Origin of the sequence: Flavicella sediminum (genome assembly GCF_006381105.1) — a bacterium.
In the GTDB taxonomy this organism is placed as follows: domain Bacteria; phylum Bacteroidota; class Bacteroidia; order Flavobacteriales; family Flavobacteriaceae; genus Flavicella; species Flavicella sediminum.
Genome location: NZ_VDET01000002.1, coordinates 1,170,588 through 1,849,022 on the forward strand (window position 1 = coordinate 1,170,588; position 678,435 = coordinate 1,849,022).

Annotated in this window: 511 protein-coding genes and 7 tRNA genes (1 of these 518 cut by a window edge); 306 read left to right on the forward strand and 212 right to left on the reverse strand. The window is 33.8% G+C overall.

Features of this window, described 5'->3' with window-relative positions; all coding sequences use genetic code 11:
- Window positions 1-426 carry the start of a class 1 fructose-bisphosphatase gene (gene fbp / locus FGM02_RS05135; protein ID WP_139957240.1) on the reverse strand. 597 nt of this gene lie to the left of the window's left edge, so only the first 426 of its 1,023 coding nucleotides appear in the window; the start codon lies at window positions 424-426; the stop codon falls past the left edge of the window.
- 194 nt (window positions 427-620) lie between these two features.
- Here fbp and FGM02_RS05140 point away from each other — a divergent pair, with 194 nt between their 5' ends.
- Window positions 621-1,712, forward strand: a complete 1,092-nt coding sequence (locus tag FGM02_RS05140; RefSeq protein ID WP_139957241.1) for a hypothetical protein — start codon at window positions 621-623, stop codon at window positions 1,710-1,712.
- A 70-nt stretch (window positions 1,713-1,782) separates the two neighbouring features.
- Here the strand turns inward: FGM02_RS05140 and FGM02_RS05145 are convergent, their stop codons facing one another.
- Window positions 1,783-2,925, reverse strand: a complete 1,143-nt coding sequence (locus FGM02_RS05145; protein ID WP_139957242.1) for a LamG domain-containing protein — start codon at window positions 2,923-2,925, stop codon at window positions 1,783-1,785.
- A 922-nt stretch (window positions 2,926-3,847) separates the two neighbouring features.
- Window positions 3,848-5,713 (reverse strand): vWA domain-containing protein, encoded by a 1,866-nt coding sequence (locus tag FGM02_RS05150; protein ID WP_139957243.1) that lies wholly within the window; start codon window positions 5,711-5,713, stop codon window positions 3,848-3,850.
- A 101-nt stretch (window positions 5,714-5,814) separates the two neighbouring features.
- On the opposite strand from FGM02_RS05150, the gene FGM02_RS05155 reads away from it, so the two are divergent.
- The 3 genes from FGM02_RS05155 to FGM02_RS05165 are packed head-to-tail and all read left to right on the forward strand — an operon-like array spanning window position 5,815 to window position 8,361.
- Window positions 5,815-6,405 (forward strand): RNA polymerase sigma factor, encoded by a 591-nt coding sequence (locus tag FGM02_RS05155; protein WP_139957244.1) that lies wholly within the window; start codon window positions 5,815-5,817, stop codon window positions 6,403-6,405.
- Window positions 6,398-7,954, forward strand: a complete 1,557-nt coding sequence (locus tag FGM02_RS05160; protein ID WP_139957245.1) for a carboxypeptidase-like regulatory domain-containing protein — start codon at window positions 6,398-6,400, stop codon at window positions 7,952-7,954. Before FGM02_RS05155 ends, FGM02_RS05160 begins: the two co-directional genes overlap by 8 nt.
- An 11-nt stretch (window positions 7,955-7,965) precedes the next feature.
- Window positions 7,966-8,361 carry a DoxX family protein gene (locus FGM02_RS05165; RefSeq protein ID WP_139957246.1) on the forward strand — a complete coding sequence of 132 codons (396 nt, stop codon included), beginning with the start codon at window positions 7,966-7,968 and terminating at the stop codon, window positions 8,359-8,361.
- A gap of 269 nt (window positions 8,362-8,630) precedes the next feature.
- On the opposite strand, the gene FGM02_RS05170 is transcribed toward FGM02_RS05165, so the two are convergent.
- The 5 genes from FGM02_RS05170 to ybeY all read right to left on the reverse strand — a co-directional run bounded on the left by FGM02_RS05170 (window position 8,631) and on the right by ybeY (window position 13,231).
- Window positions 8,631-9,014, reverse strand: a complete 384-nt coding sequence (locus tag FGM02_RS05170) for a hypothetical protein (RefSeq protein WP_139957247.1) — start codon at window positions 9,012-9,014, stop codon at window positions 8,631-8,633.
- Between the two features lie 83 nt (window positions 9,015-9,097).
- Window positions 9,098-10,015, reverse strand: a complete 918-nt coding sequence (locus FGM02_RS05175) for a class I SAM-dependent methyltransferase (RefSeq protein ID WP_139957248.1) — start codon at window positions 10,013-10,015, stop codon at window positions 9,098-9,100.
- A gap of 141 nt (window positions 10,016-10,156) precedes the next feature.
- Window positions 10,157-10,798 carry an HAD family hydrolase gene (locus FGM02_RS05180; RefSeq protein WP_139957249.1) on the reverse strand — a complete coding sequence of 214 codons (642 nt, stop codon included), beginning with the start codon at window positions 10,796-10,798 and terminating at the stop codon, window positions 10,157-10,159.
- 94 nt (window positions 10,799-10,892) lie between these two features.
- A complete protein-coding gene (gene mnmG / locus FGM02_RS05185; protein ID WP_139957250.1) occupies window positions 10,893-12,770 on the reverse strand; it encodes a tRNA uridine-5-carboxymethylaminomethyl(34) synthesis enzyme MnmG in 1,878 nt (625 codons plus the stop codon).
- Between the two features lie 50 nt (window positions 12,771-12,820).
- Window positions 12,821-13,231, reverse strand: a complete 411-nt coding sequence (gene ybeY / locus FGM02_RS05190; protein ID WP_139957251.1) for an rRNA maturation RNase YbeY — start codon at window positions 13,229-13,231, stop codon at window positions 12,821-12,823.
- 198 nt (window positions 13,232-13,429) lie between these two features.
- On the opposite strand from ybeY, the gene gltX reads away from it, so the two are divergent.
- A complete protein-coding gene (gene gltX / locus FGM02_RS05195) occupies window positions 13,430-14,956 on the forward strand; it encodes a glutamate--tRNA ligase (protein WP_139957252.1) in 1,527 nt (508 codons plus the stop codon).
- A gap of 32 nt (window positions 14,957-14,988) precedes the next feature.
- On the opposite strand, the gene FGM02_RS05200 is transcribed toward gltX, so the two are convergent.
- Entirely contained in the window at window positions 14,989-15,393 is a 405-nt protein-coding gene (locus FGM02_RS05200; protein WP_139957253.1) for a 6-phosphogluconate dehydrogenase, read from the reverse strand.
- Between the two features lie 116 nt (window positions 15,394-15,509).
- Between FGM02_RS05200 and FGM02_RS05205 the strand changes: the two genes are divergently transcribed.
- Window positions 15,510-16,430 carry an SPFH domain-containing protein gene (locus FGM02_RS05205; RefSeq protein WP_208021472.1) on the forward strand — a complete coding sequence of 307 codons (921 nt, stop codon included), beginning with the start codon at window positions 15,510-15,512 and terminating at the stop codon, window positions 16,428-16,430.
- Window positions 16,431-16,630: 200 nt separating this feature from the next.
- Here the strand turns inward: FGM02_RS05205 and FGM02_RS05210 are convergent, their stop codons facing one another.
- The 7 genes from FGM02_RS05210 to rnr all read right to left on the reverse strand — a co-directional run bounded on the left by FGM02_RS05210 (window position 16,631) and on the right by rnr (window position 25,768).
- A complete protein-coding gene (locus FGM02_RS05210; protein WP_139957254.1) occupies window positions 16,631-17,974 on the reverse strand; it encodes a glycoside hydrolase family protein in 1,344 nt (447 codons plus the stop codon).
- Window positions 17,975-18,288: 314 nt separating this feature from the next.
- Entirely contained in the window at window positions 18,289-20,928 is a 2,640-nt protein-coding gene (locus FGM02_RS05215; protein ID WP_139957255.1) for a TonB-dependent receptor domain-containing protein, read from the reverse strand.
- Between the two features lie 133 nt (window positions 20,929-21,061).
- On the reverse strand, window positions 21,062-21,868 hold the full coding sequence (locus FGM02_RS05220; RefSeq protein WP_139957256.1) for an AraC family transcriptional regulator: 807 nt from the start codon (window positions 21,866-21,868) through the stop codon (window positions 21,062-21,064).
- Between the two features lie 226 nt (window positions 21,869-22,094).
- A complete protein-coding gene (tatA, locus tag FGM02_RS05225; RefSeq protein WP_139957257.1) occupies window positions 22,095-22,292 on the reverse strand; it encodes a twin-arginine translocase TatA/TatE family subunit in 198 nt (65 codons plus the stop codon).
- A gap of 77 nt (window positions 22,293-22,369) precedes the next feature.
- Window positions 22,370-23,068, reverse strand: coding sequence for a head GIN domain-containing protein (locus tag FGM02_RS05230; protein ID WP_208021473.1), 699 nt, complete (start codon window positions 23,066-23,068; stop codon window positions 22,370-22,372).
- Between the two features lie 8 nt (window positions 23,069-23,076).
- Window positions 23,077-23,553 (reverse strand): hypothetical protein, encoded by a 477-nt coding sequence (locus FGM02_RS05235; protein WP_139957259.1) that lies wholly within the window; start codon window positions 23,551-23,553, stop codon window positions 23,077-23,079.
- A 13-nt stretch (window positions 23,554-23,566) separates the two neighbouring features.
- Window positions 23,567-25,768, reverse strand: a complete 2,202-nt coding sequence (gene rnr, locus FGM02_RS05240) for a ribonuclease R (protein WP_139957260.1) — start codon at window positions 25,766-25,768, stop codon at window positions 23,567-23,569.
- 1,083 nt (window positions 25,769-26,851) lie between these two features.
- On the opposite strand from rnr, the gene FGM02_RS05245 reads away from it, so the two are divergent.
- Window positions 26,852-28,738, forward strand: coding sequence for a hypothetical protein (locus FGM02_RS05245; protein ID WP_139957261.1), 1,887 nt, complete (start codon window positions 26,852-26,854; stop codon window positions 28,736-28,738).
- Between the two features lie 141 nt (window positions 28,739-28,879).
- Complete coding sequence (rpiB, locus tag FGM02_RS05250) at window positions 28,880-29,311, forward strand: ribose 5-phosphate isomerase B (RefSeq protein ID WP_139957262.1); 432 nt, start codon at window positions 28,880-28,882, stop codon at window positions 29,309-29,311.
- 149 nt (window positions 29,312-29,460) lie between these two features.
- On the opposite strand, the gene FGM02_RS05255 is transcribed toward rpiB, so the two are convergent.
- The 4 genes from FGM02_RS05255 to FGM02_RS05270 all read right to left on the reverse strand — a co-directional run bounded on the left by FGM02_RS05255 (window position 29,461) and on the right by FGM02_RS05270 (window position 35,517).
- Window positions 29,461-30,651, reverse strand: a complete 1,191-nt coding sequence (locus tag FGM02_RS05255) for a DUF1501 domain-containing protein (protein WP_139957263.1) — start codon at window positions 30,649-30,651, stop codon at window positions 29,461-29,463.
- Window positions 30,652-30,661: 10 nt separating this feature from the next.
- Window positions 30,662-32,047: a DUF1800 domain-containing protein gene (locus FGM02_RS05260; RefSeq protein WP_139957264.1), complete on the reverse strand. Its 1,386-nt coding sequence runs from the start codon at window positions 32,045-32,047 to the stop codon at window positions 30,662-30,664.
- A 245-nt stretch (window positions 32,048-32,292) separates the two neighbouring features.
- Window positions 32,293-34,554, reverse strand: coding sequence for a tetratricopeptide repeat protein (locus FGM02_RS05265; RefSeq protein WP_139957265.1), 2,262 nt, complete (start codon window positions 34,552-34,554; stop codon window positions 32,293-32,295).
- A 60-nt stretch (window positions 34,555-34,614) separates the two neighbouring features.
- On the reverse strand, window positions 34,615-35,517 hold the full coding sequence (locus FGM02_RS05270) for a formylglycine-generating enzyme family protein (protein WP_139957266.1): 903 nt from the start codon (window positions 35,515-35,517) through the stop codon (window positions 34,615-34,617).
- Between the two features lie 224 nt (window positions 35,518-35,741).
- On the opposite strand from FGM02_RS05270, the gene FGM02_RS05275 reads away from it, so the two are divergent.
- The 4 genes from FGM02_RS05275 (at window position 35,742) to FGM02_RS05290 (ending at window position 39,326) form a co-directional block, all read left to right on the forward strand.
- Window positions 35,742-36,341: a HupE/UreJ family protein gene (locus tag FGM02_RS05275; protein ID WP_139957267.1), complete on the forward strand. Its 600-nt coding sequence runs from the start codon at window positions 35,742-35,744 to the stop codon at window positions 36,339-36,341.
- Window positions 36,342-36,496: 155 nt separating this feature from the next.
- Complete coding sequence (locus FGM02_RS05280) at window positions 36,497-36,928, forward strand: deoxycytidylate deaminase (RefSeq protein WP_139957268.1); 432 nt, start codon at window positions 36,497-36,499, stop codon at window positions 36,926-36,928.
- On the forward strand, window positions 36,918-38,486 hold the full coding sequence (locus FGM02_RS05285) for a S41 family peptidase (protein ID WP_139957269.1): 1,569 nt from the start codon (window positions 36,918-36,920) through the stop codon (window positions 38,484-38,486). The genes FGM02_RS05280 and FGM02_RS05285 overlap by 11 nt, the downstream gene beginning before the upstream one ends.
- Before the next feature lie 84 nt (window positions 38,487-38,570).
- A complete protein-coding gene (locus tag FGM02_RS05290; protein WP_394344434.1) occupies window positions 38,571-39,326 on the forward strand; it encodes a UDP-2,3-diacylglucosamine diphosphatase in 756 nt (251 codons plus the stop codon).
- A 51-nt stretch (window positions 39,327-39,377) separates the two neighbouring features.
- Here FGM02_RS05290 and FGM02_RS05295 read toward each other — a convergent pair whose 3' ends face one another.
- Window positions 39,378-42,305 carry a TonB-dependent receptor gene (locus tag FGM02_RS05295; RefSeq protein WP_139957270.1) on the reverse strand — a complete coding sequence of 976 codons (2,928 nt, stop codon included), beginning with the start codon at window positions 42,303-42,305 and terminating at the stop codon, window positions 39,378-39,380.
- Window positions 42,306-42,839: 534 nt separating this feature from the next.
- Here FGM02_RS05295 and FGM02_RS05300 point away from each other — a divergent pair.
- The 13 genes from FGM02_RS05300 (at window position 42,840) to FGM02_RS05360 (ending at window position 56,162) form a co-directional block, all read left to right on the forward strand.
- Window positions 42,840-43,844: an AAA family ATPase gene (locus tag FGM02_RS05300; protein ID WP_139957271.1), complete on the forward strand. Its 1,005-nt coding sequence runs from the start codon at window positions 42,840-42,842 to the stop codon at window positions 43,842-43,844.
- Window positions 43,845-43,965: 121 nt separating this feature from the next.
- Window positions 43,966-44,214, forward strand: a complete 249-nt coding sequence (locus FGM02_RS05305) for a four helix bundle protein (protein ID WP_317133620.1) — start codon at window positions 43,966-43,968, stop codon at window positions 44,212-44,214.
- 71 nt (window positions 44,215-44,285) lie between these two features.
- Window positions 44,286-45,158, forward strand: a complete 873-nt coding sequence (locus tag FGM02_RS05310) for a DUF58 domain-containing protein (protein WP_139957272.1) — start codon at window positions 44,286-44,288, stop codon at window positions 45,156-45,158.
- A gap of 4 nt (window positions 45,159-45,162) precedes the next feature.
- Window positions 45,163-46,767, forward strand: a complete 1,605-nt coding sequence (locus FGM02_RS05315; RefSeq protein ID WP_139957273.1) for a BatD family protein — start codon at window positions 45,163-45,165, stop codon at window positions 46,765-46,767.
- Between the two features lie 2 nt (window positions 46,768-46,769).
- Entirely contained in the window at window positions 46,770-47,774 is a 1,005-nt protein-coding gene (locus FGM02_RS05320) for a vWA domain-containing protein (protein WP_139957274.1), read from the forward strand.
- 146 nt (window positions 47,775-47,920) lie between these two features.
- A complete protein-coding gene (locus FGM02_RS05325; protein WP_208021474.1) occupies window positions 47,921-48,961 on the forward strand; it encodes a VWA domain-containing protein in 1,041 nt (346 codons plus the stop codon).
- A 4-nt stretch (window positions 48,962-48,965) separates the two neighbouring features.
- On the forward strand, window positions 48,966-49,619 hold the full coding sequence (locus FGM02_RS05330) for a tetratricopeptide repeat protein (RefSeq protein WP_166461136.1): 654 nt from the start codon (window positions 48,966-48,968) through the stop codon (window positions 49,617-49,619).
- A 1-nt stretch (window position 49,620) separates the two neighbouring features.
- Window positions 49,621-50,244: a hypothetical protein gene (locus FGM02_RS05335; RefSeq protein ID WP_139957276.1), complete on the forward strand. Its 624-nt coding sequence runs from the start codon at window positions 49,621-49,623 to the stop codon at window positions 50,242-50,244.
- Between the two features lie 59 nt (window positions 50,245-50,303).
- Window positions 50,304-52,088, forward strand: a complete 1,785-nt coding sequence (locus FGM02_RS05340; RefSeq protein WP_139957277.1) for a BatD family protein — start codon at window positions 50,304-50,306, stop codon at window positions 52,086-52,088.
- A 54-nt stretch (window positions 52,089-52,142) separates the two neighbouring features.
- Window positions 52,143-52,934: a tetratricopeptide repeat protein gene (locus tag FGM02_RS05345; protein WP_243739355.1), complete on the forward strand. Its 792-nt coding sequence runs from the start codon at window positions 52,143-52,145 to the stop codon at window positions 52,932-52,934.
- Between the two features lie 488 nt (window positions 52,935-53,422).
- Window positions 53,423-55,105, forward strand: a complete 1,683-nt coding sequence (locus FGM02_RS05350; RefSeq protein WP_139957278.1) for a hypothetical protein — start codon at window positions 53,423-53,425, stop codon at window positions 55,103-55,105.
- 29 nt (window positions 55,106-55,134) lie between these two features.
- The gene (locus tag FGM02_RS05355; RefSeq protein ID WP_139957279.1) at window positions 55,135-55,620 is read left to right on the forward strand and encodes a porin family protein; all 486 of its coding nucleotides are present in this window, start codon (window positions 55,135-55,137) and stop codon (window positions 55,618-55,620) included.
- An 11-nt stretch (window positions 55,621-55,631) separates the two neighbouring features.
- Entirely contained in the window at window positions 55,632-56,162 is a 531-nt protein-coding gene (locus FGM02_RS05360) for a hypothetical protein (RefSeq protein WP_139957280.1), read from the forward strand.
- A gap of 57 nt (window positions 56,163-56,219) precedes the next feature.
- Here the strand turns inward: FGM02_RS05360 and FGM02_RS05365 are convergent, their stop codons facing one another.
- Window positions 56,220-57,035, reverse strand: a complete 816-nt coding sequence (locus FGM02_RS05365) for a mechanosensitive ion channel family protein (protein WP_139957281.1) — start codon at window positions 57,033-57,035, stop codon at window positions 56,220-56,222.
- A 109-nt stretch (window positions 57,036-57,144) separates the two neighbouring features.
- Here FGM02_RS05365 and FGM02_RS05370 point away from each other — a divergent pair, with 109 nt between their 5' ends.
- Entirely contained in the window at window positions 57,145-58,077 is a 933-nt protein-coding gene (locus tag FGM02_RS05370; RefSeq protein WP_139957282.1) for a TIGR01777 family oxidoreductase, read from the forward strand.
- Here the strand turns inward: FGM02_RS05370 and FGM02_RS05375 are convergent.
- Window positions 58,074-58,874: a Rossmann-fold NAD(P)-binding domain-containing protein gene (locus tag FGM02_RS05375; RefSeq protein ID WP_139957283.1), complete on the reverse strand. Its 801-nt coding sequence runs from the start codon at window positions 58,872-58,874 to the stop codon at window positions 58,074-58,076. The two genes, FGM02_RS05370 and FGM02_RS05375, sit on opposite strands and share 4 nt — an antisense overlap.
- On the reverse strand, window positions 58,864-59,382 hold the full coding sequence (locus FGM02_RS05380; RefSeq protein ID WP_139957284.1) for a CvpA family protein: 519 nt from the start codon (window positions 59,380-59,382) through the stop codon (window positions 58,864-58,866). Before FGM02_RS05380 ends, FGM02_RS05375 begins: the two co-directional genes overlap by 11 nt.
- Before the next feature lie 176 nt (window positions 59,383-59,558).
- Here FGM02_RS05380 and FGM02_RS05385 point away from each other — a divergent pair, with 176 nt between their 5' ends.
- On the forward strand, window positions 59,559-59,912 hold the full coding sequence (locus tag FGM02_RS05385) for a hypothetical protein (protein ID WP_139957285.1): 354 nt from the start codon (window positions 59,559-59,561) through the stop codon (window positions 59,910-59,912).
- A 33-nt stretch (window positions 59,913-59,945) separates the two neighbouring features.
- Complete coding sequence (locus FGM02_RS05390; RefSeq protein WP_139957286.1) at window positions 59,946-61,286, forward strand: TlpA disulfide reductase family protein; 1,341 nt, start codon at window positions 59,946-59,948, stop codon at window positions 61,284-61,286.
- Here the strand turns inward: FGM02_RS05390 and FGM02_RS05395 are convergent.
- From FGM02_RS05395 to FGM02_RS05410, 4 genes are all read right to left on the reverse strand, one after another.
- Window positions 61,283-62,398 (reverse strand): TlpA family protein disulfide reductase, encoded by a 1,116-nt coding sequence (locus tag FGM02_RS05395; protein ID WP_139957287.1) that lies wholly within the window; start codon window positions 62,396-62,398, stop codon window positions 61,283-61,285. The two genes, FGM02_RS05390 and FGM02_RS05395, sit on opposite strands and share 4 nt — an antisense overlap.
- 29 nt (window positions 62,399-62,427) lie before the next feature.
- On the reverse strand, window positions 62,428-62,787 hold the full coding sequence (locus FGM02_RS05400; protein ID WP_139957288.1) for a YraN family protein: 360 nt from the start codon (window positions 62,785-62,787) through the stop codon (window positions 62,428-62,430).
- Window positions 62,788-62,813: 26 nt separating this feature from the next.
- Entirely contained in the window at window positions 62,814-63,950 is a 1,137-nt protein-coding gene (locus tag FGM02_RS05405; protein WP_139957289.1) for an MFS transporter, read from the reverse strand.
- Between the two features lie 114 nt (window positions 63,951-64,064).
- Window positions 64,065-64,976, reverse strand: coding sequence for a S66 peptidase family protein (locus FGM02_RS05410; protein ID WP_139957290.1), 912 nt, complete (start codon window positions 64,974-64,976; stop codon window positions 64,065-64,067).
- A 314-nt stretch (window positions 64,977-65,290) separates the two neighbouring features.
- On the opposite strand from FGM02_RS05410, the gene FGM02_RS05415 reads away from it, so the two are divergent.
- Both FGM02_RS05415 and metG read left to right on the forward strand, forming a co-directional pair.
- Complete coding sequence (locus FGM02_RS05415; RefSeq protein ID WP_139957291.1) at window positions 65,291-66,589, forward strand: ammonium transporter; 1,299 nt, start codon at window positions 65,291-65,293, stop codon at window positions 66,587-66,589.
- A gap of 139 nt (window positions 66,590-66,728) precedes the next feature.
- Window positions 66,729-68,786, forward strand: a complete 2,058-nt coding sequence (gene metG, locus FGM02_RS05420; RefSeq protein WP_139957292.1) for a methionine--tRNA ligase — start codon at window positions 66,729-66,731, stop codon at window positions 68,784-68,786.
- A 100-nt stretch (window positions 68,787-68,886) separates the two neighbouring features.
- Here the strand turns inward: metG and FGM02_RS05425 are convergent, their stop codons facing one another.
- Window positions 68,887-69,231, reverse strand: coding sequence for a DUF6686 family protein (locus FGM02_RS05425; RefSeq protein ID WP_139957293.1), 345 nt, complete (start codon window positions 69,229-69,231; stop codon window positions 68,887-68,889).
- Window positions 69,232-69,440: 209 nt separating this feature from the next.
- On the opposite strand from FGM02_RS05425, the gene FGM02_RS05430 reads away from it, so the two are divergent.
- Both FGM02_RS05430 and FGM02_RS05435 read left to right on the forward strand, forming a co-directional pair.
- On the forward strand, window positions 69,441-70,115 hold the full coding sequence (locus FGM02_RS05430) for a Rossmann-fold NAD(P)-binding domain-containing protein (RefSeq protein ID WP_208021475.1): 675 nt from the start codon (window positions 69,441-69,443) through the stop codon (window positions 70,113-70,115).
- Between the two features lie 93 nt (window positions 70,116-70,208).
- On the forward strand, window positions 70,209-71,423 hold the full coding sequence (locus FGM02_RS05435; protein WP_139957294.1) for an aminotransferase class V-fold PLP-dependent enzyme: 1,215 nt from the start codon (window positions 70,209-70,211) through the stop codon (window positions 71,421-71,423).
- Window positions 71,424-71,434: 11 nt separating this feature from the next.
- On the opposite strand, the gene FGM02_RS05440 is transcribed toward FGM02_RS05435, so the two are convergent.
- The 3 genes from FGM02_RS05440 to purN all read right to left on the reverse strand — a co-directional run bounded on the left by FGM02_RS05440 (window position 71,435) and on the right by purN (window position 73,504).
- Window positions 71,435-72,175: a phosphatase PAP2 family protein gene (locus FGM02_RS05440; RefSeq protein ID WP_139957295.1), complete on the reverse strand. Its 741-nt coding sequence runs from the start codon at window positions 72,173-72,175 to the stop codon at window positions 71,435-71,437.
- 100 nt (window positions 72,176-72,275) lie between these two features.
- Window positions 72,276-72,911, reverse strand: a complete 636-nt coding sequence (locus tag FGM02_RS05445) for a ribonuclease H1 domain-containing protein (RefSeq protein ID WP_139957296.1) — start codon at window positions 72,909-72,911, stop codon at window positions 72,276-72,278.
- Window positions 72,912-72,931: 20 nt separating this feature from the next.
- Window positions 72,932-73,504 carry a phosphoribosylglycinamide formyltransferase gene (gene purN / locus FGM02_RS05450; RefSeq protein ID WP_139957297.1) on the reverse strand — a complete coding sequence of 191 codons (573 nt, stop codon included), beginning with the start codon at window positions 73,502-73,504 and terminating at the stop codon, window positions 72,932-72,934.
- 177 nt (window positions 73,505-73,681) lie between these two features.
- Here purN and FGM02_RS05455 point away from each other — a divergent pair, with 177 nt between their 5' ends.
- From FGM02_RS05455 to FGM02_RS05480, 6 genes are all read left to right on the forward strand, one after another.
- Window positions 73,682-73,918 (forward strand): acyl carrier protein, encoded by a 237-nt coding sequence (locus tag FGM02_RS05455; protein WP_068209181.1) that lies wholly within the window; start codon window positions 73,682-73,684, stop codon window positions 73,916-73,918.
- A 7-nt stretch (window positions 73,919-73,925) separates the two neighbouring features.
- Window positions 73,926-75,176, forward strand: a complete 1,251-nt coding sequence (fabF, locus tag FGM02_RS05460) for a beta-ketoacyl-ACP synthase II (protein ID WP_139957298.1) — start codon at window positions 73,926-73,928, stop codon at window positions 75,174-75,176.
- 6 nt (window positions 75,177-75,182) lie between these two features.
- Complete coding sequence (gene rnc / locus FGM02_RS05465) at window positions 75,183-75,923, forward strand: ribonuclease III (RefSeq protein WP_139957299.1); 741 nt, start codon at window positions 75,183-75,185, stop codon at window positions 75,921-75,923.
- Window positions 75,924-76,057: 134 nt separating this feature from the next.
- Window positions 76,058-76,543 carry an IPExxxVDY family protein gene (locus FGM02_RS05470; RefSeq protein ID WP_139957300.1) on the forward strand — a complete coding sequence of 162 codons (486 nt, stop codon included), beginning with the start codon at window positions 76,058-76,060 and terminating at the stop codon, window positions 76,541-76,543.
- A gap of 3 nt (window positions 76,544-76,546) precedes the next feature.
- The gene (gene pyk / locus FGM02_RS05475; RefSeq protein WP_139957301.1) at window positions 76,547-77,989 is read left to right on the forward strand and encodes a pyruvate kinase; all 1,443 of its coding nucleotides are present in this window, start codon (window positions 76,547-76,549) and stop codon (window positions 77,987-77,989) included.
- 145 nt (window positions 77,990-78,134) lie between these two features.
- Window positions 78,135-78,593, forward strand: a complete 459-nt coding sequence (locus FGM02_RS05480) for a CBS domain-containing protein (protein ID WP_139957302.1) — start codon at window positions 78,135-78,137, stop codon at window positions 78,591-78,593.
- A 1-nt stretch (window position 78,594) separates the two neighbouring features.
- Here FGM02_RS05480 and FGM02_RS05485 read toward each other — a convergent pair whose 3' ends face one another.
- Together FGM02_RS05485 and FGM02_RS05490 are read right to left on the reverse strand one after the other, a co-directional pair.
- The gene (locus tag FGM02_RS05485) at window positions 78,595-78,942 is read right to left on the reverse strand and encodes a hypothetical protein (RefSeq protein WP_139957303.1); all 348 of its coding nucleotides are present in this window, start codon (window positions 78,940-78,942) and stop codon (window positions 78,595-78,597) included.
- Between the two features lie 63 nt (window positions 78,943-79,005).
- Window positions 79,006-80,277: a serine hydrolase domain-containing protein gene (locus FGM02_RS05490; RefSeq protein ID WP_139957304.1), complete on the reverse strand. Its 1,272-nt coding sequence runs from the start codon at window positions 80,275-80,277 to the stop codon at window positions 79,006-79,008.
- Window positions 80,278-80,559: 282 nt separating this feature from the next.
- On the opposite strand from FGM02_RS05490, the gene FGM02_RS05495 reads away from it, so the two are divergent.
- Window positions 80,560-80,895, forward strand: coding sequence for a single-stranded DNA-binding protein (locus FGM02_RS05495; protein ID WP_139957305.1), 336 nt, complete (start codon window positions 80,560-80,562; stop codon window positions 80,893-80,895).
- 80 nt (window positions 80,896-80,975) lie between these two features.
- On the opposite strand, the gene FGM02_RS05500 is transcribed toward FGM02_RS05495, so the two are convergent.
- From FGM02_RS05500 to FGM02_RS05510, 3 genes are read right to left on the reverse strand one after another with little or no spacing between them, the layout of a single operon-like run.
- On the reverse strand, window positions 80,976-81,989 hold the full coding sequence (locus tag FGM02_RS05500; RefSeq protein ID WP_139957306.1) for an L-rhamnose/proton symporter RhaT: 1,014 nt from the start codon (window positions 81,987-81,989) through the stop codon (window positions 80,976-80,978).
- A 24-nt stretch (window positions 81,990-82,013) separates the two neighbouring features.
- Window positions 82,014-83,468, reverse strand: a complete 1,455-nt coding sequence (locus FGM02_RS05505) for an NAD-dependent succinate-semialdehyde dehydrogenase (RefSeq protein WP_139957307.1) — start codon at window positions 83,466-83,468, stop codon at window positions 82,014-82,016.
- Window positions 83,469-83,485: 17 nt separating this feature from the next.
- A complete protein-coding gene (locus tag FGM02_RS05510) occupies window positions 83,486-84,643 on the reverse strand; it encodes a mandelate racemase/muconate lactonizing enzyme family protein (RefSeq protein WP_139957308.1) in 1,158 nt (385 codons plus the stop codon).
- 425 nt (window positions 84,644-85,068) lie between these two features.
- Here FGM02_RS05510 and FGM02_RS05515 point away from each other — a divergent pair, with 425 nt between their 5' ends.
- From FGM02_RS05515 to FGM02_RS05530, 4 genes are all read left to right on the forward strand, one after another.
- The gene (locus tag FGM02_RS05515) at window positions 85,069-85,518 is read left to right on the forward strand and encodes an RrF2 family transcriptional regulator (RefSeq protein ID WP_139957309.1); all 450 of its coding nucleotides are present in this window, start codon (window positions 85,069-85,071) and stop codon (window positions 85,516-85,518) included.
- 160 nt (window positions 85,519-85,678) lie between these two features.
- Complete coding sequence (gene nirK / locus FGM02_RS05520; protein WP_139957310.1) at window positions 85,679-87,142, forward strand: copper-containing nitrite reductase; 1,464 nt, start codon at window positions 85,679-85,681, stop codon at window positions 87,140-87,142.
- 19 nt (window positions 87,143-87,161) lie between these two features.
- On the forward strand, window positions 87,162-87,947 hold the full coding sequence (locus tag FGM02_RS05525) for a formylglycine-generating enzyme family protein (protein ID WP_394344435.1): 786 nt from the start codon (window positions 87,162-87,164) through the stop codon (window positions 87,945-87,947).
- A gap of 1 nt (window position 87,948) precedes the next feature.
- Complete coding sequence (locus FGM02_RS05530) at window positions 87,949-88,641, forward strand: SCO family protein (RefSeq protein ID WP_243739357.1); 693 nt, start codon at window positions 87,949-87,951, stop codon at window positions 88,639-88,641.
- A 737-nt stretch (window positions 88,642-89,378) separates the two neighbouring features.
- Here FGM02_RS05530 and FGM02_RS05535 read toward each other — a convergent pair.
- Window positions 89,379-91,454, reverse strand: a complete 2,076-nt coding sequence (locus tag FGM02_RS05535) for a tetratricopeptide repeat protein (RefSeq protein ID WP_139957312.1) — start codon at window positions 91,452-91,454, stop codon at window positions 89,379-89,381.
- A gap of 212 nt (window positions 91,455-91,666) precedes the next feature.
- On the opposite strand from FGM02_RS05535, the gene FGM02_RS05540 reads away from it, so the two are divergent.
- The 3 genes from FGM02_RS05540 (at window position 91,667) to FGM02_RS05550 (ending at window position 95,359) form a co-directional block, all read left to right on the forward strand.
- Complete coding sequence (locus tag FGM02_RS05540; protein ID WP_139957313.1) at window positions 91,667-92,803, forward strand: response regulator; 1,137 nt, start codon at window positions 91,667-91,669, stop codon at window positions 92,801-92,803.
- Between the two features lie 27 nt (window positions 92,804-92,830).
- Complete coding sequence (locus FGM02_RS05545) at window positions 92,831-94,081, forward strand: oligosaccharide flippase family protein (RefSeq protein ID WP_139957314.1); 1,251 nt, start codon at window positions 92,831-92,833, stop codon at window positions 94,079-94,081.
- A gap of 96 nt (window positions 94,082-94,177) precedes the next feature.
- On the forward strand, window positions 94,178-95,359 hold the full coding sequence (locus FGM02_RS05550) for a glycosyltransferase (protein WP_139957315.1): 1,182 nt from the start codon (window positions 94,178-94,180) through the stop codon (window positions 95,357-95,359).
- A gap of 4 nt (window positions 95,360-95,363) precedes the next feature.
- Here the strand turns inward: FGM02_RS05550 and FGM02_RS05555 are convergent, their stop codons facing one another.
- From FGM02_RS05555 to FGM02_RS05565, 3 genes are read right to left on the reverse strand one after another with little or no spacing between them, the layout of a single operon-like run.
- Entirely contained in the window at window positions 95,364-96,881 is a 1,518-nt protein-coding gene (locus tag FGM02_RS05555) for a glycoside hydrolase family 2 TIM barrel-domain containing protein (protein WP_139957316.1), read from the reverse strand.
- Complete coding sequence (locus FGM02_RS05560; protein WP_139957317.1) at window positions 96,875-98,089, reverse strand: hypothetical protein; 1,215 nt, start codon at window positions 98,087-98,089, stop codon at window positions 96,875-96,877. The genes FGM02_RS05555 and FGM02_RS05560 overlap by 7 nt, the downstream gene beginning before the upstream one ends.
- On the reverse strand, window positions 98,089-101,178 hold the full coding sequence (locus tag FGM02_RS05565; protein WP_139957318.1) for a hypothetical protein: 3,090 nt from the start codon (window positions 101,176-101,178) through the stop codon (window positions 98,089-98,091). Before FGM02_RS05565 ends, FGM02_RS05560 begins: the two co-directional genes overlap by 1 nt.
- Before the next feature lie 171 nt (window positions 101,179-101,349).
- On the opposite strand from FGM02_RS05565, the gene FGM02_RS05570 reads away from it, so the two are divergent.
- The gene (locus tag FGM02_RS05570; protein WP_139957319.1) at window positions 101,350-101,766 is read left to right on the forward strand and encodes a glycosyltransferase; all 417 of its coding nucleotides are present in this window, start codon (window positions 101,350-101,352) and stop codon (window positions 101,764-101,766) included.
- A gap of 66 nt (window positions 101,767-101,832) precedes the next feature.
- Here the strand turns inward: FGM02_RS05570 and nrdD are convergent, their stop codons facing one another.
- Complete coding sequence (nrdD, locus tag FGM02_RS05575; protein WP_139957320.1) at window positions 101,833-103,650, reverse strand: anaerobic ribonucleoside-triphosphate reductase; 1,818 nt, start codon at window positions 103,648-103,650, stop codon at window positions 101,833-101,835.
- The gene (nrdG, locus tag FGM02_RS05580) at window positions 103,634-104,104 is read right to left on the reverse strand and encodes an anaerobic ribonucleoside-triphosphate reductase activating protein (RefSeq protein ID WP_139957321.1); all 471 of its coding nucleotides are present in this window, start codon (window positions 104,102-104,104) and stop codon (window positions 103,634-103,636) included. Before nrdG ends, nrdD begins: the two co-directional genes overlap by 17 nt.
- Before the next feature lie 237 nt (window positions 104,105-104,341).
- Between nrdG and FGM02_RS05585 the strand changes: the two genes are divergently transcribed.
- From FGM02_RS05585 to ppnP, 7 genes are all read left to right on the forward strand, one after another.
- Complete coding sequence (locus FGM02_RS05585; RefSeq protein ID WP_139957322.1) at window positions 104,342-104,578, forward strand: hypothetical protein; 237 nt, start codon at window positions 104,342-104,344, stop codon at window positions 104,576-104,578.
- A 6-nt stretch (window positions 104,579-104,584) separates the two neighbouring features.
- The gene (locus tag FGM02_RS05590) at window positions 104,585-106,915 is read left to right on the forward strand and encodes a molybdopterin-dependent oxidoreductase (protein ID WP_139957323.1); all 2,331 of its coding nucleotides are present in this window, start codon (window positions 104,585-104,587) and stop codon (window positions 106,913-106,915) included.
- A gap of 3 nt (window positions 106,916-106,918) precedes the next feature.
- Window positions 106,919-107,599: a multiheme c-type cytochrome gene (locus FGM02_RS05595; protein WP_139957324.1), complete on the forward strand. Its 681-nt coding sequence runs from the start codon at window positions 106,919-106,921 to the stop codon at window positions 107,597-107,599.
- Window positions 107,600-107,602: 3 nt separating this feature from the next.
- Window positions 107,603-108,340: a cytochrome c family protein gene (locus tag FGM02_RS05600; RefSeq protein ID WP_243739358.1), complete on the forward strand. Its 738-nt coding sequence runs from the start codon at window positions 107,603-107,605 to the stop codon at window positions 108,338-108,340.
- Window positions 108,341-108,373: 33 nt separating this feature from the next.
- Window positions 108,374-109,444, forward strand: coding sequence for a 4Fe-4S dicluster domain-containing protein (locus FGM02_RS05605; protein ID WP_139957325.1), 1,071 nt, complete (start codon window positions 108,374-108,376; stop codon window positions 109,442-109,444).
- A gap of 344 nt (window positions 109,445-109,788) precedes the next feature.
- Window positions 109,789-111,006 (forward strand): sulfate reduction electron transfer complex DsrMKJOP subunit DsrP, encoded by a 1,218-nt coding sequence (gene dsrP, locus FGM02_RS05610; RefSeq protein ID WP_139957326.1) that lies wholly within the window; start codon window positions 109,789-109,791, stop codon window positions 111,004-111,006.
- A 110-nt stretch (window positions 111,007-111,116) separates the two neighbouring features.
- Window positions 111,117-111,398 carry a pyrimidine/purine nucleoside phosphorylase gene (gene ppnP / locus FGM02_RS05615; RefSeq protein ID WP_139957327.1) on the forward strand — a complete coding sequence of 94 codons (282 nt, stop codon included), beginning with the start codon at window positions 111,117-111,119 and terminating at the stop codon, window positions 111,396-111,398.
- Between the two features lie 126 nt (window positions 111,399-111,524).
- On the opposite strand, the gene metE is transcribed toward ppnP, so the two are convergent.
- Entirely contained in the window at window positions 111,525-113,837 is a 2,313-nt protein-coding gene (gene metE, locus FGM02_RS05620; protein WP_139957328.1) for a 5-methyltetrahydropteroyltriglutamate--homocysteine S-methyltransferase, read from the reverse strand.
- A 158-nt stretch (window positions 113,838-113,995) separates the two neighbouring features.
- Here metE and FGM02_RS05625 point away from each other — a divergent pair, with 158 nt between their 5' ends.
- Window positions 113,996-114,463: an Lrp/AsnC family transcriptional regulator gene (locus FGM02_RS05625; RefSeq protein ID WP_139957329.1), complete on the forward strand. Its 468-nt coding sequence runs from the start codon at window positions 113,996-113,998 to the stop codon at window positions 114,461-114,463.
- Here the strand turns inward: FGM02_RS05625 and FGM02_RS05630 are convergent.
- The 15 genes from FGM02_RS05630 to FGM02_RS05700 all read right to left on the reverse strand — a co-directional run bounded on the left by FGM02_RS05630 (window position 114,450) and on the right by FGM02_RS05700 (window position 141,606).
- Window positions 114,450-116,582, reverse strand: coding sequence for a Tex family protein (locus FGM02_RS05630; RefSeq protein ID WP_139957330.1), 2,133 nt, complete (start codon window positions 116,580-116,582; stop codon window positions 114,450-114,452). The genes FGM02_RS05625 and FGM02_RS05630 overlap by 14 nt on opposite strands.
- A gap of 113 nt (window positions 116,583-116,695) precedes the next feature.
- Complete coding sequence (locus FGM02_RS05635) at window positions 116,696-118,822, reverse strand: c-type cytochrome domain-containing protein (protein WP_139957331.1); 2,127 nt, start codon at window positions 118,820-118,822, stop codon at window positions 116,696-116,698.
- 2 nt (window positions 118,823-118,824) lie between these two features.
- Entirely contained in the window at window positions 118,825-120,279 is a 1,455-nt protein-coding gene (locus tag FGM02_RS05640) for a DUF1501 domain-containing protein (RefSeq protein WP_139957332.1), read from the reverse strand.
- 4 nt (window positions 120,280-120,283) lie between these two features.
- Window positions 120,284-122,596 (reverse strand): PSD1 and planctomycete cytochrome C domain-containing protein, encoded by a 2,313-nt coding sequence (locus FGM02_RS05645; protein ID WP_139957333.1) that lies wholly within the window; start codon window positions 122,594-122,596, stop codon window positions 120,284-120,286.
- On the reverse strand, window positions 122,596-123,651 hold the full coding sequence (locus tag FGM02_RS05650; RefSeq protein ID WP_139957334.1) for a twin-arginine translocation signal domain-containing protein: 1,056 nt from the start codon (window positions 123,649-123,651) through the stop codon (window positions 122,596-122,598). The genes FGM02_RS05645 and FGM02_RS05650 overlap by 1 nt, the downstream gene beginning before the upstream one ends.
- Window positions 123,652-123,797: 146 nt before the next feature.
- The gene (locus FGM02_RS05655; protein ID WP_139957335.1) at window positions 123,798-127,718 is read right to left on the reverse strand and encodes a hybrid sensor histidine kinase/response regulator transcription factor; all 3,921 of its coding nucleotides are present in this window, start codon (window positions 127,716-127,718) and stop codon (window positions 123,798-123,800) included.
- Between the two features lie 148 nt (window positions 127,719-127,866).
- Window positions 127,867-129,045 (reverse strand): carboxypeptidase-like regulatory domain-containing protein, encoded by a 1,179-nt coding sequence (locus tag FGM02_RS05660; protein WP_139957336.1) that lies wholly within the window; start codon window positions 129,043-129,045, stop codon window positions 127,867-127,869.
- Between the two features lie 313 nt (window positions 129,046-129,358).
- Complete coding sequence (locus tag FGM02_RS05665; protein WP_139957337.1) at window positions 129,359-131,317, reverse strand: DUF3857 domain-containing protein; 1,959 nt, start codon at window positions 131,315-131,317, stop codon at window positions 129,359-129,361.
- Window positions 131,318-131,329: 12 nt separating this feature from the next.
- Window positions 131,330-133,345, reverse strand: coding sequence for a transglutaminase domain-containing protein (locus FGM02_RS05670; protein ID WP_139957338.1), 2,016 nt, complete (start codon window positions 133,343-133,345; stop codon window positions 131,330-131,332).
- A gap of 3 nt (window positions 133,346-133,348) precedes the next feature.
- A complete protein-coding gene (locus tag FGM02_RS05675; RefSeq protein WP_139957339.1) occupies window positions 133,349-135,256 on the reverse strand; it encodes a DUF3857 domain-containing protein in 1,908 nt (635 codons plus the stop codon).
- A gap of 84 nt (window positions 135,257-135,340) precedes the next feature.
- On the reverse strand, window positions 135,341-136,084 hold the full coding sequence (locus FGM02_RS05680) for a succinate dehydrogenase/fumarate reductase iron-sulfur subunit (RefSeq protein ID WP_139957340.1): 744 nt from the start codon (window positions 136,082-136,084) through the stop codon (window positions 135,341-135,343).
- Between the two features lie 9 nt (window positions 136,085-136,093).
- The gene (locus tag FGM02_RS05685; RefSeq protein WP_139957341.1) at window positions 136,094-138,109 is read right to left on the reverse strand and encodes a fumarate reductase/succinate dehydrogenase flavoprotein subunit; all 2,016 of its coding nucleotides are present in this window, start codon (window positions 138,107-138,109) and stop codon (window positions 136,094-136,096) included.
- A gap of 12 nt (window positions 138,110-138,121) precedes the next feature.
- Entirely contained in the window at window positions 138,122-138,799 is a 678-nt protein-coding gene (locus FGM02_RS05690; RefSeq protein WP_139957342.1) for a succinate dehydrogenase cytochrome b subunit, read from the reverse strand.
- Window positions 138,800-139,015: 216 nt separating this feature from the next.
- Window positions 139,016-140,875, reverse strand: coding sequence for an SLC13 family permease (locus FGM02_RS05695; RefSeq protein ID WP_139957343.1), 1,860 nt, complete (start codon window positions 140,873-140,875; stop codon window positions 139,016-139,018).
- 173 nt (window positions 140,876-141,048) lie between these two features.
- Window positions 141,049-141,606 carry a DUF6973 domain-containing protein gene (locus tag FGM02_RS05700; protein ID WP_243739359.1) on the reverse strand — a complete coding sequence of 186 codons (558 nt, stop codon included), beginning with the start codon at window positions 141,604-141,606 and terminating at the stop codon, window positions 141,049-141,051.
- A 173-nt stretch (window positions 141,607-141,779) separates the two neighbouring features.
- Here FGM02_RS05700 and FGM02_RS05705 point away from each other — a divergent pair, with 173 nt between their 5' ends.
- The 3 genes from FGM02_RS05705 (at window position 141,780) to FGM02_RS05715 (ending at window position 145,299) form a co-directional block, all read left to right on the forward strand.
- Window positions 141,780-143,072, forward strand: a complete 1,293-nt coding sequence (locus FGM02_RS05705; RefSeq protein ID WP_139957345.1) for an aminopeptidase P family protein — start codon at window positions 141,780-141,782, stop codon at window positions 143,070-143,072.
- 104 nt (window positions 143,073-143,176) lie between these two features.
- Window positions 143,177-144,478 (forward strand): DEAD/DEAH box helicase, encoded by a 1,302-nt coding sequence (locus tag FGM02_RS05710; RefSeq protein ID WP_139957346.1) that lies wholly within the window; start codon window positions 143,177-143,179, stop codon window positions 144,476-144,478.
- A gap of 32 nt (window positions 144,479-144,510) precedes the next feature.
- A complete protein-coding gene (locus tag FGM02_RS05715; RefSeq protein ID WP_139957347.1) occupies window positions 144,511-145,299 on the forward strand; it encodes an alpha/beta fold hydrolase in 789 nt (262 codons plus the stop codon).
- Between the two features lie 6 nt (window positions 145,300-145,305).
- On the opposite strand, the gene FGM02_RS05720 is transcribed toward FGM02_RS05715, so the two are convergent.
- Window positions 145,306-146,205, reverse strand: a complete 900-nt coding sequence (locus tag FGM02_RS05720) for an HU domain-containing protein (protein WP_139957348.1) — start codon at window positions 146,203-146,205, stop codon at window positions 145,306-145,308.
- 94 nt (window positions 146,206-146,299) lie between these two features.
- Between FGM02_RS05720 and dprA the strand changes: the two genes are divergently transcribed.
- Window positions 146,300-147,400 carry a DNA-processing protein DprA gene (dprA, locus tag FGM02_RS05725; RefSeq protein ID WP_139957349.1) on the forward strand — a complete coding sequence of 367 codons (1,101 nt, stop codon included), beginning with the start codon at window positions 146,300-146,302 and terminating at the stop codon, window positions 147,398-147,400.
- On the opposite strand, the gene FGM02_RS05730 is transcribed toward dprA, so the two are convergent.
- The 5 genes from FGM02_RS05730 to mfd form a co-directional block, all read right to left on the reverse strand.
- Window positions 147,397-148,716 (reverse strand): D-arabinono-1,4-lactone oxidase, encoded by a 1,320-nt coding sequence (locus FGM02_RS05730; RefSeq protein WP_139957350.1) that lies wholly within the window; start codon window positions 148,714-148,716, stop codon window positions 147,397-147,399. The genes dprA and FGM02_RS05730 overlap by 4 nt on opposite strands.
- Window positions 148,717-148,854: 138 nt before the next feature.
- Window positions 148,855-150,411 carry a sulfatase family protein gene (locus FGM02_RS05735; protein WP_139957351.1) on the reverse strand — a complete coding sequence of 519 codons (1,557 nt, stop codon included), beginning with the start codon at window positions 150,409-150,411 and terminating at the stop codon, window positions 148,855-148,857.
- Window positions 150,412-150,526: 115 nt separating this feature from the next.
- Complete coding sequence (locus FGM02_RS05740) at window positions 150,527-151,387, reverse strand: DMT family transporter (RefSeq protein WP_139957352.1); 861 nt, start codon at window positions 151,385-151,387, stop codon at window positions 150,527-150,529.
- A 71-nt stretch (window positions 151,388-151,458) separates the two neighbouring features.
- Entirely contained in the window at window positions 151,459-152,082 is a 624-nt protein-coding gene (locus FGM02_RS05745) for a hypothetical protein (protein WP_139957353.1), read from the reverse strand.
- A 33-nt stretch (window positions 152,083-152,115) separates the two neighbouring features.
- Window positions 152,116-155,472 carry a transcription-repair coupling factor gene (gene mfd, locus FGM02_RS05750; RefSeq protein WP_139957354.1) on the reverse strand — a complete coding sequence of 1,119 codons (3,357 nt, stop codon included), beginning with the start codon at window positions 155,470-155,472 and terminating at the stop codon, window positions 152,116-152,118.
- A gap of 230 nt (window positions 155,473-155,702) precedes the next feature.
- On the opposite strand from mfd, the gene FGM02_RS05755 reads away from it, so the two are divergent.
- On the forward strand, window positions 155,703-156,290 hold the full coding sequence (locus tag FGM02_RS05755; protein WP_139957355.1) for a hypothetical protein: 588 nt from the start codon (window positions 155,703-155,705) through the stop codon (window positions 156,288-156,290).
- On the opposite strand, the gene FGM02_RS05760 is transcribed toward FGM02_RS05755, so the two are convergent.
- Entirely contained in the window at window positions 156,291-158,630 is a 2,340-nt protein-coding gene (locus tag FGM02_RS05760) for a TonB-dependent receptor (protein ID WP_139957356.1), read from the reverse strand.
- 98 nt (window positions 158,631-158,728) lie between these two features.
- On the opposite strand from FGM02_RS05760, the gene FGM02_RS05765 reads away from it, so the two are divergent.
- The 11 genes from FGM02_RS05765 (at window position 158,729) to FGM02_RS05815 (ending at window position 172,565) form a co-directional block, all read left to right on the forward strand.
- Window positions 158,729-159,397 (forward strand): metal-dependent transcriptional regulator, encoded by a 669-nt coding sequence (locus FGM02_RS05765; protein WP_139957357.1) that lies wholly within the window; start codon window positions 158,729-158,731, stop codon window positions 159,395-159,397.
- Window positions 159,397-160,215 carry a ZIP family metal transporter gene (locus FGM02_RS05770; protein ID WP_139957358.1) on the forward strand — a complete coding sequence of 273 codons (819 nt, stop codon included), beginning with the start codon at window positions 159,397-159,399 and terminating at the stop codon, window positions 160,213-160,215. The genes FGM02_RS05765 and FGM02_RS05770 overlap by 1 nt, the downstream gene beginning before the upstream one ends.
- A 78-nt stretch (window positions 160,216-160,293) precedes the next feature.
- A complete protein-coding gene (locus tag FGM02_RS05775) occupies window positions 160,294-160,719 on the forward strand; it encodes a tellurite resistance TerB family protein (protein WP_139957359.1) in 426 nt (141 codons plus the stop codon).
- Between the two features lie 72 nt (window positions 160,720-160,791).
- Complete coding sequence (locus FGM02_RS05780; RefSeq protein ID WP_139957360.1) at window positions 160,792-163,977, forward strand: UvrD-helicase domain-containing protein; 3,186 nt, start codon at window positions 160,792-160,794, stop codon at window positions 163,975-163,977.
- A 115-nt stretch (window positions 163,978-164,092) separates the two neighbouring features.
- The gene (locus FGM02_RS05785; protein WP_139957361.1) at window positions 164,093-165,475 is read left to right on the forward strand and encodes an OmpA family protein; all 1,383 of its coding nucleotides are present in this window, start codon (window positions 164,093-164,095) and stop codon (window positions 165,473-165,475) included.
- A gap of 213 nt (window positions 165,476-165,688) precedes the next feature.
- The gene (locus FGM02_RS05790) at window positions 165,689-166,297 is read left to right on the forward strand and encodes a hypothetical protein (protein WP_139957362.1); all 609 of its coding nucleotides are present in this window, start codon (window positions 165,689-165,691) and stop codon (window positions 166,295-166,297) included.
- 86 nt (window positions 166,298-166,383) lie between these two features.
- Window positions 166,384-169,125 (forward strand): PD-(D/E)XK nuclease family protein, encoded by a 2,742-nt coding sequence (locus FGM02_RS05795; protein WP_139957363.1) that lies wholly within the window; start codon window positions 166,384-166,386, stop codon window positions 169,123-169,125.
- A 1-nt stretch (window position 169,126) separates the two neighbouring features.
- Window positions 169,127-169,978, forward strand: coding sequence for an alpha/beta hydrolase family protein (locus FGM02_RS05800; protein ID WP_139957364.1), 852 nt, complete (start codon window positions 169,127-169,129; stop codon window positions 169,976-169,978).
- A 6-nt stretch (window positions 169,979-169,984) separates the two neighbouring features.
- A complete protein-coding gene (locus tag FGM02_RS05805; RefSeq protein ID WP_139957365.1) occupies window positions 169,985-171,319 on the forward strand; it encodes an MATE family efflux transporter in 1,335 nt (444 codons plus the stop codon).
- A gap of 10 nt (window positions 171,320-171,329) precedes the next feature.
- Window positions 171,330-172,085 carry an enoyl-CoA hydratase/isomerase family protein gene (locus tag FGM02_RS05810; RefSeq protein ID WP_139957366.1) on the forward strand — a complete coding sequence of 252 codons (756 nt, stop codon included), beginning with the start codon at window positions 171,330-171,332 and terminating at the stop codon, window positions 172,083-172,085.
- Window positions 172,086-172,112: 27 nt separating this feature from the next.
- The gene (locus FGM02_RS05815; RefSeq protein ID WP_139957367.1) at window positions 172,113-172,565 is read left to right on the forward strand and encodes a 6-pyruvoyl trahydropterin synthase family protein; all 453 of its coding nucleotides are present in this window, start codon (window positions 172,113-172,115) and stop codon (window positions 172,563-172,565) included.
- A 77-nt stretch (window positions 172,566-172,642) separates the two neighbouring features.
- On the opposite strand, the gene FGM02_RS05820 is transcribed toward FGM02_RS05815, so the two are convergent.
- From FGM02_RS05820 to FGM02_RS05835, 4 genes are all read right to left on the reverse strand, one after another.
- Window positions 172,643-173,062 (reverse strand): hypothetical protein, encoded by a 420-nt coding sequence (locus FGM02_RS05820; protein WP_139957368.1) that lies wholly within the window; start codon window positions 173,060-173,062, stop codon window positions 172,643-172,645.
- A 204-nt stretch (window positions 173,063-173,266) separates the two neighbouring features.
- Window positions 173,267-173,842, reverse strand: a complete 576-nt coding sequence (pth, locus tag FGM02_RS05825) for an aminoacyl-tRNA hydrolase (RefSeq protein WP_139957369.1) — start codon at window positions 173,840-173,842, stop codon at window positions 173,267-173,269.
- Between the two features lie 105 nt (window positions 173,843-173,947).
- A complete protein-coding gene (locus tag FGM02_RS05830) occupies window positions 173,948-174,538 on the reverse strand; it encodes a 50S ribosomal protein L25/general stress protein Ctc (protein ID WP_139957370.1) in 591 nt (196 codons plus the stop codon).
- Window positions 174,539-174,562: 24 nt separating this feature from the next.
- Complete coding sequence (locus tag FGM02_RS05835) at window positions 174,563-175,504, reverse strand: ribose-phosphate pyrophosphokinase (RefSeq protein WP_139957371.1); 942 nt, start codon at window positions 175,502-175,504, stop codon at window positions 174,563-174,565.
- Window positions 175,505-175,647: 143 nt separating this feature from the next.
- Here FGM02_RS05835 and FGM02_RS05840 point away from each other — a divergent pair.
- Window positions 175,648-175,729: transfer RNA gene (locus tag FGM02_RS05840), tRNA-Leu, on the forward strand.
- Between the two features lie 91 nt (window positions 175,730-175,820).
- Here FGM02_RS05840 and FGM02_RS05845 read toward each other — a convergent pair.
- The 9 genes from FGM02_RS05845 to FGM02_RS05885 all read right to left on the reverse strand — a co-directional run bounded on the left by FGM02_RS05845 (window position 175,821) and on the right by FGM02_RS05885 (window position 189,862).
- Window positions 175,821-176,963 carry a pentapeptide repeat-containing protein gene (locus FGM02_RS05845; protein WP_139957372.1) on the reverse strand — a complete coding sequence of 381 codons (1,143 nt, stop codon included), beginning with the start codon at window positions 176,961-176,963 and terminating at the stop codon, window positions 175,821-175,823.
- A 12-nt stretch (window positions 176,964-176,975) separates the two neighbouring features.
- Window positions 176,976-178,988, reverse strand: a complete 2,013-nt coding sequence (locus tag FGM02_RS05850; protein WP_139957373.1) for a DUF3732 domain-containing protein — start codon at window positions 178,986-178,988, stop codon at window positions 176,976-176,978.
- Complete coding sequence (locus tag FGM02_RS05855; protein WP_139957374.1) at window positions 178,988-179,500, reverse strand: three component ABC system middle component; 513 nt, start codon at window positions 179,498-179,500, stop codon at window positions 178,988-178,990. Before FGM02_RS05855 ends, FGM02_RS05850 begins: the two co-directional genes overlap by 1 nt.
- 2 nt (window positions 179,501-179,502) lie before the next feature.
- The gene (locus FGM02_RS05860) at window positions 179,503-180,732 is read right to left on the reverse strand and encodes an ABC-three component system protein (protein WP_139957375.1); all 1,230 of its coding nucleotides are present in this window, start codon (window positions 180,730-180,732) and stop codon (window positions 179,503-179,505) included.
- Window positions 180,733-181,135: 403 nt separating this feature from the next.
- The gene (locus FGM02_RS05865; RefSeq protein WP_139957376.1) at window positions 181,136-182,812 is read right to left on the reverse strand and encodes a SwmB domain-containing protein; all 1,677 of its coding nucleotides are present in this window, start codon (window positions 182,810-182,812) and stop codon (window positions 181,136-181,138) included.
- A gap of 13 nt (window positions 182,813-182,825) precedes the next feature.
- Window positions 182,826-184,598, reverse strand: a complete 1,773-nt coding sequence (locus FGM02_RS05870) for a RagB/SusD family nutrient uptake outer membrane protein (RefSeq protein ID WP_139957377.1) — start codon at window positions 184,596-184,598, stop codon at window positions 182,826-182,828.
- 12 nt (window positions 184,599-184,610) lie between these two features.
- On the reverse strand, window positions 184,611-187,742 hold the full coding sequence (locus tag FGM02_RS05875) for a SusC/RagA family TonB-linked outer membrane protein (RefSeq protein WP_243739360.1): 3,132 nt from the start codon (window positions 187,740-187,742) through the stop codon (window positions 184,611-184,613).
- A gap of 547 nt (window positions 187,743-188,289) precedes the next feature.
- Window positions 188,290-188,925, reverse strand: coding sequence for a bifunctional 4-hydroxy-2-oxoglutarate aldolase/2-dehydro-3-deoxy-phosphogluconate aldolase (locus FGM02_RS05880; protein ID WP_139957378.1), 636 nt, complete (start codon window positions 188,923-188,925; stop codon window positions 188,290-188,292).
- Window positions 188,918-189,862 carry a 2-dehydro-3-deoxygalactonokinase gene (locus FGM02_RS05885; protein ID WP_139957379.1) on the reverse strand — a complete coding sequence of 315 codons (945 nt, stop codon included), beginning with the start codon at window positions 189,860-189,862 and terminating at the stop codon, window positions 188,918-188,920. The genes FGM02_RS05880 and FGM02_RS05885 overlap by 8 nt, the downstream gene beginning before the upstream one ends.
- 292 nt (window positions 189,863-190,154) lie before the next feature.
- On the opposite strand from FGM02_RS05885, the gene FGM02_RS05890 reads away from it, so the two are divergent.
- The 4 genes from FGM02_RS05890 (at window position 190,155) to FGM02_RS05905 (ending at window position 198,461) form a co-directional block, all read left to right on the forward strand.
- Entirely contained in the window at window positions 190,155-193,394 is a 3,240-nt protein-coding gene (locus FGM02_RS05890; protein WP_139957380.1) for a glycoside hydrolase family 2 TIM barrel-domain containing protein, read from the forward strand.
- 271 nt (window positions 193,395-193,665) lie between these two features.
- Window positions 193,666-195,315 (forward strand): tetratricopeptide repeat protein, encoded by a 1,650-nt coding sequence (locus FGM02_RS05895; protein ID WP_139957381.1) that lies wholly within the window; start codon window positions 193,666-193,668, stop codon window positions 195,313-195,315.
- A gap of 56 nt (window positions 195,316-195,371) precedes the next feature.
- Window positions 195,372-196,229 (forward strand): AraC family transcriptional regulator, encoded by an 858-nt coding sequence (locus FGM02_RS05900; RefSeq protein ID WP_139957382.1) that lies wholly within the window; start codon window positions 195,372-195,374, stop codon window positions 196,227-196,229.
- A gap of 198 nt (window positions 196,230-196,427) precedes the next feature.
- Window positions 196,428-198,461, forward strand: a complete 2,034-nt coding sequence (locus tag FGM02_RS05905) for a glycoside hydrolase family 127 protein (RefSeq protein ID WP_139957383.1) — start codon at window positions 196,428-196,430, stop codon at window positions 198,459-198,461.
- Between the two features lie 60 nt (window positions 198,462-198,521).
- Here the strand turns inward: FGM02_RS05905 and FGM02_RS05910 are convergent, their stop codons facing one another.
- On the reverse strand, window positions 198,522-199,451 hold the full coding sequence (locus FGM02_RS05910; protein WP_139957384.1) for a hydroxypyruvate isomerase family protein: 930 nt from the start codon (window positions 199,449-199,451) through the stop codon (window positions 198,522-198,524).
- A 247-nt stretch (window positions 199,452-199,698) separates the two neighbouring features.
- On the opposite strand from FGM02_RS05910, the gene FGM02_RS05915 reads away from it, so the two are divergent.
- From FGM02_RS05915 to FGM02_RS05930, 4 genes are all read left to right on the forward strand, one after another.
- Window positions 199,699-201,714 carry a glycoside hydrolase family 127 protein gene (locus tag FGM02_RS05915; RefSeq protein ID WP_139957385.1) on the forward strand — a complete coding sequence of 672 codons (2,016 nt, stop codon included), beginning with the start codon at window positions 199,699-199,701 and terminating at the stop codon, window positions 201,712-201,714.
- Window positions 201,715-201,747: 33 nt separating this feature from the next.
- Complete coding sequence (locus FGM02_RS05920) at window positions 201,748-203,235, forward strand: sulfatase family protein (RefSeq protein ID WP_139957386.1); 1,488 nt, start codon at window positions 201,748-201,750, stop codon at window positions 203,233-203,235.
- A 279-nt stretch (window positions 203,236-203,514) separates the two neighbouring features.
- Window positions 203,515-206,061 carry a glycoside hydrolase family 2 TIM barrel-domain containing protein gene (locus FGM02_RS05925; protein WP_208021477.1) on the forward strand — a complete coding sequence of 849 codons (2,547 nt, stop codon included), beginning with the start codon at window positions 203,515-203,517 and terminating at the stop codon, window positions 206,059-206,061.
- Window positions 206,062-206,268: 207 nt separating this feature from the next.
- Complete coding sequence (locus tag FGM02_RS05930) at window positions 206,269-207,918, forward strand: sulfatase (protein ID WP_139957387.1); 1,650 nt, start codon at window positions 206,269-206,271, stop codon at window positions 207,916-207,918.
- A gap of 67 nt (window positions 207,919-207,985) precedes the next feature.
- Here the strand turns inward: FGM02_RS05930 and FGM02_RS05935 are convergent, their stop codons facing one another.
- Window positions 207,986-209,533, reverse strand: a complete 1,548-nt coding sequence (locus FGM02_RS05935; RefSeq protein ID WP_139957388.1) for a helix-turn-helix transcriptional regulator — start codon at window positions 209,531-209,533, stop codon at window positions 207,986-207,988.
- 197 nt (window positions 209,534-209,730) lie between these two features.
- Here FGM02_RS05935 and FGM02_RS05940 point away from each other — a divergent pair, with 197 nt between their 5' ends.
- Both FGM02_RS05940 and FGM02_RS05945 read left to right on the forward strand, forming a co-directional pair.
- Window positions 209,731-211,368, forward strand: a complete 1,638-nt coding sequence (locus FGM02_RS05940; protein WP_139957389.1) for a sulfatase — start codon at window positions 209,731-209,733, stop codon at window positions 211,366-211,368.
- Window positions 211,369-211,403: 35 nt separating this feature from the next.
- A complete protein-coding gene (locus FGM02_RS05945) occupies window positions 211,404-213,344 on the forward strand; it encodes an FAD-dependent oxidoreductase (protein ID WP_139957390.1) in 1,941 nt (646 codons plus the stop codon).
- Window positions 213,345-213,412: 68 nt separating this feature from the next.
- Here the strand turns inward: FGM02_RS05945 and FGM02_RS05950 are convergent, their stop codons facing one another.
- The 5 genes from FGM02_RS05950 to ric form a co-directional block, all read right to left on the reverse strand.
- On the reverse strand, window positions 213,413-214,444 hold the full coding sequence (locus tag FGM02_RS05950) for a family 16 glycosylhydrolase (protein WP_139957391.1): 1,032 nt from the start codon (window positions 214,442-214,444) through the stop codon (window positions 213,413-213,415).
- Window positions 214,445-214,540: 96 nt separating this feature from the next.
- Complete coding sequence (locus FGM02_RS05955) at window positions 214,541-214,897, reverse strand: Zn-dependent oligopeptidase (RefSeq protein ID WP_139957392.1); 357 nt, start codon at window positions 214,895-214,897, stop codon at window positions 214,541-214,543.
- A gap of 28 nt (window positions 214,898-214,925) precedes the next feature.
- On the reverse strand, window positions 214,926-215,924 hold the full coding sequence (locus FGM02_RS05960; RefSeq protein ID WP_139957393.1) for a family 16 glycosylhydrolase: 999 nt from the start codon (window positions 215,922-215,924) through the stop codon (window positions 214,926-214,928).
- A gap of 14 nt (window positions 215,925-215,938) precedes the next feature.
- The gene (locus FGM02_RS05965) at window positions 215,939-216,259 is read right to left on the reverse strand and encodes a VOC family protein (protein ID WP_139957394.1); all 321 of its coding nucleotides are present in this window, start codon (window positions 216,257-216,259) and stop codon (window positions 215,939-215,941) included.
- A gap of 170 nt (window positions 216,260-216,429) precedes the next feature.
- Window positions 216,430-217,158 (reverse strand): iron-sulfur cluster repair di-iron protein, encoded by a 729-nt coding sequence (gene ric / locus FGM02_RS05970; protein ID WP_139957395.1) that lies wholly within the window; start codon window positions 217,156-217,158, stop codon window positions 216,430-216,432.
- A gap of 264 nt (window positions 217,159-217,422) precedes the next feature.
- Between ric and FGM02_RS05975 the strand changes: the two genes are divergently transcribed.
- The 46 genes from FGM02_RS05975 (at window position 217,423) to FGM02_RS06200 (ending at window position 300,462) form a co-directional block, all read left to right on the forward strand.
- Entirely contained in the window at window positions 217,423-218,397 is a 975-nt protein-coding gene (locus tag FGM02_RS05975; RefSeq protein WP_139957396.1) for a polysaccharide lyase family 7 protein, read from the forward strand.
- A gap of 19 nt (window positions 218,398-218,416) precedes the next feature.
- Complete coding sequence (locus tag FGM02_RS05980; protein WP_139957397.1) at window positions 218,417-220,738, forward strand: chondroitinase-B domain-containing protein; 2,322 nt, start codon at window positions 218,417-218,419, stop codon at window positions 220,736-220,738.
- A gap of 15 nt (window positions 220,739-220,753) precedes the next feature.
- Window positions 220,754-222,988, forward strand: a complete 2,235-nt coding sequence (locus FGM02_RS05985; RefSeq protein ID WP_139957398.1) for a heparinase II/III family protein — start codon at window positions 220,754-220,756, stop codon at window positions 222,986-222,988.
- Window positions 222,985-224,871 carry an NADP-dependent phosphogluconate dehydrogenase gene (gene gndA / locus FGM02_RS05990; protein ID WP_139957399.1) on the forward strand — a complete coding sequence of 629 codons (1,887 nt, stop codon included), beginning with the start codon at window positions 222,985-222,987 and terminating at the stop codon, window positions 224,869-224,871. Before FGM02_RS05985 ends, gndA begins: the two co-directional genes overlap by 4 nt.
- Before the next feature lie 33 nt (window positions 224,872-224,904).
- Window positions 224,905-226,179, forward strand: coding sequence for an Nramp family divalent metal transporter (locus FGM02_RS05995; RefSeq protein WP_139957400.1), 1,275 nt, complete (start codon window positions 224,905-224,907; stop codon window positions 226,177-226,179).
- A gap of 128 nt (window positions 226,180-226,307) precedes the next feature.
- Window positions 226,308-228,605 (forward strand): alginate lyase family protein, encoded by a 2,298-nt coding sequence (locus FGM02_RS06000; protein WP_139957401.1) that lies wholly within the window; start codon window positions 226,308-226,310, stop codon window positions 228,603-228,605.
- A 10-nt stretch (window positions 228,606-228,615) separates the two neighbouring features.
- Window positions 228,616-228,993, forward strand: coding sequence for a cupin domain-containing protein (locus FGM02_RS06005; protein ID WP_139957402.1), 378 nt, complete (start codon window positions 228,616-228,618; stop codon window positions 228,991-228,993).
- A gap of 386 nt (window positions 228,994-229,379) precedes the next feature.
- Window positions 229,380-232,478, forward strand: a complete 3,099-nt coding sequence (locus FGM02_RS06010) for a SusC/RagA family TonB-linked outer membrane protein (RefSeq protein ID WP_139957403.1) — start codon at window positions 229,380-229,382, stop codon at window positions 232,476-232,478.
- A gap of 16 nt (window positions 232,479-232,494) precedes the next feature.
- Window positions 232,495-233,970, forward strand: coding sequence for a RagB/SusD family nutrient uptake outer membrane protein (locus tag FGM02_RS06015; protein WP_139957404.1), 1,476 nt, complete (start codon window positions 232,495-232,497; stop codon window positions 233,968-233,970).
- A gap of 21 nt (window positions 233,971-233,991) precedes the next feature.
- Complete coding sequence (locus FGM02_RS06020) at window positions 233,992-234,939, forward strand: PKD domain-containing protein (RefSeq protein WP_139957405.1); 948 nt, start codon at window positions 233,992-233,994, stop codon at window positions 234,937-234,939.
- Between the two features lie 39 nt (window positions 234,940-234,978).
- Window positions 234,979-236,748, forward strand: coding sequence for a PKD domain-containing protein (locus tag FGM02_RS06025; protein WP_208021478.1), 1,770 nt, complete (start codon window positions 234,979-234,981; stop codon window positions 236,746-236,748).
- Window positions 236,749-236,765: 17 nt separating this feature from the next.
- A complete protein-coding gene (locus FGM02_RS06030) occupies window positions 236,766-237,695 on the forward strand; it encodes a polysaccharide lyase family 7 protein (protein WP_139957406.1) in 930 nt (309 codons plus the stop codon).
- 173 nt (window positions 237,696-237,868) lie between these two features.
- A complete protein-coding gene (locus FGM02_RS06035; protein WP_139957407.1) occupies window positions 237,869-238,576 on the forward strand; it encodes a FadR/GntR family transcriptional regulator in 708 nt (235 codons plus the stop codon).
- Window positions 238,577-238,829: 253 nt separating this feature from the next.
- Window positions 238,830-240,113, forward strand: a complete 1,284-nt coding sequence (locus FGM02_RS06040; protein WP_139957408.1) for an MFS transporter — start codon at window positions 238,830-238,832, stop codon at window positions 240,111-240,113.
- Window positions 240,114-240,132: 19 nt separating this feature from the next.
- Window positions 240,133-240,897 (forward strand): SDR family NAD(P)-dependent oxidoreductase, encoded by a 765-nt coding sequence (locus FGM02_RS06045; RefSeq protein WP_139957409.1) that lies wholly within the window; start codon window positions 240,133-240,135, stop codon window positions 240,895-240,897.
- A gap of 115 nt (window positions 240,898-241,012) precedes the next feature.
- The gene (locus FGM02_RS06050; protein ID WP_139957410.1) at window positions 241,013-242,230 is read left to right on the forward strand and encodes a 6-phosphofructokinase; all 1,218 of its coding nucleotides are present in this window, start codon (window positions 241,013-241,015) and stop codon (window positions 242,228-242,230) included.
- A 372-nt stretch (window positions 242,231-242,602) separates the two neighbouring features.
- A complete protein-coding gene (locus tag FGM02_RS06055) occupies window positions 242,603-244,414 on the forward strand; it encodes an alpha-1,3-galactosidase-related protein (protein ID WP_139957411.1) in 1,812 nt (603 codons plus the stop codon).
- A 162-nt stretch (window positions 244,415-244,576) separates the two neighbouring features.
- Entirely contained in the window at window positions 244,577-247,540 is a 2,964-nt protein-coding gene (locus tag FGM02_RS06060) for a hypothetical protein (RefSeq protein ID WP_139957412.1), read from the forward strand.
- 6 nt (window positions 247,541-247,546) lie between these two features.
- On the forward strand, window positions 247,547-249,133 hold the full coding sequence (locus FGM02_RS06065; protein WP_139957413.1) for a T9SS type A sorting domain-containing protein: 1,587 nt from the start codon (window positions 247,547-247,549) through the stop codon (window positions 249,131-249,133).
- Between the two features lie 140 nt (window positions 249,134-249,273).
- A complete protein-coding gene (locus FGM02_RS06070) occupies window positions 249,274-253,422 on the forward strand; it encodes a hybrid sensor histidine kinase/response regulator transcription factor (RefSeq protein WP_139957414.1) in 4,149 nt (1,382 codons plus the stop codon).
- A 116-nt stretch (window positions 253,423-253,538) separates the two neighbouring features.
- Window positions 253,539-254,972 (forward strand): carbon starvation CstA family protein, encoded by a 1,434-nt coding sequence (locus tag FGM02_RS06075; RefSeq protein WP_139957415.1) that lies wholly within the window; start codon window positions 253,539-253,541, stop codon window positions 254,970-254,972.
- A 131-nt stretch (window positions 254,973-255,103) separates the two neighbouring features.
- Window positions 255,104-255,964 (forward strand): T9SS type A sorting domain-containing protein, encoded by an 861-nt coding sequence (locus FGM02_RS06080; RefSeq protein WP_139957416.1) that lies wholly within the window; start codon window positions 255,104-255,106, stop codon window positions 255,962-255,964.
- Between the two features lie 215 nt (window positions 255,965-256,179).
- Window positions 256,180-257,490 (forward strand): T9SS type A sorting domain-containing protein, encoded by a 1,311-nt coding sequence (locus FGM02_RS06085; protein WP_166461137.1) that lies wholly within the window; start codon window positions 256,180-256,182, stop codon window positions 257,488-257,490.
- A gap of 174 nt (window positions 257,491-257,664) precedes the next feature.
- The gene (locus FGM02_RS06090; protein ID WP_139957418.1) at window positions 257,665-258,981 is read left to right on the forward strand and encodes a T9SS type A sorting domain-containing protein; all 1,317 of its coding nucleotides are present in this window, start codon (window positions 257,665-257,667) and stop codon (window positions 258,979-258,981) included.
- A 182-nt stretch (window positions 258,982-259,163) separates the two neighbouring features.
- Entirely contained in the window at window positions 259,164-261,986 is a 2,823-nt protein-coding gene (locus tag FGM02_RS06095; protein ID WP_139957419.1) for a PQQ-binding-like beta-propeller repeat protein, read from the forward strand.
- Between the two features lie 15 nt (window positions 261,987-262,001).
- Window positions 262,002-264,890, forward strand: coding sequence for a PQQ-binding-like beta-propeller repeat protein (locus tag FGM02_RS06100; RefSeq protein WP_139957420.1), 2,889 nt, complete (start codon window positions 262,002-262,004; stop codon window positions 264,888-264,890).
- Between the two features lie 163 nt (window positions 264,891-265,053).
- A complete protein-coding gene (locus FGM02_RS06105; RefSeq protein ID WP_139957421.1) occupies window positions 265,054-266,529 on the forward strand; it encodes a sulfatase family protein in 1,476 nt (491 codons plus the stop codon).
- 60 nt (window positions 266,530-266,589) lie between these two features.
- Window positions 266,590-268,404 carry an alpha-1,3-galactosidase-related protein gene (locus tag FGM02_RS06110; RefSeq protein ID WP_208021479.1) on the forward strand — a complete coding sequence of 605 codons (1,815 nt, stop codon included), beginning with the start codon at window positions 266,590-266,592 and terminating at the stop codon, window positions 268,402-268,404.
- Window positions 268,405-268,645: 241 nt separating this feature from the next.
- The gene (locus FGM02_RS06115) at window positions 268,646-270,607 is read left to right on the forward strand and encodes an FAD-dependent oxidoreductase (RefSeq protein WP_139957422.1); all 1,962 of its coding nucleotides are present in this window, start codon (window positions 268,646-268,648) and stop codon (window positions 270,605-270,607) included.
- Window positions 270,607-271,737, forward strand: coding sequence for a hypothetical protein (locus tag FGM02_RS06120; RefSeq protein ID WP_139957423.1), 1,131 nt, complete (start codon window positions 270,607-270,609; stop codon window positions 271,735-271,737). Before FGM02_RS06115 ends, FGM02_RS06120 begins: the two co-directional genes overlap by 1 nt.
- A gap of 114 nt (window positions 271,738-271,851) precedes the next feature.
- Window positions 271,852-274,149, forward strand: coding sequence for a beta-galactosidase (locus tag FGM02_RS06125; RefSeq protein ID WP_139957424.1), 2,298 nt, complete (start codon window positions 271,852-271,854; stop codon window positions 274,147-274,149).
- Between the two features lie 78 nt (window positions 274,150-274,227).
- The gene (locus tag FGM02_RS06130) at window positions 274,228-275,691 is read left to right on the forward strand and encodes a sialate O-acetylesterase (protein ID WP_166461138.1); all 1,464 of its coding nucleotides are present in this window, start codon (window positions 274,228-274,230) and stop codon (window positions 275,689-275,691) included.
- Window positions 275,681-276,589, forward strand: coding sequence for a sialate O-acetylesterase (locus tag FGM02_RS06135; protein ID WP_139957426.1), 909 nt, complete (start codon window positions 275,681-275,683; stop codon window positions 276,587-276,589). The genes FGM02_RS06130 and FGM02_RS06135 overlap by 11 nt, the downstream gene beginning before the upstream one ends.
- Before the next feature lie 59 nt (window positions 276,590-276,648).
- Window positions 276,649-278,178 (forward strand): sulfatase, encoded by a 1,530-nt coding sequence (locus tag FGM02_RS06140; RefSeq protein WP_139957427.1) that lies wholly within the window; start codon window positions 276,649-276,651, stop codon window positions 278,176-278,178.
- Between the two features lie 34 nt (window positions 278,179-278,212).
- Window positions 278,213-280,846 carry a glycoside hydrolase family 2 protein gene (locus FGM02_RS06145; protein ID WP_139957428.1) on the forward strand — a complete coding sequence of 878 codons (2,634 nt, stop codon included), beginning with the start codon at window positions 278,213-278,215 and terminating at the stop codon, window positions 280,844-280,846.
- Between the two features lie 10 nt (window positions 280,847-280,856).
- Window positions 280,857-282,251: an arylsulfatase gene (locus tag FGM02_RS06150; protein WP_243739361.1), complete on the forward strand. Its 1,395-nt coding sequence runs from the start codon at window positions 280,857-280,859 to the stop codon at window positions 282,249-282,251.
- A gap of 2 nt (window positions 282,252-282,253) precedes the next feature.
- A complete protein-coding gene (locus FGM02_RS06155; protein ID WP_139957429.1) occupies window positions 282,254-284,731 on the forward strand; it encodes a glycoside hydrolase family 2 protein in 2,478 nt (825 codons plus the stop codon).
- Between the two features lie 36 nt (window positions 284,732-284,767).
- Window positions 284,768-286,219, forward strand: coding sequence for an alpha-galactosidase (locus tag FGM02_RS06160; RefSeq protein WP_139957779.1), 1,452 nt, complete (start codon window positions 284,768-284,770; stop codon window positions 286,217-286,219).
- 292 nt (window positions 286,220-286,511) lie between these two features.
- Entirely contained in the window at window positions 286,512-287,966 is a 1,455-nt protein-coding gene (locus FGM02_RS06165; protein WP_139957430.1) for a sulfatase-like hydrolase/transferase, read from the forward strand.
- A 154-nt stretch (window positions 287,967-288,120) separates the two neighbouring features.
- Window positions 288,121-289,650 (forward strand): sulfatase family protein, encoded by a 1,530-nt coding sequence (locus FGM02_RS06170; RefSeq protein ID WP_139957431.1) that lies wholly within the window; start codon window positions 288,121-288,123, stop codon window positions 289,648-289,650.
- 12 nt (window positions 289,651-289,662) lie between these two features.
- Window positions 289,663-291,063: a sialate O-acetylesterase gene (locus FGM02_RS06175; protein WP_139957432.1), complete on the forward strand. Its 1,401-nt coding sequence runs from the start codon at window positions 289,663-289,665 to the stop codon at window positions 291,061-291,063.
- A 16-nt stretch (window positions 291,064-291,079) separates the two neighbouring features.
- Window positions 291,080-293,548: a beta-galactosidase GalB gene (galB, locus tag FGM02_RS06180; RefSeq protein WP_139957433.1), complete on the forward strand. Its 2,469-nt coding sequence runs from the start codon at window positions 291,080-291,082 to the stop codon at window positions 293,546-293,548.
- Complete coding sequence (locus tag FGM02_RS06185) at window positions 293,548-295,056, forward strand: sulfatase family protein (RefSeq protein ID WP_139957434.1); 1,509 nt, start codon at window positions 293,548-293,550, stop codon at window positions 295,054-295,056. The genes galB and FGM02_RS06185 overlap by 1 nt, the downstream gene beginning before the upstream one ends.
- Before the next feature lie 151 nt (window positions 295,057-295,207).
- Window positions 295,208-296,761, forward strand: coding sequence for a sulfatase-like hydrolase/transferase (locus FGM02_RS06190; RefSeq protein ID WP_139957435.1), 1,554 nt, complete (start codon window positions 295,208-295,210; stop codon window positions 296,759-296,761).
- 270 nt (window positions 296,762-297,031) lie between these two features.
- Window positions 297,032-299,734, forward strand: a complete 2,703-nt coding sequence (locus FGM02_RS06195; protein ID WP_139957436.1) for a hypothetical protein — start codon at window positions 297,032-297,034, stop codon at window positions 299,732-299,734.
- A gap of 125 nt (window positions 299,735-299,859) precedes the next feature.
- The gene (locus FGM02_RS06200) at window positions 299,860-300,462 is read left to right on the forward strand and encodes a hypothetical protein (RefSeq protein WP_139957437.1); all 603 of its coding nucleotides are present in this window, start codon (window positions 299,860-299,862) and stop codon (window positions 300,460-300,462) included.
- 71 nt (window positions 300,463-300,533) lie between these two features.
- Here FGM02_RS06200 and FGM02_RS06205 read toward each other — a convergent pair whose 3' ends face one another.
- Entirely contained in the window at window positions 300,534-301,469 is a 936-nt protein-coding gene (locus FGM02_RS06205) for an endonuclease/exonuclease/phosphatase family protein (protein WP_139957438.1), read from the reverse strand.
- 80 nt (window positions 301,470-301,549) lie between these two features.
- On the opposite strand from FGM02_RS06205, the gene hflX reads away from it, so the two are divergent.
- Window positions 301,550-302,764, forward strand: coding sequence for a GTPase HflX (gene hflX, locus FGM02_RS06210; protein WP_139957439.1), 1,215 nt, complete (start codon window positions 301,550-301,552; stop codon window positions 302,762-302,764).
- A gap of 75 nt (window positions 302,765-302,839) precedes the next feature.
- On the opposite strand, the gene FGM02_RS06215 is transcribed toward hflX, so the two are convergent.
- The 4 genes from FGM02_RS06215 to FGM02_RS06230 all read right to left on the reverse strand — a co-directional run bounded on the left by FGM02_RS06215 (window position 302,840) and on the right by FGM02_RS06230 (window position 305,323).
- Window positions 302,840-303,667, reverse strand: a complete 828-nt coding sequence (locus FGM02_RS06215; RefSeq protein ID WP_139957440.1) for a DUF3078 domain-containing protein — start codon at window positions 303,665-303,667, stop codon at window positions 302,840-302,842.
- A 187-nt stretch (window positions 303,668-303,854) separates the two neighbouring features.
- Window positions 303,855-304,361 (reverse strand): DUF2480 family protein, encoded by a 507-nt coding sequence (locus FGM02_RS06220; RefSeq protein ID WP_139957441.1) that lies wholly within the window; start codon window positions 304,359-304,361, stop codon window positions 303,855-303,857.
- A 65-nt stretch (window positions 304,362-304,426) separates the two neighbouring features.
- The gene (locus tag FGM02_RS06225; protein WP_139957442.1) at window positions 304,427-304,747 is read right to left on the reverse strand and encodes an iron-sulfur cluster assembly protein; all 321 of its coding nucleotides are present in this window, start codon (window positions 304,745-304,747) and stop codon (window positions 304,427-304,429) included.
- Window positions 304,748-304,897: 150 nt separating this feature from the next.
- Window positions 304,898-305,323, reverse strand: a complete 426-nt coding sequence (locus tag FGM02_RS06230; protein WP_139957443.1) for a SufE family protein — start codon at window positions 305,321-305,323, stop codon at window positions 304,898-304,900.
- A gap of 197 nt (window positions 305,324-305,520) precedes the next feature.
- On the opposite strand from FGM02_RS06230, the gene FGM02_RS06235 reads away from it, so the two are divergent.
- From FGM02_RS06235 to FGM02_RS06265, 7 genes are all read left to right on the forward strand, one after another.
- Complete coding sequence (locus FGM02_RS06235) at window positions 305,521-306,450, forward strand: PfkB family carbohydrate kinase (protein WP_139957444.1); 930 nt, start codon at window positions 305,521-305,523, stop codon at window positions 306,448-306,450.
- 73 nt (window positions 306,451-306,523) lie between these two features.
- Entirely contained in the window at window positions 306,524-308,419 is a 1,896-nt protein-coding gene (locus FGM02_RS06240; RefSeq protein WP_139957445.1) for an amidophosphoribosyltransferase, read from the forward strand.
- Window positions 308,420-308,698: 279 nt separating this feature from the next.
- Entirely contained in the window at window positions 308,699-312,232 is a 3,534-nt protein-coding gene (locus FGM02_RS06245; protein WP_139957446.1) for a T9SS type A sorting domain-containing protein, read from the forward strand.
- A gap of 146 nt (window positions 312,233-312,378) precedes the next feature.
- Window positions 312,379-314,235 carry a sensor histidine kinase gene (locus FGM02_RS06250; RefSeq protein WP_208021480.1) on the forward strand — a complete coding sequence of 619 codons (1,857 nt, stop codon included), beginning with the start codon at window positions 312,379-312,381 and terminating at the stop codon, window positions 314,233-314,235.
- Window positions 314,232-314,885 carry a response regulator gene (locus FGM02_RS06255; RefSeq protein ID WP_139957448.1) on the forward strand — a complete coding sequence of 218 codons (654 nt, stop codon included), beginning with the start codon at window positions 314,232-314,234 and terminating at the stop codon, window positions 314,883-314,885. The genes FGM02_RS06250 and FGM02_RS06255 overlap by 4 nt, the downstream gene beginning before the upstream one ends.
- A 324-nt stretch (window positions 314,886-315,209) precedes the next feature.
- Window positions 315,210-315,752, forward strand: a complete 543-nt coding sequence (locus FGM02_RS06260; protein ID WP_139957449.1) for a hypothetical protein — start codon at window positions 315,210-315,212, stop codon at window positions 315,750-315,752.
- Window positions 315,753-315,771: 19 nt separating this feature from the next.
- Window positions 315,772-316,239 (forward strand): hypothetical protein, encoded by a 468-nt coding sequence (locus tag FGM02_RS06265; protein WP_139957450.1) that lies wholly within the window; start codon window positions 315,772-315,774, stop codon window positions 316,237-316,239.
- Window positions 316,240-316,308: 69 nt separating this feature from the next.
- On the opposite strand, the gene FGM02_RS06270 is transcribed toward FGM02_RS06265, so the two are convergent.
- Both FGM02_RS06270 and FGM02_RS06275 read right to left on the reverse strand, forming a co-directional pair.
- Complete coding sequence (locus tag FGM02_RS06270) at window positions 316,309-316,917, reverse strand: superoxide dismutase (protein ID WP_139957451.1); 609 nt, start codon at window positions 316,915-316,917, stop codon at window positions 316,309-316,311.
- A gap of 115 nt (window positions 316,918-317,032) precedes the next feature.
- Complete coding sequence (locus tag FGM02_RS06275) at window positions 317,033-318,040, reverse strand: sugar kinase (protein WP_139957452.1); 1,008 nt, start codon at window positions 318,038-318,040, stop codon at window positions 317,033-317,035.
- A 492-nt stretch (window positions 318,041-318,532) separates the two neighbouring features.
- On the opposite strand from FGM02_RS06275, the gene FGM02_RS06280 reads away from it, so the two are divergent.
- The 8 genes from FGM02_RS06280 to FGM02_RS06315 all read left to right on the forward strand — a co-directional run bounded on the left by FGM02_RS06280 (window position 318,533) and on the right by FGM02_RS06315 (window position 333,118).
- Window positions 318,533-319,657 (forward strand): glycoside hydrolase family 88/105 protein, encoded by a 1,125-nt coding sequence (locus FGM02_RS06280; protein ID WP_139957453.1) that lies wholly within the window; start codon window positions 318,533-318,535, stop codon window positions 319,655-319,657.
- A gap of 78 nt (window positions 319,658-319,735) precedes the next feature.
- On the forward strand, window positions 319,736-322,384 hold the full coding sequence (locus FGM02_RS06285) for a BNR-4 repeat-containing protein (RefSeq protein ID WP_139957454.1): 2,649 nt from the start codon (window positions 319,736-319,738) through the stop codon (window positions 322,382-322,384).
- Between the two features lie 217 nt (window positions 322,385-322,601).
- Window positions 322,602-323,633 (forward strand): hypothetical protein, encoded by a 1,032-nt coding sequence (locus tag FGM02_RS06290; RefSeq protein ID WP_139957455.1) that lies wholly within the window; start codon window positions 322,602-322,604, stop codon window positions 323,631-323,633.
- Between the two features lie 82 nt (window positions 323,634-323,715).
- A complete protein-coding gene (locus FGM02_RS06295) occupies window positions 323,716-326,523 on the forward strand; it encodes a M16 family metallopeptidase (protein WP_139957456.1) in 2,808 nt (935 codons plus the stop codon).
- A gap of 212 nt (window positions 326,524-326,735) precedes the next feature.
- Window positions 326,736-328,391, forward strand: a complete 1,656-nt coding sequence (locus tag FGM02_RS06300; protein WP_139957457.1) for a sulfatase-like hydrolase/transferase — start codon at window positions 326,736-326,738, stop codon at window positions 328,389-328,391.
- 10 nt (window positions 328,392-328,401) lie between these two features.
- Window positions 328,402-329,793, forward strand: a complete 1,392-nt coding sequence (locus FGM02_RS06305) for a glycoside hydrolase family 28 protein (protein WP_139957458.1) — start codon at window positions 328,402-328,404, stop codon at window positions 329,791-329,793.
- Window positions 329,794-329,796: 3 nt separating this feature from the next.
- On the forward strand, window positions 329,797-331,425 hold the full coding sequence (locus FGM02_RS06310; RefSeq protein WP_139957459.1) for a sulfatase-like hydrolase/transferase: 1,629 nt from the start codon (window positions 329,797-329,799) through the stop codon (window positions 331,423-331,425).
- Window positions 331,426-331,576: 151 nt separating this feature from the next.
- Window positions 331,577-333,118, forward strand: coding sequence for a sulfatase-like hydrolase/transferase (locus tag FGM02_RS06315; protein WP_139957460.1), 1,542 nt, complete (start codon window positions 331,577-331,579; stop codon window positions 333,116-333,118).
- Window positions 333,119-333,220: 102 nt separating this feature from the next.
- Here FGM02_RS06315 and FGM02_RS06320 read toward each other — a convergent pair whose 3' ends face one another.
- A complete protein-coding gene (locus tag FGM02_RS06320) occupies window positions 333,221-334,270 on the reverse strand; it encodes a ferredoxin--NADP reductase (protein WP_139957461.1) in 1,050 nt (349 codons plus the stop codon).
- Between the two features lie 151 nt (window positions 334,271-334,421).
- Between FGM02_RS06320 and FGM02_RS06325 the strand changes: the two genes are divergently transcribed.
- The 28 genes from FGM02_RS06325 (at window position 334,422) to FGM02_RS06460 (ending at window position 370,497) form a co-directional block, all read left to right on the forward strand.
- The gene (locus FGM02_RS06325; RefSeq protein WP_139957462.1) at window positions 334,422-335,378 is read left to right on the forward strand and encodes an NAD(P)H-dependent flavin oxidoreductase; all 957 of its coding nucleotides are present in this window, start codon (window positions 334,422-334,424) and stop codon (window positions 335,376-335,378) included.
- Window positions 335,379-335,500: 122 nt separating this feature from the next.
- On the forward strand, window positions 335,501-337,759 hold the full coding sequence (gene porW / locus FGM02_RS06330; RefSeq protein ID WP_139957463.1) for a type IX secretion system periplasmic lipoprotein PorW/SprE: 2,259 nt from the start codon (window positions 335,501-335,503) through the stop codon (window positions 337,757-337,759).
- A 20-nt stretch (window positions 337,760-337,779) separates the two neighbouring features.
- The gene (locus FGM02_RS06335; RefSeq protein WP_139957464.1) at window positions 337,780-338,163 is read left to right on the forward strand and encodes a bactofilin family protein; all 384 of its coding nucleotides are present in this window, start codon (window positions 337,780-337,782) and stop codon (window positions 338,161-338,163) included.
- Window positions 338,129-338,359, forward strand: coding sequence for an AtpZ/AtpI family protein (locus FGM02_RS06340; protein WP_139957465.1), 231 nt, complete (start codon window positions 338,129-338,131; stop codon window positions 338,357-338,359). Before FGM02_RS06335 ends, FGM02_RS06340 begins: the two co-directional genes overlap by 35 nt.
- A 3-nt stretch (window positions 338,360-338,362) precedes the next feature.
- Window positions 338,363-338,758, forward strand: coding sequence for a DUF6168 family protein (locus tag FGM02_RS06345; protein WP_139957466.1), 396 nt, complete (start codon window positions 338,363-338,365; stop codon window positions 338,756-338,758).
- 104 nt (window positions 338,759-338,862) lie between these two features.
- Entirely contained in the window at window positions 338,863-339,975 is a 1,113-nt protein-coding gene (atpB, locus tag FGM02_RS06350) for a F0F1 ATP synthase subunit A (protein ID WP_139957467.1), read from the forward strand.
- Window positions 339,976-340,009: 34 nt separating this feature from the next.
- Window positions 340,010-340,201: an ATP synthase F0 subunit C gene (atpE, locus tag FGM02_RS06355; RefSeq protein WP_139957468.1), complete on the forward strand. Its 192-nt coding sequence runs from the start codon at window positions 340,010-340,012 to the stop codon at window positions 340,199-340,201.
- An 84-nt stretch (window positions 340,202-340,285) separates the two neighbouring features.
- A complete protein-coding gene (locus FGM02_RS06360) occupies window positions 340,286-340,786 on the forward strand; it encodes a F0F1 ATP synthase subunit B (RefSeq protein ID WP_139957469.1) in 501 nt (166 codons plus the stop codon).
- Window positions 340,787-340,793: 7 nt separating this feature from the next.
- Window positions 340,794-341,351 (forward strand): ATP synthase F1 subunit delta, encoded by a 558-nt coding sequence (gene atpH, locus FGM02_RS06365; RefSeq protein WP_139957470.1) that lies wholly within the window; start codon window positions 340,794-340,796, stop codon window positions 341,349-341,351.
- Between the two features lie 22 nt (window positions 341,352-341,373).
- A complete protein-coding gene (atpA, locus tag FGM02_RS06370) occupies window positions 341,374-342,954 on the forward strand; it encodes a F0F1 ATP synthase subunit alpha (protein WP_139957471.1) in 1,581 nt (526 codons plus the stop codon).
- 113 nt (window positions 342,955-343,067) lie between these two features.
- Entirely contained in the window at window positions 343,068-343,928 is an 861-nt protein-coding gene (atpG, locus tag FGM02_RS06375) for an ATP synthase F1 subunit gamma (protein ID WP_139957472.1), read from the forward strand.
- 425 nt (window positions 343,929-344,353) lie between these two features.
- Entirely contained in the window at window positions 344,354-345,784 is a 1,431-nt protein-coding gene (locus FGM02_RS06380) for a LuxR C-terminal-related transcriptional regulator (RefSeq protein WP_139957473.1), read from the forward strand.
- Window positions 345,785-345,956: 172 nt separating this feature from the next.
- Window positions 345,957-346,697, forward strand: coding sequence for a WbqC family protein (locus FGM02_RS06390; protein WP_139957474.1), 741 nt, complete (start codon window positions 345,957-345,959; stop codon window positions 346,695-346,697).
- Window positions 346,697-347,920, forward strand: coding sequence for a hypothetical protein (locus FGM02_RS06395; RefSeq protein ID WP_139957475.1), 1,224 nt, complete (start codon window positions 346,697-346,699; stop codon window positions 347,918-347,920). Before FGM02_RS06390 ends, FGM02_RS06395 begins: the two co-directional genes overlap by 1 nt.
- A 5-nt stretch (window positions 347,921-347,925) precedes the next feature.
- Entirely contained in the window at window positions 347,926-348,825 is a 900-nt protein-coding gene (locus FGM02_RS06400; protein ID WP_139957476.1) for a phytanoyl-CoA dioxygenase family protein, read from the forward strand.
- A 23-nt stretch (window positions 348,826-348,848) separates the two neighbouring features.
- Entirely contained in the window at window positions 348,849-349,661 is an 813-nt protein-coding gene (locus tag FGM02_RS06405) for a TauD/TfdA family dioxygenase (RefSeq protein ID WP_139957477.1), read from the forward strand.
- A gap of 110 nt (window positions 349,662-349,771) precedes the next feature.
- Window positions 349,772-350,695 carry a hypothetical protein gene (locus FGM02_RS06410; protein ID WP_139957478.1) on the forward strand — a complete coding sequence of 308 codons (924 nt, stop codon included), beginning with the start codon at window positions 349,772-349,774 and terminating at the stop codon, window positions 350,693-350,695.
- A gap of 103 nt (window positions 350,696-350,798) precedes the next feature.
- Window positions 350,799-351,554 carry an SDR family NAD(P)-dependent oxidoreductase gene (locus FGM02_RS06415; protein ID WP_139957479.1) on the forward strand — a complete coding sequence of 252 codons (756 nt, stop codon included), beginning with the start codon at window positions 350,799-350,801 and terminating at the stop codon, window positions 351,552-351,554.
- A gap of 3 nt (window positions 351,555-351,557) precedes the next feature.
- Window positions 351,558-352,712, forward strand: a complete 1,155-nt coding sequence (locus FGM02_RS06420) for a DUF5929 domain-containing protein (RefSeq protein WP_139957480.1) — start codon at window positions 351,558-351,560, stop codon at window positions 352,710-352,712.
- A 51-nt stretch (window positions 352,713-352,763) separates the two neighbouring features.
- Window positions 352,764-353,492: a metallophosphoesterase gene (locus FGM02_RS06425; RefSeq protein WP_139957481.1), complete on the forward strand. Its 729-nt coding sequence runs from the start codon at window positions 352,764-352,766 to the stop codon at window positions 353,490-353,492.
- A gap of 268 nt (window positions 353,493-353,760) precedes the next feature.
- On the forward strand, window positions 353,761-353,928 hold the full coding sequence (locus FGM02_RS18025; RefSeq protein ID WP_166461140.1) for a hypothetical protein: 168 nt from the start codon (window positions 353,761-353,763) through the stop codon (window positions 353,926-353,928).
- A 94-nt stretch (window positions 353,929-354,022) separates the two neighbouring features.
- Entirely contained in the window at window positions 354,023-355,180 is a 1,158-nt protein-coding gene (locus FGM02_RS06430) for a beta-ketoacyl synthase N-terminal-like domain-containing protein (RefSeq protein WP_139957482.1), read from the forward strand.
- A 96-nt stretch (window positions 355,181-355,276) separates the two neighbouring features.
- Entirely contained in the window at window positions 355,277-356,389 is a 1,113-nt protein-coding gene (bioB, locus tag FGM02_RS06435; protein ID WP_139957483.1) for a biotin synthase BioB, read from the forward strand.
- Between the two features lie 136 nt (window positions 356,390-356,525).
- Window positions 356,526-357,878: a LuxR C-terminal-related transcriptional regulator gene (locus FGM02_RS06440; protein WP_208021481.1), complete on the forward strand. Its 1,353-nt coding sequence runs from the start codon at window positions 356,526-356,528 to the stop codon at window positions 357,876-357,878.
- Window positions 357,879-357,883: 5 nt separating this feature from the next.
- The gene (locus FGM02_RS06445; protein WP_139957485.1) at window positions 357,884-359,284 is read left to right on the forward strand and encodes a 7TM diverse intracellular signaling domain-containing protein; all 1,401 of its coding nucleotides are present in this window, start codon (window positions 357,884-357,886) and stop codon (window positions 359,282-359,284) included.
- A 160-nt stretch (window positions 359,285-359,444) separates the two neighbouring features.
- Window positions 359,445-369,512: a T9SS type A sorting domain-containing protein gene (locus FGM02_RS06450; protein ID WP_139957486.1), complete on the forward strand. Its 10,068-nt coding sequence runs from the start codon at window positions 359,445-359,447 to the stop codon at window positions 369,510-369,512.
- Window positions 369,513-369,547: 35 nt separating this feature from the next.
- The gene (locus tag FGM02_RS06455) at window positions 369,548-370,210 is read left to right on the forward strand and encodes a T9SS type A sorting domain-containing protein (RefSeq protein WP_166461142.1); all 663 of its coding nucleotides are present in this window, start codon (window positions 369,548-369,550) and stop codon (window positions 370,208-370,210) included.
- Window positions 370,211-370,221: 11 nt separating this feature from the next.
- Complete coding sequence (locus FGM02_RS06460) at window positions 370,222-370,497, forward strand: hypothetical protein (protein WP_139957488.1); 276 nt, start codon at window positions 370,222-370,224, stop codon at window positions 370,495-370,497.
- Between the two features lie 77 nt (window positions 370,498-370,574).
- Here the strand turns inward: FGM02_RS06460 and rseP are convergent, their stop codons facing one another.
- Window positions 370,575-371,921, reverse strand: a complete 1,347-nt coding sequence (gene rseP / locus FGM02_RS06465) for an RIP metalloprotease RseP (protein WP_139957489.1) — start codon at window positions 371,919-371,921, stop codon at window positions 370,575-370,577.
- Window positions 371,922-372,133: 212 nt separating this feature from the next.
- Between rseP and FGM02_RS06470 the strand changes: the two genes are divergently transcribed.
- The 5 genes from FGM02_RS06470 to FGM02_RS06495 all read left to right on the forward strand — a co-directional run bounded on the left by FGM02_RS06470 (window position 372,134) and on the right by FGM02_RS06495 (window position 376,646).
- Window positions 372,134-372,808, forward strand: coding sequence for an SCO family protein (locus tag FGM02_RS06470; RefSeq protein ID WP_139957490.1), 675 nt, complete (start codon window positions 372,134-372,136; stop codon window positions 372,806-372,808).
- A gap of 11 nt (window positions 372,809-372,819) precedes the next feature.
- Entirely contained in the window at window positions 372,820-373,476 is a 657-nt protein-coding gene (locus FGM02_RS06475; protein WP_139957491.1) for a nitroreductase family protein, read from the forward strand.
- 127 nt (window positions 373,477-373,603) lie between these two features.
- Window positions 373,604-373,843: a FeoA family protein gene (locus FGM02_RS06480; protein ID WP_139957492.1), complete on the forward strand. Its 240-nt coding sequence runs from the start codon at window positions 373,604-373,606 to the stop codon at window positions 373,841-373,843.
- Window positions 373,833-375,938 carry a ferrous iron transport protein B gene (gene feoB / locus FGM02_RS06485; protein ID WP_139957493.1) on the forward strand — a complete coding sequence of 702 codons (2,106 nt, stop codon included), beginning with the start codon at window positions 373,833-373,835 and terminating at the stop codon, window positions 375,936-375,938. The genes FGM02_RS06480 and feoB overlap by 11 nt, the downstream gene beginning before the upstream one ends.
- 159 nt (window positions 375,939-376,097) lie before the next feature.
- Window positions 376,098-376,646: an HNH endonuclease gene (locus FGM02_RS06495; protein ID WP_139957494.1), complete on the forward strand. Its 549-nt coding sequence runs from the start codon at window positions 376,098-376,100 to the stop codon at window positions 376,644-376,646.
- 88 nt (window positions 376,647-376,734) lie between these two features.
- Here the strand turns inward: FGM02_RS06495 and FGM02_RS06500 are convergent, their stop codons facing one another.
- From FGM02_RS06500 to FGM02_RS06515, 4 genes are all read right to left on the reverse strand, one after another.
- The gene (locus tag FGM02_RS06500; RefSeq protein WP_139957495.1) at window positions 376,735-379,107 is read right to left on the reverse strand and encodes a TonB-dependent receptor; all 2,373 of its coding nucleotides are present in this window, start codon (window positions 379,105-379,107) and stop codon (window positions 376,735-376,737) included.
- 289 nt (window positions 379,108-379,396) lie between these two features.
- A complete protein-coding gene (locus FGM02_RS06505) occupies window positions 379,397-380,047 on the reverse strand; it encodes a hypothetical protein (protein ID WP_139957496.1) in 651 nt (216 codons plus the stop codon).
- A 12-nt stretch (window positions 380,048-380,059) separates the two neighbouring features.
- Window positions 380,060-380,782: a geranylgeranylglyceryl/heptaprenylglyceryl phosphate synthase gene (locus tag FGM02_RS06510; RefSeq protein WP_139957497.1), complete on the reverse strand. Its 723-nt coding sequence runs from the start codon at window positions 380,780-380,782 to the stop codon at window positions 380,060-380,062.
- Window position 380,783: 1 nt separating this feature from the next.
- Window positions 380,784-381,413, reverse strand: a complete 630-nt coding sequence (locus tag FGM02_RS06515) for a 4'-phosphopantetheinyl transferase family protein (RefSeq protein ID WP_139957498.1) — start codon at window positions 381,411-381,413, stop codon at window positions 380,784-380,786.
- 58 nt (window positions 381,414-381,471) lie between these two features.
- On the opposite strand from FGM02_RS06515, the gene ahcY reads away from it, so the two are divergent.
- Window positions 381,472-382,788, forward strand: a complete 1,317-nt coding sequence (gene ahcY, locus FGM02_RS06520) for an adenosylhomocysteinase (RefSeq protein WP_139957499.1) — start codon at window positions 381,472-381,474, stop codon at window positions 382,786-382,788.
- Between the two features lie 179 nt (window positions 382,789-382,967).
- On the opposite strand, the gene FGM02_RS06525 is transcribed toward ahcY, so the two are convergent.
- Window positions 382,968-383,234 (reverse strand): hypothetical protein, encoded by a 267-nt coding sequence (locus FGM02_RS06525; protein WP_139957500.1) that lies wholly within the window; start codon window positions 383,232-383,234, stop codon window positions 382,968-382,970.
- Window positions 383,235-383,777: 543 nt separating this feature from the next.
- Between FGM02_RS06525 and FGM02_RS06530 the strand changes: the two genes are divergently transcribed.
- The 4 genes from FGM02_RS06530 to FGM02_RS06545 all read left to right on the forward strand — a co-directional run bounded on the left by FGM02_RS06530 (window position 383,778) and on the right by FGM02_RS06545 (window position 387,879).
- Window positions 383,778-384,320 (forward strand): hypothetical protein, encoded by a 543-nt coding sequence (locus FGM02_RS06530; protein WP_139957501.1) that lies wholly within the window; start codon window positions 383,778-383,780, stop codon window positions 384,318-384,320.
- A gap of 164 nt (window positions 384,321-384,484) precedes the next feature.
- Window positions 384,485-386,131, forward strand: coding sequence for a sensor histidine kinase (locus tag FGM02_RS06535; protein WP_139957502.1), 1,647 nt, complete (start codon window positions 384,485-384,487; stop codon window positions 386,129-386,131).
- Between the two features lie 22 nt (window positions 386,132-386,153).
- Window positions 386,154-386,921 (forward strand): LytR/AlgR family response regulator transcription factor, encoded by a 768-nt coding sequence (locus FGM02_RS06540; protein ID WP_139957503.1) that lies wholly within the window; start codon window positions 386,154-386,156, stop codon window positions 386,919-386,921.
- 115 nt (window positions 386,922-387,036) lie between these two features.
- Window positions 387,037-387,879, forward strand: coding sequence for a DMT family transporter (locus FGM02_RS06545; RefSeq protein ID WP_243739363.1), 843 nt, complete (start codon window positions 387,037-387,039; stop codon window positions 387,877-387,879).
- Between the two features lie 4 nt (window positions 387,880-387,883).
- On the opposite strand, the gene FGM02_RS06550 is transcribed toward FGM02_RS06545, so the two are convergent.
- Complete coding sequence (locus FGM02_RS06550) at window positions 387,884-389,422, reverse strand: YifB family Mg chelatase-like AAA ATPase (RefSeq protein WP_139957504.1); 1,539 nt, start codon at window positions 389,420-389,422, stop codon at window positions 387,884-387,886.
- Between the two features lie 327 nt (window positions 389,423-389,749).
- On the opposite strand from FGM02_RS06550, the gene FGM02_RS06555 reads away from it, so the two are divergent.
- Window positions 389,750-390,781: a LacI family DNA-binding transcriptional regulator gene (locus FGM02_RS06555; protein WP_139957505.1), complete on the forward strand. Its 1,032-nt coding sequence runs from the start codon at window positions 389,750-389,752 to the stop codon at window positions 390,779-390,781.
- Between the two features lie 60 nt (window positions 390,782-390,841).
- Here the strand turns inward: FGM02_RS06555 and FGM02_RS06560 are convergent, their stop codons facing one another.
- The 6 genes from FGM02_RS06560 to FGM02_RS06585 form a co-directional block, all read right to left on the reverse strand.
- Window positions 390,842-391,813, reverse strand: a complete 972-nt coding sequence (locus tag FGM02_RS06560; RefSeq protein WP_139957506.1) for a transketolase family protein — start codon at window positions 391,811-391,813, stop codon at window positions 390,842-390,844.
- A 9-nt stretch (window positions 391,814-391,822) separates the two neighbouring features.
- Window positions 391,823-392,668: a transketolase gene (locus FGM02_RS06565; protein WP_139957507.1), complete on the reverse strand. Its 846-nt coding sequence runs from the start codon at window positions 392,666-392,668 to the stop codon at window positions 391,823-391,825.
- A gap of 1 nt (window position 392,669) precedes the next feature.
- Complete coding sequence (fsa, locus tag FGM02_RS06570) at window positions 392,670-393,323, reverse strand: fructose-6-phosphate aldolase (RefSeq protein WP_139957508.1); 654 nt, start codon at window positions 393,321-393,323, stop codon at window positions 392,670-392,672.
- 56 nt (window positions 393,324-393,379) lie between these two features.
- Window positions 393,380-394,801 (reverse strand): D-xylose transporter XylE, encoded by a 1,422-nt coding sequence (gene xylE / locus FGM02_RS06575; RefSeq protein WP_139957509.1) that lies wholly within the window; start codon window positions 394,799-394,801, stop codon window positions 393,380-393,382.
- Window positions 394,802-394,880: 79 nt separating this feature from the next.
- On the reverse strand, window positions 394,881-396,212 hold the full coding sequence (gene xylA / locus FGM02_RS06580; protein WP_139957510.1) for a xylose isomerase: 1,332 nt from the start codon (window positions 396,210-396,212) through the stop codon (window positions 394,881-394,883).
- 21 nt (window positions 396,213-396,233) lie between these two features.
- Window positions 396,234-397,718 carry a xylulokinase gene (locus FGM02_RS06585; protein WP_139957511.1) on the reverse strand — a complete coding sequence of 495 codons (1,485 nt, stop codon included), beginning with the start codon at window positions 397,716-397,718 and terminating at the stop codon, window positions 396,234-396,236.
- 207 nt (window positions 397,719-397,925) lie between these two features.
- Between FGM02_RS06585 and FGM02_RS06590 the strand changes: the two genes are divergently transcribed.
- Window positions 397,926-398,975, forward strand: a complete 1,050-nt coding sequence (locus FGM02_RS06590; protein WP_139957512.1) for a substrate-binding domain-containing protein — start codon at window positions 397,926-397,928, stop codon at window positions 398,973-398,975.
- 3 nt (window positions 398,976-398,978) lie between these two features.
- Here the strand turns inward: FGM02_RS06590 and FGM02_RS06595 are convergent, their stop codons facing one another.
- The 4 genes from FGM02_RS06595 to FGM02_RS06610 all read right to left on the reverse strand — a co-directional run bounded on the left by FGM02_RS06595 (window position 398,979) and on the right by FGM02_RS06610 (window position 403,050).
- Window positions 398,979-400,082, reverse strand: a complete 1,104-nt coding sequence (locus tag FGM02_RS06595) for an acyltransferase family protein (RefSeq protein ID WP_139957513.1) — start codon at window positions 400,080-400,082, stop codon at window positions 398,979-398,981.
- 5 nt (window positions 400,083-400,087) lie between these two features.
- Entirely contained in the window at window positions 400,088-401,413 is a 1,326-nt protein-coding gene (locus tag FGM02_RS06600) for a sugar MFS transporter (protein WP_139957514.1), read from the reverse strand.
- Between the two features lie 138 nt (window positions 401,414-401,551).
- Entirely contained in the window at window positions 401,552-402,268 is a 717-nt protein-coding gene (locus FGM02_RS06605; RefSeq protein WP_139957515.1) for a LytR/AlgR family response regulator transcription factor, read from the reverse strand.
- Window positions 402,265-403,050, reverse strand: coding sequence for a sensor histidine kinase (locus tag FGM02_RS06610; RefSeq protein WP_243739364.1), 786 nt, complete (start codon window positions 403,048-403,050; stop codon window positions 402,265-402,267). Before FGM02_RS06610 ends, FGM02_RS06605 begins: the two co-directional genes overlap by 4 nt.
- Window positions 403,051-403,537: 487 nt before the next feature.
- On the opposite strand from FGM02_RS06610, the gene FGM02_RS06615 reads away from it, so the two are divergent.
- The 4 genes from FGM02_RS06615 to FGM02_RS06630 all read left to right on the forward strand — a co-directional run bounded on the left by FGM02_RS06615 (window position 403,538) and on the right by FGM02_RS06630 (window position 412,504).
- A complete protein-coding gene (locus FGM02_RS06615) occupies window positions 403,538-406,624 on the forward strand; it encodes a SusC/RagA family TonB-linked outer membrane protein (RefSeq protein ID WP_139957516.1) in 3,087 nt (1,028 codons plus the stop codon).
- 4 nt (window positions 406,625-406,628) lie between these two features.
- Window positions 406,629-408,212, forward strand: a complete 1,584-nt coding sequence (locus tag FGM02_RS06620) for a RagB/SusD family nutrient uptake outer membrane protein (RefSeq protein WP_139957517.1) — start codon at window positions 406,629-406,631, stop codon at window positions 408,210-408,212.
- A gap of 149 nt (window positions 408,213-408,361) precedes the next feature.
- Window positions 408,362-410,290: a glucosamine-6-phosphate deaminase gene (gene nagB, locus FGM02_RS06625; protein WP_243739365.1), complete on the forward strand. Its 1,929-nt coding sequence runs from the start codon at window positions 408,362-408,364 to the stop codon at window positions 410,288-410,290.
- 126 nt (window positions 410,291-410,416) lie between these two features.
- Window positions 410,417-412,504 (forward strand): beta-N-acetylhexosaminidase, encoded by a 2,088-nt coding sequence (locus FGM02_RS06630; protein ID WP_243739366.1) that lies wholly within the window; start codon window positions 410,417-410,419, stop codon window positions 412,502-412,504.
- A 63-nt stretch (window positions 412,505-412,567) separates the two neighbouring features.
- Here FGM02_RS06630 and FGM02_RS06635 read toward each other — a convergent pair whose 3' ends face one another.
- From FGM02_RS06635 to FGM02_RS06645, 3 genes are all read right to left on the reverse strand, one after another.
- The gene (locus tag FGM02_RS06635) at window positions 412,568-413,998 is read right to left on the reverse strand and encodes a rubredoxin (RefSeq protein WP_139957518.1); all 1,431 of its coding nucleotides are present in this window, start codon (window positions 413,996-413,998) and stop codon (window positions 412,568-412,570) included.
- Between the two features lie 20 nt (window positions 413,999-414,018).
- Window positions 414,019-417,549: a nitrate reductase gene (locus FGM02_RS06640; RefSeq protein WP_139957519.1), complete on the reverse strand. Its 3,531-nt coding sequence runs from the start codon at window positions 417,547-417,549 to the stop codon at window positions 414,019-414,021.
- Between the two features lie 201 nt (window positions 417,550-417,750).
- On the reverse strand, window positions 417,751-418,413 hold the full coding sequence (locus FGM02_RS06645) for a response regulator transcription factor (protein ID WP_139957520.1): 663 nt from the start codon (window positions 418,411-418,413) through the stop codon (window positions 417,751-417,753).
- A 356-nt stretch (window positions 418,414-418,769) separates the two neighbouring features.
- Between FGM02_RS06645 and FGM02_RS06650 the strand changes: the two genes are divergently transcribed.
- Window positions 418,770-420,269: an MFS transporter gene (locus FGM02_RS06650; protein WP_139957521.1), complete on the forward strand. Its 1,500-nt coding sequence runs from the start codon at window positions 418,770-418,772 to the stop codon at window positions 420,267-420,269.
- 50 nt (window positions 420,270-420,319) lie between these two features.
- Here the strand turns inward: FGM02_RS06650 and FGM02_RS06655 are convergent, their stop codons facing one another.
- The 12 genes from FGM02_RS06655 to FGM02_RS06710 form a co-directional block, all read right to left on the reverse strand.
- A complete protein-coding gene (locus tag FGM02_RS06655; protein ID WP_139957522.1) occupies window positions 420,320-421,036 on the reverse strand; it encodes a multiheme c-type cytochrome in 717 nt (238 codons plus the stop codon).
- A gap of 3 nt (window positions 421,037-421,039) precedes the next feature.
- Window positions 421,040-422,068 carry a ferredoxin--NADP reductase gene (locus FGM02_RS06660; protein WP_139957523.1) on the reverse strand — a complete coding sequence of 343 codons (1,029 nt, stop codon included), beginning with the start codon at window positions 422,066-422,068 and terminating at the stop codon, window positions 421,040-421,042.
- Window positions 422,069-422,074: 6 nt separating this feature from the next.
- Window positions 422,075-422,554, reverse strand: a complete 480-nt coding sequence (locus tag FGM02_RS18180) for a hypothetical protein (RefSeq protein ID WP_139957524.1) — start codon at window positions 422,552-422,554, stop codon at window positions 422,075-422,077.
- Window positions 422,555-422,571: 17 nt separating this feature from the next.
- Window positions 422,572-423,378: a c-type heme family protein gene (locus FGM02_RS06670; protein ID WP_139957525.1), complete on the reverse strand. Its 807-nt coding sequence runs from the start codon at window positions 423,376-423,378 to the stop codon at window positions 422,572-422,574.
- A gap of 24 nt (window positions 423,379-423,402) precedes the next feature.
- Window positions 423,403-423,888: a globin family protein gene (locus FGM02_RS06675; RefSeq protein ID WP_243739367.1), complete on the reverse strand. Its 486-nt coding sequence runs from the start codon at window positions 423,886-423,888 to the stop codon at window positions 423,403-423,405.
- A 249-nt stretch (window positions 423,889-424,137) separates the two neighbouring features.
- On the reverse strand, window positions 424,138-425,322 hold the full coding sequence (locus tag FGM02_RS06680) for an alginate export family protein (RefSeq protein WP_139957526.1): 1,185 nt from the start codon (window positions 425,320-425,322) through the stop codon (window positions 424,138-424,140).
- Window positions 425,323-425,460: 138 nt separating this feature from the next.
- Window positions 425,461-426,267 carry an ABC transporter ATP-binding protein gene (locus FGM02_RS06685; RefSeq protein ID WP_139957527.1) on the reverse strand — a complete coding sequence of 269 codons (807 nt, stop codon included), beginning with the start codon at window positions 426,265-426,267 and terminating at the stop codon, window positions 425,461-425,463.
- 8 nt (window positions 426,268-426,275) lie between these two features.
- Window positions 426,276-427,133 (reverse strand): ABC transporter ATP-binding protein, encoded by an 858-nt coding sequence (locus tag FGM02_RS06690; RefSeq protein WP_139957528.1) that lies wholly within the window; start codon window positions 427,131-427,133, stop codon window positions 426,276-426,278.
- Between the two features lie 98 nt (window positions 427,134-427,231).
- Complete coding sequence (locus tag FGM02_RS06695) at window positions 427,232-428,332, reverse strand: ABC transporter permease (RefSeq protein WP_139957529.1); 1,101 nt, start codon at window positions 428,330-428,332, stop codon at window positions 427,232-427,234.
- Window positions 428,333-428,439: 107 nt separating this feature from the next.
- The gene (locus FGM02_RS06700; RefSeq protein ID WP_139957530.1) at window positions 428,440-429,816 is read right to left on the reverse strand and encodes a CmpA/NrtA family ABC transporter substrate-binding protein; all 1,377 of its coding nucleotides are present in this window, start codon (window positions 429,814-429,816) and stop codon (window positions 428,440-428,442) included.
- A gap of 242 nt (window positions 429,817-430,058) precedes the next feature.
- Window positions 430,059-430,763, reverse strand: coding sequence for a Crp/Fnr family transcriptional regulator (locus FGM02_RS06705; RefSeq protein WP_139957531.1), 705 nt, complete (start codon window positions 430,761-430,763; stop codon window positions 430,059-430,061).
- A 248-nt stretch (window positions 430,764-431,011) separates the two neighbouring features.
- Window positions 431,012-432,358: an MFS transporter gene (locus FGM02_RS06710; RefSeq protein WP_139957532.1), complete on the reverse strand. Its 1,347-nt coding sequence runs from the start codon at window positions 432,356-432,358 to the stop codon at window positions 431,012-431,014.
- Window positions 432,359-432,709: 351 nt separating this feature from the next.
- Here FGM02_RS06710 and FGM02_RS06715 point away from each other — a divergent pair, with 351 nt between their 5' ends.
- On the forward strand, window positions 432,710-435,082 hold the full coding sequence (locus FGM02_RS06715; RefSeq protein ID WP_139957533.1) for an outer membrane beta-barrel family protein: 2,373 nt from the start codon (window positions 432,710-432,712) through the stop codon (window positions 435,080-435,082).
- Between the two features lie 75 nt (window positions 435,083-435,157).
- Here the strand turns inward: FGM02_RS06715 and FGM02_RS06720 are convergent, their stop codons facing one another.
- Window positions 435,158-435,862 carry a Crp/Fnr family transcriptional regulator gene (locus FGM02_RS06720; RefSeq protein WP_139957534.1) on the reverse strand — a complete coding sequence of 235 codons (705 nt, stop codon included), beginning with the start codon at window positions 435,860-435,862 and terminating at the stop codon, window positions 435,158-435,160.
- Between the two features lie 877 nt (window positions 435,863-436,739).
- Here FGM02_RS06720 and nirB point away from each other — a divergent pair.
- The 4 genes from nirB to FGM02_RS06740 all read left to right on the forward strand — a co-directional run bounded on the left by nirB (window position 436,740) and on the right by FGM02_RS06740 (window position 441,927).
- Entirely contained in the window at window positions 436,740-439,253 is a 2,514-nt protein-coding gene (gene nirB / locus FGM02_RS06725; RefSeq protein WP_139957535.1) for a nitrite reductase large subunit NirB, read from the forward strand.
- Between the two features lie 154 nt (window positions 439,254-439,407).
- Window positions 439,408-439,785, forward strand: coding sequence for a nitrite reductase small subunit NirD (nirD, locus tag FGM02_RS06730; RefSeq protein ID WP_139957536.1), 378 nt, complete (start codon window positions 439,408-439,410; stop codon window positions 439,783-439,785).
- A gap of 149 nt (window positions 439,786-439,934) precedes the next feature.
- Window positions 439,935-440,519: a DUF4202 domain-containing protein gene (locus tag FGM02_RS06735; RefSeq protein ID WP_139957537.1), complete on the forward strand. Its 585-nt coding sequence runs from the start codon at window positions 439,935-439,937 to the stop codon at window positions 440,517-440,519.
- A gap of 67 nt (window positions 440,520-440,586) precedes the next feature.
- On the forward strand, window positions 440,587-441,927 hold the full coding sequence (locus FGM02_RS06740; protein WP_139957538.1) for a PAS domain-containing sensor histidine kinase: 1,341 nt from the start codon (window positions 440,587-440,589) through the stop codon (window positions 441,925-441,927).
- Window positions 441,928-442,050: 123 nt separating this feature from the next.
- Here the strand turns inward: FGM02_RS06740 and FGM02_RS06745 are convergent, their stop codons facing one another.
- Window positions 442,051-444,036, reverse strand: a complete 1,986-nt coding sequence (locus FGM02_RS06745; protein WP_139957539.1) for a DUF4954 family protein — start codon at window positions 444,034-444,036, stop codon at window positions 442,051-442,053.
- Between the two features lie 172 nt (window positions 444,037-444,208).
- Here FGM02_RS06745 and hemN point away from each other — a divergent pair, with 172 nt between their 5' ends.
- A complete protein-coding gene (hemN, locus tag FGM02_RS06750; protein WP_139957786.1) occupies window positions 444,209-445,573 on the forward strand; it encodes an oxygen-independent coproporphyrinogen III oxidase in 1,365 nt (454 codons plus the stop codon).
- Between the two features lie 15 nt (window positions 445,574-445,588).
- On the opposite strand, the gene FGM02_RS06755 is transcribed toward hemN, so the two are convergent.
- Window positions 445,589-446,872, reverse strand: coding sequence for a cryptochrome/photolyase family protein (locus FGM02_RS06755; protein ID WP_139957540.1), 1,284 nt, complete (start codon window positions 446,870-446,872; stop codon window positions 445,589-445,591).
- A gap of 127 nt (window positions 446,873-446,999) precedes the next feature.
- Here FGM02_RS06755 and FGM02_RS06760 point away from each other — a divergent pair, with 127 nt between their 5' ends.
- Window positions 447,000-449,036, forward strand: a complete 2,037-nt coding sequence (locus FGM02_RS06760; RefSeq protein WP_139957541.1) for a YgiQ family radical SAM protein — start codon at window positions 447,000-447,002, stop codon at window positions 449,034-449,036.
- A 42-nt stretch (window positions 449,037-449,078) separates the two neighbouring features.
- Complete coding sequence (locus FGM02_RS06765; protein ID WP_139957542.1) at window positions 449,079-450,695, forward strand: mechanosensitive ion channel family protein; 1,617 nt, start codon at window positions 449,079-449,081, stop codon at window positions 450,693-450,695.
- Window positions 450,696-450,760: 65 nt separating this feature from the next.
- Here FGM02_RS06765 and FGM02_RS06770 read toward each other — a convergent pair whose 3' ends face one another.
- Window positions 450,761-451,558 carry an HAD family hydrolase gene (locus tag FGM02_RS06770; RefSeq protein WP_139957543.1) on the reverse strand — a complete coding sequence of 266 codons (798 nt, stop codon included), beginning with the start codon at window positions 451,556-451,558 and terminating at the stop codon, window positions 450,761-450,763.
- A gap of 442 nt (window positions 451,559-452,000) precedes the next feature.
- Here FGM02_RS06770 and FGM02_RS06775 point away from each other — a divergent pair, with 442 nt between their 5' ends.
- From FGM02_RS06775 to FGM02_RS06825, 11 genes are all read left to right on the forward strand, one after another.
- Complete coding sequence (locus tag FGM02_RS06775) at window positions 452,001-452,612, forward strand: GNAT family N-acetyltransferase (protein WP_139957544.1); 612 nt, start codon at window positions 452,001-452,003, stop codon at window positions 452,610-452,612.
- 39 nt (window positions 452,613-452,651) lie between these two features.
- Window positions 452,652-453,848 (forward strand): argininosuccinate synthase, encoded by a 1,197-nt coding sequence (locus tag FGM02_RS06780; protein WP_139957545.1) that lies wholly within the window; start codon window positions 452,652-452,654, stop codon window positions 453,846-453,848.
- Window positions 453,849-453,937: 89 nt separating this feature from the next.
- Window positions 453,938-454,915, forward strand: coding sequence for an N-acetyl-gamma-glutamyl-phosphate reductase (gene argC / locus FGM02_RS06785; protein ID WP_139957546.1), 978 nt, complete (start codon window positions 453,938-453,940; stop codon window positions 454,913-454,915).
- 77 nt (window positions 454,916-454,992) lie between these two features.
- Window positions 454,993-456,120 carry an aspartate aminotransferase family protein gene (locus FGM02_RS06790; protein ID WP_139957547.1) on the forward strand — a complete coding sequence of 376 codons (1,128 nt, stop codon included), beginning with the start codon at window positions 454,993-454,995 and terminating at the stop codon, window positions 456,118-456,120.
- Between the two features lie 424 nt (window positions 456,121-456,544).
- The gene (locus FGM02_RS06795) at window positions 456,545-457,522 is read left to right on the forward strand and encodes a T9SS type A sorting domain-containing protein (RefSeq protein WP_139957548.1); all 978 of its coding nucleotides are present in this window, start codon (window positions 456,545-456,547) and stop codon (window positions 457,520-457,522) included.
- Between the two features lie 615 nt (window positions 457,523-458,137).
- A complete protein-coding gene (locus tag FGM02_RS06800; protein ID WP_139957549.1) occupies window positions 458,138-458,632 on the forward strand; it encodes a helix-turn-helix domain-containing protein in 495 nt (164 codons plus the stop codon).
- A 290-nt stretch (window positions 458,633-458,922) separates the two neighbouring features.
- Complete coding sequence (locus tag FGM02_RS06805; RefSeq protein ID WP_139957550.1) at window positions 458,923-459,879, forward strand: N-acetylornithine carbamoyltransferase; 957 nt, start codon at window positions 458,923-458,925, stop codon at window positions 459,877-459,879.
- Window positions 459,880-459,950: 71 nt separating this feature from the next.
- Window positions 459,951-460,730 carry an acetylglutamate kinase gene (gene argB, locus FGM02_RS06810; RefSeq protein WP_139957551.1) on the forward strand — a complete coding sequence of 260 codons (780 nt, stop codon included), beginning with the start codon at window positions 459,951-459,953 and terminating at the stop codon, window positions 460,728-460,730.
- A gap of 47 nt (window positions 460,731-460,777) precedes the next feature.
- The gene (locus tag FGM02_RS06815; RefSeq protein WP_139957552.1) at window positions 460,778-461,839 is read left to right on the forward strand and encodes a M20 family metallo-hydrolase; all 1,062 of its coding nucleotides are present in this window, start codon (window positions 460,778-460,780) and stop codon (window positions 461,837-461,839) included.
- Window positions 461,840-461,927: 88 nt separating this feature from the next.
- On the forward strand, window positions 461,928-463,208 hold the full coding sequence (gene argH, locus FGM02_RS06820; protein WP_139957553.1) for an argininosuccinate lyase: 1,281 nt from the start codon (window positions 461,928-461,930) through the stop codon (window positions 463,206-463,208).
- Window positions 463,209-463,319: 111 nt separating this feature from the next.
- Window positions 463,320-464,435 (forward strand): helix-turn-helix domain-containing protein, encoded by a 1,116-nt coding sequence (locus FGM02_RS06825; protein ID WP_139957554.1) that lies wholly within the window; start codon window positions 463,320-463,322, stop codon window positions 464,433-464,435.
- A 343-nt stretch (window positions 464,436-464,778) separates the two neighbouring features.
- Here FGM02_RS06825 and FGM02_RS06830 read toward each other — a convergent pair whose 3' ends face one another.
- The 3 genes from FGM02_RS06830 to FGM02_RS06840 form a co-directional block, all read right to left on the reverse strand.
- Window positions 464,779-465,006, reverse strand: a complete 228-nt coding sequence (locus tag FGM02_RS06830; protein ID WP_139957555.1) for a CDGSH iron-sulfur domain-containing protein — start codon at window positions 465,004-465,006, stop codon at window positions 464,779-464,781.
- A gap of 64 nt (window positions 465,007-465,070) precedes the next feature.
- Complete coding sequence (gene lpdA, locus FGM02_RS06835) at window positions 465,071-466,474, reverse strand: dihydrolipoyl dehydrogenase (protein WP_139957556.1); 1,404 nt, start codon at window positions 466,472-466,474, stop codon at window positions 465,071-465,073.
- A gap of 128 nt (window positions 466,475-466,602) precedes the next feature.
- On the reverse strand, window positions 466,603-467,232 hold the full coding sequence (locus FGM02_RS06840) for a CPBP family intramembrane glutamic endopeptidase (protein ID WP_139957557.1): 630 nt from the start codon (window positions 467,230-467,232) through the stop codon (window positions 466,603-466,605).
- A gap of 293 nt (window positions 467,233-467,525) precedes the next feature.
- Here FGM02_RS06840 and FGM02_RS06845 point away from each other — a divergent pair, with 293 nt between their 5' ends.
- Window positions 467,526-467,918, forward strand: a complete 393-nt coding sequence (locus FGM02_RS06845) for a hypothetical protein (RefSeq protein WP_139957558.1) — start codon at window positions 467,526-467,528, stop codon at window positions 467,916-467,918.
- Window positions 467,919-468,066: 148 nt separating this feature from the next.
- Here the strand turns inward: FGM02_RS06845 and FGM02_RS06850 are convergent.
- A tRNA-Leu gene (locus FGM02_RS06850) sits at window positions 468,067-468,155 on the reverse strand.
- A 25-nt stretch (window positions 468,156-468,180) separates the two neighbouring features.
- A tRNA-Gly gene (locus FGM02_RS06855) sits at window positions 468,181-468,252 on the reverse strand.
- A 266-nt stretch (window positions 468,253-468,518) separates the two neighbouring features.
- Here FGM02_RS06855 and FGM02_RS06860 point away from each other — a divergent pair.
- Window positions 468,519-468,887, forward strand: coding sequence for a hypothetical protein (locus tag FGM02_RS06860; RefSeq protein ID WP_139957559.1), 369 nt, complete (start codon window positions 468,519-468,521; stop codon window positions 468,885-468,887).
- Window positions 468,888-468,964: 77 nt separating this feature from the next.
- Here FGM02_RS06860 and FGM02_RS06865 read toward each other — a convergent pair whose 3' ends face one another.
- Window positions 468,965-469,828 carry an AraC family transcriptional regulator gene (locus FGM02_RS06865; protein ID WP_139957560.1) on the reverse strand — a complete coding sequence of 288 codons (864 nt, stop codon included), beginning with the start codon at window positions 469,826-469,828 and terminating at the stop codon, window positions 468,965-468,967.
- A gap of 239 nt (window positions 469,829-470,067) precedes the next feature.
- Between FGM02_RS06865 and nqrF the strand changes: the two genes are divergently transcribed.
- The 4 genes from nqrF (at window position 470,068) to rhaT (ending at window position 475,221) form a co-directional block, all read left to right on the forward strand.
- Window positions 470,068-472,383 carry an NADH:ubiquinone reductase (Na(+)-transporting) subunit F gene (gene nqrF / locus FGM02_RS06870; RefSeq protein WP_139957561.1) on the forward strand — a complete coding sequence of 772 codons (2,316 nt, stop codon included), beginning with the start codon at window positions 470,068-470,070 and terminating at the stop codon, window positions 472,381-472,383.
- 13 nt (window positions 472,384-472,396) lie between these two features.
- A complete protein-coding gene (locus FGM02_RS06875; RefSeq protein ID WP_139957562.1) occupies window positions 472,397-473,125 on the forward strand; it encodes a creatininase family protein in 729 nt (242 codons plus the stop codon).
- Window positions 473,122-474,084 (forward strand): aldo/keto reductase, encoded by a 963-nt coding sequence (locus tag FGM02_RS06880; protein WP_139957563.1) that lies wholly within the window; start codon window positions 473,122-473,124, stop codon window positions 474,082-474,084. The genes FGM02_RS06875 and FGM02_RS06880 overlap by 4 nt, the downstream gene beginning before the upstream one ends.
- Before the next feature lie 84 nt (window positions 474,085-474,168).
- Window positions 474,169-475,221: an L-rhamnose/proton symporter RhaT gene (rhaT, locus tag FGM02_RS06885; RefSeq protein WP_139957564.1), complete on the forward strand. Its 1,053-nt coding sequence runs from the start codon at window positions 474,169-474,171 to the stop codon at window positions 475,219-475,221.
- 371 nt (window positions 475,222-475,592) lie between these two features.
- Here rhaT and FGM02_RS06890 read toward each other — a convergent pair whose 3' ends face one another.
- From FGM02_RS06890 to FGM02_RS06960, 15 genes are all read right to left on the reverse strand, one after another.
- Complete coding sequence (locus tag FGM02_RS06890; protein ID WP_139957565.1) at window positions 475,593-477,320, reverse strand: hypothetical protein; 1,728 nt, start codon at window positions 477,318-477,320, stop codon at window positions 475,593-475,595.
- Window positions 477,321-477,333: 13 nt separating this feature from the next.
- Window positions 477,334-479,004, reverse strand: coding sequence for a SusD/RagB family nutrient-binding outer membrane lipoprotein (locus FGM02_RS06895; RefSeq protein WP_139957566.1), 1,671 nt, complete (start codon window positions 479,002-479,004; stop codon window positions 477,334-477,336).
- A gap of 3 nt (window positions 479,005-479,007) precedes the next feature.
- Window positions 479,008-482,193 (reverse strand): SusC/RagA family TonB-linked outer membrane protein, encoded by a 3,186-nt coding sequence (locus FGM02_RS06900; protein WP_139957567.1) that lies wholly within the window; start codon window positions 482,191-482,193, stop codon window positions 479,008-479,010.
- Between the two features lie 308 nt (window positions 482,194-482,501).
- Window positions 482,502-483,719 (reverse strand): glycoside hydrolase family 88 protein, encoded by a 1,218-nt coding sequence (locus tag FGM02_RS06905; RefSeq protein WP_139957568.1) that lies wholly within the window; start codon window positions 483,717-483,719, stop codon window positions 482,502-482,504.
- A 5-nt stretch (window positions 483,720-483,724) separates the two neighbouring features.
- Window positions 483,725-485,956 carry a beta-glucosidase BglX gene (gene bglX / locus FGM02_RS06910; protein WP_139957569.1) on the reverse strand — a complete coding sequence of 744 codons (2,232 nt, stop codon included), beginning with the start codon at window positions 485,954-485,956 and terminating at the stop codon, window positions 483,725-483,727.
- Window positions 485,956-488,349 carry an alpha-L-rhamnosidase-related protein gene (locus FGM02_RS06915; RefSeq protein ID WP_139957570.1) on the reverse strand — a complete coding sequence of 798 codons (2,394 nt, stop codon included), beginning with the start codon at window positions 488,347-488,349 and terminating at the stop codon, window positions 485,956-485,958. The genes bglX and FGM02_RS06915 overlap by 1 nt, the downstream gene beginning before the upstream one ends.
- 38 nt (window positions 488,350-488,387) lie before the next feature.
- Window positions 488,388-489,881 carry a sialate O-acetylesterase gene (locus FGM02_RS06920; protein ID WP_139957571.1) on the reverse strand — a complete coding sequence of 498 codons (1,494 nt, stop codon included), beginning with the start codon at window positions 489,879-489,881 and terminating at the stop codon, window positions 488,388-488,390.
- Window positions 489,882-489,925: 44 nt separating this feature from the next.
- Window positions 489,926-490,774, reverse strand: a complete 849-nt coding sequence (locus tag FGM02_RS06925; RefSeq protein ID WP_139957572.1) for a polysaccharide lyase — start codon at window positions 490,772-490,774, stop codon at window positions 489,926-489,928.
- Between the two features lie 4 nt (window positions 490,775-490,778).
- The gene (locus FGM02_RS06930) at window positions 490,779-491,834 is read right to left on the reverse strand and encodes an alpha/beta hydrolase fold domain-containing protein (RefSeq protein ID WP_166461143.1); all 1,056 of its coding nucleotides are present in this window, start codon (window positions 491,832-491,834) and stop codon (window positions 490,779-490,781) included.
- Between the two features lie 7 nt (window positions 491,835-491,841).
- On the reverse strand, window positions 491,842-494,130 hold the full coding sequence (locus tag FGM02_RS06935) for a right-handed parallel beta-helix repeat-containing protein (protein WP_139957574.1): 2,289 nt from the start codon (window positions 494,128-494,130) through the stop codon (window positions 491,842-491,844).
- A gap of 86 nt (window positions 494,131-494,216) precedes the next feature.
- Complete coding sequence (locus FGM02_RS06940; protein WP_139957575.1) at window positions 494,217-495,860, reverse strand: T9SS type A sorting domain-containing protein; 1,644 nt, start codon at window positions 495,858-495,860, stop codon at window positions 494,217-494,219.
- A gap of 23 nt (window positions 495,861-495,883) precedes the next feature.
- On the reverse strand, window positions 495,884-497,518 hold the full coding sequence (locus FGM02_RS06945; protein WP_139957576.1) for a T9SS type A sorting domain-containing protein: 1,635 nt from the start codon (window positions 497,516-497,518) through the stop codon (window positions 495,884-495,886).
- Between the two features lie 31 nt (window positions 497,519-497,549).
- Entirely contained in the window at window positions 497,550-499,871 is a 2,322-nt protein-coding gene (locus FGM02_RS06950; RefSeq protein WP_139957577.1) for a T9SS type A sorting domain-containing protein, read from the reverse strand.
- Between the two features lie 233 nt (window positions 499,872-500,104).
- Window positions 500,105-502,237 carry a right-handed parallel beta-helix repeat-containing protein gene (locus FGM02_RS06955; protein WP_139957578.1) on the reverse strand — a complete coding sequence of 711 codons (2,133 nt, stop codon included), beginning with the start codon at window positions 502,235-502,237 and terminating at the stop codon, window positions 500,105-500,107.
- Between the two features lie 228 nt (window positions 502,238-502,465).
- A tRNA-Leu gene (locus FGM02_RS06960) sits at window positions 502,466-502,551 on the reverse strand.
- Window positions 502,552-502,792: 241 nt separating this feature from the next.
- Between FGM02_RS06960 and cyoE the strand changes: the two genes are divergently transcribed.
- The 9 genes from cyoE (at window position 502,793) to FGM02_RS07005 (ending at window position 508,814) form a co-directional block, all read left to right on the forward strand.
- Complete coding sequence (cyoE, locus tag FGM02_RS06965) at window positions 502,793-503,704, forward strand: heme o synthase (protein ID WP_139957579.1); 912 nt, start codon at window positions 502,793-502,795, stop codon at window positions 503,702-503,704.
- Between the two features lie 39 nt (window positions 503,705-503,743).
- Window positions 503,744-504,328, forward strand: a complete 585-nt coding sequence (locus FGM02_RS06970) for a cytochrome c oxidase subunit 3 (protein WP_139957580.1) — start codon at window positions 503,744-503,746, stop codon at window positions 504,326-504,328.
- A 53-nt stretch (window positions 504,329-504,381) separates the two neighbouring features.
- Window positions 504,382-505,359 (forward strand): cytochrome c oxidase subunit 3, encoded by a 978-nt coding sequence (locus tag FGM02_RS06975; RefSeq protein ID WP_139957581.1) that lies wholly within the window; start codon window positions 504,382-504,384, stop codon window positions 505,357-505,359.
- A 21-nt stretch (window positions 505,360-505,380) separates the two neighbouring features.
- Window positions 505,381-505,725 carry a cytochrome C oxidase subunit IV family protein gene (locus FGM02_RS06980; RefSeq protein ID WP_139957582.1) on the forward strand — a complete coding sequence of 115 codons (345 nt, stop codon included), beginning with the start codon at window positions 505,381-505,383 and terminating at the stop codon, window positions 505,723-505,725.
- Window positions 505,726-505,807: 82 nt separating this feature from the next.
- Window positions 505,808-506,464 carry a hypothetical protein gene (locus FGM02_RS06985; protein ID WP_139957583.1) on the forward strand — a complete coding sequence of 219 codons (657 nt, stop codon included), beginning with the start codon at window positions 505,808-505,810 and terminating at the stop codon, window positions 506,462-506,464.
- A gap of 27 nt (window positions 506,465-506,491) precedes the next feature.
- Window positions 506,492-507,127, forward strand: coding sequence for an SCO family protein (locus FGM02_RS06990; protein ID WP_394344436.1), 636 nt, complete (start codon window positions 506,492-506,494; stop codon window positions 507,125-507,127).
- Entirely contained in the window at window positions 507,127-507,639 is a 513-nt protein-coding gene (locus FGM02_RS06995) for a DUF420 domain-containing protein (protein WP_139957585.1), read from the forward strand. Before FGM02_RS06990 ends, FGM02_RS06995 begins: the two co-directional genes overlap by 1 nt.
- Window positions 507,640-507,658: 19 nt before the next feature.
- Window positions 507,659-507,880, forward strand: a complete 222-nt coding sequence (locus FGM02_RS07000) for a hypothetical protein (protein WP_139957586.1) — start codon at window positions 507,659-507,661, stop codon at window positions 507,878-507,880.
- 7 nt (window positions 507,881-507,887) lie between these two features.
- Entirely contained in the window at window positions 507,888-508,814 is a 927-nt protein-coding gene (locus FGM02_RS07005) for an aldo/keto reductase (RefSeq protein WP_139957587.1), read from the forward strand.
- A gap of 53 nt (window positions 508,815-508,867) precedes the next feature.
- Here the strand turns inward: FGM02_RS07005 and FGM02_RS07010 are convergent, their stop codons facing one another.
- From FGM02_RS07010 to FGM02_RS07035, 6 genes are all read right to left on the reverse strand, one after another.
- Window positions 508,868-510,898 (reverse strand): M3 family metallopeptidase, encoded by a 2,031-nt coding sequence (locus tag FGM02_RS07010; protein WP_139957588.1) that lies wholly within the window; start codon window positions 510,896-510,898, stop codon window positions 508,868-508,870.
- 87 nt (window positions 510,899-510,985) lie between these two features.
- Complete coding sequence (locus FGM02_RS07015) at window positions 510,986-512,365, reverse strand: DUF58 domain-containing protein (protein WP_243739368.1); 1,380 nt, start codon at window positions 512,363-512,365, stop codon at window positions 510,986-510,988.
- A 3-nt stretch (window positions 512,366-512,368) separates the two neighbouring features.
- Window positions 512,369-513,358: an AAA family ATPase gene (locus FGM02_RS07020; protein ID WP_139957589.1), complete on the reverse strand. Its 990-nt coding sequence runs from the start codon at window positions 513,356-513,358 to the stop codon at window positions 512,369-512,371.
- Window positions 513,359-513,369: 11 nt separating this feature from the next.
- Complete coding sequence (locus FGM02_RS07025; RefSeq protein ID WP_139957590.1) at window positions 513,370-514,560, reverse strand: DUF4350 domain-containing protein; 1,191 nt, start codon at window positions 514,558-514,560, stop codon at window positions 513,370-513,372.
- On the reverse strand, window positions 514,553-515,212 hold the full coding sequence (locus FGM02_RS07030) for a hypothetical protein (RefSeq protein WP_139957591.1): 660 nt from the start codon (window positions 515,210-515,212) through the stop codon (window positions 514,553-514,555). The genes FGM02_RS07025 and FGM02_RS07030 overlap by 8 nt, the downstream gene beginning before the upstream one ends.
- A 52-nt stretch (window positions 515,213-515,264) precedes the next feature.
- Window positions 515,265-516,245: a stage II sporulation protein M gene (locus tag FGM02_RS07035; protein ID WP_139957592.1), complete on the reverse strand. Its 981-nt coding sequence runs from the start codon at window positions 516,243-516,245 to the stop codon at window positions 515,265-515,267.
- A 23-nt stretch (window positions 516,246-516,268) separates the two neighbouring features.
- On the opposite strand from FGM02_RS07035, the gene FGM02_RS07040 reads away from it, so the two are divergent.
- The gene (locus FGM02_RS07040) at window positions 516,269-517,015 is read left to right on the forward strand and encodes an RDD family protein (protein WP_139957593.1); all 747 of its coding nucleotides are present in this window, start codon (window positions 516,269-516,271) and stop codon (window positions 517,013-517,015) included.
- 40 nt (window positions 517,016-517,055) lie between these two features.
- Here the strand turns inward: FGM02_RS07040 and FGM02_RS07045 are convergent, their stop codons facing one another.
- The 3 genes from FGM02_RS07045 to moeB form a co-directional block, all read right to left on the reverse strand.
- Window positions 517,056-517,466 carry a DUF805 domain-containing protein gene (locus tag FGM02_RS07045; RefSeq protein WP_139957594.1) on the reverse strand — a complete coding sequence of 137 codons (411 nt, stop codon included), beginning with the start codon at window positions 517,464-517,466 and terminating at the stop codon, window positions 517,056-517,058.
- A gap of 4 nt (window positions 517,467-517,470) precedes the next feature.
- The gene (locus FGM02_RS07050; RefSeq protein WP_139957595.1) at window positions 517,471-517,875 is read right to left on the reverse strand and encodes a DUF805 domain-containing protein; all 405 of its coding nucleotides are present in this window, start codon (window positions 517,873-517,875) and stop codon (window positions 517,471-517,473) included.
- A gap of 62 nt (window positions 517,876-517,937) precedes the next feature.
- The gene (gene moeB, locus FGM02_RS07055) at window positions 517,938-519,011 is read right to left on the reverse strand and encodes a molybdopterin-synthase adenylyltransferase MoeB (RefSeq protein WP_139957596.1); all 1,074 of its coding nucleotides are present in this window, start codon (window positions 519,009-519,011) and stop codon (window positions 517,938-517,940) included.
- Window positions 519,012-519,256: 245 nt separating this feature from the next.
- On the opposite strand from moeB, the gene FGM02_RS07060 reads away from it, so the two are divergent.
- The 4 genes from FGM02_RS07060 to infB all read left to right on the forward strand — a co-directional run bounded on the left by FGM02_RS07060 (window position 519,257) and on the right by infB (window position 524,333).
- Window positions 519,257-519,463 (forward strand): hypothetical protein, encoded by a 207-nt coding sequence (locus FGM02_RS07060; protein WP_139957597.1) that lies wholly within the window; start codon window positions 519,257-519,259, stop codon window positions 519,461-519,463.
- Window positions 519,464-519,718: 255 nt separating this feature from the next.
- Complete coding sequence (gene rimP, locus FGM02_RS07065) at window positions 519,719-520,180, forward strand: ribosome assembly cofactor RimP (RefSeq protein ID WP_139957598.1); 462 nt, start codon at window positions 519,719-519,721, stop codon at window positions 520,178-520,180.
- 13 nt (window positions 520,181-520,193) lie between these two features.
- Window positions 520,194-521,444 (forward strand): transcription termination factor NusA, encoded by a 1,251-nt coding sequence (gene nusA, locus FGM02_RS07070; RefSeq protein ID WP_139957599.1) that lies wholly within the window; start codon window positions 520,194-520,196, stop codon window positions 521,442-521,444.
- Window positions 521,445-521,480: 36 nt separating this feature from the next.
- Complete coding sequence (gene infB, locus FGM02_RS07075) at window positions 521,481-524,333, forward strand: translation initiation factor IF-2 (protein WP_139957600.1); 2,853 nt, start codon at window positions 521,481-521,483, stop codon at window positions 524,331-524,333.
- A gap of 335 nt (window positions 524,334-524,668) precedes the next feature.
- Here infB and FGM02_RS07080 read toward each other — a convergent pair whose 3' ends face one another.
- A complete protein-coding gene (locus FGM02_RS07080) occupies window positions 524,669-525,550 on the reverse strand; it encodes a family 16 glycosylhydrolase (protein ID WP_139957601.1) in 882 nt (293 codons plus the stop codon).
- 200 nt (window positions 525,551-525,750) lie between these two features.
- Here FGM02_RS07080 and FGM02_RS07085 point away from each other — a divergent pair, with 200 nt between their 5' ends.
- On the forward strand, window positions 525,751-526,113 hold the full coding sequence (locus FGM02_RS07085; protein ID WP_139957602.1) for a c-type cytochrome: 363 nt from the start codon (window positions 525,751-525,753) through the stop codon (window positions 526,111-526,113).
- Window positions 526,114-526,158: 45 nt separating this feature from the next.
- On the opposite strand, the gene FGM02_RS07090 is transcribed toward FGM02_RS07085, so the two are convergent.
- Complete coding sequence (locus tag FGM02_RS07090) at window positions 526,159-527,187, reverse strand: LacI family DNA-binding transcriptional regulator (protein WP_139957603.1); 1,029 nt, start codon at window positions 527,185-527,187, stop codon at window positions 526,159-526,161.
- Window positions 527,188-527,359: 172 nt separating this feature from the next.
- Here FGM02_RS07090 and FGM02_RS07095 point away from each other — a divergent pair, with 172 nt between their 5' ends.
- The 5 genes from FGM02_RS07095 to FGM02_RS07115 all read left to right on the forward strand — a co-directional run bounded on the left by FGM02_RS07095 (window position 527,360) and on the right by FGM02_RS07115 (window position 534,533).
- Complete coding sequence (locus FGM02_RS07095) at window positions 527,360-529,984, forward strand: TonB-dependent receptor (RefSeq protein ID WP_139957604.1); 2,625 nt, start codon at window positions 527,360-527,362, stop codon at window positions 529,982-529,984.
- Window positions 529,985-530,074: 90 nt separating this feature from the next.
- Window positions 530,075-530,428 (forward strand): glutaredoxin family protein, encoded by a 354-nt coding sequence (locus FGM02_RS07100; protein ID WP_139957605.1) that lies wholly within the window; start codon window positions 530,075-530,077, stop codon window positions 530,426-530,428.
- 10 nt (window positions 530,429-530,438) lie between these two features.
- Window positions 530,439-531,797: an MFS transporter gene (locus FGM02_RS07105; protein ID WP_139957606.1), complete on the forward strand. Its 1,359-nt coding sequence runs from the start codon at window positions 530,439-530,441 to the stop codon at window positions 531,795-531,797.
- Window positions 531,798-531,839: 42 nt separating this feature from the next.
- Entirely contained in the window at window positions 531,840-532,778 is a 939-nt protein-coding gene (locus tag FGM02_RS07110; RefSeq protein ID WP_139957607.1) for a carbohydrate kinase family protein, read from the forward strand.
- 12 nt (window positions 532,779-532,790) lie between these two features.
- Window positions 532,791-534,533, forward strand: a complete 1,743-nt coding sequence (locus FGM02_RS07115) for an alpha-amylase family protein (RefSeq protein ID WP_139957608.1) — start codon at window positions 532,791-532,793, stop codon at window positions 534,531-534,533.
- A 102-nt stretch (window positions 534,534-534,635) separates the two neighbouring features.
- On the opposite strand, the gene FGM02_RS07120 is transcribed toward FGM02_RS07115, so the two are convergent.
- A complete protein-coding gene (locus FGM02_RS07120; protein ID WP_139957609.1) occupies window positions 534,636-534,977 on the reverse strand; it encodes a hypothetical protein in 342 nt (113 codons plus the stop codon).
- Window positions 534,978-535,189: 212 nt separating this feature from the next.
- Here FGM02_RS07120 and FGM02_RS07125 point away from each other — a divergent pair, with 212 nt between their 5' ends.
- The 16 genes from FGM02_RS07125 to FGM02_RS07200 all read left to right on the forward strand — a co-directional run bounded on the left by FGM02_RS07125 (window position 535,190) and on the right by FGM02_RS07200 (window position 556,534).
- Window positions 535,190-536,380: a c-type cytochrome gene (locus FGM02_RS07125; RefSeq protein ID WP_139957610.1), complete on the forward strand. Its 1,191-nt coding sequence runs from the start codon at window positions 535,190-535,192 to the stop codon at window positions 536,378-536,380.
- Window positions 536,381-536,413: 33 nt separating this feature from the next.
- Window positions 536,414-539,482, forward strand: coding sequence for a TAT-variant-translocated molybdopterin oxidoreductase (locus tag FGM02_RS07130; protein WP_139957611.1), 3,069 nt, complete (start codon window positions 536,414-536,416; stop codon window positions 539,480-539,482).
- Between the two features lie 30 nt (window positions 539,483-539,512).
- The gene (nrfD, locus tag FGM02_RS07135) at window positions 539,513-540,910 is read left to right on the forward strand and encodes an NrfD/PsrC family molybdoenzyme membrane anchor subunit (protein WP_139957612.1); all 1,398 of its coding nucleotides are present in this window, start codon (window positions 539,513-539,515) and stop codon (window positions 540,908-540,910) included.
- Window positions 540,903-541,427, forward strand: a complete 525-nt coding sequence (locus FGM02_RS07140) for a DUF3341 domain-containing protein (protein WP_139957613.1) — start codon at window positions 540,903-540,905, stop codon at window positions 541,425-541,427. Before nrfD ends, FGM02_RS07140 begins: the two co-directional genes overlap by 8 nt.
- Before the next feature lie 4 nt (window positions 541,428-541,431).
- Window positions 541,432-541,986: a c-type cytochrome gene (locus FGM02_RS07145; protein ID WP_139957614.1), complete on the forward strand. Its 555-nt coding sequence runs from the start codon at window positions 541,432-541,434 to the stop codon at window positions 541,984-541,986.
- A 26-nt stretch (window positions 541,987-542,012) separates the two neighbouring features.
- The gene (locus tag FGM02_RS07150) at window positions 542,013-543,386 is read left to right on the forward strand and encodes a quinol:cytochrome C oxidoreductase (protein ID WP_139957615.1); all 1,374 of its coding nucleotides are present in this window, start codon (window positions 542,013-542,015) and stop codon (window positions 543,384-543,386) included.
- A 39-nt stretch (window positions 543,387-543,425) separates the two neighbouring features.
- Complete coding sequence (locus FGM02_RS07155; RefSeq protein WP_139957616.1) at window positions 543,426-544,493, forward strand: cytochrome c oxidase subunit II; 1,068 nt, start codon at window positions 543,426-543,428, stop codon at window positions 544,491-544,493.
- Window positions 544,494-544,568: 75 nt separating this feature from the next.
- Window positions 544,569-546,320: a cytochrome c oxidase subunit I gene (locus FGM02_RS07160; RefSeq protein ID WP_139957617.1), complete on the forward strand. Its 1,752-nt coding sequence runs from the start codon at window positions 544,569-544,571 to the stop codon at window positions 546,318-546,320.
- Between the two features lie 132 nt (window positions 546,321-546,452).
- On the forward strand, window positions 546,453-547,475 hold the full coding sequence (ruvB, locus tag FGM02_RS07165; RefSeq protein WP_139957618.1) for a Holliday junction branch migration DNA helicase RuvB: 1,023 nt from the start codon (window positions 546,453-546,455) through the stop codon (window positions 547,473-547,475).
- A 51-nt stretch (window positions 547,476-547,526) separates the two neighbouring features.
- Complete coding sequence (locus FGM02_RS07170) at window positions 547,527-549,248, forward strand: SulP family inorganic anion transporter (RefSeq protein WP_139957619.1); 1,722 nt, start codon at window positions 547,527-547,529, stop codon at window positions 549,246-549,248.
- A 110-nt stretch (window positions 549,249-549,358) separates the two neighbouring features.
- On the forward strand, window positions 549,359-549,892 hold the full coding sequence (locus tag FGM02_RS07175; protein ID WP_139957620.1) for a DUF2911 domain-containing protein: 534 nt from the start codon (window positions 549,359-549,361) through the stop codon (window positions 549,890-549,892).
- Between the two features lie 159 nt (window positions 549,893-550,051).
- Window positions 550,052-553,435 carry a class I tRNA ligase family protein gene (locus FGM02_RS07180; RefSeq protein ID WP_139957621.1) on the forward strand — a complete coding sequence of 1,128 codons (3,384 nt, stop codon included), beginning with the start codon at window positions 550,052-550,054 and terminating at the stop codon, window positions 553,433-553,435.
- A 20-nt stretch (window positions 553,436-553,455) separates the two neighbouring features.
- Window positions 553,456-553,947, forward strand: a complete 492-nt coding sequence (locus FGM02_RS07185) for a hypothetical protein (RefSeq protein ID WP_139957622.1) — start codon at window positions 553,456-553,458, stop codon at window positions 553,945-553,947.
- Entirely contained in the window at window positions 553,947-554,213 is a 267-nt protein-coding gene (locus FGM02_RS07190; RefSeq protein ID WP_139957623.1) for a SemiSWEET family sugar transporter, read from the forward strand. The genes FGM02_RS07185 and FGM02_RS07190 overlap by 1 nt, the downstream gene beginning before the upstream one ends.
- A 136-nt stretch (window positions 554,214-554,349) precedes the next feature.
- A complete protein-coding gene (locus tag FGM02_RS07195) occupies window positions 554,350-555,750 on the forward strand; it encodes a sensor histidine kinase (protein WP_139957624.1) in 1,401 nt (466 codons plus the stop codon).
- Between the two features lie 4 nt (window positions 555,751-555,754).
- Entirely contained in the window at window positions 555,755-556,534 is a 780-nt protein-coding gene (locus tag FGM02_RS07200) for an enoyl-CoA hydratase/isomerase family protein (protein ID WP_139957625.1), read from the forward strand.
- 29 nt (window positions 556,535-556,563) lie between these two features.
- On the opposite strand, the gene FGM02_RS07205 is transcribed toward FGM02_RS07200, so the two are convergent.
- Window positions 556,564-557,217 carry an HD domain-containing protein gene (locus FGM02_RS07205; protein ID WP_139957626.1) on the reverse strand — a complete coding sequence of 218 codons (654 nt, stop codon included), beginning with the start codon at window positions 557,215-557,217 and terminating at the stop codon, window positions 556,564-556,566.
- An 84-nt stretch (window positions 557,218-557,301) separates the two neighbouring features.
- On the opposite strand from FGM02_RS07205, the gene tsaB reads away from it, so the two are divergent.
- The gene (gene tsaB, locus FGM02_RS07210) at window positions 557,302-557,979 is read left to right on the forward strand and encodes a tRNA (adenosine(37)-N6)-threonylcarbamoyltransferase complex dimerization subunit type 1 TsaB (RefSeq protein WP_139957627.1); all 678 of its coding nucleotides are present in this window, start codon (window positions 557,302-557,304) and stop codon (window positions 557,977-557,979) included.
- Between the two features lie 45 nt (window positions 557,980-558,024).
- Here the strand turns inward: tsaB and FGM02_RS07215 are convergent, their stop codons facing one another.
- From FGM02_RS07215 to FGM02_RS07245, 7 genes are all read right to left on the reverse strand, one after another.
- Window positions 558,025-558,849 (reverse strand): mechanosensitive ion channel family protein, encoded by an 825-nt coding sequence (locus FGM02_RS07215; RefSeq protein WP_139957628.1) that lies wholly within the window; start codon window positions 558,847-558,849, stop codon window positions 558,025-558,027.
- Window positions 558,850-558,852: 3 nt separating this feature from the next.
- Complete coding sequence (locus FGM02_RS07220; protein ID WP_139957629.1) at window positions 558,853-559,215, reverse strand: DUF1304 domain-containing protein; 363 nt, start codon at window positions 559,213-559,215, stop codon at window positions 558,853-558,855.
- Window positions 559,212-561,257, reverse strand: a complete 2,046-nt coding sequence (locus FGM02_RS07225) for a thioredoxin domain-containing protein (protein WP_243739369.1) — start codon at window positions 561,255-561,257, stop codon at window positions 559,212-559,214. The genes FGM02_RS07220 and FGM02_RS07225 overlap by 4 nt, the downstream gene beginning before the upstream one ends.
- Before the next feature lie 185 nt (window positions 561,258-561,442).
- The gene (locus FGM02_RS07230) at window positions 561,443-562,432 is read right to left on the reverse strand and encodes a T9SS type A sorting domain-containing protein (protein WP_139957631.1); all 990 of its coding nucleotides are present in this window, start codon (window positions 562,430-562,432) and stop codon (window positions 561,443-561,445) included.
- A gap of 100 nt (window positions 562,433-562,532) precedes the next feature.
- Window positions 562,533-563,177 (reverse strand): phage tail protein, encoded by a 645-nt coding sequence (locus FGM02_RS07235; protein ID WP_139957632.1) that lies wholly within the window; start codon window positions 563,175-563,177, stop codon window positions 562,533-562,535.
- Window positions 563,178-563,479: 302 nt separating this feature from the next.
- Window positions 563,480-564,664, reverse strand: coding sequence for a pyridoxal phosphate-dependent aminotransferase (locus FGM02_RS07240; RefSeq protein WP_243739370.1), 1,185 nt, complete (start codon window positions 564,662-564,664; stop codon window positions 563,480-563,482).
- A gap of 53 nt (window positions 564,665-564,717) precedes the next feature.
- Entirely contained in the window at window positions 564,718-565,812 is a 1,095-nt protein-coding gene (locus FGM02_RS07245) for a fatty acid desaturase family protein (RefSeq protein WP_139957633.1), read from the reverse strand.
- Between the two features lie 122 nt (window positions 565,813-565,934).
- On the opposite strand from FGM02_RS07245, the gene rsmG reads away from it, so the two are divergent.
- The gene (gene rsmG / locus FGM02_RS07250; protein ID WP_139957789.1) at window positions 565,935-566,564 is read left to right on the forward strand and encodes a 16S rRNA (guanine(527)-N(7))-methyltransferase RsmG; all 630 of its coding nucleotides are present in this window, start codon (window positions 565,935-565,937) and stop codon (window positions 566,562-566,564) included.
- A 206-nt stretch (window positions 566,565-566,770) separates the two neighbouring features.
- Here the strand turns inward: rsmG and FGM02_RS07255 are convergent, their stop codons facing one another.
- Complete coding sequence (locus tag FGM02_RS07255) at window positions 566,771-567,274, reverse strand: cupin domain-containing protein (protein ID WP_139957634.1); 504 nt, start codon at window positions 567,272-567,274, stop codon at window positions 566,771-566,773.
- 230 nt (window positions 567,275-567,504) lie between these two features.
- Window positions 567,505-571,590, reverse strand: coding sequence for a GEVED domain-containing protein (locus FGM02_RS07260; RefSeq protein WP_139957635.1), 4,086 nt, complete (start codon window positions 571,588-571,590; stop codon window positions 567,505-567,507).
- A gap of 245 nt (window positions 571,591-571,835) precedes the next feature.
- Here FGM02_RS07260 and FGM02_RS07265 point away from each other — a divergent pair, with 245 nt between their 5' ends.
- The 5 genes from FGM02_RS07265 (at window position 571,836) to FGM02_RS07285 (ending at window position 577,133) form a co-directional block, all read left to right on the forward strand.
- Window positions 571,836-573,992 carry a TonB-dependent receptor gene (locus FGM02_RS07265; protein WP_139957636.1) on the forward strand — a complete coding sequence of 719 codons (2,157 nt, stop codon included), beginning with the start codon at window positions 571,836-571,838 and terminating at the stop codon, window positions 573,990-573,992.
- A 108-nt stretch (window positions 573,993-574,100) separates the two neighbouring features.
- On the forward strand, window positions 574,101-574,721 hold the full coding sequence (locus FGM02_RS07270; protein ID WP_139957637.1) for a hypothetical protein: 621 nt from the start codon (window positions 574,101-574,103) through the stop codon (window positions 574,719-574,721).
- A gap of 5 nt (window positions 574,722-574,726) precedes the next feature.
- Window positions 574,727-576,040, forward strand: coding sequence for a histidine kinase (locus FGM02_RS07275; protein WP_139957638.1), 1,314 nt, complete (start codon window positions 574,727-574,729; stop codon window positions 576,038-576,040).
- Between the two features lie 3 nt (window positions 576,041-576,043).
- A complete protein-coding gene (locus FGM02_RS07280; protein ID WP_139957639.1) occupies window positions 576,044-576,355 on the forward strand; it encodes a 2TM domain-containing protein in 312 nt (103 codons plus the stop codon).
- A 22-nt stretch (window positions 576,356-576,377) separates the two neighbouring features.
- On the forward strand, window positions 576,378-577,133 hold the full coding sequence (locus FGM02_RS07285) for a LytR/AlgR family response regulator transcription factor (RefSeq protein WP_139957640.1): 756 nt from the start codon (window positions 576,378-576,380) through the stop codon (window positions 577,131-577,133).
- Here the strand turns inward: FGM02_RS07285 and FGM02_RS07290 are convergent.
- Window positions 577,130-578,050 (reverse strand): sensor histidine kinase, encoded by a 921-nt coding sequence (locus FGM02_RS07290; protein ID WP_139957641.1) that lies wholly within the window; start codon window positions 578,048-578,050, stop codon window positions 577,130-577,132. The genes FGM02_RS07285 and FGM02_RS07290 overlap by 4 nt on opposite strands.
- 259 nt (window positions 578,051-578,309) lie before the next feature.
- Here FGM02_RS07290 and FGM02_RS07295 point away from each other — a divergent pair, with 259 nt between their 5' ends.
- Window positions 578,310-584,657 (forward strand): T9SS type A sorting domain-containing protein, encoded by a 6,348-nt coding sequence (locus tag FGM02_RS07295; RefSeq protein WP_139957642.1) that lies wholly within the window; start codon window positions 578,310-578,312, stop codon window positions 584,655-584,657.
- Window positions 584,658-584,768: 111 nt separating this feature from the next.
- On the opposite strand, the gene FGM02_RS07300 is transcribed toward FGM02_RS07295, so the two are convergent.
- The 7 genes from FGM02_RS07300 to ccoS all read right to left on the reverse strand — a co-directional run bounded on the left by FGM02_RS07300 (window position 584,769) and on the right by ccoS (window position 590,933).
- The gene (locus FGM02_RS07300) at window positions 584,769-585,485 is read right to left on the reverse strand and encodes a sulfite exporter TauE/SafE family protein (protein WP_139957643.1); all 717 of its coding nucleotides are present in this window, start codon (window positions 585,483-585,485) and stop codon (window positions 584,769-584,771) included.
- Window positions 585,486-585,494: 9 nt separating this feature from the next.
- A complete protein-coding gene (locus FGM02_RS07305; protein ID WP_139957644.1) occupies window positions 585,495-585,944 on the reverse strand; it encodes a FixH family protein in 450 nt (149 codons plus the stop codon).
- A 56-nt stretch (window positions 585,945-586,000) separates the two neighbouring features.
- On the reverse strand, window positions 586,001-587,413 hold the full coding sequence (gene ccoG, locus FGM02_RS07310) for a cytochrome c oxidase accessory protein CcoG (RefSeq protein ID WP_139957645.1): 1,413 nt from the start codon (window positions 587,411-587,413) through the stop codon (window positions 586,001-586,003).
- A 66-nt stretch (window positions 587,414-587,479) separates the two neighbouring features.
- Window positions 587,480-588,346, reverse strand: a complete 867-nt coding sequence (locus FGM02_RS07315) for a cbb3-type cytochrome c oxidase N-terminal domain-containing protein (protein WP_139957646.1) — start codon at window positions 588,344-588,346, stop codon at window positions 587,480-587,482.
- Window positions 588,336-588,545 carry a CcoQ/FixQ family Cbb3-type cytochrome c oxidase assembly chaperone gene (locus FGM02_RS07320; protein WP_139957647.1) on the reverse strand — a complete coding sequence of 70 codons (210 nt, stop codon included), beginning with the start codon at window positions 588,543-588,545 and terminating at the stop codon, window positions 588,336-588,338. Before FGM02_RS07320 ends, FGM02_RS07315 begins: the two co-directional genes overlap by 11 nt.
- A 2-nt stretch (window positions 588,546-588,547) precedes the next feature.
- Window positions 588,548-590,737 carry a cytochrome-c oxidase, cbb3-type subunit I gene (gene ccoN, locus FGM02_RS07325; RefSeq protein ID WP_139957648.1) on the reverse strand — a complete coding sequence of 730 codons (2,190 nt, stop codon included), beginning with the start codon at window positions 590,735-590,737 and terminating at the stop codon, window positions 588,548-588,550.
- Between the two features lie 4 nt (window positions 590,738-590,741).
- Entirely contained in the window at window positions 590,742-590,933 is a 192-nt protein-coding gene (gene ccoS / locus FGM02_RS07330) for a cbb3-type cytochrome oxidase assembly protein CcoS (protein WP_139957649.1), read from the reverse strand.
- A gap of 434 nt (window positions 590,934-591,367) precedes the next feature.
- Here ccoS and FGM02_RS07335 point away from each other — a divergent pair, with 434 nt between their 5' ends.
- From FGM02_RS07335 to FGM02_RS07355, 5 genes are all read left to right on the forward strand, one after another.
- Window positions 591,368-592,648 carry a T9SS type A sorting domain-containing protein gene (locus FGM02_RS07335; RefSeq protein WP_139957650.1) on the forward strand — a complete coding sequence of 427 codons (1,281 nt, stop codon included), beginning with the start codon at window positions 591,368-591,370 and terminating at the stop codon, window positions 592,646-592,648.
- A 196-nt stretch (window positions 592,649-592,844) separates the two neighbouring features.
- Complete coding sequence (locus FGM02_RS07340) at window positions 592,845-593,036, forward strand: hypothetical protein (protein WP_139957651.1); 192 nt, start codon at window positions 592,845-592,847, stop codon at window positions 593,034-593,036.
- Between the two features lie 227 nt (window positions 593,037-593,263).
- Complete coding sequence (locus FGM02_RS07345) at window positions 593,264-594,853, forward strand: sulfatase family protein (RefSeq protein WP_139957652.1); 1,590 nt, start codon at window positions 593,264-593,266, stop codon at window positions 594,851-594,853.
- Between the two features lie 46 nt (window positions 594,854-594,899).
- Window positions 594,900-596,591 carry a sulfatase family protein gene (locus FGM02_RS07350; protein WP_139957653.1) on the forward strand — a complete coding sequence of 564 codons (1,692 nt, stop codon included), beginning with the start codon at window positions 594,900-594,902 and terminating at the stop codon, window positions 596,589-596,591.
- A 255-nt stretch (window positions 596,592-596,846) separates the two neighbouring features.
- The gene (locus tag FGM02_RS07355) at window positions 596,847-597,887 is read left to right on the forward strand and encodes a T9SS type A sorting domain-containing protein (protein ID WP_139957654.1); all 1,041 of its coding nucleotides are present in this window, start codon (window positions 596,847-596,849) and stop codon (window positions 597,885-597,887) included.
- 121 nt (window positions 597,888-598,008) lie between these two features.
- Here the strand turns inward: FGM02_RS07355 and trxB are convergent, their stop codons facing one another.
- Window positions 598,009-598,956: a thioredoxin-disulfide reductase gene (gene trxB, locus FGM02_RS07360; RefSeq protein WP_139957655.1), complete on the reverse strand. Its 948-nt coding sequence runs from the start codon at window positions 598,954-598,956 to the stop codon at window positions 598,009-598,011.
- A 270-nt stretch (window positions 598,957-599,226) separates the two neighbouring features.
- Here trxB and FGM02_RS07365 point away from each other — a divergent pair.
- The 4 genes from FGM02_RS07365 to leuD all read left to right on the forward strand — a co-directional run bounded on the left by FGM02_RS07365 (window position 599,227) and on the right by leuD (window position 602,979).
- A tRNA-Pro gene (locus FGM02_RS07365) sits at window positions 599,227-599,301 on the forward strand.
- Between the two features lie 235 nt (window positions 599,302-599,536).
- The gene (locus FGM02_RS07370; RefSeq protein WP_139957656.1) at window positions 599,537-600,547 is read left to right on the forward strand and encodes a CNNM domain-containing protein; all 1,011 of its coding nucleotides are present in this window, start codon (window positions 599,537-599,539) and stop codon (window positions 600,545-600,547) included.
- A gap of 413 nt (window positions 600,548-600,960) precedes the next feature.
- On the forward strand, window positions 600,961-602,367 hold the full coding sequence (gene leuC / locus FGM02_RS07375; RefSeq protein WP_139957657.1) for a 3-isopropylmalate dehydratase large subunit: 1,407 nt from the start codon (window positions 600,961-600,963) through the stop codon (window positions 602,365-602,367).
- A gap of 12 nt (window positions 602,368-602,379) precedes the next feature.
- Window positions 602,380-602,979, forward strand: coding sequence for a 3-isopropylmalate dehydratase small subunit (gene leuD, locus FGM02_RS07380; protein ID WP_139957658.1), 600 nt, complete (start codon window positions 602,380-602,382; stop codon window positions 602,977-602,979).
- A 244-nt stretch (window positions 602,980-603,223) separates the two neighbouring features.
- On the opposite strand, the gene FGM02_RS07385 is transcribed toward leuD, so the two are convergent.
- Window positions 603,224-604,459 (reverse strand): hypothetical protein, encoded by a 1,236-nt coding sequence (locus FGM02_RS07385; RefSeq protein ID WP_139957659.1) that lies wholly within the window; start codon window positions 604,457-604,459, stop codon window positions 603,224-603,226.
- 350 nt (window positions 604,460-604,809) lie between these two features.
- Here FGM02_RS07385 and FGM02_RS07390 point away from each other — a divergent pair, with 350 nt between their 5' ends.
- From FGM02_RS07390 to FGM02_RS07405, 4 genes are all read left to right on the forward strand, one after another.
- Window positions 604,810-606,336: an alpha-isopropylmalate synthase regulatory domain-containing protein gene (locus tag FGM02_RS07390; RefSeq protein ID WP_139957660.1), complete on the forward strand. Its 1,527-nt coding sequence runs from the start codon at window positions 604,810-604,812 to the stop codon at window positions 606,334-606,336.
- 119 nt (window positions 606,337-606,455) lie between these two features.
- The gene (gene leuB, locus FGM02_RS07395) at window positions 606,456-607,511 is read left to right on the forward strand and encodes a 3-isopropylmalate dehydrogenase (protein WP_139957661.1); all 1,056 of its coding nucleotides are present in this window, start codon (window positions 606,456-606,458) and stop codon (window positions 607,509-607,511) included.
- A 190-nt stretch (window positions 607,512-607,701) separates the two neighbouring features.
- On the forward strand, window positions 607,702-608,568 hold the full coding sequence (locus FGM02_RS07400) for a UDP-2,3-diacylglucosamine diphosphatase (protein WP_208021482.1): 867 nt from the start codon (window positions 607,702-607,704) through the stop codon (window positions 608,566-608,568).
- The gene (locus tag FGM02_RS07405) at window positions 608,565-609,590 is read left to right on the forward strand and encodes a glycosyltransferase family protein (RefSeq protein ID WP_139957662.1); all 1,026 of its coding nucleotides are present in this window, start codon (window positions 608,565-608,567) and stop codon (window positions 609,588-609,590) included. The genes FGM02_RS07400 and FGM02_RS07405 overlap by 4 nt, the downstream gene beginning before the upstream one ends.
- A 77-nt stretch (window positions 609,591-609,667) precedes the next feature.
- Here the strand turns inward: FGM02_RS07405 and FGM02_RS07410 are convergent, their stop codons facing one another.
- The 7 genes from FGM02_RS07410 to FGM02_RS07440 all read right to left on the reverse strand — a co-directional run bounded on the left by FGM02_RS07410 (window position 609,668) and on the right by FGM02_RS07440 (window position 621,109).
- Window positions 609,668-612,064, reverse strand: a complete 2,397-nt coding sequence (locus FGM02_RS07410) for a glycoside hydrolase family 31 protein (protein WP_139957663.1) — start codon at window positions 612,062-612,064, stop codon at window positions 609,668-609,670.
- Window positions 612,065-612,234: 170 nt separating this feature from the next.
- Window positions 612,235-614,148: a 1,4-alpha-glucan branching protein GlgB gene (gene glgB / locus FGM02_RS07415; protein ID WP_139957664.1), complete on the reverse strand. Its 1,914-nt coding sequence runs from the start codon at window positions 614,146-614,148 to the stop codon at window positions 612,235-612,237.
- A 97-nt stretch (window positions 614,149-614,245) separates the two neighbouring features.
- Entirely contained in the window at window positions 614,246-615,520 is a 1,275-nt protein-coding gene (locus FGM02_RS07420) for a glucose-1-phosphate adenylyltransferase (protein WP_139957665.1), read from the reverse strand.
- Window positions 615,520-616,944 carry a glycogen synthase gene (locus FGM02_RS07425; protein ID WP_139957666.1) on the reverse strand — a complete coding sequence of 475 codons (1,425 nt, stop codon included), beginning with the start codon at window positions 616,942-616,944 and terminating at the stop codon, window positions 615,520-615,522. The genes FGM02_RS07420 and FGM02_RS07425 overlap by 1 nt, the downstream gene beginning before the upstream one ends.
- 339 nt (window positions 616,945-617,283) lie before the next feature.
- Window positions 617,284-618,021, reverse strand: a complete 738-nt coding sequence (locus FGM02_RS07430) for an energy transducer TonB (protein WP_139957667.1) — start codon at window positions 618,019-618,021, stop codon at window positions 617,284-617,286.
- A 174-nt stretch (window positions 618,022-618,195) separates the two neighbouring features.
- On the reverse strand, window positions 618,196-619,992 hold the full coding sequence (gene lepA, locus FGM02_RS07435; RefSeq protein WP_139957668.1) for a translation elongation factor 4: 1,797 nt from the start codon (window positions 619,990-619,992) through the stop codon (window positions 618,196-618,198).
- 124 nt (window positions 619,993-620,116) lie between these two features.
- Window positions 620,117-621,109, reverse strand: a complete 993-nt coding sequence (locus FGM02_RS07440; RefSeq protein WP_139957669.1) for a Gfo/Idh/MocA family protein — start codon at window positions 621,107-621,109, stop codon at window positions 620,117-620,119.
- A gap of 293 nt (window positions 621,110-621,402) precedes the next feature.
- Here FGM02_RS07440 and FGM02_RS07445 point away from each other — a divergent pair, with 293 nt between their 5' ends.
- The 5 genes from FGM02_RS07445 (at window position 621,403) to FGM02_RS07465 (ending at window position 629,171) form a co-directional block, all read left to right on the forward strand.
- Window positions 621,403-623,961 carry a TlpA family protein disulfide reductase gene (locus FGM02_RS07445; protein ID WP_139957670.1) on the forward strand — a complete coding sequence of 853 codons (2,559 nt, stop codon included), beginning with the start codon at window positions 621,403-621,405 and terminating at the stop codon, window positions 623,959-623,961.
- 189 nt (window positions 623,962-624,150) lie between these two features.
- Window positions 624,151-625,056 carry an ATP-binding cassette domain-containing protein gene (locus FGM02_RS07450; RefSeq protein ID WP_139957671.1) on the forward strand — a complete coding sequence of 302 codons (906 nt, stop codon included), beginning with the start codon at window positions 624,151-624,153 and terminating at the stop codon, window positions 625,054-625,056.
- Between the two features lie 5 nt (window positions 625,057-625,061).
- On the forward strand, window positions 625,062-627,287 hold the full coding sequence (locus tag FGM02_RS07455; protein WP_139957672.1) for a redoxin domain-containing protein: 2,226 nt from the start codon (window positions 625,062-625,064) through the stop codon (window positions 627,285-627,287).
- 129 nt (window positions 627,288-627,416) lie between these two features.
- Window positions 627,417-628,412 (forward strand): tRNA dihydrouridine synthase DusB, encoded by a 996-nt coding sequence (dusB, locus tag FGM02_RS07460; protein ID WP_139957673.1) that lies wholly within the window; start codon window positions 627,417-627,419, stop codon window positions 628,410-628,412.
- Between the two features lie 30 nt (window positions 628,413-628,442).
- A complete protein-coding gene (locus FGM02_RS07465; RefSeq protein ID WP_139957674.1) occupies window positions 628,443-629,171 on the forward strand; it encodes an SdiA-regulated domain-containing protein in 729 nt (242 codons plus the stop codon).
- A gap of 180 nt (window positions 629,172-629,351) precedes the next feature.
- On the opposite strand, the gene FGM02_RS07470 is transcribed toward FGM02_RS07465, so the two are convergent.
- Complete coding sequence (locus tag FGM02_RS07470) at window positions 629,352-629,717, reverse strand: TM2 domain-containing protein (protein WP_243739371.1); 366 nt, start codon at window positions 629,715-629,717, stop codon at window positions 629,352-629,354.
- 56 nt (window positions 629,718-629,773) lie between these two features.
- On the opposite strand from FGM02_RS07470, the gene FGM02_RS07475 reads away from it, so the two are divergent.
- Window positions 629,774-630,664, forward strand: coding sequence for a hypothetical protein (locus tag FGM02_RS07475; RefSeq protein ID WP_139957676.1), 891 nt, complete (start codon window positions 629,774-629,776; stop codon window positions 630,662-630,664).
- Window position 630,665: 1 nt separating this feature from the next.
- On the opposite strand, the gene FGM02_RS07480 is transcribed toward FGM02_RS07475, so the two are convergent.
- On the reverse strand, window positions 630,666-631,862 hold the full coding sequence (locus FGM02_RS07480; protein ID WP_139957677.1) for an ABC transporter permease: 1,197 nt from the start codon (window positions 631,860-631,862) through the stop codon (window positions 630,666-630,668).
- Window position 631,863: 1 nt separating this feature from the next.
- Entirely contained in the window at window positions 631,864-632,259 is a 396-nt protein-coding gene (gene rbfA / locus FGM02_RS07485) for a 30S ribosome-binding factor RbfA (RefSeq protein ID WP_139957678.1), read from the reverse strand.
- 163 nt (window positions 632,260-632,422) lie between these two features.
- Between rbfA and FGM02_RS07490 the strand changes: the two genes are divergently transcribed.
- From FGM02_RS07490 to truB, 4 genes are read left to right on the forward strand one after another with little or no spacing between them, the layout of a single operon-like run.
- On the forward strand, window positions 632,423-633,301 hold the full coding sequence (locus FGM02_RS07490; RefSeq protein WP_139957679.1) for a cell division protein FtsX: 879 nt from the start codon (window positions 632,423-632,425) through the stop codon (window positions 633,299-633,301).
- 3 nt (window positions 633,302-633,304) lie between these two features.
- Window positions 633,305-633,556 (forward strand): DUF3098 domain-containing protein, encoded by a 252-nt coding sequence (locus tag FGM02_RS07495; RefSeq protein ID WP_139957680.1) that lies wholly within the window; start codon window positions 633,305-633,307, stop codon window positions 633,554-633,556.
- Window positions 633,556-634,350, forward strand: coding sequence for an undecaprenyl-diphosphate phosphatase (locus tag FGM02_RS07500; RefSeq protein ID WP_139957681.1), 795 nt, complete (start codon window positions 633,556-633,558; stop codon window positions 634,348-634,350). Before FGM02_RS07495 ends, FGM02_RS07500 begins: the two co-directional genes overlap by 1 nt.
- 8 nt (window positions 634,351-634,358) lie before the next feature.
- On the forward strand, window positions 634,359-635,054 hold the full coding sequence (gene truB, locus FGM02_RS07505; RefSeq protein WP_139957682.1) for a tRNA pseudouridine(55) synthase TruB: 696 nt from the start codon (window positions 634,359-634,361) through the stop codon (window positions 635,052-635,054).
- Here the strand turns inward: truB and FGM02_RS07510 are convergent, their stop codons facing one another.
- The 3 genes from FGM02_RS07510 to FGM02_RS07520 all read right to left on the reverse strand — a co-directional run bounded on the left by FGM02_RS07510 (window position 635,055) and on the right by FGM02_RS07520 (window position 636,299).
- A complete protein-coding gene (locus tag FGM02_RS07510) occupies window positions 635,055-635,543 on the reverse strand; it encodes an ABC transporter ATPase (RefSeq protein ID WP_139957683.1) in 489 nt (162 codons plus the stop codon).
- 9 nt (window positions 635,544-635,552) lie between these two features.
- A complete protein-coding gene (locus tag FGM02_RS07515) occupies window positions 635,553-635,864 on the reverse strand; it encodes a hypothetical protein (RefSeq protein ID WP_139957684.1) in 312 nt (103 codons plus the stop codon).
- A 120-nt stretch (window positions 635,865-635,984) separates the two neighbouring features.
- On the reverse strand, window positions 635,985-636,299 hold the full coding sequence (locus FGM02_RS07520) for a hypothetical protein (protein WP_139957685.1): 315 nt from the start codon (window positions 636,297-636,299) through the stop codon (window positions 635,985-635,987).
- A 171-nt stretch (window positions 636,300-636,470) separates the two neighbouring features.
- On the opposite strand from FGM02_RS07520, the gene FGM02_RS07525 reads away from it, so the two are divergent.
- Window positions 636,471-637,055, forward strand: coding sequence for a hypothetical protein (locus FGM02_RS07525; protein ID WP_139957686.1), 585 nt, complete (start codon window positions 636,471-636,473; stop codon window positions 637,053-637,055).
- On the opposite strand, the gene FGM02_RS07530 is transcribed toward FGM02_RS07525, so the two are convergent.
- The 5 genes from FGM02_RS07530 to FGM02_RS07550 form a co-directional block, all read right to left on the reverse strand.
- A complete protein-coding gene (locus FGM02_RS07530; protein ID WP_139957687.1) occupies window positions 637,024-637,500 on the reverse strand; it encodes a regulatory protein RecX in 477 nt (158 codons plus the stop codon). The two genes, FGM02_RS07525 and FGM02_RS07530, sit on opposite strands and share 32 nt — an antisense overlap.
- Window positions 637,501-637,571: 71 nt before the next feature.
- Window positions 637,572-641,027: an efflux RND transporter permease subunit gene (locus tag FGM02_RS07535; protein ID WP_139957688.1), complete on the reverse strand. Its 3,456-nt coding sequence runs from the start codon at window positions 641,025-641,027 to the stop codon at window positions 637,572-637,574.
- Between the two features lie 9 nt (window positions 641,028-641,036).
- Window positions 641,037-642,203, reverse strand: coding sequence for an efflux RND transporter periplasmic adaptor subunit (locus FGM02_RS07540; RefSeq protein ID WP_139957689.1), 1,167 nt, complete (start codon window positions 642,201-642,203; stop codon window positions 641,037-641,039).
- A gap of 5 nt (window positions 642,204-642,208) precedes the next feature.
- Window positions 642,209-643,540, reverse strand: coding sequence for a TolC family protein (locus FGM02_RS07545; protein ID WP_139957690.1), 1,332 nt, complete (start codon window positions 643,538-643,540; stop codon window positions 642,209-642,211).
- A gap of 10 nt (window positions 643,541-643,550) precedes the next feature.
- Window positions 643,551-644,150, reverse strand: coding sequence for a TetR/AcrR family transcriptional regulator (locus FGM02_RS07550; RefSeq protein ID WP_139957691.1), 600 nt, complete (start codon window positions 644,148-644,150; stop codon window positions 643,551-643,553).
- A gap of 131 nt (window positions 644,151-644,281) precedes the next feature.
- Here FGM02_RS07550 and FGM02_RS07555 point away from each other — a divergent pair, with 131 nt between their 5' ends.
- The 3 genes from FGM02_RS07555 to FGM02_RS18030 all read left to right on the forward strand — a co-directional run bounded on the left by FGM02_RS07555 (window position 644,282) and on the right by FGM02_RS18030 (window position 645,711).
- Window positions 644,282-645,256, forward strand: coding sequence for a polyprenyl synthetase family protein (locus FGM02_RS07555; RefSeq protein ID WP_139957791.1), 975 nt, complete (start codon window positions 644,282-644,284; stop codon window positions 645,254-645,256).
- A 66-nt stretch (window positions 645,257-645,322) separates the two neighbouring features.
- Window positions 645,323-645,396: transfer RNA gene (locus FGM02_RS07560), tRNA-Ile, on the forward strand.
- A 138-nt stretch (window positions 645,397-645,534) separates the two neighbouring features.
- Window positions 645,535-645,711 (forward strand): PID-CTERM protein-sorting domain-containing protein, encoded by a 177-nt coding sequence (locus FGM02_RS18030; RefSeq protein WP_166461144.1) that lies wholly within the window; start codon window positions 645,535-645,537, stop codon window positions 645,709-645,711.
- On the opposite strand, the gene FGM02_RS07565 is transcribed toward FGM02_RS18030, so the two are convergent.
- Window positions 645,712-646,296, reverse strand: coding sequence for a riboflavin synthase (locus tag FGM02_RS07565; RefSeq protein WP_139957692.1), 585 nt, complete (start codon window positions 646,294-646,296; stop codon window positions 645,712-645,714).
- A gap of 61 nt (window positions 646,297-646,357) precedes the next feature.
- Here FGM02_RS07565 and pdxA point away from each other — a divergent pair, with 61 nt between their 5' ends.
- The 12 genes from pdxA to FGM02_RS07625 all read left to right on the forward strand — a co-directional run bounded on the left by pdxA (window position 646,358) and on the right by FGM02_RS07625 (window position 654,909).
- Entirely contained in the window at window positions 646,358-647,401 is a 1,044-nt protein-coding gene (gene pdxA / locus FGM02_RS07570; protein ID WP_139957693.1) for a 4-hydroxythreonine-4-phosphate dehydrogenase PdxA, read from the forward strand.
- Between the two features lie 75 nt (window positions 647,402-647,476).
- A complete protein-coding gene (locus FGM02_RS07575) occupies window positions 647,477-648,052 on the forward strand; it encodes a YceD family protein (protein ID WP_139957694.1) in 576 nt (191 codons plus the stop codon).
- Window positions 648,024-648,221, forward strand: coding sequence for a 50S ribosomal protein L32 (gene rpmF / locus FGM02_RS07580; RefSeq protein ID WP_139957695.1), 198 nt, complete (start codon window positions 648,024-648,026; stop codon window positions 648,219-648,221). The genes FGM02_RS07575 and rpmF overlap by 29 nt, the downstream gene beginning before the upstream one ends.
- A 177-nt stretch (window positions 648,222-648,398) precedes the next feature.
- Complete coding sequence (locus FGM02_RS07585; protein WP_139957696.1) at window positions 648,399-649,394, forward strand: beta-ketoacyl-ACP synthase III; 996 nt, start codon at window positions 648,399-648,401, stop codon at window positions 649,392-649,394.
- Between the two features lie 40 nt (window positions 649,395-649,434).
- Window positions 649,435-649,917, forward strand: a complete 483-nt coding sequence (accB, locus tag FGM02_RS07590; protein ID WP_139957697.1) for an acetyl-CoA carboxylase biotin carboxyl carrier protein — start codon at window positions 649,435-649,437, stop codon at window positions 649,915-649,917.
- 77 nt (window positions 649,918-649,994) lie between these two features.
- A complete protein-coding gene (gene accC, locus FGM02_RS07595; protein WP_139957698.1) occupies window positions 649,995-651,335 on the forward strand; it encodes an acetyl-CoA carboxylase biotin carboxylase subunit in 1,341 nt (446 codons plus the stop codon).
- Between the two features lie 334 nt (window positions 651,336-651,669).
- A tRNA-Ser gene (locus tag FGM02_RS07600) sits at window positions 651,670-651,756 on the forward strand.
- Window positions 651,757-651,822: 66 nt separating this feature from the next.
- A complete protein-coding gene (locus FGM02_RS07605; RefSeq protein ID WP_139957699.1) occupies window positions 651,823-652,551 on the forward strand; it encodes a MotA/TolQ/ExbB proton channel family protein in 729 nt (242 codons plus the stop codon).
- An 8-nt stretch (window positions 652,552-652,559) separates the two neighbouring features.
- Window positions 652,560-653,018 carry a hypothetical protein gene (locus FGM02_RS07610; protein ID WP_139957700.1) on the forward strand — a complete coding sequence of 153 codons (459 nt, stop codon included), beginning with the start codon at window positions 652,560-652,562 and terminating at the stop codon, window positions 653,016-653,018.
- An 8-nt stretch (window positions 653,019-653,026) separates the two neighbouring features.
- Window positions 653,027-653,662, forward strand: a complete 636-nt coding sequence (locus FGM02_RS07615; protein WP_139957701.1) for an ExbD/TolR family protein — start codon at window positions 653,027-653,029, stop codon at window positions 653,660-653,662.
- A gap of 8 nt (window positions 653,663-653,670) precedes the next feature.
- Window positions 653,671-654,147, forward strand: a complete 477-nt coding sequence (locus tag FGM02_RS07620; protein WP_139957702.1) for an ExbD/TolR family protein — start codon at window positions 653,671-653,673, stop codon at window positions 654,145-654,147.
- An 84-nt stretch (window positions 654,148-654,231) separates the two neighbouring features.
- Window positions 654,232-654,909, forward strand: a complete 678-nt coding sequence (locus FGM02_RS07625) for a porin family protein (protein ID WP_139957703.1) — start codon at window positions 654,232-654,234, stop codon at window positions 654,907-654,909.
- Here FGM02_RS07625 and FGM02_RS07630 read toward each other — a convergent pair.
- From FGM02_RS07630 to asnS, 3 genes are all read right to left on the reverse strand, one after another.
- A complete protein-coding gene (locus FGM02_RS07630; RefSeq protein ID WP_139957704.1) occupies window positions 654,906-655,520 on the reverse strand; it encodes a phosphatase PAP2 family protein in 615 nt (204 codons plus the stop codon). The genes FGM02_RS07625 and FGM02_RS07630 overlap by 4 nt on opposite strands.
- Complete coding sequence (rpoN, locus tag FGM02_RS07635; protein ID WP_139957705.1) at window positions 655,517-656,971, reverse strand: RNA polymerase factor sigma-54; 1,455 nt, start codon at window positions 656,969-656,971, stop codon at window positions 655,517-655,519. The genes FGM02_RS07630 and rpoN overlap by 4 nt, the downstream gene beginning before the upstream one ends.
- A 104-nt stretch (window positions 656,972-657,075) precedes the next feature.
- Entirely contained in the window at window positions 657,076-658,509 is a 1,434-nt protein-coding gene (gene asnS / locus FGM02_RS07640) for an asparagine--tRNA ligase (protein ID WP_139957706.1), read from the reverse strand.
- 134 nt (window positions 658,510-658,643) lie between these two features.
- Between asnS and FGM02_RS07645 the strand changes: the two genes are divergently transcribed.
- Complete coding sequence (locus FGM02_RS07645; protein ID WP_139957707.1) at window positions 658,644-659,768, forward strand: sterol desaturase family protein; 1,125 nt, start codon at window positions 658,644-658,646, stop codon at window positions 659,766-659,768.
- An 80-nt stretch (window positions 659,769-659,848) separates the two neighbouring features.
- Here the strand turns inward: FGM02_RS07645 and FGM02_RS07650 are convergent, their stop codons facing one another.
- The 4 genes from FGM02_RS07650 to FGM02_RS07665 all read right to left on the reverse strand — a co-directional run bounded on the left by FGM02_RS07650 (window position 659,849) and on the right by FGM02_RS07665 (window position 664,141).
- Window positions 659,849-662,221: an efflux RND transporter permease subunit gene (locus FGM02_RS07650; protein WP_139957708.1), complete on the reverse strand. Its 2,373-nt coding sequence runs from the start codon at window positions 662,219-662,221 to the stop codon at window positions 659,849-659,851.
- Between the two features lie 126 nt (window positions 662,222-662,347).
- On the reverse strand, window positions 662,348-662,902 hold the full coding sequence (gene frr, locus FGM02_RS07655) for a ribosome recycling factor (protein ID WP_139957709.1): 555 nt from the start codon (window positions 662,900-662,902) through the stop codon (window positions 662,348-662,350).
- Window positions 662,903-662,911: 9 nt separating this feature from the next.
- Window positions 662,912-663,634: a UMP kinase gene (gene pyrH / locus FGM02_RS07660; protein WP_139957710.1), complete on the reverse strand. Its 723-nt coding sequence runs from the start codon at window positions 663,632-663,634 to the stop codon at window positions 662,912-662,914.
- A gap of 144 nt (window positions 663,635-663,778) precedes the next feature.
- Entirely contained in the window at window positions 663,779-664,141 is a 363-nt protein-coding gene (locus tag FGM02_RS07665; RefSeq protein ID WP_139957792.1) for a DUF3127 domain-containing protein, read from the reverse strand.
- Window positions 664,142-664,387: 246 nt separating this feature from the next.
- Between FGM02_RS07665 and FGM02_RS07670 the strand changes: the two genes are divergently transcribed.
- Window positions 664,388-665,524 carry a sensor histidine kinase gene (locus FGM02_RS07670; RefSeq protein ID WP_139957711.1) on the forward strand — a complete coding sequence of 379 codons (1,137 nt, stop codon included), beginning with the start codon at window positions 664,388-664,390 and terminating at the stop codon, window positions 665,522-665,524.
- Here the strand turns inward: FGM02_RS07670 and FGM02_RS07675 are convergent.
- On the reverse strand, window positions 665,521-665,919 hold the full coding sequence (locus FGM02_RS07675; RefSeq protein ID WP_139957712.1) for an HIT family protein: 399 nt from the start codon (window positions 665,917-665,919) through the stop codon (window positions 665,521-665,523). The genes FGM02_RS07670 and FGM02_RS07675 overlap by 4 nt on opposite strands.
- A 72-nt stretch (window positions 665,920-665,991) precedes the next feature.
- The gene (greA, locus tag FGM02_RS07680) at window positions 665,992-666,465 is read right to left on the reverse strand and encodes a transcription elongation factor GreA (protein WP_139957713.1); all 474 of its coding nucleotides are present in this window, start codon (window positions 666,463-666,465) and stop codon (window positions 665,992-665,994) included.
- Between the two features lie 222 nt (window positions 666,466-666,687).
- On the opposite strand from greA, the gene FGM02_RS07685 reads away from it, so the two are divergent.
- The 3 genes from FGM02_RS07685 (at window position 666,688) to purE (ending at window position 668,842) form a co-directional block, all read left to right on the forward strand.
- Window positions 666,688-667,092, forward strand: a complete 405-nt coding sequence (locus FGM02_RS07685; protein WP_139957714.1) for a hypothetical protein — start codon at window positions 666,688-666,690, stop codon at window positions 667,090-667,092.
- 48 nt (window positions 667,093-667,140) lie between these two features.
- Window positions 667,141-668,286: a 5-(carboxyamino)imidazole ribonucleotide synthase gene (locus FGM02_RS07690; RefSeq protein ID WP_139957715.1), complete on the forward strand. Its 1,146-nt coding sequence runs from the start codon at window positions 667,141-667,143 to the stop codon at window positions 668,284-668,286.
- A gap of 70 nt (window positions 668,287-668,356) precedes the next feature.
- Window positions 668,357-668,842, forward strand: a complete 486-nt coding sequence (purE, locus tag FGM02_RS07695; protein WP_139957716.1) for a 5-(carboxyamino)imidazole ribonucleotide mutase — start codon at window positions 668,357-668,359, stop codon at window positions 668,840-668,842.
- A gap of 59 nt (window positions 668,843-668,901) precedes the next feature.
- Here the strand turns inward: purE and FGM02_RS07700 are convergent, their stop codons facing one another.
- Window positions 668,902-670,065: an MFS transporter gene (locus FGM02_RS07700; protein WP_139957717.1), complete on the reverse strand. Its 1,164-nt coding sequence runs from the start codon at window positions 670,063-670,065 to the stop codon at window positions 668,902-668,904.
- 482 nt (window positions 670,066-670,547) lie between these two features.
- On the opposite strand from FGM02_RS07700, the gene FGM02_RS07705 reads away from it, so the two are divergent.
- The 4 genes from FGM02_RS07705 (at window position 670,548) to FGM02_RS07720 (ending at window position 678,410) form a co-directional block, all read left to right on the forward strand.
- Window positions 670,548-672,437 (forward strand): glycoside hydrolase family 97 protein, encoded by a 1,890-nt coding sequence (locus tag FGM02_RS07705; protein WP_139957718.1) that lies wholly within the window; start codon window positions 670,548-670,550, stop codon window positions 672,435-672,437.
- A gap of 25 nt (window positions 672,438-672,462) precedes the next feature.
- The gene (locus FGM02_RS07710; protein WP_139957719.1) at window positions 672,463-673,920 is read left to right on the forward strand and encodes a sulfatase; all 1,458 of its coding nucleotides are present in this window, start codon (window positions 672,463-672,465) and stop codon (window positions 673,918-673,920) included.
- A 254-nt stretch (window positions 673,921-674,174) separates the two neighbouring features.
- Complete coding sequence (locus tag FGM02_RS07715; protein ID WP_139957720.1) at window positions 674,175-676,046, forward strand: glycoside hydrolase family 36 protein; 1,872 nt, start codon at window positions 674,175-674,177, stop codon at window positions 676,044-676,046.
- A gap of 99 nt (window positions 676,047-676,145) precedes the next feature.
- On the forward strand, window positions 676,146-678,410 hold the full coding sequence (locus tag FGM02_RS07720; RefSeq protein WP_208021483.1) for a right-handed parallel beta-helix repeat-containing protein: 2,265 nt from the start codon (window positions 676,146-676,148) through the stop codon (window positions 678,408-678,410).
- The last annotated feature ends 25 nt before the right edge of the window (window positions 678,411-678,435 follow it).

Here is a 678,435-nt window from a genome sequence, read left to right on the forward strand (position 1 = left end):
CGTAACTCTTCTATAAATAGAAAAAATAGTTCCCACAGAAACATTGACATCAATATTTGAAGAACCATCTAAAGGATCAATTAATAAGACATATTTATTGGTATGTGAATTTTCTTTCCCTTCAATGGTTACAAAATCATCTTCCTCTTCGCTGGCAATACCACAAACAATTTCTCTATTTATCAGTGCCGATTTAAACACATCATTTGCATATACGTCTAATTTTTGTTGGTCTTCACCTTGAATATTGGTGTCGCCCGCTTCTCCTAAAATATCTACTAGCCCCGCTTTATTTACATCATGATTGACAATTTTGGCTGCCAAGCGAATGGAGTTTAATAATCTGGATAGCTCTCCAGAAGAATATTTAAAGTGTTTTTGATTGTCGATAATGAACTCTCCGAGAGTCATGTGTGTTTTTTGCATAGTCAAATTATTTAATTCGCTAAATTTAAATCTTTTCAATGAAATAAAGGCAGAAACAGGAGTTCTTATCGTTTTAATAACCTTTATTTTTTCATTTTCTAAAAGAAAATTAAAATTTTTGGTAGGGTAAATTGTCTCTTTACCTGTTTCATTAATAGAAACCAAAGATTATTAACTTCTAAATAAAAACAATTATGAAACGATTTACAAACACAGTAGCCATTTTAGCAGTAGCCATGACAGTATTTACTTCTTGTCAAGAAAACGCAAGCGAAGATCTTGTAGGAACAGCATTAGCAACAACTCAAGATTTAACTTCTGACGAAATTTCTTCAGCCATAGAAACAATGGCAATTAATTATTCAATAACGGTTATTGGAGAAGATGATGGAACCTTAGAAATTTCAAACGATGATGAATTGGCTGAATATGGTAAAAAACATGCCAAACCAAGAATAGAATTTCCTATTGAAATTACAGTAGATGGAGAAGTAATTACGGTAAATTCTAAAGAAGAATTAAAAGCACTTATTGGAAACAAGAAAAAAAATCATAGAACACCTCCTTTTGAATTGGTATTTCCAGTAAGCGTAACGACTGAGGACGGTACCCAAGAAATTGCCGACAAAGAGGCTTTTAAAGCTTATAGAGAAAGTTTAGAAAAAGGAACACATCCTGCTTTTGTTTTCCCTATTTCAGTAATCATTGATGAAGAAACAATTGTGGTAAACAGCGAAGAAGAATTAAAAGAATTGATGCCTGCAAACGACAGACCTGCTAGACCAGAATTTGTATTTCCAGTTTCCGTAACTACAGAAACTGGTACAGAAGAAATTGCAGATCAAGAAGCTTTTAAAACCTATGTGCAATCTTTAGAAGAAGGAACGCATCCTGCTTTTGTTTTCCCTATTTCAGTAGTTATTGACGAAGAAACAATTGCGGTAAACAGCGAAGAAGAATTGAAAACATTGATGCCAAAAAAAGGCGATAAAGGTGGTCGTGAAGGCGGACAAAAACCAGGACAAGGTGGAGAAGGACAAGCCGGTGCTAGACCCGAATTTGTATTTCCACTTTCTGTAACTACAGAAGCCGGTACAGAAGAAATTGCCGATCAAGAAGCTTTTAAAACCTATGTGCAATCTTTAGAAGAAGGAACGCATCCAACTTTTGTTTTCCCTATTTCAGTAGTCATTGACGAAGAAACAACGGTTGTTAATAGCGAAGAAGAATTAAAAGCATTGATGCCAAAAAAAGGCGGTAAAGGCGACAAAGGTGGTCGTAGATAATACGGACTAATTTTAAAATTCCCCATTGGAAACAAAAGTTTCTAATGGGGAATTTTTTATACTTCAAATACTAGTTTTTTGGTTTAAAAACTCGAAACCAATCTACTTTCATCGTGTTTTTATCTTTGTTTTTTAAATCGGCATCTGTTGGGGTTCTGCCTGCTTTTACATGCCAATCTTGAGATTCTAAGTTGATGATTACATTCAATTCCTTGGTAAATCCTTTTCCTCCTTGATATTCATAAGGATCTATAATACTAACTTTAGAAACAGCATTGGCTTTTTCTAATTCTTCAAAAGAATAATTTTCTGAGGTACTAAAAACGGTTATTTTTTGCTTTCCCCTTTCTACATCTAATTTGCCATTTGTCATGGTTGGATATCCATATTCCCAAACACCATCAATTTTTGTCGCCAATGACTTGTCGTGTAAAACTCGTATCAATTCACCGTCAATATAATGTTCAAAATGTACAGGACTTTTCCAATAAACTCCGGTTCTTACATATTTTCGATCGCCATTATTCCAACAATATTCACCCCAACCCGTAATTCCTTTTCGTTTATACCAAGCCCCTTTGTCTCGTGGTTGATAATCGGTAAATGGTTTTCTAATAAAAGAATGGTGACTTACATGTATGGACTGTGCAAAATACTCATTCCCATGTTCTTTACCTCCATAACATTCCATAATATCAATTTCTTGGGTCGCATCAGGACTTAACAACCAAACATCAGAGGCCAAAACAATATTAGCCACACTCGATTTTGATTCAATAAAAACAGGGTATTTTACTTTCCCTACAGAAGTGATACAACCTGCATTGATTCCTCCATTTGGTTTGTCCATTTTATTTGGATTCCTAGCTATCGGTTCGTCTTCATTTTCTCGATCCCATCTTGAAGAAGTGATCAATAATTCTCCATCAGCTACACTTACGTGATTGTATTTCCAATAGGTAGTTCCTGGACCATCCCAATGACTCTGATAAAAATTGATCCATTTTCCTTTTCCAAATTCTGTGTGTTTATTTTGGGGTGAAAAATTATAGTTGAAATCATCGGAAATTTCTTCTTGAAAATCCCAAGTAGCTTCCTTTTGCAAATTTGTAGGCAAGGGTAAGTTTTCAATTTTTTCTTGTGAAATTAATTTGCTTTCCAAAGAAAACAAAGAATTAATTAGAAGAACAGCAAGGACTATTTTAAGTTTCATTTTTTGGTTTTAAAAGGTTCAAACAAATTTAATTTGAACCTTTTAAAAACCAAGAATCTTCAACTATTAATAAACTGTACATTTTATAAAAAGCTACTAAAAATCTTAATTTAGGTTCTTATAAAACTAGACAACGCCTAGTTTTGGGCTAATTTTTACGTAGACTGTTACAGTTTTATTGCCTTAACTTTTTCTTGATAAAAAGTTACAAAAATCAAGACTTATTTTTGTTTATTTGAATTCTTGCTTTTTAGCGCGAACGCATCCAGACCATTCCATTTTTTGGATGCTTATACGCTTCTAAAACTTGAATTCTACAGAAACAAAAAATAGGTCGTTACCATATTTGTATTTATTTTCTTCTTGTCGTATAAAAAAAAAACTAACAACTGCTCTTGGAAAATTTCTAAGATTTGCTCCTTTTTTTTAGATTGTATTACATACTTCTGCCTTACTATTTTCCTTAACTTTTTCTTGATAAAAAGTTACAAAAATCAAGACTTATTTTTATTTATTTCAATTCTTGCTTTTTAGCGCGAACGCATCCAGACCATTCCATTTTTTGGATGCTTATACGCTTCTAAAACTTGAATTCTACAGAAACAAAAAGTAGGTCGTTAGCATATTTGTATTTATTTTCTTCTTGTCAGCTTTAAAAGAAACTAACAACTGCATTTGAAAAAATTCTAAGATTGGTTCCTTTTTTATATTGTTTTACATATTACTGACTTACTATTTTCATTAACTTTTTCTTGATAAAAAGTCACAAAAATCAAGACTTGTTTTAGTTTATTTGAATTCTAGCTTTTTAACACAAACGCATCCAGACCATCCCATTCTTTTGGATGCTTATACGCTTCTAAAACTTGAATTCTACAGAAACAAAAAATAGATCATTTCCATATTTGTATTTATTTTCTTCTTACAACAAAGAAACCAACTCCACCAAACGTATAAACTCTGAACGGTATCCGTGCGCATCATTTCCTTTTCCTTCTTTTGCCATTTTTAAAACCACTTCGTAATTCAAATTTTCTTTGTAATCAGAATTTTTTAACAACATTCCAAATCCGGCCACTGCACTTGAAAATTTAAAATTTTCTGATATTTCTTGTTGCTTTTTTGCGCTATTGTGTAAAGTTCTCACCAACAATTTACTTTTGCTTTCGTTTGGCTTTTTGTATCGGAATTTTACGGTTGCCAATTCATTTTCAAAATTGTTTTTAGTTTCTGTTTTTTTAACTTTTTGATATTTTAAATCAGTGTCGTATTTCTTTTTTGCGTCCATAGGTACAATTTCATACAAAGCTGTAACGGTATGCCCTGCTCCTAATTCTCCTGCATCTTTTTTATCATTTTGAAAATCCTGGGCTTTTAGCATTCTATTTTCATAACCGATCAATCGATAAGATCTTACCTGACTTGGATTGAATTCAATTTGAATTTTTACATCTTTTGCAATGGTAAAAAGCGTACTACTAAACTCATTGATAAATACTTTTTTAGCTTCTAAAATATTATCGATATAAGAATAATTTCCGTTTCCTTTATCGGCAATAATTTCCATTTTACTGTCTTTGTAATTTCCCATTCCAAATCCGGTTACAGAAATAAAAATTCCTTGGTCTCTTTTTGAAACAATTAATTTTTCTAAATCCGAATTGCTTGATTGCCCCACATTAAAATCGCCATCGGTTGCTAAAATAATTCTGTTATTTCCGTCTTTTATAAAATTTTCTTCCGCAATTTCATAAGCCAATTTTAATCCTTTTGCACCTGCTGTACCACCACCCGATTGCAATTTATTCAAAGCCTTTAGTATTTTTTTCTTTTCATTTCCTGGTGTTGAAGGCAATACCACACCTGAGTTACCCGCATACACAACAATGGCAATTTTATCTTTGGCTCTTAATTGATTTACTAACAAAGCATAGGCCTTTTTTAAAAGTGGTAATTTATTTTGAGCACGCATAGAACCTGAAACATCTATTAAAAAAACCAAATTGCTTGCCGGAGCTTCTTTTGTTTCTAAAGATTTTCCTTGCAGTCCGATATGCACCAATTTATTTTCAGGGTTCCATGGACATGCAGCTACTTCATAATTAATTGAAAACGGATCTGATCCTTTTGGTTGCGGATAATTGTACTCAAAATAATTGATCATTTCTTCAATACGAATTGCTGCAGCAGGTGGTTTTTGTCCGTCATTTATAAAACGACGCATATTGCTATACGAAGCAGCATCTACATCTATGGAAAAAGTAGACAAAGGATTTGTCAATGGGTTTTTAAACTCATTTTCTTCCAACGATTCGTATACTTCATCATCCCCTTCTCTAACATAATTTCCGTATAAATAATCCTGCTTATCTAGCACCGTTTCATGAACTTCCATACTACTAAGCCCTCTAATTTGTAAAGAATTCACTGAGGCCACAGAAGATTTCATTTTACTTTTTTTAAGGCTTCCATATCCTATGGTAACAACTTCTTCCAGTTCCGTCATTTGTGGCATTAATGAAATTGTATACTTCTCTGACTTTCCAACTTTTAATTTTTTAGTAACAAAACCTATATAGTTAAAAATTAAAGTCTTGCCTTCTTCTATTTCTATTTGAAAATGTCCATCAAAATCGGTAGTTGTTCCACGTGAAGTTCCTTCTACCAAAACGGAAACACCAGGAAGTGGCGCTCCCAAATGTTCTCGTACAATTCCTGTAACTGTTTTTGCTGTTAGTTGGCCGATTGCCAAAACGAATAAAATGATCATTGCTGCTACTTTTTTCATGATTTAAAATTTTAAGTGAAACTTGTTTTCTAATAAGATGCAGCAATGGCAAAAATTCCATAAAAGTTTTTTATGTTTTTTTAATAGTGTTACTTTGCTTTGTGCAATTCCTAAAAAACAAACCGAAAAAAGACACTGACGAAGCCCTAATTTTGCGCTTTTGTCAAGAAAACGACCTTGAGGTTTTAGGAACACTTTACCACAGATATATGCATTTGGTGTATGGAATTTGTTTGAAGTATTTAAAAAACAGAGAAGAAAGTCAAGATGCGGTAATGCAAATTTTCGAAATCTTGGTAAAAGAACTTCCCAGGCATGAAATTAAAATTTTCAAAAACTGGTTGTATGGGGTTAGTAAGAATTATTGCTTGATGAAAATTAGAAAAGACGTCTCAGAAAAAAAGAAGCAAGAAAATTATTCTTCTGATATTTTTATGGAAAACACTACTGAATTGCATCTATTAGATAAGGACGAACCTGTTGATTTAAATATTGCTTTAAAAGAATGTATGGAAGCTTTAAAAGAACAGCAACGCTTATGTATTACTTCTTTCTATTATGAAGAAAAATGTTACCAAGAAATTTCTGATGATTTAAATATTGATCTAAAAAAAGTGAAAAGTTTTATACAGAACGGAAAACGAAATTTAAAAATTTGTTTGGATCAAAAAAAACAAATAGACCATGTTTGATATTGGAATGACATTAAAAAAAACACTTGCCTATTTGAAAAACACGCTTTCAAATAAGGAAAAATACGCCTTTGAAAAAAATATGATGAAAGATCCTTTTGAAGAGGAAGCTTTAGAAGGATTGGGAAATTTATCGGCAAAACAACTAGAAGCCGATTTTGAAAAATTACAATTCAGACTAAAAAACAAAACACGAAAAAATAATAGAAAAATAATTTTCTTAAGAACTAGAATTGCTGCTTCCATTTTGCTATTTATCGGACTTGGGACTTTGGTTTATGTGTTAAATATTGAACAACCAAACCTGAACGAAATACAACAAACAAAACCAGTCGTAGTTTCGCCTAAAGAAGAAATAAAAGAATTTGACCCTTCTCAACTAAATAACCTTGATGTAGAAATTGATGCCCTTGTTATTTCAGAGGAAGAAGAGGAACAAATAGAAACAAAAAGAATACCACCAACTACGACAAGAAGTTTAAAGAAAAAAGCAATTTCTAGACCTTCACCAAAAACAGAATTCAAACAAGAAATAGAAATATCCCATGAAGTAGAGGAAGTCGTAATTTCTGATGTTAAAAAAGTAAATGCTATAATAAACACCTCTCCTGATACGCAAATTGAAAAACTAGCGGACCATGACTTGCCACAAAACAAATTGATTAAAGGAACGGTAACTGATTCAGAAGGACAACCTTTACCTGGGGTTACCATTACAGATTCGAAGAAAAAAACAAGAGCAGTGACTGATTTTGATGGAAACTTTAGTTTAGAATCTGATAAAAACAGTACGCTTGAATTTAATTATATCGGATTTGAGAAATTAATCAAACAAGCAAACGACAGTATGTCAATTGCTATGCAAGAAGACAATGCCTCGTTAGATGAAGTAGTGGTAGTTGGTTATGGAACGCTTAAAAAAAGCAAAATAACAAAAGCAGCGGAAAACGCAAAAAACGAGGCTAAACTCTTAAATGAAATAGAAAATAAAATTGCGGGTATTTCTTTAAAACCTTCAGAAAATCAAAAACTTAAAGGAATAACAAACACTAAAACCCCCTTGTATATCATTGATGGAATTGAAATGAAAAACGGATTTCCAACAATAGATCCGTATGAAATAGCTATGATGGATGTTCTAAAAAAAGCAGAAGAAATAACAGCATATGGAACAAAAGGTGCCAATGGTGTTGTGCTGGTTACAACTAAACGAGGCCTATTGCATAGCGCAATTTTTTCGGAGAATAGGAATACACAACAATCTGTTTTTTATAAAACTACCATTGCTGATTTTAAAAATTGGCTCCAAACAAATATCGATCGTAGTTTGTTTAAAGAAAATAAAAAATATGCTATAAAAATTAAATTCAGTGTACAAACTAACGGACAATTATCTAACTTTAAGATTTTTAACTATAAAAAATTAAAAATTAAGAAGGCTTTAAAAGAGCTACTAGCAAAAAGTCCACTATGGACAGCTGCAACAAAAGTTGATGGAACTTTAATTCCCCTCGAAATTGAACTAGTATTAGAACCTACTTTTAATTAAACCTAAACAACATGACCTTGATTACATCGCATCTCCCAGAATTATTGATCCTACTATTTTTAATAATTACGTTTGCCATTTCTGTTATAGAAAAATTTGCAGATTGGAAAGGCACCGTTACTTATATCAAAGAAACTTTTAAAAACACATTTATCAGTCCGGTTATAAAACCGCTATTAATTTTATTGGTATTTTTTGAAGTGGTAAGTTCTTATTTTTTAATAAATGGCTTTTTTCATTTATTGCTTTCAGGCGATAATGAAAATGCACTTTATGGTTGTGTGTTTTCTTCGCTAACAATTTTAAGTATGTTAATCGGACAAAGAATTGCCAAAGATTATCCTGGAGCAACTTCCTTGGGGGTATATTTTTTAATTTCTGTATTTGGCGTTTTCCTATTGAGTTAGCCTAAAAAAACAACTATAAGAAATATTGATACAAACTACAGAAGACAATAAGATTACCTTATAAAAAACAACCTGTTTTAAAGCGTTTTAAGACGTTTTTACAAAACCCGAAACACATTGCACCTTTTTTTAAAATTAAAAAAACTAACCCTGTTTAAAATAAGTTTTTCGTGTTTTTACAAGTATAGTTTGAAGTAAAATACTCTTTTCTGATTTTATCTTAACTATTAGAACACAAACCAACCTAAAAGTATTGAAAAATTTTTTTTTTACACAGAACTAGCTGTTGGACTAAATAACAAATCTGTAGGTGTATCAACATCATATAAATATTGAAAGCCTTTTGATTCTTTTTTGCAAAATGGTTCTATAAGTTGAACCATGTTTGTAAAACCTTCTAAAGTTAGAATACAAAAAAAAGTTTGCTTGTCTTTTGTTAAAATTCCTTCATCAGATTTAAACAAACCAAAAATTAAATTGCAATTACGAGGCGTAATAAAATCTACTTGTGACAGGTCAAGTTTTTCCTTTTTAAGAAGCACTGTTTCTACTAACAAATCTCTAAACAGAATTGCTTCCGCTTTGTTAAAGTTATAAAGTCGAACAATATTCTCATCTAAGCCATTTACATTTTCAATATAATCTACTTCCATTTCTTATTTTTTACCCTTGTCATTTATTTTCACCTCTGCCCTACTTCACCACAAAAGGAATATTTATTTTAAAAAAAAATAGACTACTGCAGCCAGTTTTTCGTGTTTTTAATAATATAAATCAAAGAAGAATATTCTTTTGTTTTTTTCGCTTTTAAATTTGAACGCAAGCCAATCCAAAAAGCTTTCAAAAAATTATTCTTTTTGTTTTTATGTTTTTCACTTAATAAGGAAACATAAAAGGAATCAAATTTCATAGGAAGTGTTTTTACAACTTCCATACTTTGAAAAAAGAACAACCTTCTTATAGCGGTTTGAGAAAAATGCCAAAGATGTCTGGGTACATCATAAGCCGCCCAAAATTGTTTGTAATAATCAGCGTCAAAACTTTTAAAATTTGGAACAGCAATAATTAAAACTCCTTCAGGTTTTAACAATTTCTTTAAATTAAAAATTGTTTCATCTAAGTTAGGCACATGTTCTAAAACATGCCACATGGTAATAATATCAAATGAAAGAAACACGTTTTCTTCTTTTTTTAAATCCTCAATTGTTTCAAAAAATGAAGCCGTTGAATTGGTACATTTAGACAAAGCCAATGCTCTTGCTTTCTCATTGGGTTCTACTCCACTTACCTCCCATTTATTATCAGAACATATTTTTAAAAAATCACCTGTCCCACAACCTAAGTCCAAAACTTTCACCCTTTCCGTATTGAAAGAATTGATCAGTTTTAATTTCTTTTTTAATGTGTAATTTTTCACCAATTGATAGGCAACATCCACCAAAGATTTTTTAGCATCTGTATGAGAAATATACGCTTCACTTTCGTAGTATTTTCCTAAATCTTCTTCCTTCGGTTTTGGAGAAGTCATTAACAAATCTAAATTATCATCCAATAACAAATTAAATTTTTCACCTGAAACCAAATGATCTTGACAAGAAACATAGGTTTCAAAAGTACTTTCTTTAGGAGGTGTATTTACAGTTTTAGTTGTCATTAATTTTTATTTTTTTTGGAAGCCTCAGCTTATATTTTATATTCCTACCCTTCTACAGACTCAGGATACAGATCTTGTATTTCGTTAACTTTGATCCTTCGACAAGCTTATCACAAGCGGCCGAATTTGTTTTAATTCAAATTATTCTGCTTCAAGCAAAGCTAGCAAATCTTTCATTTGATAAAACACTTTTGCACCCGCGTTTTTTAAAGATTCTTCACTCCTACTATTAGCAAATCCAAACACTTCAAATCCGCCAGAAATTGCTGCTTCAACTCCATGCACACTATCTTCAATTACCACACATTCTTCAGGTTTAAACCCCATGGTTTTTGCAGCATGTAAAAACACAGCTGGATCTGGTTTCCATTTTCCCAAATCAAAACAACTAAAAATATTTCCTTCAAAATAAGTATACAAATTGGTTAGCTTAAGGTTCATTGCAATTTTATTTTGAGGTCCACTAGACGCCACACAAAACGGAATTTTTAAAGATGAAACTACATCATGAATTCCATCAATCGCTTTTAATTCTTTATTAAAAAGTTCAAAAGTTCTTTTTCTAAATTCCGGTTCTATATCTTTTGGCAAGGGAACAACTACGCGTTCTTCAATAAATTCAAAACACTTAATTAAAGACAAACCCGTAAAAACTTGTACGGCATTTTCATAGTCCAATTCCAAACCCAATGGCTTTGCTAACTCCATTAAAACCTTTACAGAAATAGCTTCCGTGTCTACCAAGATTCCATCACAATCGAATATAATACATTTATACCTCATACCATTTTTCACTAAAAATAGCCTATCCTAAAACCAGAATAGGCTACTATAATTCATTTATCATCTTTCACGTTCCACGTGGAACGCTATAAAATTATCTTCCCATATACACCAACAAAACAGAAATATCACTTGGTGAAACACCACTAATTCTGCTTGCCTGAGAAATGGTAACAGGTTTAATTTTTGTTAATTTTTGACGAGCTTCAATAGACAAAGATTTCACTTTATGGTAATCAAAAGATTCTGGAATAGAAACGTTTTCTAAGCGTGTTAACTTATCTGCATTCTTCTTTTCCTTATCAATATACCCAGCATATTTTACATGAACTTCTGTTTGTTCAACAATCTCATCATCTATTCCATTTGCTTCAATAAATTCTAAAACACCTGGAAATTTCTTTACATCTTCAAAGTCCAATTGCGGACGAGCAGCCAACTTAAACATCTTCATAGACTGATCTACAACAGCAGAATTTTTAGCCTCTAAAATAGGATTTACATCCGTATGTTTGATACTCGTATTTCTTAAAAATGCCACAAACAAATCTGTCTTTTCTTGCTTTTCAATCACACGATCCAAACGCTCTTTTGAAGCGATTCCCAATTCATAAGCCATAGGTGTCAAACGCAAATCTGCATTATCTTGACGTAACAAAGTTCTATATTCTGCCCTAGAAGTAAACATACGATAAGGCTCCTCTGTACCTTTTGTAATCAAATCATCAATTAAAACACCAATATAAGCCTCATGACGTTTCAATATAAAAGGCGCTTTTCCTTGCACTTTTAAAGCCGCATTTATACCAGCCATTAATCCTTGAGCACCTGCTTCTTCATAACCCGTTGTTCCGTTAATTTGACCCGCAAAAAACAAATTAGAAACCAACTTCGTTTCCAAATTATGTTTTAATTGCGTCGGTTGAAAAAAGTCATATTCGATTGCATAACCGAAACGAAGAAACTTTACATTTTCAAAACCTGCCACTTTACGCAAAGCTTTATCTTGAACATCTTCTGGCAAAGATGTAGAAAATCCATTAACATAAATCTCGGTTGTATCCCAACCTTCAGGCTCAATAAACAATTGGTGCTTGTCTTTTGTAGCAAAACGATCTATTTTATCTTCAATAGAAGGACAATATCTTGGACCCGTACTTTGAATACGACCATTAAACATTGGTGAACGATCAAATCCTGTTCTTAACAAATCATGCACTTCTTGAGAAGTATATGCCATATAACAAGAACGTTGTTTTTCCAAAGGTTTCGTAGATGACAAATAAGAAAATTTCTCTGGCTTTTCATCTCCTGGTTGCTCTACCATTTTAGAAAAATCTAAAGAACGTGCATCCACTCTAGGTGGTGTTCCTGTCTTCATTCTTCCCGCTTCAAAACCTACCTTTACCAAATCTTCAGTAATACCCGTAGAAGCACTTTCACCGGCTCTTCCTCCTCCAAATGTTTTTTCACCTATATGAATCAATCCATTTAAAAAAGTACCTGCCGTAATAATTACCGACTTCGCTTTTATATCAAAACCTAAAGTTGTACGTATTCCTTTGATCACATTATCTTCGATAATCAAACCACGAACCATGTCTTGATAAAAATCTAAATTATCCGTTTGCTCTAACATCATTCTCCATTTCTCAGCAAAACGCATACGGTCACTTTGCGCTCTTGGAGACCACATTGCAGGACCTTTAGATTTGTTCAACATTTTAAATTGAATCGCTGTTTCATCCGTCACAATTCCGCTATATCCACCAAGCGCATCTATTTCACGAACAATTTGTCCTTTGGCAATTCCTCCCATAGCAGGATTGCAACTCATTTGCGCAATGTTCTGCAAACTCATTGTTATCAATAGAGTTTTAGCACCCATATTAGCACTTGCAGCAGCAGCTTCCGAACCTGCATGACCACCTCCAACAACTATAACATCGTATGTATCAGTAAAAAGACTCATAATTTATACAGTTCCACGTGGAACAAAGTTTTTATAATATTGATATTCAATTAAATAAAATCACTTAAACATGCATCCTCCATAGAACGCATCTTCAATTTTTCCTCATCCGTTTTATCTTTCAACCCCATATAATGCAACACTCCATGAATCATCACTCTTTTTAATTCTTCTTCAAAAGAGATATTCAATTCAGCTGCATTTTCTTTCACTCTTTCAACAGAAATAAAAATATCTCCGCTAATAAGTTTTCCCATGGTGTAATCAAAACTAATAATATCCGTTAAAGTATCGTGCTCTAAAAACTCGACATTCAACTTTAAAAGATAAGCATCATCACAAAAAATATAATTCAATTCACCCAAACGAAATTCCTGTTTTTCAACACAAGCTGTAATCCAGCTTTCTAACTTTTCATGGTTAGCCAATTCAAATTCTGTTTCGTAATTAAATGCAATCATTGTAAAAATTTTTGCAAAGATACCATTTAGTTTTGAGTTCTTGGTTTTGAGCTATAAATATGCAGCCTCTTATAAAATATAATAAAAATGATCTCTTTTACAATTCGGAAAGTGAGGAGTTTTAACAAACACATTTCATCATTTAAACACTTCGCGATTCAACAGAATAAGTATCTTTGCACTTTAATTTTTTGAACCATGAACAACGTTAGAGTACGATTTGCACCAAGTCCAACCGGTCCCCTACATATAGGAGGCGTTAGAACCGCTTTGTATAATTATTTATTTGCCAAAAAACATGGTGGCGAATTTATACTAAGAATTGAAGATACCGATCAGACTAGGTATGTTGCCAATGCAGAACAATATATAATTGACGCCTTAGATTGGTGTAACATTCCTTTTGATGAAGGACCAAATAAAAATGAAAAGTTTGGACCTTACCGTCAATCAGAACGAAGGGAATTATACAAACAATATGCCGATCAGTTGATCGCTTCTGGAAATGCTTATTATGCATTTGACACCGCTGAAGAGTTAGATGCTGAACGTACAAAAGCCGAAGCAAAAAAAGAACCTTTTATTTACAACCATAGCACAAGACAAAAATTAAACAACTCTTTGACTTTATCAAAGGAAGAAGTTGCTGCTAAAATTGAAGCTGGTGAAAAATATGTTGTGCGTTTTAAAATGTACGATACTAGTTTTGAAAACGATATTTTAACAACGACAGACTTAATTCGTAAAGACGTTTCTTTTAAATTATTCCTTTTAGATGACAAAGTTTTATACAAAAGTGATGGTATGCCTACCTACCATTTGGCAAACATTGTAGATGATCATTTGATGGAAATTTCACATGTAATTCGTGGTGAAGAATGGTTACCTTCTCTCCCATTACATATTTCATTATACAATGCGTTGGAATGGACAGCACCACAATTTGCACATTTACCTTTGATATTAAAACCTGTAGGAAAAGGAAAATTAAGCAAACGTGACGGTGATAAATTAGGCTTTCCTGTTTTTCCTTTGGAATATACCAATGAAATATCTGGCGAAATTTCAAGAGGATATAAAGAAGATGGTTATTTACCAGATGCCTTTATAAACATGCTAGCTTTGTTAGGATGGAATCCTGGAACAGAACAAGAAATATTTTCTTTGGAAGAATTGTCACAAAATTTCTCTTTAGAACGTGTTAGTAAATCCGGAGCAAAATTTAGCCCAGAAAAAACAAATTGGTTCAACCAACAATATTTACAGGCAAAAAATAATTCAGAAGTCGCTGAATTGTTTACAGCAATATTAACCGAAAAAGGAATTCAAGCAAATGCTGCTTATATAGAAACTGTAGTTGGACTTGTAAAAGAACGTGCTGTTTTTGTAAAAGATCTTTGGGATTTAAGTGATTTCTTTTTTACCAAGCCTACAGAATTTGATGAAAAGGCTTCTAAAAAACAATGGAAAGCGGATACAGGTTCTTTAATGAATGAAGTCATTGAAGTTTTAAAACCGATAGAAGATTTTTCTTCAGCAAACGTTGAAACTATTTTAAAAGAATGGATCACAGCGAAAGAAATTGGTTTTGGAAAAGTAATGCAACCTTTACGTTTAAGTTTGGTTGGTGCTTTAAAAGGTCCTCACCTATTTGACATTGCAGCCATGATTGGAAAAGAGGCTACTTTGGAAAGAATTCAATTTGCCATCCATACTTTGGGATAATCAATTTTATTTATACACATAAAAAAACGCCTTTACAAAATAAAGGCGTTTTTCTCTTTTTCTATTTTTTCAATGCTTTCTTCTTTATCGTCTTGTATTCTTTCTATGTCGATCACAAAATACAGACTGTCACCCAACCAAGGAAATGTTGCAAATCTTTCTTTATAGGTTAAGCGAACAAATTTGCCTTGGTACTCTTTCATCAAGTCAATAATTCTTTCTTGATCTTTTTCAATTGAAAAACTAAAATGTTGCGATTCGGAAACTCCCTGACTTATTTCCCCTTCCCAAGTTTTAAATAAAATTCCTTTTTTGGTGACTTTCACCAATTCACCAGAACGAAAACCTTCACTAAAAGTTACATAATATACGGCAGTAATATATAAAGCCACACCTACAATAATAGCGCTGATAAGAATGATTAAGAATTTTTTCATGATCTGATTGTTTGCGCACAAAGATACTTAGAAAGAATTAATATCAGCTGTACAAAATATCTTTTGACAATAAGTAGAAACAGCGTAACTTACAAACTCATTTAAAAAAGTAATCTATGTTAGTAGTCTCCAATCTTATTTATTTAGTTCCCATAGTAATTCTTGTCTTTCTTGGTTTATTCACTGTAAAACAACAAACTACAGCCATTGTAGAACGTTTCGGAAAATTTTTAAGCATTCGTCAATCGGGATTGCAATTTAAAATTCCTGTAATTGATAAAATCTCAGGAAGAGTCAGTCTAAAAATTCAACAATTAGATGTGATTGTAGAAACCAAAACAAAAGATGATGTATTTGTCCAATTAAAAATATCTGTTCAATTTCAAATACTTAGAGAAAAAGTATACGATGCCTTTTACAAATTACAAAATCCACATGATCAGATAACCGCTTATATATTTGATACCGTACGAGCAGAAGTACCAAAAATGAAATTGGACGATGTATTTGAGAAAAAAGACGATATTGCCTTAGCAATACAAAGAGAACTAAAACAAGCCATGCTAGATTATGGTTATGACATTGTAAAAGCGCTTGTTACAGACATTGACCCTGATGCACAGGTAAAGGAAGCAATGAACAGAATTAACGCCGCAGAACGTGAGAAATTAGCTGCTCAATTTGAAGGAGATGCACAACGAATATTAATCGTGGAACGTGCCAAAGCAGAAGCTGAAAGCAAACGTTTACAAGGAATGGGTATTGCCGATCAGCGAAGAGAAATTGCTCGTGGTTTGGAAGAATCAGTAGATGTTTTAAACAAGGCTGGAATCAATTCGCAAGAAGCCTCTGCCCTAATTGTGATTACACAACATTACGACACCTTGCAATCTATTGGATCGGATACAAACAGTAATTTAATTTTATTACCCAACAACCCAAATGCAGCCAGTTCTATGTTAAATGATATGGTGACGAGTTTGGTCGCTGCCAATAAAATAAATGAAAGTTCAAATAAAACAAAAGACAAAAATTAATTTTCTACCCAAAACGAAAAACCTTCAAAATACACTTGAAGGTTTTTTTATGCTTTAAAAATTCTTAACAAATATCTTAGACCAGATTTCTCAAAATTAATTCTTAGAAAAAAAAACAAAACTCTAAAAGTTTCTCAAATTCATTTTTTACAACTGTTTTTCTAATTTTCACCCAAAAAGCAAGTTATTGAAATAAACTATTACTTTTTAATATTTAATAACTTTAATCGATTTAAAACCACCCCTTTTAAGACGATTTCAGACGTTTTTGGAATATTTAGAGGATAACTTATATCTGAAAAAATAACAGCAACTGAAGGTCCTGTAATTGGACTTTCATTCGAATATAAGCCATCACTAGTCAACACATGGTTTACATCTTTGCTATTGCGAACAAAAGTTGGAGGATAGTACAAATATTGCAAAGCGGCTGGTACGTATTTGAAATTTTTAAAAGAAAGCGAGGCAGTCGCATCTTTTGAGATCAAACTAATATTTTTAAAAGTAGAACTGGCATCAAAAGTACCTATCGCTCTTCGTTTTGAATCTTTGGCAACAAAACCTTCTTTTAAAAATAGAGTCCAAGAACTTCCTTCCGATTTTGCAACATCAACCAACACTCTTCCATTGACCACAGAATGAGGTTGCAACAATACGGCAGCCTTACCATTTTTACTCACCACATTTTTGATGCTAATATTATAAACTCCCAAATCTAAATGTCGACCGGTATGTGCTTCAATACGGCAAGTCATACCACCTTCACAAATTAAATTTTTTAATAAAATATTTCTTCCTGTATTTGTCTGTGCCAAACCATAACCAATAGAAGCTCCTTTCATGCTAATATTTGCAATTGTTACATTTTCTGGAATATGTGCTGTTTCCTCATCTATTCGAACGGGGTTAAATGCTATGGCTGTACCTTTTGTAAATTCATCATAAATGGAAAAATTTTGCACCAATACATTTTTTGTATGTCCTAAAGCAATGGCTCTTCTAAATGCTTTTCCATTTTTTTCTAAATACAATTTTGGCCTTTCGGAAGGACTTCCTAAACCCACTAATTTTACATTCTCTACAATTGGTTGCTTTTCTGTTGCGCCTATATTGAATAAAAATCCTTTTCCATTTAAAGAATTGTCCATATGAATCACAACATATTTATCGAACGTGATATGGATATTAGATTTCAGGGCTATATTTTTAAAAAGATAATTTCCTGAAGGAATAAAAATATTCCCTCCTCCTGCTCGACTTAATTCATTGATGATTTTTTCTAAATTATGACTGTCCTTTTCTTCTAAACTTTTAGAGAAAGTAATATTTCTACTTTTAGGTAAATTCTTAAAATCCTTAGCTATGTAACCTGCCCCATCTTGAAAATACGGTGTGGGTTTGTACAAGGCCATATCAGAAACATCTCCTTCGGGAACAATTGTTTTTACAGAAGTAGCTACAACTTCATTTTTACCAACTACTTTTTCTTGTGAAGTACAAGCAAAACAAATGCACACAAAATAACTAAAGAATAAATTTTTCATGGTTACTGATTTTTATTTCAAACAAAAATAAGTTTGAACCCATTTACAAAAAGGTTTGTCAGTACATATCTTGTAACGAGTATGATTTTATAAACACAATAAAAACTAAACAGGTTACATTATTCAATGTACTATAAAACTAAAAACCTATCAGGTCATTTAGACTTGATAGGTTTTTAGTTTCACAAAGTTTATTTTGCTTATTCGGTCTCGACTTCCCTCAACCTGACAAACTTCTAATTCTTATAAATAAAAAACCTCGCAGCCTTTATAGCACTACGAGGTTTGAATTTTCAATACGGAGATTTGAATTCTTAGAATTCGTTCTTACCAAATTCACTATCAATAAACTTAGATTTGTTTCTTAGTTTGTTAAAAGTATAGGTTAAGTTTAATGAAATCATATCCACTTCATACACATAATTAGTTGTTGTATAAAACTCATTAGGTCTTGAAGTGGTAATACGTTGTTCATTTGTATTCAACAGTCCCATATCGATATTTTGCCATTGCAAGGTAGCGGCCAAATTATCATCCCAAAATAATTTCTTAAAAGTTAAGTTTGGAGAATAGAAACGTGAATCTTCACCCATTGCTGTATTTCTATCAGAAATATAGTTGAAGGCAAATTGCATAGAAGCATTTTTCCAAAATTTATACGTAGAGTTTAAGTTAAAAGAATAAATTGTTGATTTACTATCTATCAAATAGGTTCTTGATACTCCATCTCTATGGTTGAAATTTAATGCACCATCAATAGCATAGTTGTATACATTGGCACCAATAAAATTACTCCAGTTTTTAGAGCCTTTAATCGTAGCTCCAACTTCTAAACCAATGGCATTGCTTTTTCCAACATTAGAATACACACGGTTTAAAATACTGTCGTTTACAATATAGTTACCAGGGTTTTCCTTATCATCTTCATAAACTCTTGCATTTACTCTATTGATGACATTTTTTGTATGTCTAAAATAAGCCGTTGCAAACACAGAATTTCCATTGTTGTATTTTTTATTGACACCCAATTCAACCAAATCAATAAATTCAGGTTTTAATTGATTGTCTCCTTGCTCGTATACCTCTGAATGCTCACGTTCCGCAAAACTATTCATTTTAAAAGTCGTAGTACGCACTACCCTTTTGCTATACGCCGCTTTAATATTCGTACTTTCATTCGCTTTGTATTGCAAAGATGCTGAAGGAAATAATTTGGCGTCATAACCATAATCGTAAGTAGTAGAATTTGTTGCAGTACCTAATTGCTCTTCATACTCTCTATCCATAGATTCTAAACGTACACCCGCCGCATAATCCCATTTTTTTTGATTTTTAGACAATTGTACATAAGCAGAATGAATGATTCTTTTTAGATTGATAGTACTTGAAAATTCTGGTACAGTAGTAAAATCTTGGATTGGTTTTAAAACACCTGTAGAGTTTCTAGTATAATCAAATTCACCTTCATGATCTAAATGTCTGAATTGGTAACCTGTTTCAAAAGTACCTATATTGCTTGGTGCCCATTTATAATCTAAATTGAAACGCATTCCGTTTAACGGGTTGTCATTGGTATTGTATTCTTGTTGATATACAATTGTTCCATTATCTGTTTTATAAGCATCCGATAAATCACTACCATCTACATTGTCATTTTCTGTAGGACCTCCTAAAAAAGTGTATTCATATAAAAATGAAGTAGACAATTTAGATGCATTGTCGAATGTATGTGCATAATCGAAACTAGCCAAAGCAAAATCACCTTTACGAGTTCTTAAATTATGGTTGTAATATTGAAATCCATTTTCTTTATCAGCAGAATTATAAGTCGTATTACCTGGAGCTGAATTAAAACTATTAACATCATTCACAGAAAAATTATTGTAAAGAATATCAGCCAAACGATCTTTTTTTCTTTTACCACCATACACACCAAAAGAAAATTCATTTTTAGCATTTGGTGTAAAATCAGCTGTAAAACGTGCATTGTAACTTACATCATCAAAACTACGTTCTCCGTCTGAAAGTAAATACCTTCTTGTATCATCAGAGAAATTAGCATGGGTTCCGTTATCATTTTGAATAAATACTTCACCTTCTCTTCTACCCGCTTTATCATTGCGTTGGTAACTAGCGCCTATAGAAACATTCCATAAATCGTTTCTAGTATTGTAAGTAACATCTACACCATAACGTTGCGGATATTCTTTGGTATTGTAGTCTTGTACAGGAGGAAATCCGCCACGGATATTTACCTGTGCATAATCTCCGTTTGTAGCTCCTTTTTTAGTGATGATATTTAAAATACCTGCTGTTCCTTCTGGGTCATATTTTGCAGAAGGCGCCGTAATTAATTCAACTTTTTCCAAAGCATTAGCAGGCAATTGTGCTAGTAAAGAAGCCGCATCACCTTGGGTTGGTTTTCCATTAATTAATACCGCAAAACTATTACTTCCTCTTACACTAATGGCACCTTCACCATTTACGGTAACAGATGGTAAATTTTTAACAACATCAACGGCACTACCACCTTGGCTGTTTTGAAATTTATCAGATTCGAAAACCTGACGGTCAATTTTATGTGCCACCGTAGCTTTATCACCTCTTACCACAACCTCATTTAACTGAGAACTTGAGATTTTAAGGTTGATTGCACCAAGATTTTTGTATTCACCTTTTTTAGTAATGCTAATATTTCTTATTGTTTTTGTTTCAAAACCGATAAAAGAAGCTTCCAAATAATACGTACCTGACTTTACTTTTTCTATAGAAAATTCACCATCCAAACCGGTTACCACACCCGTTACCAAACTACCATCGGCTTGTTTGTATAAAATTACACTCGCATACTCTAAAGCATCCTGACTTGATTCATCTTTGATTGAACCTGTAATTTGAGCGGATACAAAACTGCTTGTTAAAATTACTGCAATCAGTAAAAGTTTTTTAATCATTTTTTTTAGTTTTTAGTTTTTAATCTTGTTCCTGGTCAAGGATTTTAAAATTAAGCTTGGTAAATTTAACGGTGCAAAACTATTAAATAAAACAAAAGGGCAAATGGTTTATTTGAAATATAAATGGTCTTTATTACGTATTACTTCTAAATTCACTGGGTGTAGTTCCTACAATTCGTTTAAAGTACTTCCCAAAATGAGAATTGTCTTTAAAAAATAAGGTGTAGGAAATTTCACTAATCGTTAAATCGGTATAAATTAACAATCGTTTTGCTTCCATAATTATACGATCGGTTAGTATGGAAGAAGCTGTCGTATTGTGTTCTTTTTTACAGCAGTTATTTAAGTTTTGTGGTGTGGTATTTAAAATAGTCGCGTAATAATCTACAGTTTGTAATTGTACTTCTTGGGTATTTAATACATCCATAAATTTTGAATACAAACCTATTTTTGTTTGCGTTACATTATTATCTGATTGAATTACTTTTGCTAACAATGCCTTTAATAAACCCTCCAAAATCATGGTATTATTTTCAGATTTATTTTCGATGATTAACAAATCAAATAAGTTTATAAGCGTCTCAGCAGATTCAAAATAACGATAAGTAATGGCAGAAATTTTAGCAATGACTTTTTTCAATTCAAGATCTAGGCTGTTATCAACAAAGGACTTTTTTAATAAAATAACATAGCCATTGGGTTCCGAATCTAAATCCCAAAAATGCACTTGTTCTTTGCGAACAACGAAAAAAGTTCCAGGCTTTACTTCTATTTTATGATTGTCAATTGTATGAAAACCAGAGGCATTGGTAAAGAAAACCAATTCTAAATATTTATTGTGCTTATGAGCTGCCGTTTTACGAACATGTTTTTTAAAAACCTCTATTTTAATAGCCTTGGAGGTTTTTATTTTATCTTTGATCGTAAAAATTTCATTCATGCTTTCACTTTTAAATAATTTGTAAGCTCAATTAAAAAGACTTGTTAGGCTATTAACTATTGTTAATAGCTTGAGACTGTAAAAGAACGAAAAAGTTTAAGGAAGCTCTAAATTTTAACATATGAAGACTAGCTTGAATCTCTTTATCTATAGAGCAAATGATTTAAAAACAAAAAAAAGCCTGTAAGTAGTTACTTACAGGCTTTATATTTTAGAAAGATCCTACTTATTTAGCATCTTTTTTATCGTCTATCTTATCAGCATCTTCATCTTTAGAAGCGTTTTTAAATTCTTTAATTCCGCTACCTAAACCACGCATTAATTCTGGTATTTTTCGTCCTCCAAAAAGTAACAATACAACCACCACAATAATGATCACTTGTGGACCACCAATCATTCCTAAAAATATACTTGATAAATTCATTTCTTTTTTATTTAGAAAACAAAGATAATAACTTTGTTTAAATAATATAATTTTTGCTAGTTAATTCGAATATCTGATTATATATCTAGTTTTTCACCATTTTTAAAAATACTTCCGCCCATAACCTTGGTGGTTTTAACAGATTTTGTTTTCCCAAAATACTCTATCGTTCCGCCCAATTTTACTTTGGCATCTAAAATATCTTCCACAAAAATTTTCGCTTCACCGCCAGTTGTAACAGAAATATCTGTTTGTTTTGTGATTAATTCCGTTCCATTATAATTACTTCCGGTAGTTATATCTACACTTTGAGATTTTGCAGTACCTTTTAATTGAATGTTTCCTCCAGTAATGGCTTTTACTTTCAAATAATCTACCGCTAAACTTAATTTTATATAAGCACCTTCTTGAGAACTTACATCCAATTGTGTTTGTTTAAAAACTTCTTTGGAAGTAATTACAGCCCCCTGATTTGCATCCAACTCGCCAATAATACTATTGTAGTACAAGTTGATATCAACTTTATCAGATTTAAAAAGACTTTTTACTTTTAAGGTGAATTTTAAAACTCCTTTTTTATTACTTACCACAACTTCTGTAGCTTTTTCACCTGAAATTTCTATTTTTTGAACCTCCGATTTTATCAGATTTACCGTTAAACCATTAAATACTTTTAATTCATCAAAGTTTTTAACATCATTTATAACTACATCCTGTGCAAACATAAAATTTGTCAAAAACAGGAATGCCAAAAGACAAACTTTCTGCAATTTCATAAGCTTATTTACTGTATTTTTTTCCATTTATTTTTATCAAAATTAACTTTATTATACGTTTTTATTTTTAGAATCTTATCGGTCAAATAACTTACTTCCACTGTACGTGTTTTTAAAATAGAAGAAGTCAGCATTTTTTGTTTTTGTATTTCAACTTTTACATTGGGATCCTCTTTGCTTTCAAACAACACTTTTTCAGTGTTCCAAACATTAGAACTGTCTAATATTTCCATAGGATTTAGATAAAATATAACAACAAAACCTATAATTGGAGATAGAATTCTATAAATTTTATTCAATTTAGGTTTGTAAAAATAGATATCCCAAACAAGCAATGCAGGTGTCAAAATTAATACGCCTACATAGATGGCCGATTTTAAAACTGAATGATTTATTTCAAAAGGAGTATTTACTATAATTAAAAACAAAAATAATAGCACAAAATAAGCTCTATTAAAAATTCTTGAAACTACTCGCTTTTTCATAATTACAATTTTTTTATTGCAGCAAACTAAAATCTAAATGTTTTCTATCCAAATCAGTATTTTTAACTTTTACCGTTACTTCATCACCCAATTGGTACATATTTTTAGTAGACTGTCCCACCAAGGCATATTGCTTTTCATCAAAGATATAATAATCGTCTTTTATATCACGAGTTCTTACCATTCCTTCGCATTTATTTTCAATAATTTCTACATAAATACCCCATTCTGTAACGCCAGAAATAACACCTACAAATTCTTGATCTTGATGATCTTGCATGTATTTAATTTGCATGTATTTGATAGAATCTCTTTCTGCTTTGGTGGCTAAATATTCCATTTCAGAAGAATGTTTACATTTCTCTTCGTATTCTTCAATTTTAGGCGATGGTTTTCCATCCAAATAATTTTGCAACAAACGATGTGCCATTACATCAGGATATCGTCTAATTGGCGAAGTAAAATGAGAATAATGATCAAAAGCCAAACCGTAATGTCCAATATTATTGGTGGTATATTCTGCTTTACTCATAGAGCGAATGGTTAAAGTTTCAATCATATTTGATTCACCTTTTCCATGCACATCTGTTAATAATTTGTTCAAACTATCAGAGGTCGTTTTTCTTGATTTTAAATCAATGCTATACCCAAATTTATTAATGATTCCTTGCAAAGCCATTAACTTGTCTACATTAGGTTCATCGTGAACTCGATAAACAAACGTATTTTTCGACGGTCGACCACCTTTGATACTGACAAACTCAGAAACTTTTCTGTTGGCCAACAACATAAATTCTTCAATTAATTTATTGGCATCTTTAGATTCTTTAAAGAAAACTCCTAAAGGATTCGCCTCTTCATCTAAATTAAATTTCACTTCTACTCTATCAAAAGTAATGGCACCGTCTTTTAAACGTTTCTTACGCATTATTTTTGCTAAAGTATCCATCTTCAACACTGCATTTACAACAGCTTCAGAAACCTCATAAGAACCTTCTCTAATAGAAATATCTTCTGGTACAGTTGCTTTGGTATTTTCTTTTCCTTCTTCAATAATTACCTGGGCTTCTTCATACGCAAAACGTTCATCAGAATAGGTAACGGTTCTACCATACCATTCGTTGACCAATTGTGCTTTTTCATTCAATTCAAAAACTGCTGAAAAAGTTAATTTTTCTTCGTGTGGACGCAAAGAACAAACACCGTTTGATAATTTTTCTGGCAACATAGGAACGACACGATCTACCAAATACACGGAAGTGGCTCTTTCATACGCTTCTTTTTCCATTTCAGAATCTAAAGCCAAATAATGAGAAACATCGGCAATATGAATTCCTATTTCGTAATTTCCATTTTCTAAGACCTTGTATGACAAAGCATCATCAAAATCTTTTGCATCTTTTGGATCTATGGTAAAAGTCAAATCTTTACGCATGTCTCTACGTTTCGAAATTTCTTCTTCCGTAATGGTCGTATCTAAATCTTCTGCTTCTTTTTCTACATGCGCTGGAAACTCAATAGGCAAACCATATTCAGCTAAAATACTGTGAATCTCTGTATTATGATCTCCTGGTAATCCTAAGATTTGTGAAATTTTACCAAAAGGATTTTTTGAATTTTGTGGCCAATCTGTTAAAGTAGCAATTACTTTTTCACCATCCACAGCACCATTCAATTCATCTTTTGGAATAAAAATATCTGTGTACATTTTGTTATTATCTGGCACAACAAAACCAAAGTTTTTACTGACTTGTAAAACGCCAACAAATTCAGTTTTAGCGCGTTCTATAATTTCAACAACATCTCCTTCTTTTTTAGAACTTCTACGTTTGTCGTATACATACACTTTTACGGTGTCTTTATCCAAACCTCTGTTTACGTTGATAGATGGAATAAATACATCTTTTTCAAAATCGTCACAGATAAAATAAGCGTTTCCGCTAGATGTTAAATCTAACGTTCCTGTATAATAATTTTTATTTTCTACCAGTATGTATTTTCCTCTTTCTACTTCTTCTAACTTCCCCTGACCTTTTAAGTCTTCTAGCTTTTTAATTACTTGCGACCTTCCAATAGCATCAGTTAGTTCAAGTTTACCAGCAATTTGTTTGTAGTTAAATATTTTATTTGGATTCTTTCCAAACACTTTTAAAATTTTACTTGTCAATTCTCTAACTACGTTACCTTTCTTTTTATAAATTTTCTTTTTTGGCATTTACCTAATTTTATTATTTCTTAAAAGTACGGATAAAGTTATTCTATATAGATTACGAAGTATTAATATTTTGTAATCTTTAACGCTTTGGATGTGAAGAAGTGCTCAACTATTATTTCTGTTGAACTTAATTATCCGTCTTTTTGTGACTGCAAAGCTACATTATTTATTTTTAGTACACTTTTTTATAAAACACAAGCTACTTATTTAAGAAAAGAATTATGGTAAGCTTCCTCAATTCTACAATTTCAAAAGTTGACTTAGTTATAAACATATATAATATATATACTATTCTTCTTTTAAAATTTAAAAAAACAATAATGGTATATTATAGGGTGTGAATAAGTACCATAACTTTGTAAATTATTATTAGGATTTGTTACTTATTGCTACTTAATAAACAGCTATTAACATTTTATGAGTTATTTAATTGCTTTATTTCTAGACAGAAAAGGGTACTTATTAACAAGTCGATGAAAAGTAGTGTTTACTTTAAATTCTATGTAAAATTACTTCTGTTCAGTATTAACAAGTATGTTTATTATTGTTAATAACTAGAAGTTATTTTATTGAAAATAAATTTGCGTATGTGTTACCCTTCGCTGTATTGTTTTTTTAGTTTTAATAAGCAAATTTAGTTGTTGTTTTTTTACCGCTATTTGTTAACATTTAGATAATATAGCTAATCTGTTTAAAACTAAGGAGTTTTACAAAAGTTGTTAGAAAGCCTGTTAATAGCGGGGCTTATTGTAAATATTTCCTTTTTTTTAAAAGTTACCAAATTGTTAATAGATTCAATGATAAAGGTTTAGCTAGTTGAAATTGTTCATAAGTCTACCTAAACAGAAAAGAGAATTTTAACCAAGCGTTTTCGATCTAGATTTTTTAAAATAACAGCAGTATTTATGATAAAAGTACCGTATAAAACCAATATAGTATTACTTAGTTATTAGAACAGCTGTTGATAAGCTTATTTTTAAAATAAAATAGGTATAAATACTCATTAGTGGGTATTGTTACGGCTGTGTATAACTTGTATTTTTGATTTTTTAAGACGAAACTAAAAGATTAAAAATAATAACTATGAAAATTTTAAAATTCGCAACTTTTTTATTGTTAATAACTGTTTTAAGCTGTTCAAAATCAAGTGATAAAATTGAGATAACACCTGTAAAAGATGGAGAAACCTTTGTTTTTAATGGTGGAGCTACTTTTAAATATGAAGTCAATTTAATTTCTACAGATACTATTCCTTTTCAAGAAGAAAGTATTGAGGCAGAATTAAACGGAGAAAAAATTCAAATTAATAAAGTTGATGATGTTACTTGGGGCTATGCTATTGCAAATGTTACTGCCAGTAGTTCGGTGGTAGATTTGACTTTTAAAATTGGCCAGGATACCTATATTATCAATCATGTGATTAATGAAATTGTTTTGGATGATACGCCAGAGGAAATAAGTAATACTTATTTTGATAAAGTTGAAGTTGCAAAATCAGAAATTACGGAAGCTAGTACTGTGGCAGAAGTTTCTAAATTATCAGACATTTTTGATGATATATGGAGCAAAGCAACAGAGCAAGAAAAAAAGGAGTTTGCAGAATTTTATACGGTAAATAAAGAAATGTTTGCCAATTTAATAAATCCTTCTTCCGCAGAAAATAAATCGAAAGAATCGGTAGTTTACCTTCAAAACAAAACAAGTATTAGTGAAAGTAATAAGCTGGCATTGCTATTTGCAGGTTCTGTATTTACCTTGGGTACCTCTATACAAGCCGGAGTTAGAAGTGTAGCGAATCCATTGGCGGCAGCAGCCTTTGTAGTAGCGGCAGTTATTTCATTTAAAGTTGCTGTAAGAGCTTGGAATGCTTATTCTACTTTGCAATTGGAATTGATAGAAGCACATTTTGAAAATTCTCAAAATAAATCGAAAACAGCTTCGAAAACCAATGCCGATAACATTCAAAATGAAGGGCAAAACAAATCTTATGGTATACATCTAACCTTGAGTAATATTTCAGAAAATTCGGAAATTCCGATCATGGCCAAAGTTTGGTCTAATTATAAAAGTTTGCAAGGAATTACGGAAAAAATAAATTCTGTCATTGCTTTTGTAAATGATTACAATCCTTTTAGCGATATTCCGAGTCTTGATTATCCTAGTGCACCTCCAGTTTTAAAAGATACAAGACCAATAACGGAAGAAGAATATAACGCGTTAACGATTTCTAATAACAGTTCTAAATTAAAGCAAACAGCAAGTTATTCAGGAGGTGGAATTTCTTTAAAATTCGATAAAAAAAAAGGAGAAGATTATTCGGATCTTCAAAAAGTGAGTGTGGGTGTTAGTGTTGCTTTGAACTCAGAATTCGGAAATGTGAATGCTTCCATGTCCGTAGATGTATTATTGAAAGATTGTAACGATGATTTTGGAGGTGATGCTTTTATGTCGGAATGTGATATTTGTGTGGAAGGAAAAACAGGAAAAACTGAAGAAGAAGCCTGTAAAGAAAATCCACTTTTTGGTAGTTGGCAAGCAATTAGTTACAACGGAAAATCTATGGGAACATTGACTGAGGAACTTTATAATGAAGAATGTGATGTATACCTGAATACACATGCTTTGAATTCGTCTTTAATGACTATTTCGGAAGAAGATTTTTCAGTAACAGAAAATCGAACTGTTTATAATGTAACATACAGTTCTGATGGTGAAACAAATGAAGTTGATTGTGAATCTATTGTGAAAACTCCTGAAACATCAAACTATTCTGTAAATTTAAAACTTAAGGATTTTACCCAAGAAGGCAGCTCTAATGTTTATAAAAATGTAACCACTTATAGTGATGGTCAAGTGAGTACTTTAGAAATTGTGTTACTAAGTGATACAAGTCTTAGATTTACTAACTATCATAAAGATACAGATGGTATTACGCGTAATGCTTATAGTTTATTGTATAGCAAAAAATAATATACAGTTACAAGGATTGATTGGTGAACATTTTTATTCAGTAGCATGCTATTTAAACTAAAAGGTAGAATTTTAGTGCTTGTTTTGACAACTCCTGTCATTTATTGTACTTTTGCCAAATAAAATATTTATACAATAAAAATGACAATAGCAATAGGAAATGATCATGCGGGTCCAGATTATAAATCGGCAATCGTAGAAGTATTAGAAAGTAAAGGAATTACGGTAACTAATTACGGTACAGATAGTTTTGATAGTGTTGATTATCCTGATTTTGCACACAAAGTTGCTGGGGCTGTGGATACAAAACAAGTAGATTTAGGAATCTTAATTTGTGGTAGTGCAAATGGAGTAGCTATGACTGCAAATAAATATGCAAATGTACGTGCTGGTTTGTGTTGGACTAAAGAAATTGTAGAGTTGATCAAACAACACAACAACGCAAATGTTTTGTGTATTCCTGCGCGTTATACATCTATACCACAAGCAGTAGCTATGGTTGAAACTTTTTTAAACACTGAATTTGAAGGAGGTCGCCACCAAAATAGAGTTGATAAAATTAGCTGTAGTTAATACACTATAATGCGATTAATAAAATAAAAAGAGAACCTAATTTAGGTTCTCTTTTTTGTTTGTTCTTTTAGCAAAAAAAAGGAATTACCAATGAAAGTAATTCCTTTACAAACAACCTTGAGACCAACCAAGTCTCAAAAAAACTAAAACTATATAAAATCCATCTTTCCGAAAGATTTATTCAATATTTTTTCATCATCTACCTCCATCCAATTTTCTAAAACGGTGGCATAAATATCTCTAAAATCTACTTTGTATTTTAAATCCCCATTTTTATCTAAGTCGGCTAAATTGGGTTGTTCATTGTAAAAACCTTGTTTTTTTAAGTTTTTTCCAATAATAAATAAATTATTTGCCGTTCCATGATCTGTTCCCTGCGAACCGTTTTGTTTTACTCTTCGTCCAAATTCAGAAAAAGTCACAATCAAAGTATCTTTAAACGTATCGTTTTGTTCTAAATCTTTGACAAACATTTCCATAGATTTACTGTATATATCTAACAATTTATCTTGTCGCCCTTCTTGTGCGTAATGTGTATCAAAACCACCCATAGTCACATAATATACTTTGGATTCTACATTAGAATTGATAAATTCTGCCGTCGTTTTTAATTGTTTTCCAAAAGCATTGCTAGGATAAGAAATGCTACTTTTAAAGGTTTTGGACTTATTGTATATATGAGTTGCTGAAGAATTCGCTTCAATCATAGTTTTATACAAATAACCCAAGTTATGTTCACTTAAATGCTCGTCTTCTTGTGTTTTAAGCACTTTTTTAAAGAAAGGTGTATTGGTGGTGTAAAATAATGTTTTTGCGTTCTGAGTGGCAATCCCATTCATTTTCTCCCCTTTCATGATAAGCGACAAACTATCATCTACTTCAATACCGGTATATGGAAATTTTCCATAAGTATCAATATAACGACCCAACCAACCTGTAGATAAATATTCATCAGCATTACTTGCTGTATGCCAAATATCTGTCGATCTGAAATGAGATCTGTTAGGATTTGGATATCCTACATTGTTAATAATAGACAAATATCCTTGATCGTATAAATTTTTTAAAGGTCCTAAATTTTTATGAAAACCTAAGTCATCACTAATTTTTAAAACGTCTTCTTTTTTAATTGCCAATCGAGGTCTTTCTTTATAATAAATATCGTTTCTGTAAGGAATAATTGTGTTTAAACCATCATTTCCTCCAGCCAATTGTACAATCACCAATTTTTTAAATCCTAAAGATTTTTTGGCAACATTTTCAAAAGCTTTGACAAAGCTTGGTACCATAAACGCACTGCTGGCTAAGGCACTATTTTTTAAAAATTCTCTTCTTTCCATGGAGTTGTATTTAACAAAGTTGGTATTCAGGAATAGACATAAGTTGAATGCAATAGTCTTTCAATTTATCAATCTGTAAATTGGCAAGCATGGCATCAGTATCCACATCAATTTTGCTTATAAGTAGCGTACTTTTTAAATCTTTTTCTTCCGATTTAGAATAATTTTTTTCAAAATGATCCCAATCAACAGTTACTTTTAAATAACCTTTTCCTTTTCTTTTTTGGTAGAATTCTTCAAATGTACCCTCAATATCTCCTTTTTCTATTAAACTAATTTGTGCATTGTTTAATAGCATGGAAGGTAGTTTTAATCGGAACATTAAAGTATTGGAATCAATCCAGCTCTTTCCTCCTTTCCAACCAGCAACATTTACGGGTTTCAACAATATTTGTCCCATCATTTTTTGAAGGTATACTTGTTGTTTGTAATTTTTAAATTTAAATGGCACAACTTTATGAATTCCTACAAGTAATTCAATAGGCGATTTTATTTTAACGCCAATATTATTTTCATCATAAAACCAATCGGAATTAAAAATATGAAACATCAATTTTTTAATGTCGTAATCTTTATAAAATAAGTCGGTAATTTCTGCTAAATTTTCTTCATCAATAACAGGGTTAACAAAGTATTTGTAGACTTTGGTACAAATAAATTTGGCACATTGTTTTTGTTCTAAAATGATATCTATAATATCATTACCATCAAATTTTCCTGTTTTACCAAAAAAGGTTTTGTTGCCAAAATCATGTTGTTTTCTTGAAAATATAAATTCACCATTTCTTTTAGAATTCCAACCCGTAAAAGCCCTAGCCGATTCTTTGATATCATTTTCCGTATAATTCCCTGCTCCTAAAGTGAATAATTCCATCAATTCACGCGCAAAATTTTCGTTCGGTTTTCCTTTTTTATTTTGTTTGTTATTTAGGTATCTGATCATAGAAGCCTCATGCGAAATTGCTTTTACAAACTGACCAAAATTGCCTAATGCATGTTTTCTTAAGGTGTTATTGTAGTTTTGAATACTCCAGGTATTGTTGTCGGCACATACAAATACATTCGCCCAAAAAAGCGTCATTTTTTCTCGTAACAAAGCTTCTGAAGTAGCCATTTTTTGAATCCAAGCTTGGTTCAATTCAATGCCTTTTTCACGTAAATATTTTTGCTCCTTTCTTCTTTGATCGGTCGTTTTATTCTTGACTTTTTTAAAACTATCTGTCAATGATTTTTCATATTCAGATAAGTCAACTGCAAGGTCCTTACTTTTTTCTGAAGCAGAGAAGAGTTTTTTTAGGATGGTTTTTCTTGATTTTTTCTTGATTTTATTCAAATCTTCAAAACCAATTCCAAAACCTGCTCGCCAATAAAGATGCTGTATTTCTTTTTTATCCATGAAGATTTCGAGGTTTAGTTCTTTTAATAGACTTTACGAAATCGAAATAGTTTAATTATATAGGAAGGTTTATTTTTTGCAAGTGCCTTCTAAATGACAAGCTTGATTTCTTTTTACAAAAACTACCCGTTTGTGTATTAATTGGTTAACTTCGTAAACACATTAAAATAGAACTTAGTAAGAACAACAAAGCCTTTCGATTTAATTAAAAAAAGAAAGGCTTTATTGAAAATAGAATTCGTTATTTATTGCTGATTTAACTGCTGTAAAAAATTATAATATTGTGTATTATTAGGATACAATTGCACCAATTTCATGGTCACATTTTTGGCTTTATCTAGCTGCCCATTTTTCTGATATAAATATGCCAAAGCATACAATAAATTTTCTTCATTAGGGGCAATTTTCAAACCTCTAATTAAGGCATCTTCTGCCATGGTATAATTTTGAATACCATCATATAACAAACTTAAATTATAATACACTCTAGTGTTTTCAGACATGTATTTAGTTGCCAATTCCATTTGTACAATTGCCTCTTTGTTTCGCTTTAATTCTGCCAATAACAAAGCGTATGAATAATAGGTAGCACCATAAGCGGGTTCTTGTTCAATAATGGTTTTAAAGGCTTTTTCTGCTTTGTCAAACTCCCTATTTCTATAATATAAATTAGCCAAATTGGTACGTACAATATTATTTATTGGGTCAATAGAAAGTGCACTCTCGTAATATTTAATTCCCCCTTTTAAATCGCCTTGTTTGATCAAATAGTTGGCTCTATTTACACGACCTCCTACAAAATCAGAGGTAATTTTTAAATAGGTTTCAAACTCTACCGCTACTTTTTTATAAAGCTCTAAATAATCATCAGGTATCTGACTTTCCTTTACGCTACCTAAGGCGTTAAAAGCTTTTACCCGAACTACTCTTTTAGGGTCTTTTAACAAAGGAATAAAATAGTTTAAATATTCGGGTCTATTTATTTCATTTAAGGCATCTACAGTACTTGCACGCACCATGGCAGAGTCGTCATTTAAAAATGAAAGTAATTCTTTTACCGTAGCCTGTGTTCTATAAGCACCCAAGCCAATAACTGCCGATGCTCTGGCGATTTCTGGTTGTGTAGTGTCTTTTGCCAATTGTCTATAAGAAGCTTCAGCATTTGGTGCATTGGTAATACCAGGAGCTAAAAGTTCTGAAAAATGCGTGTAATCTGGTTTTCCGTGTTGCTCAATAAATTTTGCTTCCGCCCATGTATCGTCTTTGTCTTTATGACAACCTGTACACGCATTTGGCGTTCCATATTTTACACTTAAATCGGGTCTAGGAATTCTAAAACTATGATCGCGTCTAAAATCATTCCCCATATAAAATTTACCTGGCATATGGCAGTTGATACACAAAGCACCTTCTGTTCCATTTTTATGAAAATGATGTTTTTCAGTATCATAAGTTTCTTTGATATGACATTGAGTACACAATTTATTTCCTTCAAATTTACGTTCTAAAGTATGCGCATCATGACAGTTGGTACAGGTAACATTGTTATGATACATTTTACTTTGTACAAAAGATCCGTAAACATAATCTTCATCTAAAATTTGACCATCTGCATGGTAAATTGGTGAGGTAATTAGTTGCGGATAATAATGATCTAATAGGGTTCCTTCAAAATTAAATTTTTCAGAAATTTGTTCTCTTCGCATATGACATCGAGCACATTGATCTACCAATTCTTTTGGTTTTGTTTCCAAAGTCATTTGCATGGTCCCCGTATTTCGGTAATTATCTCCTTGGGTAGCTACATCAGAAACATGTTGTTTTCCTGGGCCATGGCACGCTTCACAACTCACATTAATAATAGCAAATTTGGTATCGTAACTGTGGGTTTCTTGGTCGTAATTTTTACGAACATTGGTTGAGTGACAATCGGCACACATATTGTTCCAATTCAAACCACCTCTTGACCAGTGCAACCATTCAGAATGCACCACTTTAAAGTCTGGATACAAATCGAACCAAATATTTTTTTTGCTGTCCCAAGCCGTACGCAAACATTGGTAATGGCCATCAGGAAATTTTACGATATACTGTTGCAAAGGTGTAATTCCGAAAACATATTCAATTTTGTAATCGTGATTTTTTCCATCTGGGCCTTCTGTATTGGCAAAGAATTCTCCGTTTTTTTCAAAGAATCTAGAGTGCACACCTTGGCTAAAAAATTTCTCTCCTTTAAAATCGGCAAGTATGGTTTCTCTAGTGGCAATGTCCATGGATTTGTCATGATGAGATCCCTCCCATTTTTCAAACTGATTTTCATGACATTCTTTACATTTTTTATCGCCTAAAAAATGCGCATCAGGTATTTGTTTTGTTGATGAAAAAATAGGCCTTTCTTCACTTTTAGGAATTGCTTTGTAGGTTTCTTTCTTTTCTGTTTGACAGGAAAGTAAAAAAAGAAATAAGATTCCTAATAAACTGCTATATTTTAACTTCAACTGATGCATACTAAACGTTTTTTAGCCTTTCGACTATGAGTTTTTTTAATGATGAAAAATAGCCATCATTTATTTTGCACAACGGAAACCTGTATTGAATAACGAAGTATCTATTGAATTTTTGGCTCTAAAAGTAGTGGTAAAACTTTTTTCTAAAGCTTGGTCAAACATAAAAGCACCACCTCTAGTTGTTTTAAAATTTGGATCTTTTGGATCTGGTCGTGCAGCTCCAGGATAGGATTCAAAAGTGTTTTCACACCATTGCCAAACATTACCTGCCATATCGCTTAAGCCAGCAGGCGTTTCACCATAATGTCCAACCGGTGAAGTTAGTTTGTAACCATCTTCTATTTTGGCATCTTGCACAGTTGCTCCTTGCCAAACATTGGCTTGGTGTTTTCCGTTTACTAAAACAGTTTCTCCCCAAGGGTAGGTAGAATTACCTCCATTTTTTGCAGCAAATTCCCATTCAAATTCTGTAGGTAATCTTTTTCCTACCCAATTAGCATAGGCTTTGGCATCATTCCAACTTACATGTGTTACGGGGTGATTGTCTATAGATTTTGCTTCTGTTTCTCCTAATGGATACTCCCAAGTTGCACCAGGCATCAAAGTCCATTGACCTTGGTCAAATAAAAAGACACCAGAATCTCCAAATTTTTCAGCTTCTGTTTTATAATTTGTTGCTTCTACAAAAGTTCTAAATTCAGCAACAGTTACTAAGTTTTTGTCTAAATAAAAAGGAGCAATTTCTTTTTCAAAAGCGGGTTTTTCTATAGCAGTTCCTTTGTCGCTACCAATCGTAATTTTACCTCCTTTAAAATGAACCATATTTGAAGTATCTGCTTTTACAGGTGTAGGAGCTACAGAAGGTGCTTGTTCAACTTTTGTTGGCACGGCTTCTTTTTTTGTTTTTTCTTTACAAGAAATGACAGAGGCTACTAAGGCAACTGTTATAATAATATGTTTCATAAATTGCTTTTAAATAATAAGACTACAATATTACTAGATTTATTTTAAAAGCCTCCTGATTTAACTCATGAAAATGTATTTCTCTGTCCCAATTTAGTGCCTTAAAATGTATTTCTGCCAAAAAGTATAAATACCCGCTAAAATTAAATGCAAAGTGTATCTTTGAATTTCATAAAATAATTCTCTTTTTTTAAAAGAAATTTTCAAAATTTAACTCGCTATTAATGAATGATTTTTTACTTTATTTTAAGTTAGGCCTAACACATGTTTTAGATTTTAAAGCCTACGATCATATTTTATTTTTGTTAGTATTAGTGGTTCCCTATACTGCAAAACAATGGAAAGAATTGCTTTATTTGGTGAGTATTTTTACGGTTGGGCATACCTTAACATTGGCTTTGGCCGCTTATAAAATTTTGGAAGTAAACGTTGGACTTATTGAATTTTTAATTCCTTTTACCATTTTTGTAACCGCGCTATTAAATATATTTTTTGGACTCAACTCTAAAGCAAGTACAAAATTAAAAATGGTGTGTACCTTTTGTTTTGGTTGGGTGCACGGACTAGGGTTTTCATATTATTTACAAATGCTGTTGGCAGACACCGATTCAAAATTAATTCCTTTGGTAGAATTTGCCTTAGGTATTGAAGGTGCTCAAGTGCTAATTGCTGTGGTCATGTTGCTTTTATTTGCCTTATTGCATTTAATTTTTAAAGTAACAAAAAGAGATTGGATTTTGGTTTGTTCCGCAATTGTGGTAGGAATTGTTATTCCGATGATGGAAGAAAGATTTGATGCATTTTTGAAAATAATAACATCTTAAGAAAAATTAAAATGTATAAGAAGGTCTCCTTGAGCGGAGTCGAGAGCTTGAGCTATAAAAAATTATTAAGATAAAAATAGAATTCAGGTTGTTTGTAGGTTGTATTTAGAATTACGACTTTTGATAACGATAAATAAGAAATAATTGCCATTTATATGAAAGCAAAAAAACAATTAAAATACGATACCGCTTATATCAACATGGCTTTTGAATGGGGTAAATTATCACATTGCAAAAGAAAACAGGTTGGGGCGTTAATCGTAAAAGGAAGAATGATTATTTCTGATGGTTTTAATGGGGCGCCTACGGGGTTCGACAATTGTTGTGAAAATGATTCAGGAGAAACAAAATGGATGGTGTTACATGCCGAAGCAAATGCGATTTTAAAAGTTGCCGCGTCTACACAGTCGTCAAAAGGAGCTACTTTGTACATCACCTTATCTCCTTGTAGAGATTGTAGTAAACTAATTTTACAAGCGGGGATTACCAGAGTCGTTTATGCACGTGCTTATAAAGATTTATCGGGAGTAGATTTTCTTTTACAAGCAGGAATTGAAGTAATACATTTAGAAGGATATGCTGAATAATAAAAATAATTTGCCCTTATTATTAGGGATAGCCGTCGCTTTTGGAATTGCTTTGGGTTCGTTTTTTAATTTTGAAAACGGAGTGTCCAATTATTTTGTAAGCAATCAAACCGACAGCAAGCTTGGTAAATTGCTGCAGTTTATTGAACAAGATTATGTTGATGAAGTAAATACCGATGCGTTATTAGACGATGTTATCAAAGGAATTGTCGATAAATTAGATCCGCATTCTGTGTATTTTCCAAAAGAAGATTTTTTGGCGAGTCATGAAAATATGCAAGGAAATTTTGAAGGAATCGGCGTGCAGTTTTTTATGAACAATGATTCTTTGGTGGTGACAAAAGTCATTAAAGGTGGCCCAAGTGAAAAGGCAGGTGTTTTGGCTGGAGATCGAATTTTATTGGCCAATAAAGACACACTTTACAATAAAAATTTACAAAGTAGAGATATTGTAAAAATTTTAAAAGGACCTGCAGACACCAAAGTTGATTTAGAAATTTTTAGAAGGCAAACCCAAGAAATACTTCATATTCCTATTGTTAGAAATAAAGTGGATATTTTAAGTGTTGAAGTCGCCTATATGCTAACCGATAGTTTGGGGTATTTAAAATTAGACCGCTTTGCCATGACATCCTATGATGAATTCAAACATAATTTGGGAGATTTACAACAACAAGGAGCTAAAAATTTGGTGTTAGATTTACGTCAAAATGGAGGTGGATTTATTCATGTGGCCAATGCTATTATTGATGAATTTTTAAAAGAAGGAAAACTCATTGTTTTTACTGAAAATAACAAAGGAAGAATTGAAGAATCTTTTGCAACAGCCAAAGGAAGTTTTCAAGAAGGAAACGTATATGTTTTAATTGATGAAGGTTCTGCTTCTGCAAGTGAAATTTTAGCCGGTGCCTTACAAGATAACGACAAAGGTGTTATTGTAGGTAGAAGATCTTTTGGAAAAGGATTGGTTCAACAAGAACGAGACTTAGGAGATGGCTCTGCGGTTCGATTGACCATTGCTCGCTATTTTACACCAACAGGTAGATCTATTCAAAAACCCTATAATTTAGACGATAACTATTCCTATTCTTTAGATCATCAGAATCGAATTTTAAGTGGAGAATTACTTTCGAAAGACAGTATAAAAGTGGTGGATTCTTTAAAGTATACAACACCAAAAGGAAAGGTTGTTTATGGCGGTGGAGGAATTATTCCTGATGTTTTTGTAGCCATTGACACCACAGCTTATTTAGAAAATTTTTATTTCAACAGTCTTAATAATTTTACTTTTGAATATGCCGATAAGCATCGTAAGAAAATGGAAGCGTTAAGTTTTGAAGATTTCAATGCGTCATTTGATGCAAATGATGAAGTGCTTAAAGAATATTTAAAGTATATAAAATTAGACAAGCCGGTTCCTGCTGAAAAAAAGAAACTGGTAAAGCATTATTTAAAAGCCTTGGTTGCCAGACAAGCTTATGATGAGGTGGCATTTTATAAAATCAATCAAAAGCAAGACAAAATGATTGAGAAAGTTTTGGAATTGGAAAAGCAATAAAAACCACAAAGCGAGTGCTTCTTTTTAGAAGTAGTATGCAGAGATTCCAAAATTGTATCTTTGTCGAACACAAAAATTAATACATTGACCGCACAAAAAATATATTTTGCTTCAGATCAACATTTTGGAGCACCGACAGCAGAAAAAAGCAAGGCTCGCGAAGAAAAATTTGTGCGTTGGTTGGATGTTATTAAAAAAGATGCCGATGTGTTATTTCTTCTCGGTGATTTATTTGATTTTTGGTTTGAATACAAAACAGTAGTCCCAAAAGGTTTTATACGGGTTTTAGGCAAGCTTGCTGAACTAAGAGACAGTGGCATAGAAATCCATTTTTTTGTAGGTAACCACGACCTTTGGATGCATGATTATTTTGAAAAAGAATTAAACATTCCGGTGTACCACGAACCTAAAGAATTTACCTTCCACGAAAAAACATTTTTAATTGGACATGGTGATGGATTAGGCCCAGGTGATTATGGTTACAAACGCATGAAAAAAGTATTTACAAGTTCTATTTGTAAATGGCTTTTTCGTTGGTTACATCCAGATATTGGGGTTGGACTGGCACAATATTTATCTGTAAAAAATAAATTAATTTCAGGAGATGAAGATGTTGTTTTTCTAGGAGAAGAAAATGAATGGCTGATCCAATATTCAAAAGAAGTATTAGAAACAAAACACTACAATTATTTTGTTTTTGGGCATCGTCATTTGCCAATGACCCTTGCAATAGGAGAAAATTCGGAATATGTAAATCTAGGCGATTGGATTTCTTATTTTACCTATGGAGAATTTGATGGAGAAAAGATGAAAGTACTTCCTTTTGAAGAAAGTAAATAATGCTATAAAGTAAAAGCCAGTGAAATTTCACTGGCTTTTGTTTTTTTTTAATTATAAGGTTATGTTTATTCTTGCAAATAAATACCTACCTGAATAACCAAATTGTGATGTTCTTCTAGAGTATACAAACTGATTTCCAGAAGTACCTCCGGCTCTGTTTTCATCTGGATAGACGTCCAATAAATTATTGGCTCCAATAGTAACTCGAGTAGATTCATACAATTGAAGAGATGCTGTTAAGTCGCTAATAATTTTACCACCATAAATAGCTTCTGCATTGGCATCTCTAGTAGATACTCTTGCTGTACCAGCATAATCATCCGGATCAGTAACTTCACCAAAATAAACGTTTCTTAACATAAAATTCCATTTTTTATAACTCACAGCATTTGTTAAATTTATTTTAGCTCTTGGCTGTGCAATGGTTAAAAAAGCTTCCTCTTGTGCGTCAAAGAAATTTCCACTTTGTCCTGCTGAAATAATTTTTTCAGGAATATTAAGTGCCGTTATTTCAGTCTCAGAAAAGGTAGCAGATAGATCATTTTTAAGAACAACATCGTCGCCAATAAATAATTTATGGGAAGCCACAACTTCAAAACCTTTTGATCGAGTATCAATAGCATTTACAAAGAAGCGGGCACTGGTAGCACCAGCACTTTTAAAAATAGCAACCAATTCTGCATTGGTTCCTGCTCCAAAACTACCACTATACACAATTCGGTCATCAATATCAATAACATAGGCATCAGCTGTAAAAGAGAAATTTCCAAACCGTCCTGTAATTCCAGCACTCAAGCTTTTCGAAGTTTCTTCTCTCAATTTATCAATTCCAATTAAGGTTGCCGCTCTACTATCATTGGTAAAAGTTCCTTGTTCAAATGGTGCGTTGTCAATAAAAACAGTACTGGTTCTACTAAAAAACTGTTGGTGTAAAGAAGGAGCTCTAAAACCGGTACTATGTGCACCTCTTAAAGCCATATTCTCACTAATTTTTAAATTTCCAGCAACTTTATAATTGAAGGTGCTTCCAAAATCTGAAAAACTTTCATAACGTGCAGCAAGACTCATTAACAACTTTTCTGTCAAGTCGGCTTCTAAGTCGATATAAGCAGCAATACTATTTCTAAATTTGTTGGTTTCATTTTTCGGGTCGTAACCTCTAAAAACCTGTGCGCCACCTCCTAAAACAGCGCCAGTAAAATTATTTGTAATTAGCAAATTGGGATCTGTAATACTTGTTACAGGATTTCCATTTACATCATAACTAGTATAAGAAGCTTCTTCACCCGCTTGAATTTCGTAATTTTCAACTTTAAATTCTGCTCCAAAAGCAACATTTAGGCCATATAAAATAGACTCATCAAATTTTGTAAAATCTAGGTTAGAGGTGTTTTGAGCGAAACTTAATTCACCAGCATCAAAAGTTCTTTGTGTAGCAACCCCTAATGTACCGTTACTAGAGTTTCCAATTGTGATCCCAAAACTATTTTTACCATAACTATTCGAAAAATCTACATCCCAATCATTTAATTTTCCTTTGATTCCAAAAGCAAAAGATTGGTCTAAAATATCTGTACCAATATTTGGTAAAAAACCATTTGGAAAAGCAGGCGTATTTGCTCTACCATCACCTTGTGCAGGTCTTCTATAAAAACCGGAAGCCAAACCTTGGCGGTAACTAATTCCTCCAAAAGCATATACTTCAGCGTCTTCACCTAAAGGAATAGACATATTTCCAAAAAACTTTCCTTCTCTTAGTTTTGAGGTTCCCACTTTAAATCGATAATCGGCTCTTGTTTGTCCTCTAGCTGCTAGTTCGTCTTCATCCGCATCAAAACCTAATAAATCTCTTAGCGTAGCGATATCAGCTTCCTGAGACACATCTAGGGCAGCAATTGAGTTTTTGGTAGCATTGTCTAAATAACTCATATTTGCTGCGGCATCTTGATAATCAAATAAAGTCATATCGGCAACAACTCCACCGCTGCTTGCAAAAACTCTTTCGGCTCCGTGGTAGCCATTAAAAATATCTCCTGAATAATCTTTACTTCTAAGAGCAGGTTCTCTTGTAGCTAAGGAACCTGTAAAGTTTATAAATCCTCCATCGGTTCCAATTGGCAAACCATAATTGGCATCAATTTGTATTTTTTCTCCATCGGAACCACCTTCAAAATGGTTGGAGTTTTTACTAAAATTGGCTCCGGTGGTAATTGATAAATCCAATTCTCCAGTCGCTTCTTTTAAAACAATATTAATAACCCCTGCAATGGCATCAGATCCATATTGTGCAGCAGCACCATCTCTTAAAACTTCAATTCTTTTAATAGCAGCTGTAGGAATTGAGTTCATATCGGTACCTACAGAACCGGCACCAACAGTTCCATTTACATTAATCAAGGCACTGTTATGTCTTCTTTTTCCATTAATCAACACCAAAACTTGATCGGGGCCTAAACCTCTTAAAGATGCCGGATCAATATGATCGGTACCATCAGAAACTGTTTGCGTTTGTGAAGTAAAAGATGGGGCTACATAATTTAAAATTTCATTGATAGATGTTTGTGGTCCTTGCGATGTTAGTTCTGCTAAATCAATAACATCAACGGCTACAGCCGACTCTACAACGGTTCTGTTAGGGTTTCTTGAACCTACCAAAACGACTTCATCTAAACTAACTCCATCTTCTTTTAAAACAACAGTAAGCACTGCATTGGCGTTTTTTATAAGTCTGTTTCGTGTTTTAAAACCTACATAAGAGATTTCTAATGTAGTGGGTATTTGTTTAACGGATATTGAAAATTCACCCTTATCATTGGTGGTAACACCATTAGTGGTTCCTTTTTCAATAATGTTTACATAAGGTAAGACCTCTCCTTTTTCGTCAATAACTTTACCTGTAATAGATTGCCCAATAGCTGAAAGAGAGCTTACAAGTAGAAAAAAAATGCATGTTCGTTTGATAATTTGTAGTAGTTTCATTGAATTCGGTTTTAACGGTTAAATAAAAAATATTAAGAATAGTTACTAAATGGTAACTTGGTACTTAGTTGATTTCTTCTGCTAAACGGGATCTTCAATTGGGAAATATGTAAATTTCCTAGGGATGCATTTTTCAATTCGTTTTTTAAAAAACGGGTTGAATTTCATTTACAAGTTATGAAAAATAAGGGCTTCTTTCAATTATTATTCTAGATACTCTAAAAATCAAGGGTTTTTACCTAGCTATTTTTAGTGGGAAGCATAAAAAAAGCAGCCTATAAATAGGCTGCTTTTTTTGATAGTTTGGTTGTGTTTTAGTTTTTGGTTGCTACAAATATTGCGATAATTATTTGAACTACAAAGTAATAATAACATTTTTTTAACATAAGTTCTGTTTTTTTATGTCAAAAAGCAGGTTTTAAAAGAGAAAATCTTTAAGGGTTTAACCAAATTTTAACAATACGAACACCATATTATTGTAGTTTTGTGAACCTCGGAAAAAAAATGAAGTGTAAATAAAAAAGTTAATTGATAATGGAAGAAAATAATGCCAGTGTAGACATTAGAGCGATCAATGAGAAAATTGAAAAAGAAAGTGCTTTTATAGATTTGTTAACGACGGAAATGAACAAGGTTATTGTCGGTCAAAAACAAATGATAGATCGTTTGTTAATTGGTTTGTTAGGAAATGGACACATCTTATTAGAAGGTGTTCCCGGTTTGGCAAAAACCTTAGCGATTAATACCCTTTCAAAAGCAGTTGCTGGAGATTTTAGTAGAATTCAATTTACACCAGATTTATTACCAGCCGATGTTGTAGGTACGATGATTTACAACATGAAAGAAAATAATTTCGAAATTAAAAAAGGACCTATTTTCGCCAATTTTGTTTTAGCAGATGAAATTAACAGAGCACCTGCCAAAGTGCAATCTGCTTTGTTAGAGGCTATGCAAGAAAAACAAGTAACCATTGGAGACGAAACCTTTCCCTTACAAGCACCATTTTTGGTGATGGCAACTCAAAATCCTGTTGAGCAAGAGGGAACCTATACTTTGCCGGAAGCACAGGTAGACCGTTTTATGTTAAAGGTGGTGATTGATTATCCGAAGTTGGAAGAAGAGCAATTGATCATGCGTCAAAACCTTAGCGGAAGTTTTGCTAAAGTAAATCCAGTAGTTTCTTTAAACGATATTCTGAAAGCCAGAGAAGTGGTAAAGGAAGTGTATATGGATGAAAAAATTGAAAAATATATTTTAGATATTATTTTCGCTACGCGTTATCCTGAAAAATACAATCTAGCAGATTTAAAACCATTGATTAGTTTTGGTGCCTCTCCTCGTGGAAGTATTAGTTTGGCACAAGCAGCCAAATGTTACGCTTTTATCAAAAGAAGAGGCTATGTAATTCCTGAAGATGTTCGTGCTGTTGTTTACGATATTTTACGTCATAGAATTGGAATTACCTACGAAGCAGAAGCTGAGAATATTACTTCTGTTGATATTATTAACAAAATTGTAAACGAAATAGAAGTACCATAGAGTGTTGAATCGAGTAATTGTTGTCTTGTTTAAAAGTGAAGTTAGTATGTTTTTTCATTTAAAAAATTAGTAGTTTGGAAAGAAGCGATCCAGCTGTCTAAGTATATATAGAATAACAGAAATATTTCCTAGCGATGAAAAATTCGCATTGACAAGCCAAATTAGAAGAGCAACAAATTCTAAAGCTTCCAATTTTGCGGAAGGAACATCAAGAATAACAAGGAAAGAGAAAGCTCGATTTTATTCCATAGCATTTAGCACAACAATGGAGGTTTTAAATCATTTAATTCTTTCCAAAGAATTAGATTTTAGTACAGAAGAGAATTATTTAAAATTAAGGCAAGAGTTTGTAAAATATCTAATAGGTTGAATGCATTGAGAAAAGCAGAATTAAAAAACAGTTAACCAATTACACAATTCACCGATTAAACAATTTATCAATTGGAAACTAAGGAAATACTTAAAAAAGTCCGCAAAATAGAAATTAAAACGCGTCGACTTTCAGATCATATTTTTTCAGGAGAATACCACAGTTCTTTTAAGGGTAGGGGTATGACTTTTAGCGAGGTCAGAGAATACCAATTTGGAGACGATATTAGAAATATTGACTGGAATGTAACTGCGCGTTACAATCAGCCTTATATCAAAGTATTTGAAGAAGAACGAGAACTGACCATGATGCTTTTGGTAGATATTAGTGGATCTGAATTTTTTGGTACGACTTCACAATTTAAAAAAGATACCGTGACTGAAATTGCGGCAACACTTGCTTTTTCAGCAATTCAAAACAATGATAAAGTTGGACTTATTTTATTTTCCGATCAGGTAGAATTGTTTATTCCTCCTAAAAAAGGAAAAAGCCATGTGCTTCGAATTATTAGAGAATTGATAGAGTTTCACCCCACAAGTAAAAAAACAAACCTAAACGAAGCCTTAAAATACTTGACGAATGTAATGCGAAAAAAAGCCATTGTATTTGTACTTTCTGATTTTATGGATGATGATTACGAACAAACCCTAAAAATTGTTGGAAAAAAACACGATGTTACAGGGGTTCGCGTATTTGATAAACATGATGAAAGCATTCCCAATTTAGGAATTGTTCCTATGGAAGATGCGGAAACAGGACAAACAATGTTGGTGAATACAAGTTCTAAAAGTGTTCGAAAAGCCTACGAAGCACATTATTTAAAATCAGTTGCTTATTATCAAAACACTTTCAGTAAAAGTGGTTCAGGAACCATTAGTACAAGAGTAGATGAAAGTTATGTAAAAAAATTATTGGGGTATTTTAAACAAAAAGGAGGTAAATAAAGCGATGAAAAAAAGCATATTTTACATAGTAGTATTCATAAGCTCATGGTGTTTTGCTCAAGAGGATGTCCAGATACTTTCTGAAATAGACACGACTCAGATTAGAATAGGTGAGCAATTTGAATATACAATTACCGTAGACAAAACAAGCGATGTTGTATTTCCAAAATTAGAAGCCTTAGGGGGTCTTGAAGTTGTTTCTGAAAGTAAAATAGATACTTTAGTTAGCAGCTTGGTTAAAAAATACCAACTTACAGGTTTTGATAGTGGTAGTTTTTACATTCCAAAACAGCAAGTATTTTTAGAAAGCAAGGCTTATTTTACAGATTCATTATTGGTTAACGTAGCAACTGTTGCTGTAGATACTTTAAAACAGAAGCCATTTCCAATAAAACCAATTATTGACGAACCCGTAATTTTTGACGACTACCGTCCGTACTTTATTTGGTTGTATGTTTTATTATCTGTTTTGGTATTGGTCACAGCTATTTATTTTATTTTGAAAAAATATTATGGCGATGATTCTGCAAATAAAAAAGAGCAAATTCCACCTTACCAAGAAGCCGTTGAAAAATTTGCTTCCTTAGAAGAAAAACAACTTTGGCAAAACAACAAAACCAAAGAATATTATATTGAACTAACAGAAATTCTGAGAGTTTATATTGGTCGAGAAGTGAAAATTCAAACCTTAGAAGCTACTTCTGATGAATTAATTAGGCTTATTTCTAATAAAAATAAAGAAAAGGAAATAGGAATAGATCCTTCAGAAATAAAAACTTTAGCAGCCTTTTTAAAACATGCCGATTTTGTGAAATTCGCCAAATTAAGACCGCTAGCAGACGAAATTGAAAATGATAGAGCCACAGCAGCAAATATTGTTGAAGCCCTACAGCCTGTCTTAAAAAAGTACAAGCAAGCCAATTTATTAATTGACGATGAATATTCTCGATACGTAAAGGCAGAAGCAGCATTAACACCTTCTGAAAAAAGAAAAAGAACTCTAAGCTATTTGGGGATGTTTGTTTTGGTTATCGCAGCCTTGTCATTTGGAACTTTCCAAGTACTAAAACTCATGAAAATGGGAGCTGCTTCTATCTCACAAATAGAAATACCAGAATTGGGAACCAATGAAGTATGGGAGAAACAATCTTTTGGAACGCCTGCATTAACATTGCATGCTCCCGTTTCTATTCCCTTACGCACCAATGAAGTGCCACAACATATTCAAACTGTGTTGAGTAGTTTGGGAGTGTATGAATACAATCATCCTCAGGGACTTTCAAAAATAAATATAACAACACTGAGTTATGCGGGAATCAATGCGCAAATTGAGCAGGTTATGGAAAACACCATCAAAGGAATGCAACAGCAACCTAATGTTGAAGATTTTGAATATGAAAGACAACCGGCCAATTTAAAAAATGGAATGCAAGGTGTTTATTTGTCAGGAAACTTAAAAGAAAGTGGTGTAGAAAAAGAATTTAAGGTCATTGGTTTTACACATGAAAACTTAGTTTGGCAAGTAATAACTATTTGCAATGAAGATGAAGATGAGATAAAAACAATGCTTGGAACCTTAATTGATTCCATTAATATTGAAATTGAATAAGCATGGAATGGAATAATTTTGAATTCGAAAATCCGGCTTTTTTATGGGGCCTACTAATTTTACCTTTTTTAGTGTTTTGGTTTTTTTATACCCATGCTAAAAATTCAGCATCGTTACGGGTTGCTACAATCAAAGGGTTTAAAGTACAACCTTCTTTTTTAGCCAAATTAAAACCCCTGTTATACGTGTTAAGGTTGTTGGCAATTGCGTCACTTTTAGTGGCTTTGGCCAGACCAAGAAATGTTTCTGTAAGTAAAAGAACAAAAACAAATAAAGGAATTGATATTGTCATGGCTATTGATGTTTCTGGAAGTATGTTGGCAAAAGACTTACAGCCAAACCGACTAGAAGCTTTAAAAAAAGTAGCCTCAAATTTTGTAAGTCAGCGACCAAACGACAGGATTGGAATTGTTGTTTATGCCGGAGAAAGCTTTACAAAAACGCCAATTACAAGTGATAAATCAATTGTAGGTAGTTCTATTCAATCAATAGAACACGGGCAAATAGAAGACGGTACCGCAATTGGTATGGGACTGGGTTCTGCTATTAACAGGTTGAAAGATAGTAAAGCAAAAAGTAAGGTGATTATTTTGTTAACGGATGGTGTCAATAATGCAGGATTTATTGATCCTAAAACAGCTTCTGAATTGGCAAAAGAATTAAAAATTAAAGTCTACACTATTGCTATAGGAACCAACGGAATGGCACCTTTTCCTTATGCAAAAGACCGTTTAGGGAATTTAATGTACCGCAAACAAAAAGTAGAAATTGATGAAGAGTTGTTAAAACATATTGCCAATGAAACGGAGGGGAAATATTTTAGAGCCACAGACAATTTAAAATTAAAAGCTATTTATGATGAAATAAACAAGCTAGAAAAAACAAAAATAGAAGAGTTTAAATATTACAATTATCAAGAGCAGTACCGATGGTTTGTGCTATTGGCAATTGGATTGTTGATGGTAGAATATGTAGCAAGAAATACTATTTTTAAAAGTTTTATTTAAGAAACATTGCGTTGTGGAAATGTTTAGAACTATCAGCTACGTTTTTCTTTTGAAAAACTGAATATTAGTTAAAAACAAAGGAGCGCATAATGGAAGTCACAACAAAAAACAATTGAACAGTTAAACATTACATATAATATTAAAAAATGTACAAATTAGAAGAACCCATATATTTTTATGTATTCGCAGTAATACCTTTATTGCTTGTCGTTTTTATAGCTGTTTTATGGTGGAAAAAACGCACGCAGAAAAATTTTGCAAATCCCGAATTATTAGCAAAAATTGCTCCGAATTATTCTTTTTTTAAGACAGTTTTAAAATTAGTTTTTTTATGTTTAGGACTCAGTTTTTTGGTAATTTCTTTGGTAAATCCAAAAATGGGAACCAAACTAAAAACGGTAAAAAGAGAAGGTGTAGATATTGTTTTTGCTTTGGATGTTTCTAAAAGTATGTTGGCAGAAGACATTGCGCCAAACAGGTTGGAAAAATCGAAACAGATTATTAGTAAAATCATTGAAAAATTAGGAAGTGATCGAGTAGGAGTTATTGTATATGCAGGAAATGCCTATCCACTTTTACCAATTACAACCGATCATGCTTCGGCAAAAATGTTTTTACAAAACGCCAATCCAGATATGGTTTCTAGTCAGGGTACGGCTATAAACGAAGCTTTAGATTTGGCAAAAACCTATTATAATAACGACGAACAAACCAATAAGTTTTTAGTCATTATTTCTGATGGAGAAGATCATGAAGAAAATACCATCTCCTTGGCCAATGACATTGCCAAAGAAGGAATAAAAGTCTATACCATTGGGGTAGGTAATGAAAAAGGAGGTCCTATTCCTATGCGTGTAAACGGCGTATTAAATGGTTATAAAAAAGACAGAAAAGGTGAAGTGGTGATCACCCAAAGACATGCAGATGTTTTAAAGGAAATAGCCGAGGCTGCTAACGGAGCCTATATAGATGGAAATAAAACAGAAAAACCTGTTGAGGTGATTGAAGATGTGGTGACCAATGCACAAAAGCATGAATTTGAAACCAAACAATTTTCAGATTATAAAGATCAGTTTCAATGGTTTGTGGCAATTGGATTGTTGTTTATACTGTTGGATGTATTCTTCCACGAGAAAAAAACAAAATGGTTAAAGAAGGTTGATTTATTTAATGAAGAGAAGAAATAAAATAATGAAAATAGTACAGTTACTTATCGTATTCCTTTTTTGCTTTACAGTAAATGCGCAGCAAGATACAATTGCACAACAACGGTTGGCAAGAAAATTTGTGCGTGAAGGAAACACTTTATACAAACAAAATAATTTTGTCGATGCCGCAGTATCTTATACCAAAGGAATTGAGCAAAATGCAACCTACCATAAAGCTGCCCATAATTTAGGAAATGCTTTCGTAGCGCAAAAAAATTACAAGGAAGCCTTGCCACAATTTGAATTGGCGGTAAAAGGAGCTAAAACCAAATTAGAAAAGGCTGCCAGTTACCACAATATAGGAAATGTACACATGGCTCAAAAAGAGTTTGAAAAGGCGATAGAAGCTTTTAAAAATAGTTTGAGAAACAATCCTTCAGATGAGGAAACACGTTACAATTTGGCACATGCCAAACAGCAATTGAAAAAAGAAAAAGAGGAAGAAGAGAAAAATAAAAAAGATCCGCCTTCTGACTTTGCCAAAAGAATGAAGAAAAAAGCAGATGAACTCTTGGCTAAATTTAAATTTAAAGAAGCTTTAGAGGTGTTGGATAAAGCATTGGAAAAAGACATGACCGTGTCTAATTACAATGATTACATGAAAAAATTAGAAGAAATAATTGAAATTAAAAAGTAAGATGAGAGCAATAATAGTAGTACTTTTTTTTATGATTTCGATGTCGGTTTCGGCACAAACATCAGCTGCTAGTTATTTTAATAATGGCGCTTCAGAATATGTGCATAGCAAATTAGACAAGGCCATTGCAACCGTAGATGCTGGTTTGAAAAGCTATCCAAACGATGAAAAGCTGAACAAGTTAAAAGAAAAGCTAAAAGAAGAAAAGAAAAAGCAAGATCAACAAAATAAGGATCAAAAGAACCAGGACAAAAAAGATCAGAATAAAAAGGACCAGGAAAACAAAGATCAACAAAACAAGGATCAGCAGAATAAAGACAAAAACGAAAAAGATAAGCAGGACGAGGAAAATAAAAAGAAAGAAGAGGAAGAAAAAAACAAGTCTGACAAAGAGAAAGAAGAAGAGCAAAAAAAGCAGGACGAACAGAACAAAGAAGAAAATAAAAATAAAGGAGATCAAGGAAAGGAAAACCAACCTAAAGAAGGGCAACCTTTAAAAATGTCTCCTGAGCAAATCAAGCAATTGTTGGAAACCATGAACAATGAAGAAAACAAAACGCAGAAAAAAGTAAATGCTCAAAAAGTAAAGGCAGGCAAAAAGACCAATCAAGAAAAAGATTGGTAAATTCGCCGTCATAAAAAACAAGTTTGATAATTAACGCAATCAGGCAAGAAAAAAAGACAATGAAAATTAGAAGTACCTATTTATTATTAATCCTAGTTACTCAGAGTTTGTTTGCTCAAGTGGAATTTAAAGCCAAGGTGAGCAAAAATAAACTGGGTTTGAATCAGCGTTTGCGTGTTGAATTCACGATAAATAAACAAGGCGGCGATAATTTTAGTCCACCAAGTTTTAAAAACTTTGATGTGGTTGGTGGACCTAGTCAATCGGTGAATCAATCGTGGATTAATGGAAAATCTAGCTATTCGCAATCCTATAGTTATATTGTTTCGCCTATAAAAAAAGGCGCGCTAAAAATAGGATCTGCTACCATAGAATTTTCAGGAAAAATCATCAAATCCAATCCACTTACGGTAGATGTGGTGGATGCTGTTGAATTGCCAAAAGATCCGAATGATCCAGATTATATCGCCAATCAAAATGTGCATTTGGAAGTTCTTGTTTCTGATAGCAATCCTTATGTAGGTGAAGGAATTTTTGTTGAATATCGATTGTATTTTAGTCATAAAGTAGCACTCTCAGATTTTGATTTTAAAGAATTACCAGAATACGAAGGCTTTTGGAATCAGGATATAAAAATAGATCAGTTAACAGTTGAAGAAGGAAAATACCAAGGCGAAGATTATCGCTTCTGCTCGATTCGAAAATCTATTTTAATTCCTCAAAAATCAGGCGACTTGGTTTTAGAACCTATTAAAACAGATTTGATTATTGGAGTACCAACGGGAAGAGGTGATTTTTTCGGAAATCCAATCACCAGAAATATCCGTAAATCATTCCGTTCTTTTAAAAAAACAATCAAAGTTAAAAGTCTGCCTCTTGAAGGAAAACCAGCCGATTTTGTTGGAGCTGTAGGAGATTTTAAATTGGATGTAAGCACTAGTAAAGCTACTTTAAAAGCCAATGAATCTACGCAACTTAAAGTACAAATTTCAGGAAGAGGAAATTTAAAATTATTTGAGCTTCCAAAGGTGCAAACGCCAAAAGAATTGGAAGTATATACACCTGAACACAACGAAAATTTAAGAAATTCTCTGTCAGGAATAAAAGGAATGCGTGGTGAAGTTGTCGATCAGTATACCGTGGTTCCGGCATACAAAGGAAAATATAAAATTCCATCGGTTTCTTTTTCTTATTTCAACCCAAGTGAAAAAAAGTATTATACCTTACAATCCGATGAAGTTTTTGTAAATGTAACCGAAGGAAAAGAATTGGTGACAAACTCCGACGCAACGAATTCAAACAATGCAGCAGGAAGTGTGAAACAACAAGTTGTAGCCGCTGAAAATAATTTCAGATATATTCAGACCAAAACAAGTTTAGAAACGCCAGAAACGACAGATTTCTTTAAATCGACCTTGTTCTATATTTTACTTTTATTGCCAGTGATAGTTATTCCAATGGGAATATTAATTGGAAAAAAACAAAAACAACGAGCAAACGATTTAATTGGAAACAGAACCCGTAAAGCCGATAAATTGGCCCGTAAATATTTGTCGCAAGCCAAAAAAGAAATCGGAAAAAAAGAAGCCTTTTATATTGCATTAGAAAAAGCATTGCTCAATTATTTGAAAGCAAAATTACAGATGCAAACGTCAGAAGTTAGCAAGGATAGAATTGCCAAATTATTGACTAAAAAAGGGGTGGAAGCAGCTACGATTACAAATTTTGTTAGTGTACTTGATAATTGTGATTTTGCAAGATATGCGCCGGCTACAGACGTGACCATGAATGATGATTTTGACAAAGCAAAACAAGTCATTACCAAATTAGACAAACAGTTATAAAATAATATTCAGTTGCTTTTTTAGCAGACAAGGAATAAGAAAAATAAGCGTAAAATGATGAATGTTAAGATTACAAATACAAAAAAGTTTTTCCTTTTAGGATGGCTCTCCTTTTGTTTCTTTTTGTGTTCAGGAGTAGGAATTGCTCAAACCAACGAAGCGTTATTTGACCAAGCAAATGAATTGTATCGAACCAATAAATATACCGAGGCAATTTCAGTTTATAAAAAATTAGAAACCAAGAACTTGGTTTCTTCAGAATTGTACTTCAACCTAGGAAATGCTTACTACAAACTGAATAAAGTAGCAGAAAGTATTTATTATTTTGAAAAAGCACTTTTGGTAAATCCATTAAATGAAGATGCTCGAGTAAACTTGGTTTTTGCCAAAAGAATGACCATAGACGCGATTGAAGAATTGCCAAAAACACTATTTCAAAACATAGAAACTGAATTTGTAGAAAAATTATCTTACAACCAATGGGCATGGGTAGCTGTTATCAGTTCTTTGGCCATGGGTTTGTTTTTTATGTTGTATTATTTTTCTTACATCCCAACACGCAAGCGCTTGTATTTTGTTAGTACTATAGTAACGGTTTTGCTTTTAATAGTGAGTTTGTTACTTACATTTAAAGAATTTGGGAAAAGTCAAAACAACCTAGAAGCTATTATCTTTCATGAAAATGTGAGTGTTAAAGTTTCACCTACAGATAGCAGTGAAGAGGCTTTCGAACTCCATGAAGGAACCAAAGTTTTTGTATTGGACAAAGTAGCTGACTGGAAAAAAATTAGGCTAGCAGATGGTAAAATTGGCTGGTTAACTAAAGAAGCTATTCGAGAACTTTAATAGCGGCACTTTTGTGCTGTAAAAAAAATGAACACCGCTTTGTGTTTGTTATGGGTTTTAGGAATTTACTTTCTAAATTATTCGGGTTTCTAATCTAAGAAATTCCTCAATTGGTTTTATATACTTAAGTCTTGTTTGACGTGGGTATATACCTACACCAATTTCCTTTATTGTATTTTTTAATTCGAAACATCTTGTTTTTTTTATTGTAAAATTCAATAAATCAAGGTTTTGAAATATTGTTTTTTCTTTTTTATGTAAAATAACTCCCCTAAATAGCTTAGGTAAAAATACCTATTAATGAGTATTTTTTCATGGTTCAAAACATTTTACTTTTATAATAAACTTTAAGGTCTTCATAAAAGACTTTGGATTTATGGAATTAACAACAGTAAAATTTAATAAGAATTAAAACAATTTAATAGTTTCTTTCTAACAGAAGAATGCTTTTGTATTGTGAAAAAAATTGGCGATAACTCAAACACCTTATGAAACGAAATCATTTATTTTTATTTATTGGATTGCTGGCAATCAATAGCTTTTGTTATGCACAAAGTGCTACCTACGAAAATGTATTAGCTTCTCTTCAAAAAAATATGCCCGAAATAAACACGGAGAAAAAAACGTTTGTTCAGGAAATTTATGAAAGTGCTGCCAATACGGTCACTTTTAAATCGAAAGTTACGGATGTAAAGGGGAAAAGTGAAGAAACGGAGTTAAGTTTCAATTTTTCTGACATTGATATTCACAGTGTCAGACCTATTACAAAAGGGGATGTAATTAGTATCCAATTAATAGTAAACGGAAACCAAAAGTTAATTAAAGTAAATGAGGAAAATAAAAAAATATTTTACACCTCAAAATTTGAAATCCTTGCAAAGGACATAAACAATGCCCGTATTTTATCAGATTTTATCAAAGAAATTATTCCTTTTTCGGTAACTATTTCTGAGAAAACTTTAGGCTTGACGGGCTATACCGATCGGTTGAATTATTTGGTAGATCATATTAAAAATGTAAGTCTTATCAAAAAAGCCTACAACCAAACCTTTTCAATTGATACAGAAGTTGCAGGAAATGTAAAATTAGAAATTACAAAATCTGCCGGATCTAAAGTGAATACAGAGGTATATTCATTTAATATAGCAACGCTAAATGCAAATAGTATAAGTTTTAAAATTAAAATGGACGAGATTTTAATCAGTCTTGGTACCCGAAGAAATTTAAAAACAATTAAGGTTGCCGAGGATGGCGTTCAAAAAAATTACGTCAACAGTATTGAAATTATTGCAAGTAGTATTGAAAACGGTAAAAATTTAGTGGCGGTCTTAAAAGAACTAATTCCCTTAGGTGAGATAGAATTTAAGAAAAATATTCCTAGCATAAATTCAGTAGATGAAGGATTGGTTTTTGTCAATAGCCTCATAGAAAAAATAGTACACAAGGACGAAAGTGTTTTTCAAAAAATGTCAACGGATTGTGTGACAAGTTTTGAGAAAAAACAAGAAACCTTAAAAAAATCCACCTTAAGCAACTATACCTTTAGCTTTTTAGATCTCGTTTCTCAAAATGTTGATTTTAAAATTAGTGGTACAGAAATTAAAGTGCTTTTAGATTTGGGACATAAGTATGTACAAGTAAAAGAAGATGGCCAGGTAAAAAATTATATTTCAGAAGTTGAAATTGAAACCAATAGTGTGGAGCATGCAATTATTATGACAGATGTTCTAAAACAAGTCATAGACAAGTGTAAAGAGGCTAAAAAAGACATTGTATTGCCTAGTGCAAAAGCTGGAATTGAAATGATTGTGAAAGAAATTCAAAGCCTACGAATAGATGCTATTCAATACGATCAAGAACTTACTTTTTCTAAAAATTCTGTTGGAGGATTTTTATTAAAATTAAAACAAATTGAGACTTCCCCTAAAAAATCTAAAGAAAGTATTTACGAATTTAATTTGTCAGACATTGATCAAAGGTCAGTTGAGATAAAAATATCTGGGAACAAGGTTTTTATTGAATTTTCAACAAAATTTATGGAGAAAATAATTAAAACCTATCAAGATGGTGTGTCTAAAAACTATACAAATTCCTTAACGGTTTTATGTACAGATGTTGAGAATGCCAGAAGAATGAAAGAAATACTTATAGCATTAACGAAAGAAAATTAACATTTAATATTAACTAAATCAAAATTATCATGAAAATTAAACATTTAATTATTGGAGTATTTGCAATTTGTAGTTCGTTTACATACGGACAAGAAAAGGGACAAATTTCTGCTTTTGCAGGGTTCAACTATTATAATTCAGAAGGTGAAGGATCGGGAGGTTTTACCATTGGAGGGGAATATTTATTTACCGACAATATTTCAGGTGCATTAAGTTATACAGGGCATAGTGTTGAAGGAGGAGATTTGTCAGAAATTGGAATTGACGGACGGTATTATTTTGTGACAGAAGAAACAATTAATTGGTTTGCTGTTGCAGGATTAAGAAGAGTTAATGTATCAACTCCATTTGTGTCAGGTTCTATGATTGGTTTTTCCATAGGTGCTGGTGGCTTGTATGGAATTAATGATAACTTGAGTGTCATTGCACAGGTTAAATATTCAACAGCTTCTAAAGATGGAATAGAGTCAAACGGAACTAATATTCTTGCCGGAGTTCAATATTCATTTAATTAAAAAAATATATTATGAAAAAAATTAGCGTTCTATTAATGGCCTTACTATTTGTAATGGCCTGTTCAAAAGATGATTCGGGTGGTTTAGGAGGAGTTCCTTCAGGTGAAATTGTTCCTGTTGCTGAAAGAGAATATGTGTTAACAGGTGTAGATTCTAGTACAGCAAATAAAACTACACAAGCAAAAAGTAATGCAGATGTAGAAGGAAGGGCTTGGACACTTCTTGTTAGAAAAGCTTGGACTTCTGGAAATTGTTCAGCTTTTTTAGATCCTGATGAAATTGCTGAGTTAAATATGGAAGATTTTACTACGGCATATTTTAAATTTTTACCAAATGGAGATGTCATGACAGCTAATTCCATTGGAGGTACTTATTATAACAACGGAAGTTGGAGTTGGGTCAATCCTGCCACTAAAGATGAAATAGAAGTACAATATGAGACCTATACGATAACTGCTTTAAACGATTCACAGTTTATCATAGGACATAATGTATCTGAGGGTGGTTGTTCTTTAACAACTTATCAAAGCCTTTCTAGGTAAAACCAAAAAAGCGATGTTTTTAAAACATCGCTTTTTTTTATCTTCTAGAATTAAAAATTAACTCTTGTGTACATGCACATCCATTTGTGGATAAGGAATATTTAATCCTTCAGCATTAAACGTATTGTATACTTTTTCATTCATATCAAAATGTACTCCCCAATAATCAGCAGCATTTACCCATACACGAACGGTAAAATTAACAGAGCTATCTGCTAAGGCAGAAACAGCAATAAAAGGAGCTGCAGGGTCTGATAAAATTCTTTTGTCAGCAGCAATCAACTGTCCTAAAACTTCTCTTGCTTTTTCAGTACTATCACCATAACCAATTCCAAAGGTAAAATCTACACGTCTTTTTTCTTCTACAGAAAAATTAACCATAGATGAATTTGAAAGTCCGCCATTAGGAATAATAATTGTTTTGTTATCTGGAGTTTTTAAAATAGTATTGAAAATTTGAATTTCTTTAACGCTTCCTACATAACCTTGTGCATCAATTACATCGCCCACTTTAAAAGGTTTAAAGATTAAAATCATTACACCACCAGCAAAATTTTGAAGTGTACCAGACAAAGCCATCCCGACAGCCAAACCAGCGGCTCCTAAAATAGCAATGAAAGAGGTCATTTCAATACCCATCATGCTTAAAACACTAATGACTAATAAAATTTTAAGAATTGCTGCTACTAAACTTTTAAGAAAAGGTTTTAAAGAAGGGTCTGTGTCTTTTTTATCTAATAAACTTCCAAAAGCATTTGTTAATGATTTAACAATAAATGATCCAATAATCCAAACGGCAATCGCCCCTAATAACTTTAATCCGTACTCACTTGTAAGCGCAGTAATTTGTTCTTTAATTAATTCGAAATCCATACTAAAATTTTTATATTTTTAAGTTCGTAAAGATACTTATAAATTGAACTCGTAAAAGTGTAATTAGATTAACATTCGTTTAGAATATTTTTCTAGCAGAATTAACCTTATGAAGACTAAAATTTTAATTACTGGAGGAACCGGATTTGTCGGAAAAAATTTGTGTAAGCTCCTGTTGTCACAAGGATATGAAGTGGCTATTTTAAGCCGGAGGCCTAAAAAAAACACAGAAAATATTTCTTATTTTAAATGGGATGTCTCTTCGGGTTTTATTGATAAAGCTTGTCTAAATGGGGTCAGTTGTATTATTCATTTAGCCGGAGAAAATGTGGCCAGTTCGCGCTGGACAAGCAAAAGGAAGAAGCAAATATTGACCAGTAGAACTAAATCGACCCAATTATTAGAACAACTTCTAGCAGAAAACAAACAAGAGGTAGAAACATTTATTTCGGCTTCGGCCATTGGGTTTTACGGTACTACAACTTCTGAAAAAATATATAACGAAGAGGATGCTCCTGGAAATGATTTTTTGGCAGACGTTTGCAAACAGTGGGAAAGTTCTGTCGATAAAATTGAAAAATTAGCCATTAGAACAGTAAAGTTTAGAGTAGGTGTGGTTTTTGGAAAAAAAGGATCTGCTTTGCAAAAAATGCTGTTACCCATTAATTTAGGAATCGGTTCAGCCATTGGAACAGGTAAGCAATACATGCCCTGGATTCATATTGAAGATTTGTGCAATATGTATTTACTAGCCATTAACAAACCAAAATTATGTGGTGTTTACAACGCTGTAGTAGGAGAGGAGTTGACCAATTATACTTTAAGCAAGCTGATTGCCGAGGAATTAAAGAAACCTTTTTTTATGCCGAAAATACCTTCTTTTGTGTTTCAACTTATTTTTGGCGAACTGTCTGTAATCCTTTTAAAAGGAAGCCGTGTCTCTTCTGAAAAAATAACAAAGGCCGGTTTTGTTTTTAAATACCCAACCATTGAAAAGGCTTTAAAAAATTTATTAGCTCCTAAGCTAGAATTCAAAGATTAAAACTGCGGAATCATTTTTAGCAAATCTCCATGAATAAATTCATAATTTAAAACCCGTTTGAGCTTTTCATTGGAAATGATTTTAAAACTCGTTGTTTCTTCTAAAAAAGTAGCGGGTATTTTTCCTGCATGAAGGGTAGCAGCAGTATAAAATTCTTTGCGTGTAGGGTGCGTATCTGCCGAAGCATTTAATACCGTATTCCAAACATCACTTTGCAGCAATTTATAGACGATTTGAATACAATCGTCTAAATGTATTAAATTGATGGGAGCCGCACCGTTTTTAACCAATCTTCCTTCTTTAAAAAAATTAGCCGGATTTCTAGAACCTCCTATCAAGCCAGAAAAACGTAGGACCGTTGTTTTAAAATGAGGATTTTTTAAAAATAAATGTTCTAAATCTACTAGTATTTGCTTAGGCGGATTTACCTCAAAATTTTCGTCTTCTGTTACAACAGCATTGCTATCGGAATACACAGACGTTGAACTGATAAAAATTACTTTCTGAATAGAAGAAGCTTCGATTAGCAGCGCCAATTTTTTATAAGCTTCAAAATTTTCTTTTTGCTGTCCAAAGGGAATATTGATAAAAAGAATTTCACTCTGTAAAAATTCTTCTATAGCTCCAAAAATTGTATTGTTTTCAATTTTGAGCAGAAAAGGCGTAACTCCGATGTTTTTCAGTTCTGAAATTTTCTCTGCTGAAGTGGTACTTCCTGATACGTCTATATTTTGTTCCTTTAAAAATTTCGCCAAAGGCAAACCTAGCCAACCACAGCCTAAAATACTACATTTCATCTAGTGGATTTTTAAATTTACTACCATCAGAATTAATGATAGAAGGAAATAATTTTGGGGCAATTTCTTTGACGGGTTGTATCAAAACCGAAGTTTTCATTTGTTCTTTACTAACAAAAGGAATGGCGTTGTTAATAGACATAAAAAACGTTAAAATAACACTTAAAATTAAGGTGATTTTTAACAAACCAAACACACCACCCAATAATTTATTAACAATACCCAGAGCGGCAAAATCGGCAATTTTGGTTAATATTTTTCCTGCTAAAGAAACCACAACGACAATAAGAACAAAGGTCAATGCAAAAGCACTTAAAGAAATAAATTTTTCATCCCATTCAACATATTTTTGCAAGTAGGCCGCTACAATATGCGAAAAATGTATGGCGCCATAAACTCCACCAATCAATCCTATTAAAGAGGCGACTTCAACAAAAAGGCCTTTAAAAATTCCTCGAATAAATCCAAACAATAAAATGGAAGCGAGAATAACATCAAAAGTATTCATAGAAAAATTTTAGGATTGAATTTTCAAAGATACAATTAATGTAATAATTTTAAAGCTAGAATTTAGGCAAGCAAAGTTCCTTTTGTTCGGTTTTCGTTAAAATACTCATAAGCCTTTGCAGAATGCAATTCGGCTCCTAGCAAAAATGTATATTTGTGCTTTCAAAAAATAAAAGAATGTCTAGAGATATAAAATTAAAGGAAGAGTGGGAAAATGTCGTAAAATTTTTATCGGACAGGTTTGCGGATGGTGATACCCTAAACCTAGATTCTATTGTTTATTTAATAGGGGTACAGGAATTAGGAAAAGGAGTTCAGACATTTAAAAAAGATGAAAAAGTAAATTTAATGCATATTGCTATTTGTCGCTTGTTAGAGCCTTATGGCTATTATGAATTCGATTTTATTGATGCTGACGGTTGGCCACATTACAAAGTTTTGGACGAGTTGCCAACACTAAAACCTGGCGAACAAACCATACTTATGAAGGAAGCCATCGTTAAATATTTTTCATCTGAAGAAGCAGAATAAAAATTGCAAATAGTAATCGACTAGTAACTAATTATGAAGACAAAATATAGTTTCCTTTTCGCCTTGTTGATGAGCTTTTTTTCACAAGCACAGTTTAGCATTGAAGGCACATTGCAACCAAAAAATGACGAATTAACTTGGGCTATGTTGTACCAAATGAAAGATGGTAGACAACATTATTTAAAAAACACAAAAATAAAAGACGGTAGCTTTAAGTTTGAAATCCCTGAAGATTCTAAAAAAGGAATGTACCGAGTGGTGTATCGTTTAAAAGGGGAAGGTTTTGTCGATTTTTTATTCAATAAAGAAAATGTAAAATTTTCATTTGATCCTGCTTACGCTGAAGGAACAAGTGTTTTTGAAACGTCAAGAGAGAACAAGACCTATCAAAATTATTTGCAAAATATTTATGGTGTTCAACAATACATTGATTCTTTACAGGTGGCTTATTTTAGAGGGCCTAATGAAGCTTCAGAAGAATTGTATGTTGAAGGTTTGGTAATTTTAAAACAAACACAAGCACAGCACGAATCTTTATCGGAAGGAATGTTGGCCCACGATTTTATCAAAGCTTCACAACGTTACAATTCAGAAACTATAAGTAAGTCGCCACAAACCTATTTGAAAAACATCAAAGAAAATTTTTTCCAACACATAGATTTTGAAAATACCGCCTTGCAAGAATCTTCCTTTTTAGTGGACAGAGTGATGGATTATGTGTTTCATATCAATTATTCAAAAGATCCAAAAGTGCAAAGTAGATTGTACCGTGAGGCGGTGGAAAATATTTTGTTGATTCCTAAAAAACAAGAACTAAAAAGAGATTTAATTCAAATTTTAATTGAAGAATTTGTCAAGTTTGAGGAAACTGCTGAGGTACGTTTTCTATTTGAAAATTATTATGACCTATTACCAAAAGAATTGCAAAAGCAAGATTACAAAGCGGAAACTTTGGCAAGAATTGCGGTTAGTATAGGAAATAAGGCTCCGGAAATTACTTGGGAAGAAGATAAAAAAGAATTCAAATTATCTGAATTAAATTCTTCAAAAAATTATGTGGTGGTATTTTGGAGTACAGGTTGCTCACACTGTAAAAAGCAACTCCCTGAAATGTATACCTATATGAAAGATTTTAAAGACATAGCTGTCATTGCAGTTGGTTTGGAAGAGAAATCGAAAACTTGGAAAAGTTTGGTTAAAGATTTTAAAGGTTGGCACCATGTGTTGGGTTTAAACAAATGGGAAAATGAAACGGCTAGATCTTACGGAGTAACAGGAACACCTTCTTATTTTGTACTTGATAAAGACAAAAAAATAATTGCCAAACCTGATAATTTCAGAGATTTGGCAAAGGTTTTAAAAAACTTGAATTAATTCAGTTCTAATAAATCATCAATTTTATAAGACAGTGATTTCACAGAACTTCCTGTTAAGCCACCTGTTTTGTAAAATTGAATCTTACCTGCTTGGTCAATAATAATATTGGTTGGGTAGGCAGGAACATCAAATAATTTTGCTTCGAATCGTCCGTCAGATACAATTCCGTAATCAAATTTCGTTTTTTTTAAAAAGCTATTTAGTCGACTTTTATCATCTAAAGCAACGCCAATAAAAACCACATTTGGGTCGTCTTTAAATTCTTCTTTTATGGTATTTAAATGAGGTATTTCCGATCTACACGGTGGACAAGTTGTAAACCAAAAATTTAATACCACTATTTTTCCAAGCGTACTTTTACTCGTAATTTTTTCTCCAGACAAGGTTCTAAAACGATATTTAGGGGCCGTACTTCCAATCATCTTATCATAGAGTGGTTTGTATTTTTCACTGCTTGGTTTTCTGCTTTCAAGGTATTCCTTTTCGGTAATTTGCTGATAACCGTTTAAAGAATAATAGGAGGCGGGTAGTTTGGAATAATTTATTTTTTTAGCCACTACCTGATACTTTCCTAAGTATTTGTCATAGGCGCTATATTGCATTAAAAAGCCCGGAATATTTAAATGTTTTACAAAACGAAGGCCTACTTTTTTTGTTGAATAAATTTTTTCAGGCACTCCTTTTACAATGGCAATATATTCTTCACAAGGCAGTCCTAAAATTATTTTCGATTTGCCTACTTGTAATTCTGCTTCCTTAAAAGGATTTTTGAATTTGTTTGAAACGGCTATTTTGGAAGAACCCGTTGAGGTACAGCTATAAAATATTTCTTCATTATAATCTAAAATAGTAAAACGTTGGGTAGTAAATGAATTGCCAAAACGAGTCTCTTTTAAAACATTCTTATTAAAAGCCACTACAATTTCCTTGATATAGGAAGAAGATGCTTTTTGTTTTTGACTTAGTTCTTTTTCATAAATAACATCGTAATTAATAATCACATCGATGTTTAATTTTTCTGCAGCGGCAGTTTTCCACTGGGCTTGTAGGTTTTGTAGGCTAAGAAGTAAAATAAAAGTAAAACCTTTGTAAAGAGAATTAAGTGACATAGTTTTTTTGGGGTGAAGGTAGCGGTTTTTTAAAAATACAAAAAGGCATTTTCTAGATGTTCTATTTCTGTGACCTTTTTATTAGTAATAATTGCCACAATATCAAAACGAACGTCTACATCTAAATTTTTAGAAATGACATATTCATTGGCAGCACTAACCAATAATTTTATTTTTTTTGGGTTGATAAAATCTTGTGGGTTTCCAAAATAACTATTGGTTCGGGTTTTGACTTCTACAATAGCTAGCGTATTTTCAAAGGCAGCAATAATATCCACTTCTGCCTTTTGGTAGCGCCAGTTTTTTTCTAAAATTTTGTAGCCTTTTTTTACTAGATAATCAACAGCGATTTTTTCGCCCTCTTTTCCAAGTTCGTTATGTATAGCCATTTTCTTTTCAAGATACGAAAACCTGCTTAATTTTTTTGAAGCTTAAAAAATAGTTTAGAGATCGGAATAAACATCAATCCACAAAAAATAAACGTAATAAATGCAGTTCTTAAATGAAATAGATAAGCCAAGTAACCAATTAAGGGAGGGCCCACCAACATACCCACAATACTATAGGTAGAAATAAGAGAAATAACCATACCCACAGAATATTTTTTAGAAGCAGATGACAGTGAAAAGGCCATTGGAAAAATAGTGGCAATTCCAAAACCAGTAATACAAAACCCAATGAGTGCAGGCCAAAATTTAGGAAATACTATGGCGGTTCCAATTCCTGTTACAATTAGGAAAGCACTTACAATAAAGGTTTTTTCAATTCCTATACGATCAATAACCAAATCAGAAAAAAAGCGAGAAATGGTCATACATACCATAAAACACAAATAACCAATGGTAAAAATTTCTACGTTAATTACTTCTTTAAAATAAACAGCATTCCAATCATAAATACCTCCTTCGCAAACGGCCGCAAAAAATACAATTAAGCCCAGGTACAAAATAAAAGGATCTGGTTTTCCTATAATTAATTTGTTTCCCTCTTTAGGTTTGTCATTTTTAAGCAATAAATGATAGGTAGTTGTTGTTCCTATAAGTGTTACGATGGTTACAAAAACCACGTGTATTTGAATGCTAATTTCTAACTTGATAAGTAGCGTAGCTACCAATAAGCCCACAATACCTCCCAAACTCCAAAAACCATGAAATGCCCCGTTTATTTTTTTTGTAAATTCTTTTTGAAGTGTTACTGCTTGGGTGTTCATGGCAATATTTATGATTCTTAATGAAAAAGAAAAACCAGCCAATGAAAGTACCAAACTCCAAAGGTTTTCTGAAAAACCGATACCTAGTAAGGAAATAGCATATATAAAAAAGGAAATCAATAAAGGGGGTCTGCTGTTAAAACGAGAAACGAGCCAGCCTGAAAATGGCAAACCAAAAACGGAAGCAATAGGCATCACCATTAATAAATTTCCAAGCTCAGCTTCATTAAACTGAAAAAAGTCCTTAACATTTGGTATTCTTGATGCCCAAGTTGAAAAGCAAACCCCAGAAAAAAAGAAGTAAATGCCGATGGCAATCCGTTGTTTCACTTTTAATTCCATGCTGCAAATATCTGATACAATTTTTAATTTTTGGCCTTTTAAGTTTATTTATGGATCAGAACTTTTCTAACTGAAGAAAAGATAAAAACACCGTTGTAAAAAAACAGATGATTGTTATTTGGTAAAATTAATTTTTGTGGATGTGCTGCTAATTTCCATTTCTACAGTTCTTCCAAAAATTAAGGCATTGTTTTCAGGGTCATGCCCAGCCGGAAAATCAAAAGCGATAGGGAAATTATATGTTTCAGTGATGGCCAAAATTAGTTCTTCAATATTTTGACCAAACGGAGGGTTGTTTTTTTTAATATGACTCATGCCACCAATTAGTAAGCCTTTGCAGTTGGTAAAATAACCGTTTCTATCCAAAGCCCTTATGAGTCGGTCTATATGGTATTTGTATTCTCCAATTTCTTCAAAAAATAAAATTTTACCAGCTGTTGAAATACTAGAGCTACTTCCCAATAGGTTTTCTAGCAAGGTTAAATTTCCACCTACTAAAACACCTTTACAATTCCCTGTTTTGTTATAGGAAGAACTCGGAATTTCATAATTCAGTTTTTCTCCAAAAAGTGCTTTTTTAAAGGTGGCCACACTTTGCCTTCTGCTACTTTCAGAAAATTCCATATTCACGGGCATCATGGCGTGTAAAGTTTCTACTCCTAAATTATGAACAGCATTGTGTAGTACGGTAATATCAGAATAACCAATAATCCATTTAGGCGTTTTTTTGAAGGAAGAAAAATCAATGTCGTCAATAATACGAACCGTACCATATCCTCCTCTAGCACACCAAATAGCTTTTATGTTGGGTTGGTCTAATGCTGTTTGAAAATCTAGCAAACGATGATCGTCTGTTGCAGAAAAATGATGGTAGGCATCAAAAATATGTTTTCCAAGAACGACTTCTAAACCCCAACTTTTTGCCAAGGCCGCTGCCTCATGAATACTCGCTTTATTTTTAATTATTCCAGCCGGGGCAACAATCGCAATGGTATCTCCAGGTTTTAAATAAGCAGGTGTCATCATAGTGTTGGTTTGTGCAAATGCAAGTTGACAAAAAGAAATTAAAAGAAAAAAAGCTCTCAAATTTTTGATTTTAGATTCGAACAAAAATACAATTAAATAATTTTTAAAAACTAGTTATTTCGTTTTCTAAATGGGCTTTAAAGGGCAATAGCGATGCCTTTTTGTAAAAGTGGATACTTAAAAAAAGATGATATAATACATGTTTTTTTATGCTTAAATTTTAAGATCTCCTTGTTTTTTCGTTAAAATTACGTAGTTTTGGCCTTTTGAAATTAAGTAGTAATCGTAGATTTTTAAGTACAAATAATTTTTTCATGAAAAAAATAGTTACACTCAGTATCGCTTTGTTAACCGGATTTTCAACATATGCAGGAAACGAGATCAATTCAGGAGATACCGCTTGGATGTTAATGTCTACTGCCTTGGTAATGATGATGACACCAGCAGGACTGGCTTTGTTTTATTCTGGTTTGACACAAAATAAATCGGTTTTAAATACCATAGGAATGTCCTTTGTTTCCTTTTGCACAGGAATTTTGGCTTGGGTAATTTTAGGTTATAGTTTGGCTTTTGCAGAAGGAAATGCCTTTATAGGAGGTTTTGATTATTTTCTTTTAAACGGAATTTCACCTACAGATACAAATGGAGCAGGAATTCCGAAATTATTGGATGTAATGTTTCAAGGAACCTTTGCTGCCATTGCAATAGCTATTGTTTCAGGGGCTATTATTGAGCGAATAAAATTTTCAACTTGGATTATTTTCTCATTCTTTTGGGTATTGGTAGTATATGCACCTGTTTGTCACTGGGTTTGGGGTTCAGAAGGATTTTTACATGGCGATTTAGATTTTGCTGGTGGAACTGTAATTCACGTGAATGCGGGGGTTGCCGGTTTGGTGCTTTCTTTATTATTAGGAAAACGTTTGCATTTAGATGAAGAAAGAAAACCTTCTTCTATAAAATTAATGATTTTAGGAGCCGCTTTACTTTGGTTTGGATGGCATGGATTTAATGGAGGTTCAGCTTATGCAGCCAATGGAATTGCAGCAAGTGCCATTTTAACAACAAACGTTGCCGCATGTATTGGTGGTTTGGTTTGGTTAATAATTGAATGGAAAATAGTAAAAAAACCAACCTTAATTGGAGTGGCTTCAGGAGCTGTTTCTGGTTTGGTAGCCATTACACCAGCGGCAGGTTATGTAGATGTAAGTGGAGCTTTGGCTATAGGAGCAATAGGAAGTTTGGTTGGTTATTGGGGAGTTGTAAAATTCAAATCTTTTACCGGTCATGATGATACTTTAGATGCTTTTGGAATGCACGGATTGGTTGGAATTGCAGGTGCAATTTTAACAGGTGTATTCGCTACAAGTTCTATCAACCCTGATGGTGCTGGATGGATTGATGGAAACCCTTGGCAAGTATTAAAACAATTAAATGCGGTGGGTGCAACCATTGTCTATTCTGCTATTGGAACCTATGTAGTTTTTGTGATTGCTTCTAAAATAACAGGAGGTGCTCGTATTCATAAAAAACACGAATTGGAAGGAATGGACATCAGTTACCATGGTGAATCGCAAATAAATATTGACAAACACAATATTGACGATTTGTAGAATAGTAAATAAATAATACAGACAAACCCTTTCTAAATTAGAAGGGGTTTTTTGTTTGTTAAGTTCTATTTTCTTAACTAAAGTGTGATGCAATAAAATCAAGATTTATGATTAACTTTGCCGCTCTTAATTTTTTTACATGAACAATCCGAAAAGAGTTACAATTACAGCAGCATTACCTTATACAAATGGACCCGTGCATATTGGTCATTTAGCCGGGGTATATGTACCTGCTGATATATACGCACGTTATTTAAGAGGAAAAGGAACAGATGTTGCCTTTGTATGTGGATCTGATGAGCATGGTGTGCCCATTACCATTACCGCAAAGAAAGAAGGAGTAACTCCGCAAGATGTTGTGGATAAGTACCATGCAATTATAAAAAAATCGTTTTCAGATTTCGGAATCACTTTCGATAACTATTCTCGTACATCGGCTCCGATTCATCATGAAACGGCTTCTGAATTTTTTAAAGAATTAGATGCCAAAGGTGAATTTATAGAAAAAGTAGACCAGCAATTATACGACGCAGAAGCAAATCAATTTTTAGCTGATCGTTTTGTGGTAGGAACTTGTCCTAAATGTGGAAACGAGGAAAGTTATGGAGATCAATGTGAAAAATGCGGAACTTCTCATAACGCCACAGATTTAATCAATCCTAAATCGGCAATTACAGGAAATGTACCTTCATTGAAGGAAACAAAACACTGGTTTTTACCTTTAGATAAGCATGAAGCCTTTTTAAAAGAATGGATTTTAGAAGGCCATAAGTCAGATTGGAAATCGAATGTTTACGGACAAGTAAAATCTTGGATTGATGACGGTTTACGCCCAAGAGCGGTAACTCGTGATTTGGACTGGGGAATTCCTGTACCTGCAGAAGGAGGAGAAGGAAAAGTTTTATATGTTTGGTTTGATGCACCTATCGGTTATATTTCATCTACTAAAGAGTGGGCAGCTAGAGAAGGAAAAGATTGGGAACCTTATTGGAAAGATAAAGACACCAAATTGGTACATTTTATAGGGAAAGACAATATCGTTTTTCACTGTATTATTTTCCCTGCCATGTTAAAAGCACAAGGGGAATATATTTTACCAGATAATGTTCCTGCCAATGAATTTTTAAATTTAGAAGGAAATAAATTATCGACTTCTAAAAACTGGGCAGTTTGGTTGCATGAATATTTAGAAGAATTTCCTGATAAACAAGATGTTTTACGTTATGCGTTAACAGCAAGTGCTCCGGAAACTAAAGACAATGACTTTACTTGGAAAGATTTTCAAGCGAGAAATAACAATGAGTTAGTAGCCATTTTTGGAAACTTTATCAATAGAGTGGTGGTGTTGACCAATAAGTATTACGGAGGAATTGTTCCAAGTCCTGAAGAATTTACAGATGTAGATGAAGAGACTATAGAGCAGTTAAGAGCGTATCCTCAAATTATTTCTAGATCGATAGAACGATACCGTTTTAGAGAAGCTTTGAGTGAGTTAATGAATTTTGCTCGATTAGGAAATAAATACTTGGCAGATGAAGAGCCATGGAAACAGATAAAAACAAATCCAGTGCGTGTACAAACAATTATGTATGTGGCCTTGCAAATAGCTAGTGGTTTGTCTGTTTTGTCTGAACCATTTTTACCATTTACTTCAAAAAAATTAAAGAATATGTTACAAACATCAGCTTCATTAAGTTGGGATAAAGTAGCAACTGAAACTACTTTGTTGGCAGAAGGTCATCAAATAGGAAAAGCAGAATTGTTGTTTGCAAAAATTGAAGATGCTGAGGTACAAGTACAGTTAGATAAATTAGAAGCAACAAAATTAGCCAATGAAGCAGATAGCAAAGTAGTAGAACCTCAGAAAGAAACCGCTACTTTTGAAGATTTTTCAAAGATGGATATCCGTGTGGGAACTATTGTTGAAGCTGAAAAAATGCCAAAAACTAAAAAATTATTGGTTTTAAAAGTAGATACAGGAATTGATGTAAGAACCATAGTTTCTGGAATTGCTGAAAGTTATAAACCAGAAGATATTATCGGACAACAAGTTTCGGTTTTGGTAAACTTAGCACCAAGAAAATTACGTGGTGTTGAAAGTCAAGGAATGATATTAATGACCGATACGAAAGATGGAAAATTGGCCTTTGTACAACCTTCAACTGAAAACGTTGCCAATGGTTCACAAGTGAGTTAATCCTTTTTATTACAAATTATAAAACCTAACAAGTCTTTAAGACCTGTTAGGTTTTTTTATGCAATGAAATTAAAAATAATTATTTTTGAAAAGAATGTTTTTAGTTCAAGGAGAATGTAAAATTTAGCTGACTGCGAATATCTCTGTCCAAATTTCGAATGCTTAATAGGTCACACAGCTCTCTTAATTCATGAGCTTTTAATAATAGTTGCAATGTTTCATTGGCCGTTGGAATTACAATTTCTGAACAGGTACAATGACTGTCTTTTTGATGAAGTTCAAATTCTTTATTTAACTGGACTATGTAATTGGTAAACATGTCGTAGCCAGTTAAGGTGAAGGTAAATTGCAAATTGTTAAATACAATTTGAAACATGTTTGTATTGGTGTTTTTGGATATAACTCCGTTTGCTGTTTTGCTTAGGATCTTTAAAGGATGATTCATCTGTCTTTTTTCAACAAATATATAAATTATACTTATTTAGACTTATTAAAAATAATAAATGTTTTGAAGTTTTTTCAAAGCAGTTTTTGGTTTGCTCGAGGCTAAGTCTTTTTAATTTTCTAAATAGATGTAGAAATAAGAATTTAAAAACCGTAAGAATCCTTACATTGAGATTTCAAAAAAAGGAGTCTTCTTTATAAAATATTAGAATGGATCAACATAAAATTTCAGTAGTAATCCTAGGATCCACAGGTGCTGTGGGAGGAGAGGTGTTAAAAGCTTTACTCAAAATGCCAGAAGTAGGAAAAATTACTTCCTTAGGAAGAAGTAAGGTTTCGTCGGTAAAAGCTGAACATTTTTCTCAGTTTTCAATAGCTGTTTTTGAGCCAGAAACATATAAAGATCTTTTGGTGCATCATGATACGGCTATTTGTACCTTAGGAGTTGGTGAGCCTTCTAAGGTTAGCAAAGAAGATTTTATAAAAATAGACAAGCTTGCCGTGTTAGATTTTGCCAAAGCTTGCAAACAAGCAGGTGTAAAACATTTTGAGTTGCTGGCTTCTGTGGGAATCAGCGCAAAATCTTCTTCCTTTTATTTAAGAATAAAAGGTGAGTTGGTTGAGGAGTTAAAGGCTCTTAATTTTGAAAGCTTAAGTGTTTTTCAACCTTCCATGATCATAACACCTACCAATCGGTATGGCTTTTCACAAGCCTTGACTTTAGCCGTTTGGCCTGTTATAAGTAAACTATTCTTTGGTAAACTTAAAAAATACAGAGGTATTGCCGTAGAAAAATTGGGAAGAGCCATGGCAGTGCATACAATAAAGAATTCTTCTGGAACAACATTTTTAACTTGGGATGATTTCCACAAATTACAGTCTTAGTTTTTTCTTGTGAAAAATTAACTTGGTACTAACAAACAAAAAATAGGTCAGTAATAATACATATAGTATTTTTGTAGCCTAATTTGAAGTGCCATGATCGATATTCAAAAAATAAGAGCAGAATTTCCAATTTTAAAAGAACAGGTAAACGGTAAACCGTTGGTGTATTTTGACAATGCAGCTACAAGCCAAAAACCACAAGTTGTTATCGATGCTATTGTTGATTATTACTCAAAAATAAATGCCAATATTCATCGAGGAGTACATACCTTAAGTCAGGTTGCAACTGATGCGTATGAGGAGGCTCGAATAAAATTGCAAAAGCACTTCAATGCAAAAAAATCCTATGAAATAATCCTAACTGCAGGTACAACACATAGTATCAATATTGTGGCCACAGGTTTTACTTCTTTGTTAAAAAAAGGAGATGAGATTATTGTTTCGGCACTAGAGCATCATTCTAATATTGTTCCTTGGCAAATGCTTTGTGAGCGTACTGGCGCTATTTTAAAGGTCATTCCAATGAGTACATCTGGAGAATTAAAAATGGATGTTTATGAGGAATTATTATCGGAGAAAACAAAACTTGTTTTTAGCAATCATATTTCAAATGCATTGGGAACCATCAATCCAATAAAAGAAATTATTGACAAAGCACATGCCGTTGGTGCCGCTGTTTTAATAGATGGAGCTCAGGCATGTCCGCATATAAAACCAGACGTTCAAGAGTTGGATGTCGATTTCTATGTCGCTTCTGCTCATAAATTATGTGGTCCAACAGGTGTTGGAATTCTATATGGAAAAGAAGAATGGTTGAATAAATTACCTCCCTATCAAGGTGGTGGAGAAATGATTGAAACAGTTACTTTTGAAAAAACAACCTATGCAGGACTGCCTCATAAATTTGAAGCAGGTACTCCAAATATTGCTGGAGGAATCGCTTTTGGTGTTGCCATTGATTATATGAATTCAGTAGGTTTTGAAAATATAGCAGCTTATGAAGATGAGTTATTAGTATATGGTACCGAAAAATTGTTAGAAATAGAAGGATTGAAAATATATGGAACTGCAGAAAAAAAAGCAGCTGTTATTTCTTTTAATTTAGAAGGCATTCATCCTTTTGATGTAGGAAGTATATTAGATAAATTAGGGGTAGCGGTTAGAACAGGACACCATTGTGCACAACCAATTATGGATTTTTATAAAATTCCAGGAACGGTAAGAGCTTCTTTTGCTTTTTACAATACCAAAGAAGAAATTGATGTACTAGTAGCTGGCGTAAAAAGAGCGCAAATGATGCTCTCTTAGGTTTTAAGAATTTAAAAAGATTTTATCAAGCTTAGCCCTAGTTGTTCTCCATTGTAAAAAGGACTGATAAAAGCGGTTTCTTTATTTTTAAAAAATTTCTTTTGAAGGTATGGGTTGATTTGGTAGGCCAATTTGGTACAAATAATTCCAATTCCTGCACCTGTAACTACATCAGAAAACCAGTGCTTGTTATTGTGCATTCTTAAATAACCAGTTCCTGCTGCAATAGTATATCCAGCAATTCCGTACCAAGCCGACTTGTGCTTGTATTCTTGGTGTAAAAATTCAGCACCCATAAACGCCACAGCCGTATGCCCAGAGGGAAATGATTCGTTGTTTTCAAGGTTTGGTCTAGTTCTTTGGGTAATTGCTTTCAATCCCGTTACAGTTGTTAACATAAATACCGAAGCGGTCCCAATCAGTAAAGTCCTTTCTTTAAAATTGTGTTTTCCTTTTTTTTCAAGAAGGTTTAGTCCATAAACGGCTAAAGTAGGAGCAAGCATTGTAAAATCATCTAAGCTATTTTTTTTAGAACTTTTAAGTTTACTGTTTATTGTTTTGTCGAAATTTTTTAAACCAGAACTGTTTAGGCTGGCCAAACCATAAGCAACTAGGCTTATTGGAATTATATAGGGTTTTATCTTTTGAAAGTTCGTTTTTTTAGGACCAATTGTATCTGTTGAAATGTGTTGTGCATTAAAAGTAATACTGCAAAAAATTAAAGCAAGTGTTGGTAAAAGTTTTAATGGCATAAGTTTTTTGATAAAACGAAGATTTTAGGAATTTAGTATTGTGGGCTCTTTTTCTTGAATAAAATATTTCATTGCTCGTACAAAAACGATGTCGATGCCATTATTTTCTTCCAAAATCTGCAGGAATTTCTCCCCAAGCTTTGGTTTCCCATTTAACTATGGGGTTTTTATAAGAGTTATTTCTCAACCAGTTTTCAGCTCTTTTGATCAAATCAAACAAAACTTTTGTGTCTTCGTTTTGAGGCAATTTTGTTTTGCATTTTTTTTGTTTTACCCAAGAAATGGCAATTCTAGAATCGGAGTAGATCAGCATTTCGGGTTGTTTTTTATTTTGAAGCCAAGCCAAACCATGGACCAAGGCTAAAAATTCACCTATATTATTGGTGCCTTTTTTATAAGGACCCTGTATAAAAAGTTGGGTACCTGTACTGGTAGCAACACCTCTATATTCCATAAGTCCTGGATTACCGCTACAAGCGGCATCTACAGCAATGCTGTTTAAAATAGGTTTTCCGTAGGCCATTTTTTCAGCAGCAGTCAATACCTTTTTTTTGGTACTTACGCCTTTGTAATCTTCATAAGCACCTTTGAAAGCTTTTTCAGCAAGTTCTTTATCAGCAAATGATTTGTATTTGGCACCCGCATAGCCTTCTATATGCTTTTTGCAAATATTCCAAGAAGTGAAAATTCCTTTCTTTTTGCCTTCCCATACGACGTAATATTTTTTTGCCATTATTTATTTAGAAAAACTCGTGGTTAAGTTAAGCTGCTAAGAATTGTTTTTTCAATCACTTTCGGAAAATGAGCTTGCTCTAATACATGAATATTAGCGGCAATATCATCTGGTGTATCCGATATAGTTACTGGAGTAGTTGCTTGAAATATGGTAGCCCCTTCGTCATAATTTTCATTGACATAATGAATGGTGATCCCAGTTTCTTTTTCACCTTGTTCTTTAACAGCGGTATGCACATTCATGCCGTACATTCCTTTTCCTCCAAATTTAGGCAACAAAGCAGGGTGGATGTTTATAATTTTATCAGGAAAGGCTTGGATGATGTTTTCAGGAATTTTTAATAAAAAACCGGCCAATATAATATAATCAGCATGACTTTTTAAATAGTTTAAAATGCCTTCTTCTTCAAAAAATTCTGTTTTAGAGAAGCTTTTGTTTGCAATATTTAAGTTTTCTGCACGCTCTAAAACTTTGGCATTTTTTCGGTTGCTCAAAACGGAATGCACGCTTATTTTAGGATGATTTTTAAAATAGCGCATGATATTTTCTGCGTTTGTACCCGATCCAGAGGCTAAAATAACTAGTCTTGTCATGTTTTTATGAAATGATTTAAGTGCAAAAGAAATAATTATTATTAATAAAACCCTAAGTTAATCAAAATATTAAAGATATTTTTTTACATTAGTGAATACATTTTTGTGGTAAATCGTTTTTTTAAATGAAAGTTTGTTATTTTTGCCACGATTTAAAATTTAAAATAAAAAAAAATTATGTCAGACATTGCATCAAGAGTAAAAGCGATCATCGTTGATAAATTAGGCGTTGACGAAAATGAAGTAACTACTGAAGCAAGCTTCACTAACGATTTAGGAGCAGATTCATTAGATACTGTTGAGTTGATTATGGAATTCGAAAAAGAATTTGATATTCAAATCCCAGACGATCAAGCAGAAAATATCGGAACTGTAGGTCAAGCAATCAGTTATATAGAAGAAGCAAAAAAGTAATACTTTTATGGAATTAAAGCGAGTAGTAGTAACTGGACTTGGTGCATTAACGCCAATCGGTAATAATATTGAAGAATATTGGAATGGACTAGTAAATGGTGTCAGCGGAGCTGGGCCTATAACTAATTTTGATGCTGCCAAGTTCAAAACTCGTTTTGCTTGTGAACTAAAAGGTTTCGATGTAAATCAGTTTATTCATAGGAAAGAGGCTAGAAAAATGGATAAGTTTACACAGTATGCAATGGTTGCAGCTGATGAAGCTATCAATGACGCTGGTATAACTCCTGAGAATATTGATTCAGATCGAGTTGGTGTTATTTGGGGAGCCGGAATTGGTGGAATTGATACATTTGAACAACAAGTGTTGGAATTTGGTGCCGGTGATGGAACTCCTAAATTTAACCCTTTTTTCATTCCAAAAATGATTGCAGATATTGCACCAGGAATGATTTCTATCAAACATGGTTTTAGAGGACCAAACTTTACTACGGTATCGGCTTGTGCTTCTTCAGCAAATGCTTTGATAGATGCTTTAAACTATATCCGTTTAGGATATGCTGATGTTATTGTTTCAGGAGGTTCTGAAGCAGCAATAACACAATCAGGTATGGGAGGTTTTAATGCCTTACATGCCCTTTCTACTAGAAATGATGATCCTCAAACAGCGTCAAGACCTTTTGATAAAGACCGTGAAGGTTTTGTTATGGGGGAAGGTGCAGGAGCCTTAATTTTAGAAGAATACGAACATGCAAAAGCTCGTGGAGCCAAAATCTATGCGGAAGTCGCTGGAGGAGGTTTGTCAGCTGATGCGCATCACTTAACAGCACCACATCCAGAAGGATTGGGCGCTAAAAATGTTATGTTGAACTGTATCAAAGATGCAGGATTAACAATTGAAGATGTTGATGCTATTAATGTACATGGAACATCTACTCCGCTTGGAGATATTGCTGAAACAAAAGCAATTAAAGATGTATTTGGTGAGCATGCTTATAAGATCAATATCAATTCTACAAAATCTATGACTGGGCATTTATTAGGTGCTGCAGGAGCTATTGAGGCTATTGCTTCTATCTTAGCTATGAAACATGGAATTGTTCCTCCAACAATCAATCATCACACTGAAGATGATCGTATTGATAATAAATTAAATTTCACTTTGAACAAACCTCAAAAAAGAAATATTAAAGTTGCCATGAGTAATACTTTTGGTTTTGGTGGTCACAATGCTTGTGTTTTAATAAAAAAAATAGACTAGTAACTTTTGAAATTCATTCGTAAAATAATACAACCTCAAAATAAAAAAGATGAGGTGTTTTATGGTGAGTTAAAAAATCTATTGGGCTTTCGTCCCAAAAATATTGATTACTACAAAACGGCTTTTATTCATCGGTCTATTAAAATTTTAGACAAGAACGGAAATCCAGTTAATTATGAAAGGCTAGAGTTTTTGGGAGATGCCATGTTGGGGTCTATCATCGCTGCCTTTTTGTACAAAATGGTTCCGGAAGGCAATGAGGGGTATTTAACCCAAATGCGTTCTAAAATTGTTAGTAGAAAACAATTGAATAATTTAGGGAAAGAACTAGATCTAATTCGCTTTGTAAAAAGCATGATTTCTAAAAATAGAATTGGTCAAAATATTTATGGGAATATTTTTGAAGCACTTATTGGCGCTATTTATTTAGATAGAGGTTATAAGGGGTGTGAAAAATTTATAGAAACCAAAGTAATTGATCGTTTTATAGACATTCCTTCCTTAGAAAATAAAATTGCTAGCTATAAGGGACTCATCATTGAATGGTGTCAAAAAACCAAGAAAAAATTGGTGTTTGAAACCTATGAGGATTCCGGAAATGAAACGGTTAGACACTACAGTGTAAAGCTCATGATTGATGGAAAAGTTGTATCCAAAGGAAGGGCCACTTCAAAAAAGAAAGCAGAAGAAATAGCTGCAAGAAGAATCTACTTTATTTATCAGGAAGAAATAGTTGAGTTTAGCTAAACTGCTACAACGTTTTCGTATGTTTTTTTCAGAATTCACAAAACAATAAGTAACTTAGCCACTTGTTTGGTCAAAAAATAAGGAATTTTAATTCCTGTTTTTAATCGAACAAAGAATGTTAATTAATTCTATTTATGCAGATACACTCTTTAGAAATAGATGATTTTATAGATACGGATTATTCGTTAATTAGTATTCATACAGGTTTAGAAGATTACAAGTTAGCCTATCTTTTAAATGAGAAATTGAATGTCTTTTTTGCGAAATCGAGAACGTCTTTAGAGCTAAAAGAAAATGGACAATGTATTCCTTTTTCGGTTTATAGTTTTAACGATGAAGCACAATCAAATACTTGGTATTTGATAGAAAATAAGTATCATGGAGTTTCAAACAAGCCAATTTCAAATGGATTGTTTCAAACCATAAATGAAACAGTGAATACAACAAGCTATCTTGTTCCTGAAAAGAAGAAGATGGATTTTTTATTAAAAATAGAAGGAGATTTTGCTTCCTATAAATTATTGGAAGTAATTGATTCCATAAAAAGTATCAAACAAGTTATCACATCGTATTCGATAGATATCTCAACATTAAAGTCGAAAGATTTTTTAATTTTTTAAATTATGCCAAATACTAAAAAAACGAAAATTGTTGCAACCCTTGGACCAGCAATTAACAATAAAGAAACGCTAAAGCAATTAATGATTGCAGGAGTGAATGTCTTTAGAATTAATTTTTCTCATGCAGATTATGATGAGGTAACAAGAATAGTTGCTATTATTAGAGAACTGAATGAAGAAATGGGTTACCATGTAGCTTGTTTAGCAGATTTGCAAGGACCTAAATTAAGAGTAGGTGTAATGTCTGATGGTGTGCAATTAAACATTGGAGATACTTTTACGTTTACAACAGAAAAAATTGCTATTGGTACAAAAGAAAAAGCTTTTATGACCTATAGTAAGTTTCCAAGAGATGTAAAAGTTGGGGAGCATATTTTGGTAGATGACGGAAAACTTATGTTTGAAGTTATTGCTACTGATGGTGAATTGAATGTGACTACGAAAGTATTGCGTGGTGGTCCTTTAAAATCTAAAAAAGGTGTCAACTTGCCTAATACGGCAATTTCATTACCTGCTTTAACAGAAAAGGATATTAAAGATGCAATTTTTGCCTTGTCATTAAAGGTAGATTGGATGGCTCTTTCATTTGTTCGTAATCCTGCCGATTTAGATGATATTCATAAATTGATCGCTGAAAATTCTGATATTTCTGAATACAGAACTCGAGTAATCTCTAAAATTGAAAAGCCAGAAGCTTTAGAAAATATTGATGCAATTATTGCCAATACAGATGCCTTAATGGTAGCTCGTGGTGATTTAGGTGTTGAAATTCCTATGGCAGAAGTTCCATTGGTACAAAAAATGTTGGTTAGAAAAGCAAAAGAAGCTAAAATACCAGTAATTATTGCTACGCAAATGATGGAAACAATGATTGAAAATCAAGTTCCTACAAGAGCAGAGGTAAATGATGTTGCCAACTCTATTATGGATGGTGCAGATGCAGTGATGCTTTCAGGTGAAACTTCAGTTGGGGCTTTCCCAATAGAGGTAATCAAAAAAATGAGAGAAATTATCATTAGTGTAGAACATTCTGATTTAATTGATGTGCCTAGAACTGCTCCTAAAATGGAAGATCCTAAACGATTTATTTCAGATGCGGTTTGTCATCAAGCAGCAGTAATGGCCCAAAATATTAAAGCAAAAGCAATTGTTACTTTGACCTATTCAGGGTATACAGCTTTCCAAATTTCTGCTTGGAGACCTCATTCTCATATTTTGGTATTCTCACCTAACAAAAGAGTTTTGGCAATGCTAAACTTATTCTGGGGTGTAAAAGCACGTTTCTACGACAATGATACGTCAACGTTTATGACAATTAATGAAGTTAACCAATTGGCTAAAGATAGAGGAGTGGTTGAAAAAGGAGATTTAATTATCAACTTAAATTCAACTCCTGTAAAAGATAAAGGTATGGTAAATACCTTAAGAGTAACGGAATTAGCTTAATCCTCCGTCTCATATTATAGTTATAAAAACGCTTTCAATTTAGTTTGAAGGCGTTTTTTATTTGGAATAAATTATTATATTAGTCCATAATCTTGTATAAGTACGAATAAATGAATTATATTTAAGATTCAAAAAACCACAAACTATGGCAATAAAAAACTTTAAAGCAAAGGAACCCAAAGAAGAGAAGTCTAATCCAGATTTGATTTTGGTCTCGAACTATATGACAACTAGATTAATCACTTTTCGTCCAGAACAACATGTTTTAGAGGTAATGGAGTTACTGATTAAAAATAAAATTTCTGGTGGACCGGTTGTAAATGCAGAAAATGAGTTGTTAGGTATCATTTCTGAAGGAGATTGTATGAAACAGATATCAGAAAGTAGGTATTACAATGTACCAATGCAAGATGTAACCGTTGAAAAATATATGGTTAAAGATGTGGACACAATAACGCCAAACATGTCTATTTTTGAAGTGGCAAACTTATTTTATACGTCTAAAAGAAAACGTTTTCCTGTTTTAGAAGATGGAGAATTGGTTGGGCAAATTAGTCGTAGAGATATTTTAAAAGCTGCCCTTTCGTTAAAAGATAATTGGTAGGCTAATCTTTTTTGATCAATAAGAAATAATTGTTTTCTAAGGGTAAATATCCTTGGTCGTACACATAAAAATAGGTGCTTCCTGCTTTGGTAATATATAAGGAAGTAATTGTATTAAAATCAAATCCTAAATCAGATAATTTCTGCTTTGGGATTTTTGTTTTTCCATTAGGGTTAAGTTCTGTAAGTATTTTGAAGTTTTTTTTAAGTCGGTTGTTGGTATTGCGAACCATGTTTTTACTTTCTACATTGATTTTATTATTATAGGCATTTCTACAATAATCGGCACAAAACTTTTTATCCGACCGTCCAACAAATTCTTCACCACATTCTAGGCATTGTTTTTTCATAAGCGCTTCATTTTTATACGAATATATCAAATATTTTTAAATTCTATTTGAAAGGAAAGAAGTCTAAACTCCGCTGTTATCAATTTTTGGTTCTAATGCAGCAGTGGCTTCAAAATATAATTTTAGAAAAGTAGGTACGCTAAAAGAAGCAGAGGTGTCTGGTGAATTAGAAAGATAAACGATACCAAAATCTTCTTCTTCACAAATGGCAATTTCTGTTTTATAGCCATTTACATAACCACCATGATAGGCAATGGAATGATCTTGGTAACCAATAATTCTCCATCCTAAACCATAATGTTTGGATTGGACTTTTCCCCATTTACTTAAATAACTTCTTCTAAGTGGCGTGTTAATTCTAGGGGTAAAAACAGTTTCAGTTAAGCTACTTTGTGATGATTTGTTCGTAGAAAGGATGGCCTGTATAAATTTAGACATGTCCTGTAAACTTGCATTTATTCCTGCTGCCGGAATGGTATTGTAATAATGATCATTCAGTTTTAATTGTGCAAATCGTTTATTTCCAATTTTTCGATGCGGATAAGCCTTGTTTTTATTATTTGAAAAGGGCTCAAAACCTACAGATGCATCTTGCATACAAAATGGCGTAAATACATAAGACTCAATTAAGTCTTCAAACGAAGTATTTGTGGCAACTTCTGTAATCGTATCTAACAAGCTAAAGGCTACATTCTGATATCCATAAAGTTTCCCTGGAGAAGCATATACATTTACCTCATTAAGCTTGTCAATCACTCTTGCGTATGAAACATTGTCTTCAATTAAATTATCAAAAGCATGGGGTACCATACCAGAAGTATGGGTAAGCAAATGCATAATATTTAAGTTTTGCGTACTTGTGCTATCTATTAATTCAAAATTCGGTAAATAATCAACAACCTTGTCTTCTAAGTGAATAAAATCTTCTTCAATTAATAAGCCTGCTAAAATTCCTGAAACGGCCTTAGAGACAGATGCCAGTCGAAATACAGTGTGCTGATCAATGGGTTCTTTTGTTTTCGAATTTTTTAATCCGTGACAGTTGATGTATTTAATTTTGTTGTTATGAATAATTGCAATTGCTGCACCCAATGTTCCATTTTTTTTCAGAATAGAATCTATGATATGGTCGTAACTGTTAATTATTTTTTTGAATTCTTTATTCGGAAGCTTAGGTGGAGTAGGAGGGCTAATTTCTTCTGCAATTACTTTGGTTTTGTTAATTGTCGTTTCCGTATCATTTTTTTTAACTGAGGTGGTTGGATATATATACCAACAGAAAAATAACAGGAGTCCTGCAGTGGCAATAATATACTTTGTACGGTTTTGAGGCATGTGAAACTATTTTAAAAAATTAGGGGTATCTTTTTCTAAGAATAAGCTCTCGATTGTTACAAAGATAGATTTGTTTCGGGGAAATTGAAAAATATTGAGCTAAAACTTAGAAGAATAGCCAATTTCAAAACTGAATGTAAACGACTACAAACGCTTACATACGAAAGTAACTACTTAGCAACCGAGTATAATTGGGGATTGGTTGTTGATTTGCAGTATAGATTTTAACACAGAGTTTGAATTTATAAACAAATAATTAATAATCATTTAAATCGTTATGTTATGAGTAATTTAAGAAACAAAGTACAGTTAATTGGTCATTTAGGAAATGACCCAGAAATTATTAATTTAGAATCAGGAAAAAAATTAGCCAAGTTCTCATTGGCAACTAATGATTCTTATACAAACGCAAATGGCGAAAAAGTAGATTCTACAGAATGGCACAATTTGGTAATGTGGAACAAAACCGCTGAGGTTGTTGAGAAGTACTTGAAAAAGGGGCAAGAGATTGCCATAGAAGGTAAATTAACAACAAAAAGCTATGATGACAAACAAGGAAATAAAAGATACATTACAGAAGTTGTGGTAAGCGAATTACTAATGTTTGGTGGTAAATAATAGATAGTCTATTTAGTACAAACTAAAACAGCCTCTAATTAAAAATTAGAGGCTGTTTTATCTATTTTATATTGAATTATTTAAGAATATCCCATAACAACTACAGCAACAATAATAACCCCCACTCCTAACAGCATAATGTTAAAAGGTTTTTTAGCACCATCCCATTCTTTATTCATATAAGACCATACATTACCAACAATTAATGACAATCCTAGCATCATTGGCCAAGCAATAACACCTCCTAAGCTTCCCATTAAGGTAGCTCCTTGACCGTATATACCTAAAGCACCAAACCAAAGTACGGCAGCTCCAATAGCCCAAGCGTAAGCTTTTCCTGAATTAGGAGTCGCATAGGAATTCCAAGTATTGTTTTTAAACAGTAAGAATAGAGCGTACAATGCATTGATAGCAAACCCTCCCCAAAGAACAACTACCCAAATAGCCAAACTTGTGTTACGATCTATGGCTCCTGCATTTTTTGCCAATTCTCCAATTGGTTGCCCTTCGTTAAAACCAACAGCTAAAAAGGCAGAAAGGAATCCACTTAAAACAGCAAGGATCAATCCCGATTTTAGATTTGTTTTTTCTCCTGTGTTCTCTGAATTTGCTTGAAGTTTGTCTTTTTTTACACCCGCATAAGCGGTAATAGCAACACCAACAAGCATCAATGCCACACCTCCAAATATGTAAGGCAGTGCAGGAGTCATTGTTTGAAAGGCTGCATCGTCAGCTGTAAATAATGGAATCAATCCACCCGCTGCAGAACAAACCCCCATCACAATTCCGTAGGTTAAAGAAATACCAATCATTGGAACACTTTTTCCAAATAAAATACCACCAACTCCCCAAAGAGCACCGAAAATCATTGCTGTTATTGCAGCATCGCTTGGGGCATTTGAAAGTACATGAAACAGGTTGGGAGTAACAAAATAAGCCCAAGCTGTAGGAATTAAAATCATTGCGAAAATGGAATGTAACAACCACCAAGCTTCCCATTTTAAAGGCGCCATAAATTTCATTCCCAGGCCAAAAGATCCTTGGAAAATACTAGCAAAAATTACCAATAAAAATGGTAAAAACATTGAATCCATATAGTTTAATTTTAGTTTATAGTTTTAGATTGCGGTTGAAACACGTTTTTTAACCAGGTAATCGTCTAATGCCAAATGAGAGCAGTCATGACCAATACCAGAATTTTTAATACCTCCATGCGGTAAATAAATGGCATATTTTACGCCGTTAATTTGAATTTCTCCAAACTCTAATTCTTCCGTAAATCGTTGTATTCTTTGATGATTGTTTGTAAAGATATAAGAAGCCAATCCAAATTCAGTGTCATTTGCTAAATTTAGGACTTCATCATCTGTGTCAAAACGCATAACACCTGCTACCGGACCAAAGGTTTCTTCTTTAAAAAGCCTCATGTTTTGATCGATACCAGAAACAATCGAGGGTTCCATCCAGTTTCCATTTTCTGGAAATTCTTTAGGAATATTTCCTCCATATTCTAATTTGGCTCCTTTGCTAGTAGCATCTTCTACCAAGTCAAACATTCTTTGTCTGTCTTTTTTAGTAATTACAGGGCCCATAAATATATCAGGATTTTCTTTGGTTCCAAAACCTAATTTTAATTCGGAAGTTCTTTTGATAAAGGCTTTCATGAATTTTTCATAGATGTTTTTATGCACAAATATTCTGTTGGCTGCCACACAAATTTGCCCAGAATTCCAAAAACTTAAAATAACCGCTAAGTCTAAAGCTTTGTCAAAATCTGCATCTTCAAAGATGATAAAAGGAGCGTTTCCTCCCAATTCCATTCCTAATTTTTTGATAGAGGTTGTGCTATCTGCAATAATTTTTTGTCCAGTTGCCGTAGATCCAATCATGGTTAAAACAGCAGGTATTTTACTGGTTGTCATGGTTGTTGCCACGGTACTACTTGGTCCTGATAAAATGTTAACCACTCCGGCCGGGAAATTAATGTCATGTAATATTTCTCCAATCATATAGGTTGAGAGAGGAGATAGAGCAGAAGGTTTGATGATTAATGAACAACCTGCAGCTAGAGCTGGGCCTAACTTAAAACCAACATTAAGTAGCGGGAAATTCCACGCTAAATAGGCAACAGCAACGCCGGCAGGTTGTTGAATCATCTTATGAGTATGTGTGTTTTCATAATCAGGAATTTGTTCTTCACGTAAATTTTTCATGGCATTTGGATACCATTCCAAAGCATTAATTACCGCTTCAATATCTTCATAAGCTCCTTCATAGGTTTTTCCCATTTCATGAACCATGGCTGTTCTAAGCTCATGTTCCTTGTCTAAAACAGCAGAACGCAATTTGCTCATCCATTCGGTTCTTTCCGCTAATGATAATTTTTTCCAAAATTTAAATCCTTTTTGTGCAGCAAGCAATGCTTTTTCAGCATCTTCTTTTCCTGCTTCAGCCACTTGTGCAATAACTTCTCCTGTAGCAGGACAAATTACATCGGCTTTTTTTCCAGCCACTGCGTCTACTAATTGACCGTCGATGTATAATTTCTTATATCCGAAATTTTGAGTTTTCATATGTATTGTAATGTTGGTTAAACAAATGTACTTTTTATTTCTTCCTTTGTCATTGCGTATTCTCGTAATACGTCTTCGTCTATATCAATTCCCAATCCAGGTCTGTTTGGTACTTCAATCATTCCATCAATCATTTTTATTTTAGGATAGGTCAATCTTTCACGCAAACCATTTTCTGTTTGATCGTATTCAATTAAGAAATTGGCATCATGCATTCTTCCAGGAATAGATTCAATATTGGAAATAAAATGCAAGGCCACATGAATACCAATTGCGGTACCCCAGGTATGTGGAATTATATCAATTCCGTTGGCACTGGCTAAGGCTCCTATTCTTTTTGCCTCTGTAAGTCCACCACTTGCACAAATATCTGGTTGAATAATATCAACAGATTTATGTTTTATCAATTGTTGAAATCCAAAACGAGTGTATTCACATTCGCCTCCTGCAATTGGGATGGTTGTTTTAGATCGAAGCTCGTTGTATTGCTCGTAGAATTCCGGAGATATCGGTTCTTCAAACCAACCAATATCATACTTCTCTATTTTTCGAGCCAATTCTACGGCTTCTCTAAAGGTATAGGCATGGTTAGAGTCTACCATTAACTTGATATCTGGCCCAATGGTTTCGCGAATAAGTTTAACAAATTTCACATCGGTTTCAATGCCCAAACCAACTTTCATTTTCATGGCCTTGAAGCCTTGAGAAACATATAATTTAGCCTCTTCAACAAAATCTCTTGAAGGATTTTTAGGATCCGTATAATACAAACCAGTAGCATAAGGTTGAATTTGTTTTCTATGTGCACCTCCTAATAAAGTAGAAACAGGAAGGTTTAAAATTTTACCTTTTAAATCCCAAATAGCAATATCCAAAGCACTTACAGATGCCATTAACACACCTCTTCTTGCAAAGTCTAAAGTACGGCGATACATTTTATTCCAAACCACTTCATTTTCTAGTGGGTTTTGTCCAATGACAGTTGGTTTTAAAAATTCAATTCCAGCTTCTAAAATATGTGCAGGCCCGTATCCTTCACCCCATCCATATTGTCCGTTAGAGGCAGTTACTTTTACCACACAAATACATCTTTCTGAATATTCCCATTGTGAAAAGAAGAAACTTTGTTGTAGTTTATCTTTTAGAATAAACGTTTCAATTTTTTCAATTGTCATAATTTTATATTTTTAATTTTCAGCTAACGCTTATCAAGTTCGGTTTTCTGTCAGTAAAATTAGCGATATCATAAAGTCGATTCTCCCTCATAATTATCTTAAACAAATCAATTTTTACCTTAAACAACAAATTGTACCAAAGGATAAACAGTTGCTACTTTTGTAAATGTTATTATTGAAATAAAGAAAATTATTAATTGGAAACTAAAGTAAAAAGGGCGTTTCTTAGGAGTAGATTTATTTTTTAATACCGTAACGATGGTTTTTGTATTCTAATTTTTCCTGGTTGTTTGGTTAAAAAAAGAAATCTGTTAGTTAGTGATTAAATTATGGGTAGTGGAACGAAATACACGGGGTTTATTTTATAAATAAAAGGAGATAAAAACATCTTTTTTAGGTATATTTGTGCTATAAATTCTATTAATATGTTGTCAAACGCTTCAAAATACGCTATTCGTTCTATTCTTTATTTAGGTTTACATACTGATGAAAAAACGAAAATTGGTGTAAAAAAAATTGCAGAGGAATTATTGACTCCTCAACCTTTTTTGGCAAAATTATTACAACAGCTTACTAAAAATAATTTGGTATCTTCTACCAAAGGGCCAAATGGCGGGTTTTATTTGAGTGAAGAAAATAAGGGAAATTCTATTTGGGATATTATTGAGAACATTGACGGTACGGTTAAATTTGATCAATGTTTTTTAGGCTTAAAAACGTGTGGAGATGAAAATCCTTGTCCGGTACATTATATAGCAGCTCCGTTTAAAAAGAAAATTATTTCTGATTTTAAAGATAAAACCATTGCTGAATTTACAAAAGAAATTGAATTAAAAGGAAGTGTAATTAGCTTAAAAAAGTTCGATATTCTATAAAATATTGATGGAATGGTCATTGAATTTTATACGTAGATATAGACTTTGTGTTTCGTCTTTTTTGATAATTCTCTTTAAATATTTTAGTATTCGTTTAAATTATTTTAGTACTTTTGCTCTATAAAGGACAAAAAGGTCTTTTTAACTTAATAAGAAAGATATGAATACTCAAAAACTTACATTTTACTCTTTAAAGGCTACATTCATGTTTGCTTTACTTGCTTTTGTCAGCGCTTGTGGAGATAAAAAAACAGAAAAATCAGTGGAAGATTCTTCAAAAATTGCTGTGTATACCGAAATGGAAGCCGAGCTTACTGCTCCTCCAAATGTTCCTGCTCCTGTTGGTAATAGGGTGGCAAAAAAGTTAAAGGTCAATATGGAAATTTTAGAAGAAGAAGGAGAAATGACCGATGGTGTAAAATATGTGTATTGGACATTCGGAGGTTCTGTACCGGGTAGTTTCATTAGAACTCGAGTGGGGGATGAAGTAGAGTTTCACCTAAAAAATCATCCAGATAATAAATTGCCGCATAATATAGATTTACATGCGGTAACTGGTCCAGGAGGTGGAGCAACTTCTTCTTTTGTTGCACCAGGGCATGAGGCACAATTTTCTTTTAAAGTATTGAACCCAGGTTTGTATGTGTACCATTGCGCTACTGCCCCAGTAGGAATGCACATTGCAAACGGAATGTATGGTTTAATTTTGGTAGAGCCAGAGGGCGGTTTGCCTAAAGTAGACAAAGAATATTATGTAATGCAAGGCGATTTTTATACCAAAGGAGAAAATGGTGAAAGAGGTTTACAGCCTTTTGATATGCAAAAAGCAGTAGACGAAGACGCAGATTATGTAGTGTTTAATGGAAAAGTTGGCTCTATGACAGGTGATAATGCACTTACAGCTAAAGTCGGCGAAACCATTCGTTTGTTTGTTGGTAACGGGGGACCTAATTTAGTTTCATCTTTTCATGTTATTGGTGAAATATTCGATGTGGTTCGTGTAGAAGGTGGTAGTTTGGAAAATAAAAATGTGCAAACAACTTTAATACCCGCTGGTGGTGCCGCCATTGTTGAATTTAAAGTAGATGTTCCTGGAACTTTTATTTTGGTGGATCATTCTATTTTTAGAGCATTTAATAAAGGAGCCTTGGCTATGTTAAAGGTAGAAGGTGAAGAGAATAAAGGGATTTATTCTGGAAAAGAAAAAGAAGGAATTTACCATCCGGAAGGTGGGGCCATTCAAACCATGCCTCAAGGTAAAAAGGTGCCTGCTGAAGTGGCTTCTTCTTTAAAAGAAAAAATTGCTTTTGGTAAAACAAGCTATATGCAGACTTGTTTTGCTTGTCACCAAGCAGAAGGTCAAGGTATACCTGGAGCTTTTCCTCCTTTGGCAAAATCTGATTATTTAAATGCAGATGTGGATAGAGCCATAGATATTATTTTGAATGGAAAAACTGGAGAAATTAAAGTAAATGGCCAGACATATAACAGTGTCATGACCCGTCAAAATTTAACTGATGAAGAGGTTGCAAATGTTTTGACTTATGTATACAACAGTTGGGGCAATTCTAAGAAAACCGTAACGGCTACAATGGTAAAAAACAGAAGAAACGGAGGTCATTAATTAAGACTTAAGAACGAAGATGATTTCTAAAATTTACAACATACTATTTTTTTTATGCCTGGGTTTACTGCAAACTCAGGCACAAAATAATGCCATGAAATTGGTCAAAGGCGGAAGTTATATTCCCTTGTATGGTGTAGATACCGTTTTAGTAAAAGTTCCTTCCTTTTTTATGGATGTATATCCCGTTACAAATCAAGATTATGTACAATTTGTAAAGGACAATCCGAAATGGAAAAAATCCAAAGTCATTCAATTATTTGCCGAAGAAAATTATTTACGACATTGGCAAAATGATGAAGAAATTGGTGTGGAAAATCTTCCTGTAGAACCTGTGGTAAATATATCCTGGTTTGCTGCAAATGCTTATTGTGAATGTCAAGGAAAGCGCTTGCCTTCTATTGATGAATGGGAATATGTAGCCATGGCAAATGAAAAAATGGCCGATGCCCGAAAATTAAAAAGCTACAACGAGTTTATTTTAGCTTGGTATGAAAAACCAAAACCTAAAAACAATCCGATAGGTTCCACCTTTAAAAATTATTGGGGTATTTACGATTTGCATGGATTGGTTTGGGAGTGGACTTCGGATTTTAACAGCGTGTTAGTTTCAGGTGAATCTAGAAAAGATGTAGATACCGACACTAATTTATTTTGTGGAAGTGCTGCCATTGGTGCTACCGATTTGATGAATTATGCGGCTTTTATGCGCTATGCCATTCGAGGTAGTTTAAAGGCGAATTATGTCATGAAAAATTTAGGTTTTCGTTGTGTAAAAACTGCGGATACCATTAAAAATAAATAAAATGAAAATATATATAAGTCTACTTTTACTTGTGTTTTCTTTTTCTGCTTGTCAGAACAAAAAAACAAAAACGAATGAAATTGTGTACCAATGTCCTATGAAATGTGAAGGAGAGAAAACCTTTGCGCAAAAAGGAATTTGCCAGGTTTGTAAGATGAATTTACAAGCCCTTTCAAAAAGGATAGAACAAACGACTGAAATTTCTGAAAGTTCAATTTTTAATCTAAGCTCAAGTTGGACAACAGAGGAAGGAAAAGTAATACAATTGGCAACATTAAAAGGAAAACCTTTGGTACTGGTTATGATTTATACAAGCTGTAAAGCTGCTTGTCCCCGATTGGTTGCCGATATGCGGAATATTGAAGCACAGATTGAAAAAAATGAAGCATTAAATTATGTTTTGGTCAGTATAGATCCAGAAAATGATACACCTGAAAGACTAAAAGCTTTCGCTATAGAAAATAAAATGGATGCTGAACATTGGATTTTCTTACAAGGATCGGTAAGTGGAGTAAGAGAGTTTGCCAATGTTTTGGCCGTAAAATACAAACAAATTTCACCTATAGATTTTTCGCATTCTAATATCATAAGTGTATTTAATGCAAAAGGTGAATTGGTGCACCAACAAGAAGGTTTGGGGGTAGATAATAAAAGCACAATTGCAAAAATTTCTGAATTAACAGCTTCACTATAAAAATCACAAAACAGCCTATTTCTTAAGGCATTTGTATAGAACTAAGCATCGTCTAATTTTCGTTAAATGGAATTTAGAACGATGCTTTTGTGTCTAAACGAAACAAAATCACCATTCACCGAACCTGTGCTTTTTTACGTCGAATAAACACATAGACAGCGGAATAAGCACGTATTTTTGAAGTATAATTAAAGATGATTGCTCATGAAGAAAGTTGTTCCTATTTCGTTTTATAACCTAGGTTTACAATACTAAAAACAGAAGGTTTTTGCTGTTTGTAAAATTACCCACTTAAAGGTAAAATGAATCTATTTTAGAAGATTTTAAAGTACCAATATGCCAAGTTTTAAATAAGGATCATAAAAAGCGAAACTGCTCATAAAGTAATAACTGTCATAGCAAGCCATTAAACTACACAGAAAAATAGTACTAAGTGTCGTTTTTAGTTAAGGCATAGTCGTTAAATAGTATCACGGATCGATTGTGATTCACAATTAAATCTGCCCCCAGAGCCCTTTAATGGGAATTAAGCCTCTTAGTATTTTTACTAAGGGGTTTTTTGCCTGGTATTTCTAATGAATTAAAGTTTACCATGAAGTACCAAAAATTAATTGAATTCAATGTAAACGTTTTTTTGTATTGTGACTTAATATAAAAAGACACACGGTTGCTGCCAAGTGTCTTTTTTGTTTTTATAAGGAAATTCTTTTAGTAAGAAATTACTAGAATGTGTAAGTTTATTTTCTAGAGAACGAAGGCCCTTTTAAAAAATGCCATTGAATTCTTAGGCCAAATTCAGTATAAGTAAATCCATTTGCATTGGCAGATGTAACAGCAGAGGCAATATTACTTTGCAATCCATAAATATTGGCAACCAGTCTGCTGCTAAATTTATAGCCTAGTTTTGCCTGAACTCGATAAGTACTTTGCTGTGCTTGATCTTCAATATATTGCAAACCTAATGCGGCGTTTAAATTGTAATAAATACTTTTGTTTTTAGTTGAATATTCGTCTTTCATTAAATCAATAAAGATTTCATAAGCTTTAAATTTTTCCGGACTAAAATAATCATTAGGTACTTGGTCTTTAAATGAAATGGCTTGGAAATTAAAACCAGCTTTTAATGCGGGCTTGCTCAAAATATTGTAATAAAGTGAGGTAAACAATAGGTTTCTTGCGTTTCCATCACTTTGTGCAGTATAATAATATTGGGTAAACCAACCCAAGTTAAAATTGGTACCCATATTGTAATTGGCGAAGAAATTATTTTTCACAATTTCTTTTTCCAATAAATCGGCATTAAAAGTTTCCATTTCACGTTTGTATCCTATTTCTAAAGAATTTAATTTAAAAGGTTTTAAGTTTAAAGAAATGGTGGTTAGGAAATTTTTATAGTTTTCTGTTTCAACGTCTGTTGAAACAATTCCTAACAAAGCATTTAAAGAAACGCTAGGAGCTAATTGTTGTGTTATGCCGGCAAATACACTATGTACACTGGCGCTGTTATTTTTAAAATCGTTTTGGGTGGTTCGGTAGCTATATTGACCTTTTAAAGTTGTTTTTGTTGAAATAGGATAAATGATATCTAATTCTGTTACAATGGCGTTATTTTCTCCATTGTCGAAGGAATAAGCGGTTTTAGAGGTGGCATAAGGTGTAAAGGACTTATCCAACCCTTTTATAAAGTTTACAACATCTTTTTGTTTGTCGTAATATTTTAAGGTTTGTTTGGCGGCACTATAGGCTTCTTTGTATTTTCCTGAAGCTTTTAAGGCATTTGCCTTTCCTAAATTTCCATCAAAGGAACTGGCTTCTGTTTCTAAAATTTTATCATAATCTGTAATGGTACTTTTAAAATCTCCTTTGTAAATATTTAAGGTAGCTCTTAATGAAATTGGCCAAGTTTCTTTTGGATGTTCGTTAATCAGTGTGTTGATGTCACTTTCAGCTTTTTTGTATTTTTTATTCCAAATTAAAGCTTGAACATTTCGAGAGGCTGTTTGTTTTTTTAATTCCTTATCGCTAATCTCACTCACCATTTGCATGGCTTGGTCACTTATTTTTAAAGCAGCCTTGTTTTTATTTTCAAAATGAGCAATTAAGGATAAGCCATTTAATGAAAAAACACTGTCTTTTTTAGTGGTGGCTAAATCGTAGTACACTTGTTTTGCATTTTCGTATTGCTTTGCAATTACGTAGGTGTTGACTAGATTTTTTAAGGTAGCTTCGTCTTTTTCAAACAACAACAAATTGCTTTTTAGGAAGGAAATAGCTTCCTCGTATTTTTGTTGTTTTGTTAAAGCATCTGCATAGCCTAGTTGAATGTACTTTTTAGAAACCATGGCATTCGGATTTCCAGGAAGGACTACCAAGGCTTTGTCTACAAATAGTAAAGCTTCAGGATATTTTTTTAAATTAGATAAGGTATTGGCAAATCCTAAAAGAGCAGGGAAACTCGTAGCGTTTTCTGCCGCCAAAGTTTTATAGTACTTTTCTGCTGCTTCAAACTGTTTGTCCCATAATAAAGATTCGGCATAATTTAATTTTATTTCAAAATCACCAGGATAATCTTTTAACATTTCTGTAAAAATACCCACGGCTTTCGGCGCGTCTCCGTGTAAGCCTACCGCTCTCCCATAACACAATTTTGCTGTTTTATTAGTGGGGTAGTCTTTTAGTACTTTTTGAAAGAAAGCTACAGCGGGTTCATATTTTCCGGTTTCTAAATAGGTAAAACCTTTTTGCATGTCTTGCGAATAACTTTTTGTCGCAGTAAAAACAAGGATGAATAAATAAAAATAAACGGTTTTCATAGATCTAATTTTTTTAATTTCTTATGCTTGCAAGTTAGGTACTAATGTATGTATTTTCATCTATAGAAATGTTCTGTTCGTCGAAATCAATTGGACACTCGTTGAATATTCGAATAGTTTTACGCTTAGTTATGAAAATGGAGAAAAAAAGTATTAATTTTAGGACAAGCATTTGGAAAAAGTATTAGTGCCTTTAAAAAATAAAAAATAATATGAAAATTGTAGCTATTGACGATCAGCAATTGGTTCTTTTATCTTTAGAGAAACATTTGACAAGTTTAGGATATCAAGTAAAAACAGCACTAGGTGGAGAAGAAGGGATTAAGTTGATAGAAGATTTTCAGCCGGAATTAGTGATTGTAGATATCAATATGGACGGTATGTCTGGTTTAGACATAGTAAAACATCTACGTTCAGCAGGAAATAAAGTGTCCATAATGGTCATGTCTGGAAATACAGATGAAGATACCATTGTAGATGGTTTTGATTTGGGTATTGATGATTATATGAAAAAGCCAGTGCAATTAAGTGAAATCTCAGTAAGAGTAAGACGCTTGATTGGTACTCCAGAAAATTTTGAAAAAAAAGAGCATACACACAATGTTCAAATATCTAAAAGTTGTGTAGGGGTCGTTATTCCTTGTTATAATGAAGAGTCCCGTTTGTTGAGTAAAGAATTTACAGATTTTTTAGATACCAATTTAGGTTATCATTTGTGTTTTGTAAATGATGGTAGTACAGACAAAACTTTAGAAGTATTGAACGATTTGGCCAAAGGTCGAGAAGATTATATTTCGGTATACGATTGTGCACAAAATGGAGGTAAAGGGGAAGCCGTTCGTCAAGGAATGTTGCATTTAGTAAAAGATCCTCAACTAGATTATTTAGGGTATTTAGATGCCGATTTATCTACAGATTTTAAAGATTTTGACGATTTGGTTACGACTATTGAAAGTTCTGATTTTCAAATTGTAAGTGGGTCTAGGATTGCACGTATGGGTGCCGATATCAATAAGGAGTCAGCTCGTGAAATTATTAGTTTGACCATCAATTTTATCATTCGAAAAATTTTAGGAATGAATTTTAAAGACACACAATGTGGAGCTAAAATTATTCGAAGAGATTTAGTGAAAATAGTTTTTAAAGATCCATTTTTAACGCGATGGTTATTTGATGTTGAGATTTTTAAACGTATGGGAAATATCTACGGAAGAGAAAAAGCTGTGGCTATGATTTGTGAACAACCTTTAAAAAGATGGATTCACGCTGATGGCTCTAAGCTTTCTATGAAAGACTCTTTTAAAATTATAGGTCAGTTAGGCGAAATTGCGATAAAATATAGAAAATAAAAAGGCCTTCATTTATTGAAATGATCTATGGATATTATCAAAGCTTTAAAGAGTAAAAAAATTAGTCCCGAACAAATATTTATGTTAAGTGGACTCGTTGTAAATGCAGGAAACTATTTGTATAATTTAGTTTTAGGTCGTGTTTTAGGTCCTGAAAAATTTGCAGATGCTGCCGTTTTAATCACGTTTTTATTGGTTATTTCTTTTGTGGCGATGTCTTTTCAATTGGTTACCGCAAAGTTTGCGCTTTCTTGGAGTTCAGAACAATATCTTGTTTTTACCAAACAGTTGTTTTTATACGCTTTCTTGGCAGGAGGTGTTTTGGGAGGTGTGATTGTTGTTTTTTCGGGAAATTTACAATCCTTTTTAAACACCACTTCGTCGGATATGTTTGTGTATTTTGGCTTAGGTGTACCTTTTTATTTTTTAATGAGTGTCAATCGAGGAGTTTTTCAAGGCAAGAAAGAATTCATATCCTTGTCTGTTACTTACCAAGTAGAGATGTTGAGTAGAGTGCTTTTTACGTTTCTACTACTTTATTTTTTAGATTTAGATACTTCCGCTTTAATTGCTGTGGGTATAGTTTTGTCTTTTGTTTTCGGAATTTTTCCTGTTAAAAATTTGAAAGCCCTGCTTCAGCAAAAAGGGGTGTTAGAAAAGACTCAAAAAAAACAAATAGCCACCTTTTTTGTGTTGACAGCTGTCTATGAAATGACACAGATTATTATCAACAACAGCGATATATTATTGGTGAAACATTATTTTGATAGCTATGAAGCAGGTTTGTATGCTTCCTTAGCTTTGATTGGAAGAATGGTTTACTTTATTGCTTGGATGTATGTAATGATACTTTTGCCAACTGTTGTCAAATTAAAAAAAGAAGGGAAATCAACCTCGCATGTATTGTATAAATACATAGGATATATTGGCCTAATTTCTTTTTTGATTGTATTTGTGTGTTTGCTATTTCCAAATCAAATAATCCTTTTATTGTTTGGAGACCAGTATGTAGAAGTGGGACATTTACTATGGAAATATGCTTTGGCTACTTCCTTATTTGCTGTTTCTAATATATTTGCATACTACTATCTTTCCTTAGACAGGTATTTTCCAGTTTTGTTTTTAGCGCTGTTAGGAATTGCACAAGTTTTGTTAATTGTATTGTTTCATTCAAGTTTAGAGCAGGTTGTACATGTACAAATACTAGCCATGTTTGTCCTTTTAATCGCACAGTTTCTCTATTATCTCATAGATCAAAAGAAAACTTCATCGACATAAAACTTCCTTTGGGCGAAGCAAATTTGTTTGCAGCCGAAGTTGACCGATGAAATTTAAATAATAGTAGCATTTTTGAACCACATAAAAAAAATAGATATGAAATTAGCCATTGTAACTGCTTACCCACCAAGTAAAATTACCTTAACTGAGTATGCGTATTATCTAGTGAAATCTTTTAGACAACACAATGATGTTGAGGAATTGATTTTATTGACGGATAAAACAACGGGTAAAAAAGACATTGAATTTGAAGAGGATGGTTGTAAAATAACGATCAGAGAATGTTGGAGCTTTAATAGCTATGGAAATTTATTTTCGGTGTCTAGTGCTATTTCAGAAACAAAACCTGATGCGGTGCTTTTTAATTTGCAGTTCATGAAGTTTGGAGATAAAAAAATACCCGCAGCCTTAAGCTTACTATTGCCTTATGCTTGTAAGGTGAAAAAAATTCCTACCATAGTATTGCTGCACAATATCATGGAAAAAGTTGATTTGGAAAGTGCAGGTTTTACAGATAGTAAAATCATGCAAAAAATTTATGGTTTTATAGGAACTACACTTACAAAGTTTATTTTACAGGCAGATAAAGTGGCTGTTACAATGGAAAAATATGTTACTATTTTAGAAGACAAATACAAAACAAATAATATTGTTCATATTCCTCATGGGACTTTTGAAATTCCAAAAGAACCAGATTACAGTCTGCCAGAAGGACCCTTAAAAATTATGACTTTTGGAAAGTTTGGGACCTATAAAAAAGTAGAAATAGTAATTGATGCCGTGGAACAATTAAGAAAGAAAAGACCTGATTTGGATATGGAAATTGTTATTGCAGGAACCGATAATCCAAATGTTCCGGGGTATTTAGACGGTGTTAAAGAAGCTTATAAAGAAGTAAAACAGTTAACTTTTACAGGCTATGTTGAAGAGGTAGAAGTAGCCCCACTTTTTAATGAAAGTGCCATGGTTATTTTCCCATACACTTCAACTACGGGTAGTTCTGGAGTGCTGCATCAGGCGGGTAGTTATGGAAAAGCAGTAGTAATGACTAATTTAGGAGATTTGGCTAGTTTGGTAGAGCAAGAAGGCTACAAAGGAGAGTTTTTCTTACCCGATAATGTAGGGCAATTAGCCGATGCGATAGAAAAAATTGCCACCGATGAAACGTATAGAACAGAGCTAGGAAGCACCAATTATAAGGCCGCTACAGCCTTGCCAATGGAAGTCATTACAAGAATGTACTTAACAGAATTTGACAAATTAATTCAACAAAAATAAATTTTCAATTCGAAATATATTTGAATGATTTTTTAGGTTTTCCACGACTGTCGATAAAACCAAATTTTTTCTGAGCATTTTTTCTCCATGGAAGTTTACCCACAACTGCCGTGGGAATGTTTTTATAATCGTACAAAGTCCAAGATAGAAACTGTACATCATTTTCAGTAAAAATGCTTTGCATCGTTTTATGAAATTCTTCTTGTGTGCTTTCTGAACTTCCAAAAGGTTTCCAAATTCCTCTATAAGAGGATACACCATACTCTCCTAGAGCTATGGGTTTGTTTGGTATTTCTTGTTTTAGTTTAAGATACGCCTCTTTAAAGAGTGCTATGTCTTCATAGTAGTGAAAGGTAATCAAGTTCAATCTGTCTTTTAACAAAGTTGCATTTTCAATTTTAGCCCACCCCACAGTAACAGCGTGTTTTTGGTCAATTCTTTTAATGGTTGAAATGGTTTGGTGCAACCAAGCAATCACTTTTTCTTTTCCTCTAGAAGTAAAATCTAAATCGGGTTCATTTTTTACATCCCAAGCAAGTATGGCATTGTGTTCTTTAAATTCTTGCACAATGGTTTGCGCGTGCTGCGTGGTAAGTGTCCAATCTAAAACAGAATAATCTCCGTAAAAATCAAAAAGTGTTACAATAACCTTCAGGTCTTTTTGTTCAGCAATGTCAAGCAATTCTCTAAGTTTTTTTAGCTTTTCAGGTTTTAATTCAGCCTTTCCAAAATCTTCATATTGTATAAAAACACGAATGGTGTTTAAGTTTGCATTTTTAATAATTTCAAAATCTTTGGCAAGGGTTTCTTTATCGAAATTATCGCCAAAAGTATCCCAAGCACTGTTTTGTGGGTAGTAATTAATTCCCTTAATTTTATGATTCGGGTATTGTTCAAATACGATAGTTTCTTCTTCGTTTTTTTGCGTCGGTTCTTTTACCAAATGACGTATTCTCCAAAAACCATCTTCTAATAATAAAATTGCCTTATAGTCCGATACTTCACTTTTTTCAATCAGTAAGGAATCATTTTTATAAACGCGCTTGTATTCTTTTACGCCATAATCGGTAAGTGAAATTAGCTGCCCATCTTCACTAAAAAAATTAATTTTAGGATGGTGCTCCAGCGTTGTTTCCTCAATATGAATGTTTTCTTTTTTATTGAAATTAATAAATTCAAAAAGATTTTTTTCAGCACTGTCTGTATAATAATCTTCAATTCCTTTGATGGTGTTTGTATGGTAAGAAATATGTTTGATATACCAAGCATCCATATAGTTTTTTTCTATATTCCTTAGTGTCTGCTCGTCCATTTTACGACCTACATTTGTCATAGGTGCCCAAGTTATATTAGGGATGTACTGACGTGTTTGAAAGACTTCCGCTCGAAGCATTTTAGATCTGTCGGCCCCTGTGTTTAAGAAACTGAAAAGAGAAGAAACTCCGAAAATTAAGACACCAAGTAAAGACATAAATAACAGGATTGAAAGTGAACGAATTGTAAGTTTTTTTAAATTTACCATACGCTTTTGTTTTTGAAAATTTTGCTGATCTCAGCGGTTGTAATTTTGAAATTATAAATTTGATTTTTATAATTTTCAGGATCTAAAATAAATTTCACATACCCGTCGTTAGATGTGGAAATCATGTATTTATGTGTGGCTCCTTCTTCGCCAATTTCAAGTTCTACACGCAGTCCATCAGGAATCATTTGTTCCATAAAACTACGCAAAGGGCCCACAGTAATTTCTCTATTATTTTCTGAAAAAACAACATCAAAGTCTGTAATAACTTGTTGAAAAGATAGCGTAATGGGAGTGCTTTCTGCCATACCGTACACAAAGGCTTTTATTTTCCATTGTTGTTCATGGTCAGGATGTACAAATTTAGTTTGTCCAACACCGTTTATGGTATTGCAATTGGCGCTAAGAATATCACCATTTTTGTCTTCAATAATAATACTTACAGCCGTTCCATCTGTTACTAAATTTCCAAAAGCATCTTTTATAACGGAAGTTTTTAAAGTGCAAATTTGGTTGCCATCTGCATAATTGTGGTTGCTTTCGGCAGTAATTGTAAAGTTAGAAGGCAATGAAGCCCAAACATTCAATGTATGTTCTGTAGATTGTTTGTTATTGCACTTGGAAGAAATTAAAAATCGACCTGTTTTTAAGGGAGAATAAATTGTTTCGTAACTTAATAAATCTTTTACTACTAGCTGTACAGTGTCTTCCTTGGCAAGAAATTGTTTTTTAAAAGTAACTTTAGAATTATCCATTACTGGGTTGTCTAAAGTATCTATGGGAATCATGACAGACATAGCGAAATCGATACCTCCAGCTTGCACACTTGGCGGACCAACATAGGTTTCAATTTTAGACACAATGTCGTCACTTATAATGTCTACCTTTCCTTGTTGTATTACTTTTTTATTGTGTATTAAGGACCAGTTGACACGGCCTCTTTTGTTGGCAATATTAGTAGGAATTGTGTAAAACAAATATTTTTGAACTCGTGTTGGGTCAATAATAGTAGTTCCAAAGCTATTGGTAAGATACAGGCTTGGTGTAAAGTTTTCAGAGTTGGTAAAATTTAAGGAAACAAAGGTTCCAGCCACAAAAACCGTATCCGTGGTTTGTAAAACCAAACTTTTTTGGTCTTGTGTATTTTGACTTATAGCAAGCTGATAGCAAAGTCCGAATAAAATTAATATGTAACTTTTAATGTTCATTATTTGGGGTTTCCTATAAAATTATTTATTTCAACTTTTATATAGCAAGCCATATTGTTTTGTATACTTTGTAGCTTTTGTGTCCCGTGTTTTTGAATTCTATCAGGAACTACGGCGCTAGCAATAGTTGCATTTGGAAATCCATTGACGAAACAATTTTCCATAGAGGTGTTTATGGTTTCAAGAATTGCAAAGTCTTTTAAGGTATAGTTAAAATATCTTTTTCTTTCCTGGCGCACACCTTCTTCCAAAAACAAATGATCTACCCAAATAATATCTCGGTTTTCATTATAATAAGAGATTAAAAGTTGCGGTATGGTTACCTCTTGAATGCCGTTGTTAAACAAAAAACCTGAAACATCATTTTCTCGTACTTTTAGCTGATTTACAACCGTGTTTTTATACAAATTGGTAGTGGTTACACTTCCTATTGCTTGCAAATTAAATTTTGTAGGTTGGTGGCTCAATTCAATCGGGGTAAATTCATCCGGATTAAAGGTTTTTGGAATTGAGTCTTTTGTTTTGGACCAAGCAATGCCTTCAAAATTAATTTTAAAACTCGTAATTTCTTTCGGCATTAATTTATGTTTTGTAGAATGCTTGCAGTTGTAGGTTGCCAATTCTAAGTTGTCATCATTGTACAAAGTTCCTTTTAAAATGACATCAGCAGGTACATTATCAATATTCTGAACTTCTCCAATTAAGGCGTAGCTATTGTTAAATTTTACGAGTTTAGAAGATAATATTTCTAAAACAGGACGTTTTAAAACATCTTCATGATGCGTCTGTTCTGTGGTAATTTTTCTTCGCCCGTGATTAAAATATTGTGTGGAATTACTTACGTAAAGTTGATTAGGAGGTAAGTCTGAGTCTGTTTTTTTTAGTTTGACAAACCATTTTTTTCCATGAGCTACAAGATCGTGATCTGTTTTTCTGCTTAATTTTTCTAAAGGGGTAATCCACTCGGTGTAAACTCGTGCATGTGCCGTAGAATCATTTTTATAACTTATTGAAACGGCAATAGAATCTAATTTTGCATAGGAGCCCAAAATGCCATCTCTTACCGAGAGTTCCAACATAAATTGTGCAATTTTAATTTTGTTGTTAGGATCCACAAGGCTATGTGCCTTTTCATATTCTTTAAAATCCAAAGCGTTGTAGTAGGCTTTTACAATATTTTCAGGACTTTGGTGAGAAATATTTTTAACATAAAATAGATAGAAACCGTAACTGGCACAAAGTATTAAAAAGGCGATCCATACATGAATAATTTTAATAATTATGGATGGAAATTTGAGGTATTCAATTTCATAATTTTGATAATTCGGAATTTCGGCTATTTTCGTTTTTAATGTTCTTCTCCAAATCATCCGTAAATTCACCAATAAAACAATCAAAACGGTAGATACAGGAATTAAGCCCCACATTACTTTTTGAAAGGTGGCTATTTCGTCCTGTTGTAAAATAGAGGCAATAGGTGGAACGTTTAATTTTTCCCACACCATAATCCCATTTTCTAATTGTTGCAATCGTTGCCAGCCACAGAAATAGAGGATAGGATCGTAAAATTTATCATTGGAGAAAATATATTTTAAATTGTATTTTTCAGGAACCGTCAAAAATTGTTGCAGCGACCCCAGACCTTCAATTCCTTTAAATTTTGAATTTTCTAAACGTTCTATAGCTCTTGTTGTCAATTCTGGAAGTCTTCTGGCAGAATGATAATTACCATCCACACTCAAGGCTTTTGTATTGGCACCTAACCAAGCCATTTGATCGCCAAAACCGAGGGTTAAATAACGCCATTTATCGTGTTGATCTTGATTTAAAAAATTAACTATGGGTAAAGTTTTTATTTTCTGAGGTTGTGACGGCCTAAAATACCCCATGTTTAAAGTAAAAATAGCCATGAAAATATAAAAACTAACCAACAGTGCTCCAAACAAACGATGGTATACGGCACCAAATTTATTTTGCATGAGCTCTTTTAAGTCACCCTCAGCCAATCGGTAACTAAATTCACCAAATAAAGGCATGGACATTAAGGATGCCCATAAAGTAAATCTATCTAGGGTTAAAATATTAAAAGCATTTTCGCCTAAAAACAATTTTGGAATCGGTGTTGTACCTCCTGTTCCTAATATGGTCAAAACTGTAATTGAAATTCCAAAGCAGATATATCTTTTACTATAATACCTGTAAAATACATAGGGAAGTATGGCTAGCAGAATTCCCCAAGGAATTAAGAAAAAAACCAAACCTGAGGAGGTTACTTCAAGAAAATTATCTCTGGATCCATGTGGAATTGGAATTTGAGTAATCGGATTGTTTTTGGTGTTGATCCAATAAGGAAGAATGCAAAAAACAATTAAAAATAAAGAAGAGAGCCCAAAGCTTAAAATTCGTCTAAATAATTTGAATAAGGTTTGTAAGAACAATCGAAAAGTTACTTTTTCAAAACTGCCAACTTGGTCTTTTGCGGTGTCTAAAATGGCCAAACCAATCAAAGGAAAGATAAAAAAGACCATTCCAAAAATGGGGGTTACATGATGAGAGCATACCATAACTGCCATCAAAGCAAGTGAGCTTACTAAGTATTTGTATTTCCCTGTTTTAAGCCAAAGATAAATTTCGGGCATGGAATGCATTAACAAGGAGGCGCCTATTATACTTGGTAACTGACCGAAAAGATGTAAGGTTTCAATAAATGTAGAGGAAAAAACGGCCAAAATTGCGGCATAACCAGCAGCTTTTCGAGAAGCAGTAATTAATAAGGAAAAGCGATAGGATCCGGTAATAAATAAAATGATGGCAATAAATGCCACAACAAAGAGCCCGAACTTTAAACCCGCTACAAAAGAAAATAAGCCTATAAATTGATGTACCAATGGAGGATAGCTCATTACGGTAAAGCCTGTATACCATTTGTAGTTCCAAGGTTCAAACCAAGAAGTTGAATAGTGCTCAGCAAAGAATAAATGAATCAGGGCATCATACGTCTTCTCTAAAGTGAAAAAGATGGCGGTACCATGAAATAGGAGACCAAACAGTAAGGCAACTATAAGATATTTATTGGTTTGTTTCTTCATACAAGAAGCAATTTTTGGGGCTTAATATAATTAAAATAAAATTACTCGATTTAGAATATCTGTCGTCTAAAGTAAACGGGCGTTCATCTACTGAAAGGCGCAGTTCGTCGAAGTTTGTCCCTGATTGATTCTTACAAGTTCTAATTTAGTAAAAAATCAGAGGATAGACATATGAAAATTGGGATTATATTACCATGTTTTAATATTGAAAAGCATATAAATCTGGCTACTATTTTTAGTTTGATTGAGCTTTATTCAGATTTGCATTTCTGTTTTGTAAACAATGCAAGTTCTGATGATAGTCTGAGTATTTTAGAATATATAAAAAGAGAAACAAATGAAGAGGTTAGTGTTTTAGACATTAAAAGAAATAAAAGTCAAACAGCTGTGTTAAAAGCTGGGGTTAGGTATTTAAATACGAAAGTAAATTTAAAGTGGATTCAATCGATTCAAATGGATTTTAACATGAGTTTGAAAGAACTCCGTGTAATTTTTGATCGTACCATTTTAAGAAGTGAGGACTTGTCTGAAGATACAATTTATCAAATAAGTCAATCACGAAACAAACGTTTCAATCAAGTTTTATAGGGAATTGTAGGGGATTTCTTATATGAAAAAAAGCCTTCTTTTTAAAGAAAGAAGGCTCTGATTGAATTAACAAGAAACAGGTTCTTTTTCTAAAAGAACTTGTTTTTTTTTGTCCAAATGGTAATGCCTCAACGCATGTTCTTTTTGTCGGTCAGAACTAAAACTTGCCACTTTTTTAAGATACCCAATAACTCGTGTGGCATGATCTATATTTCCAGAACCACATTTTTCACAGCTATAATTTGTTTTTTTATCAATATGTAGACAATCTCTACAAACGGTAATTTTTATATTGAAGCAAAAATAATTGCAACCTGCTTTGGCAGTGGCATATATTAATTTGATAAAACCGTCTTTGTTCGGAGCTTCTTCTAAATTTAGGTGTAAGGCTGAACCTCCATCTAAATATTTAATGATTTCATTTCCGTGTAAAATAATTTTATCTAGGGTATTCGTGTTTTGGTCTTCTACTGCATAGAAATAAGAATTGTAACAATCTCTAGGTACAAATAAACCATCTTCTCTGTCCCATTTGGCATTTTTAACTCCTAAATTTTCGGCAGGTACAAATTCTGTATTAAACATAAATCCATACTTTTTTTTAGCTTCTTTGTTGGCTTCAAAAATTTCTTTTAAATAGCTGTTCACAAATCTTTTATAAGGGGCATTATTGCCTACAATGTATCCTTGACTTTCAGCGGCCTCTGCCATGCCGTTAATTCCAATGGTTAAAAATTGTTTGTCTAAAGAAATATATCCCGCTTGGTAAACGGGTAGCAAACCTGCCGCTTTGTATTCTTCTATTAAAGTTCTATAGGCTACTTGGTATTTATGAATTTTCTGAACTTCTTCTAAAATATTGGCTCTTTTTTGAACCAATCGATTCATGTTTAAGGTGATGACATTGATAGATCCTGTTGCCACACCTCCAGCTCCTAAAGAATAACTAAATGTGTTGTCGCTGATTTCACTTCTTAATCGACAGCAAGAAGCTAAGCTATCAGCATTTTCCGATTGGTAGATAAAAAAGGAATTCCCTTCAGCCAATTCTTGTGCACACATTTCAGTAAAGGAGTTGTCTACCGGTTTTCCGTCTTTTATTAACATGGCAGCAGTTACTACAGGAAAGGTTAAAATGGCTCTGTTACGTTCTTGATTGAACCATTTCATGAAAAATTCTTGTAATTTTTTTACACTTTCCCATTTTGGTTTTTTCATATCAGGAAATACAAAATCTCCGAACATACTATTAAAGTAGGCTTCATCATATAAGGATATATTCCAAAAAACAGACTGGTAGCCTCTAGCAGCTGCGGGTTGATTTACGGCATAAACTACATGCTGAAGGTGATTGGAAATAATATCAGAATGTGTTTCTAAGTACTCTTTTCCATAATCTCGTGCGGCAAAATGATCAAAATACATTAAGAATTCTACGGTGGCTAAGGCACCTGCAAATTGCGAACTTATGGCAAATACTAAATTGACAAATTCGCCACAAAAACTTTCCAAATGCTGAGGGGCTAAACTTTCTCCTCCTAATTTGGTGAGACCGTCAAATAAAAATGGATACATGCTAATAGATACACAATAGGGCTTAAGTGAAGTTTCGTCATGTACGTAAATTTCATGCGCTTCTATTTGTCGTATATATTCCTGAGCAGTGTCTTCACCAAATAATTCCACAATTTTTCTTCTAATCAACGCGCGGTTTACTTGTATGTTTATGTCTTTGTTCAATTCAGCTTCCATGGTAGCAATATTTTTGGAAGTTACATTGGCATTGGCGTCTACTTTAGATCCGTCAGCGGCATTTGCAGAATTTATATAACGGTCTATAAAATTAATTTTTTGATTTACTTGTTCATCACTTAGTCGTATCATAGGTATCTGTTTTTTGAAATAAATAATTAAGGTTTTGATTTGTTTTTAGATTGGTAAAAATTTGATTCGTATTTTTAGAGGAAAGTCCACCTTGTGCTGCGATCCACTTTCCTGTTTTTAAAAAAGTGAGTTGCTGTTTTAGGTTTGAAGAAATAGACTCTTCACCTGTATATAAACAGCTTTTGTAATTTTTAGCCTTCGCTATTTTAAGTAAGCCAATCAATTTTTCTTCATGCCATTCACCCCCCATAAAAAGCACACAGCTAGCATAGCCTTTGTATTGCTCTAAGAATTTATTAAAAACATTTTCTGTCATTAATATACCGTTTCCTTCTTTCCAAAGAAAAGGAGAATGACAGCCTTTGCATTGCAGCGGACAACCACAAATGGAAAAGCTCAAACTTATTTCACCGGGAACCTCTTGAAGTACTACTTGAAAATCATGATAGAACATAGGGATAATTTTACAATAAAAGACTAATTAGTGTTTTATAAAAATATTCATAAAATGAGCTAGAAAATCAAGAGGGTAAAATGAGTTATTAAGAAATTTATCAACAGAAGATAAATTAATCTTTTAATTAGGAAAATCTATTGTTTAGTGTGTTTTTATCATCTAAACATGATAATTATCATATGAATACCTGTGTTTAATCAGGTTCTTTACAGTTCTAAATTAAAAGGAAAAATTATGCCTATTAAAAGTTATTTAGCACATCCGCATCAAGGAAAAAAAAGTGAATTAATTAATGAATTGACGGCGCTTGCTCATTGTGAAGTGATTCCTGCAGAAAATAAGGATTTATTGATTTTGGTAACGGATACGGATAGCAAAGACCAAGAAGAAAATTTGAGAGCGCAACTAGATGCTATTTCAAGTATCAAATTATTGGCCATGGTTTCGGGTTTTAATGCTTCAAAAAATTAATAGCGTATGTATACTTCAATTTTATCAAACAGAAGAAGCTTTATAAAAAAGATGGCTGTTTTGTCGGCAATGACAGCAGCTGCAACAATGTTTCCAGGGATTTTATTTGCGGATGAACAAGAACGTGGATTGCCTAAAGGGGGTAATTTAGATTGGAAAAAAGCGCCCTGCCGTTTTTGTGGTGTGGGTTGTGGTGTTCTTGTCGGTATAGAAGACGGCAAAGCAGTTGCAGTAAAAGGAGATCCAAAATCGCCAGTAAACAAAGGGCTGTGTTGTGTAAAAGGCTACCATTCTGTAATGGCCATGTATGGGAAAGATCGTTTGACACATCCTTTGGTTAAAAAGAATGGTAAGTATGTAAAAACAAGCATGAAAGAAGCTTTGGATTTAATTGCTTCTAAAATGACAACAACAATTAGAGAGCACGGAAAAGATTCTGTGTCTATTTATGGATCTGGCCAGTGGACCATTCCTGATGGGTATGTGGCTTCTAAGTTGTTTAAAGGTTGTATTGGAACCAATAATGTGGAGGCCAATGCGCGTTTGTGTATGGCAAGTGCTGTAACTGGTTTTTTGACTTCTTTTGGAATAGACGAACCTATGGGCTGTTATGAAGATATTGACCATGCGGATGTTTTTATTCTTTGGGGAAACAATATGGCTGAGATGCATCCTGTTTTATTTTCAAGATTGTTAGATCAACGTTTGAAAAGAGGGGTGAAAATTATTGATTTTGCCACACGTACCACAAGAACCAGTATGGCGGCGGATAAATCTATCTTATTCAAACCCAATACCGATTTGGCGGTTGCCAATGCCATTTGTTATGAAATAATAAACAAGGGTTGGGTAAATAAAGATTTTGTAGAAAGTCATTGTAACTTTAGCAAAGGATCTACAAATATGGGTTATGGTCTTGAAGATAATTATTCTTTTAAGGACAAGCCAGAAAAAATAAATTTTGAAGAGTACAAAGCTTTTTTAGAAGATTATGCTCCTGAAAAAGTAGAAAAAATATCTGGAGTTTCGGCAAAAGACATCAAATATATGGCTGCTTATTATGGAGATCCTAATAAGAAAATTATGTCTTTGTGGTGTATGGGAATGAACCAACATACACGTGGAACTTGGATCAATAACTTGGTGTATAATATTCATTTATTAACCGGTAAAATTTCTACACCAGGAAATAGTCCTTTTTCATTAACCGGACAACCAAGTGCTTGTGGTACGGTAAGAGAAGTGGGAACATTGACACATAAATTACCACACGGTGTGGTTATGAATGCTGACCATAGAGCACATGCAGCAAAAATTTGGAATGTGCCTGTTGAAAATATTGATCCTAAGCCAACCTATCATACGGTTGAAATGTTTAGGGCTTTGGATAGAGGTGAAATAAAATTTATGTGGATTCAAGTTACGAATCCTATGGTAACCATGCCAAAATTGAAGCGTTACAGAGATGCTACTAAAAAAGAGGGACGCTTTATTGTCGTTTCTGACATTTATCCTACCCCAACTACTGATATTGCTGATGTTATCTTGCCATCAGCAATGTGGGTAGAACGTGAAGGAATGTATGGTAATTCTGAAAGAAGAACACAATATTTTGAGCAAATGGTGCAACCTCCTGGGGAAGCCATGAGTGATACTTGGCAGCTGATTGAAGTTGCGAAAAGAATGGGCTTTGAAAAACAATTCTATTACAAAGAAGAAACACATATTGAAGAAATATACAACGAGTATAGATTGCATCATGAGGGGAAGAAACATGCCATGGCACCTTTGGAAGTTTTAAAAGCAGAACCCGGAGCACAATGGCCTTATGTAGATGGAAAATCAACTCAATGGCGATTTAATTCTAAATATGATCCTGCCTGTAGCAATGGAGAAGAATTTGATTTCTATGGAAATAAAGATGGAAAGGCCATCATTTGGCAACGTCCTTATGAGCCTGCTCCTGAAGAACCGGATAATGAATACGATTTTTGGTTGTGTACCGGTCGTGTTATTGAGCATTGGCATACGGGGTCTATGACAAGAAGAATTCCTGTATTGCACAAAGCCATGCCACATGCCTATGTTGAGTTGCACCCAGAAGACGCAAAACGTATGCAAATTAGAACTGGGGATGCTGTAAAGCTGACTACAAGAAGAGGTACTATGAATTTTCCTGCATCTGTAAATGAAAGAGGCATACCGGTAAAAGGTCAAGTATTTGTGCCCTTTTTTGATGAAAATTTATTGATCAATGATTTGACCTTGGATGCGTTTTGTCCTATTTCAAAACAACCAGATTATAAAAAATGTGCCGTTAAAGTTGAAAAAGCATAAGCTATGAAAAGACTAGGAATCCTATCGCTATTTGTTGTTTTGGTTGTTGGCTTTGTTTTCGTTTGGAATCGCAGTTATGAAGCCGGACTTGAAGATGCTTATGTGCCTTTAGAAAAGCAAAGTCAAACCTTAGAAATTCCCTCTGAAAAAGGAGTTTTTGAGCGTTCAAAATACGCCTTGGATTATGCCAATATGCCTATTGATGAAAATCATGAAAGAAGTTTAAAAACCTATTATGATAAGAGAGCCTATCATGGAGCACCTCCAAGTATTCCTCATGAAGTTTTGGATGAAAGAAGTATGGGCGGGGCAACTTGTTTGAAGTGCCATGAAAATGGAGGTTATGTTGCAAAATGGAAAGCATATGCACCGGTAACTCCACATCCAGATAAGGTAAATTGTCGTCAATGTCATGTGCCAGAGCACAGCAATACCTTGTTTAGAGGTACAAATTTTGAAAAGGTAAAAGCACCTGCTGTGGGAATTTTAAATAAGGCTTTAAGATCTAGTCCACCTGTTATTCCCCATCAAATTCAATTGAGAGAAAATTGTTTGGCATGCCATGCAGGTCCAAGTGCACCTAAAGAAATTAGAGTTTCGCATCCAGAGCGTGTAAACTGTAGACAATGTCATGCTTTGAATAATAAAGAAGTGACAGATATCGGGATTTTTATAAGAAAATAAGAGATGAGAATAGGTATGATACATCGTGTTTTAGATAGCATAAAAGCTTTTCGTTTGGATTGTAAAGAAGCCAAAAGAAGAAGTGAAGTGATGAAGGTTCGGAAAGCCCTACACAAGCAATATCGCAAACGCAAACATAGTTTGGTTTGTTTGTTGTTGATTGCGACGGTTACGGCTTCTTGTAAACATCATGAAGAAGAATATCATAGTGTTGTCGATAAAATTGAAGCAAAAAGTAAAGATTATAAAGAAACGTCCATCAGTTCTGAAATCTTTATTCAGGATTTGCACACCATTGAAATATCAGAAGGCGGACATACATTTTTGATTCCAGAAAGGAAAGGTCAAATCAAATCGTACGCCTGTACTGAATGTCATACAAAACCGTTGGCTCAATTAAAAGGGAAAGATTTAAAGAAAGCGCATTGGAATTTGACTTTGAGACATGCCGATGAGCATACCATGAATTGTATAACATGTCATAATGGAAATGATATGGACAATTTAAAAAGTTTGACAGGCGCCAAAATTGACTTTAATAAAAGTTACAATTTGTGTAAACAATGCCACACCAAACAATTTGAAGATTGGAAAGGTGGTGCACACGGAAAAAGATTGGAAAGTTGGGCAAATCCGAGAGCATCTATGACCTGTGTAAATTGTCACAACCCACATAAGCCAAGCTTTGAAAAAAGATGGCCAGCGAAGTTCAATACGCAGAAAGTAAAAGAACGTAAATGATACAATTGGTAATAATAGTTGAAAATTTTAGGTATGGGTACAGATAAAAAAAAGTGGTTTTCGTTAAATCTGACCAAAAAGAAAGAAAGTAGTTCTTGTGGTTGTGGTAGTAATTCTGGTGGATGTGGTTCACATCAGAAGGTTGAAAAACCAAAGAAAAACGATGGTTTTGATCAGGTTCTGAATTCTTCAATGGATAGAAGAAATGCATTTAAACAACTAACGGCAAGTTTGCTAGTTGGTGCTGGAGCAGTTACAACTGCTTGTAGCGTTACAGGCGATGAAAAAACGAAAGAAAAAGCCCAAATAGATTGGGAAGAGCAGTTCAAAGGAAATTATAAATTAATGTCCGATGACGAGAAAACAGCAACTGTAGATAGGTTGGTGCGTAGGCATCAGTTAAAAACAGGAGACCAATTAACTATTTCTTCTGAAACAGCTGAAGAAAATGTTTTGTTTGGTTATGCTTTTAATATATCGAAATGTCAGGGATATATGGATTGTGTAAGTGCTTGTGTGGAAGAAAATAACCAAGACCGGAATTCACAAATGGAATACATCCGTATTCATGAAATGAAAGATGGGAAAGGTTTCAATTTTAATGAAGCCGATGATAATTTTTATCATGAAGTACCTGCCGATGGTCATTTTTATATGGGAACCCAATGTTTTCATTGTGACAATCCACCTTGTGTTGAGGTTTGTCCGGTACAGGCCACTTGGAAAGAGCCCGATGGAATTGTAGTCGTAGATTACGATTGGTGTGTTGGTTGTCGTTATTGTATGGCTGCTTGTCCGTATGATGGTAGACGATTTAACTGGAGTAAGCCAGAAGTTCCTGCGGAAGAAATTAATAAAAACCAACATTATTTAGGAAATAGATTGCGTAAAAAAGGGGTGATGGAAAAATGTACTTTCTGTATCCAACGTTCTAGAAAAGGAAAAAATCCTGCTTGTGTTGAGGCATGCCCTACTGGAGCAAGAATATTTGGAAATTTATTAGATCCGGATAGTACCATTAGATGGGTGTTAGAAAATAAAAAAGTTTTCCGTTTGAAAGAAGATTTGGGGACAGAGCCTAAGTTTTGGTATTTCATGGACTAGGCTTCGATAAGTTCCGTCTAGAGAGTTGGTTTTAAAAAACTGAGTCTATGTTTTGATCTTTTGAACTAAAGTTTTTGAAAAAAATTAAAGAAGTGTGTCATCTCGAGCGGAGTGGAGAGGGATGGTTTATGACCAAGGAGATAAAAATAGGTCTTGACTCCGCTTGACCTGACAAATTAGGGGTTGTAATTAAATTTGTGTGAAGGATTGAAGCGGCATCCTTTTTTTCTTTTGGTTACTGAGCTTGTAGAAGTACCGAAAGAGAAAAAAGATACAGCAGAAAGCCTGACCTGAAAGGGCACACCAAAATAGAAGAAGATAATAAGTCGATAAAAAAGGAAGTAATGGGAAGAATAACCGTTTTAAAAAGTCTGGTAAAAGACAGTTTGGATACAATTACACACGGGACGAAAAAGTATCATTTATGGATGGCGTTTTTGACAGCTGTGATGCTTGGTGGTATGTACTGTTATTCCATTCAATTGGATGAAGGTTTGAGTGTTACCGGAATGACCGACCGCGTAAGTTGGGGATTGTACATTTCTAATTTTACATTTTTGGTAGGTGTGGCAGCAGCAGCGGTCATGTTGGTTATGCCAACATATGTGTTAAAAGACGTTGATTTTAAACAAGCGGTTTTGATAGGTGAGGGCTTAGCAGTAGCGGCTTTATTAATGTGTTTGGCATTTGTAATTGCAGACATGGGGGGGCCATCGGTATTGTGGCATATGTTACCAGGAATAGGTGTTTTTAATTTTCCAAATTCTATGTTGACCTGGGATGTATTGGTGTTGAATGGCTATTTATTTATCAATATTAGTATTCCATTTTATATTTTATTTCGTCATTACCAAAACAAAGAAGCTTTGTCTAAAGTATATGTGCCCGGTGCATTTTTATCTGTTTTTTGGGCGGTAGGAATTCATTTAGTCACGGCATTTTTATACCAAGGTTTACAAGCAAGACCATTTTGGAACAATGCATTGTTAGGACCACGATTTTTGGCAAGTGCTTTTGCAGCAGGACCAGCCTTGATAATTTTAGTGTTGGCTATTATAAGATCGCATACCGAGTTTGTCATCAAGGATAAAACGATTAAAAAAATTGCTTTGGTGGTTACAGTCGCGGCTCAAATAAACTTGATTATGTTGGTGTCTGAATTGTTTAAAGAATTTTATGCACCTACACATCACAGTGAAAGTGCTTATTATTTGTTTTTTGGTTTGCATGGAAAGAATGCTTTGTTGCCTTGGATTTGGACAGCTATACCTTTGAACATATTGGCAACGGTTGTATTAACGTTTCACAAACTGCGTAACAATTTAACGATACTCTATATTTGTTGTTTTATTTTATTTGTGGCTATTTGGATTGAAAAAGGTTTTGGCTTAATTGTGCCAGGTTTTATACCAGGGCCCTATGGTAAAATTGTGGAGTATTTGCCTACAGGAGTAGAAGTTGGAGTTACTTTGGGTATTTGGGCAATGGGTGCTTTTATTTTTACAATTTTGGCAAGAACGGCCATTGGAATTGAAACAGGGGTGCTAAAATTTAAGAAGTAATTCTATACTAAAGTAATTATCTTAACATAAGTTTAGTAAAAAATATAGTTTTTTTTTGGTAACTAGGTAAGTTAGAGTATATTTGCAGTTCAAAAATAAAAAAAGCGACTATGATTTCTTCTAACGAATATTTTGATGCAAAAGTAAAATCTTTAGGATATACGTCTTCTATTGGAAATTCGACTATTGGAGTTATGGAAGAAGGAGAATATGAGTTTGGTACTACAGCTCATGAAAAAATGAATGTTATTGAAGGAGAATTGATAGCATTGTTGCCAGGAACCACAGAATGGGTTTCTTATAAATCGGGTACGTTTTTTGAAGTAGACGCAAACACATCTTTTAAAGTAAAATCAGTAGGACAAACAGCTTATTTGTGTCAATACAAATAGGAAGCAATAATATTACGTAAATCTTAGGGGTAGGATTTATTTACCGCTCGGACTCACATTTATTTGTGAGTCCGAGTTTTTTTTGGGAAAAGAAAACCCCGAGCCATTTGGCTCGGGGTTTTTCATTTAAAGTAGGGCTAGTTCTTGTTGTCGAAGTTTTTTTGCTGCTTTGACTAGGTTTTTTAAAGCGATTTTGGTTTCTGGCCAATCTCGTGTTTTTAAACCACAATCTGGATTTACCCAAATATGCTCTTTTGGTAAAACATTTTTTGCTTTGGTTAATAAATAGTCTATTTCTTCTACGGAAGGTATTCTTGGAGAGTGAATGTCATAAACGCCAGGGCCAATTTCATTGGGATAGTTGAAGTTGACAAAGGCATCTAATAATTCCATTTCTGATCTGGAGGTTTCAATAGTTATAACATCAGCGTCCATATTGGCAATGCTAGCAATAATATCATTGAATTCGGAGTAACACATATGTGTGTGTATTTGTGTTTTGTTTTGTACTCCACTAGCAGAAATTCGAAAGGCTTTTACCGCCCAATCTAAATAATTTTGCCAATTTTCTTGGCGCAAAGGCAAGCCTTCTCTTATGGCCGGTTCGTCTATTTGAATGATATTGATACCGTTACTTTCTAAATCTACAACTTCGTCTCTAATAGCCAAAGCAATTTGATTGCAAGTCGTTTCTCTAGGCTGATCATTTCTAACAAAGGACCATTGCAAAATAGTTACTGGGCCAGTAAGCATTCCCTTTACAGGAATATCGGTTAAGGATTGCGCGAACGTTGACCATTTGACAGTCATTGGTTTTTCTCGAGAAACATCACCAAATAAAATAGGTGGTTTTACACATCTACTACCGTAGCTTTGTACCCAACCAAAACTACTAAAGGCAAATCCATTTAATTTTTCACCGAAATATTCTACCATATCATTGCGTTCAAATTCTCCATGTACCAAAACGTCAAGTCCAATTTCTTCTTGAAATCGAATAGAATCTTCAGTTTCTTTCGCAATTAAGGTTTCGTAGGCTGTTTGCGATAGGAGTCCTTTTTTAAATTTAGATCTCCAGCTTCTTACTTCTTTTGTTTGTGGAAATGAACCAATGGTTGTGGTAGGAAATAAAGGCAATTTTAAATAATTTTGCTGCTCTTTTTGTCGGATTGTAAATGAATTTTGTCTTTGACTATCCGCATTTTTTAGTTCAGAAACTCTTTTTTTAACTTTCGGATTGTGAATTAAGCTTGAGGTTGTTCTGTTGAGGTTGGCAAATTTATTTTCTTCAAATAGTTCGGCATATTCTTCATTTGTAGAAGAAGCAAGTGCTTTGATACTTACTATTTCTTGCAGTTTTTGTTTGGCAAAGGCCAACCACGATTTTACTTCTGCAGGTAAACTCTTCTCATTTTGTTCTACATCTAAGTCGTACGGACTGTGCAGCAAGGAACAAGATGCAGAGATATAGATATTTTGTGCTGCTACCTTTGTAAGCGCTTTGTCGATGATTTTTAGTGATTTTTCGAAATCATTTTTCCAAATATTTCTTCCATCTACCAATCCTAAGGATAATTTTGTATTCGGGTTAAAGAATTTTGAAGTCAAAATGTCTTCTAATTGAGAAGGGCATCTAACCAAGTCTAAATGCAAAGTATCTACAGGAAGTTGAAGTACAGTGCTTAAATTATCTCCATAACAATCGAAATAATTGGCTAAATAAACTTTAGTGTCAGGAAATTTTTGGTGTATTTTGTGATACGTAATTTCAATGGCTTTTCTTTCTTTATCGGTTAAATCTAAGGCCAAACAAGGTTCGTCAAACTGAAGAATATCAGCACCTAATGTTACCAATTTATGAATTACTTCAATATATACAGGTAGCAATTTATCCAAAAGTTCTAGTCGATGAAAACCTGCTTCTTTTTCTTTTCCTAATAATAAAAAACTTACCGGCCCAATAAGAACAGGTCTGGTTTTGATACCTAATTCTAGGGCTTCTTTAAATTCATCTACTATTTTAGTAGAGAAAAAGTCGAAACTTTGTTCTTTCTCAAATTCAGGAACGATGTAGTGATAATTGGTGTCAAACCATTTGGTCATTTCCATGGCCGTACAGTCTATTGTTTCATTTTGCAAGCCTCTTGCCATAGCAAAATAGAGGTCGAAAGGATTTTTTTTATGGATGTTTTGGTAGCGTTTTGGAATGCAGCCTACGGTTAAACAGGTGTCAAGAACTTGGTCGTAGAAAGAAAAATCATTGGAAGGAATGGCATCAATTCCTATTTGTTGTTGTAGCAACCAGTTTTCTTTTCGGATATTTTTCCCTGCTTCTAAAAGTGTTTTTTCATCAATGTTTTGAGACCAATACGATTCACATGCTTTTTTTAATTCTCTTTTGGCTCCAATTCTTGGGTATCCTAAAATAGTAGTTTTCATTTTTTCAAAGTGTTTATTATCTAAGCAAAGATATTTAGAGGGTTGTTTAAACTGAAAAAAGGAGATTATTTGGTTGTAATGACTATTTTAGCCTTGTTTAAAAGTTGAATCATCTTTTTGAGTGTGTGAGAAAGCTGTTCAACAGAAAATTATTCTACATGCAATTAGATAAAATTGATATTCGGATTTTAAATATTTTACAAAATCGATCAAATTTGACAACCAAGGAGTTGGCAGCGCGGGTAAATTTATCAACAACGCCCGTTTTTGAACGCGTAAAGAAGTTAGAAAAGGAAGGTTATATTAAAAAGTACATCGCCTTGTTAGATGCTGAAAAGTTAGACAATGGACTTACGGTATTTTGTAACATTACCTTAAAAGAACACACCCGAGAAATAGGAAATCAATTTGTAGCAGATATTAAACTGATTGATGAGGTGGTAGAATGCTACAACACTTCAGGAGATTTTGATTTTTTATTGAAAATTGTAGTCAAGGATATGAAACACTACCAAGATTTTGTTTTAAATCATTTGGGTGATGTAAAAAATATTGGAAGCACGCACAGTACTTTTGTAATGGGAGAAATAAAAAACTCACATTCAATTCCTATTAAAAATTCATAGATAATTGAATGCGTTTTCTAGCTACGTCAACTTCTTCAACTTTTACTTTTACATGCTGATTTAAATGCACAACATCATTGACATTACCCACATAGGTATTGCTTAATTTAGAGATGTGAACCAATCCGCTTTCTTTAATTCCTATGGCAACAAAGCAGCCAAAATTGGTAATGTTGTTAACAATACCGGGCAGTATTTGTCCAACATGTAAGTCGTTGATTGTTTTTATGTTTGGATTGAACTCAAAATTTTTCAAAGGTTTTCTTGGATCTAAACCTGGTTTTTCCAATTCCTTAACAATGTCTTTCAATGTTGGAATTCCAATAGCATCTGTAATAAATTGATTTAAATCAATAGTTTTAAGACGCTCCTTGTCTCCAATTAATTCCTCAATACTCAGCTTTAAAGTCTTGGCAATATTTTTTACAACCGGATAGCTTTCGGGATGTACGGCAGAATTGTCTAAAGGGTTTTTAGCATTTTTTATTCTTAAAAAGGCCACGGCTTGTTCGTAGGCTTTAGCTCCTAAACGCGGTACCTTTTTTAAGTCTTGACGTTTTGTAAAGGCGCCATTTTCACTTCTGTAAGCAACAATATTATCGGCAAGTTTAGGGCCTATTCCTGAAACATAACTCAATAAGGAACTACTTGCTGTGTTTAAATTTACCCCTACGTGGTTCACGCAACTTTGAACTACGGTGTCTAATTCTTGTTTTAATTTTGTTTGGTCTACATCGTGTTGGTATTGTCCCACACCAATAGATTTTGCTTCTATTTTTACCAACTCGGCTAAAGGATCGGCCAATCTTCTTCCAATAGAAACAGAACCTCTTACGGTTACATCGTAATTAGGGAATTCGTCTCTTGCAATTTTTGAGGCAGAATAGATAGAAGCGCCTGCTTCATTGACAATATAGACTTGCATGTCTTTGTCAAAACGAATTTTCTTTACCATGGCCTCCGTTTCTCTTGAAGCGGTTCCGTTTCCAATGGCAATGGCATCAATTTTATAGGCATTTACGGCGGTGCTTATTTTGCCATACGCTTCCTTTTCTTTGTGAAGGTAAACTGTATCGTTGTGTTTTAAATCTCCCTGAGCATCTAGGCAGACCAATTTACAGCCGGTTCGAAAACCTGGGTCTAGCGCCAAAATATTTTTACCACCTAATGGTGCTTGTAATAATAATTGTTTTAGGTTTTTAGCAAATACCTGAATAGCATTTTCGTCTGCTTTTTCTTTATACTTCGCTAAAATTTCATTTGAAATAGCCGGTGCTAACAGTCTTTTATAGGCATCTTCAATGGCTAGTTGTATTTGTTCTGAACAGTCGTTTTGAGAACGGATAATTCTTGTGCCTATTCTAGAAATTGCTGCTTCTTTGTCGACTTCAATTTTTACTCGGACGATGCCTTCTTTTTCGGCTCTTAGCAAAGCTAACAAACGGTGTGAAGGGCAGCGAAATAAAGACTCAGACCAATCAAAATAGTCTCTAAATTTTTGAGCCTTGTCTAGCTGACTTTGTTCTAAAGTTGCCGCAATTTTAGATTTGATTACTTTCGAGCTGATTGTTGCATTTCTGGTAAATTCATTCCGTAAAGAATTACGGATGTCAATGCGTTCGTTGATCCATTCAGCAATAATAAATCGTGCACCTTCTAAGGCCTGGTCAATAGAACTGACAGTTCCTTTTAGAAATTTTTGACTTACATCATCTAAATCTCGGGCATTTTGTGCCATAATTATTTTAGCCAATTCTTCTAAACCTTGCTCTTTAGCAGTATCAGCTTTTGTTTTTCTTTTCTTTTTAAAAGGAAGGTATAAATCTTCCAATTCAATAAGATCTTTGGCATTTTTAATTTTAGTTTCAAGTACCTTTTCAAGGAGCCCTTGTTCATCAATAGATTTTAAAACGGCCTTTTTTCTTTTTTCTAGATCGGTAAAAGTTTTTTGAAGTGTGACAATAGTTTCAATTTGAACTTCGTCTAAATTTCCTGTTTTTTCCTTTCTATAGCGTGCAATAAAAGGAATGGTACAATCTTCATCAAGCAATTTTAAGGTATTAATGATGCTGATATCACGGATGTCCGTTTTGGAAATAATATAGTCGAGTAATTGCATGGTATTTTATTGGCAAAATTGGTACGACAAAAATAAGCTTTTCCTTACGTTAGAAAAATTTGGAGAAAGAAAAACCCCTTCTAAATACTAGAAAGGGTTTGTGTTGTTTCCTACTATCTAAAAAACAATTGATTCACGTAAAAAGTGTGTCCTTTGGAGGCTTGGATAACGATTTTATAATATCGCACGTTTTTAGGTTTTAGCTTAAAAGAAATATTTTCGGTTTTGATAGGCTTTGTATTTCTAAAGTTTTTTTTCGACTCCAGTTTCCAATTTGTTTTGTCTGTTGAAGTCCATAGTTGTGCTTCTTTTAAGGGATATGTTTTTAATTTTAGTTTTTTTATTCTGTATGAATTGTACCCACAACTTATAGAAACTTCTTTAATTTTAGAGGTGTTGTCTTTAAATTCGGCAATGGCAATTAGGGGTCTTTCTTTAAAACCTGCCCAATATTTAGAAACATCAATTTTAGATTTGTTGAGAACAAAATCATCAATTAAAATTGTAGCAGCATTTCCAACATATTCACCTAAAATTCCTTCATAGCTTACTTCTAAATTAGAAGGGACAAAGCCTCTGCTAAAAAAGGTGAAGGTTTCTACTTTACTCGGTTTCCATCCTTCCTTAAAAGCAATTGTTTTTATAGATTTGTTCTTTTTTCCTTGTAAATCAAGTACAATTTTTTTTGTAAGTAGCGGCGATTCTTTCGTTGGATTGGATTTGTCTAAAGAATAATGAATATCCACTCCCGCTAATTTATGACCGATATGAATGCTATCTCCTGTGCTAATAATATTTCCTTTGCTTAGCAAAACAGGTGGTGTTAAGATGAGTTCATTTTTTACATCTTGAACAAAGCCTTCGGTTATTGTTGTATTTGGTAATTTTTTTTGAAGTAGTGCAATTTCATCAGAATTCATAGCGGTGTTCCAAACATATAACTGGCGTAGTTTAGGTAATTTTTCTAGGGTGCTAAGTAGGCTGAAGTCTACTTGTGTGTTGGATAAAGAAAGGCTGTTTAATTCAGTACAGGCTGTCAATACTTCAAGATCATTGGTTTTAATGTCCGTTCCATTCAATTGCAGTTTTTCAAGGTTTTTTAAACCAGAAACAAAAGCCAGTTCTTCTTTGTAAATAGGAAGTTTGGACAAGTTTAGACTAACAATTTGTTCTTTAATTTTAGAAAGCTCTGTTAAGCTATTTGTTTGAAAAGTAGAACGTCCGTAAATAGCCACATCAATTCCGGGTGAAGTCGGAGATTTTTGTTTGATACTTCTAAAAGGGCTGTTCAGTTCATCAATAATTTCCTGATCGGCAAAAGAAAATGGATAGATCTTTTTTGTGGTCTTTTTTTGAAGCCATTTTTTTGAAATAATTGTTTTTAAAGAATCTCCTTCTTTTAAATGATTGTACGAAATGGTATCGTTTATACCTTGTTGAATCCAAGTTTTTAAAAGTTCAATTTCATTTGCTGTAAGTTGCGGCTTTCCTTTTGGAGACATGTGTTTTTTATGTTCCAAAGGAAGTTGTATTCTTTTGATAAAATTACTTTTTTCTGGTTGATGAGCAATCCAAAGAGGTCCGTTTTTACCACCTTCGCTAATGGCTTCAAGACTGCTTAGATTTAAATTTCCTTTTAATTTTTGGTCGTTGTGGCAACTTGTACATTTTTTATCTAAAATAGGTTGAATAAAAACCTTGTAAATCGCACCATTTTCAGTTTCTACAGGTGTACTATTTGCCATTAGTGGTTCTGTAATAAAATTGGTCCCATGTGTTAAGCCGGCACCATAATGACCCGCAAAAATGACACTGGTAAAACTGAAAAGCAAAACGGTTTTAAAATAGGTTTTGTATTGGTAAAATAAAACAAGACTGTACACCATAAAACTGATCGATACGCCAATCCACTTATGCAACGCCATTAAATCTGTGCTAGTTTCTTCAAGCGATAATAACAAGCCCATTATTGTGGCCGCCGTTGTAGATAGAGACGTTAGAAATAATAGAAATAGATTTATCTTTTCAAAAGAAGCGACATCTAATTGCTTTTTAAATAGATTTAGAACGAATAAGAGTGCAATAAAGGCAACAGGAAAATGTAAAATTAAAGGATGCATTCTGCCCAGTGGCTGTATCCAAAATGGAATGATGACACTGCTTTCAAAAAGAAGCATAAATGCCAATAAACAATGTAAAAATAGCAATGTATTTAAAACAAGCGACTTGAGTTTTTTCATAATTATGCGATAATGTCTTTAACTACATGGCCATGTACATCTGTTAATCGGAATCTTCTTCCAAGATGTTTGTAGGTTAATTTTTCATGATCTAGTCCCATTAAATGCATAATAGTTGCTTGTAAATCGTGAATATGAACAGGGTTTTCAACAATATTGTATCCTAATTCATCTGTTTTTCCATAAGAAGTTCCTGCTTTTACGCCTCCACCTGCCATAAACAAGCTATAGCATCTTGGGTGATGATCTCTTCCATAATTATCATTGGTTAGTTTTCCTTGGCAGTAATTGGTTCTTCCAAATTCTCCTCCCCAAATCACCAAAGTTTCATCTAATAAGCCACGTTGTTTTAAATCAGTAATCAGTGCTGCAGAAGCTTGATCGACATCTTTGGCTTGCATTTTCATATGATCGACTAAATTGCTGTGCTGATCCCATCCTTGGTGGTATAATTGTACAAAACGAACTCCAGATTCTGATAATTTTCGTGCTAGCAAACAATTGGCGGCATAGGTTCCAGGAATCATAGAATCGGATCCATACATTTTTTTGATATGGTCTGGTTCTTTTGAAACATCTGTAATTTCAGGAACAGCGGTTTGCATTCTGTAGGCCATTTCGTATTGTTTTATTTTGGCTTGAATTTCAGGATCTCCAAATTCTTGGTAACCAATTTCATTTAAGGAGCCTAAATGATTTAGCATTTTCCTTCTAGAGTCAGCATCCATTCCATTTGGATTTTTCAAGTACAAAATAGGATCTTCACTGGCACTTAATTGTACACCTTGGTGGATGCTATCTAAAAATCCATTTCCCCAAAGTTTCGAATAAACACCTTGTCCGTTTCCTTTTCCTTTAGAAAGTAAAACAGTAAAAGCGGGTAAGTTTTTGTTTTCGCTTCCCAAACCATAACTCAGCCAAGAACCCATACTAGGTCTACTTCCAACTTGTGAACCTGTTTGTAAGAAGGTCAATGCAGGATCGTGGTTAATGGCATCTGTATGCATGCTTTTGATCATGCAAATATCATCTGTTATTTTTGCAATATTTGGAAATAAATCACTCACATACATTCCAGAATCTCCATGCTGTTTGAAGTCGAATTTTGAGCCTACCAAAGGGTAACTATTTTGATTAGCCGTCATTCCCGTTAATCGTTGTTCACCTCTAACAGAATCTGGTAATTCTTGGCCAAACATATCTCTTAGTTTGGGTTTGTAATCGAAAGATTCTAATTGTGAAGGAGCCCCGTTTTGGGTTAACATAATGATTCTTTTGGCTTTTGAAGCAAAATGTTTCAATCCTAAAGTAGGTTGTATAGCGGCTTCATTTGATCCTGTAAATAAATCAGGCACCATTAAAGAACCTAGGGCAACACCGCCCATTCCCATTGCTGCTTTTTTAAAAAAATGACGACGGTTGATATTGAGTGAATGTTCAAAAACTTCTTTGTCCATAAGTTTAACTTTTAATAATGGTTTCTTCCATGTTGTACATGGTGTGAATAATTTGCATTAAGGCTGCTACTTTGTAAGTCTCTTGAATATTTTCTGAAGGGTATTCTCCTACGTCAATAAATTTTTCGGCTCTACTTTGTTCTTTTTTGAACAAGGCTTCCTGTTTTTTGTAGTAGTCAAGAAAGATTGTTTTTTCTTCGGGTTTGATAGTTCTACAAACTATTTTTCTAAAAGCCACTTCTATGTTTTTTTCAGAAGAATTATTTTCAAGAATTAATTTCTCAGCCAAAACTCTTGCTGCTTCTAAAACCGTTGGGTCGTTTAACATGATCAAGGCTTGTAAAGGAGTCATGGTACTTTGTCTTTGTACTTCACATTGATCTCTAGTACTGGCATCAAAAAATTGTTGAACAGGCGGTAATGTTGTTCGTTTGATGAAAATATAAATTCCGCGTTTGTACAAATTACTGCCATGATCCTGTACATAGCTCGATAAAATTCCACGTCCAGAAGAGGTGGCTTTCCACATACCTTCAGGTTGGTAAACTTTTACACTTCTTCCTCCAACTTCAGAATTTAACAAACCGCTGCTTGCCAATACATGATCACGAATCATTTCAGAACTATATCGCAAACGAGAACTACGAGAAAGGTAATTGTTGTCTGGGTCGATGGCTTGTTTTTCTTCAGAAATTACAGAGGATTGTTTGTAGGTAGAAGAGGTCACAATTTGTTTAACCAATCGCTTTATGTTCCAACCATGCTCCATAAAATCGCTAGAGAGCCAGTTTAGTAAATTTACATGGGTAGGAAGGTCACCTTGCATTCCAAAATCTCCCGATGTTTTTACAATTCCCACACCAAAAATTTCTTGCCAAATTCGGTTGACGTACACACGGCTTGTAAGTGGGTTTTTTTTATCGAACAACCAATCCGACATTCCAAGTCTGTTTGGTTTAAACTTTGATTTGTCGAAAGCTAAGATGGATTTTGGTAAATCGTGTGTTACTATTTCTCCTTTGGCATCATAAGCCCCTCTTTCTAAAAGATGGGTTTGTCGCTCTTCTTGTCTTTCTTCCATAATCATAGACCTTACATTTTCATAACTTTTTTTGTTAATAAAAGGCAGACTGTCTTGAATGAGTTGGGTTGAAATATCTAAATAAGGTTTTTCAGCAAGTGTTTTTCCAACACCACCGGCATGTCTTCGATAAGGGGTTTTTTCAAAAAAAGCAAAGGTGCTAAAATATTCTTTTTGAGAAATAGGATCGTATTTATGATCGTGACATTTGGCACATTCAAAAGTAAGTCCTAAAAATGCTTTTCCAAAGGTATTGGTTCTGTCGGTTAGCGTTTCAATTCTAAATTCTTCAACAATAATCCCTCCCTCTTGGTTAATTTTATGGTTTCTATTGAAGCCTGTCGCTAAAACAGATTCCAAATTTTTGTTGGGAAGTAAATCACCAGCAAGCTGCCAGGTCACAAATTTATCATAGCCATAATTTTCATTAAAGGCATGTATAACCCAATCTCTCCAAGGCCACATGGTTCTCAAATCATCATCTTGGTAGCCATGTGAATCGGCATACCGAGCAACATCTAACCATGAGCTGGCCATTTTTTCTCCGTAATGTTTGCTGGCCAGCAATTCATCAACTATTTTTTCATAGGCATTTTCAGAAGTGTCTGTTAGAAACTTGTATTGCATTTCTAGGCTAGGGGGTAAGCCTGTAATATCAAAAGAAACACGTTTTAGCAAACGTTCCTTGTCGGCCATTTCATTAGGCGATAAATTAAGTTGTTTTAATTTATGTAGGATGAAATAATCAATTTCATTATTCGCTAATTGTTTGTTTTCTATGGTAGGTAATTCAGGTTTTTCAACCGGTAAAAACGACCAGTGTGTTTTGTATTCAGCTCCTTGTTTGATCCATTTTTTGATGATTTTTTTCTCATAATCATTTAGTGTCAATTGCGAATCTGCTGGCGGCATTACTTGTGTTGTATCCGTGCTAATGATACGATTGTAAATTTCTGATTCATTGGGTTTGTGAGGAATAATTCCATGTTTTCCCGGTGATTCTTTTAAAACGGCATAAGCACCTTCTTGCGTGTCTAATCGTAAATCGGCAAAGCGTTTTTTAGCATCTGGTCCATGACAATTGAAACATTTATCCGATAAAATTGGTCGGACGTCAAAATTATAGTCTACAATTTCAGGAACCTTTTTCTCAGGTATTTTGGAATACTTGTTTGTTGTTTCTTTGCAAGAAGAAATTCCGATACAAACGAAAAATATATAATAAAAATGTTTCATTAAATTCTTTCTAATTTAATTGGATAGGATTTGTTTGCGTTCCATTGACATACATAAAGGTTTTTGTCTTCATCTACACAAACATCATGGCAGTGGTTGAATAAAGGGGTGTCTTGTACCATCATTTGTAATTTTCCTTTTTTGTATCTAGGTGCTGTTCCTCCTGGATTTGAGACAACTTTATCGTTTTTATCTAAAATGGTTACAAATCCAGAGTCGGGTGTTCTTTCCATATATTTTAAGCGAGACCAGCATACTCCTGAGTAAATGTTTTCATCGTCAATAACGGGTCTACAAACATAGGCGCCTGGTAAAAATAGGGTTGAAAGGTATTTTCCGTCGAGGGTATATCTTTTAAAAGAATTATGCGTTCTTGAGGTGCATAAAAGCGTAATATTATTCGGATCTCTATTGTCGATGGCTACCCCATGGGCATTGCTTAATTGATCGTCATTAAATCCTTTTCCGCCAAATTTTCGAATGTATTCTCCATCAGCATTGAATTGTAAAATCCAGTCAGAACCATAGCCATCTGCTACATAAATATCGCCATTGGCGGCAATAGCAGTTTCGGTAGGTTTGTATCTCATTTTTTCGGTATACACGCCAAGTTGGTGTGGTGTTGGAAGTTCCATTAAAATTTTTCCATCTACGGTTGTTTTTACAACTCTTCCTCCTGGATCGGTAATCCACAAAACATCTTGATCCCCTTCTTTAAATAAAGTAAGCCCATGTCCCGATTTAAATTCATGCCCCCAAGTTTTTATTGCCTTTCCAGATTTGTCATAAATAATGATATTGTTTTTTGTTTCATCCGTAACCATGATAAGTCGGCCTTTTGAATCTAAAACCATTTCATGGCAGTTTTTTATAGGTGTGCTATTTGGGTTTAAATTTCCCCACTCTTTATGTACACGGTATTTAAAATCACCATGCCCGATAATTTGTTCGTGTAATGCTGGTTTTTTTAAAATTGTAAAACCATAAGAAGGAATAGTTAAGGCTGCGCTAGCAAGAGCGGTGTTTTTAAGAAATGATCTTCTAGAATTGTCCATGTTGAGGTTTTAAAAATGTCAAAAAAAAGGCGTCCTAATACATGCTACAAAATGTAGGAATGCATTGGGTCTCAAAAATAGAAACATGTAATAAAAACAGGGTGGATTAATTGTACAAAGTGGTGTAATTATTGAACAATTACTTGCTAATCCTTAGGTTTTCTGTAAAAAGTAGGTGAATTTCCGTATTCCTTTTTAAAAGTTCTGCTGAAGTATTTGGCATCATTGTATCCTACTTTATAGGCAATTTCTTTGATGCTAAAGTCTTCTGTTTTGATAAAATGCATTGCTTTGATAAGGCGGTAAGAATTGATGTATTCAATGATAGATTTTCCTGTAAGCGCTTGTGTTTTTCTGTACAACTGAGATCGGCCAATAGAGAGTTCTGTGCAAAGTTGATCGACAGAAAATTCTGAGTTTTCAAGGTGAAGTTCTATACTGTCATTCAGTCTAGATAAAAACTTATCGGTTGTTTTTGGACTTGTTTCTTTGCTGCTATTTTGTTGAAATTTTTTAATCAGAAGTTTTCTGCTTTCTAAAATGTTTTTCAATTTTAGTTTTACTTCAGAAATATTAAACGGTTTTTGAATATAATCATCGGCTCCTGTTTTTAAACCTGCCAATTTATTATCGGTACCGACTTTGGCGGTTAAAAATAACAGAGGGATATGTGCAGTTAGTTCGTTGTTTTTAAGTTGGTGTGCAAATTGAAGTCCGTCCGTTTCGGGCATCATAATATCGCTAATCACAATATCGGGAATGGTGGTTAGCGCCATTTGAATTCCTTCTTTTCCGTTAGAAGCTTCTAGAACTTGATAGCTTTCACTCAATTCTTCTTTTAAATAGGTACGGATGTCATTATTGTCTTCAATAATAAGAATTACGGTGCTTTCTGTTTTTATTTCGGGTATAGCTATTGTTTTTATTTCAACATCATTTTCATAGTTGTTGTATCCAATAGGAAGGCTTACTTTAAAATGGCAACCTTGCCCTTCTTCCGTAGTTAATGCAATAGTTCCTTTGTGTAGCTGCACCATTTCTGAAGTTAATGACAAGCCGATACCGCTGCTGTATTCGTGGCCAATAGTTTCATTTAACTGATAAAAACGTTCAAATATTTTATCTTTTAAATCACTAGGAATTCCTGGGCCATTGTCAATAACCTCCAAGGTCATTTGTCCTTTTGAAATTTTGTTTTGTGCATCTTTTTGAATGTCAGAATAGCGAATATTTACAGTTATTTTGCCGTGGGAAGGTGTGTATTTAAAAGCATTAGAAACTAAATTGGTAATTATTTTTTTGACAATATCGGTGTCGAAATAAATTTCAGCGTTCGTGGTTTCTTCTTGCAGTTTAAAAGTGATCTTTTTTTCTTTCGACCAATAAGAAAATGAATGTTCTATATTTTGAAAGAGTGCTGTATTGTTTTGTGCTTTTATTTGTAGTGTGGGCTGATTTTCAAGTTTTCGAAAATCTAAAATTTGATTGATCAGTTCCAAAAGACTGGTGCTATTGCGGTACATCATATCCAACACCTTTGGGGTTGGGCTTATTTTTTCTTGTATGAACTTGTTTAAAGGGGCGGTAATTAAGGTCAACGGAGTTCTTAATTCATGAGAAATATTGGTAAAGAAGCGCAATTTCATTTTAGCTAATTCTTCAAATTGAATCATTCGTTCTTGTTCAATTTCAAATTTTGATCGGATGCGTTCTTTTCTAAGAAACCACCAAAAGGTGAAAGCAACACTAGCAACTAGAAGGGCAATTAATAGAATTTGAACCCATAATAAATCCCAAAAAGGCGGATGAATTAGTACGCCAATACTAGTAATATTATCATTCCATACACCATCTTCGTTGCTTGCTTTTACTTTAAAAATGTATTTACCAGGAGGTATGTTTGTATAGGTAGCTTTGGGTGTGCCATTTATTTGTATCCATGATTTATCATAGCCTTGTAGTTTGTAGGCATATTGACATCTTTGGTTGTTGGTGTAATGTATGACTTGAAATTCAAATTCAAATTTTTTGTCAGAATAGTCTAGTTGAATTTCTTTTTCAACTTCAATACTTTTGCTTAGGTAATTGCTTTGTGGTTGAATTAGTTCGTTGTTTACCCATAATTTAGATAGATATACAGGCGGAACCAGTTTGCTTGGTTTTATGTCTTTCGGATCAAATTTTAAAAAACCATTTTCTGAAGAAAAAACCAATTCTCCTGAGTTTAAACGTAGGCTAGAATTAAATATTTGGTTTGATGGCAGGCCGTCTTGTTCATTTGTTATTTTGTAGGTGTTTTGTTCAGGATTAAATTTGATGAGCCCGTTGAGCGTTCCGATCCATAAATTGCCCGCTACATCTTCTTCAATGGAATTGACAATTTTGTCTTTTATTATTTCATGGTCATATTGAATAAATGTATTGCTAAGTGTGTCTAATCTACACAAACCGGCACTTGTTCCTATCCATAAATTGTTTTTTTTATCTTGAAAAAGTTTGTGAATAAAATTATTGTTTATGGAAGAGGCATCTCCAATTACATGTCTATAGTGTTTGAATTCTTTGCGTTTCGGTAAGTACTTTTTTAAGCCATCTCCAGACGTTCCTATCCAAATATCATTTTTGTGATCTTCTAAAACGACAGAAGCTCTATGGAAGTATCCAATGCCGTTTGGATCGTCAGCGTTGCAGTAAAAAGTAGTTGTTTCTTTTGTGCTAGGATCGTATAATTTGGCTCCTAAAACTTCACCGATCCATACTTTGTTGGTGGCAGTATGTAGAATAGAAAAAGGGAAAATATTTTGAGGCATTTCTTCTAAAAGTGTTCCTTGCTCGGAGAATCGGTACAAGGATTTTCTATCGGCTACCCATACTTGATCTCCGCTATGAGAAGAGGCATATGGAGTACCAGAAAAATGAGCGATCGTATTTTGTAAGTTGCCATTTTCTTTATTGTAAATATGGATTTTATTTCCTTGGGTGGTCCAAAAATATTTTTCTGTTTTTATGATGCTACCAGCATTTTTGTTTGTCAAAAAACTTTCTACAATTTTTGGTTTTTTCTTTAGCTGAAAAAAATGACCAGAAGTATCTAAAACCCAGTTGCTGTTTTTTTCTTGTGAATGCTGAATTTTTGAAAGCTGAAATTTTTTTTCATTCAAAAAGAGGCTGTTCAATGCTATTTTTTTTTCAGTTTGAAATTGTAGATTTTTAATTTCAATACAATCGTCATGCACTAGCCAGGAAACTGTGTCATTTTGTTTTTTTATATGACGTGCGAAGTAATTTTTTTTAGCTTTTAATTGATTTGTACTGTCTAAGTAAACTATTTGACCTCGGTTGGTGCATAGTAGGGTATTGTTTAAATATTCCAAAGCATAATAGCTTTGAGAACCTGATAAAGGTGTTCGATAAATTCTCTGGAACTTTTCCGTTTTTGTATCAAATATGTTAAAACCAATCCAAGTACCTATATACAATTGCCCTTGCTCATTTTCTGCTAAGGATAGTATATTGTTATGACTAACGCTCGTGCTATCTGACGCTTTGTGTTTATAGTGTTTAAACGTATTGTTTTTTCTGTTTAATAAATTGAGTCCCCCTCCATCGGTACCGACATAAAATTCATTTTTTGAAGTTTCAAAAAGCACTCTTATTTCATCAAAACTTAAGCTTTTTGGGTTGGACTTGTCATGAATAAATCGGTCAAAACGATCATAATCACGATTGTATTTTAGCAAGCCTCCACCATAAGTTCCTATCCATAAGGTATTTTGACTGTCTTCATACAAACAAGAAATGTGGTTGTTGGTAATACCATTTGGGTCGTTTTCGTTTTTTGTGTAGTTTTTGTAGCTACCACCATCATATTTCCATAAACCATTAATAGTGGCAATCCATACAAAGCCATAGCTGTCTTGTAATATATCGGTAGCGCTCGTTTCAATAGGTAATTTATAGCGTTTTATTTCATATTCATGATCCGTTTTTTGTGCATGTAGTTTGTCGTTTTTTGAGAAAAAAGGACTTGCAAACAAACAAATAATAAGAATATAAATGGATTTCATAGATTGGGAAAACGCAAAATTTAATTGGCGACTGAACAAATATATTACAAAGAAGAGTAAAAACAAGAGTTGGGGTTGTTTTGTAAACGAAAACACCCTTTACCAAATTGATAAAGGGTGTTTGTTTTTTTACAGAGGTACAAAGCGATTATTTTTTATTTACCAAATTGTATTGTGTTTCTAAAGGAACTCCATAAATAGATTTTAAATCCTTTTTTATTTTTTTGAAGAACTCTGTATCTGGAGGTAAACTAAAATTGTTCCAAAATTCTGGTCGGTAAGGAACGGCAATGTCGCCTAGGTCAGTACCTTCTTTGATATTATCAGTAACGTCAATTTTACTTCTGTCGGTTTCTATACCTAAAACAAATAATTCATGGCGATAGGCTAATGGAATTTTCTTTTTGGTGGTTTTTAGTAGCATTTGTTGTTGTGGTGAAATGTTTTTATAGTGCTTCATTTCACGTTTGTGATAACTTAAGTACAATTTGCCATCAGGTGCTTTTTTGTAGATGTAAACAGCATCATTTAGCGTGCTCTCAAAACGATAAATTCCGTAGGTGTCCATTCCTATATAAAGTTTGATTCGTAGCCATTTGTCTTTTTCACTTTGACCTTCAACAATAATAATGTCTTCACCGTCGTAGCTAGAGTCACCTACTTTTGTCCAAGTATATTTTTTTTCTGCAATACGTTGTCTTAAAATATTTTGATCGGCCATATAATGAATTGCGTGGTGCCATTGCTTGTTTTTTATAAAACGATAATCTGCCGATTTCCTTCCTTCTACAAGTTCTACCCGTCTAAGTTTTGCGCCACTTGGGCCATTGTCGGTAATTTTCATATAATGTTCTACAAAAAAACGAGACACATTATTTTCTACTGAGGCCCTTCTGTATAAAACATTTAGCTGATGCGTGGCTCTAACCGTAGTTTGTTTCAGCGCTTTTTTTGCAAGTTTCGGATATTCAATGGCTTTTTTAAGCTCTACATCATTCAATTCAGTAACGTCTTCTTTTATGACTATTGTTTTTTTGTCTTGTTTGAGAAAGTCCTGAAGTTTTATTTTAAAAGTTTTAAAACCGATGCTTGAAACGCTTAAGGTGTCGGTTAAGTTGGCAGGTGAAACAGCTAAGTAAAAGGTTCCTTCGTCGGTACTGGAAGTACCCATGCTTTTGTTTTGAATGGTAATTGCTGCATAAGGAATGCTATAACCGGTTTCATCGGTAATGGTACCTTCAATGGCAATGGTTTTGGTTTGTGCGCAAAGAAAGTTGAGACCGCATACGAATGCAAACGTCATTGTTTTTTTTAAATAAGATTTCATCAAGATAAGGTTTAAAAGGTTTCCTTATTCAATAGCAATGGTAAGATATCATTTTTTTAATAGTTTGTAGTAGTGAAAAAATTGAATCGCTTACAAATTTGTCTTGCTGTAGAATATAAGTTGTGGTTTTTTGCAAAATTAATAGATTAAAGAGTTTCTGTAAAAGAATGCAAGTCAAAATAATAGGTCATCTAGTTTTATCACAGTTTTTTTGACGAAATTATCAAGTATTCCATAGAAAAAGTCCGTCTAGTTAACTAGACGGACTTACTTATGATATTCGTTTTTTGGAGGAATTTTGCTATTTTGTTTGTTAAATAGCGGATGTTTGTTTTTTTACCAAAACAATTTTTTCACTTTGTTTGGCAATTAATGTTTTGTAGTATTCTTTTAAATGCGGGTAATATTCAGGTAAAATTAAGTCGGTATTTATTTTTGAAGTTACGTTTAGGCTTAGTTTGTTCCCGGTGTTTGTGATGTTGTATTTAAAGGAACCTAAATTGTCTGGTAATGCAATTCCTAGGGGTGTTGGAATAGATTCTATTACATATCCCTGTGGCAAGGTAATTTGAATACTGAATTTTTCTTCCCAAGGAGTTCCGTAATCTATAGGAAATACTCTGCTTTCATTTTTAAATGGACTGATTTTGTCTTGAAGAAAGAATTCTGGGTTGATGTAGTATTTGTTGTTTATTTGTTCAACAAATTCATCGGATTCAAACTGTATAAGTCGCGTTAGTGGTTTGTGATATGCATGAGCATTGGTTGTTTTAAAATTATGTATTTCAATATCCAATTTTTTCTCTAAGGATGCTATCTGTTTTTCTTCCGTTAAGTTATTATTTTTATTTCTGTAATTTAAAGCGGAAAGGTTGAAAACAGAACTTCTTAAAAAACCTGATGCATGAAAATTAGAATCAATATTTATACTTAATAGTTGAGATTCTTTGGAAAATATTTTGCTTTTTAATGGCATGGATAGAGTTCTTCCGTCTTTTGTAATCAATCTTCCGTTCCAGTTCATCACTCTTAAAGGTAAGCTGTTAGGTGAACTAAATTTTTCGGTAGCATCTAATAAAATATAATTTCCGTTTGCAAGTTTTACGGAAGCAATGACGTAATTCAAACCTTTTTGGGTAGGGAATAAAGGAATGCCATAGTCGCGTGTACTAGAGATTATGGGTCTAGCAAGCAGTCCAGCTTCTCGTAGCATAGCGGTGAGGATTAAATTGATGTCAGCAGAATTTCCTACACCGGTTTCATAGGCTTTTTTCACACCGTATTTGGTATACTTGCTGCTTGTTTTGTCCCAATTTAGTTTTTGTTTTACAAATTCGAAAATGCTAGTTACTTTTTGAGCTTCACTCTTATCTGTTAGCTTTAAAGCAAGTAAGTCGTCATTAAAATAGTTGTGTTTATTTAATTCGGTTCCAAATTTACTTGATTTGTAGATATCTTTACAAATGTCATCCCAGTTGGTAGAATAATGCTCTCTAACCGTGTTTGGAAAGTCGGTATAGGATAATTCAAAGTCAATAGACGATCTGTAGTTGTTTAAATTCGAAACAAAAGGTTCTTTTTTTAATGCAGGAACATCTTGAGAATTAATAGTATAAACATTTTCAAAAAAATTCGTTTTATTTTTCCTTTCGTGCGCTAATTGAATAGGTAAATAGCCTTTAGTATGTTGTTTAAAAACAAAATATTCTGGAATGTATATTTTAGTTTTGAGCTTGTTAATAGGAATGTCGTATTGTAAGTTTTGTTTGTTAATATACCAGAAAAATGGAGAACGAATGGAGTATTTCCATTCTACAATAGCACCTGTTTTAAGCGCGGGCATAGTGAATTTCTTTAGGCTATAATTGTCGCTAGTCTCTTCTGTAAATATTTGGTCTTTAGAGAGCTTTTGCTTTTCTAAATTTCCATTTTTTAAAAGGTAAGTATAGGCTTTAATACTTGTTGTTTTTTCTTTTTTACCACCGTGTTGGTATAGGTTAATTTTTTCTTGAGCATGTTTAAATCCTTCTTCTGAATAGATTTTCAGTTTTACATATACATCGGTAATTAACGACCAACCTTGACTTCCATTAAATTGATAATAGATTTTTTTTGTTCGTTGCAAATAGGCAGCATCTGCAGTTGAGTCAAGTGGATGTTTTGTTTCCTTTAATTCCTCTTTTGTTACTTTTCCGAATTTCGCTTCTTGTGAGTTGCTGTTGGAACTAAAAAGGAAAAGAGTACATAGAAGGATTGTGGTAATTTTTTTCATAGCGTAATTTTATTATTCTTTTATCAGTACAATTTTTTCACTTTGTTTGGCAATCATCTCTTTGTAAAGATTTTTTAATTCTTGATAATATTTTGGTAGTATGACTGCTTGGTTCATTTGAATACTAGATAGAACTTGTATTTTATTTGCACTTTCAACAACTTGGTATTTAAATACGCCAAGGCCATCAGACAAGCCAAATCCAAAAGATTTTGGTAAAGATTCGATTTTATATCCTGTTGGAAGATCAATCGTTATTCGGTGTAGTTTTTTCCAAGGTGTTGCGTAGTCTACAGGGTATTTTCTGTCTTCTAGTTTGAAGGGGTTTTTAGTTGTAGCTAAAAAGAACAATGGGTTTAGATATATTTTTCCATTCATGGATTCGATAATATCTGAACTTGTAAATTGTGTTGTTTGAGAGATAGGTTTTAAAAGATTTGTCTTGTTCGATACTTTAATTTTTTCAATCTCAATGGGGTATTTCTTTTCAAAAGTTGTCATTAATTTTTCTTCTTTCATTCTACTGTAGCGTTTCCTGTACTCTAAGTTGTATAAATTGGAATAGGTGGTTCTAAGCGTGCCTTTAGCTTCTAGATCGTCATCAAAAGAAATCATCATAATACTTGATTCTAAGGCGTGTTTTTTTGGTGTTAATGGAATTGATTGAAATCCACCAGTCTTAGAAATTATTTTTCCTTCCCAGTTAAGAATTCTTTTTGGTAAGTTGTTTATGCTGCTATATTTTTCTGTTGCATCTAATAAAGAGTAATCCCCTTGTTTAGTTCTAACGGCGGCAATTACATAGTTAATTCCATCCGTAGTTGGGAAGATGGGAATTCCATTGTCTCTAGTGCTTAATAAAACAGGATAGGTATTTAATCCTGCTTCTTTAAGCATGCTTATAAGTGTTAAATTAATGTCAGCAACGTTTCCTGTCCCCTCGGTATAAGCTTTTTTAACACCTAGCTGCGTGTATTTTCCGGTATAATTGTTCCATTTAATTTTCTTTTTTACATGTTTGAAAATCTTTTGAATCTTTTCGTTTTCAGTGGTGCAAGTAGCAAGTATTTCTTCAAGATCATTTTTAAAATGACTGTGTTTTTTTAGTTGGTCTCCAAAACTTGGCGATTTGTGTATTTTCTTAGCTATGGCTTCCCAAGTATTGCTAAATTGTTCTAGACCAGAATTTGGAAATTTTCTAGTAGCTAGTTCGTATTTCATACCTCCAAAATAGTTTCTAATACTGCTTATATAAGGTTCGGAGCTACTAATTGCAGGAATGTTATTTGCTTCATAAGTTGCTTCTTCTGTGTTGAAGTCTAAAGTTTGCTCTTGGTAGCTTGTGGTAGTTACAGTTCCGCTAGATCTATATTTTACGGTCCAGTTTATAGAACTTGATTTTGAAGTTATGACAGGAGTTATGAAGTAGTAACCGTAGTTTTGTTTGTTGTAGTTGTAATATTCCGGAATAGAGGTATGGTAATGTAGTTGTTTTATAGGAATACCAGATTGAAATTGAAGGTCCTTAATGTCGTTGTATGGCGAACTTAAGGTATATTTTATTTCTATAATACAACCTTCTTTTATATTTGGCATGGTCAACTTAATTCGACTCCAGTATTTATTTTCTTTTTCGTCAAAGATATTGTTCTTTTCAAGTTTGTCTTTTTTAATTTTTCCATTGACCAAGTTGTACGTATATCCTTTTATAGAAGAAACTGACTCGTGGTATGCTCCAGACGGATTGTAGTAGGAAATTAGCGTGTTTGCTCTATTAAATCCGTCTTTTGAATAAATCTTTATTTTAAAATGATGTTCAGTTATAATGTCAAAACTGCCTCTATTTTCATTGAATTCAAAATAGGTACTTCTATGTTTGTACAAATAGGCGGCATCTGCGGTAGAGTCTAGCGGATAGTATTTTTCACTTAGCTCGTTCTTTGAAACTTTTCCAAATTTTATTGCTTTTGGAAACACGTTTTGTAAACAGAATAGTAGAAGAGCTATAAGTAATAAGGACTTTTTCATGGTTTATTTTTTTGAAAAGGCAACACGTAGGTTGTCGGTTTTATTTACGGTTTTTATAAATTCTCTATATACTTTGTATTGCTGTTTTGGATAAATACCACTTTTTAAAGCATATGTTCTGTGGTAAATAAACTGAGTGGCATTAATTTTTTCTAGATGCATTTCATAGCTTCCAAAATCCGTCTCTATTTTTTTTAGGGCGGGTAGTGTGGTAATTTTATAGCCTTTAGGTAGGTTGAATTTAATTTCATCAATGTCTTTAAATCCTTGTGCTATTTGAAGAGGTAGTTTTCTGTTTCTATATTTTTGAGGGATATAGGTAATTTTGTTAAATACATTAACACCAACTAGCAAGTCATTACCAGCCAAGGTACCGTGGTTGTCTATGTTGATTTTTAAATTTTCTTCAAATAAAACAGTTTCTTTATTGTTTAAAAATTTGTATTGTTCAATGTTCAGGTTGTTTATATAATTCCAATAACGATTTTTGTAATATTTATCAATCTCTTCGCTATCTAATTTTTCTATATAATAACGATCATCATATTGTAAGCCTTTAGATTTTATATGTACATCCGCTTTGATGTTTCCTTTTGGGTCCAAATGAATAGTGCCCTCTGTTTTTTGTTCGTTGAATTCGTTACTGTACGCAGGAGTATGTTTTATAACTCCACCAGATTCTGTTAAAACGAGTACGTCTCTATCGTTTGTAAAATCACCTAAAAACCCAAAAGGAAGGGTTTGACTGGTACATTCTAACCATACATCATTACCGTTGTTGGGAATATTTAGCATCATGTGATTTCCCTGCATTGAAACAAAGTTTTTATCGATGTCTCTTTTGCTATTTGCATAAACCACAGTCCAATTAGATGTTACTCCAACAGCATCCAAAAGCGCTTTTGTGTAGTTGGTTAAGCCTTTGCAATCACCATAACCTAATTTGTCAACTTCACTAGCTAATGCTGGTTGCCAGCCACCAATTCCAATAGTTACATTTATATATCTAGTTTTATTTTGAACGTAGTTATAAACAATTTTAGCTTTTTCAATTGGATCTGTAGTGTGTTGTACTAGCGACTTGATTTTTGTTATTGTTTCAGGGGTGAGTTCCAGTCTGTCTTCGTACAATTCAGAACGCATCCATTGGCCAAAACTATTCCATGTATCGATATTTGCTTCTACGCCTTTTAAAGAAAATTGATTCAGTCCAATCATTAAGTTAGGTAGTATTTCACGTCGAGAGATGGCGTTGGCTTCATATTTTAAAGCAGGTTGGTTGCTTAGTTCATAATGAATTAAGTTGTTTGTTGATTTGTTAGTAATAGGGAAATCTTTGAAGTTTTTTTCTTTGGTACGAATGACCAAATTTTTAGGATTTTCTATTTTATAACGGCTCTTTTCGGTGCTTGTAGAAAAACCTTCTACCGGATACCAAGAATTTATAAAACCCGTAGTTCTAGTTTTAATTTCGTAATTAAAAACTAGGGTGTATGGATAACTGGTAGGTGTATATTTTAAATATTTTATACGGTCATCAGAATAAAGAGTTCCTCCACTAACGGCACTTGCATCTTCAAATTTACTTTTAGAATATTTTTTTATTTGTTTCCCAAAGGCATTGTAAACAATAGCGGAAAGTTTGGTTATTTTGGTGTCCTTGTCATAGCCTTTTGCTGCTTTGATATAGCTATCTCCGGCTTTGTTTAAAACGGTAACAATTCTTTTTCCAGATACCACCATGGCATCTATATCTTCAATAGTAATGGTTTGCTCGTTTAGTCGAATGACAGCATTTGCGTATTCTTTAAGTTCTTGAGGAATGTGTTTTACAGCAAGATTTTGTTCTTGACTAATAAGTATAGCAGGAACAAACAAGAAGCTAATTAATAGCTTTTGGTATAGATTCATAGCATGAATTTTTAAGGAATGAATGTATAAAAAAAGCCTGATACTAACAAGTATCAGGCTTTCGTATTTTGTTTAAAAGAGCTATTAGCTAATAGAAGCTTTTAAGAATTCTCTGTTCATGCGAGCAATGTTTTCTAAAGAAATTCCTTTCGGGCATTCTACTTCACAAGCTCCTGTGTTTGTACAGTTACCAAATCCTTCATCATCCATTTGTTGCACCATGCTTAAAACACGCTCAGTAGCTTCTACTTGTCCTTGTGGTAACAAAGCATACTGAGATACTTTTGCTCCAACAAATAACATTGCAGAAGAGTTTTTACAAGTCGCAACACAGGCACCACAACCAATACAAGTTGCTGCATCCATTGCTTTATCAGCAGCTATTTTTGAAATAGGAATTGCGTTGGCATCTTGTGTATTTCCTGAAGTGTTTACAGAAATGTAACCACCAGATTGTTGGATTCTATCAAATGAGGTACGATCTACAACTAAATCCTTAATTACAGGAAAGGCAGTCGCTCTAAATGGCTCAATATAAATGGTGTCTCCGTCTTTAAAAGAACGCATATGCAACTGACAAGTAGTAATCCCTTTGTCAGGACCATGCGCTTCTCCATTGATATACATAGAGCACATTCCACAAATTCCTTCACGGCAGTCATGATCAAATGCTACAGGCTCATCACCTTTGTTAATCAATTGTTCGTTCAATACATCCATCATTTCTAAAAACGACATATGCTCTGAAATATCAGTTACTTTATAATCCACCAATTGACCTTTGTCATCAGCGTTTTTTTGTCTCCAGATTTTTAGTGTTAAATCCATAATGTCTTCTTATTTGTATGAACGTTGTTTTAATTCGATGTCGTTAAATTCTAATTCTTCTTTATGAAGAACAGCGTCACCAGGTTCTCCTTTGTACTCCCAAGCCGATACGTATGCAAAATCTTTGTCATTACGTTTTGCTTCTCCTTCTTGTTCTCCGTCTAATTCAACAGATTCTTCTCTAAAGTGACCTCCACAAGATTCGTTTCTGTCCAAGGCATCTTTTGCAAATAATTCACCCAATTCTAAGAAGTCAGCAACTCTTACTGCTTTTTCTAATTCTGTGTTCATTTCGTTAGCTGCTCCAGGAACATTTACGTTTTTCCAGAAATCTTCACGTAAAGCTTTGATTTCAGCCATGGCCTCTTTCAATCCTTTTTCGTTACGAGACATTCCTACTTTGTCCCACATAATTTTACCTAATTTCTTATGGTAAAAATCTACAGAGTGTTTTCCTTTATTTGAAACAAAGAAGTTGATCAATTCTGTTACAGATTTTTCTGCTTCTTCAAATTCTGGTGAATCGGTCGGGATTTTTCCTGTACGAATATCATCAGATAAATAATCACCAATAGTATAAGGCAATACGAAATATCCATCTGCTAAACCTTGCATCAAGGCAGAGGCTCCTAATCTGTTTGCTCCATGGTCAGAGAAGTTTGCTTCTCCAATACAGTAACATCCAGGAATCGTTGTCATTAAGTTGTAATCAACCCAAACACCACCCATTGTATAATGGGTTGCTGGATAAATCATCATAGGTGTTTTGTATGGATTCTCATCTACGATCTTCTCGTACATTTGGAATAAATTCCCATATTTGGCTTCAACTACAGCCTGACCTAATTCGTATATTTTATCTGCAGAAGCATTTGTAATACCGTGAATTTTAGCTTGCTCTTTTCCGTAACGGTCTATGGCGGCAGCAAAATCTAAGTATACAGCTTCTCCCGTAGCATTTACTCCGTAACCGGCATCACAACGTTCTTTTGCCGCTCTTGAGGCAACATCACGCGGCACTAAGTTTCCAAAGGCAGGATATCTTCTTTCTAAGTAATAATCTCTATCAGCTTCCGCAATTTCAGTTGGTTTTAATTTTCCTTGTTGAATTGCTTTTGCATCTTCAATTTTTGCAGGAACCCAAATACGACCATCATTACGCAATGATTCTGACATCAATGTTAATTTTGATTGGTAGTCACCAGATCTTGGAATACAAGTTGGGTGAATTTGCGTGTAACAAGGGTTTGCAAAGAATGCTCCTTTTTTATGAATTTTCCATCCAGCAGTTACGTTAGATCCCATGGCGTTGGTAGATAAGAAATATACATTTCCATATCCTCCAGAAGCAATAACAACTGCATGTGCAGAATGACGTTGAATCTCACCAGTAATCATATTACGCGCAATAATTCCTCTTGCTTTTCCATCAACCAATACTACATCTAGCATTTCATGACGGTTGTACATTTCAATTTTACCACGAGCAATTTGACGGTTCATTGCCGAATAAGCTCCTAATAATAATTGTTGTCCTGTTTGTCCTTTTGCGTAAAAAGTACGAGATACCAATACACCACCAAAAGAACGGTTGTCTAATAATCCACCATAGTCACGTGCAAAAGGAACTCCTTGTGCCACACATTGGTCAATAATATTTCCAGACACTTCTGCCAAACGGTGTACGTTTGCTTCACGAGAACGGTAATCTCCACCCTTTACAGTATCGTAAAACAATCTGTAGGTAGAATCACCATCTCCTTGGTAGTTTTTTGCAGCATTGATTCCTCCTTGGGCAGCAATTGAATGCGCTCTACGAGGAGAATCTTGGTATGCAAATGCTTTTACGTTATATCCTAATTCAGCCAAAGAAGCTGCGGCAGAACCACCAGCTAATCCTGTACCAACCACAATAATATCAATATTACGTTTGTTAGCCGGGTTTACTAAATCAATTTTGTCTTTGTAAGTTGTCCATTTATCTTTAATTGGACCTTTAGGTATTCTTGAATTTAAAGTCGTCATTTTTTTAGTAGATTAATGGTTTAAGAAATGAAAAACGGCTACAATAATAAATCCTGCTGGAATGGCAATTGAATATGCTTTCCCTAAGGTTTTTACTGTTTTCGTGTATTTGTTATTGAAACCCATTGACTGAAAAGCCGATTGGAATCCGTGCGCTAAGTGTAAACCTAATAGTACGAAAGAAACTACATAGGCAGCAACTCTTGCAGGGTTCACAAATTTGTGTTGTAATTCTTCAAAGTATCTGAAGTTTTGTGTTCCTTCTAACATACCACTCATGTCACCATGAACATATTTTACGTTTAGTTCAGGAATCCAGAAATCTACAAAGTGTAATACAATAAAAGCTAAAATTACCAGTCCACTATAAATCATGTTTCTTGATGTCCATGTTGAGTTGGCTGCTCCGTTGTCTTTCGCATATTTTACAACTGTCGCTTTTTTGTTTTTCAATTCTAAAATGAATCCCATAACAAAATGAAAAACCACACCAAAAATAAGTACAGGCTGTAAGGCAAATTGTACCAAAGGATTGGTTCCCATAAAATGAGATAGATCGTTGAATAAAGTTTCGCTAAAAATAGAAGTAATATTTACTGCTAAGTGAATAATTAAGAAAAAGATAAGGAAAAGTGCTGACAGTGCCATGGCAACTTTTCTTGCAATTGATGAAGATATAAATCCGCTCATTAGTTAAAAAATTTTTAGAATCCCACAAATGTACTACTTAGGTCTTCTATGATGAAAGAAAATTCTTGTTTTTTTAGTTATTTAGAATCATTTTAAGAAGTCCTTTTTTTTTACTCGAAAGGTCTGTTTCTTAGTGTATTGCGTATTTGATAATTATTGTTTTTAAAAATTATTCATAATGTAATAATTACGTATTTTTACGTGGTTAAAATGAGTTTATTGGTAGGGCCAAATCAGTGGAATTAAGGCTAAACTAATAATAAAGAAAATTAATAAAAGTCCGGCACCTACTTTAGCGTAGTCTTTAAATGTGTAGTTACCAGCGTTCATTACCATCATGTTAGTGGTTGTTCCAAAAGGAGTTAAGAAAGCTGTGGAAGCACTAACGGCTAAAATCATCATAAAAGGAACTGGAGAATATCCTAGTTGTAAAGCAGCGGTAATAATAATGGGTGCCATTAATATAGAAGTGGCAGAATTACTCATAACTTGGCTTAATGTAGTGGTAATTAAAAATACACCTGCTAAGAAAAAAGTAGGGTGCATGTCTCCTAAAAGTCCTACCATAGAATCGGCAATTAATAAGGCAGCTCCTGTTTTTTGGAGGGCAACTCCCATAGGAATCATTCCTGCAATAATGATCACCACATTCCAGTTGATAGATCTGTACGATTGATTCATGTTGATACAACCACCTGCAACCATAATCATGGCTGTTAACATAACTGAAATAGCAGAAGAGAAAATTCCTGTTACTAACATCACTACCATAAATGCCATGGCGAATATTGAAATCAATCCTTTTCTACTAATTTTTCCAACTTCTTTGGCTAATTCTTCTGGGTGGCCAACAATTAAAAAGTCTTTACTTTCTTCTTGAATAGCTCTAATGTCTTCCCATTTTGCGCGTACTAATAAAGTATCTCCTTCTTGTAATACAAATTCTCTACCTCTAATTCTTTTGTTGTATCTGTTTAAGGCAATGACTTGCACATTGTATTTTTCACCAAAACGACCGACGTTTATTGTTTTTCCTCTGTACGAAGACCTTGGAGCGACAATTAATTCAGAAATACCGACTTCATCTGTTAAAACATTTTCTTTGATGAATTCTCCATCTCCTTCCACTTTTATGGCGGCTACATTGTATTTGTCAATAAATCGTTTTATTCTGTTTTCACTGCAATTTACAATCAGCTCATCGTCCATATGAAGTTCGCGGTTGTCATCCGGAAATTCGTCATCTTCAGGGTGGTTCAATCCTACTTTTTTTAGCAGTGTTTGTGCTGGGTGTTGATTCGGTATAATTTTAATCAAACTAATTCCCATACCTGAATCTAATTGCAGTTCGCTAATTTTTTTGCCAATAGCCGAAGAGTTAGGTCTAATTCTTACTCTCCAAAAGCCTTCAAATATTTGGTAGGCATCTTCCAAACTTTGGATAGATTCGTCAATGTCTTCCATTTTATTGGAAGTGTTGTTGGGTAATAACTTAATTCCAATATAGCGCATGTACAGTACAATGGCCACTAATAAAGGGATTCCGATATAGGCGTATTCGAAAAAGGCAAAACCTTCGTAACCTGCATCTACCAAAGCTTGGTTGGCAATAATGTTTGGCGGAGTTCCTGTTAGGGTTAAAAGGCCACCCGTATTTGCTGCAAAGGCTAAAGGGATCAGCATTTTTGAAGCCGAAGTTCTAAGTCGCCAAGCCGCCGCAATGGCTACTGGAATTAAGGAAGCTACAGTTCCTGTATTGCTGATAAATGCAGAAATAATAGCGGTTCCAATAATTAATAAAATTAATAATTTGTTGGCGTTGCTGCTAGATAGGGCTACAATTTTGTTTCCTAACCATGAGGTCACTCCGGTTCTACTCATGGCTTCACCAACAATAAATAGCGCAGCAATCATCACTACGGTGGTATTGCTAAAACCAGAAAAAGTTTCGCTAGTGGTTAGAATTCCGAAAACATAAAGAGAAACCATGCTTAATAATGCGACGACATCGGGTCTTAATTTCCCTGAAATAAAGAGGGTGATGGTGATTGCTAAAATGATAAAAGTAATTGTCATAATATGTGCTTTTTTTGATGGTGTAAAAATACGAGGTACTAGGCTTGTGGTTATATGATAATTGTCATTTGTTGTTTTTCATGTTTCTTGTTTTGCTGCGTTTTTAAAGGTAAAGCACAGTGTCATAGGTGCGAATACGTTGTAGTAGATTTAGCGATGTTGCCAATTTTTTTTTACCATAATTTTGATGGAATTAGGCATTTGTTGTTTTTCCAAGTTTTTTCAAGTTCATTTTTCGGAATTGTATAGTTGTTACAGTCCAAATAATCTCCTAAATTGTTTTTGTTCAGTATTTTAAAGTTTCCTTTTTTTATTTCAGAAATGAGGAGTTTTATGATTTCGGTTTTGCTGATTTTTTTATGCTCTTTGTAGAGTTCTAGAGCTTTTTCGTTGTTGGCAAGATCCATTTTTGAAGAAGCTTCGTCTGCTACAGCTCCGTTTTCTAGTTTTGCATTTTTGAATTGTTGGTAGTTTCCTTTTTCGTGTGCTTCACCTAAACTTTTTGCAGCGCGTTTTCCTATTTTTTTCGCCAAAGTATACATCCAGTAGGCATGACGAAACGCATCTACTTGTCCACCGTTTTTGTCTTGGTCTAATAAGCGTGTTTTTTGAATAGAGTCTGCTGTTTTTTCGGCTTCCATAGAAATTTTAAAAGCTTTTTTTGCTTTAAATAGATGTAAGTATACCCAGCATTTTTCTGGTTTGGAAAGTTTAGAAAATTTTTGGGTCATGCTTTGAGACTGGCTTGAAAAAGAACCTAGATAAAAACAGAAAAAAAGGAGGCTATATTTTGTCAAAGTCTGAAATTAGTGCCAAAGTTTATCAGGAAATGCCCAACAAATTGATACATTTGTTTATCTAGTAAATGTACGAAATACATCGATAGTCTTAAAACAATTTTCTTATGAAATACGAAGCAATTCCTTCTTCTTTATTTGTTAAAAATAGAGCCAAGTTTGTCGCACAAATGAAGCCCAATGCAATGGCTTTTTTTAATTCCAATGATATTTATCCTGTGAGTGCGGATAGTACTTTGCCTTTTGCACAGCATCGAGATATTTTTTATTTAAGCGGTGTTGATCAGGAAGAGAGTGTTTTGTTTTTATTCCCGGATGCCAAGAAACCAGAATATCGAGAGATTTTGTTTGTGAGAGAAACCAATGAGCATATTGCAATTTGGGAAGGTGCAAAATTAACAAAGGAATTGGCAACAAAAACATCAGGTGTCCAAACGGTACTTTGGTTAGATAAACTTGACGAAGTTCTGGAAGAATTAATGAAGGATGTTGCTGTAGTTTATATCAACAAAAACGAACATTACAGAGCAAAAGTAGAAACAGAAACTCGTGAAGATCGATTTACAAATATGTTGGCTGAAAAATATCCTTCTCAGCAACGAGAAAAAAGCAATCCAATCCTACAAAGAATTCGTTCTGTAAAAGAAGAAGAAGAAATAGCCTTAATTCAAAAGGCTTGTCATTTAACCGAAAAAGGATTCCGTAGGGTCTTAGATTTTGTAAAGCCCGGAGTTTGGGAGTATGAAATAGAAGCAGAATTGATTCATGAGTTTACTAGAAATAGATCTAAAGGTTTTGCCTATACACCCATAGTTGCTAGTGGGAGTAATGCCAATGTATTGCATTATATAGAAAATAATCAACAATGTAAATCTGGCGATTTAATTTTAATGGATGTTGCCGCTGAATATGCTAATTATTCTAGTGATTTAACGAGAACAATTCCTGTTTCTGGTGTATTTACAGCAAGACAAAAAGAGGTGTACAATGCGGTAAATAAAATAAAAAAGGAAGCGACAAAAATGTTGTTACCCGGTGTCGTTTTAAAAGAATACCACCAAGAAGTTGGTAAAATGATGACCTCAGAGCTTTTAGCTTTGAAATTATTAGACAAAGTTGATGTGCAAAATGAAGATCCAGAATGGCCGGCATATAAAAAATATTTTATGCATGGTACGTCGCATCATATGGGTTTAGATACGCATGATTACGGAATTTTAACAGATCCAATGCAGGCCAATATGGTGTTTACGGTTGAGCCGGGAATTTATATTCCAGAAGAAGGATTTGGAATTCGTTTGGAAGATGATGTGGTGGTTCAAGAAAAAGGTGTTCCTTTTAACTTGATGGCAAATATTCCTATTGAAATTGAGGAAATAGAAGATTTAATGAATAGCTAAACCTATATAAAAAGTACTTATAGGCAGTAGCTAACAATTAATCAATGTACATTTGCATTTCTATCTTAAAAACAAAATTTCTGTTTTTTTATAAAATTTTATAGATGTCATTCAAAGACCTAGGTTTATCAGATGCTTTGCTAAAAGCAGTAGAAGAAAAAGGGTATACAACTCCTTCTCCAATTCAACAAAAAGCAATTCCGCATATTTTACAAGGAAAAGATATGCTCGCTTCTGCGCAAACAGGAACTGGAAAAACAGCCGGGTTTACGCTGCCTGTTTTGCAGATTTTGTCAGAAACGAAACATCCAAAATACAGACCTTTGCGTGCCTTGGTTTTAACACCTACAAGAGAACTAGCTGCTCAGGTTCATGAAAATGTTCAAGAGTATAGTAAGTATTTAGATATAAGATCTGCCGTTGTTTTTGGAGGGGTAAAAGCGGCTAGTCAAATAAGAACACTTAGACAAGGAGTTGATGTTTTGGTAGCAACACCTGGTAGATTGTTAGATTTACACGATCAAAAAGCCGTTTCATTTAAAAGAATAGATATTTTAATTTTAGATGAGGCAGATAGAATGTTGGATATGGGCTTTGTTCGAGATATCAACAAGTTGATTAGTTTTATGCCTACAAAGCGTCAAAACTTGATGTTTTCAGCAACTTTTTCTAAGGATATTAAAAAATTAGCTGCAGGGATTTTAAGAAATCCTGTTTCTGTGGAAGCTGCACCGCAAAACACAACAGCCGAAAGAGTTGTACAAAAAGTGTATCGCGTAGATAAAGGTAAAAAAACAAATTTGGTTATCGATTTGATAAAAGAAGGTAGTTGGAGTCAGGTTTTAATGTTTACAAGAACAAAACATGGAGCTAATAAATTAACCGAAAACTTGGTGAAGGCCGGTATTACAGCTGCTGCAATTCATGGAAATAAAAATCAAGGTGCTAGAACAAAAGCCTTGGCAAACTTTAAGAGCAATGCTATTAGGGTTTTAGTTGCTACAGATATTGCTGCACGTGGATTGGATATTCCATTGTTACCACATGTTATCAATTTTGAACTTCCTAATGTGCCTGAAGATTATGTGCATAGAATTGGTAGAACGGGTAGGGCAGGTGCTGCAGGAGAGGCTATTTCTTTAGTTTGCAGTGAAGAAACGGAGTACCAAAAGGAAATTGAAAAATTGTTAAAAGAAAAATTAAAAACAGATACTATTGAAGGTTATGAACCTTTGGATAAGACACCTCCTAAAAGAGCGGCTACACAAAGTAAAGGTTCTTTTGGAAATAAGAAAAAAACTGCTTCACAAGGAAATAAACCGAAACGAAAGTCACGCTTTAAAGGTGGAAAACCGGAAAACACCTCTGGAAGAGGAAGGACAGGTGGCTCTAAAAAGAAACGCTAGTGTTGTTTGAGCTAGCATAATACTTGATAGAATTGAAAACTTTTATTACTTACAAAAACACACAAATTCATTATACGGTTTCTGGAAAAGGAACAGCAATTGTTCTCTTGCATGGTTTTTTAGAAAATAGTACGATGTGGAATTCTACGGTTGAAGAATTTTCTAAAAGAAACAGAGTTGTTTGCATTGATTTGTTGGGACATGGTTTGACGGAGAATTTAGGCTATGTGCATACCATGGAGCAAATGGCAGATGCCGTTCATGCGGTATTGGTGCATTTGAAAATAAGAAAATATGTTTTGGTAGGGCATTCCATGGGAGGTTATGTTTCGTTGGCTTTAGCTGAAGAATTCCCGGATAATGTAAAAGGTATTTGCTTATTGAATTCTACATCAAGAGCCGATTCTCCCGAAAAACAAATAAATAGAGATCGGGCAATTGCCGTAGTAAAGGAAAATCATAAATCTTTTATTAGAAATTCTATTCCTATGCTGTTTCGTTCTAAAAACAGAAAACTCTATCGAGCGGAAATTGCTGAGGTAAAAGAAGAAGCATTACAAACATCCAAGCAAGGTATAATTGCTGCTTTGGAAGGGATGAAAATTAGACAAGACCGTGAGGTGCTGTTGCATTTTGGTCCGTATCCTAAAATGATGGTTTTGGGTGAAAAAGATCCTGTTTTGGCTTTGGATGATTTGTTAAGTCAAGTAGAAAATACAGAAACAGTTTTGGTCCGACTTTCAGAAGGACATATGTCGCATATTGAAAACAAACCCGAAATGTTACTTGCGCTAAAAGATTTTGTGAAAAATTGTTCTTAAAAAGAATTATTTTTTATCAATAAACAACCAAGCGTCTTTAGAAACTTTTATTTTTATTTCTGCTAAGTTTTTTACGGCCTCTTCACGAGTTGCGTAACTGTCAACAGCAACTTGAGTAAGTCCCCATTTGTTTACACCAATAATTGTCGCATTAAATCCTTTCGCTTTTAATTGTTTTACCTTTTTAAAAGCATTGGCTTCTTCTCCAAAAGCGCCCACAATTAGGTGGTAGTTTTTAGTAACGGTTTTTACAATGTCTAAATTAATTTCTGGAAGCGGATTGCTAATGATAAAAGTAGCTTGTTGAATTTTTTTAGTCACCACTTCTTGGTATTCTGTTTCCAAAGCTTCCATTTGTTTTTCATTGGCTTTCCAACCAATAGTACCAACGGTTAGCATTACAGCAACTGCGGCTGCGTATTTAAAGAAGTGAGAAGATTTTCTTTCTTCAACAGGTTGTAAAACAGCTGCTTTTTGTTTGTACGATTCTCTTTTTATGGCAGGAGAATTGTAAGAGGCTAAACCAAATGAACTGGGTAGGTAGTTGCTTTCTGTTAAAGGGTTAAAAAGAATATTCCCTTCTTTGTTTAAAGATAATTCTCCAATATTAGATAAAGTCAGTGAGCTATTTTCTAACTGGTTTTTCCATGCGATTACCAATGCATTGATTTTCTCATTCGCAATTTCGAAAGTACAGTTTTCAGCAACAGAGATATAATTTGCCAACAAGCCATCATTTGTTTGTAACTGACTGTTAAAACTTAATTTTTTTGTTGGTGGATAAAAAGTATGGGTAAAATGGTTGGCTTTTGAAGAAACCACATTTGAAACAAAACCTCCAAATCCAGGTACGATAACACATTCGTATCTGTATAATAAATCACTGATGTACTTTGATAACTGCATAAAACAAATATAAATAATTTATGATTTTGTTTTCATTGGGCGCTTAAAATTTATCAACAAATGTTTTGTAACTTGTATATCAAATTGTTATAAAATGAAAGAAGAAGATTTACTGTATGCTTTGGCACTTCAACGGGCCAAAGGCATTGGAGATATCAATGCCAAAAAGTTAATTAAAGTCTGTGGGAGTCCAAAAAACGTTTTAAAAGAGCGAAAAAAAACATTGCAAAAAATTGATGGAATTGGCGCCGTAACTTTAAAAAATTTATTCGATTCTGAAAATTTGAAAGCAGCAGAATTAGAAATAAAGTTGATAAGTCAGTATCAAATAAAACCGCTTTATTTTTTAGAAGAAGCTTATCCAAAAAAATTATTAAACTGTATTGACTCTCCAATTTTAATGTTTCAAGATGGCCGTTTTAATTTCGAAAATCGTAAAATTATTAGCATTGTAGGTACACGAAAAATGACGACTTATGGACGAGATTTTTGTGAGTCTTTATTGGCAGATTTAAAAAGCTACGATCCTGTTGTGGTAAGTGGATTTGCATATGGTGTTGATATTTGTGCGCACAAAGCGGCTGTAAAAAATAATTTGTGTACGGTTGGTGTTTTTGCACATGGCTTTGGTGATTTGTATCCTAAAACGCATAAAAAATACATGGCGCAAATGTATGAACGGGGTGGTTTTTTAACGGAATTTTGGTACAATGAAGGGGCGCTAAGAGAAAATTTTTTAAAAAGAAATAGAATAGTTGCGGGTATTGCTGAAGCAACTATTATTGTAGAGTCAGCACCAAAAGGAGGCGCCTTGGTTACAGCAGATATTGCCAATTCTTATGGAAAGGAAGTCTTGGCAGTACCAGGTAGAACGAGTGATTATTATAGCAAAGGTTGCAATGCTTTGATACGAGATAATAAAGCAGCTATATTAATGTCTTCTGAGGATTTAGTACGTTTTTTAGGTTGGGAAGAAAATAAGGAACAGAAAGTGATTCAGCCTCAATTGTTTTTAGACTTGACTACAGAAGAACAGCTTATTTATGATTTTTTAGCTTCCAAAGGAAAGGAGCTGCTAGATCGTATTTCTATTGAAACAAAAATACCTGTTTATAAAATTGCTGCTGTTTTATTTCAGCTAGAGATGAAAGGTGTTGTACGTGCCTTACCAGGAAAATTGTACGAAATAATTTAGGAGAATATATTTTTTAAATATTCGTTTTCAAATATTCCTGTAGGATCTAATTCTGCTTTGGTTTGTTTAAAATTTTCCCATTCTGGATACAGTCTTTCTAGGTTTAATTTGTCGTAAAAATGTTTTTTTGCCCAATGAGGTCGGGCGTCGTATTTTTTTAAAATGTCGTGAATTTTTTTGAAGTACACATCGTGTGGAATATTTTTGCCATAAGGTTTGTAGGAAATAATTCCAATATAGCAAGTTTCTCTATGATAAGCCATGCTTAAACTGGCATCGTTTTTTGGACTGAAACGAAGTTCAATAGGCATATGCACTTTAAAATTTTTATCGATGGCTGTTTTCATTTCAGAAATAGCAGCTTTTGTGTTTTCTAAAGGAATGGCGTACTCCATTACAGATTGTTTTACAAGTATTGGTAAAACAAACATTTCGTGTGCGGTTCCTATTTGCTGTACTTCTTTTTTGAAAAGTAAGTCGTACATAAAATTATTTAACTTCGGAATTCCTAAAGGGAAAAATGATGTGAGCCATAAGCCAAATTCATGGACTATATTTCCTTTAAAAATACCATTTAGCCATTCTTGTGTGGTGTTTTTTTGAGTGCAGTTTTTTTGTGTTCTGTTGGCGCTCCATTGTTGGACTTTATTAGTGTGTGGTGCCCACCAAAAACGCAAATAATCGGTTTTGTGAATCTGTTCCAAGTTTTGCAACATTCCTTCAAAAGTTACTGTTTGGGTGTTTACTTCTAAATTGTAGTGGGGTTCAACTTTTAAAGTTATTTTAGAAATGATCCCTAAGGCACCTAAACTGACTCTAGCGGCTTTAAAAATTTCAGGATTTTCGCTTTGTGATGTTTTTATAGTTTCACCTGCGGCGGTAATAAGTTCCATAGAAACAATTTGTTGGTCTATGGCTCCAAATTGAAGACCTGTGCCATGGGTTCCTGTACAAATAGCTCCTGCTAAAGATTGTTCATCAATGGTGCCTAAATTGCTTACTGTGGCTCCATTTTGACGTAAATAAACTAATAAATCTTTGAGTCGGATACCGGCCTCTACGCTAACTAATAATTTTTTTTGGTCAAAAGAAAGTACTTTATTGAATTTGTCTAAGGAGACTAAAAATCCTTCATTCGTTTTTGCAATGGTGGAGCAAGAATGGCCTGAGCCAATTAATTTTATTTTCTTTTTTTGTTCGGCGGCCTCTTTTATCAAGGCGCTAATTTCTTTTACAGAACTTGGAAATAAAATTGTTTCTGGAAATGAGCTAAATGATTTTGACCAATTGGTCCATTTTTGTAAGGATTTGGACATCTAATACGTTCTCTTTGGAAGCAAAGGTAAAGCTTCTAAAGTAATTTTTGAGTACTTGTATTTTGAAAAGAAAGGAAAATAAAAATCCCTCCTTTCAATTAGAAAGGAGGGATTTAAGAATTGTTATAAAATGAACTATTATTTCAATTCAATTTCTTTAATTTTTTCAGTTTGTTTACCTCTAATAGCTGTGTAACCTGCAACCATTTCGGCTAATTTTTCTTTGTTAGAAGCGGCTAAATTGTTTTGTTGACTTGGGTCTTCTTTTAAGTTGTACAATTGGTATTCAGAAGAATTTCCTAATTCAATATTTACTTCTTTTAACAAAGCTTTTCCGCTGTATGGAGGAATCATAGCCCAATCACCCTTTCGGTAAGCAGTTTTTGCACTTGCTTCTAAAACTAAATCTTTTCTACCATTTTCAGAAGATCCTAAAAAAGCTTCCAAAATATCTTGACTATCGCTAGTACGAATATCAGATCCTACCAATTTAGCAACAGAGGATAATAAATCCATTTGACAAACCAATGCATTTGACACGCCTGGTTTGATAGTTCCTTTCCAAGAAGTAATAAAAGGCACATGGGTACCAGCTTCAAACAAACTGTATTTTCCACCTCTTAATCCTCCAGTAGGGGTATGTTTTCCTAATTTTTCAACAGCATCGTCATAGTAACCATCATTTAAAACAGGTCCGTTATCGCTAGAAAAAACAATCAATGTGTTTTCCAACAAACCTTCTTCTTCTAAAGTTTTTAAGAATTCACCAATAACCCAGTCAGCTTCAACAATAACGTCACCTCTTGGTCCTAAGCCTGATTTTCCTACAAATCTAGGGTGTGGAGTTCTTGGTACGTGTGGTTGTTGCATTCCGTAGTATAAAAAGAAAGGTCCGTCTTTGTGTTTTTTAACATAGTCTTGCGCACCTTTTAAAAAGTGATCTGCCATATCAACATCGCTCCATCTAGCTTTTTCTCCACCTTTCATATAACCAATTCTCGGAATTCCGTTGATAATGGAGTTGTTATGTCCGTGGTGCCATTTCATGGTTGTTAACTCAGGGTTTTCTTTTCCGCTAGTTTGACCAGGATAATTGTTTTTGTAGTCAATCGTAATCGGGTCGTTAGGGTCTAATCCAACAACATCACCATTTTCAATATATACCGTTGGTACACGATCTTGTGTAGCAGCCATAATATAAGAGTAGTCGAAACCAACTTCATTAGGTCCAGGAGAAACTTTTTTGTTCCAATCAACATGACCTGATCCTAATCCTAGGTGCCATTTTCCAACAATACCCGTATGGTATCCTTTGGTTTTTAACATTCTTGGTAAAGTCATTTGCTCTGTTCCAATAATTAGGGGAGCAGTACCTGGAAGAATTTTTGCATTTTTGTTTTTCCAAGGATATACACCTGTAAGTAAGGCATAACGACTAGGAGTACAAGTTGCAGAACTTGCATATCCGTTGGTAAAACGAACTCCACCATTTGCCAACTTATCAATATTGGGTGTTTGAAGTTCTGTAGCACCATTGGCGCCTATGTCTCCGTATCCTAAATCATCTGTATAAATTACAACAATGTTTGGTTGTTTAGCAGAGTTTGCTGAGACAGCTTCTTTTGCTGGTTTGTCGTTTTTACAACCAACCAATACGGCCAGTGTTAAAATAAAAATCCAATGTGATTTGTTCATTTTGTTTCGTTTTTAAGTTTTATAAATGTAAATTTTACATTTAAAATTCAGAATGTAAATTTAGTAAAATAATTTTAAGTATACCGAGTTTATTTTACCCTTTACTAAGTCTTTGTTATTTCTTTTTCAGACTGATACTTTCAATAATAACAGTTGATAGGATAATAGCTCCTCCAATGATTGTTGCTGTGTTTGGAGTTTCGTTTAAAAAAATGACGCCCATTAAGATTCCGAATACGGGCTGTGAGCTACCAATTAAACTTGCTGTGGATACTGCGAAGTTTTTCAAACTTTGTACAAACATGGTATGTCCAATTGCCGTAGTTACAATTCCTAAACCGATAAGGTAAGGCAGGAAATCTAGGGTTTGTTCCGTGTTTTTGTAAAACAGAAAAGGCGTAAATATAACAGCGATAAAAAGAAACTGATAAAACATTAATACGGTACTGCTGTATTTTTTACTGTTAGATTTCATGGTTAAATTCCGTAAAGCATAGAAGAATGCAGAGAGAATACCTGAAATAAGTCCTTTGGTTGAGTCGCTTGCCAAATTTAAATCGGGTAACATAATATACAAGCCAATAAGTACAGTTAGTGCGAGTATAAGATGTCTTTTATTAAATTTAGTTTTGAAATAGAAAGGCTCTAATAATGCTGTTATGGCCGGGTAGGTATATAACGAAAGCATTCCTAAGGCAATACCTGCTGTTTGTAAAGCATAGAAATAAGTCAGCCAATGTGCCCCAAAAAGAAAGGAAGAAAACAGCAATCTTCTTTGTGCTACAGGATCGGCTATTTTAAAGGAAGTTTTTTTTAGTAGCATAAACCCACCAAGAACGATAAAACCTAGAAGCCCTCTCCAAAAAGAAATAATGGTTGGGTCTAAATCAATATATCGTACCAATACCGCAGCAGTACTAATGAGTAGGATAGAGAGATTGAGTTCTAGTAGATGTTTTAATTTAGTGCTTTTCATGAACTTATTTTAATAAAAACGGCCAGTCATTTTTCTATGAATGACTGGCCGCATATGTGGATGAATATTTTTTATAAGATACTTGCTTTTATAGAAGGATAATCTGATTGTCTAATGGAAATTAGCCCAAAAACAGTTTCTCCTTTTTTAATAGTTTTATTCGTTAAATCTAGATCATTTAACTCCTGTTTGAATTTTTTATTTGATTTACCAGCGTATACCATATTTCCTAAACTTATGGCAGGTCCTAAAATTAAACCAATTGGAAAAATTGGTTTTGTTTTCGTAATGGTTGAACCTCCAAAACTTTCACTTTCGGTTTTGTTAAGCGTAACAGGGGCTAACAATAAATACCATAAATGAGATGCTGGATGCTGTCTTACGTTGTCATAAGCTTCATTAGGAGCAAGAATGTTTAACGGTCTATCAGAATAAGATACTAAGTTAAAATCTGTTCCAAAAACGATATCTCTCTCCGTGTTATTTTTAATTTTAACAGAGACAATGCGGATGTCGTTTTTTTCTGCGTATTTTCTGTATTTCTTTCTTAAGGTATTGTATTTGTAGGAGACTTCAATATTATTGTCCTTGTTAATTGATTGGTAGAGTGTTCTTTTGGGGTTTAAAAGCTCGTATTTACTGGCACAACTAGTTAGCAATATTAAAACAACAGATAGGGTAATTAAATTTTTCATATTTTTTTGCCAAAAGTATTGTTTATTTTTTAATCAGTCTTGAATTTCATTTAAAATTCCTAAGGCTTTCTTAATAGAATCTATTTTTATAAAGGTAATTAGCAAGCGCAATCCGTCTCGGGTTTCCTTTTCTTTCATGACACAGCTTTTAGAATTTTTTTGCACATATTGTAGCATGCTTGTAAAGGTAGGTGAGTTGTAATAGTCACTTTGCTGATCGGACACAAAATAACCAATCATGCGTTTTTTCTTTAGGACTAATTTTTCAATTCCTAACTTTTTAGCAATCCATTTGATACGAACACTGTCTAATAAATCTTCCACCTGAGTTGGAATTTCTCCAAATCTATCTTTTATTTTTTCTTCAAATTCAACTAATTTTTCTTCGGTTTCAATGTCACTTAATTCATTGTAAAGAAGTAATCTTTCAGATACAATATTTATATAATCGTCAGGGAATAATATTTCAAAATCGGTGTCAATTTGAATTTCTTTTACAAATTCTTTTGGTCCCGCGTTTTCTTCTGTTGGGTATAAATCTTTGAATTCGTTTTCTTTCAATTCATCAATAGCTTCTTTTAGAATTTTTTGATAAGTATCAAAACCAATATCATTGATAAAGCCACTTTGTTCACCACCTAACAAATCACCAGCTCCTCTTATTTCAAGATCTTTCATGGCGATATTTATTCCACTTCCTAAGTCAGAAAATAGTTCAAGTGCTTCAATTCTCTTTCTTGCTTCGGTGGTCATGTGTTCATAAGGTGGTGTGATAAAATAGCAGAATGCTTTTTTGTTTGAACGTCCTACACGACCACGCATTTGATGTAAATCAGACAAACCAAAATTGTTGGCATTGTTGATAAAAATGGTATTGGCATTTGGAACATCTAAACCACTTTCAATAATGGTTGTTGCTACCAAAACATCAAAATCACCATTCATAAACGACAGCATCAGTTCTTCTAATTTTTTACCATCCATTTGTCCATGACCGATTCCTACTTTTACATTGGGTAGCAAACGTTGAATCATTCCTGCCACTTCCTTTATATTTTCTACACGATTGTGTACAAAAAATACCTGTCCACCTCTTGAAATTTCGTAGTTGATACCGTCTCTAATGGTTTCTTCGCTAAAGCGAATAACATTGGTTTCAATAGGATGTCGGTTAGGGGGTGGCGTACTGATGACTGATAAATCTCTTGCTGCCATCAATGAAAATTGCAAAGTTCTAGGAATAGGTGTTGCGGTTAGCGTTAAGGTGTCAACATTTTCTTTGATGGTTTTTAGTTTGTCTTTTACGGCAACTCCAAATTTTTGTTCTTCATCAATAATTAGCAAACCAAGATCTTTAAACTCCACTTTTTTGTTCACCAATTGGTGGGTTCCTACAACAATATCAATTTTTCCTTCTTTGAGTTCCTTGATGGTTAAATTTCGCTGTTTGGTTGTTCTAAATCTGTTTAGGTAGTCAACCGTAATAGGAAAATCTTTTAATCTTTCAGAAAAAGTTTTAAAGTGTTGGTAGGCTAATATAGTCGTTGGCACAAGTACGGCAACCTGTTTTCCATTGTCTGCGGCTTTAAAAGCAGCACGTATAGCGACTTCTGTTTTTCCAAAACCAACATCGCCACAAACCAAACGATCCATGGGTTGTTCATTTTCCATGTCTTTTTTTACATCCTGAGTTGCTGTAAACTGATCAGGGGTGTCTTCGTACATAAAACTGGCTTCCAACTCGTGTTGTAAATAGCTGTCAGGTCCGTATTGAAACCCTTTTTCAAGTCTTCTTTTTGCGTATAGTTTAATTAGGTTAAAAGCAATTTCTTTAACTCTTGTTTTTGTTTTTTGTTTTAATTTTTTCCAAGCGCCAGAGCCTAGTTTGTATACTTTAGGTGGCTTGCCGTCTTTTCCGTTGAATTTTGAAATTTTGTGTAGAGAGTGAATACTCAGGTACAAAATATCACGATCTCCGTAAATTAATTTTATGGCTTCTTGTTTGTTTCCTTCAACATCAATTTTTTGCAATCCGCCAAATCTACCCACACCATGATCCATATGTGTAACAAAATCACCAACCTCTAAAGTGGTTAACTCTTTTAAAGTAATATTTTGTTTTTTTGAAGAATTGTTACGGATGTTAAATTTGTGATAGCGTTCAAAAATTTGATGATCACTATAACAGGCAATTTTATTTTCTTCGTCTATAAACCCTTCGTAAATAGGTAAAACAACGGTAGAGTATTCAATTTTATTCACATTTTCTTCATCTATAGAAGAAAAAATATCGTGAAATCGTTGGGCTTGTTTTTCATTGGTACAGCACAAAAAGTTTTTTATGCCGTTGGCAGTATTCGCATTTAAATCTTTTATTAATAAGTCAAATTGCTTGTTAAAAGAAGGCTGAGATTTGATTTGAAAATTAAAGGCATCCTCCGATTGAAAGCTTGTGTTGTGCCCCATGGAAACTCTAGAGAATTCTAAGAGTTGGCTTTTAATTAAATCGCCATTGGCAAAAAGTTCACTGGGCTGACTGTGTTTAATTTCTTTCGATAATTTCTCAAAAGCTAGCTCTGATTTTTCAAAAAGTTTGTCGAGGTGCCCAAATAATAAATGGGTGTTTTTTGTGAAAATAACAGTTTCGTTCGAAATATATTTTAAAAAACTTTCTCGGTTTTCTTGAAGCAATTTATTTTCAACATTGGGCATAATGTTGATTTTTTTTAAAGTACCAGTAGAGAGTTGTGTTTCAATATCAAATGTTCGGATGCTATCAACATCATCGCCAAAAAATTCAATTCGATACGGTTCTTCATTTGAAAAAGAAAAGACATCAATAATTCCTCCTCTAACGGCAAATTCACCAGGTCCTGAAACAAAATCGACACGGTTAAATTCGTATTCAAATAATACTTCATTGACAAAATCTAAAGAGAGTTGGTCGTTAACCCCGACTTTTAAAGTGTTTTTTTCTAGCTCTTTTTTTGTCACTACCTTTTCAAATAAAGCCGTAGGATAAGAGACAATTATGGCCGGTTTTTTTCTAGAATTGATTCTGTTTAAAACTTCGGCACGCAATAAAACATTGACATTATCCGTTTCACTTATCTGATAAGGTCTTCGATAAGAGCCAGGATAAAAAAGCACATTTTTTTCTCCTAGTAAATGTTCTAAATCGTTTAAATAAAAGGCAGCTTCTTCTTTATCATTTAAGATCATTAGAAAAGGTTTGTCCGTTTTTTTAAATAATTCGGAAAGATAAAAAGAGAAGGAAGATCCTGTTAAATTTGAAATTTGGACGTGACAATTCGGTAAAGAAAGCTTTTGGGCAATCTTATGTATAGTAGCGGATTGTTCAAAATGACCAACAATTGTTTGCTTACTCAAGAGAAAATATTTTTGACAAAGATAATTTTTTTTATAAAATGAGGAAGAATTGAAACAAGTGACTCAAAATAAAATTCTTAACTCTTGAAGTAGGGTATTGTAGGAGTAGTATGTTTAAATAATAAAGAAGAAATTGTTTGGCAACAATATTGACAATTGTTTGTAGTTGTAGTTGTTAATATTATATTTGTCTGATTGGTATTAGAGGATAATATTTTATAGTGATTTTTATGAGTTGGAGAAAATTTTTGGTTGGAGTAGTGGTGTTGTTTTTCTGTTTTGGAGCGAATGCACAAAAGAAAAATGACAAATGGGTTTTAGGACTTGGAGGAAGTTTTATCAAATTCTCGGAGACGAGTACCGCTTTTCCTGGTGAGAGCTTTAATTTTCAAATTCCGAATATCTTTATAACTAGGTATATTCAAGATGGTTTTTCTGTAGAAGGAGGCGTGACTCTGCCTGTTCTTAAAGGTGTTACGAATTTGTATAGTAATAAATTTGAAATCATGTCTATTGATGCCTATGGAAGCTATGATTTTAAAAGGTCTGAAGAAATATTTGTTCCTAGGGTCATGTTAGGAGCTAGTTTATTAATTAAGGATTTGGTTTCTAAAGCGATTTTTTTGGACGTAGGAGTAGGTGCAACTTATTGGCTAACATCACGAGTTGGATTAAATAGTAAGATTGTTTACAAGCAATTAGTTGCGGGAGGCTCTGCTACTTTTGATTCTCATATGCAGTTTTCTGGAGCGCTTGTCTTTTCTTTGAGTGATTACAGAAAGAGAACTAGAAGAGGTGCTGGTTTCTGTTCTTATTAATTAGCTACCTAAATTGCTGCCAAATTTCAATCCTATAAAAAGGGTTCTAGGATTTGATGGGCCGTAAATATAATTACTGTCTCTGTTTTTTCCTGAATCGAAATCGCTTTGGTAAGCGTCAAATAAATTTTTTACTCCCCCAAAAATTTCAAGCTTGTTTTGCTGTGTTATTTTGAAAAGGTATGAAGATTTGAATCCTAGCTCCGTAAAGGCTGAAGATTGCACATAGGTTCCAATAGTTTCATTCGTGTTTTCTGGGTTTGGGATTAAATGAAGAATGTCCATTTTTCCCGTTTGAACTAAATTAATAGCTGTTTTAAATTTTTTATTCGGTCTAATTGTTAGTGTTGCGTAGCCGTAATTATTGGGTGTTCTTAAAAACTTTCTTTTGGCGGGAAGATTGCCGAAATTGTCAACTGCAGTGGTAAATAAACTAGATTGAAAAGTGTAACCTCCTTCAAATTGAAGTATTTGGTCCCAGTTGAAGCGAGCTTCTAAGGTAATTCCTTTTACCGTGGCTCCGTCACCATTTCTTTTTTCAAATAATTCACCATGTCCATCTTCTCCTAGCGGATGTAAATAAAAAGCATCTTGCAAATGGGTGTAAAAACTTTCTAAAGTAAAACCATAAATATAATGTTCAGTGGGTTTGTCGAAATTTAAAGAGGTGCTAAAACTGTTTGAAGTTTCTCTTTTTAGGTTGTCAGACAAAGTGACTCTCGAAATACCACCACCTGCAAAAGCAATATGTAAATCGGTATCAAAGGCTTGCGGAGCTCTAAAGCCTTTTCCCCAGGTTGCTCTTAATTGTGTACGTGGTATTGGCGTGTATAAAAAAGAAATTCTTGGGCTAAAAACAGTATTAAGTAGGTTTTTGTTGTTTGCAAGATCAACCAATTTATGATGGTCGAAACGAACACCTGTGACCAAATTTGTTTTTTCTGAAATTTCCCAATCACTTTGCGCAAATACGCCCGTGTTTTTTGTCAATTGGTCTATTTTGTATTGGTAGGCTTCTATGTCATCAACAACGTCATCTTGAACAAATTCTGACCCGATCGTCAATACATTGGTTCCGTTTAAAAAGTGCTCTAATTTATGATTTAATTGTATTCCTGCTTGGAAGGTCGTTGTTTTTGAAGTTCCATAAGGAGGGTTGGCCTCATGGGCTGCAATGGCGTTTGGTTCGTCAGGGAAAATACCCGTATAATGGTCTCTATCCGTATATTGAGACGCTAGGTAAGTGATAAAAGAACTTTTGTCTTCATTGAAATTTATTTGGTAATCGATGTTTCCAACATAGACATTGTGTGTTCTTTCTTCAGATTGTTGACTTAAATGTGGTGTTTTTTCAAGCATGTCTCCACCATATCTAAATTCGTGTATTTTGCTTAAGTTGATTTCAATTTTTTGATTTTCAGTAGGAAGAAAAAACAAACTAGTTCCGAAAGAAAGGTTGTTTAATTGCGGTAATTCTGAAAAATGATCATCGTTGGCGTCGTACAAATCTCGATCTCTTTTGTTAAAAAAGAAGGAAATCCCTTTGTCTACTAAATCGTTTACAAAAGTTGCATTTGCTGTATAGATATGGTCGTCAGCTCCATCTGTATTTAAGTAGGTGTAGCCAACAGAATAATCGTTTTTTTTAGGAATTTGGGTAATAACATTAACAGTACCACCAACAGCACTTGAACCATACAAAGCAGAACCACCACCTCTTACAACTTCTATTCTGTCAATCATATTGGTTGGAATTTGCTCTAAGCCGTACAAACCTGTAAGTGGACTGAAAATAGGCCTCCCATTTATTAGTATTTGCGAATAGCCTCCTCCTAGTCCATTCATTCGCAATTGTGTGTAATTACAGGTCTGGCAGTCGGTTTCAACTCTTAGTCCTGTTTGGAATTTTAACCCTTCAGATAAATTACAAGCCTGTACATCGTTTAGTTTTACGCTGTTAATTACATTTACAATCACCGGACTTTTGGTTTGTCTTTTGTCGGTACGTGTTCCTGTAACCGTTACTATATCTAGTAATTTTGAATGTTCTGTGAGTTCGAAATCGTAGTGAATTTCTTTTTGAGAATCGGATAGGTAAAAAGTTTTTGATTTTGAAAGATAGCCCGCATAAGAAGCAACCAAGGTTATTTCATTCGTGTTTTTTGTTTCTATAGAGTATTGGCCGTTGCTGTCCGTAGTGGTGCCTGTTTGGTTGTTTTTAACAAGAACGGTTGCGTAAGGTAGTTTGTTTCCTGCGCTAGAGATATTTCCTGAAAAAGTAATTTGTGCATTTAAACTTAAAATGCTGCTAACAAAAAAGAAGAACAATCTTTTTTTCATGATCTATAATTTAATTTGTGCAAATATATAAATTATTTTTAGACTTGTCTAAAAATTAGTTTTCGTAAATATAAATATGTTGTATATATTTGCACATCATGAATTTAGATTTATCTCAAACGGAAGAAAATTACTTAAAAGCAATTTTTAGTCTATCCATAGCAACTTCCAAGGCAATTAGTACAAATGCTATTGCAGAAAAATTAGAAACAAAGGCTTCTTCTGTAACAGATATGATTAAAAAATTATCTGACAAAGAACTTGTGCATTATAAAAAGTATCAAGGCGCTAGTTTGACTGTAGCAGGAAAAGCGATAGCGGTTCGTATTATTCGAAAACACAGATTGTGGGAAGTTTTTTTGGTAAAGCATTTAAATTTTAAATGGGATGAGGTGCATGATGTTGCAGAACAGTTAGAGCATATCAAATCGACCAAATTAACCCAGCAGTTAGATGAGTATTTGGAGTTTCCTACGCACGATCCGCATGGAGATCCAATACCCGATGAAAACGGAAATATTGATTTTCATACGGGTGTTATGTTGTCTTCTATTTTGGCAAGTGAAATTGCGATCATAATGGGGGTCAAAGATTCTACTTCTTCCTTTTTAAAATATTTAGACAGTTCAGGAATAAAATTAGGTAGTGTGGTTGAGGTCTTGCATAAAGAAGAGTTTGACAACTCTATGCTAATTCAAATTGAAGGACAAAAATTATCGATTTCTCAGCAAATTGCAAAAAATTTATACGTTAAAAAACAAAGATAATGATAGAGCAAATAGTAACATATTTTGAATCCATAAACCCAATTTTAGCAGCGTTTTATGCGACAACTTTTACTTGGTTTCTAACGGCTTTAGGAGCATCGTTGGTTTTCTTTTTTAAGACATTGAATAGGGCTGTATTGGATGGAATGCTTGGTTTTACTGGAGGAGTAATGGTAGCAGCAAGTTTTTGGAGTTTGTTAGCGCCCGCAATTGATATGAGTCCGGGTGAAGGTTTTACAAAGGTAATGCCGGCAGCAATTGGTTTTTTCTTTGGAGCTGTGTTTTTGTTTGGTTTGGATAAAGTTTTGCCTCATATTCATATTAATTTTAAAGAAGCTGAAGGGATTAAAACACCTTGGCATAAAACAACTTTATTGGTATTGGCAATAACGCTTCATAACATACCAGAAGGATTGGCTGTAGGGGTTTTATTTGGTGGTGTTGCTGCCGGATTTGACGGAGCGACTATTGGAGGTGCCGTGGCTTTGGCTATTGGTATTGGTTTGCAAAATTTTCCGGAAGGATTTGCGGTTGCTATGCCTTTAAGAAGACAAGGTGTAAGTAGAAGAAAAAGTTTTTGGTATGGGCAATTGTCTGCTGTTGTAGAACCCATTGCAGGTGTTTTAGGTGCTTGGGCAGTGATGTCGTTTCAGGCAATTTTGCCGTACGCTTTGGCTTTTGCTGCGGGTGCAATGATTTTTGTCGTAATTGAAGAGGTAGTTCCTGAAACCCAACAAGATAAGTATACAGATATAGCAACGATGGGATTTATTGCAGGTTTTATTATTATGATGAGTATGGATGTAGCTTTGGGTTAAGGTTGTGTAGTTAATAGAAATTTAAGTATATTTAGAACGAATCAAAGAAATTTTTAATAACTACTAAAATAAAACACAATGGCAATATCTGATATATACGCTTCGGGTGTTCATAAAAGAAATTTGGGTCATTTTGCTAATATTGTAAAATTAGCACTGTCCGACAATCAGATTTCAGAGAATGAACAGCACATTTTAATGAGACTAAAAAAACGCTTGGAAATTGGCGATGCTGAGTTTGATCAAATCATGAAAAATCCGGCAAGTTATCCAATCAACCCTCCTGTAGATCGAGACAGGCGTTTGGAACGTTTTTACAATTTGGTCAGTATCATACAAGCCGATGAAATTGTTAGGAGTGAAGAAATTGTTATCCTTAAAAAAATAGCAATTGGATTAGGCTTTACAACAGATAAAATTGAAGCTTTGGTTGAAAAAGCAATTGCATTAGTGACCAATAATAGCTCTCAAGAAGATTTTGTAGAGGAAATGAAAAAAGAGTAAAAAGTAACATTAATTGACTATTTTTAAAAACCGAACATTTGTTCGGTTTTTTTATAGAATTATTTTTTTAAAATGAATCCAACAACCTCATTTAAAGTTTACAATGCCTCTGCCGGTAGCGGTAAAACATTTTCATTAGTGAAAGAATATTTGAAAGTGGTATTAGCCGCGGAAGGTAATTATGCGTTTCAAAATATTTTGGCCATTACTTTTACCAATAAAGCTGCGGCTGAAATGAAAGAAAGGGTTTTGGAAAATCTAAGGTCTTTTGCTGATGGAGAAAACAATCCAATGCTTGATTTGATCAGTGTAGATTTAGAAATTGATAAAAAGAGTCTGCAAGAAAAAGCAAAAAAAATATTAGACAATGTTTTGCAAAATTATTCTGCGTTTCACATTACTACCATTGATAGTTTTACACATAAAATAATCAAAACATTTGCTTACGATTTAGGACTGCCTTTAAATTTTGAAGTGGAATTGGATGGTGCTAGTTTGCTAAGCGAAGCCATTGATGTACTAATTTCTAAAATTGGAATAGATAAAAAATTAACGGAAGTTTTAATCGATTTTTCCATTCAAAAAATAGGAGAAGATAAATCCTGGGATATTTCATTAGACTTGAATACCATTGCCCAGCTTCTTTTAAAAGAAGAAGATGCCAGTCAGTTAAAAAAACTAGATAGCACAAGATTAGATGATTTTAAAAAATTAGAAAAATCACTGTCGAAACAAAAAAAAGAAATTGCAGATAAGTTTATAGATTTTGGTAAAAAAGGTTTACAAATTATTGAGAATTTGGGAGTGAAACCAAATGACTTCTCTTATTCTGACTTGCCTAATTTTTTTAAAAAACTGCTTTCTTTTCCAAGTAGAAAAATTGGCGATATAAAATTCTCGGGCAGACTGCATAGTAATATTTCAAAAGGGGTATTGTATACAGCTTCCAAGGGGGCTGCCATTAAAGCAATTATTGATGGTGCTGAAAGTGAATTGATAGGTTTGTATACTGAAATTGAAAACTATTTTGAACAAAATTATTCAAATTATGTATTGATTCAACTGGTGTCAAAAAGTTTAATTCCGTTGGCGGTTTTAAAAAATATTGAAAATGAATTGACGGAGATTAAGACACAGAATAATATTTGTTTGAATTCTGAATTTAATCAGATGATTAGTGCTAAAATTAAAGACGAGCCTGCGCCTTTTATTTATGAACGAATTGGTGAAAAATTTCAGAATTATTTTATCGATGAAATGCAAGATACGTCTTCCTTGCAATGGGAAAACTTAATACCGTTAATAGAAAATGCTTTGTCGCAAGAAAAAGGAAGTCTGCTGTTAGTAGGGGATGCAAAACAAGCTATTTATCGTTGGCGAGGTGGTAAGGCAGAGCAGTTTATCAACTTGGCTTCTGAGGGGAAAAATTTCGCAAACAACCCTTTTTATTTAAAAAAACAAATAGAAGATTTAGAAACCAATTATAGAAGTTATAGTGAGGTTATAGAATTCAACAATTCTTTTTTTACACATATCTCTAAATTTTTAAATCATCATCAGTATCGTGAGCTGTATGTGACTGGTAATTCGCAATTAATAAATTCAAATGAAGGAGGTTATGTAGAGTTGAATTTTATTGATAAAACCGATTTAGAAACTGACGAAAAAAATGAGGCTTATGCAAAACGCGTTTTAGAAATTGTTTTGGATGTAGATCCAGGTTTTCAAAGAAGTGATATTTGTGTTTTGGTTAGAAGAAAAAAAGACGGAGTGCAAATTGCAGATTATTTGACGCAAAATGGCGTGCAAATAATTTCTTCTGAAACCTTGTTGGTTGGGAATAGTTTAAAGGTTCAGTTTGTGATCAGTTTATTGAGATACATAAAAAATCCTTTAGACTTGAATGCTAAATTTGAAGCCTTGGCTTTTTTATACAAGCATTTAGCTATCGTAGAAAAAGAACATGTTTTTTATGCAGATTTAATAGCTGTTGATGGCACGGATTTTTTTGAGAAATTAAAAAATTATGCCATTGTATTTGACTTTGAAAATTTTCTTCAATTGCCTTTTTATGAAAGTATTGAAGAAGTGTTGCGAGCTTTTAATTTATTCTTTGAAAATGATGCGTATGTTCAATCATTTTTAGATTTTATTTTAAGTTTTCAAAGAAAGAAAATGAGTGATTTGTCTTTGTTCTTAGAGTTTTGGGATGCTAAAAAAGATAAATTGAGTATTGCCGCTTTGGAAGACTCAAATGCTGTTCGAATTATGACGATCCACAAATCTAAAGGATTGGAATTTCCAATTGTAATTTTTCCTTCAGAATTAAATATTCAGAATGAGATAGATCCAAAAGTTTGGTATGAATCTTTAGATACAACCGTTTTTTCTGGTTTAGAAACCTCTTTGGTAGCTTGCGGTGAAAGTCTTGCCCTAACAGGAGTCTTAGGTAGTGAACTTTTAGAACAGCGTAAGATGGAATTGGCGCTAGACAATTCTAATTTATTATATGTTGCTTTGACTAGGGCAGTAGAGCAATTGTATATTATTACAGATTATAAGGTAGATAAAAAAGGAGAAGAGAATACCAATTGGTTTTCAGGTTTATTTATCAATTATTTAAAATCGCTTACTGATGAAAATAGTTGGGATTCCTCAAAGTTAACCTATGAATTTGGATTTAAAAATAAAATTTCAGTCGCTCATGAAGATGCCAATGAGATGCAGACAGAAATTCAACAAACAATCATTTCTTCTTCATGGAAAGAGCATGGCGTTTCTATTGTCGCTAATTCTTCTGAGAACTGGGGAAGCGTTCAAGGATCTGCTATTGAATATGGCTTGTTAGTACATGAGATATTGTCTAAAATAAAAACTGTAGAGGATGTGAATCGCGTTGTTTATGGTTATTTGTCTGCAGGGAAAATAAAAGCAGAAAATGAGTTTGAAATAAAATCCCTGCTCTTAAAAGTAGTAACGCATCCAGAATTGCAAGACTATTTTTCGAAAAACATGAAGGTTGTTTGTGAGCGTCCTTTTTTAATAGAAGGTCAGGAATTGATCATTCCAGATCGATTGGTTTTTGATGGTGACGATGTTTTTATTGTGGATTATAAAACGGGAAGCCTAAATAAAGCGCATAAAACGCAGATTCAAAAATATGGAGAGAAGCTGTCTGAAATAGGATACAATGTGGTGAGAATGTCTATTGTGTATATAGAAAAGGAGATTTTTGTGCGACATTTAGTTCTTAACTAATGTACATAATTCAGCAAATAGAAATACTAAACGATAAAAATATGTTAATGTTTGTTAGTTTTTTATAAATTTGCTTTTAGTAATTCATTGAGAAAACTAATTTAAACTATTGAAAATGAAAAAAATTAAAATTATCATTTTAGCAATATTTACCAGTATTGGGGTAAATTCATTAAATGCACAAGACGCTAACAATCCTTGGGCATTGAGCTTTGGAATCAATACAGTTGATGTCTCTTCAGCTGGATTGGCAAATCCAATTAGCGCATTAAAAGATTATGTAGCTCCTTTTGGAGATTCAAATACATTACCAGCAATTTCAAGAATATCTGTTTCTAGGTATATAGATAATGGTTTTAGCATTGAATTGGCTGGAGCTCTAAATAAACTAAGTAAAGGAGTTAATGGCGATTTAGATGATTTGTCTTTCTTTTCTATTGATGTAAATGGAAAATATGACTTAAACAGTTTGTCTTTTATTGGAGAAACAGGGTGGTTTGATCCTTATGTAGGTTTCGGATTAGGGTATACTACTATAGATGAAGATGGTGGAATTACTTTAAATCCAACTTTAGGTTTTAATACTTGGTTCAACAAAAACTTAGGATTAAATTTCCAAAGTTCTTACAAATCTGCAATCTTAGGAGATGGGATTTCAACATTGTCAAATGATGTATATTTTCAACATTCTATTGGTTTAGCAATTCGTTTTGGAGGTACTGATTCTGATGGTGATGGTGTATTTGATAACAAAGATCTTTGTCCAAATGAAGCAGGTTTAGCTAAATTTAATGGATGTCCAGATTCAGATAATGATGGTATTGTAGATGCTGATGATAAATGTCCAAACGAAGCGGGTATAGCTGCTTTTGGAGGTTGTCCAGATTCAGATGGTGACGGAGTTGAAAACTCTAAAGATAAATGTCCAAATGCTAAGGGTACAGCAGCAAATGGAGGATGTCCAGATGCAGACAATGACGGAGTTATTGATTCAGTAGATAAATGTCCAAATGTCGCAGGTCCTAAAGCAAATAAAGGATGTGCATGGCCAGATACTGATGGTGATGGAGTGTTGGATAAAGATGATAAATGTATCAATCAAGCAGGTCCTGCTTCAAACAATGGTTGTGCAGAATTAACTGTTGAGGCTGTTAAGAAGTTAGGAGATTTTGCTAAAACAATTAACTTTAATTCAGGTAGAACTACATTTAAATCAGGAGTAACTTCTCAGTTAGATGGTGTTGTTTCTATTATGAAAGAATTTGTTGGAGTACAATTTAACATCAATGGGTATACAGATAGTTCAGGTTCAAAAACTAAAAATCTTGAGCTTTCTAAATTAAGAGCTTCTGCTGTAAAAGATTATTTAGTTTCGAAAGGAATTGCAGCTGGAAGATTGACATCTAAAGGATACGGTATTGACAATCCAATTGCTTCAAATAAAACAGCAGCTGGTAGAGCAGCAAACAGAAGAGTTGAGTTGGTTGCTAAAAAATAAGCAACATAAAAATAATGAAAAGTCGCTTTATCTTATTGATAGAGCGACTTTTTTTTGGTCCTTTTTCTTCTAGATTTTAGCACATTTCTCGAGTCTTAAAACTTTTTATTAAACCATGTTAATAATTAATATTTTTTTGTAGATTTGATTTTGTAAGCTTTAAAAAGTTTATTATTACAAAAAAAACTATACTTAAATTAAAAATTACTTAAAATGAGAAATTTAAAAGTCGCCTTAATGGCATTGTTTGTGTTTGCAGGGATTAGCAATGCAACAGCTCAAGATTCAGACAATCCATGGACAATGAGTTTTGGTATCAATATGGTTGATATTTCTTCAGCAGGTCTTTCAAGTCCTGTAGATGCTTTAAAAGATTATATTGGAATTTCAGATGTAAATGTACTGCCAGCTATTTCAAGAATCTCGGTATCTAGATTTATTGACAAAGGATTCAGTGTTGAATTGGCTGGAGCTTTGAATAAAATTGGAAATGGAGCCTATGATGATGTGGATGATTTATCATTTTTCTCTCTTGATGCAAATGCAAGATACGATTTAAACAGTGCTTCTTTTATTGGAGAAACTGGATGGTTTGATCCTTATGTTGGTTTTGGAATTGGGTACACATCTATTGATGGAGATGGAAACATGACAATGAACCCAACGTTAGGTTTTAACACTTGGTTTAATGAGAATGTAGGGTTGAATTTTCAAAGTTCTTACAAATCAGCAATCTTAGGTGATGGAATTGCTACTTTGCCAAAAGATGTGTATTTTCAACATTCAATTGGCTTAATAATCCGTTTTGCAGATGGCAACTAGTCATTAAAAAAAGGCTAAAATAATATATTGAAAAGCCGCTCCAATTGGAGCGGCTTTTTTTATTTTTATACCAGAAGTTTGTATTTATGAAAACCTTTATATCAGAAGTTGTTAGTGCTGTTTTAGAATCAAAAAATCCGTTGATGGATACCTTATGCGTCATTCCAAGTGAACGGGCGGCTGTGTTTTTAAAAGAGGAGCTTAAAGAACAAATTGACGGGCTGTCTTTTTTGCCTGAAATTTTAAGTATTGAAAATTTTATAGAAAAGGTTTCCGAGCTAACAAAAATAGATACCATTACCTTATTGTTCGATTTTTATTTGGTGTATCAAGAGAACAACCCGAACAATAAAATTGATTTCGATTCTTTTTCTCAGTGGGGGGCTATTGCCTTACAAGATTTTAATGAAGTAGATCGCCATTTGGTCAATGCAGAAAAGTTATTCGATTATTTAAAAGACATCAAACGTATTGAAAAATGGAGTTTAAATAGCGAAGATGTCAATTCAGAAATTATGAACAATCATCTGTCTTTTATGGAAGTATTAGGTGATAATTATGTTTGGTTTTATGAGTATTTACTAAAAAATAAAAAAGGTTATCAAGGTCTACTTTATCGTGAAGCTTCAAAAAATATTGGGAAATTTATAGAAGAGAATGCTACGAAAAATATTGTTCTGATTGGCTTTAACGCATTAAACAAAGCAGAAGAATACATTTTTCAAGAATTGTTGAAAAGCGGCAATACGACCATTTATTGGGATGCGGATGAATATTATTTAAACACAAACAAATCGGCAGGTTTGTTTATGAGGAAGTACAAGCAAAATTGGACGTATTTTGAGAAAAATCAATTCAATTATATTGGTAGGCATTTAAAAACCAAGAAAAATATACACGAGATTGCTGCTTCTAAAAATGTAGCTCAAATAAAAGCGGTGGGCGAATTGTTATCGAAACAAAACAATTTACAGAATACAGCTTTGGTGTTAGCCGATGAATCACTTTTATCATTGACTTTAAATTCCTTGCCCAAAAATGTCGATAAACTAAATATTACCATGGGGTATTTGTTAAAGGACATGCCCATGTCTGGTTTGTTTCAAGTGATGTTTGACTTGTATTTGACACAAGAAAAATTGAAAAAAGTTGAGAACAATGAGTTCTATTATAAAGATATTGAGCGTCTGCTGCAAAACCCTTTCTTTTATCGTCTGTTTGGAAAAACTAAAGAATTTGATGCCTTGCGTAATGCGGTTGTAAAAAATAATCAAGTATTTGTTTCTTATGAATTTATCAAACAGATCCTTTCCAACCAAAATGCGGAATTACTTTTAAAAGTATTTGGCATTGGGCAGGATGTGGCACTTTTTATCAATACCTGTGTTTCTTTAATTGAAGCAAATAAAGATAATTTTGAAGGTTTTGAAAAAGAATGTTTGTACCGATTTTATAATTTGTTCTTGCAGTTGCAAAATTTAAACGGTGCCTACGAACACATTCGCACCATAAAAACTTTGCATGGTATCTACAAGCAGTTGATCGGTTTGGAAAAACTTTCCTTCCAAGGAGAACCTTTAAGTGGATTGCAACTTATGGGAATGTTGGAAACCCGTGTGTTAGATTTTGAAACGGTGATTATTACTTCTATGAATGAAGGAGTGCTTCCCGCAGGAAATAATGAAAATTCTTTTATTCCTTTCGATGTAAAAAAGGAATACGGTTTGCCTACCTATCAAGAAAAGGATGCTATTTTCTCTTATCACTTTTACCGACTTTTACAACGTGCAAAAAATGTGTATTTATTATACAATACAGAAACCGATGAACATGGAGCCGGAGAAAAAAGTCGCTTTTTATCACAGTTGGAAATAGACGATATGATTTCTTCAAAAAAAACAGTAGCACCTGTTATTGGTTCTAATACTCATAAAGAATTGGAAATTCAAAAAACTCCGGAAGTAATCGATCGCTTAAAAGCGATTGCAGGTCGAGGTTTTTCGCCTTCTGCCTTGGCAACATATGTAACCAATCCGTTAACGTATTACAAGCGTTATATTTTAGGAATAAAGGATTTGGATGAAGTGGAAGAAACCATTGCATTTAATACCATGGGAACCGTGGTACATGAAGTATTGGAGTTGTTTTACAAGCCATTTGTTGGCAAGTTCCTACAGGTAGAGGATGTAAAAGCCATGTTTTCAAAAATTGAGACGACCACAACAAATTGCTTTCAAAGACATTATAAAAACGGCGCAATTGATCAGGGAAAAAATAAGTTAATCTCTGAAGTCGCAAAAACCTTTGTAAGTAATTTCTTAAAAACAGAATTAGAATTATTAAAAGCTGGAAAAAAGCTTAAAATTATTGGTACAGAAACCAAAATTGAAGCAGATCTGAAAATTGAAGGATTGAATTTTCCAATTAAAATTAGAGGAGAAGTAGATCGTATAGATGAGTTAGATGGCGTTACCAGAATTGTAGATTATAAAACGGGAAAAGTAGTAGACACCCAACTAAAAATTAGCGATTTTGAAAAGGTAATCAGTGATTATAAATACACAAAAGCATTGCAAGTAATGTTGTACGCTTACTTGTATACAAAGTCAAACAAGCATATCTTTGATGGCGAATTGGAATCGGGAATTTATTCTTTTAAAAACATGAAATCTGGTTTTTTAAAAATGAATTTTGCAGAAGGCAGAGCCAAAGATTTTAACGTAACTGAAGAACGTATTTTTGCCTGTGTTGATGTTGTAAAAAAACTTATTACTGAATTGTTCGATACCAATAGCCCATTTATAGAAAATATTGACAGCCCCTACTAATATGATTCAAGAAATTAAAAACTTAACGCTTCAAGGAAAACACAATAAACCCATTTTAACCGACGTCTGTTATCGGAAAACGGCAACTAAAAAACCATTGGTTGTTTTTTGTCATGGATACAAAGGGTATAAAGATTGGGGGGTTTTCAATCAGATGGTTCCTTCATTTGTTGAAGAAAATATTTTCCTTGTAAAATTTAATTTTTCCCACAACGGGGGTACTGTTGAACAACCGATAGATTTTCCAGATTTGGAGGCTTTTGGAGAAAATAATTTGGTGAAAGAATTGGATGATTTGGAAACTGTGTTGGACTGGTTGTTGGACAATAATGAATTTTCAGAAGAAATAAATCCGGAACAAATAACACTTATCGGTCATTCTAGGGGTGGTGGTATTGTTACGCTAAAAGCTGCTGAAGACAAAAGAGTAAAAAAACTTATTTCTTGGGCAGGGGTGTCTGATTTTGGCGCTCGTTTCCCTACTGGACCTGTTTTAGAACATTGGAAAAAAGAAGGTGTGGCCTATGTGGAAAACGCTCGTACCAAACAGCAAATGCCGCATTATTTTCAATTTTATACAAATTTTATTGAAAATGAAGAACGTCTAACACTTTATAAAGCGGCTGCCAATATTAAAATTCCACACCTAATTATCCATGGTTCAAAAGATACTTCCGTAGAATTTAAAGAAGCTGAAAATTTACACAAATGGAATCCTAATAGTGAGTTGTTTGTGATTGAAAATGCCGATCATGGTTTTGGATCTAAACACCCCTGGGAAGAGGATTTTCTGCCAAGTGATTTTGAAATTCTTTTAAAAAAAACAATCAAATTTGCAAAAACGGATGTCTAAAGAATAATGTCGAATTCAAAAAGCATTCCCTTTAAAGAAATTAATAAATTAGCCATACCTTCTATTATTGCTGGTATTTCTGAACCTTTGCTGTCTATTGTAGATACCGCTATTATTGGTAATGTAGGCTTTGATGCAGTAGAAGCGCTTGCGGCTGTGGGTATTGCAGGTTCTTTTATTTCGGCCATTGTTTGGGTGTTAGGGCAAACAAGAGCTGCTATTTCTGCTATAGTAGCGCAATATGTTGGAGAAAAAAAAATAGCCGCAATTATTGGTTTGCCTGCGCAAATGATTTTTATCAATGTACTGCTTAGTTTGGCTATTTATTTTTCAACGGTTTTTGTGGTAGATCACATTTTTCAGTTTTACAATGCAGAAGGTTTGGTACTCAATTACGCAGTTGACTATTTTAAAATTAGAGCGCTAGGACTTCCTTTTGCTTTGTTTGTATTTACAGTTTTCGGTGTTTTTACCGGTTTGCAAAATACGTTTTGGCCCATGGTTATTAGTGTCATCGGTGCTTTTTTAAATGCAGGTTTGGATCTTGTCTTAGTCTATGGTGTAGAAGGGTATTTAGAGCCCATGCATGTTGCTGGTGCTGCCTATGCAAGTATAATTGCACAAGCTGTCATGGCCTTTATGGCTTTGGTGCTTTTCTATAAAAAAACTCCTTTTACATTGGCTGTAAAATTTCCTTTTGACAATGAAATAAAGCGATTGTTAAAGTTGAGTCTTAATTTGTTTTTAAGAGCCATTGCGTTGCATATAACTTTGTACTTTGCCAACTCCTACGCAGCTAGTTATGGTACAGCCTATATCGCGGCACAAACAATTTGTTTTCAAATATGGTTGTTTTTTGCTTTTTTTATTGATGGCTATGCAAGTGTTGGAAGTATTATTTCTGGCAAACAAAAAGGAGAACGAAATTTTTCGGGTTTAGAAATTTTGGTGAAAGATTTGAATAAATACGCACTAATTGTCGCTGTTATTTTAAGCGCCATTTGTTTTTCTGGCTATTATTTTGTGGGTGAAATTTTTACGTCTGATCCAGAAGTTCTAAAAATATTTTATGCTGTATTTTGGTTGGTTTTGATTTCTCAACCGGTAAATGCTGTTGCTTTTGTATATGATGGAGTGTTTAAAGGCTTGGCAGAAGGTGTGGTGTTAAGAAATACCGTGATGGCAGCAACTTTTTTAGGGTTTATTCCTACCTTATTGCTCTGCGATTTTTTCGACTTAAAATTATTAGGTATTTGGATTGCTTTTACCGTTTGGATGCTTTTTAGATCTGGAATATTGGCGGTGTTTTTTAAAAGAAATTTTTTACCAAAAAACCATTAACTTTGAATTTATGAAGGAAGGAAATATACAAACTAGTATTGCTAATAAAATTGCAGAAGTAACTTTTTATCACCCGGCAAGTAATTCTTTTCCTAGCGCTTTGTTAAAAAGTTTGACGGAAGAGTTTGAAAAATTGAGCGAAAATAAAGAAGTCCAAATAATTATATTGAAGAGTCAGGGAGATCGTGCTTTTTGTGCTGGTGCTTCTTTTGATGAACTGTTAGAGGTAAAAACCAAGGAAGAAGGAATTCTTTTTTTTATGGGCTTTGCCAATTTAATAAATGCCATGCGTACCTGTAAAAAAGTGATCCTGGGTGAAATTCAAGGAAAAGCGGTTGGAGGCGGAGTGGGTTTGGCTGCGGCTTGTGATTATTGTTTTGCTACGGAAGCGGCTTCTATTAAATTGTCAGAATTGTTTATCGGAATTGGTGCTTTTGTTATAGAACCTGCCGTTTTACGAAAAATTGGTAAGTCGGCATTTACTCAACTAACGTTGGATGCCACCGAATGGCATACGGCTGAATGGGCAAAAGAGAAAGGCTTATTTGCAAAAGTATATGCATCTAAAGAAGAAATGATGGATGCTGCACAAAGTTTGGCTAAAAAGTTAGCTAATTACCATCCTGAGGCTTTGTTTCAGATGAAAAAAGTGTTTTGGGAAGGTACAGCGCATTGGACAGAATTATTAGCTGAAAGAGCAGAAATTAGTGGAGAATTGATGTTGTCTGATTTTACACGAAAAACACTTTTAAAATTTAAAAAGTAGAACCAAGAATTCAAGTATCTTTGCCTTATGAATAAAATTAGAATTACCAAGCAGTTTGATTTTGAAACTGGACACGCGCTTTACGGATATGATGGGAAATGTAGAAATGTACATGGCCATAGTTATAAATTATCGGTGACTGTAATAGGGACACCTATTGAAGATCAAAACGATGTAAAGTACGGAATGGTGATTGATTTTAAAGATTTAAAAGTTATTGTAAAAGATGAAATCGTAGATAAATTCGACCATGCTACAGTTTTCAATAAAAACACACCACATGTGGAGTTGGCACATGAATTGGAAAAAAGAGGACACAGTGTTATTTTGGTCGATTATCAACCAACTAGCGAAATGATGTTGGTAGATTTTGCACAAAAGATTAATGCAAAAATTCCTTCGAGTATTAAATTACATTCTCTTCGCCTGCAAGAAACAGGTACTTCTTATGCAGAATGGTTTGCAAGCGATAATGAATAAACTACAGAGAGTTTATAAAATAAAAACGCCGTTATTACTTAGTAATAGCGGCGTTTTACTTTGTGCTTAATTTTATATTAGTTGGCTGCTGCGCTAACAACTACCTCAATAATATTACTTTTTACAGGGTTAAAAGTTGCTGCAGTTCCATCTTCAACAGCTACATAGTAATAATGAGAACCTGCTGTTAAAACTGTGGCCGTTGGAGTGGTGTACGTGCTACTTGTTGCATCTGCAATAACAGTTCCATCTTCTGTTGCTGAATCACTTTTATACCAAGTGTATGTGTAAGTAGGTGCAGGTGTAGGAGCATCTGTATCTGTTATTACAGCTGTGATGGTTACCGTAGCATCATCAGAAATTTCTGTAGTCGGATCGGCTGTAATTTCTACCGTGTGCGCAACTGCCGCTGGAGCATCGTCGTCATTGTCGTTACAAGAGGTTGCTAAAGTTGCTGAAATAAATAATACGGATAAAAATTTAATAGATGTTTTCATTTTATAATTTGTTTTTAGATTATACCCAAAAGATGAATTTGCCCTTGAAAGGTTGCGTTTTTAGTGTAGTTCTTTTTTTTAGGTAAGCTAAAAAATTGTTGAAAACAAAAGACAGAGGTGTGTTAATGTTCTAGTTTGTAGTGAAGTAGATTTTGTTGAATGAATTTATGTTAAGGTCTAATTTTTTTTAAAAATGCGAAGTGTTTACAACTCCAAATTGCCATTAAACTGATTCATGGTATTTCCAATACCGGCCGTAGCAAATGATTTTATGAGGTTGGCTCCTTTGAATAGCAATTCCGGTAAATACCTGTTTTCTTCTTTGCTCCATTCTCCTAGTACGTAATGAGATTGCTTTCCTGTAGAAAAATTAGAACTTACGCCAAAGCGGAAACGTGGATAATTTTGAGAGTTTAGCTTTTCCGTAATATCTTTCAAACCATTATGTCCGCCAGCGCTTCCTTTTGCTTTTAAACGAAAAGCACCAAAGTCAAGATTTAGATCATCGGAAATAACCAATAAATTTTCTGTTGGAATTTTCTCTTTGTCTAACCAATATTTTACGGCCTTTCCGCTTAAATTCATATAGGTAGAAGGCTTTAATAGGATAAAAGTCCTGCCTTTAAAGCGAAAAGTCGCAACGTCACCCAGTTTGTCTGTGCTGAAAGAAATATTTTCATTGGAAGCCAATTCGTCAAGAATTTTAAATCCAATATTATGGCGTGTATTTTCATACTCTGCGCCAATATTTCCTAAACCAACAATTAAATATTTTTTCATGAATGGAATTAATTTGAGTTCAAAAATACAAATTTCTTAAAAGGACGGCATAAAAAAAGGCTCCAATGAATGAACAAGGGAACCTTTTATTTTTTTTAAGAAAACTTACTCTGCAGCAGCTTCTCCTTCTTCTTCTGTTCCTGTAGCTTTAGCTCCTCTAGACATTCTTACTTGAGCCACAACTGTGTTCTCAGGGTGTAAAATTGTACAGTTTTCTGCTTTTACTTCACTTACAAATAATTTGTCTCCGATTTCTAATTTAGAAATATCAGCTTCAATTGTATCAGGTAAGTTTGCAGGTAAAGCTTTTACTTTTAATTTACGTTTTGGAAAACGTAAAGCTCCACCAATTAATACCCCTGGAGATTTTCCTACCAAAGTAACAGGAATTTCCATAGTCACTTCTTTATCATCAAACAATTGATAAAAATCAATGTGTAAAATTTTGTCAGAAACTGGGTGGAATTGGATATCTTGTAAGATACAAGTTACTTTTTCTCCATCTAAGTCAATCGTTGCAGTATATACGTTTGGAGTATAAACTAAGGTTTTAAATGCTTTCTCTTCTGCAGAAAAATGCACAGCTTCGTTTCCTCCGTATAATACGCAAGGAACCTGACCAGCATTACGTAAGGCTTTAGTTGCTACTTTACCTACGCTTTCTCTTTTAGATCCGTTGATTGTAATTGATTTCATTTTATATATTTATTAATTATTCACTTAAATTATAAACAAATCGCTAATCGATTTGTTGTCTTGTACTTTGTGCATGATCTCTGCAAACAAAGGCGCGCAAGTTACAACTTTTATTTTAGAACTCTGCTTTCTTAATGGAATAGAATCTGAAACGATCAATTCTAATAATTTAGAGTTCTCTATTTTCTCATAAGCATCACCAGAAAGTAAAGGATGTGTAATGATGGCACGCACACTTAAAGCTCCTTTGTCAACCATTAAATCAGCAGCTTTTACAAGCGTTCCTCCGGTATCAATCATGTCATCTACTAAGATTACATTTTTACCTTTTACTTCTCCAATCAGTTCCATAGTATCAATTACATTCGCTTTTAAACGTTGTTTGTAACAAATAACTACTTCACTTTGTAAGTGTTTAGAATACGCATAAGCTCTTTTTGAACCCCCCATATCTGGAGAGGCCATGGTAATGTTTTCTAAACCTAAACTGTGGATATAAGGCATGAAAATAGTAGAACCAAATAAATGATCCACTGGTTTTTCAAAAAATCCTTGAATTTGATCTGCATGCAAGTCCATCGTCATTATTCTTGTTGCTCCTGCTGTTTGCAATAAGTTTGCTACTAGTTTTGCACCAATAGCTACACGAGGTTTGTCTTTTCTATCTTGACGAGCCCATCCAAAATAAGGCATAACTGCAGTGATATGTCTTGCAGATGCTCTTTTGGCGGCATCTAAAATCAATAACATTTCCATCAGGTTGTCTGAGTTTGGAAAAGTAGATCCAACGATAAAAACACGTCGTCCCCTTACTGATTCTTCAAATGCTGGTTGGAATTCACCATCACTAAAACGTGAGATATTGATCTTTCCTAATTCGGTTCCGTAACTTTTTGCAATTTTTTCTGCTAATCCAATACTTTGTGAACAAGCAAATACTTTTGGTGCTAATTGATTGTTAGACATGCTTTAAAAGAAATATGTGTGTTGTTAGTTGTTGTTTTGATTTTGCAAAAATAGAAATAATTTAACGCTTTGGAGCATAGTTTTTAAATTAATACGTTGAGAATTGAATTTTTTTTTTACATTTGCAGTCCAATTACGAAAAAGCCTTGGTGGCGGAATTGGTAGACGCGCTGGATTCAAAATCCAGTTTTTTCGGAAGTGCGGGTTCGATTCCCGCCCAAGGTACAATCGAATGAAAGCCGACTCTTATGAGTTGGCTTTTTTTATGGAGTAAATTGTACAGTTTTTGTATCGTGTTTTTTTGAATTCTTCATATTTAGTTCTTTCCGTATTTTCTAAAAGCTTGTATTGTTTGGTAGTATCCAAAACCAATAATTAATTTACCGATACTAGCAATTATTAATGCAAAGTATTCATCATGTTGATCGAATGGAAAATATTTAAGATTGAATGGATTCATAAATTGTAAAAAATCACTTGCAATTTTTGTGAAATTACTTTTAATGAATTCAATTGAGTATACATCATTATTATGGTTGTTATACAAAATTAATAGGATTAATAGATATAGAGGTATTCCTGTGTAGATCATTGTGAATTTCAGCCCTTGAAACCAGTTTCTTCTATAATCATTAGATATTTTATTTAAGTATAGTATTATTTGATTTTTTCTTTTTCTTTTTTCCTTTTTGTATCTCAGTTCTTCTCTGAAAATTGTCATTTCGTGATGATGAAAATCTAATGCTTCTATATGGTTTTCGTTTTTTCTAAATTCTTGCTTGACTCTTCTGTAAGATTCACGTATTCCCTTTAAACTTTCTTTCAAGATAGTTTGCGTGCATTGAGTTTCATGTCTAAAGCACATAGTATTATTTTTTTTATTTCTGCATTTGTTATAATGATGCTTACATTCTTTTAGTGGGCTACATCTTTTATAGAATTCAAAAGAATTTGGCAACGGGATTGAGTTTTTTACTTCAATTCCATATACTTGGAGCGTGCACCAGAAATTAGCATTTGAGATATCCAATCCATTTTCAAAAACAGCTTTTTCAAAACTAATATAAGTACTTGAAGGGTCTATTTTACAATGTCTAAAGATTGCCGCTTTTTTAAACGTAACTTCTGAGAAAATAGAAATATTTAGAAAATCGGTTAAATGAAAGTATTGATTGTCTTCGAAAGTCGATTGGTAAAAATCTACTAATTGATTAAATGTTGTGTTTTTACAGTTAATGTCTTTCTTAAAAATGCAATTATGAAATCTTACTTTTTGGTGGAAAGAGTAATTTGAGATACTTATTTGTTCAGTGAAAGTACAATTTCTAAAAAATAATCTACTGTTCTCAGTTATAGCTTTTTTTAAAATTTTTTTAAAATCATTCTCTCGTATGTCTTTGTTGCCATCAATAGGGTTTGGTTCTGTTTGTGTTTTGTAATAGTTTGTTTCAGATGTCATTACATATTCATTTTAGAGCCATTCCATTGGTATTAGAGCATCATATTCTTCAGTGTTTTCCTTGCCTCTCCATTCTGCAGTTTGATGGAAGTATTTGTCGTCAATTCCTGACCATGTCGTTTTTGAAACATGTTCTAGTATAATAACTTGAATGTTTTGATTTGTATTTTTCATAAAAGCAACACAGGTTTCAAAAATCTTTTTTGTGTCTGTGAAGTCTTTTGAATCCTCTTTGATGTTTTGCAATTTTTCTTGGTCAGGGTAGTATACTTGGCTAGGTTGATCAAATACTATAAATGAAGGTATGTAGTTTGGTTTTTTATTTACTTGAAGTTTGTTGAAAAAATGATGTAGTCCAAGGATTGTAGCAATATGATAACTCATATGGTTTGCTCCACTACCTAGTCTTGATAAGAAATGTTTATCTCTAGTAATTGTATCTTCAATTTTTATATTTATGCTTTGGTCAGGATCTAGGTGTACTTTTTTAGTTTTTTTGTCTTCTATAGGTAGTAATTGAGTATACTTGCCAATGGTATTGGTTAGTTTCTCGAGGGAGGTTTCTTTGTCGAACTTGCTTTTTAGACCAGTTAAAGTTCTTTTCTTTGTGTTAATCTCAATTTTGATTTTGATAATTTCTTCTTCTAAATTTCCTGATGGAGATATTTTTTTTAAGTTTTCTAGTGCATGTATTATCTTACCAATAAATTCAAATGATTTTTGGTAAGATTTTTCATTTACTTTAATTTCACTAAGTAGTATGTTTAGATTACTGTCAAGTTTTACTAGAAGTTCTTCCTTTGTTTTAATTTCTTGAATGATAGCTGATTTTTCATTTTCAAAACTGAGCGTTAGTGATTTAGAGTTTCCTAAGATGATTTTGTTATCTGCTTTTTCGTCATTTAAAGAAAGTAGCTGTTCAATTGCTTTGGTCGATTTAGAGTCGCAAAATGGGCATTGATTAGTTCCTTTTTGTTTTAAGAACCATTCAACGGGTTTAAGTCTATTTTCTTTTTCAGATACAACGTCAATAAAATACTCGTCTTTAGAATTATTAAGTTCTTGTATTTTGTATGAATTGGTTTTTAACTTCCCTAGTTCTCTGGTTAGTTCATTTCTTTTTTGACTTAGTTCTCTTGCTTTTTCTGAAAATCTATTTGCAGCTCCTTTATTGTATAGGAATCCTTTTTTTGAATTTAAGATGATTTTTGATAGCTCTTCATTGAGTGTATCTACAGTTGATGTGCTAATGTCTATGTCTGAAGCTGTTAGCCCAAGTTGTATTGCTTCAGAATAAAACTCATAGATGTCTGATTGCCAACTGTTGTATTGTAATTTGATTTCTTCAAACTTCTTTAGTTTATTGTTCTTAACAGTTTCTAGTTCTTGAATTTCTTTTTCTAGTTCAAGAATTTCGTATGATTTGTAACCTAGGATTAGAGGGAAAACTGTTTTGAGTTTTTGCAAGTGTTCCCATGTGTCTGTTTTGTAAAACATAGTTGATGGGTTTGCTATAATATTTTGTGTTTGAAATTGAAAAGCAGCAGTGTCACGGAAACTTGCTGGTCCGTTGAAATTGTTACTTGTGCTTTTTTCGCTAGCTATATTTTTAAACCCAGCCATGTCGTTTAACATTTTCTTGATATAATCTTTATTTGCTTTGTATTCGTTCTTATGATTTAACCATTCGTTAGTTCTTAAAGATTTTCGTTCACCTGGTTCACTTTCCTTATAGAAATACATTGTTGATTTTGATTCTTCAAAATTTTCTCTACCAAGAAATATATATTCATCGTTGAATTTTAGATACAGGGCAAACACTTCTACTTTATTACGTATTGTTCCAATAGGAATATCGCAATCGCTACTAGCTAAACAATAGTCAATTATATCTATTATTGCGGATTTTCCTCTTTGACTATATCCAGTTATTATATTGATTTTATCTTCTTTGAAGGTTAAAATTTTCGGAGAGAATTTGTGGTTCTTTGGGTATAGAATTATGTTTTTTATATATAATTGCATTAAAATCTGATGTTTAATTCTAATTGAATGTTTTTTTCTGCGTTTTTGGCGAATATATTTCCAAGCTTATAAGCAGAATCTTGAATGCTTTTTGTTATGTTTTCCCTTCCTAGACTTGATTCAATCTTTATTAGTTTCGATGAAAATCCTCTCATTAGTTCTATGTTTTTATTGTTGTAAGTCAGTATGTTTTTACTGAAAGCTATGTTTAGAGCGTCAAATGTTTGTGGTGTCATTTTGTTGGCTCTAGATTGAAGTCCTAGTATAATTTCTTGGTTCTTAAGAATTGCATTATGGAGTTCTCTTGAGCTTTTGAATGTTGAACGGGTGTCTTTATGATATACAATAGGTAAAATGAAGAAAAAGTATTTTAAGGGTGGGTAGTTTTGTGTGTTCACTTTGTTTCTTGCTACTTTGTGATATCCGAGAGTGAAACTGTGGCAAGCTAAAGCACTTAAGGCAGTGTTTTGCATTATGTCATATAGACTTAGTTCTTTTGTTTCGGAGTTCATAATTATTGTTTTTTGAATTTGATTTCCCAATCTGGATGCCAGCCTATCTCAGGGGTGTTGGATAGCTTTAAAAAACTGCCATTTTTTATATATTCATTTTTGTTACTTATTAAATAATCTTCATTGAAATTTACTTCTAGGTCATTCATTACGTAGTCGTATATCTTAATAGCGATTTTGTTTTTTTCTATACTGCTGTATTGTTCTAATTCTAAAGTGATTTTTTTGTCAAAATATTTTTGCCATTCTCTATAGCATGTCTTGAGATATTTATTAAAGTCTTCTTTGGTAATTTCTCCTACTTGATTTATTATATATGTATGTTCAATCTCATATCTTATATAATCTTCAATGGCTCTTCTTATTATTCTGTTTTTGGAATCTAGCCTTCTGTCTATTATGTCTATTTGTTTTACGAATAGTTCATCGCTTTTTGTTTTAACTTGATGTTGATCGATCTTAAAAAAATCGGTTTTTCTAAATAATGTAATGTTTGTGGATATTTTAGAGATGCAATATTGGTATTTGGAATCCATTTTTTGTTTGTGAAATATGGCTTCATTTGAGTTGTTCCACATATGAAAACTGTGATTTACTAACCAGCCAATCATAGAGTCGTAAACCTCGTTTTTTTGAATGTTAGTAAGGTGAGTAGAGTTTAAAAGTAGTTTATTGAATATTATTTTTTTTAAGTTATTGTTGTCTTCAATTTTTAGTTTTTCTAGAACTTGTTTTAAAAAGGATTCTTTTGTTAAGGCGAAGTTGATTAGTTGTAGTATTTTTTTTACGTATTTACCGTCGTTATTTTTTGACTGTATCGTTTTTAATTTCTCTTTTTGAGAATTTTGAATTTCTATAATCCTCTTCTTTGCGTCTTTATAATTGTTATTACATATAAAGTGAAGCAAAGATTCTGTTTTTATTGTTTTATTAGTAGAACATATAAATTCTGTATTGGAATCGAAGATGTTTGATTCCAATTTGGTTATCCAGATCTGTATGGTTCTCCATAATGAATATGAAGTATCATTAAAGGTTGTTCCGCTTTCAGCTATGCTGTGTTTAGCTTGGTCGGCTATTAATACGGTGCCGTCTTTGTTATGTGATGCAATATCATCAACATTTTCAATAGAGATGTAATCTGTAGTTTCGTTAAGATTTGATAATAATAACAAGGCTCTTTCAAACTGAAAGAGGTAGCCGGAAACTGAACCTTTTGCGGAGTCAGACATTTTTCATTTTTTTTAGTAAATATAAGATTTTTATGTTACTTAAATTTTGTGTTTGATTATGAGTAGGAGGAATGAAAAGAATTGTTTTTTAGATAATTTTAATTGTCGCCTTTATGATTCTTACATTGTTATTTTTAGTGTTTATAATGACGGTGTTGAAGTTGTAGATGAAAAAGAAAATATTAATTTCAATAAGAAGAAAGAGTATTAGCTTTATTGCTGAGATTAACCAATTGAAGTTGGATATTCAATCAGTGGATGATACTTTAATCGATTTAAAGATTGAAGGATAGTAATTCTGACTTGTTTAAGTCGGCTTTTTTTATGCAAGAAATTTAAACCAAAAACCCCATCTAACAACAAAGTTAGATGGGGTTTTTGAGTTTGAAAAAGTTGAAACTACTTATGGTCTTACTTCCACAGGTATTAATGAGAAGTTATCGAAATAGAAAGTTTGTCGTCCTGTGATTGCATTTGGATTGTCTCCAGGGTTTACATTAAAACTAACTTTTTTCTTTGAGTCGATAGCTGCTAAAGTAACCGTATGCTCAATTTTCACCCATTCATCACGAGCTACATCGGTAAGATCCCAAGATAAAGGTCCTAGCTCAGTTACTTCTCCTCCCCATAGTCTAAATCTGTCTAGCGTAGTACCAGTGGCAACGTTCACCATTATAGAAACTTTATAGGTTCCTGCCGGAATAAGGTCAATAGTTCCCAAACCATAATGATGTAGTTGGAATGCTTTTGAAACCCCATCTACTGAGAATTTTGCACTGGCGTCACCTTCAAATTTCTTATCCAATGCTCTTGACCAATTTGGATCGGCCTCTGTTCCGTTTGCACCTACCCAAAAAGCGCCATCAGGCCCTAAATAACCTCTGTTGGCTGCTCCGTGTGCTGTTTCATACCCCGACCAACTATTGCTTGTTAGAATGTTGTTTTCGTAATGCATGCTTACCAATTTATCGGTAAATTCTGCCAAGTCACGTGTGTCACTCGATTTGATATTTCCGCCTTGATAAGAGACTTTAATTTCATCTGAGTTGTAAATAGGCTGCGCTAAGGTCAATTCAATTCTTGTAGCATTTTCGGCACTTACTTTTGCATTTTTAACGGCAATAGTTCCAACATCTTTAACGTCTACTGTAAAACTTCCTTCTTCACCAGAAAACGGAGCAACTTCTCCGGTTACTTGGAATGAAATAACTTCATTTTCGTCTTCTTTTAAATTGCCGTTTAACACAAAAGGTTGAGAAGAGGGTACCACTTCAACATGTAAAGGAATTAATTTGGAAGCATTGGCTGCTGGCAATTCTCCAGATCTTATTGACTTTAAAGTTCCTGCCGGGTTTGTTCCTAGTTGAAAGAATTTTATGGTCGCCGATTCTAAGTTAGAATTTGCGGGTGCACCGTTGTTGATAGACCACGAACGACTGTTTGGTCTGTCTTCTGTGGTTAAATCGATAAAAGTTAAGGAAGCTCCTGCTTCTACTTTTACCGTTGGCCAAGTGTTGCTATCAGCTGCCGAAATAAGATCTTCTTTTGTAATATTGATCAATTCTGTGTCTCCTTGCATAACTTTAAAAGCTGGCAATAATTTTCCGTAAACATCAAAAACAAAAGTAGTGTCAAGCACCCAAAGGTCACCAACTTTTTTTGCTTTTGGTTGACTCTCTTTTCCGTTATAGGCAACAGGTTCTTTAAACTTGTTAATTAATCGAATGCTGTTTAGTCCGTTGTTTCTTAGCAAAACATGTGCTTTGGCTTTGTTTGTTGAAAGTCCAGCTTCTGCATCAATAAATAAAGCCAAAGAATCATTTCTTTTATAGCCTTCTTTTAAAAAGTGATTTCCTTCTTCAATAATCCATTCATGGCTAACAGCTCCTTGTGATAAATCCATAAAAGACATAAAACTTTCTGTAGCTACATCAAAAGGATTTTGAGAATAAGGATCGTAGCTAATGTACCAAGACACATCGGTTAATTCGTCTACGGGTGTATAATCTGCGTATTCCTCAGCACAACTCACTAAAAATAGTAAGCTGAATACATAGGATAGTATTCCTAATTTTTTCATAATAGGTTTGTTTTTAGTTGATTTTGTTGTTAGCATTAAGTTCAATCAATGGAATTGGGTAGGTTCCATGAGAAGCATCGTTGTAATTTTGGAAAGGCACATCGTACTCAAAATCGATGGTTTTGAAATTGTTTTGAGTAGGTGGTGTTGCAGTACGAACAATAGAAGCATCCCATCTCCATTTGTTGGCTCCTTTAGAATCTACAAAAGGATAGTGCAAAGCGTAATACACTTCGTTTGATAATTTTTCAAATCGTTGTTTTACGGTAATTCCTTCTGATTTTTCCCATCTTTTTAAATCTAAGAAACGAATGGCATGCCCTTCTAAGGATAATTCCAAAGGTCTTTCCACATCCATTAAATGTTTCATTAAAGAAGTTTCGTCGTAAATTTCTTCATCATAAGTATGTGCTGTGTCAAAACCAGACAAGCCTAAAGATACCAATCCCCAACGTTGGCGTATTTTATTGATCAATTCTAAAGCTCCAGGTAGGTCGCCTGTTTTGATCAAGCATTCTGCTTGCATTAAATAAACATCTGCCAATCTATTTAAAGTAATGTTTTTTCCAGAACGAATACTTCCTCCAGGCAAGTCGCTTTCCGACTCAACAATATCGTGGTTTGAGAATTTTTTGTGCCAACCAAAGCCCCAGCCGTCCCATTTTATTTTCATATTTTCTGTAACAGAAGCTGTAAGGTAATAAGGTGTTTGTTCGTCTTCAACAATGGCCATCATGGCAGAGGTTCTTAAAGAAACATTACGAGCCGTTCTTCCATTGGTTTCATCTTGGTAATAATTCCTTTCATCTAAAGGATCCATTTTTTGATTTTCAATCTTGTATTCATACACCAACCAAGCGGGTGCCACAGATCCTGTTGAATTGGTTGTAAGTTGTGCCAATCGGCTAGAAAAAGCTTCACCATTCCATAGGTTGGCTTCAGGAAAAAGTGTGTTGTTGCAATTGATTTCAAAAATTGATTCTGCATTGTGTTCTCCTGCAGTTGTAAATAACAAATCCATGTCGGTAACCAATTCATAATTGTGATTGTTGATTACGTCTTCGAAATAAGTCATTGCTTTGTTGTAGTTCAATTCATACAAATAACTAGTTCCTAAAATAGTAGCCGCAGCTCCTGATGTTGCATATCCAACCCCTAAGTTTGTAGGGTATTCTCCTTTTGCATATAGGTTGGCATAGGCATATTCTAAATCTTCTCTAATAAAGGCAATTACTTCTTCTGCGCTAGAAAGTGCTTTGTCGTAATCTGCAGCTCCTTTTGGTGTTTCATTACGAATAATAATACTTCCATTGTTAAACGTTGTGTATAAATAGAAGTGATACAAGCCTCTTAAAAAACGTGCTTGTGCCATTTGAGAGGTCCATTCTTCTTCATTTACAGTTCCTTCCAAAGGGGTCAAGCCTTCTATAACCTGATTGGCTCTAAAAATACCTTGGTAATTGTTTTCCCATTTGTAGCCAATAGTCGGATTTCCATTATTGAAGGTTTGGTTGTAAAATTCATTAATAGCATTAGGTGTTGGTCTACCATAACCTGGCCAGCCCATGTCAGATCGTAAAGATTCTTCAATAATATTTAGGGTGTATTCGCTATTTAAAATGTGGTAAGCAGCGTTTAAGCCGGTTTGTGTTTCAGACAAATCTTGCCAATAGTTGGCGGTTGACGTTCTGTTAGGGTCAACTTCGTACAAATCTTCTTCACTACAAGCATTCAATAAGCTTAAGGTGAATAGGTATAGGGTATATTTTAATATGATATGTTTCATGATGCTAAATTTTTAAAAGTTAAAGTTAATTCCCATCAAATATTGCGCAGATACTGGGGCAACTCCTTTGTCTAGTCCTCTTGCCGTAATTCCTCCTCCTACTTCAGGATTGTATCCTGTGTATTTGGTAAAGGTTAATGGGTTTTGTGCACTTACATAAAAACGCAATCTATTTATGCCCATTTTTTCGATGGTTTTTTTAGGAAGACTGTATCCTAGGGTAACTTGTCTTAAACGTAAGTACGAACCATCTTCCAACCATAAATCATTATAACCCAAAAAGTTTGTGTGTTTTTTGATATCTCCTCTATAGGCAGGAATGGTTGTTTCCGTATTTTGAGGAGACCACTGGTAAATTAAATCTTTGTGTCTTCCATAGGCATAGGCATTTGCTTTACCTCCATTCATAATTTCTTGTCCTAATGCAGCGTACCAGTTCATAGAAAAATCGAAATTTTTATAATTGGCATTGAAACGGTAGCCCAATTCGTATTCTGGCAAACCACTACCGCTATAAACTCTGTCATCTTCAGAAATTTTTCCATCGCCTATATCTGCAATTCCATCATTGTTGGTGTCAACCGTTTTTTGATCGATATAAATAACATCTCCCATTTTTGCGTTTGCATCTAAGGCGTTGTAAGCGATAAGCTTTTCGTCTGTATCAATAATTCCGTTTGTTCTTAATAAATAAAAAGCACCAGCTTCTCGTCCTACAGCCAAAGCTGTAACTCTTGATTGTGTAGTTGCTCCGTTTACCAAGCCATAATCGTTGGTGTACAAGAAATCATCTTGTCCATTAATTTTTGTGATCTTGTTTTCGTTGGTGGTAAAAGTTCCGTTCATTCTCCAGGTTACTTTTCCTGTTTTTCCTCGGTAACCAACAGTTAATTCGGTTCCTTTATTGGTCATGTTTCCAATATTTAAAACAACGTTTCCGTTTCTTCCTGCACCTACAGAACTTGGCAATGTGTACTGGAATAACATGTCTTTGTTAGAGATGTCATAGTATTCTGCGGAAATGGTTAATTTGTTTCTAAACAAACCTAAATCCACACCAATATTTGTTTCTGTTTTAGTTTCCCACTTGATATCAGGATTTGCATAGTCTACTTGTATAGCTCCAGAAGCAATGCTTTCGTTTCCTTCGGAATTTGTAGAAACATAGTCGATATTTTTTGTGATTCCGGCAGCATAGGCATATGGAGAAATTCTAGAATTACCTACCGTACCATTAGATGCTCTGAATTTAAAATTATTGACCACCTGTTTCATTGGTTGCCAAAAATCTTCATCAGAAATATTCCAACCAATAGAAGTAGAAGGGAACATTCCAAAAATATTTTCTTTTCCAAATCTAGAACTACCATCTCTACGAATACTTGAACTTAATAAGTAACGTCCTTTGTAAGCATATTGTATTCTACCCAAAGCACTAAAAATTTGTTGATTGTAATTGGAATTGTTACCAACATCAGCATCTAAAACAGCTTCGTTTAATACTTGGATATCTGGGTTTAAAGCGCCTGTTTTTGACGCCCAATAATTGTCGTACACTTGTTTTTGGTAAGACAAGTAAAAAGTACCTGTAAATTTATGGTCGTCAAGATTTTTTACATAATTTAATCCTGCATCTGTATAAAAACTTGTGTTGTACGAACTACTCATTCGGATAGAACTGTTTGACGGATCGCTCACTTCTCCATTTTGAAGGTTGGTCACTTGTTGGTGAGGAACAAATCTTCTTTCGTAGTTTGTCGTAGTATTCAGTCCTGTATTGGTTGTTAAATCTAAAGCTTCAGTAAATTTATAGTTCAATTGTACAGAACCAAATGTTCTTACAGATCTTCTGTTTTGCGTCGTATTCACACTATTAAGTACCCATCCTAGTCGATTGGAATTGTCACCACCCAAGCTTTCTAAATCTTCATCGGCATCTAAATCAATAGTGTTTTGCGTAGGTAAATAACGAACCGTTTGATTGATCAAATGATTTTGCGGAATATCTCTATCTTCCAAAGTCATTCCGACACTTGTTTGAATTCTTAATTTATCTTTTGTATAAGTGGTATTTGACCGAACGTTAAATCGATCGAAATTGGAATTGATTAACAAACCTTTTTGATTGAAATATCCTAAGGAAACATTGTAGGTAATATCTTTTGTTCCACCAGAAATATTGGCATTGTAATTTTGTGTTGGTACATTATTATTGAAAATAATGTCATTTAAGTTGGTTTCGTTTTGAAAGTTTACCGGAGAAGTTGAAACTCGTAAAATTACTTCATCATCAAAAGCACCAACCACATTTCTTTGCGTTACAATATCAAAATAAGTTTGCTCAACAGAATTCATCAAAGGATTGGCAGCATTTCTATGTTGAATAGAATAACTGGCATTTGTTCTTACCGTTAAAGAACCAGGAGTACCTTGTTTTGTTGTTATTAAAATAACCCCTGTAGCTCCACGAGATCCGTAAATTGCGGTAGAAGCAACATCTTTTAAAATATCAATTGTTTCAATATCGCTTGGTGCAATTCTAGGGTCACCTTCTTGGATAATTCCATCAACAACATACAACGGCGTATTTGATCCTGCTATGGTCGTTACACCTCTAATTAATATTTCGGAATCACCTCCAGGATCTGCAGAAGCGATAACATTTACACCGGCCGCTTGTCCTTGAAGCATGTTTCCTAAATCTGAAGAAACAATTTTTTCAAGTTGTTCTGCTTTTACTCTGGTTACAGCACCTGTTATTTCTTTTTTTGCTACCGATCCGTAACCAATTACAATTACTTCATCTAAATCTTCCACATTGGCAGAAAGCACTACATTTATTTCACCGCTTTTTACTTTTAAAGATTTGGTAACCATGCCAACATAATTAAAAATTAATACGTCGTTAAGTTTTGCATTGATCACGTAGTTTCCGTCAAAATCGGAAGTTGTACCCGTTGAAGTTCCTTGGATAATAATGGTTACGCCAGGAATTGGCATTCCGTCTTCTGCTCCAGTAATAATTCCTTTTACTGGAATTTTTTGCTGTGCCTGTAAATTTAAAGTACAACAGATCGCAAACAAAGCGAGCAGTGTGTATCTAAAGACACTTTTTTCTAATAATCTTGAATTTTTGATTTTCATTGGTTTGACTTTAGTTTTTGGTTTTTTTTGAATTCGTTATTTTTTAGAGATTGGAATTTTTTGACAGAAGTCAATCGAAATTCCGTTTTGTAACTAAGAACTTTATTCGTTCCTTCATGGTCTGGTTAAAATTTAGTGGTGTTCGTTTCCTGTTGAAAAGGAAATGGTCTTACAAAGAGAATGGAAAAGGGAGATAGAAGATTCGCAAAAATTATCTGGTACTTGCACAATCTTATCCAGACCCGTTTTTCGCTTTTTTAGCTTTTAGTTGCGCAGTGCTTTGTATGTTTTGCTAGAGGAATTGAACCTAAGTCACGTTTTTTTTAAGCCGTGTTTAGTTTTTAGTTAGTTTTTTTGTTGAAGATTTTTTCTTTTGTAGGAGTCGAAAACCGTGTGATGTTAAAAATTTACCAGAACAAGGGTAAGATTGTGTAAATGTGGAGTGTGGTTGTATTTATTGAGCTAAGAACATTGACGGTTTTTGAGCAATAAAAAAACTCCATAAAACAGAATGTCTTATGGAGTTGTAAAGTTGTGTTTGTTTTTTTTAGGAACTGCTAAGTCGTTTTACTTCATCAAAATGCTTGGCCAAGCCATCGTAGTCTTTTGCTTTGATCAATTTGCTATCGAATAAAGAACCTCCCATTCCAGCTCCTACACAGCCTGCTTCAAAAAAGCTAGCAATATTGTCTTTCGATACGCCTCCGGTTGGTAAAAGTTTAATGGTGTTTAAAGGGCCTAAAATATCTTTTATATAGCGAATTCCTAATTGTGTTGCCGGAAAAACTTTTACAGCATTGGCGCCTAAACTCCATGCTTTGTAAATTTCAGTTGGTGTATAAGCTCCAGGAAAAACAGGGATATTATTTTGTACACAATAGGCAATTACTGCTTCGTCTATTATTGGTGTTACAATAAACTGTGAACCTGCTTCTAAGGCTCTGTGCAAATCGTCCATGTTGCAAACGGTTCCTGCACCTACATTTATTTCAGGGAATTCTTCTCTTAGTTTGCTGATAGATGCTTCTGCATTTGGAGAGTTCATGGTGATTTCAACAGTGTAAAATCCTGACTTTTTATAAATAGGAATGATTTCTAAAATTTCAGCCATGGTAAAGCCTCTTAAAATTCCTACCACGGGAGTTTCATTAAATTTTTCCCAATTGAATGTTTGTTTAGACATGATTGTATGCTATTTTTCTGTGACCAATTAATAAAGCTTGGTCGATTAATGTTTCTTCAAATAAAATGGAATGTTCTGTAAGGGCTTCTATGGCTAATTTGTAAAGTTTGCGCAAAGTGCCGTTTGTGGCAACATATACTTTTTTGTCGGTATTTTTTAAATAGGCCAATTCGCCACCAATTAACAAGCCTGAAAGGAAATAGAAATTTTCCTCTTTTGTTTTCTTTTCAAAAAGATCATTGGCTCGAATGCTAAAAAAAGATGCTAATAACTTGTCTTCTTTCGCTTTTTGTACTCCTTCTAAAAAATGAGTTTCGTAGGCTGCGTTCCATTTTATTCTTTCCAAAGAATTGGCCAAGATTGTTTTGCTGCCTATGGTGTCAAATAATTCACCTGTCATATACGTGGTAAAATCTTTAAAAACACCGTTGCTAAATTCTATGTGTTTGCTATGGGTGCCAGGAAGTATTAGTATTCCTGCTTCGTCATTTGGTAAATTACTTGCGATTCCAATGGCTTGAATTTCTTCTCCGCGCATGACGTCCGATTCGGATTTTGCTCCAGAAACGATGATGATTTTTAAATCGGGTGTTGGCCTTATGGTTTTTGAAATTAATTGATTTGCGTTAAATCCAAATGGAAGTGGTGCGTACTCAAGTTCGTACATACCTAATGAAGATGAGGCCATGCCAGAAATAACTACCGTAGTTTTTGTGTTTGATAGGTTTAACAAGGCAATTTTACTTTTCAAAAAATCAAGAAAATAAGTAGTTTGATTTTTTTCGATGCTTTGTTCTTTGAAGTTTTGGTAAACTTTTTTTACGCCATCATTGCTTTCAACAACCTTAATTATTTGTAAAGTCTCTTGATCAACTAATCTTAGTCTAAAGTTTGAGGTTCCCCAGTCGCAGCTAATGAAATTTTCTAAGTCGGACATTTGTACTTGTTTTGTTGTCGTTATTTGCCTTTAAGTTGTTATTGCCGAACAACTAACTTTTAATTCGCAGCAAATTAAGGTATTTTTTTTATCTAGAAGCAACCGAATATTATCTTTTAATTCGTTCATTTTACCTGACGGGTAAAATTTAAAAAGGTAAAAAAAAGGTAGTACTTGGTAAGATAAACTTTGGAAGGAGAGTGGAAAACCGCTTTTTTTGTAAGACTATTCTACAAAGAAGTCTCTTAGGGGTCTTTTTTAGAATGTTGTAATGTATGTTTAAATTTTATGTATGAAAAATAGATCTTCAGTTTTTGTTTTAGTAATGGCCTTTATGGTGCAGTTTGGTTTTTCTCAAAATGATTGGGAAAATGAGCTTATGTTTGAGCAAAATAAATTGCGCGCACGTGTGCCAAGTTATTCTTATCAAAGTCATCAAGAGGCTTTGCAAGGAAATAGAGATGCTTCAAGAATGTTGTCTTTAAATGGCGCTTGGAAATTTAATTTTGTGGGTAAGTCTAGTGATAGGCCAACAGATTTTATGGCTAAAAATTATGAGAATACCGATTGGAAAGAAATTCCGGTTCCTTCAAATTGGGAGCTTCAAGGATATGGGCAGCCTATTTATACCAATATTATTTATCCGTTTACGCCAGATATTATGACTGGTGGTAAACGAAATTTTAATTATATGGGGCCGCATCCGCCACAGTTTCCTTATATAGAAAAATACAGAGACAACCCTGTTGGAAGTTATTATAGAGATTTTACCCTGCCTGTAAACTGGAAAGAGCAGTCGGTTGTTTTGCATTTTGGCGGAGTTTCATCTGCTTTTTATGTTTGGGTGAACGGAAAAAAAGTAGGGTACAGTCAAGGTAGTCGTTTGGCAGCTGAATTTGATATTACAAATTTTTTAAGCAAAGGAAAAAATAGAGTTGCTGTTCAAGTATTTCGATGGAGTGATGGTAGTTATTTAGAAGATCAAGACATGTGGCGTTTAAGTGGTATTCATAGAGAAGTGATGTTGCTAGCACAGCCTAAAGTTTCGTTAAACGACTTTTTTGTAAGAACAAAATTTGATGCAGATTTAAAAGATGCAAAATTAGAAGTTCGTCCGCATATTTGGATGAAGGGCGACGAGGAAAAATTAAAAGGTTGGACTTTGAAGGCAGAATTGTACAATGCTACCAATGAAAAAGTATTGGCAGCTCCTATGTCTTGCGCTATAGAAGCAATTCATTTTGAAAGATGGCCGCAACGAGATATTACCAAATTTGCCTTTTTAGAAGCAAATATTAAAAACCCCGAAAAATGGTCGGTTGAAAATCCGTATTTGTACACTTTGGTATTTGATGTTGTGGATGCAAACGGAAAAGTTGTCGAGTCTAGAAGTCAAAAAGTAGGCTTTAGAAAAGTAGCCTTTAGCAAAGACAGTGAATTATTAGTGAATGGAAAGTCGGTAAAAATTATGGGGGTCAATCGTCACGATCATCACCCTGTACGTGGAAAAGCCTTGACAAGAAAAGATTTAGAAGAGGATGTAAAGCTGTTAAAGAAATTTAATTTCAATGCCGTTCGTACATCACATTACCCAAATGATCCTTATTTCTATGAACTTTGTGATAGGTATGGACTGTATGTTATGGATGAGGCGAATATTGAAACGCATCACTTAGGGAGTTATGCGCCGCAACAGCCAAGTTTGGCAATTCCTATTTTAAGTAGAATTATGAGAATGGTAGATAGAGATAAAAATTTCACGTCTATTATTTCTTGGTCTATGGGAAATGAATCAGGAACTGGGCCTGCTTTTGCTGCTGCTACAAATTGGGTAAGAGATTATGATCCTTCTAGGTTTATTCATTATGAAGGAGCGCAAGGAGATCCTACAGATCCAGATTATAAAGAAGGAGATGAAGGTCAGTCATTGTTTAGAGGGCCTGCACACGCTAATCCTGATGATCCAGATTATGTGGATGTATTGAGTAGAATGTATCCTGAAATTTATCAATTAAAAGCCATGTCGGAAAGCAAACATATCAACCGACCTATTGTAATGTGCGAATATGCACATGCTATGGGGAATTCGATTGGTGGTTTGGGTGAATATTGGGATTTGATCAATTCTAAAAAGAATTTAATAGGGGGGTTTATTTGGGATATGGTAGACCAAGGTTTAGAAGCTAAAACAAATAAAGGAGTATCTTATTATGCTTATGGTGGCGATTTTGGAGACAAACCGAACGATAAGAATTTCTGCATCAATGGGGTGTTTTCTCCAGATAGAAATCCCAATCCACATGCTTGGGAGTGTAAATATATTTTTCAGCCCTTCAACTTTAAAAATTTAGCTGTTGAAAAAGGGTTGATTACCGCAGTGAATAAATTAAATTTTACAAATTTGAATGCCTATGAGGTACGTTGGACTTTATCTGAAAATGGAAAACAATTGCAATCAGGTGTTTTAGAAAATGTAAATGTATTGGCAAATTCATCTTCAGAATTAAAAATTCCGTTTAAAAAAATTCGATTTAAGGACGACTCTGAATATTGGATTCAGGTGAGTGTTCATGAAAAATCAGCAAAATTTTGGGCTTCTAAAGGGCATGAAGTTGCTAAAGATCAAATTTTACTAAGAGCTAAAAAAACAACAGCAAATTATTCTTCTACTTCAAAATCGGCCTTGTTGGTAAGCGATAAGCAAAATGAGTTTGTTGTTTCTGGAAAACGATTTACGGCAAAAGTAAATAAGACTAATGGTGAATTGATTTCATTGGCTGTTAAAGGAAGAGAACAAATAGCCTCTCCTTTAAAGCCTAACTTTTTCAGACCTCCTATTGATAATGATTTAAGAGGTGCTAGCAGTGGCTTGTTTAGAAAATCAAGAAAATACTGGGAGTTTTTAGCAGATAAATTAAAAACAACTTCTGTAACAAGTAAAAGAAATGCTAAAAATGAAGTGGAGGTGTTGGTTCAAAAAAATCATAAAGATGAGGTTGAACTTACTATCAAGTATACGTTCTTAAGCGACGGTAGAGTTTTGGTAACTATGGATATGAATGCTGACAAATCTTTGCCTGGATTGATAAGGTACGGTATGACTTTAGGTGTGCCGGATGTTTATAAAAACACGAAATTTTATGGGAAAGGACCCTTTGAAAATTATATAGATAGAAAGCGTGGAACTGTAGTTGATGAATTTTCATTTAAAACGGATGATTTGTTTTACAATTATATTTACCCGCAAGAAAATGCAAATAGATCTGATTTAAGATGGCTGGAGTTAAGTACCGCAAAAAAGCAAAGCTTAAAGTTTACGGGAGCTCCTGAATTTGGATTTTCAATTTGGCCATATGCAGCAGCCAATATTGCAGCAGCCAAACATCCTTACGATTTGAAAAAACAAGGCTTTTATACGTTGAATTTAGATCTGCTACATTCCAGTGTAAATGGAACTTTGTCGGAAACCTTACCGCAGTTTATTTTAAAATCGGGTAGTTATACATTTCAATTTTGTATTGATCCAAGGTAGTAAGTAGGTGAAAAATAAATGTAAAAAGTCCATCAGCTTATGATGGACTTTTTGCGTTTTGGATGAATTGTTTTAGGAGGATTTTTTTTACAGCTATTTGTAATAATTGCTACTTGTTAGTTAATTCTAAGGTTAAAATTTTCGATTTATTCCAAATAAACTAAATAAAAACTAAACAACTATTGATTTTAGGACTAATTGTAGCTTAACTATTAGAATACTGTTGTACATTGAAAATCCTTTTAATAATCAAGTGTTTAAATAAGGTTTTATGTGTTTTACAAGGGCTAAAAAAAATAAACAATTTATAGTAAGTCTCCTAACATGCCTAGGTTTGTTATTGCCTAAGTTTGCCATGGCAAATGTTTTGTCTTTTCAAGAAGTACATCAGAAAGTTTTGCCTGTTTCTTCAGAAACTGACACGGAGCAATTAGCAGATAGTGCAACACAGGCATTGTTAAAATTGTATGAAACGAACTTAAACGAAAAAGATACGGTAAAAGCAATACGAACTTTAAAGGTTTTGGCAAGATCCTATAGTCATGAAGGAAATCATAAAGAAACATATGACAAATTATGGACGGCCTTGCTTTTAGCAGATGCTGCCAAAATTGATTTGGAAAAAGCAGCTATTTATAAAAGTATTGGAAGGCATTATAGCTTTTACAAAAGAGAAGAAAAAGCTTTTGAGTTTTTGAATTTATCACATGCGCTAAAGAAAAAAATGGTTCGACGAGGAGATATTGATTCGAGCGAATTGGTGGAAAGTTATTTAAGCTTTGTTTCAACCTATAGAGAAATGAATAATTTTGAAATGGGACAAGTGTATTTAGACAGTTGCCAAGCCTATAAAAGTGGAAAAGTGAGACCTGTTCAGGCAAATTTTTTGGCTTTTGAAGAAGGGGTTTTGTTAAGTCAGCAAAATCAAAATAAAAAAGCAATAGCGTTATTTGAAGAGGCGATACCTTGGTTTGAGAAGAATATTCCGGGTTATAAAGTACTGCTTTATAATTATATGGGTGATGCTTACAAAAATCTTAACAACTATAAGGAAAGTGAGCTTTTTTATCAAAAAGCATTGTTTGTTTCTGAAGTGCATAATGCACACAAAGATTTTACACCCTTAATTTATGAACGACTTTCGGATTTGTATGTTTTGAATGGCGACTATACAAAAGCGTATAAGAATTTGAAAAAAGCAAAGGAATTAGATGCAGTCTTTTTTGATAGTAGAAGTGAAAACAATCGCCCTCTTTTAGAGATTCAAGATTCTTTTAGAAATGAAAAAGAAACACAGGCTAAAATTTTAAGAGAACAGCGTTTGGCTAAGTTTGAACACGAAGAAAAGGTGTTGTTTTTGGAGAAAATACTGCTTTGGGGGTTTATTGTTTTTCTACTTCTTTTTGGTTTTTTGACCTATAGAAATTTAAGAGCCAAACATCGAATTGAAAAGCAGCTGTTTACCAAGAAAAGAGAATTGGAAATTCAAAAAAATGAAGAAGTTATCGAATTGAAAAATAAAGAATTGGCGGCTTCGGTTTTAAAACTTATTGAAAAAGATGCTTTTATTGGTACCATAAAAGATAAATTATCTGATCATAACGGCGATTTGAAAAGTCAGGATATTAAAAAAATTATACGTTCTATTTCTAGTAATAATAATGAAAACTGGAATGAGTTTGAAGCGAGATTTGTATCAATAAATAAAAGTTTTTATGAAAATCTTCAAAACAAATTTCCGAAGCTTACGGTAAATGATCAAAAGTTGTGCGCTTTGATAAAATTGAATTTCTCAAGCAAAGATATGGCACGTTTGTTAAACATGTCTATTGAAAGTGTACACACGACTCGAAGTCGATTGAGAAAAAAATTAGAACTGTCTAGAGCTACAAACTTGAAACAATTTATTGCAAATATTTGAGAAGGTGACTTCTGTTGTTGTCGCCATTTATATAACCAACCTATAAATTTAAACTCATGAAATTAGTCTTAAAAAACCCAGAAAGTTTAGTTAGCAAACAGCTAAACGTTGTAAAAAAAGAACTCCCTTGTTTGGAAGCTGCTTGGCATTACCATGCGCAATATGAATTGTTATATATTTCAAAAAGTACAGGCATTCGTTTTGTTGGAGATAGTGTTTCTCCTTTTGCGCCTGGCGATTTGGTGTTAGTTGGTCCCTATTTACCGCATTTATGGAGAAATGATTCTTCTTATTATGACGAACGTGAGGAGAGCAATGTAAAAACAATTGTGATAAAATTTACAAGAGATTTTATAGGTGAAGATACTTTTGATAAACCTATTTTTTCTGAAATCAGTAAAATGTTGGAAGATTCAAAATATGGCGTTTGTTTTGGAAAAGACATGGCAATTAGTTTGCATGATGATTTGATCCAATTGGTCGATTTGTCTCCTGCCAAACAAAGTATAAAATTATTCGATATTTTACACCGTCTGTCTTTGACTAAAGATAAAAACGTATTATCCTCTTCTGATATGCGACAGTCGACTTCAGAAAATTCGGAAAGAATAGATGTGGTTTTAAAATATATTTCAGACAATTATGCAAGTTATATTGGTTTGAATGATGTTTCTGAAATAGCCTGTATGACGACCAATTCTTTTTGTCGATTTTTCAAAAAAATGACGAATAAATCCTTTACACAGTTTTTGAATGAAGTTCGAATTCGAAATGCCTCACGTTTACTAATCCAAGACTCAAAACCAGTGTCGGAAATTTGTTATTTGGTGGGCTATAATTCGATCACAAATTTCAACAAACAATTCAAACAAATTATGGGGGCTACTCCTAAAAGTTATCGCGAAGCCATTTAATAAAAAGCGATCTTTTAGCTCTTTAATTTATTTTGAGGTTTGATACGAATATAGAGGGATAAAATAGGACAATTTGAAGGTAATTTTCACGAACAACTGGCACTATAATAGCGTTTACTTTGTGTAAATGTTTTATCTGTTTTTGGTCTATGAATCAAACAGGTAGGTCGAAAATATCAACATAATAAATACTTAGAAATGAAAAATCTGATAAGCTTAATTTTGGCTGTCATTGTAGTGGGGAGTTCTTTTGCGCAGCAGCAAGGAATATTGAACAATGCAGATAGCAAACACGTAAAACTTAAAAGTGTCAACCTTGGTGATTGTAAATGGACCGATGGTTTTTGGGCGGATAAATTTAAGGTGGCCGAAGAAACCATGATTCCGTATATGAGAAGTCTGTTGACAGGTGATACCGGTCATGCACTGAACAATTTTAAAATTGCAGCAGGCGAGAAAGAAGGTGCACATAAAGGAATGCATTGGCATGATGGCGACTTTTATAAATTTATGGAGGCCATTATGTACGTTTATGCACAAAATGGTGATCAAAAATTATTAGCAGAATTGGATGGTTATATTGCTACAATTGCCAAAGCACAAAGAGAAGATGGTTATTTGCAAACACAAACGCAATTGCGCGACAATGTAGATCGTTATGAAAATCGTAAATATCATGAAATGTATAATACGGGGCATTTGTTAACAAGTGCTTGTATTCATTACCGAGTTACGGGGAAAAGAAATTTTTTAGATATCGCAACCAAACATGCCGATTTGTTGTACACGCAGTTTATGCCAGATAATAAATTGATGGGTCGTTTTGGCTTCAATCAAACGCAAATTATGGGCTTGGTAGAATTGTATAGAACTACCAAAGAAGTGAAATATCTGAATTTAGCAGAGCAGTTTATCAATAACAGAGGGAAATATAAAGTAACGGAAGTTTCAACAACTGTTGGCTACCCTATTGGAGATATGGTACAAGAAAGAACTCCTTTGCGAAAATCAAGCGAAGCCGTTGGGCATGCGGTATTGGCTTTGTATTATTATGCGGGTGCTGCTGATGTAGCTGCTGAAACAGGTGAAAAAGCAATTGTTGATGCTTTGGATAGATTGTGGTTGAATGTGACCAATGAAAAAATGTATGTAACCGGTGCAGTTGGACAAACACATTATGGAGCTTCAACAAATAGAGATAAAATTGAAGAAGGTTTTATTGATAAATACATGATGCCAAATACAACTGCATACAATGAAACTTGCGCTAATATCTGTAACTCAATGTTTAGCTACCGTATGTTAGGGTTGCATGGAGAATCGAAATATGCAGATATTATGGAATTGGTTTTGTATAACAGTGGTTTGTCTGGGATCAATATCAAAGGAGATCGGTACTATTATGCAAATCCGTTAAGAACCGTAAAAGGATCAAGAGACTATGCTAAAATGAATACTGAATATCCAATTCGCCAAAAATATTTAGACTGTTTTTGTTGTCCACCAAACTTGGTAAGAACTGTGGCTAAGTCTGCAGGCTGGGCGTATAGTTTATCTGAAAATGGTTTGGCTGTAAATTTGTATGGAGGAAATCAATTGTCTACAAAATTATTAGATGGTTCTAAAATTCAATTAAAACAAGAAACCCAATATCCTTGGGAAGGAGCGGTTAAATTAACTGTTGAAAAATGTAAAAAATCGGCCTTTGATATGATGTTTAGAATTCCTGCTTGGGCAAAAGGAACAACCATTACTATCAATGGAAAACCAGCGGAAGTGGCTATTATTAGCGGAGAGTTTGCTGTTGTAAATAGAAAGTGGAAAAAAGGAGATGTGGTAACAATTGACATGCCAATGGAGGTTACTTTTGTGGAAGGACATGCAAGAATTGAAGAAGTAAGAAATCAAGTTGCTGTAAAAAGAGGTCCTGTTGTTTATTGTGTAGAATCAGCAGATTTACCAAAAGGAACAAAAATTTTGGATGTGTATATCAAAGGAAATTTGAAAAATTTAAAGCCGACTTATGATGCAAACTTATTAGGAGGTGTGTCTACAATTTCTGGCGACTTGTTGTTAAGAGAAAATACAAATACACAAGAAATGTACAATACGGTTCAAAAGCCAGAATGGAAAAGTGTCAAAGCGAATTTGATTCCTTACTATACTTGGTCTAATAGAAACAATGGAAAAGAAGCTGAAATGACCGTTTTTATGCCGGTTGTTTGGGAATAATTTTTCACCAAAAAGTATTGAAAAATCCGTCTCTTTAGGCGGATTTTTTGTTTTTACTAGTTAAAAAGCTGAGGTTTTTTTATAAGCGTTTAGTACGGCTGTTTCGCCTTCTTTTCCTGCTATAGAATTTCCGTGTTCCATACCTAGTATACCCGTGTAGCCTTTTTTGTAAATGTGTTTAAAAATGTTTTGGTAATTAATTTCTCCAGTGGTGGGTTCCTTTCTTCCAGGATTATCGCCAATTTGAAAATAGGCGATTTCATCCCAACATTTCTCTATATTATTAATAATATTTCCTTCTTGAATTTGCTGATGGTAGATGTCGAATAATATTTTACACGAAGGAGAATTTACAGCTTTGCATATTTGGTAGGCTTGTGGCGATTCTGTTAGGAATTGATTGGGGTGATTTAAAAAATTTAAAGGCTCTAAAACCATGGTAATGTTATGAGGTTCTAGAATTTTTGAAGCCTGTTTTAAAGATTCAATTACATGTGCCGTTTGGTAATTTAGGTCTTGTTTTGCGTCTACACAGCCAGGAACTACAGTGATCCATTTGGCTTTCACTCTTTTGGCGACTGCCACAGAACTTTTAATTTCTTCTAAAAATTCATTCCGTTTTTCTAAGTTTCCACTGGTTAATGAAGGTTCTTTCCAATAAATTTTATGAGCGACAAATACACCCATTCTAAGGCCTCTTTGTTCCATTGTTTTTGCCATTTCAATTTGGACTTCTAAAGATCTATTTTTCATATTATTGTCTTCAAAGGCAGTAAACCCTTGATCGGCTATAAAATTTAATTGAGCAATAGCATCCTTTCCTGCATGATTTTTAAACATGCCTAAATGTGGCGCAAAATGAAGCTTAAAGTCGTGGGGCTTTAGGGGAACTTCAGAAAAAGAATTGGCGAAAGCAGATAGGTTTCCCAAGCCTAAGCTAAAAATTGAAAAAGCAGCCGTTCCTTTTTTAATAAATGATCTTCTTTGCATAAAAATAGTTTCTTGTCGTTATTTTCTGTGGAAAATAAATATACAATAAATTCTTTTCGTGTTCTGTTTTTTAAGGAGGTGGCTAAATTAGATTTCTAAGGTAAAATAAGATTATTCCTAGGTAAAATAGATTTATCAGAAAACTTTAAATAATGCTTAATTTGTACATTCACATTGTTTAGTTGCTGTTTAGTTTTAAACTAACAATAGGTAAACAAAGATTAATTTTAATATTGAAAACCAACAAATGAAGAATCTAATCACAATTATTTTAAGTGCATTGGTGTCGGTAGGAATTTCTGCCCAATCAAAAGGAATTATTAACAATACCAATAGTGCTCATGTTAAATTAAAAAGTGTCAATATTGGTGATTGCCAATGGACAGATGGTTTTTGGGCCGAAAAATTTAAAGTAGCTGAAGAGGTGATGGTTCCATATATGGGAGAGTTGTTAACAGGTGATGTTGGACATGCATTGAATAATTTTAAAATTGCGGCAGGTTTAAAAGAAGGTGTTCATAAGGGAATGAAATGGCACGATGGCGATTTCTACAAATGGATGGAAGCATCTTTGTATATCTATGCACAAAACAAAGACAAAAAAATTATTGACGATTTAGATACTTATATCGAAATCATAGCAAAAGCACAGGCAGCAGATGGTTATATTCATACCAAAGTAACTACAGATAAAGACATGGAGCGTTTTGGAAACAGACAGCACCATGAAATGTATAATTTCGGACATTTGTATACCAGTGCATGTATTCATAATAGAATTACAGGAAAAACGAATTTCTTAGACTTGGCAATTAAAAATGCAGATTTTTTATATAATAAATTCATGCCAGAGCCAGAAGGACATTTAAAACGTTTTGGTTTCAATCAAACTCAAATTATGGGTCTGGTGGAGTTGTATAGAACTACAGGAGATAAAAAGTATTTAGACTTGGCTGAATTGTTTATCAATTTAAGAGGAAAATTAAAAGTAAACCCTACGCCTGTTTCCAGTTATAAATTTATGGGTGACATGGTGCAAGAGCGTACTCCGCTTCGTAAGGCAAAATCTGCCGAAGGGCATGCTGTTTTGGCGTTGTATTTTTATGCAGGTGCTGCTGATGTTGCTGCAGAAACTGGAGAGAAAGCTTTGGTGGATGCATTGGACAGATTGTGGTCTAGTGTGGTAGATAAAAAAATGTATGTAACCGGTGCCGTTGGTCAAACACATCATGGTGTTTCAAAACATGTAGATATGGTGCATGAAGGTTTTATCAACGATTATATGATGCCAAATCTAACGGCTTATAATGAAACTTGTGCCAATGTTTGTAACTCAATGTTTAACTACCGTATGTTAGGAATTCATGGAGAATCTAAATATGCAGATATTATGGAGTTGGTACTTTTTAACAGTGCTTTGTCAGGAATTAGCGTGGAAGGAAAAGATTATTTTTATGCAAATCCGCTTCGTGTAAGTCATAAAGGATTTGATCCAGGAAATGATACTGAATTTGATGTTCGTCAGCCTTATATTCCATGTTTCTGTTGTCCTCCAAACTTGGTTCGTACCATTGCAAAACTTTCTGGATGGGCTTATAGTTTGTCTGAAAATGGCGTAGCAGTAAATTTATATGGAGGAAATAAATTGACGACAAAACTTACGGATGGTTCAAAAATTCAATTAAAACAAGTAACAGATTATCCTTGGAAAGGTGATGTAGCCATTACGGTTGAAAAATGTAAAAAATCAGCTTTCGATATTTTGTTAAGAATTCCAGAATGGGCAAAAGGATCAAAAGTATTGGTAAATGGGAAGCCAGCAGAAGTTGTGGTAACCCCAGGAACATTTGCAACAATTAATCGTAAATGGAGAAAAGGAGATGTGGTGAGTTTACAAATGCCAATGGAAATTAAATTATTAGAAGGAAATCCTTTAATTGAAGAAGTACGTAACCAAGCTGCTGTAAAAAGAGGGCCTGTTGTGTATTGTGTTGAAACGCCAGATTTACCAAAAAACACAGATATTTTAGATGTGTATTTACCCGTAAATGCAAATTTATCAGCTACTTATAAACCTGATTTTTTAGGAGGGATTACAACTATTAATGGGGAATTGAAATTGCGTAAGGATTCAAAAGAATCTATGTATTCTGAAATTTCGAAGCCAAGTTGGGAAACAACAAAAGTTCAAATGGTTCCTTATTATTCTTGGGCAAATAGAGGAGTAAGTGAAATGTCTGTTTGGTTACCGGTAATGTGGTAGTATTATTTGTAAATTAACAATTAAACCATGAAAATGAAATTTCGAAAAGTACTTGTAAGCTTTTGTTGTGTTTTAAGCTTGATGAGTGTGTTAAAAACATTTGCTTCTAAAAAGCAAGACCCAAGGCCAAATATTTTGGTAATTCTTTGTGACGATTTAGGTTATGCCGATGTCGGTTTCAACGGTTCACCAGATATTATTACACCTGAAATGGATAAGTTGGCTAAAAACGGAGTGGTTTTTACTTCAGCCTATGTAGCGCATTCATTTTGTGGGCCTAGTAGGGCGGCTTTAATGACAGGAAGATATCCACATCAAGTGGGAACTCCTTTTAATTTACATTCAAATTCTAGCGAAAATGATGCGGATAATATGGGCGTTCCTGTAAAGGAAATGTTTATGTCGGAAGTATTGCAAAAGGCGGGGTATTATACATCAGCACTTGGAAAATGGCATTTAGGGGCAGCACCTAAATTTCATCCTAATAAAAGAGGTTTCGATAATTTTTATGGATTTTTAGGAGGTGGACATAATTATTTCCCGTCAGTTTATCAAAAACAGTATGCCAATCAAGTTAAGTCTGGAGTAAAAGTAATTAGAGATTATATCCAACCGCTAGAGCATAATAACAAAGAAATTAAAGAAACGGAATATATTACAGATGCCCTGTCAAGAGAAGCAGTGAACGATATTCATACAGCTTGTAAAAAGAAGAAACCCTTTTTTATGTATTTGGCTTACAATGCGCCACATGTGCCTTTGGAAGCAAAGAAAGAAGACATGGAGGTATTCTCACATATTCAAGATAAAAATAGAAGAACTTATGCCGGAATGGTGTATGCCGTAGATCGTGGTGTGGGTAAAATTGTAGCAGCTTTAAAAGAAACAAAGCAATTGGACAATACGGTCATTATTTTTTTAAGTGACAACGGAGGTAATTTTGATCATGGTGCAAACAATGATCCACTAAAAGGAACCAAAGGAGATTCTTGGGAAGGTGGATACCGTGTTCCAATGTTTGTTCATTGGCCAAGTAAAATTAAAGGAGGAAAACAATTTGATTACCCTGTTTCTGCTTTAGATTTTTATCCAACTTTTGTGGCTTTGGCAAATACAAAAGTTCCTGAAAATAAAGTTTTGGCAGGTAAAAATATCATGGATGCTGTTCTAGCAAATACCGATGTACACAAAGATGAAATGCTCTATTCACTTCGTTATCGTCATGGATTTAGTGAAGTGGGAGCTAGAAAAGGAGATTGGAAAGTTACCCGAATGGGAAATGAACCCTGGTTGCTTTTTAATATCACCAAAGATAAAGGTGAAAAACAAAATTTGGGAGGAAGGTATCCTGAACGTTTAAAAGCAATGGTCAAAGAAACGGAGAATTGGACCAAAACTTTTATACATCCTTTGTGGTATTATTCTGCTAAAGATGAAGAATTATGGGAAGCAGGTAAAATGCCGCAATTTGAAGAAACTTTTGAGGTTTCTAAATTGATAAAAAAAGCTTCCAAAAATTGATAGATATTATAGTTAGTAATTAGTTGAAAAGACGTTTGTAATTTATTTTATAAGCGTCTTTTTTTTTGCTAAAATTTGAGCTTTAGAAGAGTATAAGAAGAGGGGGTTTAGGTTGAAAACCATTTGTTATAGAATTTCGGTTATATGTTCTAGAATTCAGTAGATATCTAGTCTAGTCGAGTTTAAATCTAGTTTCAAATAGGCGTACTTTTTTTTCTAGTTTAGGAAGATATTGTATCATTACCTTGTGGGAAAATACCTTAATTAATTGAAAGAAGAATGAAAAATAGTAGCAAAATTTTATGGATGTTTAGCTTGTTTGTAACTTTGTACTCTTGTCAGGATAAAGAAGTTACCAAAGCATTTCAAAGAGAAAGTGATTTTAACTTTGATTGGAAATTTCAGTTGCAAAAAGATACAACCAGCTTAAAAAATATTCCTTTAACAGATGCCGATTGGAGAGATGTTAGACTTCCTCATGATTGGAGTGTTGAGGCTTCTTTTGATTCAATTTATGAGGGGTGTACAGGTTATTTACCTGGTGGTGTTGGTGTGTATCAAAAACATTTTGTAACCGAAAATTCTTCCAAAGAAAAAAGTACCTACGTACTATTTGATGGGGTATATAACAATGCTAAATTTTGGTTGAATGGTGAATTTTTGGGTGAAAATCCCTACGGATATTCACCCGTATATTTTGATATTTCTAACGTTTTAAAAGAAAAAGGAGAAGAAAATATATTGACCGTTCACGTTGATCATTCCCGTTATGCAGATAGCAGATGGTATACAGGAAGTGGAATTTACAGAAATGTAAAATTGGTTTCCTTGGATAAATTACACATTCCTATTTGGGGAACGTATATTACAACGCCTTCTGTAACGGCAGAAAAAGCGGATGTTTCTTTAGAAATTAAAGTGACGAATGAAGAGGCAGATAAAAAGACCTTCACTTTACAAACTAAAATTATAGATGATAAGGGCTTTGTAATTTCAGAAAAGAAAGACGAGTTGAGCCTAGAAGGAAATACAGAAAATAAATTTGATCAGAAATTTATTGTTGATACTCCAAAACTTTGGGATACTAAAAACCCGAATATGTATAAAGCCGTGACATCTATTTTACAAAATGGAGTTGAGGTTGATGCCTATACAACGCCTTTTGGTTTAAGAGATTTACGATTTGATCCCAATGATGGTTTCTTTTTAAATGGTGTCAATACCGAAGTAAAAGGGGTGAGTTTGCACCATGATGGTGGATTGGTAGGAACTGCGGTTCCAAAAGGAGTTTGGAGACGTAGATTGCAGTTGCTAAAAGAAGGTGGATGTAATGCCATTCGTGGTACGCATAATCCTGTTTCACAAGAGTTTTTAGACTTATGTGATGAAATGGGCTTCTTAGTAATTAATGAGTTATTTGATGAATTAGACAATCCAAAAGACAAACGTTTAAATTACCACGATAGAAATAACGATTATATCACAAGAGGGTACACTGAGCATTTTCAAAAATGGGCTAAAAGTGACTTGACAAGAACGATGTTAAGAGATAGAAATCACCCAAGTATTTTTCAATGGAGTATTGGAAATGAAATTGAATGGACCTATTTAGATTATCGTTTTGTTACTGGTTTTTGGAAAGATAGAAAGAAACCACAGAGTTCAGGTAAATTTTGGGCTAGCAAACCCATGTATTCTGTTGAAGAGTTAAAAGCTAGATATGACGCATTGCCAGAAAGAAAATATGAATTGGCGAAAACGGCAAAACGTTTAAACGACTGGGTAAAGGATTTGGATAAAACAAGGCCTACTACAGCAAATTTAATTATTCCTCAAACAAGTCATGTTTCTGGATATGCAGATGCTGTAGACATTGCAGGTTATAGTTATAGAGATAATATTTACGATTGGGCACATAAAAATTTCCCAAATAAAGTCATTACAGGTTCAGAGCAAGGTGGTACTTGGTCCGACTGGAAAACGGTTATTGAAAGACCCAATGTGTTTAGTATGTATATGTGGACAGGTGTGGCCTATATGGGAGAATCTAATAAGGATTGGCCTCAAAAAAGTTGGTATGGTGATATGGTTGATTTGGCCGGATTTAAAAACCAAGGATGGAATTATTTTAAAAGTGTTTGGGTAAATGAACCTCATATTTCTTTGGGTACCTTGCCGTTGGCGACTTCTAATTTTGAAAAAGATGAGTGGAGCGGACAAGCAGTCGCAAAGGATCAAAAACAATCGTACAGATGGAAAAACTCGAATACTCATTGGAATTACGAAAAAGGTGAAGATGTGTTGGTTGAGGTATGTTCTAATTATACCATCGTTGAATTATTTTTGAATGGAAAATCATTAGGAAGCAGAAGTATGTCTGAATGCCCAGATAGAATCTTTAGATGGGTGGTTCCGTATCAAGAAGGTGTGCTAACTGCTAAAGCAGGATTCAAAGGAGCTGAAATTGCTGCTGCGTTCACATCGGCTTCAAAACCCGTTGGTTTTACGGTAACCACTGATAAAACAGAGTTGAATGCTGACGGATATGACGTAGCACATTTAGTTGTGCAATTGGTAGATGCAAATGGAGTTCCTGTAAAACATGAAAATGCAAAAATTTCTTTTGAATTAGAAGGAGCTGCAAGAATGTTAGGGGTTGATACAGGAGCAGATACAAATGTTCAAGATTTTCAGTCAGATTCTATTGTTACCAGTCAAGGAAGATGTTTGTTGATTGTACAGTCTGAAAGAGCCAAAGGGAAAATTTCTGTAAAGGCAAGCTCAGTAGGATTTGAAACGCAAACGGTAGAAATTGCAGTTAAGTAGTATAAATATTTTATGAAGAAAAACACCTTTGCCACTTCTGGTAAAGGTGTTTTTTTGTTTTTAGATAAAATAAAACAATCGAAGGGTAAATTTTAGACAGCCATGTTTGTTAGTTTGGTTTAGTTTTGAAGAAATTTTGGCTTTGTAAAAAGTGCAATTTTGCAACAACTCGATAAATTATCGCTACATTCATTCAAATTAAGCAACATGAAAAACTGTTTTCGTATACTACAACTAGTACTTTTGGTCTTTACAATTTCTTGTAATGCAAAGGAAATAAAGAAAAAAACACCAAAGAAAAAACCGAATGTGCTTTTTATTGCTATTGACGATTTGAAAACAGAATTGGGCTGTTATGGTTCTCAAGTGGTAAAATCGCCTAATATTGATAAGTTGGCTCAAAGCGGCGTTTTGTTTACAAGAGCTTATTGTCAGCAAGCAATTTGCGGACCGTCAAGAGCGAGTATTATGACGGGGGCCAGACCAGAGTCAATTAATGTAACAGATTTATTTCAAGATTTTAGAGCCAATGTGCCTAGTATTGTTACCATTCCTCAACAGTTCAAAGAAAACGGTTATGAGACAGCTTTTGTAGGAAAAGTATTTCATGGACGATATATTGATAGAGAAATGTCGTGGTCAAGACATTCTGTAAAACCTAAGAGAAATCCTAATGTTCCAGAAACAAAAGGAGGCTATGTTTTAGAGGGAAATCAAAAGCTATATGCGCAAAATAAAAAGGCCCTTGTAGATCGTTACGGGGAAAAAGTAATCAAAGAAAACTTTTTGGCAAAAGGTCCAGTTACAGAAAGTGCCGATGTTCCTGATGATACGTATGAAGATGGATACTATGCCTTAGATGCGATTGCAACTTTAAATGAAATGGCAGCCAATAAAGACAAACCTTGGTTTTTGGGTGTTGGATTTAAAAAACCACATTTGGTTTGGACGGCTCCTAAAAAATATTGGGATATGTACGATAGGAATTCTATTCCTTTGGCAACCCAAACAAAGGCTCCAATTGATGGAGCCGCTATGGGCTTGTCAGAATCTATGGAGACACGTGTAGCAGCAGATATGCCAAAAACAGAACCCTTTTCTGAAGACTTACAACGAAAACTACGTCATGGGTATTATGCCTGTACAAGTTATATTGATGCGCAAATTGGAAAAGTGATTCAGGCTTTAAAAGATTCTGGAGAATATGAAAATACCATCATTGTACTTTGGTCTGATCATGGTTTTAATTTAGGAGAAATGGGCTATTGGGGAAAAGCGACAAATTATGAAATAGCCACAAGAGTTCCTTTTATCATCGCACAACCAGGAAATAAAGAAGTTGTAAAAGGTGAAAGTTCTGAGGGCTTGGTCGAATTGGTTGATGTTTTTCCAACACTTTGTGAGTTGGCTGGTTTGGAAAAACCAAGTCATTTAGAAGGAACTAGTTTGCTGCCTTTGTTAGAAAATCCATCTAAAAAATGGAATGAAAATGCTTTCAGTATATTTCCGAGTCCGGCTTTGCGTGAATGGGCAGCCGTTCCATTTACACCACCATTTAGAACGGCTTTCTTTGCACCTTTAATCGTAAAGATAGAAGATAGAATTAAAGAACAAATGGGAGACAAATGGAATCGTAAAACTTTTGAAGAATTTGTAATGGGTTACGCCATGCGTTCGGATCGTTACCGAACCATTGTTTGGAAAGATCGTAGACGACCAAAAGAAGCGCCTTTGTATGTTGAAATTTATGATCATGAGCAAGATCCAAACGAGACTAAAAATATAGCCAAAGACAATCCGAAATTAGTTGAAGAGATGTTGGTTATAATGGAAAATGCAGGTTGGCAAGGAAAATAAAATTAATGAATAATGAGAAGAAAGGATGTTGTTAAATCAGCATCCTTTTTTTTTTGAGCCTTCAGAATTAAATAGAAGAGATAAACGTAGTCAAATTCATTTTACGTTCAAGGTTTATTTTCTTGCGCAATCTATGTCTGGCTACGTGAACACTCCCTAAAGATATTCCCAGTAAATAAGCCATTTCTTGACCTGTAAAATTTAATTTGATCAAGGCACAGAGCTTTAATTCAGAAGCGCTAAGGTTGGGTGCTTTTTTTTGTAAACGCTCGTAGAAATCCTTGTTTTGAGCTGTAAATCTTTGGTTAAAGGAATTCCATAAGCTTTCGGATTGTTTGTCGATGGATTTTAACAAGCTTTTTGTACTCGATTCTTTACTAATCTGTTTAAGGTGTTTTTTTAAGGTGTCTATTATTTGTTCCTTTTCGATTAGCTGTAAAATATTCGACGTTAGTTCTTTGTTTTTAGAAGCCATTTCCTTTTCAGAAGCTTCTTGTTCTTGTTGGTGTTTTTTAGTTCTTGATTTAAAATAGATAAGCAAACTAGCGGTGAGTACGATAAATAAAATAAGACCAATAATAATTCTAAATCGCAGTATTTTTTGCTCTTTCTGAGATAAATCAAGTCGTTGTAAATTGATCTGCTCATTTGATTCGTCTAATTGATCACGATAGCGATCTTTTAAAGTTAGAAAACTTTGGGTGTCTTCATTTCTAGGATTTAAGTAAGCATCAGTAATTTTTTTTGCTGCTTGTAGATTAATGTAGGCCTCCTTATAGTTTTCTGTTTTAAAAAGTAGGGAGGCGTAACTAGATTGTATATAGCTTTTGTAAAAGGTATGCTCTCCAAATTGATCCCGTGTTTGAATCGATTTTTTAAAATATAAAATGGCATTTTTATAATCTTCCAAAGTGTTGTAAATGTGTGCCAAAGAGCCGTATAGTATAATTAAAAAACTATTGTCGGGCTCTTTTTGTTCTAGCTCCACAATAGATTTGTTTAATAGATTTATGGAGTTTCTAAATTGTCCTTTCCATTTTAAAATACTAGCTCTCTTTTCATTTAAATAGATTTGATAAGAAGCATCTAGTTTATATTGTGTTGCAACTAGTTCACAGCTGTCAATATAAGAAGCTAAAAGTTTTTTTTCTTCAATTCTTTGGTAATACAGTATGAGGTTGTAGTAAGATTTGTAAAATCTTTTTGGAGAAAGTTTGTTTTTTTGTTGAAGGAAGTATTGATGCGATTTTTTTAAATTATTTCCAGCTGCATTGTCTTGTTTGAAAAGATAATTTAGAATCCCATATTCTTCATGGGTTTTTGCCATTAACAAAGTGTCTTTTAGTTGTTCTGCCAAAAAAAGCGCTTCTCCAGCATAATTAAAAGCAGCACCATAATCTAAAGCAATTCTATTTTGTTGACTCAGCTTAACTAAGGTTTTTATGGTTTCTCGACTGTCTTTTTCTAAACGGTTTTTTTCATAGGAAATTTCAAGTTTTTTTGTCGTTTTTAGACCGTCTTCTTTTAGCTTTTCTAAATTGATTAATTGTTGCGACTGTATAGTTGTGCAAAATAAGAGAATAAAGATGTTGAAATAATATTTTAAAATTAACATGCTGTTGTTTAGTGTTTTATTGATTTTTATTTACAAGATGTTAAGTTTAGAATTATAGCCTTATGCCAGTAGTTAAGTTTATGTAAACTTGATTTTTATAAAAATACAAGATAAAAATTTAATTTAGAACCGATACTGCTTTTCTATTCAAAATAGAAATTTCCATTAAACGTAGTACAGCATAAAATTTGATAAACATGAAGAAATTAAGAAAACCAATTTGTCTACTAATCTTAGTCATTAGTACTACTGTGTTTGGACAAGCCAAAAGACCGAATATTTTATTTATTGGTATTGACGATTTAAGACCTGAGTTAGGATGCTACGGGTCACCAATAGCGAAAACACCAAATTTAGATGCCTTAGCAGCTCAAGGATTATTGTTTAATAAAGCGTATTGTCAGCAAGCTATTTGTGGTCCGTCTAGAGCTAGTTTATTAACAGGGATTAGGCCAGAAACAAGTGGTGTTTATCACAATTATATAAAATTCAGAGAAAGTAATCCAGAGGTAATTACTTTGCCTCAACATTTTGTGGCTAATGGTTATGAAGCAGCCTATTGTGGTAAAATATTTCATCATGGCGATTTGGATGATGAATTGTCGTGGAGTAGAAAACCGGCTACAGATAATATCGGTTATAAAAAACCAAGTTCACCGGGTGGGTATGCACTTGTAGAAAACCAGAATATTCAGCGAGAGCATAAAAAAGTGATGTCTGCCAAGTATGGTAAACAAGCAAAATTTGGTTTGGGAACGGGACCCGCTTATGAATGTGCCGATGTTCCAGATCAAGCTTATACCGATGGCTATAATACAGAGGTAGCCATTGCAACGATGAAGGAAATGCTTCAAAACAATGAGAAACCTTTCTTTTTGGCCCTAGGCATGAGAAAACCACATTTAAACTGGGTATCTCCAAAACGTTATTGGGATTTGTATGATCCTAAAGATATTCCTTTAGATGTAAATGATAGCAGGCCTTACAAAGGTGCGGAAATGGGATTGCATCCATCATTTGAGTTAAGAACTCGGCATGGAATTCCAAAGAAAGGAGCTATTGATAAAGAATTAGGACTCAAATTAAAACACGCCTACTTGGCTTGTGTAAGCTATGTAGATGCTCAAATTGGACGTATGATTCAGGCGATAGATGACGCGGGAATAAGAGACAATACAATCATTGTTGTTTGGAGTGATCATGGTTGGCATTTGGGTGATATGGGAATTTGGGGAAAAGCAACGAATTATGAAATTGCAACTAGAGTACCTATGATAATTTGGACACCTGAGATGTTAAAAAATAAAGGAGGAACAAAAACGGAGGCATTGGTAGAATTGGTAGATATCTATCCAAGCTTATGTGAGTTGGCAAATATATCAAAGCCAAAACATTTGGAAGGAAAAAGTTTTGTCCCACTAATTAAGAATCCAAAAAAGAAATGGAAGAAAGCAGCATTTAGCCAATTTCCAACTCCAGCTTTGCGTGAATGGGGAGCTTTTCCATTGAGACAAGGGATGCGTGAAACTTATTTTGGCCCGCTAGTTAAAGCCGTAGAAAATAGAATTGAAAAACAACAAGGAGCAAAATGGAATAAAGAACTTTTTGAAAACCATGTAATGGGCTATGCGATGAGAACCCAACAATACCGATTGATTTTATGGAAGGATCGACGCGATTTAGAAAAGAAGCCTTTGTATGTTGAGTTGTATGATCATGAAAATGATCCTTTTGAAAAAAATAATATTGCGGAGGAAGAAACGAAATTGGTGAAAAAATTGACAAAACTTTTTGACAAAGAGTGGAAAGGGAATTTTCATAAAAGAGTACAGTAAAAGTCAAAAAGGAATTAAAATATAAATCTATAGAAATGAAAAGAAGAGATTTTTTTAAAAAAGGGGCAAAAGGTGCCTTAGCCGCAGGATTAATCCCCATTGTATATAGTTGTGGTTCCGTTAAAGAAGGAATTGGAGCCGTTAGCGAAACGAGTGATAGAGAAGAAGATGAATGGTTTCAGTTGGCCAATGGGAAAAAAGGAAGACCAGAAAGAAAAATTACGGTCGATTATGATGTTGTCGTTGTTGGTGGAGGTGCGGCAGGAATTTGTGCGGCAGTTTCAGCCGCTAGAAATGGTTCCAAAACGGTTTTAGTACAAGATCGCCCTGTCTTAGGAGGGAATTCTTCAAGTGAGATACGTGTTCATTTAAACGGAGTGAATCATTTAAAAAACGGTCTTCCCGAGCGAGAAACAGGAATTATTGAAGAAATTTTATTACACAATCGATTTGAAAATCCACAAGAATCTTATCCTGTATGGGATCATGTTTTGTATGACTTTGTTGTAAGAGAACCCAACTTGACTTTAATGATGAATACGCAGGCTGTTGATACCAATATGTCTGGAAATGAAATAAAATCGGTGGTTTGTTGGCAATTAACAACAGAAAAATTATTCACTTTAAAGGCCAAGGTATTTATAGATTGTTCAGGTGATGGTTTGATGGCAGCTACTTCAGGTGCAGAATATAGAACTGGAAGAGAGGGAAAAGCAGAATATGATGAGTCCTTTGCTCCAGATAAGCCGGATGGTTGGCAAATGGGGTCTTCGTTATTGATGTCTTCTAAAGATATGGGAAAACCAATGCCTTATTCACCACCTTCTTATGCTATTAAATATACCCATGAAGGTGCCAATAAAAGAAGAAAGTTTAGTGCTTTTCATGATGGTATTTGGTGGATTGAAGTAGGAAGTGACAGTGATATTATTGGAGATGCCGAAAAAAATAGACACAAATTAATGGGCTATTTACATGGGGTTTGGGATTATATTAAAAATTCAGGAAAATTTCCGGAAGCAGAAAATTTAGCCTTGGATTGGGTAGGTTCTATTCCTGGCAGACGGGAGTCAAGACGTTTTGTTGGAGATTATTTTGTGTCTGAAAAAGACATGACTGGACATAAACATTTTGAGGATGCCGTAGCCTATGGAGGCTGGTCGTTAGATGAGCATAATCCGGGTGGAATAGAAAATATTAGTGAACCTCCTAGTTATTTTCATGCACATTTTCATGAAGTATACCAATTCCCTTTTAGAAGTTTGTATTCAAAAAATATTACGAATTTACTATTTGCAGGTAGAAATGTAAGTCAAACACATATTGCACTTTCTTCTTCTAGAATTATGGCAACTTGTGCATTAATGGGGCAGGCGGTAGGTACGGCCGCAACAATTTGTGTGAATAAAAATATATGGCCAAGAGAAGTCGCGCAAAAACACATCAATGAATTGCAAGAGCAGCTTATGCGGGATGACGTGTTTATTCCCAAGCGGCCTGCAAATGACCCAAAGGATTTGGCCCAAAAAGCAAGTTTAATTTTTGGATCCACCACTTCTACGGGGGCTGCTAAAAAGTTAACGAATGGAATATCTCGTGATATTGATGGTAAAATAAATCACTGGCAATCGGAAGGTCTACCTGCGAATTTACAAATGGAATGGAAGACTCCAATTTCTCTTGCTGCGGTAGAAATAAAATGTGATACCAACGTGAAGAAAAATATTATGATGCGTAAGGATAGCAAAAATGATAAAATCTTTAGAAATCATATTCCTCCTGAATTGTTAAAAACAGGAAGTTTAGAAGTTCGTGTAGAAGGAAAATGGGTAAAATTAGGTTCTTTAGAAAATAACCGTACTCGTTTGATCAAGTTTAATTTTGAGCAAGTTAAAACTACGGCAATTCGTTTCAACATGACAGAAACCTATGGTCATGAAAATGCCAAATTATTTGAGATTCGTTGCTACTCGTAATTTGAACAAAAAAAAGGCTGTTTAAAATGATTAGACAGCCTTCTTTTTATTTAATTTTTTATGCCGATTTATTGTTTTTGCCAAACCCGAACATATTCTACTTCAAAATCTATAATTCCATCTTCTTTTTCATTTTCGGGACTATTAAATTCTAAATCGTCTTTACTATCTGGTACGCCATGCCAAGGAAAAGTTTCTTGGTCTAACCAAATTTTAATAGCCTTGGTAACCACATAGTTTTCAAAATCGCCATTTCCACCCCCATGAGTGATGTCGTCATAAGCATTGATTTCAGTTCTCGGCACATCTCTATACAAGACGCCATCAATAAAAATTTTAATTCCGTTGGCACTCCAATCGTAACCATATACATGAAAAGCATCCGCCACTCTAAAGCCCAAATCATGGTGTTCTGTGTAGGTGTGTTTTCCACCATTTCCATTACTAGACCAATCGTGTAGAGACCACCACAATTCATTATCTCGCCAAGCTTTGTTTGTCTGACGGTGATCTCCGAACATTTCAAAAAAGTCAAATTCTGTGTTGCCTCCAGTTGCCCAAAAAGAACTGGTTACTTCAGCATCGGCAGCTTTCGATTTTATTTCTAAATAGCCATATAAAAACTCTTTTTTGGTAATAATTGCTGCAGTTGTTATGTTTTCGAAATACACCGTATCTTTTCCGTTAACATCGTACATTTTACCATTGTTAATTCTGGGGATGAATTTATAATCGGGCTCCCATCTTGTTTCCAATTTTAATTTTCCATCTTCTAAACGTACGTTTTCTGTTGAAAATTGAGAAGGAGCACGGCCCACAAATCTTGATTGAAAAACGCCTCCTTTACCTTGAATAAGCCATTTGTCTTCATCCAATACTTGAGCGTCAAACTCGTCGCTAACTTCGGTATTCAAAATCCAATTCCCTGTGTTTTCCTGATCTGATAAGGGGTATCTAGTATCAGGTTCTTCTTCTTCCTTTGGGTCTTCTTTCGGATTTTCAATAATTGGAGTTTCATCAATAACTGTATCTTCCTTTTGGCAATTGGAAAATAAGATAGCTAGGAGAGCAAGTTGGTAGAAGAGAATTTTTTTTATCATTTTTTAGAAAGTGTTTACAGAACTTTTATAAGAATATTGCCAATTAAAAAACGATGCCTTTTTTAGAAAGACATCGTTTTGTGATTTTGATATGAATTATTTTACCGTTTTTAATTCTTTTCTAAGTCGGGCCATAAATGGACTTAATTCTGGGTATTTCTTTCCAGTTATTTTAATAAGCCCATTGTTAAAAGTCTTGCTAATTTCTTTGGTATCTTCTTTAAATTCTTCCGGAGTTATTGCTCCACTTTTTTTATTTTTTGACGCTTCAGCATAACCTGCAACCATTTCATAACGAAGTTCTGTAAGCTCTGTTTTTTGAGCCTCATCCAAACCAAATTCTGTAGCAGCTGCTTCTACAAAATATTTTGTTTGTCGTTGTTGGTAGGCATTTTGCCCAAAAGAAGTTGCAAATGTGAAGATCAATGCGATGGTTAAAAAAATACGTTTCATACTAATTGATTTTAAGTTTTATTGTTAATTATTGTTTTTGCCAAACTCTGATATAGTCTATTTCAAAGTCTACCTGACCGTTGGGTCCTAAATCCTCTTTGCTATCTGGTACGCCATGCCAAGGAAAAGTTTCTTGGTCTACCCAAATATGAATGGGTTTTGTGACCACATAATTTTCTGCGGCTCCATTACCACCTTTACTATTTTTAACATCGTCCCAATTGTTAATAGCTTCTCTAGAAACATCTCTAAACAGTTTTCCATCTACATAAATTTTTATGCCGTTTTCACTCCAGTCATAGCCATACACATGAAAGTCGTCTGCAACTCTAAAGTCGAAATTTTTACGTTCTGTATAAGTTGTTTTTCCTTTTCCTGTTCTAGACCAATCGTGCATAGACCACCAAAGTTCCTTATCCATACCTTTGGCTTCTTTATTTGGTTGCCTGTGATCTCCAAAAAATTCGAACATATCAAATTCTGTTTGTCCGCCAGTGGCCCAAAAAGCACTAGAAATTTCAGCATCTGCAGCTTTACAGCGAATTTCCATATAACCATACAAAAATTCTTTTCTTCCTATAATACAAGCTGTGGTAATGTTTTCATGAGGAATATCTTTACCGCCTACTTTGTCTACTTTATTGCTAAAAGGAAAATCGGGTTCCCATTTGGTTTCCAATTTTAGCATCTTATTTTCTAAGCGATAATTTTTTCCTGAAAATTGAGAAGGAGCTCTTCCTATCCACTCCGTTTTACCTGGTTCATCTTCGTTTTCGTAAGTAGGTTTGCCATCTTTAAATTCACCGACCACTCTCCATTTTTTAGCATCCAATTCTGAGGCATCAAATTCGTCGCTAACTTCGGTATTCAGTACCCAATTTCCTGTGTTGCTCAAATCGGAAAAAGGGTGGATGTTTGCTGTTTTTTGTGTCTTTTCAGCAGTGTTTTTTTTAGCACCACAAGAAGCTGCAAAAACGATTGCACTTGCTGAGGCTAAGAAAACTATTTGTTTGTGTAGTTGTTTCATTTTAAAGAATAATTCTATTGTTTTATTTCCATAAATTCTACCGGAGCACCATTGTGTTTGATAAATGCAACTCTTACGCCTTCACCCGGAGAAAAAGTAGGAACTAAAAGTTCTTTTCCCTCTAGCGCTTCTTCCATATCATCAACATAATAAGCCACATGTGGTAATTTTTGCATGAGTTCAGGCATCGGACTGTCAGCATCAAATTTTACCCATTCAATTCCGTAGGTATCTTTATCAAATTCTGTATAATGTATTTTTCCTGCTTCGTAAAATCCATCCCACTCTTTTTCTTCTGTTGTAGGGATGCCGATATGACTAAATTTATAATCCATAATGTTTTAACTGTTGTTAGTGGTTTAAGTCTTACAAATTAAACTCAATTTAGAAGTTTTCAATTGGTGAAATTTACCTTTTAAGCAGCATATTTTACCTTAGCCCTATTTTTGCGCATAAAAAAAGAGGATTTCTGCTAAGAATCCTCCTTAAAATAAAATGCGGTATTTTATGCATTTCGAAGTTTTAATTCTAGTTTTTTAGCTTTCGGATGTAAAATATTATTTTCTAAATGAATGTGTTGGTGCAAGTCTTCTTCAAATTCTTTTAATTTCGCATACAGGGCTTTAAAAGTATTACAAGCTTCTAATGGCGGTGTGTAGTTATTGGAGAGTTTGGCAATTTTCTTAAAAATTTCACCTGCATTTTCATGTTCCATTTCCATCATTTGAATGGGGTTGTTTACCGTACCAAATTTAGGTGTTTGCAATTTTTTATTTTCTTTTTCAGCAGCTTCTAGTTGTTTGATATATGGGAATAAAATTTGTTCTTCCACTTGCATATGGCTTGTCAGTTCATTGGCCACTTTTAAAAATAGGTCCTTTATTTCAATAACCTCAGTATAATGATGTCCGTGAACTTTGGCAACTTTATTTGCGTATTGGTAAATAATCAATGTTGTTTCTGCTACATAGGCATGATGAATATTTATAATATGGTCTATTAAAAAGGTAAGTTTCCATTTGGCATAATTTTGAGCTTGCGTTTTGTAGGTGTCTACAGTAGCAAGTTCTTCTTCTAAAGTGGCGTATTCAATGCCGTTTTTTTCACAAACCTTTGCTATAGAAATACCACCACCACAACAAAAATCGATGCCGTGTTTTTTAAAGATATCTGCAGTTTTAATATTTTCTGTTACGATTTCTGCCACTGTACATTCTTTGGTTATTGTCAACATAGTTTTACATTTTTATTAGTTACATAAAAGACTATTTTATCTTTTATTATGCAAATGTAAAAAAAATATCCAAAAAACCTAATTTTTGAAACTAGGTTATGCTTTAAGAATTAAGTGCTAAATACTTGATAATTTATTTCTTAAGGTGGCTTTAAATTGTATAAGGCTAGAAAAGTTTGTTTTTAAATATTTGTGTATCAGAATAAATCTTTCTACATTTGGAAAACCAATCTGGTTTACCAATTAGTTTAATTTGACTTTTTTATGAGGAATTATATACAGAAATGCCGTTTATTAGTAGGGATCGTTGTAGGCTTTTTGCCTGTGCTTTTAGTAGGTGCCTGTGCTAATTCTAATGACGAGCCAGATTATTATGAGGCTGTTGAAGAAGAGGAGCAAGAAGAAGAAAAAGAGGAAGTGGTTGAAGTTGTAGAAGAGGAGCCTGAAGAAGCTTCGAAAAAATATGCTTCAATTGACTTTACGCATTGGAAAGTTACCTTGCCTGTAGACGAAGACAACAATGGGAGCCCAGACGAATACAAACCGTCGCAGTTGGTAAATAATGGCTACCAAAGTTTAGCCCCAGTTATGCCCTACATGTATGATGACACAACAGATGGCTCTATCGTTTTTTATACCTATCCATCAACTTCAACAACCAATAGTAAATATTCTAGAACAGAATTAAGAGAATTGATCAATCCGAATAATTCCAAAGAAAATTGGACTTTGGCAGAAGGTGGTGTATTAGAGGGGAGACTTAAAATGGTTTCTATGACCAAAGATTCGCAAAGTAGCAATAGATATCATAGAACTATTATCATGCAAATTCATGGTATTATTTCTGAAGAAGACATGGCAAAACATAATTTCGATTCGAACAACGGACCCCCTTTGCTAAAAATATATTGGTTAGATGGTGAAGTCATTGCTTATAAAAAATCTTTAAAAGATGAAACAACAAGTGGTGATGCTTTATTAGAAACTTCAAGCGCCACCTGGACCGATATAAAACATAATTTTGGTTCTGTGGGCTATGAGCCTTTCAATTTAAAAATTGTAGCTTCAGATGCCAAGTTGAGCGTTCAATTAAATGATGGAACACCACATGTATTTCAAGATGTAAGTTTGGATAAATGGCCGTATGAAAATTATTTCAAGGCGGGTAATTATCTTGTATCTACAGAAGCTACGGCGAAAGCCTATTTAAAATATTACTCGCTAACCGTGAGTCATTAAACTTAACAAATCCTTTTCTATGAAACTTAACAAAGTCGCTATTTTATCTTTTCTTTTTATTGCCTGTATCAGTTTAGCTTGTACAGAAAAAGTTGTTCCTGAAACATTAGTTTCAAATAGTACCGAATTAAAAGTAGCCATTTCTAAAGCAGAACCTGGTGCTATAATTGTCTTAAAAAATGGAGTTTGGAAAGATGTAGAAATTAAATTTACAGGACAAGGAACCAAAGAAAATCCAATAACCCTAAAAGCAGAAACTGAGGGTAAAGTTTTTATTGAAGGTGTTTCAAATTTATCTTTTGCTGGTGAATATTTGGTGGTTAGTGGTCTGCATTTTAGAAATGGGTATTCACCAACAGCGAATGTAATCGCTTTTAGAACGAACGAAAACAATGTTGCCAATAACTGTAGAGTTACAGATTGTGTAATTATCGATTTCAATAAATTACAACGTGACAATGATGATCTTTGGGTACAATTTTACGGAAGACACAACCAATTAGATCATTGTTATTTAGCCGGTAAAACAAATGGCGGACCAACTGTTAGAGTAGATTTAAAAGGAAATCAAAGTATCAATAACTACCATCAAATTGTAAACAATCATTTTGGACCAAGACCTAGAAAAGGGGGGGCAAGAGGAGAAACCATTCAGTTAGGAAGTAGTTTTACTTCTATGAGTCCGAGTTATACGACCATTGCAAATAACTTTTTTGAAGAGTGTAATGGAGAAGTTGAAATAATTTCTAGTAAGACTAATTTTAATGAAATTAAAAACAATGTTTTTTATAAAAGTGAAGGTTCTGTTGTAACGCGTCATGGAAATTATGTGATGATTGACGGAAATTATTTTATTGGAGATGGCGAAAATGAACAATATGGAGGTATTAGAATTGTAAATACAGGCCACTGGATTGTAAACAATTATTTCTATAAAATTATAGGAGAAAACTTTAGAAGTCCACTAGCCATTATGAATGGAATTCCTAAATCGCCATTAAATAGATACAACCAAGTAACAGATGTTGTGGTTGCTTATAATACCTATATAGATTGTAAATCACCATGGCAATTTGGTGTTGGAACAAATATTGCACAGGCGGCGGTTTTGCCTAAATCTGAAATTCGTTCTGCAAGACCTTTAAGAACTGTGGTCGCAAATAATGTAATTTACAATTCCGTTGGTGATGAAAATCCTATTATTGAGCACGATAAAGCTGATGGTGTAAAATTTAAGAGCAATATTATAAATAATCAAGGCATAAAATTTAAAGATGAAAAACGTATTGTTCCAACTAGTTTTGAATTAACCGCTGTTAACGACTACTTATCTACCCCTAAAAGTCTTTCAGATGAAATTAAACCCTATGATGGTTTTGGTTTTGAAGTGATTACAACTGATTTGGTGGGTAACTCAAGAGCTTCAAATAATTCTATTGGGGCAACTACAAAAGCGACTATTGCTGATCCAAATGTTTTAGACAAAACAAAATATGGAGCCACTTGGTATTCAAGTGAAGCGCCAGCCTATAAAGCTCAAACAATTGCAGTTGCAACTACAGATAATCTTTCGGCTAAAATTGCAGAAGCTAATAATGGTGATCTTATTTCTTTAGGTGAAGGGACATTTGTTGTTTCAAAATCATTAATAATCAATAAAAATATTACGATTCAATCTTCTTCAGATAAAAAAGCAGAAATTGTTTTTGAGGGAGCGGAAAATACTCCAGCTTTTGAATTAAATCCTTATGGAATTTTAACTTTAAAAAACATTGTACTTTCTGGTACTGGTTCTCAATTAGCTTTTGCAAGTTTAAAAGAAAATATGTTTAATCACTTTGGACTAACAGTTTCTGGCTGTGAAATCAATAACTTTAATTATGTATTAAAAGCTTACAAACAAACTTTTGCTGAAGAAATTACTTTTACAGATACTTCAATTTCTAATTGTGAAAATGGAATAGAACTTTCCGAAGAAACCAATGATAGGGGAGATTATAATACAGAATATTTAACAGTTGACAACTGTAACTTTACAAATGTAAAACAAAATGTAGTTGATTATTATAGAGGTGGTTATGATGAATCTACAATTGGAGGAAATCTTTTAATTGCGAATAGCACATTTACAAATTGTGGTGCAAAAGAGAAAAATAAAATGTTATTAAATCACAGAGGTATTGTCAATGTAAACATTACTAAAAATACATTTAAAAACAATAAAGTTCAATTTGTTTCTATTTTATGGGGAGCAAAAAATAATATTGAATCTGATAATACTTTAAGCAATTCAGGAAAAATTAAAACTGAAGAAAATTTGAAGATGAAATTAATGTACTAAATTAAAGAAGTCCCTATGCTATCATTAAAAAAAGTACTTTTTTGTGCCGTCTTTGTGCTGGTTCAAAATGTTTATTCACAAGAAATACCGGCAACGCGTATTATTGAAAATACCGATTTAGCGAGTTATTTGCATAAGGCAGCAAAAAATAATTTTAGCAAGACTAAAGTTATTTCTGAAGCAGAATTAGCCAGTTATTTTAGAAAGCAGTTTTCCAAACGTTATTTTTACGATTGGCAAAATTTTAAGAAGCGGTTTGATGTTTATCAAGAATTGTATCCTGCCCAGAATTTGCACCATAAAGAAAGAGCAGAAGATCATTTGTCTAAATTTTCGAGTGCTACTACTTGGCTTTTGCCGTTTAATTACACCAATGGAAATCCGGTAAATGCTTACGCCCTTCGTCATTTAGCACGGCAGCATAAAATGGTAGATATTGCCTTGTACAAAAAAGAAAATACGGAGTCCTTGGCTTATTTTTTAGGACAAATGCATTCTTTGAATAGGGCCCTAAAAGAAAATAAATACGAAAAAATAAAAGATGGAAACGGTGTCTATGAAGCTTTTCGTTCTGGCTATCGAGTTTTAAACTGGTTGCAAATTCATGCGGCTTTTTTATCTAATGAAAATTATTCTGATAAGGATCAGTTAATTACTATTGCGACTTTAATGCAGCACGGGGCTCATTTGTATAAAAATAATAAAGTATTTCATGCAGGAAATCATCAAACTAGAGGACTTTCAGCTTTGGCCATGTTGTCAATTATTTTTAACGATTTTGAAGATTCTAAAATTTGGTTTGATCATTCTGTAAAATTATTACAAGAGCATTTAAATAAAGAAATAAATGAGGATGGATTTCAGTTTGAAAGAACTGTTCACTATCATATGAGTGATATTCTTAATTATTTTTATGTGTACCGTTTGGTCTTAAATAATAAGATGACCATAGATGCGACTTGGGAAGAAAAATTGAAATCGCTTTTTACAAGTTTGTGTAAAATTGCATATCCTGATAAATCTGCCCCCGTTTTTTCAGATGATACAGATGCTCCTTGGGCAGAAAAAAATGACATTTCAAACGCATTGACTTTAGGGTATTTATTGTTTGAAGATCCGACGATGGGATATTTTGCAAAAGAAAATGTGAGCCCTCAATTGTTTTGGCATTTGAACCAAGCTCAACTAAACTCTTTAAAAAACATTCAATCGGAAAAACCTATGTATGGTTCGGTATATTTTCCAACGACTGGTTTTTATTTTATGCGTCAAGGTTGGGAAACCAATGCTAAAATGTTAGTTATTTCAGCAGGATTGGATAAAGATAAACCCGATCATCAGCATGGTGACATGTTGGGCATTCAAGCTATGGCCAATGGAAAAATTATTTTGCCAAATTACCAAGTACGCTATTCTTTAAAAGATTTAGAGCTGTTTAAAAATTCGATGGTTAAAAATGTGGCTTTGGTAGATGAGGAATTGCAAGGAAAAAAATATACTTCAAATCAAGGTGGTAGTGGTTTTGGAAAATTTAAGAGTCTGCCTAAACCCAAAAATATTGCTTGGAATACGAATGAAAACTTAGATTTTTTTGCTGGAAGTCATGATGGATTTGAAAATATTGGGGTTCAATACACGAGACAAGTACTTTTTGTAGACAAGGATTTTTGGATTGTAAAAGATAACTTTTCTTCCAAAGACAAACATAGTTATAAACAAGTTTGGCAAGGACATTATAGCACGGAAAAGACACCTAATTTATTGCGATCTTCTTTTGATAATGGAACAGGATTGGATATTTTTCAATTGCAATCGGTAGATGAAAGTAGCAGCTCAGGAAAGCGAGGAAAAAATTGGACGGTAGTTTCTAAAAAGGGAAAAGAGAATTTTAGTTTTATTACTGTTTTGGCTCCTTTTAAAACCTATGACAAACGGATTGATGAAGAAAAAGAATTGCCAATCATAAAGGGTTGGAGTTTGAATAATTCGCCATGGGAAACAAAAAATAAGGAGGTCATTTCTTTAAGTAGGCAGCAGCAGACCTTATTATTTTCCGTAAAACAAGTCGATTTAAAAAAGATACATATTGAGTTTTTAGAGAATTCGGATGTGTTATTGCATGTAAACGAAAATGAATTAGAGCTACAATCGCTTTCAGACAAAAAAATACAATTTTTGATTAGTGGAGTTAAAAAAGGTGGTGAGCTAGAACTTATTCCGGGTGAGAAAATAAAATTCACACGCTTATGAAATCAAACCAAGTACTATTTGTAATGGGGGTTTCCGGTGTTGGAAAAAGCACAATTGGAAAATTATTAGCCGATTCCATGCAAATTCCATTTTTTGATGGCGATGATTATCATCCAGAAAAAAATGTAGCTAAAATGGCTAGCGGGCTTGCTTTAAATGATGACGACCGCCAAGGTTGGTTGGAAACGCTGAATGCATTGGCAAAAAAGCAATTGGAAAATAACAGTTGTGTTATCGTGTGTTCGGCCTTAAAAGAAAGTTATAGGACAGTTTTAACTACAGGTATTGAGTGCCATGCAAAATGGATATTCTTGAGCGGTTCATTTCAAAAAATAGTAGATAGAATAAACAATCGAGAAGGGCATTTTATGAAGTCTGAGTTGTTGCAATCGCAATTTGACATTTTAGAAGAACCTGAAAATTCTATCAAAATAGATATACGTTTAGCGCCTAAAAATATTGTAGAAGAAATAAAAACAGCACTTATGGAGAAAACACAGTTTGGTCTTTTTGGACTGGGAGTTATGGGGAAAAGTTTGAGTAGAAATTTAGCCAACAATGGATTCAAAATTTCTGTGTTTAACAGGCATTTGGCTGGGTTGGAGGAAAATGTAGCATTAGATTTTACGAATAAATTTGATGAATTGGAAACAGCGCTTCCTTTTGATGAAATTGAATCTTTTGTCAATTCTTTGGAAAGGCCTCGGAAAATTATGTTGATGATAAATGCTGGAAAAATAATAGATTCAGTAATAGAAGATTTATTGCCGTTTTTACAGGAAGGTGATGTGTTGATTGATGGAGGAAATTCGAATTACAATAAAACCAAAGAGCGTTTTGAGTATTTAAAAGCTAAGAAAATTCATTTTGTTGGCGCTGGTGTTTCTGGAGGTGAAGAAGGAGCGTTAAAAGGGCCTTCCATTATGCCAGGTGGCGCTAAAGAAAGTTATGTACAAGTCCAACCTTTTTTAGAAGCCATAGCCGCAAAAGACGAAAATAATTTGCCGTGTTGTACCTATATAGGAACAGAAGGAAGTGGTCATTTTGTAAAAATGGTTCACAATGGCATTGAATATGTGGAAATGCAGCTGTTGGCTGAAGTTTTTGTCACTCTAAAAGCTCTAGGAAATAATCCAGATGCGATTGCCACTATTTTAGAGTCGTGGAAGGAAACAACGAACAGTTATTTATTAGAAATTACCATTGCTATTTTACGAAAAAAAGAAAATGGTGGCTGGTTGATTGATAAAATAATGGACAAGGCAGGAAATAAAGGCACTGGAAACTGGACAACGATTAGTACTGCGCAATTAGGAGTGCCAAGTACCATGATTGCCTCCGCACTGTTTTCGAGGTACAGTTCTTTTTATAAAGAAGAAAGAATAGCAGCAAGTAAACATATAGAAACAGCAACTGCTAATTTGGAAATTACCAAAGAGGATTTGTTAAAAACTTACCAGTTTGCTCGAATTATGAATCATTACCAAGGATTTAAATTAATTCAAGAAGCTTCAAAAAGTTACCAATGGGGGTTAAATTTAAGTGAATTGTCGCGAATTTGGACCAATGGTTGTATCATCAAATCGGATTTGATGGTGGCTTTGGTAGAAATTTTTAAAACCACGGATAATTTGTTGACGGATCCGAAAATTATGCAACAAATAAATAGCTTAAAACCAACGGCGAGGAAAGTCGTTGCACAAGGAATTTTAAACGATTTGCCAATTCCAAGTCTGACAGAAGCGCTTAGTTTTTTAAACAGTTTTGCTGTGGCCAATTCTTCGGCCAATATGATTCAAGCGCAACGAGATTATTTTGGAGCACATACTTACCAAAGAACCGATGATGCCTCAGGTAAATTTCACCATACAGAATGGATCTAAATTTTTAAAACCAATAACCTAAACCAAAACGCTATGCCAACCTCAAAAACTAAAAAGTCATTTTTACAGAAAATTATTGCCATTGTATTGGGGTTCGGACCAGGAATATTTGCCATAGGGTATACCATAGGTACAGGAAGTGTTACTTCTATGATTGTTGCCGGAAGCAAATTTGGAATGCAATTGTTGTGGGTGCTATTATTGAGTTGTTTTTTTTCAGGTGTATTGATGTTTGCCTACGGAAACTTCGCACTAATTACGGGAGAAACTGCCCTTTATGGTTTTAAAAAGCACTTAAAATACGGTAAGGTTCTAGCTATTTTAATTATTATAGGAATTAGCTTCGGACAATGGAATTCTTTAATGGGAATTTTAGGAATTTCATCCAATATTATTTTTGAAATATTGGCCATCAATTTTGAAGGACTTAGACCTTATAAATATGAAACCGTATTGCTAACGGCTGTTATTGTTATTGTAACATTTTATTTATTAATGCTGGTTGGAAAGTATACTTTCTTCGAGAAAATTTTGGTCATTTTTGTAACGTTAATGGGCTTGTCTTTTCTGTTTTCATTATTCCTTGTACAGCCATTGCCCATAGATGTGGTAAAAGGATTGATTCCTACCATTCCTGAAATTCCGGGAGGAAAAATGTTGGTGGCTGCTTTTGTGGGAACCACCATGGCTTCAGCAACTTTTATATCACGACCGTTATTTGTTAAAGGAAAAGGTTGGACTATAAAAAACTTAGTACAACAAAAAAAAGATTCTATAACCGCAGCGATATTGATATTTGTAATCAGTGCCACTATAATGGCAGTAGCTTGTGGCGCCCTGTTTCATGATGGAAAAGTTGTGACGCAAGTATTAGATATGGCAAATACTTTAGAGCCGGTAGCAGGAAAATGGGCAGTTACTATTTTCTTTTTTGGGGCTTTGAGTGCTGGTTTGTCTTCTATATTTCCTTGTTTGTTAATTGCACCTTTGTTGGTGGCTGATTACCAATCGGGAACGTTAGATACCAGTTCTAAGCAGTTTAGAATTATTACAGCAGTTGCATGTTTGGTCGCTTTGATTGGTCCTGCTTTTGGAGCAAATCCCATAGAAATTCAAATACTATCGCAAGTATTTAATGTTTTTGTTTTGCCTGTGGTTGTCTTAGGAATTATTTTATTGCTTCGAAATAAAAAGCTGATGAAAGCTTATAAAACCAGTTTAGCTGTGTATATTGGTATGTATGCAGCACTCTTCTTTTCTTTGGTTATTTCATACAATGGAATCATGGCTTTGCTAGAATATTTTTAAAGGTTACTTGTACGTTTAAAGCCTCATTTTAATGGCTTTGTGTTAAAATTATAGAGATTTTTTGTTTACTAAAAATATAACTGTATATTTGGTAAACCAAATTGGTAAACCAATTAAATTAAATCTTTATGATAAACCGCCTATTATTAGGGATATCCATGCTATTTTTAGTGTTTGTATCTTGTAAAGAAAACCCAAAAAACAAATCAACAGGAGCCACTGTTTCGGAACTTAATGAAGCTGTTGGAAATTCAAAACTAGGAAATCACCCTTCTTTAATTTTAACAAAAAAAGGAGTCGCTGAAATTCGAAAAAATCTTGGAAAACTTCCTTTGTTTGATGCTTCCTTAGCGGAAGTAAAAAAAGAAGTTGATGCAGAAATTTTATTGGGGATTGATGTGCCAATTCCTAAGGATTATTCAGGTGGTTATACCCATAACCGTCATAAAAGGAATTTTTTAATTCTTCAAAAAGCAGGTGCTCTTTATCAAATATTAGAAGATGAAAAGTATGGGAAATATGTAAAAGACATGTTGCTGCAGTACGAAGCAATTTATAAAACCTTACCTGTTCATCCTAAAACAAGATCTTATGCAAGAGGAAAATTATTTTGGCAATGTTTAAACGATTCCAATTGGTTGGTGTATGTAAGTCAAGCCTACGATTGTATTTATGATTATTTATCTGAAGAAGAACGCAACAACTTAGAAACAAATCTTTTCAGACCATTTGCTGATTTTATTTCAACAGGAAATCCACAATTTTATAACAGAGTACATAATCATAGTACTTGGGGTAATGCAGCTGTTGGAATGATTGGTTTGGTGATGAATGATGAAGAATTGATTCAGCGTGCCTTGTACGGTATAAAAAATGCGAATTTAGATCCAAACGCAAAAGACAATGATGGCGGATATATTAATAAAAACGGGAAAGCAGGATTTTTAGCAAATATTGAAGAACCTTTTTCTCCTGATGGCTATTATACAGAAGGGCCTTACTACCAACGTTATGCCATGTATCCTTTTTTAATTTTTGCGGAAGGTTTGCAAAACGTACGACCAGAATTAAATATTTTTGAATACAAAGAAGGCGTGCTTTTAAAATCTGTAAATGCACTTTTAAATTTATCAGATGCAGATGGAGAATTTTTTCCATTGAATGATGGACAAAAAGGAATGTCTTATTATTCAAGAGAATTAGTTACAGCTGTAGATATAGCTTACGAACATGGAAATAATGATCCTGGTTTATTAAGTATTGCTATCAAACAAAATCAAGTATTATTAGACGATTCAGGTTTTGCCATTGCACTAGGGGTTAAAAATGGAAACGAAAAACCCTTCAATAAAAAATCCATTAATTTATCTGATGGCCCTGAAGGAAAACAAGGTGGTGTTGGAATTTTAAGAAATGAAAATTTAGAATTGGTATTTAAATACGCGGCACATGGTTCAAGTCATGGGCATTATGATAAATTATCATTTTCATTATACGAAAACGGAGAAGAGGTATTGCAAGATTATGGATTGGCTCGTTTTGTAAATATTGAACAAAAAGGAGGTGGTAATTATTTAAAAGAAAATAAAACTTGGGCAAAACAAACCATTGCACATAGTACCATCGTTCAGAATGAGACGTCACATTTTACAGGAAAATATGCCATTGGTAGCAAACACCACTCAGAATTATTTTTCTTTGACGACGCCAATGAAAACATTCAAATAGTGAGTGCGAAGGAAAACAATGCATATCCAGGAACTCAATTACATAGAACCCTAGCGCTTATTAAGGATGAGGCTTTTTCAAAACCATTTGCTTTGGATTTGATAAAAGTGACTTCGGATAAAAAAAATCAATACGACCTTCCCTATTATTATTTTGGTCAAATCATGGAAACTAATTTTGACTATAAAGTAGAAAGCAGCCTAAAACCACTAGGTAAAAAGAATGGCTACCAACATTTATGGAAAAATGCTTCAGGAGAAATTAAAGCAGGTCATTTACTTTTTTCATGGTTTCATAAAAATAAGTTTTACGCAATCAATAGTACGTCAACAGGGAATGATAAAGCTATATTAGCAACCATTGGTGCAAATGATCCCGAGCATAATTTAAGGAATGATCCGGGTTTAATTATTAGAAGAGAACAAACACAAAACACCGTTTTTGCTTCTGTTATTGAGTCGCATGGAACGTATAGTCCTGTTTCTGAATTTTCTGTGAACCCCAATAGTGCCGTTAAAAGCATACAGGTAGTTTTCGAAAACAAAGAATTTACAGCGGTTCAAATTAAAACGCAACAAGACAAAGAAAAATTATTTATCCTGAATACTATTTCGTCAGATAAAACAAAAAAGAATACATTAAGCATTGAAGGAAAGGACTACCAGTGGGTAGGCCCTTATACATATACTAACAAATAAACTATAGATAATGAAAAGATTTAGTGAAAAGTACGTCATCGCAAAAAAAATGGATTGGGAAGAACTTGGAGGAGGAGTTTCAAGAAAATTCTTAGGTTATGACAACCAAATAATGATGGTACAGGTAAAATTTGATAAGGGAGCATTGGGTGCTCCACATCAACATTTTCATACGCAAGCTACTTATTGTGCCTCGGGTAAATTTGAATTTGAAATTGATGGCGTAAAGCAAATTGTTGAAGCAGGAGATGGTGTTTATATTGAGCCTAACTTATGGCATAGTGCTGTTTGTTTGGAAGAAGGAATACTGATTGATACATTCAGCCCAGTAAGAGAAGATTTCTTAAGCGGCGATGGTGTCTCGTATTTTGGTGATCAAGAGTCTTAAGTAAAAATCTGTTTGTCAAGTAAAAGCTTGACAAACAGATTTTTTGATAAAAATTTTTTTTTAACAAATTTTTATCTTATTTTTGGTAAACCAAATTGGATTACCAGTTTGGGAAACCAAAAATAAACGAACTTAAAACTAAACCAAATTAATGATCTCACCTTAAACAAAAAAAAGGACAGGTGCACGCCTATCCTTTTAGAGTAAATTACTTCTTTGGAGGGAAGTAAAAAATTGAACGCATGTTATTACTTTATAACAACACACATTTTGCAAAAATACAAATTACTCAGTGCAGAATCAAGTTTTATAAAGTGAAAGATTAAAAAGATGAAAATCTAGACTACATATTAGTACATAGTACTGATTAACCTAACACTTAAAACATGAAAAAATCTATTACAAATTTTAAAACAAAACTTTTACTTTCTGTGGTTTTGTTGTTTAACATCGCATTGTTTGCACAGTCTAACTATACTGTCCAGGGAACTGTAATTTCAGAAGTTGACAAATCACCTGTACCAGGTGTAAGTATTATTATTAAAGGAACTGCAAAAGGAACCGCTACCGATTTTGATGGTAACTTTTCTTTACAGGTAAAGCAAGGAGATCAAATTATTGTATCTTTTTTAGGTTTTGCTACGAAAACGATTTCGATAACGGGACAAAAAAACTTAACAATTGCACTGGCAGAAGATTCTAATGAATTGGATGAAGTTGTGGTTATTGGATATGGTACTCAAAAGAAATCACACCTTACAGGTGCTGTTTCTAAAGTAACAAATGAAAACTTAGACCAAATTGCAGTTGCAAGGGTTGATGATGCCTTAGTAGGGCAGGTATCAGGGGTAAACATTCAATCTAGTTCTGCAGAAGCAGGTGCTGCTCCAACCATTACGGTTAGGGGATTTGGATCGATTACTGCTGACTCTGGACCAGCTGTTGTTGTTGATGGAGTAATTGTAGATGCTAGTTTCCTTGGGAACTTAGATATGAATGACGTTGAATCTTTTGAGGTTTTAAAAGATGCAGCATCTGCAGCTATTTATGGTAGTGAAGGTTCTAATGGGGTAATTCTTATTACCACTAAAACTGGAGAAGCTGGGAAAACTAAATTTTCGTACAATACTTTTACGGGATATAAATCAGCATTTGGTAGCGATGATTATAAGAAAAGTGTTGCGGATTGGTCTGCTAAAGAGTTAGCGGCTACAGGTACACTTTCAGAATCAACAGTCTATGCACAAAAATTAGTAGAAGTTACGGGTATCGACAGAGACTGGCAAGATGTTTTCTTTGATGGAGGTTTCATCAAAAGTCACTCTTTATCAGCAAGTGGAGGAACTAAAGAAACAAAATTTACGGCGTCTTTAAGGTATTTACATGATGAAGGAGTTGTAATTACAGATGACTTTAAATTGTATTCTGCTAAATTAAAAATAGACAGTAAATTAAATGAAAAATTGAAATTTGGATTGAGTGCTACGCCTTCTTACTCTAAAAGAAGAGCATTGCCAACGTCAATTCATAATCCAATCAGACAGTCTCCTTGGTTGCCAATATACCATACCGAAGAAACATTACAGTTTGTCAATAGAAGTTCTTATCCAGATGTTGGAGTAGGAGATTATTTTTACGAAAATCATTTGGTTGAATTAGATTTTGACGGGAATGGTAGTGATTCAAGACCTCGTACTACTGGAGATTCAAATGCGTATGCACAATATGCAGAAAGAGAACATTATGAGTTTAATACGAAAATTTTAGGATCTGCTTATTTGAAGTATGAAATTATGGATGGTCTTACAGCAAAAACATCTTTGGGTGTAACTGTAGAGCAACGTAAAAGAACAAGATGGGATGGAACAAAACACCATGCATCTGGAACAAGTAGAGCTGCATACCTATTAAATAACAGATACAACACGAGAATCATTTCTGACAATACATTGTCTTATACCAAACAATTTGGAGATCACGATTTTAGTGCTTTGGCTGGGGTAACTATTCAAAAAAGAAGAAGTGAAACAAGTCAAATTACAGGTTCTGGATATGCTAATGACTTGCTTAAAAACCTTCAAGGTGCAACTACAGTTGTTTCGGAAGGAGAATACAATATTGAGAAAAACAAAATTGGATACTTTGGTAGACTTACCTATGCATATGCTGATAAGTATTTAGTAAATGCTTCATTTAGACGTGATGGAAGTTCAGTTTTTGGAGTAAATTCAAAATGGGGTAACTTCCCTGCAGCCTCTGTAGGATGGAATGTGTCTAAAGAAGATTTTCTTTCAGAATCTGATATTCTTACCAATTTAAAATTAAGAGTAAGTTATGGTCTTACAGGAGCTGAGAACTTTAATGTAGGAGACGATTTAGTAAATGCTTATCCTTATTTAGCGCAATTAGACAATACCAACGCTATTACTGAAGGTGGTATTTCATCAGGTGTTTCTCCAAAGAATATTGCCAACTTATTATTGCAATGGGAAGCTTCTGAAGAATTTAACCCTGGTTTAGATTTTGGAATTTTAAACAACAGAATTACAGGTTCTATTGATTACTATAAAAGAACAAGTGATCAATTATTATTAAACAACCCTGTATCCTATGTTACTGGATTTAATAATGGAATTGTAAACTTAGGAAAAGTAGCGAATAGTGGATGGGAATTTGAATTAAGAACCAAAAACATTACTACAGAGAAATTCTCTTGGAAAACAACATTAATTGCTTCTACAAATAAAAATGAATTATTAGATTATGGTAATTCTGATGGAGCTTTAACAGAAGATGGTTTTGGTAGAAATTCACAATGGATCAATTCAGTAGGAAATCCTATTTCTTCTTTCTATGGTTATGTGGTAGATAAAGAATTAGCAAATGAATACTGGGATTCTCCATGGATTCCTATCAACGGACAGTCACAAGATATTATTGTTAAAGATTTAAATGGTGATGGTATCATTACAGATGATGATAAGACTATTTTAGGAGATCCTTACCCAGAAATTACTTGGAGTTTATCAAACGAATTCAATCTTGGAAATTTTGACTTTTCTTTTATGATCCAAGGAAGTCAAGGTGCAGAAGTAAAGAATATTGGTGATCAATACTTCTTCTCACAATGGAACGGAGCTACAAGTGATGAACAAGCAGTAGTAGATGCCGGAATCATTCCAGATGCTTCTTTCCTTAAAGAAAGAATCCATACAAATGATGTGGTAATGAGCGCAGGATACTTTTCATTAAGAAATGTAAATATTGGCTATAGTTTACCAGATGATATCATATCAAAATTAGGAATGTCTTCTTTTAGAGTTTATGCTACAGGTCAGAATTTAATTTATATTACTTCTGATGACTATCACGGATTTAATCCAGAATTTATAGATAGTAATAATAGTCCGCAATCTTATGGAGCGCAAAGAGCAGGTACACCTTTGTTTAGTACTATATCAGTTGGATTGAACGTTAATTTTTAATCAAAAAATATTAATTATGAAATATATAAAATTTTTAATTTTTGCTGTAACAGGAGCCATGTTTGTCTCTTGTGATACAGAAGAGTTTTTAAACCCACTACCAGATTCTGCTATCGTAACAAATAGTTTTTTTAAATCTGATGAAGATGTGTTGGCAGGGATAATAGGGATGTATGATGCCGTTCAAGGTGTGAATGAAAATACAGAATCAAGTTCAATAAGATACAACAGAGGGGTACAATTAGAGTATCTTTTGACAGAGCATCGTTCTGATAACACAAGAAGTAAAACACTTGAAGGATCAAGAGCTGATTTCCATAGATATATAGTGGAACCTGATAATGTTCAATCTGAAGATTATTACCAATCTATGTATGAAATTATTTTTAGAGCAAACAATGTTTTAGAATATGTATCGAATGCTAGTGCGTCAAATATTAAGAAATATTCTGCGGAAGCTAAATTTTTAAGAGGTTATGCTTATTTTAACTTAGTAAGGTTATACGGTGCAGTGCCATTGGTTACTAGAGTTGTAAATTCTGATGAAAAAGAATTACTTTTTACTAGAATTGAAGAAGCTAAAATTTACGAGCAAATTGTAGCCGATTTACAAGAAGGTGTTACATATTTAGATAACGCACATAAATCTAGAGCTTCAAAGGCTGCAGCGCAAGGACTTTTAGCGAAAGTATATTTAACACAACCAACACGTAATTATGCAGGTGCAAAACAATTGTGTGAAGATATTATTAACAGCGGAAAGTTCTCTTTAGAGTCTGATTTTAAAGATGTATTCTACAACGAATTGAACGACGAAATTATTTTTGCAATTCAATATTTATCTGGAAATCCAGACGAAAGTCAAGGTTTCTCTTCTGAATTTACGTCATACAGTCGTCAAGGAAGACAAGATGGATTGAATATTGTGAATCCAAACCTTGCTGAAGATTTTATCGCCAATGGAGGTAACAGAACAGCTGTTTCATATGCTGCCTTTGGAGAAGATGCTGAATTATCGATCCCAGAAAATGCAGAGGTAATAAAGTTTTTACCTGATGGATATGATATTTCAGATACGAATCTTCCTACATATGGAGGAGGGCCTTCAAATGCAGGTAACGATTGGATTATCTTACGTTATTCAGATGTTTTGTTAATGCATGCAGAAGCAATTATGGAAGGAAATACCACGAATAGTATTGATGCTATAAATTCTTTTATGGAAGTTAGAGTTCGGGCTGGTTTTGATCCTATCGCAGATCGTCCTTCGGTTTTAACTGTAAATGAATTATTACTTGAAAGAAGAGTTGAATTGGCTTTTGAAAATCACCGTTTCTTTGATCTAGTTAGACTTGGAGTAGCGCACGATGTTTTGGGTGCACATGCAACCTTAAAAGGATATACGAGTTATAATATCAGAAGATTATTATTACCGATTCCGTCTAGAGAAATTAATTTAAGTGATGGTATTTTGACTCAAAATCCTCAATAATAATATTAAATTTTAAAAATTATGAAATATCAATTTAATTTTTTCAAAAACACGATAAAGACTGTGTTATGCGCATCGATATTAGTTGTGTCGGTAAGCTGTGAAGATGCTTTTGAGTTTGACTTGCCAGAAGCAGGTTCCATAGAAGATAAAACCTTACCTACGGCAAATTTTGGCTATATCCCGAACGCATTGGATTTCAAAACTGTAGAATTCAACAATTTGTCTACAGAATCTACAAAATACCTTTGGGATTTTGGTGAAGGTAATACTTCAACAGAAAAGGATCCATCTTATCATTTTGCTGCAGGTGAAGGTACCTACCCGGTAACATTAACTGCCTCGGATAACAATAATGCCTCTCATACGGTAACCTTAGATGTAGAAGTAGTTGATAAATTTGTACCTATTCCAGTAACAATCGCGAACGGAGATTTCAATAGTGGTACAGCTGATTGGAAATTCACTGAATTTACTGGAGGAAATGTGAATCCTTTTAACTCAAGTGGTGATGGTTCTTTTACAAAGTATGATGGAACTGATAATGGCGCTAAAACAAAAGGTGCTAAATGGACTAAAGATACTTCTGTAAGTGCAGGTGCGAATGCTAGATATGCATACCAAGCGATATTAGTTTCACCTACATTAGTAGATCGTATAGTTAAATACAAATTAGAATATGAATATGCTATCAAAACTCCAGCTGAACAAGCAGGTGTTGCAGAAGGAGGAAATAGAATTTTCTCAACTATTTTAGATGGTCATTATACTGACGGAGCTCTTGCAGTTGCAAGTACACCAATAAGTACAAAAACGGTTAGTGAAGCAAAAGGAAAAACATCACATACAAAAGTTACACAAACATTTACTGCAAATGCAAGTGGTGAAGTAGCTATAATGTTCTCTGCAGAAACGGCTGTTGATGTATATATCGACAATGTTAAAGTCTATGGAATTGTAGAAGATTAATTTTAGCAGATAACAAAAAATAACGAAAAATTTATAATTATGAATTTAATAAAAAATGCAACATTCGCCTTGTTATTGACAAGCCTTATAGTATCATGCGAAGAGGATGATTTTGTAAGACCAAGCGAAAGTACAAAAGGTACCGGACTTACAGAGATTACATTCTCTAGCTTTACAGCAAAAGCTGGTCCAGATGAAAGCGGTTTAGAGGATGGTACTTATATTACTGTTACTCCAATTGGTATTGGAGTTGATTCTTACGTAGTTGACTTTGGAGCGGCTGAAAGTACTCCAGTTACGATTGTTGGAGGTAGTGGAACTGCTACTTCTTACGATTATCCTAATAATGTTGAACAAGCTGATTATACAGTTACTGTAACGGCAAAGTCTGACAAAGGACTTGATGATGTAACGCTTACAGAAGTTATTACTGTAAAACATGAATTAACAGCTATTTCATCATCGCCAAATTCACCTACTATTCTTGATGAAAATGTATACGCTATTTTCAGTGACGGTATGGAAGTTGAAGGTGCTTTAGTTGCTTATACAAACCTATCTTCAAGTGCTAATTTTACAGCAGGTACGGATGTAGAGTATAATAAAGCAACGGTTGGAGATATCAAAAATAATGTAATTCAGTATTCTAGGCTTGAAAGTCCTAATACTGCATCTATTGCTTTTGATCCTGCTATTATGGTTGCAGATGTTTTTGGAACAGACGCTTCTGCGGATTATATTCACTTCGATCTACATTCTATTCATGAAATAGGTGTTGATAAAGTAAAAATTTCAATGGGTGGAAAAACTTTTGAGCAAACATTAGAAAATAATGTGTGGACAGGTTTAGATATTGATCTTACTTCTGAAGGAATTACTCAAATAGACGAAATAGTAATAGAATTAGGGACAGATGGTACGGCAAGTAATGAGGCAACTCTTAATGTAGATAACATTTATTTTTATAGAGAACCTCTTTCAATTCCTGAGTTTACCTTTGATGAGGTGGCTAGTGATTTTGATGTTACCTTTGAAAATGCGTCTGAACTTGCAACTAGTTATAGTTGGGATTTTGGAGATGGTTCTGGTAGTTCAACGGATGAAAATCCAACTTATACCTATACGGATAATGGTATAGAAGAAACCTATATGGTAACCTTAACAACGACAAATTTTCTTAATAAAACAACTTCTATTACCAAAGAAGTTACTGTAGGAGGACCAGCGGGCCCAATGAATCCAGAAATTGTAAAAGGTGATTTTGAGCGTTTAGATGGTAATTCTTCAGATGACGGTAATATTAGAAATGCTTGGAAAATAGCTACAACTGGAAATTCAAATCCTTTTGGGACTAGTTCAGACGGTTCTTGTATAGATTATAGCGGAACACTTGGTTCTAAAACAAGAGGTGCAAAATGGTCGTCTAGTCAAAGCGCTAATCCTGATGGTTCTGCTGTTGCTGGAGATACTAGATACGCATACCAATCAGTTACTTTAAGTCCAAATGAGGATTATATTTTTGAGTACGAATATGCTATAAGAACCGGAGGTGCTGAAACGAATAGTGTAGTTGCGTCAATTTTAAATGGTCATTATTCTGATAGTGCTGATGCAGTTGCAAGTAACGCTTTGATAAAGCATGTTGGAACTGAGTCTAAAGGAAAGTTTTCTGATAATGATTGTTCTGGTGGTACAACAGTAAAACTGCAATTTAGATCTAATGCTGTAGGTGAGGTAGCAATATTAATTTACGCAGTTACTGATAAAGATGCGTATATAGATAATGTAAAGATTTACCCAGCACCATAATATAAACTTTAGTTTTCATGAAAAACTTCCGAAAAGAAATACTTGGATTTTTGTTAATCGCATTTCTATCTGTTAACGCTACTGCTCAAAAAAAGAGCAGTAGTGAAACAGACTCGGATGTGAAAATTGAAAAGACAACTAAGAAGAAAAGAAAAAAGAAAAAAAAGAAGGTCAAACTTCCTAAAATCGATTTAAGCCATTGGAAGGTTACGTTGCCTGTGGCAAATGAAGAAGGGAAACCTTATGAAATAAGTCCACCTGAAATTTTAGATTTCGCAAAAATGGATATTGCAAAGCCATATATGTACATAGACTCTACAAAAGGAGCAATTGTATTTCATGCAATGCCAACCAATTCGAAAACTAGAAATACAAAGTATACGCGATCTGAATTGAGAGAGCAAATGAAACCAGGTGATAATAATGTAAACTGGACCTTTGCCCAAGGTGCTTATATGAAAGGTAAGTTGGCCATGGAAAAAACAACAAAAGATTCAAAAGGAAAGTACCATCGAACAATTATTATGCAAATTCATGGTCGTTTAACAAACGAACAAAAAGAATTAATTGGAGAGGATGACAACAACGCTCCCCCAATTTTGAAAATTTATTGGGACAATGGTAAGATTAGGGTAAAAACAAAGTTGTTAAAGAATTTGAATGCAACAGTTCCTGAAATTCTTCACGATGATGCCTGGGATGATGATGAAGGATTTAATTTTGAGCAGAAAGTAGGATTTCGTAAGTTTTTTCTTGAAGTCAAAGTTTCAGAAGGTAAAATGGTTGTGATCTTAAATAAGAACGAATTCAAAGTTTATGAAAATATCCACATGCAAAAATGGGGTGTGTTTGAAAACTATTTTAAAGCAGGAAATTACTTTCAATCAAGAGACAAAGGGTCTTTTTCAAAGGTTAGGTATTACGAATTAGAAGTAAAACACGAATAATATTTGGTTAGTTTAGCTAGAATTCTTCTAGTTTTTGCGGAGACTAGTTGAATTCTTACTACCCAAATATATTCTTAATTATTAATTATAAAAATATTTTTTATCTAGGAGAAATTGTTATAAATTTAACACCGGAAACTGGTTAACCAATCTGGTTGGAAATACAAAAACATATGAAATTAGAGGTACTTACTAAAAACGATAATAGAACGGTTCAAAATGAAATCATCTCAAAGATTAGAGAGTTGATCAATTACAAAAATCTTGAGCCTGGAGATAAGCTTCCATCAGAAAGAATGCTATCTGATAAGTTTGAAGTTAGTAGAAGTAATGTGAGAGAAGCCATACAAAAATTAGAATTTTATGGTTTGTTAAACTCCATACCTCAAAGTGGAACATTTGTAGCAAATATTGGAGTAATTGCTATGAACGGAATGATAGAAGACATATTACGATTGGAAAAACAAGATTTTAAATCTTTAGTGGAAACAAGAATTTTACTAGAGTTGAAAACAGCAGGTTTGGCTGCTACCAGAAGAACAGAGAAAGATTTAGAGGAAATTAAAGACGCTCTAGATGCTTACAATGAAAAAGCCTTAAAAGGAGAAGATGCTTTGCAAGAAGATTTGTTATTCCATTTGGCCATTGCAAAAGCAAGTCATAATAGCACCATTAACACCTTTATGTTAATCATTACGCCAGAAATAATTATAAACATTGAAAAACATCATGTTTGTGCCGATGGATTGGCATTTAATGGAATTGAAGAGCATACAGCAATTTATGAGGCAATTAAAATTCAGGATCCAACACTAGCGAAAGAAAAAATGAAAATTCATTTCAAAACGCTATATCAATATATATACAATACAGAACATTAGTAAGTTTCTTGCATTATTGCACGTTTTGCAAGAAATAAAAAAGTAATAATTGGAGGGAAGTAAATACTACCTATTAGTTCTATTCAGAACTATTTTAAGAGCAAACTCTTAACTAAATAGTGTTTACCAAAAATGGCTAACTTAAGGTTAGTTTAAAATAACTAGATTCAAGTTGATTGAAAGTCTATGTGAATAACATTGTCTTTTTGTATCAAAAAATCAACAAACCAAGGTAACAACAAAAAACAAAAAAATGAAAATTAAAGGACTAAGATGGTGGGTTATTACACTGATTTTTATCGCAACTGTAATAAATTATATTGATAGAACTGCTTTTGCTCTTTTATGGCCTGAAATGGGAAAAGACTTAGGCATGGATAACTCGGATTATGCAATTATGTTGAATGTTTTTATGGCCTGTTATGCCTTAGGAAAATTCTTATCTGGTAAGTTGTACGATCAAATTGGAACACGATTAGGTTTTACGGTTTCGATAGTAGTTTGGTCTGTAGCTTCTGTATTTCATGCATTTACAGCTGGTTTGGTTTCTTTATCTATAGTAAGAGGTTTACTAGGTTTGGGAGAAGCAGGAAATTGGCCCGGTGCTGTTAAAAGTAATGGAGAATGGTTTCCAGTAAAAGAAAGAGCTATTGCTCAAGGAATTTTTAATGCAGGTGCTTCTATTGGGAATGTAATTGCTCCCTTTATTATTGTGTTTTTGTATGCGAATTTTGGATGGAAAACAACCTATATTATCTTAGGTGCAGTAGGTGTTCTATGGGTTATTCCATGGTTGTTCCTAAATAAATCTACACCAGAAAAACATCCTTGGGTTACGCAAGAAGAAAGAGATTTGATTCTTGCAGATAAGATTGAAAAAGAGGAACTAGTTCAAGATAAAAAAGTGAAAAGCTTAAGTGTTGTTAAAATATTAAGCTACAAACAATCTTGGGGCGTATTACTTTGCCGATTCTTTATGGAACCAATATGGTGGTTTTTTGCAGGATGGATGCCAATTTATTTAAACTTAACTTTTGGTTTAAGTATCGAAGAAATTGCAGCTACAATGTGGATCTCTTATTTAATGGCCGCTGCAGGTAGTATTGTGGGTGGTTGGTTCTCAGGATTTTTAATGAAAACAAAATCGGTAGATATGGCTAGAAAAATTACCATCTCAGGTGGAGGTTTGTTAGTCTTTATCGGATTTGTATGTATCATATCTTTTGTTGGTGAAAATAACTTTATGACATTTATTTACCTAGCAGGTCTAGTGCTTTTCGGATTTCAATTTGCTATCGGAAATGTACAAACAATATCAAGCGATTTATTTAGAGGATCGTCTGTAGGAACCTTAGCAGGTTTAGCGGGTACAGTAGCGGCAGTTTCTCCAATGATTATGAACTGGTTTATTGGGAGAATAACCACAGAATCTTATACACCAGCATTTATAGCCATAACAGTCTCTGTTATTCTTGGGGTATTGTCAGTATTCTTTTTGATCAAAAAAATAGAACCAGTTAGAAAAACAATTAATTAAAACATAAAATAAAAATAGGATGAGTAAATTAGAAGGAAAAGTAGCAGTTATTACTGGTGCAACAGGAGGAATAGGTTTTGAAGTAGCAAAAAGATTAGGTAAAGATGGCTACACCGTAGTTTTAAACGGTATTCAAGATGAAGCTGGAGCTGAAAGAGTTGCTGAATTAGTTGCTGACGGTATTACAGCTGAATATTATGGCTTTGATGTTACTGACGATGAAGCAGTAACTGCAAACATTACTGCAATTGGAAACAAGTATGGTAAAATTGACCTTCTTGTAAATAATGCAGGTGGTTTAGGAGGTAGATCAAGATTTGAAGAAATGACCACTGAATTTTATAGATTCGTTATGGCATTGAACCTTGATTCTACATTTTTTGCTTCAAGAGCGGCAATTCCTTTCCTTAAAAAAGGAACAAATGCTTCTATTATCAATTATACGTCAAATGCTGGTTGGAATGCTGGTGGTCCTGGTGCAGGTATCTATGGTACTTCTAAAGCAGGGGTTCATGCAATTACCAGAGCTTTGGCTAAAGATTTAGCGGAATACGGAATTAGAGTAAATGCAGTATCTCCAGGTACGATTGATACACCTTTCCACGCGCAAATTAAATCGACAAAACCAGAAGTATTTGCTTCTTGGAAAAATAACATCATGTTAGGAAGATTAGGTCAGCCACAAGAGGTTGCTTCTGTTGTTTCTTTCTTGGCAAGTGATGATGCAGCTTTTATTACAGCGGAAACTATCCAAATTGGTGGTGGTCAAGCTTTAGGTATCTAAGATGTCTTTTATTAAAGAGGAGTTCTTTAATGAAATAAAATATTTAGTTTAGTTTTTAGTTATTGGAGTTTGGGTTTTTCCTTGACTCCAATTTCTTTTTAAAATCCTTTTGATAATGAAAAAATCAATTGCAATTATTTGCGGTGGTGGTCCCGCACCTGGTATAAATACAGTAATTAGTACACTTGCAAAAACATTTATTAAAGATGGTTATGAAGTTTTAGGCGTGCATCATGGCTACAAAGGACTGCTTTCAGATGAACCAGCGGTAAAAGTTTTTAACTTTCATAGAGCGGATCGTATTTTTAGTAGAGGAGGTTCAACTTTAATTATGAGCCGTTTTAAACCAAAAGACAGTGATTTTAATGATGTGTTTTTTAAAAAAAATAATGTAAAATTATTGGTAACCATTGGTGGCGATGATACTGCTTCTACGGCAAATAGATTGACAAAATATTTAGGTCAGCAAAACTTAGATGTGGCGCATATTCATGTGCCTAAAACCATTGACAACGATTTGCCTTTGCCTGATCGGAATCCGACTTTTGGATTTCATACCGCCAAAGATGAAGGAGTAAGAATTGGAAATACCGTTTATGAAGATGCACGCACCAGTGAAAATTGGTTTGTGGTTTCTGCCATGGGAAGGTCTGCAGGGCATTTGGCTTTCGGAATTGCTTCTGCCTGTCATTTTCCAATGATGATCATTCCTGAAATGTTTGACAAAACAAAAATTACTTTTGAAAAGATCATCAATATGGTCATTTCTTCTATTATAAAAAGTAAAATTCGTGGAATTGAATATGGGGTTGCTATGATTAGTGAAGGGGTTTTTCATTTTATGGAAGAGGAAGAAATTTTGAATTCTGGAATCAATTTCACCTATGATGAGCATGGACACCCAGAATTAGGAAATGTTAGTAAATCGCATATTTTTAATTATTTACTTCAAGTAAAACTGAAGGAATTGGGCTTAGATATAAAATCTAGACCTGTTGAGATTGGCTATGAATTGCGTTGTTGTAACCCTATTGCTTTTGATTTAACACTTTGTACTTTATTAGGTATCGGTGTCAAAAAATTGTTCGATGAAGGCGTAACGGGTTGTATTGTCAGTGCAAATTCTAATGGAGATATTGCTCCTTTGTTTTTGAAAGATTTTGAAGATGAAAACGGAAAAGTTCCTCCTAGGTTGGTCGACATCAATTCTGATATGGCTCAATTATTTATCAAGCATTTAATTTATATCCGAGAAAGAGATTACGAAGCTGCTAAAAAATATGTTTCAAATCCTGAAGCATATGATGTCAAAAAAATATTAAACTGGAATTAAAATAAGGCTGCCCAAATTAGGCAGCCTTTTTATTTTAAGAATTGCATGTTTTTTTAGTCAATTCAAATGTTCTCCAAAGTATATATGCTTAGCTGTACAGTTTAAATATAATAAAACGTATAGCGTATATGGGGAAAATTAATTTTTGAGTCTATTTATATTTTCTAGTTGTATCTATTCTTTTTTTGTGTTTGTAGTTGTTTTGCTATGAGTTTGTTAGCGTTTTTTTATTTGGTTTCAATAGGTTGAAATCTTTGCGCTTGTTTAAATTATACATTAAAAAGAACAATAATTATACTCACACAGACATGCTTTCTTCTGCTTGCAAGTAATTTAGTCCTATAAATTATGACGAACGATTATACTGAATAGATGAAGAACATACTTAGCACTTTGATATTATCCTTTTTTCTAAGCACTGGTTTTGCCCAAATAATTAATGTGGCAGACCATGGAATTAAACCTGGAAAAGATGTCACTTTAGAAGTCAACCAATTGATAGCGTCTTTAAAAGGAAAGAAAAATATCACCTTATTTTTTCCCAAGGGGCAATATGAGTTTTATCCTGAAAATGCCTTGGAAATGTATCGGGCAGTAACCAATCATGATAATAGTTTAAAGAAATTGGCTTTTCCAATTTTCGGTTTCGAAAACTTTACCTTAGACGGTAATGGATCCACGTTTATGTTTCATGGAAAAATATGTCCTATTACTGTAGAAGGAGCTACCAATACGGTTTTAAAAAATTTCACTATTGATTGGGAAAAGTCTTTTATCAATGAAATAAAAGTCATAAAAAACAACCCTAAAGAAAATTCTTTCATCGGTGAAGTGGCTAATGAAAAATTTGGTTTTGCTGTAAAAGACAATGAAATATTGTTTAATCATTACGATTGGCAAGATGTAATCGGTCAGAATATTGCGTATGATGGGAAAACAAAAGCTCCGATTTGGAATACGAAAAATTATTTTTTAAAGTATGGTAAAGGAACCAAAATTGAAAAATTAAATAATAAAACAGCAAAATTCACCAATATTACAAAGGCAACACCACCAGTAGGGACTGTCTTTGCAACCTACGGGCCAAGTCCTGGAGGAAATCGATTTGCGCAAGCCATTCATTTATCTAGCTCAAAAAATAATGTGTTAGAAAATATTACGGTTCTTGCAGCTGGTGGTATGGCGATTATTGCTGAAAGGTGTGAAAATGTAAGTCTGAATAAATTTATTGTCACTCCTCGTGCAGATAGAAATATGGCGACCAGAGCTGATGCAACTCATTTTTTGGGATGTAAAGGATTGATTAAAATAGAAAACTGTTTGTTAGAGCGTATGATGGATGATGGGATCAATGTGCATGGTGCTTATATAAAAGTTGAAAAGTACATGGGAAACAATACTTTCTTATGTGAAATTAGTCATAAACAACAATGGGGCTTGCTATTTGCTGAACCGGGTGATAAAATTATGTTGACTTCCAGAGAAACGGTTTTACCAATTGCTGAAATGACAGTGACAGAAGCGAAAATATTAAATGCAAAAAGAGTTTTGATTACCGTAGAAAATGTGCCAAATCAAATTCCTGAAGGGCCACTTTCTTTTGAAAATATTACTTGGAACCCAGATTTACATGTACTTAATAATGTCATTCGTGATAACAGAGCAAGAAGTGCTTTGATTACAACCAAAGGAAAAGTACTGGTTGAAAATAACTTCTTTTCATCGCAAATGCACGGTATTTTAATTGAAGGAGATAATAAGGCATGGTATGAGTCGGGGGGGGTAAAAGACATTACTATTCAAAATAATGTATTTGAAAATATAGGCTACGGAAACGGTGCTTCGTATCCACTGTATGCTTCTCCTATGTTTACTACAGGACAGCATATAGGTAAAGAAAAATACCATTTTAATATTCATTTTAAAAACAATAAAATTAAAAGTTTTAACGGGCAGTTAGCACATGCTTTGTCTGTGAAAGGCTTAGAAATTTCAGGAAATAGCATAGAGTTAAGTTCTGATTATCCGACAGGAGCTAAAGAACCTTCTATAAGTTTAGAATATTGTGAAGATATTTCTATTAAAAAAAATAAATTCATAGGATTTACCTGGCCTATAAAAATTGAAACATCTGAAAATACGACAGCGCTTCGTATAAAAGGAAACAAAGGTATCTCTAAATAAAATTGCATTTTTATGTTTATAAAAGGGCTAAGGTGTTTTCATCTTAGCTCTTTTTGTTTTGTGGTTTACTTACTATTAAGCACAATATATGTACGTCTGGCGACAGTGATTTTTTATTTACTGCTGAAATTTACAAACTGACAATTTTGATAAATTTTTAAGATGCATAAAAATAAGATACTTACGCTACTATTTGTAGTTTCCTTCTTGGGAACTCAAAACAGTTTTTCACAAAAAAAGCAAGCGCACAAGTCAACAACAAGCCAAGTGAGTTTTGATTTTGAAAATCAAGCAGCAGATTGGTCCTTGGCGGCTAGTTCTTATTGGTCCTTGTCAGAAAATAAAGCTGCTAGTGGAGATTACGCCTTAAAATATGAGGTTCCGGAAAGCGATCAACTTTTGAGTCCTGATTTTTATAGCATTGAAACAGGGCATACCATTCATAAAATTAGAACGGCAAATTTTATATCGCAAACAGCTATTATTGCCAGTTCCTATGAAGGAATAGTTATGCGCATAGGGTTTGATGGGGTAATTCTTTGGAAAAATAAATTGTCTGGTTTTATGGTACACGATTTTTGGTGCGCCGATATAACGGCTGATGGAAATGATGAAATTCTTATTGCCAATGCAGATGGGACTGTTTATTGTTTAAATTTCAAAGGAAAATTACTTTGGAAATACCAAAAAAATGAAGTTCCCATGTATGCCATTACGGTAGTTAAAAAAGAAGGTACTCCTTATGTAGTGGCCGGAAGTTTAGATTTAAATGCGTATTATTTGTCGGCTGAGGGAAGTTTGGTGAAAGAATTAAAATCTGCAGATTATTCTCAAGAAAAAACTTGGGGGACTACCACAGCAAAAAATAATGTGCATTACACCAACTTTTTAAGACCTGTAAAAAAGGATGCAGACAATGATTATTTGATCATGCATGCCAGTAACAATCCTTCACAAGATAAAGGCGCTACCTATGTGTTTGACGCCTTAGCGGATACACCCATAAAACGAATAGAAACGATAGGCGCTAGTCCAATTGGTGAAATGCGTTTTTCTGATCATGACAATGATGGAAACATGGAAGTTTTATTGGGGTTTTCAAATCATCAGAACAGTGCCAATCTTACACGTTTAAATTTAGTAGACGATACTCAAGAAACCTATGGAGTTTCAAAATTAGGATTTGGATATTCAGTGATGCAGCCAGAATTAATTACCGATGTGACTACAAAAAAATACTTGCTCTTAATTGGAAATCAAATGGTGTTGGTAGATCCTAGTTTAGACAGTGCTACGGAAGAAAAATATGTAAGTAAATATTCCTATTATGATCTTTGGAAAGTACCTAATAGTAACAAATTAATATTGGCAAGTAGCCAAAGTGGTGGAAGTCAAATTCATGTTTTTGACACCAGTATTGCGGGTTGGAAAACTGCGTATCAAGATTTAATGCCCGGAGGAAAATTGCAGGATATTAAAGACAATACAGCAGCAATTAGAACAAATTTAGCCAGTTATACCAAACCGAGTACCCAAAGAGAAGCACGTGCTATTTACTTTATGACAGAAAGTACAGATAATGGTTTGGCGAAAACAACGGCAGATAATATTCGTGCCAATTATGAAACACCAATATTTTTAGGTGGAAGTCATATGGGGCAAGCTGAAAATTGGGACAGGTCGGCCCTAGGAAATGCAAAATACGAAGCAAAAAGAGATGGGCGTAGAGATTATGTGTATACCCAGCAACAGGCCATAGATCATATTTCAAAATGGTATGATGAGTCTCCAGAAGGTGACAAAGGAATTGCTTATTGGGGTGGCCATGGAAATGACCCTTATATGTTTCAACTAAGTACAACTAAACAAATTTTAGACAAATCAAATGGTAAAAAAACCGTATTAATTTATCCTGAATTAGAAGATCATTCTGATGATTTTGCTTTTGTAATGAACGATTTATTTTATCCTTTGGCGGCCTATGGACGAGAAAAAAATGCCAATATTTTTGTACGTACCAAACATAATTTTTGGCAAGGAAATGTGTTTTTACCTATGTGGGGCCGATTGCTTTCTGGAGAGTTTTCAGATGTTTTTGTGCCTTCTATGGAAGAAACTACAGACAAGGCCATGGATATTAGTATTGCTAGTCGTGTTGGAATTTGGGCTAGTGGAGCTGTAGATAATTGGGGGACTAGAACAGTGCCTGACAATCCAAGTTACGACCGATCTAGGCAATTTTGTCACCAACGATTGCCCAATCATTTTTTACGTCATTTAATTTATCATATGGCCAATGGGGCTTCTTATCTAAATAACTTCGCCGTTGATCCTGATTATATGAGTATTGTTTGGGAATTAACTGCTAAAGGAGCTTTGTTTGTTCCGAAGCCTAATGAAATTGTGAGTATTTCTCCAGTTCATCTAAGTATTTTTAATCCCGATGCTCATTTTATGGAAGAAGGGAGTAGTTTAAAATGGGCGACTCATTACGATGAAGAATTTTTAAACAACAATCCCTTTGTGTTTGGCCGACAAAATGCAACTTGGCTAGGGGCTCAAAATACACCTTGGGACTTTTCAAGTTATGCAGGTGGTGTAAAAGACCGTCGACAAAATTATTTACCTAGTTATGCAAATGGTTTGGTACTAATTACACCGCCACAAGCTGGGGCACATGCGGATATTTCAGCACCAAGAGGAAAATTGGCAGATAAATTACATCCACTTTATAAAACTATTTTAAAAGAATATTATACGGATGGACGTCATTATTATTCTGCTGATGGAACACAGACTTTTGCCGCAGATGCGTATTACACAAACATAAAAAATCAACTAAAAGAAAGCGCAAAATTACTACCACTTACCGTAAAAGGTGATGTTGCTTGGGTTGTTGCACAGACTTCACCTACAAATTTACGATTGACAATTTTAGATGGAGGCTATTTAAACCCGATGGATCAAACTGCAATTTTAAGTTTTCATACAGTAACACCGACAAATATGGTAGATATATTGGATGGGACTTCGTTTAATATATCTGATAAAAATGCTGTAGAAATAGAAGTCCCAGCAGGTGCATTTCGCTTTATAGACATCACTTTAAATACACCGCTTAATTAATTTCCTATGACAACTAGAATTTTTACATACCTGTGGGTAGCAGTCGCTTTTTTTTATGTTGGAACGCAAAAAAGTTTTGCACAAACTAATTTTGTCAACGGATTGCATACTGAATATTATGGTTTCGATGTAACATCTGGCGATGATGGTTGGTGGATGCAACACGATGAGTGGACTATTGCCGGCAATAAAGGAGCAAATGGGACAGGCAACAGTTTGAAGTTTAACAATACAACTTCACTTACGGGAAGTAAACGAGCATTTGGAAGTTCAAGTATTCAAGAAATGGCTATAAATTTAGAGCCGGGTATTTATCAAATGAAGGCCATGGTTTGGCTAGATTCTGGAGCGCAAATTTCAGCGGTAAAAGCAAATTTTAGAACAACTGATGAGCCAGATGTAAACGTTGTTTTTGATTTGTCAAGTGTTACAAAAAATGAATGGGTAGAGGTAACGGCAGAATTAAACCTGACAAAAGCATTTGTAAATACGAATGTAAGAATCATAATGGAAAGTAGTTATGGTGGAATAGGAACCTTATATTTTGATAGTTTTCAAATATTGGTTGAAGCTCCTCCGGTTGTGGTAGAAGTTCCCTTAGTAGCTTCAATAAGTACCTTGCCAGAAGGGAATATTAGTCTAGAAGCCGGAGAATATGATGTAAAACTAAAGGTGTTTGTAGAGGAAAATACAGCTATTTCTAATTTTTATACAACATTAGTAACTCCTTGGAAAAATATGAAATGGGATTTGCACAATATAACTAAAGGTATCTGGGTGGATTTAGAACAGCATATAAGTATTGAAGAAGCTGCAATAGATTCTGAATTTAAAATTACAGTACATAACAATCCAGAATATGGTGGTGGAAAAGGAGTTTTTTATGTAGATGATCTTAGTTTTGTGCAAACAAAAAAGGCTGGAATTAGTGCCGATAATTTTGAAATTAAGGTAGTGTCGGAATCTTGTATAGGGAAAAATAACGGTCAGTTGTATATTAGCGCAAAAACAACTGAAAATTACCAAGCGAGTTTTAATGGAGAAAATTATGACTTTACTTCAAGTTTAGAAATAGCAGACATTGCACCAGGATCCTACGATTTATGTATTGCAACGGATGGATATGATAGTGATCACTGTTACTCGTTAAAAATAGAAGCAGGACAAAGCATTGCCGCAAAAGGAACATCGAAAATGGCGAAAACGGCTATTTCTATTGAAAAAGGGACAGCTCCATTTGCTGTTTTTGTGAATGGAATCCCAAGTTTCTCAACCCATTTAAAAAGCTTTGAATTAAATTCTTCTCCTGGCGATTTTATTGAAGTGAAGACCGCTGTTCCTTGTGAGGGTGTTTTTTCAAGAAAAGAAGCTGAGGTGCTTGTTTACCCAAATCCGGTAAAAGATATTTTAAGTGTAAAAGCTAAAAAAGGGACTCGTTTACAGTTGTTTACAACTTCCGGAGTTTTGCTTAAAAATAAAGTGCTAGAAAATGATCGTTACGAACTTTCTGTAAAGGAATTTCATTCGGGAATTTATATTTTAAAAATCTCTCATTCAGATCTTACGCTCCTTAAAAAAATTCTTATTGAATAAAGTTGGTCAAAATAGCTAAGACTTGCCGTATTTCATTTTAACATGTGGTTTAGGTTAAAAAAAATAACTTAAATTTAGCGAATCATTTACGACTTCAAATGTGCTTCAACCAGTTAAGATTTTTTTAAAGTTAAACATCTATGTTTAGAAAATACCGATTCGTACTATTTTGTTTCCTATTTCTTGTGACACTTCTAAATGCACAAGAAGGTCGACTAGAGTATTCTCATAACCTAACCATTTCTGATGGTTTGGCCCATAATGGGGTCACTTCTATTTTTGAAGATTCTAAAGGATATATTTGGATTGGAACCTATGATGGTTTGAACAAATACGATGGGTATGAGTTTAAAATGTATAAGAATACGCTTGCTGTAGATATTTTAACGAGTAATAGAATTCGTTCAATTACGGAAGATCTTAAAGGAAATATTTGGATTGGTACCGATGAAGGAATTACCGTGTACAATCCTTCTTTGGAGAAATTTACCAAATTGTATTCTGATAAATTTTATAACAATAGAATAACAGGCCCCATTGTAAAAGATATTGTAATTGACAAATCACAAGGTTTTATTTTATGTTTAACGGAAACGCAAGGAGTTTTAATTTTTGATCAGGAGTTTTCTTTGTTAAGTCATACAAAAGTACCTGAAAGTGTTTTCAATCGTCAAACAAAATTTGCTAATTTAATAGCCATAGATGAAGGTTTGTATCTTATTTCGGGTACGGGTGGCTTGGCTACTTTTAATGTAAATAGTTTGGCTTATGAAAGAATATTACAGGAAGAGGTAAACAACACAAATTCTGTAACAAAGGTAGATTCTAAAACCCTGTTGGTAACTTTACGAAAGGGTTTGATCTATATCAATTATAAAAAAGAAGAAGATGCAATTTCGTATAAAGTAAAAAGTAAACATTTTCCGAAATACTATTTTAAAAATGCAAAAGTAGATCCTTCAGGAAAATTGTGGTTAGGCCTTTTAAATGAAGGTTTATTTGTTTTAGATGATGTTTATTCATTAACGGATAACTCGAAATTAGACATTAAAAAATTACAATTAACCCCTGGGCTTTTGCGAATTAGTTGTTTCTCTTTTTCCGAAAGAAGTGGAAATTGGGTAGGTTCGTTCAACAAGGGTGTGTATCGATTTGATACGCAGGAGAATCCGTTTCATAAATACTATCCTAGTAAAGATGCCAAGTTACAATTAAGCTCCAGTTCCGTAAGTCATTTAAGTACTTTTGATCGGAATAGAATATTTATTTCGGCCACCAAAGGAAGCATGTCTTTTTATGATACCAGAAAGCATGAATTTGAAAAAATGCCCCTTCAAATTACGGAAGAAGACCGACTGAATGTGTCAACTGTTTTTGTAGATTCTAGGAAATCTATCTGGTTGAAAATTCTTGGAAAATATGAGTTTTTACGTGCTCGAAGAAAAAACAAACCTTTTGAAAAGGTTGTACATCCAAGTTTTCCTGATTTTGGAAGAATTGCTCCAAGAACTATCAAAGAAGATAAATACGGAAATATTTGGCTTGGTTGTGAAGATGAAATTTATAAAATTTCGATAGATAGCTCCAATAATATTCTTCAAATAGAAGCGCTATCTGAAAATCCGTTTTTTAAAGATAATAAAATCTCATTGACAAGAATTGTGTATCCAGATCCTACTTTTGATTTTGTTTGGGTTGGAGATGATGATGATGGACTTTTTCGTTTAAAAACAAAAGCGCGAACGCCTTTGGCTGAAATAGAAATAGATCAATACATCCATGATAAAAATAATCCGCTTTCGATATCTAGTAATTTTGTTACGTCAATTTGTCGTTTGCCTAATGATGAATTGTGGCTAGGAACGGAAAGAGGCGGAATTTGTAAAGTATTGGAAAGCGATACGGAACCAAAATTCGTGTCCTTTTCGGAAAAAAATGGCTTATCTAATAATGTGGTTAAAAGTATTGATTACGACAATGAATACAATCTTTGGGTGGCTACAAATAATGGATTAAATAAGTTCAACACAAAAGAATATACTTTCCGAAAGTTTAGCAAGCAAGATGGTTTGCCTTTTGCCGATTTTTGGTATGCTTCCGATAAGCTAGAAAATGGTTATATATTTTTGTCTGGCTTGGATGGGTTTTGTTATTTCAGACCCGAAGAAGTACCCAATACAGAAATTTTGCCCAAATTAGAATTTGGCGATTTTAAGCTGTTTAATAAAGTAGTATATCCTGGTGATACGCTTGAAAATAGAGTGTTGTTGAAAAAACACGTGGAAGCAAATGATGTATTGTCTTTAAAGCACAATGAAAATGTGTTTTCAATAGATGTTACCTCTTTGCATTTTTCAAATCCTGAAAATTATTATTTAAAATACAAATTATCACCATTAGAGGAAGATTGGATTCAAGTGCCATCTCAACAAAAAACAATTCAATACAACGGTTTGCAACCTGGCTCCTATGAATTAAGCGTTATTGCGTCTAATTCAATTGGCGACTGGACAGAACCGGTGCAATTAAAAATATTGATTAAGCCTCCATTTTGGAAAACAAGTCTGGCTTTTTTCCTCTATGTTATTTTTGGTGGTTTAATTGTTTATCTAGTGATTTTAATTGTGTTAAAAATTCAAACTTTAAATCATAATATTGAAATTGAACAGCTAGAAATAGACAATGTAAAAGAAGTAAATGCAGCCAAATTGCGATTCTTTTCAAATATTTCACATGAAATTAAAACGCCGCTAACCTTAATTTCAGGTCCTGTAGAGGTCTTGTTAAATCAGGTAAAAAACAATGTCGAATTCAAGCAGAAATTACAAATAGTACAAAGGCAATCTAAAAAAATATCACAATTAATAGATCAGGTACATGATTTTCAACGTGCAGATGCGAACAAATTGAAAATGGATTATTCTAATTTTTGTTTTGATTCTTATGTAACTGAACTGCTTATCGATTTTAATTTCTTGGCACAAAAAGATGGAAAACATTTGGAAGTTCAAGGAGTAGATGAAAAAATATACATTTCTGCAGATCAAGATAAATTAGGAAAAATATTAAACAATTTATTTAGCAATGCCTTTAAATACACAAAGGCTGGTGATACCATAAAACTGACTTATTATACTGAAGAAAAGGAGTTGTTTGTAAAGGTAAGTGATACAGGTAAAGGAATTGAACGAGATGATTTACCGCATATTTTTGAGCGTTTTTATCAATCTCAAAAAAAACACAGTGCGTATACAGGAGGTTCTGGAATTGGTTTGGCTTTTTCTAAAAGATTGGTGGAAATGCATTATGGTTATATTGATGCTGAAAGTGAATTAGACAAAGGGACCATCATACATTTGCGACTTCCAATAGTGGTTGATGAAGATACAGTAGACCAAGAGGAAAGAGAAAAGGAAATTTTATCCTACGAGAAAAAATATATAGAAGATCCTTTAATTCCACATGAAGTAGATTTGACAAAAATTACCTTCGATGAAAATTTCTTGAAAGCAAAAGTGTTTTTTGCAGAAGACAATGTAGATATGCGCGATTTTGTGGCAGAAATGTTATCTAATTTCTTTGAGGTAACCACCTTTACAAACGGACAGGAATGTTTGGATGCTTTAAAAGAAGAATGGCCAGACATTATTATAAGTGATGTATTGATGCCAGAATTGAATGGTTTCGATTTGTGTAAGGCCGTAAAGTCTGACATCCGTACAAGTCATATTCCTGTGGTTTTGTTAACTGCTTGTACTTCTATTGAAGATCAAATAAAAGGTATAGGAGACGGGGCTGATGCTTATATTCAAAAGCCGTTTAATATTCAAAGACTGATCACTAGAACGGAATCTTTGTTAAGAAACAGAAAACAATTACGCGAACGTTTTAAAGTTGATTTTCCGATTACACTTGAAAAAGGAGTTGATAAATCCAAAGACAATGTGTTCTTAGAAAAATTGTATGATTTGATGAATGAAAATTTGGACAATCAATCGTTAGATATTAATATTTTGGCGAAAAAATTGTATTTGAATAGGACACATTTTTATCAAAAAGTAAAAGAATTAACCAATCAAACACCTTTTGAGTTGTTGAAAGAATTTCGTTTAAAAAAGGCGGCAGAATATTTAATTCAACAAAAATTACCGGTAAATGAGGTATTCGTCATCACTGGTTTTAAAAGTCGTAGCCATTTTAGCAAACTGTTTAAAGACAAGTATAAGGTTACTCCTGGAAAATATGCTAGCGAAGGAATGAATTCTATTATAAATAAAGAGGAATCCTAAATGAAACGCAATATTTCAAAAAGAGACCGTGACGTACAATTTATAAATTTTTAAGAACATTTTAATTTTAGAATGTCACGTACTTAGCCCTAACTAAACTTTATTATTTCTAGATTATGATTTCATTTCTATTATCTATTGCTGTATTGATTGCAGGTTATTTTATTTACGGAACGTTTATTGAGAAAATTTTCGGAATCGATAAAAATAAAGAAACACCAGCAACAAGTTTACAAGATAATGTAGATTTTATGCCCTTGCCAACATGGCGTGTTTTTCTAATTCAGTTTTTAAATATTGCAGGTCTCGGACCTATTTTTGGAGCAATCGCTGGAGCCATGTATGGACCTGCTGCTTTTTTGTGGATTGTATTGGGGAGTATCTTTGCAGGTGCTGTCCACGATTATTTTTCAGGAATGCTTTCATTACGACATGACGGATTAAGTATTAGTGAAATTGTTGGAATTTATTTAGGACCAAAACTAAAGCACTTTATGCGCTTTTTTACAGTGATTCTTTTAATTTTTGTTGGTACAGTATTTTTGGTGGGGCCTGCAAAAATTATTGATGGAATGACGGGTGGATTTTTAAGTATTTGGGGTTGGGTAGCCATTATTTTAGTGTATTATGTCCTATCTACTTTATTGCCAATTGATAAATTGATCAGCAAATTGTATCCTGTTTTTGGTGCAGCCATGTTATTTATGGCAGTCGGTTTGTTAATTGCTTTGTTTGTTGGTGATTATCAAATACCTGAATTAATACCTGCTAATTTGGTAAATATGAAAACAAATTCGGAAGCAACACCTATTTTTCCGATGTTGTTTACAACCATTGCTTGTGGTGCTATATCTGGTTTTCATGCCACGCAATCGCCTTTAATGGCACGTTGTATAAAAAATGAGAAATATGGTAAAAAAGTATTCTTTGGAGCCATGATTACCGAAGGTATTGTGGCATTAATTTGGGCAGCTGCAGCCATGACCTTTTTTGGAAATGTGGAAGGCTTAAATGCCATGATGATAGAAAATGGAAACAATGCTGCTTGGGCTGCCAATGAAATATCTTTAAATATGCTGGGTAAATTTGGAGGTCTGTTAGCGGTCCTTGGAATTGTAGCAGCGCCAATTACTTCTGGAGATACTGCCTTTAGATCGGCCAGATTAATTTTGTCAGATATTTTTAAATACGATCAAACCAAAATAAGCAAACGTTTGTACATCAGCTTGCCATTATTTGTCATTGCTTTTGCTTTAACTCAAGTTGATTTTGCCATTATTTGGCGTTATTTTGCTTGGAGCAATCAAACTTTGGCCACCATTGTTTTGTGGACTTTAACCGCTTATTTGGTCAGTGCTAAAAAATTATACATAGTAACTTTGCTGCCTGCAATTTTTATGACCATGGTATGTAGTACCTATATTTTAATTGCGCCGGAAGGATTTTCTTTAGAACACAATGTTGCCTATATACTTGGCGGGGTCAGTACCTTATTGATTTCTTTGTTGTTTTGGCTGTATGTAATGAAGGTAAAGAAGCGCAAAAAATAAGAGAATTCACTATTCCGTTTTCAGTTAAATGTACTCAAAAACACTTTTTGTTTATTTAGAGACATAAAGAAATTTTAAAGTTGTAAGAGATTTGTAGGGTAATCAATAAAACAAATTAAACCAACTTTATTATGAAAACAAAATTACTTAAATCTGTATTATTAGGGGCTACATTCTTGTTGTACACTGGACTTGCTTTTTCTCAAAATATTTTACCAACGGATGCTTATGGATTTGAATTAACCAATGTAGATTGGAATAATAAAAATACGGGTGATCAAACTGGTAACATCGTTGAGGCATGGACACAAGTTGCGGGATTTACACAATCTTTAGACCAAGCACAATCTGGAACTTACAGTATGAAATGTGATTTAGTTGCAACAGCAGGTACAGTTCCTAAATTGCAAACATGGAGGTCTAATACTAATTCGGAACATGAATTCACTACAGAATTAGCTACTTATAAAGTGAAAGCCTGGGTTAGAGTAACAGGTGACGCTGCAAGTAATATAAAAATTACAATAAATTCTCAGCCGGCTAAGCCTAACCTTACTTTAAATTTTCCAGATACACCTACTGGTGACTGGGAGCAAATTGAAGCTACAACTACTTTCGATGCTACAGAAGCGGAGACGGTAGGTTGGATTTCGTTTTCTTTAGTAGGAATACCTGCTACTCCAACAGCAGGAAGTGTAACTTATTTTGATAATATTACTATTGAAAAAGATGCTACTGCTTCCGTTAATAAAATTAATAACGAATTATCTGGTGTGTCTGTTTTTCCAAACCCAGCTACTGATAAAGTGAATGTTACTGCACCATCAGGAAGTGAAGTAAGTATTACAAATATTGCTGGTGTTGTTGTGAGACAAGTTCAAACAAGTTCTGATAATACAGTAATATCAACTGAAAATTTACCATCAGGAATTTATATTGTAACGGTAGTTTCTGAAGGGAAAACAGCTGTTTCAAAATTGATAAAAAACTAATAAATAGTTTCTAAAATAGTAGAGAGCCTGCAATTATTATTGCGGGCTTTTTGTTGTTGTATGGGATGGTTTTTGAATTTTATATTCATGATTTGGATTGGTTTTTCCTGTTATTATTGACTTAGTAAAGGGTAAGATTTAGCATGTGTAAAGAAGGAATCCTTTTTAATTTTGGGGTGAACCTAATTATGAATTCAAACCAAACCAAATTAATTATGAAAACAAAATTACTTAAGAAAATTACTGTTCTTTTAGCTTTAGTCGCTTTGTCAACTACACGAGCACAAACAACAACCTTTGATACTGGCTTAGATGGGTGGGCTGTAGATTTTGGAGATGGAACACATAGTACACTGAGTCATAATGATGCAGAAGGAACCGATGGAGCAATTGTATTAGATAGAATTACCGATAATGCCAATTTTGGAATTAAAGGAACAGCAGTAGTCGTAAATATTGATGCTGATGTAAAAAAAGGGATCAGAATACGATTTAAAAATTTAACAGGAGGTACTACTTTTCGAATTGGTGGTACAAATGGAGATGGTACTGTGCTAAAAAATAATAGTGGAGGTAATATAGATCTTCCAATATCTGGAACAACAGATTATGAAACTGCTTATTTTGATTTGAGTAGCTATACCTTATGGAAAGGGGATTTGACAAAAATATGGTTTGGTGTAAGAGGAAGTGCTCCTGATGCTTCAGGTCAAGATTTTTTCTTAGATGAAATTGAGTTTATTACAGTTCCAACTGCGACTTATTCAGAATTTACTAGAGATCCTGGTTTTGAAGATGAAGACGCAGTAACTGGTTTAGGAATAGGCTGGGAACCGGATACGAAAAGTTATGGCTCTGCTGGAATTTCAACTGATGAAGCGCATTCAGGAACAAATTCTATGGCCTATACTTTTACAGATAACCAAGCGGGATGGTGGGCAATTGATAATGCTACTGCAGTAACGTATGATCCAGGATATAGCGCGGGAACGATGATAACAACCACTATTTGGGTAAAATCGAGTGTAGCAAGAGAGTATAAAGTTTTTATTGGGTACCTTTTGGATGAGATAGCAAAAGGAGGATCTCAAAAAACGGTGGCTTTGGAAGATGCAACTTCATGGCAGCAATTAACCTTTTCTTATAGCATTCCTGCTGAGGAGAGTTTTACAACTGCAAAGACAAGAATAAGTATTCCTACGGTAGGTTCTGGCTTTGTTAATGGAAATGTTTTATATGTAGATGACTTAGTTACTACGTTTACTACGGAAGTGCGGTTGTCTAATGAAGTTAATGTTTTAGAAGGTTTACAAATATATCCAAACCCAGCATCAGAGATTGTAAATATATCTGCAGAAGCAGGAAGTCGTATTTCGTTAAGTAACCTTGCAGGAGCTACTGTTAGGTCTTTGGAAGCAACTTCAGGTACAAGCAGTGTATCTGTTTCAGATTTACCATCAGGAATTTATATTGTAACGGTAGTTTCTGAAGGGAAAACAGCTGTTTCAAAATTGGTAATCAAATAAGTAGAGCCTATCCTTTTACAAACCTGCTTTTAGAAGCAGGTTTTTTTATTGTGTGGGATGCGTTCAGTTTTTTTAGTACGCCAAAGCATTTTTGTTTTACCTATAAGCACATCGTAACATCATTAGCAGTCTACCTTTGGTAGTCATTAACCAATAAATTTAATTTTATCTATTATGAAAAAACAATTACTTAAAAAAATAACTTTTGCCATAGCATGTTTTGCTATTTCAACTGTTTCAGCACAATTAACAACTTTTAGTACAGATCTTGACGGTTGGGCAAAAAGTTGGGGGGCAAATAGTGTCGTAACACATGATGCTACAGGAGGATTGACTTCGGATGGTGCTTTAAAATTAGAGCGATTAGGAGCAAATTCTAATTTCGGAATTAAAGGAACTGCAGAGGTAGTTGGTATTGATGCTGACGCGATGAAATATATCCGCTTGCGTTTTAAAAATGAAACAGGTGGCGTTCAATTAAGATTGGGAGGTACAAATGGCGATGCCGCTGCTATCAAAACAAATGAAGGTGGTGATATTAATTTTAGTATAGGTGGAAGTTCTGATGAATACACAACGATGTATTTAGACATGAGTACAACTACCTTATGGAAAGGAGCTTTGACTAATTTTTACTTAATGGTTAGAAATAACGAACCGGATACAGCTGGAGATTATTTCATTTTAGATGAAATTGAATTTTTAGCATCTGCACCTGCAACTACCTATTCAGATTTTATTTTGAATCCTGGATTTGACGGTCCTTCAGGTATTGCTCATTTAAGTGGTAACAAAGCATTCGTAACACGAGGGATTACAGCTACAGAGGCACATGATGGTACGCAAAGTTTGAAAAATACATTCTCTGGAGACGCAGATTCTGCATTTTGGACATTCAGTTCTTACGAAAAAACTTACGAAGATACGTATGAAATTGGTCATGCTATTCAGATTAAAATGTGGGTTAAAACAAATCGTGCAACGCCAATTTCCATGTCGGCTAGAGTAAAAACAACCCTAGCAGGAGAAAATACAGCATCAAAACCAATTGTTACTGTTGCAACTACAAATACAGCTATGGAATGGGAAGAGTTGACTTTCAACTTAACGAATGCGGAAGCTTTTGACGGAATTACATTTTGGTTCGCTTTGAACTGGGTTGATGGTGAAGCAGCTAATTTAGTGTCGGGAGACGTTGTTTATATCGATCAAATTTCGGCTACAATTTCAGAAGAAGTCCCTGCAAGCGTTGGGAAAAATACTTTAGAAGAGGTTGCGATTTATCCAAATCCGGTTGCTGATCAATTGCAAATTGAAGCACCGCTAGGAAGTGAAATAAGCATTACGAATTTAGCTGGTGTTACTGTAAAATCTGTAACAGATAGTGCTAACAAAAATGTTATAAATACTTCTAACTTGGCTTCTGGAATCTATATCGCCAAAGTAACAAATGGTTTGAAGTTTTTTATTGAAAAAGTTGTCGTAAAATAATAGCGTCATTCACATTTAAATCTAAATCCCGCTACTATTTTTTAGCGGGATTTTTTTATACCGCTACTTGTTAGTTTTAGATAAGGTAGACAAATACCAGAGCACACATTTTTTGTATGCCCACATACACCAAAATCATCAAATTGTTTTTTTTTTGAGCTGTGTTAAAAACAATAATTTTCATGAGAAAAATAGTTAATCATTTTATCGTATTTCTTTGTGTTTTCTTACAAACAGTAAATGCCACAGAAATAAAATCGAAATCAGGAATTGTAAGTATAGAAACGGGCCTGACCATTTCTAAAGTCAGAACTGCCCAAAATCGAGGAAAATCTTACATTGTTGCCAGTAGTTATGAAGGAACCCTTATTGGTGTTTCTTATGAAGGAAAAATTCTTTGGAAAAATGAATTGTCTGGTTTTATGAACCATGATGTTTGGTGTGCCGATCTTACTGGAAATGGAAAAGATGAGGTGATTGCTGCCAATGCAAATGGTACAATTTACTGCTTGGATGCCAAAGGGAAATTGATGTGGAAGTTTAAAAAGAACGAAGCTCCGATGTATGCAGTTTCTGTTGTTAAGAAAGGAAAACAGGCTTATGTAGTAGCAGGAGGTTTTGATAAAAGTCTTTATTATTTGTCTTCGGAAGGAAAAATGATCAAAGAAATCAAATCAAAAACATTTTCTATAGAAAAACCTTGGAGTAAATATAAAAAGGACATACCTGAAAGCAATGTAAGCACGGCTAATTTTATTCGGCCTGTAAAAAAAGCAGATGGTTCGGAAGTACTCGTTGTTTTAGCTTCAAATAATCATATGAATGTACCGGGTACCTTGTACTTTTTTAAACCATTGGAAGATTTACCTTTTAAAAAGGAATCTATAAAAGCACCCGCTAAATTAAAAGCAAAAATTCGTATTCGTCCGTTAGGCGATTTTAAAGTTGCAGATGTAAATAATGATGGAAATGAAGAAATAATTTTAGGAGCATCGGCACATGCCAATGATTTGTTGGTGACTTTTTACGATTTGGAAACGAGTCAGTTTACATTTAGACAATTAAATAAAGTCAAATTTGGTTATGACATTGCCCATACAGTACTAATTGAGCAGGATGATAAACCCATGTATTTAAGTAGAGTGGGAAGTCAAATTCATTTATTCGACAAGAATACTTCGGATAAAAATGTAGAAAGATTGGTAGGAACTTATGCCTATAACGATTTGTGGAAAGATGCTTTGACCCAAAAAGTCATTTTGGCCAGTGCACAAAGTGGCGGTAGTTGTATTCATATTATTGATACAGATAATAAAAATTGGAAAAAAGAGTTTGTCAACTTGCAGCCTAAAGGAAAAATTGCCGCTATTTTAAAAAATACAGAAGCGATAAGAGATGACTTGAAAAAGTTTGAAAAGGCCAGTGAAGATAATTCCTCACAGTCTGTTTATTTAATGACAGAAAGTGTTCCTGACAATTTGGTGGGTTTAAAAAATTCTATTGATAGAAAATATAAAAATCCAATTTTTTTGAATTCAGTTTTTCTTAGAAATGTAGAAAAATTTGATCGTTCTGCTTTAGCCAATAAAAAATATCAAAAAGGTAGAGACAGACGAAAAAAATATACCATGACACATGAAGAGTCTGTAGAAAAAATTTCTAATGAGTACAACGACGAACCTGGTGTAGCTTATTGGGCAGGTCATGGTAATGATCCTTATATGTTTAGTTTAAAAACAACTAAAAAAGTTGTAGACAAAGCGAAAGGAAAAAAAACAGTGTTGATTTATCCAGAAGTTGAAGATCATAATCCTGAAAATCTTAACTTTTTAGTAGACGACTTAATTTATCCATTAGCAAAACATGCGCAAGGTAAAAATGCCAATATCTTTTTACGCTCTAAAAATGTATTTTGGTTAGGTTCTAATTATATAGATTCTTGGTCTCGCTTAATGTCTGGTGAATTTGCCGATGTTTTTGTGCCTTCTATGGAAGAAACTACGGATAAATCTATGGAACTGAGTTTGGCTGGTAGAATGGGAATGTGGACCAGTGGAGCCGTGAATAGTTGGGGAACAAGAGCTGTTCCTGATAATACAGCTTATGATAGGTCAAGACAGTTAGGTTACCAAAGATTACCAAATCATTTTTTACGTATGCTCATTTTTCATACAGCAAACGGAGCGCAATTCATTAATAATTTTGCTGTAAATCAGGATTATATGAGTATTTACTGGGAACTTATTGCCAAAGGGGCTTTGTATGTTCCAAAACGAAATGAAATTTTAAGTATTTCTCCTGTGCATTTGAGCATGAAAGAGCCAGATCATCATTATTTAAATGACGGTGCCAATGTAAAATGGACTACTTTTTATAATGAAGCGTTTGAAAAAAACAACTCGTTTGTGATGAGTAGGTTAAACGGAACTTGGCCTGGTGCGCCAGTTACCGAATGGGATTTTTCTAGATATGCGGCCGGAGTAAAGGAAAGAAAATTAAATTTCTTGGCACCTTATGAAAACGGTTTGGTATTGATAACACCCCCTCAAAATGGAGTGTTTGCCGACAAAGATGCTCCTAGAGGAAAATTAACGGATCATTTGCATCCACTTTATAAAAACATAGTTAAAGAATATATTACCGACGGTCATAATTATTACAGTGCCGATGGAAAACAAAGCTTTAAAGCAAACGAATACTATAAAGTTGTAGAAAAGGATATTCAAGAAAAAGCGAAAAATTTACCCATTACTGTTTCTGGAGATGTGGCCTGGGTGGTGGCACAAACGTCACCCAAACATTTACGATTGACACTTATAGACAACGGATATGTCAATCCAGAAAAAAGTGTGGCTAAAATAAGTTTGAATGGAATTGTGGTGAAAAGCATCAAAGATATTCTTAGCAAAGAAGAATTCAAAGCAAATAATTCAAACAAATTAGAAATTGAAATACCCTTAGGAGCCTTTCGATTTATTGAAGTTGAGCTGTCTGAAAAATTATAATTAAAAAAGAAAGCTATGAGGAATTTTACCTGTTTATTTGTTTTTTGTTTTGGGGTTTTATCCGCAATTGCTCAAAAAAAATATGATTTTGAGCAAGAGGAAAAATGGAGTTTAAAAAACCAAAATCACTGGGAAATATCAAGTGCAAAAGCATTTTCGGGTCAAAATAGTTTAAAATATGAAGTGAATTCTTCTTCCGTTTTTAAGCCTCAAGCCATAACAAGCATAGATACCGAGCATACTATTTCAAAAGTTCGTTCTATAAAAATACAAGGAGAAAATTGTGTCATTGCAAGTTCCTATGAAGGAACCATCATGGCAGTTGGATATGATGGAATTATCCGTTGGAAAAATGAACTTTCCGGTTTTATGAATCACGATATTTGGTGTGAGGATATTACGGGAGATGGTGAAGCAGAAATTTTTGTAGCCAATGCAAATGGTAGTATTTATTGTTTGGATACTTTAGGGAAAGTAAAATGGAGTTTTAAGAAAAATGAAGCTCCTATGTATTCTGTATGTGTGGTACATAAAAATAACATTCCCTATGTGGTTTGTGGTGGTTTTGATACCAATATTTATTATTTGAATACAGATGGTTCTTTAAAACAAACCCTTGCCTCTTCAAGTTATTCCGTAAATACTGTTTTTGCAGGTGAAAATGCACCCAACAATACGCATATTGCCAATGTTTTAAGAAAAATAAAAAAAGCCGATGGTACGGAATATTTGTGTGTTTTAGCGACGAACAATAGCATGCAAGTACCAGGAAATGTGTATGTTTTTAATATTTTGGGCGATTTGCTTGCTCCTTCAGTGAAAATAGATAGCAGAAAACCTATAGGAGATTTACGTATTGTAGATACAGATGGTGATGGAAATGATGAACTATTGCTTGGAAGTAGTACACATTTAAATGATGGAATGGCCGTGGAAATTGATCCTTTTAATTTATCGGCTTCGCAGACTAGAATGGATATTTCGACCAAAAAAAATATAGTCGGAGCGCCAGGTTATCGAGTTACTCAAACGGAGATTATTCCTGATGGAACAAGTTATGCTTATTTTATTTTACACGGGAACAATATTATTTTGGTGCCGCCTTCAAAAGATTTAGAGCAGGCAGAATTTTTAAAATCGAAGTACGCTTTTAATGATATGTGGAAAGATAGCGCTACTGGAAAAATTATTTTAGCCGGTGACCAAAGCGGTGGAAGCGCGATACATATTCTAGATCCTACCAATCCAGCATGGAAAAGTCAATATGAAAATTTTAGTCCTGTAGGAAAGATTGCCTCCATTTTAGCAAATACAGAAAAGGTAACAAATACGAATGCTTCTTTTATAAAGCCTGCTTGGGAAAGAAATCCCATACCTGTTACTTTAATGCATGAGAATAGCTCGGGACAGAATACCAGTAAATACCATACGCCTATTTATTTGCCACAGCCTTTTATGCCTCAAGTTCAAGATGGAGAAACATGGAATAGAGCAGCCATGCCAAATGAAAAATACAGGGATAAAAGAGATAAAAGAAGACAATATGTTTTGTCAGAACAGCAAGTTTTAGATAAAATTATTCCTTTAATTGGTGCCGACGGAATTACCTATTGGGGTGGTCATGGAAACGATCCTTATTTTTATAGCAAACAAACTACTAAAAAAGTTATTGATGCCGCAGCAGGCAAACAAACGGTACTTATTTATCCTGAATTTGAAGATCATGGGGAGGATGCTGAGTTTGTTTTAAATGATCTTTTTTACGATTTAGCAACTTATGGAAAGGATAAAAATTTAAAACTTTTTATTCGATCCAAAAATATATTTTGGTTGGCAAGTGTGTATATTTCGCATTGGTCTCGTCTTGCTTCAGGTGAATTTTCAAACGTTTTTGTGCCCTCTATGGAAGAGACAACCGATAAAACTATGGAGTTAAGTGTTTCGGGTAGAATGGGCGTTTGGCTTTCTGGAATTGTAAACGATTGGGGAACAAGGGCAGTGCAAGACAATACCAGTTATGATAGATTAAGACAGCATTCCGATCAGTCATTGGACAATCATTTTTTACGACAATTGGTGTATGCTGCTTCAAATGGCGCAAGGTTTTTCGACAATCATAGAAAGCCAAAGCTTTTTGAAGAACTGCTAGCCAGTGGCGCTATTTTTGTACCAAAAAGAGAAGAGTTGGTGAGTCTTTCTCCTGTGCATTTAAGTATGTTCAATCCAGATGAACATTTTTTAGAAGAAGGGTCAAAAGTAAAATGGTTGACAAAGTTTGATGAAAATTTTGAAAATAACAATCCCTTTGTGTTTAGCAGAATGAATGGAACTTGGCCTGCTGCGCCGGTTACAGAATGGGATTTTTCAAATTATGCTGCTGGGGTGAAGGAGAGAAAATTAAATTTTTTGCCTTCGTATCCTAAGGGGATGGTTTTAATTACGCCACCGCAAAAAGGAATTCATGCAGACGAAACAGCTTTCAGAGGTAAAATGGAAACTAAATTGCATCCTTTGTATAAAAATATTTTGAAAGAATATTATACAGATGGAAGGCATTACTATTCGGAAAACGGTACTCAATATAGTGCTGATACATATTATAAAACTATTCAAAATGATCTTGTTGAAAGTGCAAAAAAAATACCACTTACCGTAGAAGGAGATGTCGCTTGGGTAGTGGCACAAACAGCACCAAAGCATTTACGATTAACACTTATTGATGGCGGATATATCAATCCGAAGGAACGAAAGGCCATGGTGAAATTCCATACGGTAACTCCCGTAAAAATGACAGACCTCTTAGATGGAAAATCCTTCAGTAGGAACGGGGCAAAAGAAGTTGAAATTGACGTGCCTTGTGGTATGTTTCGTTTTATAGATATTGAATTAGCTGAAGAGTTATAGGTTAAAAATTATTTTCTCAAGGGTAATAAAAGCTCAGTTAAACAGTGAAACGATGCTTATTTTTGATATTACACGCAAGAAGACACTATATGTATTCATGCGTACATGACTTAGGGAAGAAACCTTGTATTTTGCTAGTTCAACGAACAAATGAAGAATAATTATGAAAACCAGAATTGAATTTTTTAGCTTGAAACTATTTTTAGTAGGATCTTTAGTGCTGCTAATTTTTTCTTGTGCTAAAAAAGAAGCAACTGTACAAGCTTCAAAAGACGCTCCGAATATCATTTTATTTGTGGCTGATGATCATGGAACGGATGCTTTAGGTTGTTATGGAAATCCAGTAATACAAACATCTAATTTAGATAAATTGGCTTCGGAAGGCGTTTTATTTACTGATGCTTATTGTACCAGTGCAAGTTGTGCGGCTAGTAGATCTGTAATTTTATCGGGTTTGTATGGGCACGCTACAGGTTCTTACGGTCATGTTCATGATTACCACCATTTTAGTACTTTAGATCACGTACGTTCGTTATCAAATAGATTGTCTGAATCAGGTTATCATACAGCAAGAATAGGAAAATACCATGTAGCTCCAGAAAAAGTGTATTTGTTCGATGAAGTTTTAAAAGCAGATCCTAGAAATACGGTAGAAATGGCAGATGCTTCAAAACATGTATTGCATTCTGAAAAACCATTTTTCTTATATTTTTGTACCGATGATCCGCATAGAGGGCATCCTTTTCAACCTGAGTCTTGGGAGATTGCGAATACTTTTGGAAATAAAAAAGAAGGTTACAAAGATGTAGATCAAATAATTTACGATCCAAAAGATGTGATTGTTCCCGATTTTTTACCAGACAACAAACAATCTAGAGAAGAAATTGCACAGTACTACCAAAGTATTTCAAGAATTGATCAAGGTTTTGGGAAATTAATGAGTCACTTAAAAGAGGCAGGGAAGTTAGACAACACCATTGTGTTTTATATTTCAGACAACGGAATGGCATTTCCAGGCGCAAAAACAACCGTTTATGAGCCAGGAATTAAATTACCATGTATCATAAAAGATCCTACAAAAGGGAAAAAAGGAATTACGAATCATGCCAAAATTTCTTGGGTAGATTTGACACCAACTATTTTAGATATGGCAAACGTTGCTTATAAGCCCGAAGAATTTCACGGAAAATCTTTTGAGTCTATTTTAGATCAAGAAAACCCAAAAGGATGGGATCAAATTAACGCATCTCATACTTTTCATGAAATTACCATGTATTATCCAATGCGTGTCGTTATCGATAAAAATTACAAACTAATTTGGAACATTGCCTACCGTTTAGATTATCCTTTTGCGTCCGATTTGTGGGCAGCTTCTACTTGGCAAAGTATTTATAGAAATGATCTTGAATATTATGGAAAACGCAAAGTAAAAGATTATATGTTTCATCCTGAATTTGAATTGTTCGATTTAGAAAAAGATCCAGGTGAACTAGTTAATTTGGCGACAGAGAAAGAAAACAAGGCATTGTTAGAAAGCATGAAAAAAGGAATGAAAAACTTTCAGCTAACAACCAAAGATCCTTGGTTAATTATGTGGGATCACGACAACTCTTTACAGGGTACGGGCGTCGATTTGTAGTGATAAAAACCGACAGTGACTTGATAAATCGTAAATGAAATTTACAAGAAAATAGAACAGATGAGAAATATACAAAACAAGTTTTTAGCCTTTACTGCAGCGGTATTGCTGTTTGTTTCTTTTGGAGTTAATGCCAAAGAAATAATTACGATAAAGCATGTAAAAGGGGATATGACTTTACAGGTGAGAACGGCGATAGAAAATGCAAAAGACAAAGACATCAAGTTGGTTTTTGAAAAAGGAAACTACCTATTTCATACCGACTATGCCATTGGAAAATATTTATACGTAACCAATCATGGCAACGGATTTAAAAAGATAATTTTCTCTTTTGAAGGTTTTAATTCTGTTGAAATTGAAGGAAATGGTTCTGAATTTATTTTTCGTGGACAAGCAGCTCCTTTTGTTTTTGAAGGCTGTCAAAAAATTGATGTAAAAAACCTAACGATCGATTGGGACATACCTTTTAGTTTTCAAGGCGATGTAGTTGCGGTAAATAAAGAAATTGGGTACTACGATTTAAAACCGTATACCAAAGGTTTTTCTTGGAAATTGTCGAAAGGAAGAATTCTATTTCCTGGAATAAATCATTTTAATTTTGCAGCCCTAGGAAGTTCTTTATCGCATAATAAAGAAACCAAAGCGGTAGATTATGGAGCTTGGGACATGTCGTTGCGTCCAATGCACGTAGATAAATTACAAAACGGAAATCTTCGTTTTTTCGATAAAACTATAAAACGTTGGCCACGTGTAGGTTCTGTATTGCAGTCAAAAGGAGACAAGGCACACAACCGTTACGCACCCGCTTTTTTGGTTCGTAATTCAAAAAATATTCGTTTTGACGGGGTGGTTATTCACCATGCCTTAGGAATGGGATTCTTGTGTGAACGTTCTGAAAATATTACCATTATAAACAGTGGAATTTATATCAGAGAAGGTTCAGATAGAGTTATTTCTATCATTGCCGATGCGACGCATTTTGCCAATTGTAAAGGTGATATTTTAATTGAAAATTGCCGATTGGAAGGGATGTATGATGATGGAACCAATGTACATGGGACCTATGTGGCAGTTGATAAAATTTTGAATAAGAAAACGGTTCGTGTGGCGTTAAAACACGATCAGCAAATGGGATTTGAATTTGCAGGCGTAGGAGATGAAATTTGGTTTATTAAAAGTCCAAACCCAAGTAGAGCAGAAGTAAATACAGTAACTTCAGTAAAAGTTATCAATGATTATTTTACGGATTTAACTTTTGAAAATGAGTTGCCAAGTGATTTAAAAATAGAAGATATTTTAGAAAATAAAACATGGAATCCTGTGTTTACCATGAGAGGAAATACCATTCGAGATCACAGAGCAAGAAATATTATTATCAAAACTCCTAAGAAAATTATTATTGAGGACAATGATTTGTCGTCTATGATGTCATCTATAATGTTGCGTGGTGAAACCTATTATTGGTTTGAATCTGGAAATGTAGAAGAGGTGATTATTCGTAACAATCGTTTTGTACATTGTGCTTATGGTGGTGCGGAACATGCCATTTTAAAAGTCTCTCCTAGATTAGGAAAATCTTTTGATCAAACAGCTATTTATGATCGTAATATTTTATTTGAAAACAATACGATTGAAACTTTTGACAATAGAATTATTTGGGCAGATAGATTGGATGGTTTGATTGTTAGAGGAAATACAATTAAAGAAACAACTACCGAAAAGAAACAATATCCAAATGCATTTATGTTCGATTTAATCAATTGTAAGAATGTAGAAATTTCTAAAAATAAATATATAGGAACGGCTAAGAATACAATTAAAGCAGATGAAGTCTCTAAAAAGACCTTAAAAGTAAAAAGAAATAAAGGTTTTTAATGGGGTGTAAGCCAGCTGCGTTAGGTTGAATTAAAAAGCCCAAAATCTTACTATTAATAAGGTTTTGGGCTTTTTTGGCTTGTATTACAGTGGGTTATTACCCATAGGAACAAATAATAAACCGCCAAGAACATACTTTTTTATTTTAGAATGCATATTTGTTGAGAAGTTAAATCAGTAGAGTTGCTTTTTAAGCTTGTAATAGATTCAAAAAATAAGACAGATAAAAATATACACGGAAATGAAAAGAAGAAATTTTTTAAGAAATGTAGCTGGTGCAGCTGTAGCAACAAGTTTATTGCCTATAGCTTGCAAATCTATCGATGGAACAACAAAAGGAGTTGCTGTAGGATCTGTTGGTGAAGGACATGGTGGAGACGAACAATGGCATCAGTTGGGAACCGGTAAAAAAGTAGCACATCCATCTCGTAAAAAAACAGTGGAATATGATGTAGTAGTAATAGGTGCGGGTATGGCAGGTATTCCGGCAGCGGTTGCGGCAGCCAGAAATGGAGCCAAAACAGTCTTGGTAAATGACCGTCCTGTTTTAGGTGGAAATGCTTCTAGTGAAATACGTGTAACCGTAAACGGTGTCAATCGTTTGGCAACAGGTTTGGCTGAACGTGAAACCGGAATTGTTGAAGAAATTTTAATTGAAAATAGAGCTTACAATCCACAAGAATCTTATCCTGTTTGGGATCATATAGTTTATGATTATGTAACCAGAGAACCGAATTTAACGGTGATGGTAAATACACAAGCAATTGATGCGGAAATGAAAGGAAATAAAATTGTTTCTGCACGTTGTTGGCAATTGACTACGGAAACGGAATTTACTTTTAAAGCACCCGTTTTTATTGATTGTTCTGGAGATGGATTGATGGCCGCCAAAGCCGGAGCATTGTACAGAACTGGAAGAGAAGGAAAAGCAGAGTTTAATGAAAAGTATGCACCAGATGTTGCTGATGGTTGGCAGATGGGAGCTTCTATTTTATTACAAGGTAGAAATTACGGAAGACCAATGCCTTATTATCCGCCGGCTTTTACAAAAAAATACGATGGAGATAATGCACACCATGAAAGAAAAATCGCAAATTTTGTGGATGGTTACTGGTGGGTAGAACTAGGTAGTGATCATGATATTGTTGAAGTACAAGATAGTAACAGACACGATTTAATGGGATATCTACATGGTGTTTGGGATTATATTAAAAATTCAGGAAAATTTCCAGAATCAGCGAATTATGCATTGGATTGGGTAGGGTCTTTCCCCGGAAGAAGAGAATCGAGACGTTTTATTGGTGATCATGTATTGTCGGAAACAGATTTGACAGGACATAGACATTACGATGATGCCATTGGTTATGGAGGTTGGTCGTTAGATGAGCACAATCCAGGAGGAATTTTGGATATCAAAGAACGCCCAAGTTTTTTCCATGAAAAATTTAAAACAGTGTACGAAGTGCCTTTTAGCTCTTTGTATTCAAAAAATATTGACAATTTAATGTTTGCAGGTCGTAATGCTAGTTTGACGCATATTGCTTTGTCATCTACCAGAATTCAAGGAACTTGTGCTTTAATGGGGCAGGCAGTTGGAACAGCAGCAACTATTTGTGTGCGTGAAGGAATTACACCTCGTGAGGTTCGTCATAAATACATGAAAGAATTGCAAGAACAATTAATGCGTGATGATGTATACATTCCTAACGTTGTTGCCAATGATCCAAAAGATTTAGCGAAAAAAGCGAGTCTAATTTTTGGTTCCTCTACAAAATCAGGTTCCGCTAAAAATGTGATCAATGGTATTTCTAGAGATATTGATGGGAAAATAAACCACTGGATGTCTGATGGCTTAAATGCGAAGTTTCAAATGGAATGGAACGAACCAATAAAACTGTCAAAAGTAGAAATTAAGTGTGATACCAATTTACACAAGAATATTACGATGAGAAAGCAGCCTCTTTCTGATCATCTAAAAAAAACATTTATAGATACAGTACCTCCAGAATTGTTAAAAGTGTTAGATTTGGAAGTAAGAGTAAATGGTTCTTGGAAAAAAGTTGGTGAAAAGGAAAGAAATGTGGCTCGTTTGATAAAATTTGATTTCGATCAGGTAAAAACTACGGCTATTCGTATCAATTTAAAAGAAACCTTTGGGCATCCAGATGTAAAACTATTTGAAGTACGTTGTTACGAATCTTAATGAATACTTTAAAAAACATAAAACCTAGTATTTTCCTACTTTGTATACTCTTTGGGTTATACGGAGTAGGAAAATCTCAGTCTACCGGTAGCTTAATCAAACACGCTATTTCAGTTATTCATCCGGGGGTGAGTGCTGAAAAACCTTTGGAATGTACTTTAGTGGAAGCAACCAGTAGGTTTGAACCGCAGAGTACCTATTATATGGATGTTGAGTCTGTGTTGTGTGGTTCTAAAGAATGCAAAGTAGTAACGGTCAGAATTCACTGGGATGAATTAGGACGCTACAAAAAATTTGAAATGCGAAATGGTGCCGAGTTAGAAAAAAACGAAGGGAAACCATTTACCAAAGAAGATTATCTGAAAATGGATCAAATATTAAAGGATCTAAATTCACCATTGCAGGAATTTTATAAAGATGAATTGGTTGATAATTCGCATGCCAACGCTGCTGATGCTTTGTCTGGTGCCACTGTGGTTATTGACAAAAACGCTGTGGTAGAAGGTGCGGTATGGACTTGCTATACTTTGTGGTATTGGGCGAACGGAGGAGTGGTTTCGACTATTAGAAATATGACCGATACCAAGTTGAATTTAGCACAATTACACAGGTATTTAAAAGGAAGTAATAAAGCGTATAAAATATTTGCTTTAGAACAAATTACAGCTAGAAAAGCCAAAGATATAATTTCTCACGACTTGGTGGTAAGTCAAGCCCTTACTTCAAAAGAGTTCTTAAAACTCGGCATTAATTATTTCGAGAAAATCACACCAGAGAACTATTTTAGTTCCATGGAAAAATTGTTTTCTAAGGCAAATACATTGCAAAAAACGGTGCTTATGGATTCCTTTTTGTCAACAGATCTAGAGGCTTCTAAAGAATTTTACGATGCTTTTGGTGTTTATTTTTCACAATCGGAATCTTATCAAGTAATCAGTTTGTTGTTCGATTTGATGATTCGAAAAAATGAAAATTCAAGTGTACTTATAGAACAAACATTGCCATTACTTCAAAATGAAAATATCTTAATTTCAAGAAGAGCTTATTGGTTTTTAAAGAAGCGTAAATTGAACAAGGAACAAAATTTAGCAGTACAGCAATTTGCCAATAAACACAAAGGAATGCTTTAGGGCCTAGTTAAAATAACCCTTGCAGACTAATTATTGACGCTCAGGAACACATTTAGATGGCTTTTGGTCTTTTTTTGGACTATAAAAATATTTCACTAAAATTCTAACTGAATCATGATGCGTTATTTGTCCTATACCAAGAAAATTGTTTTTTTAGTTTGTTTCGTTTTTTCCTTAACAGGATTCGCACAATCTTTAGAAAAAGAGGCCAGTTCTAAAATTAAAAATTTAGAAAAATTAATAGAGAAAGCTGAGAAAAAAGGAATAGATGTCTTAAAAGAAAAGACCACCATTCGTACGGCTGAAATATTTTTAGAATTTGCCAATTGGGATGAGAAAAATGAGAAGATAAATACAGAGGCTTTTCAAAAAGTACAATCTTATAAAAAGGATGCTGTTAAAATGGCGAAAGATTTGCCAAGTTTTGAACGCAAAGATGTGATTTTGATGTTAGACGAAGCCACAGATTATTTGTCGCTTTTGTTAGAAAAAAAAGTCTTTAGAACTGAAAGTCCGAAAGTAGATTGGAAAAAAGCTTTTGTTAAGGAAGACCAAATAATATATAACAAAACACCTGTTTTTTTAGCCGATTATACTTGGAAGCCTAAGTCAAAAAACTTAACAGAATACCATGGTAACCAGGATGGTTTTTTCTTGACACCTTCTTATGTCATCAATGAAAAAGGAGATCTTCAATCTAGAAAAAAAGCTGAATTAGAAAGTAAAAATACAGGGTCTTTAGGTTTTGTTTTTTTCAATCATAAAGGAGTTCCTAAGTGGGCAGAAAAAAAATATGGACCTAATTTTAGAATGCGTGAAGATACCTATACCACTTATGATATAGACAATCCAGGAGCGCGAGAAATTCAGAAAAATTTAATAGCTGCTGTTGTTCCACATACTGCCGGTAAGAAATTTTCAGAGCTTGGTTATATGCTTTGTAATGAACCGCATTTTTATACACATACAGACGCAACAAAGTCAAAATTACCTTGGGCTTCAGGCGGTGTGTCTAATTTTACTATTGAAAAATTTAAAGTCTGGTTGTCTGAAAAACATCAGAATATTGCGGCTTTAAATAGTGCTTGGGGTACTAGTTTTAAGAAATTTGACGATGTGCAAATTGCCATTCCTATTGACATCAGTTTAAAAGGTTCTGCAAAATGGTACGATTGGGCTGTTTTTAATATGTACAGAGTTACAGAATGGTACCGATTTATGAAAACTGAGATTCAAAAGTATGATAAAGAAGGAAAGGTACACTTGAAAATTATGCCAAATTTATGGACGGATAATGCACGGGTACATGGAATTGATTTAGAAGCATTGACAAGTTTAAGCGGAATTATAGGAAATGATTCAGGAGCAGAACACAAAAGAATTTGGAGAAAAAATCCTTATGAATGGGAAGCGCACTATGCCTTTGATTGGAGAGAATTGTGTATGGGGTTTGATTTCATGAAATCTGTGAGCCCTAACAAAATTAATTTTAATTCCGAATTACACTATTTATCTACAGGTAGGTCTAGAGATTTATACCAAGACCCTAAATATGCAAGAGCTACGTTTTGGTTGGCACATACCTATGGTATGACGGCTAGTCAGATTTGGTTTTGGCCAAGAAAAGAAGATGGTTCAGTAAACTTTAAAAAAGAAATGAAAGGCTATCCAGGGTCTAACAACCAACAGCCTCGAATTACCAATGAAGTGGCAATGACTTTAATTGATTTGAATGCTTTTGGAGAGGATATTATGTCTTTGCAACGTGAAAGAAAACCTTTGCGAATTTTTTATTCTAAGACTTCGGCTATTAACAAAGCAAAACATATGGACGATATTTTTGAATTGTATGAAAGCCTGCATTTTGACGGTGTTCCTTTAGGTTTTGTAACGAAAGATATTTTAAATAATCAAAAGCCTAACAATTGGGATGTGGTTTTGGTTCATGATACCCAATTCGTAACAAAACAAGAATTAAAAGCATTGCAAGATTATTTAAACAAAGGGGGAATTGTTTTGTTAGACTCCAAAAGTTTGAAAAAGGATGAATATGGAAATTCTTTAGGGAAATTGAAAGCAGGTAAAGGGCAGCTTATACAAATAAATACTGTTGAAGAATTTAAAACAAAATCATTTGAAATTCTAGGTCAAAAAGGACACATATCTGATGTAACAATAACAGAGACAAATGCGGTAGGAACAAAAACCTGTGTTTGGAAAGTAACTCAAAATAAAGCAGGAAACAATGTGTTGTCTGTGGTAAATGTTGGAAAATCAGATGCAACGCTGAACATCCAATTGAAAGGAGCTTCAAAAATTATCTGTAAAGATTTAATCAAAGGAATTGCAACAAGTAGCAATCCAACATTAAAACCAAATGAAGCATATTTTGTAGAAATAACCAAAAAATAAATAGCCATGAAGTTTTCAAAAGTATGGGTTCTAGTAATTTTTTGTAGCATTGGTCTTATTGGTTTTTCGCAAAAAAAAATGAATCCTATTCAGGTCGTTTTATTGGCAGGGCAATCTAACATGGCCGGAGGTGGTAATTATGATGCACTAGATATTTCTCTTCAAAAAAGAATAGAAAAAATTGCGGGTCGAGTTTTGTTAAGTGAAAACGGAAATGCCGCAAAACCGTTGTCCTATAGAGATAGTAAACCTACAGAAAAGAGAAATTTCACCAAAAAATTTGGACCAGAACTATTGGTTGGGTTGACTTTGGCAGAGAAATATCCTAATCAAGAATTTTTGTTGATCAAACGGTCTCAAGGAGGAACTGCTTTGTATGGTGCTTGGAATCCGAAATGGGATGCTGAAAAAGCCAAGGCGATAGAAAAAGGTAGCTTCAAACAGAATTTAAAGCTACATGCCTTGCATTTACAAGATATAGAGGAGAACTTGAATGCTTTAAAAAAGCAAAATAGGGCCTTTGAAATTTTTGGAATGGTTTGGATGCAAGGAGAAAATGATGCTATTTTAGAAGTGGCCGCTAAGAACTATCGAAATAATTTAAGAAGTTTGGTAAGGTCGTACAGAACTACTTTAAAAAGTCCTGAAATGCCTTTTGTATTTGGGCAAATAAATTCAAGATACGGAGTGGAAGGCGGAGCTGCTTTGGTTCGATTAAACATGCAGAAATTTGCGAACGGTGATTATTATTCAAAGTTGGTAGAAACTTCTACAGACACCACTTGGACAGATTTTCCAAAACATTTGGATAATGTGCATTACAATGCAGAGGGTTTACGAAGATTAGGAATTGCTTTTGCAAACTCCTTTTTTGAAATTCAAGAAAAATTGGAGGCAGCTGCTTTTAAAAGCATAGATCAATTGTTGCCAGGAAAAACAGGTAAGTTTAAAGCAGAAGGAGAAACAAATATGATCTATCATGTGTATACGCCAACAAATTTTAATGCATCTAAAAAGTTGCCAATCATAGTTTCTTTTAGCCCCAATGGAAAGGGAGATGGAATGTTGGCTAAAATGAAATCGAGTGCTGAAAAAATGGGCTGGATTTTAGTGGGCTGTGATCAGTTGAGAAATGGAATGAAGGATTTGGAGCGAGAGAAAAAAATGGAAGATGAAGTCTTGGACGCCATTTTTAAAAATATTCCTCATGATAAAAATAAAATTTATTTAGCTGGTTTTTCAGGTGGTGCTATGAGAGCTTACAACCTAACAACAAGACGTAAAGACAAATTTGCAGGTATCATTGCATATGGAGGTTGGCTTGGAGGAAAAGAGTTTCAAGATTTGGATTATCAAGACAATTTGAAAGTGGCTATGGTCAATGGTTTAAATGACAAAGGAGCTAATAAATGGAATGAAATTGATGAAAAAACCTTGAAAAAGCACAATGCTATAGTAAAAATGTTTAGGCATAGTGGCGGTCATCAAGTAGCTCCTGCGGAAGTGACAGATGCAGTTTTAAATTGGTTAAATGAAAACTAGAATGAGATACTGTATTTTCTTACTAACGCTTGTTTTTAGCCTTTTTGCTTGTGCTCAAAAACAAGAAGCTGTTTTGCAGGTAGTCTTGTTAGCAGGGCAGTCGAATATGGTAGGGCATGGCGATTTTGATAAATTAGATCAGGAGCTTGTCAAAAGAATTGAAGCTGTTTCTGATCGGGTTTTTGTGAGTAGTTCTAACAATAGCAAACTTCCAGCAAAAGCATTGTCAGCATCTTTTTCTATCACAGAACCAAAAGGAAAATATCCTTTTCCAAAACATTTCGGACCTGAATTATTTATAGGTTTGACCTTAGCGGAAGCGCATCCAACTAAAAAATTCTTATTGATAAAAAAAGCAGTGGGAGGAACTTCATTATACGGAGCTTGGAATCCTAACTGGACGGCCGAAAAAGCAAATGAAGCTGAAAGAGGTGATGAACGGAAAAATATGCAATTGTTTAAAGAGCATGTAACAAATATCGAAAATCAATTGACAAAATTGAAAAAGGCTAAAAGAGCCTATCAAATTATCGGTTTGGCTTGGATGCAAGGAGAAGGAGATACAAATAAAAATAGTACCGCGCGTTCTTATAAAAGTAATTTAGAAAAGCTAATTGCCTCCTACCGAAAAGAATTGAATGCGCCAAATTTACCATTTGTAATTGGACAAATAAATGTGCTGCCAAGAAAATTTAAAGAGGGTCCTGGTTTGGTAAGAGCTGCTATGTTAGCTGTTGCAAAATCAGACAAAAAGGTGGCAATAATTGAAACTGTGGCAAAGGCTCCTTGGACAGATTTTCCAAAACATTCGGATAATTTACATTACAACTGTGAAGGACAAAAAAGATTAGGAATTGCTTTTGGACAAGAGTTCATGAAATTCAATATCGAAAAGTAATGCGTTAAATAGGTGAATTGTTGATTGAAAAAAAATAGGAAATACTAAAATATAATAAAATGAAGAAAAAATTAGGGAGTGTATTACTGTATGTCGTCGTTTTTTTGCTTGCTGTTTCTTGTAAAAAAGAAATAAAAAAGAACAGAAAACCCAATATTATTTTTGTCTTAGTAGATGATTTAGGTTATGCCGATGTGGGCTTTAATGGATCTTCCTTTTTTGAAACTCCAAATTTAGATGCTTTGTCTAAGGAAAGTTTGGTGTTGGATAATGCCTATATGTACCCAACTTGTTCGCCTTCTAGAACAGCCATATTTACCGGTAAACAATCTTTTAGAACAGGTGTGTATACGGTGCCTGTTTTGGAAAAGGGAACGGCAGAAGAAAATATTTTTTCGCGTTGGACAGTAGGAAAAGAACATCCTATTTATGCAGAGCCTTTGGCCGAGGCTGGTTACAAATCTATTCATTTAGGCAAGTGGCATATTGTAGGGCCCAATCCAACTGAAGAATTGAAAATGAGCTTTCCATTGAAACAAAAATTATCGCAACCCGATCCAGGAGATTATAGTTGGGCTGAAGAACACAAAAAGCCATTTACACAAAAGTTTTATCCAAAAGGAAGAGGGTTTCTGAAAAATGTTGGAGGTACGTATCGTGGAGATCCTGCTCTTGAAGTAGGAGGCTATAAAAGTGTCACAGGAGGTTATTGGGCACCCTTTAATAATCCGTTTATTTCTAAAAAACCAACAGATAATTGGTTAACAGATCGTTTGACAGATGATGCCATTGAGTTTATGGATGCGCATAAATCAGAACCTTTTTTAATCAACCTAAATTATTATGCTGTGCACGCTCCGGTTAGAGCAAGAAGTGAAAAATTATTACAAAAATATTTGACAAAACCAGCAGATACGCTTTTAGGTCAAGGAAATCATAAAAATGAAAAAAGAAGAATTCATCAAGCAGGTTATGCTACCATGGTAGAATCTGTAGATGATAATATAAAGAGAATTCTTGATTATTTAGATGCCAATGGCTTGAGAGAAAATACCATGATTGTTTTTACATCTGATAATGGTTACAATGGAGGACAGAGTAATAATAAATTATTAAGAGGTTCCAAAGGCTATATTTATGAAGGAGGTATTCGAGTGCCCATGATGGTCAATTGGCCAGGTAAAGTAGTTCCTAGAAGAAGTGCTGCCGCAGTCACTTGTTTGGATGTATTTCCTACACTAATGAAAGTTGCGGGTATTGATAATCATAAAGGAGTTTTGGATGGGAATTCGGTGACTTCAATCTTTAAAAAAGAGACAAAAGAATTCACCGATAGACCTTTGTTTTGGCATGTTGCCAGTCAGTGGAAACATGGGACTTGTTCCGTTATTAGAAAAAATAATTACAAACTGATTCAGTTTTTAGCCACAGGAAAATTGGAATTGTACAATTTGCTTGCTGATCCTTCAGAGTCGAAAAACTTGGCAGAGATAAACGTAAATATTACTGAAGAAATGTTGAAGGAATTGATTGCTTGGCGTAAAGAAAACAAAGTGCCGCTACCTCCAAATTCAGTTTTGGACTATTAATTTAAAATTCAAAATAATCATTTTTTTCAATTCTATGAGAAATAAAGGTCTACAGTATTTCAGTGTGTTATTCATCTGTTTTTTAAGCACAAATATTTTCAGTCAGCATACATTTTCAACCGCTGGTTTTTTTGAAGTCGAAAATAGTCCCCGTTCGGTTTTTAATTTCAATCCGGGTTGGCGATTTTTTAAAGGAGATGTACCCAAAGCTTTTGCGGTAGATTTTGATGATTCCGATTGGGAGGCAGCTAATTTACCACATGGATTAGAAATAGTAGGTGAAAATGCAAGTGGCGGAAGAAATTACCAAGGCAAAGCTTGGTATCGTAAAGAATTCAAGATAGACAAAAGCACTTCAGAAGGAAAAGTTTTTATGTATTTTGAAGCTGTAATGGGAATTGCTAAAGTTTGGGTCAATGGAAAACAAGTTGCAGAACATTTTGGAGGCTACCTTCCTTTTGCTATTGATGTTACTAAGCTTGTAAAGGATAATGAAAAAAATGTAGTGGCTGTTTTAGCGGATAACAGTGATAGTAAATTATACCCTCCAGGTAAACAACAATCTGGTTTAGACTTTAGTTATTTGGGAGGAATTTACCGTGATACCTATTTGATAACTACAAGTAAAATACACGTAACACTTTCTGAATTGAGTAAAACAGTAGCTGGTGGAGGTGTTTTTATAGGAACCTTGGATGTAAACGGTACAGATGCAAAATTGGAAATTCGGACTGAAATTTCTAATGAGTCAAATAAAGCCCAAAAGATTACAGTAAAATCTGTTTTAGAAAATGCAGCTAAAAAAGTAATTGCAACTGTACATCAAACAACGACTATCTCCGCAGGGAAAACCAAACAACTGTCTAAGAAATTTACGGCAAAAAACGTTCGCTTATGGCACCCTGAAGATCCTTATTTACATTTTGTAAGAACCGATATTATTGTAAATGGAAAAATTGTAGATCAATTTCGAACACGAATTGGAATTCGTTTGTTTGAAATGAAAGGGCCTGATGGATTGTTTGTGAATAAAAAATTTATAGGCAAAAAATTAGTAGGTGTTAATCGCCATCAAGATTATGCTTATGTGGGAAATGCCCTTCCTAATTCTAGCCATTATAGAGATGTTAAATTATTAAGAGAAGGAGGAAGCCATATTATTAGAGTAGGACATTATCCGCAAGATGATGCTTTTTATGATGCTTGTGATGAATTAGGTATGTTAACAACAACGGCAAATCCGGGTTGGCATTTTTTTAATTTTAAAGAAAAAATATTTGAAGATCGTTTGTACGAAGACACGCATAATTTAGTTCGTAAAGATAGAAATAGACCTTCTATATTATTATGGGAAACGGCACTAAATGAAACACCAACACAGCCGGGGCATGTCATGCATAATATGCACAAAGCTGCGCATTCAGAATATCCTTTTCCAGGAATGTTTACGGTTACCGATTACCACGAAGCTAAAAAAGGAGGATTGGATGTTTATTACCATGGAAATGATAAAAAGGTGAATTCTTTTAATAGAGAGTTTGGTGATGGAGGAGAGGTTGATGATTGGTATTCGCACAATTCTATTGTAAGAGTAAAAAGAGAATGGGGAGAAAAAGCCATGATTGATCAGTCTTTACGACAAGCGAAATACCTTTCTGAAAGATTTCAAACAGCTAAGGTTCGTATTGGAGGAGCCATGTGGGCCGCTATAGATCATCAAAGAGGCTACCATCCAGATCCTTTTTGGGGTGGACATTTAAATGTTTTGCGTTTACCTCGTTACACCTATTATTTGTATCAAAGTCAGAATAATGCCGATTATACATTAAATGGAGTTCATACAGGTCCTATGATTTATAATACGCATGAATTGACGCAATTGTCACCTGCAGATGTTTTAATTTATAGCAATTGCGATGAAATAAAACTGACTTGGATGGGTAAAGATTATGGAACCTTAAAGCCGAGTGCCGATAAAAAATATGCTGGATTACCACATCCACCATTTATTTTTAAGGATGTTTTCTTTCTAGATGAAATAAGACATAGAAAAGGCGATAAAAGTGGCGCTTCTAGATATATGATTGCAGAAGGTTTTATCAATGGAGAATTGGTTGTAAAGGATACAAAAGCCTATGCACAACGATCTGAAAAATTAAAATTAAGCATCGATAAAGTAGGATTAAATCTAATAGCCGATGGGTCAGATTTTATCCCTGTTAGAGCAACTATCGTCGACCGAAATGGGGCGAAAAAAGTTCTGGCCGAAGAGTATGTTTACTTTGAAGTGGAAGGGCCTGCAGAAATTATTGGTGGAACTCAAAATCAAGGGAACCCAGCAAAATCTTCTTTTGGAATTGCAACAGCTTTGATAAAAGCAACGACCAAACCAGGAAAAATTACAGTAAGAGCTTTTGTAAAAGGCTTAAAATCTGATGAAATTGTTTTTGAGTCAAAAGCAGCAGGAATGAAATTATTTTATGACAATGCGTATTTGATTCAGTCCAAAGTACCTCTAAAAGACAAGATTACCATTCAACAAATAAAAGAAGAAAAGTTGCCTAATAATATAAAAGAACTGCAAGAAGAGATAAAAATGTTGCGTTTACAAGTCGTGGGAAAAGATCAAGCATTAATGGAGTTAAGAAGCAATCCAAAAGGGAAATAAGTAAAAAGAAATGAGAACGAAGAAACTAATAGTAATGCTTGCAAAGTTGTTTTTTGTAGCTGCAATTTTTACAACAAATACACAGGCACAAAACCAACCCAATGTAATATATATCCTAGCAGATGATTTAGGTTATGGTGATTTGAGTTGTTATGGGCAAACAAAATTTAAAACGCCTAACATAGATAAGTTGGCAAAAAAAGGAATGAAATTTACAGATCACTATTCTGGAAATGCAGTTTGCAGTCCGTCTAGAGCCGTATTAATGACAGGACAAAATCCGGCACATGTTTTTATCACGGGAAACTCCAAAGCAGAGCCAGGAATGGATTTGGCCATGACAAATTTGCCTGAGATTTTTAAAAATGCAGGTTATAAAACAGGAGCCTATGGAAAATGGGGATTAGGAGATACGACGTCTAAAGACAATAGGAATCCGTTAAATCAAGGTTTTGATGAGTTTTATGGATGGAAAACACAAACAACAGCACATACCTATTTTCCTACAAAAATGGTTCATAATGGAAAAGAAGTAGCGATTAAAAAAGGAACTTATGTACATGATATTATTATGGATCATGCATTCGACTTTATCAAAGAAAATGCAAAAAATAAACAACCTTTCTTTTGTTATATTCCTACGGCTATTCCGCATGCAGCCATGCATGCTCCTAAAAAACTACATGATAAATGGAGAAAAAAACTGCCTCAGTTTGAAAATGTGATCGGTACATATTATGCAGATCCAGAGCCTACTCCTGATGTTATAAATCCTGTAGCAGCTTTTCCTGCAATGGTTCAGCATTTAGACAGTCAGGTAGGAGAAATTGTAAAAATTCTTAAAAAATATAAAATAGACAAAAACACATTGATCATTTTCACCAGCGATAATGGAGCGCATCATGAAGGTGGACATAATTCATTATTTTGGAATTCTAATGGGAATTTAAGAGGAGAAAAAAGAGATGTATATGAAGGAGGAATTAGAGCGCCAATGTTAGCCTATTGGCCCTCAAAAATAAAAGCCGGAAGCACAACAGCTTTGCCAAGTGCTTTTTGGGATGTAATGGCTACTGCTTCCGAATTAACAAAACAACCGTTGCCAGAACAATGTGATGGAGTTTCGTTTTTACCTACACTTTTAGGAAAAGTAGAAGAACAGAAAAATGCAGCCTACTTGTATTGGAAATATACCGATTGGAGAGCCACAAAAGAAGCGATTCGTATTGGCGATTTTAAAGGAGTTTTGATACATCACAATGCTGTTAAAAAAGCACCAGCAAAAGTAGCTCCTTTTGAATTGTATGACTTGTCTAAAGATCTTGGTGAAGAGAATAATATTGCTGTTAAGAACCCTAAGATGGTTTCAAAAATGTTAGGAATTATTACTGAATTAAATAATTAAGAATGAGTGTGAAAAGAATTTTAGAAAGTTTATTTTGTTTTTTAGTAGCGATAAACTTCTGTTTTGGTCAAGAAACAAAAGGATTAGTTGAAAAAACTAATATAGATGCCGATTGGTTGTATTTAGAAAAAGATACGAACATTCTTCCAAAAGAAAAGGACGCTGCCTATCAAAAAATCAATTTACCACATACATGGAACGCCCTTGATGTCTTGGTTCAAAAGGAATATAGAAAAGCGAGTTCTTGGTATAGAAAATATGTAAGTTTTACCAAAGAAGATTTGTTAAAAAGAAATTACATACGATTTGGCGCTGCCGGGCAAGAGGCGAGAGTGTATTTAAATGGAAAAGAAATAAAACATCATGTAGGTGGTTATAGTGCGTTTATATGTGAAATGACGGCTGATTTAAAGATCGGGCAGAATCAAATAGATGTTTGGGTAGATAATAAAAAAAACAAAGAGTTGGCACCGCTAAGCGCAGATTATAATTTTTATGGTGGATTGTATCGTGCTGTAGAATTGATTACTGCTCCTAAATTAAGTTTTGCTAAAAATCATGTTGCTAGCTCTGGGGTTCGTGTTTGGAGTGATGAGGTCGCTTCAAAAAAAGCAACTATTCATATTACAGCCTTGGTTGATAATGGTGGAGATACTTCATCTAAAACCAAAATTGTAGTAAAAGTAATGAGTCCTACAGGAAAAACGGTGGGTAAACATACGGAAAAGCTTAAAGTTGAAGCAGGAGATACGGTACCCGTAGAAATTGTACTACCAAAAATAACAAATCCGACTTTATGGAGTCCTGAACACCCCAATTTATACACCGTAGAATTGGAGTTGTATGAAAATAAAAAGCTGGTGGATAAATTGCTTATAAAACACGGGTTTAAGTGGTTTGAATTTACAGCCAATAATGGGTTTTTCTTAAACGGAAAGCCCTATACTTTAAAAGGAATTAATAGGCATCAAGATTATTTTAAAGAAGGAAATGCCGTTTCGTTGGATAGACATTTAACGGATATTAAATTGATCAAAGAATTAGGCGTTAATTGGTTGCGATTGGCACATTACCAGCAAGATGATTATGTTTTGGATTTATGTGATTCTTTAGGAATTTTGGTTTGGGAAGAAATACCCTATGTGAACAATTCTTATGATACGCCAAAATTTGAAGCAAATTTGAGATCTATGATGAAAGACTTGATCAATCAGCATTTTAATCATTCCTCTATTATTCTTTGGGGAATGGGAAATGAAGTTTGGATGGGAGATCGAGGAGATGGTAAAGCAAAAAATTATGACATGCTTTTTCGTTTGAATAATTTTATTCATGAACAGGATCCTGTTCGGAAAACAGTATTTGTAAACGGAGATAATAACCGACCAATAGAATTGAAAATAATAGACATTCCAGATGTTTTTGGCTATAATTTATATAGAGGTTGGTATGGACCTGATTACAATACGCTTACAGAACGATTGAATGAAATCCATGAAAAAGCACCTAAAAGACCTATCATTTTGTCGGAATTTGGTGCAGGATCGGATATTAGAATTCATTCGGAAAACCCTAAAAAACAAGATTTTAGTATAGAGTATCAAAACGATTATATATTTTCTCATTTAAAACAAGTGGAAAAATTAAAATGGTTAAGTGGTGTTAATTATTGGAGTTTTGCTGATTTTGGTGCAGCTCATAGAGGTGACTCTAAGCCTCACATAAACCAAAAGGGATTGGTCACTTTTGATCGTAAAAAGAAAGATGCTTTTTATCTGGTAAAATCTCTTTGGACAAAAGACCCAGTTCTATATATTGAATCTCCATTTTTAAAAGAGCGCTCTGGGAAATCGGAAAAAACCTATCGAATTTTTTCTAATATGGAAAAGGTAGAATTATTTCATAATGGAAAATCTTTAGGGAAGAAAAAAAGAGATTTTAATTGGAAGGTAAATTTAGTAGAAGGTAAAAATACGTTGTTGGCCAAAGGAATTTTGGGGGAAGTTAAAAAGGAACACGGATTTACCCTGCTTTATCAAAAAAACAGACCTGATTATAAAATATCAGCTTCGTTATCTATGCCAGGTTTTCCTATAGAAAACGGTATCGATAAAGACCCAAAATCGCGTTGGAGTGCTGCCAAGGAAAGCTCTGTAAAAATTGATTTAGATAAAATTTCTTTGGTGAATGGCTTGATTTTATTTCCTTATCAAACAGCAAAAATTAAAAGTTATGCTATTGAAATAAAAGGATCTATTGATGGTGTTAAATGGGAAAGTTTATGGCAAGGAGATACCAATAAAAGATCTATTAGAGAAACGATTCTATTTTCTAAACAAGCCGAAATTCGTTATGTGAAAATTGATGTTCATGGGAATAATATAGATAAAACAAGCAGTTTTTATGAAATAGAACCCATTATAAGTTTAGAAAAACAGGAGTTAAATTTATATGAGAAAATAGGTGCTGGAAAAGATTAATTCTAGCTTTTTTATTAAAATTAATGAAAACAAACAATGAAAAATAGAAGAGATTTTTTAAAGAAAGCTGGGTTAGGAGGTATTGCCATGGCTGGAATGTCTGCAACGGCCATGAATCATTTGACAAATTTGCATGGAGAACCGCTACAAACAGACGGAAATACACTAAAAGGAAATGGGAAAGAGGTGAAAATAAAAGTGACTGCACCTTTGTTTTGCCCTTATTACAGTATTAATAAACCAGAACAAAAAGGAGGGAATGCCTATTACTATTGGTCAGAATCTTTTACTCATAATCCGTTTACGTTACCTGCTTCTGGAATGTCGGGTTCTCCGGTTATAATGGATGCTAAAGGTAAATTTATTGGTTTTATGACCACGCTAGGTTTTGAAAATTCTACTTATAGTTTTGATGGAAAGGAAACTTTGACGGTTTCTGTTCCAGAGGGACAAGAAATTTTTTTAGACGAGTCAGGAAACGGAGACGAGTCTTGGAAAGCTTATAATAGAATAATGATGAAAAGGTTGAATGTGACACCTTTAAAGCAAACGCCTAAATTTTGGACAGATGTTGAGTACTGCACTTGGTCGGAACAAAAGATGCTATCTACAAAAAGGCAGGAACACTTTCATTTATTGACGCATGATTTTGTGAAATATTATATAGAGAAAATAAATGAATTTGGCTATCCTAAAGGGAAGTTGACCTTAGATCATGGTTGGGGAACTTTTCCTGACGGTAGTATCAATTCAGGCTATGGATCTTGGATTCCAGATCCTAAAAAATTTCCTGATTTTAGAAAAACCATGGACATGATCAATGAAAATGGATTTACGCCAGGCTTGTGGATTGGTTTTCCGAAAATTCATAAAAATAGTTTGGCCGCAAAAAACTATCCAGAATTACTAGGTAATTTTAAACAAGGTACTACCCCCGACAGGAAAGATGATATTCAATGGATAAACTCGCAAGCAGATATCTATGAGTATGCCAGCGAGGTAATTTCCAGATTTCATACTATGGGTGTTATGAAATTCAAAATAGACATGTCGTACAATACCAAGTCGGATATGTTGCCTATTCACAAAGCTTTGTACAAAGCCGCAAAAGATATTGATAAGAATATTGAAATGGAATTTCATGTGCCAGATATATTCTTTACCAAATATGCTGATGTTGTACGAACAAATGATATTTGGCTACTAGACAAGTACAATTGGCAAGGGCGTGTAAAAACACATTATGAAATTTGTTACAAGTCGGCACCCGGACGAGGAATAAATTTAGATCATATTGGAGGAAACTCAACAGAAGCAATTACAGAGAAGAAGTTCTTAGAGCATTTAGAAATGTATAAAGACAAAAAAGGTTATCCCCTTGTTTCAGTACTTCCACATCATTTTGGAAAAAAATGTGTCGAAAAAACAGGTGAATACTTATGGGATTATGAAAGAGGACCCAAAACTATTTTATCCGATTTTTATTAAAAATTAAAAGTTTACGCTTAAGTTATGTTGCGTGTTTTGCCGATGCTTAGCAAAAATGAGTGTCTCCGTGGTTTGTTTAAATTAAGATATTGTTTAGTTTTTAATTTTGAAGAATAGTTTTATGTCGTTGAAATAGAGGGTTTATCCTATGGTTTTTAGCAGATGTGCGTATAAGTACAGCATTTAAAAATTGTGAGAGACAAATAAAAAACCCTCAATCACGTAGAAAATTTTCATTACTATTAATTTTAACTTCTCAATACAATAAGATTAATTTAGTACTATAAATCATATGAAAATAGGAAATACCATTCTCAAAACCTCCGTATTTATTTTAGTTTGTTTTAGTGCATTTGCACAGAAAAAACCCAACTTAATCGTTATCCATACGGATGAACATAGTTTTAGAACCTTAAGCTGCTATCAAAATTTATTACCCGAGGATGAAGCATTTATTTGGGGAAAGGGCAATAATGTACATACTCCAAATATTGATAGAATAGCCGATGAAGGTGCTATTTGTACAAGTTATTACGCTTCTTCTCCAGTTTGCACACCTTCTAGGGCATCGTTGGTTACAGGTTTGTATCCACAAGCTACAGGAGCTCCTAAAAACGGAATGCATATCAGCGAAGATATTCCAACCTTTGCAACAATTTTGAAAGACCAAGGTTATGCAACTTCCTATGTGGGTAAATGGCATTTGGCAGGTCATGAAAAATATACTTTTGGGATCAAATACAAAGCAGGTTTTGACGATAATCGTTTTATGATGCGTGGTGGACATGCGCCTTATTTTCATATTAAAAATGGAAAGTACAAAGGGATTAACGAAAAGGTAGCTGCAAAATTACCAAAAGAAGAAGTGGTTCATTTGACGGATTTTTTCACCAATAAAACCTTGGAAATTTTAGAAAGAGATAAAAAGAAACCTTTTGCACTCATGCTTTCTATCCCAGATCCGCATACGCCAGATTATGCACGTCCTCCGTATGATAAAATGTATACGCATATGGATATAAAAGCACCATTTACCATGCAAGAAAAGTATGTAAAAGCAAAACCCTCTTGGGGAAAAGGTGGAGGCAATGAAGCAAATGGAATCAAAGCTTTTACTGAAGAAAAAAAGTCATTGCAACAGTATTTCGGTATGGTCAAGCATATTGATGACAATGTTGGGCGTATCTTAAAGTTTTTGGACGACAATGATTTAACAGAAAACACCATTATTATTTTTACGTCAGATCATGGAGATATGTTTTTTGAGCACAATAGAAGAAATAAAGGAGTGCCTTATGAAGCATCTTCAAGAATCCCATTTGTGATCAGATATCCTAAAAAAATTATTTCTGGAAAAATCATCAATACAGCGTATACAAATGTAGATTTTGCACCAACTATTTTATCCATTATGGGTGCTAAGCATAAGGCCAGCTTTCACGGTGCTGATACTTCTGAAGATTTTTTAAACAAAAGAAAAGTTATAGACCGTGATAGAATCACCTATTTTGCCAAAAATGGTGGATGGTGGGTTTCTGGAGTAAATGACCGATATAAATTGGTGATTGATAAAAAAGAGAAACCGTATTTGTTCGATTTAAAAGAGGATCCCTTCGAATTAAAAAATGTGTATACTGAAAAAGCATATGCTAAGATTGCAAAAGAACTTCAAACGGAGTTGTTTAATCAGCTGAAAAAATTTGATGAACCTGGATTAAAGTCGAAACAAAAATATATTCTAAAGTAATTAGGTAAGCATTAATAGATAAGATATAAGGAATAAAGGGTAAAAGAAATGAAGTATTAGAATCGCATTTCTACGATCTTTACTTTCTTCAAAAAATAGAAACGAGATAATTTTATAGTATATGAAAAATGAAAACTCACTAAAAATTAGAATAATGAGATCTGATAATTTTACTAAAATTTTGACATGTACCCTGTTTGCTTGTTTTTTAGTTGGGCACAGTCAGACAACTAAAAAAAGTAAAAAGAAGCCAAATATCTTATTTTGTATTGCCGATGATGCCTCCATGAAAAGTTTTGGAGCATATGGCGATACGTTTATCAATACACCCGCTATTGATAAGTTGGCTAAAGAAGGATTAACTTTCAATAATGCCTACAATTGCAACCCGAAATGTGCGCCTGCCAGAGCTTGTATTGTAACCGGAATGTATAGTTGGCAGTTAGAAGAAGCAACAAACCACTATCCTAAATTTCCTGCTAAATTTAAATTCTATCCCCACCTATTAATGGAAAAAGGATACGAAGTTGGTTTAACAGGTAAAGGCTGGGGGCCAGGAGAGTATGAGGGAGAACACAATCCTGCAGGACCACTGTACAATGATATTAAATTAAAACCACCACATAAAGGAATTAGCAATGTAGATTATGCGGCAAATTTCGAGAAGTTTTTAGCAGATAAAAACAATGACAAACCTTTTTGTTTTTGGTTGGGAACAAAAGAACCGCATCGTTTTTATGAATTGGATTCTTGGAAAAAAGAAGGAAAAAAATTGGGAGATGCCAAAGTGCCACCGTTTTATCCAGACAATGTTACCGTAAGAGGTGATATTTTAGATTATGCCGTTGAGGTAGAGTGGTTTGATACCCATGTTGGCAAAGCCATAAAATCTTTAGAAAAAAGAGGTTTGCTGGAGAATACAATTGTTGTGATTAGTTCAGATCATGGAATGCCTTTTCCAAGAGTAAAGGGACAAATTTATGAAGAAGGATTTCATGTGCCTTTGATTGTATATTGGAAAGGAAAAGTAAAAGCAGGTAGAAGTGTAGAGGACTTTGTAAGTTTTCCAGATATTGCCCCAACCATTATGGAATTAGCAGGTTTTAAACCTCATAAACAAATGACGGGTAAGAGTTTTAAAAATAGTATTTGTTCTAACAAATCAGGAATAGTGGATAAATCAAGAGACCACGTGTTGCTTGGTAAAGAAAGACATGACATTGGTAGGTCTAACGAGGATGGGGTAAATTTATCTTATCCTGTAAGAGCAATTCGTACAACTGAATTTTTATATGTTCACAACATCAAACCAGAAAGATGGCCGGCAGGTAACCCAGAATTCGATTTTAGAAATGTAGATGGTTCTCCTACAAAAACATTTTTAACCAGTATAAAACCTGAATCTCAAGAGTATCGTTTTTATTCTTTAAGTTTTGGTAAAAGATTAGAAGAGGAATTGTACGATATGAAGAAGGATCCACATTGTATGGTGAATCTAGCTTACCATCCAAATTATAAAAAAACTTGTCAAACTTTAAGAACTCAAATGGAAAAAGAGTTAACAGAACAGGGTGATCCTAGAACTTTAGGAAAAGGAGCTATTTTTGACCAATATCCATATTACGGAAAACAGTTTAATTACGAAACTGGTGAGAGTATGGGATTTAAAAAGAAAAAACACTAATAAAATCACACGATGCATAGTATTACAAACTTGATATTCAGTTTTTGTTTGTTCTTTTCTTCTGTTTTGATGGCTCAAACCAAGTTGGTGTCACTGTTTAATGACCATATGGTTTTACAACAAAACACCAATGTTTCTATATGGGGAACAGATAAGCCCAAAACAAAAATTAGCATTCACACTACTTGGGGAGAAACAATTTCTGTATCGACAAATAAAAACGGAAATTGGAAGGCAACACTTAAAACGACTACTGCAGGAGGTCCGTACGAAGTAAAAGTGACAGGAACTTCAGAAGTTATTTTAAAAGATGTTTTATTGGGAGAGGTTTGGTTGTGTTCCGGACAATCCAATATGGAAATTAGTCTAAAAGGAAATCCTGGTCAACCTATCGATGGAAGTAATCATGCAATTGCTACTTCTAAAAATAATCAATTACGAGTTTTTAAGGTTGCCAAAGCCATGGATCTTACTAAGCAAGAAGATTGTGAAGGTAATTGGGTTTTATCCTCTCCAAATACAGCTGCTGCGTTTAGTGCCACAGCTTACTTTTATGGAAAAATGTTACAAGAGCAGTTAGGCGTACCAGTAGGTTTAATTATAAGCAGTTATGGAGCTACTCCTGCGGAAGCATGGACTCCTATGAAAACAATAGAAGCAGAAGGATTTAACGATCTTATAAAAGTTGCGAAAGAGACAAAAAAAATAAATAGAAGAACGCCAAGTGTTTTATACAATGCAATGATTCATCCTTTAATTCCGTATACAATAAAAGGAGCTATATGGTATCAAGGAGAAGGAAATCATAAACAAGCAAAAGCATATCAAAAGTTGTTTTCTGCAATGATAAAAACCTGGAGGTCTGAATGGAAATTAGGAGAGTTTCCATTTTATTTTGTGCAGTTGGCCTCATTGGGTTGGCCAGGTCAAAAATGGATAGATTTACAACAAGCACAACTAAAAACAATGCTATCAGTGCCAAATACAGGTATGGTCGTAACCAATGATATAGGAAGTATTGATTGTATACATCCTCCTAAAAAAAAGCAGGTAGGGGAACGTTTAGCCTATTGGGCACTCGCAAATGATTATGGTTTTTCGGGTGTTGAATTTAGTGGACCCGTCTACAAATCTAAACAAATTAAAGGAGCGAAAATTTATTTGAATTTTGAGTATGCACCTAACGGTTTGACTTCATTAGACAAGGAATTTACGGATTTTGAAATAGCAGGAGCAGACAATCAATATTACGAAGCGAATGTAAAACTTACTAAAAAAGGGAGTTTGTATGTGTGGAGTGATAAGGTAAAACAACCAAAAAATGTTCGTTATGGTTGGAAAAGCTATATAGAGGGTAGTTTGTATAATACTGCTGGATTACCAGCTTCTAGTTTTACTACAGAAGAAAATTAATAAGATATATTTATAAATGATGAGAATAGAAAAAAAAATAACATTACTGGTTCTTTTAATTTGTTGTGCCGCTTTTTCTCAAAGAGAAACAACTTCATTTAATGAAAATTGGAAATTTGCTCGTTTTGGGGCTATGCCTGATGGTTCAAAAAAAGCAGAACCTAAAAACATGGATGAAGTGAGTTTTGATGATTCACAATGGAGAGCTTTAGATTTGCCACATGACTGGGGAATTGAAGGTCCATTTAGAGCCGATTTACCAAACCAAACAGGAAAACTACCTTGGGCTGGAATTGGTTGGTACAGAAAAACATTTTTAGCACCTAAGTCGGATGCGGGTAAAAAGGTTTTTGTAGAATTTGATGGCGCCATGTCTAGAACTAGTGTATGGGTAAATGGGGGGTATGTAGGAGAATGGCCCTATGGTTATTCTTCATTTAGATTTGATATTTCTCCATATCTTAAAATTGGAAAAGAAAATACCATCGCTGTTCGATTGGATAATAAAGAAGCTTCTTCAAGATGGTATCCTGGTGGCGGAATTTATAGAAATGTGCGTATGGTGAAAACCGAAAAAACACATGTTGCTCAATGGGGGGCTTTTGTAAGTACTCCAAAAGTTTCTGCTACAGAAGCCAGCGTTTATATTACCACAGAAATAGAAGGCAACAAACAAGGCGTTCAAATTTTACATGAAGTGTTTACTTCGGGTGAAAACCCAATAAAAGTTGGAGAACAAAAGGTGCCTTATTTTAAACCGTGTACACTAAAAATTCAAAATCCAAAACTATGGGATTTGGAAAATCCGAATTTATATACTTTAAAAACAACGCTGCTAAGAAAAGATAAAAAGCTAGATGTGTATACTTCAACATTCGGAGTGCGTTCTATAAAGTATACCGCAGATGGATTTTTCTTAAATGGAAAAAAAGTTCATATGAATGGTGTTTGTCAGCACCACGATTTAGGGCCTATGGGTTCTGCAGTAAATGTTCGTGGAATAGAACGTCAAATTGAAATTTTAAAATCTTTTGGGGTCAATGCCATCAGAACATCACACAATCCACCCGCTCCAGAATTTTTAGCGTTATGCGATAAAATGGGAATTTTGGTGCAAGTTGAAGCTTTTGATGTCTGGCAAAAGAAAAAAGTGGACAATGATTATGCGGGGCTGTTTGGTGCTTGGAACGAAAGAGATGTAAGAGCCATGGTACGCAGAGATAGAAACCACCCATGCGTGGTAATGTGGAGTACAGGTAATGAGATGATTGAGCTTCAAAAAGCGGAAGATGCACCAATGGCAGTGATGTTGGCAAATATTATTCGCTCAGAAGATACAACAAGACCCACTACTTTTGGAAATAGTAGGCCGGAAGGGGCTACCAATGGATTTCAGAAAACGGCAGATGTTTTTGGTTTTAATTACAAGCCACATTTGTATGAAGAATTTCGTAAAGCGAATCCGAAAATGCCTTTGTATGGAAGTGAAACGGCTTCAACAATTAGTAGTAGAGGAGAGTACTTTTTCCCTGTAAATTTCGATAATAAAAAATCAGGAAATGGTGGGCACTTTCAAGTAAGTAGTTACGATTATTCTGCCCCTAATTGGGCATATACTCCTGATGTAGATTTTGAAGCTGAAGATAAATTTCCATGGGTTTTCGGTCAATTTGTATGGACTGGTTTTGATTATTTAGGAGAGCCGACACCTTATAATAAAGACAAAACCAATTTGTTGAATTTCTCTGATCCTGCTGAAAAAGCAAGAATGAAAGCAGAATTAGCAAAAATGGGGAAACAAATTCCGCCACGAAGTTCTTATTTCGGTATTGTAGATTTATGTGGTTTTCCAAAAGACAGGTATTATTTGTACCAATCTAAATGGAGACCTGAATTGCCAATGGCACATATTTTACCACATTGGAATTGGCCGGAACGAATAGGAGAAGTAACTCCCGTATTTGTATATACCTCTGGAGATGAGGCAGAATTATTTTTGAACGGGAAATCTTTAGGAAGAAAAAAGAAAGGTCAATATGAATACCGATTGGTTTGGAAAGATGTAATTTATAAGCCAGGAGAGTTAAAAGTAGTTGCTTATAAAAACGGAAAAAAATGGGCGGATGCAAAGGTAAAAACAACTAGCAAAGCAAGTAGAATTTCTATGGAAGCAGATAGAAGTATCATTGATGCCGATGGACAAGATGTGTCTTTTATAACGGTAAAAGTTACCGATAGAAAAGGACAGGTGGTTCCTAGAACTCACAATTCAATAAGTTATACCATTAGCGGGCCAGGAGAAATTATGGCTGTTGGAAATGGAGATCCTACAAGTCACGAATCCTTCCAAGCTACAACAAGAAAAGTTTTTAACGGAATGGCTTTGGTGGTGGTTCGTTCTAAAAAAGGAGCAACAGGAAAAATTACCATTACAGCTACATCAAAAGGATTAAAAGAAACAAAAACAGTACTAACAACAAAATAATGAAACAGTTTTATAATAAGTTAGCTTGTAGTTTGTTAATTGCAACAAGTGTATTTTCAGTTAAAAGTAGTGCGCAAAGCAAGCAACCCAATGTGGTTGTTATCATGGCAGATGACATTGGTTTAGGTGATTTGAGTTTTTATCAGAAACAAAGAAAGGATAAGAAAATCACGGTAAAAACTCCGAATATTGATAAGTTGATGGATCAAGGAATGCGATTTACGGATGCACATTCGCCAGCATCTTTATGTGCTCCTACTCGTTTTTCTATGTTAACGGGGAATTATTCTTATAGAAATTCTAGACCATTTGGGGTTTGGACTCCAGAGGCAGATGCTTTGATTGATAGCAATGGTTACACTACTAGTGCGCGAATTGCAAAAAAAGGAGGTTATACGACAGCTTTTTTTGGGAAATGGGGACTTGGAGGTTCTTGGATTAGAGAAAAAGGAAAAAAGATTGATCATGCCTATTTAAATGGAGGTGCGTTGAGTTATGGTTTTGATTATGCTTGTGAATTGCCAGAAGGAATTCAGAACCAACCATACGCTTTCTACGAAAATAGAAAATGGCAAAAGTTAAAGTCTAATTCTGTTTTAAAAGAATTAGACGCCCATCAAACAGGGTATGCTACGTCAAAAAAACACAAAACACGTGGAGGTATTGGAGATTCTAATTGGGATCCAAAAGAAGCAGGAAATATTTTAGCGCACAAAGCAGTAGCTTATGTTAAAAATCAGAAAAAAGAAAATCCTTTCTTTCTATATTATTGCAGTCAGGCCGTGCACATTCCTCACGAACCACCCGCTGAATTTGATGGGGTTAAAGTGGCAGGAACGACACCTGGAGATCATGGAGATATGATTTTTGAATTGGATTTGCAAGTAGGATTGATTGTAGGGGCTTTAAAGAAAACAGGGGCTTATGAAAATACCCTATTTATTTTTACATCAGACAACGGAGGTTTGTCTTTTGATAAAGAAATGAAAAAAGCGGGACACGATACCAGTCATGGATTATCTGGAAGTAAAGGTTCTATAAATGAAGGAGGCCATAGAGTTCCTTTTGTAGCGGTTTGGCCAGGGGTTATAAAACCCAATACAGTATCTAATGAACCGATAGTTGGGCAAGATATAGTGGCTACTTTGGCTGCTTTAGGAAATCAAAAATTGGACAAAACGAAGGTGTTGGATTCAGCAAATTTATTGCCGTTTTTTAAGGGAGAAGCTTCAGAAAAAGCACATACGTATTTACTACATCAATCTGCAGGAGGACCTAGTTTTGCTTTAAGAGATGGAGACTGGAAATTGATTTTAAAATCGGATGTGAAGAACAAAGCCAATAAGTTGGGGAATTTAACCAATGTAGCTTTGTTTAATTTAAAAGATAATTTGTCAGAAGACGAATCTAAAAATTTGATCAACAATGCAAGCTATGCTAAAAAAATTGCAGAGATGAAAGCAACTTATATTCGACTTAGAACTACAGGTGTAAGTACCGTAAACTAGTGTTAAATAAGATTCTTACAAAAGCACAGAACTCAATTGGGTTTCTGTGCTTTTTTTATGAATACAATTCTACAAGTACAAGAAAAACACACAGATAGACAAAGTGTAAAATAAAATTAGATTAATTTGCTTCAAATTGATTTTAAATAGAATGATGAGAAAATATCTTTTAGTCGCAATTTCCTTAATTGCCTTTGCTGTTCAAGCTCAAAAAGCAAATAAACCGAATGTAGTATTAATTTATGCCGATGATTTAGGACGTGGAATGTTGGGGGTATACGGACAAAAAATTATAAAAACACCTAATATAGATAAGTTGGCAACACAAGGGGTGCAATTTGAAAGAGCTTATGGTGCTATGTATTGCGCACCCGCAAGGGCTAGTTTGTTAACGGGTATGCATGATTGTCATGGAAGCAATCAGTTGGATATTGTAAAAGCAGGAATCTATAAAGACTTAGACCATGGTTTAACTTTTGATGAAATTAAAAGTAAAATAAATGCTGTTGCAGTGCCTGCTAAAAAGGATGAATTATTTTTAGCGCAAGTTGCTCAAAATGCAGGCTACAAAACAGGTCAGTTTGGAAAATTAGAATGGGGTTTTGCTACCACCCCAGAACGTTTGGAACGTCATGGATGGGACGAACATTTTGGTTATTACGACCATCTCCGTTGTCATGGATTTTATCCACCATTTTTGTTTGAGAATGGTGAAAAAGTAGCAATTCCGGGGAATACTTATATAGATTGTGCCAAAACTACCGAATTTGATTCCCCAGAAAATTATAAAAAACGCTGGGATATGACTGGAAAAGCAGTCTATTCAGAAAATATCATCATGGAGAAATTGCTTTCTTTTATAGAGAGAAATAATCCTAAGAAAACGGAGCAACCTTTCTTTTTGTATTTCCCATCACAATTACCTCATGGACCCACAGCTACTCCGGAAGTGCATAAAGATTTTAAAAACAATCCCAATTTGACGGAGTTAGAAAAAGAGTACGCATCCATGGTTAAAATGCTAGATGAGGATGTGGGTAGAATTTATAAAAAATTGGAGGAGTTGGGTATTTTAGACAATACTATTATTGTTTTTACGGGTGATAATGGACATGAAATTTATTATCCAGAAGTTGGTAGAACTTCTAAAGGAAGAAAGAATGTAAAGGGAGAAGTGTACGACAATGTGCACACCCGATACAATAGTGTGGTTACCGGTGATGTTTTTGATGGAAACGATGGCATGTCGGGTAAAAAAAGAGATAGCTGGGAAGGTGGTACCAGAGTGCCAATGTTTTGGTACTGGGAAAATCAAATAAAAGGAGGTCGAGTTTCGAATCAAATAGTTAGCAATTACGATTTCTTAAATACCTTGGCAGAGGTAGTTGGAGAAAAACAAGCAAAGGAAAAAGATGGTGTTTCTTATGCGAAAGCAGTGTTTGGTGGCAAAATTATAAAAAGAGATCCTATTGTTTTTTCTTCTGTAACCGGCCCCGCAATGGTTACTCAAGAAGGATGGAAAATAAGATATGTAACAAAAAAGGACGTATTTCAGTTGTATTATTTACCCAACGATTATGAAGAACTAAATGATTTGGCTTTGCTTGAACCGAAGCGATTAGAAAAATTAAAAAAACAGCTTTTTAAAGAATGTGACAATGATTGGAAAAATGGATTTGGACCTAGAACTATTCGCGTAAAGTAGTTTTTTGTGAAATTCATACTGAAACTTTCAAACCTAACAGGTTTTAAAATCTGTTAGGTTTTTTAGTTGTTACATAGTTGCTTAAGGATATAGAGCATAATGTTGGTGCTATAATTTATATAAAAATTTACGCAGAAACACATCAATATTCTTGTTGATACATTTGATATACTTAGAAGAACAGCCTTTGTGATGGTTTTTTATTTATTTGCGAAGTAACTTATAAGAGCCGTCGCTTTTATTGAAAAATTCATTTAAAAAAATAAACTGATGAGACAAACCAAAAATAAATTTACAGGCGTAAAATACGTTCATTTAGTCGTATTTGTATTCTTTTTAATTGCAAATTCTGTGGTAGCAAATACTTTTGTAAAAGAAGGTTTGGGTTCAGAAATGAGCAATATTAGAAATGCTGTTGTTGCTACCGTAAAAGGAAAGCAGGTTGTTTATCTGTCTAAATTAAGTGATGGAGTTGGTTGTTACTCTTTGGATGGAAAAAAAATATGGTCGTTTAAAATTGAAGACGCCGCGGTTATTTTTGAAATTTTATCGAAGGATATTGATGGCGATGGAAATGATGATTTGTTGGCGGTATCGGGAAATGGAACTGTGTATTGCTGGAGTAGTTTAGGAAAACTATTATGGAAATACAGCCCAGATCATAAAGTACGTTTTTCAGAAGTAGCTGTTGTGAAAAATGACAATAGGCTTCAAATTTTTGTAGGAGGAAATGATTATTTGCTGTATGAGTTAGATGCTAAAGGAAAATTAGTTTCAACTACAAAAATTAAAGGGGTCGTTCGAAAAATTGAAGTTGGAAACTTTTTAGATAAGAAGAAAGAAGATTTGTTTTTAATGACCTACAATCATGATAAATTTCGTTGGGAGTTTATGGGGGTTTTAGATCCTAGCACTAAAAGAGTTTTAAAAGAAACTACCTATACTAAAAAAAACTTGTCGGAATTGAGTAAATCCATGGTTACGGATATTTCTATTGCAGATCTAAACAAAGATGGATTATCAGATATTTTATTTTTTGCGGATCTTTCGTTTGTGCCTTTCTTTTGTGCATTAGATGCTAATTTTGATGTAATTGCAAAATTTAAAGCCAGTAAAAAAGAAGTTCAAAGATATGGGCATTCTATAGGAACTTGTTTATTGCCTATTCGCGATGAAATTATGTTTCAACACGGTGGGTTTATGTTCCAATTGGATTTAAAAGGAAAATTAATTCAAAAATCAGGAACTAGATATGCCAAGCAAAATGAAATTGTTTTTAACGATTTTGTGGTGGCTACTGCTTCTAAACAATTAATAGCTACCGGTGAAGTTGATGGAGGAAATGGCTTGTATTATTACGATTTAAAAAAATCCAATTGGATTGAAACCAAGCAAACACTTCAAGGAACTTCTGCTTTGGTAGCAGAGAATATAGAGCAGTTATACCAGCAAATTTTAGATTTTAAAATGCCAAGCTATCAAAAGCCATCTGATAAAGAATGGGTGATGGTGACGAGTAAAGAAATAAATGCCAAGGTAAAAAAATTGAAAGGCAATAAAATTGAGTTCGTCATTCAAAAAGCGCCAAAAGAAAGTACCGACCGAACGGCAATGGTGAACATAATGGGAGAGATAGCCTTGAAAAAAGACAAACGAGGAAAGTATCAAGATTCTAGAGAAGACATTGTAAATATGGCTAGAAACTACGAAAAGCAAGGACAGCCTTTTACGTTTTGGGCAGGGCATGGAAACGATCCTTTTTACATTCAAATTGAAACGTTGGAAGAAATTTTAAAAGTAGCACCAAATACCTGTCGTGGTTTTGTGTATGCTGAAATGGCTAATGTTGAAGACCCAAGAGTGATTCATTTTGTAAAAGAGTATGTGCCAAGATTGGCAATGGCAATTCGAGTAAACAACAAGGCGAAATTGTATTTTAGATACAAAAATACGTTTTGGGGTTTGACCAATAAATTGCCTTTATGGCAAGAATTATTTTTCTCTAAAAAATACAACGATTTTTTAGTGCCGGCATCAGAAGATACGAGTAACAGGACACAAGATGTTAATTTAGCTGGAAGAATTGGAATGTTTGCAGCAGATTATGTAGATGATTTTGCCATGCGTTTGGTAGATGATAACCCGACAAGTTGGAGGCCGTTAACTCCGGGCGGACAGCGATCTATTTCTCCTTATTTAAGACAAGGAGTGATGATGGCGGCTTATGGAGCAAAACACGGTGTCATAATAGATAATAATTTTACCGAAGAGCCTGGATTAAATGTGCTGTTTGCTTTGATGAAATCGGGAGTGCTTCCTATTGTAGAAAAAGAAGCTATTTTATCGATAGGTTCTTGGCATTTAATAAAAGAGGTTGACGAACATTTGGTGCATTCAATTGACAATCATCATTCATTAAAACAGTATAAAAAAGACGATGATAATTCTGTTTTTTCTGTAGCTCAAATGCATTGGGCTGGGACAAGTCTTCCTGAAAATGATTATTCTAAAATAGCCTTAGGTGTTCAATACAGATGGTTGAATTATATGCCAGAATTACCACATGGTATGGTACCCATTGCACCCATTGAATACAAAGAAACTTTGGAGAAAAATAATATTCCATATAGTATAAGTAGCGGAAAAAACGGATTTATAAATGGTAAATCTGTGTCGGCTACAGCTTATACAAATACGTTTAAAAATAGTGTTGAAAAAGGATCGGCTAAAATGCCAATTATTGTGAAAGGTGCAGCTTGGAGTGCTATTAGAATTGACAAAACGCACGTGCGTTTAATTTTATTGGATCCTGGATATTTGGAACCAGAAGAACGTGAGGTTCGTATTCTTTTTCAAGGAAAATTACCTAAAAATGGAATCGATATTTTGAGTAAGGAATCTATGAACATAAAAAAGGAAATAAATACAAAAGTGGCGGCAGGCTCTTTGCGTTTTATTGATTTTGAATACTAATTTAGAATTGGTTTACAGTTGAACAAGTATATTGTATTTTAGATTTTGTTTAACTTTTCTTTTCGTTTTTTATAACTTTAGTGGCGTGCTGAATCCCTATTATTGTAATTCCTAAAATTTAAAAGATGAAAAAAATACTTTTGGCCTTTGTTGTATTGTTAACTACAAATGTTTTTGCACAACGTCCTGGAGGTGGAGGTAGGCAACAGAATCGAAATCCACAATCGGAACAAACTCAAAAAAGAGAGAAATTTAGTGCCAGTAATGCAGCGGGTATTTTTTATTATGACATTGATGAAGTCGTAAAAAAAACAAAAGTTAAAGACGAGCAGAAACAGTACCAAGTAAAAAAAGCGTTAAGAGAGTACAATGCTAAAATCAGAGAGCTTTCATTTATAAATACAGAAAAATTTGAAGCCTTAGACATTCTTGTAAATTCTATGCAAAAGCGTACCAATTCTTTGGGCAGTCAAGCTAGAGATGCTTCTGGAAATAAGGAAAGTGTTCGAAAAAAAATAGGCGCAACCATTCGTCCTGTTAAAGATGAAATTCGACATAATGAAAAAGAATTGAATCAATTTTTCGAATCAATCTTATCAAAAAAACAACTAAAAAAGTGGTTGAAATACCAAAAGAAAGAAAACGAAAGTTTACAGCCTAAGCAAGCTCAAAATAGGGATGGTCAGCGGGATAGACCAGCGGGTGGAGGACGAGGTTCTATGAGATAATTAATTAAAAAAATCCTATGGAAACATAGGATTTTTTTTGTTTTAAAATTTTAAAAGTATCGCTAATTATTTCAAGCTTTAAGTAAAATGTAAACAGGAAAATGATCGCTGTAACCACCTTGGTAATATTTTCCAGTATAGGTTCTAAAGGGTTCTCCTTTGTATCTTCCTCTAGGATTCATTAAAAATTCTTTATTGTAAATAGCGGCTTTCTCAAAGTTCAATCGGCTGTCAGTATCAGAAATAAAATTTTCAGAAATTAATATTTGATCAAAAAGCATCCATTTTCCGTAAAACTTTGAAGAGCCTAAGCCTTTTTTATAGAGGCCTAACATTGGGTTTGTTAATGGAGAGATGGCTAAATGTCGGTCAATACTTGTATCGCTAGGGTTGTCATTAAAATCGCCCATCACTAATATTTTCGGATTTTCTTCTTCTAATTTATCTATATGGCTTCGCAGTAATTCTGCAATGGTAATCCTTTTTGCTTTGGTTTCACTTTGCCCCATTCTTTTTGACGGCCAATGGTTTACATATACATGAACAATTTCATCATACATTTTTCCTTTTACATATAAAATATCTCGGGTATAATCGCGTACATTGTAGTTGTCATAAAGCAAAACTGTAAGTGCTTCTGTTTCTAGCACTTCAAAAATATCTTTGTTATAAAGTAAGGCGGTATCAATCCCTCTTTCGTCAGGAGAATCGTAATGAATATATTGGTAAGGGTGCCACTGCATGGCGTCACTTTTTAATAAATCATCTAAAACACCGGCATTTTCTATTTCAGCCAAACCAATTAATACAGGTGGTAATTTGCAATAATCGTTGCCAATACTGGCAATGGCTTTTCCTATTTTTTGGACTTTTAAGTTGTAGCGATAAGGGCCCCATTTTTTCTTTCCTTTTGGAGTGAATTCCCTGTCTAGTGTATATTTGTTGTCTGTAAAATCAAATAGGTTTTCAACATTATAAAAGGCACAGGAAATTAGTTCAGAATTCATCAATTTTTTCGGTTTTTTCGAATGTACGAAACATTCTAAAACTAAATTTAAATTATCTACTATTATTGTACATTTGCACTATGATTGATAAGAAAAAAGTAACCTCTGAAAAAGCGGTCCTGATTGGAGTTGTAACTCAGTTGCAAGATGAAGATCAGTCGAAAGAGTTTTTGGATGAATTGGAGTTTTTGGTAAATACGGCTGGTGGAGTTTCTATCAAAAGATTTACTCAAAAACTAGAAAAACCACATCCTAAAACTTTTATAGGCTCGGGGAAATTAGAAGACGTAAAACGATACATAGATACACACCATGTAGGTACAGCCATTTTTGATGACGAATTGAGTCCGGCTCAATTGCGTAATATTGAAAAAGTATTGGATTGTAAAATATTAGATAGAACGAACTTGATATTGGATATTTTTGCACAAAGAGCCCAAACGAGTTATGCTCGTACACAGGTAGCTTTGGCACAATGTCAATATTTACTGCCAAGGTTAACCAAATTATGGACGCATCTTGATAAGCAAAAAGGGGGTATTGGATTGCGTGGACCTGGTGAGACGGAAATTGAAACAGATAGACGTATTGTGCGTGATCAAATTGATGTTTTGAAAAAGAGACTGAAGGTGATTGACAAACAAATGGCCATTCAAAGAAAGAATAGAGGAAAAATGGTGCGTGTGGCCTTGGTAGGTTATACCAACGTTGGAAAATCTACTTTGATGAATGTGATCAGTAAATCTGACGTGTTTGCTGAAAATAAATTATTTGCAACTTTAGATACAACCGTAAGAAAGGTGGTTGTAAAAAACATTCCTTTTTTAATGGCCGATACAGTTGGGTTTATTAGAAAATTACCGACACAGTTGGTAGAATCTTTTAAATCGACCTTAGATGAGGTACGTGAAGCAGATTTTTTATTGCATGTGGTTGATGTTTCTCATAAGAATTTTGAAGACCATATAGCCTCAGTAAATCAAATTTTATTGGATATTAAAAGTGCTGATAAGCCAACCATGATGGTTTTTAATATGATTGATGCTTATACGCATGAGACCATTGATGAAGATGATTTGGTGACTGAAAAAACGGCAGAACATTATACCTTAGAAGAATTGCAAAAATCTTGGATGTCGAAAATGGGAAACAATTGTGTTTTTATTTCGGCCTTGCATAAGGAGAATTTGGAAGACTTTAAAAGTCGTGTTTATGAAGAAGTAAAGAAAATTCATATCCAACGCTTTCCGTATAATAACTTTTTATACGACGAGTATTCTGAAGAAGAAGCATAAAAAAATCCCTTTGAATTATTTTCAAAGGGATTTTTTTTTGAGTTGTTTATTTTACAAGCTAAGCTTTGTTGAAGCTTAAAATCCGTAATTGATTCCTAAACCAAAAACTTCTTTTACCTGGGCAGCGCTTATAGCATTGTCGTCATAAATGGTTTGGAAAGAAATATTAGTAGACATGTACTTGTTAATTTTCATAACAATGTTTAAGGTATAGTCAATATCTATATTTTGAGCATCTTCTAAATAGTTAGAATACAGGTTTAAAATATTTTCAAAAGAAACATTTTTTACCACCTCATATTTTGAGTATACATTTACACTTGCCCCTAGTTCTTTGCGAGAAGTTTCTCCTTGAGCCACACCAAACGCCGATTCGGTTTCTGTAAATTGTCCGTCAACCATAATTAATTTTCCGGTTACGGGTGCAATATTTAATTTAAAAGTAGCGGAGGGTTTGTACAACATACCCAAACCAGTTTGTAAATAAGCTGGCGACATAAAATGAGAAATGTAAGCTCCATCTTTATTTTCACCTCTGTCAAATTGTGTTTTAAAGTTTACAATTCCAGAGTAAAACCAGTGTCCACTTGCTTTTTTACCCACAATAGAATTGAATTCTAATCGGTCATCAGATTTTGTGATGTCGTCACCTTTAATTTTTGTCAATCCGTAAGCAGCAGACAATCTATTGTCCCAGCTCCAGTCGTTTTTACTGTAGTTAAATTCATAGGCAAAATTTACGTTTCCAGCAATATTAGAAGTTCCCCCTCCAAGCCATTCATTGTTAAAGGCAGATTGGTTGAATAATAAATTGATGTTTCCTTTTTTCGTCCAATTAGACTTTTCTTGAGCATAGCTAAGGCTAGTTAAAATTAACAAGCTAGCAAGGATTAATTTTCTCATAATAAGTAAATACTTTTTGTTAAATTATTTGGCAAAAATAGACTTTTCAATAAAAATACAATCTAAATATATGTTTACGAAATTTTTTAGATAAAGTGAAAAGCTATTTTGCAAAAAAAAACTTGATTTGACCTAATTTTTAGGTTAACTCAAGTTTTTTGTTATCAGTGATTTTTAATGCTAGAAATTATTTTTTCTTTTTATACAAAGGTACTGTTGAGCAAGCTTCACCGTACATAATGTTATTGGCCACGGGCACTAAACATTGAATAAGGTAAGTGTACGCACTTTCTGGAATCGGTTTGTTGGCGCAACCTTTAATAATTACTGGTAGATTTTGGTAGCTAGAGAAATCCATTTTAGAAATTACTTCTTGAAAAATGCTGTTTTCTAAAAGTTCCAAATCGCCAACAATAATTTTTTTAGCAAAAGGAGCTGCTCTTGTTGTAATTAGGAGGTATGCCCAAGAAGGAATGATAGCATCGGCACTGCAGGTTAATGCAACAAAACTATCTTGTAAAGTACTCCAATCATACGCATCAATTGAAGCTCTAAAGTCTTTTTCTTTCAAAATTAACTCCTGAAAAAGCCATTGTTTGATATCAAAAACAACACGTTTTCCTTCAGGATAAAAATCTTCAAGATCAATGGTTTTTAATTTGCTATTGGCTACTTTGTTTATTATTTCTTCCATACTAAATAAGTTTTTAGTGTTTAATTTTTAGTTTTAAGTTGAAATAAAACTATTGCAACACGCAACTATAGGAATCCTAATTCTAATTTAGCTTCTTCACTCATCATGTCTTGTGTCCAAGTAGGGTCAAAAGTAATTTCAACTTCTGCATTGTCAATTTCTTCCAATTCTTCAATTTTGTCTTCCACTTCTTTTGGTAAAGTTTCGGCAACTGGACAGTTTGGAGATGTCAAAGTCATTAAAATTTTAGCTTCTTTATTATCGCTTACCATCACATCATAAATTAAACCTAATTCGTAGATGTCTACTGGTATTTCAGGGTCAAAAATAGTTTTTAAAACTTGTACAATTTTTTCTCCTATATCTGTAATTTCTTGATTTTCCATGTTCTGTTATTTAGAATGGTTCAAAGATACGATTTACAATTATTATAAATAAGTTTTTAGTTTTGAATGTTTAGTTCTAAGTTGAAATAAATATTTTACTCAATACTCAATACTCAATACTCAATACTCAATACTCAATACTCAATTGTCCTATTGATTCATTTTCATTTGAAAACCTAAGGCGTACAATTTTATTTTTTTGATCATAGATACCAAACCATTGGCTCTGGTAGCTGATAAATGTTCTTTCAAACCAATTTTATCAATAAAGTCCATATCGGCTTCAATAATATCTGAAGGTTGCTGGTTGTTAAACACTCTTAAAAGCAGTGCTACAATCCCTTTTGTTAGAATAGCATCGCTATCTGCTGTGAAAATTAAATTGTCATTTTCAATTTCTGAATGCAACCACACTTTAGATTGGCAACCTTTGATCAGGTTTTCATCTATTTTAAAAGCTTCATCTATAATAGGTAAGGACTTTCCAAGGTCAATTATATACTCGTATCGTTCCATCCAATCATCAAACATTTCAAACTCCTCAATAATTTCTTCTTGTATTTCTTTGATAGTCATTTTTTAAACTTATTTTTGCACTGTCTTAAACAATGCTTTTGTCAGGTACAAAAATAGAGATAAAATTTTATCTATAGCAATGGATTAAGACATTCTTAAGCTTCCAAAATACAGTAAGGAAGTGAATATTAATTTATCGACTGATTTCGATAAGACTCAAAAAAAACCGTCTCATAAAAGAGACGTTCATAAGAATTATGAGCAAACTGTTAATAGTAGGAACGGTAGCATTTGATGCTATTGAAACTCCTTTCGGGAAAACAGACAAAATATTAGGAGGTGCCGCGACTTATATCGGACTTTCAGCTTCTAATTTTAACATTCAATCAGGTATTGTTTCAGTAGTAGGAGGAGATTTTCCAGAAGAATACCTTACTATGTTAAACAATAAAAATGTTGATACGGAAGGAATTGAAATTGTAAAAGAAGGAAAAACTTTTTTCTGGAGTGGTAAATATCACAACGATATGAATTCCAGAGATACCTTGATTACAGAACTAAATGTTTTAGAACATTTCAATCCTGTAGTTCCTCAAAAATTTAAAAATTCAGAAATAGTTTTATTAGGAAACTTGCACCCTTTGGTACAAAATGCTGTTTTAGAACAAATGGAAACAAAACCAAAATTAGTGGTTTTAGATACCATGAATTTTTGGATGGATATTGCATTGCCTGAATTAATTGAGGTAATTAAAAAAGTAGATGTCATTACCATTAATGATGAAGAGGCTAGACAGTTAAGTGGAGAATATTCATTACGAGTAGCTGCTAGAAAAATTCAAGAAATGGGACCTAAGTATGTGGTAATTAAAAAAGGAGAACACGGAGCTTTGTTGTTTAACGATGATCAAGTTTTCTTTGCACCTGCTTTGCCTTTAGAAGAAGTTTTTGACCCAACAGGGGCAGGCGATACTTTTGCAGGAGGATTTGCAGGATATTTAGCAAAAACAAAAGATATTTCTTTTGAAAACATGAAAAATGCAGTTGTTTATGGTTCTAATTTGGCTTCTTTTTGTGTAGAGAAATTTGGAACAGAGCGCATGCAAACTATAACAAAAGAAGAAATTTACGATCGCTTAGAACAATTCAAAGAATTGACACAATACGAAATGTCAATTTCTAACTAAGTAAGTATTAAAGTCTTATAACGACAATAGATATACATTAATTTTTACAAAATTTTGTAATTAACTTTAAATTATGAGTGACGCTATCAAACATGAATGTGGTATTGCAATGGTTCGTTTATTAAAACCATTGGAGTATTATAAAGAGAAGTACGGAACTGCATTCTACGGAATTAACAAAATGTATTTGTTAATGGAAAAGCAACACAATCGCGGACAAGATGGTGCTGGTTTTGCAAGTGTAAAATTTAATGCCAGTCCTGGTTCTCGCTATATCAGCAGAGTGCGTTCTAATCAAGCGCAACCAATTCAAGATATTTTTGCTCAAATTAACGATCGTTTAAGCAAAGGTTTAAATGAAAATCCTGATAAGAAAGACGACGTTGCTTGGCAAGAAGAAAATCTTCCTTACATCGGGAATTTGTTTTTAGGACATGTTCGTTATGGAACTTCAGGAGGAAACAGCATAGAAAGTGTGCATCCTTTTTTACGTCAAAGTAACTGGAGACACAAAAACTTAATAGTTGCGGGTAATTTTAATATGACCAATTCTTCGCAATTGTTAGAAGAGTTAATTGAGCTTGGACAGCATCCTAAAGAAAGTACAGATACCGTTACGGTAATGGAAAAAATTGGGCACTTTTTAGACGATCAAGTGGAAGGTTTGTACCAAGATTTAAAAGCGAATGTTAGTAAAAAAGATGCTTCGCCATTAATTGCAGAAAAAGTAGACTTACAAAAAATACTTAAAAGAGCTGCCAAAAGTTTTGATGGTGGTTATGCTATGGCCGGTTTGTTAGGGCATGGAGATTCTTTTGTTTTAAGAGATCCTGCCGGAATTAGACCTACTTTTTATTACCAAGATGATGAGGTTTTAGTTGTAGCTTCTGAAAGACCTGTGATACAAACTGTATTCAATGTGCCTTTAGAATCTGTAAAGGAATTAGAGCCTGGACATGCATTGATAGCGAAAAAATCAGGACATATTTCTGTACAACCTGTATTGGATCAATTGCCTAAAAAGTCGTGTTCTTTTGAAAGAATTTATTTCTCCAGAGGGTCTGATGCAGATATTTACAAAGAACGTAAAAAATTAGGAAAAACTGTTTTCCCTGAGATTTTAAAGAAAATAGATAACGATATTTCAAATACGGTATTCTCGTATATTCCGAACACGGCAGAAACTTCATTTTACGGAATGAGTGAAGCTGCTGAAGATTTCTTAAATCAGCAAAAATTAGGAAAAATTTTAAAAGGGAAACGTAATATTTCTGCAGAAGAATTAAATGTGATTCTTTCTGAAAGACCTCGAATTGAAAAAATTGCGGTTAAAGATGTAAAACTAAGAACGTTTATCGCCGACGATAACAGTCGTGATGATTTAGTGGAGCATGTGTATGACATTACTTACGGAGTGGTAAAGCCAAATGATAACTTGGTAATAATTGATGATAGTATTGTAAGAGGTACAACATTAAAGAAAAGTATCATTAAAATACTAGATCGCTTAAAACCGAAGAAAATTGTCATTGTTTCTTCAGCACCGCAAATTCGTTACCCAGATTGTTACGGAATTGACATGGCTAAAATCGGTGATTTTATTGCTTTTAGAGCGGCATTGGAATTATTGAAAGATACAGATCAATACCATATTGTGAATGATGTGTACACAAAATGTTTGAAACAGAGAATTAGAGAAGATGCTGGAATTCAGAATTTTGTTAAAGAAATTTATGCACCTTTTTCGGCAGTTCAAATTTCTGATAAAATTGCAGAAATGCTAAAAACATCTGAAATTAAAGCAGACGTACAAGTAATTTTCCAAACTATTGAAGGCCTGCACGAAGCATGTCCAGATCATTTAGGTGATTGGTATTTTACAGGAGATTATCCTACAAATGGAGGTAAACGTGTAGTAAATGAAGCGTTTATTAATTTCTATGAAGGGAAAAACAAAAGAGCTTACTAAGAATAAAAGTTTATAATTTAATAAAAACCTTGTCATTTATGGCAAGGTTTTTTTTGTGTTTATATTTAAAATTTAAAACATCTATTATCAGGAAATAAATATTTGAATACGTAATGTTTTATTTTTCAAATGTTTATACATTGTTGTTTATTGGTTTGAGACTTGAATTTTGACCAAGAAAAGTTTAATTTTACATTAAAAATTAAAGAAGATTATTTTTATAGTGTTCATAAGTTGCTAAAAACCAATCTACCCTAAGAGATTACAAATGACAAAAATATGTTTAAAAAAATTACAGGAGTTTTTTTATGTTTTATCGCATTCTCAAATTTAAATGCCCAAGTAGACATTATCGATGAAGATTTTTCATCTGGATCTTTGCCTGCCGGTTGGAGTAACATTGACAATGGAAGTAGCCCAGCAGGAGATAAATGGGAATTTAACGATCCAGGAGGTCGAAATATTACGGCTGGAAATTTTTCTGGAAATTTTGCTATTTTAGATAGTGATAATTACGGCAGTGGAAATTCACAAGATGCAAGCCTAGAAACAAATAGTTTTAATACAAGTACTTATGAGCTAGTAACCTTAGAATATGACTACCAATATAGAGATTACCAATCACCAGAATCTTGTGAGGTAGAAGTTTATAATGGAAGTACTTGGGTGTCTGTGGCAAGTTATACTACTAATTCTGGAGACAATTATGACTCGGCAACAAAGGTAACTTTAGATATTACAACGGCTGCTGGAGGAGCTTCAAACGCAAAAATTAGATTTACTTATACAGGAGATTGGGACTGGTGGTGGGCCTTAGATAATATAAAAGTTACAGGAACTTTAGCAGATACTACATCATTGTATAGAGGGCCAGGTGGAATTGGAACTACTGATGGGTCTTCTAGTTTAGAATTATGGCTAAGAGGAGACAATGGTGTTACAAGCAATGGTAGTGATGTTGTAACTGCTTGGTTAGACAATAGTGGGAATGGAAATGATGTTTCTTTAATAGGAGGAAACCCTACGTATACTTCAGATATTAATAACCATGAAGTGATTTCTTTGGATGGGAATGATTATTTTCAAAGCGGAGTTGCTAGTAATACCAGCACAACTGCCTCGGTTTATTTTACAGGTACAATTACAGGTTATTCTGATACTTGGGCAGGTATATTGTCTGGTTCTAAAAGTGGACAATTAGATTGGAACACAACAGATCATGTAGTTTTTTTAGATAGAAATAGTGGTTCAGATGATTTAGAGTCCTATAGAAATGGACAAAAATCTGCGATAACCGATGGGTTACTTGGATCTGGGGTGAAGATTATGAATTCTGAGTATGACGGGACCAATAATACAATAAGATTAGATGGTACAGCAGGGACTTCTATAGCTTCTTCTGGTTCTTTTGATTTTAATTTAATTGGTATTGGGAAAAGAATTACAGAGAATAAATATACAATAGGAGATTATGGTGAGGTTATTTATTATTCTGAAGATTTATCATTGGTAGAAAAAATTATTATTGAAAATTATTTGCAAGCCAAATACAACGGAACCTTATCGTCAAATAATTTTTACAATGAAGATACCAATGGTGATTTTGATTATGATGTAGCAGGTATCGGACAGGCTACAGATGGTTCAAGGCATGATGATTCTCAAGGAACTGGAATTGTAAGAATTTACGATCCAAGTGCGATGGGGAATGATGAATATTTATTTTGGGGAAGAAATAACAAAACTGCTTTGAGTTTTGAAACAAATACAGACAACTATAAAGAAAGACTGAATACCTTGTGGAGGGTCAGTAGAAGAAATAATCCTGGTACGGTAAGTATTATTTTTGATCTATCTGGTGTTGACCTTTCTGGGAAACAAGATTGTGCCGATTTGCAATTGGTTATAGATAACAATAGTGATTTATTAAGTCCTTCAAATACGTATACATTAACAGATCTTGGAAGTGGTTTCTATCAAGCAACTGGAGTAACTTTTGCCAACAATAGATACTTTAGTTTAGAATATCAAGATAAAATAGTAGTAGACGATACGCAATTTTATAATGGATCAGGAGCATCCAATGTGCCAGATACTTCTGATGGCTGCTTTAAATTACTCGTAAAAAATACGGCAGATGGTACAATAAGTTTGACTGAAAATGCTGACGTTAGAGAAGTAGAAGTAGAAAGTGGAGGAAAATTGGTTTCAAATACAGGCATACGTTTGCGTGTTACGAATGGAATTCTAAACAATGGAGATATCCGAATGGTAGGAACTTCACAGCTGATTCAAACACATACAGGAACTTCTTTAAATACAGGTTCAGGCGATTTATATATAGATCAACAAGGAACTAATAATAGCATATATAGATACAATTATTGGTCTTCACCAGTAGCAAGTGGTACTGCAACTTACACAGTAGACGGTGTGATGAAAGATGGTAGTACGGTAACCTCGGCTTCTTCTTCGCCAGATGACATAAACTTTGTAACTGGTTTTAATGGAGATACCACAAGTCCAATTACAATTTCTAATTATTGGATTTACAAATACGACGTAAATTGGGCGTCCGTTTTAGATTCTGGTACCTTAGAAGTAGGTCAAGGGTATACAATGAAAGGTCCGGGTGCGGTGCAAGGATATACATTTGTTGGAACTCCAAATGATGGTGATTATACCATTTCAGTTGTAGATGAAGATGCTGCACTGGTAGGAAATCCGTATCCATCAGCTTTAGACGCGGATGCTTTTATTACCTTAAATAGCCTTACTAATGGTATTATTGATGGCAGTATTTATTTTTGGGAACACAATGGAGAAGTTGATGGTACAGGAAATAATGGACACTATAAATCTGGCTACCAAGGTGGGTATGCTGTTAGAAATATTGGAGGAGGAGTTGCAGCAATAGCGCCAACAGGTATTGATGGTTTAGGGACAAGTAGTGGAGATGAACCGGGACAATACATTGCTATTGGACAAGGATTTTTTGTAAATGCGACGGGAACAGGTAATGTAGAATTTGAAAACTCTATGAGGGCTTTTCAAGAAGAAGATGATTCGAGTTCTATCTTTTTTAAATCTAAAAGGAAGTCAAAAAGTAGTGCTATTAAATCCAACTCAAAAAAATTACCTTCTTATCGTTTAGGTTTTGAGCATACAAATAGCGAAGGACAATCAATAACGAGACAATTATTAGCGGTTTTTAAAGAAGGATTGACGGATGGTTATGACAATGGTTATGATAGTAGTATTTATGACTTGCAACAAAAGGATGTGTATTGGGTGCCAAATGGCAATGATGAAAAATATGTAATTGCTGGTTTGGATACTTATAATGCAGACATGGAAATACCATTAGAGTTAACTATGGATACGGATGGATTTGTTTCTTTTATTACCTTAGAGAAAGACGAAACTGTTGATGATGTTTATTTGTATGACAAGCTAAACGATATTTTTTATGGTTTGAGAACTGAAAAATCTATCTATGTTAGTGAAGGAGTTCATTCCGATAGGTATTATGTTACTTTTAGAAAAAGTGCTCTTGGTTTAAATGAAGTTAAGGACGATGAGCTTATTGTGTATTTTGATAAAATGAATGATGAATTGGTTGTAAAAGCAACAAATTCAACCAAATCACTTCAGTTAGAATTATACACAGTTACGGGTTCTAAATTAAAGGAAGAAGTCATTACGGAAGAAAAAAGACTTCCGGTTCCTGGAATTGCTTCAGGTGTTTATTTTGTAAGAATTAAAACCGAAAATGGGATTTTCTCTCAGAAGATTTTACTAATGAAAAAATAGAAAAACAAAAAACAGCAAGACGGTAAGCTACAATACCTATTGTTGATAATTTTTAATTGAGGAAAAAATACTCCTAAAAAAATACTGATTTCAATGGCCTTTTTATATCGTTGAACTTTTTATATTTTTAACAGATGAAAGTGCTCTTGAACTTTTTTTTAATTCTTTTTTGTGCGGTTGCCTTAACGGCGCAAGAGCAAAAATTTACGATTGTGTTGGATGGAAAACTAACACAAACCATTTCGAAACAAGAAGTTTTTAGCGAGAAACAAATTTCTACAACTATAGAATCTCTTCTTTCAAATACCGATTTGTTTGAAGAAGAAACCAACCCTTTTGTAAATAGAGGGGCTTTTTATAAAAATCATTGGTTAAAATTTTCTATCATTAATAAGTCTGAAAATTCAAAGTTTGTATTGGAATTCAATCAAACATACATTGATTCTTTACAGGTTTTTTTAGTAAAGAACCAAAGAATAGTCAAGACCTATCCCAAACAAGGATTGCACTTTAAAACAGCAAACTCAGATAATTATTTGTCTAATAAATACGCTTATATATTTCCTTTCGAATTAGCGCCGAATGAAAAAATTCAATTCTATATACAAGCAATGATCAACGACGGATCTTTTCGGGTGATGAATAAAATTTGGACGGAACAAGCTTATAAAACTAGGGTAAGCGATATCAAATTCCGATCTAGTTATTTATTGGTGTTTTCCGGATTCGTTTCCTTAATCCTAGTCTTATCTCTTACGATGTTTGCTTTCAGTAGAGACCGATTGTATTTGTATTATATAGGTTTTGTGATCGTTATTTTTACAAACCTCCTATGTTTACGACATATGATTTCTCCTGTTTTTATTGAGAACTATTTTTTATTTGGAAATAATTTTGTTGAAATGTTAAGTTTCTTACAGCTGTTTTTTATGCTGATGTATGCCAATAAGTTTCTATCTCTAAAAAAAAATCATCCACGCTTTTATTGGACGCTTCATTTTCTTGCACTTACGATAATGACGCTGTTTATTGCGGGACTTTATTTAAGGCATGCAGCTTTTTGGTTCTATTATTTCTCCTTTTATATTTCAAAAATATTGGTGGTACTTGTCACTTTTACCATTTATTATGTGGCTATAAGTTTGGTGCGGAAAAAAAATAAAATGGCGTATTATTTTGTTATTGCCTATTTCCCTTTATTAATTTTTATTGTTCATTATATTTTTACTGCCTTAGGTTTAACGACTTCCTACAACCCATTGCAGCTCGAGTTTGTCTTGTTTTTTGAAATTGTTGTTTTGGCAGTTGCGTTGGCCCATAAATATTATTTGCTTATTGTGCAGAATTATAAATTTCAAAAAGAAATCATCAGTACCAAAGAAAAAAGTATGGCCGCCATATTGCAAGCACAAGAAGAAGAAAGAGGAAGAATTGCTAGAGATTTACACGATGGTGTGGTGCAACAAATAGGTAGCGTGCTTTTACGAGCAAGAAATTTGTTAACAGATTTGAAATTAATTCATAAAAAAGAATCTCAAGAATTACTACAAAATTTAGAAAGTTCGAACCAAGATTTACGCACTATTTCTCATCAAATGATGCCAAGAGCATTAAAAGAATTAGGTGTAGTACATGCCATAACAGATTTATTGAATAGCAGTTTAGGTTTGGCAAATATTGAATTCAAATTCGAAAATTTCAATATTGAAAGTCGAATGGATCCAACGCATGAAATTGTACTCTATAGGGTGTTACAGGAATTGATTAACAATATTATAAAGCACAGCGAAGCCAGTTTTGTCAATGTACAATTGTTTATTAGTGGTCAGTATATAATGCTGTTGGTAGAAGACAATGGGAAAGGTTTTGACATTGATAAACAAAACAAAGGTGTAGGTTTGCGAAATATGAAAAGTAGAGTAGATGTAGTAAACGGAACTTTCGATTTTGAATCGGTTGTTAAAAAAGGTACTTTAGTGCGAGTTAAAATTCCACTTGTATGAAGCCAATAAGACTTTTAATAGCAGATGACCACCCTTTAATTGCAGAGGGAATTAAAAATACGTTTACATCAAATGCTTTTATAGAAGTAGTTTCCGTGGTCACAAATGGTGAAGAAGCGATTGATTTTCTAAAAAAAGAAGTCGTAGATATTGCTTTGTTGGATATTGAAATGCCGAAAATGAATGGGCTTGCTTGTGCCAAAGAAATTCTAGCCAATTACCAACCTGTAAAAGTAATTATGTTATCCATGTATCAAGAGGCTTCATTAATAAAAGAGCTTATTGAAATTGGTGTGAAAGGCTATATGTTAAAAACTATTGCAAAAGATGAACTAATACTTGCTATTCAAAAAGTACATGGGGGACAAGAGTATTTTAGTTCTGATGTTACCAAAGCTTTGCTGCTAAATAAAAATTCTGAAAAAGTAATTCAGTTCAATGAAAAATCAAAGCTTTTAGAGCTACTCACCAAAAGAGAAATTGAAATTATAGGATTTATTGCTGAAGGTTTGACAAATATTCAAATTGGTGAAAAATTATTTATCAGCCCTAGAACAGTGGACAGCCATAGAACCAATTTAATGAAGAAATTAGATCTGCATAATGTGGCTGGTTTGATTCGTTTCGCTTTCCAAAATGGACTTTCTTAAAAACGAGTATAAAATAATTCTTTATTTTGAAATCTGTCGAATAGGCTGCCATAGGTAGCCTTTTTTTGTGATTATTTTTTTTCTGCTTCAAGAAATAGGCATCTACTTTAACATTTTGTATCCAATTAAGGGATTTCCCCTAGTCAATTGCGTTCTTCACTCTATTTCTAAAAACACTGCCTTGGAGTACTTTTGAAGTGTTGCATTAGTTAGCTCTAATTACTAAAAAATATTTATAAGTAGTCACTCTTTCATACATTTTTTAGAGCACGCAACAACACCAATGAGGGAGTGCTACTTTATTAACCATTTAATTATTTAATTATGAAAAAAATGATCGCTTTAATGTTGTTGCTAGCGATACCAGTAATGACATTTTCACAAATCAAGGGAAAAAAATCGAAAACCCCTTTTGAAGGAACCAATGGAACAACCTACAAAATAGGAGATTCATTTAAGTTAGGAGTTGCAAGTGGAGGAGAGGTGTTCGCCTATGCTTATGTCTACAAAAAAAGTTTGTCGTTAAAATCTTTAGCCAATGCGGCCAAAAGTATCAGAGATGTGAAAAATATGGACGTAAAAAATGTACGACAAATAGGGAATAACATTAGTACGATTAAAAATATATCCGACAATCAATTGGTGAATTCTGCCATGACAAAAGCCATGGGGAATGCGGTGAGTGAAAAGTATGTGTCAGAAAATGCTTTGGCAAGTAGTTTTTCAAATACAAAATGGAAAATTAAAAGTTTTAAGGTGTATGAAGACAAAGAATCTGGCGAAAAATTAGTGCATGCCATTGCCAAAGGAAACGGAAAAACCATAGCTGTTTTAATGAATTATGCCATTAAAGTAAAAGAATTGTAAAATTAAAAAAACGAAAATCATGAAAAATCTTACATATATATTTTTAGCAGTACTTATTAGTGTTAGCAGTTTGTCTTGTAGTTCAAACGATACTGACTTAGGGTTAGGTGGTGGAAATTCACTTTCAGTAAAAATTGATGGAACAAAGTTTGAATCTCTAGGAGCCACAACTTCTGCAGTTGTTACAAGTGGTGTTTTATCAATACAAGGAGGAAAATCGAATGGAGAAACCTTGCGAATAACCCTTATGAATTATACAGGGAAAGGAACCTATAAAACAGGTGATCATATTTCTAATACAAATGGAATCAATTATATAACCCTAACACCAATAGCAACTTGGACTTCTACTTTTGATATAGGTTCTGGCACAGTGACCATTACAAAAGATACAGGATCTGAATTGGAAGGAACGTTTAGTTTTGTGGGGGTAAATGGAAGTGCTACCAAAAATTTTACCGAAGGTAAATTTTCAATAGATTATTAAATCTCACCCCAAAACAAAAAAAGCCTTCAAAATTAATTTGAAGGCTTTTTTAATTATAGAGTGTACGTCTTATTTACTAGCTGCATATTTAGCAGAAACTTCCGCCCAGTTAATTGCATTAAAAAATGCATTGATATAATCTGGTCTTCTGTTTTGGTAGTTTAAGTAGTAAGCATGCTCCCAAACATCCAATCCTAAAATTGGTTGGTTACCACAAGTTACTCCTGGCATTAATGGGTTGTCTTGGTTTGGAGTAGAACAAACGTTTACTGCACCACCTTTAGCAACACACAACCATGCCCATCCTGAACCAAATTGAGTAGCCGCAGCTTTAGAAAAAGCAGCTTTAAATTCTTCAAAAGAACCAAAAGCAGCATTGATAGCATCAGCTAATTCACCTGTAGGTTCACCACCTCCGTTTGGAGAAAGAATTTCCCAAAACAATCTGTGGTTGTAAAATCCACCACCGTTATTTCTTACAGCACCATTGCTCATGTCTAAATCAGCAAGAATAGCTTCAATAGATTTTCCTTCTAAGTCAGTTCCAGCAATTGCATTGTTTAAGTTGTTTGTATACCCTTGGTGATGTTTGCTATGGTGAATTTCCATAGTTCTAGCATCAATATTCGGTTCTAACGCATCATAAGCGTATGATAATTCTGGTAATTCAAAAGCCATAATATATATATTTAGATTTTTATTAAAATTGAATATCAAAGGTAAGGAACAGAACTCATTAATAGAAATTATTTCTTTTTATTCAAGTATAGGCAAATCCTATTAGAATAAGGCACTATCTTGTTAGTCTACCTGTAGTATTTCCGTCTAAAATACTTGTAACTTCTTCAACAGTTGCATAGTTTACATCTCCTTCATAGGTGTGTTTTAAGGCGCAGGCAGCGCAAGCAAATTCCATGGACCTATAATCGTCGTTAAATTTTTGCAATGCATAAATTAATCCTGCTGCATAGGCATCACCTGTACCAATTCTATCTACGATATGCGTAATGTCTAAATCTTCTGTTTCTCGGTATTCAATACCATTCCACATTCTTGATCGGATTTTATGCCAAGAAGAGTTTACGGAAGTTCTAATTTTATCAAAGACTTTTTTAATATTTGGAAAATCCTGTAATAATTGTTGACTCGCTGCTATAAAATCTTCTTTTGAATAGGTGTAGTTTGTTCCTAAAACTTCATTAATCTCATTTACACCACCAATAAAAATAGTAGAGTATTGTAATAAATCTCTTAATACCGTTTTTGGATCCGCTCCGTATTTCCAAAGTCCACTTCTGTAAGTTGGGTCGGCTGAAATTTCTAGACCATTTTCTTTTGCTAATTTTAAGCCTTCTCTTAAAGTTTGGTAGGCACCTTCAGTCAAGGCCGGTGTAATTCCTGTCCAATGAAACCAGTTTCCGTCTTTTAAAGAACTTTTCCAATCAACCATTTCTGGACTGATTTCTGAAAAGGAAGAATGCGATCTGTTGTAAGAAATAGAACTCGGTCTCATAACCGCACCTACTTCTAAAAAATAAACACCTAAGGGTCTTTGTGATTTTACAATATGACGCGTACTTACGCCGAATTTTCTAATATATGAAATGGCTGTTTTTCCTATAAAATCATCGGAGATGCAACTTATATGTTTTACGCTTCCTCCAAAATTTGCAATGGAAATACCAACGTTTAACTCTGTCCCTCCAAAATAAAACTCTACAACGTTGCTCTGAATAAATTTTTTATTTCCTCTTGGAGATAAACGCATTAATATTTCTCCGAATGTAATTACTTTGCTCATTTTTCTGCTGTTTAGAGGTATTAATTTACTCAATATTCAACAGCTTGTGGCCTTTTTGAAAATTAATATCTAAAATGTAATTTTTGGAAGATTTATCTTCGGAATTTTAATTATTCAATCCTGATTTTGTGAATAATGAAAGGTGATAATTACACTTATCTTCAATTGGTTTACCAATTTAAATCATTGAATTCCGAATAGAATTGATTAAGGAAAACTATTTTTTATTAGTTATGGTAGCGGCGAATTACTTAATTATCCTAGAATCAAAGAACGAATAATTTCAATATTTGTCATTTACCTGATTGAATTTTTGATGTTTTTCAAGAATATTTTTGTTTTTTTATTTCGAGGCGATAAAATAATTAGTCCCAAACCCCTAGAAAATACTGTGTTTTTAACTGTTACATCTACCGTTAAGTAGATGTTAGTAGCGTTTATTGAGGCGTTTTATTGATAGTTTTGAAATGTGTAAATATTAAAAACTAAAGAATGATGAAGAACATCTGGATAATTGTTTTCTTAGGAATTTCAAATATTGTAATAGGACAAAACGAAAATCTAACCAACCCTATATCTACTAAATCTGTTACTGATTATATGGAAAAGGTTGCCGATTGGCAAATTGAACATTTTAGAGATAAATTTAGTGGAAGAGATAAGCCGCATCATATTGCTGATTGGACCAATGGAGCTTTGTATGTTGGAATGACAAAATTTGCTAGAATTTCTGAAAATGACAAATATTGGAATTTTTTAAACAGTATTGGAGAACAACAAAAATGGAAACTACATTGGCGAAAATATATGGCAGATGACCATATTGTAGGACAGCTGTATTTCGAACTCTTTAGAAAGTACGGTGATGAAAAAATGACGAATCGAACCATTAAACATTTAGATTGGATTCTGGAAAATCCGAGCAAGCAACCAATTACTTTGGATAAGTACAAACACACTCAACGTTGGACTTGGTGCGACGCACTATTTATGGCACCGCCACTTTGGGCAAAAGCAGCTAAAATTACTGGAGATGTTAAGTATACAGCTTTTATGATGAAGGAATATGAGGCTTCTAAGGAACATTTGTTTGATAAAGAGGAACATCTCTTTTATAGAGATGATAGTTTTATTGGAAAGCAAGATCATGGAAGTAAAATATTTTGGTCCAGAGGGAACGGTTGGGTGTTTGGTGGATTGACACTGCTTATGGATGAATATGAAAAAGACACAAAAGAGTATGATTATTTTAAAGATATCTACTTAAAAATGGCAAAGAAAATTATCAGTATTCAAACGCCAGAAGGGCATTGGGCTATGAGTTTGTTAAATCAAAAATATTATAAAACACCAGAAACTAGTGGTACAGCCTTTTTTACATTCGGATTAGCATGGGGTATAAATAATGGGGTTTTAGATAAAGAGGTGTACGAGCCAAGCGTTAAAAAAGCTTGGAACGCTCTAACATCCTATGTAAGTAAAGACGGTATGTTGGGTTATGTACAGTCTATTGGAGCCGGACCCGATAAATCATTTAAAGATCAAACGGAAGTATATGGAACAGGGGCTTTTCTTGCTGCTGGGACTGAAGTATACAAGCTTTACGGTGGTTTGTAGATTAAAAATAGTAAAACAAGAGTTGTTTTTTTATTCCTAAAAACTTGTAAAAAAATACTAAAGAGAAATTATTAAAAGATGAAAAAAAATAGATTTAAAAATATAGTAGTAGTTATAAGCATATTGTTTTTTAACGGATTATTTGCACAACACGATACTACCAAAGGATTTGATTTTATTGTAACCAACGATGGTGTTTGGACTTGGTTTAACGATGAACGAGCTGCTTTTAAAAATGATAAATTATACACGTCGTATGTTAAAAAAGACGGTACAACTGGCTTAAGTGTTAACAATATTAAAACAGGAGCTACTATTGGTACGGAAACAATATTGAGTACTTGGACCCAAAAAGATGACCATAATAATGCGGCTATATTATTGCGTGAAGATGGTAAAATAATGACATTTTTCAGTCCGCACATTCGTGAAAAGAAAAATTATTATAGAACTTCTTTAGTAGATGAACCTACACAGCAAAGTGATTGGAGTGAGCAAATAGCGCAAACAACTACAAACGATTCTGATAACAAAGGAGCAACTTATAACAATGCATTTCAATTAAGTGCAGAAGGAAATAAGATTTACAACTTTATGAGAACCAATAATTTCAATCCAAATTGGAAAGAATATGATGCATCTGGTACTCCTTTAAGAAATGGTACGGATATTATTTTATTTAAAAATGGTAATGGAGATACGCGTCCTTATGTAAAATACACTTCTAATAGTACGGACAGAATAGATTTCTTTTTTACTGATGGTCATCCAAGAGTAGCAGATAATAGCTTGTATCACTGTTATTATAAAACGAATAATGATGGAACTCAGGGTAAAATTTATCAATCTAACGGAACGGAAATTGCCACTTTACAAAGTGTTATCGATGGAGTTCCAATTCAGGTAGCTTTGGTCAATAAAATTTATGTTTTTGGTTCTGACGGTACAAGTGCTAGGGCTTGGACACATAGTATTAATTATGATTCTAGCGGGAATCCAGTTGTTACTTATTCAAAACAATTAAATATCAACGAGATCACGTATCATTATGCAAAATGGACAGGTACAGAATGGAATAATAATTTAGTGTCTGATGCGGGTAAAGGATTGTATGCTGGTGAAGATGATTATACAGGTATCATTACAACAAACCCTTACAATACGAATGAAATTTTTGTTTCAACAAATAAAAATCCGATTACAGAATTTGAAGATAATCGTTATGAAATATATTCAGCAATTACAGCTGATGGAGGAGCAACTTGGAGTTGGACAGAAGTAACAAAAGATTCTGATCAAGATAATTTACGCCCTTTTGTACCCAAAGGAATTTCCAATGTTGATGATCGTGTGGTGCTTTGGTTTCATGGAGATTATGTGAGTTATTCTAATTATTCCACAAGAATTGTAGGAGAGTATATGAATAAAGTGTATTCAGGTGAAGCACCAGATTTAGGAGAGGTTGCAGAGCCTATAAATACAAATTTTAATTACGGTATAGATATCAATACGGCTAGTAGTCCAACATTAAATCCATTTACATCTATTATAGGAGCTACCGATGCATCTGTAATTGACAATGGGGTAACCTTTACAGTAATAGGTGCAAATATTGCTGTAAAAGATAGAGGAGATGGAACACCAAATGATGTTGTTAGAGATTTTGCCTATGTAAGCCCCGAGGTTTCTGGCGGAAATATTGGTGTGCGTATTGAAGATCTTCCCGAAGGAACTTATACCATTAACAGTTACCATTTTGATACTAGTTTTCCAGCAGATGTTACTGTTAGACTTCAGGAGCAAGGAGGCCCCGTTTTGCAAACTATTGAGATAGAAAACACAGATACTCCTGCAAGTTTTCAATTATTTGCCCAATCAGGGAAAGTATATGAAGTAATTGCCACAGAAAATAATTCAGATAACAGAGTGCGTTTTAATGGTTTGTCTATTGATAAGTTGACCAAAGAGTTTTTATTAGACGTAAATACAGCAGCAGGAAATACCAAAAATGGATATACAGGAATTTTAGGAAGCCAGAATAAGACAGTAACAATTGATGAAGTTGATTATATGCTATTTGGTTTTGGAAAATCACCAAGAACAAATGAAAATAGTGATCCTTTATTGTCTGATCTTGCTGTAAATTCTGCGACAAATTCTTCAGCACAACCAGCCATAGGACTAAGAATTACTGGACTAGCGGCTGGAACTTACCAAGTAAAGAGTTGGCATTATGATCCAACGGTAAATAGTAGTTCGATAAAAATACAAGTAAGAGAAGCAGGAGCAGGGAATCCTCTAACCAATTTAGTAACTGGCGTAAGTCTTGGAAGTGCCGATGCTTCTGAGTATGAAATTGTAATTGAAGCAAATAAAAATTACGATTTGGTTTTTAGAGCGGATAATAACGGACTAGAATCTCGATTTAACGGTATAGAAATAAAGCCTAAAAGCGGGAACTTAAGTACAATTTCTATAAAGTCAAATGAGAATGATTTTGTAGTATACCCTAATCCATTCAATGATGAATTATTTATAAAAAATGGAGAATCAACTCCAATCACAATGGTCGTTTTGTGTAATTTAATGGGCGCTGTAGTGTTGGAACAAAAAATTACCACAAGTAATGTTATTAAAGTAAAATCTTCTGTTTCACCGGGTACTTATATTTTAAAAGCATTTGGCCGTCAAGGTTTATTGTTTACTAAAATAGTAGTGAGAAAGTAGTAGGTGGAATTTAGTGAGAGTGCACTTATATATGATTTTTTGATGATTCTAAGTATTCAAAATACTATATTGTAAATCATAAGGAATATACTATATGAATATTAATGATCAGAAGCTTTACTTAAAAAACATTCTTGAAAGTAACACTTTCAAGAAGTCTCCTTCAAGTGTTAGACTTCTTAAATTTTTAGCAAACGCTACTTTTGATAAAAATGACTTGAAAGAAACAACAATCGGCCTTGAATTGTTTGGTGATTCATTTTTAAACGAAACGAATTCATCTCGGATTAGAGTTAGTATTTATAACCTTAGAAAACGATTAGATTCTTATTATGAAAATGAAGGGAAAGAAGATTCTTATAGAATAGAAATAAAAAAAGGGCAGTATTACGTAAGTTTTAAAAGAAATAATAATCACAAAACAATAGACTATAACAAACGTTATAAATTGGTTCTTTCTTTAATAATAGTCCTTTTGATTTGTTTCGGGATAACAATAACCAAAATACTGTATCAACCGAAAATCGTACTTTGGAATTCATTTTTCAAAAGTGAAAAAGAAACGATATTAGTTGTTGGTGATTTGTTTGGCGTGGAGGGGAGAAATTATTTAGGAAGAACATCTTGGTACAGAGATTACAACATTAATTCAAATGCCGATTTATTTGAATTTAAACGTAAAAATCCTTTTTTTAAAGATAGTATTTATGCTTCCAGTTACACCTATATTACGGGTATGGGTTCTGTAGCTTCCAAGGATATTACAAAACTATTTACCAATCATCAACGAGATATTTCAATAAAATTATCTTCAAAATTGGAATACAGAGATCTTAAACAACAAAATATTATTTATGTAGGTCCGCTTAAAAACAAGAACAAGATGATAGATTATTTTAATCAGACGAATACCGAATACAATCTTTTCTCGGGCGAAAAAGGAATTTCTCTAAAGCATAAAAAAAAGGGTACAATCTATCCATTGTCAACAGCAACAGATAATACGGAATATGCGATCGTTTCTAAGTTTTATGAAAAAAGTAATGGCAATTCTCAGTTTATGTTTTTCTCTGATCATGATATTGGTGTCATGGCTACGGTAGAATATTTTACAACAGCACAAAAAATAAAAGCTTTTACAAGTAAGTATAAGCTAGGTGAAAAAACTTCTTTTACAGCTTTATTTAAAGTGAAAGGACAAGAACGAACCAATCTTAGTTTGGAATTAATAATAGTTGCTATAAACTAATTAGATTTTCTGTTCGATTTTAGGGCTATAAAATTTTAAGAGTATTCTTGATTCTATATATTTACGGAATAAAATTATTTCTATGAAGAATATACTCTATTTGTTATCTGCGGTTCTATTAGCATTCTTGATTCCAAATCAGGTCTCAGCACAAGAAATAGGAGGAATTCCTATGGATGCTTCTGTTAAAAAAGGTGTTCTGTCAAATGGACTGACCTATTATATTCGAAAAAACTCAAAACCAGAGCAAAAAGTAGAATTGCGTTTGGTGGTAAAAGCAGGATCTATTTTAGAAACTGAAAAACAATTGGGTCTTGCGCATTTTATGGAGCATATGAATTTTAACGGTTCTAAAAATTTCAATAAAAATGAGTTGGTAGATTACCTGCAAAGCATAGGAGTTAAATTCGGCGCACATTTAAATGCCTATACAAGTTTTGATGAAACCGTATATATTTTACCAATTCCTACCGACAATGATGAAAAATTAGAAAAAGGTTTTCAAATTTTAGAAGACTGGGCCTTTAATGCTTCTTTAACCGAAGAAGAAATAGACAAAGAGCGCGGGGTCGTTTTAGAAGAATATCGTTTGGGATTAGGGGCTGGTAAAAGAATGATGAAAAATTATTTACCAAAATTAATGCACAATTCGCATTATGCTGAGCGTTTGCCAATTGGGACAAAAGAAGTTTTAGAGAATTTCACCTATAACGATTTAAGAAGTTTTTATAGAGATTGGTACCGTCCAGATTTAATGGCAGTAATAGCTGTTGGAGATGTGGATGTAGCAGTTTTGGAGCAAAAAATTAAAGACCATTTTGAAAGTTACCCTGCGGCTAAAAATCCAAAGGAACGTGTAGAATATACCGTGCCTAATCATAAAGAAACTTTTGTTGCTATCGAATCTGATAAAGAAGCGCCAAACTCTACGGTACAATTGTATTACAAAGATTTGGACGATAAAAAACCGGTTCAAAACTTGAAAGCGTATAGAAAAGGAATTGTAAACAGTCTTTTTGTGAAAATGATCAACAAGCGTTTGAATGAATTAAGAAACGCGGAAAAACCTCCTTTTGTTTTTGGATATTCTACCCATGGTGGTACTTGGGCTAAATCAAAAGCTGCCTACCAATCGGCTGCTATGACTAGTGAAGAAGGGCAGTTAAAAGCTTTGGAGACTTTAGTATTGGAAAATGAACGTGTGTTTAGACATGGTTTTCACGAGGGAGAATTAGAACGTGTAAAGGATGAAATGTTAAACGCAATGGAGCGTGCTTTTAAAGAGCAGGACAAAACAGAATCGAGCAGATTTGCAAGTGAGTATATTAGAAATTTCTTAAAAGAGGAAGTTATTCCTGGGGTAACATGGGAATATGAAATGTTGAAAAAATTAATTCCTACCATTCGTATTGAAGATTGCAATGCTTTAATTTCTGGTTATATTCATGATGATAACCGAGTGGTAATTTTTACCGGTCCAGAAAAAGAAGGCACTGTAAAAGTCAAAGAAGCCGATGTCTTAAAAGTACTTTCAGAAGTGAAAAACAAAGAGGTATTACCTTATGAAGATAAAGAGGTAGCTAAAAGTCTGCTAAAAGAAATTCCTAAAAAGGGAAGTATTGTTTCTAAAGAAAGAGATGAATTGCTAGATGTTACAAATTTGGTGTTGTCGAATGGCGCAAAAGTGACCTATAAAAAGACAGATTTTAAAAATGATAAAATTATTTTTTCTGCTTATAGTTACGGCGGGACTTCCTTATATACCGATGAAGAAGTGCACAAAACAGATATTGCCAACAATGCATTGACACAAGCAGGGGTTAATGGTTTTTCTATTACAGATATGAGTAAAGTTTTATCAGGAAAAATGGTATCTGTAAACCCAACAATTGGTGCTTTAAGTGAAGGTTTTCATGGTTCTAGCACGCCTAAAGATGTTGAGTTGTTATTTCAACTAACACATTTATATTTTACAAAACTGAATCATGATGTAAAAGCATACAATTCATTCAAAGCAAAAATGACTGCTTATTTAAAAAATGTATTGGCTGAGCCTTCAACCTATTTTTCTGTAAAATTAAATGATTTTTTAAATGCTAACGATCCTAGATATGTTGGTTTTCCTGATGAAAAAGTTTGGGAAAATACCGACTATGATTTGGCTTATAAAAAATACCAAGAACGCTTTGCTGACGCTAGTGATTTCAATTTTTATTTTGTTGGAAATATTGACGATGCTAAAATAGAAGCATATGTGGAAACTTATTTAGCAAGTCTGCCAAGCACCTATTCTAAAGAAAAATTTAAAAATGTAGCAGCCAAACCGCTAAAAGGAATTTTAAAGAAAAATATTAAAAAAGGAAAAGAAGCTAAAAGTAAGGTTCGTGTAATTTACCAAGGAGAAGCCAAATACAAATCTAAAGATGCGTATTACTTAAAAAGTTTAGGAGAAGTATTGAGCATAAAACTAATTGAACAGTTAAGAGAAGAAGAAGGTGGCGTTTATGGTGTAGGTGCTAGAGGTTCAATGAGTAAATATCCAAAAGGCTCCTATAATTTCACCATTTCTTTTCCATGCGGACCAGAAAATGTAGAGAAACTGACAAAGAAAGCTTTTTTAGAACTAGAGAAAATTCAAAAAAATGGAATCTCTGAAAAAGATTTAAATAAAATAAAAGAAACACAGTTGTTGGAATATAAAGAACAACAAAAGAAAAATTCATATTGGTTGGCTTTGCTAAAAAACGCCGATTTTGGAAAGTATGATCGAAGTAAAGCTTTGGATAAAGTAAAACAAATTGAAGCTTTAACGTCAAAAGATATTCAAAAAGTAGCCAAGAAATATTTAAAGAAAAATAGAATTATTGCCACTTTAAATCCTGAAGATTAAGGATAAAAGAGCTCTAAATTAAAAAGCGTCATTTGGTTTTCAAATGACGCTTTTTCTATTTTAATACCTGAGGAAGGCCGTAAAGTAGACGGATTGTGTAATTATATAGAACATATGATTTTTTGAAAGATTTAGCTTCTGCATTAATTTATTGACGGTAGGTATTCAAGTATATTTACTCTGTAAAATTGATTATTAATAGAATCTAGATCATGAAAATCATAAAAAACTTATTTTTTGTAGTTGCCAGTTTATTGTCTATAAATGCACAGGCGCAAAAACAACCCAATATTATTTTTGTACTTACCGATGACCAATCTTATGGAATGATGGGCTGTACGGGGAATGAATTTGTACAAACACCAAATATTGATCAATTGGCAAAAGATGGGGTGTTGTTTACCAATGCTCATATTTCTAGTGCGATTTGTACGCCTAGTAGAATTTCAATTTTATTAAGTCAGTATGAAAGAAAACATGCTGTGAATTTTAATTCAGGGACTGCCGTTTCAAATGAAGCTTGGGAAAAATCATACCCAATGGTAATGCGAAAAGCAGGTTATTATACGGGGTGGATTGGTAAAAATCACGCACCCATTGGTGAAGGTGGTTACACAAGTGGTTTGATGGAAAAAAGTTTTGATTATTGGTATGCAGGTCATGGTCATATTCGTTTTTACCCAAAAGAAGTACATGCTATTTTTAATGATGCCATTGCGCATACACAACCAGAAATTATCAACGAAAGTGTAGATGATTTTTTAGATCCGAATGCTAGAAAATTAAAAGGAGCTGTAAAATTTTTGGAAACAAGACCAGCAGATAAACCTTTTTTATTATCTATAAATTTCAATTTGCCTCATGGGGCCGGAACAAGCACGATGAAATTGAGAAAAACGGATGATGAGATTTATAGAACCTTGTATCGTGATATAGAACTTCCGTTACCAGCGAATTATATTGCAAAGAAAGACATCAAAACTCCAAAATTACCATCCGATTTGTTAAGAGCTGAAGATCGTCAAACAGGCTATAATTATGTGGATACTCCTGAAGGTTTTAGAGAACGTTATACGCGTCAATTACAAGCTATGACAGGAATTGATCGTTTGGTAGGTAATTTAAGAGCGAAGTTGAAAAGTTTAAAATTGCATAAAAATACCATTATCATTTTTACTTCTGATCATGGTTTGTTTATGGGAGAGCAAGGATTGGGAGGAAAAGCACTTTGTTATGAAAAAACAACACATGTGCCAATGATTGTAATGGATCCTTCTTTTAAAAGAAAAAATAGAGGAAGAAAAAGTGATGCTTTGGTTCAATCTATTGATGTTGCTCCCACTATGTTAAGCATGGCAGGTGTTTCTGTTCCTAAGGAATTTCAAGGAAAAGACATTTCAAAATTATTAGTCAACACAACTGCTGAGGTTAGAGATTACGTGTATACAGAAAATTTATGGTCTACTCAATTTGGAAATCCGAAATGTGAAGCCGTACAAAACAAAGAATGGAAATACATTCGCTACTACAAAAACAAAACTTTTTCAGCTTCTAAAAAAATACAGGTGGCTAAAGACTTAGGCATTCCTGTAAATAAAATGCTTTACGCAACTCACGATCCTGATATTGCTGTTTATAGAGAATTGTCAGATGCTTCTTTACAAGGGGAAAAACCCGTATATGAAGAATTGTACAATTTAAAAAACGATCCAGCAGAATTAAATAATTTGGCCAACAATAGCGAATTCTCGGCAAAGTTAAATGAGTTGAAAAAAGTTTGGAAAGTGGAATTGACCAAGGCTAGAGGAACAGGAAAACCTAAGGTCTTAAGATTTACAAACGACAGTCATGCAAAAGGAAGTCATTAAAAAAAAGAAGATGAAAAAAATAATTTTATTCGTATTTATAAGCTTACAATTTCAAGTTTTTGCTACCGATTTTAACGTGGTAAATTACGGCGCAAAAGCAGATGGAGTTACCAAGGATACCAAAGCAGTTCAGGCAGCTATTAATGCTTGCACCAAAAATGGAGGAGGAAAAGTAATTATTCCAGCAGGAAAAACGGTGGTTGTGGGAACTATCTACTTAAAAGATTTTGTGACTTTGCATATAGAAAATGGAGCAACGCTTTTAGGAAGTCCAGATTATGCGGATTATACTACAGATACGCATTACAATACCTACAAAAACGAACCTCATATGGATCGATGTTTGATTTTTGCTAAAAATGCCAAGTCTTTTGCCATTGAAGGTTACGGAACAATTAATGGAAATGGTTCTCCTAAAAATTTCAATACAAAAGGTGCAAACGGAAGACCCATGTTATTGCGTTTTTTTAAATGCAACGATATCAGAATCAACAATATTACCTTGTTAAATCCAGCGGCTTGGACTTCAGCTTGGTTGTATTGCAATGAAATTGCTGTAGATGGAATTAAAATTGTAAGTCGCGTAAACAACAACGGCGATGGATTGGATTTTGACGGCTGTACCAATGTAAGAGTAAGCAATAGCTCTTTTGATAATAGTGATGATTCTATTTGTTTACAAGCTTCCAATGCAGATTATCCGTGTAAAAATATTACTGTTACCAATTGTGTATTTACCACAAAATGGGGTGGTATGCGAATCGGATTGGCTTCTAGAGGCGATTTTGAATCGGTAACTGTTAGCAATTGTACTTTTCATAATATCAAAGATTCTGGTTTGAAAATTCAAATGAATGAAGGAGGTGAAATGAAAAATATGAGCTTTAGTAATTTGGTAATGAAAAATGTGCCGCGTCCTATATTTATGACATTTTGCCAACAACGTGCAGGTGTTGATATGCCAAAAGAAATGTTTCCAATGAAAGCCATGCATGGTTTTATTTTCAGTGATATTATTGTTGATAACAGAGAATTGGATAAAAATTCAGCCTTCTTTTTAACTGGAATGCCAAATCATTATATAAACGATATTCAGTTGAATAATATTTTAATGACGGTTTCAGGTGGCGGAACAAAAGAAGACGCTTCCAAAGAAATTAAAGAATATACGCTTGAAACGCTGGGGAATTGGTGGCCAGAATTTAGCAAAGTAGGTACACTTCCTGCAAATGGAATTTATGCGCGTCATATCAATGGACTAACAGTAAATAATGTACATGTTCATACAATAGCAAAAGATGCGCGTCCTACTATAGTATTTGATGATGTAAAAAATGGAAACGTTTTTAATGTTTTTTCAAACAGAAAGAAAATTTCGAAAAAACAATTTGTAAAAAAATAAGAAATGAAAAATTTCACTTTATTATGTGTAGTCTTGCTCAGTTTTGTCCAGTTAAACGCACAAAAAAATAAAAAGCCAAATATTGTTTTGGTTTATGCCGATGATATTAGCGCACGGGAATTTCCAGTGTACAATGCTACAGTTTGGAATGCAGATTCTAAGGGAGAAACATCTGATCCGAAATTAAGAGCAAAAACCCCTGTTTTAAGTCGTTTGGCAACAGAAGGTTTGTTTGTAAAAACTGCTTGGGCAGCAACTATTTGTTCTCCTAGTAGAGCTATGATGATGACTGGTCGTTATGCCGATAAGCATAAATGGTGGCACAATGGCGACTTGGGTTATTCTTTAGGAGAAGATGGGAAAAAAAGACCTTGGCCTTTGTATGAAAGCTCAACTTTAATAGGACATATTGCTCAAAAAGGGGGCTATGCAACCATGTGGTCTGGAAAAACACAAATGAAAGGATCTGATTTGCAAAAATTTGGTTTTGATGAAGGGGCTTTTACGCCAGGTGAACAAGGAGCACCAGAAAACCCAATGACAGATTTTAAAATTATTCCTAAAAAAGTCAATGGTAAAAAAGTGTACATCAATGCCGATACAGGATTGGAAGTAGATACGTATCAGCAATATGGTTGGTACTGGCAGCCGCATGTCCGTTTGATGAATCATCCAAGTGCAAAGAATAAATTATCATGGTGGCCAAATACTCCCAAATCTAAAAAAGAATTTGGATTGAATACGTTTGGTCCGGATGTAGAATTGGAATTTATTTTCGATTTTATGGAAAGAAAGCACAAAGAAAAGAAACCTTTTTTTGTGTACCATACCACACATTTAGGACATGGTTCTGTTGATTTTTTTAACCAACACCCAGATAATAAATACCCGCAAACGCCAAAAATTAAATGGACGGGTAATGGCTATGAAAGAACACAACCCAATGTTACTGGAGATAAGGGCGTTTATGATACGCATGGTACTTTGTCGGAACCTGGAATTAGAAATCATATAAATTATTTAGACTACCAAGCTTGGTTGTATATTCAAAAATTTAAGGAAATGGGCATTGCCAACAATACCATATTTATTTTTTGTGCCGATAATGGAACGCATTATTATGGAAAAGGTAGTCCGGTGAGCCAAAAAGGAACACATGTACCCTTTATTGTGTATGCACCTGGAATGGACTTGACCAAAAAAGGAGAACAAGATATTTTGGTGAATATAGCCGATGTGTTGCCAACAATTGCGGAGATAGCAGGTGTTGAAATTACTGAAAAAGACAAAATTGATGGGGTGAGTTTATGGCCTTATTTAACAACAAATACAAAACTACATCGTGATTGGATTTATGCTTATAGAAAAGACCAACAATTAATACGTGGTTCTAAAGTGTTAAAAGATGGAAATGGAGTTTGGTATGATGTTTCTAAAAATCCTTCAGATCTAATTAGTTTCCCTGTGATTAATGATTGGTCTACAATGTCTGAAAGTCATTTAAAAGAAAGAGATAAATTAAAAGCAGTTTTGCCTATATATGACTTGCATGATACGGCGCATGATGCACCAGGGTTTGTAAGCAAAAAGAAGCCTTCAAAAGGCAAGAAAAAGAAGAATAAGAAAAAATAGACCTGTCGCTTGGAGCGGAGCTGAAGGGTCTATCAAGAAAAAGTTAGAGAGAATTGTATAAATATGGTTCTTAATAAAAAATTTAACACTGTTTGATGAGCTCTTTTCTATTGAGAGTTTTATAAAACTAAAATTGAATAAAAATCTAATTATGAAAAAATTACTACTAGTTGCCATAGCAATCTTTACAGCCTTGCCAACTTTTTCACAACGTAAAAAAAGTAAGAAACCAAATGTATTGGTTATTTATACCGATGATCATCGCTATACAGGAATTCATGCTTTAGGAGGGCAGCCTGTAAAAACACCAAACATTGACCAGCTGGCAAATACGGGAGCTGTTTTTACAGAAGCACATTTGATGGGTGCTTTTTCGGGTGCCACATGTATGCCTAGTAGAGCGATGTTGAATTCGGGTAAACAATTATTTCACCTTACAAACATTGGGCATGAGTTGCCTAAAAAAGACACGACTATTGGCGAAGCTTTTAAGCAAGGCGGTTACAACACCTATATGGTTGGAAAATGGCATCAAGATAGAGCCTCTTTAGCGCGTTCTTTTGATGACGGTGCTTCGGTTATGGGAATTGGTGTTTATTTGACAGATCATTACAGAATGCCAATTTGGGATTGGGATAAAACAGGAGCATTTCCTAAAAAAGAGGCTTATTTGTTAACCTATGATGATCAAGGAAAAACAAAAAGAAGAGCCATTACTAAAAACGAAAAAAGAGGTCCGACAGGTACTGAGTTAACAGGACCACATACGTCTGAAATTTTTGCAAAAAATGCAATGGAATATATTGAAGGTTACAAAAAAAGAGATCCTTTCTTTATGTATTTGGCTTTTCATGCCCCGCATGATCCTAGGCAAGCTCCAAAAAAATATAAAGACATGTATCCTATAGATCAAATGGAATTAACACCTTCATACATGCCAGAGCATCCTTTTGATAATGGTGATATGTATTTAAGAGATGAAGAACTAGCGGTTTGGCCAAGAACTCCTCAGGTTTCTAAAACAGAACTGGCAGGATATTATGCTATCATTACACATTTGGATGCGCAAATAGGAAAAGTAGTTCAGTCTTTAAAAGACAAAGGAATGTATGAAAACACCTTAATTGTATTGGTTGGGGATAGCGGATTGGCTGTTGGAAACCATGGATTGATGGGAAAACAAAATGTGTATGAAGAAGATGGAATTCATGTTCCGTTAATCTTTTCAGGAGGCTTTGTCAAACAAAAAGGGACCAAATTTAATGCCCTGTCGTATATCCATGATATTTATCCAACGCTTTGCGATATGGCGGGAGTTTCGATTCCAAAATCTGTAGAAGGAAAAAGTTTAAAACCAGTAATGGAGGGAACTAAACAGCAAGTTCATGAATATGGGTATTATGCCTATAAGCAATTTCAAAGAGCTTTTAGAAAAGGAGATTACAAATTGATAGAATATGTAAAAGCACCGAATAAGGATTGGAAAAGAGGATATTCTATTAAGGGATCTAGAGTAACACAGTTGTTTAATATTAAAAAAGATCCGTGGGAGCTACAAAACTTAGCCTTTTTTCCTGAACACAAGGCCTTGTTAAAAGAAATGCAAGAAGCGTTTGTAAAAGCAGGAAAAGAGTTAGACGATTACAAGCAAGGAATTGGCGTAGAATATGATTTTTGGGATTACTATAAGTAATGCTAGTATCTTAATTTCAGTAAAAAAGGATGATTTTTTAGTTTTGAGTTTAATAATTGTATTAAACTCAAAACTAAATTATAAATAAGTGAGGTTTATTTTTTAAACATCATCAAAATCAACAGCAATTGTATCTGTTACAGGGTGTGCCTGGCAAGCTAATACCAAACCTTCTTCTATTTCGCTATCTGTTAAAATAGAATTAGAAGTCATAACCGCTTTACCTACAGTTACTTTACACATACAACTACTACAAACACCACCTTGACAAGAATAGGGTGCGTCTAAATTATGACGAAGTGAAGCCGCTAGTATGGTATCTTTTTTATCCATTGAAAACGTTGTTTCTTCATCGTCAACTAAAACGGTGATTTCAGAAAGCCCGTCATTGTTTGTTACTTTTTTAGTGTCGGCAGAAGAAACAAATAATTCAAAATGAATTGATTTTTTTAAGAATCCGTCTTCCGTTAATGTCGTTGACACCGTCTTGATCATTTCTTCAGGACCACATAAAAACACTTCATCAAAAGAAAGATGATTGAATTTTTCTCGGACAATATAATTTGTCGTTGCCTTGTCAATTCTACCAAATCTAGTTCCTTCAACTTTTTCTTGACTTAAAACATATTTAATATTTAAGCGGGCAATAAATTTCTTAGCCAAAGCATCTAATTCTTTCTTAAAGATAGTTTCCTTCGCTGTTTTGTTTCCGTAAATTAAAGTGAAAGTAGATTTAGGTTCGTTTTCTAAAACAGATTTAATCATAGAAAAGATAGGAGTAATTCCACTACCAGCAGCAAAACCTAAATAGCTTTTTAAATTATTTTTATCTGTTTTTAGTTTAAAACTCCCTTCGGGAAGAGCAACTTCTAAAGTATCGTTTACACTTAAGTTGGTGTAAGCATAATTAGAGAAAATTCCTTTTTCAATTGCTTTTACGGCAATTCTCAGTTCTCCACTTTTTGTAGAAGAACAAATAGAATAGGCTCTTCTAACTGTTTCGTTGTTAATTTTTGCTTTTACAGTAACATATTGTCCTGCAATAAAAGAATATGTCTTTTTTAAATCTTCTGGAATTTCAAAAAGAATAGAAACAGCATTAAATGTTTCTTTTACGATTTCCTTGATTTTTAAAGTATGAAATTGTGGCATTTAGTATAAGTATATTATTTGTTACAAAAGTAAGAAACTTCTAAAAGCGACTTGTCAGAAATTTACTAAAAATAGATTAGGACATATATTAACATTTGCTAGGAGAGTTGAGTAGGAAAAAAACGTATATTTAAATCGATTTGAAAATTATATGAAAAACGAAAATAATGTACTACAAAAGCTATTAGGAATTGAGCATCCTATCATTTTAGCGCCCATGTTTTTGGTGTCTAATGTTAAGATGGTTTCCGCAGCCATGCAAAAAAATATTGCAGGTTGTATCCCAGCTATGAATTACCGTACCATACCTGAGTTAAAGGCGGCAATTACAGAACTTCAAAAAGCGAAAACGCCGCAAGGTGCTTTCGGTTTTAATATCATCGTTAATAAATCGAACTTAAAGCATTTGGAGCAACTAGATGCTATTTGTGAAATGGGAGTTGATTTTATTATTACTTCCTTAGGAAATCCAGAGGAAATTATAAAAAAAGCACACACACATGGTATCAAAGTTTTTTGTGATGTGGTGAATATTGAACATGCAAAAAAAGTGGAAGCTTTGGGTTGTGATGCTTTGATAGCAGTAAATAGTCAGGCAGGTGGGCATAGAGGTTCTATGAATCCCGAAGATTTAATTGTACAGCTTGTTGGAAACTGTGATATACCCGTAATTTCAGCGGGAGGTGTTGGGAATAAAGCAGAATTGGATAAAATGATGAGTTTTGGTGCCGTAGGCGTTTCTATTGGAAGTCCGTTTATAGCATCTATAGAAGCCGATATTTCCGATGAATACAAACAAGCCTGTGTAGATTATGGTGCAAAAGATGTAGTGGTCACGCAAAAAATATCAGGTACACCTTGTACCGTTATTAATACACCTTATGTGCAAAAAGTAGGGACCAAAGAAACTTGGATAGAATTGATTTTAAATAAGTATGGTTTCTTTAAAAAATGGGTAAAAATATTGCGTTATTTAAAAGGGTCTTCTGATGTTGCCAATGCAGCTAAGAAAGTTACTTATAAAACCGTTTGGGTGGCTGGTCCAAGTATAGAACACACCAAAAAAATAGATTCTGTAAAAGATATAATTGATCGATTCATTAAATAAGGTCAAAAAGGGATTGCTTTTTTAAGTACTAAGTTTTATTTGGGTTCATAATATAATTTGTAATTTTACGTTTCCATTTATTCATTGTTTGAATAAGACAATTCATATGTAAATAAAGAAAATTGAAAACAAATTCTACTTATTTTCTGGCGATTCTTGTCGTTTTAATAGTCACTAGTTGTAGCACAAAAAAAAACCGATGGATCAATAGAGAGTTTCATTATATGACCACAAAATACAATGTGTTGTATAATGGTAATTTGGCTTTTGATAAAGGTTTGTCGGAAATTAATGAAAAGTATGTAGATAATTATTGGGATGTTTTGTCTATTGAACCTATGGAAGTGGATGCGAGTTATCAACCCGAAACTTCTAAAAGAAGCTCAGGTCCTTCCTTGCCAAAATCAAATTCAAAAAAGAAAGAAAGCAAAGCAAAAAATCAAAGCGCCTTTGATGTAGCTGAAGAAAAAGCTGTAAAAGCCATTCAAAGACATTCGATGTTTATTGATGGTGCAGAAAGAAATAGGAAAATTGATGATGCTTATTTGTTACTAGGTAAATCTCGTTATTATTCACAAAGATTTGTTCCTTCCCTAGAAGCATTTACCTATATCATTAAAAATTACCCAGAAGCCAGTTTAATTGATGAAACGATACTTTGGAGTGCCAAAGCCAATATACGCATGCAAAATGAAGAGGCAGCGATTGAGTCTTTGACAAAATTACTTGAAAAGCCAGAAGTGGAGGAAGCTATTTTGGAAGATGTGCATACAACTTTTGCGATGGCTTTTACACAGTTAGATAGCATTGAAATGATTTTGTACCATCTAGAAAAAGCGGTAAGTTATAAAACTGATGCAAAAAAGAAAGCCCGGAATTTAATGGTATTGGGGCAGTTGTATCGAAAAGAAAATAATAGGGCTTTGTCAGATGAAGCTTTTAACGAACTAATAGACTTAAAAAAAGTTCCTTACGATTATAAATTACATGCTAAAATTGAAAAAATAAAAAATTTTCAAAAAGGAAATGATAGCAAGCCTGTGGTAAAGCGCTTGAATAAATTGATTAAAAATAGAGATAACAGACCCTATTTAGATGAATTGTATTATCAGTTGGCGGTTTTAAAGGCAATGGATAGTAATAGATTGGAGGCTATAGCGAATTATGAAAAATCGATCCATGTAAAAAATGCGAAAAAATTTCAACAAGGGCTTTCCTATGAAGCACTAGGAGATTTGTATTTCAATGAATCAGAATACGCAAACGCAGGAGCTTATTACGACAGTGTTGTTCAAGTGTCGGGAGATTTAAACGACAAGCGGATTAGAGGTGTTAAAAAAAGAAGCAAGAGTTTGGTGAACGTTATTGCTTTTGAAGAATTGGTTCGAATTAACGATAGCATACTAAAAGTAACAGCGATGGATCCGGATGCTAAAATTGCATTTTATGAGACTTTTATTGAAGAATTAAAAGTTATCGATGCTGAAAAATTAAAAGCAGAAGAACTGAAAAATAAATTGGCAGCATATGCTAATACAGGAACAGCCTCTGTAGGGGGTATCGGAAAAACATCTGCAACAAAAGGCAAATGGTATTTTTACAATGTGCAGACTTTAGGTTACGGTGCTCAAGAATTTAAACAAAAGTGGGGTTCAAGAAAATTAAACGACAATTGGCGATGGTCAGATGCATCTATTTTAAAGAAAGAAGATGCGCAATTAGGTACAGGAAGTTCCGATAATGCAGATGTTAAAGAACAAGTTGTTTCTAAATATCAAGCTTCTTTTTATATAGATAAGCTACCACAAACAGAAAGAGAAATTGACAGCATTACCAGATTAAGAAATAATACCTATTACCAATTGGGCTTAATTTATAAGGAGCAATTGAAAGAGCCTTATTTAGCCATTTCTTCGTTTGAAAATTTATTGAGTTTTGAGCCAGAAAGAAAATTGGTGTTAGGGTCAAATTATCATTTGTATAAAATTTATTCAGAATTGAAAGATCCGAAAGCGGAACAGTACAAGAATGCCGTATTGACAGATTTCCCAGAATCTACTTTTGCACAGCTTATTTTAAATACAGGCAAGTCGGTTTTAGGTGATATGACCAGAGTACCTGCCGAAACTAAGTACAAGGAGTTGTATGGTTTGTATGAAGAAGGAGACTACGAAACCTTGCTTTCTGAGATTTCAAATTCTCTGCGTATATTTGAAGGAAGCAAGCTAATGCCGAAACTAGAATTGTTACAAGCATATACCATTTTAAAAACAAAAGGAAAGCTGGAGTTTAAAAAAGCGTTGGAATTTGTTTTGTTGAATTATGCCAATACCGAAGAAGGAGCAAAAGCCAAGGAATTATTAGAAAAATTAAAAAAATAAACACTTCTAAATTAATAAGGATGAAAGATAATGTCATTTATGAAAGAAATGTAATAGGTAAAAAAACTTCGATAACGGGAGATATTGTCTCGGAAGGAGATTTTAGAATTGATGGAGTTGTTGAAGGAAGTGTAAAGGCAAAAGGCAAAGTTATTGTTGGTAAGGAAGGAAGGGTGCAAGGAGAAATAGAGTGCTCTAATGCAGAAATTGAAGGCGAAGTAAATGGAAGTCTTTCTGTAAATAATATGTTGAGTTTAAAAGCAACGGCTGTAGTTAGTGGAGAGGTTGTAATAGGGAAACTTACCGTAGAGCCAGGTGCAGCTTTTAATGCCATTTGTAGTATGAAAGGAATGTTAAAAGAAATGAAAAATGGGTCTCAAACTTCCAGAGAAAAAACCGCTTAATAAATTTATCCGACTTTCAGGAGTAGGTATACAAATGGGTGTGACTATTTATTTGGCTTCCTATGTTGGAAAAAAACTAGATGTATATTACGGCATGGAAAAAAAGGTGTTTACCCTAGGACTTATTTTGTTCGCATTTATAGCCTCCATCTATAGCATCCTTGCCCAGTTAAAAAAAATACAAGACGATAAGTAAAACATGCAGAAATATTTTAGTCAGTTGTTAGGACGCTTGATTGTTCTGTTGTCCGTTGTATTTGGGATTCATTTAGCACTATTGAATGCTTTTGACCTGCCATTGTTCGGGAATAAGATTGTATTGGCTTATGGAGTGAATTTCTTACTGGCTTTTGTTATTTGTACAGTGCTGTTTTTCCTAAGGAAAAAATACAGCGATCAATTGGGCTTTTTGTTTATGATAGGGAGCTTTTTGAAATTCGGAAGTTTCTTTATTTTGTTTTCGGGTTCTTATAGAGAAGATGGTCAAATGGATCGAGTAGAATTTTTGGCTTTTTTTGTGCCCTATGTAGTGTCCTTATTTACAGAGACATTGTCGGTAATTCGACTTTTAAATCCGACAAAAAAAACAAAATAAAATTCTAAGAATTCACTTTAAAAAAATAATATAAAAATTAGTTTTTCAGTTTGATTTAAAAATCTATCTTTGCACCGTTTTTAAGACACGTTTATTTATAGATTATGCGAAGAAATTTTTCGATCAAAAAGATTACGTTTTTATTGTTTTTAGTTTCGTTTGTATCGATGGCTCAACACCACGGTAATGAACATGCGCAACATGCAGCTAAGGAAACTGAGGAATCTGGTTCTTCTTTAAAGAAGGATATCAAAGATTTTATTGGTCATCACTTATTAGATTCTCATGATTTTGGATTGTTTTCTTACGAAGATGATCATGGAAAAGAGATTCATTTTGGAGCTCCTTTGCCTGTAATTTTATTTGATTCTGAATCTGGATTGAATGTGTTCTCATCTTCAAAATTTCATCATGGTGAAGAGGTAGCTGAAAATAATGGAAGCTATTTCAAATTATACCACGGTAAAATTTACAAAACAGATGCAGCAGGAACTATTTCGTACGATGAGCATCACCATGCTACAAATGAAAAGCCATTAGATTTTTCAATTACTAAGAACGTAGCGTTTATTTTCTTGGTAGGTTTGTTTATGTTTTTAGTGTTTACAAAAATGGCTAAAAACTATAAAACAAGTGCTTTGCCTAAAGGATTTGGTCGTTTGTTAGAGCCGCTTATTTTATATGTTAGAGATGAAATTGCGATTCCAAATATTGGACACAAGCAGTACAGAAAATACATGAGTTATTTATTAACGGTGTTTTTCTTTGTATGGATTGTAAACTTACTTGGGTTGACTCCAGTAGGAATTAACGTAACTAATAATATTGCAGTTACTTTATCATTGTCTTTAATTACCTATTTATTGACCACCTTTACTGCCAATAAAAATTACTGGAAACATATTTTTTGGATGCCAGGTGTTCCAACTCCAATGAAGTTTTTACTAGCACCTATTGAATTGTTAGGAACTATCATTAAGCCATTCTCATTAATGATTCGTTTGTATGCAAATATTACAGCAGGTCATATTGTATTGATGAGTATTATTGGAATGATGTTTATCTTTAAAAACTGGATTGGTAGTCCGTTGTCTTTCGGATTGGCATTTGCATTGTCTTTATTAGAATTATTGGTAGCAGCGCTACAAGCTTATATTTTCACTATGTTGTCTGCATTGTACTTCGGTTCAGCGGTAGAAGAACATGATGATCACTAAATTTAGAATGTTTAATAATTAAATATATATATTCATGGAAGGATTAAATTACATTGGAGCAGGATTGATCGTAATCGGTGCAGCTGTTGGAATTGGAAGAATTGGTGGTTCAGCAATGGACGCTATTGCTCGTCAACCAGAAGCATCAGGAAAGATTCAAACTGCTATGTTGATTGCAGCGGCATTAATCGAGGGTATCGGTTTCGCAGCTTTATTTGCAGCATAAGACAAAAACAAACAAATAGCTACAACGGTTGGTTGTAGCTATTGTTTATCCTTAAAAAATTAATTAAAAAACACAAAACATACAATGGAAAAATTAATAGAACAGTTTTCATTAGGTTTATTTTTCTGGCAATCAGTATTATTCGTAGCTTTGGTTCTTTTGTTAAAGAAATTTGCATGGAAGCCAATTTTAGAAGCTGTTAACGACAGAGAAGAAGGAATAAAAGATGCATTAGAGTCTGCAGAAGCAGCTAAAAAAGAAATGCAATCTTTAACAGCAGACAACCAAAGAATTTTAAAAGAGGCGAGAGCTGAAAGAGATTCATTGTTGAAAGATGCTCGTGAAATAAAAGAAAAAATTATAGCTGAAGCAAAAGAAGAAGCTCAAGAAGAAGCAAGCGCAATTATTGATAGTGCAAAAGCAGCTATTGAAGTTGAAAAGAAAGCGGCTATTTCTGAGTTGAAAACACAAGTAGCTCATTTGTCAATTGAAATTGCAGAGAAGGTAGTGAAAAGAGAATTAGCTTCAAAAGATGATCAGTTAGCATTGGTTGATAAAATTTTAGGTGAAGTTACCTTAAACTAAGAACAAGATGAAAGGAACTAGAGCGGCATTACGTTACGGAAAAGCAATTTTGAGTCTTGCAAAAGAATCAAATAAAGAAGAAGACGTTAACAAATCAATGTTGTTAATTGCTGAAACAATTGACGAAAGCAAAGAATTGGCAGCTGTATTGAACAGTCCGGTTATTAAAGCAGAAGACAAGATTAAAGCACTAACAGCTATTTTTTCTGATACGATTGATCAAATTACTTTAGGAGTAATTTCTTTATTAGGAGAAAATAAAAGATTGCCTTTGTTATCTTTGGTTGCAAAACAATTTTCTATATTGTTTGACCATGATAAATTGGTGGATGTTGCAAAAGTTACAACAGCAGTTCCATTAACTAAGGAATTAAAAGCGAAAGTACTTGCTAAAATAGAGCAATTGACAGGGAATAAAGCATCGGTTGAAAACGAAGTGAATCCTGATATATTAGGAGGTTTTATTTTACGTGTTGGTGATATCCAATATGACGCAAGTATTTCAAATAATTTAAACGAATTGAGAAGACAATTTGACAATGGTCATTTTGTTGCAAAAATTTAATTTTACATCAAAATAATTTAAGATGGCATCAATTAAAGCAGCTGAGGTATCAGCAATTTTAAAACAACAACTATCAAATTTCGACGCAGCTGCTTCGTTAAGTGAAGTTGGAACAGTATTACAGGTAGGTGATGGTATTGCTCGTGTATACGGTTTAGAAAATGTACAATATGGTGAATTGGTTCAATTCGATTCAGGTTTAGAAGGTATTGTATTGAACTTAGAAGAGGACAACGTTGGTGTTGTACTTTTAGGAGCTTCTACTTCTGTAAAAGAAGGATCTACTGTAAAACGTACTGAGCGTATTGCTTCTTTGCAAGTTGGAGAAGGAATTGTTGGTCGTGTTGTAGATACATTAGGAAATCCAATTGATGGAAAAGGACCTATTGAAGGAGAAACTTTTGAAATGCCTTTGGAGCGTAAAGCACCAGGAGTAATTTTTAGAGAGCCAGTAACTGAACCTTTACAAACAGGAATTAAATCTGTTGATGCAATGATCCCTGTAGGTCGTGGACAACGTGAGTTGATTATTGGTGACCGTCAAACAGGTAAATCTACTGTTGCTTTAGATACAATCTTAAATCAAAAAGAATTTTACGATGCAGGAGAGCCTGTATATTGTATTTATGTAGCCATCGGACAAAAAGCGTCTACGGTTGCAGGAATCGTAAACTTATTAGAAGAAAAAGGTGCCTTAGCTTATACTACTGTAGTAGCGGCAAGTGCTTCTGAGCCTGCTCCAATGCAGGTATATGCTCCATTTGCAGGTGCTGCAATTGGTGAGTATTTTAGAGATACAGGTAGACCAGCATTAATTATTTATGATGATTTATCTAAACAAGCAGTTGCTTACCGTGAGGTTTCTTTATTGTTAAGAAGACCACCGGGACGTGAGGCTTACCCAGGAGATGTATTTTTCTTACACTCTAGATTATTAGAACGTGCTGCAAAAGTTATCAATAACGATAAAATTGCATCTCAAATGAATGATGTACCACCTTCATTAGTTGGTAAAATTAAAGGAGGAGGATCATTAACTGCATTGCCAATTATTGAAACACAAGCAGGAGATGTATCAGCATATATTCCTACAAACGTAATTTCGATTACAGACGGACAAATTTTCTTAGATGGAGATTTATTCAACTCTGGTGTACGTCCAGCAATTAACGTTGGTATTTCTGTATCACGTGTTGGTGGTAATGCACAGATTAAATCAATGAAAAAAGTATCAGGTACGTTAAAATTAGATCAAGCGCAATACCGTGAGTTAGAAGCTTTCGCTAAGTTTGGTTCTGATTTGGATGCTGCTACGATGAGTGTTATTTCTAAAGGGGAAAGAAACGTTGAGATCTTAAAACAAGGTCAAAATGATCCTTATACGGTAGAAGACCAAATTGCAATTATCTATGCAGGTTCTAAAAACTTGTTAAAAGATGTTCCTGTAAATAAAGTAAAAGAATTCGAAGCTGATTATATTTCTTACTTAAATGCTAAGCATAGAGATGCATTAGATTCTTTGAAATCTGGAAAATTAGATCAAGCATCTTTAGATGTATTAGAAGCAGCAGCTGCTGAAATTTCAGCAAAATTCGCTCAATAAATTTGTAGTTAGTATTTGGGTAGTTTCAAAAGAAACTGCCCAATGCTGATTTTAGTCATCGTAAATTTAGGTATTAGATTACCAAATATCAACGACAAAATACTAAAGAAGAAATGGCAAACTTAAAAGAAATTAGAAACAGAATTACCTCAATAGGTTCGACGATGAAAATCACGAAGGCTATGAAAATGGTTTCTGCTGCTAAATTGAAAAAAGCGCAAGATGCAATTACAGCGATGCGCCCTTATTCTAATAAGCTTAGTGAATTGTTGCAAAATTTAAGTGCAACCTTAGAAGCTGATGCGGGAGGAGTGTATTCTGAACAAAGAAAAGTTTCTAAAGTTTTATTAGTAGTAATTACTTCTAATAGAGGTTTGTGTGGTGGTTTTAACTCTTCAATAATTAAAGCTGCTCAAAAAACGGTTGCAGAACAATACCAAGGAAAAACTGTTGAATTAGTTTCAATAGGGAAAAAAGGATTTGATATTTTAAGTAGAGACTTTAAGGTTATTGATAACCAAAGTGCTATTTATGACGATTTATCTTTTGGAAATTCTGCACTAATAGCAGAAAACTTGATGCAATTATTTGTTGATGGTACATATGATAAGATTGAAATTATTTACAATAGTTTTAAAAATGCGGCTACTCAAATTGTGAAAGTGGAACAATTCTTACCGATTGAACCAATTCAGATTGAAGGTCATGTTTCTGCTGATTATATTTATGAGCCGGAAAAAGAAGAAATTATTTCTGCATTGATTCCTAAATCATTAAAAACACAGTTGTACAAAGCTTTAAGAGATTCTTTTGCTTCTGAACATGGTGCACGTATGACAGCTATGCATAAGGCAACAGATAATGCTAATGACTTGAGAAATGATTTGTTATTAACGTATAACAAAGCACGTCAAGCAGCTATTACAAACGAAATTTTAGAAATTGTTGGTGGTGCAGAGGCATTAAACGGATAATTCAATGTAGCGTAGTGGAGTTAAATTATACTAGCGAAGCATTAAACGGATAATTCAACGTAGCGTAGTGGAGTTAAATTATACTAGCGAAGCATTAAACGGATAATTCAACGTAGCGTAGTTAAATTATATTATATTGGCACGAAGCATTAGCGGATGATTAATAAGATATTTAAAGTAAAAAAGGCTTGCCCAATTGGGTAAGCCTTTTTTTTGTTCTAGATTTTTTTTGAATTATTATGTGATGTTGTACATTGAAAAACTTATCTGTTTTACTATATTTGCATCAGTTTAGTTAACATAGGTTTATTATACACGAGGTATTACGCCTTTTGTTTGATTTACATCCCTATTATGTCATCTAAGAATATATGGTGTTTTTATAAATCAAAATGTTTTTTTGACGGCTCTAAGTTCGTTTCTAGATGTATAAATTTTTTCTTTTTTTTCTACTTGTTGGTACGTATTGTTTTGCGCAAGGAACTATAACGATCCATAGTGATTTTCAACAACAAACACTGAATCATTCTTTTGAATATTATAAAGATTCATTGAAAATAGAAAATAGTAGCTCTATTTCTACCAAAGAGTTCAATGATAATTTCCCCACATTTCCTGGTCTTACCAATTCCAAATTTTGGTTTAAATTCAAAGTAGAAAATAAGGTTGAGTTTTTTGATAAATTTATTTTTTATATTAACACAGAAGCAATTTCAGATTTAGTACTGTATGAAAAGGTAGAAGGGAATCTTCATCAACGTTTTCAATTTGAAGAAAAGACAAATAAATTCTTAGAAATACCTTTAGATATTAGATTTGGAGAGGGGAAGGAACTTTATTTTTCAATAGATTTTGACAAAAGTATTTATTTTCCTGTATCGTTATTCTCACAAGCTGAATTTGCAAAATTTGCGAAAAAGAAGATGCTGTATTTTGGATTGTATTATGGATTTTCTTTGGTAGTTTTATTTGTTAATTTGCTGTTTTTCTTTGGGACTAAAAATAATTTTTTTATTTATTATAGTGGTTTGTTAGTCGCTATAACTTTTACCTTATTTGAGTTAGACGGGCTTTTTTATCTTTCTTTTGGAGATGTCGTTTGGATTCGACATTTAGATGTGTTGTTGCATTGGTTTACTTTAGTGTTCTCTGTGTTATTTATTACAGAAAGTTTGCAGTTAAAAAAGTATTTGCCCAAATTTATTTATGCAGGTATTACAGTTGTTTTATTGAATGCTGTGGCGTATTGTATTTATGTGGTTACAGATAAGTTAATATGGTATTCGGTAGGAGAAATAATTAATACCTTAGGATTGATTTTGTATTTAAGTCCCTGTTTTGTTTTGTTCAAAAAATCTATTTATGCACGATTTGCGTTGTTTGCGTATTTAATTTTGTTTGTCTCTAATGTATTGTATGTCCTGCCTTCTGAATTTGGAATGAAGGACTTTGGATTTACTAATAATCACTTAAAAGTGGGAGGTGTTATAGAGATGCTTGTGTTTTTGTATGCAATAGCGTACAGGCATAAAAAAATTGCTTCAGCAAAAGAAAAATTGCATGGAGATTTGCTAGAACAAAAAAATAAAGAAGAAGTATTGGATAAGTCCTCAGAAGAATATTTTAATAGTTTCTGTTCTTACTTTTTATTATCAGCGAGAGAGATTGAGGTTGCTAGATATATATTGCAAGGAAAAATGAATAAAGAAATTGCTTATCAATTAGAAATTCAAGAAACAACCATTAAATACCATGTGTCAAATATTTTGAAGAAGTTGAAAATTCAGAATAGAACGGAACTTAGTTATAAGTTTGCTCATTTTAATACTGTAAATAAAGGTGTTACTGAAACGTAATGGCTTAAACCTATTCTACCTCGACTAAAGTTTAGGTGGAATTAGACTATCGTATAGGGATGTTTATGTTGAAATATTGCATATTATATGTTATTTTTGCATAGAACAAATTAACAAACCAACCAACCAACCAACCAACCAACCAACCAACCAACCAACCAACTATTATTTTATGAAATTTGGAATAATGCAAGCCTATTTTTTTCCGTATATAGGTTATTTTCAATTGATAGATCATGTCGATTGTTTTATGATTTACGAACATGTCAGCTTCAGAAAAAAATCATGGATTACTAGAAATAGAATTTTAGATAAAGGAAATAACCTGCCTATCACTTTAAATGTACCTGTTGTAAAACAAAGTTCTTCAAAATCTATTGGAGAAACTATGATTAATAATTCAACGGATTGGCGGAATAAAAATTTAAATCTTATTTTTTTTAATTATAAAAAAGCCTCATTTTTTGATGAAATATTTCCCGTTATTGTGGAACTACTTAATGAAAATTGCGATTCTATTCATGAGTACAATTCACAAATAATTTCCGGTATTTGTAATTTATTAGATATCAACACTAAAATTATAGCTTCTAATGAAAAGTATATTTCCATGGAAAAGGAATTGAGACTGTTAGCGAATCAGAATTCAACGGAAGAAAAAACACAACGAATTTTTGAAATTTGTAAAACAGAAGGAACAAATAATTACGTCAATCCTATAGGAGGAATTGACTTGTATAATAAGGATGAGTTTTCTGCGAATGATATACAGTTAGATTTTGTCCAAACCCTAGAGTATAAGTATAAGCAATTTAATTGCAAATTTGAACCTCACCTATCAATAATTGATGTACTGATGCATAATGGTGTTGCTAAAACGAAAGGAATGATTCATAATTATAAAGTTGTTTAATGCGTAACTTATCAATTCAGGAAGCTGCATTAAAATTTGTAGAAGAAAAAGAATTTTATTTTAAACAATGGATTTTCGATGAGCCTATCGTTGTTAGTAAAAAACATAATGATGGTTTAAAACAGCTGCAGAAAATTATGTACAAACTTATTATAGAGTTTGTAACCAATTATGAAAAGTATCAGAAATTAATGCCCGTAAGTAAGGAGGTAGCTGAGATTATCCATATTTTTAATAGAAAAGAGTATAAAATAGGAACTTATAGAACAGACTTTGTTTATGATGATAAAAACCAAGTAAAGATTATTGAAATTACTTGTCGTTTTGCACTTAATGGAATGTTCTTTTCAACTTTATTTAATAAGTTAGCAGAGGATTATCGACTTAAAAACATGAAATCTCTTTTGGTAGAAAATTCTTACGATGCTATATTTCAACATTTTGAAAATTATTTAGAAGGAGTTGATTCAATTGCTATTTTAAAAGGGGATGATGTAAGAAACGAATCTAAAATTTATGCTGACATATTTAAAAGAATGGGATATCCAGTAAATGAAATTGCTTATAATGACATTTCTACAAGTTTAGATTCACTTAAAAAGGCTTGGGTTATTAGTGAGTTATCTTTTGATGAAATTACTTCATTGGGAATAGATTTAATTGAAAAGCTGATGCCTTTGAATATCATCAATGATTTTAGAACCATTTTTTTAATTCATGACAAACGATTTTTTTCGGTTTTAGGAAATAAAGAATTACAAGAATTAATTTTAACCACTGAAGAAATAGTTTTTTTTGATAAATTTTATATTCCTACTTATACCTCTTTTGAAAAGATGGATTTATGGAATTCGGCTAAAGTTAATAAAGATGCTTGGATAATTAAACATAGATCTTTAGGGAAGAGTCAAAAAATTTATGCTGGTATTGTTACTGACCAAGTTACTTGGGAAGCACTTTTTGAAAGTGATGACTTTAAGGATTTTATATTACAAGAATGGATCCCTCAGAAGAAAATTTTAGGAAATATTGGGACAGAAAAATATGAAGACTATGTAACTGGTACCTTGCTGTTTTTTGATGATAATTATTTTGGATTTGGAGATTTTAGAACATCTTCTTTTCCTGTAACCAATAAAGGAGATCATAGAAAAGCTTGCTCATTGATAAGTGCTGATGATACGAAAATTGATGTAACAAAGATTACAAATTATATAAACTAACGAATATGAAAATTCCTAGTACTATTAATGACTTAACGGAAGCACAAAAAACACTATTACCTACAGAAGAGGATATTGTTTTTTATGAAACTTATGGTTGGTATGCAAGTCCAATTATTCTTTCCGATAAATTGATTGAAGAAGGTATTATTGGTGCAAACGAATTTTACAAAGGGAAACGTGATTTTCAATTAAAAAGTAACGATGGTATCGCTGATGAAGTTCACGACCCATTATCTTCAATTAGAAATAATGAATTCATCACCTTACAAAAAAAAGAATTGCAAAATATAGGTTTTCATCCACTTATAAGTGCTATTGCTGCAAAGCTAGCTAGAACCGATGAAATTAAATTGTTTGCCGATTCGTTAGTCAATAAATTACCTACAAAACCAACCAGTAAGGGTGTAGTAGGTTGGCATTCTGATAAGGCGTATTGGCCTACTTGTACTTCAAATAAAATGTTGACAGCCTGGATTCCGCTCCAAGATTGTACTGAAGATATGGGGCCGCTAATGCATATCGATAAAAGTTCACAATGGAAAGATGAAAAAGAATTGAAAACTTTTTTTTCATTTAATAATCAAGATTTGGAAAAGTTTGAAACTTATTTAAAAGAGCATAAACCAGCTTATAAAACTTCTTTTATGTCCTTAAAAAAAGGACAAGTAAGTTTTCATAATTGCAATACAATACATAGCAGTTATCCGAATGTGAGTACTAAAGAAAGGTTAGCGTTGGCAATACATTTACAAGACGCAAATAATAAATATCAGAAAGTGTACAAAGACAATGGAGAACAAATTGTTATTGGATATGATAAGATTTGTGCAAAAGATAGTTTAGGGAACCCAGATTATAGTGATCCTAATTTGTTTCCGGTATTATATAGTGAAAGAATTTAGTAGAATGTTCTAGAGAAGGTATTATGAGTAAAAATAAATTGGCAGAAGAAAGAATTAATTATCTCGATTATAACAGTATTAACGGAGGTTTCGATGAGCTTTCTAAGAGAATTGTAGATGATTTAGAGAATGTAGGCTATGTCGTTGTTCAAAATTTTGATGTCGATGTGACTAATGTTGAGGCTTCAGGTCAACTCTTTTTAAAAATTTCTGAAATGGTTGGAACGCCAATACCACATGCTGGTAATGATACGATAATTTGGGATATAAAATCAAACCCAAAATCAGATAGTCTTATCAAAACTTATTCGGAACACAGCCACGAAGCACAGATGCATACCGATAGTCAATATAGTTTTTATCCGGAAGATTATTTTGGTTTGCTAACTCTTAAAAAAGCAGAATGCGGCGGAGGAATATCTTATTTGGTGTCTTTAAAAGATTTGCTAGATGAATTAAGATTATTACCGAATGGCGAACAAATTATTGATACTTTATCAAATACAGATTATCCTTTTATAGTGCCAAATGTGTTTAAAAAAAGCAAAGTGGAAGGTCCGGAATTTAATTATGGACCTATTCTTAGAGATAATGAAATTCGATTTAGAATAGATACATTTGAAAAGGCTTTGAACTACAAGCAAGGAATTTGTGACGAAACTCAAATTGATGCCTATAAAAAATTAAAACATATAGTTTTGTCTACAGACAAAATAAAGAATTTTTATTTGAATGAAAATGATTTGATTTTTATAAATAACAAAACTATGCTGCATGGTAGAGGTCAGTTTACCGATCAAAGCAGGCACTTACTTCGTATTAGAATCAATAAATAATTTGGTAGTATTATCAAATAGAATAGCTAATAAGTCCACCAGTTTAGGTGGACTTATTTTTTTGGCACAAACTTTGGAATACGCTTTATAGATTTTAAATAGCACAGCGTATGAAAACTTTTACTCAATTCTTTTTAGTAGTATTTACTTCAAGTATTTTATTGATTTCATGCGAACAAGTGTATTATGAAGAAGTCTACGTAGAAGAAGTTCCTCTAAATTCTCAAGTAGTAGAGGATTATGATCTTTGGTATGTAGATTATCATAGAACTGAAGGAAATCAAACTATTCCTTTTTTAACTCGTGCTTTTACAATTTCTTTTGTCAACGGAAATTTATATGCCAATAACAATATTTCTGGAATAGGAATAACTGGAAACGGCTATGGCATAGAAGTTGGGTCTTATGATCCCTTTTACACAAATTTAAGAACAGACCATACCATTGATGGTTTTCATAATTTTGAGATTGAACAACTTTCCTTAAATGAAATAAGAATATACAACGCATACACCAATTCAGCCTATTATTTGATTGGATATAATCTAAATGATTTTGATTACGATAAATTATTTTATGAGAATATTGAATATTTATTACAAGATTATGAAGTGTGGGGGAAAGAAAACACAAGTAATACAGGGGCTGTAAACGATTTTGATAACGAAAACTTCTTGCAATTCACACCTGAAAATAATACTACATTTTATTCTTCAAATAATGTTTATGGCACGGAAATTGGTAATATAGATTGGAGTTATGTAGGAGGCTATGAAGTTTACGATGTAGATGGCTATGAAGATTTAAAAGTTTTGATCTTAGATTATAGCAATGGAGATATTGAAACTTTTGAGTTAAGTGTTGTAAATGATACTACTGTTGAATTGTATCATATAGCTTCTGAAACAGTATATACTTTTAAAGGAATAAATTTTATTCAATATTTAAAAGGAACAACAAAAAAGAAAAGTACAAATAGCGATAGAGTTCGCGAAAAGATAAAAAGAAAAAGTATTAAGAAGATTTCATATTAAGTTTGGTTAGTTGATTTTTGATTGGTTGTGGTTATCCAATCAAACAAAAACCGCTCCTTTTCAGGAGCGGTTTTTTTGTACCTTTACGTAAACAAAATAAAGTATGAATAAAACAGCCTTTATTACAGGTGCTACCTCAGGAATTGGAAAAGCAACAGCTGAAATTTTTGCCCAAAATAAAATACAATTAATTATTTGTGGTCGACGCTTAGATCGACTGATTGAACTGAAGAAAAAATTGAGTGTGCATACTGAAGTACATATTTTGAATTTTGACGTACGCAATAAAAAAGAAGTTTTTGCTTGTGTAGAAAGCCTTCCTCAGGAATTAAAAAACATTGATATTTTAATTAACAATGCCGGAAATGCACACGGATTAGATCCCGTTCATAAAGGAAATACTGACGATTGGGAGGCTATGATCGATATCAACATAAAAGGATTGTTGTATGTGACCAAAGCTATAAGTCCGTATATGGTACAACGTAAAACAGGACAAATAATTAATATTGGTTCCATTTCTGCAAAAGAAGTTTATGAAGGAGGAAATGTTTACTGTGCAACAAAACACGCAGTAGATGCTTTGAATAAAGGAATGCGTATGGATTTATCTAAATATGGAATTCGTGTTTCTGCGGTTCATCCAGGTTTGGTAGATACAGAATTTTCTACAGTCAGATTTAAAGGTGATACCAACAAGGCAGACAATGTGTACAAAGGTTTTAAAGCTTTACAAGCGGAAGATATTGCCGATTTAATCTATTTTGTAGTCACAAGACCTTATCATGTAAATATTTCCGACATCCTTATTTTACCAACAGCTCAAGCTTCAGGGACACAAATTCACAAAGAACTTTAAACCATGATCAACAAGCGTTTGCTTATTAGAAATTTATTAAGTCATAACGACGAGAATAGTTTTTTTGATAAGAAACTTAAAATTGATTTGGAAACCAGAGAAGGCAAAGCTAAATTTTTAAAACATATTTGCGCATTGTCAAATTCAAATCCTTTAAATAACGCTTATATCGTTATTGGAGTAGATGATGTTTCTGATAAAATTATGGGTGTCGATTTTTTTGACGACAGCAGAATTCAAGATTTAATAAATGCTTGCTTGGTCAATCCTCCCAGTATTCGGTATGAAAATGTTTCCTTTCCTAGTTTGCCGCGGCACAAGGTAGTGGGTTTGGTAACCATTCATCCCATTAATTTAATTACTTCCTTAAAAAAGAATTACTGGAAGTACAACAAAGGCATGGTGTTTTTTAGAAAAGGAAGTAGTTCGGCACCAACAAATAACGGATTTGTATTAAAAAGTACCAATGAAATAATTGTTTCAGAATTGGAAAAAAATTCTAGCGATAATTTAGAACTAACTTTAAATGGCGTGTTCGACTTTATACAACAACATCCAAAAAAGTACCAGCCTAAGTTTAAGGTTTACAAGGAATATTTTGTGTTGTGTTGGGCAGGGCAAAAGAAAAAAGTTAAAAATGAAATTTATTATTCTAGGGTTGATATAGAACTAATAAAAGAGCGTGTTCGTTTATTTTATTCCGCTTTGGACGATGTTCAAATTCAGGTAAACGACGATTCATTTATTATTACAGAGTATATTTATTTTGGAATTTTATCCGACTACAAATATTATCCCTTAGAAAAAACAGTCATTCATTTTAAAGAGAATGCAAAATATAATATTGTTACAGAATTTTTATTTTCGCCACCAAAATTTAGTATTCCCCATTTACATCATGAATTTAATTCTATGACTTGTTTGCTTGCTAAATTGAAAAATGGACTTGAGCTAGATGAACTTGAATTAAATGAAGTAACTAATTTGCCAACAATTCTAATGGTTTGCTTTTTAAACGGTATCGAGAATTCTTATGAGTCTTTATTGGAATCAAAACCTTTCTTAAGACAGCTAGAAGATAAACAAGCTTATATAAAATACAAAGAGGTTCTAAGAGTTTTAAGAAAAGTGAAATACCAACCGGTCAAAACTGAATAAAAAGTGTGCGTATTTAGAAAGTTTTTTTAGCTTTGAAAATAAAAATAATTGATGGGTAAAACATTCGTAATAGGAGATATACACGGTGCATTAAAGGCATTAATTCAAGTTTTAGAAAGAGCGAAAGTAACAGAAGACGATACACTAATTTTTTTAGGCGATTATGTGGATGGTTGGAGTCAAACACCAGAATTGATCAACTTTCTAATTCAATTAAATACCACCCATACCTGTGTTTTTTTAAGAGGAAATCATGATGAGCTATGTTATAAATGGCTGAAATATGAAGAAAGTAATGATGTTTGGTTATTTCATGGCGGACAAGTTACTGTTAATTCTTATGCAGATGTACCCATGAATATTCGACATATTCATATGAATTTTTTAAAAAACCTAGAAAATTATTATTTAGATACGGAAAACCGATTATTTGTCCATGCAGGTTTTACCAATCACAATGGTGTTAGCCAAGAATATTTCGAAAAAATGCTATACTGGGATCGTTCCCTTTGGGAAATGGTGTTGGCAATGGACAAAAATTTAAAACCTGAAGATAAATTTTACCCAAAGCGTTTGTCGCACTACAAAGAAATTTTTATCGGTCATACAGCACTTTCTAGAATTGATGAATCTACACCCGTAAACGCTGCCAATGTTTGGAATTTGGATACTGGAGCGGCTCATAAAAATCCGCTAACAATTATGGATGTAGATACCAAAGAATTTTGGCAAAGTGATCCTGTTTATAGGCTGTATCCTGATGAGAAAGGGCGAAATTAGTTAAGTCTAAGTCATTGTTGTTTTACCACTTATTGTTGTAAAATTCATTCCGTATATGATGCCTGTAATTTATGGCATAAACTAAACGTGTTATGTGGTTTTGTGTACGGTTGGTTGTAATTTTTATTAACTTATGTTTAACAGTTCGAAGATTTTTGTATCTTAGTGGTCCCCTAAAAAATGTCATGCGTGTTAACGATAATGCTTATAGTATTGTCGTAGGATTTTTGTAAATGTAATTTTACAGACAAAATTAAAAATAAAAACCATGGACGTTAATTTGTTGAAAAAAATTGATGATAGTTATTTAGCTGTTATCCTAACCCTTGTTGTTATAGGCTTACTTTTTATCTTAAAAACTCATGAAGATAAATTTAAAGAAGGCAATAAAAAAGTGACCAAAGCTGAAAACAACATGATTACTTTTGTAGAGTAATTTTAGAATTTCACTGTATTATTTTTTTCTTGAGTTTGCAATAATACTTATTATTGGAAACAGCCTATATTTGTTGCCATATTTATATAGTTTAATGAAAGAAAAAATTTCAATCACAAGTATGGCTTCCATATCTGCACTCGGAAATTCTCCTGAATCCGTATGGAAAAGCTATTTGTCTGATGCACACTTTTTATCAAATACTAATTTTGGTAAATTCTCAGCTCTAGTTGGGGCTATTTCTTCAGAAGAAAACTTAGCGATTGAATCGCTAAGAAACTCAGATGCTAAATATAAAAACTTAGATAGGTCTGTATTGTTAGCAATTTATACTTCTAGAAAAGCAGTTGCTAAAGTAAATTGGTCAAAAGATTTTGGCGTTAATATTGGTTCTTCAAGAGGTGCCACGGAGTTGTTCGAAAAGTATTACGATTCCTTTGTTAAAAATTCATTGGGCAAAGCTGAAACTTTAAGCTCTCCTACTACTACTTTGGGAAATATTGCCACTTGGGTGGCGCACGATTTACAAGCCGATGGACCCGCAATTAGTCACTCAATTACCTGTTCTACCGCATTACATGCCGTTGTTAATGGCGTCGCTTGGTTGCGTGCTGGCATGTCTTCTGCTTTTTTGGTAGGAGGAAGTGAAGCCGCAAATACGCCCTTTACAATTGCGCAAATGAAAGCACTTAAAATTTATTCTCAACAAGTTGACGAACACTATCCTTGTAAAGCTTTGGATTTATCTAAAGAGAAAAACGGAATGGTTGTAGGGGAAGGTGCTGTTGCTTTTTGTTTGGAAAAAGGAGTAAAAAAGAATGCGCTTGCTGTTATTAGCGGATTGGGCTATGCAACAGAAAAATTAAAACACAATATTTCTATTTCTACAGATGCTCAATGTTTTCAAAAGTCAATGAAAATGGCCTTGGATGATGCAGGTTTAACTACTGTAGATGTTATTGTAATGCACGCGCCTGGAACCATCAAAGGAGATAGTTCAGAATACAAAGCGATACAAGCTGTTTTTGGAGAGGAAATACCTGCACTGACAACCAATAAATGGAAAATAGGACACACCTTAGGAGCTTCTGGTGTGTTAAGTATGGAGTTGGCTATTTTGATGTTGGAGCATCAAAAATTTGTAGCGGTACCTTATCTAGAAAAGAAAAAAGAACCGAAACATATACAGTCAGTATTAATTAATGCTGTTGGCTTTGGAGGGAATGCCGTTAGTATTTTACTTACAAAATAAGTTCAAGCAATATGACTTCTTCAATTCTATAGAATAGAAATTATTCGAATACAGATTAAATTACGTACTTTTGACCCTGAAAAATTTAGAGTAATTATGAGTGAAATTAGACATAATTGGACAAAAGAAGAGATTCTAGAAATTTATAATAAACCCTTGATGGAGTTGTTGTTTGAGGCAGCTCAAATACATCGTTTACATCATGACCCTAACGCAGTACAAGTATCAACTTTATTGTCAATTAAAACAGGTGGCTGTTCAGAAGATTGTGGGTATTGCCCGCAAGCGGCTCGTTACCACACAGATATTGAAGGAAATGATTTGATGCCTGTGCAAGTTGTAAAAGCACAAGCTTTAAGAGCAAAAGCTAGCGGTTCTTCTAGAGTATGTATGGGTGCTTCTTGGCGTAATGTAAAAGATGGTCCTGAATTTGACGAAGTATTAGAAATGGTTCGTACCATTAATAAGTTAGATATGGAAGTTTGCTGTACTTTAGGTATGGTCACGGAAAATCAAGCAAAAAGATTGGCAGAGGCTGGTTTGTATGCTTACAATCATAATTTAGATTCTTCAGAAGAATATTACAAAGAAGTTATTTCTACCAGAGGTTATCAAGATCGTTTGGATACAATTGGAAATGTTCGAAAAACAAATGTAACGGTTTGTTCTGGTGGAATTATAGGAATGGGAGAATCTATTGAAGATAGAGCGGGAATGTTAGTTGCCTTATCTACTTTAGATCCACAACCAGAATCTACTCCAATTAATGCATTGGTTGCAGTTGAAGGAACTCCTTTAGAAGATCAAAAACCTGTGGAAATATGGGAAATGATCCGTATGGTAGCAGCTACTCGTATTGTGATGCCGGAAACACAAGTTCGTTTATCAGCAGGTAGAACGCAAATGAGTCAAGAGGGACAAGCCATGTGTTTCTTTGCGGGTGCAAATTCAATTTTTGCAGGAGATAAATTATTGACAACACCAAATCCGGATGTCAATGAAGATATGAAGTTATTTCAAAAATTGGGCTTGAATCCTATGAAACCTTTTACAAAAAAGGTACAGCCAAGAACGGTTGAGTCGGCAGATTCTGAATTTATAGCACAAGGTGAAAATCCGAAATGGACAAGACCTGAACATAAAATTGATAGAAACGAAGAAGCCAAAGCAAAGGCTAAAGAAATTAGAGCAGAGTTAAAAGAGAAATAAATTCTTATTACTGAATAAAAATAGAAAACCGATTTGAAATTTCAAATCGGTTTTCTATTTTTGGTCAATGGGTGAAAGTTGTGTCGATAAATGTATATTGTTTCTCTTTCTAAGTTTTAGCTCTTTTGTTTTTGGATTGAATTCGTTTTTGTCTGATGCTTTACCTTTGGATGAAAACTTGGTTGAAAATATCTGTTTTATAAAGGATAGCAATTTTAATGAGTATTCTATTTTGGAGCAAAAACTGATTCCATTAAAAAAAACTAAAATTGGCTGGGAGAATGGAGTGTTTTGGTTTAAAGTAGTTTTAAAAAATAGTGATTCAATAAAAAGGATCGTTTTTAATACCAATGAAAGTTCAATTGATTTTGTTGAAATTTATGCGAATTCAAAACTCTTGTCAAGTACTAAAAATAGTGTTGGACTTACCAATTTGTCTTTTGAAATTGAAAATAAAACAGGTAAAGAGTATTATTTAAAGGTAAATTTTCCATATCAAGTAAATTTCCCACTCACAGCAACTAGTGCAAGCTCCTATTATACACATATAAAGTTTTTAAGCTTACTTAAAACTGGAGCTTATTATGGTTTTGCCTTAATGGTTTTAATCATTAATTTGTTTTTTTATTTTTCTTTGGAAGACAAAATATTTTTATTTTATTCACTATTTCTTGTCGCAACTAATTTTGGAATATCACACTATGATGGTGTTTTTAATAGTTGGCTAACTTCTGATGCGCTATTTTTTACAAACACTGTTTCGCATTTTTTAATTCCTTTAACTGGAGGTTTGTTTGCATTCAATTTTTTAAATCTGAGTAATTATATGCCCAAAAGTAAATATTTTGGAAGCATATTATTGTTGGCTACTTCGATTTGCTACGTTGGTCATTTAGTTTTTTTAAATTATAAATTTTTTATTGCGGGTGATATTTTAGCTTTGTTAACACTTATGTACTATTGGATACTTGGTATTTTTGTGATAAAACGAAATGATTTTGCCATTTTCTTTGTAGTTGGTTATAGTTTGGTTTTAATAGCTGCCTTTTTATTTGTAATTCCAATGGATATAGGAATATCTGGTTTTTCACTCCCTTTAAAACATGTCAAATTTGGCGCCTTGTTTGAAATGCTAATATTGACCTATGCGATCACATTTAGAGTCAAAAAAATGCACGAAGAAAATGAATCAAATAGAAATGCAATACAAGAATACATTCATAAACTTAATGAGTTAGAAGAACAAGTGACTTCTTCTTCAAATTCCGAAAATAAAAGTTTCGAAGTTAAGATTAATGAGATAGTTCGGGATTATAAGTTGACAGAGAGAGAAGTTGATGTTTTGCTTAGGCTTTACAAGGGGTACACAAATAAAAACATTGCTGCAGAATTATTTATTTCGCTTAATACAGTGAAGTATCATACAGGGAATATCTATCAAAAACTAAATATTGAAAATAAAAACGAGGTAATTAGCTTGTTTGTCTAGATTTTATGAAAGCACAAAGAAGACATGTTTGTCTATACCTTTTAATAATTAGTTTGTTTTGTATTTCGTGTACAAAACAAACCAAAAATAGTTTTGCTGAGCTTGCTTTTATTCAAGATGAAAATTTCGATGAAAATACAATTCAAAAACAGGAATTCAAAGTTTTGACAACTTCAAGACTAGGTTATAAAAATGGATGGTATTGGTTTAAAATTTCTAAAAAACCAGATTCAATACCTTTGATATTTAGTTTAGAAGGGAATACAATCGATAAGATAGAAGTATATCACGAAAACGTGAAAATTTCCGACCACAGTCATACTATAGATCCTACAAATTTAGCACTTAAAATACCACCTACTTCTCATAATGCAACCTACTATGTAAAGTCCCATTTTACGAAACATGTCGATTTTCCTTTAAAAATTTATTCTGAAGATTCTTATTTTAGGAATAAGAACCAATATTATTTTGTTAATGGAAGTTATTATGGGTTTGTGATAATGGTACTAATCGTTAATTTGTTTTTTTATTTTTCATTGGGAGAAAAAACCTTTTTGGCTTATTGCTTTTTTGTTGTTTTTACAAATATTGGACTTACTGATTACGATGGATTGATCAACCTTTGGTTTGAAAAAGACGTAATTCGTTATATAGGTATAAGTATGCATTTTTTAGTTCCATTGTCATCAGGTGTTTTCGCATCCTTACTATTAGATTATCATAAGTTAATACCCCGGAGTAAAATTATTTCTATAATTACGATTCCTCTTGCTATCTGTTTTTATATTGCGTTTGTTATTACTGAAGAGTTTCTATATTTTGCTATTGGAGATACAATCGGCTTGTTGTATTTTTCCTATTATATGTTTTTAGGTGTTTCATGTATTAGAAAGCAAGTGTTTGCTAAGTTTTCGGTTGTAGGGTATAGTTTGGTATTTCTTTCAGCAATTACTTTTGTAATACCTTTAAATTGGGGAATACAAGCTTTTAGTACACCACTTTATATGATAAAAATTGGCGCCTTGTTTGAAATGCTAATTCTATCTTATGCGATTACCTATAGAGTTAAGAAAATTCAAGAAGAAAACGAATCCATTCATCATGAAATTAAGCAATACATCACCAAAATTTATGTATTGGAAAATGAGCTTAAAGAAGAAAATAATACATCGAAGAATAATTCTTTAATAGAACAAAAAATTGAAGAATTGGCAATTTCACATAATTTAACGCTTAGAGAAAAAGATGTGCTATTGCAAATTTCAAAAGGCTTAAATAATCAACAAATGGCAAATGAATTATTTGTTTCTGTAAACACTATAAAATATCATACCCGAAACTTGTATGAAAAATTAGATGTGAAAAAAAGAGCAGAAATAACTTCTAAAATTATTCCGAACTAATTTTTAAGCAAGGCCCAAGCTTCTTTTTAATATTTTAAAATAAAAAGCATAAAAAGGCTGATTTACTGGTGGTTTTAATGAAAAACTACCCAAAAGGGTGGGAGGTATTATTGAGCTAGATACTATTTTTGGACACACAAAAATACAAAATCTTAGCGTTATGAATAATTTTTCAATACACCTCAAGCAAATTTTCACAAGCATTTTTTTACTGTTTGTAACGATCCTTTTTTCTCAAACGGGAACTGAATATGCCAATATTCAATATTTAGACAATATGGAAAATGGATCTGGGTCAATTAGTATTTACATATATGTTGAAAATGAATATGATGGTCATTGGGATTATTTAAAAGACTTGGATATCGATGTTTCTATAAATGGAGAGGCTTATCAGCCTTTTGCTTTTTTAGGTAAACAAGATGGTATTTATGATGTCAATTCTTATGCAAGTGACTATAAGAATAGGGAAACGGAATTTGTTTTAAATACGGGTGGCGGAAATCCAAATCAACACATAAGATTGTATTTTAATAATGAAGATCATGAGGTTGAATCTAAGGCAGTAACTTTTTCTCATTTTGAAGATACCAATTCACAAGTTGCAGGAACTCCTAAAGGAGCAGATAGAGTTCATATAAATGTAAAGCCTTATGAAATTAATCGTTTTAAAGGAGCTAAAACTATTCAATTTCGTTGCAGAGGAAACTATCTTGAAAATTGGTTAGACCACGAAAACGCGAATAATACTTTAAGTATTAATGAAAAGCTAACGGAAAAATTTGAATTATTTGAAGAAAATAATAGCGGTCAGGAAGAAATAAATTTTAATGTCGATTTCAATAAATCGGAAGGTGCAGCTCATCTAACTTTTAGAATAGAATCAATTCAAAATGAAACTGAATACGATCATTTGGCCTGTTTAGAACTTAAAAAAATTGTCTACAATCAACAAAATCAAGTTGTTTCAGATGAAGTTATTGGTTATGTAAACCATAACTCGAATATATTGGGGTGTTCAGATTTGTTTAGCGATGCAGCAACATCAGATACTTTTTTAGGAGAATTTGGAGATTCCTATAAATTTGGCTTAAAATACGACAACTTATACGCCACACCTTATGGCAATTCCTATTGGACTAAAAGTGGTGGTGATAATTATTTTGTAATTAGAGATTATATAACCCAAGAAAATTATAAAAACAAAATTCAATATTATGTGCATGGTACTTATTATTCTAGGGAAAGAAATGGAGAGAATAAAAAGGTTAATTTTAATTGGGCTGATAATATTAAAGGGAATTTTGTTGTAAATGAAGAAATTCCAATTCCAAATATTAGTCTAAAGGAAGCCGAAGTCTCTTCAACAAATAATTGTCAAATAGATTTATCATGGGATACGCCCACCTTATTTGGAGGAGATACCTCTAGAAATTTTGTTGCCATATATAGAGATGATAAAAGAATTGCCTATGTTGATGCAGATGGAGGGGTTAATAAATATGCTGATACGGATATAGTAGCTGGTGAAAAATACAATTATAAAATTGCGCTTGAATATGATAGAGCCTATAACGATCGTAGTTTTGAGGCAATTTCTGGACAAAAAGATGGTAAAGAAGGAGTAATCATAAATTTATTAGAAGCTCCGTCAGGACTTTCAAGCAATCAAGTTGGTTGTAATGGAAATATTGAAATTTCTTGGAGTTATACTTCAAATCCTTCCTCTTTTGTTTTAGAAAGAAAAGCATCAAATGATGAAGATTTTACGGTTTTAAACAACAATATTTCTGGTAGTTTAAGATCGTTTACAGATACGGATGTCATAGAAAATGAAGTTTATGTATATCGAATTGCCGCTATTTCAAATGCGCTTTCGTGTAATACAACGGGGTATTATTCATCAGATTATACACATTCGAAAGATCCAATTGACATCAAACCTATTTTTAACAACGAGAGTTACTTGGTTGAAGCTTCTAAAGGGTATTACAGTAATAGAACGGAATTGGAATGGATTCCTAATTTGGATAAAGAACAATACATCAATCAATACAAAATTTATGTTCGTGAATTTGGAACAACTATAAAGCCAAATCTATTAACAACTTTAGATATCAATGCGAAAAAATATGAACATACAAATGGTAAAGCAGGTACAATATATGAGTATTTTATTGTTGGAGAACGTGTTGTAGAAACAGAATGTGGAAGACAAATTACATCTTCCTATACAATAGATGGACTTTCGGGTATTAAAACTCCAGATGTTTTAGGTGAAGGAGTTGCCTATGATATTGGATTACGAGTTGCAACCGGAGTTATTAATGGAAATATAAATTATACAGGTGGTACTGCAGTTCCAAATGTTAAAGTAATTGCTGAGCGTCAGGAAATAAACAAAGGGAAATCATTGTCTTTTAACGGGGTAAATTCTTATGTAGATGTTACAGCTTCAGCGTCTATTGATTTTAAAGATGAATTCACAGTTTCATTTTGGGTAAAGCCAGAAAATAATGAAGAAAGTTATTTATTAGAAAACAGTCAGTTTAAAATTCTTCGTTTAGAAAACGGTCAAATAGCTTTTGCTGTGTATGGCAAAAATGGAGAATTTACACAAATAGTTACAGATTGGCATGTTGTTCCAACAGGAAATTGGACCCAAATTACAGTAACATATAATAGTACAAAACGAGAAATAAAAGCCTACTACAATGGTAGTAAATGGGGTGCGTTGGACTTAAATTCAGACTTTACAACTTTAAGACCAAATCTAAAAACAAAATTATCTATTGGTAGGCGAGAGGGAACTTCTGGTTATTTACAAGGTAAACTAGATGAAATACGAATGTTTGATCGATGTTTGGAGGCTGAAGAGATAGCTAGAATTAGTGGAAGTTTTGTTGCTGCTGATTATAACGGTTTAAAGTTATATCTAAAAGTTTTTGAAGGAAGAGGAAATACGGTATATGACATTGCTCATAAAGGAGATTTGTTTTACAAGAATAATGGCGTGCTAAATAACACCATATTTTCGGATGATATTCCTTCACAAAGTCAACTAGGAAATGTGGGGTATACCGATGCTTATGGTAATTATACTATTGAAGCAGTAGAATATGGCGACTCTGGTGAGAATTTTAATATCATTCCAACAGCTACGCTTGCGGGTGCTATTCATGAGTTTGATCCCGTAAGAAAAACTTTATTTATAGGAGAAGGATCAAAAGTTAATAATGATAAAGATTTTGAAGATATTTCATCTTTTCAGTTTTCGGGATATGTTCGTTTTAATTTTCCCAATACCGAAGCTGCTAATGAAAAAACTTCTGGTTCAGAGGGAATTAAAATTTATTTAGATGGCGGGGGAGCTATTGCAGGTGATGATAGACAAGCCTACGAAACTGATGAAAATGGTTTCTTTGATGTGCAAATTCCTATTGGGCAGCATTATATTGAATTTAGAAGAAATGGACATGTATTCGCAAATGGTAGATTTCCTGCAACAGGAGTTTATGATTTTCAAGAAGGAGTGACAGGCTTGGAAATATTAGATGATACCAAACATAAATTAACAGGTAGAATTGTAGGAGGTTTAATAGAAGGTAATAAACCCATGTCTATGGAATCAAATCCTTCTGTCAATAATATTGGTCAAGCTAAATTTACGTTGACCTCCGAAGACGGGAAAATTGTTAGGGAAATTACCTCTAGCTCCAGTACTGGAGAATACAGTATTGAACTTCCTCCTAAAAAATTCATTTCATCTTCTGTAAAATGGACTAAAGATTTGATAGATATTGTTTCGTCTGGAGATATTCAACCAATTGATCTATCTTCAATAAACGCGTACAATGGGACAAAAGAGGCCGATAGTGTTTTTGTAGATGATGTTTATATAAGGTCGGATACCACTTTTTATAATGTTCGTAAAGATTTTATTTACAGAAAAAAACCTGAATTGGTTGTTACTGGTTTGTTGAAGAATGGAAACAGTATTACAGAGACGACAATAAAGAATTCAGCTGAAGAATTTTACAATTTAAAACAAGGTAATACAGCTGTTGCTATAGATTTAAAAACATTGCCTTATCCTACATATTTTTCTGCAAGTGATTATGAATATAAAATGAAAGCCGTAGAAAAATATACAAATAAAGATACTTCCATTGAATATTCCGTACCGGTTACAGACGGGGAACTGGTTATTAATAATGGCATTGGTGTAGGTTTTTATAAAGATGAGGAAGGTAAGAGTAAAACCTATGGTAGTCCTGAAGTAATTACTTTGGATAGTCATGGAGAGTTGGTGTATCAGTTTAAAGCTCAAGAACCAAATATTAATGAGAATTCAAGTGCAGGTTTAGAGCATTTAAGTTATACCAAAGAAATGTCAATAACCTTAAATGTAGGTGCTTTTAGTACATCTTGGCCAAATGCGTCTGATTCAAATGAAACGCAGAGGGCTTATATTATTGGAGGAAAACAACAAGGAGCTAATTTTGTAACAAAAGCACCACCTGTAGTAGATTTTGTTTTAAGAGATCCTCCAGGTTCTAACAGTTATGCTTATTGGTCTAAAGAAGAAAGTTTTTTTACCTCTGCTGAATATAATGCGGGTGGTTTTGGTAACCTAAATGCTTTTGTAGGATTAGGAGTTGGAATGAATACCTTGCTTGGAGGAGGTATTGTTGGTGTTGGTGAAATTGCTGAAGGTAAAATTTTAGGAACAATGGAAATTAATGCTGGTTTTGATATCGGTGCAGGTGGAGAATATATTTTCGAGACATCTTTCTCTGAAGATATTCAGACAAATGGAGATGCAATCCAAGTGGGAAGATCGGATGTTTTTGTTGCAAAGTCTCAAAACCTTATGACAGGTACGGGGGTTCATATTAGACCAGTTCCAGAAAGTTTATGTGGGGGGAATTGCTATGGAGAGGTAATGAAAGATAAGAATGGAAATAACTATAGGATGACTCGTGTTTTACAGAGTTATTTAAACCCCGTAGGGTCTCCTACCTTCTTTATATTCTCTCAAAATCACATTCAAAATGTATTAATTCCTGACTTAATTGAAGTAAGAAATACTTTTTTAACTAGGCCAGGTTCTAGGTATATATCAAAAATTCCACAAAGTAATGAGAATTTTGGTTCAAATAATGACGATCCAGTTTGGGGAGTTAATGCTTCAACAACAAATTATATTAGAACAGAAGCAGGAGATTTTGATGGGCAAAGTTATACATATAGCCCTATGGGTGATCCTAATAAAGCGATAGATTCGATTAGAGTAATGAATCAACAAATACGTTTATGGAAAGAAGCATTGGCAAATAATGAGATTCAAAAATGGATTGCGAAAAAGTACCAAAGTTCAGAAAATGTTTCTATTGCAAGTGGAGTTTCTTTGGAAAGAAGTAATACATCTTCACATTCAGGATCGGCATATGTTTCTTTTGAAATGTCTTCTTCCGTAGCTTATGGAGCCAAATTAGAATTTGATGGCTATGGAGTTGCGGTTGAATCTGAGATGAGTGCTGAGGTTGGAATTAGATCTAGTGCCAAATCTACCACAGGTGGTGGAACTAGTAAAACTGTCGGATATGTATTAAATGACCCCGATGAGGATGATGCTATTAGTGTTGATATATTTTCAGGAACAGGAAGTAATGGCCCAATTTTCTTAACAAAAGCCGGACAGACATCCTGTCCTTTTGAAGATAAAATTGTGATGGAATATGCGAACGAACATTATATTCAAACGTTAATTGATATTCAAGAAGGTGATAAAAATAAAGCTATGGAAGAAGCAAAAGCATACGGAATTGCTGGAGCTACGGAAAACGAATCACAGAAATACGGAGAAGCAAATCAGTTAAATGCAGATATCAATCAATTAAAAGTACTTCTTGCCGAAATTAGAGCTGGTGAGGTTGTCTTGAGTAATGCCACATTGCAAAGAGACAAACCTGCGATGAAAATTAACGGAGCAAAAACGGCACAAGCGTTTAATGTTCCTGCCGATGAAGCCGCCAATTTTAAATTAACATTGTTAAACGAAGGGGAAGCTGGAGATCCACAATATTTCTCGGTAAAAGCAATGGATGAAACAAATCCAAATGGTTTAGAAATGACAATTGATGGTCAGAGTATAAATACGGATAGAGAGTTTTTGGTACAAGGAAATGGAGGAATTCAGAAAATATTAAAAGTAAATAGAGGTCCAAATCATTATGATTATGAAAATGTTGGGGTTGTAATCAAGTCTACTTGTCAGGCAGATCCAACAGGTAACGATGCAGTACTTTCAGACACAATTTATTTTAATGTAAAATACTTACCAACATGTACTCCAATTGAGGTGAATTATCCAAATAATAATTGGACAATAAATAATTCTTTCAACAATAAATTCCCAATTACTATTGGTGGATATGATGTGAATACCGTTGGTTTTGAGGAGGTGAAATTGCAGTACAAAGAATCATCTTCTTCTGAATGGACGCTATTGTCAACATATTACAGAGATGCTGAAACAAGAACAACCAATGGTGGTGCAGAGGATGATTTCTTATTGCCTACGGATGGGAATTCATTTACTTACTATTGGCAGTTAGGACAGGTACCTGATGGGAATTATGATATTAGAGCATTGTCTAAATGTTCGTTGGCAGAAGAAACAACAGCGATTTATTCAGGAGTTATTGATAGAAAAAATCCAGAAGCTTTTGGGCTACCACAACCTTCAGATGGAATATTATCTGCTGGTGAAGATGCGAGTATTCAATTTACAGAAACTATAAATGGAAATTTATTATCCATTGCTAATTTTGATGTTCGCGGGGTGCTCAATGCAGGGAAAATTCGACATGATGCTTCGGTTTCATTTGACGGATCAGTAAACACTTATGTAAAAGCTGAATTGGTGAATTTAGAAAGTAAAGCATTTTCTATAGAGTTCTATGCTAAAAAGGAAGCTTTAAATGTGAATCAAATTTTGGTATCACAAGGAAGTGATTCTTCAACAGAAATGTTGGTAGGGATTAATGCCTCAAATAAATTTTATTTTCAATTAGCGGGAAAAACAGTAACAGGTTCAAAAACAATCGATGAAAAGTGGCATCATTATACAGTTACTTATGATCCTTTAAAAGCAGATGTAATGTTATATGTGGACGCTGAAATGGATGCTGCTGATAACTCATTTGTTGTTCAGAATAAGTTAAAAGAAGATCTTTATTTTGGGAAATCAACTATTGGAACTGGTGTACCCTTTAGTGGTCAAATGCATGAAGTGAGAATTTGGTCTAAATCATTAAGTTTGGGTGAGATAAATAATTCAGCGGTTCAAAGAATGGTTGGGAATGAAGCAGGTTTGTTGTACAATTGGGAGTTAGAAGATGTTAATGGAGAATTAGCTTTGGATAAAGTAAGAGGCAAGCACGCAGAAATGAAAGCTAACTGGAAAGTGAGTCCAGTAGGATATGGCTTACGTTTGAACGGTAGTGCCAATGAGGCTAGCTCTCAAGCTGTAGCCATAGATAATGCAACTGATTTTACCATAGAAATGTGGTTCAAATCTGACGGAGGAACAAATGAAACTTTGCTATCTAATGGTAAAGGAGATGGTACAGATAATAATACCAGTGGCTGGTCAATTGGTATTAATAAAGAAGGAAAAATAAGTGCAAAAAATAATGCGAGTGAGTTGGTAGGAAGTTCTGTAGTAACAGATAATAAATGGCATCATGTTGCAATTTCAGTGAATACAAGAGGAAGTGCTATTTTGTTTGTCGATGCTCAAGAAGAAATGTCTATCTCGTCAAGTTTATTAAATGGATTTGGAGGTTCTAAATTGGCTATAGGACAAAGAGATTGGTATGATGGAGCAAATAATTTACAAGACCAGTATTTCTCTGGAAGTATAGATGAACTAAGAATTTGGAATACAGCTCGTAAGTTAGAACAAATTTCTAGAGATCGATTTAATAATCTTTCCGGAACTGAGCCAGGTCTGATAGAGTACTATCCATTTGAAAATTATGCTGAGAATGGGTTTGGAATTACAGAAGTTAGTTCAACGCTAGATAATGCATCTGTAAGTCTTTCTAAATCTACTCAAAATGTAGTATTGGGTGCTGGAGTTTTAAATCAAGATACTCCAACAATTAAATTGAAACGACCTGTAGAAATTGTAAATATTAGTTATGTGGTGAATAATGATAAAATTATTATTACGCTAAATATAGAGGAAAGTAAAATTGAAAATGTTCAGTTAGATTTTACAATATCAAATGTTAAAGATTTAAATGGTAATGAGATAGCATCTCCAATTACTTGGTCTGCTTATGTAGATAAAAATCAAGTTGTTTGGCAAAATTCTCAGTTTAATTTAGAAACAGAAAATGGTGAAGAGTTGAACTTTGAAACAAAAATATTTAACAATTCTGGAGAGAGTAAAACCTATGAAATTACCAATATACCTTCTTGGTTAGAAGTAAGTCCAATGTCTGGTACAGTAGGTCCATTAACAACAGTTCCCGTTTCTTTTAAGGTTTCTGGAGAAACTAATAACGGAAAGTACCAAGAGGATGTATTGTTGACAACGGATTTTGGTTTTGCTGAAAAATTAAATGTCAATGTTTCGGTAAAACAAGCGCCTCCATCAGATTGGAAAATAGATCCAACCGATTTTGAATACTCAATGAATGTTGTTGGGCAAATTGCTTTCGATGGAATTTTGTCTAGAGACGAAGGAAATATTTTGGCTGCCTTTGTTGACGGAGAATGCAGGGGACTTGTCAATTTAAGACATTTATCAAATTTTGATAATTACCAAGCGTTTTTAACAATTTATAGCAATATAGCATTGGGTGAAAATTTAGAATTCAAAGTTTGGGAAGCCTCATCAGGTATTGTTCATTCTGGAATAACACATAATTTAAGTTCAAATACTTTTATTGGAGATGCTTTTGAAGGTAGCAGTGCAAATCCTAAATTGTTTCGTACAACAAATATCATAGCTGGTGCAATTGAAGTGCCTAAAGGGTGGAAGTGGATTTCGTTTAGTTTGGAAGGAGCGGACCTAAATACGAGTAATGGTTTGCTAGAAAATGTAAATCCGCTAAATCTGGATATTATTAAAACAAGGATTAATAAAAGTGATGGAAACGGAGGATTTAGTCAGTTGGCTATTTTTGATAAATATTCGAGTACTGGAGAAACTTGGTACGGAAGTATCACAAATAATGGAGCTTATGATACTGGAGTATTGTATAAAATTAAATTAAGCAATGAGGGGGTAATTCGTTACGAAGGGCGTCCTGTAAATCCTATAAACCATGAGCTAAATTTAGTAGATGGTTGGAACTATATTGGATATATTGGTTCTCAGAAAATTGCTCTAAATGAAGGTTTGAGTAACTATAATGCTACAGATGGTGATTTGATTAAAAACCAATATTATTCGGCAATTTACGACAGTAGCTATGGATGGATAGGAAGTTTAACGGTATTAAGTCCGGATGAAGGATACATGCTAAAATCAGCTATTGGTCAAACATTTAAATATCCTGCCTTTAATTCTTCAACAGGTAGTAAATCTTCTGGAAAATCAACTAAAAATAGTTTTGTTAGTCCTTGGGAGTTAAAAGCGAATCAATATGCCGAGAATATGACAATTATAGCTCGTGTTAACGAAGCTGAATCTAAAAAAGGAATTCTAGGAGCTTTTGTAAATGGTGAGTGTAGAGGTGTTGCGAAAGCTATTTACAATCCGATATTAGAGGAACAAGTATTTGTGCTAAATATTAGCGGGTTGTTAGATTCACAAGTAGTTTCATTCAAATATAATGCTGATAATGAATTTTATCAAATAGAAGAGATAATTGAGTATAAGGAAAATGAAGTAAAGGGTAGGTTGGATACTCCAAAAGAGTTAACGATTCGTAGTTCGGAAGTAGATCAAAATACTTTAGATGTGTACCCAAATCCATTTTCGGATAAATTAAATATTCGTATTAAATTGGAAGAGAATACTGACCTGGTAATGAAATTATTTAACAATATAAATCAACTTGTAAAACAAGAATCTTTGGTTGATTTAAAGAAAGGCACGCAAACAATAACGCTAAATGGAAATGGTCTGGCTTCTGGAGTTTATTATTTAGTATTAAAAATTAAAGACCAAGTATTAGTTGAAAAAATAATCTTAACAAACGAATAATGGTTTATAATTTGAAATTAATTAAAATAGTTGGTTTGAAAATTCAGGTCCTAAGTATTTTGTTTGGGATAGCAAGTTTACATCTAAATGCCCAACCTAATTGGTCTGTAAATACAGCTTCTTATAATTTGGACGGTAGTATTGTTGTAAGTCTGAAAATAGATGAAGTGTTGTCAAATGATACATCTGATATAGTTGCTGCTTTTGATGCTCAAGGAAATTGTAGAGGGAAGTCAAATATACTTTTCGATGAGATATCGAACACATATATTTCTTATTTGACAGTTTTGGGTTCTACCTATGGCGATGAATTAATTTTTAAAATTTATGACGCCAGTGAAGATAAAGTCTATTTAACAAGTAACAATCCAATTGTATTTGTTTCTAATCTTAGTATTGGCGATCTTTTTGACCCTTTGCAATTGATTAGCGAAAAAGAAGAGAATTTAAGTGTAAATTCTTATTTAGAGTCGCAATTTACATGCTTTCCAAATCCTGTAAATAAAACATTATTTTTTACTTGTCCAAAGAATGTTCAGGTAAATTCTATAGGGGTATTTGATACAAGCCTAAGACTGATCAATAGGTTTGAAAAAGAAATTAAGGAAGTGAAATTAGAGAATCTAGAGGCTGGCGTGTATTTTTTAAAAATAGAAACTAATTTAGGTAGGGTGGTGAAAAAAATCGTCAAAAATTAAAAAACATAGTCATGCGAGAAAGTATTCATGCAAAATCTTTGAAAAGTACATTGAAAGAAAATAATGGCATTTTAATAGTGATTGTTTCTCGAGTGATGTATTTGCTTTTATTTGTCGCTTTTGGGCTGTTAGTATTACTTGCATTTAACCGTTTTTATGCAAGTATAGCATGTGTTTTATTTTTAGTAATTGCCTATTGCATTATCGAAATATCGAAAATAAAAAGGATTATAAAAACGAATAAAAAAATTAGTAGTAAACTTTCTTACTTGAAGAAAAAGTTATAGCCAGAAATTGGTAGAAAGTCTAAAAACAAAAAAACCGATTTGAATTTTCAAATCGGTTTTTTTATGTGTTCTATATTTTATCTAAATAGCTTGACTACATCATTTGCATTGGCAAATAATAAGAGTGCCATTAAAATTACAAATCCAGTAATTTGTGCATATTCTAAAAACTTGTCACTAGGTTTTTTACCCGTAATCATTTCATACAAAGTAAATACTACATGACCACCATCTAACGCAGGTATTGGTAATAAATTCATAACACCTAACATAATAGATAAGAAAGCAGTGATGCTCCAGAATGCTTGCCAGCTCCAAGTAGAAGGGAAAATACTTCCAATAGAAATAAAACCACCCAAACCTTTATAAGCTCCTGTTTCTGGGTTGAAAACTTTTTTCAACTGCTTTACATAACTTACCAAAGTGTTGTAACCTTTTTTCGTTCCCGCAGGAATTGCTTCTAACAAGGTGTACGATATTGTTTCCAATTCATAGTAGCCCAATTTTTGAAGGTCGTCATAAGATAAAGGAGCAAAGGAAACTCCAATCATTCCTTCAGCATCCAACTGAACAGGAATTTCTAGCAATTGTTCGTTTCTTTTAACACTTAAAACAACGGCTTTTGTAGGTGAATTTGCTAACAATTCTTTTGCTTCATCAAAGTATTTTACCGGTTGCCCGTTAATAGCCACCACTAAATCTTTTATTTTTAAACCGCTTTCTTTGTTGATAGAGGTTTCTGAAAAGGCACCAATTATATAAGGGTATCTTACTGTTAAAAAAGGTCCAGCACCTTTTTCTTTTCCTACCAATTGAGAAATAAAATCAACAGGAATTTCTTGTTGAATGATTTCGCCATCACGTTCAATAGTAAATTCATTTCCATTAATAAATTCGCCTGTAATACTTGAAAAAGAACGAATGTCATTGCCATCAACTGCAATAATTTTATCTCCTGTTTTCAATCCTATTTCTAAGGCCAATGAATCGGTTGCCCAAATTCCATCCGTTACATTATTGTTAGGTAGGTAACTTTCTCCCCACGTAAATAACATCAAAATGTAAATAACAAACCCAAGTATAAAATTCACCACAATACCTCCTAACATAATAATTAAACGTTGCCAAGCTGGTTTCGATCTGAATTCCCAAGGCTGTGCCGGTTGGTTCATTTGTTCGGTATCCATACTTTCGTCTATCATTCCAGATATTTTTACATATCCTCCTAACGGAATCCATCCGATACCATATTCTGTACCTCCAATTTTTTTCTTTAGGATAGAGAATTTATAATCAAAAAATAAGTAGAATTTTTCAACTCTTGTTTTGAATAATTTGGCAGGAATAAAATGCCCTAACTCATGTAAAACAATGAGCAGTGATAAACTTAATATAAATTGTGATGCTTTAATGAAAATTTCCATGTAATATATTTCTGATTTTAATCCTCGCAAATGTACAATTTTAAATAAATTATAAAGCGTTTATATGCTGCCCATTTTCCTTTTAACAAAGTTCTAACGCTTAGGTCAATATATGTCGTTATTTTTGGCTATTTTCTATTTTGTTTTTCTTAAAAAGAAAAGAACATACCAAGCAAAATGATTAATTTTACCGCATAAATTTTTGGTGTATTATGGAAGTAAAATTTTTTAAAAAATCGTTGCCAACCTTGCTGCTCATGTTTGTGTTTAGTGTGCTTGGCGTTATTTTGTTTTATAATTTATTAACACCGAATAAAAAATTACCAATTTACAGTCCAACAGATGTAAACCCAAAATTGGTAGATGCTTCTTTGCGTCATGTAAAAAAGAACCATAAAATTGCAAATTTTCGTTTACTTGATCAAAACGGAGAAACGATTACGGAAAATACCTATAAAGATAAAATTTATGTGGCCGATTTTTTCTTTACACGCTGCGGAACAATCTGTCCGGTTATGACGACCAATATGGCCTTGCTTCAAAAAGAATTTTTATTAGATGATGAGGTAATGTTGCTTTCTCATTCTGTAACACCGGTAATGGACAGTGTGCCTATTTTAAAAGAATATGCCGAATACAAAGGAGTGATAGCTGATAAATGGCATTTGGTAACAGGGGCAAAAAAAGATATTTACAATTTAGCACGTAAAAGTTATTTTGCTGTTTTAGATGAAGGGGATGGCGGTGAACAAGATTTTATTCATACAGAACAATTTGTATTGGTAGATAAAAATAAAAGAATTCGTGGCTATTATGATGGTACCGATGTAAAAGATATTGCTCGTATTATAGAGGATATTGCCATACTAAAAAAAGAGGATAACTAAATTTGGGTTTTATGAAGGAAATTGATGCAGTCATTAAAAATAGAAAAACGCAAAAGGTTTTGGCAAATAAGGCTTGGCCTGTTGCTTCAAATACAGAGGCCTTAAAAATGACCCTACAAGCGCTTTTAGATTTGGCAGCAGCAGCTCCCTATCATAAAAAATGTGATGAAAAATATACAACTAATACAGACTTAAATTCATGTGTACCCTGGCGTTTTTATGTGTTAGATACTTCCAATTGCAGATTGTTGCTAGAGTTTATTGAGAAAGAAGGTATCAAAGCTGGCAAAATAAATAACATGCTTGCTGCTGCAGACGCATTGCTTATTGGAACTTGGTTACCCGATGGCTCCGATTCAAAAGAAGAGAGTGCTTTGTTTGAAGGCAGTTTAAAAAACATGGAACATATTGCGGCGGCTTCTGCGGCCATTCAAAATATATTATTGGGGGCTACAGCTAGAAATATCCCAAATTATTGGTCGTCTGGAGGGGTGTTGCGTTGCGAAGAATTGCGATCAGTTTTAAAAATATCCATGGAAGAAATTTTTTTAGGTGCTGTTTTTCTGTTTCCTGAAAATAGTGAGCGTGAAGAAACATTTATAAAACCTGGTGCATTGCGTAACCTAGGCAAAGAAAAAGACACTTGGTCTCGTTGGGTTAATTTGTAAATCGACCTAATTATTTTGTTAGAAATATGGCTATCAAGAGTACTGAAAAACATTCTTTTAAATACTTTCTTTAGAATCATTCTAGTTTAGTATCTTTGTCGACCTATCTTAAATGATTCTAAATTCCATGCGCACAGTAGCCGACTTAAAAAAAGGAGAAATGGGGACCATTGAAAATTTGTCTTTTGACGAAATTCCATTGGCCTTAATGGAAATGGGTTGTATTCCTGGAAAACAAGTAACACTTATTCAGCGTGCTCCTATGAATGACCCATTATATATCAGTGTAAATGGAAGTCATTTTGCCATAAGAAGAGAAACAGCAGAATGTATTGTTTTGACAAAACTGTTGTGCGATGAAATCTAAAAAAAATTTAAATGTAGCCTTAGTTGGAAATCCAAATACAGGTAAAACTTCGCTTTTTAATCAGTTAACAGGACTGACACAAAAGGTTGGGAATTACCCTGGTATTACAGTTGATAAGAAACAAGGGTCTTCCAAATTGCCAAACGGTACTACAGCCACTATTACCGATTTACCAGGAACCTATAGCATCAATCCTACTTCTTTAGATGAAAGTATTGTCTTAGAAACTTTATTAGATAATGACAACGAGAATTTCCCTGATGTTGTTATAGTAGTTGCTGAGGTAGAAAATATCAAAAGAAATTTATTGCTGTTTACACAAGTCAAAGATTTAAAAATCCCCACCATTTTGGTCATAAATATGGCCGATCAAATGGAGCGTAAAGGTATTTTTATAGATATTGAACAGTTAAAAGAAGAATTAAAAACAGAAATAGTTTTAATTAGCGCTCGTAAAAAAGAAGGAATCAATACCTTAAAGAAAAAATTACTAGGCTATAAAAATTTTGATACCAATCCGGTATTAAAAGTTTCTGATAAAATAGACAAAGCTTATTTTGAAGATGTAAAAGCTCGGCTAAAAGGATTTACAACCTACAAATCTTGGTTGCTTATTACGCAAAAAGAACCTGTTAAATTTATTTCAGAAGCTTCTAAGCATGTCATTGAAAATTTTAAAATTGACCAGAGTCGCTTAAAAAAATACCAACACAAAGAAACCATTTATAGATATCAGTTTATAAATGATGTGTTGAAGAAAACTTATAAAATAGACCACTCTAAAGCCAAAGATTTACGAAGTTATTTAGACCGTGTGTTAACGCATAAAGTATTTGGGTATTTAATTTTTACCAGTATTTTATTGCTAATGTTTCAATCGGTATTTGATTGGGCCACCTTACCAATGGATTTTATTGACGTCACTTTTTCAAATTTAAGTGAATGGGCGAAAATGAAACTGCCAGAAGGGGTTATTTCTAATTTAATTACAGAAGGAATTATTCCGGGAATTGGAGGTATCGTTATTTTTATTCCGCAAATCGCCATCTTGTTTTTGTTTGTAGCCACCCTTGAAGAAACGGGTTATATGAGCCGTGTGGTTTTTCTAATGGATAAGGTAATGCGTCGTTTTGGAATGAGTGGAAAAAGTGTGATTCCCTTAATTTCGGGTACGGCATGTGCAATCCCTGCAATTATGGCTACCCGTAATATTGTGGGTTGGAAAGATCGACTAATTACCATTTTAGTAACACCATTTACCACCTGTTCTGCGCGTTTGCCTGTATATGCAATTATCATTGCTTTAATTATACCTGAAGATCGAGTATTGGGTATTTTTAGTTTGCAAGGTTTGGTGCTCATGGCATTGTATGTTTTAGGATTTGCTTCGGCAATTATTTCAGCCTATATTTTAAACAAAGTATTAAAAGTAGATAGTAAAAGCTTTTTTATTGTGGAAATGCCAAACTATAAATTGCCTTCTTTAAAAAACATTGTCTTAGATGTTTTGGAAAAAACAAAGGCCTTTGTATTGGGTGCTGGAAAAATAATTTTAGCTATCTCTGTGGTTTTGTGGTTTTTGGCAAGTAATGGTACCAGCGATTTTAAGAATGCTGAAACTATTGTGACTGAGAAAAATAAAGATTCGAATTTACCTACAGAAGAATTGGAACGAGAAATAGCTTCCTATAAGTTAGAAAATTCTTATATTGGGGTGATGGGGAAAATGATTGAACCTGCTATTGAACCGCTAGGGTATGATTGGAAAATTGGAATTGCTTTGATCAGTTCTTTTGCCGCTAGAGAAGTTTTTGTAGGGACACTTTCAACCATATATAGTGTGGGTAATGATGATGAAGGTACCATCAAACAAAGAATGGCTGCAGAAATTAATCCTGTAACCAAGGAAAAAAGATTTAATTTTCCAGCGGGGATGTCTTTATTGGTGTTTTATGCCTTTGCCATGCAATGTATGGGAACACTAGCCATCGTTAAAAGAGAGACAAAATCGTGGAAGTGGCCGATGTTGCAATTGGTAGGTATGGGACTTTTGGCATATTTAGCAGCATTTGTTACCTTTGCTATATTAAAATAAGAATGATACAAGAAATTGTTATTTATATTTTACTAGGTATTGCACTTTTTTTCTTGTTTTCTAAGTTTTGGAAAAAGATCAAGAAAAAAGGAGCTTGCGATACAAATTGTGATTGCTGATGAAAAAGATTGTTTATTAATAAATTTATAACAATCTAATATGATAAGAAGTGTAAGAGGTGAGGTATGGAAAGATCTTGAATTAGTAGATAATATTACAACCACCAAAAAATATAGAATATCCAATATGGGTCGCTTCTCTTACGAACTTGACGGTAAACAAGTTCTAGCAGGTAAGCCCTTAACAAACGGTTACGAAACTCTTTCCTTAAAAAATAAAGACACCATGAAAAAAGCGACACGCTATGTTCATAAATTGGTGGCTCAAAATTTTTTAGAACAAGGTGACGGTGTTTTTGTAATTCATTTGAACTATGACAAATTAGACAACCGTGTTGAAAATTTGAAATGGGCAACCAAAAGAGAAAAGGAAAAACATCAGTTTGCCAATCCTATTTATATTGATAGAGTATACGTAAAAGGAAGTGCTAAGTTGACCGAAGGAAGAGTCCGAATGATCAAGAAAAAGGTCCTAGATCCAAATAGAAAGACAAGAATGAAAATGATTGCCAAGCAGTTTGGAATTTCTGAAATGCAATTGTATCGTATCAAAACCGGAGAAAATTGGGGTGAAGTTACGATTGATTAAGTCTAGTAGTCTGTAAACGAATTTCAATAAGAAAAGCAAAAACATAAAAAAAACGGATGAAAGAAATTTCATCCGTTTTTTTGTTTTGTTAGAAGTTAAAAGTAACTCCCACTAAAAAGTTTCTTGTGGCTTGTGGGTAAAAATAAGTACCCCAATCAGGATCGTAATAACCGTTAGAGATGTACTTTTCGCTAAAAATATTATTTACCAAAGCGTTAAAAGTAATGCTAGTAAAAACAGATTTAGGAATAAATACATAATTTACATTCAAATCATTTGTGAAGTAGTCCGCAAGTTTTTTGTCACTTTCTTCTAAGTTAGTCAAAAATTGTTCGCTTACATATTTCGATAATAAGGCAAGCTCAAGATTTGCTACTGGTTTTACTGAAATGGTATTGGCAGCTACAATTTCAGGTGAAAAAGAGATGTCCGTGTTTCCAAAATTGGTTGGCACATTATTGATGTCTCTATTAAAATCAAGATTTTTATTATTGCTAAAAGTAGCATTTGGACGAATGCTAATATATTCATTGAATTTAATGTCTGCATCAATTTCAATTCCTAATCGATAGCTTTTCCCACTATTCGTTTTACTAAAAGCACCATTGTTGTCAACTTGCCCTGTCAAGACTAACTGATCCACGTACTTCATATAGTAAATATTGCTATTTAGTTTCATGTTTTCTGATTTGTATCTCCAACCCAATTCAAAGTCATTTAACTCCTCTGGTCTAGGAAAGTCTGCGGTATTAGCAATTTCTTTAAAATCACCTCTACCTGCTTCTTTATGTGCCTTAGCGTAGGAAATATAAAAATTATTAGCTTCGTTTGCAGTATAGCTCAATCCTACTTTTGGATTAAAGAAATTGTATATTTCGTCAACCAAAGGTGCGTTTTTTACTTCTGCCTTGTAGCTTACTCTTCTTTGCTGTAAATCAACAAATCCGTCTAATTTGTCCGTTATTTTATAGCTTACTTTTGCAAAAATGTTGACGTCTGTTTTATTTCCGGGTCTGTCGTAATAAATATCTCTAATTTCGGTAGTTCCTGCAAATCTGTTCCAAATTGTTTCGCCAAAATGACGACCTTCATGTTTGTTTGCAGCTCCTCCTAAAATAAAATCAACCACCTCATTTTTGTAGTTTAATGAGTAGGTGATTCCGTAAAAATGACTGTTTGCGTAGCGTCTAACTATATTATCAGCGTTTTCAGCAACTTGATCAGCAACATTTATTGGGTTTCCATCATCACCCCATGCTTGATTGTATTCTTCATAAAAACCTCTACCTCTTGTGTAATGCAAAGCTACATTCGAAGAAATTGTATTGTTGTATTTTTGATTCCAATGCAATTGCGCATGATCTTGCTTGTAATTATCTACTTGATTGTCGTAAAAAGCACGAATGTTCCAACTGTTATCATAAATAGCTCCCGCTGCATTAAAGGTTCTGTCACTTGCCGCAGTAGCAGCATCAACACCATACCAAGCTTGGTAAGTAATTTCTTCTCCACCAAAAAGTAAGGCTTTTATCAAAGTATTGTCATCGATATAATTTGCCTGTAAAAAATAAGATTCCAAGTCTGAACTTGCTCTATCCAAATAACCATCAGATCTTATTTTTGAAAATCTTCCAGATAACTCAAGATGGTTATTTAATAAACCTGTATTAAATTTAACCGTGTTTTTTAGCGTGTTAAAAGAACCAATTGAACTTGAAATTTGCCCCCCTTGTTTCTGTGAAATACCATCGGTTAATAAATTTAAACTTGCACCAAAGGCACCGGCACCATTTGTTGAAGTTCCTACACCTCTTTGTAATTGAATGTTTTCAACAGAAGAAGTGAAGTCACCAAGGTTTACCCAAAAGGTACCCTGACTTTCAGCATCATTGTAGGGAATTCCGTTTATAGTTACGTTAATTCTAGAAGCGTCAGAACCACGAACTCTTAATGAAGAATATCCGATTCCAGCTCCAGCATCACTTGTTGTAACTACTGAAGGTAAATAGTTTAACAATGAGGGAATATCCTGACCAAGATTTCTTTTTGCCAATTCCTTTTTACTAATGTTGGAATGTGTTACTGGGGCATTGGCACCAACTCGAACAGCAGAAACCAATACTTCATCTAAAACAGCAGCACTTGCCGTTAAAACAAAAGTACTAGTGGTTGTTTCTGAAATTTGAATTTCCTGTGTTATGGTTGCGTATCCCAAGTAAGAAATTTCTAAGTTGTAGCTTCCTTTAGGAACGGATATTCTGAAATTACCATTGGTGTTAGTAGTCGTTCCTTTGTTTAAACTTTTAATTAAAACAGTAGCGCCAGAAAGTGGTGTCTGATTTTCATCTACAACTTTTCCGTTCAACTTACTATTTTGTGCTTGAACAATTATGGAACTAAATAATAGGAATAAAAAAGGTACTAGAAGCTTCGCTTTTTTAAAGGATGTGTTTTTTTTCATTTTTAAAAAATGAATAAAAAGAGGCAATTATTCTTAATATTTAAATTAATCATAATTGTGTATGTATCAACATACGGTTAAAAATAACTCACGTTTTACGCGCGTCCCTTGGCAGCATTACCTGCCCAGGTTCTTTGGGTATGATCTCAGCCTTGCGGCACCCCTTTATTGAGAACGGCGCAAAATTAGGTCACATTTCTGAATAAAAAAAGGAAGTTCGCAATTATTTACAAGAAGCTAAGTGGTTTAAAATAAATAACTTAAAGTATTGTGTGGGCCTAGGTTTACTTTAGTCTTTTTCTACAGCATCCCAAATAGGAATTTTTAGAAATTCAGAAAGTAATTTTGTGTCTTTTCTTAAAACATACAGACTTCCATGATCGATGACATGAAGTCGTTTGCCTGTTTTTAAAACCAAATTTAACTCATAGCTATAATAACTGTTTTCATCTCCAGTTACATATTCTGAAACTATTTGTAAGGCATGTATTTTTGAAAGTTGTATGCAGTTTTTATTTTCTTCTATAGGAGCTAGGGAAGTACTTCTTTTTATTTTTCCTTTGGAGTAATAACCTAAATTTTTATCAAATTTAATTTTTTTCCTATTGTATAAAAAAAGCCAAATACCAATAAGTATAAATAAACCACAGCCAAAATATACGCCTATAAGATTATTACTTGACAGTTGGTTTTGTTCATTTTGAAAAATCTTATAACCAACAAACATTGGAAAGAAAACAAAGAACCAAGGAAAAACATGAAAAAGAATTGTTTTTTCAAAAACAATTTTACGGTCTTTTTGTACCGCGGTATGTGTGCAAAAACTTGTTCCCCCTAGGTTTAAAGGAGTCCATTCTGTAATGTTTGCAATGGGATCTGTTATGTTTTTTGGTTGCGTACAAGGACTTTTCTTGCCAAATAATTTTTGAAGAAATTTCATAAGGAAGCAATCTTACAGTTGGTTTAAAAAATCTTGATTTTCTTCAAATACAGTACCAATCACAACCATATCTGCGCCATGCTTAAAAGCAGTTTGTATGGCTTCTTTCGTTCGTAAGCCGCCACCAACAATTAAGGGTACGCTAACTTCTTTGGCTACTTTAGAAATGATACTTGCTTGTATAGCGGTTTTTGCTCCGGAACCTGCTTCCAAATAAATCAGTTGCTTGCCCATATATTGTCCGGCCAATGCTGTATGTACAATTTTAGTAGGATCACTTTGAGAAATTGGTTTTGTTTTACTCACTCTTTGTACTGCTGTTTCGTTACCACCGTCTATTAGTATATAGGCCGTTGGGATAATTTCCAATTGGGTGTTTTTTAAAATGGGGGCAGCGGCAATTTGTTGGTGAATTAAATATTCAGGATTGTCGCCCGATAACAAGGATAAAAACAAAATGGCATCGGCTTCATTTGTGATTTGATTGTGATTTCCAGGAAAAATTAAAATAGGAAGTGCACATTTTTTTTTGAAGGATTCCACAAATAAATGCGTCACATTATTTTGCACCGTACTTCCCCCAATAAAAATTAAATGGATGGCTTGGTTTTTTATTTTTTCGCAAATTTCATCTAAATCTGAAAGTTTCGTTTTATCAGGGTCTAATAAAAGTGCAATCAGTTTTTTACCTTTTTTCTTTGCAGAAATTATATGTTTTAGAATGGCAGTCGTCATGTTATTTTGCTGCTTTTGGTAAAGCATATACTAAAGTAAAGTCTTCTATAGAAAGAAAATGAATATGGTAGTTTTCCTTTAAATCACCTTTTAAAATCCAGCCGGTAGTTTTGTCGTCATGCAAGGTAAAAGCATCTATAGGTAAATGCTGACTAAATAAAAGTCCGCCATCTGGATGAATTTTATACAAAGATTCTTTGGCGCCCCACAAAACGGTAAGTTGCTCAATTTTATTTTCTTCTTTTAAATAACTATTTTCTTTGTCCACAAATTTATGGGCAATGCGTAAAATTTTATCTCTGTTTTTTTCAATATCGATACCTACACATTGGTGGCTTATAATAACGGCAGAATAGTTGAAAGAATGTGTGATAGAAATATGCTTCCCGTCTTTTAAATGCGGTTTTCCATCTTCGGTATAAAATAAATCAGCGTCCGTATACCCAAATTCTTTTAATAAATGCCGAACACTAACAAACCCTTTTTGATGCATTTCAGATCGCATGCTATGCACGCGTTGTTGGCTCGTTTCTGTTAAATAAATACTTTGCAGTTCTTGTAAGGATTCTGTTATTTTCCATACTAGTACTTTGGTATTTTCGTCAACGATAATTGTTTTCTTTAAAGGCATTTATATTGTCAAAGGTATTTCGTAATTTTGCAATCTAATTTTCACAAATATAAGAACTATGAGTTCAGAAACATCTACATACACAAAATTTAAAGTAAAAGACATTAGTCTAGCTGACTGGGGTCGTAAAGAAATTCATTTAGCTGAAGCAGAGATGCCAGGGTTGATGAGTTTAAGAGAAGAGTATAAAGGACAAAAGCCTTTAGCAGGTGCACGTATCGCAGGATGTTTGCATATGACTATTCAAACCGCTGTTTTAATTGAAACTTTGGTTGATTTAGGTGCTGAGGTAACTTGGAGTTCTTGTAATATTTTTTCTACGCAAGATCAAGCTGCTGCTGCAATTGCTGCTGCGGGAGTTTCTGTTTATGCTTGGAAAGGTTTAAGTGAAGAAGAATTTGACTGGTGTATTGAACAAACTTTGTTCTTTGGAGAAGATAAAAAACCATTGAATTTAATTTTAGATGATGGAGGTGATTTAACCAATATGGTATTGGATCGTTACCCAGAATTAGTTCCTGGAATTAAAGGATTATCAGAAGAAACAACTACAGGTGTACATAGATTGTATGACAGAGTAAAGGCTGGAACTTTACCAATGCCTGCAATCAATGTAAATGATTCTGTAACAAAATCTAAATTTGATAACAAATACGGTTGTAAAGAATCTGCAGTAGATGCAATTCGTAGAGCAACGGATGTAATGATGGCTGGAAAAGTTGCTGTGGTTGCTGGTTATGGTGATGTAGGTAAAGGTACTGCTGCTTCTTTAGCAGGTGCTGGAGCTAGAGTTATTGTTACGGAAATTGATCCTATTTGTGCTTTGCAAGCGGCAATGGACGGTTTTGAAGTTCGTAAAATGGACGATGCTATTTTAAGAGCTGATATTGTAATTACAACTACTGGTAATAAAGATATTATTGTTGGTCGTCACTTCAAAGCTTTAAAAGACAAAGCTATTGTTTGTAATATTGGGCATTTTGACAATGAAATTGACATGGGTTGGTTGAATGAAAACTACGGAGATTCTAAAGTTGAAATCAAACCTCAAGTAGATCAGTATACAATTGATGGAAAAGAATTTTTAGTATTGGCTGAAGGTCGTTTGGTAAACTTAGGTTGTGCAACTGGACATCCAAGTTTTGTAATGAGTAACTCATTTACAAACCAAACATTGGCGCAATTAGAATTGTGGTTGAATGAAGGTAAATACGAAAACGACGTATACATGTTACCTAAGCATTTAGATGAAAAAGTTGCACGTTTGCATTTGGCTAAAATTGGTGTTGAATTAGATGTTTTAAACGAAGAACAAGCTGAATATATTGATGTAAAAGTAGAAGGACCATACAAGCCTGAATACTACAGATACTAAAAAGTGTTGAAAAGTTGAATTGTGTAAACGTTTAACTTATTCCTTCAATACCTTCCCTCAGCAGTTCCCTGAGCTTGTCGAAAGGAGATGGGAATGAAGGATAAACTTTATATAATAGAAGCATAAAAAAACCTCCTCGAATTTTCGAGGAGGTTTTTCTTTAATGAAGAATTTGAACTTTAAATATCTACACGTTCAAAATAACTCTCTAAAAATTCGTCTACTTTTAATTTTAACTCATTGATAGAGATAGATTCTTCTCTAAAAATAGTTAAATTTTCAGCAACCCTATTTCTACTCATACTTGGTTGTACTTCTGCCATTCTAACACCGTTAATTTTTTCTAACAGGCCTTGTAGTTCAGTGTCTAACGAAATATCGGTTAAATAAATTTTTAGGGTTTGTTCCTTGGGTGAATTTCTTATTTCTGTTCTAAAATCTAACATAGGCAAAAGTTTTTGGTTTTTAAAAAGGGCATGTTGCTTAGCAACTCTTCTAAGTTAGTAGTTTCCTTTTGAAAATACAAGAAAATTTTTAAAATCCGTTGGGGGAATTAGTAAAGGAAAGATTGTGTAAGTCTAAAACAAAAAAAACTCGTGTAAGGTTTTCATAGCAATTTTCATTGTTCCTTACACGAGATTAATACACTACCCCTAGTGATCAAAAAATGTTTTTTAGCTATTCGCTAATAAACTCTAAATGCATGCGTGATGTATAAACATCAATGTTTTAGAATGTTTGATACGTCAAAGATGCATTGTTTCTAAGTTGTGGAGAAATGAAATGTGTGAATGGGTATTTTTACCTAGTGAGTGAATTGGTTTTTTGAGTAGGGTATTCTTTTTCTAAGGCCTTGTATTTAGGCTTAACAAAAGTTGATAATAATAAGGATGTTAATTTATTTTTAGTAGTTTTAGTCTTTTAAAAAAAACAGCACCCCTAGGTCAATACGTATGTAATATACAAGTAATCTTTAAATTTAAATTAACATGAAATTTCATTTAAGAAAGTCTCAAGATGAGACAACAAGTATTGCTCTTGAAGTAAATACAGACAATTTGATTTTAGCTACAGAAAACTGTAGTTTAGGACAAGGAACATTGGCCAGTCCAATTATAGCCGATAGCTTTGCTAGTTTTGTAGGCTCTGATTTTCCTAGTTTTAACGCGGGAGAAACCATTGAATTTGAAATAGAACCAGATGACAGTCAGTATGATGCTGAAGTGGTTTGTTTGCTGTTAAATAGTATTGGGAAAGAGGATAATTACAATTCTCAAATGACGGAAGAATTATTTAGAAGTGTTTTTTATTGTGGCAATGGCTCTAATGCAACTCCAATGATTGACGGTGTTTTGTCAGTTTATCCAGATACGCCTACTTCAGCAGGCTTGACAATTAATGCTTCAGAAGATGCAACGAAAGAATTTTATTTTTCCTATAGCATTATTTTTTCTATGGAATTAAACGGACAATTATACTATTACATCATTGATCCAATTATAAAAGTTAGAGGTTCTAGCTATCCTAATTAATCGATAAATTGATTAGATCTACTTATTTTTTATATCAAAGACTGTTTTGCATCATTCTAATTTTAGGATGTTGCAAAACGGTCTTTTCTCAAAATTTAAAAACTGCCGATAGTTTAATTAGTATACTAAAATCTAAAAAATTAACGCCAGTTGAAAGGACGAAAATGTTGTCCTGGGTATCTTGGTATCATCCTAATAGTTTTGTTTCACTTCAATATGCGAATGAATCCTTAAAATTAGCTGTAGAAATCGAAGATCTTCAATTACAAGCAGAGGCTTGGGAAATTATTGGTCATGCTCAAAGAAATTTAGGAAACAGTAGCTTGTCCTTTGAGGCTGCTTTTGAAAGTTTACAAATATATGAGTCTTTGGGGTTGTTGGAATACCAAGCGGCTAGTTATAATCAAATAGCAAACAATTATATACTAGAGAAGGATCATGAAATGGCCATCACCTACTTTAAAAAAGCAAAACCCATATTTTTAGATTTTGAATTGATGTACAAATATTTTAGTACTGTTTTAAATTTAGGAGAATCTTATCGGTTAAATGGGCAATTGGAGTTGGCAGAAGCATCTTTTTTAGAAGTGCTTGAATCAACAGTTATTGAAGAAAATCAAATATTAAAAGGCTATGCTTTGGGAAACTTAGGTATGGTGTATTGTTCCCAACATAAATTTTTAGAGGCCAATAAAAATTTAAAAGAAGCCATAGGTATATTACGAGCTGTAAATGACTGGTATTCTACATCGGTTTATATTGCAGAATTAGGAGAGGTACAAAGAAAAAAGGGGGCTATTTCGGCAGCTGAAACTTATTATTTGGAAGCCTATGCCATGGCTAAAAAAAACGGACTAAAAGAACAGGTTCGAGATTTTAGTAAAATGCTTACCAATTTGTACGAAAAAAATGAAAAGTATGCCAAGGCTTTGAGTTTTCAAAAAACGTATCAAACCTATCAAGATAGTTTGGTCAATAAAACAAATATCAAACAAATAGAACAACTCAAATCAGGGTATGAAATTAACAAGCGTGAGTCTGAAATAAATGTACTTCATATAAAAAACACAAGTCAAAAAAGATGGGTAATTGGTTTAAGTATTGGTGTTTTTGTATTTTTAGTTTTGGCTTATTTGTTATTTATTGGAATAAAAAAAATTAGAAAGGCAAATGTAATTTTGTCTGAACAAAAAGAAATAATTAGTAAAAAGGAACAAGAAAAAGCTTGGTTGTTACGCGAGTTAAATCATCGTGTAAAAAACAATCTTCAAATGATTTCAAGTTTGTTAAATTTACAAAGTAGCAAATTAGATGGGCATCCTGCACAAGAAGCAATTATTACAGGAAAAAATAGAGTAGAAGCCTTGTCTTTGGTACATCGTAAATTGTATCAGGAAGGTGTAGATACACGTATTTACGTAAAAGAATATGTTGAAGAATTAGTACTAGGTTTGTTTCATGGCTACAATGCGCATTTTGAACCAGAATTTGACATAGATGATTCTAGCGTAAGTATTGACATTGCTATTCCGCTAGCATTAATTATAAATGAGTTGGTTATAAATTCTTTAAAATATGCTTATAAAGATATTGAAAAGCCAAAATTTAAAATTAGCATGAAACCCAATGGCGCCAATCGTTTGGGGATAGAAATTGTTGACAATGGAATTGGTTTTGGAGATCTTACCCAAAAGAAAAGTAATTCTTTAGGGTTGAAATTGATTGATTCATTAATTATGCAGTTAGAAGGTAAGGTTGAAAAACTAGAAGGCAAAGGTACCCATTGGAAAATGGAGATTAAATCAAAATAAATTGTAAAAGATAAGTTACCCCATGAGTGAAAAATCGAAAGTGAAAATTATTGTTGTGGAAGATGAAATGTTGTTAGCACAAGACATCATTCAACGATTGACCAATATGAATTACGAAGTTCTTGCTTCGGCAATGACAGCAAAAAGAGCTTTGGAACTGATTGAAGAATTTCCTGAAGTAGATATCTTACTTTTAGACATCATGATTAAGGGAGACAGAGATGGTATTGAGTTGGCCAGAATGATCAAAGAAAAATACGACATCCCCTTTATCTTTTTAACCTCTAATGCCGATGCACATATTGTAGATCGCGCTAAAAGTGTTGAGCCTTATGCCTATATGTTAAAACCTTTTAACGACAGGCAAGTGGGTATTTCTATTGAATTGGCTTTGATGAATTATGCTAAAAAAACACCTGAAAAAGATTTGTTAAAAAGACAAGGTTTTGAAGACAATGAAAACCAAGTGCTGCAAATTAAAGACAGTCTGTTTTTGAAAAAAGACCATCATTTTAAACGTGTGCTGTTAGACGATATTTTGTTTATTCAAGCGGATAATAATTATTCAACCGTTTTTACCAAGTCTGAAAAGTTTTTGTATTCTATTGTTATGAAAAAAATAGAAGAGCAATTGCCCAAAGGGCGTTTTTTAAGAACACACCGAAGTTATATTGTTAACACGCAACTTATTGATGGTTTTGAAGGGAATTTATTACATGTTGGTGGGCATAAAATTCCGATTAGTAAATCGAATAAGCAAGAAGTATTTAAGTTGTTTAAAACGATTTAGACAAAGACTTGTCTAAAATTTATTTTGAGTAGTCCCTTTTTTTAGCCGAATCTATTTTTCATTTTTTTAATAGTATTTTTGCGGCTCTTATTAATAAAATACGAAAGTCTTTTTTATGAAAAGCTCACAAGCAATTTTTTATATGGTTCTCAGTGTCGTAGCATTTTCACTAATGAATGCCGTGGTAAAATATGTAGGTGATTTTAGCGCATATCAAATTGTTTTTTTTAGATCTATCGGTACTTTGTTTTTTACCATGCCTTTGCTGCTAAAAAATAAAATTCCAATTCTTGGAAATCATAAAAAATGGTTGCTCCTTAGAGGGTTGGCAGGCGTAATTTCACTGACTTGTTTTTTTCAATCTTTAAATTATTTGGCCCTAGGTACGGCGGTTTCATTGCGGTATACATCGCCTATTTTTGCGGCAATTTTTGCCCTTGTTTTTTTAAAAGAAAAAATAAAGCCAGTACAATGGTTGTTGTTTTTAATTGCGTTTAGTGGTGTTTTAATTATCAAAGGTTTTGGGGTTGAAGTCAATTCTATAGGATTGGTTTTCGCTATTTTATCGGCTATTTTTTTAGGGTTAATATTCGTGCTTATTCGTAAAATTGGAGACTCAGAACATCCATTGGTTATAATCAATTATTTTATGGTCATGGCTTTTCTTTTTGGCGGACTTATGTCTATCAATCATTGGAAGCAACCAAATATGGTAGAATGGTTGTTGCTGTTAAGTTTAGGGGTTTTTGGTTATGTAGGGCAGTTGTATTTAACCAAGGCATTCCAATCGTATGAAACCAATGTAATTGCGCCGCTAAAATATTTAGAAGTTGTCTTTATGATTCTAATTGGTGCGTTTTGGTTTGGTGAAATTTACAACCTTTGGACACTTTTGGGCGTGCTGTTAATTATGTTCGGACTGATTTACAATGTCTATTTAAAAAGAAGTAAAAATTAATTGTTTAACTCAACCAACCATCTCTATCCAAGCTTCGGTATTGTATGGCTTCGGAAATATGCTGAGGTAAAATACTTGTTTGTTGGTCCAAATCGGCAATAGTTCTGCTAACTTTCAAAATACGGTCATAAGCTCTGGCAGATAAATTCAAACGTTCCATAGCCGACTTTAGCATTTCTTTGGAAGCTGTATCCAAAGCGCAAAATTCACGTATTTGTTTTACAGACATTTGCGCATTGTAATGAATATTTTCAAAAGATTGAAAGCGTTGGGTTTGTATGGCTCTTGCTTTGCTAACACGTGCTCTAATCAATTTGCTTTTTTCACCGGTTCGCTCTTCTGATAATTTTTCAAAAGGAACAGGAGTTACTTCTATATGTATATCAATACGATCCAACAAAGGCCCTGATATTCTTCCTAAATAGCGCTGCATTTCTTGAGGGGTAGAGCTCATAGGGCTACCAGGGTCGTTAAAAAATCCACTCGGACTTGGATTCATACTAGCCACCAACATAAAACTGCTAGGGTAGGTCACCGTAAAACGGGCTCTTGAAATAGTCACTTCCCGATCTTCTAAAGGTTGTCGCATGACTTCCAAAACGGTTCTTTTAAACTCGGGCAATTCATCTAAAAATAAAACACCGTTGTGCGACATGGATATTTCGCCAGGTTGTGGGTATTGTCCGCCGCCGACTAGGGCAACGTCGCTTATGGTATGATGAGGTGAGCGAAAAGGACGTTGACTCATCAAACCAAAATTGGCTTTTAAGCGTCCTACTACGGAATGAATTTTTGTAGTTTCCAAAGCTTCTTCCAAAGTCATAGGGGGTAAAATACTAGGCAAACGTTTTGCCAACATGGTTTTTCCAGATCCTGGAGGGCCAATTAAAATAATATTGTGCCCACCGGCTGCAGCAATTTCCATGCAGCGTTTGATCGATTCTTGGCCTTTCACATCAGCAAAATCAAATTCGGGATTTTCTAGGGTTTCTTCAAACTGTTTTTGAATATCAATTGTGGTAGGTTCTAAAATTTCGGTTTTATCAAAAAAAGAAATAACCTCCAAAATATTTTCAATCCCATAAACGTCTAATCCTTCAACAATAGCAGCTTCATTGGCATTTTGTTTGGGTAATAGCAAACCTTTAAAACCTTCTTCTTTGGCTTTTATGGCAATGGGTAAGGCTCCTTTTATAGGTTGCAGACTTCCATCTAAAGACAATTCTCCCATGATGATAAATTCATTTAAGGCTTCGCTTTTAATTTGGTTAGAAGCAGCTAAAATTCCAATGGCTAAAGTTAAATCGTAAGCCGAACCTTCTTTTCGTAAATCGGCAGGCGCCATGTTTAAAGTGATTTTTTTTCCAGGCAATTTATAGCCAATATTATTGAGAGCCGCAGAAATTCTGTAGCTACTTTCCCGAACAGCATTGTCGGGCAAGCCCACTAAATGGTATCCAATTCCTTGATCGATATTTACTTCAACGGTAATGGTGGTGGCTTCAATACCAAAAACGGCAGAGCCATAAACTTTTATCAACATAGCAATTTGATTTAAGATGTTTAACCTATTTTTTTCTTGAAAATTTCAAATTTTCTAGGTGGTCGAAATTTGCGACGACCTCCTCTTTTTCTTAGGTGCAAGATTTTGTCCACAAGAATTTCTTTCGAAATTGTAGCTGTTTTATTCATAGCCATAGAAAAAATTAATAATAGAAAATACTTCAACTAATAGGAGCTATCGGTTGAAATGCAATTTTTTCTTTTAAAGATAGACAAAAAAGAGGAAAATTAGAAATTCTATTTGTTAGAGTATTGGAGAGGGAATTGTTTATTTTAGCCTAGTCAACCCAGTTTTGTAAAACACCCAATGAACAAAAGAATTACATTAAAGCAGATTGCTGCAGAATTTAACGTGTCTATTGCTACGGTCTCCAAAGCCTTAAAAGATAGTCATGATATTGGTTTGGAAACACGAAAAAAAATTCAGGAGTACGCGGATGAGAAAGGCTACAAACCCAATATTTTTGCCTTGGGTTTGAAGATGAATAAAACGAAAACCATTGGGTTAATTTTGCCCAATATTTTAAATCGGTATTTTGCCAAAGTATTTAGTGGGGTTGAAAAAATTGCCAACGAACACGGTTACAATGTAATTATTTCTATTTCTCATGATAGCTATCAAAAAGAGGTTGCTGCAACCAATTATTTTTTAAATGGAACTGTAGATGGTTTTATAGTATCTATTGCAGAAGAAACCCAAAAGCGACAAGAATACCAACACTTTATAAACACAGAAAAATACGGTGTCGGTATGGTGATGATGGATCGAGTATGTGAAGAAATTTTATGTGATAAAGTGATTGTAGATGATGTGGAAGCTGCTTACAAAGCCACTTCATATTTTATAAAAAACAATCGAAAAAAAATTGCTTTGGTGTCTATTATTAGTGATACCAGTGTAGGGAAATTAAGAATAGAAGGGTATAAAAAAGCATTGCTTGAAAACGGAATTCCCCTAGATGAAAATTTAATTGTAAAAGTGGGCAAGAATGATGATTTGGAAACCTTGCTAAAAATTGTTGTGGGCAGTAGAAAGGTGGATGCCATTTTGTGTTTAGAAGAAACGGCCACAATTGAAACTTTAGAAAGCTTGCAAAAACAGGGTTACAATATTCCAAATGATATTTCTTTGATTGGTTTTACAAATGGTGAATTGGCACAACATGCCACACCAAAAATAACCACTGTAAGTCAGCATGGTGTTTTTATGGGAGAACAGTCTATGAAATATTTATTAGAGCGCTTGCAAAGTATGGAAGACGGCGTAAAATTAGAGCCGCGGATTAAAACGATAAAAACGAGTATTATAGAACGAGATTCTACTATAAAAGAAAAGTAAACTAAAAAAGGGAAGTTCAAACGAACTTCCCTTTTTTAATTGGATTTTGTATAATAGTGCCTACTTTCTAGTAAGTACTTTTTGAACAGCAGCAACAATAGAAGCATTATTTAAACCATATTTTTCCATTAATTGAGCAGGAGTTCCAGATTCACCAAAACTATCGTTTACAGCCACAAATTCTTGAGGAATTGGATTGTTTTTTGCCAATACACCAGCAATACTTTCACCTAAACCACCCATGTAGTTATGCTCTTCAGCAGTTACTACACAACCTGTTTTAGCAACAGAAGCCAATACTGCTTCTGCATCCAAAGGTTTTATAGTGTGCATATTTAAAACTTCAGCAGAAATTCCTAATTTTTCTAATTGCTCAGAGGCTTGTAATGCTTCCCATACTAAGTGTCCAGTAGCAACAATGGTTACATCAGCACCTTCTGTTAATTGGATGGCTTTTCCAATAACAAATTTATTTTCGTGTTCTGTATCTGTATGTTTCGGCATGTAAATAGGCACAACCGGACGTCCAAAACGCAAGTAAACAGGCCCTTCATGTGCAGCAATAGCAATAGTAGCAGCTTCTGTTTGATTGTAATCGCAGGTATTAATAACCGTCATACCCGGTAACATTTTCATCAAACCGATGTCTTCCAATATTTGGTGTGTTGCTCCATCTTCTCCAAGCGTTAAACCTGCATGAGAAGCACAAATTTTCACGTTTTTATCAGAATAGGCAACAGATTGACGGATTTGATCATAAACTCTACCTGTAGAAAAGTTAGCGAAAGTTCCTGTAAAAGGAATTTTACCACCAATGGTTAATCCAGCAGCAATACCGATCATGTTCGCTTCGGCAATTCCAATTTGAAAAAATCTTTCAGGATTTTCTTCAATAAATTTGTCCATTTTTAAAGATCCAATCAAATCTGCACAAAGTGCAACTACATTTGGGTTAGTTCTTCCTAATTCCGCCAAGCCAGCTCCAAATCCAGAACGGGTATCTTTTGATTCGGTGTATGTATATTTTTTCATTTCGTAGATTTAATAGTCGCCTAAAGTTTCAGGATTTTGAGAAAGTCCAATAGCCAATTGCTCATCATTCGGAGCTTTTCCATGCCAAGCATGTGTATGCATCATAAAATCGACACCGTTACCCATTACAGTATGCAATAAAATACAAACAGGTTTTCCTTTACCTGTTCTAGATTTTGCTTCTTTTAAACCGTTAATAACAGCTTCTATGTCATTTCCTTTTTTAACATGTAAAACATCCCATCCAAAGGCGGTAAATTTGGCAGCTAAATCACCCATATTTAAAACATGGTCTGTAGAACCGTCAATTTGCTGACCGTTAAAATCTACGGTAGCAATTAAATTGTCCACTTTTTTAGCAGAAGCATACATAATGGCTTCCCAGTTCTGACCCTCTTGCAATTCGCCATCACCATGTAAGGTGTATACTAATTTGTCATCACCATTTAATTTTTTAGCTTGAGCAGCTCCCAATGCATTTGATAATCCTTGTCCTAAAGATCCAGAAGCAATTCGCACACCAGGCAAACCTTCATGCGTAGTAGGATGCCCTTGCAAACGAGAATTTAACAATCTAAAAGTTGCTAGTTCTGCCACAGGAAAATAACCTCTATGTGCTAACACGCTGTAAAATACAGGAGAAATATGACCGTTAGACAAAAAGAATACATCTTCATGTAGGCCATCCATATCAAATTCACCTTCTTTTAATTCTAGCACTTCGTTGTACAAAGCCACTAAAAATTCTGTACATCCTAAAGAGCCACCTGGGTGACCAGAATTTACTTTGTGTACCATTCTCAAAATATCTCTACGAGTTTGAGAAACGATAGCGTTTAATTTTGCAACTTCCATATTAGTTTCCTTTTGCGTAATCTTTTAAAAATTGCGCCAAACCGCTATCTGTTAAAGGGTGTTTTAGCAAACCTGTAATAGAAGATAAAGGGCCTGTCATGACATCAGAACCAATTTTAGCACAGTTAATTACGTGCATTGTGTTACGTACAGATGCAGATAAGATTTGTGTTTTGTAATCGTAATTGTCATATACCTGTCTAATTTCTTTGATCAAGTGCAAACCATCAGTTGAAATATCATCCAAACGCCCTAAGAAAGGAGAAACGTAAGTGGCACCAGCTTTGGCTGCCAAAAGTGCTTGTCCTACTGAAAACACCAATGTTACATTGGTTTTAATTCCTTTGTCAGAAAAATATTTACATGCTTTTACACCTGCAGCAATCATAGGTAATTTTACCACAATTTGTGGATTTAAAGCCGCTAATTCTTCACCTTGCTGAATCATTCCTTCATAATCAGTTGCAATAACTTCCGCAGATACATCTCCCTCTACAGCTTCACAAATGTCGCGGTAATGTTGTAAAATATTTTCTGCTCCAGTAATTCCTTCTTTAGCCATTAATGATGGGTTTGTTGTCACACCATCTAAAACCCCTAAATCTTGTGCTTCCTTAATTTGTTCAAGGTTTGCTGTATCTATAAAAAATTTCATTGTATTCTATGTTTATTATTAAAGGGGCATTTTATTTACAGTGCCCCATATTTGATTTATTTTTTGTCCCAAAGACCTTCCATTTCTTCCAAAGTTTTTCCTTTGGTTTCAGGAACGTATTTCATGATAAATAAGGTAGCTAGTACACTCATAATTCCATACACCCAATAAGCAAAACCATGGTTGAATTTTTCCGTTAAGAAAGAATTGTCGTTCATCATAGGGAAAGTTAGCGATACCAAATAGTTCGAAATCCACTGTGCTGCTACGGCAACGGCTAAAGCTCTTCCTCTAATTTTATTTGGGAAAATTTCTGCTAGCAATACCCAAGCCACAGGTCCCCAGCTCATTGCGAAACTGGCTACATACAACATCATACAGAACAAGGCCAAATAGCCGGTAGCACCTGCAAAGAAAACAAAACCTAGGGCAATCATGGCAACAGCCATACCTAAGGCTCCAATAATCATCAAAGGTTTTCTTCCGTATTTGTCAACGGTTTTAACGGCAATAATGGTGAATAGGAAATTTACAACACCCACAATAATGGTCATTAATAAAGCACTATCGGTTCCAGAAGAAATGGTTTTAAAAATTTCTGGAGCATAATACAGAACCACGTTGATTCCTACAAATTGTTGGAAAACGGAGATTAGTACCCCTATAATTATAACCAACCAGCCAAATGAAAGAATATGTCCAGATGATTTTTCATTCATCGATGCAGTTATTTCTCCAAGAATTTTATTTCCTTCTTCTTCCCCATTTACTTTGATCAAAACTAGTAAAGCCTCTTCGGGTTTGTTTTGTAGCATTAAAGATCTTGGTGTATCGGGAACAAAAAATAACAATCCTAAAAATAAGCCAGCAGGAATTACTTCAGAAGCAAACATCCATCTCCAACCAACGGCATTTAACCATTCGTCAGATCCACCAGTTTTAGAAATAAAGTAGTTGACAAAATACACCACCATAAATCCACCAACAATGGCTAACTGATTAAATGAAACCAGTTTTCCTCTGCTTTTTGCAGGGGCAATTTCTGCGATGTACAAAGGCGAAAGCATAGACGCCAATCCAACACCAACCCCACCAATAATTCTATAAATGATAAAAACAGTAGATAAAGTATGGTCACCTTCTCCAATAGGAGAGAAAAACATTTCTGGCATTGCAGAACCCAAGGCAGATATTAAAAACAAAACAGCAGCGAGAATCAAGCCTTTTTTTCGACCTAATTTTTTACTGATAACTCCTCCAAAAATACCTCCGATAATACAACCGATTAAGGCACTTGAAACTAAAAATCCTTTAAAAGCACTTGCAGCAGTTTCACTTAGTCCTTTTGGCATTACAAAAAAGCTATCTAATGAACCTACGGTTCCAGAAATAACCCCTGTGTCATATCCAAATAAAAGTCCACCCAAAGTGGCAACTAGCGTTAGTTTTAATAAGTAGCTAGAGTTTGATTTTTCCATGTGATTGTTGTTTAGGTTTATGGGTTTGTAAAAATTAAAAAATAGGATGCCAACAATATGTGGCATCCTATCTTAAAAATTATATATGTTGGTTGATGATATTCTCAAACAATTCTTGTTTACCACTAATACTTGGTAACTCTCCATTGTCTTTTGCGATGGTGTATAAATCTTCAAAAGATAATTTACCTTCTTCAAATTCTTTTCCTTTACCGCTATCAAATGAGCTGTATCTTTTTTCTCTTAAAGAAGTATAGTCAGATTCTCTCATGATTTTGTCCGCTACCAATAAACCTCTTGCAAAAGTATCTGCACCACCAATATGTGCTAAAAAGGCATCTTCCAAATCTGTAGAGTTTCTTCTGATTTTTGCATCAAAGTTGACACCTCCACCTTGCAATCCTCCAGCTTGTAAAAAAACTAACATCGCTTCCGCTGTTTCTTGAATATTGTTTGGGAATTGATCGGTATCCCATCCGTTTTGGTAATCTCCACGGTTGGCATCCACACTACCTAACATTCCTGCTTGTGCAGCAACATCCATTTCATGTTGCATGGTATGACTAGCTAAAGTTGCGTGATTTACTTCTAAGTTGATTTTAAAATCGTCTTGTAAGTTGTGTTTGTTTAAGAAACCAATTACGGTAGAAGCATCAAAATCATATTGGTGTTTTGTAGGTTCCATTGGTTTAGGCTCAATAAAGAAATTTCCTTTAAATCCTTTTCCTCTTGCGTAATCTTTTGCCAATCCTAAAAACTGTCCCATATGGTCTAACTCACGTCCCATATCTGTATTTAATAAAGACATATAACCTTCTCTACCTCCCCAAAAAACGTAGTTTTCACCACCTAATTCCATAGTAGCATCCAAAGCCAATTTAATTTGAGCACCTGCTCTGGCAACCACATCAAAATTTGGGTTTGTAGAAGCACCGTTCATGTATCTTGGGTTAGAAAAACAGTTAGCAGTTCCCCATAATAATTTCACTCCAGAAGCAGCTTGTTTTTCTTTTAAATAGGCAACAATTTCTTTTAAACGAGCTTCAGACTCTTCAAAAGTTGCTCCTTCTTGAATCAAATCAAAATCGTGGAAACAGTAGTAGTCAAATCCCATTTTGGTAATAAATTCAAAAGCAGCATCGGCTTTGTCTTTTGCCGCTTGAATTGGGTCTGCATTTTGATCCCATTCAAAGTTTTGTGTTCCAGGTCCAAAAGGATCCGATCCTTGTCCGCAGAATGTATGCCAGTAAGCAATAGAAAACTTGAAATGCTCTCTCATTGTTTTTCCTGCAACAACCTGATCTGGATTGTAATATTTATACGCTAAAGGGTTTTTTGAATCTTTTCCTTCAAATTTAATTTCTCCAATTCCTTTGAAATACTCTTTATTTCCAATCGTTAATTTTGACATATTTTATGAATTTAATTTTGATTATTTGTTTGTAAGTAAAATTTCTAGTTCTTTTTTCCATTTGTTGTAGGCAACCAAATAAGGCTCTTTGTTGTTCAAAGGCATATAGGTCATAACGTGGTCGTTTTGTGTGATGTTGTCACCAAACTTTTTAAAGTCGCCATCAGTTAACCCCGCTGCTCTAGCCGCACCTACAGAACCTGTGGTGTTGTAAATTTCAATTTCGTGGCCAATTAATGTCGCTACGGTATTCGAAAATATTTCAGATCGGAAAAGATTGTCGTTTCCAGCTCTAATTACATTGATCACCGCATTGTCGTTTTTCAAAATATCCATTCCGTATACAAAAGAAAAGGCTATTCCTTCTAAAGCGGCACGGTACATATGTCCGTCTGTATGTTTGTTGAAGTTTAAATTGCAGTATTGTGAGCCTACATTTTTGTTGTTTAAAATTCTTTCAGCCCCATTTCCAAAAGGAATGACAACCAAGCCGTCAGAACCAACAGGAACTTCACTGGCTTTTATATTCATTTCTTCGTAGGAGTTTGCGGCCAAATTGTCTTTCATCCAGCGGTATTGAATTCCAGAACCGTTGATGCACATTAGTTTTCCTAAAATTGGATTTTCTTTGCTGTAATTAACATGTGCAAAATTATTTATTCGTGAAGATTCTTTGGATTTCAAAGAATTGGTCACGGCATAAATAACACCAGAAGTTCCACCTGTAGCTGCGACTTCTCCATGGTTAAAAACATTTAAAGAAAGCGCATTGTTAGGTTGGTCACCCGCTCTATAATTTACAGAAATCCCTATAGGCAATCCTGTTTCAGAAGCTCCTTTTTCGTTTACTGTTCCTTGATTTGTGAAATTTTCAACAATATCAGGAGTCAAGGCTGGGTCAATTCCATAATGTTCTAGTAAGAAACTGGCCAAAGTATCGTTTTCATAATCCCATAAAATACCTTCAGACAAGCCATTTTTAGTAGTGTTAAACGTACCTGTAAGTTTGTAGGCGATAAAATCACCTGGTAGCATGTATTTGTGAATTTGTGCGTAAATCTCAGGCTCATTGTCTCGAACCCATTTTAATTTGGAAGCGGTAAAGTTTCCAGGAGAGTTTAATAATTTGGAAGCGCAAACATCATTTCCGATTTCATCAAAAGCTTTGTTTCCTATTTCTACAGCACGACTGTCGCACCAAATAATTGAATTTCGTAAAGGTTCTCCTTGCTTGTCAACCACCACCAAACCATGCATTTGATACGAAATACCAATCCCTTTAATTTTTGAGGCATCTATATTCGATTCTTTGATAGCTCTTTTGGTAGCCGTACAAACATATTTCCACCAGGTATTCGGATCTTGTTCTGCCCACTCGGCTTGAGAAGCAATAATTTCCATTTCATTTTCCGGTTCATGCAAAGCGGCAAGTTTTTCGCCAGTTTCTGCATTTACAATAGCTACTTTCACTGAAGAGCTTCCTAAATCGTATCCTATATAGTACAAGTGCGTAGAGTTTTTTGATTAGTGAATCAAATTTAGGGGATACTTTCGTTGCGGCTGTCCTGTGGTGATAAATATTCCTTTTTGAAGAAATTTAAGAGGCGCTCAATTTTTTGTGAAAAGCCTGAATTCATTGAGGTTTTCTCAAATGTTTCTTTTACTTAAACCTTTAAGTAGAATTCTTTTAAATTTTAATATTTTTGTGTTCATATGATTACAATCAAAGAAATTGCTGATTTGGCAAAAGTTTCACCCGGAACGGTAGATAGAGTAGTGCATAACCGATCTGGAGTATCGGCAAAGACGGCTGAGCGAGTTCGGAAAATTTTAAAAGCACATAATTTTAAAATAAATAATGTGGCTAGTAAATTAGCGAATCGTAAAAAGTATACTATTGCAAGCTTAATGCCTGAGTTTGATGCGCAGAATTTGTTTTGGAAATCGCCATTTGAAGGGGTGACAAGAGCAAAAGAAGAAGTGGCGAACTTTGGAGTGACCGTGCAAAGTTATACTTTCAATCAAATGGAACCAGAAACGTATTTAGAATCTTTTGAAGTATTGTTTGCTGAAAAGCCAGATGCAGTTTTATTGGTGCCAACTTTTAAAGAAGAAACCAAAGTTGTGGTGGCCAAATTGGAAGCTTTTCAAATTCCTTATTTATTTGTGAACAATGATGCGGAAGAGTTTGATGCCTTGACTTTTATTGGACAAAATTCATATAAAAGTGGGACTTTGGTAGGAAAGTTGTTGCATGTCAGTTTGCCAACAAAGCCTGAATTTGTAACCATTCATATCCGTCAGAATATTACCAATTATACAGCTATTTCAAACAGAATAAAAGGCTTTGAAGGTTTTTTTGAAACTCATAAAATTGCGGCAATCAAGCACAAACTTCATTTTGAAAACTTGAAAAATTTAGAGGAAGTTAGTTTAAAATTGAATACTTTTTTAAAGGGGAACCCAAATGTAAAAGGAATTTATGTGCCTTCTAGTCAGCTGTCTATTATTGCTAATTGTATTGATACGGAGCGCTTGCAAAATTTAACACTGATTGGTCATGATACCACAGAAGACAATATCAAATGTTTGCAGGAAAATAAAATCACTTTTTTAATATCACAAAAATCTTTTAACCAAGGTTTTGATGCGGTGCATGTAATGACAGATTATTTGTTTCATAAAATTGAGCCTAAGAAAAAAATATATTCTCCTTTGGAAATCATCACCTTTGAAAATTTTGATTTCGAAAAAGAGAAATAGAATTTAAATCTTAATGAAAATTCGCTTCTTGTGCATAAAGTATACAATACACCAAAAGAAAAAAATGTGAACAAGAGCAAATAACAAAGAACCATTCATGTTTCCGGCTATAGGTACAAATAGTTCCGTGTATAAATATTGGTACCCTGAAACAAGCTCATTTTTAGTATTGTTAAGTTGGACTAAATGAATGATCGTTAACACATAAATGCCCGAGAATACATAAATAAACAAAGGGTTTGTTCCAAAATGTAGGAAAGGATGTATCCAAAAAGTTATTTTTTTTACATCTATTAACCAAAGTAGTATTGCTAAAAAAACAAGCGCCAATCCTCCTGTAAATAACACAAAGCTACTTGTCCAAAGTGCTTTGTTTATAGGGAATGTAAAACTCCATATATAACCTACTATTGTTAAAGTAATTCCGGAAATACATAACGGTCGAACTGCTTTTTTTGTGTTGGATGAGAATTCAATAAGTTGTCCTGTAAAGTACCCTAGCAATAAGGTCCCAATAGAAGGTAGTGTTGCTACTAAACCTTCTGGGTCAAAAGGAATTTCAAAACCTTGATACAAATGTTGTTTTCCAAAAAACCACAGGTCTACTTTTTGTGCAAGGTTGTTTTTCAATTCAAAATAAGGCTTGGGAATTGTGAAGATTAGTAAGAGCCAATAACTTACTAGTAGACCTATGAAAATAAATACGAGCTGTTTCGGGGTAAACTGTATGCATAGCAAAGCGCCTAAAAAATAGCATAGTCCTATTCGCTGTAAAACACCAAAGATTCGTAAGTGTTCAAAATCAAAATAAGGGAAGGCGTTTAAAAAAAGTCCAAGTCCAAAAAGGATACTACTTCTTTTTAAAACACTTAAAAAGTTTTGTTTTGTAACACCACTTTTAAATTTTTTAGAAGAATACCACAAGGAGACTCCAACAATAAATAGAAAAAAAGGAAAGACCAAATCGGTAGGTGTGCAGCCATGCCATTTGGCATGACGTAAAGGAGCGTAGACATAGGTCCAGCTCCCTGGTGTGTTCACTAAAATCATTAAGGCAATAGACATGCCCCTCATAACATCTAAAGCAAGCAGTCTTTTGGTGGCCATAGTATTTATTTTTTGAGTCCTAATTTATGTCCAGAAATAGCATAGTATAAAATAAACAGATAACAAGGAACTAAAATCCAGTATCCAGCTGTGGCAGCTTCTGCCGTAGCTGTAAGTTCATCAATACCTTGTGCTAATAGGCTAGTTTTGTTTCCATCAACTAGTTTTCCGTACAAGGGAGGTATAATTGCCCCTCCAGAGATGGCCATAATTAACAAGGCTGAAGCCGTTTTTGTGAATTTTCCCAAACCTTTTAAGGTGAGCGGCCAAACTGCAGGCCAAACCAAGGCATTGGCAATTCCTAAAGCAGCTACAAATAAAACAGAGGTAAATCCGCTGGTGAAAACAATACAAAAAGAAAATACAATACCTAAACAAGCGCTAATTTTTAAGGCGAAATCTTGGGTCATGTATTTCGGGATTAAGAAAACGCCTAGCGCATAAGTTGCTACCATGGCCATTAAGGTAAACATGGTAAAAAAGCTGGCTTGTTCAGTAGGGATTCCAAGTGAAATTCCATAAGAAATAATCGTGTCGCCGGCAATCACTTCTACGCCAACATACAAGAATAAGGTAAGTACACCCAACCATAAATGCGGAAATTGAAAAATACTTGTTTTCTGAGTTGCTCCATCATTTTCTTCCTCAATAGGTGCTGCTTCAACATGTGGTAAAGGTGCTTTTCTAATTAAAAGGCCTAAAACCACTAAAACAACAGCCATTATTATATAAGGAGTTACCACACTGTCTGCCATGTTATTTAAAAGTGTGTCTTTTTCTTCAAGAGAAACGGTGCTCAATTTTGCTTTTACATCGTCTATTCCTGTAAGCAACAGCGCTCCAAAAATGACAGAGCCTAAGGCACCAGCAACTTTGTTAGCAATTCCCATAATGGCAATTCTTTTGGCGGCACTTTCCATGGGGCCTAAAATAGTGATATAGGGGTTGGAAGCAGTTTGTAGCAACGTCATTCCCATTCCTTGAATAAAGATTCCTGTTAAAAAGATCCAATAGGTTCTTGCTTCCGCCGCAGGAATAAAAACCAAAGCTCCTAAAGCCATAATTAAAAGTCCTAACGACATTCCTTTTCGATAGCCTACTTTGTTAATTATTTTGGAAGCCGGTATGGCCATAACAACAAAAGATATATAAGAGGCAGAAGCTACTAAATACGACTGTGCATCCGTTAGTTCATTTATAGTTTTCATAAAAGGAATCAAAGCGCCGTTGATCCAAGTGACAAATCCGAAAATGAAAAAAAGTCCGGCAATAATTAAAATAGGAATAAACGTACTGTTTTTTTTGTTGGCCGTATTTGCTGAGTTTGACATGCTATTTGTTTTGTGTAATTTGAGACTACTAAAGTAGTTTTTGTTTGAATGATGTTTAAATATTTTCTCTAGTCAGCATAAAAAAAGAGTTAAAGAGCGCTGTTTTTAGGACGAACATATATTTTGGATAGGGTTTGTTTAATCTGAAATATCGGTATTTAGTATTTTTTGTTTTGCTTCTTGTAAGTAGTTTCGTCCAATCGGAATTCTGCGATTTGCAATTTCTACGGAGTTTCCTTCAATGGAAGTAATTTTATTTAAGGCAATATTAAATGAGCGGTGAATTCGTAAAAAATTTTCTGGCAATTCTTCAGAAATACTTGTCATGGATTTATGAACCAAATAATCTCCAACACGTGTAAATACTTTGATATAATCTTTCAGGCTTTCAATGTATAAAATATCATTGAGTTTAATTTTCATTAATTTTTTGTCGACTTTCAAAAAAATATGAGGGTCTTCCTTTAAGCTAGGTTCATTCAGTTTTTCTTTTTCTAAATTAATTCTATGGCTTACTTTGTTTACTGCTTTTAAAAAACGGCTAAATGGAATTGGTTTGACTAAATAATCTAAAACATCCAAATCAAAACTGTCGACTGCATATTCTCTATAAGCCGTAGTAATAATAATATGTGGTTTTAGTGTTAAGCTTCTTAAAAAATCAAGTCCACTCATTTTAGGCATATTGATGTCTAAAAAAATAACATCAATATCTTTTTCTTTGATGGCAGACAAAGCGGCAATAGCGGTATTGAAAGTTCCAAGCAACTCAATATTTTCAAATTCTTTTAAATGATTTTCGATCACTTTTATGGCTAGCGGCTCATCATCTATAATTAAGCATTTTAATTTCATTGGAGGGGGATTTTTAAAAAGACGCAAAATGTTTGGTCAACTATTTTTGTGTGAAATTCGTAATTGGCGGCAAATAACAATTCCAATCTACGTTGGATGTTTTTTATGCCAATACCATGAATAGGTTTGTTTTTTTTATTTGTGTTTTGGCTAAAGGAATTTTCTACTTTAAAGATAAGCCAATTGTCTTGCTCATTTTCAAAACTAATAGTTAAGTATATACGGTCACTATTTTTGGCACCATGCTTAAAGCAGTTTTCAATAAATGGTAAAAACAATAGTGGTGGAACTTCTACATCTTCAATATTACCTATAATGTCCATTTCACAATGAATTTTATCTCCATGGCGCAAACGTTCTAAGTCTAAATAATTTTGAATATAATTGATGGCTGTAAACAATCTAATTTTTGGTTCCTTTACTTCATACAATACATATTGCATAATGTCAGACAGCTTTAAGACAACACTTGGTGCTACATCCGATTTTTCAAGGGTTAATGCATATAAATTGTTTAAGGTATTAAAGAAAAAATGAGGCTGAATTTGAGATTTTAAAAAATCTAATTCTGTTTTTAATTGTATTTTCTGTAAATCTTCAACACGATTCAATTCGTAAACCCAATCAAATATTAGTTTGATAGAAGTAGCTAAGGCTACCACATAAACTTCCCCTAAAACAACGGCAATGATATGATTAAAGGTAAACACCTGTTGTAGCCCTTCTGCTTCAGGCCAAATATTTTCGGTCACCAATACATAATTCAAGCCAGTTCGTACCATATAGTGACAGCCAAAAAGTATGATGAGTAAAAAAAGATACTGTTTGTATTTTTTGTTCAGGATAAAACGGGGAATGAGCAGGTATATATGTATGTACACAACAATTAAGTGCAAAGGGAATTCTACCAAGTTTGATTTTAGGGAATACCAATAGTCATCAAAATAACTCCCCCAACGAATTACATTGAAAATAAAGTAAGTGATCCAAAAAAAATAATGAAATTTTTTAGGGATAGAACTACTTGTGTTTTTAAACCAATTTAGGGATTCTAGAATCAAATTTTAGAAGATTAGTTCTGAAAATTATACTTTTTTTCTTGAGGAGCAAAATATTTCATGGGAATAATGTCGATATTGAGAAAGCACTTTTTATTCATCATTTAACAACTGTTATTTGTCGCTGTTTTGGTGCTGTTTGCAGATTTAATTTTTGTTAAGCTCTTGTTGTTATTAGGTTTAGGGTCTAATATTAACTAATTTATAACTTATGAAAAAAATAATTACTTTATTAATTATGTTCTTATCACTTACGTTAACACAACATGTGTTTGCTCAAGTTAAGGCAATCTCTGGTACGGTAACCTCGGTATCAGACAAAACTCCAATTCCAGGAGTAAGCGTTGTTATTCAAGGCACAAGTAAAGGAACGGAAACTGATTTTGACGGAAATTTTTCCTTGCAAGTTTCAACAGGAGATGTTTTAAGTTTTTCGTTTTTAGGAATGAAAACAGTACAACTGACCATTGGCGCTTCTAATTTTATTTCTTTAGGTATGGAAGAAGATGCTGCAGCTTTAGATGAAGTTGTGATAACGGCATTAGGTATTAAAAAGGAGAAAAAAGCCTTGACCTATTCTGCACAAGAAGTAGGAGGAGATGCTTTGACAAAAGTGAAACAAACCAATCCTATTAATAGTTTGTCAGGTAAAACGGCGGGTATTACAATTACCAAAAGTTCTTCTGGTGTTGGTGGAGCAGCAAAGGTGGTGTTAAGAGGAAATTCTTCCACAACAAATAATGATCCTTTGTATGTTGTTGACGGAATTCCAATGTCTAATAGTGGAAATGGTTCTAACGGAGAAGAGCCTGGAACTAGTGTTTTTGGAGGGCATATAGGGAATAGAGATGGTGGAGATGCCTTGTCTATGATCAACCCTGATGATATTGCAAGTATGACGATTTTAAAAGGAGCTTCTGCTGCAGCCTTGTATGGAAGTCAAGGAGCGAACGGGGTTATTTTAATTACCACAAAAAGTGGAAAAGAGGGGAAAGTAACTGTGAATTTTAATTCAAGTTTTACGGTAGACAATGTGGTTTCTTTGCCGGAATTACAATCGGAATACCAGTCGACTTCCGTTGGGCAGTCAGTAGCGGAAAATGGAAATGTTGCAGATCCAAAATCTTGGGGAGCAAAAGCGAACGGTTTGTCGAATGCTGCGAAATCTTTTTTCAATACAGGATATACGTCTATTCAATCGATGTCTTTATCGGCAGGTACTAAAAAAGCGCAAACGTATTTTTCTTATGCAAATACTTTAGCTGGTGGTGTAATGCCAGAGAATAGTATGAAAAGGAATAATTTAACTTTAAGAGAAACGGCTAGTTTTTTAGAGGATAAAATAAAAGTGTCGGCAAGTGTAAATCTGTCTGATCAGAGAATTAATAACAGATCAACCAACGGTTTGTACTCAAATCCATTGTCTGGTTTGTATTTACATCCTGTTGGAATTTCAAGAGATATGTATAAGAATAAATTTGAATACTTCAATTCTTCCTTAAACATGATGGATCAATATGCAACTTCTTTTGATGAGAATATACAGCAAAATCCATACTGGTTGGTTCATAGAAATCAATCTAAAGATATAGCGCAAAGAATTGTAGCTAGCGTTTCGGTTAATTATAAGGTTCATGATAAATTGACCTTGCAGTCTAGAGGTAGTTTCGACAAGTCTTTTTTTACATTTAACAAAGAAATGTATGCGGGTGGCGATTTGACTTTTGTGCCAACTACGGGAAGGTATATAAATGAAAAAACGGAAAATACACAACAGTATTTCGATATCATAGCAACCTATGCTACAGATTTTAATGAGGATTTATCGTTTACAGGAATCTTAGGATCGAGTGTTACTAAGTATAGAATTGGTGATAAAACGTATTTAGATTCTGGTCAAGGTGGTTTAAAATATCCTAACTTCTTTTCTATTGCTAATTTTAATGGAACTGCAGATTTGTTGCAATCCGTAAGTACAAGAGAAGTACAATCTGTATTTGGTTCGGTAAATTTTGGATATAAAAATAAAGTTTTTTTAGATGTAACGGGTAGGCAAGATTGGTCTTCTACTTTAGAGGAACCTTTCTTTTATCCTTCTGTTGGTTTGACGGGTGTTTTGTCTGATATTTTTGAATTACCACAATCTGTTTCTTTTGCAAAAATTAGAGCTTCTTATGCAGAGGTGGGAAAAGACGTCCCTCCTAATACAGCGAATCCAAATAAATATATTCCGTTAGGACTGAATACGATTATAAATCCATTGGCTGGGTCATTGCCTGGAGAGTCTTTGGTTCCAGAAGAACAAAAAGGATTTGAATTTGGTACAGAGTGGAGGTTTCTTGGAAATAGGTTTGGATTGGAATTTACCTACTATAGTTCCAACACAACCAATCAATTAATTTACATTCCTGTAATTGCTGAATTAGACAATAAAGGCTACACGCAGCACATTGTAAATGCAGGTAAAATTTCAAACAAAGGGATTGAGTTTGTCGCAAATGCAAAACCAATTGTAACAGATAATTTTACATGGAGTACTTCTATAAATTTTGCTTCTAACAAAAATGTTGTTGAAAAAATGCATGAAAATTTAGGCGATGGGAAAGCAGATTTAACTTTGCCGGGTGTAAACGGTTATGGTTACTCATTGGTAGAAGGTGAAGATTATGGAAGTATTCAAGGAAGAAAACTTATTAGAAATGCCGCAGGAGTACCTGTAGTTTCTGTTTCTGATACACAAGATATTACCATGGAATCTACAGGGTTTGAAACAATTGGCCATGCACAGCCAGACTTTACTTTGGGATGGAACAATACCCTAGACTATAAAAACTTCACGTTTAATGTTTTAATTGATGCAAAAGTAGGCGGGAATGTAGTGAGTGTTACAGAAGCAATCAATGATTTTTATGGCGTTTCTCAAGCATCGGCAAATGCCAGAAATACAAATGAAGGTATGGTAGATGTTGTTGATACCAATGGAAATGCATTGCAATTAACAGCACAAGACTATTATACAAAAACAGGAGGTAGAGCAGGTATTTTAGGTGAGTATGTGTATGATGCTACAAATGTAAGTTTAAGAGAGTTTTCAGTTGGATACAATATGTTATTTGAAAACAGCTTTGTGAACAAGGTAAATTTGTCTGTAATCGCGAATAACCTATTCTTTATTTATAAAGATGCACCATTTGATCCGAACGTTACCTCTAGTACAGGTAATGGATTGCAAGGAGTTGATATTTACGGTCAACCTTCAACAAGAAGTGTAGGATTAAACATTAACATAAACTTTTAAGATCATGAAAAAATTAATAAAATATACGATCGCGTCTGCACTTGCAATTACTTTAGGAAGTTGTACAGATAATTTTGAAACGATTAATTCAAATCCACATGAAATTACGGATGCACAGTTAAAGCAGCAAAATTATCATATTGGAGCCTCATTTGCCCCCATGTTTTTAAACGTTTTTAATGTAACTCCGGCCTGGAATTATCAATTACAACAAGGACTAATGGGTGATGTGTTTTCAGGGTATATGACAGCACCAACGCCTTTTGCAGGGAATGTAAATAATCAAACCTATGCGTTGGTAGATGGATGGAATGGTTTTCCTTGGGCTGATGCCTATACAAGCGTTATGCCTTTTGCTTTAGAAATAAAGACCATTTTGGATGAAGAACAAAACCCGGAAAGTGAAACATATCGATTTATAGCAAATATTATAAAAGTAGCTGCGATGCATCGAGTATCTGATATTTATGGCCCTATAAGATATACAAAATACGACGCTATTGCGACAACAGGAATCTATGATTCTCAAGAAGTGGCGTATACAGCTTTTTTTAATGATTTGACGACAGCCATTGACGGCTTGGAATCTTTTGCGGCCAGTGGCGATAAGAAATTTTCTTTATTTGATATGTCAACCTTTGCAGGAGATTTAGGGAAATGGAGAACTTTTGCCAACTCGTTACGTTTGCGTTTGGCAATGAGGATAGTAAATGTAAATCCTGAATTAGCTAAAACACAAGGAGAATTAGCTTTGGCTAGCAATGCTGGTTTTTTAGAAGTTGAGAATATGGTTGTCAACACAGGATTTGCGCATCCAATTTCCGTCATAAGCGGTTCTTGGGGAGATGTTCGAATGGGAGCCGAAATGGAAGCTATTTTGACAGGTTTTAATGATGGTAGAATTGATAAATATTTTGCACCTGCTACAGATGCTAATCTAAACGGAGTATACAAAGGTGTAAGAATGGGGATAGAAATTGAAGCAAAAACACAATATGGTGCGCACTCTGCAGTAGGTGCTGTTATTGATGGTGAAACGATTCAATGGATGTCAGCTGCTGAAGTGTTTTTCTTGAGAGCAGAAGCAGCGCTAAGAGGTTGGGCTAATGCAGGTACTGCACAAGCAAACTATGAAAATGGAGTTACCGCATCTTTTTCTCAACACGGCGTTTCTGGAATTTCAAGTTATTTGGCTGATGACACAAGTACACCTGCAGATTTTGTAGATGCCTTAAATGCAGCTAATAATATCGAGTATGCTAGTGAGGTGAAAATTGCCTACAATGCGGCAGGTTCAAATGAAGAACAGTTGGAGCAAATTATTACTCAAAAATGGATCGGCATGTTTCCTGATGGACAAGAAGCTTGGTCAGAATTTAGAAGAACAGGTTACCCAAGAATTTTCCCTGTTGTTGTGAATAATAGTGGAGGAGAAATTGATACAAACATTCAAGTAAGAAGAATCAATTTTGTAGATAGTGAAGTGAATACCAATGGGGCTAATGTAACTACAGCGGTTGGGTATTTAAATGGACCCGATACTGGAGGTACTCGTCTTTGGTGGGATGTTTCCGGAAGTAATTTTTAATACAAATAGTTAGTTTTGAGTTTATAGTAGTTTAACAAACGGAGTGTATCCGCTCCGTTTGTTTTTTGTAGTAAATTCAGTGACGTTGGTCGAAAAAAGTTTAAAGAAAGGGTTTCAAGCAATAGTTTTACGGTAGAATCTTATTTATTATGGAAAGTACACTTATGACAACAACAGATATTTCTTACAAACCAGCAGGGCAATTTGAAGATACCCGCTATGAAAAAATTCACAATGTAGTTTTTGAAAATTCAGAAGAGGCTTCTATTTGTGTGGCACACGAAATTGCAACACTGATAAAAGTCAAAAAAGATAAAAATCAAAACTGTGTTTTGGGATTGGCAACTGGATCTTCACCCGTTAAAGTTTATGAGGAATTGGTGCGAATTCACAAAGAGGAAGGTTTGAGCTTCTCAAATGTTGTAACTTTTAATTTGGATGAATATTATCCAATGGATGAAAATAACATTCATAGTTATCATTATTTTATGCGCCAGCATTTATTTAACCATGTGGACATTCCTACAGAAAATATAAATATTCCTAATGGAAATATCCCGCTAGATCAATTGCATCAATATTGCATTGATTATGATTTGAAAATTAAAGAATATGGTGGTTTGGATTTTCAATTGTTAGGTATTGGAAGAACAGGTCATATCGGTTTTAACGAACCAGGATCTCATTACAATTCAGGCACCAGAAGTATTACCTTAGATCATATTACTAGAATGGATGCGGCACCTACTTTTTTAGGAATAGACAATGTTCCGAAAAAAGCGATTACCATGGGAATTGGAACCGTAAAAAAAGCAAAAAGAATTGTGTTATTGGCTTGGGGTCAAAACAAGGCTTCCATACTTAAAAACACCATAGAGGGAGCTATTACTCCTGAGGTTCCTGCCACGTATTTACAAGACCATCAGAATACTACTTTTATATTAAATGATGAAGCTGCTCAAAATTTAACACGTTTAAATACGCCTTGGTTGGTTGGGCCGTGTATTTGGAATGAAGAACTATCCAGCAAAGCCATTGTTTGGTTATGTGAGCAAACACAAAAATCAATTCTAAAATTAACAGACAAAGATTACAATGATTATGGGATGTCTAGCTTGCTTGTGCAAGATGGAACCGCTTATGATATCAATATCAAAATGTTTAACAAGCTTCAACATACCATTACAGGTTGGCCAGGCGGAAAACCAAATGCAGACGATTCTTCAAGACCTGAGCGAGCAACGCCGAATAAGAAGCGGGTTGTTATTTTTAGTCCGCACCCAGATGATGATGTAATCTCTATGGGTGGAACTTTTGATCGGTTGGTGGCGCAAGGACATGAGGTTCATGTGGCTTATCAAACCTCTGGTAATATTGCCGTTTCCGATTCAGAAGCCTTGAAATATGCAGAAGTTATAAAAGATGTAAATCCTACATTTCCTAAAGTTGATGCCATTATAGAAAAGTTGAACTCGAAACAAGGAGATATTGAAGATGAATTGGATGTGAGAAAACTAAAAGGATTGATAAGAAAAAGAGAATCTTTAGCGGCTACTCGTTTTGTTGGTGTTCCAGATGAAAATATTCACTTTTTAAACCTTCCTTTTTATGAAACAGGAAGGGTGAAAAAAAATCCAATCAGTTTTGTTGATATTGAGATGGTGGCCAATTTAATTGAAGAAATTAAACCACATCAAATATATGCTGCTGGAGATTTAGCCGATCCTCATGGAACACATAAAGTTTGTTTGGATGCTATTTTTGCTGCTTTGGAAGATTTGAAACACAAGGAGTATATGAAAGATTGTTGGGTTTGGTTGTATAGAGGGGCTTGGCATGAATGGGATATTCATCAAATAGAAATGGCGGTTCCTATGAGTCCGGATCAAGTATTGAAAAAAAGAAAAGCTATTTTCTTTCATCAGTCACAAAAAGACGGAGTTATGTTTCAAGGAAATGATACTAGAGAATTTTGGGTACGTGCAGAAGATAGAAATAATGATACAGCGCAAAAATACCACAATCTTGGGTTTTCAGATTATGCTGCTTTAGAGGCTTTTAAACGTTACCATTTTTAAGGAATTTAGAGTGTTCTTCAATCTAGGTTTTAAATATTGCTTTAAAAAGTCTAGATAGAAAATAAGGAAACTAACGGTTGAATTAGGAAATAAAAGAGTTCAATGTGCGAGAAAAAAAAGAATAAGATGAAAATTAATATAGATATAAAATTTGTAGTACTGTTTTTTGTCATTCAGATGCACACATTTGCTCAGAATACAAAAGACTTAAGTTTAATGCCTTGGCCTCAAAGAGTAGTAGCTACAGACGAGCATTATAAGATAGACAAAAATTTTTCAATTGTTATTTCTGATAATTCAAGTAGACGAATAAATTTGGCGACAACTCAGTTTTTAAGAAGGTTGAGCGGACGGACAGGCGTATTTTTTGAACAAGGGTTTGCGAATTATAAATCAAATTCTTCAAACTTTTCTTTAAACATTTCTTATGATCGCATTGGAGAGTTGGGGATACATCAAGATGAATCCTATGTTTTGAATGTTGGTGAAAATGTAATTTCTTTAAAAGCAACAACAGATATTGGAGTAATTTACGGGCTAGAGACTTTGTTACAGCTGGTATCAAACAATGAAGAATTCTATTATTTTGAAGGTGTTAAAATTAATGATTTCCCAAGATTTACTTGGAGAGGTTTGATGATTGATGTGGCCCGTCACTTTCAGCCAGTGGATGTGTTAAAAAGAAATTTAGAAGCCATGGCAGCCGTAAAGTTGAATGTTTTTCATTGGCACTTAACGGATGATCAGGGGTTTCGGGTTGAAATAAAATCCTATCCGAAGCTTCATGAATTGGGTTCTGACGGTTTGTACTATTCGCAAGAGCAGATAAAAGAAGTAGTTCAGTTTGCAAATGACAGAGGTATTCGAGTGATTCCTGAGATTGATGTTCCTGGTCATGCCACAGCTATTTTAACAGCTTATCCTGAAATAGGAAGTAAGGAGATGCTCTATGAAATTGAAAGGAATTCAGGGGTTTTTGATCCAACTTTAGATCCGACCAATGAAAAAACCTATAAAATTTTAGCAGCTGTCTTTAAAGAGTTGTCTGCTTTGTTTCCAGATAAATATGTACATATAGGTGGTGATGAAAATGAAGGAAAACATTGGGATGAAAATAAGAATATTCAAAAATTTAAAAAGGAGAAATTTTTAAAAACCAATCACGATTTACAGACTTATTTTAATATTCGTTTGGAAGAAATTTTAGCCAAGTATGGGAAATTGGTCATGGGATGGGAAGAGATAATGACAGATAAAATGCCTACAACAGCTTTGATTCATTCATGGAAAGGAATAAATGAAGGAGTGGAGGCAGGAAGTTCTTTGATGAAAGCGGCGAAAAATGGCTACAACACCATATTGTCTAATGGGTATTATATCGATTTGATGCAATCGGTTAATTCGCATTATTTGGTGGACCCAATTCCGAAGAATAACTCGTTGACATTGGAAGAAAAGAAAAGAATTCTTGGGGGCGAAGCCACGATGTGGAGTGAGTTGGCAACCTCTTTAAATTTGGATTCTCGTTTGTGGCCAAGGACAGGGGCAATTGCAGAAAGATTTTGGTCGTCTAGTGAGGTGGTAGATTTGGAAAGTATGCGCGAACGTTTGGGGAAATTAAGTTTTCAATTGGAAGAGCTGGGTATTACACATATTAGAAATAGAGATGTAATACTAAGAAATCTGACAAGCAATCAGAAAGTAAGCTCTTTGGTAACTTTGACTGAAATTTGTGAGCCTTTAAAAATTTATTCAAGAAATAAAGGAGGTGTAGAGTATCAAAGTTATTCGCCGTTTACATTATTTGCCGATGCCTGTACGGTAGATGCGCCACAAAGTTTCGCTTTTAGAAAAGCTGTAGAAGCGTATAAAAAAGAAATAAACAAGACTACAGAAATTGAGGTACTGTCCTTTTTTGAGCTTTGGATTGAGAGTCAAGATAATTTTTCTAAACTAGATCAAAGTCCGTTGTTAAAAGATATAGCCCCTTTTTATAAGCAATTGTCGAGTACGGCAAAAATGTATAAAAAAATAATAGAATCGAAAAATATTTCAAAAGAACAGCTACAAATTTTGGAAGATTTATTAAAACAGCTAAAGCATTCAAATTTAGATGTAGAGTTGGCTGTTTATGATGATTTGAAAGATTTTACGAGCTTTTTAGCAAAGAAATTTGGAAGTTCTTTACAGCATTCTGTTTTAAGAAAAGACTAGCTTAAGTATTTGTTAAACTAAAAAAAACCAACAGCTATTGTTGGTTTTTTTAGTTTCTATAAATTAGGCAATTGCTTTTTTATAGTTTTCTTTGGTGGCTTCACATACGCTACAAGTGTAATCGTCTGGTAAGTTTTCAAATGAAGTGTTAGGAGGAATGCTGGCTTGCTCATCTCCAAAAGCACTGTCGTAAATAGTCATGCATTCTGAGCATTGGTACACGTCAGAAAGTACGGGTGCTTCTTTTTTCGTTTTTTTCGATTCTTTACTTTCTGTCACTTCTCCTAGCTGGTCAAAATACATTTGACTCAATTCCATGAGCAGTCCAGGCAATTCGATTTTATCAACATCCTGTGCGTAGGCAATATATTCTTGAGTGTTTGGATCGAAGTTTTTTGAATAAAGCACGTTAAATGTGGGTCTGACTTGAAAGTTTTTAACAATGTCGGGTGTTCTATTTTTTTCAACCATAGCCGTTGTAAAATAGGTTTTGTTTTCACCTTGATTGCTAATACCAAAAGTCATACCGTAGGTACTAATATCATTTTGATCAAAACTTTTAACAATAAATTCCTTTAAATTTAAGGCATCGCTGTCTCCTACGGGAATATGCCAATTTAATTCTAAAGATGAGTGACGAACATTGATCCCTTTTTTCCCTAAGAATTTTTCAAGGGTTAATTTATCTTCTTTGTAAATTCCTTTGACAATAAATGATTTCCAAGGTGTAATACAAATTTTACCTACTCTATGATTCAGACAAAATTCAGAAAAATCCTTTAAAAAACTAATGTCGTATCTGTTATTTCTCCAGTACAAGCCCAGCCAATAGCGGTTCATTCCAATTTTATTCATTCCCTCATAATACGGAAAGGGCTCATAGGTAACTTTCAATTCTTTTTCAATAGTTCTATTGTTGGTTTCTATTCTGTCGTTAATTAGGTCGAACAATTCTTCAGCATCGTCTGCATCAGAACCAATTTCTTCAATTTCTTTTGAAATTTTGGCAATGTCATAACTGAAAATCAAAACAGGATAGTAAACAGATTCTTCCCAATGAGGAAGTTTTAAATTTAAATACCAATAATCTTCATGTGAAGAAGCGATGAAGTTTAAATGCCCACTAAATAAAGGTACCAATTGTTGAAGCGGATCGGTAATGTTTATTTTTAATTTAGGCAAATGCTTAAAGTCTTCCAATATGTACAAATACTTTACCCCATTTAGCCAAGGTGTGTTTTTATAAATGTCAGAAGAAACATAAGAACAAACAATATTTTGATAAGCTCTTTCGGTAACAATATCCATGGTTAAATCTGGAAATTGTTTTAATATTTCTCTATCAGATTCTTGGAAAGGTAAGATGATATCTTGTCTAGAACCAAAGAGAATTTCTTTGAGTCCTAAGGTTTCTGCCAAGCGAATAATTTGTTTTAATTCTCCTGGTGACAATACCCCTCCTTTTATGAAAATACGTTTTAAATCGTTGATCATGATTGTATCTTTTTGCTGACCTAGGCCAATTGTTTTTGTGTTTGTTCTAGTAAAATATCTCTTACTTCGGGCTTACAACTTCCGCAACCCAATCCGGCACCTGTGCTTTTACACAAGGCAGTAAATTCGGTGCAGCCACCTTTAACGGCTTCAATTAAGTTGCCCTCTCCAACCTGACTACAAGAGCAAATTAGTTTTCCTATAACAGGAACGGCATTGCTTTGTCCACGTAAAAGTTCTTCTCGTTTGTCTGATAATTCTGTACGGTCTTCAATAAGACTTTTGAATTCGGCAAATTCACTTTTATCTCCCATCATTACAGCGCCTACCAACTTATCATCTTTTACGATGCATTTTTTGTAAAAACGCTTGCTGACATCCATTAATAAGATTTCTTCATAAGAAGGATCATTGTCAGGATATTCAATGTTTCCGATACTGCATAAATCTAAATCTTCAAATTTTAAAATATTCATTAAAACAGATCCTTTGTAATGACTACTTAAATCCCCTAAAATAAATTTGGCAGCAATATCAGCTTGCTGTTCTGCTGCTGAGGTAATTCCAAATAAGAAATTGTTGAATTCTGCAATTTCACCCATAGCAAAAACAGTAGGATCACTAGTTTGTAAATATTCATTTACAATCACCCCTCTTTGTGTTTTTAATTTAGAGGCCCTTGCCAATTCAATATTCGGAATGGTTCCAATAGCATAAACAATGGCATTTGCATTTAGTGTTTTTCCTGTTTTTAAGTTGATGGATAAATTATTGATTTCACTATCGTCAAATACGGTATTTACCTCATTATCAAAATAAATTTGAATGCCTCTTTCATGCACATCTTGGGCCAGCAATCTACTAGCAACTCTGTCCAACTGACGTTCCATTAATCTAGAAGCGCGTTGAATAATTGTTATATTGACTTTTCTTTTGTTTAGTGCGGCAGCAAGTTCCAATCCTAGCAATCCTCCACCAACAATAACAACATGTTGTTCTTCATGTGGAAGTCCTGTACCGTCCAAATAATCTTTTAAACCATCGGCATCTGCTTTGTTACGCATGGTAAATCTGCCAGGTAAATCTAGTTGTGCATCACTAGGTATAAAGGCTCTACTTCCTGTGGCCATAATAACAATATCATAACTGTGTACCTCGCCATTGCTATCGGTAATTGTTTTGTCTATTCGGTTGATAGCGGTAATAGATACACTGGCATGTAGCTTTACTTTTAATTTGTCAAGTTCTCCTTTTTTTATTTTTTGAAGCTGCTCCCAGGTCAATTCTTCATTGACATATTCAGGTAATAATACGCGATTGTAAAAAGGAGTTTCTTCTAATGAAAAGACTTCAATACTGTCGGTTTCATTATTTTCTCTATAGGTTTGTACAAATCGGTAAGCGGCTGCACCACCACCAATAACACATATTTTTTGAACTTCTTTTTTGTATTTGGTTATTTCAACTGCTGCGTATTTGAAATCAGGTTCTTTAGAAACTGGGTCAATTAAGGTATTGGTTAAGTTATTTGCTCTACCATAATCACTGTTTAATATTTTTCCAAAATGCATTGGCATAAAAACAACTCCAGAACGTATGTCGTAATTAATTTTTACCGGAACACGAACTTCTCCTCTAGGGTTGTTAATGACCACTACATCTCCTTCTTTTAAATTTCTTTTGAAAGCATCCACACCATTCATTTCAACATAAGGTCCTTCAATGTGCGTAAGCAAACGTTGAACTTTTCCTGTTTTGGTTCTTGTATGCCATTGATCTCTAATTCTACCCGTGTTTAAAATCAAAGGAAATTCAGGTGAAGTTTGCTCTGATAAATTTTTGGTGCTTGTGGGGATGTTAAAGGCTGCTTTTCCATTGGCCGTATCAAATTTATGATCGGTGTATAAGCGTGCTGTTCCTTTATGTTTGTTGTGAGGAACTGGCCATTGCATGGTTCCTTCTGTGATAAGTCTTTCGTGTGATAGACCTGATACATCAATTTTAGTACCTTTTGTCAACAAACAATGTTCGTCGTAAACTTCACTTACATTCTTATAATTAAAGCCAGGAAAATCCATTTTTTGTGCAAATTTCCATAAAATTTCTGCATCTGGTAAAGCTTCACCTGGGGCTTCTATTCCTTTAGGCAAATAACTCACTCTTCTTTCAGAGTTGGTCATGGTTCCTTCTTTTTCTAACCATCCTGCGGCAGGCAATACCAAATCGGCAAATTCTACAGTTTCAGAGTTGTGAGAAATATCTTGAACTACGACAAAGTTTGCTTTTTTAAGTGCTCGTTCAATTTTATTTGAATCTGGTAGACTAACAACAGGGTTGGTGCAAATAATCCAAATAGCTTTTAGTTTTCCACTATCTAAAGCATCAAACATTTCTGTAGCTGTATAACCAGGATTTGGAGAAATTTCTCCTGACCCCCAGAAGTCTGACACTTCTTTTCTGTCCTTTGGGTCTGCTAAATTTTTATGTGCCGCTAATAAATTGGCCATTCCTCCAACTTCACGTCCGCCCATGGCATTCGGTTGACCTGTTAATGAAAAGGGACCAGACCCCGGTTTTCCAATGTGTCCTGTTAAAAGTGAAATATTTAGAAGCGAAACATTTTTGTCTACCCCAATAACACTTTGGTTTAGACCCATAGTCCACATACTAATAAAACCTTTGGCATCTCCAATATACTGAGCTGCCAGTTTAATTTCGGCAGCGGTAATTCCACAAATTTTTGCGGCAGCCGATAAAGAAGTTTCCGAGACAAGTTTTTTTAAAGCTTCAAAATTATTGGTGCTTTCTTTAATAAATTTGGTGTCGACTTTATTTTTATCGATCAATCTTTTGGCAATGGCGTTGTGTAAAACAACATCCGTACCTGGTATTATTTGTAAATGTAAATCGGCAATAGCACAAGATTGTGTTTTTCGAGGATCTACAATTATAATTTTTGTATTTGGGTTTTCTTCTTTGTGCTTTTCTAGTCTTCTAAAAAGTATAGGGTGACACCAAGCAGGATTGGCACCTGTAATTAAAAAAGTATCTGCTAATTCAATATCGTCATAAGCAATGGGTACATTATCATCTCCAATAGCTTTTTTATAACCAACTACTGCAGAACTCATACAAAGCCTTGAGTTTGTATCTATATTATTTGTCCCTATAAATCCTTTGGTTAGTTTGTTAACTAGGTAGTATTCTTCGGTAAGGCACTGTCCTGAAACATAAAATCCAACACTATCAGGTCCATGTTTTTTTATGATGCTTTTAAAAACCGCAGCTGCTCTGTCTAAAGCTGTATCCCAACTAACTTTTTTCATAGGATGGTTTTTACTCCATCTCATTTCAGGGTGTAAAATTCTATCAGTCGTGTCTTGCGCAACGTAATGTAAGTTCATTCCTTTTGAACAAAGCATACCTTTGTTGGTAGGATGATCAGCATCTCCTTTTACTTTTAGCGTACCGTTGTGATGTTTGTCTACAATAATACCACAGCCAACACCGCAATAAGAACAAGTTGTTTTATAGGATTTCAATATGGACATAAGTGTCTAATTTTTCTCTGTTTAATTTTAGTGCTTGTTTGTCCTGCTATTCGTTAGCTATAATAGAATAGTAGTACGCACAAACTTACATGACAAAGATAGTTAATTACGTAGGTTTACGTAGTTTGTTACGTAATTTTTATGTGTATTTTTTTAAACGTGCTCTAATATTGCTATTTCGCAGGAAAAAACAGAGGATAATTAAGAAAATCCTAATTCTTTAGCTTTTGAAGACAGCTCAATTAGGTTTTTAACGTTCATTTTTTTCATTAAGTTAAATCGATGCGTTTCAATAGTACGCTTACTTTTCCCTAAGTTGTCTGATATTTCCGTGTTGGTCATGCCAGATAAAATCAATGATAAAATTTCTATCTCTTTTTTAGTTAAGCCATGTGCGTTTTTAGGCGCGTTGCTTACTTTTGCTGCGTTAGAAGTGTTTTGCAGGTAGTTAGATACAATAACATTAGAGATGTCTCCACTAAAATATTTACCTCCTTTATAAATGGTGTTGATGGCTTTTAAAAACTCTTCTCTACCCGTATCTTTTAGTAAATAACCACTAGCTCCAGCTTTGATAGATTTTAAGATGTATTCTTCAGAATCATGCATAGAAAGCACAATGGCTTTGGTGTTAGGAGCATAGTCGCTTAAATAACCTACGGCTTCAATACCATCCATTATTGGCATACGAACGTCAATAATTAAAATATCTGGGTTTGTTTCTTTGGCTAGTTCCAATGCTTCCTTACCATTAGAGGCTTCACCAATAACATCAAGAGTCGACTCTGCTTCTAACAAAGATTTGATTCCATTTCTTACTAATAAATGATCGTCCGCTAATATAATTCTGATTGTTTCTTCCAATTTCAACTATTTTATTTTCTACAAATATATAAGAAGTTGTGGATAATTTAAAATATTATACGTAATTAATTTAAGTAGTGTTGATTGCCTTTATTATTCAGGGAAGTTAATTCTGTATTTGCAGTCGTTTTTATTGAGTTTTACAGGCTTTAAGTTGTGGTTTTGTGTTGGAAGTAACCCTGGTTTTATGATTTTTTATTATGTTTTTTTACCAATAGTTTTACTGTTTAAAATCATGTTGTTTATAGAGGGTTGACAGGGTTTTTTATTGAAACATTAAAATAGTTACGTATAAATACTTAGTAATATTTGAATATTACGTATGTTTGTGGCTTAGATAAAAATAGATTTTGGTTATGAGAGCTGATTTAAATTTGAAAAAAGCGAATAAAACACTTTTTATAAATACGTTTGCGTTTACGATCTGTTTTGCAGTTTGGTTGATAAATGCTGTATTGGTAACTTTTTTAGTAGACAATCAAGTATACGACTGGACTTCCATAGAAATTGGTTGGCTGATGGGGATTCCAATTTTAACAGGTGCTCTTTTTAGATTGCCTGCAGGAATTTTAACTGATAAATATGGTGGAAAACCGGTTTTCACAGTTTTGTTATTGTTGTGTGCTGTGCCTTTAATAGCCTTGTCGTATGTAGATAGTTTTTGGGGGTATGCCTTTTGTAGTTTAGGTTTTGGTTTGGCTGGGACTAGTTTTGCTGTTGGGATTGCCTATACTTCGGTTTGGTTTCCTAAAGAAAAACAAGGAACGGCTTTGGGAATTTTTGGAGCAGGAAATGCTGGAGCTGCCATAACTACTTTGGTAGGTCCTAAATTATTGTCTTTTTTAACCGATGATAAAACAAATTTAGAGGGATGGAGAAGTATGCCACGAATTTATGCTGGCGTACTTATAGTCATAGCGGTGTTGTTTTTTTTATTGACTGAAAATAAAAAAACAGAGGCGGCTAAGAAAACATTGAAAGGCCAATTAGCTCCTTTGAAAAATATTAGAGTGTGGAGGTTTGGTTTGTATTATTTCTTAGTTTTTGGCTGTTTTGTAGCGTTTGCAGGTTGGCTGGTTCCGTATTATACCAATGTTTATCATTTAGATTTGGTAACTGCAGGAATATTAGCTTCCTGTTTCTCATTGCCTTCTGGTTTAATTAGAGCCGTAGGAGGTTGGATGTCTGACAAATGGGGTGCAAGAAAAGTGATGTATTGGGTGTTAGGAGCAACGGTGCTTATTAGTGTTATGTTGGTAATACCGAAAATGGATATTTATGCCGATGGAAAAGGTGTTGTTGCGAAAGCGTCAGGAATTGTAACCGAAGTAACGAATTCGTATGTGAAAGTAGGTGATAAGGAATATGCAATTCAACAAAAAAACGCAAAATTTAAAGAGTCTGTTTCAGAGTTTCGTTTGTTTCCTGTAAAGGAAGTTTGGCAAGAAGCAACAGTAAAAGTAGGTAGTAAGGTTCAAAAGAAAGAATTAATTATCAAAGGGAATACTCATATTTTCTTCCAAGCAAATATTTGGATTTTCGCAATTCTTTCTGTGCTTATAGGTTCTATTTGGGGGATTGGAAAAGCTGCTGTGTACAAACATATACCTGATTATTTTCCAAATGAAGTTGGAGTTGTAGGAGGAATGGTGGGTGTGCTTGGTGGATTGGGTGGTTTTATTTGTCCTATTCTTTTTGGATACTTACTGCAAGGAACAGGTTTGTGGTCTAGTAGTTGGTTGCTTATGTTTTTCTTAGGAATTATTTGTTTGGCTTGGATGCACAATGTTATTCAGAAAATGATGAATACGGAAGCGCCAAAATTGGCTAAGAATTTTGAAAGAGAGGGTGCTTAGTTTACTTAAAATATATAAAATGAAACCGAAGCGTTATGGCTTCGGTTTTTTTATTTGTTGTCGATATATTTTTTAATCCATTCTTTTTCGGATAAAGCAATAAATTTTTTCTTAGGACTAAAAGGATCTTTGCCACCATCAAAATACGCTCTTAGGGTTTTGTAAGTAATGGTGTCTTTCAGTTTTGTAGGTACTTTGTATTCATGATTTCCGTGGAAGTCGTGGCATTGCAAACAAGTACTCCATTCTTTGTTTTTAATCAAATCTGTATGTGAAATATCTAAGGGGTCATTTTTAACACTTAGGTCTTCATGGCAATGCATACAGTAATCCACTTTTTTTAAAGTCAATCTTTTAGCGTTGTGTTCAGAGTGGCAAGTGTTGCAATTAGCAGTATTGATTTTCTTTACGGCATCTCTAAATTTTGGTTCTAAAAATCTATGGGTGGGGTGTCGGTCGTTGTCCCTATCATGACAGACTAAACATTTTTTTGTTTTTACATCTATAGTTCCAAACTCCACAGAATTCTCTCTCAAACCGATGCTGTATTGCAGGTTTGATTGAAGTTGTTGCCATAAATTACCTGTGGCATCAGCATGACATGTATTGCATGAAAATTCTTCATGACCAACATTCATAGGGCCTATACTTACATATTTTTCATTTGATTTTTGACCAAAGACAACCACTAATAGCAGGCCTAAAATAAGACCAATACAAATTCCGATAAATTGCCTAAAACGTAATGGGTTTATTTCGAAGTTCATAAATTAGTTGGGTATTTCTATTGTTATTTGTTCACTTTTAGGATAAGAAATGCAAGTCAATACCGTTCCATTGGCAACCTCGTCATCGGGAAGTAAATGGCCTTTTGCTAGGATTATTTCTCCATCGGTGCATTGGGCTTTGCAGGTACTGCACATTCCAGATCTACAAGAGTAGGGTAATACAATATTATTTTCCATGGCTTGCTGCAAAATGGTTCTGTTACCTGGCACTTGCAATTTATGTGTGGCACCCTTGTGTTTGATTTGAACCTGACTAATTAAATTTTTTCTGTCAATTTTAATTTTGGCAGGTTTAAAAGCTTCCGTTTGAATATTGTTAAGTGGAACAGATTTTGATTTTAAAATTTCTTTTACACTTTTCATGTAACCTGCTGGGCCACAAATCATGTATTTGTGATTCGTAAAATTAATGCTGTTTTTTTTGAATATTTTCTCAACCAAGTTTTTTGTTATAAATCCTGAATGAAAGTTTGGCTGGGTGTTATGACTTAAAATATGCTCTACTCTAAATCGATCAGGATGTTGTTCTGCTAAGTCTTGGAGTTCCTTTAAAAATATGATGTTTTCAATATCATGATTCGCATAAATAAGCAGAATTTTTGATAGGGGTTCTTTGTCTAAAACAGAAGTTAATATTGAATAAACAGGCGTTATACCACTACCTGCTCCAAACAAAATATATTGTTGATTTGCATTTTTACTAGGTTCAATATAAAAGCTGCCCATTGGTTTTTCAACGTCAATTTTTTGCCCAACCTTTAATTCAGAATTTATATAATTTGAGACAAGACCGTTTTCTACTTTTTTTACAGTAATATTTAGTTCTTTAACAGTAAAAGGGTTGCTGCTGAATGAATAAGCTCTGCTTTCTATTCTGCCATTAATCGGGATTTTTAATGTTAAAAACTGTCCAGGTTTGTATTTTATTTTATTGAAAAAACGGTTGTTTTTAAAAGAGACCGTTACAGCTTGTTCTGTTTCTTTTTTAATATTTGTAATGGCTAATTTCATGCGGTTTTATTTGTAGTAGAATACGATGTAAATATGAAAATTCAAGAATAGAGTAATACACATGGAAAGAGCAACATGTGTAATCATCCAACCTTTAAATAACCACGATTTTGTTGATTTTAGCACGTCTAGGTTGAGGGTGCCAATAAGCATATTTATTAAAAATAAATAAGAGAAAATGACAAGGTAACCAAATCCGAATTTAGTACTGTGTGCATATAAAAGTATGGGGCTAAAAACTCCTATCCATTTGTGTAAGTTATTTATGGAAACTGATTTTGCTCTAAATTTAGGAATGATTCTGCTAAAAGTTAGCAACCATTGAAATAGGATAAATAGGCCTAATACTAGTCCTGACCATCTTTTGTAATTTTCTTGGACTTGCAGGTTTTCTAAGAAGTTCCATTTTAATAGAAATGTTTCCTGCAAAAGATAGCTAAGAAATAGCACTAGGCCTATAGTTGTTATGGTGTAGTTGTTTTTCAATTGGAACTTGTTTTTTGTTATTTCAATAATACGGTCATTGTTTCATAAGAAGCTAGTTCTGTAACAGAGTCTAAAAAGACTTCAGGTGTAGGTAAATACAGTCCTCCTGCTGAAGGCCATTTATCTCCAATTTCAGGTTTTTCGCTTGTTTTAAAGGCAGCAATTTCTTTTAAATAGTCTTCGTAAACGGCCTTGGTACCATTTCTATAAGCTTTTAAAATTTCCATAGTTGTAGCGTAGCTTAAGGAGTCGGCGGGGTATTGCCAAGTTGTTGCTCCCATAACATCGCCTAATTTCCAATCCGTTTTTGTTGTTTGTTCGTGTTTGTTGTGGCAAGAAACACATGCGGCTGCTCCTGCTACATCGGCAAACATGGCTGTGTAAACTTTTTGATTTTCGTCGTAAAAGTGTTGTGGTTTTCTGTCTGATTTAATTTTGGTAAATAATTCCGCTTGTTTTCCTTCAAATTTATTGGCTTTGTTGATGGGGAAATCAGATCCTAAATACAAGCCTAGAGGGGTTTCGCTTTTTCTAATATCGTTGGCAATACCTCTTAAAAAAAGGGCGGGTAGCGGTCCTGCTTCAACGTCTTCTTTTTGCCAGTCTTCATCAAATTTTAAGCCCTGTTTTTTACCAGCGCCTACAATTGCTTTTGTATACAAGGTTCGGGTAATATCATTTTCTTTAGAAACAACTTCTAAGACTTGTGCAACTGAAAATTTCATTTCTTCAGTGCTTGTACTTTCTTTTTTTTCTGGAACTCCACCGCAGGCGGCTAATAAAAGAATAAATAAAGTTGTAGTTAGGTTTTTTAAAAATTTCATAAGGAATAATTTATAGGGTTTTTGTTAATACGCGGCTTTAATCATAACTCCAGCCATTACAGTATATACGGTTGTCCAAGCTTGTTTTACTTCGGGTGTAAATTCTTCGGCCAGGCCGGCTTCAAGTGTTTGTAGTAATGCTGATCCAACGGTGTCGTAATGAGCTTTTTCAACGCGATAAGCGACATGTCTTCTACCTAAATCTTCCAATACTGGGATTAATTTATCTAAAGCTGTTAATCCCGCAACAGCACCTCCTAACATGGTCATCAATTTGTTTCCTTGATCTGCCATGGCTCCCTTTTTTTTGGTTGGGAATAGTGGTTTTAATTTAGGGTCTAGTTCAAAGAGTTTTGTGTAAAATATTTCTGCGGCTGTAGCGGCAATTGGTTTTACTTTTTCAAAAGATTCTTGTACCAGTTTGATGGTGTTTTTATCAATTGGACTTTCTTCTTTTACTGGAGTTTTTGGTGCTGGTTTGGCGAGTAAATTTTTGAAAAATGTGAACATACTATTGCTTTTTTAAAGTTAAATGGATTCTTGTTTGTGTTGTTTTATACTAGTAAAATTAGGGTGAATGAAGGAATTTTTTTATGGGATGCAACAATTTAGAATCCCTTTTTTTGACATTTATATTCCGACAAATGCGAATTAAAAAGATGGAATTTGTCAGTTTCTTTGTATGTCTTTTTTTTTCAGTTAAGAGCAAAAAAAAACTGCCCGAAGGCAGTTTTAGTTAGTTTGATTTCTTGTGGTTATTTACAAAAATTTTGGAGAGATGATAAGCATCAACCACGCCCAGTTTTGTGTGTCTTTTCCTGATACTCCAGAAGGTTCAAAGAATTGAGAATAACCTCCTACAAGTTTAAAGTCTTTGTAGGCTTTTGCAACTACTAAATCCAATTCGCTACCAAGGTCGTCTCCAAGTCCATCAAGGTCTTCTTGTTCTGAGAATAAATGTCCTGTAAGTGTTACCGCCATTCCTGCTATTTTAGTTGAAGCAGATAATTGAAGATCTTTTAAACCACCATTGTTCGCATGGTTTCCTACATAAAAACGATCCATCAAACCGTTGAATGCATGGTTGGTTCCGTACAAAGGGAAGAAAGCTGCAGAATCGTCTGTTTTTCCTGAAATGATTTCATATCCAAGTCCAAAACTTGTTTTGTCAGTTGCTTTGTATTTTGCCAATAAACTGGCTAAGTACGCATTTTCAACAGGTGTGTCACCAACTCTATAACCATCTTGAAGGAAAGCATTCGCAGTAAACGTTAAAGCATCAGCAGTATAGTCAGCATGCAAACCTGCGGTTAATAAAGTAGATTTATCTTCCGTTCCGTTTTGGTATGTGTTTGATAGTACCAATGCACTAATGTTTAAATTGTCGTATTTTTTGTTCGCTCTAGCAAAAGCCATTTCTCTATAAGAAAATAATGCTGCTGTATTGTAAATTGCACTGGTAGGTGTGTTTAAAGCAAAACCTAAGTCTAAAGAGTATCCTTCATTTTTGTATTTGAAAACACCTGCGTCGTGTGTTCTTGCTTGTTGTGCCCATCCAAGTCCACCTAGTATACGTTGATCATCATAAGAAAGTGGTTGACGACCAATTTTAAAGCTTAAAGTTTCGTTTAGTTTTACATCTGCCCAAGCCTCTTGAACTCTAAGGTTTCCGTTCCCTGCTGGACTTATTTGAGGGCGATCTCCAAATTTAAAAACTTCTTGAAAACTTGTAAATAAAGTGTAGCTTTCTGTAGTATAGGTTCCTTTTAGGGCTGCTCTTACGCTGGTTGAAAGATATCCTTGAGTTCCTGTTGCAGCAGTTGCAGATTGTCCGTGGCCAAACCACTCTGTTCTTGGTCTAAATTCACCACTTAAAGAAAATTGTGCCATCATTCCTGTTGAGGCCAAAAGTAAGATTCCGAATAGTAGATTTTTGATTTTCATTTGGTATTATTTTAAATTTAATAAATTGTTTTTATGTTTTTTGATATGACAAATGTATAGGCTATTCAAAGGATAGAACATGATAAATAACAGGTTTTAACGTCTTTTTATCTCAGTTCTAAAGCCATTTTTCACAGGTTAATGTTCTAAGAAATCTATCAAATGTTTTCTGTAGTTGTAATAGTCATCATGTGCCAATACTGCTTTTCTAGATCTAGGTCTTTCAAATTCAATAGGAAGAATATCTCCTATTTTTGCTTTGGGGCCACTTGTCATCATAACGACTCTGTCGGAAAGAAAAATAGCTTCGTCAACATCATGGGTAATCATGACAGCGGTAATTTTTTCTTTGTTCCAAATTTCAATAAGTACATCTTGCAGTTCGCCTCTTGTTAAAGAATCTAACATTCCAAAAGGTTCATCCAGTAATAATACTTTGGGTTTTATGGCGAAGGCTCTGGCAATTCCAACTCTTTGTTGCATTCCTTGTGATAATTCGGAAGCTCTTTTGTCGAAGGATCCATCCAAACCAACTTTGCTTAAGTAGTATTTACAGATGTCTTCTTTTTCTTTTTTAGTTCCGTGTGGAAATACTTTTTTTACGCCTAGCATAACATTTTCCATGGCAGTCATCCAAGGCATTAAACTGGGTGCCTGAAAAATAACACCTCTATCTGGTCCAGGTCCTTTAATGGATGATCCTAGGACAGAAATTTTTCCGCCAGAAATTTCATTCAAACCAGCTATCATGGAAAGCATGGTTGTTTTACCACAACCCGAATGGCCGATGATGGTAATGAATTCTTCCTTTTTTACCTGTAGGTTTAAGTCTTCCAAAACGACATAATCTCCCTTAGGTGTTGGGTACACTTTTTTTAATTTTTGCAAATCTAGCATGACATCTGCAGGTGCAAATTTTTCCTGAAGTATTGTTTTTGTTTCCATAGAAGTCGTTATTTAGGGGCGTTAAATTCCCATCTCAAATCTTTTGGTTGTAAATCGGGTAGTTCGTAATTTATTTCTGAATTGGCAGAACGTTCATTTCCAATTTCCATAAGGTATTCAATAATGGCATTTCTGGTTTTTTTAAACTCTGGATTGTCATTCAAGGCGGTTTTATCTCTTGGTCTGTCTAGGTTGATTTTAAATTCAGGGCCAAGTGTTGCATTAGGGCCGGGGCGTAAAGGAATAATTCTGTCAGCCATATAAATTCCTTCATCAACATCGTTGGTAATTAAAAGAGCAGTACGCTTGTTTTTATTCCAAATGTTTAAAATTTCATCCTGAAGGTTTCCTCTAGTTAGGGCATCTAAAGCACCTAAAGGTTCGTCCATAATAATCATTTCAGGATCCATGGCTAAGGCTCTGGCAACAGAAACTCTCTGTCTCATTCCTCCTGATAATTCTTTTGGTCTTTTGTTGATGGCGTGTGAAAGACTTACCATTTCAACATATTCCTTGATACGTTCATCAATGAATTTTTTAGTTTCTTTTGGATAGGCTTCTTTAACAGCCATTTCAATATTTTGATAGACGGTTAACCAAGGTAAAAGTGAATAATTTTGAAAAATAACGCCGCGTTCATGGCTGGTATCTTCTACGGGTTTTCCTTTAAAAAGAACTTCTCCTGAAGTCGGTTTTTCTAAACCGTTAATAAGGTTTACAAGTGTTGTTTTACCACTACCTGTAAAGCCTACTATGGCAACAAACTCTCCTTCTTCAATATGAAGATTGATGTTTTTTAATACTTCCGTAGTGTTGTCGCCACTACCATATGTTTTTGTGATGTTGTTAAGTTCTAAGTAAGCCATTTGGTATTGTTTAAATGTTTAATCGTTTAAGTGTTTATTTGTTGTTGCTTTGTGTTTTTTCAATTACAAGCTTCAACTTTTAAACAATTCAACAGTATTTAGATTCCTTCATTTTTATCAAATGAAATAAACTTTTGAATGGTTAGCATAATTCTGTCTAATAAGAATCCAATGATTCCGATGACGAACATGGCTACAATAATTTTTGAATTAGAATCCATGGCTCCATTTTGAAATTCTTCCCAAACAAAAGAACCTAAACCAGGACTTTGTGCTAATAATTCAATGGCAATTAATACCATCCATGCTACAGAAAGTGTAATTCTTAATCCTGTAAAAATTAAGGGCAAAGAAGCTGGTAAAATCACTTTGAATATTTTTTGGAATGTTCCCAATTTTAAAACTTTGGCAACATTTAAATAATCTTTATCTACCGTAGAAACTCCCATGGCGGTGTTGACTAATGTTGCCCACATAGAACATAGTCCAACACTAATAAATGAAATAACAAATGAGGTGTCGCCAGTAGAATCTTTGGTCAACGTTTTTACAATCATAAATACTAATAACAACCAAACCACAGGGGATACGGGTTTTAGTATTTGGATAAGCCAGTTAAAGGAAGTTCTTAAGGTTTCGCTTAAACCAATAATAATTCCAATAGGCGTGGCAATTAATAAGGCTAGTAAAAAACCAGCAAATACAGTTTTGATACTTGTTTTTATTTGATCAACAAATGACGGTCTACCCGTATACGTAATAGGATCTTTTCCTTGCGCAATCCTTTTTTCGTTTAAGGCTGCAGTTTTTTCTTTGAAAGCTTCTTTATCGGCGCTAATCACTTTATGATCGGCTAATAAAACTTTGTAGGAAGCCCATACTTGAGCAGGAGAAGGTAATGTGTTTGGTTGGCAAGAAGGATCTCCAGATTCGATACAAGCTTTTACTTTGTCGGCTTCAGCTTGCCCTTGATCTTTTAATGTTTTTTCAATTTTATAATTTGCTTCCGTATTGTAAAGTGATTTAGCACCTGTGTACCAAACACCTATAAATAAAAGAATAGAGGCTAAAGGGGCTACTATTTTTTTTAGGATTTCAATGGTGTTTTTTTTGGAATCTTCTCCATTTGCCAAGCGCACTACTGGTTCAAAAAAACCAAGACCTATAAATCGCAGTACTTTTATGATAGAATCTTTCATTTTGTTGTCGTTTAATTTATTGAATATGAATTCAATTGTAAGTTTGAATTATAACACTTGAAATAACTGGTATTTCAAGTGTTATTTTATGGGTAGTCACTAGTGACTTATTTGTCTTTGTTTCCAATTTTGAAACTGTTGATATATCCAATAGGATCTTTGGCATCGAATGTTTTTCCGTCGATAAAATCTTTTGTAGCGGGCTTGTATCCGTCTGTTGCTGGGATGTCCGTTGCAGGAATTTTACCTTCAGCAGCTAATAAGGTGGCTGCTTTTTTCCAGATATCTGGACGGTAAATGTCTTTTGCTTTTTCAGCATACCAAGCAGCTGGTTTTTCTGTAGGAATTTGTCCCCATCTTCTCATTTGAGTTAAAAACCAAACGGCATCTGAGTAAAAAGGATACGTTGCATTGTAACGATAGAATACGTTAAAGTCAGGCATTTCACGTTTGTCTCCTTTTTCAAATTCAAAAGTACCTGTCATAGAGTTTGCTAATACAGCTTCGTCGGCTCCAACATATTGCGACATGGCCAATATTTTTACTGCTTCAGGTCTGTTTCCAGGTGTGTCTAACCATTTACCAGCTCTGATCAATGCTTTGGTAACTGCTACTGCTGTGTTTGGGTATTTTGCAACAAATTCTTTCGTCATTACAAATACTTTTTCAGGATTGTTTTTCCAGATATCGTAGTTGGTTGTTACAGGAACACCAATTCCTTTGGCAACTGCTTGTTGGTTCCATGGCTCTCCAACACAATAACCGTAAATAGTTCCTGCTTCTAAAGTTGCAGGCATTTGTGGCGGAGGAGTAACAGATAGTAAAACTTCAGCGTCAATTTGCCCTTGAATATTACTTGCAGAATACATTCCAGGATGTATACCTGCAGAAGCTAGCCAATATCTTATTTCGTAATTGTGAGTAGATACAGGAAATACCATACCCATTTTAAAGGCTTTACCGTTGTTTTTGTAGTCTGTAATAACAGGTTTTAATGCTTCTGCACTAATTGGGTGAACAGGTTTTCCATCAGGTCCTTTTTTAACATGGGCTTTCATTCCTTCCCAAACATTGTTAGATACTGTAATGGCATTTCCATTTAAGTCCATTGAAAAAGGAGTAACCAATTCGGCTTGTCTACCAAATCCAGCTCCTGCTGCAATAGGCTGTCCTGCCAACATGTGTGCTCCGTCTAATTGTCCGTCAATAACACGGTCTAATATATTCTTCCAGTTTGATTGAGCTTCTACAGAAACAAATAATCCTTCATCTTCGAAAAAACCTTTTTCTTTTGCAATAGCTAAAGGAGCCATGTCTGTTAATTTAATAAATCCGAAAGTTAATTGTGGTTTTTCAATTTCAAGAGAAGTGCTGGTGCTTGGTGCGCTAGCTGCTTCTGTTTTTTTCTTTTTTTCTTTTCCTCCACAAGAAATAGCAAGCATTATAGCGGCTACAGCTGTTAGTTTTAGGATTGTTGTTTTCATATTGTTGATTTTAAAGATTTACAAATTATGTTTTGATGATGTTACAAAGATAGATTTGAAGCTTCTTTCAGAGGATGTGAATTCACAGGCTTAAACAATCTTTTGCACGACTATTAAGGAGTTATAAGTCATTGTAGAAACTGCGTAAAAGCAGGTTTGCTATAGGAATAAATTTGAGGTTTGGTAATAAAAAAGCCCAAACGACGGATCGAATGGGCTGTGAATTAGTGAATTGCTTTATTTTATCTTGTCATAGAAAATGTGTGTTTGGAAATTTCTTCTCGTAAAGCTTCGTGATTAAGAATACCTAGTTTTCTACCTTTGGCGTTTACAAGTCCTTCTTTTTTTAAGGTAGAAAGTATTCGAATAACTTGTTCCTCGGTAGTTCCGGAGTAATCGGCATAATCTTTTCTGCTTAACAACACGTTTAAAAGCTGGTCTGTAGAACCGAATTTTTTATCCATATATAAAAGTGTGTCAATAACACGTTCTCTAACCGACATTTGTGCTAGTTTTCTAACTCGGGTTTCGCTTTCGCTTAATTCATCAGCGTAAAATAACATGAAATCGAAGGTTAAACTAGGGATGGTAAGTAATATGTTTTTTAAATCATCTTTCGAAAAATAACATAGGGTGGTGTCTTCTAAAGCCTGTGCAGAGATAGAATAGTATTTTGAAGACCCGAATCCACCTCTGTGTCCAATAATTTCACCGTCCTTAGCAAATCGAACGATTTGTTCTCTGTCGTTTATTCCTGTTTTGGCTACTTTTACTTTTCCTTTGTAGGCGAAAAATAAACCATGCGCAGGAGTTCCTTCCATAATAAACTGCTGTGATTTTTTGCATTTTATGGTGTGCTTATTTTTTAGAAAATCTTCAATTTTCGGGTCTTTGCTGTTTTTTTTAATCAAACAGTTTAAGTTTTCACAATGGATACAATCTGCCATAATTTTATATTTCTTTGAGAGTAATAATAGGATATTTGGTCATGCTTACACATGATAAATGTTTGTTTTATTTGGGGGTAACTTCACATCCCCTACAAAGATATTTTGATTTGCTGATTTATAGTATGGGTATGTGTAGTTGAAATAAATCTTTTTTACCATGTATAAAACTGCGTTTTCGTAGGTTTTGTAAATAAAAAAGCCTCACTAAATAAGTGAGGCTTTTCCATCTTTCGGGGTAGGTTTTATTAGGCTGCTTTTCTTTCTAAAGCTTCTAGTCTGTTTTGTTCGTCAACTGCGGCTTTTTCATCTTCTGCAGAGAATTTTATTCCGATACCAAGTAATCCGATGGCCAATACAACAAATCCAAAGTAGAAGAAACAGTCTTGAAGAGGAGAACCGCTTCTTAGTAAAAATTGTGCGTAACAAACAGCTCCAACATTTCCACCAGCTCCTACAATACCGGCTACAGCACCTAGTGCTTTTTTATTGATAAAAGGAACTACAGAATAGGTGGCTCCTTCGGCCATTTGAACGAATAATGAGAAAAGAATCATGGTAGCAACGGCAATTGGTAAGGCATCCATTCTTGAGAAAAGTAACAAGGCAAATCCTTCAATAACCATCACAATAACCAACCATTTTACACGGCCTTGCAATCCACCTTTTTTAGAAAATTTATCTCCTAGCCATCCTCCGGTCGATCTAGCAAATAAATTCATCAGTCCAAATAAGGAAGCAATTAAACCTGCTGAGGTTTCAGATAATGAAAAACGTGTTTGGTAATAGGTAGCGGCTCTTCCGTTCACAAATAATTCCATTCCAAAACATCCGGCATACATAGCAAATAAAATCCAAACTCTTTTGTCTTTAACGGCGGTCATAAATAAACTAGATTCTCCTTCGGCAGCTTGTGGTCTTTCTGTTGGAAGATCGTCGTAATTTCCTTTCGGACAATCTGAAGTGTATTTCCAATACAAATACGCCACAACCAACATTATAATTGCGGGTACAAACATGGCAGGTCTCCATTTTGATAAATCAGATTCAGCGAAACCAAATGCCAACATGGCTGCGGCAATTAATGGCATAACGGCCTGTGTAACACCACCACCAAGATTTCCCCATCCTGCTGTTGTAGCATTGGCAATACCCACTACGTTGGGTGCAAACATAACGGAAGTGTGGTATTGTGTTATTACAAAAGAAGCACCAATGACCCCTATGGCCATTCTAGAAATTAAATAGGTTTCCCAAGTGTTGGCAAGTGAAGAACCGGCAACTACAATGGCACCAAAAATTAATAAATATACATAGCTTTTACGTGGTCCAATTTTATCACACCAATTTCCAACAAATAATCTTGCGAAAATTGTAACGCCTACAGATGCAATAAATGCGGTAATTTTTTGAGCTTTAGAAAGATCTAAATCCGGACCAATAGTAGAGTTCATTAAAGGAGCGTGTGCAAACCAACCAAAGAAACATAAAAAGAATGCGATCCAACTAAGGTGGAAGGTTCTCATTTGTACCGTGGAAAGGTCGAATAAATTTATTCTAGTGGCTTTTTCGTTGTTTAAATTAATTGTCTTCATTTTGCTGAATTTTTTAGTAAATCTGATACAGCAAAGATATTTCGATAGTTTGTTTTGTAATATGTGTGTTCGCTAGGTCAAAACAAGTTTTTACTTGAGTTTTTATCGATGTAAAATCAATAAAAAACCTGTTAAAAAATAGGAAATATTTTTAATGTACTCATTGTTAGTTGTGTGAGTTTTAGGGGTGGTTCTTATTTTTGTGTTTGTTTGTTTTGTTGAAGAGTTTTCTTAAAGAATTAAAAATGGTTTTCTTCATGTTTGTAACTGAGGTTTTGTGAAAGTTAACGTTTGTTAAGACCTTCTCTTTTAAATGAATTTTTTGTTATTTTATCGCTTAAAATAAATGAAATGAAAAACACGCCCTACTTTGTCTTTTTTTTTATGCTGCTGCTAAACTCCGTTAATGCACAGAAGAATGTTATTCAAGTAAAAGGTAAGGTGCTTACTGCTGAAAATCAAGCAATAGAATTTGCGACGGTTGCCTTAATGAATAGTGAAGACAAGAAACCTATTTTAGGAACAGTTACCAATGAAAAGGGAATTTTTTCTATCCCTATAAAGAGCAGAGATTTTTATGTTGAAATTAGTTTTATCGGTTTTGAGACTAAAACAATCACGAACTTTTCAATAGCGAACGGTCAAGTTGCTTTGGGGAATGTTATTTTGAATGAAAATAGCGAATCTTTGAATGAGGTAGTGGTAAGGGCAGAAAAATCGCAAACAGAGTTTAAATTAGATAAGCGTGTTTTTAATGTAGGGAAAGATTTGAGCAGTACAGGTGTTAGTGCTTTGGAGGTATTGAATAATGTTCCGTCGGTAAATGTAAATATTGAAGGGGCTATTAGTTTGCGAGGAAGTACTGGAGTTCAGATTTTAATCAACGGAAAACCATCGGTTATAGCGAGCGATGAAGGAAATGCACTTGGGACTATTACCGCAGAAATGATAGAAAAAGTAGAAGTGATTACCAATCCGTCTGCCAAATATGATGCTGAGGGGACTACTGGAATTATTAATATCGTATTAAAAAAAGAGGAACGCAGAGGTATAAATGGTTCCATTAGTATAAATACAGGAACGCCACATAATCATAGTGTTGGTTTAAGTGTAAATAGAAGGACAGAGAAATTTAATTTGTTTAGTCAGTTAGGAATGGGGTACCGTGAGATGCCTAGTTATTTTGATAAGAGAAATGAAAACTTGGTAACAGATACGATTATAAGAAATAGCGGTGTAGAGTATCGAAATGAAAAATTTTACAATTTAATTTTAGGAACAGATTATCATATCAATGAAAGAAATGTGGTGACCTTGTCGGGAAGTTATGCTTATGAGGTTGAAGAACAGCCTTCAGAAACAAATTATACAAAAGAAGGAGTTGATGGTGGTGTTTCTGATAAATGGACTAGAAGAGAGGTGACCGATGCAGATAATCCTAAATTTAAATACGAGCTTCAGTACAAAAGCGATTTTAAAGATGATGAAAAACACACTTTGCTTTTTAGTGCGTTGGGAAGTTTTTTTGGAAAAGATCAGTCTTCAGATTTTGAAAATATAACAGAGTTAGGATCAAGACCAGATGCGAAACAAAAAACATTTACAAATTATAAGGAGTCTAGTTATACGTTTAAATTAGATTATACCAAGCCGTTTTCTGAAAAAGTAGTGATGGAAACAGGAGCGCAATATGTGATGCAACAAGTGGAGAATGATTATTCTTTGTCTAATTTAGAAAATGGCGCCTATGTTCCAGATGCTGCATTGACCAATGTTTTTGAGTACAAGCAGAATGTATTAGGTGTTTATGGAACCTTGGCCTATGAGAACAATAAATTTGGAGTGAAAGCAGGTTTGCGATTGGAAAATACAGATTTGGGAACTTTATTGGTAGAAGAGAATAAAGAGAATGGTCGAAATTTTACGAATTTATTTCCAAGTATGCACAGTTCCTATAAGTTTACAGAAGTGTTTTCGGTACAAGCGGGCTATTCAAAAAGGGTGTACCGACCAAGGTTGTGGGATTTGATGCCATTTTTTAATGTTAGAAATGAATTTAGTATACGACAAGGAAATCCTGATTTATTGCCTGAGTTTACAGATTCTTTTGAGATTTCGAGTATTTTTAATTTCAATAAAGTGTCTATGAATTTTGGGGTGTATCATCACAATACAACAGATGTTATTGATCGTATTTCGCTGTATGATGAGGAAGAAAATATTACAACTATGATTCCTGAAAATATAGGGACAAGAAAAAGTACAGGGGTAGAATGGAATACCAAGTTCAGTCCTACCCAAAATTTGACATTTACTGGAGATTTTAATTACAATTATTTCAGTAGAAAAGGAAGTTTGGATGCACAAGTTTTTGATTTTTCTGCAGATAGATGGAACGGGAAATTGACAACGAAATTGAAATTATTTTTGGATATTGATTTTGAAATCACTGGACGCTACCAGTCTGGAAACAAAACAGTGCAAGGAACTGTGTCATCACAGGCTTTTGCAGATATGGGCTTGCGAAAAAAAATAATGAAAGGAAAAGGCGTGTTTAGTTTGGGGGTACGTGATTTGTTTGAAAGTAGAATTAGCGAGTCTGAAGTAGCTCAGGAAGATTTTTATGTGTACAGCCAAGCCTATAGAGGGCGCTTTGTGACCTTAGGGTTCAGCTATGGTTTTGGAAAAGGAGAAGCAATGGAATATGCCGGAAAGCGGCGTTAGTTTTTTTGCGTGAACTTAAAATAGAATAGGGAGTCGTTAGGGTATTAACGACTCCCTATTCTGTATAAATGAAGATTAGCTATCTAAAAAGTAATTGTGTTCAGAAATTTCTTTTTTCAAAAGATCGATGTCTATAATTCCTAATTTTTTACCCTTTGATCGCAAAAGTTTTTCTTTTTTTAAGCTAGAAATAATTCGAATCACTTGTTCTTCAGTGGTTCCGGCAAAATCTGCAAAATCTTTTCTTGGTAATTGTATTTTGAAAAAACCATCTGCATCTTGACCAAATTTTCTTTTGATATATAAAAAGGAGTCGATTACTTTTTCACGAACCGTCATTTGAGCAAACTTTCGCACTTTTGTTTCAGATCTATTTAATTCTTCAGAGTAAAATAGCATCAAATCAAAAGTTAGGTTTGGAATTTCATGAAGCATTTTGGTAAGTATTTCGTTCGTGAAATTACACAAATGAGTTTCACTTATGGCCAGTGCGCCAATAGGGTAATTTTTTCCAGAACCAAAACCTCTATGTCCAATAATTTCACCATCATGAGCAAATCTTACAATTTGTTCTCTTCCGTAAATTCCGGTCTTTACAACCTTTACCTGTCCTTTTCTTACAAAGAAGAGTCCGTGCGCAGGAGCGCCTTCCATGATGAACTGTTGTGATTTTTTACACTTGATGTTATGTTTTTCAAGTAAAAATTTTTCAATATTAGGGTTCTTGATGTTTTTCTTAATCAAGCAATTTGTGTTTTCGCAAGTAATACAATCTGACATAACATATCTGTTTAGAGTTTATGAAACATATGCAAAACTACGTAAAAAAATATAAAATTACGTATTAATACTTAAATAGATTGTTTTATTTATGTTAAGGACTACTAAAAATACGGGTTGAATGATGTAAATAAAACTGATTTATGGTTGGTGATTTTAGGGTTTCTACTTTTATGATGTACTTTAAATAGGTGTTTTTCTTGTTGATTTATAAAGGTTTAAGTAGCTAAGTTTGGTATGGGGAGGTGCAGTGCTTTTTCGCATTACAATCTGTTTTACTTAACGGTGTGTCTTAAATAGTACTATATAATAAGAAGGTGTTGTCAGGGATGGTAAGAGTTTTGGTGAGTGTGTTTTTCTGTTTTTGTTGAGATGTGCTGCATTTGAGTTTTATTTTTTGCTAGATGAAATTCGAAATAGTTTTGGTTTTTGTTTGTAGCTATTTTTTTAGATTCTTGTACTGTTTGTTATTTCGGATTGGTAAGATTGTTGTTTTTGTTTTAAATCCGTTCATTTTATACATTATAAATTGTCTGTATTGAGTGTTATTGCAATAATCAAAATTTTAGTCTTTGTGTGTTTTTAATAGAATTCACAATTCGCTTGTTTTCAGTTTATTTGTTGTTTTGTGTTAAGTTTAAACCTGATAATACGTAGTTTGTAAATACGTATTATACAGGCTTCATTGTGGTTTAGCAATATGTATAAGTCTGTTTTTATCAATAAAACAGCGTATAATTAACGTATTTGTATTATTTGGATGTTTTTTTTGTAAAAACCCAAATAATTATGTTTCTGCGTAAAAAAACGTAATATAGCTAAGTAGTATTACGTAATATTACGTAGTTTTGTAGTGTTAATATAAAATACGAAACGTATGAAGACAATTTTGGTTATTGGAAACGGAATGGTAGGATATAAATTTTGTGAAAAATTTGTAGCAAAAGCTGAAGCCTCCAACTATAAACTAATTGTATTTGGTGAAGAGCCAAGACCTGCTTATGATAGGGTGCATTTAAGTGAATACTTTGCAGATCAAAATGCAGAACGTTTAAGTATGGCACCAAGATCTTGGTATGAAGAGAATGGAATTGAATTGATTACGAACGAAAGAGTAACGGATATTCATAGAAAAAATAAAACGATTACAACTATAAGTGATGCTGAATATGCTTATGATTATTTGATTTTAGCAACAGGATCTTCTGCTTTTGTTCCTCCAATTCCAAAAATTGAAAAAGAAGGAATTTTCGTTTATCGAACAATAGAGGATTTAGATGCTACTTTGGCTTATGCGGCAAAGTTGAAAGCTCAAGGTGGAAATAAAAAAGCGGCTATTTTAGGTGGTGGTTTGTTAGGTTTGGAAGCAGGAAAAGCGATTTTGGATATGGATTTGTCGGCTTCTGTTGTTGAGTTTGCTCCAAGACTTATGCCGAGACAATTAGATGGTGATGCGAGTAAAGTATTGCAAGGAAAATTAGAAGATCTTGGTATTGAAATTCTTTTAAATAAAGGAACACAAAAAATATTAGGCGATACTGCCATTTCAGGAATGGATTTTGGAAATGGTGATATTTTAGAAGTGGATATGCTACTTGTTTCGGCAGGTATTAGACCTAGAGATGAGTTGGCTAAGACTTGTGGATTGGAAGTTGGAACCCGAGGAGGTATATTGGTGACAAACGATATGAAAACTTCCGATGAAAATATATTTGCCATTGGAGAATGTGCTTTGTTAAATCAAATGATTTATGGTTTGGTGGCTCCTGGTTATGATATGGCTGGTGTTGCCGTTGCGCAAATTATTGGAGAAGAAGCTTCTATGCCAACAGAAATTGACATGTCAACAAAATTAAAGTTGAGTGGAATTGATGTGGCAAGTTTTGGAGATGCTTTAAACGAGAAAAAAGAAGGAGAAAGCATCGTTTATGAAAATAAATTTCAAGGTGTTTATAAAAAGATCGTTGTTTCTAAGGATGGAAAATCTTTATTAGGAGGGATATTGGTAGGAGATGCTAGTGATTATAGCATGTTGCATCAAATTTTTCTAAATGGATTGGCAATTCCTGAAAATCCAGAAGATTTAATTTTAGGTTCTAGAGGAGGAGAAGGTGCTAGTTTTGGTTCGGTATTAGATTTACCAGATGAAGCTGTTGTTTGTTCTTGTGAATCGGTAACCAAAGGCGCTATTTGCTGTAAGGTTGAAGAAGGTGTAGATACCTTGAAAGGTTTGGCTGCTGCAACAAAAGTAACAACAGGTTGTGGAGGTTGTAAACCAATGGTTCAAGATTTATTAGACGAAACCTTAAAGGCTGCAGGGAAAATTGTAAAACAAAATATATGTGAGCATTTCGATTATTCTCGTCAAGAATTGTTTGATATCATTACCATGAAAGGTATCAAATCTTACGATGAGATGCTCGATAAACACGGAAAAGGAAATGGTTGTGAAATTTGTAAGCCAGCTTTGGCTTCCTTATTTGCAAGTATTTATAACGAAACGGCAAACAAGCAAGAAGTTATTCAAGATTCGAATGACCGTTTCTTAGCAAATATTCAACGTAACGGAACCTATTCTGTTGTTCCTAGAGTTGCGGGTGGAGAAATTACACCAAAGCAATTAATTGTTATCGGACAAATTGCTGAAAAATACGATTTGTATACCAAAATTACGGGTGGACAGCGAATTGATATGTTTGGAGCTCGTTTGGATGAATTGCCAAAAATTTGGAAAGATTTAATAGACGAAGGTTTCGAAAGTGGGCATGCCTATGGTAAGTCTTTAAGAACTGTAAAAAGTTGTGTAGGGTCTACTTGGTGTCGTTACGGAATGGATGAGAGTGTAAGTTTTGCAATTGAAGTGGAAAATCGTTACAAAGGAATTCGTTCTCCGCATAAATTTAAAGGAGGAGTTTCTGGTTGTATCCGTGAATGTGCGGAAGCAAGATGTAAAGATTTTGGAATGATCGCTGTTGAAGGTGGTTGGAACTTATATGTTGGTGGTAATGGAGGAGCCAATCCAAGGCATGCCGAACTATTGGCTGAAAAAATAGACAATGCTACCGTGGTCAAATATGTAGATCGATTCTTAATGTTTTACATAAAAACAGCCTTGCCATTGCAACGTACTGCAGCTTGGTTAGAAAAATTAGATGGAGGTATTGAATACTTGAAAAATGTAGTCATAAACGATAGTTTGGGTATTTGTGAAGACCTAGATAAAGAGATGGCAACTTTGGTAGATACCTATAAGTGTGAGTGGAAAGAGGCTATTGAAAATATTGAAATTCAAAACAGATACAGTCATTTTGTAAACTCTGAAGAAATTGATTCAAACCTGAATTTTGTTCCTTTAAGAGAACAAAAAATGCCAGAGCTATGGGAAGCTTAAAAATATAATTGAGTGTTTGCTCAACTAAAAAATAGTTTGATTTCTATGATAGAGGTGGCACGTTGTTCAAAAATAAATTCTTTGATAATTTAGTATTTGGTTTTGAATTGTGCGCCTCTTGTAGAAATAATAATAAAGAATAAAAATTAAAGATATGTCAGCACTATTAGAAAAGTATTTTACAACAAATGTCGACGAAGTAAAGGTATGGTTCAAAGCAGCTCCTATTGATAAATTTCCTGAAAATGGAGGGGCTTGTGTAAAATATAAAGAGAAGCAAATAGCGATATTTAATTTTACAAGAGAAGGAAAATGGTATGCTTGTCAAAATCTTTGTCCACATAAAATGGAAATGGTTTTGTCTAGAGGAATGATTGGTGATGATTGTGGAACGCCAAAAGTGGCATGTCCATTGCATAAAAAAACATTTTCATTAGAAAGTGGAGAAAACCTAAACGGAGAATTGGATGCAATTGCTGTATATCCTGTAAAAGTTGAAGAGGGTTTTGTGTATTTAGGATTTTCTGAATAATTTTTTTTATTGAAGGTTGCGCTAGTCGAAACCAAGTTTAAATTTTATAATCGGGCGTTAATGATTTTCATTAACGCTTTTTTTATGCGTTTTAGAAAAAATACTAGTCAAAATGTCAGTACTTTTGTAAAAATAAATACCATCATTTCATGAAATCAGAAAAGTTTAGCAAAGCCATTGCCTTGTTTGATCAAGCAAATAGTGAAGATCCAACAATTGAAGTTTTTGAAGGAAAAGAATTTCCGAAAGAAATTTTATATGCCCAACGTATGACTCAAGTTTTAAGTCAGTTTGCTCCTAATGCATCAGAAGCTGTTCAGTTGGCAGCGCGTTGTCAGCATATTTGCCGTTGGAAAAGTCCAAGAAGTTCTTATGAAATGAATAGAACAGGTTATTTATTATGGCGTCAGGAATTGAAAAAAATGCATGCCAAAATTGCTTCTGAAATATTGAAAGAAGTGGGCTATGACGAAGATACTATTGCAAAAGTGGCTTTTCTTTTGGAGAAAAAACAATTGAAAAGAAATGAAGAAACACAACTTTTAGAAGATGTGATATGTTTGGTGTTTTTAGAGTTTTATTTTGACCCTTTTGTAGTGAAGTATACCGAAGAAAAAATACTAGACATTGTACAAAAGACTTGGAAAAAAATGTCTGAGACAGGTCATGAGACAGCTTTGAAAATTCCGTTTTCAAAAGATTCATTGGCTGTTATTATGAAAGCACTTTCTTAAAAGAAGTCTTTTTTTTGTTCCGTTTTTTTAGGGAAATGGAATCCCTAGTTTTTTATACTTTTGTAGCATGGAAAATACCAAAGAATATACCAGTGTCCCATCAATATTAAAAAAGCTCTTGATCAGAGCTTTTTTGTTGCTTTCAGGGTTTCCTGTTTTTTTCTATATAGTGCTTACCTACTTGCGTGTAGAGTTTGCACTTTCTATTTTGTTGGTTATTGTTTTTATTTTTTTGATTCTAATTGTCATTAAAAAATATTTTCAAAAAGTGATCAATGTACTGGTAAAATCCAACCTTTATAATAAAAAACAAATTGCAGAATTAAAAGAACAATACGAGTTAAAAGAGCAGGCCTACCAAGAATTGGAAAGTTTGAATTTTGTTATAGACAATGCGGCTTTGTTTGCCAGTGCCAAATTAGATGGTACTGTAGTTTATTTGAGTAAAAAGTTTTGTGATTTATTAGGTTTAGATAGAAAAGAGATACGTGGTTCTATAGAAAGACTCCTCTCTACACAAGAAGGTCAGCAACAAAATATCAACGATTTGATGCGAGCTACCCGACAGAAAATTTGGATTGGAGAGGTAGAATTAACTTCTAGAAAACAAGAGAAATTGTGGTTAGAATTGACCATTATTCCGATGAATCAAACCCATGGGAAACAAAGTCTTTTTTTACTTGGAAATAATATTACCGAAAGAAAACAGACGCAAGGTCAGATGGATAAGATCAAGGAACGAGAATACGAACATCGCGTTCAGCTGCAAAAAGATCAAGCCAGTCAGATAGTAGAAGCTCAGGAAGAGGAAAGAAAGCGTATTGCAAAAGATATTCACGATGGTATTGGTCAAATGCTGACAGCCTTAAAGTTTAGTGTTGAATCGATTGATGTTAAGAATCAAGAAAATGCGGAAAAAAAGTTTGCCGATTTAAAAATCGTTTTTGGGCAATTGATAAAAGATGTAAGGGCAGTTACGTTTAGTTTAACGCCACCAGAATTGAGTGATCATGGAATTGCGCCAGCACTTAAAAAAATGACGGAAGAGATTTCAAAGTTGTCGGGTAAAAATATTTTGTTTGAAAACAAAACCGATTTTGATGAGCGTTTTGATTCTTTGACCGAAACGAATTTGTATCGTGTAGCTCAGGAAGCCATTAACAATGCTTTAAAATATGCGGAATCTACCTATGTTTTGGTGTCTGTAGCCCATACAAAGGAATTATTGAGTGTAATGATTGATGACAATGGAAAAGGATTTGATGTTAATGTTATTCAGGATTCAGAAAAAGGGCTAGGTATGGGCTTATTTTTTATGAAGGAACGCATTAACTATATTGACGGAAGGTTGTTTGTGAATTCTGTAGTTGGACAAGGAACTCGAATTACCATTAACATTTCGCTGTAGTTTTTTTCTTTCAGACTCAGTGTAAGATTCTGTTGAAAAAATAAGTTCAAGGAGTTTAACTATCCAAAAAGGACAATAAAAAAACGAGCTTTTTAACTGGTTAAAAGCTCGTTTTTTTTATTGCTAAAGTTTTTTGATTCTTTTTATAACCTCATCTCCTAATTTTGATTTTCGTTTGATGTGGTTTAGAATTTCCATGACGGTTGGGTTGCTGTCAAATTCGCCACGTACGCTGGCAAAATCTAAATGACGTTCGTTTTCATCACCGTCAACTCCAAAGCCAACTTGGGTGGAAAGAGAGAATTCTTTTTGAGCATCTGTATAAAGCATTTTGTCTAAGCTTACAACCGATTTTTTCCATTTTTTAACAATAGAAATATATTGTTCTGAGGTAATTGTGTCTATGGAGATTTTATAGAATTTTTCAAGTAGAGAAACCGCCCAATTCCATTCGTATTCATAGTAGTTTTCATGAATTGTATTCAATTCAGATTGTACTTCTTCAAGTGTATGAATTTTGTTTTTTTCAACCTTGCAAAGAAAATCATTCAAAGATTCTACAGGGCAAATTAAGCCTCCAACATCTAGCCATTTTCCAGTTCCTATTTTTGAGCTAGGTTTTAGCAATGTTCTTAAGTCGTCAATAGTATTTATTTCCTGTTTGTGTATTCTACTAATTATTGAATTCCCTAAAAATTTATTGATGATAATGTCGTATAATTCAATTCCTTTTACCAAAGAACTGGATTTTATTTTCATATCACTATAACTGTATTCAGCTACTTTTTTACCTGATAAAGTCTGAAGATTTTTAAGGGTGTTTAGTCCACTTGCTACCTTATGAATAGTAAAAGGACTTAGAAGGTTAAAGTTGATAATGTCTGTTTTATAGTCGGGGTGTCTTTTGTCTCGTTTTACCCACTTTTGCGCATCTCTTACCGTTCCTACGCTTTTCAAATTTATACCAGGAAAAAGCATGCTTTCATCTTTGGATTCAATTAAATAGGAGAAAGGTAAATTGGAAGAATCTACGTTTTTGTAATGCCTACCAGAAACCAAGGTGAAAGCACCAATTTTAGAAGGCCAAAGTAAGTAGGAATTACTTGTTGTTTTTGCGCCACGTTCCATAATTCCTTGGTGAATAGGTCCTAATTTGTACATGTGGTTACTTTGGTTAGAGCCACTTCCTGCATTCATAAATGAAAACATTCCTGCAATTAATAGGGTAGATTTGTGGTGGGTAACCGTATAAGGGCCGGCAAATATAGAACAGGCTTCTCCGTTAAATCCTTGACTGTTGGCGAAAAACACAGAATGTTCTGCGGAGTAATGTTTGTCTAAGGTACAACCCTGACCTACAAAACAATTAGAAAGAATGGTTGCGTTATCAATTGTTGTATCACTATTAACAATAAAATTTTCGGCCATCACTTCAGATCCAATATAAATTGGTGCGTCTTGGTGCGAATTTAGACTTCCGTTTTTTAATTTAACAACGCCTTCTAATTTGGCATTATCCCCTATGTTTACGTTTTTTATAGAACGGCAATTTAAAATTCGTACATTGTTTCCAATAGTACCAATATCCGATTTTATAGATTCTGTATAAGCAGAAATCATTTTCTTTAAATTGGAAATTAAATCATTTCTATGTCGGTATAAGGCCAGAATGTAGGCAACTTGAGCAGATAGGTTGTCATAGATAGGAATTTCTCTTCCACCTCCTTCATTGATAGCTTCCACTTCAATACCGTTTCCAAAAGTTGATATTCCATTTACGGCTATGTGTCCAACATTATCAATAACTACGTTGTTTCCAATTTTGTAATTGGCAATATAATTAGCGGTGTTTTTTATAAAAGGATTGTTTCCTATTTCACAATTGTGAATAAATGCATTGTAAATCCCGTTCGGCCTAGTAATGTTTCCGTAAGCGGTATTGTTTCCTGAAATCTCATTTAATTTGATGTTTCCTGAGAAATCAGTGTTTTTTATTCTTGAAAGGTCTGTTTTATCAGTGATCCAAAAGGTCTCCAAATTGAGAACACTACAGCCTTGTTGGTTTAATAGGTTTAATTCATCAGGGCTTAGGTTGCGATACTTTGACATAGATATAGTTTGTTTATAGCGAGCAATTTTTTTAAAAAGTAAAAATACTAAATATAAAAAGAGCATAAATGAATTTGTGAAAAAAGTGAGTTTGGGGGCTTTTTTTTCAATATGATATTTGTCATTTATTAAAAGAACAACAGGTTTTACTTTTGTTGAAGAATTTTTAGGTATGAATAATTTATTGATCCGGAAGTATAATATTCCGGGACCTCGTTATACGAGTTATCCAACTGTGCCCTTTTGGAATAAGGAAGGTATTGCACAGCATGATTGGTTGCGTACAGCAAAACAATCTTTTGACGAATCCAATGAAGCTGAAGGTATCAGTTTGTATATACATCTTCCTTTTTGCGAGAGTTTGTGCACGTTTTGTGCCTGCCATAAAAGAATTACAAAACGACATGAAGTTGAAAATCCGTATATAGAAGCGGTTTTAAAAGAATGGCAACTGTATGTTGATTTGTTTGAAGAAACACCAATCATTAGAGAAATACATTTGGGTGGTGGTACCCCAACTTTTTTTAGTGCATTTAATTTAAACCGATTGATTTCTGGAGTTTTAAGTGTTTCAAAAAAACATGAAAAGCATGAGTTTAGTTTTGAAGGACATCCAAATAATACTTCCAAAGTACATTTGCAAACACTGTTTGACTTAGGTTTTACACGCGTTAGTTTTGGGGTTCAAGACTATAATGAGAAAGTGCAAAAAGCCATTCATAGAATGCAGCCTTTTGAAAATGTAAAAAATGTGACCGAGTGGGCCAGAGAAATTGGCTATACGTCTATTAGCCATGATTTGGTTTTTGGACTGCCTTTTCAGACTTTAGAAGACGTACTGTTTACCATAGAAAAATCAAATGAATTGAGACCGGATAGAATTGCTTTTTACAGTTATGCGCATGTGCCTTGGGTAAAAGGAGTTGGACAACGTGGGTATGATGAAAAAGATTTACCAGCAGATGAGGTAAAACGTTCTTTGTATGAAACAGGGAAACAATTGCTTGAAGATTGCGGTTATGTTGAAATTGGCATGGATCATTTTGCATTGAAAACGGATAGTTTGTATTTGTCTACCGTAAGTAAAAAACTGCATCGTAATTTTATGGGCTACTCAGCAAATAAAACTCAATTGATGGTCGGTTTAGGAATGTCGTCTATTGCTGATTCTTGGTACAGCTTTGCGCAAAATGTAAAGACGGTAAAAGAATATCAAGACTTGGTAGGGAAAGGAGAGTTTCCCGTTTTTAAAGGGCATTTGCTAAGTCCAGAGGATTTGATTATCAGAAAACATATTTTAAATATCATGTGTCATTTTGAAACTTCTTGGGAAGCTATAGAAATGCAATTTCCTGAATTGCAAACTGCATTGTCTAGATTAGAAGAAATGGAAAAAGACGGTCTGTTAGAAATTCATGAAAACGGCTTGTCGGTACCTGAAAAAGCACGACCGTTTGTGCGGAATATTTGCATGGCTTTTGATTTGTTATTGCAGAAAAATAAACCACAAACAAATTTGTTTTCGAAAACCGTCTAATAAGAAATTGTAAAATTATTGCAGTCCCGTTTTGTACCTTTCTATGGCGCGTAAACGGGCTGTTTTATGATCTACTATCGGTTGAGGATAGCTTAGTTCGTCAAAATCTGTGATCCATTTTTTGATGTATTGCAAATCTTTGTCAAATTTTTTCAATTGTTCACTGGGGTTAAAAACTCTAAAATAGGGTGCTGAATCGCAACCAGTTCCTGCTGCCCATTGCCAATTTCCATTGTTTGAAGAAAGCTCGTAATCCAATAGTTTTTCTGCAAAATAGGCTTCGCCCCAACGCCAATCAATTAGAAGATGCTTGCATAAAAAACCGGCAGTAATCATTCGAACTCTATTGTGCATATAACCTGTTTTATTTAGTTGTCGCATGCCTGCATCTACCATTGGGTAACCGGTAGTTCCATTGCACCAGTTTTTAAATTCTTCTTCATTATTTCTCCATTCAATACGATTGTATTTCACTTTAAAATTTTCATTGGCCACTCTCGGGAAATGAAATAAAATTTGCATAAAAAATTCTCGCCAAATCAATTCGCTTAAAAAAACAGCATTTGTTGCTTGGGCTTTTTGCAAAATTTCTCGAATGCTAAAAGTGCCAAATCGTAAATGGGGACTTAAATAGCTGGTCTTGTCAATAAAAGGAAAATCTCGAATGCTGTCATAATCATTCAAAAAATTAAAATTAGGTGCTTTAACTTGGATCGACGATTTTTCAAAATTTAGCTTTTCTAAGCTAGGGAATGTACTAGTCGTTTTGCAAAAGTTAGCCGTAAGTTCTTCGGAAGGAAACTTTTCTATATTTGTGACAGCCAGTTTTTTTAGCCATTTGTTTTTGTAAGGCGTATAAACAGTGTAAGGTTTACTGTCATCTTTTACGACTTCACTTTCTTCAAAAATGACCTGGTCTTTTTCTTGATAGAAAGAAATGTTTTGTTCTTTTAAGAGTTTTTTTACGTTGAAATCTCTTTCTATTGCGGTGGGTTCGTAATCTTTATTGCAATAAACGGCTTCAATTTTATGTTCCTGAGTCAGTGTTTCCCAAATTTCTATCGGGTTGCCTTTTTTAATGAGTAAACTAGATCCTGCTTTTTTAAGCTGTGCATCTAATTCTGCTAATTGTTGGTGGATAAATCCAATACGAGCATCGTTTTTCGGAAGTCGGTTTGTAATGTTCGTGTCAAAAATAAAAAGGGGAATAACCGGTTTTCCTGAATTTAAGGCCTTAAATAAAGCCTTATTGTCGTGTAAACGGAGATCTCTTCGGAACCAAAAAAAAGTACAATTCATGGAAATAAAATTACAAAAAATCAGCAAGGGAAGCCTTGAGTTTTTTATATTTTTAAGGGATGCAAAGAGAAGTAGAATAGATGGGATTCTGTAGAAACTCAAAATTTTATTATCGTATCTTTGCGCGATGCAAGAATTACGATTGTCAAGTTGGTTGCCAACTACGAATAAAGAGGTGAAATTAAGAGGTTGGGAAGAATTGGATGTCATCCTATTTAGCGGTGATGCCTATGTGGATCATCCTTCTTTCGGACCTGCCGTTATTGGGCGTTTGTTAGAAAGTTATGGACTTAGAGTTGCGATTATTGCGCAGCCTTCAGTTCATGATAATTTACAAGATTTTACCAAAATGGGAAAACCGAAATTATTTTTTGGGGTTACCTCTGGAGTCATGGATTCCATGGTGAGTAATTATACAGCAAGCAAAAGACAACGTGATAAAGATGCTTATACGCCAAATGGAGACAAAGGGTTTAGACCTGATTATGCGGCAACGGTGTATAGTAAAATATTAAAAGAAAAATTTCCTGATGTACCTGTTTTGGTTGGAGGAATTGAAGCTTCTTTGCGAAGAGTTACGCATTATGATTATTGGACAGATCAGTTAAAACCCTCTATGTTGGTTGAGTCTGGTGCCGATATGTTGGTGTACGGAATGGGAGAGCAACCCTTAAAAGAAGTGGTGACGCTGATGCAAAAAGGAGTTCCTTTTGAATCATTAACAACCATCAAACAAACTTCTATTGTACGTCCTAAAGGAGCCTTGCCGGTTAATAAAAATTGGAAAGACAAGGTTTTAAGTTCACATGAAGCTTGTTTAAAAGATAAAAAAACTTTCGCAGCCAATTTTAAAACAATTGAGCAGGAATCTAATAAAACTTACGGAGCTAGAATTTTGCAAGATTATGGTGATAGTACCATCATTATAAATCCGCCTTATCCTACCATGATTGAAAAGGAGATTGATGCTTCTTTTGATTTGCCGTATACACGTTTGCCACACCCAAAATACAACAAGCGTGGACCTATTCCTGCGTTTGAAATGATAAAATTTTCTATCAACACTCATCGTGGTTGTTTTGGTGGTTGTAGTTTTTGTACCATTTCTGCACATCAAGGAAAATTTATTGCAAGTAGAAGTAAAGAGTCTATTTTAAAAGAAGTAGATCTGGTAGCAAATATGCCCGATTTTAAAGGCTATCTTTCTGATATTGGTGGACCTTCTGCCAATATGTACCAAATGAAAGGGAAGGTGCAAGAAATATGCGATAAATGTGTGGCGCCTTCTTGTATCAATCCGGTTATTTGTTCCAATTTAGATACGTCGCATGCGGCCATGACAGATTTGTACAGATCGGTAGACAAGCATCCAAAAGTGAAAAAATCATTTATTGGTTCAGGAATTCGATACGATATGTTGGTGCCCGAATTCAATAAAAATGCCGATCCTAAAGAATTAGAAGATTATACAGAAGAAGTAATTACCCACCATGTTTCTGGTAGGTTAAAAGTAGCGCCAGAGCATACGTCAGATCCTGTATTAAAATTGATGCGAAAACCCTCGTTTTCTAACTTCCATCAGTTTAAAAAATTGTTCGATAAAATCAATTTAAGAAAGAAATTGAATTTGCAATTGATTCCTTATTTTATTTCTAGTCACCCAGCAAGTGAGTTGGAAGACATGGCGAATTTGGCTGCGGAAACAAAGGACATGGGGTTCAAATTAGAGCAAGTGCAAGGATTTACACCAACACCAATGACAGTAGCAACGGTAATTTATTACAGTGGTTACCATCCGTATACTTTGGAGAAAATGAAGACTCCAAAAACTAAAAAAGAAAAAGACGAGCAACATCGTTTTTTCTTTTGGTATAAAAAAGAAAATCAAGATTGGATTCGGAAAACACTGACCAAAGCCGGAAGACAAGATTTGGCTGATAGACTGTTGCCCGACAATCCGAAGTTTCATAAAAACAAAAAAGATTTCAAAGTAAAAAATACTTTTGATGATACTGTAGATGTTCCAAAAGGCTCTAGAAGAGGGAAAAAAGGAAAAAGAAACCAAGGAAAAAGTGAATTTGTAAGTGTGTTTGATAAAAAGAAAAAAGATGCTAGAACTGATGAGAGTTCGTCTAGAAGAAGAAAGCCGAAAAGAAGAAGGTAATTTTCTGTAATTTTTTATTTTTGTCCCATTATTTGTATCCCTATGAAAAAAATCGTCTTATTATTTTTTTTGTGCTCCTTATTAGGATTTGCTCAAAAACCTGAAGATAAAAGTTTAAAATCACCTTACAATACTGTTTATACACATCTTTATTATTTACAAGAAAATAGTTATGATGTAGAAAAAGCGGCTTCCACAGTTTTTGTTGATGGTACTCAAGATCCGGAAGAAATTGCGATTAAAATTAAACGTGTTTTGGACGGTAAAGGTTTGCGTGTAAATATGACAACACTGCCCAAAAACGCAAATTATTTAGATACTGTTTCGGGGTTAGGAAACAAACCTAGATATGTGCTTTTTCCTAACCAAATACCAGAAATCTATTTAGAAAAAGTAAATGGAAATTGGTATTATAGTCAAGAAACAAGTAACACTATTGAAGGACTTTACCGACAAGTATATCCGTTAGGAACCGAGTACTTAAAAAAAATAATTCCGAATAAAGGACATATTAAACTATTAGGTATTGAGTTGTGGCAATATTTAGGTTTTATTGTATTGATTTTGCTCGGAATCTTTGTCTTTTATTTTTTGAAGACCATAATTTTTTGGGTATTGCAGCGACTAGAAAAATACTTGGTTCGTTTTTCTCATAGTTCTTTAAATGATTCTTTGTTGAAATTAGCAAGGCCGATTGCTTTGTTATGGGTGTTTTATTTACTTGAAAAATACATTCCTATACTTCAGCTTCATATCGATATAAATTCGTTTATTTTAAAAGGAGTTCATATTGCTCAAATCGTTTTATGGATTTATGTGTTTTTACAGTTTGTTCAGGTGGTAATGGATGTGTATAGCGCCTATTCGGAAAGAACAGATAGTAAATTAGACGATCAATTGGTACCTATACTAAATAGGCTGCTTAAAGGAATAGTTGTGGTAGTTGGTTGTTTAAAAATGTTGACCATTTTTGGAGCAGACGTAACCACTGTAATTGCGGGTGCTTCTATTGGAGGTTTGGCAGTGGCTTTGGCATCACAAGACACGGTAAGGAATTTGATAGGAACCATCATGATCTTTTTAGATCAGCCTTTTCAAATTGGAGATTGGATTGAAGGAGGCGGAGTAGAGGGTACTGTAGAAGAAGTAGGTTTTCGTTCTAGTAGAATTCGCGCAGCAGACACTTCTATTTTTACCATTCCAAATAGCAAACTTTCAGAAATTGTAATTAATAATAAAGGTTTGCGTTTGTATCGTCGTTACAATACTACTTTGGGTATTCGATACGATACACCCCCTGAATTGATTGAAATATTTGTAAAAGGATTACGAACTATTGTTGATGCACATCCTGATACGCGTTCAGATTCTTACAATGTAGAATTTGTTGGTTTTGGAGATTCTTCTTTGCAAATTTTGTTGAATGTTTATTTTAAACATCCAGGGTGGGCTGTTGAGCAGTCTTCAAAACATCGCTTGCATATGGCTATCGTAAAATTTGCCAATGAGGTTGGAGTTGGATTTGCTTTCCCATCTCAAACGGTAATGATTGAAGAATTTCCTGAAAAGAAATCTTTAGATATGAATTATAAGGTTGATGACGAAAAAGCAACGGCTATTTTGGATACAATTCTAAAAGATTTTCCAAAGCCGGAATAATATTAAGAGAATAAAAAACCTCCTTAACAATTTGTTAAGGAGGTTTTTTTATGAGATCTATTTTTCTAACGAATCACCTGTTCTAAAATAAATTCTACCCCATTTTCATCATTACTTTTTGTTTCGTAATTGGCAATTGCCTTTACGTTAGGATGTGCGTTTTTCATGGCGTAACTATAATCGGACAAGGCTAACATTGTTAAATCATTGTTATAGTCGCCAAAAACCATGGTTTCTGCTTTGGTGATATTTAATTTTTCTTGTAAATATTTAATAGCAACACCTTTGTTGGCATCATGATGAGAAATATCCAACCAATTTTTTCCGGAAACAGTTACCTGTAAATCAGTGTCCAAATGTTTTACAAAAGGTAAGACATGTGTTTCAGAGCATTCCTTGTTAAAAATAGCCACTTTAAAAAAAGTATCATTGGTAACTTTGGTCAGGTCATCTACAATGGTAAAGCTTGTGTAAAACTGACTGAAGGTGGCTACAAATTCTGCATCTTTAGATTCTACATAGGCCGAATTTAAGCCACATAAAACAATATAAGGATTTTTGATTTTTCTAGCAGCAAGAATAGTTTCGTTAATTTTTTCTTGGGCCAAATCGCGACTAAATAGTATGGTTTCTCCTTGTTTTCCAAAGCCGCCGTTTTCAGCAACAATGGTAATGTCGTTTTTAATACTTTCTAGTTTTCCAAGTATACTGTCGTATTGCCTTCCGCTAGCGGCTACAAAATGGATGTTTTGTTTTAGAAGGGCGGGGAATAATTTGAAAAATTTATCGCTCACTTCATGGTTAGAATTTAACAAAGTTCCATCCATGTCTGTAATTACCATTTTTACTTTAGAGTAATCCATCGTTTTTTTTGCAAAAATAGATTAAAAATAAATGAAGTATGTCATAAAAAAGTTAACTAATTAGAACTGATTAGTTTGGTTTTTTATATATTTGCATCGATGAAAAATAATAGTTTAAATATGACCTTTAGGAAGACGCGCTTTATCGAGCGCTGTCGCTGTATATAATTTAGTTTCTAAATTATAAGTTCTGACTGTTGAACACAGCAAAATCCTAAATATCATGGTTTATTTAACTAATTTTTATCAAAATCAAAATGCAATCCCTTTTACGTTTTTTTAGCAATAATATTCAGCCTATCTTTGCACCTATTTTAGCGGCTGTTTGTGCTCTCTTTTTTCGACGCCCGTTGGGCGTTAATTGTATGAAAGATAGGTGAGTCCATCTTTAAATAAGGAAAAAAAACAAACGTTAAAGATTAATTTAAGTCAAGGAATAAAAGTGAAAATTATAACAGCTAACAGTTCGCATAGTAAATATGCCGATATTATTTGTAAAACCATTGAGGAATCTGCGAAAGACAGAGGAACGGGTATTGCAAAAAGATCTCCTGAATATATTGTTTCCAAATTAGAAAGTGGAAATGCTGTCATTGCCTTAGAAGGCGATAAATTTGCGGGGTTTTGTTATATTGAAGTTTGGAGTAATAAAACCTATGTGGTGCACTCTGGCTTGATTGTTCATCCAGATTTTAGAAATTTAGGATTGGCAAAAAAAATTAAGAAGAAAATTTTTGATCATTCAAAGGTTATGTATCCTGATGCGAAAATATTTGGTATTACAACCGGATTGGCGGTCATGAAAATCAATTATGAATTGGGTTACAAACCTGTAACTTTTTCGGAATTGACCACTGATGAAGCCTTTTGGAACGGCTGTAAAGCCTGTCGAAATCATGATATTCTTACAAGAAATGATCATAAAATGTGTTTGTGTACAGGAATGTTACACGACCCAAAGGCGACTCCAGAAAAAATGACTTTCAATAAAAAAGTTTTGACTAGATTAAAGAAAATTAAACAAGCTTTGTTTTTGAAAAAAGGCGAAAAATAAATTTACTCCAAGAATTTTTTCTTGGCAAAAGTATAAAATATGGAAAAAGTAGTTTTAGCATACAGTGGTGGATTAGATACTTCTTACTGTGTAAAGTATTTGATCAACGAATTGAAATTAGAAGTGCATGGTGTTTTAGTAAATACAGGTGGTTTTAGTGAAGAAGAACTAAAAGCTGTTGAAGAAAAAGCATATGCTATGGGAGTAACATCTCATACAAGTAAAAATATTTTAGAAGAATATTATTCTAAAGCAATTAAGTATATGGTTTACGGAAATGTATTGAAAAACAATACTTATCCTTTATCTGTTAGTGCTGAGCGTGTTTTTCAATCTATAGAGGTTGTAAAATATGCAAAAAGTATTGGCGCAAAATATATTGCACACGGTAGTACGGGTGCAGGAAATGATCAAGTTCGTTTTGATATGATTTTCCAAACAATTGCTCCTGAAATTGAAATTTTAACGCCTATTCGCGATTTGAAATTATCTCGTCAGGTAGAAATTGATTACCTAGTAAAGCATGGAGTAGATATGAACTGGGAAAAATCTAAATACTCTATCAATAAAGGTATTTGGGGAACTTCTGTAGGTGGAGTAGAAACTTTATCTTCGCAAGAAGCCTTGCCAGAATCTGCTTATCCAAGTCAGTTGACAAGAAATGATGAAGAGCAAGTTACTTTGACTTTTGATAAAGGTGAATTTGTTGCTTTTAATGGAGAAAAAGACAGTCCAGTAAATAATATCTTAAAACTGGAAGCTATAGCATCCTCTTTTGCTATTGGTAGAGACACGCATGTTGGAGATACCATTGTTGGAATTAAAGGACGTGTTGGTTTTGAGGCAGCAGCAGCAACTGTAATTATCAAGGCACATCATTTGTTAGAAAAACATACGCTTTCTAAAGCACAGCAATTAACAAAAGAACCTTTGGCAAATACCTATGGAACTTATTTTCATGACGGACAATATTTAGAGCCTTTGATGCGTAATATTGAGAAATTCCTAGAAGATTCTCAAAAAACTGTAACTGGAGATGTGTATGTGACTTTACGTCCTTATCATTTTATGGTAACGGGTATCAATTCTGAATTCGATTTAATGGGCTCTGGTTTTGCTGATTATGGAGAAGAGAACAACGCTTGGAGTGCGCAAGACGCAAAAGGATTTATTAAAATTTACGGAATGCAAAACAAAATTTTCTACCACGTAAATAAAGATTTGTTAGATGCATAATTAGCCATAGGCTATTAGCGATCAGCTATTAGCTTTTTGGATAGTAATAATTGCCAATAGCCAAGAGCTAATGGCCAACAGCTAAAAAAATGATAAAAGCAGGAATTGTAGGAGGAGCTGGTTATACAGCGGGAGAATTGATAAGATTGATAAATAATCACGCAAAAGTAACCTTAGATTTTGTGTACAGTACGTCTAACGCAGGTAATAAATTGTACGCAGTGCATGCCGACCTATTAGGTGATACGGAACAAAAATTTACGGATACCATCAATCCTGATGTAGATGTTTTGTTTTTATGTTTAGGTCATGGAAACTCTACCGCATTTTTACAGAACAATACTTTTTCTGATGCCACTAAAATCATCGATTTGTCAAACGATTTCCGTTTGAATGCAGATGCTAATTTTGAAGGAAAAGATTTTGTATATGGTTTGCCAGAAGTTTCTAAAGAAGAAATAAAAAAAGCAAAATACATTGCAAATCCTGGTTGTTTTGCAAGCTGTATTCAATTTGGTTTGTTGCCATTAGCAAAAGCAAAAAAGCTAGAGAACGATATTCATATCAATGCCACTACAGGTGCAACAGGTGCTGGAGTTTCTCCAACATCGACTTCACATTTTCCTTGGAGAGATAATAATTTTTCAGTGTACAAACCTTTTACGCACCAACATTTAGGTGAAATAGGAGAGACTTTAGAATTGTTGCAAGGAACAAAGGCAGGTGAATTGTTCTTTATTCCAAATCGCGGTAATTTTAGTCGTGGAATTTTTGCTTCTATTTACACAAAATTCAATGGAACTTTAGAAGAAGCGAAAGCTTTGTATACGGAGTTTTATAAAGACCAACCTTTTGTTCATATTACAGATGTACCGGTAAGTATGAAACAGGTGGTAAACACAAATAAATGTGCAATTTCTTTAATTAAGCACGGTGATAATTTGTTGATCTATTCAGCAATAGATAATTTGTTAAAAGGAGCCTCTGGACAAGCAATTCAAAACATGAATTTAATTTTCGGTTATGAAGAGACAGAAGGTTTGCATTTAAAAGGTACAGCATTTTAATATAGTACATAGTATTTAGTACAAAGTATTAAGAATAATACTAAGTACTCATTACTCAGTACCTAATACTAAGAAAAATGAAATTATTTGATGTATACCCATTATATAACGTAACTCCTGTAAAAGCAGAAGGTTGTTATGTTTGGGACGAAAAAAACGAAAAATATTTAGATTTATATGGTGGGCATGGTGTAATCTCAATAGGACATACACACCCTCATTATAAAGAAACATTAGAAAAACAATTGAGTGCCATTGGTTTTTATTCCAATGCCATTCAAAATCCATTGCAACAAGAACTGTCTGATAAGTTGGGCGATTTGTCTGGTTGTGGAGAAGCATACGAATTGTTTTTATGTTCTACAGGAGCAGAGGCAAATGAAAATGCAATCAAAGTAGCTTCTTTTGTAAATCAAAAATCAAGAGTTATTGCTTTTCAAAACGGATTTCATGGACGTACTTCTGCAGCAGTTTCTGTAACGGATAATAAAAAAATTATTGCGCCCGTAAATGCGCACAATCCAGTTACAATTTTAGCTTTAAATGATATTGATGCTGTTAAAGTAGAAATAGCAAAAGGAGATGTTTCTTCAGTAATTATTGAGCCTATTCAAGGTGTTGGTGGTTTAGATCAACCTACTACAGAATTTTTACAAGCGCTTAGAAAAATTACTGCTGAAAATAATGTGTGCTTGATTTTAGATGAAGTACAATCAGGTTATGGAAGAAGTGGAAAATTCTTTGCACATCAGTTGCATGACATCAAACCAGATATTATTTCTTTAGCAAAAGGAATGGGGAACGGTTTTCCAATTGGAGGCGTACTTATTGCCAAGCATATTGAATCTTGGTATGGAATGCTAGGAACAACTTTTGGAGGTTCGCATTTGGCATGTGCAGCAGGTATTGCTGTTTTAGATGTTATAAAAAGTGAAAATTTATTGCAAAATGTGCAAGACATTAATACATACTTTAAAGAGCAAGTAAAAGATTTACCAGGTGTAAAGCAAATTAAAGGACAAGGATTAATGCTTGGTTTAGAATTTGATTTTGAAGTAGGAGAGCTTCGCAAAAAATTAATTTACGACGAAAAAATATTTACCGGTGGTGCCATGAACAAAAACTTATTGCGAATTTTACCTCCTTTAAATGTAACAAAACAAGATATTGATGTATTTGTAATAGCATTGAAGAAATTATTATAAAAACACATAAACCTAACAGGTCTCTAAGACCTGTTAGGTTTGAGAAGCTATTACTGGTTTTAAAGAGTTTTTGCGCAAGCAAGAACTCTTTTTCGTTTAAGAGAATAGGGTTTAAATATTATTCGTCTTTTTACATTTTTATAAGTGTCAAATAAATTTCTAGTTGCTAACTAATCAAGAAAGCTACAGCTTCAAGAAACGACAATATCAGCAGTATTGAATTTGTTTCATTTTTGTTTTTAGTCATATAGGATGTGATACATCTCTAAATAGTATTTTGGATAGGTTTTTTTATTCTTTTTTTCATTTTATTGCTTCATAGTATATGCCTTAGTGTTAGAAATGAGAACCCAATTGAGGGATATGAGTCCCTGTATCAGAAGTCTATATTGTTTTTTTGTGTAAAACTTTAAATATAGATATTATGAAAACAAAATTACTTTTAAGTGGTTTATTAACTTTATGTATGAGTGCTTTTACAACGACTAGCGCACAAGTAACTTACAATCAAGTTTGGGTGGATTACGGGAATTCAGAATATTATGGGGCCGTATCTACTATGGCGTCTCAAGACACACCGGGTTCTACTGAGTATTATGATTATACTTCAGACTCACCGGCAGTTTCATTGCCTACAGGTGCGGCAAGCAAAACAGCCTTTAAATATGTGAAAGCTAGCACAGGGGCAACTTCGGGGTTTCCTAGCTTTACAGTTCAACTTAATGGGAATTTAGACGATGCAGCAGTTACTGCTACCATCGATATTAATGTGAAAATTACTCTTTATATAGTGGCAGATCCAGATGCTAGTACAGGAGTAGACTTGTCTGCTTTGACTAATAATGGAGCTGACATGAAGTTTACCTTACAACTAAAAGATTCTGATGGAAATGCTAGCACAAGAACTAGTGCGAGACCTCTAGGAGCTACCATTGATTTTAATACGGGGTGGCAAGAGTTAGATTTTAAGGTTCAAATTAGAACTCAAGATGCTACAAATTTAAACCAGTACGACCAAGCGATACTTCTTTTAGGTAATACAACATTAGATCCAGTTAGTGGCTTAAAGTTCTACACAGATGGTACTAACTTTTTAAATGAAGATGTGTCTATTTATGTTAGTAGTATCGTATCAGATACTGCCTTAGATGCAACTATATTAGCTACGAACGACAATATTGATAAAGCAGAGGCCCTTTTGTTTTACCCGAACCCTGCAGAGGATAAAATATTTTTATCTGACAATGTGGAATCTGTTAAAATATTTAATACAGTAGGTGCTCTAGTTATGGAGTCTAATACAAATAAGTTAGATGTAAGCAGTTTGTATAAAGGTGTTTATGTTGCTGAGATGAAGGTAGAGAATGGTGTTAAATCCGTAAAACGTTTTATAAAAAAATAAGTAACTGCGGAATTTAAAAAAAGAAGCTTTGTACAATAGATGCAAAGCTTCTTTTTTTAATGAATACTAGCAAGGAATTTAATTCGTGTCTTTTATCCTGTTGTTTGAAGTCGTTATAATTTATAGATGAGATGATTTGCTCTAGCTGAATAGGGAAGCAAAGTTCTTTATGCAAATGAATTATTAATAAGAGATAATAGTGAAAATATTAACTCTTTTATACTACAAGAAAACGAGGAAGGATTTTGTGCTATTGACGGACAGATTAACAATAATCAGTCAGGTTATACAGGAGATGGTTTTGCTAATACGGATCATGCAAGAAGTTATGGGATCAATTGGCTAATAGTTGGTAATTCGGGTTCCAATACATTTACATGGAAACATGCCTGTCCAAGTGATAGAATAGGAAATTTATCAGTGAATGGAGAATAGGGTTTATGTAATATAGATTATTTCCAGGTTGAAGGACCTAATGCTATTGCTGCTTCGTGTGAACTGCTTAAGCATAGCAATATAAATTTAGAGAAGGAAAATGTGATTCGGGTTTACTCAAATCGATCGTCTTCAATATTTACACTTTCAAAAAAAGTAGTCCAAGTCGAGGTATATCGTATGAATGGACAATTAGAATTTGGTGCTGATGAATATGTTAGTAAGCCTTTTTCTGTAAAACACTTGCAATTAAGAGTGCAAAAATTACTTCAGAATAGTATTCAAATAAAGCAGCATTTCTCGAAAAATAGTATGTTGCCAAAAGATGATATCAAGCTTGAATTATCTAAAAAAGACCAATTATTTATTGAGAATATTATCAAAGTAATAGAGAAAAATTATGCGGATTCTAATTTTGGCGTGCAAGAGTTGTCTGTTGAGATAGGATTGAGTACCTCACAACTTTATAGACGATTAAAACAGTTTACAGGTCAGGTTCCTATTGTTTATCTGCGCAATTATAGACTTCAAAAAGCGGCAGAGCTACTAAGAAGTAATGAGGGCTTTAATGTTTCTGAAGTTCGGTATCAAATAGGTATAGAGTCTAAATCGTATTTCTCAACATCTTTCAAAAAATTGTATGGAGTCTCTCCATCAGATTTTTTAAAACTTTAATGCTGAGTGTAAGTTCAAGTTGGTCTGTTTTAGTTTTTACTGTAAAGGTAAGCCGAAATGGATTATTGGCTTTGTATGAACTAGTAAAATGAAAAAACTAATAAGTCACCTTAGTGATCACTATTTCAGGATAGTTATATTTTAATTTTCAAAACGAAATTTTAACTTAGAAAAGTTTCATTTTTTAATATAGGGTCACGCTTAAAAATGCTTTTTTTGTTTACCAAATCTAAATAGTTTATCTACAACAAATTCCTTAATTTTGAGCCTTATTAATATATAGGAAGTCCATGAAACATTACTTATCCATTCACGATTTACCAAGCATCAAAGATACCGTTGCAGAGGCCATAGAGTTAAAGAAAAATCCACTACAATTTCAAGATTTAGGAAAAAACAAAACCATTGGTTTGTTGTTCTTTAATAACAGTTTACGTACGCGTTTAAGTACGCAAAAAGCGGCTTTGAATTTAGGAATGGAGCCTATAGTCATGAATTTTGGTGCCGAAGGGTGGCAATTAGAATTTGAAGATGGTCGAGTGATGGATCAAGGAAAGTCGGAACATGTAAAAGAGGCTGCTGCCGTAATTTCTCAATATTGTGATATTATTGCTATTCGTGCATTTGCAGGATTAGAGGACAAAGAAAAAGATGAAGCAGAAGAAGTATTATCTGCTTTTGTAAAATATGCTACGGTTCCCATTTTAAATATGGAATCTTCAGTTGGGCATCCTTTGCAAGCTTTGGCAGATGCTATTACGATTGAAGAACACAAGCCCACAAAAAAGAAATTGAAAGTCGTTTTGTCTTGGGCACCACATCCAAAAGCGTTGCCGCATGCAGTGGGAAATTCATTTGCTGAAATGGCCTTGGCGCATGAAGATGATTTTGAAGTGGTCATTACACATCCAAAGGGATATGAGTTGAATCCTGAAAAAACGAAAGGAGCTACTATTGAATACGATCAAAAGAAAGCCTTTGAAGGAGCCGATTTTATTTATACAAAAAACTGGTCTTCATATAAGGATTATGGCCAAGTTGTTTGTAAAGATGCGTCTTGGACTATCAATAATGAAAAAATGGCCCTTACAGACAATGCGAAATTTATGCACTGTTTACCAGTTCGTAGAAATGTGGTGGTTGCCGATGAGGTAATTGATTCTGAAAATTCTATTGTTATCAAACAAGCCAATAATAGAACGTATTCTGCGCAAATAGTATTGAAAAAAATATTGGAAAATTTATAACTAGCCGTTTGCTTTTAGCTGTTTGCCATTAGTTGCTAATAGCCAAAAGCCAATAGCTAATAGCTAGAAGAATGAAACAAAAACTAACAATAGTAAAAGTAGGAGGAAATGTAATTAACAATCCTGTTGCTTTGGAAAGCTTCTTAACAGATTTTGCTAAAGTTGAAGGACATAAAATATTAGTCCACGGAGGAGGAAAAAGAGCTACGCAATTGGCGGCAGATTTAGGGATAGAGGCTACAATGATCAATGGAAGAAGAGTGACAGATGCCACTACTTTAGAAATTGTGACAATGGTGTATGCGGGTTTATTAAACAAAAATATTACAGCGACTTTACAAAAATTCAATTGCAATGCATTGGGCTTGTCGGGTGCAGATGGAAATTCTATCCAAGCGCATAAACGTATTGTAAAAGATATAGATTATGGTTTTGCAGGTGATGTGGATGGTATCAATGCAACAAATATTTCTACGTTTATTGAAGGAGGAATGACACCTGTATTTTGTGCCATTACACATGATGGCAAAGGACAGTTGTTAAATACCAATGCAGATACAATCGCTTCTACAATTGCTGTAGGAATGTCTGAAAACTATGAGGTATCTTTGATTTATACCTTTGAAAAAAATGGGGTGTTAACGTCTATCGATGATGATAATTCTGTGATTACAGATATCAATTCAGAAAAATACACACAGTTAAAAACTGACGGAATTATTGCCGATGGTATGTTGCCAAAAATGGAAAACTGTTTTGATGCATTGCAAAAAGGAGTGTCAAAAGTGATTATCGGAAATCCAACCGTAATTTTAAATAAAGAACAATTATTTACAACCTTGACTTTGTAAATTAATTTGCACACAACATTTGTTGAAGTGTGCATAAAAATAGATAGATGGTAGAGAAATTACAAGAAGAAGCCTTAGCGCTTTTAAAAGAACTGATCCCAATACAGTCTTTTTCAAAAGAAGAACAACCAACGGCTAATTTATTGGCTAGCTGGTTAGAAGTTAGGGGTATTGAAGTACATATGGATTTGTACAATGTTTGGGCAGTGAACAAACATTTTGACGAGGCCAAACCAACCATTTTACTAAATTCTCATCATGATACTGTAAAGCCAAATGCGGCTTATACAAGAGATCCGTTTGCAGCCACTGTGGAAGAAGGTAAGTTGTATGGTTTAGGTTCAAATGATGCTGGAGGTTGCTTGGTAGGATTGCTTTCAGCCTTTGTGTATTTTTATGACAAGCAGAATTTAAAGTACAATTTTGTAATTGCAGCAACTGCAGAAGAAGAAATTTCAGGTGAAAATGGAATTGCTTATATGCAGCCTATTTTACCGAAGATTGATTTTGCTATTGTGGGTGAACCTACTTTGCTAGATTTGGCCATTGCAGAAAAAGGCTTAGTAGTTTTTGATGGAAAAGTAACTGGAACCCCAGGGCATGCAGCGCATATTCCAAACAATCAGAATCCAATATTTATGGCTTTAAAGGATTTAAACTGGTTCAATACCTATGAATTTCCAAAAGTTTCAGAAGCCTTAGGGAAAGTAAAAATGACCGTTTCTCAAATAAACGCGGGAAAACAACACAATGTAGTTCCTTCTGAGTTGAATTTTGTTGTAGATTGTAGAGTGACAGATGCCTATTCTAACGAAGAAATTGCAAAAATAATTGCAGAAAACACCGAAAATGAAGTACTACCAAGATCTCTTCGATTGAATTCTTCTTCTATAAATCCTAATCATGAATTTGTAAAAGCAGGATTAAAATTGGGTAAAAATACCTACGGTTCTCCAACTTTATCAGACCAATGCAGATTGGATTGTCAGAGTGTGAAATTAGGTCCTGGCGATTCTTTAAGATCTCACTCTGCAGATGAATTTATTTATGTGCAAGAAGTAAAAGATGGTGTCAAATTTTACATAGATATTTTAAGCGAAATCGTTTAAAAAAAAGTTTTAACGTTTAATAATTGGCATGCGATTTTTCTCTTTATCATTGAAAAGAGTATCTTTGCGGCACACAAAAAGTACAGATATGAAACTTTGGGATAAAGGATACGCTACGGATAAAAAAATTGACATTTTTACGGTAGGAAACGATAGAGAGTTAGATTTACAATTGGCGAAGTATGATGTTTTAGGAAACATTGCACAAACAAAAATGTTGAATTCTATAGGAACAATTTCTAATGAAGAATTAGAAGGTTTGGTTGCTGAGTTGAACAATATTATGACAACAATTGAGGATGGAACTTTTACTATTGAAGATTCTTTTGAAGACGTACATTCTAAAGTAGAATGGTTGTTGACAGAGAAATTGGGAGATGCCGGAAAGAAAATTCATACAGCACGTTCTCGTAATGATCAAGTTTTACTAGATGTACACTTGTATGCTAAAGATGCTATTTTAGAATTGAAGGATTGGGTGAAAAAATTATTCGATTTATTAATTGAATTGGCTGAAAAATATAAAAATCACTTATTACCAGGCTATACACATTTACAAGTGGCTATGCCATCTTCTTTCGGAATGTGGTTTTCTGCCTATGCCGAAAGTTTGATTGACGATGTGTACTTTTTAGATGCAGCCTATAAAGTAGCGGATCAAAATCCGTTAGGATCTGCAGCTGGTTATGGTTCTTCTTTTCCAATTGATAGAGAAATGACAACAAAAGAATTGGGTTTTGCTACTTTAAAAGTAAACTCAGTAGCAGCACAAATGGGAAGAGGGAAATTAGAAAAATCTATATCCTTTGCCATTGCAAGTGTTTCTGCAACCTTGTCTAAAATGAGTATGGATATCTGTTTGTATATGAGTCAAAATTTTGGATTTGTTACTTTTCCAGATGAATTGACAACAGGTTCAAGTATAATGCCTCATAAAAAAAATCCAGATGTATTTGAATTGATTCGTGGAAAATGTAATAAACTGCAAGCTTTACCTTATGAATTGACCTTAATAACAAATAATTTACCAAGTGGTTATCATAGAGATTTACAGTTGGTAAAAGAAGGTTTGATTCCTTCAGTTTCTACCTTAAAATCATGTTTGGATATGATGGTGTTTTCTTTGGAGAATATTATTATTACAGAAAATATTGTTACTGATGATAAGTACAAATATATTTTTAGTGTAGAGGAAGTAAACGCTTTGGTACAAGCCGGAACTCCTTTTAGAGATGCTTATAAAATAGTGGGCGCTAAGATTCAAAATGGGGAATTTAAACCTGATTTAAACGTAAAACATACCCATATTGGAAGTGTAGGAAATTTAGCTTTGGATAAGATTCAAAATAAAATGAACCTTCTTTATTAAGAGAAGTAATGTTTTGTGAATAATCCGTCTATATAACTATATAGACGGGTTTTTTTTTTCTTAAGAATTAACCTATTTTGAAGGATTGTAATTTTAGAAAATACGAGACGTATGGTATATATCAATGTAATAGCCACATTGCAAACTTTTTTGTTTGCTGCATTGTTGTATAAGAATAGAAATAATAATGTTTTTAACACCTTACTAGGTTTATTGCTTCTAGTTTTAGGAGTTTCTTTGTTCGGAAATTCGATGGTTTTGTTAGAAGGGATTTCTGCTAATTTGGGTGGTTTATTTTTCTTTACGCAAGCAGCCAGTCTTTTTATAGGCCCAATTATTTATTATTACCTGAATTTGTTGTCAGGTAAGAAAACCAAATTAACAAATCCTTTTTTTATAGCTACTTTGTTGGTGGTGTTGTATGTACTTTATCTCGCTTTTCAATTTTTTACTTTAGAGACAAATGACAAAATCGCCTATATAGCGCAATTACGCACAACTCACTATCCAAAAGGGATGTATATATTTACTTGGTTGTTTGTTATTTTACAACAGCTTTATTTTACCTTATCTTGTGTCAATGTAATCAAGTTTAGTAAAAGCATCAAACACATTTTTTCTACAAAAAGTAGAACCAGAAATATATTTGCATATAAGTTCATTACGCTTATTTGTGTTTTGGATACAACCTTGATTATAACGATGTTTCTTTTTCCGATGTATCAAGTTCAGTTTGCTATTTTACCTACAAAAATTGTAATTGCTTTCAGCTTTATTGTGTATTATGCTTTTGAACAGAATGCTATTTTTAATGAAGATAGTTATGTGGAATATCAGAAAGATATTGAGTTGTTAAAGAAGGCTAATTTGGAACCAGAAGTTACTACTAACGATGAACAAGTAGACCCCAGTCAGGTAAAGAAAGTGTTAATTGAAAAGAAATTGTTTTTAAATCCATCCGTAACCATATTCGATTTGGCTAAAGAATTGGATTGCAATCATCGGATTGTTTCCGCGGCAATTAATAAAAAATTGAACACAACATTTTTAAGTTTGGTTAATGAAATGAGAGTAGAGGAAGCCAAAAGTATTTTACAAAATAATCCAGAAAATTTAACGATGGAAGGTGTAGGTTTGGAGTCTGGATTTAATAGTAGAGCTTCTTTTTACCGAGTATTTAAGAAAATGACAAATAGAACTCCAGTTGAGTATATGTCTGGTAAATAGTTGATTATTAAGTGTTCGCTAATGTAACATTGTCTCAATACTTGTTTTGAGACATGCTTTATTTTTTTTTAATTGTGAACTCAATTATATTTGTAGAGAAATTAAGAAGAGAAACTTTAAAACATAATACAGGTTATGTAAATTTGTTTTGAAACAATAAAGTACGAGAAGATTTTTTAGGGAAAATAATATTGTATGTTTTAGTTCAAAGTAAGTAACCTGTCTTTTTTGACATTAAAGTTTTATAAAATATAAAACAACGGATTTATAAATCGAAAATCTAATTTTATTCTAGGGGTAGAGAAAATACTTGAACTAAGATTTATAATGAAGTTGTTTTTTTTTAATGTGAACCATCACAATAGGGTTTGTTACCCGAGTTACCACAAGTACATAAAAATGCCTTTTCATTTTCAGGAACTTTAAATAATAAAGGTTTAATTCCTGATTTCAATTCTTTGTGGCTGCCATCACAATATGGCATTTCTTCCGATTTATTACAGGTACAATAAGCATAAGCTTTGTCTTTTATAAGATAGCAAGCTTTTGGTGTTGGTATAGGTTTTTTCATAAGTAAAGTAAAAAGAAAAGCCACTCTTTATTTGGAGTGGCTTTTCTGAATTGTATAATATGTGTTAAGCATGAATAGCTCTGTCGGCAGTAGCTGCCAAACAAGCTTCTTTAATAGCTTCTGTATAGGTTGGATGTGCGTGTGACATTCTAGAAACATCTTCAGCAGAGGCTCTAAATTCCATTGCGACAACAGCTTCAGCAATCATATCAGCTGCTCTTGCCCCAATCATGTGAACTCCTAAAATTTCATCCGTTGTTGCATCTGCCAAAACTTTTACTTGTCCGTCTATATCCATACTTGCTCTAGCTCTACCTAAGGCTCTCATTGAAAAACTTCCTGCTTTGTAAGCAATTCCTTCTTCTTTTAATTGAGCTTCTGTTTTACCAACTGCGGCAACTTCTGGCCAAGTATAAACCACACCCGGAATTAAGTTGTAATTGATATGTGGTTTTTCTCCCGCTATAAATTCAGCAACCATTGTTCCTTCTTCTTCTGCTTTATGCGCTAACATGGCACCTTTTACAACATCTCCAATTGCGTAGATATTTGGAATGTTTGTTTGCAAGTGATCGTTCGTTTCAATTTGACCTCTATCCGTTGTTTTTAATCCAATAGCATTCAGTCCAAGCCCGTCTGTATACGGACGACGTCCTACGGATACTAAGGTGTAATCTCCTTTGAATTCTACAGGGTTTCCTTTTTTATCATCAGCTGTTACAACAACTTCGTCTCCATTGTTTGTTACAGAAGTTACTTTATGACTTGTATAGAATTTTAATCCTTGTTTTTTTAATGATTTTTGCAATTCTTTAGACAGCATATCATCCATTCCAGGAATAATTTTTGGCATAAATTCAATAACAGAAACTTCAGCGCCCAAACGTGCGTATACCTGTCCTAATTCCAATCCAATTACTCCACCACCAATTACGATTAAGTGCTTTGGAACTTCTTTTAGTTTTAACGCTTCTGTAGAAGTAATAACGCGTTCTTTATCGATAGAGATAAAAGGTAAGGTTGAAGGTTTTGAACCTGTAGCAATAATTGTTTTTGCTGCTTCAATTTTTTCAACAGAACCATCTGGTTTGGCAATGTTTATATGAGTTGTATCGAAAAAAGTACCTGTACCTTCGTATAAGTCAATTCCGTTTTTATCCATTAAATAGTTTATTCCTCCTGAAGTTTGACTAACAACTTCTCCTTTACGAGCAATCATTTGTTCAAAATTAAGACTTAAGCCTTCAACTCCAATTCCGTGTTTTTCAAAATGTTTTTTTGCATCATGATAATGGTGAGAAGAATCTAGCAAAGCTTTTGAAGGAATACATCCTACATTTAAACAGGTTCCACCTAAAGTAGAATATTTTTCAATAATTGCAGTTTTCAATCCTAATTGTGCACATCTAATTGCTGCAACATACCCTCCAGGTCCTGAGCCAATAACGGCTACATCATACGTACTCATAGTATTCGTCTTAAAATTTATACAACAAATTTAAGTAATTGCTTTTAAGTGAGCTGTGATAATACAGTAATAATTAGTTGTGTTTTCTGTAAATCTGTTAGAAATAAAACATGTGAATTCTCATATTCTTAACTAGGAAATCCTAGTATATCTCCCATACCTACCGTAAATAGCCAACAGCCATAAAGCATATGTTCTAGACAAACAAAAATGAGGGACTTAGTTTTAATATAAGTATAAGCAAAAATATAACCGCCAATAAATGAAAGCGCTAGCACAATAGGATTGTTAAAAAAAAGATGTCCTAATGAAAATACCAATGCATTTAACAATAAAAACAATTGTTCGTTTTTTAGAAAGTTTCTATACCTAAGGAAATAAAAACTGCGATATATAATTTCTTGTGGAATAACGGATACAATACTATAAACAAATAAAAAAGTAAACCAAAGCAATGGTTTTTGAAGTACTACAGAAAATAATTTTTCTGGGTGGTAATAGCAAACATAAGTAGTTGTCAATAAAATCAACCCCAAAAACAACGCTGTTATTCTTAAAGCTTGATTTTTAAAGGACTGAGCAGAGAATAGTAAAAAAGAATATTTATGTACAATTAGGAGTCTTACCATATATACAAAACCCACAAGGCCAATACCAAGCTTTAAGCCCATTGGAAGTTTCAATGCAAAAGCAATAGGAGATATTATAAATAGAAGTAGAAATTCAATTTTTAGTTGGTTTAGGTTTAAAACTTTCATATGGATGTCTTGTTAGATTGCTTCGTTAAAAATAATTATAAATATAACACTTCATTTGGGTTTGTAATTTCATAAGTTTTTAGAAAACGGTACTATGGAATAGGTTGAAATTTCAAGCTACTAACTCTTTATAGGTATTCTACTGTGTAAACGCATAAATATGCTTGATATTACCATTTTATTTATATGTTTTTTTATTTAAAGGTAAAATAGAATAGAATCACGGCAATTCAGCTATGTTGTACATAGAAGAACTGTCTTACTTTTGAAGTGTAATTGAAAAACAAGTAATTATGAAAACAACATTAAAAAGAGTAATCGTAATGAGTATGCTGTTAGGATTTGTAACAGTAAATGCTTCAAATGTGACCCCAACTCCAGAGGTAGTTGTAACATCTTTAGACGCTGAGAAATTCAGTCTTTTGGTTGAAAATCAAAAGAGCAATAGCAAAATTCAAATTAAAGACTCTAGAGGAGTCGTACTTTATACAAGTGTCATTAAAAAAGGTGAGAAAAGTAAAAAGATCTACGATTTGTCTATGCTACCAAAAGGTACTTATTATCTAAAAGTGGTAAACCGCGTAAGAACCAAAATATATTCTGTTTCCGATACAAATATCAAATTGGTTATCAACTCACATAACAGTACTTTAAAAATGCAAAAGGAAGCCTTAGCAATTTTATAGTGATTTAAAAATCTGTTTTATTAGATGTTTAGTTTTAAGTTTAGAATCTTAAAAGGGGTCGTTTCAGACCCCTTTTTTTGTGCAGCAGAATGCAATGTTGAAATAGTAGAAATAAAAAAAGCCTTTTAATCAAAAGATTAAAAGGCTTTGGTACTCGAGATGGGACTTGAACCCATACGGACCTTACAGTCCACTGGATTTTAAGTCCAGCGTGTCTACCAATTCCACCACTCGAGCATTGGAATTTTCTTATTAGATATTGAGCGAAAAACGAGATTCGAACTCGCGACCCCCACCTTGGCAAGGTGATGCTCTACCCCTGAGCTACTTTCGCATTTTGTGTTTAAAGAACTTCGCTTTTCAATATTGAATTGCGAGTGCAAATATATAACTTATTTGAACATTTCAAATGTTTTTTATCGCAAAATTTAAGTGATTCTAATTTTATTTTTAAAGTTGTGGTTTTTAGCATAGTTTTTGTTAATGGGATAGTACCGAAAAAATACAACAGGTTAATTTAGCCAATATTTAGGTTAATAAAGCGCAAGGCTAAAAGTTCGCTTATCCGTATTTTTGTGGTAGATAAAAGTGAAGATAAAAATGAAGATGAAAATAAATAGATGGTTGCTTGTAATACTGCTATTGGTTTTAGGAAATCAAGCCAAAGCAACACCCTCTCCGTCAGTTTCTGCAAAAACAATCAATTCAAAAGTTTTTAGTTTGTATGTAAAAACTTTGGATGATAATTCAAATGTAGAAATAAAGGACGAAGAAGGAAAAGTGATTTTTAAAGAGGTTTTGAAAAAAGGATATATCTATAGAAAAACCTATGATATTTCAGGTCTAGCGGTAGGGACTTATTATGTTGAAGTAAAAGACAAAGAGTCTACAAAAATATTTTCAATCATACGAGATGAAATAAAATTGGTGATTGATGAAAAGAATATACCAGAGCCTAAAAAAGAATAAATAGTTAAAATATAATTGAATAGCGAAGGAGTTGTCTATAAGGATGACTCCTTTTTTTGTGTAGAAAATTTAGATATTTATTTTCTTCTGACTTGATTTGGCGGATAGCCCATTTTGTTCTTGAATACTTTTGAGAAATAGAACAAAGAATTAAATCCTGTTTTTGCAGATATTTCTTTAAGTGAAAGGTTTGAGTTGACCATTAAACGTTTTGCATTTTCCAACCTTTCATTAATAAGATATTGTTGAAGTGAAACGCCGGTGTTGTTTTTGAAAATAGTTCGAAATCGATTGTAACTTAAATGATGGTTGCTTGCCAATTCTTTGAAATCAACTTCTGTATTCAGGTTTTGTCTAATGAAATCTATAACTTCTGTACAAAGCTGCTCCTCTCTACTTCCAAGCTTTTCTTTTTCATAAGAAATAACATAAGCCACTAATTGTAAAACAATTCCTGCAAGAATTTGTCTAAACCCAGGACTGCTTTTTCTGACAAGTTTTAAAGATTGGTTAAATAAAAAGATGAGTTCCTCTTGATAGCCCATTTGTTTTACATACGAAGTGTTGTTTGGTAGTAAATCTTTTAGCATCCTATTTGAAAGAAGTTCGCCTCTAATACCAATCCAATACTCTTCCCAACCTGTAGTTTCATAAGGTTTGTAACTATGCCATTCTCCTGGGCACAATACCATAACATCCCCTGGGTTTACTTCCCATTTGCCAGTTTTTGTTTCTAATTCACCTCTACCTGTAGTAATATAAACAAGGTAACATCCAGGTAAAGTTCGTCCAGTTTCTTGATCAAAATTATGTGTATCGGGATGGCCGTTTAGCGGGTATTTATTGCCCGGATAAATATGTTGGTAACCACAAGTTGGAACGTAAACGCCCCAGTCTTCTACCTCAGAATCTTCCGCTAAATAATGAAAAAAGCTATCCATAATGAACCAAATGTAGACATTTTGAACAACAAAACCAACAGAACGTCTATTGTTTGGACTAGGCTATTCGTATAAGTTTGTAGAGCACCAAAATAGTATGAAAATGGGTGTTTGAATTGTAAGAGGTATTTAGAAATTTAACTGGCTTGATCTTTAGTTCTGTAGGCATTTACATATAGTTAATCTATATTGGGAAATTAAAGAAAATTAGAATCTTGCTGTGTTGTAATAAAAATTGGATGATTGATATAAAACCGAGTTATAAAGTCGAAAATAATAGTTTAGACCTTCAAGGAGTTCATTCAAGTTCTAATAATGCGTTGGACTATACGCTTACGGGTAAAAACTCAAAACGAGCAATAGAACTAGGATTAGCAGAGGCAGATTGGTATCAAACTCCGATTCCTAAATCAGTGCTAAAAGGTTTGTTAAAGCGTAAGGATGGCCCAGCTATTTTAGATACTTTATTACTAATTCTTATCTTGGCAAGTACGGCTTTTGCTACCGTAGCTTTGTGGGGAACCTGGTTTGTTATAATTCCTTATTTAATCTATGCTGTTTTTTATGGTACAAGTTCTGATTCTAGATGGCACGAATGTAGTCATGGTACTGCTTTTCATACAGATTGGATGAATAATGTGGTGTATGAAGTTGCTTCATTTATGGTTATGAGAGAATCCGTTATTTGGAGATGGAGTCATACACGGCACCATAGTGACACTATTATTGTTGGTCGTGATCCAGAGATTCAAATTCCTAGACCACCAGATATCAAAGGATTACTACTTTCAATTGTAAATTGGGGAACTTATAAAACCTATTATCCAAATTTAATTCGACATGCTTTTGGTAAAATTTCTGAAGTGGAAAGAAGTTTTGTTCCAAATAGTGAATTTGGTAAAATAGTAAGAAATGCTCGTATTTATTTAGCAATTTATATGTGTATTATTTTAACAGCGGTATTTTACCATACATGGATTCCTGTTTTCTTATTTATGCTTCCTCAATTTTTTGGTACTTGGTTGATGATTGTGCATAATACAACCCAGCATGCTGGCTTGGCAGAGAATGTTTTAGATCATCGATTAAACTGCCGAACCGTATACATGAATCCTATAAGTAGGTTTATTTATTGGAATATGAATTATCATATCGAACATCACATGTTTCCTTTGGTTCCTTATCATGCCCTACCTAAGCTTCATAAACTTATTAAGGAAGATTGTCCTCCAGTTTATACTTCAATTTACGCCGCTTGGAGCGAAATTTTACCTACCATAATAAAACAAGTTAAAGATCCTTCTTATTTTGTAAAACGAAAGTTGCCTGTTGCTAAAACTAGAGTAACAAATGATTTTATATGCTCAAATGAACAACCAGATAAAGCTGGATGGATTGAAGTTTGCCCAAATAATAAGTTAGCCAATGAAGATGTTATTCGTTATGACCATATAAAACAAACATTTGCTTTGTATAAAAATGAGTTAGGAGATTTGTATGCTACAGATGGTGTTTGTACACATGGAAATACACATTTGAGTGAGGGTTTGATTAAAGGCAATCTTATTGAATGTCCAAAACATAATGGGCGATTTAACTTAAAAGATGGCTCCCCTGCACGAGCTCCTGTTTGTCGCTCCTTGGCTACCTATCCTATTGAAAATAGAAATGGAAAAATTTGGCTCAACATAAAAAATGCTAGCGGTGCAAATACAGATAAAAAGACTTATAAATTTCGAGTAGTAAGTAATAAAAATGTGGCAACTTTTATTAAAGAACTTGTTCTAGAGCCTATCGAAAATGGAGAAAGTATAAATTTTATTCCAGGTGATTATTTCCAAATAAAAATCCCGAAATATGAGAATGTAAAATTTGACCAATTTGACATTTCGACTCCTTATACAGAAATATGGAAAAAACAAAGGTTATTCGAATTGACGAGCTCTAACGATGATTCCAGTAGACGGAATAATTATTCAATTGCGAGTAATCAAAATGATAAGAGGATAGTGTTTAATATTCGTATTTCTACACCACCACTCGGACAGGATTGTCCGCCAGGTGTAGGGTCAAGTTATATTTTTAACTTAAAAGAAGGAGCTGTTGTGAGTGCGCTAGGAACTTTTGGAGATTTTCATATAAAACCTAGTAAAAAAGAGATGGTTTATATTGGTGGTGGAGCAGGAATGGCCCCTATCAGAGCTCATTTGACACATCTATTTGAAAATGAAAAAACCGCACGTAAAGTAAGCTATTGGTACGGTGCAAGGTCAAAACAAGAATTATTCTATGAAGAATATTTTTTAGAGTTATCAAAACATCATTCAAACTTTAGATTTGAACTCGCACTTTCAGAACCACTTGTAATGGATCAATGGGATGGTTATGAAGGCTATATACATCAAGTTGTTCTTGAGCAATATCTGCAACATCATGACAATATAAAGGCCGTTGAGTTTTATATATGTGGACCGCCAATGATGATGAAAGCATGTACCAATATGTTACTTCAATTAGGCGTAGACAGAGAGCAAATTGCTTTTGATGAATTTTAATTAGTAAATACTGATGGACACACGAATAACGAATAATTCAACAATAAAATGGGGTTTGTATGAAAATTTGCGCCCTTGCCAAATAGAAGCCATCATTAATGAAAAAGCAATAGCCTATTTGCCGTGGGGTGCCATTGAGTACCATGGCAAACACAATCCTGTTGGTCTTGATAGTATCAAAGCTTTTCATTTGTGTGTTGATTTGGCCAAAGAGGTAGGGGGGCTTGTTTTTCCTACAGTTAATTTAGCTGCTAACTTGATAAAATCGTATCCAGGTGTGAATTTTCCAAAGCATTCCATAGAGTTTTCTGAAAAGCTAATCCGTATGGTTTGTGAAGAGTATTTTGAGCAATTGGTGCTTCAAGATTTTAAAATTATAGTTCTATTATCAGGGCACGCAGGTGAACCACATCTTGAAATATTAAGAACAGTTGCACACGAATTTAATGAAAGATATCCAGATATATGTTTTTGGGCATTTGCAGAATTTGACGTTTTACCGAATGATTTATTAGTGGCAAATCATTCTGCTTTGGGCGAAACATCTTTACAGTTGTACTACAATCCCGATACAGTCAATTTAAACTCTTTGCCAAAAGATAGACCAATTAGTTTGGAAGTGGATGCGGTATCAGGTAAAGACCCTCGTGGAGCAACAAAAGAATTGGGTGAAAAAATAGTGAAATCATATTTGAAAAACACTTCTGTCATACTGGAGGAATTAATACGAAAATATTTATGAATTATAGAAAATTAGGAAGAACCGGTCTAGAAATTAGTGAAATAAGTTTGGGTACGTGGGCTTTTGGAAATAAAGTTTACGGTGGTGTTGAAGAAAAAACAGGAATCAATACCATACATGCAGGTATTGATTTGGGGGTAAATATGTTTGATACAGCTCCGCAATATGGTACCTCTTTGCAAGATGGTGTTGCCGAAATTGTGTTGGGAAAAGGTTTAAAAGGGAAGCGTGATAAAGTACATATCTCCACAAAATTTGGTCGGAACCCAACTATGAAAGGTGGGGCATCTCAGTTTCATAAATCTCGTATAATAGCATCGGTTGAAGAGAGTTTAAAACGATTGCAAACTGATTATATTGATGTGCTTTTTTTTCATTCTCCTTTTTCTCCAGAGGAAATAGATGCTGATGTATGGGAAGGAATTGAGTTGGTTAAAAAACAAGGAAAAGTACGTTTTGTAGGACATTCAATTTCGATGTTTCATCAAACAGAGAATATGGCACGCCAATGGGCTAAAGAAGATAAAATTGATATAGTGCAAGTAGTCTTAAGTTTAATGAATCGAGAATCTCAACAATTAATTGAAGAATTACAAGAGTATCCTATAGGTGTTTTTGGAAGGGAGTGTTTGGCCAACGGATTTTTATCTGGAGCTATAAAAAAAGATACTGTTTTTGCCGAAGGCACCTTAAATGAGAGGTATTCTAGAAAGGAAATTATAGAAAGAGTTGCACAAGTTGATGCCTTTAAATTTTTAGTACGAGAAGATATTTCTAATATGCCGCAAGCCGCTTTACGCTGGGTTTTAGATCAGCCTGGAGTGTCAACAGTTTTGTCTGGTGCAAAAAATTTAAATGAATTGAAAGGGGCAATTTCTGCATCGAACGCCCAACCATTTACGGAAGCTGAATTAAAATTAGCCAAAGAGTTATTGTTGAAAAATTTTGAGGCTGCTTAACTACGAATTAAGAAATAACTAAGAGAAAATTATATTTAAATTCAAAATTTTGAGTACTATTGAATACTTAATACAATATTTTATATGCAAGCAATATTAGGAGTGATTTTTCATACCGTTGGTGGTATCGCATCCGGAAGTTTTTATATGCCTTATAACAAAATAAAAGGATGGTCATGGGAAAGTTATTGGATGCTTGGAGGTGTTATTTCATGGTTGCTAATTCCACCGTTAGCGGCTTGGTTAACAGTGCCTGGTTTTATGGAAATTATTGCTGCTGGATCTAGTGAAATACTAACATTTACTTTTTTAATGGGGCTCTTGTGGGGTGTCGGAGGTCTGTCCTATGGTTTGGGTATTCGATATTTAGGAATGTCCTTAGGAAATTCTGTTGTTTTGGGCTTTTGTGCCGCATTTGGAGCTTTGGTTCCTTCTATTTATTACAATTTAAATCCAACGGAAGGAAAAGTTTCTTTCACAGATATGCTGTCATCTGAAGGTGGACAATTGGTGCTTTTAGGAGTTCTTGTTTGTCTTGTAGGAATAGCTGTTGCTGGAAAAGCAGGCATGATGAAAGAAAAGGAACTTTCTGAGGAAGAAAAGAAAGAAAGTGTGGCTGAATTTAGTTTGTATAAAGGATTGGCTATTGGTGTTTTGTCTGGAATTTTAAGTTCTTTTTTTAGTTTTGGAATTGAAGCTGGTAAGCCCTTGGCTGATGCTGCTGTTGCTGCCGGTTTTGATCCATTGTACCAAAATAATGTAACTTTTGTTGTGATACTTTGGGGAGGCTTAACAACCAATTTTATATGGACGACTATTTTAAGTCTTAAAAATAAATCATATACCGATTTTGTTAATAAATCAACTCCAATTGCTAAAAATATTTTATACGCTGCACTAGCTGGAACAATTTGGTATTTACAATTCTTTTTTTACGGTATGGGTGAGAGTAAATTAGGAAATGGAGCCAGTTCATGGATTCTTCATATGTCTACCATTATATTAACTGCCAATATGTGGGGTGTCTATCAAAAAGAGTGGAAAGGGGTTGCTTCGAAAACTAAATGGACAATCACCTCAGGAATTGTTATTATCCTTCTGTCTGTAGTTCTAGTAGGTATTGGTAATTCAATGTAGTTGTAAGTTTTACTTTTTTAGTTGTTACAACATCTTTTCTGCATATAATTGCTAAGTTTAGCGCTGTAGCAGTTTTCTTAATTAGTCACAAAGCCTCTTGCTTTCTGTAGAGTTTAAATACAGTCTTTACAATTTAAAATTGATATTGTTCTAAATGGAATTAGTCAATATATAACTAGGTTACTCGTATTTTTTCTGTTCTAATATAGCTAATACGGGTAGTTACTTGATTATTTTTATAATAAGAAGCTGCAAGCTATCGTAAAAACAGAAAGCTGTAGTATCTGATGAAACTATATAAAAAACCCTTGCNNATTGCAAGGGTTTTTTATATAAACCATTTTTTTCTTGACTTAGGAAATAGAGCTTACTTATTCATCTTCTAAAGTAACAGTTAAGATAGGTGCCGTAGCTATGCTTTCACCTCCATCAAATTGTAAATGTGCCCAGGTATCCATATCATCTCTATTGGCACTTATTCTAATAAATAAAAATTCACCAGCAGCTGCTCCATTTTGATATTGGCTATTCATAAAAGTGGCCAATTCTATTCCTGAGGCATCATTCATGCTGAATTCACCTACAGCATCTCCATTTTTAATAAAAGACTTTTGGATTCCAGTTGCATTAGGGTCTGTGTCGAATACACCTAAAAAGAAATCTGTTGGTAAAACCTCTGCGGTAGCTCTAGCTGCAATAGCATAAACATCGTATTCTACAGCTATCCAAGAATTATTAGTGGTTACATTTACTTTTAATACCGCCGATTTTACTTTTTTTCCAGCGGGTACATCGGGCAAGGCAAATGGCATTACACCAACAACATGGTCATCTCCTCCAATTCCAGTAGCGACATGCCCTCCAAATAATTTAGTATAAGAAGCGTCAACAGATCCTCCGCCCCAAATAGTGGCATCTGCTAAATCTACCTTTACATCAAAAGCAGCATTTGGATCCATAATTTCAATTTTAAAATCTAAATTGGAAGTTTCTGCACTGTTGGTTGCGCTTATAGAAATGTCATGAAGTCCTAAATCACAGCCACCACAATCAGAATAAGGTTTAAAAGTCAGTGTTCCTTTCCCAAAACCATGGTCGGTAAAATTAGCAAAACGAGGCAAATTGGTTGCTTCTAAAATAATAGAACCTCCTAAAGGATCTACTGCTTCAATATCGACATCTAAAGTCATGCCTTCAGCTACTACTAAATCATCGATGGCAGTAAATACAGGAGCTTGATTTTGTGTATGTGTCGTTATTTCCATGTTTAAAATTCTATGTGTACCAGGATCGCTAATATTGAAATTTCCAGCAACCATAGACCAGTAATCTAGATGTGTGATTTTACGTCTGAATTTAAAATCTTTTCCGATTTCAATAATATCTCCACCTTGCTCATTGGCATATACATCATAACTCATTGTAACAACGTCAATATCCATTTTTATATGATAGGTTACTCCGGCATGATAGGCAAGTTCATTTGAAGCTGCGTACCCCGTATCGTCATAGGCATCTATTTTTCCAGACGGATTTAAGCGAACAATACAAGAGTTGTTAGAGTAGGTGGTTGAAATACCATCTAAAACACCTACAATGACATCAATATTGTTTTTGCTAGGAATCATGTCAAATTCAACAGTAAAGGTGCCTGTTTGCGTTCCTTGTGGAATTAATACCGATTGCCATTCGTTGATTTTACTGGTAAAACCATCTAAGTTACCTCTAAAATTAAAAACTACTTTTTTCTCGTAACCTGAAGGTCGGGTAGCAATAAAATTAATTTTTCTAGCTTCTTCTTGAGTTGGAGCGTAGGTGTATTCTAAGCTCGTACTCAGTACTTCTCCTGTGGCATCGTCAACCCATTGAATACTTGTGTTTTGCTTTGGCGAAACTTGAAGTTTTAAGTCAAGTGTTTCTCCGATTAATACATCGTATCCTTCCCAAGCAAGGCCTGTAAGATTGTCTCCTTCACCCCAAAAGTATACTTTCAAATCAGTATCAGACAATACAGGGTTGCTAATGTCTTCTTCATTACAAGACAGCATTGTGAGTAACAAAACACTAAAAATCCAGGTAATATATTTATTTATTTTCATAATGTTTATTTTATTATAATGATACATCTACTCCTCTTGTTAAGCTGTTATCCCACCAAACGGGTGCTCCCCAAAAGTTTACACCATTGTATAAATGTGCTTCTAAATTATCTCTGTTAAAGTTCATTTCCGTATTTGGATATGGAAATCTTCTAGGAATTAGACCGTTTAATTCTTGGTCGGTATAAGCATTTGTGGTGGTTGGTACTAACTTAGGGAAACCAGATCTTCTCCAATTGGCAAAACCTTCAATTCCGTTGTAAAAATTATTTACATAATGCTGCATGTTTATAGCTTCTAGTTTGTCTGCCGTTGTATTCCATAAATTTTCAGCATACACATCGGCGTTTAGGTTTAAATTAGGACTTGCACCTAATATTTGAACCAATTCATCAATATTGGCGAAAATTGCTTTTTTATAATGTGCTTTGGCATCTCCTTGAAAGTTAGTCCATCCTTTATGTGCGGCTTCAGCAATCCACAATTCTACTTCAGAATAAGACTGATAAATTGAAGGTAAATCGATACGAGTTAAGTTTCTTCTGACCTGAACGGATTTAAAGAATTTATTAATTTGAACAGTACGTCCATTTTTTTCAACGAAACGAGGTGACCAAATATCTGCAGGGGCGCCTTCTGGAGCTTCCCATAAGAAATATCCAGGAGCATAGCCTTCGGTTACACCATATTTAGCCAAGTACTCTTGTGTTATTTCAACACTTGTTTCTGTTGACGATTTTGAATTGTATCTTGATGTGGCATCTTCTTCGTAGGCGGCATACATTCCAAATAACATGTGTAATCTTGGGTCGTTATTTTCACGTAAATAGGCTACGTAAGTTTCACAGGCAACCATAATTTCTTCAGAGAAATTTTGAACTTGAGAAAAACCATTTCCTCTAATTTCAACAGCACCACTTGTGCTTACATTAAAATTACCATGTTCCACAGTGGCTGCATCGTCTATACTTTGCATAACACCATCATTAATGGCTAAAACGGCTTCAGTTTCAGCTTTACTTTCATTTACATTGACCAAACGCATGGCATATCTTAAGCGTAATGAATTTGCAAATTTTCTCCATTTATCAACATCTCCATTGTAAATTAAATCACCTTCTAAAGCCAAAGATTCGTCTAGTTGATTTGCAGCTTCTTTTAGTTCTTTAAAGAAATCGTTGTAAATATCTTCTTGCTTATCATAGGCAGGATGTAGGTTGTTAACATCTGCTTGAGCTCCTGCTTCAAAATATGGTAAATCGCCGTAAGTATCTGTTAATTGCGCAAAAATCATAACTTTTAATATTCTACCAACAGCCGAATAATTGGCAAGTTCTGGTTTTTTATTGGCTTCTTGTATGGCTAATATTAAATCATTGATTTCTCTGTAGGAACTTTTCCACATATATTCCATATAACTTATGTCAAGTTTATAGGCTTGTCCATGAGAGATTGTCCAGCCATCTGAAATCATTTGTGTAATGGACATATGATAGGCGGCTAAAGATCTCCATTGAGTTTCTCTATCTCCAGAATAACTAATTTGTACTTTTGAAATCAGACTTTTTGGATTTGCTGTAGTGGAGGTTGTGGGATCCACATTTAAGTCGTTGAAATCGTCACAGCTGGTTGCAAGTGTTAGTATAAACACAAACAGCATTAATATGTTTGTTCTTTTTTTCATCTTTTAAAATTTTGCAGTTAAGTTAAATCCATAACTTCTTCTTTGTGGTAACGAGCCATATTCATATCCTTGCCCATTGCTAATACTATAGGTCGATTCAGGGTCAATATTTGGTACATTAGAGTGAATTAACCATAGGTTTCTTCCTATGACAGAGAATGTTAGTGCTTTGAAGAATTTAAGTTTTTTTAGAGCTTCGCTATCAAGAGTATAAGATACAGATAACTCTCTTAATTTGATGTAGGAAGCATCATATACAAAAGGTTTAATAATATGCCCGTTGGCAACATTTCCCCAGTAATCTCTAGGGTCAACATATACATCATTAGGTTTGTAATTAGGATTTCCTTCGCCATCCACACCATCTTGTATAACACCTTGTGCTAAATAACCACCAGTTGCAACCCAGTCGGCACGTGCTATTGCGGCTTCTTCTCTTGCTGCTTCAGATAATGCCCACTCTTCCCTGCCTTCTAAGGTACCAATATGTGCACCTTGTTGGTAAAGTTTTTGATTGGTCATTGATAGCAGGTCGGCACCAGATTTAACTTGAATCAAGGCTCTAACTTTGAAACCCTTGTGTTGAATTGTATTGGTAATTCCACCTGTAAATTTGTATTGACCGTTTCCTAAAGTAATTTGTTCATCAGAACGAATAGGCAATCCATTTGCTCCAATTATAGGTGTTCCATCATCGGTACGTTTAAAATCATAGCCAACAATATCTCCATAAGATCCACCTTCTTCAGCGGTTATTAATGAACTAATCCAGTCTGCTCTTGCAATGGTTTGTGTTTTGGCTTCGTCATGAAGTTTTACTATTTTATTTTTATTGTTAGCAAAATTAAAAGTCAAATCCCAACGGGTGTTTTCGGTTTTAACAGGAACAATATTTACCATTACTTCCCATCCTTTGTTGTTTATTTCACCTGCATTGATCGTTGCAGATCCAAAACCATTTGAGTTGGAAACGGGAATTTGCATGATTTCATCAAAGGTAGTTTGATTGTAGTGTGTGATGTCTAAACCAACTCTCCAATTAAATAATTTTGCGTCCAGTCCAAGTTCGTATCCTTTTGTTCTAGAGGGATTTATTTCGGTGAAATAGGTGTCTCCACTTACCGTTGAAAAATTTGCACCATTGGAAGAATAGGGAAGTGCATCATAACCATTATAGGCGTATGGTGAAGTATCTCCTCCAACTTCAGCATAGGCAGCTCTAAACTTAGCATATGGCAAAATATTACTTTTAAGAGCTTCAATACCTTTGGTAAGTACTACAGCTGTAGTAATAGAAGGATAAAAATAACCATTGTTTCCTTTTTTAAGTGTTGAAGACCAGTCTTGTCTACCTGTTACATCAACAAATAAATAATCTTTGTAACCAACATTGGCAAAACCATAAAAAGATCTGACTTCTTTTCTTGGGTTAACACGTCCGATAACAAATTCATTATAGTTATTAATGGAAATAACATTTTCTGCTACTTGATTTTTTCCTAGGATGGTTGTAGTGTTGTTGTCAAAACTCATAATATTTCCACCGATACTTCCACCAACTGTCCAATCTTCATTTAACTCTTTGTTTGCAGAAATTAAAAACTCAGTATTTGATTCGGTTGTTTTTGAATCTATCTTTCTGTTTTCTCCCCATTCGGCCAAAGGTGTTGTAGTAGGAGAAAAATTATAGTAGTCGTACGTAAAGCTATCTACTCCAGATTTGAATTTAAAATTTAACCAATCTGTCATTTGATAGGTGAAAGAGGCATAACCAATCATTCTATTTTTCTTCGATTCATTTTTCATATGATACAAGGCGTAATAGGGATTGATGATTCGGGTTGCTGAATTCCAAAACACATAATCTCCATTTGCATCCACAGCACTTTCTTTCAGCCATTGTTGGTCAAAATTACCAGGTAAGCCCAAAAGTGATAGCGCTGTATTTGCGCCAGAAAAGCCTAAATAGGGTCTGTTGTCTACATCTTCCATAGTATAACTAATCTTTGTGTCTACAGTTAATTTATCCCACATTTTCATGTTTCCTCGTAAGGAGAAATTATTTCGGTGTAAATCACTATTGGGTACAATGTCAGCCATTTTAACATCAGAGGCAGAGAATCTGAAGTTTGCACTTTCGTTTCCGCCAGACAAGGCAACTGTGTTTTGTGCCGTATGTCCTTGTCTAAAAAAAGATTTGATATGTTCTTTTTTTATACCATAATCTCTTGTTTGTCCATCAAATGAAATAAATTCTAAATTCGGATCCATTTTTCCTCCCCAACTCCACATTCCCGTGGCATCACCAATATCTTTAGGAGGTGTTTTTATTCCTTGACCATAAACATGTTGTACATCATCATATTCTCCCACAACCTGATCTAGGGTAATATTAGAAGAGAAATCTATACTAAATTTAGATTTTTGATTGTTTTTAAAAGATTTTGTGGTAATTAAAATAACCCCATTACCACCTCGCGATCCGTATAAAGCTGAAGCTGCAGGACCTTTAAGGACAGACATGGTTTCAATATCGTCTGGGTTAATGGAGGATATACCATCACCTAAATCTTGTCCGCCATATTGACCAGCCTGACCTAGTGTATTATTGTCCATAGGAACTCCGTCAATTACATACAAAGGTTGGTTGGAGCCATTAAATTTCGTATTCCCACGAATAATAACTTTAGAAGAACCTCCTACCCCTGTATTTGGTTGTGAAATATCCACACCGGCTACTTTACCCGATAATGAATTTACTGCATTGATACTCTTTATTTCTGCTAATTCTCCACCATCAACTTTTGAAATAGCATATCCTAAAGATTGTTCTTTACGTGAAATTCCAAGTGCAGTTACAACAACAGCATCTAAAGCTTCAATGGATTCTGCCAGTTGAATATTTATAACGGTATTGTCACCAATACGTTGTTTTTGTTCGGTGTATCCCACATAGCTAAAGAGAAGGTTGTCTCCTTTTTTTGCTTTTATGGAATAATTACCATCAAAATCTGTAATAGCTCCTTTGGTAGTTCCTACTATAAGAACAGTTACACCTGGTATGGGTTCTTCGTCTTCTGTTGAGGTGACCTTACCAGTGATATTTGTTTCTTGAGCTTGTAAATCAAAAATTCCTGTTGTCAAAATGACACAGAGAAATACAATGAATTTAAAATGCGTAATTCTCATAAAAAATAAATTTAATTAGTATACAATGATTGGATAAGTTGTAAAGAAGTAAAGAGTACTTCAGTGACTTATGTGTTTGTTGTGAAAAAATGGTTGATTATTATTCTCAAATGTAAATAAAGTCTCGTGTTTATCTATGTGAAAAACACTGTTATTTGTCATAAAAGACAAAACTTACAAAGGATTAAGCAGTTCGTATAAACTTCCTCTTTTGCATTTTTTAGGAATGAAAAAAAGATTCTAAGCCTTTTGTTTTATTGAGGTTTAGAATCTAGTAAGTTTTTGTTGTCTAGTTTGTTAATGTGGTTTTAGTTGCTGTTCTTCCATCTTAGAAGCGCTTCTAAAAAATAATAATCAGCATAATTTAAAGGAGCATCATTTTCATTGTTTTCATGAAAATTTCCAACAGAATGTTTTAGTAAAAAACCTCCATTATCTCCCTTTTTAGCAAAATATATATCAGACGCAAGTGTTCTTAAAATGGTTTCTGTATAGCTTAGATATTTACTTTTATTTCCTGGATCAAATTCTTGTAATTCTAGCAAGGCAGACGCAACAATTGCTGCGGCTGAAGCATCTCGTGGAATTTCTTCAGTGCTTTCTGCATCATAATCCCAAAATGGAATATGGTCGTTTGGAATTTTAGGGTGTTGCATAATAAATTGTGCTATTTTTTTAGCCTGTTCTAGAAAGAGTACATTTTTAGTTTCCCTATATACTTCGGTATATCCGTACAAACTCCAAGCTTGACCTCTAGCCCAAGAGGATTCATCTGCATAACCTTGAAAGTTTACTTTTTTTCTAACAAGTCCAGTTATATGGTCGTAATCAACAATATGATAACAGCTAAAATCGCTCCGATATTGATTTTTAATGGTTGTGCCGGCGTGTGATGTAGCTATGTTTGCAAATGTAGTATCAGAACTGTGTTTTGTAGCTTGGTACAATAAGTTTAAATTCATCATATTGTCAATAATTACAGGCATGTCCAAGTCTTTTCCTTGAATCCAAGGCGCATCAGTGTCCCATGATTGAATTATTTTTGCCACGGGTCTGTACCTTGTACTTAAGGAATTCGCCGCATCAACGACAGCTTTTTTGTAGGTTTTATTGCCGGTTAAACGATAACCTTGTCCAAATGAATTTTGAATCATAAAGCCAACATCATGGTTCCATTTAACAAATTGTGCCGAATCTAAGGCCATCGTATATCTATTTGCGTATGTTTTCCATTTTTCATTTTGTGTGTATTCAAATAAAAACCACAAGGATCCTGGAAAAAAACCACTGGTCCAATCTTGTTTGTAGGCCATTCTGTAACTACCATCCTTGTTTAAACTCCTAGGCTGTAGGAGAGGAGAAATAGTATCTATTTTCGAAATTAAATAGCTGAATTGGTCTTCGGCTACCTCAAAAACCCGAGTAATTACTTCTGTTTTTGATTCTTGAGTATGATTTTTTTTACTTTGGCATTGAATGCATAAAAACAAAAATCCAAAGACAAACGGCAAGTTGTATTTTTTCATTTTTATTAGTTTTTTAGTTTGAAATTCGCTGCTAATTGAGCGTCGGAATTTCCACCTATAAAAAGTGTAAAATCTCCATCTTCTGTTCCGGTGGATAAATCTGCTCTTACAAATGATAAATCTCTTTCAGGAATAATTTCAAAGCGTATGGTTTTTGTTTCTCCTTTTTTAATTTTGATTTTTTCATAAGCTTTTAGTTCTCGTACAGGACGAGTTACCGAACCTATTAAATCTCTTAAGTATAATTGCACGACTTCTTCTCCATCAAAATCTCCTGTGTTTTTAATGTTTACTGTCGCTGTTAATACGTCTTTGTTTGAAAGTGTTTCTTTGTCGATTTTTAAGTTGGAATACGCAAACGTTGTATAACTCAAGCCATATCCAAAGGGAAACAATGGGCTAGAGGGAATATCCAAAAATCGCGAAGAATACCGTACGTCAGGATTGCTCGGTCTTCCTGTATTTTTAAATGCATAATAAATAGGCAACTGTCCAATATCTCTTGGAAAAGTCATAGGCAGTTTTCCGGAAGGGTTGTATTTTCCAGTGAGTACATCTGCAATGGCATCCCCAGAAGTGGTTCCTAAAATCCATGTTTCAAGTACGGCGTTAGAAAGTTTTACTTCTTTTTCTAGGGTCATGGGCCTTCCGTTGGTTAAGATTAATACAATAGGTTTGTTTAATTTGGATAGTGTTTCTAATAATTTAGTTTGAACACCTGGTAAATTGATGTTTCCTTTGCTAGCTGCCTCCCCACTCATGTCTCCTTTTTCACCTAAGGCCAATAAAATAAGATCACTCTGTTTTGCTATTTTGATTGCGTTTTTGAAATCTGAAGTATCATCAGAATCGATATCGCAGCCTTTGGTATATAGAAGTTTGCTGTTTTTAGGTAATTGCTTTTTTAAACCTTGATAAGTTGTTACAACAGAAGTTGTGTCTCCTTGGGCTATCCAAGTTCCCATTGGGTCTGCTTGGTTTTTGGCAAGTGGACCAATAAGGGCAATAGTTTTTAGTTTTGATAAATTTAAAGGCAGAAGCTGATTTTCGTTCTTTAGCAATACGATAGATTTTCTAGCCATATCTCTTGCTATTGCTAAATTTGACTTGGTAAATACTTTATTTTTAGCCCTGTCTTCATTGCAGTATTTATAAGGATCGTCAAAAAGACCTAAATCGTATTTTACTCGTAAAATTCTACGGACAGAATTGTTTAATTTTGAGATCTCTATTTTTTTTGCATCCACCAATGGTTGCACAATTTCTTCTTTGTAAACAGAAGCTTCCATGTCCATATCAAGTCCTGCGTTGATTGATAGTTCAGCACATTGTTCTTTGTTTTCTGCAAAACCATGATTCATTAATTCTCCAATCGAGGCAAAATCAGAAACCACAAATCCGTCAAAGCCCCATTCATCTCTTAAAACGTCGGTTAGTAATTTTTTGTTTGCTGTTGCAGGAATGCCGTTTACTTCGTTAAAAGCAGACATCATACTAGAAACGCCAGCATCTTTTGCCGATTTATAGGGTTTTAAATAGACCTCTCGTAAATAATTCTCAGAAAGATCAACGGTATTGTAATCTTTCCCCGAAATACTAGCACCATATGCGGCAAAGTGTTTGGCACAGGCCGCCACCGTATTGTTGTTTTTTAAATTACTTCCTTGGAATCCTTTTACGCGGGCTTTCGCAGCTAAACCGCCTAAGTAGGGATCTTCACCGGCACCTTCAGAAACTCGACCCCAGCGGGCATCACGTGCTAAATCTACCATTGGAGCAAATACCCAATTGATACCTGAGGCAGAAGCTTCATCTGCAGCTACAGCAGCAGTTTTTTCTAACATTTTCATATCCCAAGAAGCTGTTTCAGCTAAGGGAATTGGGAAAATAGTTTTGTATCCGTGAACGACATCGTAACCAAATAACATCGGAATTTTTAAACGTGACTTCATGGCTAATCCTTGCAGGTATTTGATGCTATCCATAGAAATAGAAGCAAAAATGGCGCCTGCTCCTCCTTTCTGTATTTCTTCTCTAAATTTAGGGTTGAAAACAGGTACAGTAGGGTCTTCACCACTAGAATATAAGGTCATTTGTCCAACTTTTTCAGCCAAGGTCATTTGACTGATTAGGTTGTCTATAAATTTTTCTTTATCTGACTTTGTTGAGGTGTCAGAACAACTTTGAGTTATAATAACTGCAAATACAATAAGTAAGATTGATTTAAATTTTATCATTATTTCAGCTTTATTTTTTGGTTTCCTTCTTTTAATGTAATTTTTTTCCCATTCCAGATAAATATTCCTGTACTTCCTTTTGGTAGCGATATTTCTCCTTTAATCGCTTTGTTTTTTCTTGTTAAGGTCACTTCTACAAAACCATTTGGGTGTGGCATTTTGGCTCTTAAATTTTTTAATTCACCCAAGTTAGGTGCAATGGTTATTTTTTCGAAATTTTTAGATGCAGGCTGAATACCGGCTATTAAGGTTAAAAAATGATAATTTGGGGATGCACTCCAAGCATGACATTCAGATCGAGGCTCTATGTCTGTTTCAGCAAATGTTGTAAGTCCTTGTTCCAACTGATTTGTCCAATTTTGTAGCAGATTGACATATGTATCTCCTAAACCAGATTTTTGCAAGGCATTAAACAAATAGAATTTGTAATAAATTGTTGTTTGAATTAAGGATGAATCAGAGATTATCTTTTGCATTAGATCCTTTTGGTTTTTTTTAGGAATGGCATCTGTTAGTATTGCTAAGATATTTGTGTGTTGAGAAAATTTTAATTTATTTGGTGTTTCTGCAAACATTCCTTTTTCTGGAACGAAACAGTTTTTTTGGACGCTTTTAAGAATTTTTTTTTGTAGGTCATCGTATTTTTTAGCTTCAGAAAGCATGCCTAAATCTGTGAATATAGTTACTGTGTTTTGTAAAGTTTGTACAAGTTGTAATGCAATAGAACTTGAATACCCATCGTCTGCTCCGTCAGGAATTCCATTGTGGAATCCTGGGCTCCAGTCCGTGAAATTCCACCACTCCATTCCAGTTGGCATGCCTGTTTTGTTTACTTTATTAGCCCACCAATTTAGGACGGTTTTAATACCTGGGGTGAATTTTTTTACAAAATCGGAATCATTTCTAAACCTGTGATAATCGTGGATCATATCAATCCAAAGCAATGAATAGGTGGGGATTACTTGAACTATATAGGAAGGGTATCTACTTTGTGTTAAGCCATTTGGTAATCGTGAATTATCAAACATTTCGATAGCTTTTCGCATCTGTCGATCATCTCCATCAACAGAAATAGAAACCAAGGCTTCAATTCTAGCGTCTCCAACATATTGTAATTGTTCGTAATAAGGGTCAATAAAATTTTCAACAGCAGAGTTTCGAAGAGTCAACCAAGAAGCATCCCAAATTTTGCTTAAAGTTTTGTTTTCTGTTTCAAATACCGCATTTTCTTTGAAAGGATAGGCCGTATAAACACCGTAGTAATCTTCAATTATTAAAGGTTCGTCTTTGGTATCTATTTCTAATTCAATAAAACGATAGGTTTTTTGACCAATTGGTTTGAACATATTATTTGAAGATCCATCCGCTATAATTATATCGTAGTAGCCTAAAATATGTTTGTCCTTTACAATATTCCTATTGCCTTTTTTCCAGTCTTTGGTGTACATGGCTTCAGAATAGGTTATTTTAATTTTACTGCCCTTTCCTTTTGAATAGTTAAATTCAGGATGGCCTATGGTATGGTGTTCTTGGTCGATTAATAGGGTTACTTTTTTATTAGCAGGAATGGTCAAAGCACCCGTTCCTTTGATAAAATTATCGTTCATTTTCATTCCTTCTACACGTGCAATTTTTCCAAAGCGTTGCAAGCTTTCTTCTAAAAAAGGAATTGTTCTTGGAACTAAATACCAAGTGCTCCCGAAAAGAAAACCACGACCTACGGCGAATTCTACAGTTCCGGCTTTTGGAATTAACCAATTGGAATCATCAAAATTCTTTTTTTTCCAATTTTTATAGGTCTTTTTTGTGATTCTTTTTTCACCCGGTCCAGCTGCATAATATCCGCGTAGCGAGTCACTAACAAATGGGATGCTTTCAAAACCAAAATCGCGGACTACCTTCCAGTCACTTTTGTTACTGGTGTTTATATCAACAGGATTCTCTTCGTCACCTTGCATAATAAAAGCCGTTTGAAAGGTCATAGATGCTGCTTTTCTGTATTCACCGAAATTTACTACTTCGGTAGCAATAATGTTTTTCCCGGCAGTTAAGTAAGGGGCTATATCTAGGGTTTCATACCTATAGTTGTTAATGTCTGATGAAGAAGGTCCTGAAACAATATAAGATCCGTTTACATACAAACGATAACGATTGTCTGCAGATACATGAACGATAAATTTGTCAGGTTTGCGATCTAAATCAATTTTTTTTCGAAATAAAAACATTCTGGCATCCAGGGTCGATTCTGTAGGATGTGTAATCCATTGGGCTGTCCATGCATGTTTTAGCTGGTTGAAATCTTTTCCTTCTACATTAATGGTAGCTTTCGATTCTTGAGCAAAAACGCCAAGATGAATTAAAAGGAATAGGGACAAATATTTTATAGTACGCATAGGTATTCAATTTTTTATGTAATCTAAATAGAAGTAAGCTAGTTGATTTTTGTTTGAAATGGGGAAACAGGCAAATTGTTCGTCGAAATTACATTGGCCTCGGTATATGCTTTCCAAGCATAACGTATGTAAATTGGTTTTTTCTTAGGAATTGGATTTTTAAAGAAGATGGATTTTCCTTGAATTTCTGTCTGTAGTTTTGCAAAATTTAAATTGTCGTAACTAAATTCAAAACCAATAATTTCTTTTTCTCCTTTTGTTTTTAATTGGTTAAATGATCCTTTAAAATGTATTTGGAATCCATTTTTAGTAGCGCTTGTTTTATCAAAAAGTGGACTTTCATAATCGTCAATTAATTGATATGTATCGCCTAAAGCCAATATGGCTAATCTATCTCCAACAGGTTTTTTATTTTTTGCATGGGTATCATTTTTATCTCCAACATCGGTTATAACGACCATTTTAGAATTTGGAACAAGGTCGCGTAATTCACGTTGTGCATTTCTAAAAGCTGGCCAGGTAGATCGATTTTCACGGCTTGTTAATTGAACCGAGTAAAAAGGGAAATCTTGGTTGAAATCGGTTCTCCATAAGGCAACCATTTTTTGTAACATATTTTTGTACAATTCCGGATGTGCTGCATTCGATTCTCCTTGGTACCAAATAACACCTTTTATCACCATGTTTTTTATAGGAAGAATTCCGTTTACATAATTGTATGTCGGCATCCATGGGTGCTTTTGTTTTGTTGTGTGTGAAAGTGAAATTTGATTTTTAGCCGTCGAAATCATTCCGTCCTCATTATTCTTATTTAGCCAACGTTGTTTGGTGAAATATTGGATAGCTGGATCCTGTGTTATTGTTTTTTTAGAAATCCAAGATTCTATTGGAGATCCAGGAACGGCATTGTGAATAATACCTATAGGGATATTCAATTCTTTTTGTAGTTTCTCTGCAAAATAATAAGCCACAGCTGAAAAATAGCGTACATTTTCTGGGCTTGCTTTTACCCAACCCTTAGTATTGAAATAATGGTCGTTTTGAATTTTAGTCAATTCTGCTAGAGTGTGAACCCCATTTTCACCTGTTGGGTAGGTGGGTTTCATATTAAAGATTCTAATATTTTTGTTGTTGGCTTTTTTCGCAATTGCTTCACCGTCTATTGTTCGTTTTAAGTCTAAATGCATATTAGATTGTCCCGAAGCAAGCCAAACTTCTCCAGCTAAAATATCTCGTATTGTAATACGGTCTTTTTTAGTGTGGATTTTGATACTGAAAGGAAGTCCGATTTTTTGTTTAGGAAGTGTTGTTTTCCATGTTCCATCTGGATTAACCTGTATGGTTTTGTGATGGGATTTTATCTTGAAAAAAACGGTGTCATTTGGTGTTCCTGTACCCCAAAGACTTATTGCTTGGTTTCTTTGTACAACCATGCCGTCCGATAAAACAGGCGCAACAGTTAATGTTTGTTGAGATTGTAGTGTAGGGATACAAAACAAACAGAGTAAGAAAAGTATGAATTGGTTTCGCATTGTATTTGTTGTTCTAGTAGAGGCTAGCTAATTGTTTTGTTTTTTTAAAATGAAGGCTTTTCTTTGCTCACTTGGATGCCGTGGTAAAGAGCAAACGAATCATTTTGTGGCATCCAACTTTCATCAGCCCCTCCGTGAAATGTTGAAAAGTAAAAAGAGTCTATAGCTCCTTTTTCCCAAAGTCTGTATCGTATATTTTTTTTATCAATTACTTGAACTCCGTCAATCCAAACTTGCATCAATCCATTTGCTAAATTATCTTTGTTTAATTTAATTCTTTGGGTCATTCGGTACCATTTTCCTGTTTTAAAGTACACTTTGCTATCCACAGATTCGCCGTATTTAGAATTCATATCGATGTAATAAAAATAGACAACCGCTTCTACACCCGCATTTCTTGTCGCCCACATATATCGGGCACTCCAACCTTCTCCATTATCTGGGTGTACTCCTCCAGTATAGGTAGATCCGCCGCTGGTCAATCCAGGTAGCTTTCCACCCAGTTTAAAATCAAAACCGTCTTGAAAATAAACATAATAATCTAAATAATATTCATTGGCAGGAGGAAGGTTTTTTATGAATTGTATTCCGTTTGTTTGCGGACCTACGGTTAGTTTTGGGTAAGCTACTTTCAAAACATTTCCTTTGCTATTGGTTGGGTCTTTCACGATACTTGCTCTATCACCTAATAGTGCCCAGCCAATTGGACCTCCATTAGCAATTAATTTTTGCTTTGTGTATTTGCCTATTTCAGCGTTGTTAAAATTTAAATCGAAAACAATATTGGTAGTTTCTGGTTTTGTAATGCTTTCCTGTTCCAAATCATTTTGTGCTTGCACACAGCTGCTAAAAATGAATAAGTTGACAATAATAAAAAAGACTCGTTTTTTCATATTCCTATTGTGGGTTAATGTTTAAATGCTTGAAGATAAATTTTTTCGTATTGTTTATGGCTATTTTCGATTCAGGAATTGTATAATATCCTTGCCAAACATGCCACATTCCTTCATAAACATCTAAGCTTACCGTTTTGTTGTTTTCAATTAAATTTCTGTAAAGTCGGATCGAGTTACTTAAGAAAATTTCTTTGCTTCCCACCTGAATTAATGTAGGAGGAAAGTCTTTAGTGTAATCTCCATAAATTGGTGATACATAAGGGTTTTTCCATGCTGATTTTGGCGCATAGGCTTCCGCACAATTTTCTAAAAAATCATCAAAAACCAAATTAGGGTCATTGTCTTTTAAAGTGAAATAGGAGTCTCCAATTTCATGGATGTCAAACCAACCCGACCAAAGTACCAAGGCACCAGGCAAATTAATTTTTTGATCTCTCATTTTAAGGATAGAACTAACAGCAATGGCAGCGCCAGCAGAATCTCCATAAAAGGCAATATTTCCAGGTTCGTATTGTTTTAATAAGGCTTGGTAGAAGGAAATAACTTCATTTGATATTTGGTTGAATTTAGCCTGTGGAGCCAACGTATAATCTATAGATAGTATTTTTAAACCGCTTTTATTGGCTAAAGGAACGCTTGATAAAAGGGTTACATCCGCTGGATAAAAAGTAAAAGCGCCTCCATGAATATAGATTACTACCTTGTTTGATTTTTTATAGTTTTTAGGCCTAATAGAAATAGCTCTGATCCCTCCCTTAAATAGGGTATCAATAGTGGGTTGATATATTTCGAGTAGTTTTGGTAAAGGTTTTTCAGCATAAGATTGGAATTCTTTTTGCTTTTGTTCCCATACTTCTATAGGTGCGTTCGCTTTTGGTAAATGTGCGCTTTTGTTTCTTTCTTCCAAGCTCCATTTATTTAAAATATGCTGTGCTTCTTCAGAGATGGTAGTTGGAATGTGGAATTTATGTACAGGTATTTCACTTATAACTTCCTTTTTTTTGCAAGAAGTACAAGTAATAATGGCAATCAGTAATAAGAATATCGATTTGTTCAATTTCAGTTTATTTAAGAATCAATTTATGTGTTTGACTAGCTGTATAGTTTGATAGTTTTAGAATGTATGCTCCTGCCTGTAATTTAACAAAAACTTGCGTTTCCTTGGTAGGAGTAGCTTCAATATTCTTCAAATAAACTATTTGTCCTGTAAGTGTTTGTATTTCTAGTTTTGACATTGAGCTAAGTAGTTCACTTTTAATTCCTATAAGGCCGTTTTTTACAGGATTAGGAAATATTAATAAATTGTTTTTTGTTGTAATGTGTGTTTCTAAACTAAGTGGGTTTCCAATGGAGAGGGTTAGTTTTGGCGCGTTTTCACCTGTTGTTTCATCACTAATTGCATAATAGTGGGAGGCGGCTGTTGGTAATGAAGTTGGTGCTCCTGTGTTGATAGGTGCATCAATATTTAGTCTTAAAAAAATATAATCTCCTTCGCTTGCTCCTGCGTCATATTGTTCATTTATATAATTTAATAAGGCAGAACTTCCAGTAGTATTTGTTTCAACTTTTCGGTTGGGCGTATAGGTGTTGCCCAAAATTTCTGAATTCAATCTCGAAATAAAATCATCCTGAATCGCAGTATCTGTTCCATGTGACGTTGTATAAACATCATCATAGTGATTGCTTGCGTAAATGGTATTGTTTGGCTGATAAGGCAATCCGTATAGATCAATATTTGCATGGATCCATTCCTTTATGTAATGAAGGTTTACTTGTAAGTTTGCTTGAATTACTTTTTCGCCAGAAGGCCTTTTAGGTAGTTTAAATGGTAAAATAGCGCTAGAAGTATTGCTGTCGTGATTTACATCTCTTCCTCCAATAAATAAGCTTAATTCGGCAGGAGATCCAGTATTTATACCTGTTAAAAACGGGTTGTTACTTGTTACGGTAGCAGCATTTGCTATGTTGCCATCTCCAGAAGATGTAATTTCATAATTTCCTTTTGGAGCAACAGAACCATTGCCTTGAAATTCATAGCAACCTGCATCAACAATTCCGTTGTTGTAAATTCTATTGTTTCCATCTAAATCGGTAGCTAGTAAATCGGTGTTGATACCGGCATTTACGGCTGGACTAGGTGCTATGGAGTGAAAATCTCCATTTGTATAGTCGATAAAATAGGCATCATAGTTGGCAATAGAACTTTGATCGATATCAATATTATGTTCATCGCTTGTGTTTGCTCCATAAGTCCATGTGGTAAAACGACCTGCAATATTATTTCGTAGGGTGTTGTTTTTGTTTTGTCGTCCGCCCGATTTTCCTTGGTCTTGAATGCTGATCCAAGGAACGTCTGTTAGGTTGCTTAATATTGGAGTTTGAACCACTGTATTATTTTGAATTCGACAATTTTGTGCCCCGTATAGCGTTATTCCATGCGATTGTCCGCTAACAACTAAATTGTTTTCAACAAGCCAACCTTCGGCATTTCCATCAGTAATAATAATTCCTTGCATCAAAGCTCCAATTAAATCATTGTCAATAACAAATTGAGAAGGGTTTTCAAAAAGTATTATTTTATTGTTTCTAAAGCTAACATTAGAAATAATACTGCTACCTGGACTTTTAAAGGCTTGGAAGGCATCATCATGTTGGATGGCATAATCGTCAATAAAACAGTTTTTGATGAGGTTGTTTTCATAAGTGCTGTAAGAACCCAATCCACGGATTGCATCGGCAGCAAAGTTTACAATGCTATTATTTTGCATGTATGAATAATCTCCTCTTAGCTCTACAGCATGGTATAAGTTGAGAAAAGTGTTGTTAGTAAGCGTAATATTAGTTCCTCTAAATTGTACACCGCTTGCGGCATTGTTGTACCAATCTGTTTTGGTCCAGGTTGAAGAATCGTCGGCAGATTGAATAAGGCAATTGTTTAAAGTAATAAAATCAGAAGCATCATTTCCAAGTACGATAGGGTCATTTAATGAAAAACTGCCCAAACTTGCATCAAATTTCAGGTCTTCAAAAAATACTTTACTGCAATTATTGATTGTAATGTTTGTTAGTACAGCTTGATGTGCGTTTACGGCTTTTATGGTAAGTTTTGTAGCAAATTGAAAATTTTGAATAAAACCAGTTCCGTGTTGTCCATTTAATAAATAGATAACATCCTGATCTTGTAAACCGATGGAAGACCAATTAACGGATCCGAAAGAAGAAAGAGGGCTTGTAATAGATCCATTATTACTGTTGTTTCCATTTATTGGATCGCAGTAATAGGATGTTTGTGCTGTTGTAATAGCAAGAAAAAACAAACTAAAGAAAAAAGGAAAAAGATACTTGAAGTTCATTGTCGTTTGTTGGTTTAGGAATTGAATAAAGCATTAAAAAAACGAGTCGAAATAAATCGACTCATTTTTATAAAAGAATCATACATTTATTTTATAAATAGCTTTTGCGTTTTAGCAATGGTTTTGTCTTGTAATTTTGCAATATAAACTCCAGGAGCTAAATTTAAAACAACTTCTTGTTTGTTTCCGTCGACCGCTAATGTTTCAGAATGGATAAGTTGTCCTGTCAACGTATAAATTTGAAGGGTTGTAGTTTCTTTAAATCCTTCTGTAGAAATGGTCGCTTTTCCATTTGTAATCGGATTTGGGTATATGTTTAAAGTTGATTTCTCGTAGATAGTTACACCTAAGGAATTTTCTATTTCTAAGGTTAAAACAGGAGCTTGTTCGGTAGATTCATCGCTAATTCCATAATAATGGGCACCTGTATTTCCTGAGGTAGCATCTACACTTAAACGTAAAAACACATAATCTCCTGCTTCAGCTCCCGCGTCGTATTGTGCATTTAAATAAGCGGCTAAGGCGGTATCTCCTGTGTTGCTAGAGTTTACTTCTCTATCGGTTAATATTTCGGTACCTAAAGGTTCCGTATCTCCTGTGTCTCTAACAAAATAAGCATCTTGAATACCCGTAACTGTTCCGGTAGCATCAGGATACGTGCCGTCATAAAAATTACTTGGAGATATAGTGTTTGAAGCATTGTAAGGTAGTCCGTATAAGTCAATATCTGATGAAATCCAATGTCTTAAATAGGCCACGTTTATTTTTAAATTAGCACTAGCAACTAATTTACCTTCGGGTCTGGCAGGTAACTGAAAAGGTAAAATAGCATTGGTGGTATTTGGGGCTCCAGTTGGGTCGCTGGCACCTATTTTTAATACATTTGTTCCGTCAATTGTGTTACCTCCAATCCAAGGGTTTGTTCCTCCTTCAGCTAAATTAGCGGTGTTTACAATAATTCCATCACCTGTAGGGTTTACATTGTGACTTGTAGTGGGGGTTGGCTCAACCTCTTCCGCTTCTTCAATTTCCAAAGTTAAGGTAGGAGCATTGGTTGTTGAACCATCATCAACACCAAAATAATGTGCACCCGTGGTTGCAGGATTGTCTACATTTAACCTTAAAAATATAAAATCTCCGGCAACTGCACCAGCATCATATTGCGCATTTATATAGGCCGCTAGTGCTGTGTTCCCTGCGGTGCTTGTTTCTTCAAAACGAGGCGTATCTAAATTTCCTGGCGCTACATTTTTTGCGAAAAAATCATCTTCAATAGCCGTTACTCCTAAAGTGGCATCTGGGTATGCATCGTCGAAATGATTTGCTGGATCTATAGTACTCATGGCATTGTAACTTAGTCCATATAAGTCAACATTTGAGGTGATCCATTCTCTTCCATAATTGACATGGATTTTTAAACTTGCAGAAGTTACCGACTTACCTGAAGGTCGTTCAGGTAATTTAAAAGGAATAATAGCACTTGTTGTAAATCCAGCTCCGTTGGCCGCACTAGCTCCAATTTTTAAAGATTGTACACCTCCAACATTGTTTCCGGTTAGATAAGGGTTGAAAGTTGGCATATCAGTTATGTCAGATACAATTCCATCATTGTGATAAGCTTGTTCTGGAACAATTTCAGGTTTTATGGTATGTGATGTCTGTGCTTTTGTAGCAAATGGAATAGAAGCAAAAACAATTCCTAAAATTGAATTTAAAATTTTATGGTTCATAAATTTTAGTTTTAAAAATTAGTTTATTGAATGATTAATTTATGCGTAGCACTTTGGTTTTGGTCCTGTATTTTTACAATATATACTCCAGATTCTAAATTTAAAAGAACCTCTTGCGCATTTGCGGCAGCATTTATTGTCTTTGCAAACACCATTTGACCAGCCAATGAATAGATTTGAAGTGTGGAGTTTTCTGTAAAGCCTTCTGTAGAAACGGTGATTTTTCCATCTGATACTGGATTAGGGAAAATAGCTACAGTCGATTCTTTGTAAGATTTTGTATCCAAAACATTTTCAATTTCTAATGTCAATACAGCAGCTTCTGAAGTAGATTCATCACTGATACCATAGTAATGTGCTCCTGTATTACCAGAAGTAGCATCTACACTCAATCTTAAAAACACATAATCTCCTTCTTCTGCGCCAGCATCGTATTGCGCATTTAGGTACGAAGCTAAGGCAGCGTCTCCTGAAGTGTCAGAATTTACTTCTCTATCTGTAAGTATTTCGGTACCTGTTGGCTCAGTGCCTCCTGTATCTCTAACAAAATAGGCATCTTGAATTCCAGTTGCTGTTTCTGTAGCATCAGGGTAGGTGCCGTCATAAAAATTACTTGGAGATATAGCGTTTGAAGCATTGTAAGGTAGTCCGTATAAGTCAATATCTGAAGAAATCCAGTGTCTTAAATAGGCAACGTTTATTTTTAAATTGGCACTGGCAACCAATTTACCTTCCGGTCTATTTGGTAGTTGAAAAGGCAAAATAGCGTTTGTTGTATTTGGATTTCCGCCTGGATCACTAGCTCCTACTTTTAATACAGTAGTTCCGTCAATTGAATTTCCTCCAAGCCATGGATTTGAAGCTCCTTCGGCTAAATTAGCGGTGTTTACAATGATTCCATCACCAGTCGGGTTTACATTAAATGTAGTGGTTGGTGTAACTTCCGCTTCTTCAATGACAATTGTTAAGGTAGGTGCATTGGCGGTAGATCCATCGTCTACACCAAAATAATGGGCACCTGTAGTTGCTGGGTTGTCCACATTTAGTCTTAAAAAAACATAATCTCCAGCGACAGCACCTGCATCATATTGCGCATTTAAATAAGCCACCAAAGCGGCATCTCCACTAGTGTTTGTTTCTTCAAATCGTGCACTGTCTAAATTTCCTGCGGCAACATTTTTGGCGAAATAATTGTCCTCAATTTCTGTGGCACCAGCAGTAGCGTCAGGATACGCATTGTCGTAATGATTTGCTGCATAAATGGTGCTTGCTGAATTGTAAGTAAGTCCATATAAATCAACGTTTGATGTTATCCATTCTCTTCCGTAATTGACATGTACTTTTAAATTAGCACTGGTTACTAATTTTCCTGAAGGACGTACGGGTAATTTAAAAGGAATGATGGCGCTTGTCGTAAAACTTGCCCCATTGGATGCACTTGCTCCAATTTTTAAAGATTTTATTCCGCCAACGTCATTACCATTTAAGTAGGGGTTGTTTGTAGGGACATCTGTTATGTCAGAAACGATTCCATCGTTATAGTAACTTTGAGAAGGAACAATTTCAGGTTTTACATTGTAGGTGGTTTGAGCTTGTGCAACAAATGTTGCCATGCTCAGTGTTATTCCTAATAATGAAGTTAGTAGTTTTGCTTTCATGATTTTTTGGTTTTATTGTTAAGTATTTAGTTTACTGTATAATTAATTTTTCGGTTTTTGATTTTACACCGTTGGTAATTTTAACAATGTATATTCCTGGTTGCAGATTTATTTTTGTTGTAAATTTTTCTAGTGTATCATTTTTGATAATTTCATGATGCATTAATGTCCCTGCTAATGAATAGATATTCAAGTCGGTTTTTTGTTGTTCGAAACCATGCAATGCAAAAGATATTTCTCCATTTGTCACTGGATTTGGATAGATTTCTAAACTAGTTTCTTCATAACTAGTAGTCGTTAGAATATTTTCAATTTCTAGGCTTAAAGTCGGTGCCAATTCAGTTGATTCATCACTTATTCCGTAGTAATGCGCACCGGTACTGCCCGAGGTAGCGTCTACGCTCAAACGTAAAAAGATGTAGTCTCCAGATACGGCACCGGCATCGTATTGTGCATTTATATAAGCAACTAAAGCTGTATCTCCATTGTTGTCAGAATTAACAATTCTATCGGTCAAAATTTCGGTACCTAAGGGTTCAGAGTCTCCCGTATCTCTTACAAAATAGGCATCTTGAATTCCAGTTACTGTTCCGTTTGCATCAGGGTATGTGCCATCATAAAAATTATTTGGAGTAATAGTATTTGAAGTACTATAAGGCAGGCCGTATAAATCAATATCTGATGAAATCCAATGACGTAAATAGGCGACATTTATTTTTAAATTAGCAGCAGTTACTGATTTTCCTGAAGGTCGTATAGGGAGTTTAAAAGGAAGTATGGCATTGGTTGTAAAGGAAGCTCCTGTAGAAGCACTCTGACCAATTTTTAAGACCGTGGTTCCGTCAATTCCATTTCCGTTGAGCCAAGGATTGGTGCCTCCTTCAGCTAAGTTGGCAGCATCAGAAATAATTCCGTCTCCTGTAGGGGTTATTTCGTAAGTAGAAGTGGCCTCACCACCAGAATCAGGACTTACTGATAGTTGGAAGGTTTTTGAAGAAAAGCTCCTCCCGTTATTGGCAATAATGGTGATATTTTGATAATCACCAGCATCAGAGTCTGATGGAGAAAAAATTATTTTCCCTGTATTGTCGCCATTGTCTGTTAAAATTCCAAAACTGGGTAAATTTGAAGTGCTAAAAGAAATGGCATCATTCCCAGTTGTTGCTGCTGAAAAATCTACCTGTAAATTAGCTCCTTCTAACATCGATTTGCTTTCAAGAGCACTAATTACTGCAGGATCAGCATCAGTAACTCCAGTAAGTGTGACTTGACCACCATCAGGAACTGCCTTTATTATTGCGTATTTATTGCCACTGTTTGTGATGATTTCAGTTGCAACTGTAGTACCATTTTGGGTTGCTGAAATAGAAGCCCATGAATTGTCAATTCTTATTTTAACGGATAAAGGGAAGTAAAAAGCGCTGTCTAACATGTCATCTGTTAAAGTGAATTTTATCTCACTAGCAGAGTTGCTGTCAATTGTTAGGTTGTGTGTTGCAAAAGATTGAGAATATTGTGAGACTTCCGTAAAGCCTGCCACCCATAAATCTGTTTTGTTAGCTAAATATTGTAAAAATTCATCTGTAGTCGTTTCACCAGGTGTGTCGACATAATGAAAATGTGTGCTAGCCCAACCTCTGTAGTAGTTGCTGCCATAAAGCTTGCTGGTTTTGTCTAAAAGTGGTAAAATATATTTATCTCTATTTGTATCATTTCCATAGATATGAACATTAGAAATACTATTGATGTCTAAATAATCTATGGTGTTTGGTTGATTTAAAATCCCAGTAGTTCCTCTTACTCCAATAAATAATTTGCCAGCTTCTGTTCTGTTTCCTTCTCCAAAAGGATAGGCATATGTCAAGCAATTATTAGTGCCTGAAGTTACATTTGTGTTTACCGTATTTATTGTTGCTTGAAGTCTGGCTAAATAATCGGTATCTGATGGGTTTGTTTCACCGCTACCTGGTGTTTTGTACCAATTTCTATCATCATGTCCGTTTATTTGACTTCCTAAGTTTGCAAGGTCGTTGTAAAGTGTCCAGTTTTGCACATTGTATTGTGAGGCGGCTTCTGTAATTACAAACCAAGTAAAATGAAAATTATATTTAGCAATCATGGTTTTCCAAAAAGGAATGTTTGATTCATTGTTGTCGTCTATGGTAATCGTAAATGCAGCTAGTTTGTCGTCGCTCCACATACATACATCTCCTTCGCCAATATTTGTTGGCCAAACTTTATCGGTAACTGTAAATCGAGCGCTTGAAGCACTGTCTAAATTCAAGGTGTTTTGACCTGTTATTTGAATAAAGGGTATTGCTAGGAGTAATAAGAAAGTTTTTGTTTTGATCATGAGAATAATTTCTTGGTTTTGGTTGTCTTTGAAATAATGTCAAAGGAGACTTTCAAAGGAATAAAATGGTGTACTCAAATATACATAATTGACTTAGTAAACCTAATGTTTACAGTGGGTTAGGGGGCATAAAAGACAAAACTAACAAATGAATAAGCAGATAGTATAAACGCTAAAATGGCTTTTGGTAATTCTTTTGTTTTTTGTGAAGGTTTTTGTTTGGAGGAGTGTATTTACCAGACAAATAAAATTTGCTTTTTTGTTTCAGACTCAGTTGTGGATTCTAATATGTATTTGCCTGTCGCTAGTTTTAAGTTTTTAGTTCGAAGCGTGTTTTTATGTAAATCTGAAGGTTTCAAACGATGTTCATAAACTTGTTGGCCGGACAAATTAAAAAGCTTTAGCTGAATTAGATCATCAGGATGAAAACCAAGAAAGTAGAAGTTAAGGTCGCCGTTAGATAATAGGTTTGGAGCACTTGCAATGGTGTTTTTTATTTTTTCAATTTTTTGAGCTGTTTCTTGGTTGAATTCTGGATAGCCAATAGTGATTTCTAAGGAAGGACGGTTTTCTTTTGAATTGGCGCTTGCAAAATTCCATCTGTTAAAGTCGGTCACATTGTTGGCATTGGGATTCATTCTTAAAAAAAGGAAATTTTGTGAATCTGTTTTTGACGTGATTATTGTATTTAAATAATCTTTAAGTCCGTTTTTAGCTGTTGGACTGGTGTTTATTTCTCCTGTAAATGAGTCGGAATCAATAAAATTATTTTGAATAGGTCTCGCAGAAATATCTTGACCGAAGGTTCCTTGGTAATACATGTCTTCTGTTACCCAAAAGTCAGTTTTTGGAGGAAGTCCGTATAGGTCAATTCCACCTTGAGGTTGATTGTCGACTTGCGTTAAGTGTACTTTGAAATTGGCTGAAATAACTTTTTTCCCTTTAGGTATATTGGGAAGTTTAAAAGGAAAGACTCCTGAACCATCAATTCCTTCTCCCACACCTCCAATACGTATTTGAGTTTGCCCGTCCCAATCTCCTTTACCTTTGGCATGTAATTGTCTGTCTGATTGTTCAGCTATAATTGTTAATTGTTCATTTCCTTCGTCAATTTTTGTGAATTCAAAAGCGCCTATGTTGACAAAATTGCCTAAAGTTCTTTTGTTTAAAGTGGCATCAAGTTTTGGTGCCATGTCTGAAGTACCCGTGTTTAAGGCAATGGAATAGTTATTTAAGGAAAAATCAAACAATGCCCAGTTTTTAAAACAGTCATCAAAAGCATGAACTGAAACAGGCAATGTAAGGTTATGGTCTGCAATTCCTTTAATGTTGTCAAATAAAATATTGTTTGCTAAATTGTTTTTGATGATTAGGTTTGAAGATTCATTTTCTCCAATAAGTTGAATAGCGATCGATGAATTAATTTTTTCTTCTTTGTTAAAATACAATCCAAAATAAGGGTTGACGACAGTGTTGTTTACAATTTTAAGATTGTTTAGTTCTCCTTTTAAATATATTCCTTTTGTTCCGTTACTAATGACTAGGTTGTTTTCGAAAATACTGCTCGATATTTTTAAATCAGTACCATAGATTCCATGCAGTAAACCAATATGTTTTCTATTTGGTTTGGTGAAATTTAAAATAGTATTTCCTCGCATGATAGTACCGGTTATTTCATTGGAATGGCAGAAGATACCAATATTAGTTTCTTCGTTAATGGCAATACTTTCTTTAATTATGTTGTATTCAAGTAAGTTTGAGCTACCGGAAATTTCAACGCCATATTGGCTAAAAAAATCGATTCTATTATTTCTAATTTGATTTTTTTCTCCAGAAATATTGATTCCTTTTTTGTAAGCCGAAATAATATTGTTTTCAATTTTACATTGGGATCCTTTTAATTCAATGGCCGTTGTAGTGTTCTTGTTGGAAAGAAAATTATTTTCTAATAAACGAATTTTACTACTGTTCGGATTGATAAGAATAGTGTTGTTGTTTAAGGCGTTATCAAACGTGATGTTTTTAAGTGTCCATCTTGAAGCGCCTAAAATCTCGGTTCCAAATACTATTGAGTTGACAACTGCTCGGTGCGATTCTACGCCAATAATATTTATATATTTTTCATTTTCACCTACAATTTGTACATGACCATGATTTCCGGTTAATAAATACAAGTTGTCTCCTATGATGAATTTTTTGCCATTTTCAAAAACAGATTGTAAAGTTTTCCAAGGTTTTTCTTTACTACCATCGTTGGTTGTTTTTCCGTTTACTGGATCGCAATAAAAATTTGTAGCAAATAGGCTTTGTAGTGTCAATAGGCAAAAAGCGACTAAAAAACTCAATTTTGTATTTCTATTGACCATGGGTTTTGATTTGATGTTTTCTGACTAAAAATAATATTTAGGAGTCTCAAAAGTACATAAATACTAAAGTAAACCTAATGTGTATAAGTGTTTAGAGGGTAGAAAAGGCAAAATCCACAAGTGATTAAGCAGATCGTTTAAAGTAGTGAAGCCGAATTTTAAAATTTTCAGAAAAGTTTTTTCCAAGCATAAAAAAAGCCTTTTAATCAAAAGATTAAAAGGCTTTAGTACTCGAGATGGGACTTGAACCCATACGGACCTTACAGTCCACTGGATTTTAAGTCCAGCGTGTCTACCAATTCCACCACTCGAGCGTGATGTATTTGATTGCTCAAATGCGAGTGCAAAGATACACGATATTTGAAATAATAAAACCTTTTTCAAGTTTTTTTTGAAAAATAATTGCAATTAATTTTTTGATCTTCTTTTGCTGTAGCTCAAATGAATTGATTTGTTGGTAGTTAGGTGTTTGTTCTACTGTGAAATCTATTTGTGATTTTTGGTTGGTGAATCTCTAATAAAGAAATATCTTTGCAAAAAATTTACAGGATTTATATGAGTTCAACAATAGATGGGATAGAGGAAAAAGCGAAGGCTTCTACTTTGGTTGGTGATTTTAAGCAACTTACAAAAGTAGGGCTGTCAATGAGTGTGGTTTTCTCATCTGTAGCAGGATATTTGTTAGCCGTGTCGCCAGGAGAAATATCTATATTGACAATCTTTTTATTGGCTCTTGGTGGTTTTTTAATGGTAGGTGCTTCCAATGCTTTTAATCAAATTATAGAAGTAGATACGGATGCCTTGATGAAGAGAACGAAAAATCGTCCGTTACCAACAGGAAGAATGTCGGCAACCACAGCCATGATTGTTGCAGTAAGTTTTACCATTTTTGGTATTGGTATTTTGTATTCCATAAATCCAAAAAGTGCCTTGTTTGGTGCTATTTCTATATTTTTATATACCTGTGTTTATACGCCGCTAAAGCCCGTAACACCTTTGGCCGTTTTTGTAGGTGCATTTCCAGGAGCCATTCCTTTTATGTTAGGTTGGGTGGCTGCCACAAATCAGTTTGGACTAGAGGCTGGTTTTTTATTTTTGATTCAGTTTTTTTGGCAATTTCCACATTTTTGGGCCATTGGTTGGTTGCAAGATGAAGAATATAAAAAAGCAGGTTTCAATATGCTTCCTATGGGGCAAAAGGACAACAATGCAGTAAAGCAAATTATTTTGTACACGGTTATTATGATTTTGGCTTCAATAGCTCCTGTTTTAAAATTAACAGGCGCTTTTTACATTCATCCAATAACTGCGGTTGTTATTTTTTTATTGGGGGTTTATATGCTGTACTACGCAGTGAAATTATTAAAAGACCATAGCAATGTTATTGCTAGAAAATTAATGCTTGCCAGTGTGTTGTATATTACCGTAGTGCAAGTTATTTATGTGGTTGATAAATTTTTACATTAAAATTTCAGTTAAAAGAATCTACAATTAAACGATTAAATAATGATAAAAGAAACGCTAGAGTTAGAACTACAAGAAGGTAAAAAGAAAACTGCCAAGCCGATGATGTGGATTTCTATGGTAAGCATGACCATGATGTTTGCGGGGTTGACAAGTGCCTATGTGATTAGTAGTAATAGAGAAGACTGGATAAGCTTTGAGTTGCCTCAAGCATTTTTTCTAAGTTCACTATTTATTGTACTAAGTAGTATTACGCTTCATTTTTCTAAAGTAGCCATTAGAAAGAGCAACAGAAATTTGGCGACTTTGCTGTTATTGGCAACCTTGGTCTTTGGTTTGGGCTTTGTTTTTGAACAATTTCAAGGATTTGAAGCTTTAAAATCGATGGGATTGTATTTTACAGGACCTGAAAGTGCCGTGTCATCTTCAATGTTATTGGTCATTGTTTTTGCGCATGTGATACACGTTGCAGTTGGAGTAATTTGCTTATTTGTAATAATTTATAATCATTTTAAGTTAAGGTATACGGCTAACAATATGCTAGGTTTAGAGTTAGGTGCTATATTCTGGCATTTCGTAGATTTATTATGGATTGGCTTATTTTGCTTTTTCTATTTTAATACTTGATTTAAATTGTTATTTTTGCCAAATATTAGATAAATATTAATTAAAAGAATTTTATGGGAGCAAATATTGCTGATAAATCTGAAGGTAAAACATGGGATGGAGGTTCTGTGAAACCGATGGGAGCTAGTTATGGAAAAATGATGATGTGGTTTTTCATCGTTTCCGATGCATTAACATTCTCAGGTTTCCTTGCAGCCTATGGTTTAACTCGTTTTAAGTTTATTGACATTTGGCCAATTGCGGATGAAGTGTTTACACACTTTCCGTTTATGCATGGCGCACATGCACCAATGTATTATGTAGCTTTAATGACATTTATTTTGATCTTTTCTTCTGTAACCATGGTGTTGGCAGTTGATGCAGGTCATAATATGAACAAAAAGAAAGTTACTTTCTATATGTTCTTAACAATTATTGGTGGTATTATTTTCGTTGGTTCTCAGGCTTGGGAATGGAAAAACTTTATTCAAGGTTCTTACGGAGCAGTACAATTGAAAGATGGTAAAATTGTTCAGTTTGTAAAAGACGGACATCAAATAGCTTTGAGCGATTTTGTAGTGGCTCATGAAAAAGAAGCTGTTGATCATACAAGAAATAACGGACTTTGGTTTGAATCTGGTGAGGCAAATCCTAGTTTTTCTGTAGAAGAAGTTGTGGCTTCATTTAAAGCAAACCACGATGTAAACTTAAGATTAGAAAGAATTGATCCTGAAACAAAAGAAAAAATTATTGTTTCTAGAGCAGAAGCTTTCCGATTTTTAGAAGAATCAGCTAGAGTTGTTGAAGGTGCTAACTTAGAAGTAAATGAATACGGTAGTGCTCAGTTTGCAGATTTCTTTTTCTTTATTACAGGTTTTCACGGTTTCCACGTATTTTCAGGAATCGTATTAAATATCATTATCTTTTTTAATGTTATTATAGGAACTTACGAAAGAAGAGGACACTACGAAATGGTAGAAAAAGTTGGATTGTACTGGCACTTTGTCGATTTAGTATGGGTATTTGTATTTACATTCTTCTACTTAGTATAATTATAAAATAGAAAAAACATAATGGGACACGCAGAATCACATAAAGCATTAATTTGGAAAGTATTTGGATTACTTTCATTAATTACAATAGTTGAGGTTGTATTAGGTATAATTAAACCTGAATTTTTATTCAAAACACAATTTTTAGGAACGTCTATTTTAAATAGTTTGTTCATCATTTTAACGGTAATAAAAGCGTACTATATTGTGTATTATTTTATGCACCTAGGAGATGAGAAAAAGAATTTACAATACTCAATTGTATTGCCATTGGTAATCTTAATTCCTTACTTAGCAACTTTGTTAATTATTGAAGGAGGTTACGTGCACGATTCTGTAGCACAGTATATCAATTGGAGATACTAAAAAAATAGAATACGATAAAAAAGGTGGTTTTAACCACCTTTTTTTGTATCAAATAATTAAGTCAACTGCTCAAATTTATATCATGAAAACGGATCAAAACCAGATTAAAAAATTTGCGATTCTTTTTGCCACGTTTGTTGTGCCTTTGCTTTTTTTCTTGTTCTTAGCATCTGGTAAGGTAAACTTTACAAAACTACCCGTGCTAACTACTCAGGTAAAGAATTTGCCAAGTGAATCAAAAATTTCTTTTCGAGACAAAGTTTCTGTTGTGGCCTTTTTAGGAGAAAAAGAAACCTTAACTTCTGTTCAAGGTTTGTTAAATTTGTACCAAGTTGTTTATAAGTCTACAGAAAAATATACCAAATTTCAAGTGGTGGTTGTACTTCCTGAAACCAGAGAAAAAGGATTGGAAAAATTAAAATCAGAATTGGCGTTTGTAGGTGGGGTCGACTTGCAGAAATGGCATTTTGTAGTGACTTCCGAAGCAAAACTACGCACCTTGTATAACAGTTTTGAAGTTCCAGGAAATTACGATTTAGTTTCAGGAGCTAAGGAGGTGTTTATTGTAGATGAAGCTGTACAACTAAGAGGTAGAACCGATGATGAAGATACCGAAAGTGGTGTTTTATTTGGTTATGATACGGAGTCGGTGGCAGTTTTAAAAAATAAATTGAGAGAAGACTTGAAAGTTGTTTTTTATGAGTCTAAATTTGCCGTAAAAGAACCAAGTTTGGAATAATTTCTAGAATTTTAAAAAGCTAATATTTTGAAAAAAAAATCATACATAGGTATTTCATTTATCATATTGGTATTTGGAATTTGGGTGGTCAGTGAATTTGAAAGTCGTTCTTCAGTAAAGGAATTGGTGACTTTTGAAAAGGTACCTGACTTTTCATTTACCAATCAAAATGGGAAACTAATTAGCAACAAAGATTACGAAGGGAAGGTTTATGTACTGGAGTTTTTCTTTACAAGTTGTCCAACCATCTGTCCGGTTATGACACAAAACACGGTATTACTTCAAAATAAATACTATGGAAACCCTAAGTTCGGAATTGCTTCTATCAGTATCAATCCTGAAAATGATACGCCAGAAGTGTTAAAAGCATATGCTTTGGAAAAAGGAGCAACCATGCACAATTGGCATTTTTTAACAGGAAATGAAGAAGAAATTTATAAATTTTCTAACGAAGGTTTTAAATTGTATGCCGGAAAAAATGAAGAAGTTGAAGGTGGTTTTGAACATTCAGGTTTGTTTGCTTTGGTTGATAAAAATGGTTTTATTCGATCAAGAACGGTTGTAATGGGAGAAAATGAAAACCCAATCAAGTTTTACGATGGTTTAGATAAAGATGCTATTGAAATGTTAAAAGAGGATATTCAAATTTTATTAGAGGAATAATGAGTTCAGAAAAAAAATACAATAAATTAATTATCGCTTTATCCGTGGTAATTCCTTTGGCAGTGGCTATTTTATTTGGTGTGAAAATCGATTTAGAATTACCGATATTTTTACCGCCAATTTATGCAAGTATCAATGCGCTAACAGCTGTTTTGTTAGTTGTTGCAGTTTTACAAGTGAAAAAAGGTAATATAAAATTACACGAACAAGTAATGAAAGCAGCCATTGCATGCTCTGTTCTGTTTTTGGTCTTGTATGTTTTGTACCATATGACTTCAGATTCTACCCAATATGGCGGAGAAGGAATGATGAGAGCTGTTTATTTCTTTATTCTTATTTCACATATTATTCTATCTATTGCTGTTATTCCTTTTGTATTAATTACCTATGTAAGGGCGATTACAAATAATATCGAATTGCATAAAAAAATTGCCAAATATACATTTCCATTGTGGTTGTATGTTGCGGTAACTGGGGTAGTGGTATATCTAATGATCAGTCCTTATTATTAATATTTATTAAAATAGGCCTATGTCTTTAAAAAAAATAGTTGCAGTTATTGTTCTTTTTATTTCTATAGAAAGCAATGCCCAATGTGCTATGTGTAAAGCGGTAGTAGAAAGTGGAGATGTAAGTATGGCTGAAGGTGTAAATGACGGAATTGTGTATTTAATGATTATTCCTTATTTATTGGTTGCGGCTTTAGCGTATGCCCTGTATAGATATATGAAAAAACAAAAAGCATCTAAATAAAGAGTACATGATAGGATTAGGTTTAGCAGCATTAGGACGTCCAGAATACCTTAATATTCGATTAGGGACATCGATAGATAAATCAGAAGCTTCTTATAAGGAAAACGCTTTTAAAGTCTTAGATGCCGCTTATAGCAATGGGGTTCGCTTTTTTGATACCGCACCATCTTATGGAAAAGGAGAATTTTTTTTAAAAGACTGGCAAGCAACCAGATCTTATGCTGATACTGTGCTTTCTACCAAATGGGGCTATACCTATGTGGCCAATTGGGAATTGGGTTTTTCTAGTGCTCATGAAGTAAAAGAACATTCCCTGTCTAAATTAATTGAACAATGGGATACCTCTAAAATTTTATTGCCAAATTTAAAAGTATATCAAATTCACTCGGCTACTTTTGAAAGTGGTGTTTTGGAAAATATAGAAGTGCTAAAAAAACTTTCTGAGATCAAAGCAGCAACGGGACTTAAAATTGGCTTGACAGTTAGTGGAAAAAATCAGAAAGAAGTTATCAAAGCGGCTTTGGAAATTAAAGTCAATGATTTGTCTTTGTTTGATAGTTTTCAAGTGACGTATAATGTTTTTGAACAAGACACTGCCGACATATTAAAAGAAGTACATGTGGCCGGAAAATTCATTATTATAAAAGAAGGTTTGGCGAATGGTCGAGTATTTCTTCCGAGTACAGCACAAGAAATTTTGCAGCAATTGGCTAGTAAATACAAAGTAGGTATAGATGCCATTGCTTTGCGTTTTTGTATAGATAGCATTCCTTCAACGATTGTTTTAAGTGGTGCTTCAGATAGCCAGCAGTTAGAAGAAAATTTAAAAGCACTTACTTTTAAGTTGACTGAAGATGAAATGAAGCTCTTAAAAAGCTGTAAAGTAGATGCTGCCACTTATTGGAAAGAACGTAGCGATTTGTCATGGAATTAAAAAAACCTGCCAAATAAATTACTTGACAGGTTGTTCTATACTGTTTGTTTTTTTTAAAGAAGTCCAGCCCTTTTTAGCAAAGCGTCAGAATTAGGTTTTTTACCTCTAAACTGAATATACAGGTCCATTGGTTTTTGTGTTCCTCCTTGTGATAAAACGGTGTTTTTAAATTTTTCTCCAATTTCTTTATTGAAAATTCCTTCTTGTTTAAAATATTCAAAAGCATCGGCATCTAAAACTTCTGCCCATTTGTAAGAATAATATCCTGCTGAATATCCTCCTTGAAAAATATGAGAAAAAGAAGTACTCATACAGTTTTCAGCAACATCAGGGTACAATTGTGTTTCTGCAAAAGAGGCTTGCTCAAACGTTTTTACATCCAACTTGTCAAAATTCATTTCGCTTTGTGAATGCCAAGACATATCTAGCAAACCAAAACTTAATTGTCTTAAAGTGGCCATACCTTCTAAAAAGCTAGCCGCGTCTTTTATTTTTTGAATCAAATCCATCGGAATCACTTCTCCGGTTTCGTAATGTTTGGCAAAAAGTTTTAATACCTCTTCTTCATAACACCAATTTTCAAAAATCTGACTTGGTAATTCAACAAAATCCCAAGGTACACTGGTTCCTGATAGGCTAGAAAAAGTAGTATTTGCCAACATACCGTGCAAGCCATGTCCAAATTCATGGAAAAGGGTGGTAACTTCGTTAAAAGTTAATAGCGAAGGTTTTGTGGCAGTAGGTTTTGTAAAGTTGCAAACGTTAGAAATATGAGGTCTGCTGTTTTCCCCATTTCTTATATACTGACTTTTATAAGAAGTCATCCAGGCACCATTTCTTTTTCCTGCTCTAGGGAAGAAATCGGCGTAAAAAATTGCGATATACTTGTTGTCCGCATCCGTAACTTTATAAGTTGTTACTTCTTCATGGTATTTGTCAATATCAAATACTTCTTCAAAATTTAATCCAAATAATTTATTGGCAACCGTAAAAGCACCATTTAAAACATTTTCTAATTTGAAATAGGGTTTGATCGCTTCTTCATCAAAATCGAATAATTCTTTTTTTAATTTTTCTGAATAGTAGGCGCCATCCCATTTTTGCAATTGCTCAATACCGTCTTTTTTAGCAAAGGCACTTAAAGTGTCAAATTCCTTTTGGGCAGCAGGCTTCGCTTTTAATAACAATTCGTTTGAAAAATCTAAAACAGTTTCTGGTGTTTCTGCCATACGTTCTTCCAAAACAAAATGTGCATGGGTTTTATAACCTAACAATTCTGCGCGTTGTTGACGTAATTTTACAATCTCTAACACAATTTCTTGATTGTCGTATTCGTTTCCTTGAAAAGATTTTTTTCCAAAAGCAATGGCCATTTCCTTTCTTAAATTTCGGTCATCCAAATAAGTCATAAACGGAATATAACTTGGGTAATCTAAAGTAAATAACCAACCTTCTTTTTCTTTTTGACTTGCCGCTTGTTTTGCTGCCTCTAAAGCGCCTTCTGGAAGTCCTTTTAATTGATCGATGTTGGTAATATGTAATTCATAGGCATTTGTTTCTGCCAAAGAATTTTCTCCAAATTGTAAAGATAATTTGGAAAGTTTCATGTCAATTTCTCTTAGTAAATCCTTGTCCTTTCCTTTTAAGTTGGCACCGTTTCTAGAAAAACCTTTGTATTGTTTTTCCAATAATATCATTTCTTCACCGGTCAAATTCAGTGCATTTCTTTGCTCATAAACTGCTTTTACTTTTTCAAACAAAGCCTCGTTCAATCGGATGTCATTTGAAAATTCAGACAGCCAAGGAGAAACTTCTTGTGCTATTTTCTGAATGTCATCATTGGTTTCTGCAGAATTTAAATTGAAGAAAATACTCGAAATAGTTCCTAGTGTTTCTCCAGAATTTTCTAGGGCTACCGTAGTGTTTTGAAAAGTAGGTGCTTCGTTGTTGTTTACAATCGTAGCTACTTCTTCTTTGGCCAAACGGATTGCTGTTTCAAAAGCAGGCTTGTAATGTTCGTTTTTTATTTTTGAAAAAGGTGCTGTATGGTAAGGGGTGTCGAATTTTTGTAATAATGGATTCATTTTTTTTATTTTGTTAAGTTCAAAAGTTGAATAGTCTAACTTTCGTAATTGCATTTCGGGGACTATAATCAATCAAAAATAGAAAGTTTACAGCAAACCTCTTGCTTTAATTTCTAAATATTTATTAATGGTATCAATAGTCAGGTCCTTAGGACTAGAAAGCAAGGTGTGTATTCCGTATTTTTTAAGCTCAGAGACAATTAGTTTTTTGTCATTCATGAATTTTTCCGCGATGGTTTTATCGTAGATTTCTTGAATTGTTTTGGCAGGTTTGGCAGCAATTTCTTCCAAATGGGTATTCTTAAAAAAGACCACCACTAGCAAATGATTTTTGTTAATTCCTCTCAAATAATTCATTTGTCGGTGTACCGCATCTAGGCTTTCAAAATTGGTAAATAGAATAAGCAAACTTCTTTGACGAATGTTTCTTTTAACCGTTGCATAGAGGTAACTGTAATCCGATTCATGAAAATCGGTTTTTACATTGTACAGCGATTCTAAAATTAAATTCATTTGAGAATTTCTTTTTTCAGCAACTACAAAATTGTCTATTTTTTTTGAAAAAGAAAAACTACCTGCTTTGTCGTGTTTTCTTAAGGCCACACTATTAATTATTAAAGAAGCGTTGATGGCGTGGTCTAACAAACTTAATCCGTCAAAAGGCATTTTCATCACACGACCTTTGTCGATAATAGTATAAATATGCTGTGATTTTTCATCTTGAAATTGATTGACCATCAATTGATTTCTTTTGGCAGTGGCCTTCCAATTAATGTCTCTAATAATATCTCCTTGAACGTATTCTTTTATTTGCTCAAATTCAAAAGAATGTCCAATGCGTCTAATTTTTTTTATACCATGATGACGAGATTGCTGGTTGAAAGCCAACAAATCGTATTTTTTTAGTTGAAGAAAACTCGGATATGTTTTTACGGTTTTCGGCGTTTCAAAAGTAAATTTTCTAGAAACAAACCCGATGGACGATTTTGTATAAACCAATAAATCGCCAAAATGGTATTCACCACGTTGGGTTGGTTTTAGCTCGTAGTTTAGTTTTTTTGTTTCCTGAGGTTTTAATTTATGCGTTAAAGAAAAATCTCTAATTTGAAATTGAAAGGGAAGTTCGTCAATAATTGTAGCAATAATAGCTATCGTATATCGGTTTTCAATAGTAATAGAAATAGGGTTTTGATCTCCGTTTGAAAATTTTTCGGGTAAAATTCGAGTAGCTTCAATGCCCTTTGCTACAAAATACAATGTGAAACCGTCCAACAAAAAGATAAGACTCACCGCAAATAAAAAAAGTTTGCTAAAAAGAAATAAACTTGGATAGATAAATCCAAACATAAACAGCACAATACAAGCCATAAGCACATAAAAAAAACGATTGTTTATGTGTAGTGAGTTGAAAAACTGAGCCAATTTTGCTTGTATGCCAGTTGTTTTTTCTTTTGGTTGCGACTTCATGTTTTATCTTGGAATTTCAACAGTCTTTAAAATGTCTTGAATAATTTGGGCAGCCGTAATTCCTTCCATTTCTCTTTCAGGAGTGACAATGACACGGTGTATTAAAATTGGAATTGCCACCTGTTTGATATCTTCAGGAGTTACAAAATCTCTACCATTAATGGCTGCTAGGGCTTTACTCGCTTTTAATAAGGCAAGAGAAGCTCTTGGTGACGCGCCCAAATACAAAAAGGCATTAGAACGTGTGTTGGTAATAATTTCTGCAATGTATTTGATCAAGTGTGGTTCTATAATAATTTGTTTGATCAATTGCTGATAGGCTACAATTTTTTCTTTGGAAAGACTGTTGGTAATCTGAGCTAATTTGGTGGTTTTTAATTCATGCTCTCGTGTAATAATTTCAATTTCCTCCTCAAACGTAGGATAGTCAATTGTAATTTTAAATAAAAATCGGTCTAATTGCGCTTCTGGTAATTTATAAGTTCCTTCCTGTTCAATTGGGTTTTGCGTTGCCAAAATCATATAAGGCGATTCTAAAGGATATTTGTTGCCATCAATTGTGACTTGCTGTTCTTCCATGACTTCAAAAAGAGCTGCTTGCGTTTTTGCAGGCGCTCTGTTAATTTCATCGGTCAATAATATATTGGCAAACACAGGGCCTTTTTTAAACTCAAATTCGGCTTCTTTTAAATTAAAAATAGAAGTTCCTAATACATCCGAAGGCATTAAATCTGGCGTAAACTGAATTCGGCCAAAATCGGTGTTTAAAGTCTTGGCTAAAAGTTTTGCAGTGATGGTTTTGGCAACACCAGGAACTCCTTCTAATAAAACATGACCTTCAGCAAACAAGGCAACTATCAGCAAATTGGCCACCTGTTTTTGTCCGACAATAACTTTTGAAAGTTCTGCTTTTATTTTTTCTACATTTTCTTGCAATTCTCTTAGATCTAGTCTGTTGTTGAATTGAAAGTCTTGTGTTGTTTCATTTTCCATAATTATATAAATTATTGATTTTTATAGAATTCGTTAATTTTTTTATTCAGTCGAAGCAAAGGTTCTTCTGTTGTGTAATGGTGTTTTTTCATGTTCACAATCATTTGAATCAAAGCTTCCGTTTCTTTTAAATCGGTATTGGATTTACGAGCCAACTTGTTTATAAAATCTTCATCTAGCTTGTCTGTAGATAAATGATATTGACTTCTAATATGTTCTAAGAAATACCTTATTTTCTTTTGGATGATGTTATTTGTATCTGCAGATTCTTGGTACAAATTACTTACTGTTTGTACAAATTCAGTAGTCGTGTTCGAAACTACGGGGAGTATGGGTATGATACGTTGTCGGCGCTTGCTGTTAAATAGTAAAAATAAAGCCAGAGTTACCAAAGCTAAATACCAGCTCCAACGTAAACTTGGTTGAGAAAGAATATAACGCAAAGGAGAATTGCTAAGATCGGGGTCTCGTTTAAAAACTTGATCGAAAAGAATATCTTCCTTAGGAATATAGGATAAGGTGGTATTTATATAATTAAAATTTGTTGCTTTTAGCAATTGGTAGTTGGTAAATATTTCAGGGTTGGTATGCAGATATACGATTCCTTTTTTAAATGGAATTCCCACAAAATTAGTTCGTTTTTTTTGTTTCGAATTGATATAGTACCCTAATTTTTTATTGGCTAAGGTGTCTTTTATATAGGAATTGTTGTTTTCCATTTTACTGTCAAACACCAAGCTGTCAGAAGTATAGTTCAAATGCAAAACATGTTTTGTTTCATCGAATTTTCTTTCGTCATATTGAATTTGAAAATTCAAAGTATCTTTTAAATGATTGCCAAAATGTACTGCAGAAATAAAAGCCGTATTTCCTTGTGCAATAAAAGCTAGTAAGGAATTTACTGAGGTTTTATCAGGTGAAAAATTTTCAGAGATGCTTATATAATTGGTGCTATCAGAGGTATATATTTCTTTATTGGCTTTGGCATACTGATAAAAGGTAACCGGTATTTTTTCAATTTTTTTAGTGGAGAACCAAGAAGGCAATTGTTCAAATAAAATTTTAGTATCCAATGGGTTGGTGGTACTTTCATCAAAGCGATGACTCCAGTCTGGGGTTTGCGGTCCTGTTTTGCTTAGAATTACAAGAAGTATATACACAAGGATGACCGTGATTAAAATAATTTTTCCTTTGCTATTCATGTCCAATTTGTTTTAAAAATTGACGATACAAATTTGCTGTGGTTTCATATTCACTTTCGTTAACTGAAAATTCACCATACCAAATATAGGTGTAGTAGTAGGAAACACGTTTAAAGCTTTGGTAAAACTCGGTAGCCTCCATTTCAAATAAATAATCAATGTTTGTTTTTTCAGGAGTGTAGGTAATTAGCCCTTTTTCATTGGCTTGTTTTAGGAGCCATAAATAGTAGTAACGTACGGCCAATCGGTAATCTTTGTTTTGAATAGCTTCTTCAATTAAGTTTTCAAAATTGACCAAAGCAATATTTTCTTCAATAGTAGAATTTATAGAATTTGGATGGTTTTTCTTTTTGCCAAAGATCCAACGTCCTTCCTTGTTTAAAATTATTTTGACCAGTATGTAGACTGCCATTATGAGAATTAATAGATAAATACCATATTTTAGATAATTAAATATAGCGCTAGCACCTTCTGTAGTTGTTTCAAATAAATTGGCCAAACGATTTAAAATCCAATTTTTAAGTTTTGTAAAAAAGGAAGGTTCAAACTCATAGATATAATTGGCATCCGTATAGTGTTGTTTGAAGGAATCGTCAATTTTCCGAAGCTGAGTCGGTGTGCTCGAAACCAAAGTAGTGTCTATTGCGGGCAAGCTATTTTGTGCGAACAAAAAATTACTGCAAACAAAAAACACAAAAACTATTTTATTTTTTAAGGCCAATTTCTGTGTGTATTTTTTTGTGAACAATAAAAGGATAAACAAGGTAGTAATAGGAAATTAAACTTAGGGTACCCAAAATGATACATAGCGCTAAAAGGATAGGCATATCATTGGCATATCGAGTAATAAAACCTTCTAAAAAACCGGCTGCAATGGTAAAAGGAAATGTGCTAATGACAATTTTAATACTGTTTCTTAAACCTGTTTTAAAGGAGTTTAATCGTGTATGTGTTTTAGGGAATAAAATACTGGCTCCTAGTATAAAACCTGCGGCTCCTTCAATAACAATAGCAAATATTTCCATGGCACCATGAATCCAAATACCTTTTACACTTTTCCAAAAAACACCCTGTTGTTCAAAAAAGTATTGAAAGGCGCCCAGCATAATTCCGTTTTGTAATAAAACATAGCCAGTGCCAATTCCGCCAGAAATTCCAAAAGCAAAACTTGTAAGTCCCACTTTTAAATTATTAAAGGTTATTCCAATAAAACTACCCCAATTGCTCCCGCCTTTGTAGATGGCTGTTGGATTTCCATTTTCAATATTCTTTAGAGTGGTGTTTACATAGTCGTCACCTAAAATTAAGCGGACAAAACTATCTTCATGCATGGCAGAAATTACACCTATTAAAACGGAGAGTCCAAAAACAACAAAGGCATAAAGCATATACCTTTTATAGGTATAAAGAAGTAGCGGTATTTCGGTTTTAAAAAAATAGAGGAAATGATTGCTTTCTTGTCGCTTGGTTTGGTAAATTCTTTGAAATACTTTTACCGCAAGATCATTTAAATAAACAATGAGTTTACTTTTTTTATAGTATGTTTGTGCATAAGCCAAATCATTGATCAGGTGCAAATACAATCTCGCTAATTCATCAGGGTTATCTGTTTTTTTTTGCTTGATTGCTTTTTCAAATTGCAACCATTTTTCTTTATTTAGCTTAATGAATGCTATCTCTCTCATAGAGAAACAAATTACACCAATATATGGCAGAAATACAAATAAACACAACCCAAAATGTAAACATCAGTTTTATTGCCGCAGAAGCTGGCGAACGTATTTTAGCTTGGTTTATAGATGTGTTAATTAAAATAGCATATTTAAGCGTAATTTTTGGTGTGGTCTTTGGCGTTTTTACAAATGGTTTAGATGCTGTAGCGGATGATCAATGGAGTAGGATTGCTTTTGTAATTGTATTGGCGAGTCCTGTTATTGTATATACCTTGGTTTTAGAAAGTTTGTTAAGTGGTCAAACCATAGGAAAGCGGATTGTTCGCATACAAGTCGTAAAAATTGATGGTTACCAAGCTAGTTTTCTAGACTTTTTTATTCGTTGGGTAATGCGGATTGTGGATATAAATTTATTTTCAGGTATTGTTGCTTTGGTTAGTATTGGAAGTACCAAATACCATCAGCGAGTAGGAGATATAGCTTCAGGAACTGCAGTTATTACTAGGAAAAACAAAATAAATATAGATCAAACTATTTTGTTAGAATTGGATGAAGCATACCGGCCGACTTATTTTTCGGTGATAAAATTGTCAGACAATGATATGCGAATTGTAAAGGAGAATTATGAAAACTCCAAAAAACTAGGCGATCATAAAGTAATTTTAAAAATCAAAGAAAAAGTTATAAATGTGATTGGAGAAGAACCGATAAAGGAACACAATGCTTCTTTGTTTTTAGAAACTGTTATAAAGGACTATAATTATTTTACCAAAAATATGTAATAAAAAAAGACAGCTAGCCAGCTGTCTTTTTTTATATAATTTATTCTTCTGTTACACCAATGGCGTCCAGTTCGTCATAAGGTTTTTTGGGATCTGGTCCATATTTATTTTTTCCAACGGTTCCTTCTTTAATGGTAAGAATCAGAAACCAAATACTGCCAATAAATGGAATGAAATAAATTAAAACATGACTTCCCGTTTTATCGATGTCGTGCATTCTTCTTACAGCCAAAGAAATAGTTGGAACAATACTTCCCAGAAAGTACAAGCCTAAAAGACTTGATAGGAGTGTAGAAAAGATACTTTCCTCAGGAAGATCTAATATTCCCATAAATGTAGAAAAAGCCAATAGAATCAGTATTTGAAAAAGTGCATACATCCAATACTCTTTCCGTCTAGCTCGTCCGTTAAATGTTGCGTAGTTTTTAAACGCAAGTAGATACCAATTCATGTTTTTATGCTTGTGCGGTACCTATTTCTTCTAATTCGTCGCTAGGGTTTTTAGGGTTTGGACCGTATTTGTTCGCGCCTTCTTTGCTATCTGTGCAAAAAAGTACAAGTAACCAAATAATACCGACTAAAGGAATCAATGAAATAAATAAAAACCATCCGCTTTTACCTACATCATGTAAACGTCTTACAGAAAGGGATAAATTAGGAACAATAGTTGCCAAGGCATAAAGTGCGTAGATGTATCCATAAATAATCACATCACTAAAGCTTAAGCCTAAAGCGTAATCAAGTGCCATACAAATATATATTGCAATGGTGTTTATCAGTGCAAACATCCAATATTCTTTTCTTCTAGCTCTTCCGTTAAAGTCAGCGTATTTTTTAAACGCCATAAAATACCAATTCATAGTTTTATTTTTTTAGTTAAAATTGAAGAACAAATTTAGGGAAATAAAATGAAGTGTCAATTTCACTCTTTTAACCAAGCTTGTAAGCCACCTGTCAGACTTTTTGCATTTTTATTAGGGTATTTCTCTAAAAATATTTTAGTAGCAATTAGACTTCTTTGTCCGACTTCACAATAAAATATAAGATGGTCAAGGTTTTTAAGTTCTTCTAATTTTTGATGTAGCTCATGTAATGGAATATGTAAGCCGCCAATGTTTAAGTTTTCACGTTCCATTAGTTTGCGCACATCTATGAGTTGAACTTTTTCAAAAGCTAATTTTTCTTTTAATTGCTTTGTGCTAATTTCAATGCTATCATTGTTTTCGATGCCGCAAAAAAAATCATAATCAATTAGTTTTTCAACTATTATGGAAGGATTTTTTTTAAAATTAAGAATGTTCTGTTGTAAATTAAGGGTGTTTAGCGAAAGTAATTTTCCGCTTAGGACTTCACCAATTCCGCAAATTATTTTAAGGACTTCATTGGCTTGGTAGCAACCAATAATACCGGGTAAAACACCCAATACGCCAATGTCGGAACAATTAGGAATACTGTTGGCTTTTGGAGGTTCTGGAAAAAGGCATCGGTAGCTTGGTCCATTTTTATAATTAAAGACACTTACCTGACCTTCAAATTTAAAAATAGCACCAAAAACGAGCGGTTTGTTGCAAAGAACAGCTGCGTCATTTGTCAGGTATCGTGTTTGGAAATTGTCCGATCCATCCACAATAACATCATATTGATTAAAAAGAGCTAAAGCATTATCCGAATTTAAATAGCTTTGATGTGTTTTAAAAGTGACAAACGGGTTGGTTTGTTGCAGTCGTTCTTTGGCGCAAATTACTTTGGGCTTTCCAATGTCGTTTGTTGTAAAAAGAATTTGTCTTTGTAAATTACTCTGTGCTACAACATCATTGTCAATAATTCCAATAGTGCCAACACCAGCTGCCGTTAAATACTGTAAAATAGGACAGCCTAAGCCTCCGGCACCTACTACGAGTACTTTAGCGTTCTTTAATTTTTCTTGTCCTGATATTCCTATTTCACTTAAAATAAAATGGCGGTTGTATTGTTTTTTTTCTTCGGAAGAAAACATTGAGTGCTGCTATGTTTAATGAAAATTAATACCTCAAAAGTACTTGTTTTTTAGAGGGAAGCCAATATTATTTTTATAGAGAATTATTTTTTTTCTAAAACACTCTAATTCAAACAGATAAAATTGAAGGTTTTTTGAGTTTTCTTTCGGTTTTTCGGTTGTTTTTTCGTATGTTTGTAGAGTTAAAAGCATTTGAATAATCTACCCCATCTTTTACAATGTTTAATCTTTAAAAACACGTAATTATGGACATAAAAAACTACTCAATTGAATCTGGTAAAACAGTAACTCAGAACGGCGGATTCCTGTCATCTGTTCAAAGCTTTATCGCTGAGAAAGGAGAGGGGTTGAATTTGTTTCAAAAAGTAATGCTTTCGCTCTATGTTTTAATGACCTTCTTTTTCTTTTTGTCGGCAATCTACTTTGTTTTGACAAAAGGATTTAAGTACTAATAAAGTTGAAAATACAAGTTTGTACATCTGGTGTTATTGTGTAAACGAGGAAGTCCAAGTTGTGTATTCATACAGCTTGGATTTTTTTTGTTTCCCTGTAATGAATTGTCCTATTTATGTTCAAAAGCACTTGTTTTAAAATGTTAATGCTTTTCATTTTTGTAAATCGGATAATTGTTGTTATATTTGCACCGTAAAAATCAAGATTATTGAAGATGAAGGGGACTTACAAGTCCCCTCTTTTTATACTAAACGATGAATAGAGAGCTAGTAAAGCAATTAGTGGAGGACGCAATAAGTGAGGATGAATCATTGTTTTTGATAGATTTGGAGTTTTTGCCAGATAGTAAAATTTCAATATTTATTGATGGTGATAACGGTGTTCCTTTGAACGAATGTATTCGAGTAAGTAGAGCCGTTGAAAATAATTTAGATAGAGAAGAAGAGGATTTTAGTTTAGAAGTAAGTTCTCCGGATATTACAAAACCTTTGGTTGTTCTTCGTCAATATGTAAAAAATATAGGAAGAACCTTGACAATTAAAACAGCAGAAGCTAAATTTGAAGGTGTATTGCATGAAGTTTTAGAAGATGCAATTGTTTTGAAATGGAAAGCTAGAGAGCCAAAACCTATTGGGAAAGGTAAAGTAACAGTTGAGAAAACGGAAAGTATTTCGTTTGATAAGATAGTAGAAGCAAAAGTGAAGCTAATTTTTTAAGATTAACGAAGAAATGGAAAATATAGATTTAATAAATTCATTTTCGGAATTTAAAGATGATAAAAGTATAGACAGGGTAACACTTATGTCTATTTTGGAGGAAGTCTTTAGAGCGGCATTAAAACGTAAATTCGGATCAGATGATAATTTTGATATTATCATCAACCCAGATAAAGGAGATTTAGAAATTTGGCGTAATCGTGTTGTTGTAGCCGATGGAATGTCAGAAGATGATAATGAAGAAATTGAGTTGGCTGAAGCTAGGAAAATTGAACCCGATTTTGAAATTGGTGAAGATGTTTCTGAAGAAGTGAAATTATTTCAATTAGGAAGAAGAGCTATTTTGGCATTACGTCAAAATTTGATCTCTAAAATATATGAACATGATTCTACAAATATTTTCAAACAATTTAAAGAATTAGAAGGAGATTTGTATTCTGCGGAAGTTCATCATATCAAACACAATGCAATTATTTTGTTAGATGATGAAGGAAATGAATTGGTTTTGCCGAAAAGTGAGCAAATTCGTTCTGATTTCTTTAGAAAAGGAGAATCTGTTAGAGGTGTTATTAAAAGTGTAGAACTTAGAGGTAATAAACCTGTAATTATTCTTTCAAGAACAGCTCCAAGTTTCTTAACAAAATTATTTGAACAAGAAATTCCTGAAGTCTTTGACGGTTTAATTACTATTGAAGGAGTTGCAAGAATTCCTGGTGAAAAAGCAAAAGTTGCCGTAGATTCTTACGATGATAGAATTGATCCAGTCGGAGCTTGTGTTGGTATGAAAGGATCTAGAATTCACGGAATTGTTCGTGAACTAGGAAATGAAAATATTGATGTAATTAACTTTACAAAAAATACACAACTATTTATTGCAAGAGCTTTAAGTCCAGCAAAAATAGTGTCTATGAATATTCTTCAAGAACCTGTAGATGGAAAGAAAGGACGTGTAAACGTGTTTTTAAAACCGGAAGAAGTTTCTAGAGCTATTGGTAGAGGTGGTGTAAATATCCGTTTGGCAAGTGAGCTGACAGGATTTGAAATAGACGTACAAAGAGAAGGAGTTGAAGACGAAGATGTTGAATTAACTGAATTCTCTGATGAAATCGAAGGATGGGTGATTCAAGAGTTTAAAAACATTGGTTTAGATACGGCAAGAAGCGTATTGGATAAAGATGTACAAGAACTAGTAAAACGAACAGATTTAGAAGAGGAGACTATTTTAGACGTTCAACGAGTATTAAGGGAAGAATTCGAAGGATAATCTCTAAAAAAAATAAAATTAAGTTTAGACATAGATATGGCTGAAAACAAAACAATACGACTAAACAAAGTCTTAAGAGAACTAAACATTTCATTAGACAGGGCTGTAGAGCATCTGTCCAAAAATGGAATTGAGGTTGAGGCACGTCCTACTACCAAAATTTCTAATGACATTTATGAAGTTTTGTTAGATGGTTTTCAGACGGATAAAAATAAGAAAGCTGCTTCTAAGGAAGTAGGTGAAGAGAAGAAGAAAGAGAAAGAAGAGCTTCGCTTAGCACAAGAAGCTGTTCTTGAAAAGAAACGTCAAGAGGAAGAAAGCCGTAAAGAAGTTTTAAGAGCAAAAGCTGAAAAGCTTGAGATTAAAACAGTCGGTAAAATCGATATCAAAACTGGGAAACCAGAATTGCCAAAGGTAGAGTCTCCTAAAGCGGAAGCCCTAAAAGAGGAAACTCCAAAGGTTGAAGCTCCTAAAACAGAAACTCCACAAGCAGAAGAAACGAAAGTTGAAGCTGTAAAAGAGGTGAAAGTTGAAGAGACGGTTAAGGAAAAAATTCCAGCAAAAGTGGAAGCAGAGAAAAAAGAAAGTCCAAAAGTTTCTGGGCCAGTTACTCCTGCAAAACCTATCGCAGTAAAACCTATTGATCAAGCACAAGAATTTGTAGCTGCTAAACCTCAAGCTCCAAAAAAGCAAGAGCCAAAAGTAGAAGTAAATCCTGAAGAAGCTGAAAAATTAACGACGCAGTACAAAAAATTAGACGGGCCTAAGTTAACAGGTACCGTTATTGATTTGAAGCAATTTGAGCGTCCGAAGAAGAAAAAAGAAGATCCTAAAGCAGCGGCTTCAAAAACAAAAAGAAAGAGAATTGTAAAACCTGCGAACCCTGGACAAAGAAGACCGGGTGGACAAGGTGGCGCAAGAACTCCATTTAATAAAGGGAAAGGAAGAGGTCGTCCGGCACCAGCAGTTAAAAAAGAAGAACCAACTGAAGCAGAAGTACAAAAACAAGTACGTGAAACTTTGGAAAGATTACAAGGAAAATCTTCTAAGAACAAAGGAGCAAAGTACCGTAGAGATAAAAGAGATTTACACCGTCAACAATCTGACATCGATCAGGAGTTAGCGGCTCAAGATAGTAAAATATTAAAAGTAACAGAATTTGTTACTGTAGGTGAAGTTGCTACCATGATGGAAGTTTCTCCAACTCAAATTATTTCAGCGTGTATGACACTTGGAATGATGGTAACAATGAATCAAAGGTTAGATGCTGAAACAATTACAATTGTAGCAGATGAATTTAACTATTCTGTTGAGTTTATTGGAGCTGAAGTTGAAGAGTCTATTATAGAAGAAGAAGATGCTGAAGAAGACTTGACAACAAGAGCACCTATTATTACGGTAATGGGACATGTAGATCACGGTAAAACATCTTTATTGGATTATGTGCGTAAAGCAAACGTAATCGCTGGTGAGTCTGGTGGAATTACACAACATATTGGTGCGTATTCTGTAAGATTAGCGGATGGGCAAAGAATAGCCTTTTTAGATACTCCAGGTCACGAGGCCTTTACAGCCATGAGAGCACGTGGTGCACAGGTTACCGATTTAGTAATTATTGTAATTGCAGCGGATGATGATGTAATGCCACAAACAAAAGAAGCAATCAGTCATGCACAAGCAGCTGGAGTTCCTATTGTATTTGCCATCAATAAAATTGACCGTCCAGCAGCAAATCCTGATAATGTGAAGCAACAATTAGCTTCTATGGATTTATTAGTTGAAGACTGGGGAGGTAAAATTCAATCACATGATATCTCTGCTAAAACTGGACAAGGTGTTGATGAATTGTTAGAAAAAGTATTATTAGAAGCTGAAATCTTAGATTTAAAAGCGAATTCTAATAAGAGAGCCTCTGGTACAGTAGTGGAAGCATTATTAGATAAAGGTAGAGGATATGTATCTACAATTATGGTACAAACAGGTACTTTAAAAATTGGAGATTATGTATTGGCCGGAAGACATAGTGGTAAAGTAAGAGCTATGTTCGACGAAAGAGGAAATAACTTAAAAGAAGCTGGACCTTCTACACCGGTATCATTACTTGGTTTAGATGGAGCGCCTCAAGCAGGTGATAAATTCAACGTATTTGAAGACGAAAGAGAGGCAAAACAAATTGCAACAAAACGTTCTCAATTACAAAGAGAGCAATCTGTAAGAACTCAGAAACATATTACTTTAGATGAGATTGGAAGAAGAATTGCATTGGGTGACTTTAAAGAATTGAACATTATCTTGAAAGGGGATGTGGATGGTTCTGTAGAAGCCTTAACCGATTCATTCCAAAAATTATCTACGGAAGAAATTCAAGTAAATATTGTGCATAAAGGAGTTGGTGCAATTACAGAATCTGATGTGTTATTAGCTTCTGCTTCTGATGCAATTGTAATCGGATTTAATGTACGTCCTTCTGGAAATGCAAGAATAATTGCAGATACGGAAGAAGTTGATATCAGAATGTATTCTATTATATATGATGCAATCAACGACTTGAAAGATGCAATGGAAGGAATGTTGTCTCCAGATATGAAAGAGGAGATTACAGGTACTGCTGAAATTAGAGAAGTATACAAAATTTCTAAAGTAGGTAACATTGCAGGATCTATGGTCTTGACAGGTAAAATCTTTAGAGATTCACAATTACGTGTAATACGTGATAGTATAGTGGTCTTTACTGGAGAATTTGCAGCTTTAAAACGTTTCAAAGATGATGCGAAGGAGGTAGCTAAAGGTTACGATTGTGGTATGCAAATTAAAGGATACAACGATATTAAAATTGGAGATATCATTGAATCATTCCATGAAGTTGCAGTGAAGAAAAAATTGAAATAAATAGAGCAAACGACTCATTTCAGTTATATAATAAAAAAACTCATTAGATTTTCTAATGAGTTTTTTTATGTTTTCTAAGTATAGAAAGTAGGTAGATTGTGGTCTTTTGATTAGGCTATAGGAATAACGAAATACTTCAATTGTTAGCTAGTTGTATAAGCATTTATTTGTTGTGAATACTAGTTAAAAGGACATCTTTAAGTATGTGAAAACAATTCATTGGACTATTTACTCCTTGGTTAAAAGTGTCTATTAGGTGATCCATAATAGATTTTGACAAAAAGAAAAATGCTCATTAGGATTCCTAATGAGCATTTTTATAAAATAGGGAGTTGTTATTTTGTCAGTCTCCAAACTCGTACCCAATCATAAGACGTTGTTCTTTCTTTTTCGTTACCAGTCATTCCTCCATCTGCAGGTACTGGATTCCAATCATAGGTTTCTACCACCATTCTTAAATGCATTGGAATGTCAAAGTCGGCAGGTGGTGTTACTGTTTTTATAAGTTTTCCATCCAAGAAAAACTGTACTTCGGTTTTACTTTTCCACCAAGCTCCATAGGTATGATAATCATCATAAACTTTTCCTGAGTCTAAATTTTGGTTAACTCCAGCAGTTGCTTTTGCATAATCACAACCTTCAGGTATATTTCTGCTATGTGTGTTGGCATGCATGGATTGGTCAAAATTTTGAGCGAATGGTTTTTTGTTATTTATTTCTCCAACACATTCTTGAATATCCAATTCCACAGTTCTTTTGTCACAACCACTTAGATTTTTTCCTTCATTAATTAACCAGAAAGTTGAAGACATAAAGGTTTTGTTAGCTTTCATTCTACATTCGTAATAACCATAAGTCAATGATTCAGTAGAACCAACATAACCACCACCATGGGTAAATACCTTATTGTGTTTTGTAATGGGGGCTGGAAGTTTGTATGCTGTTATGTGCAAAGAACCATTTTTTACACTTATATTGTCTTCCATAAACAAACCGGGTGCTCTCCCGATCCATCCACCTGAAGTGAGCCATTTGCTAGGGTCCAATCTTTTTTTGTTAAATTCATCCGACATGTTTTTGACCAATTTCCATTTTTTTCCTTCAAGGTTAGGAGCTTGTCCGTCGGCAAAGCTGGGAGCTTTTTGAGCCGTTATACTACTTGATATTGCGAAGAGGAGTACCGTTACTGTTCTAAGAAAAAGTTTACTATAATTCATATGATGCGTTTTTAAATTCAAAAGTAAATGTACTTAGATACAACTTTTTCAAACAGAAGATATGTCTTATTCACTAACACGAATGAGTTGTTATGATTAGAAACGTGATAGCTTATAGCTGGTTGAGTAATAACAATAATTAACCTTGGTTTTTAGGAAGCTTGTGTTATTTTTGTTGTGGATTACGTAAAAGAAGCACTATGAATAGGAAAAGTAAAAAAAGAGGTATTGCATTGTTTTTGGTATTGTCAAGTTTTTGTTTTTCAGGAAACTCACAAACAAACATTAAAGCCGGAAAAGGATTGTTCAACGCAAACTGCGTTGCTTGTCATCGTTTGGATAAAAAATTAATTGGTCCTGCACTAATTGAAAGTACCGAAAAACGAACATTTTCTTGGTTTAAAGAATTTGTTTCAGACAATGCTAAAATGAGAGCGAAAGGAGACAAGGAAGCCTTGGCTATTTTCAAGGCATTTAATGGAATTCCAATGCCTGCTTATCCACAATTTTCAGAGAAAGACATGGCAAATATATATGCATATATCAAATCTGAAAAAAAATAAATTATTGATTTCGTTTTTTTTAAAAAAATAGAATTAATCAATCCTTTAGCTTTTTGTAGATTCTCTTTTGATCAGTTCGGTTTCTAAGGTGATAATTTTTGGCTCCTTAGGTTTTTTATTTTTGATGGCTTTTATTTCTTTATACAATTGTTTAAAAGCGGTTTTTCCCATTTGATATCCTGGCTGATCTATGGTTGTTAGTGTTGGTGATATGACGGAGGACATAAACCAATTACTAAATCCAACAATATTTATATCTTCTGGAATTTTAACTCCTTGTTTGTTAAATTCTGTCATGGCACCTATGGCAACTAAATCGGTATTGATAAATATACCATCTACATCGGAATGATCTTTTAATAATTTTTTAGCATTTGTTTTTCCTTCTTCAAAACTCATGTCACCACATTCGCATATATAAACTAAAGAGGGATCGTAGGGTAAATTGTGATCCAACAGTGCTTTTTTATATCCTAAAAAGCGGTCGATAGAATTTTGTGGTAAAAGAGCTCCTCTAAAATGTGCAATTCGTTTGCAACCAATATCAATTAAATGCTTTGTTGCGGTATATGCAGCTTTGCGATCGTCAATAATAACTTTGGAACATTTTACAATTTTAGCAATTTTGTCAAACATCACCAAAGGTTTGTCTTGGGCTAAGACTTCATTTATATGGTCAAATTTTGCGGTTTCGTTGGCCAAGGAAATTAGGATGCCATCTACTCGTTGACTTAATAGTAAATCAATCTGTTTTTTTTCTAAGTCGTAAGATTCATCCGATTGAAGTATGATTACCAAATAGCCTTTTTTTTCTGCTTGTGATATAATTCCTTTAATCACACTTGAAAAGAAATGGTGTACAATCACTGGAATAATCAAACCGATGGTTTTCGATTCTTTGGTTCTTAAATTTACGGCGAAAGAATTTGGTTTGTAATTTAGCATAGATGCTGTTTCTCTTACCAACTTCCTCGTTTTTTTACTAACATCTGGATAGTCTTTTAAGGCTTTTGAAACGGTAGTTATAGAAATATTTAATTGTTCCGCAATTTCTTTTAAGGTAACAGGTTTCATTTTTTTGTTTAGAATTGGTTTGGTTAAATATAAGTAAAAAAGTGTTTCGAAAACGTTTTCGTTACTTTCGAAAACGTTTTCGATAATATAATTGCTACATTAACATGTTGTTAAATATAAATTAGCTAAAAATTAACTAAATAATTTATTGATTAACTAAAATTTAAACGAAATGAATTCTATTAAACAAAGTGGATTTTTATTGATTATGATGCTTCTTACAGCAACTGGCCTTGTGGCGCAATCAATATCAGGAAATGTGAAAGACGAGACAGGTACACCTATACCCGGTGTAAATGTAATTTTAGATGGAACGATTAAAGGGGCGGTTTCAGATTTTGATGGTAATTATACGATTTCAAATATTGAAAACGGGACCTATACTTTAACCGCAACTTTTGTTGGTTTTGCAAATGTTTCAAAAAGTGTAAGCATACAAGATGCCAATGTAACCATGAATATAGTAATGTCTGAAGATGCTGAATCGTTGGATGAAATTATTGTGACTGGTGTTGTAAATCCAAAGTCTAAATTAGAATCAAGTATTTCTGTTTCTACCATGAACGCTTCCTTAATTGAACAGGCATCTCCAAGAAGTTCTGGTGAACTTTTTAGAAATGTACCAGGTATCCGAGCAGAATCTTCAGGTGGTGAAGGAAATGCGAATTTTAATGTTCGTGGTGTTCCTGTTTCTTCTGGAGGATCTAGATATTTTCAAATTCAAGAAGATGGATTGCCATTGAATTTATTTGGAGATACTTCTTTTGGAAATGCAGATAATTTTTTAAGAATTGATTCAAATATTGGTAGAGTGGAAGCAATTAGAGGTGGTTCTGCATCTACACAAACTTCTAACGGACCAGCAGGTATCATTAATATGATTAGTAAAACTGGTACTACAGAAGGTGGTTCTATAGGAACAACTTTTGGTTTGGACTACGAAACGAATAGATTAGATTTTGAATATGGTACACCTATAGGTGATGGTTTGTCTTACCATATTGGTGGATTTATGAGAACAGGTGAAGGACCAAGAAATATTGGTTACCAAGGAAATAAAGGAGGGCAAATTAAAGCCAACTTAACCAAAAGGTTTGAAAATGGTTATGTGCGTACTTATGTAAAGTATTTAAACGACAAATCAGTGATGTATTTACCAATGCCAATGTTGTTAGAAGGAGATAATTCAAATCCTACCTATTCTAATTTACCAGGTTTTGATATTACTTCTGATGCGACTCATTCTGCTTATTTACAACAAAGTGCTGGAACATCTCCTTTTGATGGATCGAGACATGTAAATGACGTAAGAAGTGGTAATAATCCTATTTCAAAATCTATTGGAGCAGAGTTTTCTTTTGACTTACCAAATGATTTTAAAGTAACGGGTAAAGCTAGATATTCTAATAATAGTGGAGAATGGGTTGCCCCATTTACAGCAGGTGTTGGTACGGTTTCTGAAATGGAAACTTTGGCAAGAGATGCCTCTGGAGCAACAGGATCTTTAGTGTATTCTGATGGAGCAAGAGAAGCTTTTGCACCTTCAAATGGATTGGCACAAGTTATTCATATGTTTGATGTTACGGTTGATGATTTAAGTAACTTTTTCAGTGATGTGAAAATTAGCAAGAAAATTAATGACAATGTTGGAATTACAGCAGGTTTGTTTACAGCAACTCAAAACACGAAAATAGGATGGCAATGGAATTCTTTTTTATCGGAAGTAAAAGGAGGTGGAGAAGCAAGATTAGCTGATTTTGATGGCTATTCTAGAAATGGTCAGTTTTCTTATGGAACACCAGTTTGGGGTAACTGTTGTCAACGTAAATACAATACAGTCCATAATGTAAATTCACCTTATGTTGGTGTAGATGCAAATATAAACGAGAAGTTAAACTTTGATGGTAGTATTCGTTTTGAAAATGTAAGTGTAAATGGAAACATTCAAGGAGGACCTACAAGTCAAGGTAATTTTGATTATGATGGAAATGGAACGATAGAAGGTATTGAAGAAAGTGTTCCTCTTGTTCTTGGTAATGCAGGACAAATAGTAAATGATGATTATAATTTTATTTCGTATTCTGCAGGTCTTAATTATAAATTTAATGAGGGTACAGCAATGTTTGCTAGATATAGTGCAGGTGCTTCTGGAAGGGCTGCAGATAGAAATTCTTATGGAATTGATGGTTTGGCAGATGTTCAGTACGATGAATTGTCACAACTAGAAGTTGGTTACAAGACAAGACTTTCAAACGGAGTTTTAAACCTTACCGGTTTTATGAGTAATACAAATGAAGGAGTTAGTAATGAATTGAATAGAACAGTTGGTAATCCATTTAAAGCTTTAGGTTTGGAGGCTGAAACGGCTTTGTCTTTTGGAGATAATTTATCATTAAATGGTTCTTTTACTTGGACAAAAGCAGAAATTGATGGAGGTGACAACAAAGGAAATACACCAAGAAGACAAGCGGAGTTGGTTTACAATATCTCTCCTAGGTATAACTTTGGTGAAAACAAAGAACACAGTGTGGCACTAAGTGCATTGGGTACGTCTAAATCGTATGCGCAAGATGACAATACTTTGGTAATGCCTGCCTACACTTACTTTAACTTAATTGGTAGAGCTGGGTTAACAAAAGGACTTTCAGTAGTGTTAAGTGTGAACAATATTTTTGATGCAGTTGGAATTACAGAGGTTGAAGGAAACGGAGATGGAGCTTACGGAGCAAATCGTTTGGTAAGAGCAAGATCAATTAGTGGTCGTTCTTCTACCTTGTCTTTACAATATAAGTTTTAAGTTTAGATTGGTTTTATATTGTTAGCAAAAGGGTTGGGGTTACGCACTAACTTCCAGCCCTTTTTTAATTCACTTTTTTATTTCTAAATTATGAGAGCACTTATTTTTTCAGTACTATTAGTACTAGCCTTTACAAACATTAGTTATGGTCAAGTAGCAAGTTCTACTTCTTTAACAGAAAAAAAAGAAACCAAAAAAATGATTGTATATGGAAGTGATACTTGTCACTACTGTCTAGATGCAAAGGCTTATTTAAAAGAAAGAAAAATTGATTTTATTTATTACGATGTCGATTTAAATTTAGTGAAGCAAAGAGAAATGTTGGTCAAATTGCAAAAAGCAGGTATTTCTGTAGATAATTTGTCTTTACCTGTTGTAGATTTACAAGGTAAAATGCTAATGAACGGTGCTAATTTTGAAGCGTTTCTTAAAAAATTAAACTAAAAAAATACAGATGAAAATTAGAAAACCGAACTTATCCTTTTGGCAAATTTTTAATATGAATGTGGGATTCTTAGGAATTCAATTTAGCTTTGGTTTACAGCAAACTGCTGTGAATCCTATATTTTCTTTTTTAGGAGCACATCATGAAGATTTACCCATCCTAAATTTAGCAGGTCCTGTTACAGGATTAATTATTCAACCTATTATAGGGGCTATTTCAGATAAAACCTGGTCGCCACGATGGGGAAGACGTAAGCCTTTCTTTTTAATAGGAGCTTTGATAGGTAGTTTGTGTTTATTCGCATTTCCATTTAGTCCAACTTTATGGTTTGCTGTTGGTTTGTTATGGATTTTAGATGTGGGTAACAATATGGCCATGGAACCATATCGCGCTTTTGTGGGCGATAAATTACCCAATAAGCAATTGAGTTTTGGGTATCAAATGCAAAGTTTATTTGTGGGAGCTGGAATTGTACTAGCCAATGCTTCTATTTTTCTTTTTCAAGATTGGTTTGGTGCTGAAGAAACAGCTACGGAAGCTGTAAAAAGCATTCCTGAATGGTTGTATTATTCCTTTTTTATAGGAGCCGTTTTGTCTATTGCCACCATCTTATGGTCGGTTTTAAAAACACCTGAAATTCCACCTTCAGAAAATGAACTAGAAGCTATTAAGAAACACAATGCTTTGTCTTTGACAGACAGGATTAAAACGCCATTTGTAGAAATTATGGACGCCCTAAAAAAGATGCCAAAATTTATGTGGAAACTTTCTGTGGTGTATTTATTTCAATGGTATGCTTTGTTTGTGTATTGGCAATTTATTTCACCAATGTTTGAAGAAAGTATGGGCTTCGATAAATCTGAAGCTTTAAGTCAGGCTGCAAAAATGAATACAACCTATAATCTTTCTACCATAGTTTTTGCCTTGGCATTGGTGCCTTTGGCTTTAAAATTTGGGGGTAAAAAGGTATATGTGCTAAGTTTGTTTCTAACAGGAATTGCTATGCTTTCCATACCTTATATACAAGATCCACTTTTGGTTATTTTACCAATGGTTTTATTTGGTATTGGTTGGGCAGCTATGATGGGAATTCCGTATTCAATGGTTTCTAAAATAGTACCTCAAGAAAGACGGGGTGTATATATGGGGATCTTAAATATGATGATTGTTATTCCTATGGGAATACAAACGCTAACCTTCGGTCCTGTAGTTAAAAATTTATTAGACAACAGTGCCGTAAATGCCATACTTTTTGGAGGCGTATTTTTTGTAATAGCGGGTGTTTTGGCACTGCGCTTAAAAGAACCTAAAATGGAAGACGACGATTTAGTTGTGCCAACGGGTGAACATGAAATAGATAGATTTTAACGAAATTTTGTCGTTAGAATAAACTAAAAAACAGATTACATTTTGGAAAATAATAAAAGAGAGATAGACATAGTATGTGTTGGTGAGGTCCTTGTCGACTTTATTGGTCACCAATCAGGTGTTCAAATTAACAATACTAGAGATTACCATCGTTATCTAGGAGGTTCTCCTACAAATGTGGCCATGAATATGGCTAGGTTGGGTTTAAAATCGATGATGGTGGCAACGGTAGGAAAAGATGGTTTTGGAGAATATATTTTGGAGCGCCTTTCAGAAGTAGGGGTGGTTACAGATCAAATAAAAGAATTAAATGACAAAGCCTCCAGTGTTATTTTTGTTTCAAGAACTGATAGTACGCCAGATTTTATTCCTTTTCGAGATGCTGATTTTTGCATCAGTGAAGATCAAATTTCTAAGGAAATTCTTTCAAATTCTAAAATATACCATACCACATGCTTTGCCCTTAGTAAAAAACCTGCACAGACTACAATTTTGAAAAAAGCAGAAGAAGCTTTTCAACTAGGCTGTAAGTTAAGTATTGATGTAAATTATGCTAAGAAATTGTGGGACGGTCAAGAAGAAGCATTGCAAATAATTAAAGCTTATTGCAAGTTCAATCCTTTGGTGAAAATAAGTGAAGATGATATGCTTAGGCTTTTTGAGAAAGAAGTACCGCATGCTGAAATTTTCGATTTTTTTCATTCGCATGGTGTAGATACCGTTTGCTTAACTTTAGGAAGCAAAGGTGTAAAATTGGCTCAAAGAGGAAAAGCATTAATAGAATTACCTGCCATAAAAATAGATGTAGTGCAAGATGCTACGGGTGCCGGTGATGCTTTTTGGTCGGGGTTCTTGTTTGCTTATATCAAAGAAAAGCCTGTGGAAAAATGTTTGCAAGTTGCTTTGCAATTAGCAGCTTTAAAACTTCAAAACGTGGGTAGATTACCAGATAATATCAACATATTGTCTGAACTTCTTTAAAAATAAAATTCGATGCAAAAAGAAAATAATATAAGCAATGGAGTTATGCTAAACGCATATCCAGACAGTATAGGGAAAAATCTAAGCGACATAGTTGCTATGTTGAAAAAGCCTGAATTCAAAGATGTTTTTTCTTTATTTTATGTGTTGCCAACTTTTTTTAATAGCGATTTAGATCGTGGTTTTTCTGTAATTGATTACAACTTGAATCAAGAATTAGTTTCAGAAGAAGATTTAAAAGCGTTTAAAGAGTTAAATATTCAATTGAAATTTGATATTGTTTTAAATCATTTGTCGGTTGCTTCTCCTCAGTTTAAAGATTTATTGAAGTATGGAGTACAGTCAAAATACAAAGATTTTTTTATCAATTGGAATGAGTTCTGGGAAGGCAATGGGAATATAGATGCCAATGGAGTTGTAATACCTGATGAGGAGTTTTTAAACAAATTGTTTATGAGAAAGTCGGGCTTGCCGATACTTAAAGTAGCATTTCCAGATGATTCAGAAAAACCTTATTGGAATACTTTTTACCAGCAAATTACCTATGCAAAATTGACGACTTCGGATTTGGAACATTTAGAGGGGTTGACCAAGGCTCAGGGAATTTCCGTTTGCAAAATTGTAAACAATGCCATTGACAATGATTTGGATTTGTCGAGTTTTGATTTTGATAACGCTAAGCACTTAAAAAAAGAAATTTTACAAGTTGTACAAGCAAAGCGTTCGTATTTAGGACAAATGGACGTGAATGCAAAATCAGAATTGGTTTGGGATTTTTATGAAGAAACCCTGAAAAAAGTAAGTAGTTATGGTTGTGAAATTTTACGATTGGATGCTTTTGCCTATTTGCATAAAGAAATTGGACAAACAAATTTTTTCAATAAACCAGGTACTTGGGACCATTTAGAACGGATCAACCAAATTGCAAAAAGCAATAATTTAACCCTTTTACCAGAAATTCATGCAGAGTATGGTTTGCACTTACATGATGAAGTGGCAGATGAAGGCTATCAGATTTATGACTTCTTTTTACCAGGATTGACCATACATACCTTAGAGAATTGCAATAGTACATCCCTATTAACTTGGGCTAAGGAAATCATTAGCAAAGGCTACAAAACAGTAAATATGCTTGGTTGTCATGATGGGATACCGGTGTTAGATTTAAAAGGAAAAGAAGTAGATGGCGTTTATAATAAAGGTCTTTTAGAAGATCATGAAATTGAAGCCATTATGACCAAAATAATGGAACGAGGCGGGAGAGTAAAAAATTTATATGATCCTTCAGGGGAAAAGATATCTTACTACCAAGTCAATGCCACCTTCTTCAGCGCCTTAGGTGAAAATGAACAAAAGTTATTGGCGGCACGTGCCATCCAAATGTTTATGCCTGGTATTCCTCAAGTATGGTATTTAGATATTTTTGCAGGAAAAAATGATTATGAAGCTGCTGATAAAGGAGGAAGTGGCGGACATAAAGAAATTAATAGAACAAGCTTAAGCGAAGCGGATATTGAAGCAGGTTTAAAAAAGGAACTTGTCAATAATCAGCTTACATTGATGCAAATACGAAATACTTGTGATGCCTTTTCAGGGAATATGCAAATAAAACAAGGAACTGAAACTGAAATTCATATTGTATGGAATAATGATAAAGACATCGCTAGATTAAAGTTGGATTTAAAATCGTTGGTTTTTACAGTACAATATTCAAAGGGAGATTTGTTAGAAACACTTCATTTTAATAAGGACTAGTTATCGTTTTTTTTGAGCCCTACATAATTATAAGGAAACAGCCCCTGATTTATATCAGGGGCTGTTTCCTTATAATTATGTAATGTGTCGAATTGTCTAAAACTATAAAACTCTGGCTCCAGGGTATTTTTTCTGAATTAAATTTAAAACACGATCTGCTTCCAAACGTGTTCTATAAACTTCAGTTTGTATTTTCCATTCTGGAACTTTGTAAGTTCTAAATATTTTTATGTCTGGAAAATTTTTCTGGAATTTGGCTAGCTTGTCAATTGCCATTTCTTCATTTCCATTGTACAATTGAATACAAAATCCGCTTTTGATACTCTTATTATAAGCTCTTTTTTTATAGATAAGACTATCTAAGCTAGAAAGTGATTTTTGCGCTGTTGCTGTATTGGCAAAAGCAGCAATAAATAGAGTGATTAGAAAGTGTTTGATTTTCATGGTAAAATGTTTTTGCAAAAATAAATTATTGTGAATTAATAATTTGCTGATTGCTTTATTTAGAATAAATATAAATTGCATGATACGCTACCAATTTAATTTACAATTTTAGTAATTAGTAGTACTTTTGCTCAAAATTTTTGGGTCACGAAATCCTTTTCTTATTTAGAGAAAATCGTACCAAAATAGATAGAAAATTTATATTTTATAGTATGAAAAGTGTGAAAAAACACAGTCGAATCTCGAGATTAGTCATGACTAGTCTTACTTTTTTATTCCTTTTTACCTTTAATTTGTCAGCTCAAGGAGATGCAAAAGCGGGTAAAAGTTTGTTTAACGCTAACTGTGCAGCTTGTCATAAGTTAGATAAAAAACTTGTAGGGCCCGCCTTAGGAAAAATCTCTGAACGTAGAGAGTTAGCTTGGTTGAAAGCTTGGATTAAAGATAACAATGCATTAAGAGCATCTGGAGATGCGGATGCAATTGCTGTTTTTGAGGAATACAATAGTATGCCTATGTCTGCTTTCCCTCAGTTATCTGACGCCGACATTGAAAATATTGTTGCTTATGCAGATGCGGATCCTGTAAAGAAAGCTGGTGCAGCTGTGGTTGCTACTGCTGATACAGGGGTTCAAGAAAAAGGATCTTCGGATTGGATTTCTTATGTTGTATTGCTAATTCTAGCAGGTATTATTCTTTGGGTTTATTTCAAAAGTGATAATGGTTTCTTGAAAATTGCTGCAACAATTGTATTGTTGTTTAATATCGCTTATTTCGGTTTTACTGCCTTAATGAATATTGGTGTTGATCAAGATTACCAACCAGTACAGCCAATTGCTTTTTCTCATAAAATTCACGCAGGTGATAATAAAATTGATTGTCAATACTGTCACTCTTCTGCTAAGAATAGTAAAACATCTGGAATTCCTTCTGTGAATGTTTGTATGAACTGTCATAAAAATATTTCTGAAGTTTCTGATGATACGCAAATTGCTTCAATGGGCTTAGGAAAAGCTGGATTGGATAAAGAAATTCAAAAATTATACAAAGCTGCAGGTTGGGATTCTGAAAAATTAGAATACACAGGAGAAACGGAGCCAGTAAAATGGGTGCGTGTTCATAACTTGCCAGATTTCGCATACTACAATCACTCTCAACACGTAACTGTTGGAGGTCTTAAGTGTCAAAAATGTCACGGGCCAGTTGAAGAGATGGATGAAGTGTATCAATATTCTCCATTAACTATGGGATGGTGTATCGACTGTCACAAAGAGACGAAAGTTAAAATGGAAGGAAATGGATACTACAAAAACATACATGAAGACTTGTCTAAAAAGTATGGTGTAGATAAAGTGACTGTCGCTCAAATGGGAGGGAAAGAATGTGGAAAATGTCACTATTAATCAATTATTAAGTTTATAAATACCTATATATACATGGCATCTAACAGAAAATACTGGAAAAGTGTTGAAGAGCTAAACGAAAATAGTTCGATTGTTGCTAAGCTTGAAGAAAATGAATTTGTATCAGATATTGCTACAGATGAATTTTTAGGAGATAAAGAGACTTTAGAAGAATCTTCTACTTCTCGTCGTGACTTTTTAAAATATGTTGGGTTTTCAACAGCAGCTGCCTCTTTAGCAGCCTGTGAAGGTCCAGTTAGAAAATCAATTCCTTACGTAATCAAACCAGAAGAAATTACTCCTGGTATTGCTAATTATTATGCATCTACAATTGCTGATGGATATGATTTTGCAAACGTATTAGTGAAGACTAGAGAGGGAAGACCAATTTTAATCAAGCCAAATAAGTTGGCCAATGGTTCTACCAATGCACGTGTACAGGCGTCTGTGCTTTCATTGTATGATAGTTTGCGTTTAACAGGGCCTAAAGTAAATGGGAATGCCATTTCTTGGTCAGATGCAAATGGTCAAATAAAAGCAACTTTAGCAGAATTAAAAAATAAAGGTGAAAAGGTTGTTGTATTAACAGGAACTTTAGCGTCTCCTTCTACAGAGAAATTGATTGCTAATTTTGCTGCAGCTAACGGGAATGTACAACACGTACAGTACGATGCTTTGTCTGAATCTGCAACTTTAGATGCATTTCAAGAAGTATACGGAACGAGAGCTTTACCAAACTATGATTTTTCTGATGCAAGTGTAATTGTTTCTATCGGTGCTGATTTCTTAGGAGACTGGCAAGGTGGTGGTTTTGAAAAAAGCTATACAGCAGGTAGACAAGTAGCAACAGGTAAAATGTCTCGTCATATTCAAATAGAGTCTAATATGTCTCTTACTGGATCGAACGCTGATAAAAGAATTGTACTTAAACCATCAGAGCAAATTTTTGCTTTGATTAATTTATACAACGCGGTAACGGGTGAAAATTTGCCTTCAAAAGCAACTCCAAAAGATGCTGATATTAAGAATGCTGCTAAGCAATTGAAGAAAGCAGGTTCTAAAGCAGTTGTTGTTACAGGAATTCAAGATAAAAACGCACAGCTAATCGCTTTGGCATTGAACAATGCTTTGGCAAGTTCTGTTATGGATACTGCTGCGGTAAAATATACAAGACAAGGTAATGATGCAGATGTTCAGCAATTAATTGCGGATATGAAAGCAGGTAAAGTTGGTGCTGTAATTTCTTACGGAGCTAACCCAGTATACACGTTGGCTAATAGTGCTGATTTTGTAGCTGGATTGAAAAAAGTAAAACTTTCTGTTGCTTTTGCTTCTAGCGAAGATGAAACAGCTAGTGTTGCTCAATACGCTTTACCAACACCACATTATTTAGAAGCTTGGGGAGATGTTCAAATTTCTGCAGGTTCTTATAGTTTGACACAACCTACAATCAATCCTTTATTTGATACAAAACAATTTCAAGATTGCTTATTAGATTGGTCAGGTAGCTCAGAAGCTTATTATGATTTCTTAAAGAATTCATGGGCTTCCGATGTATTAAACGGAACTTCATGGAATCAAGCATTGCATGATGGTTTGTTTACAACAAAAGTAGAAGAATTAGCTGCTAAAAGTATTGATGTTGCAGCTGCGGCTTCAGCATTAAAAGCGGAAACTAAAGGTGGTGCTTTTGAATTGACTTTATTTGCTTCTACAGCAATTGGAGACGGACAGCAAGCAAACAACCCTTGGTTACAAGAATTACCAGATCCATTGACAAGAGCGGCATGGGATAATTACTTAACGATTTCTCAAGCAGATGCTACTGCCTTAGGTTTCTCTAATCCTATTCAGGATAATGGAGCTATCAATGGTGATTATGCAAATGTTACGGTAGGAGGTACTATTCTAGAAAATGTTCCTGTATTAATTCAACCTGGTCAAGCAAAAGGTTCTTTTGGTTTGGCTGTTGGATACGGTAAAACAAAAGCAATGAAATCTGAAATGCAAGTTGGTGTAAATGCTTACACTTTGGCAAAAGGATTGAAATTGGTTCAAGTGGCTTCTGTTGAAAAAGTTGGAGGTACACATAAATTTGCCTGTGAACAATTGCAACATACAATTGCAGGTAGATATGAAATATTAAAAGAAACATCTTTAACATCATACAACGATTCAAGTTTAGATCCTAAAGAATCTTGGAATCAAGTGACTAAGGTTTCTTTAAAACATGAAGAAGTATCTGTAAATGATGTAGATTTATGGGATGATCAAGATAGAAGTATCGGACATCACTTTAATTTATCTATTGATTTATCTGACTGTACTGGATGTGGAGCTTGTGTTGTAGCTTGTCACGCTGAAAACAATGTTCCTGTTGTAGGGAAACATGAGGTACGTGTAGGTAGAGATATGCACTGGTTGCGTATTGATAGATATTATTCATCTGAATTGGATGCAACTTCTGAAGAAAGAACAGAAAATGTAAATACTACTTCAGATTCTGTTTCTGATTATTACAATTTGGAAGTTCCTGCTGAGAATCCTCAAGTAGCTTTCCAACCAGTAATGTGTCAGCACTGTAACCATGCACCATGTGAAACAGTTTGTCCAGTTGCGGCAACATCACACGGTCGTCAAGGTCAAAACCAAATGGCTTATAACAGATGTGTAGGTACAAGATATTGTGCAAACAACTGTCCTTATAGAGTTCGTCGTTTTAACTGGTTCAAATACAATGAAAATTCTGAATTTGATTTCAATATGAATGATGACTACGGAAAAATGGTATTGAACCCAGATGTTGTTGTTCGTTCAAGAGGAGTTATGGAAAAATGTTCTTTCTGTATCCAAGCAACGCAACAAGTAATCTTGAATGCTAAGAAAGATGGAAGAAAAGTAGCACCAGGTGAGTTTAACGACGCTGTGGCTTGTTCTTCTGCTTGTACTACTGGAGCTTTAGTCTTTGGTGATGTAAACGAGGAAAAAGATGAAATCGTTGAAAAGAAAGCAGATAAAAGAATGTATCGTTTACTAGAGGCTATTGGAACAGATAACAATGTTCTATACCAAGTAAAAGTTAGAAATACAGAAGAAGCATAAATTAATTAATTAAGAAACTATATATAAATTATGTCGTCTCATTACGAAGCACCTATAAGAGAACCATTAGTATTAGGGGATAAAAGTTACCACGATATTACGGTTGATATTGCGAAACCTATTGAAGGAAAAGCAAACAAAAATTGGTACATAGCATTTACAATTTCATTAATTGCCTTTTTATGGGGTATAGGATGTATTTCTTATACAATTGGAACAGGTATTGGAGTATGGGGATTGAACAAGAACATTGGATGGGCTTGGGATATTACTAACTTCGTTTGGTGGGTAGGTATTGGTCACGCCGGTACATTGATCTCAGCAGTATTATTATTATTCCGTCAAAGATGGAGAATGGCGATTAACCGTTCAGCGGAAGCCATGACAATCTTTGCTGTATTCCAAGCAGGTTTGTTCCCACTTATTCATATGGGACGTCCTTGGAATGGATATTGGGTATTACCTATTCCAAATCAATTTGGATCTTTATGGGTAAACTTTAATTCACCTCTATTATGGGATGTATTTGCAATTTCAACTTATTTATCTGTATCACTTGTTTTCTGGTGGACTGGTTTACTTCCTGATTTTGCGATGTTAAGAGATAGAGCTGTAAAGCCTTTCCAAAAGAAAATTTACGCATTGTTAAGTTTCGGTTGGTCTGGTAGAGCTAAAGATTGGCAACGTTTTGAGGAAGTTTCATTGGTATTAGCTGGTTTAGCTACTCCATTAGTACTTTCTGTACATACAATTGTATCTATGGATTTCGCTACTTCTATCAACCCAGGTTGGCATTCAACAATTTTCCCTCCTTATTTCGTAGCAGGTGCAATCTTCTCAGGATTTGCTATGGTGCAAACCTTATTAGGGATCATGAGAAAAGTAACCAACTTAGAGAACTATATTACACGTTTGCATGTTGAATACATGAATATGGTAATTATGTTAACTGGTGGTATTGTTGCTGTAGCTTATGCATCAGAATTCTTTATTGCATGGTATACAGGTTCTCCTTATGAAAACTTTACGTATATGTCTGTAGGAGCTGCAACTGGAGCTTATGGATGGGCATTCTGGTCGTTGATTTTATTCAATATCCTGATTCCTCAATTCTTGTGGATCAGAAGTGTTAGAAGAAGTTTTATTGGATCTTTCTTAATTTCTATAGCGATTAATATTGGAATGTGGTTTGAGCGTTTTGACATTATTGCCATTGTTTTGAGTAAGGGACATTTGCCATCTACATGGACTCGTTTTGAGCCTACCTTTGTTGATGTGGGTATTTTTATTGGAACTATTGGATTCTTTGGAGTTTTGTTCTTATTATACGCTAGAACTTTCCCAGTGATTGCACAAGCAGAGGTAAAATCGATTATGAAAGTATCAGGAGAAAATTATAAAAAATTAAGAGACGGAAATCATGAGTAATAAAGTAATACACGCCTTATATAACGATGATGATATCTTGATGGACGCTGTTAAGAAAGTAAAATCAGCACATCACCATATCGATGAAGTTTTCACACCTTTTCCTGTTCACGGATTAGACAAAGCAATGGGATTGGCTCCAACTAAAATTGCAATTACTTCATTTTTGTACGGATTGGTAGGGTTGTCATTCGCTATTTGGATGACAAACTATATGATGATAGAAGATTGGCCACAGGATATTGGTGGTAAGCCTAACTTTAGTTGGTTTTTAAATATGCCAGCTTTTGTGCCAATTATGTTTGAATTAACGGTATTTTTTGCAGCCCATTTAATGGTAATTACTTTTTATATGAGAAGTAGACTTTGGCCATTTAAAGCAGCCGAAAATCCAGATGTTAGAACTACCGATGACCATTTTTTAATGGAAATCGCAATTCACGGAAATGAAGAAGAATTGACTTCTTTGTTAAACGAAACTGGAGCAGTAGAAATTAAAGTAATTGATAAGGAATAAGCTCATGAAAAACAGTATGACAAAATTAGCGGTATTTCTATTGGTAGCAGTAGCATTTACTTCTTGTAAAGACAACACAAAACCTTATGTTCAATTTATGCCAGATATGTATACATCTGTAGCATATGAACCATATGGTGAAAATAATGTACTTCCTAATGGAATGGATTCTCAAGCGCCTGTTGAAGGTTCTATAGCAAGAGGTCAAGTTCCTTATGATTATACAAATTCTAATGATGGATATGAAGCGGCAAAAAAGGAATTAAAATCTCCTTTATCTGTTCATGAGTTGGATAGTGAAAAAGGAAAAGCTTTGTACACAATTTATTGTGCAGTATGTCACGGTAAAAAAGGAGATGGACAAGGTGACTTAGTTAAAAGAGAAAAGTTTTTAGGGATACCTAACTACAAAGACAGAGATATTACTGAAGGAAGTATTTACCATGTAATTATGTATGGTAGAAACTTGATGGGATCTCATGCTTCTCAATTGACAGGGAGTGAGCGTTGGCAAGTTGTGAACTACGTTCAAAAATTAAGAACTGATTTATTAAAATAGTCTGCTAAAGATAGAATTTGAAAGATATGTATCAATTTACAGGTAAATTAAAAACAATTGCGCTAGCATTAATGGTTATAGGAGCTGTGGGGATTATCTCTGGTTTTTTAGCTACACCTAGCTCTGTTGAAGAAGTGAAGGAACATTTGCACAATGCACATAACGGGCACGATGCACATGCGGTTGCTCCGGCTGCGCATCATGAAGAAGCAAAAGCACACGATGCTCATCAAGAGGATCACCACGCTGAAGCTGCACATGCAGAGGAAGGACATGGAGATTCTCATGCAGAACATGTTTTTCATCAATTAAAAAATAGACCATGGGCTGCTGTTTATGTAGCTTTGTTTTTCTTTTTTGGAGTAACATTGTTAGTTTTGGCATTCAATGCTATTCAACGAGTGGCGCAAGCAGGATGGTCAATTGTATTGTTTAGAGTTATGGAAGGAATTACAGGAAACTTATTGCCTGTAACAATTATATTATTAGTTTTCTTATTATTGGGTTCTGCACATGTACATCATTTATTTGTTTGGATGGCAGAAGGAACAGTAGATCCTACTGCAGCTAATTACGATGCTATTATTGATGGAAAAAGCTGGTGGTTAAATGTTCCAGGTTGGACAATCAGATCAATTGTATATATTGTAGGTTGGAACTTGTACAGACATTTGTCTAGAAAAGCTTCTTTGGCTGAGGACAATGAAACGAATTTAGTAAGTTATAGAAAAAACTTTAAAATGTCAGTTGCATTTTTAGGCTTCTTTTTATTTACGGAATCAATGATGTCTTGGGATTGGATTATGTCTTTAGATCCTCACTGGTTTAGTACTTTATTTGGATGGTATGTCTTAGCTACATTTATGGTTTCTGCTGTGACTGTAATTGCAATTGTTACTGTATACTTACAATCTAAAGGGCACTTACCTTTCGTAAACAACAGTCATATTCACGATTTGGCTAAATTTATGTTTGGTTTTAGTATTTTCTGGACGTATTTATGGTTCTCTCAATTTATGTTGATTTGGTATGCTGATATGCCTGAGGAAACAACGTATTTTGTACAGAGATTCGAAGAGTATAAATTGCCTTTCTTAGCCATGATTCCTATGAACTTTATTTTCCCTATTTTATTATTAATAAATAGCGATTACAAACGTATTCCTCAATTTGTTATTGGTGCAGGAGTCGTTGTATTATTAGGACATTATTTAGATGTATTTGTAATGATTATGCCAGCAACGGTTGGTGGTGAATGGTTTATTGGTATTCCTGAAGTTGGAGCTATTTTGTTCTTCTTAGGTTTATTTATCTATGCTGTCTTCTCATCAATTGCAAAAGCACCATTATTAGCAAAAGGAAACCCTTTCTTACATGAAAGTGAAACTTTCCATTACTAATAAATAACTAACAAATTAATTATAAAATAGATAGAACATATGCTAGCTTTATTTTACATTTTTATAGCTGTCGCAGTAGCCTTAGGTATTTGGCAAGTGAACAAGTTATTGAGCTTTACCAAAAAAACAATAACAAACGATAATAACGAGCCTGTAACTGCCTACATCGTAGGAGATGAAAATCCTATAGCTACCGAAAAGAATAATGACCTACATGGTAAACTTTTCTTAGCCTTTTTAATTGGTTTTTACATTTTAATGGGATATTGTTTATTTTTCTTAAACGATATTATGTTACCAGAATCTGCTTCTATTGAGGGAGAAAATGATGATAACTTATTTTTGATTTCTTTTGTATTGATTGGAATCGTACAATTTATAACACAAGGATTGTTATTTGGTTTCTCTTATAAATACAGAGGAATCAATGATCGTAAAGCCTTATTTTATGCAGATAGCCATAAATTAGAATTGATTTGGACAACCATTCCTACAATTGTATTAACTGGTTTGATCGGTTACGGTTTGTATACTTGGAATACGGTAATGGACTTATCAGATGCTGAGGATCCTATTGTTATTGAAGTGTATGCAAAACAATTCTCTTGGGAAGCTCGTTATGCTGGTACTGATAATACTTTAGGTAGAGGAAATGTTAGAAATATTGAAGGAATTAACACTATGGGTGTCGATTTGAAAGATATCAATGGTCAAGATGATGTTCCGGTTCGTGAATTGCATTTACCGGTTGGACGAAAAATCGTTTTCAAATTCAGATCTCAGGATGTGTTACACTCTGCTTATATGCCTCACTTTAGAGCGCAAATGAACTGTGTACCTGGTATGATTACAGAATTTGGTTTTACACCGAAGTTTACTACTGAGCAAATGAGGCTTCAAGAAGAAACAGTTCGTAAAGTAGATGGAATCAATAAAATTAGAAAAGAAAAAGGAGAAGATCCTTATGTATTCGACTATTTGTTATTGTGTAACAAAATTTGTGGAGCGTCTCACTACAACATGCAAATGAAAATAGTAGTGGAGGAAGAAGCTGCTTTTTATAGCTGGTTGAAGAAACAACCTACGTTAGCCGAATTGGTTAAATAAGAATTCTAATTTTAGAGTATTAATAAAAGAGTAAACATTTTTTCAGTTTAGAAGAAATTAAAATAAATTAAAATTATGTCAGAGCATCATCATAAAGAAACATTTATCACTAAATATATATTTAGTCAAGATCATAAAATGATTTCTAAGCAATTTCTGATCACCGGTATTATTATGGGTGTTATTGGAGTTCTTATGTCAATGTTATTCCGTTTACAAATTGCATGGCCAGACCATTCTTTTTCTATCGTAGAAGCCTTTTTAGGAAGTCATCAAACAGATGGGATTATGGATCCGGATATGTATTTAGCCTTAGTAACAATTCATGGTACTATTATGGTATTCTTTGTATTGACTGCTGGTTTAAGTGGTACGTTTAGTAACCTATTAATTCCATTGCAAATTGGAGCACGTGATATGGCTTCTGGATTTATGAACATGGTTTCTTACTGGTTGTTCTTTATCTCAAGTATCATCATGGTAATTTCTTTATTTGTGGAAGCAGGACCTGCTTCTGCGGGTTGGACAATTTATCCTCCATTATCTGCCTTGCCTCAAGCAATTCCTGGTTCAGGTATGGGTATGACTTTATGGTTGGTTTCTATGGCTATTTTCGTTGCTTCTTCATTAATTGGTTCTTTGAATTACATCGTTACCATTTTAAACTTAAGAACAAAAGGAATGAAAATGACAAGATTGCCATTAACAATGTGGGCATTCTTTATCACCGCTGTTATTGGTGTGGTTTCTTTCCCTGTATTATTATCTGCAGCTTTATTATTGATTTTCGATAGAAGTTTCGGTACTTCATTCTACTTATCAGATATCTTTATTTCTGGTGAAGTGTTGCATTACCAAGGTGGTTCACCTGTATTGTTTGAGCACTTATTCTGGTTCTTAGGGCACCCTGAAGTTTATATTGTATTATTACCAGCATTAGGTATTACATCAGAAGTTATTGCAACAAATTCTCGTAAACCAATTTTTGGTTACCGTGCAATGATTGGATCTATTATGGCAATTGCTTTCTTGTCTACTATCGTATGGGGTCACCATATGTTTATTTCAGGAATGAATCCTTTCTTAGGTTCTGTATTTACATTTACAACTTTATTAATTGCAATTCCTTCAGCGGTAAAAGCATTTAATTATATTACTACTTTATGGAAAGGTAACTTGCAAATGAATCCTGCAATGTTATTCTCTATCGGTTTGGTTTCTACCTTTATTACGGGTGGTTTAACAGGAATTGTATTAGGAGATAGTGCTTTGGATATTAATGTACACGATACCTATTTCGTAGTAGCGCATTTCCACTTGGTAATGGGAGTATCTGCAATTTATGGAATGTTTGCTGGTGTGTATCACTGGTTCCCTAAAATGTATGGTAAAATGATGAATAAAACTTTAGGTTATTGGCATTTCTGGATTACAGCAATTGCTGCTTATGGAGTTTTCTTCCCAATGCATTTTATCGGATTAGCAGGTTTACCTCGTAGGTACTATTCAAATACAGCATTCCCTTTATTTGATGATTTATCAGATGTAAATATTGTGATGACTTTGTTCGCTATTTTAGGTGGTATTGCTCAGGTTATTTTCTTAGTAAACTTTTTCTTAAGTATTTTCAAAGGAAAAGATGCCGAGAAAAACCCTTGGAGATCTACTACTTTAGAGTGGACAACTCCTGTAGAAAGAATTCACGGAAACTGGCCAGGAAAAATTCCTACCGTTGAACGTTGGGCATATGACTATAGCAAACCAGGACATGATGTGGATTTTGTTCCTCAAGATGTTCCTTTAAAAGATGGAGAAGAAGAATCTTAATTCCAACTTTATATAATTTAAAAGCCTTTTCATTTTTTGAAAAGGCTTTTTTTATACACAGCTAATAGGTTTTCAAAACCTGTTCGATTTAATTTTTTAGTATCTTCGTAGTACCTAAGATGGAATGGCAGTATGAATGAACATTTAAATCCTGAAAACGATAATTTTTCGTCGGAAGAGTTGGACGTAGAAAAAAAATTACGACCACTATCCTTTGACGATTTTACGGGTCAAGAACAAGCATTAGAAAATTTAAAAATATTTGTTGAAGCGGCAAATAGAAGAGGTGAAGCTCTGGATCATACCTTGTTTCACGGCCCTCCGGGATTGGGTAAAACAACTTTGGCTAATATTTTGGCCAATGAGTTAAATGTAGGTATCAAAGTTACCTCAGGTCCCGTTTTGGATAAACCAGGTGATTTGGCTGGTTTGCTAACAGGTTTAGATGAACGTGATGTCTTGTTTATTGATGAAATCCATCGATTGAGTCCGGTTGTAGAAGAATATTTGTATTCAGCTATGGAAGATTATAAGATCGATATCATGATCGAATCTGGACCCAATGCCAGAACAGTTCAGTTAAACTTAGAACCTTTTACCTTAATTGGTGCTACCACACGTTCAGGTATGCTTACAGCGCCAATGCGTGCTCGTTTTGGAATTAGCAGCCGATTGCAATATTATAAAACCGATTTGTTGACTACAATTGTTCAACGAAGTTCGGCTATTTTAAAAACACCTATTTCGATGGAAGCGGCTATTGAAATTGCAGGTAGAAGTCGTGGAACTCCGCGTATAGCGAATGCCTTATTACGTCGTGTACGTGATTTTGCAGAAATTAAAGGGAATGGTTCTATAACTATTGAAATAGCTAAATTTGGATTAGGGGCATTGAATGTAGATGCTCATGGTTTGGATGAAATGGATAATAAAATTTTGACTACCATCATCGATAAATTTAAAGGTGGTCCGGTTGGACTTTCAACTCTTGCCACAGCGGTAAGTGAAAATTCTGAAACGATAGAGGAGGTATATGAACCTTTTTTAATTCAACAAGGATTTATCATGAGAACTCCTAGAGGAAGAGAAGTTACTGAATTGGCCTATACACATTTAGGAAGAGTGAAAGGTAGAGCTCAAGGCGAATTATTTTAGTTTGAACACTGAGCTTGTCGAAGTGTCATATATATGAATAGTTAAAATTAAATGAAAAAATACATTCCCTTTTTAGAGTGGATTTCCAAATACAATAGTTCTTTACTGAAAAGAGACGCTATTGCAGGAATTACGGTTGGGGTTGTATTAATTCCGCAAGGTATCGCTTATGCAATGATTGCTGGTTTACCGCCAATTTATGGCTTGTATACCGCGTTGATTCCACAAATTGTATACGTATTTTTAGGTACAGCTCCTCGAGTTGCTGTTGGACCTGTTGCTATGGATTCCTTATTGGTAGCCGCGGGAATTGCGAGTATTTCTGTGGTTGGAACGGATCATATTGTTGCTGTCGCTTTACTTTTAGCTTTTACGGTTGGTATTATTCAAGTCTTGTTAGGAGCTTTAAAACTAGGCTTTATTGTTAATTTCTTGTCTAGGCCGGTTATTAGCGGATTTACATCAGCGGCGGCCATTATAATAGGAATCAATCAGTTTAAGAATTTGTTAGGAATTCCAATTCCTAGAAGCAACCAAGTACATGAAATTGTATTGAATCTATTCTTGCTAATCAGCGATGTCAATTGGCAGACTTTTGGTATTGGAGCCGGTGCGATTGGTCTTATTTTTATTTTTAAACGAATTCACAAATCCATACCTAGTCCGTTAATTGTTGTGGTACTAGGAATTTTACTATTGAAATTTTTTGGAGGAACTTTTAACGAGGTGGCTATCATAAAAGACATACCCTCTGGATTACCGGCTTTTCAACTGCCTGGGATTAGTTTTGAACATATTTCCGAAATTCTTCCTATAGCCTTAACCATTGCTATGATTGGTTTTTTAGAAACAGTATCTATTGGGAAATCCATGGAAACAAATGAAGATATTGTACAAGTCAATCCGAATCAGGAATTAATTGCCATCGGATTTGGAAATGTTTTGGGTTCTATGTTTGGTTCGTATCCTGCTACGGCAAGTTTTTCTAGATCTGCTGTGAATAAAGATGCAGGTGCCAAAACTGGTTTTGCCGCATTCTTTTCTGTAGCGGTGGTTGTATCGGTGCTTTTATTTTTAACACCTGTATTTTACTATTTACCGAAAACAATATTAGCTGCTATTATTATTGTTTCTGTTTTAAAATTAATTGATTACAAAGAGGCTTCACGTCTTTGGAAAATTAATAAAATTGACTTTTGGATGCTGTTGGTTACCTTTTTAGGAACTTTGTTTTTCGGGATTAAAGAAGGAATTGGTGTAGGCGTAGGCCTGTCTTTGGTTATGGTGATTTTTAGGACATCAAAACCGCATATAGCAGTTTTAGGGAGAATTCCAAATACGGCGTTCTTCAGAAATATCAATCGTTTTGACGATGTTGAAGTTCATGAGGAAGTATTAATTTTACGTTTTGATTCACATTTGTATTTTGCAAATACCAATTACTTTAGAGAACAACTGGATGTGCTTTCTAAAGAAAAAGGAGAAAAGCTGAAATTGATTATTATTGATGGAGAATGTATCAACGGATTGGATAGTACAGGAGCAGGTATGTGGAATGAGCGCATTGATTTTTATGCCAGTCAAGGAATAAAAATATACTTTACCAATGTAAAAGGTCCGGTGCGTGATGCCATGACCAAAGCGGGAATTATTGAAAAAATTGGAATTGAAAATTGTTTTATGAGCAACCAAGGGGCTTTGACTTTTTATGAAACAGGAAGTCGTGATAGCCAAACCAATTTGTCTTCTTATATCCAACAATCCAACGGTTAAAAAATCTAAAGTTTTTACCTTAACATTATTTAACAGTTTCTTGTCATTTTCATATGTAAGGAATTGTATTTTTATCCTTCTTAGAAAACACAAATTTTAAATATACACTTATGAAAAAATCAATTTTTGCAGTAGCCATTTTTGCCATTGCCTTAGTATTCAGTAACAATCTTACAGCACAAAAGTTTAGTGGATTGGATAAAAGCCCGTTGGATGTAACCGCTTTTCCAAAAAGTCATAAAGAAGCCAATAAAGTTGTAAAGGTTACTTATAGTAGACCGCAATTAAAGGGAAGAAGTGTTGAGAGTTTAGCCAAACCAGGAGAAGTTTGGAGAACAGGGGCGAATGAAGCTGCTGAAATTCGTTTTTATGAAGATGTGAAATTTGGAGGAAAATCGGTAAAAGCAGGAACGTATACTTTATTTACTATTCCAGGAGAGAAAGAATGGACGGTTATTTTAAACAAAGCGAGCAATGTTTGGGGGGGCTATTCCTATAATGCTTCGGAGGATGTTGTGAGAGTGAAAGGTGAAGTATCAAAAAGTAAAGAAAATATAGAAGCTTTTTCAATGGTGTTTGATGGAAAAATGACACTTTGTTTGGGGTGGGGACATACAATTGTAAAAGTTCCAGTTTCAAAATAACAACTAGAAATTTTGCAAATAATTTATAAAAGCCACATTCATTTGTGGCTTTTTTTATGCGCTTAAAGTTTCAAGTTTTAGGCTTTCAACTCTCGGTTAAGAACTGTATTTTTGCAACTTAACTAGAAATACAGGTTTTATAAAAGCCTTTTGAATAGCATGGAATACAACTTTAACGAGATAGAGGCCAATTGGCAAAAATATTGGGCAGAGAATCAGACTTTTAAAGCTGCTGATGGAAGTGAAAAACCAAAGTATTATGTGTTGGATATGTTTCCTTATCCTTCCGGAGCAGGATTACATGTTGGACATCCACTAGGTTATATTGCCTCAGATATTTATGCCAGATACAAACGTCATCAAGGTTTTAATGTATTGCATCCTCAAGGATATGATTCTTTTGGCTTGCCAGCAGAACAATATGCAATTCAAACTGGACAGCATCCTGCGGTAACTACAGAAACAAATATAGCGACCTATAGAACGCAATTAGATAAAATCGGATTTTCATTTGACTGGTCTCGTGAGGTTCGTACGTCTAGCCCAGAATATTACAAATGGACACAATGGATTTTTATCCAATTGTTCGATTCTTGGTACAATTTAGAGACTGATAAAGCAGAAGATGTTGCGACTTTAGTGGCTCTTTTTAAGAAAGAAGGAAATGCAACAGTAAAGGCTGTTGCCGATGAGGATATTGAAATTTTTACGGCAGAAGCATGGAAATCCTATTCTAAAGAAGAGCAAGAAACCATTTTGTTAAAATATAGATTGACTTATTTGTCGGAAACAGAAGTAAACTGGTGTCCAGTATTAGGAACTGTTTTGGCAAATGACGAAATTGTAAATGGTGTTTCTGAAAGAGGAGGACATCCTGTGGTTCGTAAAAAAATGACCCAATGGAGCATGCGTATTTCTGCGTATGCTCAACGTTTGTTAGATGGGCTAGAAAAAATAGATTGGCCACAACCCTTAAAAGACTCTCAAACAAATTGGATCGGTCGTTCTCAAGGAGCTTCTGTTACTTTTGAAGTGCATACCGATGCGCCATCAAGAGAAGTAAAGTTGTCTTTTAAAGAGATTGAAGCGTTAAAAGAAAAAAGAACAAATACGTCCAAAGCGGTAAGTTTACTTTGGTCGAAATTAAGAAAGAAAAAAGGGACCTCTAAGTTTAGAGCAAACTACACAGTTGGCAACTTGGTTGTTGATTATATCTGTTTTGCAAAAAATACGGTTGTTGAATTTGAAGGAAAAGAAGACGAAGCGGAAAGAAAAGCTGCTTTTGAACAAGAAGGATTTGCAATAATTTATGTTTCTTCTGAAGAAGTAGAAAAAAGTGTAGAGACTGTTGTTGCTAAAATAGAAACAGGACTTCAATTTGCAAAACCTCCAGTTAAAACAGAAGTTGACGTTATTTCGGCTGGAGAAGCCTATAAGATAGAAGTATTTACAACGCGTCCAGATACTATTTTTGGGGTTACATTTATGACTTTAGCTCCTGAACACGAGTTGGTATCGAAAATTGTAACAGAAGCACAAAAAGCAGAAGTTGCCAATTATATTGAAGCAACGGCTAAACGAAGTGAAAGAGAACGTATGGCGGATGTAAAAACCATTTCAGGTGCTTTTACTGGAGCTTATGCGAAACATCCTTTTACTGGAGAAAAAATTCAAATTTGGATTGGTGATTATGTGTTGGCTAGCTACGGAACAGGTGCTGTAATGGCGGTTCCTTGTGGAGACCAACGTGATTATGATTTTGCGAAGCATTTCAATATTGAAATAAAAAATATTTTTGAAGACGTAGATATTTCAGAAGCTGCTTGTGAAGACAAAACAGCTAAAATTGCGAATTCTGATTTCTTATCTGGCTTGCCTGTTAAGAAAGCGAGCAAATTGGCCATTTATGAAATGGAAAAAAGAGGCTTTGGAAAAGGAAAAATAAACTACCGTTTGCGTGATGCTGTTTTCAGTCGTCAACGTTACTGGGGAGAACCTTTCCCTGTATATTACAAAGATGGTTTGCCACAAATGATTGATGCAAAACATTTACCAATTGTTTTACCGGAAGTTGAAAAGTATTTGCCAACAGAAGGTGGCGCCCCGCCACTGGGGAGAGCTAAAGAATGGGCTTGGGATTCTCGTGGTAAAAAAGTAGTCTCAAATGATAAGTTGAAAAATAAAACGGTGTATCCTTTAGAGTTAAATACTATGCCAGGTTGGGCAGGTAGTTCTTGGTATTTTAACCGTTATATGGATCCTACAAATGAAGGAGAATTTGTAAGCAAAGAAGCGGCAGATTACTGGCAAGATATCGATTTGTATATCGGAGGTTCTGAACATGCAACAGGACATTTGTTATATGCGCGTTTTTGGCAAAAATTCTTATTTGATAAAGGGCATCTGCCTGTTGATGAATTTGCGAAGAAATTGATCAACCAAGGAATGATTTTGGGAACTTCTGCTTTTGTATATAGGATATCTCCAGCTTCTTTCGGTTTTGATGGTAAAAAAGAAGAAGTGTCTCATTTTATAAAAGCTAACCCTGTATTCATATCAAATAATTTATTGAATGATTTAAAAAGTTCACCAGATGCTATTAAGGATTTTAATGAAGAATTAAAATCGATGCTTAACGGTTTGTTTGATGGTAAATTGGTTAAAGTAGATGTTAGAATAAATGAAATTCAATCTATTCATGCTGATGTTTCTTTGGTGAACAATTCAGACGAATTGGATGTAGAAGGTTTCAAAAATCATGAAATGAATAAAGATTACCGAGAAGCAATCTTTATTAGTGATGATGAAAGAATTGTTTATCCAGATAACGATGCAAAATATACGGTAGGACGCGAAGTTGAAAAAATGTCGAAGTCTAAATACAATGTCGTAAACCCTGATGCTATTTGTGAACAATATGGAGCAGATAGTTTGCGTTTGTTTGAAATGTTCTTAGGACCGCTAGAACAAGCAAAACCTTGGAAAACTTCAGGTATTTCCGGTGTGCATTCTTTCTTAAAGAAATTATGGAAATTGTATTTTACCAATGAGGTTTTTGCCGTTTCAGAAGAAAAGGCGACAAAAGACGAATTGAAGGTTTTACATAAGACCATTAAAAAAGTACAAGAAGATATCGAGAATTTCTCTTTCAATACTTCGGTAAGTACTTTTATGATTGCTGTCAATGATTTGACCGCTTTGAAATGTAACAAAAAAGAAATTTTAGAACCTTTATTGGTTTTAATTTCTCCTTATGCGCCACATATAGCAGAAGAGTTGTGGAGTCAGTTAGGGCATACAAGTTCTATTGCTACTGCTTCTTTTCCTGTGTTTGAAGCGAGTCATTTAGTAGAAAGCACAAAAGTATATCCAATTTCATTTAACGGTAAAATGCGCTTTACTTTAGAATTGCCTTTGGATATGACAAAAGAAGAAATTGAAAAAACAGTAATGGCACATGAAAAAACCATTGCTCAGTTAGACGGTAGAGCGCCTAAAAAGGTGATTATTGTTCCTGGAAAAATTGTAAACTTAGTGGGTTAGTCCTCTAGAAAAATAAAAGAATGAAAGTAGTAAAGTTTGTAGCCGTAGTTGCTCTTTTGGTAAGTGTTATTTCTTGTAGTACGCCGGATGAAAAAATGAAAAAATACATGATTGGGAATTGGAAAACTATTTATTATAAATGGGAATTGCCAACTTTTAAAGGAAAAGATACTTTGGTAGAGTATGCCTTTGATTATACCAATCCGGAAGAGCATAGACCAGAAGGCGTTACAATCTATAAGTACAAAGAGGATGGCGTTTTTGAGACTTGGAATGAAAAAAGTGGAAGTGTAGTTGGAGTAAAAACTAAAGGTAAGTGGAGAGCAACTAAAGATTCTTTGTATTATGATTTTGAACATAGTAAAGGTTCTTCTACAATAGTATTGAAGTTATCAGTTATTGAAGATGGATATGCAACCAACCGTGTTGTTGATCAGGATAGAGATGGAGAGGTAGATGATATTCTATATATTGAAACCGTTCGTCTTCCTGATACTCCTAAAGAAAAATAATGGAAGGAATTCCTTTTCATGTGGAAGTCGTTGGTTTAATTGCAGCGACTTTAACTACCATTTCTTTTGTGCCACAAGTGTATAAAATATGGAAAACAAAATCAGCAGAAAGTGTGTCGTTGACCATGTTTCTGCTTTTTTTTACAGGAGTAGTTTTATGGTTTGTTTACGGTGTGTATATAGGTAGTTTGTCTATGACCATTGCCAATACAATTACCGGGGCGCTCTCACTTATTATTATTTATTACAAGCTAAAGTTAAAATAATGCGATTTGTGTTAACGAAACTTGGTTTAAAAATAGGTTTTGTGCTAAAAAATTAAAATCTTGTAAGAGATTGTACAACACAAATTAGTTTATGGCTTTTAGAAATTTTTCTCTTAGAATTCGAATATTTATATCAATGATTTTGCTGATTTTATTGGCTTATTTATTGATTGCCGTGGTGACTATTTTTCAATACGGAGAACAAAAGGAGGAATACAATGCCAGTCGTTTTGAACGAAAGGAAAACGCAACCATCCTGAATATTAGTTATGCTTTTAATGAAAGTTCCTTAGAAAAGATAACAGAAAATATTCCTATTATTTTTAAGCATACTATTTTTGAAATTGCATCTGTTCATAAAGTGAACATAAAGATGTACGATTTGAAAGGTAAATTGTTAGTGAGTTCAGTTTTGGATAATGAACCAAACGAAAGATTGGAGCAGCATGAATTTGATCTTTTGCAAGAAAAAGGAAATCACAGACTGAAGCTTAAAAAGAATTTAAAAGGAGGAAGTCTACAAGTTTCCTATGCCTATATTTATGATGACAATTTGAATGCAATTAGCATTATGAAATTGTATTATTTACAAGACAATACTTTTCAAGATAAAGATTTACAGGAGTTTTTATTCCGTTTGGGTTTTGTTTACATCATTATCTTTTTTATCGCCATTGTTTTTGCTTATTTCTTATCTAGCTACATCACAAAATCAATCAATACTGTAATTTCTAAAATGAGTCAAACCGGCTTAAATAAGAAGAACGAAAAAATTTATTTAGAAGTCACTTCCGTTGAAATAAAAAAGTTGGTATTGGCGTATAACAAAATGGTAGACGAGTTGGAGGATAGTGCTGTGAAATTAGCTCAAAGCGAAAGAGAACAGGCTTGGCGAGAAATGGCGAAACAGGTGGCCCACGAAATAAAAAATCCGTTAACACCTATGCGATTGACAGTTCAAAGTTTTGAACGACGATTCGATCCTACCGATGAAAATATCAAAGAAAAATTAAAAGAATATAGCAATACATTGATTCAACAAATAGATGTGATGACGTCTATTGCTTCGGCTTTTTCTGATTTTGCGCAAATGCCAACCAAACGAAAAGAAAAGCTGGAAGTGGTAAGTGTGATAAAAACGGCTTTGGACATCTTTGATTTAGATACCATACAATTTACTACAAATGTAGAACAGGTAATTGTAGATTTGGACAAAACACAGTTGATTCGAATTGTGACCAATTTGATTCAAAATGCCAAACAAGCAACTGAAGATATTGAAAACCCGATTATTTCTTTAGAATTACAAGACCAAGAGTCCGGAATTAAAATTGTTGTAAGTGATAATGGAAAAGGAATTGACGAAGAATTAAAAGAGATGGTTTTTGAACCTAGGTTTACCACAAAAAGTAGTGGTATGGGATTGGGATTGGCCATGATAAAAAAAATTATTGAAGGCTATAACGGAAGTATTAATTTCTCTAGTACCGTAGGGAAAGGAACCGTTTTTACTATCTTTATTCCTAAAGAAAATTAAACCTATGGATTATCAAAACATTCAACTAGAAAATTTAAATGAGAAAGTGGTTTTGCTGACAGTCAACAGACCAAAGAAATTAAATGCTTTAGACAATTTAACAATTGCTGAATTACACCAAGCTTTGGTAGCTTTAGAAAATGATGCTACATGTAGAGTATTGGTGATTACGGGTTCAGGTGAAAAAGCTTTTGTGGCTGGTGCAGATATTGCAGAGTTTTCAAATTTCACTTCTAAAGAAGGCGCAGAATTGGCTAGAAAAGGGCAGGATACATTGTTTGATTTTATAGAGAACTATTCAAAACCCGTGATTGCAGCCGTAAACGGATTTGCCTTAGGGGGTGGTTTAGAACTCGCCATGGCTTGTCATTTTAGGTACGCTTCAGAAAACGCAAAACTAGGTCTTCCAGAAGTCTCCTTAGGCTTGATACCTGGCTATGGTGGTACGCAACGATTGCCACAATTAGTAGGGAAAGGAAGAGCCATGGAGCTTATTTTATCAGGAAATATGATTGCCGCTGAAGTCGCTTTGACCTATGGTTTGGTAAACAAAGTAGTTGCTCAAGAACAATTGATTTCTTCTTGTTTGGAAATAGCGAACAAAATAACTCAAAATGCACCTAACTCTATGAAAGCTGCAATTTCCGCAATCAATGCTGGTTTTTCTGAAGGAATGAATGGTTACGATTCAGAAATAGAAATTTTCGGTTCTTGTTTTGGAACAGAAGATTTTAAGGAAGGTACAACGGCCTTTTTAGAAAAGAGGAAACCAAACTTTCAATAAATAAAAAAATCAGAAAATGGAAAGGAATGCTATAATTCACCTTCCCATTCTCCATAAAATTGCGTTAAAAAAGACTTCATAAATTCATGTCTTTTTAACGCAATTTTTTTCCCTGATTCGGTATTCATTTTGCCTTTTAACAACAATAGTTTTTCATAAAAATGATTCACGCTTGGTGCTGTAGATTTTTTATATTCCTCTTTGCTCATGTTTAAATTGGGTGCAATGTCAGGATTGTATAAAGCTCTTTTTTTATAACCGCCATAACTAAAACAGCGTGCTATTCCAATGGCTCCAATAGCATCTAATCTATCGGCATCTTGTAGGCATTCCAATTCAATAGACGTGAAATTCTGTGTAAAGTTTCCTCCTTTAAATGAAATGTTTTCAATTATTTTTTCTACATGGTTAATTATTGGTTCGTCTACAACTTGGCTTTCTAAAAACTGTCTTGCTTTTTTAGGGCCAATAGTTTCATCACCATCATAAAATTTAGAATCTGCTATATCATGCAGTAGTGCGCCTAAAGCAACAATAAAAAGATCTGCATTTTCAGTAGTAGCAATATTTTTTGCAGTTTTGTAAACCCGTTCTATATGAAACCAATCATGCCCACCTTCAGCATCTGCTAAGGTTTGTTTTACAAATTGCATGGTGTTTTCTATTATTTGTGCTTTATTCATTCGGTAAAAATAACAGAATAATTTTCAATAGCTAAAAAAAATCAAAGCCCTATATTTGCCAACAGTAATTTAAAAGAGAAACAGGTGTCTTATATATTAAATTTAGAAACTTCTACCAAAAATTGTTCGGTAAGTATCAGCGAATCAGGTAAGGTTTTGGCAATAAAAGAATTGAATAATTCAGGTTATTCTCATGCTGAAAAATTACATGTGTTTATTGAAGAAGTTTTGAAAACCGCACAATTAACTTATGCCGATTTAGCAGGGGTTGCAGTTGGAAAAGGACCAGGTTCCTATACAGGTTTAAGAATTGGAGTTTCCGCGGCTAAGGGTCTTTGTTTCGCTTTAGATATTCCGATGTTCGCTATTGAGAGCCTGACCATTTTGGCACATACAACTTCTATTGAAGAAGGACTAATAGTACCGATGTTGGATGCACGAAGATTGGAAGTGTATAGCGCTGTTTTTGACAAAGATTATCAACAAATAAGAAATACGGAAGCACAAATTATTGATGAAACGTCTTTTTCTGAATATTTGGAACAAGGTAAAGTCTATTTTGTTGGAGATGGAGCAGAAAAGTGCAAGGCTATTATTACGCATGAAAATGCAGTTTTTATAGATGATAAGTTTCCTTCTGCAAAAGAAATGGCAGCTTTAAGTGAAATGAAATTTAAGGCAGATGATAAAGAAGATGTTGCCTATTTTGAGCCTTTTTATTTAAAGGATTTTGTAGGAACAAAGCCTAAAAAAAGAGCTTAAGTATTCTACTTAAACTCTTTTGAAAAATATTTTTTTTGGTGAAATTTATTTCATATGTACATCTCTTTGTGGGAAAGGGATGACAATATTTGCTTTGTCTAAAGCCAATTTACATGCTTCTAAGGATTCAAAATAAACATCCCAATAATTTTCTGGAGAAGCCCAGGGTCTTACCGCTAAATTAACGGAACTATCTGCCAATTCAGAAACGGTTACCGCTGCAGCTGGTGTTTTTAATACTTTCGGATTTTCGTTTAAAGTTTTTTCTAAAATTTCTTTGGCCAGTTTGATGTCAGAATCGTAGCTAATACCAATAGTTAAATCTACTCTTAATTGTCCTTCTTCCGTATAATTTTTGATGGTTCCGTTGGAAAGAATTCCGTTTGGAATGATGGCTAGCTTATTGGCAGGTGTCACTAATTTAGTAACAAAAATTTGAATTTCTTTTACATTTCCTAGTTCTCCTTGAGCTTCAATTAAATCTCCTACTTTAAAGGGTTTAAAGATCATGATCAAAGCACCACCTGCAAAGTTAGATAAGGTTCCTTGTAATGCCAAACCAACCGCAAGACCTGCAGCACCAATGATAGCCACAAATGAGGTGTTGGCAATTCCTAATTGACCAAGAACGGTAATAATTAATAAGGCTTTTAGCACCCAATTTAAAAGGTCTGAAAAGAAAACTTGAAGACTAACTTCGAGCTTGCTTTTGGACATAATATTTTTTACTACTGTGATTAATTTTTTTATGATCCAAAGTCCAATTAATAAAATTAAAATACCTTGAATAAGGCTTAAGCCATATTCCATGCTTAATTCTTTTATTTTGTCGTAGGTGCTGTTGCTAAATAGTTTGTTGAAATCTTCCATGTGTTAATTTAATAATTGAGTTAATAATAAGGCGATAATTGCGGGGCCACTTTGAATGAATAATACTTTGCTGCTTTTTAAACTGATGCTGCCATAAATACCAGCAATAATCACACAGCCTAAAAAGAAATAGCTTAGCTGTATGTTGTTATTTATTTCTAGCATAGACCAAAGTAAGCCTGCTACTAAAAAGCCATTGTATAAGCCCTGATTGGCGGCCAGTACTTTTGTTTTTTCTGCAAATTCTTTTTTAAAACCAAAAGCTTTTAAGGCAATGGGTTTGGTCCATAAAACCATTTCTAAAAGCATAAAATAGAAGTGAATCAAAGCAACAATTCCGATACTAATTAAGAGCCAAGTTTTCATTTGATGTCAATTTTTAATTGTGTTAACGCTTTTTTGCTAGAAGCTACAGGAAGTTTACAGGCTCCATCTATGCAGATATAAATTAAAGTTTCGTTTTCTTGGTAGCGATATTGTAAAAGTGGTTCGTCACTTTTGTTCAGACTTCCTGCAATTAATTTATTAGGAATGTATTGCTGGTTGAGCTCTTTTATTTTTTCTTTTGCATTTTTTCCTACGACAGCAATTTCATAAAAATCAGTACAAAAATCAGCATACAATTGTAACCAGTTAGCATAACCAGAGCCATAAGCCTCCATGTCTTTTTTAATGTTATTTAACATTTGTTTGGAAGTAGCTGTGTAGATTTTGTTTTCAAAATAATGTCCTAATTTAAAAAGGCTTTTGGCTAAGACGGAATTGGAAGCAGGAATAACATTGTCGTTAATTTCCATTTTACGGGTAATTAAATTTTGATCTTCATCGGAAGTGAAATAGAACATTTGCAATTCCTTGTCATAAAAATGTGTATAGCAATAATCGGTAAGTTCTTGTGAAATAGTCAACCAATTTTGATCTAAAGTAATTTCATACAAAGAAATGTAGGCTTCTATGACTAGGGCATAATCTTCTAAATAACCATTAATAGTACTTCTTCCATTTTTATAATTATGATTCAAGCCACCATCATTTCTACGCTGTTTTTCTTTTAGGAAATTTGCGTTTTTGAGCGCTATTTTTAAAAAATTATCGTCGTTAAAAACACGATAAGCATCTATATAGCCTTTTAACATTAAGGCATTCCATGAGCTTAAAGTTTTATCATCTAAGCGAGGACGGTTCTTTTTAGCTCTTTCTTTTAAAAGAGTGTGTTGCCAAGTTGTAACTTTAGATCTTAAAAGTTGAATGTCAATATTATTTTCTTTGGAAAATTTGTTATCATTTTGGGTACGTATGAAATTGTACTTGTTGTGTTCCCAAAGTCCAAAATCATTTACGTTGTAATATTTAGAAAATAAATCGAAGTCTTTTTTAAGAATTTCTTTCAGTTCTTTTTCTGTCCAGACATAAAAGGCTCCTTCTTCTAATTCCCCATCTTCATTTAAACTGTCGGCATCTAATGAAGAATAAAAACCGCCTTCTGGGTTGGTCATTTCACGCTCAATAAATTCAAGTGTTCTGTAAACTGTTTCTTTGTACAAGTCATTTTTAGAAATTAAATACGCATCGGAATACAAACTGACTAGTTGCGCATTGTCGTACAGCATTTTTTCAAAATGTGGGATATGCCATTTTTTATCGGTTGAATATCTTGCAAAGCCACCCCCAACTTGATCAAATATACCACCAAAAGCCATTTTTTCTAATGTGGTGTGTACATATGCTTTTAAGTTTTTGTCTTGCGTTTGTTCAGCATATCTAAGTAGGAAATGATAGTTGTTTGGCATAGGAAATTTTGGAGCACTGTTCATTCCCCCTAAATCCTTGTCAAAGTAAGAACTCCAATTTTTTACAGTAGTTTCTAGTTCTGATTTTGTGAATTTAGCTTCGTCAGAATTGTAACTCACAAGTTCTGCTTGTTGAATCCCTTCCGTTAGGTTTTCAGCATAAGAAATAACTTTGGCAGGATCCTTTTTATACAAGGTTGCTATCTGTGTTAAAGTACTTGTCCATTCTTCTTTTGGGAAATAAGTGCCTCCCCAAAAAGGTCTTCCATCAGGTAGGGTAACACAGTTTAAAGGCCACCCACCACTTTTTGTCATTAGCTGAACGGCGGTCATATAAATTTGATCTATATCGGGTCTTTCTTCTCTATCAATTTTAATATTGATAAAATTATCGTTCATTATTTTGGCCACAGAATCATTTTCAAAGCTTTCGTGTTCCATGACATGACACCAATGGCAGGCTGCATATCCTACAGAAATTAGCATTAATTTATTCTCTTTTTTAGCCAAAGCTAAAGTTTCATCATTCCACGCATACCAGTTTACAGGGTTGTGTGCATGTTGTAACAAATACGGACTTGTTTCATGAATAAGATTGTTGGTGTATTTGTGTTGCACTTTGTCTTTTTTTTGTTGACTTTGACAGCTTATGAGAAAAGTAACTACCGTGATGACATGGAGAATTCTGTACATTATGTAATTTTCGTTCTTTCAAAGATAATAAAATCGAACTAGTATTTTTGGAATAAAAAAACCTCACTTTTTAGCAAAGTGAGGTTTTTAATTTTCGAAAATTGAAAAGTTTATTTTTTTACGATTTTTTCTGTAAAAGATCCTTCGTTGGTTTCTACTTTTACCAAGTACACTCCTGAAGCGATGCTTGAAATATTACAATTTGTTGTATGTATTGTTTTAATTAACTCACCCGTAATACTATATAATTTGGCGTTTTTTAGAATGCTATTGCTAGGTAATGAAATGCTGAATTCTTGGCTCGCAGGATTTGGAAATATTTGGATGCCATTGTTGGCTTTTTGAGAATTGATACCTAAGGCATCTGTAACCGTAAATGAGTCTGCTATAGGATTATATATGTCGGTGCCATGCGTTTCCCAATTAGAACGATCCATTAGCGCCATTAATAAATCGGCTTTAGTACCTACATGAAGAGAAGCAGCTTTATAGCTTGCATTGTCTAATTCATTGTTAAATCCTGTAGGAGGATACAGACCAATAGCATTTTGTCCTTCTGTTAATGATGAGGGAAGTATTGTAGCTCCTGTATCGGATGTTGTTTGCCAGGCGTTTGTAGGACTGGAACCTGAATTTGCGTTGATTCCTGTAATGAAATTTCCAACAGCTGGATTACCTTGTGGACCTTGGTGTATAAATAAATTGTCACCTGAGGCAGCTAACATACTTGCATTTGCTGGATTTACACCAACGCTGGAAATCGTCCCTTTAGTGGTACCGCTAGAAAATGTGATTACAAGGCCTCCATTCGTGGCTATGTGCACATGTTCTCCTGCCGCGATATTATCAGTAGCGGTAAATAATAGTTCAGATTCAGCAGTGGCTAGGGTTGTGCCATTCCACGATTCATCTGTAATATAAAAGGTGGTTCCATTTAAAACAGGAGCTAAGAAAACAAATGAAAAGGTGTCGGGAGTATCCATATTAATAGAAGTAAAGGCAATGTCCCCTATTCCTAAGGTTGTTTGTGCATTTACTTTAGCTGTTCCTAACAGTATTGTTAAGAGGAATAAAAAAGTTAAGGTGTAGTTTTTTTTCATAGTTTTTGAATTTATAGTTTTTGGGAAAATACTTAATTTTTCATATTTCCCTAATACAAAAGTTATATTGGAGGTTTTGTTTAAGATTTATTAGAACTCGTTAGGATCTGCTCGGGTATAATCCCTCAAGACAAATAATATAATTGATACCTAAAGTAGGTTGAATATTCTGTGTTTGTGGAATGTTTACCGTGAAATTTGCGGGTGTTCCTTCCCCTGTATTTCCAACGGCTACACTTCCTTGAACAGTTGCCGTTCCTTCAGCAAGGTTCCCGTCACTTGTTCCGGTATTGTAAATTCTATTGGTTCCAGAAATTGTTGGAATCGCTAATTTTGCACCTGTTGGGTCTTCCGTATTGGCATCGTCGGCAACTACCGGTGTGGTTGAAACTCCTGAAATTTGGTTAAATTCTGCGGAATGTGTATGTGGAGGTAAGTTTGCTTCTGTAAGCTGTACGCTACCATTGACTGTTTGTTGAGGAATAAGTTCTGCACCATATTTTTGGCCTATTTGCCAATTTATTGCAGATCCAGGATGTTGTCCTGTAGATACAGGAACGATTCCTCGTAAATCAGGTAATTTAAAGCTTGCACTACCATCTCCTCCGTAAAAAGTGCCTATTAAGGAAAAAAGTGCTTGGTTTGATGCGATAGGTAGTGTTTGTCCGTTGCAAAAAGCCCAGTTTCTTGGGGGGTAATTTCCTGCGAACATTCTAATTTCTGCTAAGTAACATGCGTCATCCATAGTTTTTTTGTTTTAAATGTATATAATATTAGGTGAAATTTACACTTTAAAAAAACTGTTTTCAATCCCGTATATTGGGGTAAAAACAAATTCACTATTTTTAGGTAAGTATAAATACCTGGTCGTTTGAGAATACAATATCCTACTTATTATTAGTAGGATAAAAAAATATGAGTCAACAGATTTTAAGGAAAGGTAGGTGGCACTTTTTTTTGAGTAAAAGGTTTGAATTGTAGCAATTGGGACAAAAAAAACTCGTATCTGTTAGGATACGAGTTTAGTTCGTGATAAGTATTTAACTATTAAGCAAGTACTTTTCTAATTCTTTCAATAGCTTCTCTAAGTTGTTCTTCAGAAGCCGCATAGGACATACGGATACAGTCAGGAGCTCCAAAAGCTTCTCCAGTTACCGTTGCAACATTTGCATGTTCTAATAATAACATAGAAAAATCAGAAGCATTTTCAATTTTCTGACCTTTGATTGTTTTTCCAAAGAATGCAGAAATATCTGGGAATACATAAAACGCACCTTCTGGTATGTTCAATTTGAATCCTTTTATTTTTCCTAATAAGTCTAAAACAATGTCTCTTCTTTTATGGAATTCTTCAACCATATAACCAATTTTAGTTACAGGTGCTTCTAAAGCAGTAATAGTAGCACGTTGTGCAATACAGTTGGCACCAGAAGTAATTTGACCTTGCATTTTATTACAAGCTTTGGCAATCCATTCAGGAGCACCAATATATCCAATTCTCCAACCCGTCATAGCAAATGCTTTTGCTACACCGTTTACAGTAATGGTTCTGTCGTACATACTTTCAATGGCAGCAAAACTAAAGTTTCCTGCACCGTAGTTTATATGCTCATAAATCTCATCAGATAAGATGTAGATATTTGGGTATTTCTCTAAAACTTTGGCCAATGCTCTGTACTCTGCCTCTGTGTAAACAGTTCCACTTGGGTTGTTTGGAGAGTTAAAGAAAATCATTTTTGTTTTTGGCGTAATTGCCGCTTCCAATTGCTCAGGTGTAATTTTAAAATCAGTATCAATAGAAGATGGAATTTCTACATAAGTAGCTTCCGATAAAATTGAAATAGCTGAATAACTCACCCAGTAAGGAGCCGGTAATAAAACTTCATCTCCGGGGTTTAACAATACTTGCGCTACATTGGCAATTGATTGTTTAGCTCCTGTTGAAACAACAATTTGATTAGGGTTGTAAGAAAGATTGTTATCTCTTTTGAATTTTTTGCAAATAGCCTCTCTTAAATCTAAATAACCATTTACAGGACTGTAAGAATTATAATTATCATTGATGGCTTGAATAGCTGCATCTTTGATGAATTCAGGTGTATTAAAGTCAGGTTCTCCTAAACTTAAACTAATAATGTCTTTTCCTTGTTCTTTCAATTCTCTTGCTTTAGCAGCCATTGCTAAAGTTGCAGAAGTTGGTAAGCTGTTAATTCTGTCTGATAATTGTTTCATTTTTTTTTAATTGGATGTATTGCTTCACTTACGGTATAAATTAACAATACTATTTAATGATATGCAGGATTGACTCCTAGTACTTTTAATTGGTTGAAATGTTCTAAAAAGGCCTTAGTCATGGTTTTGTATTCATAATAAGGCAGGTTAAATTCTTTTGCTGTTTCTTTTACAATTTTAGCAATTTTTCCATAATGAATATGAGAAATATGCGGAAAAATATGATGCTCAACTTGATGGTTCAATCCTCCTGTAAAAAAGGAAACAAACCAATTGTTGGGTGCAAAATTAGAAGTTGTATACAGTTGGTGTATAGCCCAAGTATGTTTTAAATTCCCTTCTTTATCGGGCAATGGCATGTCGGTTTTAGGAACCACATGTGCCAATTGAAAAACAACACTTAATATAAGTCCGGCAGTATAATGCATGGCGAAAAAACCAATTAGAATTTTCCACCAAGACACGTTAAGAACGGTCATAGGTAAAACAATCCAAAAAGCATAATACAAGATTTTAGTTAAAACTAAAATGACCCATTGTTTTGTTGGGTTTGGAAATTTACCATAGGATAATTTTCTTTTCAAATAACGAGCTGTTTGCTTAAAATCTGTAGTAATAGCCCAATTGATAGTTAGTAATCCATAGATGAAAATAGAATAATAACGTTGTAATTTATGTATTTTTAACCAGGTTGAATGTTTCGAAAAACGAATAATTCGTCCAGCATCAATATCTTCATCATGTCCTTTTATATTTGTAAAAGTATGGTGTAAAACATTGTGTTGCACCTTCCAATTGTATACGTTTCCAGCAAGTATATACATACTGCTTCCCATTAGTTTATTTACCCATTTTTTACTTGAAAAGGATTCGTGATTGCTATCGTGCATCACATTCATTCCTACACCAGCCATTCCTACACCGCTAATAATACATAAAAGTAGCATTGTCCATTGAGGTAGCGATGTACTAAATATGATCATAAAAAAGGGAATAAAGAAGATGGCAAACATAAGCAATGCTTTGCCGTATAATTTCCAGTTGCCTGTTCGGCGAATTTTATTTTCTTTAAAGTAGGAATTGACTCTTTTGTTCAAAGTTCTGAAAAACTTTGCTTTGTCAATTTTTGAAAATTTTATAGTTTGCATATATACTGCTTGATAAGTGTACAAAAATAGCTAATTTTTAAATGCTAGGGATTGAAAACTTAAATATTTTACGACTTATTAAGCGCAAAGATGTTACTTTTGCCAGATATTTATCAATCAAGATGGAAATTTTAAAAAAATACTTCCCTGAGCTTACGGAATTGCAGATTTCTCAATTCGAAAAATTGGAGAATTTATATAAGGAGTGGAATGCAAAAATTAATGTAATATCGCGTAAAGATATAGACGAGTTGTACTTACGACATGTTTTACATTCTTTAGGAATAGCAAAAGTTCAACAATTTATGCCAGGTGCAAAAGTATTGGACGTGGGTACTGGAGGAGGTTTTCCAGGGGTGCCTTTGGCTATTTTGTTTCCTGAAACCAATTTTCATTTGGTAGATTCTATCGGGAAAAAAATAAAAGTCGTTCAGGGAGTAACAGAAGCTTTAGGCTTAAAAAACGTAAAAGCCTCTCATATGAGAGCAGAAGAAGTAAAAGGGGAGTTCGATTTTATTGTAAGTCGTGCCGTGACTACCATGCCCGATTTTGTAAAATGGGTTCGTAAAAAAGTGGCTAAAAAGCAACACCATACTTTACGAAATGGAATTTTATATTTAAAAGGAGGTGATTTAACAGAAGAGCTTTCAGTTTTTACAAGTACAACGCTATATGATCTTTCTGATTATTTTGAGGAAGACTTTTTTGAGACTAAAAAGGTAGTGCATTTACCTATTAAATTTAAGAAATAGTTCGTTTTTAAAAACGACTATTTATTCAATAGAATACCAAAACCTAATAGATCTTTATGATTTGTTAGGTTTTTTTATGGCTGATTTTACTTTTTTATACGACCAATAGTTTGTTTTACAAACTGTGCCTCTTGAAGTGATTTGTAGACGGATTTTGTTGAAGTCTAACTTCCGTTCGGTAGAACTCAGGACTTATTTTTGTCACGCTAAGAATGTGTTAGGCTTGTGATAATTTCTTTATGTTGAGGGAAGAGCACTAGTAAATCTTTTCGTTTCGGAAGTACAAAATCCTTAAAATCGAAACCAGGAGCTACGGTACAGCCAACCAAACTGTATGAATTTTTGTCGTTAACCGTTGCCGCAAACCAATATCCTGCCAGAACTATATGTTGGTAGGTTTGACCTTTTAAAAGATCATTTCCTAAGCAAATAAATGAATAGTTGCCCTCCGGTGAAATTTGATGAATTTTTAGAGAAGAACCTTCGTGAAAATGCCAAATTTCATCTTGATTTATTTTATGAAATGCTGAAAATTTTTCAGATTTTAGTAAAAAGTAAATAGCCGTGCAAACATTTCTATCCCCTACGTAATTGTTAGAAAGGTTTTCGTTGGGAATCATTTCAGTACTTCGATAAGTTTCTTTATAATAACCCCCTTCTGGGTGAGGAAGTAAGTCTAAATGTTTGATTAATAATTCGGCCTTTTCCATATTGTAATTTTATTTGTAACCTATGATAAAAGAACCTTTAAGTTGGTGACTTTTTTTATCAAAATTAAAGCTGGGTTCTTCAAGTATTGTAGAACTTACACTTTTAAATCCTGAGGCTTCCATTAAGTTTTTTTAATTGTTCGGCAATTTCTTTGGAGCTTAATTTTTCTAAATGCATAGCTTGTGTTGAAAAGTCAACTATTTTTATAAAAATATAAAAAGGAATTGATTTACTTTAAAATAATTTTTTCAGATATGATTTTGTTGTCAATATTTATTTTTAAGATGTAAATTCCTTTAGGGTAGTTCGCTTTCAAACGAAGCTTGTTTTTGGTGTTCAAAGGTTCCCAAGTATGTATAGGTTGCCCTAATAAATTATATAGCTGAACAGCGGAAATAGATTTGTTATTTGGATTTTCTATCACAATTTCATTAGAAGACGATACATAATAAATAGCAAGGCTTTTGTCAACGCTATTAGCTATTGAAAGTTTGTCTTTGGCAGAGAAAGCAAGGCTAAATCTGTTTTCGTAACTTTTTTGCTGTAGGTTTATAGTCGCTTTATTTTTATTTAAAGTATAGGTTAAACCTGTCTCATGATCTAATAAAATTAAATCTTTGTCGGTTAAATTCCATTCGTCAATAGCTATAGTAATATTCCCTTCGTAGCCCATTTCAACTCCTATTGGTACTTCTAAATCGTCTGAAATTTCTTGTACACCAGTAATTGCATATTTTTTTTGGTCATCAGAAAATTTCCAATAAACATCAGTTTTTCCTACTTCAAATTTAGGAGAATCGTAGCCGTTGTCATACTTAAAAGAGTTTCCTTCTTTGAAAGAAATACCAATTTGACGATGCATTTTTATTTGATCATCGTTCAGGTAATCTACTCCCAGTTTAATGATGGGTAAATTCACCGTCAAAGGGCCAAAATTATTTTTCTTATTAGCTTTTTCTTTTTTAGAGTTTTTAAAGAAGATAGATTCGCTTCCTTCTGTAACAAATTCTCTTTGGCTGTTATTAAAAGTAATAATACCTCCATTTTCTTTACCAGAAATAAAAAAGCCTTGGCCTACAGGAATATATGCCTGAGGTACAGAATAAGTTCCTTGGCCGATACCCGGTATGTAGTCATTTGCATTTTCATTAGAAGCAACGTTATCTGCAGAGACTCCCATAGAAATGTTTCTTGTAGCATAACCACCAATATATCCGCTAGCATTATGACCGCTATTGTTGTTTTCGCTTGAAGAAGCTACGCCTGCATGTTGCCAAAAATAGAGCGTACCATACATTGAACTATCATTGTCTTCAATGAATTTTTTTGCATTCAAGGCGGAAGGATAAGGATTTCCGACAAGGTAATTTTGATAGCCACCAATTGTTGTGGTTAATTCTCCATCTTTAGGCGTTCCGACAAAAGTATAATTTTGAGCAACTCCAGGTCCTTTAAATACAAAACCATCTGTTTGTGGAATGATTCCTGTAGAGCCTTTTTGAACCCAATTCGATCTTCCATCTCCGTTTGCATAGGTGTAAAACCAATAGTTTGGAAGGCTAATAGGGCTTGTTTTACTTCCGTCATAACCGGATATAAAATTAATGTTTAAAGCTGTTGAATTAGCGGATGTATAGGTGCTTCCATCTTTTAGGACACTTGCTGCATTATACACATTAGACCCCAAGTTGTTTACAGGAGAGCTCATGTAGTTGTATAGGTATTTACTACCAATATCTGAATAGCGATCTATGTATAATTTACCTGTTCCATTTAAATTTTTTGACCCCGTATGTGTTTGAATAAACTGTGAGGTACCAGCCAATCTAATTTCTGCATTTGCATTGATCGTCAAGTTATCAGCTACCAAAAGCAAGTTGTCTGTAATCGTTAATTTATAACCACTAGTAACTTCAAGTTTACGAGCATTCAATTGCGTAGATAATGTTGTGTTTTGATTGATAACTACGCTACGTGATTTGTCAGGATAACCATTATCCCAGGCATTGCTAGTTCTAGTTGTCTCGTTTAAATTATGAACTCCCAATCGGATATTAGCGCTGCTGTTTGCATTGTCAACTTCTGAAATCACTGCGGCATGAGGATGTCTTTCTGTGTAGGGTACAAGGTCATCGTCAACAAAGCTAATCCACTCACTAGCGGTGTAGGTGTTGTTGTATGATAAAACTTCATCACTTCTAACAGCGGAACTATTATTACTAATATTTGAAAGAACATCAAAACGATTTTCCCATGCTGTAGTTCCTGTTTCTGATGTAATAATTAGAATATCGTTGGCATCGTCAAAATCTGTAATGTTGTTGTCTGTTATTGGCGTTTCTAAGTGATTTGAAAGGATTGAATTACTACTGTTTAATAAAACAGATTGTCCGGCAGAAAGTGCTGTGTTTACCAAATAAGTTGAAGTCGGACTAACACCCGTTTGGTCGCCAGATTTATTTTTGAAGAGTGCTACAATAAAAGTATTTGTAGGAATTGTTGCAGTACCTGTATTGGTAATTTCTATCCAGCGTTCTGAAGTGTCATAATGGTACACCTGTGTAAATAATGCTGCTTCATAAAGACTGGTATCTTTAGCGAATATAAAAACATCATAATCTTCTATTTCTCCAGTATCGTAATCAAAGTCGCAAGCTGAGGTTGGAGTGCCATTGTGTTTTAATGCGATACGCATTCTAGTTTTTCCTTCAGTTGCTGTGGTAGGGATTGCAATATTTGACAGCGTAGCAGTTAATTGAGTAGGAGGTGTACTTCCGGTAACTTGACTGAAAACCTCTTCACCAGTGTCATCAAAGTCACCGTCATTGTTAAAGTCAATCCAAACAACTAAAGCGACAGTGTTATAGGTGGCTCTTGAGTAGGTAACAGTTCCGGAAAAAGTTTCTCCTTTGGTTAAGTTTGTGGCTATACCGTTAAAATACTTATAAATAGGGTCGCTAGAAGTGCTATTATTGTTAATCGTTCCTATAGCTGTATTTGAAATATAATAGTCGCTATCAGGGTTAAGGTGTATGTTGCTAGTGCAATATTCTACGTTTAAAGTTGTAAAGGTTTCCGTATCAAAAATAGCGCAAGAAGCGTCAACGGCAATTTGAACTTCATATTCCAATCCATCATCCAAACCAGTAAGGTTTATTGTCGTTGATGAAGAAGTGGTTTCTATCCAAGTGCCACTGATTGTTGGTTTGTATTTTATTTTATACGTGCTGGTTTCAGTAGAAGACCAAGTTACAATAGCTGTAGTTTCTGTAATAGAAGATATAGCAATATTACTGATGGTACCTGGGTCTATAATATAAACGTCTTGAGTACTATATACGATGGTGCTACCATTGTCAAATGCCCATTCTATGGAATAAGCACCAACTGTGTTAAAAACGGTTGTATCGCTAGTAGTTCCTGTTATTTGTTGTCCACATTGGTAATCTAAAACAGGAGCAGGAGCTGTGTAAGAACAATATTCCGTAACATCAGGAATTGTTGGCGTCATAAATGTGCCTGAATAATTAAAAACGGTTACGGTAGCGGTACATGAATCTGTTAGCCCATCCGTATCCTCAACGGTAAAATCAACGGTGTTTGATCCTATATTTTCACAACTAAAAGTGGTTTTACTCAAACTGAAAATTAAATCATTGGCGTTGTCTACATCGTCAAATGATCCGTTGTTCAGGTCACTAGGGGCTATGGTTACATTTCCAGAAACATCTAGGTATACATCTAAATTTCCAATACAATTTGCTGTAGGAGGCAATGCAGAAGATATTATATTGATGTTGTAATCCTCAACTTCCCCTTTTTCATAGTTAAGATTACAAGGGTCTATGTCGTAATTGTGTTTTAAGGCAACTCTCATTCGGGTAAGTCCAATAGTAGCATCGTCAGGAATACTTATTTGAAAGTTTTTTGTAGACGTTTTAGAGCTGGTGTTTCTTCCAAAGTAGGTGTATGCCAATTCACCACTATCGCTAAAATCTCCGTCTTTATTAAAATCGATCCAAACCTTTAAGTAGACGTCATTGTTTTGAGGGGCGTCATAAGTTACTGAGGTACTATAGGAAGTATTGGTGTATACATCTGTAGAAACATTATTGTAGAAGGTAAAGTCATTTGCGTGTTTTGTGCTAGAATTATTAATGTCTTCTAGGTTCACATTAGAAATGAAGAATTTTCCAGCATTATCTGTACCTATGTTTGTAGGGGTACAATAGGTTTGGGCCCATAAAGAATTACTAGCTATTAGTACAATATGCAGTATTGTATTAACAGCCAAATACTTAACTATTTTAAACATAATTATCAATCGATTAAATTAATAACGTAAAAATATTCTTGGGGGTAGTTTTTAAGAGCTTTACTTTATTACAATAATAGTGCCTAAAAAGGGAAAAAGCATTTCTGCATTGTTAATTTTTCGCTTTCTAGACATATGTTTAGTAAAATTAACAATTCAGCCTATTAAAACAACAATTCAGATTTAAAAAATTTAACTAGGTAGACCATTTTCTGATTTTTGTTTCCTTAAAAACAGGAAAAGTCATGAAAAAAATCTTATTTATTTTGTTCTTAGTTTTAGCAGGAGCACAAACTTATTGTCAGACTAAAATTAACGGAAATGTTGTTGATGTAAAAGGAAACCCTATTGTTGGTGTCAATATTTATTTAGAAGGAACCTATGATGGAACAATGTCTGACGAAAATGGAAGTTTTGAGTTTTCAACTTCGGAAACTGGGACTCAAAAATTAAGGTGTTCCTTTATTTCTTATGAAACGAAGATTATTTTAAAAAAAGTTTCTGAAATGAAGGGGCTAAAAATAAAACTACGAGAAGATGTAAGCAGTTTAGATGCTGTGGTGCTTGCAGCGGGAACTTTTAATGCAGGGGATAATTCTAAAGTAACCGCATTAAAACCTTTAGATGTTGTAACCACAGCAAGTGCATTAGGAGATCCAATTGCTGCTTTTCAAACGATGCCTGGAACGTCTACCGTAGCTGAAGATGGACGGCTTTTTGTAAGGGGAGGAACGGCAGAGGAAACTCAGATTTTTATAGATGGTATTCGTGTTTTTACACCCTATGCGGCTTCTGCTAATAATACGCCAACTAGAGGAAGGTATTCTCCTTTTTTGTTTGATGGAATGACTTTTTCAACAGGGGGTTATTCGGCAGAATATGGACAAGCTTTATCGGGTGTTTTGTTGTTAAATACTATAAATACACCAGAACAAGAAAAAACAGATATTGGCATTATGAGTGTAGGGGGAGCTGTTGGAAATACGCAAATTTGGTGTGCAAATTCTTTAAGTGTCAATACTTCTTATATAAACCTAAAACCTTATTTAAACGTTTTTGAAGATCGAAATAAATGGGTACAGCCTTTTCAGGTTGTGGCTGGTGAAGCTGTTTATCGGCGTTCATTTTCTAATGGTTTGTTAAAATTATACACGGCCTTTGATAGTACTAATTTTGAGTTAATTCAAGAAGATATCAATGTGGAAGAAGGCATTTCGTTTAAATTGAAAAATCATAATTTTTACCTTAATTCTTCCTATAAAGGCGTTTTGAGTGCCAATTGGTCTGTATTGGCAGGACTTAGCTTTACTGCGGCAAATAGTGCATATGCTATTTCAAAAAGTGAAATAGAAAACAAGGAAGAATCGATACATGCAAAATTAAAATTCAACCGTTTTTTTAGCAATCGGTTTCAAGTAAGTTTTGGTGCAGATTATTTTCTAACTGATTTTGATGAGTTTTATAAGGAAGAACATATTTCAGAAGTAGCTTATGGTTTTCAAAATAAATTTGGTGCGGTGTATGGAGAGTTCAATGTATTCTTTTCCAAATCCTTGGCTTTAAAGGGAGGGATAAGAGCTGGCTATCATCGTTTTTTTGAAAGATTAAAAATTTCACCAAGAGTTTCTTTGGCGTATAAAACAGCAGAAAATTCACAAGTTTCATTGGCCTATGGCGATTTTTATCAAAATCCGACGAATGCAATTTTAAAATTTGAGCAGGATTTGAAAACTCCAAAATCACAGCATTATATTGTTAACTATCAATACAATAATGATGGTAAAATTTTACGGACAGAGCTGTATGCTAAAAAGTATTTGAATTTGGTGAAATACGATACGGAATTGCCGCAATACAATAGCCATTATACTTCCAACGGTACGGGTTATGCAAAAGGATTGGATGTTTTTTGGCGAGATAATAAGAGTATAAAAAATGTAGATTATTGGTTTAGTTATTCTTATTTGGACAGCCAGCGAGATTTTAAAAATTATGAAAAAAAAGCACAGCCCAATTTTGTAAACAAACACAATATTTCATTAGTCGCTAAATACTGGTTAGAAGATTGGAAAAGTCAGGTGGGGTTGAGTTATAATTTTGCTTCTGGAAGAACCTATACAGATCCGAACAAACAAGGTTTTTTAAATCAGAAAACAAAAGCCTACCATAGTCTGAGTTTGAATTGGGCGTATTTAATTTCTCAGCAAAAGATTTTGTACTTCTCTTTAAACAATGCCTTGGGAACAAAAAACATCAATGGCTATCAGTTTGCAAACAATGCCAATGATTTTGGACAATTTGAAAAAAGAGCCTTGCGGCCAGCAGCTGATCGTTTCTTTTTTGTAGGATTCTTTTGGACGATAAGTGAAAAAGGTACGGACAATCAACTAGATAAACTTTAAAAATAATAGCGCTACAATTCAGTAACAGAATACGACAGTTCAGTGGCTTCTTTTTTATAAAAAACAGTTTCTATTGGATATTTGCCTAACAATTAAAAATAATAGATCATGAAAAAAATAATGACAATTTTAGTATTGAGTATGAGTTTAACTTTAACAGCTCAAGGAACGTATGAAAAAGGAATGCAAAAAGCGTTTGGCTTTTGGTCTTCTGGAAAAACAACAGAAGCAGCAAATTTATTTGAGCGCATTTCTTCTGCAGAAAAAAACAATTGGTTACCACTTTATTATGCCGCACAAGTTCGTGTTTTATCAAGTTTTGGATTAAAAGATGAAACGGTCATTACAGCCAATTTAAAAGCAGCGCAAAAAAATATAGACCAGGCTTTTGAAATTTCAAACAACAATGCCGAATTGTTAGTCTTACAAGCTTTGCTACATACTGTTTGGGTGGCTTTTGATGGAGCAACCTACGGACCCAAATTATCTGGAACTGTTTATGGCTTGTATGCCAAGGCACATAAAATAGCACCCAACAATCCACGTGTGGTGTACGCAAAAGCTGAATGGGAAATGGGAGGCGCAAAATTTTTTGGAAAGGATATTACCCCCTTTTGTAAAGATATTCAAAGATCGTTAGAACTTTTTGCTACTTTTGAGTTGGAGACCCCTTTTCATCCAAATTGGGGAAAAGAGAGAGCGGAACAAATTGCAAACGATTGTAAATAATAGCTATGCATAGATTATTGAAAAACTTATTATTGACATTTATAATTGGAGTTGTTGCTTTTGTAACAAGTAATTATTTTTTTGGAAAATTTGAATTTGCAAGCACCAAAGACTTATGGATAGATTTTGGAATGAATCAGTTGTTTTCTTTTGTAATAGGTTTTTCTAATCTTTATTTCTTTTATTATTTAGAACAAAGAACTTGGAAAGAAAATGCTCCTTGGAGGCGCGTTATAACCGGGGTATTGGGTTCTGTTGTAATTACAATTATCTGCTTGTTTTTACTTCGACTATTTGGGGTTGTTTATGTAAACAATGTGAGTTTTCTTGATTTTTTAGCAAATGAAAAATTAAGGTATTATACCTTCGGTGTATGGATTACACTTAGTATTGTGATTACTTTTCATGTGATTTATTTCTATAAAAAGAATCAGGAAAGAAAAATAAAAGAATCTCAAATTGTAGCGAAAACAGAAACAGCAAAATTTGAATCCTTAAAGAATCAATTAGATCCTCATTTTTTGTTTAATAGTTTAAATGTTCTGACTTCCTTAATAGAGGAGAGTCCGAAAAAGGCAGAAAAATTCACGACAAAATTATCCAAGGTATATCGATATGTTCTGGAGCAAAAGGACAAAGATTTAATATCCTTGGAGGAAGAGTTGAGGTTTGCAAAATCGTATATGGAATTGTTGCAGATGCGTTTTGAAGATGCATTGCATTTTGAACTTCCACAGGAAATTAGCAATTCGGAATTAAAAATTGTGCCTTTGTCATTGCAATTGTTATTGGAAAATGCGGTAAAACACAACGTCATTACTTCTAAAAATCCACTGACCATAAAAATTTATGAATCGTTTAATTATTTGGTGGTCGAAAATAATTGTAGCCCTAAAACGTCTATAGAAAAAAGTACAAAAGTAGGATTAAAGAATATAAAAAATAGGTATGAATTGATTTCAAAAGATCAAGTTGAAATTCATCATGATGAGAAATTATTTAAAGTGAAATTACCGCTTTTAACTCAAAAAATTAAAAAAATGGAAACAAATTATATAAGCGATAGCAACAAGTATTTAAAAGCCAAAAAACGGGTTGACGAATTGAAAGGATTTTATTGGAGTTTGGCTTCCTATATTGTGGTGATTCCGTTTTTAGCATTTATTAATTACAGTACTTACTGGGGTTATAAATGGTTTTATTATCCAATGTGCGGATGGGGAGTTGGAATTTTAATTCAAGCTATTTCTGTTTTTTTAATTGGAAATGGATGGGAAGAAAGGAAGATTAAAGAACTTATGAATAAAGATAAATACTAAATTATGGAAGCAGAATATTTAGAAGAAGAACGTTATTTAAGAGCTCAAAAACAAGTCAAAAAGTTGAAAGGGTTTTACTGGCATTTATTTTGGTATTTGGCGGTAAATATTTGGATGACATTGCAACGAATAAATTTTGAAGTGTTTACCGAAGAAGGCATAAACAAAACGCTTTTTGAATTCGAAATTTATGCGACTTGGTTTTTTTGGGGAATTGGAATTGTTTTTCATGGAATTCATGTCCTTGGTAAAAACGTAAGATTTACTAAGGAGTGGGAGGAAAGGAAAATTAAAGAATTTATGGATAAAGAATAGTGCAACGATTAAAAAGTGATTCATGAAAATTATTATTATAGAAGATGAAAAACCTTCCGCCAGAAGGCTAACCAGAATGCTAAAAGAAATAGGCATTGAAGTAGAAACGATGCTGCACTCCGTTTCGGAGTCCATAGAGTGGTTTCAAAACAACGCACATCCTGATTTAATTTTGTTAGATATTCAATTATCAGATGGTATTTCTTTTGAGATTTTTGAAGAAATTTCTGTAGACAGTGCCATTATTTTTACAACGGCATATGATGAATATGCCTTAAAAGCATTTAAACTAAACAGCATTGATTATTTATTGAAACCAATTGATGAGGAAGAATTATTTGTGGCCATTGAGAAGTTTAAAACCAATCAGTTGGAAAAACAATCCTTGCACGTAGATTTAAATCAGATTCGAAAATTACTGGTCAATCCTTTGGAAAAAACCTATAAAAAACGTTTTACCGTAAAACTGGGGCAGCATTTAAAATTGGTAGATGTTGAGCGTATTGAATGTTTTTACAGTGAGAATAAAGGAACCTATTTGTTTACAAAAGAAGGCCGAGCCTATTTAATAGATGCGTCTTTAGAAGATTTGGACTTGCAGTTAGATCCAAGTCAGTTTTTTAGAGTAAACCGTAAGTTTTATGTGAATATCACTGCAATTAAAGATATTGTATCGTACACAAATAGCCGCTTACAATTACTGCTTTTTGCCTATGCTGAAAAAGAAATAATAGTAAGTAGAGAGAAGGTAAGATCTTTTAAAAATTGGATTGATTAATTGTTTGTAGGAAGTACAACCGTTACTTTGGTGCCTTTTTTTAAAGAAGTTTCAATTTCTAATTTTCCGTTTTGCAATTCTAAATATTGAATGGAAGTCTTGATGCCAAATCCAGTCCCCACTTCATTATTAGTTCCTTGTGTAGAAAACCATTCTTTACTTTTTGTAATCGTATCTAGATGTGCATCGCTGATACCTATACCATTGTCTTCAATACTTATTCGAATTTCCTTTTCAGTTTTTTGAGTATAAAAATAAATGTGTCCTCCCTTTGGCGTGAATTTTATAGCGTTGTAATACAGGTTTCTAAGCGTAAAACCCAAAGCTTCTTTGTCGGTGGTAATCCTAAAATCAGTTATCTGTGTCTCTAATTCTTGATTTTTTGAAATTCTTGTTTCTTCATAAATTTCAATAGAATTCATGATTAATTCTTTTAAATTGAATTCTGTGGGAATGACAGGACTATTGTCTATTTGGTTTTTAGACCATTGCAATAAATCATCTAAAAATAAGAGTAAGTGATTTACTTTATTAGATAAGTTTTGTAGGTATTTTAAATCTTCTTTGGCAAATAAATTTTTTTGAACATCTTGTAAAATTTCCACATAACCTTTTACGATAGATAACGGGCCTCTAATGTCGTGTGCAATTATTGAAAATAATTTGTTATTAAGTTCATTTAATTTTTCCAATTCAATTTTTTGCTGGTATATTTTATTGAGGTGTTTTTGTGCAATGAGGGAAATTGGAAATGAAACAATAAAAGGTGCTCCAATAGCAAGGTATAAGCCTTGATTGTAATTGACTAAATGGAAAAAATAATGAAAAACATTATAAATAATTAGCGATGCAATAATTGAAAATAAGGAGACTATATAGGGTCGGTAAAATTTTGCGGGAATGGAATTTTTAAACATGAAAAAGAGCAGTTTTTTTTGTGCTGCAAAGATACGAGAATACTTAGAATTTGTGTTAACCTATGTTAGGCAATATGAGCAATCTAAGTATTTAAGAAGCTCTTCGTTTTTTATTTCAAAATTTGAAAAGAATAAGGAAACAGTCCTCTTTTTTTTTCACCAACATACTTCCCTATGATTTGGTAAATATACTCATTTGTAGGTATTGTTAATGTTGGCGAAATTCAGGAGTTTTATAGCCTAATCTAATGCTGCTGTTATGAAAACAAAACTACTTTTATTAATAATTCTTTGTTCAAGTCTAAGTTTATATGCGAATACTGTGTATAGAGTGAAAGAGAAAATGAAGCCCTTTGATGAAACTATTGCTATTCCAAATGCCAATTTTGAACAAGCTTTAATTGATTTAGGTTATGATACCAATGGTTTAAATGGAAATATATTAAAAAGTGAGGCTGAAGCTATTGTAAATTTAAACATTTCAAGAAAGGAAATTTCTGATTTAACGGGCTTGTCAAATTTTATTGCTTTAGAGAATTTGAACATATCTTATAATGATCTGAGTTCTTTAGATTTGTCTAATAATAAGAAATTACTTGTTGTAGAGTGCAACAATAATAAATTAACAGTGCTAGATGTAAGTGATCTTTTGAATTTGCAAAAATTGTATTGTTATAACAATCAGCTTGCATATTTAGATGTCAGTAAAAATATAGCTTTATCTTCTTTATCATGCGGTACTAATCCATTAGAGAACTTAAATGTTAAAAATGGAAACAATAAAAATTTCTCTTTTTATAGTTCGTTTATGGCAAGTCCTTCTTGTATAAAAGTGGATGATGCACAGTGGAGCGAAGCCAATTGGAGCAAGTCTGGAAATAGTAATTTTAGTGAACATTGTAGTGATGGTGGGAATACATATGTGCCAGATGATAATTTGGAACAAGCCTTAATAGATTTAGGATATGATTCGGGAGGCGAATTAGATAATTTTGTACCCACGGAAGAAATAGTAAATATCACAAGTTTAGATCTTTCTAATAAAAATATAAAATCACTTCAAGGCTTAAAAAGTTTTACAGCATTGAAGAATCTAAACTGTTCAAACAATCTTTTAGATTATGATACTAATTATACTATTGCACAACATATCCCTACTACTCAATTAGAAAGTTTAGACGTGTCTTTTAATTTATTAACAAAATCGTTTAAGGCTGAGTATTTTACAAGTTTAAAAACGTTAAATTGTTCAAACAATCAAATAGAAACAATTATTCTTAGAGGAACTAATAATCTTGAGGTTTTTAAATGTAATAATAATAAAATTTCATTTATAACTTTAGATGAAAAGGGGGTATTTGAGTCGTTAGTAAGCTTTGATGGTTCTTATAATCTATTAGAAGGATTTCATGTTGCTTTCCCTTCAGAAAATTTTAGTGAATTAAGGTGTACTTCAAGTTTGTTACAATCAATAGATATTAAAAACGGTAACAACCAGAATTTAAACATATTTGAAATTACAGAAAACCCAAATTTAATTTGTGTTCAGGTTGATGATTATGAATGGAGTACGAGTAATTGGGTTAAGGATGATACAACCGATTTTAGTGAAGACTGTACTTTGGGTAGTGTGTCGACAGATTTTGAGGCTTATTTAATAGAAAAAGGCTATGATAAAATAGCAGACAATAAGTTATTGATTAGTAAGGTAAATGAGTTAACCTATTTTGAGGTGTTGCAATCAAACTTAACTTCATTGATTGGAGCAAGTGGTTTGAAATACTTTACAGGTTTAAATAAGCTTGTCGTGTTAGGGAATCCTAATCTAGTCACTTTGGATACTAAGGAATTAATCGGTTTGAAAACATTAGATTGTTCTGAAAATCCAAAATTAGTCGCGCTAACTTTACCTGACTTTAGTACGAATCTTGTCAGTTTAAATTGTTATGCAAATAAGCTTAATTCGTTAAATGTTTTTCGTTATTCAAATTTGTACGAGTTGCAATGTCAGAAAAACTACATTTCTAACTTAGATGTATCAAACAATCGCAAACTGGGGATACTTGCCTGTAACAATAATAATTTATCGACCTTAGATATTGCAAACAATGGTTTGTTGAAATCTATTTATTGTTATGCTAATAATATAGAGTCTCTTCATTTAAATAATAAAACACAACTTGAAACTTTACATTGTTCATCTAATCCTTTAGGGAACTTAGATTTGAGTACAAATATAAATTTGTTTCAATTGTATGCAGAAGGCTTGCAAATGACATCAATTGATTTGAATAAAAATACGAAACTAGGAATACTGTCTGTTGGGTATAATGAATTGTTGGAATTAGATGTTACAAATAATCTCTCATTACGAGAGTTAGATTGTAGCAATAATAAAATAGAAGATCTAGACCTGTCTAAAAACGCACTTTTAACAAGTTTAAATTGTAGTTCAAATTTGCTAAAGAGTCTAAATGCAAAAAATGGAAATAACCATAATATTATTTTTGAAGACGGTTACAATAGTAATGGCTATCTGTTTGAAACTAGGGGGAATATGGATTTACGATGTGTTCAGGTAGATAATGCTGCTTTTTCTAGCGAAAAGTTCACATTTGTTGATGCCAATACTGCTTTTAATGAAGATTGTAATTATCCAACATACACTTATGTTCCCGATACTAATTTTGAACAAGTGCTAATTAATCAGGGATATGATGATGTTTTGGATGATTATGTTCTTACAGAAAATATTCGAACAGTAACGAACTTAACAATTTCAGCTAACACTATTTCCGATTTAACCGGAATTGAAAATTTTGAAGCATTAAGTTTGTTAGATTGTGCTGATAATCAAATTTCTTCCTTGGATGTAAGTGCCAATAAAAATTTGAAGTATTTGATCTGTTACAATAACAATTTGAGCAACTTGATTTTAAGCGAAAGTCTAGAAAGTGTTTTTTGTAATAAGAATAAAATTTCGAATTTAAATACAAGTTCTCTTAAGGAATTGAAAGAATTGAAATGTCAAGATAATTTGCTAGAATCCATAGATCTTACAACTAATTTAAAACTTGAAACTTTAGAATGTGGTAACAATCCTTTAACAATATTAGATGTTTCTGCAAATTTAGCTTTGGAATCATTGTTTGGCTATAATACAAATATTGAGTCACTAGATCTAACCAATAATGGAAATCTAGCGAAGCTAGTTGTGCCGGAAAATAAAAATTTGAGTATGCTAAAAGTTAATAATGGAAATAACCTAAACTTTACCCAGTTTTTAATAACTCAAAACCCAAATTTGTCATGTGTTCAAGTCGACAATGTGACTTATGCAAATACAAGTTTAACAAATAAAGATTCACAGACAACTTATAGCTTGAATTGTACGGCAACAATTCTAATGCCAGATTCAAACTTTGAACAAGCCTTAATAGATTTAGGATATGATTCCAATGGCTTAAATGGAAACATATTAAAAAGTGATGCGGAAGCTGTTATTGATTTAAATGTTTCAAGTAAAAATATAAGCGATCTAACAGGAATTGAAGGTTTTACAGCTTTAAAAGTTTTATATGTTCTGGGTAACAATTTAACTAGTTTGGATGTAAGTAAGAATAGAGAATTAGTTGATTTACGTTGTCATAGTAATAATTTAACAAGCTTAGACATTAGTAATAATTTAAAATTAAACTACTTAAATGCATCCGGAAATAGTTTAACTAATTTAGATGTTAGCACAAATGAGCTTCTAAAGTTTATATATGTTTTCAATAATAAATTGACAAGCTTAGATGTAAGTTCAACTAGGAACTTAGAGAGATTACAGGTTTATCAAAATGATTTAACAAGTATAAATTTAAGTGGTCTTATAAGTTTAGAGCAGTTGCATGTTCATGATAATGAGCTTACAAGCATAGATATAAGCTCAACTATTAATTTAGAGGAGTTACATGCAAGTCAAAATGTTTTATCAAGTTTAGACGTAAGTTCAAATACCCAATTAACAGTTATAAATATATTCAATAATAGTTTGTCGAATTTGAATTTAAATGAGAATGTAGGTTTAAAGAATTTATCTGTTGCAGGAAACAATTTAACGAGTTTAGATGTAAGCGCAAATATTGTGCTTGAGGAATTAAATATTCAAAATAATAGTTTATCTAGTTTAGATGTAAGTTTAAATACCAATTTAGAATTTTTAGCCCTAGCCAATAATAATAGTTTAACAAAACTAAATGTTGCCAATGGAAACAATAGTAATTTCACGCTTTTTTCTGCCACGGGTAATCCAAACTTAACTTGTGTAGAGGTAGATGATGTAGCTTACGCAACTACAAACTGGACCAATGTTGATGATGCTGCTGTTTTTAGTACAGATTGTTATAACCCAGCAGTTATAGAAATTCCGGATGCTAATTTTGAGCAAGCTTTAATAAATCATGGGTACGATACAAATGGTTTAAATGGAAATATTTTAAAAAGTGAAGCAGAAGCTGTCGTATATATAAATTCAAATAAGAATGAGAATACTCCAGAATCAGAAAAAATAATTGATTTAACGGGTATAGAAGGATTTATAAACTTGAACCAATTAATTTTAGAATACAATAGTTTAGCAACAGTGGATTTTTCAAATAATTCAAAATTAACTTCCATTACCATCAATAATAATCAATTAACAACTATAAATGTTTCTGAAAATTCTAAATTAACTAGCTTAATAGTGTCTAATAATTTGCTAACAACTATTGATGTCTCTAAAAATCAGAAATTATTTACTATTTGGGCTGATAATAATCAGATCTCTACGATCAATTTATCAAATAATTTAGAACTAGAGCAATTGGGGCTTTCTGGAAATAATTTTTCAGAAATCGACTTTTCAAAAAATTTGAGATTGAAAAGATTTGATATGTCTAATAATAAGCTTGTGAATTTAGATGTTAGAAATAATCCAGATCTTACTTTAGTATGGATAAGTGACAACCAATTAAAAAGCTTAGATTTTTCAGGGCATACAAAACTAGAACGATTAAAAGCCGCAAACAACAACTTAGGCTCCCTGAATATAAAAAATGGAAACAATACAATTGTAAGCGAATTTGAACTACAAAACAATCCAAACTTAACTTGTGTTGAGGTAGATGATGTTAATTACGCAATTACAAACTGGACCAATATTGATGATGCTAAAGTCTATAATACAGATTGTTCTTTTCCTGATTTAGTATATATTCCAGATGCTAATTTGAAGGCAGCTTTGTTAGCAGATAGTCAGATAAACACAAATGGAGATGATGAAATTCAGGTTTCAGAAGCTGAAGCTGTTACAGGTTTTTTAACTGGAAATGATTTGGGTATTTCTGATTTAACGGGTGTTGAAGCTTTTGTAAATATTACCGGTTTAAGTATCAATAACAATAACTTAACCAGTATTGATCTTTCTAAAAACACAAAACTTACGTTTTTAGCTTGTGCAAATAACAACCTAAAAAGTTTAGATGTTACCAACAATACCTTGCTAGAAACCCTGGGTTGTTACGACAATCAAATAAAATATTTAGACCTGAGCAATTCGAAAACGCTCTACAATTTTAGTGCACAAAGAAATGAATTGGAGTATTTGAATATCAGAAATGGAAATAACAATAGAATGAGTGACTTCTATGTAAAAGACAACCCAAATTTAGAATGTATTCAAGTAGATGACGAAACCTGGAGTACTACTTATTGGGGAAGTACAAAAGATGCCAGTGCAAGTTTTAGTAACGATTGTGGAGGTGTTTGGGAAGTGTATACCGAGGATGAAGGATTGGAGACAGCTTTGGTTTCGTTAGCGGTTTTAGATGAAAACAGTGATGGAAAAATAACCTATGAAGAGGCGCAAGCTTTTGTGGGCGACTTAGATTTAAGTGGTAAAAATATTACGGATATTACTGGTTTGGCTGCTTTTTCAAACGCTGCTAGTATCAATATTTCTGGAAATAGCATTACAGATATCAATAAGTTGTTGAATAGTAAATCCGTTACTGTTACGGCTAAAAGTACAGGTAAAAAACAATACAGAGTTAGAGATAGCAGCAATGGAATAAAAAAGCTGAATGTTTCTAATAATTTAATAAAAGAAATCGATATTTCTCAAGTAACAAGTATTACAGAATTGTTGGCTGCCAATAACAGGCTCGTTTATGTCAACCTCAATAATGGTGTAAATGAAAGTTTGCTAAATTTAGATGTTACCGGAAATTCAGAATTATCGTGTATTCAAGTAGATAATGTTGCGAATGCTTCATCAAATATAAATTGGAAAAAAGATGTTGCAGCTAGTTACAACACAAATTGTCAAAAAGGTCCACTTTCTGTAACTAATTTGTTAAAAGAACATCTGCAAATTTATCCTAATCCGGTGTCTCAAAATTTCACTATAAAATTGACAGCTGGACTCGTTTTTGAAAAAGCTGAGGTGTATAGTTTGGTAGGTGCAAAAGTTGCATCTTCTGAATTGGAAACGGTAGATGTAGGTCAATTGCCAAGCGGGATTTATATTGTTAAAATCAAAACCGATCAAGGGCTAATCGTTTCAAAAATTAGTAAGCGTTAAATACAAAAGAAATAAAATATCTTAATAGAAAACGAGTTGTAAGAAATTAGAACTCGTTTTTTTGTTAGATCAAGACCTAACTAATTGAAGTCAACAAATTTCTTACTATTCTTATTGAGGTGGAGTTGCACAAGGTACTGCGGTTGTGCCAATTTGTAAGGCCGCGTTTGATGGAGAAATATACGGAATGCCAATACCAAATCCACGGAGTATAAATAAGGCCCCAATTAGGACTACAAATACTGGAATGGCCTTTTGTGCTCTGTTTCTAAATTGAATGGAAAAGATTGATTTGCTATAGATAACAAGTGTCATTAACGGAATTGTTCCCAAGCCATAAACGGCCATATATATAAAACCTTGGGTAGGGTTTACGGTGGCTAATGCCCCAATCAATGCCATGTAAACCATACCACAAGGTAAAAATCCGTTTAAGAATCCTATGGTAAATAATGCTTTGTTGCTTTTTCTTTTCAGTTGTTTTCCTAAGCCACTTTTTAGTTTGTTTATAAATAAATAAAGCGGCTTGGAAATTTGAAATTTTTCTAAAAATTGGGTAGGTATTAAAACAGAACCAACCATAATAACTCCTAAAATAATAGACAGTCTTTGTTGAAAACCGGCCAAATACAAGCCTTTTCCTAGCAATCCAAAAAGCACGCCAATACTTCCATAAGCGGTGATTCTTCCTATATGGTAAAGTGTTATTTTTAGAAGCTTTTGAAGAGTTGAGCTTTTATGTACAGGCAATACCAAGGCAATAGGACCACACATACCTACGCAGTGGAGACTTCCTAATAAACCTAAAAGTAATGCAGTGCTATACATTTGGCAGTGTTATAAATTTATTGATTTTTTATATAAATATTTAGTATCCTTGTAAGACCATTCAATATGAATGTCCCAACGACCGTCAACCAGCACTTTTTTAGGTATGAGTAGTGAAGAGTTAGAAAGTGAAAGTGGTATTTCACGATCCAAAACCTGGTTCGACGGTCTATATAGGGACACCTTTCCTTTGATGTCTTCTTGGTTTAATTCTTTTGGGAAATTGATTAGAATACCCGCTGTAGTAATTGTGGCAACGACATTATTTTTTAATGTCCTTGAATTTTCAAGGCGATCAATTTTTTGTTGGTATTCCAATTCGTCTTTGTAATAATCCTCGGCTACCAAATCATATTCATAGGTAGTGTCGGTAGATGTTTTAATAACAAAATATAAGATAAAGCTAATGAACAATACAAAAGCTGCTACAATTCCAGTTCCCCAATTTAATTTTCTCATGATATTCCTCTTTTGAATTTTACAATTCTAGTATTCGTAGAATGCTCTTTTTTTTGTTAAAATTTTCTAGGTCCTAAAAAATTAGTTGTGGTTGTTTCAATAAGCTTTTCTTTTGAAAAAACACCGATTTTAATGGTTTCTTTTGAATCTTCTAAATCACTTCTTGGAATTTCTATAAATAAGGTTCCTTCGTAATACGATTCTTTTTCTATCGTAATGTCTGTAGTTCCAATAAGTTTGATTGTTCCTGAATGGGATATCAATTCCAAGCGAATGTCTTCAATATCTGCTGCTGTTTTGTTAATTAACTTATAAGTAAATAAATTACTAATTATATGGTTTTCTTTTGTTTCGTATAATTGACCTGGAAGTCTTAAAACCGTGGCTTCAACATCATTTCTTAAAAATAACATCGTAATTAATACCAGAATCAAAGTTGTTAAAACAGCTGTATAACTTTTGGTTCGAATATTAAATTTAAAGCTTTCGTTTTTGTCAATAGCATCTTCAGAAGCGTACCGAATTAGCCCTTTTGCCATACCAACACTTTCCATCATATGGTCACAAGCATCAATACAAGCGGTGCAATTTACGCATTCTAATTGTGTACCATTTCTAATATCTATTCCAGTCGGACAAACTTGTACACATTGGCCGCAATCTATACAGTCACCTTTGCCAGTAGTACTTCTGTCTTCATTTTTTTTGAACAAAGCCCGGCCTTCTTCTTTTTCTCCTCTTTTGTGATCGTAAGCAACATTGATTGATTTATTGTCGAGTAAAACTCCTTGCAATCTTCCGTAAGGACAAACAATAATGCATACCTGTTCTCTAAACCATGCAAAAACGAAGTAAAATATTCCTGTAAATAACAGAATTAATAAAAGGCCTTTTGTGTGGTTTTTTGGGTTGTCTGAAATAATTTCAAGTAAGGCATCACTTCCTATAATATAGGCAAGAAAAACGTTTGCTAATACAAAGGAAATAATAAAGAATACAATCCACTTGCTAACTCTTTTTCGAATTTTTTGTGCATTCCATTTCTGTTTGTCCAAACGTATTTGAGCACCTCTGTCTCCTTCAATCCAGTACTCAATTTTTCGGAAGACCATTTCCATAAAAATAGTTTGCGGACAAATCCATCCACAAAATATTCGACCATAAATTACCGTAAATAAAATAATAAAAACGATTCCGATGATCATAGAAACCACCATCAAATGAAAATCTTGAGGCCAAAAGGATACACCAAAAATATTGAACCTTCTTTCTAAAATATTAAACAGCAAAAATTGATTTCCATTAATTTTTACAAAAGGAGCCGTAACCAAAAGTGCTAGTAGTACATAACTAACATAACCTCTATAGTCGTAAAATTTACCTTTTGGCTTTTTTGGGTAAACCCATTGTCGGCTACCATCTTCTTTCATGGTTCCAATAGAGTCTCTAAAAGCTTCTTGCTGTTTCATTTTTAGTTCTTGATTTTTACGGTTGCGCTGCTATTTATTTAGAAACGCAAGCCTAAAAAATTACAATTATTCTTCAGTCCACTTGTCTCCTTCTGGAGCTTTTGCTTTTTCAGGATTTGTGCCTTGTAGGCTCCAAACATAATTTGCTACTTGCTGAATTTTTTCAGCACCCAAACTATTTTTCCAAGCAATCATTCCTTTACCATCTCGTCCTCCTTCAGAAATAGTTTTGTAGATGTTTTTGATTCCTCCACCTAAAACCCAATATTCATCAGTTAGGTTAGGTCCGATAGCACCTCTACCATCAACCATATGACAAGCAGCGCAATTTTGTTTGAATATTTTTTTTCCTTTGCTCAAAGCGCCAGCATCTGTACTAGCTTCTAATGAATTTAAATCTACAGATTTAACCGTTTTACGATATGCTTCAATTTCTTGTTGTGCAATGAGTACTTGTTCGTTGTATTCATCTACTTGCGTTTCTCCATCAAATACTTCGTAATAACCTAAATAAGCAATGGCAAAAACAATAGTTGCATAAAAACCATAGACCCACCATGGTGGTAAATCATTGTCTAATTCTTTGATGCCATCATAATCATGGTCAAGAATAATATCGCTTTCTTCTTCAATTGGTTTTGTGTTTGATAAGGCTTGCAATAAACCTTTCCAATCTTTAATTGCTGCGTCGTCTTTTTTAGCTAAATAGGCTTCTTTTTCTTCTTTAGAAATATGATCGGTATATAAGGCTTCTGATGCTTCTTTTAATTTTTCAGCGATGATAAGAACTAAAAGTGCAATGAGTAAAAAGGAAGCAACCACTGGATTTGTAAATGCAACACCTTCAATTGGTGCAAGTATTTCCGTCGCAATAAATAGTACGGCAAAAATTGAAAACACTCGAATTAATGGAATGGGGAACTTAGTTTTCATGATTTTTGTTTTTATAAGTTTGTGTCGAATTTTGGTCTCCAAAAGGAATCTGACTTACTTTGTCTAAATATTCTTTTTTTGAGCTAAATACCCACCAAAAAAGGACGGTAAAAAAAAGAAAGAAGATCAAAAGTGAAATGATAGGATAGATTTCTATCCCTTCAATTCCGGTCATGTGATGTTTTATAAATTTCAACATAATTAGTTCGTTTTTTGTGAGTCTTTAACTTTGATATCTGTTCCTAAACGTTGTAGGTATGCAATTAAAGCAACTATTTCACGTTTTCTAATCGGTACAAATTCTTCTCCTCTTGCAATGGCTGCTGTACGTTCTGCTTCATAATTTTCAACAAAAGTTGGATCTTGATGAAGATTTTTTTCTACTTGTAAAGCCTGTGCTTCTAAAGTTGCCAAGCCGTTCGCCACTTCTTCTTCCGTATAAGGAACACCTAAAGTAACCATGGCTTCCATTTTACTTTGTGTATCAGACGTATCTAAGCTATTTTTTGTCAACCATTGGTACCTTGGCATAATAGAACCTGGTGAGGTACTTTGCGGATCGTACATATGGTTAAAGTGCCAACTGTCAGAATATTTTTGTCCTTCTCGCGCCAAATCGGGTCCGGTACGTTTTGAACCCCATAAGAATGGATGGTCGTATACAAATTCTCCAGCTTTAGAGTATTCACCATAACGCTCAACTTCCGATCTAAATGGTCGTATCATTTGAGAGTGACAACCAACACAACCTTCTCGAATGTATAAATCTCTTCCTTCTAACTCTAATGGCGTGTAAGGTTTTACACTGGTTATTGTTGGAATATTCGATTCGATCATAATGGTAGGGATAATTTGAACGGCCCCTCCAATTAAAATAGTTACGGTAGCTAATAAAGTCAATTGCACGGGTTTTCTTTCCAATACTTCATGCCAACCTTCTCCTTTCAGTCTTGCTTTTCCAATTTTTTTCAAAGCAGGAGCTTCAGCTAAATCATCTTCTACAGGAGAACCAGATTTAATTGTTTTTATCATGTTAAATAACATTACAAAAGCACCGGCTATATACATAGATCCTCCAATAGCACGCATCCAATACATTGGAATAATTTGTGTTACGGTTTCTAAGAAGTTACCGTACATCAAGGTTCCGTCTGGGTTAAATTGCTTCCACATAGAGGCTTGTACAAAACCAGCAACATACATAGGTAAAGCATATAAAATAATTCCTAAAGTCCCAATCCAAAAATGTGTATTGGCTAATTTGGTAGAGTATAAAGTTGTTTTAAACATTCTTGGTACCAACCAATAAATCATACCAAAGGCTAAGAAACCATTCCATGCCAAAGCGCCAACGTGCACATGCGCAATAATCCAATCGGTAAAATGTGCAATTGCGTTTACATTTTTTAAAGACAACATAGGTCCTTCAAAAGTAGCCATACCATAACCGGTAATAGCAACAACCATAAATTTTAAAACAGGATCTGTACGTACTTTATCCCAAGCGCCACGAAGTGTAAGTAGCCCGTTAATCATACCTCCCCATGATGGAGCAAGTAACATAATTGAAAAAGCCACACCTAAATTTTGTGCCCAATCAGGCAAAGCGGTGTATAATAAATGATGAGGTCCTGCCCAAATATAAATAAAGATCAACGACCAAAAGTGAACAATTGACAAACGATAAGAATATACCGGTCTGTTTGCTGCTTTAGGAACAAAATAATACATCAGTCCTAAAAACGGAGTGGTTAAGAAAAAGGCAACAGCATTATGTCCATACCACCATTGTACCAAGGCATCTTGCACACCTGCGTAAACAGAATAACTTTTTAAGAAGCTAACAGGTAATTCAAAACTATTGAAAATATGCAATACGGCAACGGTAACAAAAGTTCCTAAATAAAACCAAATAGCCACATACATATGACGCTCTCTACGTTTGATAATAGTTCCAATTAAATTGGCTCCAAAAGCAACCCACACCAAGGCAATAGCAATATCTATAGGCCATTCTAATTCCGCATACTCTTTACTAGATGTATATCCTAAGGGAAGTGTAATGGCTGCAGCGACAATAATTGCTTGCCAACCCCAAAAGTTAAATTTACTAAGAAAATCGCTCCACATTCTTGCTTTTAATAAGCGTTGTGAAGAGTAATAAACTCCCGCATAAATTGCGTTTCCTACAAAGGCAAATATTACTGCGTTTGTATGTAGTGGTCTTAAACGACCAAAACTTAACCAAGAAATTCCACTGGTTAAATTAGGAAACAAAAATAGAAAAGCTAAGAGTAAGCCGACTGACATTCCAATAATACCCCAGAAAATTGTGGCATAGATGAAATTTTTCACAACCTTGTTGTCGTAATAAAATTGTTGTACTTCCATTAAATTAGGATTTGTTAATTGATTTTTGATTTTGTGTACTTGTTTTTTTTACGGTAGGAGTGTCGTCAAAAAGCATACGTACAGAGGGCGTATACGAATCTTCGTATTGACCACTTTTTACAGCTTTGATAAAGGCAAAAAAGAAAATTAAAGCCACCACAAGGCTAATAGTAATTAGCAAATAAATAATACTCATACCAAAAAATCTTATTTATGGTACAAAAGTATTCGAGTAGCTCTTGCTAAGAAATGATAAATGTCATGTTTATGAAATAGTTACTTTTTTTTAATTAAAAAGAAGAAAAATAACATCCGATCTATGTTTTAGGTAAGGCTTATTGCTTTCTTTTTAGGCGTTTAGGTAATGTTGATAAATCATTTGTTCTTATAATTTAACCATCTGCTAAAAGTGTTTTTTTTGAAGAATTCCAAATATTCCTTGGGATAGGGGTTGGTTGCTTGTTGTAAATAGTCTCATGTTACTTTTAAATAAAGCATACTATGCGCATTATATTTTTTTTCTTCATTAGGTCATTTGAAACATTTTAAAAACCATTTGAAACATCTGGTATCTTCTAAATAAAATACTTTTGGAACAACCGAATTATTAACATAATCAAAAACTTATTTATGATGAAAAAATTACTTTTTACTATGGCCGTTTTTATGGCAACAATTTCTTATGCTCAAATTACCCACGATCTTACTTTATCAAGTAATGTTACCACTAAGTTGGTGATTTCAGCTAATGGTTATTTCCTAGATTCGATTGCAGAAGATACATATACTCCTGCCATTGTTACTATTAGCTCTGCTATTGACTATGCTACGGAAGCAGAGCCAGATCTTTACTTATTATATATGCCGTTAAAAAATTCGGGAAACAAACATGTGTTTAGACCGATTGCAGACCGTTTAAAAGATACTGATGCTGTGACAGAGACTACAGTAGGTACGGTGAAAACAAGAACATGGTTGTTAGAAACATTAGAGTTAAATCCGAACGGTGCAGCTGAGCTTCCTGTAGTTGGAGAAGTATTAGATTTTCTAACGTCTGGAACACTTGCTGTAGATGAAAATGCGGATCCTGTAGTTGTCTTAAATGGAAGTTCGACACCAACAGCAACCTATTCTCATTTAGGAGCTAAAATAACTGTTGTTGAAGATTATACACCTCCAATTGAAGACTTTGAAGGTGGAGCTGATAGTTATGAGACGGGGCTGTCAACGGATAATGGAAATGTATCGATTACGGAAGATGTGTCTAATCCAAATAGTTCAGGAATCAATACTTCAGCTAAAGTTTTGGAATTGGTTAAAAATGATGGTGCAAAACCATGGGATAGATTTAGATTGACTAGTATTTCTCCTGCAGTTTCAACAGAAAACGGAAGCTTTTTTACACTGAAATTCAGATCTCCAAAAGCAAGTGGAGAAGTAAGTTTATCGCTTGGAGGGTCTAATACTACTATTGTTAGAAGAAATTTTAATTATTCTGGGACTACAATTGGAGACTGGATATTAGCGGAGTTTGATTATAGTGATAATGAAGTGGATGTAACAGGTGTTACACGATTTGATATTGCTTTTGATTGGAGTTCAGGTGTTGACGTAAGTGGCTCTGAGACTTATTATATTGATGATATTCAACAGGCTGAATCTTCTGGTGTGCTGAATCTTCAAGATAATGTTCATACTTTGGAAAACACAACTGTGTACCCAAATCCATCTACTGGTTTGGTAACCATTTCTAATATTGAAGGAATGCATTCAATTTCTGTAAGTAATGTTTTGGGGCAAGTAGTAAAAACTTTTGCTGCAAGTAATCAAATAGATATTTCTTCTTTACAAGCAGGAGTGTATATTTTACTAGCAGACAATGGTTTTCAAACTAAAGTAGTGAAGAACTAATAAAAACTTCATTTTTGTATACAAAAGCGCAACTTCGGTTGTGCTTTTTTTTTGTTTAGTTTTTTTTTTGTACTTATAGCAACATCCTTCATACGTCTACGGACAAATCCATTACTGAGTCTGTTCATCTTTGTATTTGTAAACTTAAAGGATTCACGTTGTTCGTGATGTTTTGTAAAAAATAAAAGCAATTAAAATGAGAAGAATCGTATTATTCGTGTTTTTGTCTGTTCTATTTATAGGATGTACATCTAAAAAATCGATGGAGAAAGCTGTTCAGAAACCAAATATTTTATGGATTACTATTGAAGATTGGAGTCCAGATCTTTCTTGTTATGGGACAAAAGGAATTTCAAAAGCCAAATGTAAATGCGAGAGTAAAGAATAAACATAAAAAGAAGAAAAAATAAGGTACTTAGCTTATGTTTTTTTTAGGGAAATAATTTATTGGGGAAGGGTGAGTAGGGTGTGTAAAATAGAGGAGTATAGCGTAAGTTACACGTTTAAAGACATGGTAAAAACGTGTAAATACAAGCGCATCGTTTTTACTTCTCATATTTACAGAGAATTTTCTAATTCAAAATGTTTACAGAAGTAATGTTTAAAATTAATTACATGTTAAATAAAATTTTCAATTTCAAATTTATTGTCGTGATCATAGCGACCTCCATTACCTCAAATGTGTCTTGGGCACAAGCAGGTAAAAGAAACTCCAAAAAACCAAATATCATTTATATTCTTGCAGATGATATGGGGCCAGGAGATGTGATGTTGTATAATAAAGATTCAAAATTTCCAACACCCAATATTGATCGAATTGGTAGAGAAGGTGTTAAGTTTATGGATGCGCATACAAGCTCTGGTGTTTGTACGCCAACCCGATATGGAATTCTTACAGGTAGGTATTCTTGGCGGACTTCAACCTTGAAAAAAGGAGTGCTAGGAGGACATAGCAAACATTTAATTCCTGCGGACAGAACAACTTTGGCTAGTTTGTTGCAAAAAGAGGGTTACAAAACGGCATGTGTTGGAAAATGGCATTTAGGGATGGATTGGGAGTTTTTACAAGCTTCCAATTCTACCAGAATAAAAGCGAACAATGTTAATATGCATACACCTATAAAAAATGGGCCTAATGCAAATGGCTTCGATTATTATTATGGAATTTCAGCTTCTTTAAATATGAATCCACATGTGTTTATTAAAAATGACAAGGCACAAGGGACGTTTGAGTATCTAAAAGATCAGGATGCCCTGGCAAAAAGAGGATATATTGGTGCAAAACCAGGATGGTCGGCGAAAGAATTTGAACAAGATCAAGTATTACCAACATTTACAAAAAAAACTTGTGAATGGATTCGAGAAAATAAAGATGAGCCTTTCTTTGTATACATGCCATTAAATTCTCCACATTCGCCAATTGTACCTAGTAAAAACTTTTTAAATAAAAGTGGATTGAACGATCATGGTGATTTCTGTATGGAAACCGATTGGGCAATAGGGCAAGTATTAAAAACCTTAGACGAATTGAAAATTGCAGACAATACGATTGTTGTATTTACTTCTGATAATGGAACTTCGCCAAAAGCAGGTTTTCCTGTCATGGCAAAAAAAGGACATCATTCTAGTTGGATTTATAGAGGGATGAAAGGAACAAACTGGGAAGGTGGACATCGTATGCCGTTTTTAGTTCGTTGGCCAAATAAAGTAAAAGCAGGGCAAGTATCAGATCAGTTAATTTGTACTACAGATATGATGGCGACTTGTGCAGAGTTGTTAGGAATTAATTTAACAGATAATGAAGGAGAGGATAGTGTGAGCTTTTTGCCAGCGTTGCAGAGTAAGCCTATTAAAAATATAGCAGAAAGAGCGGTTGTCCATCATTCTGATAAAGGAATTTTCTCTGTTCGTTATGGGAAATGGAAACTGATGTTTGATAACTCTGGAGGTTCTAATAGAACAGATCCAAGAAAAGACGAGGCGATAAAAGACAATGCTTCTATTTTGTTATTTGACATGGACAATGATGCAACTGAAGATGTTAACTTGGCAAGTAAGTTTCCTGAAATTGTAGAGAAATTGAAAAAGAAATTGGCTGAGGTGATAAAAGATGGTCGAAGTACAGAGGGTAAAAAAATAGGGAATGATCCAATTGGAAAAGGTATTAAATGGAAGGAGTTAAACGTGGTAGAAGATTATCTTTAATACTTCAATAATTTTATAATTATTTCTAAGAATAAAAAACGAAAGAATGAAAAATACTCTAAAAATAGTACTGTTATTAGCGGTCACTTGTCTTGTTTCTTGTAAAACAAAGGCGCCAAAACAAACGGTAAAAAAGCCCAATATTCTCTTTATCATGTCTGACGATCATACTTCTCAAGCCATTGGGGCTTATGGAGGAAGATTGGCAAAATTAAATCCAACACCTACTATTGATGCCTTAGCAGCAGAAGGTGTTTTGATGAAAAATGCTTTTTGTCAAAATGCAATTTGTACACCTAGTAGAGCTTCAATAATGACTGGGCAAAGTAGTTCTGTAAATGGCTGTCCAACCTTAGATGGTCATTTGCCAAAAGAAAAACAATACCTAGCTCTTGAAATGAAAAAAGCGGGGTACCAAACGGCGGTTATAGGGAAGTGGCACTTGCATGAAATTCCTGAGTCTTTTGATTATTATAAAGTATTTCCAGGTCAAGGTTCTTACTTCAATCCTGTTTTTTACGACAGTGATGGAACGGAGCATATAAAATGGAAAAAATTTGACATTGAAAAAGGTTCTAAAATGAAAGGACATTCTTCAGATTGTGTTGCAGATTCTGCATTGGAATGGTTTCAAAAGAAAAGAGATCCCAATGAGCCTTTCTTCTTAAAACTTCACTTTAAAGCGCCGCATGATTTGTTTGAATATGCACCACGTTATAAAGATTATTTGGCGGATGTTGAAATTCCTGAGCCTGCAAATATGCGTGATAGAAAGGAGAATGGTTCCATTGCAACTAGAGGTCATAACAATGAATTGGAGCGCTATATTGGAACTTCCATAGGAAGAAGGAATACAAGAAGAAATTACACCAATTCTGGAGCTTGGTCAAAAGATTTGGATTTGTCTAAAAGTGATGCTGAAATTCATGGAGATGCCTATCAAGCTTATATGAAAGCGTATTTGCGATGTGTAAAAGGGGTGGATGATAATTTGAAGCGAGTGGTTGATTACTTAAAAGCAAATGATTTGTATGATAATACCGTAATTATCTACACAGGTGATCAAGGGTTTTATTTAGGAGAACATGATTATATGGACAAACGTTGGGCTTATGAAGAGTCGATGAGAATGCCTTTTATTGTTCGCTATCCTAAAACAATTAAGGCGGCGGAAATAGATGCTATTGTTGAAAATATTGATTATGCACCAACAATGTTAGATTTTGCAGGTGTGCCAACACCCGCATATATGCATGGAAAAAGTTTTAAATCTATTTTGGAGACGGGGAAAGAGTCGGCAGATTCTAAAAAAGCAGCGTACTACCATTATTGGATGCATATGGCTAGTCATGACAATCCTGGACATATTGCGATAAGAACAAAGCGCTATAAATTAATTCAGTTTTATGGGGCGAAAATAGATGAGAGTGTCGCACAAACGCCTCCGGCATGGGAGTTGTACGATTTAGAAAAAGATCCTAAAGAAGATTATAATATTTATGAGCATCCGGAAAACAAAGAAGTGATTGCTGAATTGAAAGTGCAATTAAAAGCGCTTCGAAAAAAATATGGAGAAGACAATCCTAAAATTCCATTTAATAAAGTAATAGATGAATATTGGGATTATGATGAAGAGGCTAAACAAAAAGCAATTAAAATATCTCATGAATACTTGAAAAAGGTAGAGGCTAATGTGTATGTAAACAATCCTCAAAAATTTCGAAAGAAGAAACATTAATATCTAGAAATTATCTAGTTTGTTTGAGAGCTCAACTTCGGTTGGGCTTTTTTTTTGAAAGTAGGGTCTTTTTAGTAATTCTAGTAAATTGTGCCTGAATTTTCTGAAACTAGACGACGTAATTAATCTTTGTCTAGTTTTCTTTAGAATTAACTGTATTATAACTATACAATTAGCGTTATTCATGTTTCCTAGTAACAGCTTCGTTTATATTTGTTTCAACCAAAATTATTAACAAATAAACCTTAATGAATCATGAAAAAAATTACTTTAAAATTAGTTGCTATTTTATTTTTCCTAGTTGCTGTTGGTGTAAGTGCTCAGACATCTGTTAGTGTTTCAACAATTAATGGAGAAGATCCTGCAACTTTTAAGACCAATAACCCAAGTTTAACGGCCGGAACCGAATTAAGCATTGTGCTTGAGTATACGAATGTTCAGGATAATGGTGGAGGGGATAATATATTTGTAAGAATGTTAGATGTGTGGGATGTTATTGCAGGTACACAAGTTAATTCAACGGTTGCAAATGATGCCGGTGCTTTGACAACTACTTTGACAATCACGGTTCCATCTATAAATCCAGGAACAACAGACGGGAAAATTCAGGCAGGTGCATGGAATGGTAGTGCTTATGTTTTTGGAACTGTAACAGGTTTGACAATTGAAGCGGATGATGTTGAAATCAATACAGCTGTTTCTATTACGAGTATAAACGGCTCAAGCTCTTCTGTATACCATACTAGTGTTAGTGGTAATTTAACAGAAGGAGAAACACTTACAATTGGTGTAGATTATACGGCGATTAAAGCAGATCCAGGTAGAGCCGATGTTTTGGATGTTAGAGTAAGATTCCTTACTAGTGGATATGGTGCAATTGCTGAAGCAACAACCGGTGCAACTACTGTAACAAATAGTGATTCTTCTCAATCAACTACGGTTTCTTTAACTGTTCCAGATTTGGATGAGACGCTTACTGGAGTCCGAATTCAAGTATTGGGTTATGGATATACTGGAAGTGGAGATGGTCTTGTTTTTAGCTATGTAAGTGATACATTTACAATTGACTCAGAAACTTTGGCTTTAAGCGAAGTTGAGCTTGATGATGTAAAAGTATATGGTAATACTATTCATTTTACCAATGAATACTTAAAAGATGGCTATTCCATTTATAACATTAGTGGACAAGTAGTACAAACAGGAAGTATTGACGGAACAGAAGTAAGTATCGAGTCTTTAAACACAGGTATCTATATTTTGTCAACTTCAAGAGGCGCTTTGAAATTTATCAAATAAACGAGTTTAGTTAAAGTGAATTTATAAGAGAGCACCTATGAGGTGTTCTTTTATTTTAAAAAAGAAATAAAAAAACCGATCTATGTTGTATAGATCGGTTTTCTTTTGTTTGTAATTGGTGTTATTCTAAAGAACCAATATATCTTTCAGCATCTAAAGCTGCCATACAACCTGTTCCGGCAGCAGTAACCGCTTGTCTGTATTCTTTGTCTTGTACATCACCTGCAGCAAATACTCCTGGTAAATTTGTTTTGGTAGATTTCCCTTTGGTAATAAGGTAACCTGCCTCGTCCATATCTAATATTCCTTTAAAAATATCTGTGTTTGGTGTGTGACCAATAGCAATAAAAACACCTGTTACTGGAATTTCTTGCGTTTCTTTGGTTTGATTATTTACCGCACGAACACCTGTAACCACATTGTCACCTAAAACTTCTTCAATTTCAGTATTGAATAAAACTTCTAAGTTTTCTGTTTTAGCAACTCTGTGTTGCATCGCTTTCGAAGCTCTCATATAATCCTTACGGACTAATAGCGTTACCTTGTTACAAATATTTGATAAGTAAGTAGCTTCTTCTGCAGCAGTGTCTCCAGCTCCTACAACAACAACATCTTGTCCTTTGTAAAAGAAACCATCACAAGTAGCACATGCAGATACACCACCACCTTTTAATTTTTCTTCACTTTCTAAACCTAAATATTTAGCTGTGGCACCAGTAGAGATAATCACAGTTTCCGCTTCAATTGCAGTAACTCCATCAATAGTGATTTTATGAATCCCACCAACTTCTTTTGAGAAGTTTACTTCAGTAGCCAAACCAAAACGAACTTCTGTTCCAAAACGTTCTGCTTGATTTTTTAAATCTTCCATCATTGCAGTACCGTCCGTACCATTTGGGTAGCCAGGAAAATTATCAACTTCCGTAGTCGTTGTCAATTGTCCTCCCATTTGTAATCCGGTGTACATAACCGGTTTTAAATCTGCTCTAGCTGCATAAATTGCTGCTGTGTATCCAGCAGGTCCTGAACCAATAATAAGACATTTTATTCTTTCAATAGTATCTGACATAATCCAAATTTTTTATTTTCGAAAACAAAAATAAGTTATTTAATACATCCTTTTTCTTATTGTTTATAAGTATTAATAATCCTGATATAAGAAAAAGTAATTCTGAATATGTAAGTCGAAAAAATAATAGAAAATATTTTTTGTTTTTTGTTGGTGAAGAAATAAAATCGAGTATATTTGCAACCTCTTAAATAGATAGTTTTTTTATCTGTTTTTGAATAGTGTTCTCTCGATTCATTCGAGATATTTTTTTGAAAAAGATTACACCTTCGGGGTGTAGCGTAGCCCGGTCATCGCGCCTCGTTTGGGACGAGGAGGTCGCAGGTTCGAATCCTGCCACCCCGACAAAAAAAGCCTAAGAATTTTTAATTCTTAGGCTTTTTTGTTTTCTGTAATCAAAGTTTTCCTTTAAAGGGTATTTCTTGATGTTCTTTATTAGTTACCTTCTTGTCTGAACTAAAAGTCTGTAGTAACTTCACTGTTTTAGCGTTTGTTTTGGTGTTTTAGAATTAACTAAAATATGTAGCAGTTAATAATTGTATTTTTGTGATGGAATTAATTAAGAATTAAAAAAAGCTAAATGGAGTATTTGATAGTTATTGGTTTGGTGATTTTATCGGGTTGTTTTAGTGGACTCACCATCGGTTTTTTTAGTCTAAATTTATCTTCGTTGGAGCGTAAGGCAAAGCTAGGAGATGATAGAGCGATTAAAATTTATCCTATTCGAAAAAGAGGAAACTTACTTTTATGTACTTTATTAATAGGAAATGTTGCAGTAAATTCGGCAGCTGCAATTTTTTTAGGTGAATTGGCTAGCGGGTTGATGGCGGGAATTATTGCTACCGTTTTAATTGTAATTTTTGGAGAGATTATACCTCAAGCATTTTTCTCGCGTTTTGCTTTGAATTTAGGAGCTAAAACAGTTTGGCTAGTAAAAATATTTATCTTTTTGTTGTATCCAATTGCGTATCCCTTGTCATTAGGATTGGATAAGTTGTTGGGTGAAGAGTTGCAAACTATTTGGAGTAAAAGAGAAATCAAGGAGATTATTAAAAATCATAAGAACAACGAAAACTCGGATATTGATAAGGACGAGGAAAGAATTTTATTAGGTGTATTATCCTTTTCGGAAGCAACCGTAGAAAAAATTATGACTCCTCGTACGGTTCTTTATTCCTTAGAAAAAAATGTAGTTTTAGATAAGGCTAGATTGGATGAAATAAAATCAAAGGGGTTTACTAGAATTCCTGTTTACGAAGAAAAAGAAGATAATGTAATCGGTTTGTTGTTTGCCAAAGATCTTATAGGGCTTTTTACAGAAACTAAAACGGTTGGAGAGCTTTTGAAAGATAGAAAGCCTATACTAGTTAAGGATACCATGTTGTTAGATAATTTGATGAATCATTTTTTGAAATCAAAAGTACACATGGCTATGATTTATGATGCCTTCGGTACTTTTACTGGAATTGCTACTTTAGAAGATGTGATTGAAGAGATTATAAGAGTAGAAATTGTTGATGAATTGGATGAAACAGTAGATATGCAGCAGCTTGCATCGGAGCACTCTATTCAAAATATATTGAAGGAATAAGTATTTGTTTTGTTTACACTTTTGTTCAATGAATACCTAAGTTTTACAAGGAGTTAAGTTAGAGTGGCTTAGTGAATTTTTTGTGTGGTAGATATTTAATAAGAATTTTTCAACGTGTAGCTCAATGTGTTGGGTTTTTCATAGAAATTCAGGTTTCAAAAAGTAATAGTCGCTAAATTTAGGCAGAAATGGTTTGAATTTGTAAATTTGTCACCCACTTGAAAAATTAAGAGAACTTTTTAACGAATAGACATCGTAAGCTGTCTGTCTGTAAAACCTTTGTTTTTAGGTAGATAAAGGGCTTTTTTTTTCAATTGAATATAGTAGAGGTAACCACAAAAGAACAGATTTGTCGATAGGACAGTTGTATTTTTGTGAGCTGATTAAAAAATAAATATTTAAAGATCAAAGAAATGGCAAAAACATTATTTGACAAGGTATGGGATTCACACGTTGTTCGTCATGTAGAAGATGGACCCGATGTGTTTTTTATTGACCGTCATTTTATCCACGAAGTTACAAGTCCAGTAGCATTCTTAGGATTAGAAAGTAGAGGTAACAGTGTGGTTTATCCTGAGCGTACATTCGCAACAGCAGATCATAACACTCCAACAATTAATCAACATTTACCGGTAGAAGACGCTTTGTCTGCAAACCAATTAGATGCTTTGGAAAGAAACGCTAAAAACCATGGGATTTCTCATTGGGGATTAGGAGATAAAAATAATGGTATTGTTCACGTTGTTGGACCAGAAAATGGAATTACATTACCTGGAGCAACTATCGTTTGTGGAGATTCTCATACATCAACACATGGTGCTTTTGGTGCTATTGCTTTTGGTATTGGTACCTCTGAAGTAGAAATGGTATTGTCTACGCAATGTATTATGCAATCTAAGCCTAAAGCAATGCGTATCAACGTAAACGGAAAGTTAGGTTTGGGAGTAACTCCTAAAGATGTTGCTTTGTATATTATTGCAAAACAAACAACTTCTGGTGCGACAGGATATTTTGTAGAATATGCTGGAGATGTTTTTGAAGATATGACAATGGAAGGTCGTATGACTGTTTGTAACTTATCTATTGAGATGGGTGCTCGTGGTGGTATGATTGCTCCTGATCAAAAAACCTACGATTATATTACTGGTCGTGCCTTAACTCCAACTGGAGCTGATTGGGACAGAGCTATGAATTATTGGGAAACTTTATCTACGGATGAAGGTGCTGAATTTGATGTTGAGTTTAATTACGACGCAGCAGATATTGAGCCAATGATTACTTACGGAACCAACCCAGGAATGGGAATGGGAGTAACGAAAGATATTCCTACTGCAGAATCTGTAGAAGGTGGTGTAGATACTTATAGAAAATCTTTAGGTTATATGGATTTCCATGAAGGAGATACTATGATTGGAAAAAAGATTGATTTTGTATTCTTAGGATCTTGTACAAACGGACGTATAGAAGACTTTAGAGGTTTCTGTTCTATTGTAAAAGGACGTAAAAAAGCAGATCACGTAACAGCATGGTTGGTACCAGGATCTCATAAAGTAGTTGATCAAATTAAAGCTGAAGGATTAGATAAGATTATTGAAGAGGCTGGATTTGTATTAAGAGAGCCAGGATGTTCAGCTTGTTTAGCAATGAACGATGATAAAATTCCAGCCGGAAAATTATCAGTTTCTACCTCTAACCGTAACTTTGAAGGACGTCAAGGACCTGGATCAAGAACTTTATTAGCTTCTCCTTTAGTTGCTGCGGCATCTGCAGTAGAAGGTGTGGTAACTGACCCAAGAACAATCTTAAACGCTAACGCTTAAAAATAGAATACAATGGCTTACGATAAATTTGAAGTATTAACAAGTACAGCTTATCCATTACCTATTGAGAATGTGGATACAGATCAAATCATTCCTGCTCGTTTCTTAAAAGCAACAGAGCGTGTAGATTTTGACGTTAACTTTTTCCGTGATTGGAGATACAATGCTGATGGAACACCTAAAGCAGATTTTCCTTTAAATCAAGAAAAATATGCAGGATCTAAAATTTTAGTAGGAGGTAGAAACTTTGGTTCTGGTTCTTCTAGAGAGCATGCAGCTTGGTCTGTATACGATTTTGGATTGAGATGTGTTATTTCTTCTGCTTTTGCAGACATCTTTAAAAATAACTGTTTGAATGTTGGTGTATTGCCAGTTCAGGTTTCAGCAGAATTTGCAGATAAATTATTTGCTGCAATTGAGGCAGATCCTAAAACGGAAATTACAGTAGATTTGCCTAGCCAGAAAGTAACTTTAGTTGCTACGGGTGAATCAGAATCTTTTGTAATAAACACCTACAAAAAAGATAATATGTTGAATGGATTTGACGATATTGATTACTTAAAAAATATTGAAGGAGAAATTACAGCATTTGCAGAAACTCGTCCTTTCTAAGAAAGTATTAGTTTTATTAAATATTAAAAAGCGTTTCACATTAAGTGAAACGCTTTTTTGTGTTTAAAAGGGATTCTAAATATGACTGAAGCGTATAGTTCAGATCTTGATTGTCTTTGCCCTTACATGTTGCTAAGAATGTAAAAAAGGTATTTGTTGCTGTGTCTGAAAATACTTGTTGAAAACCAAAAAAGGTCACTTATAATTATGTAAGTGACCTTTTAGATGTAGTTGTTGTATTTGTTTATCCTATGATAACTTGCACGACAAATTTATTTTTGTAGTCACCAATGCTACCAGAGGTATAGATGAATCTTCCAATGTTTTCAAAATCGAAATAATAAACACCATCTTCATTAAATCCACCATTTCCATCAGGTGTAGCTTCTTGTAAAGTGCCATTTGTAGGTGTTATGTCAATATTGTTTACAGGATGCTTCGCTTTCATAACTTCCATTTTATACTTTAATCCTTCTTCAATCAGGTGTGGAGAACTTGCAGGATAATCTTCGTATAAAGTTGAATAGTAATAAATTTTTTCAATAATTTGTGTTTGCGTGTTTACTTCAAACCCTATTCCATCAGATAAATATTGCCATCTTTCCGTTAAACCATCTTCCGATGTTAATTTATCTTCTTGAACGGGAGTCCCGTGTATTAATAGTAGTTTTTCGGTTGTATCTACACCTAACTCAATTCCTTCTAAAGTTTTATAGTTGTCTACCGTTCCATGTGCATAAAAATGAACGGTGCGGTATTCTACTAAATCTACTCCACTAGCGGTTGTAATTGCTATTTCTATTAATTGTTCAGTTGGTTGTGTTGCTGAAATAGTAAATTTTAAATCATTAATTTTCTCCAATGTTACTAGGTCAGCATCACCAGGTACAGAAGGAACTCCTTCTTCATCCATCAGTGTAATTGCAATTTCAGAATAGGTGTCTGTAGTGAAATTGATGTTATTTTCATCTCCAATAAATGAGTGTTCGTTGTCTAATTTGTATTGAATAAATTCGGTGTCATCTTGTTGAAAATAGATTTTACGAGCTCCTATTCGTTCTTTTCCACTAGTATCAGTTACTTTTATTTGTACTAAAAATTCTACTGAAGAAGTATAAAGAAACTCATCAGGTCTAAGTTTTGTACCTGAAATGCTATAGTTTAAATCGTCAATTTTTGTGATGCTAGGAATAAATACATTCGCTAAATCTTCCAAACTTTCACCATCTTCAGGTTCTGTTTTTGGAGGCGTATATGGAACTCCAATTTGATCTACAAATGTAACTTCTATAGTTTCGTAGTTTGAAGATTCAATACTTAGGTTGATAGCGGTATGTGTAAATTGAACATTGTTGTCAATTGTAAAATCTGTGAATAAATTTTCAGTCGGTGATTCGTATTTAAGGTCATGGTCTGCTGTACATGAAATATGTATCGTTAAGAATAATAGAATGGCTGAAAAGTAGTTGCTTGCTCTCATAAAATTTTGGTTTAATTATAAAACAAATATCAGATTTATATGCCTTTTGGCTATTCTTTAATTGATCAATTATTTGCTCTTTCTTTGCATTCATGTTGTTTTGTCAAGGAATAGAGCTGTTTAGGCTGCTTTTTTGTAAAACATGTTATTGTATAGGGCAATTTGTATTTATGAAATTATTGTCTGTTTGCTTTTTTTTTAATCTCTGAAGTTTTAATAAAAAGTGTTTTTTATGGAGAGGTCTTCCTATAATTGTAAAACGTTTTTTATCTTTGCACTCTGTGTTTTTTTTCTAAAATGATTGCATATCAGTAACTAAACTTTTAATAGAGAAAAACAGCTTTTATATTATGATGAAAAGAAAAATTGAAATAATGGATACCACGCTCCGTGATGGTGAACAAACCTCTGGGGTGTCATTTTCTGTTTCTGAAAAGTTGACGATTGCAAAACTATTATTGGAAGAACTAAAAGTGGATCGTATTGAAGTTGCATCCGCCAGAGTTTCTAAAGGAGAATTAGAAGCCGTTCAAAGTATTAGTTCTTGGGCTGCTGAAAATAAATATTTAGATAAAATTGAAGTGTTAACTTTTGTCGATGGTGGTAAATCAATCAAATGGTTGAAAGAATCTGGAGCTAGAGTTCAAAATTTATTGACCAAAGGTTCTTTAAATCATTTAACACATCAATTAAAAAAAACAGCTGAAGAACACTTTACAGACATTGCTGCTACCATTGCTTTAGCGAAAGAAAATGACATTGAAACCAATGTGTATTTAGAAGATTGGTCTAATGGAATGCGTAATTCTTCAGACTATGTATTTCAGTTTTTAGATTTTTTAGCAGGGCAAGATATCAAACGAGTTTTGTTGCCTGATACACTGGGGATTTTAACCCCAAAAGAGTCTTTTGCTTTTGTAAAAGAATTACGAGATGCGTATCCAAAGATGCATTTTGATTTCCATGCACATAACGATTATGACTTAAGTGTTGCCAATGTATTGCAAGCCATTGATGCGGGTGTAAACGGATTGCATTTAACGATTAATGGCATGGGAGAGCGCGCAGGAAATGCTCCTTTGGCAAGTGTTATTGCGGTTATCAATGACTTTTTACCCGAAATTGAAATTTCTGTCAATGAATCTTCTTTGAACAAAGTAAGTAAATTGGTTGAGAATTTTTCAGGATTTAGAATTCCCGTTAATAAACCCGTGGTTGGAGCAAACGTGTTTACGCAAACTGCGGGTATTCATGCTGATGGTGATAATAAAAAGAATTTATATTTCAACGATTTGTTGCCAGAGCGTTTTGGTAGAAAACGTAAATATGCTCTAGGAAAAACATCAGGAAAAGCGAATATTCAAAAGAACTTACAAGATTTGGGCCTTCAGTTAAATGATGAAGATTTGAAAAAAGTAACCTTGAGAATCATTGAGCTAGGTGATAAAAAGGAACTCGTAACTCAAGAAGATTTACCTTACATTATTTCAGATGTATTGGATAGTAGTTCTAGAGAAGAAACAGTGGTTGTAGAAAGTTATGTATTAACACATGCAAAGGGATTAAAACCTTCAACAACGGTTTCTATAAAAATAAATGGAGAAATATTTGAGGCCAATGCCAGTGGAGACGGTCAGTTTGATGCCTTTATGAATGCTTTGCGAAAAGTTTATGCAGATCATTCAAATAAAACAATTCCAACATTGACGGATTATGCTGTTAGAATTCCTCCAGGATCAAATTCTGATGCTTTGTGCGAAACCATTATTACTTGGAAAAATAAAAAGAAAGAATTTATTACTAGAGGTTTAGATTCTGATCAAACGGTGTCTGCTATAAAAGCAACACAAAAAATGTTGAATATCTTAGAAATGTAGATGTTGACGCTTCAACAGACTTTGGTGTAAATTTAAGTTTGTTATAGTATACTAATTGAAAATAATAATTACCGGTTACTGCGCTTGTCGACGTGCCGAATCACTTAAAAACAATAAAAATGAAATTAAACATTGCTCTATTAGCCGGAGACGGAATTGGACCAGAAGTAATTGATCAAGCTGTAAAAGTTTCTGATGCAATTGCAGCAAAATTTGGACATGAAATAACTTGGAAACCTGCTTTAACAGGTGCAGCTGCTATTGATGCAGTTGGAGAGCCTTATCCAGATTCTACTCATGAGGTTTGTACAAGTTCTGATGCTGTATTATTTGGAGCAATTGGACTTCCTAGATTTGATAACGATCCAAGCAACCCTGTAAGACCAGAGCAAGGATTGTTAAAAATGCGTAAAGCATTAGGATTGTTTGCAAACGTACGTCCTACTTTTACTTTTCCATCTTTGTTAGACAAATCTCCATTAAAAAGAGAGCGTATTGAAGGTACAGATTTAGTTTTCTTAAGAGAATTAACAGGAGGTATTTACTTTGGAGACAAAGGAAGAAGAGACGGTGGAGAAACTGCTTTTGATAACTGTGTGTATACAAGAGAAGAAGTTCAACGTTTGGCTAAAAAAGGTTTTGAATTAGCTATGACACGTTCTAAAAGACTGTGTTGTGTTGATAAAGCCAATGTTTTAGAAACGTCTCGTTTATGGAGAGAAACAGTACAAGCTATGGAAAAAGATTATCCAGAAGTTGAAGTTTCTTACGAATTGGTGGATGCAGTAGCAATGCGTTTGGTACAATGGCCAAACTCTTATGATGTATTAATTACTGAAAACTTATTTGGAGATATTTTAACGGATGAGGCTTCTGTAATTTCTGGATCTATGGGATTAATGCCATCTGCGTCTATGGGATCTGATATTGCTTTGTTTGAGCCTATTCACGGTTCTTATCCACAAGCAACAGGATTAAATATTGCCAATCCAATGGCCACTATTTTGTCTGCTGCAATGATGTTTGAAAACTTTGGTTTAGCTGAAGAAGGAAAAGCTATTAGAAATGCTGTAAATCAAGCTTTAGAAGAAGGTATTGTAACAGAAGATTTAGCAGATGGTGCTAAAGCTTATGGAACTTCTGAAGTTGGAGATTGGTTGGCTGCAAATATCTAGAATTCAACTTATATATTTTATAAAGAGGCTGTCTGAAAAGACAGCCTCTTTTTTTTTCCTTTGTTTTACAATCCTGCTTAGGAGCTCTGTACGAATGAATAGCATTTTTTTATTTAACACTTGTTTAATCTCTAACACACAATTAGTTAATATGTGTTTTGCTAATTTGTTAAAAATTATCGACGCATATATGTCTGAGAAAAAAATAGCTAAGAGAAGTGTTGAAGTATTGGTTTTATCGGATATTCATTTAGGAACAGCGGGATGCCATGCTAAAGAATTACTGAGATATTTAAAATCTATTGAGCCTCAAAAAGTAGTGTTGAATGGCGATATTATTGATATCTGGCAATTCAAAAAGAAATATTGGCCAAAAGCTCATATGAAAGTCATTAAACATCTAATTGGTTGGGTGTCTAAAGGTGTTGAAGTGATTTATATCACTGGGAATCATGATGAAATGCTACGTAAGTTTGAAGGTTTTCAAATGGGTACTTTATCTATTAAGAATAAAGTTATTTTAGAACTGGATGGGAAAAAAGCCTGGTTTTTTCATGGAGATGTTTTTGATGTCACCATGCAGCACTCAAAATGGTTGGCAAAATTAGGTGCGGTAGGATACGATTTTTTAATTTCATTAAATGGTACTGTCAATAGTCTGCGAAATTCTTTGGGATATGAAAAAGTTTCTTTTTCAAAAAAAATAAAGAATAAGGTGAAAGGCGCTGTAAAATTCATCAATAATTTTGAGTTTTTGGTTACCGATTTGGCTATTGATAATCATTATGATTATGTGGTGTGCGGTCATATTCATCAACCTGAAATAAAACAATTTACAAAAGGTACAGAAAGTACTTTGTATTTAAATTCAGGTGACTGGATAGAAAATTTGACGTCTTTAGAATACAATCAAAAAAAATGGACACTGTATCAGTATGATGAAGATCTTCTCATGCGTAAAAAAGAAAACGAACTAGAAGCAGAAGATTCTATAGATCAATCCTCAAAGGAGGTGTTTGAAAACTTGTTAAACGATTTTAATTTATTGCGAAAATGAAAATACTATATGCAATTCAAGGGACAGGTAATGGTCACTTAAGCAGAGCAAAAGATGTAATACCTGCCTTAAGAAATAGGGTAGAAGTAGATGTGTTGATTAGTGGTACTCAGGCGGATGTTGAACTACCTTTTGATGTTAAATATGTGTACAACGGACTCAGTTTTTATTTTGGTTCCAAGGGAGGAATTAATTTTTTTAATACCTTAAAAAAGAATAGCATTCGGAAATTTATGAAAGAGGTTCGGGAGTGTCCTGTGCAAGATTATGATTTGGTTATCAATGATTTTGAACCTATTTCTGCCTGGGCATGCAAGCTTAGAGGGGTAAATTGTATTTCATTAAGTCATCAAAGTGCTTTGCTTTCAAAAAAAGTTCCACAACCCACGTACAGAGATTTCATCAGTCCGTTGATTTTGAAGTACTATGCTCCCGCTTTACAAAGTTTCGGTTTTCATTTTAAAAAATACGACTCTAGCATTTATTTGCCTATTATCCGACAAGATATTCGTCAATTAAGAACTTCTGTAGGGAATCATAATACAGTATATCTGCCTTCTTATAGTGATAAAAAAATAGCCGGTATACTGACACAAATTAAGCAGGTAAATTGGCAGGTGTTTTCAAAGACGTGTAAAAAGGCCTACAGGAAAAAAAACGTCTATTTCAATCCGATTACGAGCGAAAAATTTGAGGAGTCTTTAGCTACTTGTGCAGGTGTTATTTGTGGTGCTGGTTTTGAAACACCAGCTGAGGCCTTGTTCTTAAAGAAGAAATTACTAGTAATTCCTATGGTCGGACAATATGAGCAGCAATACAATGCCGTTAGCTTGAAAGAAATGGGGGTAAAAGTATTGCCGAAATTAAAGAAAAAACATTTGAAGAAAATTAGAAAATGGGTGAATGATGATAAAGTTGTGAAGGTGAATTTTCCTGATAGAACTCAGTTTATAGTAGATGCTGTATTGTCGAAATATATTATAGCGAATGAATTGACAAGCGAATTGCTTCAGGAGATTTAAAAACAAGATCAATATTAATTACAATAAAAAAGCCTAACTGTGAAAACAGTTAGGCTTTTAATATATTAAGAAATTTATTATCCTTTCAGTTGGATATTTGTAAATTCTTTAGAAACTACTATAGTTCCATTTTCAAATTGTACATCAGCTAATTCAACATATTCATTATCTATTTTAATAGATTTTATGTCAAATGGTACGCCAAATAAATTTATTTTAAAAGTATCGTATGAGGTCGTGTACTTTCCTTGTTTGTGTTGTCTAATCACCAATTTAGTGTCAGAACCTTCTAATTTGAAGTTTCTTAAGCTGTAGCGACCTTTGGTATAGTCGTAACCATCGTTGGCATCTTCAAACAAGTCAGAATCTTCTTTTCCTTTTTTGAAGTATACATCTAAGGTTAGTTGTGTAATTTCTAATTCACCAACATATTGTTGTATTGGGTATTTAGGTATTACAGAACCAGCTTTGTAAAAAATAGGCATATGATGTAGGTCTGAATCTACCCATGTTTCTTTTCCACCGGATACCATCTCTTTTGTCCAGTGGTTGTACCATTCTCCTCTTGGAATATACATTCTTCTTCCTTGAGCATTTGGTTCGTTAATAGGACAAATTAAAATTTTATCTCCACAGATAAATTCGTCAAGTCTGTAATGTGTTTGTGTGTCTTCTTGATCAAACAATACCAATGATTTAAGCATTGGTTCTTTCTCAACAGAATATTTGTAGAAAGAAGTGTACAAGTAAGGTAACAACTCATATCTGATTTCAATAAACTTACGAACAACATCTGTAATTTCTTCATCAAAAGCCCATGGTTCTTGATCTCCATGATCTCCTGAAGAGTGTGTTCTACAGAATGGGTGGAAAGCGCCTAATTGAATCCAACGCGCGTATAATTCTCCATTTGGTTGCTCAGCAAACCCTCCAATATCAGAACCTGCGAATGAGAATCCAGATAAGGCCAAACGTTGTGCTTGTATGTTTGCAATTTGTAAATGTTCCCAAGTAGCAACATTGTCTCCCATCCAAGTAGACGTATAACGTTGTGTACCTGAATAGGCAGAACGTGTAATTACGAATGGACGTTTAGGATAGTTGAATTTTTTCAAACCATGGTAAGTGGCACGTGCCATTTGCATTCCATAGATGTTATGTGCTTTTTGATGAGAACAAGGATTTCCATCATAATCATGACGAACATCTGGTGGGAAAGTTTTTCCAGGAACGTCCATAACTGCTGGTTCGTTCATGTCATTCCACACACCTTTAACTCCTATGTCTTCAATCAATTCTTTAAATAATCCAGCCCACCATTCTCTAACTTCTGGTCTTGTGAAATCTGGAAAATAACATTCTCCCGGCCAAACTTTTCCTTTCATATAAGGACCATCGGCACGTTTACAGAAATAATCTTTATCTAATCCTTCTTTAAAGACGCTGTATTCATTGTCAATTTTAATTCCTGGATCGATGATCACTACGGTTTTAAACCCATCATCAGCCAATTCTTTCACCATTCTCTTAGGGTCTGGGAAATAATCTTCGCTCCAAGTAAAGCAACGGAATCCTTCCATATAATCAATGTCTAAGTAAATAGCATCACAAGGAATTTTTAAATCTCTAAATTTCTTTGTGATTTCTTTTACATTCGATTCAGGATAATAACTCCATTTACATTGGTGGTATCCTAAGGCCCATAATGGTGGTAATTCAGGTGTACCTGTTAAATCTGTATAGCTAGTTACTACGTCCATCATTTTTGGTCCGTAAATGAAATAATAATTCATTTCACCTCCTTGTGCCCAAAAACTTGTTACATTTCTTCTTTCTTGACAGAAATCAAAATAAGTTCTGAAGGTATTGTCAAAAAAGATTCCATAAGATTTACCGTTTACCAATCCTGTATAAAATGGAATGGCTTTGTATATAGGGTCTGTATCTTTACCAAAAGCGTATGAATCTGTAGCCCAGTTTTCAAAACGTCTTCCTTTTAAATTTAAGTGCTGAGGTTTGTCTCCTAAACCATAGTAGCTTTCTCCGTTCTGAGCAGCTTTACTCATTTTTACGATGTCTCCACCTAATTCGTAGCTCTCTTCCCAGTGAAACCCTAATTCGTCTTCACAAATAAGAGATTTGTCGTTTACATCATAGATTGCTTTTCTAAGATCTGCTTTATAGATATTACAAATTAATTTAGAAGTTGTAATAATATACTTTTCTTCATCATCTGTAATAACCAAATGATTGTATCCCGTATTGGCATCGTTTGCGATGGCATAAGAGAAATCATTGTCAAATTTTCCAACCGTTGTATATCTAAAACGAAGTACGCTATCTCTAAGTACGGTTAGCTGTAGGATAACGTTATTTGAGGTAGAAAAGTGTAGCACGTCTACATCTTTTGAATACCTTGTTATGTTGGAAGGAAATAAATCTCCTTTGTATTCAAGTGCTGTGTTTAATATCATAATTACTAGTGATTTAATAAGTGGCAAAATTACTTAAAATAATGAAAGTAGCCACGTGTATTTATGTAAAAATAACGTTTAATAATTGTCATTTGTTATAAAGCAAAATTCGTTTAAAGCACCCTTTTAAACGCTGATGATTTGCGTATAAAAGGGTGTTATAAATCAGCTTATTTTGTGATTTTGAAGATTGCAATTCCGAGTGGAGGTAAATTTACGATTGCAGAGTTGGATTTAAAGTCCCAAGGTTTTTTACTAATTTTAATCTTTTTTGTATTGCAAACACCGCTACCTCCATAAATAGCCGCATCACTATTTAGTATTTCTACTAAATGGCCGGATTTAGGAACGCCAATTAAATGTTTCTCCCTAACAACAGGTGTAAAATTGCAGACAATTACAATATCATTTTTAGCATCATGTCCTTTTCTAATAAAGGAAATAATAGAATCTTCATGGTTTTCATAATTGATCCATTCAAATCCTTCAATACCAAAAGCCTTTTCGTAGAATGCAGGTGTGTTTTTGTACAATTTATTCAAATCTCTTACAAAATCTTTCATTTTGGCATGTCCTTCATCTTCCAATAAATTCCAATCTAAACTTTTTTGGAAATCCCATTCGCCTTCTTGTCCAAATTCACTTCCCATAAATAATAAGTTGGCACCAGGATGAGCATACATATATCCATATAGAAGTCTCAAATTGGCTAGTTTTTGCCATTTATCTCCAGGCATTCTTCCTAAGATAGAATGTTTACCATATACCACTTCATCGTGAGATAAAGGTAGCATAAAGTTTTCTGTAAAGGCGTAAGCTAAACTGAAGGTAATTTTGTTGTGGTGGTATTTTCTATTGATACTATCTTCTTGGAAATACTCCAAAGTATCGTGCATCCAACCCATCATCCACTTCATACCAAAACCAAGCCCTCCTAAGTTTTCTGGCTTCGTCACCATAGGAAAAGCTGTGGATTCCTCGGCAATTGTTTGTACGCCTTCAAAACTGGCGTATACTTCCGTATTAAAATCTTTTAGGAATGAAATTGCATCTAGGTTTTCTCTTCCTCCATACATGTTTGGTTCCCATTCTCCGTCTTCTCTAGAGTAATCTAGATATAACATAGAAGCCACGGCATCTACTCTTAAGCCATCAATATGGTATTTGTCTAGCCAAAAAATGGCATTACTTATTAAAAAGGATCTTATTTCATTACGACCGTAGTTGAAAATTAAACTTTTCCAGTCTTGGTGATATCCTTTTCTTTTGTCAGGATGTTCATATAAATGTGTTCCGTCAAAGAAACCTAAACCATGATCATCTGAAGGGAAATGTGAAGGGACCCAGTCCAAAATAACACCAATATCGCTTTGATGAAGTTTGTCAACTAAGTACATAAAATCGGTAGGTGTACCAAACCTTGAAGTCGGTGCAAAATAACCTACCAATTGATAGCCCCATGAAGGATCGTAAGGATATTCCATAATTGGCATGAATTCTACATGTGTAAATTCCATGTCTTTTAGGTAGTTCACTAATTTGTCTCCAAGCTCTATATAAGTCAGGGGTCTGTCTTCTTCAACATTGTACATCCATGAACCTAAATGAACTTCCAAAACGGCATAAGGTTTGTCTAATCCGTTTTTATCTTTTCTATAGGAAAGCCAATCTTTATCGTTCCATTTATAGTTTTCTATATCAAAAGCAACAGAAGCTGTTCTTGGAGGATGTTCACATGAAAAAGCATAAGGATCTGCTTTTTCTGTAATAATTCCGCTATTGTTGCTGTGTATTTTGTATTTGTATTGAACGCCCATTTTTAGGCCAGGAATAAACCCTTCCCAAATTCCAGATCCATCCCATCTTACGTTTAATAGGTGGTCGTTTGAATCCCAAAAATTGAATTCTCCAATCACATACACATGATTGGCAGAGGGTGCCCATACGGCAAAATAAATTCCTTCAACCCCGTCTACTGTGGCAGGATGTGCTCCAAATTTTTCATAAAGTCTATAATGTTTACCGCCTTTGAATAAATTGATATCAAATTCAGTAAATAGACTGTGTACTTTTACATTGCTCATAATTAGAAGGCTGTTTAGTTTGGTAGGTGAGAAGTTGCCTGAAAAAAGATTATTTTTCAGGCAACTTCAATAATTGTATTTGATTGTGTGGAAAGAACTAAATTACAGTTCCGCTTTTAATCACAGCCTTACTTTTAATAACGACAATTCCGTCTCTAACGGTATAGGTGTCGGTATCGATGTCCTTTAAATGTGGTCCACCGTTAATTTTCACATCGTTTCCAATACTTGCGTTTTTGTCGACAATACAGTTGTTAATATAGCAACGATCTCCAATACCTACGTAAGGTTCTCCTTCCTTAATACATTTTTCAACAGCGTCTAAACTTTGGTAACTATCGCTACCCATTAAATAAGAATTAGAAATAGTAGTTCCCACGCCAATTCGGCTACGGATTCCTACAACTGAACGTTCAATGCGGCTAGCGCTAATGATACTACCTTCGGCAATTAATGTTTTTTCTAGTGTTGTTCCTGTGATTTTTGATGGAGGCAACATTCTAGCTCTTGTTAAGATACTTTTAGATTTATCAAATAAATTGAAATCTGGAATAGCATCTGTCAAACCTAAATTGGCATCAAAGAAAGAAGAAATTGTACCAATATCAGTCCAGTAACCTCCGTATTGGAAACTCATTACTTTGTGTTTGTTGATAGATTGTGGAATGATCTCTCCACCAAAATCTAGCGTATCTTTATTTTCTTCTAATACTTTTGAAAGGAATCCTCTACTAAAAATATAAATTCCCATAGAAGCCAAATGGTTTCTTCCTTGAGCTTTCATATCATCCGATACTTCTGAAGTCCAATCTGGAAGTTGCTCTGCCGATGGTTTTTCAATAAAAGAATCTATAGTATTGTCTGCATTTGTTTTTAAAATACCAAAACCAGTGGCATCTTTTTCGTTTACAGGCTGTGTTGCAATTGAAATTTCCGCATTACTTTTTTCGTGTTGTTTTACCATTTCGGTAAAGTCCATTTGATACAGTTGATCACCGGATAAGATCAAAGCATAATCCCAGTCATGGCCAAGGAAATGCTTCATAGATTGTCTTACGGCATCTGCGGTTCCTTGGAACCAATTGCTGTTTCCAGGAGTTTGCTCCGCAGCTAATACGTCTACAAAGGCATCATTAAAAAAGCTGAAATTATAGGTGTTTTTAATATGTTTATTTAGTGAAGCTGAATTGAACTGCGTTAAAACAAACATTCTATCAATACCAGAGTTGATACAGTTTGAGATTGGAATATCTACCAATCTGTATTTTCCTGCAATTGGCACTGCTGGTTTTGAACGTGAAGTTGTTAATGGTTGCAGTCTAGATCCTTGCCCACCACCTAAAATAATTCCTAAGACTTTTTTTTTCATGATTATTTATTTTTTAATAAAGTTTGGTATAATTCGTTATAGTTCTCTGCAGATTTGTCCCAAGAATGGTCAATTTGCATTATTTGTTTGCGGATGCTTTTAAAAGTTTTTTGGTCTTTGTATAGCGCGCATGCTCTTACAATTGCATTTGATGCTTGATCAACGTCTGTAAATTCATGACATATTCCAAAACCACCTTCTTCGCTAATGTCTTTGATCGTGTCTTTTAAACCACCTATGCTTCTAACAATTGGAATGGTTCCGTATCGTAAAGAGTACATTTGGTTCAGTCCGCAAGGTTCTACACGTGAAGGCATGACTAAGAAGTCGGCACCTGCGTAGATAATATGCGATAAGGTTTCGTCATATCCTATAAATGTATTGTAGTTTCCTTTGTAGCGGTCATTTAAGGAAGCTAAGTCTGTTTCAATGGTTGGGTCTCCAGAACCTAAAACAAGTATGTTTAATTCTATGTCCGGATTCTCTAAAGAATTTCTAAATATTTGTGGAAGTAATTCTGCTCCCTTTTCACCTACCAGTCTACCTATAAAGGCAAATAATGGTTTTTCGGGGTCAAGATTAAATTTATCACATAAAAATAATTTGTTGTTGCGTTTTCCTGAAAGGGAATTGTGTATAGAAAAGTTTTTAGAAACCATTGGGTCTGTAGCCGGATTCCATACTTCGGTATCAATTCCGTTTAAAATCCCTATAGATTTGTCTTTTTCATTATCTAATAACCATTCTAGTCCGTTAGCTGCTGAACGGAGTTCAATTAAATAACTAGGCGAAACTGTCGTCACAGCCCAAGCATTTTTTACAGCGGCAGCTAAAGGATTGATAAGATCGGCCCATTCAATTAATCCAGAATTGGATAAGTCATATTCTGGGAAGTAATTTAATTTATCGAAAGAAAACTGTCCTTGATATTGAGCATTGTGAATGGTCAGTACCGTAGGAATTTTTTTCATGCTTTCATACACATAGGCATTTGAAACCATAAAAGGAATTAGTCCTGTATGATAATCATGGCAATGAATAATTTCAGGTTTGTCGTGAAATTGTAAAATCCAATCCAATGTAGCTTTCTGAAAAGCGATAAAGCGTTCAGTGTCATCTGCATAACCATAAACATTTTCACGATCCATTAAGCCTGGTATTTTTACCGTATACAATGGGTAGCCTAAATCCATACTATCTAAAAGTAGAATTTCAACAGGATATTCTAAATTTCCTAAACTAACGGAACTCGTGTAATCTACTTTAAAGCTATTTGCTTTAGTAAATTTGTTGTCATAAAACGGCATGACTACACCCGTTTTTAATCCCGTTTTGTTTTGGTATTTAGGTAAAGCTCCAACAACATCTGCTAACCCACCGACTTTTGCTATAGGATAGCATTCGGCGCTAATATGTATACTATTCATTATAAAATTGGTTGAATAAATTTTTGATGTTTAAACTTACGGAATTTATTTAAAAAACCCTTTTATTAACCGTTATTTTATTTTTACATCTTGTTTTTAGTTTTGTTTAATGTTCATTTTATTGATTAACAAATGTTTATCTTTTTGCCAGTTTTTGAAAAAATATTTGTTTCCATGTATTTCTGCCGTATGTCAGGATATTTTATTTGTTGTTAACATTGTTTTTAGGTTAAAGTGTTGATTTTTTAATGCGAAACTTTCGTTTTAAAAGTACGTATTCTTGTTTCTCACTTTTATAATTCTAAATCGGCATATTTAGACCTGTTTTTTGAAGTAGTTTTAGTTTAAAACTACTTCAAAAGTTATCGGTAAAGAGTATTTTACTTTTACAGGCATTCCTCGTTGTTTACCAGGAGACATTTTTGGAAGAGTTTTTACCACTCTAATGGCTTCTTGTTGCAATCTAGGATGAGGAGCTCTGGCTTTTATTTCAGATATCTGTCCATCTTTTCCTATAGTAAACATGACAAATATTCTTTTTTGTCCTGCAGAGAGTTCTAAATTAGAGGCTAAGCTGGCGTCAAATTTTTTGTTGACATGTTTGGAGATGCTTTTTGCAAAACAATTTCTTAATTGCGCTTTTGTGCCTACGCAACCAGGAAATACAGGAGCGTCTTCAATGATTGAAAAGGGAACATCTTCCACAATTTCTTCACCTTCACCAATTTCTACAATATCACTTATTTCTACCGCTGCATCAACGGCTTCTGTTTCATCGGTTTCTGTAGTTTCAACAATTGATTCTTCTATGTCCTTGTCGTCTTTTACAATTTCAATAACTTCTACCAATTGAGGAGGAGGTGGAGGAGGGGCAGTAGGTTGAACTCTATGTGTAATGACGAGTTCTTCTTCTGGTTCTGCGTTTAAAATTACAGTTTCAAAGTCTGCGATTATTTTATCATAAGTTTTGTATTCTAATGCAACATGTGTACAGAATAATGTTAAAACTAAACCGATTTCTAAAAACAAGAAACTATAGTTTTCTAAACGTGCTTTTGGGTTTTTTTTAACTTCCATAACTGTAAATTTTAGTGTTATTACTAGTACTAAGTTACAGAATATTAGGAATTAAATCAAGTAAAAAGATAAAAAAGTCTTTATTTTTAAATTAAGTTTATAAGAACCAAAAAAGTCCAAGTTTATTGCTAATAATCTTGGACTTTCTTTAATGTATTATCGGTGTTTTTTTATTTAATCATTTAATTTTAAAACAGCCATAAATGCTTCTTGTGGAATTTCAACATTTCCAACTTGACGCATTCGTTTTTTACCTTTCTTTTGTTTTTCTAGAAGTTTTCTTTTTCTTGAAATATCACCTCCATAACATTTGGCAGTAACATCTTTACGAAGTGCTTTGGTTGTTTCTCTAGAAATAATTTTAGCACCAATAGCCGCCTGAATTGGAATGTCAAATTGTTGGCGAGGGATTAATTCTTTTAATTTTTCACACATTTTTTTACCAATACTATACGCATTGTCTGCATGAATTAACGCTGATAATGCATCTACAGGTTGTGCGTTTAGTAAGATGTCTACACGAACTAATTTAGAAGGTCGCATACCAATAGGATGGTAGTCGAAAGAAGCATATCCTTTAGAAACGGTTTTTAATCGATCGTAAAAATCGAAAACAATTTCTGCCAATGGCATTTCAAAAGTCAATTCTACACGTACAGGTGTTAAATAAGTTTGATTGACTATAAGACCACGTTTTTCAATACATAAACCCATTACTTGTCCAACAAAGTCAGATTTGGTAATGATGGATGCCTTGATATAAGGTTCCTCTACTCTGTCTAATCCAGACGGGTCTGGCAAGTCGGTAGGGTTGTTTAGTAATATAATTTCGTCAGGGTTTTTCTTCGTAAACGCATGGTACGATACATTGGGAACGGTAGTAATTACAGTCATGTTAAATTCGCGTTCCAATCGTTCCTGAATAATTTCCATATGGAGCATTCCTAAGAAGCCACAACGGAAACCAAAACCTAAGGCTGCAGAGCTTTCTGGAGCAAAAACAAGTGAAGCATCGTTTAATTGAAGTTTTTCCATAGAATAACGAAGTTCTTCGTACTCATCCGTATCCACAGGGTAAATTCCAGCAAAAACCATTGGTTTTACATCCTCAAATCCATCAATTATTTCAGTAGTTGGCACTGCAGCATCTGTAATTGTGTCACCCACTTTTACTTCTTTTGCTGTTTTAATACCTGTAATAAGGTAGCCAACATCTCCTGTTTTTACAGATTTTTTTACAACCTGGGTCAATTTTAAAGTTCCAACTTCATCAGCAAAATACTCATTGTTGGTGGCCATAAATTTGATGCGTTGTCCTTTTTTTATTTCACCATTTAAAACACGGAAATAAGTTTCAATTCCTCTATAAGAATTGTAAACAGAATCAAATATCAGGGCTTGTAAGGGAGCTTCAGGGTCTCCTTTTGGAGCAGGAATTCTTTCAATAATAGCTTTTAAAATATTGTCAATTCCCAAACCTGTTTTTCCACTTGCATGAATTACATCTTCGGCATTACAACCTAAAAGGTCTACAATGTCATCGGTAACTTCTTCTGGATTGGCACTTGGTAAATCTACCTTGTTTAAAATTGGGATAATTTCCAAATCATTTTCCAAAGCCAGGTATAAGTTTGAAATTGTTTGTGCTTGAATGCTTTGTGCTGCATCAACAATTAACAATGCGCCTTCGCAAGCTGCAATAGATCTAGAGACTTCGTAAGAAAAATCTACATGGCCAGGAGTGTCAATAAGGTTTAAGATGTACTCTTCCCCGTCTTGCGTATAGTCCATTTGTATGGCGTGACTTTTAATGGTAATACCACGTTCACGTTCCAAATCCATATTGTCTAGCAATTGGTCTTGTTTTTCTCTTTCTGTTACAGAACCTGTATAATCTAATAACCTATCAGCAAGTGTACTTTTACCGTGGTCAATATGTGCTATGATGCAAAAATTTCTAATATTTTTCATACTTCGTGTCTCTTTCTCCTAAAATGGTTCGCAAAGATAGTTAATTATGCAATGCTTAAGGAAGCTATAAGCTTACAATTTAATGGAATACTTTGTGTAGCGTGAATTCTTTATTTATTTGAGTTTATTGTTTGTCGTGATTTGGATAAACAATGTTTGCTTTTTTACGAATTCTATCTAGGGTTTTTATCAGGTCTAAACTAAAACTTAAAGGTAACATTGGACTTTCAAGTAAGTTTTTGTCTAGGCATTCCATAACATGTTTTGCTTCTAGTTGGTAGCCTAAACCAGGGCTGTTTTCTATATTTATGGAGGTTAGCTCGTAGCCTTTTTTATACAGTAGTGGTTGGTCTAATTCTCTAAATATTCTTACAGCGCCATGTTCAAATAGAAATTCACTAGCGTTAAAAGCATTGCACTTAAGTCCGGAAGCCAAATTTGCTGAATTGCCATTGGTGTACTTAAATAACATTTCTATATTTTCATCAGCTCCAGTTTTAGCGAGTTCAGCTTCTACTTGAATTTCATTTGGGAGTCCAAGTGTCATTAATGCCGTAAAAACAGGGTAAATTCCAATGTCTAATAAAGAACCACCTCCAAGATCCATATTAAATAAACGGTGTTCAGGGTTGAAAGGAGCGAAAAATTTAAAATCGCACTTGACATGTTTTAGCGCTCCTAGTTCGTTTGATTGAATAATTTCTAAAACTTTTAAAAATGCAGGATTGAATCGTGTCCAGAAAGCTTCCATTAAAAAAGTATTGTTTTCTTTGGAGGAAGCAATCATTTGTGAGACTTCTTTTTCATTAATAGCAAAAGCCTTTTCACAGAGTACGGCTTTTTTATGATTCATACATAATAAAGAGTGTTCTAAATGAAGAGAATGAGGAGTGGCAATATATACGATATCTACCTTTGGATCATTTACCATTTCTTCATAAGTTCCATAGGCTTTTTCAAATCCAAATTCGTTTGAAAATTCTTCAGCTTTTTGAAGACTTCTAGAAGCGGTAGCGTATAAGTTTGCGTTTTCTAATAATTTTAAATCACTAGCAAATTTTTTTGCGATTTTTCCACAGCCTAATACGGCCCAATTGTATGTTTTTTTCGTTGTCATGGTTTGTTTTAATAAAGAAAATTGCTGCTAATATATACAAAGTGCTTGACTTTTTGGAGGTCAATATTTTAATAACTGTTTTGTTTTCTGCTTTAGGAGAAGAGAAGGACTGTGCTAAAAACAATTGCAGTTAAATACTTTAAATAATAGAATGTTTGGTGGTTGAAAATAACTTAGAATTAGTGAAGTAAGCATAAATTTCAAGTATTAAGAGTTAAGTTAAATTACAGTTAAAGACCGAAGATTATTATTCTACACAGTAATAATATATACTTTTGTGTAAAAAAAACGCTATGAAAAACACACAGAAAATTATTTGTGCAATCCTTTTTTTGCTGTCAGTCAATTTTGGATTTTCTCAGAAAATCATCAAAAACCCCGAATTTGGTGCAAGTTCCTTGCCAGGAGAAATAAGGAAATTAGAAATTTTAGAAGACGCAACCGTCCTACATTTTCATTTACACGGAAAACCTGGAGCAGCGTTTTATATACCTAAAGGTTCTTGTATCAAAGATGTAGAAAAGGATGAGAAATTATTTGTGATAAAGGCAGAGGGGATTCGTCTTAACAAAAAAACGATTTTTCCTGAAGCTGGAGTCCTAAATTATAGCTTGTATTTTCCACCGATAAAGAAAGATGTTGGAAGAATTGATTTCTTTGAATCAAATAAAGGAGGTTCTTGGTATGTTGAAGACATTATAATTAACGATACTAAATTTGGTTCTGTATTACCCAAAGCGTTAAAAGGAAATTGGTTAAAAACAGACGGTAGCAATGTCTTAGCGTGTTCTTTTCAGAATGATAAGGCTATCGTTGATAAACAAATTTGGGAGTATAAATCAGTTAAGGAAAAACGGAATCTATATACGCTTGTTTTAGAAAAAGCTGGCGCAGAAAAAGTGGTTTATGCAAAACAAAACAAAGACAAAACGATTCGTTTTGGTAGTCATAAAAAACATTTAGTAAAGCTTAGTAAAAAAAGAACTGATGTTAAAGTTAGCAGCTTCGTTGATGAGGAACGCTACAATGAAACTGAATTTTTAAAAATAGATTCTACTACTTATTCGGGTGTATTGTTAAATTATAGTAAAAGGAATCCACAAAAAACAGGTATGCTGCATGTGAGTAATGTTTTTACAGGGAAACAAGATTCTTATTTGGTTAAAATAAAAAAGGATGGTAGTTTTTCAGTAAAATTTCCATTGCTTCATCCTCAAGAAGTTTATGTGAGATTACCCAATTATAGCGGTTCTGTTTTTGTTGAGCAAGGTAAGGAAACTTGGCAATTGATAAATTCTAAGAGCCGTACGGACGTTTTATTTGCAGGTGATTTGGCGCAGTTAAATACGGATTTAACGAGTTTGCAATTTTTGTCATTAGATAGAAGTTATTACAATCTAACGAAAAAAATTAAAGAGATTTCTTTAGAAGAATATAAAAATAAGACAATTGAAATTCATGAGGCTCAAACTAAAAAATTTGAAGACCTTCTTAAGACAAGAACAATTAGTACTAAAGCACAACAAATAATTCGCTTAAAATTAGCGTACGCTTTTTACCAATACTTGGTTAGTTATGACATGTATAACAGAGAAAGTAACGAAACTAAAATAGATAAGGCTTATTTAAGTTTTATGGCAACTGATATTTATACTAATAAATTGGCAGTTATGGTAAGTGAGTATAGAAATTTTGTGAATCGCTTACGATTTTGTGCACCGCTTCGTAGTAACATGAGTGTTTCTGGTATAAGTAATGTAGAATTAGCAGAAATATTAAAGGAAAAAGGAATTACCTTGACTGATGAGGAACAAAGTCTAATAGATGGACAATTGAAATTTAATATGGATAATGCTAAAACTATACAAAAAGAAATAGATTTTAATACTGAAAATGCTGAAGAGATTAAAATGTTTAGATTAAAAGTTAGTGAATTGTATAGAAAAATGACTGAGGTAGACCGTAAGAAATTGTATGCTAATAATAGGGTGCATATCGATAGTACTTTGGCTTATCTTAAAAGGTATGAGGTAGATGTGCCAGAAAATGTAATCGCTGTTCAAATTGCAAAAAATGACATATTGACCAAAGAAGAGAAGGAAAAAAACAATGCCTTTTTTAATGAAGAGCATAGAACTAAAAGCAGAGCCTTTTCTAAAAAATACTCCGGAATTACAAGAGAGAATATGTACAGTAAACTTAGAAAATCTCAATTAGATAATATCAATTTATTTTTTGATAAACAAGAAAATTGGTTGTCTGATATCATAAAGATGCAAATTGTAGCAGGGTCAATTAAGGATGAATTATCACCGCTTTCACAAAAAGAATTAAGCGAAGTGTCGAAAAAAATTAGCAATTCCTTTTTAGTTGAGTGTCTGAAAAATGAAAATAAGAAAACCATTTTGAAACTAGAGTCTAATAAAAAAGCAACAGGTTTTGTTGTAAAAGAAACACCAAAAACAGATGGAGATAAAGTTTTTAAGGCGATTATTGAAAAGTACGAAGGAAAGGTTGTTTTTGTTGATTTTTGGGCAACTTGGTGCGCTCCCTGTCGTTCAGGAATTAAAAGGATGATTCCGATGAAGGAAGTACTAAAAGACAAGGAAGTCGTGTTTTTATATATAACCGATACTACTTCTCCTGAGAAGACTTACAATAATATGATTCCAGGAATAAAAGGAGAGCACTACAGAGTCTCTGCTGATGAATGGAATTATATGAAAATCAAGTTTAACATATCAGGTATTCCGCATCATGCCTTGGTTGATAAAACTGGGAAAATTATAGAAAAGAAACTTAGGCATCAGCCCAATGAAACTTACAAAAAACTTATTGAATCGCATTTGTAAAAATAGATTTGTAAATGTTTTCCCTTTCATGAGGTGAAATATTTTTTATAAAGAAGCAGATATACTTTGCATAAGTTCAGTATATCTTTCTTGATATAAAAAGTGTAGTTGTAAATATTTGTTTATTTAAAGTATAAGTTCAATTATCCATACCTTTAACGCTGAAAAATTTAAATTTAAAAAAGCTATATGAAAGAGTTCGCTATTCAAACAGAAGACTTGTCGTTTTCGTATTCCAAAAAACATAAAATATTAAATAAAGTAAATATTAATGTACCCAAAGGATCAATCTATGGTTTTTTAGGTCCAAATGGTGCAGGTAAGTCTACCACAATGCAGTTGCTTACTGGTGTTTTGGTAAGTGAAAAAGACGATATTTCTATTTTTGGGAAAGAAATAAAAAGTCAAATGCCTGAAATGTTTCATAAAATGGGAGCTTTGGTCGAGTCTCCAAGTTTGTATATGCACTTGTCTGCGATTGACAATTTAAGATGTGTTACTACTTTAAAAAGTATAGATGAATCAAAAATATATGAAGTTTTAGAACTTGTAGGATTGTTAGAAAATGGAAATCAAAAAGTGAAAAAATTTTCTTTAGGAATGAAACAGCGTTTGGCAATTGCGATGACTTTATTAGGTGATCCAGAGTTGTTGTTGTTAGATGAGCCGGTAAACGGATTAGATCCTACAGGAATGACTGAGGTTAGGGAGTTGTTGGTGAATTTAAATAAGGAAAAAGGAATTACCATTTTTATTTCAAGTCATTTATTAGACGAAATTCAGAAAATGTGTACGTATATTGGCATTATTCATAAAGGAGAAATTCAATTTGAAGGTACAATGGAAGAACTCGCTTCACGAAATACGGATTGTACTGTTTTATTAGAAATTGGTGAATCGGAAAAACATGCATCTATTCTTGAAGAAGCATACGAAGTCCTAAGACAAGAAAGTGAAAATCAGTTTAAAATTTCGCTATCAAGCAAAGAAGATATTCCTGAGGTAACTAAATTTTTAATTCAAAATAACATACCCGTTTATCAACTTCGGATAGAGGAAGGATTAGAAAATTGGTTTTTAACACTAACAAAATAGAGGCTATGAAAACTATATTTCCATATTTAAAAAAGAACCTAAAATTAGAATTGATAAAAAAGAAACGTTCGGGTATTTTTACATTAAGCATTATTTTAGGGGCTATAATTCCGTTGGTGTTTTTTATTGTACGCCTTTTTGTATATAGTAAGGGTATACAAAAAGGAGGTGGTATTCCTGTGAATTATTATTTTGAAACACTAAATAATGAAGCCTTAGTAGGTTTTTCATATTTTTTATTCCCTATACTAATCATAATATCTGCAAGTAAAATAACACAAATAGATCATAAAAATAAGGGTTGGAATTTGATGGAAACCCAGCCAACTACAAAGGCTTCTATATATTTCTCTAAATATCTTGTTTTGTTAGCAAGTAATTTGATTGCAATTGTATCCTTGTTGTTTTCTGTGGTTGTTTTTGCATTTTTATTATCTGTGTTTTTTGAGCTTCCTTCTTATAAAATAGTGTCTATACCTTTTGAAGATTTTTTTAAAGTAGGAGCAAGGCTTTTTATTGTTAGTTTAGGAGTTACAGCATTTCAGTATAGCATATCTGTTTTAATTTCTAGTTTTATTTGGCCTCTTTTAGTAGGTTTTCTAGCCATGTCTGCATCTACATTAATGAGAAAGTCTAACCTGATCATGAACTGGTATCCGTTTCAGCAATTAGGAGATGTGAGTGTGTATCCTAGAGGTAGTGACTTGGGAACAAATTGGTTTACTTTTTCAGAACTGTTAAGTATTTTGTATTCGGTTCTCTTTTTGTTTATTGGGTATAGTTGGTATTATCATAAAATATTTATAAGAGCATTTTTTAAATCTAAAAAAAGAAGCCTATCTGTTGTTGGTGTTGTTACAATTTTAGGTTTGCTGATTTATTCGGTTGTTATACCTAAACAGCAAGAGAGAAGCAATAAAACTGTTGTTAAAGGAACGGTGTCTGGCAATGTGCCCTTGAAAACCTTTTATGTTTTCGGTGTTTTGGCACAAGATACACTTGCGAAGATTCCTATTATAGATGGTGAGTTTAGAGGTGAATTGACAGGGGATTTAAAATTTGACACCTATTTTATTGAATTCGAAAAATACTATGGGCAACAACTGTTTTTTGGGAAAAATGATAGTCTGCAGATTGATTTTAAAATTTATGGAAGACAAAATAAAATTGAAATAACTGGAACTCGGTTGGCAGAAAATATGAAAATAAAATCTAGCCGCCGTTATAGTACCGTGAAATATTATTTAGATAGAAATATCAATTTAGATAAAGACGAATTTTTTGTTAAAGAGATTCTTAGGGAATGGGAACTGAATTTAGGAGAGATTCACAATAAAAGAACCGTAGATAATTTTATACCTAGTGACGACTATCTTGCCCGACAAACAAAAATAGTTTCTTTACGGTCTTTGAATAATTGGGACAGCTATAAAGAAAAAGTAAAAAAAATATTTCCTAATAAAATTATCAAAGATGCTGATAAGCTTGAAGATTTAGAGAATAGTGTGTATTTAAATGATGCAGATTTATTATCAGTAGAAGAATACTATACTTTTGTACTTAAAAAATTGATTCAAAAAGACGAAAGAATTGAGGTGTCTGATTCTCAAAAACATTTTGAAGCTATAGATAAATTAGAACCTAGTTTGTTCAAAGATAGATTGCTTTTTAAGCATCTGAAAAATAGCATTACCAATGCAGTGGAAATAAAAACCAGAGATTCTTTGATGAATAGATACCTGTCATCAATTAAAAAAGAATCTTATCAAAAATTATTAGTAAAAGAATTATACAATCAAAATAGACTGACAAAAGGGAATGTAGCTCCAGATTTTGTAGCAAGTGATACCAATGGAAAAACATTTGAGTTGAAAGATTTTAACGGAAAATACTTGTTGATAGATATTTGGGGGAATTGGTGTAAGCCTTGTTTGCAAATAGCTCCTAAGTTTAAAAAGAAAGCTTTACAGTATAAGAATAAAAATATTGTTTTTGCAAAAATGAATTTTGGAGACTCTAAGGCAATTTGGAAGGTTTCTTCTAAGAAAAAGGACACGCTGCTATTTGACTTAAAACCCATAAACGAAAAATTATTTATAAAAAACTACAATATCAAAAAGTACCCTACTTTTATTTTAATTGATCCTGAAGGGAAGTTGATTAGTTCAGATTTTTCAAGACCAGATTATCCGCTCTTTGATGAGATTTTGAATAAGTATTTAGTAGAATAAGTGGGGCGAAATATAACTTAATAAAGCAGTCTATTACTAGTTGATTCTAATGACGTTACCGATTTTAACAAATCCATTTCAAGTGAAATAGAAAACAGTATATTTGCAGTTCTAAAAAAACAGAATATTTTGGTAAAGATTGGCGATATAGAATTGAATGACTTTCCGTTGCTTTTGGCTCCTATGGAAGATGTAAGTGATCCTCCGTTTAGAGCTTTGTGCAAGGAACAAGGAGCAGATGTGGTGTATACAGAATTTATTTCTTCGGAAGGCTTGATTCGTGATGCAGCAAAAAGTGTGAAAAAATTGGATATTTATGAAAAAGAACGTCCCGTTGGAATTCAGATTTTTGGAGCCAATTTAGAGTCCATGTTAAAAACTGTTGAAATAGTTGAGCAGTCGAAACCAGATATTATTGATATTAATTTTGGCTGTCCTGTAAAAAAGGTTGTTTCAAAAGGAGCAGGTGCTGGAATTTTAAAAGATATTGATTTGATGGTTTCTTTAACGGAAGCTATGGTAAAGCATACCAACTTGCCCATTACGGTAAAAACTCGTTTGGGTTGGGATGAAGATTCGATAAAAATTGTTGAGGTAGCAGAACGTTTGCAGGATGTCGGTTGTAAGGCAATTTCTATTCATGGAAGAACCCGTGCACAAATGTATAAAGGCGATGCCAATTGGGCTCCTATTTCGGAAGTTAAAAACAATTCGAGAATGCATATTCCTGTTTTTGGAAATGGAGATGTAACCACGCCAGAATTGGCCATGAAAATGCGCGATGAATTTGGCTTAGATGGTGCCATGATTGGAAGAGCAAGTATTGGAAATCCTTGGTTTTTTAAAGAAGTTAAGCACTTTTTTGAAACCGGAGAACATTTGCCTCCAGTTACTATTGCTGAGCGAGTAGCTGTTGCTCGTCGTCATTTAGAAATGGAAATTGCTTGGAAAGAAAAAGAGATTTTGGCAGTTTTGGAAACAAGACGTCATTATGGAACTTATTTTAAAGGTATTCCTAACTTTAAGGAATATAGAATGAAAATGGTGACTTCCAATTCTGCGGAAGAAATGTACGCTACTTTTGATGAGGTCTTGCAAAAATTTGGCGATCAAACTTTCGCTTAAACCTTTATTTTCATAATTAGAAATTTTTCCATGTCGACGAAATTAATTTTCTTGCTTTTTTCTTTGTCTTTTTGTCAGTCTTCATCTAAAATTGAAGTAATGGAATTGTTAAAGAAAGTAGCAATAAAGGTTCCTGAGCCTTCAGGTTTGACTTTTTTTAAAGGAGCGTTGTATACGGTTAGTGATGCTAATAATTCGATTTATAAACTTACGACCGATGGAGAAGTCCTTAAAAAGTACAAAACCCCAATGAAAGATTTGGAGGGCATTGCTTTTGATGAAGATGAAGAAGAATTATATGTGGTAAGTGAATCAAAAAGAAGTCTCTATCATTTTTCACTAACAAAAGGAATTCGGAGCAAACAAAAAATTGGAGGGAAACAAAAAGGAGGAGATAACAAGGGCTTGGAAGGTATTTGCTATGATACTAAGAACAAGAATTTCTTCTTAATAAATGAAGCCGCTCCAAAACAATTATTAGAATTATCAAAAAATAAAAAAAAGATTGTTCTTAAAATAAATTTTGATTTTGCAGTAGATATTTCAGGTATTTGTTACGATTCAAAACTGGATGTGTTTTGGATACTAAGTGATGTCTCTCAGGCTATATATAAAGTAGATAAAAATGGAAATATGCTTGGTAAGCATGAAATTTCATTAAAAAAACCTGAAGGGATTGCTATTGATGTTGTGCAGCGAAAATTGTATGTAGTCAGTGATGAAACTTCAGAAATGTGTATTTACCAATTAGGAAATTAATTCCTTAGTTAATTCTTACACTAGCGATTTTTAAAGCCAAAATACCAAGAGTAATAATGCTGATGTAAACAATTTCTTGAAGTATTTTGATTGGAGGAAATAGAGTTATTTATTTATATGAATAGCATAAAAAAAAGCACCCTGAAGAGAGTGCTTTCTTTATTATATGTCTTTATTTTCTTAGAAGGTTTTAGAGTACCTTCCGCCTTTAGGTTTTAGATCGCCTGTGATTATTCTAATAAGATCAATCAATGTCCAAATTCCTAAACCTCCTAGAGTTAATATTTGTACAACTCCTTGCCAAGTATATCCTAAATAGAATCTATGAATACCGATAACACCTACCGTCCATGCTAATAATGCAGCTGCGATTTGACTTTTTCCTGAAGATGCTGCTACAGGAGCAACCGCTTCGTCCATGTCTTCAGAAATTGTTTCTGTGCTAATCGTTTGATTCGTTGTTGCTACGTTTCTTACTGTAGGGAAAGAAGCGTAAGACAAGTTTACAGTTAATAACAGCGTTAAAACTGAAAAAATAATTCTCATTTTCATAATAGTTTTTGTTTATAAAGTTAATAGTTTTGCAAATAAAGATAAACTTAATGAAACATCAAAGTATTTTTAACCTATTTACTGCGTATTTGATAATTGCTACCCTTCAAAATATTCATTCACAAGAACACTATGATTTTAAGGGTTTAGTGATCGTTCAAGATACAGTGATGCTTCCTTATCAATTAAAATTTTCGGTTAATAAAGGTGTGATCAGTGGTTACTCTATGACAGATGCCGCTGGGGAGCATGAAACTAAAAATAGTATATCAGGATTGTATGATGAAAAGAGCGATTCTTTTAGTTTTCAAGAAAATGATATTGAGTATACCAAATCTGTAATTTCTGAGAATGATTTTTGCAGAATCAACTTTAAAGGAGTTTTAAAACTGGCATCAAAAAGAACTAAAATAAAAGGGGCGTTTGTCGGGCTTTATCAAGATGGTACAAAATGTATTGACGGTACTTTAAATCTTATGAAGATGGAAAGAATCCTGAAAAAAGTAGAGAAAATAACGAAAAGAATTTCAAGGTCTGTATTTGTAGATAGTTTAACGAAATCAAAAATAACGACCGAAAAACTTCTAGGAGAAAATGAAATTAATAGTTTAAAAGAAGGAGAAAGTACGTCTGTATTTTGGGAGTCGGATAAATTAGTAATGGAGATTAATGATATTGGCGTTGAAGATGATGATAGGATTTCTATATATGTAAATGGAGTAAAGGTTTTGAATAATTTTAGTGTAAAAAAAATAAAATCAGTTGTTGAAGTAGATATTAGCAAGAAAATTAAAAATGAAATAATTATCAAAGCTGAAAATCAAGGGACAATAGGAATCAATTCTGTAAGAGTAAGATTGGTTGATTTAAAAAAGCAGATAGATTTAAATACTAAATTAAATACAAACCAAGAAACGAGAATATTAATTCATCGAAGGTAATTTAATTTAATACTTTTTTAGAAATTCTACTACTGGCAATTTTAGAAGCGACAATACCGAGTGTGATAATGGTAGTACAAACAATGGCCAAGTTTTTTATTTGAAATTCAATAGGGTAGGCAATGGTGTTTGTAATCATAAATAACTGAAAGCTATTTTGAGCAGCAATCAAAGCAATTCCTAGTCCAACGCCTACTACTAGTCCAAATAGAGAAAGCAATACTCCTTGCAGCATGAAAATTTGTTGGATGTCTTTTAGAGTGGCTCCAAGATTATACAGTGTCTGTAGGTTTTTCTTTTTGTCTAGAATCATCATAATAATAGATCCAATGACATTAAATAATGCGATGATCAAAACCAAAGTAAATATTAAATAAGCAACGAGCTTTTCGGTATTTAATATCTTATAGAATACGGCATTCTGTTCTTCTTTTGAGGCTATTTTAAATTTATCCCCTAAAGTGTTTTCAAGAGTAGCAATAACACTGGCCGTTTTTTCCGGAGAAGTCTTAATACTTATGGCGGATATTTGATTGTTTGAAAACTGTAATAGTTGTTGTGCAGATTTTAAGGGTACATACACGTATTTATTGTCCTGTTCCTCAGAAATAGAAAAAATACCGACAGCCTGTGAGTGAAGTATTCGAAAGGCTTTACTAGGATCTACGATTAATTTTTTACCAGGCTTGGGAACTAAAATACTCAAAGGTTCTCCGTAGTTTAAAATTCCTAAAGATAATTTTGAAGAAATTGCATTTCCTACTACCGAAGTGTTTTTGTTAAAGTCGAGCCATTTACCGGCATAAACCAAAGAGTCTATTCGAACTACTTTGGTAAAGTTAGAGTCTACTCCTTTTATATAAGCAATATGTTCTTTTTTGTCATGTCTAAAAAAAGCACGTTCTTCTATGGTTTTAGAATAGGCAATAATGTCCTTGTTTTTCTTTAAAATCGCTTCTTGACCTGTAGTCCAAAAGAAAGATTTTCCTTTAAGAGGTGTGATAACAATATCGGCGTCTGTAGCATTTAAAAAACTGCTGCTAAATGTTTTTAAACCCGAGAAAACAGAGAGAACTAAAAACAAAGCTAATGAGCCAATCACAACACCAATGGTAGCAATAATAGTAATAATATTGATGGCATTATGACTGCTTTTAGATAGTAAATATCTTTTAGCGATGTATAGCGAAAAATTCAAATTACGATTTTTTCCTTTTAGGAAGTACTTCTGGGTTTTTTATAGGGTTAATGTCTTCTCCTCTTAAAGAAGCGTCAATATTTTCAATATAATCTAAAGAATCATCTCCATAAAAAACTAAATTAGGAACTCTTCTTAGTTGATGTTTTGTTCTTTGTGCCAATTCATGTCTAATAGATCTAGAATTTGATTGAATGGCAGCTACCAACTCATCTCTTTTTTCAGAAGGAAAAATGCTTAAAAATACTTGGCCCTGACTTAAGTCAGTTGTCACTCTCACTCTAGTAACAGAAATGATTACACCTCGCATTCCGTCTTGCGCAGCACTTTGCAAAACATCTACAAGATCTTTTTGAATTACCCCAGCAATTTTTTTTTGTCTATTCGTTTCTTCCATGTTGCAAATTTAAGATATTATTTGGAAGTGTAGAGCTTTCCTGTTTTAAAGTTTTGCCTATATTCGAAATGGAAATTAAGTATAGATACTTGGTTTATATTTTTAATTAAAGGATAAAAATCTAAAATCTAATTTAGTAACTTGCCAGCTTAAAATTTAAAACATGAGTAGTTCCTTTGAAAGGCATCAAAAAAGACGTTTAAAATCTTCCTATTTTTCAGTAATAGTAAGTATTGCGTTGGTGTTATTTATGATTGGGGTTTTGGGAATGGTTGTTTTAAAATCGAAACAAATAGCCAATCATTTTAAAGAAAAAGTAGCCATTACTTTATTTTTAAAAGACAATGTGTCTAGAGCACAATCAAAAAAATTAGAAGCCAGCTTGTTGAAAAAAGACTATACAAAATCTGTAGTGTTTTTATCAAAAGAACAAGCAGCTAAAATATACAGTGAAGATATTGGCGAAGATTTTTTAGAGTTTTTGGGTTCAAATCCATTAAAAAATTCTATTGATGTGTATTTAAAATCAGACCATGTTGCTCCTTTAAAAATGTTAGATATAAAAACAGAACTTAGTGAAAATGCCTATGTTTCAGAGGTTGTGTATGACGAACCTTTGATTCAATTATTAACGCAAAACATTCAGAAAATAAGTTTTTGGATTTTAATTGTAGCTTCCTTTTTTGGATTGGTGGCAATTTTATTAATTAATAGTTCTATCCGCCTGTCGGTTTATTCTAAAAGATTTACCATTAAAACCATGCAAATGGTAGGGGCCACCAAAAGATTTATTAGAAGACCTTTTATATGGAAAAGTATCCGTTTGGGTATTTTTGGAGCCGTAGTGGCAAGCGCAGGTTTGGCGGCCTTGTTTTATTATACCGCACAGTATTTTCCAGAGCTGCAATTGCTTTCCAATAAGGAAGAATTGGCAATTGTATTTGCTGGCGTATTTTTAATAGGAATATTAATTACTTGGTTTAGTACGTATTTTGCCACACAGAGATTTTTAAATTTAAAAACAGATCAATTGTATTATTAAGTTATGGGAAGTACAAAAATAAAAAGCGAATTCTTATTCGGTAAAAAAAATTATCTATGGATGCTTATCGGTTTGGTATGCATTGCTGTTGGTTTTATTTTGATGGCAGGTGGCGGAAGTGACAACCCAGAAGTTTTTAATGAAGCCATGTATAGCTTTAGAAGAATTAGATTGGCACCTACCATGGTACTAATTGGTTTTGCTATTGAAGTATATGCAATTTTGTTGAACCCAAATAAAGCGCTTAAAAAATAATGGGAATAATTGAAGCGATTGTTTTAGGGATTATACAAGGATTAACGGAGTTTTTACCTGTATCATCAAGTGGTCATTTAGAATTGGCAAAAATGTTGTTAGGTGACGAAGCCTTGCCGAAAGAAAGTTTAACCTTTACCGTAGTGTTGCACTTTGCAACCGCCTTAAGCACACTTATTATTTTTAGAAAAGAAGTGCTGCAAATTTTTAAAGGTTTGTTTCAGTTTAAATGGAATGAAGAAACGCAATTTTCTTTGAAAATTATTATTTCAATGGTGCCAGCCGTAATTATAGGTTTGTTGTTTGAAGAGCAATTGGAATATTTTTTTAGTGGTCAAATTTTATTAATTGGTTTTATGTTGCTTTTAACGGCAGGTCTTTTGGTTTTGGCAGACAAAGCAAAAACAACAGATGTTTCTACCACTTATAAATCGGCTTTTATTATAGGTATTGCACAAGCGATAGCTATGCTGCCAGGAATATCAAGATCTGGAGCAACTATTTCTACTTCAGTATTGCTAAAAATAGATAGAACGCAAGCGGCTAGGTTTTCGTTTTTAATGGTGGTGCCATTAATTGTAGGGAAAATTGCGAAAGATGTATTAGGAGGAGATATAGCTATTAATAGTGCTGAAATTGCACCAATGTTGATGGGCTTTGTTGCTGCTTTTTTATCAGGTTTAATTGCCTGTAAATGGATGTTGGCTTTGGTTAAAAAAAGTAAATTGTACTATTTCTCAATTTATTGTGCCGTTGTAGGTATTACAGCCATCGTATATTCTTTAACTGCTTAATTTTAAAGATGCTTAGCGAAGAAGATTTTAAAAACGGTCAAGTATTGTTAATTGACAAACCGTTGACTTGGACTTCATTTCAGGTGGTAAATAAATTGCGTTGGGAAATTCGTCAACGTTTTCAAATTAAAAAAATAAAAGTAGGGCATGCAGGTACTTTAGATCCTTTAGCTACGGGCTTGTTAATTCTTTGCACAGGAAAATTTACTAAGAAAATAGATCAATTTCAGGCGCAAATAAAAGAATATACAGGAACCATTACCATAGGTGGAACCACGCCTAGTTACGATTTAGAGTCAGAAATAAATGAAACATTTTCATTTGACCATGTAACCGAAGAATTGATTCAAGAAACAACAAAACAATTCATTGGAGAAATTGACCAAAAACCTCCTATTTTTTCAGCCTTAAAAAAAGACGGAAAACGATTGTATGAGTTGGCTAGGGCAGGAGAAACTACGGAAATAAAGTCGAGAAAAATTTCCATAGCCGAGTTTGAAATAACAAATATTGCCTTGCCAAATATTGATTTTAGAGTAGTATGTAGCAAAGGAACTTATATTCGTTCGTTGGCATATGACTTTGGAATGGCATTGAATTCAGGTGCCCATTTGTCAAAATTAAGGCGTACAAAAATTGGTGATCTTAAAGTGGAGAATGCTGAAAGTATTGAAGCGTTTATTGAAAACTTAAAAACCGAATAATTATTTCTTTTTAAATAAATTGCCGTACCAACTTTCTGAGGCAGGGACTTCCCAATAATTTTCAAAATCTAACTTAGAAGAAACCATATTGTCAAATACAATGTTGTTTTTATTAACAGCTTTGCTTTTAATCAATTCTTTAAAGGTTTTTAAATCTTTGTATTGAACGTGCTCACCTTGTTTAAAGCAAACGTTCATTTTGTCCAATAGCTGCACCTCATACTGTTCTTGTAGTTGAATAATAAAGGCTACTAGTTGGTTGATTGTCGTTGTGTTTAATAATGCTTCCCCAGTAGTAGTTATCACAAGAATTCTATTGTAGTGCAGTTTAAAATGACATGCAATAGCTTCTTCCTCTTGTTTCCAATTTGTTAAGAAATTTGAGATTTCTTCCGATAAGGGTTCAATTTCATTTGGATAAAATTTTCGGCTAGATGGATAAATCCAAACTTTTGAGTTGTCTGAAAGCGTTTGATAGTCTACAAGCATGTACGTTTTTTACAGAGATTTTAGTTTGTTCTTAAAAACAATAAGTGCATTCTCAGCATCTTCAGGGTCTTTAAAAGTAGAATTCATTAAAGCCAAGATTTCCTCTTTTAAAAAGTACTTGTATTTTTTTTGAAGTTTTTTTGCGCGTAAATAAGTACCGTGTTTAGGTTGGTAAGCAATATAGTACTCGGTTTCATTTTTAATAAATGAAGATCCCACGTTGTAACTATAGTTTTTCAACTTAAACATGTGTTTCTTAAAAGTGATGAACACTAAAAATAATACAATAATAATTGTAATTAATAAAGAATAAACATTCATGATCAATTCTATTAGGCGAATTTCACTCCAGGGTGAGGCAAATATAAGGATTCCTTTAGTAAAATTTAAATATCGCTAGAATAGAACGAAAAAAATAACTAATGTTTATGAAATTTTGTGTTAAGCGGCAATACAATGTCTGTGATGGATCGCTTTTTTAAAAGTGTCCAAAGCTTCTATAGCGCTTTTGTCACAATCATACTCTTTCGTTAAAATTTGTTTTACTTCTTGAGGTAAAAATAAAGAGAATTTTTTTGATAAGGTTATTGTGTCAATATACGTACCATGTTTTAACTCAAATACAATATAGTAAACGGTTCTGTTCTCTTCGTTTCGGGTGCTGATATTGTAGTTGTAGTCTTTTAATTTTGTGTATTGTTTGTAGTAAATTAAAGCAATAGACAGGATGATTAATAGTAGGGAATATAAAATCATTGCAGTTTTATGTTGGTTTATATGTTAAAAGAAACGTATTGAAAATAATAATATTGTGCTGACTTGCTTTTTTTTATGCTTTTTTTTAAAGTCTAATTTGCTTTAAGTTGTACATTTGTTTTACAAAAATGAAAAAAATTGATTTTTAAAAATTCAATCATCACTTGTTGCATGCTAGTTGTACTTATTGCATGTCAAAATAAAAAAAAAATAAATGTAGATTCGGATGAGTCTTCAGTAGCAATTCATTCAAAAAAGCAACTGCAAAAATCGTACCAGTTTACGGATACTTTGACGACTATTTCCAAGTCTAAAGTAAACAATTGGTATGGCTATAAAAACTTGTCTAGTTTTTTAAAAGAACGTTACACAAATGTTAGTCCAAATACAGCGTTAGAGTTTTCAAATGAATTGTTTGAAGTTGTTCAAAAAGTTAGGGATTCTTTTCAAATTAAGGAATTGAATACGGAGAGTTTGGATGCTCGGTTTAATGTTTTGAGTTCTGAGGTTTTACGTTTAAAAGATATGGATGATATCCCTTCTATTAAAGCAGAGGAAGTAGAGTTACAGACTTTAAAAATTATGGAAGTTTACAGTTCTATCAATGCGAAAATAAACGCCGTTTATGCACAGCAATCTTTTGATGAAGATGTGAATTTTGACGAAAGTATTTTTGAGTTTAGAGAGCCTTTAGAACGAAGGTTTGTGAAGCCGAAAATTAAGTCTAAGAGAAATGCGAGGAAAATCCCTCGCTAATTAAACTAGATTCGTAGCCCATTCTTGAGAGGTAGTCGTAAATTTTCTTTTTCTTTTTATACGGATTTGTCTCTTTGGTGTTGTTCATTTTTTTCAGAAGTAATTCTTCAAATGTTTTAAAATACTCTTCAGAATCAATTTCTTCCAGACCCTTTTTTATATTGTAAGAACTTATTTTTCGGAATTTTAATTCTTGAGTGATTCTTTGTTTTCCCCATTTTTTTATTCTGAATTTACCCCTTGCATAGCTTTGTGAAAACCGTGTTTCGTTCAAGTATTTTTCTTGTATTAAATGTGTAATTACCTCTTCAATAATTTCAGGAATAAGCCGCATTTTAGAAAGTTTTTCTTCCACTTCTTTATGGCAGCGGTCTTGGTAAACGCAATAGTTTTCTAAGGCAAGTTTGGCTTCTTTAAGGGTGTATGTTTTTACAGAGTTTTTCACAAATCAAAATTACGACAATAAAAAAACGGTTGAAAGAAATTTCAACCGTTTTTAATTTTATGCAACTGTTATTAGGCTAGTTTTATTTGGAGCCACATTTTAAATCTTGTAATAAGGAAAAATAAAATAGGTACGATGATTAGCGTAAGGAAGGTCGCTACGAATAATCCGTAAATAACCGTCCAAGCTAAAGGTCCCCAAAAAATTACATTATCTCCACCAATATAAACATGTGCGTCAAATTCACTTGCCAGAGTAAAGAAGTTTATATTCAGTCCAATCGCTAAAGGAATCAATCCTAAAATAGTAGTAATTGCGGTTAAAAGTACGGGTCTTAAACGTGCTTTACCGGCCAAAACAATACTATCAAACAAATCAGAAACTGGTAAGTATTCAGTTTCGCCTAAACCTAGTTCTTCTTTCTTTCTATCTATTAAAAGTTGCGCATAATCGAGCAATACAACCCCGTTGTTCACTACAATTCCAGCAAGAGATATAATTCCCATCATCGTCATCATAATAACAAAAGAAGCACCTGTAACAACAATTCCTCCAAATACTCCGATCAAACTTAAAAAGATAGCCACCATAATGATTGCTGGTTTAGAAACAGAGTTGAATTGGAATATCAAAATCAAAAAGATCAATCCCAGTCCAGAGAAAAAGGCTCCCATTAAAAAGGTCATTTGTTTTTGCTGCTCTTCAATTTGTCCTGTATAATCAATTTGAACGCCTTTTGGAAGGTTTTTAAAATTGACCATTTCATCTTGAATTTTAGCAACAATTGCACTTGCATCTGTATAACCTGGCGATAATGCAGAATATACAGTTACCACTCTTTTTTGCTCTTTATGTTTAATAGAACTAAACCCAGAATTGTTACTTTGTTTTGCGACTGCAGAAACTGGAACTTCTTTAATTCTACCCGTGGCAGGATCTCTAAAAGTTATTTTTTGATCGAAAATAGCACTTTTGTTGTAACGGTCTTCTTTGTTGAAACGAACATAAATGTCATAATCTTCCCCCGCTTCTTTATAAACTCCAGCTTTGCTACCGAAAATAGCACTACGTAATTGTTGACCAACTTGTCCGTTGCTGACCCCTAATTCTCCTGCTTTTTTTCTGTCTACCAAAACTTGCATTCCTGGTTTGTCTCTGTTGACATCAATTTTTAGTTCGTCAATTCCAGCAATGTTTTCTGAGTTGATAAAATCACGCATTTTTTCAGCAGTTTCAATCAATTCAGCATAATCATTCCCTTGAATTTCAATATTAATTGGTGATCCTGCCGGTGGACCAGCAGCATCTTTTTCAACAGAAATCAATACTCCAGGATAGATTCCAACCAATGCTTTTTGTATTTTTTGTCGAAGAACCTCACTGTCTTCTCCTCTTCGATATTTGTATTCACGCATAGAGGCGGTGATTTTACCTTTGTGTGGCATTTCTGCCGCAGAGCCTCCGTCTGTTTGTGGGTTTCCGGCTCCTTCACCAACTTGAGAAACAGCACTTTCTACTAAGAAATTGTAATCGCCATCCATGTAAGTATTTTCATTCAATACTTCAAAGACACGGGTTTCAATTTTTTTGGTGATTGTATTTGTTTTTTCTATATCTGTTCCTTCAGGATATTCTATATAGACAATAATTTGATTTGGTTTGTTGTCTGGGAAAAATTCAATTTTTGTTCTTTGAGTTTCTACAGAATAACCAAATATTCTAAATGCGGCAATTAATAAAATAAATGTGATCACCACCAAGGTTCCTGATCTTTTTCCAGTTAAAGCTCTTTTAAGCTGGTTTTCATACCAGTTTTCTAAGCGAGTCAATACTTTTGTTTGGAAATAAATAGCCATTTTTCGCAAGCCTAATCGGTAAATCCATAATAGGACTACAGTGAATAGAACAACGGTTCCTAATGAGCTACCTGCAAACAACATTGCGCAACCAATAACGACCATAATTATAGAAACGGTGACAATTTTCTTTAAACTCATTTCTTCATCTTCAACAGTCATAAATTTTGAGACCAAAACAGAGTTAAAGAAAATAGCGACGAATAAAGAAGAACCTAGTACTACCGATAAGGTAATTGGAAAGTAGATCATAAATTGTCCCATTAACCCTGGCCATAAACCTAAAGGTATAAAGGCGGCAACAGTGGTAGCCGTAGAAATGATAATAGGAAAAGCAATTTCACCAATACCTTTTTTTGCAGCTTCTACACGTGTCATTCCTTCTTCATCCATCAATCGGTATACGTTTTCAACAACCACAATACCGTTGTCTACAAGCATTCCCAGTCCCATAATTAATCCGAAAAGAATCATGGTATTCATGGTGTAGCCTAACCAATTTAAAATCATTAACGACATAAACATAGACATTGGAATGGCAAAACCTACGAATAAGGCATTTTTGAATCCAAGGAAGAACATAAGTACGGTAACAACTAAAATAATTCCGAAGATTATATTGTTCACTAAATCATCTACTTGACCAATTGTTTTAGAAGATTGATCGTTAGAGATCGTTACTTTTAAATCTTTCGGGAAAATATCAGATTTAGCATGGTCTACCATTTTTAGTATTTGCTCAGCAGCTGCTACCATGTTTTTACCCGATCTTTTCTTTACATCAAGCATCACAACTTGTTCGCCAAATTCACGTGCATAGGTCGTTTTGTCTTTGTCTTTAAAAGAAATAGTGGCAACGTCTTTTAAGTAAATTGGATTTTGATTTTCGGCTTTTACCACAAAGTTTCCTAAGTCAGAAGGTTGGCTGATTTCACCAATAATTCTAATCGTACGTCTTTGTCCGCTGGTAATTAAATTTCCGGCAGACATGGTCGTGTTACCGTTGTTAACAGCAGAAATAATATCGTTAAAACTTACTTTTTTAGCCATCATTTTATAGATGTCTACGGCAATTTCAACCTCTTTTTCTTGTGCACCACGAATATCAACTTTTTTGATTTCGTCTAAATCCTCAATTTCATCTTGTAAATATTCTCCAAATTCTTTTAACTTGTAAATAGGGTAATCTCCAGAAATATTGATATTTAAGATAGGGATCTCTTCAGACATACTCAACTCAAAAGCGTTGGGTTCTACTTTGGCTCCATTAAATGTGGGCCAATCTTCGCTGGCGGTTTCGGCATCAATTTCATCTTTAACCTTTTGCTTAGCTTGATCTACGGTAATGTTTTCATCAAACTCCACTACAATCATAGAGTAATCTTCTTGCGAAGTTGAGGTGATTTCTACGACATTACTCACCGTTTTTAACTTGTCCTCAAGCGGGTCTGTAATTAATTTTTCAATATCTTCAGCCGTATTTCCTGGGTATAGTGAGCTAATGTAAATCTTAGTTTCACGAATTTCCGGGAAATTTTCTCTAGGCATGTTAAAATAAGCAGATCCTCCCATAAAGAGAATTAGCGCCATCATTACATAAATGGTGGTTTTGTTATTTATAGCCCAATTGGAGAGGCCAAATTCCTTGTCTGTCTTTTTTTGTTCGCTCATAACAACTTCTTATTTGATGATTACAACAGTTTGTCCTTCGTTTACACTACGAGCACCTTCTTCAATAACTTCTGTACCTTCTGTTAATGCACTTAAAACTTCAATAACATTGTCTTGTGTTTTACCTGTGGTAATAAAAGTTTTTTCAACCGTTGCATTGTTGCCTTTTTTGTTCTTAGCAATGTATACATATTGCTCGCCTTCTGCATTTTCTGAAATGATGCTTTGAGGAATTAAAACGGCATTGTTGTTTGTGTAGTCGTTTACCTTTAAACGAGCCGACATGTTTGGTTTTATTTCGCGATCTTCATTAGGAACGTTTAATTCAATAACAAATGAACGGTTGTTTGGGTTGATGTAATTTCCTACATGCTTAATTTTCGTATCCACGGTTTTACCTAAAACAGGGAAGTAAATGCTTACTTCTTTTCCTTTTTTAACACTAGCAATATATTTTTCAGGAACTTCTGCTTTTATTTTCATGTTTGTTAGATTGATAATTCTAAACATTTCAGATCCAACTCCTGGTCCTATAACACTTCCTTTATCTTGAAGGATGGCATCTACGGTTCCATCAAAAGGTGCTACAATTTTTGATTTGTCTAATTGCGTGTTTAATTGCGCTACGTTGTTAGAAAGTGCTAAATAATTAGTCTCTGCTTGTAAGAAATCAATTTCAGAACCTATATTTTGATCCCAAAGTCTTTTTTGTTTTTCATAAATAGTTTTGGCAAGTTTTTCTTGAGCTTCTAATTGTCCCAGCTGTTCGCTAATTCCGCCATCGTTAATTGTAGCCAAAACGTCTCCTTTTTTTACCCGTTGTCCTTCTACTACAGGAATGCTTTCTATAATTCCTTGTGTTTCTGGGTAGACCAATACATTTTGTTTGGTGCTTACATTTCCTTGTAATTCTAGGTAGTGTTTAAAAACTACGTTTTCAGCTTTAAAAGTAGTTACTAATGGAAATTTTGTTGTTTTGTCTAATTTTGAAATAGCGGCACTTAAAGAATCTAATTGAACAGATATTTCTTTTTGTTTTTCTTCTATTTCTTTTTTCTTCGCTCTAATTTCGGTTAAATCACCAGTAGCGATTACCTCTTTTAAACTTGGTTCTTTTTGGTCGCCGCATGAAGCGATTGCGATGGCACTTGCAAGGATTAAATATATTTTTTTCATGATTTTTATTTTATGTTTAGGGCGTTTTCAAGTTCAGCTTTTTTGTTGATCACATTGATCATTGACTGCAAAAATTCTTGTTGACTGTTGTATAATTGTGTTTGAGCTTGGCGTAAATCGAAACTACTAGCCAATCCTTCTTTGTATTTTATAGAATTTTTATTTTCAATTCTTTCGGCTAAAGCTAAATTCTTTTGTCTGTTGTAATAGGTGTCAATAGCTAATTTGTATTCGCTTTTTAATTGTGCCGTTTCAATAGAAACTTGGTCTGCTGTTTCTTTTAAATCGTTTTGGGCAATTTCCCATTCAATTTTAGCTCGTTGTTTTTTAGCTCTTCCTTGAAAAGAAGTAAATATTGGAAATTCAACCCGAATCCCAGCGGTTACAGTTCCTAGCCACTTATTGTCAGAAGCATATAAGTTATTAAAAGAACTATTGGTAAAGCTTAAATAATTAGAACTTAAATAACCACCAATGGTTGGAAGTGTTCTGTTTTTTTCAAGTTTGTATAAAAGCTCTTTGCTTTTGGAGTCATTTTCTGCAATTTTATAATCTACATTGTTAAATATAGACTGTTTTGTGTCAATAAGTTGTAAAGAAATATGATCTAAAATTAAAGTATCCATAGAATCGGTGAGTTCTATAGGGTTGTTGACCTCCATACCTAATAAAAGTTTTACGTAATTTTCAGAGATGGATTTTAGGTTTTCCATATTACGATAGTTATTCTTTAAATTGGAAAGCGTCAATTGCAATTGTTCAACATTTTCTTCTTCTGTCAAACCATTTTTAAAAATTATGCTGGTTTCTTTTAAGTTCTTTTTTACAGTAGCAATATTACGTTGCAAAATAGTAAGACTTTCTTGCGTAAGCATAGCGTTTGAATAAGCAGCGATAACAGCTTTTTTAATTTCGTTATCTGTTTTTTCTTTCGCGTTTTTTGAAATTGCCAAGAATACTTTAGATGCTTGAAGCGCTACAATATATTTCCCATCAAAGATTAATTGTGTTAGCGTAACATCAGGTTTTAAACTGTGCTTGGGAAACATAAATCCGAATATGTATGTTGGATCGTTAGGGTCTGAAGGTGCGGGAAAAGGAGTGACGATATTATTCGTATAATCTATTTTTCCGTTAATTTGTGGAAGTCCTGTAGCTGTGGTCTCCCACTTTTGCTTTTCAGCAGCTTGAATGTTTAAGTCAGCATTTTTCACTTTTCTATTGTGTTTCAATGCATAGTTAATGGCTTCTTTTAAACTAAAGCTACTTTTCATTTCTTGCGCTTGTAACACGGAAGCAAAAAGCAGAGCTAAAAGAATTAGCGTTTTGTTTCTCATACCTATTTGTTTATATACTTGTTTTTAATTGTTCTAATGTTTGTATTCCTTTTTCTGTGGCAATTCCCCGTACATGGTAATCTATGTAATTTTCCATTAAATAATTCATGCTAAATGTATCTAAAGGAAAGGTGTCTAGATCTTTAATACCCGTCATGCCTTTAAAATATATCCGAGTAATAAAATCTACATCAATCTCTTTTCTAAATAAACCTTGATCAATTCCTTTTTGTAAGTTGTCAGCAACACATTCTTGCATTACTGTAAACTGTTTCTTCATTAAAGTAGCATGAATCTTAGGGTAATATTTATTAAGTTGGTATTGTGGCGAAGAGGTTTCGTCTTTTAAATGTTTTAAGATGAAATTTTTTATTTCATACAATTCTTCAATAGGATTGTAGTTTTTTTCGCGAATATCATCAATGCCACATTTTATAAATTGAAACAGTCCAAATGTTGTTTCTTCAATTAAGATTCGTTTGTTGCTGAAATGCGTATAGATTGTTTTTTTAGAAATGCTCATTTTCTGAGCAATATCATCCATGGTTACACTTTTAAAACCAAAGCTTAAAAACATCTCGCCAGCGGTTTCTAAAATTTTACACTTCATAGTTAAATTATTTTCGGTGCAAATATAGCGTTAGGAAACTGTAAAAACAAAAAAAGTTTCCGTAGTTTACAAATTGTTAACATTTGTGGTGCACAGAATTATTGTTTGCATTATTTTTACAAAAAAATAAAATTTTGGATATTACTTTATTTAAAGATGAATTCCTTTCTTTTTTGAAAGAAGAAGTTCAGGTAACTGAGCCTAAAAAATTATACGAACCCATAACTTATATATTAGATTTAGGAGGGAAGCGTTTGCGACCCGTTTTGGCGCTGATGGGGGCTGATGCTTTTGGGGTAAATTATAAAGAAGCTATGCATGCAGCGGCGGCCGTTGAAGTGTTTCATAATTTCACATTATTACATGATGATATTATGGATGATGCGCCATTGCGTAGAAAAAAAGCTACAGTACATGAAAAATGGGATGTTAATACTGCCATTTTATCTGGAGATGCAATGCTCATTCTTTCTTATAAATTCTTAGAGTTTTATGAAGGAGATATCTATAAACAATTAATGCAGGTTTTTAATAAAACGGCCCTAGAAGTTTGCGAGGGACAACAATACGACATGGATTTTGAAACTAGAGAGGTGGTTTCTATTGAAGAATATATTAAAATGATTGGATTGAAAACATCTGTTTTAGTAGCAGCTGCTTTAAAAATGGGTGCTGTTATAGCTGGAGCATCTGAGCAGGATGCGACTAAGATCTATGATTTTGGTTTGAATTTAGGAATTGCCTTTCAGTTGCAGGATGATTATTTAGACGCTTTTGGTGATCCGGAAACATTTGGAAAACAAGTGGGTGGTGATATCATAGAAAACAAAAAAACCTATTTATACATTCAGGCTTTGGCAAATGCTTCTGAGCGTCAAAAAAATGAGCTAGTAGCGTGGTATGCTAAAAACTTAGAGTCGAATGCTGAGAAAATAAGTAGCGTGAAACAGATTTTCACAAGCTCTGGAGCGGCCGAGATGACGAAAAAAGAAATAAAATCATATACCGAAAAGGCATTTGCTGTTTTGGGAGAAATAAATTTAGAAGCAAGTAAAATGTTGGTTTTAAGAAAGTTTGGAGAAGATTTAATGGTTAGAAAAGTTTAATTTATTTTTTTTTAGAAATAAAGTTGCATAAAAATATAAAATAATGCTATTTTTGCATCCGATTTAGGACCCATAGCTCAGTTGGTTAGAGCACCTGACTCATAATCAGGTGGTCCTTGGTTCGAGCCCAAGTGGGTCCACTTAAATCAAAAAGCCCTTCGTTTTACGAAGGGCTTTTCAGTTTTAGTACGATATGTAAGTGTTGAAATTTAACAAATGTTTTGTTACATTTGATGTTAAAAGTGTATGTTTGCACTATCTAATGCGACAAGTATAGTATGAAAACGAATTTAAAAAATAAATGGCTGTTTGCTTTTTTGTTGGTAGGTTGTGTAGCTTATTCACAAGGACCTCCGCCTCCACCGCCGCCGCCTGGTTTGCCAATTGATTCCGGTTTGTTTTGTTTGTTAGCAGCTGCTGTTGGGTATGGTGTAAAAAAACTAAGAGTTAAATAATTAGTTTTTAGTTAGTCTCGCAACATATTTACCAATTACATCAAATTCTAAGTTGACAATAGTTCCAATTTGAAATGTGTGAAAGTTGGTGTGTTCGTAGGTAAAGGGAATAATAGCAACGCTAAATTGATTTTCTTTTGAGTTAACAACGGTTAAACTTGTTCCGTTTACTGTGATAGAGCCTTTTTCTATGGTTATATTATTTTGGCTTGCGTCGTAAGCAAAAGTAAAAATCCAACTTCCATTTTCATTTTGTATAGCAATGCATTCAGCAGTTTGGTCAACATGGCCTTGAACAATGTGCCCATCCAGTCTGTCACCCAATTTCATGCCTCTTTCTAAATTCGTTTTGTCTCCAATTCTTAAGGTTTCAAGATTGGTTTTGTTTAAGGTTTCTTTTATTGCTGTTACTGTGTATTCGTCCTTATTAATATTGACAACCGTCAAGCAAACACCATTATGAGCAACACTTTGATCAATTTTTAATTCTGAAGTAAAGGAACAGGAAATAGTCAAATGAATATTGTCGTTTTCCTTTTCAATATTTTTTAGCAAGCCTAACTCTTCAACAATACCTGTGAACATAATTTGTCAATTTAATTGATTACTTTTGAAGCATCAAAAATAAGAATAATATAATAGTTGAATGGATAAAGAAACGAAAATTATAGTAGGGATTTCTATTGGAGATTTAAATGGAATTGGTTTGGAAGTGATTTTGAAAACTTTTGCGGATAAACGAATTTTGGATTTTTGTACACCAGTAATTTTTGGGTCAACAAAGGTGTTTTCGTATCATAAAAAAGCCATAAATTCTGAAACACAATCGTTTGGAATACAGAATTTAGAGAGTTTACAGGAAGGTAAGTTAAATTTACTAAATGTATGGAAAGAAGATGTTTCCTTGAATTTAGGAACAGCGACTAAAGATTCAGGGAATTATGCACTTAAGTCTTTAGAGGCAGCAACAACTGCGCTTAGTGAAGGGAAGATTGATGTTTTGCTTACAGCTCCTATTAGTAAAGATAATATCCAGTCGGAAGAATTTGAATTTCCAGGTCATACAGAATATTTAGAATCCAAACTTGAAGGCGATAGTTTGATGATTCTAATGACAGAGCATTTACGAATGGGTTTGATTACAGGACATATACCGGTTTCTAAGGTAGCGGAATCTATAACTAAAGAGCTGATTGTTAGAAAAGTAAATATCATGTACGCAAGTTTGGTACAAGATTTTGGAATAAGCAAGCCGAAAATAGCGGTATTAGGTTTAAATCCTCATTGTGGCGATAATGGAGTTATTGGAAATGAAGATGAAGAACTGATAAGGCCAACCTTAAAAGAGATTCAAGAAACAGGAAAACTTGTTTATGGGCCTTTTGCAGCAGATGGTTTTTTTGGGTCAGAGAGTTATCAGCAATTTGATGGTGTTTTGGCTATGTATCACGACCAAGGTTTGGTGGCTTTTAAAACACTAGCTTTTGGTAATGGAGTGAATTTTACAGCAGGACTTTCAGGGATACGTGTTTCGCCAGATCATGGAACCGCATTTGAAATTGCCGGAAAGGGAATCGCAAATAATTCTTCTTTTTCTGAGGCTTTACACGTTGGTTTGCAAATTTTTAAGAAGCGAAGCTCTAGTAAAAGTCTAAGAAAAAACAGCCTAAGAGTAAAAAAACAATATTAATTAGTAAAATTTTATTTCTTTTCTATTAATTAGAATGAAATTTTATATCTTTGCACGCTCAAATTGATGTTGTAGATGAAAGAGTTAAGAGAATACAATCTTTCTTTTATAGGTTTAAAAGAAGGAGAACATAAGTTTGAGTATCAGATTGATAATAAGTTCTTTGATGTTTATAAGTACGATGAGTACTTAAAAGCAGATTTAAAAGTAGATTTGGTTTTTGTAAAAAAGACCAATATGTTGGAATTAGATTTTGAAGTTTCTGGAAGTGTAAATGTTCCTTGTGATTTGACAGGAGAGCCGTTTGACTTGGAAACATCAGGAAAACTTTCTTTAATTGTAAAGTTCGGAGATGAGTTTAATGATGAAAATGAAGAAATTTTAATAATTCCGAATTCTGCGCACCAAGTAAATGTGGCACAATACATTTATGAAATGATTGTTTTGGCAGTGCCTATAAAAAGGATACATCCAGAAGCGCAAACTGGTGATTTTGCACAAGGAACATTAGAGAAGTTGGAAGAACTGAAGATAAGTAAGAAGAATAGTAAAGATAACGAAGAAACGACGGATCCTAGATGGGGGAAGTTAAAAGATTTATTAATAGATAAAAATCAGCATAATGGCACATCCAAAAAGAAAGATATCTAAACAAAGAAGAGATAAAAGAAGAACGCACTATAAGGCAGTAGCACCTCAGGTAGCTGTTGATCCAACTACAGGTGAAGCACACTTGTACCATAGAGCACACTGGCATGAAGGAAAATTATATTACAAAGGTCAAATTGTAATTGATTCTGTTGAAGTAGCAGAAGCATAAAATTCAGAAAACGAAATTGTTTAAAAACCCTCAATATTAGAGGGTTTTTTGCTGTTTTGTTATTAAATTGAGCAAATATTGCTTCTATTTGGTTTTAAAGTGGAATAATTTTCATTACTTTGGACATTCGGTTTTTTTCTAAAATTCGAAGGTAAGAAGCATGTAAACTTTATGATTATGAGTAAAAAAACTGCAGCAATTACAGCGGTAGGGAAGTATGTTCCTGATTATGCCCTTACAAATAAGGAGCTAGAATCGCTTGTAGAAACCAACGACGAGTGGATTTTTACAAGAACAGGAATTAGAGAAAGAAGAATCTTAAAAGATGCAGATAAGGCCACCTCTTATATGGCTATCAAAGCAGCTCAAAATCTAATTGAGAAAAAAGGACTAGATCCAAAGGAAATTGACATGGTCATTGTGGGAACTGCCACGCCAGATATGAATGTTGCTGCTACAGCGGTTCATGTTGCTACAGAGATTGGAGCAGTCAATGCATTTGGTTACGATTTACAAGCAGCTTGCTCGAGTTTTTTATATGCAATGTCAACAGCAGCTGTATATATTGAATCAGGACGTTACAAAAAAGTACTCGTTATAGGTGCTGATAAAATGTCGTCAATTGTAGATTATACCGACCGAACTACCTGTATTATATTTGGAGATGGAGCTGGGGCTGCATTGTTCGAACCTAATGAAGAAGGTTTAGGTGTGCAAGATGAATACCTAAGAGGAGATGGAGTAGGTAGAGAGTTTTTACGTATTGAAGCAGGAGGGTCTTTAAATCCAACTTCACAAGAAACACTAGATAACAAACAGCACTACATTAAACAAGAAGGAAAAACAGTATTTAAATATGCGGTTTCCAATATGGCGAATGCTAGTGAACAAATATTAAAGCGAAATAATTTAACGAATGAAGATGTTGATTGGTTAGCGCCACATCAAGCAAATACTCGTATTATTGAAGCGACAGCAAGAAGAATGAGTTTGGATATGGACAAAGTTATGGTCAATATTCAAAATTACGGTAATACAACATCTGCAACTTTACCTTTATTGTTGGCAGATTATGAAGACAAACTTAAAAAAGGAGACAATATTGTTTTTGCTGCTTTTGGAGGTGGGTTTACATGGGGAGCTCTTTATTTAAAATGGGCATACAATTCTTAATTAACTAATTTACTTAATATTATATATAACTTAATATATTATGGATTTAAAGGATATTCAAAACTTGATAAAATTTGTAGCCAAATCTGGTGCAAGTGAAGTGAAATTGGAAATGGAGGACATTAAAATTACTGTAAAAACAGGATCAGGAAAAACTGAGACTACTATTTTGCAGCATGCAACAATGCCAGCTCCACAAGCTCCTGTTGTTTCTCAGTCTGCAATGCCTGAACCGGTTGCAGCTACTCCAGTAATTGAGGTGCCTGTTTCTGAAGACTCTAAATACTTAACAATTACTTCTCCAATCATTGGTACATTCTACAGAAGACCTTCTCCAGACAAAGCTTTATTTGTTGAAGTTGGTGATGCAGTAAATGAAGATTCTATTGTTTGTGTTATTGAAGCAATGAAATTATTTAATGAAATCGAATCTGAAGTTTCAGGTAAGATTGTTAAAATTTTAGTTGAAGATTCTTCTCCAGTAGAATTTGGACAACCCTTATTTTTAGTTGATCCTTCATAGGTAAAACATAATTAAATGGATGCTATTTTTACTTGAAGTAAAGTAAATAGCTTTAATGTTTAACAAACTGAACTATTATGTTTAAAAAAATATTAATTGCCAATAGAGGTGAGATAGCTTTGCGAGTAATCAGAACTTGTAAAGAAATGGGAATAAAAACAGTAGCCGTATATTCTACAGCTGATTCTGAGAGTTTGCATGTAAAGTTTGCAGATGAAGCAGTATGTATTGGGCCTCCATCTAGTACAGAGTCTTACTTAAAGATGTCAAATATATTAGCGGCAGCTGAAATAACAAATGCTGATGCCATTCATCCTGGTTACGGATTTCTTTCTGAAAATGCTAAATTTTCTAAATTATGTGAAGAGCACGATATTAAATTTATTGGAGCTAGTGCAGAAATGATTGAGAGAATGGGAGACAAAGCAAATGCAAAATCGACTATGATTGAAGCAGGAGTGCCTTGTGTTCCTGGAAGTGAAGGAGTGATTGTAGATTTTGCAGAATGTGAAAAATTAGCTGACGAAGCTGGATACCCTGTAATGCTAAAAGCTTCTGCTGGAGGTGGAGGTAAAGGTATGCGAGCAGTTTGGACGAAAGAAGAATTAGAAGAAGCTTGGGATTCTGCTCGTTATGAATCTAAAATGGCTTTTGGGAATGATGATATGTATCTAGAAAAATTGATTCTAGAGCCTCGTCATATTGAAATTCAAATTGTTGGAGATTCGTTTGGTAAAGCTTGTCATTTGTCTGAAAGAGATTGTTCGGTTCAGAGACGTCACCAAAAATTAACAGAAGAAACGCCATCACCTTTTATGACCGATGAGTTGCGTGATAGAATGGGAGATGCTGCTGTAAAGGCTGCGGAATATATTAAATATGAAGGAGCTGGTACGGTTGAGTTTTTAGTTGATAAGGATCGAAATTTCTATTTTATGGAAATGAATACCCGTATTCAAGTAGAGCACCCAATTACTGAACAAGTTATTGGCTTCGATTTGATTCGTGAGCAAATATTGGTTGCTGCAGGTGTTCCTCTTTCAGGAAAAAATTATTTGCCAAAGATGCATTCTATAGAATGTAGAATTAATGCCGAAGATCCTCATAAAGGATTTAGACCAGCACCAGGTAAAATAACAACTTTTCATGCACCGGGTGGTCATGGGGTTAGACTAGATACACATGTGTATGCTGGTTATACGATTCCTGCAAACTATGATTCTATGGTTGCGAAATTAATAACAACTGCTCAAACAAGAGAAGAAGCTATTAGTAAAATGAAAAGAGCTTTGGATGAATTTGTCATTGAAGGAGTGAAAACAACAATTCCTTTTCACAGACAATTGATGGATGATCCAAGTTATGTTGAAGGAAATTATACCACTAAATTCATGGAAGATTTTGTAATGAAAGCTTAATAAATTTAGAATTTATAAGAAAAGGGGATGCAATTTTGCATCCCCTTTTTTGTTTGTAAAAGCTAAGTACCTCTTTTCGGTTTGGAATTTTGAATTCAAAGTTTTTTTTTGGCTGAAAAAACGAGAAATCTGGTTGATTTTGACATCAATTTCATTTGAAATATAGGAGTGAAATACCAAAATCATTGTTTAAAACTTAAAAATAGAGAACCTTTTTTCTGTTTTTTTGAAAATAAGCAAATAATTCACAGAATGTTGGCAAATAAACACAGGTTTTTTTTAAAGAACCAACAATTTTTTGTTACTTGCTGTCCATTAATAGCGGATTATCTTAGGAGAGGTGGCCGAGTGGCTTAAGGCGCACGCTTGGAAAGCGTGTTTACAAGAAATTGTAACGGGGGTTCGAATCCCTTTCTCTCCGCAGTTTATTTGCTTTAATGATGAATAGTACAACCTTAAACTATATTAATAAATTAATTTTATCACAATGAAAAAAGTATTTACAATCCTTGCAACAGGTTTATTGTTTTTTGGAGCAACTCAAAACACATTCGCTTTCCAAGGAGCAACAGAAGCAGTAGAATCAGAAACATTCCACCAGGTTTTAAAACAACGTTTTATTGAGGGGGGACCCTTTTTTATGGGAATTGTATTAGTAGCTCTAATTTTAGGATTGGCTATTGCAATTGAAAGAATTATTTATTTAAATATGGCAACTACAAACACTAAAAAGTTAATTGCTAGTGTTGATGAAGCTTTATCTTCTGGAGGAGTGGATGCAGCAAAAGAAGTTTGTAGAAACACAAAAGGACCAGTTGCGTCTATCTTTTATCAAGGATTAGATAGAGCTGATGAAGGTATCGAATCTGCTGAAAAAGCAGTTGTTGGATACGGTGGTGTTCAAATGGGATTATTAGAGAAAAATATTTCTTGGTTATCATTATTTATTGCTTTAGCACCAATGCTTGGGTTTATGGGAACTGTAATCGGGATGATTGGAGCCTTTGACTCGATTCAAGCAGCAGGAGATATCTCTCCAACAGTAGTAGCAGGAGGTATTAAAGTAGCCTTGTTGACAACTGTATTTGGTCTTGTAGTAGCAATTATCTTGCAAGTATTTTACAATTACATCATTTCTAAAGTTGACGGAATTGTGAACGATATGGAAGATGCATCTATTTCTTTAATTGACCTTTTGGTTAGAAATAAAAAATAAGAACTCATATGAATACTAATATATCAAAAATACTAAAAGTCTTAGTCGCTTTGATAGCTATAGTTGCCGCTTACTTCTTTATTAGAATCTTAAGTACAGGTGATGAAGCTATTGTTGAAGGACAAGGAACTTTAGGGATCGTAGGACCGTTGGTGTCCTTTTCAATAGGGTTGTTAATCGTGGTAGCTGGTGTTACTGTGTTGTTTTCAATCGTAAGTTTATTAAAGAAACCAGAAGCATTAAAGAAAACTTTAATGGGTGTGGTTGTTTTAGGAATTTTATTAGCTGCTTCTTACGGATTGGCTCCTGACGGTGCTGTGACAGATGTTACAGGACAAGTTTTGGAAGGTGGAGAAGCTGGTGCTGCTTCTAAATGGGTAAGTACCGGAATTTGGTACACTGTTTTATTAGGAGCTGCCGCAATTGTTTCTATTATTTTAGGAGGAGTTAAATCAATCATAAAATAAGGTAACCTATGGCTAGAAGAGAAAACTCCGAAATTAACGCAGGATCGATGGCAGATATTGCCTTCTTGTTACTGATCTTTTTCTTAGTAACAACTACTATGGATGTAGATTCAGGAATTTCTCGTAAATTATCTGAAAAACCGCCAGAAAATTATGAGCCACCAGTAATTAAGCAAAAAAACATTTTAGAAATCAATATCAATAGAAATGATGAATTATTGGTAGAAGATGAAAGAATGGAAATTGCAGACTTAAAACAAACTACTATTGACTTCCTTGATAATGGAGGGGGAATTGGTAAAACTGTTGAAGGTGTTCCTACTGGAGCTTGTGACTATTGTAATGGTGAAAAATCTGACAAATCTTCAGATCATCCAAACAAAGCAATTATCTCTGTTCAAAGTGATAGAGGTACTTCTTATGGAATGTATATTACCGTGCAAAATGAATTGTTAGCCGCTTATACTGAATTACGTAACCGTTATGCTAAAACACAGCTTAAAGGTCAATACGCAGGAATGAGTTATGATGATTTAATTTTACTATCGGGTAATGATAAAGAAAATAAAGCATTGAAAGCTGTGATAAATAAGGTCAAAGACGCTTATCCACAGATTATTTCTGATGCAGAACCTACTAAATAATATACGATATGTCTAAATTTGGAAAAAAGAAAAAAGGACTTCCTGCAGTAAATACTGCGGCACTACCGGATATTGTATTTATGTTGTTATTCTTCTTTATGGTAACTACTACTATGAGAGAAACGGATTTAGTTATTGAGGCGCCTCAGCTTCCTAATGCTACTGAAGTTAAGAAATTAGAACATAAAAGTTTGGTAAGTACTATATACGTTGGTAAAGCAAAAGACCAAGCAAAATTTGGATCAGGTGATAAGATTCAGTTAAATGATAAAATTGCAACTGTAAATGATGTAGCAAACTTTATCTATTCTGAACAAGAGAAACATAACCCGGAAGAAATTCCTTATATGACAACCTCTATTAAATCTGATGTAAAAGCTAGTGTTGGTACAATACATGATATTAGAATGGAATTAAGAGACATCAATGCTCTAAAAGTTAGTTATTCAACTCGTAAAGGGGATTTAGCGAATAACCTAAAATAATTTTATTTTATACTACTTAAAAAAAGACACCTGTCATGCGACAGGTGTCTTTTTTGTTTACATTTGTTTTATTGATGCAATCCTATGAGAAAAATTCGTATATATATAATGTTTGCCTTTTGTGGACTTTCAATGGTTTCTCAAAATAAGTTAATCGATGAAAGATATCTTGAAGATCAATTGTATTTAGGGTTGACTTATAATTCGTTTAAAGATACCCCAACGGGCTTAAGTCAAAATGGAATTTCTTTTGGTACTTCTTTGGGCTTTATTAAAGATATTCCTTTTAATAAAAGAAGAAATTTTGGATTGGGTTTAGGAGTTGGTTATTCCTACAATAGTTTCAATACAAACCTATTGCATAATCAAGCAGGAAATGACTATGCAGTTTCTGTAAGTGACGCATACGATACAAATATTATTAATTATAGTAGCTTGGAAATACCTGTTGAAATTCGATGGAGGACTTCAACCTATGACAAGTATAAGTTTTGGCGTATTTATGGCGGGGTAAATTTCTCTTATATGTTTGCGTCTAAAACAAAATATACGTTGGATGATACTTCTGTAGTGATTCGAGATAATAAATTACTTAGGAAGCTTCAGTACGGTCTTTCTTTAGCGGTAGGCTACAATACTTGGAATTTATATATGAACTATTCTTTGACCTCCTTATATGCGTCTAATTTGAAATTGGAAGGAACGGATGAAGTACTTCAAATAAAACCCTTACGATTGGGAGTGATGTTCTATTTACTTTAAATAGCCGTAAAGTAAATATTGTAGGCAATAAGTTGCGTTCCTACACCTATTATAAAACCTAAAACCACTTCTGTCATGCTATGTGCGTTAAGTCTTAATCTTGCTTGCGCAACCAAACCTGAAATTATACTAATGTAAATTAACTCTGAAATTATAGCTATTCTAAATTTAAGGGCAAAGAAAAGAACAAAACCAAATAGCGTTCCCATTCCTAAAGTATGTAGGCTCGTTTTGAGATTTCTAGCAAATAAAATATACACAATACAAAGTCCAAAAGAATTACCTATAAATACGGTTGCAAGTCCTGTTAAATCATTTTGTTTGTTGAAATATGATCCTAAGAGTAAAAAAAGAAAAACCATAAATACGACCGGAATCTTTCTTTGATCTAGCTTCTCTATGGTAAAGGAATCAATTTTGTTGTTTCTTTTCAAAATAAAAAGTAACAACAAAGGAATTAGGTAGGTTACTATAAAGATAACACCAATGCTTCTTAATTTTGTGGTGCTTGAAATATAGTGAGGGTACACTGAAAAATAATACAAGGCCCCTGCAAAAGGCAGTAATATAGGATGAAATATAGTGGAAACAATTTTAAAAAAACGGGTCATATCTCTTTTCTAAGCCTTGCTACAGGTAAATCCAATTGCTCTCTGTATTTAGCAACCGTTCTACGTGCAATTAAATAGCCTTCTTCTTTTAATTTTAAGGCCAATTTGTCATCTGTTAATGGCTTTCTCTTGTCTTCATCGGCAATAACAGTCTCTAGTATTTTCTTAATTTCTTTGGTAGATACATCTTCACCTTGGTCATTTTTCATAGATTCAGAAAAGAATTCTTTGATCAATTTTGTTCCATAAGGTGTGGTTACGTATTTACTATTGGCAACTCTTGATACTGTTGAAATATCCATGTTAATTTTATCGGCAATATCCTTAAGAATCATAGGGCGTAATTTACGTTCATCACCTGTCAAAAAGTAGTCGCGCTGTTGTTCCATAATAGCATCCATGGTAATTAACAGGGTCTGTTGTCGCTGTCTTATAGCGTCAATAAACCATTTGGCGGCATCTAATTTTTGTTTGATAAACATCACCGCATCTTTTTGCGATTTGCTTTTTTCTTTTGACTCTTGGTAGCCCTTCAACATATTATTGTACTCTCTTGATACATGGAGTTCTGGAGCGTTTCTTGAATTTAAGGTCAATTCTAATTCTCCTTCAATAATGCTGATGGTAAAATCGGGCACAATTTGCTGTGCCATTCTATTGTTATTGATAAAAGAGCCTCCTGGTTTCGGATTCAGTTTTTCAATTTCTTTAATAGCCGATTTTAGAATTTCTTCTGAAATGTCAAATTTGGCTATTAATTTTTTGTAATGCTTCTTTACAAAATGGTCAAAACTTTTTTCTAATAAGTCTATAGCCAGTGAAACGGTTTTCGTTTTCTCCTTACTTTTTAATTGTAAGACCAAACATTCTTTTAAATCACGGGCACCAACACCCACCGGATCTAATTTTTGAACAATATGTATTAATATTTTTTCTACTTGTGGTTCGTCGGTAAATACATTTTGCGTAAAAGCTAAGTCGTCTACAATATCTATAAGATCTCGTCGTATATAGCCACTTTCATCAATACTTCCGACTAAAAATTCTGCAATGGTTAAATCATCTTCTTTAAGGCTAAAGGTGTTTAATTGGTTTTTTAGCGCTTGGTGAAATGTAATTCCACCGGCATAGGGAATTTGCCTTTCTTCATCATCGCTGCTATAATTATTTGCTTGAAGCTTGTAATTCGGAATTTCATCATCACTTAAATATTCATCGATATTGATATCTTCAGCTTCAATATTTTCACCTCCATCATCATAATCTTCATTGGAGTCTATATCGTATTCTTTTTCTGATTCTTTTTCGTTATCAAGCGCAGGGTTTTCTTCAATTTCCTGTTTGATACGCTGCTCAAATGCTTGCGTGGGCAATTGAATTAATTTCATCAACTGAATTTGTTGAGGAGATAATTTTTGAGATAATTTAAGTTGAAAATTTTGTTTTAACATCTAAAGCAAATATACTAATTCTTACTACCAAGTTACAGGTATATTATTTTCAATAGCATGAATTAAGAAGTATTTAACGACTTATTCCAATGTATCCTCTATTTTTAAAATTCCGCATTTTGTGGGGTTCTTGGAAAAGGGATGACATCTCTAATATTTGACATTCCAGTAGCAAATAAAACCAATCTTTCAAAGCCCAAACCAAAACCACTGTGTACTGCTGTTCCAAATTTACGAGTGTCTAAATACCACCAAAGTTCTTTTTCATCAATATCTAAGGCCTTTATTTTTTCTTGCAGCACATCCAAACGTTCTTCTCTTTGTGATCCGCCAACAATTTCTCCAATACCTGGAAATAAAACATCCATGGCTCTAACGGTTTTTCCGTCATCATTTAAGCGCATATAAAAGGCTTTTATTTTAGCAGGATAATCAAAAAGTATGACAGGTGATTTAAAATGCTTTTCTACCAAATAACGCTCATGTTCGCTTTGTAAATCGGCACCCCATTCATCTAAGACGTATTTAAATTTTTTCTTTTTGTTGGGTTTCGAATTTCTTAAAATATCGAAAGCTTCTGTATAACTAAGACGAACAAAATTATTGTCGATAACAAATTTTAATTTGTCCGTCAAGGTCATATCCGCTCGTTCAATAGCTGGTTTCGATTTGTCTTCTTGCAACAATCGCTCTTCTAAAAAGGCTAAATCGTCTTTGCAGTTTTTTAAAATATAGCCCAATGTGTATTTGATAAAATCTTCAGACAAATCCATATTGTCATGTAAGTCATTAAAAGCGACTTCTGGTTCTATCATCCAAAATTCTGCCAAATGCCTTGATGTATTTGAATTTTCGGCTCTAAAAGTAGGACCAAAAGTATACACTTTTCCTAAAGCCATGGCATAGGTTTCTGCTTCTAATTGTCCTGAAACAGTTAGGTGTGTTTCTTTACCGAAAAAATCTTGTGAATGGTCAATTTTACCACTTTCTAGCTTAGGAGAATTATTGGGATCTAATGCTGAAACTCTAAACATTTCACCCGCACCTTCGGCATCTGTTCCAGTAATAATTGGCGTGTTTACATAATAAAAACCGTTGTCTTGAAAGTATTGATGTACGGCAAATGAAAGTTTAGAACGAATTCTCATAATGGCACTAAAAGTACTTGTTCGAACTCTTAGGTGTGCATTTTCTCTTAAAAACTCAAAACTGTGTTTTTTAGGTTGAATTGGAAATTCTTCCGGATTCGATTCTCCTAAGATGCTTATTTCTTTTATTTGAATTTCTACTTTTTGTCCTTTCCCTTGGCTTTCTACTAAAAGTCCTTTGATACAAACAGCGGCTCCTGTATGTATTTTTTTTAAGATGGCTTCCTCCGTGTTTTCAAAATCTAAAACACATTGAATATTATGAATTATTGAACCATCATTTATTGAAATAAAACGATTTGCTCTAAAGGTTTTTACCCAACCTTTTAAAACGACCTCTCGGTTTAGGTCATTCGTATTTAATAAATTTAAAACGGTAGTTTTTTCCATAAAACAAAGAAATTTAATTCAAACAAATATACTTTTTTGGATTTAAAAATAGAATGCAATTGCCAATATTTAATAGTCCTATTTTTGTTTTTGCTTTCAAAATTTTATTTTTGTGACTCCAAAATGTAAGGTGTATGAAAGAAGATAAATATCTGTGGATCGTTGCTTCGGTTGTATTGTTTATTATAGGGGTAGAATATTTGTTTTCTAGGACCAAAGGAAAAACTATTTTTAGGTTTCAAAATACAATCTCTAATTTGTTAATGGGGATTTTTGATAGAGTGGCCGGTTTGTTTATGGTGCCATTGATCTATTTTTATTACGAATATTTGTACCTGAATTTTGCCCTATTTTTTATCCCTGAAAGCATTTTGTTTTTTTGCTTTGCAGTACTTATTTCAGATTTTATTTGGTATTTCTATCACAAGGCGGGGCATCGAATTAATTTCTTTTGGGGAGCACATATAATTCATCATCAAAGTGAAGATTATAATTATTCTGTGGCGCTGAATTTAACGCCATTTCAAGTAATTATTCGAGTGTTGTTTTGGTCACTAATGCCCGTTTTAGGCTTTAAACCTGAAGTTGTTTTGGGGACGCATTTGGTTATAGGACTTTATCAGTTTTTGTTGCACACCACCTTAATTCCAAAGCTTGGTTTTGTTGAGAAGCTGTTTGTTACTCCATCGCATCATCGGGTGCATCATGGAAGTAATACAGAGTATTTGGATAAGAATTTTGGAGGGATTCTTATTATTTGGGATAAACTTTTTGGTTCTTTTCAAGAAGAAGAAAAAGAGGTGCAATTTGGAATTACGAAAGATGTGAATTCGCGCGATTTTATGACCAGTGTTTTTCATTATTATCAGAACCTGTTGTTCAAAATGCGACAACTAGCTACTGTTAAAGAAAAATGCTTGTTATTGGTAAAAGGTCCCGATTGGGTGCCTGTTTCGGGTGAAATAAAGGAGTTGCCTTTGTACATTGAAAAAGGAACCTATCAGTATACTCGGTTTTCTTTTCAGAAGAAAGTGTACATTATTTTAAATATCGTATTGCTGTTTGCTGTATTGATTTTGTTGGCTTATTTAATGAATTCATTTAGCTTTTTACAACTGTGGTTAATTGCACTATTCTTATTGACTTCTTTAGTACTAACAGGTAAAATTTTGGAAGGCTTACGTTTTGCCTATTTTGAAGTTTTCAGAATTGGATTGGTACTGATTTTTTTATGGGATTATTTGCACTTATTTTCATAGTGTTTGTCTATGAAAGGTACTTGCCAAAAGAGTTTATAATCTAATAAAAAAGGCTGTCTATATAGGCAGCCTTTTTTTGTTTATTTATCCTCATCACCTTGTTTAGGGATGATTTGTAGTTTTGGTTTTTTAAGTGTTTTTTTATTGGCTATTTTTCGTTCCAAAGATAAAAGTAGCGCTGGCAATAACAATAAGTTGGAAACCATGGCAAACAATAAGGTAACAGATACAAGTCCACCCAATGCTTTTGTGCCTCCAAAACTTGAAATAACAAATACTAAGAATCCGAAAAATAATACTATAGAAGTATAAAACATACTTACCCCAGTTTCTCTAAGGGCTTTGTAAACAGATTTACGAACCTTCCAATTGTTAGCCATTAATTCCTGTCTATATTTTGCAAGAAAATGGATGGTGTCATCTACAGAAATACCGAAGGCAATACTAAACACCAAAATGGTAGATGGTTTTATAGGAATTCCTAAATAGCCCATTAAACCGGCAGTAACCAATAACGGTAGCAGATTTGGAATTAAGGATACAAATATCATTTTTAACGAGCGGAACATCCAACCCATAAATAATGAAATCAATAAAATAGCTAGTGATAATGAGATCACTAAATTATTAATCAAATAAGTGGTTCCTCGTAAAAACACCAAAGCTTTTCCTGTAAGAGTAACTTCGTATTTTGTAGAATTAAATTCTTTATCAATAACCGCTTGCAAACGTTCTTGTATACGTTCCATTTTATCGGTTCCTACATCTTTCATATAGGTGGTTATTCTAGCATATCTACCTGTAGAATCTACAACGTTTTTAAGAGCACTTGCGCTACTTCCTGAATTTTTGATGTAGGTAAGTAAAAAAGTTTTCTCTTGTGAAGTTGGCAGTTGGTAGTATTTCGGGTTTCCGTTATAAAAAGCCTGCTTCGAATATTTTACCAAGTTGTTTATTGAAATAGGTTGCGACAAATCCGGAATCAATTCAATGGCATCGTTTAATTTTTCTATTTTTTTCAAAGTAGAAAGATTCATTACACCATTTTCCTTTTTGGTGTCAATCATAATTTCCAAAGGCATAATACCACCAAACTCTTTTTCAAAGAATACAATGTCTTTAAAAAATGTCTTGTCTTTCGGCATGTCTTCTATTAAACTACCCGAAACCGTAATTTTATAAACACCAATAATACTGGCAATAATGACAAATAAGGAAACGGCATAAATTGTTAATTTTTTATGACGAACCATGGAGATCATCCAAGTAACAATTTTAGAAATCCATTTTTTGTCTAAATGATTTAAGTGCTTTTGTTTAGGCAAAGGCATAAAGCTGTACAAACTAGGAATAATTAACAAAGACAATATAAAAATTGCCATGATGTTGATTGAAGCGATGATCCCAAATTCATTTAACAACTGACTGTTGGTGAAAATAAAAGTAGCAAAACCAGCAGATGTGGTAATGTTTGTCATTAAAGTTGCGTTTCCAACCTTAGAAATTACACGTTGTAATGATTTGGTTTTATTTCCGTGTTTCTTTACTTCTTGCTGATATTTATTAATAATAAAGATGGCATTTGGGACACCAATTACAATAATTAATGGAGGGATAAGTGCCGTTAAAATGGTGATTTCATAGCGGAACCATCCAATAAAACCAAAGGCCCAAACAACACCAATACTTACAACTAATAATGTAATAAAGGTGGCTCTGAAAGATCGGAAGAAAAAGAAGAAAATTAAGGCAGTAATAGCCAAGGCAAGTCCGACAAACATACCCATTTCAGATTTTATATTTTCAGAATTCATGGTCCTTACATAAGGCATTCCTGAAACACGAACATCAATATTATTGTCTTTTTCAAACTTTTCTATAATCGGATTTAATTGATTGAAGATAAAGTCCTTTCTGATTTTAGTATTGACAATTTCGCTTTTTAAATAAAGACCGGTTTGAATGGTTTGCGTTTCTTTATTGAATAAAAGGTTGTTGTAAAAAGGAAATTTGGTAAAAAGTCGACTCTTTAAGAAGTTTACATCTTCTTGCGAAGTAATTTTTTTATCAACAATAGGAACCAATTCAAAACGTTTGTTCTTTTTGTCTTTTTTTAATTCTTTTAAATCTCCTATAGAAATGGAAAAATCTATTTCAGCAAAACTATCTAAGTCTTTTGCTAATTTATTCCAGTTGTTAAATTTTTGCGGCTCGTAAATAGTGCTGTCGCCAACGGCTAATAAAATGAGGGTTCCCTCTTCTCCAAAAACATCTAAAAATTTATCGTATTTTAAATTTTCTACATGGTCCTCAGGCAATAAATTTGCTTCGGTGTATGAAAATTTAATGTATTTCATTTGCGAGCCTAATAGTGCAGTAACTATAGCAATGGCTGCAAGTACAACGATTTGATTTTTAAGTATAAACCGTGAGGTTTTAGTCCAAAATTTCATGTAATCTAGTTTGAGTCAAATGTAAGAAATACTTTTATGTATTTGTTGTATTTCAATTGTGTTCAGGAGTTTAAAAAAAAAGCCCAAAGAAACAGGATCTTTGGGCTTGTTTGTTTTTGTTGCTACTTATACTTTCATAATATCAACATCTTTTACAGCGTACAATTCATCAACTTTTTTGATGTATGTGTCTGTTAAAGTTTGTACTTCTGCTTCTGATATTTTTTTCTCATCGTCAGAAATATCTGTTTTTTTAATTTCATTATTCGCGTCCTTACGGGCATTTCTAATACTTACTTTGGCATGCTCTGCAGCGGCTTTTGCAATTTTAGATAATTCACGTCTTCTTTCTTCCGTTAACATTGGCACATTAATTATAATGTTTTCACCATTGTTCATTGGGTTGAAACCTAAATTGGCCAATAAAATTCCTTTTTCAATTTCAGGAATCATTTGCTTTTCCCATGGTTGTACGGTAATAGTACGTCCATCAGGTGTATTTACGTTGGCAACTTGACTAAGTGGTGTTTGAGAACCATAATAATCAACCATTACTCCACCAAGCATATTGGCTGAAGCTTTTCCTGCTCTAATATTTCTAAATTCTTTTTGAAGATGCTCAATACCATGCTCCATTTGTTCTTTAGAACTATCTAATATAAATTCAATTTCTTCGTTCATAATATATATTTAGTTAGTTTTTTTCTTGTCAGAAACCAAAGTTCCAATTTTTTCTCCAGAAAGTAATTTTTGCAGGTTTCCTTTGGTATCCATATCAAAAACAACAATTGGTAAATTATTTTCTTCACTCAAGGTAAAGGCTGTCAAATCCATTATTTTCAATCCTTTATCTAAAACACTTTTGTAAGTAATTTCATCATATTTAATTGCATTTGGATCTTTTTCTGGATCTGCAGAATAAATACCATCTACACGAGTTCCTTTTAAAATAACATCAGCAGAAATTTCAATAGCTCTTAAAACAGCTGCGGTATCTGTTGTAAAATAAGGATTTCCTGTTCCTGCGCCAAAAATAACAACACGCCCTTTTTCTAAATGCCTTACTGCTTTTCTTTTGATAAAAGATTCAGCAACTTGTTCCATTTTAATCGCTGTTTGCAAACGGGTTTTTACCCCTGCCGATTCAATAGCACTTTGCAAAGCTAATCCGTTAATACAAGTAGCTAACATTCCCATATAATCTCCTTGAACACGGTCCATACCGTTACTTGCACCAGCAACACCTCTAAAAATATTCCCTCCACCAATTACAATGGCAATCTGAATTCCTTGATCAGAAATGGCTTTTATTTCTTTTGCATATTCGGCAAGTCTAGCAGGATCAATACCATACTGGTTTTTACCCATTAAAGATTCACCACTTAATTTTAGTAATATTCTTTTGTATTGCATGTTGTTTTTTTAAGTTGTGCAAATATAAGTATTTTGCCAATCTTTGTAAAAGATTATTTTTAATAGTTTAAGAGCTTTTTTTGAAAGTTAATTCCAAAAAAAAAGCTGTCCAAATAGACAGCTTCTTGTATAAAATAAAATGAATTAAAACGGTAAATCGTCTGGTTCATTTTCGCTAGCAATAGGAGCACTTGTAGTTTCAAATGCCGGTGGCGCACCTGCGCTTGAACCTTGAGCTGCTTCAATTCTCCATCCTTGAATAGAGTTAAAATACTTCGTTTCTCCTTGTGGGTTCACCCATTCTCTACCACGTAAGTTAATAGAAACAGTAACGTCTTTTCCAACGCTATATGAGTCTAGTAAGTCACATTTATCTTGAATAAATTCTATCAAAATCATTTGTGGATATTGCTCGTCAGTAGTAACTACTAATTCACGTTTTCTAAATCCGTTGCTTCCAAATGTTTGTGTAGCGCTTATCAATTTAATCTTTCCTGTTACTTGCATTTCTTCTTGAGTTATAATTATTATTACAGCCGTTTGGTGTGAATATACAAATTTATCAAAAATATTCGTTTTCATTTAAAATTTTGAAAATCCTTTGTTGAAACTTATCAACATTTTGTCAAGTTATAGACAGCAATTTTATTTTTGTTTCAAATAATCTTGTAATGTTAGCGTTTGTAAGAAAAGTAAAATTAACTTTTTTAAAAATTGAGTACCTTGTACTTTTAAGTGATCCTTTGTAAATAAATGAAAAAAATATATTCAAAAAATATAGTAGTTCTGGTGTCTTTTGGTATAGTGTTAGCCATCCTGTGGACTACCTATAGTTTCTCTAATAAAATAAAACAAGATGAACGTACCAAAATGGAAATTTTGGCCAAAGCTTATGATCGTTTTGGTGGTGCCGATTTAGATCAAGACCTGTCGTTAGAAATGAAAATTATTGGAAGTAATGATGATATTCCGATGATTGTTACGGATGAAAAAGGCAAAATCTTAATGCATCGAAATTTAGATTCTATAAAAGCCACCGACAGTGCTTATTTGAAAAATGAATTGGAATTAATGCGTGCTCAGAACAAGCCAATTGTTGTTAATTATTTAAAAGACAAACAGAATAATATTCATTATAGAGATTCTAATTTGTTAACTCGACTAAAATATTATCCGCTAACCTTGGTTATTATATTAATTCTATTTTCAGGAGTGGTGTACTTAATTTTTAAGTCGAATAAAATATCCGAACAAAATAAATTATGGTCGGGTATGGCCAAAGAAACAGCACATCAAATAGGTACGCCCTTGTCGTCACTTTTGGGTTGGGTTGAATTAATGAAACTACAGCATATTGGACCGGAAATTGTTCCGGAAATAGAAAAGGATGTACAACGTTTAAATGTGATTGCAGAGCGATTTTCACAAATTGGTTCTGTTCCCGATTTGGTAGATTTTGATATTGTGGGGCTGATAAAAAATACGGTACTATATTTTGAAGCTCGAAGTTCAAAAAATGTACATTTTAATTTTCGGAAACCTAAAAAACAAATTGAAGTAAAAATTAATGAGCAATTGTTTACCTGGGTTTTAGAAAACCTGATCAAAAATGCCATTGATGCCATGTCTGGAAAAGGCGATTTGGCCATAGTAGTAACTAGCAATCGAAAATTTGTTAAAATACGTGTGTCTGATTCTGGAAAAGGAATGCCGAGATCTCAGTTTAAAAAAGTATTTGTTCCTGGTTATACAACCAAAAAAAGGGGATGGGGTCTGGGCTTGTCCTTGTCTAAACGTATTGTAGAAGATTACCACAATGGTAAAATTCAAGTGCTAAAATCAGAAGTAAATAGCGGGACTACCTTTGAGGTTTTGCTTCCTAGAATTTAAGAGTCCATGGCTTTTGAAATTTTTGCAGCCAGTTCAATAAATTCAATTTGAGATAATTGGGCTTTCGGTTTAGAAAAACTAGCATCGCTCATTGTGTTTAAAGGAATTAAATGCACATGTGCATGCGGAACTTCTAATCCAATTACCGTTAAACCAACACGATTGCAAGGAATTACTTTTTCAATGGCAGCAGCTACTTTTTTTGTGTACGCAAATAGCTCAGTATAGGTTTGTTCATCTAAATCAAATAATTTATCAACTTGTTTTTTAGGGATCACTAAGGTGTGTCCTTTGGCATTTGGGTTGATGTCTAAAAACGCAAAGAAGTTTTCGTTTTCTGAAATTTTATAAGAAGGAATTTCTCCTTTGATGATTTTTGTAAAGATGCTGTCCATATTTGTTTTTTTGTAAAAATAAAAAACCCTTTTCAATTTCATGAAAAGGGTTTGTATAAATTTTATTCTTTTTTATCTTGAAATTTCTAGAATTTCAAATTTCATAATTCCACTAGGAACCTGAATGTCAGCAATGTCTCCAACTTTTAAACCTAGCAAACCTTTTCCTATTGGAGAGTTTACAGAAAGTTTTCCATTTCTAATATCGGTTTCAGAATCGGCTACTAAGGTGTAGCTAAATTCCATTTTGTTGGCTGTGTTTCTAATTTTAACGACAGAATGAATTAAAATTTTACTCAAATCTAACTGCGATTCATCTAAAATTCGAGCACTAGAAATAACGTTTTTTAATTTAGCAATTTTAAACTCTAAATGCGACTGCTCCTCTTTGGCAGCATGGTATTCTGCATTTTCACTTAAATCACCCTTGTCTCTTGCGTCAGAAATTTCTTGTGTAACTCTAGGGCGTTCTGTTTGCTCTAAGTGTTCCAATTCCTTCTTTAATTTTCTAAATCCTTCTTCAGAATAGTAAGATATTTCACTCATTTTTTATCGTATAAAATTCTACAAATTGCCAGTTTGTTGTACATCTTTCAGCTAATAAAATTTAGTTTACTTTCGCAGACTAAAAAATAAAATCCCATTGCTACTATATGTACAATGAGATTGGAACAAATATACAAAATATTTGTAAATTGCGAATGCTTAAATGAAACCCCTATGTCTTATTTTAAAAATATTTTTTTTCTTCTAGTGTTCACTGTGTCTTTGTCTGGTTGTATTATTGATTCAGGTCAGCAGAACAATTTTGTTCCGGATCAATTTTTTAATGTTACCAAAAGTTTTAATTTACCAGAAGCAAGTGGGCTATGGGTTGTTGGTGGTATAGCGGTATTTCATGATATAGGATATAGAGGAGTGTTGGTTTACAGAATAGATGATAATAATTTTAGAGCTTTTGATTTGGCTGCGCCTCACTTGCCTCCTACAAAATGTAGTGTTCCAATGGACTATGAGACTGAATGGCCAAAGATTACAAGTTACTGTGGAGAAGAGGATGTAAGTTATTATGTAAATAGACCTTATGCTAATTATTTGGGTGAGACCTATGAGATGCAAGAATATAGTGCGGTGCAATTGGATGACCAAACCATACAAATTAGAAATTTTTAGGGCTGAAAATAAAAAATAGATGCTTATTTTTGCCGCAAAGCAAATAAAATGAATACATACTTTTCTTCAGATTTTAAATTAGGTGTTTTAGGTGGCGGTCAGCTGGGTAAAATGCTTTTAGCAGAAACCCAAAAATTTGACGTACATACTTCTATTTTAGATCCTTCATTAGACGCACCTTGTGCTGCACATTGCAATGAATTTTTTCAAGGAAATTTATTAGATTTTGATGCCGTTTATAACTTCGGAAAAAAAGTAGATGTGCTGACTATTGAAATAGAACATGTCAATATTGAAGCCTTGTATAAATTAGAGGCTGAAGGCGTAAAAGTATATCCACAACCTAGTGTTATAGAAATTATTCAACACAAAGGAAAACAAAAAGATTTTTATGTAGCGAATGATATTCCTACGTCTCCGCATCAAAGATTTTCTTCATTAGAAGAATTAAAGCAAGCTAGTTTTCAATTTCCTTTTGTTTGGAAATCAGCACAATTTGGTTATGATGGTACCGGTGTAAAAATTGTAAGAAGTCAAGAAGATATCAATGCTTTGGCAGATACAGATAGTATTGTTGAAGATTTGATTCCTTTTAAAAATGAATTGGCGGTAATTGTTTCTAGAAATGCTTCAGGGCAAATTAAAACCTATCCTGTGGTTGAAATGGAATTTCATCCAGAAGCAAACCAAGTAGAATATGTAATTTGTCCGGCCAGAATTTCAGACGAAGTGGCTAAAAAGGCAAATGAAGTAGCGTTAAAAGTAGCAGAATCATTTAAACATGTGGGCTTGCTAGCTGTTGAAATGTTTCAAACAGAAAACGACGAAATAATTGTAAATGAAGTAGCGCCAAGAACACATAACAGTGGGCATTACAGTATTGAAGCTTCTGTAACCAATCAGTTTGAGCAGCATTTACGTACCGTGTTAAATTTACCTTTAGGAAATACAGAAAGTAAATGGGCCGGAGTAATGGTGAATTTAGTGGGTGCTGAAGGTTTTTCTGGAAGTGTGGTTTATGAAAACATGGAAGAAATTTTAGCCATGGATGGGGTAACGCCTCATATTTATGGGAAAAAAGAAACACGACCATTTCGAAAAATGGGCCATGTAACCATTGTTGACCGAGATTTGGAAGTGGCTAGAAAAGTAGCCGAAAAAGTGAAAAATACCATTCGAGTAATTAGCAAATAATTCTTCGAAAAGCTCAAAACACGAATTTGAAAAAGCAGATTGAGAATTATATAAAATAAAATCTAGAGAAATGAAAGTAGGAATTATCATGGGAAGTGATTCGGATCTTCCGATCATGCAAGAGGCAATAGATATATTAAAGGAGTTTGGAATTCCGATAGAAGTTGATATTGTGTCAGCACATAGAACTCCAGAAAAATTGGTAGACTTTTCTACCAATGCCCATAAAAAAGGTTTTTCAGTAATTATTGCTGGTGCCGGTGGTGCGGCGCATTTACCAGGAATGGTAGCGTCTATGAGTCCTTTGCCAGTAATTGGTGTTCCTGTTAAGTCTAGAAATTCTATTGACGGTTGGGATTCTGTATTGTCAATTTTACAAATGCCAGGAGGTGTGCCTGTTGCAACCGTTGCTTTGGATGGTGCAAAAAATGCAGGTATTTTGGCAGCTCAAATTATTGGAGCTTCTAATCCAGCAGTTTTAGATACAATTATCGCTTATAAAGAAGGTTTAAAAGCAAAAGTTATTGCGGCGTCAGAAAGAGTACGTAATTTGTAGGAATACCCAATAAAATTATAAAAGCGACTTTAGTATTAAAGTCGCTTTTTTTATGCAACTTATTTAAGTGCACTTTTTTTTAGTCCGTTGTACAAACCAAATATGGGACCAACAGCCAATATTAAAAACACAAAAATTGACGATGTTCCTGTAAAGTTTAGTAGTTGAATACTAACAATAGTAAGGCTAAATCCAATGCAGTTAACCAGGGTTAAAGCGGTTCCTTTTTGTTTTGCATCCATACTATTAGCAACTAAAGTTGAAAATAAAGGAGAGTCGGCGATGACTACCATTCCCCAAAAAAATAGAAATGGGATAAAATAATACACCGGTAAGTAAAAAAATACCGGAAGTAACAAACAGCAACTTCCCGAGGCAATTAAAAATAGATGGGCAGCTTTTTTTAGACTTGTTTTAGCAGCTAAATATGCTCCTGCAATACAGGCCAAACTTCCTGAGGAAATGATAAGAAAGGCGAGTAAAGAAGTATTTATATTTGTTGGATGTGTTTGTTTGTACAAAATAATAATGCTTGGTAAAAATGTCCAGAAGGCATACAATTCCCACATATGACCAAAATAGCCAGCAGCGGCCGTTTTTAATTTTTTATTTCTAAATAAATGGGTAATATTTTTAAAATTAGGTTTTGAGTTTGCACTTCTGTAAGGGCCGTCTGGTATAAATCTCCAGACGATAAGTCCACCAGTTGTAGCCAAAATAGAGGTGGCAATTAAGACCCATTGCCAATCAATATTTGAGAAAAATACACTTAGAAAATGTGGAAATGCGGTACCTAATACCAAAGCACCGACAAGCCAACCCAAGGCTTTTCCCAGTTTTTTATCGAAATAATCAGCGGCAATTTTCATACCTACAGGATAAATTCCAGCCAAAGCAAGTCCTGTAAAAAAACGAAAAGCAAGCAGGCTTAGGTAAGAATTGGATGGGAGCAATATGGCTAAATTGCTTAGACTTCCTAGTAATGCTGCAATTAGAAATAGTTTGGAAGGAGAGAATTTATCGGTAATATAAAAAATAGCTAGTAAAAAAGTTCCAGCAATAAATCCAAATTGAACAGCAGATGTTAGGCTTCCTAGGGCAGTTACCGGTAATTGATACGCATTAATTAATTCGGGCATGCAACCATTGCTGGCAAACCACAAGGATGTACAAAGAAATTGCGATAGAATTAGTAAAGTAAGCGTTGTGTTTTTAGTAAGCATAGTTTCTTTGTCTAAAGTAGGCGAATTACTTACAGGTTTTGGTAGATTTATCGATATAGTTTTTTACTTTATTGTGAATATTTCTATTTATTTTCAAGTTTTAATTGAAGAAAAATCTCATTTTTATGAACTGCTTTTTTAAATAATTTAAATACATAGCCAGCTATTGTGAGAATAATAAGTAGCTTATAGTATATAAATGAACAACCAAGATTCTCTGAGCTTTGGTTGCAATATAGTTGCAAACCAAGAGAAATTAAGCCTATATGTGTCAGTTGAACTAATAATGCACTTAAGTAAACAATTTTTCCCCCCTTTAATTCATATTAAATTTAAATATTTGTTTCGCGAATAATTCTTCTCATCGTAAGATGACAATTAGTTACACGAAAGAGTGTTTTAATCCTACAAGACGAGTTGAATTTGCTAATCATGAAGAAAGTTTATTAATAGAACAAAATTTTAAATCTAAATTCAAATAAATGAAGTCAATAAAAATGTTAGGGTATTGTTTAATGTCAGTTTTTCTTTTTACCGCTTGTGGAGAAAATAAAAATGTGACAGTTAAAAGTCCAGATAATAATTACACGTTTAAATTGAATGTTTCAAAGGATGGCTATCCTAAATATTCAATTGAATATAAGGAAAAAGAAATTATAGCTCCTTCAATTTTGGGTTTTGATATTGAGGGTGATGAACTTGATTTAAATGGACTTAAGATTGGTAAAATTACCCAAAAATCAGTGAATACTTCTTGGAGTCCAGTCTATGGAGAGAAAAATAAATATTCTGATATACATAAAGATGTGCTAATTCCTTTAGAAGGAAAAGGAGCTTTGTTTAATATTAGAGTAAGAATGTACAATGAAGGAGTTGCATTTAGGTATGAGTTTAAAGAAGATAAAGGTGTCACAATTCATAAAGAATTGACAGAGTTTTCTATGGCAGAAAATGCAGTTGCATGGGCGTCAGAACGTGCTCAAAGTGAGATTGTTAAACAATCTCTTTCAAAAATAAAAGGAGCCGTAGAAAGACCTTTATTAGTTGAGTTATCGGATGATTTATATGTGGCTCTTGGAGAGGCTGCGTTAGTTGATTATGCACGAATGATGTTTACAGCTAAAATATCAAACCCAGGTACTTTAGTAGCTGATCTGAGTAGTGAAATTGTAAAGGAAAAAGCGTTTAATACACCGTGGAGGTTTGTAATGGCAGGAGAAAAACCTAGTGCGTTATTGCAAAATAATGGTTTTGTTTTGAATTTAAATGAACCTAATAAATTAGAAGACACTTCATGGATTAGACCCGGGAAAATAATTCGCGAAAGTACCTTAACTACGCAAGGAGGTATCGCTTGTGTAGATTTTGCTGTTAAACATAATTTGCAATTTATCGAATTCGATGCAGGATGGTATGGTAATGAATACGATGACGCTTCTGATGCAACCACGATAACTATAGATCCAAAACGTTCTAAAGGACCTTTAGATCTTCATGGAGTTATTAAATATGCTAAAAGCAAAGGTATCGATGTTGTACTTTATGTAAACAGACGTTCCTTAGAGAAGCAATTAGACGAAGTGTTACCGCTGTTAAGTTCTTGGGGGGTAACGGGTTTAAAATATGGATTTGTTAATGTAGGTCCACAAGAATGGACCACTTGGTTGCACGATGCAGTTAGAAAAGCCGCAAAATATAATTTAATGGTCGATATTCACGATTCATACCGACCGACAGGTTATTCTAGAACCTATCCAAATTTAATGACTCAAGAAGGGATTAGAGGGGATGAAGAGTCTCCTGAAAATGCTCTGGTAATTAATACTTTATTTACCAGAATGATTGCAGGAGCAGGTGATCAAACAAATTGTTATTTTGCGCCTCGTGTTACTGAAAAAATGGGGTCGCATGTTTCACAATTAGCTAAATCTGTTTGTATTTATAGCCCTTGGCAATTTTTATATTGGTATGATAGACCAGAAGGTTCACATGCTGGCGAAGAGGGAGCAGGCGGTACACAAACCTTTATACAAGAAGTACCTGAATTGGCTTTTTACGATGCTTTACCAACCGTTTGGGATGATACAAAAATTATAGATGGATATCCAGGAGAGTTTGCAATTGTAGCGAGAAAGAGCGGTCAAGATTGGTTTGTAGGAGGGCTTACAGGGAAAACAGGACGTGAATTAAGTATAGCATTAGACTTTTTAGATAAAGATAAAACCTATGAAGCTACTATTTATTCCGATGACCAAAATATGGGGACAGGTACGAACGTTAAAATTGAAAAAATAAAAGTAACAAGTACTGATAATATTGCTAAAAAATTAATCAAACAGAATGGATTGGCGATTCATATTCAAGCCATTTAATATTGATGTTTTCTAAAATTATTTAATGATGAATAAAATATTTTTACCAATTTTAGGTTTGTTCTTTTTGGTCGGTTGCAAAGATGTGAAAAAGGAAGAAAAGGATCAGCATGAAAATAAGCAGCCTAATATTGTGTTTATATTAGCTGACGATTTAGGGAATTCCGATTTGGGCTTTACAGGTAGTGATCTCCATCAAACACCTAATCTAGATAAGTTTGCAAAAGAGTCTATGTATTTTGATCATGGCATGTCAGCACATCCTACTTGTCAACCCAGTCGTATTGGTATTCAAACTGGTAAATTTCCGGCTCATGTAGGGGCAGTTAGTCATGGAGATTTACGTAAAGTTGCAGGTACAGGGAATGAATTGCCTAAAGAAGAGGTAACTATTGGAACTGCGTTAAAAATGTCGGGTTACACCACTGCTCATATAGGGAAATGGCATGTTGGGACAAATGAAAATAGTCCTGAAAATCGAGGTTATGATGTTGATATTGCTTCCAATCAATTTTGCTGCCCTCCTAGTTATTTTGCGCCATTTAGAACTACAGTTCATGGAGATTATCGTGATGAGTTGGCAAATATTCAAGGATTGGAAGAATATCCAGACGGATACAATTTGACAGATGCATTATCTATGGAAGCTGTTAAATATATTAAATCTCAAAAGGGTGATAAGCCTTTCTTTTTGAATTTGGCTTTTTACGCTGTTCACACGCCAATACAGGGTAAAAAGAATTTAGTGAATAAATACAAAAAATTGATAACACCTACATCAAGGCATCGAAATCCTACTTATGCTGCTATGGTGGAAACACTCGATGATGGTGTAGGTCGTGTCCTTAAAGCATTAAAAGATTCTGGTTTAGCGGACAATACAATCGTTGTCTTTACAAGTGATAATGGAGGTGCTAAATATGCTAATATAACGGATAACTATCCGTTGCGAGATGGAAAAGGGTCGTCGTACGAAGGCGGCTACCGGGTGCCTGTAATCGTAAAATGGCCAGGTGTAACAAAGCCTAATTCCGTTAGTCATGAAAGAGTAATTGGGTACGATTTTTATCCTACTTTTCTTTCGATGGCTCATGCTGAAGGGGATGAAAAACATAATGAAGGACTTGATGGATATGATATTACGCCTGTATTACGTAAGCCAGATTCTAAATTGGATCAACGCGAATTTCACTTCCTTAAGTATCTTTCACTTATTCATTATAAAATTCCAATTGTAGATAGGAATCGTTGTGTTGAAACTGTTATAAAAGGAGATTGGAAATTGATGGAGTTTTTACCAATGCCTGATAATTATAAGGGGCGCTTTGAACTTTATAATATAAAAAAGGACCCAGCAGAAAAAAATAATTTAGTGTCTTTAAACCCAGAGAAAGTAAAAGAATTAAAAGCCTCTATGGAGAGGTGGAAAAACAGAATTGATGCTCCTCGTTATGATATGGAAAAGTTTTATGGAGGAAAGTAATAGGAAAAAATAGTGTTGTGTATAGCACATTAAATAAAGAGTTTATCTAGTAGGATGTTGTCCGTTATGAGAATACTTTATCATGTGAAAGAAAAGAATAATAATGCTGTTAAAGGGGTTCCCTAGCCCCTACAGTAATTGTTTTTTTCTTAAAATTTTGTAAGACTTGTTGGCTGAAACCTATTCTTTAAAACAGGAACAAATATGTCCGAAAATAATTTTTTATTACTTGAAAATAATCGAGATACCGTAAAATGAACTGCATTAAATTTCAAAAAATAATAAGTTGCTTTCTTATTGTAATATTTTTTTATTCTTGTAATAAAACTAAAAAAGCAGCATATGATTTAAGTCAAATAGCAAAACTTGAGCCTTTAGAAATAATAGGAGATAGTATAAGAATTGAAGGTGATTTAGGTAGTTTTAAAGTAGATAAGATAGTTTCAAACAAAACAAAAGGAGTACAATTAATTACTTTTAAATTTTCAGCAAACACACCTTCTCAATTGCAGCCTGTTTCCATAAAATTTAGTTTTCCTTCTTTGGCAATTAATGGTTATTGGAATCCTAAAATAGGGATTGATAAAGTAAATTATTACAACAGTGGTTTTTCAGCAAAAGCATCAAAATACGCCCCTTTATTGTCTTATTATGATAATGCGTTAAATAACCGTATTACAATTTCGTTATCTGATGCATTAAATAAATCTGAGTTTGTTTGTTATTTAAAAGAAGAAGATGTACAGTTTTATCCAGTTATAAAGCTTTTCGATGAAAAAATGCCTAAAACAAAAGAGTATGAAATTCAATTGCGAATAGATACACGAGTAACTCCATATTACAAGTCAATAGACGATGTAGTAAGTTGGTGGGCAAATAATCCGGACTATAAACCAATGAAAGTGCCAGATGATGCTAAAAAACCTATGTATTCAACATGGTATAGTTATCATCAGAATATTTCTAAAGATGAAATTGTTGCTGAATGTAAAATAGCCAAAAGTTTAGGGTGTAGCGCAGTTATTGTTGATGATGGGTGGCAAACTAAAGATGGAAATCGTGGTTATGCTTATACAGGTGACTGGAATCCCGATCGTATTGGCGATATGAAAAATTTTGTAAATGCCATACATGAAGAGGGTATGAAGTTTTTGTTATGGTATTCTTTACCTTTTATGGGGGAAAAGTCAAATAATTACTCCAAATTTAAAGGTAAATATTTAAGATATTGGAAAAGCCAAGGAGCTTATGTTTTAGACCCACGTTATCCAGAAGTACGGGCTTATATTGTTAATACGTACACAAAGGCCTTAACAGCTTGGGGATTGGATGGTTTTAAGCTTGATTTTTTAGGATGGTTTACGGCAAATAGCCATACTAAATTAACAAAATTAGAAGGAAGAGATTTTGCTAGTGTTAATGAGGCTACTGATGCTTTAATGACAGAGATAACGAATAAATTGACAGCATTAAAACCGGATGTGCTTATTGAATTTAGACAACCTTATATTGGCCCATTAATGCGAAAATATGGAAATATGTTTAGAGGTGTTGATGCACCGAATAATGCGGTAGCCAATAAAATAGAAACCACCAATTTGCGCATAATGGCTCAAAATACTGCTGTACATAGTGATATGTTTGTATGGAGACCAGAAGAGTCAGTAGAACAAGCGGCACTTCAAATATTAAACATTCTATATAGTGTCCCTCAATTGTCAGTTAAATTAAAAGACATTCCAGATGATCATTTAGAAATGATTCGTTATTGGTTTCGCTATTGGAATGAAAATCGGAATGTACTTATTGATGGTGAATTTTTACCATCAAATCCAGGAGCGAATTATCCTTTATTAACAGCAAAAAAGAATAAGCATCAAATAACGACAGTTTATGAAGACATTATCGTTTCTACTTCAAGCGGAATAAAACGGTTAGATATTGTAAACGCAAAAGGAACAACAAATATAAGTTTTCAATTAGAATCAGAATTCCAAGGTGAATTAACCGTTTTAGATTGTATGGGAGGAATTTTGTTTTTAGGTGAAGTAATTTTAGAAAAAGGAGTGAAAACGTATAAGGTGCCAAGGTCAGGAATACTAATTTTAAAATCGAAAACACTATAAATAAGAACACCAAATAAAAAGCCAAATGATTTTGCTTTAACGTTTAAAATTAAAATAAATTTAAATATGTATAGAATTAGTCTTATAGTTGTCTTCATAATGTGTAGTTGGGTAGTAAATGCTTCAGAAATTTATACATCACCTAATGGAGGAACGGCCAATAGAGGTACAAAAAAGGATCCAGTATCATTTGAAACAGCCATAAAAAGAGTTTCAGAGCAATTGAAAAAAAATGGGGTGCCAAAAGGAGGTATCACAATAAATGTTTTGGGAGGTTTGTATCGTTTCGTCTCTCCAATTGTTTTAGGAGAAGAGTTTAAAGGAACTGCAGAAAACCCTATTGTTATTAGAGCTGTTGAAGGAGAAGTTGTTTTGTTTGATGGGAGTATGCTTATTCCTTCTAAAGGTTTTTCAAAGGTTAGAAATAAAAAAGAACGTGCTCGTTTAGCAGCGGCGGTGGCCGATAAAGTAAGAGTGACTACAATTACTAATAATACCTTGCTAAATCGTTTTTCTGAAAACTTAATGCTTAATTTAAGCTTTAATGATGTCGAATTTTTGCCATCTGTTTTTCCGAATGAAGGTTATGCTTCTTTTAAAGAAAAAACTGTAGCACCTGAAGTTACACCTCCAGGAGTTCCTGTAGGTAAAGAGGCTCATGGCGTTAGAGCTGGAGCCGTTCCTTTTTTAGAACCAGGAAGAGAAAGATATTGGAAAGGTTCTTTGGAAGAGCCACGTGGAGCGCAAGCTGGATTTTCTAAAAAAGAAAACGAAATGGGAGGAACATGGTACCAATGGGAAAATGAAATAAAACGAAACAATACGCGAAATCAACTTACAGGTTTCATTGAAGCAAACTGGTTGTTAAGTTCTCAACCTATTTTTTCAGCTAGTGGAGCTACTGAAAGTATTCATCTTTCTAGAGTGCTTTCTTACGGTTGGGCTTGGAAAAAAAACGACAAACCTTTTCGTGTTTTTGGCTTGCTATGTGAACTAGACAAACCTGGGGAATGGCATTTTGACCCTATCACAAATCGCTTGTATGTTTATCCTCCAAAGTCTATTAATAAAAAAACAAAAATTAGTCTTTCGGTAGCAAAAGGTTTTGTGCATTTAAAAGAAGCTAGCCATGTACAAATAATAGGTTTGTCTGTGAAAAATGTTGGGGGAGGTGCGGTTTATGACATTGCAGGAGATCATAATTTGGTGGCTTCGGCAACTATTAGTAATTCTACTGCAACAGGTGTACGCATACATGGAACATATAATCGTTTAGAAGGTTGTGATTTAGTAGACTTAAACGCACATGTGCAATTGTCAGGAGGAAAACGAACAGCAAATAAAATTACAGAAGGGAATAATTTGGTGCAAAACTGTCATATTTATCAAAAAAAGTACAAGCATGAAAAGGTAAACATTGGGATGACAGGAGCTGGAAATACTTTTAGGAATAATCTAGTTCATAACTCATTAGGACAAGCAATGATCGTAAATGGAAATAATCAACTACTTGAGCTAAATGAGTTTTTTAATATTGGTTATGATGAGGGTGATGGAGGTGCAGTATATTCTGGTGCTGATTTAGCTGGTTATGGAAATGTTTATAAAAACAATTTTTTTCATCATTTAATGCATAGTCCAGGGAAGGTAGAAAGAGCAGGAATTCATTTAGATGATGGACAGTCGGGAGCAACTTGTATTGGAAATGTTTTTTATAAATCTGCCGGGAAAGGATTATTTGCCTTCGGTGGATCTGGACATAAGATGCATGATAACGTATTTTTAGAAGGTCAAAGAGGTGCTTATTTTGTAAGAAGTTTAGGAGATAAAATACAAAAAATAGAAAAAGAAATTCGTGCGAATAAAAACCATCATAGAAGAGGTGCTAAAGAAGATTATGTTGGAAGAGTAGAAGCGAGTATTGGTGTTAGTGGTTGGGCAAATCCGTTTTGGTTAGCAACTTATCCGAAATTCAACCAGGTAATGAGTGATACGGCTAGATATGGAAGACACTGGCCAATTAGATATAGTGTGAAAAATAATTTTTCATATAAAAATAAAATAACAGCGATTGCTGATCCTAGAATTGAGACGCAGGCATTGATGAAATCTGAAGTTGAGGCGTATAAAAAGGTTCAGCCCAATGATTTTGAAGATTACGAGAATTTAAATTTCCAATTTAAAAACACAGAAAAGTTTCCTAATATTCCTTTCAGTACTATTGGTTTAAAAAAAGACAAATATAGAAGTACTGTGCCAAATAAAGAGCATTATAGAGTTGGTATTAAAAACTTTTTTGAAGGAATTAGTAGTATGCCAGGAACTAAAAAAACGATCGATACTTCTGTTTTAGTTGAAGAATAATTTCTGACCTAGATAAAATATTTTA

Coding starts and splice junctions, on each gene's coding strand:
- FGM02_RS05140 (WP_139957241.1), top strand. CDS start 621: ATGAAACGATTTACAAACACAGTAGCCATTTTAGCAGTAGCCATGACA.
- FGM02_RS05145 (WP_139957242.1), bottom strand. CDS start 2,925: ATGAAACTTAAAATAGTCCTTGCTGTTCTTCTAATTAATTCTTTGTTT.
- FGM02_RS05150 (WP_139957243.1), bottom strand. CDS start 5,713: ATGAAAAAAGTAGCAGCAATGATCATTTTATTCGTTTTGGCAATCGGC.
- FGM02_RS05160 (WP_139957245.1), top strand. CDS start 6,398: ATGTTTGATATTGGAATGACATTAAAAAAAACACTTGCCTATTTGAAA.
- FGM02_RS05165 (WP_139957246.1), top strand. CDS start 7,966: ATGACCTTGATTACATCGCATCTCCCAGAATTATTGATCCTACTATTT.
- FGM02_RS05170 (WP_139957247.1), bottom strand. CDS start 9,014: ATGGAAGTAGATTATATTGAAAATGTAAATGGCTTAGATGAGAATATT.
- FGM02_RS05175 (WP_139957248.1), bottom strand. CDS start 10,015: ATGACAACTAAAACTGTAAATACACCTCCTAAAGAAAGTACTTTTGAA.
- FGM02_RS05180 (WP_139957249.1), bottom strand. CDS start 10,798: ATGAGGTATAAATGTATTATATTCGATTGTGATGGAATCTTGGTAGAC.
- mnmG (WP_139957250.1), bottom strand. CDS start 12,770: ATGAGTCTTTTTACTGATACATACGATGTTATAGTTGTTGGAGGTGGT.
- ybeY (WP_139957251.1), bottom strand. CDS start 13,231: ATGATTGCATTTAATTACGAAACAGAATTTGAATTGGCTAACCATGAA.
- gltX (WP_139957252.1), top strand. CDS start 13,430: ATGAACAACGTTAGAGTACGATTTGCACCAAGTCCAACCGGTCCCCTA.
- FGM02_RS05200 (WP_139957253.1), bottom strand. CDS start 15,393: ATGAAAAAATTCTTAATCATTCTTATCAGCGCTATTATTGTAGGTGTG.
- FGM02_RS05205 (WP_208021472.1), top strand. CDS start 15,510: ATGTTAGTAGTCTCCAATCTTATTTATTTAGTTCCCATAGTAATTCTT.
- FGM02_RS05210 (WP_139957254.1), bottom strand. CDS start 17,974: ATGAAAAATTTATTCTTTAGTTATTTTGTGTGCATTTGTTTTGCTTGT.
- FGM02_RS05215 (WP_139957255.1), bottom strand. CDS start 20,928: ATGATTAAAAAACTTTTACTGATTGCAGTAATTTTAACAAGCAGTTTT.
- FGM02_RS05220 (WP_139957256.1), bottom strand. CDS start 21,868: ATGAATGAAATTTTTACGATCAAAGATAAAATAAAAACCTCCAAGGCT.
- tatA (WP_139957257.1), bottom strand. CDS start 22,292: ATGAATTTATCAAGTATATTTTTAGGAATGATTGGTGGTCCACAAGTG.
- FGM02_RS05230 (WP_208021473.1), bottom strand. CDS start 23,068: ATGAAATTGCAGAAAGTTTGTCTTTTGGCATTCCTGTTTTTGACAAAT.
- FGM02_RS05235 (WP_139957259.1), bottom strand. CDS start 23,553: ATGAAAAAGCGAGTAGTTTCAAGAATTTTTAATAGAGCTTATTTTGTG.
- rnr (WP_139957260.1), bottom strand. CDS start 25,768: ATGCCAAAAAAGAAAATTTATAAAAAGAAAGGTAACGTAGTTAGAGAA.
- FGM02_RS05245 (WP_139957261.1), top strand. CDS start 26,852: ATGAAAATTTTAAAATTCGCAACTTTTTTATTGTTAATAACTGTTTTA.
- rpiB (WP_139957262.1), top strand. CDS start 28,880: ATGACAATAGCAATAGGAAATGATCATGCGGGTCCAGATTATAAATCG.
- FGM02_RS05255 (WP_139957263.1), bottom strand. CDS start 30,651: ATGGAAAGAAGAGAATTTTTAAAAAATAGTGCCTTAGCCAGCAGTGCG.
- FGM02_RS05260 (WP_139957264.1), bottom strand. CDS start 32,047: ATGGATAAAAAAGAAATACAGCATCTTTATTGGCGAGCAGGTTTTGGA.
- FGM02_RS05265 (WP_139957265.1), bottom strand. CDS start 34,554: ATGCATCAGTTGAAGTTAAAATATAGCAGTTTATTAGGAATCTTATTT.
- FGM02_RS05270 (WP_139957266.1), bottom strand. CDS start 35,517: ATGAAACATATTATTATAACAGTTGCCTTAGTAGCCTCTGTCATTTCT.
- FGM02_RS05275 (WP_139957267.1), top strand. CDS start 35,742: ATGAATGATTTTTTACTTTATTTTAAGTTAGGCCTAACACATGTTTTA.
- FGM02_RS05280 (WP_139957268.1), top strand. CDS start 36,497: ATGAAAGCAAAAAAACAATTAAAATACGATACCGCTTATATCAACATG.
- FGM02_RS05285 (WP_139957269.1), top strand. CDS start 36,918: ATGCTGAATAATAAAAATAATTTGCCCTTATTATTAGGGATAGCCGTC.
- FGM02_RS05295 (WP_139957270.1), bottom strand. CDS start 42,305: ATGAAACTACTACAAATTATCAAACGAACATGCATTTTTTTTCTACTT.
- FGM02_RS05300 (WP_139957271.1), top strand. CDS start 42,840: ATGGAAGAAAATAATGCCAGTGTAGACATTAGAGCGATCAATGAGAAA.
- FGM02_RS05315 (WP_139957273.1), top strand. CDS start 45,163: ATGAAAAAAAGCATATTTTACATAGTAGTATTCATAAGCTCATGGTGT.
- FGM02_RS05320 (WP_139957274.1), top strand. CDS start 46,770: ATGGAATGGAATAATTTTGAATTCGAAAATCCGGCTTTTTTATGGGGC.
- FGM02_RS05325 (WP_208021474.1), top strand. CDS start 47,921: ATGTACAAATTAGAAGAACCCATATATTTTTATGTATTCGCAGTAATA.
- FGM02_RS05330 (WP_166461136.1), top strand. CDS start 48,966: ATGAAAATAGTACAGTTACTTATCGTATTCCTTTTTTGCTTTACAGTA.
- FGM02_RS05335 (WP_139957276.1), top strand. CDS start 49,621: ATGAGAGCAATAATAGTAGTACTTTTTTTTATGATTTCGATGTCGGTT.
- FGM02_RS05340 (WP_139957277.1), top strand. CDS start 50,304: ATGAAAATTAGAAGTACCTATTTATTATTAATCCTAGTTACTCAGAGT.
- FGM02_RS05345 (WP_243739355.1), top strand. CDS start 52,143: ATGATGAATGTTAAGATTACAAATACAAAAAAGTTTTTCCTTTTAGGA.
- FGM02_RS05350 (WP_139957278.1), top strand. CDS start 53,423: ATGAAACGAAATCATTTATTTTTATTTATTGGATTGCTGGCAATCAAT.
- FGM02_RS05355 (WP_139957279.1), top strand. CDS start 55,135: ATGAAAATTAAACATTTAATTATTGGAGTATTTGCAATTTGTAGTTCG.
- FGM02_RS05360 (WP_139957280.1), top strand. CDS start 55,632: ATGAAAAAAATTAGCGTTCTATTAATGGCCTTACTATTTGTAATGGCC.
- FGM02_RS05365 (WP_139957281.1), bottom strand. CDS start 57,035: ATGGATTTCGAATTAATTAAAGAACAAATTACTGCGCTTACAAGTGAG.
- FGM02_RS05370 (WP_139957282.1), top strand. CDS start 57,145: ATGAAGACTAAAATTTTAATTACTGGAGGAACCGGATTTGTCGGAAAA.
- FGM02_RS05375 (WP_139957283.1), bottom strand. CDS start 58,874: ATGAAATGTAGTATTTTAGGCTGTGGTTGGCTAGGTTTGCCTTTGGCG.
- FGM02_RS05380 (WP_139957284.1), bottom strand. CDS start 59,382: ATGAATACTTTTGATGTTATTCTCGCTTCCATTTTATTGTTTGGATTT.
- FGM02_RS05385 (WP_139957285.1), top strand. CDS start 59,559: ATGTCTAGAGATATAAAATTAAAGGAAGAGTGGGAAAATGTCGTAAAA.
- FGM02_RS05390 (WP_139957286.1), top strand. CDS start 59,946: ATGAAGACAAAATATAGTTTCCTTTTCGCCTTGTTGATGAGCTTTTTT.
- FGM02_RS05395 (WP_139957287.1), bottom strand. CDS start 62,398: ATGTCACTTAATTCTCTTTACAAAGGTTTTACTTTTATTTTACTTCTT.
- FGM02_RS05400 (WP_139957288.1), bottom strand. CDS start 62,787: ATGGCTATACATAACGAACTTGGAAAAGAGGGCGAAAAAATCGCTGTT.
- FGM02_RS05405 (WP_139957289.1), bottom strand. CDS start 63,950: ATGGAATTAAAAGTGAAACAACGGATTGCCATCGGCATTTACTTCTTT.
- FGM02_RS05410 (WP_139957290.1), bottom strand. CDS start 64,976: ATGATGACACCTGCTTATTTAAAACCTGGAGATACCATTGCGATTGTT.
- FGM02_RS05415 (WP_139957291.1), top strand. CDS start 65,291: ATGAAAAAAATAGTTACACTCAGTATCGCTTTGTTAACCGGATTTTCA.
- metG (WP_139957292.1), top strand. CDS start 66,729: ATGAACAATCCGAAAAGAGTTACAATTACAGCAGCATTACCTTATACA.
- FGM02_RS05425 (WP_139957293.1), bottom strand. CDS start 69,231: ATGAATCATCCTTTAAAGATCCTAAGCAAAACAGCAAACGGAGTTATA.
- FGM02_RS05430 (WP_208021475.1), top strand. CDS start 69,441: ATGGATCAACATAAAATTTCAGTAGTAATCCTAGGATCCACAGGTGCT.
- FGM02_RS05435 (WP_139957294.1), top strand. CDS start 70,209: ATGATCGATATTCAAAAAATAAGAGCAGAATTTCCAATTTTAAAAGAA.
- FGM02_RS05440 (WP_139957295.1), bottom strand. CDS start 72,175: ATGCCATTAAAACTTTTACCAACACTTGCTTTAATTTTTTGCAGTATT.
- purN (WP_139957297.1), bottom strand. CDS start 73,504: ATGACAAGACTAGTTATTTTAGCCTCTGGATCGGGTACAAACGCAGAA.
- FGM02_RS05455 (WP_068209181.1), top strand. CDS start 73,682: ATGTCAGACATTGCATCAAGAGTAAAAGCGATCATCGTTGATAAATTA.
- fabF (WP_139957298.1), top strand. CDS start 73,926: ATGGAATTAAAGCGAGTAGTAGTAACTGGACTTGGTGCATTAACGCCA.
- FGM02_RS05470 (WP_139957300.1), top strand. CDS start 76,058: ATGCAGATACACTCTTTAGAAATAGATGATTTTATAGATACGGATTAT.
- pyk (WP_139957301.1), top strand. CDS start 76,547: ATGCCAAATACTAAAAAAACGAAAATTGTTGCAACCCTTGGACCAGCA.
- FGM02_RS05480 (WP_139957302.1), top strand. CDS start 78,135: ATGGCAATAAAAAACTTTAAAGCAAAGGAACCCAAAGAAGAGAAGTCT.
- FGM02_RS05485 (WP_139957303.1), bottom strand. CDS start 78,942: ATGAAAAAACAATGCCTAGAATGTGGTGAAGAATTTGTTGGACGGTCG.
- FGM02_RS05490 (WP_139957304.1), bottom strand. CDS start 80,277: ATGCCTCAAAACCGTACAAAGTATATTATTGCCACTGCAGGACTCCTG.
- FGM02_RS05495 (WP_139957305.1), top strand. CDS start 80,560: ATGAGTAATTTAAGAAACAAAGTACAGTTAATTGGTCATTTAGGAAAT.
- FGM02_RS05500 (WP_139957306.1), bottom strand. CDS start 81,989: ATGGATTCAATGTTTTTACCATTTTTATTGGTAATTTTTGCTAGTATT.
- FGM02_RS05505 (WP_139957307.1), bottom strand. CDS start 83,468: ATGAAAACTCAAAATTTCGGATATAAGAAATTATACATCGACGGTCAA.
- FGM02_RS05510 (WP_139957308.1), bottom strand. CDS start 84,643: ATGACAATTGAAAAAATTGAAACGTTTATTCTAAAAGATAAACTACAA.
- FGM02_RS05515 (WP_139957309.1), top strand. CDS start 85,069: ATGTTGTCAAACGCTTCAAAATACGCTATTCGTTCTATTCTTTATTTA.
- nirK (WP_139957310.1), top strand. CDS start 85,679: ATGAATACTCAAAAACTTACATTTTACTCTTTAAAGGCTACATTCATG.
- FGM02_RS05525 (WP_394344435.1), top strand. CDS start 87,162: ATGATTTCTAAAATTTACAACATACTATTTTTTTTATGCCTGGGTTTA.
- FGM02_RS05530 (WP_243739357.1), top strand. CDS start 87,949: ATGAAAATATATATAAGTCTACTTTTACTTGTGTTTTCTTTTTCTGCT.
- FGM02_RS05535 (WP_139957312.1), bottom strand. CDS start 91,454: ATGAAAACCGTTTATTTTTATTTATTCATCCTTGTTTTTACTGCGACA.
- FGM02_RS05540 (WP_139957313.1), top strand. CDS start 91,667: ATGAAAATTGTAGCTATTGACGATCAGCAATTGGTTCTTTTATCTTTA.
- FGM02_RS05545 (WP_139957314.1), top strand. CDS start 92,831: ATGGATATTATCAAAGCTTTAAAGAGTAAAAAAATTAGTCCCGAACAA.
- FGM02_RS05550 (WP_139957315.1), top strand. CDS start 94,178: ATGAAATTAGCCATTGTAACTGCTTACCCACCAAGTAAAATTACCTTA.
- FGM02_RS05555 (WP_139957316.1), bottom strand. CDS start 96,881: ATGGTAAATTTAAAAAAACTTACAATTCGTTCACTTTCAATCCTGTTA.
- FGM02_RS05560 (WP_139957317.1), bottom strand. CDS start 98,089: ATGAACATTAAAAGTTACATATTAATTTTATTCGGACTTTGCTATCAG.
- FGM02_RS05565 (WP_139957318.1), bottom strand. CDS start 101,178: ATGAAGAAACAAACCAATAAATATCTTATAGTTGCCTTACTGTTTGGT.
- FGM02_RS05570 (WP_139957319.1), top strand. CDS start 101,350: ATGAAAATTGGGATTATATTACCATGTTTTAATATTGAAAAGCATATA.
- nrdD (WP_139957320.1), bottom strand. CDS start 103,650: ATGATACGACTAAGTGATGAACAAGTAAATCAAAAAATTAATTTTATA.
- nrdG (WP_139957321.1), bottom strand. CDS start 104,104: ATGTTCTATCATGATTTTCAAGTAGTACTTCAAGAGGTTCCCGGTGAA.
- FGM02_RS05585 (WP_139957322.1), top strand. CDS start 104,342: ATGCCTATTAAAAGTTATTTAGCACATCCGCATCAAGGAAAAAAAAGT.
- FGM02_RS05590 (WP_139957323.1), top strand. CDS start 104,585: ATGTATACTTCAATTTTATCAAACAGAAGAAGCTTTATAAAAAAGATG.
- FGM02_RS05595 (WP_139957324.1), top strand. CDS start 106,919: ATGAAAAGACTAGGAATCCTATCGCTATTTGTTGTTTTGGTTGTTGGC.
- FGM02_RS05600 (WP_243739358.1), top strand. CDS start 107,603: ATGAGAATAGGTATGATACATCGTGTTTTAGATAGCATAAAAGCTTTT.
- FGM02_RS05605 (WP_139957325.1), top strand. CDS start 108,374: ATGGGTACAGATAAAAAAAAGTGGTTTTCGTTAAATCTGACCAAAAAG.
- dsrP (WP_139957326.1), top strand. CDS start 109,789: ATGGGAAGAATAACCGTTTTAAAAAGTCTGGTAAAAGACAGTTTGGAT.
- ppnP (WP_139957327.1), top strand. CDS start 111,117: ATGATTTCTTCTAACGAATATTTTGATGCAAAAGTAAAATCTTTAGGA.
- metE (WP_139957328.1), bottom strand. CDS start 113,837: ATGAAAACTACTATTTTAGGATACCCAAGAATTGGAGCCAAAAGAGAA.
- FGM02_RS05625 (WP_139957329.1), top strand. CDS start 113,996: ATGCAATTAGATAAAATTGATATTCGGATTTTAAATATTTTACAAAAT.
- FGM02_RS05630 (WP_139957330.1), bottom strand. CDS start 116,582: ATGCAATTACTCGACTATATTATTTCCAAAACGGACATCCGTGATATC.
- FGM02_RS05635 (WP_139957331.1), bottom strand. CDS start 118,822: ATGAAAAAACTCAAGTCGCTTGTTTTAAATACATTGCTATTTTTACAT.
- FGM02_RS05640 (WP_139957332.1), bottom strand. CDS start 120,279: ATGGACAAAGAAGTTTTTGAACATTCACTCAATATCAACCGTCGTCAT.
- FGM02_RS05645 (WP_139957333.1), bottom strand. CDS start 122,596: ATGAAACATTTTTATTATATATTTTTCGTTTGTATCGGAATTTCTTCT.
- FGM02_RS05650 (WP_139957334.1), bottom strand. CDS start 123,651: ATGGACAATTCTAGAAGATCATTTCTTAAAAACACCGCTCTTGCTAGC.
- FGM02_RS05655 (WP_139957335.1), bottom strand. CDS start 127,718: ATGAAATCCATTTATATTCTTATTATTTGTTTGTTTGCAAGTCCTTTT.
- FGM02_RS05660 (WP_139957336.1), bottom strand. CDS start 129,045: ATGAAATCTTATTTAAAAAAAACAATGACGTTTGCATTCGTATGCGGT.
- FGM02_RS05665 (WP_139957337.1), bottom strand. CDS start 131,317: ATGAAAAAAATTACCACAATCCTTCTATGTACTCTTTTCCTTTTTAGT.
- FGM02_RS05670 (WP_139957338.1), bottom strand. CDS start 133,345: ATGAAAAAGTCCTTATTACTTATAGCTCTTCTACTATTCTGTTTACAA.
- FGM02_RS05675 (WP_139957339.1), bottom strand. CDS start 135,256: ATGAATCTATACCAAAAGCTATTAATTAGCTTCTTGTTTGTTCCTGCT.
- FGM02_RS05680 (WP_139957340.1), bottom strand. CDS start 136,084: ATGGATTTAACACTAAAAATCTGGAGACAAAAAAACGCTGATGACAAA.
- FGM02_RS05685 (WP_139957341.1), bottom strand. CDS start 138,109: ATGACGACTTTAAATTCAAGAATACCTAAAGGTCCAATTAAAGATAAA.
- FGM02_RS05690 (WP_139957342.1), bottom strand. CDS start 138,799: ATGAGCGGATTTATATCTTCATCAATTGCAAGAAAAGTTGCCATGGCA.
- FGM02_RS05695 (WP_139957343.1), bottom strand. CDS start 140,875: ATGACAATTACTTTTATCATTTTAGCAATCACCATCACCCTCTTTATT.
- FGM02_RS05700 (WP_243739359.1), bottom strand. CDS start 141,606: ATGACCCAAAAATTTTCTAAACTTTCCAAACCAGAAAAATGCTGGGTA.
- FGM02_RS05705 (WP_139957345.1), top strand. CDS start 141,780: ATGAAATACGAAGCAATTCCTTCTTCTTTATTTGTTAAAAATAGAGCC.
- FGM02_RS05710 (WP_139957346.1), top strand. CDS start 143,177: ATGTCATTCAAAGACCTAGGTTTATCAGATGCTTTGCTAAAAGCAGTA.
- FGM02_RS05720 (WP_139957348.1), bottom strand. CDS start 146,205: ATGCAGTTATCAAAGTACATCAGTGATTTATTATACAGATACGAATGT.
- dprA (WP_139957349.1), top strand. CDS start 146,300: ATGAAAGAAGAAGATTTACTGTATGCTTTGGCACTTCAACGGGCCAAA.
- FGM02_RS05730 (WP_139957350.1), bottom strand. CDS start 148,716: ATGTCCAAATCCTTACAAAAATGGACCAATTGGTCAAAATCATTTAGC.
- FGM02_RS05735 (WP_139957351.1), bottom strand. CDS start 150,411: ATGAACAAATCACATTGGATTTTTATTTTAACACTGGCCGTATTGGTT.
- FGM02_RS05740 (WP_139957352.1), bottom strand. CDS start 151,387: ATGAAAAGCACTAAATTAAAACATCTACTAGAACTCAATCTCTCTATC.
- FGM02_RS05745 (WP_139957353.1), bottom strand. CDS start 152,082: ATGAAAAATTTAATTACCCTATCTGTTGTTTTAATATTGCTAACTAGT.
- FGM02_RS05755 (WP_139957355.1), top strand. CDS start 155,703: ATGAGTTGGAGAAAATTTTTGGTTGGAGTAGTGGTGTTGTTTTTCTGT.
- FGM02_RS05760 (WP_139957356.1), bottom strand. CDS start 158,630: ATGAAAAAAAGATTGTTCTTCTTTTTTGTTAGCAGCATTTTAAGTTTA.
- FGM02_RS05765 (WP_139957357.1), top strand. CDS start 158,729: ATGAATTTAGATTTATCTCAAACGGAAGAAAATTACTTAAAAGCAATT.
- FGM02_RS05770 (WP_139957358.1), top strand. CDS start 159,397: ATGATAGAGCAAATAGTAACATATTTTGAATCCATAAACCCAATTTTA.
- FGM02_RS05775 (WP_139957359.1), top strand. CDS start 160,294: ATGGCAATATCTGATATATACGCTTCGGGTGTTCATAAAAGAAATTTG.
- FGM02_RS05780 (WP_139957360.1), top strand. CDS start 160,792: ATGAATCCAACAACCTCATTTAAAGTTTACAATGCCTCTGCCGGTAGC.
- FGM02_RS05785 (WP_139957361.1), top strand. CDS start 164,093: ATGAAAAAAATTAAAATTATCATTTTAGCAATATTTACCAGTATTGGG.
- FGM02_RS05790 (WP_139957362.1), top strand. CDS start 165,689: ATGAGAAATTTAAAAGTCGCCTTAATGGCATTGTTTGTGTTTGCAGGG.
- FGM02_RS05795 (WP_139957363.1), top strand. CDS start 166,384: ATGAAAACCTTTATATCAGAAGTTGTTAGTGCTGTTTTAGAATCAAAA.
- FGM02_RS05800 (WP_139957364.1), top strand. CDS start 169,127: ATGATTCAAGAAATTAAAAACTTAACGCTTCAAGGAAAACACAATAAA.
- FGM02_RS05805 (WP_139957365.1), top strand. CDS start 169,985: ATGTCGAATTCAAAAAGCATTCCCTTTAAAGAAATTAATAAATTAGCC.
- FGM02_RS05810 (WP_139957366.1), top strand. CDS start 171,330: ATGAAGGAAGGAAATATACAAACTAGTATTGCTAATAAAATTGCAGAA.
- FGM02_RS05815 (WP_139957367.1), top strand. CDS start 172,113: ATGAATAAAATTAGAATTACCAAGCAGTTTGATTTTGAAACTGGACAC.
- FGM02_RS05820 (WP_139957368.1), bottom strand. CDS start 173,062: ATGAAAACATCTATTAAATTTTTATCCGTATTATTTATTTCAGCAACT.
- pth (WP_139957369.1), bottom strand. CDS start 173,842: ATGAAAAAATATTTAATTGTTGGTTTAGGAAATATTGGCGCAGAGTAT.
- FGM02_RS05830 (WP_139957370.1), bottom strand. CDS start 174,538: ATGAAATCAATTACAATCAACGGATCTAAAAGAGAAAGCGTAGGTAAA.
- FGM02_RS05835 (WP_139957371.1), bottom strand. CDS start 175,504: ATGTCTAACAATCAATTAGCACCAAAAGTATTTGCTTGTTCACAAAGT.
- FGM02_RS05845 (WP_139957372.1), bottom strand. CDS start 176,963: ATGACATCTGAAACAAACTATTACAAAACACAAACAGAACCAAACCCT.
- FGM02_RS05850 (WP_139957373.1), bottom strand. CDS start 178,988: ATGCAATTATATATAAAAAACATAATTCTATACCCAAAGAACCACAAA.
- FGM02_RS05855 (WP_139957374.1), bottom strand. CDS start 179,500: ATGAACTCCGAAACAAAAGAACTAAGTCTATATGACATAATGCAAAAC.
- FGM02_RS05860 (WP_139957375.1), bottom strand. CDS start 180,732: ATGTCTGACTCCGCAAAAGGTTCAGTTTCCGGCTACCTCTTTCAGTTT.
- FGM02_RS05865 (WP_139957376.1), bottom strand. CDS start 182,812: ATGAAAAAATTAGGAATACTATCCTATGTATTCAGCTTACTATTTTTA.
- FGM02_RS05870 (WP_139957377.1), bottom strand. CDS start 184,598: ATGAAACATATCATATTAAAATATACCCTATACCTATTCACCTTAAGC.
- FGM02_RS05875 (WP_243739360.1), bottom strand. CDS start 187,742: ATGAAAATCAAAAATTCAAGATTATTAGAAAAAAGTGTCTTTAGATAC.
- FGM02_RS05880 (WP_139957378.1), bottom strand. CDS start 188,925: ATGTCTAAACAAACATTCAATTGGGAAAAATTTAATGAAACTCCCGTG.
- FGM02_RS05885 (WP_139957379.1), bottom strand. CDS start 189,862: ATGTCCGACTTAGAAAATTTCATTAGCTGCGACTGGGGAACCTCAAAC.
- FGM02_RS05890 (WP_139957380.1), top strand. CDS start 190,155: ATGAAAAATAGATCTTCAGTTTTTGTTTTAGTAATGGCCTTTATGGTG.
- FGM02_RS05895 (WP_139957381.1), top strand. CDS start 193,666: ATGTGTTTTACAAGGGCTAAAAAAAATAAACAATTTATAGTAAGTCTC.
- FGM02_RS05900 (WP_139957382.1), top strand. CDS start 195,372: ATGAAATTAGTCTTAAAAAACCCAGAAAGTTTAGTTAGCAAACAGCTA.
- FGM02_RS05905 (WP_139957383.1), top strand. CDS start 196,428: ATGAAAAATCTGATAAGCTTAATTTTGGCTGTCATTGTAGTGGGGAGT.
- FGM02_RS05910 (WP_139957384.1), bottom strand. CDS start 199,451: ATGCAAAGAAGATCATTTATTAAAAAAGGAACGGCTGCTTTTTCAATT.
- FGM02_RS05915 (WP_139957385.1), top strand. CDS start 199,699: ATGAAGAATCTAATCACAATTATTTTAAGTGCATTGGTGTCGGTAGGA.
- FGM02_RS05920 (WP_139957386.1), top strand. CDS start 201,748: ATGAAATTTCGAAAAGTACTTGTAAGCTTTTGTTGTGTTTTAAGCTTG.
- FGM02_RS05925 (WP_208021477.1), top strand. CDS start 203,515: ATGAAAAATAGTAGCAAAATTTTATGGATGTTTAGCTTGTTTGTAACT.
- FGM02_RS05930 (WP_139957387.1), top strand. CDS start 206,269: ATGAAAAACTGTTTTCGTATACTACAACTAGTACTTTTGGTCTTTACA.
- FGM02_RS05935 (WP_139957388.1), bottom strand. CDS start 209,533: ATGTTAATTTTAAAATATTATTTCAACATCTTTATTCTCTTATTTTGC.
- FGM02_RS05940 (WP_139957389.1), top strand. CDS start 209,731: ATGAAGAAATTAAGAAAACCAATTTGTCTACTAATCTTAGTCATTAGT.
- FGM02_RS05945 (WP_139957390.1), top strand. CDS start 211,404: ATGAAAAGAAGAGATTTTTTTAAAAAAGGGGCAAAAGGTGCCTTAGCC.
- FGM02_RS05950 (WP_139957391.1), bottom strand. CDS start 214,444: ATGATAAAAAAAATTCTCTTCTACCAACTTGCTCTCCTAGCTATCTTA.
- FGM02_RS05955 (WP_139957392.1), bottom strand. CDS start 214,897: ATGAAACGTATTTTTTTAACCATCGCATTGATCTTCACATTTGCAACT.
- FGM02_RS05960 (WP_139957393.1), bottom strand. CDS start 215,924: ATGAAACAACTACACAAACAAATAGTTTTCTTAGCCTCAGCAAGTGCA.
- FGM02_RS05965 (WP_139957394.1), bottom strand. CDS start 216,259: ATGGATTATAAATTTAGTCATATCGGCATCCCTACAACAGAAGAAAAA.
- ric (WP_139957395.1), bottom strand. CDS start 217,158: ATGTTGACAATAACCAAAGAATGTACAGTGGCAGAAATCGTAACAGAA.
- FGM02_RS05975 (WP_139957396.1), top strand. CDS start 217,423: ATGAGGAATTATATACAGAAATGCCGTTTATTAGTAGGGATCGTTGTA.
- FGM02_RS05980 (WP_139957397.1), top strand. CDS start 218,417: ATGAAACTTAACAAAGTCGCTATTTTATCTTTTCTTTTTATTGCCTGT.
- FGM02_RS05985 (WP_139957398.1), top strand. CDS start 220,754: ATGCTATCATTAAAAAAAGTACTTTTTTGTGCCGTCTTTGTGCTGGTT.
- gndA (WP_139957399.1), top strand. CDS start 222,985: ATGAAATCAAACCAAGTACTATTTGTAATGGGGGTTTCCGGTGTTGGA.
- FGM02_RS05995 (WP_139957400.1), top strand. CDS start 224,905: ATGCCAACCTCAAAAACTAAAAAGTCATTTTTACAGAAAATTATTGCC.
- FGM02_RS06000 (WP_139957401.1), top strand. CDS start 226,308: ATGATAAACCGCCTATTATTAGGGATATCCATGCTATTTTTAGTGTTT.
- FGM02_RS06005 (WP_139957402.1), top strand. CDS start 228,616: ATGAAAAGATTTAGTGAAAAGTACGTCATCGCAAAAAAAATGGATTGG.
- FGM02_RS06010 (WP_139957403.1), top strand. CDS start 229,380: ATGAAAAAATCTATTACAAATTTTAAAACAAAACTTTTACTTTCTGTG.
- FGM02_RS06015 (WP_139957404.1), top strand. CDS start 232,495: ATGAAATATATAAAATTTTTAATTTTTGCTGTAACAGGAGCCATGTTT.
- FGM02_RS06020 (WP_139957405.1), top strand. CDS start 233,992: ATGAAATATCAATTTAATTTTTTCAAAAACACGATAAAGACTGTGTTA.
- FGM02_RS06025 (WP_208021478.1), top strand. CDS start 234,979: ATGAATTTAATAAAAAATGCAACATTCGCCTTGTTATTGACAAGCCTT.
- FGM02_RS06030 (WP_139957406.1), top strand. CDS start 236,766: ATGAAAAACTTCCGAAAAGAAATACTTGGATTTTTGTTAATCGCATTT.
- FGM02_RS06035 (WP_139957407.1), top strand. CDS start 237,869: ATGAAATTAGAGGTACTTACTAAAAACGATAATAGAACGGTTCAAAAT.
- FGM02_RS06040 (WP_139957408.1), top strand. CDS start 238,830: ATGAAAATTAAAGGACTAAGATGGTGGGTTATTACACTGATTTTTATC.
- FGM02_RS06045 (WP_139957409.1), top strand. CDS start 240,133: ATGAGTAAATTAGAAGGAAAAGTAGCAGTTATTACTGGTGCAACAGGA.
- FGM02_RS06050 (WP_139957410.1), top strand. CDS start 241,013: ATGAAAAAATCAATTGCAATTATTTGCGGTGGTGGTCCCGCACCTGGT.
- FGM02_RS06055 (WP_139957411.1), top strand. CDS start 242,603: ATGAAGAACATACTTAGCACTTTGATATTATCCTTTTTTCTAAGCACT.
- FGM02_RS06060 (WP_139957412.1), top strand. CDS start 244,577: ATGCATAAAAATAAGATACTTACGCTACTATTTGTAGTTTCCTTCTTG.
- FGM02_RS06065 (WP_139957413.1), top strand. CDS start 247,547: ATGACAACTAGAATTTTTACATACCTGTGGGTAGCAGTCGCTTTTTTT.
- FGM02_RS06070 (WP_139957414.1), top strand. CDS start 249,274: ATGTTTAGAAAATACCGATTCGTACTATTTTGTTTCCTATTTCTTGTG.
- FGM02_RS06075 (WP_139957415.1), top strand. CDS start 253,539: ATGATTTCATTTCTATTATCTATTGCTGTATTGATTGCAGGTTATTTT.
- FGM02_RS06080 (WP_139957416.1), top strand. CDS start 255,104: ATGAAAACAAAATTACTTAAATCTGTATTATTAGGGGCTACATTCTTG.
- FGM02_RS06085 (WP_166461137.1), top strand. CDS start 256,180: ATGAAAACAAAATTACTTAAGAAAATTACTGTTCTTTTAGCTTTAGTC.
- FGM02_RS06090 (WP_139957418.1), top strand. CDS start 257,665: ATGAAAAAACAATTACTTAAAAAAATAACTTTTGCCATAGCATGTTTT.
- FGM02_RS06095 (WP_139957419.1), top strand. CDS start 259,164: ATGAGAAAAATAGTTAATCATTTTATCGTATTTCTTTGTGTTTTCTTA.
- FGM02_RS06100 (WP_139957420.1), top strand. CDS start 262,002: ATGAGGAATTTTACCTGTTTATTTGTTTTTTGTTTTGGGGTTTTATCC.
- FGM02_RS06105 (WP_139957421.1), top strand. CDS start 265,054: ATGAAAACCAGAATTGAATTTTTTAGCTTGAAACTATTTTTAGTAGGA.
- FGM02_RS06110 (WP_208021479.1), top strand. CDS start 266,590: ATGAGAAATATACAAAACAAGTTTTTAGCCTTTACTGCAGCGGTATTG.
- FGM02_RS06115 (WP_139957422.1), top strand. CDS start 268,646: ATGAAAAGAAGAAATTTTTTAAGAAATGTAGCTGGTGCAGCTGTAGCA.
- FGM02_RS06120 (WP_139957423.1), top strand. CDS start 270,607: ATGAATACTTTAAAAAACATAAAACCTAGTATTTTCCTACTTTGTATA.
- FGM02_RS06125 (WP_139957424.1), top strand. CDS start 271,852: ATGATGCGTTATTTGTCCTATACCAAGAAAATTGTTTTTTTAGTTTGT.
- FGM02_RS06130 (WP_166461138.1), top strand. CDS start 274,228: ATGAATCCTATTCAGGTCGTTTTATTGGCAGGGCAATCTAACATGGCC.
- FGM02_RS06135 (WP_139957426.1), top strand. CDS start 275,681: ATGAAAACTAGAATGAGATACTGTATTTTCTTACTAACGCTTGTTTTT.
- FGM02_RS06140 (WP_139957427.1), top strand. CDS start 276,649: ATGAAGAAAAAATTAGGGAGTGTATTACTGTATGTCGTCGTTTTTTTG.
- FGM02_RS06145 (WP_139957428.1), top strand. CDS start 278,213: ATGAGAAATAAAGGTCTACAGTATTTCAGTGTGTTATTCATCTGTTTT.
- FGM02_RS06150 (WP_243739361.1), top strand. CDS start 280,857: ATGAGAACGAAGAAACTAATAGTAATGCTTGCAAAGTTGTTTTTTGTA.
- FGM02_RS06155 (WP_139957429.1), top strand. CDS start 282,254: ATGAGTGTGAAAAGAATTTTAGAAAGTTTATTTTGTTTTTTAGTAGCG.
- FGM02_RS06160 (WP_139957779.1), top strand. CDS start 284,768: ATGAAAAATAGAAGAGATTTTTTAAAGAAAGCTGGGTTAGGAGGTATT.
- FGM02_RS06165 (WP_139957430.1), top strand. CDS start 286,512: ATGAAAATAGGAAATACCATTCTCAAAACCTCCGTATTTATTTTAGTT.
- FGM02_RS06170 (WP_139957431.1), top strand. CDS start 288,121: ATGAGATCTGATAATTTTACTAAAATTTTGACATGTACCCTGTTTGCT.
- FGM02_RS06175 (WP_139957432.1), top strand. CDS start 289,663: ATGCATAGTATTACAAACTTGATATTCAGTTTTTGTTTGTTCTTTTCT.
- galB (WP_139957433.1), top strand. CDS start 291,080: ATGATGAGAATAGAAAAAAAAATAACATTACTGGTTCTTTTAATTTGT.
- FGM02_RS06185 (WP_139957434.1), top strand. CDS start 293,548: ATGAAACAGTTTTATAATAAGTTAGCTTGTAGTTTGTTAATTGCAACA.
- FGM02_RS06190 (WP_139957435.1), top strand. CDS start 295,208: ATGATGAGAAAATATCTTTTAGTCGCAATTTCCTTAATTGCCTTTGCT.
- FGM02_RS06195 (WP_139957436.1), top strand. CDS start 297,032: ATGAGACAAACCAAAAATAAATTTACAGGCGTAAAATACGTTCATTTA.
- FGM02_RS06200 (WP_139957437.1), top strand. CDS start 299,860: ATGAAAAAAATACTTTTGGCCTTTGTTGTATTGTTAACTACAAATGTT.
- FGM02_RS06205 (WP_139957438.1), bottom strand. CDS start 301,469: ATGAATTCTGAACTAATTTCCTGTGCCTTTTATAATGTTGAAAACCTA.
- hflX (WP_139957439.1), top strand. CDS start 301,550: ATGATTGATAAGAAAAAAGTAACCTCTGAAAAAGCGGTCCTGATTGGA.
- FGM02_RS06215 (WP_139957440.1), bottom strand. CDS start 303,667: ATGAGAAAATTAATCCTTGCTAGCTTGTTAATTTTAACTAGCCTTAGC.
- FGM02_RS06220 (WP_139957441.1), bottom strand. CDS start 304,361: ATGGAAGAAATAATAAACAAAGTAGCCAATAGCAAATTAAAAACCATT.
- FGM02_RS06225 (WP_139957442.1), bottom strand. CDS start 304,747: ATGGAAAATCAAGAAATTACAGATATAGGAGAAAAAATTGTACAAGTT.
- FGM02_RS06230 (WP_139957443.1), bottom strand. CDS start 305,323: ATGACTATCAAAGAAATACAAGAAGAAATTATTGAGGAGTTTGAAATG.
- FGM02_RS06235 (WP_139957444.1), top strand. CDS start 305,521: ATGAGCAAACTGTTAATAGTAGGAACGGTAGCATTTGATGCTATTGAA.
- FGM02_RS06240 (WP_139957445.1), top strand. CDS start 306,524: ATGAGTGACGCTATCAAACATGAATGTGGTATTGCAATGGTTCGTTTA.
- FGM02_RS06245 (WP_139957446.1), top strand. CDS start 308,699: ATGTTTAAAAAAATTACAGGAGTTTTTTTATGTTTTATCGCATTCTCA.
- FGM02_RS06255 (WP_139957448.1), top strand. CDS start 314,232: ATGAAGCCAATAAGACTTTTAATAGCAGATGACCACCCTTTAATTGCA.
- FGM02_RS06260 (WP_139957449.1), top strand. CDS start 315,210: ATGAAAAAAATGATCGCTTTAATGTTGTTGCTAGCGATACCAGTAATG.
- FGM02_RS06265 (WP_139957450.1), top strand. CDS start 315,772: ATGAAAAATCTTACATATATATTTTTAGCAGTACTTATTAGTGTTAGC.
- FGM02_RS06270 (WP_139957451.1), bottom strand. CDS start 316,917: ATGGCTTTTGAATTACCAGAATTATCATACGCTTATGATGCGTTAGAA.
- FGM02_RS06275 (WP_139957452.1), bottom strand. CDS start 318,040: ATGAGCAAAGTAATTACATTCGGAGAAATATTAATGCGTTTATCTCCA.
- FGM02_RS06280 (WP_139957453.1), top strand. CDS start 318,533: ATGATGAAGAACATCTGGATAATTGTTTTCTTAGGAATTTCAAATATT.
- FGM02_RS06285 (WP_139957454.1), top strand. CDS start 319,736: ATGAAAAAAAATAGATTTAAAAATATAGTAGTAGTTATAAGCATATTG.
- FGM02_RS06295 (WP_139957456.1), top strand. CDS start 323,716: ATGAAGAATATACTCTATTTGTTATCTGCGGTTCTATTAGCATTCTTG.
- FGM02_RS06300 (WP_139957457.1), top strand. CDS start 326,736: ATGAAAATCATAAAAAACTTATTTTTTGTAGTTGCCAGTTTATTGTCT.
- FGM02_RS06305 (WP_139957458.1), top strand. CDS start 328,402: ATGAAAAAAATAATTTTATTCGTATTTATAAGCTTACAATTTCAAGTT.
- FGM02_RS06310 (WP_139957459.1), top strand. CDS start 329,797: ATGAAAAATTTCACTTTATTATGTGTAGTCTTGCTCAGTTTTGTCCAG.
- FGM02_RS06315 (WP_139957460.1), top strand. CDS start 331,577: ATGAAAAAATTACTACTAGTTGCCATAGCAATCTTTACAGCCTTGCCA.
- FGM02_RS06320 (WP_139957461.1), bottom strand. CDS start 334,270: ATGCCACAATTTCATACTTTAAAAATCAAGGAAATCGTAAAAGAAACA.
- FGM02_RS06325 (WP_139957462.1), top strand. CDS start 334,422: ATGAAAAACGAAAATAATGTACTACAAAAGCTATTAGGAATTGAGCAT.
- FGM02_RS06335 (WP_139957464.1), top strand. CDS start 337,780: ATGAAAGATAATGTCATTTATGAAAGAAATGTAATAGGTAAAAAAACT.
- FGM02_RS06340 (WP_139957465.1), top strand. CDS start 338,129: ATGGGTCTCAAACTTCCAGAGAAAAAACCGCTTAATAAATTTATCCGA.
- FGM02_RS06345 (WP_139957466.1), top strand. CDS start 338,363: ATGCAGAAATATTTTAGTCAGTTGTTAGGACGCTTGATTGTTCTGTTG.
- atpB (WP_139957467.1), top strand. CDS start 338,863: ATGCGAAGAAATTTTTCGATCAAAAAGATTACGTTTTTATTGTTTTTA.
- atpE (WP_139957468.1), top strand. CDS start 340,010: ATGGAAGGATTAAATTACATTGGAGCAGGATTGATCGTAATCGGTGCA.
- FGM02_RS06360 (WP_139957469.1), top strand. CDS start 340,286: ATGGAAAAATTAATAGAACAGTTTTCATTAGGTTTATTTTTCTGGCAA.
- atpH (WP_139957470.1), top strand. CDS start 340,794: ATGAAAGGAACTAGAGCGGCATTACGTTACGGAAAAGCAATTTTGAGT.
- atpA (WP_139957471.1), top strand. CDS start 341,374: ATGGCATCAATTAAAGCAGCTGAGGTATCAGCAATTTTAAAACAACAA.
- atpG (WP_139957472.1), top strand. CDS start 343,068: ATGGCAAACTTAAAAGAAATTAGAAACAGAATTACCTCAATAGGTTCG.
- FGM02_RS06380 (WP_139957473.1), top strand. CDS start 344,354: ATGTATAAATTTTTTCTTTTTTTTCTACTTGTTGGTACGTATTGTTTT.
- FGM02_RS06390 (WP_139957474.1), top strand. CDS start 345,957: ATGAAATTTGGAATAATGCAAGCCTATTTTTTTCCGTATATAGGTTAT.
- FGM02_RS06395 (WP_139957475.1), top strand. CDS start 346,697: ATGCGTAACTTATCAATTCAGGAAGCTGCATTAAAATTTGTAGAAGAA.
- FGM02_RS06400 (WP_139957476.1), top strand. CDS start 347,926: ATGAAAATTCCTAGTACTATTAATGACTTAACGGAAGCACAAAAAACA.
- FGM02_RS06405 (WP_139957477.1), top strand. CDS start 348,849: ATGAGTAAAAATAAATTGGCAGAAGAAAGAATTAATTATCTCGATTAT.
- FGM02_RS06410 (WP_139957478.1), top strand. CDS start 349,772: ATGAAAACTTTTACTCAATTCTTTTTAGTAGTATTTACTTCAAGTATT.
- FGM02_RS06415 (WP_139957479.1), top strand. CDS start 350,799: ATGAATAAAACAGCCTTTATTACAGGTGCTACCTCAGGAATTGGAAAA.
- FGM02_RS06420 (WP_139957480.1), top strand. CDS start 351,558: ATGATCAACAAGCGTTTGCTTATTAGAAATTTATTAAGTCATAACGAC.
- FGM02_RS06425 (WP_139957481.1), top strand. CDS start 352,764: ATGGGTAAAACATTCGTAATAGGAGATATACACGGTGCATTAAAGGCA.
- FGM02_RS18025 (WP_166461140.1), top strand. CDS start 353,761: ATGGACGTTAATTTGTTGAAAAAAATTGATGATAGTTATTTAGCTGTT.
- FGM02_RS06430 (WP_139957482.1), top strand. CDS start 354,023: ATGAAAGAAAAAATTTCAATCACAAGTATGGCTTCCATATCTGCACTC.
- bioB (WP_139957483.1), top strand. CDS start 355,277: ATGAGTGAAATTAGACATAATTGGACAAAAGAAGAGATTCTAGAAATT.
- FGM02_RS06445 (WP_139957485.1), top strand. CDS start 357,884: ATGAAAGCACAAAGAAGACATGTTTGTCTATACCTTTTAATAATTAGT.
- FGM02_RS06450 (WP_139957486.1), top strand. CDS start 359,445: ATGAATAATTTTTCAATACACCTCAAGCAAATTTTCACAAGCATTTTT.
- FGM02_RS06460 (WP_139957488.1), top strand. CDS start 370,222: ATGCGAGAAAGTATTCATGCAAAATCTTTGAAAAGTACATTGAAAGAA.
- rseP (WP_139957489.1), bottom strand. CDS start 371,921: ATGGAAATTTTCATTAAAGCATCACAATTTATATTAAGTTTATCACTG.
- FGM02_RS06470 (WP_139957490.1), top strand. CDS start 372,134: ATGGAAGTAAAATTTTTTAAAAAATCGTTGCCAACCTTGCTGCTCATG.
- FGM02_RS06475 (WP_139957491.1), top strand. CDS start 372,820: ATGAAGGAAATTGATGCAGTCATTAAAAATAGAAAAACGCAAAAGGTT.
- FGM02_RS06480 (WP_139957492.1), top strand. CDS start 373,604: ATGCGCACAGTAGCCGACTTAAAAAAAGGAGAAATGGGGACCATTGAA.
- feoB (WP_139957493.1), top strand. CDS start 373,833: ATGAAATCTAAAAAAAATTTAAATGTAGCCTTAGTTGGAAATCCAAAT.
- FGM02_RS06495 (WP_139957494.1), top strand. CDS start 376,098: ATGATAAGAAGTGTAAGAGGTGAGGTATGGAAAGATCTTGAATTAGTA.
- FGM02_RS06500 (WP_139957495.1), bottom strand. CDS start 379,107: ATGAAAAAAAACACATCCTTTAAAAAAGCGAAGCTTCTAGTACCTTTT.
- FGM02_RS06505 (WP_139957496.1), bottom strand. CDS start 380,047: ATGAAATTTCTTCAAAAATTATTTGGCAAGAAAAGTCCTTGTACGCAA.
- FGM02_RS06510 (WP_139957497.1), bottom strand. CDS start 380,782: ATGACGACTGCCATTCTAAAACATATAATTTCTGCAAAGAAAAAAGGT.
- FGM02_RS06515 (WP_139957498.1), bottom strand. CDS start 381,413: ATGCCTTTAAAGAAAACAATTATCGTTGACGAAAATACCAAAGTACTA.
- ahcY (WP_139957499.1), top strand. CDS start 381,472: ATGAGTTCAGAAACATCTACATACACAAAATTTAAAGTAAAAGACATT.
- FGM02_RS06525 (WP_139957500.1), bottom strand. CDS start 383,234: ATGTTAGATTTTAGAACAGAAATAAGAAATTCACCCAAGGAACAAACC.
- FGM02_RS06530 (WP_139957501.1), top strand. CDS start 383,778: ATGAAATTTCATTTAAGAAAGTCTCAAGATGAGACAACAAGTATTGCT.
- FGM02_RS06535 (WP_139957502.1), top strand. CDS start 384,485: ATGTTGTCCTGGGTATCTTGGTATCATCCTAATAGTTTTGTTTCACTT.
- FGM02_RS06540 (WP_139957503.1), top strand. CDS start 386,154: ATGAGTGAAAAATCGAAAGTGAAAATTATTGTTGTGGAAGATGAAATG.
- FGM02_RS06545 (WP_243739363.1), top strand. CDS start 387,037: ATGAAAAGCTCACAAGCAATTTTTTATATGGTTCTCAGTGTCGTAGCA.
- FGM02_RS06550 (WP_139957504.1), bottom strand. CDS start 389,422: ATGTTGATAAAAGTTTATGGCTCTGCCGTTTTTGGTATTGAAGCCACC.
- FGM02_RS06555 (WP_139957505.1), top strand. CDS start 389,750: ATGAACAAAAGAATTACATTAAAGCAGATTGCTGCAGAATTTAACGTG.
- FGM02_RS06560 (WP_139957506.1), bottom strand. CDS start 391,813: ATGAAAAAATATACATACACCGAATCAAAAGATACCCGTTCTGGATTT.
- FGM02_RS06565 (WP_139957507.1), bottom strand. CDS start 392,668: ATGGAAGTTGCAAAATTAAACGCTATCGTTTCTCAAACTCGTAGAGAT.
- fsa (WP_139957508.1), bottom strand. CDS start 393,323: ATGAAATTTTTTATAGATACAGCAAACCTTGAACAAATTAAGGAAGCA.
- xylE (WP_139957509.1), bottom strand. CDS start 394,801: ATGGAAAAATCAAACTCTAGCTACTTATTAAAACTAACGCTAGTTGCC.
- xylA (WP_139957510.1), bottom strand. CDS start 396,212: ATGTCAAAATTAACGATTGGAAATAAAGAGTATTTCAAAGGAATTGGA.
- FGM02_RS06590 (WP_139957512.1), top strand. CDS start 397,926: ATGATTACAATCAAAGAAATTGCTGATTTGGCAAAAGTTTCACCCGGA.
- FGM02_RS06595 (WP_139957513.1), bottom strand. CDS start 400,082: ATGGCCACCAAAAGACTGCTTGCTTTAGATGTTATGAGGGGCATGTCT.
- FGM02_RS06600 (WP_139957514.1), bottom strand. CDS start 401,413: ATGTCAAACTCAGCAAATACGGCCAACAAAAAAAACAGTACGTTTATT.
- FGM02_RS06605 (WP_139957515.1), bottom strand. CDS start 402,268: ATGAAATTAAAATGCTTAATTATAGATGATGAGCCGCTAGCCATAAAA.
- FGM02_RS06610 (WP_243739364.1), bottom strand. CDS start 403,050: ATGGTACGAACTGGCTTGAATTATGTATTGGTGACCGAAAATATTTGG.
- FGM02_RS06615 (WP_139957516.1), top strand. CDS start 403,538: ATGAAAAAAATAATTACTTTATTAATTATGTTCTTATCACTTACGTTA.
- FGM02_RS06620 (WP_139957517.1), top strand. CDS start 406,629: ATGAAAAAATTAATAAAATATACGATCGCGTCTGCACTTGCAATTACT.
- nagB (WP_243739365.1), top strand. CDS start 408,362: ATGGAAAGTACACTTATGACAACAACAGATATTTCTTACAAACCAGCA.
- FGM02_RS06630 (WP_243739366.1), top strand. CDS start 410,417: ATGAAAATTAATATAGATATAAAATTTGTAGTACTGTTTTTTGTCATT.
- FGM02_RS06635 (WP_139957518.1), bottom strand. CDS start 413,998: ATGATCAACGATTTAAAACGTATTTTCATAAAAGGAGGGGTATTGTCA.
- FGM02_RS06640 (WP_139957519.1), bottom strand. CDS start 417,549: ATGTCCATATTGAAATCCTATAAAACAACTTGTTCTTATTGCGGTGTT.
- FGM02_RS06650 (WP_139957521.1), top strand. CDS start 418,770: ATGAGAGCTGATTTAAATTTGAAAAAAGCGAATAAAACACTTTTTATA.
- FGM02_RS06655 (WP_139957522.1), bottom strand. CDS start 421,036: ATGAACTTCGAAATAAACCCATTACGTTTTAGGCAATTTATCGGAATT.
- FGM02_RS06660 (WP_139957523.1), bottom strand. CDS start 422,068: ATGAAATTAGCCATTACAAATATTAAAAAAGAAACAGAACAAGCTGTA.
- FGM02_RS06670 (WP_139957525.1), bottom strand. CDS start 423,378: ATGAAATTTTTAAAAAACCTAACTACAACTTTATTTATTCTTTTATTA.
- FGM02_RS06675 (WP_243739367.1), bottom strand. CDS start 423,888: ATGTTCACATTTTTCAAAAATTTACTCGCCAAACCAGCACCAAAAACT.
- FGM02_RS06680 (WP_139957526.1), bottom strand. CDS start 425,322: ATGAAAATCAAAAATCTACTATTCGGAATCTTACTTTTGGCCTCAACA.
- FGM02_RS06685 (WP_139957527.1), bottom strand. CDS start 426,267: ATGGAAACAAAAACAATACTTCAGGAAAAATTTGCACCTGCAGATGTC.
- FGM02_RS06690 (WP_139957528.1), bottom strand. CDS start 427,133: ATGGCTTACTTAGAACTTAACAACATCACAAAAACATATGGTAGTGGC.
- FGM02_RS06695 (WP_139957529.1), bottom strand. CDS start 428,332: ATGAAAGATTCTATCATAAAAGTACTGCGATTTATAGGTCTTGGTTTT.
- FGM02_RS06700 (WP_139957530.1), bottom strand. CDS start 429,816: ATGAAAACAACAATCCTAAAACTAACAGCTGTAGCCGCTATAATGCTT.
- FGM02_RS06705 (WP_139957531.1), bottom strand. CDS start 430,763: ATGGCAGATTGTATCCATTGTGAAAACTTAAACTGTTTGATTAAAAAA.
- FGM02_RS06710 (WP_139957532.1), bottom strand. CDS start 432,358: ATGAAGACAATTAATTTAAACAACGAAAAAGCCACTAGAATAAATTTA.
- FGM02_RS06715 (WP_139957533.1), top strand. CDS start 432,710: ATGAAAAACACGCCCTACTTTGTCTTTTTTTTTATGCTGCTGCTAAAC.
- FGM02_RS06720 (WP_139957534.1), bottom strand. CDS start 435,862: ATGTCAGATTGTATTACTTGCGAAAACACAAATTGCTTGATTAAGAAA.
- nirB (WP_139957535.1), top strand. CDS start 436,740: ATGAAGACAATTTTGGTTATTGGAAACGGAATGGTAGGATATAAATTT.
- nirD (WP_139957536.1), top strand. CDS start 439,408: ATGTCAGCACTATTAGAAAAGTATTTTACAACAAATGTCGACGAAGTA.
- FGM02_RS06735 (WP_139957537.1), top strand. CDS start 439,935: ATGAAATCAGAAAAGTTTAGCAAAGCCATTGCCTTGTTTGATCAAGCA.
- FGM02_RS06740 (WP_139957538.1), top strand. CDS start 440,587: ATGGAAAATACCAAAGAATATACCAGTGTCCCATCAATATTAAAAAAG.
- FGM02_RS06745 (WP_139957539.1), bottom strand. CDS start 444,036: ATGTCAAAGTATCGCAACCTAAGCCCTGATGAATTAAACCTATTAAAC.
- hemN (WP_139957786.1), top strand. CDS start 444,209: ATGAATAATTTATTGATCCGGAAGTATAATATTCCGGGACCTCGTTAT.
- FGM02_RS06755 (WP_139957540.1), bottom strand. CDS start 446,872: ATGAATTGTACTTTTTTTTGGTTCCGAAGAGATCTCCGTTTACACGAC.
- FGM02_RS06760 (WP_139957541.1), top strand. CDS start 447,000: ATGCAAGAATTACGATTGTCAAGTTGGTTGCCAACTACGAATAAAGAG.
- FGM02_RS06765 (WP_139957542.1), top strand. CDS start 449,079: ATGAAAAAAATCGTCTTATTATTTTTTTTGTGCTCCTTATTAGGATTT.
- FGM02_RS06770 (WP_139957543.1), bottom strand. CDS start 451,558: ATGGATTACTCTAAAGTAAAAATGGTAATTACAGACATGGATGGAACT.
- FGM02_RS06780 (WP_139957545.1), top strand. CDS start 452,652: ATGGAAAAAGTAGTTTTAGCATACAGTGGTGGATTAGATACTTCTTAC.
- argC (WP_139957546.1), top strand. CDS start 453,938: ATGATAAAAGCAGGAATTGTAGGAGGAGCTGGTTATACAGCGGGAGAA.
- FGM02_RS06790 (WP_139957547.1), top strand. CDS start 454,993: ATGAAATTATTTGATGTATACCCATTATATAACGTAACTCCTGTAAAA.
- FGM02_RS06795 (WP_139957548.1), top strand. CDS start 456,545: ATGAAAACAAAATTACTTTTAAGTGGTTTATTAACTTTATGTATGAGT.
- FGM02_RS06800 (WP_139957549.1), top strand. CDS start 458,138: ATGAATGGACAATTAGAATTTGGTGCTGATGAATATGTTAGTAAGCCT.
- FGM02_RS06805 (WP_139957550.1), top strand. CDS start 458,923: ATGAAACATTACTTATCCATTCACGATTTACCAAGCATCAAAGATACC.
- argB (WP_139957551.1), top strand. CDS start 459,951: ATGAAACAAAAACTAACAATAGTAAAAGTAGGAGGAAATGTAATTAAC.
- FGM02_RS06815 (WP_139957552.1), top strand. CDS start 460,778: ATGGTAGAGAAATTACAAGAAGAAGCCTTAGCGCTTTTAAAAGAACTG.
- argH (WP_139957553.1), top strand. CDS start 461,928: ATGAAACTTTGGGATAAAGGATACGCTACGGATAAAAAAATTGACATT.
- FGM02_RS06825 (WP_139957554.1), top strand. CDS start 463,320: ATGGTATATATCAATGTAATAGCCACATTGCAAACTTTTTTGTTTGCT.
- FGM02_RS06830 (WP_139957555.1), bottom strand. CDS start 465,006: ATGAAAAAACCTATACCAACACCAAAAGCTTGCTATCTTATAAAAGAC.
- lpdA (WP_139957556.1), bottom strand. CDS start 466,474: ATGAGTACGTATGATGTAGCCGTTATTGGCTCAGGACCTGGAGGGTAT.
- FGM02_RS06840 (WP_139957557.1), bottom strand. CDS start 467,232: ATGAAAGTTTTAAACCTAAACCAACTAAAAATTGAATTTCTACTTCTA.
- FGM02_RS06845 (WP_139957558.1), top strand. CDS start 467,526: ATGAAAACAACATTAAAAAGAGTAATCGTAATGAGTATGCTGTTAGGA.
- FGM02_RS06860 (WP_139957559.1), top strand. CDS start 468,519: ATGAAGATGAAAATAAATAGATGGTTGCTTGTAATACTGCTATTGGTT.
- FGM02_RS06865 (WP_139957560.1), bottom strand. CDS start 469,828: ATGGATAGCTTTTTTCATTATTTAGCGGAAGATTCTGAGGTAGAAGAC.
- nqrF (WP_139957561.1), top strand. CDS start 470,068: ATGATTGATATAAAACCGAGTTATAAAGTCGAAAATAATAGTTTAGAC.
- FGM02_RS06875 (WP_139957562.1), top strand. CDS start 472,397: ATGGACACACGAATAACGAATAATTCAACAATAAAATGGGGTTTGTAT.
- FGM02_RS06880 (WP_139957563.1), top strand. CDS start 473,122: ATGAATTATAGAAAATTAGGAAGAACCGGTCTAGAAATTAGTGAAATA.
- rhaT (WP_139957564.1), top strand. CDS start 474,169: ATGCAAGCAATATTAGGAGTGATTTTTCATACCGTTGGTGGTATCGCA.
- FGM02_RS06890 (WP_139957565.1), bottom strand. CDS start 477,320: ATGAAAATAAATAAATATATTACCTGGATTTTTAGTGTTTTGTTACTC.
- FGM02_RS06895 (WP_139957566.1), bottom strand. CDS start 479,004: ATGAAAAAAAGAACAAACATATTAATGCTGTTTGTGTTTATACTAACA.
- FGM02_RS06900 (WP_139957567.1), bottom strand. CDS start 482,193: ATGAGAATTACGCATTTTAAATTCATTGTATTTCTCTGTGTCATTTTG.
- FGM02_RS06905 (WP_139957568.1), bottom strand. CDS start 483,719: ATGAAAAAATACAACTTGCCGTTTGTCTTTGGATTTTTGTTTTTATGC.
- bglX (WP_139957569.1), bottom strand. CDS start 485,956: ATGATAAAATTTAAATCAATCTTACTTATTGTATTTGCAGTTATTATA.
- FGM02_RS06915 (WP_139957570.1), bottom strand. CDS start 488,349: ATGCGTACTATAAAATATTTGTCCCTATTCCTTTTAATTCATCTTGGC.
- FGM02_RS06920 (WP_139957571.1), bottom strand. CDS start 489,881: ATGCGAAACCAATTCATACTTTTCTTACTCTGTTTGTTTTGTATCCCT.
- FGM02_RS06925 (WP_139957572.1), bottom strand. CDS start 490,774: ATGAAAAAACGAGTCTTTTTTATTATTGTCAACTTATTCATTTTTAGC.
- FGM02_RS06935 (WP_139957574.1), bottom strand. CDS start 494,130: ATGAACTTCAAGTATCTTTTTCCTTTTTTCTTTAGTTTGTTTTTTCTT.
- FGM02_RS06940 (WP_139957575.1), bottom strand. CDS start 495,860: ATGAACCATAAAATTTTAAATTCAATTTTAGGAATTGTTTTTGCTTCT.
- FGM02_RS06945 (WP_139957576.1), bottom strand. CDS start 497,518: ATGAAAGCAAAACTACTAACTTCATTATTAGGAATAACACTGAGCATG.
- FGM02_RS06950 (WP_139957577.1), bottom strand. CDS start 499,871: ATGATCAAAACAAAAACTTTCTTATTACTCCTAGCAATACCCTTTATT.
- FGM02_RS06955 (WP_139957578.1), bottom strand. CDS start 502,237: ATGGTCAATAGAAATACAAAATTGAGTTTTTTAGTCGCTTTTTGCCTA.
- cyoE (WP_139957579.1), top strand. CDS start 502,793: ATGAGTTCAACAATAGATGGGATAGAGGAAAAAGCGAAGGCTTCTACT.
- FGM02_RS06970 (WP_139957580.1), top strand. CDS start 503,744: ATGATAAAAGAAACGCTAGAGTTAGAACTACAAGAAGGTAAAAAGAAA.
- FGM02_RS06975 (WP_139957581.1), top strand. CDS start 504,382: ATGGGAGCAAATATTGCTGATAAATCTGAAGGTAAAACATGGGATGGA.
- FGM02_RS06980 (WP_139957582.1), top strand. CDS start 505,381: ATGGGACACGCAGAATCACATAAAGCATTAATTTGGAAAGTATTTGGA.
- FGM02_RS06985 (WP_139957583.1), top strand. CDS start 505,808: ATGAAAACGGATCAAAACCAGATTAAAAAATTTGCGATTCTTTTTGCC.
- FGM02_RS06995 (WP_139957585.1), top strand. CDS start 507,127: ATGAGTTCAGAAAAAAAATACAATAAATTAATTATCGCTTTATCCGTG.
- FGM02_RS07000 (WP_139957586.1), top strand. CDS start 507,659: ATGTCTTTAAAAAAAATAGTTGCAGTTATTGTTCTTTTTATTTCTATA.
- FGM02_RS07005 (WP_139957587.1), top strand. CDS start 507,888: ATGATAGGATTAGGTTTAGCAGCATTAGGACGTCCAGAATACCTTAAT.
- FGM02_RS07010 (WP_139957588.1), bottom strand. CDS start 510,898: ATGAATCCATTATTACAAAAATTCGACACCCCTTACCATACAGCACCT.
- FGM02_RS07015 (WP_243739368.1), bottom strand. CDS start 512,365: ATGAAGTCGCAACCAAAAGAAAAAACAACTGGCATACAAGCAAAATTG.
- FGM02_RS07020 (WP_139957589.1), bottom strand. CDS start 513,358: ATGGAAAATGAAACAACACAAGACTTTCAATTCAACAACAGACTAGAT.
- FGM02_RS07025 (WP_139957590.1), bottom strand. CDS start 514,560: ATGAATAGCAAAGGAAAAATTATTTTAATCACGGTCATCCTTGTGTAT.
- FGM02_RS07035 (WP_139957592.1), bottom strand. CDS start 516,245: ATGAGAGAGATAGCATTCATTAAGCTAAATAAAGAAAAATGGTTGCAA.
- FGM02_RS07040 (WP_139957593.1), top strand. CDS start 516,269: ATGGCAGAAATACAAATAAACACAACCCAAAATGTAAACATCAGTTTT.
- FGM02_RS07045 (WP_139957594.1), bottom strand. CDS start 517,466: ATGAATTGGTATCTACTTGCGTTTAAAAACTACGCAACATTTAACGGA.
- FGM02_RS07050 (WP_139957595.1), bottom strand. CDS start 517,875: ATGAATTGGTATTTTATGGCGTTTAAAAAATACGCTGACTTTAACGGA.
- moeB (WP_139957596.1), bottom strand. CDS start 519,011: ATGTTTTCTTCCGAAGAAAAAAAACAATACAACCGCCATTTTATTTTA.
- FGM02_RS07060 (WP_139957597.1), top strand. CDS start 519,257: ATGGACATAAAAAACTACTCAATTGAATCTGGTAAAACAGTAACTCAG.
- rimP (WP_139957598.1), top strand. CDS start 519,719: ATGAATAGAGAGCTAGTAAAGCAATTAGTGGAGGACGCAATAAGTGAG.
- nusA (WP_139957599.1), top strand. CDS start 520,194: ATGGAAAATATAGATTTAATAAATTCATTTTCGGAATTTAAAGATGAT.
- infB (WP_139957600.1), top strand. CDS start 521,481: ATGGCTGAAAACAAAACAATACGACTAAACAAAGTCTTAAGAGAACTA.
- FGM02_RS07080 (WP_139957601.1), bottom strand. CDS start 525,550: ATGAATTATAGTAAACTTTTTCTTAGAACAGTAACGGTACTCCTCTTC.
- FGM02_RS07085 (WP_139957602.1), top strand. CDS start 525,751: ATGAATAGGAAAAGTAAAAAAAGAGGTATTGCATTGTTTTTGGTATTG.
- FGM02_RS07090 (WP_139957603.1), bottom strand. CDS start 527,187: ATGAAACCTGTTACCTTAAAAGAAATTGCGGAACAATTAAATATTTCT.
- FGM02_RS07095 (WP_139957604.1), top strand. CDS start 527,360: ATGAATTCTATTAAACAAAGTGGATTTTTATTGATTATGATGCTTCTT.
- FGM02_RS07100 (WP_139957605.1), top strand. CDS start 530,075: ATGAGAGCACTTATTTTTTCAGTACTATTAGTACTAGCCTTTACAAAC.
- FGM02_RS07105 (WP_139957606.1), top strand. CDS start 530,439: ATGAAAATTAGAAAACCGAACTTATCCTTTTGGCAAATTTTTAATATG.
- FGM02_RS07115 (WP_139957608.1), top strand. CDS start 532,791: ATGCAAAAAGAAAATAATATAAGCAATGGAGTTATGCTAAACGCATAT.
- FGM02_RS07120 (WP_139957609.1), bottom strand. CDS start 534,977: ATGAAAATCAAACACTTTCTAATCACTCTATTTATTGCTGCTTTTGCC.
- FGM02_RS07125 (WP_139957610.1), top strand. CDS start 535,190: ATGAAAAGTGTGAAAAAACACAGTCGAATCTCGAGATTAGTCATGACT.
- FGM02_RS07130 (WP_139957611.1), top strand. CDS start 536,414: ATGGCATCTAACAGAAAATACTGGAAAAGTGTTGAAGAGCTAAACGAA.
- nrfD (WP_139957612.1), top strand. CDS start 539,513: ATGTCGTCTCATTACGAAGCACCTATAAGAGAACCATTAGTATTAGGG.
- FGM02_RS07140 (WP_139957613.1), top strand. CDS start 540,903: ATGAGTAATAAAGTAATACACGCCTTATATAACGATGATGATATCTTG.
- FGM02_RS07145 (WP_139957614.1), top strand. CDS start 541,432: ATGAAAAACAGTATGACAAAATTAGCGGTATTTCTATTGGTAGCAGTA.
- FGM02_RS07150 (WP_139957615.1), top strand. CDS start 542,013: ATGTATCAATTTACAGGTAAATTAAAAACAATTGCGCTAGCATTAATG.
- FGM02_RS07155 (WP_139957616.1), top strand. CDS start 543,426: ATGCTAGCTTTATTTTACATTTTTATAGCTGTCGCAGTAGCCTTAGGT.
- FGM02_RS07160 (WP_139957617.1), top strand. CDS start 544,569: ATGTCAGAGCATCATCATAAAGAAACATTTATCACTAAATATATATTT.
- ruvB (WP_139957618.1), top strand. CDS start 546,453: ATGAATGAACATTTAAATCCTGAAAACGATAATTTTTCGTCGGAAGAG.
- FGM02_RS07170 (WP_139957619.1), top strand. CDS start 547,527: ATGAAAAAATACATTCCCTTTTTAGAGTGGATTTCCAAATACAATAGT.
- FGM02_RS07175 (WP_139957620.1), top strand. CDS start 549,359: ATGAAAAAATCAATTTTTGCAGTAGCCATTTTTGCCATTGCCTTAGTA.
- FGM02_RS07180 (WP_139957621.1), top strand. CDS start 550,052: ATGGAATACAACTTTAACGAGATAGAGGCCAATTGGCAAAAATATTGG.
- FGM02_RS07185 (WP_139957622.1), top strand. CDS start 553,456: ATGAAAGTAGTAAAGTTTGTAGCCGTAGTTGCTCTTTTGGTAAGTGTT.
- FGM02_RS07190 (WP_139957623.1), top strand. CDS start 553,947: ATGGAAGGAATTCCTTTTCATGTGGAAGTCGTTGGTTTAATTGCAGCG.
- FGM02_RS07195 (WP_139957624.1), top strand. CDS start 554,350: ATGATTTTGCTGATTTTATTGGCTTATTTATTGATTGCCGTGGTGACT.
- FGM02_RS07200 (WP_139957625.1), top strand. CDS start 555,755: ATGGATTATCAAAACATTCAACTAGAAAATTTAAATGAGAAAGTGGTT.
- FGM02_RS07205 (WP_139957626.1), bottom strand. CDS start 557,217: ATGAATAAAGCACAAATAATAGAAAACACCATGCAATTTGTAAAACAA.
- FGM02_RS07215 (WP_139957628.1), bottom strand. CDS start 558,849: ATGGAAGATTTCAACAAACTATTTAGCAACAGCACCTACGACAAAATA.
- FGM02_RS07220 (WP_139957629.1), bottom strand. CDS start 559,215: ATGAAAACTTGGCTCTTAATTAGTATCGGAATTGTTGCTTTGATTCAC.
- FGM02_RS07230 (WP_139957631.1), bottom strand. CDS start 562,432: ATGAAAAAAAACTACACCTTAACTTTTTTATTCCTCTTAACAATACTG.
- FGM02_RS07235 (WP_139957632.1), bottom strand. CDS start 563,177: ATGGATGACGCATGTTACTTAGCAGAAATTAGAATGTTCGCAGGAAAT.
- FGM02_RS07240 (WP_243739370.1), bottom strand. CDS start 564,664: ATGAAACAATTATCAGACAGAATTAACAGCTTACCAACTTCTGCAACT.
- FGM02_RS07245 (WP_139957633.1), bottom strand. CDS start 565,812: ATGCAAACTATAAAATTTTCAAAAATTGACAAAGCAAAGTTTTTCAGA.
- rsmG (WP_139957789.1), top strand. CDS start 565,935: ATGGAAATTTTAAAAAAATACTTCCCTGAGCTTACGGAATTGCAGATT.
- FGM02_RS07255 (WP_139957634.1), bottom strand. CDS start 567,274: ATGGAAAAGGCCGAATTATTAATCAAACATTTAGACTTACTTCCTCAC.
- FGM02_RS07260 (WP_139957635.1), bottom strand. CDS start 571,590: ATGTTTAAAATAGTTAAGTATTTGGCTGTTAATACAATACTGCATATT.
- FGM02_RS07265 (WP_139957636.1), top strand. CDS start 571,836: ATGAAAAAAATCTTATTTATTTTGTTCTTAGTTTTAGCAGGAGCACAA.
- FGM02_RS07270 (WP_139957637.1), top strand. CDS start 574,101: ATGAAAAAAATAATGACAATTTTAGTATTGAGTATGAGTTTAACTTTA.
- FGM02_RS07275 (WP_139957638.1), top strand. CDS start 574,727: ATGCATAGATTATTGAAAAACTTATTATTGACATTTATAATTGGAGTT.
- FGM02_RS07280 (WP_139957639.1), top strand. CDS start 576,044: ATGGAAGCAGAATATTTAGAAGAAGAACGTTATTTAAGAGCTCAAAAA.
- FGM02_RS07285 (WP_139957640.1), top strand. CDS start 576,378: ATGAAAATTATTATTATAGAAGATGAAAAACCTTCCGCCAGAAGGCTA.
- FGM02_RS07290 (WP_139957641.1), bottom strand. CDS start 578,050: ATGTTTAAAAATTCCATTCCCGCAAAATTTTACCGACCCTATATAGTC.
- FGM02_RS07295 (WP_139957642.1), top strand. CDS start 578,310: ATGAAAACAAAACTACTTTTATTAATAATTCTTTGTTCAAGTCTAAGT.
- FGM02_RS07300 (WP_139957643.1), bottom strand. CDS start 585,485: ATGTATAGCACTGCATTACTTTTAGGTTTATTAGGAAGTCTCCACTGC.
- FGM02_RS07305 (WP_139957644.1), bottom strand. CDS start 585,944: ATGAGAAAATTAAATTGGGGAACTGGAATTGTAGCAGCTTTTGTATTG.
- ccoG (WP_139957645.1), bottom strand. CDS start 587,413: ATGAAACAGCAAGAAGCTTTTAGAGACTCTATTGGAACCATGAAAGAA.
- FGM02_RS07315 (WP_139957646.1), bottom strand. CDS start 588,346: ATGAAAACTAAGTTCCCCATTCCATTAATTCGAGTGTTTTCAATTTTT.
- FGM02_RS07320 (WP_139957647.1), bottom strand. CDS start 588,545: ATGTTGAAATTTATAAAACATCACATGACCGGAATTGAAGGGATAGAA.
- ccoN (WP_139957648.1), bottom strand. CDS start 590,737: ATGGAAGTACAACAATTTTATTACGACAACAAGGTTGTGAAAAATTTC.
- ccoS (WP_139957649.1), bottom strand. CDS start 590,933: ATGAGTATTATTTATTTGCTAATTACTATTAGCCTTGTGGTGGCTTTA.
- FGM02_RS07335 (WP_139957650.1), top strand. CDS start 591,368: ATGATGAAAAAATTACTTTTTACTATGGCCGTTTTTATGGCAACAATT.
- FGM02_RS07340 (WP_139957651.1), top strand. CDS start 592,845: ATGAGAAGAATCGTATTATTCGTGTTTTTGTCTGTTCTATTTATAGGA.
- FGM02_RS07345 (WP_139957652.1), top strand. CDS start 593,264: ATGTTAAATAAAATTTTCAATTTCAAATTTATTGTCGTGATCATAGCG.
- FGM02_RS07350 (WP_139957653.1), top strand. CDS start 594,900: ATGAAAAATACTCTAAAAATAGTACTGTTATTAGCGGTCACTTGTCTT.
- FGM02_RS07355 (WP_139957654.1), top strand. CDS start 596,847: ATGAAAAAAATTACTTTAAAATTAGTTGCTATTTTATTTTTCCTAGTT.
- trxB (WP_139957655.1), bottom strand. CDS start 598,956: ATGTCAGATACTATTGAAAGAATAAAATGTCTTATTATTGGTTCAGGA.
- FGM02_RS07370 (WP_139957656.1), top strand. CDS start 599,537: ATGGAGTATTTGATAGTTATTGGTTTGGTGATTTTATCGGGTTGTTTT.
- leuC (WP_139957657.1), top strand. CDS start 600,961: ATGGCAAAAACATTATTTGACAAGGTATGGGATTCACACGTTGTTCGT.
- leuD (WP_139957658.1), top strand. CDS start 602,380: ATGGCTTACGATAAATTTGAAGTATTAACAAGTACAGCTTATCCATTA.
- FGM02_RS07385 (WP_139957659.1), bottom strand. CDS start 604,459: ATGAGAGCAAGCAACTACTTTTCAGCCATTCTATTATTCTTAACGATA.
- FGM02_RS07390 (WP_139957660.1), top strand. CDS start 604,810: ATGATGAAAAGAAAAATTGAAATAATGGATACCACGCTCCGTGATGGT.
- leuB (WP_139957661.1), top strand. CDS start 606,456: ATGAAATTAAACATTGCTCTATTAGCCGGAGACGGAATTGGACCAGAA.
- FGM02_RS07400 (WP_208021482.1), top strand. CDS start 607,702: ATGTCTGAGAAAAAAATAGCTAAGAGAAGTGTTGAAGTATTGGTTTTA.
- FGM02_RS07405 (WP_139957662.1), top strand. CDS start 608,565: ATGAAAATACTATATGCAATTCAAGGGACAGGTAATGGTCACTTAAGC.
- FGM02_RS07410 (WP_139957663.1), bottom strand. CDS start 612,064: ATGATATTAAACACAGCACTTGAATACAAAGGAGATTTATTTCCTTCC.
- glgB (WP_139957664.1), bottom strand. CDS start 614,148: ATGAGCAATGTAAAAGTACACAGTCTATTTACTGAATTTGATATCAAT.
- FGM02_RS07425 (WP_139957666.1), bottom strand. CDS start 616,944: ATGAATAGTATACATATTAGCGCCGAATGCTATCCTATAGCAAAAGTC.
- FGM02_RS07430 (WP_139957667.1), bottom strand. CDS start 618,021: ATGGAAGTTAAAAAAAACCCAAAAGCACGTTTAGAAAACTATAGTTTC.
- lepA (WP_139957668.1), bottom strand. CDS start 619,992: ATGAAAAATATTAGAAATTTTTGCATCATAGCACATATTGACCACGGT.
- FGM02_RS07440 (WP_139957669.1), bottom strand. CDS start 621,109: ATGACAACGAAAAAAACATACAATTGGGCCGTATTAGGCTGTGGAAAA.
- FGM02_RS07445 (WP_139957670.1), top strand. CDS start 621,403: ATGAAAAACACACAGAAAATTATTTGTGCAATCCTTTTTTTGCTGTCA.
- FGM02_RS07450 (WP_139957671.1), top strand. CDS start 624,151: ATGAAAGAGTTCGCTATTCAAACAGAAGACTTGTCGTTTTCGTATTCC.
- FGM02_RS07455 (WP_139957672.1), top strand. CDS start 625,062: ATGAAAACTATATTTCCATATTTAAAAAAGAACCTAAAATTAGAATTG.
- FGM02_RS07465 (WP_139957674.1), top strand. CDS start 628,443: ATGTCGACGAAATTAATTTTCTTGCTTTTTTCTTTGTCTTTTTGTCAG.
- FGM02_RS07470 (WP_243739371.1), bottom strand. CDS start 629,717: ATGAGAATTATTTTTTCAGTTTTAACGCTGTTATTAACTGTAAACTTG.
- FGM02_RS07475 (WP_139957676.1), top strand. CDS start 629,774: ATGAAACATCAAAGTATTTTTAACCTATTTACTGCGTATTTGATAATT.
- rbfA (WP_139957678.1), bottom strand. CDS start 632,259: ATGGAAGAAACGAATAGACAAAAAAAAATTGCTGGGGTAATTCAAAAA.
- FGM02_RS07490 (WP_139957679.1), top strand. CDS start 632,423: ATGAGTAGTTCCTTTGAAAGGCATCAAAAAAGACGTTTAAAATCTTCC.
- FGM02_RS07495 (WP_139957680.1), top strand. CDS start 633,305: ATGGGAAGTACAAAAATAAAAAGCGAATTCTTATTCGGTAAAAAAAAT.
- FGM02_RS07500 (WP_139957681.1), top strand. CDS start 633,556: ATGGGAATAATTGAAGCGATTGTTTTAGGGATTATACAAGGATTAACG.
- truB (WP_139957682.1), top strand. CDS start 634,359: ATGCTTAGCGAAGAAGATTTTAAAAACGGTCAAGTATTGTTAATTGAC.
- FGM02_RS07510 (WP_139957683.1), bottom strand. CDS start 635,543: ATGCTTGTAGACTATCAAACGCTTTCAGACAACTCAAAAGTTTGGATT.
- FGM02_RS07515 (WP_139957684.1), bottom strand. CDS start 635,864: ATGAATGTTTATTCTTTATTAATTACAATTATTATTGTATTATTTTTA.
- FGM02_RS07520 (WP_139957685.1), bottom strand. CDS start 636,299: ATGATTTTATATTCCCTACTATTAATCATCCTGTCTATTGCTTTAATT.
- FGM02_RS07525 (WP_139957686.1), top strand. CDS start 636,471: ATGCTAGTTGTACTTATTGCATGTCAAAATAAAAAAAAAATAAATGTA.
- FGM02_RS07535 (WP_139957688.1), bottom strand. CDS start 641,027: ATGAGCGAACAAAAAAAGACAGACAAGGAATTTGGCCTCTCCAATTGG.
- FGM02_RS07540 (WP_139957689.1), bottom strand. CDS start 642,203: ATGAAAAAAATATATTTAATCCTTGCAAGTGCCATCGCAATCGCTTCA.
- FGM02_RS07545 (WP_139957690.1), bottom strand. CDS start 643,540: ATGAGAAACAAAACGCTAATTCTTTTAGCTCTGCTTTTTGCTTCCGTG.
- FGM02_RS07550 (WP_139957691.1), bottom strand. CDS start 644,150: ATGAAGTGTAAAATTTTAGAAACCGCTGGCGAGATGTTTTTAAGCTTT.
- FGM02_RS18030 (WP_166461144.1), top strand. CDS start 645,535: ATGAAAACGAATTTAAAAAATAAATGGCTGTTTGCTTTTTTGTTGGTA.
- FGM02_RS07565 (WP_139957692.1), bottom strand. CDS start 646,296: ATGTTCACAGGTATTGTTGAAGAGTTAGGCTTGCTAAAAAATATTGAA.
- pdxA (WP_139957693.1), top strand. CDS start 646,358: ATGGATAAAGAAACGAAAATTATAGTAGGGATTTCTATTGGAGATTTA.
- FGM02_RS07575 (WP_139957694.1), top strand. CDS start 647,477: ATGAAAGAGTTAAGAGAATACAATCTTTCTTTTATAGGTTTAAAAGAA.
- rpmF (WP_139957695.1), top strand. CDS start 648,024: ATGGCACATCCAAAAAGAAAGATATCTAAACAAAGAAGAGATAAAAGA.
- FGM02_RS07585 (WP_139957696.1), top strand. CDS start 648,399: ATGAGTAAAAAAACTGCAGCAATTACAGCGGTAGGGAAGTATGTTCCT.
- accB (WP_139957697.1), top strand. CDS start 649,435: ATGGATTTAAAGGATATTCAAAACTTGATAAAATTTGTAGCCAAATCT.
- accC (WP_139957698.1), top strand. CDS start 649,995: ATGTTTAAAAAAATATTAATTGCCAATAGAGGTGAGATAGCTTTGCGA.
- FGM02_RS07605 (WP_139957699.1), top strand. CDS start 651,823: ATGAAAAAAGTATTTACAATCCTTGCAACAGGTTTATTGTTTTTTGGA.
- FGM02_RS07610 (WP_139957700.1), top strand. CDS start 652,560: ATGAATACTAATATATCAAAAATACTAAAAGTCTTAGTCGCTTTGATA.
- FGM02_RS07615 (WP_139957701.1), top strand. CDS start 653,027: ATGGCTAGAAGAGAAAACTCCGAAATTAACGCAGGATCGATGGCAGAT.
- FGM02_RS07620 (WP_139957702.1), top strand. CDS start 653,671: ATGTCTAAATTTGGAAAAAAGAAAAAAGGACTTCCTGCAGTAAATACT.
- FGM02_RS07625 (WP_139957703.1), top strand. CDS start 654,232: ATGAGAAAAATTCGTATATATATAATGTTTGCCTTTTGTGGACTTTCA.
- FGM02_RS07630 (WP_139957704.1), bottom strand. CDS start 655,520: ATGACCCGTTTTTTTAAAATTGTTTCCACTATATTTCATCCTATATTA.
- rpoN (WP_139957705.1), bottom strand. CDS start 656,971: ATGTTAAAACAAAATTTTCAACTTAAATTATCTCAAAAATTATCTCCT.
- asnS (WP_139957706.1), bottom strand. CDS start 658,509: ATGGAAAAAACTACCGTTTTAAATTTATTAAATACGAATGACCTAAAC.
- FGM02_RS07645 (WP_139957707.1), top strand. CDS start 658,644: ATGAAAGAAGATAAATATCTGTGGATCGTTGCTTCGGTTGTATTGTTT.
- FGM02_RS07650 (WP_139957708.1), bottom strand. CDS start 662,221: ATGAAATTTTGGACTAAAACCTCACGGTTTATACTTAAAAATCAAATC.
- frr (WP_139957709.1), bottom strand. CDS start 662,902: ATGAACGAAGAAATTGAATTTATATTAGATAGTTCTAAAGAACAAATG.
- pyrH (WP_139957710.1), bottom strand. CDS start 663,634: ATGCAATACAAAAGAATATTACTAAAATTAAGTGGTGAATCTTTAATG.
- FGM02_RS07665 (WP_139957792.1), bottom strand. CDS start 664,141: ATGCAAGTAACAGGAAAGATTAAATTGATAAGCGCTACACAAACATTT.
- FGM02_RS07670 (WP_139957711.1), top strand. CDS start 664,388: ATGAAAAAAATATATTCAAAAAATATAGTAGTTCTGGTGTCTTTTGGT.
- FGM02_RS07675 (WP_139957712.1), bottom strand. CDS start 665,919: ATGGACAGCATCTTTACAAAAATCATCAAAGGAGAAATTCCTTCTTAT.
- greA (WP_139957713.1), bottom strand. CDS start 666,465: ATGAGTGAAATATCTTACTATTCTGAAGAAGGATTTAGAAAATTAAAG.
- FGM02_RS07690 (WP_139957715.1), top strand. CDS start 667,141: ATGAATACATACTTTTCTTCAGATTTTAAATTAGGTGTTTTAGGTGGC.
- purE (WP_139957716.1), top strand. CDS start 668,357: ATGAAAGTAGGAATTATCATGGGAAGTGATTCGGATCTTCCGATCATG.
- FGM02_RS07700 (WP_139957717.1), bottom strand. CDS start 670,065: ATGCTTACTAAAAACACAACGCTTACTTTACTAATTCTATCGCAATTT.
- FGM02_RS07705 (WP_139957718.1), top strand. CDS start 670,548: ATGAAGTCAATAAAAATGTTAGGGTATTGTTTAATGTCAGTTTTTCTT.
- FGM02_RS07710 (WP_139957719.1), top strand. CDS start 672,463: ATGATGAATAAAATATTTTTACCAATTTTAGGTTTGTTCTTTTTGGTC.
- FGM02_RS07715 (WP_139957720.1), top strand. CDS start 674,175: ATGAACTGCATTAAATTTCAAAAAATAATAAGTTGCTTTCTTATTGTA.
- FGM02_RS07720 (WP_208021483.1), top strand. CDS start 676,146: ATGTGTAGTTGGGTAGTAAATGCTTCAGAAATTTATACATCACCTAAT.